This window comes from Maribacter sedimenticola, from assembly GCF_900188415.1.
GTDB classification, from domain to species: Bacteria; Bacteroidota; Bacteroidia; order Flavobacteriales; family Flavobacteriaceae; genus Maribacter; species Maribacter sedimenticola.
The window spans coordinates 337501-1196437 of the sequence record NZ_FZNV01000001.1 but is presented as its reverse complement, the minus strand read 5'-3'; the positions used below and the strand labels follow the sequence as shown (position 1 = coordinate 1196437).

709 protein-coding genes, 11 tRNA genes, 1 other RNA gene and 2 pseudogenes are annotated in these 858937 nt (G+C 38.2%); 303 read left to right on the top strand and 420 right to left on the bottom strand.

Going from position 1 to position 858937, the window contains the following annotated elements:
- Nucleotides 1-351 (bottom strand): CAP domain-containing protein (locus CHB68_RS05025; RefSeq protein WP_143815172.1); only part of this gene is annotated, 351 nt, incomplete at its 3' end.
- Nucleotides 352-673: 322 nt separating this feature from the next.
- Between CHB68_RS05025 and CHB68_RS05020 the strand changes: the two genes are divergently transcribed.
- Nucleotides 674-1051 carry a DUF1456 family protein gene (locus CHB68_RS05020; RefSeq protein WP_089259720.1) on the top strand — a complete coding sequence of 126 codons (378 nt, stop codon included), beginning with the start codon at nt 674-676 and terminating at the stop codon, nt 1049-1051.
- Nucleotides 1052-1094: 43 nt separating this feature from the next.
- On the opposite strand, the gene CHB68_RS05015 is transcribed toward CHB68_RS05020, so the two are convergent.
- The 3 genes from CHB68_RS05015 to CHB68_RS05005 form a co-directional block, all read right to left on the bottom strand.
- The gene (locus tag CHB68_RS05015; protein ID WP_089259719.1) at nt 1095-1430 is read right to left on the bottom strand and encodes a hypothetical protein; all 336 of its coding nucleotides are present in this window, start codon (nt 1428-1430) and stop codon (nt 1095-1097) included.
- A 378-nt stretch (nt 1431-1808) separates the two neighbouring features.
- A complete protein-coding gene (sucC, locus tag CHB68_RS05010) occupies nt 1809-3005 on the bottom strand; it encodes an ADP-forming succinate--CoA ligase subunit beta (protein WP_089259718.1) in 1197 nt (398 codons plus the stop codon).
- A 150-nt stretch (nt 3006-3155) separates the two neighbouring features.
- Nucleotides 3156-3794, bottom strand: a complete 639-nt coding sequence (locus CHB68_RS05005) for an LON peptidase substrate-binding domain-containing protein (RefSeq protein WP_089259717.1) — start codon at nt 3792-3794, stop codon at nt 3156-3158.
- Nucleotides 3795-3945: 151 nt separating this feature from the next.
- On the opposite strand from CHB68_RS05005, the gene lysA reads away from it, so the two are divergent.
- Together lysA and CHB68_RS04995 are read left to right on the top strand one after the other, a co-directional pair.
- Complete coding sequence (gene lysA / locus CHB68_RS05000; protein WP_089259716.1) at nt 3946-5184, top strand: diaminopimelate decarboxylase; 1239 nt, start codon at nt 3946-3948, stop codon at nt 5182-5184.
- A gap of 56 nt (nt 5185-5240) precedes the next feature.
- Nucleotides 5241-5777, top strand: a complete 537-nt coding sequence (locus CHB68_RS04995; protein ID WP_089259715.1) for a thioredoxin family protein — start codon at nt 5241-5243, stop codon at nt 5775-5777.
- A gap of 62 nt (nt 5778-5839) precedes the next feature.
- On the opposite strand, the gene guaB is transcribed toward CHB68_RS04995, so the two are convergent.
- The 3 genes from guaB to CHB68_RS04980 all read right to left on the bottom strand — a co-directional run bounded on the left by guaB (nt 5840) and on the right by CHB68_RS04980 (nt 9106).
- Nucleotides 5840-7312: an IMP dehydrogenase gene (gene guaB / locus CHB68_RS04990; protein ID WP_089259714.1), complete on the bottom strand. Its 1473-nt coding sequence runs from the start codon at nt 7310-7312 to the stop codon at nt 5840-5842.
- Between the two features lie 251 nt (nt 7313-7563).
- Entirely contained in the window at nt 7564-8433 is an 870-nt protein-coding gene (locus CHB68_RS04985; protein WP_089259713.1) for a hydroxymethylglutaryl-CoA lyase, read from the bottom strand.
- Nucleotides 8434-8482: 49 nt separating this feature from the next.
- On the bottom strand, nt 8483-9106 hold the full coding sequence (locus CHB68_RS04980) for a LysE family translocator (RefSeq protein WP_089259712.1): 624 nt from the start codon (nt 9104-9106) through the stop codon (nt 8483-8485).
- A gap of 176 nt (nt 9107-9282) precedes the next feature.
- On the opposite strand from CHB68_RS04980, the gene CHB68_RS04975 reads away from it, so the two are divergent.
- The gene (locus CHB68_RS04975) at nt 9283-9600 is read left to right on the top strand and encodes a Dabb family protein (RefSeq protein ID WP_245838815.1); all 318 of its coding nucleotides are present in this window, start codon (nt 9283-9285) and stop codon (nt 9598-9600) included.
- Nucleotides 9601-9682: 82 nt separating this feature from the next.
- Here CHB68_RS04975 and CHB68_RS04970 read toward each other — a convergent pair whose 3' ends face one another.
- Together CHB68_RS04970 and CHB68_RS04965 are read right to left on the bottom strand one after the other, a co-directional pair.
- Nucleotides 9683-10720 (bottom strand): quinone-dependent dihydroorotate dehydrogenase, encoded by a 1038-nt coding sequence (locus tag CHB68_RS04970; protein ID WP_089259710.1) that lies wholly within the window; start codon nt 10718-10720, stop codon nt 9683-9685.
- 62 nt (nt 10721-10782) lie between these two features.
- A complete protein-coding gene (locus CHB68_RS04965; RefSeq protein ID WP_089259709.1) occupies nt 10783-11229 on the bottom strand; it encodes a hypothetical protein in 447 nt (148 codons plus the stop codon).
- A 72-nt stretch (nt 11230-11301) separates the two neighbouring features.
- Here CHB68_RS04965 and pepT point away from each other — a divergent pair, with 72 nt between their 5' ends.
- Nucleotides 11302-12525 (top strand): peptidase T, encoded by a 1224-nt coding sequence (pepT, locus tag CHB68_RS04960; protein ID WP_089259708.1) that lies wholly within the window; start codon nt 11302-11304, stop codon nt 12523-12525.
- Nucleotides 12526-12527: 2 nt separating this feature from the next.
- Nucleotides 12528-13124 (top strand): YdeI/OmpD-associated family protein, encoded by a 597-nt coding sequence (locus CHB68_RS04955; RefSeq protein ID WP_089259707.1) that lies wholly within the window; start codon nt 12528-12530, stop codon nt 13122-13124.
- A 14-nt stretch (nt 13125-13138) separates the two neighbouring features.
- Here CHB68_RS04955 and CHB68_RS04950 read toward each other — a convergent pair whose 3' ends face one another.
- The 4 genes from CHB68_RS04950 to nusB form a co-directional block, all read right to left on the bottom strand.
- Nucleotides 13139-14488: a Gfo/Idh/MocA family protein gene (locus CHB68_RS04950; RefSeq protein WP_089259706.1), complete on the bottom strand. Its 1350-nt coding sequence runs from the start codon at nt 14486-14488 to the stop codon at nt 13139-13141.
- 94 nt (nt 14489-14582) lie between these two features.
- Nucleotides 14583-14867, bottom strand: a complete 285-nt coding sequence (gene yajC, locus CHB68_RS04945; RefSeq protein ID WP_089259705.1) for a preprotein translocase subunit YajC — start codon at nt 14865-14867, stop codon at nt 14583-14585.
- Nucleotides 14868-14891: 24 nt separating this feature from the next.
- Complete coding sequence (locus CHB68_RS04940; RefSeq protein WP_089259704.1) at nt 14892-15362, bottom strand: DUF1573 domain-containing protein; 471 nt, start codon at nt 15360-15362, stop codon at nt 14892-14894.
- A gap of 43 nt (nt 15363-15405) precedes the next feature.
- Nucleotides 15406-16350 (bottom strand): transcription antitermination factor NusB, encoded by a 945-nt coding sequence (gene nusB, locus CHB68_RS04935; protein ID WP_089259703.1) that lies wholly within the window; start codon nt 16348-16350, stop codon nt 15406-15408.
- 168 nt (nt 16351-16518) lie between these two features.
- On the opposite strand from nusB, the gene CHB68_RS04930 reads away from it, so the two are divergent.
- Nucleotides 16519-18270, top strand: a complete 1752-nt coding sequence (locus CHB68_RS04930) for an ABC transporter ATP-binding protein (RefSeq protein WP_089259702.1) — start codon at nt 16519-16521, stop codon at nt 18268-18270.
- A gap of 65 nt (nt 18271-18335) precedes the next feature.
- Nucleotides 18336-18719 carry a PUR family DNA/RNA-binding protein gene (locus tag CHB68_RS04925; protein WP_089259701.1) on the top strand — a complete coding sequence of 128 codons (384 nt, stop codon included), beginning with the start codon at nt 18336-18338 and terminating at the stop codon, nt 18717-18719.
- Nucleotides 18720-18789: 70 nt separating this feature from the next.
- On the opposite strand, the gene CHB68_RS04920 is transcribed toward CHB68_RS04925, so the two are convergent.
- From CHB68_RS04920 to CHB68_RS04905, 4 genes are read right to left on the bottom strand one after another with little or no spacing between them, the layout of a single operon-like run.
- Nucleotides 18790-19845 (bottom strand): lysophospholipid acyltransferase family protein, encoded by a 1056-nt coding sequence (locus tag CHB68_RS04920; protein WP_143815171.1) that lies wholly within the window; start codon nt 19843-19845, stop codon nt 18790-18792.
- Nucleotides 19842-20762 (bottom strand): bile acid:sodium symporter family protein, encoded by a 921-nt coding sequence (locus tag CHB68_RS04915; protein WP_089259699.1) that lies wholly within the window; start codon nt 20760-20762, stop codon nt 19842-19844. Before CHB68_RS04915 ends, CHB68_RS04920 begins: the two co-directional genes overlap by 4 nt.
- 3 nt (nt 20763-20765) lie before the next feature.
- Nucleotides 20766-21104, bottom strand: coding sequence for a tRNA-binding protein (locus tag CHB68_RS04910; RefSeq protein WP_089259698.1), 339 nt, complete (start codon nt 21102-21104; stop codon nt 20766-20768).
- On the bottom strand, nt 21104-21406 hold the full coding sequence (locus tag CHB68_RS04905) for a phosphoribosylpyrophosphate synthetase (RefSeq protein ID WP_089259697.1): 303 nt from the start codon (nt 21404-21406) through the stop codon (nt 21104-21106). The genes CHB68_RS04910 and CHB68_RS04905 overlap by 1 nt, the downstream gene beginning before the upstream one ends.
- An 89-nt stretch (nt 21407-21495) precedes the next feature.
- On the opposite strand from CHB68_RS04905, the gene CHB68_RS04900 reads away from it, so the two are divergent.
- Both CHB68_RS04900 and CHB68_RS04895 read left to right on the top strand, forming a co-directional pair.
- Nucleotides 21496-22059 (top strand): thioredoxin family protein, encoded by a 564-nt coding sequence (locus tag CHB68_RS04900; RefSeq protein ID WP_089259696.1) that lies wholly within the window; start codon nt 21496-21498, stop codon nt 22057-22059.
- A 14-nt stretch (nt 22060-22073) separates the two neighbouring features.
- Entirely contained in the window at nt 22074-22598 is a 525-nt protein-coding gene (locus tag CHB68_RS04895) for a GNAT family N-acetyltransferase (RefSeq protein WP_089259695.1), read from the top strand.
- Here CHB68_RS04895 and CHB68_RS04890 read toward each other — a convergent pair.
- Nucleotides 22595-23137, bottom strand: coding sequence for a YfiT family bacillithiol transferase (locus CHB68_RS04890; RefSeq protein WP_089259694.1), 543 nt, complete (start codon nt 23135-23137; stop codon nt 22595-22597). The two genes, CHB68_RS04895 and CHB68_RS04890, sit on opposite strands and share 4 nt — an antisense overlap.
- Nucleotides 23138-23243: 106 nt before the next feature.
- Between CHB68_RS04890 and CHB68_RS04885 the strand changes: the two genes are divergently transcribed.
- On the top strand, nt 23244-23882 hold the full coding sequence (locus CHB68_RS04885; protein WP_089259693.1) for a peroxiredoxin: 639 nt from the start codon (nt 23244-23246) through the stop codon (nt 23880-23882).
- A gap of 129 nt (nt 23883-24011) precedes the next feature.
- Nucleotides 24012-24206 carry a cold-shock protein gene (locus CHB68_RS04880; protein WP_027064347.1) on the top strand — a complete coding sequence of 65 codons (195 nt, stop codon included), beginning with the start codon at nt 24012-24014 and terminating at the stop codon, nt 24204-24206.
- A gap of 338 nt (nt 24207-24544) precedes the next feature.
- Here CHB68_RS04880 and CHB68_RS04875 read toward each other — a convergent pair whose 3' ends face one another.
- Nucleotides 24545-25477 (bottom strand): peptidylprolyl isomerase, encoded by a 933-nt coding sequence (locus tag CHB68_RS04875; protein ID WP_089259692.1) that lies wholly within the window; start codon nt 25475-25477, stop codon nt 24545-24547.
- 192 nt (nt 25478-25669) lie between these two features.
- Between CHB68_RS04875 and CHB68_RS04870 the strand changes: the two genes are divergently transcribed.
- Nucleotides 25670-26812 (top strand): acyltransferase family protein, encoded by a 1143-nt coding sequence (locus CHB68_RS04870; protein ID WP_089259691.1) that lies wholly within the window; start codon nt 25670-25672, stop codon nt 26810-26812.
- 48 nt (nt 26813-26860) lie between these two features.
- Here the strand turns inward: CHB68_RS04870 and CHB68_RS04865 are convergent, their stop codons facing one another.
- Together CHB68_RS04865 and CHB68_RS04860 are read right to left on the bottom strand one after the other, a co-directional pair.
- Nucleotides 26861-28267, bottom strand: a complete 1407-nt coding sequence (locus CHB68_RS04865; RefSeq protein ID WP_089259690.1) for a M20/M25/M40 family metallo-hydrolase — start codon at nt 28265-28267, stop codon at nt 26861-26863.
- The gene (locus tag CHB68_RS04860; protein ID WP_089259689.1) at nt 28239-29120 is read right to left on the bottom strand and encodes a PPK2 family polyphosphate kinase; all 882 of its coding nucleotides are present in this window, start codon (nt 29118-29120) and stop codon (nt 28239-28241) included. Before CHB68_RS04860 ends, CHB68_RS04865 begins: the two co-directional genes overlap by 29 nt.
- Nucleotides 29121-29296: 176 nt before the next feature.
- On the opposite strand from CHB68_RS04860, the gene CHB68_RS04855 reads away from it, so the two are divergent.
- Nucleotides 29297-30004: a hypothetical protein gene (locus tag CHB68_RS04855; protein WP_089259688.1), complete on the top strand. Its 708-nt coding sequence runs from the start codon at nt 29297-29299 to the stop codon at nt 30002-30004.
- A gap of 2 nt (nt 30005-30006) precedes the next feature.
- Here CHB68_RS04855 and CHB68_RS04850 read toward each other — a convergent pair whose 3' ends face one another.
- The 10 genes from CHB68_RS04850 to CHB68_RS04805 form a co-directional block, all read right to left on the bottom strand.
- On the bottom strand, nt 30007-31170 hold the full coding sequence (locus tag CHB68_RS04850; RefSeq protein WP_089259687.1) for a sigma-54-dependent transcriptional regulator: 1164 nt from the start codon (nt 31168-31170) through the stop codon (nt 30007-30009).
- 12 nt (nt 31171-31182) lie between these two features.
- Nucleotides 31183-32082: a DUF6268 family outer membrane beta-barrel protein gene (locus tag CHB68_RS04845; RefSeq protein WP_089259686.1), complete on the bottom strand. Its 900-nt coding sequence runs from the start codon at nt 32080-32082 to the stop codon at nt 31183-31185.
- On the bottom strand, nt 32075-32995 hold the full coding sequence (locus tag CHB68_RS04840) for a mechanosensitive ion channel family protein (RefSeq protein WP_245838804.1): 921 nt from the start codon (nt 32993-32995) through the stop codon (nt 32075-32077). The genes CHB68_RS04845 and CHB68_RS04840 overlap by 8 nt, the downstream gene beginning before the upstream one ends.
- Nucleotides 32977-34317, bottom strand: a complete 1341-nt coding sequence (locus CHB68_RS04835) for an ABC transporter permease (protein ID WP_089259794.1) — start codon at nt 34315-34317, stop codon at nt 32977-32979. Before CHB68_RS04835 ends, CHB68_RS04840 begins: the two co-directional genes overlap by 19 nt.
- Nucleotides 34310-35248, bottom strand: a complete 939-nt coding sequence (locus CHB68_RS04830; RefSeq protein ID WP_089259684.1) for an ABC transporter ATP-binding protein — start codon at nt 35246-35248, stop codon at nt 34310-34312. The genes CHB68_RS04835 and CHB68_RS04830 overlap by 8 nt, the downstream gene beginning before the upstream one ends.
- Before the next feature lie 234 nt (nt 35249-35482).
- Nucleotides 35483-36595, bottom strand: coding sequence for a molecular chaperone DnaJ (dnaJ, locus tag CHB68_RS04825; protein ID WP_089259683.1), 1113 nt, complete (start codon nt 36593-36595; stop codon nt 35483-35485).
- A gap of 9 nt (nt 36596-36604) precedes the next feature.
- Nucleotides 36605-37168, bottom strand: coding sequence for a nucleotide exchange factor GrpE (locus tag CHB68_RS04820; protein WP_089259682.1), 564 nt, complete (start codon nt 37166-37168; stop codon nt 36605-36607).
- A 142-nt stretch (nt 37169-37310) separates the two neighbouring features.
- A complete protein-coding gene (locus tag CHB68_RS04815; RefSeq protein WP_089259681.1) occupies nt 37311-38273 on the bottom strand; it encodes a TIGR01777 family oxidoreductase in 963 nt (320 codons plus the stop codon).
- A 123-nt stretch (nt 38274-38396) separates the two neighbouring features.
- A complete protein-coding gene (gene mnmD, locus CHB68_RS04810; RefSeq protein WP_089259680.1) occupies nt 38397-39059 on the bottom strand; it encodes a tRNA (5-methylaminomethyl-2-thiouridine)(34)-methyltransferase MnmD in 663 nt (220 codons plus the stop codon).
- A gap of 1 nt (nt 39060) precedes the next feature.
- Complete coding sequence (locus CHB68_RS04805) at nt 39061-39480, bottom strand: DUF4920 domain-containing protein (protein WP_245838801.1); 420 nt, start codon at nt 39478-39480, stop codon at nt 39061-39063.
- A gap of 186 nt (nt 39481-39666) precedes the next feature.
- Between CHB68_RS04805 and CHB68_RS04800 the strand changes: the two genes are divergently transcribed.
- Complete coding sequence (locus CHB68_RS04800; RefSeq protein WP_089259678.1) at nt 39667-40737, top strand: branched-chain amino acid aminotransferase; 1071 nt, start codon at nt 39667-39669, stop codon at nt 40735-40737.
- A 23-nt stretch (nt 40738-40760) separates the two neighbouring features.
- Here CHB68_RS04800 and CHB68_RS04795 read toward each other — a convergent pair whose 3' ends face one another.
- The gene (locus CHB68_RS04795) at nt 40761-41147 is read right to left on the bottom strand and encodes a pyrophosphohydrolase domain-containing protein (protein ID WP_089259677.1); all 387 of its coding nucleotides are present in this window, start codon (nt 41145-41147) and stop codon (nt 40761-40763) included.
- A gap of 351 nt (nt 41148-41498) precedes the next feature.
- Here CHB68_RS04795 and CHB68_RS04785 point away from each other — a divergent pair, with 351 nt between their 5' ends.
- From CHB68_RS04785 to CHB68_RS04765, 5 genes are all read left to right on the top strand, one after another.
- Complete coding sequence (locus CHB68_RS04785) at nt 41499-41678, top strand: hypothetical protein (protein WP_089259675.1); 180 nt, start codon at nt 41499-41501, stop codon at nt 41676-41678.
- Nucleotides 41679-41697: 19 nt separating this feature from the next.
- Nucleotides 41698-42069, top strand: coding sequence for a fluoride efflux transporter CrcB (gene crcB, locus CHB68_RS04780; protein WP_089259674.1), 372 nt, complete (start codon nt 41698-41700; stop codon nt 42067-42069).
- A gap of 292 nt (nt 42070-42361) precedes the next feature.
- Nucleotides 42362-42700, top strand: a complete 339-nt coding sequence (locus CHB68_RS04775) for a P-II family nitrogen regulator (protein WP_089259673.1) — start codon at nt 42362-42364, stop codon at nt 42698-42700.
- Between the two features lie 31 nt (nt 42701-42731).
- Nucleotides 42732-43970: an ammonium transporter gene (locus CHB68_RS04770; RefSeq protein ID WP_089259672.1), complete on the top strand. Its 1239-nt coding sequence runs from the start codon at nt 42732-42734 to the stop codon at nt 43968-43970.
- Nucleotides 43971-44074: 104 nt separating this feature from the next.
- Nucleotides 44075-45139 (top strand): porin, encoded by a 1065-nt coding sequence (locus CHB68_RS04765; protein WP_089259671.1) that lies wholly within the window; start codon nt 44075-44077, stop codon nt 45137-45139.
- An 83-nt stretch (nt 45140-45222) separates the two neighbouring features.
- On the opposite strand, the gene CHB68_RS04760 is transcribed toward CHB68_RS04765, so the two are convergent.
- Nucleotides 45223-45867 (bottom strand): DUF1684 domain-containing protein, encoded by a 645-nt coding sequence (locus CHB68_RS04760; RefSeq protein WP_089259670.1) that lies wholly within the window; start codon nt 45865-45867, stop codon nt 45223-45225.
- Nucleotides 45868-45953: 86 nt separating this feature from the next.
- Between CHB68_RS04760 and CHB68_RS04755 the strand changes: the two genes are divergently transcribed.
- Nucleotides 45954-46694 (top strand): DJ-1/PfpI family protein, encoded by a 741-nt coding sequence (locus CHB68_RS04755; protein WP_089259669.1) that lies wholly within the window; start codon nt 45954-45956, stop codon nt 46692-46694.
- On the opposite strand, the gene CHB68_RS04750 is transcribed toward CHB68_RS04755, so the two are convergent.
- Both CHB68_RS04750 and CHB68_RS04745 read right to left on the bottom strand, forming a co-directional pair.
- Nucleotides 46681-48093: a hypothetical protein gene (locus CHB68_RS04750; RefSeq protein ID WP_089259668.1), complete on the bottom strand. Its 1413-nt coding sequence runs from the start codon at nt 48091-48093 to the stop codon at nt 46681-46683. The two genes, CHB68_RS04755 and CHB68_RS04750, sit on opposite strands and share 14 nt — an antisense overlap.
- A gap of 106 nt (nt 48094-48199) precedes the next feature.
- A complete protein-coding gene (locus CHB68_RS04745; protein WP_089259667.1) occupies nt 48200-48649 on the bottom strand; it encodes an Lrp/AsnC family transcriptional regulator in 450 nt (149 codons plus the stop codon).
- A gap of 117 nt (nt 48650-48766) precedes the next feature.
- Here CHB68_RS04745 and CHB68_RS04740 point away from each other — a divergent pair, with 117 nt between their 5' ends.
- The 6 genes from CHB68_RS04740 (at nt 48767) to CHB68_RS04715 (ending at nt 57560) form a co-directional block, all read left to right on the top strand.
- Nucleotides 48767-49156, top strand: coding sequence for a hypothetical protein (locus CHB68_RS04740; protein ID WP_089259793.1), 390 nt, complete (start codon nt 48767-48769; stop codon nt 49154-49156).
- Nucleotides 49157-49242: 86 nt separating this feature from the next.
- On the top strand, nt 49243-50094 hold the full coding sequence (purU, locus tag CHB68_RS04735; RefSeq protein ID WP_089259666.1) for a formyltetrahydrofolate deformylase: 852 nt from the start codon (nt 49243-49245) through the stop codon (nt 50092-50094).
- 27 nt (nt 50095-50121) lie between these two features.
- A complete protein-coding gene (locus CHB68_RS04730; protein WP_379920844.1) occupies nt 50122-50832 on the top strand; it encodes a DUF4197 domain-containing protein in 711 nt (236 codons plus the stop codon).
- A gap of 383 nt (nt 50833-51215) precedes the next feature.
- On the top strand, nt 51216-52577 hold the full coding sequence (locus CHB68_RS04725; protein WP_179213138.1) for a helix-turn-helix domain-containing protein: 1362 nt from the start codon (nt 51216-51218) through the stop codon (nt 52575-52577).
- A 319-nt stretch (nt 52578-52896) separates the two neighbouring features.
- Complete coding sequence (locus CHB68_RS04720; protein WP_089259664.1) at nt 52897-56118, top strand: SusC/RagA family TonB-linked outer membrane protein; 3222 nt, start codon at nt 52897-52899, stop codon at nt 56116-56118.
- An 11-nt stretch (nt 56119-56129) separates the two neighbouring features.
- On the top strand, nt 56130-57560 hold the full coding sequence (locus CHB68_RS04715; RefSeq protein ID WP_089259663.1) for a SusD/RagB family nutrient-binding outer membrane lipoprotein: 1431 nt from the start codon (nt 56130-56132) through the stop codon (nt 57558-57560).
- 89 nt (nt 57561-57649) lie between these two features.
- Here the strand turns inward: CHB68_RS04715 and CHB68_RS04710 are convergent, their stop codons facing one another.
- The gene (locus CHB68_RS04710; protein WP_089259662.1) at nt 57650-58426 is read right to left on the bottom strand and encodes an alpha/beta fold hydrolase; all 777 of its coding nucleotides are present in this window, start codon (nt 58424-58426) and stop codon (nt 57650-57652) included.
- A 223-nt stretch (nt 58427-58649) separates the two neighbouring features.
- Here CHB68_RS04710 and CHB68_RS04700 point away from each other — a divergent pair, with 223 nt between their 5' ends.
- On the top strand, nt 58650-58841 hold the full coding sequence (locus CHB68_RS04700) for a hypothetical protein (RefSeq protein ID WP_089259660.1): 192 nt from the start codon (nt 58650-58652) through the stop codon (nt 58839-58841).
- On the opposite strand, the gene pyrF is transcribed toward CHB68_RS04700, so the two are convergent.
- The 6 genes from pyrF to CHB68_RS04670 form a co-directional block, all read right to left on the bottom strand.
- Nucleotides 58824-59654: an orotidine-5'-phosphate decarboxylase gene (pyrF, locus tag CHB68_RS04695; RefSeq protein ID WP_089259659.1), complete on the bottom strand. Its 831-nt coding sequence runs from the start codon at nt 59652-59654 to the stop codon at nt 58824-58826. The genes CHB68_RS04700 and pyrF overlap by 18 nt on opposite strands.
- Before the next feature lie 3 nt (nt 59655-59657).
- Complete coding sequence (gene prfA / locus CHB68_RS04690) at nt 59658-60734, bottom strand: peptide chain release factor 1 (protein ID WP_089259658.1); 1077 nt, start codon at nt 60732-60734, stop codon at nt 59658-59660.
- A 109-nt stretch (nt 60735-60843) separates the two neighbouring features.
- Nucleotides 60844-61830, bottom strand: a complete 987-nt coding sequence (locus CHB68_RS04685; RefSeq protein ID WP_245838799.1) for an FAD:protein FMN transferase — start codon at nt 61828-61830, stop codon at nt 60844-60846.
- 84 nt (nt 61831-61914) lie between these two features.
- The gene (locus CHB68_RS04680; protein ID WP_089259657.1) at nt 61915-62358 is read right to left on the bottom strand and encodes a Rieske 2Fe-2S domain-containing protein; all 444 of its coding nucleotides are present in this window, start codon (nt 62356-62358) and stop codon (nt 61915-61917) included.
- A 51-nt stretch (nt 62359-62409) separates the two neighbouring features.
- Nucleotides 62410-63588, bottom strand: coding sequence for an AIR synthase related protein (locus CHB68_RS04675; protein WP_089259790.1), 1179 nt, complete (start codon nt 63586-63588; stop codon nt 62410-62412).
- A gap of 89 nt (nt 63589-63677) precedes the next feature.
- Nucleotides 63678-65864 (bottom strand): glutamine synthetase III family protein, encoded by a 2187-nt coding sequence (locus CHB68_RS04670; protein ID WP_089259789.1) that lies wholly within the window; start codon nt 65862-65864, stop codon nt 63678-63680.
- Between the two features lie 192 nt (nt 65865-66056).
- On the opposite strand from CHB68_RS04670, the gene CHB68_RS04665 reads away from it, so the two are divergent.
- Entirely contained in the window at nt 66057-67073 is a 1017-nt protein-coding gene (locus CHB68_RS04665) for a glutamine synthetase beta-grasp domain-containing protein (protein WP_089259656.1), read from the top strand.
- A gap of 57 nt (nt 67074-67130) precedes the next feature.
- On the opposite strand, the gene CHB68_RS04660 is transcribed toward CHB68_RS04665, so the two are convergent.
- Together CHB68_RS04660 and CHB68_RS04655 are read right to left on the bottom strand one after the other, a co-directional pair.
- Nucleotides 67131-68678, bottom strand: a complete 1548-nt coding sequence (locus CHB68_RS04660) for a carboxypeptidase-like regulatory domain-containing protein (RefSeq protein WP_179213137.1) — start codon at nt 68676-68678, stop codon at nt 67131-67133.
- A gap of 77 nt (nt 68679-68755) precedes the next feature.
- Nucleotides 68756-69697, bottom strand: coding sequence for a calcium/sodium antiporter (locus CHB68_RS04655; RefSeq protein WP_089259654.1), 942 nt, complete (start codon nt 69695-69697; stop codon nt 68756-68758).
- Between the two features lie 150 nt (nt 69698-69847).
- On the opposite strand from CHB68_RS04655, the gene CHB68_RS04650 reads away from it, so the two are divergent.
- The 3 genes from CHB68_RS04650 (at nt 69848) to CHB68_RS04640 (ending at nt 72336) form a co-directional block, all read left to right on the top strand.
- Nucleotides 69848-70207 (top strand): BlaI/MecI/CopY family transcriptional regulator, encoded by a 360-nt coding sequence (locus CHB68_RS04650; RefSeq protein ID WP_089259653.1) that lies wholly within the window; start codon nt 69848-69850, stop codon nt 70205-70207.
- A complete protein-coding gene (locus tag CHB68_RS04645; RefSeq protein WP_089259652.1) occupies nt 70208-71677 on the top strand; it encodes a M56 family metallopeptidase in 1470 nt (489 codons plus the stop codon). It begins immediately after the preceding gene.
- Nucleotides 71678-72183: 506 nt separating this feature from the next.
- Nucleotides 72184-72336 (top strand): SsrA-binding protein, encoded by a 153-nt coding sequence (locus CHB68_RS04640; RefSeq protein WP_089259788.1) that lies wholly within the window; start codon nt 72184-72186, stop codon nt 72334-72336.
- On the opposite strand, the gene CHB68_RS04635 is transcribed toward CHB68_RS04640, so the two are convergent.
- On the bottom strand, nt 72333-72845 hold the full coding sequence (locus tag CHB68_RS04635; RefSeq protein ID WP_089259651.1) for an adenine phosphoribosyltransferase: 513 nt from the start codon (nt 72843-72845) through the stop codon (nt 72333-72335). The two genes, CHB68_RS04640 and CHB68_RS04635, sit on opposite strands and share 4 nt — an antisense overlap.
- Before the next feature lie 75 nt (nt 72846-72920).
- On the opposite strand from CHB68_RS04635, the gene CHB68_RS04630 reads away from it, so the two are divergent.
- Nucleotides 72921-72994, top strand: a tRNA-Arg gene (locus tag CHB68_RS04630).
- Between the two features lie 939 nt (nt 72995-73933).
- Here the strand turns inward: CHB68_RS04630 and CHB68_RS04625 are convergent.
- The 11 genes from CHB68_RS04625 to CHB68_RS04575 form a co-directional block, all read right to left on the bottom strand.
- Nucleotides 73934-76129 (bottom strand): DUF7133 domain-containing protein, encoded by a 2196-nt coding sequence (locus tag CHB68_RS04625; RefSeq protein WP_245838797.1) that lies wholly within the window; start codon nt 76127-76129, stop codon nt 73934-73936.
- 81 nt (nt 76130-76210) lie between these two features.
- Nucleotides 76211-77521, bottom strand: a complete 1311-nt coding sequence (locus tag CHB68_RS04620; RefSeq protein ID WP_179213136.1) for a TRAP transporter large permease — start codon at nt 77519-77521, stop codon at nt 76211-76213.
- Entirely contained in the window at nt 77522-77995 is a 474-nt protein-coding gene (locus CHB68_RS04615; RefSeq protein WP_089259649.1) for a TRAP transporter small permease, read from the bottom strand. It lies immediately after the preceding gene.
- Nucleotides 77995-79005 (bottom strand): TRAP transporter substrate-binding protein, encoded by a 1011-nt coding sequence (locus tag CHB68_RS04610; RefSeq protein ID WP_089259648.1) that lies wholly within the window; start codon nt 79003-79005, stop codon nt 77995-77997. Before CHB68_RS04610 ends, CHB68_RS04615 begins: the two co-directional genes overlap by 1 nt.
- A 9-nt stretch (nt 79006-79014) precedes the next feature.
- Complete coding sequence (gene uxuA / locus CHB68_RS04605; RefSeq protein ID WP_089259647.1) at nt 79015-80211, bottom strand: mannonate dehydratase; 1197 nt, start codon at nt 80209-80211, stop codon at nt 79015-79017.
- Nucleotides 80212-80296: 85 nt separating this feature from the next.
- A complete protein-coding gene (locus tag CHB68_RS04600) occupies nt 80297-81115 on the bottom strand; it encodes an SDR family oxidoreductase (protein WP_089259646.1) in 819 nt (272 codons plus the stop codon).
- Nucleotides 81116-82507 (bottom strand): putative oxidoreductase C-terminal domain-containing protein, encoded by a 1392-nt coding sequence (locus tag CHB68_RS04595; protein WP_089259645.1) that lies wholly within the window; start codon nt 82505-82507, stop codon nt 81116-81118. It abuts the gene before it with no gap.
- 136 nt (nt 82508-82643) lie between these two features.
- Nucleotides 82644-84020, bottom strand: coding sequence for a Gfo/Idh/MocA family protein (locus tag CHB68_RS04590; RefSeq protein WP_089259644.1), 1377 nt, complete (start codon nt 84018-84020; stop codon nt 82644-82646).
- 14 nt (nt 84021-84034) lie between these two features.
- Nucleotides 84035-85252, bottom strand: coding sequence for a DUF6807 domain-containing protein (locus CHB68_RS04585; protein ID WP_089259643.1), 1218 nt, complete (start codon nt 85250-85252; stop codon nt 84035-84037).
- Between the two features lie 174 nt (nt 85253-85426).
- On the bottom strand, nt 85427-87100 hold the full coding sequence (locus tag CHB68_RS04580; protein WP_089259642.1) for a RagB/SusD family nutrient uptake outer membrane protein: 1674 nt from the start codon (nt 87098-87100) through the stop codon (nt 85427-85429).
- Nucleotides 87101-87112: 12 nt separating this feature from the next.
- Nucleotides 87113-90184: a SusC/RagA family TonB-linked outer membrane protein gene (locus CHB68_RS04575; protein WP_245838795.1), complete on the bottom strand. Its 3072-nt coding sequence runs from the start codon at nt 90182-90184 to the stop codon at nt 87113-87115.
- 255 nt (nt 90185-90439) lie between these two features.
- Between CHB68_RS04575 and CHB68_RS04570 the strand changes: the two genes are divergently transcribed.
- The 5 genes from CHB68_RS04570 to CHB68_RS04550 all read left to right on the top strand — a co-directional run bounded on the left by CHB68_RS04570 (nt 90440) and on the right by CHB68_RS04550 (nt 97134).
- Entirely contained in the window at nt 90440-91456 is a 1017-nt protein-coding gene (locus CHB68_RS04570) for a LacI family DNA-binding transcriptional regulator (protein WP_089259641.1), read from the top strand.
- 9 nt (nt 91457-91465) lie between these two features.
- A complete protein-coding gene (locus CHB68_RS04565) occupies nt 91466-92395 on the top strand; it encodes a ThuA domain-containing protein (RefSeq protein ID WP_089259640.1) in 930 nt (309 codons plus the stop codon).
- A 63-nt stretch (nt 92396-92458) separates the two neighbouring features.
- Nucleotides 92459-93856, top strand: coding sequence for a glucuronate isomerase (gene uxaC / locus CHB68_RS04560; protein ID WP_089259639.1), 1398 nt, complete (start codon nt 92459-92461; stop codon nt 93854-93856).
- A 245-nt stretch (nt 93857-94101) separates the two neighbouring features.
- Nucleotides 94102-96150: a tetratricopeptide repeat-containing sensor histidine kinase gene (locus CHB68_RS04555; protein WP_089259638.1), complete on the top strand. Its 2049-nt coding sequence runs from the start codon at nt 94102-94104 to the stop codon at nt 96148-96150.
- 150 nt (nt 96151-96300) lie between these two features.
- On the top strand, nt 96301-97134 hold the full coding sequence (locus tag CHB68_RS04550; protein WP_262494221.1) for a DMT family transporter: 834 nt from the start codon (nt 96301-96303) through the stop codon (nt 97132-97134).
- A 64-nt stretch (nt 97135-97198) separates the two neighbouring features.
- Here CHB68_RS04550 and CHB68_RS04545 read toward each other — a convergent pair whose 3' ends face one another.
- Entirely contained in the window at nt 97199-97387 is a 189-nt protein-coding gene (locus CHB68_RS04545; RefSeq protein ID WP_089259636.1) for a hypothetical protein, read from the bottom strand.
- A 267-nt stretch (nt 97388-97654) separates the two neighbouring features.
- Here CHB68_RS04545 and CHB68_RS04540 point away from each other — a divergent pair, with 267 nt between their 5' ends.
- Nucleotides 97655-98191: a lipid-binding SYLF domain-containing protein gene (locus tag CHB68_RS04540; RefSeq protein ID WP_089259635.1), complete on the top strand. Its 537-nt coding sequence runs from the start codon at nt 97655-97657 to the stop codon at nt 98189-98191.
- Between the two features lie 52 nt (nt 98192-98243).
- Here CHB68_RS04540 and CHB68_RS04535 read toward each other — a convergent pair whose 3' ends face one another.
- The 11 genes from CHB68_RS04535 to CHB68_RS04485 form a co-directional block, all read right to left on the bottom strand.
- On the bottom strand, nt 98244-99062 hold the full coding sequence (locus CHB68_RS04535) for an SDR family oxidoreductase (protein WP_089259634.1): 819 nt from the start codon (nt 99060-99062) through the stop codon (nt 98244-98246).
- Between the two features lie 153 nt (nt 99063-99215).
- Nucleotides 99216-100835, bottom strand: coding sequence for a sodium:solute symporter (locus CHB68_RS04530; protein WP_089259633.1), 1620 nt, complete (start codon nt 100833-100835; stop codon nt 99216-99218).
- An 8-nt stretch (nt 100836-100843) separates the two neighbouring features.
- The gene (locus CHB68_RS04525) at nt 100844-101950 is read right to left on the bottom strand and encodes an aldose epimerase family protein (protein WP_245838793.1); all 1107 of its coding nucleotides are present in this window, start codon (nt 101948-101950) and stop codon (nt 100844-100846) included.
- Between the two features lie 94 nt (nt 101951-102044).
- The gene (gene araA, locus CHB68_RS04520) at nt 102045-103544 is read right to left on the bottom strand and encodes an L-arabinose isomerase (protein WP_089259632.1); all 1500 of its coding nucleotides are present in this window, start codon (nt 103542-103544) and stop codon (nt 102045-102047) included.
- Nucleotides 103545-103568: 24 nt separating this feature from the next.
- A complete protein-coding gene (locus tag CHB68_RS04515) occupies nt 103569-104270 on the bottom strand; it encodes an L-ribulose-5-phosphate 4-epimerase (RefSeq protein WP_089259631.1) in 702 nt (233 codons plus the stop codon).
- A gap of 4 nt (nt 104271-104274) precedes the next feature.
- A complete protein-coding gene (locus CHB68_RS04510) occupies nt 104275-105948 on the bottom strand; it encodes a ribulokinase (RefSeq protein ID WP_089259630.1) in 1674 nt (557 codons plus the stop codon).
- A gap of 111 nt (nt 105949-106059) precedes the next feature.
- A complete protein-coding gene (locus CHB68_RS04505) occupies nt 106060-107607 on the bottom strand; it encodes an alpha-N-arabinofuranosidase (RefSeq protein ID WP_089259629.1) in 1548 nt (515 codons plus the stop codon).
- 4 nt (nt 107608-107611) lie between these two features.
- Nucleotides 107612-109792 (bottom strand): family 43 glycosylhydrolase, encoded by a 2181-nt coding sequence (locus tag CHB68_RS04500; RefSeq protein ID WP_245838791.1) that lies wholly within the window; start codon nt 109790-109792, stop codon nt 107612-107614.
- Between the two features lie 6 nt (nt 109793-109798).
- The gene (locus CHB68_RS04495; protein ID WP_179213135.1) at nt 109799-113242 is read right to left on the bottom strand and encodes a VCBS repeat-containing protein; all 3444 of its coding nucleotides are present in this window, start codon (nt 113240-113242) and stop codon (nt 109799-109801) included.
- Between the two features lie 204 nt (nt 113243-113446).
- Nucleotides 113447-115093, bottom strand: a complete 1647-nt coding sequence (locus tag CHB68_RS04490) for a RagB/SusD family nutrient uptake outer membrane protein (protein ID WP_089259627.1) — start codon at nt 115091-115093, stop codon at nt 113447-113449.
- Nucleotides 115094-115102: 9 nt separating this feature from the next.
- Nucleotides 115103-118171, bottom strand: a complete 3069-nt coding sequence (locus CHB68_RS04485; protein WP_089259626.1) for a SusC/RagA family TonB-linked outer membrane protein — start codon at nt 118169-118171, stop codon at nt 115103-115105.
- 229 nt (nt 118172-118400) lie between these two features.
- On the opposite strand from CHB68_RS04485, the gene CHB68_RS04480 reads away from it, so the two are divergent.
- Nucleotides 118401-119093, top strand: a complete 693-nt coding sequence (locus CHB68_RS04480) for an NUDIX hydrolase (protein WP_089259625.1) — start codon at nt 118401-118403, stop codon at nt 119091-119093.
- On the opposite strand, the gene CHB68_RS04475 is transcribed toward CHB68_RS04480, so the two are convergent.
- The 10 genes from CHB68_RS04475 to CHB68_RS04430 form a co-directional block, all read right to left on the bottom strand.
- The gene (locus tag CHB68_RS04475; RefSeq protein ID WP_089259624.1) at nt 119090-120076 is read right to left on the bottom strand and encodes an alpha/beta hydrolase; all 987 of its coding nucleotides are present in this window, start codon (nt 120074-120076) and stop codon (nt 119090-119092) included. The genes CHB68_RS04480 and CHB68_RS04475 overlap by 4 nt on opposite strands.
- 104 nt (nt 120077-120180) lie before the next feature.
- Nucleotides 120181-120918, bottom strand: coding sequence for a rhamnogalacturonan acetylesterase (locus CHB68_RS04470; RefSeq protein WP_089259623.1), 738 nt, complete (start codon nt 120916-120918; stop codon nt 120181-120183).
- 21 nt (nt 120919-120939) lie between these two features.
- On the bottom strand, nt 120940-121740 hold the full coding sequence (locus CHB68_RS04465) for a cupin domain-containing protein (RefSeq protein ID WP_089259622.1): 801 nt from the start codon (nt 121738-121740) through the stop codon (nt 120940-120942).
- 56 nt (nt 121741-121796) lie between these two features.
- Nucleotides 121797-123788 (bottom strand): pectate lyase, encoded by a 1992-nt coding sequence (gene pelA / locus CHB68_RS04460; RefSeq protein ID WP_245838789.1) that lies wholly within the window; start codon nt 123786-123788, stop codon nt 121797-121799.
- Nucleotides 123789-123843: 55 nt separating this feature from the next.
- Nucleotides 123844-124887 carry a Gfo/Idh/MocA family oxidoreductase gene (locus tag CHB68_RS04455; protein WP_089259620.1) on the bottom strand — a complete coding sequence of 348 codons (1044 nt, stop codon included), beginning with the start codon at nt 124885-124887 and terminating at the stop codon, nt 123844-123846.
- 187 nt (nt 124888-125074) lie between these two features.
- Entirely contained in the window at nt 125075-126319 is a 1245-nt protein-coding gene (locus tag CHB68_RS04450; protein ID WP_089259619.1) for a glycoside hydrolase family 88/105 protein, read from the bottom strand.
- A gap of 21 nt (nt 126320-126340) precedes the next feature.
- A complete protein-coding gene (locus CHB68_RS04445; RefSeq protein WP_089259618.1) occupies nt 126341-127573 on the bottom strand; it encodes a glycoside hydrolase family 88/105 protein in 1233 nt (410 codons plus the stop codon).
- A 194-nt stretch (nt 127574-127767) separates the two neighbouring features.
- Nucleotides 127768-128757: a DUF4861 family protein gene (locus tag CHB68_RS04440; protein ID WP_089259617.1), complete on the bottom strand. Its 990-nt coding sequence runs from the start codon at nt 128755-128757 to the stop codon at nt 127768-127770.
- A gap of 147 nt (nt 128758-128904) precedes the next feature.
- The gene (locus CHB68_RS04435) at nt 128905-130560 is read right to left on the bottom strand and encodes a RagB/SusD family nutrient uptake outer membrane protein (RefSeq protein WP_089259616.1); all 1656 of its coding nucleotides are present in this window, start codon (nt 130558-130560) and stop codon (nt 128905-128907) included.
- Between the two features lie 11 nt (nt 130561-130571).
- Nucleotides 130572-133691: a SusC/RagA family TonB-linked outer membrane protein gene (locus CHB68_RS04430; protein WP_089259615.1), complete on the bottom strand. Its 3120-nt coding sequence runs from the start codon at nt 133689-133691 to the stop codon at nt 130572-130574.
- 1353 nt (nt 133692-135044) lie between these two features.
- On the opposite strand from CHB68_RS04430, the gene CHB68_RS04425 reads away from it, so the two are divergent.
- The 11 genes from CHB68_RS04425 to CHB68_RS04375 all read left to right on the top strand — a co-directional run bounded on the left by CHB68_RS04425 (nt 135045) and on the right by CHB68_RS04375 (nt 153386).
- Nucleotides 135045-138341 carry a SusC/RagA family TonB-linked outer membrane protein gene (locus tag CHB68_RS04425; RefSeq protein WP_089259614.1) on the top strand — a complete coding sequence of 1099 codons (3297 nt, stop codon included), beginning with the start codon at nt 135045-135047 and terminating at the stop codon, nt 138339-138341.
- Between the two features lie 24 nt (nt 138342-138365).
- Nucleotides 138366-140486, top strand: coding sequence for a RagB/SusD family nutrient uptake outer membrane protein (locus CHB68_RS04420; RefSeq protein WP_179213134.1), 2121 nt, complete (start codon nt 138366-138368; stop codon nt 140484-140486).
- A gap of 286 nt (nt 140487-140772) precedes the next feature.
- Nucleotides 140773-141693, top strand: coding sequence for a pectinesterase family protein (locus tag CHB68_RS04415; protein WP_089259783.1), 921 nt, complete (start codon nt 140773-140775; stop codon nt 141691-141693).
- 10 nt (nt 141694-141703) lie between these two features.
- The gene (locus CHB68_RS04410; protein ID WP_089259612.1) at nt 141704-143125 is read left to right on the top strand and encodes a glycoside hydrolase family 28 protein; all 1422 of its coding nucleotides are present in this window, start codon (nt 141704-141706) and stop codon (nt 143123-143125) included.
- 36 nt (nt 143126-143161) lie between these two features.
- Nucleotides 143162-144787, top strand: a complete 1626-nt coding sequence (locus CHB68_RS04405) for a glycoside hydrolase family 43 protein (protein ID WP_089259611.1) — start codon at nt 143162-143164, stop codon at nt 144785-144787.
- Between the two features lie 37 nt (nt 144788-144824).
- Nucleotides 144825-146126, top strand: coding sequence for a nucleoside hydrolase-like domain-containing protein (locus CHB68_RS04400; RefSeq protein ID WP_218822480.1), 1302 nt, complete (start codon nt 144825-144827; stop codon nt 146124-146126).
- 12 nt (nt 146127-146138) lie between these two features.
- A complete protein-coding gene (locus CHB68_RS04395) occupies nt 146139-147596 on the top strand; it encodes a nucleoside hydrolase-like domain-containing protein (protein ID WP_089259610.1) in 1458 nt (485 codons plus the stop codon).
- A 37-nt stretch (nt 147597-147633) separates the two neighbouring features.
- Nucleotides 147634-149121, top strand: a complete 1488-nt coding sequence (locus CHB68_RS04390; protein ID WP_089259609.1) for an apiosidase-like domain-containing protein — start codon at nt 147634-147636, stop codon at nt 149119-149121.
- Nucleotides 149122-149135: 14 nt separating this feature from the next.
- On the top strand, nt 149136-150608 hold the full coding sequence (locus CHB68_RS04385) for a nucleoside hydrolase-like domain-containing protein (protein WP_245838787.1): 1473 nt from the start codon (nt 149136-149138) through the stop codon (nt 150606-150608).
- Between the two features lie 12 nt (nt 150609-150620).
- The gene (locus CHB68_RS04380; RefSeq protein ID WP_179213133.1) at nt 150621-152057 is read left to right on the top strand and encodes a pectate lyase family protein; all 1437 of its coding nucleotides are present in this window, start codon (nt 150621-150623) and stop codon (nt 152055-152057) included.
- 306 nt (nt 152058-152363) lie between these two features.
- Complete coding sequence (locus CHB68_RS04375; RefSeq protein WP_089259607.1) at nt 152364-153386, top strand: LacI family DNA-binding transcriptional regulator; 1023 nt, start codon at nt 152364-152366, stop codon at nt 153384-153386.
- Nucleotides 153387-153401: 15 nt separating this feature from the next.
- On the opposite strand, the gene CHB68_RS04370 is transcribed toward CHB68_RS04375, so the two are convergent.
- From CHB68_RS04370 to kduI, 10 genes are all read right to left on the bottom strand, one after another.
- A complete protein-coding gene (locus CHB68_RS04370; protein WP_089259606.1) occupies nt 153402-155018 on the bottom strand; it encodes a UxaA family hydrolase in 1617 nt (538 codons plus the stop codon).
- Between the two features lie 15 nt (nt 155019-155033).
- On the bottom strand, nt 155034-156470 hold the full coding sequence (locus CHB68_RS04365) for a tagaturonate reductase (protein ID WP_089259605.1): 1437 nt from the start codon (nt 156468-156470) through the stop codon (nt 155034-155036).
- Nucleotides 156471-156494: 24 nt separating this feature from the next.
- Nucleotides 156495-157790 carry a TRAP transporter large permease gene (locus CHB68_RS04360; protein WP_089259780.1) on the bottom strand — a complete coding sequence of 432 codons (1296 nt, stop codon included), beginning with the start codon at nt 157788-157790 and terminating at the stop codon, nt 156495-156497.
- Nucleotides 157790-158248 carry a TRAP transporter small permease gene (locus CHB68_RS04355; protein ID WP_245838785.1) on the bottom strand — a complete coding sequence of 153 codons (459 nt, stop codon included), beginning with the start codon at nt 158246-158248 and terminating at the stop codon, nt 157790-157792. The genes CHB68_RS04360 and CHB68_RS04355 overlap by 1 nt, the downstream gene beginning before the upstream one ends.
- Nucleotides 158249-158252: 4 nt before the next feature.
- Nucleotides 158253-159233, bottom strand: coding sequence for a TRAP transporter substrate-binding protein (locus CHB68_RS04350; RefSeq protein WP_218822479.1), 981 nt, complete (start codon nt 159231-159233; stop codon nt 158253-158255).
- 1 nt (nt 159234) lies between these two features.
- Nucleotides 159235-159906, bottom strand: a complete 672-nt coding sequence (locus CHB68_RS04345) for a bifunctional 4-hydroxy-2-oxoglutarate aldolase/2-dehydro-3-deoxy-phosphogluconate aldolase (protein ID WP_089259603.1) — start codon at nt 159904-159906, stop codon at nt 159235-159237.
- A 70-nt stretch (nt 159907-159976) separates the two neighbouring features.
- Nucleotides 159977-161017, bottom strand: coding sequence for a sugar kinase (locus tag CHB68_RS04340; RefSeq protein ID WP_089259602.1), 1041 nt, complete (start codon nt 161015-161017; stop codon nt 159977-159979).
- Between the two features lie 23 nt (nt 161018-161040).
- Nucleotides 161041-162459 (bottom strand): glucuronate isomerase, encoded by a 1419-nt coding sequence (gene uxaC / locus CHB68_RS04335; protein WP_089259601.1) that lies wholly within the window; start codon nt 162457-162459, stop codon nt 161041-161043.
- Entirely contained in the window at nt 162459-163244 is a 786-nt protein-coding gene (locus tag CHB68_RS04330) for a gluconate 5-dehydrogenase (protein WP_179213132.1), read from the bottom strand. Before CHB68_RS04330 ends, uxaC (CHB68_RS04335) begins: the two co-directional genes overlap by 1 nt.
- Before the next feature lie 2 nt (nt 163245-163246).
- Entirely contained in the window at nt 163247-164083 is an 837-nt protein-coding gene (gene kduI, locus CHB68_RS04325) for a 5-dehydro-4-deoxy-D-glucuronate isomerase (protein ID WP_089259599.1), read from the bottom strand.
- A 355-nt stretch (nt 164084-164438) separates the two neighbouring features.
- Between kduI and CHB68_RS04320 the strand changes: the two genes are divergently transcribed.
- Nucleotides 164439-164660, top strand: coding sequence for a hypothetical protein (locus tag CHB68_RS04320; RefSeq protein ID WP_089259778.1), 222 nt, complete (start codon nt 164439-164441; stop codon nt 164658-164660).
- Between the two features lie 118 nt (nt 164661-164778).
- Here the strand turns inward: CHB68_RS04320 and CHB68_RS04315 are convergent, their stop codons facing one another.
- The 5 genes from CHB68_RS04315 to CHB68_RS04295 are packed head-to-tail and all read right to left on the bottom strand — an operon-like array spanning nt 164779 to nt 168380.
- Nucleotides 164779-165054 (bottom strand): ATP-dependent Clp protease adaptor ClpS, encoded by a 276-nt coding sequence (locus CHB68_RS04315; protein WP_089259598.1) that lies wholly within the window; start codon nt 165052-165054, stop codon nt 164779-164781.
- A 20-nt stretch (nt 165055-165074) separates the two neighbouring features.
- Nucleotides 165075-165917 carry a 50S ribosomal protein L11 methyltransferase gene (gene prmA, locus CHB68_RS04310; protein ID WP_089259597.1) on the bottom strand — a complete coding sequence of 281 codons (843 nt, stop codon included), beginning with the start codon at nt 165915-165917 and terminating at the stop codon, nt 165075-165077.
- A gap of 24 nt (nt 165918-165941) precedes the next feature.
- A complete protein-coding gene (gene tpiA, locus CHB68_RS04305) occupies nt 165942-166691 on the bottom strand; it encodes a triose-phosphate isomerase (protein ID WP_089259596.1) in 750 nt (249 codons plus the stop codon).
- A gap of 38 nt (nt 166692-166729) precedes the next feature.
- Complete coding sequence (locus CHB68_RS04300; RefSeq protein WP_089259595.1) at nt 166730-167827, bottom strand: BT_3928 family protein; 1098 nt, start codon at nt 167825-167827, stop codon at nt 166730-166732.
- A gap of 10 nt (nt 167828-167837) precedes the next feature.
- On the bottom strand, nt 167838-168380 hold the full coding sequence (locus tag CHB68_RS04295; protein WP_089259594.1) for a DUF1599 domain-containing protein: 543 nt from the start codon (nt 168378-168380) through the stop codon (nt 167838-167840).
- Between the two features lie 102 nt (nt 168381-168482).
- Here CHB68_RS04295 and folP point away from each other — a divergent pair, with 102 nt between their 5' ends.
- Complete coding sequence (gene folP / locus CHB68_RS04290; RefSeq protein ID WP_089259593.1) at nt 168483-169307, top strand: dihydropteroate synthase; 825 nt, start codon at nt 168483-168485, stop codon at nt 169305-169307.
- 54 nt (nt 169308-169361) lie between these two features.
- Complete coding sequence (locus CHB68_RS04285) at nt 169362-170147, top strand: diadenylate cyclase (protein WP_089259777.1); 786 nt, start codon at nt 169362-169364, stop codon at nt 170145-170147.
- A 36-nt stretch (nt 170148-170183) separates the two neighbouring features.
- Here CHB68_RS04285 and CHB68_RS04280 read toward each other — a convergent pair whose 3' ends face one another.
- Both CHB68_RS04280 and truA read right to left on the bottom strand, forming a co-directional pair.
- A complete protein-coding gene (locus CHB68_RS04280) occupies nt 170184-171950 on the bottom strand; it encodes an ABC transporter ATP-binding protein (protein ID WP_089259592.1) in 1767 nt (588 codons plus the stop codon).
- The gene (gene truA, locus CHB68_RS04275; RefSeq protein ID WP_089259591.1) at nt 171943-172692 is read right to left on the bottom strand and encodes a tRNA pseudouridine(38-40) synthase TruA; all 750 of its coding nucleotides are present in this window, start codon (nt 172690-172692) and stop codon (nt 171943-171945) included. The genes CHB68_RS04280 and truA overlap by 8 nt, the downstream gene beginning before the upstream one ends.
- Nucleotides 172693-172817: 125 nt before the next feature.
- Between truA and CHB68_RS04270 the strand changes: the two genes are divergently transcribed.
- Nucleotides 172818-173312, top strand: a complete 495-nt coding sequence (locus CHB68_RS04270) for a metallophosphoesterase family protein (RefSeq protein ID WP_089259776.1) — start codon at nt 172818-172820, stop codon at nt 173310-173312.
- Nucleotides 173313-173425: 113 nt separating this feature from the next.
- On the opposite strand, the gene CHB68_RS04265 is transcribed toward CHB68_RS04270, so the two are convergent.
- Entirely contained in the window at nt 173426-173836 is a 411-nt protein-coding gene (locus tag CHB68_RS04265; protein WP_089259590.1) for a DUF4293 domain-containing protein, read from the bottom strand.
- 194 nt (nt 173837-174030) lie between these two features.
- Between CHB68_RS04265 and rho the strand changes: the two genes are divergently transcribed.
- The 4 genes from rho (at nt 174031) to CHB68_RS04245 (ending at nt 177945) form a co-directional block, all read left to right on the top strand.
- The gene (gene rho / locus CHB68_RS04260) at nt 174031-175671 is read left to right on the top strand and encodes a transcription termination factor Rho (RefSeq protein WP_089259589.1); all 1641 of its coding nucleotides are present in this window, start codon (nt 174031-174033) and stop codon (nt 175669-175671) included.
- Between the two features lie 187 nt (nt 175672-175858).
- Nucleotides 175859-176524 carry a hypothetical protein gene (locus CHB68_RS04255; RefSeq protein WP_089259588.1) on the top strand — a complete coding sequence of 222 codons (666 nt, stop codon included), beginning with the start codon at nt 175859-175861 and terminating at the stop codon, nt 176522-176524.
- A gap of 21 nt (nt 176525-176545) precedes the next feature.
- A complete protein-coding gene (locus tag CHB68_RS04250; protein ID WP_089259587.1) occupies nt 176546-177220 on the top strand; it encodes a hypothetical protein in 675 nt (224 codons plus the stop codon).
- A gap of 167 nt (nt 177221-177387) precedes the next feature.
- Nucleotides 177388-177945, top strand: a complete 558-nt coding sequence (locus CHB68_RS04245) for a hypothetical protein (RefSeq protein WP_089259586.1) — start codon at nt 177388-177390, stop codon at nt 177943-177945.
- A 109-nt stretch (nt 177946-178054) separates the two neighbouring features.
- Here CHB68_RS04245 and rpsT read toward each other — a convergent pair whose 3' ends face one another.
- From rpsT to proS, 4 genes are all read right to left on the bottom strand, one after another.
- Nucleotides 178055-178306 carry a 30S ribosomal protein S20 gene (gene rpsT, locus CHB68_RS04240; protein WP_089259585.1) on the bottom strand — a complete coding sequence of 84 codons (252 nt, stop codon included), beginning with the start codon at nt 178304-178306 and terminating at the stop codon, nt 178055-178057.
- Nucleotides 178307-178361: 55 nt separating this feature from the next.
- Nucleotides 178362-178433 (bottom strand) — tRNA-Glu (locus CHB68_RS04235).
- Between the two features lie 59 nt (nt 178434-178492).
- Nucleotides 178493-178564 (bottom strand) — tRNA-Glu (locus CHB68_RS04230).
- A 78-nt stretch (nt 178565-178642) separates the two neighbouring features.
- Nucleotides 178643-180118 (bottom strand): proline--tRNA ligase, encoded by a 1476-nt coding sequence (proS, locus tag CHB68_RS04225; RefSeq protein WP_089259584.1) that lies wholly within the window; start codon nt 180116-180118, stop codon nt 178643-178645.
- A gap of 150 nt (nt 180119-180268) precedes the next feature.
- Between proS and CHB68_RS04220 the strand changes: the two genes are divergently transcribed.
- Nucleotides 180269-181459: a hypothetical protein gene (locus tag CHB68_RS04220; protein ID WP_143815170.1), complete on the top strand. Its 1191-nt coding sequence runs from the start codon at nt 180269-180271 to the stop codon at nt 181457-181459.
- 31 nt (nt 181460-181490) lie between these two features.
- Entirely contained in the window at nt 181491-182996 is a 1506-nt protein-coding gene (locus CHB68_RS04215) for an OmpP1/FadL family transporter (RefSeq protein ID WP_089259582.1), read from the top strand.
- 59 nt (nt 182997-183055) lie between these two features.
- On the opposite strand, the gene CHB68_RS04210 is transcribed toward CHB68_RS04215, so the two are convergent.
- A complete protein-coding gene (locus CHB68_RS04210; protein ID WP_089259581.1) occupies nt 183056-184501 on the bottom strand; it encodes a T9SS type B sorting domain-containing protein in 1446 nt (481 codons plus the stop codon).
- Nucleotides 184502-184625: 124 nt separating this feature from the next.
- Nucleotides 184626-186383 carry a T9SS type B sorting domain-containing protein gene (locus tag CHB68_RS04205; RefSeq protein ID WP_245838784.1) on the bottom strand — a complete coding sequence of 586 codons (1758 nt, stop codon included), beginning with the start codon at nt 186381-186383 and terminating at the stop codon, nt 184626-184628.
- A gap of 424 nt (nt 186384-186807) precedes the next feature.
- On the opposite strand from CHB68_RS04205, the gene cysS reads away from it, so the two are divergent.
- Nucleotides 186808-188286: a cysteine--tRNA ligase gene (gene cysS / locus CHB68_RS04200; protein ID WP_089259579.1), complete on the top strand. Its 1479-nt coding sequence runs from the start codon at nt 186808-186810 to the stop codon at nt 188284-188286.
- Here cysS and CHB68_RS04195 read toward each other — a convergent pair whose 3' ends face one another.
- The gene (locus tag CHB68_RS04195; protein ID WP_218822478.1) at nt 188287-189210 is read right to left on the bottom strand and encodes an AraC family transcriptional regulator; all 924 of its coding nucleotides are present in this window, start codon (nt 189208-189210) and stop codon (nt 188287-188289) included.
- A 189-nt stretch (nt 189211-189399) separates the two neighbouring features.
- Here CHB68_RS04195 and exaC point away from each other — a divergent pair, with 189 nt between their 5' ends.
- The 7 genes from exaC (at nt 189400) to CHB68_RS04160 (ending at nt 194976) form a co-directional block, all read left to right on the top strand.
- Entirely contained in the window at nt 189400-190923 is a 1524-nt protein-coding gene (exaC, locus tag CHB68_RS04190) for an acetaldehyde dehydrogenase ExaC (protein ID WP_089259578.1), read from the top strand.
- An 11-nt stretch (nt 190924-190934) separates the two neighbouring features.
- Complete coding sequence (locus tag CHB68_RS04185) at nt 190935-191309, top strand: DUF779 domain-containing protein (protein ID WP_089259577.1); 375 nt, start codon at nt 190935-190937, stop codon at nt 191307-191309.
- Between the two features lie 106 nt (nt 191310-191415).
- Nucleotides 191416-191643 carry a membrane protein insertion efficiency factor YidD gene (yidD, locus tag CHB68_RS04180; protein WP_089259774.1) on the top strand — a complete coding sequence of 76 codons (228 nt, stop codon included), beginning with the start codon at nt 191416-191418 and terminating at the stop codon, nt 191641-191643.
- Nucleotides 191644-191731: 88 nt separating this feature from the next.
- The gene (gene lgt, locus CHB68_RS04175; RefSeq protein ID WP_089259576.1) at nt 191732-192694 is read left to right on the top strand and encodes a prolipoprotein diacylglyceryl transferase; all 963 of its coding nucleotides are present in this window, start codon (nt 191732-191734) and stop codon (nt 192692-192694) included.
- Nucleotides 192695-193189 (top strand): DUF192 domain-containing protein, encoded by a 495-nt coding sequence (locus tag CHB68_RS04170; RefSeq protein WP_089259575.1) that lies wholly within the window; start codon nt 192695-192697, stop codon nt 193187-193189.
- A gap of 7 nt (nt 193190-193196) precedes the next feature.
- Complete coding sequence (locus tag CHB68_RS04165; protein ID WP_245838783.1) at nt 193197-193742, top strand: GNAT family N-acetyltransferase; 546 nt, start codon at nt 193197-193199, stop codon at nt 193740-193742.
- Between the two features lies 1 nt (nt 193743).
- Entirely contained in the window at nt 193744-194976 is a 1233-nt protein-coding gene (locus CHB68_RS04160) for an ATP-binding cassette domain-containing protein (RefSeq protein WP_089259574.1), read from the top strand.
- A gap of 52 nt (nt 194977-195028) precedes the next feature.
- Here the strand turns inward: CHB68_RS04160 and secDF are convergent, their stop codons facing one another.
- From secDF to mdh, 3 genes are all read right to left on the bottom strand, one after another.
- Nucleotides 195029-198007, bottom strand: a complete 2979-nt coding sequence (secDF, locus tag CHB68_RS04155; RefSeq protein WP_089259573.1) for a protein translocase subunit SecDF — start codon at nt 198005-198007, stop codon at nt 195029-195031.
- A gap of 109 nt (nt 198008-198116) precedes the next feature.
- Entirely contained in the window at nt 198117-198734 is a 618-nt protein-coding gene (locus CHB68_RS04150) for a hypothetical protein (protein ID WP_089259572.1), read from the bottom strand.
- Nucleotides 198735-198867: 133 nt separating this feature from the next.
- Nucleotides 198868-199794 (bottom strand): malate dehydrogenase, encoded by a 927-nt coding sequence (gene mdh, locus CHB68_RS04145; protein ID WP_089259571.1) that lies wholly within the window; start codon nt 199792-199794, stop codon nt 198868-198870.
- A 292-nt stretch (nt 199795-200086) separates the two neighbouring features.
- Here mdh and CHB68_RS04140 point away from each other — a divergent pair, with 292 nt between their 5' ends.
- Nucleotides 200087-200467, top strand: a complete 381-nt coding sequence (locus CHB68_RS04140; RefSeq protein ID WP_089259570.1) for a hypothetical protein — start codon at nt 200087-200089, stop codon at nt 200465-200467.
- 198 nt (nt 200468-200665) lie between these two features.
- Here CHB68_RS04140 and CHB68_RS04135 read toward each other — a convergent pair whose 3' ends face one another.
- Both CHB68_RS04135 and gyrB read right to left on the bottom strand, forming a co-directional pair.
- Entirely contained in the window at nt 200666-201682 is a 1017-nt protein-coding gene (locus CHB68_RS04135; RefSeq protein WP_089259569.1) for a DUF6588 family protein, read from the bottom strand.
- Nucleotides 201683-201753: 71 nt separating this feature from the next.
- Nucleotides 201754-203694 carry a DNA topoisomerase (ATP-hydrolyzing) subunit B gene (gene gyrB / locus CHB68_RS04130; protein WP_089259568.1) on the bottom strand — a complete coding sequence of 647 codons (1941 nt, stop codon included), beginning with the start codon at nt 203692-203694 and terminating at the stop codon, nt 201754-201756.
- Between the two features lie 408 nt (nt 203695-204102).
- Here gyrB and CHB68_RS04125 point away from each other — a divergent pair, with 408 nt between their 5' ends.
- The gene (locus tag CHB68_RS04125) at nt 204103-204288 is read left to right on the top strand and encodes a CsbD family protein (protein WP_089259567.1); all 186 of its coding nucleotides are present in this window, start codon (nt 204103-204105) and stop codon (nt 204286-204288) included.
- Nucleotides 204289-204361: 73 nt separating this feature from the next.
- Here CHB68_RS04125 and asnB read toward each other — a convergent pair whose 3' ends face one another.
- Nucleotides 204362-206026: an asparagine synthase B gene (asnB, locus tag CHB68_RS04120; protein ID WP_089259566.1), complete on the bottom strand. Its 1665-nt coding sequence runs from the start codon at nt 206024-206026 to the stop codon at nt 204362-204364.
- A gap of 241 nt (nt 206027-206267) precedes the next feature.
- On the opposite strand from asnB, the gene CHB68_RS04115 reads away from it, so the two are divergent.
- Nucleotides 206268-206807 carry a DUF2911 domain-containing protein gene (locus CHB68_RS04115; protein WP_089259565.1) on the top strand — a complete coding sequence of 180 codons (540 nt, stop codon included), beginning with the start codon at nt 206268-206270 and terminating at the stop codon, nt 206805-206807.
- Between the two features lie 61 nt (nt 206808-206868).
- On the opposite strand, the gene CHB68_RS04110 is transcribed toward CHB68_RS04115, so the two are convergent.
- From CHB68_RS04110 to CHB68_RS04080, 7 genes are all read right to left on the bottom strand, one after another.
- A complete protein-coding gene (locus tag CHB68_RS04110; RefSeq protein WP_089259772.1) occupies nt 206869-208497 on the bottom strand; it encodes an amidohydrolase in 1629 nt (542 codons plus the stop codon).
- Between the two features lie 98 nt (nt 208498-208595).
- Nucleotides 208596-209048 (bottom strand): hypothetical protein, encoded by a 453-nt coding sequence (locus tag CHB68_RS04105; protein ID WP_143815169.1) that lies wholly within the window; start codon nt 209046-209048, stop codon nt 208596-208598.
- Nucleotides 209049-209134: 86 nt separating this feature from the next.
- Nucleotides 209135-209896, bottom strand: a complete 762-nt coding sequence (locus CHB68_RS04100) for an NYN domain-containing protein (RefSeq protein WP_089259563.1) — start codon at nt 209894-209896, stop codon at nt 209135-209137.
- Between the two features lie 140 nt (nt 209897-210036).
- Nucleotides 210037-210462 carry a response regulator gene (locus tag CHB68_RS04095; RefSeq protein ID WP_089259562.1) on the bottom strand — a complete coding sequence of 142 codons (426 nt, stop codon included), beginning with the start codon at nt 210460-210462 and terminating at the stop codon, nt 210037-210039.
- A gap of 5 nt (nt 210463-210467) precedes the next feature.
- Nucleotides 210468-211967: a sensor histidine kinase gene (locus tag CHB68_RS04090; protein WP_089259561.1), complete on the bottom strand. Its 1500-nt coding sequence runs from the start codon at nt 211965-211967 to the stop codon at nt 210468-210470.
- Between the two features lie 9 nt (nt 211968-211976).
- The gene (locus tag CHB68_RS04085) at nt 211977-212456 is read right to left on the bottom strand and encodes a hypothetical protein (RefSeq protein WP_089259560.1); all 480 of its coding nucleotides are present in this window, start codon (nt 212454-212456) and stop codon (nt 211977-211979) included.
- 187 nt (nt 212457-212643) lie between these two features.
- Nucleotides 212644-213951, bottom strand: a complete 1308-nt coding sequence (locus CHB68_RS04080; RefSeq protein WP_089259559.1) for an MFS transporter — start codon at nt 213949-213951, stop codon at nt 212644-212646.
- 161 nt (nt 213952-214112) lie between these two features.
- Between CHB68_RS04080 and CHB68_RS04075 the strand changes: the two genes are divergently transcribed.
- Complete coding sequence (locus CHB68_RS04075; RefSeq protein WP_089259558.1) at nt 214113-214895, top strand: NIPSNAP family protein; 783 nt, start codon at nt 214113-214115, stop codon at nt 214893-214895.
- On the opposite strand, the gene CHB68_RS04070 is transcribed toward CHB68_RS04075, so the two are convergent.
- The 4 genes from CHB68_RS04070 to CHB68_RS04055 form a co-directional block, all read right to left on the bottom strand.
- A complete protein-coding gene (locus CHB68_RS04070; protein ID WP_218822477.1) occupies nt 214896-215972 on the bottom strand; it encodes an OmpA family protein in 1077 nt (358 codons plus the stop codon).
- A 136-nt stretch (nt 215973-216108) separates the two neighbouring features.
- On the bottom strand, nt 216109-218115 hold the full coding sequence (locus CHB68_RS04065) for an NHL repeat-containing protein (protein ID WP_089259771.1): 2007 nt from the start codon (nt 218113-218115) through the stop codon (nt 216109-216111).
- A 160-nt stretch (nt 218116-218275) separates the two neighbouring features.
- On the bottom strand, nt 218276-220033 hold the full coding sequence (locus CHB68_RS04060) for a TonB-dependent receptor (protein ID WP_089259770.1): 1758 nt from the start codon (nt 220031-220033) through the stop codon (nt 218276-218278).
- 29 nt (nt 220034-220062) lie between these two features.
- Nucleotides 220063-223080: a tetratricopeptide repeat protein gene (locus CHB68_RS04055; RefSeq protein WP_089259556.1), complete on the bottom strand. Its 3018-nt coding sequence runs from the start codon at nt 223078-223080 to the stop codon at nt 220063-220065.
- Between the two features lie 156 nt (nt 223081-223236).
- Here CHB68_RS04055 and CHB68_RS04050 point away from each other — a divergent pair, with 156 nt between their 5' ends.
- A complete protein-coding gene (locus CHB68_RS04050) occupies nt 223237-223920 on the top strand; it encodes a cell division ATP-binding protein FtsE (RefSeq protein ID WP_089259555.1) in 684 nt (227 codons plus the stop codon).
- A 34-nt stretch (nt 223921-223954) separates the two neighbouring features.
- Here CHB68_RS04050 and CHB68_RS04045 read toward each other — a convergent pair whose 3' ends face one another.
- Genes CHB68_RS04045 through CHB68_RS04035 form a run of 3 tightly spaced genes read right to left on the bottom strand, consistent with a single transcriptional unit; the run spans nt 223955 to nt 227162 of the window.
- The gene (locus CHB68_RS04045; RefSeq protein WP_089259554.1) at nt 223955-225022 is read right to left on the bottom strand and encodes a mandelate racemase/muconate lactonizing enzyme family protein; all 1068 of its coding nucleotides are present in this window, start codon (nt 225020-225022) and stop codon (nt 223955-223957) included.
- A complete protein-coding gene (locus tag CHB68_RS04040; protein WP_089259553.1) occupies nt 225019-226092 on the bottom strand; it encodes a DUF1611 domain-containing protein in 1074 nt (357 codons plus the stop codon). The genes CHB68_RS04045 and CHB68_RS04040 overlap by 4 nt, the downstream gene beginning before the upstream one ends.
- Before the next feature lie 8 nt (nt 226093-226100).
- Entirely contained in the window at nt 226101-227162 is a 1062-nt protein-coding gene (locus tag CHB68_RS04035; protein ID WP_089259552.1) for a pyridoxal-phosphate dependent enzyme, read from the bottom strand.
- Between the two features lie 267 nt (nt 227163-227429).
- On the opposite strand from CHB68_RS04035, the gene CHB68_RS04030 reads away from it, so the two are divergent.
- Nucleotides 227430-228335, top strand: coding sequence for a serine hydrolase (locus CHB68_RS04030; protein WP_089259551.1), 906 nt, complete (start codon nt 227430-227432; stop codon nt 228333-228335).
- Between the two features lie 28 nt (nt 228336-228363).
- Nucleotides 228364-231180, top strand: a complete 2817-nt coding sequence (locus CHB68_RS04025; protein WP_089259550.1) for an Npt1/Npt2 family nucleotide transporter — start codon at nt 228364-228366, stop codon at nt 231178-231180.
- 15 nt (nt 231181-231195) lie between these two features.
- Here the strand turns inward: CHB68_RS04025 and CHB68_RS04020 are convergent, their stop codons facing one another.
- The 3 genes from CHB68_RS04020 to CHB68_RS04010 all read right to left on the bottom strand — a co-directional run bounded on the left by CHB68_RS04020 (nt 231196) and on the right by CHB68_RS04010 (nt 235335).
- On the bottom strand, nt 231196-231741 hold the full coding sequence (locus CHB68_RS04020) for a cupin domain-containing protein (RefSeq protein WP_089259549.1): 546 nt from the start codon (nt 231739-231741) through the stop codon (nt 231196-231198).
- Between the two features lie 74 nt (nt 231742-231815).
- Nucleotides 231816-232628, bottom strand: a complete 813-nt coding sequence (locus CHB68_RS04015) for a helix-turn-helix domain-containing protein (RefSeq protein ID WP_089259548.1) — start codon at nt 232626-232628, stop codon at nt 231816-231818.
- 79 nt (nt 232629-232707) lie between these two features.
- Nucleotides 232708-235335, bottom strand: a complete 2628-nt coding sequence (locus CHB68_RS04010) for an MGH1-like glycoside hydrolase domain-containing protein (RefSeq protein ID WP_089259769.1) — start codon at nt 235333-235335, stop codon at nt 232708-232710.
- 361 nt (nt 235336-235696) lie between these two features.
- On the opposite strand from CHB68_RS04010, the gene CHB68_RS04005 reads away from it, so the two are divergent.
- Nucleotides 235697-236671, top strand: a complete 975-nt coding sequence (locus CHB68_RS04005) for a formylglycine-generating enzyme family protein (protein WP_089259547.1) — start codon at nt 235697-235699, stop codon at nt 236669-236671.
- Between the two features lie 28 nt (nt 236672-236699).
- Complete coding sequence (locus tag CHB68_RS04000; protein WP_089259546.1) at nt 236700-238046, top strand: Gfo/Idh/MocA family protein; 1347 nt, start codon at nt 236700-236702, stop codon at nt 238044-238046.
- A gap of 119 nt (nt 238047-238165) precedes the next feature.
- Here CHB68_RS04000 and CHB68_RS03995 read toward each other — a convergent pair whose 3' ends face one another.
- Both CHB68_RS03995 and CHB68_RS03990 read right to left on the bottom strand, forming a co-directional pair.
- The gene (locus CHB68_RS03995; protein ID WP_089259545.1) at nt 238166-239428 is read right to left on the bottom strand and encodes a serine hydrolase; all 1263 of its coding nucleotides are present in this window, start codon (nt 239426-239428) and stop codon (nt 238166-238168) included.
- A complete protein-coding gene (locus tag CHB68_RS03990) occupies nt 239428-242355 on the bottom strand; it encodes a PEP/pyruvate-binding domain-containing protein (protein WP_245838781.1) in 2928 nt (975 codons plus the stop codon). Before CHB68_RS03990 ends, CHB68_RS03995 begins: the two co-directional genes overlap by 1 nt.
- A gap of 256 nt (nt 242356-242611) precedes the next feature.
- On the opposite strand from CHB68_RS03990, the gene CHB68_RS03985 reads away from it, so the two are divergent.
- The gene (locus CHB68_RS03985; protein ID WP_089259543.1) at nt 242612-242920 is read left to right on the top strand and encodes a hypothetical protein; all 309 of its coding nucleotides are present in this window, start codon (nt 242612-242614) and stop codon (nt 242918-242920) included.
- Nucleotides 242921-243054: 134 nt separating this feature from the next.
- On the top strand, nt 243055-243795 hold the full coding sequence (ppgK, locus tag CHB68_RS03980; RefSeq protein WP_089259542.1) for a polyphosphate--glucose phosphotransferase: 741 nt from the start codon (nt 243055-243057) through the stop codon (nt 243793-243795).
- Nucleotides 243796-243859: 64 nt separating this feature from the next.
- Here the strand turns inward: ppgK and CHB68_RS03975 are convergent, their stop codons facing one another.
- The 5 genes from CHB68_RS03975 to CHB68_RS03955 form a co-directional block, all read right to left on the bottom strand.
- A complete protein-coding gene (locus CHB68_RS03975; RefSeq protein WP_089259541.1) occupies nt 243860-244759 on the bottom strand; it encodes a DUF6503 family protein in 900 nt (299 codons plus the stop codon).
- A gap of 34 nt (nt 244760-244793) precedes the next feature.
- Nucleotides 244794-245582, bottom strand: coding sequence for an SDR family NAD(P)-dependent oxidoreductase (locus tag CHB68_RS03970; protein ID WP_089259540.1), 789 nt, complete (start codon nt 245580-245582; stop codon nt 244794-244796).
- Between the two features lie 281 nt (nt 245583-245863).
- Nucleotides 245864-247663 (bottom strand): translational GTPase TypA, encoded by a 1800-nt coding sequence (gene typA / locus CHB68_RS03965; RefSeq protein WP_089259539.1) that lies wholly within the window; start codon nt 247661-247663, stop codon nt 245864-245866.
- A gap of 108 nt (nt 247664-247771) precedes the next feature.
- Entirely contained in the window at nt 247772-248314 is a 543-nt protein-coding gene (locus tag CHB68_RS03960; protein ID WP_089259538.1) for a hypothetical protein, read from the bottom strand.
- 49 nt (nt 248315-248363) lie between these two features.
- A complete protein-coding gene (locus tag CHB68_RS03955) occupies nt 248364-248945 on the bottom strand; it encodes a hypothetical protein (RefSeq protein WP_179213131.1) in 582 nt (193 codons plus the stop codon).
- Between the two features lie 76 nt (nt 248946-249021).
- On the opposite strand from CHB68_RS03955, the gene kdsA reads away from it, so the two are divergent.
- Nucleotides 249022-249840 (top strand): 3-deoxy-8-phosphooctulonate synthase, encoded by an 819-nt coding sequence (gene kdsA, locus CHB68_RS03950; RefSeq protein WP_089259537.1) that lies wholly within the window; start codon nt 249022-249024, stop codon nt 249838-249840.
- Here the strand turns inward: kdsA and CHB68_RS03945 are convergent.
- Nucleotides 249837-250217 (bottom strand): DUF1801 domain-containing protein, encoded by a 381-nt coding sequence (locus tag CHB68_RS03945; protein WP_089259536.1) that lies wholly within the window; start codon nt 250215-250217, stop codon nt 249837-249839. The genes kdsA and CHB68_RS03945 overlap by 4 nt on opposite strands.
- An 87-nt stretch (nt 250218-250304) precedes the next feature.
- On the opposite strand from CHB68_RS03945, the gene CHB68_RS03940 reads away from it, so the two are divergent.
- Complete coding sequence (locus CHB68_RS03940; RefSeq protein ID WP_089259535.1) at nt 250305-251210, top strand: phospholipase A; 906 nt, start codon at nt 250305-250307, stop codon at nt 251208-251210.
- A 78-nt stretch (nt 251211-251288) separates the two neighbouring features.
- The gene (locus CHB68_RS03935) at nt 251289-252404 is read left to right on the top strand and encodes an Sb-PDE family phosphodiesterase (RefSeq protein WP_089259534.1); all 1116 of its coding nucleotides are present in this window, start codon (nt 251289-251291) and stop codon (nt 252402-252404) included.
- A gap of 8 nt (nt 252405-252412) precedes the next feature.
- Here CHB68_RS03935 and CHB68_RS03930 read toward each other — a convergent pair whose 3' ends face one another.
- Nucleotides 252413-253618 carry an NAD(P)-dependent oxidoreductase gene (locus CHB68_RS03930; RefSeq protein WP_089259533.1) on the bottom strand — a complete coding sequence of 402 codons (1206 nt, stop codon included), beginning with the start codon at nt 253616-253618 and terminating at the stop codon, nt 252413-252415.
- Between the two features lie 281 nt (nt 253619-253899).
- Here CHB68_RS03930 and ssrA point away from each other — a divergent pair.
- Nucleotides 253900-254299: a transfer-messenger RNA gene (gene ssrA, locus CHB68_RS03925) on the top strand.
- A 220-nt stretch (nt 254300-254519) separates the two neighbouring features.
- On the opposite strand, the gene CHB68_RS03920 is transcribed toward ssrA, so the two are convergent.
- On the bottom strand, nt 254520-254936 hold the full coding sequence (locus CHB68_RS03920; RefSeq protein WP_089259532.1) for a response regulator: 417 nt from the start codon (nt 254934-254936) through the stop codon (nt 254520-254522).
- Nucleotides 254937-255375: 439 nt separating this feature from the next.
- On the opposite strand from CHB68_RS03920, the gene CHB68_RS03915 reads away from it, so the two are divergent.
- Genes CHB68_RS03915 through CHB68_RS03900 form a run of 4 tightly spaced genes read left to right on the top strand, consistent with a single transcriptional unit; the run spans nt 255376 to nt 261952 of the window.
- The gene (locus CHB68_RS03915; protein ID WP_089259531.1) at nt 255376-258105 is read left to right on the top strand and encodes a PSD1 and planctomycete cytochrome C domain-containing protein; all 2730 of its coding nucleotides are present in this window, start codon (nt 255376-255378) and stop codon (nt 258103-258105) included.
- 23 nt (nt 258106-258128) lie between these two features.
- The gene (locus CHB68_RS03910; protein ID WP_089259530.1) at nt 258129-259646 is read left to right on the top strand and encodes a DUF1501 domain-containing protein; all 1518 of its coding nucleotides are present in this window, start codon (nt 258129-258131) and stop codon (nt 259644-259646) included.
- Nucleotides 259647-259660: 14 nt separating this feature from the next.
- Nucleotides 259661-260545, top strand: a complete 885-nt coding sequence (locus CHB68_RS03905; protein WP_089259529.1) for a sugar phosphate isomerase/epimerase family protein — start codon at nt 259661-259663, stop codon at nt 260543-260545.
- 12 nt (nt 260546-260557) lie between these two features.
- Complete coding sequence (locus CHB68_RS03900) at nt 260558-261952, top strand: c-type cytochrome domain-containing protein (protein WP_089259528.1); 1395 nt, start codon at nt 260558-260560, stop codon at nt 261950-261952.
- Between the two features lie 77 nt (nt 261953-262029).
- On the opposite strand, the gene CHB68_RS03895 is transcribed toward CHB68_RS03900, so the two are convergent.
- The 7 genes from CHB68_RS03895 to CHB68_RS03865 all read right to left on the bottom strand — a co-directional run bounded on the left by CHB68_RS03895 (nt 262030) and on the right by CHB68_RS03865 (nt 273365).
- On the bottom strand, nt 262030-263112 hold the full coding sequence (locus tag CHB68_RS03895) for a phosphoglyceromutase (protein WP_143815168.1): 1083 nt from the start codon (nt 263110-263112) through the stop codon (nt 262030-262032).
- Nucleotides 263113-263168: 56 nt separating this feature from the next.
- Nucleotides 263169-263354 carry a hypothetical protein gene (locus CHB68_RS03890; RefSeq protein ID WP_143815167.1) on the bottom strand — a complete coding sequence of 62 codons (186 nt, stop codon included), beginning with the start codon at nt 263352-263354 and terminating at the stop codon, nt 263169-263171.
- 99 nt (nt 263355-263453) lie between these two features.
- Complete coding sequence (locus CHB68_RS03885; RefSeq protein ID WP_089259526.1) at nt 263454-265280, bottom strand: metallophosphoesterase; 1827 nt, start codon at nt 265278-265280, stop codon at nt 263454-263456.
- Nucleotides 265281-265343: 63 nt separating this feature from the next.
- A complete protein-coding gene (locus CHB68_RS03880; RefSeq protein WP_089259525.1) occupies nt 265344-266474 on the bottom strand; it encodes an alkaline phosphatase in 1131 nt (376 codons plus the stop codon).
- Between the two features lie 72 nt (nt 266475-266546).
- Nucleotides 266547-268304: a RagB/SusD family nutrient uptake outer membrane protein gene (locus CHB68_RS03875; RefSeq protein WP_089259524.1), complete on the bottom strand. Its 1758-nt coding sequence runs from the start codon at nt 268302-268304 to the stop codon at nt 266547-266549.
- Nucleotides 268305-268315: 11 nt separating this feature from the next.
- A complete protein-coding gene (locus CHB68_RS03870; RefSeq protein ID WP_089259523.1) occupies nt 268316-271288 on the bottom strand; it encodes a SusC/RagA family TonB-linked outer membrane protein in 2973 nt (990 codons plus the stop codon).
- A gap of 295 nt (nt 271289-271583) precedes the next feature.
- A complete protein-coding gene (locus CHB68_RS03865) occupies nt 271584-273365 on the bottom strand; it encodes an alkaline phosphatase (protein ID WP_245838778.1) in 1782 nt (593 codons plus the stop codon).
- Nucleotides 273366-273609: 244 nt separating this feature from the next.
- On the opposite strand from CHB68_RS03865, the gene CHB68_RS03860 reads away from it, so the two are divergent.
- The gene (locus CHB68_RS03860; RefSeq protein WP_089259522.1) at nt 273610-273840 is read left to right on the top strand and encodes a hypothetical protein; all 231 of its coding nucleotides are present in this window, start codon (nt 273610-273612) and stop codon (nt 273838-273840) included.
- 259 nt (nt 273841-274099) lie between these two features.
- Here CHB68_RS03860 and CHB68_RS03855 read toward each other — a convergent pair whose 3' ends face one another.
- A complete protein-coding gene (locus tag CHB68_RS03855; RefSeq protein WP_089259521.1) occupies nt 274100-274372 on the bottom strand; it encodes a hypothetical protein in 273 nt (90 codons plus the stop codon).
- Between the two features lie 185 nt (nt 274373-274557).
- Between CHB68_RS03855 and CHB68_RS18520 the strand changes: the two genes are divergently transcribed.
- The 4 genes from CHB68_RS18520 to CHB68_RS03845 all read left to right on the top strand — a co-directional run bounded on the left by CHB68_RS18520 (nt 274558) and on the right by CHB68_RS03845 (nt 277151).
- A complete protein-coding gene (locus tag CHB68_RS18520) occupies nt 274558-274734 on the top strand; it encodes a hypothetical protein (RefSeq protein WP_179213130.1) in 177 nt (58 codons plus the stop codon).
- Nucleotides 274735-275002: 268 nt separating this feature from the next.
- Nucleotides 275003-275218 carry a hypothetical protein gene (locus CHB68_RS18415; protein WP_143815166.1) on the top strand — a complete coding sequence of 72 codons (216 nt, stop codon included), beginning with the start codon at nt 275003-275005 and terminating at the stop codon, nt 275216-275218.
- Nucleotides 275219-275421: 203 nt separating this feature from the next.
- The gene (locus tag CHB68_RS03850) at nt 275422-276078 is read left to right on the top strand and encodes a hypothetical protein (protein ID WP_089259520.1); all 657 of its coding nucleotides are present in this window, start codon (nt 275422-275424) and stop codon (nt 276076-276078) included.
- A gap of 104 nt (nt 276079-276182) precedes the next feature.
- Nucleotides 276183-277151 (top strand): hypothetical protein, encoded by a 969-nt coding sequence (locus tag CHB68_RS03845; RefSeq protein WP_089259519.1) that lies wholly within the window; start codon nt 276183-276185, stop codon nt 277149-277151.
- Between the two features lie 42 nt (nt 277152-277193).
- On the opposite strand, the gene CHB68_RS03840 is transcribed toward CHB68_RS03845, so the two are convergent.
- The 12 genes from CHB68_RS03840 to CHB68_RS03785 all read right to left on the bottom strand — a co-directional run bounded on the left by CHB68_RS03840 (nt 277194) and on the right by CHB68_RS03785 (nt 292840).
- The gene (locus tag CHB68_RS03840) at nt 277194-278798 is read right to left on the bottom strand and encodes a glucosamine inositolphosphorylceramide transferase family protein (RefSeq protein WP_089259518.1); all 1605 of its coding nucleotides are present in this window, start codon (nt 278796-278798) and stop codon (nt 277194-277196) included.
- 48 nt (nt 278799-278846) lie between these two features.
- The gene (locus CHB68_RS03835) at nt 278847-281219 is read right to left on the bottom strand and encodes a GumC family protein (RefSeq protein WP_089259517.1); all 2373 of its coding nucleotides are present in this window, start codon (nt 281217-281219) and stop codon (nt 278847-278849) included.
- A 134-nt stretch (nt 281220-281353) separates the two neighbouring features.
- Nucleotides 281354-282451 (bottom strand): non-hydrolyzing UDP-N-acetylglucosamine 2-epimerase, encoded by a 1098-nt coding sequence (wecB, locus tag CHB68_RS03830; protein ID WP_089259516.1) that lies wholly within the window; start codon nt 282449-282451, stop codon nt 281354-281356.
- 6 nt (nt 282452-282457) lie between these two features.
- On the bottom strand, nt 282458-283309 hold the full coding sequence (locus CHB68_RS03825; protein ID WP_089259515.1) for a polysaccharide deacetylase family protein: 852 nt from the start codon (nt 283307-283309) through the stop codon (nt 282458-282460).
- 14 nt (nt 283310-283323) lie between these two features.
- Nucleotides 283324-284301 (bottom strand): GNAT family N-acetyltransferase, encoded by a 978-nt coding sequence (locus CHB68_RS03820; RefSeq protein WP_089259514.1) that lies wholly within the window; start codon nt 284299-284301, stop codon nt 283324-283326.
- 4 nt (nt 284302-284305) lie between these two features.
- A complete protein-coding gene (locus CHB68_RS03815) occupies nt 284306-285307 on the bottom strand; it encodes a GNAT family N-acetyltransferase (protein ID WP_089259513.1) in 1002 nt (333 codons plus the stop codon).
- A 47-nt stretch (nt 285308-285354) separates the two neighbouring features.
- Complete coding sequence (locus CHB68_RS03810; RefSeq protein WP_089259512.1) at nt 285355-286056, bottom strand: WecB/TagA/CpsF family glycosyltransferase; 702 nt, start codon at nt 286054-286056, stop codon at nt 285355-285357.
- The gene (locus CHB68_RS03805; protein ID WP_089259511.1) at nt 286057-287241 is read right to left on the bottom strand and encodes a delta-aminolevulinic acid dehydratase; all 1185 of its coding nucleotides are present in this window, start codon (nt 287239-287241) and stop codon (nt 286057-286059) included.
- A 306-nt stretch (nt 287242-287547) separates the two neighbouring features.
- Nucleotides 287548-288609: a glycosyltransferase family 4 protein gene (locus CHB68_RS03800; protein WP_089259510.1), complete on the bottom strand. Its 1062-nt coding sequence runs from the start codon at nt 288607-288609 to the stop codon at nt 287548-287550.
- Entirely contained in the window at nt 288602-289798 is a 1197-nt protein-coding gene (locus tag CHB68_RS03795; RefSeq protein WP_089259509.1) for an O-antigen ligase family protein, read from the bottom strand. Before CHB68_RS03795 ends, CHB68_RS03800 begins: the two co-directional genes overlap by 8 nt.
- Nucleotides 289799-289859: 61 nt before the next feature.
- A complete protein-coding gene (locus CHB68_RS03790) occupies nt 289860-291305 on the bottom strand; it encodes an O-antigen translocase (RefSeq protein ID WP_089259508.1) in 1446 nt (481 codons plus the stop codon).
- Between the two features lie 152 nt (nt 291306-291457).
- Nucleotides 291458-292840: an MraY family glycosyltransferase gene (locus CHB68_RS03785; protein WP_089259507.1), complete on the bottom strand. Its 1383-nt coding sequence runs from the start codon at nt 292838-292840 to the stop codon at nt 291458-291460.
- Nucleotides 292841-293379: 539 nt separating this feature from the next.
- Between CHB68_RS03785 and CHB68_RS03780 the strand changes: the two genes are divergently transcribed.
- Nucleotides 293380-294747, top strand: coding sequence for an exonuclease domain-containing protein (locus CHB68_RS03780; protein WP_089259506.1), 1368 nt, complete (start codon nt 293380-293382; stop codon nt 294745-294747).
- A gap of 393 nt (nt 294748-295140) precedes the next feature.
- Here the strand turns inward: CHB68_RS03780 and CHB68_RS03770 are convergent, their stop codons facing one another.
- The 7 genes from CHB68_RS03770 to CHB68_RS03740 form a co-directional block, all read right to left on the bottom strand.
- Nucleotides 295141-296547 (bottom strand): MBL fold metallo-hydrolase, encoded by a 1407-nt coding sequence (locus tag CHB68_RS03770; RefSeq protein ID WP_089259504.1) that lies wholly within the window; start codon nt 296545-296547, stop codon nt 295141-295143.
- Between the two features lie 53 nt (nt 296548-296600).
- Nucleotides 296601-298343, bottom strand: a complete 1743-nt coding sequence (locus CHB68_RS03765; RefSeq protein WP_089259503.1) for a SulP family inorganic anion transporter — start codon at nt 298341-298343, stop codon at nt 296601-296603.
- Nucleotides 298344-298386: 43 nt separating this feature from the next.
- The gene (locus tag CHB68_RS03760; protein WP_089259502.1) at nt 298387-298734 is read right to left on the bottom strand and encodes a TfoX/Sxy family protein; all 348 of its coding nucleotides are present in this window, start codon (nt 298732-298734) and stop codon (nt 298387-298389) included.
- 2 nt (nt 298735-298736) lie between these two features.
- Nucleotides 298737-299510 (bottom strand): SOS response-associated peptidase, encoded by a 774-nt coding sequence (locus tag CHB68_RS03755; protein ID WP_089259501.1) that lies wholly within the window; start codon nt 299508-299510, stop codon nt 298737-298739.
- A 28-nt stretch (nt 299511-299538) separates the two neighbouring features.
- On the bottom strand, nt 299539-300324 hold the full coding sequence (locus CHB68_RS03750) for an aldose epimerase family protein (RefSeq protein ID WP_089259500.1): 786 nt from the start codon (nt 300322-300324) through the stop codon (nt 299539-299541).
- Nucleotides 300314-301612, bottom strand: coding sequence for a M20/M25/M40 family metallo-hydrolase (locus CHB68_RS03745; protein WP_089259499.1), 1299 nt, complete (start codon nt 301610-301612; stop codon nt 300314-300316). The genes CHB68_RS03750 and CHB68_RS03745 overlap by 11 nt, the downstream gene beginning before the upstream one ends.
- A 75-nt stretch (nt 301613-301687) precedes the next feature.
- On the bottom strand, nt 301688-302929 hold the full coding sequence (locus CHB68_RS03740; protein WP_089259498.1) for an ABC transporter permease: 1242 nt from the start codon (nt 302927-302929) through the stop codon (nt 301688-301690).
- Nucleotides 302930-302932: 3 nt separating this feature from the next.
- Here CHB68_RS03740 and CHB68_RS03735 point away from each other — a divergent pair, with 3 nt between their 5' ends.
- Nucleotides 302933-304168: an exo-beta-N-acetylmuramidase NamZ family protein gene (locus tag CHB68_RS03735; RefSeq protein ID WP_089259766.1), complete on the top strand. Its 1236-nt coding sequence runs from the start codon at nt 302933-302935 to the stop codon at nt 304166-304168.
- Here CHB68_RS03735 and CHB68_RS03730 read toward each other — a convergent pair.
- Entirely contained in the window at nt 304157-305029 is an 873-nt protein-coding gene (locus tag CHB68_RS03730; RefSeq protein WP_089259497.1) for a sterol desaturase family protein, read from the bottom strand. The genes CHB68_RS03735 and CHB68_RS03730 overlap by 12 nt on opposite strands.
- A gap of 161 nt (nt 305030-305190) precedes the next feature.
- Complete coding sequence (locus CHB68_RS03725; RefSeq protein ID WP_089259496.1) at nt 305191-305682, bottom strand: YkgJ family cysteine cluster protein; 492 nt, start codon at nt 305680-305682, stop codon at nt 305191-305193.
- 75 nt (nt 305683-305757) lie between these two features.
- Here CHB68_RS03725 and CHB68_RS03720 point away from each other — a divergent pair, with 75 nt between their 5' ends.
- Nucleotides 305758-306471 (top strand): class I SAM-dependent methyltransferase, encoded by a 714-nt coding sequence (locus CHB68_RS03720; protein ID WP_089259495.1) that lies wholly within the window; start codon nt 305758-305760, stop codon nt 306469-306471.
- Nucleotides 306472-306513: 42 nt separating this feature from the next.
- Nucleotides 306514-307428: a hypothetical protein gene (locus tag CHB68_RS03715; protein ID WP_089259494.1), complete on the top strand. Its 915-nt coding sequence runs from the start codon at nt 306514-306516 to the stop codon at nt 307426-307428.
- 43 nt (nt 307429-307471) lie between these two features.
- Here the strand turns inward: CHB68_RS03715 and CHB68_RS03710 are convergent, their stop codons facing one another.
- Complete coding sequence (locus CHB68_RS03710; RefSeq protein ID WP_089259493.1) at nt 307472-308104, bottom strand: 7-carboxy-7-deazaguanine synthase QueE; 633 nt, start codon at nt 308102-308104, stop codon at nt 307472-307474.
- A gap of 171 nt (nt 308105-308275) precedes the next feature.
- Between CHB68_RS03710 and CHB68_RS03705 the strand changes: the two genes are divergently transcribed.
- The 5 genes from CHB68_RS03705 (at nt 308276) to CHB68_RS03685 (ending at nt 311985) form a co-directional block, all read left to right on the top strand.
- Nucleotides 308276-309781, top strand: coding sequence for a helicase HerA-like domain-containing protein (locus tag CHB68_RS03705; RefSeq protein WP_089259492.1), 1506 nt, complete (start codon nt 308276-308278; stop codon nt 309779-309781).
- Nucleotides 309782-309786: 5 nt separating this feature from the next.
- Nucleotides 309787-310341: a hypothetical protein gene (locus CHB68_RS03700; protein WP_089259491.1), complete on the top strand. Its 555-nt coding sequence runs from the start codon at nt 309787-309789 to the stop codon at nt 310339-310341.
- 66 nt (nt 310342-310407) lie between these two features.
- Nucleotides 310408-311247, top strand: coding sequence for an alpha/beta fold hydrolase (locus CHB68_RS03695; RefSeq protein ID WP_089259490.1), 840 nt, complete (start codon nt 310408-310410; stop codon nt 311245-311247).
- Nucleotides 311248-311305: 58 nt separating this feature from the next.
- Entirely contained in the window at nt 311306-311557 is a 252-nt protein-coding gene (locus CHB68_RS03690) for a DUF7218 family protein (RefSeq protein WP_089259489.1), read from the top strand.
- Nucleotides 311558-311559: 2 nt separating this feature from the next.
- Entirely contained in the window at nt 311560-311985 is a 426-nt protein-coding gene (locus tag CHB68_RS03685; RefSeq protein WP_089259488.1) for a VOC family protein, read from the top strand.
- A gap of 80 nt (nt 311986-312065) precedes the next feature.
- Here CHB68_RS03685 and CHB68_RS03680 read toward each other — a convergent pair whose 3' ends face one another.
- On the bottom strand, nt 312066-313037 hold the full coding sequence (locus CHB68_RS03680) for an aldo/keto reductase (RefSeq protein ID WP_089259487.1): 972 nt from the start codon (nt 313035-313037) through the stop codon (nt 312066-312068).
- A 39-nt stretch (nt 313038-313076) separates the two neighbouring features.
- Complete coding sequence (locus CHB68_RS03675) at nt 313077-314807, bottom strand: alpha/beta hydrolase-fold protein (protein WP_089259486.1); 1731 nt, start codon at nt 314805-314807, stop codon at nt 313077-313079.
- A 290-nt stretch (nt 314808-315097) separates the two neighbouring features.
- Between CHB68_RS03675 and CHB68_RS18515 the strand changes: the two genes are divergently transcribed.
- Nucleotides 315098-315244 (top strand): hypothetical protein, encoded by a 147-nt coding sequence (locus CHB68_RS18515; protein WP_179213129.1) that lies wholly within the window; start codon nt 315098-315100, stop codon nt 315242-315244.
- A gap of 88 nt (nt 315245-315332) precedes the next feature.
- On the opposite strand, the gene CHB68_RS03665 is transcribed toward CHB68_RS18515, so the two are convergent.
- From CHB68_RS03665 to CHB68_RS03655, 3 genes are all read right to left on the bottom strand, one after another.
- Complete coding sequence (locus CHB68_RS03665; RefSeq protein WP_089259484.1) at nt 315333-316217, bottom strand: bifunctional 5,10-methylenetetrahydrofolate dehydrogenase/5,10-methenyltetrahydrofolate cyclohydrolase; 885 nt, start codon at nt 316215-316217, stop codon at nt 315333-315335.
- A 31-nt stretch (nt 316218-316248) separates the two neighbouring features.
- A complete protein-coding gene (gene ffh, locus CHB68_RS03660) occupies nt 316249-317586 on the bottom strand; it encodes a signal recognition particle protein (RefSeq protein ID WP_089259483.1) in 1338 nt (445 codons plus the stop codon).
- Between the two features lie 233 nt (nt 317587-317819).
- Entirely contained in the window at nt 317820-319592 is a 1773-nt protein-coding gene (locus tag CHB68_RS03655; RefSeq protein WP_245838776.1) for a hypothetical protein, read from the bottom strand.
- 106 nt (nt 319593-319698) lie between these two features.
- Between CHB68_RS03655 and CHB68_RS03650 the strand changes: the two genes are divergently transcribed.
- From CHB68_RS03650 to CHB68_RS03640, 3 genes are all read left to right on the top strand, one after another.
- A complete protein-coding gene (locus CHB68_RS03650) occupies nt 319699-320211 on the top strand; it encodes an RNA polymerase sigma factor (protein ID WP_089259482.1) in 513 nt (170 codons plus the stop codon).
- Nucleotides 320212-320356: 145 nt separating this feature from the next.
- Entirely contained in the window at nt 320357-321268 is a 912-nt protein-coding gene (locus CHB68_RS03645) for a FecR family protein (protein WP_089259481.1), read from the top strand.
- A complete protein-coding gene (locus CHB68_RS03640) occupies nt 321249-323765 on the top strand; it encodes a TonB-dependent receptor (RefSeq protein WP_089259480.1) in 2517 nt (838 codons plus the stop codon). The genes CHB68_RS03645 and CHB68_RS03640 overlap by 20 nt, the downstream gene beginning before the upstream one ends.
- Nucleotides 323766-323767: 2 nt before the next feature.
- Here the strand turns inward: CHB68_RS03640 and argS are convergent, their stop codons facing one another.
- The gene (gene argS / locus CHB68_RS03635) at nt 323768-325549 is read right to left on the bottom strand and encodes an arginine--tRNA ligase (protein WP_089259479.1); all 1782 of its coding nucleotides are present in this window, start codon (nt 325547-325549) and stop codon (nt 323768-323770) included.
- A 116-nt stretch (nt 325550-325665) separates the two neighbouring features.
- On the opposite strand from argS, the gene CHB68_RS03630 reads away from it, so the two are divergent.
- The 3 genes from CHB68_RS03630 to CHB68_RS03620 all read left to right on the top strand — a co-directional run bounded on the left by CHB68_RS03630 (nt 325666) and on the right by CHB68_RS03620 (nt 328029).
- On the top strand, nt 325666-326091 hold the full coding sequence (locus CHB68_RS03630) for a hypothetical protein (protein ID WP_089259478.1): 426 nt from the start codon (nt 325666-325668) through the stop codon (nt 326089-326091).
- A gap of 64 nt (nt 326092-326155) precedes the next feature.
- Entirely contained in the window at nt 326156-326608 is a 453-nt protein-coding gene (locus CHB68_RS03625; protein WP_218822476.1) for a DUF1648 domain-containing protein, read from the top strand.
- Complete coding sequence (locus CHB68_RS03620; protein WP_089259476.1) at nt 326605-328029, top strand: SDR family oxidoreductase; 1425 nt, start codon at nt 326605-326607, stop codon at nt 328027-328029. Before CHB68_RS03625 ends, CHB68_RS03620 begins: the two co-directional genes overlap by 4 nt.
- A gap of 19 nt (nt 328030-328048) precedes the next feature.
- On the opposite strand, the gene CHB68_RS03615 is transcribed toward CHB68_RS03620, so the two are convergent.
- The 41 genes from CHB68_RS03615 to rpsL all read right to left on the bottom strand — a co-directional run bounded on the left by CHB68_RS03615 (nt 328049) and on the right by rpsL (nt 356199).
- Complete coding sequence (locus tag CHB68_RS03615; RefSeq protein WP_089259475.1) at nt 328049-330223, bottom strand: xanthine dehydrogenase family protein molybdopterin-binding subunit; 2175 nt, start codon at nt 330221-330223, stop codon at nt 328049-328051.
- On the bottom strand, nt 330223-330717 hold the full coding sequence (locus CHB68_RS03610; RefSeq protein WP_089259474.1) for a (2Fe-2S)-binding protein: 495 nt from the start codon (nt 330715-330717) through the stop codon (nt 330223-330225). Before CHB68_RS03610 ends, CHB68_RS03615 begins: the two co-directional genes overlap by 1 nt.
- Nucleotides 330718-330725: 8 nt before the next feature.
- Entirely contained in the window at nt 330726-331337 is a 612-nt protein-coding gene (locus CHB68_RS03605) for a hypothetical protein (RefSeq protein ID WP_089259473.1), read from the bottom strand.
- Between the two features lie 95 nt (nt 331338-331432).
- Nucleotides 331433-332368 (bottom strand): citrulline utilization hydrolase CtlX, encoded by a 936-nt coding sequence (gene ctlX / locus CHB68_RS03600; RefSeq protein WP_089259472.1) that lies wholly within the window; start codon nt 332366-332368, stop codon nt 331433-331435.
- Nucleotides 332369-332406: 38 nt separating this feature from the next.
- On the bottom strand, nt 332407-333321 hold the full coding sequence (locus CHB68_RS03595) for a dimethylarginine dimethylaminohydrolase family protein (protein ID WP_089259471.1): 915 nt from the start codon (nt 333319-333321) through the stop codon (nt 332407-332409).
- A gap of 94 nt (nt 333322-333415) precedes the next feature.
- Nucleotides 333416-334702, bottom strand: coding sequence for a citrate synthase (locus CHB68_RS03590; protein ID WP_089259470.1), 1287 nt, complete (start codon nt 334700-334702; stop codon nt 333416-333418).
- A 115-nt stretch (nt 334703-334817) separates the two neighbouring features.
- On the bottom strand, nt 334818-336353 hold the full coding sequence (locus CHB68_RS03585) for a glycogen synthase (RefSeq protein ID WP_089259469.1): 1536 nt from the start codon (nt 336351-336353) through the stop codon (nt 334818-334820).
- Nucleotides 336354-336472: 119 nt separating this feature from the next.
- A complete protein-coding gene (gene eno / locus CHB68_RS03580; RefSeq protein ID WP_089259468.1) occupies nt 336473-337765 on the bottom strand; it encodes a phosphopyruvate hydratase in 1293 nt (430 codons plus the stop codon).
- A 104-nt stretch (nt 337766-337869) separates the two neighbouring features.
- On the bottom strand, nt 337870-338997 hold the full coding sequence (gene carA / locus CHB68_RS03575; protein WP_089259467.1) for a glutamine-hydrolyzing carbamoyl-phosphate synthase small subunit: 1128 nt from the start codon (nt 338995-338997) through the stop codon (nt 337870-337872).
- Nucleotides 338998-339089: 92 nt separating this feature from the next.
- Nucleotides 339090-339644 (bottom strand): 50S ribosomal protein L17, encoded by a 555-nt coding sequence (gene rplQ / locus CHB68_RS03570; protein WP_089259466.1) that lies wholly within the window; start codon nt 339642-339644, stop codon nt 339090-339092.
- Between the two features lie 59 nt (nt 339645-339703).
- Nucleotides 339704-340696 (bottom strand): DNA-directed RNA polymerase subunit alpha, encoded by a 993-nt coding sequence (locus CHB68_RS03565; protein ID WP_089259465.1) that lies wholly within the window; start codon nt 340694-340696, stop codon nt 339704-339706.
- A gap of 17 nt (nt 340697-340713) precedes the next feature.
- The gene (gene rpsD / locus CHB68_RS03560; RefSeq protein ID WP_089259464.1) at nt 340714-341319 is read right to left on the bottom strand and encodes a 30S ribosomal protein S4; all 606 of its coding nucleotides are present in this window, start codon (nt 341317-341319) and stop codon (nt 340714-340716) included.
- Between the two features lie 85 nt (nt 341320-341404).
- Nucleotides 341405-341797, bottom strand: coding sequence for a 30S ribosomal protein S11 (gene rpsK, locus CHB68_RS03555; RefSeq protein WP_036152169.1), 393 nt, complete (start codon nt 341795-341797; stop codon nt 341405-341407).
- Nucleotides 341798-341806: 9 nt separating this feature from the next.
- A complete protein-coding gene (gene rpsM / locus CHB68_RS03550; RefSeq protein WP_089259463.1) occupies nt 341807-342181 on the bottom strand; it encodes a 30S ribosomal protein S13 in 375 nt (124 codons plus the stop codon).
- A 2-nt stretch (nt 342182-342183) separates the two neighbouring features.
- Entirely contained in the window at nt 342184-342300 is a 117-nt protein-coding gene (ykgO, locus tag CHB68_RS03545) for a type B 50S ribosomal protein L36 (RefSeq protein ID WP_013305171.1), read from the bottom strand.
- 8 nt (nt 342301-342308) lie between these two features.
- Nucleotides 342309-342524 carry a translation initiation factor IF-1 gene (gene infA / locus CHB68_RS03540; RefSeq protein WP_013305172.1) on the bottom strand — a complete coding sequence of 72 codons (216 nt, stop codon included), beginning with the start codon at nt 342522-342524 and terminating at the stop codon, nt 342309-342311.
- A 3-nt stretch (nt 342525-342527) separates the two neighbouring features.
- Nucleotides 342528-343871, bottom strand: coding sequence for a preprotein translocase subunit SecY (secY, locus tag CHB68_RS03535; RefSeq protein WP_089259462.1), 1344 nt, complete (start codon nt 343869-343871; stop codon nt 342528-342530).
- Nucleotides 343872-343885: 14 nt separating this feature from the next.
- Nucleotides 343886-344338: a 50S ribosomal protein L15 gene (gene rplO / locus CHB68_RS03530; RefSeq protein WP_089259461.1), complete on the bottom strand. Its 453-nt coding sequence runs from the start codon at nt 344336-344338 to the stop codon at nt 343886-343888.
- A gap of 12 nt (nt 344339-344350) precedes the next feature.
- Complete coding sequence (rpmD, locus tag CHB68_RS03525) at nt 344351-344530, bottom strand: 50S ribosomal protein L30 (RefSeq protein WP_089259460.1); 180 nt, start codon at nt 344528-344530, stop codon at nt 344351-344353.
- A gap of 10 nt (nt 344531-344540) precedes the next feature.
- A complete protein-coding gene (gene rpsE / locus CHB68_RS03520; RefSeq protein ID WP_089259459.1) occupies nt 344541-345065 on the bottom strand; it encodes a 30S ribosomal protein S5 in 525 nt (174 codons plus the stop codon).
- 9 nt (nt 345066-345074) lie between these two features.
- Entirely contained in the window at nt 345075-345431 is a 357-nt protein-coding gene (gene rplR, locus CHB68_RS03515; protein WP_089259458.1) for a 50S ribosomal protein L18, read from the bottom strand.
- A gap of 12 nt (nt 345432-345443) precedes the next feature.
- Nucleotides 345444-345986 carry a 50S ribosomal protein L6 gene (gene rplF, locus CHB68_RS03510; protein WP_089259457.1) on the bottom strand — a complete coding sequence of 181 codons (543 nt, stop codon included), beginning with the start codon at nt 345984-345986 and terminating at the stop codon, nt 345444-345446.
- 19 nt (nt 345987-346005) lie between these two features.
- Complete coding sequence (gene rpsH / locus CHB68_RS03505; RefSeq protein WP_089259456.1) at nt 346006-346404, bottom strand: 30S ribosomal protein S8; 399 nt, start codon at nt 346402-346404, stop codon at nt 346006-346008.
- Between the two features lie 65 nt (nt 346405-346469).
- Complete coding sequence (rpsN, locus tag CHB68_RS03500; RefSeq protein ID WP_089259455.1) at nt 346470-346739, bottom strand: 30S ribosomal protein S14; 270 nt, start codon at nt 346737-346739, stop codon at nt 346470-346472.
- Nucleotide 346740: 1 nt separating this feature from the next.
- Complete coding sequence (rplE, locus tag CHB68_RS03495; RefSeq protein WP_089259454.1) at nt 346741-347292, bottom strand: 50S ribosomal protein L5; 552 nt, start codon at nt 347290-347292, stop codon at nt 346741-346743.
- A gap of 2 nt (nt 347293-347294) precedes the next feature.
- Complete coding sequence (rplX, locus tag CHB68_RS03490; protein WP_089259453.1) at nt 347295-347609, bottom strand: 50S ribosomal protein L24; 315 nt, start codon at nt 347607-347609, stop codon at nt 347295-347297.
- A 13-nt stretch (nt 347610-347622) separates the two neighbouring features.
- Nucleotides 347623-347991, bottom strand: coding sequence for a 50S ribosomal protein L14 (rplN, locus tag CHB68_RS03485; protein WP_027064819.1), 369 nt, complete (start codon nt 347989-347991; stop codon nt 347623-347625).
- A gap of 3 nt (nt 347992-347994) precedes the next feature.
- Entirely contained in the window at nt 347995-348252 is a 258-nt protein-coding gene (gene rpsQ, locus CHB68_RS03480; protein ID WP_058104316.1) for a 30S ribosomal protein S17, read from the bottom strand.
- 13 nt (nt 348253-348265) lie between these two features.
- Complete coding sequence (rpmC, locus tag CHB68_RS03475) at nt 348266-348457, bottom strand: 50S ribosomal protein L29 (protein WP_089259452.1); 192 nt, start codon at nt 348455-348457, stop codon at nt 348266-348268.
- A gap of 12 nt (nt 348458-348469) precedes the next feature.
- Nucleotides 348470-348898 carry a 50S ribosomal protein L16 gene (gene rplP, locus CHB68_RS03470; protein WP_089259451.1) on the bottom strand — a complete coding sequence of 143 codons (429 nt, stop codon included), beginning with the start codon at nt 348896-348898 and terminating at the stop codon, nt 348470-348472.
- 20 nt (nt 348899-348918) lie between these two features.
- The gene (gene rpsC, locus CHB68_RS03465) at nt 348919-349638 is read right to left on the bottom strand and encodes a 30S ribosomal protein S3 (RefSeq protein WP_089259450.1); all 720 of its coding nucleotides are present in this window, start codon (nt 349636-349638) and stop codon (nt 348919-348921) included.
- Nucleotide 349639: 1 nt separating this feature from the next.
- A complete protein-coding gene (gene rplV, locus CHB68_RS03460; RefSeq protein ID WP_089259449.1) occupies nt 349640-350047 on the bottom strand; it encodes a 50S ribosomal protein L22 in 408 nt (135 codons plus the stop codon).
- Nucleotides 350048-350050: 3 nt separating this feature from the next.
- Nucleotides 350051-350329 carry a 30S ribosomal protein S19 gene (rpsS, locus tag CHB68_RS03455; protein WP_089259448.1) on the bottom strand — a complete coding sequence of 93 codons (279 nt, stop codon included), beginning with the start codon at nt 350327-350329 and terminating at the stop codon, nt 350051-350053.
- A 14-nt stretch (nt 350330-350343) separates the two neighbouring features.
- A complete protein-coding gene (gene rplB, locus CHB68_RS03450; RefSeq protein WP_089259447.1) occupies nt 350344-351168 on the bottom strand; it encodes a 50S ribosomal protein L2 in 825 nt (274 codons plus the stop codon).
- Between the two features lie 9 nt (nt 351169-351177).
- Entirely contained in the window at nt 351178-351468 is a 291-nt protein-coding gene (gene rplW, locus CHB68_RS03445) for a 50S ribosomal protein L23 (RefSeq protein WP_089259446.1), read from the bottom strand.
- Between the two features lie 4 nt (nt 351469-351472).
- Nucleotides 351473-352105 (bottom strand): 50S ribosomal protein L4, encoded by a 633-nt coding sequence (rplD, locus tag CHB68_RS03440; protein ID WP_089259445.1) that lies wholly within the window; start codon nt 352103-352105, stop codon nt 351473-351475.
- A 5-nt stretch (nt 352106-352110) separates the two neighbouring features.
- A complete protein-coding gene (gene rplC, locus CHB68_RS03435) occupies nt 352111-352728 on the bottom strand; it encodes a 50S ribosomal protein L3 (protein WP_089259444.1) in 618 nt (205 codons plus the stop codon).
- 142 nt (nt 352729-352870) lie between these two features.
- Nucleotides 352871-353176 carry a 30S ribosomal protein S10 gene (gene rpsJ / locus CHB68_RS03430; protein WP_007094989.1) on the bottom strand — a complete coding sequence of 102 codons (306 nt, stop codon included), beginning with the start codon at nt 353174-353176 and terminating at the stop codon, nt 352871-352873.
- Nucleotides 353177-353185: 9 nt separating this feature from the next.
- Complete coding sequence (gene fusA, locus CHB68_RS03425; protein WP_089259443.1) at nt 353186-355318, bottom strand: elongation factor G; 2133 nt, start codon at nt 355316-355318, stop codon at nt 353186-353188.
- A gap of 6 nt (nt 355319-355324) precedes the next feature.
- Nucleotides 355325-355801 (bottom strand): 30S ribosomal protein S7, encoded by a 477-nt coding sequence (rpsG, locus tag CHB68_RS03420; RefSeq protein WP_089259442.1) that lies wholly within the window; start codon nt 355799-355801, stop codon nt 355325-355327.
- A gap of 23 nt (nt 355802-355824) precedes the next feature.
- Entirely contained in the window at nt 355825-356199 is a 375-nt protein-coding gene (gene rpsL, locus CHB68_RS03415) for a 30S ribosomal protein S12 (RefSeq protein WP_036152127.1), read from the bottom strand.
- Between the two features lie 402 nt (nt 356200-356601).
- Between rpsL and CHB68_RS03410 the strand changes: the two genes are divergently transcribed.
- From CHB68_RS03410 to rlmB, 7 genes are all read left to right on the top strand, one after another.
- Nucleotides 356602-359826, top strand: a complete 3225-nt coding sequence (locus tag CHB68_RS03410; protein ID WP_089259441.1) for a SusC/RagA family TonB-linked outer membrane protein — start codon at nt 356602-356604, stop codon at nt 359824-359826.
- Nucleotides 359827-359850: 24 nt separating this feature from the next.
- Nucleotides 359851-361497 (top strand): SusD/RagB family nutrient-binding outer membrane lipoprotein, encoded by a 1647-nt coding sequence (locus CHB68_RS03405; RefSeq protein ID WP_089259440.1) that lies wholly within the window; start codon nt 359851-359853, stop codon nt 361495-361497.
- Nucleotides 361498-361515: 18 nt separating this feature from the next.
- Nucleotides 361516-362457: a hypothetical protein gene (locus CHB68_RS03400; RefSeq protein WP_143815165.1), complete on the top strand. Its 942-nt coding sequence runs from the start codon at nt 361516-361518 to the stop codon at nt 362455-362457.
- Nucleotides 362458-362686: 229 nt separating this feature from the next.
- Nucleotides 362687-364027 carry an aryl-sulfate sulfotransferase gene (locus tag CHB68_RS03395; RefSeq protein WP_245838774.1) on the top strand — a complete coding sequence of 447 codons (1341 nt, stop codon included), beginning with the start codon at nt 362687-362689 and terminating at the stop codon, nt 364025-364027.
- Nucleotides 364028-364102: 75 nt separating this feature from the next.
- Entirely contained in the window at nt 364103-367438 is a 3336-nt protein-coding gene (locus tag CHB68_RS03390; RefSeq protein ID WP_089259438.1) for a VCBS repeat-containing protein, read from the top strand.
- A 57-nt stretch (nt 367439-367495) separates the two neighbouring features.
- Nucleotides 367496-368236, top strand: a complete 741-nt coding sequence (locus CHB68_RS03385; RefSeq protein WP_089259437.1) for a hypothetical protein — start codon at nt 367496-367498, stop codon at nt 368234-368236.
- Between the two features lie 68 nt (nt 368237-368304).
- Nucleotides 368305-369039: a 23S rRNA (guanosine(2251)-2'-O)-methyltransferase RlmB gene (gene rlmB / locus CHB68_RS03380; RefSeq protein WP_089259436.1), complete on the top strand. Its 735-nt coding sequence runs from the start codon at nt 368305-368307 to the stop codon at nt 369037-369039.
- 22 nt (nt 369040-369061) lie between these two features.
- On the opposite strand, the gene CHB68_RS03375 is transcribed toward rlmB, so the two are convergent.
- Complete coding sequence (locus CHB68_RS03375) at nt 369062-369796, bottom strand: rhomboid family intramembrane serine protease (RefSeq protein WP_089259435.1); 735 nt, start codon at nt 369794-369796, stop codon at nt 369062-369064.
- A gap of 134 nt (nt 369797-369930) precedes the next feature.
- Here CHB68_RS03375 and CHB68_RS03370 point away from each other — a divergent pair, with 134 nt between their 5' ends.
- Nucleotides 369931-371208 carry a replication-associated recombination protein A gene (locus CHB68_RS03370; protein ID WP_089259434.1) on the top strand — a complete coding sequence of 426 codons (1278 nt, stop codon included), beginning with the start codon at nt 369931-369933 and terminating at the stop codon, nt 371206-371208.
- Here CHB68_RS03370 and CHB68_RS03365 read toward each other — a convergent pair.
- The 6 genes from CHB68_RS03365 to radC all read right to left on the bottom strand — a co-directional run bounded on the left by CHB68_RS03365 (nt 371205) and on the right by radC (nt 376907).
- Nucleotides 371205-372116: a hypothetical protein gene (locus CHB68_RS03365; protein ID WP_143815164.1), complete on the bottom strand. Its 912-nt coding sequence runs from the start codon at nt 372114-372116 to the stop codon at nt 371205-371207. The two genes, CHB68_RS03370 and CHB68_RS03365, sit on opposite strands and share 4 nt — an antisense overlap.
- 76 nt (nt 372117-372192) lie before the next feature.
- Complete coding sequence (locus CHB68_RS03360) at nt 372193-373638, bottom strand: DUF5723 family protein (protein WP_089259432.1); 1446 nt, start codon at nt 373636-373638, stop codon at nt 372193-372195.
- A complete protein-coding gene (locus CHB68_RS03355; RefSeq protein ID WP_089259431.1) occupies nt 373635-374180 on the bottom strand; it encodes a hypothetical protein in 546 nt (181 codons plus the stop codon). Before CHB68_RS03355 ends, CHB68_RS03360 begins: the two co-directional genes overlap by 4 nt.
- 50 nt (nt 374181-374230) lie before the next feature.
- Nucleotides 374231-374920, bottom strand: coding sequence for a YjjG family noncanonical pyrimidine nucleotidase (locus CHB68_RS03350; protein ID WP_089259430.1), 690 nt, complete (start codon nt 374918-374920; stop codon nt 374231-374233).
- Entirely contained in the window at nt 374907-376208 is a 1302-nt protein-coding gene (locus CHB68_RS03345) for a polysaccharide deacetylase family protein (protein ID WP_089259429.1), read from the bottom strand. The genes CHB68_RS03350 and CHB68_RS03345 overlap by 14 nt, the downstream gene beginning before the upstream one ends.
- Nucleotides 376209-376907 (bottom strand): RadC family protein, encoded by a 699-nt coding sequence (gene radC / locus CHB68_RS03340; RefSeq protein ID WP_089259428.1) that lies wholly within the window; start codon nt 376905-376907, stop codon nt 376209-376211. It lies immediately after the preceding gene.
- Nucleotides 376908-376969: 62 nt separating this feature from the next.
- On the opposite strand from radC, the gene CHB68_RS03335 reads away from it, so the two are divergent.
- Nucleotides 376970-377413, top strand: a complete 444-nt coding sequence (locus tag CHB68_RS03335) for a DUF1569 domain-containing protein (RefSeq protein WP_089259427.1) — start codon at nt 376970-376972, stop codon at nt 377411-377413.
- Nucleotides 377414-377547: 134 nt separating this feature from the next.
- Here CHB68_RS03335 and CHB68_RS03330 read toward each other — a convergent pair whose 3' ends face one another.
- Nucleotides 377548-378903, bottom strand: coding sequence for a UDP-N-acetylmuramate--L-alanine ligase (locus tag CHB68_RS03330; protein WP_089259426.1), 1356 nt, complete (start codon nt 378901-378903; stop codon nt 377548-377550).
- Between the two features lie 253 nt (nt 378904-379156).
- Here CHB68_RS03330 and CHB68_RS03325 point away from each other — a divergent pair, with 253 nt between their 5' ends.
- The 11 genes from CHB68_RS03325 (at nt 379157) to CHB68_RS03275 (ending at nt 398663) form a co-directional block, all read left to right on the top strand.
- Nucleotides 379157-382012 (top strand): gliding motility-associated C-terminal domain-containing protein, encoded by a 2856-nt coding sequence (locus CHB68_RS03325; protein WP_089259425.1) that lies wholly within the window; start codon nt 379157-379159, stop codon nt 382010-382012.
- Between the two features lie 3 nt (nt 382013-382015).
- Nucleotides 382016-382966 (top strand): PorP/SprF family type IX secretion system membrane protein, encoded by a 951-nt coding sequence (locus tag CHB68_RS03320; protein ID WP_089259424.1) that lies wholly within the window; start codon nt 382016-382018, stop codon nt 382964-382966.
- Nucleotide 382967: 1 nt separating this feature from the next.
- Nucleotides 382968-385151, top strand: a complete 2184-nt coding sequence (locus tag CHB68_RS03315; RefSeq protein ID WP_179213128.1) for an OmpA family protein — start codon at nt 382968-382970, stop codon at nt 385149-385151.
- Nucleotides 385152-385249: 98 nt separating this feature from the next.
- Entirely contained in the window at nt 385250-385567 is a 318-nt protein-coding gene (locus tag CHB68_RS03310) for a cupin domain-containing protein (protein WP_089259422.1), read from the top strand.
- Nucleotides 385568-385639: 72 nt separating this feature from the next.
- Nucleotides 385640-386425 (top strand): SDR family oxidoreductase, encoded by a 786-nt coding sequence (locus CHB68_RS03305; RefSeq protein ID WP_089259421.1) that lies wholly within the window; start codon nt 385640-385642, stop codon nt 386423-386425.
- A gap of 257 nt (nt 386426-386682) precedes the next feature.
- Nucleotides 386683-387957 (top strand): sugar phosphate isomerase/epimerase family protein, encoded by a 1275-nt coding sequence (locus CHB68_RS03300; protein ID WP_089259420.1) that lies wholly within the window; start codon nt 386683-386685, stop codon nt 387955-387957.
- An 88-nt stretch (nt 387958-388045) separates the two neighbouring features.
- On the top strand, nt 388046-388996 hold the full coding sequence (locus CHB68_RS03295) for an NAD(P)-dependent alcohol dehydrogenase (RefSeq protein WP_089259419.1): 951 nt from the start codon (nt 388046-388048) through the stop codon (nt 388994-388996).
- A gap of 190 nt (nt 388997-389186) precedes the next feature.
- Nucleotides 389187-390224, top strand: a complete 1038-nt coding sequence (locus CHB68_RS03290; protein WP_089259418.1) for an adenosine deaminase — start codon at nt 389187-389189, stop codon at nt 390222-390224.
- Nucleotides 390225-390374: 150 nt separating this feature from the next.
- The gene (locus CHB68_RS03285; RefSeq protein WP_089259417.1) at nt 390375-396428 is read left to right on the top strand and encodes an alpha-2-macroglobulin family protein; all 6054 of its coding nucleotides are present in this window, start codon (nt 390375-390377) and stop codon (nt 396426-396428) included.
- Between the two features lie 505 nt (nt 396429-396933).
- Nucleotides 396934-397659 carry a carboxypeptidase-like regulatory domain-containing protein gene (locus CHB68_RS03280; protein WP_089259416.1) on the top strand — a complete coding sequence of 242 codons (726 nt, stop codon included), beginning with the start codon at nt 396934-396936 and terminating at the stop codon, nt 397657-397659.
- Entirely contained in the window at nt 397659-398663 is a 1005-nt protein-coding gene (locus tag CHB68_RS03275) for a transglutaminase domain-containing protein (RefSeq protein ID WP_089259415.1), read from the top strand. Before CHB68_RS03280 ends, CHB68_RS03275 begins: the two co-directional genes overlap by 1 nt.
- A 2-nt stretch (nt 398664-398665) precedes the next feature.
- Here the strand turns inward: CHB68_RS03275 and CHB68_RS03270 are convergent, their stop codons facing one another.
- The 4 genes from CHB68_RS03270 to CHB68_RS03255 all read right to left on the bottom strand — a co-directional run bounded on the left by CHB68_RS03270 (nt 398666) and on the right by CHB68_RS03255 (nt 402194).
- Nucleotides 398666-399184 (bottom strand): DUF4136 domain-containing protein, encoded by a 519-nt coding sequence (locus CHB68_RS03270; protein WP_089259414.1) that lies wholly within the window; start codon nt 399182-399184, stop codon nt 398666-398668.
- A gap of 119 nt (nt 399185-399303) precedes the next feature.
- The gene (locus tag CHB68_RS03265) at nt 399304-400014 is read right to left on the bottom strand and encodes an ion transporter (protein WP_089259413.1); all 711 of its coding nucleotides are present in this window, start codon (nt 400012-400014) and stop codon (nt 399304-399306) included.
- Between the two features lie 11 nt (nt 400015-400025).
- Nucleotides 400026-401027, bottom strand: a complete 1002-nt coding sequence (obgE, locus tag CHB68_RS03260; RefSeq protein WP_089259412.1) for a GTPase ObgE — start codon at nt 401025-401027, stop codon at nt 400026-400028.
- A 57-nt stretch (nt 401028-401084) separates the two neighbouring features.
- Nucleotides 401085-402194: an adenylate kinase gene (locus CHB68_RS03255; protein ID WP_089259411.1), complete on the bottom strand. Its 1110-nt coding sequence runs from the start codon at nt 402192-402194 to the stop codon at nt 401085-401087.
- A 135-nt stretch (nt 402195-402329) separates the two neighbouring features.
- Here CHB68_RS03255 and CHB68_RS03250 point away from each other — a divergent pair, with 135 nt between their 5' ends.
- From CHB68_RS03250 to CHB68_RS03220, 7 genes are all read left to right on the top strand, one after another.
- Nucleotides 402330-403484 (top strand): 5-(carboxyamino)imidazole ribonucleotide synthase, encoded by a 1155-nt coding sequence (locus CHB68_RS03250; protein ID WP_089259410.1) that lies wholly within the window; start codon nt 402330-402332, stop codon nt 403482-403484.
- 5 nt (nt 403485-403489) lie between these two features.
- Nucleotides 403490-403978, top strand: coding sequence for a 5-(carboxyamino)imidazole ribonucleotide mutase (purE, locus tag CHB68_RS03245; RefSeq protein ID WP_089259409.1), 489 nt, complete (start codon nt 403490-403492; stop codon nt 403976-403978).
- A gap of 2 nt (nt 403979-403980) precedes the next feature.
- Nucleotides 403981-404373: a hypothetical protein gene (locus CHB68_RS03240; RefSeq protein ID WP_089259408.1), complete on the top strand. Its 393-nt coding sequence runs from the start codon at nt 403981-403983 to the stop codon at nt 404371-404373.
- A gap of 16 nt (nt 404374-404389) precedes the next feature.
- Complete coding sequence (locus CHB68_RS03235; RefSeq protein ID WP_089259407.1) at nt 404390-406411, top strand: M3 family metallopeptidase; 2022 nt, start codon at nt 404390-404392, stop codon at nt 406409-406411.
- Between the two features lie 130 nt (nt 406412-406541).
- Nucleotides 406542-407555 (top strand): hypothetical protein, encoded by a 1014-nt coding sequence (locus tag CHB68_RS03230; protein WP_089259406.1) that lies wholly within the window; start codon nt 406542-406544, stop codon nt 407553-407555.
- A 256-nt stretch (nt 407556-407811) separates the two neighbouring features.
- Nucleotides 407812-410076 carry a sensor histidine kinase gene (locus CHB68_RS03225; RefSeq protein ID WP_089259405.1) on the top strand — a complete coding sequence of 755 codons (2265 nt, stop codon included), beginning with the start codon at nt 407812-407814 and terminating at the stop codon, nt 410074-410076.
- 10 nt (nt 410077-410086) lie between these two features.
- Nucleotides 410087-410503 carry a response regulator gene (locus CHB68_RS03220; RefSeq protein ID WP_089259404.1) on the top strand — a complete coding sequence of 139 codons (417 nt, stop codon included), beginning with the start codon at nt 410087-410089 and terminating at the stop codon, nt 410501-410503.
- A gap of 108 nt (nt 410504-410611) precedes the next feature.
- On the opposite strand, the gene CHB68_RS03215 is transcribed toward CHB68_RS03220, so the two are convergent.
- Nucleotides 410612-410968 carry a rhodanese-like domain-containing protein gene (locus CHB68_RS03215; protein WP_089259403.1) on the bottom strand — a complete coding sequence of 119 codons (357 nt, stop codon included), beginning with the start codon at nt 410966-410968 and terminating at the stop codon, nt 410612-410614.
- A gap of 72 nt (nt 410969-411040) precedes the next feature.
- On the opposite strand from CHB68_RS03215, the gene CHB68_RS03210 reads away from it, so the two are divergent.
- Together CHB68_RS03210 and CHB68_RS03205 are read left to right on the top strand one after the other, a co-directional pair.
- The gene (locus CHB68_RS03210) at nt 411041-411595 is read left to right on the top strand and encodes a sigma-70 family RNA polymerase sigma factor (RefSeq protein WP_089259402.1); all 555 of its coding nucleotides are present in this window, start codon (nt 411041-411043) and stop codon (nt 411593-411595) included.
- A gap of 2 nt (nt 411596-411597) precedes the next feature.
- Nucleotides 411598-411828: a hypothetical protein gene (locus tag CHB68_RS03205; protein ID WP_315897755.1), complete on the top strand. Its 231-nt coding sequence runs from the start codon at nt 411598-411600 to the stop codon at nt 411826-411828.
- Here the strand turns inward: CHB68_RS03205 and CHB68_RS18705 are convergent.
- Complete coding sequence (locus CHB68_RS18705) at nt 411815-412351, bottom strand: UbiA prenyltransferase family protein (protein ID WP_245838771.1); 537 nt, start codon at nt 412349-412351, stop codon at nt 411815-411817. The genes CHB68_RS03205 and CHB68_RS18705 overlap by 14 nt on opposite strands.
- A 426-nt stretch (nt 412352-412777) precedes the next feature.
- On the opposite strand from CHB68_RS18705, the gene gcvP reads away from it, so the two are divergent.
- The 4 genes from gcvP to CHB68_RS03180 all read left to right on the top strand — a co-directional run bounded on the left by gcvP (nt 412778) and on the right by CHB68_RS03180 (nt 418244).
- Nucleotides 412778-415630, top strand: a complete 2853-nt coding sequence (gene gcvP / locus CHB68_RS03195; RefSeq protein WP_089259400.1) for an aminomethyl-transferring glycine dehydrogenase — start codon at nt 412778-412780, stop codon at nt 415628-415630.
- A gap of 163 nt (nt 415631-415793) precedes the next feature.
- Entirely contained in the window at nt 415794-416852 is a 1059-nt protein-coding gene (locus tag CHB68_RS03190; protein ID WP_089259399.1) for a 3-oxoacyl-ACP synthase III family protein, read from the top strand.
- Nucleotide 416853: 1 nt separating this feature from the next.
- A complete protein-coding gene (locus CHB68_RS03185; protein WP_089259762.1) occupies nt 416854-417378 on the top strand; it encodes a class I SAM-dependent methyltransferase in 525 nt (174 codons plus the stop codon).
- Nucleotides 417379-417389: 11 nt separating this feature from the next.
- Nucleotides 417390-418244, top strand: coding sequence for a glycosyltransferase (locus tag CHB68_RS03180; protein WP_089259398.1), 855 nt, complete (start codon nt 417390-417392; stop codon nt 418242-418244).
- Between the two features lie 50 nt (nt 418245-418294).
- On the opposite strand, the gene CHB68_RS03175 is transcribed toward CHB68_RS03180, so the two are convergent.
- The 7 genes from CHB68_RS03175 to CHB68_RS03145 all read right to left on the bottom strand — a co-directional run bounded on the left by CHB68_RS03175 (nt 418295) and on the right by CHB68_RS03145 (nt 425503).
- A complete protein-coding gene (locus tag CHB68_RS03175) occupies nt 418295-418804 on the bottom strand; it encodes an OmpH family outer membrane protein (protein WP_089259397.1) in 510 nt (169 codons plus the stop codon).
- 53 nt (nt 418805-418857) lie between these two features.
- On the bottom strand, nt 418858-419691 hold the full coding sequence (locus CHB68_RS03170) for an OmpH family outer membrane protein (RefSeq protein WP_089259396.1): 834 nt from the start codon (nt 419689-419691) through the stop codon (nt 418858-418860).
- 103 nt (nt 419692-419794) lie between these two features.
- Nucleotides 419795-422413: a BamA/OMP85 family outer membrane protein gene (locus tag CHB68_RS03165; protein ID WP_089259395.1), complete on the bottom strand. Its 2619-nt coding sequence runs from the start codon at nt 422411-422413 to the stop codon at nt 419795-419797.
- Between the two features lie 4 nt (nt 422414-422417).
- The gene (locus tag CHB68_RS03160; RefSeq protein ID WP_089259761.1) at nt 422418-423158 is read right to left on the bottom strand and encodes an isoprenyl transferase; all 741 of its coding nucleotides are present in this window, start codon (nt 423156-423158) and stop codon (nt 422418-422420) included.
- A gap of 6 nt (nt 423159-423164) precedes the next feature.
- Nucleotides 423165-423851: a type IX secretion system protein PorG gene (porG, locus tag CHB68_RS03155; RefSeq protein WP_089259394.1), complete on the bottom strand. Its 687-nt coding sequence runs from the start codon at nt 423849-423851 to the stop codon at nt 423165-423167.
- Between the two features lie 112 nt (nt 423852-423963).
- A complete protein-coding gene (locus CHB68_RS03150) occupies nt 423964-424845 on the bottom strand; it encodes an NAD kinase (protein ID WP_089259393.1) in 882 nt (293 codons plus the stop codon).
- Nucleotide 424846: 1 nt separating this feature from the next.
- Nucleotides 424847-425503 (bottom strand): CBS domain-containing protein, encoded by a 657-nt coding sequence (locus CHB68_RS03145; RefSeq protein ID WP_089259392.1) that lies wholly within the window; start codon nt 425501-425503, stop codon nt 424847-424849.
- Nucleotides 425504-425595: 92 nt separating this feature from the next.
- Between CHB68_RS03145 and CHB68_RS03140 the strand changes: the two genes are divergently transcribed.
- The 6 genes from CHB68_RS03140 (at nt 425596) to clpX (ending at nt 431010) form a co-directional block, all read left to right on the top strand.
- The gene (locus CHB68_RS03140) at nt 425596-426309 is read left to right on the top strand and encodes a pyridoxine 5'-phosphate synthase (protein WP_089259391.1); all 714 of its coding nucleotides are present in this window, start codon (nt 425596-425598) and stop codon (nt 426307-426309) included.
- Nucleotides 426306-427082 (top strand): alpha/beta fold hydrolase, encoded by a 777-nt coding sequence (locus CHB68_RS03135; protein ID WP_089259390.1) that lies wholly within the window; start codon nt 426306-426308, stop codon nt 427080-427082. Before CHB68_RS03140 ends, CHB68_RS03135 begins: the two co-directional genes overlap by 4 nt.
- A gap of 64 nt (nt 427083-427146) precedes the next feature.
- Complete coding sequence (locus CHB68_RS03130) at nt 427147-427494, top strand: phage holin family protein (protein WP_089259389.1); 348 nt, start codon at nt 427147-427149, stop codon at nt 427492-427494.
- 100 nt (nt 427495-427594) lie between these two features.
- Nucleotides 427595-428917: a trigger factor gene (gene tig / locus CHB68_RS03125; RefSeq protein WP_089259388.1), complete on the top strand. Its 1323-nt coding sequence runs from the start codon at nt 427595-427597 to the stop codon at nt 428915-428917.
- Nucleotides 428918-429005: 88 nt separating this feature from the next.
- A complete protein-coding gene (clpP, locus tag CHB68_RS03120) occupies nt 429006-429686 on the top strand; it encodes an ATP-dependent Clp endopeptidase proteolytic subunit ClpP (protein ID WP_089259387.1) in 681 nt (226 codons plus the stop codon).
- A gap of 88 nt (nt 429687-429774) precedes the next feature.
- Nucleotides 429775-431010: an ATP-dependent Clp protease ATP-binding subunit ClpX gene (gene clpX / locus CHB68_RS03115; RefSeq protein WP_089259386.1), complete on the top strand. Its 1236-nt coding sequence runs from the start codon at nt 429775-429777 to the stop codon at nt 431008-431010.
- A 71-nt stretch (nt 431011-431081) separates the two neighbouring features.
- Here the strand turns inward: clpX and CHB68_RS03110 are convergent, their stop codons facing one another.
- Together CHB68_RS03110 and CHB68_RS03105 are read right to left on the bottom strand one after the other, a co-directional pair.
- The gene (locus CHB68_RS03110; RefSeq protein WP_089259760.1) at nt 431082-431639 is read right to left on the bottom strand and encodes a dienelactone hydrolase family protein; all 558 of its coding nucleotides are present in this window, start codon (nt 431637-431639) and stop codon (nt 431082-431084) included.
- A gap of 247 nt (nt 431640-431886) precedes the next feature.
- On the bottom strand, nt 431887-433401 hold the full coding sequence (locus tag CHB68_RS03105; RefSeq protein WP_089259385.1) for a GH3 auxin-responsive promoter family protein: 1515 nt from the start codon (nt 433399-433401) through the stop codon (nt 431887-431889).
- Nucleotides 433402-433479: 78 nt separating this feature from the next.
- Here CHB68_RS03105 and CHB68_RS03100 point away from each other — a divergent pair, with 78 nt between their 5' ends.
- Nucleotides 433480-434274, top strand: coding sequence for a DUF2797 domain-containing protein (locus CHB68_RS03100; RefSeq protein WP_089259384.1), 795 nt, complete (start codon nt 433480-433482; stop codon nt 434272-434274).
- Here the strand turns inward: CHB68_RS03100 and CHB68_RS03095 are convergent.
- From CHB68_RS03095 to sppA, 3 genes are read right to left on the bottom strand one after another with little or no spacing between them, the layout of a single operon-like run.
- Nucleotides 434267-437002, bottom strand: a complete 2736-nt coding sequence (locus CHB68_RS03095) for an AsmA-like C-terminal region-containing protein (RefSeq protein WP_089259383.1) — start codon at nt 437000-437002, stop codon at nt 434267-434269. The two genes, CHB68_RS03100 and CHB68_RS03095, sit on opposite strands and share 8 nt — an antisense overlap.
- Nucleotides 437003-437039: 37 nt before the next feature.
- Nucleotides 437040-437750 (bottom strand): queuosine precursor transporter, encoded by a 711-nt coding sequence (locus tag CHB68_RS03090; RefSeq protein WP_089259382.1) that lies wholly within the window; start codon nt 437748-437750, stop codon nt 437040-437042.
- Between the two features lie 3 nt (nt 437751-437753).
- A complete protein-coding gene (gene sppA / locus CHB68_RS03085; RefSeq protein ID WP_089259381.1) occupies nt 437754-439514 on the bottom strand; it encodes a signal peptide peptidase SppA in 1761 nt (586 codons plus the stop codon).
- A 45-nt stretch (nt 439515-439559) separates the two neighbouring features.
- On the opposite strand from sppA, the gene folK reads away from it, so the two are divergent.
- Nucleotides 439560-440732, top strand: coding sequence for a 2-amino-4-hydroxy-6-hydroxymethyldihydropteridine diphosphokinase (folK, locus tag CHB68_RS03080; RefSeq protein WP_245838769.1), 1173 nt, complete (start codon nt 439560-439562; stop codon nt 440730-440732).
- A gap of 117 nt (nt 440733-440849) precedes the next feature.
- On the opposite strand, the gene CHB68_RS03075 is transcribed toward folK, so the two are convergent.
- Nucleotides 440850-441380 (bottom strand): RNA methyltransferase, encoded by a 531-nt coding sequence (locus CHB68_RS03075; RefSeq protein WP_089259380.1) that lies wholly within the window; start codon nt 441378-441380, stop codon nt 440850-440852.
- A 161-nt stretch (nt 441381-441541) separates the two neighbouring features.
- Here CHB68_RS03075 and mutS point away from each other — a divergent pair, with 161 nt between their 5' ends.
- The 5 genes from mutS to CHB68_RS03050 all read left to right on the top strand — a co-directional run bounded on the left by mutS (nt 441542) and on the right by CHB68_RS03050 (nt 446491).
- Entirely contained in the window at nt 441542-444124 is a 2583-nt protein-coding gene (mutS, locus tag CHB68_RS03070) for a DNA mismatch repair protein MutS (protein WP_089259758.1), read from the top strand.
- A gap of 97 nt (nt 444125-444221) precedes the next feature.
- A tRNA-Gly gene (locus CHB68_RS03065) sits at nt 444222-444293 on the top strand.
- Between the two features lie 44 nt (nt 444294-444337).
- Nucleotides 444338-444421: transfer RNA gene (locus tag CHB68_RS03060), tRNA-Leu, on the top strand.
- Nucleotides 444422-444539: 118 nt separating this feature from the next.
- Nucleotides 444540-445175: a SanA/YdcF family protein gene (locus tag CHB68_RS03055; RefSeq protein ID WP_089259379.1), complete on the top strand. Its 636-nt coding sequence runs from the start codon at nt 444540-444542 to the stop codon at nt 445173-445175.
- A 59-nt stretch (nt 445176-445234) separates the two neighbouring features.
- Nucleotides 445235-446491: an NRAMP family divalent metal transporter gene (locus tag CHB68_RS03050; RefSeq protein ID WP_089259378.1), complete on the top strand. Its 1257-nt coding sequence runs from the start codon at nt 445235-445237 to the stop codon at nt 446489-446491.
- A 12-nt stretch (nt 446492-446503) separates the two neighbouring features.
- Here CHB68_RS03050 and CHB68_RS03045 read toward each other — a convergent pair whose 3' ends face one another.
- The 7 genes from CHB68_RS03045 to CHB68_RS03015 form a co-directional block, all read right to left on the bottom strand.
- Nucleotides 446504-448423, bottom strand: coding sequence for an OmpA family protein (locus CHB68_RS03045; RefSeq protein WP_089259377.1), 1920 nt, complete (start codon nt 448421-448423; stop codon nt 446504-446506).
- Between the two features lie 11 nt (nt 448424-448434).
- A complete protein-coding gene (locus CHB68_RS03040) occupies nt 448435-449415 on the bottom strand; it encodes a PorP/SprF family type IX secretion system membrane protein (protein ID WP_089259376.1) in 981 nt (326 codons plus the stop codon).
- Between the two features lie 8 nt (nt 449416-449423).
- A complete protein-coding gene (locus CHB68_RS03035; protein ID WP_179213127.1) occupies nt 449424-454535 on the bottom strand; it encodes a Calx-beta domain-containing protein in 5112 nt (1703 codons plus the stop codon).
- Between the two features lie 154 nt (nt 454536-454689).
- A complete protein-coding gene (fabD, locus tag CHB68_RS03030) occupies nt 454690-455583 on the bottom strand; it encodes an ACP S-malonyltransferase (protein ID WP_089259374.1) in 894 nt (297 codons plus the stop codon).
- 75 nt (nt 455584-455658) lie between these two features.
- The gene (locus tag CHB68_RS03025) at nt 455659-456168 is read right to left on the bottom strand and encodes a gamma carbonic anhydrase family protein (protein ID WP_089259373.1); all 510 of its coding nucleotides are present in this window, start codon (nt 456166-456168) and stop codon (nt 455659-455661) included.
- 15 nt (nt 456169-456183) lie between these two features.
- Complete coding sequence (locus CHB68_RS03020) at nt 456184-456915, bottom strand: LytR/AlgR family response regulator transcription factor (RefSeq protein WP_089259372.1); 732 nt, start codon at nt 456913-456915, stop codon at nt 456184-456186.
- Entirely contained in the window at nt 456915-459101 is a 2187-nt protein-coding gene (locus CHB68_RS03015; protein ID WP_089259371.1) for a histidine kinase, read from the bottom strand. The genes CHB68_RS03020 and CHB68_RS03015 overlap by 1 nt, the downstream gene beginning before the upstream one ends.
- A 204-nt stretch (nt 459102-459305) precedes the next feature.
- On the opposite strand from CHB68_RS03015, the gene CHB68_RS03010 reads away from it, so the two are divergent.
- Complete coding sequence (locus CHB68_RS03010; protein WP_089259370.1) at nt 459306-460481, top strand: vWA domain-containing protein; 1176 nt, start codon at nt 459306-459308, stop codon at nt 460479-460481.
- Between the two features lie 41 nt (nt 460482-460522).
- Here the strand turns inward: CHB68_RS03010 and CHB68_RS03005 are convergent, their stop codons facing one another.
- Nucleotides 460523-461545 carry a PorP/SprF family type IX secretion system membrane protein gene (locus CHB68_RS03005; RefSeq protein WP_089259369.1) on the bottom strand — a complete coding sequence of 341 codons (1023 nt, stop codon included), beginning with the start codon at nt 461543-461545 and terminating at the stop codon, nt 460523-460525.
- A gap of 123 nt (nt 461546-461668) precedes the next feature.
- Between CHB68_RS03005 and CHB68_RS03000 the strand changes: the two genes are divergently transcribed.
- The 5 genes from CHB68_RS03000 to CHB68_RS02980 all read left to right on the top strand — a co-directional run bounded on the left by CHB68_RS03000 (nt 461669) and on the right by CHB68_RS02980 (nt 466657).
- Nucleotides 461669-462577: a NifU family protein gene (locus CHB68_RS03000; RefSeq protein ID WP_089259368.1), complete on the top strand. Its 909-nt coding sequence runs from the start codon at nt 461669-461671 to the stop codon at nt 462575-462577.
- A 72-nt stretch (nt 462578-462649) separates the two neighbouring features.
- On the top strand, nt 462650-462850 hold the full coding sequence (locus CHB68_RS02995; protein WP_089259367.1) for a dodecin family protein: 201 nt from the start codon (nt 462650-462652) through the stop codon (nt 462848-462850).
- A gap of 74 nt (nt 462851-462924) precedes the next feature.
- A complete protein-coding gene (locus CHB68_RS02990) occupies nt 462925-464961 on the top strand; it encodes a thioredoxin domain-containing protein (protein ID WP_089259366.1) in 2037 nt (678 codons plus the stop codon).
- Nucleotides 464962-465047: 86 nt separating this feature from the next.
- Nucleotides 465048-465872 carry a mechanosensitive ion channel family protein gene (locus tag CHB68_RS02985; protein WP_089259365.1) on the top strand — a complete coding sequence of 275 codons (825 nt, stop codon included), beginning with the start codon at nt 465048-465050 and terminating at the stop codon, nt 465870-465872.
- A 95-nt stretch (nt 465873-465967) separates the two neighbouring features.
- Nucleotides 465968-466657 carry a hypothetical protein gene (locus CHB68_RS02980; RefSeq protein WP_089259364.1) on the top strand — a complete coding sequence of 230 codons (690 nt, stop codon included), beginning with the start codon at nt 465968-465970 and terminating at the stop codon, nt 466655-466657.
- 9 nt (nt 466658-466666) lie between these two features.
- On the opposite strand, the gene tsaB is transcribed toward CHB68_RS02980, so the two are convergent.
- The 27 genes and pseudogenes from tsaB to ruvB all read right to left on the bottom strand — a co-directional run bounded on the left by tsaB (nt 466667) and on the right by ruvB (nt 499587).
- Nucleotides 466667-467353: a tRNA (adenosine(37)-N6)-threonylcarbamoyltransferase complex dimerization subunit type 1 TsaB gene (gene tsaB, locus CHB68_RS02975; RefSeq protein WP_089259363.1), complete on the bottom strand. Its 687-nt coding sequence runs from the start codon at nt 467351-467353 to the stop codon at nt 466667-466669.
- Nucleotides 467354-467433: 80 nt separating this feature from the next.
- Nucleotides 467434-468783: a TolC family protein gene (locus tag CHB68_RS02970; protein ID WP_089259362.1), complete on the bottom strand. Its 1350-nt coding sequence runs from the start codon at nt 468781-468783 to the stop codon at nt 467434-467436.
- 70 nt (nt 468784-468853) lie between these two features.
- Nucleotides 468854-469975: an efflux RND transporter periplasmic adaptor subunit gene (locus CHB68_RS02965; RefSeq protein WP_089259361.1), complete on the bottom strand. Its 1122-nt coding sequence runs from the start codon at nt 469973-469975 to the stop codon at nt 468854-468856.
- A 43-nt stretch (nt 469976-470018) separates the two neighbouring features.
- The gene (locus CHB68_RS02960; RefSeq protein ID WP_089259360.1) at nt 470019-471275 is read right to left on the bottom strand and encodes an ABC transporter permease; all 1257 of its coding nucleotides are present in this window, start codon (nt 471273-471275) and stop codon (nt 470019-470021) included.
- 1 nt (nt 471276) lies between these two features.
- On the bottom strand, nt 471277-472506 hold the full coding sequence (locus CHB68_RS02955; RefSeq protein WP_089259359.1) for an ABC transporter permease: 1230 nt from the start codon (nt 472504-472506) through the stop codon (nt 471277-471279).
- Nucleotides 472499-473200, bottom strand: coding sequence for an ABC transporter ATP-binding protein (locus tag CHB68_RS02950; RefSeq protein ID WP_089259358.1), 702 nt, complete (start codon nt 473198-473200; stop codon nt 472499-472501). The genes CHB68_RS02955 and CHB68_RS02950 overlap by 8 nt, the downstream gene beginning before the upstream one ends.
- 93 nt (nt 473201-473293) lie before the next feature.
- Nucleotides 473294-474412, bottom strand: a complete 1119-nt coding sequence (locus CHB68_RS02945; protein WP_089259357.1) for an efflux RND transporter periplasmic adaptor subunit — start codon at nt 474410-474412, stop codon at nt 473294-473296.
- A gap of 31 nt (nt 474413-474443) precedes the next feature.
- Nucleotides 474444-475700: an ABC transporter permease gene (locus CHB68_RS02940; RefSeq protein ID WP_089259356.1), complete on the bottom strand. Its 1257-nt coding sequence runs from the start codon at nt 475698-475700 to the stop codon at nt 474444-474446.
- 56 nt (nt 475701-475756) lie between these two features.
- The gene (locus CHB68_RS02935; RefSeq protein ID WP_089259355.1) at nt 475757-477004 is read right to left on the bottom strand and encodes an ABC transporter permease; all 1248 of its coding nucleotides are present in this window, start codon (nt 477002-477004) and stop codon (nt 475757-475759) included.
- Between the two features lie 108 nt (nt 477005-477112).
- Nucleotides 477113-477334, bottom strand: a complete 222-nt coding sequence (locus tag CHB68_RS02930) for a hypothetical protein (RefSeq protein ID WP_089259354.1) — start codon at nt 477332-477334, stop codon at nt 477113-477115.
- Nucleotides 477324-477857, bottom strand: coding sequence for a DUF420 domain-containing protein (locus tag CHB68_RS02925; protein ID WP_089259353.1), 534 nt, complete (start codon nt 477855-477857; stop codon nt 477324-477326). The genes CHB68_RS02930 and CHB68_RS02925 overlap by 11 nt, the downstream gene beginning before the upstream one ends.
- A gap of 10 nt (nt 477858-477867) precedes the next feature.
- The gene (locus CHB68_RS02920; protein WP_089259352.1) at nt 477868-478599 is read right to left on the bottom strand and encodes an SCO family protein; all 732 of its coding nucleotides are present in this window, start codon (nt 478597-478599) and stop codon (nt 477868-477870) included.
- The gene (locus CHB68_RS02915; RefSeq protein ID WP_089259351.1) at nt 478599-479231 is read right to left on the bottom strand and encodes a hypothetical protein; all 633 of its coding nucleotides are present in this window, start codon (nt 479229-479231) and stop codon (nt 478599-478601) included. Before CHB68_RS02915 ends, CHB68_RS02920 begins: the two co-directional genes overlap by 1 nt.
- A gap of 123 nt (nt 479232-479354) precedes the next feature.
- On the bottom strand, nt 479355-479738 hold the full coding sequence (locus CHB68_RS02910; RefSeq protein ID WP_089259350.1) for a cytochrome C oxidase subunit IV family protein: 384 nt from the start codon (nt 479736-479738) through the stop codon (nt 479355-479357).
- Between the two features lie 53 nt (nt 479739-479791).
- Complete coding sequence (locus tag CHB68_RS02905) at nt 479792-480766, bottom strand: cytochrome c oxidase subunit 3 (RefSeq protein ID WP_089259349.1); 975 nt, start codon at nt 480764-480766, stop codon at nt 479792-479794.
- Nucleotides 480767-480861: 95 nt separating this feature from the next.
- On the bottom strand, nt 480862-481443 hold the full coding sequence (locus CHB68_RS02900; RefSeq protein WP_089259348.1) for a cytochrome c oxidase subunit 3: 582 nt from the start codon (nt 481441-481443) through the stop codon (nt 480862-480864).
- A gap of 1 nt (nt 481444) precedes the next feature.
- Complete coding sequence (cyoE, locus tag CHB68_RS02895; protein ID WP_089259757.1) at nt 481445-482347, bottom strand: heme o synthase; 903 nt, start codon at nt 482345-482347, stop codon at nt 481445-481447.
- A gap of 257 nt (nt 482348-482604) precedes the next feature.
- A complete protein-coding gene (locus CHB68_RS02890) occupies nt 482605-483309 on the bottom strand; it encodes an energy transducer TonB (protein ID WP_089259347.1) in 705 nt (234 codons plus the stop codon).
- 62 nt (nt 483310-483371) lie between these two features.
- Entirely contained in the window at nt 483372-483764 is a 393-nt protein-coding gene (locus CHB68_RS02885) for a VanZ family protein (RefSeq protein WP_143815163.1), read from the bottom strand.
- Nucleotides 483757-484137, bottom strand: coding sequence for a glycine cleavage system protein GcvH (gene gcvH, locus CHB68_RS02880; RefSeq protein WP_089259345.1), 381 nt, complete (start codon nt 484135-484137; stop codon nt 483757-483759). Before gcvH ends, CHB68_RS02885 begins: the two co-directional genes overlap by 8 nt.
- Before the next feature lie 126 nt (nt 484138-484263).
- The gene (gene sov / locus CHB68_RS02875) at nt 484264-491424 is read right to left on the bottom strand and encodes a T9SS outer membrane translocon Sov/SprA (protein WP_089259344.1); all 7161 of its coding nucleotides are present in this window, start codon (nt 491422-491424) and stop codon (nt 484264-484266) included.
- Between the two features lie 21 nt (nt 491425-491445).
- Nucleotides 491446-492027 (bottom strand): Holliday junction branch migration protein RuvA, encoded by a 582-nt coding sequence (gene ruvA / locus CHB68_RS02870; RefSeq protein WP_089259343.1) that lies wholly within the window; start codon nt 492025-492027, stop codon nt 491446-491448.
- Nucleotides 492028-492086: 59 nt separating this feature from the next.
- A pseudogene (locus CHB68_RS02865) lies at nt 492087-494382 on the bottom strand (NADP-dependent malic enzyme).
- A gap of 117 nt (nt 494383-494499) precedes the next feature.
- The gene (locus tag CHB68_RS02860) at nt 494500-495819 is read right to left on the bottom strand and encodes an MFS transporter (protein WP_089259342.1); all 1320 of its coding nucleotides are present in this window, start codon (nt 495817-495819) and stop codon (nt 494500-494502) included.
- 133 nt (nt 495820-495952) lie between these two features.
- Nucleotides 495953-497407, bottom strand: a complete 1455-nt coding sequence (gene gtfA, locus CHB68_RS02855) for a sucrose phosphorylase (protein WP_089259341.1) — start codon at nt 497405-497407, stop codon at nt 495953-495955.
- Between the two features lie 225 nt (nt 497408-497632).
- Entirely contained in the window at nt 497633-498562 is a 930-nt protein-coding gene (queG, locus tag CHB68_RS02850; protein WP_089259756.1) for a tRNA epoxyqueuosine(34) reductase QueG, read from the bottom strand.
- Nucleotides 498563-498564: 2 nt separating this feature from the next.
- Nucleotides 498565-499587, bottom strand: coding sequence for a Holliday junction branch migration DNA helicase RuvB (ruvB, locus tag CHB68_RS02845; protein WP_089259340.1), 1023 nt, complete (start codon nt 499585-499587; stop codon nt 498565-498567).
- 131 nt (nt 499588-499718) lie between these two features.
- Between ruvB and CHB68_RS02840 the strand changes: the two genes are divergently transcribed.
- On the top strand, nt 499719-501983 hold the full coding sequence (locus CHB68_RS02840) for an acyl-CoA dehydrogenase family protein (protein WP_089259339.1): 2265 nt from the start codon (nt 499719-499721) through the stop codon (nt 501981-501983).
- Here the strand turns inward: CHB68_RS02840 and CHB68_RS02835 are convergent.
- From CHB68_RS02835 to CHB68_RS02795, 9 genes are all read right to left on the bottom strand, one after another.
- Nucleotides 501980-502804 (bottom strand): GIN domain-containing protein, encoded by an 825-nt coding sequence (locus CHB68_RS02835; protein WP_089259338.1) that lies wholly within the window; start codon nt 502802-502804, stop codon nt 501980-501982. The genes CHB68_RS02840 and CHB68_RS02835 overlap by 4 nt on opposite strands.
- 126 nt (nt 502805-502930) lie before the next feature.
- A complete protein-coding gene (locus CHB68_RS02830; protein WP_089259337.1) occupies nt 502931-504754 on the bottom strand; it encodes a cytochrome c oxidase subunit I in 1824 nt (607 codons plus the stop codon).
- 66 nt (nt 504755-504820) lie between these two features.
- On the bottom strand, nt 504821-505921 hold the full coding sequence (locus tag CHB68_RS02825) for a cytochrome c oxidase subunit II (protein WP_089259336.1): 1101 nt from the start codon (nt 505919-505921) through the stop codon (nt 504821-504823).
- Between the two features lie 32 nt (nt 505922-505953).
- Nucleotides 505954-507288 (bottom strand): quinol:cytochrome C oxidoreductase, encoded by a 1335-nt coding sequence (locus tag CHB68_RS02820; protein ID WP_089259335.1) that lies wholly within the window; start codon nt 507286-507288, stop codon nt 505954-505956.
- Nucleotides 507289-507303: 15 nt separating this feature from the next.
- Nucleotides 507304-507864: a c-type cytochrome gene (locus CHB68_RS02815; RefSeq protein ID WP_179213126.1), complete on the bottom strand. Its 561-nt coding sequence runs from the start codon at nt 507862-507864 to the stop codon at nt 507304-507306.
- Between the two features lie 2 nt (nt 507865-507866).
- Nucleotides 507867-508397, bottom strand: a complete 531-nt coding sequence (locus tag CHB68_RS02810) for a DUF3341 domain-containing protein (RefSeq protein ID WP_089259334.1) — start codon at nt 508395-508397, stop codon at nt 507867-507869.
- A 2-nt stretch (nt 508398-508399) separates the two neighbouring features.
- Nucleotides 508400-510145, bottom strand: coding sequence for an NrfD/PsrC family molybdoenzyme membrane anchor subunit (gene nrfD / locus CHB68_RS02805; protein ID WP_089259333.1), 1746 nt, complete (start codon nt 510143-510145; stop codon nt 508400-508402).
- A gap of 34 nt (nt 510146-510179) precedes the next feature.
- Nucleotides 510180-513296, bottom strand: a complete 3117-nt coding sequence (locus CHB68_RS02800; protein WP_089259332.1) for a TAT-variant-translocated molybdopterin oxidoreductase — start codon at nt 513294-513296, stop codon at nt 510180-510182.
- 35 nt (nt 513297-513331) lie between these two features.
- Nucleotides 513332-514693, bottom strand: a complete 1362-nt coding sequence (locus CHB68_RS02795; protein ID WP_089259331.1) for a c-type cytochrome — start codon at nt 514691-514693, stop codon at nt 513332-513334.
- A gap of 232 nt (nt 514694-514925) precedes the next feature.
- On the opposite strand from CHB68_RS02795, the gene CHB68_RS02790 reads away from it, so the two are divergent.
- On the top strand, nt 514926-515297 hold the full coding sequence (locus tag CHB68_RS02790) for an SPOR domain-containing protein (RefSeq protein ID WP_089259330.1): 372 nt from the start codon (nt 514926-514928) through the stop codon (nt 515295-515297).
- A 45-nt stretch (nt 515298-515342) separates the two neighbouring features.
- On the opposite strand, the gene infB is transcribed toward CHB68_RS02790, so the two are convergent.
- The 4 genes from infB to CHB68_RS02770 form a co-directional block, all read right to left on the bottom strand.
- The gene (gene infB, locus CHB68_RS02785) at nt 515343-518150 is read right to left on the bottom strand and encodes a translation initiation factor IF-2 (RefSeq protein WP_089259329.1); all 2808 of its coding nucleotides are present in this window, start codon (nt 518148-518150) and stop codon (nt 515343-515345) included.
- Between the two features lie 42 nt (nt 518151-518192).
- The gene (gene nusA / locus CHB68_RS02780; protein WP_089259328.1) at nt 518193-519425 is read right to left on the bottom strand and encodes a transcription termination factor NusA; all 1233 of its coding nucleotides are present in this window, start codon (nt 519423-519425) and stop codon (nt 518193-518195) included.
- A gap of 12 nt (nt 519426-519437) precedes the next feature.
- Nucleotides 519438-519899, bottom strand: a complete 462-nt coding sequence (gene rimP, locus CHB68_RS02775; RefSeq protein ID WP_089259326.1) for a ribosome assembly cofactor RimP — start codon at nt 519897-519899, stop codon at nt 519438-519440.
- Nucleotides 519900-520013: 114 nt separating this feature from the next.
- Entirely contained in the window at nt 520014-522431 is a 2418-nt protein-coding gene (locus CHB68_RS02770) for a TonB-dependent receptor plug domain-containing protein (protein ID WP_143815162.1), read from the bottom strand.
- Between the two features lie 127 nt (nt 522432-522558).
- Between CHB68_RS02770 and CHB68_RS02765 the strand changes: the two genes are divergently transcribed.
- Nucleotides 522559-523920, top strand: a complete 1362-nt coding sequence (locus CHB68_RS02765; protein WP_089259322.1) for a cation:proton antiporter domain-containing protein — start codon at nt 522559-522561, stop codon at nt 523918-523920.
- Between the two features lie 15 nt (nt 523921-523935).
- On the opposite strand, the gene CHB68_RS02760 is transcribed toward CHB68_RS02765, so the two are convergent.
- Nucleotides 523936-524268 carry a hypothetical protein gene (locus tag CHB68_RS02760; RefSeq protein WP_179213125.1) on the bottom strand — a complete coding sequence of 111 codons (333 nt, stop codon included), beginning with the start codon at nt 524266-524268 and terminating at the stop codon, nt 523936-523938.
- 198 nt (nt 524269-524466) lie between these two features.
- Nucleotides 524467-524537: transfer RNA gene (locus tag CHB68_RS02755), tRNA-Gln, on the bottom strand.
- Nucleotides 524538-524705: 168 nt separating this feature from the next.
- Between CHB68_RS02755 and CHB68_RS02750 the strand changes: the two genes are divergently transcribed.
- Nucleotides 524706-528056 carry a glycosyltransferase family 117 protein gene (locus tag CHB68_RS02750; protein WP_089259320.1) on the top strand — a complete coding sequence of 1117 codons (3351 nt, stop codon included), beginning with the start codon at nt 524706-524708 and terminating at the stop codon, nt 528054-528056.
- A gap of 58 nt (nt 528057-528114) precedes the next feature.
- Here the strand turns inward: CHB68_RS02750 and CHB68_RS02745 are convergent, their stop codons facing one another.
- The 3 genes from CHB68_RS02745 to CHB68_RS02735 form a co-directional block, all read right to left on the bottom strand.
- On the bottom strand, nt 528115-528411 hold the full coding sequence (locus tag CHB68_RS02745) for a thioredoxin family protein (protein WP_089259318.1): 297 nt from the start codon (nt 528409-528411) through the stop codon (nt 528115-528117).
- A 92-nt stretch (nt 528412-528503) separates the two neighbouring features.
- The gene (locus tag CHB68_RS02740; RefSeq protein WP_089259316.1) at nt 528504-529733 is read right to left on the bottom strand and encodes a metallophosphoesterase; all 1230 of its coding nucleotides are present in this window, start codon (nt 529731-529733) and stop codon (nt 528504-528506) included.
- A gap of 58 nt (nt 529734-529791) precedes the next feature.
- Nucleotides 529792-530514 carry a copper homeostasis protein CutC gene (locus tag CHB68_RS02735; RefSeq protein WP_089259314.1) on the bottom strand — a complete coding sequence of 241 codons (723 nt, stop codon included), beginning with the start codon at nt 530512-530514 and terminating at the stop codon, nt 529792-529794.
- Nucleotides 530515-530555: 41 nt separating this feature from the next.
- Between CHB68_RS02735 and CHB68_RS02730 the strand changes: the two genes are divergently transcribed.
- From CHB68_RS02730 to CHB68_RS02710, 5 genes are all read left to right on the top strand, one after another.
- Entirely contained in the window at nt 530556-531542 is a 987-nt protein-coding gene (locus CHB68_RS02730; protein WP_089259312.1) for an isoaspartyl peptidase/L-asparaginase family protein, read from the top strand.
- Nucleotides 531543-531603: 61 nt separating this feature from the next.
- Complete coding sequence (gene polA, locus CHB68_RS02725) at nt 531604-534438, top strand: DNA polymerase I (RefSeq protein ID WP_089259310.1); 2835 nt, start codon at nt 531604-531606, stop codon at nt 534436-534438.
- A 125-nt stretch (nt 534439-534563) separates the two neighbouring features.
- Nucleotides 534564-538589, top strand: a complete 4026-nt coding sequence (locus CHB68_RS02720) for a leucine-rich repeat domain-containing protein (protein ID WP_089259308.1) — start codon at nt 534564-534566, stop codon at nt 538587-538589.
- Nucleotides 538586-539263: a hypothetical protein gene (locus CHB68_RS02715; protein WP_089259306.1), complete on the top strand. Its 678-nt coding sequence runs from the start codon at nt 538586-538588 to the stop codon at nt 539261-539263. Before CHB68_RS02720 ends, CHB68_RS02715 begins: the two co-directional genes overlap by 4 nt.
- 93 nt (nt 539264-539356) lie before the next feature.
- Nucleotides 539357-539668 carry a T9SS type A sorting domain-containing protein gene (locus CHB68_RS02710; RefSeq protein WP_089259304.1) on the top strand — a complete coding sequence of 104 codons (312 nt, stop codon included), beginning with the start codon at nt 539357-539359 and terminating at the stop codon, nt 539666-539668.
- A 7-nt stretch (nt 539669-539675) separates the two neighbouring features.
- Here the strand turns inward: CHB68_RS02710 and CHB68_RS02705 are convergent, their stop codons facing one another.
- The 4 genes from CHB68_RS02705 to CHB68_RS02690 all read right to left on the bottom strand — a co-directional run bounded on the left by CHB68_RS02705 (nt 539676) and on the right by CHB68_RS02690 (nt 546582).
- Nucleotides 539676-542123 carry a TonB-dependent receptor gene (locus CHB68_RS02705; protein WP_089259302.1) on the bottom strand — a complete coding sequence of 816 codons (2448 nt, stop codon included), beginning with the start codon at nt 542121-542123 and terminating at the stop codon, nt 539676-539678.
- On the bottom strand, nt 542111-543226 hold the full coding sequence (locus CHB68_RS02700; RefSeq protein ID WP_089259300.1) for a DUF4249 domain-containing protein: 1116 nt from the start codon (nt 543224-543226) through the stop codon (nt 542111-542113). The genes CHB68_RS02705 and CHB68_RS02700 overlap by 13 nt, the downstream gene beginning before the upstream one ends.
- Nucleotides 543227-543358: 132 nt before the next feature.
- Nucleotides 543359-543865: a lipocalin family protein gene (locus CHB68_RS02695; protein WP_089259298.1), complete on the bottom strand. Its 507-nt coding sequence runs from the start codon at nt 543863-543865 to the stop codon at nt 543359-543361.
- An 86-nt stretch (nt 543866-543951) separates the two neighbouring features.
- A complete protein-coding gene (locus CHB68_RS02690) occupies nt 543952-546582 on the bottom strand; it encodes a DUF5916 domain-containing protein (RefSeq protein ID WP_089259296.1) in 2631 nt (876 codons plus the stop codon).
- Nucleotides 546583-546808: 226 nt separating this feature from the next.
- Here CHB68_RS02690 and rplM point away from each other — a divergent pair, with 226 nt between their 5' ends.
- From rplM to tsf, 4 genes are all read left to right on the top strand, one after another.
- A complete protein-coding gene (rplM, locus tag CHB68_RS02685) occupies nt 546809-547264 on the top strand; it encodes a 50S ribosomal protein L13 (RefSeq protein ID WP_089259294.1) in 456 nt (151 codons plus the stop codon).
- A 1-nt stretch (nt 547265) separates the two neighbouring features.
- On the top strand, nt 547266-547652 hold the full coding sequence (rpsI, locus tag CHB68_RS02680; protein WP_089259292.1) for a 30S ribosomal protein S9: 387 nt from the start codon (nt 547266-547268) through the stop codon (nt 547650-547652).
- Between the two features lie 239 nt (nt 547653-547891).
- Nucleotides 547892-549031 carry a 30S ribosomal protein S2 gene (gene rpsB, locus CHB68_RS02675; protein ID WP_089259290.1) on the top strand — a complete coding sequence of 380 codons (1140 nt, stop codon included), beginning with the start codon at nt 547892-547894 and terminating at the stop codon, nt 549029-549031.
- 69 nt (nt 549032-549100) lie between these two features.
- On the top strand, nt 549101-549925 hold the full coding sequence (gene tsf, locus CHB68_RS02670; protein WP_089259288.1) for a translation elongation factor Ts: 825 nt from the start codon (nt 549101-549103) through the stop codon (nt 549923-549925).
- 93 nt (nt 549926-550018) lie between these two features.
- Here the strand turns inward: tsf and CHB68_RS02665 are convergent, their stop codons facing one another.
- Nucleotides 550019-551899, bottom strand: coding sequence for a M61 family metallopeptidase (locus tag CHB68_RS02665; RefSeq protein WP_089259286.1), 1881 nt, complete (start codon nt 551897-551899; stop codon nt 550019-550021).
- A gap of 156 nt (nt 551900-552055) precedes the next feature.
- Between CHB68_RS02665 and pyrH the strand changes: the two genes are divergently transcribed.
- The 6 genes from pyrH (at nt 552056) to CHB68_RS02635 (ending at nt 559511) form a co-directional block, all read left to right on the top strand.
- Nucleotides 552056-552763, top strand: coding sequence for a UMP kinase (pyrH, locus tag CHB68_RS02660; RefSeq protein ID WP_089259284.1), 708 nt, complete (start codon nt 552056-552058; stop codon nt 552761-552763).
- Nucleotides 552764-552807: 44 nt separating this feature from the next.
- The gene (gene frr / locus CHB68_RS02655; protein WP_089259282.1) at nt 552808-553362 is read left to right on the top strand and encodes a ribosome recycling factor; all 555 of its coding nucleotides are present in this window, start codon (nt 552808-552810) and stop codon (nt 553360-553362) included.
- 130 nt (nt 553363-553492) lie between these two features.
- Nucleotides 553493-555874 carry an efflux RND transporter permease subunit gene (locus tag CHB68_RS02650; protein ID WP_089259280.1) on the top strand — a complete coding sequence of 794 codons (2382 nt, stop codon included), beginning with the start codon at nt 553493-553495 and terminating at the stop codon, nt 555872-555874.
- A gap of 103 nt (nt 555875-555977) precedes the next feature.
- A complete protein-coding gene (asnS, locus tag CHB68_RS02645) occupies nt 555978-557411 on the top strand; it encodes an asparagine--tRNA ligase (RefSeq protein WP_089259278.1) in 1434 nt (477 codons plus the stop codon).
- Between the two features lie 37 nt (nt 557412-557448).
- Nucleotides 557449-558906 carry an RNA polymerase factor sigma-54 gene (gene rpoN, locus CHB68_RS02640; RefSeq protein WP_089259276.1) on the top strand — a complete coding sequence of 486 codons (1458 nt, stop codon included), beginning with the start codon at nt 557449-557451 and terminating at the stop codon, nt 558904-558906.
- Complete coding sequence (locus CHB68_RS02635; protein WP_089259274.1) at nt 558906-559511, top strand: hypothetical protein; 606 nt, start codon at nt 558906-558908, stop codon at nt 559509-559511. Before rpoN ends, CHB68_RS02635 begins: the two co-directional genes overlap by 1 nt.
- Here the strand turns inward: CHB68_RS02635 and CHB68_RS02630 are convergent.
- The 8 genes from CHB68_RS02630 to CHB68_RS02595 form a co-directional block, all read right to left on the bottom strand.
- Nucleotides 559506-560180: a porin family protein gene (locus CHB68_RS02630; RefSeq protein WP_089259272.1), complete on the bottom strand. Its 675-nt coding sequence runs from the start codon at nt 560178-560180 to the stop codon at nt 559506-559508. The two genes, CHB68_RS02635 and CHB68_RS02630, sit on opposite strands and share 6 nt — an antisense overlap.
- Nucleotides 560181-560254: 74 nt before the next feature.
- A complete protein-coding gene (locus CHB68_RS02625) occupies nt 560255-560737 on the bottom strand; it encodes an ExbD/TolR family protein (RefSeq protein WP_089259270.1) in 483 nt (160 codons plus the stop codon).
- A 21-nt stretch (nt 560738-560758) separates the two neighbouring features.
- Nucleotides 560759-561382: an ExbD/TolR family protein gene (locus CHB68_RS02620; RefSeq protein WP_089259268.1), complete on the bottom strand. Its 624-nt coding sequence runs from the start codon at nt 561380-561382 to the stop codon at nt 560759-560761.
- Nucleotides 561383-561393: 11 nt separating this feature from the next.
- Nucleotides 561394-561825 carry a hypothetical protein gene (locus CHB68_RS02615; protein WP_089259266.1) on the bottom strand — a complete coding sequence of 144 codons (432 nt, stop codon included), beginning with the start codon at nt 561823-561825 and terminating at the stop codon, nt 561394-561396.
- Nucleotides 561826-561850: 25 nt separating this feature from the next.
- A complete protein-coding gene (locus tag CHB68_RS02610; protein ID WP_089259264.1) occupies nt 561851-562597 on the bottom strand; it encodes a MotA/TolQ/ExbB proton channel family protein in 747 nt (248 codons plus the stop codon).
- Nucleotides 562598-562673: 76 nt separating this feature from the next.
- Nucleotides 562674-562761, bottom strand: a tRNA-Ser gene (locus tag CHB68_RS02605).
- Nucleotides 562762-562832: 71 nt separating this feature from the next.
- Nucleotides 562833-563864, bottom strand: coding sequence for an asparaginase (locus CHB68_RS02600; RefSeq protein WP_262494220.1), 1032 nt, complete (start codon nt 563862-563864; stop codon nt 562833-562835).
- Nucleotides 563865-563882: 18 nt separating this feature from the next.
- Nucleotides 563883-564650: a TatD family hydrolase gene (locus CHB68_RS02595; RefSeq protein ID WP_089259262.1), complete on the bottom strand. Its 768-nt coding sequence runs from the start codon at nt 564648-564650 to the stop codon at nt 563883-563885.
- A 38-nt stretch (nt 564651-564688) separates the two neighbouring features.
- Between CHB68_RS02595 and CHB68_RS02590 the strand changes: the two genes are divergently transcribed.
- Entirely contained in the window at nt 564689-565138 is a 450-nt protein-coding gene (locus CHB68_RS02590) for a retropepsin-like aspartic protease family protein (protein WP_089259260.1), read from the top strand.
- 46 nt (nt 565139-565184) lie between these two features.
- Here CHB68_RS02590 and odhB read toward each other — a convergent pair whose 3' ends face one another.
- Together odhB and CHB68_RS02580 are read right to left on the bottom strand one after the other, a co-directional pair.
- Nucleotides 565185-566411 (bottom strand): 2-oxoglutarate dehydrogenase complex dihydrolipoyllysine-residue succinyltransferase, encoded by a 1227-nt coding sequence (gene odhB / locus CHB68_RS02585; protein WP_089259258.1) that lies wholly within the window; start codon nt 566409-566411, stop codon nt 565185-565187.
- A 27-nt stretch (nt 566412-566438) separates the two neighbouring features.
- Complete coding sequence (locus CHB68_RS02580) at nt 566439-569234, bottom strand: 2-oxoglutarate dehydrogenase E1 component (RefSeq protein WP_089259256.1); 2796 nt, start codon at nt 569232-569234, stop codon at nt 566439-566441.
- A gap of 116 nt (nt 569235-569350) precedes the next feature.
- Here CHB68_RS02580 and CHB68_RS02575 point away from each other — a divergent pair, with 116 nt between their 5' ends.
- Both CHB68_RS02575 and CHB68_RS02570 read left to right on the top strand, forming a co-directional pair.
- Nucleotides 569351-569866, top strand: coding sequence for an alpha-ketoglutarate decarboxylase (locus tag CHB68_RS02575; protein WP_245838767.1), 516 nt, complete (start codon nt 569351-569353; stop codon nt 569864-569866).
- Nucleotides 569867-569903: 37 nt separating this feature from the next.
- The gene (locus CHB68_RS02570; protein WP_089259252.1) at nt 569904-571007 is read left to right on the top strand and encodes an acyltransferase family protein; all 1104 of its coding nucleotides are present in this window, start codon (nt 569904-569906) and stop codon (nt 571005-571007) included.
- Nucleotides 571008-571038: 31 nt separating this feature from the next.
- On the opposite strand, the gene CHB68_RS02565 is transcribed toward CHB68_RS02570, so the two are convergent.
- From CHB68_RS02565 to CHB68_RS02550, 4 genes are all read right to left on the bottom strand, one after another.
- Nucleotides 571039-571392 (bottom strand): hypothetical protein, encoded by a 354-nt coding sequence (locus tag CHB68_RS02565; protein ID WP_089259250.1) that lies wholly within the window; start codon nt 571390-571392, stop codon nt 571039-571041.
- Nucleotides 571393-571416: 24 nt separating this feature from the next.
- A complete protein-coding gene (locus CHB68_RS02560) occupies nt 571417-572688 on the bottom strand; it encodes a metal-dependent hydrolase family protein (protein ID WP_089259248.1) in 1272 nt (423 codons plus the stop codon).
- Between the two features lie 76 nt (nt 572689-572764).
- A complete protein-coding gene (gene galE / locus CHB68_RS02555) occupies nt 572765-573781 on the bottom strand; it encodes a UDP-glucose 4-epimerase GalE (RefSeq protein ID WP_089259246.1) in 1017 nt (338 codons plus the stop codon).
- A 43-nt stretch (nt 573782-573824) separates the two neighbouring features.
- A complete protein-coding gene (locus CHB68_RS02550) occupies nt 573825-574979 on the bottom strand; it encodes a DegT/DnrJ/EryC1/StrS family aminotransferase (RefSeq protein ID WP_089259244.1) in 1155 nt (384 codons plus the stop codon).
- A gap of 90 nt (nt 574980-575069) precedes the next feature.
- Between CHB68_RS02550 and CHB68_RS02545 the strand changes: the two genes are divergently transcribed.
- The 3 genes from CHB68_RS02545 (at nt 575070) to CHB68_RS18765 (ending at nt 576974) form a co-directional block, all read left to right on the top strand.
- Entirely contained in the window at nt 575070-576332 is a 1263-nt protein-coding gene (locus CHB68_RS02545; protein WP_089259242.1) for a 3-deoxy-D-manno-octulosonic acid transferase, read from the top strand.
- 165 nt (nt 576333-576497) lie between these two features.
- Nucleotides 576498-576626: a hypothetical protein gene (locus CHB68_RS18770; protein WP_261375075.1), complete on the top strand. Its 129-nt coding sequence runs from the start codon at nt 576498-576500 to the stop codon at nt 576624-576626.
- A gap of 225 nt (nt 576627-576851) precedes the next feature.
- A complete protein-coding gene (locus CHB68_RS18765) occupies nt 576852-576974 on the top strand; it encodes a hypothetical protein (protein ID WP_261375074.1) in 123 nt (40 codons plus the stop codon).
- Between the two features lie 405 nt (nt 576975-577379).
- On the opposite strand, the gene CHB68_RS02540 is transcribed toward CHB68_RS18765, so the two are convergent.
- The 12 genes from CHB68_RS02540 to CHB68_RS02485 form a co-directional block, all read right to left on the bottom strand.
- On the bottom strand, nt 577380-578879 hold the full coding sequence (locus CHB68_RS02540; RefSeq protein WP_089259240.1) for an FGGY family carbohydrate kinase: 1500 nt from the start codon (nt 578877-578879) through the stop codon (nt 577380-577382).
- A 39-nt stretch (nt 578880-578918) separates the two neighbouring features.
- A complete protein-coding gene (locus CHB68_RS02535) occupies nt 578919-579887 on the bottom strand; it encodes an ABC transporter permease (protein WP_089259238.1) in 969 nt (322 codons plus the stop codon).
- Nucleotides 579888-579891: 4 nt separating this feature from the next.
- Entirely contained in the window at nt 579892-581409 is a 1518-nt protein-coding gene (locus CHB68_RS02530; protein WP_179213124.1) for a sugar ABC transporter ATP-binding protein, read from the bottom strand.
- Nucleotides 581410-581412: 3 nt separating this feature from the next.
- Complete coding sequence (locus CHB68_RS02525; RefSeq protein ID WP_089259236.1) at nt 581413-582051, bottom strand: DUF2291 family protein; 639 nt, start codon at nt 582049-582051, stop codon at nt 581413-581415.
- Nucleotides 582035-582994: a D-ribose ABC transporter substrate-binding protein gene (locus CHB68_RS02520; RefSeq protein WP_089259752.1), complete on the bottom strand. Its 960-nt coding sequence runs from the start codon at nt 582992-582994 to the stop codon at nt 582035-582037. Before CHB68_RS02520 ends, CHB68_RS02525 begins: the two co-directional genes overlap by 17 nt.
- A 4-nt stretch (nt 582995-582998) precedes the next feature.
- Complete coding sequence (locus CHB68_RS02515; RefSeq protein ID WP_089259234.1) at nt 582999-583976, bottom strand: transketolase family protein; 978 nt, start codon at nt 583974-583976, stop codon at nt 582999-583001.
- A 6-nt stretch (nt 583977-583982) separates the two neighbouring features.
- A complete protein-coding gene (locus tag CHB68_RS02510) occupies nt 583983-584813 on the bottom strand; it encodes a transketolase (RefSeq protein WP_218822475.1) in 831 nt (276 codons plus the stop codon).
- A gap of 32 nt (nt 584814-584845) precedes the next feature.
- Complete coding sequence (locus tag CHB68_RS02505; protein WP_089259230.1) at nt 584846-586267, bottom strand: L-fucose/L-arabinose isomerase family protein; 1422 nt, start codon at nt 586265-586267, stop codon at nt 584846-584848.
- Between the two features lie 26 nt (nt 586268-586293).
- A complete protein-coding gene (locus CHB68_RS02500) occupies nt 586294-587061 on the bottom strand; it encodes a DeoR/GlpR family DNA-binding transcription regulator (RefSeq protein WP_089259228.1) in 768 nt (255 codons plus the stop codon).
- A 98-nt stretch (nt 587062-587159) separates the two neighbouring features.
- Nucleotides 587160-588590, bottom strand: coding sequence for a DUF1593 domain-containing protein (locus CHB68_RS02495; protein ID WP_089259226.1), 1431 nt, complete (start codon nt 588588-588590; stop codon nt 587160-587162).
- A gap of 278 nt (nt 588591-588868) precedes the next feature.
- Complete coding sequence (locus tag CHB68_RS18700) at nt 588869-590962, bottom strand: family 16 glycosylhydrolase (protein ID WP_245838766.1); 2094 nt, start codon at nt 590960-590962, stop codon at nt 588869-588871.
- A 296-nt stretch (nt 590963-591258) separates the two neighbouring features.
- Nucleotides 591259-594066, bottom strand: coding sequence for a triple tyrosine motif-containing protein (locus CHB68_RS02485; RefSeq protein ID WP_245838765.1), 2808 nt, complete (start codon nt 594064-594066; stop codon nt 591259-591261).
- 262 nt (nt 594067-594328) lie between these two features.
- Between CHB68_RS02485 and CHB68_RS02480 the strand changes: the two genes are divergently transcribed.
- The gene (locus CHB68_RS02480; RefSeq protein WP_089259224.1) at nt 594329-595753 is read left to right on the top strand and encodes a DUF1593 domain-containing protein; all 1425 of its coding nucleotides are present in this window, start codon (nt 594329-594331) and stop codon (nt 595751-595753) included.
- An 11-nt stretch (nt 595754-595764) separates the two neighbouring features.
- Here the strand turns inward: CHB68_RS02480 and CHB68_RS02475 are convergent, their stop codons facing one another.
- Both CHB68_RS02475 and CHB68_RS02470 read right to left on the bottom strand, forming a co-directional pair.
- Nucleotides 595765-596472 carry a LytR/AlgR family response regulator transcription factor gene (locus CHB68_RS02475; RefSeq protein WP_089259222.1) on the bottom strand — a complete coding sequence of 236 codons (708 nt, stop codon included), beginning with the start codon at nt 596470-596472 and terminating at the stop codon, nt 595765-595767.
- The gene (locus CHB68_RS02470; protein WP_245838763.1) at nt 596469-597476 is read right to left on the bottom strand and encodes a sensor histidine kinase; all 1008 of its coding nucleotides are present in this window, start codon (nt 597474-597476) and stop codon (nt 596469-596471) included. The genes CHB68_RS02475 and CHB68_RS02470 overlap by 4 nt, the downstream gene beginning before the upstream one ends.
- A 198-nt stretch (nt 597477-597674) precedes the next feature.
- On the opposite strand from CHB68_RS02470, the gene CHB68_RS02465 reads away from it, so the two are divergent.
- From CHB68_RS02465 to CHB68_RS02420, 10 genes are all read left to right on the top strand, one after another.
- Nucleotides 597675-600053, top strand: coding sequence for a TonB-dependent receptor domain-containing protein (locus tag CHB68_RS02465; RefSeq protein ID WP_089259218.1), 2379 nt, complete (start codon nt 597675-597677; stop codon nt 600051-600053).
- 115 nt (nt 600054-600168) lie between these two features.
- A complete protein-coding gene (locus CHB68_RS02460) occupies nt 600169-601260 on the top strand; it encodes a sensor histidine kinase (protein WP_089259215.1) in 1092 nt (363 codons plus the stop codon).
- Nucleotides 601260-602585 (top strand): sigma-54-dependent transcriptional regulator, encoded by a 1326-nt coding sequence (locus CHB68_RS02455; RefSeq protein WP_089259213.1) that lies wholly within the window; start codon nt 601260-601262, stop codon nt 602583-602585. Before CHB68_RS02460 ends, CHB68_RS02455 begins: the two co-directional genes overlap by 1 nt.
- Nucleotides 602586-602757: 172 nt before the next feature.
- Complete coding sequence (locus tag CHB68_RS02450) at nt 602758-603240, top strand: GreA/GreB family elongation factor (RefSeq protein ID WP_089259211.1); 483 nt, start codon at nt 602758-602760, stop codon at nt 603238-603240.
- Nucleotides 603237-603599, top strand: coding sequence for a hypothetical protein (locus tag CHB68_RS02445; protein WP_089259209.1), 363 nt, complete (start codon nt 603237-603239; stop codon nt 603597-603599). Before CHB68_RS02450 ends, CHB68_RS02445 begins: the two co-directional genes overlap by 4 nt.
- Before the next feature lie 300 nt (nt 603600-603899).
- The gene (locus tag CHB68_RS02440; RefSeq protein WP_089259207.1) at nt 603900-605192 is read left to right on the top strand and encodes a Glu/Leu/Phe/Val family dehydrogenase; all 1293 of its coding nucleotides are present in this window, start codon (nt 603900-603902) and stop codon (nt 605190-605192) included.
- 162 nt (nt 605193-605354) lie between these two features.
- Nucleotides 605355-605774, top strand: a complete 420-nt coding sequence (locus tag CHB68_RS02435) for a GreA/GreB family elongation factor (protein WP_089259205.1) — start codon at nt 605355-605357, stop codon at nt 605772-605774.
- A gap of 94 nt (nt 605775-605868) precedes the next feature.
- Nucleotides 605869-606729, top strand: a complete 861-nt coding sequence (locus CHB68_RS02430; protein WP_089259203.1) for a universal stress protein — start codon at nt 605869-605871, stop codon at nt 606727-606729.
- A 202-nt stretch (nt 606730-606931) separates the two neighbouring features.
- A complete protein-coding gene (locus CHB68_RS02425) occupies nt 606932-607699 on the top strand; it encodes a DUF6090 family protein (RefSeq protein WP_089259201.1) in 768 nt (255 codons plus the stop codon).
- Nucleotides 607700-607799: 100 nt separating this feature from the next.
- A complete protein-coding gene (locus CHB68_RS02420) occupies nt 607800-608912 on the top strand; it encodes an adenylate/guanylate cyclase domain-containing protein (protein ID WP_179213123.1) in 1113 nt (370 codons plus the stop codon).
- 200 nt (nt 608913-609112) lie between these two features.
- On the opposite strand, the gene CHB68_RS02415 is transcribed toward CHB68_RS02420, so the two are convergent.
- Nucleotides 609113-609194: transfer RNA gene (locus CHB68_RS02415), tRNA-Leu, on the bottom strand.
- A gap of 116 nt (nt 609195-609310) precedes the next feature.
- Between CHB68_RS02415 and CHB68_RS02410 the strand changes: the two genes are divergently transcribed.
- Nucleotides 609311-610699, top strand: coding sequence for a dipeptidase (locus tag CHB68_RS02410; protein ID WP_089259198.1), 1389 nt, complete (start codon nt 609311-609313; stop codon nt 610697-610699).
- Between the two features lie 145 nt (nt 610700-610844).
- Here CHB68_RS02410 and CHB68_RS02405 read toward each other — a convergent pair whose 3' ends face one another.
- Complete coding sequence (locus CHB68_RS02405) at nt 610845-611423, bottom strand: PhnA domain-containing protein (protein WP_089259196.1); 579 nt, start codon at nt 611421-611423, stop codon at nt 610845-610847.
- A gap of 215 nt (nt 611424-611638) precedes the next feature.
- Between CHB68_RS02405 and CHB68_RS02400 the strand changes: the two genes are divergently transcribed.
- The 5 genes from CHB68_RS02400 to tamL all read left to right on the top strand — a co-directional run bounded on the left by CHB68_RS02400 (nt 611639) and on the right by tamL (nt 623985).
- A complete protein-coding gene (locus tag CHB68_RS02400; protein ID WP_089259194.1) occupies nt 611639-612004 on the top strand; it encodes a BlaI/MecI/CopY family transcriptional regulator in 366 nt (121 codons plus the stop codon).
- Between the two features lie 2 nt (nt 612005-612006).
- Entirely contained in the window at nt 612007-614790 is a 2784-nt protein-coding gene (locus CHB68_RS02395) for a M56 family metallopeptidase (protein ID WP_089259192.1), read from the top strand.
- Nucleotides 614791-614990: 200 nt separating this feature from the next.
- Nucleotides 614991-616094, top strand: coding sequence for a DUF4407 domain-containing protein (locus CHB68_RS02390; protein ID WP_089259190.1), 1104 nt, complete (start codon nt 614991-614993; stop codon nt 616092-616094).
- A 577-nt stretch (nt 616095-616671) separates the two neighbouring features.
- Nucleotides 616672-621657 (top strand): translocation/assembly module TamB domain-containing protein, encoded by a 4986-nt coding sequence (locus CHB68_RS02385; RefSeq protein ID WP_089259188.1) that lies wholly within the window; start codon nt 616672-616674, stop codon nt 621655-621657.
- Nucleotides 621658-621666: 9 nt separating this feature from the next.
- Nucleotides 621667-623985, top strand: a complete 2319-nt coding sequence (tamL, locus tag CHB68_RS02380; protein WP_245838761.1) for a translocation and assembly module lipoprotein TamL — start codon at nt 621667-621669, stop codon at nt 623983-623985.
- Between the two features lie 4 nt (nt 623986-623989).
- Here the strand turns inward: tamL and CHB68_RS02375 are convergent, their stop codons facing one another.
- The 17 genes from CHB68_RS02375 to CHB68_RS02290 form a co-directional block, all read right to left on the bottom strand.
- The gene (locus tag CHB68_RS02375) at nt 623990-624991 is read right to left on the bottom strand and encodes a metal-dependent hydrolase (RefSeq protein ID WP_089259184.1); all 1002 of its coding nucleotides are present in this window, start codon (nt 624989-624991) and stop codon (nt 623990-623992) included.
- A 54-nt stretch (nt 624992-625045) separates the two neighbouring features.
- Nucleotides 625046-626818: a MutS-related protein gene (locus CHB68_RS02370; RefSeq protein ID WP_089259182.1), complete on the bottom strand. Its 1773-nt coding sequence runs from the start codon at nt 626816-626818 to the stop codon at nt 625046-625048.
- Nucleotides 626819-626954: 136 nt separating this feature from the next.
- Nucleotides 626955-627446 (bottom strand): ExbD/TolR family protein, encoded by a 492-nt coding sequence (locus tag CHB68_RS02365; RefSeq protein WP_089259180.1) that lies wholly within the window; start codon nt 627444-627446, stop codon nt 626955-626957.
- A 4-nt stretch (nt 627447-627450) separates the two neighbouring features.
- Nucleotides 627451-628065, bottom strand: coding sequence for an ExbD/TolR family protein (locus CHB68_RS02360; RefSeq protein WP_089259178.1), 615 nt, complete (start codon nt 628063-628065; stop codon nt 627451-627453).
- 122 nt (nt 628066-628187) lie between these two features.
- Nucleotides 628188-628541, bottom strand: coding sequence for an MmcQ/YjbR family DNA-binding protein (locus CHB68_RS02355; protein WP_089259176.1), 354 nt, complete (start codon nt 628539-628541; stop codon nt 628188-628190).
- Between the two features lie 157 nt (nt 628542-628698).
- Nucleotides 628699-629250: a GNAT family N-acetyltransferase gene (locus tag CHB68_RS02350; RefSeq protein ID WP_089259174.1), complete on the bottom strand. Its 552-nt coding sequence runs from the start codon at nt 629248-629250 to the stop codon at nt 628699-628701.
- A gap of 9 nt (nt 629251-629259) precedes the next feature.
- The gene (locus tag CHB68_RS02345; RefSeq protein ID WP_089259172.1) at nt 629260-629655 is read right to left on the bottom strand and encodes a Dabb family protein; all 396 of its coding nucleotides are present in this window, start codon (nt 629653-629655) and stop codon (nt 629260-629262) included.
- Nucleotides 629656-629678: 23 nt separating this feature from the next.
- Nucleotides 629679-630299: a DUF4230 domain-containing protein gene (locus tag CHB68_RS02340; RefSeq protein ID WP_089259170.1), complete on the bottom strand. Its 621-nt coding sequence runs from the start codon at nt 630297-630299 to the stop codon at nt 629679-629681.
- Nucleotides 630292-630651 carry a DUF4260 domain-containing protein gene (locus CHB68_RS02335; RefSeq protein ID WP_089259168.1) on the bottom strand — a complete coding sequence of 120 codons (360 nt, stop codon included), beginning with the start codon at nt 630649-630651 and terminating at the stop codon, nt 630292-630294. Before CHB68_RS02335 ends, CHB68_RS02340 begins: the two co-directional genes overlap by 8 nt.
- Before the next feature lie 2 nt (nt 630652-630653).
- The gene (locus tag CHB68_RS02330) at nt 630654-631400 is read right to left on the bottom strand and encodes a cyclase family protein (protein ID WP_089259166.1); all 747 of its coding nucleotides are present in this window, start codon (nt 631398-631400) and stop codon (nt 630654-630656) included.
- A gap of 191 nt (nt 631401-631591) precedes the next feature.
- Complete coding sequence (hemW, locus tag CHB68_RS02320; RefSeq protein WP_089259162.1) at nt 631592-632725, bottom strand: radical SAM family heme chaperone HemW; 1134 nt, start codon at nt 632723-632725, stop codon at nt 631592-631594.
- Nucleotides 632726-632761: 36 nt separating this feature from the next.
- Nucleotides 632762-633121, bottom strand: coding sequence for a four helix bundle protein (locus CHB68_RS02315; RefSeq protein WP_089259160.1), 360 nt, complete (start codon nt 633119-633121; stop codon nt 632762-632764).
- Between the two features lie 30 nt (nt 633122-633151).
- Complete coding sequence (gene ruvC, locus CHB68_RS02310) at nt 633152-633709, bottom strand: crossover junction endodeoxyribonuclease RuvC (RefSeq protein WP_089259158.1); 558 nt, start codon at nt 633707-633709, stop codon at nt 633152-633154.
- A 5-nt stretch (nt 633710-633714) separates the two neighbouring features.
- A complete protein-coding gene (locus CHB68_RS02305) occupies nt 633715-634191 on the bottom strand; it encodes a hypothetical protein (protein WP_245838759.1) in 477 nt (158 codons plus the stop codon).
- A gap of 41 nt (nt 634192-634232) precedes the next feature.
- Nucleotides 634233-635372: a tetratricopeptide repeat protein gene (locus tag CHB68_RS02300; protein ID WP_089259154.1), complete on the bottom strand. Its 1140-nt coding sequence runs from the start codon at nt 635370-635372 to the stop codon at nt 634233-634235.
- Nucleotides 635373-637181, bottom strand: coding sequence for a M56 family metallopeptidase (locus tag CHB68_RS02295; protein ID WP_089259152.1), 1809 nt, complete (start codon nt 637179-637181; stop codon nt 635373-635375).
- Nucleotides 637182-637200: 19 nt separating this feature from the next.
- Complete coding sequence (locus CHB68_RS02290) at nt 637201-637584, bottom strand: BlaI/MecI/CopY family transcriptional regulator (RefSeq protein ID WP_089259150.1); 384 nt, start codon at nt 637582-637584, stop codon at nt 637201-637203.
- Between the two features lie 147 nt (nt 637585-637731).
- Here CHB68_RS02290 and CHB68_RS02285 point away from each other — a divergent pair, with 147 nt between their 5' ends.
- Nucleotides 637732-638247 (top strand): DUF456 domain-containing protein, encoded by a 516-nt coding sequence (locus CHB68_RS02285; RefSeq protein ID WP_089259148.1) that lies wholly within the window; start codon nt 637732-637734, stop codon nt 638245-638247.
- A gap of 2 nt (nt 638248-638249) precedes the next feature.
- Here the strand turns inward: CHB68_RS02285 and CHB68_RS02280 are convergent, their stop codons facing one another.
- Together CHB68_RS02280 and CHB68_RS02275 are read right to left on the bottom strand one after the other, a co-directional pair.
- Nucleotides 638250-638807, bottom strand: a complete 558-nt coding sequence (locus tag CHB68_RS02280) for a nitroreductase family protein (RefSeq protein WP_089259146.1) — start codon at nt 638805-638807, stop codon at nt 638250-638252.
- 89 nt (nt 638808-638896) lie between these two features.
- Entirely contained in the window at nt 638897-639784 is an 888-nt protein-coding gene (locus CHB68_RS02275; RefSeq protein WP_089259144.1) for a LysR family transcriptional regulator, read from the bottom strand.
- An 84-nt stretch (nt 639785-639868) separates the two neighbouring features.
- Between CHB68_RS02275 and hutH the strand changes: the two genes are divergently transcribed.
- The 4 genes from hutH (at nt 639869) to hutG (ending at nt 645944) form a co-directional block, all read left to right on the top strand.
- Complete coding sequence (gene hutH, locus CHB68_RS02270) at nt 639869-641443, top strand: histidine ammonia-lyase (protein ID WP_089259142.1); 1575 nt, start codon at nt 639869-639871, stop codon at nt 641441-641443.
- Nucleotides 641424-642695 (top strand): imidazolonepropionase, encoded by a 1272-nt coding sequence (hutI, locus tag CHB68_RS02265; RefSeq protein ID WP_245838757.1) that lies wholly within the window; start codon nt 641424-641426, stop codon nt 642693-642695. The genes hutH and hutI overlap by 20 nt, the downstream gene beginning before the upstream one ends.
- Nucleotides 642696-642783: 88 nt before the next feature.
- Nucleotides 642784-644784 (top strand): urocanate hydratase, encoded by a 2001-nt coding sequence (locus tag CHB68_RS02260; protein WP_089259140.1) that lies wholly within the window; start codon nt 642784-642786, stop codon nt 644782-644784.
- 200 nt (nt 644785-644984) lie between these two features.
- Nucleotides 644985-645944 carry a formimidoylglutamase gene (gene hutG, locus CHB68_RS02255; RefSeq protein WP_089259137.1) on the top strand — a complete coding sequence of 320 codons (960 nt, stop codon included), beginning with the start codon at nt 644985-644987 and terminating at the stop codon, nt 645942-645944.
- 179 nt (nt 645945-646123) lie between these two features.
- Here hutG and CHB68_RS02250 read toward each other — a convergent pair whose 3' ends face one another.
- Both CHB68_RS02250 and CHB68_RS02245 read right to left on the bottom strand, forming a co-directional pair.
- Nucleotides 646124-646477: a pyruvate kinase gene (locus CHB68_RS02250; RefSeq protein WP_089259135.1), complete on the bottom strand. Its 354-nt coding sequence runs from the start codon at nt 646475-646477 to the stop codon at nt 646124-646126.
- A 101-nt stretch (nt 646478-646578) separates the two neighbouring features.
- Nucleotides 646579-647037 (bottom strand): COG2426 family protein, encoded by a 459-nt coding sequence (locus CHB68_RS02245; RefSeq protein ID WP_089259133.1) that lies wholly within the window; start codon nt 647035-647037, stop codon nt 646579-646581.
- Nucleotides 647038-647249: 212 nt separating this feature from the next.
- On the opposite strand from CHB68_RS02245, the gene CHB68_RS02235 reads away from it, so the two are divergent.
- Nucleotides 647250-648638 carry a Gfo/Idh/MocA family protein gene (locus CHB68_RS02235; protein WP_089259129.1) on the top strand — a complete coding sequence of 463 codons (1389 nt, stop codon included), beginning with the start codon at nt 647250-647252 and terminating at the stop codon, nt 648636-648638.
- On the opposite strand, the gene CHB68_RS02230 is transcribed toward CHB68_RS02235, so the two are convergent.
- Entirely contained in the window at nt 648635-649105 is a 471-nt protein-coding gene (locus CHB68_RS02230; protein WP_089259127.1) for an Lrp/AsnC family transcriptional regulator, read from the bottom strand. The genes CHB68_RS02235 and CHB68_RS02230 overlap by 4 nt on opposite strands.
- 507 nt (nt 649106-649612) lie before the next feature.
- Here CHB68_RS02230 and CHB68_RS02225 point away from each other — a divergent pair.
- The 4 genes from CHB68_RS02225 to CHB68_RS02210 all read left to right on the top strand — a co-directional run bounded on the left by CHB68_RS02225 (nt 649613) and on the right by CHB68_RS02210 (nt 655628).
- A complete protein-coding gene (locus CHB68_RS02225; RefSeq protein ID WP_089259125.1) occupies nt 649613-652558 on the top strand; it encodes a TonB-dependent receptor in 2946 nt (981 codons plus the stop codon).
- Between the two features lie 33 nt (nt 652559-652591).
- On the top strand, nt 652592-653089 hold the full coding sequence (locus CHB68_RS02220; protein ID WP_143815161.1) for a hypothetical protein: 498 nt from the start codon (nt 652592-652594) through the stop codon (nt 653087-653089).
- 28 nt (nt 653090-653117) lie between these two features.
- Entirely contained in the window at nt 653118-654308 is a 1191-nt protein-coding gene (locus CHB68_RS02215) for a pyridoxal phosphate-dependent aminotransferase (RefSeq protein WP_089259121.1), read from the top strand.
- A 126-nt stretch (nt 654309-654434) separates the two neighbouring features.
- Nucleotides 654435-655628, top strand: a complete 1194-nt coding sequence (locus CHB68_RS02210) for an AEC family transporter (RefSeq protein ID WP_143815160.1) — start codon at nt 654435-654437, stop codon at nt 655626-655628.
- A 6-nt stretch (nt 655629-655634) separates the two neighbouring features.
- Here the strand turns inward: CHB68_RS02210 and CHB68_RS02205 are convergent, their stop codons facing one another.
- Nucleotides 655635-656987: a Gfo/Idh/MocA family protein gene (locus tag CHB68_RS02205; protein WP_089259119.1), complete on the bottom strand. Its 1353-nt coding sequence runs from the start codon at nt 656985-656987 to the stop codon at nt 655635-655637.
- Between the two features lie 144 nt (nt 656988-657131).
- On the opposite strand from CHB68_RS02205, the gene CHB68_RS02200 reads away from it, so the two are divergent.
- The 6 genes from CHB68_RS02200 to CHB68_RS02175 all read left to right on the top strand — a co-directional run bounded on the left by CHB68_RS02200 (nt 657132) and on the right by CHB68_RS02175 (nt 664498).
- Nucleotides 657132-658010: a nucleotidyltransferase family protein gene (locus tag CHB68_RS02200; RefSeq protein WP_245838755.1), complete on the top strand. Its 879-nt coding sequence runs from the start codon at nt 657132-657134 to the stop codon at nt 658008-658010.
- Nucleotides 658011-658276: 266 nt separating this feature from the next.
- Entirely contained in the window at nt 658277-658642 is a 366-nt protein-coding gene (locus CHB68_RS02195; RefSeq protein ID WP_089259117.1) for a DUF7009 family protein, read from the top strand.
- Between the two features lie 90 nt (nt 658643-658732).
- The gene (locus CHB68_RS02190) at nt 658733-661030 is read left to right on the top strand and encodes an FdhF/YdeP family oxidoreductase (protein ID WP_089259115.1); all 2298 of its coding nucleotides are present in this window, start codon (nt 658733-658735) and stop codon (nt 661028-661030) included.
- A gap of 239 nt (nt 661031-661269) precedes the next feature.
- Complete coding sequence (locus tag CHB68_RS02185; protein WP_089259113.1) at nt 661270-662133, top strand: UDP-2,3-diacylglucosamine diphosphatase; 864 nt, start codon at nt 661270-661272, stop codon at nt 662131-662133.
- Entirely contained in the window at nt 662130-663128 is a 999-nt protein-coding gene (locus CHB68_RS02180; RefSeq protein ID WP_089259111.1) for a glycosyltransferase family protein, read from the top strand. The genes CHB68_RS02185 and CHB68_RS02180 overlap by 4 nt, the downstream gene beginning before the upstream one ends.
- Before the next feature lie 23 nt (nt 663129-663151).
- Nucleotides 663152-664498, top strand: coding sequence for a GH1 family beta-glucosidase (locus CHB68_RS02175; RefSeq protein WP_089259109.1), 1347 nt, complete (start codon nt 663152-663154; stop codon nt 664496-664498).
- Between the two features lie 139 nt (nt 664499-664637).
- Here CHB68_RS02175 and CHB68_RS02170 read toward each other — a convergent pair whose 3' ends face one another.
- The 10 genes from CHB68_RS02170 to CHB68_RS02125 all read right to left on the bottom strand — a co-directional run bounded on the left by CHB68_RS02170 (nt 664638) and on the right by CHB68_RS02125 (nt 677144).
- The gene (locus tag CHB68_RS02170) at nt 664638-665816 is read right to left on the bottom strand and encodes an acyl-CoA dehydrogenase family protein (RefSeq protein ID WP_089259107.1); all 1179 of its coding nucleotides are present in this window, start codon (nt 665814-665816) and stop codon (nt 664638-664640) included.
- Between the two features lie 55 nt (nt 665817-665871).
- Entirely contained in the window at nt 665872-666585 is a 714-nt protein-coding gene (locus CHB68_RS02165; RefSeq protein ID WP_089259105.1) for a tRNA1(Val) (adenine(37)-N6)-methyltransferase, read from the bottom strand.
- Nucleotides 666582-668012, bottom strand: a complete 1431-nt coding sequence (locus CHB68_RS02160) for a sulfatase family protein (RefSeq protein ID WP_089259103.1) — start codon at nt 668010-668012, stop codon at nt 666582-666584. Before CHB68_RS02160 ends, CHB68_RS02165 begins: the two co-directional genes overlap by 4 nt.
- A gap of 81 nt (nt 668013-668093) precedes the next feature.
- The gene (locus CHB68_RS02155) at nt 668094-670151 is read right to left on the bottom strand and encodes an FN3 associated domain-containing protein (protein WP_089259101.1); all 2058 of its coding nucleotides are present in this window, start codon (nt 670149-670151) and stop codon (nt 668094-668096) included.
- 1 nt (nt 670152) lies between these two features.
- Nucleotides 670153-670953, bottom strand: a complete 801-nt coding sequence (locus CHB68_RS02150; RefSeq protein ID WP_089259099.1) for a chitobiase/beta-hexosaminidase C-terminal domain-containing protein — start codon at nt 670951-670953, stop codon at nt 670153-670155.
- Between the two features lies 1 nt (nt 670954).
- A complete protein-coding gene (locus CHB68_RS02145; RefSeq protein ID WP_089259097.1) occupies nt 670955-671989 on the bottom strand; it encodes an NHL repeat-containing protein in 1035 nt (344 codons plus the stop codon).
- Nucleotides 671989-673482 carry a DUF1501 domain-containing protein gene (locus CHB68_RS02140; protein ID WP_089259095.1) on the bottom strand — a complete coding sequence of 498 codons (1494 nt, stop codon included), beginning with the start codon at nt 673480-673482 and terminating at the stop codon, nt 671989-671991. The genes CHB68_RS02145 and CHB68_RS02140 overlap by 1 nt, the downstream gene beginning before the upstream one ends.
- Nucleotides 673483-673484: 2 nt before the next feature.
- The gene (locus CHB68_RS02135; protein ID WP_245838753.1) at nt 673485-675836 is read right to left on the bottom strand and encodes a PSD1 and planctomycete cytochrome C domain-containing protein; all 2352 of its coding nucleotides are present in this window, start codon (nt 675834-675836) and stop codon (nt 673485-673487) included.
- A gap of 191 nt (nt 675837-676027) precedes the next feature.
- Nucleotides 676028-676555 carry a ribosome maturation factor RimM gene (rimM, locus tag CHB68_RS02130; RefSeq protein WP_089259093.1) on the bottom strand — a complete coding sequence of 176 codons (528 nt, stop codon included), beginning with the start codon at nt 676553-676555 and terminating at the stop codon, nt 676028-676030.
- A 13-nt stretch (nt 676556-676568) separates the two neighbouring features.
- Nucleotides 676569-677144, bottom strand: coding sequence for a 30S ribosomal protein S16 (locus CHB68_RS02125; RefSeq protein WP_089259091.1), 576 nt, complete (start codon nt 677142-677144; stop codon nt 676569-676571).
- 69 nt (nt 677145-677213) lie between these two features.
- On the opposite strand from CHB68_RS02125, the gene CHB68_RS18760 reads away from it, so the two are divergent.
- The 6 genes from CHB68_RS18760 (at nt 677214) to CHB68_RS02095 (ending at nt 684591) form a co-directional block, all read left to right on the top strand.
- Entirely contained in the window at nt 677214-677345 is a 132-nt protein-coding gene (locus tag CHB68_RS18760) for a hypothetical protein (RefSeq protein ID WP_262494219.1), read from the top strand.
- 139 nt (nt 677346-677484) lie between these two features.
- Nucleotides 677485-681921, top strand: coding sequence for a DNA polymerase III subunit alpha (gene dnaE / locus CHB68_RS02120; protein ID WP_089259089.1), 4437 nt, complete (start codon nt 677485-677487; stop codon nt 681919-681921).
- Between the two features lie 180 nt (nt 681922-682101).
- Nucleotides 682102-682419 carry a thioredoxin gene (gene trxA, locus CHB68_RS02110; RefSeq protein WP_089259085.1) on the top strand — a complete coding sequence of 106 codons (318 nt, stop codon included), beginning with the start codon at nt 682102-682104 and terminating at the stop codon, nt 682417-682419.
- Between the two features lie 123 nt (nt 682420-682542).
- Nucleotides 682543-683472, top strand: coding sequence for a DUF58 domain-containing protein (locus CHB68_RS02105; RefSeq protein ID WP_089259083.1), 930 nt, complete (start codon nt 682543-682545; stop codon nt 683470-683472).
- A 72-nt stretch (nt 683473-683544) separates the two neighbouring features.
- Nucleotides 683545-683618 (top strand) — tRNA-Asp (locus CHB68_RS02100).
- Nucleotides 683619-683775: 157 nt separating this feature from the next.
- A complete protein-coding gene (locus CHB68_RS02095) occupies nt 683776-684591 on the top strand; it encodes an endonuclease/exonuclease/phosphatase family protein (RefSeq protein WP_089259745.1) in 816 nt (271 codons plus the stop codon).
- 28 nt (nt 684592-684619) lie between these two features.
- Here the strand turns inward: CHB68_RS02095 and CHB68_RS02090 are convergent, their stop codons facing one another.
- The 3 genes from CHB68_RS02090 to CHB68_RS18510 form a co-directional block, all read right to left on the bottom strand.
- Entirely contained in the window at nt 684620-685288 is a 669-nt protein-coding gene (locus CHB68_RS02090; RefSeq protein ID WP_245838752.1) for a DNA-binding response regulator, read from the bottom strand.
- A 10-nt stretch (nt 685289-685298) separates the two neighbouring features.
- On the bottom strand, nt 685299-687227 hold the full coding sequence (locus CHB68_RS02085; protein ID WP_143815159.1) for a tetratricopeptide repeat-containing sensor histidine kinase: 1929 nt from the start codon (nt 687225-687227) through the stop codon (nt 685299-685301).
- Nucleotides 687228-687295: 68 nt separating this feature from the next.
- On the bottom strand, nt 687296-687472 hold the full coding sequence (locus CHB68_RS18510) for a hypothetical protein (RefSeq protein ID WP_179213122.1): 177 nt from the start codon (nt 687470-687472) through the stop codon (nt 687296-687298).
- A gap of 375 nt (nt 687473-687847) precedes the next feature.
- Here CHB68_RS18510 and CHB68_RS02080 point away from each other — a divergent pair, with 375 nt between their 5' ends.
- Nucleotides 687848-688576 carry a hypothetical protein gene (locus tag CHB68_RS02080; RefSeq protein ID WP_089259079.1) on the top strand — a complete coding sequence of 243 codons (729 nt, stop codon included), beginning with the start codon at nt 687848-687850 and terminating at the stop codon, nt 688574-688576.
- 59 nt (nt 688577-688635) lie between these two features.
- On the opposite strand, the gene CHB68_RS02075 is transcribed toward CHB68_RS02080, so the two are convergent.
- On the bottom strand, nt 688636-689505 hold the full coding sequence (locus CHB68_RS02075) for a DUF808 domain-containing protein (RefSeq protein WP_089259077.1): 870 nt from the start codon (nt 689503-689505) through the stop codon (nt 688636-688638).
- A 115-nt stretch (nt 689506-689620) separates the two neighbouring features.
- Between CHB68_RS02075 and CHB68_RS02070 the strand changes: the two genes are divergently transcribed.
- Nucleotides 689621-690601 (top strand): Gfo/Idh/MocA family protein, encoded by a 981-nt coding sequence (locus tag CHB68_RS02070; RefSeq protein WP_089259075.1) that lies wholly within the window; start codon nt 689621-689623, stop codon nt 690599-690601.
- Nucleotides 690602-690642: 41 nt separating this feature from the next.
- Here CHB68_RS02070 and CHB68_RS02065 read toward each other — a convergent pair whose 3' ends face one another.
- The 4 genes from CHB68_RS02065 to CHB68_RS02050 all read right to left on the bottom strand — a co-directional run bounded on the left by CHB68_RS02065 (nt 690643) and on the right by CHB68_RS02050 (nt 700121).
- Nucleotides 690643-694281: an alpha-L-rhamnosidase gene (locus CHB68_RS02065; protein WP_089259073.1), complete on the bottom strand. Its 3639-nt coding sequence runs from the start codon at nt 694279-694281 to the stop codon at nt 690643-690645.
- Nucleotides 694282-694354: 73 nt separating this feature from the next.
- On the bottom strand, nt 694355-696136 hold the full coding sequence (locus CHB68_RS02060) for a prolyl oligopeptidase family serine peptidase (RefSeq protein ID WP_089259071.1): 1782 nt from the start codon (nt 696134-696136) through the stop codon (nt 694355-694357).
- A 24-nt stretch (nt 696137-696160) separates the two neighbouring features.
- Nucleotides 696161-697285: a glycoside hydrolase family 88/105 protein gene (locus CHB68_RS02055; protein WP_089259069.1), complete on the bottom strand. Its 1125-nt coding sequence runs from the start codon at nt 697283-697285 to the stop codon at nt 696161-696163.
- A 10-nt stretch (nt 697286-697295) separates the two neighbouring features.
- On the bottom strand, nt 697296-700121 hold the full coding sequence (locus CHB68_RS02050; RefSeq protein WP_245838751.1) for a glycosyl hydrolase: 2826 nt from the start codon (nt 700119-700121) through the stop codon (nt 697296-697298).
- 107 nt (nt 700122-700228) lie between these two features.
- On the opposite strand from CHB68_RS02050, the gene CHB68_RS02045 reads away from it, so the two are divergent.
- From CHB68_RS02045 to CHB68_RS01985, 13 genes are all read left to right on the top strand, one after another.
- Nucleotides 700229-702652 carry a glycoside hydrolase family 31 protein gene (locus CHB68_RS02045; RefSeq protein WP_089259067.1) on the top strand — a complete coding sequence of 808 codons (2424 nt, stop codon included), beginning with the start codon at nt 700229-700231 and terminating at the stop codon, nt 702650-702652.
- A 256-nt stretch (nt 702653-702908) separates the two neighbouring features.
- Nucleotides 702909-706022, top strand: coding sequence for a SusC/RagA family TonB-linked outer membrane protein (locus CHB68_RS02040; RefSeq protein WP_089259065.1), 3114 nt, complete (start codon nt 702909-702911; stop codon nt 706020-706022).
- A 32-nt stretch (nt 706023-706054) separates the two neighbouring features.
- Nucleotides 706055-707998: a RagB/SusD family nutrient uptake outer membrane protein gene (locus tag CHB68_RS02035; RefSeq protein WP_089259063.1), complete on the top strand. Its 1944-nt coding sequence runs from the start codon at nt 706055-706057 to the stop codon at nt 707996-707998.
- Nucleotides 707999-708242: 244 nt separating this feature from the next.
- A complete protein-coding gene (locus CHB68_RS02030) occupies nt 708243-711227 on the top strand; it encodes a SusC/RagA family TonB-linked outer membrane protein (protein ID WP_089259061.1) in 2985 nt (994 codons plus the stop codon).
- A gap of 32 nt (nt 711228-711259) precedes the next feature.
- Nucleotides 711260-712837, top strand: coding sequence for a RagB/SusD family nutrient uptake outer membrane protein (locus CHB68_RS02025; RefSeq protein WP_218822473.1), 1578 nt, complete (start codon nt 711260-711262; stop codon nt 712835-712837).
- Nucleotides 712838-712932: 95 nt separating this feature from the next.
- Nucleotides 712933-714192, top strand: a complete 1260-nt coding sequence (locus CHB68_RS02020; protein ID WP_089259057.1) for a TolB family protein — start codon at nt 712933-712935, stop codon at nt 714190-714192.
- A 12-nt stretch (nt 714193-714204) separates the two neighbouring features.
- Nucleotides 714205-715482 (top strand): DUF4861 domain-containing protein, encoded by a 1278-nt coding sequence (locus CHB68_RS02015; protein ID WP_089259055.1) that lies wholly within the window; start codon nt 714205-714207, stop codon nt 715480-715482.
- 19 nt (nt 715483-715501) lie between these two features.
- A complete protein-coding gene (locus tag CHB68_RS02010) occupies nt 715502-716857 on the top strand; it encodes a glycoside hydrolase family 88/105 protein (RefSeq protein ID WP_089259053.1) in 1356 nt (451 codons plus the stop codon).
- 3 nt (nt 716858-716860) lie between these two features.
- Nucleotides 716861-718216, top strand: coding sequence for a sulfatase-like hydrolase/transferase (locus CHB68_RS02005; protein ID WP_089259051.1), 1356 nt, complete (start codon nt 716861-716863; stop codon nt 718214-718216).
- A 4-nt stretch (nt 718217-718220) separates the two neighbouring features.
- On the top strand, nt 718221-718535 hold the full coding sequence (rhaM, locus tag CHB68_RS02000) for an L-rhamnose mutarotase (RefSeq protein ID WP_089259049.1): 315 nt from the start codon (nt 718221-718223) through the stop codon (nt 718533-718535).
- A gap of 37 nt (nt 718536-718572) precedes the next feature.
- Nucleotides 718573-720054 (top strand): glycoside hydrolase family 28 protein, encoded by a 1482-nt coding sequence (locus CHB68_RS01995; RefSeq protein WP_089259047.1) that lies wholly within the window; start codon nt 718573-718575, stop codon nt 720052-720054.
- Between the two features lie 21 nt (nt 720055-720075).
- Nucleotides 720076-722220, top strand: a complete 2145-nt coding sequence (locus CHB68_RS01990; protein WP_089259045.1) for a hypothetical protein — start codon at nt 720076-720078, stop codon at nt 722218-722220.
- Between the two features lie 7 nt (nt 722221-722227).
- Nucleotides 722228-724669 carry a glycosyl hydrolase 115 family protein gene (locus CHB68_RS01985; protein WP_089259043.1) on the top strand — a complete coding sequence of 814 codons (2442 nt, stop codon included), beginning with the start codon at nt 722228-722230 and terminating at the stop codon, nt 724667-724669.
- A 4-nt stretch (nt 724670-724673) separates the two neighbouring features.
- On the opposite strand, the gene CHB68_RS01980 is transcribed toward CHB68_RS01985, so the two are convergent.
- The 4 genes from CHB68_RS01980 to CHB68_RS01965 all read right to left on the bottom strand — a co-directional run bounded on the left by CHB68_RS01980 (nt 724674) and on the right by CHB68_RS01965 (nt 731509).
- The gene (locus CHB68_RS01980; protein WP_089259041.1) at nt 724674-726185 is read right to left on the bottom strand and encodes a rhamnogalacturonan acetylesterase; all 1512 of its coding nucleotides are present in this window, start codon (nt 726183-726185) and stop codon (nt 724674-724676) included.
- A 2-nt stretch (nt 726186-726187) separates the two neighbouring features.
- On the bottom strand, nt 726188-729043 hold the full coding sequence (locus tag CHB68_RS01975; protein WP_089259039.1) for a glycoside hydrolase family 2 TIM barrel-domain containing protein: 2856 nt from the start codon (nt 729041-729043) through the stop codon (nt 726188-726190).
- Between the two features lie 13 nt (nt 729044-729056).
- Nucleotides 729057-730379 carry a rhamnogalacturonan acetylesterase gene (locus tag CHB68_RS01970; protein ID WP_089259037.1) on the bottom strand — a complete coding sequence of 441 codons (1323 nt, stop codon included), beginning with the start codon at nt 730377-730379 and terminating at the stop codon, nt 729057-729059.
- Between the two features lie 83 nt (nt 730380-730462).
- Nucleotides 730463-731509 (bottom strand): GntR family transcriptional regulator, encoded by a 1047-nt coding sequence (locus tag CHB68_RS01965; protein ID WP_089259035.1) that lies wholly within the window; start codon nt 731507-731509, stop codon nt 730463-730465.
- Nucleotides 731510-731708: 199 nt separating this feature from the next.
- Here CHB68_RS01965 and CHB68_RS01960 point away from each other — a divergent pair, with 199 nt between their 5' ends.
- The 7 genes from CHB68_RS01960 to CHB68_RS18505 all read left to right on the top strand — a co-directional run bounded on the left by CHB68_RS01960 (nt 731709) and on the right by CHB68_RS18505 (nt 741202).
- A complete protein-coding gene (locus tag CHB68_RS01960) occupies nt 731709-733805 on the top strand; it encodes a bifunctional aldolase/short-chain dehydrogenase (RefSeq protein WP_089259033.1) in 2097 nt (698 codons plus the stop codon).
- Between the two features lie 69 nt (nt 733806-733874).
- Complete coding sequence (locus CHB68_RS01955; protein WP_089259031.1) at nt 733875-735155, top strand: sugar isomerase; 1281 nt, start codon at nt 733875-733877, stop codon at nt 735153-735155.
- A gap of 3 nt (nt 735156-735158) precedes the next feature.
- Nucleotides 735159-736529 carry an FGGY-family carbohydrate kinase gene (locus CHB68_RS01950; RefSeq protein WP_089259029.1) on the top strand — a complete coding sequence of 457 codons (1371 nt, stop codon included), beginning with the start codon at nt 735159-735161 and terminating at the stop codon, nt 736527-736529.
- A gap of 9 nt (nt 736530-736538) precedes the next feature.
- The gene (locus CHB68_RS01945; RefSeq protein ID WP_089259027.1) at nt 736539-737690 is read left to right on the top strand and encodes an alpha-hydroxy acid oxidase; all 1152 of its coding nucleotides are present in this window, start codon (nt 736539-736541) and stop codon (nt 737688-737690) included.
- A 14-nt stretch (nt 737691-737704) separates the two neighbouring features.
- Nucleotides 737705-739126, top strand: coding sequence for a purine-cytosine permease family protein (locus CHB68_RS01940; RefSeq protein ID WP_089259025.1), 1422 nt, complete (start codon nt 737705-737707; stop codon nt 739124-739126).
- A 181-nt stretch (nt 739127-739307) separates the two neighbouring features.
- Nucleotides 739308-740939 (top strand): carboxylesterase/lipase family protein, encoded by a 1632-nt coding sequence (locus CHB68_RS01935; RefSeq protein ID WP_089259023.1) that lies wholly within the window; start codon nt 739308-739310, stop codon nt 740937-740939.
- Between the two features lie 125 nt (nt 740940-741064).
- Nucleotides 741065-741202 (top strand): hypothetical protein, encoded by a 138-nt coding sequence (locus CHB68_RS18505; protein WP_027065147.1) that lies wholly within the window; start codon nt 741065-741067, stop codon nt 741200-741202.
- Between the two features lie 81 nt (nt 741203-741283).
- Here CHB68_RS18505 and CHB68_RS01930 read toward each other — a convergent pair whose 3' ends face one another.
- Both CHB68_RS01930 and dinB read right to left on the bottom strand, forming a co-directional pair.
- The gene (locus CHB68_RS01930) at nt 741284-744319 is read right to left on the bottom strand and encodes a DNA polymerase III subunit alpha (RefSeq protein ID WP_089259021.1); all 3036 of its coding nucleotides are present in this window, start codon (nt 744317-744319) and stop codon (nt 741284-741286) included.
- Between the two features lie 225 nt (nt 744320-744544).
- Nucleotides 744545-745759 carry a DNA polymerase IV gene (gene dinB / locus CHB68_RS01925; RefSeq protein ID WP_089259019.1) on the bottom strand — a complete coding sequence of 405 codons (1215 nt, stop codon included), beginning with the start codon at nt 745757-745759 and terminating at the stop codon, nt 744545-744547.
- 241 nt (nt 745760-746000) lie between these two features.
- On the opposite strand from dinB, the gene CHB68_RS01920 reads away from it, so the two are divergent.
- The 3 genes from CHB68_RS01920 to CHB68_RS01910 all read left to right on the top strand — a co-directional run bounded on the left by CHB68_RS01920 (nt 746001) and on the right by CHB68_RS01910 (nt 752051).
- Nucleotides 746001-746894, top strand: coding sequence for a hypothetical protein (locus tag CHB68_RS01920; protein ID WP_089259017.1), 894 nt, complete (start codon nt 746001-746003; stop codon nt 746892-746894).
- A 382-nt stretch (nt 746895-747276) separates the two neighbouring features.
- On the top strand, nt 747277-750351 hold the full coding sequence (locus tag CHB68_RS01915; RefSeq protein ID WP_089259015.1) for a SusC/RagA family TonB-linked outer membrane protein: 3075 nt from the start codon (nt 747277-747279) through the stop codon (nt 750349-750351).
- A 41-nt stretch (nt 750352-750392) separates the two neighbouring features.
- Entirely contained in the window at nt 750393-752051 is a 1659-nt protein-coding gene (locus tag CHB68_RS01910) for a RagB/SusD family nutrient uptake outer membrane protein (RefSeq protein ID WP_089259013.1), read from the top strand.
- A 79-nt stretch (nt 752052-752130) separates the two neighbouring features.
- Here CHB68_RS01910 and CHB68_RS01905 read toward each other — a convergent pair whose 3' ends face one another.
- From CHB68_RS01905 to CHB68_RS01890, 4 genes are all read right to left on the bottom strand, one after another.
- Nucleotides 752131-753168, bottom strand: a complete 1038-nt coding sequence (locus CHB68_RS01905; protein ID WP_089259011.1) for a substrate-binding domain-containing protein — start codon at nt 753166-753168, stop codon at nt 752131-752133.
- Between the two features lie 78 nt (nt 753169-753246).
- Nucleotides 753247-753852 carry a 3-keto-disaccharide hydrolase gene (locus CHB68_RS01900; protein ID WP_089259009.1) on the bottom strand — a complete coding sequence of 202 codons (606 nt, stop codon included), beginning with the start codon at nt 753850-753852 and terminating at the stop codon, nt 753247-753249.
- 5 nt (nt 753853-753857) lie between these two features.
- The gene (locus CHB68_RS01895) at nt 753858-754934 is read right to left on the bottom strand and encodes a DUF6807 domain-containing protein (RefSeq protein ID WP_089259007.1); all 1077 of its coding nucleotides are present in this window, start codon (nt 754932-754934) and stop codon (nt 753858-753860) included.
- A 12-nt stretch (nt 754935-754946) separates the two neighbouring features.
- Nucleotides 754947-756305 (bottom strand): Gfo/Idh/MocA family protein, encoded by a 1359-nt coding sequence (locus tag CHB68_RS01890; protein WP_089259005.1) that lies wholly within the window; start codon nt 756303-756305, stop codon nt 754947-754949.
- A 450-nt stretch (nt 756306-756755) separates the two neighbouring features.
- Between CHB68_RS01890 and CHB68_RS01885 the strand changes: the two genes are divergently transcribed.
- Together CHB68_RS01885 and CHB68_RS01880 are read left to right on the top strand one after the other, a co-directional pair.
- Entirely contained in the window at nt 756756-758174 is a 1419-nt protein-coding gene (locus CHB68_RS01885; protein WP_089259003.1) for an alpha-L-fucosidase, read from the top strand.
- A gap of 12 nt (nt 758175-758186) precedes the next feature.
- Entirely contained in the window at nt 758187-759284 is a 1098-nt protein-coding gene (locus tag CHB68_RS01880) for a sialidase family protein (RefSeq protein WP_245838748.1), read from the top strand.
- A gap of 245 nt (nt 759285-759529) precedes the next feature.
- On the opposite strand, the gene CHB68_RS01875 is transcribed toward CHB68_RS01880, so the two are convergent.
- The 18 genes from CHB68_RS01875 to CHB68_RS01785 all read right to left on the bottom strand — a co-directional run bounded on the left by CHB68_RS01875 (nt 759530) and on the right by CHB68_RS01785 (nt 783717).
- Nucleotides 759530-759609, bottom strand: a tRNA-Leu gene (locus CHB68_RS01875).
- Nucleotides 759610-759685: 76 nt separating this feature from the next.
- Nucleotides 759686-760354 carry a bifunctional 4-hydroxy-2-oxoglutarate aldolase/2-dehydro-3-deoxy-phosphogluconate aldolase gene (locus tag CHB68_RS01870; protein WP_089259001.1) on the bottom strand — a complete coding sequence of 223 codons (669 nt, stop codon included), beginning with the start codon at nt 760352-760354 and terminating at the stop codon, nt 759686-759688.
- A 154-nt stretch (nt 760355-760508) separates the two neighbouring features.
- On the bottom strand, nt 760509-761549 hold the full coding sequence (locus CHB68_RS01865; protein ID WP_089258999.1) for a sugar kinase: 1041 nt from the start codon (nt 761547-761549) through the stop codon (nt 760509-760511).
- 59 nt (nt 761550-761608) lie between these two features.
- Nucleotides 761609-762370: an SDR family NAD(P)-dependent oxidoreductase gene (locus CHB68_RS01860; protein WP_089258997.1), complete on the bottom strand. Its 762-nt coding sequence runs from the start codon at nt 762368-762370 to the stop codon at nt 761609-761611.
- A gap of 13 nt (nt 762371-762383) precedes the next feature.
- A complete protein-coding gene (locus tag CHB68_RS01855) occupies nt 762384-763661 on the bottom strand; it encodes an MFS transporter (RefSeq protein ID WP_089258995.1) in 1278 nt (425 codons plus the stop codon).
- Between the two features lie 199 nt (nt 763662-763860).
- A complete protein-coding gene (locus CHB68_RS01850) occupies nt 763861-764568 on the bottom strand; it encodes a FadR/GntR family transcriptional regulator (RefSeq protein ID WP_089258993.1) in 708 nt (235 codons plus the stop codon).
- A gap of 208 nt (nt 764569-764776) precedes the next feature.
- The gene (locus CHB68_RS01845; RefSeq protein ID WP_089258991.1) at nt 764777-766087 is read right to left on the bottom strand and encodes a RagB/SusD family nutrient uptake outer membrane protein; all 1311 of its coding nucleotides are present in this window, start codon (nt 766085-766087) and stop codon (nt 764777-764779) included.
- Nucleotides 766088-766098: 11 nt separating this feature from the next.
- Nucleotides 766099-769269, bottom strand: a complete 3171-nt coding sequence (locus CHB68_RS01840; protein ID WP_089258989.1) for a SusC/RagA family TonB-linked outer membrane protein — start codon at nt 769267-769269, stop codon at nt 766099-766101.
- 656 nt (nt 769270-769925) lie between these two features.
- On the bottom strand, nt 769926-770300 hold the full coding sequence (locus tag CHB68_RS01830) for a cupin domain-containing protein (RefSeq protein ID WP_089258985.1): 375 nt from the start codon (nt 770298-770300) through the stop codon (nt 769926-769928).
- A 3-nt stretch (nt 770301-770303) separates the two neighbouring features.
- A complete protein-coding gene (locus CHB68_RS01825; RefSeq protein ID WP_089259741.1) occupies nt 770304-772562 on the bottom strand; it encodes an alginate lyase family protein in 2259 nt (752 codons plus the stop codon).
- Nucleotide 772563: 1 nt separating this feature from the next.
- Nucleotides 772564-774894, bottom strand: a complete 2331-nt coding sequence (locus CHB68_RS01820; RefSeq protein WP_089258983.1) for a polysaccharide lyase 6 family protein — start codon at nt 774892-774894, stop codon at nt 772564-772566.
- 308 nt (nt 774895-775202) lie between these two features.
- Nucleotides 775203-775973 carry an SDR family NAD(P)-dependent oxidoreductase gene (locus tag CHB68_RS01815; RefSeq protein WP_089258981.1) on the bottom strand — a complete coding sequence of 257 codons (771 nt, stop codon included), beginning with the start codon at nt 775971-775973 and terminating at the stop codon, nt 775203-775205.
- An 11-nt stretch (nt 775974-775984) separates the two neighbouring features.
- Nucleotides 775985-777106 (bottom strand): polysaccharide lyase family 7 protein, encoded by a 1122-nt coding sequence (locus CHB68_RS01810; protein ID WP_245838746.1) that lies wholly within the window; start codon nt 777104-777106, stop codon nt 775985-775987.
- A gap of 95 nt (nt 777107-777201) precedes the next feature.
- Complete coding sequence (locus CHB68_RS01805; protein ID WP_089258979.1) at nt 777202-778476, bottom strand: Nramp family divalent metal transporter; 1275 nt, start codon at nt 778474-778476, stop codon at nt 777202-777204.
- 194 nt (nt 778477-778670) lie between these two features.
- The gene (locus tag CHB68_RS01800; protein ID WP_089259739.1) at nt 778671-779729 is read right to left on the bottom strand and encodes a polysaccharide lyase family 7 protein; all 1059 of its coding nucleotides are present in this window, start codon (nt 779727-779729) and stop codon (nt 778671-778673) included.
- A 48-nt stretch (nt 779730-779777) separates the two neighbouring features.
- On the bottom strand, nt 779778-780779 hold the full coding sequence (locus tag CHB68_RS01795; RefSeq protein ID WP_089258977.1) for a sugar kinase: 1002 nt from the start codon (nt 780777-780779) through the stop codon (nt 779778-779780).
- Nucleotides 780780-780781: 2 nt separating this feature from the next.
- Nucleotides 780782-783103, bottom strand: a complete 2322-nt coding sequence (locus CHB68_RS01790) for a chondroitinase-B domain-containing protein (RefSeq protein WP_245838744.1) — start codon at nt 783101-783103, stop codon at nt 780782-780784.
- A gap of 128 nt (nt 783104-783231) precedes the next feature.
- The gene (locus tag CHB68_RS01785; RefSeq protein ID WP_089258975.1) at nt 783232-783717 is read right to left on the bottom strand and encodes a shikimate kinase; all 486 of its coding nucleotides are present in this window, start codon (nt 783715-783717) and stop codon (nt 783232-783234) included.
- A gap of 112 nt (nt 783718-783829) precedes the next feature.
- On the opposite strand from CHB68_RS01785, the gene CHB68_RS01780 reads away from it, so the two are divergent.
- Nucleotides 783830-784789, top strand: a complete 960-nt coding sequence (locus tag CHB68_RS01780) for a sugar phosphate isomerase/epimerase family protein (protein ID WP_089259737.1) — start codon at nt 783830-783832, stop codon at nt 784787-784789.
- A gap of 20 nt (nt 784790-784809) precedes the next feature.
- Entirely contained in the window at nt 784810-785538 is a 729-nt protein-coding gene (locus CHB68_RS01775) for a ribonuclease activity regulator RraA (RefSeq protein ID WP_089258973.1), read from the top strand.
- 43 nt (nt 785539-785581) lie between these two features.
- Here CHB68_RS01775 and CHB68_RS01770 read toward each other — a convergent pair.
- Nucleotides 785582-785661: transfer RNA gene (locus tag CHB68_RS01770), tRNA-Leu, on the bottom strand.
- A 189-nt stretch (nt 785662-785850) separates the two neighbouring features.
- On the opposite strand from CHB68_RS01770, the gene CHB68_RS01765 reads away from it, so the two are divergent.
- From CHB68_RS01765 to pth, 3 genes are all read left to right on the top strand, one after another.
- The gene (locus CHB68_RS01765) at nt 785851-786792 is read left to right on the top strand and encodes a ribose-phosphate pyrophosphokinase (protein WP_089258971.1); all 942 of its coding nucleotides are present in this window, start codon (nt 785851-785853) and stop codon (nt 786790-786792) included.
- A gap of 75 nt (nt 786793-786867) precedes the next feature.
- Complete coding sequence (locus CHB68_RS01760) at nt 786868-787500, top strand: 50S ribosomal protein L25/general stress protein Ctc (protein WP_089258969.1); 633 nt, start codon at nt 786868-786870, stop codon at nt 787498-787500.
- Nucleotides 787501-787584: 84 nt separating this feature from the next.
- Nucleotides 787585-788214 carry an aminoacyl-tRNA hydrolase gene (pth, locus tag CHB68_RS01755; RefSeq protein ID WP_089258967.1) on the top strand — a complete coding sequence of 210 codons (630 nt, stop codon included), beginning with the start codon at nt 787585-787587 and terminating at the stop codon, nt 788212-788214.
- Here pth and CHB68_RS01750 read toward each other — a convergent pair whose 3' ends face one another.
- Together CHB68_RS01750 and CHB68_RS01745 are read right to left on the bottom strand one after the other, a co-directional pair.
- Entirely contained in the window at nt 788215-788901 is a 687-nt protein-coding gene (locus CHB68_RS01750) for a hypothetical protein (protein WP_089258965.1), read from the bottom strand. It abuts the gene before it with no gap.
- Nucleotides 788898-792665: a reprolysin-like metallopeptidase gene (locus CHB68_RS01745; RefSeq protein ID WP_089258963.1), complete on the bottom strand. Its 3768-nt coding sequence runs from the start codon at nt 792663-792665 to the stop codon at nt 788898-788900. Before CHB68_RS01745 ends, CHB68_RS01750 begins: the two co-directional genes overlap by 4 nt.
- A gap of 53 nt (nt 792666-792718) precedes the next feature.
- On the opposite strand from CHB68_RS01745, the gene CHB68_RS01740 reads away from it, so the two are divergent.
- Nucleotides 792719-793645, top strand: coding sequence for a bifunctional riboflavin kinase/FAD synthetase (locus CHB68_RS01740; RefSeq protein WP_089258961.1), 927 nt, complete (start codon nt 792719-792721; stop codon nt 793643-793645).
- A gap of 1 nt (nt 793646) precedes the next feature.
- On the top strand, nt 793647-794963 hold the full coding sequence (locus tag CHB68_RS01735) for an HTTM domain-containing protein (RefSeq protein WP_089258959.1): 1317 nt from the start codon (nt 793647-793649) through the stop codon (nt 794961-794963).
- Between the two features lie 10 nt (nt 794964-794973).
- Here CHB68_RS01735 and CHB68_RS01730 read toward each other — a convergent pair whose 3' ends face one another.
- Entirely contained in the window at nt 794974-795357 is a 384-nt protein-coding gene (locus CHB68_RS01730) for a VOC family protein (protein WP_089258957.1), read from the bottom strand.
- A gap of 79 nt (nt 795358-795436) precedes the next feature.
- On the opposite strand from CHB68_RS01730, the gene serS reads away from it, so the two are divergent.
- The 19 genes from serS to CHB68_RS01635 all read left to right on the top strand — a co-directional run bounded on the left by serS (nt 795437) and on the right by CHB68_RS01635 (nt 809975).
- A complete protein-coding gene (gene serS / locus CHB68_RS01725) occupies nt 795437-796708 on the top strand; it encodes a serine--tRNA ligase (RefSeq protein ID WP_089258955.1) in 1272 nt (423 codons plus the stop codon).
- 169 nt (nt 796709-796877) lie between these two features.
- The gene (locus CHB68_RS01720) at nt 796878-797396 is read left to right on the top strand and encodes a Crp/Fnr family transcriptional regulator (protein ID WP_179213121.1); all 519 of its coding nucleotides are present in this window, start codon (nt 796878-796880) and stop codon (nt 797394-797396) included.
- An 89-nt stretch (nt 797397-797485) separates the two neighbouring features.
- The gene (locus CHB68_RS01715; protein WP_089258951.1) at nt 797486-797905 is read left to right on the top strand and encodes a DoxX family protein; all 420 of its coding nucleotides are present in this window, start codon (nt 797486-797488) and stop codon (nt 797903-797905) included.
- A gap of 100 nt (nt 797906-798005) precedes the next feature.
- Complete coding sequence (locus CHB68_RS01710; RefSeq protein WP_089258949.1) at nt 798006-798893, top strand: VOC family protein; 888 nt, start codon at nt 798006-798008, stop codon at nt 798891-798893.
- Nucleotides 798894-799057: 164 nt separating this feature from the next.
- Nucleotides 799058-799633, top strand: coding sequence for a DUF6515 family protein (locus CHB68_RS01705; protein ID WP_089258947.1), 576 nt, complete (start codon nt 799058-799060; stop codon nt 799631-799633).
- A 107-nt stretch (nt 799634-799740) separates the two neighbouring features.
- Entirely contained in the window at nt 799741-800286 is a 546-nt protein-coding gene (locus CHB68_RS01700) for a pyridoxamine 5'-phosphate oxidase family protein (RefSeq protein ID WP_089258945.1), read from the top strand.
- Nucleotides 800287-800306: 20 nt separating this feature from the next.
- Nucleotides 800307-800942 (top strand): DUF1801 domain-containing protein, encoded by a 636-nt coding sequence (locus CHB68_RS01695; protein WP_089258943.1) that lies wholly within the window; start codon nt 800307-800309, stop codon nt 800940-800942.
- A 70-nt stretch (nt 800943-801012) separates the two neighbouring features.
- A complete protein-coding gene (locus tag CHB68_RS01690) occupies nt 801013-802797 on the top strand; it encodes a tetratricopeptide repeat protein (RefSeq protein WP_089258941.1) in 1785 nt (594 codons plus the stop codon).
- A gap of 87 nt (nt 802798-802884) precedes the next feature.
- Entirely contained in the window at nt 802885-803517 is a 633-nt protein-coding gene (locus tag CHB68_RS18815) for a DUF4286 family protein (RefSeq protein WP_089258939.1), read from the top strand.
- Nucleotides 803518-803537: 20 nt separating this feature from the next.
- Nucleotides 803538-804404 carry a 16S rRNA (adenine(1518)-N(6)/adenine(1519)-N(6))-dimethyltransferase RsmA gene (gene rsmA / locus CHB68_RS01680; protein WP_089258937.1) on the top strand — a complete coding sequence of 289 codons (867 nt, stop codon included), beginning with the start codon at nt 803538-803540 and terminating at the stop codon, nt 804402-804404.
- Nucleotides 804391-805743, top strand: a complete 1353-nt coding sequence (gene mgtE / locus CHB68_RS01675) for a magnesium transporter (protein WP_089258935.1) — start codon at nt 804391-804393, stop codon at nt 805741-805743. Before rsmA ends, mgtE begins: the two co-directional genes overlap by 14 nt.
- 58 nt (nt 805744-805801) lie before the next feature.
- Nucleotides 805802-806167, top strand: a complete 366-nt coding sequence (locus CHB68_RS01670) for a cupin domain-containing protein (RefSeq protein ID WP_089258933.1) — start codon at nt 805802-805804, stop codon at nt 806165-806167.
- Between the two features lie 12 nt (nt 806168-806179).
- Nucleotides 806180-807121: a 2-hydroxyacid dehydrogenase gene (locus tag CHB68_RS01665; protein WP_089258931.1), complete on the top strand. Its 942-nt coding sequence runs from the start codon at nt 806180-806182 to the stop codon at nt 807119-807121.
- Nucleotides 807122-807193: 72 nt separating this feature from the next.
- A complete protein-coding gene (locus CHB68_RS01660; protein ID WP_089258929.1) occupies nt 807194-807649 on the top strand; it encodes a DUF1801 domain-containing protein in 456 nt (151 codons plus the stop codon).
- Between the two features lie 22 nt (nt 807650-807671).
- Nucleotides 807672-808058, top strand: coding sequence for a VOC family protein (locus tag CHB68_RS01655; protein ID WP_089258927.1), 387 nt, complete (start codon nt 807672-807674; stop codon nt 808056-808058).
- 50 nt (nt 808059-808108) lie between these two features.
- Nucleotides 808109-808555 carry an NINE protein gene (locus CHB68_RS01650; protein WP_089258925.1) on the top strand — a complete coding sequence of 149 codons (447 nt, stop codon included), beginning with the start codon at nt 808109-808111 and terminating at the stop codon, nt 808553-808555.
- A gap of 80 nt (nt 808556-808635) precedes the next feature.
- The gene (locus CHB68_RS01645; RefSeq protein ID WP_089258923.1) at nt 808636-808959 is read left to right on the top strand and encodes an ArsR/SmtB family transcription factor; all 324 of its coding nucleotides are present in this window, start codon (nt 808636-808638) and stop codon (nt 808957-808959) included.
- A 15-nt stretch (nt 808960-808974) separates the two neighbouring features.
- Entirely contained in the window at nt 808975-809463 is a 489-nt protein-coding gene (locus tag CHB68_RS01640; protein ID WP_089258921.1) for a DUF6428 family protein, read from the top strand.
- 11 nt (nt 809464-809474) lie between these two features.
- Complete coding sequence (locus CHB68_RS01635) at nt 809475-809975, top strand: GNAT family N-acetyltransferase (protein WP_089258919.1); 501 nt, start codon at nt 809475-809477, stop codon at nt 809973-809975.
- 1 nt (nt 809976) lies between these two features.
- On the opposite strand, the gene CHB68_RS01630 is transcribed toward CHB68_RS01635, so the two are convergent.
- From CHB68_RS01630 to CHB68_RS01620, 3 genes are all read right to left on the bottom strand, one after another.
- Nucleotides 809977-811806, bottom strand: a complete 1830-nt coding sequence (locus CHB68_RS01630) for a GNAT family N-acyltransferase (RefSeq protein WP_089258917.1) — start codon at nt 811804-811806, stop codon at nt 809977-809979.
- Nucleotides 811807-811886: 80 nt separating this feature from the next.
- Complete coding sequence (locus tag CHB68_RS01625; protein WP_089258915.1) at nt 811887-813134, bottom strand: aspartate kinase; 1248 nt, start codon at nt 813132-813134, stop codon at nt 811887-811889.
- A 42-nt stretch (nt 813135-813176) separates the two neighbouring features.
- Nucleotides 813177-813656: a GNAT family N-acetyltransferase gene (locus CHB68_RS01620; protein ID WP_089258913.1), complete on the bottom strand. Its 480-nt coding sequence runs from the start codon at nt 813654-813656 to the stop codon at nt 813177-813179.
- A 108-nt stretch (nt 813657-813764) separates the two neighbouring features.
- Between CHB68_RS01620 and fbp the strand changes: the two genes are divergently transcribed.
- Nucleotides 813765-814775: a class 1 fructose-bisphosphatase gene (fbp, locus tag CHB68_RS01615; protein ID WP_089258911.1), complete on the top strand. Its 1011-nt coding sequence runs from the start codon at nt 813765-813767 to the stop codon at nt 814773-814775.
- Between the two features lie 46 nt (nt 814776-814821).
- Here fbp and CHB68_RS01610 read toward each other — a convergent pair whose 3' ends face one another.
- Nucleotides 814822-815244, bottom strand: a complete 423-nt coding sequence (locus CHB68_RS01610) for a tellurite resistance TerB family protein (RefSeq protein ID WP_089258909.1) — start codon at nt 815242-815244, stop codon at nt 814822-814824.
- A 102-nt stretch (nt 815245-815346) separates the two neighbouring features.
- Between CHB68_RS01610 and CHB68_RS01605 the strand changes: the two genes are divergently transcribed.
- Genes CHB68_RS01605 through CHB68_RS01595 form a run of 3 tightly spaced genes read left to right on the top strand, consistent with a single transcriptional unit; the run spans nt 815347 to nt 820661 of the window.
- Nucleotides 815347-816372 (top strand): ligase-associated DNA damage response exonuclease, encoded by a 1026-nt coding sequence (locus CHB68_RS01605; RefSeq protein ID WP_089258907.1) that lies wholly within the window; start codon nt 815347-815349, stop codon nt 816370-816372.
- Nucleotides 816369-818162 (top strand): ATP-dependent DNA ligase, encoded by a 1794-nt coding sequence (locus CHB68_RS01600; RefSeq protein WP_089258905.1) that lies wholly within the window; start codon nt 816369-816371, stop codon nt 818160-818162. The genes CHB68_RS01605 and CHB68_RS01600 overlap by 4 nt, the downstream gene beginning before the upstream one ends.
- Nucleotides 818163-818192: 30 nt before the next feature.
- Nucleotides 818193-820661: a ligase-associated DNA damage response DEXH box helicase gene (locus CHB68_RS01595; RefSeq protein ID WP_089258903.1), complete on the top strand. Its 2469-nt coding sequence runs from the start codon at nt 818193-818195 to the stop codon at nt 820659-820661.
- A gap of 55 nt (nt 820662-820716) precedes the next feature.
- On the opposite strand, the gene CHB68_RS01590 is transcribed toward CHB68_RS01595, so the two are convergent.
- Complete coding sequence (locus CHB68_RS01590; protein ID WP_089258901.1) at nt 820717-821148, bottom strand: lipocalin-like domain-containing protein; 432 nt, start codon at nt 821146-821148, stop codon at nt 820717-820719.
- A 76-nt stretch (nt 821149-821224) separates the two neighbouring features.
- Here CHB68_RS01590 and pdeM point away from each other — a divergent pair, with 76 nt between their 5' ends.
- Together pdeM and CHB68_RS01580 are read left to right on the top strand one after the other, a co-directional pair.
- On the top strand, nt 821225-821896 hold the full coding sequence (gene pdeM, locus CHB68_RS01585; protein ID WP_089258899.1) for a ligase-associated DNA damage response endonuclease PdeM: 672 nt from the start codon (nt 821225-821227) through the stop codon (nt 821894-821896).
- A 60-nt stretch (nt 821897-821956) separates the two neighbouring features.
- Nucleotides 821957-822760 (top strand): hypothetical protein, encoded by an 804-nt coding sequence (locus tag CHB68_RS01580; protein ID WP_089258897.1) that lies wholly within the window; start codon nt 821957-821959, stop codon nt 822758-822760.
- On the opposite strand, the gene CHB68_RS01575 is transcribed toward CHB68_RS01580, so the two are convergent.
- The 10 genes from CHB68_RS01575 to CHB68_RS01530 form a co-directional block, all read right to left on the bottom strand.
- Nucleotides 822757-824106, bottom strand: a complete 1350-nt coding sequence (locus CHB68_RS01575; protein ID WP_089258895.1) for a dihydrolipoyl dehydrogenase family protein — start codon at nt 824104-824106, stop codon at nt 822757-822759. The two genes, CHB68_RS01580 and CHB68_RS01575, sit on opposite strands and share 4 nt — an antisense overlap.
- A 306-nt stretch (nt 824107-824412) precedes the next feature.
- Nucleotides 824413-824733: a hypothetical protein gene (locus tag CHB68_RS01570; RefSeq protein WP_089258893.1), complete on the bottom strand. Its 321-nt coding sequence runs from the start codon at nt 824731-824733 to the stop codon at nt 824413-824415.
- A gap of 1 nt (nt 824734) precedes the next feature.
- Nucleotides 824735-824863 (bottom strand): hypothetical protein, encoded by a 129-nt coding sequence (locus tag CHB68_RS18755; protein ID WP_262494218.1) that lies wholly within the window; start codon nt 824861-824863, stop codon nt 824735-824737.
- The gene (locus CHB68_RS01565; protein ID WP_089258891.1) at nt 824845-825165 is read right to left on the bottom strand and encodes a hypothetical protein; all 321 of its coding nucleotides are present in this window, start codon (nt 825163-825165) and stop codon (nt 824845-824847) included. Before CHB68_RS01565 ends, CHB68_RS18755 begins: the two co-directional genes overlap by 19 nt.
- Before the next feature lie 277 nt (nt 825166-825442).
- A complete protein-coding gene (locus CHB68_RS01560; RefSeq protein ID WP_143815158.1) occupies nt 825443-825781 on the bottom strand; it encodes a hypothetical protein in 339 nt (112 codons plus the stop codon).
- A 240-nt stretch (nt 825782-826021) separates the two neighbouring features.
- A complete protein-coding gene (locus CHB68_RS01550) occupies nt 826022-826357 on the bottom strand; it encodes a hypothetical protein (RefSeq protein ID WP_089258885.1) in 336 nt (111 codons plus the stop codon).
- A 305-nt stretch (nt 826358-826662) separates the two neighbouring features.
- Entirely contained in the window at nt 826663-827310 is a 648-nt protein-coding gene (locus CHB68_RS01545) for a hypothetical protein (protein WP_143815157.1), read from the bottom strand.
- Between the two features lie 4 nt (nt 827311-827314).
- On the bottom strand, nt 827315-828016 hold the full coding sequence (locus CHB68_RS01540) for a hypothetical protein (RefSeq protein WP_143815156.1): 702 nt from the start codon (nt 828014-828016) through the stop codon (nt 827315-827317).
- 113 nt (nt 828017-828129) lie between these two features.
- On the bottom strand, nt 828130-828723 hold the full coding sequence (locus CHB68_RS01535; protein ID WP_089258879.1) for a hypothetical protein: 594 nt from the start codon (nt 828721-828723) through the stop codon (nt 828130-828132).
- Between the two features lie 11 nt (nt 828724-828734).
- Complete coding sequence (locus CHB68_RS01530) at nt 828735-829634, bottom strand: hypothetical protein (protein WP_089258877.1); 900 nt, start codon at nt 829632-829634, stop codon at nt 828735-828737.
- Between the two features lie 238 nt (nt 829635-829872).
- On the opposite strand from CHB68_RS01530, the gene mfd reads away from it, so the two are divergent.
- The 7 genes from mfd (at nt 829873) to CHB68_RS01495 (ending at nt 838266) form a co-directional block, all read left to right on the top strand.
- Complete coding sequence (mfd, locus tag CHB68_RS01525) at nt 829873-833241, top strand: transcription-repair coupling factor (RefSeq protein WP_089258875.1); 3369 nt, start codon at nt 829873-829875, stop codon at nt 833239-833241.
- Complete coding sequence (locus tag CHB68_RS01520) at nt 833241-833573, top strand: TerB family tellurite resistance protein (protein ID WP_089258873.1); 333 nt, start codon at nt 833241-833243, stop codon at nt 833571-833573. The genes mfd and CHB68_RS01520 overlap by 1 nt, the downstream gene beginning before the upstream one ends.
- 148 nt (nt 833574-833721) lie before the next feature.
- Nucleotides 833722-834735, top strand: a complete 1014-nt coding sequence (gene yiaK / locus CHB68_RS01515; RefSeq protein ID WP_218822472.1) for a 3-dehydro-L-gulonate 2-dehydrogenase — start codon at nt 833722-833724, stop codon at nt 834733-834735.
- A 53-nt stretch (nt 834736-834788) separates the two neighbouring features.
- Entirely contained in the window at nt 834789-836057 is a 1269-nt protein-coding gene (locus CHB68_RS01510; RefSeq protein WP_089258872.1) for a serine hydrolase domain-containing protein, read from the top strand.
- A 94-nt stretch (nt 836058-836151) separates the two neighbouring features.
- Nucleotides 836152-836481: a TerB family tellurite resistance protein gene (locus tag CHB68_RS01505; protein ID WP_089258870.1), complete on the top strand. Its 330-nt coding sequence runs from the start codon at nt 836152-836154 to the stop codon at nt 836479-836481.
- A gap of 4 nt (nt 836482-836485) precedes the next feature.
- A complete protein-coding gene (locus tag CHB68_RS01500; protein WP_089258868.1) occupies nt 836486-836830 on the top strand; it encodes a tellurite resistance TerB family protein in 345 nt (114 codons plus the stop codon).
- A 116-nt stretch (nt 836831-836946) separates the two neighbouring features.
- The gene (locus CHB68_RS01495) at nt 836947-838266 is read left to right on the top strand and encodes a TlpA disulfide reductase family protein (protein WP_089258866.1); all 1320 of its coding nucleotides are present in this window, start codon (nt 836947-836949) and stop codon (nt 838264-838266) included.
- Here the strand turns inward: CHB68_RS01495 and CHB68_RS01490 are convergent.
- Nucleotides 838263-838922: an aspartate kinase gene (locus CHB68_RS01490; RefSeq protein ID WP_089258864.1), complete on the bottom strand. Its 660-nt coding sequence runs from the start codon at nt 838920-838922 to the stop codon at nt 838263-838265. The genes CHB68_RS01495 and CHB68_RS01490 overlap by 4 nt on opposite strands.
- Nucleotides 838923-839017: 95 nt before the next feature.
- Nucleotides 839018-839377, bottom strand: coding sequence for a YraN family protein (locus tag CHB68_RS01485; protein WP_089258862.1), 360 nt, complete (start codon nt 839375-839377; stop codon nt 839018-839020).
- 187 nt (nt 839378-839564) lie between these two features.
- Here CHB68_RS01485 and CHB68_RS01480 point away from each other — a divergent pair, with 187 nt between their 5' ends.
- Nucleotides 839565-841058 (top strand): DUF1800 domain-containing protein, encoded by a 1494-nt coding sequence (locus CHB68_RS01480; protein ID WP_089258860.1) that lies wholly within the window; start codon nt 839565-839567, stop codon nt 841056-841058.
- An 11-nt stretch (nt 841059-841069) separates the two neighbouring features.
- On the top strand, nt 841070-842773 hold the full coding sequence (locus CHB68_RS01475; RefSeq protein WP_089258858.1) for a DUF1501 domain-containing protein: 1704 nt from the start codon (nt 841070-841072) through the stop codon (nt 842771-842773).
- Nucleotides 842774-842831: 58 nt separating this feature from the next.
- Here the strand turns inward: CHB68_RS01475 and CHB68_RS18500 are convergent, their stop codons facing one another.
- Nucleotides 842832-842996: a hypothetical protein gene (locus tag CHB68_RS18500; protein ID WP_179213120.1), complete on the bottom strand. Its 165-nt coding sequence runs from the start codon at nt 842994-842996 to the stop codon at nt 842832-842834.
- A gap of 171 nt (nt 842997-843167) precedes the next feature.
- Here CHB68_RS18500 and metG point away from each other — a divergent pair, with 171 nt between their 5' ends.
- Entirely contained in the window at nt 843168-845258 is a 2091-nt protein-coding gene (metG, locus tag CHB68_RS01470) for a methionine--tRNA ligase (RefSeq protein ID WP_089258856.1), read from the top strand.
- A 78-nt stretch (nt 845259-845336) separates the two neighbouring features.
- On the opposite strand, the gene CHB68_RS01465 is transcribed toward metG, so the two are convergent.
- Complete coding sequence (locus CHB68_RS01465) at nt 845337-847895, bottom strand: RHS repeat domain-containing protein (protein ID WP_089258854.1); 2559 nt, start codon at nt 847893-847895, stop codon at nt 845337-845339.
- Between the two features lie 187 nt (nt 847896-848082).
- Here CHB68_RS01465 and CHB68_RS01460 point away from each other — a divergent pair, with 187 nt between their 5' ends.
- The 9 genes and pseudogenes from CHB68_RS01460 to CHB68_RS18495 all read left to right on the top strand — a co-directional run.
- Nucleotides 848083-850206 (top strand): Tex family protein, encoded by a 2124-nt coding sequence (locus tag CHB68_RS01460; protein ID WP_089258852.1) that lies wholly within the window; start codon nt 848083-848085, stop codon nt 850204-850206.
- A 7-nt stretch (nt 850207-850213) separates the two neighbouring features.
- Nucleotides 850214-851116, top strand: coding sequence for a histone deacetylase family protein (locus CHB68_RS01455; protein ID WP_089258850.1), 903 nt, complete (start codon nt 850214-850216; stop codon nt 851114-851116).
- Nucleotides 851117-851191: 75 nt separating this feature from the next.
- Nucleotides 851192-852025 (top strand): phosphatase PAP2 family protein, encoded by an 834-nt coding sequence (locus CHB68_RS01450; RefSeq protein ID WP_089258848.1) that lies wholly within the window; start codon nt 851192-851194, stop codon nt 852023-852025.
- 325 nt (nt 852026-852350) lie between these two features.
- Complete coding sequence (locus CHB68_RS01445) at nt 852351-852983, top strand: hypothetical protein (protein WP_089258846.1); 633 nt, start codon at nt 852351-852353, stop codon at nt 852981-852983.
- A gap of 30 nt (nt 852984-853013) precedes the next feature.
- Nucleotides 853014-853709 carry a hypothetical protein gene (locus CHB68_RS01440; RefSeq protein WP_089258843.1) on the top strand — a complete coding sequence of 232 codons (696 nt, stop codon included), beginning with the start codon at nt 853014-853016 and terminating at the stop codon, nt 853707-853709.
- 44 nt (nt 853710-853753) lie between these two features.
- Entirely contained in the window at nt 853754-855445 is a 1692-nt protein-coding gene (locus tag CHB68_RS01435; protein ID WP_143815155.1) for a hypothetical protein, read from the top strand.
- Between the two features lie 4 nt (nt 855446-855449).
- The gene (locus CHB68_RS01430; protein WP_089258839.1) at nt 855450-856586 is read left to right on the top strand and encodes a gliding motility-associated C-terminal domain-containing protein; all 1137 of its coding nucleotides are present in this window, start codon (nt 855450-855452) and stop codon (nt 856584-856586) included.
- Nucleotides 856587-856678: 92 nt separating this feature from the next.
- Complete coding sequence (locus CHB68_RS01425; RefSeq protein WP_089258837.1) at nt 856679-857965, top strand: serine hydrolase domain-containing protein; 1287 nt, start codon at nt 856679-856681, stop codon at nt 857963-857965.
- A 151-nt stretch (nt 857966-858116) separates the two neighbouring features.
- Nucleotides 858117-858937 (top strand): annotated as a pseudogene (locus tag CHB68_RS18495) (hypothetical protein); the annotation flags it as partial.

Genomic DNA, 858937 nt, shown 5'->3' with positions numbered 1-858937 from the left:
ACCTTGCGCAGTGGCAAAGTTCCTCCCTACGTTTTCAGATACCTTAACCGCGTTGAATTCCTCAGAAAGCGCAGATGATCTTTGAGCAAAATTATCATGGCTTATCTCTTCCTTTGAAATCATGTATAGATTGTGTTCCGTAGTATAGGCTTGGGCACGGGTGTCATAGGATAAGGAAGAAAGTCCCAATTCTATCCTGTAATCGTTAACTAGTTCAAATATCTCCAATTCCATTTCGCTATTGGAAACGATCAACGCCGTGGAATTGATCTGCTCATCAACAAGCTCTTCTTTACTACATGAGCTTGTCATCATTAATATCAACATTAAGAACAGTATTGGAAATTTCATTTTAACTTGCTTTATCATTAATTACACCGCAAAGTTAGGTTCGGTATAAAGTAGGTTTAGTGAAACTTCGTGCAACGGACAATAAGTGTCGATAAGAAGTAAATTCTTAAAGAATGTGTAGTATTAAACGTTCATACTTAAAATTGGTAATCGGATTTATTGGTAGTTAATCGGGTTTCAAAGTAAGAAGTAGGTATTATAAATGCACAGATTAAAATGAACGTCAAAAATGACTTTTGTTTCTTTAAAAGTTGAATAACTTACTATGGTAATTTAAGAGTACATAAATTTATAATACCTTGCACAGCTAAATCTTCAAAGTATGACCAACAATGATATTTTTAAAAAATTAAGAGTTGCATTAAAATTTAGGGACGATGATATTGTAGAAATTCTTCAATTAGTAGATTTCAAGATTTCAAAAAGTGAACTTGGGGCTTTTTTCAGAAAAGAAGATCATCCTAACTATATGGAATGTGGAGACCAAGTGCTGCGCAATTTTTTGAATGGCCTGGTAATCCACTTAAGGGGCACTAAAGAAAATCCAAAGATACCGGGAGAGGTTTTATTGGCAATGTCCTCATCAACCAACAAGCCCGTAAAGAAATTCAATACAAGGGAAGATTTTAAAACAAAGCAACTTAAAAAGGTGGACAAAAGCATTGACCAAGTAAAGTATAAAAACAAAAAAAAATCCTGAAACGTTGTCTTGTTTCAGGATTTTAGCTTCTTAAATAGGTGGTTTACGCCTTTATACGAACTGGTATAGTGTAAATTTTACCTTCTTCAACTTTGCTCAAATCTACTTTTTTGTAATTCAAGCTATTTTTCACGAATCGCTCCATTCTTTCATATTGACTATCTACGGACAATACGACGATTTCGCCTTCGCTGTTTAATGTAAAACGAACTTGGGCAGTTAGGTCAGAATCAATTTCTGAAAAATTGTTGTTGGCCAACATCACTGAAATCTGTGAAGAAAGACTTTTGGCAGGACCGATATCCGTGTTATCGTTTGCCATTACATTACCTGTTGCGAATAAAACTGCTGCTACTACTACTAAACTTAATTTTCTCATGACTTTTTGTTTTTTTCCCTGGAATATCCAAAGAATGATTAATAATTGATTGATGATGTTATATTATAAAGACGATAATACATTTAGTTTGTTACGGCAAAAAATCATTTTAACAATTATTTAAAATTTCAAATCTGTTTCAACTTTTTACTTAAACTCAAATTATATCCGTAAATATTGGGGAAATACGAATTTTAACCCTCTTAATTCATGAATTCCTAATATTTAAATAAAATTGAATTTAACGTCAATTTCACATTTGCTATATATAATAGTATTGTATAAAAGGAACTGAATAAGGATATTCAAAAATTTTGGACATAAAAAAAGACCATCTAATTGATGGCCTTTTTCAATATAAACTAAAATCAGGTAATTTTATTCAGCTAATACTTCCTTAACCTTATCCGCAGCTTCTTGGAATTGTACCGCAGAATGAACAGCTAAGCCAGAATTATCAATAATCTCTTTGGCCAATTCTGCATTGGTTCCCTGTAATCTTACAATAATTGGTACTTTCATGGCATCTCCCATATTCTTGTAAGCATCTACTACACCTTGGGCTACACGGTCGCAACGTACTATACCTCCAAATATATTGATCAATATTGCTTTTACGTTTGGATCTTTTAAGATAATCCTGAAAGCCTCCTCTACTCTTTTGGCATCTGCGGTACCGCCTACGTCCAAGAAGTTTGCAGGCTCACCACCGGCCATTTTAATTAAATCCATTGTTGCCATTGCAAGACCGGCACCGTTCACCATACAACCCACGTTACCATCAAGGTCTACATAATTAAGACCTACTTCCCTTGCTTCTACTTCAATAGAGTTCTCTTCCCTTAAATCGCGCATTTCAGCATATTGCTTCCTGCGGTAAAGTGCATTATCGTCAATAGAAACCTTAGCATCTACCGCCATAATCAAATCATCAGATGTTTTAAGAACAGGATTGATCTCAAACATATTTGAATCACTTTCTACATATGCTTTATACAATGCAGCTACAAACTTAGTCATCTCTTTAAAAGCAGTACCGGAAAGTCCAAGGTTAAAAGCTATCTTTCTTGCCTGGAATCCTAGTAACCCCGTTGCAGGGTCTATCTCTTCTGTAAAAATCAAATGCGGTGTATTCTCCGCAACCTCTTCTATATCCATACCACCTTCGGTAGAATACATGATCATATTCTTACCGGTAGCCCTGTTAAGTAGCACCGACATATAAAATTCGTTGGTCTCACTATCTCCTGGATAATACACATCCTCGGCTATCAATACCTGATGAACTTTTTTACCCTCGGCAGAAGTTTGCGGGGTTACCAAATTCATACCAATGATCTGATTTGAAATTTCTTCTACTTCCTTAAGGTTTTTGGCCAATTTAACACCACCCCCTTTTCCACGACCACCTGCGTGAACTTGAGCTTTAATAACATGCCATCCTGTTCCGGTTTCTGCGGTCAATTGCTTGGCGGCATCAACGGCCTCTTTTGCATTATGGGCAACTATTCCTCTTTGGATGCGCACCCCAAAACTTGCTAATATCTCTTTTCCTTGATATTCGTGAAGGTTCATATATATGGTGATTTTAATTGTTTGACAAAAATAGGAAACAGGAGGTTATAATCTAAAAATACGGGTGATTAATTGGATATTCTGTAAAAAAATAATGGTTCATGTCCTATATGCATAGCCAATTACCACAAATTACACCTAAAATCAGCCCTACATATCTATATTTTTAAAATCCAATGGGTCAAAATTTTTAAAATGACCATTGAGCTCTATAATTTTTTTGGTACGTTCCACTTGTCCTAGTACTGTTATCATAGAGGTCAAATGTAGACTGATAAAATTTAAACGGTCATTTTCATTCGGTATTTGCAACAATTGATATTCCTGTTCAAAGGATAGACCTATTTTATGTGCCAAGGTAAAACTATTGAATTCATTGACCTTGATTTCCTTAAAAGGAACTTCCATCATAGCATATAACTGTTGAATACCTTCTAAAACAGTTTTTTTCTTTTCCACACTGGCTTCATAATCATAATCGATCAACTTAACGATTCCCCCAGCATATAATTTACCGGACATTATAGGGTCAAAGTCCAACAACTTAAAAACTTGCCTTGCCACGCACACTACATCCATCTCTCCGTTATCATAAGTGGTAACCACTTCCACAAGCTGTACCTCAACACCGTATTCCATTTTATTATTGATATATACAGGAATGCCAAATGTTATTGCCTCATCACGGCAGTCATTGATCAATTGTTTATATCGCTCTTCAAAAATATGTAATGGCACGGTCTCCCCCGGATAGAATATAGACTGTAAAGGAAATAAGGGTAATTTCATTATATAAAAATACAAAGGTATTTGCCTTGTGGCAAAACAAAAGAAATGTCAAATTGTTTCATATAACACAATTTGTTATTTTAATCATTTTTCTGTTATTTTTTTTGCCACATTCCATTTAGAAAACTAAATTCGTAAAAAAAATGATCGTATGAATAATGAGGATTTATTGCAAATAGCAAAAACCTACGGTGATCCGGTATATGTTTATGACTCGGGTAAAATAGTATCTCAATTTAATAGATTGACAAAAGCTTTTGGATCGGTAAAGAAATTAAAACTGAATTATGCGGCCAAGGCGTTGTCCAATATTACTATATTAAAATTAATGAACAGTCTGGGCAGTGGTCTGGATACGGTTTCCATACAAGAGGTACAATTAGGGTTAATGGCCGGATTTAAACCCGAATCGATCATTTTTACACCTAACGGGGTTTCTTTGGAAGAAATAGAAGAGGCATCAAAACTTGGTGTTCGCATCAATATAGATAACCTTTCCATATTGGAGCAGTTTGGTAGCAAACATCCAAATGTACCTGTTTGTATAAGGATCAACCCACATGTAATGGCAGGTGGAAATTCAAATATATCAGTAGGCCATATAGACTCTAAATTTGGAATTAGCATTCACCAAATTCCTCATTTATTGCGTATTGTTGAATTGACCAAAATGAATATTAATGGTATACACATGCATACCGGAAGCGATATTTTGGATATCGATGTGTTTTTATATGCATCTGAAATATTATTTGATACGGCCCGTAATTTCAAGAATCTTGAGTTTATAGATTTTGGTAGTGGTTTTAAGGTTCCTTACAAAGAAGGTGATATTGAAACCAATGTTGAGGAATTAGGCAAAAAATTAGGAAGTAGATTTAATGAATTCTGCAAGGAATACGGAAAGGATCTTACATTGGCGTTTGAGCCTGGTAAATTTTTGGTTAGTGAGGCCGGTCTGTTCTTGGCGAAAGTAAATGTTGTAAAGCAAACGACATCTACCGTTTTTGCCAGTATAGATTCTGGATTTAATCATTTAATTCGTCCTATGTTGTACGGTGCAACGCACACCATCAAAAACATCTCCAATCCAAAAGGTAGGGAGCGGTATTATTCCGTTGTAGGATATATCTGTGAGACGGATACTTTTGCAAGCAATAAAAGAATAAACGAAATTACCGAAGGAGATATTCTTTGCTTTAAAAATGCCGGGGCCTATTGTTTTACAATGGCAAGTAACTACAACTCAAGGTTTAGACCACCAGAGGTACTTTGGCATAAGGGCAAAGCTATTCTTATTAGGGAAAGGGAAACTTTTGATGATTTAATACGCAACCAAGTGGACATTAAGGACTTATTTGCCGTAAAAGAAGTTGAAAAAGTAAAATAAAGGAAAGGAAAAAACGTTAGTTTTGGTATAGTTATTGGACTAACCATTAAAAAATTATGAAACGATCTTTCTTTTCCTCTACTAATATAATTTTAGGCCTTGCGTTCTTATTAGGTACATTACAAGGTTTTGCCCAAGAAGTCAAATGGCTAACTTGGGATGAGGCCGCAAACTTGAGCGCAACCGCTGAAAATCCTAAAAAAGTATTCATTGATGTGTATACGGATTGGTGCGGATGGTGTAAGAAGATGGACAAGGATACCTTTCAAAATCCTGAAGTTGCCGCATATATGTCTGAAAACTACTATATGGTAAAACTTGACGGAGAAGGAAAAGAGCCCATAGTCTATAAAGGAAAGACCTATAAATTTGTACCGTCCGGCAGAAAGGGATATCACGAATTTGCAGCCACTTTGATGCAAGGTAGATTAAGTTACCCAACCACTATATTTTTAGACGAGGAACTGAATATGCTTTCACCGGTACCAGGGTATCAAAAACCAAAACCGTTTTTGAACATTGCCCGTTATTTTGGTGATGACATTTATTTGGAAAAGGATTGGAACACTTATGCGGGAAAACCCGGGAAATAATAAATAATTGATATAAAAAAAGAGGTCCATAACGGACCTCTTTTTTTTATACACAATAGAAATTACCTACTATAGTTAGGGCTTTCCTTGGTAATGGTTACATCATGAGGATGACTTTCATTGATTCCACTAGCAGTAATTTTCACAAATCGCCCAGTTTCCTTCAATGTGGCTATATCCTTGGCCCCACAATATCCCATTCCTGCTTTTAGTCCGCCAACGAACTGATGGATACTTTCGAACAAATCTCCTTTATACGGTACACGCCCAACAATACCTTCTGGCACCAACTTTTTAATATCATCCTCTACATCTTGAAAGTAACGATCCTTACTACCTTGCTTCATGGCTTCCACGGAACCCATACCTCTATAAGACTTAAACTTTCTACCTTCGTAAATGATGGTTTCTCCAGGAGATTCTTTTGTACCTGCCAAGAGAGAACCAAGCATTACGGTATCCGCCCCTGCTGCAATTGCCTTAGGGATATCTCCCGTATAACGGATACCGCCATCTGCAATTACGGGTACGCCAGAACCTTTTATGGCCGCAGATACTTCTAGAACTGCAGAAAATTGAGGAAATCCTACACCGGCAACGACCCTAGTTGTACAAATTGAGCCTGGACCTATACCAACCTTTACGGCATCTGCACCGGCCTCTACCAAATATTTTGCGGCCTCGCCCGTAGCAATGTTCCCAACAATAACCTCCAGATCGGGAAATTTATTTTTTACCGCCTTCAAAACTGATACCACACCTTTTGTATGCCCGTGCGCAGTATCGATTACCACAGCATCTACCCCCGCATTGACCAAGGCCTCTGCCCTATCTACGGCATCTGCGGTAACCCCTAAGGCTGCCGCTACACGTAATCTACCATACTGATCTTTATTGGCACTTGGTTTTTGGGTCAATTTTGTAATATCCCTAAACGTAATGAGTCCAACAAGCGTATTATCCTTGGTTACAACAGGTAATTTTTCAATCTTATGCTGTTGTAAAATATCCTCTGCTTCGGAGAGCGAGGTACCTTCATCTGCCGTTACCAAATTTTTGGAGGTCATTACCTCTGAAATAGGCCTTTCAACATTCTTTTCAAAACGAAGATCTCTATTGGTGACGATACCTAACAGTTTACCTTGGGCATCCACTATAGGAATACCTCCAATACTATGTTCCTTCATGCTGGCCTTGGCATCCTTGACCTTAGAATTTAATGGAAGGGTCACGGGATCTAAAATCATACCGCTTTCCGCCCTTTTAACTTTCCTGACCTTCATAGCCTGCTGCTCTATGGTCATGTTCTTATGCAATACTCCAATACCACCTTCTTGCGCCATGGCAATTGCCATTCTGGACTCCGTAACGGTATCCATTGCAGCAGAAATAATCGGCACATTGATTGTAATATTTCTTGTAAATTTTGTTTGGATGCTTACTTCCCTCGGAAGCACATCTGAAAAGGCAGGTACCAACAATACGTCATCGTATGTTAGACCTTCTCCTAGTATTTTATTTTGGTGGGCTTGCATAGCAATTAAGGATTTAATTGCGTGCAAATATAGTGAATATTATTGATTTAACGCTTGTTCTTTATGAACCGGTTTACATAATTGCAGAAGAACGACCAATGCCGAAATTGTATACGTGGCCGTCATCAAAATTCCCGAAATCATAATGATGTATTTAAACCAAATGATACCTGTTTACAAAGTTTATTTGTACTAAATCTAAATTAAAGTAATAACTGTTATTAAGGTTTTGATCCAAACATTTCATGTTATCAATGATAGGCCGAAAATAATTCCGTTGCTTTATTATAAGCGGCTTCAAAAGCCATCCAGTTTACGCCCATTTCCGCTTTTTTTGTAGTAAAATAAGATAGCATTTTTTCCGTAGGCATATTGCCCGTTAAATCGTCCTTTGCCATTGGACAGCCGCCAAAACCTTGAATAGCGCCATCAAATCTACGACAACCAGCAAGGTAGGCCGCATGTATTTTTTCGTGCCATTTACTCGGTATAGTATGTAAGTGGGCTCCAAATTCAATGTCTGGATACGAAGGAATCAAATTGGAAAACAAATATGAAATGGTTTCAGGATCCGAAGATCCTACCGTATCGGAAAGCGATAAAATCCGTGCTCCCATTTTGGCCAATTTCTCTGTCCACTCACCCACAATATCAACATTCCATGGATCGCCATAAGGATTTCCAAATCCCATGGAAATATAAGTGACCACTTCTTTATTGGCTGCATCTGCAAGATTAAACATTTCCTGTAATGTCTCTACGGACTCCGCTATGGTCTTATGTGTATTGCGCATTTGAAAATTTTCCGAAATGGAAAACGGAAATCCCAAATAATCAATTTCAGGATGGGAAACGGCATCTTGCGCTCCCCTAACATTCGCCACAATGGACAACAATTTTGTAGAGGTTCCCGACAGGTCCAACTCACCCAATACCTTGGCCGTATCTACCATTTGTGGAATAGCCTTGGGAGAAACAAAGCTGCCAAAGTCCAAGGTATCAAAACCGCAACCCAATAATGATTGAATATACCTTACCTTTTGTGGGGTAGGTATAAAATCCTTGATACCTTGCATGGCATCACGTGGACATTCAATGATCTTAACCTTGGTATTTGACATGATGTAAAAATACGAACTCTAAATAAGTAAGTTGGGTAATTTCTTCTAATTACCAACTAAAAAGTAAATAAATGGCGATACCAACAAATACTACGATCTGCAACCATTTTAATAGGTAGCCAGTACGCTCATTTGCGGTCAAAAAGGTTGACACTTGACCCGATAATAATGCAATACCGCCAAAAACTATTGAAGATATAAAAATGAACAAAAAACCTAGAATGTAGAATTGAAACGCTGTACTCAATGTTTCCGAAAAAAGAAATCCAGGAAAAAAGGCTAGAAAAAAAATAGTGACCTTGGGGTTTAAAACATTCATTATAAAACCTTGTTTATAGAGCGCCAAATAGCTTTTTGAATTAACCGAAGTTTTTGTTATCTGAATCCTATCGTCGCTTTTATAGACCATTAATGCCAAATAAATTAAATATGCGGAACCAAAGAACCGGATCATATTAAAAATTACAGGATTGTTCTTTATTAGAACCGAAACCCCTATAGCCAAAAGTGTTGTATGCACTAAACAACCCGTCATAAGTCCTGCAACAACGGCCAGTCCGTATTTTTTGCCATTACCCATACTTTGAATCAACACAAAAATATTATCAGGGCCCGGGGACAGGGACAGTAAAAACGTGGCCATTGAAAATGCCAGTAAAACCTCGTAATTCAATTGTATAGCATTTAGTTAATGTTGAAAATTACGAATATGGTTTAATTCGTCCTATTTTTAATATCTTGTTTAAAATTAATGACACCATGAAAATTAAAATAGTAGTATTTCTGGCAGGGTTGGCATTTATAGCTAATGCCCATGCCACAACACCTCAAAAATTAAATGAAGAAATTATGACCAAGACCGATAGTCTTTTAAGACATGTAGTTCTTTTTAAATTTAAGCAAGGGACTACCACGGAACAAATAGATAAGGTTGAAGCGGCTTTTAGTGCCCTACCATCTAAAATTGAACAAATACAAGGTTATGAATGGGGAACAAACAATAGCCCAGAAGGTCTGGACAAAGGATTTACCCATGCATTTTTCCTAACCTTTAAAAGTGAGGAAGATCGCGCCATTTATTTACCCCATCCAGACCACAAAGCATTTGGGGCGGTTTTGACCCCACACTTAGAAGATGTACTTGTCATTGATTATTGGACCAAATAAATACATTAAAAATCACGACAGCCTTTAGGTTTTATATATCTAAAGGCTGTTTTATTTTAAGAATCAAAGTTAATTTCTCTAGTTAAGACTTTTCCAGAAGTTTCTGGTTTATTTCTTTGACAAGTGCAGGACCCTCATACACAAAACCTGTCCATAATTGAATTAAATCTGCACCAGCCTCTAGTTTTTCTATGGCATCCTGTGCAGAATGAATACCCCCTACACCAATAATTGGAAATGCCTTGTTACTTTTTTCCGCAAGGAAACGAATAACTTCTGTACTTCTATCCTTTAAAGGAGCACCACTCAATCCACCTTTTTCCTCTACCAATAAGGCATGGGACTTTAGGTTATCCCTTGAAATAGTGGTATTGGTAGCAATTACCCCATCTATACTTGTAAGGCTTACAATATCAATAATATCATATAATTGGCTATCCGTAAGATCTGGCGCAATTTTCAGCAAAATAGGTTTACGCTCCGTATTCTTTCTTTTACTAAGCTTTGCATTCTCTAATTGAAGTTCGTTCAATAAAGCGGTAAGCGGTTCCTTATCCTGCAACTCCCTTAACCCAGGGGTATTAGGTGAACTGACATTGACCACAAAATAATCCACATAATCAAAAAGGGCATCAAAACAAATAAGGTAATCTTTAATGGCCTCATTGTTAGGGGTAACTTTATTTTTACCGATATTACCGCCTATAAGTACATTATGTTCCTTTTTTAAATTCTCCACTGCTTCAAAAACCCCTTGATTATTAAAGCCCATACGGTTAATAATTGCTTTATCGGCCTTTAGTCGAAACAGTCTTTTTTTAGGATTGCCTGCTTGCGGCTTAGGGGTAAGCGTACCTATTTCTATAAAACCGAATCCAAAATTTGAAAGCTCGTTATAGAGAACCGCATTTTTATCGAAACCTGCAGCTAGACCAACAGGATTCTGGAATTTTAATCCAAAAAGTTCACGTTCCAAACGCTTGTCCTGAACCAAGAACATTGACCTTATTAGTCCTGACAATCCTATTCTGGACAGAAACTTTATGCTTGAAAAACTTAAATAATGAACTTTTTCCGGGTCTAACAGAAACAGAATAGGTCTAATGAGAAGCCTGTACATTGAATTATTTTAGGTGCTGCAAAAATACAAAAGTGTAATTGAAATTCTATTGCAATTCAGCATCAGTTTTTATGGTAAAGACTATCTGAATATACCGTTGGCTCCACTAAAAAAGGAGAGCGCGATGCTTCTTTGCAAAGCAATTGGTATAACTGATATTGCTTAGGGTTGAACAGGGCCAACATTCTTTTGTCCAACATGGTTTGCACCCTTGCCATACTGTCCATGACCTCCTTATACTTTTCTGCCAAATTTCGCAATTCCGTTACCGTACTTTGTGGATGTCGCTCTTTAATGTTCCGTAATTCAGTATTAAGCAGCCCATTCCTATATTTTACCTCGGCACCAAAATTTAGCAGTTGTTGTTTTTGTGCTTCATTCAATTGAAAGACATTTGAAATTACCGTGTCATTGGTTACCCCCACGCCCAATACACAATCTGCTTGAGCACATATATAGGAAACATTGAGACATAACCATAGTAAACTAAAAAAACCTGTTCGCCGCATTGTATATAGTATAGAAACTTAGGTTTACTAAATTACAATTTATAACCCTATTTTTGATAAAACCATTTTACTATGCAACATATTATTGACCGCTTTATCAGTTATGTCACTATAGACACCCAGAGCGACCCTACATCAGAATCTACCCCAAGTACAGAAAAACAATGGATTTTAGCCCATAAGTTAGTGGATGAACTGCGTAGTATTGGTCTACATGATGTCACCATAGATGAGAACGCATATATAATGGCCACATTACCGGCTAACGTGGAGCACGAGGTACCTACAATAGGATTTATTGCCCATTTTGATACATCGCCAGATTTTTCAGGTACGAACGTGCGTCCTCAAATAATCGAAAATTACAATGGTCATGATATTATACTGAACGAAGAAAAAAACATTATACTTTCCTCTTCTTATTTTGATGATCTATTGCAATATATAGGCCAGACGATTATAACTACGGATGGCACTACCCTATTAGGCGCAGATGACAAAGCTGGTATCACGGAGATTGTAACCGCTATGGAACACTTAATACACAATCCGGAAATTAAACATGGTACCATTAAAATAGCTTTTACGCCAGATGAAGAAATTGGAAGAGGCGCCCATAAATTTGATGTGGAAAAATTTGGTGCCCAATGGGCCTATACCATGGACGGTAGCCAAATAGGGGAATTGGAATATGAAAATTTCAATGCGGCAAGTGCAACTATTTCCATTTCGGGTAAAAGTGTTCATCCGGGCTATGCCAAGGGTAAAATGGTCAATGCGGTGATCATTGCCAATAAAATTATTGAAGATCTTCCCAGACACGAAATCCCAGAGGAAACTACCGGAAGGGAAGGATTTTTTCATGTTCATACCCTAAATGGTGAAATTGAAAATGCCACTATTGAAATGATTATTAGAGATCATGATATGGACCATTTTCTTCGGAGAAAAGAACTTATACAGGCAATTGTAAAAAAGTATAATCAAGCATATGACGATTGTATAACCTTAGAGATCAAAGACCAATATTTTAATATGAAAGAAAAAGTGGAACCTGTGTTCCATATTGTAGAAATTGCCCAGAGAGCTATGGAAGACATTGGTATTAAGCCCATCATAAAATCTATACGCGGAGGCACGGACGGTTCCCAACTTAGTTTTATGGGCCTGCCCTGTCCCAATATTTTTGCCGGAGGACATAATTTTCATGGTAAATATGAATACGTACCTGTAGAAAGTATGCAAAAGGCCGTAGAAGTAATCGTTAGAATCTGTGAACTGACCGCAAATAGATAATAATGGACAAGCAGGAACTACTACATAAATTTTACACCGAAGATCATCAATTTAGTATAGGGGTCAATGAGTTAAGGGCATTGATATTAGAAACTGGCCTACAAGAAACGTATAAATGGAATTTCCCCACTTATACGTTAGGCAACAAAAATATTGTAGCCATATGCAAGTTCAAGGCCCACTTTGGAGTCTGGTTTTTTAACGGGGTTTATCTTAGCGACCCCAATAAGGTATTGGAAAATGCCCAAGAAGGAAAAACCAAGGCCATGAGGCACTGGAAATTCCACTCCGTTGAAGACATAGATTTCCAGACCGTAACATCCTATGTATTGGAAGCAATAGAAAATCAAAAAAAAGGACTGCATTTGGTTCCTGAAAAAAAAACACCTGCCCCACTTATAATACCTTCCCATTTATTAGCCGCCTTGGGTAAGAACAACGATTTAAAAAAAGCATATTATACCTTAAGCCCATATAAGCAAAAGGAATATGCCGAATATATTGCCACTGCCAAACAGGAAAAAACCAAATTGTCCAGACTTGAAAAATCTATACCGCTAATTTTAGAAGGTAAAGGACTAAATGACAAATACCGATAAGACGTTGAATAACCCTACGAAAAGGGAACTTTATAACCATTTTTATAATTGGCTTTGAGATATTCATTGGCCGCGGCATCAGAAAATTGCCTTTGTTCCTTATCCCAATAGATTCTATTGCCAGTCTTGTAAGCTACGTTACCCATGTGAGAAACTACCGCCGCATCATAACCGACCTGCAATGGCGCTGTTAATATGGAACTGTCCCTTTTTTTCACCGCTTCAATAAAATTTTTAGTATGTAGGTCCAATCCGCTAACCCCATTATTATCATAGGAAACAGCTTCCATTTTAGGAATACCTTCCTTACCCCATCCTTGAAATTCTTTTTCTGGAATAACTTCCCAACCCCCTCTATCCAATACCAAGGTGCCGTTGTTACCTATAAATGCAATACCGTGATTTCTACCATAATTTCCACCGTCAATACCGGTGGCATGTTCCCATAGAATGGAAAAACCCTCATATTCATAAACAGTCTGTAAGGTATCCGGAGTTTCTGAAGCGTCATTGGGATAGGCAAATTTACCTCCTAACGCCATTACCGATTTTGGATAGCCAGCTTTCATGCCATATAAGGCATAATCCATTAGGTGCACTCCCCAATCGGTCATTAATCCGCCTGCATAATCCCAAAACCATCTAAAATTAAAATGGAATCTATTGGCATTGAACGGCTTAATAGGTGCTGGCCCCAACCACATGTTATAATCCACTCCATCAGGAGCCGAAGAATCCGCAACTACGGGTACGGGCTTCATCCAACCTTGATAGGCCCACGCCTTGGCCAACCTGATTTCTCCCAAAGCTCCGGAATGTACAAATTTAATAGCATCTACAAAATGTGGCTGGCTTCGCTGCCATTGCCCAATTTGCACCATACGGTCACTGCTTTTGACACCGTGCAACATACTATCTGCCTCTTGTATGGAATTGGCTATAGGTTTTTCGCAATATACATCCTTGCCTGCCTGTAGGGAATCTATTAATTGTAGGCAGTGCCAGTGATCAGGTGTACCTATAATAACCACATCAATATCCTTATTATCCAATAAGGCCCTGTAATCCTTATACCATTTTGGCTTTTTTATCCCTGCTTTTTGCAAATCTGCCGTTCTGGATTTTAATACATTTTCATCAACATCGCAAAGTGCCATTACATTTATTTCGCTCATTTTCAAAAAAGAAGAAAGGTCTGAAAAGCCCATACCTTTACAACCTATTAATCCTACATTTATAGTATCGTTTGGCCCTACTTTTTTTCTGATCATTGACAACAACTCCATTGGAAACATGAATGATGCCCCCGTTGCCATTAATCCTACAGTACTTTTTCGTATAAAACTTCTTCTATTTTGTAACATGTCGTTGATTTTAATGCCATTAAATATAGGATTTTAGGAGCAAAAAAAAACACTAATGTTACCATTAGTGTTTTTAATACATTTAAAAATGTTTTTATTTTTCAGGAGCATTCAGTTTTTTGCTCATCTCCATAGATATTGCAGACCTATCAAATTTTAATTTTCCTGCCATGGTTTCCAATACACAAGAAAAATCTTTATCATTTAAATCTACCACTTTCCCGTGCAGTCCACTTTTGGTGATTACACGATCACCACGTTTTAATTCTGCCGAAAATTTCTTTTCATCCTTCTGTCTTTTCATTTGAGGTCTGATCATAAAAAAATATGCGACCACAAAGATTAAGATCATTGGAAGAAACTGTCCTAATTCACCCATTATTTGGTATGTATAAAATTATAATTATTTAACAGGTCCTAATGGAGCTGCCCCTTTTGGATTTACAAAAGCTTTGATTCTTAAAAGTTCCGATCCTTTTTCCGTATTGGCCGTAACCGTAATTGTTTTTGTTACCTGGTTTTGTCCCGATCCGTTAAAATTTACCTTTAACTCCCCAGACTCACCTGGTGCAATTGGATCTTTTGGAGGATTGGGTACGGTACATCCACAGCTACTTTTTGCATCAGTGATGATCAAAGGAGCATTGCCCGTATTCGTAAACTTAAAAACCGTTTCTTGTGGTGTTCCTTGCTCAATGGTACCGAAATCATGCTCTGCCTTTTCAAATGACATAACCGGCACGGCTTTGGCAGCTTCATCCCTTTCTGCCGCCTCTGCTACATTATCACTTTTAATCTTACTTGAAGCATTTTCCTTACAAGAAGTAAAAGCTACCATTGATACAAGACCAACAATTAAAACTATTTTTTTCATACTTTTTAGATTTATCGATTTAGTGTAAAATTATAAAATATTTTTATAACAGCCCTCTGCCCATTTTATTGAGTTTTCCTGCTGTTTTATACTCTTTGGTAAGCTTGTCCAGAATACCGTTAATGAATATACTGCTCTTAGGCGTAGAATATTCTTTAGCAATTTCCAGATATTCGTTTATAGTAACCCGCTCCGGTATGGAAGGAAAATGCAACAGTTCACAAATTGCCATTCTTAACAATATACTATCAACCTCAGCTATCCTATCCTTGTCCCAGTTTGGGGTCTTGCCCTCTATCTCCTTTTCAAGCTCGGCATTCTTTAAAAGCGTTCTGGAAAGGAGTTGTAAGGCAAACTGCATATCCTCATCATCCTTCAACAAACTTGGTAGAAAAAAAGATTCTGAATGAGATTCTTTGGTTTTCTTTAAGTGCTTTAAGACAAAAGTGTTTACTATAGGAATATCGTCTACCCATGTTAATTTATCGTCCTCGAAATAATCATATATTTTTTCGTTGGGAGCAATAATGGTCTTGAACAATGTCATAATAAACTCTTTGTCCGATGCATAGTCACTACTAGGTATGGACATATATTCCTGATATACCTCACTATCCAGTATAGCTTTATAAATCAACTTTACATATTCCTCGTTCAAATACCAATTATCTAACTTTCTATGGGCAATTTCCTCTTCCAACATCTTATTGTCGGCAATTTGCAGTAACAATTTGTTCTGCATAAATTTTTTAGGATTGGGATATACATTTTTTTCGCTGATGTATTTATTAGCGGAAAGGGAAATCTGATCGGCAGCTCTCTTCTGTAATTCTACAAAAAGACCTAACCATAGTAAATAGAGCGTATAGGTATTCTCTATGCTTACTTTTAAAAACTTCTCTTGTTTTTGCAAGGAATCATCCTTGGATTGAATTAGGGCGTAAATGCTCTGCATTACCTTGACCCTAATGTGCCTTCTTGTAAGCATTTTAAAGAACTTATTTAATTAGGTTATTCATTAACGCTGCAAAGGTAAGTATCTATTTAAAGGGTCACAATAGCAATTGCATTTATCTTAGGTAATTTATAACATTAGGTTTTAGGGCAAAAAACTATCTTTGACCAAATATTTATATTTTTCTTTTTTACAAATCCTATGAAAGAACTTAAGCATCTTAATAAATACTTTAAAAAATATTGGCTTAAACTCTTTCTAGGAATCATAATTACCATTGTAGCCCGGCTTTTCCAACTGATCATGCCTTCCTACGTAAATAAGAGTATATCTGTTGTAGAGCGTTTTTTAAACGCGGAGATCGCAAAAACAGAAGCCCAAGATCTGCTCTTACAATTTATCCTTATTATTGTGGGCGCCGCGTTGCTATCAGGCTTCTTTACTTTCTTAATGCGGCAAACGATCATCAATATTTCCAGGTATATTGAATACGACCTAAAAAATGAAATCTTTGATCACTACCAAAAACTTAGTCTTAATTTTTATAAGAAGAACAGAACGGGCGATTTAATGAACAGGATCAGTGAAGATGTCAATGAAGTACGTATGTATGCGGGTCCGGCTATCATGTACGGCATACAGACCTTAACGCTCTTTGCCTTTTTAATACCATTAATGTTCATTAAGGCCCCCACTTTGGCGGCATATACACTTTTGCCATTACCCATTTTATCCGTTTTAATCTACCAGATCAGTAAGGTCATCCATAAACGAAGTACCATTGTACAACAATACCTATCTACTTTATCGACTTTTACGCAAGAAGTATTTTCAGGAGTTTCCGTCATTAAGGCATATGCCCTGGAGCCACAGACCAATGAAGATTTGACCTGCCTTGCCAATGAAGGCAAGAACAAGAGCATTAGCTTGGCAAAAGTAAATGCTTGGTTTTTTCCCCTTATGATCTTGTTGATCGGTATAAGTAATATCCTTGTCATCTATATTGGTGGCAAGCAATATTTGGCGGGCGAAATAAGTGTTGGTTTGATCGCAGAATTTATTTTATACGTAAATATGCTGACATGGCCCGTTGCCATTGTTGGCTGGCTGACATCCATTGTGCAAAGAGCTGCGGCAAGTCAAGAAAGAATCAATGAATTTTTAAGGGAAGCTTCTGAATTGGACAATACCCCTACCCATAAACATGATATAAAAGGTAAAATAGAGTTTAAAAATGTAGGCTTTACCTATGAGGACACCAACATAACGGCTTTAACAGACCTTTCCTTCACCATCAATACAGGAGAGACCACCGCAATTATTGGTAAAACAGGTTCCGGAAAATCTACCATATTGGATTTAGTTGCACGGTTGTACGATACCACTTCCGGAGAAATATTAATTGATGATGAACCTATAAAACATATTGACCTAACGGACTTAAGGGAATCTATAGGAGCGGTACCCCAAGATGCATTTTTATTTTCGGACAGCATAAGGAACAACATTAAATTTGGGAAGGAAAATGCCACTGAAGAAGAAATTATAGCTATTGCCAAGGATGCCGTAGTCCATGAAAACATCATGGGCTTTTCCAAAAAATATGATACGGTTCTAGGAGAAAGGGGAATTACATTAAGCGGTGGACAAAAACAACGGGTATCCATTGCAAGGGCACTTATTAAAAAACCGCAAATTTATTTGTTCGATGATTGCCTTTCCGCGGTAGATACGGAGACCGAGGAAGAAATTTTAAGCAATTTAAAAAAGGCCTCTAAGAATAAGACTACCTTGATTGTAAGTCATAGGGTTTCATCTGCCAAAAATGCCGACAAAATATTGGTATTGGAAGACGGCAGGCTTATTCAGCAGGGCACGCATGATGAATTGAACATAACGGATGGCTATTATAAGGAACTATACACCAAACAGCTGTCCGAGAAAGAAAATTAGAAAATTGTTGTCGGATAGCGTTTTTTTTTCCATTTTTGATAGTATAATGACACTAAACATAAGAAATGAGCGAAAGAGATTTATCAGACCAGGAAGAAATTCACTCCAAAGTATTACGCGCAGGCAGACGGACTTATTTTTTTGATGTAAGAAGTACCAAGGCGGGCGATTACTACCTTACGATAACGGAAAGCAAGAAGTTTACACATGATGATGGTTCATTCCATTATAAAAAACATAAAATCTACCTTTACAAAGAAGATTTTGAAGCTTTCAGGGAAAATGTGGAAGAAATGATGGATTTCATTATTAATGAAAAAGGTTCTGAAGTTATTTCGGAAAGACATCAGAAAGATTTCAAGAAGGAAGATACTGAGGCAGAGCCAGAAGTTGAAAAGTCACAAAGCAGCACCTCTAGTTTTACCGATGTTAGTTTTGAAGACATTTAATACAATTTAATAATCTATATTGTTCAACGACCCTTTTCAGGGTCGTTTTCATTTTGGTATATTTTTAAAACTACCTGAGCACATATTTTATTAAACATAAGGAAACAACAACCTGTATGGCCAGAATGAATATAGCCATTTTGACACTTACCATATTTACCAATATCAAAAACAGAAGGCACAGATAAACAGGGTACGCCAAAAGTCCAAATGCAAATTTGAACGTTCCCATAAATTCCGCTTCCGGTACTTTTGGTTTCATCCAATATTTCCAAAGTAAATAAACAGGTAGATTCAACAAATACAAGAAAAACCTAAACGAGCCTTTACCCCTATTTTCCCAAGAAGAATTACTACTACGATTAGAAATGCCTGATGAACTATACGTTTTCACCCAATTATTTGTAGCAATGGGATCCGTAAAATCTATTCCTTCATATTCCAATCTATCAACAAGACTTTCATAATTGTCATCGTCTTCAATATGGGTAGTCAGTTTTTGGAGGGCAGTAGTAACTTGTTCCTTTATTGCCTTACTTGTTTGAGTATAATCATTGGGGTCAAAAAAAAGTTTTGCCGAAATTGGTTTGCCATAATGGACCGATACCCGATCTGGAAAATGGGTAGCATTTTTATAGTTTAGTCCCACCGGTACCAATTGAATATCCAAATTTGGATACAGTTCCAGGCTCCTAATGATTATTCTTGTAAATCCTTTACTTAAAGGTCTAACCCTTCTACGAAGATTATGATTTGCCTCTGGAAAAATAACCAACGCATTTCCGTTACCCAAAACTTTTGCACAGGCATTAAATATTTTATTGTTATTGGATAAGGAATTTCTGCCATCTCGTATCCGGTATATGGGCATCATTTGAAAATAAGTAAAAATTCGTTTTAGAAATCTACCCTTAAACACATCTGCACGGGTCAAAAAATAAGGTTTACGATTACAATCCGTAGCAATGAGAAGAACATCCATCAGAGCACTTTGATGATTGGGCAAAAACATTACCGGTTTGTTTGTAGGCACATGCTCCAAGCCCTTAATTTCAATCCGTTTATAAAATCCATATAAACCTGTCTTAATAATAAATTTAACAACAGAATACATAAATTCGTTCAAGCTATAGTATTTTTTACGATTACTTTATTATACCAGATTGCGGCCAAGATCAAACCAGATACAATATGCCAAATTCCCCAAAATGCTGCTAATAATGCCATACCCCCAAGTCCATCAAAAAATGTAAAAATCAAAAGTAAGCCTAAGCCAGAATTCTGAATACCTGTTTCAATGGTAACGGACCTTCTACTCTCCGCGGGCAACCGAAATAGTTTTGCTATTCCGTATCCTGTTGAGAAAGCAATTAAATTATGAAGTACCACAATCCAAAATACATAGTAGATATAATCCAAAAAAATTATACGGTTTTTATATAATGCTATGAAAACCAAGCTCACAAAAAAAACCAAGGATACTATTTTAAGTTTTTTTGCTATAGCAAGGGCAAGTGACGGTTTTTTGTAATTAATAAACATACCAAGTACCAACGGAAGACCCAATAAAAGAGATACCAGTTTGATCATTTCATATGGTGATATAGAAATTTCTTTAATAAGGCTTGCTCCGGGACCGTAAAAAGATGACCAAAAATGAAAATTTATAGGCGTCATGGCAATTGCCAATAAGGTAGCAATTGCAGTAAGGCTAACGGACAAGGCAGTATTTGCTTTTGAGAGATAGGAAATAAAATTAGAGATATTACCCCCAGGGCAGGCGGCCACCATAAACATGCCCAATGCAATACTAGGTAACGGTTCTATAATAATTATAAAAAGAAAAGTCAAGGCTGGCAACAGAATAAATTGACTGCACAGACCTACCAAAATTGCTTTAGGTCTTGTCCACAAAGGTTTAAAATCCTTAATTGAAATTTCTAGCGCCACACCGAACATGACTAGACCCAAAACCATATTCATGACCCACAATGATTCAGAATCAAAATTGATATGAACGTTATCTAAAAGGTTATTTGTCAAATATTAGGAAATTTTCAATCCGTTGGGCACCTTCATTTGCGGTTGCAACAATATTACGGATGAATTGTCTACAGCTCCTAATATAAGACATTCACTCATAAAATTGGCAATTTGTTTTTTAGGAAAATTAATAACGGCAATGACCTGCATACCAATAAGCTCTTCTTTATTATACTTTAAGGTAATCTGGGCAGAAGATTTCCTAATACCTATTTCATCGCCAAACTCAATGGTGATTTTATAAGAAGGATTTCTAGCTTCAGGAAATTCATCTACGGAGAGAATGGTACCTACTCTCATATCAATTTTACTAAAATCGTTCCAGGTAATGGTTTCTTGCATTATGTAAGCCTAAGTTTTTCAATAAGATCTTTAGGAACATTACCGGAATATGCACCATAGGCATCAACCAATAATCCTTTTTCCCCTTTACTGGTCTCTATAACATAAAGAATAGTATTGTCATCTGGATTGGTCATTCCCTCAAAACGATAGAATTTAACAACTTCCAAATCTGTGGCGGCATGCACACTTTTTTTACTTTTATTCTCTACACCGGCATCACAAAGATTAAAATCTTCTGTATAACCCTCTTCTTGCAATGCTTTAATAGCGACGGACAGTGAAATATATGATTTTTCCATAATATATGTGTTTTAGAATGTATGAATACCGTAAAGTAAAAGCAAGCCTCAATAATTTCTTAACTTAGTACGATTAAATTTTAGTTTGTATGGCAAGAACAGAGAGTAACATGTTGGCTTTGGGAACCATAGCACCAGAATTTAGCTTATTGGATACCGTAAGCCAAAAAACCATGAACCTTCATACATTGACCGGTCCAGAGGGTACGGTAATTATGTTTATATGCAATCATTGCCCTTTTGTAATTCATGTGAACCCGGAAATAACTAAAATGGCAAAGGACTATCAAGAAAAGGGTATTGCATTTATTGCCATTTCTAGCAATGATATAGAGAAATATCCTGAAGACGCCCCTAATTATATGAGAATAAAGGCAAAAGCCGAAAACTATACGTTCCCCTATTTATATGACGAAGATCAGTCCGTTGCCAAAGAATATGATGCCGCCTGTACTCCAGATTTTTATCTTTTTGACAAAGGATTAAAGTTGGTATACCGTGGTCAACTAGATGGTTCCAGACCGGGTAATGATATACCGTTAACCGGAATGGACCTAAGGAGTGCAATGGACAATTTATTATCCGGTAAAGAGATTGATCCTAATCAAAAACCGAGTATAGGTTGCGGCATTAAATGGAAATCTGAAATCTAGTTTACGAGTAGACTATGGGCAACCTACATTTTCAGCCACTTACACCGTCCCTATATGATGATTATATTAAAGTAGGTACATTGGCCTACAATCAACATTATAAACATCTTTGGCCCAACGGAGATACCTACACGTATATTAAAAACAGCTTTACCGCAGAAGTATTATATAATGAGGAAAAAGACAAGAACACCAAATTGTTTTTAATAGTGAAACATACCCTGCCAATTGGTATTTTAAAACTTACAAATAATAAAAACTTTGCTCACTATAAGACTACCGAGACCCTTTTTTTGGATAAAATATATATTACCCAAGAATATACCTGTCAAGGCATAGGAAAGGCGGCTTTACAATTTGTAGAAGCAATGGCCAAAACCAAATCAAAAAAAATCATCTTTTTGGAAGCCATGCAAAAAGGTAAGGCATTAAATTTCTATTTAGCTCAGGATTTTATGATCGTAGGAACTACCAAAGTACCTTTTGATATTGTTATAGAAGAAGAAAAACCAATGTATGTATTATCAAAGGAAATTTAATCTATCCACTTTTTCCTATCTATTAGGTTTTTGATATGTGCATAGTGGTGATTGCTATGCCAAGCATATTTTCCTAAATTCTCAGCGACGGAAACATTCATGTTCCCATCTGGATGAATATAACTTTTCTGATAATCCAAAGAAGAAATATGGGTCAACATATACACCAGTTTAGCGTGCATAGCGGTTAAATAGTTCAATGAAAGGGCTATAGGCGCACTTTTGGCATCAGTTAAATTACTCCAATCCTTTTCTTCATAGGCCTTGATCAGTGGTCTGTTTTCTGTTAATGCCCACTTAAACCGGGTGTAACTATGATGATGGCTATCCGCAAGATGATGAATTACCTGTCTAACCGTCCAGCCGCCGTCTCGGTAAGGAGTATCCAATTGTTGCTCGTTTAAATCCTTGACCAGTTCATGCAATTTTTTTGGTAAATTATCCAACACGGAAATCCACCTATCAATATCTTCCTTGGATATTTCTTTTGGACACTCAAAATGCCCTATAGGATACTTTAATTTTTCTAACTCTTCCATTAGCTAAATGTAAAAAATTTTAATAGACTTTTAACCAAAAATCTAAAGTGCCCCCTTAATAATCTAGTAACTTTATAGGATAAAACATTATTTAAAAAAAAGTACAATGGCAACAATACGATTAGGGGACAAAGCACCCGATTTTACAGCAGATAGTTCAATGGGAACCATTAATCTTTATGACTATTTAGGAGATAGTTGGGGGATATTATTTTCTCACCCGGCAGATTTTACCCCGGTTTGCACCACTGAATTGGGAACGGCATCTAAATTCAAGGATGAGTTTGACAAGCGTAATGTTAAAATGTTGGCGCTTAGTGTAGATGGTGCGGCTTCCCATGCAGAATGGATAAAGGATATTAATGAAGTACAAAATACGGTCGTTAATTTTCCGATCATAGCAGATGAAGACAAAAAGGTTTCTGACCTGTATGATATGATCCACCCAAATGCGGACAATAATTTGACCGTACGCTCAGTATTTATTATGGCTCCTGACAAAACGGTAAAACTTACCTTGACCTATCCTGCTTCTACAGGAAGAAATTTTTATGAGCTTTTAAGAGTGATTGATTCCTTGCAACTTACTGCATATCATAAAGTTGCAACACCGGCCAATTGGGAAAACGGTAAAGATGTTGTAGTGAGTCCTGCAATTTCAACTGCAGATGCAAAGGAATTATTTTCCAAAGGACTAACGGAAGTTAAACCATATCTAAGGATGACTCCAGATCCTACCGCTTAAGCTCAAAAAACGGTTCATAGTCAATTAGTTAAGCACATTTGTTTAACCTTAAGATAACGTGTAAGAATATTACTTATTAAATAATTAAATACTATATTTGCCCTTTAATTAATATTTAATTTTTCTATTATGAGTAAAGGAACAGTAAAATTCTTCAATGATTCCAAAGGTTACGGATTTATCACTGAAGATGGTTCAAACGAAGATCATTTTGTACACATTTCTGGCTTAATCGATGAAGTTCGAGAAGGTGATGTTGTGGAATTTGAACTACAACAAGGTAAAAAAGGATTAAACGCCGTTAATGTGAAGGTAATTGACTAGGTAACGATTTAACTTTTTTATAGTATGAAACCCGATTCTATGGAATCGGGTTTTTTTATTAAAAAAAAATACTTTTTTACGCAACCATTACTTGCCTTACGCATCTACCAATAAACAACCGTAGTTCCCCAACCTTAAATAATTAACTATGAATATATTTTTAACCGTACTATTGGTATTATTGATTGTCAACGTAGCATTGATCTTAGGAAGTTTTGCTACTAGAAAAAAGTAAAGCCTATTCCTTTTTTATTGCGCATTCTTTACTAGAAAACTACACATAAAAAAACACCTATATCATAAGACATAGGTGTTGATTATATTAGATGTATTTAAGCTTATCCTACTTTCATCAATTCAACGTCAAAAATCAAAGTAGCATTCGGTGGAATTACCCCACCTGCACCAGCAGCACCATAAGCCAGATCAGATGGTATAACAAAACGTGCTTTATCACCAACTTGCAATAAGGCAATACCTTCATCCCATCCCGGTATAACTTGACCAATTCCCAACTGAAAATCAATGGGAGAATTACGTTTGTACGAAGAGTCAAAAACCTGTCCGTTCAATAGGGAACCTTCATAATGTACGGAAACCTGTTTCCCTTTTTCCGCTTTTGCCCCATCTCCTTTTTGAATCATTTTATAACGTAATCCAGAAGCTGTAGAATCAAAACCGGCAGAAACTTTATCAAGTTCAGCTTTTTGCTTTGCCTTTTCCGCTGCCAAACGTGCCTCACCTTCAGCATTGAAGTCTTTGAACGCTTTTAACGCATCCCATCTTTCGGCTTCTTCCCCAATCCTTACAATTTCCAAAGAATCTATCTTATCATCTTGAGCAATGGCATCCACTACTTCCTGACCGCTGGCTACAGCTCCAAATACGGTATGTTTATTATCTAACCAAGGGGTTGGCCCATGTGTAATAAAAAACTGGCTTCCATTTGTGCCGGGGCCAGAATTTGCCATGGACAATACACCTGGGGCGTCATGTTTAAGGTCCGGGTGAAATTCATCATCGAACTTATAACCGGCATCTCCCGTACCACGACCTAAAGGACATCCACCCTGTATCATAAAATCTGGGATTACCCTATGAAATTTTAAACCATTATAAAATGGTTCGCCTTCGCTTTTTGCGCTATTTTCCATTTTACCTTCAGCCAAAGCCACAAAATTACCCACTGTTCCAGGAGTCTTTTCATGTGTTAATTTTACTAATATCTCGCCTTTGCTCGTATTGAACTTGGCATAAATTCCATCTTCCATTATACTGATTTTTAATATCGGGCAAAGGTAAAGAAATTTTACCGTTCGTGAATTTGAGCTGAACAAAACCCAATTATAATATCCTATTAAAAAGAAGATGAACCAATTTATTTAAACTTCTGTCGAGAAGAATAAATTATTGTTCAAAATATAGCGTTGTTTGTTTTCTTATACAAAACGCATCATTTTAGTATGGCTGTAAAACAACGTATTTACCAAATTGATTTATTACGATTTGTTGCCGCAGTTGGCATAATGTTAGTGCATTATTTATATAGGGGATTTAAAGCGGACAACCTAACGAATTTGAGCTTTCTGGAACTTGCAGGGGAATGGGTAAAGTATTGTGCCGTGTTCATTGACCTATTTTTCATAATAAGTGGTTTTGTTATTGCATTATCGGTCGCCAACAAATCGGTTACCTATTTTTTTAAATCTCGCGTAGTACGCCTGTTTTCTGTATACTGGCTTTGTGCCTTAATTACTTATCTGGTCACCGTATTTTATGGAGCCCCAAGGTTTACGGCAACATTTGGACAATTTCTTTTCAATTTAACCCTTTTACAGGATTTCTTCGATATAGAACGCCTAGACGGGGCGTATTGGACCATGTCCGTAGAATTAAGGTTCTATGCACTGGCACTTGGATATCTAATTCTTTACAGGTATAAACAAGTGAAAATTGCAACAATTGCCTATATATGGTTAGGGTTAACCGTTATTTATCCACTAGTACAGAACTTATTGGTTTTTAAGGTACTTAACCTCTTTCTTATGTTTCAATGGTCGCCTGCATTCATTGCCGGTATGTTGATGGCGGATATCTACAAAACCAAGAAAGTAAATCTCAAGAATGGCATTGCCCTTGCCGTATGTTTTGTGTTATCCTGTTTTCACCGATTGATATATGCCAAAATGGCTATGGTCATTTATAACGAAACGTTCTCTGAAGCTTTAATAGTTGCTGTAATGTTCGGTGCTTATGGTATTATGTTATTAGTCATCCTAGGAGGTTTAAAATGGATGAACAAACCTTACTTTTTATATTTGGGCATAATGACCTATCCGTTATACTTATTGCACCAACGTATAGGGTATATCATCTTTAATAACCTTATGGATTACATGAACAAGTATGTGATATTGGTAGGCACCATAACCTTAATGATTACCGTATCTTTTTTGATCGTAAGATATATAGCTGGGCCTTTGTCCAATTTCATGGAAAAGTATCTTGGAAAGGTAATTGATTATGTATTGGGCATTAAATGGAAATCTGACTCTTTACCAAAATCGGAAATTGAAAATATTCCGGGTAAACTTTCCGATAAATAAGTTGGATTTCTTATACAACTTAAGGTACTGACAACTTTGCTCTAAATTTTAGTCTATACCATATTTATCTACCAAATATATTAAACTTGTCATGGTAGCGGCACCCAATTGTAGTTCTCGTTTGTTCACTTGTTCAAAGGTGTCATTTTCTGCATGGTGATAATCAAAGTAACGCTGTGAATCTGGCCGTAGACCTGCCAAGACTATCTTCTCGTTCGTTATTTTTTTTAGCGGTCCAATATCGGCACCTCCGAAACCTTTTTCAAAATAGTGAACAAGGTAAGGTTTAAACAAGGTCTTCCAAGCCTCTATGTGTTGAACCGCATTGTCCGATCCATCAATTGTAAATCCTCTAGGTGTAAAACCACCAGAATCACTTTCAAGTGCAAAAATATGATGCTCCTTGCCTGTACTTGCCCATTCCGCATATTTGTTACCACCCCGTAATCCGTTTTCTTCGTTCATAAAAAGAACGACCCTGATTGTTCGTTTTGGCTTATATCCGGTTTTCTTAAAAAGATTAAGTACTTCCATACTTTGAACGCACCCAGCACCATCATCATGGGAACCGTCTCCCAGATCCCAAGAATCTAAATGTCCGCCTACTACAATAACTTCATTAGGTAATGTACTGCCGGTTATTTCCCCTATAACGTTATACGACTCAACGTCTTGAAACTGTTTACAATTTTGTTTGAAATAAAAATTAATGTCCGGATTTAATTTTAACGATGTACTTAATAGCTCCGCACCATTGGTACTGATGGCCGCTGCTGGAATTCTTTCATTTACCGGTTGGTCACCATACCCCATTGAACCGGTATGGGGAAAATCATCTAAACGCAAATTCATAGAACGGACAATTACCCCTACTGCCCCATACTTGGAAGCTTCCATGGCCCCTGCGTAACGTTGATCCACACAATTGGAATAAGCATCAAAAGTATTAACGGAGGTAGGATCCATAGGTTTATTGAAAAACACGATTTTGCCCTCTATACCTTTTTTACCAAGCTGTTCCAAACCTTCAATACCGGTTACTTCAACTATTTTGGCCTTTAATCCTTTTGGTGGTGTGGCCACAGACCCTCCAAGAGCACATATGGCAACATTGGTGGTCATACCGGGAGTGGTTTCGTAATATGCGAATTCAGGGGTACCCCTAACCCATTTTGGGACCATTACAGGCTGCAGCCATACATTGTCCAGCCCAAGGGAATCTAATTGCGACTTGGTATAATCAACTGCCTGTTGGGCCTGCACAGACCCGGATAACCTGCCACCTATTTGATTGGAAATGTAATTCAACCAGTTGTAACCGGTTCCATTGATCAAAGCCGTATCATAAAAAGCCTTAATTTGTTCCTGATCGCTTTGCTGTGCATTGGAACTACCTGCATAAATAAAAACCAATAAACAGAAAAGCTTAACCCTCACGTTGTAGTTGTTCTTCATAGGAATCTAAATTAGCCATAATTTTGTCGCTTAACATAGGCTCCTTGATATCTTTATATTTTTTTAACGATTTTAATAGGATAGACGCTACAATTACCCTTGCCGCCTTTTTATTATCTGCGGGTATGGAAAACCAGGGAGCATGCTCTTTTGTAGTTCTTGAAATAGCCTCCTCGTAACATTTTTGATAAACGGACCACAACTTTCTTTCCTTTAGGTCTCCCGGAGAAAATTTCCAATGCTTATCCTTAACGGCAAGCCTGCGCAATAATCGTTGACGTTGTTCTTCTTTGGATAGATTTAAAAAGAACTTATAGATCAATGTTCCGTTCTCCGCCAAGTGCCGTTCAAAATCATTGATTTGTTCAAATCTTTTGTCCCAGAATTTCTGGTCAATGTCCTCCACGGAGTGAATGCCCGGTATATGTTCGTTTAAGATATATTCCGGATGAACCCTAGTCACCAAAACATTTTCATAATGCGTTCTATTAAAGACCCCAAATTTACCCTTAGCGGGCAAGGCTATATAATGTCTCCAAAGATAATTATGGCTCAATTCCAATTCCGTAGGCACTTTAAAACTATGCACCTCTACTCCACTGACATTAAAGTCCTTAAAAACTTCACGGATCAAACTATCCTTTCCGGCAGTATCCATGCCTTGTAGACATACCAAAATGCTATACTTGTCATGGGCGTAAATGGTGTCCTGAAATTCACCTAACTCCCTTCGTATAACAGCCAGTTCTTTTTTTAGTTCTTTATCCGTTTTACCAAAATCTTCAAAAGTTGGGGCCTTCGCCAACTTAAAATCGGCATTGGCCCTATATGTATCTATTGTTATTTTATCCATACCGAAATATAAAGTTTAAATCTCATAGATACCAAATCTTATTGCACATGACTTTGTACAGAGGATCCGTTAATCGTATTACATGGGTATTGTATCGAAAATAATAGAAATTAGCCACCACAATTTTTAAATTTAAAGTTGTAAAGTCCCAAATTTTACAATCCTAAAACCTACCAATGAAGAAATATGCCTATATATTCTGCACCTCCTGCATACTATTACTGTCTTCCTTTAGCTCAAATTTAGATTGCGAGTATGCAAATTCCAACATGGCTTTTGCCAAAGCACGTATTGTTGAAGCCTTACAAACCGAGGATATAAACAAAGCTAGATTCTATTCCTATAAGGCCCTTAATGTACTTGAGAAATCTAAAATGCAATTGGATCAATGTGGATGCACCCTTGCAAGGGAAAAAATGGAAGAAAATCTAGAGAATTTAATAGCCGCCACAAAATCTACCACATTAATCGGTACACAAAATTTCTTAAAAAAATCTTTATCAATTACGGAAGACACCATGGTCGTACTTGCTGAACATAATACCCATAACAGCATTTATACAAATGATCTTTTGGCCATGAATACTAATGTAAAACCAACGGAACACAAAATTCCTACGGTAGTAAAGGAGCCCTCAAGCCTAACCGAAAAGATTGATCAGTCTCTGGAAAAATATAGAACATCGTTGAATAAAGTTGTGGAAACCGTTGATTGTAAGGAAGCTTATGTTTTTGCCAAAAGAATATTTGACGAGTGCGAACAACAGCTTTTAAAAACAGATTTGTCCTATGGTAGTAAATACTATAATTTAAGGACAAAAGAAATTACCCAACAAGCATTGAACAAATTGGGTAATTGTGCTAAAATTGTAGAGAGTAAATAATCTTACTTACTGGCAAATAGTTTTACATCATCCTCTGACACATTTTGTCCACCAAGGATAATTAAGCGTTCCACTACATTTCTAAGTTCTCTTATATTTCCAGTCCAATCATAGGCTTTTAAAAGTTTGACCGCCCCGTCTGAAAATGTTTTGGTTGCCATACCCTGTTCTTCACAGATTTTCTTTGAAAAGTGTTCGATCAGCAAAGGAATATCGTCCCTTCTATCATTTAAACTTGGAACTTGTATCAAGATAACCGCTAATCTATGGTAAAGATCCTCCCTAAAATTACCTTCTTCTATTTCCTTTTTTAAGTCTTTGTTGGTAGCTGCAATGACCCGAACATCCACTTTAATATCCTTATCCGTACCAACCCTAGAGATTTTACTTTCCTGTAAGGCCCTTAAAACTTTTGCTTGGGCAGAAAGGCTCATATCCCCTATTTCGTCCAAAAATATTGTTCCCTTGTTAGCGGCTTCAAACTTACCCGCACGATCCTTTACAGCAGAGGTGAACGCCCCTTTAACATGACCAAAAAGCTCACTTTCAATAAGTTCTGACGGAATGGCCGCACAATTTACCTCTATAAACGCCGCGCTACTTCTTCCACTTTTTTCATGGATCCAATGGGCCACCAGCTCTTTACCCGTTCCGTTAGACCCGGTAATCAATACCCGGGCATCTGTAGGGGCAACTTTCTCTATCATACCCTTGATCGTACTGATTTCATTACTCTCCCCGATCATTTCATAATTCTTGCTGACCTTTTTCTTTAATTTTTTATTTTCTACCACCAATACCTTTCTATCCAAAGCATTTCTTACCGTAGTCAACAACCTATTTAGATCTGGCGGTTTGGATATGTAATCAAACGCTCCTAAACGCATGGTATTTACAGCAGTGTCAAGATCACCATGACCAGAAATCATAATAAACGGAATCTCAGGTTTTATCTTTCTGGCTGCTTCAAGTACCTCAACACCATCCATCTTGGGCATTTTTATATCACATAGCACCAAATCATAATCATTGCTCTTAATCGTTTCTATTCCTTTGAGGCCATCCTCCGCTTCTTCAACGGAATAGGCATCGTTTTCTTCACTAAGGATTTTTACCAATACCCTTCTAATTGCCGCTTCATCTTCAATTACCAAAATTTTTGACATACTGTTATTTTTTTAAATTCCAATTCTAAAGCCAGTTCTAAAATAAAGTCCCGCTTCATCATTTAATGTAAATATATCATTCCTTTCCTGATCACGTAATACCCCGTTCTGAAATAAGGAATGACCTCCTATAAGGTAAACGGACATATCTTTCGTTATCTTATATTGATATCCTAGGGTCAATAATAATGCCGTAGATGATACATCTGTTGACAAATTATTTCCTGGAAGCAAAATATTGTTCTGAATGTTTACATAATACCCGTCCAAAAAAAGCTCGGTCTGAAAAAAGTGTCCCTTTTTAGTAAAATACTTCATCCCGGATTTTGGTGCTCCCAATACATAGGACCAATTTTTATGAAATCGTTTTTCAAAGTATAAAAAGGGTAAGGGTACATCTATAGGCGAAGTTCCATTATAGGAAAGGCCCATTACCAGTATATAAGGCTTCTCTACATCCTTGATGTTTTTATACGCCCCGGCCGTTACGTTGACATTAAAATCCTCTTGTTGTAATTCTTCCACAAAATTAGAGGACCATCTTGGTGTAACCACACCCACCAAACGCCAATTTTCACTAAGCTTATACATATAGGCCAAATTGACATCCACAACATGAAATTTATTGATATCATCCGCATTAGGGAATAAATTGTCCGGAACTTCAAAATTGTACCGATTATATTCCGCCCCCAGAACGACATAATCTTTCTTGTCACGAACTGCCAAAGGTACGTTCAGCACCAGTTTAATACGTGAAGTTTCTACATTGGCACTATTGTCCGGCATCAACATATACTCTATTCTAAAAACATCTGGTGTTTGGCCAAACGTATAGAATGTAAAAAACATGGTAATGGAAAAAAATAATCTTGCCAAGAGCTTGTTACAAGCATTTATCCTGCTACTCATTCCGTAAAGTGCCTTGTTGATAAATATGGACATCCCTTTGGGGAAAAGGTATCGTTACCTTATGCTTTCTAAATTCGGCATCAATTTTATACCTTAATTCACTTTTAATACGCGGTACCGAAAAACTATCGGTGATATAAAAATTAAGAACAAAGATCAATGCAGAATCACCAAAATCTTCAAAAATCACAAAAGGCTTGGGACTCTTTAACACATTTCGATGCGATTTTATGACCTCTAGCAATAGCCGTGTTACCAACTCTACATCACTTCCGTATGCGACACCTATTTGTATAGATTCTCTGGTAGTTTTATGATTTTGGGTATAGTTGTAGACAATATCACTTATAAACTTATGGTTAGGAATAATAATGACCTTGTCATCCCTGGTTACTGCCCTTGTAGTCCTTAATTTTATTTCAAAAACCTTACCTACCTTATTATCTATTTCTATAATATCACCCACTCTGAGCGATTTATCAACGATAATGAAAATTCCTCCGATAATATCCTGAAAAATTTCCTGTAAAGCCAAACCTAGACCTACGAACAATGCAGCGGATGCAGTAATCAATATGGTAATATTAATACCTGCGGCGCTCATGGTGAATAAGATGACCACAACATATACCAAGTACTTAATGAACTTAAAAATACTGATGAACTTAAGCTTGTCATCAGTTTCCATATTCCTGGTAAAAAATCTTCTTATACCCTGCAATACGGTACTTGTAAGTAAAAAGGCAATGGTTAACAAAAGTAGAAGTCCGACCGTAATATGTATGGATTTTTCCCCTTCGCCAAATTGATAACCAAGGTCAAGAAATTTCTTTATGGTACCCCAGACATCATCTTCAATGATATCCTTTATTTTTTCGGTACCTTCTTGTATCATTAAGAATATTTGAGCCATTTGAACAAATCTTTATAACTAGGCTTTTTGCCGTACATAAGGATACCAACCCTATATATTTTAGCTGCAACCCACACTATACCAATAAATGTAGCTATTAATATTAAGATAGAACTAATCAATTGCCAAACAGGCACGCCGCCTTCACCAATACCCCATGGCAAACGCATGAGCATTACAATTGGGGAGGTCAACGGAAAAAGGGAAAAGGCTACCGCAATTGGACCGTTAGGATTGCTAAATACGGAAAAGAAACCTACGTAAATAGCCAGCATTAACGGCAAAATTACCGGGAATATAAATTGTTGGGTATCCGTTTCATTATCTACTGCTGCCCCTATAGCCGCATAAATAGAACTGTATATTAAATATCCCAGTACAAAATAGATGATAAAGAAAATCAACATGGCCAAGATAGGAATCTCAAAAATTTCCTGGGCATATAGTTGAATATTTTGGGTAACGCTATCTACATCCATACCGGTACCATTGCCCATGGTCTGTGGCATACCCCCTTTTGTCAAGGCAGAAGGATCAATGTCAAAAATAGCCAAACCAATGAACAACAAAATTACACCGGAAACGATCCAAATACCAAATTGGGTAATACCCGCCAACGAGGTTCCAATAATTTTACCCATCATTAGATGAAAAGGCTTTACGGATGATATAATGACTTCAATAATACGGCTGGTCTTTTCTTCTATGACACTACGCATTACAAATCCTCCATAGATAATGATGAACATCATTATTAAATAACCGAATGCGCCACCTATTACCGCTTTAATCTCATTGATTCCCTTAATATTCTGCAGCCCATCAAACGTCTCTATGTTAAGGTTATAGCTACGATCCATTTCTGCATATTCTTTTGGGGAGAGACCCAGTTCTCTTAAACGCTCCTGTCGTAATCTACTGGTGATCACATTTTCCAATTTTTCTAGTACCGATGCGCTTGGCGCATCCTTGCTATAAAAAAATGCACGTTGCGCCACACGCTCCAAATTGGGTTCTTCCGGTAAATATACCAATCCATAATATCCCAAACTTAGCGTAGAATCTTTTGCCTGAGCCAAAGAAATATCCCTAAAATTAACGTAGGAAGTAGCTTCAGTGGCTACAAATTCATTAGCAAAATACCCACTTTCGTTCAAGACCGCAATTATTCTTTTCTCATTGTCGTTCAACTGGGTTAAATAAGTAATCAACAAAATCATGCCCACCATTAAAATTGGGCTTAAAAATGTCATGATTACGAAAGACTTGTTCCTAACCTTTGCCAAATACTCTCTTTTAATTATCAGCGGCAATTTATTCATGGGATAAATTTCTTTTTTGGATGGTCTGAATAAATATATCATTAGCCGATGGAATGGTTTCTACAAAACCATTTACATTGGCCTTTTGACCTAAATAATTTAAAATTTCCCTAGAATCATTAGAGGGTAATTGAACGGAAATATTCAATTGGCTCTCTTTACTGTCATATTCATGGGTCAAGACTTTATATTTTTGTTGTAGGTCCTCTAACAAACCATTGGCACCCGTGCTCTCCAATCCTATCCTAAAAATATTGTTCTTATAGGCTTTTTTGATTTCTGACAATTTACCATCCAGAATTTTTTCTGATTTATGAATCAATGCTATATACTCGCACAACTCTTCCACAGATTCCATACGGTGTGTAGAAAATATTATGGAGGTCCCATTTTCCTTTAATGCCAAAATTTGTTCTTTGATTATATTGGCATTGATAGGGTCAAATCCGCTAAATGGTTCATCAAATATTAATAATTTAGGTTCATGGAGAACAGTTACAACAAATTGTATTTTTTGGGCCATACCTTTGGATAGCTCCTGTATCTTTTTATTCCACCAATCACCAATTTCCAATTTTTCAAACCAGAATTTCAATCGTTTTTTTGCTTCAGCCTTGGACAAACCTTTTAACTGTGCAAGATATAGGGCTTGCTCCCCAACTTTCATGCTCTTATATAGACCTCTTTCCTCTGGCAAATATCCTATTTGTGCAATATGTTCCGGTTTTAAAGGTTCCCCATCAAAAAATACCGACCCTTGATCAGGATAGGTTATTTGATTAATGATACGTATTAGGGTAGTCTTACCGGCACCGTTAGGGCCAAGCAATCCATAAATACTGTTTTTTGGAATATCTAGGGAAACGTCTTTTAAAGCTAAATGGTCACCATAGCGTTTTGTGACATTAGTAGCTACCAAAATGTTGTTCATGTAAGCAATTTGTTCAAAGATATTGAATTGTTTTGACTAGCTATATTCTTTATGAATCCTTTATAGCCAAATATTTTATGCTAAATAATTGATAAACAGCAACCTTATAAAAAGCAAAACCCACCCTCAATAAATCAAGGATGGGAAAAAAATTGCTATGAAAAAGAAAATTAATATTGGTTGCCCAATATTATCTCAAATATACGTTTTTTATTTAAAAACAATCTAAAATACCTAAGAGAACATATCTTTAACTTTTTCAAAAAAAGATTTGTCAGATTTCTCCGGTCTAGGCTCAAAATTATCGTTGCCGTTCATTTTTTCAAAAAACTCACGTTGTTCCTTATTCAATTCTTTTGGCGTCCATACATTTACGTGTACCAACAAATCTCCAGAACCATAACCGTTCAGGCTAGTAATCCCCTTACCTCGTAATCTCAAGATTTTTCCGGACTGAATACCAGGTTCTAACTTAATGCGTACTTTACCGCCAACGGCATCTATTTCCTTTGAAGTTCCCAATACTGCCTCTGAAATACTCACATAAAGATCATAATGAAGATTGTCTCCTTCACGCTTTAAGGTACTATGCTCCTGGGTCTCAATAGCCACCAATAAATCTCCAGGCACACCATTGCCCGGTGCATCATTACCTTTATTGGGTACTTTAAGCTGCATACCATCCTCAACACCGGCAGGTATGTTTATAGAAACTGTCTCTTCCGTAACCTTAAGTCCTTGGGCATCCGCATCATTAGGTTTGCTGTCCAAAATTTGACCACTACCGCCACATGCACTACAAACCGCTGCGGTCTGCATTCTCCCCAAGATGGTATTCTGTATTTTGGTCACTTGTCCCCTACCACCACATGTACTACATGTTTTATAGGTTACACCTTCTGCCTGAACCTTTCTTCTAACCTTTACCTTTTTCTCTACACCATTAGCAACTTCTTCCAAACTAAGGGTTACCCTAATGCGCAGATTACTACCCTTGGTCCTTCGTTGACCTCCACCGCCGCCAAAACCGCTAAAGCCACCGCCACCAAAGCCTCCGAAGATATCCCCAAACTGACTGAAGATATCATCCATATTCATACCGCCGCCGCCAAAACCGCCGCCACCTTCAAAGGCGCGATGTCCAAACTGGTCGTAACGTGCTTTTTTGTCCGGGTCGCTCAAAACCTCATAAGCCTCGGCAGACTTTTTGAACATTTCCTCTGCCTCACTATCACCTGGGTTTTTATCCGGGTGGTATTGCAGCGCTTTTTTACGATATGCTTTTTTTATTTCAGCGGCAGAAGCACTCTTACTAATGCCCAATACCTCATAATAATCTTCCTTCATGCCAATTTTTTAATTTCCTACTACAACTTTTGGATGTCTAATAATACGGTCACCCAATGAAAAACCTTTTTCGATGACATCAATGATCTTACCTTTCATTTTTTCATCCGGTGCAGGTATCTGTGTAATTGCCTCATGTATTTCAGCATCAAAAACATCACCCGTATTTACCTCAAGCATTTGTAATCCTTTGGATTTTAATGTTTCCCTAAGTTTTACATTGATCAGCTCAATACCTTTGAACATCTCTTCATCATCAGATTTAGCCAATTCTTTCATTGCCCTGTCAAAATCGTCCAATACAGGTAATAACGACACAATTACTTCTTGACCGGCAGTCTTGAACAAATCCATTCGCTCTTTTGAAGTACGTTTTTTATAGTTTTCAAATTCCGCGAACAACCTTAAAAATTTATCCTTTTCTTTAGCCAAATCTTCCCTTAGTACCTCTTCTTCTGTACGCTCCTCAACATTTTCCACATCTTCAAGTGTTGCTTCTTGCTCATTTATATCATCTTCTTGAATCTCATTTTCCAAGAATTCATCATCCAAAGTGTTTTCTTTATCACTCATATTTTTCCTAATATTTAAATAGCCGTTTAAAAGCAGGCAAAAGTACTGCCAATTCTTTAAAAATGTCAAAATGTCACAAAAGTTTAAAAAAAAATCCGCCAAAAAGCGGATTCATACTATTGAAATTAATCACATTAGGTAATCAGGACACAAACTCTTTTGTCATATTAGTTTTTGAATCGACACATTCCGAATCGTTTTTAAAAATATCCGCAAGTGCATGACAGATATTGGCATATTGAAAAACATAGCCTTCTTCTTCTATTTTCTTACTACTAACACGCTGACTGGCAAAAAGTAAATAGGCCATCTCTCCCAACACCGTATACATTATAAATTTAGGTATATTGGGCAACACCAAAGGTCTTTCCAAATTTTTGGCGATTTCCTTTACCAGCTTTGTATTGGTAACAGGGTTTGGTGCCACACCGTTAAAAACGCCCTCTAATTCATATTGTGCAACATGTACAAAAATTCTGGCCAAATCAGCGATATGTATCCATGACTGCCATTGCTCTCCACTTCCAAAGGCGGCACCTACAAAATACTTGACAGGTTTTGCCATTTGCGGCAATGCACCTCCTTTATTGGACATAACCAAACCAATCCTTACCTTGGCAACAGTAAGTCCCAATAGTTTGAATTCATCAGCCTTTTCCTCCCAAACCTCTACTACACGGCCCAGAAAACTATCATCTACTTTTTGTTCATCCTCACTATAGTAATTACTTAATGAATTTGGATACACCCCTATTGCGGAGGCCGATACAAGCGAAGTAACCTTGTGGTCAAAAGTATTTTTCAGCGTCTTTTTTAACAGCTCCAATGAATTTACGCGACTGTCCAAAATCATCTTTTTGTATTTGGAAGTCCATCGTTTAGAAATGCTTGCACCTGCCAAATTAATGATAACGGATACGCCCTGTAAGCAATCTTTATCTATTTCATCCTTTTCAGGATTCCAGTAAAAACCTTGGTAGTTAGATTTAGATATGATTTTATTCCTATTCGTAGTAAGGTAGTTTACATTATATCCTTTTTCATGGCATTGAGACACCAACTCGCTACCGACCAAACCCGTTGCACCTGTTATCAATACTTTCATATCATAAAGGTATTCCTTTTGATGCTTCTTTATATGCTATTTAATTTGGATTTAACATTGTTGTTCAATGCATTGGCCTTTTCAAAAGATTGAAAATAAAGTAGATTGGTTTATACTTAAAATTTATGGTTTTTTAGCCCTCAACATTTCTCTTTTACCGGGTGGACCAGGTAATCTTTCAACTAAAAAACCAACTTCTAACATAGCTCTTCTTACGCTACCCTTTGCTGCATAAGTAACCAGATAGCCCCCTTGCTTAATAGCCTTGAACATAATTTCAAAAATATCAACGGTCCATAATTCAGGTTGAACACGAGCGCCAAAAGCATCAAAATACACAAGGTCATATTGCGCAATGTCCTTTATGTCCTTAAAATCCTTTTGCTGCTTTTTAAGATTGAATTTTGGGGAAATGGGTATAAGCTCTTCCCACGGGGAAGCATGCATCTCATTAAACATTTTGGTAAAGGACATTGCGTTCAGTTCCTTTAGATAATTCAATTGTCCTATCTCTTCCTTGGAGACCGGATAAGCCTCAACACCGGTATAGTCAATACTAAGGTTTTGGTGTTCTGCCTCTATGAGGGTAATCAAGGCATTTAAACCTGTGCCAAAACCTATTTCCAAAATATTAAGATTACAATTTTTAAAGAGGTGCAATCCGGAGTGGATAAATACATGATAGGCTTCTTGAATAGCTCCGTGTTTAGAATGGTACTGTTCGTTCCATTCTTTTATCTGTATGGTTTTTGAACCATCTGCCGTAGTAATAATTTCCCTTTTCAAATTAATTGGGAATAACTACTCCAGAGGCTTCAAAACTATATGTTCTTTTAGGAGCTACGATTGCGGCAATTTCAGCTTCACCCTTACCTGCATCTTTTGCATAATGTCTTTGATCATCAACGCTCATTTCCTCAACAAAGGCTAAACCGTTCATCACTACGGACTTATCTACTATATCATTTGGCATAAAAAATCCATAATCCTTAAAGCGAACCATAGCCTGCTCTCCCTGCGGAAGCTCAATGACCATCCAACAACCCTTTACCTTACAAACCTCATTGACTTTAGATTTAATGGTTATGTTCAACGTATCCGTAACAGCCATACCTTTATATAATGACATCATCTCCTCAGAAGACTTAATATCCTTAAGTTCAAAGGAATCCCCTAGAAATGTAACTTTTTGATTGTCACTAGACAAACGGAGCTGCTTTTGTTGCTGGGCTTGACAAGAAAATATCCCAAATAATAATACAAGTAAAATGTTAAATCCTTTCATAAATCTTAAAAATGATGAATTCCCTGCAAATCTGGTCAATTTTAATCTAAAAAAGAAGGACCAATAGCGATATTTGTTTAATTTTATTCAACTAAAGTTACGTATTTTATGAGCATTGAAACTAAAAACATCATTGTAGAAAAGGTAAAAAATTCAAAAATTGACCAAGTTGATTTTGATAATCTGGCTTTTGGTTCCGTATTCACGGACCACATGCTGGTCTGCACCTACAAAAATGGTGTCTGGGAAACTCCCACCATTGTTCCATATCAACCAATTACTTTAGACCCATCCTCTAAAATCTTTCATTATGGACAATCCATATTTGAGGGAATGAAAGCTTATAAGGACGATAACGGGGATGTATTTTTGTTCAGGCCACTGGATAATTTTAAACGCCTGAACATTTCCGCGGAAAGAATGTGTATTCCTGCAATTCCCCAAGAATATTTTATGGAGGGTTTAATTACCTTATTAAATTTGGACAAGGCCTTTATACCCACACAAGAAGGTAGCTCATTATATATAAGGCCATTTATGTTCGCTTCCGGAAACGGATTTCATGCCTCACCGGCCAATGAATATAAGTTTATAATTGCCTGTGCACCTTCCGGCTCCTATTTTTCAGGGAAGGTAAAGGTATTGATTGAGGAAAAATATTCCAGGTCCGCCAATGGTGGTGTTGGCTATGCAAAAGCAGGAGGTAATTATGCCGGTCAGTTTTATCCTACCCAACTTGCCATAGACAAAGGTTACAATCAAGTAATTTGGACAGATGACACCAATCACGAATTTATAGAAGAAGCTGGTGCAATGAATATTTTTATTAGAATAAATGACACACTAATGACCGCCCCTACAAGTGATCGAATTCTAGATGGAATTACACGTAAGAGTATTTTGGAAATAGCAAAGGATCAAGGTATAAAGACAGAGGTTAGGAAAATATCTGTAAAGGAAGTTGTAGAAGCAGCAAAAGATGGCTCCTTAAAAGAAATGTTCGGTGCAGGTACGGCTGCGGTAATTTCTCCAATATCCGGTTTTGGCTACAGGGATACGGATTATGAATTACCAGAACTACAACAAAGTTATGGTGCTCGATTAAAGAAAATAATAACCGACATTCAATATAATAAAAGTGAAGACAAATTTGGATGGCGCTATAAAGTAGGAAATTAAAAAAGGGGCCAAATGGCCCCTTTTTATTTTTTAAGTATTGCAGCAATATCCGGACTAAAATAATTAGGACCTTTTAGAACTTTACCATCTTCCCTGTAAATAGGATTGCCGTCCTCACCCAATTTACTCATATTACTTCGTTGTATTTCATTGAAAACTTCTTCAATTTTATATTGCATACCGTGTTCCAAGATGGTACCGCATAGTATATACAACATATCACCAAGTGCATCTGCAACTTCAACAAGATCATTGTTCTGGGCGGCTTCCAGATACTCTTTATTCTCCTCATCCATTAAATTGTAACGTAACATGTTTTTAGCATCACCTAAATTTGCACGCATTTTCTCAGAAACACCCAAGCCAAACGAGTTATGGAATTCTTTGACCGCTTTAAGTTTATTTTTCATTTATATTCAGTGGTTTTCTATTAGCTTTGTGTAAAAATAGGGAATATGTTCAGCACGGGACAAATTGTTTTTGCAATCGCTTTCGCAGTAGTTTTTGCTATTATTATCATCTTATCATATAAAAAAGACCGCAAACATCATCAAAAAAATTTCAAGGGCGTAAAATGGATTGGCATTTTCTTTGCACTATTCATAATATCACTGCTTTGTACTAAATATTTACTTAACGATTAGTTAATATTTTACTTACACCACAAAAATTAGCCTTCTTACAACAGAAAAACGCTTTTTACACCGTTAGTATAACAAATAATGTAATTTTGCGTTATTCATACATAAGGGCAATTAATTATGATGACATTTCTTACAATCTTTCTAATTTTAATAGGTATTAATTTGGCAATGGTAGTAGTTAGTCTATTGAGTGTTTCTCAAAAATCCAAGACATCTACCAAAAAATTATCCAACGAACCTGTTTCTGTAATCTATCCTTTAGATTTATTGACAACTAGCTACAAGAAAGCAGTATAGTTTTTTACCTTTATAAGGTATGAAACAATTCTTGTTAGTTTTTTTGGGAGGAGGATTTGGTAGTATTCTACGCTACTATATTTCCAAAACACTAAACCCTTATTACTCCAATTTTTATTTAGGTACTTTTTTGGTCAATATTATTGGCTGTCTTCTAATTGGTCTATTGATCGGCCTTTCCTTAAAACAGAATTATCTTACCCAAAACCAAACTTTATTATTAGCTACAGGATTTTGCGGTGGATTTACAACTTTTTCCACGTTTGCCCTTGAAGGCAATTTATTATTTAAGGAATCTTCTTTTTTATACGCCTCACTTTATATGGGGTTAAGTGTAGCAATTGGCATTTTGGCCATTTCTTTAGGAATCTACATAAGCAAGATGTTATAAAAATAACATTAGCACCAACTATTTTTATTTTTTTGATTTTTTTTTAGCAAAATCGTGTTTTAATGCACAATCGTCAGGTTATTTGCTAAAATTCTGACAAATAATTTAAAAAAGTCATTTTTAAGAATTACTCCATAACCACTATCCGTAAAATAAATCACTTCAAATAGACATACCCTAAAAATATAGGGGTATAAATTGCGATACTGATAAAAATAACCAAACACCCCCATAAAAAATTAGGGTATACTTCAATTTAACATATATTTGGCAATATTAAAAACTTAGTCAAATGAAAAAAATCGAGGCAATTATCAGAAAATCAAAATTTGACGATGTCAAGGAGGCATTACATCAAATAGAGGTTAACTTCTTCAGTTACTGGGACGTAACAGGAGTCGGAAATGAAAAGCAAGGTCATGTATACCGTGGTATTTCGTATAGCACTACAGATATACAGCGTAGGTACTTATCTATTGTAGTATCGGATGACTTTTTAGAAAAAACGGTGAATTCCATTTTAGAATCTGCTTACTCCGGTAATGTGGGTGATGGTAAAATATTTGTATCCGAAGTACTAGAAGCTTACCGAATTAGAACTAAGGAAAAAGGATTGGCAGGAATCAACTAAAACGAAAACACTAACTAAAAATAAAAAAAAGATGGACGCAGGATTATTTACAGCAAACAACGTATGGATGATGTTGGCTACCGCATTGGTATTCTTCATGCACACCGGGTTTGCCTTTTTAGAAATTGGATTGACAAGACAAAAGAACACAATTAATATTTTGTTTAAGAACATTTTCATCATAACGGGTGGTTTGCTTCTTTACTACGCATTTGGATTTAACTTAATGTACCCTGGTTTTGAAGATGGGGACATGGGAATTTTAAAGTTCGCAGGATTTGGAATTGCTGCACCAGAAGGAGGCATGACTCCAGATTATGCCGATGGTGGTTACACGTGGTGGACAGATTTCCTTTTTCAAGGAATGTTCGCAGCTACGGCGGCAACAATTGTTTCCGGTGCTGTTGCAGAACGTATTAAAATAGGTTCTTTCATGATTTTCACGGTAATCTATGTAGGTCTAGTATATCCTATAGTAGGTGCTTGGAAATGGGGTGGCGGATTCTTGGATTCTTGGGGATTCTATGATTTTGCCGGTTCTACATTGGTACACTCTGTTGGTGGATGGGCCGCATTGGTAGCCATATTCCTATTAGGTTCCAGAATTGGAAAATTTGGCAAGGATGGCAAGCCTAATGCAATCCCTGGACATAATATTCCATTGGCCACTGCCGGTGTACTAATATTATGGTTAGGATGGTTTGGATTTAACGGTGGTTCCGTATTGTCCGCAGACCCAGAATTAACTTCATTGGTTCTGGTTACAACAAGTTTGGCTGCAGCTGCAGGTGGATTTGGCGCAATGATCACTTCTACCATATTATATAAGAATTTAGATTTGACCATGTTCTTGAACGGTATCCTTGGTGGTTTGGTAGGTATTACTGCCGGAGCAGATCTAATGTCTCCTAACGAAGCTGTGATTATTGGTCTTTTAGCCGGTATAATCATTGTACTTGGTGTGGCATTGGTAGATAAACTTAAATTGGATGACCCTGTAGGTGCTGTTGCCGTACACTTAATCTGTGGTATATGGGGTACATTGGCCGTTGGTATTTTTGGTAGCATGGCCAGTGGTGCACAGTTCATGACCCAATTATATGGAGTATTGATCGTAGGTGGTTTCTGCATAGTTACCTCCGGAATAATACTAGGTGTCCTAAAAGCGACAATAGGTCTAAGAGTTGCTAAAGAAGAAGAAGTTGAAGGGCTTGATATTCATGAGCACGGTATGGATGCTTATGCAGACTTTAGAATGAACCAACACTAAAAAAAAATACGGAGCGTTTTGCAGAACGCTCCGTTACATAACCTTTTCAATAAAAAATTTCTCAAAATTAATTCATCCTCAATAGAGGTTTAAATCAAAAACTTATGAAAACGATTATCAATACAAAATACGTAAAAAATATTTTTGCAACAGGTCTTATGCTTTTTGCAACTGCAGGAGTAGTTGCCCAAGAGGAGGAGGAAGAGAAAAAATTCTCCTTAAGTGGATCGATAGATGCTTATTACAGAGCAAACCTAAATGCCGGTAACGGTATTGATGCACAGGCACCTGGTAGTTCTTTTGCCAATTTGCCAGGATTTGCCTTAGGTATGGCCAACGTTGTTGCCGGTTACGAAGGAGAAAAAGTAGGTTTTGTAGCTGATTTGGTTTTTGGCCCTAGAGGAACGGATGCCATTTTTGCCTCGCCAATGTATTCTGCTACCGGAGATATTGTTAACCAATTGTATGCGTACTGGAATGTAAGTGATGCCGTAACGTTAACCTTTGGTAACTTCAATACATTCTTAGGATATGAAGTTATTTCACCTGTAGCCAACTTTAACTACAGTACTTCATATTTATTTTCATATGGTCCATTCTCGCATACCGGTTTAAAGGCTGATTTTGCTTTATCCGATGACTTTAGCTTAATGTTGGCTGTAATGAACCCAACAGATTTGACTGAATTTAACCCTACAGGACAATATGCCTACGGAGTTCAATTGGGTTACAGTGGACAATATGCCAACTTATTGATGGACAATGGTTCCTTTGAAATTGACTACACAGGTGGTTTTGATTTATCTGATGATTTTTTCCTTGGTTTAAATGCTGCTTATTTTAGTGGTGACGAGGAAGATGGAATTGGTAGTTTTGCTGGTGTTGCCGTATACCCTCAACTTGCTACTTCTGAAAACTTCACCATAGGTTTAAGAGGTGAGTATTTTGCTGAAACCGATTTCTTTGGAGCTATAGGGGCTACTGATGCAGATGGCGATGCAAGCGTACTTGCATTGACGTTAACAGGAAGTGCTACAATTGGCGACTTGATTATCAAGCCAGAATTAAGATTAGACAGTGCTTCTGAAGACGCCACTTTTGTTAATGGTGATGGTGAACCAATTAGCAGCCTTTCTTCTTTTGTACTAGCAGCTATCTACTCGTTCTAAAAGCAAGATTAAGTAATTGATTGATTTTATAGTTTAAGTTGTAAAACCCGACATTAAAATGTCGGGTTTTTTATTTGATATCATTAATGTTCAAAGGCCTTTACCCCTACCGTTATAGCCACATCCAAATGGTTAACAGATGGCACCAAAGGACAGGAATATTTTTTGTTATAGGCACAATACGGATTATACGCTTTGTTAAAATCCAGAACAATTTTATTTCCTTTAGGAATTCTTAGGTCTAGATATCTACCGCCACCATATGTTTCCATACCATTTGTAGCATCGGTAAAGGGAAGAAATAAGTAATCTTTATATTTTTCTTGGGCAATTAACTCAGGGGTCTGGTACACTTCCAATTCATACACTTTTCCTTTTAGATTAAATTTGGCAATACCATATAATACTTCCGTAGAAATACGATCAGTGGTAGTGGGCATTGAAAATGGTAATGCTTCTGGCGTTCTAATAAAATCGGCCTCTATTACAAAGGCGGTATCAGCTTCAAAAAAATCCAATGTTTCAAAATCTGCCCTAAATCTATCCGGTAAAGGAGACGTTTCCGGATCTTTGAATTCTGCATTCAATTTTTGTTGAAATTTTAATATGTCCATCAACTTGTCTGACTGTATAGATTCCACTGCCACCTTTTGTTCATCGTGGTATTTTTTTTCTTGTCTACATGAACATAAAACTGCAATTAACAGAAAAGTAAAAAAATGCTTCATTGGTATTAATTTAATCTTCAAAAATACAATTAATTCATTTTAAGATTTTGATTATAGTTGTACTTTACCCCAAAATGCTAGAAACAATGAGAATTGCACACTTTACTTATTTGACCATTTTACTGGCTACTATGCTAAGCTGTTCAGAAAAAAAAGTTACAGCAAGTACCGCCTTGGAACAGACCAAAGGACCCACTATGGACCCAGATGGGTACAATGTTGCCTTTCTTATTATGAATGGCACATATAATACAGAATTCACTGCCCCTTTTGATATTTTTCAACATACCAAATTCAGAAAAAATATTAAGGTTATGAATACTTTTACCGTTGCTAACACCTTAGACCCCATCACAACTTTTGAAGGGGTTAGGATCCTGCCAGACTTTGATTATACAAAGGACACTTTACCTAAAATAGATATTTTGGTAGTCCCTAGTGCAGAACACCATATGGATTCTGATTTAAATGACACCACACTTCTTAACTTTATAAAAAAAATAGATGAGAACGCACTTTTTGTCACCAGTCATTGTGATGGTGCCTTTCCGTTGGCCAAAACAGGAATCTTAGATGAAGTAACCTCTACAACATTTCCTAGCGATATTGAATCTTACAGAAAAATGTTTCCCCATTTAAAAGTTCAGGATAGTGTTTTATTTGTTCATGACGGCAAATATATTACGTCTGCCGGAGGGGCCAAAAGCTTTGAAGCCGCATTGTACCTCTGCCAATATTTATATGGAGAAGAAATTGCAAAATCCTTAGCCAAAGGACTGGTCATAGAATGGGACCTAGGTCAAGTTCCACACCTTATTGTGGAATAATATCATAACGGGCATTCGTTAAATATTTCTCTATTAGCTCATTAAACTCTGGGGTAATTCGTAATAAGGCAGAATTTTCCAAGGTATATAGTTTAGCCTTATCGGAATATCCATTTTTTAAAAGTTCCTCTAAATAGAAAAGGGCCGTTCCAAAATCTTCCATACCGGCACTTATAGTTATGACCTTTAAATAGGATTCATATTCTTTAGGAGCCGTTATGGTCTTGATCATATATAATAAATTCAAGGCATCCATATCAACTTTTTCCGCAGATGCTACGTAATCTACATTGTCAGCAATTAAGGCATTTATAAATCCTCTTAATCTACTTGAGGACTGTCTTTCAAAAAGTTGGCTGCTCTTATCCAATTTGTCCAACTCTTTCATTTGATAGTTCCACCATCCCAAATTAGCGTAATTATAGGTTATAATATCTTCCTCTAAATAGTAGCTATAATCCCCCTTAGCAAAATCTTCTTTTAAAATTATATTGTTCTGTGTTCTAATTGCCTTTTTATAAGAAGTACTTCGACGCAGGGATTTTTTGGTTGTCTTTAACGAATCCATTGTTATTAATGGGGCTAAAACCCTTTCAATATCAGAAATTAGGTAACTGGCCAAAATAGGTTGATCATTCGTAAAAAAGGTGTTAGCCTTCACCAAAAGTTCATTATAAGTATCAGCAATCAGCGTACTGTCTTTAACAATATGTTCTTTTGCCATGCTGCTCAGCGTCAACATTCTCATTGCCATAGCCAAGGTATTACCGTCCGGTAAATGTTTCTCCCCGTCAAATACAAATAGTTGATTTGGAAACTTCAACTTATCTAAAACTTTACGCTCTTCAAGCATATCCGGAAAGTTATAATCAGATCTATTTACCACACCAATAAACTGAAATTTCTGTCTTACGTTCAATATATCAATACTGCCCAATGTGGCCCCAACAGAAATAACTCCGTTAATATCTGGAATAAAGGTGGGTAAAATAGAGGCGAATTTTGCTCCACTTTCAAAACCTGCCGTATACATTCTATTATTGGTAATAGGCAAGGAGGTGACAATGGCATTCAACATTCTATTTGCAATCAAAACATTTTCGCTCAATGAAAGACTATCGTTTAGACTATAGGAACTGGCCAACACATACCCTTCCTTTTCAGCCGAATTTACCAGCATAGAAATTGATGATTTGGCATTGCCCCTCATATCCGTCACAAAAATTACGGGCCAAGATTTATCTAGACTAAAATTAGATGGAGTATAAATAGCCATAGTTTCTCCTATGGAATCATTAACCAACAAATTTTCTGTAATTGCTCCTTTAACCAATTTAAAATCTTGTGAAAAGACAAGGGTTGCAGATAGTAATAAAGTGTAGAGTAGTATTTTTTTCATCTTTAATTCATCATCAAAAATCTAGCCAAATTTTTAATTTTGGTTATCGTTTATTAAAGATATCATTTTTGATTCCATTTTAAAATGTCGATTAACAGGTATACCATTATTTAATTTTATGCATGGGAGCGTTGGATATTACTTGAGACAAAACTATGTGCGTTCTTGTTTCACCGTATTGTATGAGCTGGTCAATAAATTTCTCTAAATGAAATTGATCCTTTAAAACAACTTCCATAACAATATTTTCATTGCCGGTAATCCTATAACAATTTATTACTTCTTCAAGATTGCCTACAATGGCCAAAAACGGTTTCAATTTACCCATAAATGCCCGTAGAGTAATGATTGCTTTAAGTTGATGTCCTGTCAAGGCATGTGAAACGGTCGCTTTATAACCCATTATTATTCCCAGGTCCTCCATTTTCTTAACACGCTCCGCAACTGCAGGCGCGGTAAGACCAATGGCCCTACCTATATTGGCAAAAGATTCCCTGGCATTTCGCTGTAACTGTTTCAGGATTTTCCAGTTTAACTCATCTATCTTTGGATTCAAAAGTTTTATCGTTTAAAAATTATGTATCTAAAGCAAATTTACAAAAAGCGTTTGCTTTCCATAGAAAATTATGAGATAACTGATGTAATTTTATATATACTAATATTACCCCACAGCATGGCATATCGTAGTCTTAAAAACTTACCGATTTACAGAAAGGCATTGGAGCTTTGCACAATGAGCAGGGAAATAGCGTCTTACGTTACTTTCAACAAAGATCTTGTAAGATTATATGAATCTAAAAGCCTAAGGGACATCATAGCCAATTCCATATTAACCGATGCAATATTGATACCTCAAAAAATTGCACAGGTAGAACATTCTAACTGTACCAATGAACGTTTGGAGCATATCTCCTTTATAAATATTATAATAAGGAATATAAATTCTTACTGTTTAGGTCTGGAAAAGCATGGGGTCAAGGAAACGGAATACATAAACCTATTACGTGCGGAGATTAAAAGTTTTAGAAAATCCTATAAAAAATGGAGAATTGAGCATTTGTAAATGCTGAACTCATCCTGGTAAATTCTCCTTTTTCCCAACAATTTTAAGAATTATGGACTATTTTTGGAAGCTAATATAGATTTCCATTGAAAACTACCATTTTAGTACATTGCCCTGATCAATCTGGCATCATTAGTACCGTTACAGGATTTATCCATAAAAATCGAGGTAACATTGTTTATCTGGACCAACATGTAGACAAAAATGCCGATGTATTTTTTATGCGAACAGTCATTGAATTTGACACCCATTTTTTAGATCTTGAGAAATTTAAAACTTTATTTCAAGAGGAACTTGCCTCTAAATATAAAATGAAATGGAGTTTGCACACAGACGAAAAATTGCCCAATATGGCAATATTCGTTTCAAAATACAATCATTGTTTATATGATTTATTAAGCAGATATCGTTCTGGGGAACTGGCGGTGGAAATACCTTTTATTTTAAGCAATCACAATGATTTAAGATATATTGCCGATCAATTTGAGATTCCGTTTTATCATATACCGTTCAATAAGGAAATTAGGGTACAAGCAGAACTGCAACAATTAGAACTTCTTCAAAAATATAATATAGATTTTATTGTTCTGGCCAGATACATGCAGATTGTTAGCGAAAAGCTGATCAGCAAATTTCCAAATAAGATCATAAATATCCATCACTCTTTTTTACCTGCCTTTGCCGGTGCCAAACCTTACCATGCAGCATTTAAAAGGGGAGTTAAAATTATTGGTGCCACAAGTCATTACGTCACCGAAGAATTAGATGCCGGCCCGATCATTGAGCAAGATGTTACTACGGTAACACACTCCCACTCCATAGAAGATTTTATTACAAAGGGTAGAGATTTGGAAAAAATTGTTCTCTCCAGAGGAGTAAAATTACATATTGCACGAAAAACAATGGTGTATAACAATAAAACCGTCATTTTCTCGTAAGCTATTTAGAACCTTTAACTTTCAGTTATGATTAAAAAGATAAGCATACTTATTTTGGTAATGTTCATGGCTTCTTGTAATGAGTTGCAACAAGTAGTCAACCAAATGCCAGGATCAACAAATACCGTTTTAAGCAATGAAGTAATTGCAAACGGATTAAAGGAAGCATTGGACCAAGGTATTGAACAACAGGTGAGTAAATTAACGGCACAAGACGGCTTTTACAAAAATGAACTCGTTAAGATATTATTGCCGGAAGAACTACAAAAAGTAGATAAAACATTGCGTGATATAGGGTTGGGAAATCTTGCGGATGAAGGTTTAAAGGTTCTTAACAGAGCTGCTGAAGATGCCGTTTCCGAAGCAACACCGATTTTTGTAAATGCCGTTAAGGAAATGACCTTTACCGATGCCAAAAATATTTTGTTGGGAGCGGACAATGCCGCCACTACGTATTTGGAAAACAGAACTAATACAGCACTCTATGATAAATTTAAACCTGTTATTGATGCTTCGTTTAAAAAAGTAAATGCGGATAAGGTATGGAATTCTCTCATTTCTAAATACAATGCTATTCCACTTACTAATAATGTAAATCCAGATTTAACAGATTACGTTACCCAAGAAGCATTAAATGGTGTATATAAAATGATAGAAGTGGAAGAAAAAGAAATTAGAACCAATTTATCATCACGAACCACGGATATTTTAAGGAAAGTATTTGCTTTACAGGACTAATTTTAAATATTTAACATTCAGAACAATAACATTAAAAGTTATACGTTAAAAAGTTATAAGAGCAATATTTGATTAGATACAAAATTTCTATTTGAGTTAGTTATTTTTTGAGTTAGTTAGTTAAAAAACCGGTGGGAGCACCGGTTTTTTGTTTTTTATCTATTTAAAAGTTCTAATTTTGATTTTTATTCAACTTTTGCGAAAGTTGAAATACTTCCTTATCAATTCATTTTATAATTAATAATTATTAAGAAATAGTATCTACAGTGCTAAAATTCATTTTTGCCTTTTTTATTTACGTATTCTCTTTATTACCATTGCTTGTTTTTTCACAAGGGCATAATGGCAATACTAATGAGGACTGTAACTTAATGTTATCCTCTTTGGAAAAAAAAGAAATAAAAAATAGTACGGCAAATGACTATTTTGAATTAGCCATTTGCATGTATGAAAATGAACGTTTTAACGCTGCATATGATTTTTTCATAAAAGCAAGATCTTTAAATTTTACGGACAAAGAAGAGCTAGAAAAATATTTAATCCTATGCAGTATTGCCATGGACGATAATGAAAATAGTTTAGATCTAAACCCACAGGTCCAAGCACCTGATAAGACCTTACTTGCAAACAACTATAAACACACCATACAGGTACACTTGCTCAACCTTATATTTATCATAGTTGCATTTACGGGCATTATAACCGCCCTAATTTTGTTTAAAAAGTACAAGAACAATAAAAGCAATATATTTCTGGGCATTTTCGTGATGACAATTTCCTTTGCGCTTTTAGAACTGGTATTATTTTGGCAAGATTTTTTTGAATATTCACCTACAGTAGCTATTTACAGGGTATTGTTTTTTCTATGGGCACCTTCCTTATATTTTTATGTAAAAAGCAAATTTATTGATCTTAGGGTTACCAATACAACGGTCATTTTACATTACATTCCATTCATAATTGTGCTTATTAGCCTTGTAATCTTGGGAAATTTTAATGTACGCACACATGCGCCTGAAAATGCTTTTTTGGATAGTATTAGTTTTATAATCAACGATAATTGGATTAAGACCGTGCATTTACTCATCTATCTAATTTTAATATTTAACATTTTCAAATACCATAAAACCATAATGCAGAAAAATTCCAAAAATTGGATTAAAACATTAATGGTATTTATATTGATCTTGATTTTGTTTTTAGTTACAAGAGCAGGATTTGAGCATATTTATGCCTTTGATTACATCTCAAAATACTTTATAGCGGTCTATTTTATACTCTTTATTTCCATTCTTGCCATATTACTGTTGATCCAGCCAGAAGTAATCACAGAATTAATAACCGCAACCTATACCGACCAACCTACAAAGGATAAATACAAGAATTCCGGATTAACGACCACAATGAGCCATCAACTAAAATCTCAACTTGAAGATTTGCTTGAGAAGGATAAAATTTACTTGGATAATACATTGACCCTTGCCAAACTTGCGAAAAACATGAATGTTGATCGTTACAGTCTTTCACAAGTTATAAACCAAGAATTGAATAAAAATTTTTACGAACTTATCAATGATTACAGGATTAAGGAAGCAGTAAGTATCATTGAATCCAAACAAGAAATACAGGTGGTAGATCTCATTTACGAGAGCGGTTTTAACAATAAAGTCTCCTTCTACAAAGCGTTTAAAAAAAGGCTGGATATGACCCCAAAAGATTACATGGCCAAAACGTGGAACAGCTAGTACATTCTTAAGATTTCCTCAAAAACTTTAAAATTTTCACAATTGCGCTTCGCAATATACTTACTACTGAAAATCAATTTATTACGCAATAGGTAAACGTTAATTTAAATCGGTTTACTATTAACCTAGGTCGGCTTCAACCCTTCTACCCTCCTTCCCTTCATATTTTTGCCGTTGGTTTATAGAGTCGGTCAATATCAAAAAAATTATAGTTTTTGATTTTCATTTTATTGAGTTAGCTATCATATAGAATAATGGGCCGGCTCTTTATACAACTATTTATAAAGCTTACTTATTTACTAACACTCAAATTAATTTTATGAGAACTAAAACAAGATGTTTTTTAATGCTTGTATTCGCTTTGGTAGCGCACATTGGTTTTGCGCAGGAAAAGACGATAACAGGTACGGTAACAGATCAAGGCGGACTCCCATTACCTGGAGTTTCGGTATTAATTATTGGTACAACTAATGGTGTACAAACAGATTTTGATGGTAATTATAGCATCAATGCATCTACTGGTCAAAGTTTAAGGTATAGTTACTTAGGTCAAAAGACCGTAACTAAGGAAGTAGGTTCGGCCTCCGTAATCAATGTAGTTTTAGAAGAAGATGCCCAAGCGCTAGATGAAGTAGTTGTAACGGCATTGGGTATTTCAAGGGAAAAGAAATCATTAGGTTATGCCACCCAGGAAATTCAAGGAGACCAGGTAAATACCGCAAAGGACCAAAACTTCGTAAACTCCTTATCCGGTAAAATTGCCGGTTTGGATATTAAGAAAAGTTCAACCCTTGGTGGATCTGCAAACGTTGTAATAAGGGGTTATTCTTCTATTACCGGAAACAACCAAGCACTATTTGTAGTAGATGGTGTTCCGTTGAACAACGATACGAACAACTCTACATCCCAAGCAGAGGGTGGTGACGGCTATGATTATGGTAATGCCGCAAGTGATATCAACCCAGATGATATAGAAAGTATTAACGTACTTAAAGGTTCTGCGGCAACGGCACTATATGGTTCTAGGGCTGCAAACGGTGTTATTATCATCAATACCAAAAAAGGAAAAAGAGGAAGTGGACTTGGGGTATCTATAACCAGTTCCGTAAATATTGGAAAATATGACAAGGATACATTTCCAATTTTCCAACAAGAGTATGGTCAAGGTTACGGTCCGTTTTACGGTGCTGGTTACATCGACTCTATCGATGTTGATGGTGACGGTATAGAGGACATTACGCCACCAACCGGTGAAGATGGCTCTTTTGGATTACGTTTTGATCCCAATCTAATGTTATATCAATGGGATTCTTACTATCCACAATTAGATACTTATTTACAAAAAAGCCCGTGGATCGCGGCGGAAAACGGTCCTGAGTATATCTTTCAGAACAGTGTAACAAGCTCACAGAACATAGCAGTAAGCCAAGGTTTTGAAACTGGTAGCTTAAGAATGAGCTATACCCGTTTGGACCAAACAGGAATTTTACCAAATAGTGAAATAGGAAGACATAATGTTGATTTGGTCGGGACAATGGACCTTAATGAAAAGGTTACCGTAACCGGTAAGGCAACATACACCAAAAGTTCTGGACTTGGAAGGTACGGTACAGGATATGATGCCGAAAACATCATGACCAATTTTAGACAGTGGTGGGCCAATAGTACAGATTTAAAAGATCAACGAGATGCATACTTTGCCACTGGACAAAATATAACATGGAACCCATCCGGCCCATCTAGCTTAGGCCCAAAGTATTGGGACAACCCATATTTTACCCGTTATGAAAATTATAATACCGATGAGCGTAACAGGCTATTTGGTTACGGTAGTATATCATATGATGTTTTGCCATGGTTAGAAATCTTTGGTAGAGCTACTGTAGATACATATGCGGAATTAAGGGAAGAAAGAAACAATATAGGAAGTATAGATACGCCTGAGTATTCTAGAAAGAATATCAATTTCTCTGAATACAATTATGATTTCTTTTTAAATTTCAATGGAGATATCTCTGATAAATTTGGTATATCAGGAGTTGTGGGTACCAACTACAGACAGACCAAGAACAATTATGTAACGGCAACTACAAATGGTGGTTTAAATCTGGAAGGAATTTATGCTCTTTCAAACTCGATTAACCCAATAGTTTTTGATGCCAGTTCAGAATATGACGCAGATGTTAGGGTATTTGGTGTATTTGCAAATGCAAGTATAGATTACGACAACATGTTGTTTTTAGAAGGTTCTTTGAGAAACGATACTTTCTCAACTTTACCAGAAGGACAAAACTCTTTTTATTATCCTGCGGTTTCCGCAAGTTTTGTATTCTCAAATCTTTTTGACAGCAACGCAATCTCATTTGGTAAGCTAAGAGCCGGTTATGCAGAAGTAGGTAACGGTGCAACTTCATACCAACTTCTAAATACGTTTAATCCTATTGCAGGATTTGGCGGTGCTACTTTATATTCTAACCCGGGCACATCTAACAACCCTAATCTTAAAGAAGAACGTACGTCTAGTAAGGAATTGGGTCTGGAGATGAATTTCTGGAACAGAAGAATAGGTTTTGACCTATCACTTTACGAGCAGATTACCAGTGATGCCATTATACCTGTAGAGATTACACCTTCAACAGGTTTCACGAATACAGTAGTAAACTCGGCCGAAGTATCGAACAAAGGTATAGAGACCCAATTGTATTTTACGGCAATTGAGTTACCAAATTTTTCTTGGAGAACGGATATCAACTTTTCTACCTATAAGAGTGAGGTGTTGAACTTGTTCCAAGATTCACAGAACATCTTGGTCAATAGCTTTTTTGGGGTAAGTTTAAACGCAGCTAAAGGTGAAGCCTACGGAACACTTAAGGGAACCGATTATGTTTATCTAAATGGCGAAAAAGTAATTACCGAAGATGGCCAGTACGCCAAAACAGAGTCTAACCAAGAAATTTTGGGAGATATCAACCCAGACTGGAAAGCAGGTCTTACGAACACATTTAAATACAAGGATGTAAGTTTAAGTTTCTTGATCGATATTCAGGAAGGTGGCAGCGTATTTAGTGGTGATACCTATTTTGGTATGGCTACAGGTATCTATGATGTTACAGCTGGCTTAAATGATTTGGGCAATCCGTTAAGAGACCCTGTAACCAATGACAATACTTCTGGTGGTGTAATATTACCAGGTGTACAGGCAGACGGTTCTCCAAATACGGTAAGGGCAGATTTTACAACTTATGAAAACCCTTATGGACGATATGGTAACGCACCGGATGCACAATTTGTTTATGATGCCTCATATGTAAAATTAAGGGAGGTTACTTTAGGCTATACATTACCTAAGAAATTTGTTGACGCCCTTCCATTTACGGCCGTTTCTTTCACAGCGGTAGGTAGAAACCTTTGGATCATTAGTAAGGACCTTCCATATGCAGATCCAGAACAAAGCTTTGGAGCAGGTAATTTACAAGGATTCCAGATTGGGGCTTATCCTTCGGTTAAGGAATATGGTTTTAACATTAAATTGGAATTTTAAACAAGAGAACGATGAAGAATATATATTTAATTTTAGCAACCGCAGGCATATTGTTGTCTAGTTGCACAGAAGATATTACAGATTATAATAACGACCCCAAATTACCAACTGCAGTCCCACCACAAACATTAGTGGCCAATGCAGAAAAGAATTTGGCAGATAGAATCACAACGATAAGCGGTTCCAACGTATTTAGACTTTGGGCGCAACATTGGGCACAGGCCACCTATATTGATGAGTCTAACTACTTAATTATTGGTAGAGATCCTTCACAGGCCTATTGGACTACATACTACAACAATGTGATCAATGATCTTAATTCCGCTCAGGCATTGATAGAGGAAGATGAGATTTTAGATGCCGTTACAAGAGGCAATCAATTGGCCATTATCGAAACTATTAAAGTCTATACGTTTCAACACCTTGTAGATTTGAACGGTGATGTACCTTATAGCGAAGCTGCGGACATTAACAACCTATTTCCAAAATATGATGATGCAGCCACCATCTATACGGATTTAATCTCTAGAATATCCGCTGCACAAGCCGCATTGGCCAACGGTGGGGAATCTTTTGGCTCTAATGACATTTTTTATTCCGGTGATGTAACCGCCTGGAGAAAATTGGCCAATTCCGTAAAATTGAGATTGGGTATGCGTATAGCCGATGTAAATCCTACATTGGCAAGTACAACCGTCAAAGAAGCTGTAGATGCCGGCGTATTCACTTCTAACGATGACAATACTGTCATTAGGTATGAATCATCGCCTACAGCGAACAACAACCCTATTTACAATCTTTTTGAAACTGAAAACAGAAGAGAGGATTACATTGCAGGTAAAACATCTTTAGATATGTTGGTTGCTCTAAACGACCCTCGTTTAGATGATTATTTCGCGGATAACAAGGATCCGTACATTGGTGGACCAATTGGTGGAAATAATTCATACGCCAACTTTACCCATTTAAATTTTGATATCGTTGGTGATCCAACATATCCAGGATCTATTATGGATTATGCTGAAGTTGCCTTTTTTCAGGCAGAAGCCGTTGAAAGAGGTTTCATTTCTGGAGATGCGGAAGCATATTACAATGCCGGTATTGCTGCATCTATTGCCTATTATGGTGGTACACAAGATGAAATAGATACATATTTGGCACAGCCAGAAGTTGCCTATGCTACAGCTACAGGTGATTATAAACAAAAAATAGGAACGCAAAAGTGGATTGCGTTGTTCAATAGAGGTTTTGAAGCCTGGACAGAGTACCGTAGGCTAGATTGGCCAGAATTGGTTTTATCTAACCAAACTCAACAAGAAGTTCCTTTAAGGATGATATATCCAGTGAAGGAATCTGCGGTAAACGGTGAAAATTATGACGCCGCTTCAAGTGCAATTGGTGGTGACCAATTGACAACTCCATTATTCTGGGACGTTAATTAGTAGTTCATTTATAATTAAGTTGATTGTTAAGACCGGTGCAAACCGGTCTTTTCTCTTTTAGAAATAAGCTTGAAAAATATGCGGGTCAACTACCCCTTTAAATAACGGACCACTTGTTCATTAAAAAAATGTGGTTGCTCCACATTCACCACATGACCGCAATTTTCAACTACCAAAAGCTCTGATTTTTGATGGCTACGGGCTATTTTTTTAACACTGGGCAGAAACAAATAATCTTCTTCACCCATAACATATAAGGTAGGTATTTGTATATCTACAGTCCTAAAAAAACGCAATAGTGGATTAATTTCCGAAGTAAGCCTAAACCAGCGTATAAATTCTTTTTGATATAATTTTTTGGCCTCCCTAACAAACAATAAACGTGATTCCTTATGATTCTTATTGGGCATTATTACAAAGGCAAAAAACTTATATAACCATAGATAAGGAACAACGGATTTAAAAATGACCCCCAATTTCATTAAAATCTGCGACCTTAGGTTCAATTTCATAATTGCCCCGCCCAAAACCATACTGGCAACGCGTTCAGGATATTTTTCCGCAAGGTTCCTGATTAAAATAGTTCCAAGGGAAATCCCCACAAAATGCGATTTTTGAATATTTTGAAAATTAATGACCTCAACGATATCATTGGTAATGACATCAAAGGTGTATTTATCATCAAAAACACTTTTTAAGTCGGGTTTGGAATTGCCATGCCCTCTTAAATCCAATAATAAAATATTAAAATGCTTTTTAAATTCACGAATCTGTTTATACCAAATTGATGAACTGCCTCCGGCACCATGGACAAACGTTACCCAAACAGGAGAAGATGAATGAACATACGTTATATGGTGAAGCAAAATTTAGACGGATTAAGATATCGTTAAGGCAATATATAATTAACTTTTTAAAATGTACCCAGCATCATAAATAATTAGCTGTTTTACTGTCATTTTTAAATTTTTGAACGTGTTCATGTTAAAAAAAAGACAAATAACCTGATAATTAGTTGTATGACCCCTAGAGTCGACATCCAAAAGGCCATTCTGATCGTATATTTGCAAAGAACTAACGTATAGCATTATGGAAAAGCAATATTGTAAAGTAGGAACCGTAAAACCTATTGCAGCCGAAGCGGACATCATAACCTTATTGGAGTATCAATATCAAAACTTTTTGGAAAAGGCTTCCAATATGCCAACCAATACCCAATTGGGAGAATTTTTTGAGCAAAAGGCACAAAAGATAAAAAGGACGTTAGAAAACTTGGTGTAAGCCATCAAGTTCCTTCTTCATGGCAATTTGCAATTCGCTTGCTTTTTGCTGGGCCGCTTCTGCAAAATTTTGTTCTCCAGAAGCGTAAATTATTCCGCGCGAAGAATTAATCAAAAGTCCAACATCCTTTGTCATACCATGTGCGCATACATCATGCAAGTTGCCCCCTTGTGCACCAACCCCTGGCACCAGTAAAAAACTATTGGGAACAATTTTTCTAATTTCCTTAAAATATGCTGCCTTGGTAGCACCAACGACATACATTAAATTTTCAGATCCTTTATACGTTGTTGAGATAGACAGCACTTCCTTATACAGTTCCGTATTTCCTATTTTTTTGGTTTGGAAATCAAATGCCCCCTCATTGGATGTCAGAGCCAATAAGATAGTATGCTTATTCTCAAAAGCAAGAAATGGTTCTACAGAATCCTTACCCATGTATGGAGCTATGGTAATACTATCAAAATTAAGATCTTCAAAAAAGGCCTTTGCATATCTGGTAGACGTATTGCCTATATCACCACGCTTGGCATCGGCAATGGTAAAAATCTCCGGATAGTTCTCATTAAGATATTCTATTGTTTTTCTAAGTGAGGACCACCCCTCTACACCGTACGCCTCATAGAAAGCAATATTTGGTTTATATGCTACACAAAGATGGTGCGTAGCATCTATAATTGCTTTATTGAACGTAAAAATGGGATCTTCCTCCTTTAATAGATATTTTGGAATCTTGTCCAAATCCGTATCCAGGCCAATGCATAAAAAAGATTGCTTCTTATGAATTTGGGCAATAAGTTCTTGGGTAGTCATACTTTAAAAAATCTCAGAGGCCTCTCTCAATTTCTCTGTATTCTCAACTAAACTCAATTCGTCTATTATTTTTTGAATGTCCCCATCTATTATATTGGACAAATCATACAATGTAAGACCAATACGGTGGTCCGTAACCCTACCCTGGGGATAATTATAGGTTCTGATCTTTGCACTACGGTCACCACTACTTACTTGGCTATTACGTTTTGCAGCGTCCTCTTCCTGTTTCTTGGCCAATTCCATATCATACAACCTGGAGCGCAGTACCTTAAAGGCCTTGTCCTTGTTCTTATGCTGCGATTTTTGATCTTGGCACTGTGCCACCAATCCGGTAGGAATGTGCGTTAGCCTCACCGCGGAATAAGTAGTGTTTACAGATTGCCCACCAGGACCTGATGAACAGAAAAAATCTATACGAACGTCCTTGGGGTCTATTTGAACGTCAAAGTCCTCTGCCTCGGGCAAGACCATGACCGTTGCGGCACTTGTATGTACCCTACCTTGGGTTTCTGTCTGTGGCACGCGTTGTACACGGTGTACACCGGCTTCAAATTTTAACGTACCATATACATCCGTCCCATTTACCTCAAACTGTATTTCCTTAAAACCTCCACTGGTACCTTCACTCAGGTCAATAACATTGGTTTTCCAGCCTTTGGACTCACAATATTTGGTGTACATGCGAAATAAATCTCCTGCAAAAATACTAGCCTCGTCACCACCGGTTCCGGCCCGGATCTCTACGACCACATCTTTGGCGTCCTCTGGATCTTTTGGAATCAACATTAATTTTATATCCTCCTCTAATTTTGGCAAGGCGCCCTTGGCCTCTTCCATCTGCATTTTGGCCATTTCCAGCATCTCTTGATCGCTGCCATCGGCAATAATCTCCTCTGCTTCTGAAATATTATTGGTAAGCTCAAGATATTCCTTTCGCTTTTCCATTAGATCTTTAAGATCTTTATATTCCTTGGTAAGCTTTACATAACGCTCTTGGTCCGTAATGATATCGGGCTGTATGATAAGGTCGGAAACCTCATCAAAACGTTGCTTAACAATATTTAATTTTTCTATCATAATCTTACTTCACTTGTGCTGCGAATTTACGATAATTTTGCAGATGCCCTAAAGGGTTGTGCATGCTAAGCATTAAAATAAATTAAAAAAAGAGATAGGTTAAAGTGGGTCAATTTAAAATGATGCCATTGCTCTTGTACATTTTATCATGTTCATCTACAATGATCACTTCCGTATCTCCCAACTGATTGATCAATGCCAATCCTGCATTGACACCCATAACAAAGATAGAGGTTGCCAAAGCATCTGATAGCTCTGCGCTTTTGGCAAATACGGAAACGCTTTGAATGCCTGCGGAAGGGTATCCGGTCCTTGGGTCCAGGACATGGGCATATTTTTTGCCGTTCACTACCATAAAATCTGCATTTCCGCCAGAAGTTGCAACGGAAGATTCCAAAATAGGTAGCCAAGAAAACAGTCCTTCCTGCCCTTCTGGATTTAAAATTCCTATCAACCATTTTTCTCCGGTAGCCTTTGTTCCCCATGTAGTAATATCCCCACCAACATTTATAATACCGCCTTGCACCTGTTTGGAAACCAAAAGAGCCTTGGCCTTATCCGCAGCATATCCCTTACCAATGCCTCCAAAAGAAATTCGCATACCCTTTTTTGCAAGGTAAACGGTTTGATCTTTACTGTTAAGTCGAATATTTTTATAGCCGGTCTTTAGTGCCGCCTCTTTAATAGCCAGTTTTGATGGCATTTGCGTCATGGAACCATCATACTTCCATAAATTTTCAAGTGCGGTATATGAAATATCAAAAGCCCCATTGGTAAGTTCGGAAATTTGGATAGCACGCTCTATTAATTTAAAGAGCTCCCAACTTACGGCAACTGGCCTAATCCCGGCATTGGCATTGATCTTTGAAGTTTCGGAATTGGGGTCCCATGAGGAAATCAACTTTTCTATTCTTTGAATTTCAGCAAAGGCTTCTTGAATATAAATATAGCCCAGCTCCTCTTCCAATGAGACAACAGTAATATCAAAATCACTGCCCATTGCAGTAAAAGATTTTTTTACGGTGATGAACTGCTCCCCTTGACCAAATGCCAAGAAAGTCATTAAAAAGAAGATAATGGGGGGAAGATTCTTCACTAGCAAGCTCTATTACGGACTATGATTTAATTGTAAATATAGATTTAAGTTGAATTATTTTATTGATTTTTTTACGATATAACCTTACTCGAACACGCGTAACAATGAGCCTTCTAATGAGGTATTGTATATTTTCAATGCTTTGGAAGTACTGTTGGGTATGGTATTCAACGGTGTACCGTTTTGACTAAATTCAGAACCATGAACGTCGCAATAAAAAATGCCTCCGTCCTTATTTACAAAACGCACTTGGTCATATTGTTCATGACTACAAATTTGTGTTGCCGCTACAAAATTACCTTCTAAATTTTTAACTACGACCACAAGATCTTTGAGAATAAAATCACCGTTATTGGCCAATTTTTGGCCTTCCGAAGAATTTAGGTCAATAGTAAAATCTATATTGGTAGGTGGGGTTACGATGTTTCCTTCCGTTTCGCTGTCTTTGGAACAACTGCCCAAACAAGGAAAAGTTATGGCAAAGGCTGCCCCTGCCCCTAAGGTTCTTAAAAATTGTTTTCGTTCCATAGCAAAATAGGTTTATACTATAGAACGATATTTTTGGCCTAATCGTATGTACTAATACACAAAGGTTCCATTACTACCGGAAATGGTCAATTTTTTGGAATCTGATGGCTCTACCCTACCAATAATCTGCGCGTCTACCCCAAAATCATTAGAAATCCGTATAAGATCGTCTGCAATATTTTCAGGTACATAAAACTCCAATCTATGCCCACAATTGAATACTTTGTACATTTCTTTCCAATCTGTACCGGATTGCTCCTGAATAAGTTTGAACAGGGGCGGCACCTCAAATAAATTGTCCTTTATTATATGCAGCTCATCTATGAAATGAAGTATTTTGGTTTGTGCTCCACCACTACAATGAACCATACCATGAATATCCTTAGCATCATAGTTGGAGAGTATTTTCTTGACTATTGGTGCATAGGTTCGTGTTGGGGAAAGTACCAGTTTACCTGCATCTAACGGGGAATCCTTTACCTCATCCGTTAGTTTTACCGTACCACTATAGACTAGATCACTAGGTACTTCGGCATCAAAACTTTCCGGAAATTTCTCCGCCAAATAATTGGCGAACACATCATGCCGGGCAGATGTTAGTCCGTTACTCCCCATACCTCCGTTATATTCCTTTTCATAATTGGCCTTGCCAAAAGAGGCCAGACCAACGATAACATCGCCTGCCTTAATATTTGCATTGTCTATGACATCACTTCTCTTTATTCTGGCCGTAACGGTAGAGTCCACGATAATGGTTCGTACCAAGTCACCAACATCCGCAGTTTCACCACCGGTTGAATGAACGGTAATACCAAATTCACCTAAATCCTTGATCAGTTCTTCGGTACCATTAATAATAGCGGATAATACCTCTCCAGGTATCTTGTTCTTGTTTCTTCCTATAGTGGATGACAACATAATATTGTCCGTAGCACCTACACAAATTAGGTCATCTATATTCATGATAAGCGCATCTTGGGCTATACCTTTCCACACTGAAATATCACCGGTCTCTTTCCAATACATATAGGCTAAGGATGATTTGGTACCCGCACCATCTGCATGCATGACCAAGCAATAATCATCATCTCCCGTAAGGTAATCCGGTACTATTTTGCAAAAAGCTTTTGGAAAAAGACCCTTGTCTATATTTTTGATTGCGTTGTGTACATCTTCCTTGGAGGCAGAAACACCCCGTTGCTGATATCTTTCACTGCTTGATGTGGACATATTCTTATTTTGTGGCAAAAATAAGGGAAACATTAAAAATGTTGCCTCTCATCTCATTTAATATTATACAATATGTTGGTTAGGCCAATTTATTTAAGATTCAACAACTCCCTATATTTTGTCAAGGGCCATAATTGATTATCCATTAATTTTTCCAACTTATCGCTATGCAACCTTATATCTAAAAAATAGGGCTTAACATTGTTGCAGTAAGCCTGTGCCTTTTTCTTGGTATCCTTTAATGCGTTTGCCTTTTTACGTGCATCTGCCATGGCATCTACCATTTTCTTTAAACTGACCACATGTTCCGCAATTTCCTCTATCATGGTCAATTGTCCCTCTGAAAATTTTTTATGTGCCGCACCATAGATTTCCTTTAGGCCGGACACATTTTTAATTAAGGTATTCTGGTAAGCTATTGCCGCAGGAATTATAAACCCGTATACCAGTTCATTATAGACCCTACCTTCTATCTGGGTATGCATAATATAATTTTCCAAATCTACCTCTTGCCTTGCACGAACTTCAACCTCGCTCATAACTTTCATAGACTCAAACAGACTTAGACTTTCCTTAGAAGTTAGAATCTCAAGTGCTTCCGGTGTATTACGGTTATTACTAAGTTTTCTTCTTTTGGCCTCGTTTTCCCAGTCTTGGCTATATCCATCACCGTCAAAACGAATTCTCTTTGATGTTTTAATGTATTCCCTTAAAATATTGAAAACGGCCTCATCTTTCTTTAATGATTTTTTATCGATAAGCGCATCGACCTCTTTTTTAAAGTCCTTTAATTGTTTGGCCACAATGGTATTCAAAATTGTCATTGGTTTGGCACAATTGGTTTTGGAGCCCACGCCGCGCATTTCAAACTTATTGCCCGTAAAAGCAAATGGAGAAGTACGGTTGCGATCTGTATTGTCCATTAAAATTTCTGGAATCTTACCTACTACATTAAGCTTTAATTCCGTTTTTTCTTCTGGTGACAATTTACCTTTGGACACGCCCTCCAATTCATCTAGTACACTACTTAACTGTTTGCCTACAAAAATTGAAAATATGGCCGGCGGTGCTTCATTGGCCCCCAAACGATAATCATTACTGGCAGATGCAATTGAGGAACGCAAAAGCTCTTCATAGGTATCTACCGCTTTTATCGTGTTGATGAAAAAGGTTAAAAATTGTAGGTTCTTCATTGGTGTAGACCCCGGACTCAATAAATTTACACCCGTATCCGTTGCCAAGGACCAGTTGTTATGTTTTCCTGAACCATTGATTCCTGCAAATGGTTTTTCGTGGAACAGAACGGTAAATTGATGCTTATCCGCAATTTTATCCATAACGTCCATCAATAAAAGATTGTGGTCTATGGCAAGATTGGCCTCCTCAAAAACAGGTGCCAATTCAAACTGATTTGGTGCAACTTCATTATGCCTGGTCTTAACGGGGATACCCAATTTGGTGCACTCTTTTTCAAGATCACTCATAAAGCTGAGCACCCGCCCGGGAATAACACCAAAATAATGGTCATCTAGCTGTTGGCCCTTGGCAGGAGTTTCACCAACCAACGTTCTGCCCGTCATAATAATGTCCGGCCTAGAATGCGCAAGCGCCTTGTCAATTAAAAAATATTCCTGTTCCCAGCCTAGGGTGGCATTCACCTTGGTCACGTTCTTATCAAAATATTTGGCTACAGCGGTGGCAGCTTCATCAACGGCACTCAAAGCCCGCAATAGCGGAGCTTTATTATCCAAGGCCTCTCCCGTATATGAAACGAAAATAGTAGGTATACAAAGTGTTGTGCCATAGATGAAAGCTGGTGACGACGGGTCCCATGCCGTATATCCCCTAGCTTCAAAAGTATTTCTTATTCCGCCACTTGGAAAACTGGACGCATCCGGTTCTTGCTGTACCAACTGTCCGCCACCAAATTTTTCCAATGCGGTGCCATCTGGCATTAAATCAAAAAAAGCATCATGTTTTTCTGCCGTAGAACCAGTTAAAGGTTGAAACCAATGGGTATAATGCGTAGCACCCATAGATATTGCCCAACCCTTAATAGCCTCTGCCACTTGATCGGCTATTTTACGGTCGATCTTAGAACCGGAAACCATGGCATCCTTTAAACTTTCCAGCGCATCCTTAGTCAAATATTGGAGCATTTTATGTTCATTGAACACATTGACCCCAAACAATTCCGATCGTCTACCTTTCTCTTCAATTGCTATACTATTTCTCTGCTGGCTATTGGCTATTGCGGCAAATCTTGATGATTTCATACGTAAATACATTATTAATATGGCAAAATTACGTTCTTAAAATATAAATATGACAAAATACCCGATAAATTATGGGGGTATAAAACAGTTTATTTAATTTTTAAAGATTAACCCCCTTAAAAATGTGTGGGAAATGATAAAAAACATATTTTTGTTTGTCTTTTATTTTAAAAAATTATAACGATCACAATTATGAGCAAAACAAAATTAGAATACATCTGGTTAGATGGATATTTTCCAACCCAAAACATGAGAAGCAAGACCAAAGTGGTTAATGACTTTGGTGGTAAATTAGAAGACTGTCCAATGTGGTCTTTTGACGGAAGTTCAACTCGTCAAGCTGAAGGTGGTTCTTCTGACTGTTTGCTTAAGCCTGTTGCAATTTTCCCGGACCCAGCTAGAAAAGATGGGTATTTGGTGATGACAGAAGTTCTTAATGCCGATGGTACTCCGCACGAATCTAACGGAAGAGCTACTATTGAAGATGAGGACAACGATTTCTGGTTCGGTTTTGAACAGGAATATTTTATCATGGACACTTCAACAGAATTGCCTTTAGGTTTCCCAAGAGGCGGATATCCTGCTCCACAGGGTATGTACTACTGCTCTGTTGGTGGAAAGAACACACACGGAAGACACATTGTAGAGGAGCACGCCGATCTTTGTATAGCTGCCGGACTTAACTTTGAAGGTATTAACCAAGAGGTTGCTTGTGGTCAGTGGGAATTTCAATTATTTGCCAAAGGCGCTAAATTGGCAGGTGATGAATTATGGGTAGCCCGTTACTTATTAGATAGGTTAACCGAATCTTACGGATACTATATAGAGTACCATCCAAAACCATTAGGTAAGGATATGGACTGGAACGGTTCAGGTATGCACGCAAACTTCTCTAACTCTACATTGAGAACATGTGGAGACAAAGCAACTTATGAGAAAATATGTGAGGCGTTTAGACCTGTAGTAAAAGAACACATATCCGTTTATGGTGAATTTAACGACCAACGTTTGACCGGACTTCATGAAACTGCAGCAATTACCGATTTCAGCTACGGTATATCTGACAGGGGAGCATCTATCCGTATTCCAATTGCAACCGTTGAAAGCGGATGGAAAGGATGGTTGGAAGACAGAAGACCAGCTTCTAACGGTGACCCATACAAAATTGCGGGTAGAATCGTTAAAACGGTTAAATCTGCCAAAATTTAATCCTACATTAATTATTTTTTATACTAAAAATGCCTTGGACTATTCCAAGGCATTTTTTTAATTACTAATTTTTTTCAATGGTGTGTTCATCCAATAGTTATCCGTTTTGCAAGACGTACATATAGGCTGTAGCTTGCTATCCAATGGTGCATCTTTTAGCATTAAACTATCTTTTGGAATACTATCTGAGAGATTAGGAAATGTTTCTTGGGTAAAAAACTCTCTATATTGATGTAAATATTCATACTTTTTTTCATCCAATTTATTACCTAGACTATCCCTTATATTACCATAACTATAAGTTAAGTCCGAAACTTCAAGTCTATCGTTTTCTGTAAACAAATAATTTAAAATTGGGCCAGTTTCCTTTTTTATGAAATGAGGAGTTAATTTAAATGTTCTTATATCCTCAAAAAAACGAATTCTAATAATAGGCAATAATTTACCTTTATATTCTATTTTAAAATCACTCTTCTTGATCTTTTCTACATTTTCGGGCATTCTATTCAAGTGAACCATAAATCTTCTTGAATCTAAATCTAAAACGAATTTTGAGTTGAACTCTGCAGGCTTTTGCACTAGAATTTTATTATAGAAAGAAATATAGTTCAAATACATTTTATCTTTTTCTCCCTTAGAGTATTCAGTTATTATATGGTAGATCAATTCTCTTTTCGTTTTATTGAATCCGTCAGAGTATCTTTCTTCTGCATTGATTGCGGTATCTAATTCACCTGGTTTTTTACGCTTAAAAAGTGCATAATCCAATTTATGTATTGCAAAATCAGTAGCACCTATGAAGATTTTTCCTTCTGAGTAATAATCAGTATTGCGATAAAAGCATTCTATTTCATAAATAGTTTCATTCTTAAAATTGGTTTTCCCTTTTAACACAAATCGATGATTTTCCACAAAATCAACTGACATATCATTAATAAAAGAATAGGTTTTTATTTTATTATTTCTAATTGCATCATGAATATTAAGTGTAATGAATTCATTACCACCTGAATTTTCCATTTTTGCACTGGGTATTATCTTACTATGTTTTTCATAATCATAAGGCTGCTTGGTAAATGAATCTATTTTGAACTCAAGATTTTTTTTATAGGTAATTAGTTGGCACTCATTATCAAAGTTATCTTTTGAAGCAAAGCCGGCATCAAATATTTTGATAATGGCCTCATTCATGTTTGTATAGTTTTCATTTTCAATTTGATAATCCCTATAATAACCTACAAGACCAAATTGTTCCAATGAATAGTTTTGCGGAATATTATCTATAGCATATCTCACAATATCTCTTGCATTTATTTTTTTAACTTTTGCGGAAACTACCGCTTCCGAAAGTTCAAAGGAGCTTGGAGTAAGAATGATAATGTTGGCTTGACCTTCAAGAAAAACATCAATTAAAATTTCCTTTGTCTCAAAACCCATACAAGAAATCTCAATAACTTCTCCTAAGGTTTTATAGGCAATAGGTATTCTAAATCCGCCATCAATATTAGAAATAACGCCCACCTCCCTATTTTTTAAATGAATGTTTGCAAAAACAACTGGCTCGCCATTTTCCGCATCCACAACACTACCATATACATATTCCAAATCTTGCCCATTTATCCATTGAGTGGCTACGAAAAGAAATAGAATTAAATTTAGAACTGCAGTATTTGGTCTTACTTTCATTTTGAGATGGTTACGTAGATAAAAGCTACGTAAATTCCCACAAGAATTATACCATCTCTCCAACCTAGTCTTAAACCTTTTGGAATAAAGACCAATGGAAGGATAAGAAAAGAAATACCGAGCATCCAAAAGATATCATTTGTTAAAAGACCCTCGTCCATAACGGTTATTGGTGTAATGATAGAAGTAATACCTAATACGGCCAATAGATTAAAAATGTTGGAGCCAATTAAATTCCCCAAGGAAATTGCTTTTTCTTTTTTTATTATTGCGATTATAGATGCTGCCAATTCAGGAATACTAGTACCTACCGAAACTATTGTTATTGCTATAATACGCTCACTAACGCCAAATATAGTGGCCATACCCACTGCTCCATTGATCAACAGTTCAGAACCGCCCCAAAGGGCACTACCCCCCAAACCAAGAAACAATACTGTTTTATAGGTCGGCATCATGACGTCCGGTTCGTCCTCTTCATCAATCACGGCAGGCTTTTGAAAGCGTAGCAGATATACCAAGAATAAAAATAGAAATACCACCATTACTATACCCTCATACTGCACTAACACCCCATCAAAATAAATAAAGAAGAAAAAGAGGATAGAAGCAAGCATCATCACCGGCCAATCTGTTGTATAAAAACTTTTACTGACATCTATTGGGCTCAATAAAATGGTAATTGCCAATACAAGGCCTAAATTTGCAATATTAGACCCTACCACATTCCCCAAGGCTAAATCTGGAAATCCGTCCAGGGCGGCATTGATACTAACAATAAGCTCAGGAGCCGATGTTGCAAACGAAACCACCGTCATTCCTATGACAATTTTTGGGATATTTAATTTTAAAGAAAGATCAACCGCCGCTTTTAACAACCAATTACCGCCTGCAATTAGCAAGGTTAGTCCCGCTAGGATAAAAAATAGATTTAACATATATCCGCTTTTTGACAAATATAACAGAACAAAATTGTTGCTGATGGCATAAACCCGGATATTAAAAAACTAAAATTTTAGTTAAATAACTATAAAAATAGTTTTATAACTATAAAAACAGTTTATATTAGCACTCCTAAGAATAGGATTATGGAAAAATTGACCAATAAGGAAGAAGAGATCATGAAAATTCTTTGGCGCCTAAAAAAAGGGTTTGTCAAGGAAATAATGGCAGAAATTACGGATAATAAACCCCATTACAATACGCTTTCTACCATTGTAAGAAATTTAGAGGAAAAAGGCTTTGTGGATTTTATCGCTTATGGTAAAACCCACCAATACTATCCTATTATTTCTAAAGAGAACTATTACAAAGCCCATGTAAACGAAGATATGGTAGGCTATTTCGATAATTCATATAAAAATCTAGTTTCCTTTTTTGCCAAGGAAGAAAAAATTTCGGTCAAAGAACTGAAGGAAATCATAAACTTAATTGAAAAGGAAAATTAAATGGAAGCAATTTGTTTTTATATTCTAAAATCCGGTGTATTATTATTCCTTTTCTATGGTAGTTATTATATACTATTGAAAAATGAAACTTTATTTCGTTTTAATAGGCATTTTTTGTTGTCCGGCCTGATTATCTCTGTAGTATTGCCATCGTTTTATATCACAAAAAACGTAACGGTTCCTTTATACACAATACAACAAGAAACCACTGGTATTACAGCACTGATTACATCCCCACTAGAAGGGTTTTGGAATACCTCGTTGATATTAATGATTCTTTACACTACAGGAGCACTATTCTTCCTAGCCAGGCTATTTGCACAACTAATACAATTGCGAAAGATTTTAAAAGACGGGCAAATAGTATACGCTCAAAACACCATACACCTAAGGACAAACAAAAATGTACTTCCTTTTTCCTTTTTTAGAACCATTGTTTACAATCCGTCTAAACATAACCCAAAGGAATTAGCTGCAATCGTGGCCCATGAAGAAGTACATGCCAAGCAATATCACTCCATAGATATCCTGATAATGGAACTTATAATGGCATTACAATGGTTTAATCCCTTTGTATGGTTGTACAGAATGGCCTTAAAACAGAATCTGGAATATTTGGCAGATACGGAAAACTCTCAAATAAAGTTTAATAAAAAAGCCTATCAATATATATTGTTGCAACAGGCATGTAGCAATTATAGATTATCAATTGTAAATCCATTTTTTAATTCATTAATCAAAAAACGAATAGTTATGATCAATCAAAAACAATCACATCAATTAAACGCATTAAAAAGTTTAATCATGGTACCGCTTATAGCATTTTTTCTGATAAGTTTTAATACGAAAGAGGTATATGCAATTTCCGATTCCAAAGTCTTGACCAAACCATTAAATACTATTGAAGTCTTAATCGATAAGCATACGACAGATGATGAGCTTTTGAAAATTAAAAAAGAACTTCAGAAAGAAAAGTTTGATTTTTCATATACCGTTGTCCGTAACGAAGAAGGTTTTATTAAAAGTATTTCTTTACAAGTTACCGGAGGAAATAAAAAAAATGGTGAAGCAAGCAGTTCATTTAATTCTGTAGCGGACAATGACACTATAGATCCAACATATATAAGTATAGACCTTAGTACAAACCGTATAACCATTAGAAATGGGAAAGCCGAACATAAAATGATCCAGGTACGGACCAGCCCCAGCAAAAAATTAAAAATTACGTCAAAGTCAGATAGCGATCATGATATTGAAATCATGGAAGAAGAGGGCAATACATTTCTCTATATAGAAAATGACAAACAGCCACTAATTTATATTGATGGTAAGAAAAGTGACCATGATATATTGAAATCAATAAACCCTTCAAATATTGCTACAATGAATGTTATTAAAGGTGAAGCGGCCATTACAAAATATGGAAAAAGCGCACAGAACGGAGTTATTGAAATAACCACCAAGAATTAATTACATAACCAATATATTATATAAACAGTCCGGTGGATAATCTCCTCCGGATTTTTCATTTAAAAGATGAAAACGGCACTTATTAGCATATTACGAGAATAATTTGCCTACATTTTGCTATTGACTACAAAATAACCACTACAATTATTACAAAAGATAAGTATATCTAACTATTCATTTAACAAATGAAATAAATTTATAGAGCACTTGTTTTTATTTGTAATCCTTATTGCGTTTATACTTACAACTTAGTAGCCAAATGTATTATTTTAACAAGTTTAACTTGGTACAAAACCAACACTATAATACCTTAGAAGAACTATAACAGAACTATTAAATTTTATTCTCTATACGTATGATAGCAATCATAAAATTCTTGATTATTTTGTTACTAAGCATCGTATCAACATTTGGATTTTGGTAGTACTACACCAAGCATAAAATACATAAATACAGGACCATAAAAACAACCTTTATTTTATGTATTTTTGAAAAAATCCGTTAAGTTGAAAAAAGCAATATTCAAGGTATTGGCAAAATTGAACAAAATACTATTGCCATCTTATACCAGTAAGCGTTTAGATCTTTCCAAGGCCACAAAAATACAGTTGGCAATAATTGGCTGGCGATATTTTGTTACCACCAACGCTCTGGATTAATACGTTATTAAGGATTGTACGGAATACTCGTTAATTTTTTCCTTCCCGTTTAAAAAAGCAAGTTCAATCAAGAAATTGCATTGTACAATTTCACCACCTAATTTTTCTACTAATTTACACGCAGCTTTGGCAGTTCCTCCAGTAGCAAGAACGTCATCATGGATCAAAACACGATCACCTTTCTGTATGGCGTCTAAATGAATTTCAAGCGTATCCGTTCCGTATTCAAGTTCATAGGTCTCGCTAATTGTCTCCGCAGGTAACTTACCTGGCTTACGAATAGGTACAAAACCTGCATTAAGTTTATCTGCAAGCAATGGACCAAAGATAAACCCCCTACTTTCCATACCAACTACCTTGTCAATATCATTACCTTCTAATAAATTCAACAATGCCACGGTCGTTTTTTTTAGCGCATCTGGGTTCTGCAACAACAAGGTTATATCTTTAAATACTACCCCTTCTTTAGGAAAATTGTGAATATCTCTAATTAAGCTTCTTAATTCCATTTAATAACCTGTTCTTAATTTTGTGGTAAATGTAAAAAGAAATATATTTGCACCCCGTTAAGGGAAATAAAAAATGGCCTCGTGGCGCAACTGAATAGCGCATCTGATTACGGCTCAGAAGGTTACAGGTTTGAATCCTGTCGAGGTCACTACTACACAAAAAAGCAAGCTAATTCATTTAGCTTGCTTTTTTTGATTATGGCTCTACAATAGCCTTGATCAATATCCTGTTACATTGAAAATTTTTGTCTATACCTTAAGCATTAATACCACCTTGGTATTCAAGTAGGTATTACATTACTCTTATATAACGATGTGTAATGGTTCATAAAGTTTCCTTTAAAAGCAAAAGAAGGGTAATACGAATCGTTAATAACTATTTTTAAATGTACTATAAATGTGATGATTAAGTATAAAATTAGCGGTATTTAAAGGCTTTATTTATAATTTTTAAAGATACTTAAAGAACTAAAATCGTTAATAAGTTTGTTTCCTAAGGAGAATCATTAATAATATCTTTACAATGGGAAAGGCCTCAATAAATTAAGGCCTTTTGAAACTGGAAAGGGAACAACAGCCTAAAACTATCTTAGTAGAGAGATGTTGAATAATCTACTAATTGAAAGGTTTATATGGAACTTGGGTTCTCTTTCCTTTTTTATAATAATCAAATATAGAAATTGGTTTTATTCTAACCCAATTATCATGTGACCACTTATGAACACCTTTCCAATTTTCAAATAAAATCTAGTCTAATTTTTCAAAATCAAAATGTTAACATAATTCTTACCCTCCTTCAATTGTTTCATTACTGTAACAATCAATACTATTAAAAGCAAAACAAATGAGCTTGGATATTAATAGGAAATCTTTAAATAACCTTTAGTTACTTCAAAACACCATACTTTTGCAACTTATAATTATTGCTTAAACTCTATATTGACAAGTTTCCGCTTAGATTTATCATTTAGACCTCCTTTCGAAATTACTACTACACAAAAAAGCAAGCTAATTCATTTAGCTTGCTTTTTTTGATTATGGCTCTACAATAGCCTTGATCAATATCCTGTTACATTGAAAATTTTTGTCTATTCATCCAAGGCTTTCAATTCCTCTTCCGTAAACTCCATTCCCGTCTTGGATTTTATTTCCCTTAATTCACCTATTCGTTTTCGTCGTAGACTTTTAGGTTCATCAGAAAATGCGTTGGATACATAGGATATAATATCTGCGATATCCTTATCCGTAATGTTTTCATTTCTAATAAGACCGGGCATTGCCAAGTTTAGGTTATATTCTTCTCCCTTTACATGAACCGGACCTTCTAGCCCATGAAGGATGATCAACGCCAATCGCTCTACATTTTCAACATGTTCCGATCCCATTAACGGTGGTGCTAAACCCTCAATACCTTGACCGTTGGCACCATGGCACGATGCACATATTTGATAGAACATTTTTGCCCCGCTGGTCCTATTATCCTCATTAATTGTTTTCCGGGTATAGATAGCGTTCAGTTTACCGTTTCTTTTATTTTCCAAACTCTTACCAAGTTTATGAGCAAATTCCGATTCCCTCAACTCCCCAATAGCCATTATATTGGCATACATCAAAGAATCTATATTGGTAAGTCCACTTAACAAAGCCTCGGTAACCGTAGCATTATCCTGTCTCCTTTTCAATACCTCTAAAAATATGGGTTTAAATTTATCCTCTTCTAACCCCATCCATGGGCCCAAGGCATTGCCCAAATAAACATCCAAGGTTATATTCTTTCGAGAACCAATTGTTTTAAAAATGGCTACGGCACTATCAATATATTCTGCTGAAACATATTTTTTGGAAAGAACTAAGGCATGCGCAGCTACATCTGTATGCGCATTCTCCATTACATTGGTCAATATATCAAAGGAAAGTGCACTCCACCCTTCTAATACATACAAGGCATGAAGTTGACCTAACCGATCCTTAGAATTGATTGCCAAATCCTTGACCTCATTGGTCACTTGGGTAAGCTCCTTGTATATTAGGTAATGTTGTGCCCGATCTCTGATATACCCATTTTTATGGGTTAAAAGTGAGACCAATTCATTAGCGCTCAACGTATTAAAATCTGTAATTAAGGTTGTTTTATCGTTTTGATGTTTTATTTTCAAGATGCGTCCAAAATCAACTATAGTATCTATACGTGTTGTTTTGGTCTTCTCCTTTAAATATGGACTTAAATATGCATGGTGCCCAATCATACCCCTATGCATATCTACGACATACATACTACCATCTGGACCATTTTTTAGGCTTACCGGACGGAAGCCTTCATCCGTAGATGTCAAAAATTCCCTGTTCTCCCATGCATGTTTTGCAATTACGGAATCGCCTTTAAAATTAAGTAGCGTACGTTTGATCAGATTACCTTCAGGAATACAAACAAAAACGTTTTCCGCATAATCTTTGGGAAAGGACCCTCCCCTATAAACCAGAGGACTACAGGCCGCCGTGGCATTTACCAAAATACTATCCGCGTTTAAAACGCCCTTGGCGTAACCCCGGTTAACCGATGTAGCATGCACAGGATATACCCGTTGATCAGTGGTCAACAGTTTATCCACACTGGCTTTTGGTGTAAAATATGCATTGTTTATCAAGGTATTGGGCAACACATAGTCCCCCAATAAAATTCTTGAATTATCATTATAATACAGTCTTCCAAAATTATCATGGGTCATACCCCATTGTCCCCTAAAAGTGGTAGGTTCCTTAAGCCATTTTCCTTTATGCCTGCGGTATCTAAAGTTAGATTTGGCATTATAGATCCAATTATCAATATTCAATTCCAAAGCGTTGGGTTGATGTTCTGGGTTACCCTCTACCGCATAGATAGAATCTACCAATACTTTATTTACCGGTTTGTCATCTTCAATTTCCACAAACCATAAATTAGGCGGAACCGCATACAATAAGCCACCATATACATGGGCCAAAGCCCTTGGCATTACAATACTATCCATAAATATTTTGGAATGGTCCGCAATACCGTCCTCATCCAAATCTTCTAGAATACGAATGCTCCCTATAGGCTCATCTTCCTCGGAGCCCTGCATATCGCTCATATAGCCTGGCATCTGCGCTACCCATATTCTACCTTTGGCATCAAAATCCATTGCTACGGGAGCCTTAAGTAAAGGTTCTGCGGCCACTACTTCAAGCTCAAAACCCGCTTCAAGTTTGTAATGGTCCAAAGGAACTTCGGTTTCAGAGAAATTATCTTTACAAGAAAGTATCACCAAACAAAAAATGGTTAGGGGGAAAAAAGAAATGCGCATGTACTATTAAATATTTATGATAAAATTAAAGTGAAAGGTTTATTAATCAATAAGATCAAAGGCCCTTGGCAGCCAAAGGGAAATTGAAGGAAAATATGTGATCAGCATCAAAACTACCACCATTGCTATCAATAGCGGGATAAGTGGTTTAATTACTTTTGCTACCGGTACTTTGGCCACACCACTACCCACAAAGAGCAAAGTCCCTACAGGCGGCGTACATACCCCTATACAAAGATTAAGAACAATGACCATACCAAATTGTACAGGATGCATGCCCAAGGCCATAGCCACGGGTAAAAAAATTGGGGTGAAAATAAGAACCGCAGGTGTCATATCCATAAACGTGCCTACTATTAATAAAATTAGGTTGATCAGTAAGAATACCGCGATAGGATTACTTACGGAATCTACCAGTAAGCTGGTCAACATTTGCGGTATACCCTCAAAAGAGAATAACCAGGACATAGCCATAGAAGTGGCGATAAGAAACATTACAATGGCAGTTGTCCGTGCACTTTTCAGCAATATGGATTTAAAATCGCCAACATTTAATTCCTTATTCCAAAAACCTAGCAACGCCGCATATACCACCGCTATGGCCGCAGCCTCCGTTGCGGTAAAAATACCGGCTACTATACCCCCTACCACAATAAACAATAAGGTTAGGCTAAGGAATGCGTTCTTAAAATCTACAAACAATTGTTTAAAACCAACCCTATTCGCTTTTGGCAAGCCTTTTCGTTTTGCGTAAATATAGACCATGAGCATAATGGCCAATCCTACTAATATTCCGGGAATATAGCCCGCTATGAACAATGCAGCAACAGAAGCAGTACCACCACTGGCCAAGGCAAATATTATGAGGACATTACTTGGGGGTATCAACAATCCCGTAGTGGATGAACTGATATTTACAGCTGCGCTGAATTCCCTAGGGTAACCTTCACTCTCCATTTTATCGGTAAGGGTACTTCCTATGGCAGAGGCGGCCGCAATTGCCGATCCGGATATGGCACCGAACAGCATGGCAGAAATGATATTTACATAGGCCAAACCGCCGGGTAGGCTCCCAATTAATGATTTTGCAAAATCAATAAGTCTTTTGGCCACGCCGCCCCTGTTCATCAGTTCACCGGCCAAAATAAAAAACGGTATGGCAAGAAGCGCAAAATTATCTATTCCCGTGGTCATACGTTGGCTTGCTGTAGTAACAGATGGCAAAAATGAAATATTGATCAATAATACCAGCATGGTAGATATACCTATGGAATATGCTACGGGAACACCATAGGCCAATAATGCCGCAAAGCTTATGAACAATACCAATACACTTATAAGTTCAATGCTCATCTATAAAAAATTTTGTTTTTTAATATTGTAGATAGAAAAGAAAATTATGATTATACCACACACGGGTACGATGGCATAGACATAACCTAAAGGTACATGTAGGGCAGATGATGTTTGCCCTAAGCTCAAGGTTGTGTACACAAGATTACCCCCACCAATTACCATAATAACGAGCGCAAAAATCGCCATACAGATTTGGATAACTTTTTGTCTTCTCTTTCTTTTTTCGCCGGATAATTTGGATAGTAAAAAATCCATGGACAAATGCCCTTCTTTTTGTCCGTTAATATAGGCAGCTCCCAAAACCGTAAGCCAGATTAAGGAAAATCTTGCAAATTCTTCCGTAAATGAACTTGATTGTCCTATAACGTAACGCGATACTACTTGCCAAACAACATCAATGACCAAAAGGCCAAATATGGTTACCAGCAAATATTCAATACAGGAATTAAGGATAGTATATATTTTTTGCATTATTGGGCCAAGATTTTTTCAATTACCGTTTTCATCTTTTCATCCTGCATCATTTTTTCCATAACACCAGATGCCTTTGCAGAAAATTTAGTCTTATCAGGATATAGGAATTCTACATTGGCTTTCTTTAACACCTCCATATTCTCTGCAACCGTCTCTTGCCAATATTGCTTTTGTTTTATTACACTTTCATTGGCCGCATCTTGTAACCATTGTTGTTCTTGAGTACTTAGTGTATTCCAAAATTTGGTACCTATAACCACCACGTCCGGGACCATCGTATGCTCATCGAACGTATAATATTTACATACTTCATAATGGTTTGAGGTTACAAATGAAGGTATATTGTTCTCCGCACCGTCCACTACATTTTGTTGCAAGGCCGTGTACAGTTCTCCGTAAGCCATTGGCGTTGCCGATCCTCCTAAGGTATTGACCATATTGACCGACATTTCGTCGTTCATGGTCCTTATCTTCATACCGTCCAAATCCTGAGGGGTTTTTACCGGTTTCTTTTTAGCATAAAAACTTCTGGCACCAGCATCATAAAAACAAAGTCCCCTTAAAAGATATGCAGAACTACTTTCCAATAATTCCTTGCCAACCTCGCCTTCCAACACCTTAAATAGATGTTCCCTGTCCCTAAACAAGTAGGGTATACTGGTAACTTGGTACGCTGGTGCAAAATTAGACATGGATGCCGCACTAACCTTGGTCATTGCTATACTTCCGATCTGCAATAATTCCAACACCTCTCGCTCCGTACCCAATTGTCCATCCGGAAAGATTTTCACCACCAATTTGCCGTTAGATTTTTTCTCAACGGATTCCTTCATGGCAACAATTCCCTTATGTACCGGATGTGTTGTAGGTAAAGAATGGGCAAAAAAAAGAATTTTCTTATCGGAATCAATAACACAGGAATTAAAAAGGAACACACAACATAAAAGTGCTCCTATACCATGTTTACCCTTCAATAACCAACTACATATATTCCTTCCTGCTATCATGCACTATTTTTAAATGTTAAGGCCTAACCTTACACCCTTTTCCAATCCCGATAATTGTGCCAAGCCCATTGCCCTTCCTATTAAGGAATACCCGGAATAAAATTCGTTTTGTCTTTTCTTATCATCTAGCAATACATGGCCATGATCTGGTCTCATAGGTATCCTTACCACACCATTACCACTATTCTCCCTTTTTCGCTGTTGTTCAACTATGGCTTTCATTACCTTATCTATTGGTACGGATCCCCCCAAATGTTCAGCTTCATAAAAACTGCCATCTTCTGACCTGGCCACATTTCTTAAATGTATAAAATGAATCTTGTCTCCAAAATCCTCTACGATTTTTACCAGATCATTATCTGCAGATGCTCCTAAGGAACCAGAACAAAAAGTTAATCCGTTACTTGGCGAAGGACAACATTCCAACAAAAATTTAATTTCGTCGTAATTGGATACAATCCTTGGCACACCAAAAACGGAAAACGGAGGGTCATCTGGATGTACCGCCATACGAACACCAATTTTTTCCGCTTCTGGAATGATGGCATTTAAAAAATAAGATAGATTCTCCTGAAGTTGGGTCTTACTAATTTTCAAGACTGTGGCATGGTTGGCCTTGAATTCATCTAACGCGATCAGTTTTCTAGAACCTGGCATTCCCGCCAATATAGATTCTTCCAGTTTCTTTTTACCATCAGCGGAAAGTCCCTCAAAATATGATTTTGCCTCTTGATAAGCTTTCTCAGGGTAGGATTCCTTCGCATTTTCACGCTTAAGGATAAATAGGTCGAACGCTGCTGCCGAAATTGGACTGTACCGTAATGCAGATGCTCCTGTAGGCAAAATATAGTCCAGGTCTGTGCGTGTCCAATCTATTAACTGCATAAAGTTATAGCACACATCATAAATACCATTTTCGGCCAGGTTTTTCAATGTTTGAATATAATTGGCGATATACCGATCTCTTTCTGGCAAACCGTATTTAATAGCAGTGTGGATATTGACACTCTCAACTACAGTCCATTCCATATTATGGGCTTCAATTTCATTTTTAAGTGCGGCAATGGTCTCCACGGACCACACCTCCCCAACAGGTACATTTTGGCATGCCGCCACAATACCTTCTACACCTAATTGACGTATATCTGCCAGTTCTACACCAAATTCAGGTCCAAACCAACGAAATGTTTTTTTTAAGTATTCCATAATTTATATGAGCAACACAATTGTGTATAATTAAAATGCTTTAACAAGATTTAAATATAGTAAACTAGTTATTAAATGTAATGGATTACACACCAGAGAAAGAACTAAATCCACCATCTACATCGAATATGCTACCAGTAACAAAACTAGAGGCATCACTCAGTAGATAATGCACCATACCGTTGAGTTCGGAAGCATCACCAAAACGACCCATAGGTGTATTTTTAATAATACTGTTGCCACGTTCCGTATAAGACCCGTCCTCATTGGTCAACAACCTTCTATTTTGGTTGCCTATAAAGAAACCGGGAGCTATGGCATTTACCCTTAACTTATCCCCATGTTTTGAAGCCAGCTCGTTAGCCATCCATTTGGTAAAGATATCTATAGCTCCTTTAGCCATAGAATAACCTAAAACTCTGGAAATGCTTTGTTTAGCTGCCATTGAAGATATATTTACGATAGAACCATAACCTTGTTCCACCATTAATTCACTTAATATTACGGTTGGGATTACGGTACCAAAAAGGTTAATGTCTACCACCTTACGGGTATCGCCCATGGTAATATCCCTAATGGTCTGTTCCGGTTTTAATGTAGCCCCGGGAATATTGCCCCCTGCTAAATTTACAAGTCCGTCCAAATGTTTAAACTCCTTTTTAATGCCGTCCTTTAATTGTAAAAGCTCTTTTTCATCCATGACATCAACCTTAAAAATAGATGTGCTTTTGGCAACAATATCATTTAGTTCGGATTGTTTGGCCTGCAATTTTTCAAGGGACCTACCAAGTAACAATACATGGGCACCATTTCTGATTAAATATTCTGCAATAGAGCCCCCTAAGGTACCCGTACCTCCGGATAAGGCGTAATTTTTGTTTTTTAAAGACAGTAAATCGTTCATTTAATTTTCTTTTGCTTTCTTATATGCGGCTATGGTGGTATAATATTTGGTCAACATATTGGGAACCTCCCACTTGGGCAGCTCACCAAGTTCCAAATACTTTAAATAATTTGATGTTACTTGCGCAAAATGGGCTTCATGACCAATCTTAAATTGATCGGGAATACCAATTTTCCATTTACCTTCCTCTATTTTTTCCAAAGTAGTACCCGGAAATTGTTCTCCTATCTCATTTTCAATTGCCAAGTTAAGGGATTTCTCAAAATTATCTCCCAATTTAGATTCCACATAAAGCACGGGCTTGAAACCTTCTTCCTTTCCTTGTTTGATAATCAGGTTTGATTTTGTGCCCCGCATAATACTGTAATGCGTATCTCCGGTACCTTCTGGAGCCTTATAATTCCAAATTACGGAAACCTTTGCGTACTTGCCATTAATCTTGTAGGTCATTTCACCGTTGCTAAAAACATTTAAGCCATCTTTTGCTATATCTTTTTCAAGATATTCCGGATAGGTATCCATACCCGTAACATCTTGAAATTCCTGTAATGAAAGAACTGTAGGCCATCTACGTGCATGGACCATTTCTATTTGAGATGAATCTATAATCTGATCCGGAAAAGCTTCCCATTGCACCAAATCTACCAAATGTGTGGTAACGTCCACAATACCCTCGCCCTCTTCATTAACATCAAAAAACCATGCCGGTCTCACTAACGGTTTACCTGATACAAATTTATAAAAGTGATGAACACTCTCTTTGCTTATGGCCGGTTCTTCTGCACTACCATTGACCAGTTCACCAAATATATGCGGCAGCATAGATATTTTCTTTTGCATCATAGTCGTAGACTCAAAACGTTCCGTCATGATATCATAGATCAAAACACCTTTTTCCTCCGCAATCCTAAACGCTTCTTTAAGCTTAGCAAAACCATCAGGATTAATGACCAATGGCTTATCTGCATATACGTTTAAGCCCGCTTTAACCGCTGCAAGGATATAATCTATTTTTTTTGAATTTTTACCCGCAACCACCATAACGTTGCCAGGCTTATCCGTAACCATTTTATGCAAATAATCATCTTGCAAATACGTATTGACCTTCCAAGCCGTTGGGTCATCTGCCCTTGTATTATATTGCGCTATCTTATTTAAAAAATCATCTACCTCTGGTCCTTTGGGTGCAAATACATGAATGGTAGAATCTACTTGGGGATACATGGTCTTTTGAACAAGTGCCGCATGAAAATGTCCTGGGTCTAATGTCATCAACTTAACCAACTGTTCTTTCCCATTGGTAGTTTCCACTTGTTTTTTTTCCCGTGCACATGAAAGGCAAAGAAAAAGTGCAGGCGCCACGATCATTTTAAATTTTAACGTTGTTTTCATTAGTTACATTTTACTAAAAAATATGACCACTACCGGTGGTCATATCCTTATTATTTTCTAGAAGATTCATTTCTAATACACTATGCATTAAAAATAACACCTTCATCATTTATAAACGAAGGAGCTTTCACTTTTTTTAAGCTTTTACATAATTGGTCCCGTAGGGTTTGCGCTGTACCCTTTCTAACATGGCGTTAGCCTCAGGGTCATTAATGAACCACTCATTTTCCGGGTCCCAATTCAACTTACGCGAAAACTGCATGGCAATATCGCTAATAAGACAAACCGTACAAGCTTTATGTCCTTTATCTATAGGAGATATGGGTGCTTTACGTGTTTTGATACATTCTAACCAATTACCATGTTGGTCATCTATTTTTTCTAAATGAATTTCATTTTCCCCAATTACGGAATCCAATATTTTAGGGTCCGATGCATTCAGGGCCTTGGCACTTTTCTCTTTGTCTACCGGATCGGTGGCAGAAGCCGTATAATTTCCTCTGGATACAAAAATCCATCCGTCATCTCCAATATACTGAATTCCGTTAGTATAACCGCCACTGGTATATACGGTAATACCATTATCATATTCATGTTTTACAAAGAAATCTCCATGTACGTTCCATAGGCCGGACTTTGGAAACTCTGCCAAAGCCTCTACGGATATAGGTCCTGACAATTCAGTATTCATACCCCATGCGGCAGAATCGTAATGATGTTGACCCCAACCGGTTATCATACCTGCTCCGTAATTACGGTGCCTTAACCATCCCGGTCTACTATAGCCATCTTGCGGATGCACCCCAATCTCGGTATAGGGAACTTCTGGAGTAGACCCCAACCACATATCATAATTTAAATTACTGGGCACGGGCATTTCTGGTGCTTCCGGACCAGCGGGATCACCGGGTAAACCAATTTTTACGGTATGTATTTTTCCGATCCTACCATTTCTTACCAATTCTGCCGCTACCCTAAATTGTGGCATGGCACGTTGTTGGGTACCCACCTGTAAGATTACATTGTTATCCTGCACTGCTTTACGTAACTGTTGTCCTTCTTTTACTGTTAAAGAAGTTGGTTTCTGAAGATAGATATCCTTACCGGCAATAGCGGCTTCCATAGCGGGTTGCGAATGCCAATGATCGGGGGTACTGATGACTACGGCATCAATATCCTTATTCAATAACATTTCACGGTAATCCCCGTACATCTTGGTATCCATATACTTGTCCTTACCGGTCTTTTGCTTATAGTAACCATCTACCAAGACCTTGGCGTCGTTCATACGTTTACTATCCAGATCGCAAACGGCCACATAACGTGCATTGTCAAACCTTATGGTATCATGAATATCATGGTCACGTGCAATTCTCCCGCATCCTATTTGGCCAATATTTATTTTGTTACTTGGAGCATTTTTACCAAAAACCGAAGATGGTACTATGTTAGGAAATGCTACTGCAGCCGCAGTTCCCAATGATGATTTTTTTATAAAATTTCTTCTTTGCATCTGTGTGTATCTTTTTAGTTTGCGATTGGTTTTAGTTCTAATGGATTTGCAAATGATTGCCAATAGGCCTCTGCTTCCTCTTTGTAGAGTTCACCATCGAACACAATCATTCTGTATTTTAATTCATATTCCTTGTTAGGTTCAATTTGCCATTCTACGTGACGGATCGGACAGAATTCAAAAAACATATCTCCCCTACCTCCATTACCATCAATGGGCCATACACGCATAGGTTCTGGATGCATTCTATTATTTGGGTTACTTAAAAACAATATACCATTGGTACCCTTACCATCACTGGATTCCCCGGTAACTATGGCCCATTTGGCATTAGTACCATCGGCAGTTAGACGGTCTTCACCTTCTGAAGTCAACACTTTACAATTGTCCTTATGCCACCTTTCCGTAAAACGCATACCTAGTCCACCTCCATATCTATACGCTTCAAAAAGAATTCCTTCTGCCAAGGGGGTGGTAAATGAAGAGGTATAGTCCAACATATAACGATCCTCCCTACCAAGGTCCCATAATCTTATTTGAAGATTTTCATTTAATGCAACCTGTGGTTCTGTTTGTGTTTTGTAATCTATATGTTCCTGTACCGCATTAAAACCAGTTGAAACTGCACCATTGGAAATTTCATTAAACTCTTTGAACAGTACCGTACCTTGGCCATCCCCTAGGTTCCAAAAATCTACTCGCATGGTATCTATGCGGGTATGTGTCCATGGTCCCCAAACCCCATAATGATGCCAGTGATCTGGAGGGTTTATCCTGGTCAATGTATCTCCCTTTGGTGTAATGATAGGATGAATAAATCCTGATTTTTTAAAAATGGTATCCACTCCCTTTGGTGGGTAGTGCATACCGTAACGGTAACCTACCAGTGCATTACTGCTATTTTGCAACATTAAATCGCCCTCATTTTTTACCGCTGAAAATTTTTGAGCGGTATGTACAGGTTTGTTATTTACCAGTATTTGATACTCATCTGTACGGTTTTTTTGATGTATGAACCAAATCTTATTTGCAACAGTATCCAAATCAAAGGGAATGATATCATCCCCATTCAATAGGCTAACGTTTTCATCTTTAAGCTCTTCCAGCTCCAAGGATACCGGTGTGTTGATCAATAAGCCGCTACCCTCTTGCAAATAAAAATTATAATCTTTTTTATTTTCCTGACAAGAAATCAGAAATACAACAAATACAATTAAAAATATATTCTTCATTATTTACAAGTTTGGGTAACGGTTATTAAAAAAACTAACTCAACATTATTCACTTAAAAGTATTATAAAAAGATACAACAAACTACATATACTCTTTGTAATTCATTAATATATAGCAACATAACCTATTCCTGTCCTCACTAATTACAGGAATAAGCTACATCTTAAACTATCCTAGTTGTACCCTGGGTTTTGAACCAGTTCAGCACCACGGTTTCCTTCTATCTCATCCGCCGGTATTGGCCAAAGATTAAAATGAGGCTGCATACCGTTTTCAACATAAAACGGATTATAATCCATAACACGCTCATAGATTGTATTGGTTCTCATAAGGGTCAGTCTTCGTTTTTCTTCCAAACCTAACTCACGAACACGCTCATCTAGAATATAATCCAAGGTTACATCACCAGCTTCAACTAAAGAAGCATTTGCCCTATTACGTACCACATTAATATCATCTGCCGCCAATTGTGGCTGACTATTGGCCAAATAAGCCTCTGCCCTAAGAAGATACGTTTCTGCCAATCTTAACATATACTGATCGGTGTACGTACCTCCTGCAGAAGATGTCAACGCATACGGCACGTCACTATTTCTCAATAAGCCATCTGGGTGATTATAAGGTGTAGTCACTTTAGTTGGGAATGCATAGAATTCCCTGATACGTGGCTGTGTTTCCGTAGACCATACCGTATCCCTGCCAATTTCTTCGGCCAATATTGCCAATGCAGATGAATTGTCCTTATTAAACACCCTTACGAAATTATGATTGGCGTTTCTTATATCGTTTACAAAATCTGGATCGCTATCATCCCCGCCCCAAACAGTGTTGGTGTAATATTCCGTTGTAATTCCCCAACCAATTCCACGACCACCGGTATAATCACCTACGGGCCAAGAATTAAAAGGAGCAAACCTTAATAATGGACCAAAATGTCTTTCAAAAGGATACGAGCCACCACGGCTACCGGATTGAAGTCCACCACCCTGCACATCGGTCTCAAATTGAATTACCCATAGCGCCTCGGTATTTCCACTAGACCTATTTTGGTTGCCCCTTCTGAACAAATCCCAAAATACATCACCTGGCTCCTCGTTAGATCGTGTTCCAAATCGCTCTGTCATTAACCCTGTATCACCACTGTTGATTACCGTAGATAGCGCAGTAATAGCTTCTGTAGTATTCCCTAATGCCAATTGCGCTTCACCTAAATAGTGTAGGGCTACCAAATTATTGACACGGCCATCTTGCGCCTCACCTATACTTGGCAAGTTAGCGGCTGCAAACGTTAAGTCATCTATTACTTGGTTTAAGACCTCTTCCCTGGTATTACGAACAAAATCTATTTTAGGTTCAGTTATAGCATCTGTTACAATAGGTACACCTCCATATAACGTAACTAACACATTATAGGCAAAACCTCTAAAAAATCTTGCTTGGGAAATGATATCCTTAATTTCCTCCTCAGTCATTTCTGACTGTGGCGCCAACTCTATTACGGTATTGGCCTCGGAAATATTTTTATATAATAAATTCCAATGAGTGGTTGCTATGGCACCCGCAGGATCATAAGCCTGTACCATATTACCGTGTCTTTGGGTACCACCCGGTTCTCCGTCAAATACTAGATCTGTACCATACAGAAAATCAAAAGGTCTGTTCTCGTCCCTGTTATAAAATTGTCTTCTTACCAAAAAGTACATATTATTTACCGAAGCGGTAAAATCTGCATAGGTACTAAAGGCATTTGCAGAACTTAGAAAATCTTCTGGTTTCTCTTCTAAAAAGTCCTCGTCGCAGGACCAGAAAAAAGAAATAAGCGCTAAAAATATAATTGATTTTTTCATGTTTATTTTTTTTTAAAATGATAAGTTAACACCAAGTGAATATCCTTTTAATACCGGTCTTCCACCCGTTGTTAGACCAACACCGTAAATATTACGATCCGAGTCTTGATATTCCGGATCAAAACCGTTCCAATCTGTCCAAGTGGCCAAGTTCTTACCACTGATAAAGACACTTAGTGCATCTAGGCCTAAACTTTCCAACACATTGTTATCAAAGCTGTACCTTAGGTTTACATCCTGTAATCGTATAAAACTTCTATCCTCATATCTTGTTCCAGCAATACCCGGTCTATTAGGTGCCATGGCATTTAAGCCATCTGGGTTTTGAGGAGACCAGTAGTCTATACCGGATACCACATTCTGGTACAATGTATTTGCATTTCTATACAAAGCATTATCATTACGTGATATGTAGTTGCCATCATTACCCTGTATGGAATTCAAAAAGAAACTGAAAGAAAGGTTTTTATATTTAAAGGTATTTAAAAGGGATATTGCATAAGAAGGATCCCTTGTACCAATGATTTTGCGATCATCTGCCTGTGTGATCAAGCCATCATTGTTTTGATCCACTATCCTATAATTTCCAATACCATAACCATCTGGAATATCATCACCAATTTGATAGATACCATCTGTTTCATAGTCGTAGATTGCATTAATGGATTCCCCAATGAACAACCCACTTTGAATTAAGTCATCCTCTACACCATCACCATCCGCATCTTCGCCGGTGAGCTCCAAAATCTCATTTTTATTTCTTGAATAATTTAAGCCTGCGGTCCATGTAAAATTATCATTTCTAACAATGTCCCCCGTCAATGAAACCTCTAGTCCAGTATTTTGGATTTTACCAACGTTGGTCTGTATATTACTAAAACCGGTTAAGTATGGTATACGTACGGAGAACAAAAGATCATCCGTAATATTTTTGTAGGTATCTATACTTCCGTTCAATCTGCTGGAAAATAGTGAGAAATCTACCCCCACGTTAAGACCGGCCGTTTTTTCCCAACGTAAATTAGGATTTGCCAGAGTAGTCAACTCTTGACCAAAGGCAGGAGAACCTCCATCACCAAAAACATAGGCAGCCTTTGTTCCTAATCTTGCCAAAGAAGTATAGCGACCAGTTTGGTTACCGGCAATACCATAACTTGCACGAACCTTTAGGTTGTTCACCCAATCCGAATTTTGTAAAAAGGATTCATTTGAAGCGACCCACCCTAACGCACCAGATGGAAAGTAAGCGGATTTTTCATTGGCCGCAAAGCCAGAGAAACCATCTCGCCTAATAGTACCCGTAATAATATAGCGGTTATCAAATTTATAATTAGCCCTCAACATTTGATAGTTCAAGGTCTCCTTGAAAGAACTAGATCCAATGATAGGAATAGCTCCTACCGACAAATCATTATACCCCAACGACAACCTGTCAAAACCAGATGCATACGCATTTGTACGCTCGTCCTTACGTTCTATTGCACCGTATAATAATGTTGCGGAAATATCATGTTTACCGAACAACCGGTTGTAATTAAGAAGGTTGTCCAACGTGTAATCCCTATAAAAACGAATATCCTTACCGGCATCACCCGTAAGTCCTGCCCCATAAATACTGGAACCATATCTCTTTTCAATTCTATAATTGTTACCAAAATTAATACGGTAAGAAAGTCCTTCTATAAAAGGTAGGTCCACCTCTGAATACACATTGGCAAAGAAATAATCCTTACGCTCATAATCTTGTGTATTTTGACCTAAAAACGGATTAGGTTCTATGGTACCTGCCGGATTAGGTATTAAATTACCATCTTCATCAAAAGGTACCAATAATGGTGAAAAATTTCTAAGCTGTGAAATATGGGGCTCATCACCATCTAGTTTCTCGAATGATCCAAAAGCCTGCACTCCTATTTTCCATCCTTCGGAAACATTGGTATCTAAATTGACACGTAAACTCCTACGCGAAAAGTTATCATTATTGATAATACCCTCTTGTTCCGTTAAACCCATTGAAACCAAATAACTTGTCGTTTCCGAAGCTCCGGAAATACTGACCTCGTTTTCTTGAACAAAACCGGTTTGGGTACCATTGCCCCACCAGTCATAATCATTATCACTAAATTCACCAGGGTTGGTATCCGACTCCAATTCAAAATTTGCGTTGATTCCCTGACCAGGTTCAAAATAACCTACATAATCAGGATTTGGCGTTGTATAATCCGGACCAAGAAAACGTAAATCATAAAGTTGCATATTAATATGATCAATATAATCCGATCTACGAAGTGGCCTATGGTCTGTAGTAGATTGTAAAGTTGCATAAGAAGAGGATACCGATATTTTGGCTTTTTGATTTCTTCTACCACCTTTGGTAGTAATCAAAATAACACCATTTGCGGCCTGTGCCCCATATACAGCGGTAGAACTAACGTCCTTTAGAACATCAATAGATTCTATATCGTTGGGATTCAACGAAGATAAGGACCCATTGAATTGTATACCGTCCAGGACAATTAAAACACTTTGACTACCATTTAAGGATACCTGCCCCCTAATGGAAATTTCCGGTGTTGAACCGGCAGAATTGACCTGTCCAATATTTAGTCCCGCAACGGTTCCTTGCAGACTCTGTGCAATATTGGTATTAGGGGAATTCTCAAATGCCTCAATATTTGCACTAGCTACGGCACCCGTTACATCTGACCTTTTTTGGCTACCATAACCAATAACCACAACCTCATCTAGATTAGCTACATCTTCCTGAAGAACAACATCTATACTAGCATTGCCGGCCACAGGTTTTGTTTGCGATTTAAAACCTATCAACGAAAAGACAAGTTCCGAGGTGTCGACATCACTAACTTCAATGGAGTAAACGCCATCAAAATCTGATACCGCCCCATTAGTGGTTCCCTTTTCCAAGATATTAGCGTACGGTATAGGAACATTGTTCGCGTCCGTAATAGTACCGGTCACTACGGTACCGTTTTGGGCAAAGGCCGTAAACGAGATAAACAATAACAACAAGGTCATTGTTACACCCGCCCTTTCCCGAATTTTAAGTTTGTTAATTTTTTTCATGAATGTGTAATTAGGTTGATTTTAAGTTCCTCATTTTAAAGTGTAAGTATCACATTTAAAGACAAATCTATATAATCGATTTTAATAATGCAACCGATTGCACAAAAATTTTGTTAAAAAATATAAATTATTAACATTTTTAAGGTGTTAATATCGGATATACCCTAATTTTAAGCATTCAATTTTATTAAAATCTTAAATTTTACGCAATAATTAAGAAAAGTTGCGTAATATTGTTGCGTTAAATACCACCAAATGTCCAAAAAGATTACTATTTACGATTTGGCACAAATGCTAAATGTGTCGCCCGCAACAGTAAGTAGAAGTTTAAACAACCATCATTCCATCAGTGATGCTACCAAAAAGCGCATACTGGAAAAAGCGGAAGAAGTGGGTTATAGAACCAATAAGTTCGCTGCCAATCTTAGCAATCAAAAATCCAATACCATTGGGGTCATTGTACCACGATTAAATTCCTATTTCATGTCTACCGTGCTAGCCGGTATAGAGCAGGTTGCCAATGAGGTAGGTTATAATTTGATTATTAGCCAGTCCTTGGAGTCTGAAGAAAAAGAAAAGATTAATGCAAAGACCTTACTTGATAGCGGTGTAGATGCCCTATTGGTATCTCTGGCCAATGATTCTAAGGATTACAAACATTTTGAGCATTTTACAACACGTAAAATTCCGTTATTATTTTTTGATCGGGTTATTGACCTCCCCCATTGTCCTACAATTTTAATAGACAACCTTTCTGCAGGCTATGAAGCCGGAAAACATCTTATTGAACAAGGTTGTACCAATTTGATGCATATAAGCGGGAATCTTAAAAGAAAACTATATGAGGATCGGTATAAAGGTTTTAAAAATGCATTGTTGGAACATCAATTGGAAATAAACGATTATACTCTAATAGAAACCGACCTGGACCCTAAAAACATACAATCTGTAATTGAAACCATTACAGGTTCTCCAAAAAAAATAGATGGTATTTTTGTAGCTAGTGACAACTATGCCGCCAATTGCATAAAAGAATTAAAAAAAGCGGGGATACGAGTACCACAGGATATAAAAGTAGTAGGGTTCAATAATGATCCAGTTTCTGAAATAATAAGTCCAAATCTCACCACAATTAATTATCCGGGACACAAAATGGGAGTTTTGGCAGGTGAAAGTATTATTGCCCACTTAAAAGGTTCCATAAATTTACAGTCTACCAATACCATTCTATTACGTCATCAACTTATAACAAGAGAATCATCATCCAATTAATAAAAACCAATGAAAACAACACGTATACTTGCTCTCCTATTTTGTTTGTTAATAGGACATTCCTTTGTGTTTGCACAAAGTCTAGAACCTATAAAAATTACCGATGATTGGTTGGCACAATTAGAAGAGCATATTCCCTCGCCTACCGTTAAACCCACCAATAAAAAGAAGGTACTGGTCTTTTCCAAAGCCACGGGATTTGATCATTGGACCATTCCGCATAATATAGAGATGCTTAAACTATTTGGCAAAAAAACGGATGCTTTTGAAATACATGTAGGTTTTGATATTGATAATTTTGATAAAAAAAAATTAAAGAAATATGATGCCGTTGTACTCAACAATTCCAATCCTACCGGTCCTAAAAGAGATTTGTTCTACGACTTGTTAAAAAACTACACTTCTCTCCCTGAAGAGGATATAGTATACAAAGCCAAAACCTATGAGCAGAATTTAATGGACTATGTAAAAAAAGGGGGCGGTCTCATGATATTGCATGGTGCAATAGTGGTACAAAACAATTCCAAGGAATTTAGTGACATGACAGGCGGAAGTTTTGATTATCATCCAAAACAACAACAAATGCATATTAAGGAAGTAGACAGCAAGCACCCTTTGGTAAAAGCCTTTACGGGAAATGGTTTTATACATGTGGATGAACCCTATTTTTTTAAAAATTCCTATTTCAACTATAATTTCAGACCTTTATTATATTTTGAGGTGGATACAATAGAAGACGTTAAACACGAGCCATCAAATAATATAAACTATGTGGCTTGGATTAAACGATATGGAAAGGGAAGGGTCTTTTATTCTTCACCATCACACAACGCACAAAGTTTGGAGCATCCGGAACTGTTACAGTTCTTAATGGATGGATTACAATATGTCACCGGAGATTTAAAGGCGGACGATAGTCCCATGCAACGGCCAAACTAAAATATTAGCAATCCTTTAAAACAGGATTTATATAATAATTCCAAACTAATTAATTGAAAGACCATGAGCAATTTCTTAAACAGTAATTTTTTACTTGAAAATAAATTTTCTCAAGAATTATATCACGATTATGCGTGTAAAATGCCCATTATAGATTACCATAACCACTTACCGCCAGAGTTAATTGCCAATAATAATCAGTTTGATAACCTCACCAATGTTTGGATAGATGGTGACCATTATAAATGGCGTGCAATGAGAACGTTGGGTATTAAGGAAGATTATATTACCGGTAATGCTTCTGACGAAGAAAAATTCTTGAAATGGGCACAAACGGTACCCTATACCATGAGAAATCCACTATACCATTGGACCCATTTGGAACTACAGCGATACTTTGGAATAGATGAATTACTTACCTCAAAGAGTGCACATAGTATTTACAAAAGCGCCAATGAACAATTAAAAGAAGCCAATTATAGCACCCAAGGGCTTCTAAATACCATGAATGTGGAATTTTTGTGTACAACAGAAGATCCAACGGATAGTCTGGACTACCATAAGATCATTGCAAAAAGTACATTTAAAACCAAGGTCAGCACAGCCTTTAGACCAGATAATGCCATACATATAGATGCTCCATCATTTACTGAGTACATTGTAAAACTATCAGATGTTTCAGGTGTAGTTATTAACTCCTTAGATACCCTGAAGGAGGCCTTACGTAAAAGAATACTCTATTTTCATGAACATGGATGTAGGATTGCCGATCATGGACTGTCTCATATGTATGCATCGGAATTTAGTGAAAACCAGGTCAATTCCGTTTTAAAAAAGAAACTGGACGGTAAATCTATTACCGAAGATGAGATACATATCTTTAAAAGCGCTGTGCTTATGTTCCTCTCCAAAACCTATCATGAATTGGGCTGGGTACAACAATTTCATTTAGGGGCATTACGTAATAATAATACCCGTATGCTCAACCAATTGGGACCAAATACGGGGTGGGACTCCATAGGTGATTGGTTACAGGCGGAACATTTGTCCAACTACTTAAACCAATTGGATGGGCAGGACCAATTATGCAAAACTATTATCTACAACCTCAACCCAAGGGATAATGAAGTGTTTGCCAGTATGATCGGTAATTTCAATGATGGCTCCTTAAGGGGTAAGGTACAATTTGGTTCCGGATGGTGGTTTTTGGACCAAAAAGATGGCATGACAAAGCAGATAAATGCCCTATCAAATATTGGGCTTATTAGTTGTTTCATTGGTATGCTGACGGACTCCAGAAGCTTTCTTTCATTTCCCCGTCACGAATACTTTAGAAGAATTCTTTGTAATCTATTCGGCACAGAAATAGAAAATGGGGAACTCCCTAATGATATGGAATGGATAGGGAGCATGGTTCAAGATATTTGCTACAATAATGCAAAAGAATATTTTGAACTTTAATAAAGTATATTTTTAAAAGCTGAACGTTTAAGGAATAGCCATAAAAGGAAATTGCGTACAATATATCTTAATTGTATTGTCGTGTTTTAATCCAAAAATCACCCAGCAAAGACATATTTGACAAACACTCCATATACATAATTGTAGGTTTTTACCTACAATTATATGCTGTTCAACAACAATAATTAAGCATATCCCTTCAATTTTTTTACTTTGGACCAAGTTTAAAACCGAATCATCACAAGATGTTCTATACTATAATTTGGTATCGCCCCCCTTTATTTGTCCTATTGTTGCTGTTTTGTATTATCCCTATCGGCAACTTACCGGCGCAAACCTCAGAAAAGGATAGTTTATATCAGCAAATACAGGCATATCAAAAAATTAAGAATTACCAAAAAGATACCGCGTATATTAATCTGTTATATACGTATGGTAGAAAATTAAGTTATTATAATTTGGATAGCCTTTTAATTATATCCAATTCATCAATTAAGTTAAGTAAATCTATAGGCTATAAATCTGGGGAAATACAAGGTTTAATAAATCTAGGTAGCTATTATTCTGAAATAGGCGAACAGGATAATGCCATTGCCAAATTCCATACCGCTAAGGAAATGGCAGAGCAATCCCAAGATTTAGAACTGGCATTTAGGTCAAAAAACTTATTGGCCATAGAATACGAATACAAAGATGAATATGCCAAAGCCCTTAATGAATACCTAGAAGGAATTGAACTTGCAAAAACCTCAAAAAACAATACCTGGCTCACCACATTTTATGTAAACACATCACATTTATACAGTGTACAGGAAGATTATGAACAATCTATCTTCTTTTTAATAAAAGCCACAGAAATCAATAAACAGGGTAATGACGACAAAATTACTGCTATGACCCTTGCAAATTTGACTGCATCATATATAGAGATAAATGATTTAAACAATGCTACTAAAAGTGTAGATGAAAGCATTACCATACTTGAAAAATTAAACTATACGGAATGGCTCACTTTTGCCTATGAATTAAAAGCGGACATATACTTAAAACAACAAAAACATGATGAGGCTCTTCAATGGTTTATGAAGAGTGAAAAAATTCATGTTGACATTGAACAGCCAAGATATAAGATTCCTTTATACACAGGTATTTCAAAAGCTTATATAGGACTCAAAAATTATTCGCTGGCGAAAACATATGCAGAAAATTCCTTGGCAATTGCAGAGCAATTAAATATTCTTGATAACCAACAACAAAATTTACAATTACTCTATGATATTAATAAAACAACCAACAATACAACAGGTGCCCTGCACTATTTAGAGCAACTTAAAAAAGTATCGGATACCATAAATGAAAACAAAAACGAAAAGGAATTAAGAATATTAAAGTCCACTCTTAAATTTGACCAGGAAAAAGAACGCTATCTTGCTGAAAACGAACAAAAAGTAACCCGTCAAAAATATTACTTTTATGGTGCTCTATTGGCGGTAATGGCAGCCCTGATCATAATTTTTATTCTAAAAAGAAATAATAAAGTTCAAAACCGGTTAAACATAGAGCTCAAGAAAAAGGAAAAACATCTTAACCATGCCAACAATACAAAAAGTAGGTTGTTTTCCATTATAGCCCATGATCTTAGAGGCCCCATTAGTTCATTCAAATCCATGTTCAATCTCGTAGGATCAGGTGAAATCAGCACGGAGGATTTTATGAGTTTTACACCTCAAATGAGTAAGGATATAGACAGTATTTCATTTACGCTGAACAACTTACTTTCATGGGGACAGACCCAAATGGATGGTATGGTCACCAATATGGAGATAACCAATATAAAAGAAATTGTTGATGAAAATATATCTCTTCTTTCCAAAACCGCAATTCAAAAGTCCATTGTCATACATTCCAAGGTAGAGGACAGTGTCCTTACTTGGTCAGATAAAAACCAAATTAGTATCGTTATTAGAAACTTGACCAGCAATGCCCTTAAATTTACACCGGAGAACGGTGATATAATTATTGGAGCAACTGAAAAAGAAAAGCACTGGGAAATTTATGTTAAGGATACCGGTATAGGGTTATCCAAAGAAGCCCTAAATAAATTATTCAAAAAGGATGAAACCTTTACCACATATGGCACCAACAATGAAAAAGGCACAGGACTTGGTCTAGTGCTATGTAAAGAAATGATTGAGAACAATAAGGGCAAAATCTGGGTAGAGAGTACACTTAACGAAAGTACCTGCTTCTATTTTACGGTACCAAAGGCAAATTCCCAAATTGCGAATAGCTAAATATTCTATATGGTCTATGACGTTTAATATCGTGATTACCCGTACATAAATTCCCGTAAGTTGCAAACAACACAAAAAAACAACCGTTTTGTAAGCTTTTAAATATAGTTTTGCCCTCAAGCAGAAATTCTATCGTATTAAATACAAGGTTTGAGGAAAGCAATATTTTACATGATCATTAGTACCTTTTCATTTAGTTTAATGAATTCGTTCGTAAAGTATCTTAGTGATTTCCCAACTTTTGAAATTGTTTTTTTTAGAGCGGTAGGCTCATTGGTATTAGGCACTTCCTACATTTTGGTAATGGGAATCCCCATCTTGGGAAATAAACGAAAATTAATGGTTATGAGAGCTTTAGCCGGTCTTACCGCTATGAGCCTCTTTTTCATGTCATTACAATATCTACCTGCTGGTACTGCGGTTTCTTTACGGTATATGGCCCCAATATATGCAGCTATAATCGCTGTTTTTCTTTTAGGGGAGAAATTAAAAAATGTGCAATGGTTCTTGTTTTTACTTGCCTTTAGCGGTGTTTTGGTTTTGAAAGGTTTTGATAAGGAATTAAATTCTACCGGCCTAGTATTGGTCTTATCGGCCTCGGTATTTAGTGGTTTGGTGTATGTTTTGATACGTAAAATTGGAAATAGTGACCATCCATTGGTAATTGTAAACTACTTCATGTTCATTGCAACCGTAGTAGGGGGATTACTTTCTATAAAAGATTGGATTTTACCAATAGGGTTAAATTGGATACGCTTGTTGAGCTTAGGACTATTTGGGTTTTTTGGACAAGTATTCATGACCAAAGCTTTCCAAATTGCAAAGACCAATATGGTAGCCCCATTAAAATATATTGAAGTCATTTTTACCATTTTGATCGGTGTAACTTGGTTTGGCGATGTCTATACCTTATGGAGTTGTGTAGGTATACTTATGATCGTTACGGCCTTGGTGGCCAATGTTATTGTCGGCAGAAAAACCTGAGAACAAAAAAACTACCGATAATAAATCATCGGTAGTTAAGGGTAAATGGTCAGTATTTATTCTATTATTTCCTATATCCCTGTTCGGCTAAGCTATTATTGCCGTCATTTAAGGAAGAGAAAATTACTTCAGTAACTTCTTGTTCAATTTCCGCAGCATTATTATAATAAAATAATGCGGATAGTATAATTGCCATTAATACTATGCCATTGGCTATCATTTTGGAATCAATACATCTCTCCTTATTGCACATAATACTTTCTTATTAGAGTAAGTAATTTAGAAATTTTAATTTTAATTAACAAATTTTTAAGAAAATTGAGGCTTACCAGTTTTAATTATTTGAGCATACGTTTTAAAATAATGTTAAGTGAAATGTTAATATTATAAGAGATTTAACAGTTAAAAAAACTTCTAATGAATACCATTAAATATCGTTGGAAAAACGTCAATAAATGAGTGAAACAGGCTATACTTTTGAATTTGTAAAATGAATGTATAATTATAAAAGATAGAACACATGAAAACATTAAAAACAATAACAAGTAGTCTATTATTATTTTTGGCTATTGGTTTACATGCTCAAAATGATAAGGACCAAAAAATCATCGCAGACGCCAATGATGCCAAGGACAAGCTAATGACCATGGAAGTAGGCCTAGATCAATTTTTTACCAGTTCCGCAGGGTATGTCATTTTTCCTAATGTAGGTAAAGGAGGCCTTATTATTGGTGGAGCCTCTGGAAATGGTGTGGTTTATGAGAATGGAGACATTATAGGAATGGCAGATTTGAAAAAATTAAGTGTTGGCTTACAAGCAGGTGGACAAGCTATTACAGAAGTCATCTTTTTTGAAACTGCTGAGGACTTGGCAGAATTTAAGGAAGGGGATTTTGAATTTTCTGCAGAAGCGTCTGCCGTTGCCCTAAAGTCCGGAGTAGCCTTAAATGCAAAGTATAAAGATGGTGTTGCCGTTTTTGCCCTACCTAAAGCTGGTTTAATGGCCGATGCTTCAGTTGGTGGACAAAAGTTTGATTTTACTCCTATAATGAAGTAATTTCGATTTTTATCATTTGAAGTAAAGCCGCCCAATTGGGCGGCTTTTTTTATTATCCGTTTGCGGTAAAGCCTGGGTAACAGGTCATACCACCATCTACGAAAATGGTAGTCCCATTGATATATTCAGATTCATCAGAGGCCAACCAGCTGGCAACACTTCCAATATCGTCCGGTACACCAATTTGTTTGTAGGGTATTAATTTTAGCATGCCCTCCCTACCTTCCTTGGTACTCCAAACATCTTTATTGATATCCGTTTTAATTGCTCCCGGTGCTATAGAATTGCATCTGATTTTATCCGGTCCGTATTCCTGGCAGATAGTTTGCATCAACATGACCAAACCTCCCTTAGAAGCTGCATAGTTAGCATGACCGGCCCAAGGTATAACCTCATGTACCGAACTCATATGAATAATTTTACCTAGGGATTTCGAAATTTCCGGACGCATTCCCCTTCTTTTAAATTCAATAATGGCTTCCTTGGCACAGAGAAACTGACCCGTTAGGTTTACGTCAATAACGCGTTGCCAATCCTTTAAAGGCATTTCATGCAGCGGATGGTCTAACTGCAGACCGGCATTTGCCACACAGACATCAACCGTTCCATATTCGGCTATGGTTTTCTTGAACATTGATTGCACCTCTTCTTCTTTACTGACATCGCATTTTATCACTATAGCGTTGCCGGACAAGCTATTTTGGGTAATCCAGTGAGCGACTTCTTCCGCTTCTTCCCTACTGCTATGGTAATTGATTACGATATTTGCTCCTTCTTGGGCCATAGCCTTGGCTACCGCTTCTCCAATACCATCACTAGATCCGGTGACGATACAGGTTTGCCCCTCTAATCTTTTATTTGGTTTTTGCATGAGTCTACATTTTATCTATTAAAAGTATACCCTATTAAATTGATTACTTGTCCCAAATACAAAAATTTGTAGCACACGTTGTAGGTTAACAAAAAAATGACAGTAACCACCTTTTATGGGTTACTGTCAATCTAGAAATTGATAGGAAAAAAGTTATTTCCCGTTAAAGAATATCATAATACCTATTACGATAAGGACAATGATAATGGAAACGGTAATGTCTACCCAATTATAACTGCTTTTGTTCTTATTTTTTTCCTCCTCGGTTATCGTGCCAAATGTGAGGTTAACAATTTGTTCCTTATCAGGAACTTCGGTCAAAAGACTAACCACAACCATAAATATTAAACAGAACAAAAAGAACCATGCCCCAAAGCTTAGGAAATTCATATCCCCTAGATAGAACAAGATTCCATCTGGATCCAAATTGCCTTTGACCAACTCAAGCGCAATTCTACAAAAGGCGACCACAATACCCATTACCAGTGTAGAAAAAGCACCTGTAGCATTGATTCTCTTATAGAATATCCCTAATAAAAATACTGCAGTAATAGGAGGCGCAATATAGGATTGTACACTTTGTAAATATTCATAAAGTACGCCAGATATATTGGCCATGATAGGTATCCAGATAATTCCAATGATCACTACAAATACCGTTGCGATCTGGCCTGTTCTTACCAACTTTTTTTCCGGTGCATTGGGCCGTAACTTTTTGTATACGTCTACCGTAAACAAGGTAGAACATGAATTAAAAACAGAAGCCAGGGAACTCATTAAAGCTGCCAAAAGTCCGGCTGCTACCAGCCCACGTAATCCAGATGGCAACAAATTACTCATTAATACAGGAAAGGCTTCATCTGCACTTTCCCAATGCAATTCCCCACGCATTTTTAAAGTTAAGGCGATCACTCCAGGAATCAAGAACAGGAACACGGGCAAAAGTTTTAACAATGCGCCAAAAATGGTTCCCCTACGGCCTTCTTTAATGTTTTTTGCCGTTAATGTCCTTTGCACGATATATTGGTCCGTACACCAATACCAAATACCTACAATTGTACTGGTAATGAACAATGATGGCCAAGGAAAATCTGGATCGGTTGCAGGTCTCCACATATTAAAATATTCCGGCCCCAAGGTGTCTACCATACTACCCCATCCACCAACTTTATCCAAGCCTATGAATGTCAATACTGCGGCACCCACGACCAATAAAATGGCCTGTAATGTCTCTGTATAGACCACGGCTCTCATACCTCCTAAAACGGTGTAGACACCGGTAAGGACCACTGTGGCAATAGCACCGGTCCAAAAATCTATTCCCAACAAAGCGGAAACTACTACCCCACCAGCATAAATGGTTACGGATATTTTGGTCAGCACATAGGCAACAATGGAAAATATGGACAAAACCCATCTTGATCGGGCGTCAAAACGTTTTTCCAAAAATTCAGGCATGGTAAATACGCCGCTTCGTGCATAGAAAGGGAGAAATATCCAGCCCAACATTAAAACTACCCACGCGTGAATCTCATAAATCAATAAGGGTAACTTGTTACTTGCTCCGGTACCGGCCAGGCCTACAACATGTTCAGATCCAATATTGGATGCAAAGATTGAGGCACCGACCACAAACCAGCCCACATTTCTACCGGCCAGAAAATAATCTTCGGTATTGTTTTCCTTTTTTCTGATGACCCATACCGCTACCCCAACGAGTAACAGAAAGTATAGGGATATACTGATCCAGTCAAAATTGTCTAATTGTTGCATGGTAATGGTTATTTAGTATAAAATTTAAATGTGGTCTTGGTTTTATATTTATCGTCCGGTGTTAAAGTTACGGCAGGAAAGTTAGGTTGATTGGGCGAATCCGGATAGTGCTGTGTCTCTAAACAGAAACCGCTTCTTTTAGCATAGGTACCCCCATCTGGGCTTGGCAATGTTCCGTCCAGAAAGTTACCCGAGTAAAACTGCATTCCCGGTTGGTCGGTTAACACTTCTATGGTTCTCCCGGTTTCCGGATGGTGCGCAGTTGCTACGGAACGATACCCTTTATCCACATTATTCAATGCCCAACAATGGTCATAACCACCACCCAGGGCAATTTGTTCGTTTTCTGCATTGATACCCTCACTAACCAATTTGGCCGTTCTAAAATCAAAAGGCGTTCCATCTACAGATGCCAATTTCCCTGTTGGGATCAGCGACCCATCCACAGGTACAAATTGATCGGCATCTATCTCTACTTCATGATCAAGAATAAGCTGTGAAAAATCGCCCGAAAGATTAAAATAAGAATGCTGTGTAAGGTTTACTATGGTCGTCTTGTCCGTGGTGGCTTCATACAACACATCCAAACTATTGTCAGCATTTAACGTATAGGTAACCGTTGTATTTACATTCCCCGGAAAGCCTTCTTCCATATCCTTGCTCAAATAACTAAGTTTCAAGGAAGCTGAAGACTCATTGACCTGGGTACCTTCCACTGTCCACACCACTTTGTCAAAACCTACCAGTCCTCCATGCAAATTATTCTCGCCATTATTTTTGGCCAAAGTATATTCGGTATCATTGAGACTAAACTTGCCTTTTGCAATACGGTTGCCATAACGCCCGATCAAGGCACCAAAAAAGGGGTTGTTCTCTTCATATTGCGCCAAATTGTCGAAACCCAAGACCACATTCTCCTTACGGCCTTCCTTATCCGCAGCTTTTATGGAAGTAATACGGCCACCATAGGTAATGATAGCAACCTCAATACCCTCTTTATTGGAGAGCGTAAATTCCTCTACTTCATCACCAATTTTTGTAACACCGTAATCTGCCTTAGAAATGGTAATAGGATTCGAAGTTGTTTCATCGTCATTTTTATGATCGGTCTTCATTGTTTTTTCTTTACAGTTAACGTTACACACAATTATGCTAATCAGCACAAATAAATAACTTATTTTAATAATTGGTCTCATAATATATGGTTTGTCATAGGTTGTTTTTAAATAAATGATAATATGCCTCATTGGCATTAAGTTGATTTTTAAATTCCCTAATTGTTGTGTTTTTATCTATCACCACTAATTCTATCCCTGCCATATCTGCAAAATCCTCCATAAATTCCGTGGTCAAAGCCTGGCTATAAACTGTATGATGGGCCCCACCAGCAAGTATCCATGCCGTTGCTGCAATTTCCAGATTTGGATTTGCATCCCATAATACCCTTGCCACAGGCAAATTAGGCAATTTCCCCATGGGTTCCACAGCATCAACTTCATTGACCACAAGACGGAACCTGTTACCTAAATCTACCAAGGAAACATTAATGGCCGGACCGGCAGGGGAATTAAACACCAAACGAACGGGGTCTTCCTTACCTCCTATTCCCAACGGATGTATTTCGCAAGAGGGTCTGGCATCTGCGATAGAAGGACAAATTTCCAACATATGGGAACCCATGACATATGCCTTTTGTGGAGTAAAATGATACGTATAGTCTTCCATAAAAGAAGTACCGCCCACCAAACCGCTGGCCATTACTTTCAAGGCCCTTAGCAATGCCGATGTTTTCCAATCCCCTTCTCCACCAAAACCATAACCATCTGCCATGAGACGTTGCGTAGCAATACCTGGTAATTGTTTTAGCTCCCCAAGATTTTCAAAGGTATCTGTAAACGCTTTAAAGCCACCTTCATCCAAAAATTTACGAAGGCCCAATTCTATTTTGGCGGCATCGATTAATGATTGTCTTTGAGTTCCTCCCGCTTTTAATTTATCACTTAACTCATAACTCTCTTCATATACTTTCACTAAAGCATCTACCTCATCTTGGGTAAGTGTATTCATATGTTTAACTACATCAGAAGAATCATAGCCATTGACAGAAAAACCAAAACGTAACTGTGCTTCGACCTTGTCACCATCGGTCACGGAAACCTCTCTCATATTATCACCAATACGCGCAACGTTCAGGTTTTGAAACTCATCCCATCCCATGGCTACACGTGCCCAATTGCCCAATTTCTTTTGTATTCTATCTTCTTGCCAATGACCAACAATAATTTTTCTATTCTTGCGCATACGGGTCATCATATGGCCAAACTCACGGTCACCATGAGCGGATTGGTTCAGGTTCATAAAGTCCATATCTATGGTTTCCCATGGTACTTCAGCATTGAACTGTGTATGCAAATGACATAAGGGTTTATTCAATACGCTTAAACCTTTGATCCACATTTTCGCCGGGGAAAATGTATGCATCCAAGTAATGATACCGATACAATTTTTAGTGGAACTTGCCTTAAGACAGATATCCGTTATCTCCATTGGAGATTTTACCGTTGGTTTATAAATAATTTTTACCGGTATTTTGCCCGAAGCATTAAAGCCTTCCACAATTTTTTGGGAATCTTCAGCTACTTGTCTAAGCGTATCTTCCCCATATAAATCTTGGCTGCCCGTAACAAACCATATTTCCTTGTTAAGCATAATAATTTTTATAAAGTGTTATAGTTATTGACCGTAATAGGCATTTTTACCATGTTTACGTTCGTAGTGTTTCTTGATCAATGCCTCTTTAAGGCGAGGTGCGTTAGGATTGATTTGAAGGGTCAGGTAGGCCATTTGCGCAACAGTTTCCAATACCTTGCTATTATATACCGCTTTGGCCGCGGATGTTCCCCATGCAAACGGACCATGGTTTCCAATAAGAATCATTTCTACCTCGTTGGGCGATAGATTTCTTTCCTTAAAACAATCTATAATCTGTATACCTGTATTATGTTCATAATTGCCTGCTATAAGCTGGTCGTTCATAGGTTTTGCACAAGGTATATCAACGGTTAAATGATCCGCATGTGTGGTACCAAATATGGGAATATCTTGTTGTGCCTGTGCCCAAGCAACCGAATATGTGGCATGCGTATGGGCTATACCACCAATATGGTTCCAATTTTTATATAAATAAGCATGGGTCTTGGTATCCGATGAAGGTCTCATACTCCCCTCTACAATAGTATTCTCATAATCTAGGATTACAATATCTTCCGGTCTTAATTTTTCGTAGGGTACTCCGCTCGGCTTAATTGCAAAAACACCATTATTTCTATCAACAGCACTAACATTACCAAAAGTGTAAATAACCAAGCCTAAATCATTAAGCTCAATATTTGCTTCAAAACATTCCTCTTTTAACGCTTTGTATTTTGAACTCATAATGCTACTTTTTTTTTATGGATGATTCAATGAATTCTCCCAGTTCAGTATACGAATCCATCAAATTGCCAAAGGCATCAATGGTATCCTCTTGTGGATAATATTCCGCTTCAAAAGCACTCCCCATATGAGCACTTGCTTCTACCACATTTGAATAGATTCCTGATGCAACCGCTGCATAAATAGCGGCACCCAAAGCAGGTGCTTGATCGGAGGCAGCTACTTTTATAGGCATATTCATGACATTTGCTAGGGTTTGCATAATATAGGGTGATTTTCTGGCAACCCCACCAATTCCGATGACCGAATCTATTTGAACTCCTTCTTCTTTAAATCGGTCGGCAATTTTTTTGGAACCAAAACAAATAGCGTTTACCAATGCCTTAAATATATGTGGCGCCTTACTCCCTAACGATAAATTTGAAATTGCACTTTTAAGATTTTGGTCTGCATCTGGCGTTCTTCTACCATTTATCCAATCTAATGCTGTTGGTATACTTTCAGATAATGGAATAGCTTCGGCCGCGTCGGATAATTTTCTAATGAAGTCATTTTCAATTTCATTTTTCAAATCAGCTTTCTGCTGTTCCGATAAAATATTAGATGTCATTACCAGATTATCAATTGGCCAATCCAATACATCTTTAAACCAAGCCAGTAAATCGCCAAAAGCGGACTGGCCGGCTTCTAACCCTACTAATCCCGGTATCACCGAACCATTGACCTGACCACAAATACCTTTTATAGTTTTACCGTCTATATCCTTGTCCGTAGCCACCATGATATCACAGGTGGATGTACCCATAACGCGTACAAGGGCGTGTTCATTGATTTTAGCACCAACGGCTCCGGAATGTGCATCGAACGTGCCCACTGCGATAATCGTATCTGTTGTTAAACCAAGTTTATCTGCCCATTCTTTACTTAATTGGCCTGCAACCTGATCAGAGGTAAACGTTTCATTATATAGGCGGTCTCTCAAATCTGCCAAATATGGGTCTAATTGTTCCAAAAATTCTTTAGGGGGAAGTCCGCCCCAGCTTTCATGCCACATGGCTTTATGTCCTGCGGCACACCTACTGCGTTTGAACGTGGCCAAATTCTTGTCCTCAATTAGCAAATAGGTCATGAGATCACAGTGTTCCATCCAGGTATAGGCATGGTTTTTAACCCCCTTATCTTCCTTGACCACATGCGCAATTTTAGCCCAAAACCATTCTGATGAATAAATACCACCAACGTATTTTGTAAAGTCCTCGCCGCCCCATGTAGCACTAAGTTCATTTATGCGTTCTGCTTCTGTAATAGCAGTATGATCTTTCCAAAGTACCATCATCGCATTAGGGTTTTCAGTGAAACCATCTACCAAGGCCAATGGCTTACCATCTTTGGTTACCGGTACCGGTGAAGAGCCCGTAGTATCTATACAAATACCCTTTACATCACTTGGATTCACCTTACTTTGGGAAACAACGGCTTTTATAGTGATTTCCAATCCTTCTATATGATCTAAAGGATGCTGCCTAAATTGATTGATAGATGGGTTGCAATATTGCTGTTCTGCCCATCTTTTGTACCAATGGACCTTAGAGGCAATCTCCTCTCCGTTACTTGAATTAATAAGTACGGCCCTAACGGAATCTGAACCATAATCCAAGCCTATTACATAACCTTTCATTCTCACTTTTAAATTTTAGGCTATAAATATACTATTTAATTTGATAAGTGTAATTGATACACTTTAAAAAAATAGAATTATATATGATAGCACCATTGCATTCCTATCTAATTAATCTTGTAAAGCTTTTAAAACCACCACTGAAAACGGAGGTAGACTTACAGTTAAAATACCTCGCTTCAAGGTATAATCCTCAAAATTTTTAGGGGTTATTTTTGATGGGTTATTAAATGAATTATAGTCTTGTAAACTTGTTGAAGTTAAAATAGAACCAGAAATAGTTTTGATATCCAATTCATTTAAATCGATTGTAATCTCATGGTTACTTTTAGCGTCAATATTGGTAAAAGATATATGCGTTAAGTTCTCTGAGTTTTGAGAAGCTGAAACCGTTAATGCAGGTAATGATTCTCCGCCATAAGAATATTTAGGGGAATTAAACTTAAGTGGTAATAATGTAGCGTCTTGATGTACCTTATACATGTTCATAACATGATACGTAGGTGTTAATATCATCTTCTCATCATCCGTTAAAATTACCGCCTGAAGCACATTAACGGTTTGTGCTAAATTTGCCATTTTTACCCGGTCTGCATGATTATTAAAAATATTCAAGTTCATACCAGCAATCATAGCATCACGCATTGTATTTTGTTGGTATAAAACACCACGGCTTTTTTCTTTATCAACATCGTACCAACCGCCCCATTCATCAACAATTAAATCAACCTCCTTTTCAGCATCATACTTATCCATTATAGCAGTATGCTTGGTAATCAATTCCTCCATTAACCATGATTGTTTCATGGATTTAAAATAAGTTTCCTCATTAAAATCAATGTCCGGTCCTTTGTCTGCCCAATCAATTACAGTATAATGGTGTAAAGCCACCCCTTGCAACATACTCTTGGGAATGTTTTTCATAAGGACTTCTGTCCAATTGTAATCATCATCATTTGCGCCAGAAGCAATTTTATAGAGTCCCCCATCTACATCTGCATTAGACATAAAAGTTGCGTATTTTCTATAAATGTCTACATAATATTCTGCACGCATATTTCCGCCACAGCCCCAGGCTTCGTTACCTATTCCCCAATACTTAACACCCCAAGGTTCTTCTCTACCGTTCTCACGTCTTAAATCGGACATTGGACTTTTACCTTTAAAGTTGGTGTATTGAACCCAATCTGCCAATTCTTGCACCCCACCACTACCTACATTGCCAGACAGGTATGGTTCGGCTCCCAACTCCTTGCACAAGTTTAGAAAATTGTGTGTTCCAAAGCTGTTATCCTCAGTGGTTCCTCCCCACCACGTATTTACAATGGTTGGTCTTTTATCTAAATCTCCAATACCGTCCATCCAATGATAGGTATCTGCAAAACAACCTCCTGGCCAACGTAAATTTGGTATTTGTAATTCTTTTAAAGCTTCGATAATATCTTTTCTAACACCCGCAGAATTTGGAATGGTACTATTCTCACCAACATAAAATCCTTCATAAATACATTTACCCAAATGTTCTGCAAAATGACCGTAGATATGTTTGCTGATTATGGGCGCATTTTCTTGATGGGTTAATTCAATTTTTGTTTGAGCAGAACTATTCCATGCCACTAAAAGACTAAAGAGTAAACTAAATACGGTAAGCTTTTTCATATCATTAATGTTCTATAAATAATGGAGCAATTCCTTCTAAAGTAGGTATCACTTCATTTATAAATCCGTCCTTATCAAAAGTTAATTCATCGATAGAAACCTCACGATGAAAACCAGCTTCTCTACCCATACTTTTCCCTTTTGGATGTGTAAATCTGTGGTATACCAAATACCATTCATCTTTTCCTGGCACTTGAATTACAGAATTGTGACCTGTGGCAAGAATCTCTAATGTCTTATCAGCCTGTATGATTATATTGTTCTCAGGAATCTCTAAAGGTCCTGTTGGGCTCTTTGCAATGGCGTATCGCACTTTATAATTGGGACTTCTGGTATCATCTTCACTCCACATAAAATAATAAGTGCCGTCACGGTAAAATACCTCTGTTCCTTCTCTATATGTCTGATCAGGTGTAATCACTTTTAAGGTATTGTTTTTAAGGGATACCATGTCATCGTTCAATTCTGCAACCGCCATATACATGTTACCCCAGTATAAATAGGTTTTCCCACTTTTTGGATCTTTAAAAACATCCGGGTCAATTTCCTGTCCGTTCGTAATCCCTTCGGGCTTTGCATCAATAAGTGGTTTTCCATTATCAATAAAGGGACCTGTAGGATCATCTGATACGGCGACACCAATTTTTTGGGCAGCAGTAAAGTAATAATAATATTTATATTCATCCCCTTCTTTTCGTTCTATAATACACGGCGCCCATGCATTGCGATCTGCCCATGACACATCTTTCTTTAGATCTATAATAATGCCCTCATCAGTCCAGTCCACCAAATTTGTAGAGGAAAAAGTTTTAAAGTAAGTACCCGACCAATTATTAAAACCATCTGATGTAGGATATATATAATATTTTTTGGTTTTGTTGGAATAGAGCACTTCTGGATCCGCATAATACCCCTTAATTGCAGGATTGTGATCCTTGGATACCATTACTTGGTAGGAGTGTTCACCCTTACCTTCTACCTTCATAATATATTCTACTGGACCATTACTGAAATCCTGTGGACCGGATGGGGTAATAGTTGACCCCGTAAACGTTGAAAATTGTGGGTCAAAAGAGTTAAGGTCGGTCGTTTCCGTAACGGGTAACCTGATTTCCTTACCTTGCTGGTATACCGCTACATTTTGAGAGATTATATCATTTGACCCTAAGTGGAATAACGGTTTCTCAAATGAAGAGAATGCCGCAACCAAGGTTTTAAGTTCATTGACCGTAATAGGAAGAACGGAACCATGCCGAGGATGAAAATCCATACGGATTTCCTCATCAATAACTTCAAAATTTTTAAGGTCCTTACTCTTGGTAAATTGGTACCCCCCTTTGGTATAAAGATCATACATTAATATATACTCTCCAGTATCGTTCAATTTAAAAATACCACTGCCTTCCACTGGATCTTTCTCTAGGTCTACACGGTCATTGCTGACCAATTCATAACCTTCTGTCAATTTATCAGAAATGGCCAATTTTATACCGGGATTACCATCCTCTGCCTTATGGAACAGGTGGTATTTGCCATTATGATAAATAATATCTCCATCTATACATGCCTTGTTATTACTATTGGCAGGTGGAAAATACAGTTGTTTTGGCTCAGATTCAAAACCCGTAAAATCTTCATTTGCATAAGCGTAATAGATCTTATCTGGTTCATTGCCTTGTTTCATTGAAAAATAGACCATGTATTTTTGTTCCTTTTCATCATATATGGTCTGTGGTGCCCAAACTCTATATACTTCTCCAAACGTGTCCGGAAAAGTTTCGGGAATATTGACATTTGATGAGGTCCAATGAATTAAATCCGTTGATTTCATTAAAGTCATGGCATAATTTTTCCATCCCATTTCCGGCACATATAAGTCTGTGACGACCATATAGAACATTTTACCGTCATGGGATCTGATAACATGTGGATCGCGTACACCGCCTGTGGCACTGATTTGGGCATTATCCACAATGGGTTCGTTATTGTTCAATGCCCTATAATTGTAACCATCCTCACTAATGGCATATCTTATGGATTCTTCGCCGGGCCCATTACCTACAAAATAAGCGAACAAATATGCGGTTGTATCCTCTGTATCTGTATTCTTGCAAGAATTCATTATTCCTACAAAAATCACAAGCGCAATGCCCAATATCATATATGTGTACTTTTGATTTTTCATTTGCATTTAGTTTATATTCTTTGTGTTTGGTTCATTAAAATTTTTATTATTTAAGAATTGAATGGCTTGGACACTATCATTATTCTTGGTAAATATGATTTTGTTGTAATCGTTGTGTCTAATTAATTTAGCATCCCTAATATCCCCACCAATAAAATCTCCTATATATTCCCGTTCCAAAACGTTAAAATGACCTTTTCCATTACCCAATAACAATACCCCCTTACCGGCATCATTTGGTCCATAGTCTACACGAAAAGGAAAGTAATTGCCTGCTAGTAATACATCAAGGTTTTTGTCGCCGTTAAAATCGTTTACCACAATACCTTGAATGGCAGAAAATTGTGCTTCTACAGGCAATATGTGCATTTTAAAACCATTCCCTGTATTCTCTAGGTAGATAGATGACAATTCATTGACTAAAATATGTTTAGCTTTCAATAATTGATTTTTATCAAAAATGCTATCAAGAACCGAAGAGGCGTAATTTTCATGCTTTAAAAATTTCTTGCGCAAATGAGGAAAGGCACCTTGCATCTCATCTAACGATGCAATTGGATATCTTTTTCCTTGAATGTAACTACTAATTACCGGAGTATTAACCTCATCGCCTCTAAAATCTCCAATAAATGCTTCTAAAGGTTGGTCTTTGGATGGGTTAAAAGGAAGATTGAGTCCCAAATTGCCAACCAAAAGGTCTAAGTCTCCATCATTATCCATATCTGCAGTTGCAATGGTCTGCCAAAGTCCATTACTATTTGCAAGACCGTATGCTGCAGTTTCATCAATTAATTTTCCTTTGTTATTTATGAATATTCGAATAGGCATCCATTCTCCAACAATGACCAAATCTACCCAAGAATCATTATTTACATCTAGCCATAAAGCATCTGTGATTAGACCTGGTTGTCGTAATTTAGGGTTTACTTCATTCGTAGCTAGGCTGAACTTGACAATTCCTTCCGAAGCATTAGAGTCATTTCTCAAAATTCCGCCTATGGCGCAATCAGGATAACTGCCCGGTAATGGTCCGCTACCTACGAATAAATCCATATCGCCGTCACCATCATAATCACCCGCAGCAACTGCACTACCATTTGAGTAGCCCTGTGGTAACGTGTTTTCTGAAGCCAATTCAAAATGACCTTCTCCATCATTTAGATATAATCTATCTTTTAGGGACGGAGAACCTAAGGCTATTTGGCTACCTCCACTTACTGCGTACAAATCAAGATCACCATCGTTATCCGCATCAAAAAATAAAGAACCTTCTGTTTCTAAAGTTTTAGTAGTATTAAAGCATTCATCTTTAGAAATTAGGTATTTTCCATTTGGCTGAGAAATATACAAGTGGTCTGCTGAACCCATTGCTCCTGCAATGAATATATCATCGATACCATCTGCATTTAAATCCGCAACGGACATTTTAGGTCCTGACCTTGAGCTTTGTTTTAATGCTAAACGATTTACATTAAAATCTACAAAACCATTTTCCTTATGACGGTAAGCTATAAAATCCTTATTCGCGACCCTTTGAAAATAAGGAGTGTTTTTTTTGCTTTTATTTTCAATTACACCATTTGAATCTTCTTTGATTTCCAATAGGGTATTGACATTAACATCAGTAAATTTAGAATAAGTACCTGATGGCCATTGCACATCAATAGTGACTTTTTCTTGTTTTCCCAATCCAAAATACAATATAGGGTCAATGGATGATTGATAACCTCTTATGGGATAATTCTCAATAAACTGCTTTGAGGAATCTGTACTAACCCAAACTTTAGTACCAATAGCCGCGGTATTTTTTCCTTTACCTTTTAATTTTATTCTTAAATAATTATGCAATAACCGTTCAGAATTATTTCTGTAAATTCCTAAAGGTTCATTAGTATTGTTTATTACCAAATCCAAATCCCCATCATTATCTAAATCTGCATAAGCCGCGCCTGTAGAAACCGTGGGATCGGAAAGCCCCCAATCTGTCGTGGTATTTTTAAACTTGTAGTTCCCTTTGTTCTTAAAAATATAATTTGGGATTTTAGTAGAAGGCATTTTCTTTACCAATTCATAAATAAGACTTGAAAATTCCTTTTTTCCAGATTCATCAAACAATTCTTTTCCTTTGGCACGAACATCTGCCATTGCTTCGTTAACCTCAAATTTCATAAAATCCTTGTTGGTATAGTCACGTAGATATCCATTGGAAACGAACAAATCTTTTTTGCCATCACTGTCAAAATCGGCAAGTAATGCAGACCAGCTCCAATCTGTTGTGGCAATACCTGCCAATTGACCAATTTCACTGAATATTGGTAGTCCACTCTGATTATTACCTTGATTTAATTGCAACATATTGCGCATATGTTGCTTATGGTAACTACTGTCTACAGCTAGTTGATAACGGTCATATTCATCTGCTCCTTTTAATATTTTTTGTCTATAATTATCTTCCGGAAGCATATCCAAGGTTATTAAATCTACCCAACCATCATTGTTAATATCGGCTGCGTCATTACCCATAGAATATTTTGAAATATGGCCAAAAGATGTTTTGGTAGCATCTAAAAAAGTGCCGTCACCTTGATTTAAATATAAAAAGTCCTGTTCGTCATAATCATTGGATACGTAAATATCGGGCAAGCCATCATGGTTAAAATCAGATATGGACAGGCCTAAACCAAAATTGAGTCCGCTACCATAAATTCCCGCTGCCTCACTTACATCGGTAAATTTATTATTATCGTTTCTGAACAAGGAGTTGCCAAATTGTGGGTGTCTTGTGTTTCTTAGCTTGGTACTGTTATAAAATGGAGAAAAAAAGGTTTTTGAATGGTTTAAAAGAAACATATCCAGATCACCATCAAGATCATAATCAAAAAATGCGGCCTGGGTACTAAAACTACCTATTGCGTCCAAACCGTATTCTGAGGCCTTATCTTGAAATTGAGGAATTGAATCTTGGTTCACTCCCATATTGATAAACAATTGATTGGCACGATCTTCATTACTACCCAATCCGGAATAACAAACATAGATATCCAAAAGTCCATCACCGTTTACATCAGCGATACTAGTTCCGGTTTTCCAATTTTCCCTACCGCCAACATTAGAAATATTAGTTCTATCTACAAATTTTAAATTGCCCTCATTTAAAAACAATCTGTTCTTAACGGTATTACCTGTTACGTAAATATCTGCCAAACCGTCATTATTAAAATCTCCTATGCCAACACCTGCACCATTATACATGTACTCATATTGCATAACGTTCAACTCTTCTGTTTCAACTAATTCATTTACGAATGAAATACCTGTGGTTTCGGAATTCAATGATGTAAACAATGGAGATTCCTTATCTGAGCAACTAAGAAGAAAAAAACCTATAACAGTACTAATAATAAATACATGAGGATGATAATTTTTAATACTATAGAAAATCTTCATCATACAAGATATTATTAATGTTGATAAAATAGTCATTCTACGGGTTGTTGTATGTAAAATAAAGACCAATACTAACACGCAAAGGGTCTAACTAAAAATTTTTTCAACGGAGTGGATAGAAATTACATAACCAATAAAATAAGGGGCACTAAAACTAACATAATGCCCCAAATTTAAACTAACTCAACAAACTATCTTTATACGGCATTACCAACCTAATATTTGTTTTGCCGCAGGGTTTTTATCTATTTCATTTTGTGGAATAGGCAATACATATAGTTTGGAAGGGAAACTCCTAGTCTCAAATTCAAACTTGGTATATGTATAATTATCACCCTCCTTTTCAATTTTCATACCATATAAAGGGCCATTCAATAAGTTTTCAGCAATACCCCATCTTCTAATATCAAAAAATCTATGTTCTTCAAATGCCAACTCTATTCTCCGTTCATTTCTGATTCTTTCACGCATTTGATCTTGAGTTAATCCACTTTCCAAATTGGGCATACCAGCACGATTGCGTATTAAATTAATAGCATTGTATACAGAACCATCTGGGCCGGATGCCTCATTTTGGGCTTCTGCATAATTTAAGAGTACTTCTGCATAGCGCATGAAAATCCAGTCTTGATCACTACTTTGGGAATAGACATCTATATCTTCATTATGAAATTTTCTTAAAAAATATCCTGTATGCATAAATACGCCGGGATCCCCTTCCAGACCACCTTCATATAATTCTATCTCACGTCCCCTAAAAGTAGCACCGTCATGAACGACAGTAGCCTTAAATCGTGGATCAAGATTTTCAAAAGGTTCATTTGGATCATATGCCGTTGATAAGTTTTGAGGCTCCCCATCTATGGCATCATAAGCATCGACGAAATTCTGGGTCGGTAAATTTCCACCCCAACCTGCATCACTAGTACCTTTAAAAGTATTTGGTGAATTGTATACATCCCAACCAGCTCCTGCGGTACCTCCCGCATTGGTTTGGTGATGCTTGTCCGGAAATTGAAATTTTTTCGCAAAAATGATTTCCTCATTATTTTTTGTCAGGAACAACGTTCTATAATCCGGAAACAAAGCATACTCGGAACCAATAACCTCATTAGCAGCTACTGCTGCTGCAGCCCACCGTTCCGCATATAATAAAACCCTACTTTTTAATGCATTGGCCGCACCAAGTGTTGCCCTACCCGCAACAGTTTCATTCTTACCGGGAAGTAGTTCGGATGCCATTTCTAAATCATTGACTATAAAATCTACAACCTCATCATAAGTTGACCGTGGAATCTCGAAATTATCCTCCAAAGTCAAACTTTTATCAATAAGAGGCACTCCTGTGGGCTCCCCTCCTTCAGACTTAATGCCATACAACCTTAACAGTTCATGATACATAAATGCACGTAAAAAATATGATTCTCCCATTAATCTGTTCCTTAAGGTAACATCCTCCAATCTTTCCAAGTTCTCCAAAGCAGAATTTGCTTTCCTGATCAAATTATAATAATCTGCCCAAGTTTCCCCCCAAGGCACATTGCTTGGCAGAAAATCCCCACTCTGCAATTGATTGGAATGGGTCCATCCCATACTTACGTCACCATCATCTGTTGTACCGTCCAAGATATAAAGACCTTTGGCCCAGCCCCCATAATTACGGTCAAAACCAGATGGCATATTGCCGTACATGGCATTAACAAATTGTGTGGCTCCTTGGGCGTCCGTCCAAACAGTTTCTTCTGTAAGCGAATCTTTTGGGACTTGATTCAATAAATCTTTTTCGCAACCAAGGAACAGAATAGTGCACCAAATTGTGCAAACGATCTTGGTTATATATATTATTCTTCTCATGATATTTTTTTAAAAGTTAACATTTAAGCCAAAATTCCAGATTCTTAATTGTGGATAACCCCATCCTCTACCTTGATCGTTTTCTGGGTCATAGTTATCTATCTTGGACCAAGTGGCCACATTGTTAGCATTTACATATAAACGTATACCTTTAATAAAATTTTGATTTAGCTTTTCCATTGGTATGTTATATGCGAATTCCACATTCTTTAACCTTAAGTATGAAGCGTCCTTAAGCCAAAAAGAAGAACCTCTTTGATTGTTTGTTGCGTTGATTAAAACACGTGGTTCACTAGCATCTGTATTGGTAGGTGTCCAACGATCCAAGTTCTGTTTAAACGCTCCAGAGGTTCCAAGAAAAAATGGCCATGCCCCTTCCCCACTGTAATATTGATTTACATTGGTAGCACCTTGTAACAGGAACGAAAGTTCAAAATCTTTATATTGAAGGTTACCCCTATATCCGAAAATGATTTCCGGTGTATTTGATGTTCCAATAGCGGTCCTATCAAAATCATCAATTTTTCCGTCTGGCACTCCATCTGGTCCATTAATATCGGCAAAACGTATATCACCTGGTGCAGTATCAGCAAAATGTTCCGGTGCATTATCTACTTCTTCCTGTGTTTGGAATATTCCTAAAGCCTGCAAACCGAACTGCGTGCCTAGAGGCAGTCCAGTCCTTCTAATGTTGGCATTGTCTGTTTCAGGTTCGTCTATGAAAACAATTTTGTTCTTTGCATATGTTAAGTTAGCGTTCATAGAATAACGCCAATCTTCATTGATTCTATTAATATGGCCTAATTCTATTTCAAATCCACTATTATTAACTTTTGCTAGATTCTCAACAGGTAATCCAACTCCTAAAAGTCCAGGAACAGTTAGGTTTCTTGACCCTAGTATATCACTTCTTTTATCTGAGAAGTAATCTACTGCCATCGTTAATCCACCATTCCAAAGTGTAGCGTCTAAACCAATATTGAGTTTTTTTACGGTTTCCCATGTTACATTGGTATTTGCCAAATTTCCTTCGATAATGGCCTGCTGTACATCACCATCTCCAAATACGGCTGTACCGTTAACGTTGTATGATTGTAAATACAAAAATCTTTGCCCACCTATTCTATCATTACCCAGCACCCCATACGAAGCTCGAAATTTCAATAAATCTATAGTTTCTGAATTCTCTAAAAAGGATTCTTTTGAAATTACATAGGCAAGTGATCCAGAAGGAAAAAAGCCCCACCTCTTTCCAGGAGCAAACTGCTCTGATCCATCTGCCCTAAAACTACCTTCCAATATGTACTTTTCATTAAAGGCCCAATTTAACCTACCCACAACACCTTGTCTACCACTAGTTCCTGAATATCCCCGGTTATTACGATTGGCCGTACCACCAAAATCAAGCTCATCTATAGCCAGCGTATAACCATCTCTATTTGCGCTCATAAAGTTCCAAGTTTCTTTGGTCTGTGTGTACAATACCAAGGCAGATAAATTGCTATTTCCTATTTGGGTGTTATAATTTAAATGCCCTTGGAAAGTAACGGATTGATAATCGTTATGATCTTGATATAAAGAAGATGCCGCATCTGCTCCACTGGGTTGCTCCACAAAACTTCCGTCACCGGCCAATGTATAAAATGGTGTTTTAAGAAATTTCCAATTCTTTTTATCGGTGATGGTTTTATCATATGACCCTATTGCTTTGAATGAAAGTCCGTCTACGGGTAATTGTTGTTCAATTTGTATACGCCCTTTAAATACCTGATTATCTTCCTTTCTATAACCGTTTTCAGGTAGTGCCAGATATGCCGGGCCACTGGAATACCCTCCATTGGAAAACTTTATTGGCGTTTTATTTGGTGGTGCAGAAGACAACCATCTAAAAACCTCTGGATCAGCTATGGAATTTATTTTTTCATCCCTTCCAGAAATATCAAATGATAACTTTGTAGTATTTGTAACGGCCGCATCTATATTGGACCTAAAATTATAGCGCTTAAAATTATCTTCCGGAATTACACCATCTTGGTCCAAAGCTCCAAAAGAAGCTGCGTACTGCACTTTTTCGGATCCACCACTAGCAGAAATATTATGAGTCTTTACCAATGGAGTTTTATTCAACACTGAAAACCAGTCTGCATCTGGATGGGTATCCGGACTACTCCCGTTTTGATATTTCTGTAGGTCTTCTTCAGAATAGATCGGTTCATCTCCTTGATTGATAAGAGCTTCATTATACAATTGAGCATATTCGTAAGAATTTAAATACTCCGGATCCCTGGTTCTTTCTTGTATACCCAAGGTAGTAGAAAAATCAATTTGCATTCTACCTGCCCTACCTCTTTTTGTAGTAACCAAAATAACACCATTACCCGCTCGCATACCAAAAACGGCAGCACTTGCGGCATCTTTTAATACTGAAAAAGATTCTATTTCATTGGCATTTAGCTGGGAAAAATCCCTTGCTGAACGTACGATACCGTCTATTACATAAATGGGGGAAGCATCTCCAGTGGTACCTATACCCCTTATATAAATATTGGAACCGTCCCTACCCGGTTCACCAGATCTTTGGGTAGCTACGATACCCGTAGCTTGTCCTACCAAGGCATTACTTAAATTGGGTGTTGGATTACGCGCTATTTCTTTTTGTTCTACTTGGGATACCGATCCAGAGATATCGCTCCGCTTTTGAGAACCGTAACCAATAACAACCACCTCATCCAATTTAGCAGAGTCTTCGGTTAGTTGTATATCAATTGTAGTTCTTCCATTAATGGGTATTTCCTGAGTTTGAAATCCTAAATAAGAAATAATTAATGTGGCATTATCTTTTGCCTCAATAGCATAATTACCATCAAAATCACTAACCGTACCAACGGTAGATCCTTTGACAAGGATGTTGACCCCAAATAAGGGCATGCCGTCAGATGCTGCGGATATTGTACCCTCAATTGTTTTTGCTTCTTGGGCAAAGACTGTGGAAACAGTTACGAAATACGCAATCGTAAAGGTCCAAAGTGAACTGGAGAGCCAAGAAACCCTCCGTTTAAATTGTTGTTTTTTGATCATAATGTTGTAGTTTGAATTGATTAAGTGTTGTTGATACACGTGTAAAATAAACGAAGAATTTTAACTTGTGCAAGAAATTGCACAAAATATGTGTAATTTTAACACTAATAGATTATGAAATTGTCAATTTATTAGTAAGATTATTACCAGTATCATGAAAAGAGTAATTTTCGTTTTATTCTTTTTTTTCGGATGAATCTTAGTAAATTGCCCTCGCAAAATATTTTAAATGGTTTTAAGTAATTATAGTACAGAGGATAAGGTTCTACTTGCGGTAGATTGTATCATCTTCGGATTTGATAAAGAAGAATTAAAAATATTACTAGTTCAACGAGATTTTGAACCGGAAAAAGGAAAATGGTCCTTAATAGGTGGCTTTCTTACCAAGGAAGAAAATCTTGACCAATCTGCAATAAGAATATTACATCATCTTACAGGATTGAACAATATATACATGGAACAAGTTTATTCTTTTTCCAAAGTAGATAGAGATCCGGCGGAAAGAACCATATCCGTAGCCTATTACGCCTTAATAGATATTGCCACACATGATGAGGAGCTTATAAAACAAAACCCAATTCAATGGTTTAGTTTAAAAGAGGCCCCTAAACTTATTTTTGACCATGACATGATGGTTGAAAAGGCCATAGCCAGATTACGTAGAAGAGCATTAAGCAAACCAATAGGGTTTGAACTTTTACCGGAAAAATTCACCATGCGCCAATTGCAAAAATTATATGAAGCCATACTGGATACCAAATTGGACAAACGTAACTTCATTAATAAATTCAACTCTTTTGATATTTTGATAAAGTTGGACGAGAAGGACATGAGCTCGTCTAAAAAAGGCGCATACCTTTTCCAGTTCGACCAAGAAAAATATAACAGAAAGGTTGAGGACGGCTTTAATTTTAAAATCTAAAATATCGTTTTAAGAAAATTATCTATTCCCTTTACAGTAGGTTCAAACCAAGGGCTGTAAAGCACAAAGGAATGGGGTGCCGTCTCAAAAGATATAACTTCAGAATAAATACTGTTATTCCGTAATATATTGATATAGTCCTCTCTTCCCGCATGCATGCGCGCTACAGCGCTATTTATGAAAAGTGTTGGCGGGGTTTTTTCGTTCACGTATGTCAAAGGTGAAGCTTGTTTCCACAAAATAGGGTTCTCCGCCTTACTGTATCCAAACCAATGTGTTGCCGCAGATGTACGCTTACTGTCGTCACCTTCACCACTCTCCGGATGCACAAATGACAAGGTTCCGTCCAAATCTATAATGGCATTCACATGAGAGGAAATTCCGGTATTACAGGCATCGTTTTCAAATAATAGTTTATTGGCAGTTGTTCCAATAAAAGCTGCCAATTCCCCTCCTGCCGAAAAACCGCTTATTACTATTTTCTCAGGATCAATTTGATAGGTATTTGCATTTTTACGGACCCATCGCACTACTGCCTTAAGGTCATATACCGCAGATGGAAAAAGAGCTTCAGTAGATAATCTATACTCTGGAGTTATACTAACATATCCTTTATTTGCCAATTGCTCAGCTAACGGATAATGTTGCAACCTGTTACCAGAACGCCACCCGCCACCATGTATTATAATTACGGCCGGTCTAAGCATACCAGTGCTGTTCTTAGGTTCAAAAACATCTAGCTTTAACGCCCTGTTCCCTAACGTACAATAGGTAATATCTTCTTTTCTAATTACCGTTTCAAAATTAAATTCCTTTATAATCTTTATGTGCGGATATTTTTTTACATCTTTTGCAAAGGCAGATGCCGTAGTGTAGGATGTATCACGTACACCGGTTACCCCTTCAAGGTTTTGCGCAATTAAGCCATTAAAAAAAAATGCAAAAACAGATAAAAGAAAAAGGGTTTTTTTATATAATCTCATGTATAATAGAACTTTTTCAAAATTGGTTGTTGGGTTGGCAGTGTATAAAATCTTATCAAAAGTAGGGTTTTTAAACGCTCATTTTGTAAACGCACCTAACTTGTTCAATGCTTAATAAACTTACTTAAGGGCAAACCCAAGGATTTTATTTCTGCAATGGCCAAGCCGGCAACCTCCATTGCTCCTTTTTTAGATAAATGTGTATCATCTATTTTACCATTGGGATAAAAAGGATGTTCCCCTTTTTGAAAATGTAAATGCAATGATTTTGAACCTTCAACCCCATAACTTGTTTCCAAACGTTCTGTTAGATATTGCAGATCCACAAAAGGAACGTTCATCTCCCGCGCCAGCAACCGTACCTCCATAGGGTACAGACCATGGGTATCTACCAAAGTCCCAAATTCATTGAAATTTCTTCTGACAATGGATGAAAACAATATAGGATATGCCCCCTTTTTCCTTGTCTCCAGCACAAAGCGTTTTAAATTGGCCCTATACGTAGTATGCGGATTGGTATATCTTGTTGAATCCTTGAATTTTTGATCATTATGACCAAACTGAATAAAGACATAATCCCCTGGCAATAGGTCTTTTGAGACGGCATCCCATCTACCCTCAGAAATAAAACTCTTGCTACTACGCCCATTTACGGCCCTGTTAACCACTTTAATATCTTCATTGAAAAATTCTGGCAGTACTTGGGCCCAACCATGTTCAGGATTTTCTGACGGGTTAACCTTATCCGCCATAGTAGAATCGCCAATACAATATATGGTCGTTACCTGTGCTTTACTAGTAAAGGACAGAAGTATAAAAAAAACAAGGATTGGTATACGCATGATGCAATCTATTCTTTACTATTAATTCCATTTAAAGGCAAAATAAGCACAGGGACTCTCGGTGGCATTTCTTATACCGTGTTGTTGTTGAGAATTAGCCAAATAAAAATCGCCTTCCCCTGCAGTATACTCTTTACCATCTATGGTCATTTCCGTTTTTCCGGATAGGATAAGGATAATTTCGGTTTCCTCATGCGCATGTGGCTTATGGCTGGGTCCTTTCTGGTCCAATTGGGTAATGTGCATTTCAAAACGTTCGCACATAGCCGTGGCCCTATCAAAATAAGGAATACCACCACCACGTTCACTTTTGTTGAAAACCAACGAATCTTTGTTAAGCATTAACGACCCACCATTAGCAATACCCCTTTCAATATTCATATTTTTTTTAGATTGATATTGCATTACATAATAGGTAAGATTGGTATCCCCAATATTCTCAATACTGTGCATTTGCTGTGGCATCAATAAAATAACACCACCAGGGCCTAGAATTTGTGACTGCCCCTCAATAGTCACCTTCATGGTACCTTCCTTAACAATAATACATTCTTCCTTTGCTTCGTTTGCATGGGGAGGATTTGGTTTTGCACCGGGATATTGGGTAGTGGCATGTATTCTAAAATATTGTAGATGCGACCCAGTACCTTCCAATATTTTTCTGGACTCCCTCATTTCACCCTTTTTGACCGGATGGTCCTTCCATTTATATACTCCAGATTTAACAGGTTGTAAACCATCCATAACATTAGGTTTTAAATTCACGGTGAACGATAGCATTCCCAATACCAACGCAAACAATAATACAAGTTTAGTTTTCATATGTTAAGTGCTTTATATTTTTATTTGTTGAATTCTACCATTACTTGAACACCATATTAATCTATCTGAAACCACAAGGAATTACCTAGAATGGTTTTTCTTTCATATTCCTTAATCATATTTGTCCCTAATTGATATGACCATTCTACCCGTTGCTTAGGTATATATCCTGGCCCTGTATTATTATATTCCGCATAAAAGGATTGTTTTTCCGCTTCTTTATTGGACCAATTGTCCCATCCTTTAGGAACAATATGGCTCCCCATTTCACAATTTATAAACACGGTTTTTGCATGGGTTCGCCAAGGGCGCCCTAAATATACCTGGGTTACCTTCTTAGGGGCGGTCAATTTACAGTTCTTAAATACAAAGCCGTAAGCAATACCTTTGGGTGTTGATGCCGCCGTAATATAGGAGTTTGATTTACTATGAATTATACAGTCCTCAAAAAATGCGGTTGCCTGTCCAAAAATAAAATCCGTAGTTCCTTCAATATAGCAATTTTTAAAATACTGTACATAGCCCTCACCTGTAACATAGACCGTGTCCTGATTACCCATGATTCTACAATTTTCAATTTTTACCCTGTTGGCATGTACAGCGAGGGCAATGGCTTGGCCTACTTCGCCTGCGGTATTTTTTATGGTAACGTTCTTGAGGTAAAAATCGTTTCCTTCTATTGAAAACGTTGGGGTGTGGAACGTACTGTTCCTTCCTAGATTTATTTTATTGAAATGGTCATCAAAGGTAATAATGGTATTTTCCGTGCTTTCACCGATTATACGCATATTGGTATTCCATTCATATACCTTAACCTTTTCATTATATATGCCATTCTTGAGCAGTATTGTAACCGATTTATCAGGAAAACCTTTAGCGGCATTAATGGCGGATTGCAAATCAAAAAAATCGCCCGAACCATCTTTTGCAACGGTCATATTATAAATATCAATCTTGTTTTCCTTAGTCCCTTTGACAGCGACATTTTTCTGCCATTGAGAAAATTCATCCAACACTTCCTGAGGTTCATCCGTGTACCAACGGTACCCATTTCTTCGTTCATCGCCTATTTCTGACAACGAATATTTTTTAATTCCGTCCCGATCACAAAAGAATGCCCTATTATCATCTAAATTCATAAATCGGCCCCAAATAGGTTTGGCATTGTGATCTGCAATAACTTTCTTATCGATCAATTTACCATCACTATTATATATCCTTTCTACACGTGTACCGGTAATCTGAGCTTTTTTAAACCAATTACTGGCAGCCTTAACGGAATGGATAATTTCATCAGAAGGATTTTTAATGGACATTAATAACAACACAATTTTTGCAGATTCCTTACCGCTTAACGAGGGTAGTTCATATGCCCTAGCTTTAGCGGGTGCATAAGTCTCCACATCATGTTGTGCACACCAGGCCGTCAAAACCCCATTTTGTTTGTACTGGGTTTTTAAAATGCACTGTACGCCCTTGTCAAACGCATTTTTTGCCGCATTTTTAAGTTTAGCCGATATATTTAAGTAATCATATTTTTGGGTCTCATATATATCCTTTAGCAAGTTCATAACATTGACCATGGCATCGTCATTATATGTTATATGGGTATAATACCCTTTTCTAAGCGGATAAAATTGTGGCCAACCACCATTCTCGTACTGGGCCTGTATCAAGTATTCCAATCCTTTAATAAAAGCTATTCTATATTTTTCATGGTTATGATGCGCATATACTTTGGCCAGAAATATCATTTCCAAAGTAGTAGCGCCGTTATCAATAGTAGCGCCAACATTGTCATTTTTATCAATGTGCAGTTGTACCTTTTCCTTTGCCGTAATATTTTGGGGCTGTTTATTTTTTGGCCAACCGCCAATCTCTTTCTGAAGCAACAATACATTATCCGCCACATCTAATATCTCCGGAGATGCGTATAGATTTGGTTCGTTTGAATTTACCAGTTCGCCCCACGAATGATCTAAAACCTGACCATGAACAGTTGTATCTGCAATTAATAGGAGCATAAAGAGTACTATATTCCTGACCATAATTATTAAATAAATGAAAATCTGATGTTCCTTTTTAATGTTTGAACATTGATAGTTAAAGGGCAATCACCCTTTTTTCCTTATTGCTTGCAAGGCAGGCCTCTATCACTTCAATTACAAGGGCCGCTTCTTCACCGGTTACCGGCAAGGTTTTATCATTTCGTATTGCATCCACTACTCCATCAAAATACTGCATATAGTTACCTGCCAAAGTGGGCACCTTAATTCGGTTTTCATTACCATCAATTTCAGCATGTAAGAGTCCCATTTCATTCTCCGGTTCTATGCCATACCCTTCACCCCCTGGTATTTCACCACGCTGCAGTGCCGCTTCCTGTACGTCTGCCCTAGATTTTACAAAGGAACCTTTTGTACCGTGAAGAGTAAAGCCCGTAGTGACCTCCTTAACGAATAGGCTTGATTTTAGGGTTACCCTAAATGTGTCATAAAACAACCTAACATCAAAATAATCCACCACTTTGGCCCCTGGCCTAAATACCTCCAGATCTGCAAAAACCGCATTTGGCTTGCCAAATAAATGAAGAGCCTGGTCTATTAAATGCGACCCCAAATCATATAGCCCGCCAACGGCTGGCGTATCTACCTCTTTGTGAGCTTTAGGGCTTAAACCAGGGTGGTAGCGATCATAATGAATGTGTGCCTCTACCAGTTGCCCAAGGGAATTGTTTTCCAAAACCTTTTGTACGGTTTTAAAGTCACTGTCATATCTTCTATTATGAAAAACAGATAGTTTTAGATCGTTTTTTTTCGCCAATGCAATTAGTTCATTTGCCTGCTCCGTACTTGCTACAAATGGTTTTTCTACAATGACATGCTTTAATGCCTCCAAGGCTTTTTTGGCATATTCATAATGTGTAACACTTGGCGTATTCACGATCACCAACTCTACCTTATTGTCCGCCAAAAGCTCATCCAACGTTCTAAAGGTAATAATATCAGGATATTTTTTGACTGCCTCATTTTTGGTTCGTTCCCAAACCGCATAAAGGTTAAGGTTAGGGTTTTTAGCGGCAAAAGGGGCATGAAAAACATAACCGCTCATACCAAATGAACATAGCGCTACATTAATTGGTTTCATTGTTGGTTTTTTGGTTACTTCTTAATAAATGTACAATAAATCCTATCTCCATGAGATGAATTTTACGATCAGGAATGTGTTGGTCATCCTCATCGTTACCAACAAAATGCAGTATTTAATTCATTTTCAAATACCAATGATCATTTTGTTGGCTATTCTCTTTTCATAATGTTTGAACACGAATATTTTACCTATCCAATTCCAATGCCGCAAACATAAAAGGTCCTGTACCTTTGGGATCGTTTGAACGAATAATCTCGTTGACATAATAATCAAACGAACCATCCCGATACGGATCTCCACCTAAACCTGCTACTCCACAACATTTGTTCAAATTAATGACCCCGTTATCCTCTACCGTGACAAATTGCTCTAAAATACCATCAAACCCTTTTTTTGCATTGACCAGGTAATCAGATGAGATATATCCCTTATTGGCTCCTTTGGCCAAAACATAGGTGAACATACAAGACCCCGTTGCCTCCAGGTAATTACCTTCGCGGTCAGGAAGATCAAGTACTTGCCACCACGTACCCCCTTGATCCTGATATTGAACAATTGCTTCCGCGTATTGTTTTAAATAATTGATGATACGTTCTCGCCCTGGGTGTTCTTCTGGCAAGTAATCTAATATATCTACCATTGCCATACCGTACCAGCCCATTCCGCGCGACCAAAAATGCTGTGACAACCCAGTTTCCTTATTGGCCCATCGCTGTTCTTTGCTTTCGTCCCATCCATGAAAATATAATCCGGTTTTGGGATCTCTACTGTGTTTTTCAATAAGGTCAAACTGTAAAACAATATGGTCAATTACCTTATTGACCTCAACTTCCTCTAAATATTTTAATGCATATTTTGCATGGAATGGTTCTGCCATGAACAGACCGTCCAACCACATCTGGTATGGATATCTTTTTTTATGCCAATATCCGCCTTCAGAAGTAGTAGGTTGTCCTTCTAACTGTTTATGAAGGGTATCCATGGCCATTTTAAATCTTGGTTCCGGATTTTTTTCCTGTAACCAGAAAATGGCATCACCGGATTTAATCATATCCAAATTATAGGAAGTAAGGTCATAAGTTACAATGGTACCATCTTCCTTGATCATTCTATTGGCGTAATCATACACATAATCATATAGTTTTTGATCACCCGTTTGTTCATAGACACGTTCTATGGCCTGTAATACCAATCCGTTAGTATAGCTCCATCTAGATTCCTTTTGAAAATCCAGTAATGTTGGATCCGGAAACCTGTGAATTTCCGAAAGTGCCATTTTTTCTGACCATTTGGAATTTTCCGGAACTACCATTTCTTCCGTGGCTTCCTTGTCATTGGTATTTTCTTTCTTTTCTGTCTTACAGTTTAGTAACAACATGGCACACAACAAAAGTGAAGTGACCCTAAAATTGAAATGATTTTTTTTCATAATTGCTGTAGAAATAAATTACTATCTATTTAATGCTAATGCCGCCAGAATAAAAGGACCGGTGCCATGCAGATTATCCGTAACTATTGGCTCACTTATATAATACTCAAAGCTTCCGTCCCTATATGGATTTCCACCTAAGCCGGCACTTTTACAAATGTTATTGATATGAACCTCACCATCTGCCTCTACCTCTACCACTTCTGATAATAGTCCATCAAACGTTTTATGGGCGATTGATTTAAATTTTTCAGGCAGATATCCCTTTTCATGACCTTTGGCAAAAGCATAACAGAACATTTCCGAGCCAGAAGCTTCTAGGTAATTCCCTTCCATTTCTCCCTTATCGGTTACTTGATACCATAATCCGGTTGTGTGTTGAAAGGCGAGTAAACTCTCAGAAAGTTGATTTAAGTAATTTATCAAAACACTTCTTTTGGGATGGTTTTCAGGATAGAAATCCAAGACATCTACCAAAGCCATTAAGTACCACCCCATTGATCTAGACCAAAAATTAGGACTTTTACCATCCTTTTTGTTGGCCCAGCCCATTTGTTTACTTTCATCCCAAGCATGGAATAATAGTCCGGTTTCCTCATCCAAGGTTTGTTTCCATATCAACTCAAATTGATGGGCAATATCGTCCAATCTGTCTCCATCCTCAAAAGTAGTATTATACTGTGCATAAAAAGGTGCCCCCATATATAGACCGTCTAACCACATTTGATTGGGGTAGATTTTTTTATGCCATAAACCATTGGACGGTGTTCTAGGGTGATCCTCCAATTGGCTGCGCAATGTTTTCATAGCCTGCAAATACCTTTGATCATTTGTTGTTTTATATAACTTAAACAATATTTTACCAGCATTGATATTATCAATATTGTAGGAGTCTTTGGTATATCCATATATAGTGCCAGAGGAATCTATTAACGTTTCACCAAATTCCTGTATATAGTCAAAATATTTGTCTTCCCCGGTTTGTTCAAAAAGACGCTCAAAAGAAGTTAGGAGCAATCCTATTTTATAGTTCCATTTTGGCAAACTATCATTTTCTGTCTGCCATGCCTTTGGATGCCTTTTCATTATTGAGTTTGCAAGGCGTTGTGACCATGGCAAGCTATCGGAAAATTGCTCGTTAGTAGCAATAGCGTTACTATTGTCCAACTTTTTTTCATTTTTACAACTACTTATCATTAGACACAGCATAATTGCCAAAAAGATTTGGTTAACCCTTCTAAACCTTACATTCATTTTCTGTTCATTTTTATTATTGATTTCTATATATAATGATAATCCTAAATAAAAGAGTATAGTGTTTATTCTATTAAAGAGGATAAAAAGGTTTTCTCAGTACATTATGTTATCCTAATATTTAAAATAGCGTTTTGCAATATAGACCAACACCTTATAGCACATCATTAAAAGATTCTTTATATAGTTAGTATTTACAATGCTGCCAATTCCTTATCTATATAAGCTATAAACTCTTCCTTAGACTGTATACCATTCATTTCCTTTTCCCAAGCACCCCCAAAATAATATGTAATTGTTGATGCGGTAGGTTTAAAGACCAGTAGGTGATCAAATTCAGATTCCGTAATTTTTTCCACTTCATCCGTGCGATAAAAAATGACCATTCCCAAATTATCTGGAACCAAGGTCTGCTCACCGTAGGTGGCAATATAGCCCCAACCGTTAGGCCCTTCTTTTTGTATTAATTCTATTCCATTGAACTTAACAATTCCCGTACTAAGTCCCTCTCCTGCTACGGAAGGGGTTAAACTGGCTTTTGTTAAGCGTGAATCTGCCTTGATCATTAATTGCGATGCTAAATTGATCTTTTGCCCAAGGGCGGTCCATCCATAATAATTTATGGTAACACCAGATTCATTATCCCCATTATGTATTTGGGCCGTTGTAGAATCCACTTCTTTAAAATGTACAACAGTCTTCTTGCCATCAAAACGGCCATATGAACCAATACCTAATGATTGGCCTGCCTTTAAAATATCTAGTCCCCATGGGCTATCTTCATGATAGGAGTCATAATTATCCAATCCTACTTTAGACAAAACCATTGTATCTACCTTCTTACCGAAAATGTCAATTGCGTTTCTCCAATCCAGATATAACCTATATCCAACTTTATTACTTTCCCACCCCGGGCCTTCATAGCGTATATAATATGAATGATCGGTCAAACTATCCGGCGCTCTTAGAAACTCCACGTTCTTGAAAGTGAAATTTTCACCTTCATATTTTTTACCCTTCCATTCTCCGCCTTCCTTGATTGAAATTTCTGCGTAGGTCTTCCGTACAGCTTCCTCAGCAACAATTTCTGCTTCTGGCGTTTTCTTTTTTTCTTCTTGCTTACAAGAACTGAATACTAGTAGAGCTGTAAAAAACACAACACTTAAACTTTTAACTGTTTTCATATGGTACACTATTTTGTTCTGTTAAATTTAAACAACTTTAAATGAGTATAAACAAAAAGGGACTTAATGAAATTACTTTCATTAAATCCCAATTCAACTAACTCAAAAAACTAACTCTAATATGCTTTTTCCTCACTAGTAAATAGATTAATTATATGCCGGGTTTTGTGGAAAATCATTATTTTGATTTAAATCCAATGCTTGCTGTGGAATTGGCCTCAAAATTTTCAGCGCACCAGCACCATTAAAATCACTCTCATTAACTTGATTATTGTATAAAGAGGTTCGTTCAACTAATTTTCCTGTTCGCTTTAGATCGAACCACCTATGATATTCGCCAAAAAGTTCTCGAGCGCGTTCATCCAATATATAATCGATATCAAATTCACCAATGGTAGCATCTGCTACACCCGCCCTATTTCTTACTGCATTAAGCCTTAATAAACCGGTACTAGCCTGACCGGCTTGAAGGTATGCTTCTGCAGCTACCAAATACGTTTCGGCTAATCTTGATAATATAATATCCCTTGTGCTTGATCTACCACCAAACGCAGTTGTTGGTGAGGGGTCATCAAATTTCTTGACACAAATTACCTCATAATCCAAGGATACCGTATCTGTCCACTCTGAAGAATACTCACCATAGTTATGATATTTAAAACTTGGTGCTAGATTTTTGGTGGCCAAATAATTTGCTTTATCCTCTGGTGTAAACCATTGCGGTTCGTAAAATTCTATCACAGTCAAAGAGTTATGCTCTTCTTCTGGAACTCTATAATACGTAAAGTAAGAAGGCCCTGTATAATCATCAGTATCTATATAAAAAATTTCTGTCATAAACGTGCCTTCCCATCTTGCATCATCCTCCGTAAATAAGCTAATTGCAAAATCTGTAGGTGAAGATGAGTAATCACGAGCCGGAGCTTGTCCTTGCACTTCCGAACCACCTAAATATGATCCAAAATATGCGTATTGTCTACTTCCCAATCCATCGGGATCCGCACTTATAGAAGCAGCATCAAACTGCACGGAAAAAATAACCTCTTCATTTAAATCATTACCTGGTCTAAAAACTTCACTAAAGGGTAAATTAAGTGCTTCGCCACCAATAACTTCATCGGCCAAGGCAGCTGCAGTTGTAAAATCATTTTGCGATCCAAAAGGTTCGTAACCTCTTGTCAAGTAAACTTTGGCCAATAAGTTTTTTGCCGCTCTTTTGTTTACCCTACCAAAATATGCACCATCACTGGCACCTGCAATAGCATCCTCTAAATCTGATATTATCTGTATATAAACTTCTTCTGCAGTATTCCTATCAAATTCTAAAACCGGACTATCTATATAATCCGTAATAGCAACCCCACCATAAGTTTGTACCAATAGGAAGTAAGAAAGCGCTCTTAAAAATTTAACCTCACTAACCAATACTGGAAGTTCTGCAGTTTGCTCGGTAAGTTCAGCATAGTAAATAGCCCTATTTGCTAATTGAATAGCAGCATAACATTCGTTATATAAATCTGCCACACCGTCAGAGGTAGAGTTTAGATCCCTATACTCGGTCAAACCTAATGGGCCTTGTCCCCTACCCTTAGAAATTAAATCTGTTCCGCCTTCAAATAAGAAAGGAGAATCACCATAAATATCCCTTAATTTTTCATAATTGGCATTTATTAAAGAATTAAATCCGTCTGGAGTTACATAGAAGGAGTCTGCGGATTCACCGGAAAGGTTTTCCTCTTCTATAAAGTCGCTGCAAGAAACAAATGCAGCCATTATTATTCCTAAAATATATATTTTTTTCATCTTCTTTTATTTTATAGCTTTAAACTTAAACCTAATTGATATGTAATGGAGCTTGGTCTAGCTACATTCTGATCAGCATCTGCCCATTCTGGGTCCCATCCTTCAAAATCCTTATTGGCAAAGACAAATGGGTTTAATACGTTAGCGTAGATTCTAAATCCTTTGATGTTTAGATCGTCAAGAACTTTTTGCCCAAACGAATAGCCTAAAGAAATATTCTTGATTTTCACGAAAGAAGCATCTCTGTAAAATCCGAAATCCGTTCCCCAAAATTGACCTTGACCACGTGGTCTAGGAATTTCATTTGATACCTGTACTGGAAGTCCGGCACCGTTTTCCGGTACATAATAACTATCCCAGTCCAAGTGATTACGACCCCTATCATTAGGATCTCCAAAGCTATCATTAAGAAAATCACTTCTGACCAAAACACCTTGAAGCGCTATAGCAGAGACGGTAAAATCAAAATTACCTACCGTTAAATTTGAAGTAATACCACCGATCCAGTCTGGTTGGTTTGATCCAAGAACCACCCTATCGTCATCTGGATCAAAAACGCCATCATTATTAATGTCCTTAGGTCTAGCCTCACCTTCTTTCATACCGTAAGAAGCAGCCTCTGCAGCCTCACTGGCCTGCCAAACACCGTCAAACACATAATTATAGTGAGGCCTTAAAGCTTCACCTATAAAGAACCCATTTCCTGGATCATCTTGTTCACTTTGGCCATATACGGACTCAAGTGCATTCGTGTTCTTACTGAAGGTAAAATTAGTTTCCCAAGTTACTTTTTCCGTTTGTATATTTCTTGTAACCAAAGAAACCTCTACCCCTTTATTACTTAGAGATCCAACATTGTTGTTTATACTTCCTGCCCCAGTTTCAATTGGTAAATTTTGCTCTACAATTAAACCATCCGATAGCCTATCATACACATCTACACTACCAAACACCCTGTTTCTGAAAAAGCCGAAATCAAGTCCAAAGTTTAATTCTCTTGTTCGTTCCCATGTCAAGAACCTATTGGCCAATTCATCGGCAACAAAACCATTAGCTGCGGACCCGTTAAAATCATAATATGTCTGACTATCTACGGAGTTTAAGGTAGAGTATGGACTTACGTTATCATTACCCGTATACCCAATACTAGCCCTAAGCTTTAAATTATTTATAAAACTATCGTCGTTAAAAAAGTCTTCTTCTGTAATCTTCCAAGCCAAAGCTACCGAAGGGAAATTCTCCCATTTATTACCCTCAGATAATACGGAAGACCCATCCCATCTAATTGAGGCCGTTAATAAATACTTGTTCTTAAATGCATAATTTAAACGTCCGGCGTAGGACATTAAGGTGTTTTTTCTGTAAGCTGAACTCAAATTAAAAGTTGCCTGAGGTCCAGAACCTAAATTATACCATAAAGTTTCAAAGGGTTGTCCACTCGAGAATGCATAAGATTCTTCCGTTCTATTGCTGTAAAAACTTTGCAATCCTAAAAAGCCTATGGTGTGGTCCTCGTTAAAGGTCTTGTTTATGTTGAACTGATTATCCCATGTATAATTAAAATTTTCCAACTTGTCCAAGCTTGCCGTATTGGTACCGCCATTAGATTGACCAACATAGGATTCCGCTCCATACGCCTCGCCAATGCGTCTATTCAATAAACCTGCGGAGAATGTAGTTTTAAAGGATAACCAATCCAATGCTTTGTATTCCGCAAATAAATTGGCTAAGGTTCTCCATCTTCTTACCTGTTGTTTGGAATTGGCAATTTCAACCAATGGATTCAAGGTACTAGTTTTGTTGAATGCCCAATCACCATTTGGATATGTTAATTTACCAGGCTGAAAGAACAACTCACCTACCAATTGATTTCCATCTGCATCAATAGCCCAAGGAGAAGCCAACGGACTTAACCTTACAGCATCTCTAGCCGCTTGATCACTACCTAAATCGTTTACTTCATGTGATAGGGTCAAATTTGCTCCAATAGAGAATTTATCATTAATATTATGTGTTGCACCTGCCTTAAACGTGTATTTGTCCAATGCCTCATTTTGCAACAAACCTTCATCTGATTGTAGACCTATAGCTAGATTATACGCTAAACCATTATTTGCGCGTCCATTAACGGCAACATAATTATTTTGAATACTCCCATCTCGGTAAACGGCATCTGCCCAATCGAAATTAAATCCGGCATTAGCACGTTTAATTAATTCAGGACTATTATTACCAGCTAAGGCAAAATTATTTTCTGGTGTATCTCCTAAAGGATCGTTTTGGTTCAAGTAAGCTGTTTGATGATACGCCCACCATTCTTGACCATTCATAAAGTCTGGAAATCTAGCTCTGCGAACTACCCCATAGGAACTTTCAAAAGAAACCGAAACCCCACCTTTTGCGGTTGCACCACCTTTTGTAGTCACGATTACCACACCATTAGCACCTCTAGACCCATAAATAGCCGCTGAAGAAGCATCTTTTAATACATCTATACGTTCTATATCCTGTGGATTTAAAAAATCAATACCATCTGTGGGCACCCCATCTACAACAAACAAGGGTTGTGCATCCCCACTAAAGGAGTTGTTACCCCTTATATTGATATCAAAACCATCTCCAATACGACCCGTACTGTTGGTAATTACAACACCGGGTAAATTACCTTGAATTCCTTCCAAAGGGTTATTAACGTTTCTTTGTGTGATTTGCTCATTGGACACACTAGTGACAGATCCGGTCAAATCAGCTTTTTTTACAGATCCGTAACCAACAACGACCACTTCATCCAAAGCTTGCGCATCTTCTTCTAAAGTAACATTTAGCCGTGTACGGTTGTTAACGGCAACCTCTTTTGCAGCAAAACCAATATAACTAACAACCAATACTGCATTATCTGTTGTTAATGTGATGGAAAAATTTCCATCAAAGCCTGTGACCGTACCATTTGAGGTACCTTTTTCAACCACATTTACCCCCGGCAAAGGTTCGTCGGTTGCCGTATCGGTAACTATACCACTTACGGTAGTTCCTTGTTGGGAAAATGCATTATTACCCATTAAAAGGGTAAATAGCAATACTCCCGTAAAAAGCCGAAAATTGACTTTTACTTTTGTAATTTGTTGTTTCATAATAGTAATTAAGTGAGTGAATGATTAAGTTAATTTGTAATTGAGTTCATTTTTATTTCCTTTATATACATAGTTTAAAGTAAAAGCTCCCTAATTCAATGCGCTCCTTTAGGTGATGTCACCCGTCAATATTAAAAGCAAAATCAAGTAGGTAGCAAAAGTCCTCTTACCGGATAAAAATTTATTTCTCTCCAAAAACTGTTGTTAATTTTTACAGCATTCTTACAAGAAACCATTATCAAAGACATAGCATTTAATTTATGCTGGGATATACCTAGTTCATTGAAAAAGTTCATTCTCATAATGTCATAAAAAATTACATAAATAGTGTAATCGATTACGCAATTATAGCAAATAAAAAATACTTTAACAAAAATTTTATATAAAAAATTCAACTTTTAACAATAAAGCATCCATTAAATTATTTAGTTATCGATTTTAGTCACTTAATTTGATATATTCACAATTACATATAATAGCTTCTGTTAAAAGGGATTAAAACAAATTAGGAATAAGTATAATGACCATTTTTAATCAATTTTTAATTACAAAGTCCTGTAATACAATATATTCTTGGATATAAGAAGAAGTAAAACCAATATTAAAAATACAAACATAAAGTACTTCCATGCCTTTAAGTATTACTGCATTTTTTTATTAATATTTTCGTTTTAGTGTATATAAAATTTATTTCACCTTTAAATAAGCTAAAAATCGCTTAAAATATTTAAAATTAGTGCTATTTTTTAAACATTTACTTTATAAAATGTAATCGATTATATAGTCAGACTTAAAATAGATGTCTACTTAAATGAGTCAATAAAATTGATACCAATAAGAAACCGCAAGTAAGTGACCCTATCAAAATATCTTTTATGATAAAATCATTTTATTCATAATTAATTGCACTAAACATAAAAATAGAAGTATAATATTATACATACATTTACAAAATAGGATTATACTAAATTTAATGTAATCCCTAACAAATGTTCTTTATGCTACAGAACTAGTTTTATGTTAAATGTAAAGACCATTAACAAATCAATAAGTGTATTTATTACTTTTATTAAAAATTTATTAATTTTTATGAAAATTTTCTTTTTATTTGTAAAAGTAATGGGTGAATAATATTATTCTCTTTTAAGAATTTTATAAAATTCTTAAATCACATTAATTCTGTCATAGAGCATGGATTAAAACAATTTTATTGATTTAACAATCGGCAAGTAGTTATAATCATTAAGAAAAGTCAACCTCAATAAATTAATTAAACAACTATTTAAAAATCAATCTTAAGAACATTAAAAAGCGTAATCGATTACATTAACTATTAATCAAAAAGTACATTGTATGAAACACATTTTTAAAAATTCGCTGCTTTTACTTACCAGCATCTTTATGGGTATTACTTTATATGCTCAAGACAAGGTGGTTACAGGTACGGTTGCGGACGAATATGGCGTTCCTCTTGCAGGAGTATCGGTTGTAAAAAAGAATACTACGGCTGGAACATCAACAGATTTTGATGGTAATTATTCTATCTCAGCCCAAGTAGGTGAAACATTGGTATTCAGTTATCTTGGTTACAAGATGAAAGAAGTTAAAATAGGCCAGAGCTCCACCATTGACATAAATATGGAAGAAGATGCCGGTCTGCTGGATGAGGTAGTGGTAATAGGTTATGGCACCTCTGCCAGACGTGATCTTACGGGATCGGTGGCTTCCGTTTCAGGTGGTGAGGTTGCTGCGGTTCCGGTTCCTGATGTGGGTCAAGCACTACAGGGTAAACTTGCCGGTGTTAACATAACCACACAGGACGGTAGGCCCGGTGCGGACGTTAAAATCCGTGTACGTGGAGGGGGTTCCGTATCACAGAGCAACGATCCACTTTATATTGTGGACGGGTTTCAGGTAAACAACATTAGTAATATTCCTGGTAGCCAAATACAGAGTATTGATGTTCTAAAGGATGCTGCATCTACTGCCATTTATGGAGCAAGGGGTGCCAATGGGGTCATTATCGTAACCACCAAAAGCGGTAAAGCCGGACAAACAAAGGTTTCCTATGACGGTTACACGCAGTTCAGTAATATCCCTGAGTACATACCTGTAATGAACGGCTATGATTACATTGCCTATAACTGGGCTTATGCAGATGCTATAGGTTCCCAATATAGGGATGCATGGGAAAGGCTTTGGTCCATTGGAGATTTTGAGGGTAGTAATACGGCCGGTATTGACAATTATAGGAGTGTTCCCAGTAGGGATTTCACTAAAGAGCTTTATAATGGTGCATTCACACAAAACCACAGTGTAAATATTACTAGCGGTAATGAAAACACTAGATATTTATTATCCGCAAACCATATTGATCAAGAAGGAAACAAAGTACGCTCATTTTATAAGCGAACCAACTTACAGTTTAAGCTAGATCAAAAGTTAGGTGAAAAATTAAACCTCAACCTCAATACCAGGTTTGCACAGATAAACCAAGGTAATAATGAGGGTAACTCCACCGCATATTATTTTCGCCCATTGGATTCCGAATATATTTTAGGTGATTCGGATGTTACGAGTAACACGCAATTAGGGGATTATGATTATGTATTATCCGATACTTTTAATCCGGTATCGCAACTTTATGATACGGATAATAGCAATATAAACCGTGAATTGGTTGCCAACACTGCATTAACATGGAATGTGGTTAACGGACTTACCGCCAAATCAAGTTTAAGTGTTACTGCTACCTGGAACAAGAATAAAGAATGGACCGGGGCAATTGTCAATAATTATTTGGATGGCAATGACGAACCTATTTATGGAGGTGATGCCGAGGTAACGACTTCAGAAGCATGGAGGGTGATTTTCACCAATACCTTGAACTATGAATTTCAAGGTTTGGGAGATGACCATAGATTAAGCATATTGGGCGGTACTGAAATTATTGATGGGGGAGCAGAAAGTGTCACCATAAACGGTGAACGATATCCTTCTTCCTTTGATGCTGAACGTGCATGGGCAAATATGGATAGTTATCTTGTGGCAGAACAGCAATTTTATCGTCTACAATCCAATATAGCGGCGGCATCTAGATGGGAATCCTATTTTGGTCGGCTTAATTATGCCTTTAAGGACAAATACTTATTATCAGGTACTTTTAGGGCAGATGGGTCGTCCAAGTTTGCACCTAGCCAACGTTGGGGTTACTTTCCAGCAGGTGCCTTTGGATGGAGGTTATCGGAAGAATCGTTCTTGAACCAGACCAGCTGGATAGACGATTTAAAACTTCGTGTCTCTTACGGTACGGTAGGTAATGACAGAATTCCTAATAGTGCTTTTACCAATTTATATGAACTTAGCGGCAATAGCACCTACTCCATAAACGAAGTTTTACAACCGGCGTATGTACCGGCATCGGAAAGTCTTGGTAATCCTGAAATAACTTGGGAAACTACAATAACCAGAAACATTGGTCTTGATTTCACCGTTTTGGACAGCAAATTAAGTGGTACCATTGAGGTTTATCATAATTCAGTAAAGGATTTACTTTTATTGGATACATCTCTATCGGAGATCACAGGGTTTTCCAGTCAATATAGAAATGTAGGACAAACAAGCAATAAAGGTGTTGAAGTTTCCATGAACGCAGATTTGGTCACTACGGATAACTTTAATCTACAAGGTAATTTCAATATTAATTTCAATAGAAACAATGTAGATGAACTAGCGGATGGTATTAATCCATTCTACAGTTCTGAATGGGGAGGTGTAAGACTTTCGCCCAACGGAGACTATGTGCTAGAAGTTGATAGACCTGTGGGATTAATACGAGGATGGCAATATGACGGTTGGTATACAACCGATGATTTTAACTATGACCCCGCAACCGAAATTTACACATTGAAGGATGGGGTTGCGGACTATGCCAGTGGAATATTACCAAACATTTATGGTACGTTCAGTAATAAGCCGGGAGACCAAACTGCTTATCCTGGTGTACAAAAAGTAAAGGATATTAATGGGGATGGTCTCATAGATGATTTGGACCTAGGCGTAATAGGAAATACCAATCCTAAACATACGGGTGGTTTTGGATTGACAGGAAACTACAAAGCATTTGATTTTGGACTTAATTTCACATGGAGTTACGGTAATGATATTTACAATGCCACCCATGTTGAGGCCTACTTGGGTAATAAGGAAACCGGACTATTTAGAAATAGGTTTCAAGAATTGGCCGGTCATTATAAGATTTACGATATTATAGATGGCCAATTGACCAAAGTTGTGGATCCGGCCGCGCTAGATGCTTTAAATGCTAATGCTTCAACATTCTTACCTTACCCAGAAAGTGCCATCAATACATCCTTTGGTGTGGAAGATGGTTCCTACCTACGTTTGAATACGGCAACTTTAGGCTATTCAATACCAGAAAATACGTTAAGCAAAATAGGCCTAAAAAGATTGCGCTTATATGGCTCTATCTTTAATGTATTTACACTTACAGGCTACAGTGGATTTGACCCGGAAATTAACGCCAATGAATATGATGGCGGTAATAGGACCTATCCTACACCAGGACTGGATTTTAGATCATATCCAAGAGCACGTACTTATACATTTGGTATCAATGTTGAATTTTAATTATAAACAATGAAGTTTTATATTATGAAAAAATTATATTATTCAATGCTTGCCTTATTTGTACTGATCAATACGGCTTGCGAAAAGGATTTTTTGGAGACTCAATCTCCATCAGAATTGAACGAAGAATTTTTGTTCACAGCGCCCAATGAGGTTCAAAAGGCCATTGCCGGTCTGTATGACAAACAATATGACCTGGACAGACTTTTGCATTATGAAACGGAAGTCGTAGGGTCGGACTCTGAGCGTCATCCAGAAAATTATGCTTCCCAGGGCAGACATATTCCAGAAGGGTTGTTTGCTACGGAATTCAATATTAATGATGGTAATTCTGCTACTACATGGAAAGAATGTTACCAAGTAATTTCTCGTGCAAACATCATATTGGAAGGCATAGAAGGTAATGAACAATATCAGATAGATAGTAAAGGCGGTGAACCTACGGAATGGACCCAATTGTATGGTGAAGCTTTGGCTGCCAGGGCAACGGCCTTTAAGTTACTGGTACGCTATTATGGTGATGTTCCTTATTTTAATTATGCCATCCGTACCGCCGGACAGGCAGATTCTATCGGGCTTACCTCTAGGGATATCATTTATGATAACGAAATCGCTGCTTTGAAAAAAGCGGTTCCGCTTATGTATCGTTTAGGCGAAGCCGGTGTAGGCGCCGAACGCTATTCCGGGACATATGGAGATTATTTAATAGGAAGGTTAGCTTTTGATGCTGCAGGTTTTCAGACTAGAAGAACGGATTTTGACTATGGGAACGTAAACTTTGAACAGAAAGGAAAGGAAAATGCAACCTGGCAAGCAAAATATGTTCGTAGAAGCGATTGGCAAACCTATATGAACATTGCCAAAGAACATTACCTCAAAGTAGTGAACAACCCTGGTTCCGCACGATTAATAGAATCCGACGAAAGAGGTGAAGGTTTTGACAACCCATTTCAACGTAACTTTCAATATCTAATGGATCTGGAAGTAAGTCCAGAGTCTATATTTGAAGGCGGATATACAAGAGGTAAGAACTCAGATTTTCCTTATTCTTTTGGTCGTCCTTCGGGAGGTGGTGGTTCCAATGCCTATCCTCCTAAAAATTATGGGCAGGCACGTATTTATGCTAGTTTCTATTATGGTGATTTCATGCCCAATGATAAACGTAGGGATGTTACCGCTTGTGTAACCGCAAATTCTGGTGCTGCATCTGAACGTTTAATGAATTTTGAGCCGGGTAGTCGTGAAAAAGGCGGTTTGGCCATGAACAAATTGGACGAAGCACGCTTTAAAGATCCCTATACCTTGAGTCAAAGACAGTCGGGTTGTAATTGGCAAGTAGTAAGAATGGCAGACGTAATGCTAGATTTAGCATATGCGGCTGCAGCTACAGGAGATGAAGCAACGGCAAAAACTTACTTAACTAGGGTAAGAAGTAGGGCTTTTTCAAGTGAAGACCAAGCAAGCATGGTAACCAGTTATATTGCGGCCATGTCCGGTGATGACCTATTGGAAGGAATTGCGTTTGAACGTAAGTTAGAGTTGGCCGGTGAAGGAAAAACCCGCTGGGACATGACACTATACGGTACTATGCCAGATAGAATCAAGCAATTGCGTGACCGTCAAATTGCGATGGTAGAAGGACTAAAGAGCAACGGATACTATACCTTCCCAGAAACAGGAATGACCATATCAAATTACGTATGGACCAAATTCGTAAATATCAAGGAAGATATTGATCCGTCATTAAATTTATTGACCGCACAAACACCAGATGGTATAACGACCGCTGACCCAAGGTACCCCGTATTGGTACCGGGATGGAGAGGTACAAGTGACCTTTGGACAGATTATATTAGTACCTTAAGCAGTGATAAGGTTAACCTTGCCATAAGGGGTCTTTATGAATATATTGATCCAGACGGTCCAATAGCCGCTGCACTTGAAGCAGATGGTTACGAAAAATCTCCATGGGGCATTAATATGATTGAAAATGAAAGTCAATATACTTCTGATATTTTTAAGGGGTATCCAGATTCTTATTATGCGGCCGGTGAGCCACCACGTTATAATAGAGCTATACCATTTACTACGTTAGCTGCTTCTAAAGGGCTTATAACACAAGGATATGGTCATGCATCAGAATAAGCAATATATAACCAATACTATTGGTAACAAGTTAGTTGTTTGAGTTAGTTGTTGAATAAAAGGGCTTCTAAAATTACAGTCTAAAATTTTATGAACCTGGTCTATCTAGTCTTAAAATATAAATTGGAGATTTAGTTGCCCTTTTTATTGATTTAGAAATATGTGTATAAAATATGATTATTCAAAAATTGGTCAATATTATGCATGCCCAATTATTTTGGTCATATTTTTTATATGCACAGGTTTTAAATACCCAACCCGCAAACTAGCATCTGCAACAATAGCTATGAACCAAGTTTATGCTCAAACTTGTAACTATGATATTCTAGTCGATCAAAATGGCAATGGGGATTTTACCACAATACAAGAGGCAATAGACCACATACCACATTTCAGAAAAAATGAAACAGCCGTTTATATTAATAAAGGTATCTATAAGGAGAAATTAGTGTTACCAGTATCAAAGACCAACGTTACCTTCATTGGTGACAAAGATGGGGAAGTTAGAATTACATATAATGACCATGCCAAGACCCTTAACCGTTATGGAGAAGAAGTAGGTACAACGGGGTCAACTTCATTTTTTATTTTCGCAAACAATTTCAAGGCAAGAAACATCACTTTTGAAAATAATGCAGAAGCTATTGCTCAAGCAGTCGCTGTTAGAATTGATGGCGATAAAGTAATTTTTGAGAATTGTAGATTTATTGGTAACCAAGATACATTGTATCTCCATGGTAAAAATAGTAGGCAATATTTCAAGGACTGCTATATAGAAGGCACCGTAGATTTTATTTTCGGATGGTCCACGGCCTACTTTGAAAATTGCATAATTTTTTGCAAAAGCAAAGGGTATATTACCGCTGCATCCACAGAAAAAGACCAACCATATGGTTTTGTTTTTCAGAATTGCAAAATAACCGGCCATGCTGAGCAAAATACGGTTTACCTAGGTAGACCTTGGAGACCATTTGCAAAAACGGTATGGTTAAATTGTGAAATGGATGACCTAATAAAAACAGAAGGATGGCATAATTGGAACAAGCCAAAGGCAGAGGCCACTACTTTTTATGCTGAATTTAATACCACTGGTCCTGGAGCTTCTAAAACAAGGGCTAGTTGGGCAAAAGAACTACTGAAAAGCGATATCATAACATATTCAAAACAACATGTACTTAAAGGCCATGATAATTGGCTAATCAATTAAATGAACCCCTATGAAAAAAATGCGGATACTTTCAACAATTACAATTGCATTAATATGTAGTCTACTTTCTTTCTCATGTAAAGAACAACCCAAAACAACTGAAAAAGCAGACGTTTTTGCACAAGCAGATTCAATTATTAAAAATATTCAAATTCCACAATTTCCGGATAAAGAATTCAACATAATGGATTTTGGGGCACTTGCGGATGGTAAAACCGATAACACCCAAGCGTTTATAAAAGCTATAGCTGAATGCTCCAATTCTGGAGGCGGCAAGGTCATAGTACCGGCCGGTGCATTTCTTACTGGACCCATTCACTTAAAAAGTAATGTAAACCTTCATTTAAATGAAGGGGCTACCGTATTGTTCAGTACGGACCAAAAAGCATATTTACCCATGGTCCATACTTCTTATGAAGGTGTAGAACTAATGAATTATTCCCCATTGATATATGCCTATAAACAAAAGAATATTGCTATAACCGGTAAAGGTACATTTGACGGACAGGCAGACAATGAAAATTGGTGGCCATGGTGCGGCAATAGTAAATATGGCCATGTAGAAGGTACCCCTCAGCAACGTGATGACCATAACTTACCCGCATTACGTAAAATGAACGAAGAAGGTACGCCGGTAGCAGAAAGAATATTTGGTGAGGGCCATCAGTTACGCCCCACTTTTTTAGAACCTTTTGAATGTGAAAATGTTTTGATACAAGGAGTTACATTTACAAACGCACCTTTTTGGGTTATACACGCTATAAAATCTAATTCAGTAACTGTAAATGGTGTCACTGTTCGTAGCCACGGACCAAATAATGATGGTTGCGACCCGGAATATTCTAAAAATGTACATATCGTCAATTGCACCTTTGACACCGGTGACGATTGCATTGCCATTAAATCCGGAAGAAATAATGATGGGAGGCGCGTAAATATCCCCAGTGAAAATATTGTGGTTGAAAATTGTATTATGAAAGATGGCCATGGTGGTGTGGTAATGGGTAGCGAAATTTCTGCAGGCGTTAGAAATGTTTTCGTAAGAAATTGTAGCATGGACAGTCCTAATTTAGATAGGGCCATCCGTATAAAAACGAATACCCTACGCGGGGGTTTTGTAGAAAATGTCTTTGTAAGAAATATTAAGGTTGGGCAAGTAAAGGAAGCCGTGTTGCGCATTAATACCTATTACGGTATTTATGCCAATCAAGAAGGTGATTTTATTCCATCGATAAAAAATATTCATTTAGAAGATATTGAAGTTGAAAATGGTGGTGAATATGGGGTATTAATAAAAGGTAGGACAGAAAATCCTGTAAAGAACGTCACCTTTACCAATGTGCATATTAAAAATGCCAAGACACCACTTTCTGTTGAAAATTCAGAACCGGTACAGTTTACCAATAGTTCCATTAACGGTACGGCATACTAGTAAATATTTAGACCAACTTTTTGTAATTAGAATTAAATGAAATTTTTTAGCGCACTTATTATCACTGTTCTCACAACCTTTTGCTGTGCACAAAGCAATGAGCCTAAAATATCAAGTACTTGGGTAGCGGATAATGGAGATGGCACGTTTAAAAATCCTATACTGTATGCAGATTATTCAGACCCGGACATAATCCGCGTAGGAAACGATTATTTTATGACCGCATCAAGTTTTAATGCAGCTCCCGGCCTACCTATTCTGCATTCAAAAGACATGATTAATTGGGTGCTCGTCAATCATGCATTGCCAATGCAAGTACCCGTTGAAACCTTTAAGATACCCCAACATGGAAAAGGGGTCTGGGCTCCAAGTATTCGTTACCATAATGAAGAAATTTATATCTATTGGGGCGACCCGGATTTTGGTATTTACATGGTTAAAACTAAAGATCCTTTTGGAGAATGGGATAAGCCAGTGCTGGTAATGGAAGGTAAAGGTCTTATTGATCCCTCTCCCCTATGGGACGATGATGGTAATGCATATTTGGTACATGCTTATGCAGGAAGTAGAACCGGAGTAAAAAGTTTACTCTCCGTGAACAAAATGAATGTAGAAGGTACCAAAGTCCTGGACCAAGGAATTCATGTTTTTGATGGTCATGAAAACCATAAAACTGTTGAAGGCTCAAAATTCTATAAACGAAATGGCTATTACTATATATTCGCTCCTGCTGGTGGGGTCTCCACAGGGTGGCAGCTCATACTCCGTTCCAAGAATATTTATGGACCTTATGAAGAAAAAGTTGTATTGGAACAAGGTTCTACCACTATAAATGGCCCTCATCAAGGTGCGTGGGTAGAAACACAAACTGGAGAATCATGGTTCTATCACTTTCAAGATGTAGATGCCTATGGACGTATAGTTCACCTACAGCCAATGCAATGGAAAAATGATTGGCCTGTAATGGGTAAGGATTTGGATAAGAATGGTATAGGCGAACCAATCGCTACCTATAAAAAACCGGATGTTGGTAGTGTACATCCTATCATTACACCGCAAGAAACCGATATGTTCACAAATTTTGGAATAGGATTGCAATGGCAATGGAATGCAAATCCAGAAGTGGTATGGCATGCAAAATTACCCGGTAATGATTTTTTAAGGTTGTTTGCTATAAAACCTCCCGATGCTCCTAATCTTTGGATGGTTCCCAATTTATTATTACAAAAATTCCCTGCGCCTACGTTTGAAGCCAGTACTAAAATTACATTGGTTCCGGAAGAAGCCGAACAAGGAAAATCTGCCGGATTGATTATCATGGGTATGGACTATGCTACGTTGAGTATTGAACATGATAGTAACGGGTATTTTCTAACACAAAACGTGGCCTTGAAGGCAGAAGAAGGAACACCGGAACAATTGCAAGAAAAAGTAAGTCTTAAATCCAATTCAGTTTATCTAAAAGTGAATATTGAAGGGCCAGATGCAATGTGTCAATTTAGTTTTTCTGAAAATGGAAAAAAATATACCAAGATTGGCAAACCTTTTAAGGCGCAACCCGGCAAATGGATGGGTGCCAAAATAGGGTTGTTCTGTATAAGTACCCAAGAAGCTAAACGTGGCGGCTATGCTGATATTGATTGGTTTAAAATATCAAACTAAATGCACATAAATTTCTAACTATAATAAAACTTAAAATATGCAACAAAAGTCCAACATGTTATACCATTTAAAAATTTGGATGGCTACCCTGTTCGTTGCATCATTTTACAATTGTACATCGGCAACAGAACAAGAGGTAAAGCCTAGGATCATTATCAGTTCTGATATTGGTGGTACAGATCCAGATGATTTTCAATCTGCCATTCATTTATTCATGTATGCAGACCGTTTTAATATTGAAGGACTTATTTCTTCTCCTTACGGAAATGGAAGGACAAGTGATTTTTTGGATATGATTGCCCTTTATGAAAAGGATTATGATAAGTTAAAAGTCAAGTCTGACGGCTTTCCTTTACCGGATGAATTAAGGAACGTTGTAAAACAAGGAGCTATAGATGCGGCACCATATAAAGGCTATTCCAATCCTACCGAAGGCTCTAATTGGCTTATAAAAAGTGCTAAAAAGAAAAGTGAACAACCATTATGGGTGCTGATTTGGGGAGGTCTAGAGGATTTGGCACAGGCCCTTCATGACGCCCCTGAAATTAAAGAAAAAATAAAAGTATACTGGATCGGCGGACCCAATAAAAAATGGAGTGTAAATGCGTATGCCTATATAGCGGAACATCACCCAGACTTATGGATGATTGAAGCCAATGCTACATACAGAGGCTGGTTTATGGACGAAGATTCGTCAGAAGAATTGAAAGGTGATGTCTATTATGATAATTTTATAAAAGGTAATGGCGCTATGGGTAACGCCTTTAAAAATTATTACAATGGTGAAATAAAAATGGGAGATACCCCTTCCCTAGCCTATCTAATGCACGGAGATCCCAATGATCCAACCAGTGAAAGTTGGGGCGGCAGATTTTCTCCTATTGAACATAGCTCAAGAACTATTTTTGAAGGTAATAGTACAATCAATGATACCGTAACAGCCTATGCCGTTTTAGAATATCGATTTAAAGGCCCGTTATCCGTAGTATCAAAAAACGCTACTGCCTTCGAATTTACGGCAAACAACCAAACGTGGCCAGGTTATTATATAGATGACTATACGTATGGCGTACGATATTCTCCAAAAAAACCGGAAAAAGGCAATTATTCATCACGAAGCGATACCCCAGAATTAAATGACCAAAAAGGTGCCTATATAAGCACGACTCCTTGGCCTGGGAAATTAGCTAAAGACGACTACAAACTTGGCTCAAATTGGTACAGCGATATTAAAGACACTAACTATTTTATTAAGGACCAACAGGGTGCTAAAACAGTTTCAAAACATAGAAAGGAATTTTTGGAAGATTGGGCGGAAAGATGGTCATGGCTAAAATAAATTCAATTAATTATGAATAAAAAAATAATCATAACCGGTATACTCTTTTTAGGGATATTTACGATTAGTAGGGCACAATCAGAAGAGGTAAAACCTAGAATTATTGTTACCTCAGATGGTGAGATAGATGATGAATGCTCAATGGTTCGTTTTTTATTATATGCCAATGAATGGGATATTGAAGGAATAATAACTTCTAGTTCACAGTATCATTGGCATGGACATAGATGGGCAGGTGATGATTGGATAGACCCTTTTTTAGATGCCTATGAGAAAATTCACCCTAATTTAATACTACATGATAAAGCGTACCCTACTGCGGATTATTTAAAATCTATCAATTTTTTAGGAAATGTAGAAGACGAGGGCGAAATGGAAAGCATTACCCCTGGCTCACAACATATCGTAAAAGTATTATTAGATGAAACGGATAATAATCCCATCTGGCTACAAGCATGGGGCGGCACAAATACTATTGCAAGGGCTTTAAAAAGCATTGAGGAAGAACATCCAGATAAAATGGAGCAAGTTGCTAAAAAAATAAGATTCTATTTTATTTGGGAACAAGACAATACGTATCAAAAATATATTCTACCACATTGGGGAAAATATAACATTCCAACAATTATTTCTGACCAATTTATGGCAGTTGCATACTTCTGGGATAAGATTATGCCAAAGGTTAAATTAAAATTTTTCAACTCAGAATGGATGACTACCAATATACTAGAAAATCATGGCCCACTTTGTTCATTATACGAAGCAGTAAAAAGTACCGATGATAAAGAAGGGTTTAGTGCTGGAGACCCAAAGACTAAAGGTTCTTTTAGGTCTGAAGGCGATTCGCCTGCTTTTTTTCATATGATTCCTACAGGCTTAAGGTCATTAGAATCTCCTGGGTATGGGGGTTGGGGCGGTAGGTATGTAAACGTTCGGAATAATACGTGGCTAGATCCGGTTCCAGAACCCAACTATAGCTATCCTGAAGGAAGATGGTTTACCCAAACGGCCTGGGGTCGCAGTTATATGCGGAATACCTATCCAGAAAACCAAACCTTAATGGAACAATATTTTAAGCCCATTACCCGCTGGGCAGATGCATTACAAAATGATTTTGCGGCCCGTGCAGATTGGTGTATTGAATCCTATGAAAATGCAAATCATCCGCCAGTAGTTAAACTTAACAGTAAATTGGATATTACCTCAACACCTGGGGCTACTATCGAATTTGACGCTAAGGATAGTTATGACCCAGATGGTAATGCACTTACATTTTCGTGGTGGAATTATAGTGAAGCTGGCACCTACACCGGCACAATAAATTTTTCACCTACCAACACAAGTAAATTGAGTTTACAAGTTCCAGCAGATGCCAAATCAGGGGACACTATTCATATTATCTGTGAAGTAAATGATAACGGGAGCCCAAAACTAACAAGATATCAGCGTGTAATAATTACTGTTCAATGATGAAGTAAAATGAATCATCAACTAAAAAGGCACACTTATGAAACAGTTAACATTTAAACTTGTGGCAATGGTTTTCCTTGTAGGGTTACCATTAGCAAACAAGGCTCAAACCCCTTGGCAAGACCATGGTAAATTGAACGTATCAGAAAACAAACATTTTATAACACACGATGATGGTACGCCTTTTTTATGGTTGGGAGATACCGGTTGGGGTATGATTCAACAATTGACCCGTGAAGAAATAGACACTTATTTGGATAATCGAAAAGCGCTAGGTTTTACAGTAATACAAACCGTAGCATTTTGGTTTCCACATGGTGGAGGAATGAAAATGGGACCACATAATGCAGCCAATACCTATGGCTTTAGACCTTTTGCAGGTGCGGCAGATGATCCAAACACCTCAGAGCCCTTGATAGTAAAAGGCGGAAGCAGTACCGCACCCAATGATTATTGGGACCATATGGATTATGCCGTTGAGGCTGTTAAAAAAAGAGGAATGTATTTGGCACTATTACCTTGTTGGGGCAGAGCATATATTACACCACAAATGGGAGGAAATCAGCAAGAGTTCAATGAAGAGGAAGCAAGAATTTATGGTGCTTTTTTAGGAAAACGCTATAAAGATAAACCCAACATCATTTGGGTATTGGGCGGTGATGCAAAGGCACAGCTAAATGGTTATGATAAGAATGTAAAGCAACAATCATGGGATAAGCGTGCTATTTTTAGGGCTATGGCAGAAGGGCTTGCCCAGGGTAAAACAGGACAAAAGCCAAAATGGAATGAAAAGCATGACGTGTGGAACGATATATTTATAACCTTTCACCCAGATGGGGATGCCCCTGATAATTCATCGAACTGGTTTCATAAAGATGAATGGCTCACGGCAAATGGTGTAGAGGTATGGAAAGAAATTGACCAAGTATTCCCTACCATGTTACGAGACTATGAACTAAAAGAACCCACAAAACCCAGTCTTTTTTTGGAAGGTTCCTATGAATATGGTTCCTATAGAAATGAATGTGGCTGGTCTACCCCTCTTCGTGTACGCAGACAATTTTATTATACCTTTTTTGCTGGCGGTGCAGGCCACACTTACGGTGCAGGCCCCATATGGTCTATGCGCGGAAATGAAGGAGATTACAATTGTGGGTATACTTGGCAACAGGCATTAGATTTTCCTGCAGCTAAACAACTTACCGCTATCAATAAACAATTTCTTATAGAGCATAACTGGCAAAATTGGGTACCTAATGGCAACATAATTTCTGGAGTTGGCCAAGGGGAAAGTTTAAAAACAGCCGTAACCACCACTACGAACAATATGGCCTTGGTTTACTTTTCCAATAACTCGGGTTGTGAGATCAGTAATATATTACCCAAAAATGCAACGGCCTATTGGTTTTATCCAAGAAATGGGGAAAGGGAACCTGTAAAGAATTTTAATGCGTCTGAATCCAGAAATATGCTGCCACCGAGTGGATGGGAAGATGCCATTTTAGTGCTTAGAACAGACAATTGATTTAAAACAAAATAATGGATCCACTAGTATGTAGAAAAGAAATGAGAACGAGGATATTTTTGAGGTCAAAATTAAAGGTGATTCTTTATACTGTAATGTATTTAATAACTGCATGCTGTTCATATGCCCAAGAAAAAACCAGAATTGTAGTTCTCACGGATATTGGTGGCGATCCAGATGATCAAATGTCTTTAGTCCGTTTTTTAACATACGCCAATCATTTTGATGTAGAAGGTATTATAGCTACCCCTTTCGGAGGAAATAATTCCATTGAAAAAAAATATATAGATAATATTGTACGTGCTTATGGCAAGGTCAGAGATAATTTAGAGTTACATGAACCAGGATTTCCTACAGAAAATAAACTCATATCATCTATTTCTGAAGGTATTGCATTAAAGGGCATGGATGGTGTAGGAAAAGGAAAAGATTCCCAAGGTTCTGAATTGCTCATAAATGCAGTTGACAAAGAAGATGATCGGCCATTGTGGGTTACGGTTTGGGGTGGACCAAATGTATTGGCACAAGCTCTTTGGAAAGTACGTGATACCAGGTCAAAACAAGAATTACTAAAATTTGTCTCCAAACTTCGTGTATATGCAATTTCAGATCAAGATAATAGTGGTCCATGGATAAGAAAAGAATTTCCAGAGCTGTTCTATATTGTTACTCCCGGTATTAATGCTGGAGGCGGTTTCCACCACGCTACTTGGATAGCAATTGGGGGGGATAAATTTCATGGAAGATTTGATGGAGCCGATTTTTCACTAATTACCAATGAGTGGTTAGAAAAAAATATAAGAGAAAAAGGACCATTAGGGGCTATGTACCCTAATTGGAAGTACATGATGGAAGGTGATTCACCATCTTTCCTTCATTTAATAAATAATGGGCTGAATACTCCAGAGCGTCCAGATTGGGGTGGCTGGGGTGGTCGGTATGAACTATATGTACCTAAAACTGAAAAATGGTTCATAGAACCGGAAACAAGAGCTATTTGGACAAATGTTCAAGATGAAGTCTTTGGTTTTGATGGAGAATGGCATACCACAAACCACGCAACCATATGGCGATGGCGAAATGCCTATCAGAATGACTTCTCTGCCCGGATGGACTGGACTATAAAATCATACGACGAAGCAAATCACCCACCGATTATAACATTAGATCATCCGGAATATATTAATGCTAAGCCAGGAGAAATAGTAAAATTAAGCGCTACTAGTTCTATTGATCCAGATGGTGATTCCCTTTCTTATGAATGGTTTTGTTATGAAGAAGCTGGAACGCGTGCCATGTCAAATTCAAGCACTGGTATCAAGCATGATATTAATGACCATGATCAACCAAAAGCATGGCTGAAAATAAAAAAAAGTCGGGTAATGCCACCAGGAACTGGAACTATGCATATCATCCTTGCCGTTACGGACCATGGCACTCCAAGACTTACAAGGTATAAGCGGGTAATTATTAATGTAGAAAAGTAAACAACCATTATTATGAGAATAAAGAGATATTTAATTCTTTCAGGAATCTTGTTTTTTGTAACATACTCTTGGGGGCAACAATTGGCTTTCCCTTCTGCGGAAGGTTATGGAAAATATACTGTTGGTGGTCGTGGTGGGGCTGTACTGGAAGTAACCAATTTAAAAGATTCCGGTGAAGGTAGTTTACGCGCGGCCATTGAAACGGAAGGACCCAGAACGGTAGTATTCAAGATTTCAGGAACCATTAAATTAGAGAGCAACCTCCGTATTAAAAACCCGTTTATAACCATAGCTGGGCAAACTGCGCCAGGTGATGGTATAACCCTGCGCGGATATCCATTACTTATTGATGCAGATGAGGTCATTATTAGATATTTAAGGGTAAGGTTAGGTGATGAATCTGGTGACGATACCGATGCCATAACCAGTAGATACACCAAAAATTTAATCTTAGATCATGTTTCCGCAAGTTGGAGTGTTGATGAAACCATGTCTATTTATCATGGTGAAAATGTTACGGTACAATGGTGTATCGTTTCTGAAAGTTTATATATGTCCAACCATAAAAAGGGTAGCGATCATGGTTATGGTGGCATTTGGGGTTCAAACTACAGTACCTATCACCATAATTTAATTGCAAGTCATTCCAGTAGAAATCCACGGTTTGCTTCTGGTGCAAAAAATGTGGATTACCGAAACAATGTGGTCTACAATTGGGGCTATAAAGGCACATATGGCGGTGAAGTCGTTCAATTAAAAAATGAAGAACGATTTGGATTTACCAACATAAATATGGTCGCCAATTATTACAAACCAGGACCCGCTACGGTGGCAGGCTATGTTAGGAAACAACTAGCAAACCCTTGGTCCCGTAACGGAGAAGATGATTATGGCAATTGGTACATTGCCAATAATGTTATGGTAGGTAGTAAAGAAGTTACTGCGGACAATTGGAAAGGTGTATTTCCATCCCTTACGGCAATTAAGAATGTGCAAGCATATAAAGAAATCAATTTAAATGCTATACCAAGTTTAAAACTAGATGAACCGTGGCCGGCAATGCCGATTAAGGAAGAAACTGCAGAAATGGCCTATGAGAATGTTTTAAAAAATGCGGGAGCTATTCTACCTAAACGGGACATAATAGACCTACGTATAATCAATGAAACAAAAAGTGGTACGGCTACATTTGAAGGAACCAGCTATAAAAAACAACATAAGGTAATGGACCCCTCAAAAAAAACGGGAATTATAGATAGCCAAACCGAAGTTGGCGGTTGGCCTTTATTAAAAAGTTTACCTGCACCAAAGGATAATGATCATGATGGTATAGCAGATTCATGGGAACTGGACAATGGATTAGATCCTGCAAATGCCTTAGATAGAAATTTGGTCAATACAGAAGGTTATACCATGTTAGAAGTCTATTTAAACAGTATAACGAACTAAAAACGAGGACTAGACGAGCCTTAAAAATTTAATTTCTTATTTTAACCTATGTATTTTCAATTTATAAATAATGCAATAACAATGGCTTATTATTTAAGGAAATGAATACACGTTATTGTTTTATAGATATAATACAAAACTTTTGCAAACAATATAAGTAACCACCATAAACCTGATTCAATACTTGATATTTAAATATCTTAGCGAAATAAAATGCCCTTTCAATAGTATCCATAAATACATGGCTATACTTTTGAACCATAATTTTTATATCAAATTTGGATTATTTATCCATCCCTGAAAAGAATGACCAAGAAAACCACTATTTACGATATTGCCAAGAAGCTAAATATCACTGCTGCCACTGTATCCAGGGCCTTAAACAATAACCCTAGAATCAGTAAGAACACAAGGGAGTTAGTGCTTGCAACGGCGGCCAAAATGAACTATAAGCAAAATCGTCTGGCATTGGCACTTAAAAGTGGAAAGAGTAAAAATGTGGGTGTGGTTGTCCCTTACATTAACAGAAACTTCTTTTCATCGGTCATAAGGGGAATTGAAGATGAGCTCTACCCAAAAGGTTACCATGTCATTATTTCACAGACACATGAAGACCAGGGACGTGAACTTAAAATACTCCAGAACCTATTGAATGCACAGGTAGACGGTATATTGCTTTCTACATCATACACCAGTCAAGAAAAGGAAAAATTGGACACGGTTTTAAAGAAATCAACACCATTTATTTTCTTTGACCGTAAACCAGATATACCGGATATTAGTTCGGTAACCATTGACGATTATCAAGGTGGTTATGATGCCACCAAACATCTTATAGACCAAGGATGTACCAAAATCGCCCATCTTCATGTAAGCAATGGCTTGGAATTATATAAAAATCGTTTACAAGGATATAAGAATGCCATTTTGGATAGTGGCCTGGAATTTAAACCAGAATATGTAATACCCTTGAAAAGTGATATTGAAGCGGGAATGGAAGCGGCCAAGGCCTTAATGAAATTGCCTGAACCTCCAGACGCTATCTTCTCATCCACGGATAACGGATTATTGGGTGCGGTTAAATATTTACAGGATCTATCAATTAAAATTCCTGAAGATTTCTGCGTGGTTGGTTTTAGTAATGAACCTTTTACTCAATTCATGAACCCATCCATTAGTTCCGTCGATCAGTCTCCGGTTGAAATGGGTAGAATGGCAGCAAAAGTATTTTTGGAACAAATGGATAACGATCAGTCCATCAAAATCCACAAAAAAGTGGTGCTTCCCATAAAATTGGTGGTTAGAAAATCTTCTAGTAGAAAAAGTTGAAGCTATGATATAGGCTTATAATGAAACGCCTCTTTTCCAAGGTATAAAATCATCTTGCCCCAATTGGTCCGCCTTTGCCTCTATGGTACCACTTGCCACATTGATTACATATTCCAAAATTTCCTCGCCCATTTCTTGAATGGATTTTTCACCTCGGATGACAGCGCCCGTATCTATATCGATAATATCCGGCATACGCTCTGCTAGTATGGTATTTGAGGAAACTTTAAGCACCGGTGCAATAGGATTTCCCGTAGGCGTACCCAGACCTGTAGTAAACACGACAATATTTGCTCCTGAACCAACCATACCGGTTGTACTTTCCACATCGTTACCTGGCGTGCATAACAAATTTAGCCCAGGTTTGGTAACATATTCCCCATAATCCAATATGGACACAATGGGCGATGTACCCCCCTTTTTGGCGGCGCCCGCGGATTTCATGGCATCGGTTATTAAGCCGTCCTTAATATTCCCTGGTGATGGGTTCATATCAAAACCAGAACCGGCCGCTTCTGCAGAGGCTTCATAAGCTTTCATGAGTTGCATAAAACGTTTTGCATCATCATCGTTTACGCATCTATTCACCAACTCCTGCTCCACTCCACATAGTTCAGGAAATTCAGAAAGTATAGGTGAACCTCCAACAGCTGCAAGAATATCTGAAGCATATCCTAATGCCGGATTTGCAGAAATTCCAGAAAAACCATCAGACCCACCACATTCCAATCCCAATTTTAATTTGGAAATAGAGGCTGGTTTTCGTTGAATGGCATTAGCTGCTTTTATACCCGCAAAAGAATCTTTAATAATGGTATTAAGCATCTCATCAACCGTACCCATTTGTTGCTGCTCATAAATTAGAACAGGTTTATCTAAATTGGGGTCGATATCTTTTAATGCATTCTTTAATAAATCGATTTGCAAATTTTGACAACCAAGGCTCAATACGGTTGCACCGGCCACATTGGGATTTTTTACGTAACCCGCTAAAAGTTTGGCCAATGTTTGTGAATCTTGGCGTATGCCCCCACAGCCCCCTTGATGGGTAATAAACTTAACATCAACATTATCAAAGGTTTCGGTACCGGTTTCCGTTTTTCCATCGTTAAAATCAGCATCTTTTCCGTTGATGAGGTTACGCAGTAATTGTCTTTGTTTACGTTCCCTGCCCATAGTAAGTTCCTTTTCAAAAACCTCTTTGAGCACCTCAATATTTCTATTTTCACAGAAAACCAATGGAAAAAATAACCACACATTTTGTGTACCTACTTGCCCGTCTGGTCTATGATAGCCCATAAAGGTTCTATCTTTCCATTTTGATATATCTGGCGCTTTCCATGTAACCCTCTTGGTCCTTTGGGTTACAACATCACTCTGGTGAACTATATTTTCAGTGGTAAGAACATCGCCCTTTTTTATAGGATATAATGCTTTTCCTACCAGCACCCCATACATAATAATTTGACTGTTCTTCTCTAGATCGGTTAAAGCAATTTTATGTTTAGCTTTAGTATTGGACAATAGTATGATTTCCTCCCCATTAAACTGTACACGGTCACCTTGTACCAAGTCTACCAGGGCTACTGCCACATTATCTTCCTCTTGAACTTTAATCAATTTTTTCTGCATGGAAATTTTTTTAGACTAACCTATTTTTGAAAAACCTTCTTTAATTCCATATTTCTCGATCATTTCCAATGATTTGGCAACCGAATCCGTTAATCCTTGTACCGTATTCAAATCCTTGCCCCAATATGATTGTTTTGCCAAAACTTGTTTAGCCACGTTCCTAACGTTATCAAACTGCCAAATACTTAACATTTCCGCAACAATTTCCCGATCATCATTGATCGGCAGTTGTTTACCATTGTAAGCTCCTTTATAAAAGCGGATCAAGCAAGCAAAAGCAAAAACTGTACGCATTGGTAGTTTACCTTTACGCTGTACGTACTCCAACAAGCTTGGCAATACCCTCACCTTAAACTTGGAAACGGAATTTAGGGCTATACTGGACAATTGGTGTACCACGAACGGATTCCTGAAACGATCAAACACAGCGTTGGCAAATGTTTCCAACTCTTCTTGTTCCATGTCCAAGGTAGGAATGATTTCCTCAAAGACCAATGATCTTATAAACGGTCCCGTGAAATCTTCATCTACGGTCTCTTTTACGGTTTCATTACCATACAGCAGTGAAAAAGGAACCATAGCAGTATGTGCGCCATTTAAGATACGAACTTTTCGTGTTCTAAACGGTTGCATATCCTCTACGATTTTAACATCCAAATCTGTTTTATGAAAGGGAAGTTTTTGTCTTAATAACTCATCCCCTTCAATAACCCATAAGAAAAAAGTCTCGGCACTAACAATCAAATTATCCAAATAGTCCAATTGCTTATTATAATCTTCAATTTGATCGCGAGGATACCCGGGTACTATCCGATCTACCAAAGTATTGTGGAACGAACAACTTTTCAGCAACCAATATTTAAAATCATCGGATAAATTCCATAATGAAATGTAGTCCAGAATAATCTGTTTTAGGGTATCTGAATTATGATTGATCAGTTCACACGGTATGATCGTTAATCCTTTTTCTTCCGCACCATCAAAATATGTGAAACGTTCATATAATAATCTGGTCAATTTTGCCGGAAATGAATTTGGAGGGGTCATATGCATCGTATCCGTTTCTACATACGCTATACCGGCTTCTGTGGTATTGGAAACCATGAATTGCAATTCTTCTTCCTTGGCCAAATCTAAATATGAGGCAAAATCCTTATATGGATCTATACCTTTAACAATATTGGTGATCAATTCTTTTTCCTCTATTTCCTTACCGTCCTTAATTCCTTTTGTAAATAAGGTATACAGTCCATCTTGATCATTCAACATTTGCACCATTCCCTTATCAATAGGCTGTACTACGGCAATACCTGCATTAAATCCGGTTTTCTTGTTCAACGTTTGGAACGCGTATTCTACAAAAGCCCTAAGGAAGTTACCCTCTCCAAATTGGACGATCTTTATAGGTAAAGTAGAAGGTTCCCCTGCATTTTTTCTATTTAGTTTCTGCATGATTTTATTTCAGATAGATGATTCTTATAGATCGAATAGGCTAGGCAACCACAAACTCAATTGAGGTATATAGGTTACCAAGAATAATGCAACGATCATAGCTATAAATAGCGGCAACAATGGTTTAAATACTTTTTCTATGGTGGTTTTGGCCACCCCGACCCCAACAAAGAGCACCGATCCCACGGGGGGAGTACAAAGACCTATACAAAGATTTAGGACCATAATGATTCCAAAATGTACAGGATCAAGTCCTAATTTGGTTACCACAGGTAAAAAGATGGGGGTAAAAATGAGGACAGCCGGTGTCATATCCATGAAAATGCCCACAAATAATAACAATAGATTGATAATCAATAGAATTACGATTTTGTTATCACTTAAACTTAATAGTCCACTACTAATGTCCTGGGGTATGTTCTCATAGGACAAGGCCCAGGACATACACATAGAAGATCCTATCAATAACATTACAATTGCTGTGGTTGCGGAGGAATCCAGTAGAATTTGCGGAAGGTTCTTAAAATCGATTTCCTTATATACAAATCCAAGTATCAAGCTGTACAACACTGCAATTGCCGAAGCTTCCGTAGCCGTAAAAATGCCGGTAACTATACCGCCAATAACCACTACGAGCATAAATAAACTTGGCATTGCATCGATAAAGGTTTTGCTTACTTCCTTTAACGAACTTCGTTTCCCGATTTTATACTTTTTCTTTTTTGCCCAAAACGCCGCAACGATCATCAAAAATAATCCGGTCATGATACCGGGAATATATCCTGCCAAGAACAAGGCTGCAATAGATGCCCCTCCACTGGCCAGGGAATATACAATAAGGACATTACTGGGTGGAATAATCAATCCCGTTGTGGCCGATGTAATATTTACCGCGGCGCCAAATTCTTTGGAATAACCTTCCTTTTCCATTTCAGGGCCTAGGATACTTCCCATTGCGGAAGCGGAAGCCATTGCCGATCCAGCTATGGCGCCCATTAACATGGCCGCAATGACATTGATAAGTGCCAGTCCGCCCGGCAATGATCCTACCAACGTTTTGGCAAATGCTATAAGCCGGTTTGCAATACCCCCCTTGTTCATAAGCTCTCCCGATAATATAAAGAATGGAATGGCCAAAAGCGCAAAACTATCCAGACCTGTGGCCATACGCTGAGATACAGTGGTAAAAGCAGGCATTGCCGGTATACTTACCAACATAGTCAATAATGAAGATATGGCAATGCTCCATGCAACCGGTGTACCAATAGCCAGCAGGCAAACAAAACTTATGACCAATACGAGTATAGGAATTTGCTCCATCATAATTCTTTAGTATTTAAATCCGAAATTTTGTAATACATGATCAACAATCCACTTATAGGAATAATAATATAAACCAAAGCCAAGGGTACCTGTAATGCTGGGGATTGTTGTCCTAAAACATAGGATATATATACCAATCTAGACCCCCCTATCACAAATGCAAAAAAGACAAATAGAATAACCAGAATGGTTACAATGGTCTTTAGTTTTTTTTGTGTTTTTTTATTTTGGCGCATGGGCAATATGTCTATGGCCACATGTAAATTTCTGCCGGAAACATATGCGGCTCCTAAAACACCGATCCATATCATTAAATATCTGGCTAATTCATCGGTAAAGGAACTGGGGTTACCGGTTACGTACCTTGTAAACACCTGCCATAATACGTTAATGACCATTACGGCCATAATTACGATCAATGTTCTGCTTAAAACAGCATCTATTTTACGTCTCATTACTTTATTGGGTTTCTTGAATTTTTTTGATCAAAGGGTATATTTCTGCGTCATCCTTATAACTTTCATAGATGCCCTGTACTTTTTCGGCAAACAAGGTTTTATCCGGTCTACTGACTACAACGCCTGCCTTTTGCACCTCGCGCAATGCCTCTGCCTCTGCCTCTGCCCAAAGAATACGTTGATACTTTACGGACTCTTTCACCGCTTGACTTAACCACATTTGTTCTTGTTGTGACAACTTGTTCCAAACATAGGTGCCTATGAGTAACACATCTGGCAGCACCGTATGCTCATCCAAGGAATAATATTTACAGACTTCATAATGACGGGAGAGATAAAAACTTGGCGGATTATTCTCGGCACCGTCCACAACCCCCTGTTGTAAGGAAGTATATAACTCTCCCCAAGAAATTGGTGTAGGCGATCCACCTAGGGCCTTAACCATATTTACGGCAGTAACACTTTCCATAACCCTTATTTTCTCCCCCTCAAGGTCTGCAGGTTTTTCTATAGGTTTGTTCATCGTATAGAAACTACGACTACCGGCATCATAATAACCCAAGCCCTTTAGCCAGTATTTTTCCCCTTCGTTCAATAACATTTGACCAATAGGTCCGTCAAGGACATTAAAAGAATGTTGTCTATCTCTAAACAAAAACGGTAGACCTAGAACCCTGGTTTTAGGTGCAAAATTTTCAAGTACACCTACGGATACTTTTGTCATGTCAAGACTACCAATTTGTAATAGTTCCAAACATTCCCGTTCCGTACCTAGCTGTTGGCTGGGATAGATCTCCAATTTAAGTCTACCACCCGAACGCTCCAGTAAATCTTCCCCCATTTTCACCATGGCCTTATGGACAGAATGACTTACGTCTAATCCATGCCCTAGACGGATTGTTTTTGTTTCATTGTCCACACCACATCCAAAAAAGGTTATGGTACATATTAATAGGGTTAAAAAACTTTTGCGTGTCATCATTTTAATTTGATCTGATCTTTTTAATAAGTGCCATGGCATCTGCCACTTTTTTCTCTAGACCTGCATAATCCTTATTGGCAAGCACATCCTTACTGATCAATTGGGAACCCATACCAACACAGGTTACACCGGCATCAAACCAACCTTTAAGGTTACTTTCCTCCGTGCTTACGCCACCTGTTGGCATAACACTGGTCCAAGGTTGTGGTCCTTTAATGGCCTTTACAAATCCCGGTCCATAGGTAGAGCCCGGAAACAGTTTAATGATTTCGCAACCTAATTCTTCCGCTCTATTGATCTCTGCCAAAGAGCCACATCCTGGTGACCATAATACCTTTCTTCTATTGCATGCAATGGCAATATCTTCACGTAAGGAAGGGGTTACTATGAAATTTGCGCCCATCTGCATATAAAAACTTGCGGCGGCGGCATCGGTAATAGAACCAACCCCCATGATCATGCCCGGTAATTCCTTTACCGCAAATTTGTTCAATTCCAAAAATACTTCAAAGGCAAAATCGCCCCTTGCCGTAAACTCCATCAATCTAGCCCCGCCATCATAGCAGGCTTTCATAACTTTTTTTCCTAGCTCTATGTCCGGATGGTAAAATAAGGGTACCATACCGGTTTCCTTCATTACCGCCGCAACTTCCAATCTTGAATATTGTGCCATTTTATTTTCTGTACTTTAAAATTGGCCGCTACCTGTACATCAAGTACCGACCAATATTTGTTATTTCTTCTTAACGAGCTACCCTACCAGAGGCATCTCCTCCCATTAATTTTTCTACTTCCTCTATGGTAGATAAATTTGCATCTCCTTTGATGGTATGTTTTAAACATGATGCCGCAACCGCAAAATCCAAAGCGTTTTGATCGTCTTCTGGGTACTTAAGCAAGCCATAGATCAATCCGCCCATAAATGAATCTCCGCCTCCTACTCTATCTACAATATCAGTAATTTGGTACTGACGCGTTTCGTACATTTTTTCACCATCCCAAAGTACTCCTGCCCATGTATTATGAGAAGCAGATATTGAGCCTCTAAGTGTGGTAATTACTTTCTTTGCTTTTGGAAATTTTTTCATCATTTGCTTACATACCGATAAAAAAGCTTCTGCCTTTACATCTGCACCATCCTTATGAACGTCCAGTCCTTCTGGGTGGATACCAAAATGTTTTTCGGCATCTTCCTCATTTCCTAAAATGATATCACAATAGGAAGTAAGTTCTGTCATTATTTTTTCGCGATCGCCACCATACTTCCATAATTTGGCCCGGTAGTTCAAGTCTGTTGATATTGTAATTCCTTTTTTTGCTGCCGCCTTGACCGCTTCTAGGCAAACATCTGCCGCCCCTTGGGAAATTGCCGGTGTAATCCCTGTCCAGTGAAACCATTCCACACCGTCAAAAACATCATCCCAATCAATCATACCGGATTCTATTTCCGCAATTGCGGAATGTGCACGGTCATAGACCACTTTACTACCACGGCTTACTGCACCTGTTTCCAAGAAGTATATCCCCAAACGGTCTCCGCCAAAGACAATTTTACTAGTGCCCACTCCTCTTTTGCGCATTTCCATTAAAGCACATTCACCAATATCATTTTTAGGCAAACGGGTCACAAAATCTACGGGAACCCCATAATTTGCCAATGATACGGCAACATTGGATTCACCTCCGCCATATACTACATCGAACTCATTGGCTTGAGAAAATCTTAAAAATCCAGGAGGTGATAATCTAAGCATGATTTCACCAAAAGTGACTACTTTTTTCATTATTTATTGAATTGTAATTTGATTTAAAAATTGAAATATTCTTTTGCGTTGTTATAACATATATCCTGCACGATGCCCCCAACCAGGTCAAAATCCTTTGGCAGTTCGCCGTTTTGCATTTCCTGACCAAAAAGGTTGCATAATACCCTTCTAAAATATTCATGCCTAGGATAGGACAAAAAGCTTCTGGAATCTGTGAGCATACCAATGAAACAGCTAATCAGTCCCATGTTTGAAAGGGCGTTGATCTGCTTGGTCATTCCATCCTTTTGATCCAAAAACCACCAACCTGATCCAAATTGCATTTTTCCTTTTACCTTACCGTCATTGAAATTACCGATCATTGTGGCCAACATTTCATTATCGGCTGGGTTTAAATTGTATAAAATTGTCTTTGCAAGGTGATCACTGGCATCTAATCTATTTAAAAACTTGGACAAGGTGGCTGCCTGCGCATAATCCCCAATGGAATCCCAACCCGTATCAGGACCTAGAATACGGTTCATTCTATCATTGTTGTTCCTTAAGGCTCCTAAATGAAACTGTTGAATCCAATTGCGCTGATGGTATTGCTTGCACAAGAACAGTAAAATAGCGGTTTGGAACTTTTCATCATCCTCTAGGCTCAACTCCTTTTTATTTCTTCTCTTTTGAAATATTGATTCAATTTCCGTTTCCGTAAATTCACGGTAGGGAACATAGCTTAAGCCATGATCGGACAATTTGCAGCCATGCTGATCAAAATAATCCAAACGTAAGCTCAATGCATCACAAAGTGACTTATAGGAATCTATGGAAACGCCGCTCACACCCGATAATTTATCTAGATATTCCAAATAAGTACCTGTGGTTATCAAAATGGCCTTATCCGGCCTAAAGGCCGTACTTACTTTAACATCAAAATTGCTGTTGGCAATCTGTACATGATGGTCCAAACTATCAATGGGGTCTTCTGTAGTACAAATGACCTCAACATTCATTTTATTGATCAGGTTTTGGCAAGTAAATGCCTTAGTTTGAAGTTTGGAAGTAGCCTCATCATAAATAGCGTTTGCCGTATTTGGATTTAGGAGCGTGTTGATATCAAAATACCTTTGCAATTCCAAATGAGTCCAGTGATACAAAGGGTTCCTTAAGGTATAGGGAACCGTTTTGGCCCACTGTATAAATTTTTCCTTATCGGGTGCATTTCCGGTAATATATTTTTCATCTATACCGAAGGTCCTCATAGCACGCCATTTGTAATGATCACCATTGATCCAAATTTTGGTAAGGTTTTCAAAACTTCTGTTGGATGCTATTTCATTGGGGGGTAAATGGCAATGATAATCTATGATTGGCATAGGAGCCGCAAACTCATGATAAAGTCTTTGAGAAAATTTATTTTCCAAAAGAAAATCATCATTGATAAACGTAGTGTTGATTGAAGCCGAAGTACTCATTAATTTTCATTTGATGGTTTACCAATGGTGGCCAAAATACCACCGTCAACGTATATAATCTGTCCGTTCACAAAATCACTTGACTTTGAAGCCAGAAAAACTGCCGTTCCTGCTAAATCCTGTGGGTCTCCCCATCTTGCGGCAGGAGTTCTATTAATAATAAATTCATTGAAAGGATGCCCATCAACCCGAATAGGGGCTGTTTGCGATGTTGCAAAATAACCCGGACCAATACCGTTTACCTGAACATTATGTTTGGCCCATTCCGTGGCAAGATTGCGGGTCAGCATTTTTAATCCTCCTTTGGCGGCAGCATATGCGGACACACTATTTCTCCCCAACTCGCTCATCATGGAACAGATATTGATGATTTTTCCCCCTCCTTTATTGATCATCCTGTTCCCGATCAATTGCGACATTATAAATGCCCCTACGAGGTCAACCTCAATTACCCGTCTAAAATCGTCAACGGGCATAGTAGTGGCAAGTTCACGTTTTATAATACCCGCATTGTTTACCAAAATATCGATTTCACCACCTTCGGCAACTATTTCCTCTACCTTTTTAGCTGCCAATTTATCATCTGTAATATCAAATATATAGCCAGAGGCCTTATATCCCTTTTCTTTATATGCCAACAGTGCATCATTCATTTTGGCGGGCGTGGTCCCCGTAATGACCAGTTCCGCACCGGCATTGGCAAGTCCTTCCGCCATTGCCATGCCCAAACCATGGGTACCTCCTGTAATCAACGCACGTTTTCCCGTTAGATCAAACATATTCATTATTATCTTAATTCGTTAGGCGCACAAACATCCATATCCCCGTAATCCAAATTTTCTCCGGCCATACCCCATACAAAGGAATATGCACAGGTACCAGAGCCAGAGTGAATGGACCATTCCGGAGAAAGCACCGCTTGGTTACTTTCCATAAATATATGCCTAGTGTGCTGTGGTTCTCCCATGAAATGACAAACGGTCTGGCCTTCTTCCACATCAAAATAAAAATATGCTTCCATTCTCCTATTGTGCGTATGCGCAGGCATCGTGTTCCAAACATTGCCCGGCAAAAGTTCGGTAAGTCCCATCTGTAATTGACAAGTTTGCACAATACTATTTACGATCAATTTGTTCAATATTCGCTTATTTGCATATTTCTCATCTCCCAACTGGATAACTTCTGCCTCATTTGCCCCAACTTTTTTAGTAGGAAAACTTTTATGTGCAGGAGCGGAATTGATATAAAATAGAGGTTGTTCTCCATCTACAGCTTCGAAGATGACATCCTTGGCACCTTGACCCACATATAACGCTTCTTTTTTGGAAAGTTCGTAAGATGTGCCATCGACCGTAATTTTGCCTTTTCCACCCACATTGACCACTCCAAGTTCCCTACGATCTAAAAAATTCTCAGATTTTAAATAAGGTATCGTTTCTAACTTCACAGATGTATTTACCGGCATAACGCCACCTACAATATATCTATCATACATGGAATACGTAAGTTGTACACTATCCTTTACAAATAGTTTTGGTATTAGAAATTCCTTTCTTAGTTCATCTGTACCATATGCTCTACTATCAACAGGATGAGCAGCATATCTAAATTCATAATTAGTCATATTATTATTTTATGCAATCGATTACACGAATATAATGGATTTTAAAGAATCGACAACTATTTAATCTTAAAAATATATTTAATCTTAAAAATTATGCTTGATTCTAACTATAATTTAATTTATAGTTACATATTACTAAAAATACTGGTCTACGTACAAAAAACAATAAAAATGAAACAAAAAAAGCTTGGAAGAAATTTAAAAAATCTTGGAATTAGGTCATTTGTAATTTATTTAGCCTCATTTTAGTTAAATTGTTCACAAATACTATTATCTAATTGCCCTATAAGTATATACAATTGACAAAGAATTGCGTAATTTGAATATTATGTTAACTTTGAAAAAAAAGCAGCAAATGGAGTTACTTGAAAAAGCTCAAGAGTTTATAGGTCGGAAAATGAGTAATATGTCTACTAGTGACCGAGTAGAAGCGTCAAGAGAGGCAAAATCACTTATTTTAAGTATTAATGAAATATATAAGGAAACTAAGGACCCTAATTTAATGGAGGTCATGAAAGAAGTTACCGTTAAAAAGAAAAAGATTGAGAAGAGATTGAATGGTGTGCCTTTGGTATAATTTAAATTCATTATCTATTTTAATTTAAAAGACCCCTTCATCTAAAGGGGTCTTTTAAATTATATAGTATTTGCAAACCTATTTTGGGAATATGTAAAAAGCTTTTTACATATACGATCTAAACAATTTCCGCACTTAGTCCCGCTTGTAACAATCTTGAACATTGTGGCTTTAATTCTTCAAACTCACCAGTTTTTACGGTACATTTTCCTTTATAATGAACTATTAATGAACATTGCTCCGCTTGTTCCGGTGAATGCTCACACACAGAGATCAGGGTATTGATTACATGATCAAAAGTATTGACCTCATCATTAAAAAGAACGATTTCATTTTGCTGAACCGTTTCTTCTTCTAAAAGTAGTTCTTCGGAAATTTCTTCTTTTATGCTCATCTCAATAAAATTAATACAGTCTAATTTACATATTTTGCTGCAACCCAATTATTCCGTTCAATATTTTTTACAAATTTTAACGAATTAATTTTACATTTTTCCGTAATCATATCCAAATCTTCGGTATAAAATCCACTTAAGAGTAAAATACCATCCTTATTCAAAGCCTTGGAATATGCCGGTATGTCTGCCAACAAAATATTTCTATTAATATTTGCGATTATTAAGTCGTAAGATTTTCCGGAAACTAACGAGACATCACCTTCGTACACCTGGACGATATCTATTTGATTACGCGCTACGTTTTCCTTTGCATTTACATAACACCAATTATCAATATCTATGGCATCAACATGAGCAGCGCCCCTTAAGGCCGCTAAAATTGCCAGAACACCTGTTCCACTTCCCATATCCAAAACAACTTTACCTTCCAAATTCAATTGAAGTATATGCTGTAACATCATGTGGGTAGTTTCATGATGCCCAGTACCAAAACTCATTTTTGGTTCTATTACGATATCATATTCTACCCCGCTCATAGTTTCATGAAAAGGAGCCCTTATCATACATCTATCATCAACTACAATTGGCTGAAAATTCTGTTCCCAGGTGGCGTTCCAATTTTCCTGCTCTATTTCCTTGAACGCATAATCGATTTCAAAATTTGGATTGGAAAGAATGTCGATATCGTTCAAAATATCCATAGACCAATCTTCCTTTTGGATATAGGCCAAAATTGCGTCTTCCTCTTCTACAAAACTCTCAAAACCAGCTTCACCCAATTGGGCAATAAGAATATCTGAAGCTGGTTCTGGAGGTTGCACCGTAAAACGGTACTCTATATATATCATATTGTTGCTCATGCCTACATGTAGCGAATTTTCCAGTTAAATTGCGTTGATGATGGCCACAAAATCATCGGCCACCAATGAAGCGCCACCAATTAGACCACCGTCCACATCTGGCTTAGAGAATATTTCCTCGGCATTACCCGGTTTAACACTACCTCCGTACAAAATAGTGACATTTGTAGCTATGGTGCTATCAAAGGCCTCTGCTATGGTCTTACGGATAAAAGCATGCATTTCCTGCGCCTGTTCCGGAGAAGCGGTTTCTCCTGTGCCTATGGCCCAAACTGGCTCGTAGGCCAAGATAATATTTGTCCAAGCAGAAGGCTCTAAATTAAATAGAACGTTTTTTAACTGGCTTTCTACCAATTTAAAATGATTGCCCGATTTACGATCCTCCAATTCTTCACCAAAACAGAACATAACCCGCATTCCCTTTTGCAGTGCGGTTATTACTTTCTTTCTCAATATTTCATCGCTCTCCATAAAATATGCCCTTCTTTCAGAATGGCCTATAATTACAGTATCTACACCTATATTCAATAACATATCTGCTGAAATTTCCCCAGTAAACGCACCGCTTTCCGCATAATGCATATTCTGTGCAATAGCTTCTATCTTAGAACCGTCAAGAGCACGCACGGCACTTGAAAGGTTTACATAAGTAGGAGCTACCATAACTTCTGCATTGGTATCAGGTAATTTAGCGGACAATTCTGCCAATAGGGCTTCCGTTTCCGCTAAATTTTTATTCATTTTCCAGTTTCCAGCTACTATTTTTGCTCTCATTTTTATTATTTCTAATTATATTAATTCGCTTTATATCGTTAATTGAACTTTAACTGTTCCAAATCGTTGTAATGAACCTTTTGCATAATGGTTCCTTTTTCCAATACCAATACACCCGGGTTAGACCTCACAATTGTTTTTAGAGTAGTCTCGTCCGTAAAATAAAAGTCGAAGCCCAAATTATATTCCTTAACCAAAATATTGGTTTGATCAGGTCCCGAAGCAGACATCCCTATAACTTTATATCCGGACTTTATAGCTTTGTCCATAACCTTTTTTACATCGTTAAAAACCGTTAGGTTGGATTTTCTTAGATCATAGGCTATTACCATAACCAATTTAGGTTCTTGAAGTAAGGTACCCGCAAAATCCTCCCCATCTTGCTCAATTGTAAAATCATGTACGGGAGGTTCGTAACCTGCTTGAATTTCCTCTGTTTCAACACTTATAAACTCACCATCAACGGTAGGGTAATCTCCATTGGAAATATGAATTTCTTCCTTTCCGTTAACATTAAATTTCCATCTATACTCAAACAATGCCTTGGGTGCATCTTCCGGAACGGACATTCCTTCTTCTATGTTCTTACCAATTTCATAAGGTCTAAAATCAATTACAGGTAAATGATTCAACACATAATATACATATCCTACACAAGCTATAAGAGCCGCAACCATTACCGTTGATGTAGTTTTTGGATTTACCAATGGGGTGATGTATTTTCTTCCGGCGTAAATGATCAGTATTAAAACCAGTAACACCACATCTTTTGTAAACGACTCCCATGGCGTCAGTTTTATAGCATCGCCAAAGCAACCACAATCCGTCACCTTATTAAAATAGGCCGAATAAAAAGTAAGGAACGTAAAGAAAACGATCATGGCCAATAATGTCCATATTGTAAACTTGCGTTTAAAACCAAGAATTAACATTACACCCACCATGACCTCTATTACGACCACGGCTATGGATATAGCCAGTGCAAAAGGCATTAGAAAAGGCAGGTCAAGAACGCCTTGGCTAAAATATTCTTCCAATTTAAATGAAAAACCAACGGGATCGTTCAATTTAATAAATCCACTGATGATAAATAAAATACCAACAAATATGCGTACAACTCCTACCAAATATTTCATTGTCCTTGTTTTATTTTTCCAATCCTAAGTGAATAAGTGCAAATACAGCATAGTTGATCATATCCTGATAGTTGGCATCAATGCCCTCACTTACCAGGGTTTCTCCCTTATTGTCCTCAATCTGTTTTACGCGTAACAGTTTTTGCAGAATGAGGTCCGTTAATGAACTCACCCGCATGTCTCTCCAAGCCTCTCCGTAATCATGATTTTTGTTCAGCATGAGTTCCTTAGTAATCTGAATATGTTTAGAATATAAAGCAACCGCTTTTTCCGTATCCAAATCTGGCTGGTCCGCAACCCCTAGTTCTAACTGAATGAGTGCCATTACCGCATAATTGATAATCCCGATAAATTCTGATCGCTTACCTTCATCTACCTTACGGACGTCATTTTCTTGAAGGCTTCGTATACGTTGTGCTTTTATGAAGATTTGATCAGTTAAGGACGGCAATCTTAAAATTCGCCATGCACTACCATAATCTGACATCTTTTTCTGGTACAGATTCATACAAACCTGAATTACCTCATCGTATTCCTTTGCCGTGTCTAGCATGTATTTCTATCTAATTTGTGTAAATTTCGCTTAAATATTTGTAACCATCAAGATTGATGGTTTAAACTTGGAAAATGCCACAAATTCCTATTAAATATTGATATGACGATAAATTGCAAGGGTAATATAATTTCGCTGGAACAACCTAGGATAATGGGTATATTGAACGTAACCCCAGATTCTTTTTTTGATGGCGGAAAATACCAAGATCAGCATAGTATTTTAAACCAAGTTGAAAAAATGCTCACCGACGGAGCAACCTTTATAGATGTTGGCGCCTACAGCACAAGACCTGGAGCCGCAGAAGTAGATGAAGTAACAGAAATGCAACGTATAATCCCGATCATAGATTTGATCTTGCATAAATTTCCAGATACCTTGATATCCGTAGATACGTTTAGAAGTACTATAGCAAAAACTTGTATTGACCATGGGGCGGCTATGATCAATGATATCTCCGCAGGAATGCAGGATAACAATATGATGAAAACGGTGGCTCGCTTAAATATACCCTACATTATGATGCATATGCGGGGAACTCCTCAAAATATGCAACAACAGACAGACTATAGGGACCTGTTAAAAGAGATGCTTGTTTTCTTTTCCGAACGTCTAGGTGTAGCAAAATCATTAGGTATTAAAGATGTCATCATTGATCCAGGTTTTGGTTTCGCCAAAAATAGGTTACAAAATTTTGATCTTTTAAAGCAAATGGAACTATTACAGATGACTGACAGACCCATTTTAGCAGGTATAAGCAGAAAATCAATGATCTACAAAACATTACAGACCCAGCCAGATAATGCATTGAACGGTACTACTGCACTACATATGGTATGTCTGCAAAAGGGTGCCAATATCTTACGGGTACATGATGTTAGGGAAGCTTGGGAATGTATAAAGTTATATGAACAATTAAATGCCTAAGTTTATATTAAATTCTTGCAATCTATTTTCTTAATTTTACTAAAACGGTACGGATTGGATTTTTTAAATTTTATTGACTTTAAGATTACCGATGTCCTGGACATCATTTTTGTTGCCGTGCTACTCTATTATATCTACAAGCTGGTTAGAGGCTCCGTGGCCATCAACATTTTTATAGGAATTGTAATTGTCTGGGCTTTCTGGAAACTGACGGAATTATTGGATATGCAGATGATCAGCAGTATGGTTGGCGCCTTCATGCAGGTAGGGTTAATTGCCTTGATTATAGTATTTCAACAAGAAATAAGAAAATTTTTATTGATGATCGGTTCCACCAATTTTGCCAATAAAAGAAATTTTGTAAAACATTTTAAGTTTCTAAAACAAGAAGGTATATCTACCGATACCGATGTAGACTCCATACTTAAAGCTTGCGAAAAAATGGCAAGTTCCAAAACCGGCGCAATAATAGTTATTGAACGTAGCAATTCCCTTGAATTTATAAAATCTACGGGAGATCGTATGAATATAGAAATCAATCAGCCCATTTTGGAAAGTATTTTTTACAAGAACAGTACGTTACATGATGGTGCTGCTGTAATTTCCGGTAATTTTGTTGTGGCCACTAGAGTTATATTACCTGTTTCCAATGAACGCAATATTCCCCTACGCTTTGGATTACGACATAGGGCCGCCGTGGGTATTAGTGAAAAAACCGATGCCCTGTGCTTGGTAGTCAGTGAGGAGACCGGATTGATTTCCTATATAAAAAATGGTGAATTTGTAACCTATGATTCCATCACCCAGTTGGGTACCATGCTTAAACAGGATTTAATTTAAGGAACTAGCCTGTTCTATAATTAATATCCTATAATTCTACGCCACTTCCTCCGCTAAAAATTGTGCTTCATATAGATTACTGTAATACCCCTTCTTTTTAAGGAGTTCCTTATGGGTTCCCGTTTCTACGATATTACCTGCATCCATAACAATGATCTTGTCCGCTTTTTTAATGGTGGCCAAACGGTGTGCTATTACAATGGAAGTTCTACCTTCTGTAATTTTATCGGTAGCCAATTGAATCAACTGCTCGCTGTAGGTATCTACGGAAGATGTGGCTTCATCCAAAATCAAGATACTGGGATTACTTACATAAGCACGTAAAAAAGCGATCAACTGACGCTGTCCACTTGAAAGCATTGTTCCCCTTTCTTTTACATTATATTGATATCCGCCCGGTAAACTGGAAATAAACTCATCTACACCAATAGCTTTGGCGGCCATTTCAATATCCGACACACTTATGGCAGGGTTTTTCAAGGAAATATTATTGGCAATGGTATCCGCAAACAAAAAGACATCTTGCAATACAATTGCAATGTGGGAACGTAATGATGCAAGGTTGTAATCCTTAATATCAATACCATCAATAGCAATGGTACCGGAATTAATTTCATAAAAACGGTTCAATAAATTGATGATCGTACTCTTACCGGCTCCAGTAGCCCCTACAATGGCAATGGTTTCCCCGGCCTTTACCTCAAATGAAATTCCGTGCAGTACTTCTTCATCCTCCAAATACCCAAAACTAACGTTATCAAATTTAATGTCACCTTTTACCTGTTCCCTTTCAATTGTACCCAAATCCTGTATATGGCTATCCGTATCCAAAATTTTAAACACCCTATTTGCGGCCACCATACCCATTTGTAAGGTGTTAAATTTATCCGCTATTTGTCGTAATGGCCTAAACAACAAATCTATGAGCATAATAAATGCAAATACCGTACCTGCAATATCCGTAGATATATTCGCCACATTTTGCAAACCGCCATACCAAACGATCAAGCCAACGGTAATGGAAGAGACAATTTCAGCAATGGGAAAGAAAATAGAATTGTACCATACCGTCTTTAACCACGCCTTTTTATGTTTTTCATTGATTTGCCTAAACTTATCACTTTCTATTTTTTCCCTAGTAAACAACTGCACTATCTTCATGCCCGTTATACGTTCCTGAACAAAAGAGTTCAAGTTGGATACTTCTGCCCTAACTTCGGTAAAGGCAACCTTCATTGCTTTTTGGAACAATCTGGTTGCATATAGAATAATGGGCAGTAATGAAAATACAATGAGAGACAGTTTCCAATTAATGATAATCATTACCACCGCCGCCACCGCCATTTTTAATAGATCGGCCACAATAACAAAAAAACCTTGACTGAAAATTTCACCAATACGTTGCATATCTGCCACCGCCCTGGTCACCAAAACGCCCAATGAAGAATTGTCAAAATACTTCATTTTAAAACCAAGCATTTTTTTAAAAAGGTCTATACGCACATCTTTAATAACAGATTCCCCCAACCAATTGGCATAATAATTAAAGGCTAACTGACTAATGACCTGTCCTATCAATACGGCCAACATGGCAATGATTAAATAGAGTAACATTTGCTCGTTGCCCTGTTTAATGGCATCATCAATAATTTTCTTGACGATCAAAGGGGTAAGTACCGCAAATCCAGATAATAAAATGGCCGCAAGGGCAACCCCATAAAACGTAATCTTGTACGGTTGGGTATAGGCCATTAAGCGTTTAAAAAGACGAGTGTCAAATGCTTTGCCAGAATCCTTATCCATTCTTTAAAATAGTATTGGGGTATACAATAGAGGTCAAATATAATCCTTTTGCGGGTACAGAAACCCCGGCCATGGACCTATCCTTACTTTTTAATATGGTATTAACATAGTCCGGATCATATTTACCAATACCCACATTGATCAATGTTCCTACAATTGCGCGTACCATATTACGTAAAAATCGGTCTGCCGTTATGGTAAAGATAAGATGGTCTTGATCCTGCTTCCAATTGGCGAGTGTAAGGTCGCAAATATTCGTAAATACATCAGTATTGGATTTAGAAAAGCATTCAAAATCCTTTTTACCGATCAATAACGAGGCTGCCTTGTTCATTTTACTTACATCTAAATCCTTTCTTACAAAATGGGCCGTATCGCTGAAAAATGGATTCTTAGTTTTTGTGATTTGATATTCGTAGGTTCTGGACCGGGCGTTGAACCGCGCATGGGCATCATCATTAACTCGTAATATTTGTTTTACGGCAATATCTTCCGGTAGCAGAGAATTTAATCTAAAAATAAAATCAGGTATGTGCTTTAATTCTTCAATATCAAAATGGGCATACATTTCCTTGGCATGGACACCGGCATCTGTCCTACCCGCTCCCGTAAGAGCAATTGGCTGATTTAATATGGTTGCCATGGACTTTTCAAGAACTTCTTGCACCGTTATGGCATTGGGTTGATTTTGCCAGCCGTGATATGCTTTTCCAAAGTATGAAAATTGAATGAAAAATCTCAAAAGGATGTGGTAATTTTGTATTTCGCAAAGGTATTAAAAAGGATACGTTTTATAACACCCTTGAACAACTCCTTTATATTTGGCCGTGTGTATAAAATACCATGAACCTCTCAATAATAATTGTAATGACCAAAATTTTATTGCTTTCGGACACCCATTCCTATATGGACCAAGCCATTCTTAAACATGCTCAATGGGCGGACGAGGTTTGGCATGCAGGCGATATTGGGTCACTAAAGGTTACGGACGCCATTAGAAATATAAAGCCTTTAAGGGCAGTTCACGGAAATATTGATGATCATATCATCCAAAAAGAATTTCCTGAGAACAATAGATTTTTTTGTGAGAATGTTGATGTATGGATTACCCATATTGGAGGTTACCCGCCTAAATACAATATGAGGACCCGTGATATCATAAAAGAAAATCCGCCAAAACTATTTATAAGCGGCCATTCTCATATACTCAAGGTCATGTGGGATAAAAAATTAGGTACATTACATATGAATCCTGGCGCATGTGGCAAACACGGATTTCATCAGGTACGTACCATGCTACGTTTTATTATAGACAAGGAAGAAATTAAGGATTTAGAAATTATAGAATTAGGCAAACGCTAATCTTAAATGCACAAAATCAACAAAATGTTTTGTGACCAATGATTAGTTCAATAAAATAAAAAACCCGGAAACTACCCCGGGTTTTACGCACTAATACTACTAAGATGTTAGGTTTAACGCAAACGATCAACAGATTTTACAAGATCTTCATCCTTCTTTATGGCCCTATTTGCAAGAGCTAAAAAAACGATAGAAAATACTGGAATCAGCATCCCAATACCCTTCTCAGAAACCGAAGCTTCTCCGGATAAGTTTAGTGATCGGTAAACAAAAAATCCTAATAAAATAACGTTCAATATCATGTTCAGCCTGTTAACAACAAACTGATTTTTTCTATTTTTAAAACTTACTAAAGACCATATCGCCAAAACGGCACCGGCATAGAAAGCTATGGAAATAATCATATCATTATTGGCGAAAACCTCTGTGCCATCTATATCTACCCAAAGATTTAGAAAAAAAGGCAATACACCTGTAAGAATGGCGACAATTAATAAAAAAACACTCTGTATTCTCTGAATCATAAATTTATTACCACATTACAGTGCAAAAATACAGGTCTTTTCAAAATTTATGACTCTTTTATTCAAAATAATTTGTAATATTGCTTCGTTATCATGTTATAACGCCTACCAAGAAGGAAAACATTCCTTGAGATTACCCTTAATATAATATACTTCTTACAATACAAATTACTTATAATTTATTCGACTATTTAATGTTTGAGATTTCAGATTTAAAATCAAAAAAGCTACCTGAGCTTCAGGAAATAGCTAAAGGACTTAAAGTTCCAAAATTCAAAACTTTAAAAAAATTAGATTTAGTCTACCAGATTTTGGACTTACAAGCTGCCAACCCCAAAGTCGCCGCGGCAATAGCTCCCGCTAAGACAGAAACAAAAGAAGACAGCCCATCATCTGAAGAAAAACCTAAGTCCAAGCCAAAACCAAGGCCAAGACCACGTGTTTCAAAAGATGCAACCAAAGAATCTAATACCAACACAAGAGAAGAATCCACCAAGAGCGAGGATATTGCGGAAAAGAGTTCCAAGGAAAGTACGGAAACTCCAAAGCCTAGGCCCAGACCACGACCTAAAGCTTCCAATTCAAGCAATAACAAAAAGGATTATCAAAAAAATTCTTCTCAAAACAACCAGAACAAAAAACCAAATCCTAGGGTTCAACACGACAAAAGCAATTTTGACAAAGACCTTAAGAATAGATATAAAGAGCCAGAATACGAATTTGATTCTATAATAGCTAGTGAAGGTGTTTTGGATATTATGCAGGACGGCTACGGATTTTTACGTTCCTCTGATTACAATTACCTTTCTTCACCCGATGATATTTATGTTTCCCAGTCACAGATAAGACTTTTTGGATTAAAAACAGGGGATACGGTATTGGGCAATGTAAGGCCTCCAAAAGAAGGTGAAAAATATTTTCCATTGATAAAGGTCAACAAAATCAATGGTATTGATCCCCAAATAGTTCGTGACCGTGTGTCCTTTGAGCATTTGACCCCTTTATTTCCACAAGAGAAATTTAATTTAGCAGAGCGCCAAAGTACCATATCCACAAGGATTATAGATTTGTTCTCTCCAATTGGAAAAGGGCAGAGAGGTATGATCGTGTCGCAACCAAAATCTGGTAAGACCATGCTATTAAAGGATATAGCCAATGGTATCGCCGCCAATCACCCAGAAGTTTACCAGATAATATTATTGATCGATGAACGTCCTGAAGAGGTTACGGACATGCAACGTAATGTTCGTGGGGAAGTAGTCGCCTCTACGTTTGACAAGGAACCTACAGAACATGTACGCGTTGCCAATATTGTATTGGAAAAAGCCAAGCGATTGGTAGAGTGCGGTCATGATGTAGTTATCCTTCTTGATTCCATAACACGTTTGGCCAGAGCTTATAACACGGTGCAGCCAGCGTCAGGTAAGGTATTAAGTGGTGGTGTGGATGCCAATGCGTTGCACAAACCTAAACGATTCTTTGGTGCAGCACGTAATATTGAAGGAGGCGGATCACTTTCGATCATTGCAACGGCATTAACAGAGACCGGTTCAAAAATGGACGAGGTAATCTTTGAGGAGTTTAAAGGTACCGGCAACATGGAACTTCAATTGGATCGTAAAATTGCCAATAGAAGAATATTCCCTGCTATTGACCTTACCTCATCAAGTACACGAAGAGATGATATGTTACTGGATGAAAATACATTGCAACGTATGTGGATAATGCGTAAATACCTTGCAGATATGAATCCGGTAGAGGCAATGGAGTTTATTGAACAGCGTTTTAAACAAACCAAGAACAATGAAGAGTTCCTAATGACCATGAATCAGTAATTGATAAAAATTAACAAAAAGCCCGATTTCAAATGAAATCGGGCTTTTTTTATTCTTTAAATAACACATTCTTGACCCTTGGCAAATCGTTATCACTACTATTTTTTTATATCTTTAACATAATAATAAAAGATCCCTCCCCCAGTCTTTTAACAATTTTCTCATTAATAACCTTAATTCCCGGAAAATGAAAAGACCAAATTCCATTGCTACACTAATGTTATGTTCATTATTAATGTTAAGTATAGTAAGTTGCAACCAAGAACCAAAAAAAGAAAAACCAGTTCCTCCAGTAGTAGAGGCTCCCGCCAATATCATTTCTTTGGATGAGGCAAATGTCATTTATGACAATTATACCAAACACAGAGTAACACTTATTGAACCATACGAGCAACAAAGAGAACAAGATGAAGACTTTACAGCCGGAAGATTTGTGGATTTCGATTATGACACTATTAAGCAATACATAGCATACATAGATCAAGAAGCAAAAGATGCGGGAGTTAATAAAGTAACTAAATTAAGATTATATTTTGCCAACTACCCCAACTCCGATAAATTTCCTAATGGCAAAAAAGTAATCCACAAAAGACAGAACTCAATTTTTATGGTTCCAACCTTGGATAAGGGCGGGATTAATTATGGATTTTTTATTGGAAGTAACGGCAAGGCAGAATTGATAAAGGATTGGAAAGATTCTAGCACAGACGGAATTGGTGTACATATAGGCCAAACACAAAAAGCCCATGCAGGTATAATGCCCACCTTTACCTTAAACTCAAATTTACAGGACAGTAAAAGTTTAGCTTTAAATTTTGGCCAAGGTGGTCCGCCGCCAAAAACAGATTTCTAATTTAGCTTATGCATATCACATATGTCTTTCATTAAGGATAATTATTATATGCTGGTATATGCGATAACATTATTTGTGTCGCTAGCTTCATATAGAAAATATTACGATACTGTTTTAAAATACTTTCCAATTATTATTGCCTATACTTTCTTTAATGAAGTATTAGGCTATTTGGTACGTACCTATGATGAAATTTCCTTCTTTCAAAATGTGCAATACAGTAATTTCAACGATGTAATTTATAATATATACGCCTTAATTTTCTTTGCATTTTTTTATCGAGTCTATTGGCAGCTCATACATAACAAGCGTTATAAAAAGTATATATTTTCATTCTTCTTTATTTTTTTGATTGCATACATTGTCAGCACCTTTTTTCAAAATCCGCTAGAGACCAATTTATATTATGCATTGGCCATTAGTTCATGGTTATTGGTCATTTGCATTGTCTTATATTTTAAGGACAAAAAGGAATTGGATGAAGATATTTACCAAGCACATAACCTTATGTTCTGGGTTAGCTTGGCCCTATTCATATTTTATTCCATTTTTCCAGTCATATACGTCATAGGCTACACTCAATATGAAATTTGGGTTAAATATGATTTGCGCTCCTTACTAAATGTATTAATAGTTATAATGTACACTTTATTCATTTTCGGTTTTTTAAAAAGCAGAAAATTGGCATTTAGATAATCATTAATAAATAATCATAGTTACCCTAGCGCTAAAACATATTGGAATACCTTATAAATAATTACTTTATCCTTTTTTATGCACTGGCCTTAGTATTGTCCATTGGCACATATAAACACTATTACAATTCCATACTAAAGTATTTACCTATACTTTTCACCTACACTATGTTAACAGAATTATTTGGTATGATTATTCGTGATATTGATGATATTCAAATTATATACAAAGAAGAATACTATAACTATAATACGCCAATTTTCAACATATTTGATATCATCTTCTACCTCTATTTTCTTTACATCTACTACAAACTATCCACAAATACTCTACATAAAGAAATTATCAAATATGGAGGTATGGCATTTTTGCTTACCTGTATTATTAATTTATGGATACAAGATTTTTATACAGAACCACAAGTTTTGGCAATTATTATTGGGTCGTTACTACTTATATTTGGGGCACTAACTTATTTGAGGGAATTAAATTCCAAGATTCCAAGAACACAACGTTATACTACACTACTCTTTTGGGTAAGTACAGGATTACTAATCTTCTACAGCTGCTATCCTATAACCATGTATCTACTTTCGTTTAAATATGACATATATATTCAACTTGGTCTAACCAATTTGCATTACGCTTCTATTGCGGCAATGTATACTTGCTTCATCATAGGTTTTATATCCATGAAAAGAGTCACACCCAGGTACGGTTGGTAGAATTAACTTTATATAGGTTACCAACGCTAACCGCACATTATTATAATGGTTGTAAATAAAAAAAGCCTTCCTAAAAAAGGAAGGCTTTTTATACTATTAAAATATGGTATTATAAAGCAGCTACATGCTTAGCTAGTTTACTTTTTAAGTTGGCCGCTTTATTATCATGGATAATATTACGCTTAGCCAAACGATCGATCATACCAACAACAGTAGGAAACAAGGTTTCAGCAGCCTTTTTATCCTCCTCTGCACGTAATTTTCTCAATGCGTTACGCATTGTCTTGTGCTGATATTTGTTACGTAAACGTACTGCTTCGTTTCTTCTGATTCTCTTTAACGCTGACTTGTGATTTGCCATTTTATCTCTTAATTTGTTTATAGGATTTATTAAAATCCTGAAAATGTTTTTTTAGTAGTCCGTAGGGGAATCGAACCCCTGTTACCAGGATGAAAACCTGGCGTCCTAACCCCTAGACGAACGGACCATAATCTTAAACTTGAACTTAAAAATAGCAATTAAAGAACTAAATCCAAAAATGCTTAGTAGTCCGTAGGGGAATCGAACCCCTGTTACCAGGATGAAAACCTGGCGTCCTAACCCCTAGACGAACGGACCATACTTTGTGCAATTGCGGATGCAAAAATACAAATATTTTTTACTATCACAACACCTGAATATTATTTTTTAAAAAAATTAATATGCTTTAGCAAATAACACCCTTTTATTAGATGGTTTGCCGCTTACCATACATACCCCATCCTCAGCAACGGCATCAATTGGAATACACCTAATAGTGGCTTTTGTTTCATTTTTGACACGTTCCTCGGTTTCCTTGGTACCGTCCCAATGGGCAGAAATGAAACCACCTTTTTCTTTTAAAACTTTTTTAAACTCATCGTAAGAATCAACTTTTGTAATGTGCCCTGTGCGAAAATCCAGTGCTTTTTGATAAAGGTTTTTCTGTATATCATCAAGCAAGAACACTATTTTATCCACAACATCTACCGCCATTACCGTTTCTTTCTCCAAGGTATCTCTACGTGCCACCTCAAATGTACCATTTTCAAGATCCCTTGGTCCTACCGCTAATCTTACCGGTACACCTCTTAATTCATATTCGTTGAATTTAAACCCAGGTTTATGGGTATCCCTATTATCAAATTTAACCGAAATTCCTTTTGCCCTCAACTCCTTAACCAAAGGCATAACTTTTTCGGAAATGAGGTCAAGTTGGTCAAGACCTTTATAAATTGGAACGATCACAACTTGTATCGGGGCCAATTTTGGAGGAATTACCAAGCCGTTATCATCGCTATGCGTCATGATCAAAGCCCCCATCAATCTAGTGGACACCCCCCAAGAGGTAGCCCAAACATATTCTTTACCACCTTCTTTGGTAGCAAACTTAACGTCAAAGGCCTTTGCAAAATTTTGACCTAAAAAATGTGATGTTCCCGCCTGTAAAGCCTTGCCGTCTTGCATTAAAGCCTCTATGCAATATGTTTCCAAGGCTCCTGCAAAACGTTCACTTTCTGTCTTTGTCCCCTTAATAACGGGAACGGCCATATGGTTCTCGGCAAAATCCGCATATACGTTCATCATTTGTTCGGCTTCGGCAATAGCCTCTTGCTCCGTTGCATGTGCAGTATGCCCCTCTTGCCATAAAAACTCTGATGTTCTAAGAAACAACCTGGTTCGCATTTCCCAACGCACAACATTTGCCCACTGATTTATCAACAACGGCAAATCCCTATAGCTTTGAATCCATTTTCTATAGGTATCCCAAATAATGGTTTCAGATGTTGGTCTTACGATCAACTCCTCCTCTAATTTTGCTTCAGGATCTACGACAACACCACTTCCATCATCCGCATTTTTAAGCCTATAATGGGTAACTACCGCACATTCTTTAGCAAAACCTTCCACATGGCTAGCTTCCCTACTAAAATAGGATTTAGGAATGAACAAAGGAAAATAAGCATTTTCATGACCTGTTTCCTTAAACATTTTATCCAAGCCTGCTTGCATTTTTTCCCAAATACCATAACCGTATGGTTTTATTACCATACACCCCCTAACGCCGGAGTTTTCGGCAAGGTCTGCCTTAACTACTAATTCGTTATACCATTTGGAATAATCCTCACTTCTCTTAGTCAAATTTTTACTCATTATTTGGAGTTTGGCACAAATTTTGTGAATATTATAATATAATAATTGGGTAAAACTAGTTATTTTTAATATGTTCAACAATATAATTTTGATCCGATGATATATTCAATACCCCACAACAAAATTCGCAACTTAACAATGCTGCTAACCATGGCCATAGTAGCAGCTTCATGCGGATCGTATGAACAGGCCTCTTATTATGACAATGATGGCATTTATTCTGATAATGCTCCTAGAATGGTAGAAAAAAGACCTGCTCAGACTCAAAATCAGGAAGAAAACACCTATAGTGCTTATTTTGGGGAAAAAGCATCCCAATATGATGAAATATTGGATAATGAGATTTTTACAGATATTGATTCCTATTCATCCAATACCGATACCCTAAATATAGAAGATGGGCAATTAACGGATTATTATTCAACTGAAAATGACTATCAAGGTTATGGAGGTTGGGGAGATAACGCCACTAGTGTTAGCATAAATTTTTATGATAACGGATGGAACAATTGGGGTGTGGCCGGCTTTGGTTGGGCAAGTCCGCTTTGGGGATGGAATTACGGTTATGGACCTTATTATGGCTATGGATGGTATAGTCCATGGGGATGGAACCGTTGGAATAATTGGAATTATGGCGGTTTCGGTTATCGCGGTTTTGGTGTTGGCTATGCCGGTTTTGGTTTTGGCTGGAACTATCCTTATTACAATTACGGATATGGATATGGAAATAGGTATTATAGCCGCAATAACAGATTTGTAAACAGAAGTTATGCCTATAATAATACAAGGAGGGGTAATTATACTAGATTGAACAATACTACTAGCGCAACTGCCTTAAGAGGTAGGTCTAACGTGAATACCAGAGGGGATTCCCCCAGATATAGGACTACAACTTCAAGGACCGCTACCGCCCGTAGTTCTGCCAATACACGTAGTTCAAGAACGTATTCTGGAACTACCACTACTAGAAGAACCGTAGGTGTGGACCAAAATAGGGCATATAGGACCAGTAGAAGTACAAGGGCCGTACCAAGGTATAGTTCCTCAAGAAATGCAAATACAAGTAGCAGATACTATAATGGAACAACTAGGTCCAGTAGTAGAATAGCTACTCCAAGAACATCGTCCTACAGAAGTAGCGGAAACAATTACTCTACAGGCAGGTCTACTAATAGTACGTTTCGTAGCTCAGGAAATAGCAGTTCCAGAAGTTCTGGTACAATGAGAAGTTCAAGTGGCAGCAGTTCTAGAAGTTCCGGATCCATGAGAAGTTCAAGTGGTAGTAGCTCTCGTTCTTCAGGTTCTTCATCTTCCAGCAGAAGTGGCGGAAGAAGAAATTAATTACACGTATCCTTAAATTTAAAAAGATTATATGAAAAGATATATCACTTTCATAACCATATTGTTATGCGCAGTTGGTAATGCACAAAATATTAATGAAGCCTTGCGCTATAGCAATGAAAATCTTCAGGGCACAGCTAGATTTCAAGCTATGGGTGGAGCCTTTGGAGCACTTGGCGGCGATTTATCCGCATTGAATATCAACCCTGCCGGTTCCGCCGTTTTCAATAATAGTTTGTTTACCATTTCAGGTTCTTCCTATAATGTCGATAATGAAACCAACTATTTTGGTACAACTATTGGTACGAAAACCAATAATTTGGAATTAAATCAAATTGGGGGAACGTTCGTATTTAGAAGTACCGATCAAAATTCTGACTGGCAAAAATTTTCATTGGCCTTTAATTATGATGTGGTCAATAATTTTGATAATGAATTTAGGGCATCAGGCAATACGACCCAGGGTATTGATAATTACTTTTTAAGTTATGCACAGGGCACCCCTTTTGGTTCAATTCTTTTGCAGGATGGTGAATTTTTGGAAGAGGCCTATCTCGATATAGGTGCCAGACAAGGATTTAGGGACCAACAAGCTTTTTTAGGTTATTATGGAGGTATTTTGGACCCATTGGTAGACGATGACGCCAATACAGATTACGTTAGCAATGCATCATATAGCTCAGTTAATCAAGATTTTATTAGAAGAACTACAGGATACAACAGTAAATTTACGTTGAACATGGGGTCTCAGTTTAAAGAAAATATTTACATGGGAGCTTCTTTGAACTTTCACAATATTCTATATACTAAATATGATCAGTTTACAGAAAGTGGTTATGATGGCAATTCGGAAATTCAAAATACAACTTTTGACAATTATTTAAATACCGAAGGAAACGGTTTTTCATTTAGCCTAGGTGCCATAGCCAAACTAAATGATTACTTACGAATGGGAGCAAGTTATCAATCTCCTACTTGGTATCGTTTAAACGAAGATTTTTCGCAACGAATAAATTCCGATCTAGCAGATTCTGATATCAATTTTATCAATTTCAATATAATTAATGTGTTTGAAACATATACCGTTAAAACCCCTAGCAAGTTAACCGGTAGTTTGGCCATGGTTTTTGCCAAAAATGGATTATTGAGTTTTGATTATGGTTTTCAGGATTTTTCCAATACTGAGCTTCGTCCTGCGAATGACCCAAGTTTTCAGACCGTAAACGACCAAATTTCTAATGAATTGGGTACAGTTTCCACATTTAGGTTAGGTGGTGAGTATCGTATAGAACAGGTTAGCTTACGTGCTGGATATAGATTTGAACAAAGTCCGTACACCAATGGCAATACCGTAGGTGATTTAAATGCAATTTCTGGTGGTATAGGTTATAATTTTGGAGGTAGTAGGTTGGACTTTGCCTTAAGTCGTTCTCAGCAAGATGTAGACGAGCGCTTATTCGATGCCGGATTAACCACCCCCGCAAACATAGACAGGATTAACACCAATGCAACATTAAGTTATACCATTAATTTTTAATTTTCCTTAAGAGTATACTAAATATTAAAGGGTCGTCATAATTGACGACCCTTTAATATTTATCTTTTTAACGTAAAATGGGTTTTCCTGGTTTTGGCGACGAGAAGGCCATCATCTGTTTCTCCAAATTCAAACCTAAACCAATAATCCGTAGCAGGCATGGGCCTACCATTAAAAGTTCCATCCCAACCCCCGTCAGCACCTAGTTGCTTTAACAACTTTCCATACCGGTCAAAAACAAATACTACCGGGTTTGTCAAGGTTTCAATTCCTTTAATATTCCAATCATCATTGACACCATCCCCATTGGGAGTGAAAAATTTAGGATAGCCTACAATTAAAAATTCCAAAGGTTCCGTAATGCCACAGCCATTTTTATCATTGATAATAACGGTGTTAAGGCCTGGTGGCACGTTCAAAAATATGGCCTCATCCTGAAATTCCCCATTATTTATAGCAAATTCATAATCCCCGTTTCCAGTAACTATAAATTCTATATTGTTTTGATCCGGTTCTATGGATAAATTGGTATCCAAGATTTCTACCCTATCTAATATGGGTGTGCCAAAAAACGTTATAAGCACACCACTGTCATCACTATATGAGGATGGTCCGCCTGAGGAAGGGTCTGCATATACCGTGGCGAAATAACGACCTGAATTTGGACTCACCACCACCAGCTCCGCCTGAAATTCACCGGAACCCATGAGAACATCATCCACTATACCGTCATCTTCATAATCTACGGACCATTCCACATTTTGGATAGCTGCACCAGCAGGGGAATTTAATGCGCTAAGGGTAATGTCATCATCCCCTTCACATGCTACAATGTCCAATCCTAAAAATTCATCGCGTAACGTACAATCCAATGCAGTATCTTGGTTAGCATTAACGGAGCTTCCGGTAAACGTTAGCATAAAAGGTTCCGGATCACCGGTAAAATTATCAGCAAAATTATTGATCAATATGTAGTAGATCTCTCCCGGCTGTACATCTAGATACTCATCATATGTATTTTGACTACCTGTCAATGAAGGTTCTCCCTCCTGGCCATTTTCAGGATTTACCCCTAAACCGGTAAAACGTGTATCATTGACCTCATAATTACAACGGATAGGTTCTGCAGTACCACTGCTTATATCCCCACAATCTACATCCGGACCAAATACGGCAAAATCCCATTCTGCAGTAGGGGTACCACTTCCATTGGTAGGCAAGGCTTCTATATCAAAGCCTACTTGCCCTCCCGTTCCTGCCCTAAACACAAACCAAGAAGTATTATGTTCAATATTGGCAGAAGTAAGACTACCTTTTTCCAAACAACCTGTTTGACGTATAATTTCCGGGTCAAAATCATCAACATCACCCGTGCCTTCCGCTATACCCATTATGGGTTGATCTGCACACACAGGAATGGCAGTTCTACAATCTGCAGAATTTTGGGCAGCTACATGTGTTACAAAAAAAAGTAAACAAAATATAGAACCTATGAATGTTCTCATAAATGGTGTGGCTATTAATCTACGTAACGTATATAATAACTACACATGCCAATATTTAGTATTCTACATCGAATAATATGACCTTTAATCGATAAAATACACCTTTAGTAGTAAATTTAGAGGGTTAGCGCTTTAATGTAAAATGGTTGTTGATATAAGCCGCATGGGTAGTTTGGCCAAGCGAATCTGTGTAGGATAATTTAAACCAGTAATCGGATTCAGGCAATAGTACACCATTAAAAGAGCCGTCCCAACCATTTGAATTTTTATGTAGTTGATGCAGTAATTTTCCATATCGATCATAGATGCTGATAATAGGATTGTCCAAAATATCCAGTCCGGCTACATGCCATGTATCATTTATTCCATCCGCATTAGGGGTAAAGAACTTTGGAAATCCCAGGACCACTATTTTTTTGGAATCGCTACCGCATCCGTTCAAATCAATTACCGTTATGGTATGCTCTCCTGGAAAAAGGTCATGAAAAGTGGCATTTTCCTGTGGTTCCTCACCATCCAATTGATAGGCAAGATTTCCGTCGGTCTCTACATATACCCTTACCGTATTTGCCAGATCGTCCTCATATTCAATACTAATATCAGTAATAACTGGAGGTTTGGAGAAAACAACCTCTATAGATTTAACGGTTACACATTGTAATGCGTTCGCCGCATTGGTAACGGATAAGGTATAAACCCCACTCTGATCCACCGTTATCATAGGTGTAGTCTCACCCGTACTCCATTCATACGTATAATTTGGATCTGGCGTTTCTTCCCCAATTGTAGCAACAGGAGCCTCACCGCATTCGTATATTCTTGTAGGAAAATCAAGTTCCGGCAATGCCACACTATTAATTTCAAAAGATTCCGAAACATCAAAACAATTACCATTTTCCAAAGATGTGGTTCTTACATGTATGGTTTCCGTTAATGCAGAAGGTACATAGCTTTTAGGCAATGGATCAATACCATCAATGGCATCCTCAACAGAAGAATGGTAAGTAACACGAAATTCAAAAGTACTTTGGTCCCCCAACGCTTCCTCGTCCTTTAATGTTAAATCTATGGCCGTACCATCAAAACAGGCCGTACTATCCGCAACCTCATATGTAACGGGCGAAGGCGCGTAAGCTACTTGAGTCTCGCTAATCAAATTATTGCCCAGAGGCCTTATTACAAGTACTCTGTACATTGCAGAAACCGCCACGGAAAGTTGTGCCCCATTTTCATTTGGTATACGCTGATAACCTGTTCCCAAATCTATATACCACTCATAACCCAATGCATTATCAGTAGTTGCATCAAGTACTACGTTCTCGTTATCGCACGCTATGATCGGTGGCCCCAATAAATTATCAATGATATCACAATCTAATGCACTATTAGGAAATTCCACAAAAATGCTTCCCGAAAATTGAATGGAAAATCCAGAATTATTATTGCTATAATTATTGATCAATAAATAATAATCTTGTCCGGGTTCAACCTCTAGCCAATCTTCATATTGTATATTATCCGCCCCTGTGGGGTCTACCCCCACTCCAATAAAATCGCTATTGTCCGAATTGTCGAAATAATTACATCTTACAGGCTCACCTAAATCATTACAATCTGTAGTATTATACAAAGCAAAATCCCAATCTTCGTTGGAGTCATGTCCAATATTAAAGCCTAATTGACCAGATTCTCCTGTTCTAAAGCGGTACCATGCAGAATTGGTTTCTATTGTCCCTGATGCTTGTGTAAAACAACCTGAAACGGAGGCCCCATTGAAATCATCTATACCATAACCATTGGTCCCGGCATTGATCGGGGTATTGTAACAAATAGGTATGGCATTGATACAATCTGGAGCAACTTGAGAGAAACAAGTTAACATACCAAATAAACTGAGGAAAAGAATGGCTAAACCACGCTGGGTCATAAGGCAAAATAGATTTGGTTTTTAAAAGTAACCCCTAGCTTGCTTTGTCACCAATTATTGTTGTGTAATCCCCCTATTTAGTTATAAAGTGACACTTATTGTATATCTTTACGGCTTGAATTGAGCGGGAACAAAAAGTACGAATAGTCAAGTTGCCCAAATCAATTGTCAACATTAAAAAACAGGGTTTTAACCTATTGGTAATAAATGCCGCAAACTTTATGAACGTACAAAAAGGTGTCTTATATCGTTAATTCATTTCGCTTTACCATGGCATATTTTACAAATGACAGCAATGCGTTCAAAACTATCGGCGATAATCTGGTATGGACATATTTTACAAAAACCCTAAACACTCATTTTAAACGCACATAATTTCATGCAGTTGTACGAAAATCAAGAAATTAAGGTTCACAATTCACTTACTGGAAAAAAAGAAATTTTCACGCCGATCAATAAAGGACATATAGGCATGTATGTATGCGGCCCTACAGTTTACAGCAATGTGCATTTGGGAAATTGCAGAACCTTTATGTCATTTGATATGATTTTTAGGTACTTTAAACATCTTGGGTATAAAGTACGGTATGTCCGTAATATAACGGATGCCGGTCACCTTGTAGATGATGCTGAGGATGGTGAAGACAAAATAGCTAAAAAGGCCAGGTTGGAGAAGCTTGAACCTATGGAAGTAGTACAGCGCTATACGGTAGATTTTCATAATATTTTGGAAAAGTTTAATTTTTTACCCCCTAGTATTGAACCTACCGCTACCGGCCATATCATAGAACAAATAGAGATTATAAAGGATATCCTTAACAAAGGATATGCCTATGAGACGAATGGGTCCGTTTATTTTGATGTCGCCAAGTTTAACACTGATCATGAATATGGCAAGCTAAGCGGTAGAAAGTTAGAGGATATGATCGCCAATACGCGTGACCTTACCGCTCAGGACGATAAACGCAATCCGCAGGATTTTGCCCTATGGAAAAAAGCGGAACCGCAACATATAATGAGATGGCCATCACCTTGGGGAGATGGTTTCCCCGGATGGCATCTGGAATGTACGGCAATGAGCACTAAATATTTGGGGGAGACCTTTGACATTCATGGCGGAGGAATGGATTTGAAATTTCCGCACCATGAATGTGAAATAGCCCAAGCAGAGGCAAGTAATGGTAAATCTCCAGTAAATTATTGGCTACATACCAACATGCTTACCTTAAATGGTAGGAAAATGGCCAAATCTACAGGAAACAGTATTCTTCCTGGTGAAATATTTTCTGGTGAAAATGACATTCTAAGTAAGGCTTTTTCTCCTTCTATGGTACGCTTTTTTATGATGCAAGCTCATTATACCAGTATTTTGGACATTAGTAATGATGCACTTTTAGCTTCTGAAAAAGGGTTCAATAAATTAATGGAGGCCATCAATTCCTTAAAATCCCTTCCAGTAGCAAGCAGCAGTAATTTTAATGTGGCCGAATGGAAATCTTCCTGTTATACGGCCATGAACGATGATTTTAATACGCCTATATTAATTGCCAAATTGTTCGACGCCGTAAAACATATTAACTTGATCAAAGAAGGTAATGAAACCATTACAAAAGAAGACAAGGAAGAATTGGAACAAACCTTATACGCATTTATATTTGATGTTTTAGGATTGGAAAATAAAAGTAGTTCAGATGCGGATTCAGAAAAACTGGGCGGAGTCGTAGAATTACTCATACAATTACGTAAAGAAGCGCGTGAGAACAAGGATTTTGCAACTTCTGATAAAATTCGTGACCAATTGTCCGCTTTGGGCATTCAGCTTAAGGATGGAAAAGACGGTACTACGTACAGTTTATAACTAATCCAAAAATTTGGCTTTTTGAATTTTATCTTGGTATTCCTTGGGAGCAATATGTTGTCTATTTTTAAATACCCTATTAAAATAAGATCTGCTTTCAAATCCACAATCCAAGTAAACTCCTTTAATGCTTCTGTTGGGATCCTGTAATAAACCTACGGCCAATTTTATCCTTTCGTTATTAATAAATTCCACAGGGGACACACCCAGCTCCGTTTTAAACAAACGATAAAAATGAGAAGGGCTCATACAGGCCATTTTACTGAGTTCATCTATAGAGAGGGGTTTATGCACATTGTTTCTGATATAACGTATGACCTCCGTTAGCCTGCTTTCCTTTTTTAGCGACAATGTTGCATTGCTATAAATTTTGCGTTCATTGGTCTGTAAAATTCTAATAATCAGTTCACGAAGCATATTATCCACAAAATAATCCTTGGAAGGGTGATCTTCGGAAAAAAGAAACAGCAACCGTTGAATGATCTGAAAGATTCCTCGATCGTTCACAAAATGAAAATTGTAATCCATAAGGCCCCACTCCTCCTTGTTATCCTTGGGCATGTTCTCGTTCATGAATTGCAATACCTTATTGATTTTACCCTCGGAAATTGCCATGGCAAGACAACGCGTAGGATTTTTGGACATAGCCTCAGGGAAATCTATACACATACGTTCATTGGCCGGTAGGACCAAGGATTCTCCTGGCAAAAAATCAAAACGTTCGTAATCGCGTAAATGCATTATTTTTTTACCCTGTATCATACTGGCCAGAACCGGCTGTTCAAATTGCAATAGCACACTACTTGCTTGTTCATGGGTTTCAAAAACATGCATGGCAGCATTGTTCATTGTAAAAGAGGTTTGGTTTTCGACCAAGGTCTCTAGACGTCTTTGTTTTAAAAATTCATCAGATAACTGTATCATACCCTTGTATTTACATTAAGAAATTTACAAAATATTATAGGTAAAAAAGAGATATTAACAATAAATGATAGAATAGTTCACATTATTCATAGAATGCGTCAGATTAATGGAGAATATGAAGAGTACATTTAAGCTGTAACAGGATGACATTATACTTATTTCAACAAATATTAACTTAAAACATGTATTATGAGCACAACAGCAACCGTAGCAAAAGACGTACTACAAAAACCTAAATTCAAGAATCAGTATGAAAACTATATTGGTGGAAAGTGGACAGCCCCTACCAAAGGTGAATATTTTGATAACACTTCACCAGTAGACGGTAAGTCCTTTACCAAAATACCACGTTCCACGGCAGAGGACATTGAAAAAGCTATAGATGCGGCTTGGCAGGCAGCTCCTTCTTGGAATACCTCTTCTGCAACTGAACGAAGTAATATGCTATTAAAGATTGCGGACAAAATGGAGCAGAACTTAGAGGTTTTGGCCAGGGCAGAAACTTGGGACAATGGCAAGGCTATACGTGAAACAAGAGCGGCCGATCTTCCTTTGGCCATTGACCATTTTAGATATTTTGCCGGTGTCATCAGAGCAGAAGAAGGTTCCGTTAGCGAACTGGATGCCAATACCGTTGCATTGAACGTAACCGAGCCTCTTGGCGTAGTAGGACAAATAATTCCTTGGAATTTTCCATTATTAATGGCCACTTGGAAACTGGCACCTGCATTGGCAGCCGGAAACTGCGTGGTCTTAAAACCTGCCGAACAGACCCCTGTAGGTATTTTAATTCTAATGGAATTGATAGAAGGTATTTTACCGGACGGGGTTTTGAACATTGTTAATGGCTTTGGTGCAGAAGCGGGCAAGCCTTTGGCTTCTAGTCCAAGAATAGATAAAATTGCCTTTACCGGAGAAACTACCACAGGGCAATTGATCATGCAGTACGCCTCTAAAAATATTACGCCAGTTACCTTGGAACTCGGTGGCAAATCCCCAAATATTTTCTTTGAAAGCATTATGGATGCGGATGATGCCTTTTTTGACAAGTGTTTGGAAGGTGCCAACATGTTTGCCTTGAACCAAGGCGAAGTTTGCACATGCCCATCAAGAATGTTGGTACAGGAAAGCATTTATGACAAATTCATTGAACGTGTTTTGGAACGTACCAAGGCCATAAAAATGGGCCATCCTTTAGATCCTTCCACCATGATGGGAGCTCAGGCATCCAACGATCAATTTGAAAAGATTTTAAGTTACATCAATATTGGTAAAGAAGAAGGTTGCGAAGTGCTTACCGGTGGTGGCCAAGCCTATAACGAAGGACTGGAGGGCGGTTTCTATATACAACCTACTATTTTAAAGGGCAATAACAAAATGCGTGTTTTTCAGGAAGAGATTTTTGGTCCGGTACTTTGTGTAACCACTTTTAAAGACGAAGCGGAAGCCATAGCCATTGCCAATGATACCTTATATGGATTAGGTGCCGGTGTTTGGACACGGGACACCCACCAGGCCTATCAAATTTCAAGAGCCATAAAAGCCGGTAGGGTTTGGGTAAATTGTTATCATCTTTATCCTGCACATGCTCCGTTTGGGGGATATAAAAAATCGGGAATTGGCCGGGAAAACCATAAAATGATGTTGGCACATTACCGTCAGACCAAAAATATGCTCATTTCCTATGACAAAAAGCCTATGGGATTCTTTTAACCGGAATAAACATGAAAACTAAACGTGTATTGGTAACGGAAAAAGCCGCACACATAATCCAACAATTAAAGGAGCGCCATGGTGAACTTATGTTTCATCAAAGCGGGGGCTGTTGTGATGGTTCTTCGCCAATGTGCTTTACCAAAGGCGACTTAATGCTGGATGATAATGATGTTTGGTTGGGGAATATTGAAAATTGCGATTTTCATATGTCAAAAGATCAGTTTGAATATTGGAAACATACCCAATTGACCATTGATGTTACCCCAGGAAGAGGCGCTAGTTTTTCATTGGAAATACCGTTAGGTGTCAGGTTTTTAATCAAATCCAGATTGTTTACCGAAGAAGAATCCAAAAATTTAGAGGATATACGACTAGGGGTTTAATTGCGGTTTTTATAGTTAACAAGTCCGGATGGTGAGTATCCGGACTTGTTCATTTTTAATTGTTTCTTTTGTGGTAGCTTTGCTACTATAACACATAGTCTTGAAAATTACGTTTAAAAAAATAGTGATAGCCCCATTTGTATGGTTGATCCGCTTTTATCAAATAGCCATATCGCCCTACACACCTGCCACATGTAGGTACTCGCCAACGTGTTCTCAATATACTTTGGAAGCCTTAAAGAAACATGGCCTTTTTAAAGGTGGATGGTTGGCAACAAAACGAATTTTTAGCTGTAACCCTTGGGGTGGTAAAGGATATGATCCAGTTCCTTAAAAAGGAAATTTTAATTACCCATATCTCTAATCCAAAACTTAATTTGTCTGTTGGCTATTTATTATCTTAGCCAAACAAAATACAACACATGCATTTCTTAGGAATTACCTGGAATCCAAATGAAACCCTTTTCAACATAGGATTTATACAGATCAAGTATTATAATTTATTATGGATAACGGCATTTGCTTTGGGCTGGTTCATAATGAAAAAGATATTTACCAATGAAAAAAAATCGGTAGAACAGTTAGATTCACTCTTTATCTATACCGTTCTTGGTACTATGTTGGGTGCTCGACTGGGTCATGTGTTTTTTTACGATTGGCCATATTATTCCAACCATTTACTTGAAATTCTACTACCTATACGGGAGAGTGAAAACGGCAGTCTGTTGTTTGGCTTGATCAATGGTTATGAATTTACAGGATTTACAGGATTGGCCAGTCATGGGGCCACCCTTGGTATTATTATAGGTACTTATCTATATACAAGAAAGCATAAAGAATTTAGTATGCTTTGGATATTTGATAGAATGGTAATACCTGTTGCTATTGGTTGTTTTTGTGTGCGACTTGGAAATTTTTTCAATTCTGAAATAAATGGTAAGGTTGTAGATGAAAATTTTATTTTCGCTACAAAATTTATAAGGGATTCAGATGACCTACATCCATCAAAAGCATTGGGCATTACCCAAGAAAAATCAGTAAATGCCGCCTATGCGGCCATTGAGAACAACCCTCAATTTTCTCAATATCTAGCGGAAATACCATATCGCCATCCTGCGCAATTGTATGAAGCGGTTTGTTACTTACTGATTTTTATTCTACTCTATTTTTTATATTGGAAAACGGATAAAAAGAACAAGCCAGGTTATCTTTTTGGATTATTCTTTGTTTTATTATGGACGGTGCGCTTTTTTGTGGAGTTCGTAAAGAAAAGCCAGGGTGGCTTTGAAGAAAGTCTTGGGGTACTCTCTACAGGACAATGGCTTAGCATTCCTTTTATTTTAATAGGTCTGTTCTTTATGTTCAAGAAAACAAAAACCGCATAGATGTACGGTTCTAAATTTATACGGCTTCTGATGATATTTGCCATGTTATTGGCAGTATGCTCCTGTAAGAAAGAAGTAAAAAAAAGTATCTCCACTCCATCAGTCAGTTTTACGCATGAAGGTGATCTTTTTATTTATCATGGTACCACAGATTCAATTAAGGCGTCGTTCAACATAGAATTCGCCGAAAGTTCATATGAAACACAAACAGGATTAATGTATAGAAAGGGCATGGAGAACGATCAGGCCATGCTATTTATTTTTCCCACGGAAGCTATGCACTCATTTTACATGAAGAATACGGAGTTTCCTTTGGACATATTGTATATAGATGAAGATTTGAACCTTGCCAGTATGCAGGAAAATGCACAACCGTTAAATGAAGATGGACTTTCCTCAATAGTTCCCGTAAAATATGTACTTGAAATTAACGGAGGATTAGCTGAAGTATTGAATATTTCAATTGGGGATAGTATTAGTTATAGTCGTAAATAATTATAATTTGCCTCTACAACAGCACAATATAAAGCCTAATTATCTACTTACGAATGAGGAAACCGATCGGTTATTGATCAAAAAAGTCACTCAGTCCCATTTTCAAGAATGGCTTCCTTTTCATAAAGAGCCATTAAGTAGTCAATTTTGGAGCGGCTTACCCAAAGATCCAATTCAAGCTTGTCAAGAGCAATTTAATAGAATTTTTGAACGGTATGACAGTGGTGCAGGTGGTATGAACGCCCTTATACACAAAGAATCAAATATGTTAATTGGCCTAGCCGGTCTACTGATCCAAAATATAAATCACCAAGAAGAATTGGAAATAGGATATTCAATTTTGCCCAAATATTGGCGTCAAGGATATGCTTTTGAAGCCGCAAGCGCTTGTAAGAACGTAGCCTTCCAAAACAACTGGGCAGAAAGCTTAATTTCAATTATACAGGTCAATAACCTACCTTCCCAGCGAACGGCCCTTAAAATAGGCATGTCCATAGACGGCAGTACAACTTATAAAAAAAATCCGGTCAATATTTTTAGAATTCGTAAATAAAATGAATCATTGGGTTATATACATCAATAATAATTCTAATAAAAAAGATTTTTTCAAGCTTTTCAATAAGGGTTCCCTACCCAAGGAACTAAGAGAATTTCAAGGCAAAACAGGATGCATATATTCATCATTTACACTAGAAAAATTAATTGATGAAGAAGATAGGCATGACCGGAAAATTATTAGTACTCAAAGTCAAAGCTTGGAAACCATGTCCAGTGGTGAACAAAAAAAAGCGTTGTTGCATTACTTGTTACAGCAAAAACCTGATTACATAATTTTGGACAATCCTTTTGATAATTTGGATATAGGTTTTCAAAAAGAATTACAACATATACTTCTTAAAAACTCCATTTCCATTGCTTTCGTACAAATTGCGAGCCGTACAGCGGATACCTTATCATTCATGAACAAATTTGGTAAATTAGAAGGGTCATTGTTCTCTGAAATAACATCTCCTGAAGCCTTACGTACCAGCACAAGAAATACATTTAGTACTGACCGCATTCCAAAACCACTAAAGATTCCCGTACCATGTAACAATGCATTGGTAAAATTTAAGGATGTAACGATCAATTACGGAAATAGGCCAATCTTAAAGAATATCAATTGGACTATTAATCCAGGGGATTTTTGGCAATTGACGGGACCAAATGGCAGTGGTAAAAGTACCCTACTTTCCATGATAACAGGAGACAACCCTAAAGCTTATGGACAAGACATCTATTTATTTGGCACTAAAAAGGGAAGCGGTGAAAGTGTTTGGGACATTAAAGAAAAAATTGGATACTACTCCCCCGCTATGACCAATAAATTTAGTGGAAGGCATACTATTGAATATATGCTCATATCCGGATTAACAGATTCTGTAGGCCTATATACTATTCCTACAGAGTCCCAGAAACGGGTTGTAAGGGAATGGTTGTACTTATTAGATCTTTTTGAAGAAAAAGATATTCATTTCAATAAACTATCCACGGGAAAACAACGATTGGTCATGACTGCACGCGCAATGGTAAAACACCCACCTTTGTTAATATTGGACGAACCTACCGCTGGTATGGACGATGTTTCTGCCACACTGCTGGTTGAACTTGTCAATAAAATTGCAGAAGAGACTACAACTGCGATTATTTTTGTTTCCCACAGGAAAGAGCCATTTTTAGAGCCAAAAGATATATTTAGCCTATCCTACTCCAATGACGGTTCAAAAGGACTTATAAGCAAGACATAAAAAAAATCGCTATCCCAAAAGGATAGCGATTTTTTCTTAAAATTCTAAAATTCTATTTTTCCTTTCCTGATGTAATTTTTTTGCTCAAAGCATCGAACATTACAGGAGTTGCAATAAATACGGAAGAATATGTACCTACTATAACACCTACGATCATTGCGAACATAAACCCTCTTAACGATTCACCACCGAAAATAAAAATGGCCAATAACACCACTAAGGTGGTCAAAGACGTATTCAATGTTCTACTTAATGTAGTATTGATCGCAAAATTAATATTGGAACCACCTTTCCAACCACGTTCCGCCAACGTTTCACGAATTCGGTCAAACACAACCACGGTATCATTCAAGGAGTAACCAATTACCGTTAGAATCGCCGCGATAAAAGCTTGGTCAATTTCCATATTAAAAGGCATCAATTTACCAAATATAGAGAACACACCTAACACGATCAATACATCATGGAAAACGGCTACTACCGCTCCTAAAGAGAATTGCCACCTTCTAAACCTTAATAAGATATAAAGGAACACTACGGCAAGAGAACCTAAAATGGCTAAAAATGCATTGTTCTTAATATCATCTGCAATTGTTGGCCCAACCTTTACAGATTGTAAAATACCTATTGCATCCTCATCTACACCTCCAAGGACAAAAGCATCCTTGTCAAAGCCATCTGGCAGGTATTTTTGAAGTGAAGTATATAATTTATCCTGAATTTCAGTATCTACTTCAATACCTTCCACATCTACTTTATAAGGAGTAGTAATCTTTACTTGGTTAGATTCACCATAAGTCTTTACATTGGTTCCGCTACCAAAAACGGTATTAAGTTCCGATGCAATTTCAGAAGGGTTCACCGGTTGCTCAAAACGAACGGTATACGAACGCCCGCCCACAAAGTCAACACCTTGCTGTAATCCCGGGCCAAAGAATAGTGAAAACAATCCTACGGCAACAAGAATAGCGGAAATTACATAAGCAATCTTTCTTTTGATCAAGAAATCTATATTGATATTCTTAAACAGGTTCTTGGTTAGACTTGTGGAAAAATCAAGGCTTCTACCTTTACCTTCCAAATACCAATCTACCAATAAACGTGTTATAAATATGGCCGTAAATAAAGATGTAATGATACCTATCAATAATGTAGTTGCAAAACCTTTAATTGGTCCAGAACCAAATATGAACAGTATAATTGCGGTAAGGCCTGTTGTTATGTTGGCATCCAGAATAGAAGAAAGCGCATTTCCAAATCCGTCAGCAACTGCCTGACTCTTCCCTTTTCCTTTTGCCAATTCTTCCTTGATACGTTCAAAAATAAGAACGTTGGCATCCACGGACATACCTATGGTCAATACGATACCTGCAATACCAGGTAATGTCAATACGGCGTTCAAGCTGGTCAACACCCCAAAGATCAATAAGATGTTCAATAACAATGCTATATCCGCAAATGCACCTGCTTTACCATAGTAAGCGATCATCCATAATAAAACGATAGCCATAGCAATTAGGAAAGACATAAATCCACTGTCTATTGCCTCTTGCCCCAATGATGGACCAACAATTTCCGATTGAATGATTTCTGCACGTGCAGGAAGCTTACCGGCCCTAAGTACATTGGCAATATCCTTGGTCTCGTTAATGGTGAAATTTCCAGAAATTTCCGTTCTACCACCTGTAATACCACCAACAACCGAACAGCCAGGAGCGGTATACACCTTGTTATCCAACACTACGGCAATACCCGTTTGGTTAATATTGGCATCACTCGTTAATTTCTGCCATAATTTTGAACCAGCAGAGTTCATGTTCATGGTAACGACAGGATCATTGAATTGATCAAACTCGGCCCTAGCATCGCTTACAACATCTCCACTCATTCTAGGAGTACCTTCCCTATTGCTTTTTAAAGCATACAAATCAATAACCTCAGCATCTTTTGTTGCAGGTCGTTGCCATAAGAACTTTGTAAATTGAATATCAGCAGGTAACAATCTTCTAATTTCCGGCATTCTTAAATACGAACCTATTGTGGCCGTATCCTTAATTGCCGCACGAAACATGGCGTTGCTTCCTGGATTGGCAGGAATCAACAACTCGTACAAAGGATTAACCTGTGTGGCCAAATCCAATGAATCCGCAGAAACGTCCGATAATAAAGAGTCAAGCTCCGTTTCTTCCTTTACCGGCTCCGGACGCTCTACATCCACAATTTCCTTTAGCTTCTCATTTGCCTGAATCAAAAAGGTACTAAAGCTTGGATTGCTTTGTTTGTGAGTTTCCCAGAACTCTAATTGGGCTGTACTTGACAATAATTCCTGTGCACGGGCAATATCCCTAGCTCCAGGTAATTCTACCAGAATACGACCAGAATTTCCTTCTCTCTGAATATTAGGTTGTGTTACCCCAAAACCATCAATACGCTCTCTTAATACCTCAAATGCAGATACTATGGATTCATCTATCTTAGTTCTGATGATCGGCTTCACCTCATCATCTGACATTTGGGTGTTCACCTCGTTGGCATCTACCAAACTTTTGGTCGCAAAAATATCGGGCGATGCCAATTTGGTATCTCCCTTAATATTATCGAATGCTTCAAAGAACAAATCCAAATAAGTATCATCACTATTTTTGGCCGCTAAATCAGCATCTGCCAAAGCTTTGTTGAATACAGGGTTCTTTGTATTATTGGCCAAGCCTTTCAAGATATCCTTTACGGAAATTTGTAAGGTTACGTTAATTCCACCTTTAAGGTCAAGACCTTTATTTAGTTCTTTCTTTTTGGCTTCATTATAGGAGGTATATCCTAAAACGGAATTATCACCAATTGAATCCAAATAACGCATAGCCACTTGTTCTCTTTTGGTTATATAATCTTCCTCTGATTCAGGAACTTGACTAGCAGCAAACACCGTAGATTCTTTTTCTACCTTGCTGGTCACAAATGTGTAGGATAGCTGGTAAATACTCACTAACCCGAATAATAAAGCAAATAGCTTTATAAGTCCTTTATTTTGCATTTTAATTATTTATTTAAGTGTATTGATTAAGGTTCTGAAATTTTTTAAAATTGGCCCATCATACTTTATCGAAAAGTAGATACGCTCCGTGTAAGTACACGTACTATTACTAACTGTTGGCATTATTGTAAGGTCCTGCCCTTACCTCTGGAATATTTTGGAAAGTTTGATCAATTGCAATAGCAATATCTTTATTGATTTTATACGCTGTATGTTCAACGATCCCTTGCTCTAAAACAATTTGTGCACTGAAATTTAATACTACAGGATTAAAAAGGTCAGTAATCTCCTGCTTTTGTACAGGTACTAGATTACCGTTTAAAACTACTACGGTATCACCTTGTTGATGAAGGTCAGATACTACAAGTTTATACTCCTCAGGAATTTTTTCCTTTGGAAAGTCTATTGGCAACCTATCGCCACTAGAAGAATCCCCTAAGTTTTCTTGCGTAAGAAACGCTTTAACGCTTGGGGCATCCATATCACTATAATAACGGATACTTACTTGTGTTCCGTCATTTTCTATAATTTCAATAGCTTCAACACCCAGAACGTTCAACTTTCTGGTGATAGCTGCCACAACTTCGTCATGAGCAGTATCCGAAGCTAGTTCTACATCTGTAAATTGTAATGAAATTTGCTGATTAGAAGCTTTGGTATGCCCTTGACTTAGCCCTAAAACGGCCAGTATAATGATTAAAGTACTTACGCACCATTTTGCATTCATGCGGCAAATATAAAAAGAAAGATTATACTAGGTAGTTTATTTCATACAATAAATACCTGGTGGCTATTCACTTATAATAGAAAACCCCCATAGTTCTAATATGGGGGTTTTCCGTATAGTAAGGTTATTAAGGTTATAACTCTAAAAGCCCATTGGTTTTTGTTACACCTGCGGCACTCTCCTGCATTTTAGCTTTCTCGGCATCGCTTAAAGGAATATCAACTATTTTTTCAATACCGTCCTTACCTAAGATCACCGGTACACCAATACAGATATCGTTTAGGCCATACTCACCTTCCAACAAAGAGGAACATGGGAACATTTTTTTCTGGTCACATGCAATGGCCTGTACCATAGATGATACTGCAGCTCCTGGCGCGTACCATGCACTTGTACCTAACAATTTGGTCAAGGTTGCACCACCAACTTTGGTGTCTTCCGCAACCTGCTGTAATCTTTCCTCCGATAAAAATTCAGAGACCCTGATACTATTTCTTGTGGCGTGTGAGGTCAACGGTACCATACCGGTATCACTATGGCCACCTATGACCATACCATCAATATCAGATATTGGAGCTTCCATTGCCTCTGCCAATCTATACTTAAATCTAGCACTGTCCAAGGCACCGCCCATACCAATTATCCTGTTTTTTGGAAGACCGGTGGTTTTATGTACCAAATAGGTCATAGTATCCATTGGGTTACTGACTACTATAATAATTACATTTGGTGAATGCTGTAACAAGTTACTGGATACCGTTTTTACGATACCTGCGTTTATCCCTATCAACTCTTCCCTTGTCATACCCGGTTTTCTTGGAATACCGGAAGTAATTACTGCGATATGACTATCTGCAGTTTTTGCATAATCATTTGTACTGCCCGTAATTTTGGTGTCAAAACCCATTAACGATGCAGTTTGCATCAAATCCATCGCTTTTCCTTCAGCATATCCTTCCTTAATGTCCAAAATAACCACTTCAGAGGCAAAATCCTTGATAGCAATGTATTCCGCACAACTAGCACCTACTGCGCCTGCACCAACTACTGTAACTTTCATGTATGTCTATTTTTATGAATTAGTATTTATTAAATGGAAACGATCCATCTTAATATATTGATTATATCAGCTCAAAAATAGGTATTTATTGACGAATTTCGGTCGGGAACGCCTTATTAAATTCTAGAATAGGGGTTGTAAAAACATCGATTAAATGCACATGTTGTTAAAAAAAAAGACGCTTTAACGAAGAAATCGGAAAATTGATGCAGTACATCGAATTTTAGTAATAACGCAAAAAGCATTGCGTTAATAATTGTGGATCCCAAATCCAACATAAATTAACCTACTTATGACTAAAAAGTTCCTCTCTTTGGTGGCTATTTGTGCCGTCATATTTTTGGCCAACTGTTCTAGGATAGAACAGAACAACGATCCCATTATTGGAATATGGTCGCAATCCAAAATTGTACCTGCAGAAAATTCATCTAAACAAACGATCCGTAAAGAATGGATATTCAATGATGTCTATTTAGGTAGATACCATGAAATCAACGGTACTACCATTTCCTTAAAAACCGATTTTAACTGGTCCAGACAAGGAGATACCTATACTATAGAATATAGGGGCCTTGACGGTAAACCAACCCATATCATTACCATAGTACAAGCCGATGATGGCACTACTTACCTTGAAAGTAACGAGGGAAGTACGTTGGCCGTTAGGGAATAAACGATTTTAACAGGGCCATGGGAAAAAGTCTGTCTGGAGCAATCTAGGCAGGCTTTTTTATTTTACCCCAATTTTGGCAGCATGATAACAAACAGTATCAGATTCTCTGTAAAACTCCATAAAAAATCCTTAAAGACTGCTCTTTAAGGATTTTTTATCACTGTAAAACAAAACCTTATTTTGGTCTTTTGGCATTCATTATCTAAAACCAAAATTTATACCCAAGGTAGCAGTATTGAATTCTCCTAAATTATATTCCGCATTAAGCCTAAAAAAGCCCAGTTTAAGTTTTGTACCTACGGTACCGGTTACACCACTTACTTTTTTGGTTATGGAGAATGGGTCAATAAATTCCTCTGAAGTCAAGGGGCCTTCCGTAACCCTATAAGTACCCAAAACGTCTGTAACAGACTTTCCTGAAACGTATCCTAAACCACCATAAAAATTTATTATAGGGAGTTTTGTGGATACTACCGCACTAAAATTCCAACTATTGATGTTGGATTCAATACGCTGGTTTTCACCTTCCGCAATATTAATGTTTTCCAAATTATAATCCCCGGAAATATTGGTATACCCAATTACCGCAGAAATTGCTACGGGCAATATCTTATCCGCAGGTAACAATTTGGTAAAATCATGCTGTAAACCAATACCTACTAAACCTACAGAGGCATCTTCATATTCCATTTTGGGCAGAAAACGCGCCTTTATTTCCATTCCTTTGATTAAGCCTACACTTGCTTGAATATAGCCAGATGGCACAAAATCCACCCCTTCACCGGAAAGTCCGGATGGTAGTGTAAACTCTTTTCTTGTGGTAAAGCCAGCTACTTCACCTTCTACATATACCCTTGTACCGGTTATATCTCCCAAAACCGTAGAAACCGCTCTAGCCGTACCAGGGTTCTCTACAAAATCCAGATTCTGATAATCGTTGGGATCAAGGATAAAGGTTTTCTTATCGGTCTTATTTTTAAATCCGGTTATATTACCAATAATTGAAATTTCAAACCCACCCAAAGGCTTTGCATCTGCAGTATTGTACCAACCTGTGGCCAAACTATAGACCACACTTTCGGAAAGGGGTTCCATATAGTCCGTGGTAAACTGCTCCGCATCTTCAACACCTGCAGCAAATACATCGTTAAAATTTGTTTGCGCCATGAGGCCCAATGATGTGCATAAACATAAAACTGTTAGTAACTTCTTCATTTTTATAATTTTAGCTAAAAATAAAAAACCTGCGTTTTAGGCGCAGGTTTTTGTTGTGTAACTGGTATTTTCTATGTGTCAATGTTTGCATATACTGCATTCTTCTCAATAAATTCTCTCCTTGGAGGAACTTCATCGCCCATAAGCATTGAAAAGACACGATCGGTTTCTGTAGCATTATCAATTTGAATTTGACGTAAGGTCCTGAATTCAGGATTCATGGTCGTATCCCATAATTGCTCCGCGTTCATTTCCCCAAGACCTTTGTATCGCTGTATGCTTACACCACCACTGTAACTATCCGCTATGGCATCACGTTCCTTATCACTCCATGCATATTGCTTCTTCTGACCTTTCTTTACCAAATATAAAGGCGGTGTTGCAATATATACATGTCCACTTTCTATGAGTTCTCTCATATATCTAAAGAAGAACGTTAAAATCAAGGTTTCAATATGGCTACCATCCACATCGGCATCACACATGATAACTACTTTATGATACCTTAACTTATCCAAGTTTAAAGCCTTGCTGTCATCTTCCGTACCAATAGTTACACCCAGAGCGGTATACATATTTTTAATTTCCTCATTTTCAAATACCTTATGTTGCATGGCTTTTTCAACATTCAATATTTTACCTCGTAAAGGAAGAATGGCCTGGAAATTACGGTCACGGCCCATTTTGGCGGTACCCCCCGCAGAATCTCCCTCAACTAGGAATATCTCACATTTTTCAGGATCTTGCTCAGAACAATCCGACAGTTTACCAGGCAGTCCACCACCGCTCATAACATTCTTGCGCTGAACCATTTCACGCGCTTTGGAAGCCGCATGCCTAGCTTGTGCCGCAAGGATCACTTTCTGTACAATGGTTTTTGCATCATCTGGATGCTCCTCCAAATAATCCGTTAACATCTCTGACACTGCTTGGCTTACCGCTGCAGATACTTCACGGTTACCTAATTTTGTTTTGGTCTGACCTTCAAATTGGGGCTCAGAAACCTTTACGGAAACAATGGCCGTTAATCCTTCGCGAAAATCATCCCCTTGGATCTCAAATTTCAATTTATCCAACATACCTGAAGCATCGGCATATTTTTTAAGGGTAGACGTCAGCCCCCTTCTAAAACCGGATAAATGCGTTCCGCCTTCATGGGTATTTATATTGTTTACGTAGGAATGAAGGTTTTCCGTATAACTGGTATTATAGATCATAGCTACTTCAACGGGAATATCGTTTTTTTCCCCTTCCATGGCTATTACCCCTTGTATCAATGATTCTCTATTACCGTCCAAAAATTTGACAAATTCCTTAAGCCCTTCATTAGAAAAGAACGTTTCATTTACATACTCGCCCTTTTCATCTTTTTGACGCTTATCGGTAATACTGATGGTTACCCCTTTGTTCAAGAACGAAAGCTCACGCATTCTGTTCGCCAAAGTTTCATAACTATATTCTATGGTCTGTGTAAAAATGGTATCGTCTGGATGAAAGGTTACCTCCGTACCCCTTTCCGTAGTCTCTCCAATTCGTTTTACGGGATATAAGGCTTTACCCCTTGAATATTCCTGCTGCCAGATTACGCCGTCCCTATATACCGTTGCAGATAAATGATCAGACAGTGCGTTTACACAAGATACCCCAACCCCGTGAAGTCCACCGGAAACTTTATATGAATCTTTATCGAACTTACCTCCGGCACCAATTTTGGTCATTACGACCTGTAATGCGGAAACACCCTCTTTTTTGTGCAAATCCACAGGTATACCCCTACCGTTATCCTTGGTGGTGATAGAATTGTCCTCGTTGATGATAACGCTGATCGTATCACAATGACCGCCCATTGCCTCATCAATGGAGTTATCCACTACTTCATAGACCAAATGGTGCAATCCCCGTACCCCAACATCACCAATATACATGGATGGACGCATACGTACATGCTCCATACCTTCCAAGGCTTGAATACTATCCGCCGAATAATTTTTCTTATTTGCTTCTTCGCTCATAAAATTAAGGTTGTTTTACTTCAAATTTTGCAATCTTACAAATATACGCAATACCCCATAGAATATAGTGTTTCTGACCATTGGGCATTGGTAAGTTATCAACAATAATTGTGGAAAATTAACAATTACAACGTATTACCCGCCCATATGTATCTGAACACTCCCATATACACCATTAATGGCAATACTGGACCTCTGGCTCACCTTATATAGAAATAGAAAGAATACCTAAAAGAAATATATTCTAGTGTAGCAATATGTTAAGCAAATGCTTAAAAATTAACATTCAATCCTAAGAAATGACTGTATTGATTACAATTTAAACGGTATCCGTTTCTATTGTGTTTTTTTAAGATTTACTTTACATATAGCCTGTAACTTAGTATTATAATCATAAAACAAGTTATCATGAATGAAGAACAATTTAAAGGAAAATGGAACATTGCAAAAGGTAAGCTAAAACAAAAGTATGGCAACCTTACAGATGATGATCTTACCTATGCCGAAGGAAAATCAGATGAGTTACTTGGTAGAATACAGGAAAAAACAGGGGAATCTAAAGAAAAATTAAAGAATTTTATAGATGCCCTATAATGTGGTAGGATTAAATTAAAAGCCCGTCCAAATATATTGGCCGGGCTTTTTTTATCAGCTAATCATTAATTTATTAGTACGCATCTGTATGTACATTGGCGACCGCCCTTCCAGATGGATCGTTCATATTTTTAAATGCCTCATCCCATTCTAAAGCAATTTGGGTACTACAAGCCACGGAAGCTTCCTGAGGAACACAAAGTGCCGCTGCATCCGACGGAAAATGCTCTTCAAAAATTGAACGGTAGTAAAACTCCTCTTTTGATGTAGGCGTTTGTAATGGAAACCTGAATTTGGCATTGGCCAATTGCTCATCGCTCACCTCTTGGTTTACCACTTCTTTCAGCGTATCAATCCAACTATACCCTACTCCGTCAGAGAATTGTTCCTTTTGTCTCCATGCCACACTTTCCGGCAGCATATCTTCAAAGGCTTTACGTACCACCCATTTCTCCATACGTTCCCCATTGATCATTTTATCCTGTGGATTAATGCTCATGGCCACATCCATAAATTCTTTGTCCAAGAACGGCACCCTACCTTCAATACCCCAAGACGCCAAGGATTTGTTGGCCCTTAAACAGTCATACATATGCAATTTGCTTAACTTACGTACAGTCTCTTCATGAAACTCCTGTGCGTTGGGTGCTTTATGAAAGTATAGGTAACCCCCAAACAATTCATCTGCACCTTCACCGGACAATACCATTTTTATACCCATAGATTTAATGACACGCGCCATTAAGTACATTGGTGTAGAAGCACGTATGGTGGTAATATCATATGTTTCCAAGTTGTATACCACATCTTTAATGGCATCCAACCCTTCTTGTATGGTAAACTTTATCTCATGGTGTACGGTACCAATATGGTCCGCAACCTTTTGGGCAGCAGCCAAATCTGGAGAACCTTCCAAACCTACGGAAAATGAGTGCAATTGTGGATACCAAGCATCTGTTGTATCTCCACTTTCCACACGCTTTTGAGCATATTTCTTGGCAATGGCGGAAGTAACGGAAGAATCAAGACCTCCTGACAACAATACGCCATAGGGAACATCTGACATTAATTGCCTGTGCACCGCAGCTTCAAGGGCTTCTTTTATTTTTTGAATGCTGGTTTCGTTTTCCTTAACCGCATCATACTCCATCCAATCCCTTTTATACCATCTTTTTAATTCCCCGTCAGAACTATGTAAATAATGTCCCGGAGGAAAAAGTTCTATTTTTGTACATGTACCTTCTAGGGCTTTTAACTCAGAGGCAACATAAAACGTACCGTTCTTGTCCCAACCCATGTACAAAGGAATAATCCCCATATGATCACGGGCAACGAAATATTCATCTTTTTCGGCATCATAAATGGTAAATCCAAAAATACCGTTCATTTCATCAATAAAATCGACACCCTTTTCCTGATACAGAGCCAAAATAACCTCACAATCAGACTCGGTCTTAAAATCATAGGTACCTTCAAATTGCTTACGTAATTCCCTATGGTTATAAATTTCGCCATTTGCGGCCAGTATCAATTTACCGTTTGGACTCAATAATGGTTGCTTACCCGAAGCCGGATCTACAATGGCTAAACGCTCATGCGCCAATATTGCCTTATCATCTGCATAGATTCCACTCCAATCCGGACCTCTATGTCTTATTTTCTTTGACATTTCCAATAGTTGAGGCCTAAGTACTTCAGTACTTTCCTTAACATCAAATGCACATACTATTCCACACATAATCTGATTATTATAACATTTCGAATACAAATATCTATTTATACTTTCACATAACAAACAGATAAGACATATATACTTACAATTTAAAACAATAAATTCTATTTTTACTTATGATTAAAATAAAAGCTTACAAAAAACTTGCCACTTCATTCAATATTGTAATAATAAAAATTTAACCTCCTTATACTATTCAAACTAGTGGAATCTCCTTAATTTTAGGCCACTTAAAACAAATAGAATTATGAAAAAACTAACTTTACTAGCAACTTCAATGTTTGCGCTTCTACTAACAACGGTAGCTACGGCGCAAGATTTTTCAGGAATGGACAAAAGTCCTATGGACATGGCCGCTTTTCCTACTGATTACAAAGTAGCGGATAAAGCTGTACGTATTATTTACAGTAGACCACAATTAAAAGGCCGTTCTATGGCAGAACTTGCTCCTGCCAATAAAGTATGGAGAACCGGTGCCAATGAAGCCCCTGAAATTACATTCTATAAGGATGTAAACTTTGGCGGAAAGGACATTAAAGCCGGGACTTACGCCTTGTTCACCATGCCAGGTGAAAAGGAATGGACCGTAATTTTGAACAAAAAATTAAATCAATGGGGTTCTTATTTTTATGATGAAAGTGCAGATGTTGCCCGTATTAAAGTTCCAAATGGTAGCGACACCTCTTCAATAGAGGAATTTTCAATTGCCTTTAAAGAGGTTGAAGGTGGTGCCCATATGGTAATGGGTTGGGATAAAACCAGGGTAGCCGTACCTATTATGCTTTAAAGTAAATTATCCATACTATTTAGAAACCCCGGTTAAAGTTTTAACCGGGGTTTTTATTTCTTTAACGGACTATACCGTTTACGAAAGTCTGCTCCGCACGAATATTGGGTATATTTTCTAATGGGGCCGTCATTAAATCTTCACTATAAATGACAAAGTCCGCAAATTTACCGGGCTCAATACTTCCCTTTTCGTTCTCTTCAAAATTGGAGTATGCCGCCCAGATGGTCATGCCCTTTAAAGCTTCTTCCCTGGTCAACGCTTCTTCCATATGAAAACCATCTTCTGGGTAACCACTGGTATCCCTTCTACCTACTGCTGCGTAAAAGGTCAAAAACGGACTCACATCCTCGACAGGGAAATCAGTCCCTAAGGCAACCATGCCCGCCTTATTCAAAAGGGTCTTATAGGCATAGGCACCTTTAACACGATCGCCCAATCTGTCTTCTACCCAATACATATCGCTCGTAGCATGTGTTGGCTGTACCGAAGGAATTATACCTTCTTTAAAAAGGTCAAAATCCGTTGTTTCCAACACTTGGGCATGTTCTATTTTCCATCTTCTGTCGGTAGTTCCTTCCAATACTTTTTTATAGGCCCGTAAAACCGCAATATTTGCTGAATCACCAATAGCATGGGTATTCATTTGGTATTCTGAAATTGCCAATTTATTGGCCAAACGATTTAATTCCTCTACAGAGGTTACCATAGCACCATAGTGTGCGGGCAAATCGCTATATGGTTGTTTTAATGCCGCACCCCTAGAACCCAAAGCTCCATCTCCGTAGACTTTTACGGAACGGACGTTCAACAGATCGGTCTTTACAGGTCCTTTATTGATAAAATAATCAACATCTTCCTTGTTATTGCTAACCATGGCATATATTCTGATGGACAAATCACCGGCCTGTTGTAAACTATCGATCAATTCTATTGTTTCCCTATCTATACCGGCATCGTTTACCGTAGTGAGTCCATGATTCAAACAAATTCGTTCGGCATCCTTTAATGCTTTTATTTTTTCCTGTTTGGTCGGCAAAGGCATAATACTATCTATAAGCAACATAGGATTATCAATAAGAACTCCGGTAATACCGGAAAAGCCATCTTTCCATTTTTTTTGAATTTCCCCGCCATCTACCTTTGTACTCCAGTCTATACCGGCCATGTCCAACGCTTTTTGGTTTACCAAATAGGCATGACCATCTACCCGTTCCAAAACAACAGGTATATCGGGAAAAATGGTATCCAATTCCGCTTTGGTAGGAAATTTCTTTTCCTCCCAATCATTTTGGTCCCATCCCCTGCCCCTTAAAAATGATTTAGGATTTGCGTTATGGAATGCCCTGACTTTTTGTAATACTTCATCAAAACTTGTGGTCCCCACTAGATTCACCACCTGCTGATTTAGCCCTAAACCATAAAAATGGCAATGTGCATCAATAAGTCCCGGTGTAATTGTTCTGCCATCCGCATCGATCAGTTGATCAGAGGTATATATATCCCTAATTTCATCATTAGTGCCCACAGCCAAAAATTTACCATCATGAACCGCAAAGGCTTGGGCTTTACCAAAATTTTCATCAACCAAATACACATTGGCATTTACGATGATAAGGTCTACCTTCTCTTTAAAATGTTCACATCCGGATATCACAACGAATAGAAGAAGAAGAATAAGTTTTTTCAAAATTGGGAAGTTTAGTTGAACAACAATATAGTTAACATCATTTAAAGATGTCAAAATAATATTGAAAACTAAGGAAATTTTAAAAAAGATTTAAATCTTTAACGCACAGGTACTTGGCGTTTACCATAAATCTTGCTAGCGCCTTTTGCGGAATAACTTTCCCCAACTATACGATTGCCATCCAAAAGAAGTACAAATGAAACTCGTTCAAGCCCATCAATATTGACATTAAATTTGATGGCGTTCTCATTGATTTCAACATCTTGACCAGTTAAAACCCCATTTTTAAATTTCATGGCAACATCATAGTTACCATTTTGTTTGGTTACGAACAATACGCCGTCCTTATATACTTCACTGATATTTTCGTTACCAAATGAAAAGCGCCAAACTCCCAAAGCACTGTCCGGTGAATGCTTGCCGGCAGCTACAATTTTATCTTCGTTTTTTAAATTTAAACTATCATTCATTACAGATGGAGCAAGAAGTATAACTTGAAGAAAAATGATAATTTTAATTACAGTGTGCGATATAAGCATTGGATTCAACATTCAATTATGTTCTTAAAACGTATGTTTTAACATAATATTTTATGTACCAATTGCTTTATAAGACGCTATACGGATGCTAGGAGCGGTTATTTTTTAGACTTAGGGGCTTTTTTTTCCTTAATCTTTACGTAAATAAGTTTTTTACGTCCTTTAGAATCTTCCCTGCGTTCAATTTCAAAATGAGGAATGGAGTTGATCAATGGGGTCAACTTTTGAAAACCATAGTTTCTAGAGTCAAAATTGGGTTGCTTTTTTTGCAGCAAACTACCTACATCACCTAAAAAGGCCCACCCATCATCGTCAGCGACATCATCTATGGTGGTTGCTATAAAACGTAGTGCTTTTGGCGTAATCTTATCTACCGTATTTTTAGTAGCCGGGGTTTCGTTTTTGGTATCTATAGACTCTTCCTCTGTTCTACTCTTCAATATTTCTATATAAATAAACTTGTCACAAGCAACAATAAACGGATTAGGCGTTTTACGCTCGCCAATACCAAATACCTGCATACCGGCCTCTCTTAACCTTGTTGCCAAACGGGTAAAATCACTATCACTACTAACAATACAAAAACCATTGACCTTACCTGAATACAAAATATCCATGGCATCTATAATCATGGCCGAATCCGTTGCGTTCTTACCTTGGGTATATCCATATTGCTGGATCGGGGTAATAGCATTTTCAAGTAGCACGTTTTTCCATTTTCCCAAACGCGGATTGGTCCAATCCCCATAAATCCTTTTTATGGTTGGATTACCATATTTGGCAATTTCCTCCATCATTTCCTTTACATATGCAGATGGTATATTATCACCATCTATCAATACTGCCAAATTTAAATCCATAAGATTGTTTTATGTAAAGATAAGCGGTTTACCCTGTATTAAATAACGTTATAAAATTGATTCTTAATTTAACATGCCGCCATTGGCTAATATGCGGTGTTGGGACATACGCACTCCATGATTTTAAACTTTAGCCTAATTTATTTATGATCGGCAAAGTATTCATCTATAATATCCTGAAGAATTTGATAGGTCAACGGTTTATTTTTAAATCCGTCAATCGTTGAAATGGAATCTGATTTATTTTTATCATCTGGGTTTAAGGATGTGGTCAGCATTACCAATACTATCTTACTTCTATGCTCAGGGCTTAACTTCTCATAACCTTCCAAAAACTCCCATCCATCCATGCCGGGCATGTTAATGTCAAGAAATATAATATCTGGTCTTGGATATGCGTCAAAATCCGTTTGCTCCAAATACTTTAAGGCATCATATCCACTTTCCAAATCAACAATTTTCTCGGTAATCTTTGCCTTGTCGATTACGCGTTTATGGATATAGTTGGTAGCATGGTCATCATCTATCAGCAAAATGCAGCTTAGTTTCTTTTTTAAAGGTATCATAATGGTTATGTTTTAAGTGTAAAGAAAAATTTACTTCCTTGTCCCAAGGAAGATTCTACCCAAATTTTGCCTCCATGCAAGTCAATAATCTTTTGGCAATGGGCCAGGCCAATACCCGTACCATCGTATTCATTTCGTGAGTGCAATCTTTTGAATATTTTAAAAATTTTATGTTGGTGGTCCTTGGAAATACCAATACCGTTATCCGCTATACAAAACTGTATTTCATTTTCTTTTTTAAAGGAGCTTATCTTTATAATAGGACTCACTTCTTTTTTACCAAACTTTATGGCATTCAAAATAAGATTTAAAAAAAGTTGGCGTACCTCATCTTTATATCCCATTACCGCAACATCCACAACATCATATTCAATGAGTGTATTGGTTTCCGTTATTTTTAAACTTAAGTCTTTTTTTAGATCTTCTATTATTTCTATAAAATTAACTTGTTGCATTTCTGCATCTTTTCCAATTCTGCTATAATCCAACAATGCCTTGACCAAATTCTGCATTCTTCCGGTAGCTTCCAAAATAAAATTTAAGCTATCCTTTCCTGTCTCGTCAAATTGAGTCCTATATTCATTTGATAGTAGCTCAGAAAAACTGGTAACCGTACGTAAGGGTTCCTGTAGGTCATGTGAAGCTATGAATGCAAACTGTTCCAGTTCCTTGTTTTTAGCCTCAAGCTTTTCCGCATAGGCAATCCGTTCATTTTCAATTCTCTTGAGTTCAGTAATATCGGTCCAACTAAATCGCTTAAAGGCTATGGCACCATCATTCTCCTTTGATGAAGAGACATTTAAAATTACATCTATGGGCTTACCTAAATTTGTTTTTAACCTAAGCTCCGCATTTTTAATACTTTTTCCTTTACTAAAACCCTCAAGGATATTCTTTAAGTTGGCCAAACTATCTTTATGGTGCAAAAACTCTATGGACCTTCCTAAAATTTCATCTTTGGAGTACCCTAATTTATTTGCAAGGGTTTCGTTACAACGAATTACTTCATTATTGTTTTTAATACTAGCCAGCATCTCATTAGAGTTTTCATATAAGGAGCTATAGATACGTTCACTGACCTCTAGTTCCTTCTGGCTCTTTAACAATGCCCTGGTCCTCTCAAATACCTTCTTCTCCAATAGCAACAATACTTTTTCCAAACCTGCATAACCACTTTTTGCCGCAGATACCAAGGTAACACATACCCAAACTACGATTATGGCTATAAATGTATTGACCCCTTCTAGACTTCCTTGAGGCAAAGATGTTGATTTTTCCGTCATACCCAGAATTATCAATATAGTACATAATATTCCTATATAAATAGATATGTTTTTTGTGGGAAGTATCCAACTGTATAATATAACCAAACTATAAATGGCCCCAATAGCAATGCTGGAAGGCACATTAATATCTATAATGTAAATTATTGCCGCAATTAAGAACGCAATTGAAAACAATATGACATTCTTAACATATAAAGGCGTTGCTTTTTGATCGGCCATAAACGAAACCTATATTTTCAGTTGTTTTTTCAACTGAGATATTTCAGCATCCTTTTCTTCCAATTCCAATCTTAATCTTGAATTTTCAAAATCATCTACCGAATTTGGTGCTTTCGCATCCAACAATTTGGGCAAATCACGGATCAAAGCAAATACGGTCGCAAAACTTATTATTGCCGTTAAGAACCGTACCAAAGCACTTAACCTATATGCTGGCCACCAGAAGATTATTGCATCTAGAATATGAGTGGCGCCACATAAAATTATAAAAGCGGCAAAAAGCCAAAAAACAGGTAAAAAAGGCACTTTGGGTCTTTTTTGGACAAACCAAATTATTACGACAGGAATAATAAAGTAAGCCAACCAAATGGCTACATCACTACCTACGTACAGCCATCCATGAAAATCGCTCCATTTACCACACACCCATCTTGGCGGCCAATCAGATGTGTCAAAAAGTTGCTGTAAAAAAGCTATTATTTCATTCATATTTAACCTTTTAAAATTTTAACTGAAAATTGGTTCAATTCTATCGCGCTCACCTTTTCCTACAACAAAATACTAATATAGTACAAAAGATGTTGTAATACCCTAACTGTTCAATGCCTATATTCATTGAAGAAATACCTATTATGCCTATAGGTTCAATTATTTGAAGAATGCTTTAAACAAAAAGTTATTGAGGATTATTAGCCTTAATTGAGCCAATGGCCAAAAAAAGCAAAAAGGCCAATCCTAAAAAGCCGACCATTTTGTAAGAGCCAAAAGTAGAAAGACAAAAACTGAACACGCTTGGTGCCAATGCACTTGCCAATATCAAAAAACTCATAATTTTACCTGTTATACTCCCTAAATGTGTCCTACCAAAGAAACGAGGCCAAGCTACTGCATTCAATACCGCAAAAAAACCACCAAGTGTGCCAAAGCCAGCAATTAGCATAGGTACACCAACCGGAGTAGATAACAATAAAAACCCCAATGAGGCCAAAATACCGCCCAATAACATTAAATAGAGGTATAATTTTAAGGGTAAATAATCACTTAAAAAGTTAAACAAAGTAGAAACGGTTACCGCTACAACAGAGCCGGGCAAGAAAATTGCAATGGCATCTTCCTTTACAAATCCTTGTAAGTTAAAAATGGAAACAATATGAAAAGTAAGGCCCGTGATAAAAAAACTATTAAAGGCCAAGGTAAGTCCGTACATCCAAAAGGCACGCTCTTTTTTGGCTTCCTCTAACGTAAATTGTTTGGGTACGGTAGTTTTCCGTTGCTCTTGCGTATTTAAATGATTGACACCATCGGGCAGCAAACCATGTTTTTCTGGTGATATTTTATAAAAAAGGAATATCAATATGCTAAAGAACAATAATCCTATGGCCAAAAACTGCCAAGTTTGCGACCATCCATAACCTTCGATCAAACCATTGATCCATAAGGGTGAAGACGAAAAACCAAAAGAAAGGGCAACGCTACTAAAAGAATTGACTTTACCCCTATTTTTATCGAACCAGATCATTATTACATTCCTGGATGCCATTGTCAATACACCTTGACCGGCAAAGCGTAACATAAAAAATAATATAGTCATCAATACAAACGGCACAACCCAGGTATCAACGGATAACAACTCCTTAATATACGTACTCATGGACGCTGACCATGAGCATAAAAATAGGGTCAACCCTAATGTAAGAGCCGCAAAAAAAGCTACATAGCGCGCGCCATAAACATCAAACCATACTCCTGCCCTACCAATGACCAAAGAGCTAACAATGGTACCTATCATATAGGCATTACTAAACTGATTTCTAGATAGGCCCAAGGCATCTTTAACCGGATCGGTAAAAACAGAAACACCAATAGTCTGCCCGGGTATACTGCAATAAATACCAATGGTCCCTATTACAAGAATAACATACCCATAAAAAACGGGACTTTTAGCGGGATCTATTAGTTGCTTTTGAAACAGGTGGTTAAACATATGCTGGTTACTGACAGTAAAAATACACCATAGCCACTAGCCCATAAAATTAACGGCCTAAGGAAACTTGAGAAAATCGTTATAAAAAGTTTAAACAAGGTAGATTTAAGGTCTAAGATTTTATACCTAACTTTCTAAACCTAACAACACAAATTTCAACTATGAATACTTGGAAATCATTCTTACTATTAACAACAATCATTATTATGGCGTGTTCCAATCAAGGGTACGCACAGGCAAGGGAGTTCTACGAACTTAAAACCTATACCATAAAAAACGAGGATCAAGAACAACGTATGGACCACTATTTGGAAAACGCGTACCTACCTGCTTTAAAAAGAATGGGTATACCCCACATAGGTGTATTTAAAATGCATAACGACAAGTTTATACCTAGCAATAAAATATACATTTTAATACCTTATAAATCACTTGCCGAATTTGAAAGCACCGAGAAATTATTGGCATTGGACAAAGCCCATTTAACCCAAGGTGCAGATTATATTAATGCTAGTTTTGACAATCCACCTTACGAACGCATTAATTCCGTGTTAATGCGTGCTTTCCCTGATATGCCCCAAATGAGACCTACTACCGTTGAAGGCCCAAGGAAGGACAGAGTCTATGAACTAAGAAGTTACGAATCTCCTACTGAAGCCCTGTACAAAAACAAGGTACATATGTTCAATGAAGGTGGAGAGGTTGAACTTTTTGAAAGTTTGGGCTTTAATGCCGTTTTTTATGCAGAAGTGATTTCTGGTGACCGCATGCCCAATCTTATGTATATGACTACATTTTCGGATATGAGCAAACGAAATGCCTTGTGGAAAAATTTTAGCGATTCACCCAAGTGGAAAGAAATTTCATCCATGAAAAAATACCAGAACAATATGAACAAATTAGATAAAGATTTGTTGTACCCAACCCCGTATTCTGATTATTAATTAATTTTCCAAAATAAATTCTACACGCCGGTTGAGCAATCTACCGGCTTTTGTTTTATTAGAAGCTATAGGTTTAGCACTACCATGACCAAGAATATGAATTCTATCTCCTTGAATTCCATTTACGGTTAAGAAGCGACCTACCTCCTTTGCCCTCATTAGGGACAATTCCTTATTGAATATCTCTGTTCCAATGGAATCTGTATGGCCGGTGATGGTGATTTTTAAATTAGGATTGTTTTTTAAATACTGCACAATACCATTCAATTCTTGCTGATACTCGGTTTTAAAGGTGCTTTTATTAAAATTGAAATGAACATCCTTGAAAACATGAACACTATCCAATTCATAATTGGGAGTGGACTGGTCCAAGCTATCGTTAGGTGTAACCGAAACCATATCAAGATAATAATAAGACCCCTTGGTCAATTTTCTTTTGGTCTGATATTTTTGTGTTCTCCGATCGTTGTAAAAATTACCGATGATGATAAAGTTTTCTGTTCCATTAGCAACGAATTCCTTTGAAAGTTTTACCCATTCAACCTCATCCGCAAAAAATTTGGAATACTTAATTTCCAGTTTATTGGAAGTATCCCCTTCTACTTTTGAAAAATGCATATTTGATAGCACTTTTGAGGTCTCTATGGACACCGGAAATTCAGAAAAACGTATACCAAATTGCTTCACAGCAAAATCTGACCGTTCTGCCAGACTAATGTAAAACGTAACCGTATAACGTCTGCCCTTATCCAAGGTAGAAAACAGCTTGCCCTGAATATATTCCCTATAATTATCCGGGGCAAACATATAAAACCCTACATAGCCCTTCCCAAAATCTGCGGACTGTTGACCGTTAAAATTTTTGGGTGTCCCCATTGCGGTACTACAGCCATTAAAATAATCAGTAGAACCAAGGGTAGGCATATTCCAATCGCTAACATCCTGAGCTAGGTTTCCAAGCTTGACCGGGCATTGAACAAATTTTTCAAAACTTGGATTTACCACTACGTTCTGGCCAAGAACAGTAGTACTGCCAAATAACAAGAGTAGAACTATTATCTTATTTAGTGTGTTCAACAACATTGGGTCGGTATTGCACCCTAAAGTAGTAAAAAGTGTCCATAGGAAAGTTTTCTATACCTAAAACAAAAAAATGCCCTTCCCAAATATGGAAAAGGCATTTTCAACAATCCAAAACCTAACCAAAAACCTTTTAGTTATTGTACAGATATAACGATGCAGCAGAAGCAAGGTCGTTACTGACCGCTGGCGCAATATTACCATTTGCATTCAAGGCATCTGAAAATCCGAGAACCTTACCATTACCAATTTCGGCAATGAACACCGTTTTTGTATTATGATCATAGGCCACATCTATAGGATTACCCATCTGTGTCAATGAACCTGCTACCCTTGTCTGCTCAGAAAGTGCCAGTGCACCTCCATTTTCAATAGCACCCAATTTAGTTGAAAAATCTTGGGTTACCTGAAAACCACCGTCGGTATTGGCATCAGCAGCATCCCCTATATCCGTCATTACCAATACATCATCAGCTTCACTATAATCGACACCATGTGTTCTAACTATACCATCAACAGTAATTCGTTTAGTAGGTGTAATGGCCCCGTCTGTAATATTCGTAGCCAAAAAGTCTTCATAGACCGCCAGATCACTCGTAGAATCCACTACAGCCAATAAAGTGTTCCCCATAAAGGTTATGCCCCAAGTATTGAAACCTGCATCGAACGTATTCAACAAATTAATGCTTGAACCATTATACTCGTATACATAAAACTTGTTTTCAGTATTACTGGAAACAACTACCTTATTACCAAAAACGGCAATCTCCCTTGGGCTCTCTAAATCTGAACCACCGGTAAAATCAGCAACTAAATTTGCTAAATCTGTAACCGCAGCAAAACTTCCATAATACTCCAAAGCCATGCCTGACCTTGACGCTTGTATAATAGCATCGTTCATGGCGTTGTAATAAATACCTTCAGAAGAATCTGAACCTGTAATTACTGTTTTAGTCAACATTCCGTTGGCATTATAGACACTAACATTACCATTTGCAGTACTTGTTACATATAAGCTAGTTGACTTAGCAGTAGTAGAATCGCCAGTATTACCATCAGTTTCATCACTACTGAAATAGATAGAGGATGCGGACGGTAAATCCTTATTAAAAGAAGGGGTTAGATTACCACCGGAGCCTATATCTGTATAACCTAAAACTTTTCCATTACCAATTTCTGAAATATACACTGCATCAGTTTCTGAATCATAAGCAACGTCAATTGGGTTACCCATTAAAGTAGATGGACCGGCAACACGTACCTGCATTCCTACCGGTAGCAATTCCCCATCTGAAAGTGCATCAAATTTGGAAGAAAAATCGGTAATAACATGAAATCCGCCATCATCTAAAGTATTTGCAGCATCACCAATATCGGTCAAGACCATAACATCATCAGACCCATCGTACACAATACCGTGCGTTCTTACAATACCTTCAATTGTAACTCTTTTTGATGGTCTAACTATACCATCCGTAGCATTTGAAAGAAAGTTATAGAATACGGCCAAATCTCCTGTTGTATCCACTACGGCATATAGGTCATCTCCTTTAAAGGCAACACCCCATACCGGAAATGGTACCTCAACAGTGTTCGTTAAGGAAAATCCCGTACCGTTCATTTCATAAACAAAAAATCTATTGGAACCATTATCTGCCACTACGTAGGTAGAACCATTAACTGCCAGTTCCCTTGGGCTTTCCAGATCTGCACTACCCGTACCACTTGGTGTTACGACTGTACCGTCCATAAGCGTAGATACTTCTGAAAAAGCTTCCAATAACAAAGCGGACCTTGATGCCTGTACAACAATATCCGAAGATGCGTCATAATAGATACCTTCTGCCGCTGTAGTGGTAGTGACCAAGGTAACCAACGAATCTCCTGTAATACTAAATTTTGAAATGTTACCATTATCGTTATTGGTAACAAAAAGGTCTGTTCTACGACCTAAAACGGTCATACCGTCCTCACAAGGTTCACATAAAGAACCTCCACAATCCACACCGGTCTCGTCACCGTTCATAACGCCGTCGTCACAAGTTTCCGCGGTTGGAATTTCCATATTATCATCATCACTGCATGATGCAACAAATAACAATGTAATTAACATTGCACATAAATAAACTGATCTTTTCATACTTAATTGGATTATATTAATTAATAGTTGGGCACCCCTACCTACGAGAATACGCAAGCAAGGTTTTAATCCAATTGTTAAATATTTATTAAAAGAAAAAACCGCTAAACTTAGATGGAGACCATACGGTTTAGCGGTTTTGAAATGTTTGGAACTTGTCCTAAAAATCGAACTTATAAGTAGCTCCTCCAAGCACTTGAATACCTTGGACCTGAAAATTGGCCCAACGCTGATACTGATTGTTTGATAGGTTAGCCCCTTTTACAAAAAAAGAAAGCTGGTCGTTAAATCTATAACCTACATGTGCATTGGCATCAAAATACCCTTCTAATGTAATTGGGGTATCTATACCTGGTTGTGGAATGGCCGCACCAGAATTTGTATCGCTTGCAAAATCTTCTCTTTCACCAACATAAAAGAGATTGGCCCCCATAAACCATTGTTCGCCAATTTGATAATCCATGAATAATGAGGCTTTTAAATTAGGTAAGTTCCAAGCGGGGTTACCCGTTTCCGTGGTATAGTCATACACTTCAGCATTGACACCTAAGGTAAAATTACGGTTCACATCTACATTTAGTTCCCCAAAGATTCCAAGGGTTTTTATATCGTCATAAAACACCCTGAAGGAATTCCCTAAAAAATATCCGTTATCATCACTTCTAGAATCTTCTTGTGGGTTTAATATAAATAACGGTTTTCTATTTTCTGCCGCATACGATCCTTTAATGTTATAACTTAAATTAGGTAACAGCTGCCCTTTAAATCCAACATAGGCATTATATTGACTATCGGTAGGTGCTACAAGCAATGTTGGTGACACAAACGGGTTGGCTTCCACAAAATCATAATACGAGTTTTGCTTTAATTCTCCGGTTACACCACCATAAGTAATAACAGATTCATCTAATAATCTGTATGATGCCGTTACCGCTGGATAGATATAAAAGTTGCTTTCGCTGTTTTCCAAATCCATTCCGTAAACCACATTTATACCAAGATTTAAAGACAAATCATCACGGAGCATTTTTAATGACGGATTGATACCTGCCTGTAAATTACTATAGTCAATTGGTGAAGAATTAACGGCAGGGCCATAGCCATCGTTAGCAAAAGAACCCCCAACATAATCAACTTTTAGCTTAACGCCAAAAGCCTCTTCATTCATGGGGAATTCAAAACCAGTCGTCAAAATCGCCCTATTTTCTCCTGAACTTAACGCATCAAAAAACCTACGGTACTTTATATCCGCTCTCTTGAAATAAGCGTCCTCTACATTTATATGGGCACCTGCTTCACCCATAAAATAGTTTTGTGTTTCATCTATACCGCTCAGCTCACTATCGCTAAATTCTCCTTCAGGTATTCCGTACCAATTGTATAATTGATGTTGCAGACCAATAGCCGCTCCCCAATCCAAATCACGGTCACGTTTTGCATATGATGCATCCAATCTTGTATCGTAGAAGGTATCTTTCAATTCTACATTTTTAATTCCACCGCGAGATGATAGGTGATTAAAACCTATATCAAAATTCTCATCCCTATTAATGGTCCTACTTGTGTAAAACTCACCTAACACATTGCCATAGTTACCTGCTCCAAAAGAGGCATAAGAATTATATAACTGTGGTGGTGGTAGTTTTTCTACGGTAGATGCCGTTCCTTTTGAAGGTGTAAAGGTAGATGCTACAGGTACCGAAAAAATACTATAGGTAATGGGTTTCTTTTGCAAAACGATAGAATCGTTCAAATTGGGAACCGATTTAATTTTAAATGCGTCTGACACGGTTGGTGTATATGCTTTTGTAACCGTTACTGTCTCCGTGCCCAAATCATTGTCCTTATCATCTTGGGCAAAACCAATTTGCATGCCAAGGGACAGAAAAATTAAGGCAATAATATATTTATTGTACATAGGTGTTCTTTTACTGGTGTACATGATGTTTAATTAGGATTAACCGATGAATTACTTTGGGACTCTTTAGATTTAATGATTGCCAACTCCGCTTTGGCGTCTTCCACGATTTCCGGATACTGTCCAAAATTGTTTATGACACTTTCCAAAATATAGGTAGCCTGGTAGGCATCTTTAAGGGCATAGTAGTTTTTGGCCATTAAAACCAAACCTTTACCGCCCCATTCCTTATAGGTAGCGTAGTCCTTTGCCAATTTTTGTACGGCAATGTTAGAGTTTTCATACGATCCTTCCTTATGCTCAAAATAGGCATCATAATACAATGCCTCTGCAGCAGTGGCTCCAGATGCAATCTTTAATACTTCTGCATATGCAGCTTTGGCCTTTGTCTCGTCATTGGTAGCTATGGCGGAACGTGCGATCATAATTTGCGCATCACTCTTAATACGGTTATCAATATTTGAAGTGGCCAAAACCTTATCCGCATATTCCAACGTTTTTTCATAGTTGCGCTGTCCATAATAGCCTTTCATTAAATTGGAACGAGCAAAAGTCCTGTTCTGTTGAATGTTGGCCTGGTTTTCCAATTTTAACAAATACGGCATTGCGGTTGCATAATCATCCTTACCAATATATACCTCACAGACCCTTGTCAAGGCTTGTTCGGCATACTCACTAGTACTACGGTCCGCCACATATTTATAGTAAGGAAGTGCCTTATCTTTTTCTCCTTTACCAAAGTAGAGTTGGGCCAAACTAAAGTTGGCATCAAGCGCATGTAGACCGTTTGGAAATTGTTGAATATAATTGGTATACCCACGTATGGCCGCATCTATATTTCTGTCCAGATTTTGTTTTTGTGCGGCATCAAAGGTTGCATTGTCCAGCTCGGCATCGGTCACTTCTACAAAATCAAGACCGCGAACCCATTCTGCATACTCATCTACCCTGCCCAGATCTACATAGACCAATTTTGCGGTAGCCACTGCCTGTATAGCCTCTTGCGTTTTTGGAAAATCACGAACAACCGTTTTAAACTTTACCAATGCGGCATCGTTGCGGTTGGCATTGTAATTCACCAAACCTTGCCTCATCAAGGCTTGTGGCACTAATGAACTACCCCTATATTCCTTGATCAATCTATCGTAAGCTTCCAATCCGTCACTTTCCTTACCTTGGGCAACATAGGTGTTTCCAAGTTCAAAAAGCGCATCGTCCTTAAAACTGGAACGTGGATATTGTGCCACGAACATTTCTAAGCTTTCAATTTTACTGGCACTACGGTCAACATAACCATAGCTCATGGCTTTTTGGTAAGCAGCGTAATCTTTCTCCGGTCCGGTCAGTTCCAGGGCCTTGTTATAAGTTTCTATTGCCGGCCAATATTTACTGGTAGCATAGTAGCTATCTCCCAACCTTAAAAACCCGTCGTGCAATTTTTCTACCTCTACATCCCTGTTTTTTACAAATGACCCAAAATAGGTAATAGCATTGGTATACTCCTTTTGCTTAAAAAAGGCATAGGCCAAATTATAGTCTATATCCTTGTACATTTCGGTGTTTTTTGCGGATGGATTGTTTTTGAAGGCCATAAAACCCTTTGCCGCTTCATCAAATTTATTGCTGTTATAATCGGCTTCGGCCTTCCAATAATTTGCCCTTGCCTTGAACAGCATATCTTCCGCACTTGCAAGTGATTTGCCAAAACTATCCGAAGCTGCCATATAATCGCCCTCCATATACAGTTCAATACCCCTGTAATATGCCACTTTTTGGTAAACGGTCTTACTGGCATAATTTCTGTTATCCTCCAATAACTGCATTGCGCCCGCAAAGTTTTTGGATGTGATGTAAGAATCTACAAGCAAAGTTTGCATTTCTTGTTGATGCTCATCATTAGGATAGGTTTTCAAATAATTTGTTATTACCGCAGGTACCGCCTCGTAAGCATTACCCACTTCATAACTTAAACGTGCATAATTCAAAAATGCATCTTTCTGAATCTCTACACTATAGTCCATTTGCGAAGCATTCCTAAAGGCATTCAATGCTTCCTGTTTTTTATCCAGTTTCAAATAACATTCCGCCAAATGGTAGTATGCATTTTGAGCCACGCTGTTGGTACCGCCTATAATTTTATTGAATTGGGCAATGGCATTTGCATAGTCCCCACCTTTGTAATAGGCATATCCAAGATAGTAATAGTCCGTATTGCTCCATTTACCCCCTTTGCCGTTATATTCCTTTAAATAGGGAATGGCGTTTTCATACTGATCAAGGTTAAAATAACTTTCACCAATGATCTTGTTGAGTTCAGAAACTTCCTTTCTGTCAGATTTTGGCAATTGTTTTTTGGCCAAGGCAATGGCTTCCTCAAATTTACCGAGCTTAAAATTCATATCTGCCTGATAGTAGCTCAGTTTTTCCTCTAATAGGTTTTGATCGGTAATTTGGTCAAAACGTTCATTGGCCGTTTCATAATCATCTTCCTGATATGAGATATAGCCTAGGTAATATTTGGCCTGCGAACCATAAACAGGTGATGTGGTGACTTTTTCAAGGTATTTTTCGGCCTGTTTTGTTTTGCGTGATGAAAACAGGGAATACCCGTAGTTGAAATTGAACTTGTCCATTTCTCCACGTGATAATGAACCTTGGTCCACCTTATCGTACCATTTTAAGGCATACGGATACTTTCCCGTTTGAAAATAGTATTCGGCCACATCGGCAAAAGCGGAATTCCGTTTAGTAGAGGTAGGATATTTTTCAACAAAATCCTCCATTAATCTATCTGCACCAATTTGATTTAACCGCACTGCCGCATTGGCTGCATAGTAGGCACTATTGGCAGCGGTCTCCTCATCTTTTGTGGACACTTTGACCTTATTGAAAATGGTCTGTGCCGCTTGGTACTGTTCGTTGTTGTAAAGCGCTAAGGCGTCTTGAAAAGCTTTCTGTTCGTGCGTGTAAATTTTAGTCTCTTGGGCAGTGGCCAAAGCAACCAAACCCAACACCATTGGAAAGAAAGCGGTGATTTTTTTAAACATAGTGTTCTGTTACTATTTAAATATACCGGTTATCACATGTGATAACGGCAAAAATTGTTCCTAAGTATGTGCAATACCACTGCAAAAGAAAAGAATTTGAAAAAGGGTTCATTATAATCAATAGATACTTATTACTTTTATATCAACATTAGCACTATGGGAGAGATTGTTTTAGAACTTAAGGATGCCTCTATATTTCAAAAGGAGAGTTTGGTATTGAGCGAAGTAAGTTTAAAAATAGAAAAAGGAGAGTTTGTATACCTGATCGGTAAAACCGGAAGTGGCAAAAGTAGCTTTATGAAAACCTTGTACGGCGATCTACCGTTGCAAAAAGGGGAAGGCCATATTGTGGAGTTCGATCTAAAGACCTTAAAGGAAAAGGATATTCCGTTTTTACGAAGAAAATTGGGAATTGTTTTTCAAGATTTTAAACTTTTACCAGACCGGAACATTAATCAAAATATGTTGTTTGTCCTAAAAGCAACCGGATGGACGGACAAGGCCAAAATGGACACCCAGGTATTGAACGTGCTTGAAAAAGTGGGCATGAAGACAAAGGGCTTTAAATTTCCGCATGAACTTTCTGGTGGTGAGCAACAACGAATTGCCATAGCACGTGCTTTATTAAATGACCCGGAATTGATCATTGCCGATGAACCTACCGGAAACTTGGATCCACAAACCAGTGTAGAGGTCATGAAAGTTTTACAGGAAATCAATAAATCTGGCAGGACCATTCTTATGGCAACGCATGATTATGCCCTAATTCTTAAATACCCGGCAAAGACGATTAAATGTGATGCCAATAAGGTGTTTGAGGTGGTACAGAGAGCGGTATAAATTTTAACGGGTATAAAACTACCAGTTTCAACCATTATAAATTAGCTTCCGAAAAACCCAATCCATATTGCTCGGTAGGATATAAAATTCCTTTTTCCAACTTAAAAATAGCGTGGAAAGGGTCATCTATAATATCTAAATGACCGTCTAAATCTGCATATACTATGTTTGGCCTTGATAGGGCAAAATGCAAACCTGCAGCTATACCTAATCCGCACTCGTCTATACAACCAACCATGGCATCTAGCTTGGCCGCCTTTGCCACGGAATTAATATGCATTCCTACCCAGATACCCCCAACTTTTTGAAGTTTGATATTGACCATATCCACACGTTCGTTCTGTGCCAAACGAAAGGCATCTGTCAATGTTTTTAGGCTTTCATCTGCCATAACAGGAATACTAACTTGATCGGTAACTTCACCCAATCGTTCCTCTGATTCCACTTTGGTGGGTTGTTCAAAAATTTCAATCCCGATCGCTGCGGTCGCTTTGACAAAATCAACCGATTCCTTAACGGAATATCCTTGGTTACCATCAAATCGTAAAGCTATAGCCGGGTATTTTTCATGCAGCATCCGCATTTTAGCAATATCCTCTTCAAGATCGGTACCGCCTTTAATTTTCAAAATCGTAAAACCCTGCTCAATAAATGTACCCGCATAGGCCAAGGTTTCATTTACCCCCATTATACCAATGGTAATGCTTGTGGCAATGTGGTTACGGTATCCTCCCAAAAATTTATACAAAGGTACTTCTGCCTTTTTGGACATTATATCAAACAATGCCAAGTCTACCATGGCCAAGGCAGAAGAACGTTTGCCCAATAACTGTTTTAACTCCAACAACAATAAGGCATAAGTAAACGGGTCTTTCCCTATCAAATAAGGAATAATGATGTTTTTAATGGCATGGGTAACCTCTGCCGGAGATTCATTGGTAACCACAGGATCGGGAGCGGCACAACCATACCCAACAATTTTACCATCGGTTTCAATTTTCAGGATAAAATTACTGGTGCGATCAATAGTCTCATACGCAATGGTATAAGGATCGGAAAGTTTAAGATCTAAACGCTCATATGAAATATGGGTTATTCTCATTTAAGTTTGGTCATTAAAAGTGCAATCAGGTCTTCTGCCCCATACTCCAACACATCATAGGCCGGCAATTTGGTCTCTAGGGTAATTGCCTTGCAAACGTCCAAGATTTCACTTTTTTCCATTCCTTCATGATTCACGGTAATGGCAATGACTTCCTTACCTGAAATTACCTGTATTGCATTGATCTGTTCTTCTAGCGAATGCATTTTATATCCGGGAAAACCGTCATATTCCATACGTTTGGGCGCATGTTGCAGAATGACATAATCCGGTCTTCCTGCGGCCAGAATTTCAAAACCACCTGGATACGCCGGGTTCATAAGACTACCTTGGCCTTCTATTACAATAACATCCGGATCCTCATTCTTGTAGGCACTCACCACGGCATGTTCTATCTCGCCAGAAACAAAATCATTGATACAGCTATCCATGACCATACTGTATTTTGCACCTTGCATCCAGCCGGTTTGTCCCGTTCCGATCATTTCGGCCTTTTTGCCCGCCTTACGGAATGCATGTACCAAAATCCAAGCTGTGGTCCGTTTGCCTAAAGCAGAATCGGTACCCAATACCGCTAATTTTAAACATTCCACTTTTTCGATATCCCCGGTAAAAAAATGGAGTTTATCGCGATCCGGCGTTTTTCTGATATCCCTGATCGTTACTTTTTTCTCGTTGGCCAAAGCCACCAATTCCGGGTCATTGGTCAAAAAATCATGTAGTCCGCTATCCACGTTCCAACCCTGTTGCAATGCTGCCTTGATCGTAAATTTGGCCACTAGAGGCAATCGGCCTCCATCTGGCGCAAGGCCAATGACCAAATAACTAGGCAACTGATTGGTTGCGCCAAGTGTTGAAATGGCCGTTTCAATGTCTTTAAAAACGGGTATTCCGTTAGGTCTACCGTCCAATACATCACCGGCATCCCTACCCGCATATTTTTCGTCTAGGACTCCAACTATCTCGTAGCGCTCCGTAAAACGGACCAAACCATGGGCGGTTTTTCCATTGGGCGTATTAAAGGCACCTTCACAGTACACCAGAGCCTTACCATCTATCACTTTTTTCATCTCTTGTATTAATTTTTTGCGGTGAGCACGGCCACAAAACGGTCAGGCTCAAAATTCATTTTTTCATCCAGTTCCAGAAGACCGATCAACCCCGCAGTGGATGCCGGTAAAATTCTGAACCCTTCCTTTTTATATAATAGGGAAGTCATTTCCCTTAATTTTTTGTCACTGATATTGAATGCCTCTCCTTCAGATTCCCATAATGCATAAAGCGCCTCCTCCCCGTCAAAACTATGCCAATTGATCAAAGGTTCATTGTATTTGGTCTCCTTGATAACCGTGGGATTTAAATCTTTACAATGGCACAATCCCTGCAGATAGGATTCAACAATAGGATTTTTATGGGACGAAGATGCAGCGATCATTTTTGGTATTCGTGATGTCTTGCCTCGTTTATACAAATTTACAAAGCCCCTATAAACCCCGGCGAACAAGGTTCCGTTGGATACCGGTATGGCGCAGTACTTAGGTGCATCGCCCAAATCCTCAAAAATCTCTTGGGCAATCTGCGCATAGGCCGATATTTGTAATGGGGTATTGGCTCCTCCGGGATTGGCATCATACCAACCATTCTCAATCGCCAACCTAGAACTTTCCGTTACCACATCCTCATAACTTCCCGGTATACGAATTATTTCCGCACCCAAGGCCTCCATTTCCATTACACGGTCCGTATGGTAACTCTCCGGTATGTATATTTTACAAGCAATGCCCGCCAAATCAGAAGCAAGGGCCATAGCTACGCCATAATTGCCACAAGTAGCCAAACTTACAATAGCAAACTCCCTTCTCAACGCATCGTATAACTGAGCAAAGGCTATGCGGTCTTTTTGCGTTCCGGTAGGATTATCTCCTTCATACTTTAGGTACAATTGACGTACATCAAACTCCCGCTCTAAGGTTTTTGCACGGTGAAGCCCTGTATCACCTACCTCTAAACTTATGATATCCTCAAAACATTCCAAACGGTCTACCAAGGATTTACGGGTATCCTTGACCATATCACTGAGCCTACGTGCCTCTGCGGACACTTTATTTTCAGCAGTTTTTACACCGTCTTTAAGATTCATACCTATATAACAATTCTTTTTTTAAGATACGGTAATTAATTTGATTATCCCTTTAGAATAATAGTATTAAAATACCATAATTTAAGCTTGCATAGGTACTCCAATAATCGAAATAAATTGAAAAATTAACATCAATATTTATGGTGGCACTTGCCAATAGGCGATTTTATTAAGTGAAACCTGTTCTCAATTAATTCAAATTTTAACAGTAGCACAATAAGCGCTTTAGCTAATTTTGACTACTTTTTTAAAATAGGCAACAAATCAATGAAATCAACCTCGTTAATTTTTCTTTTTACCCTTTTGTCCAACGCGTTATTGTATGCCCAAGATGAGTTACCTCTTCGTATAGACAATTCCAAGATCAGGCCCTTGCAAAAATTATTGGATAGCTCATTGCAGACCAATTTAAGGGATGAACTTACCTCGCATCCAGAATGGAACGACCTTATTGTACAAAAGAAAATGGCGGTTGGTTTGGTTGATCTAAGTAATCCGGAAAAAGTTCGTTTTGCCCGCGTTAACGGCAACCATATGATGTATGCGGCAAGCCTTCCCAAGATTGCCATACTATTGGCCTCTATGGATGCTATTGAAAAAGGGGAATTAAAGGAAACTACGGAAATTAAAAAGGATATGCGCTTAATGATCAGTAAATCTGACAATGCGGCTTCTACCCGTATGATCGATCGCGTAGGTTATGAAAAATTGGAAGCGGTGATGACAGATCCTAAATATGCCTTTTATGATGAGCAAAAAGGTGGCGGACTATGGGTTGGAAAACGTTATGGAAGTGGCGGGGACACCAATCGTGAACCCCTAAAAAATTTAAGCCATGCGGCATCGGTTACCCAGGTATGCAGGTACTATTATCTTTTAGCCAATGGTAAATTGGTAAACCGTAAAAGGTCCAAACAAATGTTGGATATTATGGAAGATCCGGAACTGCACCATAAATTTGTCAATACCCTGGACCAGATCGCACCCAATGCCCGTTTGTTCAGAAAATCAGGTTCATGGAGAACCTACCATTCAGATTCCATATTGGTTTGGGGAGAAGACAATAACAGAAGATACATATTGGTAGCGTTGATAGATGACGCCAATGGGGAACAAATTATAAGGGATTTGGTAAAACCTATTGAAAAGGTGTTGAAAAAGCCTGTACTTTAGGACTTGGAACAAAGAACCCCTTTTCTGCATGGTAGAAAGACTGATCAAAAAAATATTCGATGTACGTGAAGGCGAGTTCAAGGTTTCACTTTGGATGCTCGCCTACATTTTTTTGGTCATTGCCGTATTACTGATCATTAAACCCACCGTTAATGCCCTGTTCCTGTCTGAATTGGGTATTGAACAATTACCGTTCGCCTTTCTTTTAGTGGCCGTTACGGCCGTGGCAACGTCCTATTTCTATTCTAGGGCAGTATCCAAATTTCCCTTAAAAAAGGTCATTGAGACCACCCTGATCAGTTCCATAATCATCTTGATAGGGTTGGGAATACTACTGTCATTAAATGTGGTTAGCGGTATATTACTCTATTTTTTCTATATCTGGGTGGCCATATATGCCGTTCTGTCCGCTTCCCAATTTTGGGTGTTGGCCAACTTGGTCTTCAATATCAGGGAAGCTAAAAGGTTGTTTGGTTTTATAGGTTCAGGTGCCATCATCGGTGGTATTTTTGGGGGTTACCTTACCTCTATTCTAGCTCCGCTCATTGGCAATGAAAACCTCATGTTCGTAGCGTCCCTACTCCTTTTTTTCTGTATTCCCCTATTACGTAAAATCTGGCATATACGGGTAAAAAAGAACGGTAGCGTCAAAAAACACAAAACTGCCTCTAATATTAGTGAGGCACCCTTACGGCTTATTCTTAAATCAAAACACCTTACCTATATAGCTTGCATTGTAGCGGTAAGTGTAGTGGTGGCCAAATTAGTAGATTACCTCTTTAGTGAATTTGCCTCCACAGCCTTTACGGACGCAGACGAATTGACCGCATTTTTTGCATTTTGGTTTTCTACCTTCAACCTGCTGTCCTTGGTCATTCAACTTTTTTTTACACATAGGATCGTAGGTATTTGGGGCGTTGGCTTTTCCTTACTATTATTACCATTGGGCATTTTTGGCGGAAGCATGTTGTTTTTAATGCTTCCTGAACTTTCTGCCGTTGTGGTCATCAAGGCGATGGATGGAGTCCTAAAACAGTCCATTCATAAAAGCGCATCAGAATTACTGACACTACCCCTGCCTTTCTATTTAAAAAATAGGACCAAGTCGTTCATAGATGTTGTCGTTGATAGTTTGGCCACCGGTATTGCCGGATGCCTTTTGATATTTGTTGTCCGTGGGCTGGACCTACCTTCAATCTATATCGGGGCACTCATCATTGCACTGGTATGCCTTTGGCTGTACTTTATTTACAAGGTACGTATAGAGTATTACAAGACCTTCAGGTCCAATTTGGAAATGCTTACGGACTCCTCAAAAAAGACCAAAAAGATTTCAACCACCAAAGTTTCCGTTGTCTCGGGAATGCGAACGGTATTTGCGAACGGTACAGAAGCTCAAATTCTGTTCATGTTGGACAAACTCATGGAAATCAATGACAAGCGTTTTGGCGCAGATGTGGAACAGTTGTTAGGACACCCAAGCAATAAGGTTAAATTATCCGCTATTCAAAACCTATACTTTTTAAATTCCAAAACAATGACCGCCAAGGTTTCCGAACTGTTGCTTATTGATGATCGTGAACTCACTATTGCAACCTTGGCCTATATCCTTAGCTTTGCCCACAAGGACAAATCGTTTGTGTTCGATGCCTATTTGGAACATTCCAATGAACGAATAGCCATGGCGGCGCTTTATTGTCTAGCAAGGGCGGCCAAAAATAATTATTCCCTTAAACAGCGTTATGGTTTGGTTGACCGCATTTCCAAGGCTATCGACAAAATAAATGATAGGGATGACAGCTATAAAGAGGCGGTAATTGAAATTTTAGGCATTGCCAATTTACCCCTATTTTACAACACATTGGGTACGTACCTGTACGATGACAATGAGCATGTGGTACGGACGACCATAAAGGCTATTGGCACGGCAACAGATTCGTTTTTGGTGCAACTTATCATACCTTTTCTGGTCCAAAAAAAGTATAGGTCAACGGTCATGGAAGCGTTTAAACTTTTTGGTCCTACTATTATTCCCCTTCTGGGCAAACAGGTTCAAGATCGCAAACAGCCCTTGGAGGTTCTGCGTTTTATACCAGCGGCAATACAATCGTTCCATTCCAAGGAATCCGTCCATCAATTGCTGGGTATATTGACGGATAATGACCTAACGGTACGCGTAGAAGTGGTACGGGCCTTGAGTGCCATACGGGCCAGTCATCCGTATTTAAAATTTAATAGGTATAAAGTGGTTTCCGTAATATTTGATGAATGCAAATTGCACCATCAAACCTTATCTGCCATGCATACCCAAATAATTATTTCCTATCGCAATAGAACAAAATCCAAAAAGGAAATCACTGATGCGGAGAGAGATGCCCGTACCAGTCTTTTGGAACTTTTGGAACGCCGTTTGGATACAGGACTGGAACGCATTTTTAAACTCTTGGGCCTAAGGTACCAACAAAAGGATGTCGCCATTGCCTATGAAGGGCTACTGAGCCAAAAGCAAGAAGCCCAACAAAACGCCATAGAATTCTTGGACAATTTGCTGACCGGAGAGCTAAAGCGCAAATTGCTTCCCATAATAGAGGAAAGTGCCATGGATATATCGTCCGAAGAGGAGTTGCAAAAAATAAAGCATAAGATTCCAACGGAATTGGAATGCTTTAAATTATTGTTACAGGGCAATGACCTAAAGATTAAGTTGGCCGTTCTGTACCTCATAGCCCAACAGAAAGAACCTAAATTCCTGCCCATGGTTGAAGGTCATCTTAATGACCCGGACCCAAAGATCAGAAGTTTTGCCTTAAATGCATTTACCTCGTTATCTCCACAAAAACCGTAAGTATTTTTTACAGGATTACACGAAGCGTATACCCTGTTTGGCACAAATTTCGGCCACTTTTTCAAAATTTGGAGGTCCTGGCGGTAATGCTGCTAATTCTTGAAACATAAGTTCTATTCCTGCGGGCAGTGCGGAAGTTATCATTTTTGCTTTTTCCGTACCTACTACCTTCCATGTATGGGGTATATTTTTTGGTGCATAAGCAATATCACCGGCCTTAAGCACTTCGCTCTTGCCACCTACGGTAATTTCAACCTCACCCTTTACCACCCTAAAAATTTCATCTTCCTTGGTATGTATATGCGGAGGTATACCTACCCCGGGTTCCACATTGTCCACCCATTCAAATATTTGATTCCCGGTTTCTGCGCCCAATAACTTATGGGTCTGTATATCCCCGATCACATTGAACACATCGCCATCCGCATCCCTAATTACTTTGGGATCATTCATCTTGGGCAAGTTGACCGCCATACCTTTTTTTTGACCGAACATAACCCCTGACAATAAAGTGAAAACCACCCCATTACCTGACTGTTGTATAAATTTTTTTCTGTCCATGAATATAATTTTCAACCAAATTACCCATAAAACGTTATGGGAGAAATGTGAAAATCACGGTATAACCCTAGAATTTAGGAAGTAACGCTCTTTCTTAGTTCAGATGGACTAACTCCTGTTTGGGATTTAAAGAAATAACTAAAATAATCCGGGGTAGAAAAACCCAGTTCATATCCAATTTCCTTAATGGTTTTATTCGTGAATTTTAACGCATGTCTGGAACGGATCAATAATTGTTCAATTATGATATTCTTGGAACTTACGTTCAGAACTTCCTGAACGCACTCATTTAAGTATCTGGTGGAAATATTCAATAAGGAAGCATAAAAAGATACTTCGTGCGATTTTGCCAAATGTTGATCCACCATTTGTTTAAAAGCATATACAATATTGGCCTTGGTATGGTTTTTATCTACAATCGTCTTTATATTACATTGCCCATCACAATAAACGAAAAAGGTATTTAAAAGCGATATCAATGCATCTTCCTTATTATTTAGATGTGAACCCAAGAGCTCATCTATCATTTCCAAGATAGCCTGTGTTCGTTTTTCAATTCCCGGACTTAATTTAAGTAATGGTACCGTACCGGTATTGAACATCCTTATCTGACTAATATGCAGTTTACTCAGTAATGGGTGGGATAGCACCTCATCCGCAAGATTAAGGATATAGCCAGAATTAGAATTGTCATCTTTGATATACAGTTTCCAATTCACTTTTTTGTCCAAAAAGAATATGGAATTGGACATGTTTGGATAAAGGACGCCATCAATTTCCAGTCCCTTGATCTCATCTTTGACCCAGCATACGGTATAATAGCCTTCGTTATATTTTTGGGAAACATTTTTGACTATTTTCGATATGGTTATGGTATCGTTTTTCATCAATAAAATGTTGGTTAATTGTACCGGTCATTAATTGCCCGATGAACCTAAGATACAACATTTTAAATTTTATAAAAACTTAGGAATTCTCCTCCAATTCCATGATCAAATTAGCAATTAAAGCTGTCCACCCCGTTTGGTGCGATGCTCCCAAACCTTTACCGGAATCCCCGTCAAAAAACTCATAGAAAAAATGCTGGTTTTTAAAATGTTCATCTTTTGTGAATAGATGCTGGCGGTCATCAGAATGGTATTGGAACTTTCCATCCGCATTGCGCTGAAATAACTTGATCAATCTTTTGGAGATTTCGTTCGCTATTTCATTCAAGTTCATCTTTACACCGGAACCTGTTGGAAATTCGTAAACATATTGCTCACCATAGAACGAATAATACTTTCTTAATGATTGTACGATCATATAATTTAAAGGTAACCAAATAGGACCGCGCCAATTGGAATTACCTCCAAACATGTTGGAACGGCTTTCCCCTGACTCATATTGAATCTGATGATGTCCATTATGTTGAAAAACATACGGATGCTTTTCATGGTACTTGGACAACGAGCGAATACCAAATTCAGATAAAAATTCATTTTCATCCAACATTCTATACAAAAGCTTTTCCAGCCTAAAACCACGCATAATGGAGAACAGGTAATTTCCGTCCTGGTTATATTCTTCAATATTGGATACCAGGGAAGCCAAATCTGGTCTAGTCCTTACGATTTCTGCCGCCCTAATTTTAAAATGCTTGAGCTCTTCAAACAAATCTTTATGGATGATTTCTACAGCAAACAGTGGTATAATCCCTACCAAGGATCTCACCTTTAACCGATCTGTTGTACCGTTGGACATTTCTACGACATCGTAATAAAAGTTATCCTCATCATCCCATAATGAAATATCTTTCTTGCCTATATGGTGCATTGCCCATGCTATATTCAAGAAATGTTTGAAGAATTTGGCCACACTATCTTCATAGATAGGATTGGTCTTGGCCAGCTCCAACGTCATTCTCAACATGTTAAGGGTGAACATGGCCATCCAGCTAGTAGCGTCTGCCTGTTGCATACGGGTTATACCGTCTGGCATATGGTTGCGGTCAAACACTCCAATATTGTCCAGTCCAAGAAATCCGCCTTCAAAAAGATTGGTGCCACTTTTATCCTTTTGGTTTACCCACCAGGTAAAGTTGACCAATAGTTTTTGATAGGCTTTTTCCAAGAATAACGTATCTCCTTTACCGGTACGTTTTTTATCCTTATCATAAACCGTCCATACCGCCCAAGAATGAACAGGAGGGTTTACATCACTAAAATTCCACTCATAAGCAGGAATCTGTCCGTTGGGATGCATGTAGTTCTCACGCAATACCAACAGCAATTGTTCTTTGGCAAAATATGGGTCCATCTCTACAAAAGAGGCCATATGAAAGGCAAGGTCCCATGCCGCATACCAAGGATACTCCCACTTATCGGGCATTGAAATTACATGTCTGTTCGTAAGATGTTCCCAACTGGTGTTTCGCGTATCCGTACGGTAAGGTTTAGCCTCACCGGCACCGCCAAATAACCACTTGAATACATCATAATAATAGAATTGCTTGGTCCATAATAATCCGGAAAACGCCTTCTTGGCAATTTCTTGCTGATCTGCCGGCAGTTCTTTTTTAAGAATATCGGCATAAAATTCTTCGCACTCGGTTATTCTCTTTGTAAATATCGCATCAAAATCACCAAATGGATCGTCATTTTTCTTTTTGCTCAAACGAACCTTAATTGATTTTTCTTCCCCAGATTTTAATTTGAACTCGTGCCATACCGCAAATTTAGACCCTTTATTATTGGGGTTAACGGTAGCCTTACCCTTTACCACATGGTTATTAATACCGTCCTTTACATAATCCACCTCATTGGGAACACTATAAATGCGCTCATTATTGGTCTCATTCTCACAGAACAGTTGCTTACCGTTCTCATGATAAAAATAATACCTGCCATTTCTGGTACTTCTGGATTGTACGGCCGTACCAGAAATTGATTTCATCTCCGGACGTTCAAAACGGTTATTATGTTTCCAAAAATTCCTAAACCAAAGATGGGGCAAAACATGAATACTTGCCGCTCTTGGCCCCCTGTTTACGACGGTTACCTTCATTAAAATATCCCCAACATCTGCTTTGGCATATTCTATATAACAATCAAAATAGGCGTTATTGGCAAACGCCTTGGTATCCAAAATTTCATATTCTGCATCTTCCCTACCACGTTCCCTGTTTTTCTTCAACAGTTCTACATATGGAAATTTTTTGTGCGGGTATTTATATAAATACTTGGAATAGGAATGTGTAGGAGTAGATACCTGATGAAAATAAAGCTCTTTTACATCCTCCCCATGATTACCCTCATTATTGGTCAAACCAAATAAGCGTTCTTTTAATATTGGGTCCTTACCGTTCCAGAACGCAGGTGCCAAACATAGAATTTCCCTAGAATCACAATAACCGCCAATTCCTTCTTCTCCCCACCTATATGCATTGCTACGTGCCTTGTCATGTGTTACAAAATCCCACGCATTTCCATTAGCGCTATAATCTTCCCTTACGGTACCCCATTGCCTTTCAGCAAGGTAAGGCCCCCATCTTTTCCAGTTCTTGTAATTATCTTCTACGGCTAGCCGTTCCTCTTCTGCATTTTTATAGGCCATATGATCTATATGTATTACTACTATTAAAAATTCCAATTTAGATTCCGTAATCACTTACGATATAGAACCTTAAAAAGTTGGACAATTTATGATAATCTTAAAAAATAGAAACAAAAATACTACATGTAGCTCCAATTGAATGTCAAACTACACCCGCATTTGAACAGTATTGCCTAATCGGCAAAAAATGTGCTAAAAATCATCAACTTTAAAAATAAAATCAATAAATCTTATGAACTTGAAGTACAGCATTAATTCTTGCCTATATCATCATTTATAGCCCATTACTAAGAAAATAGCAGGGCTCTTACAGTCCTAATCCATTAACAGTTCCATGCTTTAAAAAATCATATATTTAAGGATGAAAATTACCAACCAGCTCTTAACCCTGTTTTTTATTATAGGTTTCAACGTATTAAACGCACAGGGCGATAGATTAAATGATTATGTTCAACCCTTGGACGGCTCTCAATTACAATTGGAAATGGCCGCTATACCTGCAGGGAAATTTTTAATGGGAAGTCCGGCATTAGAACACAATAGAAATAAGGATGAAGGTCCTGTACATGAAGTAAGCTTATCCGCATTCTACATATCAAAGTACGAAATAACCTGGGAAATCTATAATCTGTTCGTTAACAGAAACATTGATTCTGTCGTCCAAAATAATAAGGCTAAGGACTTGGAATTGGGTATGGACGCCATTGCCGGGGCCACCGTTCCTTATGTAGATATGAGTTTAGGTATGGGGACGGGAAAAGGTTTACCCGTGGGTAACATAACGCATTATTCCGCTTCACAATTCTGTAAATGGCTATCTGCCAAAACCGGTCATTTTTATAGATTACCTACTGAAGCGGAGTGGGAATATAGTGCCCGTGCCGGAACCAGTACGGCCTATTATTTTGGTGACGACCCCAATTTATTAAAAGATTACGCCTGGTATTATGAAAATAGCAACGACACCTATCATCCTGTAGGACAAAAATTACCCAATGCTTGGGGATTGTACGATATGCACGGAAATGTTGCAGAGTGGACCTTGGACCATTATGTACCAGAGGCATATTCAACAAGGGTGGCACATACCCAATCTCCTTGGGAACAGTTGGCTACTTCATATCCTCATACGGTACGTGGTGGTTCATATTATGATGATGCCGAATATGTACGAAGTGCCGCACGGTTAGGGTCTACGGAAAATTGGAAAATGAGGGACCCACAATTTCCAAAAAGTAAATGGTGGAATACCGATGCACCCTTTGTGGGCTTTAGGGTCGTAAGAGACCCTAACATACCCAATGAAAACGAGATACATAAATATTGGGGCGAATAGCCCCTACCAAACCTAAAACCAAAAAATTATGATCAACTCAAAAAATGACAACACAAAACGTACCGAAAATTCAAGACGAGGGTTTTGCAAAAACACCGCACTTGCAGGCGCCGGATTATTATTGCCAGGGCTAGATATCCCTGTAATGGCAAATGTATTTAATGATAAAAAATTAAAATTGGCCGTAATAGGTTGTGGAGGGCGCGGTACTGGAGCCGCCAACCAAGCATTAAAGGCAGATGACAATATAGAATTAGTGGCCATGGTCGATGCTTTTCAAGACCAATTGGATAAAAGTTTGGGTAACCTACAGAAAGAATTTGAGGGCACAAATAAAGTGAATGTAAAGGATGCCCATAAATATGTTGGTTTTGATGCCTATAAAAAGGCCATAGACCAAGCCGATGTCATAATTCTTGCTACTCCTCCAGGTTTTAGGCCCTATCATTTTGAATATGCCATAAACGCTGGAAAGCATGTATTCATGGAAAAACCTTGCGCAGTAGATGCTCCCGGCATTCGTAAAGTATTGGAAGTAGCCAAGATTGCCAAGGAGAAAAAATTAAACGTTGTTGTTGGCCTACAGCGCCATTACCAAAATAATTATCTGGCCATAGCCGAAAAGATCAAGCAAGGTGAAGTGGGCAAAATAGTTTCTGGGCAAGTGTATTGGAACAGTGCCGGGGTCTGGGTAAGACCCCGGCAAGAAGGCCAATCGGAACTGGAATATCAAATGCGGAACTGGTATTATTTTAATTGGTTGTGCGGTGACCATATTTTAGAACAACACATACATAATATAGATGTGGCAAACTGGTTTATTGGTGAATACCCAATTTCTGCCCAAGGAATGGGCGGTAGATTGGTACGGACAGGAAAGGACCATGGTGAAATATTTGATCATCATTTCGTTGAATTCACCTACCCCAGCGGAGCTGTAATAGCCAGTCAATGTCGTCACCAACCAGGTACATGGTCCAAAGTGGGCGAGAATTTTCAAGGCACAAAAGGCAGTATTGAAATGAGAGATGCCGGTGCCGCAACCATTGTAGGTTTAGATGGAGAAAAAATATTCGACTACCGCAATAGAAACGACCCAAATCCGTATCAAGTAGAGCACGACCGATTATTTGCTTCTATCCGAAACAAGGAAGTCATCAGCGATACGGAAAATGGAGCAAAAAGTACTTTGACCGCTATCATGGGCCGTATGGCAACCTATTCTGGAAAAGTAATTACATGGGAAGATGCCATGGCATCACAAAAACAAATTATGCCCAATGAACTTACTTGGGACGCTACGCCACCAAGTGTACCAAATGCAGATGGCAATTACCCCATACCTACTCCGGGAGTTACGGATGTATTGAGTTAGAAAAGAAAACGTTATGTATTAAAAGTCTTATAGTGAAACATCGATAAAATAATGTTCCACTATAAGACTTAATTAAAGGATTATATTCCATAAAAACGCCTTTTTTAAAGATAGAACTTTTACCCTTTTTGAATAATCTTATCAATATTTCCGGCCAAATACATATGGTCACTAGCAGAATTTTTACGCAAAACATTGGTCATTAGCACCACCATATACCTGCAATTATTAGGATGCTCCACTATAATAACGGAATTCATATAATTGGTAACGTTACCCATGTACTTTCCACATGCCTCTCCTTTGCTACGATCACATTTGTAAAGTGAACCTGATTTAAAGTACACCGCAGCTTCCTTTAAGGCAGGTGCTTGTGCATAGCGTATTCTTCTATCGGTCATGTACATTAACCGTTTCATTTCCAAACTAGACGCTTCATCCACAACCTTTCCTTGCTCCAACTGTACCAAAAATTTCATTAACCCTTGTGGTGAGCCTATACTGCCCCCTTTATCACCGACATAGGTATTTGCCCCACGTGTAAAAAAGCTCCCTAAACGCCATTCATCGGCAGTAATGCCTAAATCTCGTAAGGGTAAATTGACCACATCGTTTCCTAAATCCGTCAGTTCCTTCTTAGGGGTTTCCTTAAAATAAGTATCAGCTTCTTCTTGCGTTAGATCAGGATATTGTTCACCAAAAGCGGCCATCAACAATACTTCTCTCCAGACAATGCTTGCTGCACCGTTATTACTAACGGACAACATATGATCCGCCCATTCATATAGCGTAAAAACATCACTGGCTATAACTTGGCGTTTAACCAATGTGTTTTTTTCAATATTATAGATAGGAATGGTGTGTTCATCCGTTAATCCCCATACACCCGCTTTAACCGATTTATTTTTTAAAAGTTCGGTTCTCAATTCAAATGAATCCGGATATATTTTGGCCAATTGAGTAAAAAGTCCGTTAAGAACGGCCAATTTACCTACGCTACCTGGTTGATATCCTGCAGTTTCGTTGCGTTCCGCATAGCGGATTTGCTGAGAATCGGATATATCCAAAACGGTCAACGAATAACTCTTGTCCAAACCACGGAACAGTGCACTGATTTCTTTCTGAAAATCTGCATCAATCTGCATCAATGCCATAGCGCTATCTTCCTTTCTATCCAGAAGATTCAATTGAATCTCGCTGTATGATTTTAAGGCTCCGTTAGGAAATGTGGTGGCGTCCTTAATTTCACCACTCTTAATCAGCTCTAAGCGTTTTAAGCGTTTGATACCTGTGCGTTCGTAACCGTCTATTGGATAATATGCATAAGGTGCAAATGCAGAAGCCGTTAAGACGACTACCAATACTATTAATACTTTTTTCATTATAATTTTGTGCTTAAGGGAATTTCTTTACCTGTATTTATTTTGGGGGTAATGGATTCCAGATACCCTGAACTTAATGCTTTTTTATTTTCAACAAACGGACGTATTTGAAACAACCATAACTTATCATCCTTAAATCCGAGTTCAACATCATACGCCCCATCATAATCGGAATTGGTCTCATCCGCTAAGGTCATACGGATCGTTTTTGCCAAATTTTTTATTTCCCTTATATTTTTTTCATTGACGACCCTTGTCTGAAAGGTAGCCACCTTTTTCGCAGTACCCCCTGTTATGGGCAACGTATTGTACAAGGGTTCCCGTGCCGGTGCCAGCAACCTATAACCTTCATTGGCATAAACGGTATACGTTTCCGCAGATTGACCATCTACGGCACCGCCCGCGCCCCTACTAAAAGCTATGGTAAGGTCCTCTTCATTTCCGGAATTAATTCCTTTGGTTATCAAAACTCCGGAATAATCCACATCCACACTGGGTATGACCAATATAGAAGGAAAAACGTTCTCTGGGTTCAACAGATATTTTTGACGCCATTTAAAGCTACGCTCCGTATAGGGTGATGCCCACACCTCTTTAATGCCATTTAAGATTTTTTCCTTGTCCAATACATTGAACAACGTAAGATTTAAGCCGGCACCCGTAAATTCCTTTAAATCCTCCATGTTCGTATCACTGCGCAAAAACACGGGGATGTCTCCAAAATCGGCACCCAAAACCTGTTTAAATGATTTGTCCAATTGGACCATAAAATCCTCCTTTAACGGCATTTGCTTAATAGCATTGCGCAAAGTCTCCAATTGGAGCAATTGGTAATTCTCCACCTCTGGCTCTGTTACTGCTGTGTTTCTCATGCGTTCAGCTTCGGCGAACATTGCATTTAAAAACTCCCAATAGGAAACACTCTGTCCAGGCATCCGTTGGTCCATATGGTCCCTGAAAATTCCAAACGGAATTACCAATCCTTCTACCACTTGATCGGGAAACATTTTCTTTAACTGCCCTAAATTGGCCGCTTTAGGCCCACACAATGCGCCAGAGTCATTGGCATCTACATTACGCATATTCAAGACTTCTGTATTTTTTAATTGTATTTTTTCTATAGGTACTTCTATTTTATCGGTATTACGTTCTTTTTTCACAAAAAGCGCGCGCTCTTCCGCGGTCATTTCACTTTCGGGCTTAAGGATAACATTTCCTTTATTGGATACGGCATAGAATACCCTATCCCCATCATATTTTTTTAAGCTTTGAAGATTGCCATCAGAAAGGGCGGCATTAGGTATTCCAAGATTTCTGGCCAATAATTGTACGTGAGAAACCATATTCCCCTCAGCTACGGTGGCAATACCCGCCACTGGTTTTAAGTCTGATGGGGAACGCTGGAAAATATATATTTTATCGGAAGAAACTTCAATGTCCTCAGATGAACCGTCCACTACCACCAGTTCACCAAATGCATAGCCAGGGTTTAGTCCCCTAAACGTACTTTGGTTGACAATATCCAATACTTTATTGGTCAGTGCAGACTCTTTGGCGATGAAATTTCCCAATTCTCCCACACTTTCACCCAAATGTAGCGCTATGGAACCCCTTATACGATCATCTATAAAGGCATAAGCCTTAGGTTCAAATGTGGTATATACATCAATGACTTCCTGGTAGTTAGCCTTAACCATAGCGGCACTCCATTCCACAGCCGCCCTAGCCGTTTCCAAGATGGTAGTCAATTCTGCCAAACTCAATTTTTCCTGGCCATATTGACTCAAGACGCCTGCAATCTGTTCCCATTCCCAAAGTTCAAGATAGCCAGCTCCAACGGAGGCCGTGGTCAGGGCACATATTTTTTCAAGTTGCCCGGCAACGGTAGTTGGTTCCCACAAAGATGCATTTTTGAACAAAAGCTCTTCTAGCTTTAAGGAAATATCCAGCAATTGCAATCTTGCCAAAGGCCGTTTTTCCAACAAGAGCCCTTCCCTTATCTCAAAAAGCAGTTGTCCTGTTTCGTTTACCAAATAAGACGGCGTTTTATTGACATCAAGTCCTTTTGAAAATGCAAGTACCTTATCACCAAGCGCGGTGCCCTGTACCAAGTTGGAACTATTTAGCAAGGCCTGTATATCTAACGGTTTAAAAAAAGTCTGCATGGTTACTACCAGCGCATTTATTTTCTTGGTAAGGTCTACGGTCAATACCTGTTGATGCTTATTTTTAAAATCAATTACTTTTTGGATATCCGATACTTCTGGCTGGCTATGAATTTTGGTGCGTAAATCCATAAATGGCGTGTATTGGTCTGAAACAACTTTGGATTCACTTCTCATTTGTTGCGCTATGTTATCATCGCCATTATGCGGTACATCCTTTAAGGTTTGCCGTATAAAATAAAATTCCCGTTCAAGAAGTTCATCCTTGGCCAATAGCCATTTGTAAAAAGAAATTCCGCGTGCTTCCTCATCCTCTACTTGCAGCGCCCCTCTATAATACTGACCTTTTTGATTTATCCAACCGTTATCTACCAACCGCAGGTATTTATCTAACTGGTATTGTTTTAGTCGCGAATGGTTATGGGTCACATCCCACAGTTCCTCATTAGTGGTATAGGCCAAGATCTGCCCTAAAAAAATATGGTTGCTTTGCGCTAAAGAAACCACCTCATCCTTATAACGGGCATGTTGTTGGCCGGGGCCAATACGTTCAGGACAGGGATCTTTGGGCTGCCTTACGCTGCCGTCCGTACAAAACCAACGTATATCCTTATATGGACCGCGTACATCATTTTTAAACCTTGCCACCATCTCATTTATCCTATTAGGGCCCATTGCAGATTGAGCATAGATTGAATGGACATTCACCAAGCAGATGGCAAACAGTAGCTGATAAAAGGAGCGTAAAAAAATCTTTTTCAATTGTTGGGTTTTGGTTTCAGCACCAAAGGTAGTATCAAAATATGCTATTAGGGGTCGTATTCATAAAATAATTTGCACCAATAACAATAATAGCGCACTGGCATACAGTTCCTTATGCCTTAAAAAAAACATTCATAATAAAATGATAAAAAAAATCGTTATTCAAATATTTAGATTTCATTTGTATCGACATTTCAACCTTTTAAAAAGGGTGTGAAAATCAACAAAAAAAATCAATAACTAAACGTATAAAAAAATGAAATCACTTTTAACGGTACTGTTTTTAACCTTAACTTCCTTAACCAGTGCATATAGCCAAGATGCCGAAAAAATGGACGCAACTTTTGTAGGCTATGAGGATGACATGTACGTATTCACGGATAATGAAGGGTATAGGGTTGAGTTCAGCAACATTTCAAAAGAAGCAAGCCAAAAATATGATCTTACCGATCCTATGTATGTTGGCAAACAGTTTATCCTAACATTTACGGTAGATACCGAAATGGACGAAGATGACGAGGAGATTCAGGTAAGTACGATCGTGACGCTGATGATGCCTCAATAATTCAATGAAAAGGACCTAAGGTCCTTTTTTTATGCCCATGTGTTAACGGGTGCCATACTATAAACGCATTAAAAAAGCAACTTCAAAGAGCCGAATCTTTTTCGTTTCTTTGTATTTCAATAACAAATTTTAAGATGACTTTACTAGGTATTGATGTAGGAGGATCAGGAATTAAAGGCGCATTGGTAGATGCAAAAACAGGAAAAATGATTTCTGAACGCTATCGAATTCCTACGCCAAAACCCAGAACCCCCGAAGCAATGACCGATGTTATTGCGGAAATTGTTACGCACTTTGACCATAAAGGAAAAGTTGGTTGCGGCTTCCCTACCATCATCAAAAACGGGGTCTGCAAGGCAACAGGCAATCTAGATCCTAGCTGGTTGGGCGTAAACGTGGAAAAAGTTTTGGAAAAGAAAACCGGATTGGATTTTACCGTACTCAACGATGCCGATGCCGCAGGTTATGCCACCATGAACTATGGTACCGGAAAGAACAAAAAAGGCTTGGTTATCATGATCACTATAGGTACAGGACTGGGAAGCGGTGCTTTTCTGGACGGTAGATTAATCCCTAATTTTGAATTGGGACAGATTCCCTATAAAAAATATGAGAAAATAGAAAAATGGGCAGCTGGTTCCGCCAAGGACAAAGAAGGACTTTCCTATAAAAAATGGGGCAAGAGATTCAACACTTTTTTAGAGTATGTTGAATTGATTGTTTCTCCGGACCTTATTATTTTGGGAGGTGGGGCGTCCAAGGATTTTGACCAATTTAAATCGCAGATCAAAATAGAGACCAAGGTAATTCCCGCCAAATTACAAAACCATGCAGGAATCATTGGCGCTGCCGTTGCCGCCTTGCATAAAGTATAATGTATCATAAACCCATAAAAAAATCCCAAAGCTATCTTTGGGATTTTTTTTATGGGACGCTCTTTTAATTTAAGATCTTGGCATCTACAGGCGCATCAAAAAAATTGATGGGTAAATCAGACTCAAAGGAAACATCAGAGAAATCAATTTTTGTGATGTACGTACCTGGTTTGCCTTCTTCCGTGGTCCAATAGGTCTTAAACCCACCCGGTAAAATTATTCCGTCCACTTTTTGTTCGCCAATAAATTCCGTAAATTTTTCAGGGGCGTGACCACCGTCCTTAAAATATTCAGGATAAGAAACAATGTACCTCATAACGGCCACCTTATTGGAATCCTTACCTATATATAAGATATAATAATCATCTGGCGCATCACCGGTTCCCGCATCAAAAGTTACCTTGACCACATGATATTCCACGCCTTTAAAAGTCTCTGGTTTCAATAGTTCAAGATTTACCCCTTCCCCATTCAGAATAAAAGGATGACCTATAAAGTACAATGGCGTCAAAGCCCAGAATTTGGTGTCATAGGCAAAGGCGGTGCTATCCTTGGCCTTTACCCAAGCCTTTTCACCTGTCCACCCAAAACGTGCCGTAGAATCCGTTGTGCTGGTATGTACCGCACGGTTACTCCATGTATCCACAGTTTGGTAACTATCCCTAACGGTCTTACCGTCCTGGGGTTGATAATTAAAACGAAATGAAATGGGTCCGTTGGCATACCAAGTATCCAAACCGCCATGTGCTTCCATAGCGTTCCAAATTACCTTACCGGCTTCTGTTGTAGCCAATTGCTGCTTTGCTTTGGCCACCCTAGTGGATACCCATGCCTTAGGAATTGAAATAGTTTTTTCTTTCTGGACTTCAGCTTTGGGTTCTTCTGTATTTGGCTTCGTTGTTTCCTTACAAGAAACAAAAAAGGAACATACTGCAAATAGCATTATTGAGTAACTTATTTTCATAGTTGGGTGCCGGTAGATTAGTTACCAATTAAGATTACACGGCTTTATGATCTAAACTGGCTGTTTTTCTTTGCTCGTAATTCTGTGCCACGACCTCGTCAAGCGCAGCCGGGTCCTCAAAATTCAAGCGATTTTCTTTCAGTCGCTCCTCTCCCCCAAAAATTACTTGGATCTCTTTATTTAACATTCCTTCCAGGGAACGCTTGGCCACAAGCTCCGGAGAATCCATCTCACGATCCTTGAACTTTTGCATCATATCTGTATTCGTAGCCGTAGGAAAAGAACAGGTAACACTAATATTGAATGGCGCAAGTTCCCGCCTCATAGCGTCTGAAAATTGACGCACTGCGGCCTTGGTGCTTGCATAAACCGAATAAAAGGGCATTCCAATCAACCCCAATCCGGAAGAAATATTCAAAATAGCGGCTTCCTCCGCAGATTTTAATAAGGGAATACAATATTTGGTGAGTAAAAGTATGGATGTATAGTTTATAGCCACCTGATCATAAATGTCCTCGTCAGGTATGTCTTCCAATGGTCCTGCAGAAACAATGCCCGCATTATTGATCAGGATATCCAAATGGCCCCATTTATCTTCAATACGCGCGGCAGTTTCCCGCAATACCTCTATATTGGCCACATCACCGGCAATCCTCAAAAACTTTACGTCTTCAAATTCTTGGGACAACTGCTTAAGATTATCCCTGTCACGGGCAATTACCGCAATTTTACTTACCCCTCCGTTTACGAGTTCACGTACCATACTTTTACCGATACCCCGTGTACCACCGGTAATAAGTACATTTTTACCTTCTAGTTGCATAATTACTTAGTTTGAGTTGAGTTTAATTTTCACTTTAAATTAGATAAATTTCCGTGTAGAAACGAAGAAATTTGAAGGATGCACGGATTATTAGGAAAGTAAGAAAATCTATCTTAATTTTTTGCGTTTTTCTTGATCAAACAGTTATTATGGCCTATACCTTAGCCGTTGTAAATGTGGATATTCAAGATAAATGCTGATGTTTATAGTGCATAAAAAAGCCACCCGTTCAGGTGGCTTCAATTTATTTGTAAAATATCCTTTATTTTAAAAGAGACGCGTTACGCAATCTTGTTACGTTTACGCTCATTCTCCGTTAAATAAATTTTACGTAGACGTAAGAACTTTGGCGTTACTTCTACATACTCATCTTTTTGAATGTATTCCAATGCTTCTTCCAATGAGAATTTAATTGCAGGAACAATCTTGGCCTTATCATCTGCCCCAGAAGAACGCACGTTGGATAACTTTTTGGTCTTGGTAATGTTCACGGTCATATCATCTCCACGAGAGTTTTCACCAATTACCTGGCCTTCATAAATATCCTCACCCGGATCTACGAAGAACTTACCACGGTCTTGCAATTTATCTATGGAGTAAGGAATAGCTTTCCCTTTTTCCATGGAAACCAAAGAACCGTTCTGGCGTTGTGGAATGTCTCCTTTCATAGGTTGATACTCCAAGAAACGGTGTGCCATAATGGCTTCACCAGCCGTTGCGGTCAATAATTGGTTACGTAGGCCGATGATACCACGAGATGGAATTTCAAATTCACACAACATACGGTCACCTTTTGCCTCCATTTTGGTCATTTCACCTTTACGGATAGATACCATCTCTACTGCTCTACCGGAAACTTCTTCTGGTAAGTCAATGGTCAAATGCTCTATAGGCTCACATTTAACACCATCTATTTCCTTGATAATTACCTGTGGTTGTCCAATCTGCAGTTCATAACCTTCACGACGCATTGTTTCTATTAACACGGAAAGGTGCAAAACCCCACGGCCAAAAACCAGGAATTTATCCGCACTATCGGTTTCGTTGACACGTAATGCCAAGTTTTTCTCCAATTCCTTGGCCAAACGATCTTTAATATGTCTAGAAGTCACAAATTTACCATCCTGTCCAAAGAACGGACTATCGTTAATGGTAAAAAGCATACTCATTGTTGGCTCATCTATTGCGATAGTTTTCAATGCTTCCGGATTTTCCAAATCGGCAACGGTGTCACCAATTTCAAAACCTTCAACCCCAACCAAGGCACAGATATCACCAGTTTCCACTTCTTGTACTTTTTTACGTCCTAAACCTTCAAATACGTATAACTCCTTAATTTTTGATTTAACGATACTACCGTCTCTTTTCACTAAGGAAATAGGTTGACCTTCTTTCAATGTTCCTCTTTGTAACCTACCAATAGCGATTCTACCGGTAAACGAAGAGAAATCCAACGAGGTAATCAACATTTGTGTATTACCTTCCTTAGGCTCAAAAGTTGGGATATGCTCAATGACCATATCCAATAAAGGTTCTATGTTTTCAGTTTGGTTTTTCCAATCCTCGCTCATCCAATTGTTCTTTGCAGAACCGTATACTGTAGGGAAATCTAACTGCCATTCTTCCGCACCAAGCTCGAACATCAAATCGAAAACTTTTTCATGTACCTCTTCTGGAGTACAGTTTTCCTTATCTACCTTATTGATCACCAAACAAGGCTTTAAACCTAGGTCAATTGCTTTTTGCAGTACAAAACGCGTTTGTGGCATGGGTCCCTCAAAAGCATCTACCAATAACAATACCCCATCTGCCATATTCAATACACGCTCAACCTCACCACCAAAATCGGCGTGACCGGGAGTATCTATTATATTTATTTTAGTATCCTTATAAATAACGGAAACGTTCTTGGAAGTAATGGTAATACCACGTTCTCTTTCCAAATCGTTATTATCCAAAATTAAATCACCTGTGTTCTCGTTTTCACGAAACAAGCTACAGTGGTACATTATTTTGTCTACCAAGGTGGTCTTACCGTGGTCAACGTGCGCAATGATCGCAATATTCTTTGTAGTGGACATAAGGTCTATTTTAAGCGTGCAAAGATACTTCAAATTTTAATAGCTACACTTAATCTTATGTTATTTTTATCTTATTGATTTTGAGCAGGTTCTATCAATAGATTGTAGTTATTTTCTACCACCTATGACCCAGCCCAATCGGGCGTCTACCAAAATACCCGTAACCTTGTCAAATTCATTGATAAAAATACCCGGGCCAAAGGCCAAACTAAAATAGAACCCTTTTTTATACGTACGCTGTAAACCATATACCAATGCGGCATTGTAATAGTAATCAGAAGCATATTCCAAATTACCGATCAATGGGGTTCCAAACTGGAATTGGTTCAAAAAAGATATGTAATTACCAGAATTACCGGATATATTCTTTCTTTTTCGCAAACGTCTTTCAAAATTGATATAGTTTCTAAAATCTGCCGCAAAACCCGGATAAATTCCAAATTGGGTCTCCGTATTGGTTGCACCCCTTAGGGCAAACCCTATGATTGCTTCCATGTTTATGGTAGATTTATTGCCTACCCCTACTTCATAGGATACTCCTGGCAGTAAGGCATTTACCTTGAAAATGCCTTCTTCTACCAATCTATTGGTTTGGGCGTTGGCATAAAAAATTGACAATAACAGTACAGGTAAGAAGAAAAGTTGTTTCATTGGTCGGATTGGTTAATTTATGTGGACCTACAACAATAATTGGACCACTTTAATCAAAAACCGGTTTTCTTGATGTTCTTTTTGTAGGTACCCAGCCAAATGTAAAACCGATCAAAGGACCGTAGCCACTTGGCACCCCATCACCTCTATAATAACCTGCCCCAAGTTCCGCATTAAAATTAAAACCTTTTGGATACGTACGTTGAATGCCGTACACCATGCCATAAAACCCAAGATTAAAATCATCTGGTCCGGTAATATTGGTTGTCAGCCTGGCCTGCGAAAAGAAAATTGCCTGTGCCGCTGCAATATAGTTTCCAGAATTACCGCTTACATTTTTGTTTTTATTTACCCTTCTATTAAAATTATGATAATAACGGTATCTATTGTTCAAGGCAAGTCCTATTACGTACCCAGGTTCATAAGTGGCCATACCAAGACCAAGTGCCGTAGACACACTTTGATTTCTAAAGAGTCCCAGTTCATAGCTCAACCCAGGACTGAACAGATCCAATTTAAATTGATGCCGTTCCAGATGAACGATTCCCGTTCCTTTTTCCGTAACCCCGTTTACTTGGGAATGTACCCCTACACTCCATAATATAAGGATTACCATACCTAATTTTTTCATGTCCCAGGATTTAAGTTGTCTTTAAATCTAAAAACTATGATATGGATTAGTACTATCTTTATATAAAATTTATGATATGGACTTGAACAAGATTCCCCAAATAAAGTATACGGATAGTCAAAATTTCTTTCTTCTTGCCGGCCCTTGTGCCATTGAGGGCGAAGAAATGGCAATGCGTATTGCGGAACATATGGTAACCCTAACCAATACCCTCCAGATTCCTTATATCTTTAAGGGCAGTTTTAAAAAAGCCAACCGTAGTAGATTGGATTCGTTTACGGGAATAGGTGATGAAAAAGCTTTAAAAATTTTACGTAAGGTATCCGAAACCTTTGAGGTACCTACGGTGACCGATATACATACGGAACAGGATGCCGCCATGGCTGCGGAATATGTAGATGTTCTACAAATACCGGCATTTTTGGCACGCCAAACCGACCTTGTAGTTGCTGCAGCTGAAACAGGAAAAACGGTGAACATTAAAAAAGGGCAATTTATGAGTCCGGAAAGTATGAAACATGCCGTAAACAAGGTTACGGAGACCGGTAACGAACAAGCGATCATTACCGATCGGGGCACCATGTTCGGCTATCAAGATATGATCGTGGATTTTAGGGGCGTACCCACCATGAAGCAATTTGCTCCTGTAGTATTGGATGTAACGCATTCCTTACAACAGCCCAATCAATCTTCCGGGGTTACGGGCGGCAGGCCTGCGTTAATAGGTACTATGGCCAGAGCCGGTATTGCAGCAGGTGTAGACGGACTTTTTATAGAAACACATTTTGATTGTGCCAATGCCAAAAGTGATGGTGCCAATATGTTGGATCTAGCCTTAATGAAAAAACTATTGACAGATTTAGTGGCTTTGAAAGGGGTAGTCAACCAATTTTAATCCAAATCAGCACGTTTATAAAAACCGTTTTTACGTACGGAATACGCGTCTTGGAGTACATCGGTCAAGATATTGTCATCAATCTCCTCCAAAGAGCTATAACGCAATGAACGTACTACTTTTCGCTTTTCGGAAACTAGTACGTTCAAATGTTTGGTAAGGTGTGCAGAATTCCAAAAAGCAATATCCACAAATTTATGTTTATGGGACGCGTTCAAATAACAGATAGGCGATTTCCCGATATAAAAACAGGGAATATTCCATTTATACTTTAATTCAACATTGGGCAAGGTCTGCTCGATCTTCATTTGCAAATGCATTAATATACCCCTGTATGGTTCTGGTTGGTTAAAAATATAAAGCTCTGCCGGATTCATAGATTACGTTAAGAAGTTCATAATAACATCTTTACATAGATGATTTAAGTCTCAAATATATAATTTTACCGTTTTTAAACTTTAAGAATGTCAAATAAAGTACCCTTTATTATAATTATAATCCTCACATTTATAACCCCTTACCGTTCTTTTTCCCAAGACAATGATGATATAAAATGGTATTTCAACAACAGTAAAAGTTTAAGCGAACTTTGGGAATTGGACGATGAGCACCACCGTGGCACATTCATCATTACGTCTTACAAACCAATTTATTTAACTGCCGTAAAATATTCTACGGACACCAATAGGTATCCGGTAGCGGAAAACTCCACCAAAACGTTAGACGCCCCTGTAAGCCTAAACACATCGGAATCTAAGTTTCAGGTAAGTTTAAAAACCAAGATTTTTCATAAAATGTTTGATGGTCGTATGGACCTATGGATGGGCTATTCGCAGACCGCCTATTGGCAAATATATAATACGGAACGCTCAAGGCCGTTCAGGGAGTTGAACTATCAGCCGGAATTGATCGCCAATTTTCCGGTATCCTTTAAATTTCTTGGGTTTGACGCTAAAATGATCGGTGCATCCATCATCCACGAATCCAATGGACAGTCAGACCCTATCTCCAGAAGCTGGAACCGCATCGCTTTTCATGCCGCCTTTGAACACCATAATTGGCAAGTAATGTTAAAACCTTGGATACGGTTAGGGAGCAAGATCGATGATAACGAGAATATTTCCGATTTTATGGGCCGTGGTGAGGCCAATATTGTTTATGACCTGGGTAGACAGCGTTTTAGGGCAATTGCCAGACATTCCTTGAATATTGGCAATAAAAGTAGGGGCAGTTTACAATTCACCTGGTCGTTCCCCATATTCGAAAATTTTAACGGACATCTTCAGGTTTTTGATGGGTACGGGGAAACGTTGATCGACTACAATCATAGACAGACCACTTTTGGGATAGGGGTTTCATTGATTAATTAACCATTATTTAAACTTCTGCACCCATTTTTAAAAGATTGAAATTCTTGATTTTCATACATTTGACAAAACAACCAACGTATGAAAACGTACCAGACCTTACTCTTTATCCTTTGTTCCTCACTGTTCATTTCTGCACAAGAACATACCCACCAAAGCTTGCGCCCCCTTTCCTTTCCGGATATACCGGGTTATAAAAGCTTAAAAACCGATTTACACATCCATACCGTATTTTCCGATGGTTATGTCTGGCCCAATATTAGGGTTATGGAAGCACTTAGGGATAATCTAGATGCAATTTCTTTAACGGAACACTTGGAATACCAACCACATTCAACAGATATTCCGCATCCTGATAGAAACAGGTCTTACAATATTGCGATAGAAGAAGCCAAGGAACATGATCTTATTATCGTTCACGGCTCGGAAATAACCCGCAGCGCACCCATGGGGCATAACAATGCCGTGTTCATTACCGATGCAAATCCAATTTTAAAGGAGAAAGCCGAAGATGCCTTCAAGGAAGCCAAAAAACAGGATGCCTTTGTGTTTTGGAACCACCCTGCTTGGCACAACCAATCCCCACAGGGAAATCCGATTTTGAGCGATTTTCAAAAAGAACGCATTAAAAAAGGTGAACTTCATGGTATAGAGGTTATTAATGCCGTGGACTACGCCCAAGAATCATTGGCACTTGCACTTGAACATAATTTAACCATTATGGGTACCAGTGACATACACGGACTTATAGATTGGGACTATACCGAAAAAGGCAACCATAGGCCCATTACCTTGGTTTTTGCAAAGGAGAAAAGTTTGTCCAGTATGCAAGAAGCCCTATTTGCAGGAAGAACCGTTGCTGTATATAACGGACTAATGGTGGGTAAGGAAGAATTTTTGGCTCCGCTTTTAAAAGCAAGTATCAAGGTGAAAGAGGCCATCTATCATGAAGACACGGAAATCGTACAGATTGTATTGAAAAATACCACCAGTAGTTCCCTTTTATTTGAAAATGCAATGGACTTTACTTTCTATAGCAGTTCTCCGGTATTTGAAATTCCCGCTTTTGGCACGTTCACCTTACAGGTAAAAACGTTACAAAGACTACCTAGACTAACCTTGTCCTTAAAAGCAATAGGCACTTTTGTAGCTCCCAGAACATCACCAATTATCTCTTGGGAGATCATCCCGGAATAGCCAGAATTCTATTCCTTACCGTCCACGTAGTCCTGTAAATAGGCATAACGCTCCGTAAGTTTACCGTTCTGCGTCATGCGTGCCCGTTGCAATACCCCATCTTTGTCACCATTAAAGAAAGCCGGGATGACATTTTTAATAAAGGCCTCACCAAACCCTTTGCTGGCATCTCGCGGAAGTTCACAGGGTAAATTATCAACTGCCATCACTGCAATGGCCTCTTGATTTTTAAAATCCACCTCGGATTCAGATATCGGGTCATACCCATAAATGGGTTCTGCAATCGTAGAAGGTCTAATAGTGGTTGCCACGGGGCCATCAATATCACAACTTACATCTGCCACGACCTTGATTTTAAAATCAGGGTGTTTGGCATCTTCCCTAGTAAATAAATAAGGGGCTCCCTGTCCGTAGAAATGACCGGCAATATAAAAATCGGTCACCTTGGCAAAACGAAAAAAATTGGATTTATATTCTTCTGGATGGGCAAAGAAGTTGGCCTTATTGCCCCGTACGCCATCCTTTCGTTTATTATATTCCCCCGCATCTATTTGGCAATATACGGGTTCATTAAAATCATTGTCCAAATATTCCGTAACATTCACCCTGCGCATACCCATACCGTCCAACATTTCACGGGCACCATTACCTACTCTTCCCCTACCCGTCAACAATACCTTGATATTGGGCAGCTGTATTTTTTTGAGCTCCGCTATTAATGCGGCTTGGTCTTCCAGGTCATTGGCCTTCGGTAATTTAAACGCCCCATATTTTAGTCCGTAGGCCCTAAATCCGTTATACGCCCCTACGATACCGGCATATCTGCCAAATGCAACCACCCGTTGCTCCTGTGTATTGGTAATGACCTCATGGTCATACATTTCTATATTTTTCTCCAAAAGGGCCCGTAACAGTTTTCTGTTATAGGGCTGCTTTTTAATGGTATGGGAAAAGAAGAAATACTTTTTTTCAGGAATTAGGGCGGCCATAGGCACTTCCTTTACACCCAAGAGTACATCACATTCCTGCATGTTATCCGTTACGGCTAAACCTACTTTCTTGTATGCTTCATCTGGATAGGCACGTATGGGAGAAGGTTCTACCAAAATTTGGGCCTGTGGAAATTTATTCAGGACTTTTTGACATGCTTCTGGGGACAGTACCACGCGTTTATCCGGCGGATTTTTACGTTCTCTTATGATTCCGAACTTCATATGGGGTTTGGTATAAATATTGCACTAAATTATGCAATTAGATACATATGTTCTTATGTGGCTATAAAAATTATAGGGGTTCGTAAACTTTTGTTAGCTTTGCTGCCCGCAGGAAATCCTTCATCAGCTTTTTGTTGTAGAGGGATGAAATGTCAAGGACTATGGATCTAGGACGGTGTGCGTTAGGGATAGAGGCAAGTACCGTGTACTGTCGAAAGCCCGACCCTTTTGAAAAAAGGGAAACGCCCCGGCACTGGTGCAAAAAAGTTCATTAACATATTGGGGCCGACCGGTTTTGACAGCGAGACTAGTTGGAATGTAAGCATACCGAGCGCTGGGAAACAGCTCGTTAATCTCATTTTTCACACTTTTAATTGGCGAAAATAATTACGCTCTTGCCGCTTAATCTGAATTATAGTAAGATTGGCCTCGTCCCTACAAGGTAGGGAAGCGAGATGTTCCTGAACAGCCCTTGTTGACGGCGGTTCTTATAGGAGCACCAGAAAAGTCAACACAAGGATACCTGCTCGCTTTGGCGGTATCACCAAAATCTTAAGAAGATAAGCATGTATTAGGCGGTTTCTGGTCAGGTACATGTCGAAAATCAATCAGAAACTAAGTATGTAGAAAGCATTGCGATTACTTGTTTGGACGAGGGTTCGACTCCCTCCGGCTCCACAAAGAAAACCACCTTCAGGGTGGTTTTTTTCGTTATGCCTACGGGAGTCTCACGCCAGCGCTACTACGCGCACCTACGCTAAAAAGGTCTACAAGACCTTTTCTAGACGCTGCGGTCGTCTCCGGCTCCACAAAGAAAACCACCTTCAGGGTGGTTTTTTTCGTTATGCCTACGGGAGTCTCACGCCAGCGCTACTACGCGCACCTACGCCTAATATAACTGCTAACTGGCAATTGAGGAATTGGTACTTAAACTATTATAAATTTTAATCAATGTATCGGCCAGTAAAGGTTTTGAAATAAAGTCCCGTACGGTACTATATTTTTTACTTCGTAAAATTTCATCGGCGCCTATATAGGAACTGACAATGAAAATTTGAGGTTTAACTTCCAAGGATAACTTTTCAAATTCATCCAAAAAATTCCAGCCGTTCATAATCGGCATATTTAAATCCAAAAAAATGACATCCGGCATGCTTTCCCCTTTTTCTGCGAGAGACGTAAGGTTTATTAAAGCTTCATAACCGTCCTCAAATACCATAATATCCGAACCAAAATAGTTATTATGGTTCAATAAAATTTTAGTTCCATACACGCAAATAGGATCATCATCAATAATACAAACCGTTTTAATTTTCATAGCACACTCATTTTTCTTATTACATAGAATTTATTTGTTAAAAATTTAACAATATAAAACTTACAAGTACCTGACAATATATACTATAAATGTGTATTAAAAAATGAATTTTTCAATAAAATTCACTATAACGTTGTAGATTTTACCAAAATTCGACAAACGGTAACTAATTCACACTTAAATCATTGTAAAATAATAGCTGCAAGTTTTAACGTATAATTTCAATACGGAAAATATAATTGTAGCAAATGAATAACTTAAGCATATAGTAAATGGTCAACAGGAAATTATTTTCATTTGTTAAAATTTCATTTCCATCTAATTAATTGTATAATTCACACTTACAATTAATTAAAAATTCTTAATATTAAGATTGCGTATTTAATTCGCAGTCAAAAGTAATTTTACGTCCATATTTTAAATAATTTTCCCAATAGCAATGCGCTCAAGACAAAAGCTATTTAAATACCTCTTTACGGCCCTGGCTCCTCTCCTATTTTCCTGCAATAGCAATTCAAAGAAAATAGATTTTAGTAGCCAGATAAAACCCATTTTAAACAATAAGTGCATTACCTGCCATGGTGGCGTAAAAAGGAGCGGTGATTTTAGCCTACTTTTTAAGGAAGATGCTTTTGCGGCCACAGCCTCTGGAAAACCTGCCATTATACCGGGAGATGCCAGTGGCAGTGAATTCATAAAACGATTAAAGTCCAACGACCCGGAATTGCGCATGCCTTACGAAAAACCTCCGTTGACCAAGGAGGAAATTGAACTACTGACCCAATGGGTGGAACAAGGTGCGGAATGGGGTGAACATTGGGCATATACCTTACCGGAAAAAGTGGAAGTCCCTGCCTTGACGGAAAAGGCTGCAATGGTCAAATTTAGTGAAAACTATTTTCTACAAAATGATATTGATCGGTTTATTCTGGCCAAAATGAGCTATGACACCCTAGTGCCCAACCCACCTGCCGAACCCCATGTATTGATTAGGCGATTGGCCCTTGACCTTACGGGCCTACCTCCTTCAGATGCATTGTTCAATGCATTTGTATCTGGAAAGACTACGTATGAAGAAGCGGTGGACCTACTATTGGCGCAACAAAGTTTTGGGGAGAAATGGGCCAGTTGGTGGCTAGATTTGGCGCGTTATGCGGATACTAAGGGATATGAAAAAGATAAGGGAAGGAGCATGTGGCGCTACAGGGATTGGGTCATCAAGGCCTTAAACGATGACATGCCCTTTGATCAGTTTACGACGGAACAATTGGCCGGCGATCTATTACCGGAACCCTCCGTTGATCAGTTGATAGCAACCGCGTTTCACAGAAATACCATGAATAATGATGAAGGCGGTACCGAGGATGAAGAGTTCAGGGTAGCTTCCGTTCTGGACCGGGTCAATACCACATTTTCTGTTTGGCAGAGCACGACCATGGAATGTGTTCAGTGCCATAGTCATACCTATGACCCCTTTAAACATGAGGAGTACTACAAGGCCATGGCGTTTTTCAATAATACCAGGGATGAGGACACACCAGATGAGAGTCCCACAATACGTTTCTATTCTGATGCGCAAAAGCGCCAAAAAGAGGAAGTCGTACAATGGGTACAAACGTATGGCTCTCAAGAAGAAGCCCGAAACTATGCCGATTTCCTGACCTTTATGGAACCCAAATACCTGGCCCATAACGCCACTGATTTCGTGAACGGCGAACTCGCCGACACCAAATATTTGGCCCTTTGGGACGATGGTTCCTGTGTTATGAAAAATATAGATACACAAGGAGCCTCTTCGGTATACCTGTACTATAGGGGATTTATGGAAGGCACCACCATTACCATTAGGGAACAGGATGCCAACGGTGCGATCCTATCCCGCTTTAAAGTGGGCAATACCAAGGGCAATACCATTGAAAAAATACCATTTAAACCCATACACCACATGGTGGACCTATATTTTGAGGCGGACAACAACTCCATTGCTCCACAGGTATCTACCAGTCATATTACGTGGTTTGCCTTTATTAAGGACCTTCCCGGAAAGAACAAGCCGGGTTATGAAAAAATAAGCAATGCGTTTTTAAATGTATTGAATTTGAAAACGCCAACGTTGCCAATTATGATCGAGAATAAGGAACAGATGGCCAGGACCACCCAAGTTTTTGAACGTGGCAATTGGTTAATGTTGACCGATACCGTAGAACCGGGCACTCCACACATACTCAATCCTTTTGACGATGCATGGCCAAGGAACAGGCTGGGTCTTTCCAGATGGTTGGTAAGCACCGAAAATCCGCTAACGGCACGTACCACGGTGAACAGGGTTTGGCATCAGCTTTTTGGAAGGGGTATCGTATCGTCCCTAGAGGACATGGGTACCCAGAGCGACCCACCAAGTCACCCAGCGTTATTAGACTGGCTGGCGCTTCGGTTTATGCATGAACATGATTGGGGCATGAAGGCCATGATCAAGGAAATGGTATTGTCCGGCACCTACAGGCAAAGTTCTATCGCCACCCCGGCCTTATATCAAAAGGATCCGCACAATACCCTTTATGCCCGGGGACCCAGGGTACGGCTTACGGCGGAACAGATCAGGGACCAGGCATTGGCGGTATCCGGATTATTGAGCGATAAAATGTACGGCCCCGGGGTTATGCCACCCCAGCCCGATGGCGTATGGCAATCCGTTTACAGTAACGAATCATGGGTAGAAAGCAAGGGCGAGGACAAATATAGGCGTGCCGTATATACCTATCTAAAACGTACCAGCCCCTATCCGTCCTTTATCACCTTTGATGCCGGTAGTAGGGAGGTGTGTACCATTAGGAGAACCGTAACCAATACCCCTTTACAGGCATTGGTAACCCTAAACGACCCCGTTTTTGTAGAGGCGGCTTATGCTTTTGCCCAAGCTATGCAGCATGAAAACGTGGAAACCGGTATTTCCAAAGCATATGAGAAAGCCACACGTGCACCTATAGAAGAGGAACGCCTACGGGTATTGAAAGCACTTTATGACCAGGCATTGGAGGAATTTACCTTAACCGCTGGTGAAAACACGGTTTTTATGGGCCTTGAGGAACAACCGGACCCAAAACTTGCCGCATTGACCGTGGTGGCAAATGCCATTATGAATTTAGATGAATTTTTAACCAAGGCCTAAGCCCTACATCAAAATGTACGCGCATGAAAAGTAATGTAGAACGACTTATAGCAGAAAAACTACAACGGGAGGTAGCCGCAAAGACCCGTAGACATTTTATAAAACAATGTGCCACGGGTATGGGCGGATTGGCCTTAGGCTCCATTTTTATGGGATGCGACCCGCTACGGCCCCAACAAGCAGGGACAGGCACACAGAACGGGTTTACCGAGCGTGACCTCAACCCTTTGGCTACCCTTCCCCCACCATTTTCCCCAAGGGTGAAAAATGTCATTTACCTGCATATGGCCGGGGCACCCTCCCAATTGGAAATGTTCGATTATAAACCGGAACTGGCCAAATTGAACGATCAAGCCTGTCCGCAATCCTTTCTTGAAGGCAAAAAATTCGCTTTTATTCGCGGTACGCCCAAACTTTTGGGACCGCAAGCCACGTTCAAACAGGAAGGGGAATCGGGGAATTGGGTATCGGACAACCTGCCCCATTTTAAAAAGGTAGTAGATGAAGTGGCCTTTTTAAAAGCGGTACATACCGATCAGTTCAACCACGGTCCCGCACAATTGTTCATGCATACCGGCAGTCCGCGTTTGGGCAGGCCCAGCATAGGCTCGTGGGTAACGTACGGTCTTGGTTCCGAAAACCAGAACCTACCCGGTTTTGTAGTCCTCACCTCGGGCGGTAAGGCCCCCAGTGCCGGAAAAAGTGTTTGGGGCAGCGGCTTTTTGCCTTCGGTTTACCAAGGGGTACAATGTCGCTCCAAAGGAGACCCTGTACTCTACATAGAAGACCCTGAGGGTATTTCAAGGGACCTAAAAAAGAATACCATCAAGGCCATCAACGAAATCAATAAAAAGGAATATGCCAAATATGCCGACCCGGAAATATTGGCCCGCATCAATCAATATGAAATGGCCTACCGCATGCAGATCGCGGTTCCGGAAGTCATGAATATCAATAACGAGCCGGACCATATTAAAGAAATGTACGGCGTAGAACCGGGCAAGGAATCCTTTGCCAATAACTGTCTGTTGGCGCGTAAATTGGTAGAGGACGGCGTTCGCTTCGTACAATTGTTCGATTGGGGGTGGGATGCCCATGGCACGGACCCAAGCACCGCCGTGGATTTGGGGCTAAAGAATAAATGCCGCGAAATAGACCGACCCATGACCGCCCTTTTGCTAGATTTAAAGCAGCGCGGCCTCCTGGAGGATACCCTAGTGGTCTGGGGAGGAGAGTTTGGCAGAACCCCAATGCAAGAGAACAGGGAAGGAAAGACCATGGGCTTTAAAGGACGTGACCACCATGGTGATGCATTTACCATGTGGATGGCCGGTGGGGGCATTAAAAAAGGTGCCTCTCACGGAACAACGGACAGTATTGGGTTTGCCGGGGTAGATGGCAGGGTGTCCGTACATGATGTGCATGCCACCATTTTACATTTACTGGGCTTTAATCACGAACAGTTTACGTACGATTTTCAAGGTAGACCGTTTAGGTTGACCGATGTGGAAGGGGAAATCATTAGAGAAATATTGGCCTAAAGAAAACTAACCCTATGGTAGCATTACGAACGTTTTTACTGGTGACAATCTTATTGTCCGTCAACGCCCTTTGGGGACAGTCAACAAAATCGATACAATTTTTTCAAACGGATTGGGGGCGCACGGTTTCATGGGATGCGTTTTGCGAAAAAACAAAATCCGCCGGATATGACGGTATTGAAATTTGGCTTCCAAGCAACAAGGAAGATGAGGAACAATTAATAGCCGCCTTGCAGCGTCATGACCTACAGGTTGCCTTTTTAAACGGCACCAACAAGAACGTCCCGTTTGAGGAAAGTTTGCGTGCCTATGGCGAACATTTAAAAAAATTGTTGACCTGGTCCCCTGCATATATCAACTGCCATACGGGAAGCGACTTTTTTACCTTTGAACAGAACAAGGCCTTTATAGCGGTTGCCAACGCCATTGCCAAGGAACATAACATTCCCATTTATCATGAAACGCATAGGGGTCGCTTTAGTTTTAACCTACCCGACACCCAAACCTATTTGGACCGAATTCCCGATTTACGCTTAAATTTGGATATCAGCCATTGGATGGTGGTACACGAATCGCTATTGGAACGGCAGGAGCAAGCCCTTTCCCAAATTATTCCGCGTACCGGGCACTTGCATGCACGGGTGGGACATGCCGAAGGACCGCAGGTCAACGACCCCGAAGCACCGGAATGGAAAAAGACCGTGGACAGACATCTGGATATTTGGGAAAAAGTTATTCGCCACCATTGGAAAACTCACGATACCTTTACCCTAACCACAGAATTTGGCCCTGCCGGCTATATGCCTACTTTGCCCTATACCCAAGTACCCGTAGCGGACCAGTGGAAAGCCAATCTGTATATGGTGAAGGTGATCAAAGAACGGTTAACCATTGAATAGCCCTATATACGCATGGATATTTTAAAACAACTTTTAGGAAGACTGCACCCCCTTGTCGTGCATTTGCCCATTGGTTTTATCATTGCGGGATTGCTCTTGCAGTTTGTAGATCGCAAAAAGAAAGAATTTACCAAGGTCATATCCCTCATTTACCTTTGGGGAGCGTATGTGGCCGTATTGGCCTGTATTACCGGATATCTACAATATCTGGGCGAAGGCTATTCGTTCAATTCCGTTAAAATCCATTTATGGTCCGGGATTGCTACCGCCCTGTGCTGTTTTATACTGTGGGCCAGATTAGCTACAGTTTCATTTGCCGCTATGCTTCAAAAAATTCCCGTTTTGGTTATCTCGGGATTACTTTTTGTGCTGATATCCTTTACCGGTCACCAAGGCGGCAACATTACCCACGGGGAGGACTATTTGGTAGAGCCATTGCCCAATACCCTTAAAGCGGCCTTGGGATATCCGGTCTTTGAGGAAAAGGAAATTGTACTTTCGGAAACGGATTGGGAATCAGCGGTGTTCTATACCGATGTTATTGCCCCTATTCTCAACAATAACTGTGTAAGCTGCCACAACCCTAAAAAGGCAAAGGGGGAGTTGTTATTGCATTCTGAGGAAAGCATCCTTACCAGTGGGGAAAACGGACCGGTACTGACGGCACATCATCCAGAGAAGAGCGACCTTTTTCTACGGATGGAACTGCCCAAATCCAATGACCGGCACATGCCGCCCGATGGCAAACGTCAACCGAGCAAGGAAGCCATTAAATTGGTAGAAACGTGGATTGCGAAAGGACATCCGTTCACTACGACCATAGGGGAGCTGAAATTACCCAAATCGCTTTTTGCACCTTATTTCCCGAAATCCGAGGTAATGGACTATCCCCCAACCGAAATAGCCGCTGCCGCTACGGACAGTATCCACTATGTAAAGAATTTTGGATTGCACGTGGCCCCGATCAGTGAGCGAACGAATTACCTAAAAGTATCGGCACTTAACTTGCCCACGTTTACCAATGCCGATGCCCCTTATTTAAATGCCATCGCTCCTCAAATTGCCCTATTGGACCTTGGCGGCACCCAAATAACCGATGACATATGTACAGCGCTTGCCAAGTTGCCCAATCTTACACGGGTACAATTAGATCATACCCAACTAACCGGGAGCCAGCTGGAACAATTGAAATCACTTCAATATTTAAAAAGCATCAACCTTTCCTACACCAATTTTAAGGAGGAATATCTTTCCGTCCTCACTGAATTTAAGGCTTTGGAAAAAGTAGTTTTGTTCAATCCTGAGCATCATAAAACAGGTACTGAATATATGAACCATGGAAAAACAGCCGTGGAGTATGGCAATTATACGCTCCCGGTCATCTCATCGGATAGTATTGTGTATTAAGGCTGAAAAGTTTATGTGGGTTTAAGACCTACACGTTCCAGACTCGGAAATTCGTACTGTTTATTGTAAACTCTTTTTTATTCCAGAAGTAGCGGCTTTGCGGTAATCCTTTTTGTGTCCCATTTTAAATGTAATAGTTTACTAATGGTGGGTACAATTTGGTCAGTGAACAGCTGTACATTATCGGTTTCCCCCACTGGTTTTACCTTAGGTCCCAATATGGCCAACCATGTATGTTCCGCTCCTTGTACTTCTTTGCCATGGTCGGTCCATTTTGCATGTTCACGTACACCTTCTCCCCTGCCGTGGTCCGTGGTAATTATAAAATAGGTATTGTCCTTATAAAAGTCGTCTTGCTGTACGTATTGCCATAAATCCGCGATTAGGGCATCGGTGTTATGTAGGGCCTTCATGTACATATCAAATAATCCGCCGTGTGCAAAATCATCGGTTTCCCCATATGCTATATACACCAGTTTGGGATGGTTCTTTTTTACATACTCCTTGGCAAAATGGTGGGTAAATACATCTAACCGCACACTTTCCCAAATAACCGGGGCTTGGCGTTGCATTTCATTTAAGAATTGCTCCCTTTCGCTTAAAGCTCCCTTAGCGTTCATGTACCCAGCATTTACGGGCACCCCACTTCTTTTGTCATTAATGATAAACGGAAAGACGTCCCAACTGGCAAAGGCAGCGACCTTTCCTGTATACTTCTCTTGGCTATTTGCCAACTCCAATACCGTTATGTTCGTATTATAGTTTTTATCGTTACTATCAATATGGGCGTCATCTGCCCTACCCGTTAAAATCTCATTATACCCCGGATAGGAAAACAGCATTGTATTGGTCAGGTCTACCTTGCTCCCTTTATTTCTATTGCCATACAGCTGACCGTGTTGGGCAATGGTATTCCAAAAAAAAGGCATGATTTTTTCCCGACTTTCTTCATTTGTACTCCCCACAAACTGTTGTGCAAGTTCTTCCTTGTGCTCGGTGTAACTACTATTAAACAAGGCAGTATCCATACCCGTAAACACATCTTGCCAGCGTACCCCGTCTAAAGTTATTAAAAATACATTGGGATGCTGTGCTTCCTGCGCCGATCCTAGTATAGAGAAAAGAAAGAGCGCAACCGATATTGTTTTTACACCGTTCATTTGGGTTTATGTCGTATTAGTGAATAGGGAACCGATTACAATTTAACACACCCAGTTTATGCCTTTTCCTTGTAGGCGTAGGAATACGTTTTCTTAGCATCGATTTTGGCATCGTTCAATACAAAGGCCATGTTCTTCAACTTATCACGACGGTTAAGTTCATTTGCCTCTTCCAAGACCGATTTTTCCGTAACCCCAGCTCTAGCCACGAATAAGGTAACATCGGCATTATCTAAGGTCAACAATAATCCATTTACAAGAAATTAATATTTTTTTGTATTAATTATAATTTTATATCACTTTTTTAAACATTTAACAAATCCTGCATCAATCTATATAAACTACTCCACCCTAAAATCTACCGCAGGTTCCCCATGTAATTGCTTATCAAAAATTTGCATGAACCGTTGCAGTTCCATCAACGATGAATTAGAGGTATTTTCATGGAGTACTTGCCGCAACAATGCATAGGCTTTTAGTCGGGGTGCGGGAATATCCGTTAGCGCCAATTGGTCCGCATTCTTTATCCGGTAGAAATCGGTGATAAGGTCCAGCCCTGTCCATTGGGTCAGTTGCGCCGTGGTAAGTTCGTGGTGTGCCATGAGTTCCTGTAGCTTGGTCATGGCTATTTTTTTCTCCGTGGTCACCATTTCCGTATCCGATATCCCCGCCGCACGTTGCAGGATTTGCCAAAGGTTATGATCCAAAATTTGTTCTTTTAGGGAGGTAGGCCAATCTTCCTGCAAGAAGCGCATGGAGACCAGACCCGCTAAATGGGCCTTTGTAAACTCAGCATATGAGGTAGCGGATAAGATGTCCTTGTTCCATTCTTTTTCGGGAAAATGGGTTCGTAAAAATTCATGTTCCTTTTGGTACAGCTCAAAAAATGTATTGAACCCCGGAACCTCATCCATACGAATGGTCTCTAACCGCATCTCTTGGTTACCGGTTACCGTAATAAGTTTATACCCGGGGGCATAGGCCGCCAGGGAGGGTGTTTGTATATTGGTCAAGGTATTGCCTTGAGGGGTGGTAATGATCCCCGTATCGTTAACATGCATATGACCGCCCACATGCACCTTGAGCCCAATATTGGCAAAGGTGTTCCCCACCTGCTCCGACGGAATTCTATGCGCCTGAAAGGAAGATTCCCCGAACAATGCCTTTATTTCCGCAGAGGCCCCGTCATTAAAATCGACCATGGGATAATGGCTAAAGGCAATGACCGTTTTCCCCAAGCGCTGGGCATCCTGCATTACTTTTTCCGTCCAGTCGATCAGGTGCCTTTTGTATTTAATAACCTCATTATAGCCAATACCGGCGCCATGAAATCCTTGTCCATCTTTTTTGGGAAGGTACACACTGGCATCCAGGGCCAAAAGCCAAAGTCCGTTTACCGGTTCTACCACATAACTGACATCTGGCATGGGCATGGCCGCTTCCTTACATACATAGGTGCGATTTTTTAGTTCCGAAGCCGTTTGTGCCAAAGAATACCGATAGTCCCCATAGGAATATTCCGCAAAGGGGGTGGACCAAAACAGGTATTCCTTTTTGGGAAAAAAGCCAAAGTCGCGCAGCTCCGTCACAATACCTTCATAGCCCCACTCCTTGATATCTGCCAACACCATTCCCTGAAATTCCTTTACGGATGGTTTCCTATTTTCCAAGGTACTGATCAAAGGCCGTGATGTGCCGTCCTTCCCCAAAAAATCCGATTCCCCACCTTCCTTTCCAAAAGGTCGGGTTGGGTCATGGTTGCCATTGATAACAAAAAAGGAAACCCCATGTTCCCGTGCGTACCGGTCCATAATGGTTTTAAGCCCCTTAATATGCAATGGCTGACCGTCATCACTAAAATCCCCGGGTAGGGCAATGAGTTTTACGCCCCTGGATACGGCATCGTCCAGCGCCGCTATAAAGGCAAAATAATTTTCATTGAACAATCGTGTGGAATGCAATTGGGCCTCCATGGTCCTGATCAATGTTTTTTGTCCGTTCATGGTCGTGGTGGCCATTTCCTCGGTAAGTGCATCGGTAACCGGATATACATCTGAAAAATGCACATCGGCCATAAAGGCTATCTTAATTGCCGTGCCATCTGGCTTAGAAGTACATCCCAAGAACAAGGACAATACCATGAGGGACAATAATGTTCGTATCAGCATTTCGTTTTTCTATGTTTGAGCAGTCCTGCCCGTTTTCCAGGACTTCGTTTTTAAAAGTAACGCTTACTCGCCCTGCAGGACTTTCATAATATGATGGTAAATCTCGCTATTTTCATAGATTCCCTGAAAATTTTCCGCCCCTTTACCTTTGGCAAAAACCGGGATGAGCTCTCCCGAATGTTGGTCGGTATTAAAGTACACGCCTACTTTTTGAGGCACCTCTACCTTTTTGCCCGTTTCCTCATCCGTTTCATAAAATTTACCCACGCTTACGCCGCCAGTTTCATGGTCAGCAGTAACGACCAATAGCGTATTTGGATGCTTCTCCACATAGTCCAATACTACCCCTAAGGTCATATCAAAATCATTGACCTCCTCGATCACCATCCGATCATTTTCCGCATGACCGCCCCAATCAATATAGGAGCCTTCTATCATCATAAAGAAAGGTTCATTCCCCGCTGTAAAATAGTCCAGTGCCCGATCGGTAGCCTCCTTTAAAAAATGCCCCCTACCTTCTATCTTGGAAGGCAAACCGTCATCCGCAATAATAAATGCATTTCTTTTTGAGCGTTGCATGTTGGAAAAGGACAAGGTATCCAAATGGTAATCACGGTCCAAGAACGCCTTGAACAGATCTTCCCCGTCTTGACGTTTATTGAAGAATTTTTTACCTCCGCCAGCAATAAAATCGATATTCCCGGATACCAATTGTTTGGCAATATCCTCATGAAGGTCACGGTCCTTTACATGGGCATAAAAACTGGCCGGTGTAGCGTGCGTGATAGATGTTAGACTGATGAGTCCCGTTTTATAGCCCTCTTTTTGAAGTCGTTCCAAAATGGTTTCTTTGGGAAGGGAATCCCTGTCTACCCCTATGGCCCGTTTGTACGTTTTTTCACCAATTGAAAAAGCGGTTGCCCCGGCAGCGGAATCCGTGATCCAATGACTGGTAGACGATGATTTATGAAAACCGATATGTTTAAAACGCTCAAAATTGGACTGTTGATCGTTAAAATAAAAGGCAGTGGATATCTGTGGAACCCCCATACCGTCACCGATCATTAAAATAACGTTCACCGGCTGATTTTCTTTAACTTCTTGTTGAAGCTTTTGTTGGTCTACGACCTTGGATGGTGACGTACATGACCAAAGCAGTTGTACCACACTACCCAATAAAATAAATTTACGCATTGCTATTTTTCATTAGAACAAAATACGACAAGCATTGACTGCTTGCCGTATTCATTATTTATACTCTACTTTTTAGTACCCTGGATTCTGTACCAGGAAGCCTTCTATACCAGAAGCCCCATCAACAGCACTCTGTGGAATTGGGAACAATCTGTGGTTAGGATCGGCATCCGTTTTGTCCGTCCAGGTATCCTCATAGGTTCCAAAACGAATTTGGTCCGTCCTTCTAAAACCTTCCCAATACAGTTCAAACCCACGTTCACGGTATAACACCTCCAAATCCATGGCCGTTAAAGCCGCAGGCGTCTGTGCAGGGCGGGCGGTCCTTGATGTCCTTACCGTATTTACATCTGCCAAAGCACCGGCATTATCACCGTTTCTTAACTTGGCCTCAGCGCGCATTAAATAAATTTCCGCCAATCGCATTAAAACGATATCCACACTACTGTTACTGTTACCGTTTGGCGAAGTACGGCTAAATTGATATTTGGACGGTCTGTAACCCGTATTGTGCAGGGAACCTTCGTTGCTAAAGTCAATTTCCAAGGTATGGTCCACATAGCCCACATCCCTGGCCGGACTATTGCCCTTGGTCTGCCTTACCGGTAAAATCTTTATGGTACCGTCATCACAGGTAAGGAACTGCCCTTCCTCATCCTTTCTAGGACCCCATTGAATGCCTCTTAAAATTCCCCTGTCCATTTCAAAGGCCACATCCTCTACGCAGAAGTAGCTGTTCTCGGTTTCCGTTTCCAATAGCGGTTCACGCCCGGCCAAATCTGCCAACTGTGCTTCCGGAACTATGGTGTTTCGTTGATAGAAACGGGCATCGGCCTCTGCAGGATCTACATCGCCATAGGCATCGACCCAAGTCTGATAAAAATCCGACGTAATTGCCGGTCCGTCCGTACCATCTGCCCTAGGGTGTTCCGGTCTTGGGAACATGGCCCCCGCAATTGGCCAGTACGCCCATCGCATATGCTCCCTTTCCAAAACGCCACGCTGGTCAAGGGCAAAAATCAACTCAGGATTGGTGTGGTTGTCATCATTGAATAGTTCAAAATATTCTTCGGACAAGGAGAAATTACCCGAATTGATGATATTATCGGTATAGGTAATTACCCGATCCATATCTTCCTGTGTAAAATTAGGGGTGCCTGCCGGATCACGGTATACCGCTGCATTCAGGTTCAATCGTGCCAAAAGGCCCCATACGGCCGCTTGGGTCATTCTGCCCGGACCTTTATCGGTATTGATCACATCCACGACCGAAAGCAATTCGCCCTCAATATAGTCAATGGCCTCCTGTGAACGTAACACGACGGATAACTCCTCTGCAGATTCCTTTTGAAGCACAAGGCCCCAACCATCTAACAACAACATATTCAGGTACGCCCTTAAGGCCTTCATTTCATACAAGGCATCAGTGGCCACGGTATCCCCTTCCTCCGCAAGCGGGGTCAATACCTCAATGGCTGACAAGGTCCTTGATATATTCTTGGTAAGCTCGTTCCACCCACTGGCCACCAAGTCATTGGTAGGGGTCAAATTATGGCTGTGCGCCGCTAGGAACTTTCCACCATCAAACCAATCCGAACCACCACGGTAGGGCAATATGGCCTCATCTGATGGAATAAGGGTCAATCCATAATAATTGGTATGCCTCCAGGTCCAGGATACTTGGCCGTAAGCAGGGGCTATTACTCCACTTATGACCTCTGCCTGGGCACCGGTAAGGGTTTCGTCCAACAATTCTTCTTCTAGATCCGTACAGTTCCAATTCAATAATGAAGTAAGGAACAAGGATGTTATAATAAGTTTATTTTTCATTTTATAGCTTTTTAAAAGGATACATTAACACCGAACAATAGGGTTCTGGAGGATGGATAGGTATATCTGTCGATACCGAAGGTCTGCACACCATCTATCTGTGCGCCCGTGTTCACTTCCGGATTATACCCGGAGTAGTCCGTGATCAAGAATAAATTTTGACCGGTCAGCGTAAAACGTATGGTATTGACATAATCATCCAAGCCTATACGCTCCCCTTTTAGGTTATAGCCCAAAGTAGCATTGTTCAGTCGCAAGAAACTACCGTCTTCCAAGTATCGTGTAGAGACCTCATTGGAATTGCTGTTGTCCTCGTTGGGATACTGCACGGCGAAATCCGTTGTGTTCAGGTTCCTGCTCAATTGCCCCCTAGAGAACGAGGACATGGCGGTATGGTTATAGATCTTGTTTCCGGATACCCCGTTGAAATTAAGGCCCAGATCTAAATTTTTATAGTCAAATTTTATATAGAAGGCATAAAGCATGTCCGGTAAGGCACTGCCCGCGGCAATACGGTCATCATCCAGTATCTCCCCGTCACCATTGGTATCCCTATATTGGTTAAGGCCGTCATCGCCAATACCCAGGAACTCCTTCATATAAAACGTACCTACGGCTTCCCCGTTCAAGTACCCGTTTATGGTTGCACCCGTTTGGCCTGCACCTTGTGCGGCACCCGTGGTGATAATGGCAAAAGGAGAATCCGTTACCTCATTTTTTATAAAGGAAATATTACCGCCAATATTCATAGAGAAATCCTCGCTGAACACACTTCTATAATCCAAAGCGACTTCCAACCCGTTATTATGGATTTCCAAATTGTCCAAGTTGGTCCATATTTTCTCGGTAGGTTGAATAGGGTCTACCCTATTGGCGAACATAACCACATCCGTAGTTACTTTATTAAAATAATCTACGGTACCCGTTAACCTATTGTTGAACAGTCCAAAATCTACCCCAATATTGGTCTGTGTGGCCACTTCCCATTTAAGATTAGGGTTGGCGGTACGTGCGGGTACGGTTCCAAAAGGATAACCATCCAAGGTTACGGCACCATCATCCAAGGGGTACGTGTCGTTGTCCGCCTTGCTGTCCACGTAGCTGGCCAAGGAAACTTTGTTATCTATACCTTCCTGGTTTCCGGTCTGTCCCCAACTGGCACGCAGCTTAAGATTATTGACCACAGTGCTTTCCGACAAAAAGCTTTCCTTGCTTATATTCCAACCCAAGGCAACGGAAGGAAAATATCCGTATTTATTGTTGGCGCCAAATTTTGATGACCCGTCCGCCCTCATGGTAGCGGTCAATAAATATTTGTCCTTATACCCATAGTTTAACCTACCAAAGAAGGATTGCAGCTCATTCTTTTCCCCTAAGGAAAACAAGTTGGTAGGATACTCCTGACTACTTATTTGATCCTGGTATCTAGGGTCGATATCATTGTCCGCAAAACTTTCCAGTTCAAATCTTTTTTGCTGAACGAATACCTCTTGGTACGAGTGGCCCGCCAACAAGGTAGCACTATGGTCGCCCTTTTCAAAAGTATAGGTAAGGGTATTGTCCACAATGGTATTCTGGTTGGTGGTGATCCAGGTATTTAAATACCCTTGGTTTAAATCTTCCAATAATGCATAGGGCGCCATTTGCTGATCACGGTTGGTAGATGAATAATCTACCCCAAGGTTAAGTTTATAGGTAAGCCCTTCCACAATTTCAAAGGATGGGGAAATATTGGCCAAAATCCTATTGCTGTTGGTTTCATCTTCATACAACTGGCTACGGATGATCGGGTTTAGACGGTTGTCGTCCAGTACTACGGTAGGCTCACCGTTGGTATATACCGGCAAGGTGGGGTTCAGTTCCAACATATCGGTAACGATCGCACCAGCATCCGGTCTATTGTTCAAGGTTCTTGACGCCGTAAGGTTAAAGGCAACGTTAAGCCTGCCGTCCAATGCCTTTTGGTTCATGTTCAAGCGCCCGGAATACCTTTTTAGCGAGCTGTTCTCAAAAATACCTTGTTGGTCATCTACCCCTACCGAAGCAAAATAGGTAGCATTGGCATTGCCCCCGCTCATGGAAAAGTTGACATTTTTTGTGATGCCGGTCTTGGTCAATTCATCTTGCCAATCCGTATTGGCACCACCGTCCAGTAATGTACCGCCAACGGCCGGTACCTGTCTCCTGAATTCATCTGCGGAAAATACATCTATTTCATTGGCCAAGGTAGAGAACGCCGTAGAAACGGAAGCATTCATTTCCGTTTTGCCACTGGCCCCTTTCTTTGTAGTGATCACGATTACACCATTGGCGGCACGTGCCCCATAAATTGCAGCTGCAGAGGCATCCTTTAAGACATCCATGGAAGCAATATCCTGTGGATTGATAAAGTTTAGCGGATTGGATGCGGTACCGGTGGATGTATTATCGATCACGAAACCATCAATGACGAACAAGGGCGATGTGCCTGACCTAAAACTACCAATACCACGAATTACTATATTCTGTGATGATCCCGGCTCACCGCTGACCGATGTAACGTTGACACCGGCAATCTTACCTTGCAAGAGCTGTCCAGGGTTGGCCACTACCCCTTTATTGAAATTTTCACTCTTTACGGATGATATGGAACCCGTTACGTCCGAACGTTTTTGGGTACCATAACCTACTACCACTACATCATCCAATTGGGTAGCATCTTCCTTTAAGGAAACATTGATGACGTTACGGCCATCTACGGCAACCTCTTGTGTGGAATACCCTAAATAGGAAAACAAGAGTACATCATTGGCGCCGGCGCCAATGGTATAATTGCCATCAAAATCTGTTGTAGTACCCGTACCGGTACCTTTAACCTGAACGGTGGAACCTGGCAAGGGTTGCCCGAACTCATCTGTTACCACACCTGTAATATTGTCTTGCGCCCATACCATGGTCGCAAAGCCCAATACCCACAAATGCATTAAAAACTTTAATTTTTTCATACAGTTTGGTTTAAGAAAAATTGTTTAAATGTTAAATTAAAATATGTGTTGGTTTACGACATCCCCTATTTTAGGGTGACATTTTCAAGCAGCAAAAATAGGCTTGGTGCCATGATATGTTATTAACTTAAAATGACCCTTACTTTAGGAAATTGTATAACAAGATAGCCAATATTATTAAAATGTTAAATATACACTTACAATAATGTAGATGATATAAATAAACCTTTATAAAGGCCAAATTGAATTTACTATGAAACGTGAAGTTTTAAAGCGGAACCCGTAATGCCATGCACTATAGACCCAGTACTTTTAATATCTTGTGAAACACCTCATTGTTGGCATAAACGCCCTGAAATTCGTGCGACATGGGGCCATAGGCAAAAATAGGAACCATTGTTGCGGTATGGTCATGGGTAGTAAAATCAGCTTCCACCTCATGCCTGTCCATATTTCCCTGAGGAATGGTCAATCCGCCTGTTTCATGGTCGGCAGTAATGATGACCAAGGTGTTCTTGTCCTTATCCGCAAACTTTATGGCCTCGGTAATTGCCTTATCAAACGAAATACTCTCGGCAATAACTCCGCCAATATCGTTAACATGCCCATAACTATCAATCTTAGCCCCCTCTGCCATTAAAAAGAAAGGGGTGTTCTTGCGCTGTAGAAAGGCAATGCCATTCTTTGTAGCCGTTGCCAATTTTTCCACATGTTGGGGCAAAGGGGTATTCGCTGAATAATCCATCCACGCACCCACCCTATCATAAGTGCTACCACCAAGTGCCTCAATGGTATTTATCATTTGAAAACCCGACGTTTCGATAGCCTTCACCTCATCTGATCTTTGCGCGATAAACAGGTGCAACTTACTCGCCATTAAATCTTGCGCCAAACCTTCCTCCATATCACGATCGGTGCGGTGGCCATAAAATGAGGAGGGAGTGGCACCGGTAATACCATCGGTAGAAATTACTCCGGTAGCAAAGCCCTTATCAACAAGAATTTCGGTGAGGTTAGGTATAGGGTTTCCATCCTTGTCCGTTCCTATGGCCCTATTGTTCGTTTTTTGGCCCGTGGCGATAGCCGTTCCCGCGGCGGCAGAATCCGTAGTAAAATCATCTGCGGAGCGGGTCGTCAAAAAACCTATTTGCTTTAGCTGGGTCAAGGTCAAAGCTCCCCCATTGGCCAAAGTAGCCGAAGATATTTGGGTAAGTCCGTTACCATCACCTATTAAAAGAATGACATTTTTTGGCGCCTTATCAATAGCATCGGTAGAATACGACGGTGTGTATACCTCGGAAAATACCGTATTACGCACTACCCTATTGTTCAGAGTACGTACATAGGACACACATTCATAGGGCATATCCGTATTAATGACATCTACCCCTAGGTCCGTAAAGGCTTTCCAAGCGGTCTTTGAATCTGGGGTTGCCCAAAACCTGAACGGTTTGTTCATTGCGTGCGCCTTGGCGATGACCCCGCTCACCTTGTTCAGGTCCGCAGCCGTTAAACGCCCCTTACCGTTCCATTCCGAAAACTGCCTGAAACTTAAACTGACCATAGCTATTTTTTCCATAACCGCAGCATTGGTAACAGGAACCGTACTCTGGTGGTCGAACAAAATAAATTCAGGATAGTCCACATACGTTGCCAAAGGAGGCCTATTTCCGGAAACGACCAAGGTAATATGTTCATGATCCGTAATCATAGGATAGTTCCGTAAGCTGTTCACCAAAGCATTTAAGGTAGGTACGGCATCGGTCTTTATATCGATCAAAACCTGTAAAGTCCGATCAGCGAGCATACCCCTTTCTACCATTTCCTTAAGCGGTTGCAGATACAACCGTTCCAATGTGGCGGTCTTGGTCACTTCACCCGACTCATGGGCTACCATAAGGACACCTTCAACTAAAAACACATCTACTTCCAAGGATTGTACATCTGCCGCAAAAGCTCCGTAAAAAGGTAACGGTTGTTTATAATCATTATGTGAATGTACCTTGGGGCCTTGGGCAAAACCGACCATACAGGCCGAAATAAAAAAACCAATAGACCGTAAAAAATTCAATTTCATAACATCTAATTTCTGTGCACTCCCTTTACTAAGCAGAATGGTAAACCTAAGCGTTAAATATAAAATGACCAATTTATAAATGTAAAATTTACATCATTTAAAGTGGACCATTATGTGCATTTCTATTTTAGTATATCCACCCAACAGAAAATTTATCAACAACAGAAATCGTTAATATCTATTGTTAAAATTTCAACTGATGAATGTCTTTTTTATTTACTTTTGACCACGACCAATACCGACCATGACCGAAAATATAAAATTAATGTTCAGTAAAATGAACGATGAAACAAGACAGGAAGCATTAGAATGCCTCATGACGGAGTTTCATCAGGAAAGCACCAAGAAAATCCAAAAAAATTGGATTATTGGCGGTCGTATTCCAGAAGAACATCAGCCAAGGATCGTTCAAATTTTTCAAAACCTGTTACGCGTTCAAATTTTTAAAACGAACGAAATCAAGGTACATCTCTAGCACCCTTTATTTATTAGTTACATTCCATATGATGTAGCCTATGTTTCAGAACATGGTGTCTATCAAAAAAAATAACCGACACAATAAGAACAATGCATCGGTTACTCAACTTACTCAAACTAATTCAAACTCATTGCAAATATGCACTCATTTATTAGTTTGTAGTTTAAGTGAATGTGAAGGAAACTTTAAGTTCCATGTTTTGGATTAATTTCCTTACTTCCCCCCAAAAATATACCCATTTGATCTTGCCAAAGGATTAATCCGGTAATGCCTTTATCAGGAAATTAGCGATATTACGTTGGTTACTTTTATAAAGCTCCAGGTAATTGTCCCAATTTTCTTTCTTGGCATTGATCTCCCTAATATGAATACGGACATTTTTAAGCACCTTCATTTTAGGAATTACTTGATAATTAATAGGGGAAATGGTAGCACTGCTGGGAATACTGGCTTCATTCAATACAATAGGATTCAAATAAAATTCCTGGGGACGGTCCTGACCATCAAAATAAAAAAAAGCAATTTCCAATACAAAATTGATCCTATTCTTATCATACTTGCTCCATTACACTTTAAATATACCCATAACTGGGTATTGTTCAATACGTTGCCACTACATAGTTTTGATCCTATATAAATTACGTTGAGTTAGTTGGCTGTTAGTTAAATGCAATCCGCCCTTCCCACAAAAGGGCGGTTCATTAAATTGAGAACATGAACACAAAACAGAAAGAATTACAGTTTTTGGCAGCACTGGGAGAGCGAAAGATAAAATCCATTAAGACCGCCTATGAGTTGACCGAGGCCGAACTATTGGTAATAATACGTTTGCACCAACGCCATAATTCAATGACCACTAAAAATCTTACCCATCTATTAAGTAAATTTTAGACCAAGCCCTTCATGGACATTGCAATTCGTATTCGGGGGAAATTGAACTGCAGCGAAAATGAAGGGCTTGGTTTATTTGGTGTAAAATGGATGGAATAAAATAAATAAATACGTTCATCGAGAGGGTGTATTTTTTATTAACAATTAGCGTTAATAACTTTTATTATGCATTTCATCGAATAAATTGAACTTTTCATCGTTAATGGATATAGTTTAAATATTTTCGGAATGCGTTAAAAAAGCAACGAAATAATTTTATCACCGTTACATGAAGTCTATTTTTTCCAAAACCTTTTTCGTCCCCCTAGTCATCTTACTATCCATGTTATGTTTAACCTCTTGTGGTAAAGACTACGATCTTGTTTCTGAATACGTTGTGCGCAATGCCACTAGCAATGACCTTATACACGGGTCAGTAGAAAACGCCTCCTTTAACGTGCATGTGGTCAACGATCCATTGGAAGGCACCGTAAAAAAAAAATAGCCCGGCTTACCGCTACCCATGAGGTAGAAGAGCAACACTCCGTACCGGATACAACGTCACCTACACGTGTAAACGGTCTACCAACCGCCAAACTACTTTTCAGTTCCGGTTTTGAAGGTGTTCAACTTTCAGAAAATAAATACGACTACCAATATATAACGGGTACCGATACCGAGACCGGTTTTTCCTGGCCACCTACAATTTTGGGCTCTTCTGAAAAAGATAAGGAACCCAGTGGTATACATACGGTCAATGATGGTGGCGGTCCTGCAATAGACAATTATCTGGAAAAGGTAAAAGGACCGCACGGCAACGAAACCACCACGCTTTTTCAACGGGTAAACTATGATGTACAAGTTACACAGACCCCATATCAAATCAACAATATAAAAGAGAACCCCAAAGAGCTTTATATCTGCTATTGGATGAAAACAGATGATATTTCCTTAGAAGGAAAAGATATTTGGCGTGCCATTTGGGAATACAAAACAAAAAACTATGCCTCTTATAAAGATGGTTTTAGAATGATCGCCTTTATGGCCACAGATATTAGAGGTACACCCTATTGGCAATTTCAAGGAGATATAGGACCACGCCAACCGGTATGGCGTATAGAAAATTATGATATTCCATTAATTACCGGAGAGTGGTTCAAGGCAGAATATTATTTAAAATGGAGCGATGGTAATGACGGTTATGCCTCTATGAAAATCAACGGCCAGTTAATTGGTGAACATCATGGCCCAACAACCTCAAAATCCGATAATTTAGATTTTATTATGGTTACGCAGGTCTATGGAAATAATTACCCCATGTACCAATGGGTAGATGATATTGAAATCTGGGACGGGCAACCCTAAACAAAGAGAACTAAAATGGTTATAATCCCCGGTAAAAATGACCGGTACAAACTTTTTATGACAATGTTACGTATATGATATAGAAGTAATTAAGTGATACCCCAATGAAATCATTACAAAAATTAACCTACCTACCACTTATGATCCCCGTAATCCTATTGCTATTATGTGCATGTGGAAAGGACGATATTGGTTCAACATCCATTGTAGAGACCGAAACAGAAGCCGAAACAGAGACCGAAGTAGAAATTGACGTGGACCAAAACGGTACGCCACCACCAACCGCTCCTGGACGTGAAGCAAATCTGCTCTTTAAATCCGGATTTGAAGGCGTAAGTTTGACCGAGACCATGTATGATTATCAATATATCGTAGGTAAGGACACCGAGACCGGCTATTATTGGCCACCAACAATTTTAGGATCTGCCAACGCCAGCGAGCCCAGTGGAATACACAACATCAATGATGACAATGGTGCCGCCATAGACAATGCCCTAGAAGTGGTTACCGGGCCAAACGGTAATGAGACGACCACTTTGTTCCAACGGGTGAATTATGATGTACAGGTAACCCAGGCGCCCTATCAAATAAACGATATTCAGGAAAACCCAGATGAATTATATATTGCCTATTGGATGAAGACCGATGCAAGTTCCGTACAAGGGATCGATAAATGGCGCGCCATTTGGGAATATAAGACAGCCAATTATGCCAGTTACTCCAATGGTTTTAGGATGATCGCATTCATGGCTACCGATATACGCGGCAACCCCTATTGGATGTTACAAGGTGATGTAAGTCCGCAAAACCCCATATGGCAAGTAAGAAACACGCAAATACCCTTGATCTTAGGCGAATGGTTTAAAGTAGAATACCATATAAAATGGAGCAATGGGGATGATGGTTATGCGTCAATGAAAGTGAACGGCCAACTTATTGGCGAACACCATGGAGTTACCACCTATAACAATGACAATTTGGATTTTATTATGTTGACCCAAGTGTATGGAAGCAATTACCCCATGTACCAATGGGTAGATGATGTAGAGATCTGGGACGGTGTACCTGAGTAATCGCCTACGGATTACCTTTCAAAATCTTATTGATGAATATCCCTATTTGTAACGGTAGGCAGCATCAAAAACAAATTTACCGTTACATTCATGCAAATGGTGTAGCCCCATTAAATTATGCTCAAAATCAGGCTCAATAACCTGTACCGTAGTTTCCTTATATTCCTCCAGCGTTAATTTTTCAATTTTATTGATATTCAACGCCCTACCATACACTCCATCCGTATTTCGTTGTGAAGGCCTATAGTACTCCCCTTCATGCATAAATATCGCCCCTCCATTTCTTGCTACACTAGCATCTATAAGAACCGGATTTTGTTGATGGGGAATTAGGGTATTGAGCTTAACGCCATCAACTTTATAGATAAACAGTTCACTATTCATGGGAGATGTTCGCGCAGCCTGTTTGTTTAAAAATAACCACTGCTGTTGATCCTGATCGGTATGGAAAAAAGCATCGCCCACTGCTTCCCCTTCAAAAGCTGTCGTATAGGGTTCCCATTGTAACGGAAAATCCACGGCCTTATATATTTCCAAAGTTTTGTTCTCGCTACCCTCGGGCATTAAGAAAATCTCCCCATCTTGCTCGAATATAAAGGGAAAGGACAAATGGTATCCCGTATCCAGTATATCCACAATCTGGGTCAATTGATTATCTTTTAAAACACCACAGCTAATTTTTCCCTTTTTGGTGCTATAGGAATAATTTTCAAAAAATAGATAATCGGTTCCCTTGTGGTGAAAAAGAAAGGGGTCTGCCCAAAATTCATTATCGGGCATGGGCAACGCCATTGCAGAGGACGTAATATCCTGAAAAAAACCCTCGTTACCTGTAAAGACCGTCCAACATTCATACCGCCTGCTTACAAGTTTTGCCATTGATTTTTCATACAGCTTGTTCACAAAACCGCCATAAAATTTCCCCATATACTTTAAGGTAGAAAATAACGTGGGGTAACTAGTGTTGGTCTTCACCGGCATGGAAAACTCCGTAAGTTGAAGGGTATTGTTCTTTAACCTATCTAGGCATTTAAACAGTAAGGACACGCTACCTTCAGAAACAATGGTAGCCGTTTCTGTCATTGACCAATGCCTATTAAAATGTGCTTGATCTACAATGGCATACGCTTGAAGGTTCGCTTTAAAATTGACCAATGTTGCCGTAACGACCGGTTTTTTCTTTACCACTTCCCAAAAACCAACGGGGCCATCATCCTCCAACGAACTTTCCTTGAACAATAGTTCCCAGAGCCCATATGTTGAATTTTTTAGCAATGCATCTGAAACAGGAACGCTATCCAAATTCAATAGAAGATCCATTGGTCCGGGTTCATCCGATCCAAGTACACCAACTTTTAAATCGTTCAAAAACGGAAAAGAATTTGAAGTATAATTTGCTTGGGGAGGGTTGAACAACAATCTATTTTCAATAGCGTACTGCGTTCTTAGCAATAAACCGGACACTCCACCAATCTTCTGAGCATGAGCATTGACGCTACCGGTATGGCCCAATCTCCAATTGAAGAATGGGCCATTGGCCAATAGTATTTCCGGTTGCATATCCGGGTCGTTGCAAATTCCTTCAATGACCCTATACTGCCAATTGCTAAGCTGATTTAAGCTATTGACAAGAATTGCTATTTTCATTGCATCGATTATAAGATGAGTAGCCTGTAAAGTACCACAAATTTAGGTTTATGCTTTTTTAAACCATTTTTTGGATTTCTCCGGCTGTTCCATCTCATATCCATATCCATACCCATAATTCAATTTACCGGCATGCACTTGTCCTACGGCATTCATTACGTAGACCATATTTTTGACTTTCTTGCTCTTGTTGAGCTCCTTTGAAAACTTCATTACATTTTTATCCGTTACCCCGGCACGTACGGCAAACAAGGTAATATCGGCATGTTTTGCAATCAATAGGGTGTCCGTCACCAACATGGTAGGGGCCGTATCCATAATGACATAATCATATTCTTTTCTGGCCTCTTCCAAGAACTGTTCAAAATTCTTACCGGACAACAGTACCGGAACGTTAGAAGGTACCGCCCCGCTCAAAAATATTTTATGATCGGGATTTGCCTTAAAGCCCTCAAACGTATGGGGCTCAAAGTCCTTTATTTTACCGGCCAGGTAATCGGCAAGGCCTTGGCTATTCTTATCCAGACCCAAGTAGGTATGCAAGGTTGGGTTTCTTAAATCCCCACCCACCAATAAAACACGTTTACCAATACTGGCATAGGCAAGGGACAGATTAAGTGCCAATAAGGTTTTACCTTCTCCCTTAACTGCGGAAGTCACAAAAATAACCTTACCGGTTTCATCTGTTTCTTCCGGCGATAACAAATGGGTAACATTGGCACCAAGTATCCTGAACGACTCCGCAAGAACGGACCGATCATTGACATCGATGAACTTTTTATCCTTTTCAAAAAATGGAATCTCCGCAACCACGGGAATTTCAGGATTTAACTGCTCAATCTCTGAACGGTCGTGAATATTGTTATCCGTAGAAAAACGGATATAGAAGACCAGGAACGGCAATAAAAGCCCCAATAGTATACTTACCGGGAATACCACGGTAGGTTTAGGCCATAATGGATCCATATTCGTTAGACCGTATTCAATAACCTTAATGGTAGGTGCGGTAGACGCATAATCAATTGTGGCCTCTTCACGTTTTTGCAATAACAATAGGTATAAGTTCTCTTTGATGCTCTGCTGTCTTTCAATAGACCTTAGCATTCTTTCCGTTTCCGGTAATCGTGAAAATCGATACCCGGCAGAGTTCTTTTCCTGATTCGTTTTACGCAATGACAGCGCCAATTGGGCCTCATAATTGTTTACACTACTTAATATATTAAGTTTGCTCAACTCTAACTGCTTGGACAATTTAACCAAGGTAGGGTGGTTAGAACCAACCGATGTAATTAACTTTTGACGTTCCCTGGCCATATTGTTATAATTGGACACCATAGCGTTCAATCCGCTATTGGCAAGTCCAATATCTGCGGGAAGTAGATTATATTCCGCTTCATTGGCTACCGTTTTTTTCAATAAATTGGACAATGAAACCTGAGTTTCTAGTTTAAGCGCCTCACTTTCCGCTTCTGTCTTACGCTGAAGATTTGCTCCGGCATCTGATTGAATGAACGATATATTCTGCTCTTGCTTTAAATTTTGCTTACCCGCTTCAATAGAATCAAGTTCTTGGGACAGGTAAACAAATCGTTTTTCAATTACTTCCAACGTCCTTCTGGATACCAATTGCCTATCCAAAATTCCGTCTTGGTTGAAATTGTTGATTATAGAGTTTAATACCTGTTCTGAACGTTGTTTACTCTCGCCCAGCAAAGAAAGATTAAGGACCTCACTATTGGCTTCTGTAGTAATGGTCAGTTTTTTGGCCAATTTAAGGGTCGTTTTTCTCTTAGAGTCTATTATTACCTTGAACGAATCATTTCTGTAATTCTTTACATTGGTGATACTTTCTGCCAATTCAATTTTAAAGGGCAGATAATAAACAGAGGTATTGGCTTCGTTATAAGGAACATTGTATTGCGTACCTTCTTCATCCACAATATCAAAACCGGTTTCGGTCAACTTTACCTCATATTTTAAAGGTTCGTTGATCTTGTCCTCTGAGATGTTCTTTCTGACCGTAAATGGCGGCTCCCATATTTGCTTGTAGAGCAGATTGTTCAACTGCTGGTATTCAATATCCAAATGAAGCTCATCTACCACATTATGCAACAGACGGTACGACTGAATTACCTTAATCTGATTTTGTATATCCAATAACCTATTATTGGGGTTTGCACTAGCAATGGAAATGACATCCTTGACAACACTTGTTTTCATGGCGTCTTCCAAAATCTTGATTTTTGCCTCTGTCTTATAGATTACAGGAGCATATTTCATATACGCAAAGGCAATGGCACAAAACAATAGTACCATCCCCAAGAACCAAGGCCAAAAACGTACATATTTGGCAATTGCCTCTTTTATGTCATATGATTCCTTGTCCTCTTCAAAATCTAAGACGTATGTTTTTTCGTTCATAATTAAAGTCAATATTATTCAACAATACCTAACCCGTACACAACCAAACTAATATTTGGTATGGTTTAGTATTTTTTTATCAAGTTTTAACCTAAAAAGCGGTACAATATTACAAATCGCTAAGGTTTAAGAAATTATAATTCTTTGAAATCCAATATTATATCGACGATACGACCTGCTGTTTTACCGTCCCATAATTTTGGGATACCACCCGTTTTCCATTCCCCTTTAAAAAGTTTCTCCATGGCAGGTTGAATGGACTTTGGATCGGTTCCTAAAAGTTCATTGGTGCCCTCTGTAATGGTTTCCGGTCTTTCGGTATTGTCACGAAGTGTCATACACGGAATACCCATTACCGTAGTTTCTTCCGTTATACCGCCAGAATCCGTGATTACGGCCTTACTTCTTTCTACCAGGTAATTAAATTCCAGATAGCCCAAAGGTTCCACCATATGCAATCTTGGATGTGAAATTTTCAGGTTGTTCAATATTTTGGCCGTACGCGGATGAACGGGAAAAACCAATGGTACCTCTTTGCTATGTGCAATTATTTCATCCATCAACGATTTTATCTGTGCTTCTTGATCTACGTTTGCAGGTCTGTGCAAAGTCATGACCATATATTCCTTTTCCTTTAAACCTAATTGATCCCAAATATCTGGCTTGGCAAACCTTGACCGTTGCTTTAGCAATGTATCTATCATAGTATTGCCTACATAAAATATTTGCTCCTCCTTTACCCCGCTATTACGTAAATTTTCATTTGCAATTTCAGAAGTGGTAAAGAAATAATTGGTAATGGCATCTGTAACCAACCTATTGATTTCCTCTGGCATTGTCCAATCATTAGATCGAATACCCCCCTCAACATGAGCTACCTTTATATGAAGCTTTTGCGCCACAATGGCACAGGCCATCGTAGAGGTAACATCGCCTACAACGATTACAAGATCAGCCGGGTTAGCGATCAACTCTTTTTCAAAACCGATCATGATACTAGCCGTCTGTTCGGATTGGGAACCACCACCAGCCCCTAGGTTTACATCTGGATCGGGAATATTAAGCTGTTCAAAAAAATCACCGGACATTTTTTTGTCGTAATGCTGGCCAGTATGTACTAGCCTATAGGAAATATCATTACCGTTGTCCTGAGCATTTTGAATGGCATGGATAATTGGTGCAATTTTCATAAAATTTGGTCGTGCACCTGCAATAAGTGTAATTTTTCTCATAATTTTTTAATCTAAAACAGCAACTTTTTTTTGGTTCCAATCTATTTGATCATTGGCTGTGGAAATATCCATAAACTGAAAATCGTTTAGCCATTTTTCAAGTTTAGGCTTACATGATTTTAAACCTACATAAGACTTAAACCGTCTTATTGAAGATAAATCCTTGATCAAGGGTTGCTTATAATCAAAGTCCCTTGGATGAAAATAACTCATTATATAATCTGACTTGAGCGTCGCTTTTTTAATAAAACTGTATGGTAACAACCTAAAGTACCCACCACCTGAAAAAACCATGGACTTACCTACAATAGATTGAATATTTATTGGAAATTCCTTTAAGGTTACACCATTATACTCTATAACGGATGGTTTGGCACTAGGGAAGCACTTAAGTCCGCCATGCGCATGCTCTATAGGGAAAACGGATGAATCTGTGGTAATACCCAATTCATGCAATACCTCAAAAGCCCATTTATTATTATGTGATATGGAAAACCCTGGCGCACGGAACAGCTCTACCTTTTTCCCAATACAATCCTCTATAGTTTTGATCGATCGTTCAACATCATTATAAAAGGTTGGGCGGTCTTGTTCATATGCCAATTGATGCATATGGGTGTGACTACCAATTTCATACCCCCTATCAGAAATCATCCTTACTACCTCTGGATATTTTTCCGCTATCCACCCTACAACGAAAAATGAAGCGGAAGCCTTGCTTACGTCCAAAATTTCAAAAATGGTTTCCATATTCTTGTGGATGCGAGACTCATAATTTACCCACTCCTTTTCTGATTTGGTAGATGGGTTATCCAAAATATGGAACCACTCCTCTATGTCAAAAGTTAGAATTTTCATTACTTCTGCGGATTTTAGTACACATATTTAGAGACATAATGCCCTAATATCTGTGAAGTTCGTAGTGGTTGGTATTTCCAGATTTTAGTCAAGAACTCAAAATCTCTCAATGATGTCTTTGGCTCCTCTGATAGATTGTAATAGATAGGAAGCTCAATAGGGTTCCAAAGCTTTTTATATTCATGTTGGGAACTATCTATTGTAGACCTTCCAAAAGAGAAATAGCGGTGCTCCTTTGCAATGGAGGTTTTGATCATTTCCCAAAACATGAGTGCATTTACATTTTGCTTATTATATGTTTCATCTGTTCCTGACCAACATAGTTCGTTAAAGCCTAAATAAGAAAGGGAAAAACCCGCCGAGATTGCTTTAACCCCGTCATAGATAACGGTAATTTGCACATCACCATACGTGTATTGCTGTAGTAAATTCCTAAAAAATTGCTTCCCCAAAGGAGGTGAACCAAATTTGAGCATGCGTTGGGAAAATATGGTGTAAAAATCATTTAACAACTCTATTCCCCCAGATTTTACATCAAAATTCATTTTAAGGGTCTTCCTGATTTTCTGTCTTAATTTCGCATTAATGGTCATGAACATTTCATCTTCCGTATCCTGCAATTTTAGAATACAGCTGATTTTTTTATCGATATAATGCTCAGAAAGTTTTTCAAAACTTCGTATTTCAAAACTAGGGGCGTTTATTAGAGAGGATATATTTACATTGTTTGCATATGAAGTTTGTACTAGTGGGCCTCCATATGAAAAATGGGGCATGGATACCATCTTTTCACCAACATTGACTATAGGCATTACACCAATGGTTTGTTCCCCGTCCTTTATGAAATAGTTGGTAGAGGAATATCCAAAAGTATTGGACAATATTTTTCCCAAACTTGGATTATGGGCAATGGTAACCATCTGATGGTTATTTTCCTTTTCAAGAAAATCATTCCATAATTTGATATTGTTACATTCTTGTAATGACAACATAGTCCTAATAGATATATTTAGATATATAATGCCCTAATATCTGGGAAGTTTTCAGGGGCTGATATTTCCATATTTTAGTTAAAAATTCATACTCTTTAATAGATATACCAGGTGACTCAGATAAATTAAAATACAAAGGCACTTCTTTAGGTTTAAATTGCAATTTGTATGTATGGTTATGACTATTCTTAGTTGATCTCCCTAATGAAAAATAGTAATAACCTGCATTAATTGAGTTTTCAATCATATTCCATAAAAGAAAAGCGTTCACGTTATATCTGTTATAATTTTTATCTGTACTACCCCAACAAAATTCTTTGAAATTCAGATATGATAAACAAAAACCTGCCGCTACTGGTTTATCATTATGATAAACTACCGTTATACCAACTTCACCATTTTTATATGTATTAAATAAATTATAAAAAAAAGATTTCCCTAAAGGGGGTGAACCTTTCTGTAGCATACGCTTAGAATACAATTGATAAAAGTGCTTTAAAGCGTCGGGGCCATTTTCAGTAACGGTGAAGCCTAATTTCTGTGGCTTCCTTATTTTGTTTCTAAATCTAGAACTAAAGCCATTAAAAATTTCATTTGCATCGTTATTCAAAGGAATAATGAAAGTGGATTTATTTTGTTTTGTAAAGGCCGATAGTTTTTCGAAGCTTCTTATTTCAAAATTATTCTCTTCTAACAGTAAAGAATAATCAACTTTACTAGAATAATTCTTTTTAAATATTGGACCACCATAAGAAAAATGTGGCATGGAAACTACTTTTTTTCCTATGGACACAGTTGGTAAAACACCAATTGTATTTTCTCCTTCTTTAATAAAATAGTTCTTATAGGTATATCCAAAGGTTTTTGATAGAATAGCGCCTAAGCAAGGGTTGTGAGCTATTGTAACCATTTGTTGATTACTCTCTTTAACAAGAAAATCATTCCACATAGCATTGTCTCTACACTCTGTAATTGACAATATTTTATCGTTATTCTTGTATTTCATTAGCTAAAAGTATTGCAGTACCATGTTACACCTATCCACTTTATTTTTTATAATTTATTAAAAAGCAAATTATAGAAATAGGGCAGCAATCTAATATCACGCATTAAACGTTTTCTTGGTTCCATTAATGTTCTGTATATACCCTCTAAGTTATTATCTATCCACCATTTTGGTGCTCTATCTAACAAACCTGTATAAACATCAAAACTACCCCCCAAACCTTGGTACACTGCTGCATGTTGCCCATACATTTTTTCCATCAATAATTCTTGTTTTGGTGAACCCATTGCCACAAAAACAACATCCGGTTTTTTAATGCTTATATCCTGGATTAAATTTGCCTCTTCCTCTTGAGCCGTTAAATATCCATTTCTATACCCAACGATATTGATAGCAGGAAATTCAACTCGTAATTGAGTTACCGCTTTCTGGATAACTTCTTCCTTGCCACCGACAAGGTAAAACGTTTTTTCCGACTGGTAAGCCTTTATAATATCTAACCAAAGTTCACAACCTGGGATTTTAATAGCCTCTTTGTATCCTTTTTTATGCAATGCCCAAACCGCAGCAATACCATCAGAATATCCTACATTTCTGTTGATAATAGCTCTGGTCTGCTCATTTGCATAGTGAATTTTTTCCCCATTTACCGCAACAAGTATTTTCTTGTAGGCAAATGCAAACTCCATTAATTTGGCCCTTGACTCCGGTATATAAATTTGTACACCGCTTACTTTTTCCGATTTCATTTACAACACTTCTTTTAAATAGTTGGACATCGCATTAAACATAAATGCGTTACTCCACCTCATATAAGAAATCTTGGAGCTGATACCTTGTCTTAACTGATAGTAATAAAAGCCTTTAGAATCCTGCATATTTACAATTGTCCAGTTCATTACTTTATCGGCCAAATCCCTGTTTTTTGTAAAAGTCTTTGTTTTGGATAGTGTTACGAACAATTGACCAGGACAGTGAATATCTATAGGATACACTGCATTGTGATAGTATTTTGGGGTGCCATCTGGCATAAAAAAAACTTTCAAATAGTACTTTAAACCCAGCTCTAAATATTTGGAAAAAGATTCATCTCCTGTTATATCTTGATAGGTCTGTATTGCGTCTAAGTTGTATCCAGTATGAAAACTATCTTTCCAACTTTGAGTCTCCAATAGACCATATATCCATGATCCATCTTCAGATTGAAGTTCACAACAAGCTTTTATGGTAGCACCAGCTAGTTTTTTTAGTTCTTCTTCTTTACTATATTGGTACACTTGACTTAAAATCTTTGCACCTAATAAACTTGCATTTATAACCGTATCATTACCTCTTAAGACAGAATATGAAAAAAGAAAGCCTTCATTAAGGATTGTTCTTTTTAAATCACTAATCACAAATTTTGCTGCAGATTTAGAAGAATCCAAATAACGCACTTCTTTGGTGATTTCATAAGCCTTTAACAGCCCTTCAACACAAAATGAAGTAGCTACAACTGTGGGTGTTTCTTTAGGGAACAAAAAACTTAATCTTGCCTGCCAATCAAAATTATACCCCCAACATGCTCCACTATAATAAGTATTGCTTCGTTCTAATAATAAATCAGCTATTAATTTAATGCTATGTTCAATCTCCTCAACAGAACCATAAGTCAAATCACCTTTTTTTGCAATAGTATATATGTTACAGTATCCTGATAAAAAAAGAGCTAACCCTTTTGAATTATACTGCTTAGGCACCATTAACAATTTTCTAAAATTGATGGGAGACCTTTTAAATCCCTGAATCCACACTAATCTCGCAACATTCCATTTCTTCAATGGCAATGCATTGAATATTTTGGAATTGAGTCCGTCATAAGGATCCCACCCTTTGTATTGCTCAGATTCGCAATACTCCTTTAGCTTTAAAAAAGAATGTATAATCTCTATCATTTACTTCATTATAATTATACCTAGATTTTAGTATATTTTAACAACCAAGTAGTCATCTTCTCGCTAAATTATGACGACCTTAATTAGGTTCTATAGAAAGCCGATTAACTACATTAAGATTCGAAGACTTACATAATAAGTAGCAAAAACCCCATAAAATAAGGGAACTAAATAAAATTGAATTCTGTTAACATTGCATAAAACACGATGAAAACCATCATCGTGAACAAAATACTATAGCAGTATCCTTATAAATTTACCAAGAACATGTTAGGGATAAATAAGAATGCTTAAAAAGTGAGTGGGTTAAAGTAAAGATTCTAGTTCCCCCAGTAATTTTTGAGCTACCCTATTACTTAAAAGGTGTTCAAGTGCGAAATTATAATTGAAGTCACCCATTTCCTTCCTTAAGTTGGGTGCAACTAATAATAATTCAAGTTTTTCCTGTAAGTCTTCAGCATCCTTAGTACGTACAAAATAACCCATGGTGCCATCCTTAAAAAAACCTTTTAATCCACCAACAGCCGTAGTGATCACCGGCTTTCCAAAAGCCATTGCTTCCAAAACCGATATAGGAAGACCTTCACTATAGCTTGGCAAGCAGTATACGTCACAATTATTGTAGCATTTAATTTTCTCAGCTCCCTCTATATGTCCTGTTAGCACTATGTTATCATTACCGGCTACAAGACCACGAATAGCATCGATCTCATTGCCACTACCGGCAATAATTAATTGAAGGTGTTGATATTTTACCTGTAATTTTTTAAATGCGCTAATGGTCTCATAAATTCCTTTTGCCTTGATAAGCCTTGAGAGAAAGAGTATTTTGAAATTATCATCGTTTTCACTCTTTTGGTTTAACACAGGGTTATTGACAAATAAACTTCTATTCACCATGGTAGTAGACACTATTACTTCCCCTTTATATCCCCAGGCTAACAATTTACTCTTAAAGTCATAAGATAACACAAAAATTTTCTTTGCCCTACCTAAGCTTTTTTGAAAAAACGAAATATATTTCTTATCGATTTTTTGTTCAAAATCTAAATTCCAACCATGAAAAATGAGTACAAAAGGTATGTTTTTTCTAAAAAGATATTTAGCAAAAAATGCATCCCTAAAAAAACTACGACTTCCTAAGGATGGGTTTAGAATTAACAAATCAGTAGGCTTGTCGGTAGCTTTCTTTAAATGCCATAAATCAATTAAAGGTCCAAAAATATTCTTACCATGCCCTCCTATTTCCAAGGGTGTGAACGTAACGTGTTCATGAGCCTTGAATTCTGGAAACAAAGCGTTCCAAAACGCACTTACGCCTCCTGGCAATGTTAATTTGGGTACGGTTACCGTAATATTCTTAAGCATTCCTAAACATTCTTTTTCTTAATACATTTTCAAACTCCAGCTTTACAAAAACCAATACCATAAAAATGTCCAACTCAAACCACATGCCCCCCTGGGTCATCATTAACGAGCCATAAAGGAAAAAAATGGCCATTGCCAGCCTATATGACGGCAAGGTCTTTCTTTTTAGGATGAACTTGAACAAGGAAATTAAATATCCGATAAAAAAGATTATACCTAAAAGCCCATTCTGGCCCAATTGTGTAAAAAACTCATTATGCGCATATACAGGTAGTCCCGTTTCTTGGTACATATGCATGATCAGGTCAAAAAAACCATGTCCAAAAATCATTTCGAAAATATTACCATTGTACCAAAGCTCAACAGAAGCCATCCAAAAGAGCAACCTACCAGACCCGGCAGCTGTTTGCTTACCGTTTCTAATGTCGAAAATTCTATTGTAAAAGGCCTCATTACTCTCAAGAAGGATATAGAACCCTACCCCAACCAGTATAAGGATACCTAAACCGGACAGTACTTGCTTTAAAGTCAATTTTTTAGGAAGGAACAAGAAAATGAGTCCAATTACGAACATGAGGTAGCCGGTACGGATATAAGTAAGATATATTAAATAAATACCATAGGCCAATAGGGCATAATTCAATTTTGGAAAACGGATTAAGGTTGATTTGGATTTGATATATGCCAATAATATCAAAACTGCCGTTGTGGTGGTTATTGCCGCACCGTGCGAATTTTGAAACATACCGGAGTAGCTGTCAAAATCCTTAAAACTTAAAACATCCTTAGCCTTACTCTCCAATAGTCCAAATGTAAAAGGTATGCCCGATATAATAACAAATTGCGCAAAACCCAGTAAAAGTTTATCCAACTTTCTAATATTCTTAATATGCCTGTAGGCATACTCGAACATTAAGGGAAACATCATATACCTTATGAAATCAACAATACCGTAAAAATAACTGATGGAAAAATTGGCGGTAACGATATTCTTGGTAGCCCGTGCGTAAGACCATTTAATAAAGCCAAGCTTTTTATCATTACGTTTTATCAGTACTTGCCAAAAAAGAAAGACAAATAAAGGAATTTTCCATACTTGGGAAAATGTAATAGGGCCCACTTTAACCGGTCCCATGAAAATCAAAAAGAACAGAATAAGGTATGGATATAGTATTTTGATTTTTTTCATCAAAACGTTTATTTGCTGCTAAAAATTAAATTTTTACAATCGTTAAAAACACTTACCATATTCATTTTTTAAAATATTTCCCCAATAGATCTTTAAGATTTAATCTTTTGTCTAGTTCCTTAAACGAATAATACATGGAAATAAGTATAAATAGAATACCAATTACATAATTATATGGAGAAGAACATAGTTTGGCCGTCAACAAACATCCTATAGCCAATGAAAATTGAATGGCGAAAATTTTAATGATCGAGGTAGAAAATCTAAAGCCATAAATTTTTCCGGTCATTGCATATATCTGTATCAAATAAATAAAATAGGAAGCCATATAAGAGAGACCTAACCCTGTTAAGCCCCAGTAATAATAGCCAATAAGATTTAAGGCCAATGTATAGGAATTGGTTATCAACTCATTCCAGAAAAATAATTTACTGGCTCCTTTTGCGATAAAGAAAAATGCCACTACCCATGCGGCTACCTTAAAGAACATACCAAGTGCTGCCCAATATATCATTTCCTTGACCGGGATAAACTCTGAAGAATATAAAATGGTAATAATAAGTTCAACGAATACCAAAAATACAATCAGAACCGGGGCTAGAATCAACATTGCAATTTCTGCCTGTTGGTTAATTAATGTAATGGCCTTTTCATTATCATGAACCACTGCAGACAATCTGGGAAAATAATCCGTTTCCATAGCGGTAAACAGTAAACCTACATATGTAGATATAATTGCAATACCGGCATTGAACAAACCAACATCTTCAACCCCACCGTTATTATTGATAAATATCCTTATTATGTACGAAACGCCGAGAACCATGATTCCGCTGATACTTAGCGTAAAGCCCATAACAAGCATATTCTTCCCTTTTTCCTTAGTTTCCTTTACGGAAACAGGAACTTTTTGGGTTTTAATTTTTTTGGTAAAATAAAATGCGACCGCAAAACCTAGGATAGAGGTACATATCATGGCGGGTACAATACCCTTAACCCCTAAATAATAATAAATGGGCACAGAAACCAAAAGTCCCAAAGCTGCTCCTATAACATTGGCCTTCGCCAAATATTTGAGTTTGCGCAATCCTTGAAGGAACACAAAACTTCCACTAGTTAATTGATTTAATAACAATGTAACTGAAAGCCAAACAAAGGCGATGGTATAATCTTTGTTCCCAAAAGATAGTTCACTTAACCAAGGGGATAATACTAAGGTCAAGATTCCGCCAAAAAGACCGGTAAACCAAATCCATCTCTTAACGATGGTTAACGTTTTGGAAAGCTGTTTTTCATCTCCGAGTTCAAAAGCAATGGCTATTTCCTTTACGGCACTAATACCCAAACCAAAATTGGTCAAGGAACTTATTAGTTTAGTGGTAGACATGATCAATCCGAGAATACCTATACCTGCAGGACCCAATAATATAGCCAGTATCTTAGATCGTCCAATAGAGATAAGAATATTAATGACCTGTACCCCACCAAAGATGGAGGTAGCTTTCATTATCTGTCTATAGCTATTTTTACTACCGCTCTGGCTCACTTGTAAGGTATTGAACTAATTTCTTGACTAGATTTATTAATTAGAAGCACAATCCCCAATACCGGAATTGATAGTATAATGTCACTTAATGTAAAATGATTTAGTATAGAAACTTATTCAGTTTTTAAATTGTTTTGATCGATATGTGTTGTTTTATCTAAAGGGTTCAACAGTACCTTTTCTTCATTTGCATAGTACTTGAACTTTTCACTGTTCTTTTGGGGGAAAGTGTTTTTAGCAACACGTTCTGGTTCTGTATTTAGACTGCCGTAATTACGATGCTGACCAATAGTTTCTTTCTGTAAGATTCTTTCATTAATAGGTATAATTATAGCACCATCTTCTTTTACCTCTACAACCCTACCGCTTACCCCCGGGGTTATTTCCTCTGGTTCCTCTCCCTTAAATTCCTCAAAGACACTTAAAAAAGGTAACAGATATAATAAACAACCAAAACAAACTACGACTATTAAACTCATATTAATTGGCAAGTTAATAGTAAAATACGTGATTAAGATCAAGGTTAGGTTACTGACCACTAAAAACATTGTTGCCTGCTTATGATTTAGCCCCAAACGTAAAAGTCTATGGTGAATATGATTACTATCCGCATCGAACGGACTTTTCTTTTGGGCAATCCTTACAATAAACACACGCAATAAATCAAACAAAGGGTATGATAAAATGGCCAAAAGTAAAATGGATGAGTTTTCAGAATTATACTCAAAAACCAGTTCTGGATTAATATTTAGAAATCCAATACCTTGGTAGGCCAATAAGAAACCAACAATAAGCGATCCGCAATCACCCATAAAAATTTTCCTATCCGAAGATAGATTATATTTCAAAAAGCCCATTAAGGAACCTATCAATACTGCAGCCATTATCGTCATTAAATAATTTTCTGCCATATAAAATGCAATACCAAAACTTAAACTGGCCAAAATTCCTATGGAAGAAGCCAAGCCATCGATACCATCAATGAGATTTATAGCATTGATTACCAAGACAAAGACAAATATGGTAAAGCCTACAGAAATAATATAGGGCAATTCCCCTATGCCCAATAAACCATGAAAATTAGATATCCTTACATTTTGAAGAATACATACCATGGATACCGCTATAAGTTGAATGACCAATTTCTTTTTAGCGGTCATAAATACTAAATCATCCTTAATACCCAAAAACAATAATATAATTGTAGCGGCCAATAATGAAAGTATATTACTTAAATCCTCAACAGTATTGTTCAGGAACGGTACAAACAAAAGTAAGGTCAAGGAAAATGTAATGAACAAGCCCATGCCACCAAGATTGGGCACCTGTGAAGTATGCACCCGTCTTTCTTCGGGAACATCCATTAGTCCCTTGGTCTTAGATACATAAATGATAACTGGATATAAGTTAAACCTAGTAGCCATTACATACGCAATTAAAGCTGATATGACCATTAAAACAGGTAAACTCAAAAATAGTTCTTGGATCGAATCCATTTAAATTAAATTTTTCTTGACACAGATCTTAATTAATAAAGATCTGATACAAATACGTTCATGTTGTTTGCAACACGAACAATTAATACTCAAAAAAAAATCGTGTCCAAATAAATCTTACAACTTATTTAAGGCTAAAATAGCAAGGTAATTTTCACAACTTAGATTTACATCGGTAGGATGCAAGCAAAATCGTTGTTTAACACATTCCCCATTCTCATTTGGCTAATCGTTGAACAACACCGCTTATAAACTAACCAACCGTGGGTTCAAAAGAAAATGTCCTTGTTTTGTAAAACGGTTTTTCATCTATAAATACACAATACAGTAAGAAATTTAAAGGCATTGCAATGCCTTGAACATGGAGTTTATCTATCCTAGATTAATTTTTACTATAACTTAAATAAGGTCTTGATTTTTTGGACCGAGATTGTAATTTTCTATAAAATGATTCACGTTTTTGACCGCAACATAGTTTCATGTAAGTTTTGTACCTATAAATCAACTAACTTTATCTACCCAAAATTTTAGTACATCTTTTGTATACCATAATAGACATAGAGACCACCGGAAATGGTGTAAAAGGAAATAAAATAACCGAGATTTCCATTTTTAAGTATGATGGTCATGAAGTTGTTGACGAATTTACCTCTTTGGTAAATCCGCAATGTGAAATACCCCAATTCATTACAGGATTAACCGGTATTGATGATAATATGGTGAGAAATGCACCTTTATTGGAAGAAATTGTACCACAAATTGAGGCCATTACAAAAGACACCATTTTTGTTGCTCACAGCGTTAATTTCGACTACAATGTCATTAAAAACGAATTTAAACAATTGGGGTTGGATTATTCCAGAAAGAAACTATGTACAGTTCGTCTTTCCCGAAAATTATTGCCAGGTTATCATTCCTATAGTTTAGGAAAACTCACGGCTTCATTGGGTATTCCGTTAACCGATAGGCACAGGGCCAGAGGAGATGCCCATGCCACCGTACTGTTATTTCATAAATTGTTAAGGACGCAAGGTGCGGAAACGGTGTTTAAACAATTTTTAAATTCAAAATCACAAGAGGCCACTTTACCACCGGGTTTACCAAAAGCGGAATATGATAAATTACCAATGACCCCCGGAGTCTATTACTTTAAGGATATGAAGGGGAAAATTATCTACGTGGGTAAGGCCATCAATATCAAAAAAAGGGTACTTGGGCATTTTTATGATAAAAAAACCAAGGAAATAAGACTCTGTGCAGAAACAACATCATTAGATTTTGAGGAAACGGGCAATGAGCTCATTGCTTTATTGAAGGAATCCGCAGAAATAAAAAAGCATTATCCAAAATACAACAGGGCCCAAAAAAGAACCGTACAGCAATATGGAATATTTAGTTATGAGGACCGTAACGGAATTATCCACTTGGCATTTAATAAGATAAAAATGACACCCAATGCTTTGGCGGTTTGTTATAGCCCTACAGAGGCCAGACAGTATTTAGAGGCTTTATGCGGTATGTTCGACCTATGCCCTAAATATTGTCATTTACAGGAAAATATTGCTATATGCTCCCATTACAAATTAAAACAGTGCATAGGTATTTGTTCTGATGTCTCATTGGTAAAACAATACAATGAAAGGGTTCTTGAAGCTTTAAAAAGTCTTAAGGACATACAATCTACATTACTAATAAAAACCAACGGAAGGCATATGGATGAAAATGCCTTTGTATTGATCCGTGAGAATAATTATGCCGGTTACGGGTATGTATCAAAGGATATTCAGATACAGGATGTGGCGGATATTGAGTTCTATATAACCCCGCAAAAAAATACTTTGGAAACCCAGCGTATTGTGGAAAGTTACCTAAGAAAAAACCCGAACAGTGTTTATGCTCTACCTTAATATTTGTGGTAAAGTTGGCGGCACTACTCGTTCATTTTATTATACATTTTTATTACGAATACCAACCATACCATAAAGATTACAGCTACAAAAATTGAGTAAGCTAAAACGAACTCCACTACTTTTTAAACTTTAGGTAATTCATAAATCCAAGGATGGTAGGTGCCCAAAACGCAACAAAAATTGCATCAAGTTTTTTACCGGACATAAAAAGATATTCAGAAACCACAATTATTGATAATACGACCAATAGCATGATAGTGTTCATTATACCTATTCGTGAAATAAATTTTTTTAGCATCTCTTTTATACGTTTGCTTTTTAAATTTACATATAAAAGCTATACAATTACCGCTTATATGAAGCAAAATACTATAGCTATATAGAAATCATTTATAATGTTGAAGGGCATACATAGTCCGTAGTTGCAACACCTTCCTTCTTCAATGCCCCAAATCCGCCCTTGACATCTATAAGATTATGAATACCTCTACTTTTTAATATGGAAGAGGCTATTACCGACCTATACCCGCCTGCGCAATGCACCAAAAAGTCATCGTTTTCTGGAAATTTAGCTAAATATTTGTTGAGTTCGCTTAGCGGGGTATGCTCCGCATTTAAAATATGTTCGCTCTTAAATTCACCAATTTTTCTAACATCGAAAACTGCTATCCGTTCTTCAATTTTTTGTTTTGCCTCATGTGCGGATATAGATACTATAGAATCCGTTTCCTTACCCGAAGCTATCCACGCTGCCATTCCCCCTTTTAGATAACCAATGGCAGCATCAAAACCTACCCTGGACAACCTGGTAATAGCCTCTTCTTCCAAACCTTCAGGGATTACCAATAATAGAGGTTGTTTGGTATCTGCGATCAAACCACCTACCCAAGGAGCAAAGTCACCGTTTAACCCAATAAATATGGAACGTGGAATATGGTTCTTTACATATTCATCTTGATGTCTAACATCTAACACCAAAGCTTCTGTCTCATTGGCCAGACGCTCAAATTTTTCAGGAGTGAGTGCACGGGTTCCTCGGTCCAACACCGTTTCTATGTCCTCATACCCCTCCTTGTTCATTTTTACATTAATCGGAAAATATTTGGGAGGCGGTAAGAGTCCGTCAGTAACCTCTTTAATAAACTCTTCCTTGGTCATATCTGCCCTAAGCGCATAGTTCATCTTTTTTTGGTTGCCCAAGGTATCTACGGTTTCCTTCATCATATTCTTGCCACAGGCCGATCCGGCACCATGGGCAGGATACACGATAACATCGTCTGCCAAAGGCATAATTTTAGTACGTAAACTTTCAAACAAGGTACCTGCTAATTGTTCCTGCGTCATATCGGCAGATTTTTGGGCCAGGTCCGGTCTACCCACATCCCCTAAAAATAAGGTATCCCCAGAAAAGATAGCATGGTCCCTTCCATGCTCGTCTTTTAATAAATAAGTAGTACTTTCCATAGTATGTCCGGGCGTATGCAATACTTTAATGGTCAATTTTCCTAAAGTAAATTCTTGTCCATCCTTGGCTATAATTGCATCAAATGAAGTTTGTGCGGTAGGACCGTAAATTATAGGGGCCCCTGTTTCTTTGGAAAGGGTAACATGGCCACTTACAAAATCTGCATGAAAATGGGTTTCAAAAATATACTTGATCGTGGCATTGTCGTTTTTTGCACGTTCAATATAGGGAGCAACCTCACGTAATGGATCAATTATGGCAACTTCCCCATTGCTTTCTATGTAATATGCTCCTTGAGCCAAACATCCCGTATAAATTTGTTCAATATTCATTTGCACTTAAAATTTCAATTACTAATCTATCTATCTTAAAATTAAAGCTAACTTCAATTCTTTTTTAATTTAGTCATTTTACTGTTCTCATAGGCAACTTTGGCCGCCAATAATGATATTTCATTGGGATTATCGAAAAAATCTACTGCTTCTTTGGTCTTTACGAACAAAAATTCCCGTTGTAATTCCTTAATAATACCCGTATTAAAGATAATATCCCTTGTGGGGCCAATTGCACCAGCTATATAAAATTGTTTACCGCTTTCCCGTATATCATGAATAAGCCTGGTCAACATATCTGCTGCGGTGGCATCTATATAATTAATGGATTCGGCGTTTAATATGATTCCTTTAAGTCCGGGACCTTTGGCCCTTATATGCTTTAATAACTGTTTCTTAAAATAAGCCGAATTACCAAAATATAATTGGGAATCGAACCTAACAATTAGAAGGTCATTGCGCACTACCACCTCATCGGCAAATCTTATAACGTTCTTATAATAATCCGAGTTGCCAATATTACCAATTTCCACAAAATGCGGTTTAGAAGTTCTATAAACCATTAACAGCAAGGAACATAATACTCCTATTAAAATACCTTCTGCAATGCCCATGAACAAAGTGAGAAAAAAGGTTACCAATAACACCACAAATTCATCTTTTCTATTGACCCATAAATATTTACAGTATTTAAAATCTATTAATTTTACGACCGATACCATTATAATACTTGCCAATACCGCATTGGGCAGATATTGAAATAAAGGTGTTAAAAACAACAAGGTCAGTACAACTAGGATTACACTGAACAAACCGGCCAAATTTGTTTTGGCACCGGCATCAAAGTTTATGGCCGAACGGGAAAAACTGGCCGTTACAGGATATCCCTGAAATAGGGATCCTACAACATTTGCCGTCCCCAATGCTATTAATTCCTGATTAGCCTTTATAGTCTCTATACCACTTTTATCCTCCAAGGCCTTACCAATTGAAATTGCTTCCAAATAGCCCACCAAGGCAAGCGCAACGGCAATAGGCCACAACCTTTTAAAATCCTCTAAATTCAATGATGGTAATTGTAATGCAGGAAGTCCGTCAGGCACGTCACCCACCAATTGAATACCAAAATTATCCAACTTAAAAAGAAATACTCCAACCATACCCAATACAACTATGATAAGAATACCAGGAATATTCCTGTTCCACTTTTTAAATGCGACCAATAGTACGATCCCGATTAGCCCAATACCGAGGTCCACATAATTTATTTCAACTAAATGAAAAAGTAAGTTAATGGCAGATTGATAAACTTTGTTACCGCCGGGCATAACAATACCGAGTAGATGTTTGAGTTGGCTTAAAATAATAATGATAGCCGCTGCGGATGTAAATCCGCTTATTACCGGTTTGGATAAAAAATTGACCAAAAAGCCCATTCTCAAAATGCCTAAAAGAAACTGGATAACACCCACCATAAAAGCCAATATTACCACCATTTTAATATAGTCCTCCACTCCCGTTATGGTCAATGCCCCCAGACCAACGGCCACCAATAAGGAATCCATTGCTACGGGACCAACCGCTATTCTTCTAGAAGTACCCAAAAAGACATAAACCAATACCGGAAACAATGATGCATATAAACCATGTACGGGGGGTAAGCCCGCAATCATAGCATAGGCCATACCCTGTGGCACCAAAACAATGCCCACGGTGAGTCCGGCCAACAGATCGCGTAGTAGAAAAGATTTTTTATAGGTGGACACCCATTCCAAAAAAGGCAATATTTTGCTCACGCGGTAAATTTAATCATTTCATTGGGCTTGTAACAATGCTTAGCTACTGTTCGCTTAAAAGCGCATTGAATTCCAACGCCATTATCACCCAATAATCCAAGTGGGATTCCATATCAAAACCATTGGGTGTAATGAACAGGAAACCACGCAAGGGTTTTCCGGTAAAATCCATCGGCATACTATCCGATCGTTGTAACAGTTCCTCATAATTTAATTTACCTACCCTAACCATCAAACGATCTTCATTGAATTTTTTGTCTATTAGAACACCCAAACACATTTTTCCGTTGCACATAAAAGTTAACCCGCCCATCATTTTTTTCTCCTCTACCACGGCTTTGCCCTTTAAGCGTTGCCTTACGCGCTCCGCCAGATGTTCGTTATAAGCCATTTTTAAAGATTTAGTTTTAACGGTTCCAGTTCCAGATAGGTTTTTTCCTCCACTACTTCCGGCACATTTCCCAAATAACTTTTACCGCGTAGCTTACCCACGGTATAAGCTTTTAACGGAACAGTATTGATTTGTTCAACTATAGTCTTTATATCATGTTCCACAGTATGGTTATCTGACAACCATAACGTTTCCGCTTCTTCTGTTAACAGCAATGGCATGCGGGGTTCTTCCAATTTTGGATTATTATGGATTTTTGCCAAAAGTTCATTACCTGAGGTCGTGACAATGGAAAATGAGGTAATGGTTCCTCCCGTGGTTGGATTTTTCCATACCGACCATAGCGTGGCAAGTGCCAAAGGTTCTCCGTTTTTTTGTTGAATAAAGTAAGGATAGGTTTGTTTTCCAAAATGATGATGTTCATAAAACCCGTCTATATAAAGTATTCCTCTTTTCTCAACTGCAGCATCCCTAAAGGCAGGTTTTTCAAAAATAGTTTCTACCCTAGCGTTCAGGGTACTGTTCCAAAGCTTTTGCTTTTGTTCCTCACTTGATACCCAATGCGGAATAAGCCCCCAAGTTGCTATAATTGGATAAAATGGGTCTTCATTGGTATATATCAATACTTCTGGATGGGAAAAACCAGATGCATGGTAAACGGGAAGATCCGTTAAGGGAGCCAACTTCTCCACGATTTCCTCAATGGCCTTTAGATCACTATTTCGCATTGCGCGTTTTAACTGCGCTTCTAAACTTGTTTTAATGTCATAGCACATAACTGGTCAATTAATTTCCTAAAGCAATCTATAAGGGCTTTAACAATACCTTAAATTGAGCCATATCTTGATTAAGCACCATAAAACCTTCATCTAGATTTTGTTGTGCCACGGCATAGGGGTAAAAAGTTATGGGTTCAATACAAACCATGTTGGGCACCTCTGTCCATAACATAAAATGGCTAAAACCCTCTGTAAGCACTTGCAAACTACGGTCATCATGTAAGGTAATACTATTAACGTTGGGTACATGTAAGGCCCTACTGCCCACCTGCAATACTTCCTCTATGGAATATTCATTGTTCTCCGTGGTGATAAGGGCGGTTTGGGTATGCAACATAAATGCAGGATGATACCCTAACATAAAAGGCATGCCTTCTTCCCCAGAGATGGTGAACACAATTTCCAAACCATTTTCAGTTAGCTCAAAAGATTTTTTAAATTCAAAATCATAAGGCCAGCTCAAGATTTCCTCCGTCGATTTTTTTGGATATTTAGAATTGACCACTTGAGTGTTTGCCCTATATGTTTTATGATAAACGGCCTGGGTAATGTTATGTTCCAACAACGTATATGTCATTTCGCGCAACAGGCCATGTTGGTCCTGTACCGCAGTACTTTTTGGGGTATGAACCCTAAAATCCGCCTCGGCAGTAGGTCCAATGATCGGAAACATTTCCGTATCTACGTTACGCCAACCGGGGTTACCTTTTTGGTGCATAAATTCATGTCCGGAAACCTGGAACCCTACCAACTCCCCTTCTTCTATTCTTACGCTTTGCCCTGCGGACTTAAGTGTGATCTTATTGCTCATGTACCAATCTATAAATTAAAAGTGCGGTTCTTTTTGTAAGTGCTTCGATCGTGTTTAGGTTTACGGTTTCCTGTGGGGTATGTGCACCATTTCCCATGGTACCCAAACCATCCAGGCAATCTACATATTCTGCCACAAAAGATGTATCTGCCGCACCACGTTTTCCTGGATCATAGGCCAGAACTTCACCTTGTCCCAAATCCAAACTAACGGCATTCAACTTTTTCAACAAATCAGTATTGCCCTCAGTAGGCTGCATGGCCGGATAGCTGTCCTTAAAGGAGATTTTTGCAGTGGTATGGGGTAAATTGTTGGCAACCACTGCTTTCATCTTATCACGTGCACGTTGTTTTTGCTCTTCGGAAATAAAACGAAGTCCACCCCTAACCTCTGCTCTTTGTGCTACCACGTTGGTCTTTCCAAAAACCGTTCCCTTACTGGTCATTTCATCGAACTCAACAAAAGTACCTCCTAGCAAGGTTCCCGGATTAAAAGTCAATAAATCTTCGCCCTTTACTTCAGTATAAAAACCGTTCAATATGCGAGACATTTCAAAAATAGCGCCCGCACCGGTATCCTCGCTGAAAATACCTGAAGAATGTGCTCTTTTACCTTCTACCTCAACTTTCCAACCTGAGGAACCTCTACGCGCTACGGTAGCATAGTTAAACCCAGTAGATGTCTCAAACCCTAACGCAATATCACTTCTTTTTGCCGCTTCAATTATATCGTGCCTGCTTTTTTCCAATGGGCTACCTGTACTCTCTTCATCACCAGTGAATGCAACAATAATCTGAGCATTGTCCAACAATCCGTTTTCCTGCAATGCCTTTAAGGCATATAATACAATTACATTACCACCTTTCATATCATTACCTCCCGGTGCATGGGCAATGGAATCGTTTACCATCTTAAACCGTTGAAATGGACTATCTTCTTCAAACACCGTATCCAAATGACCTATCAACAGTAATTTTTTACCTTTTGTTCCCTTTATTTCAGTAAATAAATGCCCTGCCCTGTTCATCTCTTCCGGCATGGGAATCCAAGTACTTTCAAATCCTATTTCAGTAAAGGCAGTGGCAAACTCTTTACCTACCGTTTCAACACCTTTAAGGTTTAAAGTGCCGCTATTGATATTTACGACCTTCTCTAGAAATGAAATTGCCTCGACATTATGGCGCTCAACGGATTTTACAATCCTTTTTTCATTCTTTGTTAATTTTTGGGCTTGTAGTCCCAATAGGAAAAATGAAGAAACAAGGCTAAGGAAAATCTTTTTGCACATATGGTCCGTTTTATTTCAAATGTACCAAAAAGAGGTAGAATATGCATACAATTATCTTGTGTTATAAAGCAAAAACTATTCGAACCTAATAGCTTTAACGGGGGTAATCTTCGTAATGATATAAGAAGGTATGAGCAACATTAATAAACATAACAACAACACACCTATATTCAATAACACTATAATAGGCAGATCTATACTTACAGGAATATATTCCACATAATACTCTTTAGGGTTTGGAAACTTGAATACCTTAAATTGTTCCTGGATAAAAATTACCCCAAGGCCAATAAGGTTTCCGTAGAATAACCCTATTCCTATTAAATAGGCGGCATTGTACAAAAAGACTTTTCGTATATCCCAATTGGGCATGCCCAAAGCCTTTAAGACACCTATCATTGGTGTTCTTTCCAGAATAAGCACCAACAGGGCAGTAATCATGTTAATGCCCCCTACTATTATCATTATTCCTATGATAAGTGCAATATTAAAATCGAACAGTCCGATCCATTCAAAAATCTTATGGTATTTGTCCTTGATTGTCCTGGTATCTAGATTAGAAAGTGTTTGTCCGTAAATATCATTGCTTTTCTGGTCAATATCGTCAAAACTGTTCAGAAAGACTTCAAAGTTACCTACTTCCGTATCGGTCCATTTGTTCATGCGTTGAATATGCCGTATATCCGTAAAGATGTAGAGTCCGTCTATTTCCTCAAAACCACTATCATAAATTCCCGTTATGGTAAACTTGCGCTGGTTAGGAATTTTATCCGTAGTATCATCCCTTAAAAAAAAAGTAAAAAAAGAATCGCCTACTTTTAAATTAAGGCGATTGGCCATTATTTTGGATATTAAAACATCAGCATTTAATTCCCCGGAATAATCTGGAAGCGTTCCCTCAATTAAAAATTCATTGAACGGAGCCCAATTATAATCGTTGCCAACACCTTTGGCAATTATACCCTCAAAAGTTTCTTCGGTCCTGATTATCCCGGCTTTGGTAGCCACCGCCTGTATGTGCACAATACCGTCTACCGTTTTAAACTCGGGATAAAAATCCTGTTCTATGCTAACGGGAACTACGGAAACCTCAGAGTTATTATTATCGTAATTATAGATCTGTACATGGCCGTTGAACGCCGTTACCTTTTCCCTGATCTTTTCTTTAAGCCCCAACCCTGTAGCTATGGCGATCAACATCATGATAACGCCAATAGCAATTGCGGCAATAGCTATTTTTATTATCGGCGCAGATATACTAATTTTATGCTCCTTACCCTTTATAAGCCGTTTGGCAATAAAATATTCTAGATTCAAATGATGTTATTTTTATCCAATTTCAAAAGTACAGTTTTATTATGGTTTTTGGTATTGGGCACATGCGGAAACAATGCCCATACAGTAACCGAAAACACACAACGCGCATCTAAGCCACAAATAAAACAGGAAGAAAAAGAAATAGTCGTAGCCGCTAACCGTACGGAAGCCTATGTACCACTTTTAAAGGGAAAGAAAATTGCCGTTGTCGCTAACCTGACCAGTGTTATTTTTAAGCCAGGTGGGTATACCCATTTGGTAGACAGTCTACTTTCGTTAGATGTAGCGATCAAGCACGTTTTTTCTCCTGAACATGGTTTTAGAGGCAATTTTGATGCAGGGGAACATGTAAACAATAGCAAGGACACCAAAACTGGACTAGAATTAATATCCTTGCATGGAAAAAATAGAAAGCCAAGCCAAGAGCAATTAGATGGTTTAGATCTAGTATTGTTCGATATACAAGATGTAGGTGTGCGTTTTTACACCTATATAGCTACCCTGCAACTGGTTATGGAAGCCTGCGCTGAAAAAGGAATTCCCGTATTGGTATTGGACCGCCCAAACCCTAACGGACATTATGTAGACGGACCAACCATGGAAGCGGAACACACCTCTTTTCTGGGCATGACCCAAATACCCTTAGTGTACGGAATGACCATTGGGGAATACGCCAATATGATCAATGAGGAAATGTGGCTAGAGGGAGACAAAAAGGTAGACCTTACCGTAATCCCATTAGAAAATTGGACACATGACCGTTTTTACAGTTTGCCCATTAGACCTTCTCCAAATTTACCAAATGACACATCTATTACCCTATACCCAAGTTTAGGAATGTTAGAAGGCACAAATATAAATGCCGGTCGTGGTACCGAATTTCAATTTCAACGATACGGCGCATCTTTTCTGGATAAGAACGTGTATGATTTCACCTATACCCCAAAACCAAATTTTGGATCTAAGTATCCAAAAGAAGAGGGCAAACTATGTTATGGCAAGGACCTATCCAAAACCGAACGCATGAATGAGGTGACTATGGAATATATTATAGATGCCTATACCAATACCGTGGACAAAAGTAAATTCTTCCTTACCGACGGATTCACTAAACACGCCGGCAATGATAGACTGCAAAAGCAGATTGAAGCAGGGGCTACCAATGCCGAAATAAAAGCGACATGGAAAGCGGATATTGAAAAGTTTAAAAAAATTAGGGCGAAATACTTACTTTATTAAAGGCTGTTCATTTGCTATTTCCTCTAGGCTACTACCATTAGTTGTTGGTTTTCTATAGCCAACAAAAGGATATTTCAACAACGAACTTATTTCACCGTTAGCAACCTCATCTGGGAAAGTATCTACACCGTAAATAATTTTTTCGCGATCTAAATGCATGTATGTACCGAACAGTCGGTCCCACCAAGAAAATATATTACCGTAGTTACTATCCGTGTAAGGTAGTACATAATGGTGATGTACTTTATGCATATCCGGTGAGATCAATACCCAACTAATTGCTTTGTCAACACCTTTTGGTAATTTAATATTGGCATGATTAAATTGTGACAATACTACAGATAGACTTTGGTATAACATGATGATACCAATGGGCGCACCCACAATAAAAACTCCGATCAAGGTAAACATATACCGTATTAAGCTTTCTAAAGGATGATGCCTATTGGCCGTAGTCGTATCTACATTGTGATCGGTATGATGTACCAAATGAACCATCCACAGCGGTTTAACCCTGTGCTCCACCAAATGTGCCGTGTAGGCACCTATCAAGTCTAACAGAGCAACCCCAAAAAAAACATAGGCCCATAAAGGCATATCTGGCAACCAGTTAATGATACCAAAGTCATTGGCTACCGCCCAATCCGATGTTTTTAAAAGTAAAAATGCCAATGGAAAATTCACCACTATAGTCGTCAAGGTAAAGAAGAAATTGGGCAGGGAATGTTTCCATTTATTATAACTGCCGTTGAATAACGGCACAATACCTTCTAGGATCCAAAAGAACGTAATACCACCAACTAAAATCAATGACCTATGAACGGCAGGTATGGTTTCAAAATAAGAAATGAGTTGTTCCATGTCCTAAATATAATAAAAAGTTGGGTGGGATGTTCTTTCATCAATGGTTGATGGTTTTAGGATTAACCTAGAAACTTTTTAATTGAAGCCACCTTAAAATTTATCGTTAATAGTACATTAACCCACTTGATTTATCATTGATTGCTGTAAATTGATGCATATTACTTAATCCGTTTTTTCATCTCCTCTACTATATTGAACGCGGCAGGGCAAATAGCCACATTCTTTAGGGTAAGATGGCTTATTTGCTGAAATTTCTTGCGGTCCGTATGCGGAAACTCACGACATGCCTTTGGCCGCACATCATATATGGAACATAGATTATCTTGGCCTAAAAACGTACAGGGTACTTGTTGCAAAACATAATCGTTTTCCTCATCGATCCGTAAATAGGCATCTATGAATTTTTGGGGTTTCATCCTAAACGATTTGGAAATGCGCTCCACATCTGCGTTGGTAAAAAGTGGACCTGTAGTTTTGCAACAATTGGCGCAGGTTAAACAATCTGTTCGCTCAAACTCTTTTTCATGAAGTTCTTGCATGGTATAGTCCAAATCCTTTGGTGCTTTTTTCCGCAGTTTGGCAAAGAACTTTTTATTCTCATTTTGTTTTTCCTTGGCCTTTTTTGGTAATTGTCGTAAAACCTCCTCCATGTCTAAAATTAATTCTTCAAAACTAGGAAAGTAGCGCCAAAAAGCGAGACTTTTGCATCTAGAAATACTATAATTTTGAACAAGGATATTTTAGGTACGGCGCTCTTAGATTACCAACACGGCAATTACATTGAAGATATTATTACATATTCCTCCCTTGAAGAAGAAGATGTTCTGCCTCTACCTTATATGTTCAGAAGTTTTAAAGAAATGCCTAACATTGAGCAAAAGGCTTTAAACTTATGCAAAGGCAAGGTTTTGGATGTTGGTTGCGGTGCGGGTAGCCATAGTTTGCATCTACAAGAAAAAAAACTAAACGTTATAGGCCTGGACGCTTCAGAAGGCGCTATAAAAGTCTGTGCATCCAGAGGGCTTAAAAATACGGTTCATACTGATTTACTATCCTATGAAGGACACAAGTTTGATACTATTTTAATTTTAATGAACGGTGTAGGTATCGCAGGAACATTAAAAGGCTTATCGCCATTTTTTCATAAACTGACTACCCTCTTAAATGATGGCGGACAAATTCTATTGGATTCCAGCGATATCATCTATATGTTCGAGAATGATGAAGATGGTGGCTATTGGATTCCGGATACTACGGATTATTATGGCGAGGTAAATTTTATCATGCGCTACAAAAAGGAAAAAAGTGAACCTTTTCCGTGGTTATACGTAGATTATAACACCCTGCAACGTGCGGCAAATTTCAATAATTTACATTGTGAACTCGTAATGGAGGGCGAACATTACGACTATTTGGCAAGATTGACACCAATGCAATAATAGGCGCCTTATTTTTTCGTTATGCTACTAGATATTCATATTATGAGCACATTCAAGAATTTAATCCTGCTTTTTGTTTTAGCCATTGCGGTATCATGCTCAAAAAGTAGTACGACAACAGAGGAGGAAACACCGACCCCTTCAGTGAACAAAGAGGCCAATCTTTTGGCTACGGGAGACTCTGCCAACGACATACTCTCTAACAGCACTTATGATAAATTATTAATAGAAATTGGCTATGTAGAAGGTTTTAGACCAACTGCTACGGCTATGACCCAGTTCACAGATTATTTGCGCCAATATACCTTTAAGGAAGATATTGAGATTATTTATAACGAATTACCAAGTCCTGTTGAAGATGAGCTGACCTTGCAGGAAATAGTAGAGTTGGAAACCAAGAACAGAACCGCTTTTAATACGGGCAGTACCTTGGCAATTTATATTTATTTTGCCGATTCCCCTGCGGAAGGTGATGACTTGGAGGGCGGACTTGTAACGTTGGGAGCGGTGTACCGGAACACTTCCATGATCATTCATGAAATTACGGTAAGAAAATTAGCTGCCAGAAGCTCTTCCATAAATAATGAGGATGTAGAGACCGCTACGTTGAACCATGAATTTGGGCATCTTTTCGGTTTGGTAAATTTAGGTACGGATATGGTCAATGATCATGAGTCCGAATCCGAGAATGAGGATGGAGAATTAGTGGGCGATAAACATTGCAATCAAGATGGATGTTTAATGCGAGCAGAATTACAATTTGGCAGTAATTCGGTTTTAGGGAAATCCCAAAAAATGTCGGCTAAAACAGCTTATGAGGATGGTGTAACATCTGGCTGCATATTGTCTGGCGAAAGCGTTCTGCGCATGTTGGAAAAACAAACTGCAAAAGGTGTTGCAAGTGTAGCCCTTGATCCTGAATGTATTTTGGATATTAGGGCCAATGGTGGTCGTTGATACCACCAATTACATTCAAAAAATTAGATTAAACCGGAGTATGTTATGGAATATTTAAATATTTGTGGGTTTGTAGGGATACCTTCCATTTTGGGTTCTTCATGACATAATCCACGATCATTGGCACAACTTTATCCCTTACGCTCCATTCTGGTTGCAGGTATAGAATACAATCCGCATTGGTTTTGGCGGCTTGCTCCTCTGCAAAGATTAAGTCATGTTTGTTATAGACAATGACTTTTAGTTCATGGGCCTTGTCATATATAACACCTTCCGGAAGTTTGTTCTTTTTAGGTGAAAGACAGATCCAGTCCCAATTACCGGTCAAGGTATAGGCTCCAGATGTTTCAATATGGGTTTTAAGTCCTTTATTTTTGAGCGCCGTGGTCAACGGTTCCATATTCCACATCAACGGTTCACCACCGGTAACCACAATAGTATCTGAATATGTGGCTGCATTGGCAACAATATGCTCAATATCCGTAGGTGGATGCGTTTCTGCGTTCCAACTTTCCTTTACATCGCACCAATGGCATCCAACATCACATCCTCCGACCCTAATGAAATAGGCGGCCGTTCCCTTGTAAAAACCTTCTCCCTGTATGGTATAAAATTCTTCCATTAAGGGTAAATACACGCCTTTGTTCACTTTCTCAAGTACCTCCACATTTTTCATCTGGCAAAGATACGGTATAGTTACTAAAATTCTCAACGGTTTATACCGTACAAATGCATTGCATTCTAACTAGAAACCAACCGCTTTCTGTTGAAAACTAAGTAGTATTAAGGCAGTCCTTATCTTTTGGATTGCTTAAAAATCCACTATTTTTATCGAAAATTAAATAAAATGGCCGGTACCGAAGATTTTTTTGAACATATTAAAAAAGGTTATACCACCAAAGGCGATTATATTGTAATGGGAGCCGCTATGCAGAATGGAGAGGCCGTTACGGATGCTTTGGTGAAAATTCCGTTAAAAACATTGAACAGACATGGCCTTATAGCAGGTGCCACCGGTACTGGAAAAACCAAAACGTTACAAGTACTTGCAGAAAACCTTTCACAAAAAGGAATTCCGGTCATGTTAATGGATTTAAAAGGAGATTTAAGTGGATTGGCACAACCTAGTCCGGGACATCCCAAAATAGATGAGCGCCATGCCAAAATAGGCATTCCTTTTAAAGCAAATAGTTTCCCGGTAGAAATCCTATCATTATCAGAGCAGGATGGTGTAAAACTTAGGGCTACCGTTTCAGAGTTTGGACCAGTACTATTATCGCGTATCCTTGACCTTTCAGAAACGCAAGAAGGTATTGTGGCAGTAGTATTTAAATACTGCGACGATCAAAAAATGCCCTTGCTAGACCTTAAGGATTTTAAAAAAGTCCTACAATATGCAACAGGGGCCGGTAAGGCAGAATTTACCAAGGAATATGGAAGAATCTCGACCAGCTCTACCGGGGCCATTTTAAGAAAGATCATAGAATTGGAACAACAGGGAGCAGAACTGTTTTTTGGGGAGAAATCCTTTGATGTAATGGATTTGACCCGTGTAGATGCAAAAGGCCAAGGCTATATAAACATCTTACGCCTAACGGATATACAGGATAGGCCTAAATTGTTCTCTACGTTTATGCTAAGCTTATTGGCGGAAATCTATTCCACCTTTCCAGAGCAGGGCGATAGTGACCAACCGGAACTGATTTTGTTCATAGATGAGGCACATCTTATATTCAAGGAAGCCTCAAAAGCGTTATTGGACCAAATAGAAAGTATAGTAAAGCTCATACGTTCAAAAGGAATAGGACTATATTTTGTTACCCAAAACCCAACGGATGTTCCTAATGATGTATTGGCACAGCTAGGCCTTAAGGTTCAGCATGCGCTAAGGGCATTTACGGCCAGGGATAGGAAGGCCATAAAAATGACGGCGGAAAATTATCCGGAATCCGAATATTACGACACCAAAGAAGTGCTTACTTCCTTAGGAATTGGCGAGGCCTTGATTTCGGCACTGGACGAAAAAGGGAGACCAACCCCACTTGCCGCTACCCTATTGCGCGCACCCATGAGCCGCATGGATGTGTTGACGGATAAGGAATTGGCCAATGTTATCGATAAATCGTCCTTGGTCAACAAATACAATGAAATAATTGACCGTGAGAGCGCCTATGAAATCCTGAACGAAAAAATAGACGAGGCGGAAAAATTGGCCGAAAAAGAAAAAAACAAACCTAAACCAAGAAGAACATCCACAAGACAAAGTACCAGACAAAATCCTATCATAAAAGTATTGACAAGTGCAACTTTTATTAGGGGCGTACTTGGGGTGTTAAAAAAAGTGATGCGTTAGCAATTATGAGATCATTACATATTTTATTCTTTTTAGCAGGCAGTTTTTTGCTCTTTAACTGTCAGGATGAACAATCTAAAGATTTTCAAATTTCAGGAGATCAGGTAGGCCTGCTCTCCAAACAAAGTTTAGCAAGGGATATAGAATTGATTTTTGAAAAGGACTCTGTAGTTAAGGATACCGTAAAGCTAAATTTTGGCAACGGGGCCAGTAAAATAAAAATTTATGAAAGAGGGGGCCCGCTGTTACTCACCCTTACCCCAAATACCGATAGTATTGCGACCATACAAAATGTTCAAATTAATGATGAAAGGTACGTAACCGAGAAAGGGATTTCCAAATTAAGCACCTTTAAGGATATAAAGGAGGAATACGCTATTAAGAAAATTATCACCTCACTTAATAATGTGGTGGTATTATTAAAGGACAGTGATCTTTATTTTACGATAGATAAAAAAGAACTACCGGAAAGTTTACGGTATAATGCCAATAGCAATATAGAAGAAGTACAAATACCGGATAACGCAAAAATAAAATACATGATGATCGGTTGGGACTAATTTACCTTTTCAGCATGTCCTAAAACCCATTTCCCCAATTTCCATCAATTTATAAAATAACAACAGGTGCCCGTTCTATTTAAAAAACTTATTCCAAAACTCTACGGTCTCTACTTTAATCTCTTGGTATGGTTTGTTCCAAAAAAAGTGGCCCAACAGGCATTTACCGTATTTGCAACAGTAAGAAAAGGCCGTGTACTTCCCAAACAGCAAGCTTTTTTGGATAAAGCTAAATTAGATGTGCTATCCATCAATGAACACAACATACAGGTATATCATTGGTCTGGCAAAAATGAAACCGTTCTTTTGGTACATGGTTGGGAAAGCAATAGTTGGCGATGGCATAAATTGATTGAAAAACTACAGGCAGAAAATTATAACATTATTGCATTTGACGCCCCTGCGCACGGGTATTCATCAGGCACCATTTTACATGTACCCCTTTATGCAGCCACTTTAAAGGAGATGTTGTCCGTTTATACCCCTAAAGTGCTCATAGGCCATTCTATGGGTGGCATGACCATATTATATAATGAGGCCAACAACCCAAATGACCATGTTGAAAAAATGGTTACCATTGGTTCGCCATCAGAACTCCATGAAATTCTCGATCACTATAAAAAACTATTAGGGCTAAGCACAAAGGTCACCAAAACCTTGGAAGTGTATATCAATGACCATTTTGGATTTACCCCAGAAGATTTTTCTAGTCCAAAATTTGTAAAACGAAATACCAAAAAAGGATTGGTCTTTCATGATAGACTAGATGAAATAGCGCCCTACCATGCTTCTGTTGCCGTTCATAAACATTGGAACGGCAGCGAACTGTATAGTACGGAAGGCTTTGGACATTCTATGCATCAAGATGAGGTCAACGATAAAATTATATCCTTTTTAGCAGAGTAATTTCTAATTGTATACAGCACGTTCACAGACCATTAATTATTTATTTTTAAAATAAAAAATGGCAAAATCAAATAATATTCCCCAAATTAAAAATGAAGAGCAATACGAGGCATTAGTAGAAAAAGGCTATAGCAAACAAAAAGCAGCTAGAATAGCCAATACTGAAAATGCGGGCAAAAAGGGTGGTAGTGCATCTACTTATGAAGACAGAACAAAAGACGAGCTTTACGAACAAGCCAAAAAAATTGGTATTGAAGGACGTTCAAAAATGAACAAAAAAGAATTAATTTCAGCATTAAGAAATAACTAACTATGCAAAACATTACACCATTTCATATTGCGATACCCGTACACAACCTAGCGGAATGCAGAATTTTTTACCGAGAAATATTGAATTGCGAAGAAGGCCGTAGTAGCGACCATTGGGTAGATTTCAATTTATTCGGACATCAATTGGTGATACACTACAAGCCTAAATCTGAAACCGAAACCGTACACCACAACCCCGTTGACGGTCATGATGTACCCGTACCGCATTACGGAGTAGTTTTACCTTGGGATACTTTTCAGCGCTTTTCGGAAGAGCTAAAATCCAAAGGTGTACAATTCGTCATTGAGCCTTATGTGCGTTTTGCAGGTAAAGTAGGCGAACAGGCTACCATGTTTTTTTATGACCCTGCCGGAAATGCTTTAGAGTTCAAAGCTTTTAAAGATATGGGGCAATTATTTGCCAAATAACAAGAGTCAAGAATAAGAAACACCCCTATTGATTAAAATTAATGGGGGTGTTTTTAATTGCCATGTATTATTTATGGTCTCTACTGAGACCAAGAAGTAGGTACTCTGTCCCAACGATGCTTTTTCAATTCTTGATATAGTTCTTTTGGCAAACCTTTTCCATCACTTGTCGCAGTATTCGCTAAGACATTACGTTGTTTACGCATACCGGGTATGGTAGTACCCACATTATCATTCATCAATATAAAACGAAGCGCCATTTCAGCCATGGTCATTCCCTCAGGAATTAATGGTCGTAAAGCATCGGCATGCTCTACTGAAGAAATTAAATTCTCTGGTACAAAATAGGTACCGCGCCAGTCACCTTCCGGAAAAGTTGTTTCTTTTGTAATGTTCCCTGTCAATGTTCCTTCATCAAAAGGCACACGGGCTATTGTTGCGATATCCAATTCCTTACAAAGCGGAAAAAGAACATCTACTGGTGCTTGGTCAAATATATTATAGATAACCTGAACGGCATCCAACAATCCTGTTTTTAAAGCTTTAATTCCATTTTCCGGCTCCCAACGGTTCATACTTACACCCATTGCCGCTACTTTACCAGAAGTTTTTAAATCTTCTATAGCGCGTTGCCATTCTTCCCTATCGCTCCAAACATCGTCCCAAGTATGAAACTGCATTAAGTCTATTTGCTCCAAGTTCAAATTCCTCAACGTTTTATGGGTGTATTCCATAATATGCTCGGTAGGATAAGAATCGTCAAAATCATATTCAGGTTTTGCTGGCCATTGAAAGTTCTTAGGTGGAATTTTACTGGCCGTATAGATTTTTTTTGAGGGATGTCTCTTAACCAATTCCCCCAGTAATTCTTCACTATGTCCTTCACCATAGCCCCATGCCGTATCAAAAAAATTGACCCCTTTTTCAACTGCCAAATCCAATGATTTAGCCGATTGTTCATCATCACTGGCCGTCCAACCTGCCATGCCCCACATTCCATATCCTACTTCACTTACTTGCCAATCTGTTCTTCCGAATCTTCTATATTTCATTGTGCACTTTTATTACTGTTAAAATTTAAATAAACTATATTATTCATACCTCCAACTCGTTAAATCGGCATCTTTAGGAGCACTTTTTTCAATACGCTCCATGATCTTTGGTACGTACATACTATTGTAACGAAGTCTGGAAATGGCATTGGGCTGTTCCGGGTCTCCGTTCCAACAATGTTCCGCTCGGTCGCCATATAGCACTTCTCCTTCATAATATGGATCCGTGGTACTTTCCAGAAAGTCTTCCATAAGATATACGGCATTGTTCAAATAATAATTATCCATATCCCCACAGTAGATATGAATCTTACCTTTTAAATTATCCCCTAGTTTACCCCAATCTCGTTGCAAGATATGCCTAAGATCATAATTCTCCTTCCAGTATTCCGCTACTTCATGGTCTATATCTCCGGTCATCTTATCCCAAATCCTTACCGGGTATCCATCATCTCCTTGGGGAGAATATGTAGCTTCCCATATATCCCATTGTTGTCCCGACCTAGATTTGTCCCCCAATACCAGTTCCAAATGATTTCCTTGGCGCAGGGTAGATTGTATTTGCCCTAAATAGTTACGATGGGCAGGCACTTCCAGTTGTTTGTGCCTACTTGGATAATAATAGGCATTTTTATCCTCATAGATATTGGTTAACGTATAGGCCCTAAAATCTATGGGGTCAGGACAAGCCGCAAAACATCCGTTATATTCTTCCGGGTATTTTACCTGTACCGCCAATGCTTCCCAACCACCGGTAGAACCGCCATATAAAAAACGAGACCACCCCTCGCCTATTCCCCTAAACTGTTTTTCAATTTCAGGAATTAGCTCATAGGTAATAGCGTCCCCGTAAGGACCTTGACTGGCAGAATTTACGGCATAAGAATCGTCATAATACGGTGTTGGATGTTGAATTTCTATAATTATGAAACGAGGGAAATCGGGCGCGTTCCATCGCTTGTAAAAATCATAAGCCTCTTGTTGTTGAATTATATTATATCCTTCCAAATTAAACCGTTCTGAATATTCAGGTGTAAGGTTGGGGTCTGGAGGGGTGGTCCTGAAACCTCCAAAATCCGAGGGAAAGTGACCATGGAAGACCATTAACGGATACTTGGCTTCAGGATGCTCATCAAAACCTTTGGGAAGCAAAACATGTGCACCAAGATAAATATCACGGCCCCAAAAGGCGGACAGTTTTTCTGATTTAACCTTTATATGTTTTATCCACTTAGTATCTGTTGGCTCCTCTATGGGCGGAATAACTTGATCCAAGGTAACCGATACGTTTTCAAAACCATTGGTTGCCACCCTTACCTTAAACGGTTTACTATATAAATTGCCCGGAGACCTTTGCCATTGTTGGCCTTCGCCATTATCCATTGGAAGTTTCACGGTATGTCCACTAGAAAGGTTAAAAGTTTCATAGACATGTAATAGTGCTTGTACATTATATTCCCCTGGTGGTACATCCTTTAAACTTTCATAGGGATAGCCAAAAACACTGGCATCAAATGAAATGGGTGTGCCCGGTTCCCAATCATTGACATTAACACCAAATATGAGTTGCGTATTTAATCCGTCATTAATCTGAAAACGAGGCTCATCACTATCGTCTGTAGATAACATAAGTAGTAACCTACCGTCTTTTTTTGATGCACTTACCGTTTCATCTAAGGTTACATTGATATTATAAATGGGCTTTACCACCTTTTCACAACTAGTGAAAACAATATTTAGCAGTATTATAGCAATTACAAATTTTTTCATGACGGCTCTCTGGATTGGTTTATTAAAGATAATACCTAGACCCCAATCATGTTCATATCAAAAAGATTTTTTGTGCTACTTAAACTTAACCGGTAAAACATATTAAAAAAGTGTTTTAGTTTCATAATAATTTACCGTCCAAAGGTTTATTTAAAAATGCTCTCTTACTCTCAACTTAGAAATTTCTTAAATAACGGTTTACCATATACCGAATTACCATACCATATCCATAAATTAAACGTTATGTATTTATGTGCGATTATACCGCTATAACCATAAAAACCCCTACTATGAAAAAAATTTTATTTGCCATTATGGTCATAAGTATCATTTCCTTAATTGGCAGTTGTGACTATGACGACAGCAATGATATTGATTATATCATTCCCAATGACAGTACGGCAACCAACAGCATACAAAAAAATAGCGCTATATAATATCTTTCTATTATTCTAATAACCTAAGAATAAATGGGGTATAAAAAAACCCAACTTAAAGTGTTGGGTTTTCACAGGATCAGTATGATCAGTCTCTACTTCTATGCCTTTCCCTTGCCAATAATGTATTCTTTAACAACATTGCAATGGTCATTGGGCCTACCCCACCCGGAACCGGAGTTATAAACGATGCCTTTTTACTTACATTTTCAAAATCCACATCGCCTGTTATGTAATATCCTTTTTCCTTGGTTTCATCAGGCACACGGGTAATACCTACGTCAATGACCACGGCATCATCCTTTACCATCTCAGCTTTTAAAAATTTAGGAACACCCAATGCAGAAATTACGATATCTGCCTGTGATATAATTTGGGTGATGTTTTTTGTATGGCTATGGGTTAGCGTTACGGTTGAGTTGCCCGGCCAGCCCTTTCTACCCATTAAAATACTCATTGGCCTACCTACAATATGGCTACGTCCAATGACCACGGTATGTTTACCTTTGGTATCTACCTTATAACGCTCCAATAATTCCAAAATTCCAAATGGGGTAGCCGGTATGAAGGTACTCATATCCAGCGCCATTTTACCAAAGTTGGTGGGGTGAAAACCATCTACATCCTTATCTGGGTGTACGGCCAATATCACCTTTTGGGTATCTATTTGTTCCGGTAATGGCAACTGTACGATAAATCCGTCAATATTATCATCTTCGTTCAGCTCCTTGATTTTTCTCAACAACTCCTGTTCAGAGGTTGTACTGGGCATTTGAATTAGGGTAGATTCAAAACCTACACGCTCGCAAGAACGCACCTTACTGCCTACATAGGTTAAACTGGCACCATCACTACCCACAATTATTGCTGCCAAATGAGGGACTTTTTCTCCTCTTTCCTTCATTTTAGCAACCTCTGCCTTTATTTCCTCCTTAATTTGATTGGATACTTTTTTACCATCCAATAATTCCATATCCACTTATTTTAGTTGTCCTATTCGTTTTTTATCTCATTCCTTTCATGGCACCCATCATCTGCATCATCTTTTTACCGCCGCCACCTTGCATCATTTTCATCATCTTGCTCATTTGATCAAATTGCTTTAGCAGCTGGTTGATTTCCTGAACTTCTCTACCGGCACCTTTGGCAATTCGCTTTTTTCTGCTTGCATTCAGTTTTGATGGATTTGAGCGTTCGTCCGGCGTCATGGAGTAGATAATGGCCTCTATATGCTTAAAGGCATCATCATCGATATCCAAACCTTTTAAGGCTTTGCCAGCTCCGGGAATCATTCCCATAAGATCCTTCATGTTACCCATTTTCTTGATTTGCTGAATCTGGCTCAGGAAATCGTCAAAACCGAATTTATTTTTTGCAATTTTCTTTTGAATCTTTCTGGCCTCTTCCTCATCAAATTGCTCCTGTGCCCTTTCAACAAGTGATATTACATCACCCATTCCCAAGATACGGTCTGCCATACGCGATGGGTAGAATATATCTATGGCTTCCATTTTCTCTCCCGTACCAATAAATTTGATCGGCTTATCCACTACGGATTTAATGGAAATTGCGGCACCGCCACGGGTATCACCATCTAGTTTTGTTAGGATAACACCATCAAAATTAAGGATATCGTTAAAAGCTTTTGCTGTATTTACCGCATCTTGCCCTGTCATGGAATCTACGACGAACAAGGTTTCCTGGGGCTGTATGGCTTTATGGATATTGGATATTTCCTCCATCATCTTATCATCTACCGCCAGACGACCTGCGGTATCTATGATGACTACATTGTGGCCATCTTGCTTCGCCTTGGCAATACCTGCCTGCGCAATAGCGACCGGATCGGTATTGTCTCGATCGGAATAAACGGGCACACCTATTTGTTCCCCTACAACATGTAATTGGTCTATTGCCGCAGGACGATAAACATCACAGGCTACCAATAACGGGTTCTTGGATTTTTTTGTCTTTAAAAAATTGGCCAGTTTACCAGAAAATGTGGTCTTACCCGACCCTTGTAGACCGGACATTAAGATGACCGATGGCTTGCCTGATAAATTTATTCCCTCAGATTCGCCCCCCATTAATTGGGTAAGCTCATCCTTAACGATCTTAACCATTAACTGCCCAGGCTGCAAGGTGGTAAGTACATCCTGCCCTAAAGCCTTTTCCTTTACCCTGTTGGTAAATTCTTTGGCAATCTTAAAGTTGACATCTGCATCCAATAAGGCACGGCGTACTTCCTTGGTGGTCTCCGCAACATTGATTTCCGTAATCTGACCATGTCCTTTTAGTACATGTAAGGCTTTATCTAGCTTATCGCTTAAATTATCGAACATTCTTTTCTATTTAAAGGGGCTACAAATTTAACAAAGTCCCTGCTAATTTCGCAGCAAGTGTACCAAAATCTACAAAACAAAAGAGCATCTATATAAAATAGATGCTCTAACATTGCTTGTGGGGCAAAAAAGGGATTACATTTTCATATATTCCCTAACAAAAAACCTCCATCAATACCGTCAACGAGGCCCAACTCTTTACTGTTGACGGTATATTTTTGGATGCTTTACTTTTATTCTCTTTCCAAGACCAAATGGTCGTAACCTTCAATTTCGTTTTCGTGCTTGAGTTCAATTCTTGTCTCGGTTACCTCCATGATCTGATAATCATTGGCCAAAGCCAAGTAATTACTACCGGGAACAAAGGAAATAATCATTTCCAATTTACCGCTAAAGGCGTTTCTATAGGCAAACCATCTACCTGTACTAAGTACCACTTCATTAGGGTTACGTACTTCTAAACTACCATCTGCGTTAAAATATAGGGTATCGTTCATATAAAGTTCCGTTGACTCGTCCTCATTTTCCGAGAACAATGCAATATCCCATTGGGTATCACTGAAAACATCCTTTATATAGGTAATATCCTCTTCCTCTTCTTCATCTACCTCACAGCTTTTAACAATGACCAATTCATAGAAAGTCTCTTCAACATTAAACTTTATAATCCTATCCTTGAGATCGGTCAACAACCATTCAAAACTAACGGCTCCTTCTTGACCCATATTAATGGCTACGACAAATCTACCCTGTGCATTAGTAGTAATTTCCCATGTTCCTTCTGATACCGTGGTTTCATTAGATAAGGTAATGACACCGTTTGCCTGAAATTCAAATTCACTACCAAGAAGCCTGTTTACATGTTCCCCATTGTTCTTGACCCTTTTAATGGCCCAGGTACAATCCCGCAGTGTTTCACGAATACTATCAATGGTAATTACCGGTAAATCCTCTGCACAAAATTGTTTCATAACAATACGATTACCTTCCCCATTGTACAATTTGATCTTGTCATCACCCATATCATACACATTCCATTCCAAATTAAAATCCGTACTGGCATCAAAGTCCATGGTAAGTTGAGCTCCATCTTCACCTACAGCGGTACTCCAAGTTCCTTGTACCGTAGTAGCTCCCCTGAATCCGGTAACTACAGTTCCGTCTTCCTTAAAGTTTAAAATGTAATTGACAAATTGCGGTGTTTGATCCATATTGTCCCTTTTAAATTCAGTAATGAACCATACACACTCAACCAATGTTTCCTTAAATTCGTCATCATTAAAATCATCATCATTGTAATCATCATCATCATCTTCGTCACAATCATCCTTGGCATTTTCAATGGCACTTGCCAATTCTCTATGGTTAGCAACCTCTATTGTGGTATCATCATATAATTTTAGCGTTATTGGAAAGTCAAAACTTACTAAAGAGTCGCTCCCCAAGTCTTTAAAGAACAATCTAAGTTCACGATCGCTTTCTACCTGAACCGTGCTCGTCTGCTCCAAATTAACATTAAAGGTGTATAAGGTCATAGGGTATACAAAGTCAATACACTCAATATCGTCATCTTCCCCACCTTCTTTACATTCTGCCGCCAATTCCCGTAAATCCTGTAGGCCATTAACCGTAATTTCCGTAAAATCCCCAGCAGTTACCGTAATAGGAAAGATGATATCCAAAATATTTTCGTCATCATCTATACTATCAAAAATTTCCTCAATAGTTTCTAGATCATCCTTAGATTCTATGGTAAGCGTTAATCCGTTCACCTCTACCGTATATGGGAATTTTATTTGAAAGCAACTGGTCCCATCCACTATATTGTCTGAAGATCCATCATTGGAACTTGTGCGTTGTATTAAATCTGCAGTAGAAGAATTGGCCTCTATAGCCTGTGGCTCTTCACCGTTATTGATCTCCTCAAATTCATCTTGACATGACGTTAGGTTCAATGCCATGGCCAAAAGACCAATATACATGGTATAACTAAAAAACTTTTTCATAATGATTTGGTATTATTGTTATTACAACCCTAAAACAATTAACTTGATAAAAACCCTACCTACTTTTTTATTTTTTTTAAAATATCTTTGACAAAAAGAAACCCTGTTGAAAACAGAACAACCACAAAATGTATGTGAAGAGGCGGTTTACCGAAGCGTTTTTAATGAAACGTCAAAAACCGTATTCAATTATATTTATTATAAATTCGGGAACGAGGAAAAAGCCAATGATGCCGTACAGGAAGCTTTTGTTAAACTATGGGAGAATTGTGCAAAGGTAGCACCGGACAAAGCAAAATCGTATGTATATACCATTGCCAATAACCTTTACCTTAATGTTATTAAAGCAGAAAAGGTACGTTTAAAGTATGCCCCACCTTCCTTAGGAACAACCAATGAATCTCCGGAATTTATCATGGAGGAAACAGAGTTCAAGCAAAAATTGGACAATGCCCTAAACGCATTACCGGAAAACCAACGTACCACATTTTTACTTAACAGGATAGACGGAAAAAAATATGCGGAGATTGCGGCAATTGAAAACGTAAGTGTAAAAGCGATTGAAAAAAGAATGCATTTGGCACTGAAAAGTTTAAGGGAGCAGATAGATGGAATATAATTAGAAATTAGAGGTTAGAGGTTAGAGGTTAGATACATTACATACCATTAAGCAACATTATTGGTTGATACCTTTTACCAAATACTAAAAACAAAAAGTAGGGTTTTTAAAAACTTGGTTGTTATACTAAAACAAAGCTACAAACATGCAAGAAAATTACTTGGCTAAATGGCTCAACAATGAATTGACCGAAGCGGAAATGGCAGAATTCAAAAAGTCTGAAGCCTATGCCACATACAAAAAAATAAAGGATGTCGCCTCTAATTTAGAAGCACCGGCCTTTGATATGGATACGGCCTATAATTCTCTTGAACAAAATAAGGTTAAGGAGTCACCCAAAGTATTTACCCTTGCCCCTTATAAACCCTTCCTGCGCATAGCCGCGGCCATTACCGTATTGTTAGTAGCTTCTTTTTTCTACTTGAATACGTTAAACAAAACGATTACTACATCATATGCCGAAAATAAGACCATAACCCTACCGGATACATCTGAAGTTATTCTTAATGCGGACTCAGAACTGGCCTATAATGAAAAGAAATGGGACGACAAGAGAAATATTGAACTTGAGGGAGAGGCATATTTTAAAGTAGCAAAAGGCAAAAAATTTACCGTAGCAACCACACACGGAACTGTCTCCGTTCTTGGAACCCAGTTTAATGTTGAAAACAGAAAAGATTATTTTGAAGTGGCCTGTTATGAAGGAATGGTAAGTGTAACCATTAACGGAAAAGAAACAAAATTACCCGCGGGCAATTCATTGTTGGCAATAAATGGCAAAAGTTCTACTTACAAAGTAGCCGTAAACGGCAAACCGTCTTGGTTATCCAACGAAAGTTCATTCAGAAGCATACCTTTGCATTATGTAATGGATGAGTTACAGCGACAATATAACATTAAGGTTACCTATAGCGGTATTGATAAAGAACAACTATTTACCGGTTCCTTCAATAACGACGATCTTGAGCTCGCCCTTAAAAGCATTAGTGTTCCATTACAGATAAAATTTAAATTAGATGGAAACCAAGTGCTGTTCTATGAAGAAAAAGCACCATAAACATATTCTTATTTGCCTTGTACTACTGTGCTTTAGCGTAATTGCTTTGGGGCAGCAAGTAGCAAAAGACTCTATACTCCTTTCGGATTATCTCACGACTTTGGAGCAGGAACATGACATAAAGTTTTCCTTTGCGGACAATGCTTTGGAAAATGTCTATGTTAAGCCGTTAGATTTACAATCATTAACATCCAAGTTAGACCATATTCAGCAAAATACGGATATCGTTATTACAAAGTTAAGTGACAGATATTATAGCTTGACAAAGGTTTCCACGGTATCTATTTGTGGCTTTGTACTAGATAATTTTGAGCAAAATACCATACCAGGTGCAACCGTTGAAGTTTTGGGTACATCACTAACCGGTATTACCGATACTACAGGAAGGTTTTATATGAATAATGTTCCAAGAACTGCGCTCGTACTCGTAAAGCATTTAGGTTTTAAGCCACAATTCATAGAAGTGGAAAAACTTATAAATACTGCTATGTGTCATAAAATAGCCATGGCACTTAGCTATCAAGAATTGGAAGAGGTCATAGTTTCCCAATTTTTGACCACCGGTCTGAACAAACTTAGCGATGCAAGTTTTGAACTTAATCTATCCAAATTTGGAATTTTGCCTGGTATAAGCGAACCTGATATATTACAGACAGTACAAGCCCTTCCAGGCATAAAGAGTGTAGATGAAACCGTTTCGGATATTAACATTAGGGGAGGTACAAATGATCAAAATCTTGTTCTTTGGGACCATATTAAAATGTACCAGACCGGACATTTTTTTGGATTGATCTCAGCATTTAACCCTTATGTTACGGATAAGGTCAGCATTATAAAGAACGGCACGTCCTCCATTTATGGAGATGGTCTAAGCGGCACTATGGACTTACGTACCTCTGACCAATTGCCCATCTATACCAATGGTGGGACAGGCTTCAATTTAATATCCGGGGATGTCTTTGGCAATATCCCAATTAATGAACGTTTAGGAATACAAATTTCCGCACGCAGGTCCTATACGGATTTTTTGAGCACCCCCACCTATACCGTATTTTCAGAAAAAGCATTTCAAGATAGCCAAGTGGATAATGAAAGTGATTTCTATTTTTATGACTTTACGGCAAAAGTATTATATGAGATAGACCAGGACCACAAAGTTCAGCTCAGCATGATCAATATGAGCAACAACCTTAGTTATTTTGAAACCAGTGACAGTAACGCTGTTAATGGTAGTAACTTAAATCAGGATAACATTTCATTAGGCACAAGATTACAAAGCAATTGGTTAAGTAATTTTACTACGGACCTTCAATTCTATTATACTCAATATGGTCTGGATGCTCTGACAATTTCAAATAATGAAAGTCAAAGATTACAACAGAATAATTTGGTCAAGGAATCCAGTGTAAAATTGATTACCAAATACGCAGTGCGCAAAAATTTGGATTGGATCAATGGGTACGAACTTACGGAAACAGGTATAGAGAATAGAACAAATATTAACCAGCCACCCTTTGCCAGTAATATAAAAGGGGTAATACGTAAGCATGCTTTGTTCAGCGAGCTTCAATTTACATCTGAAGATTCCAAATTTTATGGGCGCATAGGAGGGCGACTCAATTATTTTGAAAACCTGAACACCTTTAAGGAATATATTCTGGAGCCCAGGTTAAATATTACCTATGAACTACTCCCCAATTTCAAGACCGAAGCAATGGGCGAATTTAAAAGCCAGGTAACCAATCAGATTATAGATTTAGAACAGAATTTTTTGGGGATTGAAAAAAGACGATGGATACTTTCTGATGGTAATACCTTACCCATTACCAAAAGCAAACAAGGTTCTATAGGCGTTAATTATGACACGGATAAATTATACATAGGTATTGACGGATTTTACAAAGAGGTCAACGGTATAAATGTTTTTACCCAAGGTTTTCAAAATCAAAATCAGTTTAATGGTGAAATTGGCTCTTATGCGGTCAAAGGTGCTGAATTTTTAATCAACAAGAAAAATAACGACTATAGTCTATGGCTTAGTTATACGTTCAATAAAAATGATTATCTATTCAATAGCCTTACACCATCTAAATTCCCTAACAACCTAGATGTAAGACACGCAATAACCCTTGCCGGAAATTATACCATAGGCCACTTAAAACTAGGTTTGGGTTTAAATTATAAATCCGGAAAACCATTTACCCGACCAGATGCCGATGACCCTATCGACAACACAGTTTTCCCTAGTGAAATCAATTACGAAGAACCCAACAGCAGTAGATTACCGGAATATATTAGGGCAGATGCATCTGCAAATTATACGTTTGTTTTAGGCAAAACCATTAAAGGAACGTTTGGTGCCTCTATATTGAATATCACCAATAGAAAAAATACATTGAATACGTTTTATAGATTAGGTGAAGATAATTCTATAGAAACAATAGAACGATTATCCTTGGGCCTTACTCCCAATGCCAGTTTTAGATTACGGTTTTAGGCCTACATGCGCTCCGGGACCTCAACCCCCAATAATTTAAATGCATCTTGAATAACCTCTGCAACCTTTTTGGACAGTTGTATGCGCAATATCTTCTTAGCTTCATTTTCTTCGCCAAGAATAGAAACCTGCTGATAAAATGAATTAAATTCCTTTACCAAATCATAGGTATAATTGGCAATCAATGCCGGACTGTAATTTTCAGCTGCCAATTGTATAGTTTCTGGAAATAACTGTAGCTGTTTTATAAGCTCTTTTTCCTTACTATGCAATTCAGTGACCGTCGCATGAACATTACTCTGTATTTCCATACTTGCGGCCTTCCTTAAAATGGATTGGATCCTGGCATATGTATATTGAATAAAAGGACCCGTATTCCCTTGAAAATCCACAGACTCTTCTGGATCAAACAAAATTCGTTTTTTAGGATCTACCTTTAAAATGTAATATTTTAAAGCTCCCAATCCGATCATTTTATAAAGTGCCTGTTTTTCTTCTTTGCTATAATCTTCCAACTTACCTAGTTCTTCGGAAATAGTGGCCGCGGTTTGGGTCATATCTGCCATAAGATCATCCGCATCTACGACCGTACCCTCCCTACTTTTCATTTTACCGCTAGGTAAATCTACCATTCCATAACTGAGATGATGTAATTTATTGGACCATGAAAAACCAAGCTTCTGTAATATTAGGAACAATACCTTAAAATGATAGTCTTGCTCATTACCAACGGTATATACCATACCGTTTACATCTGGGTGGTCTTTTACCCGTTGTATGGCGGTACCAATATCTTGGGTCATATACACCGCAGTACCATCTGAACGTAAAACAATTTTCTCATCCAAACCGTCTTCGGTCAAATCGATCCAAACACTACCATCTTCCTTTTTAAAGAAAACCCCTTTTTTAAGTCCGTCTGCAACCACATCCTTCCCTAAAAGGTAGGTATCGCTTTCATAGTAAAGGGTATCAAAATCAACCCCAAGATTCTTGTAGGTTACCTCAAAACCTTTATATACCCAACCGTTCATGGTTTTCCATAATTGAACGGTATCCGGGTCCCCAGCTTCCCATTTCAACAGCATCTCTTGCGCTTCCAACATAATAGGAGCATCTTTTTCAGCCACTTTTTGGTCAGTACCATTTGCTACCAATTGCGCTATTTGATCTTTATAAGCCTTGTCAAAAGCCACATAATAATTACCTACCAGTTTATCACCCTTTAATCCGGTAGATTCTGGTGTTTCACCATTTCCAAATCTTTTCCAGGCCACCATACTTTTACAAATATGAATACCACGATCATTGATTATTTGGGTTTTGTAAACTTTTTTACCGGAAGCTTTCAATATTTCAGAAACGGAGTACCCTAATAAATTGTTACGTATATGCCCCAAATGCAAAGGTTTATTTGTATTGGGAGATGAGTATTCTACCATTACGGCATCATTGGATTTTTTTACATACCCGTATTGTTCAATGTTTTTTATGGAATTAAAAAAATCCAAGTAAAAACTATCGTTGATAACAATATTTAAAAACCCTTTGATCACGTTAAAATTAGCCACTTCATTGACCTGATCCTTTAAATAAGTTCCAATCTGTTCCCCTATCTGTACAGGATTGCCCTTTACCACACGTAGCATTGGAAAAACCACAACAGTGATATCCCCTTCAAAATCTTTTCGCGTAGGTTGAAATTCCACATTTGGCAATTCCTTATCAAAAATAGATTGTACGGCTTCTTTAACTTTCTGTGACAGTACCTCTTGAATATTCATCAAAACGTTTAATTAAGGCTGCAAAACTAATCATTTTTTGGGCTTTTAGGGTAAACAGTTATGGCATTCATTAGTCATTTGATTAACTTTAATAAAAACAGTGCAATATATACCCTATGCTTCTTAACGTATCTTACAACAATAAAGCGGTAACCAAAAAAATTGAGTCGGAACTTGGAAAGCCATTTACTTTAAAAGAACGTTGGGCAATGGGCGGTATTGGCTCTCCAAAACTTTATATTACGGAGACAAGCTTAGAAATTAGAAATTTATTGATTTTAGACAATAATAGGGATACTTGCAATATAGAAATGAGGCCCAAGGGCATTATAGTTGGTTTTAGGTCCTTACTGGAAACGTATGCCCTAATTATTCCTTATTACAAATTAACTATTTACAAAGGTGATGCATCTGTCTATTCCATATACAGGGATCAATACTTTATAAAAGTAGAATCAGATACAAAAGCCGTTCAGAAATTCTTTAAAAAATTATTAGGCTATAAAGCCGATAATGCCCCAACTTCAATAGAAGATTTGTAAAATGTGCTCAACGCCCCCTAAAATAAACATACCCCTTACTAAACAGCAACAAAAGCTTATTGTCTTGGGATGGATTATTGTAGTGTTGAATTTTTTATTAGTTGCCGCATTTTATAATAATTTAAATGATATAGTTCCTATCCATTTTACCTATAAAGGTGAAGCAGATGGTTATGGGAATAAACAAACAATATGGGCGCTACCTATATTGACCTTGATCGTCCATACCATACTATACTTGGTCTTAAAAAAGACTAAACCTTGGAACATGAACTACCCAATACAGGTAACTGCAAAAAATGCACCGCAATTGTATAGATTGTCCATACACATGTTGGTGCAATTAAACTTGCTCATAGCGATAATGTTAATACCTATAATTTTAGAAACCATCATATTGGACCATAACCTAAACTTAGGTTTTAAGTTATCTAGCCTTACCATGTTTATAGTAGCATGTATTACCGTTTTGCCATTTTACTATGTATTTAAAATGTATAAAATATCAAAAGAATGAAAATACTGCTCACCGGTGCCAATGGTTATATAGGAATGCGATTATTGCCCCAACTTCTGGAGATGGGGCACCAAATTGTTTGTGCCGTACGTGATGAGGCCAGGTTATCCGTAGATAAGGAAATCAAGGATCAAATTGAAATCGTAGAAATAGATTTTTTAGAAGAACCCAAAGAAAATAGCATACCAAAGGATATAGATGCAGCATACTTCTTAATACACTCCATGAGTTCTTCTACCCAAGATTTTGACAATATGGAGGCCAAGACCGCCAATAATTTCAACAAACTTGTATCCCAAACAAATATTAACCAAGTAGTGTATTTAAGCGGAATTGTCAATGATAAAAACCTATCCAAGCATTTACAATCCAGAAAAAATGTAGAGGATATTCTTTATCAGGGCAATTATAATTTAACTGTATTAAGAGCAGGAATCATAGTTGGATCCGGAAGTTCATCTTTTGAAATTATTAGGGACTTATGTGAGAAATTACCTGTAATGATTACGCCTAAATGGGTATTGACCAAAACCCAACCAATAGCCATACGAGATGTCATTACCTTTCTTACCGAAGTTTTAGGCAATGAAAAAACCTATAACGATTCATTTGATATTGCAGGACCCAATGTGTTGACTTATAAAGAAATGCTGCATAAATACGCAGAGGTAAGAGGCTTTAAAAACTGGATTTGGACCGTACCGGTAATGACTCCAAAACTTTCATCTTATTGGCTGTATTTTGTGACTTCCACGTCATATAAATTAGCGCTCAACCTGGTAGATAGTATGAAAATAGAAGTTGTGGCCAAAGATACTAGGCTTCAAGATTTACTGAACATACAGCCCCACACCTATAAAGAGGCAATTGATCTGGCCTTTAAAAAAATAGAGCAAAATTTAGTGGTAAGCAGTTGGAAAGATAGTATGATCAGTGGCCGTTTTTTAGAAAATTTAGAGAAACATATTCAAGTACCAAAGTACGGTGTACTAAAAGACCATAAGAAGATTAAGGTAAAAAATCCTGATATTGTATTGGAACGTATTTGGAGCATTGGTGGGGAAACCGGATGGTATTATGGAAATTGGCTCTGGAAAATAAGAGGCTTTATGGACAAATTGTTTGGTGGTGTAGGGTTACGGCGGGGACGTACACATCCAAATAAAATTTTTGCAGGAGACTCCCTTGATTTTTGGCGTGTATTGCTCGCTGAAAAAAAATCGAAAAGATTATTACTGTTCGCAGAAATGAAACTGCCTGGGGAAGCGTGGCTAGAATTTAAAATTGATGAAGATAATGTTTTGCACCAAACCGCAACATTTAGGCCTAGAGGTTTAAGAGGCAGGCTGTATTGGTACAGTATTGTGCCATTTCATTATTTTATATTTGGCGGTATGATCAAAAATATTGCCAAACAATAATACCTATGAAAGGTAAAACCTAAATATACTTAGGTAATTTTAAGGGCAACTGCGTTAACCGTTCTCCCGTTAATCTTCTTACAGCATTTGCAATTGCCGCACCAATAGGGCCCAATGGGGGTTCCCCTACGGCTCCCGGAGTATCTTTTCCCTGTAGCAGCACAACATCTATTTCCTTTGGCGCATTTTTCATCAATGCCATTTTATATGGTCCATATATCGTAGGGGCAAGTTCCCCATTTTCAACAAACATTTGTTCATAGAGCACTGCGCTTATACCCATGATAACGCAGCCTTCGCACTGCGCACGAATTTGATCTGGGTTTACTGCCAAACCGGGATCCATGGCTACCGTAACTTTATGAACAACAATTTCATGATTCACAATACTAACCTCAGCTATTTGGGCGCATGGCGTATTGGCATCAATGGAAGCTGCTAGGCCCATAGCACGGCCTTCAACAATATTTTCCGAATATTTTGCTTTATCCGTTACCGCATTAATTACATTTTTAAGACGAATACCTATGGGATCATCGGCGATTTGACGAAGCCTGAATTCAACGGCATTCATTTGCGCCCTTATCGCCATTTCGTCCATAAAACTTTCCATGGCAAAAGTATTGGCCAATAATCCCAAACTTCGCCACCAACTTGTAGCAAATGGTAAATCTACATGCCAATAAACGGACCTAAAATTGGGAATACCCGTATACTGGATAAAACCACCACGTATAGCACCAATGTCGGCTCCAATGATAGGAGGAAGAAATCCTGGTATTAAAGCCGAATCGTTACCAACGTCCCCACTTACAAATTCATGTTCCAGGACATTCAATAATCCTTCTTCATTAAGATTGCCAGAAATAACATGATGCGTAGGTGGGCGAAACATATCATGTTGAAATTCTTCCTTTCTACTAAAGAAATATTTAACGGGTCTACCAACTGCTTTTGACATTAAGGCCGCCTGTACCGCATGAGGTGTATGCAACCTACGACCAAAACCTCCGCCCAAAAAAGTTGGCTCCACAATTACTTGTTCCACATCTAAATCTAACCGTTGGGCCACTTCCTTTCTTGTGAGTCCGACAACCTGTGTTGATATTTTTATTATTGCTTTTCCATCTTTAACAAATGCTACAACCCCATTAGGTTCTATCTGTGCATGTGCCCCTATTGGGGTTCTAAATTCCATTGTTAAAGAATTATCTTTCTCTTTTAATGCTTTGCCTTTCTTTTGGATGATGGTAGAGGACCCATTACCTACGGTCATGATCTCTACTATATCTTTTGTATTTAAATTGTCATAACTTTCCCAAATTACCTCTATGGCATTTTTTGCATTCTCGGCTTCTATCATGGAATTTGCCACGACTGCTACAAAATCCGCTTCATGTATAATTTTTACCACGCCAGGCATTTTTTCTGCCGTTGTGGAATCTGCACTTACAAATACCGACCCAATTTTTGAAGATCTCACTACTGCCCCATACAACATGTTAGGCATTTGCGCATCCATCCCAAAAATAGGGTCACCAAATACCTTGTCTTCCAAATCTATCCTGGGTACGGGCTTACCCACATATTTATAATCCTTAATATCTTTTAGAACAGGTGAATCTGGCACAACCCATTCATCAACCCCATCTGCCACCTGCGCAAAGGTTAGCTGTTTACCTTTCCCTATAATCGTCCCATCCTCTACAATCAATTGGTCTATATCCAAGTTCAGCTTATGGGAAGCCTCTTTTAAAAGCATAGTACGTAACATGGCAGAAAGTTCCCTGAGTGGTTGCCACAAACCGGAAATGGAAGTACTGCCACCTGTAGCAAAACTATCTACATTTCCTGTCGAAGATGCCGCATGTACCACCTTTATCCTGTGCATTGCAATAGAAAGTTCATCTGCAGCCATTTGGGCTATTCCCGTAAATGTTCCCTGTCCCATTTCCATTTTTGGGGAATGCAAGCGTATAAAATTATCCGATGTGATTTCAAACCATATCATAGGTTTATCGGTATTATCCGTATAAGGCATTTCCAATGAATTTACCTTACCTAAAATTCCTCTGCGAATAGGATTCCTGAATATATAGGTACCTACAGCAAGGACTCCTAAAGTTCCCAACCCACCCTTAACCAAGAATTTACGTCTGGACACCCCTTTATTCGAATTTTTATTGGTTGCCATCAATCTGTAATTTTAAATGAGGTGGAGCTGCTTTCCGCTGAAAGTTCTGCTGCCCTATGTATAGCCTTGCGCATACGGTAATAGGTTCCACATCTACAAATATTGATGATATTGTTATCAATATCTTTATCCGTAGGTCTTGGCACTTTATTTAACAATGCGGCAGTAGCCATAATGAATCCAGGTTGGCAATAGCCGCACTGTGGTACGATTTCTTCTATCCAAGCCTGTTGAACCGGGTGCGGCTTAGCCCTATTGCCTAACCCTTCTATAGTTATGATTTCTTTTCCTTCTGCAAATTTGACGGGATAGGAACAAGACCGTACGGCCTCATTGTTTACATGTAAGGTACACGCTCCGCAAGCTGCTTTACCGCAACCAAACTTAGTACCTTTTAGATCCAGTACATCCCTAATAATATATAAAAGAGGAGTATTCTCATCTTCAACATCTATTATCTTGGACATGCCGTTAATAATAAAGGATATTTTCATAGCATAAACTATTTAGTAGGAATCACCGCTCCGTTTGCAAACCAATCTACAACGGCTTTTTTAAAATCTTCTTTGGAAACTGGTGGCAATGTTCGTTGCACACCATTTGCATTCACCCCTGGATCCCAGGCCCATAATACCAGTTCATCTTTCGTCATATGTTCAATAAGCTCTTCATGACTTTTATTACCGTTGGTTTCCCTATTCAATAATCGCCCAGCTATTTCGGTCCTAGTAAGTCCCTCCCAACCCATAGAAGCTGGAGCCAATGCCCAGTGCGGCGCTCCAGGTACACCAGAATTTTTATTATTTACAGATTGATGGCATGTATGGCAGTTTGTAGCTTGAAAACCTTTATCATTAATTCCTCTTGCCATACCAAAATAATGAGGGTGCCGGTCATCTCCTTGTTTGGGAATATCATCATTGGGATGGCAGTTCATACAGCGTTGGTGGGTAAGTACGTCCATCATTACAGTGAATGAGGAAGATTCCATCTGGGCAATATCATGTTGTGAAACAGGCAGTGTATGAGTAACCATATTTGGAGTATTGGCCAAAGAGAACAATATACCTAACAAGGCCAACACAACGACTGGATACAAAAACCTTACATTCATAACATGCAGTTACGTTCAATTTTAGGAACGATATCTTATGAAGATAGTAAAAGCAAAAGACATTAAATAATAAACTGACTCAACAAAATTATGATCTACACCGTACCCTTAGGCAAGAACACTTCTGCCATCATACAACGGGCACTGCCACCACCACAAGTTTCTATTGTAGACAATGAACTATGTAAAATACTACAATGCTTTTCTATCATGGTAATCTGCTCCTTAGTTAAACTAGTATAAGCGGCGGAACTCATTACCATATACCGTTTATCATCAGCTCCCAATACCTGTAACATATTCCCTGCAAAATGGTGCATCTGTTGTTCTGTAATAGTTATGATCTCCCTACCGTCTTTCTTCAGGTGGTCAAGAACATTTTTACGTTCCTTTTTATCATCGATCGTATCCGAGCATATAATAGCGAAATCTTCTGCCAATGCCATCATAACGTTGGTATGGTAAATAGGTAAACGCTTACCGTCTACAGATTGGTTGGCTGTAAAAATTACAGGAAAACAATCAAAATCCTCGCAAAACTCTATAAAAAGCTCCTCATCTGCCCGCTCCGAAAGGGCACAGTATGCTTTTTTATTGACCCTGTCCAACAATATACTTCCGGTACCCTCCAAAAATATACCTTCTTCCTCTGCTGAGGTATAATCGATGACCTCTGTGATTATAAATCCTTTTTCCTCCAGAATTTCCAAAATATCCTCTCTGCGCTCATTTCTCCTATTCTCTGCATACATTGGGTATACCCCTACTGTACCGTTGGCATGAAATGAAATCCAGTTATTGGGAAAGATGCTGTCCGGAGTATCAGGTTCATAGGTATCGTTCACAACGATTACATTGACTCCTTTACCCTTCAATGTGGAAACAAAAACATCAAATTCTTCTTGAGCTTTTATATTAATAGCCTGATTCTTCATGTCAATATCTTCCATAAAATAATTATTGACAGCGGTTTGTTCGTTCATTCTGAACGATACTGGACGAATCATGAGTATATTATTGGTAATCTGCATAATGGGGAAAAATATAATTATTCGTTTAAATATTAAAACTATTCTCTTATGAGCGGCAGCGTACTACAGCGCAATAAACCTTCCTGTTTGGAAATTTCAGCATAGGGAATTTCCTCTACGGTAAATCCTTGTTGACGTAACCAAGTATTAAGCCTGGTAAAACTTTTTTCAGAAACAATTACATCTGGGGATATTGAAAATACATTACTGAACATACGGTACATTTCATGAGCATTGATCTCAAATATATTCTCCTTACCAAAAAAGGCAACCAACCATTGGTATTCCTCCTCTACCAAGAACCCGTTTCTATGTAAAATAGCCTTACCCTTGCCTAAAGGCTGAAAACAGCAGTCTAGATGCAATGCGTTTTCTTGAGCATTGGTGTTAGACTTTCTCAGTTCAAAAGATTTGACGGTTTTCTTAGGAAACTGGGCTTTTAAATAATCTACCGCTGCCTTATTTGTTCTAGCCGTAATATAATCCGGGTAATCGGGAGCTGTATAGGTACCTACAAAAATATATTCGTTCCAGGGCATTACATCACCACCTTCTACATGCACTTCTTCAGGGGGATGCAAAATATTACTATCCTCTATTTTATCGAGTACATGTAAAATGGCCTCTACCTCTTTCTCCCTATCAGGTAAGATATTTGCTATAATCAATTTATCTTCAATAACAAATGCAATATCACGGGTAAATATTTGATTGCAGTCCTCCAAAACCTCTGGGCGGAATACTTGTACGCCATATTTTTCAAATACGGCTTTAAATGCCTCCATTTCAAAGATCATATCATCCTCTTTGGGATAAGTGCCCGCCAATATATGCTCCAAGGATTTAGGGTCATATGCATCTTCTGGTCTGGGCACGGGCCCTGAACTTTTTGCGGTTCCCAAAACAACGGCCTTTAACTTTGAAATTTCATCTTTTACCTGTAATTGTAACATGCTTTCAATTTTAGATACTGATTAAAAATTAGCACAAAAAAAAGCTCCTTTATACTTTAAAAGAGCTTTTTGTTTTTTTATTAACGGTAGCAATCTACCTTTTATCCAGTTCGACAAAAGACCTTAGATTTTCACCAATATACACTTGTCTTGGTCTACCAATAGGTTCTCCTTTTAAGCGCATTTCCCTCCATTGGGAAATCCAACCTGGCAATCTACCCAAGGCAAACATTACCGTAAACATCTCTGTTGGTATTCCTAAAGCCCTATATATAATACCTGAATAGAAATCTACATTAGGGTACAATTTTCTATCCACAAAATATTTATCCTCCAATGCTTCTTTTTCCAAGCCCTTTGCAATATCCAATATAGGATCGTCAATACCCAAATCTGCCAACACTTCATCTGCGGCTTTTTTAATTATTTTTGCGCGGGGATCAAAATTCTTGTAAACCCTATGCCCAAAGCCCATTAACCTAAATGGATCGGACTTGTCCTTAGCCTTGGCCATATACTTTTTAGTATCGCCACCATCTGCCTCAATTGCTTCAAGCATTTCCAAAACCGCTTGGTTTGCACCACCGTGCAATGGTCCCCAAAGTGCAGATATACCTGCTGATAAGGATGCGAACAGTCCTGCATGGGAAGAACCTACAATACGCACGGTACTGGTAGAACAGTTTTGTTCGTGATCGGCATGTAAGATCAACAACTTATCCAAAGCTTCTATAACGACCTTGTTCTTTTTATATTCTTGATTAGGACGTTTGAACATCATCTTATGTATGTTTTCTACATAGCCTAAACTGTCATCACCATAATCTAGAGGAAGTCCTTTTTTCTTGCGTAATGTCCAAGCGACAAGAACTGGAAATTTAGCCAAAATACGTACAATGGCATGGTACATATCTTGATCCGAACTTACATCAACAGTGGATGGGTTAAATGCAATCAAAGCACTTGTCAAAGAAGACAACACTCCCATTGGGTGTGCAGACTTTGGAAAACCGTCCAAAATCTTTTTCATTTCTTCATCTACATGAGACTCATCCTTTATATCCTTATGAAATTTAGCCAGCTCTTCTTTGTTTGGTAAATTTCCAAAAATCAATAAATACGCTACCTCTAAAAAATCGGCTTTTTCTGCCAATTCTTCTATAGAATACCCTCTATATCTTAAAATTCCTTTTTCACCGTCCAAAAAAGTAATGGCACTCTCACAAGATCCTGTATTTTTATAACCTGGATCTATAGTTATAATTCCTTTGGTAACTGAACGCAAAGATTTAATATCAATCGCAAGTTCATTTTCGGTTCCCTTAATTACTGGAAACTCATATTTTTCACCATTATATTCTAAAGTAGCTTTATCTGACATTTTTAAATTTTACGTTTTATATACTCCCTGTAAAGTTAACAAAACAGGATTGTTTTAACAATTTCAATATTCTGTTTGGGGTAAAATTAACAATAAGATCTTTTAACTACATTACTCACAACATATATAATGATTTGTAATATTCGTCCAAAGACTTTTCCCAAGTAAAACGAGCCTTTTTGGCATTGGCCTGTATCTTTTTCCATTTGGGTTTATCGTGTTGCCATAAGGAGATAGCCTCATCAAAACGCAACACCATATTTTCAATTTGCTGTTCATACGTAGCACCATCAAAAGCAAAGCCGGTCTTCATATGCTCCACAGTGTCCTTTAACCCTCCTGTATGGTGAACCAAGCAAGGATTTCCATTGCGCATGGCCAACATTTGACTAATTCCACAAGGCTCAAATAGACTTGGCATAAAGTAAAGATCAGTTTCCAGATACATAGAGTCAATCAAATCTTCTGATTGACCATTGGTGAATATAAAATTCTGATGTTTATAACTCATGTCGCGAAAAAACTCTTCATAATCCGGATCTCCGGTACCTAACAGCATAAAGATACCGTCAACTTCCCCTAAGCGTGCCAGCATTTTTTCAAAGGCTTCTGGAGAGCGCATAAGAAAATAAAACTTTTGTTCCGTTAACCGAGCAACACTTGAAACTATGAATTTAGGCCTATTGCCAACATATTGCATTATTTTCTCACCTGTATGCGCTAAAAAATCCGCTTTATATTTCTTGGACGTATCCTGCAACCATCTAAAAAGAGCTTTCACCGTATTTCTATAAAGAAACCCTTTTTCCGCCTTCCTAATATTATTATAGTTACTAGCGTTTAATATCCCGAACAATCTTCCTTCATTGTCCGCTTTCTGCAAGTCGTTCTCCAAACTTTCACCACCAATAAATTCCGGTCTTCTGCTTGGCAAGAGCACATCTTCTTTATATGATGGGGATACGGTATGCACTGCATCTGCCAGCCTAATGCCTACCGCCATAAGGTTTATACAATCCTGATAACGTAAATCCATCAGCTCCTTATGATTTAATTGCACTTCTGGAAACCAGTTATGAACCGATGCATAATTATCATAAAATGGTCTTATACCCTGTATGGCCAAATTATGTATGGTATATACATAGCGCATCTTCTTTAAATCTTGATATTGGGGATGGTATTTTTTAATGAACAACAGAGCGGCCGAATGCCAATCATGCATATGTACAATATCCAACTCTCCAAAGGCCCCTACTTTTATAGCTTCTGCAGTAGCCGTACAGAATATAATGAACTTTATAAAATCGTTATAAAAAGGTTCTGTTGGGTCATCATGGTAAATATGAGCAATACCCCCTTCTATAATCTCTGGATGGTGTATTACATAATGTGTAATGTTTTTATCAACCTTCTTTGGTATCACCTCATATAGCTCCGCTGTATAAGGTACGCCCCTAAGTTGAAAATGAAGATTGGTTTTAAAGATTCCGTTCTTATGCAATCTGGAATAGGAAGGTACAACGACATGGACTCTATCATCCCGTTTCGAAATTTCCCTTGGCACATCTCTAACTACATCACCCATACCGCCGGCTTTGCAATCTGGAATGGCATCATTTTCTGCTGAAACGAAAAGAAAGTTGTTCATACGTTACTTACAAGGTTTTAAATGTATTTTTTACAAAAGGTAGTTAAAGTTTAGGAGTAAGACAAAAAAAAGCCTTTCCAAAATAGGAGAGGCTTTTTATATAAATTATGGCACAAAATCTAGTTGATTTTGAATGCTTTTTCTTGTGGATAATAAGCTGTACTACCCAATTCCTCTTCGATACGAAGCAATTGATTGTACTTGGCCATACGGTCTGATCTAGATGCCGATCCGGTTTTAATCTGGCCTGTATTCAAAGCAACAGCTAGGTCAGCAATTGTGTTATCTTCCGTCTCTCCCGATCTATGGGACATTACTGAAGTATACCCTGCATTTTTAGCCATATTCACGGCTGCTATTGTTTCGGTAAGCGTTCCAATTTGGTTAACCTTGATCAAAATTGAATTGGCAATTCCTTTTTCAATACCTGTTGACAAACGTTCCACATTGGTCACAAATAAATCATCACCTACCAATTGAACTTTGTCCCCAATTTTATCGGTCAATGATTTCCATCCATCCCAATCATTTTCATCCATACCATCCTCAATAGAGATAATAGGGTATTGAGCACTTAAATCTGCCAAGTATTGTGCTTGTTCCTCAGAAGTTCTAACAACACCTTTATCACCCTCAAATTTGGTGTAATCATATTTACCATCTACATAAAACTCTGCAGCGGCACAATCTAGAGCGATCATTACATCATCCCCTAAAGTATAGCCAGCATTCTTTACAGCTTTGGCAATGGTATCCAATGCATCCTCAGTACCTCCGGCTAGGTTCGGCGCAAAACCACCTTCATCACCTACTGCTGTACTAAGTCCGCGATCGTGCAATACTTTTTTCAAATGATGGAAAATCTCCGTACCCATTTGCATTGCATGCGAAAAGCTTTTTGCCTTTACGGGCATTACCATGAATTCTTGAAAGGCAATAGGAGCATCCGAATGAGAACCACCATTGATAATATTCATCATAGGAACAGGTAATGTGTTGGCACTAACGCCACCCACGTACCTATATAAAGATAGACCAAGTTCATTTGCAGCCGCCTTAGCTGCCGCTAAAGAAACACCTAAAATGGCATTGGCCCCTAGTTTGGATTTATTTGGTGTACCGTCAAGATCGATCATAGTTTGATCTAAGAGATTTTGATCAAATACAGACATACCCAAAATCTCTTCGGCAATAACATTATTTACATTATCAACTGCCTTTAAAACTCCTTTACCCATGAAATCCTTGCCTCCATCACGAAGTTCAACAGCCTCATGCTCACCGGTAGATGCACCAGAAGGAACAGCGGCCCTACCCATTACACCGTTTTCAGTAATTACATCTACTTCAACGGTTGGGTTACCCCTAGAATCTAAAATTTGTCTTGCGTGAACACTTAATATGATACTCATTTAATTTATTTTTTATTAGTTGATCATTTAAAGGACAAAGATACAAAACCAAGGTACTCCCGAGTTTATTTGCACTCTACATTTGTCCATTAAATAACAATTATTTAAACAATTTCGTTATGTTTTATACTTTTCCCAATTAAACCGAAAAAATCATCAAAAAGATAGTCCGCATCATGTGGACCTGGACTCGCCTCTGGGTGATATTGAACAGAAAAAACATCTTTATTCTTCATTCTTATACCTGCAACCGTCTTGTCGTTAAGGTGTACATGTGTAATTTCCAAACTGTCATTTGCTTCAGTTTCCTCACGGTTAATTGCAAAACCGTGGTTCTGCGAAGTAATTTCACCCTTGCCGTTTAATAGGTTTAAAACCGGATGATTTATTCCCCTGTGGCCATTGTGCATCTTGTAGGTTGATACTCCATTTGCCAATGCCAAAATTTGGTGCCCCAAACAGATTCCAAAAACAGGTTTATCCGTTTGTATCATTTTTTTGGCAGCCGCAATGGCATCGGTCAAAGGTTCTGGATCACCAGGACCGTTAGATATAAAATAAGCATCTGGGTTCCAGGCCTCCATTTCTTCAAAGGTGGCATTGTACGGAAACACCTTTACGTAAGCGTCACGCTTAACCAAATTTCTAAGAATATTCTTTTTAATTCCAATATCCAAAGCGGCAATCTTTATGGAAGCATTATCATTACCTACAAAATATGGTTCTTTGGTAGATACTTTAGAAGCCAGCTCCAATCCTTCCATACTAGGTACTTCTGCCAAACGTTTTTTAAGGTCCTCTATATTATCCACTTCGGTGGATATTACAGCATTCATGGCGCCATTGTCTCGTATATAGCTCACTAAAGCCCTGGTATCCACATCAGAAATTGCAAATAATCCGTTGGCGTCCAAAAATCCTTGCAAACTATCATCTGCTAGAGCCCTAGAATAATCATAGCTGAAATTCCTACATACTAAACCCGCTATTTTGATGGAGTCTGATTCTATTTCATCTTTATTAACCCCATAATTACCAATATGGGCATTTGTGGTCACCATGATCTGACCAAAATAGGACGGGTCCGTAAAAATTTCCTGGTACCCGGTCATACCAGTATTAAAACAAACTTCACCAAAAGCTGTACCCTCTTTATCCCCTACAGACTTTCCATGGAATATGGTACCATCCGAAAGTAATATTAAAGCTTTTCTTTTTGCTTGATATTTCATTTTGTGCTATTATTTATTCATTTACAAAAAAACATAAAAAAAAGGATAAGCTAGAAAGCTTATCCTTTTCATTATAAATATTTATTGACAATTTATTCCTTAGAATCATCTGCCTTTACCTCGTTATCCGTTTGAGATTCTGTTTCCGGTTGTGCTTCTTCCACTACTTTCGTTTCTTTCACTTCGGTAGCGGCCTCTGCATTGTTACCACCAGACCTTCTACTTCTTCTTGTAGATTTTTTCTTAGGCTTACCGGCATTATACAATTCGTTGAAATCAACCAATTCTATCATAGCCATATCAGCGTTATCACCTAAACGGTTACCCAATTTAATAATTCTAGTATAACCACCTGGTCTGTCAGCTACTTTTTCAGAAACTACACTGAACAATTCCGTAACAGCATTTTTATCACGTAAGTTTTTAAAGACGATACGTCTGTTGTGAGTACCCTTCTCAGCACTTACATTGTTCTCGGCCTTAGACTTCGTAATCAAAGGTTCTACAAATTGTTTTAAGGCTTTTGCCTTGGCAACCGTAGTATTGATTCTTTTGTGCTCAATTAAAGAACAAGCCATATTGGCCAACATTGCCTTTCTGTGTGCAGTTTTTCTGCCTAAGTGATTAACTTTTTTACCGTGTCTCATGTTATTGTTTTATCATCTTGCTACCAAACTCGATAGAACGAGGAGCAAAATATGATTAATTAATCTTTATCTAATTTATATTTTGAAAGATCCATTCCAAAACTAAGTCCCTTGTTGATTACAAGCTCCTCAAGTTCCGTAAGGGATTTTTTACCGAAGTTCCTAAACTTCATCAGGTCGTTCTTATTAAATGATACTAAATCACCTAAAGTATCTACTTCTGCCGCCTTTAAACAATTTAGGGCACGTACGGAAAGGTCCATATCTACCAATTTTGTTTTAAGCAACTGACGCATATGCAATGATTCTTCATCATATGTCTCAGTTTGGGCAATTTCATCTGCCTCAAGCGTAATACGCTCATCAGAGAACAACATGAAATGATGAATAAGAACTTTTGCAGCTTCGGTCAAAGCATCCTTTGGGTGAATAGAACCATCAGAAGAGATTTCAAAAACTAATTTTTCGTAATCTGTTTTTTGCTCTACACGAAAGTTTTCAATACTATACTTTACATTCTTGATCGGTGTAAAAATAGAATCTACAGCTATTGTCCCTAATGGTGCGCCAGATTTCTTATTCTCTTCTGCAGGTACATATCCCCTACCTTTTTCAATAGTAATTTCCATATTGATGCTAACTTTGGCATCCATATTACATATTACTAAATCTGGATTTAAAACTTGATATCCTGAAATAAACTTCTGGAAATCCCCTGCAGTCAATTGATTTTTTCCACTAACGGAAATAGAAACCACTTCTGCTTCAGAATCCTCTATTTGTTTCTTGAAACGCACTTGTTTCAAGTTCAATATAATTTCAGTAACATCTTCTACAACGCCAGAGATAACCGAGAACTCATGCTCTACCTTATCTATCCTTACAGACGTAATGGCGTAACCTTCCAAAGAAGAAAGCAACACACGTCTTAACGCATTCCCAACAGTTAATCCATAACCAGGTTCCAAAGGGCGAAATTCGAACTTCCCTTCGAAATCTGAGGAATCGATCATTATTACTTTATCGGGTTTCTGAAAATTAAATAATGCCATAATTGGATCGGTATTGTTTATTTAGAGTATAACTCCACGATTAATTGTTCTTTGATGTTTTCCGGAATCTGCATTCTTTCAGGTATAGATACATAAGTACCTTCCTTCTTTTCGCTGTTCCAAGAAATCCACTCATAAACAGCGCTATTCGCAGTCAATGAATCCTGTATGCTTTGTAATGATTTTGATTTCTCCCTTACCCCAACAACATCTCCGGCTTTAAGGGAATATGAAGGAATATTCACTACTTCTCCGTTTACCGTGATATGTCTGTGCGATACTAACTGTCTAGCTCCACTTCTTGTAGGTGATATTCCCATTCTATAAACCACATTATCTAAACGTGATTCACACAATTGTAATAATATTTCACCGGCAACACCTTCTTTTCTCTTTGCAGTTTGAAACAGGTTTCTAAATTGCTTTTCTAAAATACCATAGGTATATTTAGCTTTTTGCTTTTCCATTAACTGAATAGAGTACTCAGATTTTTTTCCTCTACGTCTGTTATTCCCGTGTTGTCCCGGAGGGTAATTTTTCTTTTCGAAAGACTTATCGTCTCCAAAAATTGCTTCGCCGAATTTACGTGCGATCTTTGACTTTGGTCCTGTATATCTTGCCATTTTCCTTTAATTTGAAAGTGAGATTATGAATTAAGGCTTATCCTTCGATAATCGTAACTACACTTTCGGTGAAATATATAATTGATTAAACTCTTCTTCTTTTTGGAGGTCTACAACCATTGTGCGGCATTGGAGTAACATCGATAATCTCGGTTACTTCAATTCCAGCATTGTGCAATGATCTAATGGCAGACTCCCTACCATTACCAGGTCCTTTTACATAAACCTTAACTTTTCTCAAACCTGCTTCATGAGCAACTTTTGAACAGTCTTCAGCTGCAACCTGAGCAGCATAAGGTGTATTCTTCTTAGAACCTCTAAACCCTAATTTACCAGCAGATGACCAAGAAATTACATCTCCTTTTTTATTTGTTAAAGAAATGATGATGTTGTTAAAAGATGCACTTATATGCGCTTCCCCTACAGAATCAACTATTACTTTACGTTTCTTGGTAACTTTAGTATTTGCCTTTGCCATACCTACTTATTATTTAGTTGCTTTTTTCTTGTTAGCAACTGTTTTACGCTTTCCTTTTCTAGTCCTAGAATTATTCTTGGTACGTTGACCTCTTAAAGGTAAACCAGACCTGTGACGAATTCCTCTATAACAACCAATATCCATTAATCTCTTAATGTTCAATTGGGTTTCGGAACGCAACTCTCCTTCGATTACGTAACCAGATACAGCTTCCCTAATACGTCCTATTTCATCATCGTTCCAATCAGAAACCTTTGTATCTTCACTAACCTGGGCTTTACTCAAAATTTCTTGAGCTCTACTTCTTCCAATTCCAAAAATGTAGGTTAAGGCGATAACGCCTCTCTTCTGTTTTGGTATATCAATACCTGCGATTCTTGCCATAATTACCCTTGTCTTTGTTTAAATCTAGGATTCTTTTTGTTGATTACGTACAACCTGCCTTTTCTGCGAACAATCTTGCAGTCGGCACTTCTCTTTTTAACTGATGCTCTTACTTTCATCTTGTATCTTAGTATCTATATGTAATTCTTGCTTTAGTAAGATCGTATGGACTCATTTCCAATTTAACCTTATCGCCAGGTAATAATTTTATATAATGCATACGCATCTTACCTGAAATATGCGCTGTTACTACATGTCCATTCTCCAACTCTACCCTAAACATTGCATTTGACAATGCTTCAATGATAGATCCATCTTGTTCTATTGCTGCCTGTTTAGCCATAAATTATGCTACTTTTCTATTTTTACCGGTTTTCATTAGGCCATCATAATGTCTATTCAACAGATATGAATTCACCTGTTGCACAGTATCAATAGCCACACCAACCATAATCAATAAAGATGTACCTCCATAAAATAAGGCCCATCCAGCCTGAACATCCATCAACTTTACGACAACGGCCGGCAAAATTGCGAGCAAAGCTAAGAAAATTGATCCAGGTAACGTTATTAATGACATAATCTTATCTAAAAAATCTCCTGTTTCTTTCCCAGGACGTATTCCTGGTATAAAACCACCACTTCTTTTAAGGTCATCTGCCATTTTATTGGTAGGAACCGTAATTGCCGTGTAGAAATATGTAAAGATGATGATCAACAAGGCAAATAAAATATTATATGCCAAACCAAATATATCACTAAACTGAACTTGCATCCACTGCCCAAATGAAGTATCATCAAATGCGCCACCTATCATTCCGGGAACAAACATAATAGCCTGTGCAAAGATTATAGGCATTACTCCAGATGCATTTAATTTTAATGGAATATACTGTCTTGATCCCATGATGTTTTTCTCATAACCACCGGAAGCCGTTCTCCTGGCATACTGAACCGGTATTTGACGAGTAGCCATTACCAATAATATACATGCCAAAATAACAAGGAACCAAATAATAACTTCAATCAGAATAAACATTAGACCGCCATTATTATCAACGGTCCTTGAAATAAATTCCTGTACAAAGGATTGTGGCATGGTTGCAATAATACCGATCATGATCAACAATGAAATACCATTACCAATACCTTTATCTGTAATTTTTTCTCCTAACCACATAGCAAAAACGGTACCTGTAACCAAAATGATTACTGCAGGTATCATAAAATCCAGCCCTTTTCCTAAAATAAAAGCACTGTCCCTAACACCAAAGGCTTCCAAACCGTAGAGATAGGCAGGAGCTTGAACTATACAAATACCAATGGTCAACCATCTAGTAATTTGGTTAATAGTTTTACGACCGCTTTCACCCTCTTTTTGAAGTTTTTGAAGATATGGTATAGCAATACCCATTAATTGCACCACAATTGAAGCAGAGATGTAAGGCATAATACCTAATGCAAAAACAGAAGCATTGGCAAAAGCCCCTCCTGTAAATGCGTTTAATAGACCAAAGATACCTTGATCGGTTCCATCGGTCAAACCACCCAACTGCGTAGAATCTATACCTGGAAGAACAATTTGGCAACCAAAACGGTACACCAATAAAAGACCCAAGGTAATAAGTATTCTATTTCTTAGCTCTTCTATCTTCCAAATATTGGATATTGTATCAATAAAATTCTTCATGCTCTCGTTTATGCTTACAAACTTATTGCTTCACCACCAGCTGCTTCAATAGCTGCCTTAGCAGAAGCGGTAAATTTATGTACCGTAATTTTTAGGGGGGATTTAAGTTCACCGTTACCTAAAATTTTAACTAAGTCGTTTTTACCTACTACTCCGTTTTCAACCAAAATATCCAAAGAAACCTCTTTTGAAATTACTTTATTATCAACAAGTTCCTGTAACTTCTCAATATTGATACCTTTATAGTTCTTACGGTTGATATTTGTAAATCCAAATTTAGGAACACGACGTTGCAATGGCATTTGACCACCTTCAAAACCAATTTTCTTAGAATAACCAGATCTTGATTTTGCTCCTTTATGTCCTCTTGCAGCAGTTCCACCTTTTCCTGACCCTTGTCCTCTTCCAAGACGTTTACCGTCCCTATTAACTGAACCTTCTGCAGGCTGTAGATTATGTAAACCCATTATATTCTATCTTTAAGCTCCCTCAACGGAAACTAAATGTTTAACTTTATTTATCATTCCAAGAATGTTGGCCGTATCATCATGTTCTACAACTTGACCAATTCTTTTTAAACCAAGAGCCTCAAGAGTTCTTTTCTGATTTTGAGGTTTCTTGATTCCACTTTTTACCTGTGTAACTTTAATCTTTGCCATAATTCTACTCTTAGCCTTTAAATACTTTTTCTAAAGAAACACCTCTTTGACTTGCAATGGTCTTTGCATCCCTAAGTTGCAATAAAGCGTCAAAAGTTGCTTTTACAACATTGTGTGGATTTGAAGAACCTTGTGATTTGGACAAAACATCATGTACACCAACAGCTTCTAAAACTGATCTCACTGCACCACCGGCAATAACACCCGTACCATGAGAAGCTGGCTGGATATAAACCCTTGCTCCACCAAATTTACCTTTTTGCTCATGTGGCAATGTACCATTGTTCAAAGGAATTCTAATCAAGTTCTTTTTACCGTCCTCAATTGCTTTTGCTATTGCAGTTGCAACTTCTTTAGACTTACCTAAACCGTGACCTACAACACCATTTTCGTCACCTACGACAACAATAGCAGAAAAACCAAATGCCCTACCACCTTTAGTTACCTTGGTAACACGTTGGATGCCAACTAATTTATCTTTTAAATCTAAACCGCCAGGTTTAACCGTTTCTACGTTTTTATATTTTTGGAACATACTAGTTTATTAGAATTTTAATCCTGCTTCTCTTGCACCTTCGGCCAAAGACTTAACTCTACCATGATACAAATTTCCACCTCTATCAAAGGCTACCTTATCAAGACCCGCCTTTACAGATTTCTCGGCAATTGTTTTACCAACTAGTGCGGCAATCTCTGTTTTGTTACCTTTTACTTTTGCAATATCCTTATCTCTTGAAGAAGCAGATACTAAAGTAACTCCTTTAACGTCGTCTATAACTTGTGCGTAAATCTCGCTATTACTACGGAAAACAGATAACCTAGGTCTAGCTGCAGTTCCGGTGGAAACCTTACGGATTCTACGGCGGATTCTATTTTTTCTTTGTGTTTTTGATAATCCCATAATACACTTATATTAAGCTGACTTACCAGCTTTTCTTCTTAATATTTCACCAACAAACTTAATACCTTTTCCTTTGTACGGTTCAGGTCTACGGAATGATCTTATCTTAGCTGCTATATGACCAACCAATTGTTTGTCATGAGAGGTCAATTTAACTATTGGGTTCTTTCCTTTTTCAGAAACAGTTTCAACCTTAACCTCTGGGGCCAAGTCAAATACTATATTATGGGAAAACCCTAGAGCCAAATCTAATTTTTGACCTTGGTTACTAGCCCTGTAACCTACACCTACTAACTCCAATTCTTTGGTCCAACCTTTTGAAACGCCCTCAACCATGTTGAGTATAAGTGACCTATATAAACCGTGTTTTGCTTTATGCTCCTTAGAATCTGAAGGTCTTGTTACCCAAGCCTGACCATCTTCCACTTTAACCGATACACCAGAGAACTCTTGAGTCAACTCTCCTAACTTTCCTTTTACGGAAATGATATTTTCATTGATTTCAATTGTAACTCCTTCTGGAATCGCGATTGGATTATTACCTATTCTAGACATTTTCTAATTCTTTTATCAATTAATAAACGTAGCATAAAACTTCACCACCAACTTTTTCCGCCTTTGCTTGCTTACTTGTCATTACACCATGGGATGTAGAAACAATAGCGATACCCAAACCGTTCAATACACGTGGCAAATCGTCACTACCCGCATATTTTCTAAGACCCGGCTTACTTATACGCTGTATTTTCTTGATAACAGGCTCTTTTGTAAACTTGTCATATTTCAAAGCAATTTTAATAGTGCCCTGAACCTTGTTCTCTTCAAACTTATAACTTAAAATATATCCTTGATCGAACAATATTTTTGTTATCTCCTTTTTTAAATTAGAAGCAGGAATTTCAACAATTCTATGACCTGCTCTACTTGCGTTTCTAACTCTCGTTAGGTAATCTGCTATAGTATCTGTTACCATGTATATATAATTCGGTGACGGTTTTTAACTTTTACGTTAAACCTGAAACCATTAATAATTCTTTTTTACCAGCTGGCTTTTTTAACACCTGGAATTAAACCGGCATTTGCCATTTCCCTGAACATTACCCTAGAAATTCCAAAAGTTCTCATATAACCCTTAGGTCTTCCGGTAAGCTTACATCTATTGTGCAAACGTACTGGAGAAGCATTTTTAGGAAGTCTTTGCAAACCTTCATAGTCTCCAGCTTCCTTTAGAGCCTTTCTTTTTTCAGCGTAAATTGCTACAGTTCTTTCCCTTTTTCTTTCACGGGCTTTCATTGATTCCTTAGCCATACTAATTCTTTTTAAAAGGTAAACCTAATTCTGTTAATAATGATTTTGCTTCCTTGTCAGTATTTGCAGAGGTCACAAAAGTAATATCCATTCCGTTAATTCTATTGATTTTATCAATATTGATTTCCGGGAAAATAATCTGTTCGGTTATACCCAAGTTATAATTTCCACGACCATCAAAACCAGTAGCCTTGATTCCTTGAAAATCACGTACCCTTGGTAATGCAGACGTTACTAAACGATCTAAGAATTCGTACATACGCTCACCTCTAAGGGTAACCTTTGCACCAATAGGCATACCTTTTCTTAATTTAAAGGCAGCAACATCTTTTTTAGATAATGTAGCAACAGCTTTTTGACCAGTGATCATCGTCATTTCATCAATTGCATGATCAATAAGCTTTTTATCAGCAACGGCAGCACCTATTCCTCTGCTCATTACTATTTTTTCCAACTTAGGAACCTGCATTACATTACTGTAACCAAATTCTTCGGTAAGGGCAGCTATAATTCGCTCCTTATACTCTTTCTTTAATCTTGTAACGTATGCCATAACTAAATTACTTCTTTGGATTTTTTGGAAACCCTAACTTTTTTACCATCCCTCATTTCATAACCTACCCTTGTAGTATCTCCAGATTTACCGTCGATCAAAGCAAGGTTTGAAATATGGATTAAAGCTTCTTTTTTTACAATACCACCCTGAGGGTTCTTTGCACTAGGTTTCTCATGTTTGGAAACCATATTTGCACCTTCTACGATGGCCTTATTTTTTTCAAGATTTACACGCATAACCTTACCTTCGGTACCTTTATGGTCACCAGCGATAATTCTTACGGTGTCTCCTGTTTTTATTTTCAACTTTTTCATCTTGTCCGTTATATTATAATACCTCTGGGGCCAATGATACAATCTTCATAAATTGCTTGTCCCTAAGCTCCCTTGCAACGGGTCCGAAAACACGGGTTCCCCTCATCTCTCCGGCAGGATTCAATAAAACACAAGCGTTATCGTCAAATCTGATATACGACCCATCTGGTCTTCTCACCTCTTTCTTGGTACGCACGACAACAGCAGTTGATACCGCTCCTTTCTTGATACCTCCATTTGGTGTGGCCTCCTTAACGGTAACAACAATTTTATCACCAATGGATGCATATCTTCTTTTGGTACCACCAAGAACACGAATAGTCAATACTTCCTTCGCTCCGGTGTTATCCGCTACCTTTAATCTAGATTCTTGCTGTAACATAACTTATTTAGCTCTTTCTAAGATTTCTACTAATCTCCAACATTTGGTTTTACTCATAGGACGAGTTTCCATGATCTTTACAGTATCACCAATATTGCAATCGTTCTTTTCGTCATGTGCAACATATTTCTTTGTCTTCAAAACGAATTTACCGTACATAGGATGCTTTACTCTTTTCACCTCTGAAATAACAATGGACTTTTCCATCTTATTACTAGTGACAACTCCTACTCTCTCTTTTCTTAAGTTTCTTTTTTCCATAAAGCCGAACCAATTATTGGTTTTCCCTATTAGTTAATTCAGTGGCTAATCTTGCTACCGTTCTCCTTACTTTTCTAATCTGTAATGGATTTTCCAACGGAGTTACAAAATGTGCCATTTTCAATTCTTCATGCTGCTTTCTATACTCGGCCAATTTCTCCGTAAGTCCTTCGACAGACAATTCTTTGATCTCTTGTTTTTTCATTGTTCCTTACGTTTAATTTCCGCCCTCGTAATCTCGAGCTACAATAAATTTTGTTTTAACAGGAAGCTTCTGTGCCGCTAATCTTAAAGCTTCTTTTGCTACTTCCATAGGAACTCCAGCTACTTCGAACATAATTCTACCCGGTTTTACTACGGCTACAAAATACTCAGGAGCACCTTTACCTTTACCCATACGTACCTCTAGAGGCTTCTTGGTTATAGGCTTGTCTGGAAATATTTTAATCCATAACTGACCTTCCCTTTTCATATATCTTGTTGCAGCAATACGGGCAGCCTCAATTTGGCGTGAAGTCAAGAATGCTGCATCATCAACATTCTTTATACCGAACATACCATTTGAAAGTTGGTGTCCTCTACCAGCTAAGCCTTTCATACGGCCTTTCTGCATTTTACGGAACTTCGTTCTTTTCGGTTGTAACATTACTTTAGTTCTTTAAAAAATTACTTTCTACGACGTTGTTTTCTACCACCTTCTTGTTTACCTCCTTTAGAGGAATCTCCTTTTTGCATTCCCACTAAAGGTGACAACTCTCTTTTACCGTAAACCTCGCCCTTCATGATCCAAACTTTAATTCCAAGTTTACCATATGTGGTCTGGGCTTCTTGTAAAGCATAATCAATATCTGCTCTAAATGTGGATAATGGAATTCTACCATCCTTATAAGATTCCGAACGTGCCATTTCCGCTCCGTTCAACCTACCTGAGATTTGAATTTTGATACCTTCGGCATTCATTCTCATTGCAGCTGCAATAGCCATCTTGATAGCTCTTCTAAAGGAAATTCTACTTTCTATTTGACGGGCAACACTTGCCGCAACCAAATTAGCATCCAATTCTGGTCTCTTAATTTCAAAGATGTTGATCTGAACCTCCTTATTGGTGATTTTTTTCAACTCTTCTTTCAGCTTATCAACTTCCTGACCTCCTTTACCGATGATTATTCCAGGACGTGCCGTGGTCACCGTTACAGTAATCAATTTAAGGGTACGCTCTATAATTACTCTAGAAACACTAGCTTTAGAAAGCCTGGCATGGATATACTTACGTATTTTATCATCTTCCGCCAATTTATCCCCATAATCGTTTCCACCATACCAGTTAGATTCCCAACCCCTGATGATTCCTAGACGATTTCCTATTGGATTTGTTTTCTGTCCCATTCTAGTTTTCTGTTATATTTTTAGACCCTAAAACCAAAGTAACATGGTTTGAACGTTTTCTAATTCTATGTGCCCTACCCTGTGGAGCTGGACGCAATCTCTTTAACATTGCACCGCTATCAACTCTTATCTCGGCAACGACCAAATCAGCATCCTCAAGATTAGCATCTTCATTTTTAGCCTGCCAGTTGGCCAAAGCGGACAACAACAATTTTTCTAGTTTTCTAGAAGCCTCTTTTGGGTTAAATCTTAATATAGCTAAGGCATTTTCAACTTTAGCACCTCTAATTAAATCAGCAACTAAACGCATCTTTCTAGGTGAAGTTGGACAATTGTTCAACTTCGCGAAAGCTACCTTCTTTTTTTCAGCCTTGATTCTTTCGGCCATTTGTTTTTTACGAACTCCCATAGCTTACTTTTTTCCTTTGTTTTTTGCACCAACGTGACCTCTAAAAGATCTAGTAGGTGAAAATTCCCCAAGTTTATGTCCAACCATGTTTTCAGTTACAAAAACAGGTACAAATTGTTTTCCGTTGTGCACAGCTATTGTCATTCCAACAAAATCTGGAGTGATCATAGATGCCCTTGACCAAGTTTTGATTACCGATTTTTTACCGGATGCTGCACTTTGTTGGATTTTTTTCTCCAAACTATAGTGAACGTATGGTCCTTTTTTTAGTGAACGTGCCATTTCTTTCTACTTTTTTATTTCTTTCTACGTTCTATTATATACTTATTGGTGCTCTTAGTCTTAGAACGGGTTCTAAATCCTTTTGCAGGAATACCGTTTCTAGATCTTGGATGTCCACCTGAAGCTCTACCTTCACCACCACCCATTGGATGATCTACAGGGTTCATAGCTACTGGTCTAGTCCTTGGTCTTCTACCCAACCATCTACTTCTACCGGCCTTACCGGAAACAAGCAATTGATGATCAGAGTTTGATACCGCCCCAATTGTCGCAAAACAACCAGAAAGAACCAATCTAGTTTCACCGGAAGGCATTTTAACCGTTACAAACTTACCGTCCTTCGCCATTAACTGAGCAAAGGTTCCAGCACTCCTAGCCATTACAGCTCCTTGTCCAGGTCTTAATTCAATACACGAAATAATCGTTCCTAAAGGAACTTCACTCAAAGGCATTGCATTTCCTATTTCTGGCGCCACAGAAGCACCCGAAGAAACTTTCTGATCAACCTGTAAACCGTTCTGCGCGATCACATATCGTTTTTCACCATCAGCATACTCTAAAAGAGCAATAAATGCCGTTCTGTTTGGATCGTACTCAATAGATTTTACGGTCGCAAGCACTTCTTGCTTATCCCTTTTAAAATCAATTACACGATACCTTCTCTTATGACCTCCACCTTTTTGGCGCATGGTCATCTTTCCTTGACTGTTTCTACCTCCGGACTTTTTTAACGGAGCAAGCAAGCTTTTCTCCGGCTTATCAGCAGTAATGGCGTCAAATCCGTTTACTACTCTAAAACGCTGTCCAGGAGTGATTGGTTTTAATTTTCTAACTGACATTTCTTGTCTTTATAGATTACTGTAAAAATCAATAATATCACCTTCTACAACATCAACTATTGCCTTCTTAACGGCATTTGTTTTACCATGCTGCACCCCAGTTTTTGTATATCTGGATTTTCTGGTGGGTCCGTAATTCATAGTACGCACCTTTTTAACCGAAACACCATAAGTAGCTTCAATTGCATCCTTTATCTGCAATTTATTTGCCTTAGGGTTAACTACGAAACCATAACGATTGTTCAACTCGCTATCAGCAGTCATTTTCTCCGTTATAATTGGTTTTATCAACACACTCATGATATTATTGTTTATTTAAATTCGATTCGATTCCTTCTAGAGAGCTCTCCAACAACACTACACTATTTGCATTAAGTATTTTGTAAGTGCTTAATTCTGAGTTAGTTATAACTTCAGACCCTTTGAAATTACGCGAAGACAAATATACACCTTTATTTGAATCACCCAACACAATCAAAGACTTTTTGTTTTCAATACCTAAAGTCTTTAAAACCTCGACAAAATCCTTAGTTCTAGGTGTATCAAAATCGAAATCCTCGACCACGATTATGGCATTGTCCTTTGACTTTAATGTCAAGGCAGATTTTCTTGCCAAACGCTTAAGGTTTTTGTTCAATTTTTGGGTATAATCCTTAGGTCTAGGGCCAAATATTCTACCACCACCTCTAAAGATAGGCGACTTAATACTACCGGCTCTTGCCGTACCTGTACCTTTTTGCTTCTTTATCTTTCTAGTACTACCTGCTATTTCAGCTCTTTCCTTTGCTTTATGCGTACCTTGTCTTTGATGTGCCAAATATTGTTTAACATCCAAATAGACCGCATGCTCATTAGGCTCTATAGCGAAAACATCATCAGAAAGGTTTGCCTTTCTGCCTGTGTCTTTTCCTTTAATATCTAAAACTGCTATTTTCATTACCTCTACCTTTGTATCGTTACATAAGCATTCTTATGGCCAGGAACACAACCTTTTACTACTAAAAGATTCTTTTCTGGAACTACTTTTAAAACCCTAAGGTTTTGAACCGTAACACGGTCAGACCCCATTCTACCGGCCATTTTCATACCCTTAAATACTCTTGCCGGATATGAAGCGGCACCAATTGAACCAGGAGCTCTAAGTCTATTATGCTGACCATGGGTTGCTTGACCCACACCACCAAAACCATGACGCTTAACTACACCTTGAAATCCTTTACCTTTAGAAGTACCTACAACATCGACAAATTCGCCTTCAACGAAAACATCCACACCAACAGTGTCCCCTAATTTAAACTCACCTTCAAAATCTCGGAATTCAACGACTTTTTTCTTAGGAGAAGCACCTGCCTTTTTAAAATGACCCGATTGAGCCTTATTAGCACGACTTTCTGCCTTGTCATCGAAACCAAGCTGAAGGGCACTATACCCGTCAACCTCTTCGGTTCTGACTTGGGTAACTACACATGGTCCAGCTTGTATAACGGTACATGGAATATTCTTTCCATTCTCGTCAAAAATACTGGTCATGCCTACTTTCTTTCCTATTAACCCAGACATACTTATTTATATTAATTATTACTATTAAATACTATTCAAAAAAATAGGGTCAAAATAATTTAACCCTAAATTATTTTTTTCCGTTTTTCCCTCGCCCGCAGCTTAGGACATGTCACCTATCTTAACAAGACAGGTTAATTACTTACACCTTGATCTCTACTTCTACACCACTAGGAAGCTCAAGCTTCATAAGTGCATCAATAGTTTTAGAAGAAGAGCTATAGATATCAAGTAATCTTTTATAAGAACTTAACTGAAACTGCTCTCTTGATTTTTTATTTACGTGCGGTGAACGCAATACCGTAAATATCTTTTTATGTGTTGGCAAAGGAATTGGCCCTGTAACAACAGCACCGGTTGTCTTTACCGTCTTTACAATCTTTTCAGCGGATTTATCCACTAAATTGTGATCGTAGGATTTTAGTTTTATTCTAATTTTTTGACTCATGTCCTAAATTTATGCTGTTATTCCTTTTGCTGCTTTTATCACTTCTTCCGATATATTGGAAGGAGTTTCTGCATAGTGTGAAAATTCCATAGTTGAAGTTGCACGACCTGAAGACAATGTTCTCAATGAAGTAACATAACCGAACATTTCAGATAAAGGAACAGTACCTTTAACAACTTTAGCACCTGCCCTATCGCTCATATCGCCAATAGTACCTCTTCTTCTATTCAAGTCACCCACGATATCACCCATATTTTCTTCCGGAGTAATAACTTCCAGTTTCATAATAGGCTCCATGATTACAGCACCAGCAGCTTTACCAGCGGCCTTGTAACCCATTTTTGCAGCAAGCTCGAAAGAAAGTGCATCCGAATCCACAGGGTGGAAAGAACCATCCTTAAGAACAACTTTCATGGTATCCATCTCATAACCTGCCAAAGGTCCGTTCTGCATAGCAGCAACAAATCCTTTTTCAACAGCAGGTATAAATTCCTTAGGAATACGTCCACCTTTAATCTCATCGACAAACTGAAGACCTTCTCCTTCAAAATCCTCATCCGCAGGACCCATTTCGAAAACAATATCACCAAACTTACCACGACCACCAGATTGTTTCTTGTAAACCTCTCTGTGAGACGCTGTTTTAGTCAACGCTTCCTTATATTCCACCTGAGGCTCACCTTGGCTAACCTCAACCTTAAATTCCCTTCTTAGACGGTCAACGATAATATCTAAGTGAAGCTCGCCCATCCCGGAAATAATAGTCTGTCCCGAAGCCTCATCTGTCTTAACTTGGAATGTAGGATCTTCTTCAGCCAATTTAGCCAAAGCCATACCCAACTTATCTACATCTGCCTTGGTCTTAGGCTCTACAGCAATACCAATAACCGGCTCTGGGAAGTTCATACTTTCCAAAACGATTGGGTGTTTCTCATCAGACATAGTATCCCCTGTCTTGATATCCTTAAAACCTACCGCTGCACCAATATCACCTGCTTCAATAAAATCGATCGCATTTTGCTTATTAGAGTGCATCTGATATATTCGAGAAATACGCTCTTTCTTACCTGAACGATTGTTCAAAATGTATGAACCAGCATCCAAACGACCAGAATATGTTCTAAAGAATGCCAATCTTCCAACAAATGGATCGGTGGCAATTTTAAACGCCAAGGCCGCAAATGGCTCCTTAACATTTGGTTTACGCTTCTCTACTTGACCAGTTTCAGGATTTGTTCCTTCAATTGCATCCTTATCTATAGGAGAAGGTAAATATCTACATACAGCATCCAATAAAAACTGAACACCTTTATTCTTAAAAGAAGAACCACAGATCATAGGAATGATCGCACGATCCATAACAGCAGCTCTTAATGCGGCATGTACTTCTTCTTCGGTAATGGAATCTTCGTCCTCAAAGAACTTCTCCATCAACTCCTCATCATATTCTGCAACAGCTTCAATCAAGGCAGCTCTATACTCCTTAACCTCAGCTTTCATATCTTCAGGTATATCGATGACATCGAAAGTAGAACCAAAGTTGTCATCATGCCAAACAATAGCTCTATTCTTGGCCAAATCAACTATACCTTTGAAATCAGCTTCATCACCAATAGGCAAAACAATAGGAACTGCATTAGAACCCAACATCTCCTTAACTTGCTTGCACACCATTAGGAAATTAGATCCCTGACGGTCCATTTTGTTTACAAAACCAATTCTTGGCACCTTGTAATTATCCGCCAATCTCCAGTTTGTTTCCGATTGAGGCTCAACACCATCAACCGCACTGAACAAAAACACCAAACCATCCAAAACACGCAAGGAACGGTTTACCTCAACGGTAAAATCAACGTGTCCCGGTGTATCGATAATATTAAAATGATAATCTTTTGTTTCTTCCAATTCCTTTGCATTCTCCAAAGGAAATTTCCATGTACAAGTTGTAGCCGCAGAAGTAATGGTAATACCTCTTTCCTGTTCTTGCTCCATCCAGTCCATAGTGGCAGCACCATCATGAACCTCTCCAATTTTATGACTTACCCCTGTATAAAAAAGTATACGTTCAGTAGTCGTAGTCTTACCGGCATCAATATGCGCGGCAATTCCAATATTTCTAGTGTATTTTAAATCTCTTGCCATTATATATTAGAATCTAAAGTGAGAGAATGCTTTGTTTGCCTCTGCCATTTTGTGCGTATCGACCCTTTTCTTAACGGCAGCACCTTCTTCTTTGGCCGCAGCTAAAATTTCACCTGCCAATTTTTGAGACATTCCTTTTTCATTACGCTTTCTTGCATAACTGATCAACCACTTCATAGCGGTAGATATTTTTCTATCCGGTCTAATCTGCATTGGAATCTGGAACGTTGCCCCACCAACTCTTCTACTACGAACCTCAACATGCGGCATAACATTGCTCAATGCATCTTTCCATAACTCCAAAGCTGTTTTCTCATCATCTGTCTTTTTAGCATCAACGATGTCTATTGCATCGTAAAAAACACTAAAAGCGACTGATTTCTTACCATCCCACATCATCATATTGACGAAACGCGTAACCAATTGGTCGTTAAACCTTGGATCCGGTAAAAGTGGTCTTTTCTTTGCCTGTCTTTTTCTCATTACTTCCTTTTAAACAAGTTTAATTACTTCTTAGGTCTCTTAGCGCCATATTTTGATCTACGTTGTGTTCTACCGGCCACACCTGCTGTGTCCAATGCACCACGTACAATATGATACCTTACCCCTGGTAAATCTTTAACTCTTCCGCCTCTTACTAATACTATCGAGTGCTCTTGTAGATTATGTCCTTCACCGGGAATGTAAGCGTTCACTTCTTTACCATTGGTTAACCTTACCCTTGCTACTTTACGCATAGCTGAATTTGGTTTCTTTGGTGTTGTAGTATAAACACGTGTACAAACACCTCTTCTCTGAGGACACGAATCCAAAGCAGCCGATTTACTCTTCTTAGTAATCGTCTCTCTTCCTATTCGTACTAATTGTGATATTGTTGGCATACTATAATATAATGTATAAAAATTACCCCTACTTTAAGGGTCGGCAAATGTAGTGATATTTCAGAATAATTCAAACCCTGATCAAATTATTTTTATATTTTTTTTACTATTTGATTTTCAACCCTTTATTAGTGTTAAAATTTATCTGCTCAGTTCGTTAAATTTTTAGATGAAAATTTCTTTATCGCGTAATCAAATTCCAACATATTTTAACGTCGCATTCTCTATGAAATTAGCATATTCTCAAAATTTAAGGGGTAAAATTATATAACTTAAAATATGCGCGGTGTTTTATCTGTAACTAATAATTTTATGAGTTTCCTTAAAGTTTTATTAAAATTCACTTGCATTATTAACAGTTTATTGTGAAGTTTGCCGCTAGCTAATTCAAATAATTTAAAAATGAGAACAAAACTAAAAGGATTGTTAACGCTACTTTTGGCGTTAGTTGTGCATCTTTCGTTCGCACAGCAAAAAACAGTTTCCGGTACGGTTACTGATCAAGAAGGGCTTCCTTTGCCTGGGGTAAACATTGTAGTCGAGGGCACCACTAACGGTACCCAGACCGATTTCGATGGAAATTATTCCATCAGTGCCTCACAAGGACAAACTTTACTATTTACCTACATTGGACAAAAAGCTGTTCGTCAAACTGTAGGGGCAGGAGACACGGTTAATGTTGCAATGCAGGAAGATGCTCAAGCTCTTGAAGAGGTTGTGGTAACTGCACAAGGTATTAAACGTGAAAAGAAGGCCTTAGGTTACGCAACAAGTTCAGTTGGTCAAGAAGCTTTGGAATCTAGAGCTGAAGGTGACGTTGCGCGTGTACTTGCTGGTAAAGCCGCTGGTGTTAACATTACTTCTGGTGGTGGTATGTCCGGTTCTGCAACGAGTGTGACAATTAGAGGTTTAAGTTCATTTAGTGGAAGTAACCAAGCTTTATTTATTGTAGATGGTGTTCCTTTCAGTAATGACACCAACAGTGGCGGAGATTTCCTTTCTGGAAATACCGGATCATCACGTTTCTTGGATATTGACCCTAATAATATTGCCAACATTGAAGTACTTAAAGGTTTGGCGGCAACTACTTTATATGGTACACTTGGTAAAAACGGTGTAATACTTGTTACGACCAAAGCAGCAGCTAATACGGGTGGTGTTAAAAAGAATGAGATTTCTGTAAACACATCTTACTTTACTAACGAATATGCATCCTTACCAGAATACCAAACTAAATATGGTGGTGGTTTTGATCAAGCATTTGGATGGTTCTTCAGTAACTGGGGACCAAGTTTCGATAGAGAAGGAACGGCTGGATGGGGAGCTCAAGCTGCCATTGATGAAAATGGAACTTTGGAGCATCCTTATTCAACTACGGCAATTGCAGGTACAAGAGAAGCATTCCCTGAATTACAAGGTGCACGTTATGACTGGAGACCTTATGATTCCGTAGAGGAATTTTTTGCTCCTGGCCATGTGACCAATACCTCTGTTAACTTTTCTGGCGGTTCACAAGATGGCAATACAACGTATAATGCCAACTTAGGACATTTAAACGATGTTGGTTTTACACCAGGCAACCAATTAAGACGTATAAACTTTTCTGTTGGTGGGCGTTCAAAATTAAGCAACAAATTCACCATTGCAGGAACTATGAACTATTCAAGAACAGATTATGATACTCCACCCGTATCTGCAAGTAGGGGTAACGGTGGTATTAGTTCCAACTCGGTTTATGGTGCAGTATTATTTACACCAAGAAACGTAGATTTAATGGGCCTGCCATATGAAAACCCTGTAACAGGTGGTAGTGTTTACTATAGAAACGGTAACGACATAATCAATCCACGTTGGGTAACTGAACACATTAAATTCAATCAGTTAACAAATAGATTCTATTTTAACACATCATTGTCTTATGAAATAAATGAGAATCTTGGGACTACATTTAGAACCGGTCTTGATTTCTACAACGAAAGAAACACTCAGTTTTCTGACAAAGGAGGTGTAGAATTTGATTTCGATATTTTTGGATTCTTAAATACATTTGACAACAATAATACTATTTGGGACCATACATTTAGCTTAAACGGTAATTATGATATATCCGATAAAATAGGATTAACATTTAACGTTGGTGCCAATGCTCGTTCAGATGAATACGACAGACAAGGTGTCGCAAGTTCAGGACAAATAGTATTTGGTGTTAGGAGACATTTCAATTATGAAAATCAATTACCGATACAATTTTCTAGAAAAAGAAATATTGTTGGTGTCTTTGGAGATGTTAGTATTGATTATGATAACATGTTGTTCCTTAACTTAAGTAGTCGTACGGATTGGGTTTCCAACCTAATTACGGAGAACAGAAGTCTTACCTATCCTGGTGCTAGTTTATCTTTCTTACCTACCGCTGCTTTTTCAGGATTAAGATCAGAAGGAGGATTGAATTATCTTAAATTAAGAGCTAGTTACGGAACATCTGCAAACTTCCCAGAAAATTACCCAACGGTAAGTGGTGTTGACCAAAACACTCAACAGTCTGGTGGAGCATTTGGACCCGTAACCTTGAACAGTATTAGTTCATTTAAAGCCAATCCTAATTTAAAGCCTGAATTGTTAAAAGAATTTGAAGTAGGTTTTGAAAGTAAATTCTTCAACAATCGTGTGTCATTGGACGCTACATATTATGATAGAAGAACAGATGACCTTATAGTTACGGAACCGTTATCACCTTCTACAGGATTCCAGTTTACTCAAAGTAACATTGGACAAATCAGTAACAAGGGTTATGAAGCAGATCTAGGAATTGATTTCTTCAGAAATCCTGATGGATTTAGCTGGAAATCTAGTGTGAATTTCTTTGCCAATAAAGAAATTGTTGAAGAGCAAGAACAGGATATCATCATTTATACTGGTAACTCAGCCTTATTCATTGGTGGTAATGCCGCAATTAAAGGTGAGTCTTTAGGTAGTATTGTTGGTACTGCGTTCGCTAGAAATGAAAATGGGGATTTGTTGACAAATGCAGCTGGTAACTATGTAATTACGGAATCTGATCTAGATGGTAATGTTCCAATTATTGGTGATGCCGTACCAGATTACACAATGAACTTTATAAATTCCTTATCCTATAAGAACTGGAGTCTTGGATTTCAAATAAACCATATTAAAGGTGGTGACATCATGTCCAGTACTATAGCAACATTGCTTGGTAGAGGTTTGATCGTTGAAACAGAAGATAGGTTAAACACTTATATCTTACCTGGAGTAAATCAAACTACAGGACAACCTAATGATGTTCAGATCAACAACTCCACGTATTACTTTAGTAATTTGTTGTTCGGTCCTGCTGAAGCTAAAATTTATGATGCATCCGTTATTCGTTTGCAAGAAGTTTCTTTAGGGTACTCCTTACCAAAAAGATTTTTGGAAAAAACACCTTTTGGAAGCTTAACATTTACCGTACAAGGATTTAACCTTTGGTATGATGCCTATAATACTCCTGACGGTGCAAATTTTGACCCTAACGTAGCAGGTGTTGGTGTAGGTAATGGTAGAGGATTTGACTTCTTGAATGGTCCAAGTACCAGAAGATATGGTATGAGCGTAAAGATGACCTTTTAAAAATTGCTAAAAACAAGATATATCATGAAAAAAATAATTAAATACATATTGGTGGTATTTATATCAGGTAGTTTTCTAAACTCCTGTGATACCACTGAATTGAATCTTACAGAAAACCCTAATATTCTTACACAGGGAGATCCTAATCTATTACTTAACACCATACAGTTAGGTTATAGAAACAACGTTAGTACATTTAACGCTATTGGCGGTGCATTAACCAGAATCCAATTCATGGGAGGTAGAGATTATTTCAATAACTACCAAGGTGCAACCATGAATGGCATTTGGTCTACAACCTACAGCAACATTTTTGCAAATCTTCAAGAAATTGAAAGAATAAATGCAGATTCGGACATCAATTATGATTTTCACGTTGCACTAGGAAAAATAGCACAAGCACATAGTTTGGTCATATTAGTTGATATGATTGGTAATGCAGCTTATACAGAAGCTTTGAATCCTGTTGAGTTTCCTGCTCCAAAATTAGATGATGGAGAAACAATTTATGCAGTAGCGCTAAGTTTGTTAGATGAAGCACAGGCATTATTGAACACAAATCCTGCTACGCAAGGTGCTACGGATTTTTACTATGATGGGGATTCTTCACAATGGATTAAAGTAATTAATACCATAAAACTAAAAGCTTACAAAACCACTGGTAATGTATCTGCTTTTAATAGTATTATAACTGGAAACAATTTTATCAGCAGTAATGAGGACGACTTGCAGTTTACCTATGGTACCAATCAGTTACAGCCAGACACACGTCATCCTGACTATGCCAGTGATTATACACCAAGTGGCGCAAATTTATATCGTTCAAATTGGACAATGGAAACCATGTTGATGAAAGATGATCCAAGGATTCGCTACTATTTTTACAGACAAGTTGACGGAACACCAGGTGCACTTGATATAAATGGCGACCCTGTTGATCCAAATGAAGAAACTTTGGCTTGTTCATTAGTGGTTCCTCCACAGCATTATATAGATGGTGGTTATACGTACTGTAGTGTTGACAATGGATATTGGGGACGTTCTCATGGTAATGATGAAGGTACTCCTCCAGATGGATTTACAAGAACTGCTTCTGGCGTATATCCAGCAGGAGGTCGCTTTGACGACAATAGCTTTGGTGAAGTTGGTTTAGGAGTTGGTGGCGGTGGTGCCGGTATCGAACCGATGCTATTAGCTTCATGGGTTGATTTTTGGAGAGCCGAGATGGCTGCTACAGATGCCGAAAGAGGAACATTTATGGAAGCTGGTATGACTAAATCCATTGCTAAAGTTCAAACATTCGGAGCATTGGACGGAACAGCTGACAAATCTTTTGAGCCTACAGCAGATGAAGTTTCTGATTATATTGAAGGTATTGTAGCTGAATACAACGCAGCTACAGGTGACGACAAAGAAAATGTTTTTGCTGAGCAATACTGGATTGCTTTATATGGTGGAGGCGGAGAATCTTGGAACTACTATAGAAAAACAGGATTCCCAACTACTGTTCTTCCTAACTGGGAGCCAGATCCGGGAGCATTCCCAAGAACATTATTACTTCCACAAAACGAGGTAGTTACCAATCCAAATTTAACACAAAGAACGTCGCTAACTACTCAGGTATTCTGGGATACAAATCCAGCTAGCCCTGCATTTCCACCAGCGAATTAATTAATTAAAAAACTTAAAATGATGAAAATAAATTATAAAGTTTTTGCAGCATGTATGCTCACTTCGCTGATGTTCACATCTTGCGATGAAGGAGATGCTGTAGTAGATGATGTTGTAGCCAACACCACTAGAGGAGCAATTTTGAGAACTATAGAAGTTAAATCCAACGAATTGCCTATTGGTGTAGATACTGGTGAATTTTCTGTTGATTTAGAAATTCAAAGTGAGGCAGACGGTACGTTGGTTGATGCTTTGGAAGTATATGTAAGCTTTTTGGACGCAGATCCAAGCAATGGTCCAGGCGATGTAGCAGAATCCTTGTTAACAACTATTCCTTCTTCTGAATTTGGAGTTGGCGATAGAGGATTACCTACATATAGCTTTTCCGCTACTTTAGGAGAACTTCTAGGAGTTACCGGTATTTCCGCTAGTGATATAGATGGAAGTGACCAATTTAGAATTAGGTTTGCTTTAATTTTAAATGATGGAAGATCCTTTTCATTCGCACAGAATTCCGGTACGTTGACAGGATCGTATTTTTCCTCTCCATTTTTATATTCTGCTACAGTTGTTTGTCCTCCAAAAGCACCAACACCTGGTGTATGGACCATTAACATGACAGATTCTTATGGTGATGGGTGGCAAACAAATACTGGAAATGGTGGTGATGGTATTACCGTAACCCTAGACGACGGAACAGTATTAGAGGTAGGACTTTGTTCTCCATATACAGGAGCGGCCGGAACGTTCCTTGGAGGAACTGATTGTGTTCCAAACGATGGATCAGCAGGTGTAGGAACAATTACAATACCTGAAGGTACTTTAACTGCAGATTGGTATTTCCCTGGAGATGAATATGGCGAAATAGGATTTGAAATCGTTACACCTAACGGAAACATAGTTGGTGGCTATCAAAGTGCTGATGCAGGTCCTATTACAATAGATTTTTGTAAGGATTAATATTGGTAAATTGACATTACCGTTATGATAAAAAGCCACCTCTATATTGGGGTGGCTTTATTTTTAAAATCTATTTTCAAAATAACTTTTCAATTAAAATAGATTGTCACCCACCTTAAAATTACAATGAAATTTGAAGTAATGAGTATACAAGAGCTTTAAATTATTTAAGTAGGAATATCCTATGTACAATTAATAAATCTTACCTTAAGTACTAAAATTCTTGATTTTGAGAAGAAAACAAATAAACTATTGTCTCCTAATTTGCTTAAGCTTAATATATGGAGTGTACTCCTGCACTAACGCAGATGAAATAGCTTTTGACATAAACAACCCTACATTACCAGAAGTTGAGGAGGATTTAAACATAGATGAAGATTTCACTCCAATCGGAACTGTTGAAATATTTAATGAAACTAAAATTGACTCTAACTACATATTAGTAAATGATGCAAGTGCCAACCGGGTTTATATTATGAATAAGAAAGCTAAACTTCTTCATGAATGGAATCTGACAAATAATATTGGAAATGATGTTTTTTTAATGACCAATGGAAAATTACTGGCTTCACTTGAATCAGACGAACCAAAAATACCATTAGGAGGTAAAGGAGGTAAAATTCAAATCATTGAACCAGATAATACTCCATCTTGGGAATATATCTATTCGACAGAAAATGGCGAAACACATCATGATGTAGAAATGCTGCCCAATGGCAATATCATAGCCATGGTTTGGTCAATTATGGATTCGTTACAGGCAAAAGAAGAAGGCTTTATGCTTTCAGAAAATATATATCCAGAATCAATTATAGAAATTAACCCTACCTCTAGCTCTATTGTTTGGGAGTGGCATTCAATGGATCACCTAGTACAAGAATTTGATGATACAAAGAATAATTACGGTATTATAAACCAAAATCCTCATTTAATAGATATTAATTATAGCACACAAGTATCATTATTGCCAGAAGTTAAAGGAGATATAATGCATGCTAATGCCATAGCATATGACGAAAATAAAGATGTTATTTATTTAAGTGTAAATTCATTTTCAGAAGTGTGGGTAATAGATCATAGTACTTCAACTGAGGAAGCTTCAGGTCATATAGGTGGAAATTACAATAAAGGTGGAGATTTAATTTATCGTTTTGGTAATCCAGAAGCATACGGTAATACAGAAGGCACTAGACTTTTTCAAAATAATCATTTTCCTAACTTGCTCAAAGGTGAACACTTGGGTAAACTTTTGATATTTTCTAATGGTAATGATATCAAACAATCAACAGTTTATGAACTACAATTACCGGAGAATTTCAATTTAGAAGCTAATACTGACAATGAGCCAACCATTACTTGGAGTTTTACTGACCCGGATTTATATTCAGGGAAAGTATCAGGTGCCGTATTACTTGAAAATGGCAATATTCTAATTACTGAAGGTGATTTTGGTTTTTGGGAAGTAACCAGGGAGCAAGAGGTTGTCTGGAAATATAGTGCACCAGGTTTTTATTGGAGAGGCTACCCCTACTTACAGCAAGCCCCCGAGATAAAACTATTAGGTTTATAGAACCCATAATTAATAGCACAAAATTACAGTTTACAATTATACGTAATATCTAATATTACCCATCAACGATAATTCATGAAAAAAATAATATACATATTCTTTATCTTAATTATCTCTTGTAATTCAGAAAAAGAATCTACCCCATCCACAAAAAACGTGGACAAAAAAACTATTAAACAAGAAAAATCACCAATTTTTGAAAAAATCCCTAGCAGCCAAAGTAAATTAAACTTCTCCAATTACATTACCGAAAACCTAGAAACACTAGAAAATCTTTTTAGTTTCGATTACTTTTATAACGGTGCCGGTGTAGGTGTAGAAGATTTAAACAATGATGGATTGCTTGATGTCTTTTTCTGCGGTAACCAAGTCCCCAACAAACTTTTTTTGAACAAAGGCAATCTTGAATTCAAGGATATTTCCGCTTCTTCCGGAATCAATGACACAAAACACTGGAGCAATGGTATCACATTCGTAGACATTAATAATGATGGCTATAAAGATATTTATATATCACAGGGAGGTCCAAATGAACGTGTAAACAGGAAAAATGTTTTACTCATCAACAATAAAGACTTGACATTTACAGATAAAGCAGAAGATTATGGTTTAGCTGATATGGGCATATCCACACAAACAGCATTTTTTGATTTTGACCAAGATGGTGATTTGGATTGTATTGTCATGAACGAAAATGAAATTTATGGTGTTGATCCCGTAAATTTTTATAAGCTCATAAATAAGAACGATGAAATAAAATATTTTAATAGTTCCCATTTATATGAAAATGACAATGGAAAATTTGTTGACATAACCCAAAGCGCAGGAATAGAAAATCCCATATTTGGATTAGGACTTTGCATAAGTGATATAAACAAAGACGGTTGGCTAGATATGTATTTGACCAGTGATTATTATATACCGGATGCCTTGTACATAAACCAACATGATGGTACGTTTAAAGAATCCATAAAAGAATATACTCAGCATATATCCTATTATGGTATGGGCATAGATATTGCAGATATCAACGCTGATTCCAAACAAGATATTTTTACGTTGGATATGTCATCCAGCGATCACATAAGGTCCAAAACGTTAATGGCCTCCATGAATCCACAAAGGTTCAATTATCTAGTGAATACAGCAGGTTTTCATTACCAATATATGTTTAACTCATTACAGCTAAACTTAGGCAATAACAAGTATAATAATATAGCACAGTTGACAGAGACCGCCAATACAGATTGGAGCTGGTCCGTATTAATGTCAGATTTTGACAATGATCAGGATAATGATATCTATATAAGTAACGGATATAGAAAATATGCACTGGATAATGATTTGCAAAACAAGGTATACGCTGCTAAAAGAAAATATGGCGGAAACGTACCATATGAAATAAAGGAGCAACTTTATGCCTCTATGCCTTCCGAAAAACTCCCCAATGTTCTTTATACAAATGAAGGCAATCTATCCTTTACAGAAGAGGCGGATCAATGGGGCCTAAATGACTATTCTTTCAGTAATGGAGTTGCTCAAGCCGATTTGGATAATGATGGTGATTTAGATTTGATTGTCAATAATATGGATGAAGAGGCATTTCTTTACAAAAACACTACTATAGAAAAGGGTAAAGGAAATTATTTAAAAATAAACCCCATAGGTGATACTTCGGAGCCATTTTGTAAGGTAGAGATCAGATATAATGGCAAGGCACAGTTTGCAGAATTAAAAAGGGTTAGAGGATACATGTCTTCACAGGAAAATGGCATACATTTTGGACTTGGAGACAATACTCAAATAGACACCTTATCTATCACTTGGTTGAATGGAAAAAGGGAAACACTTTATAATATTGATGCAAATAGTACAGTACAATTGGATATTAACAATGCAACAGAGGAATCCGTTAATGAATTAAGTACTCCACCCATTTTTAATGAGTTAAAATCAAAAACTATAGGTCTTGATTACACCCACATTGAAAATGAATATGATGATTTTGCATCAGAAATATTACTTCCCTATAAACAATCCACTTTTGGACCATTCGTATCTCTAGGAGATTTAAATGCGGATGGTTTAACCGATATATTTATTGGCGGTTCATCCAATCAACCGGCTTGTATTTACTATCAGACAAATAGAGGGTATAGAAAGAGTGTTCCTTCAATATTTCAGAAAGATAAATCATTTGAAGATATGGAGTCCATAATCTTTGATATGGATAATGATAATGATCTTGATATTTATGTAGTAAGTGGAGGTAATGAGTTCCAAGAAAATTCATCTTTATATCAAGATAGAATTTACTTGAACAATGGCAAAGGTGAGTTTACAAAATCTAAAGACCCTGCATTGGTAGCTTTTGCTAAAAACGGTAAGAGCGTAGAGATTATTGATTATGATAAAGATGGGGATATCGATATATTGGTTGGCAACAGGTCTATACCCAAAAAATACCCACAGCATTCCTCTTCCACATTATATGAAAACATAGATGGGGTATTAAAAGATGTCACCAAGGATATTGCTCCCCAGCTAGAGGATTTTGGAATTATAAACAGTATAATCAGTACCGACTATAACAATGATGGTTGGCAAGATTTTATAGCAGTTGGGGAATGGACGGGTATTGGTTTTTTTAAAAACGAAAACGGAACTTTTACTTTAGATAAAATAAGCCCATTATTAGAACAAGGTTGGTGGTTTTCCATTCAAGAAACCGATATTAATAACGATGGCTTAAAAGATTATGTAGTAGGCAATGTTGGACTTAACTTAAAATTTAAGGCAAATACTAAAAAACCATTTAAAATATTCTCCAACGATTTTGATAATAATGGCACCAATGATGTTGTTTTGAGCAAAGAATATAAAGGTAAATATGTCCCCGTGCGTGGTAGGGAATGTTCTTCTCAACAAATGCCATTTATCAAAAATAAATTCAAAAGCTATTCTTCTTTCGCGAATGCATCATTAGAGGATATTTATGGAGAAAATCTAGAAAAGTCCTATTCAAAAGAAGTTACAAATTTTCAATCACTTTTACTTATTAACCAAGGCGAAGGAAAATTCAAAACAACCGCATTACCAATAGAAGCACAACAATTTCCCATACTCAGCAGCGTATTCATAGATTTGAACAATGATGGCTTTGAAGATTGTATCGTAGCTGGTAATATTTTTGAAACCGAAGTAGAAACCCCTAGACTAGATGCTATATCTGGACTAGTGCTCATATCCAATCAAAAAGATGGATATGACCCCATGCCCTATGAAGAGGCAGGCCTGTATTTTACTGACAATTTAAAGGATATGATTATTACTGAATATGAAAATAAACCACTCATAATTTGCACAAATAACAATAATGAGATGTATACTTACAATTTCACACCAAATTAACTTTTAAAACCCTGACTATTAACATAATTTTATTATGTTTAGGCTAAAGATATTATTATGAGAAAATTATTTTGCCTGTTCTTATTCGTTGGAACGTTAACTTCAGGATTTGGTCAATATGCTGGTCAAGCTTCTACAAATATGTCCGCTGGTGGTGGCGAAGGTGCATCAGGAGCCATATATGATTTAATGGGGCCTATTAGCGAACGGAATAAAAAAAATGACAATATGTATTCTGATTATCAGGGTTCGCCGTATATCACCGATACTTTTTTGCCAACCACAATGTATTATGGTGATGAAAATATGGGTAATATTTTTTATAGATATAATGCCTTGAATGAAGAAATTGAAATTAAAAAAGCTAATATTGAGGAAGCAGCCATTCAAAGTCTTTCCAGGGATAAGAAAATTAGTATTATCACCGGTGGTAAAAAAATGAGCTTCAAAACCTTTACTACATCTAAGAAAAAAACCTTAAACGGTTACCTTACCACGATTATAGATGGTAAAACTTATGATTTGTACAAAAGAAATTACGTAAAATTCACAGAAGGGAAACCTGCTCCTAATTCTTTTGTGAAGGCGGTACCAAGTAGATTTACACAATTTACAGAGTATTATTTTCAAAAAGAGGGTGTAAATCGAATGGATGAAATCAAATTAAAAAACAGCCATTTAATAAAACTTATGGACGGCAATGAAAAGGCTGAATTGAAACAATACTTAAAAGAAAATGAATTGAATATTAAAAATGAAGCGGACTTAATCAAGGTTTTTGATTACTTGAACAGTTAAGCATATTTAATAGTAAGATTTACGACCGCCCAACAATAGTTGGGCGGTTTTTTATTTACTTTTGCCCCATGGTAAAGACTACGCAAATTTATGGCTTAAGAGCCATTATAGAGGCCGTTAATTCAAACGAGGAGATAGACAAGGTATTTCTCCAAAAAGGCTTAAAGGGTGAGCTTATGAAGGAATTGGAAAGCCTTTTGCGAAGAAATGAAATCAATATGGTCTACGTGCCGGTAGAAAAATTAAACCGGTTGACCAAAAATAACCATCAAGGTGCGGTGGCCAACATCTCCCCTATTTCGTTCTTTACTTTAGAGGAATTAGTGGAAAAGGCCGATCAAAAGGATGGTCCGTCCCTATTTTTATTATTGGACCAACTTTCTGATGTACGTAATTTTGGCGCTATAATACGAACTGCGGAATGTACAGGTGTAGACGGTATTATCGTACAGAAAAAAGGAGCTGCACCAGTAACGGCAGATACTATAAAAACATCTGCAGGCGCAGCGTATAAAGTACCTATTGCTAAAGTTGACCATTTAAAGGATGCCGTTTTCTATTTGCAGGCTTGTGGAATTAAAATTGTCTCCGCTACGGAAAAGACCAAGGAATCCGTCTACGACATTTCCTTTAAGGAGTCCATTGCCATTGTAATGGGTGCGGAAGACCGTGGTATTTCCCCTTCTATATTGAAAGCGTCAGATTATTGTGCAAAATTACCTTTACTGGGAGAAATTGAATCCTTAAACGTTTCGGTGGCCTGTGCAGTATTTCTATATGAAGCAGTACGGCAAAGGCTCTAACAACCCACCTAACTTATTGGGATCATTCGTCTTTTTTAGAGGGTTTAAAATGATATTGAACAATTGTATCATCGCTTAAGGATTCCTCCTTTTCCATATACTCAATGAAATTGCCGTTCTCATCAAAATGTTTTAAAAAAGGATCGTCATCTTCATTATAATCTTCACTTTCCCAATCATACTTATGTTGAACAGGAATTTTCACTTTAAAGATAACGGCCAATAACAGACCTGTTATGAATCCTGCTAAATGGCCTTCCCAAGAAATACCTTCTTTGACCGGAAAAATATACCATAACAAACTTCCATATATGAAAACAACGATTAAGGAGAGGGCTATTAATCTAAAATAAGCGCTAAAAACCCCTTTAAAAAAAATAAAACTGGCCAAAACATAAATAAGTCCGCTTGCGCCGATATGATAGGAGGTCCTACCGATACACCAAGTCAAAAAACCAGATAACAAAACTCCATAAAGTAGCATTCGCCAAGCTAAATCCCTGTAGAAATAGAATAAGGCCATCAACAATATTCCCAATGGAATGGTATTGTTATATAAATGTTCTAATGAACCATGAATAAAAGGGCTGAACAATACCCCTTTAAGTCCTAAAAACGTTCTTGGCATTATTCCGTATTCATTTAGATTAATGCCCATTTGAAGTTCCATCCAATACACAAGCCATATCAAAATCATACCCATTAAGGGTACGATTACATTGGTCTTAGAGAATTTAAAATGTCCTGAATCTGACATAGTCCGGAATTTTCTTGAAAAACGCAATTATGTATCCAATTTAAACAAACTGGTCAAATTGTCATTATTTTTTAAAATCAAGGATTGGTACATTAGAATTATCCAATCTTTTAAGTTTATCATACTTTTGTATTATGAACGAACCTTTAGCTGAACGCGTACGTCCAAAAACATTGGATGAATATATTAGCCAACATCATTTGGTAGGTGAAAAAGGCTCGCTTACCCATCAAATAAAAAAAGGCATTATTCCTTCACTTATTTTATGGGGACCACCAGGAACGGGCAAAACAACGCTCGCCAACATCATTGCACAAGAAAGTCAAAGACCGTTCTATATTCTAAGTGCTATTAATAGTGGCGTAAAGGACATTAGGGAAGTTATTGAAAAGGCAAAACAGGCGGGTGGCCTATTTACCGCTAAAAATCCCATTTTATTTATAGATGAGATACATAGGTTCAGCAAATCTCAACAAGATTCTTTATTGGGTGCCGTTGAGAAAGGTTGGGTCACCTTAATTGGAGCAACTACCGAAAATCCAAGTTTTGAGGTAATTCCCGCGCTATTGTCCCGTTGTCAAGTCTATATTTTAAATGCCTTTGGTAAGGATGATTTGGAAAACCTGATCAGAAGGGCCATGGACAAGGATAGTTTCTTAAAGTCTAAGCAAATAGAACTAAAGGAAACGGAGGCGTTACTAAGACTATCCGGAGGCGATGGCAGAAAATTACTTAATATTTTTGAACTTGTCGTAAATTCGGAAGATAGCGATGCCATTGTCATTACGGATGAACTAGTACTTTCAAAAGTCCAAAAAAATACTGTGCTCTATGACAAAACAGGAGAACAACATTATGACATAATCTCGGCATTTATAAAATCTATACGCGGTAGTGATCCAAATGGTGCCGTATATTGGTTGGCCAGAATGATAGAAGGCGGTGAGGACGTAAAGTTCATAGCCCGTAGAATGCTTATTTCAGCTTCTGAAGATATTGGATTGGCAAATCCTACAGCATTGGTAATAGCCAATACCACATTCCAGGCCGTTTCTGCCATTGGGTATCCTGAAGCACGAATTGTATTGAGCCAATGCGCAATCTATTTAGCCACCTCAGCGAAAAGCAACGCCAGTTATATGGCCATTGGCAAAGCACAACAAACGGTAAAGCAAACCGGTAATTTATCAGTACCGTTACCATTGCGCAATGCCCCTACTAAATTAATGAAAGATTTAGGTTACGGGCAGGAATACAAGTATGCCCATGACTATCAAAATAACTTTGTAGAAGCGGAGTTTTTACCTGATGAGCTAATGGGTACTACGTTTTACAAGCCAGGAAATAACCAAAGGGAAAAAGCTTTGAGTGATTTCCTAAAGAATAGATGGAAAGATAAATATGAGTTTTAAAACTTGATTTCCAGTTCTTCTTGAATTAAAGTATTGTTATCGTAATACTCAAAAATCCATTTACCGTCTTTTTGGTATACCATTCCGTTTTTATCATCGGTTTTGGCCATAAACACATTATCGGCAGAACTTTTTAACAATTGCATTCTAATCTTTGGTGTACTATCTACCAACTGATATCCATTCTCAGTAGTTTGGGCGTATAATATATCCTTAATTTTAGATAGGTTAGGCTGTAATTTTTTAAATGCCGGCTTTTCTTTTTCTACCTTGGTAATGGTAGAGGTCACCGGTTCATTGTTCTTATAAAGTTGGGTATCTTCCGTAGCCTCTTCCTTGACCGTTACGGATTTTACAGGTTCTTTAGCTTCAACAATCTCCTGCGTTTTTTTGGCTACCTCAACATCCTTGGTATTAGGTTCCTGAACTGTTTTAACATCGTTCTTAAAACTTACTGTTATACTTTCATTATTTACATCCTCACCGGCATAAGTGTAGTCCACACCATTGAAAGAACGCATAGCTTCCCGTATTGCTTCAGAGTAAGATGTTTTATATTCCTTTTCCTTACTCATGCCCTGCATCGTTTTATAGACTTCTACCCCATTACAATCTGTTAGTGATACCATTACTTTGGTAGTAAACATAGAACTATCGTCAAGCAAATCTGCCATCAGTCCTAAACATCTATTCGCTCTTAAATCCAAAGGCAAAGCATCGTCATAAACGACATTAAATCCTTTTCCGTTAAATAGATATTTAACCAATGTACTTGTTTGGTATTCGTTTACCTTCTTAAAGGCTTCAAATTTTTTGGGTACAACGACATATTTATAGTCGTTCAAGCTAGTTTGAGCGTAAGCAGATAAACCTAGACATGTAAAAAGTAGCGCAAAAATTGTTTTCAAAATGTATTGGATTTTTAATTCATGGTAAGATATGAAAAAAGCGTGCCAAAAAAATAATTTAAAGAAAGAAGACCTCTTACTTTTTAGCTCCCCATGATATAATATTCATACCAAATTGAAATGAGGCATAATGGCTTGCAGCTAAATTCCGATAGGAAAGTAAATTATCTGCCATAGCATATAAATTGACCGGGCCTGCCTGAATGTTCAACCCCAAACCAACATTGGTATAGGTGAATTTATCTGCTGTATAAGTTGCCTTTAAAGCTATAATATTACCAATTCTACGCGTATAGAACCCGGTTAATGCAACTTGTGGGCCTCGTGGTCTATTGATCATATAAATTTGCGCCCCTATAGAATTTCGGTATGCCATACGCAACTCACCTCCACCTGAGGAGCCTACGGTACAATTACAATCTAACCGCCCACCGGTATTACCAACTGGTTCACCGAAATCATTACGTATTGATCCGTACAATTTTGTGGGCCTAAAACTAATGTAACTTTTGGTATCTGTATTAAATGGTATTGCGGCTTCTACCTCATCTACCAAATTCTGCCAGAAATCCGTATTCAGGTTGGCAAAATCTTCCAGAATATCTATCTGTATACCTTCTACGGTGGCCCTACCTTCCAAACTGTATGTTTTAGCGCTGTTGGAATGGTGCATAAAACCTAAATCCAAAATACTACCTGTTAGTGTGGTCCTTTCGGATAGGTGATAGGTAAACCCTACATCCAGTCCTAGACCTAAATCACCTCCTAGAAATGCCCTTTTAATAAACTCACTACTTACGGCATCATCATCGGCAGCTTGATCAAAAGCTTCTATTCCAGATGTGCGCAACATTAAATCCGCACTTAATGTTGTTGCAATTCTATTATTCTGCCCAATGGTGTTCCTAAAATATCCCTTGTTTGTAGAAGTACTATAATCTACAATACCAGAATATAACTTTGCCCTGACCCCTAAAGTCAAATTCCTATCCATTCGTTTATTGATGCCAAAATGCATGACATTGACCATTGATCCTCTAGATTTTAAATCGCTTAAATCATATTCTCTATCCAATTGGTCCGCATTACCGTCAAAAATTAAGCTGGCATAATCCTGTGGCCAATATGTAATATTGTCAAGCTCCAAGTAGCCCCCAAAAGAATAAAAGATTGTAGGGTCAGCAGATCTAAATCCGCCATTAATATATTCCAGTTGAATCGTTGAACTAAATTCATCTTTAGGAGTCAGCACATTTAAGGCCCTTTCCCTTATTTTTAGATTTATATCCAAACCATCATCGGCAAAAATATCGTTTACCGAGATATTGTTGGAGCCTGCATATCCTGATATACCAGACAAAAATGGAATTCCCGCAAACCATTTAAAATCAGTTTCCATACCCGGGTTCAGATTCAACGACTGCGGTATTTCATTGAAATCATAAAGAATCTGTTTGTTCTGGGCACGTGCTCCCAAGGTAAACATGATGAAGATTATGGACAATAAACGGGATAAACTCATCTTACCTCTAAAGTAAATTTTGCGCTGGAACGTAGAATTATTGCCGGATCCGGCAAGCTTGATGCACTAGTGTTATCGCCAAGATTAGTAGCGTTCAATCTTATTTTTGAAGTATTTCTTATAATTTCAAGGTTTTTACCGGTTGGTCCATAGGCTACATCCCTGGTTAAAGTGGATGTAGGTGCTGCATCGGTTCTGAAAATTTCGGTATCAAGTATATTTTCGTTCTCGTCCAAAAACTCTAGAATAATTTCAATAGGTTTACTAGTAGTATTTTCAAGCTCATAGGTCAAAACCCCAGATAGCACCCTATTTGCAAAAAATGGTTCTGCAAAGGCATCAAAATTAAAATCCTGTGAAAAAAAACTAACTCCGTTAATACGGTTAATGATACTTTCTTGGGCCTTTACATAAAAAACACTGGTCTCATATGTTGGTGTAATCTCCAGATCGTCTATTTGGTTAAAATCCTGCTTGTCCGTACATGAGAACATCAGTGCAAGAGCAAAGAATACCATTATTAAGTTACAAACCCCTTTCATTATCTTTAGAATTATTGGCAAAGAGGCTGACACCTCTTATATTAGTAACTCTATAAAATGGATTTTATTTCTTGTAGATCGTAAATTATAGGGGCTTCATCATGTCTATCTTCGCGGTGCGCATTAAAATGCACCGCATGTAGTCCAACCGCTTTTGCCCCTAGGATATCGGCTTCTAGATTATCTCCTATCATTAAGGATTTATCCGGTGCTACCCCTGCCCTATGCAAGGCCAGGTTAAAAATTATTGGATTAGGTTTTTTTACCCCTGCCATCTCTGAATCTATAATGTGCTCAAAATAACCATGTATACCGGCGCCCATTAATTTTTTTTCCTGTATTTCCTGAAAACCATTGGTAATGATATGCAACCTATATTTAGGTTTTAGGTAATCCAAAATTTCTATAGTATTAGGGAACAGATGGTTAAAAGATGATAAATGGGCAATATATTCTTGGGACAATAGATGTATGACCTCATCAGATATGCTATAGGAAAGAGTATCAAAAACCGTTTTTAGACGTTGATATCGCAATTCTGATTTGGTAATCCTTTCTTCCCTGTACATTTTCCAAAACCTTAAATTGGAAGGCACATAAACTTCCAAAAATTGGGACAGATCAACATTGATGTGTTGTTCAGTAAAAATTTTTTGAAACGTATAGGCGGAATTCCTATCAAAATCCCAAAGGGTATGATCCAGGTCAAAAAAAATATCGGTCACCTTATTCTTGAACATGTTGTTGTTTTATGATTTCTTCGTAGAGCCTTAACCAGTTTCTTTCATCATTGTTACCCAATAATTCATTGGTAAACATGGCGATTAACGTACCTTGTACATCCTTTACATCTTTCTGTATTCTTTGAATTTGCTGTAATACTACATTGTCTTTTTTTATTTTTGACAAGGCATAATCATGAATAGCAAAGGGGTGCACTTTTATAGGTTGTTTTACCTCTAATGGAATATCATAAAATTGAAAGGGTGAACATGTACCTGCACGGAAACCCAGCTCAAAAGTATAGCCCATGGTATAGTCATCCGTAAATTCTGCCGCAATCAAGTTTCTATAGGTTTCGGGTACATCTACCCTATTATAGCGCATTTTAGAATTATTGACCGGCCTATTGATGACCTCCTCTAAATTAGATTTTTCCTTTTTCAATAGTTCTAGGTTAGAAAAAGAACTATAGGAGGCAGCCAGGGAGACAGGAACATAATCTGCAACATATTTGATGAGCGATTTGAATTTCATGCTATTGGTTGATACATTCTTGTCATATTTGGAATAATCCGCGAACTGAAAAAAGAAATTACATTTTACACCGTATTTTTTATGCATGGCGATCAAAGCCGCAAAATTATCATAGGGGTCCTTTAGTCTATTGAAACGAACGGCCACACGTTCATAGACCCGCTTTAATTTTAAGGTTCCCAAATCCATAATCAAGCCAGCCAAACCACGGGCAATCCCCCTATTGGCGTAGCAATGTGATGTGGCTACATCTATAATGGATATATAATCATAAGACCTGTTCCTATATTCAAGGTCATCAAAACGTTCCTTAAGAGCGTCCAATAGTTTATATGCCCATAAATCTACTACAGGTTTTTGTAAAAAGTCATTTTGGTAAGCAATACTATCCTTTGGTGAAAATCTACCATGAATATCCTTTACGTGGGGCAGATATTCCTCATATCTGGCCAGTAGAAAAAAGCTTGCCGCAAAAATATCAAAAGGAATGTTACTACGCTCCCCATTGGAAAAGAAGCACGGTATACCTTCCCAATCCCCCACACTTATCTCCACATCGTTTATGCCCTGTTCAAATAACAATTCATTACTACGAATAAAAAACTCATTTTGCAGAGGTTGTTTGGTATATGTAATCTTTGGGCCCGTATGCTTTATAAATTCTTCTACTTTGGTGGTAAAGTCAAGTTCTATACCCAACATATTCACAAAGATATGCCTCATGATATAGGTAAGTCGGGGTGTTATCTTATGGGTATAGATCAATAACATTTAAAGCAATTTTTCATCTGCAAAGCTAAAATAACTTTTTTGGGTAATGATCAAATGATCCAAGACCTTTACATCCAAAGTTTCACTTGCCAATTTTATTTTTTGGGTAATTTGCTTATCTGCCCCACTGGGTCGCAATGTACCTGATGGATGGTTATGGGCCAAAATAATTGCAACGGCACCCAGTTCCAAAGCTTGTTTCATTACTAGGCGTACATCTACCAAGGTCCCGGTTATACCACCTTTACTCATTTGGGCCTTATGTAAAACTTTATTGCTGTTATTTAGGAACAGTATCCAGAATTCCTCATGTTCCAACTCTCCCATTATGGGCTGTAATAAATTATATACGTCTTGGCTGCTTCCTATTTTATCGACTTTCAAAGAATCTTCTCCCCTACGCCTTCTTCCCATTTCCAATGCGGCAGCAATGGTTACGGCCTTTGCTTCTCCAATACCTTTAAATTCCATTAACTGCTTTATGGTGAGCCTACCGAGTTCATTGAGATTATTGCCTACCGATGCCAAGATACGTTTAGAAAGTTCAACAGCACTTTCTGACCTACTGCCAGAACCTATTAAAATAGCGATCAACTCTGCATCGGACAATACGGAACGCCCCTTCTGCACCAGTTTTTCACGTGGTTTATCATCATCGGACCAATTTTTAATGGAAAAGGAAGTAGATTTATCCGGCATAGGCTAAAGATACAGAACTAATTATTTTATCCTAAATTTAAACATCAATTAAAGAAGCAACCATGAAATCACTTTTAAACGAAGATGGCTACAAAGACATTAAGTCCCGATTGAACAACCTAAAGGAAGATACTGATCGGCAATGGGGTAAAATGTCCGTTGCACAAATGTGCTGGCATTGTCAATATCCGTTAAAACTGGCCGTAGAAAACCGTCCCAACACCTCTAAAGGTAATTGGTTCGTAAAAACCTTTTTTAAAAAATCATTATACAATGACAAACCTTGGCGTAAAGGTCTGCCTACCGCACCACAGTTAAAAGCCAAAGAGGAGAAAAATTTTGATGAAGAATATAGATTACTACATCAATTAATAGATGATTTCCACGCAACCAAAAGTCGAGATAGATGGTATCCACATCCTGCATTCGGAGAATTTACAAAGGATCAATGGGGACAGTTGGAGTATAAGCACCTAGACCACCATTTAAAACAATTTGGTCTATAATAGTTCGTTGGGTCGTAATTGCTGAAAAACTAAAATAAGTTATCGGCAAGCTTAATAATTCCCGATTTTCATTAGTACTGAATTTAATATCTCAAACAAGTTTAGTCTTATGTTTTAAAATATTCAGCATAACCCTAAACCATTAAATTCTGTAATCTTGCTAAATCAAAACCACCATAATTTCCGGAGCTCATTAACAGTAAGGTTGAATTTTTATACGAACCGGTCTCCAAAAACTTATGGAATGATCTGGCATCGGTAAATATTCTTAAATCATTACGTTGAAAGGCTTCCATTATTTGTTCCGGGGTAACCGCTTTCAATTTTTTAATGGCCACGGATTCCGGTAAAAAGAAAATTACGGCTTCATCTGCGTCATCTAGGGCACCTTTGTATTCCTTTAAAAATTCCGGATTAAAGCTGCTATATGTATGTAGTTCCAAGCATGCAATCAATTTTCTATCAGGATATTGTTCTTTGACTGCTTTAGTGGTAGCCGCTACCTTACTGGGTGAATGTGCAAAATCCTTGTATGCAATACTGCACGAGCCTTCCGCTATTTTCTCCAATCGTTTGGACGCTCCTTTAAATGTTGCAATGGCTTCATAGAAATCATCCTCGTCCACACCCATGTTTTGGCATATCCATTTGGCACCTGCCAAATTGCTTAGATTATGTCTGCCAAATACTTCTATGGGCATAGGGCCTTCAGACGTTTCCAACAAGGTTTCTCCATGTTCTACAGAATATTCTGGCGTGCTATAGGGCAATTTACGAATTGCATTTTCAGAGGCCTCTACTACTGCTTTTACGTTAACATCCTCTTCATTGTAGGTTATTGAGCCTCCTTTAACGATACTGTCCACAAATATCCTGAACTGCTCCACATAATTTTCAAATGTGGGGAAGACATTGATATGGTCCCAGGCTATACCGCTTAAAAGCGCAATATTAGGTTGGTATAAATGAAACTTGGGCCTTCGGTCTATTGGCGAAGATAAATATTCATCCCCTTCCAAAACTATAAAATCATTATGCTCCGTTAAATGCACCATTCTTTCAAATCCGTCCAACTGTGCCCCAACCATATAATCCACTTCTATATCATGAAAATTAAGCACGTGCAATATCATGGAAGTAATAGTGGTCTTGCCATGGCTACCACCTATAACTACGCGTGTTTTATTTTTGGACTGTTCATATAAAAATTCCGGATAGGAGTAGATGGTAAGACCTAACTGCTGTGCCTTTAACAATTCTGGATTATCTTCCTTGGCATGCATACCCAATACAATAGCATCCAGGCCGGCATCTATCTTATTTGGAAACCATCCAAATTCCAATGGCAACAAACCCTTTGCCTGCAATCTGGACCTTGATGGTTCAAATATAACGTCATCACTACCTGTTACCTGGTATCCCTTATGAGACAAGGCAAGTGCTAAATTGTGCATTGCACTCCCCCCTATAGCTATAAAATGTATGCGCATTATTTAATTTTAGTTGTCAAAGATAGCCAATGTACCCAAAAACCGCATTGTTGGCAACACCTACATTTTCTTTATACCTATATAAAAATCAATAATTGATCGACCAAATACATGTGCCAAACAGATTTAACAATCATGTTTAGTAGTATTCACCCTACAAATTTGATAACTGACAACATATTTTTTATCACCCTATCTTTCCGAAATACCTTTAAAAATGGACAATTACATCCAACCAACCAATTCCCCTTAAATGAACATTTTAAAATTGAGGTTTTTAATTGTACCGCTATTAGTCCTAAGCTCCTATAATTTTGTTTATGGACAATGCGCCGGCACAAGCACAACCATTGATGTGTGTACCAAAGATGCCGATGTAGGCAATAGAAACTTTGACCTTTTTGCCCAATTGGGCGGAACCCCAGCAACTGGTGGTACATGGTCTACTACCAACCCCGCAAATTTTGTAGCACTAAACCAGACTACGGGCATAGTAGATTTATGGCGTATCAACAATTACGGTATTCATAGATTTACTTATACCAATACCGCCTGTAATCAATCTGCAGTGGTGACCATTAATCTTGGCGGCTATCCAGGGGAGGATAATATAGATGGCAGTGCCAATGCCTGTAGTGATGACTCCAACGTTAACCTGCATGGATTCTTAGGCAGTAATATTGATGGTAAAGTACAGGATTTTAATGGTCTTTGGGAAGAAGACCCCAGTACAGCAACCAATCAATTGGATAACAATATTTTCAATGCGCAGGCCGCTGGTCCGGGCATATATATATTTACTTATACGGTACTCGAGGTAAGTAGTTGTGCCAGTCGTACATCTACCGTTATTTTGGAAGTTCATCCAGCCGCCAACTCAGGATTACCCAATAGTCTTACCTTTTGTACCAATGAAGATCTGTCTGGCTATACCAATCTTGATTTGAACAGTAGATTAGTTGGTGAAGACCCCAACGGTACATGGTCGGAAAATGGCACGAACCAACTCAGTGATTTAAATGATTCTTTTATAAATATTCAGGAACTGAACGATAATTTTGGATATGGCACCTATTCATTTACATATACGGTTTTCCCCAGTCACCCGGTTTGTGAAGAACAGTCCTCTGTAGTCAACATTAATATATTACCTGTTTTGGACGGAGAGATTACTACAGAAAGTGTATGTTTTGGTTCGGACTATATTGTTGAATTAACCTATGACGACACAATCTTTCATAATGGTTCGTTTATATTAACGTATTCCGTAGATGGTAGGCTAGAAGAAGCCCCTACTACATTGACCAACGGTAGCGGTAGTTTTATGGTAGATCCGGATCTGGTACCTGTAAATAGAATTTTAACGCTTAGCGTTCTAGGAATTGAAAGCGTTTCGCCTTTGCGGGACATATGCCCTACTATTTTAGTGCCGCCTACCACGTTTTTGGCTGCGGATTCAAGTGTTTCCGTACAAGATATTTGTGTGAATAACGATGCAACGGTAACCTTTACGAATATTTTGGACGAGGATGGCAATTTTGCCAACGGTGCGTACAGTACGGATTACACCTTAAATTTACCTACGGGCGACCCTATAGTGATATCCAATGCGCCTTTAACGTTTACCAACGGTTCTGCATCTTTAACAATTCCGAATACAAATTTTGCTACCGAGGGCGATTATGATATAGACTTAACAATAACGGATAGTTATTCTACCAACTGTCCGCTAACTGCTAATTTTACTGTAATTCCCGTTCCTAGTCCAATACAGTTGGACTTACAAATAGATAATAATTGTGACGCAACACAAATAGATGTCATTATAGATGCGCCTGTTTTAAGTGATGGTTCCTATACCATAACTTATGATGTTATGGAAATGGATTCCAATACCATATTGACGACCAATACCATCAATTTTACGGGCGGTACGGCAGACTATCAAATTGATGTGGATGCATTGCCCATAGGAAATTATACGGCAAGTGTTCGAAGTACCCAAAATGATACGACCCCATGCCGTCTAGTGTATGATTTTGAAGAACAGGAAAACTTCTCAAGAGGCGGTATACCAGAAGCTCCTCAAGCAGCCGAAGAACAGATATTCTGTACGGTTGATTACCCCAATGAACCTACCTTAATGGATATAGAGGTCACTTCCAATGGAGCGCTTTTATTTTATGCCACCGCAACGGATACCGATATACTTCCTATAACGACCTTACTGGAAAACGGGGAGGATTATTATATATCCAACACCGATCCCGCAAGTAATTGTGAAGGTTCCGACCGTATACGGGTGTTGACAATTTTAAGCGATCCTTCAGGACCAACTACGAACAATTCCGCCCCCATCTTTTGTGCAGAGGATAATCCTACATTATCCTTGATTGCCATAGATAGCCCAGCAGGTAGTTCCATTATATGGTTTAATGCAGATGTAAGCGGCACTTTATTGGATTCAACCACAACCTTGGTAGATGGACAAACCTATTATGCCGCAATCCTAAATGAACAAAATTGTACTAGCAGCCAACGATTGGCAATAACGCCAACAATCATAACCGTGGCGCCATCCAATTTATCTGACACCGAACTAACGGCATGTGGATTGGACAATCCTACGGTGCAAGAACTTAGGGCCCTGGAAGATGAAATGGAAAATGACGTTTTTTGGTTTCTTACGGAAACAGGGGGTACTGCACTTGACAATGATACCCCATTACAAACGGACACTGTTTATTATGCCGAAAGTAGGGACCCGGCAACTGGTTGTTCTTCTGCATCCCGTGTTCCGGTAAATGTAGACTTAAGCGCATGTGATCCCGAAGATTATGATTTTTTCATTCCGGACGGGTTTTCTCCCAATGCGGATAATCGAAACGATACCTTTTTTGTTCCCAACATTGAAACCATTTTTCCCGACTATACCATTGAAATCCTTAACCGATATGGTACAACATTATTTAAGGGCGATAAAAACAATCCTGCATGGGATGGTAGTAATGGTTCTTCCATTGCTCCAAATGGTATTTATTTCTATATCATCAATTACAACAAGGATAACTTTGAACCCGTCCAAGGAAGATTATATTTAAACAGATAAGCAATGCAAAACACACTACAACACTTAAGGATTGTTTGCATAGCTATGCTAATTTTCCTTTGTAAAGTTCAGGCACAACAAGACCCACAGTACACCCAATACATGTATAATATGAATGTGGTCAACCCCGCATATACCACCAACGAGCAGGGCATGTTAAATTTTGGGACGTTGTATAGAACCCAATGGCAAAATGCCGTAGGTGGACCAAAGACCCTAACCTTCTTTGCCCATACCCCATTTTCAGAAAAAATTGAGATGGGCGCCTCAATAATATCCGACGATATTGGAGACGGCTCATTAAAAGAAAATAATATCTATATAGATTTTGCATACATACTAAAACTTAATGAACAAAGTAATATAAGCCTAGGCCTTAAAGGAGGAGTCACAACGTTTCAGACCAATTTTAATGGTTTTAGACTGCCAGAGGTACAAGATGACCCGGCATTTAATGAAAATCTAAACAATACGTTTCCAAATATTGGTATCGGCGCATTTTATACCAGGGACAAGTTCTATGCAGGTGTATCCATACCCAATCTATTGACCTCAAAACATTTGGAAAACAGGGATGGCATTACCCGTATTGGTGCAGAGGCCATTCATTTTTTCGGTATGGCAGGCTATGTGTTCAACATTCATTCAGACTTAAAAATAAAACCCTCTATAATGACCAAAATGGTACAGGGGGCACCAATTACGGCAGACCTTTCTATAAACGCATTGGTTAACAATAGGTTTGAGGGCGGGGTATCTTATCGATTGGATGATTCTGTCAGTGCCATGTTCAATATTGCAGTATTGCCCGCTTTTCGCATTGGTTACGCCTATGACTACACCCTTTCTAACCTTGGGTCGTTCAATAATGGATCCCATGAAATTTTCCTACTGTTCAACTTAGACCTTTGGGGACTTAAAAAGGGCTATGACAAATCTCCTAGATTCTACTAAAATGAAAAAGACTATAATACTCATTATCACAGTACTGGGAACCTATGGAACAATTTGGGGCCAACATGAGGTAGATCGGGCCAATGACCTTTTTGAAAAAGCATATTATACAGATGCCATACCCCTTTATGAAGCGGCGTTGCCAATGAATAAAAGCAGCGTATTGATCAAGAACTTGGCAGATTCCTATTACCACACGTTCAATTTAAATGCATCCGCCCGTTGGTACCGCAACCTTATTTCCAATTATGGGGATACCGTCAATGAAGAGTATTTCTTTAGATTGAACCAATCTTTAAAAGCTATAGGGGAATATAAAGAAGCAGAAAAAGTGCTAGGTGATTATTATTCAAAAGAAGGACAGACAGATAAATTGCTACAATTAAGGCAATCTTCTACATATCTTGATAATGTAAAAGCTATAGGTGAACGATATACAATTGAAAACAGTGCACTGAATACGGGCACATCAGAATTTGGGGCCATGTCAATTGGAAACGAAATGTGGTATACCGCCGCACATAAAAATTCGAAATCCAAAACTTACCGGTGGAACAATCAACAATACCTTGATATTTATACCCATCCATTGGAAAAACAAATGTGGGGAGATAGTTTAAGTAGTGAACTTCCCGGCCAAGTAAATACGCGATTACACGAGGGGACTTTTACACTTTCATCAGATAGAAAAACCCTTTACTTTACCCGTAACAATTTTAAAAACGGGAAACGCAAGACAGATGACCGTAAGATATCCAACCTTAAAATATACCGTGCCATGTTGGAAGACGGTGAATGGAAGCATATTACAGAACTGCCCTTTAATAGTGATGAATATTCCAATGAGCATCCAACCCTAAGCGCAGATGGCACGAAACTCTATTTTTCATCGGATAGACCGGGTGGTTTTGGTTCGTTCGATATTTATGAGGTCACTATACAATCAGACGATTCCTATGGTGCTCCCATAAATTTAGGTGCTTTGATCAACACCGATAAGAAAGAACAATTTCCTTTTATATCCTCTGATGGAGCATTGTATTTTTCTTCTAACGGACACCCAGGTTTTGGTCTATTGGATGTCTTTATTTCCAAAAGTGACAATGGAGTGTGGCAGCATCCTGATAATTTGGGCTTACCTGTTAACAGTGGTTATGATGATTTTTCCTATGTGCTGAACAACGATGGCAAAACAGGATATTTTGCTTCCAATAGGCCAACGGGTAAAGGAAGCGATGACATCTATAAATTTACCGTCACCAAAGAACTTACCATAGAAAATTGCAAGCAATATATCACCGGAACTATAACCGACCGCACCACCACCCTGCCCCTAGCAGGTGTCAATGTCCTATATCTGGACAACGCAAACAACCTTATCATGACCGTTACCACAAAAGAAGATGGAGCTTTTTCTTTTGATGCCGACTGCGAGACCGCATATACCCTAAAAGCTGAAAAAGCCGGATATGAATCAAATATGAGAAACATAATTACCGATAAAGTACGTAGCGCTACAAAAGACGCGTCCATGGATTTATATTCTATTACCGAACGTGAAAAAACCCAAACCATAGCAAAGCAAAAAAAGCTAGCGGAAGAAAAAGCACGGGCAGAAGCTTTGGCCATAAAAAAACTGGAAGAGGAAAAAAAGGCAAAACAATTACTGGCACAACGTACCATAGAAGAAAAAGAACGTAAAGAAAAAGAGCGCCTTCAAGAGAAAGTTAGGGCGGAACAAGCAGTTGCCAAAAAAATAGAGAATGCCTTAGCCAGTGAAACCGCCTTGGTCAAGGAAACCGACCGCACCATAATAAAAACCGAGGAAATCCATTTTGATTATAGCCTATGGTACTTAAGAAGGGAATCTAGGGAGCGCTTAAAAACAGTTATAGATGTAATGAAGAATAATCCGGGTATGATCATTGAAATAGGAACCCATACCGATATTAGGGGCAATGGTAAATACAATAAGGAACTTTCTCAAAAACGTGCAGATTCCGCAAAGGAATTCTTGGTAAAGAACGGGATTGAATCCGGTAGGATCGTATCAAAAGGATATGGGGAATCTAAGCCTATTGTGAAATGCGCCACTGAGCAAGATTGTTCCGAGGAAGATCATGAATGGAACCGTAGATGTGAGTTTGTGGTAATTGGTTGGGATTATGACAGCAAAAACCCATAAGGAACGCTCATTCAAAAAAGAAAAGCCTCTTTGGAATAACCAAAGAGGCTTTTCTTTTGCAATCGTTTGGTTTATCTTAGTCTGGTAAAAAACAACACATGAGCTTAAATCTTTCCAATATTCCTTCTAAAGAAATTATGCCCGGTTACCATGGCAAATTGGTACATTCCCAACATATGAGTATTGCATTTTGGGAAGTAAAAAAAGATGCGATAGTACCGGAACACGCCCATATGAACGAACAGATCATGCATGTAATGGAAGGTGATTTTGAATTTACGCTAAATGGTGACACCAAAACTTACGGTCCCGGGGATATCGTTATCATTGCACCTCAACAAAAGCATAGCGGCAAAGCATTGACAGACTGTAAACTATTGGATGTGTTTAGTCCCACACGTGAAGAATACAGATGATTTTTTAAGTTTTATATCCCTATTTTCTAAGGGAAAAAGGCAGTAATGTAATAGAAAAACATAACGTAGAACATGAACATTTCCTTACAAAATAAAAAAGCATTGGTAGGTGGCAGTAGTGGTGGTATAGGTAAGGCCATTGCCCAGCAATTGGCAGCAAGTGGTGCCAGTGTCACATTAATGTCACATAGTGAAGATAAGCTACGTGATATTGTTGAAGCCCTACCAAAGGAGACGGGCCAGACACATCAGTTTTTGGTGGTAGATTTCAATGATTTTAATGGTTTTCAAAACAGCATCAGCAACTATTTTGAACATAATTCCGTCGATATTCTGGTAAACAATACCCAAGGCCCTTCAGCAGGTTCTGCGCTTGAAAAAAATGTTTCGGATTACCAAGAGGCTTTTGATCTACTTTTTAAAACCGTAGTCTTCACCTCAGAATTGGCACTGCAGCAAATGATTGCAAAAAATTGGGGCCGTATCATTAATGTGGCATCCGTATCGGTTAAAGAACCTTTATCTTATTTGGCCCTGTCCAATACAATACGTGCCGCTGTAGTAACCTGGGCAAAATCATTGGCCACGGATGTGGGCAAATATCAAATAACGGTGAACAATGTGCTGACCGGTTATTTTGATACCGACCGTATAGCTCAGTTGAATGCAAAAAAAGCGGAACAATTAGGTATTGCACAAAGTCAGGTAAGGAAAGATATGGAATCCAAAGTACCGTTACAACGTATAGGTGACCCCATTGAATATGGATATTTGGCAGCTTTTTTAGCTTCTGATAATGCCGCTTATATTACTGGAACCAACATCCCCATAGATGGCGGACTTTTAAAATCCATGTAATTGCATTCAAGAAACTACTTTCATGTTTATTGGAAATCCATAGTAGCTTGTGCATCATTAAGACCCACACCTAAAACCAACCGAAAAAACTAAAATAATGTAACGGCAATTTTATAAGGGCAGGTATTATATTATTGAAGAATGGGAACGTGTATAATCGGGTAAAAATGAAAAGGGAATCTAGTATATTTATGCCTTTACGATCAAGTTTTATGTACCGGTAAAACACTAAACATTACATTAACCATTACCCTTATATGAAAACATTCATAACACTACTTACTTTATTCATCCATATTGGGCTTTATGCACAAACAAAGGCAATAGACCAACAATTTAAACTAACTCAATATATTGGCGAGTGGTATAGTGTCAATGACATTAATGATGACCAGTTATCTGAAAAGCCTAGTATTAAAATGCAGGTAGTCCCCAAAATGGACGGCAATTCCTTACAGGTTGAAGTGTTTGAAAATCGAAAAAATGAATGGGTACCCATACTAGTGGAATTGATCAGTTATGATAAAATAACAGACCAAATCGTAGCTTCTGGACAAAACCAGGCAAACGAAAGTTTTGTGGGCAAAGGGTATTTTGACATCAATAATATTTGGAGAATGCAAGATTATAACCACCAAGGAGAAACGGGGTTACAGGTTACTTTTGATTTTATTAGTAATACAGAAGTGGTCTTAAAAGGTATAATGCCCAATCCAGAACAGAATTGGCAAGTAAAATATATCAAAAAAAACTCCAAGGATAAAAATTTAGGCATTCAATTGGTTTCCGTTAACGCTGCTATGCAAAAAGACCCGGTTGCCACATTACAACAATTGGATAGGATTGGCTACAGTTATATAGAGACTTTTGTATATAAAGACCGAAAATTTTATGGTATGGAACCTATCACGTTCAAAAATTTGGTAGAGGCCAATGGTATGCAATTTAAAGGTTCAATGACTTTTAAAGGTTTGCCCCAAGATGTTGATTGGAATGCTACAATGGCTTGGTGGAAAACTTGTATAGAAGACCATTTAGCTGCAGGGGTAACATATATTACCACGTCCAATAATGATTTAAAAAATATAAAGTCATTGAAACAATTAAAGAAGTATACAGATTACTATAATGCGGTAGGTAAATTATGTAAGGAAAACGGAATTACCTTTGGCTTTCATAACCATGCAGATGAATTTCTTAAAGTTGAGGGAGTCACAATCTATGACTTTTTATTAAAGAATACCGATCCAAACTATGTATCTTTTCAAATGGACCTGTATTGGATGAGAATGGGAAATGCAGACCCCATTGCCTTCATTAACAATTATCCCGGACGCTTCTTTAGCTGGCATACCAAGGACGATATGGAAATTGGCGCCAGTGGCAAGGTCAATTTTAAAAACTTGTTTTCCTATGCCAAAAAAGCTGGCCTTAGATATAATGTGGCCGAAGTTGAAAAATACAATTTTGACCCCATGCTCAGTGTTGAAATGGGTTATGAATTCTTATATTATTCAGACATAACATGGTAGTATGTATTGATAATGAATAAACTACCGCTATAAAACCGTAACGGATTAGGGGAAATGCCTACAAATACAAAAACAGCAAATACCCCTTATGAAAGCTTACGTAAAACTAAAATATGGCGGCCCGGAAATTCTTGAATTAAAGGATATATCAACACCTGAACCTAATGCCACTGAACTACTTGTTAACATAAAGGCGAATTCCGTAAATCCTGCAGACTGGCATATATTAAGAGGAAAACCCTATTTAACACGTCTAGCATTTGGACTGATCAAACCCAAAAATAAAGTCCTTGGAGCGGATTTTGCCGGTGAAGTCACCAAAATTGGTTCCCAAGTAACAACGTTTCAAGTAGGCGATATGGTTTTTGGAGAACGTACCCTAGGTGGTGCTTTTGCTGAATATATTACAATTCCTGAAAATAAGTGTGCCCCTTTTCCCAATACAATGAACGTACTAAAAATGGCTTGCCTACCAATGGCAGGGACCACGGCATTACAGGCACTGCTTACCCATGGAAATTTGAAAAAATCTGAAACGGTGCTCATCAACGGAGCTTCAGGTGGTGTAGGCCATTTTGCTGTCCAGATCGCAAAAGCTTATGGTGCAAAGGTAACGGCAATCTGTTCGGATAAAAATAAAACTTTTGTAAAGAAACTTGGTGCAGATGACGTCATTGCCTATGACAAAGAAAATATACAATTTCACAACAAGGTCTATGATTTAGTAATCGATGCACATGGCAATTTTAGACATACGGACTATATGCGTTTAGGTAAAAGAGGTGTCATTGTAGGTTTTACCACCATGAACAAAATGATATCGCTACTTCTTAGAAAAGCGTTCAGCAAATATCCATTGGCCCAATTTACGACTATGCCAAATAAGAAAGATTTGGAAACCTTGGCACAACTTATAGCGGACAAAAAAATTGATGTGCATATAGCACAAGAATTTAGTTACCTGGAAATTCCTAAGGCCATACATATACTGGAAAAAAAACGAACCCGTGGTAAATTGGCCATTACTTGGGAGCACTAACGTGTGACGTTTACATCGCAGTCAGTTTTACCTATGTAATCAAAACATGGAACTGGCAAATATCACTTGGATCGTATCCAAAGTATTATCCCTTAATTAAAAAATCTAGGGGCGGTATAATTGACATTAGATATGTAAATTTATAAACCGTTCCAATTTACTGTTAAGGACAATAAAAATTAATCTGCCCATGAACCCATCTCACCTGAAAGAACTAATACAAGGTATTCCTAAAACAGAACTACATTTACATATTGAAGGGAGCTTGGAAGCGGATCTTATGTTCAAGATTGCAAGGAGAAACAATATTGAATTGGCATATAAATCTGTTGAAGATTTAAAAAAAGCATATAAGTTCAATAACCTACAGGAGTTTTTAGACTTGTATTATCTAGGTGCCCAAGTCTTGCTCCATGAGCAAGATTTTTTTGAATTAACCTATGAATATTTAAAAAAAGTACATCAACAAAACGTTGTTCATGTAGAAGTATTTTTTGACCCGCAAACGCATATAGAAAGAGGTGTTCCATTTTCAGTGGTAATTAATGGAATCTATAATGCCCTAAAAAAAGGTGAACAGGAATATGGCATTACATTTAAACTGATTATGTCCTACCTAAGACATTTAAGCGAAGAGGCCGCTTTTAAAACATTGGAAGAATCCTTGCCATTTAAGGAATGGATTGATGGTGTAGGCCTGGATTCTTCGGAGTTGGGCAATCCCCCAAGTAAGTTTATCAATGTTTTCAAAGCATCGGCAGCACAAGGGTACAAATTGGTGTCCCATGCTGGCGAGGAAGGACCAAAAGAGTATATCTATGAAGCGTTGGACCTCTTAAAGGTTATCCGTATTGATCATGGTAATCGTTGTGTGGATGATGAAATATTAGTAAAACGCTTGGTAAAGGAACAAATTCCATTAACGCTATGTCCTTTAAGCAATTTAGAACTAAAGGTCGTTCAAAAATTAGAAGACCATCCCGTAGCCAAAATGTTGGATAAGGGGATTTTGGCAACCATACATTCAGATGATCCCGCATATTTTGGAGGATATATGAATGAGAACTACTATGAGACCGCTAAGGCATTGAATTTATCCACAACCCAATTAAAACAGTTGGCGATCAACGGCTTTAAAGCAAGTTGGCTAGATCAAGAAGCCAAGGAAAAGCACATAGAACAGGTTAAGGAATATTTTGAAACCTATTCAACTACACAATTACGCTAAGTACTTTTAACGATTTATGAACTGCCAACAGCCCTAAAACAATAGTGGTCAGTTTTAAAGAACAGCTTACTAACCCAAAAATACCTTTTACTAATTTTAGGTTGATTGAATAATAAATTTGGCACAGTTTTGTATTGTAATTTTACATATATGAAAAGACTACATATCATTCTCGGTATTTTTTTGTTTGCCCAAATGGGCAATGCACAGCAAAATGATGACTATACAACCCTTTGGGAGCAAGTAGAAAAATTGCAGGATGACAATTTGACCAAATCCGCACTTGAACTTGTAGAGTCCATTTCCAAAAAAGCAAAACAGGAAGGCAATAAAACTCAAATTATAAAGGCCCTACTGCATAAATCCAGATATGGGCTAACCTTAAAGGAAGATGCCGAGTTAAGTATTGTCAATGATTTTAAAATGGAAATCGATGATTCTAATGGTGTCATCAAAAATATTCTCCATAGTTATCTGGCAAACATTTATTGGCAATACTTTCAAGCGAACAGGTATCGATTTTATAATCGTACTACTACAGCACAAAAAGTGGATACGGTAGATTTCAGAACGTGGGACTTGCACACACTATTTCAGGAAATAGATCAAAATTTTCAAGCTTCCCTGGCGAATCCGGCAGATTTACAGGCTACACCCATTGCAACGTTTAGCACGATATTGGAAGAGGAAAAAAATTCTAGCACGTTCAGGCCTACACTTTTTGATTTGTTGGCCCATACGGCATTATCCTTTTACACCACAAGTGAAAACAGCATTCAAAAACCGTTAGAAGTTTTTAAAATCAATACCGCTGAAATGTTATGTGATGCATATACATTTAGTACAATGGAAATTGATAAGGAACAATCGGTTTCACTGCAGTCTAAAGCGTTGGGAATTTACCGTCAGTTAACGGCCTTTCACTTTGGCAATCCTGATCTGGCGCCCCTGACCTTAGTAGATATTGAGCGTCTATTGTACACCCACAAACATGCTACTTTTTCCAACAAGGATGAAATTTTGATAGATGTTTTAAAAAATACGGCTGACGGAATACGTAATAGTCCTTTTGCAGGTTTGTACCTCTATGAAATTGCCGAACGATATAAGGAAATAGGAGGACTGTACAATCCACGGTCTGCCAATGAACACCAATGGAAATTAAAGGAAGCTGTAAAAATTTGTGATGAGATTATTGCCAAATTTCCAAATAGCAGGGCTGCAGAAAAATCTATCGCCCTTAAAAATGAAATTACCACGCCATTCGTACATGTTACGTATGAAAAATATATTCCAAACAACACGGTGGGTAGACTATTGGTAACCTATAAAAACGTTGAACATATCGAGTTAACGGCGCATTCTATTTCAAGAACAGCGTTGGAAAAATTGAATGAGCTATATAATGAGGACGAAAAATTAGCACTGATTTCAACGTTACCAATAGCGCAATCATGGAATGCCGCCTTAACCACGGAAAATGACCACCAGACCCATAGTACTGAAATTTCAATACCAGCATTGAACAATGGTCAATACATAGTTATTCTACAGCCTAAAGATTCAAAAGCATCTGCTTACAGTTATGAAGTAGTACAGGTAACGGATTTTGCGGTAAACGAAACACAAACCAATACACACCAAACCTATCATGTTCTGGACCGCAATAACGGCAGACCCATTGCCGGGGCAACCGTTACCTTTCATTACAGACAAAATTATAATGCACCCCAAAAAAGCGAAACCTTTACCACCAATGATTTAGGAAACATAACAATAAAAAAAGACAAGGATACATGGGGCAATATCAATATAACCGTAACAAAGAGTAATGAAACAGCCTACTTTGACAATTATTATTTAGGCAGAAGTTATAATGACACCAATGAGTCCGAAACCAACACATGCTTTTTATTTACCGATAGAAGTATATACAGGCCTGGGCAACCCATATATTTTAAAGGAATCGCGGTACAGCAAAGCAATGGAGATTCAAGTATTATTACGGACACTACCCTAGAAATAGCACTTTTTAACGCCAATGGCCAAATGATATCAAGCCAAATGAAGGTTACCAATGACTATGGCTCTTTTTCCGGTGAGTTTGTATTACCCAATGATGGACTTACCGGAAGGTATGCGCTACAAATTTATTCGGACGATATTGAGATTAATGGTTACCATCCACTTTCTGTTGAAGAGTACAAACGACCAAAATTTGAAACAGACTTTAAACCGATCAGCGACAGCTATAAAGTAAACGATAGTATAACCGTAACAGGTAAGGCCATGGCTTATGCGGGCAGCGCCATTACCAATGCAAAGGTCGTATACCGTGTCAAAAGAATTGTTGACCTACCCGTTTGGTATTATTGGCGTAGGCCTCAAATCCAAAATACTCCACAGGAAATAGTACAGGGCGAGACCATAACGGACGATAATGGTAATTATTCCATACATTTTAAGGCTTTGTCCGATGAAAGAATGAATAAGGTAGACCTCCCCATATTTAATTATGAAATCACTGCCGATGTAACGGATATTAACGGTGAAACCCGAAGCGCTACTACAACTGTCAAGGTAGGTTATCATGTATTAAATGTACAGCTCTTGCTTCCTAAGGTATTGGATAAGGAAACTAAAGATGCCCAGTTCAGTATTAAGAGCACCAATTTAAATGACATGCCAGTTTCGTCTACCGGTACCATTAAACTTTATAAATTACAAGCACCTACCAATGTATTACGTTCCAGACCATGGCCAGCCCCTGATTATAGTGGGTTTACGGAACAGGAGTTTAAGGAACTATACCCCTATGATGCTTACAAAAATGAAGACGACCCTGCTCAATGGGAAAAAGAAAAAATGGTATGGAAAACCAATTTCAATACTGCGAACACCACTACCATAACCCTGGATAAATTAAAGAAATGGCAGTCGGGCAATTATGTAATGGAACTGGAAACGAAGGATAAGTTTGGACAGCCCGTAAAAGATATAGCACAATTGACCCTTACCGATAATGACAACAAATTGGCGGATAACCAATTGTTTCAGATTAAAACTGATCGACCGAAATATGCCATTGGCGAAAAGGCGAAAATTACATTTTTAACGAATGCCAACGAACTTGATGTAATGGTTTATATTGAAAAAGATCATGAAATTGTGGACTCAATGCTGATCAACCTTAGTACATCAAAGACGATAACACTTCCCGTAACAAAAAAAGATTTGGGTGGTTTTGCAGTGCATTATAGATACGCCTATAAAAATTCATTTCATGCGGAAAGTTTAATTATACCAGTACCGTACCCAAACACAGATTTACAAATAGAAACCTTGACCTTTAGGGATAAACTTGCTCCCGGCACGGATGAAACGTGGTCGTTCAAAATAAAGGGAAACAAAGGTGATAAAGTTGCCGCAGAACTTTTGGCAAGCATGTACGACAGCTCTCTTGACCAGTTTACAACCCATAATTGGAGTTTTAATCCGTTTGATCGTCCCACATATTTTTCAAGGATTAGATTAAATGTCCAAAACAGTTTTGCAACGGGTAGTTTTAAAAACTATTTCAGTTACCCTAATATTAGCTACTCATCCTTAATTTTTGATGAACTCAATTGGTTTGGGTTTAATTTAAACAGAACCAATTATGGTTTCTATGAAAGCAGAAAAGGGTATGCTCAAAAGTCTGCCCCAATGGTTTCAAGCCTTGAGGATTCCAATGCTAAATTAGATGAGGTAATTATCACCGGAAGTGGTATTCCCGACAGTGTAAATACAATACAAGGAGAGAGTGAGGCGACAGCAGAGAATAATACGGAAACTACTCAGAATACGGTACAACCACAACAGGTTGCTATTCGCAAAAATTTACAGGAAACCGCATTCTTTTTCCCAGAACTTCGCACAGATAAGGACGGGCATGTAACCTTTAGCTTTAATTCCCCAGAAGCATTGACAAAATGGAATGTACAATTGCTTGCACATACAGCAGATTTACAAAGTAACATTGTCAAATTATCAACGGTTACCCAAAAAGAATTAATGGTCGTTCCCAATGCCCCACGGTTTTTAAGGGAGGGAGACGTAATTACCATCAGTACAAAGATTGCCAATCTAACTACGAAAAAGCTTTCTGGGAAAGCCACGTTGGCGTTAACGGATGCATTAACCAACAAGGACATTTCTATGGATGTGCTATCCGAATCCAATCAGGACATATCGTTTCGGGTAGATTCACTTAACAACACCCAAGTGTCATGGCAGTTAAAGATTCCAGAAGGGGTACAATCCGTTCAGTATAAAATAATTGCACAAACCGGTGAATTTTCAGATGGGGAACAAAATATGTTGCCCGTTCTTTCCAATAGAACTTTAGTGACTGAAACGTTACCAATGTGGATAAGAGGCAACCAATCTAAAACTTTTACCCTGAACAAATTAATGAACACAGACCAATCTACAACACTAAAACACCATAAACTGACTTTGGAGATGACCTCCAATCCTGCATGGTATGCCATACAGGCCCTACCCTATTTAATGGAATACCCTTATGATTGCAATGAACAGATTTTCTCCAGGTTTTATGCAAATACTTTGGCAAGCCATATTGCAAACAGTAACCCTAGAATTCGCGATGTATTCGATCAATGGGCAAATGAAGATATTTTGATGAGCAATCTTGAAAAAAATCAAGAGTTAAAATCATTACTTATTCAGGAAACCCCATGGTTGCGTGATGCACAATCAGAAAAGGAACAAAAAAAACGGATAGGCCTTTTGTTCAATTTAAATAAGATGAAAAACGAAGAAGGCATCGCATTAAGAAAACTAACCCAAAACCAAAATTCCAATGGTGCCTGGGCCTGGTTTAAAGTAGGTCCGGACAACCGTTATATTACACAGCATATTCTTACCGGTTTTGGACAATTAAGGCATTTGAACGTCAGTGCGCTTAACAAAACAAATAACAATAGGATAATCATAAATGCACTAGAATATCTAGATACGGAATTTGTAAAGGAACATGAGAGAATGCTAAGAAATTCCTCAAATATCAATGATGATCATTTAAGTATATATCAGGTTCATTACTTATACATGAGAAGCTTTTTCCCGGATGTGGCAACTTCTCAAAAAGTAGAAAAAATAAGAACCTATTATGTAACACAAGCACAACAATATTGGCAGAAAAAAGGGTTATATGCACAAGGCATGTTGGCATTGGCCCTGCACCGTATAGGCGATACCAAAACAGCAGTTAAAATATTGAGCGCTTTAAAAGAGAATAGTATTGTTAGTGATGATTTGGGAATGTACTGGAAAAACAATACCAGTTCTTGGTTTTGGTACCAAGCCCCTATTGAGACACAAGCATTACTGATCGAAGCTTTTTCTGAAGTAACGCCCACGGATGTGGAAGTTTTGGACAATCTTAAAATTTGGTTGCTCAAACACAAACAGACCAACCAATGGAGCACCACCAAGGCCACTACAGAAGCTGTATACGCCCTATTGCTTAAAGGTAATGATTGGTTATCCGTTTCCGAAGCGGTTGATGTTGAAATTGGCGGCAATCCCATTAATCTTTCAACATTGGAAGATGTTAAAATTGAAGCCGGTACCGGATATTTCAAAACATCATGGAACGGTAACGAAATTAGCCCAAAAATGGGTGAGGTCCAGATAAATAAAAAAGGTAAGGGAATAGCTTGGGGAGCTTTATACTGGCAATATTTTGAGGATTTGGACAACATTACCGGTGCAAACACTCCACTTGCTTTAAATAAAAAAATCTTCTTAAAGAAAAACACCCCTACGGGCGAGGTCATTTCAGAAGTAAAGGACGATACTTTGTTACAGGTTGGCGACTTGGTTCGCATAAGAATAGAATTGTCATCTGACAGGCCAATGGAATTTGTTCATATGAAAGATATGAGAGCTGCCGGTTTTGAACCGGTAAATGTACTCTCCAGTTATAAATGGCAAGACGGACTTGGTTATTATGAAAGTACCAAGGATGCCAGCACTAACTTTTTCTTTGATTACCTACCAAAAGGCAACTTTGTTTTTGAATATGATGTACGCGTAAACAACGCAGGTAACTTTAGTAATGGCATAACCACTATTGAAAGCATGTACGCCCCTGAGTTCAAAAGCCATAGTGAGGGTATTCGTGTACAAGTGGAATAATCACATAATTTTATAACAAAAAAAGGCAAAACAAATAGTGCCTTTTTTTTATGGGATAAAAGCTTCTTCGATCATCGGGTAATTCTGTAATCTCATCCAAATTCTATTTTCAATAGAATATAAATCAGATTTACGATTTTGGACAGTATCCATTTTTGCCGGTATATAACCTAGAGTTTTTTAAACTTCTTCAGTAGTTATGGTCTCCTCATTATAGCTGGAAAATACTATCAAACCTGCTGTAAAAAGATAAAATTTTCATTTTATGAATTAGATTTTAAAGTCGAAGTAAATAGTGTCTTTTTACGCATTGTTTTAAATAAACGATATAAAAACGTTTTAGAATACTATATTCTCAACTACCGGAATGTAACGAGCCATTTAATTTTAAGATATGACAAGTAATAGGCTTGCAAACTCACTCAAAGTGCAGCTTTACTCATTGTTAGTTTCGAGTGATTTGGTAATATGATAGATTAGGGGTACAATTATAAAACCACAAATTATGAAGCGTAATATGACCATTGGCCTGAGCACACCATGCAATGAAAAATTTACTAATTTTAGCAGTACCGAAATTGGAGGGTTCTGTACAAGTTGCCAAAAAGAAGTTATTGATTTTACCCAATTTACCGATAAGGAACTTGTGCGTTACCTATCCACTGCCACAAGTAAAACATGTGGCCGCTTTAAACCATCTCAATTGAGGACCTATAAATATAAAACGCTACCAATGAACAATACCTTAGTTTCTAAAAGTATAGGTATAATGGGCTTTTCCCTATTGGCGCTGTGCACGAATAAAATCAGTGCCCAAGAGCCTGCAATTACCAATCCGCAAACGGAAATTACCGCTAATGTTGTTAACAACACGGGCAAGGTTTCCACAGTACAGGAACAATATTTGGTTATTGGTACCATTATAGATGAATCTAACGAACCACTACCCGGTGTAAACGTAATCCTTAAGGGCACTACTGTTGGTACACAAACAGATTTTGACGGCAAGTTTGAATTCCCCGATCAATTGGAAGTAGACGATGTTCTAGTATTTAGTTTTCTTGGTTATGAAACACAAGAATATACCATTAAAAAAAGTAAGACCTCAACAATTGACATTCAATTAAAGTTTGATACCTATGATGTTGAACTTATGGGCGAAGTGGTTATTGACGGTACATATACCAGTAAGAAAAATATATTTCAAAAATTCATTGCCATTTTTAAATAATGAGGGTCACTTTCCTTATTATCGTTTTTATTGCTAATGTTTTGCACGCCCAGCGTGCTGATTTTATATTGGTAGATTTTAAAAAGGCCGATAGTATAGCCCATGTGTACAAGGACAGTAGTCTTAAAAATCTACCTGTCCTTGTACATCATTTGACGTCAACATTACAAACGGACGTAGAAAAATTTAGGGCAATATACACTTGGATCGGCACCGCAATAGAAAATGACTACGCATCCTACCTTAAAATAAGCAATAAGAGAAAGAGATTTGCAAAGGACAGGGACGCCTTTCTAAAGTGGAACCATACCATTACCCCTAAAGTCTTTCATAAATTACTAAACGAGCGCAAAACAGCCTGCACAGGGTACGCCTATTTGGTAAAGGAAATGGCCAACTTGGCGGGGTTTAGATGTACAATAATTGACGGCTATGGACGCACGCCTACATTACAGTTAACTGAAAATAGTATGCCCAATCATTCTTGGAACAGCATTGAAATAGGAGGCAAATGGTACGTGTGCGATGCCACTTGGTCTGCTGGGGAAACTATAATAGATAACGGAACGCCAAGATTTTCTTCACAATATTTTGATGGTTATTTTCTGGCCGAACCAACATTGTTCATTAAAAACCACTACCCCCTAATACCAAATAATTCCTATCCAAAACCGAATATATCCTTTACGGAATTTCTAGAAGGCCCTGTTATATATAAAGAAGCCTTTAGAGAATCATTAATACCTGTTCTACCTGAAAAAATGCATAGTTCTATAAAAAAAGGGGACAGTATTGCGTTTCACATTCAAGTTCCCAAAACCTTCACTGGGAAGCTACAAGTATTGATAAACAAATATGGCAATCAAATAGACATCAATTCAGAAGTACAACGAAAAGCAAACGTAATGGGCCTGGTGCAATATTTTGATAGGAAAGGCTTATATGATGTACACATTACTGCGAATAATGAACCTATTGCTACCTATGTTGTTCGGGTTAAATAATTTTATTCTGGTGGGTACTTGCTAAAAATTTTGTCCACAACTGCCTGTAATTTCTCAGACTTTTCTGCAGGTGTATCGCCTTCACGAAAAGGGCTTTCGCTAATAGCTTGCCAAATAAGCATGTCCTTATTGGCATCAACAAAGTCTATTTGAAGTTCTCTGGTCATTTTTGGACCGCCAACAGGTATACCTATAGAAACTCCGCCACCAACGCGACCTCCACCACCACCTAAACCAACCCCGACATTATTGCCTTGTTGAGTACTAAAAACGGTACTTTTAATATTAATAAGAACATCTGGCTCTTCGGCAAACATATATCCTTGTTCACCCAGTGTGGCATCCAAAGCATCCATTAATCTTTTTTCATCCAATTGACTAAGACCGGTCTCCATATCCCCAAAATAGTTATAGGTGGAATAGGAAGTAAAATCCGTTTGTCCATCATAATCATAGTTGACCTTTATAGACCCACAAGAGGCAAAAAGGAGTAATAATGTACTAAAAAGTAAAGTTCTCATACCGTTGCAATTTCTTAAAATTACAGAAAATATATGCGTGAAATTGATTTTTAAGTCGCTATTCGATTAAGGGACTATTAAAATTTTATCCCCAAATACTAAATAAGGGGCCGTAATTTTTATTCAGTTTCTTTTTTGTCAACAGACTTTGTAAGTGCAGATGAGATAATACCCGTTGGAATGGCAACAATACCCAAACCGATCATTAGGATAAAAAAGGTAAACACCTTGCCCCCTGCGGTTATAGGGTAAACATCCCCGTAACCAACGGTAGTAAGTGTTATTATTGCCCACCAAAGACTATCAAATATAGATGAGAAATTTTCTGGTTGCACTTCATGCTCAAAATAATAAATTCCAACGGCAGAAAAATAAATTAAGATCAAGGTAACGATCAAGAACAATAGTATTTCCTCCTTTGCCATGGAAATAGCTTTTGTAAAATGTCTAATGGCCCTATTGTACCTCATTAATTTAAGAATACGAAACAGCCTAAGGAAACGCAATGCCCTTAACGACCTAAGGTCAATACCGAGCGAAAGGTAAAACGGCAGTATTGCCAAAAAATCTATGATGCCATAAAAACTGAAAATAAACTTTCCCTTATGATCAGCCACATAAATCCGCAATAGATATTCAATGGAAAAAACGACTACGCAAAATATTTCTATGGCCCGCAGCACTTTTCTGGTAAAAGGTTTAAGGTCAGGAACCGTTTCAAAGGAAAACGACACTATTGAAATTAATATTAATGCTTGTATGCAATAAGCAAATACCCTACTTTTTTTGTTATCGTTAATTTCAACAATATTTTTTAAATACTGCTTCATTTTAAAGATTCTTAATCGTTAAGCATTGCCCAAAGTTTGTCTTTTAATTCAACAATTCCTATTTGGGCCACAGAAGAGATAAACATAAACGGAGTGTTACCAAACTCATTATCGAGTTCCGCCTTCATTTCCCCCATGAGTTCTTCATCAAGCATATCACATTTAGAAATACAGATTAATCGTTCCTTGTCCAACAATTCTGGATTGTAACGTCTTAATTCATCTAACAGGATTTCATATTCCTTACTTATATCATTGCTATCTGCCGGTATAAGGAAAAGCAAAGTTGCATTGCGTTCTATATGCCTTAAAAAGTAATGGCCCAGACCTTTACCTTCTGCAGCACCTTCTATAATTCCGGGAATATCGGCCATGACAAAACTCTTAAAATCCCTATATTCCACAATGCCCAGGTTAGGCTTTAAAGTCGTAAACTCGTAATCTGCAATCTTAGGTTTAGCCGAAGTTATAACCGACAACAATGTAGATTTCCCGGCATTGGGAAAACCTACCAAGCCTACATCCGCAAGTATTTTCAACTCCAATAAAAAATCTCCTTCTTGTCCATCCTCACCTGGCTGGGCATATCTAGGTGTTTGGTTGGTTGAACTTCTAAAATGCCAATTTCCTCGTCCGCCCATGCCACCTTTCAAGATAATTTTTTCCTCGCCGTGTTCCGTAATTTCAAAAAGGACTTCTTTGGTCTCAAAATCCTTGACCACCGTACCCAAAGGTACATCCAAATACACATCCTCACCGTCTGCGCCGGTGCTTCGGCTTTTACTACCATGCTCACCATGACCCGCCTTAAAATGCTTCTTGAACTTAAAATTAACTAGGGTCCACAAATTTTGGTTACCCCGTATGATCACATGGCCTCCACGTCCACCGTCACCTCCATCAGGTCCGCCTTTGGTAATAAATTTTTCACGGTGTAGATGTACTGATCCCTTGCCCCCTTTACCAGAGGCCAAACCTACTTTTACATAATCTACAAAATTACCTTCGGTCATTGATTTTAGTGCTGTTCACTCCTTTTGGTGCCTTGATGGGGCACCAATGGAATAATGTTATTTTATCTCTTCGATTACTTTGGTAAGACGCTCGGTAATCTCCGCAATAGTCCCTATGCCGTTTACACTGTAAAACTTGCCCTGTGCTTCATAAAATTCCTTTACCGGGGTTGTTTTGATATTGTATTCATCAAAACGGTTTCTAATCTTGGAAACATCCTGGTCATCGCTACGACCACTTACTTTACCGCGTTCCAACAAACGCTCTATCAATACTTCATCATTGGCTTCCAAGGCAATTGTGGCATTGATGGCCATATCCTTGGATTCCAAAAAATTGTCCAAAGCCTCTGCCTGCGCAGCAGTCCTTGGAAAACCGTCAAATATAAATCCGTCTGCCTGGGAATTTTTCTCTACTTCTTCCTGCAACATTTTAATGGTAACCTCATCCGGCACCAATTCTCCTTTATCAATATAGGACTTGGCCAAGGTGCCCAGTTCCGTTCCATTTTTAATATTATATCTAAAGACATCTCCCGTAGAAATATGTTTTAGATTGTACTTCTCTTTTAAGAATTCTGCCTGGGTACCTTTACCCGCACCTGGCTTTCCAAAGAGTACAAGATTGATCATATGTTTCTGGTTTAGTTGGTATACTTCTTTTAAATTTCTTCCAAGTTCATTGTAATCAAGTCCATAACCCACAATAAAATTGTCAGGTATGGCCAATCCAAAATAATCTATGGTATACTCGCCCTTATATACATCTGGTTTATAAAAAAGACTTGCTATCTTAAACTCTTTTACATTGGTTTTTGAAAAAAGATGAACCAATTGTTGAAGCGTACGTCCCGTATCTATAATATCCTCTAAAATAATAACGCTACGACCCTCAAGATTAGCAGGAAGGTCCAAAAGGGTTTCTACAATTCCGGTTGAGGTCAAGCCTTGGTAAGAGCTTAATTTTACAAAGGATACTTCACAAGGGTGCTGGTATGCCTTTAGAAAATCTGACACAAACATGAACGACCCGTTTAAGACCCCAACAAATATAGGAGTCTCATCCTTATAATCTGCCGCAATCTTTTCGGCAACAGACGCTACGGCCTGTTGTATTTCCGTTTCGTTCAGGTACGGCGTAAAAAACTTGTCGTGAAGCTGTATCAATTTTCTTAAATTATCAAGGTTGGCAAAGATAAGGTATTGGCCTGTGTTTTTAAATAGAAAGGAATTGGTTTCTAAGATTTAACCGTATTTTTGTGCCACTTAAGGCGTTTTTAAACTCCTAAAAGCAATATTTATATGGATTACTTCTCTTCAGATTTTAAACTTGGAATTTTAGGCGGAGGCCAATTAGGCAAGATGATGCTTTATGAGACCCGTAAATGGGATATCTACACCAAAGTTTTGGATGCCTCGGCAGATGCACCTTGCAGAATGTCCTGCAATGAATTTGTGCAAGGAAGCCTTTTGGATTATGATACGGTATACAATTTTGGAAAGGATGTAGATATACTAACCATAGAAATAGAGAACGTGAACCTTGATGCCTTAGAACAGTTAGAGGACGAGGGCAAAAAAGTGTATCCACAACCAAGGGCCTTGCGCATAATTCAAAATAAGGCAAAACAAAAACTGTTTTATGTTGATAACGGAATACCTACGGCAGATTTTCAACGGTTTGCCTATTTAAGCGAAATTGAGGACAGTATTGAAAATGGCGCCTTACAATTTCCTTTTGTATGGAAAGTTGCTCAGTTTGGATATGACGGACAAGGTGTAAAGGTCGTAAGAAGCCTTGAGGACTTAAAGGATTTACCCAAGGGAGAATGTATTGCAGAAACAATGGTGCCGTTCAAAAATGAGTTGGCGGTAATCGTTTCAAGAAATGCCTTAGGTGAAATAAAGACTTACCCAGTGGTGGAGATGGAGTTTCATCCAGAAGCCAATCAGGTAGAATATGTCATTTGCCCGGCACGTATAGATGATAAAGTAGCGGAAAAGGCACGGGCATTAGCATTGAAAGTAGCGGATAAAATAGGACTTACAGGACTACTGGCCGTTGAAATGTTCCAAACCAAGGAAGATAATGTCCTAGTTAACGAAGTAGCCCCTAGACCCCATAACAGCGGACACTACAGTATTGAGGCTAGCTATACCAACCAATTTGAACAACATATTCGTAGTATCTTAGGTTTACCGTTAGGGAATACGGACAGTAAGGTTGCAGGAGTAATGGTGAACTTGGTAGGTGCAGAAGGCCATACAGGAAACGTGGTATATAAAAATATGGAAACTATATTGCGGATGGAGGGAGTTACCCCACATATTTACGGAAAAGCACAAACAAGGCCCTTTAGAAAAATGGGCCACGTAACCATAGTGAACAGTGATCTCCAAAAGGCCAGGTCCATAGCGGAAAAAGTAAAGGAAACAATTCAAGTGATCTCAAAATAAACAACATGAGTAAAGTAGCCGTAGTAATGGGCAGCACCAGCGATATGCCCGTAATGCAGGAAGCCATAGACATATTAAAAGGTTTTGATATAGAAGTAGACGTAGATATCGTTTCCGCCCACAGAACACCGGAAAAATTATTTGACTTCAGTAAAAACGCACATATTAATGGTTACTCCGTTATTATTGCCGGTGCCGGTGGTGCCGCTCACTTGCCCGGTATGGTCGCATCAATGTCGCCCCTACCCGTAATTGGGGTTCCGGTAAAAAGTAGCAATTCTATTGATGGTTGGGACTCCGTATTATCCATTCTTCAAATGCCAGGCGGTGTACCGGTGGCTACCGTAGCACTAAATGGCGCTAAAAACGCAGGTATTTTAGCGGCACAGATTATTGGCAGTTCAGATAAATGTGTATTGGACAAGATTATATTGTACAAAGAAGGATTAAAGCAAAAAGTTATTGACGGTGCAAAAGCAGTAAACAATAAATAGATATGAAGCCTTACCTTATCTTGCTTCTAATACTCATTACTTCATGCCAATCCAACCAAGGTTTTGAAGAAATTCAGCTAAGCAAACCAACAATGGTTAGTATTTCTCCAGATAGCACAGTAACCAAACAATTACAGGAAAAAATGGGTGACGAGAACTATTTTGTCTTTATTGATGACGTAATGTGGTATGATAGTGAATTAATGATGTTGGTAGACAGTTTTGAAATTGAACAGCTTAGTACCGAAAAAAGAAAGATAAAATTAATTGGAGGAAGTAATAATTGGCAAATTGACATGGACACCACTGATATAAAATGGCGATACATTTATTTTGATGGTTCGGAATTTTTAGAAAGTGATGCCATCGCTATGAAAGAATTTTTAAGCAATTAAAATTACACGTAAAACAATGCAAAATCCACTTCTTACACCTTTTGATCAGGCACCATTTTCAAAAATAAAAAATGAGCATTTTAAGCCTGCCTTTCTACAATCTATTGAAGATGCAAGAGCGGAAATAGATGCTATTACCGAAAATACAGATACCCCTACATTTGAAAACACCATAGAGGCGCTAGAGTTCGCCGGTCAGCAATTAGACCGTATTTCTAGTGTTTTCTTTAATCTTAATTCTGCGGAAACCAATGAGGAAATCCAGAAAATAGCTCAAGAAATTTCCCCGTTATTATCAGAATTTGGCAATGACATTACTTTAAACGAAGCTTTGTTCAAAAGGGTTAAGGCGGTCTATGACCAAAAAGACAATTTGGACCTAACTGTAGAACAACATACACTTTTAGATAAAAAATATAAAAGTTTTAGCAGAAACGGAGCCAATTTATCTGAAGACAAAAAGAAACGTTTAAGAGAAATAGATGCAAAACTGGCAAAGTTAAAATTGACATTTGGTGAAAACGTTTTAGCGGAGACCAACAAATATCAGTTACATCTAACAAATGAAGCTGATGTAGACGGATTACCCGAAGGCGAAAAAGAAGCAGCTGCACAATTGGCAATTTCAAAAGGAAAAAAAGATGGTTGGATGATCACCTTGGATTACCCTAGCTATATACCGTTTATGAAATATGCCAAAAACAGGGAATTACGCAAAAAGCTTTCATTGGCTTTTGGCAGTAAAGGATTTCACAACGATGAATTGGACAATCAAGAAAATGTCCTTGAAATAGCAAAATTACGTTTTGAAAGAGCCAATCTGCTAGGGTATAAAACACACGCTCATTTTGTTTTGGAGGAGCGTATGGCGGAAACGCCTGAAAAGGTACATGAATTTTTAAACGAACTCTTGGACAAGGCGAAACCTGCGGCAGAGCGCGAATTCATGCAATTAGAAGAGTTTGCCAAAAAAATTGATGCTATTGACCGCCTGGAAAAATGGGATGGAAGCTATTATTCCGAAAAATTAAAGCAGGAGTTATTTAATTTGGACGATGAAAAATTAAAACCCTACTTTAAACTGGAAAATGTCATTAACGGTGTCTTCAAAGTTGCCGAAAAATTATTTGACCTGCAGTTTAAGGAAGTAGAAGATGTAGACAGATACCACAATGAAGTAAAAACGTATAAGGTCTTTGATGCAAACAATAACTTTATTTCCTTGTTCTATGCGGATTTTCATCCCAGGGCAGGCAAAAGAGGGGGTGCTTGGATGACCTCCTTTAAATCACAATGGAAACGCAATGGAGAAAATGTAAGGCCGCACATCTCCAATGTCTGTAACTTTACCCCTTCTACAAAGAGCAAACCATCATTACTAACCTTCAACGAGGTTACTACTTTATTCCATGAGTTTGGCCATGGGCTTCATGGTATGTTGGCGAACACTACCTACCCTAGCCTTTCCGGCACCTCGGTATTTTGGGATTTTGTAGAATTGCCTAGCCAAGTTTTAGAAAACTGGTGCTATGAAAAAGAAGCGTTGGAATTGTTCGCAAAGCACTATGAAACCGGGGAGACCATACCTATGGAACTGGTTGAAAAAATAAAGGAATCCGCCACGTTTCAAGAAGGAATGCAGACTCTACGTCAATTAAGTTTTGGTTTATTGGACATGTCTTGGCATGGTGGGGACCCTACCCAAATTTCCAATGTTAAAAAGCATGAGGATGAAGCGTTCAAAAATACCAACTTATACCCTGAAACTCCGGAAACATGTATGAGCACGGCGTTCTCACATATATTTCAAGGTGGTTATTCATCAGGGTACTATAGTTATAAATGGGCAGAAGTGTTAGATGCAGATGCTTTTGCATATTTTAAGGAAAAAGGTATTTTCAATAAAGAAGTAGCTACCAAATTCAAGGACCACGTCCTTTCTCAAGGAGGAACCGAAAACCCCATGGTACTTTACAAACGATTTAGGGGAGCAGAACCAAAGGTTGAGGCTTTGTTGGAAAGGGCCGGATTGCTATAACCTTTTCATTGATAACCCTTAACAACTTATTTTAAGGGCTAGACCTTACCGGAAGAGGAGATGACAACAATAAATTTACGTATTGATGCAGTAGAATTATTTTGAAGATTCAAAAGCAAATATTTATATAATGCGTAAATTATTTATACCGATGGCTGCAGTACTTTATTGGTCCTGCAGCACCGATGCCGAGCTTTTCTCAGAGAATCTACTAGAAGAATCCACTAACACATCTCCAATTTTAGCCACCCAGTCTTTAGCGGTAGATGAACATTCCGCCACGGGTACATCTATTGGCACAATTGTGGCAACGGATGCTGACAATGACGAGCTATCCTTTAAGATAGAAGACGGTAGCCTAATAAATATTGATGAAAAAAATGGTGAGGTTACCGTTGGTGAAGGTTTGGTATTAGATTTTGAGACTGCGACCAGTCTATCGTTCACGGTCTCTGTATTTGATGGTACGGATATTTCCCAGCAAACCTATAACGTAACAATTAACGACATTGATGAGTACATGCTTCTTGAACAGGAACAAAAAGATACCATAGATTATTTTATGTACCTAACCTTGTGGCAATCACCAACCCATACCCCACTTGAAAACAGTAGCCGTTGGCAAACACCTATGAACATTTATTTGGATGGTTCAATTTCCACATCGGCCAAAGCAGATATAGAAAATGTCTTGGAAGAATTCAATATCATATTTGAGGAAAGTAGTTTTAGTTTGTCCCTTGTATCAACAGAGGAAAGTGCCAATGCCCACCTTTATCTTGGAGAAACAGCAGAACTGGAAAACCTTTGGGCGGATATGTATGAGATTGTACATGGCAAAACGTATTCTGGGTATGCAATGACGGCCAATAACAGTTCGGTTTTGAGTAATAGTAGAATCTGGGTCTCAAGCACAAGCTCCATATTGCTTAAACATGAATTAGGACATGCCTTAGGGTTTGGACATTCTGATAAATGTGAATCGGAGAATAGCTTTATGTGTTCCAATATTAGTCAGGAACATGACTTTTTAGAATTGGAAAAGGAGATTTTAAAACTTGCCTATTCAAATGAAATGCCAGAAGGCCTTTCCGAAATAGAAATAAAAACATATTTGGCCAACAAAATGATTTTAGGGGACTAAGGCTCTTCATAATTATAGAAACTCTTATACTCCAATAATTACTTGTAAACCTTTTGTTTAATACAGAAGGTTTTTTTTATCCAATACGTTGCACCCTCCTATATGCGCCAAACCATTTTTTTATCAAAACTTATTTCAAATCAAGCATTTAATCTATATATTGTAACCTATTACGTACAATATGCCTCTCATTTTTCCTGCCCGCACATATCATCATCTATTTATTTCAAAAAGTATAAAATTTCAAAATTAGAATATGGTAGAGAAGCATATTGAAAATTCTAGCTTACTTGAGCTCCTAGAATATACCAACCAATTAGGTAAAATAGGTGTTTTTAAATTTGACGCCTTAACGGAAGATATTTATTGGAATGACATTATGCGGGAGATACATGAAGTTGATGATAACTTTACACCAACCATACAGAACATTTTTTGCTTTACCGAAGCCGGTGCTACCAATGACAAACTGAAAAGAGGGCATTTAGATACACTCAAACATGATACGCCACTAAAGATTGAACACGAAATCACTACCGCCAGAGGAAATAAACGCTTTGTTCAATGTACGACCCAACCAACTTTTAGCAACGGTAAATTGACAAACATTTTAGGAACTGTATTTGATATTACCGAACGTAAACTATCGGAACGTGAATTATTACAAAGAAACAAGCAATTAAACTTTGCCGAAGAGATTGCCCAAATTGGGTATTGGGAATGGGACCCCATCAATGATAAATTTATATGGTCAGATAATCTCTATAAAATTTTTGGCCTAGAAGTAGGCATTGAAATGAGTCTAGAACTATTGGTAAGCCGTGTTCATCCAGATGATAAGGAACATGTGCAGCAGGTTACCATGGATTTATTCGAGACAAAAAAATTCAAGAAGTTTACGTACAGAATCATACCACCCAAGGGTGCAATAAAAACTTTGGAGGTGTTGGGGCAAGTAGAATGTGATGATAGCGGCAATATTGTTAAGTTAATTGGGGTAACACAGGATATAACTCATCGTATAGCCACAGAACATGAACTAACTCAAAAAAATCAAAATTTATTATTAGCTGAAAATATAGCAAAAATCGGATTTTGGCAATGGATACCAGAAAAGGATGAATTTATATGGTCAGAAAATCTATATAGAATCTTTGAATACGAAATTGGCACTAAAATGAGTATGGAATTATTTTCTGCACGCTTTCACCCAGAAGATTTAGAGAAAATAAACCAGAACGTAAACAAGTTCATGGAAAAGGGGGTATTTGAAAAATATTCATACCGCATTTTGCTACCCAATGGAACAATAAAAGTTTTGGAGGTTCTTGGCCAATACATCACCCCAAATGAAAAAAATAAGCAACAAATCCTTAGCGGTGTTATACAAGATATAACTGATAGGGTTGATCGGGAACAAGAATTAAGAAACAAGAACAAACTTTTGAACATGGCCTCCCAAATTGCTAAAATGGGATATTGGACCTGGAAGATTGAAGAGGATAAACATATATGGTCAGACAACTTATATACTATTCTTGAACTTGACCCTAACACAAAATTAAATAGTGAAATTGTACTGTCACTTGTTCACCCTGATGATAAAAAAACTTGCGAAGACGCTATGAAATCGGGAATAGCTACCAAAAAATTTCCAAAATTTAGGCATAGAAGAATTTGCAAAAATGGAGCAATAAAGACCTTAGAGCTTTCAGCTGAAGTTATATTAAATAAAAATGGAGATATAGTTGAATTTATAGGCACAACACTAGATATAACAGATATCATTAAAAATGAAATTGAGTTATTGAAGGCGAATAACAACTTGAAGGAATCCAAAATGAAACTTACCGCCAGAAACAAGCAGTTGGCAGAATTCAATCATATTACATCACATAATCTAAGGTCACCGGTAAGTAACTTAAATGCCTTGTTAGGAATGTTCAAGGACCCCACATATGAGGATTTAAAAGAGGAACTTTTTCAGAAATTTGAAATTGTAATAGATCATCTTACCTTAACATTGGACACATTAGTAGAGTCGCTTAAGGTAAAGCATGAGGCCAACAAATCCATTCAAAAATTAAGCTTTGATGAAACCCTGAATAAAACCAAGGAAATTTTGGCTGCAGAGATCATACAGACCAACGCAATTATAAAATGTAATTTTACCGATGTTCCCAAAATAGTGTACAATAAGATATATTTAGAAAGTATTTTTCTTAACTTGATAGGGAATGCCATAAAATATAAATCTAAGGATCGTGTGCCGGAAATAGAAATAGAGTCCAAGGAAACTAATGGCAAGGTTCACCTATCGTTTAAGGACAACGGTATAGGCATAGACTTAAAGCAACATGGAGATAAGTTGTTCGGTTTGAACAAAGTATTCCACAGACATCCAGATGCCAAAGGAATTGGTCTGTTTTTGACAAAGGCACAGGTTGAAGCTATGGGTGGAACCATTTCTGCACAAAGTGAAGTAAATGTAGGTTCAACTTTTACCGTAACACTAAACTAACTCACAACTTATGAATAACAACATTAACATTTGTATAGTGGATGATGATGAAATTTATCAATTCACAATGGCAGCTACACTAAAGGCCTTTAACTCGATTAAAAAAATAATAGCTTTTAAAGATGGTTTGGAAGCTATGGATTTTATGTTGGACAATCTCAGCAACGAGAAAGAATTGCCAGATATCATCTTTCTTGATATAAATATGCCCGTGATGGACGGTTTCCAGTTTATGGAAGAATATGTAAAGATCCACCCTAAAGTAGGAAAAAAAATAATTATCTATATGGTTTCCTCCTCTGTAGATGAAGTTGATATTGAGCGTGCAAAGAAAATAAGTCAGATTTCAGATTATATCATAAAGCCTATTAGGGAGACCCAATTAAAGAATATCCTTGGGCAATTGGAGGAAGACGGTAAATTATAATCAATTAAACGACCATCTTTTTTAATTGAAATATTGCTCTGAGATGGCCATGGAATTTCCTTGGCCAATTTTAATGGTAAGGGCTGTAATTAAACAAAATTTTAATTTTCAACGTTGATCATTTTGCCAATCATCAAAGCCGCCTTCAAGGTTGATTACTTTTGTAAAACCTAAGGAAGCTAAACGTTCTTGAGACTTTAGGCTCCTACCCCCTTTTTTACAATAAACATAAATGATTTTATTCTTATCAATGTTTTTGACCTTTTCATTAAAATCATTTGAAAACCAATCAATATTGATTGCCCCATCAATATGTCCATCCTTATATTCCTGAGGGGTTCTTACGTCCAGCAAAAGTACATTTTCCGCATTGGAAAACGTAAAATCAGCTATTGGCTGGGAAGTTATTTGACCATAACTTACTTGACCTATGACCAATAACAATACAAATACAATTTTCTTCATAAGAGATAGGATTGAGTTCAAAAATAATCATAATCCCTAAAATTACTCTATTTTTGATAGGCAATAGAAAAAATGGAAACACATCAACTTCATCCGGACACTTGGGTAGATCTTTACGCGGATTATTTATACAATTACGCCGTTGCTAGGGTAAATGATGCTGAAATTGCCAAAGATTTGGTTCAGGAAACCTTTATAGCGGGTTTAAAGTCCGCTAAGAATTTTAAGGGTGATGCGGCAGAACGCACCTGGCTCATTGCCATTTTAAAACGTAAGGTCATAGACCATTACCGTAAGATAAATTCCAAAAAAGGTAAGGCCGAGGTGAGAATGAACTACAGCGCACAGACCGATGCCGAAGGAGATTGGCTTGAAGAGCGCATAGCCGACCCCAATAGCAATTTTGAAAACGATGCGCTGGAAAATGAAGAATTAGGACTGGCCATTCAAAAATGTATAGCCAAACTACCCAAAAAACAAGCACAAGTTTTTACCATGAAAACAATAGAAGGTATGGAAACTGAAGATATTTGTAATGCATTGGGCATAAATGCGTCTAACTTATGGGTAATGATACATAGGGCCAGAACTGGTTTGATGGGTTGTTTAAATCAAAATTGGTTTTAATTATGATGATTTCATGTGAAAAGGCAGCGTGCATTTGCAATAAGGCTCAATATAAAGAGGCTTCATTTTGGGAAACCATTTCGTTAAGGTTTCATATTTTAATGTGCAAGGCCTGTACTAAGCATAGTAAGCAAAACAAAAAGTTGACCACGCTTTGCAATAAAGCCAATTTAGTCGCTTTGTCCGAAGAGGATAAACGCAAAATGAAAGAATCGTTACCTACAAAGAATTAGTGGTCTTATTTAAAAGTACCACTATACTCCACCATATTATAGGCAAGGCCTCTACCCAAAATGATGCATAATATTTGGACTGATTTTTTTTGCTTCTATATAAAGCCAATAGCAACAATAGCCCAAAAACCGTATTGGAAATAATCAAAGTTGGCTCAACATTGGACTTAAGAAATGTAATTGTATAAAAAAGTAAAACCCATACATAGCCAATTCTTCTTGCACCTACTACACCTAAACGTTGTGGCAGCGTTTTCAAATCTGCATGATCATATTTTAAATCCCTAATCTCAAAGGGTACCAAAAGTACCAACACCAACAAAAAACGCTGTACGGTTTCAAGTTGAATATCATAATCTATTTGTGAAGTTTCGGAATAAACAGGCAATATGACGGTGGTACCGGCCCACACCAAAGCAACTATTAAGATCTTAAGTCCACTTAGACTTCTGAAGTTTCTATGCCTGGGCAAAACGGGTAAGGCATAAAGAGCCGTAATCCCGCCCAAAACAAGCAACCCCATAAAAACCTGTTTCGATAAAAAAAAGGAATGGTAAATTGCAATAAGCGTACAGATAATGCTAAAAAATTGGATGTTCTTGTGGTATCTGTTTGCTACAAGAATATATTTATGGGCCTCAACTCCATATTTCACAAAATTATAACAACCAATAGTCCCAAAAAATATAAAACAATATAGGCGAAAGTCAACGTTTATGTTTACCGTTAGGGCCGTTATATGCATAAGGCTCAATACCGCAAATGCCACATGAACACTAGCATCTAGATAAAAATCAAAAACTCTCTTGAACCAAGCCATTGAACAAAAGTAGCTAAAGTGTTTATAACCTTAAGTTTTGGTTAAAAACTTTACTTGTATAGCACTCCATAGCAGTCAAATTACCCATATTTATTTGGTAATTTTGTATCATATATAACAAAACTATCTATGAAGACTGACGTGTTTGCACTGCGCCATATCGGCATAAGGGAAGAAAATTTAAAACACATGCTTGACACCGTAGGTGTCGATAATTTGGAACAGCTAATTTATGAAACGATACCCGAGGATATCAGGCTTAAAAAACCCTTAATTTTAGATGAACCGTTAAGCGAGCATAGATATTTGGCGCATATAGAGGCCTTATCCAAAAAGAACAAGGTTTTTCGTACCTATATCGGTTTGGGCTACCATGAAAGTCTTACACCTTCCGTCATCAAAAGAAATATTCTTGAAAACCCAGGTTGGTATACCGCATATACCCCTTATCAGGCAGAGATTGCCCAAGGCAGATTAGAAGCGTTGTTAAATTTCCAAACCATTGTTACGGATTTAACGGGGATGGAACTTGCAAACGCATCACTTTTAGATGAAAGTACTGCTGCCGCGGAAGCAATGACCATGCTATATGATGTACGTAGTAGGGAACAAAAAAAGAACGAAGTCCTAAAATTCTTTGTTTCTGAAGAAATCTTGCCCCAGACCCTTTCTTTATTAAAAACGCGCTCTACACCTTTAGGAATTGAATTGGTGGTCGGTAATCATGAGGAGTTCAGTTTTGATAGCGACTATTACGGTGCCTTATTGCAATATCCCGGCAAATATGGTCAGGTCTATGATTATTCGGATTTTGTTTCCAAGGCCAAAGCCAATGATATTAAGGTGGCCGTGGCTGCAGATATTCTGAGCCTAGTGGCGCTTACTCCTCCGGGTGAATTTGGCGTAGATGTTGTTGTCGGCACTACCCAACGGTTTGGTATTCCATTAGGGTATGGAGGTCCACATGCAGCCTATTTTGCAACCAAGGAAGCCTATAAGAGAAGTATACCAGGACGTATCATTGGAGTTACCAAGGACACGGATGGCAAACCTGCACTGCGCATGGCCCTACAAACACGGGAACAGCATATTAAAAGAGATAAGGCTACATCCAATATATGTACCGCACAAGTACTTTTGGCCGTAATGGCGGGTATGTACGGGGTATATCATGGTCCTAAAGGATTAAAGTATATTGCGAATAAAGTACACGCCACAGCAGTAACCTTGACAGACGCCTTGGAAAAGTTGGGCCTCTATCAAATGAACACGGCGTTTTTTGATACCATAACCATAAAGACCAACTCCAATTTAGTGCGTACCATTGCTGAGAAATATGAGGTCAATTTCTTATATGTGGACAACGAAACCATTTCAATAGCTGTAAATGAGGCAACTTCCATAAAGGATATTAATCAAATTCTTTCCATTTTCTCGGAAGCATTGGGGAAAAATAAAATTGAGGTTACACAATTGAAAACGGAAACCAATATTCCCGATCATTTACAGCGTACCAGTAGTTTCATGGAAAATAAGGTTTTTAATTCGTACCATTCCGAAACGGAATTAATGCGCTACATAAAGAAACTGGAACGTAAGGACCTTGCTTTGAACCATAGTATGATTTCTTTGGGAAGCTGCACCATGAAGTTGAACGCAGCCACGGAAATGCTACCGTTAAGCATGACGCATTGGGGAAATATTCATCCGTTTGTACCTGTTGAACAAGCTGAAGGATACCAAATTGTATTGAAGGAATTAGCAAAGGACCTCTCTATAATAACAGGGTTTGCGGACACTTCCCTACAACCCAATTCCGGAGCTCAGGGAGAGTATGCAGGTTTAATGGCCATAAGGGCATATCATGAATCTAGAGGAGACTCCGATCGAAACATTTGTCTTATACCCTCCTCTGCCCATGGAACCAACCCTGCTTCTGCGGTCATGGCAGGAATGAAGGTAATTGTCACCAAAACCGATGAAAAAGGGAATATTGATGTGGCGGACCTAGAAGAAAAAGCCAAGCTACATTCAAACAAATTGGCCGCATTGATGGTAACTTATCCATCTACCCATGGTGTTTTTGAATCCTCCATAAAGCAAATTACCAAATTAATTCATGATCACGGAGGTCAAGTTTATATGGACGGTGCCAATATGAATGCACAGGTAGGATTGACCAATCCGGGTATGATCGGTGCAGATGTATGTCACTTAAATTTACACAAAACCTTTGCCATACCACACGGTGGAGGTGGTCCAGGAGTAGGTCCAATATGCGTTGCCCCACAATTGGTACCGTTCTTACCAGGAAATCCCGTAATAGCCACCGGTGGCAAAAATGCCATTACTGCCATATCCGCTGCACCTTGGGGCAGTTCTCTGGCTTGCCTAATATCATATGCCTATATTAAAATGCTGGGCGAAGAAGGGTTGACCCATTCTACAAAGATTGCCATCTTAAACGCAAACTATATCAAACAACGTCTAAGCGGAAAGTTCGATGTGCTATATACCGGGGAAAAAGGCAGGGCCGCCCATGAAATGATCATTGATTGCAGGCCTTTTAAACAAAACGGCATAGAAGTTACCGATATTGCCAAAAGACTAATGGATTATGGCTTCCACGCTCCAACAGTTTCTTTCCCCGTTGCCGGTACCGTAATGATAGAGCCTACCGAAAGTGAAAATCTTGAAGAACTGGATAGATTTTGCGATGCCATGATATCGATAAGGGCAGAGATTGATGAAAGTTCCCAAGAGCAACCTGACAATGTGCTAAAGAACGCCCCGCATACTTTAGATATGACCACTGGGGATGAATGGCCTTTTCCATACTCACGACAAAAAGCCGCTTTTCCTTTGCCATATATAAGGGAAAATAAATTTTGGCCAGCCGTTAGAAGAGTCGATGATGCCTATGGAGATCGTAATTTAATCTGTACTTGCGCCCCGATCGAGGCCTATGCAGATATAGAATAAGTAATGTTTTCAGTACTTTACAAAGCCTTTTCAAAAAATTGAAGAGGCTTTTTTCTTGTATGTATACTAGAAAATTGGCAAATGGACATCGTAATATTTATTATGCATGCATAAAATAATTAAATCCAGATGATTAAATTTCTTAATAAACCAATAGAGCACAATGAGCATAGCAATAACCGGTACAGGTAGTTATATACCATCCCAAACCATTAAAAATTCAGATTTCAGCGATCACCAATTTTTAAATTTGGACGGTACAACGTTTAATCATGAAAATACGGTCATTATTGAAAAATTTAAGGCCATAACAGGGATTGAGGAAAGAAAGTATGCGGATAAAAAATATACTGCTTCTAATCTTGCCTATTTTGCGGCAGAAAAGGCTATTGAAGACGCCCAAATTGATAAGGAAACCCTAGATTACATAATTGTGGCCCACAATTTTGGCGACATTGCATATGGTCAGAAACAAGGCGATACATTACCAAGTTTGGCTACACGGGTAAAGCATCAGTTGGAAATCAATAATCCAAAATGTGTTGCCTATGACCTTTTGTTTGGTTGCCCAGGCTGGTTAGAAGGGATGATTCAGGCAAATGCGTTTATTAAAAGTGGAATAGCCAATAAGTGTTTGGTAATCGGCGCAGAAACCTTATCAAGGGTAGTTGATGATTATGATCGTGATAGTATGATCTATTCAGATGGTGCAGGTGCGGCCATTATAGAAAGAAAAGAAAACAGTGGAGAAATATTGGCTCATGAATCTGCCACTTTTGCAATTGATGAGGCCAACTATTTATTTTTTGGCACTACATATAACAAAGAAATCAATGATTCTGCCAACTATATAAAAATGTACGGTAGAAAAATTTATGAATTTGCCGTGACCCATGTTCCTAAAGCCATGGCAGAATGCTTGGATAAAAGCAATATATCAATAGATGAGGTAAAAAAAGTATTCATTCATCAAGCAAACGAAAAAATGGACGAAGCCATCTTAAAACGTTTTTATAAAATATACGGTAAGCAAATGCCTGAAGATATTATGCCCATGAGCATATCAAAGCTCGGAAACAGTTCCGTAGCCACCATACCTACATTATTTGATATGGTTAAAAACGGTAAATTGGAAAATCACGGTATTACCAAAGGAGATGTTGTTATCTTTGCAAGTGTTGGCGCAGGCATGAACGTCAATGCAATGGTATACAGAATTTAAAATGTACGAAAAAAGCTTTCCCAATAAACGATTTAGACAAACGCTGCAGTTTTTACAAAAGCACATTGACACAAGTGAAACAATATTGGATTTAGGCGTTGAAAATCCGTTTTCACAAATTATGCAAGATAATGGCTATACCGTGAATAATACTAAAGGTGAGGATTTGGATGTTGACTACTCCGCTGTACTCAACCCTGAAGTTAAAGTAATTACCGCTTTTGAAATTTTTGAACACCTATTATCACCATTACCGGTATTATCTCACATAAAAGCAGATAAACTTGTTGCCAGTATTCCATTAAAGCTATGGTTTGCGCCAGCTTATAGAAGCAAAACGGATAAATGGGACAGGCACTACCATGAATTTGAGGATTGGCAGTTTAATTGGTTGTTAGAAAAAGCCGGATGGGAAATTCAAGATTGCCAAAAATGGACCAATCCGGTTAAAAAACTTGGAATAAGGCCATTACTGCGGTATTTTACCCCCAGGTATTATATTGTTTACGCTACCCGTAAACACTAGATTTTTTTCAAATGGACTACTATATCGTAATTCCCATTCACAATGAAGATGCCTATTTAGAGCAGACGCTGACCGCTGTCGCCCTCCAAACATTATCTCCTAAAAAAGTTATACTGGTCAATGACAATTCTACAGATAATACGGAAACTGTAATTGATTGTTTTGTACAAAAGCATTCATTTTTCTATAAATTGAATATAGTTTCTTCTTCGGAGCATATGCCCGGAAGCAAAGTAATCAATGCGTTTAACAAAGGTCTGGCCATTTTGGATGACGCTTATGAGTTCATCGTTAAATTGGATGCGGATATCATTTTACCCACAAATTATTTTGAAAACATCAGTAATCATTTTAAAAACGACCCCCAAATAGGAATATGCGGTGGCTTTATTTACGAAAAACAAGGTTCTGAAGAATGGGTACTTAACCATCCTATGAACAATGACCACGTTAGAGGTGCCATAAAAGCATATTCCAAAGAATGTTTCAAGGCAATAGGAGGGTTAAAAAATGCCATGGGCTGGGATACTGTAGACGAATTATTAGCGCGATATAACGGCTTTATATTGCATACCGATGATGAACTTAAGGTAAAGCATTTAAGACCCACAGGAAAGGCATATAACGCCAAAGCCAAAAGGTTACAAGGAAAAGCAATGTACAGCATGCGTTATGGATTTATAATCACAACTATTGCTTCTTTGAAAATGGCCATAAAAAACAATTCCATTAAATCATTCTGGAATAATATGGCCGGCTACATAAATGCCAGTAGAAACAACAATAATTATATGGTCACAGAAGAAGAAGGTAAGTTTATCAGAAACTTACGCTGGACAAATATCAAAAGAAAAATAGGAGTATAAAAAAAGCCATCTAATTTAGATGGCTTTTTCTTTATTATCATGGTTTCTATTTAGAAACCTAATTGTTTTTTAACATCTGGAAGAAGATCTTTCCCTTTAGCTACGATCAAACCACCACCGGCTTGCGCATCGATTACATAATCAAAACCTTGGGCAGCCGCTACTTGCTCTATTGCCGCTTTTGCCTTTTCTGAAATAGGAGCGAACAATTCTGCTTGTTTCTTTTGAAATTCCTGTTGTGCAGCTTGTTGGGCTTCACCAATATTTTTTTCAAAACCTTGCAATTCTATAGCTCTCTTATCATTTTCCTCTTTTGACTTAGAGGCCGCTTCATTTTGGTATTGTGTAAATTTATTACGCAATTCTGTCATTGAGGCTTGAATATCTGCATTATAGGTTTCCTGTAATTTTTTTAATTCTGCTTCGGCAGCTTTCATTTCTGGCATTGCCGATAATAATTGAGTAACATCAATATGCGCAACTTTACTTTGTGCATTTACGAAACTTGTCGTTGCTACGAACAACAATAAGGCTACTACTATTTGTTTTACTTGTTTCATGAGTTCTAATTTAAATCTAATTTGAGTGTTAATTTTATGGTTAATAAACCTATTTAAATAGTACCGTTATCATCTTTTTCGGTATCTCTATTTCTTTCTTTTAATTTTTCCTGTTTTTTAGCTTCACGCTCTTCCAGTAATTTTTTTCTTCGCTCCTCATATGCTTTCTTACGCTCCTCACGTAATTTCAACTGCTCTGCCCTTGTATCTGCAGCAGTCTTTTCCCTTACCTCAGCAGCCTCGTTAGCTTTGTCCAAACGTTCTTGCAACGCTTCGCTAATTTCTTCTTCCTCTACCACATCCTCATCTTCAAAAGCGTCTAACCGATCGTTCGCTTTTTTGGCGGGAGCACTTACTTTTCTTGTCCGTGCTATTCCCCTCAAGACAATATCGCTAATATCATGTCTTTTTTCAGAATACAACATTACGACATCCGCAGATTTATCAAAAATAAAATCATACTTTTTATTTGCCCCAATTTTTTGTACCTCATTGAACACTTGGTCCTGTATTGGTTGTATTAACCTACGTTTTTGTAAAACCAAATCTCCTTGTGGCCCAAAACGATCTTGTTGGTACTCGATCATTTCCCTTTCCAAAATCTGAATCTCTTCCTCTCGTTCAGCGATCAACTCAGGAGTTAGCAATACCTTCTCCGCCATTAAATCTTTTTTCATTTGCTCAACAACGCTTTGCTTCTGTTCAACATCTACCTTCCAGCGTTGTACCTTAGTCTCTAACTGCTCCGTAGCATCACGGTATTCCTCTACGTTTTCAAGGATATATTCCATATCCACATAGGCTATCCTTACGCCACGTTGTGCCAATCCTACTGTGGTCATGAACATGACCGTTACCAGAAAAAAGATGTTTGTTCTTGTACTCATCATTGATATCGTTTAATCTTATAGAAAATATCGTGCCAAAACTACTAAATCTTTTAAAATGAAAGGATTAGCGTGTGCAAGATATTTAATATTGTCGTAAAAATTAAAACTGTTGACCAATTATGAAGTGAGTTTGCCAACCGCTAGGACCCTGTCCTGCCGATTGCGGTCTAAGATCTTCATCAAATCCGTAACCAAAATCAATACCCAGCAAACCAAATGCCGGCATAAAGATCCGCAGCCCCACGCCGGCCGATCGTTTTAATTGAAACGGATTAAACTCCTGAAAATTGTTGAAAGAGTTACCTCCCTCTAAAAATGCAAGTCCGTAGATAGACGCCGAAGGTTTTAAAGTTAATGGATAACGTAATTCCAATGAAAATTTATTGTAGATCAAACCTCCATCCTGCTCACCGGTAATTGGGTCTACCGGGGTTAGGGCTTGGTTATCATATCCTCTTAGTTGTACTACGTCCCTACCATCTAAAGTAAAGTTACCTAGACCATCACCACCAACAAAGAAACGCTCAAAAGGAACATCGCCAATATCGCTGTTGTAACTTCCTAAAAATCCGAACTCGGCATTTGATCTTAGAACCAACTTATCTACCAAGGTCGTGTACCAGTCTCCTTTAAACTTTATCTTATAATATTCCAAAAGCCTAAAACGTTCTTGATCGGAATTTTCCAATTCTTTGACTTCACTAGCAGTTAACGTCTGTCCCAGGCTTCTTCTTTCCGCCTGCAATTCGGTTAACTCTTCAGAGCGTTCCTTTAGCGCTTTAAAATCCTTGTCGCTGAACAATGAATAGGGAGGGGTAAATTTACCTGTTAGCTCAAAAGTAGATCCTGAGGTCGGAAAAATACGGCTAGGTCCTTGTGAATTTCTAGAAATTCCGAATGTATATGCCAAGGAATTTGCTTTACCGTTACCAAAATTGAAGAGGCCTATATTATAATTTCTAAAATCATAAAGCTGGTATCCTAAAGAATGGGAAATAGTAAAGAAATCATCTGGCCATTGAACACGTTTTGCCAAACCGGCTGTAACCCCTGTGATGGAGAATTGCTGATCTTTATTCACTGTAATACCATTGGTGCCACCATAGGATGCAGCAAATTGTTGCGTTCTGGATACACTTAAATTAAAACGTACTGGTTTTTTACCTCCCAACCAAGGCTCAGAAAAATTAAGACTATAGACCCTAAACGTTCTACTTGCCTGTAATCTTAGGGCAAACGTTTGCCCATCACCCATTGGTACAGGTTTATACTTTTCTCCCTTAAACAAATTCTGGATAGAGAAATTACTAAAGGATAGTCCCAATGTACCTATAAAGCCACCGCCGCCATAACCACCTTGCAGTTCTATCTGGCTAGATCCAGACTCTACCAAGCTCCAAGCAAGGTCAACGGTACCGTCATTAGGGTTGGCGTTCAACACATCTGGTGTAATTTGTTCTGCATCAAAAAATCCAAGTTGACCCAGCTCCCTGATACTTCTAATAATGTCCGACTTATTGTATTTTTGCCCCGGACGAGTACGCAATTCCCTATAAATAACATGGTCGTTGGTCTTATCGTTACCGCTTACCGTTACATGGTTAAGAAACGTCTCCTTACCTTCTATAATCCTAATTTCAAAATCAATGGTATCATTGGCTGCTGAAATCTCTACCGGATTGATAGTAGAAAAAAGATAACCGTTATTTTGATACAAACTGGTAACATCTGATGGATCTGGTTTGGAATTGTCCGCTATACGCTCTCTAAGTAATACCCCATTATAGGTATCACCCTTTTTAATTCCTAAAACTTGATTTAATTGGCGATCGGTATAAACGGTATTCCCAACAAAATCAATATCACCAAAATAGTACTTATCCCCTTCTTCAACCTTTATATGCAAGTCAATGTTATTTTCATCTACCTTGACCACACTATCCGATATTACCCTGGCATCACGAAAACCGTTTTCGGCAAACTTATCGACCAATAATCCCAAATCTTCCTTATAGTCTTCTTGAATGTATTTTGATTTTTTCCAAAACCGACCAAATTTTTTCTCTTTGGTATTTTTTAAAGCCTTTCGTAATTTTTTATCCTTTAGCTCTTCGTTACCTTCAAATACAATTTCCCGTATTTTAACCTTATCCCCCTTTTTTACGTTAACAACCATGCTCTGGGCGTTGGTCTCTGAAGTATCCTTGGCTGTCGCTATATTGACCTGCGCATTTAAATACCCTTGTTTTTTATATTTATTGGTGATATAGTTTTTGGAATTGGAAATAAGACTTTCCGTTATCTTTTTACCTTTCTTAAGATCGGTATCCTTGATCAACCCTTCTATCTTCCCTTTTTTGACCCCATAAAACGTAACATTGGTAAGTGTAGGGCGCTCAATGATATTAAGCTCCAAAAAAACATTGTTGTCCTCTATATTTGTAATATAAAACTCAATTTCACTGAACAGCTCCAGTCCCCATAATTTTTTAATGACCTCACTAATCTGTTCCCCGGGCAAGGTAATGGGTTGCCCTACCCTAAGTCCGGTATAAGTCTTTACCGTCTGCTCGTTATAACTTTCCAGTCCGGTAACTTCCAATCCCCCTAAAATATAACTTTTGCCGTCTTCATAGGAAGTCTCCTGGGCTACGGTAGTTAAGGAAATTAAAAATAAAAGGGTGGATAAAATGTGGTTCAAGGATATGAACCTGGTCATATCTTTAAGTGAGTTGTTCGCTAGTTTTTCCAAATCTTCGTTCTCTGTTCTGGTAATTTTTAATAGCCTCCACCAAATGGTGTTCTCTAAAATCTGGCCAAAATACATCAATAAAGTATAACTCGGCATATGCAATTTGCCATAATAAAAAATTGCTGATCCGATGTTCTCCACTAGTACGGATAAGCAAGTCTACGTCTGGCAAATTGTGCGTGTAAAGATGGTTATTTATAATGGTTTCGTCAATATTTTCAATTGAAATTATATTATTTTTAACTTTGGTACTGATGGCTTTAACCGCAGACTGCAGCTCTTCCCGAGCACCATAGCTAAGTGCCAAGGTAAGGGTCATGCCTGTATTTTGCTTAGTTTGATCCATTACTTCGATCAATTCCTTATAGGCTTTTACCGGCAGGGCCTCTATATTCCCAATTGTATTTAAACGGATATTATTTTTGTTAAAAGACTTAAGTTCTTTCTTTAAGGATGACACCAATAAGCGCATAAGTGTCTGCACTTCAACCTTTGGTCGATTCCAATTCTCTGTTGAAAAAGTATATAGGGTTAAAAAATCTATACCCAATTGAGCGCATTCCTCGACAACTATCCTTACGGTCTTTACGCCATGTTCATGACCAAAAACCCTGAGCTTTCCACGCTCCTTGGCCCACCTACCATTACCATCCATGATTATGGCCAAATGTTTAGGAACGTTTAATTTATCAATCTCGTTTATATTGCTCATGTTCATTTACTCAAAACAATCCATACAAGGCTTTCTGCCAAAAGTATAGGTCAATGTCAATCCAGAAAAAACATACCAGTCATCACTAAAAATGTTTCCAAATTGAAATTCCTCATAATTGGAACCCTGTGGATTACTGGCATCCAAGTTGTCCGTAAAGGTATACCTAGCACCTATTTCTGCCCCAAAAATAAGAAACTGATTGATACGATACTTAATACCCGCCGTAATTGGCACGGCAAAACTACCATCTTTTTGGTTAATTTCCTGTAAAACACCTCCATTAAAATACTCATAGTCATACCTGAAATAGGTTACCCCTGTGTATAGATAGGGAGTAAATGCCGGACCCAATTTATGAAGGTTGTAATCTACAAAATTGAATTCCAAACCAACGGAACCCTCCAAAATATGGTTGTCCACTACATAGCCACGTTGTTGTCTGGCCGTAGAACTAGATTTGTTATCGTCTGCGGTGAACTGGCCGTACATTAAACTGGCCCGCCATGCATAACGTTTACTTTTGTTCCATTTAAAAACCCCTCCAAGAGCAATATCGGATGGCAATATATAGTTGGTTCTTCCAACATCTCCAATAGTATTTGCGCCACCAGCAAAAACACCCACTTCATAAGTTTGGGAATGCAGGCCACTCATTGAAAATAGTAGCATTAATAACGCTATATAACGCATAAAATAATATTTGCAGTTGATGCCCGGAACCTGTTTTACCTAGATTCCTGAACAAAAAATTGTTCTCAATGGATAAACAGCGTTTGAGGTCATTTATTGTTTTAAACCAAGTTCAATTTCTTCTATCCTCACCCCAAAGCAACTTGTTCCTAAGTGTTTTCAAAAAACTTTCTGAAGTATATTCTATCATTTTAATTGTAAAGGAAGCCTTGGTAATAGTGATTTCCTCACCGTTCTCCAAAGAGGCAATTCTGGAATCCAAAGACACCAAATGGTTTTCCTCCCTGCCAGAAACCTTAAGTCGTATAACCGTATCATCTGAAATCACCAATGGTCTGGCATTTAGGTTATGCGGTGCAATTGGGGTGAGCACCAAGGATTTTGCAGTAGGCACTATGACCGGCCCGCCACAACTTAATGAGTACCCTGTTGAACCTGTTGGAGTCGAGATAATTAGTCCATCTGCCCAATAAGATGTTAGATATTCATTATTTAAAAAAGTCTCTACGGTAATCATAGAGGTAGTATCTTTTCTACTAACTGTAATTTCGTTGAGCGCAAAATTAAGGTTTCCAAATTCCTGATCCAATTTTTTGGTATTCAATTGCACCAAACTACGTTCTACAACGGTATAGGCACCTTGCTTAAACTCTTGGACCACTTTCCTGACATCTTCCTTCTTAAAGGTGGATAAAAATCCCAACCTCCCCGTATTTACACCTACTATAGGAATGCCTAAATCACGAACAAATGTCGTAGCCCTAAGGATGGTACCATCACCACCAAAACTTACGAACATATCAAAAGTTGCGTCTAGGCCATGATCTATGGTAAAAGTGGAATACCCTTTTGAGGCCCCACGATCTTTATATAATTCATAAAAGTCTTCTTCTATAGCGACAACGGCACCTACTTGCTCTAGTTCATCCAATAATTCAATTAGATATTCTATTGCATTATCTTGATAGGTTTGACCATAAATGGCTACTTTCATACTAGACATTTAAATATTTATCCAAATAGTCCGATCGATCTTTAAGATCTTCCAAAAACTGGTCGTCACTATTTCCAAATAATATATGGTAATTATATCTTCTAAATGTTTGTACTACCTTGTTGTAGTTATTGGTAGTAATCTTTAACGTTACCTGAATAACATCGTTCTGGGTATCGGTTATAAAACCGCCGATCAACTTGGCATTGTTACTTTCTACGATTTGCGCTATCTCACTAAACGAATAATCATTGATCCCTGTTGCCACCACTAATATACTACCCGGGTCTGTAAAAAATGGGGTATCAATAAAAACGGTAACTATATCGCTTAGATCATAATATCCCAACACTTCTTCCTTCTCGCTTAAAATAGGTAAAAGGTTAGCTTCATTTCTTGCAAAACTTTCCAACACGTCTAACCAATTGGTGTCCCTACGTACAAAAAACCCTTCCAATTCATACCTGAACTGTTCTATTTCTGTACTAGGGAGCAATGCCGCAGTATCGTTTTCAGAAAATACACCTAAAAACCTACCGTCTTCTACAATAGCAACATGTGAATAGGTAGTGTCCTGAAAAAACTCCAGCACCTTTTCAAAAGTGTCCTTTATCTCGAATACGGGAATGTTGGTAATAATATGTTCTTGAATATGCATAGGCTTATATATAACGCAAAATAACAATTAATAATATCAAAAGGCGTGCCTTATTCGTATTTTTGAGGCTCCTAAAAGTTAAATACGATATAATGACAAAACTTAGCGTTAATGTGAACAAGATAGCAACGCTCAGGAATGCACGGGGAGGCAATGTTCCTGATTTACTAAAGGTTGCAAGAGACTTGGAGGATTTTGGTGCCCAAGGCATTACCATACATCCAAGACCGGATGAACGCCACATCAAGTATCAGGACGCAAGGGACTTAAAACAATTGGTCACAACAGAATTCAATATAGAAGGCAACCCTATCACAAAATTTATTGACCTTGTGCTGGACATAAAGCCAGAACAGGTAACCTTGGTACCAGACTCTGTGGACGCAATAACCTCAAATGCAGGTTGGAACACTATAAAGTATAAAGATTTTTTAACGGACGTCATCAGTACTTTTAAAAAGGCAGGTATACGTACATCTATCTTTGTTGACCCGGACCCAAAAATGGTTGAAGGAGCTAAAATTACAGGTACGGACCGTATTGAGCTTTACACCGAAAGTTATGCTGATTTATTTGTAAAAAATAAGGAGAAAGCAATTGAACCCTTTATCATTGCCGCTAAACGAGCCAATGAATTGGGAGTTGAAATTAACGCGGGCCATGACCTAAGCCTTGACAATATTGAATATTTTGCCAAAAATATTCCAAACCTTAAAGAAGTTTCCATAGGGCATGCCCTTATTTGCGAAGCGTTATATCTTGGATTGGAAAATGTAGTTAACATGTATTTACATAGACTTAAATGACACAACTTTTAAACTCGGTGATTTTAGGTGAAGGCAGTCCGTTATGTATCCTTCATGGATTTTTAGGAATGCTTGACAATTGGAAAACACTGGGAAATTCTTTTGCGGAAAATGGATTCCATGTTCATTTAATAGACCAGCGGAACCATGGCAAAAGTTTTCATTCACCAGATTTTAACTACGATATCCTATCTAACGACCTACTAAATTACCTCAACCACCACAACATTGATAAAACCAATATAATTGGTCACTCCATGGGTGGTAAAACAGCTATGCAATTTGCATGCTCGCACCCAGAACGCATGGAAAAATTAATAGTGGCAGATATTGCGCCAAAATTTTACCCGCCACATCATCAAGATATTATTAATGCGTTAAATGCCATAGACACCACAAATTTAAAATCCAGAAGAGATGCAGATGACCAATTAAAAAAACATATTCCCAATCCAGGTATTAGGCAATTCCTACTAAAAAACTTGGATAGGGATGATACTAAAAAATTGTGCTTTAAATTTAATTTGGCCGTACTAAGTGAAAAAATGGAGGAAATTGGAGACAACATCAATAGCACCGATAGTTTCAACGGTCCAACTCTTTTCCTGAGAGGTGATCGGTCTGAGTACGTAACCAATACCGACACGGAAATAATTCAACAGCATTTTCCTATGGCTACAATAGACACTATAGAAAATGCAGGTCATTGGCTACATGCGGAAAACCCAACACAATTCCTAAACAAGTCATTGGTGTTTTTTAATAAAGAGTAACAGGTATTGACATTAGTTTTATTATATTACGGATAGAAGTTTTACCCATACAATCAAGAACATTATGAAATTAATATTAAGAATACTTTTAAGCGCTTTGGCAGTACTTATTTTAGCCCATGTTCTACCAAATGTATCCGTAGATACTTTTATGACTGCCGTTATAGTAGCGGTCGTCTTAAGTTTATTGAATATTTTGGTTAAACCTATACTAGTGGTTTTGACCTTGCCCGTAACCATACTTACCCTAGGGTTGTTCCTACTCATCATAAACGCAATTATTATTTTACTGGCAGATAAATTAATAGACGGTTTTGCCGTAGGTAATATATGGTGGGCTTTGATTTTTAGCCTTTTACTTTCCTTTTTACAATCTATCTTTTTTACACTGCTCAAAGAAGACAACGCATAGTTGCTTTTCTTTTGAAATTCAATACTTTAAAAAATTGGTTGAGTTTACAAAATGTAGTATTTTTGCATCCCATTTTACACATGCAAATAGATATTAAGGAATGAATATTACTAAAGAGCAGATAGACGATTTAAACGCAGTAGTTAAAGTTGCTATCACAAAAGATGATTACCAAGACAAGGTAGATACCATATTAAAGGACTATAAAAAGCAGGCCAATATACCAGGTTTTAGAAAAGGCCAAGTACCTATGGGCCTAATTAAAAAACAATATGGCAAAGCCGTTTTGGTTGATGAAGTGAATAAACTGTTGCAAGACAACCTTAATAAATACCTTACCGAGGAAAAATTGGATGTTCTTGGTAATCCGCTTCCAAAACAACAGGATAATTTTGATTGGGACCAAGAAGAATTGGCCTTTGAATTTGAACTAGGACTTGCACCCAGCTTTGAAGTTCCTTTAAAGACCAAAAAAGCGATAACCCAATATAAAATTGTTGCCGACAAAAAAATGATCGACGAACAAGTTGAGCGTATACAAAAGCAGTATGGCAAACTTGTAAGCAAAGATGTGGTCAGCAAAAAAGATGAGGTAAGCGGTTCTGTAACCAATGAAGAAGAAGAGATCAATACTACCGCTATGCTAGAGGTAGATCAGCTTAAAAGTAAAAAAGCAGTTGATGCTTTGGTTGGAAAAAAAGTTGGAGATGAGGTGACTTTAAAGACAAAAGGGTTGTTCAAGGAAGATCACACCTTAGCAAGTGTATTAGGCATTGATAAGCAAAGAGCTGAAAAGCTAGATATTGAAGTAACTTTCAAGATTACGGAAATCAACGAACGTGAAGCTGCAGAGTTGAACCAAGAATTGTTCGATAAACTTTTTGGTCCAGATAAGGTAAAATCAGAAAAAGAATTGAAGGAACGAATCAAAGAAGATTCAGAAAAACAATTTGAACAACAAGCTGATCAAAAATTATTGAACGACGTTACGGAATATTTCATTGAGAATACCAAATTTGAACTACCTACAGGTTTCTTGACCAAGTGGATACAAATGACCGGTGAAGAGCCGTTAACGGAAGAGCAAGCTACCGAGGAATATGAAAAATCTGAAAAAGGATTGCGTTACCAATTGATAGAAGGTAAAATTATCCGTGATAACGATTTGCAAGTCCAATTCGATGAATTAAAGGAGTTTTCTAAAGGATTCATACGTCAGCAAATGGCTCAGTTTGGTCAATTGGACCCTAAAGAGGAAGAATTGGACAGTATAGCTGCACGTGTTCTTGGAAATCAGGAAGAAGTCAAAAGACTCTCTGAACAATTAATGAGTCAAAAATTATTGAATTTATATAAGGAAAAAGCAAACCTTAAAGTTAAAGAGGTTACTTACGAAAACTTTGTGAAAGAAGTTTACGGATAAATTCAAACAATAAATTAAGTATCTTTACGGTGCCGGAAATGAAATTTTCGGCACCTTTTTTTACTCTAAAAAAACAGATATATCATTTATGGATTACGGAAAAGAATTCAAGAATTTCGCTATAAAGGACCAAGGGATAAGCAGTACTTATTATGATGCCATAATGAGTAGCATGTATCCTACGAACATGACGCCCAACATTATTGAGGAAAGATCAATGAACGTTATTGCAATGGACGTTTATTCACGTTTAATGATGGACCGCATCATATTCCTAGGAACCGGTATTAATGACCAGGTAGCAAATATTGTACAGGCCCAACTACTGTTTTTGGCCAGTGTTGACGCAAAAAAAGATATTCAGATTTACATCAACTCGCCTGGAGGAAGTGTATATGCAGGTTTGGGCATCTATGATACCATGCAATTCATTAGTCCAGACGTAGCCACTATCTGTACCGGTATGGCCGCATCTATGGGCGCCGTACTTTTATGTGCAGGCGAAAAGGGAAAACGTAGCGGTCTTAAACATTCTAGGGTCATGATACACCAGCCAATGGGTGGCGCGCAAGGCCAAGCCAGTGATATTGAAATTACCGCAAGGGAAATATTGAAGCTTAAGGATGAATTGTACCAAATTATTTCCGAGCATTCTGGCAAGGACATTGAAAAAGTCCGTGAGGATAGTGATCGTGATTATTGGATGAAGGCAGATGAAGCCTTAAAATATGGTATGATCGATGAAATTTTAGTAAGGGATAAGGAGTAAATACGACGAAAGTATTGAAATAAGTAATTGATTTTAAACCAAAAACGAGTTTGGTTCGTTTATAGGTATAGCAAAGAGAAGATAGATAATGGCAAAGGAAAATTTAGAATGTTCGTTTTGCGGCAGAAAAAAGCCAGAAACAAATTTATTGATCGCCGGTCTGGATGCACATATTTGTGACCGATGCATTGAGCAGGCACATGGTATAGTTGCCGAAGAATCAAAGCAGACAAAAAGCAATGATCTTTCTTCTGAACTGGTGTTGAAAAAACCACAAGAAATCAAAGAGTTTCTTGATACGTTCATTATAGGCCAAGAGCGCACAAAAAAAGTAATGTCCGTTGCCGTTTACAATCATTACAAGAGGTTGTTACAACCCCCATCCAAAAAGGATGATATTGAAATCCAGAAAAGTAATATTATCATGGTGGGGCAAACCGGAACAGGTAAGACTTTAATGGCCAAAACCATTTCCAAATTGCTCAATGTACCTTTAGCCATTGTAGATGCGACCGTATTAACGGAAGCTGGTTATGTAGGAGAAGATGTAGAGAGTATCCTAACAAGACTTCTGCAGGCTGCGGATTATAATCTTGAAAAAGCGGAAAGAGGCATTGTTTTTATTGACGAAATTGATAAGATAGCCCGTAAAGGCGATAACCCTTCCATCACCAGGGATGTTTCCGGAGAAGGCGTACAACAAGGTCTATTAAAATTATTGGAAGGAACAACAGTTAACGTTCCACCTAAAGGAGGTAGAAAGCATCCTGACCAAAAGTTCATTGAAGTAAATACGGAGAATATTCTATTTATAGCCGGTGGCGCATTTGATGGAATTGAGCGTGCCATAACCAAAAGGCTTAATATGCAAGCTGTAGGTTATAGTGCCTCAAAAGCAGATAACTTTTTGGACACCACCAATATGCTTCAATACATTATACCAAGGGACCTTAAAGAGTTTGGACTCATTCCTGAAATTATTGGCAGACTACCGGTACTTACCCATATGAATCCTTTGGATAAAAAAACATTGAGAGCAATTTTGACAGAACCAAAGAACGCTATCATAAAGCAATATGAAAAGCTTTTTGCAATGGACGATATAACGTTTACCATTACAGATCAAGCATTGGATTATATTGTGGACAAGGCTATTGAATATAAATTAGGCGCAAGGGGACTACGTTCTTTATGTGAAGCCATATTCACGGATGCCATGTTTGAAATGCCCAGTACAGAGGAGAAAAAATTTAAGGTTACCAAACCTTACGCAGAAGAGAAATTATCCTATGACACCGTTAAAAAATTAAAAGCGGTATCTTAAACCTAGATAAATTATATAAAAAAAGCGAGGACCATTGTCCTCGCTTTTTTTGTTGATTTACTTTAAATATTTCAAACCACTTTTTTTGCCTGTGGAGTAATTTGAGTAACTTCCTGTAAGAGGTCCAGACATACTTTTTGTATAATCTTTTCATCGGTATATAAGGTATGACCGTAGTTAGGCAGGATTTCCATATCAATACCCAGCCTTTTGGCCCAATCTTCATTAGGCTTAAATTCATCATTATTGCCATAGAGTAAATGAAACGGCACATCTGGTCGTTCATTCTTTAAGCGAATTCTTGTTGCAGAAACGTTGTATAGTGATTTAACCGGTAAACCTCTTTTTGCAGCTTCCCATACAATGGTTCCACCTGTACTGAATGCCAAATAATAACAAGGTTCTTTCTCCTTTTTTAATAAGTGGGAAACAGCGGTATCTATACCTCCGTTAACGAATGCATTATGTATATTTTCTTCTGACTGAACTACCAAATCTATATTAGCCAATTGCTGGCTGTCATAAAAAGTAATATCAAAATATTGTTGGAGATAGCCAAGGTATGAAGTAATCCACAGCCCTTTTTTAGAACCCCACATGTCTGAAACGATCACTAGTTTTTCTGCCATAATAATAGTATTTATTGTTTGGTTAAGTTTTCCTACAGCAAGTTGTGTAATTAACTTCACATTTGATCATTTAATTGTTTACCCGCTAAAATAATCGGTGTAGTTCCTGTTTAGGACGGGAAAAATGAAAAAGCTGTAGTTAAACTATTTGAACTCTTTTACATATCCAATACAAAGTTAATTCAACTTTATTTCCAATTTACAAGAATGTTGCAAATAGGTTAATAATTGGTATGTATAGAGCAAATTAGAGGTTTAATTGCAAAAGTTCCTCGATATAATCACGCTTATTCGATAAACGTGGAATCTTATGCTGACCACCTAATTTATCATTGGCCTTAAGCCAATCATAAAAGAGATTTTTTCGCGCCATGTGAACAATAGGCATGTTTAAAGTAATGTTGTTATATCTCTTTGCTTCATAATCAGAGTTCAATGACTTTAAGGACTCATCTAAAACTCTAATGAATGTATCCATATCATTGGGCATGGTTCTGAATTCAATGATCCATTCATGGGCACCTTTTTCCTTATTGACCATAAATACCGGTCCAGCGGTATAGTCCTTAATTTCAGCTCCTGTTTTTTGGCAAACAAGTTTAAGTGCTTCCTCTGCATTTTCAATGATAAGCTCTTCCCCAAAGACATTAATATGATGTTTGGTCCTACCGGTAACTTTTATACGGTATGGACTTTTAGAGGTAAACCTAACAGTATCCCCTATTTTATAACGCCATAGACCTGAATTAGTAGTAATGACAATAGCATAATTTACACCCAATTCAACTTCCCATAATGGAACCACATCTTCCTGTAATGAACCATAGGTCTGCATAGGAATGAACTCATAGAAGATACCATAATCCAACATCAACAAAAGATCATCCGCATTGTTTCTATCCTGAATGGCAAAAAATCCTTCAGAGGCATTATATATCTCATAATAATTAAAGTCACTTTTTGGCAGTATGTTTTTATACTGTTCCTTATAAGGACTAAAATTGACCCCTCCATGAAAATAAACTTCTAGATGTTCCCAAACCTGAAAAAGGTTTTCCTTACCGGTTTCCTGTAATACTTTATTCAACAAAACAAGCATCCAAGAAGGAACCCCTGCCAAACTAGTTACATTTTCCTGTACGCTTTCATGAATTATGGCCATAAGCTTACTTTCCCACTCACTCATTAAAGACACTTTATTGCTTGGCGTACTGCTGTATTCTGCCCATAAGGGCATATTGTCTATCAAAATAGCGGAAAGGTCACCAAAGAACGACCCATTGTCCTCGTACAACTCCTTACTTCCTCCAAGGCGCAAACTTTTACCGGTAAACAATTGGGAATTTTCATTGTTGTTCAGGTAAAGACATAACAAGTCCTTACTAGATTTGTAATGGCAATCCTCAAGCGCCTCGCCACTAACGGGTATAAATTTACTTTTAGCATTGGTAGTACCGCTACTTTTTGCAAATAGCTTTACTTTGGTAGGCCAAAATAGGTTTTGCTCCCCTTTTCTTGTACGTTCTATAATAGGCTCAATTTCTTCATAGGAAACAATGGGTACCCTTTCCTTGAACGTACCGTATGATGCAATAGATTCAAAATCATAAGTTCTCCCTATTTCAGTATCCTCGGCAAATTCAAGCAGTTGTAACAGAACTTCTTCCTGGACTTCTTCCGGATATTTTAAAAAAAGTTCTATTTGGTGATAGCGCTTCTTCAATAGCCAAGAGGCAATGGAATTAAATAAAGTTATTGGCATTTATAGGTATCTTTGTATTGCTAAAAGTAGCGTATAAAAGCATCATTTTCAAATTGACCATACATTAAGCAAATAAACATGCAATACGAAGGAGTACTAAAAAAAATGCAAACAGAAATTGGACATCCCATTCAATATTATATGGTGTTTGAAACCGATTTTCTAAATGTAAACCAAGTACTTGATAAACAGTTGACCATAACCTTCATAAAGCACCAATGCTTAAATTGCGGAAATGACAGGCCCATTTACAGACAAGGTTTTTGTAGGACTTGTTTTTTTGAGATACCCTCAGCAGGAGATTGGATAATGAGACCAGAACTTAGTACCGCTCACCTTGATAAGGAAGATCGGGACCTTGAATATGAAAAAAGAATTCAATTACAGCCGCACATTGTTTATTTGGCCAACAGCAGCAACGTTAAAGTAGGTGTTACAAGAAAAGGACAAATACCTACGAGATGGATAGATCAAGGAGCACACGAAGCCATTGAGATCGTAGAAGTGCCCAACAGATATTTAGCCGGTATTACCGAGGTGGCCTTAAAGGATTACGTTGGGGACAAGACTAATTGGCGCACCATGTTGACCAATACCGTTGTAGACGAGAACCTGGTGGAATGGCGCGAAAAATTAAGACCACACATTCCCCAAGAGGCTTTGCCCTATTATTTGTCTAGTCGTGAAGAAACCCAATTGGAGTTTCCGGTGTTACAATACCCTACTAAGGTTAAGAGCTTAAATTTAGCTAAAACACCATCTTATACCGGAACATTAAAAGGGATTAAGGGACAATACCTAATGTTCGAGGATAATACGGTATTCAATGTTAGGGGCAGCGAAGGGTTTTATGTAGGTATCACCGTTAATTAACGGTATCCTTCTTCTTTTTTCCAAACAAGCCGCCCAATACATCTTTTGCCTTTTCCTTTATAGCCTCATTACCACTTTTTGTAGATGTTGAATCATTCTTAACCGCAGTGGAATCTTTTGGCTTTTGCGAAGTCAATATGCCACCAATGATTTCCTTAGCCTTTTGCTTGCTAGAAACCGTATCCTTACTTACTGAATCTGTTTTTTGTTGATTCCCTTTTAATATACCACCTATTAAATCTTTAGCTTTATCCGTACCTTTAGTAATCAACTTTTGCTTTTCTATTTCAATTAATTTGGATGTTAATTGCTTCACCCCTGAAGTTAAGTCGGTAGAAACTTGTGGACTATTATACACCCCACCGATATTAGCGGTAACAGGAATAGTAACATCCTGTAGGGAAGGATCGTTTATTTTTGCGATCATCTTATTAACTTCCGTACCTAAATATTTGGCAGGCACCTGCAAAGTAGCCTTATAATTTAACTTCTTGTCAAATGTATGGTTACCGTCCACATTTATGGCAACATCCTTATAATTTACCGTAAAAGGTTTCACGTTTACAACACCATCCTTAAAACTTAAGGATGTCTTTAAGTCCTTTAAATTAAGTTGGTCCAAATCAATAAAATTCAACTTACCCACCAAAGCGGTGAGCAAAGGTGCAGATTCCGTATCAATTTCATCAGTAGCGATGTCTGCAAAAAGCTCTCCTGTCAAAGACAGTAAATTTGGCAATAGATCATCTGTTAAATTACCGGACAATGAAATATCCGAACTTAATTTTCCTTTTAAAATTTGTGCTATTGGTGCCAAGGATTTAAATAGGTCCAATGAACCAAACGCTTCTTGAATACCTAACTGCTCCAAGTCTAACTTCATGGCAAACGTTGGAACTTCCTGTTTTGTGGAGACCTCACCGTTAAAAGCCATTTTACCCCCAAAAAGACCAGAAGACATATTGTTCAGTTTTGCCGTTTCATCCTTTATGACCAGGACGCCGTTTACATTGTTCAAGACAATATCATCATAAAGTACCTGCTTGGCACTGGCATTGATCGTTGCATCCAAAAATGATGGAATCTTGATTTTGTCCGCTGTAGCATTTTGTCCTTCTGTGGAATTGTTTTGGGTCGTTGAACTTAACGATTCTTCATCAGAAACCATGAAATCATTCAAAGCAAAGGTGTTGGACTTTAAATTAAAATTCCCTTCCACATTTTCATCGTTGAACATAAAGCCCAGAAGATTATTTATGGTTCCCGTAATATCAAAATCAGTTTTGCCGGTGGTACCGTTTAAACTATTTAGCGTAACGGTTTTTGGGTTAAAAGTTAACCGTGCCGTACTGAACTTAACGGCATTTGCAAGTTCATCTGAGTTGTATTCAAAATTATCGACACTTAAGTTACCAATAGTATTGGTTTTATCATATTGTTTGTTCTCAACGGATGCCATATCAAAAGCCGTAGTAATATCGGCCTTTAAAAAACCTTTTAGATCATAGGTTGCAGGAACGGGATAAGCTTGAGAAATATTTGCCAAATTCATTGACCCGTCTACGTGCGCCTTGACCTTGGTATTCCCCATAAGTTCACTGATTGTGGAAGTTAGGTTAAACCTATCCTCATCTATCATAAAAGAGGCCTTATTGATTTCTACATACGTATCTTCCGCTATACCTGTTGTATTGTTCAATTTCACATCCAGAAATACATTACGAACGGCCTTGGGCAAATCTGGATATTTAAAAGAGGCATTATCCGATTTTATAACAATATTGAATTTTGGAATATGTTCCTCATCCACTATTCCATTAAAATTACCGTTCACCTCAAATTCACCTGTGGTGGTTACAGTCTCTATATCCTTGGAATAGGTTTCCGGTATGACTCCTAAAAAGTTTTTAAAATCTGACGAAGGCGTCTTAAAAGTCAAGTCTACTTCTTGATTGGTTTCATTAACCTTTATAAAACCATTGAACACCAAGGGAAGTTGATTGACCAAAGCTTCATTTTTCAAAAAAGTATAGGTATTCTCATTCAGGTCTATACCAATAAGGGCATCCAGCTGAACCTTATTTCTGTTCAAATAATTTACGCTATCCATTTCAAGGGAAACCAAAGCATTGGTATGCGTATCCAATTCTGAAGTAGCCAAGGACAAATCTCCAGTTCCATTATGCTGCACATCATCCATTTTAAAAGCTATACCAGCAGCTTGATCGGTATAATATATGCGTGAGTTTGTAATATCATAGGCCTTAAGATCAAAAGAAAAACCTTCAGTAGCGCCAGATTCCTCAACTGTCGTATTTTCAGATGGCATTGCAATATCATAATTGGCATTCTCATCCTTATCGACCACAATATTTAAATATGCGCCATCTACATTAAAATTATTAATGGCAATTGGCTCACCTGTACTTTTGAACAATTGCATAATGCCCATGGTCAAACCAAGATCTTTTGCCGTAAACAAGGTGTCTCCTTCAAAGGGTGCCTTATTGATCAATACCACATCCTTAAAGCTTACTTCTGCATTTGGAAAGCTACTGATCAAGCTTAAATCCGCATCGGCAAAGTTTAATGTGGCATTCACGTTCTTATTGACATTATTCTTGACAATATCCCCAATTTTAGCCTCCAAAAAAAACGGAGCGGCAATTAAAACCGCAATAATCAACACTATTATGACACCAACAATCTTTACTATTTTCTTACCCATAATTTGTATACTTCTTTTTATAATGACCAAAGGCCTTTTAAAAATCCAAGTCTAATTCCTCATTTGGTTTTAGATCAAAACGTTTCCTCATTATATATACGAAGAAATAAAGAAAAGGGGTGTCAATAAATGCTATAAAAATCTTAAAAATGAATCCACTGACCACCAAACCAAAGAATAAATCCCACGGTAACACCTTAAAGACACATAATAAACCAACAACGGTAAACGTATCCAGAAATTGCGATAAAAAGGTCGAGAAATTATTTCTTAACCATAAATATTTTCCTTGAGTAAGTTTCTTCCAAAAATGATATATCGCCACATCTACATATTGGGCCAATAAATAAGCGATCATAGATGCCAAGACAGCTATGGGCGACAGGGCAAATACCTTTGTAAACGTTTGGTCGTCAATTGGGGACGAAGGTATTGCAGGTGCAATATCGGCAACAATTATAATCCCCATTGAAAAAAAAGAAGCAAAGATACCGGCGGTCACAATTTGGTTTGCCATTTTACGGCCATAAATTTCGGATATGAGATCGGTTATCAAAAAAGTAATGGGGTATGGCAATATACCAACGGATACTTCAAATAAGGAAACTCCAAAAACCGTCAGGTTACCAAAAGGGTTCCAATAAAAAAACTTTTGAAATATGAGGTTGGAGACCACTAAAGAAGTGATGAACAATGCCCCAAGATACAAGTATATACGTTGTGCCAGTCTCTTATCCCTAATTGTCATCGTTTACTTGATATCTAATGCAAAAGGCATTCTTGCCTGTATTCCCTTTCGTTCTTTAAAAGATTGCAACTCCTTTAATATCATAAATGCCTCATCCCCTATTTCTTTTTTGATCAATGTCTCCTTAAATTGAACGCTAGCCCCTTCCAAGTCTTCCATAAAACGCTCAAAGCCACTTTTATACTTAGGGAATTTTCTAATACCATAAGTTTCCAATCCCGCAATTTCCGCAGCGGCTTTAATGGCATCGTCCAAATTACCCAGCTCATCTACCAAGCCTACTTCCACGGCTTCGGTTCCACTCCACACCCTACCCTGCGCCACGCTATCTACTTGTGCCATGGTCAGGTTTCTTCCTTGGGACACCCGTTCAAGAAATGTTTGGTACGTATCTTCAATACTCTCCTGAACCTGATTTTTAAAACTTTCCTTCATTGTCTCAAAAAGTGAGTAATCTATAGCATTGGCATTGGTACCTACCTGTTCTGCGTTTATACCGATATCCCCTGCTAATTCCGTCAAATTGGGAATGGTCCCAAAAACACCTATAGACCCGGTAATGGTGGTAGGCTCGGCAAAAATCTTGTCAGCTCCTGCAGCAATATAATAACCGCCAGAAGCCGCTACGTTACCCATGGAAACCACCACGGGCTTTACCTCTTTGGTAAGGGCAACTTCCCTCCAAATAATATCTGATGTCAAGGCACTGCCCCCCGGTGAATTTACCCTAAGGACGACTGCCTTTACCTTTTTGTCCTCACGCGCTTTTATGATTGCCTCGTTTATAATGCCTTGCCCAATGATATCCGGACCGCCTTCACCATAAAATATTTCTCCTTGAGCAAATACTATTGCAATCTTATCGTCACCTTTCTTTAGTATTTTTTTGTTCGAATATTTGACATATTCGTCCAAAGTGCTGTAATTAATATCCTTATTGGTAGTTACCCCCAGCGCATTTGATAATTTACCTTCATATTCATCATAGAAGAGAATATCATCTATCAAGCCAGACTTTATGGCATATTCCGGAGTTCTACCCCCCAAGGTATCCGCAATTATATTCAGGTCACTTTCCGTTATAGACCGATTTCTAGATATATCGGTTACCATAGAATTCCACAAGGAATGCAACAATTCTGACAATTGAGTCCTATTATCCTCACTCATGGAATTTTCCAAATAAGGTTCAACCGCACTTTTATATTTTCCGTGTCTTATAACCTCCATTTTTATCCCGGATTTTTCCTGCAAATCCTTATAATAAAGAACTTCCGTAGATAGTCCCTTAAAATCCAATACCCCAACCGGATTGATAAAAACCGAATCTGCAACACTAGCCAAATAATAATCTCGCTGCATATAAAAGTCGGCATAGGCATAAATAAATTTACCGGCAGATTTAAAATCTTCAAGTGATTTACGTATGGCCTGTGTCTGGGCCAGGCCAGCTATAATAAAATTGTTATTGATACTGATCCCCTTAATACGTTCATCGTTCTTAGCAACCTCTATAGCATGAATGATTTCATCCAAACCTTGGGACTGTTCAAAAATACCTGCAAATGGATCTACCTCATTAGTTCCTGTATAATCTGAAATTGGACGTTGTAACTGAAGTTCCAAAACAGAATTTTTCTTTACAGACGCCTCATCCTCACTAGCACCTACCAGACTAATGAAAATCAGGAACATTACGAACAAAATTCCAAAAGCAAACAATGAGCCTAGAATGGAAGCCAAAAAATTTCTCAAAAAATTCATGCAAATCTTAATTTTAAATCCACTTCAAAGATAACTAATGTGAATATGTTTTCTTTATTTTGTCCTGACATTATGGGAGTATATAAATCTGCATTTTTATCATTAGGAAGTAATTTAGGACAGCGAGATATCCTGATACAAAAGGCTATTTTTGAAATTGGAAGACAGGCTGGTGAAATTAGACAGGTTTCTTCCTTGTACGAGACTCCGGCATGGGGCTTTGAAGGAGAGGATTTTTTAAATGCATGCGTAGAGATACAAACCACCCTATCCCCAACGGATCTATTACAGGTTCTTTTAAATATTGAAAATTACTTTGGCCGTTTAAGAAAAGAAGGGGACGGCTACCAAAGTAGAACATTGGATATTGACATCATCTATTACGAAAAAGAGGTCATACAAACGGCCCAACTTACCGTACCACATCCTAAAATGCAGGAGCGAAGATTTATTCTAAAACCTTTGGCCGATATTACTCCACAGTTTTACCACCCATTGCTCAACAAGGATACCAGAAATCTTTTAATGGAATGCAAGGACAAAAACCCAATTGTTAAATTCCTTAAAAAACTATTTACCAACCGGCATACCTTCTTTTCCAGTTTGGAATATATTGCCATAGAAGGGAACATAGGCGCAGGAAAAACTACCCTGGCCACAAATATTTCAGAAGATTTCAATGCAAAGTTAATTTTAGAACGATTTGCTGAAAATCCGTTTTTGCCTAATTTTTATGAGGATCAAGCACGGTACGCCTTTCCGCTGGAAATGTCTTTTTTGGCCGATCGCTACCAACAATTTACGGAAGACACCAACCAGTTAGACCTTTTTAAAAGCTTTATGGTCAGTGACTATGACATATACAAATCCTTAATTTTTGCAAAAGTGACCCTACAGCAAAACGAATTTGAACTTTATAGAAAAGTATTCAACTTTATGTACAAAGAGGTAAAAAAACCCAGGATTTACGTTTATCTCTACCAGACCACCGCACGTTTAATGGAACAGATCAAACAGAGGGGTAGGGATTATGAGCAAAATATTGAGATGTCCTATCTGGAGCGCATCAATAGGGGGTATTTTGATTTTTTAAAGACCTATCCCAAAGAAAATCAACTAGTTATAGATGTTAGCGAATTGGATTTTGTAAGCAGAAAAGAAGATTACGAAAACATCTTGATGCAAATAGAAAACTTTGCCCTTTCTACGGTACGTTAAGATATTTATTGGTCAATTTCTTGCGTAAATGAAAAGGATTTGCTTTATTGCATGAGCATAAGAGCAACTAACTAACTCAAACTATACTCAAAAAACCTGGTCATTGACCAGGTTTTTTTATGCATTTAATTTACTCCAACAGTCCCACACGACAACACCTACACTTACAGCCACGTTTAAGGAATGTTTGGTGCCAAACTGAGGAATTTCCAATACCTCATCACTTAAGGATACCACTTCCTGAGCCACTCCTTTTACCTCATTACCAAAAATCAACACTTGTTTTTTATCAGTAGAAGGGAGAAAAGTTTGTAATAAGGTGCTGTTTTCAGCTTGTTCAACGGCAATTACATGACAGTTCTCCATTTTTAATTTTCTGACCAATTCCTTTGTATCCTCAACATACTCCCATGCAACACTATCTGTAGCCCCCAAGGCCGTTTTGTGAATATCCTTATGGGGAGGTTGAGCGGTAATTCCGCATAAATAAATCTTTTCAATAAGAAAGGCATCTGCTGTCCTAAATACGGAGCCTATATTGTTAAGGCTCCTAATATTATCCAGGACAATGATCATAGGTGTTTTGCCGGCAAGCTTAAAATCTTCCACATTTTTTCTTTCCAACTCGTCATTTCTAAGTTTTCGCATTTTCCTTGTACAAATTAAGTAATCTGTTGGGATAAACTTATCCTCAAATATCAACAATCATTTAAAATCCATTGATAAAATCATACTTTCGTGAAGGTGCAAAATTAAGAGATAAAGATAACGTGGCAGATAAAAAACAGACAAAAAAGGTAACCCCTTTAATGAAGCAGTATAACACCATCAAGACTAAATATCCTGATGCGCTTTTACTATTTCGGGTAGGTGATTTTTATGAGACTTTTGGCGAGGATGCCGTAAAGGCCTCACAAATACTGGGCATTATCCTTACCAATAGAAACAATGGCAGTGAACGTACAGAGCTAGCCGGGTTTCCGCACCACTCCCTTAACACCTATTTACCCAAATTGGTTAAAGCTGGCCAACGCGTAGCAATTTGTGACCAGCTGGAAGACCCAAAGCAGACCAAAACCATTGTAAAAAGAGGTGTAACGGAATTGGTAACACCGGGGGTGGCCATGAATGATGATATTCTACACGCTAAAACAAATAATTTTCTTTGTGCCGTACACTTTGGAAGAAAAAAAATTGGTATTTCTTTTTTAGATATCTCTACAGGTGAATTTTTAACGGCAGAAGGCGGTGAAGAACAAATAGATAAACTACTCCAAAATTTTTCACCGAACGAAATCCTGATTTCCAAGGCCCATAAAAAGGAATTTACAGAAGTCTTTGGCAAGAATCACCATTTGTTCTATTTGGAAGATTGGGTTTTTCAAGAAGATTATGCCCTTGAAAATCTGACTGCCCATTTTAAGACCAAGACGTTAAAAGGTTTTGGTGTAGACCATTTGGTATGTGGTACTATTGCCGCCGGGGTCATTCTGCACTATTTGGGAGAAACGCAACACCGTCAATTACAGCACATATCCAAATTACAACGTATAGCAGAGGACGATTATATTTGGATGGACAGGTTTACGATCAAAAATCTAGAATTGTACCATTCCTCCAACATCAATGCTGTTACGCTTTTGGATGTAATAGACAAAACAATTTCCCCAATGGGTGGGCGTATGATCAAAAGATGGTTGGCCCTACCCTTAAAAAATCTGGACAAAATTAAAAGAAGACAGCAAATTGTTTCTTATTTGCATAACGAAGAAACCACTTTAGAAAGGTTTCAACACCACATAAAACAGATGGGAGACCTTGAGCGTCTCATATCAAAAGTTGCTACGGGAAAGGTATGTCCAAAGGAGGTGGTACAATTAAAAAATTCCCTTGAGGCATTAATACCCATAAAACAGTTGGCCACGGCATCCAAAAACGAAGCATTGGCTCTTACCGGAGATAAAATTCAATCCTGTGATCTATTAAGGGCAAAGATTAAGGAAATGCTCAGCGAAGATGCTCCGGCCAATCTATTAAAAGGCAGCACCATAGCACCTGGGTTTTCCGAAGAATTGGATGAACTCAGGAATTTGGCTACCTCAGGCAAAAATTATTTAAAAAGTATGCTTGAACGGGAAACTGCCGCCACAGGTATTACATCTTTAAAAATCGCGTCTAATAATGTTTTTGGATATTACATTGAAGTAAGAAATACACACAAGGACAAAGTACCGGAGACTTGGACCCGTAAGCAGACCTTAGTCAATGCAGAACGTTATATTACAGAGGAATTAAAGGAATATGAAGCAAAAATCTTAGGTGCGGAAGACCGCATATTAAGCTTGGAACAACAGCTGTTTTCCCAATTGGTGGTCTGGATGCAAGAATACATTACACCCGTACAAAACAATGCCCAACTCATAGCACATTTAGATTGCCTTTGCGGCTTTGCCCAGTTAGCAAAGGAAAATGCCTATAATTGTCCTGAACTTAACGATTCAATGGATTTAAAAATTACCAATGGCCGCCATCCGGTAATTGAAAAACAACTTCCTTTAGGCGAACAATACATAGCAAACGATTTGTTTTTAGACCGTTCCAACCAGCAATTTATTATGATAACAGGCCCTAATATGAGTGGTAAATCCGCTTTATTAAGACAAACGGCGCTCATTGTACTTTTGGCACAGATGGGGAGCTTTGTACCTGCGGAAAATGCGCAAATTGGTGTGGTAGATAAAATATTCACACGTGTTGGGGCAAGTGACAATATTTCTATGGGAGAATCTACTTTTATGGTAGAAATGAACGAAACGGCATCTATCCTGAACAACCTCTCCGAACGAAGCTTGGTCCTACTGGATGAAATAGGTAGGGGAACAAGTACATATGACGGTATTTCCATAGCCTGGGCCATTTCTGAATACCTTCATGAACATCCTGCAAGGGCAAAGACCATGTTTGCTACACATTATCACGAACTCAATGAAATGACCAACACTTTTCCTCGTATTAAAAACTTTAATGTAGCCATTAAAGAATTAAAGGATACTGTATTGTTCCTTAGAAAATTGGTACCGGGAGGCAGTGAACACAGTTTTGGTATACATGTAGCAAAAATGGCCGGAATGCCACAACAAGTTATTCAAAAGGCCAATAAAATTTTAAAGAAGTTGGAAAGTTCACATGCAAATGGCGAAATGGGCGAGCAATTAAAAAATACTTCTGATGAAATGCAGCTCAGCTTTTTTAACCTTGATGACCCCTTGTTGGAAGAAATCAAAGAGGAAATCACTCATTTAGACATAGATACGCTCACACCTGTAGAGGCATTAATGAAATTGAACGAGATTAAACGATTGCTCACAAAGAACAAGAAAGCCACTTCGTAATATTTTTTATTTCTTTTGCTTAAAATTACTTTGGTTTTTGCAGAATTGTATTAAATTTGCACCCGCATCTTTTAGGAGATGTACGTTCATTAAAATTGCGAAAGTAGCTCAGGGGTAGAGCATCACCTTGCCAAGGTGGAGGTCGCGGGTTCGAATCCCGTTTTTCGCTCAAAAGATGCCGTTTCACGGCATTTTTTAATTACTACCAGATTGGCTCGAGTGGTGGAATTGGTAGACACGCCGGACTTAAAATCCTGTGCTCTTTGGGGCGTGCGGGTTCAAGTCCCGCCTCGAGTACAAAAACCCTTGTTAATCTTTTGATTTTCAAGGGTTTTTTATTTAGTATCATTTTATATTAAAGATTGAGCTCCAAAAGTTAATAGGTAATATTATCTTTAATCAAGAATAGGAGTAGATGCTAAAAACAATTTTAAAGATTTCCGGAGCATTGTTAATTGCGTTATTACTCGTGATAATTTGTTGCAATGCCATTATTACCAGCACTACCGAAGACAAAACATTCTTTGATGTCCAACAAATTCCTACCAATAGGGTTGGTTTAATTCTTGGTACATCCAGCAGATTAACGGATGGTTCTCCAAATCCCTATTACACACACAGAATAAATGCCACGGTTGCCCTATACCAAGCCAATAAAATTAAATTTGTACTGGTTAGCGGGGATAATGGAACTATTTATTATAATGAACCGGACACTATTAAAAAAGACTTGATCAAAGCAGGCATACCCGAAAAAGTAATTTTTCTGGATTATGCCGGATTCAGAACATTGGATTCCATGGTTCGCGCAAAATTTATTTTCGGATTGGAAAAGGTAACGGTAATATCCCAACAATTTCATAACGAACGCGCCATATATATTGCCCAACAAAAAGGTTTGGATGCAATTGGTTTTAATGCAAAAGACCTTTCTACATCACAAGGAATCAAAGTTCAGGTTAGGGAATATTTAGCTAGGGTAAAGGTGTTCATAGACGCACTTTTAAATACACAGCCCAAATTTTATGGCGAGCCCATAGAAATAAAATAGATCTTTACAGCTTCAATTAAAAAGTTTACATTTATGGACACCAACCAAAACTACATCTCGTGTCCAGAACAGGAAAACTGCTTAGAAATCTAGGTCCAGGGTTATTATTTGCCAGTATGGCCATTGGCACCTCACATCTGGTATTATCCACAAAGGCAGGTGCGCAATATGGTTGGTTGATGGCCATTCCTATTATCCTGGCCAATATTCTAAAATATCCTTTTTTTGAATTTGGTGTGCGTTATACCAGTGTTACCAATAAAACATTGATTGAGGGGTATTTAAACAGGGGTAAGGGGTATTTATGGTTTTATGCAGGGATAACATTGCTGACCACTTTTACAATCTTAGCAGCACTGTATACGGTTACCGCAGGATTGTTCATTAATCTCTTTGATATAGGTCAAAGCTCTGTAGCTACAGTAGCACTTTGGCTTTTTATTATTATCAGTGCGTTGCTCATTTTCGGTAAATATAAATTTTTGGAAATTAGTTTAAAATTTGTGGTCAGTATTCTATTCGTAGCCCTGGTCATTACCACAATATTAGTGCTGTTGCAGGGGCCTGTGCCCCATGTACCCAATTTTAAGCCTACTCCTATATTCAATGAGGTAGGTGTTTTGTTTTTAATAGGATTAATGGGTTGGATGCCTACCACGGTAGAAGCTTCTAGTTGGGTAAGTCTTTGGAGTATTGAAAAATGGAAGAATCAACCAAAGCCAAGTTTAAAGGAATCATTACAGGAATTTAATGTTGGTTATGGAATTACGGCTATCCTAGCCCTATTCTTTATGATTATAGGTTGGTTTACCTTATATGGCACTAATACGCAATTGAGTGACAATGCTGTTAGTTTTGCTGATCAAATAGTACTTTTATTTACTGAACATATAGGTTCATGGGCCTATATATTCATTGCAATATCTGCATTTGCGACCATGTTCAGTACATGCATGACGGCACACGATGCCATTACTAGGGTAAGTTTGGACATTATTACCTTATTAAAAGAAAAAAGTACGGTCAAGAAGAAGAATAACAAGTTATATTTCTCTATTGGTGTCATCTTATTGGCAGTAATCAATTTTGTGGTCATTACTGCCTTTAGTGCCAACATGGGGAACCTTGTAGCCTTGGCTACTTTTGTTTCATTTGTAGTCGCCCCTATCATAGGCTATATGAATTTAAAGAACGTTACCAGTAGTGAGGTAGCCCCAAACTTAAGACCGAACAAAAATCTAAGGCTTTTGACCTATATGGGCATCGTCTTTTTGTCGTGTTTCTCCTTGTACTACTTTTACATTGTAATCTTTTAGGACAACATACCCTTATTTATCTACCACAACGATTAAAGTACGTTCATTTTGCTTGTGAAGAAAATCTAGACAATAGGCTCCATTGGTACAGTTGTTCTTTATTTTTTCCTCTCCAAAACCAACTACATCTACAATATTATTTGGACTTACACCTTTTTGAAGCAAATAATTTTTAATGGTATTAGCCCTATCCGTAGAGAGTTTTTTATTGTAAGCGCTACTTCCCCTACTGTCCGTGTGGTTTTCAATTACCATTCTTAAACTTGGAAAATGCATAACGGCATCCACCACTTTGTTAAGCTCGGTTTCTACTTGAGCGTTCATGATAGATTTACCTTTATCAAAATAGAATTTATCCAATTTTAATATGGTTTTATCCTCTTTATTGGTCAGTAAATCCTCTAGTTTTACTAGTCCCATATTAAAAGATTTGTTTTGAAGATCTTCCATACCATCTTCCGAGTAGGTCGTAGACAATTGAGAATAGCCATCCTTGGAAGTCTGTACCGTAATCTGACTTGACCATGGCACCTCAATTCTATAATCCCCATCTACCGTTGAAAACGTTTCCTTTAGAACTTCACCCTCACGGTCTAACAATTTTATACTCACCTTGTCCAATCCTACCTTGTTGGTAAGGTTCACTACCTTACCTTTAAGAGTGAATGTTTTAAGCCCAGGGGTATTTTTTAAACTAAATCTATAAAGATCATCACCACCTTTCCCCCCATTCCTATTTGATGAAAAATAACCAGTCAATGAATTATTATCGGCACCTTCTTTAATGATAAAACCAAAATCATCCGCTACCGTATTTATTCCGTTTCCTAGGTTGACCGGTATCGTAAATGCATCACCTTCCAACATATTGGATTTATAGATATCCATACCACCATAGCCATAAAAAATATCCGATGAAAAATAAAGGCTTCCGTTATGGATATAGGGCGATATCTCGTTACCCGGAGAATTGATACGGGGGCCAAGATTTTTAGGCGCAGAAAAAATTTGACCATTGTTAGTGTACACATAATACAAATCCGTACCACCGTAACTATCATCAAAATTGGCAGCAAAATAAAGACGACCAGTTGTATCGTCCATAAACGGATAATAAAAAGATGTACTAAGGTCTTTCAATAAAAAACTGGATTTACCACTATCCGTTAAAATACCTATGGCCAATGCATTTTTTCCGTTATCATCATAAGCAAGCTCATCGTTTTCAGTATTGGAAAGAATGTAATAGAACGATGCATATTTTTCCGAATAATATGGGGTTGATTTATGAAATTTTGAATCTGGGATTTTATCGAAAACCCTAACATCCACTAATTCCCCATCAGCACCTAACTTGCCATAATAGATATCTAAATAGGATTCTCCAGAGGGTTCATAAACACTCTTTGATTTTTGAAGCCTACTACTGGAGAACAACAACCCATCTTTATAGAATGTTGGTGAAAAATCTCCTTGGGCACTATTGGCACCTATGCCTTCAATTACCGTATTGCTATTGTCAGTGGCAATTTCCAAAAGGCTGTAATTAAATTCTGCATTTTCAAGAAGTTCCGGAGATAACTTATCCGCTTTTGACCTTAAAAAAGTTTTAACCCGTTCCCGTTCAGAATTTTTACTTAGGCTCTGCAATAATTTATTAAATTGATTGACAGTCATTATGGTGTCATTCTTATTGACATCCAGGTATAGTTTTGAAGCATCGTCAAACTTACCAGTTTGAAAATATGCATCTGCCAAGTTCAACAATTGCAGATTGCTTAGCGACCTTTTGGCCATTTCACTCTTATATTCCGCAATTGCTTTTTCATATTGATAGGCATAGAACAAATCATCCGCTTTGGATTTTTTTTGCTGTCCCAATAGCGAAAATGGAAGGAAAAATAAAATAGTAAGATATAGTTTATAGTTCATTTTCGTTCGCTTTAAAAGAATCGAGGTGAATCAATTTGTTTAGGTTTGCCCTTTGCATTTTTATCCTTGTCACCACTATTTTTGGTAGGACCGCTTCTACCAATGTAAAATTTCAGGATTACCTCATGAGAGCCATTATTGAATTCCCCTAATAAATTGGTATTATAATCATATGAATATCCTACGAACAATGAATTGGAAACCTGAAACCCTGCAAGGCCACTAAAGGCGTTATCCAGGCGGTAAGAAGCACCCGCCGTAACTACATCGGAAATTAAAAAATTAGTGGATAAATTTACGTTTACCGGAGATCCTTGAATAGAGTTTACCAAAAAGGCTGGTTTAAATTTTAGGTTATCCGAAATATTGAACACATATCCTCCTATAAAATTAAACTGAATCTTATCCTCAACAATTGCGGCAACATCATCATTATACACACCTTCCGTTAAAAAGTTGGGCACAGATGCGCCCAAGTACCAATCATCTGAATATAAAAATGCACCCGCACCTACTGTGGGGTAGAATTTGTTGAGCATTTCCTCGTTTAAATTCTCTCCAGGATTTTCAAAAGTACCTTTGGAAAAATCTACATTTAAGAAACTTCCACCCGCGTCTATACCAAAAGAAAGCTTGGTTTCATCACTGACCATAATCTGGTATGAGTATGAAATATCCGCATAGGTCTGGGACATTGGTCCCAATTGGTCACTTACTACGTTCAACCCCAATCCTACCTTCTCATTCTGAAAAGGCAAATTGGCCCCAAAACGAAACGTTCTGGGCGCACCGGGTATATCTATCCATTGTGCCCTATATAGTGCCGATAATTCCGGAGATTCAACAGTACCCACGTAAGCCGGGTTAAAACTGCCAATATTATACATATACTGCGTATACTGCGGTTCTTTTTGTGAATATGCATTAAAGCCTAAAAGACAAAATAGTACCAGTGCAATTGTATAACCCTGTGTATTTAAGTTATAATCCATAATTTATTTTATCTGATAAGCTGTATCCAACCCTTGTCAATAACTGCGGGTTCATTGTTAATGCTATAATTCATAATATAAAAATAGGTTCCTTTTGGCACTTCCTTACCCTTATAGGTACCGTCCCAAACATCCACATCATTTATTTTTTCAGTTTCAAATACCAAGTTTCCATAGCGGTCATAAATCTTGATTTTGTACTGCAGATTTACTTCTGTTTGCACACCTGTTTCCGGGTCTGTCAACGTACGATTTATACGTAATATCTCATTTTGATTATTACCATTGGGCGAGAACTGGTTAAATAGGAAGCCAGGCTCTGCTTCCGTCTTATTGATGACCTCTACCTCAACCGTAGCTTCATTGTTCAACGTATTGCCATCTCTTGGAAACGATGAGACAATATTGGCCGTATTGGTGAAAACACCTATTTGAGGAACTCTGGCGCTAATAATCAAGCGTGCGGTTTCTTCCCTGTTCAATGACGGAATACTCCAATTACCTGTTGTTTCATCATAGACACCATTAAAATCAGATTCCGCCGATACGAATTCAAATCCGTTTTCAGCCAAAATCAAATCGTTGACCACAATATTGGTAACCACATCCGATTCGGAAATATTGGTTACCCTGATAATAAACTCTACCACATCGCCTACCAGTGCCTTATCCGGGCGCGCTTCTTTCTCAATTTTTAAATCCACACCTTCAGGAGCCTCCGTATTCAAGATTACGGTTGCCTCATCATTGGCCGGATTATTGTCCGTTGGTATGGATTCCAACAAGGTAGCCGTATTTGTATAAGGTCCCTGCTCCGCAACAACAACGGTAATGGACAGCTCAACAGAGAGGCCTGCCTCTAACTCAGCAATATTCCAATTCCCCGATATTTCATCATAATCGGCAGAAGTGGAGGAAACAAAATCAAAACCAAGTTCTAATAGATCACCTACAACTATGGCCCTGGCGGTCCTATTGGATAAATTGGTCACCAAAATTGTAAAGGTTATGGTATCACCTACCAAGGCATCTGGATTGTCAACCGTCTTCAATACTTCTAAATCAATGGGGTCATCGCAGTCGGGTGATTCGACCGGATCACAAGGATCGTCCGGATCAGAACCGTTGGTCTGTTCGTCCAAATCGGAAATACCATCACCGTCCGTATCACAACTGCCATTAAATCTATTTGGAATACATGGGTTATTGTTTGCCGGATCCTGTTGATCGTTGACCCCGTCATTGTCGGTATCCAAAATATTGGAATCCAATGCATCGATTATACCATCATTATCTTCATCTAAGGGATTATTGATATCCGGCCCTACTTCTTCACCATCATTGATACCGTCCCCATCCGTATCCGGATTATTGGAATCCGTACCCAGACCAACCTCTTCACCGCCTAAAAGTCCGTCATTATCATTATCACTCTCACAATCACTAACGTTGATGGTCACATCTACGGAAGGATTTGTACATGGTGCCGTTGAATTTGTTGTCGTAAATCTAAAGATATAGTCTCCGGAAGTCAATCCTTCAAAATTGACCACATTGGTAGAGTTGATCACTACATTATCCTCAGGTCCCGAAAGGAAAACCCATACACCGGCATCTGCATCCGTTAATGTACTATCCAGATCTAACGATGTAAGACCGTTTGTGGCCAAACTACAGATAGAAGCATTTTGTGCCGTTCCCGTAGTAGCCTGTACCCCTACACGAGCAACTACTTCTTGCCGAGCCGTGGTACAACCATTTTCGGTTGCCTCTACATAATATGACCTTGTAGCGCTTAACCTTGGTGTGGTAAACGTTTGACCAAATGCAATAGGAGTATCGGCATCAATGGCATCATACCAATTTACGGATGCTCCCTCACTAGGTTCCGCACTTAATAAAAGCGTACCGGGACCACAACGCTCGTTACCTGCAACATTAACAAATTGTGGAATGGTATTTTCTACAATCTGTACCTCTATGGTACCACTTGCACAATTATTTGTCGCATCATAAAAGAAACCATAGTATGATGCTTGTGTATCTATGTTTTGCGCCTCTGTTGGCGATAAATGGGAATCTGTATTCAAGGGGTCCGATACCCTACTCCATGTTAATACGGTACCTGCAGGAGCCTCAGATTGTGTATAATCATATAAATTGGCAATAAAGCCATCGTCACTTCCATCTTCCACACAATAGATCATAGATACCGAAGGGTCCAAAATTGGTGCGGCCACACAATTATCATCATCATTGATCGTACCTATGGCCGTGCCACCATTGGTTCTTTGCACATTATTGGTTGGTACTCCTAATTGCACGGTAAACGTTTCCGTTTCTTCCAAAAGTTCGTCATTGATGATCGGGACTACAATTTGCAACGTTTCGTTTGCCGTACCGGTAAATGTCAAGCTTCCATTGACACCGTCATAATCGGTACCCCCTCCAATAGCCGCATCATCCTCAAAAGAATAGGTAACCGTAGTTCCGCCCACAACGGCAAGATTAAGTACTACATTGAACAATAATTCACCAGAAGCAACATCTTCATTTACCGTTGCATTGGATATGGACAAAGAAGCTTGGTCGTTATCCTCTATGACTACGGTAGCGGAACGAGTTGCGGCTGCCCCCAACACATAACCTGTGCCAGTGGCAAGGGTAATGACCACATTTTCAGAGCCTTCCTGCAACTGATCATTGATCGGGGTAATGGTAAGTACGGCGGACTGCTGTCCATTAGGAATCACCACCGCATTCGTATTTATTTCGGAATAATCCACACCATTTGTAGCAGTACCGCTTATGGTATAATTTACCGTTATGGCACTTCCTGTATTGTTGGGCGAGTTAAGGTTGATGGTAAATTCTCCCGTGGCCAGAGCACCGTTACTTTCCGCGGCCGTAGCATCGGAAGCCGTGATGCGAGCTATGTTGGCATCATCACTGATAATAATGACAGTAGCACTATTCTGGGCTGCAATAGTATATCCTGTACCTGCTGCCAATGTTAGAATTACCGTCTCGTTATTTTCAATAGCACTATCATTGATAGGTGTAATGGTTACCGTTGCCGTACGTTGATTATTGGCGATGGATACCGAACCACTTAAATTACTATAATCTAAACCTTGTGTAGCGGTACCGGTCATGGTATAATTAACCGTAATGGGGCTACCTGTTTGGTTAACCGCACCCAGGTCTATAGTAAAAACACCATTGGAAACCGGATTTTCATTGGCAGAAGCCGTTGTGGACTGTACACTGGCCTCAAAGGTATCATCATCATCGTTGATTACCGTAACATCGTCAACGTCATCACCATCCAACCCATTATAACTAACATCCGTTGATGTTACATTTCCCGTAACAATGGTATATTCCACATCACCATCTACGGCAGAATCGTCAACACCGGTAATGGTAACCGTTGCCCCGGTTTGCCAATTGGTAGCGTTCATTACAACATTGGCCTGAACCGTACCTTCTGTTTCATCACTACTGCTCAAAGCAATAGTAACCGGAGCCGTAGGTTGGGAATCCAAGGTGACCAAAAATGTAGCCGTTGCACCATCCTCAGAGGTGTTACCACTAATGGCACCTATATTAATCCCAATAGTATCATTATCATTGTTTACAACCGTAACATTGGCTACATCTGCACCTGTTAGACCATTATAGTTGGAATCCGTAGATGTAACATTCCCCGTGTTGATAGTATAGGTAATATCACCATCTGCCACATTATCATCTACTCCGGTCACCGTTACAGGAACCCCTGTATCCCAACTAGCTACAGGAACAATGACAGAAGCCGGAACCGTACCTTCCGTAGCATCCGAACTGGATAACGCTATGCTTACAGGTGCGCTAGGCTGGGTATTCAAGGTTACGGTAAAACTTGCCGTGTCCAAATCTTCACTGGTATCTCCACTGATCGGGCTAACGGTAACCCCAGGAATATCATCATCTATGATAGTTACAATACCAGAATCGACCGCACCAATTTCAAAAGCCGTAGTACTTGGGCCTGCATCGATACCCGTAATGGTCAATATTACGGTTTCGTTCCCTTCTACCAATACGTCGTCAATAGCTTCAACATCTATAACCCTAAAAGAACTTCCATCCTCAATTATAAGGGTACCACTTAGGGCCACGTAATCATCATCTGGGGTTGCATTACCTGAAATAGTGTAACTTACCGTAAGGTCATCTCCCGTATTGTTTTCTTCACTAAGATTTATCCTAAACCGACCATTTTGACCTTGATCTTCATTTACAGTAGGCCGTACAGGATCAACTGACACCTCTATAAAATCATCGTTTAAAATAGTACCTTCTGCGTTTGGTCCTAGGATGATATTACTATTGTCAACACTTGTCAATGTAATTTCAAAAGTTTCATCAGCTTCAATATTGCTATCGTTTAAAGTGGTTACTGCCAATTGTTTTGAAACTTGACCTACGGCAAATGTAACCGTTCGTTCACCGGCACTGTAATCTTCAGGGTCTTGAAGCGTTCCTGAACCGGGAGTAGCGGTTCCACCAGAAAAATTAACAGTTACTGTATAATCAACTTCGACCCTGGTATCGGCCACGAGATTAAACACTAAATTAGTACCTTCCTCAGCACTTGTATCACTAACAGTGACCGTGGCAAAGTCATTATCCTCTATAATCATGGTAGCGGAATTACTCGCCGAACTAGAGTTTATATCATAATCGTCACCTGGTAGCAAAACTATCCTTACCGTTTCCTCTCCTTCAACTAAAACATCATCATTAATACCATCAACAATAATATAACCTTCAAATACTCCTGCTGGTAGTACCAATTCCCCTGAAAGATCATTGATATCCACTCCACCCTGTGTAGCCGTGGTAGAGGACAAATCTACTTCGTATTTAATAGTACGTTCTATACTTGGTTGAAAAAAGCTAAACACTTCTACTAGAAAACGACCGGAACTGTTTGGCCCTAAAGTTTCACTTCCGTTTCTATCAACACTAACAGTAGTTATTTGACCATACATCAAAGATGACCCCAACAACATTCCAAAACAAAAAAGTTTAGTGATTATACTTTTATACCTATGCCAATTAAGCTTATTCATTTTCATAGCGTTTATTAATATCCCATAGATTCACGAAGATTGTTCTAGATCTTCGCCAAAAAATAAGGGCCTCAATATTACAAAAAAATCAAGGTAAAGCCCTCACAAACAGTTGAAAAAAGGATTTTTGGGTTGAACGGTATTATAGCCGCTTTTAAGCTTCCATATCCAGGGATGGGGACTGCGTTTGTGCACTGGGCTCAATTTTTCTGATCAGCCCCTGTAACACCTTGCCCGGACCTATTTCCGTAAACAAGCTAGCGCCATCCTTGACCATTTGCTGTACACTTTGCGTCCATTTTACCGGGGCCGTAAGCTGCAACATTAAATTTTTCTTGATTTCCCTGGCATCATTTACCGCTGTAGTAGGTACATTTTGATAAATAGGACAACTAGGCACTGCAAACTGAGTATTTTCAATGGCTGCTGCCAATTCTTCCCGTGCCGGCTCCATTAAGGGCGAGTGAAAAGCTCCGCCAACAGGTAACATCAAGGCGCGTCTTGCACCTGCTTCCTTTAATTTTTCGCAAGCCAGTTCAACGGCAGCTACCTCTCCTGAAATAACCAATTGTCCCGGGCAGTTATAATTTGCGGCTACCACTACCCCCGTGGTTTCCTCACAAATTTTTTCAACGACATTATCATCAAGACCCAAAACGGCCGCCATAGTAGAAGGTTTAAGCTCACAAGCCTTTTGCATGGCCAAAGCACGTTGCGATACCAGTTTTAATCCGTCTTCAAAACTTAACGTATTATTGGCCACCAATGCCGAAAATTCACCCAATGAATGGCCTGCGACCATATCTGGTTTAAACGCATTTCCCATAACCTTGCTCAATATTACCGAATGTAGAAATATGGCAGGTTGGGTAACCTTGGTTTCCTTTAAACCTTCTGCCGTACCATTGAACATTACATCTGTAATATCAAAGCCCAATATTTCATTTGCCTGTAAAAAGAGTTCTTTGGCAATTGGGTATTTTTCATAGAGATCCAATCCCATTCCAACAAATTGGGCACCTTGCCCAGGAAAAACATATGCGTTCATAACTTTTAGTTTAGGTGCGGCAAAAATACGGATTTTAGACAGACCCCAATATCGTAATTGAACGAGCTTATAACCCTATTCCTTAAACCATCCGGAATACATGATATAAGCCTCTGCAATTCTATTGATTTCACCCTGGCTCAATTCTGGACTGATATCCTTAATCTTTTTTGCCGGCATACCCGCAAAAATGGTTCCGGAAGGCACGTGGGTACCTTTGGTCAAAACGGCGCCTGCAGCAATTATACTATTACTTTCCACGACACAATCGTCCATAATAATGCTACCCATACCCACCAATACATTATCATGGATCGTACAACCGTGCACTATGGCATTATGGCCAATAGATACGTTGTTACCTATGGTAGTAGGTGATTTTTGATAGGTACAATGTATTACCGCACCATCCTGAACATTGACCTTGTTACCCATTTTAATAAAATGGACATCGCCCCTTAAAACGGCATTGAACCATACGCTGCATTGGTTGCCCATACTAACTTCACCTACAATGGTAGCATTTTCCGCTATAAAACAATCCGCTCCTATTGATAGACTTTTCCCTCTTACTTCCTTGATCATGTAAATTGAATCTATTTAATTAAAAAACGCTAGAAAATCCTTCTTTTTGGATGCCGAGACCAACAATTCCTTGCCATTGGACATAACCACACTACCGCCTTTTCCTTTTCTATATTTTACCACTTCATTTACATTGACCAAGTAAGATTTATGTACCCTGGCAAAAGGAAAATCCGCCAATGCATCTTCAAAATATTTTAATGTTTTGCTTACCAATATCTTGGTGTTCACCAAATAAATCTCGGTATAATTGTCGTCTGCCTTACAATATAGTATTTCCGGAATATTCAAGACCTGAAAACCATCTTGCTGGGGCAGCGTTAACTTACCGGTAACGCCTTTAGATTTGGAACTAAGGACCTCTCCTTCCAAGGCAAGTTCCTTGGCACGTACCGTTGCCACATAATCAACAGCATTGATCAACTCATCAATATTTATAGGTTTGGTCAAGTAATACGCCGCATGATGGTTCAAGGCATCTTTGGCATATTGATCATAGGCGGTGACAAATACGGTTTCAAATGTTCTATCGGGCAATTGGTCCAAGAGATCAAACGCATTGCCAAACGGCATTTCCACATCTAAAAACACCAAATCCAGCGTATGGTTCTCAATGAGCACCATAGCCTCTTTAATGGAGGCCGCTTCGCCGACCAACACAACATTTGTGCAATATTTGGAAATATAGTTTCTTATAATTTCCCTACTATTGGCTTCGTCCTCTACTATGATCGCTCTTAATTCCATTATTCTTTTTTTAATATGAACAACACCTTGGTTCCCGATCCATCGGTCTCTAAATCAGAAATATTGATAGACACCTTGTCCGAGTACATATCGTTCAAAATGGCAACACGTTTCTGTATAATCCCCATGCCCTTGGATTTTTGTTTCTTTTGATTTTGTGTTTTGATGGATGCCGATTTTTTACGGCCTATTCCATTATCGGTAATGCAAATGGCCACAGAATTATTGCTTTCTACCTTGACCGATACATAAAGTAGCCCTTTGGTTTCCCTGTACCTTAAACCGTGCCAAATGGCATTCTCAATATAGGGCTGCAATAACATAGGCGGTATTTGATAGTTATTTACAGGGACCTCATCGTCCACCACAATCTCATAATCAAATTTATCCTTAAACCGTGAATGTTCAAGCTTTATATACAATTCTAACTGTTCCAATTCCTTGGCCAAGGGTATAAAGTCCTCTTCAGAGTTTTCAAGGACGGAACGCATGAGTGTAGAAAACTCACTTAAGTATCTATTGGCACTGCGCTCATCGCTTTTGGAAATAAAATTATTGACTGAGTTGAGTGCATTGAAAATAAAATGTGGGTTCATTTGAGACCTTAGTGATTTTAAGGCCAATAAGTTGTTCGTTAATTTTTGTTGCTGATTGCTTCTATAAAAAAAGAACGCTGCCAGCACGGTCAACAACAAGCCAAAAATTAAGGAATAAATGACCCATTGCTGTCTTTTATAACTTTCTTCCACCAATTGCTGTTCGGTAAGCGCCAGGTCATACTTGCTCTGGGAAAGCTCCCTTTCGTTTTCAAGTCCTACCAACCTACTTTGGGCATTGGCAATATCCCTGTTAATACGGTTGGCCCTGGATATTTCCTGTTCCTTTCTGATATAAAGCGTATCTACCAATGCCACATAGGACTGGTAGGTATCCAAGGCCTTGGTGTAGTCCCCTTTTTCCTTATAAACTTCAGAAAGTTTTCTAGTCGCATCTTTCTGGACTACGAGATCATCTTCCGTATCTGCCTCAATAATACTTTTTTTCAGGAACGGAATGGCTTCGTTATACCTATCCTGTGCTATGTATGCATTGGCAATCTTGTAATTAATACGCTGTGAAGTAATGGTATCCGCTTGGTCCAATTTTGAAATACCCAATTTGGGCGTATTCAGTTTTTTAATATCCTGCAAGCTTCTCTTCCGCATATTTATTTCCTCGTTGAACCTGCTTTTTTCGTTATAAAAATCGGCCACCTTTTCATTCTCCTGCAGTGCCCTTAATGGCGCAGATGCTTCTGCCAACTGCAGCGAATTGTCAAAGTAGGCTTCTGCCTCTATAATTTTGTTTTCACGTGAATATGCCTCTGCTATCTTGGAGTTTAAGTCAATTAACTTTGGGGTAATCTGGTTCTTTTCCGCAATAAGCAAACCTTCCTTATAAAATTCAATGGCCTGCAGTACTTCACCGTTCCCTTTTTTGGCATCCCCCATTAATTCATATAAGGTTACCCGTTGATAGGGCACCATAGTTTTTAGTGCCATTAAAGGATCTAACAATATTATGGACTCATTGAATCTAGAGGACATATTATAAACCTTGGCCAATAAAAGCGAAGTCTTGATCGTTTTGTTGGCCTCCAGTGCATCTTCGTAATTATCAATGGCCAAATCTATTTGTTTATGGTACTGATAAATTTCGCCCAGTTTAGATAACGATCTAGCCAGTTCTTTCTTTTGACCCCGTTTGCCAAGGATAGAAATGGATTGGGCAACAAAATCGATACTTTTCTCAATATCCTTATCCTTGTAACGTTCTGCAGAATCCAATAAGGTTTCATGTCTTTGCGTTACACTTTTGGTATTGGCAGACCTTGACAAGGTATAGTCCTCTACTTGTATCAACACATCATCGTTACCCTTAATTCTATATCGCACCGTTTCCATATCTACGGCCTCTACCACAAGTTCATCCCCTATGCGCACCTTGATCTTAAATTCCCCTAAACCGTTGGTAAGTACGTAATCGCCCAAATTTGTGGAAACAGACACTCCCGGTATAGGCTTACCGGTTTCCTTTACCTCGACCTTACCGTTGAGTATAAAAGTTTTGGGCGTTTGTTGAGCTTGGCAGAATGCCGTACCTGATGCCACAATAATTAACAATATGAAAACAACAATTTTTTTCATGTCCAATGATTGCTGTAAACTTAGCTGATTTTTATGGTTCTAAAAAATAGCATAATGCACGCTCCACTTAGTAAACACTTCCTTTTTACCCGTTAAAAAACCAGACCGTACCGTTGACTAAGCCAAAGGTTACGTTGCCTCATTATGGTTATTTTAAAAAAAAGTTTCGCTTTAGTTTGGTCCAGAATTTATAATACATCGATCATGAAAAAATTTAATAAAATTTCAACTACGGCATTTTTATTTTTAACACTAACAACGGCGTTTGCCTGCAATGAAAAAAAACAAGACAACACAGTTACCTTATTGTCCCATAGCCTACAAGCTACAGAGCCATCTAGGGACAATACGGTACAGATTGCATTATTGTTGGATACCAGCAATAGTATGGACGGACTCATAAACCAGGCTAAATCACAATTATGGGATATTGTAAACGAGTTCAGCTCGGCTAAATGCGGAAATGGCACAAGACCCAATTTACAAATTGCGCTTTACCAATATGGCAATGACAACCTTTCCTCAAGTGAAGGTTACGTGCAACAAGTATTGGATTTTAGCAGTGACCTCGATGAAATTTCCGAAAAACTATTTTCATTGACCACCAACGGTGGAGAAGAATATTGCGGCAAAGTCATACAAACTTCATTGCAACAATTACCTTGGAAAAATAATCCAGACCATTTGCGCTTGATCTTTATTGCCGGTAACGAACCTTTTGACCAAGGAAGATATCACTATAGAACGGCTTTGGGCAATGCCAAGGAAAAAGATGTTGTCGTAAACACCATTTTTTGTGGAAACTATGAACAAGGTATTCATACCTTTTGGAAAAATGGAGCTACAATGACCGGCGGGGAATATATGGCCATTGACCATAATAAGGAAGTAGTACATATAGATACTCCGTATGACGAAATAATTATAGAACTAAATTCCAAGCTAAACACTACCTATATCTCGTATGGTGCTTTAGGGCAACAAAAAATGTCCTCACAAAAGGAACAGGACTACAATGCCTATGAAATGGAAGAAGCCGTAGCCGTGAAAAGGGCCGTGAGCAAAAGCTCCAGGCTTTACAATAATAAAAACTGGGATTTGGTAGATGCCTATGATGATGATGCATTTAATATAGAGGACTTAGAAACAAAAGACCTTCCAAAGGAACTGCAACAAAAAAGCAAGACGGAAATTAAAGCGTATGTAATGGCCAAAAAAGAGGAACGCGAAAAAATTCAACAACAAATTTTGGATTACAATACCAAACGCACAGCTTATATCGCTAAACATCAGACAGAGAACAATACGGGGGAATTGGAAAATGTAATGATCCAGGCACTTAAAAAACAAGCTGCATCAAAAAACTATAGTTGGGAATAAACATTATATCAAAGGGCCCATGTACCAACTAATGGGCTCTTTTAATTTGCAGCGGGACAATAACAGTCATATTTACGTTCGGTTTGCCCAAAGTCGTACCCTAAGGTAATCTGGTGAAAACCACCATTGTCAAAACGGATGCTACCCATTTGATAGGAGTAATTATAGGACACCATAAAATTCTTGATATTGGCTCCTACAATAGGCGTTACCAATTGCAATCGTTGTTCTCCAAAAGAACCGCTATCTTGAAATTGTGCACCATCAAAACTTCTTCTGTAGGATAGTCCTCCCCAGATACGGCCAAAATCTACATCCCTATATACCTTGGCATTAATATCAATATTTTTTTCCTTGGTAAATTCGGTCAATTGAAAAAGTATGGAAGGTTCTACTTGCCATTCATTTTTACCGAACACGTAGCCAGTTGAAATTAGATACCTTCTAATATTATCAATAACCAATTGATCGGGATTGTCCTGCCTATCCCTATAATACACATTTCTCTTACTACCCGTAAGGGCGTTGGTCACTGCAAAATGCGTATAAAATTCCTGAAAGTTGTATGAAATACCAATATCCACATTAGAATAAGAGGCACTTAATTTAATTCCTGCTACGGCTGGATCGGGCTGGGCAGACCTAAATTCCGTTTCATCTAAACTACTTTGTAAAATGGTAGCGCTTAAACCAAATGACAATTGGTTCAATACTCTCATATCACTACCGCCCATTCTTAAATGATGGGCATAGGTCAATTTTAATCCCGTTTGTGAATGATAGCCATTGGCATCGTTAAAAATAATAGCCCCTATTCCACTTGGTGAATCCCCCAGTCTAAAATGGCCATTTATAGTTTGTAAACTTGGGGCATCTTCTACATCAAACCATTGTTTTCTTGCGGTAGCCCTAATTTTACCACCTTGTGTAATTCCCGCCATGGACGGAAAAACCAAATAGTAATTATCAGATAAATAATCAAAATATACGGGTATACCTTCTTGAGCTTTGGATTGGGAACCTACTAAAAGCAACAATAAAAACAATACTAAGTTGTATCTCATCTTGGGGCGTTGAAACTAAAAATTAGTTCTAATATTATAAAGTGTATAACGGGTTAACCATAACATTATTATGTGTACTTAAACTAAGATTTCCTTCGTATTTTTGCATAAATTAAATCAGCAATGAAAGAGTATTCAATTACGGTTGTCAAAACAAATAACCCTAACATATTAAAATTCGAAACTAATCATTTATTAGTACACCGAAAAAACTACGAATATAAAAATATTGACGAAGCCAAAAATTCACCACTGGCACAGCAATTATTTTATCTGCCCTTTATAAAAACGGTATATATTTCCGGGGATTTTATTGGGTTGGAAAGGTTTGACATTGTTCAATGGGAAGATGTCAAGGATGAGGTTGCACAGCAATTGGTAGAATACCTAAACGCGGGTGAACCCATCGTTATAGAGGAAGATACGGACAAGCCTATTCCTGTTACGGTATATGCCGAGGTAACGCCAAATCCTTCCACTATGAAGTTTGTGGCCAGCAAAAAAATCGTAGGTGCCGCTTTTGAATTTAAGAATATAGATGAGGCAAGAGATTCTAAATTGGCAACGGCCTTGTTCCAATTTCCATTTGTCAAGCAAGTCTTCATTGACGAAAATTATGTATCTGTTTCCAAGTTTGAAGTTGCGGAATGGGATGATATTACCATAGAACTTAGAGAATTAATAAGAAACTTTATAGCCGATGGCAAGGAGATTGTGGCGGACACTGCAAAATCTAACAATCCTACCCAGGTTTCAGAAACGGTAACTACCCAACCAACCATGGACCTGGATGAAACATCACAGGAAATTGTAGATATTCTAGAAGAATATGTCAAGCCTGCTGTAGCTAGTGACGGTGGAAATATTATGTTCAAGTCCTATGACACGGAAACCAAAACGGTAAATGTTATTCTACAGGGCGCATGTAGCGGTTGTCCTTCATCTACATTTACTTTAAAAAATGGTATAGAGACCATGCTCAAGAATATGATGGGCGATAAGGTCAATGAGGTAGTTGCGCTAAACGGTTAAAGATTCAGCGCATAGAATTAATTAGTAACAAGCTTTTTTTGTAACTTGTAATGAACCTAAAAATAGAATAACATGGCAGTTTTAAAAGTAATTGAAATATTGGCAAATTCTGATAATGGCTGGGAAGATGCAGCAAAAAAAGCTGTAGAAGAAGCAGCAAAATCAGTAAAAAATATCAAATCCGTTTATATTAACGAGCAAAGCGCCACGGTAGAAGATGGTAAAATCAAAAACTACCGGGTAAATGTTAAAATAACTTTTGAAGTAAAGTAATATTAACAGATTGTATATAAAAGCGCCTTTTGGCGCTTTTTTTTGTTCAGAACTGTACCATAAACATAGTAATTATGCAAGCACCTTATACCAACGATCTCATTCATGAAAGCAGTCCATATTTATTGCAACATGCGCATAACCCAGTAAATTGGGTAGCCTGGAGCCAAAAAGCATTGCTCAAGGCCAAGAATGAAAATAAATTGATCTTGATCAGTATTGGTTATGCCGCATGTCATTGGTGCCATGTTATGGAACATGAATGTTTTGAAGATGAGGATGTGGCAATGACCATGAATAAAAATTTCATCAATATAAAGGTAGACAGGGAAGAAAGACCCGACATAGACCATATATACATGGATGCATTGCAAATGATGACCGGTAGTGGTGGTTGGCCTCTTAATATTTTGGCCTTGCCGGACGGAAGACCTTTTTGGGGAGCCACCTTCGTAAAGAAAGACCAATGGATCCAGGTATTGAACCAATTACAACAACTGTATGAAAATGAGCCAAATAAAATAATAGGGTATGCCACCAATATGCACCAGGGTCTAAAGGAAATCAATTCGATTTCTGCAGAAAGCTCCGTGCAAAATATTTCAGCTACAACCTTAGCAGAAGTTGTTACTACATGGTCCGCCTATTTTGATACTTATTTAGGAGGGTATAAACGTGCTCCAAAATTTATGATGCCCGTAAATATCAATTTCCTCTTGCACTATGGTCAAACCCAACAGGACCAGATGGTAAAGGAATATGTTGCGACCACATTGACCAGAATGGCCTGGGGCGGAATTTTTGACCATGTTGGAGGTGGTTTCTCCAGGTATGCAGTAGATACCAAGTGGCATGTACCCCATTTTGAAAAAATGCTCTATGACAATGGATTATTGATCAGTTTATATTCAAAAGCTTTTGCCGCGGATTCTAATGCGCTTTATAAAAATGTAGCCCTTCAATGTATTAATTTCCTCAAGGAAGAACTACTTGACGAAAACCATGGGTTTTATTCCTCTTTGGATGCTGACAGCCTTACCCCCAAAGGTACATTGGAAGAAGGAGCCTATTATGTTTGGACAGAGGCGGAATTAAAACAGTTGCTTCAGGAGGACTTCACTCTTTTTAGTGATTATTTCAATATCAATTCCTACGGCTATTGGGAAGATGACAATTATGTATTGATCCGGGATGATGAGGCAGCATCAATTGCAGAAAAACATAATCTTAATACAAATGTAGTAGTTGAAAATATATCAAAAAATCTAACGCAGTTAAAGATCCAACGCCAACTAAGGGCCAAACCCAGATTGGATGATAAAATATTGACCAGCTGGAACGGCTTGGCTTTAAAGGGTTTAACGGATGCCTATAACTATTTAGGAAATTCCGATATCTTGGACCTTGCCGTCAACAACGGTAATTTCATTGTAAACCAAATGCTCAAGGCCAACGGTATATTATATCGCAACCATAAAAATGGTAAAAGTACAATTTCTGGCTTCCTAGAAGATTATGCCGCCGTAATAGAAGGATTTTTAGGACTTTATGAAGCCACTTTTAATTTATTCTGGATGAATAAAAGTGTGGAGCTCACCAAAATTGTGATCGAAAATTTTACGGATCCAAAAACAGGATTATTTTATTTTACGGCAATAAATGGGGAATCGTTGATCAGAAATACCATTGAAGTTGCAGATAATGTTATTCCGTCCTCCAATTCCATTATGGCCCTAAATCTTTTAAAGTTGTCCAAGTACTACCCAGAAGAAAGTTACCAAGATCGGCTGGAACAAATGATGGGTACTATGCATGCGACTATATTGGAAAATCCACAAAATCACGCCAATTGGCTTCATGTTTCCTCATTGATGAACGAAAAATTCTATGAAGTGGTCGTTATAGGTGAAAATTATGAACGCATTTGCAAAAAAATGCAAAAGAGCTATTTACCATATACTATCTTTGCTGCTTCAGATGTAAAAACCAGTGAATTTCCACTGTTTAAAAATCGATATGTTGAAGATAAAACAATGATATATGTGTGCCACAACGGCACTTGTCATTTACCGGTAGAACGTGTAGAGGATGCATTGAATCTACTTACATAATTTCCCTGAAATTGGTCTACTTTCCATATAGATAAACTTGAATTCCCTGGTAAACTTTTATAAAAATTAAAATTTTAAATGTAGTTATGGACAAGATCATGAATCTTCAAGAGCATGCGGACAAAGCACTAGAATGGATGTGGGCCGTATTGCCTAATGTTATAATCGCCATTATTTTATTGGTTTTAGGAACGTATATTATTAGGTTCATCAATAAAATGGTACGCAAGTTTTTTCTTAGAAAGGATTATGACCTTGCCCTGGAAACTTTTTTACAGAGTTTTATCAGTATAGCCCTTAAAATAATTCTGTTTGTTTTGGTAATTACCCAACTAGGTGTACAGACCACGTCTTTGGTAGCCATTCTTGCCTCTGCCGGACTGGCAATTGGTTTGGCCCTACAGGGTTCTTTGGCCAACTTTGCCGGAGGTGTACTTATATTATTGTTTAAACCATTTAGAATAGGTGATTTTATTTCTGCTCAAGGTGTAGATGGAACAGTAAGGGAAATTTCAATTTTCACGACTAAAGTGAGCACCTTTGGGAACCAGATTGCGGTAATACCAAATGGTCAATTATCAAATAACACAATTATCAATTATAATGCATTAGACACCAGAAGAGATAAAATTGATGTAGGTATAGGTTATGGTTCAAATATAAAACAGGCAAAGGAAATTCTGCTGGCTATAGTTAATGAACGCGATACCATCCTTAAAGCACCAGCCCCAGAAGTTTACGTTGGTGAACTAGCTGATAGCTCGGTAAACCTAACCTTACGTTTCTGGGCAAACAACCCAGATTTTTGGGCTGCACATTTTTATGTGTTGGAAGAAATAAAATATAGATTTGATGCTGCAGGAATTGAAATTCCGTTCCCACAACGTGTGGTGACTCAACTAAAGAGTTAATTCTAAAAAACACTTAAGAACCTCCTTTTGGAGGTTTTTTTGTATACTATTGTAAATCAATGCTTTAATTTGTATATTTAATAAAATTAGACGCCATGTACAAATTATTTTCTTTCCTGTTTTTGATGACACAAATTGTTCTTTCGCAAAGTGTACAACCTATTGGAAATTCTAGTGGATTAATGACCACGGCACAAATGGGCATGTCCTATTATGAAGTGCCCATAGAAGGTACTCCCTATGTAAACGAGCTGTTCAAGAAGGGAACCACCATTATTAACGGAAACTATAAAAATGATGGGTTAATGAGGTACAACGCATACCAAGATGCCATAGAAATAAAAAACGAAAATGGTTCCGTACGTACATTGTTAAGAAGGGAAAATATAATAGCCAATATTGATGGTACCATGTATATGGTGAGGAATTACAAGAGCATGGGTCAAATAAAAGCTGGGTATTTTAATCCCCTAAATGAAGGTTATACGCGTCTATTATTAAAACCAAAGAAAATATTCTTACAAGCTGAAAACCCTGAGAATGGATATGATGTATATAAACCTGCAAAGTATATGGACGTCTCCTTATATTATATACAGCAAGGTGATCATCCAGCAATAGAAATAAAATTGAACAAAAAATCTGTTTTAAAATTGTTGGGCGGCAATAGCGATAATTTAAAAAAATACATTAAACAGAACGATCTAAACCTTAGGTTACAGGAAGATATCATCAGGTTATTGAACTATTATAACACTTTGGACAATGATAATACAATGCTTTAGTCCAAATAACTAGGTATTCGATACTTTTTTAGTCTGCAATACAAAATCCTTTAAATAATAAGGTTCAAAATAAGCTACATCCTCAAATTTCTGTTCTTTGAACTTATCAAAGGAAAGTAAGGCCATTTCTTTGGAAGAAGGAACTATATGTGTGTGGAAAATAACTGTACCTGTATTCAAAACACCTTTTATTTTTTCCGCTCCACTACCTACGAAATGAACTGTTGCGCCTCCTAAATATTCTTGAAAAGAATGTTCATCGATTATTTCAGCTTTTGTATCTCGTACTTGGTTCATTTGGTAATTAAAAACTGCGGAATATACTTCCATCCGCCTAGCATCCAATACCGGAACTACAACCGCATTATTTTCAATATCCACTATTTGTGATGCCATGCTTTTCAATGTAGAAATAGAAATCAAAGGTATACCTAGAGCATAACACAGCCCTTTTGCCGCCGAAACTCCTATTCGAAGTCCTGTATAAGAACCTGGGCCCTTACTGACCGCTATAGCTTCTATATCATCCATTTTAATAGTGGCTTCTTCAATTACTTCCTCAATAAACACATGCAATTTCTCCGCATGCGAATAGTTAGCTGAATTTAATTCTCTAATCGCAAGGATTATTCCGTCTTTAGCGACACAAACGGAACAATTGGTAGAAGATGTCTCTAAATTTAATATTAAGCCCATATTGCAAAGGTATTACATCCTATAAAATGAAAAAGCCTGTAACACGTAAATGTTACAGGCCTTTAAATTATGTGATTATATTAGTTTAAGGAAAGCGGTATCCCAAAATAGAACTCAAGAACTTTTATTCTAAAAATATAATCGTATTTGGTTCTTATTACATCTGCTTCTGCATTATCCACTCTAGATTGTGCTTGGCTAAAATCAAATGCGTTCATTAGTCCAACATCATACCTTTCCTTTGAGTAGTCATAGGCCAATCTCCTAGCCTCTAACGTTTTTTCAGCTGCTTCGTAAGCTTTGGCAAAACTTTTTACATCAACATAGGCTTGGTTGACATCGGTCTCCAATTGTAATTTATTCTCCTCTAATTGTAATTGAGAGCGTAAAATATTTATTTCTGCACGCTTAATATTGTTCTTATTTTCAAAACGATTAAAAATTGGAACATTCAGCTGTACGCCATAAGAAATACCATCATTCTGCCACAACTGGTTTGAGAAGCTTTCTCTCTCTAAAAGCCCAGTAATATTATTAAAACGTTCTTGATCGGAATACCTGGTGTTATAATTAAAGAAACCTACAAGTGTTGGCAATAAAGCGCCTTTGGATATTTTTAAATCTTGTTCAGCAAGAGCCACATTACTTTCTGAAAATTTTATATCATTTCTAAAAGATAAAGCTTTTGCAAAAATCTCCTTAGGGGTTTGAATAAGAATTTCTGATTGCGGAACATCTATATCGATTTCCGCTATATCAAAATTATCATAATCTGTAATTTGCAATAATTGGGCTAAACTTATTTTTGCGATAATTACTTGGTTCTCCGTAAGAACGATTTGCTGTTCTTGACCTGCTGCCGTTGCTTCAATTTCCAACAAATCTCCTTTGGGCAGAACACCTGCATCCACAAGTTCGGAAGTTCTTTTTAAATCTTGTTCAGTAACGGCATATTGTGCTTTTTGGGTAACCAAAGTTTCTTTTGCGGAAATAATATTTAAATACGCAAAAGCGACATTTAAACGTATATCGTCCTTGAGGTCATCCAAGCGATATTGATTGGCCAAGGAATTCATTTTTGCTCTTCTTAACCTATTGATATTTCTTAACCCATTAAATAAATTCACATTAGAACTTAAACCACCGTTGGCCGTTAATATTGTTGTAGTTACCGGTTCTTGGGTTGTAGGGTCAAAAGACAGACCGGTATTGGCAGAAGTTGTAACACTGGCATTTGCGTTGGGCAAAAAATTCCCAAAGGCATCAGACTCACCGATCTTTGCTTCTTCAAAATCAAGTTCAGATTGCGCAATACTTATATTATTCTCTTCTGCATACAAAATACATTCTTCCAAGGTCCATTTTTTCTGTTGGGCCGTAACTACCACAACAGAAAACAATAATAGTAGTCCTGTTATTTTTACTTTCATTTGTTTTCTTTTTTGAACCGAACCTAAGTTTGGCTACAGGTTTCGTTTTTTGATTTGATTGATTATTTACTTATTGGTTAGCACCATTGTCAACACTCTTGGCATCTAACTTGTTCCAAATTTTAATCTTGGCATTCTCATCAATACCGGAAATGATCTCTACATCGATACCATCACTGACCCCTAACACCAATTCTCTCTTTTCAAATTCATTTTCGCCGGTTTCAACTTCCACGTAAGGTTTATTGGTTTCCTTATCAAACTGCAGCAATGCTTCTTTAATAGAAAGCACATCTTTCTTTTCTTCCAGAACTATAGCTGCATTAGCGCTATAGCCCGCCCTAACATTGGTACTGTCCGTAACCACCAAATCTCCTTCTATCTTAAACTGTACGGCACCTTCTTCCTCTACCCCCTTAGGAGCAATAAACTTTAATTTTGCCTTGAACGTTTCATCCTGTAACGCCCCCATACTAATTTCCAACGGCATACCAACTTTTAACTTTCCTACTTCTGCCTCGTCTACTTCTCCTTCAAATATCATTTTGGACATATCCGCAATGGTGGCTATAGTAGTACCATCGTTAAAATTGTTACTTTCAATGACCTGATCACCTACCTCAACAGGAATTTCCAATAACGTACCCGTTACCGTAGCCCTAATATTCGTATTGGCGCTGGATGAGCCTCCTGCGGATCCCACCCGGATTATCTGGTAGTCTGCCTGTGCATTTTCCAGTTCCTGCACCGCTTGATCATAGCTTAATTTAAGCGCATTGAAATCTTGGCTGGAGATAACACCCTTATCAAACAAAGTTTTGTTTCTTTCATATTCAACCTTGGTATTCCCCAGTGCAATTTTGGCATTGTTTACACGTCCTTTTGCTTGGTTTAAGGATTGTTCATTGGGCACCACCTTAATGGTAGCGATCAAATCTCCCGCTTTTACCTGAGCTCCTTCTTCCAAGTATACTTTTTCAATAATTCCCGAAATTTGGGGCTTGATCTCTATTTCATCTTCTGGAATAACCTTACCGGTAACCACAACCTTGTTTACAATATCCCTTTTTGCAACTTGCTCCGTTTCATATGTCTTTAGAGGAGTACTATTTTTCTTTAAAAAATAGACCACTGCAGCCAATATCCCTATTACCGCCACTCCTAGTAATCCGTACTTTACATACTTGTTCATGCTCAACTATTTGATTGTTATTTATTTTCTATTCTCTGGTTTGTTATTCTTCCCGCAATGCATCTATCGGTTTTATTCTAATTGCCCTATTGGCCGGAATCAATCCTATTAAAACACTTAGGCCTACCATTAAGACGAATGATACTATAAACTGCGGTATACTGATCATAAGATTATAAAAGGGCATATCACTATTTTCCCCTATCATATTATTGGCTATCGCTAAAAACCCAACAGCTATGGCAAAGCCTACAAATCCTGCAAACACGGTTATTACTATAGATTCCAAAACAATCTGTCTTTTTACGACTCTAGGAGTCGCCCCCAAGGCGCGGCGTATGCCAATTTCCTTTGTGCGTTCCTTTACCGTAATCAAAAGAATATTACTGATCGCAATAACCCCGGCAAGAAGTGTTAGTATACCTACAAAAAATGACACTCCTTGCAATACCGTTGTAAACGATGTTACGTTATTAAACACCTCAGACAGGTCAAAGCTTCCAATAGCCCTTTCATCTATTGGATTGATATCATATTTGTTTTTTAACAATCGTTTGATCTGACTTTCTACTACAGGTACCTTTACATCTGGTTTTACCGAAATTGCCATCCAACCCATTCTATCTCCTGATCCAAATGCTTTTTGAAATGTGGAAAAAGGAATATATACCGAATTTTCACCATCAATATTGATATTCTGGTTGGGCTTGTAAATACCAACGATATTAAAGAACACCCCGTTTATCCTGACATCCTCACCAATAGCATTTTCCCCTTTATCAAAAAGAAGTTTATAGGTTTCCTCACCTATAACGCACACCTTTTTAAAATCTTCCATATCATTTTCGTTCAAAAACCTGCCTTCCACAAGTTTCTTCTTCATGATATCATCAATATTGGGATAATCACCATACACGGATGAACCACTGGTCAACCCATTTCTATATACGGTAACTATACCCCTGTGGCTTCCTAATTCAATTCTTGGAGCCAACACTTCTATTTCCTCTATCTGCTCCTTGAGTATGGTTGCATCCTCTAATTTAAATTGAATTCTACGACCTCTTTCAAAACCTTTATAAGGTTCAGAAGTACTTTGGCTCCATATAAAAAGACTGTTTGAAGCCGTACCGGCAAATATTTTCTGGAATCCGTTGCTCATACCATTTGCCCCTCCTAAAAGCAAAACCAAAATAATCATGGCGATAATTACACCCAGCATGGTTAAAAAAGTGCGAAAAAGATTCTTGCCCAAAGTGGCAAAAATTTCCGACCATAAATCTTTATCTAGAATCCACATATTATTTATCGCTTAACGCTACAATTGGTTTAACCTTTGCTGCTTTCATAGCCGGTATAAGTCCCGCCAAGACACCTGCTACCACTAATATTATTGTTGCCGTGACTACAATGGACATACTTACCGACGGGTTTGCAAATGCACCAGATTGAATATTGGGGCCCACTGCGGCCAGTAATGCGGTAGCAATGCCCAACCCAATAAAACCGGACAAAGCGGTTATAAAGACAGACTCAAACAACACTAATTTTATAATAGACCAAGGTTCTGCACCCAAGGCTTTCCTTACTCCAATTTCCTTGGTACGTTCCTTAATGATGAATACCATTATATTGCCTATACCCACAATACCCGAAAGCAAAATCAATAGACCTACAATAATTACGGCAATATCAAGACCTCCGGTAAAATTGCTGATATCCTCAAAAACTTCGGCATAATTAAAAATTCGCAATCCGGCCTGATCTTGAGGTGCAATCTTAAATCTGCGCTTAAATACACTTTCCAATCGTTCAGAAAATTCCAATGCTTTGGTTAGGTCATAAGTAGGGTTATAGGTTAAGGAAATCTGGTCTATATGATCTGTCTGCCCATACATTTTTTGAAAAGTACTTGTTGGTGCATATATTCCACGCTCCGCATTATCGTCGCCATCATCCGTAAAAGTACCTATGACCCTAAACGGCAAGCCATTAAACTCAACAAATTTACCTATAGCATCTTCTCCCTTAAATAGGTCTTCCTCTACCTTTCTTCCAATAACCGCTACTTTAGAGGCATTGAGCAAATCATTGGTATTGATGTACCTTCCCTTATTTACGATTGTTTTCTCAATAGCTTGATGATCTGGATAAACTGCCTGTATATTATAGCTACCAGTTTCACTTCTATAACGAGCAGAAGTACTTTGATATACCCTTGGGCTAATGTATTCAATGTCGTTTGGAAAGCTGCGCTTAATATATTCTATATCGTCATTGGTAAGCTGTATTCTTCTACCGGCCTCAAAACCACCATATGCCATAGATGTAGTACCGGTACGTACAAAAATTGAATTAGTGGCATCATCACTGAACTGCATGGTAAAACCGTTCTGCATTCCATTAACGCTAGCAAGCAGCATCACTAAAATAAAAATACCCCATCCAACGGAAAATCCCGTTAAAAATGTACGTAGCTTATTATTGCTGATACTATGATAAATTTCCTGCCAAATATCGCGATCAAACATATTGTTCTGCCCTTACCTGTTCAATTTTCTTATCCTCTATGATCACACCATCCTTTAAATGCACTATACGTTTACACATATCTGCAATATCCGGTTCATGCGTAACTATTAAAATAGTATTTCCCTGATCGTTAATTTTCTGGATAAGGTCCATTACCTCATAGGAGGTCTTACTATCCAAAGCTCCTGTAGGCTCATCTGCAAGCAATACCTTTGGTTCTGCTGCCAATGCCCTAGCAATGGCAACACGTTGTTTTTGTCCACCGGAAAGCTCACTGGGTAAATGAGAGGCCCATTCCTTTAGTCCAACTTGTTCCAAATATTTCAATGCTTTTTCTTGGCGTTCCTTTCTTGGTACCTTTTGGTAGTACAGGGGCAGCGCTACATTCTCTGCCGCACTTTTATAATTAATTAAATTAAAGGACTGAAAAACAAAACCTAAAAACTTGTTCCTATAGCGTGCTGCCTTGGTTTCATTCAAGTTTTTAATAGGTACATTATCCAAAATATATTCCCCGGTATCTGAACTATCCAACATACCTAGTATATTCAATAACGTAGATTTTCCGGAACCGGAGGAACCCATTATAGCTACCAATTCACCTTCCTCAACGTTAAAATTTATACCTTTTAAAACGTGAAGCGAGTTTTTGCCCATTTTATAGGACTTGTGAAGATCTTTAATTTGAATCATGTTGGTTATGGTTTTGAACAATCCTAAGCATTGTCTTTAGGTTAGACTATGGGAGATTAAGATTGTTACATCAATTCTTGGATTTTTTTTAATTTATTGATTTTGGGCAAATTCATCTGGCTTGACCTCGTTCCAAACCTTAATTTTGTCACCTTCTTTGATACCTGAATTTATTTGCACGTAAATACCGTCGCTTATGCCCAGTTCAATATCCTTACGCTCAAATTTCTGGTCACCGGTTGCAATTTCCACAAATGGTTTTTTGGTTTTGTCGTCAAATTGGACCAATGCCTCCTTTACGGCCAAAACACTGTCCGCTCGTGCAAGGATAATTGAGGCATTAGCGCTAAGTCCGGCCCTAATGAATACACTATCCTGCTTTTTAAGGGTGCCTTTAATTTCAAATTGTATGGCGCCGTTCTCTTCATTACCCTTTGGGGCAATATAATCAAGAACCGCATCAAAAACTTTGTCCTCAATGGCACCAACCGTAATTTCCAAAGGTAGATTTTCCTTTATCTTGCCTACTTCGGATTCATCGACCTTTCCTTCAAATATCATTTTGTCCACATCCGCAATAGCCGAAATAGTAGTGCCCTCGTTAAAATTGTTGCTTTCTATAACCTGGTTGCCCACTTCCACAGGTACTTCTAGTACCATACCACTTACCGTGGCCCTTATTTGCGTATTTGCGGCATTACCGTACCCGGCCGTTGTACCGGTCTTAACAATATCAAAGCGCTTATTTGCGGCAGCGAAAGATTGCTTTGCCTGATTATAGGTTACTTCTGCTCGCTCTAAATCCACCTTTGATATTACACCTTTCTCAAACAGGCTTTTTTGCCGTGCCAAATTTCTTGCTTGATCATCCAAATTTATCTTGGCTTCATCAATATTGTTTCTTGCATCGTTCAATGCACTTAAATTTGGCACTACCTTTATGGTACATAATAAATCACCGGACTGTACATAATCCCCGCCCTCTACAAATATTTCATCTATTACCCCAGAAATATTAGGTTTGATCAATACTTCCTCTAGAGGTAAAATACTACCGGTAGCCATCGTTTTTCTTATAATCGTCTGCTTGGACGGTTCTTCTGTCTGATAAACAACCGGGTCCTCAGCATTTTTTTGATACAAATAATACATAGACCCACCAAAGGCCAAAACAATAATTAAAAGAATGACAATAGTTGCTGATTTTTTCATTTTTTGATTGGTTATAATTTTATCATTGTAATTATTCTGTTCTTAATGCCTCTATAGGCCTAATTTTTATAGCGCTTTGGGCAGGTATAAAGCCTGCAAGCAATCCTGAAAAGACCAAGATGATCAATGCACTTATCACCACCCCAAGGCTTACACTCGGATTTATGAACATATCTACGGGACCGACCGAATCTAAAAGTGCATTCACGCCATATATAAATGATGCGCCAAATACAATACCTATCATACCGGAAATAATGGTCAAGAAAATAGATTCCATCAATATCTGTTTTTTAATAGACCAAGGTGCTTCTCCCAATGCCCTACGGATACCAATTTCCTTGGTGCGTTCTTTGATTACGATCAACATGATGTTGCTCACCCCTATAATTCCGGATAATAGGACTAGTACTCCAACAAAATAAGCCACCCACCGCAGTGCCCCAAAAAGGCTCTCAACCCTATTAAATTGTTCATAGAGATCAAAATAGCCTACAGCACGTTTATCATCTGGATGTACCCGCCTTTTTTCTTTGACTACACTCACAATTTTCTCCTTTAAATCACTAATAGAGCTACCATCTTGAGCTGTTATGGCCATCCAACCCACATTATTCCCCATATTAAAGGCTTGGGAAAAAGCCGTAAACGGTACAAAAATTTCCTTTTGCCCTTCTTCACCTCCACCCTCGCTCTTTTTTTGATAAGTACCTACGACCATAAAGTTGACCCCCTGAATTTTTATATAGGTTCCCAGAACCTGTTCACCTTTATCATAAAGCTCGTTTTGTACGCCGTCCCCTATTACCGCTATTTTTCTTTTGTCCTCAATATCGTTCTGGTTAATAAATCTGCCCGATGTGATGGTCATGGGTTCTTGGCGAATAATTTCCGGATAGTCCCCATAGATATTAAAGGCCCCTATTTTAAGTCCCCTTACCACATTATTTCCGCCACCAAAACCTCCTAACTGATTACGAGGGGAAATAAAACGTAAGTTTGGCACATTATCCCTAATAGCTTGAACATCTTCTATCTTAAACTGAAATTGTCTTCCTTTAGGTAACCCTTTATAGGGCATTGTGGTACTTCGTGACCACATAAACATCGTATTGGTGGCAATATCCCCAAAATCTGCCCGTATACCGTTCTCCAACCCTTTACCGGCCGCCAATAAAATAATTAGGATAAATACACCCCAACCCACACCAAAAGAGGTTGCCAGCGTTCTAAAGACGTTGCCTGACAAGACTTCCATAATTTCCTTCCAACGGTCTCGGTTAAACATGTTTACTTTATTTAATTCCAATACTAATCCAACTACAAACGGTGGTGCTTAACATACTACTCATCACGCAATGCTTCAATCACATGGATTCTGGCCGCTCGCCAAGCAGGAAAAAAACCTGCAATGGCACCTGCCACAACCAATACGATTACCGTAGTCAATGCAACATTAAAATCTACGGAAGGATTGAGTATATAGTCAACTTCTATATGGGGACCTACAAGTTCCAATAGCCCCATACTAAGAATAAGACCAGAGAAACCAGCTATTGCCGTTATAAAAATAGCCTCATGCAATATCATACCGACTATGGACCATGGTTTGGCCCCCAATGCCTTTCGTATGCCTATTTCCCTAGTTCTTTCCTTAACTACTATAAGCATAATATTGCTCACCCCCACAATACCCGCAATAATGGTACAGACACCTACAAACCAAAAGAAAAACTTAATGCCCCCCATAAGGGAATAAAAACGTTTTGCCTCTTCCATAGGATTATAGACCTGTATTGCACTGGTGTCATCCGGAGCAACGGTATGCGCCTGTTGTAGATAAGATTTTATTGCATTTTTAAATTGAATGGATTGTACCACGGCAGTCTCAAAATCCTTGGCTGGAGGTAATGTATAGGCCAAGTTATTAATATAGTCCGCCCCATTGAAAACTTGCTGTGCCGTGCTTATAGGAATATAGATGCGGTCCTCTTCCCGCTCTCCTCCAATATCTCCATAAACCCCAACAATCTTAAAAGAAATACCGGATATATCAAGGATTTCACCAATAGGGCTTTCAATGTCCTTAAAAACCTCCCGCTTTATTTTATTGCTGATAATGGCAACCTTTGATTTTAAGTCTACATCTTGCTGGTTAAGAAACCGACCTTGTGACATAAACTCATTCTCAATGAACTGAAATTGGGCACTTACCCCTTGTACATTGTACGCCAATGATTCCTTACCGTAGTTGACAAAGGAATTTCTAACAAATAGTCGAGGTGATTTATGTTCAATTTTGTCAGCCAGCAATACAGCCGCAAAATCATAGTTTTCATTGCGCAATTGTATTCGCCTACCAGGATTCATACCCTTATATTCCTTGGTAGTAACTCCCGGCCACACCCAAACACTGGTAGCCGCATCTTGTTCAAACTCCTTGGCGATACCATTTTGCATACCTTGCCCAAACCCCAATAAGATGACCAAAATAAAGATTCCGGAAGCTACGGAAAGACCCGTTAGGAAAGTGCGCAGTTTATTCTTGCGAATAGTATCGAAAATTTCCTGCCAACGTTCTAGATCGAACATATGATTGATTAGTTTGATTGATTGATGAGCGCAATATTGCTATTGCACAACTATAAGACTAATCAATTTAAAGTTTGTTACACTTAAATGGTAAAAAATATTCGCATATTAGGTTGTACGCATTTTTCGATAGATGAAATAGAACAGACCACCGACCAATACATAGGGTACCGCCATTAAATAAACAATGCCGTTATTGATACCTTCCGCAGCCTTACCAGTAGACTCGCTTTCCAAAACCGCCCTACACATTGCACATTGCGCATCCATATCTATAGGAAAACATACAAAGGCTATGATTATAAGTAGTATAATTTTTTTAGTAAGCATAATAAGGAGATATCATTAAATAAACTACGACCCCTGTTACCGCAACATACAACCAAACAGGAAACGTATATCTGGCCAAGGACCTATGTTCCTCAAATTTTTTAAGATAAGCTTTTGCATAAGTTCTCAACACTAAAGGAATCAATGCTATGGAAAGTATGATATGGGTTATGAGAATAAAGTAATATACATATGAAATTAAGCCATCACCACCAAATGGAGTGGAATCTGAAGTCATATGGTATGCAATATACATCACCAAAAAAAGTAACGATAACACAATGTTGGCGGTCATTAAATTTTGATGTAATTTTTGATTACCATTTTTTATGGCCCATACCGCAACCAATAATAAAACTGCCGTTAAACCATTTATAGCTGCATAAATAGGTGGCAAAAAAGATAATGGGGCCACATTAGGTATTTTAATTCCAAAAAGTAAGGCTACCACAACAGGGATTACAATGGAAACCACCGTAATCATCCTATTAAAATTCCGTTCATCTGAAACTTTCCCTTGCATACATTTTCGTTTATTCTTGTAACAATTTTTTAATATCGGTCCTTAAAATACCTATTTCCTCTGTCTCGCCATGATCATTGGTTTTTTCCTGTTCCAGGATTGCCCCTCTGTAATACACAATAGGATTACCAAATTCATCCTTCCTAGAACGAAGATATCCCTCTTTGTCAACTAATGCAAACAGACCGGAATGCTCAAATCCGCCAGGAACCTCAGGCATTTCCGCAGCAAAAATATTGAACCCACCATTGGCCAAATCATAAATGGCTTCTTTATCCCCAGTCAGCAAATTCCAGACTTCGGTATTAATGTTATATTTTTGGGCATATTGCCTCAAAACCGATGGGGTATCAAACTCTGGTGTAATGGAAAATGATGCAATACCAAACTCATTGTTTTCTTTGAAGTTGTTCTGTAAACTAACAAGGTTTGTGGTCATTACAGGACATATACTTGGACATCTTGTAAAGAAAAAATCCACAACGTACACCTTGCCCAAATAATCCTTATCCGTAACCACAACACTATCTTGGTTTACAAAAGAAAAGGAAGGCACCCTTCGTTTCTTTCCATTTAGCAAGATATAACCTAAATCATCCGTTTGTTTTGAAATAACACCGTTTAGCCTATCATTCTGAACAACCGTGCCGGCAGACATTCTATCTACAATACGAGGTATGACGATAATTCCAAAAATAAGAACAATCAATGACACCCATACATATGTATATTTCTTATTCATTACTTGGTTCTTTCTGCGTTATTCTTTTTCAGTGCCAGTCTATATTCTGCCAATACAATTTTGACATCATCTACCATTTTATTGTTCAGATCCGACACCAAGCTAGAATTAAAACCGTACTTGGTACCATCATCCTCATCATCCGTACGCCCACGAAGTGCCAAGTCCTTATCTATGACAAATACATAAGGTGAACCCAAATCTTCACCTAATGAAATATCCGTTTGTAGACTTTCAAAAACCGCTTTGATTTTTTCGGGACTGTCAAATACAAAATGCCATTTTTCTACATCTGCCAAAGTTGCAAGTTCTTCTTTAAGTTCTTTGGATTTTTCTTCCGCACCATATGGTAGCATCATTACAAATTGAAAATCCTTAAACTCGTGAAAGCGTTTATATATTTTCTGATTTAAGTTAAAGGCATTTCCTTTTCTATTATCTACACTAGAACCCAAAAAACCCAATATGGTGATATGGTCCTTAAATTTGACCTCACTGTCCACAACGTTCAATTCCCTGATATTTTCAGTAAGCACAGGCAATCTGCCAAAATTATTTACACCACTGGCAAAAAATAGGTATGCTACTATAGGAAGCACAAATAAAACAACAAGTATAAAGGTCTTCTTCATATTAAATAAATGCGTTTAGCATACAATCCATTGCCGTACCCGCCAAAATCAGCTTAAAAAAGAAACTATACAAAAATAAAAAAGACGGTATTAAGACCGTCTTTTAATTCTGTTAATAATACCTTAGAAATTCCAACTAACAAAGCCGTCTTTATAGACATTATAAATATAATCCGCTTCTACCAGCAATATAAAGACCAGGTAAATAATCAAGAAAATAGGAGTCCAGACAATTGCTCTTCTAAGCGATGCTTTTTCATCCCTTAGGTGCATAAAATCCCATGCAATATAGTAAGCCTTTACCAAGGTTAGAATAATAAATATCCAGTTAATTAACTTCATACCCAAAAAGTAGGTATCTGTTAAGGATACTGGCTTTATAATACCTAAAACAACCTCTACTGCAGTTATTAGCGTTAGAAACGCTAAAACTCCCCAAATCTTTTGTGTATTGGACTTAAACTTAACAAGTCCCCTAAAAATTTCCAATTTATGCCCGTGTGCCATTTTAATACAATCTTTTAAATATATCTATCGTAGAACTATTGCCCTGTCTTAAATTAAACCAAGTAGAAAAAGGTAAATACAAATACCCACACCAAATCTACAAAGTGCCAGTATAGACCAATTTTTTCAACCATTTCATAGTGCCCCCTTCTCTCGTAGGTACCCAAAATAACATTAAAGAATATAATGATATTGATCACCACACCAGAAAATACGTGAAAACCGTGGAAACCTGTTATAAAGAAGAAGAAATCCGCAAAAAGTCTGCTACCATATTCATTTCTTATAAGGTTGGCTCCTTCTACGACCATAGTAGCATCTGCCAATTTGGCTAATGACGCCTTTCTGTCCAAAAGGGTTTTTTCCCCTTCCTCATTGATCAACTCAGTTCTTATCAAAATATTTGGATCAGCTTTAAAACCTTCTATCACCTCGTTTAAGGAGTAGGTTGGAAGTTCGCCTTCATCAAAAAACCAAATACCGTTCTTTCTTTCATGTGCCACCCTTTCACCAGGAATAGTCACTGCAAAATCCCTTAATGCAGCACGTTCGCCACTATCAGCCTTTACGAACTGTAAAATTCTACCACCTTTAGTCTCTAACGCTCCGTGATCACCCTTTATGAACGTTCCCCATTCCCATGCTTGGGAACCAACGAAAATAGCACCACCAATAATAGTAGCGAACATATACCAGATTACGGCATTCTTTTTCATTTTATGACCAGCATCCACAGCCAACACCATAGTAACGGACGACATAATCAAAATAAAGGTCATAAAGGCAACATATATCATAGGATAGTTACCATGAAAAAAAGGAACGTGGGTAAATACCTCGTCCGCAATGGGCCATGTTTCAATAAATTTAAATCTTGAAAAACCATAGGCCGCCAAAAAGCCTGAAAATGTTAAAGCATCCGATACCAGGAAAAACCACATCATTAATTTACCGTAGCTTGCTCCCAATGGCTGGTTACCACCACCCCAAACGTTTGTTTCCTCTGCCGTTGTCACCGTAGAATTCATATACTAATTATCGTTTTAATAAAACTTTAGCAAATTTACATTTTTTTGAACTATATAAAAGAGCAATTTGCCCAAAACTTAAATTGAAACACTTTTTATTTTACAAAGGTCATAAATAGCACTAAATAGAGCCATAGGAAATCTAGAAAATGCCAAAAAGTTGCGCCTAACGACAACCCTAAATAATTAGTTGAAGTATACCTGCCCTTACTATGATTGTATATAACTACCAATAAGGATATGATACCGGCAACTAAATGCAGGATATGAACCATGGCAATTAAAAAAACAAATGACATTTTTATACTACTAGTAGGACCTGTAAAATAATACCCATTAGCCACTAATTGCGAAAAGCCTTGAAATTGCAATACTATAAAAACTATACCTAGCCCTAATGTAATCCACAACCATAGTTTGGATCTATCTCCTTGACCCTCCTTTACAGATTTTTTTGCAAGAAAATAGGAGATACTACTTAAAATTATTACGATGGTACTATAGAAAAATGCTTGGGGTAAATCAACATCACTGGCCCAATCATCCCTAGACCTACTTACGATATAGGCACTTGTCCATCCAGCAAAACTCATGATCATACTTACGATTCCAAACCAAAGCATCATCTTTTTTGCCCTTGCATTCTTATCTTCCGGTGTACCCTGTGTTAAATCCATATTATGCTAAAAATTTATCGATTACATATACAATTTGCATTAACGTTATGTAACTAACGCTTGCCAACATTAATTTTCTTGCGGAGGCATTATCCCTTTGTCTATACAATTTAAATGCAAACCCTAGCATTACCGCACCCATGACAAATATTAAAACCGCCGCTGCGATAGACAGGCGCAATCTACCCGTAATACCAAAAACAGGAATAACAGATATGACCATCATCCATATGGTATACATAATAATCTGTAATACCGTTGCCGCATCCTTTTTTCCTGTTGGCAGCATTTTAAACCCTCCACTTTTATAATCCTCATCCAACATCCATCCTAAAGCCCAAAAGTGAGGAAACTGCCAAAAAAACTGTATCATGAAAAGTGTTCCCGGCTCTATACCAAATTCATTGGTTGCCGCCACCCACCCTAACATAAAGGGTATGGCCCCAGGTATGGCACCTACAAATACCGCAAGTGGGGTAATGGTCTTTAAAGGAGTATAAACACTAGTATATAGAAAGATTGAAATTGCCCCGAACATAGCGGTTTTGGGGTTTAATAAATAGAGGGCCACCACTCCTAACAATGTCAAGACTACTGCAATGGCCAATGCTGTATTCGCCGACATTCTACCTGCAGGAACAGGTCTGTTCCTAGTGCGTTTCATCAATACATCCAAATCTTTTTCAATAACCTGGTTATAGGCATTACTTGCCCCAACCATGCAATAGCCACCAAAGGCCAATAACAATAATTGAACCCATTGAATTTCGTACGCACCTAAAAAATATCCTGCAATAGAAGAGAAAACGACACTTATAGCTAACCTAGCTTTGGTAATTTCCTTAAAATCGGCAAACATTAATGCTAGCACATTATTTTTCGCCGAACCCACAGCCGTTTTCATAATTTGATTAATAGATCCACAAAGATAACCCCCAAGAGATATTTCTGCAACCATAACCCCTTTTTTAATACTATACGGCTTAAAACAAAGTATAGTTATTCACAGTTAAAACAATACGGATAGAAAATATAAAATCAAGCCAAGATGTATCAAATGACATTAAAGATAGGAGCAAAAAAAAACATTTATGCTTAGGACAAAAAAAATCCCGAGTGTATTACTCGGGATTTTTATATCATTAAGAATAGTAACTTGTACTATTGTAATTTAAAATTGATCGGAATACTAAAAGGTACACGTACAGCTCTACCTCTTTGCTTACCAGGTGTCATTCTTGGAAGCTTGTTGATAATTCTAGCAGCTTCCTTTTCCAAATTTTTGTCTGGTCCACGCATTCTAACGTTACCGATAGTTCCATCCTTTTGGATAACGAACATTACACTAACCCTACCTTGCACACCCATTTCTTGGGCAATTTCTGGATAACGGAAGTTTTTACCGATATGCTTTTGAATCATGGTATTGAAACAAGCTCTTTTGTCACTTTCATTTTCACAACCAGGAAATACAGGTACATCTTCAATTACCGCGAAAGGAACATCTACATCTTCTTCCACTTCCTCTACTACAACGTCCTCAACCTCTACAATTTCTTCCTCTTGACTAGTTTCAGTAGATTCAATTACCGTTTCCTCAACTTCTTCCTCATCTTCGACAACCTCAATAATTTCAGGCGCTGCCGGTGGTGGTGGTGGTGGTGGAGTTTTGATTTGTTCTGTCATTGGAACCTCTTCATCCAATAAATCATCTACGTTCATAGAAATATCATAGTCATTGACCTCATCATAGGTTTTCCACTCAAACGCAACATAAGTAAATAGCATTACCGCGAACAATCCAATAACAAAGTATAGGCTGCTGTTCTTCGTTAAATCCGCTTTAGGATTCTTTTTAGGTTCCATATATATTCAATTTAGTGATTGCTAATTTAACTAATTATTCCATAAAAATGCAACTAATATTTTCATTTTAACGATGGCTTTGTAAAAAACCGCGTCCTTATGAAGAACATTCCTACGATGGCCCCGCATGAATTAGCCAATGCATCCAATATATCGCCATGTCTATCCGTTGTTGCCATATGCTGTAATACCTCAATAACTATGCCGTACAATATTGCAAATAACATAATGTATATCACCCCTTTAAAGGAAGCTAACTTAACAACACCACCATTGGTTTTGGCAAAGAATGCAATGATGACCATTACCAAATAAAATGTAAAATGGACGGCTTTATCCAAATGTGGAATATTGAACGTTGAGGTATCTACATCCGAAAAAGAAAATAAGCTGAAAAATGTTACGAACATCATCCAGCTTATGAACAAAAGTTTATAAACAAGGGCTTTAGCCACCAATAATTTCTTTATAGGCTTCCGCACTTAATAAATCGTCAATCTCACTTGAATCGGAAAGTTTGATCTTCACCATCCATCCTGCACCATAAGGATCGGTATTTACCTGCTCCGGCTCGTCTTCCAAAGACTCGTTAAACTCTACGATTTCTCCAGATAATGGAGAAAAGAGATCAGATACGGTTTTGACGGCCTCTACGGTTCCAAAGATAGCTTCGCGATCTAAGGTCTCATCTAATGTATCTACTTCCACGTATACAATATCTCCTAATTCCCCTTGCGCAAAATCGGTAATGCCAACAGTAGCAATATCACCATCGATTTTTACCCACTCATGATCCTTTGTATATTTTAATTCAGCTGGTATGTTCATTATATGATTTAATTTTTTACTTCGGCAAATGTAAAGTTTTATGCCAAGGTTATCAAAAAATAAATTAAGCTAATATCTCTTAGAAAAATTAGCGTTACCCACCCCTACAATTTAGTCCTCAAATTACTAATTACCAAAATTGTAACGTATGGTAAACCCTGTATTTATGGTCGTTTGCGGGAATGCTGTTGAAACCGCAAACTGTGAAAATGAATGGTCGTAAAAGAACAAGGCATTCAATTGTTTGCTAAGGGCATAGTCTGCGGTAAACTTTAACGACATTAAATTTTGTCCTGAAGTAATCTGATTATTGTCGATATCCAAATTCCTTATGATGGTTATATTATCCCTAAGCGTAACATCTGCCTTTAGGTTTAGGTCTCCTTTTAACCTAGTTTTAGTGCCTCCAATATTGGTCACCAATTTTACATCCTTAAAGCGGTAACCTAAACCTACGGTATATTCCTTACCGTTTATCTCTGTCATTAAATTATTATCAAAACTTAGCGACATGGCCCTATCCGTTCTAACCTCAGCCAATACGCTAATAGAATTCTTCATTTCAAAATCTACACGTGCCAATGGGTTAAACTGATCCGTAAGGACAACATTGTTCAATATTAAATCTGGCAATATGTTTCCGGTCTCTGGATCCGTAAGTGTTATACTAGGATCGGCAATTCTATTCTTGCGAAGTTGTTCCTTCTCCAAATTGGTTTGAAAAGAATTAATGCTATATGCGGAGCGATACCCATGGCTCAATGAAAATCGTTTGAACTTCTTCTTAAACCATTTGTTCTTCATTAATCCGGTATACTTAATGCTCCAATTTGGAATTGGTATATCCCTAAACGTGTCTAAATTAACACGACCGGCATCTTGACCCGTGTAGGCCGCAAAAAATGCGGGCAACAGAACATTTTGCTGTGTTTTTCCATAGCCTTCCGGAAATTCGCCATTGGCATTTAAGGGTATATTATTCTCCAATGCCAACCTATTGGCTATGGTAAGTCTATTTTCCTTGAACTGCTCAAAATTAGCAGAATCAAATTCATCGCTCCTTCCAAAGGCCGTACCTATCATCATAGTAGAAATACTAAAACTGCCATAGGTATTGCCCAATTGAATCTTATACTCTTGATCTTCTACATTGAAATTCTCCTGATAGCTATTGGAATACTGTCTATCTGCCACAAGATCTATTGTGATATCCCTAGTGGGCTGGGCGGTAGCCGTAATATTCAATTGCTTGTTCGTTCGCTGTACAAATTGTTCGTTAAACTCAGGAAACGCAGTTAACCAGCCATTTCTAGCCGCTTCAAACCTAACATCTGCCTGACTACCAAAAATAAATCCTACACTAGGCCTTGCGGTACCTATGAACCCCACAGATTGGGTATAGCCAGGTAGCACTGTACCATTGTTTTCACTATAGTTCAAGTTTAATCTCTTTACCATGGTAACGACATCTACTACGGTATTGAAAAAATCACTGGTTTTACCTTTAATTTTTTCTTGATCTTCAGAAGGCACACCCGCTTTGTCCCTTCTAATTGGTCCGGCAGCAGCGGCTTTTGGCGCAGAACGTTTCTTTAACCCGATCATATCATAAAACTTCTGCAATGTTAGCGAAGAAGTTATGGTGTGTGTATTAGCATTTTGGACGGTGTTGATATCCGAACCAACTACCTGCCTGACCGCATCTCCGCCTCGTTGCCAATCAAAATTACTGGTATAGGTATATTGGGTATTTATGAAGTCCAAAGCCGGAATCTTGGCAAATGGCACCTCATAATTTAGTTGCATCTGCTGAGAATGCCTGTTGGGCTCCCCTACATCAAAGAAACCATCCCAAAGACCTAGGGTATTGTCTATTCTATTGAACGAATCTTCAGGTTCATCTTCATTAAAGTAATTTCTAATGATATTATTATTAGATCCCGTTAAATTCAATCGTAACGATTTGGTCAAATTATAATTTATGGCATATTGCCAATTAAATAAGTAATTACGTTGTTGTAATTCTGGAAGTTCCAACCTATCCACACCTTCTTCCCTAACATCCCTAAAACGTTGCGCATTAAACTGCCTGTTAATATTTGAGTTGACGCCGATAGTAGATGGCAATAAGTTAAGGTTCAAATCTTTTAACCATTGTAAGTACTTACCTGTAAACAATGAATCTTTTTTGGCAAAAGGCGCGACCTCTACAGGTTCAAAACTATGGTTATAAACAAAACCGGTATTGACGCTCTGGTCACGCAACTGCGCAATCTCAAAATCACGATGATCGGTTTCATTATAGCTATAGTTGAACGTAAAGTTTTCTATGTCGTAAAAATTGGCATCTGCCTCATCCCCCCGATCTTTTCTTAGACCTATAACATTAATACTTGTTCTTTTTGTATAATCCTCTGCTTGTTCCCGTATTTCATCTGCGGTTTCTTGATCTGGTGCCGCATCTATTAGATCATCAAGCTTTAAATCATCATAAACGGGATCAAACTCCGGTGTAATTACCTGTTCTGAAATGCCGTAATTGAATGGAATTTGTATACCCCATTTTTTTGGAAGCAATTGCCCTACATTAACATTGGTGACAACATCATACGATATAGCATCTTCCCGAGCACGTTCATTGGGCATTTGGTCTATACTACCAAAACCGGATGTACTGGTACTGCCCGTTGCACTGATATTGGCAAAATCCGCGATATTGGCATCTACGGAAGCCACAGCTGCCCAACCGCCATTATTGTCCAGTCCTGCAAGACGTAATTCATTGAACCAAACCTCACCCCTGGCCGGTAAAATATCCTGATTTTTAACCCCCACCATAATACTCCTTATACTACCTAGGGAAGGGTTACCTTTAATTCCAATACGTACCTTACCCGGTGTACGCACATCAAATTCATCAACGGGAACAACTTCCCCGTTTTCGATTTCAAAAAATCGCATTTCATTTAATTCTCCGCCTGTAATCCATAAAGATTTTACCTTGTTCAAATCACTAAGCGCAACGGTCAGTTCATTGATTTCCGGCCAAATTTCCGTATCGGCAACTGCACCAAAAGGAGTAAACTGTAACGGAAGCTCCATTTGGTAATAGTTCTGTGAGAAATCCGTACCAATGCGGAGAAACCCTACCAATGGTGTACTGGTATCCGCATAATCACTATCCACAATTTTTTCAGCATGCATGAACATTTTCAATTGCTCATACTGGCGTATATCTATATTTAGATTCTTAAATACACCCCGGGCATCCTGTGCCTCTAGATTTTCAACAAGTAAAGAGAGAGATTGCTCATTTTGACGAATGATCGTGTTATTATTATTCAATTGCTCCCTGACAACGCCCGGTGGCAGAACATAAGGAATAGGGCTTCTATTGCTATTTTCTTCTATGTTTACCGTATTTACATCTAATGAAGTTCCATCATCTGCAGGATTGTTGTCAATATCCGGATCTTGTAATGATTTGGTGTAAGTACGCCAGTCTCCCCTCACGAGGTCCAATGTCGCAAAACGTAATACGGTTGGAGAATTAAACCCGGTCATGTACATCCTCATAAAACTAATGGATCTAAAATCCGTAATTCCGCCAACGGCATCCGTAAAATCACTTAACGGAATTTTATATTGAATCCAACGATAACTTACCTCATCGCCATTAGGTATTCTATTTCCAGAAGCTGTTCCTTCCCTTATGTCGGTAACATATTTATCATTGATCGTGGTATTGGGCTTTATAGGAATACGGTATTCATAATAACTATTAACCGTATTCATGGTAAGGTCACGATCAATGTCCTCAACATCCGGTAAGGTGGTAGACCCCCTATTGGTATTGGTTACCTCTACAGGTGAGTTACCGTCCGGACTGTTGAAATCTACATAACGTTCCAAAATACTTCCTTCCCTGTTTAAATAATACCGATAATTGTCCAAAGCAGGGTCATCGCCTCCATTGTTGGTAAAGATGTCGGCTTCATTAATATCGTTCAATCCGTCATATCCAATATCCTGTAAATTTCGGTTTTGTTCACTGGCATCAAAGGCATAGACCAAGGATTGTGTTGCCGGTACTTCTCCCCATGCAGTAGGTGCAACAAAATCATTGCTATCAACACCGGGCAAACCGTTTTCGTATTGTTTTTTACCATCCCGTAATATATCCTCAGAAATATTACCAAGGTTGATGACCAATTCACCAGAACCGGTAGAGATACCATCAACATATGGGTCCATTACCCAGAATTGGACAAATTCCACATTACTTTGTTCAAAATCCGTACTGCTCAATGCACGCATCATACCCCCCCATTTATCGGTAGGCAATTCAGATTCAAAACTTGGGTTGTTGTTATAGGGCCCCTTGGTAGTTGGATAATAAACCATATCCAATGTTCCCTGTACCTGTGTTTGTCCTTGGGCTACATCGGTTTGTGGAAAAACCTCATCTATAAATACCCTACGTGTTGGGTTAATGGAAATATCGTCATCACTGATCCCAGATGGTCTTTGATTGGTATAGAAAATAGGATCAATAGTGTACCAAGCCAATTTGGCCCTGCCATATCCGTTCAGTAAATTATCCGGGTCTTCAGGAGAAGTGCCATAAAGCTGGCCGCCGTTGCCAAACTCCAACGGTGTACTGGAAATTGTCCAACCTAAGGAGGCACGTATATCTATTAAAGCCTGCGCCCCTTCAAAATCATCCAAATATGTGGTGGTCTCCCCTTCAAAATTTGCATTCTTTGGAGAATTAGGCTTCAACATGGCCATTTCTGCACGAATAGACACGTTAGAAGGCACATCAGTATCTATATTGGGAAGTTTATTCACCATACGGGTCAACCAGGGTACTTCGGTAGAAAAGTTTCCGTTTAGACCAAAGATCGTATTGTTTACAGGCTCAACACCAAAATTAGACTTTTGGGTCAAAGGTCTCTCGTTCAAGTTCAACAGCGTTGCCCCCAATACAAACTTGTCCGTAAATTGATGTTCCACATTTACCCCGGTAAAACGCCTAGTCTGTTGACCAAAAACAGCATTGTTTTCTACGGAAATATTAATTGGAACATTGGAAGCCTCTAAACTAGGATCTAATATTTGTACCGTACCCGCCTGATAGTTAACGGTATAATCAATACCTTCCTGCAATTGTCTACCACCTGCGGTAACACGAACAGAACCCCTAGGCACATTAAATGCCCCAATAGGAATACCGTTACTACCTTCTGATTTGTATTTACCTTTTAATAAAAATTTATTCTTTTCCGGATCCTGAAGTGCCGCCGCCTTGGTCAATTCATACATATCCTTGAATACGTATTTCTCTTGGTTGGCATTATAAGAAGTTTCGTCCCCATAACTAGCACTGTTTCCGTTTTCCAATTCTTGGAATAAAAATTCACCAAACGGCTCTACTTTGGTAAATATGATACGGCCACCTTGAATATCTATGGTCTGTCCCGGTACAAAATCAAAAAAACCGTCCCCTCCAGGCTGTATATCGTTATAGACATTTAACCTATCCAAATTAAAAACACTTAACAAAATACGTTCCTCAAGACCCTCTGGCCAACCTGACCCTGGCCCTTCTTCTACTGGAGTTATGTAATTCCTTGGTGTTGGGTCGGAATAAAGAATATTCAATTTAAAATCTTCCTCACTTAAACGAAAAGCGCCCGTAGCATAAATATTCTTCATCATTAAATCCCAAATAGGATCGCTGATATTGGTAATATTACTTTTTAGCAACTTTAAGATCAAGGTATTATTTTCGATAATAGGATTAGCACCTTGAGATATGGTAGTGGCTTCTAGTCCGCCATTGGCAAATTCCCCTACTTGGTAGACTTCTCCCTGATAGGTATATTGAAAGGCAACTCCTAAAACTTCATCGTTACTTAGACGTTGGTTCAATGAAATATATCCCAATTGTGAATTAAATTCAAAATCCCTACCCTGTTCCAACTTTCTGGCGTTCTCTAAAATGGCATAGTCAAAACCTTGGTTAACGGAATATCCGGGAATATCAAAACCACTCTCCACGGTTGCAATCTCCCTAATATTTTCATTCAATGCACCGCCACCACTACTGATCAGTGCCGGATCATAATCATTAGCACTGTTTCGCGGCCTAACATTTAAACTACCGTCAAAAAAACCGCCACCACCGCCATTCTGTGCAATTCTGGTATTCCCAGCTTCCGCCTCACCTAAATCCTGAATGGCAACGACATTACGTACATTAAGCGTTTGTTGACTTCTATTCGTGACCCAAACTTCTATACGTGTAATCTGTACTTGACTTTGTATGTACGGATATGTTTCCAGTGCACGATCGTAATTGTCCCTAAAATAATGAGCCAGGAAAAAGTGCCTGTTCTCATCATAGTCCAACGCCGTTAATGAAAACTCGTTCAATGTACCGCCCCCTTGGGCAACTACGGTATTGTTTTGTGAACGTTGCTCTGAAAACACGGCGGTTACCGAAGTTTTACCGAACTGTAATTTTGTTTTTACACCAAATAGACTTTGCGCTCCCTGTATTAACGAACTGTTTAAAGGCATATTTACATTACCGACCTCAATGGATTGGATAATATCATCTTCTGTTGGCGTATAATCCAATTTTACGATGTTCTGGAAATCAAACGTAGCTTCCGTATCATAGTTGGCATTAACCTGTAGCCGTTCACCAATTTTACCCAACATGCTAAGGCTAATACGCTGGTCAAAATCAAACGATAGGTTGGTTCTATTTCGTGGGGATAAAGAAGGATTGTCGTTTTTCTGCCATATGACCCCAAGATCCATTGCAACGGAACCCTGCGGAATAATTTCTATGGTATTACCTCCAAAGATGGACGTAAAGAAATTATTGTTTACATAAAAATTGGGCAATAAGTTTTTACGTGCCTCTTCACTTCCTGCTTTTTTACCGGAATAGGCATCTGACTTTTCCTTGAAGTAAGATTTAATACCTTCTTTTTCAATAAGGGCAAAATATTGTTCCGGTGTCAGAATAATAGGGTAGCCAATATTAAAATCGCCAACACTTTCATTATAAATATAACGATCAAGTTTAGGATCATAAATATATTTGGATACAATACTATCTGGATTCTCAATTAAGATCCGACCTAGATCAAATCCTGTTTTTACAGAATCTATCTCCTGCTCTTCCGTTTCTTGACCAAAAGCACTGGTTATGCTTCCAAAAAACGCAAAGAATAAAAAGATATACTTAAAAGAAGTTTTAAGATTTTTAATCGCCCCTTATTTTTAAACTAATTACAAATTTTTGAGCGCGAGCTTAATAATTTCCTCAACGCTTTTAGAAGCATCTTGACCAAGCACTTTATCGACAACCCTTTCTGCCTGTTTGCGTGCGAAGCCTAGAACTTCTAAAGCAGATAACGCTTCATCTTTATTTGTATTGTTTGCATTGAGCGAAACTTCGTCAATATCATAGACTTTTAATACCTTGTCCCTAAGATCCAAAATTACACGCTGTGCGGTTTTGGCACCGATTCCTTTTATGGATTGAATTGTGGCTACATCTCCATTGGCAATGGCATCCCTAATTTGCAGTGGTGAAAGCGATGACAACATAGTTCTTGCAATGCTTGATCCAATACCGGAAACCGAAATCAACAACCTAAATATTTCACGTTCGGATTTTTCTACAAAACCATAAAGGGTGTGGGAATCTTCCTTTACTTGAAGGTGGGTAAAAATTGAAATACTTTCATCTTCAGGTAATTTTGAAAAGGTATTCAATGAAATATTCACAAAATAACCAACGCCACCACACTCCACTATAACATGTGTTGGGTTCTTTTCAATTAACCTACCTTTTAAATGATGTATCATACAACTTAATATTAATTAGGGAAATGAAACCGTATTCATTTCCCTATAGCATGGTTTACTTATTTGGCTTCCTTTGCCTTTTTACGTTTTTCCCTTTCTTGGGCGTCTATTACGGCAACAGCGGCCATATTTACTATTTCATCTACACTTGCCCCAAGTTGCATGATATGGACCGCTTTGCGCAAGCCAACCATAATTGGACCAATGGAGTCTGCACCGTTAAGTTCCTTAAGTAACTTATACGTAATGTTAGCGGAGTCCAAATTCGGGAAAATTAACGTATTCACCTTTCTGCCGGCCAATTTTGAAAATGGGAATTTACTTTCATGTAGTTCCTTGTTCAATGCAAAGTCTGTTTGAATTTCACCGTCCACTACCAAATTAGGGCATGTTTCATGTAAAATATGCACAGCTTCCTTCACCTTTCTTGCATTAGGGTGAACAGATGAACCAAAATTAGCATAGCTTAACATGGCCAATACTGGGTCAAAACCAAAGGTTGTCGCTACATTAGCCGTCATTTGGGCAATATCCGCAAGTTCTTCAGCATTAGGCTCAATATTGATTGAGGTATCCGCCAAGAACAATGGACCCCTTTTCCGTAATCATAATATTTACGGTAGCCACTTTTTTGACCCCTGTTGCCCTACCTATAACTTCTAAAATTGGTTTTACTACCGTTGGATAAGCCCTTGAATAACCAGATATCATACCGTCCGCATCTCCTTCCAAGACCATCATTGCCCCAAAATAGTTGCGTTCACGCATTTTTATTTTGGCACTGTAAAAAGTTACACCACTACGTTTACGGCTTTCCCAATATTTGGTAGCATATCTAATATGGCGCTCATCAAACTCCTCTGACATTGGGTCAATGATATCTAGATCAGCATCGAACTCCAATTCTTTTTTCAATTCAAGGATAATTTCCTTTCTACCCAATAGAATAGGTGTTGCTATACCTTCTTCATGTACAATTTGGGCCGCCTTCAATACATCTAAGTGATCGGCTTCCGCAAAAACGATTTTCTTAGCGTTGGTTCGTGCCCTACCATGAAGTAACCGCACCACCTTATTGTCATTACCTGAACGCAACATTAACTCTTCACGGTACTTGTCCCAGTCCTGTATAGGTGCTTTGGCTACACCACTTTCCATAGCTGCCTTTGCAACGGCAGGAGGTATCTCATATATTAATCGTTGATCAAACGGTTTTGGAATTATATATTCCTTTCCAAACGCCAACCTGGTTTCCCCGTAGGCAATATTGACCTGTTCCGGTACCGGCTGTTTGGTAAGGTCTGCCAAGGCTTTAACGGCTGCCATTTTCATAGCTTCGTTGATAGCAGTTGCCCTTACATCTAACGCTCCCCTAAATATGAAAGGGAAACCTAATACATTGTTGACTTGGTTAGGATGATCTGACCTACCTGTGGCCATTATGATATCCTTGCGGGTATCAATGGCGAGATTATAGTCAATTTCCGGATCAGGGTTGGCCATTGCGAATACAATTGGATTATCCGCCATGCTATTTAACATTTCCGGGGATACGATATTTGCGATGGACAATCCTACGAACACATCTGCATTTACCATTGCTTCTTCTAGAGTATCTATTTTTCTATCCGTAGCAAATTCCTTTTTACTTTCAGCCAAGTTTTCTGCATCCTTACGAATGACCCCCTTACTATCTAGCATTACAATGTTCTCAGCCCTTGCACCAAAAGCCTTGTATAATTTTGTACACGATACCGCTGCGGCGCCGGCACCACTGATAACGATACGTACATCCGCCATTTTCTTATGGGCAAGCTCCAATGCATTCAACAACGCTGCTGCCGAAATAATTGCAGTACCATGTTGATCGTCATGCATAACGGGGATATCCAATTCCTCTTTTAAACGACGCTCGATCTCAAAAGCTTCTGGCGCCTTAATATCCTCTAAATTGATACCACCAAACGTTGGTGCGATCATTTTAACCGTTTCTATAAATTTATCTACATCCTCGGTATCCACTTCAATATCTATACCGTCTATATCGGCAAAGATTTTGAACAGCAATCCTTTACCTTCCATTACAGGTTTGGATGCCTCAGGACCAATATTACCCAATCCCAATACGGCAGTACCATTAGAAATAATGGCTACCAGATTTCCTTTAGAAGTATATTTATATACATTTTCCTTATCCTTTGCGATTTCCAAGCAAGGTTCAGCCACACCTGGCGAATAGGCCAAAGCAAGGTCTCTTTGAGTACTGTATGGTTTTGTTGGAACTATTTTGATTTTACCAGGCTGTGGCTTTGCATGATAAATAAGCGCTTCCCTTCTTTGCTTTTCCTTGCTCATGTTCTATAATTTTATTCGTCAAATTTAAAGGTATTCTTTAAAAGAGCGAGAAAAGAACGCAGTTTTATATTAAGAATAAAGCTACGTTATCAAAGGGAGTATAAAAGGGTGGAATATTTAAATATCCACGGCTTCTTTTTTGTTTTTCACATTTAACCGCATAGCAAAAATTGCAGCAAGAACAAAGAAAGCACCGGCAAACAACATGGCATTAATTGCATTGTTACCCAACAAATATTTATAAATGGGGCCAAAGGTCAAGGTTTCAATTCCCATAGGAATAACGATCATCATATTTAAAATACCCATATACACCCCACGCCTTTCTTGGGGCACCACTTTAGATACCATAGTATAAGGAATTCCCATCATGGCCGCCCAACCTATACCAAATAAAACCATGGGGACCAGCACCAAAGTTGGATCTTGAATAAACGGAATTGAAAATAATGCAATGGCCGTACCTACCAAACTGAGCGCATAGACTTTTTTACCACCATATTTTAAGGTTAAAGGTACCAAGGCCAAGGCTACGACCATAGTTACTATATTATAAGTTAAACTCATCTGTGCAGATTGCGATGCCGCTTCTCCAGTGCTGTACCCCATGGTCAATTTAAACAACGGAGTAGTATACTGCCAATAGATAAAAAGAGCATACCATTGAAAAAGGTAAACCGCACCCAATTTCCACATGAATTTTGGCATTTTCTTTATTGATTGGGAAATTTCCTTGAACGGCAAAGCAATTCTTTCCAAAATAGATTTGCCCTTGGCTTCATTTATTTCCGCAAGCTCTTCTGTGGTTGGTGGAATTTCTGGAGTTTTTAGTACCGACCAAAGGATAGTAGTGATGGATAAGATGGCTCCAATATAGAACGAGTAATACAACCATGTGGGGATGGTCCCTGCCGCTTCAACAGAATCCCCACCGAATAGGTATTGAAAAAGTACAATAGATCCATTTGCCAATAAAATACCCGCACCAACGAACAGGCTTTGCATTTGATACCCTAGACTTAATTGTTTTTCTGGCAATTTATCACCTACAAAAGCCCTATATGGTTCCATGGCCATATTATTACCTACATCCAAAATCCACAAGAGTCCTACGGCAAACCATAAAACCGGACTGGTAGGAAATGCAAATAGGCACAAACTACCTAAAATGGCCCCAATTAGAAAATATGGTTTACGGCGCCCCCAACGTTCAGACCAAGTTTTGTCTGACATAGCGCCAATTATTGGTTGAATTACCAAACCTGTAACCGGGCCGGCAATGTTCAAAATAGGTAGCATTTCCTCTGGAGCACCTAAGTATAAGAATATAGGGTTAATTGCCGTCTGCTGAAGACCAAAACTGTATTGGATTCCTAAAAACCCAACATTCATATTAAATATCTGCCAAAAACTTAAACTCGGTTTACTAAAATTCATAATACTTCAATATTATTCCTATCCACTAAGGTGAAACAATATAGCATTTTAAATAAACAGCAACGATATATGTACATAAGAATTTCAAAGATATTACAACGATAACGTTATAGTTTACACCCCTTGATTGCTTTTATAAAAGTTCCACCTCTTTTTGACCTTCCGTATAGGTAATCTTTAGATCTAGCGTTGTCAGGTCTATGTACAGTGCAACCCAATCATTATCCTTTTCCCACCTTATATTCAAAATAGTAGGCTCCGTTGGCAGTATATTAAAAGCACCGTTAAAAGCTACATGACTATTTCTTAAACGCATTAACTTTTCGAATTTTTTAAAGAAAGGAGTCTTTATATGGGCATCTATTTCTTGAATATCATAATAGTGCCTATTAATATCTCTACCTACATTAGTTTTGGTCAAGAGTTCCATATCATTTTCTCCAGAAAAAAGTCCTACATAATACACTTGAGGTATCCCAGGCACAAAAAACTGAATGGCTCTAGCCGCAAAATAAGCTCTTTGGTCTTTGCCCAACGCTTCAAAGTAAGTACAATTTACTTGATATAAGTCTAGATTGGAAGCCGCAGCGCCTGTAGCCTTTCTACTGGTATTTCCACTATTGGTGTGCATACGCTCTACAATATCGTCTAAGGTATTATCATCTATCAATCCTTTTTCCCCATTTTCCGATGCCACATCTATAATACCAATACCGTCATGTGTATCAAGTACCGTTATTGCGTTTCTTGGACTTATCTCCAACCAATTTTTTAAATTTTGGGCATTGGCATTAAACAGAGTATCCAAAACTAGGACCGGCAATGCAAAATCATATACAAAATCTACTTTTTTGGCTATTTCAATTTGGGTTTTGTAGAAAGAATGAATTTCAACAAGAACGGCTATTCCCAGGTTTTTGGCTTTTATGGTAAGCTCATCAATAAATGCAAAGGTCTCATCGATCATAAACGAACTAGTACCAGCTTTCTTTATGGCATAACCGGCAGCATCTAGCCTGATCATATTAACCCCAGCATTTTGAAACTCGTTTAAAATCCCATCCAAATAAGCCACCCCTTTTGAAGAATACACATCAATATCTATTTGATTGGTGGTAAATGTTGTCCAAATTATACGTTCCTCTCCATTGGCCATTTTCATTTTGGAAAATGGGTAACCCGGCCTAGGTCTATAAATTGCCAAAAGGTCTTGCTCTGTAGCTCCTTTAGGAAAAACCTTGTCGAAGGTTAAAAAAAGCTCGGCGTATTCAGAATCCTCCCCATGTTTTAAAAAATCTTGAAATTCAGATGACTTTGCGGACATATGGTTTACGATCAGGTCAGCCATTACATCTACCGATCCACTAAGTTCCTTTAGGTCGTTCCAATTCCCTAAACGCTCATCTATTTGCTTGTGGTCAATAGGGTCAAAACCCGCATCCTCCCCATCTATTGGATAAAAAAATGGAAGCAAATGTACACCTCCAAACAATCCTTTTAACTGATTTTGCAACAACAGATCTAAGCCATTAATATTCTCACATCCTAGCCTATCCACATAGGTAATTAATTGTACTTTATTATTCATTGGGAATGATTAAAATTGATATTGAATTAGTGCTTTTAAACAGGGTGTTTTTCACTAATCAAAACCCAATATAGTACTTAAAAACCTAAAAAATAAGCCGGTTTTACCAATACGGACCAGTAAACAAATTTCAAACGTTTGCGTTGGATAAAAAAATAAAAACTTTAGAATTCCACTATGCAGAAGATTAAATTTCACCCTTAAAACCTTAAGTGAAAAAAAAGACTATTCTGAACTTTTTAGAAAGTCAATATTACGCTGAAGTCCATTAAATTTAGTTCGCTTGACAGCCGATTTTTTAAACACTTTTTTGAAGACATCCTCGGTAATTTCTTCCCAGTCATTTTTTGTCATAGCCAATAGATCTGGATGAGGGTTGAACAATGGCTCATTATGGGGTTTGGAAAACCGATTCCACGGACAAACATCTTGGCATACATCACAACCAAAAGCCCAATCGTCAAAAGAACCCTTTACCTCTTTGGGCAGTTCATTTTTCAGTTCAATGGTGAAATAGGAAATACATTTGCTGCCGTCCACAACATAAGGGGCTACAATAGCCTGTGTAGGGCAAGCATCCAAACAAGCCGTGCAAGTACCACAGTGATCTGTAACGGCCTGGTCATACTCCAGCTCCAAGTCAACGATTAGTTCTGCTATGAAATAAAAGGAGCCAACCTGCTGTGTAAGTAGGTTACTGTTCTTTCCGATCCAGCCTAAACCGCTTTTAGCCGCCCAAGCTTTATCCAAAACCGGAGCAGAGTCTACAAAGGCCCTACCATGAACCTCGCCAATTTCATTGGTGATATATTGTTGCAACGCTCTTAGTTTTGTTTTGATTACATGATGATAATCTTGACCATATGCGTATTTGGATATTTTATAGGTGTCATTAGTTTGGGTTTCCTCTGGATAATAATTGAGCAATAAAGAGATGACACTTTTTGAACCTTCTACCAATAATGTGGGGTCCAACCGCTTGTCAAAATGGTTTTCCATGTATGACATTTGTCCGTGCATATTTTTTTTCAACCACTTCTCAAGTCTTGGCGCTTCTTCTTCCAAAAAACCTGCCTTGGATATACCACATGATAAAAAACCGAGGCGTTTGGCTTCGGTTTTAATACTTTTTGTCCATTTGCTTACTTTATCTATGCTCAAAATAAACCTGGTTGTATACCTCCTTTTATTCTTCCAAGGTGCCTATAGGCCAATTCGGTAACTTCACGTCCGCGTGGGGTACGCATAATAAATCCTTGTTGTATTAGAAAAGGCTCATACACCTCTTCTATGGTTTCCGCACTTTCAGAAACTGCCGTGGCCAATGTGGTTATCCCTACGGGCCCACCTTTAAACTTATCTATAATGGTAAGCAGTATCTTATTATCCATTTCGTCTAACCCATGTGCGTCTACGTTTAAAGCTTTAAGGCCAAATTTGGAAATCTCCATATCTATAGTACCATTGCCTTTTATCTCCGCAAAATCCCTTACCCTTCTTAACAACGCATTACATATTCTAGGCGTTCCCCTACTTCTACCCGCTATTTCAATAGCAGCTTCATGGGATATTGGTACGCGTAATATTTCCGCGCTACGTTCAACTATTGTTGAGAGCAGTTCCGTGGAATAATATTGTAACCTACTTTGTATACCGAACCTGGCACGCATTGGTGCGGTCAGCAGTCCTGATCGTGTGGTTGCACCGATCAAGGTAAAAGGATTTAAATTAATTTGTACCGAACGTGCATTTGGCCCGGTCTCTATCATGATATCAATCCTAAAATCCTCCATGGCGGAATACAAATATTCTTCTACGATAGGACTTAGACGATGAATTTCATCAATAAACAATACATCTCTCTCGTCTAAATTGGTCAAAAGTCCGGCCAAGTCCCCAGGTTTGTCCAAAACCGGCCCAGAGGTAATTTTAATCCCAACACCTAATTCATTGGCCAAAATATTGGCCAAGGTTGTCTTACCAAGACCAGGTGGACCGTGAAAGAGAGTATGGTCCAAGGCCTCTCCCCTTCTATTTGCCGCTTCCACAAAAACCTTTAAATTTTCAAGAACCTGTTCCTGACCTGTAAAGTCATCAAAATTTACGGGCCTTAACGCTCTTTCTATGTCCAACTCTTCATTGGAGAAATTTTCCGAAGACGGGTCTAAATGCTCATTCATAACCTAACAAAGATAGACAAACAGCCTTTAACTTGATAAGATAGTTGTCCCCATCATCAGCTTTTTAAGAATCCATAAAGGAAGCCGAAAAAACTATCAGAAAATGTACATAAAATTTGTAAATTCAACTTATGACTACAAAACAATACACTGCAGAAATTTTACAATACATCCCGGTTTTTTATATTATTTGGTCAGATGACCTTTTGTCCGCCTCAGAAATCAACGTGGTAGAAAAGGCAATAGCCAATGATGATTCTTTGAATTCAGCCGATAAAAAGCAATTATATAAATGGTTAGACGTAACCAACCCACCAAAAGATACCTTGTTTAAATCATGGAAACAACTTATAACCAAAAGCGGTATTAAATTAGTGGAACATGAAACATATCCGTTAACCGTATTAAGTCAAAAAATAACGGCGCATTATTTTAAGGATATTGATTTCAACGAACAAATTAAGCATATAGAAATCAACCTGGGAATACAGCCCAACCATTACAACCATCTATTTGAGGTACAGATCGATGTCAGTAAAAATCTTTCCCAATATGATGCTACCAAAATAGACCGGATATTAAAAGGAAAACATGCCGAAGTCATTGATCAGTTTAGATCGGTTTTAAAGGACCCTTTATTTGATTGGGAAATACATCGGGACAAAGAAACTTTTAGAGATCATGTATTGAACCAAGTACAGTTTTTAGCGGATAAAGGATATGGTGCAATGGCCTACCCCAAAGCTTATGGCGGCACGGATAATATGGAGGGCTACGCAACGATATTTGAAAACATGATGTATGTGGACGGAAGTTTAACCATTAAGTTCGGTGTACAATTTGGATTATTTGGGGGGAGCATACAAAAGTTGGGGACCAAAAAACACCATGACAAGTATTTAACCAAGACCGGAGAAGCGGAACTATTAGGCTGCTTTGCCATGACAGAAACAGGTCATGGATCAAATGTGCGGGGCATTAAAACTACAGCAACCTATGACAAAGCTACCGAAACCTTCATCATACATACCCCGGGAAAAAATGATAATAAGGAATATATTGGTAATGCACTCCACTCAAAAATGGCATCGGTTTTTGCCCAATTGATAGTAGATGGAAAAAATGAAGGCGTACATGCCATTTTGGTTCCATTAAGAAATGAAGAACATGAACTGTTACCAGGCATTCGTATAGAGGACAATGGTTATAAGTTAGGTCTAAACGGGGTTGACAATGGTAAGATTTGGTTTAACCAAGTCTCCGTACCAAAGGTTAACCTTTTAAATAAATATGGTACCATACTGGCCAATGGCAGCTATTACTCCGAAATTAAAAATCCCAACAAACGCTTTTTTACCATGTTGGGCACCTTGGTCGGTGGCCGAATTTGCGTTGCTAGAGCTGGCTTGGGCGGTGCAAAATTTGCGCTGACCGTGGCCATAAAACATGCGTTAAAACGTAGACAGTTTAACGATAGCGTCAAAGTACAGGAAGATCTATTAATGGATTACCCATCACATCAATTACGATTGACCCCTCTTGTGGCAAGTGCCTACGTATACCATGTAACCCTTGACCATATGATGGCGCTTTATTGTGACGATAGCCAAGAGGATAAAAGACAAGTTGAAACACAAGTGGCAGGGTTAAAATCCATTATAACATGGTATGCCAATGATACCATCCAGGAATGCAGGGAAGCTTGTGGAGGAAAGGGGTATCTTTTGGAAAATAGAATTGCCGACTTAAAAGGCGATGTGGACATATTTACCACTTTTGAAGGCGACAACAATGTATTGCTGCAATTAGCGGCCAAGGGCGTATTGTCCGATTTTAAAGCAGAATTCAACAGTGCGGGCTTTTCTTCCGTCCTTAAAATTTTAAGTAGTCAGTTAAGCGATAAACTTGCCACTATAAATCCGTTATACACCAATAAGGTAGACAAGGATCATTTATATAATCCTAAATTTCATGTCCATGCTTTTGAGCATAGGACACGGAGACTAACCTACACGTTGGCTATGAGAATTCGCAGTTATATAAAAAAAGGCATGCCTTCATATCAAGCCTTTCTAAAAGTACAGACCCATTTAATGAAGCTTGGAAAAGCATATAGTGTAGAATTGGCCTATAAATCATTTATAGCACATAATACCCATCTTGAGGATCCAGCTTATAAGGCCCTATTTGAAAAGTTAGGAACGTTGTATGCCTTAAACGAAATACGAAACGATGCCTCTTGGTATCTGGAACAGGGGTATTTAGGAAGCAACAAAAGTAAAGCCATTAGACAACGGGTAGAAAGGCTATGTACGGAATTGAGACCCCACTTAAATGAACTGGTAGATGGTTTTGGTATACCTGAGCATTGTTTAACGGCGCTTATAGCTAATTAGTTTCTCTCCTTTTCCAATTTAGAAGTATCTAAAAAATCTATAATATCAATTTTGGCATCACCGTAAAGTTTGGTTTTAGAGGAACCTTTTGCACTCAGTTTAAAAGTGTTCAATGCACGTATTTGAGCATCTGGAGAATCTTCGGTTGATAAGTGAACTTCACCTGCTTGTAAATCAGATGCCTTCAATGAACTATTTCCGTATAGTTTTGCATTTAACACGTCTGCAGTTCCCTCTATTCTGGCAGAAGCATTTTTATACATATATAGGGCATTATTTACACCTGTGGTGTATAATTTAACATCAATACGGTCTTTTAAGGTAAGGTTCAAGGAATCACTCGCAATATTAAAATCACCGGAACTAATTTCCTCCATTGTAATATCCACTACATCTGCCGTTGCATTTAATTCTAACCTAGATGTACCGGAAGTAAAGACATGAAGCTCATCTGTTGATATTACGTCTTTCATACTTATTTTTCCATTTAGCATTTTAACAGCGGATAACTCACTAAAAAATACCGTGATCTCCAATTTCTTTTTGGAGGTAATATTATAGAAAGAAGAGATTTTCAACACCCCATTATCAACATCAAACTTTAAAACGTCCACTAAATTATCATCAATTTCCAAGGAATATCCTTCCTGCGACGATTTTTGGAGTACAATATCCAAATCATCTACCAACTCTATTGCTGTGTAAGATGGCAAGTCCTCACGTAATTCTATGACGTTCTTATTTCCTTTTATTTTGGGTTTTCTTTGTGCAAAAATTTGTACCCCAACTAAGAGTACCAACAAAACCACTACCTTTTTCATAATCAATTGTGTTTATTTATTAGGGAAGATATTGAATTTTATGTAACCAAAAAATTACTTGGCAAAATCTTAAACAGAAAAAAGCCCAACTAAGATTAGTTGGGCTTTTTATTCAATCATGTTTTTTTAATGATTTAATTCTTCCTCATCTTGTTGAAGAGGTATATGCTGAGGAACGTAATCTTGCCCAGGCAAAATATATTCTCCATTTTCATCTACCTTACTATAATCATAGGCCCATCTGTGTACTTCAGGAATTGGTCCATCCCAGTTACCATGTACATGCTTCTGTTCGGTGGTCCACTCCAAGGTATTTGATTTCCATGGGTTCTTAGGTCCAATTTTACCATAGAACATACTGTAGATAAAATTACCTACGAAGACAAGTTGCGCTGCACCCGCCGTAATAGCAAATACGGTCATTAATACTTGTATATCGGCCAATTCATCAAACATTGGGAAAGCTGTATTCTCGTAGTACCTTCTTGGAACACCCGCCATACCTACAAAGTGCATTGGAAAAAATACACCGTACGCACAAATAGCGGTTACCCAAAAGTGAACATAACCCAAGTTTTTGTTCATTAACCTACCTTCAAACATTTTAGGGAACCAATGGTAAACACCCGCAAACAAACCGTATAGCGCAGAAATACCCATCACCAAATGGAAGTGAGCCACTACAAAGTATGTATCATGTACGTTGATATCCAATGTACTATCTCCAAGTATAATTCCTGTAAGACCTCCGGTAATAAAAGTTGACACCAAGCCAATGGAAAATAACATGGCAGGGTTCATTTGAAGGTTACCTTTCCATAACGTAGTGATATAATTAAACGACTTTACTGCAGATGGTATCGCAATCAACAATGTTGTAAAGGTAAATACAGAACCTAAAAACGGATTCATACCTGAAATAAACATGTGGTGACCCCATACGATGGTAGAAAGGAATGCAATAGCAAGTATAGAAGCGACCATGGCACGATACCCAAAAATAGGCTTACGCGCATTTGTGGACATTACTTCTGAGGTGATACCCAAGGCAGGTAATAAAACGATGTATACCTCTGGGTGACCCAAGAACCAAAACAAATGTTCAAATAAAACCGGTGATCCACCTTGATAATGTAATACTTCTCCTTGTATAAAGATATCCGAAAGGAAGAATGAAGTTCCAAAACCTCTATCCATAATCAGCAATAAAGCTGCGGACAATAACACTGGGAAAGAGATTACACCAATTATTGCTGTTACAAAAAATGCCCATATGGTCAATGGAAGTCTGGTCATTGACATTCCTTTAGTCCTCAAATTAATAACTGTAACGATATAATTTAATGACCCCAATAATGAAGATGCAATAAATATGGCCATTGAGGACAACCAAAGTGTCATACCTAACCCAGAACCGGCCTGTGCGGACGGCAAGGCACTTAAAGGCGGATAAATTGTCCACCCTGCAGCTGCAGGTCCTGCTTCAACGAATAAAGATATTACCATGATTACACATGAAACGAAGAACAGCCAGAACGATACCATGTTTAAGAACCCTGAAGCCATATCCCTAGCTCCAATCTGTAAGGGTATCAACAAATTACTGAACGTACCACTTAAACCAGCGGTAAGTACAAAGAATACCATTATGGTACCATGCATTGTCACCAAAGCCAAATAAACATCTGCATCCATAACTCCTTCTGGAGCCCACTTACCTAAAAGTGCCTCAAAAATTGGAAATGACTCACCAGGCCAAGCCAATTGCATTCTAAACATCAAGGACATGGCAATACCAATAAAGCCCATGATGAGGACCCCAGTAATAAGGTACTGTTTTGCGATCATCTTGTGATCCATACTAAAGATGTACTTTGTTACAAAAGTTTCTTTATGATGATGTCCGTGATCTTCGTGTACGTGACCATCTACATGTGCTGTTGCTGACATAATCGTAATCTTAGTTTTATTAATTTTCTAATTATAGCTTAATTGTTATAGACCAAGGGTTAACCTTTAATCTACCGATGCCGTTTCTACTACATTAAATGCAGGATTGGTATCGTCTTTCATTACCGTTTCGGCAAAAGTGGACTGACTCTCCATCCATGCATTATATTCCTCTTCCGTCTCTACAATAATCTTCATTTGCATATTGTAATGGGATTTACCACAAATCTTATTACAAAGCAATACATAATCAAATTGCCATGGGTCTAAAGTTTCCTCGCCACCGGCAGACTTTTCTGCCCTAATCTTGTTGGTTCTCTTCACCTTGGACATTACCTCAGGATTAACCCTCATTTCTTCCGTTGTATAGATAGGTGTAAATGAGAACTCGGTAATCATACCTGGCACACAGTTCATTTGAGCCCTAAAATGTGGCATATAAGCTGAATGCAATACATCTTGTGAACGCATTTTAAAGTTAACCTTTCTACCAACTGGTAAATGAAGTTCCTTAACGATAACATCGTCATGTGCGTAGGTATCACTTTCGTCCAATCCTAAAACGTTAGCCTTATCAATATCGATCATCCTTACGTTGGCACCACCAAGAACATTGTCGGCCCCACCATATCTAGCCGTCCAATTAAATTGTTGGGCGTAAAGCTCAACGATCAGAGGGTCATCCTCATCATTGACATCCATAATTGATGTCCAAGTATATAATCCCCAAAGAATTAAACCTGCCAAAACAATTACCGGAATAATAGTCCAGATAAACTCTAACCGATCGTTATCCGCATAAAACAAAGCCTTTTGACCTTCTCGTCCTCTGTACTTATAGCCAAAATAGTGTAGTAGGGCTTGGGTAATTGTCTGTACGATAAAAATAATAATGAAGGATACAAGCATTAAATAATCATACTCTTCACCATGAGCAGAAGCCGCCTCTGGCAATAAAAACTTACTATACTTCCAGAAGCTAAAAATTGTTATTCCATAAATGAAAATCAAAAAGCCGAATAACATGTAGCCATTATTCTTATTGTCGCTATCCGTAGCAATTTGAGTTTGTGCAGTTTTGAGCTGTGATAATTCAAATATCTTAGTCAACTGCCAAATGGCAATCGCTACAAGTACAAGAACAGCTAAAGTCAATAATGTCGTCATTGTGTATATAAATATTATACTTTACTTATCTATTAATAGTGAAAGTGCTTACTTTCCTCAATAAAAGGGTTTCGTTTTGGTTGTAAAGGCGCAGTGGCCAAAGCCCTGAACACCCAAAAAATGAACAATCCGGCAAAGAACAGAACAGATCCAATTTCTGGAATTCCAATAAACCATTGATCACCAACGGTTGAAGGCATAATGGCATTAAAAATATCCATATAATGTCCACCCAAAATTACAATACCAGTTAGAACTACGAACCAACTTATTCTTTTATAATCACTGTTCATCAATAATAGAACAGGAAACAAAAAGTTCATAGCGATCATACCAAAAAATGGCAATTTATAATCCGAAATACGGGTTACGTAGTAAGTTACCTCTTCTGGAATATTGGAATACCAAATCAACATAAATTGTGAAAACCATAAATACGTCCAAAATACACTGATACCGAACATAAATTTTGCCAAATCATGAATATGGCTGTCATTTACATCTGGCAAAAGACCTTTGGACTTTAAATAGATGGTAACCATGGCAATGACCGTAATACCAGATACGAACATACTTGCAAATATATACCACCCAAACAATGTACTGAACCAATGTGGTTCAACGCTCATTATCCAATCCCAGGACATAATTGATTCGGAAATCAAATAAAACACTAAGAAAGCGGCAGATATTCTAAAATTCAACTTGAAATTGGAATTGTCATCAGATTCATCTTGAGCTAACGATAATTTTCTAGAATATTCTCTATAACCTATCCAACCCGCTAAAAATATAGCTGCTCTAATCAAAAAGAAAGTAGGGTTTAAATATCCAGATTTACCCTGTAATAACGCATCGTGTGCAACTACATCAGCGTCCATCCATATGAATAGATGATTCATATCAAGAACAGATAACAATAAAATTACAAATACTATGATTCCACCAGGAACCAAGTATGCGGTAATACCTTCCATTACTCTAAATAACAATGGAGACCAACCTGCTTGAGCTGCACGCTGTATAGCATAAAATGCCAATACACCTAATGATATCATCATGAAAAAGAATGCAGCAACATATAACGCCGCCCAAGGTCTATTTTTTAATTGATCCAATAAATGCTGGTCATGCGAAGCATCATGTTCTTCACCATGTCCTTCTGCAACAGCATGTTCATTAGTTGTACCGCCATGGGAAGCTTCCACAGCATGGGAGGCCCCATGACCGTCATCATGACTTGCTACCATTTCTTTCGCCTCTTCGATACTTCCGGGAGCCATTACGAATCCCCCAACAATTCCTAACGCACCAACGATCATTAGAATAATGGAAGCTATTTTAAGTCTATTTGAAAACGTATACATAGTATTGTTTACCTATTATTTGGTTAAATCTTGTTTCAATTGCATTACATATTCAGATACTTGCCACATTTCCTCAGTATTCATTTGAGAAGCATATGACCCCATTGAGTTCAATCCATAATGAATTGTATAATAGGTAGTACCAACGGTAACGTTTCTTACTGGATCTGCATAACTAGGAACACCCAATATTTTCTCTCTTTTTACCAAAGTACCTTGTCCGTCACCCTTATCTCCATGACAGATAGCACAGTAAATGGTATATAATTGACCACCTTTAGCCAGGTTTTCATCCGTATTTAAGGAATCTAATGGGCTGGACTGTAATCTAGCCAACTCCTTACCCTCTGGTGAATTCTCAATCTCATATGGCAACCATCCACGGTTTACCGTGTTTGCAGGTGGCACCAAAGCTTCCGCTTGATTTGGTAAAAAATCTGCCTCTCCATAGGTTTCATATCCTACAGATTCATACATATTGGGCATATATTGGTAATTCCTAACACTTTTATCATGACAAGAAGTTGCCAATATGACCAACGCCAATACTAATATTACACTCTTAAAACTGTTCATATTTAATGACTGTTTTTTTCTGATATATTGATTTCAACAGCACCGGTCTGCATCAATAAATCTTTTAGTTCTTGCTCATTATCATGGATTTCAATTTCCATTAGAAAGTGATCATCCGTAGTTCTAACATCTGGGTTTTCCGCTTCCTTAAAAGGCCACAATCTACTTCTTAAATAAAACGTGATTACCATTAAGTGTGCTGCAAAAAACACCGTTAATTCAAACATAATAGGCACAAAAGCCGGCATGTTCTCTATATAGCTAAAACTAGGTTTACCTCCAATATCTTGAGGCCAGTCTTCTATCATGATATAATTCATCATAAGAACGGCAACCGTTAAACCCACACATCCGTATAAAAAGGAAGTGATAGCTATTCTTGTAGGCGCCAAGCCCATTGCTTTGTCCAGTCCGTGTACCGGAAAAGGACAATATACCTCTTCAATATGATGTTTGGCTGCCTTAACCTTCTTAACGGCATGCATTAAAACATCATCATCGTCGTAAAAAGCATGTATAACTTTAGATGCCATATTTATCTTTTGTTATTTAATAAAATTGCTGCTTGTCCTGCCCAATCATCACGTTGTGCCCTTCCTGGGAAAGACCCTGTAATAGAGTCCAATAGATCGTACTCACGTTCGGTCATTCTAGCTACTTGAGCAAACGTATATATTCCTATTTCGTTTAAAGTGGCTTCCATTTGCGGACCAATACCTTTCACTTTTTTAAGATCATCTGGCTGCTCCCTGGTTGCATCAAACGTACCTACCGCACTTAATAGATCAGAAACCCCGACCTTATCCCCAACAGCCGGTACAACCTCGCCCATAAGAACATTATCCGTAATTGGTTCTTCTATCTCTCTCTTCATAGGTGTAATCGTATATAACGGTTTCCCCGCATCCCTTAAGGTTTTATACTTTTCCCCAGACGACTTCAGGATAGACTTTACTTCTGCCTGTGCAATTACAGGGAAGGTTCTAGAATATAACAAGAACAATACAAAGAAGAATCCTATGGTACCAATGAATATACCGATATCCACAAACGTTGGAGAGAACATTGTCCATGAAGATGGCAAATAATCCCTATGTAATGATGTTACAATAATTACGAACCTTTCGAACCACATACCTATGTTAACCACAATAGATATGAAGAATGAGAACATAATACTGGTTCTTAATTTTTTAAACCACATGAACTGCGGAGAGAATACGTTACATGTCATCATTGACCAATACGCCCACCAATAAGGTCCTGTTGCCCTGTTCAAGAATGCATATTGCTCATATTCCACACCAGAATACCACGCCATGAACAACTCGGTAATATAGGCACAACCTACAATAGAACCGGTTAACATGATAACGATATTCATTAATTCTATATGCTGAATAGTAATGTAATTTTCCAAATGACATACTTTCCTCATTATGATCAACAAGGTATTTACCATTGCAAACCCAGAGAAGATCGCACCTGCAACAAAGTAAGGCGGAAAAATCGTGGTATGCCAACCAGGTATTACAGATGTAGCAAAGTCAAATGATACAATAGTATGTACGGATAGTACCAAAGGAGTTGCTAGACCGGCCAGGACCAATGAAACCTCTTCAAATCGTTGCCAATCTTTTGCACGACCGCTCCATCCAAAACTTAATAGACTATATATCTTCTTTTGAAAAGGCAAAACAGCCCTATCTCGTATCATTGCAAAATCTGGAAGTAAACCTGTCCACCAGAAAACCAATGAAACGGATAAATAAGTTGAGATTGCAAAAACGTCCCAAAGTAAAGGGGAGTTAAAGTTTACCCAAAGAGATCCAAATTGGTTTGGAATTGGAAGTACCCAGTAAGCCAACCAAGGGCGACCCATGTGAATAATAGGGAACAAACCTGCTTGTACTACCGAGAATATCGTCATTGCCTCTGCAGAACGGTTAATGGCCATTCTCCATTTTTGACGGAACAACAACAGTACCGCAGAAATTAGGGTTCCGGCATGACCAATACCAACCCACCATACGAAGTTGGTGATATCCCAAGCCCAGTTTACAGTTTTGTTAAGTCCCCATGTACCGATACCGGTAGAGACCGTATAAATTATACAACCTACTCCCCACAAAAATGCCACTAGGGCAATAGAGAAAACTATCCACCAATGCTTATTTGCCCTTCCCTCAACAGGAGCAGCAATATCCACTGTTACATCGTGGTAGCCTTTGTTTCCAATTACTAGGGGTTTTCGTATAGGAGCTTCGTAATGCGACGCCATAGACTTTTGTTATAATTACTTTCTAGTATTTTTTTTATGCTTCGTTGGTATTTCTAACCTTAACATGATAGAAAACGTTTGGCTGGGTACCTATATGCTCCAGTAAGTGGTACATACGGTCACTTTCTTTCAATTCCGCCACTTTACTTTCCTTGTCGTTAATGTCACCGAATACTATAGCACCATTACTACATGCGGAAGAACAGGCTGTTTGAAATTCTCCATCCTTGATTACACGACCATCTCTCTTGGCATCCAAGATTGTTTTTTGTGTTTTCTGAATACACATTGAACATTTCTCGATAACACCTCTAGATCGAACGTTTACATCTGGGTTCAATACCATTTTACCCAAATCATTGTTCATATGGAAGTCGAACTCATCATTGTTATTGTACAGGAACCAGTTGAACCTTCGTACTTTATAAGGACAGTTGTTTGCACAATATCTTGTACCCACACATCTGTTATACGCCATTTGATTCTGACCTTGTCTACCGTGTGATGTTGCCGCCACAGGACATACTGTCTCACATGGAGCATGGTTACAATGTTGGCACATTACAGGCTGAAAAGCAACCTGAGGATTAGCGGAAGGATCTTCCAATTCACCAAAACCACCCAACGAACCATTTTCACCACTTAAGCCATCAAATTCGTCCTTTTTGATATTATCCTGCTCAAATGTTTCTTCAGAGGAATAATACCTATCAATACGCAACCAGTGCATATCCCTTGACTTTCTTACTTCAGCTTTACCAACAACAGGTACATTATTCTCTGCATGACATGCAATAACACAAGACCCACAACCGGTACATGCATTCAAATCTATTGACATATTAAAATGGTGGCCAATAGTACGGTCAAAGCTATCCCAAAGATCTACTGACGTTGCAGGAACCTCTTGGTGGTCTAAAGAAACCACAGGAACTTCGTTCCATTCCGCATGATCTTTGGTATTGAATATTTCCAAGGTAGTTTCCTTTATAATATCCCCTCTACCCATAAGGGTTTTATGCAATTGAATACAGGCAAATTCATGGTTACCGGCTACTTTCTCCACACTAACGGTTTGATGTGCATTAAAGCCGTCATATAGTGCAAAGGCGTTGACACCGGTCTTCATTTCCTCTTTTAAACCTACAGTTTTACCATAACCAAAAGAAAGACCTACCGTACCCTTAGCCTGCCCTGGCTGAACGACCACAGGGACCTTATCCAAACTAACGCCGTTAACGGTAAGCTTAACATAGTTACCATCCATTCCGCCATTGGCAACATTTACATTTTCTACGCCCAACTCAACGGCATCAGCTTTTGAAATTGTAACATAATTATCCCAAGACACCCTTGTAATTGGATCAGGAAACTCTTGCAACCAAGGATTACTTGCCTGCTGGCCATCACCCATACCTACTTTTGAATACAATGTAAGCTCCATACCGTCACCGGTAGTATTTGCAAGACTACGTACGGCGGTAGAAATTGAAGATGTATTGGAAACAACGGCATCACCACCGATCAATGTATTAGATTGAGACTCATCATTGTCGGCAACCTCACCATTTCCAATGAAAACACCATCTTGTAACGCTTGGTTCCAATTAGCACCATTTAAAATAGACGAGGACCATGTTTCCTTAATATACTCATAATAGGTTTGCTCACTACCTAATAGTTCTAATAGAACCGATTGGAATTGCTTGGTATCAAACAATTCCTTAATAGTAGGTTGCATTAAACTATAATGACCCTTTTTAATTTCTATATCACCCCAAGACTCCAAGTAATGGTTAGATGCAGCAACATATTGTACGGCCTCCGCGGTTTCGTTCCAATTGGAAGTAAACGCAACTGAAAGATCAACTTTTTCTAGACCTTCTTTAAAATCTGCAGCGTTAGGCAGTGAGTACAATGGATTTACACCATCCATAATCAATGCTCCGACCCTACCGGATTTCATATCGGAAATCAAAGAATTCAAGGCCTTAACACTACCTTGTCTTATATATTTTGGAGCAGTAGCATCAAAAGCTTTACTACTCAACATTTCATTTATTGCCAGTACTACAGCCTGGGCATTCACATCATCCAAACCTGTAACTACAACAGCATTGGAACCGGCTTTTTTAATTTCCGCAGCCAGACTATCTACAGCAGCATCATATTCAGAAGTATTGCCTCCAACATTGGTACCGTTCAACTTACCATACAATTTGGCAAGAACAATTTTTTGAGCACTTGGTTTCAAAGGAATACGCTTATCCGCATTTGCACCTGTCAAGGACATATTGGCCTCTAATTGCACGTGACGTGACATTTTACCCTTTTTGGGTACACGCCCTCTAGAATAACCTGCATCATATCCCCCACCTTGCCAATCTGCAATGAAATCAGCACCAAAAGAAACAATCAATTCCGCTTTTTCAAAATCATAATCAGCCAAAGCACGTTCTCCGTATCTAGCCTCAAAAGCGGTCAATGCAGCATCTTCAGATATTGCATCATATACTATATGTTCAATATTTCCATTAGAAGCTTGTAGCTCAGCAATAAGTCGATCCGTCGAAGGACTAGCATATGTTTGCGTCAGCAAAGCAATCTTCTTTGAAGAACCATTTAAAGCACCCAATTTGGATTTCAATGTTGCCGTTAGCACATTCCATTCTACAGCTTCTCCATTTGCCATTGGTCCTTGCAATCTTGTACTGTCATATAAAGAAAGTACAGATGCCTGTATTCTTGCATTTGCAGCACCACCAACCTTGGCCAAGGTATTATTCTCTACCTTAATGGGTCTACCTTCACGGGTTTTTATCAAGATACTTGCAAAATCAAAACCATTGGCAATAGTGGTAGCATAATAATTTGCCACACCAGGAACAATGTTCTCCGGAAGAACAACGTAAGGTATTGATTTCGTAACCGGACCCTCACATGCAGCCAATGAAGCTGCAGCTGTACTAAAACCGACATATTTCAAGAAATCCCTACGGTTTGTATTCGTTGTAGCTAAAGTTTCCTTATCGCCCAAGAATTCATCAACCGGAATCTGCTCTACAAACTCGTTCTGTTTAAGCGCCTCAACAATGGAATCATCAGGATTTAACTCCGCTTCGTTTTTCCAATATTTTTTGTTTGATGCCATACGTATTATCTGTAATTAGCTTCTTTAATTTATTATTAATAATGACACTTTCCACATTCCAGACCGCCCAACTGCGCAGCCGTTAAATTATCAACCCCATATTTCTTGGAAAGTTCAGCATGGATTTTCTCATAGTATTCGTTTCCTTCGACCTTTACATTGGTCTCTCTATGACAATCAATACACCAACCCATTGTCAACGAAGAATATTGATACATAATTTCCATTTCCTCAACTGGTCCGTGACAAGTTTGACATTCTACCCCTGCAACAGAAACATGTTGAGAGTGGTTGAAGTATGCAAAATCTGGCAAGTTGTGTATGCGCACCCACTCTACAGGCTGGCTCTCACCAGTGTATTTTTGGTTTGTTTCATCCCAACCAACAGCTTTATACAATTTTTTTATTTCCCCGGTATAAAACTCGTTCGTGTACCCGTTTTCCAAATCTTCTTGTGAAGGTCCTTCTGGATTGCCCGTATATTCATAAATAGATTTATGACAATTCATACATACATTCAAGGAAGGAATACCGGAATGTTTTGACACCCTAGCGGAAGAGTGGCAATACTTACACTCTATTTTATTGTCACCTGCATGTATTTTATGCGAGTAATGTATAGGTTGAATTGGAGCATACCCTTGATCAACGCCAACTTGCATCATCCAACCATAAGCAAAATATGCACTCCCCAACAACAATAATATTGCGGTCACCAATACCAAAAATTGGTTTTTGGCAAAAGCCTTCCACAATGGCAAACCTTTCTCCGCTTTTTCCTTTTCAACGATTACCCCATTGGCTTGGGCAATTCTTTGCAAGGTCTTGTTCACCAACAATAACATCACAACCAATAACCCGAAAACCAGTACTAAGGCACCCAATATAATTTCATTGGACACTCCTCCAGCCTGAGCAGCTGTACCAGAAGCCCCATCACTTGCTCCAGCCGCGGCGGCAGGCGCTGCAGGAGGAGGTGCGGCAGTATAGGCCAGTATATTATCAATATCCTCATTGGTCAACGTAGGAAAAGCAGTCATTGCCGCTTGGTTATATTCCGCATAGACCTTATTGGCATAAGGGTCTCCGGATTTTATCATTCCCGGACTATTTTTTATCCAAGAGTACAACCACTCTTTATCCAGCCCTTCTTCTTCACTCAGCCTTGCCTCTACATTGGCCAAGGCAGGACCAGTCATTTTACGGTTTAATGCATGGCAAGCGGCACAATTCTGGTTGAACAACGCCTTGCCTTTTTTAGCATCTCCAGCATCCGCCGCGGCAACTTCGCCAGAAGCATCATCTTGCGCGGTAGCGGGAACAGTATAAAACAAAAAAGCTATTAGGGTAAGTCCTAAAATTTTAGAAAACTGATTTCGGTATGGAACCTTTTTCATATATCGAATATTTCTATCGGAATCTTGGCATGATTTTGGTCATAGATGAAACCTATTAATATCCATCAAATGCCTAAATCGGAGACAAAAATACGACATAGACTTTATTTGCAAAATGTTAATGTATTTATAATTTACAATTTAGAAATATTCTAAATAACCTTTGATTTATTTGTTTGATCCTTAATAAATTACTTTTGTGTCTATTCAAAATAAAATGATTTAATAGGTTATGAAAACACTTTATACCATAGTACTTTTGGCAGGTTTAGCTCAATTTGGCTATTCACAAGGTGCCAAGGTAAACATTCAACAAGATGAGAAAATTGACCAATTGTTGGAAATTTACAAATCTTCGTTGAGCCATAACGAATATTACAGAATTCAAGTAGGTTTTGGGGATTATGCAAAGGCCCAAAAAATAAAGGCAAATGTAGAGGAAGATTTTCCAGACTTGGTTTCTAAAATAGATTTTGACTCACCAACTTACAGAGTACGGGTAGGCCGATTTACATCTAAATTGGATGCGGAACGAAAATTCAATGAAGTACGGATAAAGTATCCGGACGCCATGCTTTTAAAACCAAAAAAATCGACCAAATAGGTCGATTTTTTTATATCCAAACTACACATTAACATGTAGTTTTACTTATTTTGATTTCAGTTTCTTTTTAACAGCTACCTCTTGGAACGCTTCTACTATATCTCCTTCTACTATATCATTGTAGTTCTTGATCTGAAGTCCACAGTCATAGCCTTTGGAAACTTCCCTAACATCATCCTTGAATCTTTTCAACGACGCTAATGTACCGGTATAAATTACCACGCCATCACGTATTAAACGAATATTGGAATTTCTAAATATCTTACCACTGGTTACCATACAACCTGCAATGGTTCCAATTTTGGAAATCTTGAATGTTTCCCTAATTTCTGCCGTACCGGTTATCTCTTCCTTCATTTCCGGGGACAACATGCCTTCCATTGCGTCCTTAAGGTCATTGATTGCCGCATAAATAATGGAATACATACGGATATCTATTTCCTCTTTTTCTGCAATGGCCTTGGCATTACCCATTGGCCTTACATTAAATCCTATTATGACCGCGTCTGATGCAGATGCAAGAAGTACATCAGATTCCGTAATTGGCCCTACCGCCTTATGAATGATATTTACTTGGATTTCATCCGTAGATAACTTTTGGAACGAATCTGTAAGCGCTTCAACCGAACCGTCCACATCACCTTTAAGGATAATATTAAGTTCCTTGAATTCACCTAATGCAATTCTTCTACCAATTTCATCTAGTGTTATATGACGTTGCGTTCTAACGGATTGCTCCCTTTGTAACTGTGATCTACGAGATGCAATTTGTTTTGCTTCACGTTCATCTTCCAATACATAGAACTTGTCACCGGCCTGCGATGCTCCATCAAGGCCTAGAATGGATATTGGCCTGGAAGGACCAACTTCCGTTACCGCATTACCACGCTCATCTTGCATGGCCTTAATTTTACCACTGGTGGTACCGGCTAGTACATAATCCCCAATTTTAAGGGTTCCTGCCTGTACCAAGACCGTTGATACATACCCCTTACCTTTATCCAAGTAAGCCTCAACAACTGTTCCACTGGCCAGTTTATCAGGATTTGCCTTCAGCTCCAATATTTCAGCCTCCAACAATACTTTTTCCAATAATTCCTTGACCCCTAGACCTGTCTTGGCAGAAATATCATGCGATTGAATTTTACCGCCCCAATCTTCTACCAATAAATTCATTTGTGCCAAGCCTTCCTTAATCTTATCAGGGTTCGCGGTTGGTCTATCGATTTTATTAATTGCAAAAACAATAGGTACGCCAGCTGCTTGCGCATGGCTTATGGCCTCCTTAGTCTGCGGCATAATATCATCATCAGCTGCAATTACGATTATAGCGATATCCGTTACTTGTGCTCCTCTTGCACGCATTGCGGTAAACGCCTCGTGACCAGGTGTATCCAAGAACGCAATACGCTCCCCATTTTCCAAGGTAACCCCGTAAGCACCAATGTGCTGCGTAATACCTCCACTTTCACCCGCAATTACGTTTTCCTTTCTAATATAATCCAGAAGAGAGGTTTTTCCGTGATCCACGTGCCCCATTACGGTCACGATCGGAGCCCTAGGCTTCAAATCCTCAGGAGCATCTGGCTCCTCAACAATACTTTCTTCTATATCTGCGGTTACAAAATCTACTTCATATCCAAATTCCTCTGCTACGATAGATAACGTTTCCGCATCTAAACGCTGGTTCATGGTCACCATGATACCTAAGGACATACAGGCAGAAATAATTTCTGTTGTAGAAACCCCCATCATTGTAGCAACTTCCGTAGCCGTAACAAACTCGGTAACCTTAAGTACCTTATTCTCTAATTCTTGTTTTTCAAGATCCTTTTCCGTTTGCTCACGGTGTTGATCTCTTTTACTTCTTCTATATTTAGCACCTTTACCTTTTTTGGACTTGCCTTGCAGCTTCTCCAAGGTTTCACGTACTTGCTTTTGAACATCTTCTTCCGTAGGCTCCACTTTGGCGGTAGGGGCAAATCTACCTCTACCTTTACGATCCCCTGTAGTATTGGATGGTCTTGATTGACCTCCACCCGGACCAGATGTATTTTTTGTAACGATTCTTCTACGCCTCTTCTTACGATCGGTAGATTTATCTGCAGGTTTCTTATCCGCTGGTTTCTTTTTGGGCTTTTCGAATTTACTTAAATCGATTTTAGCGCCAGCAATTTTAGGACCTGATAATTTTTGATATTGGGTCTCTATGGTAACGGGCGCTTCTGGCTCTGCCGTTCCCGCATCCTTAGCTTCACTTGCAGTTTCAGCTTTTTCTTCTTTCTTGGATTCACTTACCTTAGGCGTTTCTGCCTTCGGTTCGTCTTTTTTGACCTCTTCTTTTTTGGCTACGGGAGCTTCTTTTGGCTTTTCTACCTCAACCTTTTCAGTTTTTTGAACCTCTTCTTTTGCTTCAGGCTTAACTTCTGCCTTTGCTTCGGTTTTTGGAACATCCTTAGCAGGCTCCTCTTTCTTCTTTTTAGGATTCAGATCAATCTTACCGACCATCTTAGGCCCTGCAAGTTCAACTTTTCCTACCAAGGTCGACTCTTCTGATTCGGCATTTCTACGCTCACGGGCCAAGCGACGATCATCTTGTTCCTTTTCCAGTTGTACCCTAATTGCCTCTTTCTCTTTCCGCTTTTCCTCTCCTACTTCCTTAGATGCAACTTTTTTACTCTTGTCCGTCTGGAACTCGTCAAGCAAAACTTGATAAACATCATCAGAAATTTTAGTGGTAGGCCTAGCTTCCACATCATGTCCTTTTCCGTTTAGAAAGTCCACTGCCCTATCCAAGGAAATATTAAGTTCACGAAGAACTTTATTAAGCCTTATTTTCGCATTGTCTGCCATAAATACTGATTCCCGTTCTTTTATTTAAGTGCTAATATATAGCTAATCTTCTAATTCTTCTTTTAGGATGCGAACAACTTCAACAATTGTTTCCTCCTCAAGATCAGTACGCTTTACCAAATCACTAACATCTTGTTCTAAAACGCTACGTGCGGTATCCATACCTATCTTCTTGAATTCCTCAATGATCCAAGCATCTATTTCATCTGAAAACTCGGTCAATTCCACATCTTCCTCAACTCCTTCACGGAAAACATCTATCTCATAACCTGTCAACTGACCTGCCAATCTAATATTATGTCCTCCCCTACCAATAGCTTTGGAAACTTCTTCTGGTTTAAGGTAAACCTGAGCGGTCTTTTTTTCCTCGTTCAACTTTACAGAAGACACTCTAGCTGGGCTCAAAGCCCTGGTAACCAACAATTGTGGGTTTGCCGTCCAGTTGATTACATCTATATTTTCGTTCCCCAGCTCACGGACAATACCATGAATCCTAGATCCTTTCATTCCTACACAAGCACCAACAGGGTCAATACGGTCATCATAGGAATCTACTGCCACTTTAGCTTTTTCCCCTGGTATACGAACCGCCTTTTTAACCGTGATCAAACCGTCAAATACTTCCGGTATCTCTTGGAAAAACAACTGCTCCAAGAATTTGGGAGAACTTCTTGACATGATAATGGTCGGTTTTGCGCCTTTCAGTTCAACACTTTCAATAATACCCCTAACATTATCGCCTTTACGGAAAAAATCCGATGGTATCTGCCTATCTTTTGGAAGAACGATTTCATTGCCTTCGTCATCCAACAAAATTATAGCCTTATGGCGAATATGATGTACTTCTGCCGTATATATTTCACCTTCCAAATCTTTAAAGTGCTTATATATGGTAGTATTGTCATGCTCATGAATCTTAGAAATTAGGTTTTGCCTTAATGCCAAAATAGCCCTTCTTCCCAAGTCAATTAATTTAACCTCTTCTGAAACATCCTCACCAACTTCAAAATCCGGCTCTATCTTACGAGCTTCTGACAAGGAAATTTCCTCATTGGGCTCTTCAACCTCACCATCGTTTACCACAACACGGTTACGCCAAATTTCCAAATCTCCTTTATCTGGGTTAATAATGATATCAAAGTTATCATCTGAACCAAATTTCTTTTTTAGCGCATTTCTAAAAACATCTTCCAAAATGGCCATTAGTGTTACCCTGTCTATGAACTTATCGTCCTTAAACTCTGAGAAAGATTCAATTAACGCAATATTTTCCATTGGTAATTACAATTAAAATTTTAATACAACTTTTGCTTTAATAATATCTGAAAAATTTACTTCTTCTTTTTTTTGAACGGTAACCTTTCCTTTTCCTATTGGCTTAGGTTCTCTAGCCTTCCACTCTAAAACTATAGAATTTTCATTAACGGCAGTTAAATTACCCTCAAATTTATCATCATTGGTTCTTACTTCAAGTTTTCTTCCAATATTTTTTAAATATTGGCGGGGCATCACCAATGGCGAAGCCGCTCCTGCCGATGCCACCTCTAGGGAAAAATCATGCTCGTCACGATCTAGGTTATGCTCAATGGCGCGGCTGATCTTTATACAATCACTTACCGTAACACCATGATCTCCATCAATAACTACATGTATACTATTATCGGCCCCCATTGTAAAATCTATTAAAAACAATGAAGGGTCTTCCTTTAGACCTAGTTCCAATAACTCCTTTACTTTTTCCTTTAGCATAAATAATAAGTAATAAAAGAGGGGACTAATTGTCCCCTCATGAATACCTTTATATCCTTTCAGCACTGCAAATATAATATTTTTTAGGATTAATGTCCTAATTTTCAATCACAATCATTCAATAATTTCAATCGTTTTCTCTAACCGCAAAGGATTACCATTTTGATCTAATCCTTGCAGAACAATAGAATACCCCCCAATTGCCTCTTTTGTATCTATTTCGATTAAGGAATTATCCTTTACCGCTACATTGGGCGCCCAATACAACACCTCACCATTGTTATTAATATGGCCTTTAGAACGATAGTCCATAAATTCATTTGCCTTGGAAAAACCAGGAATTGTGGCATTGACCCAATTAACAGGCCCTACAGATGCGGAATTATTATAATTTCCCCTCTTGGTATAGAATGCAATAACACCATTACCTCCCCTACCTCCAAAAGCGGCTGCACTGGCACCTTTTATAACATCTACAAACATAATTTCCTCTGCAAGTAATTGTTTAGCGGCATCAGCAGAGGTTGGAGCACCATTGATTAGAAAAAGAGGGTCTATGGATTCACTGATCGTTCCAACGCCCCTAACCAAAACCCTTTGATTGGGATAAATACCGCTTACATTCACGCCCGGAGTCTGCATCAAGAGATCAAGAGCACTTACTGCCCCTAATTTGTATTTCAATGAATCTGCTACTATACGGTTATTATAAGAAAAATAAGGGGTTAACTTATTGTATTCCTTATCACGCGCAATTTGTTCTGACCAAGCATCTGACTCAACAACCACCTCTTCCAACACAGTTACTTCGTCATTGATGTCCATCAATTTATCTGACAAGTTTTGCCCAGCATTCCTTTGACCTTCGCCAATAATGCCGCCCTTGTTTGATGAACGCATTGTACTGACAGCAGGCCAGGTATCAAAAATATCTATTTCCAACGCATCTTTTGGTAATTTTCCCGCACCTACTTTATTTACATGTACCAATACGTTTAATGAATCATAAAAAACATAGGGTCCAAATTCAAAATCGCCCATAGCATTTGTCATACTACTTTCCTGAAAAAGCGACCCTCCGTTACCTGTTAAGGATACGGAGGATTTTGACGCATTTACAGCATTTTTCAACCCGACATTTCCTGACACCATTATACCAAGTTCCGGCCTATGCACCACCTCATCTATCTTAAATTCCTTTATTTTTTCCCAATCTACTTTATAATTATTATCCAATATCATCATGGCGTCCACGGCCTCTTTCAACTGTAACTCGCTTAAATCCCCAGACCCTTTCATTTGTGTTGCCGTTGCCAATGAATTACCCAAGGCGCTCATTTGCAAACCCGCTACTTCTTTATTTTCAATAATTCTATCTTTTGATACTACGGACAATGAAACATTACCCCTTAAATAGTCCGCACCTTCAATACCCAATCTAATGGGCTCACTACTACGATAAGTTTCCTTATCGAGCGTTAAACCAACAGCACCAAAATCACTCATTAAATTCAATGAGCGCTGACATTTGGCATTACCAAGCTGATCAAAAAGTGAAAAAGATACAATACCAGTACCCAAATCCTTTTTAGCTATTTTAAAAAGTTTTTCCGTGTTTCCGCTTTTTTCACCCAATTGATATACCGATAATGGAGTTTCCCCTTTATGCGCCAAGAGTACACTTTTTTCTAGCTCCTTTTCATTTGTGCCAGCTACGCGCACCACAATATAATCTGACCCTTCCTTTACATGTAAACCATACCCTTTACTTATAACCTCCGGCAGCTTTTTTTCGTAAACTTGATCTCCAGAATTTATTCTTAAGAAATAAGATTTATTACTAAGTGGAGTGAAGTAAGCTTTTCCATAACCGGGAGATACCAACTCAAAATTGGTTACTACATTATCTTGATCATCTATTATAACACCACTATCCGCAAGCTTTCCCCCAATACCATTTACAGCTTTAACCCCAACGGCAGCAACCAAACCACTCACAAAAGATCCACCTTCCGGCCGCACATCAATATTCACTTCATGATCAAGATTGCCATTTTTTTGCCCAAGGTTAATATTCGTTTCATTTTGTACAACAATAGGCTTTACATGAATTCTTGGATGTTCGTTATTAAGCATTAATTTGGTAAATGCCCTTATATAATACTTACCTGTATCCCAATTATTGGTAATGGACACATCTCCATAAGCCCCATTGTCCGATACCTTTAATTTTCTTTTATCCACAACATCCCCATGCTCATTAACCACTTCTACATAAGCCACCCCACTATACGGTTTTTCCATATTGCTTAGACCATTGGTCATAAAAACACGGAACCAAATTGTTTCCCCTTTAACATAATAATCCTTATCCGTATGCACAATGGTGCGCTCATTGGCCAAATGACCATAATATTTTAGATGCTCTATCAGCTCATTCATTTTTTGTGGAAGAGGAGTATTTGTACTGTATGGGACAAAACTTAAAAGAACAAAGCTTGCTATTAAAATAGGCAATAATATTTTTCTCATATCGGCAAGAATTTCAAAAATTAACACTGATTTTCCTTAAAATTACATCAAAAAATATACCGAACTTACATCAAGTCAAAATTTAACATTCCCGTTAAATCTTTACCTTTAACCTACATTATTACCTATGGAAACACTAACCACTTACGATTTCATTATTACAGCATCCATCATAGTCATTGCATCTTTTTGGTTTAATATAATCAGCAAGAAAACAAATATACCTTCTGTATTACTGCTAATTCTTCTTGGTATAATCTTAAACCTAACACTACAATTTTTGTTTGGCTCGGTCCCGGATTTTATTGGCAGTTTAAAGATATTGGGAACAATAGGATTGATCATGATCGTTCTGGAGGCGGCGTTGGAACTAGAACTCAAACGGGAGAAATTCTGGCCCATTCTCAAATCAATGGTCATTGCGGTATTAGGCCTTATAGCTTCTGCCTATGTTGCCGCTTTAATTTTACATCAATTTATCCCTAATATGACCATGCAATCTGCCTGGCTTTATGCAACTCCTTTATCTATTCTTTCCAGTGCAATCATAATCCCTAGTGTAGGCGGGCTTAATGAAAAGAAAAAAGAGTTTCATATCTACGAAAGTACTTTTTCCGATATTATAGGAATAATGATGTTTTACTTTTTGACCGGCAAACTGAATCCTACCGAAGATCAAGGAGCCGTTGGTTTTGCATGGAATTTGGCACTAACCATTGTTATTGCTTTAGTTGCCAGTTATGCTATTATCCTAATATTTCAGCGAATTCAAAGTCAGGCTAAACTTTTTTTACTTATAGCTGTTTTGCTTCTCTTGTATGCTATTGGCAAAAAAATGCATTTGTCCTCTTTAATCATCATTTTGGTCTTTGGACTTATCGTTAAAAACGTAAAATTATTTTTCCCTGGCAAAACCAAAATTTTTCTCGAATCTGAGCGAATGAAGCAGATATATCACGAACTACATATTATAACCTTAGAGACCGCTTTTGTGATCCGCACATTCTTTTTTGTCATCTTTGGAGTCACCATTGTACTTTCTTCCCTATTAAGTTTAAATGTTGCTTTTGTAAGTTTATTGATCATAATATCTATCTATGGAATTAGATATTTGTTGTTATTTGTGTTTATAAGAAAAGACATCCTACCTCAATTATTTATAGCACCCAGGGGATTAATTACCGTTCTATTGTTCTATGCCATACCCTCAGAAGCACAAGTAGATGGTTTTGAATCTGGCATACTACTCTTTGTGATTATTGCCACAAGTTTGATTATGACATGGGCCATGATAAAGGACAAACAAAAAATTGGGACTTTATTAGATGAAATTGATGAAGAAATAGTAGACCGGAATCTTACCGAGGATATTATCCGCGAAAATCAAATGGAAAATAAAAAGGAAATTTCCGAAAAAGGACCTGGTGAACAAATCATAGATTCCACTACAAGAAAAGATATGGGAAATAAAAGCGGGACGCTAGAATAATACCTTTCAAAAGTATTATTCAGACAAATAAGAAGCCTGAACTTCCTGTCTTTCATTAACAGCCTGAAGTTCTGCTTCCCCTAAACTATCCACTTCCTTTCTAAATCGTAAAATCATAAGGGTATCTAACTGTTGATCAATACTGTCCCTAAACACTTTCCAATTGGTAGCGTTCATTTTACTATTATACTCCATTATTTTGTTGAACCTATCCAAATTATACCTGTTGGCCTTCCACGCATGTGTGGTACTCTCTTCATGCTTTAGATCTTGAAGGTAAATTCCAATACCAAAACCAGCAATAATTACAACGATTATAATTTTTAAAACTTTTGGGGAAAGGTTCATAAGGTCAAGTAATTTAGGGTGCTAAGTTAACAAATACGGTGATTGAAATAGTTTCTTTTCCGATGAATTTGTAACCTTATCAGTTTAAATGTACAAAAATACTTACATATTTAAACAGCTTCCTAAATTTTATTATTTACCGCACCATAAAGAAAAACCCGTTATCCAAATTGGATAACGGGTTTAAACACTTCTTAGTTGGCCCACAAGGACTCGAACCTTGAATGACGGTACCAAAAACCGGAGTGTTACCATTACACCATGGGCCAATACCTTCTAAGAGGCTGCAAATTTAAAACAAAGTTTCGTTTCACCAAACATTTTTTATGGTAAAAATTAAAAACATCTGATTACACCCCTGTTAAAGGTTTATAAAAATTGTTTATAGTTGTCTATATTAATTAGTAAATTCGCCACTTAGGTTTAACCCAAGTTTCATGTTTTCAAAGAACTATCATAAGTGGGACATCATATTAGGATGGTCCGTGTTTTTCATTGCCCTAATTACATATTATATTACTGTTGAGCCCACCAATAGTTTTTGGGATGCCGGGGAATATATAGCCACAGCGGCAAAACTTCAAGTAGGACATCCACCAGGAGCACCTTTATTGCAAATGATCGGCGCATTTTTTGCAATGTTTGCCATTGAACCTAGCAAAGTGGCCATGATGGTAAATTTAGTTTCCGGTGTTTCCAGTGCCTTTACCATTTTGTTCATGTTCTGGACCATAACGAATATTACCAGAAAGTTGATCGATAAGGATGGCCCTTTTACCAACAGTAAGGCTATTGCCGTGTTTGGGAGTGCCATAGTAGGTTCTTTGGCCTTTACCTTTTCAGATAGTTTTTGGTTCAATGCCGTAGAGACGGAAGTATATGCCATGGCAAGTTTCATTATGGCCTTGTTATTATGGCTTGGTTTAAAATGGACGGATAATCTGGATGATCCTCGCGGCAATAGATGGATTGTTTTAATATCATTTGTTGTTGGCCTAACATTTGGAATTCAGTTTATGGGCTTTTTGGCCATTCCCTCCATTGGCTTGCTATATTACTTTAAAACATACAAAAAAACGACTGTCAAGAATTTTTTGATCGCCAATATTGTGGTCATTGCCATATTAATGCTTGTTTATAAGTTTTCGTTGACCTATGTCTTGAAACTATTTGGTTGGGGAGAAGTATTCTTTATCAACAGTATTGGATTGCCCTTTAATTCGGGATCGATTATAATAGGTATATTGTTCATTGCCGCCTTTTATTTTGGGTTGAATTATACCAGAAAGAACAATTATAGAACGGCTAATACAATTGTATTGTGCCTTATGTTCTTATTTCTTGGGTTTTCATCTTGGCTAATGTTGCCTATCCGTGCAAATGCCAACGTGGTGATCAACGAAAACAACCCAGAAGATGCCAGGGCATTATTAGCCTACTATAATAGGGAACAGTATCCTGGGGTAGATAGTCCCGTTTACGGATCATACTATTCAGATATGTTTGCCCCACCAGGGGAAGACCAAGATGGCAAACCCAAGTATGAAAAGGATTATGCGCTGGGCAAATATATTATAGTAAACAAATACAAAAACGCTGTTCAGGGCCCAAATCCTGACCACCAAGGGTTGTTGCCCAGAATGTGGAGCCCTCAGAATGCGGAGAACTATATGCGTTACTTTGGCGCTTTGGATTTTAGGGTAACCCAGTCCAGTCAAGAATTACGGCAAGCGGCAGAACAGGTTAAGACCGGATTTGCCAATGGGGAAATTGGAGCAGATCAATACATTAGTTTTCTTAAAAGATTTGACGAATACATTGAGGTACAGCCCCCAACACTATGGGAGAATATTGAATACATGATAGAATTTCAGTTCAATTACATGTATCTACGTTACTTTATGTGGAACTTTGTTGGTAAACAAAATGATGTTCAAGGTCGTTATAATGAAAACGGAAATTGGTTAAGCGGTATTAATTTTATAGACAGTCTAAGACTGGGAAGTCAAGATAATTTACCTAGTGATATTAAAAATAACCCTGGCAGAAACACCTATTTTTTTCTACCATTGCTTTTAGGAATCATTGGTATTGTCTTCCAAGTTTCCAAGGATAAAAAACAATTTTGGGTCCTTATGATTTTCTTTCTTTTTACCGGGTTGGCCATTCAGTTCTATACCAATCCAGGAATATTTCAACCTAGGGAAAGAGATTATTCATTGGTAGGTTCTTTTTATGTATTTGCGCTGTGGATCGGAATCGGGGTTTACGGTCTATATGATGGTTTCAAAGATTGGGTAACCCCAAAAATACTAGCACCTGCCGTAGTTATTGTAAGCCTACTTGCCGTACCAACGGTAATGGCCGTCCAAAATTGGGACGATCATGACCGATCCAATAGATTTACCGCCAACAGTACCGCTAAAGCCTATCTAGATTCGTGTCAGGAAGATGTTGGGGCCATTCTTTTCACCATAGGGGACAATGACACCTTTCCTATTTGGTACGCCCAGGAAATTGAAAATTATAGGACAGATGTACGTATAGTGTGTACCAGTCTATTTGAAACGGATTGGTATGTGGACCAAATGAAGAAAAAAGCCTATGAAAGTGACCCAATCCCTTCTCAGATTTCACACGAGAAATATAGAACGGGCTCAAGAGATGTCCTATATCATCAAGGTATTACGGAAAACAGGTGGCCGATCAAAGACTTTATTAATTGGATCGATAGTGATAAGCCACGTACAAAACTTAAGTATTTATTTGAACAAAATGGTGCTGATTTAAGTCAATATTCTGAGGATACCCAAAATATGGTTTACTATCCTACCAATAAAATAAGGGTTCCAGTGAACAAACAGAATGTGTTGAACTCAGGTCTTGTCAAGGAAAAAGATGCAGATTTAATCGTAGACTATATAGATATTGACCTTCCTGGTGCCATTACCAAAAAAAGCATGATGATGCTCGATATTCTTGCGAACAATGATTGGAAACGCCCGCTCTATTTTTCCGGGGGTAGTTTTGATGATGCAGAATACCTTTGGATGAAGGACTACCTACAACTAGATGGTCTTGCCTATAAATTAGTTCCAATCCGCACAGAACGTCCAAATGCTTTTGAACTGGGACGGATAGATACTGATCTTATGTACGACATTGTCAAGAAATGGGAATGGGGCAATGCCGGAGGAGATATTTATCATGATACACAAACCCGTATTCAGAGTGTTTCATTTAGAGGCAATTTAGCACGATTAATGGAAGCATTGATAAAGGAAAACAAAATGGACAAGGCTAAGGAAATCATTGAAATCTCCTTACAGAATATGCCTGTGGACAAGTTTGGCTACTATACATTAATAGAACCATTTATAGATGGTTATTATAAGGTGGGCGAAAGTAAAAAAGGGTATGAACTCTTTGAGGTCTTAAAGAAAAAATATCAAGAAAGGCTGGAATATTATGCCTCTACCAATGTAGATGAACAATATAGCAACATTGATGATATTATCGCGGATATGGAAGCCTACAGAAGAAACATAGATATTATCATACAGAACGATACGGAAGACTTAGCTGAAAAAGAAACCTTGATCTTTAACGAATACATTGATAAGTTTCAGCATTTCTACAAGGATGAGGATAGTATGGAACTTTTGGAGGAAAGTATTCAAGGAGATCCAGATATGACGGACACTCTTCCCATATCGGACACCATAGTTCCGGACAACACCAAAACAGATATGTTGGAGGACACGGTCAATCTAAGCATACAACAATAAAAGCTTTGGGCATGGCCCAAAGCTTTATCGTATAATTTTAACACTGGTAAGTAACTTCCTAAACGTATTCCTTAAGAATACCTATAAGGGTATTGGCATCTTGTTCACCGCTTTGGCGCCAGACCATTTCCCCTTTTTTATAGATCATTAATGTAGGCAATCCTTTAACGCGCAAGGCTTGGGAAAGTTCCTTATTTTTATCCACATCGATCTTGATCACCTTGCCTTTATCCCCTAAAGCTGCCGCTACATCTCTAAGCACAGGGTGCATAGATGTAGACTGCTCGTTCCACTCGGCATAAAAATCGAGTAGTACCGGTATTTTTAAATCTATAAGCTCTCCAAATTTGGACATATAAATTGCTTTTCTATGTTAGCCAAATGTAATAAAAATTGTTAAAAAATTATCCTTGACTTCTTATTTGTATGACTTTAAAAGGGTTAAAATCATGTTAATGCCTTTTTTCGTAAAGTTATAACGGTAATTTCTGGCCAAATACCAACTCTTCCTGGGTAGCCCAAGAATCCAAATCCCCTATTTACGTTTATGAACTGACCCAATTCCTTATAAATTCCTGCCCAATATGGGTAACGCCATTTTACTGGGCTCCATTTTACCCATCCTGGTATTTCTATACCAAATTGCATTCCATGGGTATGTCCGCTAAGGGTAAGATGATAATGATAAGGGTCATTAATGACTTCCATCTCCCAATGCGAAGGATCATGACTCATCAATATCTTAAAATCATCCTTATCTATTGCTGCAGAAGCCTTTTTAAGGTCCCCTGCTTTCTTAAAACCGCCCTTTCCCCAATTTTCCACACCTATCAACGCAATTTTATCTTCCCCTTTTTGCAAATAACGATGCTCGTTTAACAAAAGGTCAAAACCCATGTTTCGCTGCAATTCTTTAAGATCTTCCAAATTTTTGCTTTTAAGCTCCTCCGTTTCCCATGGAATGTAATCCCCGTAATCATGGTTGCCCAATACAGAAAACTTACCATCTTTTGCTTTTAATGTACCAAAGAGATCAGCCCAGGGCAACATTTCAGAAGTCATATTATTGACCATATCCCCCGTAAACAAAAGCACATCACTTTTCTGTTTATTAATGAGGTCAACACCATACTCGATCATCTTTCTATTATCAAAACTACCACTATGAATATCAGATATTTGGGTAATTTGATAACCATCAAAACTTTCCGGCAAATCATCAAACTCCAACGTGTACCGCAATACCTTAAAATTATATTTACCCTTATACATACCATATAATAATGCCCCAAAGGGAATAGAGGCTACGCCCAAGGCCAATAAGCTCAAGAAACGTCTGCGTGCCGGAAGTCCAAATTCCTTTCCTGCACCAAAAAATCGTTGATATATTCCGGTAGAGATTCTGAAAAGATCCTCAGAAAACAAAAATAATATGGTAATAATATTGAAGGTCAACACTGTCAATAACAAGCCAAATGCATAACTCTTGGAAATACTTAAGACACGTCCTGTTTCCTCACCAACCGTAAATTGATAAATAAAATTGGCCATGACCACCAAAGAAATGGCAATATACAGGTAGGACCACCATGGTTGCTTAGTTACTGTTTTTAAGGCCTGCAGTACATAAAAGCTAAGTGCTACATATAATATGGTAAAAATAACCCATCGTGCCATAAATTCTATTTTTTACAAAGATATCCGTATCACAGTGGTATACGTGCTCATTTCAATTTTATTTAACCTTGGTCACCACTTCATGAACATTTTTAAATTGGGTCACGGCCACATGGTCATCACTTAAAAAAGATTTGGAATTCATGGTTATAGGCGCAATTTTATCCAGTTTTTTTTCCATTGCGGTTCCGGATAAGTGTACGGCTTTAAAACCTTGGTCCTTGAACAAGCTTACATTACCTGCATTGACACCTGAACCGGGCATAATATCAATATATGAACTATGTTTTTGTAAATCGCATAACAACTGTAGACCTTTAGGTGCAGAATTTTGCTGCCCTGAAGTCAACACGTAATCCATTTCCAATTCTTCCAATTGCCTAATTGCCTCTATAGGGTTTTCTACCCAGTCAAAAGCTCTATGAAAGGTAAATTTCAAATGACCGGCAGCCTGTTTCAATATTTTTGTTCGTTCAACATCTACCTTAAAATTTTGATGCAATACCCCTGAGACAATTCCAGAAAACCCCAGTTCAACACACAAGTTAATATCGGTCACCATAATATTGAGTTCATCATCTGTATATGAAAAATTGCCACTTCTTGGACGTATCAACACATGAACGGGAATAGAAACCCGCTCCTTGACCATTTTCAACAATCCATAGGAAGGTGTCAATCCGCCTACAGCAAGCTCTGAACAAAGTTCAATTCGGTCTGCCCCAGCACGTTCCGCAATCAAGGCAGATTCCAAGGAATTTGCACAAACTTCTACTAGCATATTCTTATATTTAAGGCCTCTAAAAGTAAAGAACCCAAACCATGAAAAGAAGAAAGTTCATAAGAAATTCCAGCACAATAGCGGCAGGTATCATATCTGCACCAATTTTAGCCTCTTGCAAGGAGGAAACGGCCGTTAACCTACCAAGTAAGGCCCCAACTGTTCCTATTGCCATATGTACCTGGGATTTTGGAAATGCAACGGCCAAGGCTTGGGAGGTATTACAGGAAGGCGGCAGTTCGTTAGATGCTGTTCACCAAGGCGTTATGGTAGAGGAGAATGACCTCAACAACAATACCGTAGGTAATGGCGGTCGTCCCGATCGTGACGGAAGGGTTACTTTAGATGCATGTATTATGGACAAGGACGGGAATTGCGGTGCCGTATTGGCCATGCAAAATATTGCCAATCCCATTTCCGTGGCAAGAAAGGTAATGGAAGAAACCCCACATGTTATGTTGGCCGGCAAAGGAGCGGAACAATTTGCATACGAGCAAGGTTTTGAAAAGACCAATCTACTTACTGAGAAAGCAAGACAAGACTGGCTTGAATGGAAGAAAACTTCTGAATATAAACCAATTATCAACATTGAAAACCACGATACCATAGGTATGCTGGCAATTGATGCTAAAGGTGATATTGCTGGCGCATGTACTACGAGCGGCATGGCCTATAAAATGGCCGGTAGGGTTGGTGACTCCCCTATCATTGGAGCGGGACTGTTCATTGATAATGAAGTTGGCGGGGCAACTGCGACTGGGGTAGGTGAAGAAGTGGTCAGGACCGTAGGCAGCTTTCTTATCGTTGAACTCATGCGGCAGGGAAAAACCCCTCAAGAGGCTTGTGAGGAAGGTGTTAAACGCATCATTGCCAAAAACAAGGATAAGCAAGATTTTCAAATTGGGTTTATAGCCATAAACAAGCAAGGAGAAACAGGTGCATATTGTATTCACCCGGGGTTCACGTACAGAACATACACCAAAGATGGTCATGTCAACAATCCCTCACAGAGTTACCTTAACGGGTAAGACTTAAAATGAATTCCATTTCAATTTGTACTTTTAATCCCTACACAAACAATATACTCACATGGCCGATCAAAAAAGACTGTTTTTACTAGATGCATATGCATTGATATTTCGTGGTTACTACGCCCTTATAAAGAATCCAAGAATAAATTCTCAAGGTATGGACACCTCCGCAATCATGGGTTTTATGAATTCTTTGTTTGATGTGATCAGAAGGGAAAAGCCAGACCATTTGGCCGTATGCTTTGACAAAGGCGGTAGTGTGGAACGTACGGAAATGTTTGAAGCATATAAAGCAAATAGGGACGAAACACCGGACGCCATTCGTTTGGCCATACCTTATATTCAAGATATTTTAAAGGCAATGCACATACCTAGTGTAGTATTGGAAGGCTGGGAGGCAGATGATATCATTGGCACATTGTCAAAACAGGCGGAAAAAGAGGACTATAAGGTTTTTATGGTTACTCCTGATAAGGATTTTGGACAATTGGTCTCAGAAAACATTTTTATGTATCGCCCGGCACGTATGGGTAACGGTATTGAAATCTGGGGAATTCCTGAAGTTCAAAAACGTTTTGGTGTAGAGCGTCCGGAACAGGTTATAGATTATTTGGGCATGATGGGCGATGCCAGTGACAATATCCCGGGCTTGCCAGGTGTTGGCGATAAGACTGCAAAAAAATTCATTGCCCAATTTGGCAGTATGGAGAATCTTTTGGCCAATACCGATCAGCTAAAGGGAAAGATGAAAGAGAAGATTGAGGCCAATAAGGAATTAGGTATTTTATCCAAAAAACTGGCAACCATTTGTATAGATTGCGATGTTACTTTCAACGCATCTGACTATGAGCTTTCCGTGCCGGATTTTGAAAAGGTGCAGGAAATTTTTGAACAACTAGAATTTAGAAGACTTAAAGATCAGTTTTTGAAAATATTTGCAACGGACACCCAAGAGCAGGTTACACAGGTTTCTAGCACACCTACAGCCAAGAAAGAACTGCAAGATGCGGGTTCCGGTCAGTTTTCCTTGTTTGGCAATGCTGCAGATGCAGGAGCCACTGTCAAGGATTATTCCAGCAGAAAAACTATAGCGGATGTGGCCCATGCCTACCAAAGTGTACTACCGGGTATGGCGATGAAATTATTTTTACAAAATTTAATGAAACAACCCTCGGTATGCTTTGATACCGAAACTACGGGCCTTAACCCTATTACGGCAGAATTGGTAGGTATTGCTTTTTCGTGGGAGGCCACCAAAGGGTTTTATATCCCATTTCCCTATAATAAGGACGAAACCCAGAAACTGCTAGAGGAATTACGCCCGTTCTTTGAATCTGAAACTATTGAGAAAATTGGCCAAAACCTTAAATATGACATTAAGGTATTGGACAAATATAATATTGACGTGAAAGGACCGCTATTTGATACGATGCTGGCCCATTACCTCATTAATCCGGATATGCGTCATAATATGGATGTATTATCTGAAACTTATCTTAATTACACTCCCATCTCCATAACGGAACTAATTGGAAAAAAAGGTAAGAATCAGTTGAATATGCGAGATGTACCGTTAGAGAAACAAACGGAATATGCCGTAGAGGATGCGGACATCACCTATCAACTAGCACAACATTTTAGACCAGAATTAAAAGAGGCCAATACGGAAAAACTGTTCAATGATATAGAAATACCTTTATTACGCGTATTAGCGGATATGGAACTTGAAGGCATTAATTTGGACAAGGAGTTTTTAAACTCACTTTCCCAAGATTTAAACGACGATATTGCCACACTTGAGGCAAAAATATATGAAGTGGCCGGTGAAGAGTTCAATATTGGATCACCCAAACAATTGGGCGAAATTCTTTTTGACAAACTGAAATTGGTTGACAAACCTAAAAAAACCAAGACAGGTCAATATTCAACTGCAGAAGATGTATTGTCCTATTTGGCAAAAGACCATGAGATCATACAAAATGTATTGGACTATAGGGGGCTTGCAAAACTTAAAAGTACCTATGTAGATGCATTGCCCGAACAGGTAGAACCCTCTACGGGTCGTGTACATACAGATTACATGCAAACCGTGGCAGCTACAGGACGTTTAAGCAGTAACAATCCCAATTTACAGAACATTCCTATTAGAACGGAGCGGGGACGTCAAGTACGAAAAGCTTTTGTTCCAAGAGACGAGAACTATACATTATTAGCAGCAGATTACTCACAAATAGAACTACGGATCATTGCGGCACTTAGCGAAGAAACCACAATGATCGAAGCCTTTAAAAATGGCGAGGACATTCACGCCTCTACTGCTTCAAAGGTATTTGGGGTTCCCTTGGAAGAGGTGACCAGGGAACAAAGAAGCAATGCCAAAACGGTTAATTTTGGTATTATATATGGTGTATCGGCCTTTGGATTAAGTAACCAGACCAACTTATCCAGATCAGAGGCAAAAGAACTTATAGACACCTATTATAAAACATATCCAAAACTACGGAACTATATGAGCGAGCAAGTTGATTTTGCCCGTGAAAATGGCTACGTGCAAACCATTTTGGGCAGAAGGAGATACCTAAAGGATATAAATGGCAGCAATGCTATGGTAAGGGGCGCAGCGGAAAGAAACGCGGTAAATGCCCCTATTCAAGGTAGTGCTGCCGACATAATTAAAATTGCTATGATCAACATTCATAAAAAGCTAGAGGAAAAGAAGTTCAAGACTAAAATGCTTTTGCAAGTACATGATGAATTGGTATTTGATGTTTATAAAACCGAATTGGATGAATTAAAGCACCTGATCAAGGCTGAAATGGAAAATGCCTATAAAATTGCCGTTCCGCTGGATGTAGAAGTAGGTGTTGGTGATAACTGGCTGGTTGCGCACTAGTTAGCTTAAAAACTAAAATATCGACTTAAAATTTGCAAAAATAAAATGTTGTAGTATATCGATTATTAATACTATAATATAATTATGATAGTTATATTACGGTTAGATAACCTACAACAAAACCTATGTCTAAAAACTACACTAAACTGCTTTTTGCAGTATTTATCCTGTTTAGCTTTCAACTTTCATCCCAAGGCACAGCTGCTTCTGACCGAGAGGCGTTAATAGCCTTTTACAATTCAACAGATGGAGATAATTGGACTATCTCTTGGGATTTAAGTGCCCCTACCGATTCTTGGTATGGTGTCACAACAGACGCAAACGGAAGAGTCACGAACATTCTTATTCAGTCCAATGGTTTGGTAGGTACCTTACCGGATGAACTAGGGAATTTATCTGAATTACAGAGTTTAGAACTACACAGAAACTTTTATATTGGCTACATACCAAATATTCTTAACGGTTCAATCCCCAGTACATTTCAGAATCTTAAAAAACTTGAAATTTTAAACCTTTTTGCTACAGGTATCAGCGGGACTATTCCAAATGAGATTGGGCAAATGACCGCTCTTAAGGAACTATGGTTATCCAGTAATGAACTCACAGGAGAACTACCAACAACGCTTGGGGACCTTTCAGATCTAGAGTTGTTGTTAATAGGAAGTAACAAATTAACCGGTAACATTCCTGCACAATTAGGACAGTTAAGTAATTTAAAAAGATTAAGCCTAATAAACAATGAACTTACAGGTAACATCCCTTCTGATTTAGGTCTGTTAACCAACCTTACGGAGCTAAACCTAGGTTGGAACGATTTAACAGGAAATATACCCGATACTTTCGGTCAATTGGTAAATCTAAAAATTTTGTATTTATCCATTAATAAGCTGTCAGGTCCTATACCTTCAACTTTAGGCAATTTATCATTACTAGAAAACCTAGAAATGGGTCAAAATAGTCTTACCGGCACAATACCAAATAGTCTAGGGCAATTAAGTAACTTGACCAGACTTATTCTTAGAACCAACAACTTGGAAGGTGGCATACCTTCAGAAATAGGACAGTTGACAAACTTGGAAGAAATACTCTTAAGTGGTAATAATCTCACAGGAACAATTCCTGTACAATTAGGAAATTTAAGCAATTTGACCAAGCTACATTTACATGATAATCAATTATCAGGTAATATTCCAGAAGAATTAGGCAATCTTACCAACATGGCTGACCTAAACCTATACAAAAACCTTTTAGAGGGTAGTATTCCCGTAAGTCTGTCCCAGTTAAATAATTTGACTTCACTCAGCTTTAGCTCAAATAACCTTAATGGTAATATCCCTATTTTTTCTAAGGACAATATTCAAGTTTTATCATTTACGAACAACAATTTCATATTTGAAGATTTGTTCAATACGCTGGGCAATCAGGCCAATGCAATTTACTATCCTCAACTAAATATAGATGAACCTGCAACCATTGACACGGAAACAGGGGAGGTCTTTACCATTTCGGTTACCGCCACAACAGATTCCAATAATAATTACCAATGGCGTAAAGATGGAGAAGATATTGATGGTGCTACCAGTTCCACATTTACCATAACAAGCGTTTCCTCTGCAGACATAGGATCTTATGATTGTTTAATTTCAAATTCCGCTTTACCGGAATTAATATTAAATAAAAACCCTATTCTACTAACGGTAGACGGAGCCAGCATTATAGATACCGACAATGATGGTATTGCAGATAGCAACGACGAATGTCCTAATACGCCCCCTGGAGAATCAGTGAATTTTACAGGTTGTTCTTCCAGTCAGTTAGATGATGATAATGATGGCGTGACCAATAATCTTGATGTATGTAGAAATACTCCGGTAGGTGAACCAGTTGATGAAAAAGGATGTATAATTATTCCTCCTAACCAAACCAACTATCTGCAAAATTTTAGTTTTGAAAACTGGTCGGGAACTCCAAATGCTCCTGACAATTGGTCAATAGTGAATGCTACATCTTTTTCCCAAGCCAATTTCTATCATGCAACGGAAGGTCGTTTTGCATTACGACTAGATTTAAGCACAAGTATATCTGAAAGAACCGAGTTAAGCACTAGAAATGTAAGCAAGGTCTCATTACAGAAAAACAAGGCACATACGTTCGCTTTTGATTATAAAGTTTATGTAGGTACAGGTGAATCTATAACGGCCACACTTTGGATATTAAAGGATAACGGAAATTATGCAACACAATATATTGCAGAATCGCTCTCTTTAAATACAGATGGCGAATGGCACACCTATTCGTACGACTTTACTACGGATACCGAAGATGAGGACTATGTTTTTGAATTAGAATTCAGAGCCACATCTGCCCCACAAAGTATAATTGTAGTAGACTATATGCGCGTACTTGGTGAAACTCCACCAGACGAAGATAATGATGGGGTTACAGATGCCATTGACCAATGTCCAAACACATCTCCCAATGCATTGGCCGTAGATGATAATGGCTGCGAAGTTGCAATAGACAATTCCAGTATAATTGAAGACCCTAGTTTTGAAGATTGGTCAATTGGCGGAGGTAGTAATTTGGCTAAATGGGGAATTAATTTGATACCTGGAAGTTCATGGAACAAAAATGAAGATATAAGTGATAATTTAGAATATAGTCTAGAATTGACGACGGGAGATAACGGATCTAACGCTTCTTCAATTTTTCAAAATGATATTCAATTATACAAAGGTGTAGAATATGAAATATCAATTGACTATAAAGTAATTCAGGGCAGCTTCAACATATTACAATTTGAATTATCCCGAGGCATATTTGCCGAAAGTGTGCATAAAGTAACCACAGATCCTTTTGATGACGGATGGCGAACATTCAAAGTATATTATACCGCAGAATCAAATGAAATCGTAGATTTAAATATTAGGGCGGTATCCGATCAACCACAAGATCACATCTTATTGGATAATATGGTACTTAGAGCAAACATTGCCAGTACCGATGATGACAATGATGGCGTTGAGAATACAATTGACCAATGTCCAAATACACCAGCCGGAGAAACCGTTAATTCCAACGGGTGTTCACAAAGTCAATTGGATGATGACAACGATGGCGTATTTAACGATAATGATACTTGTCCAAACACCCCACAGGGTTCTTTTGTAGATAATAACGGTTGCCCAGTAACGCAAACAGATACAGATGAAGATGAAGACGGGGTATTTGATGCGGATGATATATGCCCAAATACACCTGCAGGACAAACGGTCAATAGTAACGGATGTGCACAGAGCCAATTGGACGATGATAACGATGGTGTAAACAACGCGGTTGATCAATGTCCAAATACGCCAATGAACGCCACTGTAAATTCAGTTGGGTGCACGTCAAGTGAAAGTTCATTACCCAATATTCCCAATAATGGTATACAAGTAAAGGTTACCAGTACAAGTTGTCCCAATACCGCTAATGGAGAAATAACGGTTAACTTTAGTCAGGACTATAATTATACCGTAAAGTTCATTGGAGGTTCGTTGAACACGACATACACTAACATTGACAGCAGTGAAGATTTAATACAGTCAGACCTAACGGCCGGCATATATTCAGTATGCGTAAGTATACCGGAATATCCAGCTTTTGAACAATGTTTTTCGGTAACCGTAGGTGTGCCAGAAGATTTTACTACAGGAAAAACCGTGATAGATTATCATACACAGAAAGCAAGGATTATTGTATCAGGGAGCAAAAATTATGAAGTTTTGGTCAATGATAAATTGTATACCTACCAATTTAATGACTTATCCAACCAAGAACTTTCATTTCCGTTGGATAAGGGAATTAACCACATTTCAATAGAAACCGATAAAATTTGCCAAGGTACGTTTAGTGAGCACCTCATCATAAACAAGGCAATACTATCCCCTAATCCTGTTGCAGAAACATTAAGAGTAGAAGGTCTTGACACGATGAACAACGCTCAAGTTTTAATTGCCAATCTAAACGGAGTAACCGCTTTGCATACAACTAGCGTTATAAGCAATGGAATATTTTCAATGGATATATCTAACCTTGACCCAGGTGTTTATATGTTGACCATTTTAGAGAATGAAAAAGAAATCAACTTAAAATTTGTAAAAAAATGAAAATAGCTATACAATTAATTCTAGCAATGACCATATTGGTTTCTTGTGGTGGCAAGGATTCTAACAGTCCTACCCCACCAAAAGAAGAAGCGGAAAAAGAATTAGGTGCTTTTGCATTAACCTTCCCAGACAATAATCTTATCTGTACGGAAGGCGAGGAAAATGCAGAAGGAGGCATAGATATTGAGTTCCTTTGGACCGCATCTGCCAACGCAACCTCTTATGACCTAGAATTAATAAACCAAGAAACGAATACTACGGATACTAGAACGGTAAACGGAACATCAGTAGTAATAAGTTTACCTAAAGGCACCCAATTTACTTGGCAGATAACTGCCAAATTAAATTCAAAAACCTTAAAAAGCGATTCTTGGAACTTTTATTCACAAGGTACGGTGACCGAAAACTACGCTCCATTTCCGGCAGTCATAGAGGTAGAGGACCAAGGAAATTCAACAGTGGCCATTTCTTGGATTGCCGAAGATCTAGATGATGACCTTACCAGTTATGACGTATCTATAGAAACAACGCAAAACCAAGAAGTCCTGCTAGAGGATACAACATTGACAACAACGAATTTCACCTATACAAACGGCGAAGTTTATATTGTAAAAGTTATCTCAAAAGATAGTAACGGTAATACGTCTACCAATGAATTGACATTTAGCTTTTAATAAGCAATGTTAAATATTTCTCAATACTAGACGAAACCAACTTTTAAAAACGTTAAAATATAGCGTACCCGTCAAATTGGGTGCGCTATTTTAATGAAACACTATATCATCTTCATATACTTAACCGTTCTATTCTGCCTTAATACGCAGGCACAAAATAGTAGGGATGATGTGAAGATTTTCCCGAATCCGGCTACCAATGTGGTCAATGTCATAGGGCTTGTAAATACCCCTACTGCACATATTAGTATAACAGATGTTTATGGAAATCAAGTTATTTCTCACCAATGGAGAGTTAAAAACAATGCATTGAACATACCCATATTCAATCTTGAAAATGGAATTTACCTAATCATTATCCGATCGGATCAACAAACCATTCAGCGTAAATTTTACAAACAATAATATAGCCTTACTGAAACACGAAATTATAGGTCAATGAAAATAATGGGCTATTTAAAATGGAAAGTTCATAGGAACCTAAAGGACTACCAAGAAACACATCAGTATCTACACCATCTTGTCGTTGCGCATAGTAGTTATTGAACGGATTTCTTCTGCTATACACGTTGTAAATGGTAAACGTCCAATCGCCAACCCATCTTTTGTTCAACTTTTTACTATATTTTACATTCCAAGAAAAATCCAATCTATGGTAAGGTCTTAGACGTGCATTGTTGCGTTCAATAAAAATGGGTACATCTAAATTTTCCAATTTAAAAACACTGTTGGCAACGGTATAGGGCCTTCCGGTCTGTCCGGTAAAATTAAAACTCCAAGTGTTGTATCTATCCCCCTCAAAGTTAACCGTTGAATTGATGACATGGGGCCTATCAAAATCCGAAACGAACCAATTATTATTGTTGATCCTATCTCCAAGTTTTTCATTATTGGACCTTAATAAACTTTTTGACCACGTATAATTAAACCAACCATTAACCTTTCCTGTAGATTTTTTAATACTGAACTCTACCCCATAGGCTTTTCCTTCTCCCTGTATAATATCACGTTCAAGAAATTCTTCTAAAAAGAAATCCGCTCCAGGTTTAAAGGTCAAATTATTTTCAGATGACCGGTAATAGCCTTCTAAACCAAGTTCTATTTCATTATTTGAGATGTTCTTATAAATACCAAGACCATATGTATCACTTAATTGCGGTAGAATATTAGGGTCGGATGTTTTCCATCTAGAGGTGGGTAAAGGCGTTGTACTATTGTACACATTTTGAAGATATTGCTTGGAGCGGGCATAACTAGCCTTGATAGATGTTGATTGGTTCAATTTTATATTGGCACCCAATCTTGGTTCCAAACCGTTGTACGTCTTTACGCCAGCACCTTTTTCAAACTCGTTGACCGCAAGCAACAATCCCGTATTATCATCCAGAACAGCCTGTCTGTAAGGACCTACCAACACATAATGACTAAAGCGCAACCCGGCAGAGATTGCTACGGCATCTGTAGGATTATAGTTCATATTGGCATAGGTTGCAAACTCATAACTGTTTTCCTTGGCCAATATAACCGGGTCTACACTATTACCGTTACCGGGACTTAGTTCCCCCGGACTAATTTCATATTTATTGGCTTGGATACCTAAATAGTACGAAGCATCTTGGTTGATTTCCTTTGAAAATTCAGAAGCCAAACTTTGATACACAATCTGAGAAGAGAACTCGATGTTGTTGGGATTATCAACTTCCGGAAAAATGGTTTTGGGCGCATAATTGCTCATGACCAAATAGGTTCTAAGATTACTTTTTTCATTAAAGGAATGCCTCCAGTTCAATGTGCCGTTCAATGTCCTAAAATCATATTGATTGTTCTTGGCGTTGATATTTTGAATTTTAGTGATCAAATCCAACTGATAATAATCTTTGCTATAAAAACCTGTAAATGTAATCTGGTCATTATTGGTTGGTAGATATAATAATTTTAAGGTACTGTCATAGAAATTTGCCTTGGTATTTTTTAAACGTTCAGAAAAGAGGGGCAGTAGAAAATCCGTAAGTCCGGCCCTACCCCCAATGGCAATCATGAGTTTATCCTTTATTATTGGAGTTTCTATATTTAACCTGCTTGAAACAATACCTATCCCCCCGCTTAATTTAAATTTATCCACATACGGATTCTTTACTTTTATATCCAATACAGATGTTATTCTACCACCATAGCGCGCAGGAATATTGGCCCTATATAAATCTACACTAGAAATTACATCTGGTGTAAACACAGAAAAAAGTCCAAATAAATGAGTTGGATTAAAAACAGGGGCATTATCATACAATAACAGATTTTGGTCCAAGGCTCCTCCCCTAACGGACAGTCCATTACTTATTTCCCCTGCGTTGTTTACCCCGGCCAAAAGGGTCATACTTCTGAGTACATCTGCCTCGCCCAGACCAGAAGGCATTTTTTTAAGCTCCTGTGTTTGCAATTGCAGGGCTCCCATTTGTGGAAGTTCCAAGTTATCATTGATTCTTTTTGCACGCACAATTACCTCGGACAGTTGTTCCTCTTCCTCTTCAAGATACAGCTTTATCGTATTATTGAAATTTAGGTCAACAATGGTACGTCTACTTTTAAAACCAATGTAGTTTACGGTAAGCTCATAGGTATTGGCTTTAAGCCGTATGGTAAAAAGACCATTATTATTGGTAATACCACCACAAGCGCAGGGTTGTATGGTTATCTCCGCACTTTCTAAAGGCTGGTTAGTGGACTTTTCATAAACCTCTACCCCTAATAAAAATTCTTGGGCGGAAAGTGTACCAGAAAAAAATACGGTCATAATAAATGCTAAAAACATAATGATATGGGTATGCTTAGCATATAACGTTTTATGAATTAATTTATCCATGCTGCAGGTTTTATTGCGGTTCTAAATCGTTCTTCGTTACAAGCAGCCTGTGTAGTCGCCGGTGGAGGATATGGAGATTGAAATGTGGGCTCAATACTCAAGGCTCTCTGAGGATCTAACTCCTTTTCAGGAATATCTTCACGTTCAATAAAAATATCTGCTGATGTCGTTGCCGCAGCGGTAAACCTTCCAAACACAAAATCATCCGTATCATTGGGGTTGTACATATTACCGATCAGAGCTGCCGGTGGAGGTGCATTAAAACCACTATTATTATCGACCAAATCTTTTAATACCTTATAATACTCATAGGCATCTGGGGTCAACGACAACTGCTGGATTTCTATTAAAATATTGTTTTTTGTATATAAGGGAATTTTTGCAACCTCCAAATCTGTGGTCGTTTTACCATTGGTGAATTTATCGTCAAAAATAGAAATGCTCTCCGGCAGACGTATAAGCCAACATTCTTGATCACACAAATAGTTAAAATAATCTGGGGTGGCAACATTGGTTTGCTGACAGGTTTCATTTCTGTAAATACCGTCAAAACAAGTTTGGCAAACCACCAGTTTTTCAAAAGATTTAAATGTCCAATAGTAATAATTCTCATTTTCAATTGGATCGTTGAACGTCAATGAAATTGTATGGCCGGGCTCAAAAGAATTTGTACCATCATTAAATTGTAGTTCAGGGTCATAAGTAGCCTTTATATTAGTAATGGGCACGGGTTGTAGTATACGCTCCGGTTGGGAATGGTATTGGGTACCGTCCAACAAAGTTACCTGTAATTGCCATTGCTCACCAATATTGGCCTTAAATTCTACAGATGGCACATAGGCCCCTTCCACTTCGGTCAAATTGACCACTTCGCCAGAAACGGAATTTATGAATGAAACGCTAGCACCTTTTTCAAACTTCGTCTTATTTATTCCAAATTCAGTGGTAGATTTATTGATTATTACAAAAGAGCCCCCTTTAACCGTGGTGGCAATACCTTCTATAAATACCAGTCCTTCTTTAAACTCAAATTCAGGTTCAACCGGGTCAATACAATTGAACAGTAATATTGACAAAACGAGTAGAAAGATTTTTTTGGCCATGACTTTATTCAAATTATCATAAGTGTAATGAATACGCTTAAAGATAAACCGAATAATAACAACTTGTTACAAAAAAGAAAGGCCTTCACAAATTAATGCAAAGACCTGTATTTTTTTACAAAAAAATAGTAATTACTGTCGTACAAAAATTAGCTCACCACTATCTGTAAAATTAGGGATATCAAGATCTGTAGCATCTACGGTCATGACATCACCACTAATTGAAACATCTATCATTAAAACTTCTCCATTACTATCCGTAGTAGTTACAACTCCGTTTTCAAAAGAATAGGTTGTAGATTCCTCATCATATTGCGTAGGACAGGGCACATCAAAACTGGATGATGTAAAGTCTAACTCCACATAACTGGCTGCGTTTCTTGCAGATGCCGTTAAATCTTCATTGAATTTTAATGTCACTACATAACATTCCTTATCCGTTAAAAGGTCCAAAATACCTTTTGCCAATTTAGCATCATCACTTGCGGTATTATTGTCTATCCTAAGTTCCGTTGCGTTCCAAGTTCCTACTAAAGTATTAAGCGATAATTCCTCTTCTACAGCTTTATCGTTTTTATCTGAGCTACATGACATGAACACCAAGGCACATCCTAGTAGCATTAAAAAATTCCTGTACATAATTATTAGGTTTGGTTAACAGTCTCTTAGAACGAAATTATAGACTTATTATTTCATCACAAAAATTAAGTGAACCTAATTAAAATTTAAAGGATGAAACGGTAAGTAGCTTTTATCAAAAAGGTGTTGTCCTTTTTTTCTCCAAAAATTTGACCATCCAAATTACTTCCTAAGGTATCATACGGGTTTGCCAAACCTGCAACACCTTGGGACCAGACCAGAAAAATTTCGCTACCAGGTACATATTCCCATCTAACCACCAGATTGGACCTAAATTGTACAAAAGAAAAATCTGGATTCACAATTTGATAATCTACCGTTCCGTCCAAGTTTTCATCTATACTATAAGAATTACCCGTTTCTGTACTAGTAAGTTGGTCTTGGTTAAATAAGGTGACCCGTTCATTGATATTTTTTGCCAATGAATTGGCTACATAATTGAAATCTGTATATATACCTCTGGATATAAAGGGTTGTCCGTAATACTGAATTGATAAGTTTGGGTTAATACTATAATTAAACCGGATGGAGGTACTAAATGTTCGCTGGTCAATATTTCCAGTAATATATCTGGGCAGACCATTGATACTGGTCTCCGTTACATATTGGGTCCTGTTTGGATTTTCCTCATACTCCGAAGATACGGAGAGGCTAAAGGCATCAAAAGGTTGATAGTAAAAACGAAGCACATACCGTTCTAGCGAAAAATTATTTTGTGCAGCTTGACTGTTGACATAACCCAACGTAAAATTGAACTTTTTTCTGTTATCCGAACCAAAGAACAAATAGGCAAAATTCTCTTCTGACCATCTCCACCTTGGGCCGCCCCTTAAAACGGTGTTGGAAAAAATTCTAGGTTTATGGGCCGCCCCTATTTCTGTCCACCAATTGTTCTTATAGTTGATGAACCCTTGCATCTCATATTGAATTCTATTGTAATTACCCTCAAAATCATAAGTGGTATATTGCTCAAAACCAATTTGCGCCCTTCTATAAAAATTGGTGGGCTTCAGGAACAACTTTCTAATTTGGGCCGTTTGTTTAATTTCATCTGCCTGTCTTAAAAAACCTATGTCATTCAGTTCCAATTCTGGCGATCGCCATACAAAACCACCATTATAACGCCAACTTCCTCCCCCGGTTTTGCCAATTTCCAGTTTACCCCCCGTCCCCGTTAAAGACGTCCTGTTTGGATCAACATTTACATGGCTTGCATCAACACGCTGAAATAAATGCGTAATGCTACGTTGAGTATTCACAATTGCGTTTTCACTGCCCACTACATGACTCCCAACAAAATTACCTTCCAAATAATAATTTCTATTTTTCCAGCTATGCCTAAAATCCAACCCACCAGTGTACGCAGCCTTGCGCAAAAATTCCAGTTCAGAGGTCAGATTTCTATTTGTAGCGGTAAATATACCTCCCACAAAAGAGTTTCTTTCATTAAAATCCTTTTGCACCCTAGCCACCAAATAGTTGGTCAATGGCTCTACTAGTTCTGAGCGTTTTTCCCCGTCAAAACTACCGACCTCCGCAAACATTTTACCGGTAACACTTTCCATTAATCCCAAGGACCAACCATCTTTTGTTTTACCGGAAAACTTGGCTGCGCCCAGGATAGTGGAATTAATGGGCAGGTCAACATACTCGCCGGCTACAGCGTTCACAGATTTCTGAGGACTTCTACCTATTCGTCTACTATAGAACACATTGTCATTACCGTCGGCAAATTCATAATCGAATATATTTTTATTCTCTATGAAAAAAGGACGCCGTTCTTCAAAGAATATCTGAAACCCATCCAATGCAATTGCACCTGGGTCGGCATCTACTTGGCCAAAATCCGGATTTACGGTTAAATCCAACGTAAGGTCATTGGTAATACCAATTTTGGCATCCAAACCTGCATTTAAAACATAATCACGCCCATCTTTAAACGGATTGCCCTCTTGTTTGGGATAGCTATCATATTGATTTACCAAAAAGGGCTGAATTTCTAGTTGTTTTTGTGGTTGTATGTTTTTTAACCCTTTTAGGATCCCAAATTCGCTGACCCATCCAGGAGACTCCAATGGTATGGATTGCCAAATTGAACGCTCCTCGTCCCGGAACAATCTTCTATGTAATTGTAATCCCCAAACCTGTTCTTCTGCAGTACCAAATTTTAATTGACTAAAGGGAATTTTCATTTCTGCGGTCCAGCCAATTTCACCAATCTGGGTCGCGGTATACCAAATAGGGTTCCAGCTAGCATCCCAATTATCTCCGTTCTGTGATATGAACTCATCGCCCTTTACACCAGCCGCAGAAACGTTGAACGAAAAGCCGGTTCGCTTATCATGGTAACTATCAATGTTTATCTCTATCCAATCTCCAGCGAAATTATCCCTTCTGGCAAGTCGCTTTTCAATACTTGATGGCACACTGTCCAAACATTTAACGGCTACATACAAATATTTTGCATCGTAGGTAATCTTAAATTGTGTAAGTTGACGTGGCCGTTGGCCGTTGTTGGGCTCATATACCGTAAAATTGCCGTCCCACGGAACATGTTCCCAACCTGTATCCGATAAAACACCGTCTATGGCAATATGTTCATTGATCGGTAATGGGGCCGTAGTATACTCCCTTATCACCCTAACACTATCCTTTTGACTAAATGCAATTGAAAAGATGCATAAAAATGCAAAATTTGCAAGAACTTTGAAATTCATTAATGGTTGGTCTTTGATTGATGTATATAAGTGACGATAAAATTGTAATACTGTTACAGTAGATCGCTAAATTTGACCAAGTTTAACAGTATGTATCCTGAAAGAAGTTGAAAATGAAATAAAAAAGAAAAAATATAGAAACAAGTATTTGCAATTCAAGTTAATAGTTGTAGATTTGCAGCCCGTTTGACGGGATTGATTATAATAATAGTTAAAAATAGCAGTAGTGGATACATTAAGTTATAAGACCGTTTCGGCCAACAGAACAACTGTAAACAAAGAGTGGTTATTGGTAGATGCCGAAGGAGAAACATTAGGGCGTGTTGCTTCTAAAGTTGCCTATTTGTTGAGAGGAAAGCATAAGCCAAGTTTTACTCCGCACGTAGATTGTGGTGATAATGTTGTAATTATCAATGCAGAGAAAATTGCTCTTTCAGGAAACAAGTGGTCCAGCAAGGTTTACTTAAGATATACAGGTTACCCAGGTGGTCAACGTACCACATCGGTTAAACAACTTTTGGAAAAAAATCCAGAAGGTATTCTTGAAAAAGCTATAAAAGGTATGTTGCCCAAGAACAGATTAGGTGCCGACCTTTTTAGAAACCTAAAGGTTTATGCAGGAACGGAGCATGGTCAAGAAGCTCAAAAGCCTACTGTTGTTAATTTAAAAGATATTAAATAAGATGGAAGTAATTCATAAAATTGGTCGTAGAAAGACCGCTGTAGCGAGAGTTTATCTTTCTGATGGAAATGGCGACATTACCATTAACAATAAAGATTTAAGTGTATACTTCCCAACTGCTACATTACAGTACAAGGTAAAGCAACCATTTACATTAACCGAAAGTTTGGATACTTACGATGTTAAGGTCAATGTTTACGGTGGTGGTATTACTGGTCAGGCAGAAGCTATTCGTCTTGCACTTTCAAGAGCAATGTGTGAAATAGATGCCGAAAACAGAAGCATTTTGAAGCCGGAAGGTTTGTTGACGAGAGACCCAAGAATGGTTGAACGTAAGAAATTCGGTCAGAAGAAAGCACGTAAGAAATTCCAATTCTCGAAACGTTAATTCGAGAGTCAAGAGTACAGGGCACCCTTTTTGGGTGCCTATTTTATATTTTATTTCATACTGGATATTCCAGAATATTAACAAGTTCATTGAAAGTCCATTTAGGACAATTAAAAATCCTCTAGCCCAATTTGTGGTTAAAGGTAAATTAGTTTAGCATCTAAATGGTGAAGGCTTTTGCAATTTGCGGATACCACTTTACCATTGCTAATTCATAAGAACGTAAACTAAATTTAAAAATGGCGAGAGTCGAAGTAAAACAATTATTAGAAGCAGGTGTGCATTTTGGCCACCTAACCAGAAAGTGGAATCCAAACATGGCTCCTTACATCTACATGGAGCGTAACGGTATTCACGTAATCAACCTTTACAAAACAGTTGCAAAATTAGATGAGACCAATGAGGCTCTTAGTAAAATTGCAGCATCTGGAAGAAAAATTCTTTTTGTAGCTACCAAAAAACAAGCAAAGGACATTGTTGCCGAAAAAGCGGCCAACGTAAACATGCCATACATTACTGAAAGATGGCCAGGTGGTATGCTGACCAATTTTGTTACTATTCGTAAAGCCGTTAAAAAAATGGCTTCTATCGATAGAATGAAAAAAGATGGTACGTTCCTTACACTTTCCAAAAAGGAAAGATTACAAGTAGATCGTTTACGCGCTAAATTGGAAAAGAACTTAGGTTCCATTTCAGAAATGACACGTTTACCTGGTGCACTTTTCATTGTTGATACCATGAGAGAGCATATTGCCGTTAAGGAAGCGCAAAAATTGAACATTCCTATCTTCGCCATGGTAGATACCAACTGTGACCCTAGAGATGTTGATTATTTGATTCCTTCCAATGACGATGCTTCAAAATCTATTGACATCATCATGACAGAGGTTACCAATGCTATTGCAGAAGGTCTTGCAGCACGTAAGTCCGAAAAAGCAGAAGCTGCCGAAGGAAAATCAGAAAGCAAAAAAGAGAAAGCTCCTAAGAAAAAAGAAGCAGTAGATACTCCCGAACCTACTCCTGCAAAAGTTGATACAAAACCAGCTCCTGTTGTAGCTAAGGTACCTAATGTTGAAGTAGACGTAGAAGCTACCCAAGAAGCAGTTGCCAAAGATGCAAAAACTGAAGCTGATGACTTAACCAAGGTTGAAGGCATTGGCCCTAAAGCCGCAGAAGCCCTAGTTGCTGCAGGTATAGCTACATTTGCCGACCTTTCTAAAGGTGATGCCGACAAGATTAAGGAAATCTTGACCGAGGCCAGCTCTAGAATGGCTCATTTAGATCCTACATCATGGCCAAAGCAAGCTAAAATGGCTGCCGAAGGAAAGTGGGACGAGCTTAAGGAGTGGCAGGACAACACCAAAGGTGGTGTAGAATAACATTTTCTTTTTTGATATAAATAAATTTAAGAATAGCCCATTAAAACGGGTACACTAAAAGTTAAAAAAATGGCAAAGATTACAGCTGCAGAAGTTAATAGATTAAGAAAAACTACTGGTGCAGGAATGATGGATTGCAAAAAGGCATTGGTTGAAGCCGATGGCGATTTTGAAAGTGCAATTGAAATTCTTCGTAAAAAAGGTCAAAAAGTAGCAGCTAAAAGAGCTGACAGGGATTCTTCTGAAGGTGCAGCGATCGCTAAAGTGAACGATGATAACACAAGTGGTGTTATTATTTCCCTTAACTGTGAGACCGATTTCGTTGCTAAAAACGAAACTTTTGTAACATTGGCTACTGAATTGGCAGAATTGGCAATCAACTTTGATTCCAAAGAAGCGTTCTTGGCCGCTGATTACAAAGGCATGACCGTTCAAGAAAAACTAACTGAGCAAACTGGTGTTATCGGTGAAAAAATAGAGATAGGTGGTTTTGAAACCTTAAGCGCTCCTTTTGTTGGTTCTTATATACATGCAGGAAATAAAATTGCAGTTTTAACAGGTCTATCTGCAGCAGTTGCAGGTGCTGAGGAAGTTGCAAAGGATGTTTCTATGCAAGCAGCAGCAATGAACCCTGTAGCACTAAACGAAAATGGTGTTGACCAAACGGTTATTGACAAGGAAATTGAAATTGCAAAAGATCAATTACGTCAAGAAGGAAAGCCAGAAGCAATGCTTGATAACATTGCAAAAGGAAAAATAAAAAGGTTCTTTAAGGACAATACCTTGGTAAACCAAGATTTTATTAAAGACAGCAAGCAAAGCGTTGCCCAATACGTTAAATCTGTTGACGCCAATTTAGAGGTGGTAGGATTTAAAAGAGTTGCATTGGGATAATTACAATTTAACTAACTCAATAAAAAACCGTCTTACTTTAAAAAGTAGACGGTTTTTTTATGCGCTATCATTAGAATGTTTACTACCTACGTATTATTCATTTATTCCCTTTAACCAAGCATTTCTCAGCGCAATTTTTTCTGGTCCGGCATTATCTTGAGAAACTACTTTCTTAACCATTTTATAGGGAGTACCTACCATACCTTCTACAGGGACTATCTCACCTTCCCTATCCACAACCATTCTTATAGGGCGTTCGGCAGACCAACTAAAGCTATCCTGTATAATTGGACGCAATCCATCTACGGATACTTCCTGGTCATCTATTGTCTTTAAAATATCGCCACCTTGTAATTTTAAGTCATTAAAAAAAGAATTAAGTTGAATGCCCTCCCTGATAAATACCACACTATCATTTTGTACATCCACATCTATATATGGGACCTGACCGTCAAAAAAATAACTTGTTTGCTGTTGCTCGTCCATAATGTCAAGACCTACTTTGTTTAAAAATTCAGTATAATCTATAGGGGTAGAACCAATGACATGGGTATTAAAAAACACACCAACCTCAGGATAGGTCATTGCAATAATTTCCCTGAACAAATCATCATCATTAAAAGGCTTGTCAACCCCATATTTTTTAGAAAGTTCCTTCATTAACCATAATACACCTTTTTCACCTTTACTTTTTTCTCGTAACAATAGGTCTAGGCACATATTGATCAAGGCACCTTTCTCATATACATTGGCATAGTTAGCCTCGTAGGGTTCGTTTAATATATTCTTACTCATGACCGTAAAGGACATTTCATCATCATAAAACTTGGAATTGTCTATTTTAGCTAACATTCTATCATAAAACTCATCTTCATTTATCAATCCTTGCTGAATTTGAAATAGATTGGCAAAATATTCGGTTGTTCCCTCATACATCCATAAATGCTGTGACATTTTAGGTGCATTAAAATCAAAGAATTGAATCTCTTTAGAATGTACGCTCAATGGAGTTACAATATGAAAAAATTCATGGGAGACTACATCTACCATAGCTTGCTCCAACCTATCTTTTGGCATAGCTTCAGGTAAGACCACAACTGTAGAAGTATGATGTTCCAATGCTCCAAAACCATGGGCATCCGGTACATTGATATCGGACAAATACAACAGAATATTATACTCCTTGGTTGCGTCCACATCACCTAAAAATTTCTTTTGTGCCCCCATCATGGTAACCATTCTATCCCTTAAATCTGCTGCTTTATATACTCCATTAGGCGAGTATAGGCTTAAAGTAACCTTAATACCATTTATTTCAAAACTTTCGGTGTTGGGCTTAGCGTACATAATTGGATTGTCTATCACCTCAAAATACCTGCTAGCTATAAATGTATCCAAAGACATATCAGATTTATTATCCAGAGCAATTGGCAATGATGTTGTAGCAGACAAACCGGTAGGCTTTTGGATTAATATATGATACGGTTGTTCTTTAAAACCATCAAAATAACCAACAAAACCATGTAGATTTAGAACATAATTTTTACCCACTGCTATATTGGTACCTGCAGGGGAAAATACAGCATCTTCCACATCATTTTCAGAATCATACGTGTCATTTACCCAATACTGTATTTTATCTAACTTAGTTCCATTGGCAATACGCCATGAATTGTCATCTAGTTGCTCTACAACTAATGTTTTCCCATCATAATCCAAGGCTTCCAAACCCGTAATATACTGACCATAATTATCTGTACTATATGTTCCGGGAACAGTTTTGGGCATTTTAAAAACAACATCCGGCAGCGTAAATTTATCCGGATCCAAAATCACTTTAACTCGGTCATCTACTACATTGACCAAGTCTATGGTCGTAATTATTGGATTAGGGTTGTTAGATACCGCTCCCTTACCGGCACCACATGCATTAAGCAACAGGGCCATAAGCCCAATTAAAATTATTTTTTTCATAGTAATCTATTGTTAGATAAGCTTTTATTTAAACGACGCTAAAGATAGAAATAATGGTGAACACCCAACATCACTAATTATTGACCTTGTTGTATGAATTATTGACCACACCCAACAAATATTTTCATTATTTTTGATGTCAAATAAAAATTTAAAATGCACTACAAAAGAATTCTTCTAAAGTTAAGCGGCGAAGCCTTAATGGGTGAAAAACAATATGGCATAGACTCTAACCGTCTTAACGAATATGCGGAAGAAATTAAACAAGTGGTAGACAAGGGTATTGAGGTAGCCATTGTGATTGGTGGCGGTAATATTTTTAGGGGCCTTACCGGGGCAGCTACCGGAATGGACCGTGTACAGGGAGACCATATGGGAATGCTGGCTACAGTTATTAACGGACTTGCCCTACAAAGTGCATTGGAAATGTGTGGCGTACAGACTAGGTTACAGTCTGCCATAAAAATTAATGAGGTTGCCGAGCCTTTTATTAGAAGAAGGGCAATGAGACATTTGGAAAAAGGCAGGGTTGTTATATTTGGTGGTGGAACCGGAAACCCGTACTTTACTACAGATTCCGCTGCGGTATTAAGGGCCATTGAAATAGAGGCCGATGTAATTCTTAAGGGAACTCGTGTAGATGGTATCTATACCGCAGATCCTGAAAAAGATAAGAATGCAACAAAATTCGATTCTATTTCCTTTCAAGATGTCTTGACCAAGGGGTTAAAGGTAATGGACACCACTGCCTTTACCTTAAGCCAAGAAAATGAACTGCCTATTGTAGTATTTGATATGAACAAAAAAGGAAACTTATTGAAAATAGTTGATGGACAGACCATTGGTACTACCGTAAACATTTAATTTTTGGTATAGTTTATGTTTAGCGAAAGTAATATTCTTATTTTATGAACGAAGAAGTACAATTTGTTTTAGACGCAACAAAAGAAAGTATGGCTGCCGCTATAGCGCATCTTGAACGTGAATTTTTAAAAATTCGTGCAGGTAAGGCCAGTCCGGCAATGTTATCCTCCGTTTTGGTGGATTACTATGGATCACAGACACCTTTGGCCCAGGTTGCCAATATCAATACACCAGATGGCCGTACAATATCCGTCCAACCATGGGAGAAGGGAATGCTACAAGAAATTGAAAAAGCAATCATGAATTCCAATTTAGGGTTTAACCCTATGAACAATGGCGATATGATCATAATTAATGTACCGCCATTAACGGAAGAACGCAGAATTCAATTAACAAAACAAGCCAAAGCAGAAGCGGAACATGCTAAAGTGGGCGTGCGTAGTGCAAGACAAGATGCCAATAAGGAGATAAAGGATTTGGATATTTCAGAAGATTTTCAGAAAAATGCAACGGCAGACGTTCAAGACCTAACCGATGCTTTTACAAAAAAGATAGATGATTTCTTACTTAAAAAAGAAGCAGAGATCATGAAAGTTTAAAATTCTTATCACAATAAGATTACCAGAGCTACCTTCTTAAGGTAGCTTTCTTGTTTTGTAATAATTTTAAACTTTTCTGTTTAGGAACAAATGTACCTATTGGTTACCTTTGGCACCTGCAAAAACAGTTATGGTAGCTAAACTTACTAAAGGATTTTGGCCAAAAACGGCAAACATTATTCTTCGTAATAGGATTTTAATCTTATTACTAATTACCGGATTTACAATTTTCATGGCCATGCAATGGCAACATATGCGATTCTCCAGTTCGCAGACCAATCTTTTACCAGATGACCATCCTGTAAATCAACAATACCAAGAATTTTTAAAGAAATTTGGGGAAGAAGGCAATGCGGTGGTTTTTGCCATACGTGATAGCGCCCTTTTTTCTGTGGAAAATTTCAATAGATGGAACAAACTGAGCAAACAATTGGGTGCGTTTCCGGAGGTTGAATTCGTGGTATCTACGGACAATCTCCAAGAACTCATTAAGGACAATGAGAAACAGGAGTTTAAAATGCGGCCATTAATTTCTGGCGAGTTGACTTCGCAAAAACAGATAGACAGTATTACCGATCATCTTTTTCAAAACCTACCATTTTACGAAAATCTAATTTTCAATAAGGAAAGTCGCACATTACGCACCATTGTATATCTAGACAAAGATATTGTCAATACCACGGTGAGGAAGGATTTCATTTTACAAGACTTGAATACGGTCGTCAAAAATTTTGAAAAAGAGACCGGCTTGGATGTTCATATATCGGGAATGCCGTATGTACGCACTATGAACTCACAAAACATCATTGATGAAATCGGAAAATTTATTTTAGCTGCCCTTGGGGTAACCTCACTGATATTTTTCTTCTTTTTTAGAAGTATTAGAGCTACGTTCATCTCTATGTGCGTGGTGATTATTGGGGTAATGTGGGCATTTGGACTTTTAGGCCTTTTACAGTATGAAATTACCGTTTTAACAGCACTTATTCCTCCATTAATTATTGTCATAGGAATTCCAAACTGTATATTTCTAATCAACAAATATCAACAAGAAGTAAAGAAGCACGGTAATCAGGCATTGTCATTACAAAGGGTTATATCCAAAATTGGCAATGCAACGTTAATGACGAACATTACCACTGCATCCGGTTTTGCAACATTTATTATTACGGATAGCAAGCTTCTAAAGGAATTTGGCATTGTAGCATCGATCAATATTATTGGAATTTTCATACTATCCTTATTGATTATTCCAATTGTATACAGTTTTATGTCCCTTCCGAAGACAAAACATCTTAAGCATTTGAACAAAAAGTGGATAGATGCATTTGTAAGCTGGATGGAGCGTATAGTAAGACATAGAAGAATAACCGTCTATATTGTTTCCATAGCCCTTTTAGTACTTAGCATTATTGGAATATATCAAATTAAAATTTCTGGAAGTCCTATTGAAGACATGCCAAAAAATGCCGAATTCTTTCATGATATCCGTTTTTTTGAAAAAGAGTTTAAAGGTATAATGCCGGTAGAAATAGTAGTGGATACAAAAAATCCAAAGGGCGTCTTAAAACCGGTAACACTTAAGCGCATGAATCAATTAAGTGAGGTCATCGATGAAATTCCAGAACTCTCCTCACCGGTTTCAGTCGTTAATTTGGTAAAATACTCCAAACAAGCATTTTATAACGGCATACCAAAATATTACCAACTTCCCACAAGTCAGGAAAATACCTTTATAATGGATGTAGCCCGAAAGTCAACGGACAATAGCGACCTTTTGGACACTTTTGTGGATAGTACCGGACAGACCGCAAGGATTACGACTTTTATGCGCGATGTTACTACCAGCAGAATGGAACAGATAGAAGAAAGACTGTTAGAGAACATTACCAAAATCTTTCCATCAGAGCGATATAATGTATACATGACCGGTAGCGCCCTATTGTTTTTAAAAGGAACCAAGTATTTGGTAAAAAATTTAATTATGTCCCTTGCGCTCGCTATTGGACTAATTGCACTTTTTATGGCCTATTTGTTTCGCTCATTTAGAATGATCATTATTTCATTAATTCCAAATTTATTGCCTTTGGTCATTACTGCAGGAATCATGGGGTTTGTAGGCGTTCCCATTAAACCCTCTACCATATTGGTTTTTAGCATAGCTTTTGGTATTTCTGTAGATGACACCATACATTTTCTGGCCAAGTACAGACAAGAACTGACCGCCAACAAGTGGCGAATTGAAAAATCTGTCTACAATGCCCTTAGGGAAACAGGTGTAAGTATGTTCTATACCTCAATTGTATTGTTCTTTGGCTTTTCGGTATTTGTGATTTCTAATTTTGGGGGTACGGTAGCATTGGGATCATTGGTCTCCGCAACCTTACTATTGGCAATGTTGGCCAATTTAATATTATTGCCTTCATTATTGTTATCCTTGGAAAAAAGTATTGCGAACAAACAAACCCTTAAAAAACCCCAAATAGACATTTTGCCCAAAGAGGAAAAATAATCTGCAAATAGATCAAGATAATACCTCCTTTTAAATGGTCTCATGACAATTTATTTTTTTACAAAATCATATCTTTGACGTTTTAATAACCAATTCATTCAGCATGCGTTCAGCAACAATTAAAGAACTTTTGTCCAGTAAGGATTTATTACAGGAAATCACCATAAAAGGATGGGTAAGAACCTTTAGAAGTAATAGGTTCATTGCTCTAAACGATGGGTCTACATTAAACACCATTCAATGTGTGGTAGATTTTGAAAAGTTCGATGAAGACGTATTGAAAAAAGTAAATACGGGAGCGGCTTTAAAAATTACCGGCACCTTGGTAGAAAGTCAAGGTAGGGGCCAGAGTGTTGAGATACAAGTAAGCAATTTAGAAGTGTTGGGTATAGCTGACCCAGAAGAGTATCCCATTCAACCAAAAAAGCACTCCTTGGAATTTTTAAGGGAAAAAGCCCACTTAAGGATAAGGACAAATACATTTGCAGCCATTATGAGGGTAAGGTCTACCCTATCTTTTGCTATACATAACTATTTTAGGGAAAACGGTTTCAACTACTTTCACGCGCCTATTATTACTGGTTCCGATGCAGAAGGTGCCGGCGAAATGTTCAGGGTGACCACATTAGATGAAAAAAATCCTCCTTTGAACGAGGATGGCTCCGTAAATTATAAGGAAGACTTTTTTGGAAAAGAGACCAACTTGACCGTTTCAGGACAATTGGAAGCAGAAGCTTATGCCATGGCCCTAGGCAAGGTATATACTTTTGGACCAACGTTCAGGGCGGAAAATTCCAATACTTCCAGACATTTGGCAGAATTTTGGATGATAGAACCGGAAATGGCCTTTTTTGATTTGGATGCCAATATGGATCTTGCGGAAGATTTTATTAAAAATGTAATTACCTACACCCTTACCCATTGCCAAGAGGATTTGGAGTTTCTTGAAAAACGATTGTTGGACGAGGAAAAATCCAAGCCCCAAGCGCAGCGTAGTGACATGCCACTTATTGAAAAATTGAAATTTGTAGTTGATAATAACTTTAAGCGCGTAAGTTATACAGAAGCAATTGAAATTTTAAAAAATTGCAAGCCCAATAAAAAGAAACAGTTTAAATACCCAATTGAGGAATGGGGTACCGATCTCCAAAGTGAACATGAAAGGTTTTTAGTGGAAAAGCATTTTAAATGCCCTGTAATCCTATTTGATTACCCTGCTAAAATAAAAGCCTTTTATATGCGCTTGAACGAAGATGGCAAGACTGTTAGGGCCATGGATATTCTTTTTCCGGGTATTGGGGAAATAGTAGGTGGATCGCAACGAGAAGAGCGGTTAGATGTCCTTAAACAAAAAATCAAGGATTTGGGTATTGATGAAAAAGAACTTTGGTGGTATTTGGACCTGAGAAAGTTTGGAACCGCGGAACATAGTGGTTTTGGTCTTGGTTTTGAGCGCTTGGTACTTTTTGCAACAGGTATGGGAAATATTAGAGATGTAATTCCGTTCCCAAGAACACCCCAGAATGCAGAATTCTAAGTTGATTTCGTTACTTTTACATGTCTAGAAAAAAGTAATGCTAAAACAACACCTACAGTTTAAATTATCACAAAAGCTATCGCCTCAGCAGATACAGCTGATGAAGCTTATTCAATTACCTACACAGGCATTTGAACAACGTTTGATGCAAGAAATTGAGGAAAACCCGGCGTTAGAAACAGGCAAAGAAGAATCAGATTCGCTTAACGATGAATTTGAGGATAATTACGACCAAGATTCCGATAGCGAAACCATTAACACGGAAGACATCAATATAGATGATTATCTGAGTGATGATGAAATACCGGATTATCGTACCAAGGCAAATAATTATAGTTCTGATGATGAAGAGAAAAGCGTTCCCTATGCCGCGGGTACATCCTTCAATCAACATTTATTGAACCAACTGAACACGGTTTATCTTAATGATGAAGAATGGACCATTGCAGAATTTCTTATTGGAAGTGTAGATGAAAGCGGTTATATAAGAAGACCTATTGCGGACATAATGGATGACCTGGCCTTTACACAAAACGTGTATACGGACGAGGAGACCATAACCAGGATTTTGGGCATAGTTCAAGAGTTAGATCCACCTGGTGTAGGAGCCCGTTCTTTAGAAGAATGTTTGATCATTCAATTAGAGCGTAAAGAGATTACACCCAGCATTGAACTTGCAACGGCAATTTTAAAAAGGTCTTTTGAACATTTTACAAAAAAACATTATCAAAAATTAATTCAAAAACACAATATTAGCGAAGATGAGCTCAAGGAAGCAATAAGTGAAATTGAACGCCTAAATCCAAAACCAGGTGGCTCCTATTCGGGCAACAATAGAATCATAGAACATGTAGTTCCAGATTTTGCCATTAGAATAGTAGATGGTGAGCTAGAACTGACCTTAAATGGACGCAATGCACCAGAATTGCATGTATCCAAAGAGTATAGTAATATGCTTAAAGGGTACAAGGAGGCAAAGGACAAATCCAAATCACAAAAAGATACGGTAATGTTCATTAAGCAAAAATTAGATGCTGCCAAGTGGTTTATAGATGCTATACGTCAACGCCAACAAACTTTGTTCATTACCATGAACGCAATTATGCACTACCAAAGCGAATATTTTTTGACCGGTGACGAACGCAATTTGCGCCCTATGATCTTAAAAGATATTGCAGATGAAATAGGAATGGATGTTTCAACGGTTTCCAGGGTTGCCAATAGTAAATATGTAGATACGCCTTATGGCACTAAATTGATCAAGGAATATTTTTCCGAATCAATGAAAAACGAACAAGGTGAAGATGTATCTACCAAGGAAATCAAAAAAATACTGGAAACGGTTATACAGAACGAGACTAAGAAAAAACCGTTGACAGATGATAAATTAGCGGCCATCCTAAAAGAGAAAGGATACCCTATAGCTAGAAGAACGGTAGCAAAATATAGGGAACAGCTTAATATACCAGTGGCGCGAATGAGAAAGGAAATTTAATGAAAGTTTTCTCCAACCTTATTTCCTATATTTTACATCCATTATTCATACCCATAGGCGGTACAATAGCCTATTTCTTAATTACACCAAAATACACCCCTGTTGAAGTACAAAGTGCCAGTATTTTACCCATTTTCATCTTAACGGTCATCATCCCCATTGTTACCTTTCTAATTTTGAAGAATCTTGGCGTGGTTAATACCTTGTTTTTAGAAAATATAGCAGAACGAAAATACCCCTTGTACATTCACATTTCCATACTCCTGCTAATATTATATAAGGTAATTCCAAATAATTATATTACGGAACTCTATTTTTACTTTACAGGGTTATTAGGTGCGGCAATGGCAAGCCTGTTAATGTTATTTTTTAAGATTAAAACAAGTCTTCATGTCATTGGGGTAAGTGGATTACTTATGTATCTAATTAATTTAAGTATCCATTTTGAGATTAATCTCATCATCGCCATAAGCATTTTTGTCCTGCTCACAGGAAGCGTGATTACCGCCCGCCTTTATTTACGAGCTCACACCAGAATAGAAGTCGTTACCGCACTTTTTATCGGAATTCTATCCCAATTACTAACAGTACGTTACTGGCTATAGAATATAAAATATGAGTCCAACCCTTAAAGGGGTATATTTGAGCACCTCACCATTTACTATAGTAGTACCATTAAAAAGGTCTGACAAGGCATAATAGGCATGGAAATTAAAGGTATTGTAACCAAAACTTAAGGTAAGACCATATTGAAATCTTTCAAGATCCGTATTGTAGAAACCTTCTTTGATATCGTCGTCAACAAATTTTGAACGGGCACCAATTAAATAGGCAGCTTTAATACCGGTATAAATTCTCCAAAACTTATAATCGTCTGCTGTAGAATTTCTCCATCTAAACTCTAAGGGGAATTCAACTAAATGGGTTTCTAGCTTACTCCTAGTAATATCATCATCGAGCCGATATACGATTTCATCTTGAATCTCCTCAGCTACCAAATTAGAATAATAACTATTAAGCGCGAGACCTACACCAATACCAATAGCCTTGGTTCCCGAGCCATTTAATGGCATATCTTTTATAATACCGCCCTGTAAGCCATAGGAAAGATTTCGTTGATTAGACCCTTCCGGATGGTTTACCAGAAAATTATAGGAAAGACCAAGATAGAACTGATCCTCAAAATAACGTGTTTTAGTTGCATTGTCCTCGGTCAGTTGTGCTTTGACAATACCCGTGGTCAGCAATATGGCCAATAGTACTATATATCGCATATGTAAAGTTAATCAAATAAAAAACGCTTCAAATTTATTTGAAGCGTTTTGACAATTTGTATATTACTAACTAACTATTGTAGATTATTAAAAGCATCGCCTTCGTAAGTTGTATAATTTACCTTCAAAGCATTTACTTTTCTTAATTCCTGTTTAATATCGGAAATGATTCCCATATTGGCGTTCTTATCAACCTTTAAAGCCGTTGTCAATACATTTTGAAGTTCTTGAGGCTTTTTAGCTCTTTCCATCAAAATATAATCTCCAACTTCAGAAGGACTTGAAAACTTGTCGTTCAATTGAATCTTTGGTTCCGTACCAAATGTTTTTTCGTATTCTTTAGTTGGTTTCCCTACATAAATATAAATAACACGATCTTTTTTCTCCAATTTCTTTACTTCACTTGCATTAGGAAGTACGTTTTCAACTTTCAAAGAACTATCCTTCATAACGGTTACCGTCATAAAGAAGAATAAAAGCATAAATACAATGTCAGGTAAGGAAGCTGTTGATACCGCAGGTACCTCTCCATCTTTTTTCTTTGCAAATTTTGACATAGTGTTACTTTTAAATATTAATTATTCTGTTGAAGTTTCGGCTTCTGACAATTTTTGAGGGAACAGCCCTTGAATACGGGTCACTTTTTCCTTTAACTCCTCTTTTTTGTCATCAGTAGTTTCCGGATTTAGATATTCTGCCTCCATGGCTACATAATCCGTACCGTACAACCTTTTGGCCTCCCTATTTCTAAGATCATTGTAAGCCCCAACCAATTCATTTTGAACGGTGATATAGGTACTGTACTTAGTTTCACGATCGTTCTTCAACGATATGATCGCCTTAGTTGGGTTATCCGAAGATTCAGGATTACGTTTACCCTTACAATAGCTACAATAATCTGGACTTCCCGAAGGTGCCCCACCATTATCTAAAAACTCTATTGCCTTCGCTCGCAAATCGTTAATGGAAAGAATTTCATCCTCAACCAACAACTGCCCGTTACGGTTAATGTTTACCGTAAAGATATTTTTTTGCTTAATAATTGGTGGTTCTTCTGTCGGCGGCTCCATTGGTGGAAGCATACGATCCAATCCTGCATCTGTCTCAATGGTCGTTGTAACCAAGAAGAAGATCAATAAAAGGAACGCTATATCCGCCATTGAACCTGCACTAACCTCTGGTGCTCCTGCTCTTCTAGCCATAGTTATTATTTTTATTTACTAAACATATTTTTGATCGCCGGTATAACCAAAGAAAGTATAGCGATTATAGTCAAGATGAAAAATACATTTAGACCCATTCCTATTTTCTTAACCGTACTTTCGTCAGACATTTCCAAATACTCCGGATCAACGTCAGTACCGCTTGCCAATACATAGGATACCCCTACTACTAATAGAAAGCCTCCTACTACGAACAATGTCTTTTTAAGACCTTGAGGATTGGAAAATAAATTTTTCAATGTAAATACCAAACTCACTACTACGGCAATACCAAGTAATAAATAAGTAATGATAAACATCGTGTTCATTGCACCGCTCTGAGCAGCTTCAGCTGCCGGCATATCCGAACTTGGTAGTAAATACCACAGCACAGCACTTAATACACCTATAGCAATTAATGCTATTTTAATAATTTTTTGCATAATTTTTAGGTATTAAAAGTGTTACTTATTTTTTGTGATCTACCAACATATCGATCAAAGTAATCGACGAGTCTTCCATATCATTTACGATGCTGTCTATTTTAGCGATAATATAGTTATAGAAAATCTGAAGTATAATAGCCGTAATAAGACCAAATACCGTTGTTAATAATGCCACTTGGATATCACCTGCAATAAGAGATGCACTTAAGTTACCTACAGCCGCAATCTTCTGGAAGGCCTGAATCATACCGATTACCGTACCCATGAAACCAAGCATTGGAGCAATAGCGATGAACAAGGACAACCAAGAAACGTTTTTCTCTAACTGACCCATTTGCACACCACCGTAAGCAACTACAGCTTTTTCAGCTGACTCTACGCTTTCACCAGCTCTGTCCAAACCTTGATAGTAGATAGAAGCAACTGGTCCTTTTGTATTTCTACAAACTTCCTTTGCAGCTTCAACACCACCTGATGCCAATGCATCCTCAACTTGTTGTTTTAGTTTTGTAGAATTGGTACTTGCCATGTTCAAATAAATGATTCTCTCGATTGCAACAGCCAAGCCAAGGATCAAACACAAAAGAACGATACCCATAAAACCGGCACCACCTGTTATGAACATTTCTTTCAAAACCTGAGTAAATCCTTTTTCAGCCTCTGCTCCTTCTTGAACTAGCAATGCTACCGCTGCTACTTTTGCACTTACAATATTTGTACCTGATACAAATGCCCCAGCAACTGCCAGGCTTGGAAATAATTTTTTCATTTTTTCAAACTTAAATTAGTTAGTTAATAGGGTTAAAGATAAAAAAAAACAATATAAAAAAAGTAAAACTTACTAGCAGAGAGGAAGGGATTCGAACCCTCGATACCCTTTTGGGGTATACACACTTTCCAGGCGTGCGCCTTCGACCACTCGGCCACCTCTCTATGATACCTTTTTTAAGGGTGGGCAAATAACAAAAAAATTATTAGTTTAAGAAATTAAAGCTATGTTAATTTTAAAGCATTTCTCCACGCAACGAAGTTTCAAAAACAGTTTTAAACAATTCATTGGATACCCCAGAACCTAAAAGATACATTGCTTTTGCAATAGCTGCTTCTGTTGTAATATCCTTACCATTAATAACTTGCATTTTCTTTAACTTTGAACTTGTCTCATAATGACCCATCAATACTGCACCCCCTGAACACTGTGTTACATTTATGATATGGATACCATTTTTTATTGCAAATTTTAACTTTTCAAGAAACCAATCTTCCATAGGGGCGTTCCCAGAACCATAAGTTTCCAATATCAGGGCCTTTAAATCTTTTGCTCCCAACACTGCCTCTACAATATTTTTGTTGATTCCCGGGAAAAGTTTTAAAATGGCGACGTTATCATCCATGGCATTATGCACTTTTAATACCGCATTTTTTTTCTTTGGCAATAAGTATTCATGAAAAATGGATAAATGCACACCACTTTCTATAAGATGCGGATAGTTTAACGATGCAAATGCCTGAAAATGTTCAGCGTTTATTTTTGTAGTTCTATTGCCCCTATATAATTTGTATTCAAAATATAGTCCTACTTCTTGTATTACGGATTTACCTTTTTCCTGTAAAGCTGCTATTTGAATGGCAGTAATCAAGTTCTCCTTGGCATCTGTCCTTAAGTCACCAATGGGCAACTGCGATCCGGTCAAAATCACCGGTTTCGCCAAATTTTCCAATAAAAAACTAAGTGCAGATGCCGTATAACTCATGGTATCGCTGCCATGCAGGACTACAAAACCATCATACTCCCCATAATTTGAACCAATAATTTCTGCAATTGCTACCCAGTGGTCCGGATTCATGTTAGATGAATCTATAGGATATTCAAAGGAAAGGCTGGCTATGGTACAATCCAATTGATTTAGTTCAGGTATATTTTTCAGCAATTGGGAAAAATCGAACGCCTTAAGTGCCCCAGAGACATAATCTTTCATCATACCAATGGTTCCACCGGTATAGATCAATAAAATTCTACTTTTTTTTGAACTCAAATCAATCTTCGTTTAGTTTTAAATACCAAATACCGCTTTGGAATTATTAGTTGTTATCATTGCCAGTTCTTCACCCGATATGTTATGCAGATCGGCCAACTTATCCAAAACGTTGACAATATAAGCACTTTCATTGCGCTTACCACGATAAGGCGTAGGTGCCAGATAAGGTGCATCGGTCTCCAAGACAAGATGTTTTAAATCAATTTTATCCAAAAATTGGTCTATTTTGCCATTCTTAAAAGTTACCACCCCGCCAATACCTAATTTCATATTATATGAAATTGCCTTTTCCGCCTGATCAAATGTACCGGTAAAACAATGAAAAATACCCCTTAGATCGTTTCCTTTTTCCTCTTCCAAAAGTTCAAACACTTCATCAAAAGCATCACGACAATGTATTACAATTGGTAATTGATGTTCTTTTGCCAATTGAATTTGATACTTAAAAGCCTCTTGCTGCTCTTTTAAAAATTTTTTTTCCCAATACAGATCAATTCCAATTTCACCAATGGCATAATATTGATGCCGGGACAATAGTTCTCTTACATGCAAAAGTTCGTCCATGTAATTCTCTTTAACATGTGTAGGATGCAAGCCTGTCATGAGATAAATATGGTCTGGAAACAACTCTTTCAAGGACAACATACGTTCAGTATAAGTAGAATCAATTGCCGGGATAAAAAAACGTTTCACCCCCTGATCAATAGCATTTCTTATAACCTCTTCTCTATCATCGTCAAAAGCCTCGCTATATAAATGGGTATGCGTATCTGTTATTATCATAGCGCAAAAATAGAATTATCTTTGACAAAAAATTATATATGAGCAGTCTCAAGGACTTTCTTAAGAAAAAAAAATACGTTTGCATACCGTTAACCCTTACGGCCACCAACCATTTTGAGTTAAATGCCAAAATCAATGATATTACGGGTAGATTTATTTTAGATACCGGGGCATCGAATACATGTATCGGCATAGATCAAATAGATAATTTTGGATTAATTTCAAAAGAATCAAAAATTAAGGCGGCCGGTGCGGGAGCCACCAATATGGACACCTTGGTTTCCAAAAAAAATACGGTCCACATAGGATCTTGGGAATATAAAAAACTTAAAATTGTCCTATTTGACCTTAAACATGTCAATGAAGCACTGACTGCTCATAATGCCGAACCTGTAAACGGAATTATAGGTGCGGACATCCTCAAAAAATCCAATGCAATTATTGATTATGGTAAAAAACGTTTGTACTTAAAGGCAAAAAAGCGTTGAGACCTGCCCAACGCTTTTTACATATGTATCTATAATTTTTGAAAATTTACATTTCCAAGGCTTTTTTTACATTATTGTCCATAAGCAGCTCCGTAGGATTTTCCAATGCCTCCTTAACCGCTACCAAGAATCCTACAGACTCCTTGCCGTCAATAATTCTATGGTCATAGGACAATGCTACGTACATAATTGGAGCTATGGCAATAGCCCCCTCCCTTGCTATAGGACGCTCCACAATATTGTGCATACCCAATATGGCACTTTGTGGAGGATTTATGATAGGCGTAGATAGCATAGAACCAAATACCCCACCATTGGTAATGGTAAAAGTTCCACCGGTCATTTCATCTACGGTTATCTCCCCTTCACGGGCTCTAATTGCCAAACGTTTAACCTCTGACTCTATTCCCCTGAACGTCAAATTTTCAGCATTCCTGATAACGGGAACCATAAGTCCTTTTGGACCGGATACCGCTATACTGATATCACAGAAATCATAAGAAATCATTTCTTTGCCATCTATCATGGAATTTACCGCAGGATACATTTCTAGTGCCCTTACAACTGCCTTGGTAAAGAATGACATAAATCCTAAACCAACCCCATGCTTGTTTTTAAAATCTACTTTATACTGATCACGAAGTTCAAAAATGGCGCTCATATCCACTTCATTGAATGTGGTCAACATAGCCGTTTCGTTCTTTGCGGATACCAGTCTTTCTGCTACCTTTCTTCGTAGCATAGATAACTTGGAACGAGTCTCTCCCCTATTTCCACCGGTTGGCGTACCCATTGAAGGAACGGCGTTTACCGCATCTTCCTTGGTGATCCTACCATCACGACCACTTCCTTTTACAGTTGTGCTATCCACTCCTTTTTCGTCCAATATTTTTTTGGCCGCGGGGGAAGCTACTCCAGAAGCATATGTTTCTTTAGCCTGTACTGGCTGCGGGGCTTTTTCAGCCTCTTTTTGAACTGGAGCTGTTTCTATTTCAGTGGCTTCATTGGACTTTTTATCCGAGCCTTCCGGTTTTTCCGCCCCTGTATCGATCAAACAAACAATAGCGCCTACTTCAACAGCATCGCCAACTTCTGCTTTTAATGTAATCACCCCACTGGCTTCCGCTGGTAATTCCAAAGTAGCTTTGTCCGAATCTACTTCAGCGATTGCCTGATCTTTTTCTACGTAATCCCCATCTTCAACTAACCATTCCGCTATTTCTACCTCTGTGATAGACTCTCCCGGGGAAGGGACCTTCATTTCTAGAATCATTCTTTCTATAATTTGATATGTTATATTTTATTTTTTTGGTTTGAACATATTATTTTTTGACTTGTCAAAAACATAATCTATTACTTGTTGATGGCGCATTTTAGACCTTACAGCACTACCTGCAGCAGGCGCCGCGTAAAAACGCCTAGATGCAACCCTAAATTTCTGCACATCACTAAAATGCATTAGTAAATGGCTCCAAGCGCCCATGTTCCTAGGTTCTTCCTGAGCCCAAACCAAATCATCCACATGCTTGTATTTGGCTATTATTTCTTTCATTTGTTCGTCTGGCAACGGAAACAATTGTTCAACCCTGACCAAAGCAACATCTGCACGCTCTAACTTCTCCCTTTCCGCAAGAAGATCGTAATAAAATTTACCAGTACAGAACACAAGACTTTTGACTTTCTTGACCTCAACAGCATCATCGTCTATAACTTCTTTGAATCCCCCATCGGTCAAATCTGAAATTTTAGAAACTGCCTTAGGATGCCTAAGCAAACTTTTTGGCGTAAAAATAATCAACGGTTTTCTAAAATTGGCCTTCATTTGTCTGCGGAGTATATGGAACATTTGTGCCGGTGTTGTCACATCTGCGATATACATATTATCCTTGGCACATAATTGCAGGTACCGTTCCATCCTTGCGGATGAATGTTCTGCTCCTTGACCTTCATAACCATGGGGCAACAACATTACCAATCCGTTTTGAAGTTTCCATTTATCTTCCGCAGCAGAAATATATTGATCGATCATGATTTGGGCACCATTACTAAAATCACCAAACTGGGCTTCCCAAATCGTTAGCGTATTAGGACTTGCCATAGCATAGCCATAATCAAAACCTACAACTCCATATTCCGATAATAGCGAATTGTAAATTTGGAACCTTGCTTGTTGTTCAGATAAATGGTTCAATAGAATAACCTCTTCTTCGCTTTCCTCTACCTTCATTACCGCATGACGATGGGAAAACGTACCACGCTCAACATCCTGTCCGGAAATACGTACCCCAAAACCTTCCTCTAATAAAGTGCCATAAGCTAAAAGCTCTCCCATGGCCCAATCAAGATTATCGTTTTTAAAATACATATTGTATCTATCCTTGACCAATTTCTCCACTTTGCGCAAGAACTTCTTGCCCTTGGGCAGTTCGGTAATTACTTTGGCAATCTTTGTAAGCTTTTCTTTATTGAAGGTTGTATCTACCGCATCCATCATTTCCCACTCACGTACGCTTTCAAATCCTTTCCACTCGTCTGCCATAAAAGGAGTGATCACAGTTTTATCCTCTTTTCTGGAGTCTTCAAGTTTTTCCTCCAAAGAATCCTTATACTGTTTCTCTAACTGCGCCACATAGGTATCATCAATAATACCTTCTTTGATCAAGCGTTCCGCATAGATATCCCTAGGATTCTTATGCTTTGCAATGGCCTTATATAATTTTGGCTGGGTAAATCTGGGTTCGTCCCCTTCATTATGTCCATATTTCCTATACCCTAACAAATCTATAAATACATCACTTGCAAAACGCATTCTATATTCCAATGCAAAAAGTGATGCATGTACCACAGCCTCTGCATCATCAGAATTTACATGAAGTACGGGACTTAGGGTAACTTTAGCTACATCCGTACAATAGGTAGATGTCCTTGCATCCAAATAGTTAGTGGTAAATCCGATCTGGTTGTTTACAACAATATGAATTGTACCACCGGTCTTATACCCATCCAGGCCTGCCATTTGCACCAATTCATAAATTAGACCTTGTCCAGCAATAGCTGCATCACCATGAACGACAATAGGCAATACTTTTGAAAAGTTGTCCTTATAGTCCGCATCTTGCTTTGCCCTTGCTATACCTTCAACGACCGCACCAACCGTTTCCAAATGGGATGGGTTTGGCGCAATATTCATTTTTATCTTATTTCCGTTATCAGATTTTCGGTCAGATGTCCACCCTAAATGGTATTTTACATCCCCATCAAAAATTTCTTGCTCATAATCCTTACCGTCAAATTCACTAAAGATATCCTTAGCGGATTTACCGAAAATATTGGTAAGTACATTTAACCTACCACGGTGTGCCATACCCATAACAAACTGTTCCACTCCCATTTCCGCAGCACGTTCCACAATTACGTCCAAGCCAGGAATCAATGATTCGTTCCCTTCTAGGGAAAATCGTTTTTGCCCTACATACTTGGTGTGTAAAAAGGTTTCAAATGATATGGCCTGGTTTAATTTCTTTAGGATGTGTTTTTTTCTTTCAGGACCAAAATCCGGATGGTTATCATTAACATTTATCCAATCCTGTATCCACTTGACCCTTTCAGGGTTTCTAATGAACATATACTCCACCCCAATGGCATCACAATAGATGCTTTGCAAATGCCTTATGATTTCCTTTAAAGGACTTGGCCCTATCCCGATAATGTCACCTGCATTAAATACAGTTTCCAAATCAGAGCTTTCCAGACCAAAATTCTTTATGTCCAAAGAAGGCTCGTAATGCCTTCTTTCCCTCACCGGATTTGTTTTGGTAAAGAGGTGTCCTCTACCCCTGTACCCATCGATCAAACGAATGACCTGGAATTCTTTCTGCAAGGATTGAGGCATTTCACTCTTGGCCCCATTGACCATTACAGTGGTTCGATTTTCATCAAAACTTAGTTCATCCAAAGAGGTTTCCATTCCAAAATCAAAACCTTGAAAAAAGGCTCTCCAACTTGGCTCAACACTATCTGGATTCACTAAATACTTATCATATAACTCTGAAAAAAAAGAGGTATGGGCGGTATTCAAAAAGGAATATTTATCCATGAATTACTTTCTGTATATTTAGAATAAATTTGAACAAAAATACAACATTTACGATATCTAACGGAAGAATGTTATGTATTATTGAAAAAAGTTGAACTTTAAAACAAAATCTGTTAATGAGGGTGTCAAAATTAATGTTTACGGGAATAATTCTTCTTTTTTACAATTTTTGTAACAGTCAAAATTCCGTTAAAAACTCCGATTTTTGGAACCATGTAAGGTTTGGAGGCGGAATAGGACTAGGTTTCACTAACAATGGCTTTAATGGATCAATTTCCCCAAGTGCAATTTACCAGTTTACCGACCAATTGGCCGCTGGTACAAGTTTAAATTTCAACTATTCCAAATTCAACGACAACAAGTTCTTGGCTTATGGGGGTAGCGTGCTATCTCTTTACAACCCAATTCCTCAATTACAATTGTCCACAGAATACGAACAATTGCGCATAAACCGTACCATTGCCACTTCTACAAACAGTATATCCGATAATTATTGGCTTCCCGCATTTTTCATAGGCGCCGGTTACAGTACACGTAATATTACTGTTGGCCTACGTTATGACCTTTTGTTCAACGAACAAAAAAGTATATATGCAAACGCATTGATGCCATTTGTTCGAGTATACTTTTAATTTTATTTACCTTTCAACACCAACCAAACCAACCAAAATGAACACATTAAAAAACAGGTATCTTTCCCTAGACGTATTTAGGGGTATGGATGTAGCCCTAATGATCATAGTAAACTCCCCCGGAAATGGGGATACCAGTTTTGGGATTTTAAAACATGCCGTATGGAACGGATTTACCCTTACCGACCTGGTTTTTCCAACCTTTTTATTCGTTGTGGGAAATGCTATGAGCTTTAGCATGAAAAAATACCAAACCTTGGGAAATGCGGCATTTCTAAAGAAAATTTTTAAACGCTTTGCTATTATATTTCTTTTAGGCTTTCTAATGTATTGGTTTCCTTTTTTTGAAGACGGACATTTAAAACCAATATCCGAAACCAGAATTTTTGGAGTGTTACAACGTATTGCTTTATGTTATTTAATTGCTGCCGTGCTAATACATTATTTCAAGACAAGAACGGTAGTTATCTTCAGCATCGCCTCGCTCATAATATATAATGTAATACTGGTGGTATTTGGCGATTTGACATTGACGGGCAATGCCGTATTAAAACTGGACAAATTGCTTATTGGCCCTAGCCATATGTATCACGGCAACGGAGGGGTGGCTTTTGACCCTGAAGGATTGTTAAGCACCTTGCCTGCCGTTGTAAACGTTATTGCAGGATACCTAACAGGGAAATTCATTCAAAATAAAGGACAGCATTTTGAAACGGTAGCCAAACTTCTTATGATAGCGGCACTGTTGATCGTAGCAGGATTTGCTTGGCACCAAATAATGCCATTCAACAAAAAACTTTGGTCAAGCTCCTTTGTATTGCTAACATGTGGTATAGACCTTGTCATTATCGCTATCCTAATGTATTTATTGGATATGTCAAAACCGGGAAAATGGACCTACTTTTTTGAAGTGTTTGGAAGAAATACGCTGTTCATCTATCTTTTGTCCGAACTCTTTATAATTTCTTTGGCAGAAATAAAAACTACTGGTACTACGGCCTATAATTGGATAGCCGATAATATCTTTATCTCAATTGCCGGCAATTATTTTGGCTCGTTATTATTTGCTTTATGGATTATGTTGACCTGCTGGTTGGTAGGATATATAATGGACAAAAAAGGAATTTACATTAAAGTTTAGGAAGCTTAAATACTATATATTAAGGTATAATCTATTGATAAGTATTCTTATACCAAACCTTTTGGTATTCCCGTTTTAGAATCAAAAAGGTGACTTGGGCGGCAACTTCAACCGTATCTGTAATTTTTATATGCTTAAAATCGCGTTCCGGAACGTCTATGACATACAACAAATTAAGATAATCTGGAAAACGTTCCATTAGCAAAACGTATACTTTTTCCATTATAATGGAAACATACGCCTTTAATTCAACATCAGTTGGAATTTGTAAAGGTACATTGGCCGAGATAAAATCCTTTTTAATTTGTTTTTGTAATTGCCCTAGCAATTTTTGCTCTTTGGTCAATTGCAATAATTCTGTGCTATTATTTACATTAATTCTCATTAAAAACAATCTATAGCTTGGCGGCTATTGTTTATAGATTACACCCTCCTTCATAACAAAGATTACATTGGTCAAGGTTTCCACATTTTCTATTGGATTAGCATTGACCGCTATAATATCCGCAATAAAACCTTCCTTTATCAAACCTAATTTACTTTCTCCTAACAGTTTGGCGTTGGTGATGGTTGCAGACCTTAACGATTCTATAATTGGCATACCTGCTTTGACCATATATATAAATTCCTTTGCGTTTTCTCCATGTGGCGACACCCCGGAATCCGTACCAAAAGCAATATTAACACCCTTCTTATAAGCTTTGGCAAATGTCGCTTCTAATTTAGGACCTATTTCCAAAGCTTTCTTAGCTACTACGGGCGGTAGATAGTTTGGAATTTCAGCCAATCTAGCAGCCTCCTTTCCAGCGGATAATGTTGGTACCATATATGCATCATATTCCACCATTAAGCCCATGGTCTCCTCAGACATTAAGGTGCCGTGCTCAATGGTTTTTATACCTCCTTTTATTGCCCTTTGCATACCTTCATCTCCATGGGCGTGAGCAGCGGTAAGCATACCATAGTCCTTTGCAGTTTCTGTAATCGCCTTAATTTCCTCAAGGGTAAATTGCGGATTCTGTCCATTTTTTGCCACACTTAATACTCCGCCAGTTGCAGTAATTTTAATAACATCCGCACCATCCTTATAGCGCTGTCTAACCGCTTTCCTTCCATCCTCGGGAGAATTAACGACCCCCTCGTTTGGCCCTGGATCACCCATTAAATCCTTACGCGTACCATTGGTAGGATCTGCATGTCCCCCTGTAGTTGCCAAGGACTTGCCTGCAGTAAATATTCTTGGTCCTACGACTATTCCTTTATTTATGGCATCCCTTAATGAGATATTTACCCCTGACCCACCTAAATCCCTAACGGTAGTAAATCCGGCCATTAAAGTTCTTTTTGCATAGACAGTAGATTGAAAAGCAACATCTGCCTCGTTCTTGGTAAATCTTTCCAAATAGCGCGAAGGGCTGGACTCGCTCTCAATATGTACATGCATATCAATAAAACCTGGTAATATGGTTTTATCCTTTAAGTCAATAAGTTCATCTGAGGATGACCCCGTAACAAATCCATTTTCTATTCCCTTAATTTTGTTTCCCGATACAATGATTGTCTTTTCCGAAAGTACCTTGCCAGATTCAATATCCACGATTTTTCCACATTGTAAATAGGTATCCTGGGCATTGACCAATGCAAATGTCAATAATGATAAAAATGTAAAAATAGTTTTCATATGCAGCGAGATATAAATTAAATAAGGGGAAATATAGCTATATTTCCCCTTATTTTTAGTGCAAAATCCATTAAATTCAGTCTCTTATCTTCTGTTCCCACACCCATGCGGATTTCATGGCCTCATCCAACGTATATTCAGATTTCCAACCTAAAATCTCATTTGCCTTTGTAGTATCCGCATATGCAGTGGTAATATCGCCAGGACGCCTATCAACTACTTTATAATTTAATTTTTTTCCGGATACACGCTCAAAACTTTGTATAGCCTCTAAGACAGAACTTCCTGTACCCGTGCCCACGTTGAACACTTCGTAATTATCAGCATTTTTTCCATCCAATAAACGCTCCAAGGCTACCACATGCGCTTTTGCCAGGTCGACCACATAAATATAATCTCTTATACATGTACCGTCCTCAGTAGGGTAATCATCACCAAAAACAGCGAGTTGGTCCCTTAGTCCAATACCCGTTTGCGTGATAAAGGGTACCAAATTTTGTGGAACACCTTTTGGCAATTCTCCAATTTCAGCACTAGGGTGTGCACCCATAGGATTAAAATATCTTAGGGCAATAGCATTTAGTCCAGGAGTTACCTTACAGGTGTCCGCTATAATTTCCTCGCCCATTTGCTTGGTATTGCCGTATGGGGATTCTGCCACCTTTACCGGTGCGTCTTCCGTAATTGGCATTTTATCGGCCTGTCCATAAACCGTGCAGGATGAACTAAAGATAAAGCTAGCCTTGTTCTTCTTGCACAGTTCCTTTAAAATATAGACCAACGTACCTATGTTGTTCTCATAATATAATAGCGGTTTTTCAACACTTTCACCAACCGCTTTGGACGCCGCAAAATGTATAACACCTGCTACATCTTGATGTCTTTTAAAGAAATCCTCTACTTTATCCTTCTCCTTTAGGTCAATCTTTTCAAATTCCGGCCTCTTACCTGTAATGGCCGTAATGCCGTTTAAAACTTGTTCATCAGAGTTGGAGCAATCATCGATAATGACCACCTCAAACCCTTTTTCCTGAAGCTCAACAACGGTATGAGAACCAATAAAACCTAATCCACCTGTAACTAATATTTTCATTTAATTCTATTTCTGCGTTGTTCAAAAGTAAGAAACCTGATTGCTATTCATTAATAAACCCGATAACCATATCCGTAATATGGTTAATCTGCTCGCTATCCAATTCTGTGTGCATTGGTAAGGAAATGACTTCCGTTACCAATTGATTGGTTACCGGAAAATCCTCTTCCTTATAGCGCTCATCTGCATAAGCCTTTTGTCTGTGTAGGGGAATAGGGTAATAGACCCCACAAGGTATATTGTTCTTGTTTAAATATTGAACCAGGTCATCTCGCTTACCATTCGTAATACGTAAGGTATATTGATGGAATACATGACATTCACAGACGTCACAAATACCGTCACAATGGGTAACCGTTTTTGGCGTAATAATATGTTTTTGACCTTCAAATGCCTTTGAATAGGCACGTGCCGCATTTCTTCTTGATTCGCAATAACCATTTAACCTGGGTAATTTTGCACGTAATACAGCAGCTTGGATAGCATCTAACCTAGAATTGACCCCTACCACATCATGATGATATCTTTCATACATACCATGATTTACAACACCCCTAATTATGTGTGCCAAATCATCATCATTAGTGAAAATAGCACCTCCATCCCCGTAACAACCCAAGTTTTTGGAAGGAAAAAAAGAGGTGGCGCCTACGTGCCCTATGCCACCAGCCATATATTTAGTGCCGTCACTGGCATAGTACTTTGCCCCTATTGCTTGTGCATTATCTTCAATTACATATAAATTATGTTTTTTGGCTAAAGCCATTATAGCATCCATATTGGCACATTGACCAAATAAATGAACAGGTACAATTGCCTTTGTTTTAGGAGTTATGGCCTTCTCAATAGCCTCAACATTAATATTAAAAGTATCTGGATAAACATCAACCAAAACAGGCGTTAACTGCAAAAGTGCAATGACCTCTACAGTGGCGGCAAATGTAAAATCTGCGGTAATGACCTCGTCACCGGGCTTTAATCCCAGACCCATCATAGCAATCTGAAGAGCATCCGTACCATTGGCACATGGAATGACATGTTTTACATTTAAATAGTCTTCAAGTTCTTTTTGAAACGCATGAACTTCTGGGCCGTTAATAAATGCAGAGGTTTCCAAAATTTCAGTAATGGCTGTATTTACTTGCTCCTTAATTTCTTGGTATTGCCCGTTAAGGTCTACCATTTGTATCTTTTTCATTCTATGGAATTACGTGAAGTCTTACAAAAATACGAAACGGCCGACACTAATTTTATCGAAAGAAACGTAATTTAGCGCAAAAGTAACAGTTTGTCCTTTCTCTACAATCTTATCGGCATTATCGCTACCGGTCTATTGACACTGGCAGCACCCTTTAGTGCCAAACTTGCTCTTTTTATAAACGGTCGTAAAAAAAGTATGGCGCTACTAAGAAATAACATCGCCAAGAACGATCGTACTATTTGGATACATGCGGCATCATTGGGAGAATTTGAACAAGGGTTACCAATCATGGAACAATTAAAAAAGGATTTTCCTTTACATAAATTGGTTCTTAGTTTTTTCTCCCCTTCTGGTTATGAAATAAAGAAAAACAGTAACGTTGCTGACGTCATTTGTTACTTACCATTAGACACCAAACATAACGCATCAGAATTTATTAAAGCGGTGAATCCGGAGTTGGCCATTTTTATCAAATATGAAATTTGGCCCAATTATCTAAGGATGTTGAACAAACAGAAAATACCTACCATTTTAGTTTCCGCACTGTTTAAAAAAGAGCAGATCTATTTTAAAAAGTACGGGTCGTTTATGCGAAAAGCACTTGCAAATTTTACGCATTTCTTTGTTCAGAACACAGATTCAAAAACCTTATTGAATTCAATTGGCCTTAGCAATGTCAGTATAACTGGAGACACAAGATTTGACAGGGTTATGGAAATACTAAAACGCAACAATAATTTGACTTTCATGGATATCTTTACAAAGGGCAAATTTTGTTTCGTAGGTGGCAGTACGTGGCCAGAAGATGAAGAACTCGTCACCGCCTATATCAACCAAAGTCAATTGCCCATAAAATTCATTATTGCCCCACATACCGTTAAAGCCTCCCATATAGATTCAATTAAAAAGGCCATACTGAAACCTACAATTTGTTATTCAGAACTTAAAGACACGCAAATACAAGACTATGATGTCCTTATTATAGATACCATAGGATTACTTACCAAAATATACAGTTATGCGGACATTGCATATGTGGGCGGAGGCTTCGCCACAGGATTACACAATACATTGGAACCCGCGGTTTTTGGCATACCGGTCCTCATTGGTCCTCATTATAAAGGATTTATTGAAGCTGAAAATTTAGTTGCGGCTAAAGGAGTTCTCCCCGTACACACTTTTAAAGATTTTAAATTCAACGTAGACCGTTTTTTTGAAGATATTGACTTACGCAAGAATACCGGATCCATTAATAAAAAATTCATTTATCAGGAAAGCGGAGCTACCGATAAAATTATGGCAACAATACATACCTTACTTCCAAATAATGTGTTTAAAACGGAAGGATAATCTTTAAAAATAGGTCGATGAAAATATATAGATCAACCTATGGAGGCTTTTTGCATAATACTACTTTACAAAGATAATTTTCAACTTTGGTCGATTTATCCACTTATTCCACAGCAACTTAGCCCATAATTCATATCTTGAGTACAGAACTATAGAATTATGATCATGGAAAAAGAAATTACAGCAGGAGTTAAAATGCTAAACGGATTTTTAAAATTGATGATTGCCTGCCTGATAGGTATTTTAATTGCAATACCCCTTGCAGGATTGGCAGACTGGTTTGGATGGATTTAAAAAATTTAGCCATTATTACGATAATCTACCCAGCTAAAATTTAAGAGCTTCGGTTAAAAGTTCGATATAATGCTACGTATCTCCGTTTATGTACCATATAGATTTCATCTCACCACAACAAAGTAAGGCTTTACATCTAATTTGTAGGACTTTACAACATTTGCACGATTAAATTTGGAAATATCGGCTAACTTTAAGATATATAACTTTAAAGTAGGTAATGTTATGAACGATTTATCATTTAAAACGGGGGTAGATACTTATCTATCCATTCTCATTATTGCAATGAACGCATTTTTGGCGGTAGTTGCGGTAGGATCTTTTTTAGCCCTTATAGGGATTGTTTAACTTTTAACACATAGCCCATATTGTTAAAAAAATTACATTAAAAAAGCCCCTTAACAGGGGCTTTTTCATTTTGTTATTTTATGGTCATTGACCTAATTCTTTACTTTTGTTTTCTTCTTGGTTTTTTTCTTCCAAATATCTAACATATCTAAGGAGAAAGGAATTGTTTGCCAAACCGTTGGATAAAATTTTATATTTTTCATGTTTTAAATTCTTAGCAATTATACATGACAAAGGTCTAAAACATATATTGTGTATAAATCAATATAATTATCCAGTTTATGTGCTATTTTACCCAAAAATACACCACTTAACATTGCGTTAAGAAAAAATTCCACTTTTAATAAGATTAAAAGCAGTTATTTGGATAAACTATGGTCACTTTCAAATAGCAAGATATGATCACTATTCTTTCTTGTTAATCAATAACCTTTGCCAAGTTTCATACGCAGACACCATGTCCTTGTTCAATATTTTAGGTTCGTATTTTTTAAAGTCTTCATATGAAGCTTTAGGCAGATCACTAATTTCTTTCCAGTATTCCGCACCTATACCGGCGATCAGGGCCGCTCCCCTTGCAGAAACATCGGTTATACCAATATTAGTAACCGGTGTTTGCAGTACATTGGCCAAAAATTGCATTAAAAAACCATTGGCCGTAATACCTCCATCTACCCGAAGTTCTCTTAGTGGTTGCCCCGTTTCCTGTTCAATTGCAAGAACCACATCTTTAATCTGATATGCTATGGATTCCAAAGCTGCTCGTACGAAATGAGCCTTGGTAGTACCAAAGGTAATACCATGTATTGAAGCCTTCCAGTCCTTTTGCCAATGTGGTGCACCAATACCGCTAAACGCCGGAATAAGATAAACGCCTTCATTACTTGAAACTGAAGTAGCCAAAGCTTCTATTTCTTCGTGACCGGCAAATAGTCCTAATTGGTTTTTTAACCATTCTAAGGTAGCACCACAACTTACGATAACACCTTCTAAAGCAAAATGTAGCTGATTTGGCAAACTCCAACCAACGGTTGTCAGTATACCGTTACCACTCTGCTCAGCCTTACCTCCCGTATTCCACAACATAGATGAACCGGTACCCATAGTGGCCTTGGCCATACCAATTTCAAAACATTCTTCACCAAAAAATGCGGCATGTGAATCCCCAATTATTCCTGTAATAGGAATTTTTTCATGAAAAATTCCATTAAAATCAGAAGTACAAAACTTATATGCCGAGTTTTGCACCTTAGGAAGGTTAAGGTTTATCAATCCAAATTTTGATAACAATTCATCATCCCATCTCAAATTATATGTATTATATAATAACGTTCTAGGAGCATTGGTGTGATCTGTAGCATAATGCTGATGACCGGAAAGTTTATAAAGGAGCCAAGTGTCTATTGTTCCAAAATAGGCATCTTTTCTTTGTAAAGCTAGGGATACGGCCGGTACGTGGTCAACCAACCACATCATTTTAGTAGCGGAAAAATAAGGGTCAATGGTCAGTCCCGTTTTTGAATTCACCATATCTTCCAAACCTTGCCCTTTTAATTCATCACAAATATCAACAGACCTTTTACATTGCCATACTACTGCATTGTACAAGGGTTTACCAGAACTGTCCCAGACCACAAAAGTTTCACGTTGGTTAGATATTCCACATGATAGTAAGGTATAATCCGCACCATTTAATTTCTCTAAAAATATAGAATAACAATTTTCAACTGCTGTAAGCACATTTTGATAAATCTCTTCTGGGTCTTGCTCCACAAAACCGGGTGACGGATAATAGGTACGTAAAGGCTCAGATGCCTTGACAATAATATTACCATCAACATCAAATATGATAGCTTTAGTACCACTGGTACCTTGATCTACGGATAAAATATAAGATGCGGTCATATGTATTAAAAATATAGGTGTTTACAACCCTTAAAAAAATTATTCTTCATTAGGATGGTTTATACGATCCAAAATAACCGCAAGTAAGATTACAAAACCTTTAATGATCTGTTGCCAAAAAGGCGATACGTTTAATAATACCAATCCGCTATTGAGTACCCCAATAATCAAAGCCCCTTGTACGGTTCCCAAAATTGAGCCTCTTCCGCCAGATAATGAAGTTCCTCCAATAACCACCGCAGCAATAGAATCCAGCTCATAACTAAAACCTGCATTAGGTTGCGCGGAATCTAAGCGCGAAGTAAGAATAATACCCCCAACCGCCGCTAAAATGCCTGCTATGGTATACACCCAAATCTTAATTTTATTGATGGGCAACCCAGATAAACGTGCCGCACTTTCATTACCTCCAATAGCATAAATATATCTGCCAAACTTTGTCTTGTTGGTTACGATAACGGCTATTACGACCAATATGGCGGTTATCCAAACAGGCATGGGAATACCTAAAAACCAACCTGTACCAATAAATGCAAAGTGTGCACCTAATCCGGTTATTGGAAATCCACCGGTCCATAACATGGTTGCCCCTCTTGCAATAGTGAGCATGGCCAATGTGGCAACAAATGGAGGAACTTTAAATTTTGTAATCATCCATCCATTGAATACACCTAAGCCACCACCAACGAATAAACCGCCCAAAATAGCTCCAAAAACGGTAAACCCAATAAATAAGTTCAAGGACGGAACATCTATACCATACTTTAACAACCCGGCAGCCACCGCACCACTTAAAGCTAAAATTGATCCAACGGACAGGTCAATGCCCCTTGTAAGAATGACAAGTGTCATTCCAATGGAAATACATACATTGACCGAAATTTGACGCATGATATTCCATCCATTTTCAGGGGTTAAAAATTTATCCGACATAAACGATAGCACTATACAAAGTACTAAGAGCGCAATGATGGACTGAAATCTTATCAGGGTTGTTTTTATATTCATTTGATCATAAAATTGCCGCGTTCATAATAATATCTTCCGTAGCCTCATTTTTAGTGAACTCACCCGTTATCCTTGATTTCCCCATAACAATGATCCGATCACATATAGCCATGATCTCGGGCAGTTCTGATGATACCACCAAGACCCCCAAGCCCCTTTTGGCTAAAGTATTGATCCAGTGGTAAATTTCGTTTTTGGCATTGACATCGATTCCCCTGGTTGGTTCATCAAGAAATAATATTTTGGGTGTAGTGGCCAACCATTTGGACAAGACTACCTTTTGCTGGTTACCCCCGCTTAAATTTTTGGAACGTTCGTTTTGTGATGGAGTTTTTATTTTAAGGTCCGCTATGTATTGTTTCGCCAATCCATTTTCTGCCCTGTTATTTAGAAAACCGTTATCAATGACCTGATCTAGACTGGCCATACTTACATTTTTATAAATAGGCATTGATAGTACCAGTCCATCTTTTTTCCTGTCCTCCGGCACTAGACCCATACCATTGGCTACTGCATCCTTAACGGAACGTATATCCACTTTTCTGCCGTCTATAAAAATAGAACCGCTCATGCGCTCGCTATGCAATCCAAAAAGTGTTTCGAGCAATTCTGTCCTACCGGCCCCCATAAGTCCAAATACCCCCAACACCTCGCCCTTGCGAAGTGAAAAACTGACATTGTTAACCAAAAACTGGGATGCATTGGAAGGCTTGGGAAGTGAAACATTTTCCACCTTAAAAATCTCATCGCCTAAAGGCAAAGTATCCTTTATATATAAATTTGTGATATCCCTACCTACCATGAGCCTGATCAAGTCATCTTTTGTGCCTTGTTCAGCATTCTCTATAGTACCTACCATTTTACCATCCCTTAAACCAACAAACCGATCCGCGATAAGAAACAGTTCATCTAATTTGTGGGATATATATACAATGGATACCTGTTGTTTTTTTAACGAAGCTATAATCCTAAACAATACTTCTACTTCCGCATCAGTAATAGCAGAAGTGGGTTCATCCATAATCACCACTTTGGCATCTTCCAAAAGGGCTTTTGCTATCTCTACCTGCTGTTGTTGCCCTACCCTTAAACTAGATACTAAAGTAGTGGCAGGAACATTACATTCAACGCGCTCCAATAAACGTTTGGTAATGGCGTTCATTTTTTTAAAATCGAGCAAGCCAAGGGGATCCACAATTTCCCTTCCTAGAAATATGTTGGCCGAAATGCTTAAATATGGAATCAAGTTCAGTTCTTGATGGATAATGGCAATGCCTTTGGACATGGCATCCTTAGGGTTGGAAAAATTAACCGGTTCGCCCTGCAGCAAAAGTGTGCCATCATATTCAGGATAAACACCAGATAAAATTTTCATTAAGGTAGATTTACCTGCACCGTTCTCACCAACTATTACATTGACCTTACCTTTATGTACATTGATAGAAACATTGTCAAGAGCGGTTACACCAGCAAATTTTTTGGTGATATTGACCGCTTGTAATATAATGTTGTCCTCTTCCATTATTTATTCAATGTTGAGGATTAAGGGAATAACCCTAAGATTTTTTAATGTTGGGTTCTTGGTATTTACCTTTACGCCTCCTTTGAAATAAACCGTATCCTTTATATTAACTTCTTTGGAGAAAGACGGTACAATAGTGGTTCTTACCTTATCGTTCAATGCCACGGATATTGCATTGAAATCCATAGTATTTTGAAAATCACCAATATTGGCAATGGCGGTAGCTTCCCTGATTGTATTGCCAAATATAAAATCCGTTGCAATCCTTATTTTATTTTTTGAATTACCTATTAATGACAGAATTACATCTTCATCCTCAATGGCCTGTACCTCCCCGGTGCCTTCCACCACAAAATAGTAGTCATTGCTAATTCCCATTTTGCGTCCGTTTTCGGCCGTAAAGCCCACTAGATCCAATTCTAGGGAACCTATGAGTTCGTTGGCATCTGTTGCCGGTAAATTGGGAAGTTTGGCCCCCATAAATTGATCAACAAACTCAACCGAATTAAAAACGCCGGCATTTTTGGCCGTATTCTTTACATCCAAAGATTCAAAGTAAACGGAATTATATCCCACCAAGACCAATGTCACGGTGATAATAAAAAATTTGATCGGTTTTTTCATATCAGTTTTCGCTGCCATAAGCCTCAAATTCACCTATGTTATCCTGGGTAATCACCTCAACCGCTATGGGCATTTTTCTATCCATATCACGCTCCCCTTGAAGATACTTGTCCGCCAACTCCGCAGCGGTCTGTGCAATGAATTTAGGGGATTGAAGGGCTGTCGCCTTAATTTTTTTTTGTTTAATGGCATCCATAACGTCTTGGGCTCCGTCAAATCCAAAAACCATTACACTATCTGCCTTACCTGCAGAGACCAAGGCTTGGTAAGCACCCATTGCCATGGCATCGTTACCGCAAAATACGGCATCGATATCCGGGTGCGACTGCATTACGGATTCAAGCACTTCCATTGCTTTGCTCCTATCAAAATCCGCACTCTGCTGTGCTACCATTTCCAAATCTGGAAAATGATCGACTACGCTATGAAAACCTTTGGAACGGTTCCAAGTATTGTTATCACCAACCAGTCCCAATAATTCTACATATTTTCCTTTTTTGTTCAATTGACGAACAAAATACTGTCCTAAATCTACACAGCCCGAAAAGCTGTCCGATATAATCTGTGTAACCGGACCGTCCAAGGAATTCACCTCCCTATCCATGCAAAAAGTTGGTATACCCGCTTTTTTGGCCCTATTTACATTACTAACCGAGCCTTCCGCATCGGTTGGATTGAACAATATTGCGCTATAGCCTGCAGCGATCAAATTCTCAAAATGCTCCGCTTCCTTTGCCGTATTGTTCTGCGAATCGAAAATAGTGGTTTCATAACCTAGTTCCCTAGCCCTCTCTGCCGCAGATTCACCCAAAACCACAAACCAAGGGTTATTTAAAGTAGACACCACTACGGCCATTTTTTTGGGCGCATTTTCATTATTTCTATTGCAACCGGCAATGCATATTACAATACATAGTACTGCAATGCTTTTAAGTCTAAAATATAAAGGTTGCCCAGTCATATCCCTATTGTGTTGGTAATAACATTTTCTTGCATTTGGCATATATACCCTCCCCTGAAATACCATAATGATTGAATATCTCCAGTTGAGAACCTGTAACCGTATATTCATCCGGTATGCCAATAAGCGAAAAAGGGTTATTGAATCCGTTTTGGAGCAGATAACTGGCACAAGCTTCGCCCAGTCCGCCATGTACCATATGTTCCTCTACGGTAAGTATTGGTTTACCTTCTTCTCCCAATTCATCCAATAATCTAATATCCAGAGGTTTAATGGTATGCATACTTACGACCTTGGCCCTTAAACCGTCTTGATCTTCAAGCTTCTGCGCAGCCAACCAAGCAGGATAAACGGTTTCACCCGTAGCGATGATCGTTAGGTCGTTTCCTTCCTTTACGATACGCCCTTTACCAATTTCAAAATTCTTGTTTTCCTCATTTAAGGAAGGCATATTCTTTTTACCCAATCGTATATAGAGCGGTGAGCCAAAATTTACCGCATTTAACACCACTTGTTCCGTTTCAAAATTATCTGCCGGTGCTATAATGGTTATGTTATTAATGGCCCTCAACGCCGCAAAATCATGTAGACTATGGTGTGTAGTACCTAATGCACCATAACTTACCCCGGCACTAATACCCACCAGAACAACAGGGTTGTTTGAATAGGCAACATCATTTTTGATCTGTTCCAAAGCCCTAGCGCTTAGAAAGCATGCCGGGGAAACCGCAAATGTTTTTTTGCCTGCAGATGCCAGACCTGCGGAAACGCCCACCAAGTTTTGCTCTGCAATACCGACCTCTACAATCTGTTGTGGATATTTTTCTCCAAAAGGAACCAGCTTTCCAGAACCTCTAGAGTCACTGGTGACCACGACAATGGCCTTATCATTTGCCGCTAAACGCTCCAAGGTTTCGGCAAAAACAATTTGGTTGGCTTTCCCTAATTTTAAACGATTATCCTCTATTTTATCCAGTTCCATACTACCCTAGATTAATGCTTCCGCTTCTCTTAATTCTTGTTGTGCCATGGCATATTGCTCTTCGCTAGGCACCCCATGATGCCATTTTAAGACACCTTCCATATAACTGACACCCTTACCTTTTACCGTATGGGCTATTATAAAATTTGGTTTGCCAGTTTCAAATGGCCCATTATCTAAGACATCTTGTAATTCCGCAACGTTATGTCCATCCACTTCTTTGACCGCCCATCCAAAGGACTCCAACTTTTCACGGATAGAATCTGTATTCATCACCTCATTGTTAGCTCCCGTAATTTGCTGTTTGTTGTTATCAAGAATGGCATACAGGTTGTCCAATTTATAATGAGATGCCGCTAAAAACGCTTCCCAATTTGAACCTTCCGGCAATTCACCGTCTCCTAAAAGGGTAAATATTCTATGCGATTTATTGTCCAATTTGGCCGCAATTGCCTCACCTACACAAATAGGCAGTCCGTGCCCCAGAGCACCTGTGTTCTGCTCTACCCCATGAACTTTTTTGGTAGGATGCCCTATATAATGGGAGCGGTATGCGCACAAGGTTTCCAAATCGGACTCAGGAAAGAAACCACGATCGGCCAAAGTTGCAAAAAGTGCTTCTACGCAATGGCCCTTACTTTGAATATACCGGTCTCTGTTAGGGTTGCCAAAATCCTTAGGATCTACATTTAAAACACTGTTATAAAGTACATTTAAAATATCTATACAAGATAGACTTCCGCCGGTATGACCCGCCTTAGCCTTATAAATATACTTTAGAAGATTTCTTCTAAGTATTACCGATTTTAATTTAAGCTCCTTATCCGTCATGATCATAGATGCATATTTTCTTCAACTACATATTGTTCCTACGATGAATGGTTATAAACCTCCCATCCCATATAATTGCCCAAAGCCTCTTCTAGAATAGCACCGGTTTTTGATGCATTCATTACCACGTGATGCTCAAAACCGTTTTTACAGACATATTTCATTAGATGCTGTAAATCCGGAATTTGGGCCACGGCCCTATTACCGAATGTATTAAGAGGGTCATCGGTCAATTCGCCCTCTCCAAGATAGACCTTGATTATCCCTTTGGGATCATCCGTACTAATTCTACCGTAGGTAAGGGGATTTGCAGGTGTTCTGCCATCTAGTGCACCATAGGTATTCTCAACACCTACCGTTGTTCCCAATATCGGTGCCGTATCCATTTTAATATCCGGTAAAAACGATTTTGCCCAATTTCCACAATGGAACAAAACACATTTATTGGGGTCATCTGCATAATTATTGTTCCAATCCACTAATGCACTGGGCGATCCGGAAGCCAATTGCATGGCATACATGGTCAACGTACCGGTAACATCTACCTCACAGGCAGAGGGCAACATATTCTCGGACATAATACTCATGCTTGTGCATACATTACAACCATAATTCTGTTGAAGGGACGTCCAACACTGAATTGCCGTAGCGTCCAACGCATATTCTTCCATGAATTCCTTTAGTACCACATCTAATTTTGCGATTTGGAGCATGGCCTCGTTGGGCGTTTTTCCTTGGGGTACATATGCATTGATCGACTCCAAATGACGTTTTACAGGAGCATCATTTACGGTAAGCTTATTTGCCTTCCCAAGAATTTCGGACAAATCTACCGTTGTTACCGTAATTCCATTTCGCTGCAGTATTTTTTCCGAATACCGCACCGTATTAAAAGCACCGGGTCTTGCACCCACGGCACCTATCCTAATATTCCGCAATCCTTTGACGACCCTACAAACTGCGGCAAAATCTTTTAAATCTTGTTGAAAGGTAGCATCGGTAGGAAATGATACATGTTGACTCGTCAATGAATACTTAATACCATATTGGTATAAATTATTACAAACCGATATTTTACCACACCATGAATCCCTCCGGTTAACAACATTCATTTTAGTAAGTTCATCTGGGTATGCCTGTATTAGAACAGGAACATTCAAATTTGATAGTTTAAGCGTATCTGCAACACCTTTTTCATCTCCAAAATTTGGGAGAAGCACTAATACCCCAACAATCTCATTGGCATGTTTTTTAAAAAGCTCAGCACATTTTTGAGCTTCCTTGAATGTTTCTACACCGCCAAGTTTGGTGTCGGTACTATCCAATAAAATGGGTTTTAAATTTAATTTTGAAAATACCTCTATGATTTCCACACGTGCTTTTTCCACTAAACTATCCGGGAAAAAATCACGATTACCGATAATTACGCCAATACTTAACATTGATGATTTACTATTCATTTATAATTTGTTTATAACCAAGGCAATTAGGCCAAAATCACTTCAATTTCATTATCCTTAAACACTTCCTTGTCCTTATCTTCCATTCCCGAGTCGGTAATAATAAAGTCTATCAAGGATAGTGCACCTAAACTAGCAAGGGCACTTTTACCTATTTTAGTACTATCTGCAACCAGATACGTTATATCCGCGGCATCTATCATGGCCTTTTTTACAATTAAATCGCTGATGCTCGGGTAGGTCAGCCCTGCTTTCAATGAAATTCCTGCCGTGGCCAAAAACAGCTTCTGCACATTTAATCCCTTGAAAAAATCTGCCGCTTTCTGGCCTGTTAAGGACAACGTTGGCGGCTTAAATTCCCCTCCGGTCATAATTACTTCAATATCCGGCTCCGTTCCCAACATCATTGCTATATTTAATGCATTTGTAATGACTGTTAGGTTTTTATAGCCTACTAGTTTTTTTGCTATTTCCGTTGTAGTACTACCGGAATCCAAAATAATGGTATCACCAGGCTCAATGAATTCCAAACACTTTTGCGCAATGATCTCTTTTAATTCCATGTTCTCTTGGTTGACCAAGGAGAAATTGCGAACCTGGTCCCCCATATTCTTTAAAAAAGCACCACCATGCTCTCTAATAATCAAACCCTGAGCCTCTAACTTTTCCAGATCTTGGCGGATGGTTACCTCGGTCACTTTAAACAATTTAGCGAGGTCCACTACTTTTGCGGAACCATCTTCATTTAAGAACTCAATAATCTTTTCCCTTCTTTTATTCGGTAAGTATGCCATATTTTTATAAATAGTAAATTTTCATAAATATAAACAAACTTACCTGCTTAGATTCCGCATTTTGCAATAGGATTATTTTTACTTTTTAACTTTGACGATTATGATTCTACATTAATAATTACACGCTCATATCTCGTAAGGGCAGGACTTCCTTGATCCGTAACTTCTAAAATGATATGCATTGTTCCCAACCGGGCACCTTTTGGAACGACCAAATAAGCTTTGGCGCTATGGGCATTTTCTATGGTAACCGGCATAGCCGTTCTTCCAGAAGATTTGGTAAAAGTGCCAGGCTCCCCATAATAGAACCACTTGAACGATAATATATCACCATCTGGATCAGTAGAGTTTTCCGCATTTAAATCTATACGGTCCCCAACCTTAGCGGTAATCATTTTTTTATTGCTCACTTTTACCACTGGGGGATGATTTGCCTGTTCATAAGGTTTTATGGTCCAATCCATTCTGGCAACAAAATCATTTTGATAAGCTTCTCTCCAACGCCAAATAGTTGCTTTATTATTGGTATGCCAACTACCGTCGTTACCTTCAACCTCATCCTGCGCATTGTTCCATAAAGGCCTGGTTTCCGGTTCCAAAAACCATTTTTCTGTTCTAGGGAGATACAACTCGTACCGACCACCCCAACTTCCCCAATTTGGGTGATCGGGATTTCCAAGACCATTGTTTATCAAATACATAAAACTGGGGGAATCGCCCTCCATTAGATAATCCATATGGGGATATTCCGCCCCTAGGGGACCTTTACTTCGTATATGCCGGTCCAGCCAAGGATTATCCACAATTTCAAAATCCGCACCGGCAAACCGCCCATGAAATTTATCTCCACTTATACCGGTCCATGTAGCATGGTGATACCCCCCATAAGCATGAAAACCAGGACTAGCGATATAGAATAAATCTGGAAATGTTTTTCGAAGCCATGGCCCACTATCATCTTGATCGGATATGGTGTAGACCCTGATTTTAGAAACAAATTTATTTAGTTCCGCTTCCGTACGTGTATGCTTTACCTTCCATAATGCCTGAGCCAAACAATTGGGCCCTCCCCATACCTGTATCCACACAGGGCGCTCATCATCCTTATCCACCACATTAATAATCCATTCGGAACCTTCAGAATCCATCCCTTCACCTACGGCATTCATTCCATAATCCGCACGACCTTCCTTTACGACCGACCTCAAATAATCTACTTCTGGATAGTCAGGTTCATGTAGCAATAGATTCTTCCTAACTTTTGCATACGCATCCAAGATTTCATAAATGCGCCATGTTGCAATTTCATTTTTTTGATGTACGGAGGTTGTTGCCACTAATCCCTCAACATCCCATTGATTGGCATACGTTAAAAACCTTACCAAAGACATGGCATCATCCGGTTCATTCTCAATATCGGTAAGCACCAACACCCTTTGCCTATCTGTACCGGACTGGGCTTTCATTACCGTTACAAACGGTAACAGCATGCTTAAACAAACAAAGAAACCAAAGCGAAGATGTCTCATAATAATTACGTTAAATCATCTTTGACAATCTAATTACTGTCTTAATAGTGATGACGGATAAACGAAAATATTAAAAAATACCAATATTGTTTACTATTTTTTTCGTTTTTTTTCTTTTTCTTTTTATTCCTTGATTTTATTAATCTATCCTACAATAGTATTTAATACCAATATTTAAATAAAATTGATAAGATGGCATTACACAGTTCAATCGATATCTAATACAAAAAAAGCCATTGAATTAAATTCAATGGCTTAATTATTAAAATTAGTTCTAACTATTGGTAGACCCTAACATAATCCACTTCCAAAGTATCTTCTGTAAAAGCAGGGTCTATTGCCCCACCAAGTGTGCCGCCCATAGCAATGTTCATAATTAAAAAGAAATCGCTATTAAACGGTGTAGTATCAGAATTCACCAGGCTATTATGAACCATTTCCCCGTCTACAACAAACTTTATACTATCTGGCGTCCATTCTACGGTATAATTATGAAATTCCGTAGTAGCAGTAGGAACAGAAGTAGCCCCCACTACGGCAGTACCTCCAAAGTTTCCAGGATAATGCAAAGCACTACTAATGGTATTGCTATTATTACCTACGTGTTCCATAATATCAATTTCACCACATGCTGGCCAACCTACTTCATCAAAATTAGCTCCTAGAGCCCATAAAGCTGGCCACGTACCGCCGGCAGAAGGCAGTTTTGCCCTAATTTCAACCCTACCATACGTAAACTCAAATAAGTTTTCAGATTTAATCCTTGCAGAGGTGTACGCGGCACCACCAGTTGGACTTTCACCAAAATCAAAAAACAATACCACCCTATCATATGTAAAGGCCGGAGCAGCACTTAGATCAAAAGACAGTGTCTCCCAACTTTCTACTACAGATGTTGTTGCATCTACCTCATAAAATTCTTGGGCATTGGCCTGGTTTTCCAGTTTTAATCTAACCACTACCCCAACTGCCGGAGACCAAGTCTTTATTTCCATACTTGTATATGTACTAAGATCTAAAGCAGCATCAACATCAAAAAACGAACCTGCCCATACTTCGGCTCCATTATTCTTTGTGGATTCAGCTACCGTTACAGATGTATTTTCGCCAGAGGCATCAGGGTTTTCTATGACAGCTGTTGCCGCCCCACCAAAATCCGTGAAGACGGGCGCTGCACCTTCAAAATCCTGCACAACTGAAGTAGACCCACCGGCCGCGACCAAGGTAACATCATCATAATAATATTGAACACCACCACCGCTACCGGTGCCACGTGCGGTAATCTTTAATACACCATCTTCGACAATTACATTTTCAGGACTATCCGTATATTCCTGTGCCTCGCCATTTCCCCAGCCACCTGCACCGAGGTCAAACGTCCAATTAGCCGGATCCGGAGCTCCATCCGTATCAAATTCGTCTGACCAGACCAAATTGGTATATATAGTCTCTAAGCTCTCTTCTTCCCCACCTGTTGAAGGAGCAGCCGTAAAACGAATATACCATGCAAGGTCAGGATTCATAGAATCATATGTTCTTACATAAAGCAAATCTTCGCTGAGCGATAAAATTTCATACGTTGAAGAACCTACATAATAACTCATAAAACCACCATCGGAAAATTCCATTTGCATTCCAGTTGTTTCGGCCTCTGGCACATTGCCCTCAACCGCAGAAAAAGTCACTTCTTTTTCCCCACTAGTATCAAAATCATAACAGTAATCCTCATCTGCGGTTCCACCAACAACAGCTTTATGCCCAACATTGAAGAATGTTTGACCTTTATTATCCAAAACATAAGTTACCTCACCACTACTATTAACGGTAAACGTCAATTCGTCATCACAAAAACAATCTGATATTTCACTTCCACACTTCTCAAATGCTTGGGCAGAATACCATTTAGGATACCACCAATCACCATCAATTCCTTCCCTAGCCGGACCCAAGCCCAAATGGCCAGGCTGCGCAGCAGCAAGAAACCAAGTTTTGGAGCTTCCGTCCGTTATTAAATTGACCAAATCTGAATTCATAGCAGGTACATCCACCGTAACCTGTAAGGTTTCCGTTAGAGTAGAACCATCAAATCCAATAACGGTAACAGTTACGGTATAGGTATTTTCACCCGTAGTAGAATATGTTTTAGAGATATATCCAGTTAAGGACTCTCCAGTGGTACCATCACCAAAATCATATGTATATGATTTAGCACCGGTTGCGGTTGGTTTAAAAGTGACAATTCCTGAGCCATCATCACTTACTTGGGATGTTACCGCAAGGTTAGAAAGCGGTCCAGGATCAAAGCTATCGTCGTCCTCACAACTGACGAACACCATAAGTAATGCCACAAACATGTACATTAAGTTTTTCATAATCTAATTTGTTTTTTGGAGTTAATAAGTACTATTTAAACCACCATTATACCAATAATGAAAACATTACCGGTATAGGTCATATTTATAATAGTTTCAACTGCAAATTAATAGTCGTATTTGCGAAATCCTAAAAATTTACCCCTACAAAAAACATACATCTTAAAATATAACGGTCAAATAAATAAAATCATCAATAATACTCACAAAACAAGGAATATTGCTATATAAATTATGAGGCGCTTTAAAACAGTTGTTGTGGTAATGTTGTGGTGAATTTTGCTTTTGATGTGGAATTATAAACTCATTATATAATCGGTGAGTCCTTCTTCATGTAACAAATTCATTTTTTTGCGAAGACGATATCTTTTTACCTCTACACTTCTAAGCGATATATTTAATAACGGAGCAATTTCCTTAGAAGATAAATTTAAACGCAAATAGGCACAAAGACGTAAGTCATTTGAGGACAGTTCAGGATGAAGGCTTTTAATTTTTTTTAGAAAATCCTTATCCGCATTATTAAATGCATTCTCAAAGAATTTCCAATCATCCTCATTGTTTATATTCCGGTCTATTGTTTTTATTACCGATTTAATCTGTGCATTTACCGGGCCATCCTTTAATTTATCCTTAATTGCATTTAGAAATTCATTTTTCTTGATAATACTCATAGTAGAAATAGCCAACTCCCTATTTTTGCTTTCTATCAAATCCTGCAGCTGTTCGTTTTTAATTTGAATAATTTTCTTTTGCGCCTTTAACTTTTTTCTCTTTAACCGTTTTCTGTTCGCTTTTAAAATTTGTTCTTGTTGTTTTTTGTAAAAGCTTTTATACAGCTTATGAACTACTATTAAAAGGAGTAGACCCAATAATACATATATAATTATGACATAAATTGAAAGATACCAAGGTCTTTCAATTTTAAAATTATACATAGCGACATTATCTACAAGTGCATTACCAACTTTAGCCCTTATCTGTAAGGTGTAGTTCCCAAATGGTAAATTTTTAAAAGACACTTCCGGTACCGTTGACCAGCTGCTCCAATCCGTATATAATCCATTTAATTTATATTGGTAATAAACCTCGGTAAATTTGTCGTATTCAGGAACATTGTATTGAAATTTCAGGTTGTTCTCGGTATAATCAAATAGCGTATTATCCTTTATAGGTATATGAATACTAGGCGCATCATAAAATTCCTTGGAAATCGAAGTTATTGAGACTGAATATGATTTTGGCAAAACTTTATCCAAATTAAGGGTAACATAACCATTTGAAGTACCTATTAAATAGGTTTGGTCACCTAGACCCACAATTGATTCAAAACCCACAACCCCCATACCGTTTCTGAAAAATTTTGGAATGGGTATTTTAACCTGTTCCGGGCTGCCGTTCATTATACCGGGAGATACATTAATGATATTATTATTGGAAAAACCCCATAACCTTTCGTTATTATCCGTTGGTTTAAGTACACCAATAATAGCGTCGTCATTTTCAAAAAATTTGCTGTTCAAAACTGTATCCCCAAGAAATTCATTGCCGTTCTTGTCGTACTTAAAAACCCCATTGACAGTAGTATAAATTAAATCATCGTGATAGGCTACCAAACTAGACCCCGTACCTTTAGAATCTTTTTGCTTTACGGATAAAACCTTAGTGTAATCTGAATTCAACCTAATATCAAAAATACCTTTGTAATCATGGTTTACCAATACTTGATGGTCATTTACGAATTCAAAAAACCTACTTGAACTTTCAAATCCATCAATTACATTTTCAAAAGTCCAATCATTGCCTACTTTTTTCAAAACACTTAAACCTTCATAATTTCCCTGCAACAATAAATTCTCAGTACCGGGCATAGGATGAATATCCCATGTACCAGGGTAATCGGAAATTTTCTCAACTGTATTCTCCCTCACAACGAACGTTCCGGTATGATGCCCACAAAACAAGGTGCCGTCAATATTCTTCAACAACCAAACTTGGCCCTGTGTACCTTCAATACGTTTAAATTTATCCGTATTCGTATTGGACCTGTAAAACAACCCCTGGTTAGTACCCAAGTAAAGAACATCCTTATATAAAATTGCCGTATAAACCACACCCAACTCGCCCACATGGTCTACATATTCCTTAAATGGCGTTTCAAGATTAATTACACTAAGTCCATTGTCCAGTCCTAACCATAAATTTTTGTCCATATCTTGGTACATGGACAAAACGGTATTGTTATGAATACCTTGTTCCTGGTCTATATGCGCGGTAACTATACCCCGCTCATCGATAATAAATAGTCCTTTTGAAATGGTACCCATAACAATAGAACCATCGTGCAATTTTAAAGTACTATAAACTTTTATGTTAGATAATAAAGGATCATTGGCCGTTGCCCATTTTTCCAACTTATTGCCCCTGAGTAAATAACACCCATGTTGCTCCGTAATCAATAAAATTGCTTGTTGAAACGAAAATGCACCAACTACAATATCATTTTTTAAAATATCATCATCGGACACCAAAACAGACCTACCATTTTCCACGGTAAATAGTCCTTTTCCAATGCTTTGAAAATAAATTCTTCTATCGACTTCAAATAATGTTGCCCTAGTCGTTTTTGCATTTATAATATCAATTGTACCATTTTTAATGTGATAACTATAAATGCGGTCCAAGGAACGGAACAGTACCCAATCATTAAATTGTGTAATGGTCCAGAAATGCTCATCCTCTTCTATTGGCTGGGTCAATTTTGAAGAAATGGAAACATACTCCAGTTGACCTAATGCATCTCTTGTCCAATATCCAAATTCCATATAACAACCCGTATAAATACGGTCACCAATAACCCTTACGGATTTTAAAGGGGTGCCGTTTGGGGATGGATATAATACCCATTTCGTTCCATTATACATTAACAGCCCGCTATTGTTCGCAATATAAATACTCTTGTCCTGCCCTTGTGATACGCCCCAATTTTGATTACCTGCTGCATAGGTTAGAGGTGCATAGTTTTGAATTGGCGGCAGGTCTTGCGACTTAACGCCCCATATTGCCATATATAGGAGAAACCAAAATTTAGGTTTTAATACCATTTGTAGGGGACTACATTGTTTAGTGAGACTTAAATATAAGATTTTTATAACCAGCCCAACCTTTAATGATTTTTAGTCAAAATAATGACGGGAATTACATACTTGATTTTAATTTGGAAACAATAAACTAACCGTATAAATAGAAACCAATGAGTTGTTATTATTTACGATTATTTTCATTTACTTTGTTTTACTATATTTGAGGATTACGGTAAAACACATTACCCATAATCAATAAAGGCGTCACCTTTAGAATTAACTTATGAAACAGATACTCCTATTTTTTGCCATTATTAATTTTACAAACTTTTGCATTGGTCAGTCGCTTCCAAAGGAACGTGTAATTATCCTTTCGGATATTGAGGCAGATCCAGATGACACACAGTCTTTTGTTCGTCTGTTCCTATATTCCAATGAAATTGATATTAAGGGTATGGTAGCGACTACATCTTGTTGGCTACAGCATAAAATAAATCCGGAATCTTTAAGGAAAATTATTAAAGCGTATGATGAAGTACACCCAAACCTACTAAAGCATGATAAAAATTATCCAACCGCATCCACCTTGAACGCTCTAGTAAAAAATGGCTTACCAAAATATGGTATGACCGGCGTAGGACCGGGTATGGACTCTGAAGGTTCTGATTGGATCATTAAAATTCTGGAGGAAAAAGATGACCGTTCATTATGGATTTCCGTTTGGGGAGGCGTTAACACCTTAGCCCAATCCTTACACAAAATCAAGAACACCAAAAGTGCCAAAGAGGCAAAACGGCTTATTTCAAAATTAAGGGTGTATACGATATCCGATCAAGATGACAGCGGTATTTGGATCCGGAACAATTTTCCGGATTTATTCTATATCGTTAGTCCCGGTGATGAATATAGCCAAGCAACCTGGACAGGAATTAATGCCTATATAAAAGGTATTGATAACACCACAATTAGCAACAAATGGCTTGCCGATAACATTCAACAAAACCATGGACCGTTGGGCGCCAGTTATCCTGATGTTGCCTGGGGCGTTGAAGGAGACACCCCGGCATTCCTTTCCTTGATACCCAATGGACTTAATATTGCCGAACATCCGGAACTTGGTGGCTGGGGAGGTCGCTATGAATTGTACAAGCCAGATTTTTCAAAGACCAAAGAAGGAGGATCAATTGTAACCATAGCGCCAGAAACCAGACCAATTTGGACCAATGCCATTGATAGCTACACGCCGCATGTCCCCAAGGATTACGGTAGATCGGTACGACCGGACACAATAACATTTACAGGTTATAAGGAAACTTTATGGCGCTGGAGGGATGATTTTCAAAATGACTTTGCAGCCCGTATGGATTGGTCCATAATGAGCTTTGAAGAGGCCAACCATCCACCGACCGTAATATTGACCCATCCTGACGAGCTAACCGTAAAATCCGGTGAGGGCTTTATGTTGGATGCTTTTGATTCTACCGATCCAGATGGTGATAATTTAAGCTTTTTATGGTTCCAGTATCCTGAGATAAGCTCCTATAAAAAGGTGATAAACATGGGGGCCAATAATGTACATTTAGTAAACTTGACCGCGCCAGAAGTGTCAAAAAAAGAAACCCTGCATTTTATCGTTAAGGTTTCTGACAAGGGTTCGCCATCTCTAAGCAGATATAAGCGTGTAAAGGTTACTGTACTGCCCAAATAGTCGAAATACAATTACTGCAGTACAAGTGCCATAAAAGCCTCCTTATACGCCCGCCCAAGAGGCAAATGAACGCCGCCCTTTAGAAAAACTTGGTTGCCATTTATCTTGTGAATTTTGGCCATATTGATGATATAGGATTTGTGGATACGTACAAATCTATTCGCGCCTAAAAACTCTTCCCAATACCGTAAGGGTTCTTGGGATAAATATTTCCGTGTTTTGGTAATTATTTCGGTATAATCGGCATCGGACTGAATATATTCAATGTCATACACATCAACCTTAATATGTTCATAACCGGATTTGATAAATATATGTTCCAAAGCGTGTTCTTCCTTATCTTTTAATGAATTTGCCATTTGGGTATTATCCTTTGTAGGCACTTTGGAAACTGCTTGCACAAATCGTTCAAAGGAAAATGGTTTTAAAAGATAATCTACTACATCATACTCATAACTTTCAAGGGCATAGTCCGCAAATGCGGTAGTCAAGATAATATTGGGTCTATGCTTAAGCACCTTGAGAAATTCAATTCCAGAAATTTTAGGCAAGTGTATGTCCAAAAAAATTAAATCAATAGCTGTACGCTTTAAAAATTCCAATGCCTGCAGCCCATCTGCAAATGTGCCTTTTAACTCCATGTTTCCAAAATCGGCAATGTACTTTTTTAGCACACGCTGTGCCGGTGGTTGATCTTCAATAATAATACAATTGATCATAATTTTGCCCTTGTTAGCTGTAACATCAAATGTACATAATAAACATCCTGCTCATTTTGGATATGCAGATCGTGCGCATTGGAATAAAGCAATTCTAACCGTTTTTTTACATTTTTCAATCCTATTCCGCTAGATAGATTTTCCGTATTCGCCAGTGACAAAAAGGAATTTCTACATTCAAAATTCAACATGCCATTTTCATTAATATCTATGTTAATGTCGATAAAAATATTGTCAGATTGACTAGCGGTACTATGTTTAAAGGCATTTTCTATAAAGACCGATAGTATCAAAGGCGCAATGACATACTCTGTTGTATTGCCGTTCATGCTAAAGGAAACCTTACCCCTTTCCTCTATCTGCATTTCATTAAGCTTTGTAAAATTTTTAAGGTGGGCTATTTCCTTTTGAAGACTTACGTAATTCTCTTTGCAATCATACAACATATAACGCAATACAGATGAAAGCTCCAAAATAATGGAAGGAGTTTTTGGGGACTGTTCAATGGCGTACGAATAAAGATTGTTTAAATTATTGAACAAAAAATGTGGGTTGATCTGGGACTTTAAAAACAGGAGTTCACTTTGAACAACGGATGTTCGCAGTTCTTCAACCTCCAATTGTTTTTTAGAGGCATCCCAGGCAAACTTAAAACCTGCCAGAATAAGGATAACGGGCATAACGTCTAGCAAACTATATACGATACCGGGGAAATGTTGTCCTCTTGAAATTGGATAAAAAATACGCTCCAATACCAACTCCTCCACCATTATTATAACAGCTATGACAAGCACGACCAATATAATGAACAAAAGATATTTTTTAGTATAAAAAAAACGGGGCAACAAGATATAATTGATAAGTAAAGCGCCCAATGCATAATTTAAAAAGGCAAAGATGTTAAATGCGGGTATTTCCGGTTGGTTCTTATCAAAAGAAAAAAATAAGAACAATACGATATGTAGTACCAATTGAAATATAACTTCCTTTGAAGTACTGTTCAAAAATGAAAATTTTGGCCCCATGTATTAAAAATACCCAATTAGGTAAAATAACCGTTAATAAAACCGCCATCGACAGTATTAGCAAGGTAAACACCAATAATTAATAATGTCGTTTGCACTATAACCTAGGTCGTTTGCAGAAAATTAATTTCATTAATGTAATCTTTACACCAACTTTGATTAAAATCAACTCAAATTATGCGCAAACAAGTTTTAATAATTATAATCCTAAGCTTCATTTTTGGAAGTCCGCTCACCTTTGCACAGGAAGTTACAACGACCATAACGGGTAAGGTCATTGAGGAAAATGGTGGTGGACCAATTGAATTCGCAACGGTGTTAGTAGGTAATCCCACAGATCAGAAACCAATAGTAGGAACCACCACTTTAGAGGATGGTAGCTTTATTCTGGAAACCGATGCCCAAAATTTTTACATTGAAGTAAGTTTTATTGGTTTTACCACAAAGCGATTTGACAACCCACAAATAAATAACGCGAAAATAGATTTGGGAACGGTGACCTTGGCAGAAGATTCACAACAATTAGATGAAGTCGTCGTAGAAGGAGAGGTATCACAGACCACATTTAAGTTAGACAAAAGAATTTTCAATGTAGGAGCAGATTTAAGCAGTACTGGCGCAAGCGCGTTAGAGGTATTGAACAATGTCCCCTCCGTTAATGTGAACATTGAAGGACAAATTAGTTTACGGGGCAGTCAAGGAGTACAAATGTTGATCAACGGCAAACCTTCCGTAATTGCCAATGAACAGGGCAACGCCTTGGGGACATTGACAGCAGATATGATAGAGCGCATAGAGGTGATTACGAATCCGTCCGCGAAATATGATGCGGAAGGTACTTCGGGCATTATAAACATTGTATTGAAAAAAGAGGAAAAAAAGGGTTTAAACGGCGCAGTTACTTTAAATACGGGGGTTCCCAATAATCACAGTATAGGTTTAAGTTTAAATAGGCGCACAGAAAAATTTAATCTATTTAGCCAAATGGGATTTGGCCGAAGAACCTTCCCAAGCGATAATGAAACAGAAAACCGCAATTTATCGGACAACACATATATTACCAGTAATGGGGAAAGCGATAAAAATGAAACCTTTTTCAATCTCATCCTAGGCACCGACTATCATATCAATGATTTGAACGTAATTACGTTATCCGGAAATTTCGCCTATGAATGGGAAAAAGAAACTTCAGATGCCTTGTTCAGTTCTTTTGACACTTCTAATGAGCGCACGGATGCATTTAACCGTAACGAACTTACAACGGCCACCAACCCAAAATACTCCTATGAGCTCCAATACAAAAAAGACTTTGAGGGCAATGAGGAGCAATCATTACTTTTGAGTGCCACAGGAAACCTTTTTGCCAAAGACCAGTCATCAGATTTCATCAATACCATTGTTTTTGGTGCCGGTGATGATATGCAACAACGATCCCGTACGGATTTTAGTCAAGCGGATTATACGTTTAAGGCAGACTACACACACCCTTGGGCAGAAAAATACACCCTTGAAACTGGGGCTCAGTACCAAATAAACGATGTTGAAAATGATTTTGCCATTAGTGATTTTGACGGCACAGGATTTATTGAAAATCCAGATTTGACCAATGTTTTTGAATGGACACAAAAAGTATTGGGCATATATGCCACTACGGCTTATGAAAGTGATGCTTGGGGTCTTAAATTAGGGCTTAGATTTGAGGATACCGACCTTGCTACCCTATTAAGGAATACCAACGAAAGCAATGACCAGAACTATAATAATATATTTCCCAGTGGCCATACCTCCTATAAATTCAGTGACAACCTATCATTACAGGCAGGGTATTCAAAGCGGATATTTAGACCTAGAATGTGGGATTTGAATCCGTTTTTCAATATTCGCAACAATTTTAGCATACGCACCGGAAATCCTAATTTACAGCCAGAATTTACCGATAGTTATGAGATTACAAGTATTTATAAAATTGGTAAGGTTTCCATGAACTTTGGTGTCTTTTATAGGCATACGGAAGGTGTTGTAGAACGTATTGTAGCGTTTGAGGACAATGTAAGTATTTCCAGGCCAGAGAATATTGGTATTAACAATACAACAGGAATTGAGTTCAATGCAAAATACATACCTACCAACTGGCTTTCCTTTACCAATGACTTTAATTACAGTAGTTTTAAAAGAGATGGTGACTTTGAAGGCAATTCGTTTGATTTTAAGGGTGACCAATGGTCTACCAGATTGACCAATAAAGTAAAGTTACCGTCAGACTTTGATTTGGAATTTATAGGCCAGTACCAATCTGGCTATAGAACGTTGCAACAGGAAATTGCGGACAATCTATTTATGGATTTTGGGGCCCGCAAAAAGATTTTTAAGGGAAAGGCCATTTTGAGCCTTAGTGTTAGGGATGTATTTGCTTCCCGTATAAGAGAAAGCATTACCAACCAACCTGGCTTTTATTTGAGGGATTTTAGCCAGCAAGGTCGTTTTATAACCTTTGGTGTTAGTTTTGGCTTTGGCAAAGGTGAGGCAATGGAATTTTCCGGTCAGAAACATTTTTAAAGAATGCTTATGATCATAGGTTGTACTTATATTCCTAGGTAAGTGGCCAATTTTGACTTAAAATTTTAATTCTATAGAAATATTTAGGAACTTCACTACTTCTATTAGGATTGAAATGGTAAGCACAGAAGCAAAACTTAAGGAGCGTATTAAGGAACTTACTTGCCTATACGAAGTAACTTCCATCATAGTAAATTCAGACTACAGTCAGTTGCACACTTCGTTAGAGGCGATTACATTTTGTTTGAAAAAGGCATGGCAGTTTGAAGATGATACCGAAGTGTTGTTGCAAAGTGGCGATTATGATATTAAGACAGATGGATACCATAATGAAATGGTATACCTTAAATCTAATATTAGGGTATTCAACGAAGTCTCCGGTTTTATTAAAGTGGGGTATCCAAAGAAAAAATATAAACAGACCGATTTTTTGGTGGAAGAGGAAAAACTGCTTGAGAATGTAGCTTTGGCCGTAGGCAATCTATTGGAACGAAAACAAGTACATGATAGTGAGGCCGCTATAAAAAGACAGGTTGAAAGGGCGGATAGACTACATATTTTAGGGGAGATCACCGCTGGTATAGCCCATGAGATAAATACGCCGTTGGCCAATATTCTAGGATTTACGGAACTTTTAAAGGAACGTATTACCGATACCGACGCATTGCGCGATCTTAATAAAATTGTGGACAATGCTATTTTTAGCCGTGAAGTGGTCAAAAAATTAATGTTTTTTGCTTGTGAAATGCCACAGCAAATGAACGTAATACAAGTTATTCCTTTAATAGAGGATGTATTGAACTTGTTGGGCCCCTCTATACGGACAAAAAACATACAATTGGTCAAATCCTTCAGTCATCAGGACATTGCATTACGTGCAGATAATGTACAGTTGACCCAAGTACTGTTTAATTTGATCATGAACGCAATTTATTTCTCGCCAAAAGGAGGTAAAATTGAAATTAACCTAAAAAAAGGAACAAAATATATTACCCTCCGTATTACCGATGAAGGTTCGGGAATTGCTTTGGAAAACGAGGACAAGGTTTTTGAACCATTTTTTACCACAAAGCCCCTTGGTGAGGGTTCAGGATTGGGACTAAGTGTCGTACATGGCATCATTAGTAGTCATAAGGGTACCATAACGCATGGCAAGAACCATCCCCAAGGCACTATATTTACCATATCTTTTCCTAAATTACCATAATGGCACTGCGCAAAGAAAATATATTGCTTGTAGATGATGACTTAGATATTCTAGAGTTGTTACAACGGCATTTACAGTCTATGGACTATCACATATTTAAGGCGGTATCCGTTAAACAAGCCCTCTATATCCTAAAAGATACGTTTATAGACCTTTTGATAACCGATATCCAGATGCCAGAAGTTGACGGTTTACAATTGGTACGGTTTGCAGACGAGCATTATCCAGATATTCCAAAATTGGTCATTACCGGCTACCCATCCGTAAACGGCGCCCTAGAAGTTTTTAAGTCCGGTGCTACGGATTATCTAACCAAGCCTTTTACCAAGGATGAACTAAAACAGGCCGTAGACAAATCGTTAAAGGGCAAAATTAGAAAAGATGCCCCTAAAGCATTGACCATTCCACATAAGGGCAAGGGGTATGCAGAAATGATCGGCTCTTCCCCCGCCTTTCAAAAAATAACGGATATCATTGACCGGGTAAAAGATAACAAGGCAACCGTTTTGATAAAAGGAGAAAGCGGCACCGGTAAAGAGCTGGTTGCTAGGGCCATTCATTATTCAGGAACATTTTCCAGGGCATCATTTATACCGGTCAATTGCGGGGCCATACCGGAAAATTTATTGGAAGCGGAGCTTTTTGGTTATATAAAAGGAGCTTTCACCGGAGCCAATGAAAACCGAAATGGATTTTTTCAGGCAGCAGAAGGGGGTACACTTTTTCTGGATGAAATTGGTACGGCACCACTCTCCGTACAGACCAAACTATTAAGGGCCATTCAAGAAAAAGAAATTACAAAAATAGGTTCTCGTAAAGTAGAAAAAGTAGATATACGAATCATAGCGGCAACCAACAGTAACCTTCAAGAGGCCATAGCCCAAAATGAATTTAGGGAAGACCTCTATTACCGGTTAACCGTTGTGGAAATAAATGTACCGCCCTTAAGGGACCGTAAGCAGGACATACCGTTATTGGTAGAAAAATTCGTCCAAAAATATGGAATTGAATACAAGGATAGATTAATGGGCATATCTCCTGATGCCTTACAGATATTACAACGATATCATTGGCCCGGAAATATAAGGGAGCTGGAAAACTTAATTCAGCGGGCCGTAATTATGAGCGATGGTATCATAAAGGTAAAAGACCTACCTGACCATTTAAAATTTCAAATAGATTTTCCCGATACCGAATTTCTTCCCCTTAAGGAAATGGAAAAAGAGTATGCCAAAAAAGTACTGGCCCACGTTGATGGCAATAAAACAAAAGCTGCCGAAATTTTACAGATAGATCGCAAGACCCTCCGTGAAAAATTAAAATAATAGTAATGGTGCATATTTCCCCGGCCGGGTAAATATTCCCCACTTCTCCAATTCACTTCATAATTAAAAAATTTTTAAACACCTGTTTTTTAGTAAGTTACAAACATTAACACATCTTTAATATTCCAAGGCATAGCTATTGCCTCTTTTAGGTAAATCAATAAAAGGGGTTATGAAATACGGAAGTTTAGTATTGGAAAAAAAAGATTTCGTGATGATACAACGGTATCAGCAACTGACCCCATATGTAGAAGATTACGCCCATAAAGATGCATTGGACAATTTAAAGGAACGTATGGCAACGGCATTGATATATGATTTAGAGGATATGCCGGAAGATATCATAAGAATGTATTCCTATGTCAATTTGAGTTATGAATCTGGCTGGAACCAAACATTTCAATTGGTTCCACCTCATGAAAATAATTTGGAAAATGACAAGATTTCCGTACAAAGCACTTTAGGGGCTTCTATCATTGGTTTATCGGAAGGGGATATTATAACATACGGACTTCCAAGTAATGTAAAAACTTTGACAATTAAGAAGATAACACAAAGTAACCAGCATTTTAAGGTAAATATAACGGAGAGAACAATCAACGAAGCATTAGCAAAACATAAAATCAATTTATTAACCCAAAATTCAGAGCTATGATTAAATATGTAATAACAGCGCTGTTTTCAGCAAGTATGTTAACGGCACAGACGAACAATGATAATGTTCAAAATTCAGTAAAGGTTGGTGATGTCTACGAAATTGGCACGCCCAAAGCCCATAAATATCAACATATAGATTTTCCAAGGGCAAATTTTATTATTAAAAAAGGCGGTATTGCCAATTACAAAACTGTGGAAGGAAATACAGTAGTGGTAACAGAAGTCAAAGAGACCAAAGATGGTAATACCCAAATAAAGATGAAGCGTACAGACGGTACACGTTTTTTCCGTACCCACCCAACGGTTACGGCAAATTATTCAGAAGCATTGGCCTCTGGAGAGCTTGTATCCAAATAATACATTTAGCTAGTTGACCTATCTGCCTGGCTTGCAAAAATTAGTTTTGTTCAAAAAATGTAAGTCGGGCAGATTTTTATTTCCAATATGTAAATCAGGTCATGAAAGAAATATTAAAGAGAAGCATTTGCCTTACATGCAGTCATGTAACGTTCTGCTGTTTAACCAAAAATAAAAACAACATTCACTGTTGTTGCGATTACCTACATCGTTTTGACAAATTGTTGAGCGATAAAAATATGGATGGTGATAAATACACCATGTAAAGTTTAACAAGTGAACAAGAGTTAATAGAGATACATGATTACAAAAACACATAAAAATAAAAAGGTATTGAAACAGGGCATGCTTGATAATGTCATGCGCCAGTTTGATAATGCTGCGGACATTATAGGTCTAAATCCCAATATTAGAAAAATATTGGAAGTAACCAATAATGAACTAGTTGTGCATTTTCCGGTTAGAATGGATAATGGGGAGGTAGAGGTGTTTACAGGATATAGGGTACAGCATAACAATTCATTGGGACCCTATAAAGGTGGACTACGTTACCACCCTACGGTAGATATTGATGCCGCAAGGGCGTTGGCCATGTGGATGACCTGGAAAACATCCTTGGCAGGCTTGCCATATGGTGGTGCCAAAGGAGGCATACAGTTAGATCCCAACAAATATTCCATAGCAGAATTGGAACGCATTACAAGAAGGTTTACATATGCACTTGGTGACAATATTGGGCCCGAATTGGACATACCCGCACCAGATGTCAATACAAGTTCACAGACCATGGCCTGGATCTTGGATACGTACATGTCTACCAAATCACCTAATGAGCGTTCAAAGAACATGCATGTGGTAACAGGCAAACCGGTTGGTGCCGGAGGTTCCGAAGGTAGGGACCGTGCAACAGGATTTGGCGTGTTCCTGACCATTAAATTCTGGGCGGAAAGTAAAAATATTGACTTAAAAAATAAAAAATACATTGTTCAAGGTTTTGGAAATGTAGGCTATTGGACAGCTCATTTCTTGGAAGAGGAAGGAGCAAAAATGATTGCGGTTCAGGATGCTTATGGTAGTATTATCAACGAAAACGGAATTTCAGTAGAATCGCTCTTAGCTTATTCCAAGGCCAACAAAGGCAGCATTTTAGGCTATAACGGTGGCGAAAAGATAGATAATACGGAATTCTTTGGACTAGATTGTGATATTATTATTCCCGCGGCACTAGGTAACCAAATCACGGCCAAAAATGCACCTTATATTAAGGCTAGCCTCATTGCGGAAGGTGCAAACGGTCCTACGGATGTAGAAGCCGAAAAAATACTATTGAAAAAGGGTATTGAAATCATACCGGACATTCTTTGCAATTCTGGCGGAGTCATAGGTAGTTATTTTGAGTGGTTACAAAATAGGAACGGAGAAATATGGCAGTTAGATGAAGTAATGCAAAAACTTGAAAAAAAATTAAAGGAATCGTTCACAAAAGTAATGCTGACATCTATAGAAAGAGATGTGGACATGCGTACGGCCGCTTTCATAATTGCCATAGAACGTCTTGAAGAAGCGTATACACAAAGGGGCATTTTTCCATAAAGGAGTGCTACACCAGATGAAGAAACTAAGATATAACTTTGGTGGTTATACCTTCCTCTGAGGAAGGGCTGAACGGGGGTGGTCATTCAAACATTTGGGTTGTACCGCCCCTTTTTAGTTCATACCGGCCATGCAAATAGTACTGATTAAAAATGTTAAGCAATGAAATACAATAACCTCATCATTGAAAAGAAAGAATACATGCTCTTAAAACGGTTCATGAACCTATCTGAGTTTTACAAGGACAGGACCCTTGCCTATTCCATGAAAAAATTAATGGGTGAGTTGGAACATGCGCAAATTGTAGATGATTTTAAAATGCCTACGGACGTAATTAGGTTCAACACCAAGATTACCATAGACTCCGAAAATGGCTGGCAAACCACATTTACATTGGTGACCCCAAATGAAAGTGATGTTAAGAACAATAAAATATCCTTTTTAACGCCTATGGGTTCCGCTGTCATCGGCTACGCAGAAGGTGATACCATTACATGGGAATTTCCTTCTGGAGAGCAAAAATTGACCATACAAAAGGTAGAGCAAAAACAAAGACATGTCAACATTGATAGTGTTTTATAACATTTAATGAAAAGGGTAATAACCGTAAATTTTGAAACCAATGGATAACAGTAAACCAATTGGCATTGTACAATTAACACCTTAATTCAGCACCATGGTAAAGAAGCTATTATTGCCTACAGATTTTTCTAAAAATTCATGGAATGCCATACAATATGCTATTCAATTGTATAAAAATCAAGAATGTGATTTTTATATTCTGAACACGTACGCAAAGGAGGCCCATGGACTTGATAATATCACTTTACTGGATCCGGATGAAGCTTTTAATAAATATTCAGAATTACGTTCCAACCAAGGGTTGGGCGATATTATGGCAAAATTGACCTTTGAGAACAATAATAGAAAGCATAGGTTTCATATGCTATCGCGTTCGGCGTTATTTCTAAATGCCATAAAGGATATCGTAGCACAAATGAAAATACATATGGTAGTCATGGGTGCAAAAGGGTGTAACAATGAAAATACACGGTCCTATGGTAAAAATACATTATCTGTCATTGAACATATTCGCCAATGTCCGGTTTTGGTAGTTCCCGAAAATGTACGTTTCAAAATGCCCAAGGAAATTGTCCTGACCACAAATTTTAAAACAAATTTTAAGTCCAAGGAAATAAAATATTTGGTGGAAATGGCTCAATTGCACAATGCCCATATCCAAATTCTTAGCCTTACTGATCAAAGTGATATGACATTGTGGCAAAGAAGAAACCAGAAACGACTTTATAAACATTTAAAAGGGGTCAATTACTGCGCCAATGTCGTTCACAATGTAGCCATGGCCACGGCATTAAGTTGTTTTGTAGAGATCAAGCACACCAACATGATCAGTTATATAGACAAAAAACCTTCCTTTTGGGAACGTTTAGGGTTTGGTAAGCGAACATTAACCAAATTAGGGTATTTTAATGATGTGCCGGTATTGGCATTGCACGGGGGTGTACTTAAAAAATAAGTGCGATTCTGCATTATTCTTATCACTATGAATAGGGCTTTCTTATCTATTATAAAGATTATTTTATTCCTCCTAGTACATCTTTAGCAATTAACGGTTATTTGTGCAACCTCAATTAACTGAAAAACATACATCTATGCACTAAAAAATAGTACGAATTAAAAAAAGCTGATAAATTTATAGGGACCTATAAATTTTCATAATGCTTAAATTCTTTCGAAAAATTAGACATTCCCTTATTGTCGAAAAAAAATTGGGTAATTACCTCTTATATGCCCTAGGTGAAATAATATTAGTGGTTATTGGAATTTTAATAGCCTTAAGTATTGATAATGCAAACCAAGAGCATATTTTAAGGGAAAAAGAACATGTATACCTTGTGGGCCTAAAAAATGAGTTCATGGCCAACAAAAATAAATTACAGACCCTTATTGAGGTTAATAAACGTAATTATGAAAGTGCCAAGGCTATTTTAAATATGTTGGACAATGAAAATGACCAACCAAATGAACAGGAACTTTCACAACTTTTGTTTGAAGCCTTTGCTTTTGAAATAGCTTACAATCCCAATAATTCATTGTTGAACGAAATGATGAATTCCGGTAGTTTAAAGGATATTTCCAGTACTGCACTCAGGTTATACCTCACCTCTTGGAATTCAATGATAGATAATATAAAGATACAGGAGGCTGACCTGCGCAAGCAAAGGGAAAACGTTCGTGATATGCTAAGAAGCGACCAGGCCAGTTTGCGTACCATTCTTGACCATACCAATATTACTGTTGAAACAATTGGCTTACCGCTGTCCAACAAAACATATAGTAATCTTGAGCTCCTAAAATCAAAAGAATTTGAAAATAATGCACTTTCATTTATTTTGACCGGTATAAGTACTGAAACATCCCATTATGTTCCCCTGGTAAACGAGATTGATGAAATTTTAAAAATTTTGGACCAAGAACTGCAATAGGGCCCTTGCCTTATGGTTGGTAGAGCTTGCCTATAATCGCGATTAAAACAAAATTTTGTTCTTGATTAAAACATTATAATCCTTATTTAAAAATGCATCCATGCCAATAGCCCCAAAAACCAAAAGGAATATTCACAGAATTATACCATTTGCAATTATATGGTTGATCTTAGGATGGATAAATCTTTTTACTCAAGAAGCGGTTACCCTAAATACAAATTTAAATCCTTCCAGTGCCATAAGCATTACCACAGAAGTATTCCTATTTGCAAATTTTGCACTTATTGTTGTTAGTCTTCTGGTGGGGGCAATAGAAGTGCTGTGGTTGGACAAGTTGTTCAATAAAAAGAACTTCTCAAAAAAAATCATTTATAAACTAGTGTTCTACACTTTGTTCTTACTGTTGGTCATTTTAATCACTTTTCCTATTGCTGCGGCAATAGAATCTGAAACCTCTCTTTTTAGCGCAGTAATTTGGACCAAATTTGTCAACTTTATTTCAAGCATTGAATTTGCCAGCACCATGGTGTCCATTTCCTTTAGTTTATTTGTCAGCCTGCTTTATTTTGAGATTAGTGAAAATATTGGCCATGGCGTCTTAATGAATTTCTTTACGGGAAAATATCACCGCCCAATTGAGGAAAAACGCATCTTTATGTTTACTGATATGAAATCCTCCACGACCATTGCGGAGCAGATGGGACACATCAAATATTTTGAACTTCTAAAGGCATATTACAATGACTTCTCAGATGCTATCGTACGTTTTTCGGGAGAAATCTATCAATACATAGGAGACGAAATTGTAATTTCCTGGAAATATGACAACGAGGAACAGCTCACCAATGCCATAGCTTGTTTTTTTGCCATGAAAAAAGACTTGCTGAAAAAAACAAAGTGGTACCAATCTAATTTTGGCATTGTACCTACATTCAAAGCTGGGCTACATGCAGGAACGGTAACCACCGGAGAAATAGGCGCCTTAAGGAAAGAAATCATTTTTACGGGAGATGTGCTCAATACCACTTCACGAATACAAGGCCTCTGTAACGAACTGAACGTGGACCTATTGGTATCCCAGGAAATTGTAACCCCAACATTATCAAAAAATAAGTATGTAATTGAACCTATGGGTACGGTCGTATTAAAGGGCAAGGAAGAAAGTAAACCACTATTTACGATCAAGCAATTAGAATATGAACGTGTGCAATAGATTTTATGGCATTTACACAATAAAAGTTTGGAAATTAATCTGTACTTGCATGTAACTATAACTTCTTTAATTCGCTTTTCACCTCGTTACTTCCATCAAAATTTACCATTACATCATGCCGTTAACACATAGCTGTTTCCATAAAGCCTAAGGATATTCCATAAAAAAAAGCCTTTCATTTCTGAAAGGCTTTCTCGTTGTACAGGCGGAGAGACTCGAACTCTCACACCTTGCGGCACTAGATCCTAAGTCTAGCGTGTCTACCAATTCCACCACGCCTGCATCATTATCCGATTATTATCGGGCTGCAAATATAAGCCAAAAATTCAATTCTCTAAATTTTACCATTTAAAAATTGCGCTTTTTGTACATTTATAAAAAGTCATATAAAACAGAACATGCAAAACGTAAAGAATTATCTATCGGAAAACAAGGACCGATTTTTAAATGAGCTTATAGAACTACTTAAAATACCGTCGGTTAGTGCGGATCCCGCCTTTTCCCAAGATGTCATCGATACTGCAGAATCCGTAAAATTAAGTTTACAGGAAGCGGGTTGTGATGTAGTGGAAATACATGAAACCGCCGGTTACCCTATTGTATACGGTGAAAAAATCATAAACCCAGATTTACCGACAGTCTTGGTATACGGGCATTACGATGTACAACCGGCAGACCCTATAGATTTATGGCATTCCCCACCGTTTGAGCCTGTAATCAAAAAAACCGATACCCACCCAGAAGGTGCCATTTATGCAAGGGGAGCCTGTGATGATAAAGGGCAAATGTACATGCACGTAAAAGCATTGGAACTAATGGTAAAGACCGGTCAATTGCCCTGCAATGTCAAATTTATGATCGAAGGCGAGGAAGAAGTGGGCAGTAACAACCTTGGTATTTATGTAGCTGAAAATAAAGAGAAATTGTCCAACGATGTCATCTTGATTTCTGATACGGGTATGATCGCTAACGACATTCCTTCCATAACTACCGGACTAAGGGGCTTAAGCTATGTTGAGGTAGAAGTTACCGGTCCAAACAGAGATTTACATTCCGGTCTTTATGGCGGTGCGGTGGCCAACCCCATCAATATACTTGCTAAAATGATAGCCAGTTTGCATGATGATAACAATCATATAACCATACCCGGTTTTTATGATAAGGTAGAAGAACTATCCACTGATGAAAGGGCCGCAATGGCCAAGGCTCCCTTTAATTTGGATTCCTATAAAAATGCGCTGGACATTGATAGTGTTTATGGCGAAAAAGGATATACTACAAACGAACGCAATGCTATACGACCCACATTGGATGTCAATGGTATCTGGGGAGGCTATATTGGTGAAGGAGCTAAAACTGTAATTGCAAGTAAGGCTTATGCCAAAATATCCATGCGCTTGGTTCCCAATCAAGATTGGAAAGAAATCACTGAGTTGTTCAAAACACATTTTGAGGCCATTGCACCAAAGGGAGTTACCGTAAAGGTTAAACCTCATCATGGCGGACAAGGATATGTAACCCCAATAGACACCATTGCATACCAAGCCGCATCAAAGGCGTATGAAACAACATTTGGAAAAACCCCTATACCCCAACGAAGTGGCGGCAGTATTCCTATAGTTTCCCTGTTCGAGAAAGAACTTGGCAGCAAAACAATCCTTATGGGCTTTGGCCTAGACAGTGATGCCATCCATTCCCCTAACGAACATTTTGGGGTATGGAACTATTTTAAGGGTATAGAGACCATACCATATTTCTATCAATACTTTACGGAGATGAGCAAGTAATAAAAACATCTTTGCAATACGGTTTTTAACAACAAAGCAATCTGTAAGCTTAGGGAATCTAATTTACAGATTGCTTTTTTTACGCACATAGGCGTTATATAATATCTGTACTAATTATAAGATAGGAGTCCTAACTTACCAGCTATTAAATTTTCTTTACATACTTGGTAATGATAACGGTCAATGTAGGCCCAACCTTACCTTCTATATATTCCGCATTTTCACGGTCCAACGAAATTCTTCGTACTGCGGTTCCTTGTTTGGCAACTTGGCTAGAACCTTTAATTTTAAGGTCTTTAATCAAAACAACACTATCGCCGTTTTGTAATACAACCCCGTTTACGTCCCTATGAATAATTTTATCGGCCTCTGCAATACCTTCTCCCGTGGCCTTTGCCCATTCCAAAACCTCAGGTTCCAAATACATCATATCCAAAAGGTCCTTTGGCCATCCTTCAGATTTTAATCTAGACAGCATACGCCATGCAACCACCTTTACAGAATCATATTGGCTCCACATACTATCATTTAGACAGCGCCAGTGGTTAGGGTCCATTTGCTCCGGATCTTCAATTTGGGTACGGCATGTCTCACATGCCAGGATACTGGAATCAACACCACTTATAGAAACCGGTTCCACTTCAAAAATTTCTAAATTTTGCGTACCCGTGCAAAGTTCACATGTTGTACCGCTACGCGCCTCTAGATCAGATAATACACTCATTATTGATTGTTTTATAGCAAACTTACATCTTTTTCATGGGGTGTTAGGACCTTTCCCCAAAGAATTGGGGCCGGGCTATACGTTGCAAGTACGCTTTGCCTAATGGCAAATACGGCCTTTCCACTGCTATCCCTAAGGCAAAAAAAATGACTCTACATTTGTAGAATTAAAATATTTATTCTATGTTTGTAGAACACATTCTAAACTTGTAGAAAATGCAGTTGTCAAAATCAGAAGAAGAATTGATGAATATCCTCTGGAAACAGAAAAAAGCATTTATGAAAGATTTGCTGGATGCATACCCAGAGCCCAAACCGGCAACAACGACCATAGCCACCCTTTTAAAAAGAATGGCGGATAAAAAATTTATTGATTATACCACGCATGGCAGAAGCAGGGAATATTTTCCTTTGGTAAAGAAGAAAGACTACTTTTCTAAGCATGTCAACGGCCTGATCAAAAATTTTTTTAACGATAGCGCAAGCCAGTTTGCGTCGTTTTTTACCCAAGAAACCAATTTAAGCAAAGAAGAATTGGAAGAATTGAAAAAATTAATAGATAGTGAAATCCTAAAAAAGTAGCCATGATAGCCTTCCTAATAAAATCCGCTGCCTGCATGGCCATATTTCTGGCCTTTTACAAATTATTTTTGGAAAAGGAAAGCATGCATTTCTTTAAACGCTATTTCCTATTGGCCGCAATAGCCTGTAGCTTTGTAATACCGGCCATTGTTTTTACTGAGGTAATCTACATAGAACCCATTTCCAATTCCTTTACACCAACAGAGGATTATAGTTTAGAAACTTACCACGCACCTAGTATAGCATCTATAGACTATACCTATTGGTCCCTACTTACTATATATGTTCTAGGCGTTCTATTCTTTAGCCTTAAATTTTTCAAGAATCTCTATCAGATTAAAAAAACAATACAGAACAATCCCAAGCAGCAGACAAATAGCATTATAAAAGTTTTATTATCGTTACAAATTGTACCCCATACCTTTTTCAATTATATCTTTTTGAACAAACAGAAATTTGAAGCAAATGAAATACCGCCCGCAGTTTTATTACATGAAGAAACACATGCAAAACAAAAACATAGCATAGATATTTTGGTATTGGAAATACTGCAAATAGTATGCTGGTTTAACCCACTTATCTATCTATTTAAAAAATCAATAAAATTAAACCACGAATTTTTAGCGGATAGTGCCGTATTGAACAACGGACTAGAAAAAAGCGATTATCAAAAAATATTATTGGCATTCTCATCAAATGCCGTAGAACCACAATTGGCAAATGCCATCAATTATTCATCAATCAAAAAACGATTTACAGTCATGAAAAAAGAAACATCAAGAAAAGGCATTGTCCTCAGAAGTACATTTCTATTACCTATACTGGCTATATTATTATTAAGCTTTAGTGAAACTAAAACTGAATTTAAAGAGCTTAAAAAGCTAGAGGGGTTTAAAACAAGTGCGAATTTAAAAGATTTCACAAGAACAGTAGAAGTCGCTGGATTAGTTATAGATTCTAAAACTTTATCCCCTATATCCCATGCAAAATTATATGATAAATTTGGAAATTTAATCTCAACTACTGATTCCAAAGGTTATTATAATATTGAGTTTGATAATTTGGAAAGTGGTGAAATAATGTTTGAATATTTGATATCAAAAAATGGTTATAAACAAGTTTATCAAAAAGAACATTGGGGAAATTTAAATGGTAAAATAGCATCCTGTATTATTATTGGGTTGAAGGAAAACAAATCAAATGCCCCTGAATTTTCTGACTTATATACAAACATTCAAGATCTTTCCTATGAATCTGTATATGCAAATTTCGTCAAGACAGAAAGACAATTTGAATTCAATAAAAAAATTGAAAGAGCTAAAAAAGACAACCAAGACATTGTTATTGAAATAGATGACAATTTGTTTTTAGTTAGTGACACCGGATGGATTAAAGTAAATTCAAAAAATGATGTCATTGCTATAGATAACAAAAAATTTATCCCGGTAAGTCTTGTAAATAAGGTTTTGAAAAGATCAGACATAAAAGGCATGACTCCTTTAAATTCATTAAATAATGCAAGTTTTGCACTATTCACGTCATTAGAAAATTTTTTAAATCATCAAAATGGTCAATTTTCTAATTCAGATTTTAAAAAATACAACACCTTAGCCAAAAAATATAATGCCATACCAATTGAAAAAAGGATTATTCCTTTAAAAGACTTGAAGATACTAGAAACCATTTACCGCAGTCTAAGTGCGGAGCAGAAAGCACAGGCCCTACCTTTTCCAGAATGTTTACCCAAGCATGGACAGCAAAAGTCTACTAAGGAAATTACGATAAATATCAATGACAAGGGGGCATTATTGGTTAACGGCTATAATGTTGAACTTAAGGATCTGTCTAACTTTCTAGCACGGTACAACACTAATATTGCTATGGAGGAAAGAAAAAAGACCATAAGCTCGTATATCGTAATTACCCCAAAATCACCAAAGGGTATTATAAAAAAAGTTGAAAAAATCCTATCGGATTATGGCGTTGCAACTATTGACATCTTAGGAAATAACGACCCCTCAAGCTCTAACCAGCAAAAAAATGCCTCTACCAAACAAGTATCCCAATACAATGCATTGGCCAAAAAATACAATAAAATGTTAGGAAAAAATGGCAACGTTAGAATTCTAAAATCAGATGTAGACCAAATGACCTATATCTATGGCATCATGTCCGACAAACAAAAAGAGTCAGCACAGCCTTTTCCAGATTTTCCTGAGCCACCACCAGCACCTGAGGCTCCAGAAGAACCTAAGGCTCCAAAAGTTTTAAAAGAGGAAAAAGGTAATATCCCGCTTCCACCGCCCCCACCAGCTCCTAAATCTCCTTTGGATTTTGTGGTTGAAATGGCTAAAAAGGGCGCCACGTTTATGTATGAAGGAGACAATATCTCCTCGGACAAAGCCATAGATCTTATGAAGAACAACAAAGAATTGAATATAGATTCGCGTACCAAAAATGGTGAGCAGGTTATTAAAATAACCAAAGACCCTATTCTAATTAGTATCGGTCAAGAAGCTTCAACTAATAAAAATGTCAACACTTATATTAAGGAAAGAAATAAATTATTGAACTACATTAAAGTAAATAACATAGATTACCCAGTAGGTTATTTAGCATTGTCCAAACTTGAACAAACAGAATTTAATAAAATTCAACAGGCCATGTTTCAAGCTTATATGTATTTATCTGAAAATGAAAAACAATCTGCTCCAAAAATATTACCTCCCCCACCTAGTGCCAAAATGTACAAACTGGAAGATGGGAAGGTTGTAAAAAAAGTTTAAAAAAGTTCAAGTCACCTTATTTCCTGTGTAAAAAAACAAGTTACCATAGGTTAAAACTAATTGAAACTTATAACAATAGAATAGTTATAACGTCAAACATATGTTAAAGCCCTCTTTACGAGGGCTTTTTGCGTACCAAAAACAAAATAGTTACGTTCACCCATTATAGACGTTCATCAATCAAAAACAAATCAATCATCATGATACAGCAATTTTTCATCCTTTGTTCCGGAGCAGATGCCGAACTTTTACAAACCTGTTCCAAAGGCGAACAAAATAAATACGCCGGTATTGGCGCAACCGTATTCTTTACGGCGGTAATGGCATTCATTGCCAGTAGCTACGCCCTTTATACGGTATTTGACAATGTGTACACCTCCATATTCTTTGGTCTTATTTGGGGGCTTCTAATTTTTAACCTAGACCGTTATATTGTTAGCACAATAAAGAAGAGAAATACGTTTAGCCAAGAATTTTTACAGGCCGTACCACGTATTATCCTCGCCATTATCATTGCCATAGTTATTTCAAAGCCATTGGAAATGAAAATTTTTGAAAAGGAAATCAATCAGGTGTTATTGGAACAAAAAAATGAAATGACCTTGGCCAACAAAGAACAATTGGCATTACAATACACCCCTAAAATTGAAGGACTAAATCAAGAAATCTCTGCATTAAAAACAGAAATAGCTACCAAAGAGGCCCAAACAAATGCACTTTACGACATTTACATCAACGAAGCAGAAGGTACGGCCGGTACCAAGCTTTTGGGCAAAGGACCTGTATATGCGGAAAAGCGCGAAAAACATGATGCCGCCTTGGCCGAATTAAATGCTCTTAAAGAAACAAACTCAGAGAAAATAACCGGTTTAGAAACACAGATTACCGCTTTGGACACGGAGTATGCAGAAGTCGTTAAAGAAAGCCAACCCATCATTGATGGTTTTGACGGATTAATGGCAAGGATTACAGCTTTGAACGAGCTACCCTGGTTGCCATCGTTCTTTATCTTCTTACTATTCCTGGCCATTGAAACTTCCCCGATCATTGCCAAACTATTGGCCCCTAAGGGCGAATATGATATAAAACTGGAGGAACAGGAAAGTATACTTGCTACCTGGGTGACCCAAAAATTAGAACAACGAAAATTAATTCTTGCTACAGATGGGGAAATCAATCAAAAAATTTATGAGGACTTAAAGGGAGAAGAGGAACTTTATGGCTACAAAAAGAAAAAGGCGGAAGAATTGCTCCGCTTACAGGCCAATAGTTTCCACGACACCCAAGTAAAAGGCCTAAAATGAAAAAAGACCAATATTGCTATTGGCCCTTTTAAGGATTTGGGGGAACTACCTTAATTAACTAATAATCGTTTCTAAAATTAATTCGGTGTTGGTCACCTGCATATTAGAAATTTCATATACATTTTCTTGAGTCGTTGTTTCAAAATATCCTAAACTTCTTTTCATATTCGTTGCTTTAATTACGTATCCTTTTATGTGTTAGTTTCTAATTACACTCCAAAAGTAATCTGCTTTCTCAGACCAAAATCTCATTGTAAGCCCAAACCAAAATTACTATAGATAAATTGTCAATAAGTGTCGACGAATTTGTGGACCATCTAGTACGATGGCAAAAAAACGGTTCAATTAGCCATGTAGACAATCTTAAATTCAAATAAGTTAAATTTATATGGCGTGTGTCTTAACTTTGTCAACCTTATGTCATCACTTAAAGAAGAGAAGAAAAAGAAGCGACGTTTTTACAACCTTATCATCATCATAATTCTGTTATTGATTATAACAACCGGTTTTATGGTACAGCTAGGATAACGGTCCATGAAGGCCAACAATAGAAGATTAGCGTTTAATCGTTTCCCATATGACCAAATCAAAAAATAAAATCCTTACCTATTTAAAACGCTTCGGGAAAATTTTACTCGGCCTATTGGTTTTATTTTTTATTCTGGTATTGGTCATAAGAACACCTTGGGCACAAAATCTAATCGTTTCAAAAATTACCGATTACGTATCTGGGAAAACGAACACTACGGTTAAAGTTGATAAGCTATACCTTACCTTTTCCGGAAATGTACAGGCAGAAGGCATTTACTTGGAAGACACCAAGGGAGATACTTTATTATATTCATCTTCCTTGGAGGCCAATGTACCTATTTCCCCAATCCTGTTCAACAACCAATTTTCTATAGATAATATACATTCCAGCGGAGTGGTTGCCCGTATAAAAAGAGAAAAGAATACAGAGGCATACAACTTTTCATTTCTAATAGATGCCTTTGCAACTCCTATAGATAGTACTAAAACCACAAACTCTACCCCTATGGAAATTTCCATAGGAGATGCAATCCTAACCAATTGGAACCTTACTAGTAACGACGCGTATTTAGGTACAGAAATTAAATTGGCATTGGGTAGGTTGCTTTTTGATATTTCCGAATTTAATTTAGAGGAAATGATTTTTTCGTTGGATGATTTTTCGTTGGATAACACCCAGGTCACCTATTTACAATCACAACCCTTTCCAGAAACGAACGATACAACAAGCACAACCCTACCCCATATTAAGGCCAATGATTTCAATGTAAAGAATGTAAACATAAAGTATTCGTCCATTCCCGATGGCCTTAAAGCCCAAATTGCTTTAGGAACACTTACCCTTACGGATATGTTGGCAAATGTTGCCAACAGCCAATATGAAAGCAACAATGTAGTACTTTATGAATCTCAAGTACAACTAGATATCACTACAGCACAAAATAATCAATCAATAGAAAGTATTGAGGAAGGTTTTCAATGGCCTGCCATTATTTTAGACGTGCAGAACATAGACCTTAAACAAAATACCTTCACCTATAATTTAAACAATACACCAAGTCGCACTAACAGTTTTGACCCAAATGCATTTGAAATCCAACGTCTAAATTTTAAGGGCTCGGATTTTAAATATCAAAAAGAGCAGTTTAATTTAGAGGTTGAACAATTCTCATTGTATGAACCAAGTGGTATACGTTTAGACCAGTTGGCATTTAAAGCCGGGTTGACGGACACAAATGCCGAGTTACGTAACATGAACCTACAATTGAACCAGAGTTCGGCAAATGCCACAATGAACGTTCAATTTGAGTCCTTGGCAAAAGTTTTTAAAAATCCGCGGAACAGTGTGCTATCCGCCACAATATCCGACCTTATTTTAGAACTGGATGATGTAAAACACTTTGCACCCGCACTTGCTCAAAATCCATACATAGATTCATTGTCCGTACAACCCATTATAGGTTCGTTCAATGCCCAAGGCAATTTAAAAAAGGTAGATTCTTTTATGACGGACCTACGCTGGGGACCACACACCAACCTTATGGCATCTGGTTCCGTGAGCAACCTGACAGTACCAGATTCATTACATTACAATTTGAACGATATTACCATAAAGAGTACTGACAAGGATTTAAATAAATTTATATCGTCCAAAGAAACAGGTATTTCAATTCCCAATACTTTACTTGTTACAGGAAGCTTGTCCGGTGGTATGGACTGGATAAATCCCAATTTGGACCTCACTATTCCTGAAGGGTCGGCACATGTAAGCGCTAAAATTAATTTTGGCAATATGCTACGTTTTAACGGTAATGTAGCAATAGATAGTTTACAACTCAATCAACTATTAAAGAACGAACAATTGGGCAAACTATCAGTGACCCTAAGTGCAAAAGGTTCGGGTTCGGAACTATCCAATATAAATGCCGAAGTTAAGGGTACGGTTTCCCAATTTCAATTTAGCGGCTATTCATATGAAAATATCGGAATAAATGGCGACATGAAAAATGGCAATGGTACCCTTTCCGCCAAAATAAAAGACCCAAACTTAAATATGGACATTACATCTGTTTTAAAGTTGGCAACGGAACGGCAACAAGTTTCATTTTCTTCAACAATTATTGGCGCGGACCTACAGGAATTGGGGCTTACTAGGAACAATATTAAAATTGCAGCCAATATTAATGGGGACTATAGCGGCATACCTGCTAACTTCAATTTCAATACGACCATAGATAACGGTATAGCCATTGCGGACAATGAACAATATCAAGTAGCGACCATTTACCTGCAGGGGCATATAGAGGATACTATTACCGATGTCTCCATTAAAAGTGGATTTATAAACGGAGTACTTTCCTCCAATGCATCTCCCAATCGTATTACAACAGCATTGAAAAAGCAGTTGGAACATTATTTCTCACAAGATTCAACGGCCTATACTCCAGAAGATTCTATCGAGGCAAAACTAAACTTGGCGGTAATACCCACCCCAATTTTGTCCAAAGTGTTTTTAAACGGAATTCAAGAATTGGACTCCTTGAACATAGATGCCGGTTTTAATTCCAGAAAACAACTTATTTCGGCACAGGCCAACATTCCGCACTTGTCCTATGCGGGTAGTTCCGTAGATAGTTTAAACGCCTATGTAAAAGGAGATTCCCTAGACCTTAAATTTTCTGCCGGCATTGCAGATTTGTTGTATGAACCCATACATTTAAAACAGACCTATGTTGAAGGACGCTTAAAAAACAAGGAACTGTTATTGGACTTTGTGTCCAAAAATGATTCGGTTCAGGTAATGCATATTGCTTCTGCCTTGATATTTAAAAAAGATACCTTAACGTTACGCATAGACCCTACCGACTTGGTCCTGAACAAAAAACCATGGGAGATTCCTGAAGACAATAGGATAATGCTTGCGGAGAACCAGACCCAATTTCAAAATATAATATTGAACAGAAATGGCCAAAAACTAGAGGTTACCAACGCTATTCCTAACGTAGAAAAGGAACATATTGGAATTTTGTTCCAAAATTTCCAGTTACAGACTTTTTTAAGTCTCTTTAATCCAGATGAAGCATTGGCAAAAGGCAAGATAGAGGGTGATTTTATGATCATAAACCCTTATGCCGCTTCTGGTCTTGTTGCGGATATCAATATTATGGATTTTCAGGTGCTGCAAAATCCGCTAGGTACTTTAACGCTGGATGCGTCTTCCAAATCCTTGTCGCAATATGACTTTAATATGGCCTTAACGGATGGTGGCGCAGAACTAAAATTATCGGGTGACTATACGGCAAGGGAACAAACGGCCGACCTAAATCTTAAATTGGATATTAAAAGATTGGAAGCCGCTGTTATACAAGGCTTTTCAAAGGAATTTCTTTCAAACCCCAAAGGATACCTTAGTGGTAACATGCTTGTTGGGGGTACGTTATCAGAACCAAAATATTCCGGTTCTTTAAATTTTCACGAATTTGGATTAAACTTGGCCGCATACAATACCGCATTACAGATTAACGACCAGTCCTTGAACCTAGATCAGGACAATATTAGCTTTAATAATTTTACTTTAACAGATGCCAATGAAGGCGCATTGTCCCTAAACGGTAAGGTACTCACCAAAAACCTGCTTAATCCCGGTTTTGACTTGAACCTCAAAACCGAAAGATTTAGGATACTTGACTCCAAAAAAGGAGATGACGAACTTGTATATGGCATTGCAAGCATTAAGGCCGATGTAAATGTTACCGGAAATCTAGAAATGCCGGTCATTAACGGCAAGGTACGTATAAGGGATATTACGGACCTTACCTACGTAGTTCCACAGAACCAATTGGATATTCAAGAACGTGACGGGGTGGTCATATTTGTAAACAGGGACAATCCCGATGCAATTTTAACCAGAAATGATGGTGAAGCGGCAAGTTCCTTTTTTGCCGGAATGGATATAAGCACCACATTGGAAATAGGCAATGAAGCTACCTTTACTATAGTATTGGATGAAAAAACCCAAGATAAACTACAGGCATCCGGTGATGCCACCCTTAAATTAAATATTGACCCAAACCAAGATATACGATTATCGGGCAGGTTAGAATTAAATTCCGGTTTCTACCGCACCAGCCTGTATAACTTGGTAAGCAGGGAATTTCAATTACAACAAGGCAGCAGCATCGTATGGAGTGGTGACCCATATGATGCCAAAATGGACGTTACGGCAATTTATGAAATTGAAACCTCCGCAGCACCGTTAATGTCAGCCATAAGTTATGGTCAGGATACAGGGGTATCAAGCAAATACCAACAATCTGCACCATTTCTGGTCTACTTGAATATTGATGGACAACTTATAGAACCCGAACTTTCGTTTGGTCTGGATATGCCAGAAAAGGCGCAAGGCAATTTTGGAGGTGCAGTGTATGGTCGTATTCAGCAATTGAACGAGCAAGAATCGGAACTGAACAAGCAAGTTTTTTCACTTTTGGCCCTAAATCGTTTTTACCCTACAACAGGTAGTGATGGCAGCAATGGCGGTGCAATAACCATTGCCAGAAACAATGTAAACAAAGTGCTTTCCAGTGAGCTTAATAGTATTTCCAATAAATTATTGGGCAATACAGGATTTGAACTTGGGTTTGATCTTGACAGTTTCCAAGATTATGAGACAGGTAGTGCACAAAACCGTACTCAACTCAATATCAATGCCAGTAAAAAATTATTTGATGATAGGTTAATTGTAACCGCCGGTAGTGCCGTGGATGTAGAAGGTAGCGCGGCTTCTTCTGATACGGCCACACCTATTATTGGTAACGTTACGTTGGAATATCTGTTAAGCGAAGAAGGAACCTATAGACTTAAGGGCTTTAGAAGGCAAGAATATCAAAATATTATTGACGGACAGCTCATTGTAACGGGGGTTGCGTTTATTTTTGACCGTGAGTTCAACAAGTTCAGTCAATTGTTCAGCCCTTTAAAAAAAGATGATAAGTCAAAAAAGGATACAACGAATAAAAATGTTAAAAACTAAGGTATCATATTGAAAAAATTACCCACATATAAATTACTATATGCTTTAGCAATATTGCTCTTAGCTTCCTGTGGCATAGAAAAATTTATTCCGGAAGGGGAACAATTATACACCGGCGCACAATTAGATCTGGAGACCGGCGGCAATATAAAAGACCTAAAGGAAGTAAGAACCGAACTGTACAATCTTATAGAACCCAATCCCAATACCACATTTTTAGGAATGAAACCGGCATTGTTCTTTCATTATAAGGCTCAACGTAAAAAGCCAGGGTTTATATATAGATTCCTGAACAAATCCTTTGGGGAAGAACCTGTTTATTTTTCAAGGGTAAATCCAGAACGTGTAGAAGAATTGATTCTAAACAGATTGGACAACAATGGCTTTTTTTATAGCCGTACCGATTCTGAAACCCAAATGGAGGGTAAATTTGCCTCGGTCGATTATTCCGCTGTATTGCCAGACCCTTATGTCTTGGAAAACTATACGTTAGAAACAGATTCATTACCCATTTATAAGGAAATAGAACAAATGTTGCCGGAAACGGTCCTATCTAAAGGAGACCGCTTTGACCTTAACTTGTTAAAAGCAGAAAGGGCACGTCTTAACAATGGCCTTAAACAAAAAGGATATTATAATAGCCAAGAAGATTTATTGATATTTGAAGCCGATACCAATCAATATCAGAACAGAAAATTTGACCTGTTTCTCAGGCTTAAAAAAGACGTACCCTCAAGGGCGGCCATTCCATATACCATTGATTCTATTACGGTATATCCCAATTATTCCATTGAAGGGGATACGTTACCATTATCCGCCCAAAATACCACTCAGGTAGACGGTATTGACTTTGTACAGAACGAGCTTTATTTTAAACCAAGCTTGTTGGAATCCTATATCCTGTTCAATGAAGGTGATTTATATGATGCCAATAGTTCCAAACTTACAAGTAACCGACTTTCCGCCCTGGGCAGCTACAAATTTGTAAATATTCAATACACGGAACTGGACACAACCGCAACCGATGGTGATGGGGGTTCCTTGGCCGCGGACATATACTTGGCACCGTTGACAAAACGGTCCGTACGGGCAGAGCTACAGACGGTATCAAAATCTAACGGATTTACAGGACCAGGGCTGGTATTGACCTATCATAACAGAAATCTTTTCAATGGTGGAGAAACCCTAAGCCTGTCCACAAATTTATCGTATGAGGCCCAATTGTCCAGCGGAGACAATTCCAATCTTAGCAGTATTGCTGCGGGCGTAAAGGCAGATCTGATCATTCCAAGATCCATTCCGTTCTCCCCAAAACGATTTAAATATGCCGTACCCAAAACTAAAATCTCATTGGGGCTGGACTTCCTACAACGTAGTCAATTATTTACGCTAAGCTCCGTTAATTCATCATTTGGTTATACCTGGAAAGAAAATCAATATGTCTTTCATCAATTGGACCCGATAAGCATAAATTACTCAAGACTCTCAAATGTCACTGATGAATTTCAGACCATTCTGGATGATAATCCGTTCTTAAGAAGAAGTTTTGACCAACGCTTTATTGCCGGACTCATGTACGGGTTTACCTATGATGAAGTTTCCGATATTGGAAAGGAATATCCCTTGTATTTTTCTACCAATATAGATTTGGCAGGAAATCTTTTTAGTTTGATCAGTAGTTCAAATACAATTTTTGGGGCGGAATTTGCGCAGTACGCTAAAGTAGTTACAGATCTACGTTTTTATATGCGATGGCAAAAAGAACGCACCCTGGTATCACGACTGTATGCCGGTTGGGGCGTTCCTTACGGCAATAGTGAAACCATGCCGTTTGTAAAACAGTTTTTTTCCGGTGGCCCCTATAGTGTGCGTGCATTCAATATACGCTCGTTAGGTCCAGGAAATTTCAATGCTGAAACAGAAAATTCCTCCACGGACTATTTTGATCGCTCCGGGAATTTAAAACTGGAAGCCAATGTGGAATATAGATTTCCCCTATTCTCCTATTTAAAAGGCGCATTTTTTATTGATGCGGGAAATGTTTGGTTAACGGGAGATTATTCTGAGCTTGAGGTTGACCAACAGAACAGTACATTCTCACAAACCCTGTTTACCGATGGAAAATTTGAAAAAGACTGGTTGACAGAAGTTGCCGTAGGGGTTGGTTTTGGCATGCGTTTGGACATTCAAAATTTTGTGATCAGGTTAGATTTGGCATCGCCCTTACGCGTTCCTTACTTGCCTAAGAACAACCGCTGGAATACACCATTTTTTAGCGATTTGGATAACAATATGACATTGAATTTTGCCATAGGTTACCCTTTTTAAACAATTAGTTTCCCATAATTCGTTGCCACAAAGAAGCCATTAAACGTTTAGCATCCTTCCTATTTTTTGGCATCTCCTTTACGGTAAGTCCATCTGTGGTCTCATTAAGTTGATAACTAAAGGCAAATTGATCTTCGGTAGTATCCATACTAATTAATCCAAACCGTAGATCGTTAATATATAATTTTCCTTCCTTTTCCGTTACTGTATACCATCCTTCAGTTATTGCAATTAACCGTTTAACCTTATCATCTGTAACCAAATTACCCAATAAATTATGATTTTTAGGATACGCTTTAAATGATATGGATTGCCTATCAAAAAAAGAATAATCCGCCATTAAATAGGCCTCTTCGGTATCAATATTTGCCATCCAAAGTATGGTATTAAAAGGTGCCGGTCTAGTATTCATTGCTGTATATGCTATACCATTTAAGGTTAAAGCCTCCTCAAATTTCTGATATGCCATTCCTTTTAAAAGTAAGGTAAGGGCCAAATATGAACTACTGATGATCAACCCTAGGCGAACCAATCTCTTACGTTTTACCGATGTTCTTTTTTTGAAAAGTATCAATACCAAACATATTAAAAACGGTATTGTATATAGAGGGTCAATTACAAAAATACTTTGAAAGGCAAGACGCGTAGAAAAGGGCCAGAACAATTGGGTACCCCATGTGGTAAAGGCGTCTAAAATAGGGTGGGTAAACAAACCCCAGAACATCAACCATGACCAGTCTTTCCATGTAGCCTCTTCCTTCCTATTCAACCTCCATACCAACCATCCAAATATAGGTGCAAACAGAACTGAAAAGAATATGGAGTGGGTAAACCCCCTGTGAATTTCCGTGGCAGTAACGGTATCAAAAATATAACGGGCCACAACATCCAAATCTGGAATAGTCCCTGCAATGGCCCCGTATAACAAGGCCTTATTCCCTACCTTTTTTCCTAACACAGCTTCGCCTACGGCCGCTCCTAGAACAATTTGCGTTAACGAATCCATAGTACCATTAAAAGTGTCATAATCTGTTCGTAAAGAAAATAAACCGTGTAATTATCATTCTACAATACCCATTTTCTTTAAAAGAAAGGAGGCGTTCATATTTTGGCAGATACCATCTTTAAAGGTATAATCAAAATGAAGTTCGTTATTGATGATTTCGGCATCAAAATAATGATTTTTCACGGTAGGATATGCTGTGGCCACTTCACAAAGGCTCAAATCATGTGTAGCAATTATACCCGTAGATTTACTCTTAACCAAACGCTCTACGAATTTTCTTGACCCCAAGGCTTTATCGGTACTATTGGTACCTTTTAATATCTCGTCCAAAACAATAAAATAACGGTCTGTTTGTATTTCATCAACAATATAGCGCAGGCGTTTTAATTCTGAAAAAAAATAGGATTCGTCATCGGTCAGGGAATCTGTGGTACGCATACTCGTTATTAATTTAATAGGGGAATAGTTCACTGCTTCGGCACAGACCGGAAGTCCCACATTTGCCATCATAATTTGAAGGGAAACCGTTCTTAAAAAGGTACTTTTCCCGGCCATGTTCGCCCCAGTGATGATAAAAAATTCTCCCCTATCAATGGAAATATCGTTCAACACACTTTTAGTTGGATCTAATAATGGATGTCCTGCCTGTTTGGAACGTAACACTTCCTTAGAATTTGTAATAGTAGGGTAGGTAAACGAAGTATGATTAAATGCATAGTTCCCTAAACTGCTATAAGCATCAAAAAAGGTTATGGTCTCAAACCAATTATGAACTTCCTGGCCATGCGCCGCAATCCATTTCTCAATAGCTAGGCAATCTACCAAGGAGCGCAGAAAAAATCCGTTTGCAATTAAAATATACAAGAGATTATTGTTACGATCCAAATTACCTAAGAGCGTCGCAAACTTTTTAAGCACTTTGGAGTTTTTTTCACCCTTACTAATAATTTTAGCTTGCCTATCCTTCAATAATGTTGATGTAAAAGTGGTGCGTTCAATCATGGCCAACAATTGATTGTACTGATCAAACGTAGACTTCAATTTAGTGGCATCTTGGCCCAATTTCATAACCTTTTTTGTAAACAACCCTACAATGATCATCCCCAAAGCCCACCACAAGATTAAAACCGATTCTGGTATAAAATCAAAAAAGTAGGCCAAGAAAACGGTAATGGACAACACGGAAAACACCAATGGTATATATTGCATTGCCTTAGGCACAAAAGGAACATAATTTGCCAGCCATTGGACTATGGTCTGTGTAGAAGTCTCTGTTTTGGTTAGTGATGCCATGGCCGAGAATTCTTGGCGCCAATCTATCATATGACCTATTTCTTTTATGGCCTCTTGCTTTTCTTCAATACCCTCAATAGCATTTTCCAAATAAATGTCCGCAAGCTTTTTGCTCCCTTCCAAAAGTTTGGTTCTATTGCTGATCTGGTAAAATGAACCTTCTCCAAAAAGGTCAATATCTTGGCTATAAAAATGTGCACTTTGTTTAAACTCTGCACCCGTAGAAAGTTTGGTATAATTACGTTCCAAGACCTGAAGTTCCAGAAGGTTAATGTCAACGAGCTCCTGGGCCTTTGCTTTCATGCTTTTAACATTGGCATGTTTGGTAACGAGGTACAAAAACAAGGGAATGCCAATCAATAATGTTCCAATGACATATTTAGCGTTTACACTGGCAAAATAAACTGCTACTGCGGTAAAAAGAAAAACCAACAACCGCAATGTACTTAAACCCTGTAGTTTTTGGTTGTATGCCGCCACCTGTTTTTCAAAATCCGCTACTCTCTGGGTATATAACTCCAATAAATTCTTCATTATGCCACTAACGTTTTATGTATGCAAAGATACTCTTAGAAATTGATAGCAGTAGCTCTTTTACAACTCATATAAAGCTATAATAGGAATTAGAAACAAATAAAATATTCAATGTAAAAATGTAGTGACAATTGGTTTATTGACTATGATCCAAATTATCAAATACATTTCCTTGATAAGTCGTATAATTTATTTTAAACAGATTTATAGACCTTAGTTTTTTCTTTATATCCTCTATAATACCCATTTTAACACCCACATCGGCCTTAAGGGAAACTGTTGCCACACCCCTTAAATGTTCTGGCATTTTCACCAATGCCTGTAGGGCATAATCCTCAACCTCATTTAAGGAAATAAATCTGTCCTCCATTTGAATCCTTGGTTCACTCCCTAAACTATTGTTCCCATCATTGGTAGGCTTACCTACATATATTTCTATGACACGATCCTTCTTATGTAACTTTTCAGATTCGGTAGCTTTTGGCAATGTATTGGCTACCAAAAGGTTTTGGTTTTTCATTACGGTTACCGTCATAAAGAAAAATAGCAGAATAAAAACAATATCAGGTAAGGATGCCGTGGACACGGGCGGAAGCGTTCTGTTTATGTTTTTTTTAAATTTGATCATAATCTTAATTATTTATGGATTCTGGTTCTAGAATTTTTTGGGGAAAGAGTTCCCTGATGATTTCAAGACGGTCCTTTAGTATTTCTTTCTTATCGTTTTTTATTTCCTCGCTGAAATATTCTCTATGTATTGCTTCGAAAGAAATGCCGAACATTCTTAAACTTTCCCTATTTCTTAAATGGTTGTATGCCGCAACAACCTCATTTTGGACGGCTACATAAACAGGATAACTAGTATTTCTTGATGACTTGATGGATATAATTGCCTTTGAAGGGTTTTCCGAAGAATCCTCCAAGCGGTCTCCTTTACAATACGTACAAAAATCATCATGATCTGCAGATAACCCTCCATTATCAATAAAAGAGATTACTTGGCCTTTAAGATTTTCAAGGTCAATTATATCGTCTTCTGCCAATATTTGATCATTGTCATTAATGACGATTTTAAAAATGTTCCGCTGCTTAATATCTATAATATCCTCATTTTCCGGAGGCATTAATCGATTTAAGCCTTCATCATTATCTATGGTAGTGGTGACCAAAAAAAATATCAACAATAAAAATGCGATATCCGCCATTGAGCCAGCGTTAACTTCTTGAGGTAATCTATGGTTTTTCATAAATAGTGCATTTTACTTGCACTATCAAGTACTAAAATTTAATTAACGTATAAAAACAACAATGAGCGAACACCCCATTTGAGTGAGTAAATGGGCTTTACAAATGAAATATTCAAGATTTTTTAAAGTGCATCTAAAGCAGCCTTTAACTTCTTGGTAAACTTGGAGACTACCAAGTGATAGGAATCATCAATAAGTTCCTTAATAAAATTTGGCGGCAAGCTTTCCAAATACACAGTGTTCCAATGCTTTTTACTCATGTGCCAAGCTTCAATAATACCGTCATGTGTCTCACGAAGTTCAATGGCCCTATCTGGGTCGCACTTGAGATTAACCTGTGAGGGTATGCGCTCAAGACCACATACTGCGAACATTTTGCCCATTACTTTAAATACCAAAGTTTTTTCATCAAACGGAAAGCCCTCAGTTACTCCTTTTTTAGCTAAGCAGTACTCCCTAAATTCTTCAATGTTCATTGCAATTTAGTATATAAAGGTTAGTATTTAGTACCCAGTAAAGAATGCTTATTGTGCTTAGTGAAAGATACATTGTACCATGTACGTTGTACTTCTTTCCTTAAACCTTTTATATAATCCTAACTTTTATTCCATTAAACAAAATGGATCAATACGTCTAGTTAGTCGTTGTTTTTGACCTTGCTAAATTCAAGAAATCCTGCATATTGCTCCAAACATATCTTGTCTTGTAAAAGATAGTATCTCCTATATCATCTGCCTTGACGGTATCCATTGCCTTACCTCCTAATCGTTCATAAAATGATATTGCCGGTTTGTTCGTGGTCAATACCCAAAGATAAAATCCATGACTATATTTTCCGATCAGGATTTCTTCTGCTAGTTTGCACATTAATTGTGTGCCAATGCCCTTGCCTTTTTCTTGACTGTTTACATGCAAATTATCCAAGTACGTGCCGTACACTGGGTGTTCATCAAAATAGGAACAAATAAACCCCAATAGACGGTCCTTTTCTACTGCCAAAAGAATATGCTGTGTATTTTTAGGATTTTGAAACCTTTTCTGCCAAACCCTTATTCGTTCGTCAAAAACCTCAACATCTAAAAAATGCGCACTAAAAGATTGCCTATAGTGTTTTTGCCAACTTAAGGCATGTAAATTTGCGATAGCCCTTGCATCTGTATCAACTGCATTTCTAAAAACCACCACAAATTAATTTTAAATACCCTTAGAATCGTAAACGATTACCTTGGACCACAGGTCGCTAGATTCCTCTATGAACAATTTATGAGGTGCTTCATCCTGGTAAGCTTGCTGAGCCTCATCAGATTCAAAAGTTACAATTAAGGAATAGGTAAAGGAACCATCTACAACATCTCTACTTGCTTTTGGAGGAGTACCAATAAATTTGGTCTTGGCATAACCGGAGTTGTCCAAAAATTTCTTTAAAGAAGTTTCAAATGCAGTGCGGTCAGCGGCATTGTCCGGATTTTTCAGCCAGAAAAATACCGTGTGCGTAAAGTTGGAATCAAAAGTTGTCATTTCATTTTCATTTTGACCAAAACTAAAATTGGTCATTAAGGTTATTGCAAGAATACAAATTATGTTTTTCATTTTTAAATAATAATAGGTTATGGTTACTGCTCTAACTTTTCTATTTGCCGTTGTGGAATCTTTAGTGCGGTATAATCTAATTTCCACCCTATGGTCTCTACAATTTTTTCCATGATCAGTACTGTTTGCAGTGCCTCTTTACGTGCACTCTCCATAAGTCCACTTTCTGGGATTTTCTCGCGGATATGGGTTTTGGCCTCAGCGTTCAACCTGGTCAAATCTTCCGGTACAAAAAAATTGAAAAACCCGCTTTTAATATCATAAAATTCCAGTTCAGGCTCAATGCTCAACACTTCTGGTTGCGGAAAATTATCCAAAACGATCAACTTTTTTTCTTCGTCTGCGTGCATCATTAATTTATTCAAATCATACCCTATATGTGCCTTAGCCTTAATGACGACCAAGGCCTTTTTCTTACTACTGACCAAGCTCATGAAATCCTTTACATTTTCATACTTATAGATTTCCGCAAAATCACCTTCAATGGAAATGAGCTTACATACACTTTTCATTTTTTCCAACAATACCGTAGATTGATGCGTTGTAATCTCCTTGGATTTCTTTCCCTTAAAAAAGGTAAAGACCCAATACGTACCAATGGCTCCTAATATTAAACCTAAAAATGTATCGAATATATTATCCATTTGTGTTTCCTATTTCACCCAAGTGGGTAAACTTAAATCCTTTTTCATATTTAAGTCCGTACCCAAAGATACGGTCCATGGCCGTATGGATGAAAAGAATTGTACCTATTAATTGCACAATGGGCAACATAAAATAGATACCTACAAAATATAAAAGTACCGCTACGCCCCTATGGTGCGCAATATTATAACATACCGCCCCTACTTTGGAACCAAAGAGATAACCAACCATAGAAACATCCGGAACCAAGATCAAGGCCGGCAGCCACCACCATGAATACCCTAACAGACCAAACATAAATATGCCCAGTACCATAAGTGTTACTTCTTCAAGTTTTAATAGGTTTTTCATAATTATAAAATTTTATACATTACCGGTCTACTGGGACTTGCGTCATTTTCAAAAGGGGCTATTTGAAGGTTTAAAAAGTAGGGACCATCCTTAATGGCATCTTCTACATAGACAAACTCCGTTATGGTTGCCCTCAATCGTGTTTTCCCGTTATAATTCCAAAAAGCTTTGTGTGCCAAAAGATTTCCATCATCTTTTTCCTTATCTACAGAAGGTAGGTCTATTAATAGATGTTCCACTCCTGAATCCCGTATATATTCCATGGCATCCTCTAAGATATAAGGTGGATTGGTATGTGAGTATTTTCGGTATAGCTTGTCACTACTATTGGGTAATGTACGTATGATCAACGCTTGGGGCCGGTTGGCATTCATGGACTCTACTACTTGTTGTCTAGTGATGACCAAATCCCCATTTTTTTCTTGCGGTGTAATCGTAATCAATTCTGCAAAATGAAAGAATTGATGTACCTGCTGATTTATAGACTGGTGTTCCTTGGAAATATGACCTATGCATTCCGTATGGGTACCATGGGCATGCGGATTAAAATTAATGTCAAAAAAATTAGTAGAAGACCCACTTGCTATGGCCCCTACAAAGTTGCCATCAACATGTGGTGCTATTTTTGGAGGTCCTACATACCAGGCATTTACGTTCTTATCATTGCCGGATATTGCAATGGAGATATCTAACGGTTCAGAAAGGTCAATTTGGTATTCCTTGTGGTTATGATGAATTATTGCTTTCATTTTCAAATGGACCGGTGATCGTTGATTATAGCTGGTTGATTCAATGCAGAAAATTACAACATTTTAACCTGTTTCCGATAACAAAGGCTGAAGATGGCCCTAATTTGAAAATCTTATATTCACCAAATGGTTTATGGGAAGATTTTCTAATCGGTTTTTATCTATATAATGGAATTTAGGGTAAGAACAACCTATTTTAAATTGACCATAAACAGGTGCGATGCAATACCGTCTGCCAAAAACATACCCTTTTTAGTAGTTTTTAAGACTTCTCCGTCAAAAAACAGCAAGTGCTCCGCTATATATTTCTCCGCTTGTAATAACGCATATTCTTTATATTTTTCTCCAAATTCAGTTGCAATTCTATGTAGCGATACCCCCCAAATGGTTCGTAGTCCGGTCATGATATACTCATTGTATTTATCAGTGGTAGAAAGGACTTCTATTTCTATAGGCAAAATACCGGTGTTGATCGCTTTAATATACTTAGGGTTATTATTAATGTTCCACCCCCTGCGTACACCATCAAATGAATGTGCGGACGGACCAATGCCAATATATTTTTTCTGCTGCCAATAGGCCGAATTATTCTTTGAGTAATACCCCGGTTTACCAAAATTGGAAATTTCATAGCAATCATAGCCAGCCTCTACAAGCGTTTCGTTCAAAAGATTAAAATGTTCTTGAGTTTCTTCATCACTTGCGGGTGTTACCAGGCCTTGGTCAACAAATTTGGCAAGTGCAGTTTTAGGTTCTACCGTCAACGCGTAACTAGATATATGCGGAATATCATAATGGAGTGCTTTATCTATATTTTTTTTCCAACGTACGACGTTCATATTGGGCATACCGTAAATTAAATCGATTGAAATATTATCGAAATACTCGGTTGCTAATTTTAGACATTTCTCCGCCTCATTGGCACTATGTGCCCTATTCATCAATTTTAAATCTTCCTCGAAAAACGATTGAATCCCTATACTTAACCGGTTTATTGAACTTGCTGCCAATTGTAAAATTTTTTCTTCGGATAAATCATCGGGATTGGCTTCTAAGGTAATTTCAGGATTATCTATAACATTATAATTCGTACGCACCGCATTCAATATATGCTCTATTTCATCGGTCTGTAGAACGGATGGGGTACCTCCTCCAAAATAAATAGTCTCTACCGTTTCAGCCAAGAACTCATTTTTTCGCATTTCCACTTCCTTAGCTAATGCTTTTACCATTGCCTCCTTTTTTCCCATTGAGGTAGAAAAATGAAAATCACAATAGTGGCACGCTTGCTTACAAAATGGAATGTGAATGTAGATTCCGCTCATATGATCAATTAACAATTAGCAATAAACAGTTAACAATTACTCTGGTTTTTTAATCCTTGTTGATTTAAGTATAGCAAACATTATTTTGGAAAGTTCATCTGCTCTTTCAAGTAATCTGTTCGCGATTGTTAATTCAATATATTCTGAATCTCTTAAAAGATTTAGCCAATATTTGGTTTCTAAACTTTCTTTATAGGCAATTGAAATTTTCGCAGAAAAATCTTTTTTTGAAATTGCTCCATTAGCCTCAGCAATATTTGCACCTATGGATGTTCCAGCTCTTAAAAGTTGTTTAGATAAAACATATTCCTTATTATTCACTAGCTTCTGATTTAGTTTAATAATTTGTAAAGCGAAATCATAAGATTTACTTAAAAGAGGGTTTTCATTATTCATTGCTAATTAATTAGTGTTTATTGCTAATTGTCAATTTCTTTTCACCCTTTTCTCATTCTGCTTTACAAAAGCATCCCAACCGGTATAACTTTTACCGATCTCAACCCGGCCTTCATTATAAAAATGGCATACTGCAGCGGCCAGTCCATCTGTACTATCCAGGTTTTTGGGAAGAGATTTCAGGTTTAACATGCTTTGTAACATTTTAGCGACCTGTTCCTTACTGGCGTTTCCGTTACCGGTTATGGCCATTTTAATCTTTTTAGGAAGATATTCCGTAATAGGTATTTGACGTGAAAGACCTGCAGCCATGGCTACACCTTGTGCACGGCCCAATTTCAGCATAGATTGTACGTTCTTGCCAAAGAAGGGCGCCTCTATAGCAATTTCATCTGGGTGATAGGTGTCTATTAGCTCAATGGTACGTTCAAAAATAAGCTTAAGTTTGGTATAGGGGTCATTGTACTTTTGAAGCAGCAGTTCGTTCATTTGAAGAAACTCCATTTTTTTATTTACAACTTTTATGAGTCCAAAACCCATTATCGTTGTTCCCGGGTCAATTCCCAATATTATTTTTTCGTTAGCCAAAATGCTTAATTTGTATTTAATTGTACCGGAATACGGTATTTGGAATTTACCGGTTTTGCTTGTTTTAAAGCGGGTGCAAGTTTAGGAAGATTCTTTAAGCTTTGCGTAATAATACCATCAAATTCTGGCATTTGATCCAGTACAGATGCATCTTTTTCAATATCAACAACTTTAATTTCACCCAAGGTATCTATTACGAAAATTACATTTACCGTTTCACTTTCCGCGTCGGTCAAGGTAAATTCAAAATCATTTAAGGTTTCCTGAAAATGGGAAATCAATGTTTCCTCAAAGCATATTTTTTGTTCTGCTTTGGAAGCAGATTCGTCACAGGTATAGAAAAAAGGATAGGAATCTACCGTGTTCCAGTCTATTTGTCCCAATTCTTCATTAATAAGCTCTTGGGTTCTCTTTTCTTTGGATTCAAAGAAGGTGCAAGAACTTAAAAAAGTAATTATCAAGAAGGGCAAATATCGTTTCATCACTCCTATTCTAAAGGGGAAATTACGATTTTTTAGGGAGTTTAATCTTTGGAAAAATGGATTTGTTCCTTTAGTTCCTTGATAAGTTTTTTTACAGTTTCATAATAAAAGGGGTGTTCGTTTGGAAACTCCTTTAAGAATTTTTCATAGTAGGCCAATTTCTTTTCAGGTTCTGTTCCAGAATTATCGTATGTAGTACATACGTTATAGAAAATACGGGCATCTTGAGAATTTTCTTTATAAGCCATTTCATAATAGAAAAAGGCTTCATTAATATCATCTTGTTGTCTTGCAATTTCAGCTAATGCACTATATCCTTGTGCAAAAATTGGTTTTTGAACATCCATTGCCCTATTAATGAACAACTTTGCACTGTCTAGTTTTTTCTCCTTTTCATAGACCTTTGCCAATCCAAAATAGGTTTGGGAATTTTTATCATCGCGACCTAATAAAATTTTATAGGTGTCTTTGGCCTTTGTAAATTCCCAATTATGATAATAACTATCGGCCAACTTTTCATACACGTAATCCTTGGTTTCCCCCAGCTCCAAAACGTTCTCAAACCAAGGTATAGCGTTTTTATACTGATAGTCATTATATAATACCAAAGCTTTAAGATTAATCAAAGACACATCGTTTGCATAAAGATCCAAACCCCTTTCAATGTAATCAAGCGCTTTGTCCCGCTCTTGCTTGACGGTATAATATTTGGCAAGTTGAAATAGACTTCTTAAATGAGTTTCATCTATAGCAATTGCTTTTTTATAATGCTTAATACTCGCAGCTACATTATCATCCTTTCTTTTAGCTTCACCTAGGTAATATTGATATTCTGGATTTACCGCATTAAGGCCAACAAGTTGCATAAAGACCTTTGTAGCTTTGGTATGCTCATTTGTTTTTAGAAGAAGCTTACCAAGTTCAAACAGGGCCAACTGGTTGGTTGAATTTGCTGAAGTAAGACTTTCATATTGAATAATAGCTTTTTCATAATTACCAATTGCATTGTAGCTTCTTGCAATTTGAAGCCCCGCAACACCGCCTTCTAATTTGGCATATTCGTTAATGGCTTTGGTGTAATCACCTAACATATACAGACTATCTGCAGTGGCATTTATCGGCGTTTGGGCACCGGCAACTACCATATGTATACCAACAATTAGCAATGCTACGACTTTCACCTACTTTAATTTAAAAGTAACAGGAATAGAAAAAGGAACATTTACCGCATTTCCTTGATGCTTACCGGGGGTCATATTAGGTAATCGTTTTATAATACGCTCTACCTCATCTTCCAATAATTTATCGGGACCCCTTAAACGAATATTTTCTATTGCCCCCTCTTTAGTAATCATGAACATAACACTTACCCTGCCCTGTAAACCTGCCTCTTGAGCTTCAATTGGATACCTGAAATTTTTACTGATATGAAGTTGAATTTTATCATTAAAACAGCTTCGCTTATCCGAAGCATTTTCACATCCTGGAAAAATTGGGACTTGGTCAGCAATTGCAAACGGAACTTCCTTGTTCTCAACAAGTTCAACATCCTCTACTAAAACATTAAAGTCAACCACATAAGTCTTTTTGAAAATTTGAAATATATAGGTATTATCTTGTAAAAATATACTGAGGTTTTTTTGCGAAGCCTCTTCCAGACTTTCTAACATGCCATTGATTTTCATTAATTCCACAGAAGTCAATTTAGAAACATTACGGACTGTAATAAATTCACCGGGACCTAGATTTTTATCTTCTTTTGAAATAAGTCGTATATTCTTTTTAAACGCCGATACCGAAGCTTTTAAATTAGGATCTAACAATTTAAAAGCTTTTATTTTAGCAACATAAACAAGATACTTTTCGGTTGTAGGATTTCCTAAACCCATATCAACAGCTGTAGAGGAATTTTCTTGAGTTTGTAAATTTGACTCTGTAAGCATTTTATTAATAAAAAGGTTTACTTTAAAAAATTCCTCTTTGGTTAATATTTCATCTTCTTCATAATATTTTTGCATTAATCCGGAAGAAAAAACATTAGAACTCTCTATAGATAGGTTTGTTAATTCTGAAGATACTTTATCGATTAATTCTTGATCATTTAATGTGATATCATTCTTTTCAGACAACGTAGCATCTAATTCACAAGATGTATAAAATAACATCCCCATGACCATAGGTACCAATAATAAATACTTCAACTGCCAGACTTTTTTTGATTTTGATTTTTGTAACATGACTATTCGTTTTTTGATTAATGATTTTGTAAAAAATTGATTGATGAATGATATATGTTCCGTTTCAAATACCTGAGCCAGCAACTGTTGGTAATGAGCGGGCTGTTGCTCTTTACTAACTTGGGCATCGGCAATAAATTCGTGAAGCTCTGCCGTTCTGTTTTGGTATACGTAAACCAAAGGATTAAACCATGCAATGATTCGCATGATTTCAAAAAATAAAAGATCCCACGTATGGCCTTGTCTTATATGGACCAATTCATGTGCAATAATGGTATCATGTTTTTTGGCCACTACCTTATCGCCCAAAAAAATGGATTTGAAAAATGAAAAAGCCATGGTACTATTACTAATGATAATTTGAGTGAACTCCGGATATTTTATCTTTTTACCATGTTTTTTCAAGAGATGCAGTTGCCCTAATTTCAGCAGAAACAACACAAAAGCTACCAACATTCCTCCATATAAAAGGCCCTCTTGCCAGGTAATATTAAAAAATGGCTCGTCTATAGCGGTAGCCGTTATTTCCGGTTTTTGAAAGTTCCACCATAGTTCTGGATACATAACAAGGTTTTGTGGCATCTGTTGCTTAAATGCCTCTATTTTCACCCACGGTAATACCAAGGAAAGTATAAATGTTGCCAAAAGGTATACCCGGTTCCATTGAAAAAAGGTCTCCCGCTTTAGAAAGAAGTCATAAATCACCAAAAACAGTAATTGAAAAGCAATACATTCTAGAACAAATTGTAACATATGATGGTTGTTTTAGTAATTATTTGGACTTTTCGTTAATGGCATCTTCCGTTTTTTTAATCTCCTTCATAACAGCTTCCAGTTCTGTTAGGCTCATATCATTCTTCTTCATGAAGAAAGACACCATACTCTTAAAGGAACCTTGAAAATAATTATCTACCAATTGGGTAATAGATTGGTTGCTATAGTCCGTTTTCTTGACCAAGGGAAAATAGATATGCCCCCTACCTGCTTGTTCATGGTCTACAAAACCCTTGCTTTCCAAAATACGCACAATGGTAGAAATTGTATTATAAGCGGGCTTGGGTTCCGGTAATTTTTCTATAATGGAAGCTACGTTACCTTTTCCCAATTGCCATAAGATTTGCATCACCTCTTCTTCTGCTTTTGTCAACTGTTTCATTCAACTAAAGTTTTAGTTTGTTTTTCAAATATAACTAAAGTTTTAGTTTAAACTAATGTTTTAGTTAAAAAAATTGAATATAGTAGAAACTCCATGTAACAATTGAGACTTATCTTAGTCTTATGGATAACAATGAATAGAATTTAAATGGATATAGTTTTATTAGTTCTGGGGTTTATCTTTATGCTTATAGGTATCCTTGGCAGTTTTTTACCCGTTTTACCGGGCCCACCAATTAGTTGGATTGGTTTGTTACTGCTTTATATGACCAAAGCAATTTCCATGAACTGGACATTTTTAGGTATAACCTTGGTCATTGCATTACTTGTTTTTGCGCTGGATTATATCATCCCTGCCATGGGTACCAAAAAATTTGGAGGTACTAAAGCGGGGGTAATCGGCACCACTATAGGCCTGGTGGTAGCCCTTATATTTCCAATACTGGGACCCTTTGGTATTATTATATGGCCATTTATTGGGGCACTAGTAGGCGAATTACTGAACAAGGCGGATAAAAAAACCGCTACGAAAGCGGCCTTTGGTTCATTTTTAGGTTTTTTGACCGGTACCTTTATAAAGTTTCTGGTTGCCATAGTCTACTTGGGCCTATTTATATCACGGGCTTGGGAGCATAAAGAGGCCTTGTTTCCGTATTTCAATTAATATCAATGATCGATCCATTTGGTTTTTAAGGTAATGGAATTACGTTTTCCTTCTGGTAATTCTCCATCAAAATTGCCCATATAGAAAAAGCCTAAACATTTTTCGCCTTCGTTCAAGGTAAAAAACTCATCCATGTATTTTATGAGTCCCGGTGAAGACCAATAAGAGCCAATACCCATTTCTGTACATAGTAACCACATATTCTGTACGGCCATGGCTACTGCAGCAACCTCCTCCCATTCTGGCAAGGACTCTTTTAGGTCCCTTTGCATACAAATGGCGATTATGGCACTGGCACTTTGTGGATTTTCCTGCAACTTTTTTATTTTCATTGCTTTTGGCTTGGGGTCCAATTCTTGGTATTTCTTTGACATAAATGTCCCCAAACGTGCTTTTGCCTCTCCCTGAATGACCTTAAATCGCCATGGTTCCGTGCACTTATGGTTAGGGGCCCAATTGGCGGACTCCAGCACCTTTTCAATATCTGCCTTTGCAATTGGTGTATTATTATATTGTACTGGAAAAATAGAACGTCTTTTTTTTATTAGATCAAATATCATTGTTATAATTTATAGGTAAAATTAAGGCATAGGCAATAAACCAACTGTTAGACAAATATTAAAATGAGCAGCCTTGACGCTCACAACGCCTATTTACCGATCAATAATTCCATACAGTTTTTTAAAACAGGATTTGTATGTTCCTTTTTCCAGATAACGGACAACTCTGCACGTTGGGGTATATTCTTTAACTCAATGAACTTTACCCGCATTTGAAAACCGTTTTGTAGCGCAGTAGGTACAATGGCAATTCCCATATGATTTTCCACCAACTTAAAAATGGTATGCGCATGAACGGATTTATGCGAAACTTTAGGTATAAAACCTGCATCTTGACAAATACTCATGATGGTGTCATAATATAAAGGGCTATACGCTTGACTAAAAAGTATAAACTCATCATTGCTAAATTGGTGCATACCTTCAAATTCCCTTGTAATCATTGGATAACGTTCAGGCAATACTAAAGAAAAAGTATCCTTGAACACCGTTTCCATCCTCAAGGTATTCGGTACACGAGATAGGCGCACAAAACCCATATCAAGCCGATCGTTGAGCACGGCATCTACTTGTGCCGTATTGGTCAGCTCTTCCAATGATGATTTTACATTTGGATAGACCTCTTTGATCTTTAGTAATAGTTTGGGTATGACCTCTTGCATGGCAGAACCTAAAAAACCTATTCGCAGCTCGCCACTATTGCCATCGCCAACTAATTTTAATTGACGTTCAACTTTTTCCAAGTGATTAAATATATAGGTAACCTCCTTCTTTAAGTAATGCCCGGCAGGGGTCAAGGAAACTTTTTTCTTGTTACGCTCAAAGAGTTGGGTCTCTAATATTTCCTCCATTTGCTTGATCTGCCTACTTAATCCCGGCTGGGAAATAAACAATTTTTCCGCCGCTTTTCTAAAATGTAACTCTTGTGCTACCGCCAGAAAATATGTGAGATGACGTAGCTCTATTTGATTACCCATAGTAATGAATTGATGATAAAATTGATATTACCGATTATTAAAAATAGGTATTAATTTTAAATTAAATCTTGAGACGTCAAAACTATGAGCGAACAGATATTTAAATTGGGAGAAGATTGGTTGACCGTAGGAAAGGCTTTATCCATTGCCAAAGGAAACACCTCATTGATCATTACGGATGAAGCTGTCAAAAAAATCAGCAAAAGCTGGAACATCGTTCAGCAAATTGTAGACAAAGGACATCCAGTCTATGGCATCAATACCGGTTTTGGACCATTGTGTACCACTAAAATATCCAAATCTGAAACCAGTGTATTACAATCCAACATTCTTCAAAGCCATAGTGTTGGGGTAGGCAAGCCTATTGATAAAGACATCGCAAAACTTATGCTCATCTTAAAAGCACAGTCGTTGGCCAAAGGATATTCCGGTATAGCATTGAACACCTTGGAGCGAATTATTTGGCATATAGAAAACAATGCCATACCGGTTGTACCGTCCCAAGGTTCTGTTGGGGCATCGGGAGATTTAGCGCCTTTGTCCCATTTGTTTCTACCTTTAATTGGGTTAGGTAAAGTTTCCTATAACAATGAAATCATTACCTCTGAAATCTTGTTCAAAAAAACCGGGTTAAAACCTATTGCCCTAGGTCCAAAAGAAGGATTGGCGTTAATTAACGGTACCCAATTTATAGCGGCGCACGCCGTTAAGGTTGTGGCAAAATTTCATGCCTTGCTCGCGCAGGCCGATATAATTGGAGCCATGATGATAGAAGGCCTCCAAGGTTCGGTTAAACCCTTTTACAACGAGCTTCATGCCCTTCGTCCGTTTAAAGGAAATATCCATGTTGCCAAAAGGGTAAAAAAATTATTGAAAGGTTCTGAAATCATGGAAGATCATATTGATTGTGAAAAAGTACAGGACCCCTACTCCATTAGGTGTATTCCCCAAGTACATGGTGCATCACGTAACACATGGCTGCACTTAAAGGAACTGGTAGAAGTTGAATTGAATTCCGTTACGGACAACCCGGTCATTATAAATAAGGAACTGACCATAAGCGGAGGTAATTTTCACGGCCAGCCCTTGGCAATGGCCTTGGACTATGCCTGCCTAGCTGTATCTGAAATTGGCAATATTTCAGATAGGCGCATTTATTTAGCTTTGGAAGGTAACAGCCCTGGAGTACCTAAATTACTAATGAAAGATACGGGTATAAATTCCGGTTACATGATTTTGCAGTATACCACAGCAGCACTAGCAAGTGAGAATAAAGGATTGTGCTTTCCATCCAGTGCAGACAGCATACCTACATCATTGGGCCAAGAAGATCATGTGAGCATGGGTTCCATTGGTGGTAGAAAGGCATTACAGGTACTTGGTAATGTAGAGAAAATTCTCGCCATTGAATTACTCACCGCGGCACAAGCCTTTGAATTTAGAAAACCTTTAAAATCTGGAATATTTCTTGACGAAGTGCACAATGCTGTACGTGATCAAGTCCCATTTGCCTGTAAGGACCGTGTTTTTGCCAATGACATTGAAAAAGGCATTCAAATGATCCGTAACAAAACCATATTAAAAGTAGTGGAACGTGTTCAAAAAGAACATGGCATTTCATTAACGACCAAATATTCAAATGAATTCGAAGTATATTGATGCTATGGAAAAAATAACACTGATAGGTCCCTTTAAACAAATTATACCAATGACGGGACTACCGTTGAAAGGTGCATTAAACGATAGTCAATTGTCCATCATTGCAGATGGTGGCATTGTTTTAAAAAACGAACATATTATAGCGATCGGAACTTTTGAATCGCTTAAGGCAATATATACCCATGCCCATATTCACCATTTAAAAGGTAACCATGTATGTGTACCAGGTTTTATAGATTGCCATACCCACATTTGTTTTGGGGGTTCGCGCGCCAATGACTATGCTATGCGCAATGCAGGCAGTTCATATCTAGAGATTGCAAAATCTGGCGGGGGTATTTGGGACACTGTAACCCAAACAAGAAAATCCACCCAAGAACAATTGGTAAAGAGTACCATAAAATTGGCCAACCGTCATTTAAAAAATGGTACGACTACCATTGAAGTTAAAAGTGGTTATGGTCTAACGGTCAATGAGGAATTAAAAATGTTAAGGGCTATTAAAATCGCTAATATTGAAGCATTGGCAGATTTGGTACCTACATGCTTAGCAGCACATATGTTACCCAAGGATTTTAAGGGTACGGAAGTAGAATATCTTAATGAGATGAGCAAGAAACTTTTTCCAATACTTCTAAAAGAACAACTCGCCAATCGTATTGATGCCTTTATTGAGCAAAGTGCCTTTAGCCCAGTACAGGTACAACCCTATTTTGAAACTGCAAAGCAGATGGGTTTTCATATTACCGTACATGCGGACCAGTTTACCACAAGCGGAAGCAAGGTCGCCATAGATTTCCATGCAATAAGTGCAGACCACTTAGAAGCAAGTACAGATAAAGAAGTACACCTTCTTGCTAACAGTACTACTATAGCTACCGCATTACCAGGAGCTTCAATAGGTTTAGGGTGCGCTTTTGCCCCTGCACGAAAAATTCTTGATGCCGGTGGTGCTTTGGCCATTGCAAGCGACCATAATCCTGGTTCTGCTCCCATGGGCGATTTACTTACCCAGGCCAGTATTTTAGGAACTTTTGAAAAACTGACCAATACAGAAGTTCTTGCCGGTATTACTTTTAGAGCCGCAGCAGCTTTAAACCTTACCGATAGAGGTATATTAAAAGAAGGTGGTTTGGCAGATTTAGCTGTATTCCATACAAGTAATTATCAAGATATTTTATATAACCAAGGCAATTTAAAACCCTGCATGGTTTGGAAAAACGGTTCGCTGGTTTATGACAAACATAATTAGCCTACAGCTATTATAAACTAGTACATATTAGCAATTTTATCATTTAATACTGCACGTTTTATTACATACGTGGAACAAAATATAAGGAATGGATTTTAGAGAACACATACAAATGGGCATACCTAATGATCTCCCTGCAAAAAAGGAGCGTTCATTGCATCTCAGCCATCCGCCCAAACGCAAGGATATTTTAACGGTTGAAGAAAAACGATTGGCGATCAGAAATGCACTCCGTTATTTTCCGTCCAAATGGCATCCTACTTTGGCGCCGGAATTTGCCAAAGAACTTAAAACATATGGCCGTATTTATATGTACCGTTTTCAACCTGACTATAAGATGTATGCGCGTTCTATAGAAGAATATCCCGCTAAAACAGCACAAGCAGCGGCCATAATGCTGATGATACAGAATAATCTGGACCCCGCCGTGGCACAACATCCCCAAGAACTGATTACCTACGGGGGCAATGGAGCCGTTTTTCAAAATTGGGCGCAATACCTACTGACCATGCAATACCTGTCAGAAATGACCAATGAACAAACCTTGCACATGTATTCCGGTCACCCAATGGGCCTATTTCCTTCATCCAAGGATGCACCAAGGGTAGTAGTTACAAATGGTATGATGGTTCCCAATTATTCCCAACCAGATGATTGGGAAAAGTTCAATGCATTGGGCGTAACACAATACGGACAAATGACAGCGGGTTCCTTTATGTATATTGGTCCGCAGGGAATTGTCCATGGCACGGCAATTACGGTCATGAATGCATTTAGAAAAGTATTAAAGGCCGATGAATCTCCAAAAGGAAAAATATTTCTTACCGCTGGATTAGGGGGTATGAGCGGTGCACAACCAAAAGCGGGCAACATAGCCGGATGCATTACCATTTGCGCAGAAGTGAATCCGGCAGCAGCCACTAAAAGATACGAGCAAGGTTGGGTAGATGAGCTAATTGATGATTTGGACATTCTTGTAAACCGCACTCATAAGGCGGTCCAGCAAAAGGAAGTGGTATCCTTGGCATATATTGGGAATGTAGTAGAGGTATGGGAACGCTTTTACTCGGAAAACATGTACGTTCATCTAGGATCTGATCAAACATCGCTACACAATCCTTGGGCAGGCGGGTATTACCCCGTTGGACTAACGTTTGCGGAAGCAAACGACATGATGGGCACAAACCCCCAAGTTTTCAAGGAAAAAGTACGGCAATCCTTGCGCAGACATGCGGACGCTATAAACCTTCATGCAGCAAAGGGCACATATTTCTTTGATTATGGCAATGCATTTCTATTGGAAGCATCACGCGCAGGTGCCAATGTAATGGCAGAAAACAAGATTGATTTCAAATATCCATCATACGTTCAGGATATTCTTGGCCCTATGTGCTTTGATTATGGTTTTGGTCCGTTCCGGTGGGTCTGTGCCTCTGGAAATTTGCACGATCTTCAAAAGACCGATGCCATTGCTTTAAATGTTATGCAAGAAATTAAGGAAACGGCTCCAAAGGAAATCCAACAACAACTACAGGACAATATTAAATGGATACAGGAAGCAGAACAAAATCAACTAGTAGTTGGTTCCCAAGCACGTATACTTTATGCTGATGCCGAAGGAAGGGCCAAAATTGCATTGGCATTTAATACTGCCATTGCAAATGGGGAGTTGTCCGCACCCGTAATTTTAGGAAGGGATCATCATGATGTAAGCGGTACTGATTCGCCATATAGGGAAACCAGTAATATTTATGATGGTAGTAGGTTTACCGCGGACATGTCTATCCACAACGTAATAGGAGATAGTTTTAGAGGTGCTACATGGGTCTCTATTCACAATGGAGGTGGCGTTGGCTGGGGAGAAGTTATGAACGGTGGTTTTGGATTGGTACTAGACGGCTCGGCCGATGCGGAACGTAAACTAAACAATATGTTGTTCTTTGATGTCAACAATGGAATATCAAGGCGCAGTTGGGCCAGAAACGATGAGGCTATTTTTGCCATACAACGAGAAATGGCACGAACCCCTACGCTTAAAATAACTTTGCCTAACTTGGTACATAAGGAACTCTTAGAAAATTTATTTTAAATTTTAGGTTTTTTAATGCTCTAAAAAACAAATAATTACAAATACATAAATCACAAACAATGATAAAAATGTAAGATTTTTACTACATTTACGTTATAGTAGTATATGATTAAAATCTTCTCGTTCCCCCCTGTGCCAAAAACTTTGGCACAGTCGAGATTTTATAGTTCGTAAAACTGATTTAAATTATTCAGGAAAATATGTCAAACTATAAACTTCCAAAAAAAGAAAACTGGATAGGCAGGTCGTCTGGCCATCAATTATACTTGAATGAAAAAGTGGAACTCTCCAACATTACATCCAAATTTCCATTCAACTCTCATAAGACCTTTGCGTTATTAGGCTATAGTAGTGATGAAGGCGTACGCAGAAACCAAGGTAGGGTTGGTGCCAAATTTGGTCCGGATTCTATTAGAAAACAATTGGGTAAAATGCCCAATCATCTAACTCAAGAAACCAAATTGTTGGATTTTGGCAACCTAGAATGTAATGGTCAGGAATTGGAGAACTTACAAAAACAGTTATCCAATACCGTAAAGATGTTCTTGGACAACAATACCATTCCGATTATATTAGGGGGTAGTCATGATCTTGCCTATGGCCACTATCATGGCTTGTTGCAGCATCTTCCAAAAAACAAGACCATTGGCATTATCAATTTTGATGCACATTTTGATTTAAGACCCAATACGGATGGTAACAATTCAGGCACTCCATTTTACCAACTGGCCATGGAGCATAGGGTACAGGGTACACCATTTAAATATCTGGCCCTAGGGGTAAGAAAAGATGCCAATACAAAAGATCTTTATGATTTTGCCGAAGCAAACCAGGCCTTTTACCTTCAGCGCAAATACTTTTGTATGACACATGCAGAACATGTGGAACTCCGTTTGATACAATTTATAGAAGATGTGGACTACCTGTATACTACCATTGATCTGGATGGTTTTTCGTCTGCTTATGCCCCTGGGGTAAGTGCAGCATCTCCCATGGGGTTTTCACCTGACATTGTCCTTAAAAGTTTAAAATTAATTATAGAGTCGGAAAAATTAATGGCCCTGGATGTGGTAGAGCTTAACCCTAAATATGATATAGATGATCAAACCGCTAAATTGGCCGCATCATTGATTCATTATGCTATTCATAAACTGGCCTAAACAAAAAAAGCCTCCCATTATGGAAAGCCTTTCATTGGGTATTACCGGTCAAAACCGATAAACACAATTGCCTCAATTGTTGTCTGAGGCACAACACAACGCTGTAAAGATAATAAAGGTTTTTCAATAATTGTACGCCCATTTAAATTCTTACCTCTTCATTTTATAAAAGGTAAACCCTACTTACTTTTTTCAGCATGGAACATCTCATAGATTTTTCGTTTTTCCTCTAACGTAAACTGTTTGGCAGCAAACCAATCAAAAATTTTAATTTTCTCATTTTCAATTTGTGCATTTCTAATGGCCTTTAAGGAAACAATATGCCAGTGCGTACCTTTTTTACGCGACACGGAGTAGCCCACATCTTCCATAATATAGGACTGTTTAGGTCTATTGATTAGGCGAACACCATTTTTTAAAACGGCCAGAGTCTCGGTTAGACTAACTACTTCTGAAAAGGAATATCTGGCAAAATCGTCAAAACCATTTTGCTCTACATTATAAAGTTTATCACCAATTTTCAGGATATCCATAGCATTTAAAAAGGGGCAAAAATAAAAGGGGAAATTGCCAAATGAAATGAAAACCGTCTTTAGTTATCCACAAATTAGATGGTTAAATCCTTAAAAAAAAATTACGCCATTCCTTTCATGGTCAACAAGGTAGTAACCCAAACAATTACAGAGGATAGAAAAATACCAATGGTATTGGCCAAAAAGGCCTTTTTCCGTTCTATTTTAAACAAGTAGCTTGCAATACTACCGGCATAGACACCGGTGCCGGGTATAGGCAACATTACAAAAAATATTAAACCATAAAAACCATATTTCTTAATTTGGTCACCAGAACCGGTTTTGGCCCTTCTAGCTACAAAAAGTGCGTTCTTTTTATAAAAATGCCATCTCAGTAATGATTTATTAATGGTATTTAGAAAATACATCATGATCGGAAACACCATTACGTTGGCCAAAAAACATACGACCAATACTAAATATATGTTCACTCCATTAAGCAGACCGTAAGGTATACCTACCTTGGCCTCCCCTAATGGTGAAATGCTCCAGAGTGCCGCTATGATTAAATCCTTAAACATTGTTCTATTTTAAGCGACTGCAAAATTACGTTGTTCTACACTAAGAATGTCTTATTTAAATCACAAATAATTAAACTAAGTGGTTCAAATTTTAAAAACATTGCTATACGTAAAAACAGTGCTTTACCGGTAAGGCTATCACCGCTAGCTACTGTTCCTATCCATAAAAACCCTATTTTTAATCAATGGCTTAATGAATATCAATTTCAACTATGACTAAAAAAAATTCTAGAAGATCCTTTATAAAACGTGCCACGATAACTTCAGCTGTATTGGGCACTTCCCCGTATATTTTAACTGCATCCAATGATGAAATAATTGCACTGAAAAGAAGCTATGACAATACGGTATATAGTGCAAACGACCATATAAACATTGCACTGATCGGGTCTGGAATACAAGGAATATACGACACCCAATCTGCACTAAAAGTTGATGGGGTTAAACTTGTTGCCGTATGTGACCTATATACCGGCAGATTGGAGCGAGCAAAGGAACTTTGGGGCGACCACCTTTTTGTTACTAGGGATTACAGGGAGCTTTTGGAATTAAAAGATATTGATGCCGTACTTATAGCAACACCGGACCATTGGCACCAAACCATTGCCGTAGCTGCCCTGAAAGCAGGTAAACATGTATATTGTGAAAAACCAATGGTTCAAAATTTTAATGAAGGCCAGGAAATAATAAAGGCACAAAAGCTATCTGGTAAAATATGCCAGATCGGTAGTCAGGGAATGTCATCATTAGGAAATGAAAAAGCAAAGGAACTTTATGAAGATGGTGCCATTGGGGATATCGTAATGTTGGACATGTACAATGATAGGTATTCTGCGGAAGGCGCATGGCAATACCCCATTCCTACCGATGCAGACCCAAACACTATAGACTTTGATACTTTTTTAGGCAAAGCCCCCAAAGTACCATTTGAACCTACTCGTTTTTTTAGGTGGAGAAATTACAAAGAATACGGTACGGGAGTTGCTGGAGATTTGTTCGTTCATGCATTTTCTACCCTTAATTACGTCATTAGCTCAAATGGACCCAGTAGGGCCTTGGCCACGGGCGGACTCAGATATTGGAAAGATGGCAGAAACGTACCAGATGTATCGATTACTTTATATGATTACCCCAAAACCAACACCCATTCTCCCTTTAATGCAGCATTTCGTATAAATTTTATTGCTGGTAGCGGCGGCGGCGGCGGATTCAAATTAATAGGGACCGAAGGTGAAATGGAAATAGGACAGAATTCCGTTACCGTAAATAGATCTAAACTAAATATGGTTCCCGGTGGGTATTCCATGATATCCTTTACGGAAGAAATGCAAAAAAACATACAAAAAGAATACGCTGCACAGGAAAACGACCGAAAGTCACAATTAACGACCGGAAAAACAACATGGCAAGCCCCTAAAGATTACAAAGGGGCGCACTACGACCATTTTAATAATTTTTTTACCAGTATAAGAACGGGCGGCAAAACAATACAAGACCCAAAATTTGGGCTTAGGGCCGCAGGTGCCGCATTATTGGCAAACGAAAGTTATTATAAAAGACAACCGGTAAACTGGGATCCGGAAAATATGAAGCTAATTTAAGAAGGTAGCTCAATGAACTGTATATGGCGTTCCACCTTTTCCTCTATGGAAATAAAGGATTCTATACCACGTATACCGGCTACACTTAAAATTTCATCTTGGTATACTTGTTTATAGTGGTTACTGTCTCGCGCGTGCATTTTAATAAAAATATCATATTTGCCGGTTACATGATGAATTTTAACGACCTCTTCAATATCGTTCAACTTTTTCATAACACTTTTAAATAGACTTATCTCACTTAAAAAGATTCCTAAAAAAATAGTCATTTTCCATCCCATTTTGGCATAGTCCAAAGTAAGGGTGGCACCGGTAATAAGTCCCATATCACGCATTTTCCTCATGCGCATGTGTACGGTTCCTGGAGAAATAGTTAATTGTTTGGCAACATCGGTATAAGCTGTCTGTGCATTATCCGCCAGTATATTTAAAATATTAAAATCTACCTGATCTAACTTATTTCTCATCTATTTCATTTAAAAAACAATTAAACTATTGTAAGCTTTTATCCTTTTTTAACAAATTTAATTTATAGTAATGGAAATTTATGTGATAATATGATAATAAAATGGTTGATTAATAGCGTTTTATTAATAATGAATTAATCAAATTATCGATCTCATAAAAAGCAGTCTTTTAAGCATTTATCCATATTCTTCTAAAACGACAGGTTAAAATGATTAAATGCTAAAAAATAAACAGATAATCATTAAAAAACTGAATTTTAATCAACCTTACATTCAGTAAATAACTAATAAACAACACCTTATAGAAGCAGTCCATTTTTATTATTCTTCAACAATCTATAATATTGTCTAAGTCAATCTGTCACTTAAACCAGGGCATATTGCAAAAAAAAAGTATCCGGAACTTTTCATTTTACGAATACCATATTCCCCCAAGGCATTCATATACTTATGATGACCGATTGGTGTTTATGGCAACTATTGAGAAACCACTAAACTCGTTCGATTATGAAGAAAATTCTAATACTTTCCTTTTTTATGCTACATGTAATGCATGTAGCACATGGGCAGGAATTATCAATATCTGGTAAAGTATCAGATGCGCAAGGACCCTTGCCCGGGGTAAACGTAATGGTAAAAGGCACAACCACCGGTGTCATTACTGATTTTGATGGGCAATACACCATTACGGCTGCAGCAAATGCAACCTTGCTATATTCCTTTATAGGCTATGCAAAACTTGAAGTGCCCGTTAATGGAAAAACAACAATGAACGTAACACTCAAAGAAGCTGCGGAGCAACTAACGGAAACAATAATACTGGGTACCAGGGGTGCCGCCAGGACCAAACTGAATACACCCGTTCCAGTAGACGTAATAAATATTAAAAAAGATGCCATAAATATGCCGCAACAGGATCTGTCACAAATGCTAGCTGCCTCGGCACCTTCCTTTACCGCATATACCAGTGGGGGAGGCGACCTCTCCTCGTTTGTTAGCCCTCCAAGTTTAAGAGGGTTGGCCCCAAACCAGATGTTGGTGTTGGTAAATGGTAAAAGAAGACATACCTCCGCAATTCTTGCTGCATCGCAAACGGGAACACCTTCTAATGCTGTGGATATGAAATTTATACCTTCTATAGGAATAGATAGAATAGAGATATTGCGCGATGGTGCATCTGCACAATATGGTTCTGATGCCATTGCAGGTGTGGTCAACGTGGTACTCAAAAAAGGGACCGGGGAATTTACGGGCACCCTTACAGGTGGCGCTTACCCTAATGCCACTCCAGACTTTGGGGATTCTGACCTGACCGATGCCGAAAAAGCATTGAACAGATCGTCTGGAGATTGGGACGGTTACAATTTTCAATTTGATGGCAACTATGGCGTTGGATTTGAAAATGGCGGATACTTCAACGCTTCGGTATTATTAAGTCAGTCCGAAAGAACGATCAGGCCTACGGTATTGGAAATTGACAGGGCACCCTTGTACAGTGATCTTTACCTGACCAATGGAACAACCGATGTAAACGGAAATCCTATCATCACCAACCCAGAATTGATCGCTGCACAAGGTAGTGGTGATGCAGGTTTAATAAGTTCCTTGACGACCGTAGAAGGCTTAATGGCCGCCAGGGGCATAGAACAGGTAGATGTATCCACTTACTCCGGGTTACCTGCAAAAACGTTGATGGGTTTTGGATTTAATTTGGAAACCCCATTGACGGATAGTACTGATTTTTATGCTTTTGGTGATTTCGGTTATCAATATTCAGATGCCTACAGTTGTTTTTACAGAAGGGCGGCACAAGCGGACAGGACCAGTTTTGCACTTTTTCCAAACGGATTTAGACCTCAAATCTATACCGATCAATATAATTTGTCATTGGCTACCGGTATTACAGGTGAGTTGGGAGATTATGAATTTGACCTAAGCAACACCTTTGGAACTAACTCCGCCAAATATGGCATGTTCAATACTTGGAACGCAAGTATTGGCGAAAGTTCCCCAACAGAAATGAATTTGGGAACACATAGTTTCCTTCAAAACTCCCTTAACTTGGATTTTACCAATTACTATGAAGATATTCTTTCTGGCTTGAACGTTGCCTTTGGGGGTGAATTGCGAGTTGAAAATTATTCCATTGAGGCCGGGCAGGAAGAAAGCTGGACAGCCGGCAGTGCAGGCGTTATAACCGCAACAGAGGACAATCAGGCATTGATCGGTCCAGATGGTTTTCCGTTGGAGGATTTAAACGGAGCGCCGATCGTAGATGGAACGGGAGCACCGGTGGTTCTTCCCTACGCAGGGGTAAGCCAGGAACTGGTAAAGAATTATGCGTTAAACTGTCAGTGTTTTAGAGGTTTTGCGCCAGAAAACGAAAGTAATAGCTTTAGGTCCGTAATGGCGGCATATGCAGATCTTGAATTGGATGTAACGGATGATTTCCTTATTTCTGGAGCATTACGGTTAGAAAATTATTCTGATTTTGGAAATGTAGTCACTAGCAAAATTGCCGGTAGATATTCCATTGGAGAAAATTTTGCAATAAGGGGATCATATAGTAGTGGTTTTAGGGCGCCATCGTTACAGGAATTAAACTATTCGCACAGTTATACGTTTTTCGTAAACCTGGTACCTTTTGACGGAACATTATATCAAAACAGCAGTTCTGCCGCAAATGCCTTGGGTATTGGACAATTACAGCAAGAACGTTCAAGAAACTTTAGCTTAGGGTTTACTACCAAAATTGGCAAACTTGATTTTACGCTGGACGCCTACAAAATAGATATTTTCGACAGGATATTTGAGACGGGGGAATTTAATTCCGGTACCACACCGGTTTTGGAACCCATTATTGGTAGCGGCTTGGCAAGTTTTAGAATTAATGGAGGTGATATTAGCACAAAAGGTGTTGAAGCCGTAGTTAATTACAATACCAGGATCGGGGATGGCCAATTAGGGGTTATACTTTCCGGAACATTTAGGGAGAATAAATTTGAAAAGATCAACCTTCCTGATTTGAATACGAATTTGACCGATGAGGAATTGGCGGATAACTATGTAAACAGAGGGCTTATTGGACAATTTGAAACCGGCACACCCAGTAGTAAATTAATTGGGACCTTAAATTATTCCATTGGTAAATTCTCCACCATGGTAAGGGGAACCCGTTACGGATCCGTACAGACCAGGGATAGTAGAACCAGAACCCTATTAGATGGCACTACAGGGTATGCAGACCAATTTTTTACTCCAGAATTTACTGTAGACCTAGGGGTGACGTATAAGATTTCGGATAAATTCAGTTTAACCGTTGGTGGTAATAACATCTTTAATGAATATCCTGAAATCATAAGATATGAACTAAGAACTTTCAACTTGTATTCCAACTATCAACAAGGCTCATCTGGCGCCTATTACTTTGGTAGATTAACGTTCACTTTATAATACATGGCTAACCCGTTTAAGAAGAAGACAATTATGAAAACATATATAAGACATATATTAATCCTGGTATGGGCAGTGAGCCTATGCTCTTGCGAACAAGAAAGATTAGACCCTATCCTAACCACTGCAGAAGGCGGAGGTAAACTAACGACCTACACGGCCTATACCATTGATGCAGCAGACCCTGCAGGCTCCAATGTTTACGGTAGAATCGTATTTTGGAAAAATACATTGGACCAAACCCTGGTGCAAGTATCCCTTTACAATACCGTTCCCGGATTATTACACCCTGCACTGATCATGAATGGTGCGGCCGGATCTGGCGCTGCTACAATGCTTGCCTTGGACAATGTGTCCGGTAATACGGGAGAGCTGGATACCAGTAAATTCTATGTGATTACGGATACCACATTTTACGATAACATAACAGCAATGGACAGTCATATCAATATTTATTTAAGTACAACTGACGATACTGTTGTCGCAAGCGGAAACTTAGGCATTAATGCTGACCCCGTAGAATCTAATTAAAGAATATTAAACTTAAATATAGCACACAATGAAAACAAACGTAGACAGACGAGAATGGCTTAAAAAAGGCATTCTAACTGCGGCCGGAGCAATGGCTGCACCCTATTTGACCTATGGGGCCTTCCCCGCTCAACCTATTGCTTTGGATGCAAAAGGTAACCTACCGTACACCCCGTTCTTTAAGGAGTATTTGCCTTATGCCCCTACACAACCCGTTGAATTGGCGGCAAAATTAAATGCGAATGAAAATCCTTACGGACCTTCCCCAATGGCTGTCAAAGCCATGCAGGAATATGCCCCAAAAGGTAACAGGTATGCATGGAAGGAACTATACCAATTAATGGATAAGATCGCTGCGGAAGAAGGCGTTAAGCAAGAAAATATTATGATGGGCCCTGGATCATCTGATCTTTTGGAAAAGACTGCCATGGTTTTCTTTCAGAATGGCGGCAATATTGTTTCCGCAGACCCGGCATATATGTCGCTCATAAAGGTTGCTCAAGCCACAGGCGCCACATGGAAACCCATTCCATTAAAAAAGGATTGGTCCCATGACTTAGCGGCCATGGAGGCGGCGGTAGATGATGAAACCAAATTGGTTTACATATGTAACCCCAACAACCCTACCGGCAGTATGACAGACCATGCGGAACTGGTTGACTTTTGCTCAAGAGTATCGGAGAAAACACCCATTTTCGTAGATGAGGCCTATTTGGGCTTTTTGGACGATAGTGCCAAAAAAAGTATGGTATCACTTATAAATGAAGGCAAAAACGTAATTATAGCGCGCACCTTTTCCAAAATTCAGGGAATGGCAGGACTAAGGGTTGGCTACGTGGTTGCCCAACCCGAAACATTAGGAATCATCCAAAAGATAACACGTGGTGGAATGGGAATATCCTTACCATCTGTCTACGCCGCTATGGCAAGTATGGATGATGTTGCCTTTAAGGACAAATCACGAAAATTAAACAAGGAATGCAGAGCATATGTATATGAAAATCTTGACCGTCTTGGGTTTGAATATGTTCCCTCCTCTACAAGCTTTATCATTTTTCCCATTGAAATGGACGGAAAGGCGTTCTTGGAAAAAATGACTGCAGAAGGTGTTGGCGTAAGAGCTTTTGAAATCTATGGTAAAAACTGGTGCAGGGTAAGCATGGGTACTATGGATGAAATGAAGTTGTTCACCGCTGCCCTTGAAAAGGTGCTAGTTTAAGTTTGAATTAGTCCAGGAGTTGGGTGAACGGATATTGCCTTGATACAACAATCTTTAATCCAACTCCTACGGACTATTCTAAACCATAGCCAACCAAAACACCATACAATATAACGTTATATCATCATGAATTTTGCATTACAAAAAACACTTGAGCTCCTTTTAATAATTTCCCTAGGTGTATTCTTGCAAAAGAAAGTGGCTAAGCAAGATTTAAAAGGAATAAAAGTACTTATCCTTAGTGTGGCATTACCGGCCACTATCTTTGTAGCACTTTTAAAAATAGAATTAAAGGGTACCTTATTGGTCTTTCCTTTAATGGCCCTAACATTTAACCTATTGATGTTACTGGCCTCTAAGTATTTTCTGACCGTTTCCTTACACAAGAAGGAGCATAGCAAAAAAAGAACCTTAATGATGCTTTTGCCGTCAACGGCACCTGGTTTATCCTGTTTTCCTTTTATAGTGGCCTATTTAGGGGATGATACATTGGCTTTAGCGGCACTTGCAGATGTAGGAAATAAAATATTTGTACTTATCCTTTTATATATGCTCGCCATGCATTGGTATAGAAAAAGGGCAATAAACAATAAACAGGAATCCTCCAAGAGTAAATTAAAGGGCCTAATGATTTCATTGATCAATGAACCTATAAACATGGTTATGGTCATTGGACTTATACTATTGGGGTTTGGACTAAATTTAACGGCGTTGCCCGGATTTCTACAGAACACCGTACTAAGCATTAAGGACTTGATGACCCCATTGGTCCTATTGTTTATTGGTATGGCGGTGAGGATCAATTCCGGTGAATTTAAACTTATACTCTCCATGTTATTGCGCAGGGCAGGACTGGCCTTCTTTTTAAGCGGTTTGTTTGCCTACGCCATCCCATCACTAACACCGGCCATGATATTGCTATTGGTGGTCTTCCCTCAAAGTTCATGTAGTTTTTGGCCTTTTGCCCACATGAACGCCATACAATCCTTAGAGGAAAAGGACAAGCAAACGGAACCTACCTTTGATGTCAATTTTGGTTTGAACATCCTTGCGTGCTCACTACCTTTTTCTACGTTATTGATCATTGGAATATTCTCCTTTAATGAATTCTTCATCAACCCTATGATATTGCTCGGTTTAGGTTCCGCCATTTTGGCTATCACGTATGCACCGGACATATTTAAATCTAAGAGTTTTATGATGGAGCGGGAACGTAAACTAACACCTAGACTTAAAAAAAAACGCACAACGCTGACCATAGCTAAAGAAGAACATACAATACCTAAGGAAGAAAGAATCAATGAGGCTGCCGCAAGCTAAAAGCCTTTAATAAGTTTCTTTCATCCATTCATACGGTTCCCTGTTCATCCATAGTCCCCTTGTAAAATCGGGAAAATCCTGTGGTTCGCCATTATTGGCTATGGAAACTTCAGATAATGGGGTAACCGCACTCCAGGCCGCGGCATCATACGCGTCTAAAGGAGGTGCTATTTGTTGTTTGGCGGATTCAATAAAAGCATTGATTACAAAGAAATCCATACCCCCATGGCCGGCATCTAGGGCATATTCCCCGTATTTCTTCCATAATGGATGGTCATATTTTTCAAGCCATGGCTTGGCATCGTCCCATGAATGGGGTTCGGATTTTCCATTAATATACATTCTGCTACCGTCTACCTCCCACAATCCGTTTGCACCCTGTACCCTAAACCCCAAGGAATATGGTCTGGGCAGGTTACAATCATGCGTAATGATGATGGTTTCGCCATTGGCGGTGTTAATAGTAGATGTAATTACGTCTCCTTGTTTAAATTTAATTTTTGCGTTTGGGTGTTGTACCCCACCATGCTCAACAATATAATTATGCAACCCTATGCCTTTGGTTGCGTGCGACGTCATGGATACAAACCTGTTACCCCTGTTTATATCTGCCATAACCGCAATTGGACCAAGACCATGGGTTGGGTATACATCTGCATTTCTCTTAACGGAATGTGCGGTACGCCATTTAGATTCTGAAATACCTTTATCTCCAAATTCCACACCTTTACCATAGGCCGTATTACCGTCATTGAATTTTACATGGCGTAGATCATGTTGGTATCCACATCTAAAATGGACCAATTCCCCAAAAACATTTTGCTTTACCATTTGTAGAACAGCAAGAATATCCCTTCTATAGTTAACATTTTCCAAGATCATCATATGCATGCCCGTACGTTCATGGGTATTGACCAAATCCCAACATTCCTCCAACGTATTGGAAGCGGACACCTCAACCCCGGCATATTTACCGGCTTCCATGGCATCTACGGTCATACGCGTATGCCACAACCAAGGTGTGGCAATGATTACGGCATCTACGTCATCAAGTGCCAAAAGATTTTTATAATCATTATCGTTGGCCCCAAATACCTTTGGTGTTTTACCGCCAGCTTCTGAAATAAGTTTTTTGGCTATAGAAATTCTAGCATCATCAACATCACAAATAGCTGTAACATTAACATCTTTGCGTAATAATAAATTTTCTAAATGATTGGTTCCCCGAAGTCCGACTCCTATTAAACCTACATTTAATTTATCTACAGCACTAAACCTTTGTCGTGCAAATCCGGGTACGGCCATTAACCCTATACTGACCATAGATGTATTCTTGATAAACGTTCTTCTTGATGCCATTATAAAATTCTATTTTGGAGCACTTAAATTAGGAAAACTTGCGGACCCACATTAACGAATCATCAAATTTAACGGTGATACATCTAAATTCATCCGTTCAATTTAAAGGCATTTCCTATTTTTGACCTATAAACACAGAAAATCATGACATTACTTTTAATGGCTGCCGGTAGCGGTAGTAGATATGGAAAACTTAAACAATTTGATGATTTAGGCCCAAATGGTGAATTTTTAATGGAGTTCGCCATATTTGATGCCATTCAAAATAACTTTGATCAAATTGTGGTCATCACCAAAAAAGAAAATGTATCCTTCTTGGAAGAGCACCTTTCTGCAAGGTTGCCAAAAAAAATACAACTTAACGTACTGGCACAGGAACTTACAGATTTACCGGACGGGGTTACCTTTACGGGAGAACGTAAAAAACCATGGGGAACTGCCCATGCAGTATGGACGGCAAGGAATGTCATAAATGGACCTTTTGTAGTCATCAATGCCGATGATTTTTATGGTCAGGCAGCCTATAGGAAAGCTGCGGAATTCATGAGTTCCAATACAGATGCCTATGCACTTTTAGGTTACACCCTTAAGGACACCTTATCAGAACATGGGTCCGTTTCAAGAGGTGTATGTGAAGTTGACGGCGATAATTTGAAATCGGTACAGGAACGATTGAAATTAGTGCAAAAAGAGGATAAAGTAATAGATGAGGACACCCAATTGGAATTTACCGGTGATGAACAGGCAAGTATGAACTTTTGGGTTTGCAGGCCTTCTATTTTTGATAAGATCGAGTCAGAATTTAGATTGTTCTTAAAAGATGAGGACCGTATAGCCAACAGCGAGCTGTACATACCGTTAATGATTCAAGAAATGCTTCAAGCCAATGAAATTGAGGTAAAATGTATTCCTTCTGGTGGAGATTGGTTTGGCGTAACCTATGCCAGTGACAAAGAAAAAGCAATGAACAGTTTAAAGGAAAAATCCGATTTGGGCAAATACCCTGCCCCTATCTGGAACTAAGGTTACCTATTAAATTAAAAATCCCCGGAGCTAATATAGATTAGTCCTGGGGATTTTTTTTGAAACAGGTGGTAACTAAAAAGAGTCCAACCTTAAAGGATTGGACTCTTTTACGAGAACACTATATGAAAATGAAAAAAATTTATTTCGTTTTTAATTACATAGTAAACTTACCGGATACCATAAGAATTAGAAACAAATTGATGTATGCCCCTTAGTATTTGTTGTCAGATGGCCTATTTTTGTTGTGAACTCAAATAGCAGCTATGAAGATTCGTATTAAAGGCAATTCCGTTAGGTTTAGGTTGACCCAATCTGAAGTCAGGACATTATCCGAACATGGTGAAATATACGATAGTACCAATTTTGGGGAAACAGAGTTTAAGTACGGAGTGGTGCTAGATAATAAGATACATAACCTACATACCAGTTTTAACAATAACTGCATTGTGCTAAAGATGCCAAGTTCCATAGGAAAAGAATGGTATAGCAATGATATTATAACTTTTGACCATACAGTAGAAACTACAAAAGGTCAATCCCTATATCTTTTACTGGAAAAGGACTTTACCTGCTTGGACAACACTATAGAGGACCAATCGGATAATTATCCAAACCCTAAACTTACATAGGACATTTTTGACGATGGCATTAAATGGATAAACGTACTATTTAACAGAAATGAGCCTATAGATTAGCCATACAATTGATAAGTTTATACCATGGAGTCAAAAGCACAAAGAAATGTATCTTTTAGAGGGTCAGAAGATTTTTTGGATATAGAATTAAAGGAACCTGTTGACCATGCCGCAGGCTATTTGGGGGTTCGTGAAGCACTAAAACATACGTTTAAGGAAATGGGAGTGTTACGTTCCATGAGATCTTTGTTACGTATGAACCAAAAAGATGGTTTTGATTGTCCAAGTTGTGCATGGCCTGATCCCGAGCATCCTTCACCGGTTGCCGAATATTGTGAAAATGGGGCTAAAGCACTTGGTGATGAAGCTACTACCAATCATGTAGACGCCAATTTTTTCAAAAAAAATTCCGTAGAAGAATTATCGTTGTTATCGGATTATGAGCTCAATAAATGTGGGCGCTTGGTAGAACCTTTGGTTTTAAGACCGGGCAGTGTACATTATGAGCCTATTACTTGGAACGACGCATTTCAGTTAATTGCCTCGGAGCTTAAAAAATTGGACCATCCTGACGAGGCCATATTTTACACCTCTGGGCGGTCAAGTAATGAGGCCGCTTTTCTTTATGGTATGTTTGCAAGGGCCTTAGGCACAAATAATTTACCGGATTGTTCCAATATGTGCCACGAGAGCAGCGGAGTAGCATTGGGGGAAACTTTGGGTATTGGTAAAGGTTCTACGACATTGGAAGATCTATATGAAGCGGAAGTAATTTTAATAGCCGGACAAAATCCAGGTACCAACCACCCCAGAATGCTTTCCGCCCTTGAAAAATGCAAACAGAATGGTGGAAAGGTAATCAGTATAAATCCGCTTGAGGAATCGGGTTTGGTGAATTTTAAGAACCCACAGAATATTAATGGTTGGATAGGCGGCGGTGAAGATATGGCAGATATTCATTTGCCCGTCAACATCAACCAGGACATCCCCTTGGTCAAGCTTATTTTAAAAAAATTAATTGCTTTGGACCAAATATCGGGCAATGTATTCGACCATGAATTTATAACAACCTATACCCAAGGGTATGATGCATTACTTAAAGATTTGGCACGATACAAAGATAAAGAGCTTCTTGAACAGACCGGTGTTTCTGAAGACAGTATAGATAAGACCGTAGCTTTATTGGCCAATAAATCCAAAATAATTGTCTGTTGGGCTATGGGTCTAACACAACATAAAAACGGTGTGGAAAATATACGGGAGTTCGTAAACTTATTGTTGCTCAAGGGCGCCATTGGAAAACCTAATACGGGTACCTGTCCAGTGCGCGGGCATAGCAATGTTCAAGGGGACCGTAGTGTGGGTATCCAACATTTTGTAGATAAAGGGCTTAACGAGCGTATTAAGAATTATTTGGGCTTTACTCCACCGGACCATGAGGGCGTAGATGTCGTTGGCTCAATGAAAGCCATGTATGAAGGTAAGGCCAAAATTTTTATGTGCCTGGGCGGTAATTTTCTGATGGCTGCATCGGATACGGAATACACGGCAAAAGGTATTCAAAACTGTGACCTTACCGTACAAATTAGCACCAAATTGAACAGGACCCATTTGGTAACGGGCAAAACCGCCTTGATCCTCCCCACCATTGGCCGGTCAGAAAAAGATATGAAAGATGGTAAACCTCGCCATTTTACTGTGGAAAACAGCATGGGAAGGGTTAAGCAGAGTAAGGGAATTTTAAAACCGGCCTCTGATAAAGTGATGAGCGAACCAGAGATTATAGCCAATATAGGTAGGGCGTATTTTGGGGATAATCACCCTATGGACTGGAAAGCCTTGGGTGCGGATTATGAATTGATACGTTCGCAGATCGATCAGGTTGCAAAGGGGTTTGAAAATACCGAGGAGCGCTCCCAGGGTGCAGGTTATTACTTACCCAATAATGTCCGAAATCTGGATTTTAGCATGTTGCCCAACGGCAAGGCACAAATAACGATCAACAGCTTACCGGAACATACTTTGCAGAAAGATGAATACATGCTTATGACCATACGTTCACATGACCAATTCAATACCACCATTTATGGGTTGAACGATCGTTACCGTGGTGTATACAATGCACGTAGGGTCATTTTCATGAATCCGGAAGACATGAAGGCGGTTGGCCTTAAAAAATTGGACGTAGTGGATATTACAAGTACCTATGACCAAACCGTGCGAACGGCACACAAGTTTAAAGTTATACCTTATACTATTCCTTCTGGCAATTTAGCTTCCTATTTTCCGGAGACCAACGTTTTGGTTCCATTTAATCATTTTGCTTTACGAAGCAAAACACCTATTAGTAAATCCATAAAAGTACGGTTGGTAAAGAAATAGTTAATCAATCTATCTTAAACAAGACTTTGTTTAACACTGCGGTAACTAAAATATAAGTTACGGGTAACGGCTGTATTGAATCAAATATTGAAACTTTACATTTATAAATTTCAGTATATGAAATCTATTAAACTAGTATTGTTTTCCATTGCCTTGCTAATTATGCACCTAGTGTTAAAAGGCTCTTCATTACACATAAAAAACAGGTTTTTCAAGAAAAGGGAAGCTGCATTACATCTATGAAAAAAAGACCTGTAGATATAGTGGTCCTATCGGATATTCATTTAGGAACCTATGGATGTCACGCCAAGGAACTATTAAAATATTTAAAATCCATTAAGCCCAAAGAAGTTATACTCAATGGCGATATCATAGATATCTGGCAATTTAGCAAACGCTATTGGCCAAAATCACATATGAAGGTAATTAAGGTAATTATGGAATGGATTGCCAAAGGAATACCGGTTCATTATGTAACCGGCAACCATGATGAACTATTACGCAAATTTGCCGGTAGCCATTTAGGTTCCTTAAGCATTAGCAATAAACTAGTACTACCCTTACACGATAAAAAGGCCTGGATCTTTCATGGAGATGTCTTTGACGTAACCATGCAACATAGCAAGTGGTTGGCAAAATTGGGCGCTAAAGGGTATGATTTTCTAATTCTGTTGAACAGGGCCATAAATTTTATTGGAAAAAAAATGGGTAAAGGCCCTATTTCCATGTCCAAAAAAATTAAGAACGGGGTAAAGTCTGCCGTGAAATTCATTAATGATTTTGAACGTATTGCAGCAGATATTGCCATTGAAAATGGATATGATTATGTGGTTTGCGGACATATACACCAACCGGAAATAAAAAATATTAAAACGGAAAAGGGTGAGGTTACTTATTTAAATTCTGGCGATTGGATAGAGAATTTAACCGCCCTTGAATATCACAAAGGAGTTTGGAGCCTATATTCCTATCTGGAGGATATAACTATGGACAATCAAAAAGATGAACCATTAGATGAAAACCATCTTTTGGAAAAAGGGGAGCTTTTTGAGCAATTACTAACAGAATTTAAGATAAATGGGTTGGCACAGTCCATAAAATGAAAGTATTATACGCAATACAAGGAACAGGAAACGGACATTTAAGCAGGGCCCGAGATGTCATACCCGCACTATTAAAACATGGGCTTACCCTAGATATATTGGTCAGTGGCATTCAAGCAGATGTTCCCTTACCTTATCCTATTTCTTATCAATTAAAGGGGCTAAGCTTTATTTTTGGCAAAAAAGGTGGTGTAGATATGTGGAAAACCTATTACAGGGCCAATTCACTACGATTACAAAAAGAAATAAAAAGTATACCGGTTGAAGACTATGATTTGGTCATAAACGATTTTGAACCGGTAACGGCATGGGCGTGCAAGATAAAACAATTACCGTGTTACAGCTTTAGCCATCAAGCAGCAGTACTATGTGCCAAGGCACCAAAACCAAAGAAAAAAGACCCATTTGGAAAATGGATTCTACAAAATTACGCCCCTACAACCCGCCAATATGGGTTACATTTTCAATCATACGAACCAAATATATACACCCCAATTATAAGACAAGATGTGAGACAGGCCACTATAAGCAAAAAAGAACACTATACCGTATATCTACCATCTTATAGCGATGAAAAGCTACTGCAGTTCCTATCAAAATTCAAAGGTGTAAAATGGCAGGTTTTTTCCAAGCATAACAAAAAAGAACATATCAACGACCATATACACATTAGACCCATTACCAATACTGATTTTGTAGCGAGCATGGCTTCCAGTAAAGGAATTGTATGTGGCGCAGGCTTTGAGACTCCCGCAGAAAGTTTGTTCATGCAAAAAAAATTATTGGTCATACCAATGAAAGGACAATATGAACAACAATGTAATGCCGCCGCCCTTGCAAAAATGGGAGTATCCGTCATAAAATCCTTAAAGAACAAGCATCTAATTAAGTTGCAAAATTGGTTGGATACCGATGATATCGTTTCCGTTGACTATCCTAATATTACCGACCAGATGATTACGCAAATATTGGAAGCATCCTACAGATCACATTAAATTCAGGTACAAGTTTATAGCACATGGCAAAGTCAACATTGAGCGCTTCCCATTTTGGTAAAGACTTTGTTTGGGGAGTGTCCACTGCCGCATTTCAAATAGAGGGAGAAAGTTTGGGCCATGGAAAAGGACCCTCTATTTGGGACATCTTTACCAAAAAAGAAAATACTATACGTAATGGTGACCAAGCAGATATTGCCTGTGATTTTTATCACCGGTATGAGGAAGATATCCTTTTGATGAAATCTATGAACATCAAAAATTTTAGGTTCTCAATTTCATGGACACGTATCTTACCTAATGGAATTGGCACGGTAAACGAACAAGGAATTGTATTCTATAAAAAGGTGATAGCATGTTGTTTAGAACATGGTATAGAACCTTGGGTAACCCTATATCATTGGGATTTGCCCCAAGCACTTGAGGATAAGGGCGGATGGACCAATAGGAAAATAATAGATTGGTTTACGGAATTTACGACAGTATGTGCAATGGCCTTTGGCGATCAGGTAAAACATTGGATGGTATTGAACGAACCAATGGTCTTTACCGGTGCTGGATATTTTTTAGGCGTACATGCTCCTGGAAAAAAAGGATTGAAAAATTTTCTTCCTGCAGTGCACCATGCCGTACTCTGCCAAGCAATGGGTGCTAAAATTTTAAAAAGGTTAGTGCCCAACGCCCTAATAGGCACCACTTTTTCCTGCTCACAAATATCAGCCTACAGAAATACTAAAAGAGACCGGCATGCCGCTGTCAAGGCCGATGCATTATTGAACAGATTATTCATAGAACCCGCATTGGGATTGGGCTATCCAATAAGTGATGCCCCCGTATTAAAACGTTTACGACCCTTCATACAACCTAACGACATGAACGATTGCAAGTTCAATTTTGACTTTATAGGATTACAGAACTATACTCGGGAAAAGGTAAAACATAGTTTTTTTGTTCCTTATCTACATGCCAAAATCGTAAAGGCCAGCAAACGTAACGTAAAAACTACATTAATGGATTGGGAGGTGTACCCGCCAAGTATTTTCCATATCATAGAAAAATTCAGTGCGTATTCCCAAATAAAAAAAATCTTTATTACAGAAAATGGCGCAGCGTTTAAGGATGTTGTAAAGAACGGAAATGTGGACGACCAACAACGACTGCAATTTTTACAGGACCATATCCTGCAAGTGCATAAAGCCCAACAAAATGGGTTAAACGTGCATGGTTATTTTATTTGGACCTTGACCGATAATTTTGAATGGGCAGAAGGGTATCATGCAAGATTTGGCTTGGTTCATATTGATTTTAAAAGTTTAAGAAGAACCATTAAAACATCCGGCAAGTGGTTTGCTCAATTTTTAGAAAAATAACATACTTGTAATCAAAAGGGCCAATGTTTCCATTGGCCCTGAACTATTTCATCAACATGAACACATCTTAACTTGTGTTCATGCAAGGTATAAATGCCATTAAAAAATTAAGTTATGACAATGAAACCATAAAGTTATATTATTTAAAAGCGGGCATACCCGTAATATCTGCACCCGTAATCAATAAATGAATATCATGGGTACCTTCATAGGTAATGACACTTTCCAAGTTCATCATGTGGCGCATAATACTATATTCCCCTGTAATACCCATGCCTCCAAGGACCTGTCTTGCCTCACGGGCAATTTTTATTGCCATTTCCACATTGTTCCTTTTGGCCATTGAAATTTGTGCGGTAGTTGCCCTACCCTCATTTTTAAGTTGTCCTAAACGGAACGCCAATAATTGTGCTTTCGTAATTTCAGTAATCATTTCGGCCAATTTCTTTTGTTGCAATTGGGTTGCCGCTATTGGTTTTCCAAATTGAATACGCTCTTTGGCATAACGCAAAGCGGTATCATAACAATCCATTGCAGCACCAATGGCTCCCCATGCAATACCGAATCTGGCGGAATCCAAACAACCTAAAGGTGCGCCTAACCCTGTTTTATTGGGCAATAAGTTTTCTTTGGGTACTTTAACGTTATCAAATATCAGCTCTCCGGTCGCCGATGCCCTTAATGACCATTTGTTATGTGTTTCCGGGGTGGTAAAACCTTCCATGCCACGTTCCACGATCAAGCCATGGATCCTACCCTCCTCATTTTTTGCCCAGACGACAGCTATATCACAAAAAGGAGAATTGGAAATCCACAGTTTGGCACCGTTAAGAAGGTAGTGGTCACCCATATCCTTGAACTTGGTTTCCATACCACTTGGATTGGAACCATGGTTTGGCTCAGTTAATCCAAAAGACCCCATCCATTCACCGGCGGCCAATTTAGGAAGGTATTTTTTGCGTTGCGCCTCTGTTCCATAAGTATAAATAGGGTACATGACCAAAGACGACTGCACGGAAGCCGTGGAGCGCACCCCACTATCTCCCCTTTCAATTTCCTGCATAATAAGTCCGTAACTGATCTGATCCAAACCGGCCCCACCATACTCTTCAGGAATATAAGGTCCAAATGCCCCAATTTCTGCCAAGCCACTAATTATCTGTTTAGGAAATTCCGCTTTTTGAGCATATTCTTCAATAATTGGAGAAACATCTCTTTTGACCCATTGGCGGGCGGCATCACGTACTAATAAATGTTCTTGGGAAAAAAGGTCGTCCAAATTGTAATAATCGGGCGCTTCAAACAAATCGGGTCTCATAACAAATCTTTTAATAAAGGTAAATCAAAAAATATAACATTACACAAGGATAAAGTTACATTTTTAAATAAAATGCTTGAGTGAGCGCTATGTAATCTTCCGTATATCGATGCCGCTCCGTCTCAATAATGAGTTCTTGAACGGTACATTGGTGTTTCTGTTTTACAAATGCCAACAAGCTACGTTTGATCGGTGCATTGGCATTTCCTTTTACATGTAGGCATTGTTTGGGATGTAATCCAAAAGTAGCCGCTAATCGCACAAACGCTTCTTCTTCCTTAAAGGGAATAATAGTGGTAAACGTACCATTATTGGCCAAAAGTGCCTGTACCCCTGCCAACAAAACATCAAAAGGAAGATATCCATTTTGCCTAGCTTGGTCTCTTTGAAGGTTTCCAGAGGTGACATTTTCAATATAAAAAGGAGGATTACAGACGATAATTTCATATTCATCATCAATTTCATCCATGAACTCGTCTAACCCCGCATGGTAACAATAAAGACGATCGCCCCAAGGTGACCGTTCAAAATTATCAACACATTGTTCATACGCTTCTGGATCTATTTCTATGGCATCTATAACCTCTGCATTGCTACGTTGGGCCAACATCAATGCTATAATTCCGGTACCTGCGCCAATATCAAGAATAGATTCAGGTTGATGTTCAACTTTGGTCCAAGCCCCAAGTAAGACCCCGTCGGTTCCTATTTTCATGGCACAACGGTCTTGATGTACCGTAAACTGTTTAAACTTAAATGGTTTGTTCATTTCACTTCTCCCGCTTTCCTTGTTTCGGTGCCTTCCATACCCAAAAGAGAATCTCCTAGCCTTGAACGCATATCATCTGCCAATTCCATTATTTTGGTCACTACTTTGGGATATTCCGAGGCTACATTTTTTAGTTCAGACGCATCGGACTCCAGATCATACAGTTCAATTTCCTTCAAATCTACCATTTTGTACTCACCGGGCAAACCATCCTTACCCGCTTTTTGACCATTCATTGTCCTATAGGTATGCGGAAAGTATAATTTCCATTTTCCATATCTGACACCGAACAATTCATTGACCCGATAATAAAAGAAATACGCTTTCTGCGGACTCTCATTGGTTATACCTGTTAGCAAAGGCCAAGCACTGCGACCATCAATAACGGTATTGGGTAAATCTGCTTGACAAATTTCCGCTAGTGTGGGCAATATATCAATGGCCATGACCGGAGCGTCAATAGTTGTACCGGCTTTAATGTGTCCAGGATATTTAATGATAAACGGTTCCCTTTGTCCACCTTCCCATGCGGTACCCTTACCTTCCCTAAAAGGAAATGCGCTTCCTGAATGATTTCCATAAGCCAACCAAGGACCGTTATCCGATGTAAAAATAATTAGGGTATTTTTAGTAAGTCCATTTTCTTCCACTGCCTTTAGAATTTCACCTACAGACCAGTCAATTTCCATTATTACATCACCATATAATCCCCTACCTGATTTTCCTTTAAACTTATCCGAGACAAAAAGTGGAACATGGGGCTGTGGGTGCGGCACGTAAAGGAAAAACGGATTGTCCGCATTACGGTGAATAAAATCTACACTGCGCTCCGTAATCTGGGTAGTTAGCTCGGTCTGATCCGTCAATGTTTTCAATACGGTGGTATTTTCATATAGCGGTAAGGGCCCAAAGTCAAAAATTGGTCCCTGTTGCGGGTGTAAAGGCCACATATCGTTAGAATAGGGTATACCAAAATATTCATCAAACCCGTGGTTATTGGGCATAAATTGTTCTTGGTCTCCCAAATGCCATTTTCCAAAAATAGCGGTTGCATATCCTTTGGCCTTGAACATTTCCGCCAAGGTAGTTTCCTGGGTATTCAGTCCCTTTTTACTATTGGGCATAAAGGCATTGTGAATTCCTATTCTATTAGGGTAACAACCCGTTAGTATTGCAGCTCTTGAAGCAGAACATACGGCCTGCGCTGCATAAAAACTGGTAAGCTTGGCACCATCCCTAGCCATTTGGTCCAAATGGGGAGTTGCAATGTCCGTAGCACCAAATATACCTACATCGTTATAACCTTGGTCATCCGTAAAAATTAGGATGACATTGGGTACGTTACGTTGCTGTGCAACTTTTTGCCCATAAATATTCTGTGCAATGCATAGCATTAATAACACTGTATATTTTAAAATTATCTTCATTTTATAGGTTTTAAAGACCAATACTAACGACTATCGACTAGTAATGGCAGACTTGTTCAAAAGCAACTATGGCAACAAGAATTAGTTCAAAACAATTTCATCTATAAAAATCCAGCTTTTGCCCCCTGGTTCCGTATGCCAACTAGGGTTTTTTAATGGGCTTTGAATTTCCAATTTAACGAATTTAGCCTCCACCGGTTCAAGTCCCAATTCAAAAAAAGTAAGTTTTACCTCTGCATTAGGGCTTTCCATACCCATATTTTTCTTTCCTACCTTTTTATAATTGACACCATCGTTAGATATGGAAATGGTGAATGCCGTTGGATAAAAAATCCAACTAGAAGGTGCGGACAATGCCCCGACCGAAACTTTTGAGATAGGTGATAATTCTTTCAATTCAATTATGGTTTTCAGGTGTTTGCCTTCAAACCCCAACCAATTACCATCTACAAAATTGATGGACCCCCGTTTTTGGTCCATTAAGGTAACACCTTTTTGTCCCGCATATTTCTCATTGGGTTGTGTGAGCAAGGAAACTTGTTCATACTCAATATTATTTTTAATGAACGTGCTTTCCGCTATTGAACTAGGTTTCCAATCTTCTTTGATTGCAATTGCCCTTATCTTGGCGGTATTGGACAACATTAAATAATCCTTGTATTTATGGGATTTTTCGGTGGGCAGGGAACCATCCAAAGTATAATAAATACTGGCATCGTCAAAAAGACTTTCTATTGTAATAGCCAAACTATCCTTAAAAAAGTTAGATTCACCCTTAATAACCGGTGGATCTAACACGGTTGCCCTGAACAACTCACCATCAAGCAACTGAACATTTGTTTTGGGGTGTTTTGCCTGAAATTGGGCAATTCCCTCATTGGATACACTGGTTTTCCATAAATACACGTTTTTAAGGCTCTTAATATCCGTAAGATGTTGAAATACTTTATCGGTAACACCGGTACCATAGAGATTTAGGGATTCTAGTAATTCAAATTCCTTAAGGTCATCCCCAATGGCATCGGTAATATGGGTGCCCTGCAACTTCAACTTTATTAAATTTTTGAACGGCTTAATCTGGGCCATTAACCCATCATTAAAATTGGTAAAACCTAGGTCTAATTCAATAACGTTGGCCGCATATTGCTTTAAGGATTTTAAATGGTTTTTGGTAATTGTATCCAAACCGGACATTGACACTTGCAATAACGGATTGTGCGCTGAAAGAGTCTGAACGGAAATACCCATTCCCCTAATTTCCGTCAACCATTCCTTTGGTACTTTTTCTGCCTTACTAGAAAGTATGGCAACTGCGGATGTATCCTGTTCCAATGTGTTAAGAATGGACGCAATTCTTTCTTTGGCAGGTAATTGTTTCACCTGGCAATCAAAGCAATTACCATGTGCTATCCACCAAACCAATATATCCTTTTCATTATCGGTCAACTGAACCTTGCCCTTGGGCGGCATATGTTCCTCGTTTTCCAGAGGCAAATGTATACGTTCAAAAAAAAGAGACGTGCCATTATTTGTATTCGTATCGAACAAAATACCATTATCTCCACCTTTCAATAAATCTGCGGGTGAATCCATGATCAAACCTCCTTTGGCTTTTTTGGAATTATGGCAACTTACACATTTACCGTCAAGAATTGGCTGTACAATATGTGCATAGACCTGGGCTTCTTGTATATTGGTAATTACAATTTCCTTATCCTCTTCCATAAATAAATAATCTTCCCCATGGGTCATATTACCGCCAAAATGCCCTGTTACTCCAATACATATCAACACGACAAAAAATAGGGGCAAATACAATTTTTGGAGCTTTAGGTTGGTACTTCTTTTAACCAAGTACAACAGTATGGTTGCAACGGTAAATGAAACGGCCATCCACCTATGAAGAAAAAGTGCTTGCTCTTCATAACCTCCTTCCTCTCCCAACAACCATCCTGTTGCCAAGGATAGAAGTGCGGAAACCACGGCAACAAATAAGGTAAATTCAATACTTTCCCTAAAGGATTTGTTAGGTTTGAACCTACTGTATATTTCCAATAAAAAGGCCAGTAAAATGATGCCGATGGGTAAATGCACCAAAAGTGGATGAAGATGGCCAATTTGTATTTCCAAGAGCATCATGTTATTGAATTATAATTTCGTCCATAAAGAACCACGGCGTGGTACCCTTTCCTTGATGCCACTCCGGTATTTGGGGCAACCCATAAATTACCAAACTTAATTCGCGGTATGTTTCCTTTTTAACAGGAACATTTAAAAATGTAGTCCCTTCATTGCCCGGCAAATTACTTTTAGGAAAAAACATATTGCCTACAAGTTTATTTTTATGGTATACGGCCAGCCTGGCCGGAGCAAATATCCAACTAGCCTGGTCGGTTAGGGTACTTAGTACCAATGCGGAAACCTCAATATTATCCTTAAATTTCATTGAAACCTTAATGCTATCTGTCTGAAAACCCATCCATTGCGGATCATTGGAAAAATGTCCGGAACCCTTTTTAAAATCTATCAACCCCTTAACACCAGACCCAGGATATTTTTCATTAGGCTTAGGATCTAGATCAATTTGCTCAATTTTATTGTTCCTGTTTACCTTGACCACTTGCAAATGCACCTGATCGCTTTCCTGATAATCCTTATGGTAAACTTTGGCATTAATAGTGGTATTGTTCTTGATTTGCAAAGGTTCATCATAAACTTTGGAATTCCTTTTCACCGGGTTACCGTCCAAGGAATATTTGATGATGGCGCCTGTAAAATCAAAATTTAAGCTGACCGTGGTAACCGAATCAAAAAGTACGTGGGTTGTTTGAATCTGTGGTGATGAAAGCACAAACTGATCGGTAGGGGCATGCGCATTATCCGGCGAAACACATGCATTATTAATTACTGCAAATAGTAATACCAATAGGGTTACGCGCATGCTATATTCTATTTAATTTAATGGGATAGGTTTTTCCTGAATTCCACTGTGCCACATAGATATTTTCATCGTCATCCACACATACATCATGGGGGTGGGTAAAGACCTTCACTGCTTGATACATAGGTCTTAACTGGCCATTTTCATAAACCGGAGCACATCCTCCCGGTGCAGAGATCAATTGATTGTCCCGGTTAAGAATTGAGATAAATCCTGTGCCATTAGAACCATCCCCAGACCATATTGTTGCCAAATAAATAGTATCCCCTTTAATGACCGGTCTGCAGATATATGCCCCTGGCAAAGGTATACTGGCTATAAACTCACCATCCATGGTAAACCGTTTTAACTTATTTTGCTTTCTGGCCGTAATCAAAAGTTCAGGTTCCTTTCCCTCTCTGGTATCGATACATAGACCATGTGCATTTTGAAAAAGATGGTCCTCATCCCCCTTACCACCGAACGTTTGCAGCAATTCTCCCTTGGCATTGTACCGCATAATAAATTGTGCTCCATATCCATCTGCTATATAGACATCCCCATTGTCAGCAATAGCCGTTTCCGTGGGTATGTATTGATCTTTGGATTCATATTTTCCGGATTCTTTAGGATAGGTAAAAACCTGTACCACTTTACCATCAATGGTCGTTTTTACCACTTCGTGTCGCGTATTGTCCGCTATATAAAGAAAATCTTCCCCATTCTCTACATGCAGTGTTAAACCATGCGCACCGGGGTAATCCGTCCCCCACGTTTCCAACAATTTACCATTTCGGTCATAAACAATGATGTTGTTTTTTATGTGATTGGTCAAAAGTAAAATGCGCCCCTTAGAATCTTGAACCATTTCATGGCAATCATTCACAGGATAGTAACTGGGGTTTAGTGCGCCCCAATTAAGGTCTATTTTATATTGATGCGTGCCATGACCTATTATGGCATCCTTATACGCCCACATATTAGCGGAAACATTACCGCAACCCAACAAACCTGCCGATGCTATAGCTGTATTTTTCACAAACGTTCTTCTTTTCATCAGGTTAAAATATCTTTTACCACAGTACCTTCCACATCTGTAAGTCTAAAACGACGTCCTTGGTATTTATAGGTGAATTTTTCATGATCAATGCCCAGCTGATGCAACATGGTTGCCTGAAAATCATGGACATGCACGGGGTTTTTAATAATGTTATACCCAAACTCATCGGTTTCACCATAGACCATACCTGGTTTTATACCGCCACCGGCCATCCACATAGTAAAACATCTAGGATGATGATCCCGTCCATATGTAGTATCGGTCAAAAGACCTTGGGAATAATTGGTACGGCCAAATTCTCCTCCCCAAATTACCAAAGTATCTTCCAATAACCCACGTTGTTTAAGATCGGCAACCAATGCCGCAGATGCTTGATCAACGTCCTTGGCCTGTTTCTGTATGGCTCCGGGCAAATTATCATGTTGATCCCACCCCATGTGGTATAATTGAATGAACCGTACATCTTTTTCCGCCAGTCTCCTTGCAAGAAGGCAATTTGCAGCATAGGTACCGGGAATTTTGGCATCCGACCCATACATTTTATAAATATAGTCCGGTTCCTTCCCTGTATCCATAACATCCGGTACCGAAGTCTGCATGCGGTAAGCCATTTCATACTGAGCTATTCTACTTTGAATTTCCGGATCGTTAGATTCTTGATAATGTTGATCATTAAGTTCGGCCAATTGATCCAACATGGCCCTTTTGACCTCTGCTGTAGTGCCTTTGGGGTCGTTCAGGTACAGAACTGGGTCTTTTGCCGCCCTAAACTGTACACCTTGGTGCAAGGAGTGTAAAAATCCGTTACCCCATAAGCGGGTATATAAAGGCTGCCCATTAGGTCTCCCCGACCCCCTTGACAACAATACTGTAAACGCAGGAAGGTTTTCGTTCTCACTGCCAAGACCATAACTTAACCATGAACCCATACTTGGTCTGCCCGGTTGCTGGGAACCCGTTTGAAAAAAGGTAACCGCGGGGTCATGATTGATCGCCTCTGTATACATGGACTTGATAATACAGATATCATCGACCATTTTTGCCGTGTAGGGAAGAAGATCGCTAACCCACGTTCCGTTCTTACCATGCCTTTGAAAACCAAAATTTGAACCCACCAACGGAAAACTATCCTGACCGGAGGTCATGCCCGTTAAACGCTGACCATTTCTAATGGATTCCGGTAGATCTTCTCCCCTTCGTTTATTTAATAGCGGTTTGTAATCAAATAATTCCAATTGGGAAGGACCGCCGCTTTGAAACAGATAGATGACCCGTTTAATCTTTGCCGGATGATGCAGGGAATCCAAAATACCTTGTACACCCCCGGGACCGTTATCTGCGGTATACAAACCGTTTGACCCTTTTCTAAAAAGGTCGGTACCCAATATGGATGCCAGTCCAAGTCCTCCTACACCCATTGCAGCTTTACCCAAAAATGAACGTCTATTTAAGATCAACGACCGTTCCTCAAGAATTTTCTTTTCGCTCATGCTTAACCTCTATTTATGGTTTCGTCCAAATTAAGAATAGTATGTGCCGTTAATGACATCGCTACCAGTGCATCTGCGTGCAGATCTTTTGGGTACTTACTTTTACCGATACCCAGATATTCCTGAGCATTGATTTCACCTTGCTCCACTTTTTGTAGCATCTGTTTGTAATATTCAAATAACGATGTCAATTCCGTTGCAGTAGGTATTCTGGATGTTGCCTTAAAGAACAAGGTCTTGATTTGTTCTTGTTCGTTATTGGGTTGAGCAATCATTTCTGTCACGGCAGCTGCCCTAGCCGCCTCTACCAATTGAGGATCGTTCAAAAGTACCAATGCCTGAAGGGGCGTATTGGTCTCCTGTCTTTTTACCGAGCAGTAATCCCTAGAGCTGCTATCAAAGGTCATCATACTTGGTGGTGGTACCGTTCGTTTCCAAAAGGTATATAAACTTTTTCTATAGACATCCGTACCCTCGCTAACCGTATAGGAAGCCGTGCTGCCTCCACCGCCACCGGTTGTCTCTTCCCAAATACCTTCTGGCTGATAAGGTTTTACACTGGGTCCCCCCACTTCCTTACTCAAAAGACCGCTAAAGGCCAATGCTTGATCGCGGATAGCTTCAGAAGAAAGCCTTAATCTAGAGGCACGAGCAAGAAATTTGTTTTCAGGGTCGCTTTCCAGTTTTTCCTTGTTGACCTTGGTATCCTGCCGGTAAGTTGCGGACATAGCCATATATTTCAACATTTTTTGGGTATCCCACCCTTCCGTTCGATATTTAATGGCCAAGAAATCCAATAATTCGGGATGGGTAGGCAAGGCACCCTGGTTACCAAAATCAAACGATGTGGATACAATTCCATTACCGAACATACGCTGCCATAATCTATTTACGGAAACCCTTGCCGTTAAGGGATGTTCCTTGTTGAACAACCATTGGGCCAGCCCCAGCCTGTTCTTTGGAAATTCATCAAAAGGAAGAATGGAGGAAGGAGTGTCAGGATATACTTGTGTCGTATGTTGATCATAGATACCCCTATCCAGTATATAGGAAGATCTAGGTTCATCCATTTCTTTCATGACCATAACCGGTACCTCTTTCATATCACTCTTTTCTAAATTGATAAATCCCAATACATCGTTGACCTCTTTTGGGGTGATAGTAATATAGGGTGTGGGGAGTTCATTGGCATTGGCCAACAGCCCTTGTTCAGGTATGGTATTGAAAAAACTATAAAACTGAAAATGTTCTTTTTGGCTTATAGGGTCATATTTATGGTCATGACATCGGGCACATTCAAGGGTAAGGCCTAAGAACGCCGTACCCAAGGTAGTTGTCCTATCCTCTACATATTCTACCCTATATTCTTCAGGAATTACCCCGCCTTCCGCGGTTATCTTATGATTCCTATTAAATCCCGTTGCCAAAATTTGCTCCAAATTTGCATTGGGCAATAAATCCCCTGCCAACTGGTAGGTAACAAATTGATCATAAGGCATATTTTCTTTAAAAGCATGGATGACCCAGTCTCTCCAAGGCCACATGGTTCTTTCAAAATCATCTTGATAACCATGTGTATCTGCATAACGGGCAATATCCATCCATTCAGCAGCCATGGTCTCCGCGTAATCTACCGTATTCAATAAAGAATCTACAATTTGTTCATAATGACTTTCACTGGGGTCACTAACAAATGCCTTGATCTGAGCTAAGGTTGGTGGTAGACCGGTAAGGTCAAACGTTACCCTACGCAATAATTTCTCATTACTGGCCCGTGGGTTGGGACTTAAACGGTGTTCATTTAATTTTTTTAGGATAAAGGCATCAATTTCATTTTCACCCCAATCCTTTGATGTTTCTTTTTTGGGTATTTCCGGAGTAACAGGTGGCATGAACGCCCAATGTGTTTTGTATTCGGCTCCTTGATCTATCCATTTTTTAAGAATTTTCTTTTCATATTCCTCCAGAACCAAATTGGATTCCGGGGGTGGCATGATCAAATTCTTGTCATCCGTAAAAATCCTGTGCACCAATTCACTCTTTGCGGCATCTTTGGGAACAATGGCAAAACGGTCGTTAAGTTTGCCTAAAGCTTTATAGGCCTCTTCTGCAGAATGCAAGGACAGATTACCTTCTACGGCATTTTTGTCCGGCCCATGGCATTTAAAACAACGATCGGAAAGGATAGGTTTAACATGAAAGGTGAAGTCAACATTATCTGGGATTTGCTTTTGACTACCACTTGCTTCCATGGCAATTTTAGGCCCACTATTGGTATTGCAACCCAAGATGAGCAGAGCACTTGCTAACATCAATAAAACAATACTAACAGGTTTCCTAAATTTTATACGCATTGGTGACCAATTTACAAAGCACCTTTGAACTTACTAAACTTAGGCAGTATTCACAATTAAAATTCGACCAATAACAATGGCTAGCGGTTAAATAATATTAAAATATAGCAAGTATAACCTCTAAAAATTATGATTTTCCTAAAGAACTGTATAAAACTCAATAAAAACCTAAGTGGGGTTAAAATTATAATTTAGGATAGGTACAGCTCTACCAAACCTTCCGGTGTAGTTACTTCTATGGTTTTTTGCTCACGGTCTACGTTGGTAATAATGTCATCGTTAACAGGAATCAATAATTGCTTATCATCCTTTAGCACTTCAAACAATGCCTGTGCCGTAGTATCGTTTACACTTTGGATAATGCCTATATCCCCATGAACCTTATCCATTACGGTAAACCCTATGACCTCATGGTAGTAAAATTTATTGCCGGTAAGCTTTGGTAATTGGGTCAACGGTAGATAAAGGCCGCATTTCATGATACGGTCCGCATCTGATTCTGATTTTACTTCTTCAAAATCAATACGGAGCAAGTTTGATTTATGAAGCCGACATCTTTTAATAAAAAATGGAACCAGATTGTTTCCTAAAGAAACGAATACTGATTCCATATTTTCGTAAATCTCGGGATCGTCAGTGTCCAGTTTTACCAGCACCTCCCCTTTGAAACTATATTTTGAAACGATATTACCTAGGTAGAAACAATCTTCCTTGCGCATCGTTTCTTAAAATTTATGCTTTATCCTCTTCCTCTGCAGGAGCTTCTGGAGTTTCAACAGCTTGCTCTGGCTCGCCGGCAGCTTCTACAGCTTCTACTTCTTCCTCTGCATTCTCACCTTCTGGTGTTTCTGGCAAAGCGGCAGCGGCAGCTTCTGCAGCACGCTTCTCGTTTACTTCCTTCTCAGCAGCCAATGCCTTAGCACGCTCTTCTTGCTTAGCTTTGTCCAAACCACCAACTTTATCGGCAATTGCTTGCTCCTTTTCAGTAACCCAAGCATTGAATTTTTCTTCTGCCTGCTCTTCGGTCAATGCCCCTTTACGAACACCGCCCAACAAATGGTTCTTTAAAAGTACACCTTTATAAGAAAGGATAGCCCTAGCCGTATCTGTAGGTTGTGCACCGTTTTGCAACCACTTAACAGAATTATCAACATTAAGCTCAATAGTTGCAGGATTAGTGTTAGGATTGTAGATTCCTAATTTTTCCAAAAATTTACCATCTCTTTTTGCTCTTGCATCTGCAGCAACTACCCAATAGAATGGTTTACCTTTTTTACCGTGTCTCTGTAATCTAATTTTTACTGGCATATCACATTAATTTGTAGGGTGCCCGACCCTTGATTATTAATTCTAGTTTTTTTAACTCGTTCGCCCTCAATGAGCAATGCCCATCTAAAAGCGGGTGCAAATATAATTGAATTTACGGAATTGGCAACAGTATATGCAGGTAATTTAATCATCTTGACACAAAACTTTTTAAATAATGCAGTACATAACCATCAATCTTAAAAAGCGTTGCCCTCCACATAAAATTGCAACCGTTAATAACTACTAGTAACTCAGCTTTTACCAACACCTCTTTTTTAGTAATTTTATGGGCTCTTTTTAGGTCTGCTGACCGACCTATTGAACACACAGAAAATTAGCTATGTACCTCATTTTTGACACTGAAACCACCGGTCTTCCCAAAAACTGGAATGCCCCTATTACCGATACTGACAATTGGCCGCGTTGTATACAGATAGCTTGGCAGTTGCATGACGAAATGGGCAATTGCATTGAACATCAAGATTATTTGGTACGCCCGGACGGTTTCAATATTCCCTATGATGCGGAGCAAATACACGGTATTTCTACCGAGCTGGCGGAACAGCAAGGTGTTTCCTTGGCAGAAGTGTTGGAGAAGTTCAATATTGCCATGTCCAAAACAAAGTTTATCGTTGGACAAAATGTTGGCTTTGATGTAAATATTATGGGAGCGGAGTTTCACCGCATGGGGGTTGAAAACCCATTACAGGAGCTTCCGGTTTTGGACACCTGTACGGAGCACACTGCACAGCTTTGTCAGATTCCCGGTGGCCGTGGTGGTAAATTCAAACTACCAACGCTTACGGAACTGCACCAATATTTGTTTGGCGAACCATTTGGCGAAGCGCATAATGCTACCGCCGATGTTGAAGCGACTACACGTTGCTTTTTGGAACTTATCCGAAAGCATCAATATACTGCCGAGCAACTAGATGTTCAGCCAGACTATTTCAAGAATTTCAACGAGGCCAATCCACAAGAAATACAACTTATAGGCCTTAAGCACATCAACCTAAAAAAAGCATCAAAAAAAATAGCCGATGCACTTTGGGAAAAGGATACAAGTGGGGTTTCCCAAGAAGAAATCAAGGAAAATCTGGCAACATTAGAGTCGGCCAATTTTGCACACTTGCATAACCACACCCAATTTTCAATATTACAATCTACCACCAGTATTCCAGATTTGATCGCAAATACGGCAAAAGCAAAAATGCCTGCAGTGGCCATGACCGATCATGCCAATATGATGGGGGCGTTCCATTTTGTGAACGGTGTGATCAACCATAATAAAGGGGTGGTAACGAGAAACGAGGCTAATTTAAAAAGGTATGAAGCTACCCAAAACGGAACACTGGAAGAAGGTCAGGAACCCTTGAACGAATTACCGGAACCGGAACTGGAAATTACCCCGATCATAGGTTGTGAGTTCCAGGTGTGCGAAGACCATACCAACAAATCGCAAAAAGACAATGGCTACCAGATCGTCATGCTTGCCAAAAGCAAGAAGGGATATCTTAATTTGGCAAAAATGTCTTCCATTGCCTTTGTGGACGGTAAATATTACGTGCCACGAATCGACAAAAAAATAGTAGAACAATATAAGGAAGATGTAATTGTATTGACCGGAAACCTATACGGTGAGGTTCCCAGTAAAATTTTGAACGTTGGTGAAAACCAAGCGGAAGAAGCTTTACTTTGGTGGAAAGAAACATTTGGCGATGACCTTTATATAGAGATCATGCGCCACGGTCAGGAAGATGAAGATCGGGTTAATCAAGTGTTGATCCAATTTTCCAAGAAGCACAATGTAAAATTGGTTGCTACGAACAACACCTACTATGCCGCAAAGGAAAATGCGCATGCACATGATATTCTATTATGTGTAAAGGATGGTGAAAAACAGGCTACCCCAATAGGCCGTGGACGTGGCTACAGGTATGGCTTGCCCAATCAAGAATATTACTTCAAGTCTTCGGATGAAATGAAAGAGCTGTTCAAGGATATACCTGAGGCTATCATCAATATCCAAGAAATTGTGGACAAGGTAGAGACCTTTACCCTGGCGCGGGATGTATTGTTGCCAGCTTTTGATATCCCAGAGGAATTTCAGTTCGAGGAGGATAAACTGGATGGCGGTAAACGTGGCGAAAACAAATACCTGCGCCACATTACTTATGAAGGGGCCAAAAAAAGGTATGGCGAAATTACTCCAGAGATTGACGAAAGACTTGATTTTGAGCTTAAGGTAATTGAAAAAACGGGGTACCCGGGTTACTTTTTGATCGTTGAGGATTTCATTAGGGCCGCACGTAGTATGGACGTATCTGTTGGTCCGGGTCGTGGATCGGCAGCAGGTTCCGCCGTTGCATATTGTTTATGGATTACGAATTTAGACCCCATTAAGTACGACCTACTTTTTGAGCGTTTCCTGAATCCGGATCGTGTAAGTATGCCCGATATTGATATAGACTTTGATGATGAGGGCCGTAGCCGCGTTATGGACTATGTTATTGACAAATATGGCTCCAACCAGGTGGCACAGATTATCACCTACGGTACCATGGCCGCCAAATCCTCTATCAGGGATACGGCCAGGGCATTGGATTTACCTTTGGGCGATGCGGACCGTATGGCAAAGTTGATTCCCAACATGTCTAAATTAAAAAAGATCATTGGGGTCGATGAAAAAGTGTTACGGAGCAAGTTCAACAGTGAAGAACTTGAAAAGATAAACGAACTTCTTAACATTTCCGAAGGGGACGGATTAGAATCCGAAACCCTAAACCAGGCCTATATTCTAGAAGGTTCCGTACGTAATACCGGTATTCATGCATGCGGGGTGATTATTACGCCAGATGACATTACCAAGTTCGTACCTGTGGCACTTGCCAAGGATTCTGATATGTACTGTACCCAGTTCGACAACTCCGTTGTTGAGAGCGCAGGATTATTAAAGATGGATTTCTTGGGATTAAAGACCTTGACCTTGATCAAGGATACCGTTAAAATCGTAAAGGCGAAACATGGTATTGAGCTAGACCCGGAGAATTTTCCGTTGGACGACGAAAAAACGTACGAGCTCTTTCAACGAGGGGAAACGGTTGGGGTTTTCCAATATGAATCCCCCGGAATGCAAAAGCACATGCGTTCGTTAAAGCCTACGGTCTTTGCCGATCTAATTGCCATGAACGCCCTGTACCGCCCGGGCCCAATGGAATATATACCCAGTTTCATTGCCCGTAAACACGGTACCGAAGAAATTGTGTACGATTTGGACGCCTGTGAGGAATATCTTGCGGAGACCTATGGAATTACGGTCTACCAAGAGCAAGTGATGCTCCTTTCGCAAAAATTGGCCGACTTTACCAAAGGTGAGGCCGATGTTCTGCGTAAGGCTATGGGTAAAAAGCAAAAGCACGTACTAGATAAGATGAAGCCCAAGTTCATTGAACAGGCTTCCGCTAAAGGACATGCGGTGGACAAACTGGAGAAAATTTGGAAAGACTGGGAAGCATTTGCCGCCTATGCCTTCAACAAATCGCACTCCACCTGTTATGCATGGATCGCCTACCAGACTGCCTATTGCAAGGCCCACTACCCTGCCGAATATATGGCCGCGGTATTGAGCAACAACATGAACGACATTAAGCAGGTAACGTTCTTTATGGAAGAATGTAAGCGTATGGGCTTGGACGTACTTGGGCCGGATGTCAATGAATCCTATTACAAATTTGCGGTGAACGACGCCGGTGCAGTTCGTTTTGGTATGGGTGCCGTAAAAGGAGTTGGGCGTGGTGCGGTAGAGACCATTGTCAAGAACCGTGAAAAGGATGGGCCGTACAAGTCCGTATTTGACCTTACCAAGCGTATAGACCTCCGCGCCGCAAACAAAAAAGCATTTGAAAATTTAGCGGTCGCAGGTGGGTTCGATTCTTTTGGAACCACCCATAGGGCGCAATATTTTCATGATGATGGTGACGGTATTACCTTCTTGGAAAAGGTCATTAAATACGGTGCAAAATTTCAGGAAAACGAAAATTCCGCACAAGTAAGTTTATTTGGCGATGCTAGTGAAGTACAAATACCAGAACCTACCGTGCCACCATGCGAGGAATGGGGCACTATGGAAAAATTACGGAGGGAAAAAGAGGTAGTGGGTATTTATATATCCGGTCACCCGCTAGATGATTTCAAGACTGAAATAAAGGCATTCTGCAATGCCAATATTGCATGTGCCAGTGACCTGCCCTCCTATGTGAACAGGGAACTTACTTTTGCAGGGGTAATTACGGATGTACAGCACAGGGTATCTAAAAACGGTAAAGGATGGGCGGCGTTTACAATGGAAGATTATATGGATTCTTTTGAATTCAGGATTTTTGGCGAAGAGTACCTTAAATTCAGGCATTTTCTAATGATCAATTCTTTTGCCTACGTCAAATTGTTTGTGAGAGAAGGATGGACCAACAAGGAAACCGGTAAAAAAGGTGATCCCAGAATGCAATTCAACAGTTTTATGATGTTACAGGAGGTCATGGAGACCTATGCCCGCAAACTTACCATTAAATTGAATATTGCAGAATTACAAGAGGAAAAGGTCCTGGAGCTTAAAGATACCTTGGTCAACCATAAAGGGGAGCATCCTATTAATTTTGTTGTGTATGAAATGGAAGAAAAAATCAAGGTCAATTTAATTAGCAGAAAACAAAAAGTGCAGATTTCAAGTGAGCTTCTGCATAACTTGGACAGTAGCGGGGTGCATTATAAATTAAATTAAAAACCATAAATAAAGGGTTCAATGCTCTTTAAATGTAAAAAACAAGAAAATCTAAAGGCCAAAATAACGTAAAAGCCAAATAAATTAGCTTGATACCTTAATAGGTAAAACGAATTGTCAATCCGTAAGGAATCAGTTAAATAATTGACTAAATTTGCATAATCAATAAAAGCATATAACATGGCATTAGAAATAACAGATGCTACTTTTGACGAGGTAGTTTTAAAAAGCGATAAACCGGTAGTAGTGGATTTTTGGGCAGCATGGTGTGGTCCTTGTAGAATGGTAGGTCCTATTATTGACGAAGTTAGTAGTGAATATGAAGGAAAAGCTGTTGTAGGTAAGGTAGATGTAGATGCCAACCAAGAGTTTGCCGCAAAGTACGGTGTACGTAACATACCAACGGTATTGGTATTTAAAGGCGGTGAGATCGTTAGTAGACAAGTAGGCGTATCTCCAAAAAAAGTATATACAGATGCAATTGATGCACTTTTGTAGTCTTTAAACCTTATAGATCAAAAAATAAAAAAGAGCCCACAATTGTAGGCTCTTTTTTATTTTATTCAATTTTCGGTATAAAGGAAAACGTGAAGTTGTACCGTCTTTAGTATCTTTATTCCTGTGAACGTACAATCAGAATTAAACAAGTCTTCCTTGTTCCCCAATCTGGAACTATTGGCCAACCAAGTGGTAGAAGGCTTTATAAGTGGTATACACAGAAGTCCGTTCCATGGGTTTTCGGCAGAGTTTGCCGAGCATAAAATCTATAATAATGGGGAGAGTACTAAACATATAGATTGGAAACTTTTTGCAAAAACAGATAAGCTTTATACCAAGCGCTATGAGGAGGAGACCAATCTTAGGTGTCATATGATCCTGGACAATTCTGCCTCAATGTACTATCCTAAAGTTGATCGTTTACAGCTTGGGTCGCTTAATAAGATTGGTTTTAGTGTTGTGGCCATTGCAGCGCTTATGAACGTATTAAAAAGACAGCGAGATGCCGTAGGCCTAAGTGTTTATGCGGACACCTATAGCTACTATGCTCCGGAAAAGGGTAGTGAGCGCCATTTTCAAATGTTGCTGGCCCAACTTAACACTATAGGCAATGCCACAGCAGCCCCAAAGGAAACGAAAACCTATACCTACCTGCATCAAATAGCAGAGAATATAAAACGAAGAAGCCTCATTTTTTTGTTTACGGATATGTTCCAAACGGAAAAAGATGATGATGCCCTGTTTGAAGCACTAAGGCATTTAAAGTACAACAAGCATGATGTGGTCCTTTTTCATCCTATGGATAAAAAACATGAAATATTTTTTGATTTTGAAAACACCCCAAAGCGCTTTATAGATGTTGAGACCGGAGAACATTTGGACCTCTATGCGGACAATATAAAGGATGCATACCATAAAAAAATCAACAGCTATATTGCTGATATTAAGACCAAATGCGCACAATACAAAATAAAATATGTGGATGTGGATGTACAAAGTGATTTCTCTACCGTACTGAACACCTTCTTGGTAGAGCGAAATAAATTTCTATAGCATGAAAAATATTTTCATAAAATGTTTGCGCAATACAATAAACAACATATATTTGCACTCGCTAAACGCCACGGTCTGGTAGTTCAGTTGGTTAGAATACCTGCCTGTCACGCAGGGGGTCGCGGGTTCGAGTCCCGTCCAGACCGCAAGAAGCTCTCAAGAAATTGAGAGCTTTTTTCGTTTATGGGTAGTTGCTTACCATCTGCACTTAAACTAAAGGACCAAACCTTTCTTTAAATACAGAAATACGTAATTTCAATTACATCACTTTACATAGCTTTGCACTCTACCAAAACCAATGATGTGCATAAAACGTTATTTTTAACTCTATTCTTATTTTTTACATTGTTTACCTTTTCTCAGCAAAAGGAAATTCACTTAATTTCATGGAACATTCAGGATTTTGGAAAAACAAAAAATAGTGAGGAATTGGAACAAATTGCTGAACTGGTTAGAGATGCCGATATCGTAGCCTTACAAGAAGTGGTTTCTGGTTATGGCGGTGCCCAAGCGGTAGCAAAGTTGGCGGACCTGTTGAACCGTAAAGGGGCGCAATGGGACTATGTCATTAGCAACCCCACAAAAATTCCTAAAAATACTACTGAGCGCTATGCCTTTATCTGGAAAACGAAACATATTAAAATCAAGAACCGGGGAAAGCTTATCAAGGAATTGGAAACGACGGTTGACAGGGAACCTTTTTTATTGGACTTTTATGTACTTGGCCAGAAACTAACCCTTTTAAACTTTCACTCCAGGCCCCATCATAAAAACCCTGAAGCCGAGATTATGGCAATGACCCAATATTTATCCATCAATACAGCTTCTAACATGATCATTGCTGGAGATTTCAACATAAACGAATCACACAAAATTTTCACCAATTTAAAATCCTTAGGTTTTAACCCTGCCGTAACCAATGAAAAGACAACTTTGAAAAGAGTTTGTAATGAGTTTGAATACCGCAATCATCCTATAGATAATATTTTCCATTCCACGAGTCTTGCTAAAACAGAAAGTGGGGTCATTGATTTTGTTCGTACATGTGAAAATTTGGAGCGCTCACGTAAACTTTCTGACCATTTGCCTGTATACTTGAAGTTTAAAATTGCTCAATAAAATATTCAAATATGATTTAATCGATATGCTACAGTTTCCCTTGCTTGATTAATTTTGCGATAAGATGGTGCGTGTTCTTGGCACCAAATTCATCAAAAAGTTTACTTACTTTTTTGTCTATCGTACTTTCGCTATTGGGCGATATTTGTTGCTGTTTCAATCTGGCTGAAATTTCCCTTTTGGTATAGCCATCTGCCAAATCCTTGAGTATAATAAGGTCATACCTATCCATCTCAAAAACACTGCTGGCCGTATTGAGGTTTAGTTGAGGAGAAACATAGGTTCTATTTTGATAAACTTCTTGTATGGCATAGACCAATTCATTTAAACTATTACGCCCTTTGCAGACATAACCATTTATTTTAAGGTCTTTGAACAACCTATTTATTTCCGCTGGATTATCTATCATGGAATTCACGATTACCTTTATACTTTCGTCCACGGCGCGTACCGCCGCAATTAATTCCATGCCAGATGTTAATCTACGTTCCACATGGCTTTCCTTAAAGGTCAAGTCGGTTATCAGCAATTTAAAGGGTATACCACTATCATAGGCCAATTTAAACCTGTTAAAAGCCTTATCGCAATATAATTCCTCTTGAATGTTTTCAATTTCCAATCTAGATTGCAGTGCATTGACAATCCCTTTATTGGTATCTTGAAAATCTTCGGCAATCAGTATTTTATTGAACATCATTACATTGTTTTTAATTCGGTAATACCAGTCGCGCTTCAAAGCCACGCCCTTCTTCAGAATCAAAAATAATAGTTCCATCAATGGCATGAATACGCTTTTCCGTATTCCATAGTCCATTTTTTACATGAAAGGCCTCTTTTGGGGCTCCTACGCCATTGTCCGCATAGTCTATTTGTATTTTTTTGCCCATTTTTTCAAATGAAACGGAAACCAATGTAGCCTTGCTATGCTTGTGCATATTGATCATAAGTTCCTGTAACACTTTATACAGCGTTTTCTTGGAAAGCGTTGAAATTTTGGACCAATCTACCTCATTGCTCCCTGTAATGATCAATTTAGTATTCTTACAGTAATTGCCCATCATTCCAAATAAAACTTCCTTAAAATGAATACCGGTATCCACATCGTTTATTTCCCTAGAAATATCCCTGCTCTGGCTATAAAGGGCATCTACAATATCCATGACTGCGTCATGATTATCGGTATCCTGTAATAACAGCATGGCATGATTAAGCTTTCCACCAAATTCATCATGCAGCTTTTTGGACAGCTCGGCCTCCGTTGCATAGGTAGCCTCCAATTTGGCAGTTTTGTTTTCCTGTACCAGTTTTCTGGAGCGCTGCCCATAATAATAGATACCAAAAAGGGCCAATAGTAAAATAATACCGCCAATGGAGAGTACTACTATTTTTTGTTTTTCCTGTTGTGCGGCACGCAGACGTTGTTCTGCATTCTCCTTTTCCAATCTTAGATTGCTTGCCTGGGTAACCCTATCATCATACTTAAATTTTGCAAATTGGGTTTTAACCTTAAGTTCCTGCTCATATAAACTATCCTGCAAAAACACATACCGGTTACGTACCTCCAAATTGTTTGGGGCCAAATCCATTATATTGGCCAATGCTTCTTTTTCCGCCCTTGGCGTCTTTAGTTTTTTGGATAATTGTATTACGGAATCAAACAAGGCCCTTGCCCTATTTTTATCAATGGCACTATAAAATTCTCCCAAATGGGTAAAGCTGGCCATTTTGCCCCTATCATCTTTAATTTGGGACCTAATACGCAATGGTTCTAAAAAATGTTGCTCGTTTACCATATTTCCCATACGCCACTTTGCATATGCCAAATTATCCAGTACCCGTGCGTACACTTCTTTATGCTGTGCAAGGATACTATCTTTAACCAAGGTGTTCAACAATGAAACCGCCTTTTCGTTCTGGTCAGCATCTGTGTATACTGCGGCCTTGTTATTTGTAAAAATTAGCTGGTCTATTTTCACATTACTTACTGTAATGGCCTTTTCATAATAATCAATAGCATCGTTATAATTGAGCAATTTTCTGTGGTTGGTGGCCAATAGGTTATAACAGCTGGCAAGTGTATTGCTATCCATTGTAGGGTTTATGTATTCAATGGCTTCCGTCAAGGTTTCCTTACTGCCAAAAAAATCATTTTTATTTTTTTGAATGATTCCCATATGCAATAGGTTCTTAGCCACCCAAGCACTATCATTTACCTTTTGATAGTAACTTTTAGAACGGTTATAATTGACAAAGGCACTATCTGTAAGATGGGCAATTTGGTCATAATAATAGGCCATTACATAGTATTGGGATCCCAGGATTACAAAATCTTCCTGCTGTAAGGCATGTGTCACCAGAAGTTGGTGGTAATACTTAAGGCTATCTATTTCCTGTGTCATTAGGTGCAGCCTATTCTTTTGATAGAGAATTTTGGAATAGGATTCAGCCTTATCAATATCAACCAAAGAAAACGCCTTATTGATCTGTTGCATTTGTTCGATCAACGAAAGTTCTTTGTTCAGGGAAGCATTGTAGAACCTATTTACCTCACTTTGCCGATTATTGGAAAAACCTTCTTCTACAGTAGGTGAACAGGACCACATACCTAGTAGTATCAAAAGTAAAATTCTTTTCAAATGCAGTGTATTTTAACTAAAAATTGGGCCATACCAATGTACGGCCCAATTTAATGAATTAATAACGATTACTCATCATTTGCACCTGGTGGTGGCGGTGGTGGCGGTGGCGGTGGATCACCATCATCCCCTTCCGTAGATTGGGTATTGTACAAACCGTCTATTTCCGCAACCGAATCTGTAGTACACGAGTAAAGCAAAAAACTACATACTATGGCCATTAAGGTTATGCTAATTTTTTTCATGATTTTTTACATTAAAATTTGACATAGGAATGGCCGTTTGGGGTTATCCCAAATTCATTGATACCAATCCTAGGGTATAGGAGTACTCCGTGTTTTTTGTGGAAAGTGGAAATCAAATACGATAAGAACCGGCTACTTTCCAATTTGACCGAATTATGACCGTATTACGGATTTCCGTAAGAATGACGTTCTAGAAATGCTATGTTAGCAATGCATAGCGGCTATCATTCTTGGGAACAAAGTAAGGGGATGAAGAACTTACGGCTACAGACAAGGCACCGACTTGTTTTCGACATATTATCGACACCATTAAAACCAAGGGTTTACAAGGTGTCTTTTTAAAAATTTCTATTTAAATTCTTTATTATTGGAGCAATGAATGAAAAAATTATTGGGGAAATTGTATACGAGGTGTTCAAAAAAGCCAAAAATGAGCATCCAAAACATTCAAAATTTGCTTTATCGAACCATATAAGCAATGAGACCGACTTAAGTTCCAGAACACTGGAAAGAGCATATGATAGGTACTTGAACAAAAAAACAAAGTATGGAAAACCAAATGCAGATAGCATTGATCTCTTTTGCAAATACCTAGGATATGAAAATTTTAAGGACTATGTACAAATTGCACCTCCACCGGCAAAGGAGCTTCCGGTTACCGTACGCAATAAAAGGCGATTGATCATTACCATTAGTATTGCATTTGGCATGGTTCTTTTAATGTTTGGATATCAAAATTGGATAGTGAACCAACGAGATATAAAATCTGTAAGTCCCTCATGCATGACATGGGCAGACTCGGTCTACGTAGCCGTAACCTGTGACCATGGTCAATTATCTAACTATGGTACACCTATTATCCCATTAGATAAGGTAAAGCTGACCAGCTTTAAAAAAGTAAAGGTTTCCCAATCTTACAATTTCTTTAATGAAAACGATATGCCCTTAATATGGTACTCTAAAAACAAAGATCAAGAAATAGAATATTTTACCTCACCAGGCCTGCACCCCGTAACGGGAGAAACGTTGCGTAAAATTACCCCCTATATCATACAGACCTATGTACCCCTTCACGTAGATAAGGCAAGCTCATTTGTTCCATAAACTTATGATGGGACAACCACTAGAATCGCCACAAAAGAAAATCCGCTAGACATACCCAACTATTTTTTTACAAATAAAGCCTTTACCCCATTAAAAATAAGAAGTGCCAAAAACCCTACTATTAAACCAACTCCGAACTCCACTATTATACCGGGTACATTGGGCAATAAATGATGGAAAAAATCTATATTGTGTACAAAAATACCTCCAGATACCAATAACAGGGCTATCGTACCAATTACGGACAAGGCCTTAATTACTTTGGGCAATGCATTGACGAAGAAACGACCGATCTTATCTGATATACTATTATCTTCCTCGTTTATATTGATCAATCGTGTTCCAAATTCATCCATTCTTACGATTAACGCCACTATTCCATAAACACCAACGGTAGCCAATAGGGCCACAAAAGAAACTACCGCTATTTGGGTAACCAGCGGTTCTTGGATAACGGCTCCCAATGCAATAATTACAATTTCTATGGACAGAATAAAATCCGTAACTATGGCAGATTTTATTTTTGTCTTTTCCATTTCCAAAATTTCCGCCTTGCTCATCGACTTTGTTTCCATAGAATTGGAGGCATGTTCATGGGGAACGAAAAACTCATATATTTTTTCCGCGCCTTCATAGGCCAAATACACGCCACCAAGAATTAAAATTACGGTAACGGCCCAGGGTAAAAATGCACTTAACAAAAACGCAATGGGCAGGATAATAATTTTATTTAATAGCGAACCTTTAGTAATGGCCCAAAGTACCGGGATTTCCCTACTGGACACGAAACCGGATGCCTTTTCAGCATTTACCGCCAGGTCATCCCCTAGGATACCTGCCGTTTTTTTGGTAGCGACCTTACTCATTGTCGCAACATCGTCTAGCAGTGCCGCTACATCATCTAAAATCGCAAAAAAACCTGAAGCCATTATTCTTAAATTTTGATCAAAAATAATTTAATGGGTCCAATTTTAAGAATCCTATTGGCACAAATAGTAACTCAAGGTTATTTTGTAGTTTTAAGAAAGTTATAATAAACTCATTATGAAATCTATTAATTGGGGAATAATTGGCTGTGGAGATGTTGCAGAAATAAAAAGTGGCCCGGCTTTTCAACGCATTGAACATTCAAACTTAGTTATGGTAATGCGGCGAGATGAAGCAAAAGCAAAAGACTTTGCCAAACGGCATAATGTTCCCAACTTTAGCAGTGATGCCGAGGATATCTTGAACAATGAGCAAATTGATGCCGTGTACATTGCAACACCACCCTCCACCCATTTGGAATATGCCCTAAAAGCTTTAGATGCCGGCAAACTAGTATACCTGGAAAAACCGATGGCTCTAGATGCTGTTGAGGCAAAACAAATTTGTGATGCTGTTACCAAAAGTAGCGGCAAACTTACCGTGGCGCACTATCGCAGAAAATTACCTGCATTTTTAAAGGTAAAGGAACTTTTAGACGAAAAAATCATTGGAAACATCACCCATGTAGACATCCAAATATTACAACCAAAAGTAGCTAACCTGGTTGCAGCTTCAGAAGAAAACTGGCGGTTAAATCCCGAGGTTTCCGGTGGTGGATATTTTTATGACCTGGCACCACATCAAATCGATTTAATGATTCATTATTTCGGGCCTATAGCCGCGGCTACCGGGTTTTCTAAACAGTCAAAAAACACTTCTAAAGTTGAAGAAGTTGTAAACGGAATACTATCTTTTAAAAGTGGAGTTCAATTTAGAGGAGTATGGAACTTTAATGTAGCCGATAAAAGCAAAAAGGACGAATGCATCATTTATGGTACAGAAGGAACTATCAAATTTTCCTTTTTTGGAGACAGCGTATTCCTTACTACTGAAAATGGAATTGAAACCTTCGCTTTTGATAACCCAAAACATGTGCAAGAACCCATGATTAAAGCTACTGTAGATTATTTCTTGAACAAGGCAGAGAATCCATGTCCGGTAGAAGATGGAGTTTTGGTCATGGAATTGCTTGAAAAATTGAGTGGGCGTACAGTTTAAATTTTTAAAAGAATTAAAAATTCAACCCTAATTATAATAACCTATTCGTTTACCTTAAAACTATACGTTCCAGAAACGAGCTCCAATACCACATTTTTGCCATTCTGACTTGTAAAAGAAACTCCTTTTGCTTTTTTAATTTTCTTACCGCCTACAGTTATATTGCCCAACTCTGTAGTGTTTATTTTTAACGTTGCCGTAGTATTTGCAGGTACGGTTACCGAATACGTCCAGCCATCTTCAACCCATTGCCATTCGCTTGCAATTCGACCGTACATACTATCATAATACCCTTTTGCAAACGTCATTTCCTTGGTAGGGTCCGGGATTGGCTGCAATACAAAATGTTTAAAACCAGGATTGTTGACGTCTCGTTGAATACCGAGGGAATAATTATACATCCAAGCGGCTACTGCCCCAAAAGAATAATGGTTAAAAGAGTTCATGCTATTATTGCCCCCAAAACCATCTTCCACGGTATAGGAGTTTAATCGCTCCCAAATGGTAGTAGCACCGTTCACTACAGGATACAACCAAGATGGGTAGGTCGTTTGCTGAAGAAGTTTATATGCCGTTTTATGCTCCCCATTCTCGGACAATGCATGGTTTATAGATGCCGTACCAATAAAACCGGTCATTAAGGAATATTTTGGTCTATGCACCCACAACTCGTCTTCGTTACTTCGTTCAATTGAAGCTACCAAATTGGCAGTCGCCTTTTGAATATGTTCATTGTATAATACATTAAAATTTAAGGGAATTGCATACGATGCCTGGGTGTCTATAAAATCACCTTTATGCTTCATTTTATCTTTTGGCAACGGAGGTCCAAAACTGAAACTCTGATTGCCTAGATGTACTGTTTTACCTGTTTCAATGTCAACATATGTGCGGTTCAAAAATTGTTTTCTTTCATCGTATTGCTTTTGATATGTTACCGCATCTGCAGATTTTCCTAATAAGGCAGCCGTTTTACTTAAAATTTCAATATCACGTAAATGATAAGTTGCCCACAGCAACGTATCGTCATTCTTATATCCTTCGGGACTAAGCCAATCTCCTAACGGGCCTTCGTGTAATATGCCAGTTTCAGGGTCAATTTTACTGTTTAAAAATTCCACATAAGCCTTCATGGCCTCATAATGCCTACCCAATAGACCCAAATCCCCGTATTGCTGGTAGGTTTCCCATGCTACAATTATACCGGCACTTCCCCAAAGGGTTCCACCAAATCCGCCGCCAAGAGGTGCTACATCCGTAAAGCGACCATCTTCCCGTTGCACATCGCGCATAGCCAATAGATGTCGGTCTAAGAACGGACCAATGTTCGCCAAATAGGTAGCCGCTTCAGAAAATACACTAATATCCCCGCTCCATCCCATACGTTCGTTACGTGCAGGTGTATCGGTAGGTATGGACAAGAAATTACCACGCAGCGACCATGTAATATTCTCCCATAATTTATTGACTAGTTTATTTGACGTCTCATAGTTTGATGTAATTTCTTTAATAGAACTCACCACCAAACCGTTTACAGCCTCTAATGGCAAGGCTTTGTCTATTCCGGTAATCTCAATATATCGATAGCCGTGAAATGTAAAGCGGGGCTGAATAGTCTCTAACCCTCCTTTTCTAATATAGGTATCATGGGTTAAAGCCGCCCGGATATTCTCCATCATTACCATGCCTACAGCATCTCCATGTTCTTCCAAATCCGGATAACGCATTTCTGCATAACGCATGGTAATGGTATCTCCAGCGCTTCCACTTGGTAGTTTTATATTTGGAAAACCCACCATATTCTGACCCATGTCATAAACAAATACCCCGGGACGAACCTCATCTACAGCTATCGCTTTTAAGGTGTCAATAACACTAGGGTTTTCACCCACTTGCGCCGTCAATTTAAAACCATCAAAATTTAATTCTTTACCCGTATAGATGGTCCCGGTCAATGAAACTTCTACTGCTTTTTTCCAGCCATTAGTATCATATGCAGCAGTTGACCAATTTTCAACCAAGTTTTCCTTGGTGGCATCATATACCTCGCCTTGAAAAAAGCTACCGTATTTTATTGGTCCATTCGTAAATAGCTCCCACTCCTCATCATTGGTTGTGATGGTTTGTTCGGAGCCATCATCATATGATATTATCAATTGCGCAAGTAACGACTGCCGGTCTCCAAAAAAGTTCCAAAAATCTCCTTGATAGGTAATATTGCCACTCCACCAACCTTCACTAAGCCAACCTCCAAGCGCGTTTGTACCAGAATTCACCATATCCGTTACATCATATGTTTGGTACATATGTGTTTTGTTATACTGCGTAAGTCCCGGATTAAAATAGTCCTCACCCACTCGTTTTCCGTTTAGGTACATTTCATAAATACCGCGTGCGGTAACATATAATCTTGCCTTTGCAATGTTCTTAGTAGCGGTATTGAACTCCGTTCGCAACATAGGGGCCGCATTTTGGCTTGGGTCCGTAATAACCTTATATCCGGTGGTGCCTCCATCAATTTCAATGGCATTTTCATTAATACTTATAGCGGCGTTCTGTTGAATTGCTTCTGAAAAAATACCGTTGTACGTAGAATTTGAATCTATATTTTCCGCAAATATTATATTGGAAGGCGCACGTAAATTCCTGACTACAATATTTGAAAATGATGCTTTTTGGGATGGATTAACGGAAAACCCAATATCTGCCAACATAGGGAAAGTGATATAATCATTGCCTGTTCCTATCGGATTTAAATTAAAGCCCTTTGGTGCAAAAGGGGATGCTGAAATAACATCATCGGTAGAAATTAAATCTTCATCATCCTCTCCATTTAAATACACTTTGAACAAACCAAAATTACAATGTGTGTAAAACGTATGTGCATCAAATTTGTTCCCTTCATTGATTTTATCTAACGGTATTTCATACGACCTAAAAGGAGTATATTCATCATCTTCATTGGTATATCCTTTGCGATATACTATAAGTTTTGCTTTTCCTTCTTCAGAACCGTCTACCGCACTAATATCCAGTTCAAAATTTACATAACTCTCGTTTTTCGTAGCTGCAACACCTTGAATATTTTTATTCTTATCCAACAAACGGGCATCATTGGCTCCAAAAATAAAGGACGCTTTATCGCTCTTGGATTTCTTATCCAATTGTACGGTATATTCAAATTTATAGACCGATAAATAGTGGGAATAAAAGACCATATCATTGTCCCCGCCACCGATCCACTGTGCACCGTTCCACTGTTCGGAATTTGGGTTATCGTCCATCAAGCCGGTTTCAAACCATGACGTAGCGGTGCTTTGTTTCCCTTCCTCATCCCAAACATGTACCACAAAAGTATAGCGTGTTCGTGGTGACAAAGCTTCTCCTTCATAAGCAATAGCCAAAGAAATATCGCTAGTTACCTTTCCGGAATCCCAAGTAGTGTCACCAGATTCATCAGAAACTATAATTTGATATGCCGATTGCGACTGACCTTTTTTACTAAGGTCGGTTTTCATTTTCCAACCAAATCGTGGTGTATCGATATCTATCCCTAAAGGAGTTTTTACATATTCTACCGTTACATCTGTAATGGGTGTTTGTGAGAAGCCCAAAGCACACGAGAATACCGTTGCCCAAATGATAAAACTACTTACCCTTACGCCTCTTTTGATTCCCATGATTAATTATTTATTGTTTTGGTAACCCGTAGTCTCTGCAAAGTCCTGCAGAATGTCCCAATGTTATAACAGACTACTTTAAATTCTTCAACATTGACCTTGGTACTTTTATTACAGTACCGTGGCGTAACCCTTCAGGAAAAGAAACCTGATCAGAAATATCTTCCCAGTTCTTTAAATCGCTAGAAGCAACTGCACCATAGGCATGATTCTTATACTTATCAAAATAGACGATCCATTTGCCTTCTATACGAATGGCCGTTGGCCCTTCTGCCCAATAATCTCCACTAATAGGGTTGCTTGCTTGCGAATAAGGTCCTTCCAGATTATCGCTAAACGCCATTTTAATATTTTTTTGCTCAGGCTCAACAGTTTCATCTTTCAAGAACATGATAAATTTATCTTCCCATGTATAAATAGATGAATCGATTACGTTAAAGCCAGGCTCATAAAGTAGTTTAGTATCCGTAAAAGTTTTAAAATCTTTGGTAGTGGTATAATACATGCGGTGGTTATACCCGTTTTCTTTTTTGCTTTTGGTTTCTGGAAACTTACCTTCTATAGTACTTGCCCAATAAATCATATATACGCCTGTAGCATCATCATAGGTAATCTCTGGTGCCCAAGTATTTCGGGTACCTTCCATTTTTCCCATTACAGGAATAAATTGCTGTGTTGACCATTTCACTAAATCATCTGATGATGCATAACCAATTCCTTTATCCGTCCAACTAACGGTCCAAACCATATGATATTTACCATCGCCACCTTTAATAATACAAGGGTCGCGCATGAGCTTATCCTTACCTACTTCTGGGGTTAAATAAGATGCTCCGTTGCGAAGACTTTCCCATTTATACCCATCTTCACTATAGGCAAAATGTAAACCATCTTCTCCATTACCTACGAAATAAGAAAAGAGGTATACCTCATCTTTCTTTACCAAATCATGTGCTAAAAACCACTGTTTTAAATCGTTTGGCCAGTTTGCATTTGTGCCCGAAACTCCTAGTCCAAAACCATGTCCGCCATTTTCATAAATATGTAACTCTGCCGGCACATCGTACTGCTTTAGCGTGTTATAATATTCCAAACTATTTTCAACAGGTACTACGGTATCATCGGTAGCATGCACTAAAAAAGTTGGTGGTGTGGTATTGTGAATTTGAAGTGCATTTGAATATTGATTGATACGTTCTTCGGATGGATTCTCACCCAATAAGTTTCGCTTAGAACCCGCATGTGTAACACCATCTTTCATAGAAATTACCGGATAAACCAATACCGAAAAATCTGGTCTTGCACTGATTGATGCATCGTGCTCATAAACTTTGTCATTAAAATGGGTGGATAGTGTACTTGCCAAATGTCCGCCAGCAGAAAAACCTAAAATTCCAATTTTACTGGCATCAATATTATAGCGTTTTGCGTTTTTACGGACCATGCGCATTGCTTCTTGTGCATCTTGTAGCGGACCTACTGTTTTGTCGGTCATAGTTTCATCCGTAGGCATTCTATATTTAAGTACAAAGGCAGAAATACCGAGCGTATTCAACCATTTTGCAACTTTACATCCTTCTTTATTAATGGCCAAATGCGTGTACCCACCACCCGGACAAATTATTACCGCGGTACCATTAGCAATAGAACTATCGGCCAAAAACGGTGTAAGGGTCGGTTGTGATACTTTAGATACGCCCCGCACAACTTCTAAAACATCATAGGTTACTGATTCTTCATAGGCATCATTTTGAATACTGCCAGGAACTCCGTCTGGCCATAAGGTAATTTCCTTTTGCTGTGAAAAGCCCAAAGTGGTAAAGCAAACTACTAGTAAAAAACTTTTAAAATTCATTTTTGGTCGGATTTGAATCTGAATTTACTTCATTTTGTAGACTTCACTGCCTGCTAGCAGAAAACATCCTAATCCGTAATCTTCAAAATCAGGTGTTTTGGTATAGGAAAGTGGTTGTCCGTCTTTTGGTTCTTTACCTGTAGATTGCACGAAACCTAAAAATCCGTTGTCATGCAGACCATCCTTTACCATAGCATTCCATCCCTTTTCAATTATAGGTCGATATTTTTCTTTACTTAATATGCCATTATTTACACCGTAGGCCATTGCGTAAACAAATAATGCCGTGCCGGATAATTCCTTACCACCGTAATGTTTTGGGTCGTGTAGACTAACGTTCCAAAAACCATCTTTACGTTGAATGGGAACCAGTGCTTCTGACATGGCTACAAGGTCATCTACATATTGCTGGCGGTGCGGAGCATCTTCTGGAATAATCGTTAACACTTTGGCCAATGCCCCAATTACCCAACCGTTACCACGACTCCAATAGCAATCTTCCCCATTAGGTTCCGTATATGGTGGGTCAAAATCAGCATCGCGCCACCAGAGTCCGTCTTTAGGATTATACAACCCATTATCACCATGACTATTTCTGGTAAACATGTACATCTCATACATTTTTTCAAAATATCGGTCATCGTTCTCCAACACGCCGAGTTTAGCAAAAACGGGCATACCCATTTGTATGGCATCTATCCATGACCAATCATCTACTTGAGGCGTGTTCAGCAACATATTTATCGTTGCCTTTGTATTCTTTAATTTCTTTGGATCAGGCTCTAAATTGTAAAGATCAATATAGGTTTGAGCAGCGCAGTAATCATCAGCGTTTCTGTTTGCGGTACCATATCTAAAACTCCACTTATGAAACTCTGCCCAGTCATAGGCATAGTTGTAATACTCCTCTTTAGGATAAATTTCATGCAAGGCCATTAACCCCTCGTAATACACCCCACGGGTCCAAATATTACTGGGCCGTTCCTTATTGGTGATTATGGTTTTGCCCACATCTTGCCATTTCTCCATAAAATAATTGTTGGCAAGTTGCATATTCTTTAAGACGGAATCCCTGTTTATTTCTTGGGCGTTCAGCATACCCTGAAAAAGACATACTCCCAAAATAAGTATCATTTTACTGCACTTCATATATTTTGTGTTAGTTTTTGATTAATGGTATTAAGGAAACCTCTCCTAGTAATCCTGATGGTGTAGGGCTCCAAATTGTGGCATCAAATTTTTGATAATCCTTATTCACCATATTAATTTCCTTGAAAATCTTCCATTCTTCTCCCCGTAGTTCTTTAGCTCTGATTCTGTTTGCGGGCAAGTTGGTAACTTCTACTCGTAATGTGTTTTTTCCCGATTTTAAATTCGATAACTCCAACTCAAAAGGATTTGCCCAAAGCGTACCTACATACACGTCATTGAGCCAAATTTTAGCACTTTCTCGAACTTCGTTAAAGCGTAACTTCCAATTTTCTATAGTAGCATCAGGATTTTCAAATGTAGTTTCATATCGTGCCGTTCCTGAAAAATAAGAAGCATCCCCCCCTAATTCCGTCCAAGAGTTCAACTCATTTAAAGTTGCTGATTCTGGTAATGAGGGACCGCCTTTTATAAAATCAATCTTCCATTCACCATTTAATACATGCGATGTTTCTGATTCTTTTAAATACACCCATGATTCCTTGCTAGATGATTGGGCGGTTTTTAAAAAGAGTGAACCGCCAGAAGGAATATGTAACTTCACTAAGGTTATACCATTCTGAATTTCGCTTTTTCCCACGCCTACTTTTTGAGACAATGGGTCATAAAGAATTACCTTTTCAGCTTCTGTTTGTATAGGAAATGTTCCGCTTATAGCATTTGCCGTATGGTTCACCAAATAGTAGATTTTTTCCCCATTGATGTCTCTGCGGATAAATTTGAGTCCGGTTTCAACAATCGTTTCTGGATACAGTCCATTATCACGTAAGGCCTTACCAATTGACTTTTCAGGATGCAACACTAATTTGTTCTCAGTCTTTAACTGTGACAAGGTGTGATTCTTTTCCTGGTAATCAGCAAAGCCAGGCACGGACTCCGGTAGCCCTTGAAAGATTATTTGAGCTCCCTGTTTTTTAAGTTCTACTAGCTTCTTGAATGTAGCCAATGGCATTTTATCGGCATCTGGCACCACCAAGCTTTTATAGGCAACACCTTGGGTTTGCAATGAACCATTTTCATAGGATAGGTCTTCAATAAATCGGTCAGATATAAAGTCGGTCGCATACCCTTGTTGTGCTAATTCGGTTGCAAGACCGTAAAACTTGGTGCCGTGCAGCCATTCATCCAACGAGTGGATTTTAAACTGAAAAAAGCGTTGACCCTTTAAATAATCGTCCCATACATCATGAATAGGCCAATAGAGTAATATTTCATTGTCCGGCTTACCTGATTGCAACAGTTTCTGGCAATTTTCAATATAGGAGAACAATGCCGGGGCATCTTCCCAAATGGTATTGTTTTCATTAAAATTTACCGACGCATAAAACTTCCAACCTGGCCAAACCGCCCTTTTTGGCGAGTAGGTAGAACCATGTAAAAATATGTGGTTAACACCGTTCAGCAACAAATCTTCAGCTTCTGGTTTAGTTTGCGATAACGAGGTTTTAAAATGGTCGCGTAACCATGTAAATGTCTCTGATGACACCAAAGGTTTACCTGCAATGTGCGCGGCAGAAGAAGAAAATTTCAGCATTACCGGATCGGCATCACCTTCCCTAATATCTTCTTTTTCCCTTCTAAACCCAGAAATATCATAGGGCATGGAACCAAATGTTTCACATTCAGGAATATCCGCTGCGGCATAAAAATCGATTAGATTACCTGGCGAACCATGCGCTTGTAATCTAGATGTATACCCATGTTGGTTTGCCCATTCCGTCCAAGGTTCATCAAATTCGGTCAATAACAAATCTGACAAGGTTTCACGATAGTCACTCTTAATTCTATTCGCCATTTCAGTATCAGAGGTAGCGAATAATTCTTGCAAATGCGGTTTTAAATCATATCCTCTAAGCCGCTCAAATTGTTCGAAAAAATCAGGGGTGAAATCTGTTCCGTAAACCTCATAACTATCATTAAAAATAGCCCGCAACCCTTTGCCATTGTTTTTAAGTGCCGCATTAAATCGGGTTACATATTGTTCAAATGCCTTGTTGGAATAATGGTCTACCGTATATCCTTCTCCGCCTGGCGCAGCACGTTTTACCTTTTGCCCTGTTTTACCGGTAAAGACGGTATACAACGTATAATCGGTTTTTTTGGCTTTCCATTTTAAACTATTGTTTTGTAGGTTAGATGTTAAATCAACCACACTACCATCTTTGCCAAAAGCCATAACGGCGGCTATTTTGGCACCAAGGGTATCCTTCACATTTTGCGGAGTTAGATTTCCCGTAAAGCGTTGCCCTTTCAATAGTTGAACACTATCTACAACCAATCGTGTTGCTGCATGCTCCAAATCTATTTGCGGTCCGCCATAGGGCCAACCCGTTCCCAGATTCATATCTACCTGCATGCCTAAACTATCGGCTGTTTTAATGGTAAAATCCAACAGCGCCAACCACTGTTCAGATAAAAAGGGAACGTTATTGGCATCTTCCCCTTCTACCCCATAAATTGGCGTAATTTCTACACCACCCAAACCTACTTTAGAAAACGAGATTAAAGAGGCCTTAATGTTTTGTTCATCAATTGCACTACCCATCCACCACCAGCGGGTCCATGGTTTTGTAGTGTTTGCAGGTATTTCACTGTCAATGTTTTCAGTAAACACAAGACTTTCCTGTGCATTAGGGCCGTTTTTATGCTGATTTTGTGCATGTAAAACTGCAGTTGCACACAACAACAAACAGCAACAATTACTAACACTTTTCTTAATTCTTTTAAGCGAAAATTCCATAGCCCCTAAAATAACATCATTCACAAACATGACCATCCTGTGCTATGCTGAAAATACAAAATCAAATTACTGACAGCATAGTACAGGATACAATCAATATTTTCTACCTGTAACTTACCCCCATCACACTGTAACTTTTGAATATGAAATTTTTACGTTTATCTCTTATTTTTTGCATTTTCACCTTTAGTTTTTGCGCCACTGCACAAACTTTTTTAGGCAACTTTGAAGAAATACAATCTGAAACCGGTAATGAAATAACACTAAGGACTAGTAATGGTCAAGTAAAAATTGAATTTATTTCAACCGATGCGGCGCGCATTAGAACTTCTTGGAACGGGGAATTTGCAGAGAACGAACCTTGGATGGTAGTCCGCTATGATTGGCCTCAAGTAAATTATAACAAGAAAGAAAACGATCAAGAACTCGAATTTTCAACGGATAAAATTAAATTAAAAATTGGCAAGAAACCTTTTGCGATTTCCATATTAGACCGGAACGGAAAAGTGCTTTTAGAAGAACATAAAAACAAACATAACAGTAGCTCATATACTTCTAGTGAACATACCGGAACAACTTTTAAACTACAACCAGACGAACACTTTTTTGGTTTTGGAGAACGCATGGATTTTCTTGACCGACGCGGTAAAAAACTACGTTTGAATGTAGGTAGAGGTCAAGGGCTACCGCACATTATTGGGGCATATAATCCGCTTGAAGCAAACTACTCACCAGTACCTTTTTTCATGAGTACTGCAGGCTATGGGTTATTCTTGCATAACGCTCACCCAACCAATTGGGATATGGGGCATAGCTCAAATGATACCTTTTCTTTCAATGCCGAAGGAGGTGAATTGGATTATTACGTAATGTATGGTCCTGATTTTTCAACCTTGCTTGACACCTATACCAACATTACCGGAAAATCTCCTCTGTTACCTAAATTCGCCCTGGGACTACATGTTGGCACCTATAGCGGAGGCACATGGGGACATGAAGCGGAAACCTCAACACAATATGTAATTGATCTTGCCAAAAAATTCAGGACATTAGGTATTCCTTTAGATGTGCTGCACTTAGATTCCACTTGGAGGTTCTTTGGCGAAAATGGTGGCAAGGGCGCTACTACTTTTGAATGGCGGGAAACCTTCAAAAATCCTAAGGCCATGTTCGATAGTTTATATGCGTTGAACTTAAATGCGGTAGGACTTCATTTACGCCCACGTTTTGACAATGGAAAAACCTATAGATTGCTGGATAAGGCACGAAAAGGTGGCTATGTATATCCCGAAGAAAATGGAGAAGGTGAGTTTGTCAATTTCTTTGATAAAAAATCAGTGGATTGGTGGTGGAAAGAAGGGGTGAAAAATGTGGCCGACCAAGGTGCCATGTTCTTAAAAACAGATGAAGGCAGTGCTTTTGGACATAAAGCGAATGAAAGTGATAAAGTTGGTCCGCAAGGAGAAGAGATAAAGTCGTTACATAACCTTTTTCCGTTGGCCTACGCTAAAGCACCATTTGAGAAATTTCAAGAGTATAATAAAATTCGTGGAATGAACCACACCCGAGAAGGGTATGCCGGTATACAACGCTACCCCTTTATTTTTGCGGGAGATTGGCCAAGCGAATGGCAATATTTTGAACCTGTAATCAAGGCCGGATTAAACATTGGGTTATCCGGTGTGGGTAATTGGGCGCACTGTATGGGAGGATTTGAACACGTTGCCGACCCCGAATTATACATTCGCTGGACCCAATTTGGATTATTGAGTCCGATCGCGCATTTATTTGGCATGGAGCATCCAAATTATAAAGAGCCTTGGAATTACGGCGAAGAAGCTACTCGAATATTCAAATTCTATGATGAATTTAGATACCAATTAATTCCGTACTTATACAGCACGGCATACCAAAACCACAATACAGGAAAACCATTAATGCGTGCCTTGGTATTGGACAATCAAGATGATGCCAATACATATGAAATTACAGACCAGTATCTATTGGGTGAAAGTATGATGGTATGCCCTGTAGTTGATAAAGGCGCAAAAACCAGAGTTGTTTATCTACCAGAAGGCGAATGGACAAATTATTGGACCAAAGAAGTGTTTCAAGGAAAACAACATATTAGTGTTCTTTGCCCATTGGACCAAATTCCGATTTTCATAAAGGGAGGAGCGATAATACCGATGCAAAAATCTCAAAACTATATAGGTGAAAATGAGATTACCAATATTGACCTACACCTATACCCTAAAGGAAAAAGTGCTTTTACATTATATGCAGATGATGGTAAATCATTAAATTATACAAGTGGCGAATTTGCGACTACAATTATAGAGACTGAAGAATCTGAAGAATACGTACATATTAAAATTCAACAACCAAAAGGTTCCTATGTTTCCAGTATTGCCACCTATACTTTAACAATACATCTATCCAAAAAACCATCAAGTATTGCCATTAACAATAATAGCATGAATATTTCTCAATTGAATTATACCAATGGTGTTTTACAGATAGAGGTTTCCGCCCATGAACTTCAAGATGTTAAAATTGTAAAATAGTACCCTGTTATTGAGCAGTAGTTTTTACAGTTTCCATTAATTCAAATACCTCAATTTATAAGCATAGGCATAAGATTATAAGGTTGCTTTTAACAGAATATTTTACAGCTATTTTACGAATATGATAAAACATATTTGTATAAATTTTCATTTTAACAATTTTCTCAGGTAAGTACAGGATAGTACATATTTCTTTAATATATAATTTCATGATTCCATATTGTACAATCGATTACACAAAATAACTTAACAATCTATGAAAAACTTAAATCGACTTAATTTCAAAAAAACATTGTTCTTATGTTTTTTCTTGATTTCGCTGGGTATTAGTGCCCAGGAAAAAACCATATCGGGCGTAATTACCGATAATTCCGGTATTCCTCTACCGGGTGTAAATATTGTTATAAAAGGTACCAATACAGGTACCAGTGCAAATTTTGACGGAGAATATTCCATTGACGCATCGGCAGGCCAAACATTGGTGTTCAGCTCTATTGGGTATAAGCCCTTGGAACTTTTAATAGGTGCAAATTCCACCTATGACATTTCTATGGAAGAAGATAGTGCCCTTTTGGACGAAGTTGTCGTCGTAGGGTATGGTACCACTAAAAAATCAGATGTTACGGGATCAATAGTTAGTGTATCCTCTGAAGATATCAACTCAAGGCCCGTAAACAATGCCATTGAGGCTATGCAAGGAAAGGCCGCAGGTGTTGATATTTCATCCAATGAACGACCAGGTAGTATAGGAAGTATTACCATTAGGGGACAACGATCGCTTTCTGCGTCTAACGCCCCTCTTTATGTATTGGACGGTATTCCGCTTATATCCGGTGGAATAGATAATATAAATCCTACGGATATTGAATCTATCGATATTTTAAAGGATGCATCCGCAACGGCCATTTATGGTTCACGTGGTGCAAACGGTGTTGTAATCGTAACTACCAAAAGAGGAAAATCAGGGCGGTTTACCTTAAGCTATAATACGGCAATAACGACCCAGACCCTGAACGAAGCAGCACCACAGTTTAACGCAGGTGAATTTGTGGAATATAGAAGATGGGCCAAATATTATGAAAACCCTGACACTTTCCCTAGAGGCGACCAACCCACTATTGCAAATGACGAGGCCATTTTTTCTGGTGATGATACGGCATTCAACAACATTCTAAGAGGTTGGGAAGGTGGCACCTGGGACGGTACCAAATTAATCACGACCGATTTTACCGATTTTGTAACCCAAACAGGGTTTACAAATCAACATACCCTAAGTGCCAGTGGTGGTTCTGAAAAAATGAAGGCGTACGGTTCGTTTGGGTATATCAATAACACCGGTAGTGTAGTGGGCCAAAGTTACGAGCGTTACAATGCCAACGTTAGCGTTGAGTTGACACCTACGGAGTGGTTTACATTTGGAGGAAATATCAATACCTCCTACAGTACTCAGGAATATGGACAATCCACTTCAGGTAACGTAGGTGTTTCGGCCCAAAGTGGACTTTACCAAAGTGCAAGGTCTATTTTTCAATATACGCTCCCTTATGATAGTGAAGGCAATAGAATTGAATTCCCAGGCGGGGACATTGCGGTAAAGACCATTATTAACGAGGTGGATTATTCACAGGACCAACGGGTAACCCTAAGGGCTTTTGCAAGCTTTTACGCCCAGTTAGATTTTGGGGCATTTGGTTCTGCCTGGGAAGGACTAAAATTCAGGACAAACTTTGGTCCGGATATAGAAACCTATAGAAATGGCAGCTATTTAGATGGTCAATCGGTCATAAGAACTGGTTCCAGTTATGCCGCTTTACGTAAGAGACAACGATTATCCTATACCTTGGACAACCTTTTGCTCTATAACAGGACATTTGGAAAACATGACCTTGGTGCAACACTTTTACAAAGTCAGACCCAATTCATTGAAGAGTCCAATTTTATGGCAGCGGACAATATCCCCTTTGCGAGTCAAAAATGGAACGCTCTTAGTGCCGATAACGTTGCACTCTCAAGTTATGATTCTGATTTAACCGAAAGGCAATTGCTTTCATATATGGCCCGTTTAAACTATGGTTTCGATAATAAATATTTACTGACCGTATCTGGAAGGTATGACGGTGCTTCTCAGTTGGCCGAAGGAAACAAAGGTGCTTTCTTCCCAAGTGCTGCCTTAGGTTGGAGTATAGATCAGGAAAATTTTCTTGCCGACTCTAACTGGATCGATCAGCTAAAACTTAGGGCAGGTGTAGGTGTTACGGGTAATGCCGCTATAGACGCATACTCCACAAAAGGAGGACTACTTCCCCTATTCTATCCTGTAGGATCAACAGCTGTTTCTGGCGTACAATTAGATGAAACACTTGCCAATCAAGAACTGGGCTGGGAAAAAACCACACAATACAATTATGGGTTGGATTTTTCCTTTTTTACAGGCAGAGTATCCGGAAGCATGGATTACTATACCTCCAATACTACGGACCTATTGCTTAGAAAATCAATTCCATCAATTACTGGGTATATCAATACATTTGCCAATGTTGGGGAAACAAAAAGCAACGGTATAGATTTGACCCTGAATACGGTAAACGTTAGAACAGAGGATTTTCAATGGTCTACGGATATCAGTGCATCTTGGCAAGAAAATGAAATTGTTGAGCTGGCCAATGGCAAGGAAGACGACATCAACAACAATTGGTTCATTGGGGAATCATTGGGCGTAATCTATGGTTATGCATCCAATGGTATATGGCAGGAATCAGATGCTGCGGAAATTGCATTGTTCAATGCTAACGGACATACCTTTTCACCTGGTAATGCCCGTCCGGTAGATCAAAATGGCGATTATGTAATTGATGCGAACAATGATAGGGTAATCATAGGCAATACTATTCCAAAATATATTTTAGGCCTTACAAATACCTTTAAATATAAGGACCTAGAGCTTTCGTTCTTCCTATTTGGACGTTTTGGTTATACCTATAACACTGGCGGTGAAGGTTTGGTAGGTAGATATAATTCTAGAAAAGTAGATTATTACACGCCTAACAATACAGATTCTGAATATCAGAAACCCATCTATTCTGCAGGTTTCGGGGACACTTATTTTGGCACGTTAGGTTATAGAAGCGGTTCTTTTATTAAGGTAAGAAACGTATCCTTAGGATATAATTTACCACAAAAAATTACGAGTGATATTGGACTATCCAAACTACGTTTTTATGTACAGGCCCAAAATCCCGGTTTTATTTTCTCAAAAGTTGATTGGATCGATCTAGATGTTACAAGACCGGCCAATAACTCTCAAGGATACTCCCTTGGTAACTCTGCATCCAATAGAGGTTTCACCGTAGGAATGAACGTAGAATTTTAAAAAATCAGCTTGACTAATAAAATAAACAACACATGAAAAATTATAAAAAACACATTGTTAACATATGTACCGCATTACTGCTAGTAGGGTACCTTAGTTCTTGTAGTGACGATTTTTTGGAAGAAGAACTGACCACACAGCGAAGCAACGAATTTTTTGAAACGGAAGAAGGTATTCTTTCCTTGGCGACAGGGGCAACTTATAAGGTTTTGGCATCGACATTTCCTTCAGAACAGCAATTTGCCACCACCAATTATGGAACCGACGAGTTTCATGTTGGCGGGGATGACACCAATAGTCCGTGGAACAATTATGACAGCAGGTTCAACTCTGTAGTCATCACCACACGTACACAAGCTGAGGAGCCATGGGATAACTTTTATGCTGGTATAGCCATGACCAACCAATTGATCGAGTCTATAAACGCCATAGACTCAGATAATCCAGCAGTCAAGAAAACGGCATTGGGCGAGGCACATTTCCTAAGAGCCTATAATTATTTAAAATTAGTAAGACAGTATGGCGGGGTACCATTAAAGTTAACCGTAAGTACCACAGTGGAACTTGAATTTACCAGGGCATCTGCAGAAGAAGTACTAGCACAGGTAATAGAGGATTTCACTAAGGCGTATGAACTACTGGACAATGCCGTCGTTTTTCCGGCACAGATCAGTAAGGATGCCGCAGCACATTATTTGGCAAAGGCTTATTTGACCAGAGCAAGCGAAATCAACGATTCTTGGAACGGAGAAACAAAAACGGCAGATCTACAGGCTGTTGTAAGATTGTCCGATGAAGTAATCGCCAACCATCCGTTAGCTGCCAATTATCAAGAATTATGGGACTATACGGAACCGGACGGTCCCAATGAGTTTTTACCTGAACTAATACTTTCCGCACAGTTTAGTAGGGATAGGTCATTGGCAACTTCTAATTTTAGCACCGTTCCGTTTACCGCAAGGTATGATGATCTACCCATGATGAAAAGAGATTTAACAGGTATGAGGCCCTATAGTCGACTGGCCGCCACCTATTTTACGTATGATGTTTTTGATCATGTCAACGATTCGCGGTTCTGGAAAACCTTTAGAACCAAACACAGGGTAAACAGAGGTGGTGTTTTTGATGGCGTGGAGTATACCGCAGGGGAGGACTTGGGAATTATGTATATTATAAATACACCAGATGATGACCGTTTTGACCTTACGATAAACAACAATAATCCAGACATACTATACAATGGCAAGACCATACCCCATGTATATGTTGCCTATGCGGAAGATGGTGTTGGTTTATTGCCAAACCCTAGATTTCCTTCTTTATCCAAGCATTTTGATTCATCAAGAAGTTCCATAAATGATAACAGGGGCTTACGTGATGAGATTTTAGCCAGATCGGCAGAAACCTATCTAATGGCCGCAGAGGCAAAAATAAGAATGGGCGCTTATGGTGAAGGTCTGGATTATATCAATGCCGTAAGAAATAGGGGCGCTTATAAAAATGGTGAGGACAGGGCATTTTATACCGATGGTGCCGAGGCTTACCCAACATCCGAATTCAGCCAACCGGTAGAGGATAATTCATACATAAAGGAAAATTCATACTATGAATCCAACAATATTCCTGTAACTACGGATGCCACTGACCTTACCATTACGGACATCAATAATTTACCAGCGGAAGATGAAGCAATTTTCAACAAATTAGGTATTAGTGGTGAATATGACCGTATGTTGAACCTAGTATTAAATGAACGTACAAGGGAACTTTGTGGGGAATGGCACCGATGGGAAGATTTGAGCAGAACATTGACCTTGGTTGAAAGAACTATTGCGTTTAACCCTGAAGCTGCACCAAATATTAAGGACCATCATGTATTAAGACCTATACCCCAGACATTCTTGGACGGTATATATACCGAAGGTAGAACCTTGACAGCAGATGAAAAACAAGCCATGCAAAATCCGGGTTATTAGAAAAAATTTGAGTTGTTTGAGTTAGTTTTAGTAAGGAAGCACTGTTCTATGAACAGTGCTTTTTTTGTGGTTTTTTTTAAATATTTCCTAATAATTACTGGCAAGATGTATGATTTTCAGAATATAATTTAAATAAAATGGGCAAACTGGTAAATTCTCAGGCAAGTACAGGATGCCAACCCTAATTGTAATCAATAATTTAGAACACCAGAAATGCAATCGATTACAAAATCAACCTTTAATTATGAAACAAAAAGAGAACACTCAACTTTTTAAAAAACTATTACTATTCGCCTTTATGGTATTGACGGTAACGGTTTCTGCCCAAGAACAACTATTGAGCGGCACAGTTACCGATACCAACGGCCAAACAGTCCCAGGCGTAAATGTGGTGGAAAAAGGAACCTCAAATGGTACCAGTACAGATTTTGATGGGAAATATTCAATAACTACAACTACGGAGAATGCGGTTTTGGTATTTTCCTATATAGGATTTCAAACCTTGGAGGAACAGGTAGATGGCAGAAATAATATTGATGTAGTTATTAGCGAAGACACCCAACAATTAGATGAAATCGTAGTCATAGGATACGGTAGCCAAAAAAGAAAGGATGTTACCGGTGCCGTAGCTTCGTTAAAAGCAGAAAGCTTTGTTCAGGCCCTGCCAGTTGCACCAGAACAATTATTACAAGGAAAGATTGCAGGTGTTAACATTGTACAGAGCAGTGGACAGCCAGGCGCTTCGTCTACGGTAAGAATACGTGGTACAAGTTCAATATCCGCAGGTAATGAACCTTTATATGTTATTGATGGGGTACCGCTACAATTTGGAAGCGCCAATAATAGCGTTAGGACAGTAACCTCAGGATCTTCTCCGCTATCCGAAGAAGCTATAAATCCATTAAGCTTGATCAACCCGGCGGACATTGCCAGTATAGATGTATTAAAGGATGCCTCTGCAACAGCCATTTATGGATCGCGTGGTGCCAATGGTGTTATCGTTATTACTACTAAAAACAAGGGACAATACGGAGAATTTTTACAGTACGATTCTTATACGGGAATAGCCTATGTACCTGAATTATTGCCATTTTTAAATGCAGATGAGTATAGAGCATACGCAAATAGTAATGACCTACCCTTTTCAGATGAAGGCGTAAATACAAATTGGCAAAAAGAAGTATTTAGATCTGCAGTTACACAAAATCACAATTTATCCTTTGCCGGTGGGTCAAGGACTACCAATTTTACAGCTTCATTAGGATACAATAATCAAGAAGGAACACTACTTTCTTCCGGCCTTAAAAAATACACGGCACGTATTAACGGTAACCATACTACGTTAGATGACAGACTTAACATTGGGGTAAATTTAACCTATGCCAAATTAGACGAAACCAGGGCCGCAGTAAACTCAAATATAGCAGATGAAGGTGGCAACTTACTTAAAGATGCACTACGTTGGGCACCAACACTACCGGTATATAACGAAGATGGTAGTTTCTATCAAATAGGAGCGCTACGTATTAATCCTGTTTCATGGACACAAGTAAGTGATGAAAGTGACAGTTCATTGCTCTTGGGCAACATGAATGCAGCATTCACAATTCTTGAGGGACTCAAAATTTCAACCAATTTAGGATACTCAAATGAAGATGTTAGTAGGTTTACGAATATTCCTTCTACACATCCCGCAGGTGAAGGCCAAGGAGGTACGGCATCGATAAGCAAATACACCAATCGAAATATTTTGGCCGAGACCAATCTTACGTTTGACAAGCAAATATCCGATGACAGTTATTTAAGTTTATTGGCAGGGTATTCTTTTCAAAGGTTCGAAACACAGAACACATTTACATCAGCAAATAACTTTGTATCCGATGCTACTGAATGGAACTTAATACAATCAGGAACAATTCAATCGAATACGTCTTATAAAGATGCTAATCGTCTTTCTTCCTATTATGGTAGATTAAATTATAAATTAAAAGACCGTTACCTTTTAACCTTTACGTTAAGGCGTGATGGGTCTAGTAGATTTGGTGATAATAACAAATGGGGAACATTTCCTTCAGGTGCTCTTGCTTGGAATGTTACCGATGAAGATTTTATGCAAAACTCTAAGGTCAGTAATTTAAAACTTAGGGTAGGTTATGGTATAACGGGTAACCAAGAAATACCGAATAACCTTTATAGGGAACAATTATCAATAGCAGGGTCTGCCATATATGTTTTTGGCGGTCAGGCCATACCTAGTGTTTTGCCCACTAATTTTCAAAACCAGGATTTAAAATGGGAACAGACCAGCCAAATGAATTTTGGGGCGGACTTTGGTTTTTTTGACCAACGTCTATATGGTTCTGTTGATTATTACATCAAAAACACCGATGATTTACTATTGCAATTTTCAACTGCCGCACCTTCCGTGGTCAATACACAATGGGCCAACGTAGGTGAAGTTGAGAACAAAGGGTTGGAAATTAATGTTACCGGAGATATCATAACCAATGATAACTTTAGCTGGACATCCAACGTCAATTTTTCAACCAACAAGAATGAGGTTCTAAGTTTGTCCAATGATAATTTTCAAAGAGATGAAATAAGAACTTCAAGTGGATCCGGGGTGGTTGGTAACAATGCACTTACACAAATAATTAAACCCGGCCTACCGTTAAATACATTTTATGGAAGGCAATTTACAGGATATGATGCAGATGGTCTAGAAACCTATTTAGATGTAGATGGGGAAGATGGCGCAGACGAAGTCGTAATTGGGGATGCAAACCCAGATTGGACCTATGGATTCAATAATACGTTCAAATATAAAAACATTGATGTCTCCATTAATTTTAGGGGTGTTGTTGGAAATGATATTTATAACAATACGGCAGCTGAATTCTCTTATGTAAGTCAAACCCCAGGTGTAAACGTTCTTCGCTCAGCATTGGACACAGGTTCTAGCAGGGCACAGACCGCCCAATATTCATCTCAATGGATAGAAGATGGTAGTTATTTACGCTTAGATAATTTAACGGTAGGTTACAATTTTAATACAGATAACGTAGGCTTTATTAAAAAGGCAAAGATCTATTTATCCGGACGTAATTTATTTGTCATCACCGGTTATACAGGTTTTGACCCAGAAGTAAGAACAAGATCTATTGGTATAGATTATTTGGTATACCCAAGACCAAGAATATTTCAGATTGGAACGAGTATAACTTTTTAAGGATGGTCTATAAAAACATTAATAAAAAAATCATGAAAAAATCAACAAACTTTTATCGATTCATACAACTGACAGTTATGGGTATGCTTATCATAGGAACATCAGGTTGTAGTCTAGAAGAAGATGTATATTCCATTTATACGCCAGAAACATTTTATTCGAACGAATCTCAAGTTCTTTCATCGCTTTCGGGTGTATATAGAAACTTTGCCGCCACAACAGGTATGGGCGTAGAATATAGATGTCTGGAATTACCTGCTGATCAGGTAGTCGTACATGAAAAAATACAAGGCTGGTGGGGCGGTGCTAATTTTAGCGAATTAATGGAACATAAATGGCAAGAAGATCACGCATATGTAGCGGGTACTTGGGATTCCTATTTTAAGACCGTAGGCCAAACAAATGCCTTAATAGCATCCTTGGAAGGTTCTGCTTTGTCTCCTGAAGAAATTGCGGGTCCCATTGCTGAACTTAGAGCTTTAAGGGCCTATGCCTATTTCTTCTTGATGGATTTATTTGGTAATGTTCCCATCTTTACCTTACCAAAAGTTGATGCATTGAACTTGCCCGAGCAAAACACAAGGGCAGAAGTTTTTGATTTTGTAACCTCAGAGTTTATAGCGGCCGCTGAGGACCTACCTGCCAAAGCAGAAGCAGGTGATGCTTATTTTGGACGATTTACCAAAGAAGCTGCCCAAGCTATGCTGGCGACAATTTATTTAAATGCAGAGGTATATACGGGAACTGCCCAAAATGATAAAGCTATCGAATATGCAGATTTGGTAATCAACTCAAACGCCTACAGATTGTTACCAGAATATTTTGACAACTTTACATTTGATAATAGCAATAACGATGAATTTATTTTTGGTGCTGTGTACTCACCAGATATTGCCGGTGGAATTGGTCATCCTTTGGTACAAAAAGTGCTGCCAGGTATTCAAGGTGGGCTGTTCGGCTTACCGTATACACCTCAAAATGGGTTTGGCACTAGACCATCGGTACTCGCTCTTTATGAAGACGAAGATGTTAGAAAAGACATGTTTATAGGTTATGGTGATTTGGTAGACCCTACCACAGGAGAGGTTGTAATGGTTGAGCGAGTTGTGCCAGATAACAATTCTACATTATATGTTCCAGGTAAATCTACTGAGGGACCTGTTCCTTACAATATTATACCTGCAACCGGAATTAGATTACAACCTATGAACGCAGGAATTAAGTGGATTAAATGGGGCTTGGACCCAAATACTAATGGAGGTAATGCAGGCAATGATATTGCCTTTATAAGATATGCCGATATATTATTGATCAAAGCGGAGGCATTGGCAAGAAGCAATGATTTTGCCGCCGCCTTACCACTCGTAAACGAAATTCGTGAGCGTAGTAATGCTGAACCTTTAGATGCGGTTACCCTAGACGACATATTGGATGAAAGAGGTAGGGAGCTTGCATTTGAAATGTCCAGAAGAAGGGATTTGATCAGATTTGGAAAATTTGGAGATGCGTGGGAATTTAAAGAAGTATCAGAGCCGTTTAGAACCATTTATCCTATTCCAAAAACCGCATTGGAATCGAACAATAAACTAGGACAAAACCCTGGTTATTAAAGAGCAACTAATGACTTTGTTGCAGTTAGTTTTAAAAGGCCCTGTTTTACAGTTGCAGGGTCTTTTTTTCAATTTAAAATTTTATCTTGAATAGTATGAAAAAGTCCATTGACCAAATTCTAATACTTATTTTTAGCCTTATATTTTTTCAAAATATCCAAGCACAGAATATTGATGGTAAAGATTATACCCACCTTGCCAACGTGTACAATACATTTGATATAGCAGGTGATGATATATTCGGGCAACGTTTCCTTTCTGAAAACTATACCTTTAAAGATAAAGTTACAGGGGTTACCGTAAATGCACTTACTACTTCAAGACATGGTAATTCAAAAATGTACCAAACACATCCGCAATGGACTGCAGATGGAAAGTATATTGTTTTCACTTCTAATAGAACTTCAAAAAAAGATAACTACGACAGTCAATATTATGCTATCTCTACCAATGATTTTACCATTACACAGATTACCACGGGTAAAAACGGTAGGGACTTTCATCTAGGATGGCACAAAAATGTTGCCTATCAATTTAAAGGAAACAATCTAATTGAAATAGATATTGAACAACTATTGAAAGATAGTGAAACCGGTAATGTCAAGAGTTCAGAGGATTATGAAACACTTTTGGCGACCGTACCAAAAAATATTAAACCTTCTGGCTTAGGTCTGGACGCTAGTGAAAAAGCAGCTTACTTTTCCTCCAAAATCAATGAATCGTTATACGCCATATATAAAGTAGATTTCATAACTGGAAAAACGGTAAAGTTAAAAGAGGTTCCTTTTTGGGTGGGGCACTTACAAGCCAATCCCTTTGTAGAAGGGGAACTTATGTATTGCTGGGAAACCAGAGGTGATTCTCCACAACGAATGTGGTATCTTTCTATAGATAAAAATGGTAAGGTAACGAACAGACCGCTTTATGAGGAACGTGAAAATGACTGGGTCACCCACGAGGTTTTTATGGGTCCGGATAAAGTACTTTTTCATTTAATGGGACATTTAGACCGGTTACAAGAAAACCAAACGGGCATCTATTCATTGAACTTAAGAACCAACGAGTTGAAATTTCATGGGCAAACCGGTGATGGTGGTTATTGGCATTGTAATGCCACACCAGATGGAAAATGGATTGCTGGTGATACGTTTGATGGTAAATTATATCGAATTAATGCAGATAACCCAAAAGATACGACCTTGTTAACTACGGGTCATCGTTTATTAAGCAAAAGTCCATTTTCTAGCGAGGCTCATATGCATCAATCTATAAGTCCTGATGGAAAATGGATACTTTTCAATTCAAGTCTATTGACCAAAAACGATATTATGATCGTGCCTGTACATCCTAAGTAAAACCATTTATTTATGAAAAAAACAATTTACAGTCTAGTCTTGTCCAGTTTTCTATTTGGCTCTTCTTGTACAAGTCCCCAAGTAAAAAACCAAGAAATACAACTTACCAACAGCTCTAAAATTAAATTGGTAGATAAACCTATCTCCATTAAAAGAACACAGTTAACGGTAATTGATAGTACGGCAATACATCCTATTGTCATATCCGGAACAGACACCATTGCTTCGCAAGTCAATGCTACGGATAACGATACAGCATGGGACGAGTTATTTTTTGTGATGGACTTTGCCCCAGAAGAAACAAAGACCATTACAATTGCATGGTCCAAACAATTGCCAAAATACCCCCAACGAACAAGTGCCAGGTTTGGCAAGCGTGCATCCAAAGATGCTCCTGTAAAACCTAAAACGCGTGAAACCATGTTGGCCAATGAATTACCATTGAGCATTGGTTACCAACAGTATCAAACGGACGGACCATCATGGGAAAATGACAAAGTAGGCTTTAGGCATTATTTGGATGGAAGAAATGCGAAAGACCTTTTTGGTAAAAAGACCACTGCAATTTCCCCGGAAAATGTTGGCATCTCTGCAGACGGTGCAGTTGAAGACAATTACCATACCATGGAAGACTGGGGCAGGGATATTTTGGCCGTAGGCAATTCATTGGGCCTAGGCGGATTTGGTCTTATAAAGGACAGCACCTTAATGAGACTAGGGGTTACCGTAAACGACACGGTGAACAATGTTGAAGAAACCAAATTCAAAATTCTACATGAAGGTCCGGTAAATACCACATTACAGTATAAGTATACAAATTGGAATACTGCCAACGGAAATTATGATGTTAAGGAAACCACTTCTATTTGGCCAGGTATGTATGGCTATCAAAACACGGTAACGATAAACGGTCTTACAGGTGATGAAAATTTAGTGGTTGGACTGGTAAATATTCATAATGATATGCCTTTGGAGGTTATAAAGAATAATAGTAAATATGTAATCCTATTGACCCATGATAAACAATCTTACGATAAGGAATGGTGGCTAGGCATGGCCATAATACTTCCTAAAGAAAAGTATTTGGGCTATATGGAGGCTCCAAAAACCGGTAATTTATCGAACTCTTATCTGGCCATATTGGATATTAAGGACAATGAACCGGTAAAATACTTTGCTATAGCCGGTTGGGAGCTAAGTGATGAAAAATTTGTAGATAGAAATGAGTTCATCAACTATGTTCTAGATATGACAGACCAACTGTCTGTCAACATTAAAATCACACTTTAACCAAAACAACTTGATCAACATGAAAAATATTCGTTCAACCTTTAAAATTACCCTCATATTTAGTTTCCTATGCTTGAACATAATTCTGGCACAAGAACCAGCCAATGATGTAACGACACCGTTGCATCTTCTACAACCAGATTATCCTACACCATATGGCGTAAAATCCATTGATGAAATTGTGGCAACACTAGATCGTGTATATAACTATCTTGAAACTGAGACTGCTGCTAAATTAATTGATGCAACGACCAAAAAGGAAATAACCGATTTTAAAAAACTAAACCAGAATAGCATTTTTGAACCAGGAGCCTTTAGGTTGACCAGTTATGAATGGGGCGTTACCTATGCAGGCATGACTCAAATTACGGAAGTAACGGGAGACCCTAAATATGCCGACTACACCAATAAAAGACTGAAATTAATTGCTGACATAGCTCCATTTTACTTGGAAAAATATAAGAAGGATAAAGATTATCCTTCGCCAATAGTACAATCATTGCAGCCTCATGCATTAGATGATGCGGGTGCCATTTGTGCCGCTATGATAAAGGCAAAGAGAGCAGGTCTAAATGCAGAATTACAACCATTAATAGATAATTTCATTGACTATATCAGTAATAAACAATTTCGTTTTCCAGATGGTACTTTGGCAAGGAACAGACCCCAGGCAAATACCCTATGGTTGGACGATCTGTTTATGAGCGTACCAGCTTTGGCACAGATGGGAAAATTGACAGGTGATAACAAATATTATGATGATGCCGTAAAGCAGGTTCGCCAATTTTCCAAAAGAATGTTCAATGAGGAAAAAGGATTGTATATGCATGGTTGGGTAGAGGCTATGGACTACCACCCAGAATACAGATGGGCACGAGCCAATGGTTGGGCCGTAATGACACTAGTAGAATTATTGGATGTGTTACCAAAGGAACATGAAGGCTATCAAGATGTCTTAGAGCAATTACAGGCGCATATCAAAGGGTTGGTTCAGTACCAAGATGGTACCGGTTTCTGGCATCAATTAATTGACCGTAACGATAGCTATCTGGAAACCTCGGCAACGGCCATATATACATATTCAATAGCCAAGGCAATCAATAACGGCTATATAGATAAAATGGCCTTTTCACCGGTAGTAATCTTAGGATGGAATGCGGTTGCCACCAAGGTCAATGAAAAAGGTCAGGTAGAAGGTACTTGCGTGGGAACCGGTATGGGCTTTGACCCTGCGTTTTATTATCATAGACCGATAAATGTATTCGCCGCCCATGGTTACGGACCGGTATTGCTTGCGGGTTCAGAAGTTATCAAGCTTATAAAAGCAAATACATTTGAAATTAACGATAGTTCCTTACAGCTAAAAGTAGAGTAATTTATGTGTCGATATATCCTGTTGCTAACCCTAACCCTCTTTCTGAGTTGTAATGACGAAAAAAAGGAAGTAGTTAAAGCTACTACTCCCAACATTTTGGTCATTATAGCAGATGACGCAGGTTGGAATGATGTGGGATATAATGGCTCAGAAATATTTACGCCAAATATTGATGTACTTGCAAAAGAAGGAATTCAATTAAATCGTTTTTACGTGAGCCCTACCTGTTCACCATCTAGGGCAAGTTTTTTAACGGGTCGCCCAGCTAGTCGAATAGGTATTGTAGCGCCAATAAGCAATAGAAGCGAAATAAGCCTACCGGACAGCATTGTTACCCTACCCCAACAACTAAAAAAGTATCAATACCAAACCGCATTATTCGGAAAATGGCATTTAGGATTAAAACCCTCTAGTGGACCAAAAAAATATGGTTTTGATTATTCCTACGGATTTCTACATGGGCAAATAGACCAGTATTCCCATGAATATAAAAACGGAGATCCAAGTTGGCATAAAAACGGAACTTTTATTTCTGAAAATGGCCATGCTACTGACTTAATTGGGACAGAAGCCATCAATTGGCTTACTAAGCACAGAGATACGACCAAAAGTTTTTATGTACAATTGGCCTATAGTGCTCCACATTTTCCGCTACAAGAAACCGAAGCATGGAAAAAACCTTATGTTCATTCTATTAAAAATTCATCAAGAAGGGATTTTGCCGCGGCCATGTCTCATATGGACAATAATATTGGCAAAGTCCTGAACAAACTTGATGATTTAGGACTAACGGAAAATACCATTATTCTATTTATGAGCGATAATGGGGCAATGGAAAATTGGTTTCCAAGCAATCAATATGAGGGTAGACATGCCGCAAATGACGTTTTAGGCAGCAATACACCCTTAAAAGATTGGAAGACTTCCAATTATGAAGGAGCTATTAGGGTACCCGCAGTACTATATTGGAAAGGCAAGTTAAATCCCGGCATATCCAATAATTATATTTCTGCCATAGATATGATGCCAACTATACTAGACTTGGCAGGTATTGATGAAATACCGGCTTTAGTGGAAGGAAGAAATATTTGGCCCACCCTTACTGGCAAAGACACTTTAAACTCTTCTATTTATGTGCGTGGTCATCTACAGGAAAGTATTATAGAAAAACCTTGGAAGCTGATCAGAACAAGACATTTAACTTCCGATACCGAATACGAGCTATACAATATTGAATTAGATCCAGAAGAAACCAATAATGTAGTAAAGGAACAGGAAGCCCTATTTTCCAGTTTAAAAGTAAGCCTAGAGGACCAGTTTAAATTAGACGACCAAAATGTTAACCTAGATATTCAATAATGCCATGAAAAGAAATGCATTCACCATGAAACTCATAAAAGGCAATGAGCAAGAATATAAAAAAAGACATGATGAAATTTGGCCTGAGCTTTCAAAACTTCTTTCAGAGACGGGAATTTCGGAGTACTCAATTTTTTTAGATGAGGCAACCTCTACCCTATTTGCATTTCAAAAGTTAAGTGACGATTTTGACGAAGCTTTGCTACCCAAGCATCCCATTGTCAAAAAATGGTGGGCGTACATGGGGGATATTATGGAGACCAATGCCGATAACTCTCCACTATCAAAAAATTTAACCGAAGTTTTTTATATGGATTAAGACCAGTCAATTAATTACCGATAGCCAAAACAAAGTCATGAAAATACATTCAATTCTACTATATATAACACTATTGGGGCTCACATTCTCTTGCAAAGAAAAGAATGCTGAAGTAAAGGATAACCAAAATTCCCAAAATTCAGCGCCTTCATGGGTCTCTAAAGTTGGTGCTTCACCCTTAACATTAAATTCAAAAGCATATTCCGTAAATGCATATGGCGCGGTAAATGATGGCAGTGAGTTGACCACCGAAGCCATTCAAAAAGCAATTGATGAATGTGCAAAAAATGGTGGCGGAACAGTATTTTTTGAACCTGGCATTTATTTGAGCGGGTCTATTTTTATTAAGGAAGGGGTTCATTTTAGAATAGATAAAGGAGTGGAAATTAGAGGCAGTCAAAACATTGCCGATTACGAGGAAATAGATACCCGTATAGCGGGCGTAGAAATGAAATGGCCAGCAGCATTAATAAATGTTCGTAATGAAAACAATGTATTGATAGATGGTGATGGCTTGGTAAATGGCGAAGGTAAAGTCTTCTGGGACTATTATTGGGACCTTCGAAAGAACGACTATGAGCCTAGAGGTTTGCGCTGGATCGTAGATTATGATGCCAAAAGGCCACGAACTTTTTTAATATCCAATGCTAAAAACGTATTCCTAAAAAACCTCAACATTCAAAAAGCAGGTTTTTGGACCGTTCAGGTATTGTATTCGGAACATATTACCGTAGATGGCCTAACCATACGAAATAATATTGGTGGCCATGGGCCAAGTACAGATGGTATTGACATAGATTCCTCTAGATATATCTTGGTGCAGAATTGTGATATTGATTGTAACGATGATAATTTTTGCCTAAAAGCAGGTCGTGATTGGGACGGTTTAAGGGTAAACAGACCTACGGAATATGTGGTGATTCGTGATTGTATTGCCAGGGCAGGTTCAGGTTTGGTGACTTTGGGCAGTGAAACATCGGGGAGTATTCGACATGTTTATGCATCCAACATAAAGGGCTTGGGAACCAAAAACGGACTCAACATAAAATCGGCCACTACCCGTGGTGGAACGGTAGAGGATATTTATCTTGAAAATATACAGATGGATAGTGTACGTACATTTATGGAAGTTTCCATGAATTGGAATCCAACCTACAGTTATTCCAAATTACCGGAAGAATTTGACCCTGAAGAAATTCCCGTTCATTGGAAAAAGATGCTCAATAAAGTTGAACCGGAATCAAAAGGCATTCCTCACTTTAAAAATATTACCCTAAGAAACATTCAAGTTAAAGGAGCTAAAAAAGCAATTAACGTAAAAGGTTTGGAAAGTTCAACGGTTGAACAAATAACATTGGACAATGTGCATATAGAGGCAGAAACGGCTGGTAATATCCAATATAGTAAAAACTGGAGCTTGACCAATGTAAGTCTACATACCGAGGACGGCTTACCGTTAACCATAGAGAATTCACCAGGGGTTATTTTCCCCGCATCTACGTATTCTTCCAATAAATAAACGCATTAAAAACTGTAGAAAATGAAAAATTTCCTTTTTATAGCATTTCTGATTGTTACATTACAATGGCCCCAAAAGAGTTTCTGTCAAGATAAAATAGACCGACCTGCATTGGTGACAAGACATAATGTGAACATACAATCCATAGATACCTTAGGTTCGTTAAACGTAGGTAACGGAAAGTTTTCTTTTACCGTAGACGCTACCGGACTTCAAAGTTTTCCCGAACATTATCAAAATGGAGTTCCCTTAGGAACCCAATCGGAATGGGGCTGGCATACCTCGCCCAATGAAGGTGGTTTTAAATTTGAAGAAGCATTAAAGGCCTATGATTTTAATGGCAACCCAAATGCCCTATATGCCATTCAAGACCGTGAAAATGAACGAAACAATGCCGCATCGGATTATTTTAGGTCCAATCCGCATCGCCTACAATTAGGGAATGTAGGGTTGATCATTATAAAGAAAGATGGTTCAGAGGCGCTCCCTGCCGATTTAAAAAATATTGACCAAACGCTCAATCTTTGGACAGGCCAAATAGAAAGTAATTTTGAGGTTGAAGGTTCACCCATAAAAGTGCTTACCTATGCAGATGCTGAAACGGATGCTATTTCGGTAAAAATTGAATCTCCCCTCATAGCACAACAAAGAATTCGGTTAAAACTCAGATTCCCTTACCCTACAGGTGAGTTTTCAGATAAGGGCACTAATTATACAACGCATAAAAAACATACTACCACAGTTGAAAACAAACCGGGCAACGAATTTCTTTTTTCCCGTACGTTGGATAGTGACCGGTATTTCGTTTCGGCAAAACTATCCAACAAAAGCAGTATTACTAAAATGGAGGACCACTATTATAGTATCACACCGTCCACCTCAACTGCTTTAGAAGCTACCGTAACATTCAGTGAAATTGAGCCAAAACAGCCTTTACAAAATTTCACTACGGTAGGGGCTAACAGCAGCAACATGTGGAAAGATTTTTGGTTGTCCGGTGGTGCGGTAGATTTTTCCGAATGTACCGATGAGCGAGCATTTGAACTTGAGCGCAGGGTGGTACTTTCGCAATACCTAACGCGGTCGCAATGTGCCGGTAACTATCCCGTTCAGGAAACCGGACTAACCTATAATAGTTGGTTTGGAAAACCTCATATGGAAATGTATTGGTGGCATACCGCCCATTATCCACTTTGGGGACGTACCGGTTATTTGGAACAAAGTATCGGCTGGTATTTTACAGCTTTTGAAGGCGCAAAAAAATTGGCACAACGCCAAGGATATGAAGGAGTACGATGGCAAAAAATGACCGATAATGAAGGTGGCGAAACGTCATCAAATGTGGGCTCTTTCCTTATATGGCAACAGCCACATGTCATTTACCTTGCCGAACTCATCTATAGGGACAACCCTACGGAAGAAAATTTAAAAAAATATCAAAAGCTCATTTTTGAGACCGCAGATTTCATGGCATCCTATGCTAATTATGACCCTGAAAATGACAGGTACATCTTGGGTAAAGGAGTCATACCCGCACAAGAATGTTTTGACAAATTGGAAACTTACAATCCGCCATTAGAACTTTCATATTGGAAATGGGCCTTGGAACGAGCACAGGAATGGAAAAAAAGATTGGGAATGGAAACTAGTCCAAAATGGCAAAAAGTCATCGATAAAATATCGCCAATGGCACAACAAGACGGTGTATATTTAGCGGCGGAGAGTGTACCTAATTCATACTCCCCAACAAGCAAACATACCATTGATCACCCGGCCGTTTTAGGGGCCATGAGTTTTCTTCCACAGAACGATTATGTGGATATCCCCACAATGAACCGTACTTTTGATATGGTGGACAAAGTTTGGAATTGGGACCATACCTGGGGGTGGGATTTTCCACTTGAAGCCATGACCGCCACCAGATTAAACAGGCCAGAAGATGCAATAAAAGCACTTTTAAGAGACGAGATTACAAATACCTATTTGCCTAGCGGCCATAATTACCAAACTCCTAGATTAACACTTTACTTACCCGGAAATGGAGGTTATCTTGCAGCTGTGGCCATGATGTGTGCCGGTTTTGACGGAAACACAATTAACAACCCTGGTTTTCCAAAAGATGGCACTTGGAACGTGAAATGGGAAGGATTAACAAAAATGCCTTAATAAACATATGATACAGCGTTTACTCATACTAATACTATCGATTCAATTTGTATCCTGTACAAAACAAACAGTTACAAATGGTTTTTTAATTGCCGATGAAACCCAAGCAACATCCATATATGTGGACCCTAATTGCGACCCGCTAATATTCTGGGCTGCGGAAGAACTTTCAAAAGACATAGAACGCATTACTGGCGCTAAGCCCAATGTTATTAAAACGAATACCCAAAAGGAAACCGGTATTTATATAGGTGAAGTTAAAGACAAGCTGTTAACGACCCTTACTAGATCCAATGATTCCTTACTAGGGAAATGGGAGGCTTTTAGCATCCAGAATACCCAACAAAATATCGTCATTACAGGTAGTGATGTTCGCGGAACCGTATATGGCATTTTTGAATTGGCAGAACAACTTGGGGTTTCACCTTGGCAATGGTGGGCAGATGTTGTCCCATCCAAAAAAGAAAAATTACAACTAGAACTACCTGAAAAAGGTATTGTTCAATCACCCTCCGTTCAATACCGGGGTATATTTTTAAACGATGAAGATTGGGGCTTACAACCTTGGGCGGCCAAAACCTTTGAAACCGAGACCGGTGATATTGGTCCAAAAACGTATGAAAAGATTTTTCAATTGCTATTGCGCCTAAAAGCAAATACAATTTGGCCTGCCATGCACCCTTGCACGCAAGGATTTTTTACGGTCGAAGGTAATGCGGGCATGGCCGAAAAATACCATATGGTCATTGGCACCTCTCATGCAGAACCTATGATGCGTAATAATGTTTCTGAATGGAACCATGATTTCGGCAAGTACGAATACAGTACCAACAAAAAACGTATCAATGAATACTGGCAATCTCGAATTGCTGAAATCAAAGAGAAAAACGTCAATACCATTATGACCTTGGGTATGCGCGGTATTCATGACAGCGGTATGGAAGGCATATCAAGTCTGGCCGAGGGAATGGCTTTTGTGGATACCATTATGACTACGCAGCGCACAATGCTATCCAACACTTTGGAAAAACCAATAACCCAGATTCCTCAAGTTTTCATCCCCTATAAAGAAGTCCTGGATATCTATAACGAAGGACTAGAGGTGCCGGAGGATATTACGTTAATGTGGACCGATGATAATTATGGATATATACGCAGATTGAGCAATGAAGAAGAGCAAAAACGAGTTGGCGGAAGCGGTGTATACTACCATTTAAGCTATTGGGGCAGACCCCACGATTATCTTTGGCTGAGCACCACCCAACCCGGACTTATCTGGTATGAAATGAGTAGGGCCTATGCTAACGGTGCAAGAAAAATATGGATCGCCAATGTGGGGGATATCAAACCTGGAGAATACGGTATGGAATTTTTTCTGGACTTGGCTTGGGATATCAATTCAATTGAGGAGTCTACAATTCATGAACATTTAAGACAATGGTCCGCTCGGGAATTTGGCGCTGAGATTGCAGATGAGATTGTCATGGTCATGGACGAATATTACCGATTGGCATTTTTGCGCAAACCAGAATATATGGGTTGGAGCCAAACCGAACCTTCCACCCCTACCGGGATAACCGACTTTTCCAACCAGCATGCAAAAGATAGAATTACAGCATATGATATGCTCTATAAAAAAACCGATAGTCTACAATCTTTTTTGCCACAAGAGAAATTGGCAGCTTGGTTTCAATTAGTAGCATATCCGGTAAAAGGAGCGGCATTAATGAACCGTAAGTTTCTTTATCAACAATTGGCATTGACCGAGAAGGATGAGGCCAACAAGGCAGCTTATATCAAAAAAAGTGAAGAGGCATTTAACACCATAGAAGAACTTACCGCTTATTATAACAAAGAGCTAAAAGGTGGAAAATGGAACCATATGATGTCCATGGCACCAAGGAACTTACCGGTGTTTGATGCACCAGAATCCCATAAGCCTAACATGGATACAAAAAGGAATTTTAATGTCACTTTTAAAGGTGAAGCTAAAAAAGCATCCGGGTTCAAGACATCTAAAGGCAACTGGAAAACTATAGAGGGATTAGGGTACAGTAACCAAGCAATAACCCTATTTCCTTTGTCAAACACCCGCTTTAAAAATGACCAACCATGGGTAGCGTATGAATTTGATGTGGAACAAGCTGGTGCATATTTGTTTGAACTTAGATGCCTCCCAACCCATTCCAACACGTTTGACCATGAAATACGTATAGAAATAGATGGTGAACGGCTAGTACCCATAACATTGAACACAAAAGGCAGAAGCGATCAATGGAAAGAAAATGTATTGCGCAACAGTACGGTGGTAAAAGTTCCCGTACAAGTAGGGAAGACCGGTAAGGTAGCTCTTAAGGTTTACGTAAATCAAACAGGCATAGTATTGGATCAGGTAGCGCTATATCCTGCGGATAGTCCTCATTTTTATGAGTTGGCTATTATGGATTAAAGAATCAATCCTTAATAGGTAAAATAAATTCCCTTAATCCACAAGTGGAACAGTTTCGTAAGCTTTGGGCAATGATTCTTGCATTGAATGCCGCCCCCTTAGCCCCGGTATGCGTGTGGTCTTTTGGGAAAAATGCATTAACTTTTTCTTTACCCAATTCACCATATTTAATTGCTAAACTATCACTAATATCCAAGAAAATGGCATTTTCTGCTTTCGCAGCTTCCCGTGCCCATTTTATATATGAATCCGTCCGTTGCTCAACAATACCACCCGGCCATTCATTACGCACCGTTAAACTTAGTACAATAGGCAGAGCTCCTTTCGCCTTGGTATCCCGTATATATTTTTTCATGTACCAGCCAAAAGTATGAACGGTTTCTAACATACTATCAGGCCGCACTACTTCTTGTAATTCATCTCCAATTCCCTTTAAGGAACCTCTGTATTTTGCCCTTGCTATATTTCCGGCATCATTATGTCCAAATTGAAGCAATACAAAATCCTTTGGTTGTACTTGTTTTAATACACTGTCCCATAATCCTTCATACATAAATGTTCTTGAGCTTCTACCTCCCCTTGCTTTATTGATTATATGTATTCGTGTCGTATCAAAATGAATAGGAAAAGGAACACCCCAGCCTACGGCATTTTCATCACCGTTATCTGCCATAGTAGAATCGCCCACCAAAAATAAATTCCGTTTTTTAGGCAACTTGACCAAAGGGTTTCCCAATATAAAATCAGCTAAAGAATTGGATGATTTCTTCAATGCTTCAATAATGACTTCTGCTGCCATGACTGCCCCTTTTGCACTGGTATGCGTATGGTCGTGTTCGTAGAAATAAGTTCCCGTGATATCTGTTTCACCTATGGATTCCATTTTCTGGGCCATCTTCGTATTCAAATCTATGAAGGTCACTTGTTCTTCTTGTGCTATCTGTTTCGCCCACAGACCATAAGAGGTATTATTTAAAGGCACTTTGCCTTCGTTCCATTTATTTCTTGGAATAGGCGATAATACAATAGGGATGGCACCTTTCTCTTTCGCTTCTGTTACTACTTTTCGTATATACCATCCATAGGAATGTACAATTTCATGTTTACCGGTGAGTATATTATCAATCTCTTCCGATTCATTACCGATTCCCTTGATAGTACCACGCGCCCTGTAATCATCATTTATTGGCCCATCATCATTATGCCCAAATTGAATCAACACATAATCTCCTTTGTTCAGTTTACGGTGTACCGAATCCCAAAGTCCTAAATCTTGAAACGTTCTACTGCTAGTGCCCCCCAATGCATGGTTTTCGACATTCACCTTTGTACTATCTAAAAACTGGCCAATAAAATCTCCCCACCCCCATAGTCCGCCAGCACCATCCCCTTGTCCGTTCTTAACCGTAGAATCTCCTACCATATAAACGGTAGGTTTCTCAATACTTGAAGAGGTACATTGCACAAATAGTACACTAGAAAAAACAACTAATAGGACTGATTTAATCGTATGCATATTTAATTGGTTTGAGGTCTAAAATCGAACCATAGGTTCATGGGAATGCCTTCATCGCCACTTTTAATGCGGATACTGGCCGGCTGACTATGCGGCCCATGATGTGCTAAAGGTTTAAAAGAGCGCATGGCCGGTATTTCATATAAAAAGGAAATATCGCCAGATGGAAATTCCGGTTGAGGGTGACTGCCCGGAAACCCATTTTTAGGTTCTTCTGGTGTGAATAAACGGAGAAAAACCTTTTCAGATTCACTGAACACCTTAAAACCATGGTTATTAGCCATTAAAGCAGCGGCGTACATATTGGCATGATAGCCTTTAAATTCAGGATAAATCAAATTTTCAAAACTTTCGCCCGTAATGGTATTGTTATATTCCTTTTCCCAAAGTCCGTAGGTAGTTCCTTTTATCCTATTTTTCCATACACGGTAAGGTCCTCTACCCAACCATTTAATGCCCTCTACTCCATCTTCTGGAAAATTGAACGAAATACCAAATGCGCTAATATTATCGTCTACAAAGGCACCATCAAAACCACTGTTTCTTCCAGCGTTTTTGAGCGCTATCATTTCCATATGCAAGCGACCATCTGGGTACATGGTCCATTTTATGGAGTGGATGCCTCCGGTATAATTCACTAGACAAACAGCATTTTGCCCGTCTGTATACGTATCTACACTTTTTACACCTGCTTTCATCCCTATAGGTTCTGGACCATTATTAAAAGGGATCATTTCTTTCTTATTCGATACACTTTTAATTTTTCCGCTTTCTGCATCCAATTTTATGGTTACGCCGCCACCTGTTAATAGTATTTCATTTCCAGATTTCATGACCTTGGCCACAGTTTTTTCATTTGTAACGGACAAGAATCTTTGGGCATAGTAAGGAGCATCATGAATAGGCCATGACCATGTATAAATTTCTCTATTATGCCGGTCGTGCGCCGTAATCTCAAGCCAATCACCTTCAAAAAAACTATTAGAAATAGGCATCATCAACTTACCGGTTTCTTTAGGCTCTAAATTTGGAGCCTTAAGTGTACCGCTCTCAATGATTTTAGGGGAACTATTTGAATAAAAGGCATTTTTCGCTGCTTGTACAACACGGTATTTTAATGAAGTTGAGTTTAAATTTGAATATATATAATCGTTGGTGATATAGAAAGTACCGTCGAACTTTTTGGTGATTTTTACAGGAGCAAATTGTATGGGAGCCCAAACTTCTTTAACCGTAAAAAAACTACCCTCCTTTTCACGATGCGGACCTAAAATTCCGTCGGGTGCCAATGAACCTTTTGAGTCATACACGTGCTCTTGTCCTTTCCAATCGCTTCTCAACACAGCGGCATCGCTAAAAGCCCACATGAATCCGCCAGCAAAAAGTGGACTCTCCTTAAAATGGTTCCAAAAATCCTCTAGTCCGGCGCCATGTCCGTTATCATACGTACCGTGCATGAACTCGGTGGGAAAAAATACATTCTCCCCATTTACAAATCGATGCACCCCAGTTTGGTAAGCGGGATAATGGTGCGTATCCCAACCATCAAAATCTGACCACGGGTGTATTACAATCCTATCTTGGGGGTCTAATTCTTTAAATAATGGGTCTAATTCATAATTCCACCCGCCTTCATTGCCATGGTCCCAAATAAGCACCGATGGATGATTAACATCTCTCCGAACCATTTCGGTAACCAATTTTGTGCCTACTTCAGTATCATAGCCGTTTTGCCATCCTGCCAATTCATCTAACACAAAAAGCCCCAAAGAATCACAGGCTTCTAAAAAATGGGTATCTGGCGGATAGTGATTACGCACCGCATTCATATTCATATCCTTCAACAGGTTAGCATCCATTATACTAATACGTTTACTGGTACTTCTACCGGACTCTGGCCAAATGGTATGCCTGTTGATACCCTTCATAATAATTTTCTTTCCATTTACATAAATGCCGTCTTTTTTAATGAATTCCAGGGTTCTAAATCCAATTCTTTTGGTAACATTATGAACGGTCTCCCCATTTTGTTGTAAACTGAAATGAAGGTCATATAAATTAGGGGTTTCAGGAGACCATGGGTCAATATCGCTGAATTTGGTTTTGAGATTAAAAGATGATTTTTTTGGATTGAGGATAAACACTTCGCTCCCCATTTTTTCAGTACTGTTCACTTTGGTCAAAAAGACCTCCATACTGCCCATTTGCGAAAAATTCTCTACAGTCAATTCTGATGTGACCGTACCATCCATTTGTGCATCAATGGCTACATGAGCAATATGCGTTTTTGGCGACACCGATAACCACACAGGGCGATATATTCCTCCGAACAACCACCAATCTGCCTTTCGTTCGGCAGCGTTTACTGAAGCATTTGCAGAATGTTTGGACACATGAACTTCTAACAGATTATCATCCCCATAATTTAATAAAGAGGTGATATCGTACGAAAACTCATAGAAGCCGCCTTGGTGTATTTCACCTGCACTTTTACCATTGATTTTTACTTCGGTATCGGTCATGGCTCCACCAAAAACTATCTCTACCTTTTTTCCTTCCATGGAAGCTGGCACCATAAACGTATGTTTGTAAAAACCTTCTTCCTTACTGGGTTCGTCCTGGTCTAATTCTTTGTACCATCTACCATAGGTATATTCTCCAAAACCCTCAAATTCCCAATGTGAAGGCACATTTATGGTAGACCACTGATTACTGTTCCTACCTCCGTTTACCATAAAGTCCCACTGTACAGGATGTTCAAAATCAACACCTGAAAGATATATTTTTTCGGTTTCTTGAGCGTTCACTAGTATTAAGCTCAAAAGAGCACTTAGGAATAGGAAAAAATTGTTCTTCATTATTGACTTCTATTTAATTTCCGTCTGGCTTTGTAGGTTCAAATCGATTGCTAAGTGGCAAGGTCCATTGAGAAATATCATTTGGAAATTCAGGATTATAAGCAGGGATTGTGTGCTTTAAAAATACTTCTAATGGTAGGCCTTGTCTTTTAATTTCTTGAATGACGCACAACGCAATTTCATTAGCGCCAAATGCATTGAAATGGGTATTGTCTTCCAAGGCTGTGTTCTGGCCGGGAAATGTATTTGCCGGATATTGTACAAACGCTTTTCTAGAACGATCATCACCCCAACTTTCATAAAGCATAGTGGTAATTTTTGTAAGGTCTATCAAAGGAACGTTCATCTTTTTAGCAACTGAACGTACTGCATCTGGGTATTCGCCATGAGTATCGTTCAACTTCCCATCCTCACCAAAATATCGTCTTTGGACCAGAGTCAATAGAACGGGGATTGCTCCTTTTTCCCGCGCTGTATTAACGAATTCCACTAACAACTTTGTATAGTTGAGCCATGGACCATCATTTTCCCCTTTCTGCTTCTGGTCATTATGTCCAAATTCTATCAAAAGATAATCGCCCTTCGTCAACAAGGAGCCTATTTTCTCCAATCGACGACTCACTTTAAAAGAGCTCAATGAAGCCCCGGAATAGGCATAGTTAGAAACTACAACGCGATCTGTTAAATAGCGGGATATAAATTGCCCCCAAGAGGCCCAAGGTTCTAAATCTTGGTCGGTAACGGTAGAGTCACCGGCTAAAAAAATACTGGTAATTTTCGGTATTGGCGTAACCTGAATTGCTCTTACCTTGGCAGTTCCTAAAAATTCCAAGGTTAATTTACGGTCCCAATTTAAATAGGTCAACTCCCTATCCTTTAGAGTAATCTCACCTCCACCGATTATTTTTGGCGTTCTTACGTTGATCATTACAGATTTGGAAAACGTGGTGTTTGGGCCAATTATAGTATCTAACATTAACCTTCTGGATTCTGCTTTTAAGATGATAGTAGTTGCAGACTCCGCCCCTTCAAAATCAATTTTGACCTTGTAATTTCCTTCCGGCTTCATGACAGAAAAGTAAACCGGGGCCCTGTCTATACTGAAACCGTTATGATGAAACTGCACATTTTTGGACGTGTTAAAATCAAACCCATAACCTAATTGTTCTGTATAGGGCTGGCTTGAATCTACTACCGTATATTCTGTATTAGCAATAGGAGTACCAAAAACAAAATTTGTAGGGATATCTTCAGTTTGTCCATTTGCAACAAATGAAACTACTACGGTTATAAACGCTACAATACGTTTTTTTGAATTTATTAGTAAACTAATCAATCGTCTATTTTTTCTAAAAATAATAGTGATTTATAGATATGCCATCCTGTACTATACGGCTTAGGCCTATACCACCTTAAGCACTAAACAGAATTCCGCTCAATATATTTAAATACATTCTTTACCTTTTCTTTTTTATTCTTTAGCACCATATAGGCAGCAGTCTCTCCCATGGTCTTAAAATCCGTACTGATTACGGTAATGCCCAGCAAACTTTTTAAAGGGGTATCATTATAGGAAATAATACCAATATCCTTGCCCAGGGTCAATTCTTTTGCGTTTACTTGCTGCACCAATTTAACAAGGTCCATTTCCTCTATGGTAATATAAACATCCCTACTGCTCAACTCCATGTCCTCATAGATTTCATCCAAAATTTCATGGTCAAAATTGTACTCGCCACAGAATTGGACAAACCCTCTTAAAATTCTTCTAGGATATGGAAAAACAGATTTTTGAGGATAGACCAGAATAAGCTTATCATACTTCTTAAGCTTTTCTATACCTTCTTTTAAGGCACTATAAATATCCTGTTGAAAATCTTGGTAAATAGCGCCGTAATTCCCCTTTATTTCGGGCTTATCATTATCCAGTATAATCAATTTATCCTTTGGAATACGTTCCAATTCCTTTAAGGTATTATCCGTATAACTTACATGCTCTAACCGCTCATTTTTAAAATGGGTCATGATCACATAATAGTCAAACGATCCTAAATTCTTTTGAATCTCCAACGCAAACAGGGTTTCATCACAATGGTAAATAGATAAGGTTACATGACCATCTACCCCAATACCATCAACGAACGAGTTGTAAATACGCATTTTATAGGAGCTAGGTTTATTGATCAGAAAGAAAACATTGATTTTGGAAATCAAGTCCGTTTTGGCAGTATAGAACCCTTTACCCTTGACCGATACAATGACCTTTCTATTTTTTAATTCCCTGTAAGCCTTTTCTACGGTATCCCTAGAAAGGTCGCAATACTCGCTCAATTCATTAATAGATGGTATTTTATGACCGATCTTTAATTTGCCTTTTGAAATATCCGCAATAATAGATTCTACAATTTGCTTGTATTTAGGTACTCTAGAAGATTCATTTATTACTATATTCAAGTGCTCGGCCATTCTATTGTTTCTGGAAATTAATAGATTAAAAGATGTTGGATAATTTAGGTAAAAACCTAATAGGGCATTATTAACGCTATATTAAATAAAGCATAAAAATAGTAATCAATTAGGATAAACTACCATAACACTACAGGACAGCTAAAAATTCTTGTTCTCCTATCTTTGGAATTATCATAATAACACTAAGCAATCCAAGATGCAAAAAAACTTTAAACACGTTAATTACCTTTGGGATGAAAAAAAAGCCGCTCAATTTGGTGATGACCAAGTTGCCCTGTTTTTATACCGCTCCAATATATTGGGGGCAGATTTAAGAATTACCAACTACGGAGGCGGTAACACCAGTTGTAAAACCATAGAAAAAGACCCACTGACCAATGAAGATGTTGAGGTAATGTGGATCAAGGGTTCTGGTGGTGATATAGGCACTTTGACCAAGGCAGGTATTGCAGGATTGTATACCGAGCGTTTACGCGACTTAAAAAATGTATACGGCGGTTTAGATGATGAAGACCGTATGGTAGGCTTGTTCAACCATTGTATTTATGATTTAAATAGTAAAGCACCTTCTATAGATACACCCTTACACGGGTTACTACCTTTTAAGCATATAGACCATTTACACCCAGATGCTTTGATTGCGGTAGCCGCGGCCAAAGATAGTGAACAGGTGACCAAAGAAATTTGGGGAGACACCATGGGCTGGGTACCATGGCAACGACCTGGTTTTGACCTGGGGCTTCAATTGGAAAAATGTTTAAACGACAACCCGGGTATTAGAGGTATTGTTTTAGGGAGCCATGGACTTTTTACATGGGGCGACACCTCTTATGAGTCCTACATAAACAGTTTAGAGGTCATCGAAATGGCTTCGGAATATATCGAGAAAAAAATAAAGGAAAAAGGAAGTGTTTTCGGTGGACAAAAATTACAAAGCCTACCCAAAGAAGAACGATTGGAAAAAGCGGCACAACTTATGCCAATGCTTAGAGGTTTATGTTCTTCCGAGGCTAGAATGATCGGTCATTTCAATGACAATGACATTGTGCTTGAATTCATTAACAGCAATGATTTGGAACGTTTGGCACCAATGGGCACCTCTTGTCCCGACCATTTCCTACGTACCAAGATCCAACCATTGGTATTGGATTTAAAAACAGATGAAGATTTAAGCGATACGGATGCTATTCTAAAAAAACTGCAACCATCGTTCCAAAAATATAGGCAAGAATACAAAGATTATTACGACACGTGTAAAAAATCCAATAGTCCAGCCATACGTGATGCCAATCCGGTAATCATTATTTATCCTGGTGTGGGTATGTTCAGTTTTGCAAAAAATAAGCAAACTACGCGTGTAGCCAATGAATTCTATGTAAATGCGATTAATGTTATGCGTGGTGCGGAAGCTATATCGGCATATACATCATTGCCAAGGCAAGAAGCTTTTGATATAGAATATTGGTTATTAGAAGAAGCCAAGCTACAACGAATGCCCAAAGAAAAACCATTATCCAGAAGAGTAGCCTTTATTACAGGCGCAGGTGGTGGCATTGGTAAAGCAATCGCAGATAAATTAGCGGAAGAAGGTGCCAATGTAGTATTAAGTGATATCGCGGAAGATAGATTACAGGAAGCCGTTGACACCTATGCACGTGATGTAGCCAGTTATGCGGTATGTGATGTCACAAAAAACGAATCGATTACAGAAGCTTATAAAAAAGCATGTTTAGAATTCGGTGGTATTGATATTATAGTACATAGTGCCGGTTTGGCAATTTCAAAACCATTGACCGAAACTACAGATGCAGATTGGGATATTTTACAGAATGTATTGGTTAAAGGTCAATTTGAATTAGCCAAACAAGGAGTCGCAATTTTACGCAAACAAGGTTTGGGAGGTGACATTATAAATATTGCCAGTAAAAACGGATTGGTATCCGGTCCTAATAATGTTGGTTACGGAACAGCAAAGGCAGCCCAGCAACATATGTCGCGCTTATTGGCGGCAGAATTGGCTTCCGATAAAATCAGGGTAAATGTAGTCAACCCAGACGGCGTCATCGTGGGTAGCAAAATTTGGGAAGGAGACTGGGCGGAAGGCCGTGCAAAGGCCTATGGTATCTCCGTAGAGGAACTACCGGCACATTATGCCAAAAGAAATTTATTGAACGAAATTATATATCCTGCGGATATTGCCAATGGTGTCTTTGCACTGGTAGGCATTTTGGATAAGTCCACAGGAAACATCATTAATGTAGATGGCGGTATGGCCAATGCATTTGTACGATAGTAAATTGAGTGAGTGAGTGCAGACCTGTTGGTGTAATTAGCCAACAGGTCTATTTTAAATCAACTGTGTATGCAACTAAATAAAGACCATATTCTAACGGAAAACAAAAAGGTAGAACAGCACCATACCGATCAATTTAATTTTTTGTCCGGACAATTGGATAAACAAGATAAGGATGTACATACAATCCTTAGAAAGTTGGCCAATTTTCAGGTAGCTATTCCAAGTTGGGCATTGGGTGCCGGTGGAACCCGTTTTGGTAGGTTCGGTTTTTTTGGGGAGCCCGCTTCATTGGAACAAAAAATTGAAGATGTAGGTGTTCTACATGCCCTTACCAAAACTGCAGGGGCAATTTCCCTTCACATTCCTTGGGATATTCCTCAAGACTACAATGCCATCAAAGAATTGGCGAGCGCCAATGATTTAGTATTCGATGCCGTAAACTCCAATACCTTTCAAGATCAAAAAAATGCAAAGGAAAGTTATAGGTTTGGATCGCTCTCCAATTTAAATGCATCGGTACGTGAACAGGCCGTTCAACATAATATAGATGTCATTAAAATAGGTGAAAAACTAGGGTCAAAAAGCTTAACGGTCTGGTTGGCAGATGGCGCCAATTTTGCTGGTCAACGCAATTTTCAATCGGCCTTAACACATACTGAAAACAGTTTAAAAAGTATATATTCGGCATTACCAGAGGATTGGAAAATGTTTATTGAGTACAAACCTTACGAGCCTAATTTTTATAGTACCGTAATACAAGATTGGGGCACCTCTTTTATGCTGGCAAATGCGTGCGGTGAAAAGGCATATACGTTGGTAGATTTAGGCCATCACCTACCCAATACAAATATTGAACAAATAGTGTCAACCTTAATGCTAAAAGGAAAATTAGGCGGTTTTCATTTTAACGACAGTAAGTATGGTGATGACGATAGTACGGTAGGTAGTGTAAAACCTTATGCCTTGTTCTTAATTTTTAATGAATTGGTATATGGTATGGAAAATAATCCTCAGAATCCTGATTTAGCTTGGATGATTGATGCCAGCCATAATATTAAAGACCCACTTGAAGACTTATTACAATCCTTAGAAGCTATTCAAGAAGCATATGCAAAAGCACTTTTAGTAGACCAAGAAGAATTACAGGCGGCACAATCAAGAAATGATGTAACGCTTTGTCAAGAAATATTACAAAATGCCTATAGAACAGATGTGCGCCCATTATTGGCCCAGGCAAGAGCTTTAAGTGGTGGTGCCATTGACCCGTTAAAATCGTATCGTTCTTTAAGAATTAGGGAAGGTTTGATAAAAGAAAGAGGTATGAATTCTGTAGCTACAGGCTTATAGTTCATGAAAAAAGTAACCGCCATATTCGATATAGGTAAGACCAATAAGAAGTTTTTTCTTTTTGATGCCGATTATCAAGAAGTGTATAGAGAATATACCACTTTTGATACTATTGTTGATGAAGACGGTCACCCTACAGAAGATTTAAAATCGCTTCAAGATTGGTTAAAAAATGTGTTTGACAGGATTTTAAAATCGGAAAAATACAATATAACGGCCATTAACTTCTCTACCTATGGGGCCAGTTTAGTTCATTTGGATGAACAGGGAGAAGTTGTGACTCCCCTATATAATTATACCAAGCCTTTAGATAAAAAAGTGATAGATTCCTTTTTTGAAAAATATGGCCCTGAAGAGAAAATAGCAGTTACAACAGGTTCGTCTAATGATGGTATGCTTAATTCTGGCATGCAGCTATATTGGTTAAAACACACCAAACCTGCTGTTTTTAAAAAGATTAAATACTCGTTACACTTACCACAATACATTAGCTATATTTTTACGGGTATCCCCATTAGTGAATACACCAGTATCGGTTGCCATTCATCGTTGTGGGATTTTTCAAAGAAAGATTATCACGATTGGGTATATGCAGAAGAATTTCACAAAATCTTACCTCCTATCGTTTCAACAGAAACGAGTATCAATCTTAATTACAACGGTAAACGAATAAAAATTGGTGTAGGCATTCACGACAGTTCTGCAGCACTACTACCATATGTAAGAAGCATTAAAAAGAAATTTATTTTGGTTTCTACAGGTACATGGAGTATTGCTTTAAATCCGTTTTCAGAAAAATTATTGACTAAAGAAGACATTGATAAAAACTGTATTAATTATATGCGGATCAATGGCAAACCTGTAAAATCCGCTCGCTTGTTTTTAGGAAATGAGTATACGTTACAAGTAAAAGAAATGGCTGAATTTTTTGGTGTTAGCGAAGATTACCATAAGTCGGTCAAATTTAATAACGATACCTATTTCGAAATTGTAAAGGATATGGACCCCATCTTTAAATGGAAAGGGTTCACAACCAAACAAATGCCAAAAAAAACCAACATACACTATGATAATTTTGAACATGCCTACCACCACTTAATGACAGAATTGGTCTTGCTACAAGTTGAAAGTATTAAGATTGCAGCAGGTGACGAACCCATAGAAAAACTTTATATTGACGGCGGTTTTAGTGATAATGATGTTTACATTAAATTGCTATCCCATTATTTAAGAAACATGGAACTACGCACTACAGATTCATCTTTAGGTTCCGCGTTAGGTGCGGCCATTGCTATTTCTGATAGTAAGTTGAATTCCAAGTTCTTGAAGAAAAATTACAGTTTAAAAAAACATGTACCGTTCATTATAAAATAAGAAAGAGTTATGGCGAATAGTTTCAATTCGGATTATCCATCAGTAGATGATTTAAGAATAAAAGCGAAAAGTAGAATACCAAAATTTGCTTTTGAGTATTTAGATGGAGGTTGTAATGAAGATGTTAGCCTTGCTAGAAACACCTCAGAAATACGTAAAGTACAATTACAACCACGCTATTTAAGAAATCAAGGCACCAGCTCTACAAAGACAAAGGTGTTGGGTATGGAGTTCGATGCGCCTTTTGGTATAGCACCCGTAGGTTTGCAAGGCTTAATGTGGCCAAATACACCTGCAATTCTAGCAAAATCTGCCTACAACCATAATATCCCATTTATACTTAGTACGGTTACTACGATGGATATTGAAAAAGCAAGTGAACTGACGGAAGGCAATGCTTGGTTTCAATTGTACAACCCGGTTGATGACGCCATACGAGATAGCATCATTGACAGGGCTGAAGCAGCTGGTTGCCCTGTATTGGTATTACTTTGTGACGTACCTACTTTTGGGTATCGTCCTCGTGATTTTAGAAACGGATTAGCATTACCCCCAAAAATGACGGTTTCAAACATCCTACAAATATTAGGAAAACCAAATTGGGCATTCAATACTTTAAAATATGGCCAACCTACTTTTGAAACTTTAAAACCCTACACACCAGAAGGTTTGAATTTAAGACAACTAGGTGCGTTCATGGACCAAACTTTTTCTGGAAGATTGAACGAGGAAAAAATAAAACCGATACGTGATAGATGGAAAGGAAAATTAGTTCTGAAAGGCGTAGCCTCTGAACAAGACACACAAGATGCTATTCGTATGGGTTTTGATGGTATTATTGTTTCCAACCACGGCGGCAGACAGTTAGACGCCGCACAATCTACCATTAATTCATTACAGGAAATTACAGCAAAATATAGTGACCAAATAGAAATTATGATGGATAGTGGTCTTCGCTCCGGTCCGGACATAGCACGTGCCATGGCATGTGGCGCAAAATTCACTTTTATGGGTCGCTCTTTCGTTTATGGAACCGGAGCTTTAGGAAATAAAGGGGGAGACCACACGATTAGCATGCTAAAAACACAGTTTAAACAGGTAATGGACCAATTATGCTGTGAACGCGTAGAGGATTTACCAAAACATTTAATAACCACTTAAAACCAACCACCACCATGAGCCAAAATCACCAAGAAGAAGAAGTAATTGAAAAATTGGCCGGTGGCGAATTTGAAAGAGAACCCGTACCCCAATCCAACCTTAAAAGCTGGAAAAGTTTTTTGGGCATGTATGCAGGAGAGCATGCCGCAGGCACTGAATTTGTAATTGGACCTTTATTTTTAACTACTGGCGTAAGTGCTTTTGACTTAATAATCGGTCTACTTTTAGGAAACCTTATGGCGGTAATCAGCTGGCGATTTTTGACTTCTGAAATAGCCGTTAAAAGAAGACTGACCTTATACTATCAACTAGAAAAAATCTGTGGAAAAAAATTAGTTGTTGGGTATAACCTTGCCAATGGAATTTTATTTTGCTTTTTAGCAGGTGCCATGATTACGGTTTCTGCAACGGCAGTTGGTATTCCTTTTGATATGGAAATGCCCAAATTGACGGACACTATGCCCAATGGGCCAACTTGGATTATTATCGTATTGGTACTTGGTGCGGTTATTTCGTTAATTGCTTCTAAAGGATATGATACCGTATCTAAAGCCGCTAACTGGATGTCCCCAATTATTGTGTTGGCTTTCCTGGCTTGCGGTATTGTAGCGTTACAACAACTAGGCGTAGGCAGTTTTCAGGATTTTTGGAATATTTGGGGCGAAGGTAGTGACCCATTTCCCGGTCAAATAAAATATACGTTCTGGCATGTTTTCTTTTGGTCTTGGTTTGCCAATGCCGCAATGCATATTGGTATGTCCGATCTTTCCGTATTCCGATTTGCCAAAAAAGCAAGTTCCGGTTGGACTACCGCTGCTGGTATGTACGTGGGCCATTATATGGCATGGATTGCCGCTGCATTAATTTATGCTGTTTATGTTCAAACGCCAGAAGCACAAGCTCTATTGGCACAAGGCGAGGCCCCAAATGTTGCTCCTGGTCCTTTGGCGTATAATGCAATTGGTATTTTTGGAATCATAGCCGTGGTATTGGCGGGTTGGACAACAGCAAACCCTACCATTTATAGAGCCGGATTGGCATTTCAAGCCATTATGCCAAAAGCTTCCACATTTTGGGTGACTATTTTAGCAGGTTCCATTGCCACCATTGCCGGACTGTTCCCTGCCTTTGCTATGAAATTATTGGACTTTGTGGCACTGTACGGATTTATTTTAGCCCCTGTTGGTGCGGTTATCGTATTTGAACATTTCTTTCACAAGCAAGCCGGCATAGTTCAGAATTATGCAGAAGTAGCCAATATAAAATTCAACAAATCAGTTTTATTGGCATGGGGTATCAGTTTCGGGTTATTCTATTTTATATCCGTTCAATTTAATGTGTTCCTTTCTTTTGTAACCTTACCTGCTTGGTTGCTTTGTGGTGTTTTATTCTTGGTGTTGAGTAAATATTCTCAGAAGAAAATAACAACCAGCTAAACAGTTCTATAGAAATTTTAAAAAAAAGGAATGATACTTAAACAGCATCATTCCTTTTTTTTTAGAACCAAATTATAGGGAAATCTGCGATAATGATAAATTTTCAATCTGCAGATTATCAAATATTTAAAAAAATAGATGTATTATTGTTTCATATTGAGACAATAGAAAATCTATCCTAATGAAAAACATTCAAATATTTCTTTTTTCGTTATTCTTATCCTATAACTTAAGTTCTGCACAAGAAACCAATTCTTTTCCTGTTCAAGTAACCATTGAAAATGGAACTATAGAAGGTAATTACGACACACATACTGGAATACAACGGTATTTTGGGATTCCATTTGCCAAGCCACCAGTTGGTGAACTGCGTTGGAAAGCTCCCCAACCTTTAGAAGATTGGGAAGGAGTAAAAGAAACCAAGACATTTGGTCCAAGACCAATGCAAACATTGGTTTTTGGAGACATGAACTCAAGGTCTAATGGAGTTAGTGAGGATTGTCTCTATTTAAACGTTTGGACACCTGCTAAAATGGACACTAAAAATTTACCCGTACTTGTATACTTTTTTGGCGGTGGTAATGTTGCAGGCGATGCATCAGAACCAAGATATGATGGAGAAAGTATGGCCAAGGAGGGCATTGTTGTGGTTACCACCAATTACCGGCTAAACATATTTGGATTTCTAGCTCACCCTGAATTGAGTGCTGAGGCTTCTTATAAAGCATCTGGAAATTATGGCTTATTAGATCAAAATGCAGCACTTAAATGGGTGAATAAAAACATTGCTGCTTTTGGCGGTGACCCAAAGAAAGTAACCATAGCAGGTGAATCTGCAGGATCTATAGGTACAAGTCAACAAATGGCTTCGCCTTTATCAAAAAACTTGATTGCAGGAGCCATTGGGGAAAGCGGTGCCGGTATTCACCCAACCATGGCTGCGGTACCTTTAAAAGAGGCAGAACAAATAGGTTTGGATTTTGCAAAGAGTATAGGACATTCCACTCTTTCAGAATTGCGCAAATTGAGTACAAGAGAAGTGTACGAACTTTATAACAAATCCAAAAGATTTGGATTTCCAGCAGTATTGGATGGATACTTCTTACCAAATACACTTCCTGAAATATTCAAAAACAAAGAGCAAGCAATGGTTCCCTTATTACTGGGTTGGAATTCCGCAGAAATACCTGGTTTAGCTTTTACTCAAGGCCCATACACAGAAGAAAATTATGTAAATAAGGTCAAAGAAGCCTATCCAAAGGAATATGAAAAAGTATTAGAACTATACCCGCATGGTTCGGAAAAAGAAATTGAACTATCGGCAACGGCATTAGCTTCTGACCGATTTATATCGTACAGTACGTGGAAATGGTTTGACCTACATAGAAAGAACAGTAATCAGCCAGTATATCGTTATCTGTACAGTAAGCTAAGGCCGCCCTTAGTTGATAAAACATTAGCTTCTGGCTTGGCCGGTGGAACAGTGGAAAAAGAGGCTGACACTCCCCCCGCACCAAAAGCGGTAGGCGCGCCACATGCCTGTGAAATTGAATATTGTATGGGCAACTTGCATTTGGTGAATGATTATGCCTGGACGGCAGATGACTTTAAAGTTTCTAAAGAAATGATGACCTATTTTGCCAATTTCATTAAAACCGGAAATCCTAATGGTGAAGGATTACCAAATTGGGAAGCGGCAAAATCAAATGACAAGAATCCTCCTGTTATGGTAATTGATACAGAAAGTAAATTGACAGAACCCAAAAACGATTCCCGTTATGAATTTTTGGACAATGCCTATAAAAACAAATAAAGAAAACTTTTTAGAATTTTAATCATTGGTTTTGGGAATTGTAAACCATAATAATCCTAAAACCAATTTTTTTTTGAGTTACATTTTGTTTTAAAAGTAACCATCAAAACCCGTAAATTGGCTTTATGAAAAAACTGATTCAAATTATTGGTGCGTGGTATGGCGCAAAGAAAATAGGTGGTGGAAAATGCGGGTGCATAGGAACCGTTTTTGTATTTCTAATTTTATACTGGATATTCGGTTATGTATTAGAAGCTTTTTAAGATTAGTTGTTGGTTGACAGTTGTTGGTTGATGGTTTTTCGCAGGGTGCTTAGCGCGTTGCAATAGAGCTTTCTTTCTTTTCTATTCTCTAACTTCTATTTTCCCTTCTTGATTATTCAGCTTCTTTTGGTCAAAAACTTTGGCGATGGTCTTCATGTCCGCATACCTTGGGTCTTGCACAAAATCTTGTTTTTGAAGTTTAATGACCTCAATACTTAAAAAACCAAATTCACTTACCACCTTTCCATAAAAACGGTATACACCCCTTCCCCTAAACATATATTTAGCGGCCACTGGCGGAAACAGGACGGTATCAAAAACCTGACCCTGCTGGTCTAATAGTGTAGCAAAGAACATTGCCTTACCCGTATGCGTCCGCGTGCATTTTACCGTAATCAAATACCCATAAATATCAATATTTTTATTTAGATATAATTCCAGGTCCTTACTACCGGTGGTATGAAGAGGTGGAGTTGCCAAAAGTTCAAACGGGCTACACAAACTAAACCCCAACAACTCCAATTGCGTAAAAGCTACTTCTAAATTAGTACTATATAATGAAGGAATTTCAAAATGTTGCTGCCGTGGCGCGAACAGTTTTGGGTGGTCTATTTTCTTGGTTTTGTTCAAAAACAAATGCGCTTTCCATAGGAGTTCGTGTTTATTGGTTTCGGTAAATCTAAAGGCATCAATTCGTATTAGTATGCTTACTTGTTCTATAGAAATAATTAAACGATCTAAAAAATCTTCCAACGAACTAAAAATACCATTAAGATGGCGCTCTTTTAGAATACGCTCCATTACCCGCTGCTCCAATTCCCGTAAATAACCCAAGCCTAAATACAGGTGCTTACCATAGATCTTGTTGTCCGCATTGCTATTATTGATACAAGGTGGATGAATGATTGCGCCTAGCATTCGAGCTTCGTGCACATAGAATTCCGGTTTATAAAATCCGCCACCATTATTGAGTACCGCTACCATATATTCCAACGGATAGTAGGCACGTAAGAACAGACTTTGATAACTTTCTACCGCATACGATGCTGAATGCCCCTTGGCAAACGCATAACCTGCAAAACTGGCTACTTGGTCCCAAATCTCTTTTATAAGTTGTTCCGAATAGCCTTTTTTACGGCAGTTGTCCATAAAGGTATCCTGCACTTTTTGAAACTCTTCCCTAGAACGGAATTTACCACTCATTCCGCGTCGTAAAACATCGGCTTCCCCCAAATCAAGATCGGCAAAATGGTGGGCCACTTTAATCACATCTTCTTGGTAGACCATAACTCCATAGGTCTCTGGCATAATTTCTAACATTACCGGGTGTGCCATTTTCTCTGCCCTGCCCTTGTTTCTGTGCCGCAAAATATATTCACGCATCATACCGCTTTTGGACACACCGGGGCGAATAATGGAACTTGCCGCCACTAGACCTAAATAGGTATCTACCTCCAGCTTTTTCAGCAGCATACGCATGGCAGGCGATTCTACATAAAAACAACCCATACACTGTGCCGTTTTTACCATGTTATTGATTTTAGGGTCGTTCTTGAACGCTTTGATATCATGAATATCAAACTTGGCAAATTCTTCTGGGCGGTCTCGCTCTAAAATATCCAACGTCTCTTTTATTTTGGAGAGTCCGCGTTGGGCTAGAATATCGAACTTAAAAATGCCTACGTCCTCCGCAATGACCATATCAAACTGCGTAGTAGGAAATCCTTTGGGAGGCATATTGGTGGCAGAAAACCAATGAATGGGTTTCTCCGTGATTAAAATCCCGCCTGCATGAATACTTAGATAATTGGGCATACCATGGAGTAGTTGGGTATATTTAAGGACCAAAGCAGAAATATTGTCCAATCGGCCTGCCTGTACGTCACCATTGCACAGCAAATCTATTTCATCTTTTGGAAGTCCAAATACCTTACCCAGTTCACGTATAACACCTCTGGACTGGAAAGTTACATAGGTACCCAACAATGCAACATTCTTAAAACGATTAAAAATATACTCTGTCATAACGGGCCTGTCCCTATGCGAAAAATCAATATCAAAATCGGGCGGATTTACACGGTATAGATTAATGAAACGTTCAAAATACAAGTCGAGCTCCATTGGGTCTACATCGGTAATAAAAAGCAGGTAGGCTACAATACTGTTAGCACCACTTCCTCTACCCACATAAAAGAATTTTTGTTTTCTGGCGTATGAAATAATATCCCAATTAATAAGAAAGTAGGATACAAAGCCCATTTTTTTAATTAAGTAAAGTTCCTTTTCCAAACGGTTTAGCACAGCTTTGTCAACCTCAGGATACCTGTAGGGCAGGCCTTCTTGACATAATTTTTCAAGAAAGATCTCGTCCTCTTTTTTGCTGCCCAAGTATGTACTTAAATTTTGGGGCTTTCTACCGTCGGAAAAATCAAAATGAATAGTACAGGCATTCATTAACTTTTGTGTATTTTCCAGAATAAAACTGTGTTCAGAAAAGTGTGCCGCCAAATTGGGAATTGCATACATTTTTTCATCTTCGCCCGCCTGTTCGGTTACAGAAAGTTTACTGAGCAAGGTATTGTTGGCAATGGCTCTCAAGAGACGGTGCGCATTAAAATCGCGCTTGTTCCTAAAGGTAACGGGCTGTAGTAGAATAATCTTTTCCCGTTGTTGCAATAATTTAGAAAATCGTAATCGTTTCAACTCATTTACCGAAACCCCTATAAACTCATGTTCATCAAAGCTTTTCTTTTCATTTTGAAGTACTTTTTCAAAAGGATATATTACGAACACATGCTTAAACATTGGGGCTATTTCCGGAATTTTCTTTTCTTGATGAATGTGTTCCGATAAAAAGTCGTTGAGCTCCAGAAATCCCTCATTATTTTTAGCTATCCCAACAAAACAAGGCTCAACCCCATTTCTAAAATCAATTCCTAAAATAGGCCGTATATCATACTCAGGGGCCTTACGTACAAAATTTAAACAAGCCGATGTATTGTTGATATCCGTTAATGCCAATTGTGTAACACCATGCTCCTTTGCCAATTGCAAAAGCTCCAGTTCCGAAAAGGTCCCATAGCGTAGGCTGTAATATGTATGGCAGTTTAGATACAAAATTCGTTGTTCGTTTTTGGTTGTTCGTTTTTTGCGCTGAGCTCAAGAGCGCTCTTAACTATTTCTCTTCTCTATGTTCTATTTTCTCTTTTCTATATTCTCTTTTCCAACATCTAATTTCTCCCATTAAATTTCACTTCGGCTACGCTCAGTGAACTGGCCTCAACTATGATAGACCGGACAAACACCTCCAACAACAGACTACCGACAACCGCCAACCAATAACTAAAACTTCCGGTGCGCCAAAACCACTGGAGGCAAGCCGTTGAAAGGGTTATGCATTCTCCCAATGGTCTTTGCTCCCATACCCGATGCCCGTAGCACACTTTTATCCCCATATCGTTTACGGATATTGTCCATGGCATTATAAAGGCTTAGGATTTCTTCGGTATCATCGAACAAATTAATTTGATAGTTACCCGATACCAAGTGACTAAAACGTATACCTATTAATCTAACCAATAACCTACGGTTATACAAAGTCTTGAACAGGTCCAATATTTTAGGAATCAGGATATGGTCTGCACTGGTATAGGGAATACGCATTTGTTTGGAATACGTGTTAAAATCAGAGTATCTGATCTTTACGGATATACAGGCGGTCAATTTTTCTCCACGCCGTAACTGGTACGCCAAATTTTCGGTCATGGCAATGAGAATACCACGTAGTCTATTTACATCAATAGTATCTTTATCAAATGTACGTTCCGTAGAAATAGATTTTCGTTCACAAAAAGGAATCACGGGGGTATTATCTATACCGTTTGCCCTTTTCCAAATAACTCCGCCATTAGCACCCAAAACACGCTGCATGACCTCCATGGGCATTTCTTGTACCGTACGTACTTGCCGTAATCCCAAGTTCCGTAATGTTTGATAGGTTTTATCGCCCACCATTGGTATTTTTTTGATGGAGAGTGGTGCTAAGAAAGGTTTTTCCAGTCCCTCATCTATCTTTAATTGATTATTAGGTTTTGCCTCATTAGTAGCAACTTTGGAAACAACTTTATTTGCAGACAGACCAAAGGATATGGGAAGCCCAGTTTCCCTGATGATTTTCTTACGCATTTCCGAGGCATATTGGTAACAACCAAAAAAACGGTCCATACCGGAGAGGTCTGCATAAAACTCATCTATACTGGATTTTTCGAACACGGGCACATACTCCTTGATAATCTCTGTCACTACATCTGAATGCTTGCTATACTCGCCCGCATTACCACGGATCACAAAAGCTTCGGGGCAAAGTTCACGTGCCATTTTCATGGGCATACCAGAATGTACCCCATAACCACGGGTCTCGTAACTACATGCCGCAACCACACCACGGTCTCCCGTACCACCTACCAGCAAAGGTTTGTTCTGCAACTCACGATTATTGAGTCGCTCAACGGATACATAAAATGTATCCAAATCAATATGTAAAATGGTCTTGCTCATAACTATTCCCCTAGAAAAAACAGGATAGCTAAATTATGGATTATTTCCAATTATTAGGATTATTTCCAATATTTAGTTATTCACAATATTTGAGCAAGACATCATTTATTATGAAATGAATATGTATATTAAAACCAATTTTAAAAAAAATAGGTTTTAAAATTTAGATTCAAAACCTTGAAAACATTCAAGTATTTAGCATGTTAGGGTTAAATACTATCTTTGGGACAAGAGAATTCTTATGCGTAAAAAACATTTTCTAATTGTAGTGTTGATGAGCTTTATGTGGTCCATAAGCTTTGGACAGGATAATGCAAGCACACAAAATTCTATCATTAACTTTTCCCAACCCAATTCCAGTACAGTATGGAACATTCCAAATAAAGTTGCTTTAGAATGGAACACAGTAAATATTGATACGAGTAAAGCAATTCGTTTTTTTCTGGTACGCAATGAAATGGTCGTACAAGAATTGGGAACCTTTAAAAATGATGGGTTTGAAGAAGGAATAGAATTGGCAAAGAATATTGGTTCAGGCAATAGATATCAAGTAGTAGCCATAGAACTCTTTCCTGATAATAAATTCAAAATTGCAAAAAAGGTTACACCGTTCTTCACCATTACCAATGCGGCATCTGATGAAAGAAAGAAAAAACAGCAATTGGCAAACGCCAACCCTGTTCCCGTAAAGAATGTAAAAAACAAAAAAAATAGCAGCAATACGGAAACGGTAGTGAATATTACACCTGAACCTGCACCACAAATAAAAAAAGAACCGATTTTACGGGAAAGTTTTGAAGGTAGAAAAATTTCGTATACCAAAAAATTTGAATTCGATTCTGAAAATATAATCGTCAAAATTTGGGATCATGGTAGGCAAGACGGGGATATTGTATCCATTTATCTCAATGGTGTATCTGTTGTTTCAAAATATTATCTCACCTATTTTAAACAAGCGTTCAATATAAAATTGAACCCTGACAAACCTAACGATTTATTTCTCTATGCGCATAATTTAGGCAGTTCTCCTCCCAATACGGTTTCATTAGAGATTTCAGACGGAAAAAAGGCTGAAAACATAATTCTAAACTCAGACCTACAAAGTTGTGAAGCTGTTTTGATCAGTGTAAAATAGTACAAATTCCTAGTAAAATCATTTCTTCATTTTCATAAATCCAAAAGGTCTCTTTTATACTGCAATGACCTCTTTAATTAAACCTTATTTTTTTAAATTTTTAATATTTACTTTAACAATACTATAATTTAATGTGTATTATTTGGTAAAATAGCAATGATTTAGCACTATTATTACATATTTTATTTTTTATATAAATAATTTTGTTACATTTAATTAACATTTTTTAACAATCCGTGTACGTTAACGAATATTCAATAAATTAAAAACATATAATACTACTGGTCATGTACTAAAAAAATTTATAAAACACTCCTCCTATTTAATTTCTAATTATTAATCAACAATCAACTTTAATTAACCACCTAATTACACTTAACAAATGAAAAAAAAACACATTAAAAAATTAAGTCGGAAAACAAAGAGTTTACTGTTATCTGCCGTACTTGGCATTTTAACGGTCGGCCCAATTTTAGGAAATTCAGATCATTCATCTAAATCAATAATGATCGAAGATGTCCAAACAACCGTTACGGGTCAGATACTGGATGAGAACGGCATACCTTTAGCAGGTGCAAGTGTTGTTGTCAAAGGTACCACTACGGGATCTGTAGCGGATTTTGACGGGAATTACAGTATAAGCGCCCCATCTAACAGTACATTGGTATTCAGTTATGTAGGTTATGGGAAGAACGAAGTTGCGGTCAACGGCAGAACTACTATTAATGTAACTCTGGAACCGGACGCTTCTTTGTTGGATGAAGTGGTTTTGGTAGGATACGGTACCCAAAAGAAAGGTGAGGTAACCGGTGCTATTGAGACCGTAAGTGCCGAACAATTAAGCATTGTACAGGTTTCCAGTAGTATAGATGCAATAAAGGGGCAAATAGCCGGTGTTGATGTACAGTCCACAGGTGGAAGACCCGGACAGAACCCAACGGTTAGGATTCGTGGTAGACGTTCCATCAGCGCATCTAACGATCCTTTGTATGTAGTTGACGGTATTCCTTTAATTGACGGACCAAATTCTATGGCAGACATCAATCCAGATGATATTGCCTCCATGCAAGTACTTAAAGATGCTGCAGCAACGGCCGTTTACGGTTCTAGAGGTGCAAATGGTGTTATATTGGTTTCTACCAACCGTGGTAAGGTTGGAAAAACCAAAATTACCTATAGCAGTAGATACGGAACAACCTCTGCCACAAGATTGGTGGATATGATGAACGGTGCGGAGTTTGCGGATTTGAAAAGAGAGTCCAGACGTGTTGGCTGGAACGGGGCCATACCTGCGGATAATGAAGTATTTTTGGACCCAATTGAATTAGAATCATTAGCACAAGGTCGCTCAACGGATTACCAGGATTTGGTTACCGGTAATGGGTATCAGACCAATCACCAAATAGGTGTAAGCGGAGGTTCGGAAAATACCACGTTCAGTACATCAATAGGTTATTTTAAAGAGCAAGGTATTATATCCAACCAAGATTTTGAACGCTTTTCCGGCCGCTTGAACGTGGACCATAAAATCAACGACATATTTAAGATCGGTGCATCGTTCCTTGTCGCCAGAACAGAACAAAATTGGGGTTCTAATGCAACATTGGGTGAAGCCTTGGCCAATAACCCATTAGGGGTTCCTTATGATGAAAACGGTGATTTAAAATTTCTTCCCACTAATGATGGTATCCGTACAAATCCTTTAAACGAACTAGTAGAAGGAGCTTATATAGATGAAAGACAGCAAACAAGAATATTTGCTCCCATTTATTTGGATATCAATATTGCGGAAGGTATTAAATGGACCACTACTTTTGGTCCTGATATTAGAATAGGAAGAAGAGGAACATTTGCAGGTAGTTTAACCAACACCAACCGTGGAGGACCTGGTAGGGCTCGTATATTGAATGTTAACGACCTTGGTTATACCCTAGAAAATTTATTGACCTATAATACGGCATTAACGGATAGACAAAATTTAAAGGTTACCCTTCTACAGAGTATACAGAAATCTAGGGTTGAATTTAATGACGGTAATGTAACCGGTATTCCCTATGAGTCACAATCATTTTATAACCTAGGTTCTGCCACCCAAGGTGGGGTATTAGAATCCGGATTGACGGAATGGGCCCTAGCCTCTTTTATGGGAAGGATCAATTATGATTTTGACAGCAAATATTTATTTCAGGCATCCTTACGTGCGGATGGCTCGTCTAGATTGGCCCCTGGTAACCAATGGAAATACTTCCCTGGTGTATCTGCAGGTTGGCGTTTAGACCAAGAGGATTTTTTAATGGAAACACAGGTTTCGGAGATGAAGTTAAGAGCATCTTATGGCGAAGTAGGTAACACTTCCGTACTGCCTTACCAAACTGCAGGTAGGTTGGCAAGTTCCGTATATGCCTTTGGAGAATCACCTGCATTAGGATTTGGCCTAAATGAAATCCCTAACGAAGATTTGACCTGGGAGGTTTCAAAAACCTTGGATATTGGTTTGGATTATGGGTTCTTCAATAATCGTTTGGTAGGTTCTTTTGATTGGTTTAGAACCAATACAGTAGACCTACTTTTGCTAAGAAGTCTACCATCTACCTCTGGTTACGAGAGTGTTTTACAGAACGTAGGAAGTACAAGAACTACAGGATTTGAATTCTCTATTAGCGGAGGTATCATTGATAACGCAGATGATGGGTTTAATTGGGACGTAGATTTAAACCTATCTACCTATAATGAAGAAATAACGGAACTTGCCTTAACGGATGCGGATGGAAATCCACTGGATGATGTGGGTAACGCATGGTTTATAGGTCAGCCTATAAAAGTTTTCTATGATTATGAAAAAATAGGTATTTGGCAAGCCAACGAAGAGGCTGCCGCTTTGGCCGCTGACAATAAGGTCCCTGGTGAGATTAAATTGAACGATTTAAACGGTGATGGGGTTATTACGCCAGATGATAGAAAAATAATTGGTGATGGAGTGCCAGATTGGTATGGTGGTTTCAACAACAAGTTTTCCTATAAAGGATTTGATTTGGGCGTTTTCTTTGTCTTTAGAGTAGGGCACACCGTACAATCTAATTTTCATGGAAGTAACAACGCCTTGTTTGGAAGATACAACAACCTAGACGTAGATTATTGGACAATCGATAATCCTACTAACGCTTATCCAAGACCTAATGAAAATCAAGAAAGCCCAAGAAACGGTTCTACGTTGCGCTATTTTGATGGTAGTTTCATTAAGCTAAGAAATATATCGTTAGGCTATAATTTACCAGATTCAATAGTTGAAAAACTGAGTATGGAAAAATTACGTTTGTCAGTATCTGGACAGAATCTTTGGTTTGCAAGTGATTACGATACCTATGATCCTGAAATTTCAGAAGATGCTACAGATTTGAATAGTGGTGTTGTACCTAGTACAAAACAATGGTCACTATCCTTAAAGGCAACATTTTAACCATAAAAAATTGTTAGTTTAAATAGAATAATTTAAATATTATGAACAGAAAAATTTATATACTCTTAGTTTTAGCACTGGCTTTTACAACAAAGTCATGTGATAAATTTATTGAAGAGGAGCTGGTTACAGACGTTTCAGCGGCCTCTTATTATACTACAGAAAGTGGTCTAGACGATGGTGTCAGAGCAACCTATTCCACTTTTAAACCCTTTTATGGACAGGAAATTAGTGCGGCCATGTTAACCTTTGGAACGGATATCTGGACCAATGGGGCAGATGGTGGACATAAGGTCTTTAATTTTTACGATGGCGGACTTAATGGTTCTGAAGGTTATATTACCGATTCATGGGACAACTGGTATAAAGGAATCAACCAAGCAAATGCAATTGTTAACCGTGCCGCGGACGTTGAAATGGATGAAGCCAAAAAAACATTGAGATTGGCAGAAGTACGTTTTTTAAGGGCCTATTTTTATTTTAATATCGTGACCACATTTGGTGACGCCCACCTTAGCTTAGAGGAAACGGAAGGCGTAGAAGTAGAGGCGAACAAAACCTCACAATCAGAAATTTATGCGCAAGCAATAATACCCGATCTTGAATATGCCATAGCCAATTTACCCGATGAGCAATCTGATTATGGTAGGGCCACTAAGCCTGCTGCAGAATTTTTATTGGGCAAGGCACTATTGACGAGAAGCTATCAAGGATTTGCGGAAACTTCAGACGCTTCAAGGGCAGAAACCTTGTTCAGCAATGTTATTAACAATTACAACTTTTCCCTACTTCCCAACTTTGCGGATTTATGGGATATAGATAACCAGGAAAACAGCGAAATGGTTTTTGTAGTTCCCAATTCAAAATCTCAAGTAGATAGTGATGTTGACCCATTTGGACATAGATGGCACCTCTATTTTCTACATGAATATGATGTAAGAAGAGGAATGACAAGGGATATTGCAAACGGTAGGCCATGGAAACGTCACCGTCCTACGGATTTTATGCTGACCCTTTGGGACAGGTCCGTAGATACAAGGTATGACGCTTCATTTAAGCATGTATGGTATGCCAACAAAGAAGAACCCGCTACGGATGCCGTAGGTGAAGAACCTGCAAGGGCGGCCTTGGCAATTGGCGACACGGCCATTTATATTCCAGGACCCGGCAAAGATGTAGATTGGCCACAATCAAGACAGAATGAAGTACCTTACTTGGTCTATAGCAATGATGAATACAACGAACGTCTTTTTCCATCCATGAACAAATGGATAGACCCAACTAGACCAGATAGGCAAAAAGTAAACGGCCAACGAGATTTTATCTTAATGAGATTGGCAGATGCCTATTTGTTACGAGCGGAAGCCAAGCTACAGCAAAACAATCCTTCAGGTGCGGCGGACGATATCAATGTAATTAGATTAAGGGCGGCGGTTCCAGGCCAAGAAGCGGCCTCGCAGATTGCCCCGGCAGATGTGGATTTGGATTTTTTACTTGATGAAAGGGCTAGAGAATTAGTGGGCGAAGGCCATCGTTGGCCAGATTTGGCCAGAACGGGCAAATTGGTAGAACGAACTAGGTTGTATAACCCGCAAGCATCTCCCAACATTCAAGATTACCACACAGTAAGACCAATACCCCAAAATCAAATAGATAGGGCTTTGGGTGGCTACCCGCAAAATCCGGGCTATCCACAATAATATTGTTAGTTTGAGTTAGTTTTAGTTTAATCCTCCTTTAACCAAATTGGTTTTAGGAGGATTTTTTTATGAGGAACTATTACATAAAATGCTCCCTTACAAATATCTCTACGGGAATATCAAGATCAAGGTCTGCATTATCCTGCTTGGTCAAGGAATTGAATAAATTCTTTATGGCCGCATAACCTTGGTATTTAGGCTGTTGATTGATCAAAAAATCAATTTTTCCATTTTTTAGGTACTTCAAATTTTTATCGTTTAGATCAAAACCCAATAATGAGGTATTGCTAACCCTATACTCCGATAAAATTTCAGGAATTAAATGTGCCCTTGAATTGGTAACGAAAATTCCTTTTGGGCTATCTCCTTTAAACCAAGAAAGCATTTCTTCCGTAATTTCCAATGCTTCGTTTAAAGGATGGTTTACGGTCTTGATCATAACATCCTTTTTCAACGATTTAAAAAAGGACCTAAAACCGTCCTCACGTTGTTTATTGTTAACCTGTATACCCACATCGTTATACGTATTTACAATGAAATATTTTCCTTTATCCCCTACCAGCCCATGTAGCAATCTGCCGGCTACCATACCTGCCTTATGTGAATTTTGTCTTATGAAATTAGAAGGATATTTTAATGGTATTTCGGTATCTAAAAAAACGACTTTCAATTTTCTTTTTTTAGAGGCTTCCAAAAACATGTTGCACTCTTTTTCAAAAAAAGGTACCGTTATGACCGCATCATAGTTCTTTATCACAATTTGACTACATCCTTTTCTAAATGAAGATGATGATGAACCTGCAAATTGATAATGATCGCCACGCACGCCAAATTCCTTTAGTTCATCCAAGGCATTTGCAATGCCCAATTTTGGCAATTCCCAATAATTTGAGGTCGATGTTGATTCTGGTAATAATATGGCAAATTTTATCTTGTTTACAGAAGCGAGCTTTAACCTACTTGCTACTGTATTTTTCTGATAGCCGTTTTCCTCAATAATCTTTAGTATCCTAAGTTCTGTTTCTTTGGATACCCCACCCCGTTTATGCAGCACACGGTCAACCGTGCCAATGGAAACATTGGCCAATTCCGCTATCTGCTTAATACCTATACTCAAAGTTCAACCTTTAAATTATCTGCGATAAGGTACTACCCAATATGGTTTCGTGAAAATTTATTCCACGAATTGTATGGGTTAAAGTTCATTTACCATAATATTCCTGAACTGCACGGTCATTTCGTTGCCCGGATGCAGTTGCAATCCTATAGGCCCTTTTAAATTGGCATTCTCTAGCTCATAGTTCATGACCTCTACCCCATTTAGCCAAACGGTATAGGTATTGCCAATGGTCATAGCCTTAATGGTATTCCATCCCTTATGGTCTAACAGGGCATCAACACCAGAGGCTTCTGCCGGATAACCCAAAGTAGGCACGTATGGCGAAGCTGTCATATCCTTTTTCAAGGATCCAGATATACCAATTTGCACCTGCACGTTTCTAGGGTTATCACCTCTCATATATATACCGGTATCCACAACACCCTCACCAAATTTAAAATCCATTTGAACCATAAAATCGGTATATGATTTTTTTGTCCACAAAATAGAGCCAATTTTATCTGGATCACTCTTGGCCCATAAGATTTCATTATCTATAGACCACCAAATATTCTTTTTTGGAACGCGCCATTGTTCAAGGTCATTGCCATCAAAAATAGGTTTCCAAGTATCATCCCCTGTTTGTCCGTTCACAGGAAGTACTAAAAGAACAAGGAGTAAAATTTGTACAATAATTTTCATGGCCTTTATTGATTAAAATCCGTAAACGATTTGGTTATTTGTTCCGGCGTTAACGCTGATCCATTATGTATAAGGATACGGTACTTAAAAGTAGTACTTTCCCCTTCTTTCAATTTAAAGTTCAAGGATTCCTTACCATCTGAAAAAACGGCTTGACCTAACGGATTTGCAGCAAACAACCCGTAATCGCGGGCATGCCAATACGTAGGAAACCCTACATTATCTTCATGATCTATTATGGTTATGGAAACCTGTTCATTTTCTAGTTTACTTTCCAATTTCACCCACTCGTTTCGGGTACCCCAAACCTTATTACCCGTTAGACCTGAACTTGATATGTAATTGCCTTCTACCCCTTCATTATTTAAAACCTTAACCTTGGTTATATTGCCATCAGCATCTGTAAACTCAGCAGGTTTATCCGTTGGCATTTCCATTTCCCTAGCCACCCTAATACCTATCATTCCTTCCTTGTTGTCATTGAAAGCAACATCCTTTAAAGCCTTTAAAGTGGTGTTACGATCAATTATTCTTGTATTACCAACTTGAGCAAAGGTCAATTGGGTGGTTTCCTCCAAAAGATTTTCATTGGTAGAAGTTTGCCAAAAGGCCTTGACCTTGAGGACCCCTTTGTCTTCATCCATCTCCAAAAATTCATCATGGACAATGCTGCCATATTTATCTTTTTCAGCATCTGGAATGGCATAGGAGTTGTTCCAAAAATCCAAACCGTTTACATCTCCATAATTAAACCATAAACCCGCATGATGGGGATGGTCTATACGCTCACCAGGTCTTGGTTCAAAAGGAAAACCTCTGGTCAACGTTTTTCCGCTTAGGGTCAATACAGGATATAAAATGGGCTTAGGGGTTTTACCGTCATAGATATAGTTTGTAAAAAGAGTACCGTCTAAACTTACCTTTACTTTTTTGGCCGCCTTGTCGTGTTCAAAAGTCACTACTGGGTCTTGCACATTTTCTTTGTCGCTAATATTTTCAGAAGTTCCTTTATTTTGTTGCTCCTTGCAAGAGGACAATACAACAAGGGTGAATAAAAGAACACCATATTTTATTCTATGCATATAGGGTAATTTTTAGTATTGAAATATTTCTCCGCCGGCCAATACATTTTGGGTTTTCTCGTCAAATGTTGCCTTTAATCCAGTCCTTAAAGCTGCCGTGGTCATGATATTGGCAATGGAATGATTATAACCTGCCTCAATTGGCCCGTTGGTAGCTTTACGACTTCTCACACATTCCATCCAATTTAACATGTGCATAGAGGTCATGTTGTCCGCCCCGGTATTTGCAGAGGTTACCACCTTTGGGGCATTGTCACTGAGGTTAAAACCTTCTAGTTTATTTGGCTCCATATTCATGGCACTGGCATATTTTTCTTCCAAACCTCCATTGTCGCTGACCTTATTGGTATCTAGGTTCAATTCTCCTGCGTTAGAATAGTAGATTTCCTTTGTACCCCCTGCAGAATTTGTAAACCTTGAGGAATAAGTAACTTGAAAACCGGATTCTAGATCATCTGTAGGTCCATAATCAAAAACCGCGGACATGGTATCAAAATTTTTACGACCATCTTTCCAAAGGTAGATACCACCATTAGCCGCAACACTTCTAGGGTGGTCTAAACCAGAAAACCAATGTACGGTATCTATTTGATGCGACATCCATTGACCGGGTATACCGGATGAATACGGCCAAAATAATCTATACTCCAAATATTTTCTCGGGTCCCAAGCCGCTTCAGGTCTATTCATTTGATATCTTTTCCAATCGGTATCAGATTGTCGTATCTCCCTTGTAAGTTTTGGCAACCTCCAACGGCCTGGTTGGTTAACGTTCCATGTCATTTCTACCATGACGATATCGCCAAATTTTCCTGACTTTATAAAGTCATTGGCCGCGTGGTAATTGGCCCCACTTCTTCGCTGACTTCCTATTTGGAAAACGATACCTGAATCCTTTACCGCTTTCATACCAATTCTGGCATCGGCCATGGTTTCCGCAAAGGGCTTTTCACAATACACATCTTTTTTGGCATTGGCGGCCTGTACCGTATGCAAGGCATGTTGAAAGTCTGCCGTTGAAATGATGGTAGCATCAATTTTATTCTCCGCATACATTTCCTCATTATTGCGCCATTGCTTTATTTTATTACCCGTAATTTCATTGATATAGGCCACTCCTTCGTCCCTACGTCTGTTCCAAATATCGGACACCCCAACGATTTCAAAATTTTGTGCTTTACTATGGCCATTAAAAGCAGGTATCAAGGCATTTTTAGCCCTATTTGAGAATCCAACAATACCTATTCTAACCCTATCATTTGATCCAATAATCTTTCTATAACTACTAGCACTCATTGCATTGGCACCTAAAAAAACACCACTGGATGCAAGGGCTGTTTTTTTTATAAAATTCCTTCTTTTGTTTTCCATTATATTAAAGTTTACGTGTTCTGTTGATTATTACGTTTTGGTTGAAATCTATTCACTGGTTAGCATTAACTTTTTCGCTTGGTAATAACAGGTGTGCAATTGTACTTAGGCAATAATATCTAAATACACACAATTATCATATTATTAATATATTCATATTTTGTACCCTATAATAATATGATTTACCATTTACGTTAACGTTAACGGTTACGAATATAATTATTATTTACATTGATTATAATATTTTATGCAATGAATGCTGTTAAATGTTATTGGTCTGCTAATTAATATGCAATATATTTTTACAATCATAGTGATCAAGCTATGCTGCTAATAACCCGACACTTAAATTAAATGCCCTCCATTTTTACCGGTCAATATTAATGAAGGCTTCTTTGTTTTTGGCCGATGAGCTATCTTTACAGATTAACATTCCAAACAAATAATTCAATGAAGCGTATCTTTTTCCCCCTATTTTTTCTACTTATTCAGATTTCATTTTCCCAAGTGGACAATATTCATGGCAAATCAACAATTTATGAAGCGCCAACAGACCCATTGGTACAACAGAAATTAAAGGAATGGGGAGGTCAAAAATTTGGTATGCTGATTCATTGGGGCGTTTACGCGGTTCCGGGAATAATTGAGTCCTGGCAATTATGTTCAGAAGCTTGGCTGGAAAGACCGGAAGGCATGTCTTATAATGATTACAAAAAGTGGTATTGGAACTTGAGTTCTGTTTTTAATCCTGTGAATTTTGATCCAGATAGTTGGGCAGATGCCGCTGATAGTGCAGGGATGAAATATGTGGTTTTTACGACCAAACATCATGACGGGTTTAATATGTTTGACACACAACAAACCGATTACAAAATCACCAATGGTCCATTTAAAAATCATCCAAAAGCAAATGTCGCCAAACATGTGTTCGATGCTTTCAGGAAAAAAGATTTTATGATTGGCGCCTATTACTCTAAACCAGATTGGCACTCACAAGATTTCTGGTGGGATAAATATGCTACACCAGACCGCAACCCAAATTACGATATTAGAAAGTACCCAGAACGATGGGAACGTTTTCAAGATTTTGCATACAATCAAATAAATGAATTGGTTACAGATTATGGTCAAATTGATATTCTTTGGCTAGATGGCGGGTGGGTAAGACCACGAGAAACCGTTAACGATGAAGTACGTGCCTGGGGCGCTCCAATACCAGATTGGGACCAACACATTAATATGCCAAAAATTGCGGAAATGGCCCGTAAAGCACAACCCGGAATCATTTTTGCGGACAGAACCGTACACGGTCCTTATGAAAATTACCAAACTCCTGAGCGATCAATTCCAGAAACAAAATTAGACAACCCATGGGAAAGTTGTATTACTTTAGGGAATGCCTGGGGCTATGTACCCAATGACAACTATAAGTCTGCAACTAAAGTTATTCATTCCCTAATCGAAATTGTCGCAAAAGGCGGCAATATGCTACTTGGTGTAGGCCCGCAATCTGACGGATTACTCCCATTAGAAGCAGTAAAAAAACTAGAAGAGATTGGTGTTTGGCTTTCTAAAAATGGTGATGCTATTTATGGTACGAAAACAACTGATAGCTATACTGATGGCAAAAACTTTTTCACCACAAAAGAAAACACACATTACGCACTTATTCCTTTAAAAGAGGGCGAAGCATTACCCAATCAAATTTCATGGGGTAAAAATATCCCTAAACAAGGGTCTAAAATCACCTTATTGGAAACAGGAGAAAAATTAGATTGGAGGCTAAAAAATGGTATGGTTCAAGTTTCGCTCCCAAAAAGCTTAAGATCAAAAACCATACCTGCGCTAGCATTTTCATTTAAAAAGTAAAAACGAAAAACTTTGACTAAATCTGTAAATACGTCCAATTCAACACAGAAATACTTTTCAATATTTTGTTTAATATTGGGATTATTCTCCTCAATAGTATACGCTCAGCAAAATTCAGAACTACCTAAACTTCCTCAAATTCAATTATTAACAGATGAATTTATATTTGAGAAAGCTCCATTTTTACAATGCCATGCCCCCACAATTGTAGCTTTAAAAAATGGCGAATTAATGGCATCATGGTTTGCGGGTACACACGAGAGACATCCTGATGTAGGTATTTACACGAGTTACCTAAGAAATAACACCTGGTCAACGCCCGTAAAAATAGCAGATGGTTTTCAAAATGACAGCCTCAGTTACCCAACATGGAACCCCGTTTTATTTGAAAATAACAAAGGTGTACTTTTCGTATATTACAAAATGGGCCCATCGCCTTCAACTTGGTGGGGAATGTATAAAACCTCAACAAATAATGGAATTCACTGGTCTAATGCACAAAGATTACCAGATTCTATTTTAGGACCAATCAAAAACAAGCCTATTCAAATAAATGATGAAATAATTATATCGCCATCTAGTATGGAAACTGACAATGGAGAAGTTTGGAAAGCCCATATAGAAATATCTAAAGATGATGGCTACACGTGGAAACGTTCAGAAATACCGTCTGATTCTGATGTGAAATTAATTCAACCTTCTGTAATACAACTACCAAATAATATTTTGAAGGTTTTATTAAGAAGCAATAAAAACGTTATTATGGAAAGTATTAGTTCTGATTTTGGCAAAAGTTGGTCTAGGGCAATTGCTAGTGAAGTCAAAAATCCTAATAGTGGTATAGACGCTATAACCCTAAATAATGGTAATTTCCTTTTAGTCTACAACCCCACTTTAAGTGGAAAAGATTGGTCTGACGGTAGACAAAAATTGAATTTAGCCTACAGTACCGATGGAGTGCATTGGAAAGATGTTTTACAATTAGAAAATGAAAAAGAAGGTGAATTTAGCTACCCGGCAATCATACAAGATAAAAATGGCTTTGTTCATATTACATATACTTACAATAGAGAAAGAATAAAATATTTGAAATTGAAACTTGAAAATTAAAAACACATAAGGGGCTAAAAGTATAATTAGGATATTCACTTTACAAAACCAATACAATCATTATTTGATGCTCAGTTATGGAATGATTAGGGAAAAAAAAGTGCAGTATACACTATAAAAATTAGAAAAATTGACCTACAAGATGGTTAATGACGTTGCAGAAAGCTATACCCTCATTTATTCCTATAGGTATTATTAAAAAAACCTCAAAAATCTAAGAAATAGATAGTTGAGGTTTTAATCTGTACTCGAGGTGGGAATCGAACCCACACTCCGAAGAACTGGATTTTGAATCCAGCGCGTCTACCAGTTCCGCCACTCGTGTCTGAATACCATAAAGTAGCGGTATTTTAAAATAATTCTATAAAATCAAACTACTTGCTTTATTGTTTTACATGTTCTTATTTTCTCAAATTTTTTATTTTACCCAAAGTTTCTTTGACCAACGCTTCTAGGCCAGCGTAATCTTTGTTAGCTAAAATTTCTTTACTGATAAGTTTTGAGCCCATACCAACGCAAGTGACACCAGCATCGAACCAACCTTTTAAGTTTGCTTCATCTGTACTTACACCTCCAGTTGGCATAACACTGGTCCAAGGTTGTGGGCCTTTAATCGCTTTAACAAAACCAGGTCCGTATAAATCACCGGGGAAAAGTTTTACAATTTCACAACCCATTTCTTCAGCTTTGTTTATTTCGGTCAATGATCCGCAACCAGGTGACCATAATACTTTTCTTCGGTTACAAACAATTGCTATATCTTCTCTTAACGAAGGTGTAACTATGAAATTAGCACCTATTTGCATATAGTAAGAAGCCGCTGCTGCATCGGTAATTGATCCTACTCCCATAATCATTCCTGGCAGGTTCTTTATAGCATATTTATTCAATTCAGAAAATACTTCGAAAGCAAAATCGCCACGAGCGGTAAATTCCATTAATCTTGCTCCACCATCATAACATGCTTGTAAAATCTTTTTTCCTAACTCTATATCTGGGTGATAAAATAAAGGAACCATACCTGTTTCCTTCATTACCCTTGCTACTTCTATTCTAGAATATTGCGCCATATTTTATTTTTTTATATACTTAAAACACTACCAAATACACTGGTAAACATAGCTATAGAACAAAGAAATGACATTTCTTTCCTAATAGCCAAGACAACCAAGTGTTTTAGTAGTGTTTCTAAAACAACATTAACAAATTATTTAAAAACTAAAATTACCTAGCTACCCTACCGGAAGCATCACCCCCCATGAGTTTATTCACCTCATCCACGGTAACTAAATTGGCATCGCCTTTAATAGTATGTTTAAGGCAAGAAGCCGCCACCGCAAAATCCAAAGCATTTTGATCATCGTTAGGATAGGTCAATAATCCATAAATAAGTCCCCCCATAAAGGAATCCCCACCACCAACACGATCTACGATATCGGTAATCTGATATTCCCTGGTCTTGAACAAGGTAGTACCATCATAAAGTACGCCTGCCCAAGTATTATGAGATGCGGATATAGAACCTCTCAAAGTCGTAATTACCTTTTGTGCCTTTGGGAATTTTTTCATCATTTGCTTACAAACCGATAAAAATGCCTCAGCTTTAACATGTTCTCCCTGCGTAGTTATATCCAGACCTTCTGGTTTAATGCCAAAATGCTTTTCCGCATCTTCCTCATTACCTAAAATAATATCACAATAGGAAGTCAATTCTGTCATGATAGCTTCGCGATCACCACCATAGTTCCAAAGTTTGGCCCTATAGTTTAAGTCCGTTGAAATGGTAATACCCATAGCACTTGCAACTTTTACAGCCTCTAAACACGCATCTGCAGCTCCTTGTGAAATAGCAGGTGTAATTCCTGTCCAATGAAACCAACCGGCGCCTTCAAAAACCTTTTCCCAATCTATCATACCCGGCTTTATCTCACTAATTGCGGAATGTGCCCTATCATAAACCACTTTACTACCACGGCTTACAGCTCCTGTTTCCAAAAAATAAATACCTAAACGATCACCACCAAATATTATATTTTGGGTATTTACACCTCTTTTTCGCATTTCCATTAATGCACATTCCCCAATATCGTTTTTTGGCAAACGTGTTACAAAATCAACAGGAACTCCATAATTGGCCAATGATACCGCTACATTAGATTCCCCACCACCATACACCACATCAAAACTGCTGGCTTGTGAAAATCTTAAAAAACCTTCTGGTGCCAGGCGAAGCATGATTTCACCGAATGTTACTACTTTTTTCATTTAAATTGAATTATTATACTACAGTGTTTTTCAACAACTTATTTTATGCTTAACTTATTTTAGATTCCCAATGCTTGACCTCCACCAATCTGAATGGTTTCCGCTGTAATAAATGATGCATCCTTACTGGCCAAGAACGATATTACCCCAGAAACATCTTCTGGCTGACCTAATCTTCCCAACAAGATATTATTTGCCCATGATGCAAAAACTTCTGGCTTTGTAGCCTTGATCTGTGCGTGAAATGGTGTATCAATGGTACCTGGAGATACGGCATTTACCCTAATTCCGTATTCCGCAAGGTCTTTTGCCAATGCTCTGGTAATTGCGTGCACCCCAGCCTTGGACGTTCCGTAAATACCGGCACCCGGTCCACCTGCGGTCCAACCTGCATTGGAAGTATAATTGATAATAGAAGGATGTTCTCCTTTTTTCAAATATGGTATTGCCGCTCTAGAGGCAAAAAATGTGGAGTCTAAGTTCAAGGCCATTACGGATCGGTAAAATTCTGTTGTCATATCCTCAAATCTTGACCTTCCACCAAGACCACCTGCATTATTGACCAAAGTGTCAATTTTTCCAAATTTATCACCAATAGCCTTTATATTTTTGGTAACGGCTTCTTCATTGGTTACATCAAATCCATAATATTCCGCCTTGATACCTTGGGCCGTCAACTCCTTAATACGTTCAGCACCGGCCTCATCATCTATACCGTTCAGAATTACGGTATACCCGTCCTGTCCTAATCTTCTAGCAACTTCAAAACCTATGCCGCCCGTTGCTCCTGTAATTACTGCTACTTTTCCTTCTATACTCATAATTATATAATTATTATTCTAATTCAACTTCTACTGGTCTTATTTTTTTGATTAATGTGTAAATCGATACAACTGCCATTGGTGCCAAAATTGCGATAACGATAAATGCGGGGGTGTAGGATACTTTGGCAATCATAGGAATCAAGGAATTCATAATAATAACCGATACTGCTGCTACGGTACCTGCCAAGCCTGCCAATGTACCCACTGATGGACCCCTGAACAAATCACTTGAAATAGTCTGAATATTACCTATGGCAAATTGAAAACCGAACAATACCACTGCTACGATATAAATAAAGGTCATAGGATTATTCTCGTTCACAAGGAATATAATTCCTAGAAGTCCTAGAAAAATGAGTGCCCCGCCAATGGTAATGGTAATTTTCCTAGCGGCATCCACAGTTTTAGTTTCCATTAATTTACCGCTATACCAACCACCTATTATACTGCCCGCCATACCACCTAAATAAGAAATCCAAATGGTTGATCCTATTTCCTCTACACTGAATCCAAATTCAGAATTTAGGTATAACGGCATCCAACCAACGAACAACCACCAAATGGGTTCTATGAAAAAACGAGAGGCAAGTACGCCCCATGATTCTTTATAACTTAAGATTTGCCCAACGGACAAACCTTTTTCGTCATCTTCCTTGTCCAAATCCACAATACGATCACTATTAATGAACTTAAGCTCTTCTTCCGTGATCCATGGATGCTTTCCCGGTTTGGACTTATTGATGAACAACCATGGAATAACCCATAACAAACCTACCAAACCAATAATGATAAAGGTCATTCTCCAACCAAAATGGCCGTATAAAAATGCAATTAACAAAGGTGCTATAACGCTTCCCAAAGAAGCGCCAGCATTAAAAATTCCTTGTGCTATGGCCCGTTGTTTTACAGGAAACCATTCTCCATTACTTTTAACCGCACCGGGCCAGTTACCGGCCTCGCCCAACCCTAAAAGGGCCCTGAACAAGGTAAGTGAGAAAAGCCCTCTTGCAAATGCATGGAATACCGAGGCCAAGGACCAAACCACAATAGACACAACAAAGCCCATTCTAGTGCCAATGATATCATATAATTTGCCAGACAAAAATTTTCCAATAGCATAAGTCCCCATGAAAATGCTTAGCATGATGCCATAATCAGATTCATCCATGCCCAGGTCTTTTCCCATTTCTGGCCACATGACACCAAAGGCCGTTCTATCAATGTAATTGATTACCGTTGCCAAGCATATTAGCATGATAATCCACCATCTTAACCCTTTTACTTTCATATATTTTGTCTTTAGATTACCGTTTGGCTTAAAAATTCCATTTTAAATTGCACAGATACAAGAAATTAGCTCCCTGACCCGAATGTTCATCCAGGTGCTTAATTAGACACTTAAACTATTGAAAAACAAGTGTTTAAATTATCTAAATCTTATTTTGTCGTTTATGATTATAGTATATGGTCCTAACTTATTTATATACCTATTTTTGAATATTATAACAATATTGATAAAGCACATTAAAATGTACTTTCATCATCTCCTTGGCTTTCTGAATATCTTGTGCCTTTATAGCCTCAAATATGTCATTGTGTTCTTGAATAGCCTTAAAACTCTGGTTTTTGTCACATACGTGATGTTTTTCGAAATTGGTAATGATCTCTGGAGTAATAATCAACATTAAAGTGTTAATTGTACTGTTACCGCTAGCCTTTGCAATGGATAAGTGAAAGAGCAAATCTTCCTGAACGGCATCTTCCCCGTTCATCACTTTTTCAGTATACGCCTTTAATGCGCTCTCCATCTCCTTTAAATCCTTTTCAGTTCTTCTTTGGGCCGCCATTCTTACCGTTTTAAGCTCCAATAAGATTCTAGTTTCTACCAATGATTTAAAATCAGGATCCTCTAATCGTAGAATATCATCGATCATCCCATTCATGGCTACCTGACCAATATCCGCTACGAACGTACCACTTTGTGGTTTGGATTTTAGAATGCCATAAAATTCTAACTTCTGAATTGCCTCCCTAACATTACTCCTACTTACCTGAAACTTTTCCGACAACATACGTTCCGACGGCAATTTATCCCCAGGTTCAAGATTTTTATAATTCATTAAATCCCGAATCTTTGCTATGATTCCGTTATGAATTTCCTGGTTTTCATTCTTTGTGAGGATTTCTAACTTCATATTTAAATCAATTATCGTTAAATTGGTTAACCAGATTGGTTTGTTAAATTTAGACAAATAATTAATAGTAAAAAACTATTGAATACGAGAATTAAGTCTACACCTTATTTTTCTTCCTAATTCATACAGTGGCCAACTGGTCTATGATAAGACCAGTATTGCCAACCGTACAAACCAACTCAAAACAACTATTCAAAATATTTTATAATTAATAACTTGGATTCTGTGTTATTACTCCGTCACTAGCCAATATTTCAGAAATTGGAACTGGGAACAAAAAGTAGTTAGGATCAACAGATTCTCCCATTTCTTGGCTAACGGTACCCGTCCTTACCAAATCAAACCATCTTTGTCCTTCAAAGGCCAATTCTAATCTTCTTTCATCTTGGATAGCCGTTCTAACCTGAGCTTGCGTGCTTGCGGTAGTGTTTGCCAAACCGGCCCTTGTCCTAATCTTATTTAGTTGAGTAACCGCTCCGGGAGTATCTCCATTTTCATTTAAGGCCTCTGCATATAAAAGAATTACATCTGCCAACCTAATCTCGATCCAGTCATAGTCAGGTCCTCCCGATTGTGGATATTTTGGAGAGGCCATAAGCGCCTCGTCTATATTTACGGCCCTTCTTAAGTCCGTATCTCCACCGGCCTCACTTGCATCAAAAGCAGCAATTAGATCTGCATCTAATGGCATAAGGGATTTTGTATCAAGACCTCCGTACCAAGACCAAAATTCAGAAAATCCATATTCATCATTGATAGAACTGGAGACCTGTGTGGCAAAAATGATCTCAGCGTTTAAATCATTCAAGAAAATATCCGCGTAATTATCCAATAGGGTTATACCTTCGGCATTTGCTCCGTTTACGACCGCACCCAATAACGGTTCCGCACTTTGAAAATCACCACGTGCAACATATACCTTGCCCAGTAAAGATTGTGCAGCCAGTTTAGAAGCCTTACCATTTACACTTGTGGTACCCAAAGCACTAATTGCCGCCTGTAAATCTGGAATAATTACATTATTATATACCTCCGTTGCAGGTTGTCTTACCAAGAAATCAGTATCTGTTGTACTTGGTGTGGCAGATAGATTCACCGTAACATCACCAAATACCTGTACCAATTTAAAGTAGGACAATGCTCTTAAGAACTTTGCCTCGCCAATATCCGAAGCATCTGAAGAATTTTCGATGACATTGTTTGCACTTAATATCGATTTATATAATGCCGTGTAGAAAGGACCAAAGAATTGATCTTCCATTGCGGTCAAATTTGGATTGAACTCATCAAAAGTGGTATAAGGAGATTCATCCATAATCGCATTATCCGCTCTAAAATCGCCCATGACCGCTATTGGCGTTACAGAGCCCAATTGATAGTAATAAGCAGCATTTAAAACACCGGTAAAATCCGTTAATGATTCAGAACTGGCAATATTTGGTGGAACTTGGTCTAAATCACTTTCACAAGCTGTTGTCAACAGCAGGGTTCCTAATACTAATTTATATATTGTTTTCATGTTTCCTTAATTTAAAAATTAACATTCAATCCTAATGTGAAGCTTCTAACAATAGGGCTCGCACCAACTTGCACCCCATAAGTAGTGGGTCCTAAATAACCACCGTTGGTTATTTCCACACCTTCTGGGTTATAAGATGTATAATCATCTCCCCATAGGTACAATAGGTTAGATGCTGCAACATATATCCTTGCGGAACCTACACCTACCTTGCTAGTTAAATCCCTATTCAACGTATAACCTAGGGTTAGGTTACGTAAGGCAAGATATGATGCGTCTTGTACTTGGGCATCCAATTGATTTCTTGATTGGGTATAAAATTCCCCGTTTGCATCTGCAATACCGTCACCATTGGCATCAAAACTATCACGTAGTCTTCCTCCAAATTCCGAGTTGTAATAAATAGGATCAATATTAAAAACATCACCACCTTGCGCTCCTTGAAACTGGAAGGACATATCAAAATCCTTGAAGTTTATTGAGGAATTTAGACCGTAATAAAAATCTGGTGTATTTTGACCTATTTTAACTAAATCACCACCATCTTCAACAGTTCTTGTATTATCTATTTCCCCATCACCATTTTGGTCCACAACATAGTATTCAGAACTATTAATGCCAATAGCTCTTGTAGGGTCTTCTATATAGCTATCCTCAACCATACCAATGGTTTCCAATCCCCACATTTCACCAATTTCACCACCTACATAGTTTCTAAATACAGGACCTCTACCACTTTGTCCATATATTACTTGTGGCAATTCTTCTAGGTCGCCCAAATCTGTTATTTCAGTTTTTACCGTAGAGAAGTTTCCACCAACGGTCCAAGTGAAATCTTGTTTTTGAACCAAAGCGGCAGACAGTTCCAGTTCCAGACCGGAACTTCTTACATCCCCTGAATTAAGACGTATAGATGTTGTTCCCAAAACCTCAGATACACTTTGGTTAATCAGAATATCCTCGATATCCGAAGTATAGTAATCAGCGCTTAGCCTTAAACGGTTATTGAAAAATCCTAGGTCCACACCATAGTTGGTCTCGGTATTCGTCTGCCATGTCAAATCTTCATTGGCAACATCAGAAGGAATCAAGTAACCCGTACCTAAGATGGTAGGTTGTGGATTCAATAGACTTAAGGAATTATATGCGCCCAAGTCACTTGTAGTTCCTAATGAACCTGTACTAAACCTTGGCTTTAAAGTGCTGATCAATTCTGATTTGTACCAATCTTCATTATGAACGTTCCATCCTAAAGAAAATGCAGGGAACGTTTCGTACTTGTTATTTGCTCCAAATCTTGAATCACCATCCCTTCTTACGGAAGCGGACAATAAATAACGATCATCAAAAGCATAGTTGACCCTACCAAAGACACTCTTTCTTGCGATTGTCTCGTCACGTTCCGTTACCGTAATATCTGCTGGGTTAAGCAAATTGTAATTTATGATATCACCAAAAGGAACGTTAGTACCGTCTAAAGATGTACCTACGGTATAAAGGTTTTGGAATTCAAAACCTGCCACTGCAGAGATATCATGTTTTCCGTACACCTTAGCAAAATTCAACGTAGTTTCGCTTAAGACCGACGATCTTTTAACGTTAACCTGATCTAAAGCTGTTTGGTTGGTACGCGCTCTAGCGTCAAATTCAAGTCCTCTCCAAAAATAATCTTTGGTATCCCTAATATCTCCACCAAGAACCGTCTTAATATTTAAACCGTCAACGATAGAAAATTGCAAATAAGATGAAACATTGGCAAAGTATGTTTTTTGATAGCGTTCTGTATTATCAAGTTTTGTAGCCGGTCCTGCATCTCCTGACCCACCTATACCGTTACCGCTTCTACCATAGTGCCAATCTTGTGCCGTCATACCGGGCTCCAATGTATAGATGCTATTGTTGAAAGGCGCATCTCCTCCTCTGTAACCAGAATCAAAAGCAGCCAACCCCAAGGCTTGTGCCTGTTGGTCCAATTGCTGAACAAAAGCAATAGATGCCTCTGTGTGATAAATAGGATGTATGCTATAGGCCCTTAAAAGGTCTCTCATATCATGACCTACGATATCCCTTGTGGAGGTAAATCCGTTAAAACTTAATCCGGTCTTAAACTTCTCACCTAATTTGGCATCAACATTCATACGTGCATTGATTCTTTCAAAACCTTGTGTTTGTACTATACCATCTATATTTTGGTATCCAATGGATGCAAAATAATTTACGTCTTCACTACCTCCGCTCATACTAAAATCATGGGAAGTACTTGATCCGTTCTGAAACAACCAATCCTCTACCGCAACAACATCGGGAGAATTTTTATAAGCATTGATCTTATAATCCACAAAGACAGGGTCCAACTCAGAAACATCATATCTTCCACTAGCTATACCAGCTTCCAATTGATCTCCCCATTGTCCGGCCGTAAGGTTAATATTATCTCTTTTATATCTGCTAGAAGTACTGGTATAGGTATTGTAACTAAAACTAGCTTTACCCATTCTACCTTTTTTGGTGGTAACCAAAATAACACCGTTTGCACCCCTAGAACCATATATGGCGGCAGAAGCAGCATCTTTTAACACTTCTAAACTTTGAATGTCGTTAGGGTTAACCGTTGCCAAACTACCAGAAATTGGATAGCCATCAACAACAATCAACGGGTTAGAATTACCATTAATTGAAGAAGCCGCACGAACCTGAATTTTTGGGTCTGCACCTGGTGCACCATCTTGGTTCTGGATCAATACACCTGCCAATTTACCTGCTAAGGCGTCATCTACACGAGCCGCTTGTACCGCTGCAACCTCATCCCCGCCTATTTTGGCCACCGCACTGGTAATGTTCGTTCTTTTCTGTGTACCGTACCCTACGACCACAACTTCATCCAGTTGGCTTAAGTCTTCCTGTAAGGTTACATTGATTACACTTTGGTCAACAACGATATTCTGTGCCGCAAATCCTATATAGGAAAACCTGAGTGTTTCACCAGATTGTACCGTGATGTTGTAATTACCATCAAAATCTGTTTGGGTACCATTAGTAGTGTTCAAGACCAAAACATTGGCCCCTGCTATGGGCATACCGTTAACATCGATAACCGTACCGGAAACCGTGATGTCCTGAGCAAACAATTGAATGTTGGCCAGCAACATTACAATCATAAAAAGTTTTAATTTAAGTTTCATTTTTGTTTAATTAAGTTAGTACTATTGAATTCTTGGTTCTCTTTATATGCAATTCAATTTTTAAATATGATTTGCTTTAAATTCACCCTTAATTTTCAATTTACTAATCCGCACTTTTTCCATTTTAACAAAATGAAAATTCCTATTTTTGCAGGAAACGTGTTTATAGTAATATTTACATGTGAGCATTACTTCCCTTCGAAATGAAGTATTTGTTTTTTTAAAAGGATGGGCGAGCACCCGTCCTTTTTTCATTTTTAAAAGTCTATTTCATTCTTTAAAAATTTATTGTTGGTTAACATTGAGTAAATTGGGTCAATTGGTTTTCCATACTGGTTAACCAATTTGGTTTACCAAATATATGTTATTAGAATGTTAAATAAAAATTTAATTTTAGATTTTAATGGATTTTTTTGCCGAACTCTTAAAAATAAAGGGGTCACATGGTATAGATTCTTATTTTTTACCCCTTTATTTTATGAAAATGTAAGTTGATATAGTTTTCTATACTTGAAGTAGGAATGTAATTGTACGTTAAGAATTTAATTCCGCTTTCTATTCAATAATAAAACAGTGCTAACTTAATTCGTTGACCATTCCCCTGTTCTTACCATACTAGTAACCTATATGCATTAAGGCTTATTGGAAAGTTTTCCTTAATCCTTATCCCCAAAATAAGAAACCGCTCCACCACTTAAGAAATCTTCCCTAACTGGACTAAATGTGTCTATAAGCATACCTTCTTCCAAACAGACCGCACTATGTAACAAATTGGGTTCTATATACACCCCATCTCCTGCTTCTACTATTTTCTTTACCCCATCAATCTCAAATTCAAACTTACCTGATACGCAATAGGTAGCTTGGGTATGAAAATGTTGATGTGGGGCACCCAATGCACCTTTCTCAAACTTGACCTTTACCATCATAATCTGATTATCATAGCCTAAAAATTTTCGGGACACCCCTCCACCAAGGTTTTCCCATTCCAGTTCTTTTGAAGTAATGTACTTGTCGCTAAATCGTTTCATTTGTTATTTGTTAGAGTTTATTTCGTTATAATAATAAGTACCTGTCCACATATACTCATTATCGCCAATTTGTACAATATGCCCTTCTGTATGGGAAGCATTTGTATTGGCCATAATAAATATATGGTTAGTTCCTTGTTTTGTCTTGATGGTAATAGCGGTATAATCCGTGGAATCCAACACTACCTTTAAATGATCAATATTGCTATTGGAGTTCACTGCAGATTCAGTAACTGGACTATAACTGCCGTGTGCCTCTATGACAGACACAAATAAGCTATTTGCAACATTTTTTCTCCGCAATAGAAAACCCGCCTCCCTTCTAAGGTTAAAATCCGGATCGTTTGCACCTATTCTAACAAAACGCAGCTCATCATTTGATGACACGGAAGTCAAGCTATAGAACTTTCCATTTTCCAGCCAGCTAAGTTCAATATTTTCTGCCGTAGCATTTCCGCAAGCCTCTGTCCATAGATGCTGGTACCCATTATCCGTTCCTAAGGGCTCAAGGGTATTGGGGACCTCATATTCAAAATTGGTTTTTAAGACCTGACCCATAAAATAAAAGGGTAGATCATACTGATTGGTAGTTTGGGACTGAATTCTTAGCATATCAAGTAAAAATGGTGCTTCAAAATCCTTTTGGTCTATTAGGGCCATCGTCCTATGCATCATTGTTCCAGGATAGGCATTACCCTCTTTGGCACTTACTATTTGAACTTCACTATTCGAATCATTGTACATGTACAACTCTGGATGATATTTACTCCCTATATCATAATTGCCGCCGTAATGTGACTTTCCGTTCTGTACCAGTGTATTATGGGCAATGGTCTGTTTAGCCCATGATTTGTTCTCCTTTAAATAATTGCCGCCACCTTTTTGTTCTATATTAACAAAACGAGCCAGTCCGTAATCTTGTAAAACTTCATCCCCTTGATGATATAAGGAATAAGACAGCTTATCATAATGTCCGTGGCTTGACCCTTGGGAAGCATATTTGAAAACAAGCTCTATATCTTTACTTCGCAAAATTGCAACTCCACCTTGTTTGCCATCCGGACCATCGGAAAGGTTGATCGATTTTTTAGTAAAAGGTACCGATTTTCCTTTTTCAATATCAAGTGCAACTGCCAAACCGGAATCATCCAACAACACCTTATTTTGCTTTTTTGCAATACTCAACAAACCCGGATCTTGATTACCGAAATAGTATGAAATATCTACGGCCGTCACCAATGCATCGTTATAATAGGACATGCCTTTTTGACCATCGTTCAACGGAAAAAAATCCCCATCTGCATCGGATAAATTTAAAAGCGCATGAATTGATTTTAAAAGAACACCTTCTTTATATTCAAAAATTTTTAGATCAGGTTTAGCATTATGCAATCCCTCGGCAAAAATTAAAAAAGGATACATGGCATACCGTTGATAATATGGCCCTTCATTGTAATAACCGTCCGGCGAAAAAGGTTCTTCGATATTGGCCAAAAACCCTGCCTTACCTTCCTTATTTAAAAATCCGCCGTCATCATCCTTAGCAGTCTTATCTAAATGAACGCCTTTAATACCATAAAGTGCACGATCAATCAATTCTTTATCGTTCATAACCAAACCGATCATTCCTACGGCCGCGTTGCCCCATGTACTATGATTATGAACCCTTTGATAAAATTGCGGACTCTCAACTGATATATGATCTGCGAAGGGCCTAAAAAGATTTTTCTCTAATTTTTGTCTTTCGGCTTTACTTAAAAACGTATAAATACAATCATATGCCTGGCTTACATAGACCAACCAATTAGCATCATTAAGGCATTGCCAGAACAGTTTGCCCCGTGCATACGATCGTGTTTTGGGATGCAAGGGCAGTGTTTTGTACAACTTTTCATATTGCATCAACATTTCCTTTACATATATGGCATATTTTTCATCATCTAAAATCTGGTACAATACACCTGCTTTTTGCATAAGTACCATGTTACTTTTATGACGTGCATGTGTATAACCCCCAGAATAATCTTTTGGAATTGGCGTATCTATACCCATAGCCATTTCCTTGTCCACTTGTTGCTTAACCGTACTCAAGGTGTTATCAAAGAGGGGAACCTTGCCTAGATTGGCCCTTATATTTTCCACCCCCTTTTTAGTAAGTATTAAATTTGGATGCTCTTGTGCACCAAGAGCATTTGGGTAGAATATGAGTCCCAAAATACAGCATAGCAAGACAAGGACATTTTTGTTCGTGTTGTTTTTCATCTTATTGAATTCTAATTCCCAAATCCCCACCATCAGTAGCCTTACCTTTTAAAAGAGAATCCTCATTTAAATTATATGTACCCACCTTAAATTTAGGCTCTAGGTCCCAAGTGTTTTCTACAGAATATTTTTGGTCGCCGGTAACAATCAATTTTTCAGAATTGTAAAAATTATTGTTCAGAACCTTTACAATGGGTTCCCCAACGACCAGATGCATGTTAATGGCCTTGCTATCTTTAAAAATATTGTTCTTGATATCTATTTCCTGTACTCCGTATAAGGATACGGTTGCCTTGTATTTGTTCTTACTACCATACCCAACGTGGTCAAAAACATTGTGTTCCATTTCCAGAAAAGGTCCAAATGTACTTTCATCCTTTCCGCCCCTATACAACCTTAGGGCTGCACCTTGCACATCTGAAATGCTATTATTTTTCATAATAAGATACTCCACATTATATGCTCCTATATCATCGGTCTCGTTATCCAATGCGGTAATACTACCTGAAATGTTTTTAAAAGTAGAATTCTGAATACTGATGGTATCCGCAAAAGTACCTTTGGCCGCCCTAAGCACATCAAATGAATGGTTGACGACCATGTTCTTAAACTCACAATCCTCAATGAACAACTTATAATTATTAAGCATTGAGTTTTTGCTGGTAACAATTACAGAGTTACCGGCATAGTCCGGAGATTTAGCACCGTTAAAAGCAATATTCTCCAAGGACAAACTTCCACCATCCTGAATTTCAAATGCCATCATTCTTTCAAAAAATATTGTAGCCTTGTTAGGTCCGGAAGTTTTAAAGGTCAATGGATGCTTAACCTTAGCTGCTTTGGTCAATATATATTCTCCACCTGATCGTAATGTTATGATATCACCGGGCTTGGAACTTTTGGTTACATCATAAAGTGTGTTGATACCAGGTTCTGCAACTAACACATGACCTGAATTTAATGTGATGGTTTGATCTTCCTTGGAATACCATGTAGTACCAGTATTTTCCTTTGTCGCAATTTTTGAACTTATTGAAATTGGCTCTTTGATCGCTTCAGAAACAGGAATTAAAAAACCTTGCTCGTTTCTGATAAGTTGAATATCCGCTTTTTCAAACCCGGCATTTAGATTTTTTGTACTATTTGTATTTAAGATGTTATCCTTAAAAATAATTCCGCTGCCGTCATCTTTAAAAACAATGGTATTTGTATCTTTTTCATGATAGATTATATTATTGGTGAATTGCGAATTCTTGGGTGCCTGACTTCTTTCTGCATCATTACCGGCACCGAACAATATGTGATCGCAGTTTATAAAGGTGTTATTATCCACTTTTGAATCAATGACCGGTACATACCTATTTGGTGGAGAATTAGGCACTCCGTTCATCATAACAAAAGCCCCTCTGAAGCGGTAACCTGTTAAACCTATATGATAGTTATTGATTACCGTTTGCGACTCATTGATAACACGAACACCGCCAGTACTTGGCTTACCATTACCAATAAAGACATTACCGTCTACCAATGTTTCATTACCGTGACGCATAGTCAAAGTTCCGGTACATTCAAAAAAAGTATTGTATTTAAAGGTATTTTGACCGGATTTATTGGAGATGATTTCATGTTCCCCATTAGTCCTGTCAAAATAATTGGATTCTACTATGGTATTGGAATTTTCCATAGCATGGTGGCTGGTGCCAATACGTAATGTTTCTCCCCCATTGTTTCCGTAGGTAGGGCGGGGGCCAAAATAATTATGGTCAATACTATGGTTATTAGCCCTACTTTCCTCTGTATCAAGACCAACTATCATGGTAACCCCTAAATTCTTCTTTCCTGCAAAATGATTATGGTCAATTCTATTGTTTTTTCCATAGATTGTTACCCAGTAATCCTGTACTTGTCGTTCCGGATTATTATAATTATCGATAACACATTCCGTAAGTCGACAATTATTAGCCAATTCTTCCCTGTTTTTCCTAAAGGATATTACGGCATTGGTTGGCGTATATCCGTCCTTAAATACAAGTCCGTTTACGATAAGGTATTCCCCGGCAATTTGAAGGTTAGATGTACCGGATAAAATGACCTTACCCTTATCTTCTACTGTAAGTATTATTGGTTTTTCCTTAGTACCCTTTCCCTGAAATACCAATTCTGTATTTTCCCAAATACCATTTGCCAAAGTTATTACCGATCCAGGCTGAGCATTGGAAACCGCTTCATTAAACTCAGAAATATCATTGACCAGGCCGTTGGGTCTTTCTTTAGCACAGGATAAAAAAATAATTAAAACCAGTACAGAAATATAACGAGAAAATACCTTCATGTTTAAATTGGTTAACCAGTTTGGTTTACCAAAAATACAGATATTTATAAGACTACCAAATATTTAACATAAAATGGGGCGCTAAAATTTATAAATGACAAAATAATACCGATAATTATTACAATATGATAACAAGTGGATATTTACATTTTGCCACTACTCATCCAAATTACATGAACGATTATGATAACCGAAAAATTAACTTGGTGTGCATTTAAACTGCCTAAAGATTAAGCCAGGAAACTATAGCCTATTAAATTGCTACTTTGCTTTGACAATTTTAAACAATTAAGTAATTGACCTAATAGTTACATATTATACACACCTCCATTAATATCTAGGGTAGCACCAGTAATGAATCCATCATATTCCGAAGCCAAAAACAAAACTGCACGTGCAACATCATCAGCATTTCCCGGACGTTGAATAGGGATGCCCGCCGTAGTGGCTGCCGCAGATTCTTTGGTAGTATGCGTATTATGAAATGAAGTACCTAAAATGAGTCCGGGTGCAACTGCATTTACACGAATACCCTCTGGCCCAAGTTCTGAGGAGAGTGCCCTGGTAAACGTTAAGATAGCACCTTTACTCGTAGAATATGCCAGAGAACCGGAATGCCCGCCTTTACGACCCGCCAAGGAAGCCAAATTTACAATACTACTGTTTTCGTTTTTTGCCAAATAAGGCGCGGCGGCACGTGTTACGAACATCATAGAGGTCAAGTTAATATCCATTACCTTGTGCCAAAATTCAGCTTCCATTTCGCCAAGGGTCCTTCTTGCAACCAGAGAACCTGCATTATTGATCAGAATATCCAATCCATCAAAGGCATCAATTGTCTTTTTGACCAATGCCGTTGCATCATTTTCGTTGGTTAGATCACCAGCTATAGCAATTGCCTTTTGTCCTTTTGCAATGGCGAATTCCACCAACTGATTGGCCGTTTGTGCACTTGAAAAATAATGGATGGCCACATTGGCCCCATTTTCTATAAAAAGCTTTGTAATGGATTCTCCAATTCCTTGTGCTCCAGCAGTAATCAATACATTCTTGCCTTGTAATTTATTATTTTGCTCCATTCCTTTTTTGTTTAGTTGATTTTATCATTTTTGGTAAAATAGCCTTCATTGGAAACGGCATTTTCATTTACTTTGATACTGGCGGATTTAAACCAGACTTCAGCATAATTACCGTCAGCATATTGCATGGATACATTGCCACCATGGGTTTCTGCTCCAGAACACCAATTTTTGTTTTCATCAGGAGATTTTCCATTGGTTTGGTTATAACAGCCTAATTTAAAGAAACAACCCTCCCCTGCATATGCGTTATTACGTTCTACGCCATCTTGACCAAGGGGTACAAACAGTTGCTTAGTCTGTTCCGGTATATCTGCAGGCGTAGTATATTCAGATACTATCAAGTTTTTTGAAAAGGTCTTTGTTTCATGCCCTTTACTAGAAAATGTTAAGTTCATAATACCATCCACAACCTCAATTTCATAACTGAATACCTCTCCTAGTTCAATACCATCTTCCGGTTCTTTTGGATAGTTATTGACATCCGTACCCACAACAGAAAAATCATTTCCCCAAACGGCGGTTGAAAAATCCCATCTTTTTGAGTTGTCATCTCCCTTAGTATTTATCTCATAATGCCAAAAAACGGAACCTTTGGTATGGCCCGGAAATTTCTTGTAAAATATTTTTAAGGGTTCGTTCTCATGAGCATCGGCACTATGAATTTGGCCTACGACAACGGCATGGGTAGCGGCAACCCGTGCATCACCGGTAGCAGATACATTCATAACTTTTAATGTGGCCGATAATTTATCATTGGCCGTTTTTGGATACCATTTTTTTACCTGTGCCAATTCTGTCCTTGTATTATTGGAAGTGCCGTGTGTATTGCCTCCATTGGGAGATTTGAAGACCACCCAATTGCCGGTACTATCATTTGCGGTATAAAAGAAATCATTGTGCTCAAATTGGTTGGCATGGCCCACATTGGAACCATCACCCAAAATTAGCTTCCATTCATTAAAAAAAGGTATAACATCGCTTGGATACATCTTTACCATGTCCGTCTTATATTCGGTCTTGGACGAAGTGGAATTATCTATTTTTTTACTTTCATTTTTGCAACTACATAGTAAGAGAATAGCGCAAAAGGTGATAAACCTTACCATTGGCCTACGTTTATTTCTAATCATTTTATCGGTTTGTATTATATGCTGTTCAGTACGCATAGTTCAATTAGTCTTTGTTATTTATAATGTATAGGATGTTGTTCTTTACTATACATCGGTTAAAAATATTCCGTTAAAGCCATAATACCATTGTAGGATATAATCAATGAAAAAAGCAATGCCGCACACATTCCAATATTTACAAATAGGCCGGTTTTATAAGCTTTCATGACCTTTTTACTATTGACCATTATAATTATTCCAATAATTACGACCGGTAAAACAAATACGTTAAACACCTGTGACAAAATTTGAATCTCTATTGGGTTTGCCCCAAATACCGGACCTATCAAGGCTACCAAACACGCAATTGCAGTAATGATTCTAAATTGTAGTGAACTGGTATCCAATTCTCCGGACTGATAGTCCGCCACCAATAAAGGCGCTATCAACAGACATGGAAAAATAGAGGAAAGTCCCGCACTTAACGCTCCAAAAAAGAAAATGGTTACCGCCCACTTGCCTGCTACAGGCTCTAATGTATTTGCCATATCCAATACTTGGGTAACTTCTTTGCCTTGATAAAACAAGGCTCCGGCAGCAACGGCCATTATAGTAGCGCTTATGGCAAAAATTAAAATAGCAGCTGTAATGGAATCCTTCTTCTGTTGATTTAAATTTTTAATGGTCCATCCTTTTCCCTTTACAAACAATGGTCGCGATAAAAATGTAGCCGAAGCCATAGTAGTTCCCACAAATGCCGCAACCAACATTTTACCTCCCGGAACATTGGGTATTGTAGGTATTAATCCTTTGACCACATCTATGGAAAGTGGTTGCACAAAACAAAGAGACAGTACAAATGACAAACCCATTAAGGTTACGAAAATGACCAGTATTTTTTCAAAAAAAGTATACTTGCCAACCAGCATAAGAAGGTAAAACGTAACAATAATTACAATTGCTGTAATAAGAACTGTTTCATATTTAAAAGGACCTAAGCCTTCAAAATTAAGAACGAGTATTTCAAAAATAATATTGGAAGAGATTCCCAAAATACCCATTAACGAATTCCACTGCCCAAAGGTTATTCCAATAATGATCAAAATGGCCAAGACCTTACCATATTTTAAATGTTTTTTAAAACCATATAGCGCCGTTTCACTTGTAATCAATGCATAATTTCCATAAGCGAACATTAGTATACCCGAAAAGACACAGCTTAAAAGTAGCACCCATAATAATTGCATATTAAATTTACTACCCGCTACGATCATTGAAGTAACGCTACCTGTACCAATGGTATAGCCTATTGCAAATATGCCAGGTCCAAACCCTAAGATTATCGCTAAAACTTTTTTAAGGAACGATGTTCCCGGTTTTGTTGCTTCCATAGTATTGATTAGTTAATTAGTACATTTTTGAACATGATTATAAAAACAGGTCCTAGCAACTTTCTTGAAGGGTACGTTACATGTAACCTATCAACAAAAAATATCTGCACTTACAATTGACTTTCGACAGCTTTCATATGATATACAGCCAGTTGTGGACAATTCCGTAATATATTAAGCAAAGTATAACCTGTTTATTTAGGAGCGGTACCTTCTCCTACAGAAGCCTCTCTAAACCAAACTTCCGTGTAACTTCCATTGGCATATTGTTTGGCTATATCTCCATCATAAATCTGGGCACCGGTACTCCAAACCAAGTTATCATCAGGAGATTTTCCGTTAGTTTGGTTATATGCCCCTTGCTTAAAATATTGTATTTCACCCGCATAGGCATTTTCTCGCTCAACACCATCACGACCAATTGCGGCATACAAGTTCCAAATCTGGTCAGGAATTTCAGATTTTGTCGCATAGTCCGATTGCAATAAGTTCTTAGTAAAATTTACGGTCTTATGACCTTCACTTGAAAATGTCAAATACATAATTCCTTTGTACACGTTTATTTCATAACTGAATTCCTCCCCTAGGGCAATACCATCTTCAGGTTCTTTGGGATATGATGTAGCACTTTCTCCCACTACGGACATGTCATAGCCCCATACAGCCGTAGAATAATCCCATCTTTTTGAATTATCTCCCTTGGTATTGATTTCATAATTCCAAAAGACCGAACCTTTGGTATGGCCAGGGAATTTTTTATAGAATATTTTAATAGGTTCATTTTCATGACCTTCGTCACTATGAATTTGTCCAACAACTACAGAAAAGGATGCAGCTACCCTGGCATCACCTGAAGTGGACACGTGCTGTACTTTTAAGGTGCCCGTCAACTTCCCTCCAGTTTCAGGAATCCAATGCTTTTTTTGACCCAGTTCCGTTCTTGTATTACTCGATGTTTTGGAAGTAATACCGGAGTTTGGCGTTTTATAGACCACCCAATTGGTAGAACCGTCGTTTTCAACATAGAAGAAATCCTTCTTTTCATAATCTATAAGGTCTTCAGAACGTGTGCCGTCCCCTAATAAAATCTTCCACTCACCCATAAACGGAATAACATCACTTGGATAAACCGTAGACTTGGATTCCCCAATAACCTTTTTTTTGCTGGGTGCTTCCATACAACCGTTCATGATTATGGCCAGACTAAAAAACAAGAATGAGAATAGAGGCAAACGAATTATTTTGTTGTTCATCATAATATGTGTTTTATTGCTATTCAGCATAAGAACTAGTTCAATAAATTATCTTTTTATGGATCCAGAAGTATCACCTTCCATAAGATCTAAGACATTTTCCAATGACACCAGATTTACATCTCCAGGAACGGTATGTTTTAATGCACAGGCGGCAGAAGCAAAATCCAATGCCTTTTGATCATTAAAATGTAACAAGCCATAAATTAATCCTGCAGCGAATGCATCTCCAGTACCTACACGATCTATAATATGGGTTATATTCAGCATATCGGATTTAATGTACTCAGTACCGTTCCACATTTTACCTTGAATTTGATTGTGCGATGCACTGATAGGTCTTCTGGTTTTCTTGACCACCTTTTTAATATTGGAAAATTGAGATATCAATATCTTTGCCAGGTCATGAAACTTTTCTTCGGGGCCGCCCAAATTGAACATTTCCTTGATACCGTTGCTACTGGTAATGACCACATCACAATGTTGCACCAAATGTGGAATAACTTCTTGCATGGTTTTCCCATATTTCCACATATTGTTTCGTGAATTAATATCTCCAGATACCGTAATCCCCATTTTATTGGCAACCTTAACCGCATCTAAACAACATTGGTACGCGCCTTCAGATATGGCCGGTGTAATACCCGTCCAATGAAACCAATCCGCATCTTTTAGAACTTCCTCCCAATTGACCATAGATGGTTGTATCAATGAAAAAGAGGAACCTTCCCTTTCATATATTACTTCGCTAGGCCTATGCACGGCACCTTTTTCAAGAAAATATTTACCTAACATTTGATCGCCATAAATAACATGTTCCGTACTTAACCAATGTTTGCGAAGAAATTGGGTAGCCGCTTTTCCTAAAGCGTGATCGGGAAAACGCGTTACATGTGAAGCCTTCATTCCTAAATAAGCACATGAAATGGCCACATTGGCCTCACCCCCTCCATAAACCAGCTCAAAAGAAGAAGCTTGTGAAAATTTCTCATAACCCGGTGGGGACAAGCGCATCATTACTTCGCCAAATGTGATTAATTTTTTAGCCATTATTAGTACATTAAGGTTAAGGGTAAGTTCTGTTCCACTACCATTTCTCCAGAATTTTCGATATGGTTATTGGAAAATAAATTGTTCTTTGCGCCCCACAAACGAGCCACCAATTTTACCTTATTATTAGTGAATGTATTTCCAGTTAGGTTTACATTTATGATTCCGTAGGTATTTAACAAGATGCCATTCTCTTCATTTCCCCCACAGTTTTCAAAGGTGCTATTGGCAATTTTAAGATTTCCGCCAACGGTAGATTCATCATAACCTCCTCTATAATAGTCAACCACGTTCTTTGATACATTCTCAAAGCGGCAATTTTCAATATGTATATTTTCTGCATTATAATCACCTCTATCATCGGTCTCCGCAGATAGTTCCAATCCGTTGGCACAGTTTTTAATTAAAGTAGACCTGAAACTGATAAATTCTGAAAAAGAATTTTTATACGCTTTAAGTACATAGGCAAAATTGATGATTTCACAATCCGTTACCGTTAAATTGTATAAGCTGGACATATGGTCCGTTAAAGATGCAAAAGCAAAACCTTTCTGGTTGCCCTCCAAAAGTACATTACTTAAGGTAAGCTGTCCCTTAGGGTTCATTTGAAACAATGGAGTATTTGGGGCACCTTTATAATGCATGCTAATTTTTTTATCCCTATCTAACGCTCCCTTGATCCAAATTTTCTTGTCAATTTTAAGTGAGGAATTCAATTCATAGCGCTCTGCGGTCAAAACAATGGTATCCCCATTTTTTGCCTTTAAAAGAGCGGTCTCCAATTCAACCGTGGTTTCCACATTGAACACGTTGGAACTGGAATCATTGATTTTTACGAGATCAAACCAACCCGGACCGTAGTTAGAACGATCCATTATATTGGGGTTTGTATTTTCAGTATTTGCTATGGCCCCTATTTGGTTGGCACTGGCTCTTGAATTTCCAAATAAATCGTATGCAATCAATTCAAACTCAAATCCATTAAAGGGTGTAATATTGGGGAGTGAGCTATTTGGGACAAAGAGATAATCTTCTTGTTGGGTTAACGCAAAGTTCTCTTGTCTAAAAGCTTTTTCATGATTAAAGGAATTTCCTTGATTATTAATGAGATTACTCTTAAAATTAATTCCATCTAGAGCGTCATGCGCAATAATAGGTTGCTCGTCACCTTGGGTATTATAAACCAAATTATTTGCCACAATGGTACGTATTGGTCTTTCGGACCTAATTTCCGAAGCGGGTAAAATATCTTTTTGATCGATGTTTGAACCCACTCCAAATTGCCATGGTGAAATGCAATTGACCCAAGTATTGTATGCCACCACTACATCGGTTACTTGTAAATACCTATTTAAAGGAGATTTTGGAATGCCGTTCATAACGGCCAACGGACTTCTAAACGTTTTTCCCTTTAGGTTGTAAAAATAGTTATTGGTGACCCAATGCCCGGTTCCGATCAATCTAACTCCGCCAATTTGTTCGGAATTGACATCCCCAATAAAGTAATTGCCGTCTATAATGCAATAATTTCCGTGCCTAGTTACTAAAGACCCTTCACTTTTGTAAAAAACGTTGCTTCTAAACTCGTTGAAGTTAGATTTACTTGAAATCACTTCGACTTCACCATTGCAATGATCAAAAAAGTTGTTGGCCACAAGAGTGTAACTTGGCACCATAGATGTAAAACTATTACCTAATTGGATAGTTTCTGCACTTGGCCCACCTTTGGGAGGTCTGGGGCCAAAATAATTGTTGGTGATTTTATGGTGATTTTTTATGCTTTGGTTCCCCGCCAGATCAACCCTTACCGTAGGCCCTCTATTGGATTTTCCAGCAATATAGCAATGATCTAATTCATTGTACCGCCCATTGAAAAGAACCCAGAGATCCGTTTGGTTTCTTTGGGGCTTATTGAAATCAACAATTGCACAATGGCTAATACGCGAATGATTGGCTACAGTATCTTGGTTGATTGCAAAAGTTATGACAGATGATGTAGTAGAATACCCTTTCGTAAAAAATAGACCGTCCACGACCAAATGTTCCCCTCCAAGCCTTAGGTTGGAATTACCGGTCAATATAACTTCACCTGGTGTTTCTGCTTTAAGCGTTATAGGTTGTTGATCATTTCCATAACCAACAAATTTTATCTCAACATCCGTCCATTCCCCATTGGCCATAATAATGACATCACCCGGTATGGCATTGGCTATTGCGGTATGTAGCTCAGTACTATTTTGTACATAAATACCGGTACTATCATTTTCTTTGCATGAGAACTGCAGAAGAACCAAGGTGATCAATAAGTACGCTTTTTTTATCATTATTATTTTTCCAATATTTTCACTTATTGTAATATGATTATACACTGTTTTTCAAAATGGCAATAAATGTTTTACGCAATGTACTTGAGGAATTTATTTTAGTGTGACATGAATTTCATGCCAAAGCATCAACCATATTTACGTGCTAGATATTTTAAAATGGTATCCACGATGACCTGTTCCGTATTGTCCATATCTACGGTTAAAGCTCTCTTGGGAACCTCAAGCGTCTCAAAATCGGATTTTAACAAAGACACGGGCCTATTATGTTCCTGAATTACTTCAACCCTACGCGATGCGTTTTCAAAAGAATCGTTCATAAATACCCAATCCAATGGATAATCAATAGTTGCGGTCAATGTTTTACGATGCTCTTTCTTTAAAATGGAACAAGAAAGTACACAACCTTTTTGGCTTACATGTTTTAAAATTAACCCTTGCACTTCAGATAGCCATTTGTGAATATCTACAGATTTTTCAGAGACTTCAGCATAGGGCAGCTTATCCACATCATAAAACGGAACATCTAGTTCTTTTGCCAATTGCGCCCCTATAGTAGTCTTGCCAATACCACATACACCTACTAACACCACTATATGATTTGTATTTTTCATGAATTAAATAAATTGGTTTACCAGTTTGGTTTACCAAAAATACATATATTTGTTAGACCCGCAAGTTTTTAACATTTTTTCTAGCGAAAAAATAAAAATCAAGTACGGTATTATGGCAGAAAATAAGAATTTGATATCAAGAAGGCATTTCACAAAAATATCATCCATGGCTATTGGTGGTATACCTTTAATTAATTTTGGCAATCCCCTAAAAAATGAAAATCCAGAAAAGGATTTATCCATACATCTCTTTTCCAAACACTTACAGTTTTTAAATTACAATGACATGGCCGCTGCCGCCAAGGAATTAGGTTTTAACGGATTGGATTTGACCGTTAGGCCAAAAGGGCATGTGGTCCCGGAAAAGGTAAGCATAGATTTACCCAAGGCCGTACAGACAATGAAAAAATACGGGTTGACTCCAAGTTTAATGACAACAAATATTTGGGACAGTACCAATATCAACAATATACAAATATTGGAAACCGCCAGTAAACTTGGTTTTACACATTACCGCACGGATTGGTTAACGTACCCAGAGGAAAGAACAATTTCCCAAAGCCAGATCATCTATGGCCAGCAAGCTGCGCAATTAGAAGTATTGAACAAGAGAATTAACCTAATTGGTTGCTATAAAAACTATGCCGGCAATCATGTAGGAGCTCCTATATGGGACCTACCCCCAATTTTAGAAGCAACGGACAACACATATATGGGTTGTCAATATGATATTAGACATGCTATGGTAGAAGGAGGAAGTAGCTGGGAACTTGGTTTGCGCAGAATTAGTCCGTTTATAAAATCTATTGTCATCAAAGATTTTAAATGGGCACGGGTCAACGGAATATGGAAGCCAGTGAACACCCCATTAGGAGAAGGTATGGTTGATTTTAAAAGGTACTTCACCCTTCTTAAAAAATATAAGATCAACGTCCCGGTTTCATTACATTTAGAATATGATCTTGGAGGAGCTGAACATGGTGCAACTCACCTTACCATAGACAAAAAAGTGGTTTTTGCACAAATGGGAAAAGACCTGCAATTTATCAAGGACACTTGGGATAGAACATAATAACAAAAGGAAAAAAGCCAATGTATCAATTAGCCGATAATACCAGATCCAAATTAAAGAAGATCAGTACTGCCACCGTAGCCACCTGTTTATTTAAACGTGGCCTTAAAAATCAGTATATACAAAATGTAAATCCAGTTAAGTCGGGTAAGCCCACCATGGTTGGTGAAGCATATACCTTACGTTATATCCCAGCGCGGGAAGACCTAAATCCTATTGAAGTTTTTAGGGACCCAAAACATTTGCAACGCGTAGCCGTAGAGGAATGTCCGCCAGGGGCAGTTATGGTTATTGACAGTAGGCAGAATGCAAGGGCAGCTTCTGCGGGTTCCATATTGGTTACGCGCCTAATGGCGAGAAAAGTGGCCGGTATTGTCACCGATGGCGGATTTAGAGATGCAGCAGAAATAGCGGAACTACCCTTTTCCTCCTATCATCAAAGAGCTTCTGCGCCTACCAATCTAACTTTGCATCAGGCTATAGCGATCAATGATCCCATTGCATGTGGCGATGTGGCCGTATTTCCCGGCGATATTGTAATTGGTGATGATGATGGAGTTATGGTAATACCGGCAAACATTGTAGATGAGGTGGCCGAGGAATGCACCCAAATGACTCAATACGAAACATTTGTAATGGAAAAAGTACAACAAGGAAATCCTATAATTGGATTATATCCTTTAGTTGATCCAAAAATATCTGAGGAGTACATAAAGTGGAAAAAAAAAGAATCAATAAATTGTCTTTAGGCCATAAAAAAATCCCTTCTAAATTGAAGGGATTTTTTCGTTGTACTCGAGGTGGGAATCGAACCCACACTCCGAAGAACTGGATTTTGAATCCAGCGCGTCTACCAGTTCCGCCACTCGAGCATAAACACCGTAATAAACGATATTTTTAAATAGGACTGCGAAATTAAAAAATTTTTTTCTTTCTACCACTAAAAATTTCAAACATTTATACAGCTGCAACCAATTTTAATTTTTAAATTTGCACCTCCTTAAAAAACAGGGTCTTCCGTAGGATTGAATCTGCTGCTGAGGTAAATAAGACGAAAAGATATGCCATATCAAGTTCCGGAACCAAAAATATTTGCTTGTACGCAAAGTACGGCACTAGGTGAAAAGATAGCCAAAGCTTATGGCACCACATTGGGCAAAGTCTCTTTTTCCCGCTACAGCGATGGTGAATTTCAACCTTCTTTTGAGGAATCTATACGTGGTACGCGTATTTTCATTATAGGCTCCACACACCCGGGTCCGGAAAATTTAATGGAAATGTTGCTGATGATAGATGCCGCCAAACGGGCTTCTGCACGTCATATTACAGCAGTTATGCCTTATTTTGGTTGGGCAAGACAGGATAGAAAGGACAAACCCAGAGTACCTATTGCCGCTAAATTGGTGGCTAAAATGTTAGAGACCGCAGGGGCTACAAGAATTATTACCATGGACCTCCATGCAGATCAGATACAGGGCTTTTTTGAAAAACCTGTTGACCATCTTTTTGCGTCTACCCTTTTCTTACCTTATTTAAGAAATCTTGGATTGGACAATCTAACTTTGGCCTCTCCGGATATGGGAGGTTCAAAAAGGGCCTATGCCTATTCCAAAGCATTGGATAGTGACGTTGTTGTCTGTTATAAGCAACGGGCCAAAGCCAATGTAATTTCACATATGGAACTTATTGGGGATGTTCAGGGTAAAAATGTGGTACTTGTAGATGATATGGTTGATACCGCCGGTACGTTGACCAAGGCCGCAGACCTAATGATGGAACGTGGTGCAGTAAGTGTTAGGGCCATTACCACACATGGTTTGTTATCCGGCAACGCCTATGAAAAAATTGAAAAATCGCAATTAACGGAATTGATCATAACAGATTCCATACCAATAGAAATAAAAAGTAATAAAGTTAGGGTATTGTCCTGTGCCGAGCTATTTGCGGATGTTATGGACAAGGTGCACAACAATAATTCTATATCCTCAAAATTTTTAATGTAGCAACCAACCATTATGGCAATGGTGCTAACATGGAATTAGAGGTCAAACTATTAATATTAATTTTTAATACATATAATGAAGTCAATTACAATTAAAGGATCAGAAAGAGAAAGCGTGGGCAAAAAGGCAACGAAGGCCCTACGTAATGCTGGAAAGGTACCTTGCGTGGTATACGGAGGGGATAAACCATTACATTTTTCAGCGGATGAACTAGCGTTCAGAGACTTGGTTTACACTCCAAATGCACACACAGTTGCAATTGAACTGGACGGCGGAGCTTCTCTAAAAGCTGTAATGCAGGATATACAGTTTCATCCTGTAACCGATAAGATCATACACATTGATTTTTATCAATTATTTGATGATAAAGTGGTTACTATGGATATTCCTGTACGTTTAGTAGGTAACTCTCCAGGTGTACGTAACGGTGGACGTTTATTGTTCAGAAAACGTAAACTTGCCATTAAGGCCCTACCGGACAAATTACCGGATTTCTTTGATATCGATATTTCAAAATTAAAAATCGGTCAAAATATATCTGTATCATCATTATTGAATGATGATTTCACGATCTTACATCCAGATAACCAAGTTGTTGTACAAGTTAAAACTGCACGTACCGCAATTGTTACGGATGATGAAGATGAAGAAGGAGAAGAAGGAGCTGAGGGTGCCGAAGCGGCAACTGAAGAAGCTACCCAAGAATAACTTCTTATTTCAAAAATTACAAAAAGGCATCTCGATATCCGTATTGAGATGCTTTTGTATTTTTGACCCTAAAATAAAGTTTAAATGTTCCATTTTTTAAAAGGACTTTTTAACAAGCGCTCAAGTGTTCATAAAGAAGAGGACCCAATGAAAAAATTTTTGATTGTAGGTCTTGGCAATATTGGAGATGAATATGCCGAAACCCGACATAATATAGGTTTTAAGATATTAGATGAACTGGCAAAGGCCCAGGAATTTACTTTTGAAACCGCCAAACTTGGTGATATAGGTACGTTCAAAATCAAAGGAAGAACGGTTATATGTCTAAAACCCTCTACCTATATGAACCGTAGTGGAAAGGCATTAAAATATTGGATGGACAAGGAAAATATTCCCCAGAGCAACCTATTGGTCATAACCGATGACATTAACTTGCCTTTTGGAACCACACGTATAAAGACCAAGGGCAGTGATGGCGGCCATAACGGATTAAAAGATATTCAACAACATTTACAGACCCATGGCTACAACCGGTTCAGGTTTGGGGTCGGTGCCAATTTTGGCAAGGGTAGACAGGTAGATTATGTTTTGGGACAATGGAACGAAGAAGAACGTGATCTAATATCGGAACGCCTCTCCAGATCTGCAGAGGTAGTCAGTGCATTTGTCCTTAGCGGTATTGCCCGTACCATGAACCAATACAACAATACTTGATTACAGCACCTTAAAATTATATATACCGGAATTGGACTTGTTTCCTTCAGCATCAATAACGACCACACTCCAATAGTAGACCGTGTCCGAAGCTACGGAAACTTTTATACTGTTTACGGAAGGTTGTAAGGAACGAATTAAATCCGTTGGCGGAGTTTCCACGGAAAAATACACCTCATAGTTTACGATATCGTTATCCAGATCGGATGCCGACCATGAGAGGACCACTTCATTGTTAATGTCCTTAAATACATTTTCAGATGAAGCCGGACTAACTATCGTAGCGGGAAAAGGTGCAAATGTAGTATTGGAACCTGCATTATAAAAATGCCAGATTTCACTAGATACGGTCTGTTCTACTTGACTATTCTTTGAACGGACCAACCATGAATACTGTTTACCTTTTTCCAGGGGCAGCGTGGCGGACGTATTTGCGGATATTATGGTCTGTACCGTACCGGTCTCGGTATTGGTGACCCTTAGCTCATAGGTTTCCGTATTATCTGCAGCGCTCCAATTGAATTCCACCTGACTTTTTTCCTCTCCCAGACTTACCCCGGTCGTACATTCGGAATTTTGCTCCGGAAATAATAACAACACCGCTTCAGGTGGTTGTGGACTTCGTTTTTTCTTGCATCCGGTAAAGGAGAGCATCAAACAAAGAATTATGGATATGGCGCGCTTCATTGCTTAATTATTTTTAAGGTTCCTTTGGCGGTAGCCCCTACATATTTTATATAATAGATTCCTATGGAAAACGCACTACAGTCAAATTCTATCCTGTTTAATTGTGGAACATAGGTATCACTTGATATCAACCTACCATCCGCACTAAAAACCTGTACAAAAACTTGTTCCTGTTCGGCCCCAAAATAAATATTAATGCTATCGATCACAGGGTTTGGAAAGACAATTGCCTGCTCACTGAAAACCAATTCTTCCTCATAAGTACCTTGACAGGCCAAATTGGTAGTCACCTTAAAAGTATTGAGACCTTTTTTTAAACTTAATGTTACGGTAGGTTCATTGGTCATTAAAATTTCATTGTTATGCGTAATGGTATATAAGGATGAACCAAGCAAGGAAAAAGTGATTTGACTGCCATCCAAAGCCAGTTTAGATGTTACATTGAGCGGCGCAGGCTCCGTAATTTGGACCTCTACGCAATATTCCTCATAAGTAATAATCCCATCCGTACCTACAATACATACCGAGTACGTGCCGGATGCCAAATTGGCCAAGTTAAAGGTGTTGGAAAAATTTTGAACAAGTTCTACACCATTTCCGGTAACAGTTGCTTGATAATCCAAGGATAACTTGGGAGTAATGGTAATTGAGCCATCATTATTGTCACTGCACGTTTCGCTATCTATCCTAACCGTAAAGTTTTCACTAGGAAAACGATATACTGGACAACCCGATGCATTTACCTCTTGGCCCAATGGTGTATCCAGACATAAATCGTCTCCATCGTCAAACACGCCGTCCTGATCATTATCCGGCCTAAAATCACCTTCCACACAGACTTCAAGTAAAAAGGTATTCAATTTACCGCCATCAGAAGGAGCGTTATCGCGAACCTCCAAGATCCATTCCCCTAAAAGGGACTCGCCATTAAAGGAGCTTAAACTCCCCAATGGGCTTACGACACCACTAATACCTGGCTCCGGACTACAGATAAAACTGGGCGCATCATCATCAAAAGTGGCTATAATATTCCGCGCCTCACCACATGAACTGGAAACCAACGTAACCTCGGTACCTTCAGGTGAGGTAAGGGTAATTACCAAATCTGCCAAAAAAGTATGTTCAATATCAAGAATGACATTGATATCCGCAATAGGCAAATCTTCATAAAAAATTATTTTAGAGCTTATTACGGGAGTTCCGCTACTGGAAATAGCAATGGGCAAGCCCGCAGTGGCTTCTTTCGTGGTACAGTTAAATTGTATGGTCGTAAAACTGAACGGCGCACTAAAAACTCCTTCCCCACAATCATTTTTGGGTCTAACACGCCAAAAATATTGGCTGTTATTGTCCAATAATACCGGTTTATAGGAATTAGAGGCTACCGTTGCCGTTTCAACAATAGCGGTAAAATTGGTATTGGTTGAAATTTCGATATCGTACAAGGTGCTGCCTACTTGATTCTCCCACTGCAATTCCGTATCTATGGACGCATTTTCCAAACCGTCTACGGGAGCAACTAAATTTACCAATTCAAAAGTATCGTCATAAACCCTTAACAACAAGGTAATATCTTTGGTGACCGTTGCCGAACTTGCAACAATTTCTATAGGATAAATACCTTCGGCCAGCGTTGAAACACCCTCAAAATCCAATAATACAGAAGTATCCGTATCAGTTGCGGTAGCGGGTGTAAAAGTTGCGGATAGGCCATCTGGCAGGGAGGGCGTACTAAACGTGCTTTCCTCGTTAAATCCCAAATAGGTTTCATAGGTAAAAGGTACGTTGATATCCTGTGGCTTACAGACATCAAATTCAACCTCGTTAAAATCCAACACAATTTCGGAAGGGGTTATGGAAAAATCGGTACCATTAACAGCAAAAAAAACATTTCCGTCCGCTTTGACCATAATTCTACCGCTATCCGTATCTATACTAGGTACTATAATCCTTTGACTACCATCGTTCAGTACATTTTCGGCCAATATGGTCGGGTAGGTAAGTCCGCCATTGGTGGACAAATAGATCGAAACGGTCTCTGCCGCTACAGGTGCAATATTGGTATCGGCGACATCCCACGTAATGACCTGTATAGATCCTGCCACCAAAGATTCTTCAGTATTTAGCGAAGTGACCGCAAAAGGGCCGGCATCATTAATTACCGTTATACTCATTTCATCAGAAACACTCTGCCCACCATTTAAAGCATTGTCACGCACGGTCAAGGAAAAATTTAAGGACCTACCAATATTGGATACCGTCTCCCAGGCATCTCCCCTACTGGGCAAGACCTGTGTAAGCTGGCCGCTCAGTACTCGGTTAAGGTTTGGAAAATACCGTCTCGGCAAAATACTAGGCGGCAATGACCTAAAATTGGCCCCTGCTGGATTATTAGGTCCAAAAGTAGCTTGGGTAACAACCCCATTGTCTATTTGCTCCCAAGTATAACTCAACACATCCAAAGTATCCGGGTCAGTTGCCGCCCCATTCAAAACAAAGGCCGTACCCTTTGGTATGTTGTAATCCTGTAAGGGAGATAAAGAAGGGGGCACATTGGCAATAGACTGGGTTTGCCCACAGGAAACCGTTCGCAAATAATCCCTAATTTGCGTTATACTGACATAATGAAAATAATCATTGCTATTACTGGCTACATTGTTATTTCCCGTAATACCCGCATAGCCCATAATGGTTGTACCACTTGCCGGTTCTACCTGTACATTTGTACCTTCCGAAATATGAGAGAACGAATGGTTTGCCCCAAATTGATGGCCCATTTCATGAGCGACCAAATCAATATCGAAGGCATCACCGGTCGGTGATGACAGTGTAGAGTACGCACTACCCTTTCTCCCGTTCTTACATACAGCTCCAATAAAACCGGAATTACCGTCCAAAGTGTTTTCCTGTTGATTGAACAAATGTCCAATGTCATAATTTAAATCTCCTATAACATTGGTCAACGTACTTTGTACCTGGGAACTTAAACTACCGGTATAAGGATCATTTTCAGGGTCGGTATAGATTACATCATCCGTATTGTCTATCAATTGTAAGGATATGGCCAGATCACGCTCAAAAACACCATTGACCCTGGTAAGGGTAGCATTGATTGCGGACAATGCATCTGCTTTGGTACCCCCATGGAATTGAGTGTATTCCCCAGACGCGGAAATAGCGACCCTAAATGTGGTCAATGTTTGGTCATCTACCAATTTAGCCGTCAAATTCTGGGCGTAATCCATAACCGTAGGCATTGTTTTACAAATAAACTGTAGATCACTTTTGCTCTGCTCCGTCCTTCGGTATAAAATATATGTATCGTCCTTGGTCTGCTGCATAAACAGGGCTTCCTCTTCGCCTACTTTATTGAACATGCTCTGAACACCTTTTGGTGACACACTAAAACGTACCTGCAAGCCGGCACGGTCTACAGCAGTACCCTTATAAGATTTAATGGATGGATATTTTTGGGCCAAGGCCTTTGAGAACAAGGGTATCTCTTCTACATGAAAGGGAATTTGATTGCCCTGTTCATCTGGAAAATAGATGACATTGGACTTTTTATTGGACATTAAGGCTTGGGTGAACAGTGTTTTGTTCAAGACAAATGCCTTACCTTTTTCCACCTGCAGTCGTTGCTTGGAAATCTGTTTGTTGGCCGTAGATAATTCGGTTTTTTCCCAGTATGTACTTTGAGCTACCCCGGAAAAGGAAAGAAATACTATGGTAATTGAAAAAACTAGGCGTAATTTTGCAACCATCAGGGGGCTTTTATCTCAGAATCAAATATAAGTCTTTTTATTTTCTATCATAGGTGATTACAGTTCGCAACATTTCCACATATCATGAAAAACATCCCACGGTCATTACCATTGGTACATTTGACGGGGTACATATTGGTCATCGTAAAATACTGGATAAAATCATAAACCATGCCAAGCCTACGGAATTAAAATCGTCCGTACTCACTTTTTTTCCACATCCAAGAATGGTTTTACAAAAAGATGCGGATATCAAACTTTTGAACACCATAGATGAAAAAATAATGATCTTGGAACGTTTGGGTCTTGATGTGTTGATCATTCATCCGTTTACCAAGGATTTCTCTAGACTTACCGCAACGGAATTTGTACGGGATATATTGGTAAACACCTTGAACACAAAGAGAGTCATTATTGGTTATGACCACAGATTTGGAAGAAACAGAACGGCCAACATTACCGATTTGATAGCATTTGGCAATGCTCTGGATTTTACAGTAGATGAAATACCTGCACAAGAAATAGATGATGTTTCCGTGAGCTCTACCAAAATACGTAAAGCGTTGGAAGAGGGCGATATTACCACGGCCAACAATTACTTAGGATATGAGTATATGCTGACCGGCACGATCTCCAAGGGAAAAGGTATTGGAAGACAATTGGGTTTTCCCACAGCAAATCTTACGATTGCGGAAAATTATAAACTTATACCAAAAAACGGAGCATATACCGTTAAGAGCACCTTAATGGGAAAAACGGTCTATGGCATGATGAACATTGGATACAATCCAACCGTAAACGGCACATCAAAGTCCATAGAAATTAATTTTTTCGATTTCAATGCCGATCTCTACGATAAAAAAATTCAAGTGGATATTTTGGCCCGTTTAAGGGACGAACATAAGTTTGAATCTGTAGATGCCCTTAAGTTACAATTGGCAAAGGACAAAGAACGTTCCATACAACTTATTCGGAAATAAAATGCTGAACAGGGTATTGTTTCAACGTATGGATAATAGCCCCTTGATCATCTTCCGTATTTTTTTTGGAATCCTTATTTCATTGGAAAGTTTTGGGGCCATTGCTACTGGATGGGTAAAAAGAAATTTAATAGACCCCACCCATTTTTTTCCCTTTATAGATTTTGAATGGTTACACCCCATACCGGGAAATGGCATGTACTATTATTTTGTCATTATGGGCATTTTGGGCATTTGTATTGCCCTAGGGCTAAAATACAGAGTAAGCATGATTGCTTTTACCTTTATGTGGTCTGCCACTTATCTAATGCAAAAAACAGCTTACAACAACCATTATTATTTGCTTATCCTTATTTCTTTACTCATGTGTTTTTTTCCAGCGCATAGAAGTAGATCTGTGGATGTAAAATTGAATCCAACTCTTGAAGCCAATTCAATGTTCGCTTATGTTAAGTGGTTTATTGTTTTACAATTGCTTATCGTATACACCTATGCTTCCATTGCAAAAATGTATGGCGACTGGCTAGATTTTAGCATGATCAAGGTATTGATGCAGCCAAGGAAAGATTATTGGTTAGTTGGTGAATTGCTACAACAATTGTGGGTGCACAAAATTATAGGCGTAGCAGGAATTGTATTTGACCTTCTGATCATCCCCGCCTTACTTTATAAAAAAACCCGAAAAACAGCCTTTATATTATCCATCTTTTTTCACCTATTTAATTCTATTGTTTTCCAGATAGGTATTTTTCCTTACTTGGCCTTGGCGTTCAGTGTATTCTTTTTTGACCCAGAAACCATAAGGTCTATATTTTTTAAATCCAAAACACCTTACGTACCAACCGTTTTATCCTCTCCAAATTACAGAAACGGCCTATTAATGGTCGCGGGTCTATATTTTCTGTTCCAGGTACTGTTACCGGTAAGACATTATATTATTGAAGATGATGTATTGTGGACAGAAGAAGGACATCGTATGAGCTGGAGGATGATGCTGAGGAGCCGTACTGGAAAAGGCAATTTTATGGCCATAGACGAGCACACCAATGAGATATACCGGATTGACCCAAAAAATTACTTGACCAAGGCACAACTGCGCAAGGTTTATTCATATCCGGATTTTGCTTGGCAATTTGCCCAGTATATCAAAAACAATTTCAAGAAGGATAATAAAGACGTTGCCATATTTTTAAAAAATTCGGAAATAAGTATAAACGGTAAGCCCTATAAACCATTTATAGACCCCAAGACCAATTTGGCCAAGGAGCGCTGGAAACCCTTTAAGCATCACACTTGGATTCTTCCATCCAACCCATAATTAAACCAGATCAAGGAAACTTGACCGTACGCTGACAAAGCTGAAGCGGCAAACCCCAAGGATCGCGCAACATGACCAAATGGCTACCGTCATCCTTAAAGACCTCTTCAAAAAAGCTTGCTCCGGCAAGCAGCAAACGTTGTTTATCTTCCTCTGCGTTCCCGGAAACAAAAGCCACGTGAAATGTCAAGGGATGCCTATTGCTAAAATCCTCTGCCAATTCATCTTCCCGAGTGTAGAACTCAACCACTACCCTACCGGTACTATCTGCCAGAAACGTCATAAACGGAGCTTCCTTTTGCTGATTATCTATTGTCAGTCCCAAATGGCTGCAATACCAATCAACAACCCCGTTAATATCCTTTACATTTATTGCGAAGTGTTCAAAAATCATAGTAATGAAAGTTTAGGGATTAAAAGTATCCAATTTAAATAGAAGATTAACGTAAATTTGCACTCAAATACGACCTAAAATGTTACAATTACAGACCATAAGGGATAATAAAGATGAAATTATCCTTGCCTTGGAAAAGAGGAATATTGACGCCAGACCAATGTTGGACAATCTGCTTCAACTTGATGAAAAAAGACGTACGGCACAAACGAAATTGGATAATGTATTGGCAGAATCCAACAAAATTTCCAAAGAAATAGGTGCTCTGTACAAGACCGGTAAGGCTCAAGAAGCAAATGCACTAAAGGAGCGTACGGGTACACTAAAGGAAGAGTCCAAACAATTGGGAGAAGAATTGAGCCTAGCGGCAGATGAATTACAAAGTTTATTATATCAAATTCCCAATACCCCGCATACATCTGTGCGCAAGGGGTCAAGTGAAGAGGACAATGAAGAGGTATTTAAAGAAGGAGACATTCCCGCATTGGATACCACTGCCTTGCCACATTGGGAATTGGCAAAGAAATATGACATTATTGATTTTGAACTAGGGGTAAAAATAGCAGGAGCGGGTTTTCCGGTATACAAAGGAAAAGGCGCACGATTGCAACGTGCTTTGATCGCCTATTTTTTGGACAAGAATACTGAAGCCGGTTATACAGAAATACAGGTGCCACATTTAGTGAACGAGCTTTCCGGTTATGGTACAGGACAGTTGCCGGACAAGGAAGGTCAAATGTACCATGTAACAGCAGATGACCTATATTTGATTCCTACGGCAGAGGTGCCCGTTACCAATATTTTTAGGGACGTCATCTTAAACCAAGATGATTTTCCAATCACCTACACGGGCTATACCCCTTGTTTTAGGAGAGAAGCAGGTAGTTACGGGGCACATGTTAGGGGCCTGAACAGACTACATCAGTTTGATAAGGTTGAAATTGTACGTGTAGAACACCCCACCAATTCATATAAGGCTTTGGATGGTATGGTTGAACACGTAAAGGGTATACTGAGAGCGTTGAAACTCCCGTATAGAATTCTTCGCCTATGTGGAGGGGACCTTGGTTTCACCTCTGCATTGACCTTTGATTTTGAAGTGTTCTCCACCGCGCAGGACCGTTGGTTGGAAATAAGTTCTGTATCCAACTTTGAAACGTACCAAGCCAATAGGCTCAAGTTAAGATTTAAGGACGAAAACGGAAAAAGTCAGCTGGCCCATACATTAAACGGTAGTTCTTTGGCCCTACCACGCGTATTGGCAGGTATCCTAGAAAATTATCAGACTCCGGAAGGAATTAAAATTCCAGAAGTTTTGGTACCGTATTGCGGTTTTGACATGATAGACTAGGGTAACTACCGTTCATACCATATATCATTTAGTATCTTTAGAAAGCATTTATTAGGTGATGCTGGAATATTTTTTCCATTCTTGTTATATTCAGTGAGATATGGTTTTCATTTTTAACCCATATGTTAATGTATCTATTACGGTCAATTTGGTATCCTAAATACACAGCGTGAAGAGTATAGATTTAAATAACCTTGAAACCGTTGAAAAAGGGCAAATCCTTTTAAAGCAAGGAGAAATTGCCAAATATGGCTATTTTGTTAAAAGTGGATGTCTTAAAAGTTATGCCATTGATAGTTCCGGCAAAGAACATATCATGCAATTTGCGCCAGAAGATTGGCTAATTACGGATTTGGATAGTTTTACCAATCAAGTTCCCTCCCAAGTAGGAATAGAGGCCATAGAAGAATCAGAGATTTTTGTGCTATCCAGATCGGAATATTCGGACATTACAAATTTTGACGAGGAAGATATCACCGAAATGGCAATTAAGTTCAGGAATAATTTAATAGCATCGAACAAACGTATAATAGGTTTATTAAGCGCAACTGCTGAACAGCGATATATTGATTTTACCGAAACCTACCCCACTTTAGTTCAGCGCCTACCGCTAAAATTAATTGCCTCATATATAGGTGTTACACCGGAATATCTGAGTGATATTCGTCGTAAGATTGCACATAAATAACCTATAGTAATTTCTTAAGGTATCTTATTTTTCATTTGCGCATAGTAGTACAACTTTGCTGCATAGTAATTTTATAAATACGTAAAGAAATGACAGACCAAAAAAAGAACAAAGCAATGCATATAATATTATGGATTGCACAAGGATTATTGGCCGCAATGTTTATTATGGCAGGACTTATGAAAGCTTCACAACCTATTGAGGCACTTGCGGAATCATTACCATGGGTAACCTCAACACCGCAAGCGCTGGTGCGCTTTATAGGTATTAGCGAATTGTTGGGCGGATTGGGTTTATTAATTCCATCCATTTTTCGTTTTAAACCTTACTTGACCGTATGGGCGGCACTAGGTCTTGCCGCGGTTATGATCTTGGCCGCAATTTTTCATGCTTCAAGAGGAGAATTTTCAGCAATTGGCATGAATATAATCATTATGGGCATTGCACTTTTTATTGCTTGGGGCAGAAGTAAAAAAGCACTCATTTTGCCTAAGGCACACCAACAATAATATCATTGAATATTGTAAATGATGCATCGGAAATGGACATATAAAAATTTTCGGTGCATTGATTTTAATATATGGATGTAAATTTTAATTGACCAATTCAATGCAGAGAACTAACGGCGGAGGCAATCCAAAAAATAAACTTGCTACGTTTGGCCCGGTACATATCAACAATATTGACCTTGAGAGGTCTACCTATTTTTGGACAGAAATAGTAGGTATGCAACTTAGGGGGACCAACAAGAATATTGCTGAATTTGGTACGGAGAAAAGAACATTGGTCGTAGTTCATGAAAAGGCCAAATTTCCATTTCAAAAAGGGTACAGCGGTTTATATCATTTTGCGGTTCATGCACCCAATGAAGCTGAATTTGCAAGTATGGTACATAGACTGAACATTAAAAAATATCCGTACTCCCCTACCGACCATACCGCATCTAAATCCATCTATCTAGAAGACCCGGATGGAATTACCATAGAATTTACCTTAGAAACCCCAGAACGCTTAAAAAGAGTGATCAGCGAAGGTGGAATTTGGATGGAGGGTACAGATGGCGTAATACGATCAGCATCGGAAAGATTAAATCTAGATGAAGTAATGTCCGCATTGCAAGTCAATGACCTTCATAGATTTATTGCTTCTGACACCTATATTGGACATATTCATTTATATGCCAACAATGTTCAAAAATCCAATAGGTTTTACAAAAAATTAGGCTATACCGAAGCCAACAATTTGCCCCAATACATGTTTGCGGATTTAGGGGATGGTGCAGATTACCAACATAGGATAGCCCTAAATTCGTGGCACGGTAGCAACAGACCATTGGCTCCCAGTGAAAATGCCGGCTTAAACCATTTTCAACTATATTATACAGCTAAAGAAAAATTAGAGCAAGCATTACATAGTATAAACTGGTATGAAAAAACCATCAACGGCTATAGGGTCGTTGATCCTACCGGCAACAAAATATGTATTGGTATTAATTAATGTAAGGGGTAATTGTTCCGGAAGAATTATGACATCTATAAAGCATGGTGATTTTAAACGGCTAGACATTACTTATAGAATCTTGCCAAACCTATTAAAGTTTACTTAAAAATTAAACCATCTAGAAAAAACATGGTCATACAAGCATTATAAAACCATGTATTATGAAAACAACATTAAATAGTATTCCAATTATTTTAGCGCTCATTATGCTGGTTTCGTTTTCAGAAAAGACATATGCGCAAAATTCAAGACGAACCGGTAAGACCGTAATTATCAAAAAAGATAATCCACGTATACCAAGTAGCCGTGTAGTATATAAAAAACCTAAAAAAAAGATTGTAGCGGTTAGAACGTTACCCAAAAGAACAACAATTGTACACAGGGGCAACAATTATTACTATTCGGGAAATAGATTTTACACCTATTCTGGTGGAAGATATATTGTAATAGCCCCAAAAGTTGGCTTTAGAATACAAACGTTGCCAGCTGGCTTTATTAGAATAAATAGACCGTCTAGAACCTATTATTGGGCCAATGGTGTTTATTATGCCCCAATTAATGATCAATATGAAGTTGTTGATCCAGAAATAGGAACGGTAATCCAAGAGTTGCCAGATGGCTACGAACGTGTGGAAATAGATGGGTATACATATTATGAATTTTCAAATGTACTTTATGAAGCTATCCAAATAAATGGAACTAGGGCCTATGAGGTGGTTGGTTTTGTGGATCAATAAACATACATTCATTCAGTTAATAACGGCTTTAGTTCATTTTGGATTAAAGCCGTTTTTATTACCTTGGTTATTTACTTCATCTAACTTCTTAGAAATTAACAATACCTATGGGCAAGCAACTGGACAGTATTACGCCTCAACTACAACAGTTCATTGAGCAACAAAAAATATTCTTTGTAGGTACGGCTGCCGCTACAGGTAGCGTAAATGTATCTCCAAAAGGAACAGATTCATTTAGGGTTATAGATGCCAATACCATTGTATGGCTAAACTTGACCGGTAGTGGAAATGAAACTGCCGCCCATTTACTTAAGAATAAAAGAATGACCATCATGTTCTGCGCTTTTGAAGGAAAACCTATGATACTACGCCTTTATGGAAAAGCAGAGATTTATCATAAACGGGATAATCAGTTTATGAAATACGAAAAACTCTTTCCAAAAAATATTGGGGCCAGGCAAATAATTGAAATGCATGTAGAACTTGTTCAGACTTCTTGCGGATTTGCTGTACCCTACATGGATTATAAAGAAGAAAGAACTACTTTAAATGATTGGGCAAGCAAACAAGGAAGCAAAAATATTGAAGCGTATTGGAAAAATAAAAACACCCAAAGTATTGACGGTTTTGAAACTAATATAATGTCCGATTAATGTAATACCCCCCTAAACACATGATTAAAGAGGTAGATGATTATCTAGATGGTATAAATAAGTGGCAATCAGAGCTCAGGGAGCTAAGAGCAATAATTCTTGAGTGTGGCCTAACGGAAGCGTTCAAATGGAAACATCCTTGTTATACTTATAAAAACAAGAACATTGTGCTACTGCATGGGTTTAAAGAATATTGTGCCATCTTATTTTATAAAGGGGCACTTCTTAAAGACCCTAACAACCTCTTGATTCAACAAACCCAACATACACAATCTGGTCGCCAAATCAGATTTACACATGTTGGAGAAATACAAACGCTACGGCAAACGATCAAGGATTATATCCTGGAAGCCGCACAAAATGAGGAATCTGGAAAAAAGGTTCAGGTGAAGAAAGTGACGGACTATCCCGTTCCCAAGGAACTTACCCAAAAATTTTCCGAAGACCCCAATTTGGAAACTGCGTTCAACAGCCTTACCCCTGGGCGCCAAAAAGGTTATTTATTACATTTTTCACAACCTAAACAATCCAATACCCGCAGCAATAGAATTTCCAAAAACACACAGCGAATACTAAATGGAAAAGGATTAAACGATTGTACCTGCGGTCTTTCCAAACGAATGCCAAATTGTGATGGTTCCCACAAACAACTTTAAAATTAGTAGGTTTGTTTAGTTGTCATCAGCCTTATAAATTGAACTTTGTACATTCTATGTATCTTTGAATATGCGAAAAATATTTTTTTTCATAGCCTTTTTCGCCATGATGGGCATGGCATGGTCCCAAGATGATTTTTTGGCAAAACAATATTTTGCCGATGGTGATTTTGAAAAGGCGGTCGTATTCTATGAAAAATTGGTAGAGAAAAATCCACGTAGAACAGAGTACGCACAGGATCTGGTTTCTTGCTACCAACAATTAGAGCGTTATATAGATGCCGGTGATTTCCTAAGGAATAGGTTGAATGAGAGAAATCCCTATCCCACGCTTTTAGTTGATCTGGGCTATAACTATGCCTTGCAAGAATTAGGGAAAGAGGCAACCATTTACTATGACAAGGCACTTAATATTATACAAAAGAACCCTAATTATGGTTACGCCATAGGATTGCGGTTTCAAAACTACAGCTTATTGGACTTGGCCATACAGGCTTTTAAAAAAGCCATGCAATTAAACCCGGGCTTGGATTACAATTATCAATTGGCACGTATTTATGGTGAACAGGGCAAAATAGAGGATATGTACAATGCCTATTTGAATTTGGTAAGTGAAGGAAAAACATCCAAATCAAATATCCTTAGAAGTATTGATGATTTTATATCTGAGAATGCAGAGGACCCCAACAATATTTCCTTTAAAAAAGTACTCTTGGATAGGGCTCAAAAAAATCCGAATATTCTTTGGAACGAGTTGCTGAGTTGGTTATTTGTTCAACAAAAACAGTTTGGCAGTGCGTTTAGACAGGAAAAAGCAATTTACAAACGTATTGATGGTAATTCAACCATGAGAATGGAAGGTTTGGGAGAACAGGCTTTGGAAGAACAGGATTTTGATGTAGCAAAAGATATCTTTGAGTTTATCATTGACAATACCAATGACGAGGTTACGCAACTGAACGCAGAATTACATCTTATAGATATAGCGTTGAATGATTCTAAGGTCAATCTTGACAATGTTCAAAATACATACGAAACCCTAATAGATAAATATGGCTACAGACCGCAGACACTGCAACTTCAGGTAGCCTATGCAAAATTTCTGACCTTTAAAAAAAACGACCCCAAACCAGCGGAAACCCTATTGAAAAATAGTTTAGACCTTCCTTTGAACACCAGGGGTACCGCCTATATTAAATTAGCATTGGGAGACATATTGGTATTCGATAAAAAATTTAATGAAGCACTGATCTATTTTTCCCAAATTCAACAAAAACTAAAAAATGATGTTTTAGGGCAGGATGCCAGATATAAAGTAGCCCAAACCAGCTTCTATAAAGGAGATTTTGACTGGGCCCTTACCCAATTAAAAGTACTACGCGGCTCAACATCCCAGTTAATTGCCAATGATGCCATGCAGTTAAGTCTGTTAATTTCCGACAATTCCTTGGAAGACTCTACCCAGACCGCCTTGAAAAAATATGCGCGGGCAGATTTTCTTGCCTATCAAAACAAAACAACGGAAGCTATTACGGCCTTGAATGACATCCTTGAAAACCACAAAGGTGAAAAAATTGAGGACGATGCTTTGTTTAAACAAGCTCAGTTACTGGAAACGAAAAAAAAATATGAGGAGGCGCAGTTCAACTATCAAAAAATTATCACCTTTTATAATAAGGGAATATTGGCTGACGATGCGCATTTTGCCTTGGCCGAACTTTATAGAAAAGAGTTCAAGGACAATATAAAGGCCAGGGAACATTATGAGCAAATCATCTACAACTACCAAGATAGTTACTACTTTCCTCAAGCCAGAAAGAATTTTAGAATTCTCAGGGGAGACGCCATTAACTAAAAGTTTACAGAATTAGTCTAAAAATGGCAACTACTTAATTTAACTTTGCAGTTGTCAAAATTGTTAAATCTCAACCTGTACGCCAACATGTTTATTTATAATATTACTACCAATATAGAAGAAGCTTACCATACAGAATGGTTGCAATGGATGAAGCAGGTTCATATACCGGAAGTATTGTCCACAGGAAAATTTCTAAGTGCAAAGTTCACTAAAGTTTTGGTAGAGGAAGATATGGGCGGAGAAACCTACTCCATTCAATATTCCGTTAAGGATAAAGCCACCTTAGAAAGGTATTATAATGAAGATGCTCCGCGCTTGATAGCACAAATAGAAAAGAAATTTGCGGGGAAACTGGTTTCTTTCAAAACAGAATTGGAAGTCGTAGATGAATATTTTGTGCAACGGGCTACGGCCACTCATTTATTGTTCACCTATGGTACGCTACAGGAACAGGATATACAGCTAGGCGTTTTCTCAAGGGCGTTAACAGGTTTTGAGGATGAACTTGCACAATATGTAGTTTCTGAAAAAAAAGTAGCCGGACTATATCCAACCCTGCAACATACCGGTAATGTCAAAGATATTATCAAAGGACAGGTATATTCATTGACCCACCAAGAATTACAAAAAGCTGACGAATATGAGGGTGAGGCGTACAAGCGCATACAGATAGAACTTGGCTCCGGCAGAAATGCATGGGTATATATTTCCAAATAAGGAGCATTTAAACGCATAATATGGGGACAAAAAGAAAAAAAAACAAGAATGACAGGTATGCTCCAAAAAAGCACCAGGATAAAGGTCCCGTAAAAGCAAAAAAACATTTAGGCCAACATTTTTTAATAGATGAGGCAATTGCAAAGTCAATTGCAGACACCCTTTTACAAAAGGAGTACAGAAACGTAATTGAAATTGGTCCGGGTACAGGGGTTTTGACCAAATATCTATTGAACAGGGATATTGATCTTGTTGCCATGGATTTGGATGCGGAATCTATCAAATATCTAAATGAAACGTTTCCAATGGAACATTTTGCCGTATTGCAGGGCAAGGGTTCTTTTAAAGTAATAGAGGCAGATTTCTTAAATTATGACCTTAACGAGCTGTTCAACAACCAACCTTTTGGAATTACAGGAAACTTCCCTTACAATATATCTACCCAAATAGTTTTTAAAATGTTGGAACATCGTGACCTGGTCCCTGAATTTTCAGGAATGTTCCAAAAAGAAGTGGCAGAACGTATTTGCGCACAGGAAGGCAGTAAAACTTATGGCATACTCTCTGTACTGGCACAAGCATATTATGATACGGAATATCTTTTTACGGTACCACCAGAGGTGTTTGACCCCCCACCAAAAGTGCAGTCCGGAGTTTTACGTATGGTAAGAAAAACCAATTACCAACTTCCTTGCGACGAACAATTATTCAAAAGAGTCGTCAAAACCGCTTTTAACCAGCGTAGAAAGACCTTGCGCAATAGTTTAAAAACCTTTACACTTTCAGATAATCTCAAAGAAGATACTATATTTGACCAACGACCAGAACAACTATCGGTCGTAGATTTTATAGCCTTGACGAAGAAGATAGCAGATGACACCCTTTAAACTAACAGAAGAACTTGTACATAATATAGAACAGCTCATTGAAAACAGAAATGATGCTGAATTAAATACGCTATTTCTAGACGTTCATTATGCTGATATTGCCGAAATCATTAATGAATTGGATGATGATGAGGCTACCTATTTGATCAAGTTATTGGATAGTGATAAAACTTCCGATATTCTTACCGAGCTGGATGAAGATGTCCGAGAAGCTATTCTACGAAACCTATCTTCTAAGGAAATTGCCAGTGAACTTGGTGAACTTGACACGGATGATGCTGCAGATATTATTGGTGAACTTCCAAAAGAACAGGTCCAGGAAGTAATCTCTAAAATAGAAGACCGGGAACATGCCAAGGATATTGTAGACCTTTTGCGGTATGCTGAAAATTCTGCCGGCGGACTTATGGCAAAAGAGCTCGTAAAAGTAAATGAGAATTGGAATGTGCTTACTTGCGTTAAGGAGATGAGGGCCCAAGCAGAAAATGTTACCCGTGTACATTCCATTTATGTGGTTGATGATGAAGATAAGTTAAAGGGTAGATTATCCTTAAAGGATTTGTTGACCACTTCCACAAAGACACATATCAAGGATGTGTTCATCAAAAATGTAGATTCTGTAAACGTAAACGAAGACCCAGAGGAAGTAGCTCGTATTATGAGCAAATATGACCTTGAAGCCATACCGGTAATAGATGAGATAGGAAGATTAGTAGGCCGTATTACCATTGATGATATTGTAGACGTAATAAAGGAAGAGGCTGAGCGAGATTATCAAATGGCCGCCGGTATATCCCAAGGTGTAGAGGCAGATGCAAGTATTTGGGAACTTACCAGGGCACGATTGCCATGGTTAATTTTAGGCCTGTTTGGGGGTGCTGCGGCAGCTGTCATTATGGGTGGTTTTGAGGAAATGTTTCGTGAATACACCGTCTTGTTTCTATTTACCCCGCTCATAGCGGCAATGGCCGGTAATGTAGGTGTACAGTCTAGCGCAATTATCGTACAGGGCTTGGCCAACGATGACATTAAAGGCAGTATAAGTGATCGGTTGATCAAAGAAATGTTATTGGCTTTATTGAACGGTTTTATTCTTTCGTGTTTATTATTGATTTTTACTTGGATATGGAAAGGGGATTTCCCCACATCATTGGCCATTTCTATTTCCCTGATTGCGGTAATTGTCGTTGCGGGCTTTATAGGAACCTTTGTTCCGTTGTTTTTGGACAAACGTGGCATAGACCCTGCAATTGCTACGGGGCCTTTTATTACTACGAGCAATGATATATTTGGTATTTTAATCTACTTCTCCATTGCCAAACTTATACTTGGAATTTAGTATTTGACAAAGAGGCTTAGAAGGATGTAAGTCGTAGAAATACAATATTGGTTGACAAATGAAAAAAATTAATCTTAACGATAAGTTTGAACATGTAGATTCATTTTGGCATCCCCACCAAATAGGTATTGTTGATGATATGCACGTATTATTGGCAAAAGTAAAAGGAGAATTTGTCTGGCATGCCCATGAATACGAGGATGAACTCTTTCATGTACAAAAAGGAACATTGTACATGCAGTTTCGCGACCGTACAGAAGTTGTAGAGGAAGGTGAGGTCATTATTGTGCCAAAAGGAACGGAACATTGCCCAATGACCAAAAACGGCGAAATTGTACATGTGCTCTTATTTGAAAAATTAAGCACGCAGCATACAGGCGCAACAACACATGTAATATCCAAAACGAACTACCCCAAAATATAATTCCCAGAGAACATGAAAGTATTGCACGTAGATATAAACCACCCATTAATTATAGAACAATTTTCTGAACTTGGCTTTGAGAACCATGAGGATTATACTTCCACGAAAGAAGAGATAGCAACAAGGATATCCCATTACGACGGAATTATAATTAGAAGCAGGTTTTCCATTGACGCGGATTTTTTGGATAAGGCTAAAAATCTAAAATTTATTGGTAGACTTGGGGCAGGACTAGAGAATATAGACACACAGTATGCAAAATCCTTGGGCGTTTTTTTGGCCGCTGCACCAGAAGGCAATAGAAATGCAGTGGGGGAACATGCGCTAGGTATGTTACTATCACTTTTCAATAAACTGAACAAAGCGGACCATGAAGTAAGAAGCGGAAAATGGGACCGGGAAGGTAATAGAGGGTTAGAATTGGAAGGAAAAGTTGTAGGTATAATCGGCTATGGCAATATGGGAAAGGCCTTTGCTAAAAAACTAAAAGGTTTTGATGTTGAGGAAGTCATATGTTATGATATAAAGGGTGGCGTAGAAGATGAACATGCAAGGCAAGTAGGCATAATGGAATTCCAAGATCGTGTAGATGTCATTAGTCTTCATGTACCACAGACCGAAGATACCATTGGCATGTTCCGTACAGAATTCATAGAAAAATTTAAAAAATCCTTTTGGATCATTAATACCGCTAGGGGAAAATGCATTGATACCCAAGACTTGGTAGCGGCTTTAAAGTCCGGAAAAATATTAGGCGCCGGTCTAGATGTTCTGGAATATGAAAAAGCATCTTTTGAACATATGTTTACGGATGACCAATTACCAGATGCATTTGAATATCTGATCAAAGCCGATAATGTAATATTATCTCCCCACGTAGCAGGTTGGACCGTTGAAAGCAAAATAAAACTTGCACAGACTGTCGTGGATAAAATTAAAAATAAATTTTGCTAAGCATATCCATCAATTAATTTTCATAACTTACTATGGCTAGCATATATTACTTTTGATTTAAATGCACTAACCATGAAATTTGCCGCAAGTACACCAGAAGATTATATAAATCAACTTCCAGTGGAACGCAAAAAGGTAATTGAACAACTACGGGCTACCATACGTAAAAATTTACCCAGTACTTTTGAAGAACAGCTTAGTTACGGCATGTTAGGTTATGTGGTTCCCCACGCTGTCTACCCATCAGGTTATCATGTTAATCCAGCATTGCCCTTACCTTTTATTAATTTGGCGTCACAGAAGAATTATATAGCCCTATATCACTCCGGTATATATGCGGACAATGGTTTAATGTCTTGGTTCGTCCAAGAATACCCAAAGCACACGGCTCAAAAACTGGATATGGGTAAGAGTTGCATCCGCTTTAAAAAAATAGACGACATTCCTTACCAACTTATAGGGGAGTTATGTACAAAAATGAGTGCCGAATCATGGATTGAGATATATGAACAGCATATTAAAAAATAACAATAACTAAAAAGTACATACTATGAAGAATAGAGTAACCGGCTTAGGTGGCTTTTTTTATAAGACCAATGACCCAAATAAAATCAAGGACTGGTATAACACTCATTTAGGATTAAATACGGACCAATTTGGTTGCACATTTTGGTGGAAGGACAAGGAAGGAAACGATTGTTCCACACAGTGGAGCCCTATGCCACAGGATACAACCTATTTTTCACCCAGTAAATCTAGCTTTATGATGAACTTTAGGGTAGAAAATTTAGTGGAATTACTTGAGGTATTAAAGTCTGAAGGGGTTACTGTTGTAGGTAAAATTGAGGAATATGAGTATGGTAAATTTGGTTGGATATTAGACCCGGACGGTAATAAATTAGAGCTCTGGGAACCAATTGATACAGCATTTTTGTAATCATTAATATTTCTTTACATTTATAACAATAATAACCAACAATTATAACCATGTCAGAAAACAATAAAGACTTCGGAGATAAAGCAGAGGATGCTTTTGACAACGCCAAAGAATCTGCAAAGGATTTTTCAAATGAAGCCAAAGAAACGGCAAACGAATTTAGTGAAAATGCAAAAAGAACCGCTGATGAATTTACGGCAGGTGCCAAAGAAGCCTTTAGTGGTGCCGGAGGCGAAAACAAGAAGGTTTTAGCTGGAATCCTAGCAATACTACTAGGTTCGTTAGGGGTTCATAAATTTATATTAGGATATCAAAAAGAAGGTTTCATCTTATTAGGTGTATCTATTGCTGCATGGGTATTATCTTGTCTAGCAATTGGACTATTATTTATATGGATACCATCGGTAATTGGCCTAATTGAAGGAATTATCTACTTGACAAAATCAGACGAAGAGTTTTATAACACTTACCAAGTAGGTAGAAAACCTTGGTTCTAACCATATAAAGCCGAGTAAAATACAGCTCGGCTTTTTTTATACCATTTATTATCGTAATATTGCAATATACAAATATTACAATGGGAGTTACCAAAACACAAATTTTCAATACAAGACAGAATGAACTGGCTATAGTTTTCAAGGTTCTATCCAATCCCGCTAGAATTGCCATATTACAATATATAAGCCAACAAGAGTCTTGCATCTGCAATGATATTGTAGATGAGATCGGCTTGGCCCAACCAACAATATCCCAACACCTTAAAGAATTAAAAAGCATTAATCTGATCAAAGGGGAAATTGAGGGTAAAAAAGTATGCTACTGTATTGATCTAGCGCGTTGGGCAGAAATCCAATCTTTGGTCAATTCCTTTTTTAATACCACTAAAAACAATTGTTGCTAATAAAAATCATTTATCATGAAAACATCGGAATTTTTAAATCTTTTAAAGCAAAATTCAAATAAAGCCTTAGTTTTTGAATATAAACCAGGCGCTTTAGTAGGGACAAATTATCACATTACAGAGGTCAAAAATATTAGTATTGAATCTGTGGATTGTGGTGCGGGTACAGATGCATGGAAAGAAACCATAATTCAATTATGGGAAAGTCCATCAGAACTAGGAAAAAGAGAATACATGTCCGCTTACAAAGCCTTGGGTATTTTGAACAAGGTTGATAAAATAAAGCCTATGGAAAAAGAGGTAGAGGTCAAATTTGAATATAGCAATGCTACTTTCCATACGGCCCAATTATATGTATTGTCACACCAAATCAAGGAAGACAGTTTAATTGTACATTTGGGTGTAGAAAAGACAGATTGTAAGGCAAAAGAAACTTGTGGGGTTCCAGAGACTTCTGAACAGACCACGGAAACGGCATGTGCTCCTGGCAGTGGATGTTGTTAAAATAAATAGTGATGGCAAAACCAACGATAAGACCTATGTCAGCTACAGATTGGGAATCTGTAGCTGACATTTACGCTGAAGGTATCGCTACAGGTGTAGCTACCTTTGAAACTGAAATTCCATCCTATGAAGTATGGGACAGGGCCCATATGGAAATCTGTAGGTTGGTAGCCTTAAACCGATCTAAAATTTTAGGATGGGCCGCACTATCCCCTGTTTCCAGCAGATGTGTATATGGAGGCGTAGCGGAGGTAAGCATCTATATATCCCAATCTAGCAGGGGAAAAGGTATTGGCAAGCAATTATTGTCGCATTTGATCCAAGCGAGCGAGAAGGAAGGTATATGGACCTTACAATCTGGTGTATTTCCAACAAACATTGCTAGCATAAAAGTACATAAGGCTGTTGGTTTTAGAGAAATAGGAGTACGCGAGCGGGTAGGTAAATTAAAAGGTATATGGATGGACAATGTACTTTTTGAAAGAAGAAGCAAGGTAATTGGCGTAGATTAAACTACACGTTTTCACTATCAATATCAGGATTTTGTGCCTCTTGCAACCTACGTTCAAGTTCTGCCTGAAATTCTTCCATAACCGGTTTTACGGTACTCTCGGGTAAATCTGAAATTTTAATGTACATTAATCCGTCTACAGAATTATTGAATAAGGGATCAACGTTAAACGCCACCACTTTCGCGTTTTGTTTGATATACTTCTTTATAAGTACGGGCAAACGTAAGCTGCCGGGCTCCACCTCATCGATTAAACGATCAAACTTGTTAAGATCGGCCTGTGTTTCATCAAACACGAACTCTTTGTCCGCATCTTTTAGTTTTACCTTGAACTCTTTTTTGGGCCTAATGTATTGGGCTACATAGGGATCCCAATAATTAGATTTCATAAATTCGATCATTAATGATTTGGAGAAGTTAGAAAACTGATTACTGATACTTACCCCACCAATAAGGTATTTGTGCTCAGGAAATCTTAAAGTGGTATGCACAATACCTTTCCACAACAAAAATAAGGGCATTGGTTTTTGTTGATATTCCTTTGTAATGTAGGCCCTTCCCATCTCAATGGAATCCTTCATCATATCATACAATTCTGGCTCTACCCTAAAAAGATCTTGCAGATAAAATCCGTCTATTCCATACTTTGGAAATATTTCCGAGCCCATTCCCATACGGTAGGCCCCAACAATACATTTTACATCATTATCCCATAAAAACAGATGATGATAATACGTATCGAACGTATCTAGGTCAATGGCCTTGTTGGTCCCCTCGCCTATTGCCCTAAAGGTCACTTCGCGCTGTCTACCTATTTCCTTTAGGATAAAAGGCATATCCTTTTCCTTGGCCAAGAATACTTCGTAATTTTTACTTTGAAGAAGACGGCAATCTTTCTCCCTAAGTTTATCAATTTCACCTTCCATAACCTCCTTGCGTACTGCGGAAGCTATTTTTTTGGGCTGCTTGGGCAACTTTAGTGAAGTTGGTATCTGATCGATCAAACGTTCCTTTTCGTACGCATTGGATAGTATATAGGTCTTACGGCGTAAAAGTTCCGTATACTCTACCAAACTTTGCTGCTCCTTTTGTGTTGCCACGGATATAGGCTGACCAATTCTTACTTTTATAGGCCTATTGTTCTGGGTAAAAACTTGGGAAGGTATCATGGCGGTACGCAGAGAATCGCCAAATTTGGAAATACGATAGAACAAGGAACTATTGCGGGCATGAAAATAAATTGGAACTACGGGAACTTCTGCCTTACGTATCAATTTCAAAACCGCTTCTTCCCATGGTTTGTCCACAATAAGTTTACCGTCCTTGATGGTAGATACTTCGCCGGCAGGAAAAACACCAAGTACATGACCGTTTCTTAAATGTTGTAAAGTGTTCTTAAAACCGGCTACACTGCTCTTGGCCTCCCTGTGTTCCGTAAATGGGTTTACCGGAAGAATATAGGGCTCAATAGGCACCATACGCTGCAATAAAAAATTGGCCATTATCTTAAAATCGGGCCTTTGCCTTACCATTAGTTTAAAAAGTAAGATACCATCTATAGCACCCAATGGGTGGTTGCTAATGGTCACATAAGGTCCTTCTTTTGGTAGGCGTTTATAATCTTCCTCCGGTATTTCGTAATCAATTTCAAAATGTTCTAAAATAGCATTTGCATAAGCCTCGCCATCCAAATGCGCAATGCTATCATAAAACTTGTTGATACTTGATATACGGGTAACTTTCATTAACACCCAACCAATAAATGTTCCTAAAACACCATATTTGGTAAGGTTGATCGCCTTGGCTATTTCTTTAGCGGTTACTAGACCCATATTCTCTTCCTCATTTAGATCGTAAATATAGGAAAATAGCAGAAGGGTACTTCTTTAAAAACCCATGTTGCAACTTAGGGTTATTTAACCACAAGCTGTACGGTTTCCGTACCACGTTGTTCTAAAAGCAATTCATGTCCGTTCTGTAAGGTTTCCAAGGCCTTGGTATCAAAGTGGCGTATGGTGTACAATGAAACATTTTCATGATATGCAACCTTAAACTTGCTCCGCAATTGTTGTAATAATTTTTCCAAGCCACCAAATTTATTGTCTACACATACAGAAAAACTAATGGCAGAATTTTGGATCAGGTCAACTTTTATCTTGTGCTCATGGAATAATTTGAAAAGCTCACTGATACTATCTTCTACGATAAATGAAAAATCCAAAGAAGACAATTTCATCAATACTTGATTCTTTTTAACGATAAAACAAGGTACTTTTGGTTCAATGCCCACACCTTTACCTACCGTGGTACCTTTGTTGACAGGATTTATAAATGATTTTACATGCAGGGGAATTTCCTTGCGCTGTAACGGCTGCAATGTTTTTGGGTGTATAACAGAAGCCCCGTAAAAGGCAAGCTCAATAGCCTCTCTGTAAGAAATATTGTTTAGCAGTTGGGTCTCTTTGAAATACCTGGGATCGGCATTCAATACGCCAGGTACATCTTTCCAAATGGTGACGGAATCCGCATTAAGGCAATACGCCAAGATTGCCGCAGTATAGTCAGAACCTTCCCGGCCCAAGGTGGTGGTAAAATTATTGTCATCACTACCTAAGAAACCCTGTGTAATGTTCAATACCTTTTTATCGATTTTAGTAACATTTTCCTGTGTACGCTCCCAATTAACGGTTGTATCCCTATACACACTATCGGTCTTAATAAAATTGCGCACATCCAACCAATTATTGGCAATGCCTATTTCCTTTAAATAAGCACTTATGATGGTCGTGGAAATCAATTCCCCATAACCCACTACCTGGTCATAGACAAAATTGTAATTGGGAGATTTATTCCATACCAAAAAACCATTGATTTCATCAATTAAGATTTTTATTTCGTTATAGATCGGATGCTGTGCATTAGGAAATAGTTCCGATACTATTTCGTGATGATAGTCTACCAACTCCGCTACTTTGGAAGGGATATCGTTCTTGTCCTGAAAATAGGCATTGATTATGTCTTCCATTGCATTGGTGGTCTTACCCATAGCGGATACAACCAATAATGTATTGTCATATCCTACTTCTTTCAAAACCTTTACTACATTTCTAACGGCATTTGCATCTTTAACGGACGCTCCCCCAAATTTAAAAACCCTCATAGTATATTTTATATTTAAAATCTTATTTAATCAATATGATTCCTAAGCAATAGCGCTCAAGTAATTTTTTATTCCCGCTTCATCTAATTGAACCACATCCCAATCGCGCATTACGTTTGCGCCCTTACTTTCATAAAAACCAATGGCGGGCTCGTTCCAATCCAATACTTCCCAACTGATCCTCTTAACACCTAGGTCATTACCGTATTTTACAACTTCGTTCAATAGGGAGGTTCCCAAGCCGCTTCCGCGCATTTCTTTGGTCACAATGAGGTCTTCTAAATGAATGACCGGTCCCTTCCACGTAGAATACCTTGGATAAACCAATGCCATTCCTACAATTTTATCTTCCTTTTCCGCAACAAAACAATGAAAAAGGTTATCTTCAAAACCATCTCTTTGTAAATCCTCTAAACTAAGCTCAACCGCATGTGCTTCCTTTTCAAAAGAAGCCAGCTCATGAATTAAGTTCAAAACCTGTTTCATGTCTTTTGGTTGTCCCTCTCGAATTGTATATTCCATAATTGTTACAAATAAAACACAAAGTTATAAATTTAAAAAATGAAATTAAAATCTAAATTGAACGTTTAACAAAATATCGGATATTTGTAAATAACTATAAACTAAAGCATGGCACCTAAAACAAACCAAACACTTGGAGAGTTTATCATTGAAAATCAAGATTCATTTCAATATTCCTCAGGCGAATTATCAAAATTGATCAACGCTATTAGACTAGCGGCAAAAGTTGTAAACCATGAGGTTAGTAAGGCGGGGTTAATAGATATATTAGGTGGAGTTGGTGAAACCAATATACAAGGTGAAGACCAGCAAAAACTAGATCTATTTGCAAACGACAAGTTTATACAGACGTTGCGCAATAGGGAAATTGTCTGTGGTATTGCATCTGAAGAAGAGGATAGTTTCATCAGTATTAACAGTAATGACAAAAATAACCAGAACAAATATATAGTTCTGATTGATCCCCTGGACGGTTCGTCCAATATAGACGTAAACGTTTCGGTAGGTACGATCTTTTCCATTTACCGACGGGTTACACCGGTAGGAACACCGGTAACCATAGAAGATTTTTTACAACCCGGAAATAAGCAGGTTGCTGCAGGGTACGTGGTATATGGTACATCTACCATGCTGGTATATACTACAGGTGATGGGGTTAACGGGTTTACCTTAAACCCGGCCTTGGGTACCTTTTACCTTTCCCACCCTAACATGCAATTTCCAGAAGAAGGTAAAATCTATTCGGTCAACGAAGGAAATTACGTCCATTTTCATCAAGGCGTAAAGGATTATATAAAATATTGTCAAATGGAAGAGGGTGACCGACCCTACACTTCAAGATACATAGGTTCATTGGTATCTGATTTTCATAGAAATATGATCAAAGGAGGCATTTATATGTATCCTAAAAGCAGTGTTACGGAAAGTGGCAAACTAAGATTGCTCTATGAATGCAATCCTATGGCCTTTCTTGCGGAGCAGGCCAATGGCCTGGCCATTGGGGGGAAAACCCGTATTATGGACATAGAACCGACCGAGTTGCACCAACGTGTGCCGTTTTTCTGCGGTAGCAGGAAAATGGTTGAAAAACTTCAGGAATTTTTAAATAAATACCATTAAAAAAGGGAGCGTAACGCTCCCTTTTTTATATTTTAACCGCACATATTTAGTGCTTTAGCAGATATAGATAATCTTCAAAATCTATTTTTCCGCCAAATATTGCTATAGAACGCTCAATGACTTTATCAGCTTTTTCACCAGTAAACCCTAGTCCAATAGCATACTTCTTTATCAATATCATTTCTTCGTCATCAATGGCATGATCAGAATAAATTATTCTGAACAGGTCATATAAACGCTCAAGCCTTTTCTCAGAATCCGGAGTAGAATCTATAGGATACTTGTTCTCTTTTTTAAGAACCTCTTCATATTCCGCCTTAGTAATATCCAATTTACTTGCAAAACGGTCTAACAAGGCTTTTTCCTCGGCACTTATTTCTCCGTCAATGGATGCCAATGTTGCCAATGCGGCAAAATGGGCCAAATTTCTTCTGTGCTCACCACTAGTATATAAATCTGCAAAAGACATATCGTAATTTTTAATTATTGAGCAAATATAAATTTTTTAGAGGTCATAGTTTACATTGTCCACAACTTTGTTTACCTGTAAAGTTCGTAACTTTCGGTAGCTATGAAAACACCCCTTTTACAATTTACGGACAAGGGTATCTATTGCGAAAAAGCAAAAGTATATCTAGACCCATGGAAACCTGTGGACAAGGCAATAATATCCCATGGCCATGCAGACCATAGCCGCTATGGTCATAAACATTATATTACGCATCATAGAAACGTACCTATAATTTCCCATCGTTTAGGCGAAATAAATGTAGCTGGAAAACACTGGGGAGAACCCTTTCTCATAAACAATGTAAAATTTAGCCTGCATCCGGCCGGTCATATCATAGGTTCTTCACAGATAAGGGTAGAACACAAAGGGGAGGTATGGGTTTTTACCGGAGATTATAAAACCGAAAACGATGGCATTTCCACCCCTTACGAACCTATTAAATGCCATACATTTATTACGGAATGCACGTTTGGCCTACCTGCCTTTACCTGGACACCTCAAGATGTGGTGTTGGCGGATATCAACAATTGGTGGGCAGAGAATAGGGCTGAAGGCAAAACCTCTATCTTATTTGGCTACAGCTTGGGAAAAGCACAGCGACTACTTAAATATCTTGATACCGATATAGGTGAAATCTACACCCATGGGGCTATTGAAAACATGACAGAGGTGCTACGCCCTTTGGTAGATTTTCCAAAAACCACCTTGATTACCAGGGATACCAAAAAGGATCAATTATTGGGCAACATTGTACTGGCACCGCCTAGTGCCCATGGCAGTACATGGATCCGCAAAATGGTGCCCTACGTAACGGCCTCGGCCAGTGGTTGGATGACCTTTAGAGGGGCAAGGAGAAGAAGGGCCGTGGATAAAGGATTTGTTCTCAGCGATCATTGTGACTGGAGCGGACTATTGAGCAGTATCAAGGAAACCGGGGCAGAGAAAATTATATGCACCCACGGGTATACGGACATATTTTCCAGATACCTACGGGAACAGGGCTACGATGCCCGTACGGAAGCCACACAATATGGGGAGGAAGAAACAGAAGTTGCGTTAGCTTCAAAATCAACGGCAACGGTATGAAAAATTTTGCTCTACTCATAAAAGCATTGGATAGCACCAATAAGACAACGGTCAAAGTTCAGGCGCTTACCACCTATTTTAGAAATGCAAGTGATGTTGACAAGGTATGGACTATAGCTATTTTATCGCATAGAAGGCCTCCAAGACCTGTCAATACGACCTTATTAAGGGAATGGGCATCAGAACTGGCCAATATTCCATTATGGCTTTTTGAGGAAAGTTACCATATAGTTGGAGATTTGGCCGAGACCATCGCATTGATAATCCCCGCCACGGAACTTTCTTCGGATAAAAGTCTTACAGAATATCTACAGGAAATGATTGCGCTGAAGAAAAAATCGGATGAAGAAAAGAAGAACTATCTGCACGAGAACTGGAAGGTCCTAAACTACTATGAGCGTTTTGTGTTCACAAAGCTTATCACCGGAGGTTTCAGAATTGGGGTAAGCCAAAAACTAATGACGCGCGCCTTGGCCAAAGCTACAGAAATAGATGAGGATATTTTAGCGTATAAGCTTATGGGTAAATGGGACCCTAACACCATTACCTTTCAACAACTCATTTTAGAGGAGAATGAAAGTGATTTTTTATCAAAACCATATCCATTTTATTTAGCATACGCCATAGAGGATGAAGTAGAGGATTTAGGCGATGTTACCGCTTGGTCTGCAGAACATAAATGGGACGGAATTCGTTCTCAAGTAATCCTTAGAAATAATGAACTATTTGTATGGAGCCGTGGCGAAGAATTGGTTACCGACAAGTACCCTGAATTTGAAAAATTTATTGGCACTATACCCAACGGTACGGTCATAGATGGTGAAATATTACCCTATCCAAATAATCATATCGGTACCTTCAATGACCTTCAGACTAGAATTGGCAGAAAAACAGTTTCTGCTGCATTGCTAAAAAAAGTACCGGTCATTTTAAAAGCCTATGATCTCTTGGAATGGGAAGGAAAGGATATACGCCAATTACCTTTTAAGGAACGAAGACATATTTTGGAAAATCTTTTTAAAAATGTCACTGAACAAAACCAAAGTGAGGTCACTGAGCGTAGCCGAAGCGAGGTCACTGAGCGTAGCCGAAGTGAGGTCACTGAACAAAACCAAAGTGAGGTCGCTGAGCGCAGCCGAAGTGAGGTCACTGAGCGTAGCCGAAGTGATATCCCCCTTCATCTTTCCGAAACTATATATTTCACATCATGGGAAGACGTTGCAAAAGAACGGGAACGTGCCCGTGAAATGCATAGTGAAGGTTTAATGCTCAAGCGAAAAGATTCCCCGTATTTGGTAGGCAGAAAAAAGGGCGATTGGTGGAAATGGAAGGTAGACCCCTTGACCATTGATGCCGTGCTGACCTATGCCATGCGCGGCCATGGTAGACGAAGCAATTTGTTTACGGATTACACCTTTGCTTTATGGAACGATAATGACGAAGGAGAAAAAGAACTGGTCACCTTTGCAAAAGCATATTCCGGACTAACCGACGCCGAATTTAGAAAGCTGGATGCCTGGATCAAAAAAAATACCTTGGAACGTTTTGGACCGGTAAGAAGCGTTACTCCCCATCATGTTTTTGAAATTGCCTTTGAAGGTATTGCCTTATCAAAAAGGCATAAAAGTGGTATCGCAACGAGGTTTCCAAGAATGCTACGTTGGCGTAAGGACAAGAATATTCACGAAGCCAATACTCTGAAAGATCTAAAACAACTGATTCCAGGTAAGGCCCAAGAATCCAAAACCCAAAAAAAGGAACAGAAAAGTAAGGAATCCGTTGAAAAATAGCTACAAGTAATTTGCTGGTAATACCAGATAATGAACAGAGAAGAATTGTTTAATATTGCCCAAGAATGGTTTCAAGAACAACATTGGAAACCGTTTAAATTCCAAAAAGATACTTGGAAGGCTTTTCTACAGGGTAAAAACGGATTATTGAACGCCCCCACCGGAAGTGGCAAGACCTATGCACTCTGGTTTCCTATAGTATTGAACTATATGAAACAGAATCCGGAGTACCGGACCAAACATAAAAAGGGACTAAAAGCGGTCTGGATAACACCCCTACGTGCACTTTCCCAAGAAATAAAACAATCTGCGGAAAGAGTAACGGCAGACTTGGGCACACAAATGACTGTTGGCATCCGATCAGGTGATACATCTACAAAAGAACGGGCACGGCAAAAGAAACAAATGCCAGACCTGCTTATTACCACACCAGAAAGTTTGCAATTACTATTGGCCACCAAGGGGTATGATAAAATTTTTAAAGACTGCTCTGCAATCGTAGTCGACGAATGGCATGAAATTTTAGGTACCAAAAGAGGCGTACAGATGGAGCTGGCCCTTTCTCGTTTAAAGGGTATTTCAAAAGAATTGCGCATTTGGGGAATATCTGCCACCATTGGTAATTTGGAACAAGCGCGTGAAGTTTTGTTGGGTCCCGGCACCAATGCCTTTGATAATTCTATTTTGATCAAGGCCAATATCAATAAAAAAATTACGGTCAAGAGCATCATACCCAAAAAAATGGAGACGTTTCCATGGCGTGGTCATTTGGGTTTGCATTTATTGGAAGATGTGGTACCAATAATCAATCACAGTACAACCACCTTATTATTTACCAATACACGCAGCCAATGTGAAATCTGGTTTCAAAAAATATTGGAAAAACATCCTGAATATGCCGGCGAAATGGCAATGCACCATGGCAGCATCAACAAAGAAACCCGGGTTTGGGTAGAAAATGCGATCCGTAATGAAGATTTAAAGGCCGTAGTCTGTACCTCAAGCTTAGATTTGGGCGTAGACTTTGCCCCTGTAGAAACGGTAGTTCAAATTGGCGGCCCAAAAGGGGTGGCGCGGTTTTTACAAAGGGCGGGCCGCAGCGGACATAGACCGGGCAAGGAAAGTGTCATTTACTTTTTACCTACACATGCCATAGAACTTATAGAGGCATCGGCATTACAAAAAGCGGTAAAACTTAATTCCGTCGAGGACCGTTTGCCCTATCTAAATAGTTATGATGTATTGCTGCAATACTTGACCACTTTGGCAATATCCAATGGTTTTTACCCCAAGGAAATTTACAGGGAGATTAAGGAAACGTTCTGTTTTCAGGCGATAACCGAGGAGAAATGGCAATGGTTGTTGAATTTTTTGGTAATGGGCAGCCAAAGCCTACAGTCCTATGATGAATATAAAAAGGTAGAAGTTGAGGAAGATGGCAAATTTACCGTAACCAATAAAGGTGTAGCCATGCGCCATAGATTTCAGATCGGCACCATTGTGGGCGATGCCAATTTAGCGGTAAAATATCAAAAAGGCGGATATATAGGTTCCGTAGAAGAGTTTTTTATATCTAAATTGAACAGGGGTGACGTATTTACCTTTGCCGGTAGGAATTTAGAATTTATACGGATCAAGGATATGACCGTACAAGTAAGGAATTCCAATAAAAAAACGAATAAAATTACAAGTTGGATGGGCAGTAGACTCACCCTGTCCGCACAAATGTCAGAATTACTAAGGGAGGAACTCTATAGTTCTAGCGAACCAAAAGAAAAACAATCTAAAGAAATACGGGCGTTGGCCCCTTTATTTGAACGTCAGCGGAGAGAAAGTATAGTGCCCAGGCCCAATGAATTTTTAATAGAATCCTTCAAGACCCGCGAAGGGTATACCCATATCTTTTATCCGTTTGAAGGTAGGTTCGTGCATGAGGCCATGGGTAGTTTATTAGGGTACCGTATTAGTTTATTGACGCCCATAACTTTTTCCTTGGCCTTCAACGATTATGGCTTTGAGCTTTTATCCGATCAACCCATAGATATACAACAAGTTCTTGATAATGATCTGTTCTCCACGGATTATATGCTGGACGATTTGCAAAAAAGTCTAAATGCCACGGAAATGGCACGGCGTAAATTTAGGGACGTGGCCATTATTAGTGGTATGGTCTTTACCGGTTACCCTAAAAAGAACATTAAGATGAAACATTTGCAGAGCAACTCGCAATTACTGTTCGATGTCTTTCGTGATTACGAACCGGAGAATTTGCTTTACCAACAAGCTTTTACGGAAACCTTTGAACATCAGTTGGAAGAAGGACGTTTACGGTTATCGTTAGAACGTATTGCCACACAGAACATTATATGGAAACAATGTGATAAGGCTACACCATTCTCTTTTCCATTGATTACCGAGCGTATGAACAGGGAAAAATTATCAAGTGAAAAATTAGAAGATCGTATAAAAAAAATGGCCGCCCTGCTAATGAAAAAATAAAAAACCCACTATAACTTTTGGCCATAGTGGGTCAACAATATTGATATTCAATAATTTAAATTTTGGTATAGACACTTTTTACCGTGTATTCCTCGCCATCATAAGAATCGGTATAGGACATCGTAAATGTATCTCCAGATACGGTATAATTTACTTCTATTTCTATATAATCATCTGAAATCATCATCTTTCCTTTAGAAGTTATAGACCAGTCACCAATGGTAGAATAATCATCTACCGCACATTCACTTCCCTCATCATCCGTAGGAGAATAGCTTATGTATTGATAAGAGTTGTCCGCTTTAAAGACAATAGTCTGTTCAAGTTCACAAGTAGTCAATTCATAAGGCTCATCATTATCGTATTCCGCAACGAGTTGCCATGATCCAATTAACGCATTTTCAGATTCCTCCGTATTTTCATCGTTACTACAAGAAGCAAATAGGCCCAATGCTATTATACTACAAAAAATAAATACTTTTTTCATGTGGATATTATTAAGGTTGGTTTAAAATTACCAAGACATAACGGATCGGCTTTCTATTTATTATCTTTGTGGGTTTATGGCCCACCCCATTCAAATTCGTGATCAATCCTTTAAAATGCATTTCTCCGGAACACTTTTCTGGGAAGAACGTTCCATGCTTTTGGTAAGTGATGTGCATTTGGGAAAGGTATCGCATTTTAGAAAATATGGAGCGGCCGTACCGCAGGCCGCAGTTCAAAAAAATTTTGATATGATGGATGAGTCCATTGCATATTTTAAACCAAAGACCCTAATCTTTATGGGTGATCTGTTCCACTCATCGTTAAATAGGGAATGGGAAATTTTCGAGAATTGGGTACAAGAAAAAACCTTGGATATTATTTTGGTCAGCGGCAACCATGATATATTGTCCCCATTAAAGTACAAGGCAATAGGGATAAACGTAGTGGAAGAAATGGTACTAGGTTCTTTTTTATTGACCCACCACCCTATGGAACGTGACGGACTATTTAATTTTTCCGGCCATATTCACCCGGCCATAAAATTAAGTGGATTAGGACGGCAAACCGTAAAACTTCCTTGTTTTTACAAAACTGAACACCAAATGATCTTACCCGCATTTGGCGAATTTACCGGCACTTTTACCTTAGAACCATGCAATGGCTGCGAAGTCTATGCCCTTTTAGGAGATGCGGTACTTCCCGTACCCATTAAAGAGGTGAAGAAAAAACGGCGGCGTAGTAAATAGTGCATTTAATTCCTTAAAAAAGTTCTTTTCTCTAAATTTATCATGCTAGCTTTAGGCATTATGAAGAAAAAACTGGCCATTTTAAATTTAGTATCGGTACTATTGGTCATTGGGGTCAATTACATTTCCCAGTCCATGTCGTTCAATAATACCACGATCGGGGAAATAAGTGCACGTTATGAAAATCTGTTTACGCCGGCAGGCTATGCCTTTGCCATATGGGGCATTATTTTCTTGGCACTGTTTGCATACGGTATTTTTCAAGTTAAGCGTGCGTTTTTCAGTAATAAGGAAAGTATGTTTATTGAGCAAACCGGGTATTGGTTTGTAATAGCCAATATTTTAAATTGCTGTTGGGTGTTTGCCTTTGTTTATGATTATACAGGCTTGTCTGTCTTGATTATGCTAGGTATTTTACTTTCTCTCATAAAAATTATTTTAAACACCAATATGGAACGTTGGGATGCGCCCATAACGACCATTGCCTTTATCTGGTGGCCTATTTGCATATACAGTGGCTGGATATCCGTAGCTACAATTGCAAATATCTCGGTATATCTAAGTAAGCTTGATTGGAACGGCGGTATACTTTCAGAACAGGCATGGACCATCAATATGATTATTGTAGCCATAGCCCTTAACTTGATAATGGTCTGGAAAAGAAATATGAGAGAATTTGCCGCAGTAGGAATCTGGGCATTATTTGCCATTTATATTAGGCACCAAGACACGTATTCCACGATAGCAAATACCGCTTTGGTGGGCAGTATCCTATTATTGATTGCCATCATGATCCATGGGTATAAAAACCGAAAAACAAATCCGTTTAAAAAACTTCAGGAACGGTTAGGTCAAAGACCTTAAACCATACTTTTTAAATCATTGGTCCAACTAGGATAGGTAAAAAGTGTAGATTTTATATCCTTATCCGTCATTCCTTTATTAATGGCCAATGCAAATATATTTATAGTCTCCCCGGCATTGGGACCTAGAATATGTGCCCCAACAATTTCACCTGTACGATCGTTCATGATCACCTTATAGGCATACAATGGCGCATTGATCCGTTTTGCATTGAACCAACCGGGTACAACATCATAATTTACCCTTATCTTTTTATACCTACCACGGGCCTCTTTTTCCGAATATCCAACAGTGGCCAAATGGGGTAAAGTAAATACCACTGAAGGAATTACAGGAACGCTTAGTTCCTTGGAGTTACCTTTTAAAATATTTTCGGAAACCACATAGCCTTGCCTACCGGATAATGGGGTCAAAGGCAAATTTTTATCGGATACGTCACCACAGGCATATACATTGGCATTGCTGGTGCTTTGCAGATAGGCATTGGTAACCACACCCGCATCATTAAAAGCAACATTACCTTTCTCCAAATCCAGTTCCTTTATTGCAGGTACCCTGCCCGCAGTATTGAAAACCGCATAGGATTTTATGGACTTGGCACCTCCTTTTGTTTCATAGGTAAGCTTATATCGCTTACGCTTCTTTTTCAATGCAATGGGTTTGGCCCCAAACACAAACTTAATTCCCAGCGATTCGGAATATTTGGTCAGTTCCTTGACCAAGTCCGGATCAAAAGCTTTCAAAGCTCTCTTTCCTGTATCCAAGACTGTAACCGCAGCCCCGGCCCTTGCCGCAATATGTGCAAATTCCATGGCTATATATCCTGCTCCAATAAAGACAATATGTTTGGGCAGTTTTGTTAAATCTAAAAAATCGTCGCTGACCATAAGGTGTTTGGCTCCAATAATGGAAAGGGGTCTAGGCACCAAACCTGTTGCTATGATAATTTTTTCCGCGGAAACCGTTTTACCCTCTATGGATAAGGTGTGTTCATCCAAGAATTTTGGAGATTGATGATATAATTTAATTCCAAGATCCTTTAATTCCTTTTCTGTGCCAGCAGGTATTTTATCGGTAAAACTTTTTTTAAACTTTTGTAATTGCTTCCAATCGATCTGGTTCTTTGTTCGCAGTCCTTTTCCTTTTAAATTTTCTGCCTGTTCCAATGCCTCCGTGGCACCGATCAATACCTTTTTGGGATCACACCCTCTATTGGCACAAGTACCCCCAAATTCACGAATATCTGCAATGGCCACTTTCTTTCCTGCTTCTACACATGCTTTGGCCACCGTTTGTCCGGCAATACCGCTACCTATTACAAAAATATCAAATTTCTTTTTCTCCATGAGTACTTAGTTATGTTTAGGTCACGGTATTTTAGTTCAGAACCAAATTGTAAAACAACATTTTCATCTAAGGAAAGACCTACTTCTTTTATCATTTTCGAAGTTCTGACAATTATGGGTTAAAATGTAACCCATATTCGATTAAAATGAGTGGTATCCGTTGCTTGGGTATCCTTATAAGGGTAACATTTTCAATATTGATACTTATTACCGTAGCCTTAAAAACTATCGACTACTACCTCATATGGCAAAACTTCACTCTTTTTCCATTCACTATCAGTTGCTTCAATAATAATATATTTATCCTTAGGGTTTAAGGATTTGAGAAAACAATAAAACTCCCAATGAATCTGTACTTATTTTATTTATTTTTTCAAATTCTTTCATTGAGATTAAGCCTTGTATCGTCTTTAAACCCAAACTATCACGATTCTCAAAAGCAATTCCATAGTCTTTTCCATATTTAAATAGTTTAAAGGATGACGTCTTTCTGCCTTTGGCCGGAGATTGATAAACTATATAAAAGGTATTATTGGTATTTTGTCTATTTTTAAGAGAGATAAAAAGGAAAATACAGATTGAAATACTTAGAAAAAGTATTGCCCCTTTAACGATGAACTTTTTCATATTAATTACAATTTGAATTTTCTCTATTTCTTAATTTTTGTTTTGCCGTTGCTATCTTTGAATCCGTAACTCCTCTTTCCCTATATACTTCTGGAATGCCTGTATTGGCTATCAAGGTATAAATTTCCATATGCTCTCTATTATGATCAATTGAGCTAAAGCGTTCGCTATAGGTTGAATATAATTTTCGGCCATTATTCCATGATGGAGTTCTGAACCATATTCCTCTCTGGTGAAATCTTTATAAATATCTATGAAGGAAGTAAAACCTTCGTGACCTTGATGAACTTTCAGGGTAGCATGCACCATTTCATGAAGCATTACCAGGGCTATTTCAACGTCCAAAGCCTCATCAACAAATAACTGTAAGATGTCTATATTAAAAGAATTGGAACCAGATGGATAGGTTATTCCCTTCACACTTGAACTCATATTATATTATATCCATTAATTGGATTTTTCAAAGATGACTTTTGATTAATTGACACAAATTTTTCATTGAACATATCGGAAGAAAATGATGTTAAAAATTATGAGTTATGCTCTGTTCGTTCGGAGTTGCGGTTGATGAAATCAGATTTGTGAAAATACATTTTGCCTTGCCTATTAATTGACTGATTATTTTATCATCAACATCCACACTTCCCCCATCCATCCAAGCCTCCGTCATCATACTCTTACAAACTTCCATTGGACCAAATGGTAAGGCCTATAATTTCATTTCAATATCTAACTGTCCTTCAGTTGCTTTATATGGCAGAAATATACATTCAATTGGCCCCTCGCCATAATAATCACTATTCCATAGAGTATCTATCTTACCATGTAGCTTGAACTCCAAGTTATAGACCCCTTCAGTTCTCAAATAAATTGTATCATTTACATATCCCTTTATCCTTAAATTAAACATGGAATAGGGCATGAAACCATAAGGTTCAACTAAAAGTCTTTCTTCTTGTTTGAAGCTTAAAATTCTGATTCTCTTGTGATCCTTTTTGCAAGAAAAAAAAGAAATAATCAAAACTAAAAGCATAATTTTCTTAAACATTTTATTTTTAATTTATTGATTAGTTGGAATCAGAATTGAACTATTGGTCGCATTATAAAAACCATTTTTTAAAGTAAGATTACTTAAATACCTAAGATCCCCAGCATTTTTTGCGGCTTCTATCAATATAAAAATTCCTGTTGGTTGATTCCTTCCTATTTTTCTTCCGACATTATTGTTGAAATAATCCATTCCTGTTTCTTTGTAGTGGTTCGAATAATTCTCATAATATTCGATATCTTAATGAGCATCTGTCAATTTTTTGGTAAGCTCCTCACCAATTCTAGAGGTGCTCAAGGCATTCCACATTGAGTGCTTTACAACATCGCCAATTCTATTCCGAACTGGTCTATCATAAAAAGTTTCAGCATAAATATATGCTTGTACCGCGCTAGTTAGATAAAGCGTTTTTTGAGTATTATTCAATTCATTATCGTAAATCTGTCTTTCTTTTGGCGACATCGCCGCTAACAACCTTTCATAAATTTCATTTTCAAAAAAGAGTCTTTGAGACAAATCCACAGTACCTTCATTCATCCAAGCCTGCAAAGCTTTAAGCCCAAATTCCTTCGCCAACGGATCAAGTACCCCATTAACCGTATTGGCCAGTATAAAATTATTAAGCGCTCATACTTCTTCCATGTTCTCACTGTCCGAAATTCAATAAAACTCATTAATAAAATAGCTTAGACCCAGGTCATTTTTTATGCTGTTTATCACACTTCTTGGCAGAACTACTACCGTACCCTCTCCGGTAACGTCGGGGCAATCCCCTCTATGTAAAGTTTGCAACTTCGCACTTCACTATTTCATAATCCACTTTAAAACTTGGCTCTTCGAAGTCGCTAATTTCGAAGAGCGGATGGTGGTTGCCGTATTGTTCATAGTTTAAAAGAACCTAAAGGTTTCCACCAAATACCATCTGTTTTCTTAAAAATATAATAGTTATTGATGGACTCCCTTGAATTGTTATAAATAGAATATGCTATAATTGCAACTGACCTATCCTCGTTGTAATATAGATTTTCAATTCTAACACTTGGATATTCCAAAGTTTCGGCTCTACCAAAACCATTCTTATAATCAATATCTTGATAATAATTTTCAGAATGTTTTTGTAATGGCTTTTTGAATAGTATTGAATCAATTTCCATGGTCTGTACTTCGCCGCTATTATCGTAGTTATTAAGTAAATATTTCAAATTACCTTCATCTATTAATCCATCGAAATAAGCAAAATTATTCGATAAAGGACAGTAAAATTTTCTTTTATCCATATCCTTGGAAAAATTACATATACTATCTGCATTTCGTTGAAATTTCACATGATATTTAAACCTGCCAATAAAATCAACAATCCTATTTTTATTGAAGAAATGCTTATCCACGTATGTGTAAGCTTCAACTTGTTCTAAAAAGGCACGAAGAATATCATAATCTACCGTATCCAATTTAAAATCATTAACATTTTGTGCCTTACAGGAGCAATGCATTAAGCATATTGTAAAAAGTAATACTATTCGTTTCAAAGCCTTAACATTTTGTACCCTTTGGGGAAGTTCCGTTTGAAATATTATTGTTGTCTTCAGCTGCATTTATATTCATTATTCTTAATCGGCTTACGGAGCCTATAGGATGAAAGTATTTAAAAGTATCGGTATCAAATAAAGCTCCCCATGCTAAATCTTCATAATATTGATTTGATTGGCTTGCGCCATCCCATTCCTTCAGGGCTTCTCGTAAAGGAGGAATAAAACGTTGTGCCATGTATTCATGCTGTGCCGCTTCAGAACTCCCACCTGGTGAGGTAGTGTTTCTAATATTTTGCCATAATTGAATGAATTTTCTAATATCCACAATATTACCGCTATTAACATCATCAATATGAGAAATCATATATGCATGAAGCATTTCGTGTAGGATGGTCCGAGCGATGGAAATTTTAGTTGCTTGATTTTTGTAAGTTGGGTCTATTTTTGTAACATAATCGAACGGAGTACTTCCATTCCTTCTATTAGTATCGGCCTTATTACCTATAACAGATGGGACACTAGTTATCAATTCCCAATCATAAACTGTATTTGGAGTTCCGAACCTAGAAATAATCATGGCCATATCATTTTGTTGCAGATTTTTTAACTCAGACAAAATTTGACTAGAGCAAGGGTCAAGTTGTGTTGATATAATACTGTTTTCTATTAGAAAGGCTTTTTTAGTCACCGATATTACAGCCACGTCGCCATCGTCTCCGTTTGGGCAATCACTAAAAGCCGCGGTTAGGGACCGGGCGGTGTACGAGCAAGATACTTGCGCCAGCGGGAAGGCAGAACACTTCGCAGTAAAATGGGCTATAACTTAAAAGAGCCTAAGGGTTTCCACCAGATATTTTTCATTTTTTTCAGTATATAAAAGTTACTTTCAGATTCATTTTTGTTGTAGTTTTTTCTATAAGCAATAATACCTAAATCTCCTTTTCTATTATAATATATGTTTAATATTTCCAAACTTGGATAATTCCCTTCGACTACTAACATAGAACTCTTATTAAGAATTCTATTAATATTTAATTTTTCAAATTCCTCATCATGAGAATATGTACCATGAAAATACGAAATGTCCTCATCAGATAGTAAATTTTCATACATCTGAAATGAATCCGCAATAGGACAAGATATTTTTAATTTCTCTATGTCTTTACTATTTCTACATATACTATCGGAATTTTTGTAAACTTTAAGGTGATCCTGATATTTACCAATAAACCTTTTAATGACATTGTCACCTGACACTTCTGATAATAGATTAAAATTTTCTGGAAACATTTGGTTTATAAAGATTGTTATGATTTCATAATCAGTCTTGTTTAATCTAATTTCTTGTGAGCTTTGAGCTGCACAGGAACTGATGGTCAAGTAAAATATAGAAATGACTAAATATTTCATAATAATAGTATTTAATTACATGAATTCGATTTTGGCGTCACACCTCCTTGCATACTATTTGTGTCTTCAGCCCTATTGGTATTTAGAATTCGATTTCGGCTAGTTGAACTGTTAGGATATAATAAATTAAATGTAGAAGTACATTCAAGAGCACCCCATGCTAAATCTTCATAATATCGGTTGAATTCTTTGGCTCCATCCCATTCCTTTAAAGCATCTTGCAATAGCGTGATGAACTTTCTTGAAATTTCTTCATGATGAAGTCTATTGGGATTGTTATTATATGTTTTATTAACAAGGGCATTCCAAAGAATTGGAAAATTGGTGACTTCTGAGCAACCAGTAATTAGAGCATCGTCTACAAGACTAATTAGATAGACATGTAACATTTCAAGAAGTATTGTTCTAGCTATTGCAATTTGTGTGGCCTGATTAATGTAGTTTGGTTTAATATGGGTCAAATAATTGTAATCTAAAGCGTTGTCATTTGAATCCCTTTTCCAATCTGTTCCAGCATCGTTATTGGAATTAATCAAAGGATTTGCTGTTTTTATCTCCCAATCATAAACTGTATTTGGAGTTCCGAACCTAGAAATAATCATGGCCATATCATTTTGTTGCAGATTTTTTAACTCAGACAAAATTTGACTAGAGCAAGGGTCAAGTTGTGTTGATATAATACTGTTTTCTATTAGAAAGGCTTTTTTAGTCACCGATATTACAGCCACTTCGCCATCGTCTCCGTCTGGGCAATCACTAGAAGCCGCGGTTAGGGAACGTGCCTTTTTTTGCATTGGGCTATCATCACATCCAGAATATTCGGTTACTAAAACGGAATTCCCATCTATATACACGATTTTGGTAGTAATCTTAATACTACACTGTTGCCCGCCGGCGTATTTAGTTTCCATTCAATTTAAAAAAAAACTTGACCTTAAATGCACCTAAAAAACCCTTATCAAAATAGAGGATTTTATGTTTTTACGATGAAATGTTTGATTTTATCGACGAACTACCTGTGTTTGGATTAGATGGAATATAGTTTTGAAAATAAAAAATATTCCATAAACCTTTTACATCCTGAAATTACGTCATTCAACCACATTTCTTTAATGACCGTATCCTTATATTTGCAAAAATCTTTTTCTGTTGAGTCATTCTTCAATCCTACAACGGTATGAACAGTCTCCCCAAACCGGGAAATTGCTGAATACTATTGCCCAATCTCAAAATTCGGTAACTGAAACAATACAATTAAAAGGACTAACCGGATCTTCATTATCATTTGTATTGGCCAACGTCTTTAAAAACGCTGACCGCCCATTTTTGGCTATTTTCAATGATAAGGAAGAGGCCGCCTATTATTTGAACGACCTGGAACGTTTAGTAGGTGAGAACGATGTATTGTTCTATCCCGGCAGTTATAGAAGACCATACCAAATTGAGGAAACGGATAACGCTAATGTTCTTTTACGAGCAGAGGTTTTAAACAGGATTAATTCCAGAAAAAAACCGGCGGTTATTGTCACGTATCCAGACGCTCTTTTTGAAAAAGTAGTGACCCGTAAGGAATTGGACAAAAACACCCTAAAAATGAAATTGGGAGATACCCTTTCTCTTGATTTTTTAAACGAAGTGCTTTTTGAATACAAATTTAAACGGGTGGATTTTGTTACCGAGCCCGGTGAATTTTCTGTTAGGGGCGGCATTGTGGATGTATATTCGTTCTCACATGACGAACCCTATAGGATAGAGTTTTTTGGCGATGAGATCGACAGCATTAGAACATTTGACGTAGAAACACAGCTATCCAAGGAAAAGGTAAAATCAATTACCGTGGTTCCAAATATGGCCAATAAGTTTTTGACCGAGAAAAGGCAAAGCTTTTTATCCTATGTGGCTTCCAAAACATTGGTATTTTCCAAAAACACCGATTTTTTATACGGTCGTTTAGATGATTTTTTTGAAAAAGCAAAAGAGGCATTTACCAAACTATCCACAGACATAAAACATGCCCAACCAGAAGAATTGTTTATGGGCGGTGCTGAGTTTAAAAAGCATCTAGCAGAGTTTACCTGTATAACCATGGATGCCAAAAAAGATGATGCCGGTATCATAGCCTACCACACAAAACCCCAACCCTCGTTCAACAAAAAGTTTGATCTGCTTATTGAAAACCTGAACAATTATCGTGAACAGGGGTATACCAATTACATCTTCTGTGCAAGCGAACAACAGGCAAAACGCTTTCATGATATTTTTGAGGAAGTCAATGAGCAAGTTCACTATCAAATCATAGTATTTCCCTTATTTCAGGGCTTTGTAGACGATGACCAGAAACTGGTCTGTTATACGGATCATCAAATATTTGAGCGCTACCATAAATTCCATGTAAAAAATGGGTACGCCAAGAAACAGGCCATTACCCTAAAGGAACTTAACAAACTTGAAATTGGGGATTATGTTACCCATATTGATCATGGTATCGGTAAATTTGGCGGACTTCAAAAAATAGATGTAGAAGGCAAAAAGCAAGAGGCCATCAAACTTATGTACGGGGAAAGAGACATTCTGTACGTTAGTATACATTCATTACATAAAATTTCAAAATTCAACGGTAAAGATGGTGCTCCGCCAAAAATATACAAATTAGGCTCCGGCGCTTGGAAAAAGATAAAGGACAAGACCAAGACCCGGGTTAAAAAGATTGCCTTTGACCTTATTAAAGTCTATGCAAAACGTAGGTTAGAAAAAGGGTTCCAGTACAATCCGGACAGCTATTTACAAAATGAACTGGAAGCCTCTTTTATTTATGAGGATACCCCAGACCAAAGTACCGCCACGGAGGATGTAAAAAGGGATATGGAAAGTGAACGGCCTATGGACCGTTTAATATGTGGGGATGTAGGCTTTGGAAAAACGGAAGTTGCCATAAGGGCCGCTTTTAAAGCTGTGGATAACGGCAAACAAGTAGCTGTTTTGGTACCGACCACTATATTGGCATTTCAACACCATAGGACATTTTCAGAACGGTTGAAGGATATGCCCGTTACGGTAGATTATTTAAACCGGTTTAGAACGGCCAAAGAGAAAAAAGAAACGTTACAAAAATTATCAGAAGGTAAAGTGGATATTATCATAGGCACCCACCAACTGGTAAATAAAAACGTAAAATTTAAAGATCTAGGTCTATTAATTGTTGATGAGGAACAAAAATTTGGTGTAGCTGTCAAGGACAAATTAAAATCGATAAAAGAAAATGTTGATGTTTTGACATTGACCGCAACTCCCATTCCCCGTACGCTACAATTCAGTCTTATGGCGGCCCGTGACCTTTCCACGATAACTACGGCACCACCAAATAGATATCCAATAGAAAGTCAGGTCATTCGTTTTAATGAGGAAATTATACGCGATGCCGTGAGTTATGAGATAGAACGTGGCGGCCAGGTTTTCTTTATACATAACAGAATTGAAAATATTAAGGAAGTTGCGGGAATGATCCAGCGTTTGGTGCCCGATGCAAAGGTGGGCATAGGCCACGGTCAAATGGACGGTAAAAAACTAGAGGCATTAATGCTGGGCTTTATGAACAGTGAATTTGACGTTCTTGTATCCACCACTATTGTTGAAAGTGGCTTGGACGTTACCAATGCCAATACCATTTTCATCAACAACGCCAATAATTTTGGCCTAAGTGACCTCCACCAGATGCGCGGTCGTGTAGGGCGTGGCAATAAGAAGGCATTCTGCTATTTTATTACCCCTCCATATGAGGTCATGACTACCGATGCCAGAAAACGAATAGAGGCTTTGGAGCAATTTACGGAATTGGGCAGCGGTTTTAATATAGCCATGAAAGATTTGGAAATAAGGGGTGCAGGAGACCTTTTGGGCGGCGAACAAAGCGGTTTTATAAATGAGATCGGCTTTGAGACCTATCAAAAAATATTGGCGGAAGCTATAGATGAACTTAAGGAAAACGAGTTTAAAGACCTATATGATGAAGTTGAGGGCCCCCATGAAAAGGTATTTGTAAAGGAAACTCAGTTAGATACTGATTTTGAACTGCTTTTCCCTGATGATTACATCAATAATATTACAGAAAGGCTTACCTTATACACAGACTTAAACCAAGTAAAGGACGAAGGGGCGCTTCAAAAATTTGAATCGCAATTGGTTGACCGCTTTGGCGAATTACCGGACGAAGCGGCAGATCTATTAAATTCCGTACGTATAAAATGGATTGCCAATAGTATTGGTTTGGAAAAAATTGTAATGAAGAAAGGTAAAATGATCGGGTATTTTATAAGCGACCAGCAATCAGCATTCTACCAGACAAGCACATTTACAAAAGTATTGCAATACGTACAATCTCACGCACAGCAATGTAAGATCAAGGAAAAACAGACCCGTAATGGCTTACGCTTATTATTGGTATTTGAAAACATAAGGTCCGTAGACCGTGCCTATTTGGCATTAAAGCCTTTTGAAATAAAAGAAAAACAACTAGTTTAATGAATTTTGATTTATCTGAAAAGTTGGCCATGGTCAACGTAATTGATGCCGTAATAGTTGCAGATGGTGAAATACATCAAGGTGAGATCACTGCATTGAGCAATTTAATGTCCATTATAGATTTTGACAGTAATTTTCTAATGCAGGCCCGTACCATAGATACAGCCCAGAGTATACATATCTTAAAAGAAATGACCCAGGACAAAAAAGATAGCCTTGCACAAATTCTAGAGGAGGTAGCCCTGGCCGATGGCTATATCCATGAAAAGGAAAATGACGTAATCAACCATGTATTTAATGCCATAGGAATGATTAAGGCAAAAAAAGGCTAACATTGGGCAATAGCGTATAGACTACTGACTAAATGTTAACCATACGGTTAAGCCAAATATATATACTACAAGGTTTTATCGTCCATTGTTTTAAAAGACCTTTCAACTTACGTATCTTGTTGTTGTAACCAAGATAAAATTTACTGGCTTGAACGAGGTCTTAATTTCCAAGGAAGAAATGCAAACGATGTTAAAATCAGTATTTCTTAAATATTCATTTACGGAACAGCAAGCAGATACATTATCCAGTATACATACGGAAAGCACGTTAGACGGCATATCATCTCACGGTATCAATAGAATACCCGTTTTTATTGATTATGTGCGCAGGGGATTAATAAATATTGAAGCGATTCCAGAAAAAATTGCAGAGATGGGCAGTATGGAGCGTTGGGACGGTAATTTGGGGTCTGGTGTCCTAAATGCCATTACTGCCACGGAACGTGCAATTTCGCTGGCCAAAAACCACGGCATGGGATTGGTAGCCTTAAGAAATACCAATCATTGGATGCGTGGTGGCACCTACGGTTGGCAAGCGGCAAACCAGGACTGTATAGCCATAATGTTCACCAATACCACCCCAAACATGCCTGCTTGGGGCGGTAAGCATAATCGCATAGGCAATAATCCATTGGTAATTGCCATACCTAGAAAAGAAGGCCATATTGTTTTGGATATGGCTATGTCCCAATTTTCATTTGGCAAAATGGAAAGTTTACATTTAAAAAATGAAACCTTACCTTTTAATGGAGGATGGGATTCCCATGATCAATTAAGCAAAAACCCAAAGGATATTATTGACTCTGGCCGAGCAATTCCCGTAGGATATTGGAAAGGTTCTGCCCTATCCATGATTTTAGATATGTTGGCTACGCTTTTGTCCGCAGGAAATTCCACTTTTAAAATTGGCCAAAAAGGAAGCGAGACAGCAATTTCACAAGTATTTTTATGTATTGACCCCAGTGTATTCTCAGATAAGGAGCTTCAGGAAGAACTTATTAATGAGATCATAGCCTACACTAAAGATGTGGACCCCATGAAAAAAGGGGGCGCAACATTTTATCCCGGTGAACGTACCCTGGCTGTAAGAGCAAAGAACAGGAAAGAGGGCATAAAGGTAAGCAGTAAAATATGGAATGAGATTTTAGCATTGGCGCGTTAGATAATCGACTGGATTATATTTAGTACATTTAAAAGACATCATTTCCACATATTATGAAAGGTATATACTATCTGCTATTAGTGCCGTTTTTTGTTATAAACTGCAAGGAAGCTCCCAAAAAAACAAGCCCTACAGAAGCTGCCATCATTACTCCTTTGGCAATGGCAAGAATAGATTCGGTTCTCAACCATTTTGTGGATACCAAAAATATAGCCGGCGTTTCCGCACTTATCTTCGAAAATGGGGAAGAAGTGTATTTCAATGCCTTTGGTTTTGCAGATATAGCGACAAAAAAACCAATGGACCGCAATACAATTGTCCAAATCTACTCCATGACCAAGCCTATTACCGGTACGGCATTAATGACCTTATATGAAGATGGGCTCTTTGAATTAGATGAGCCAATATCAAAATACATTCCGGAATTTACTAACATGACAGTTTATAACGGGGTAGATGAACATGGCAATATAAAGACGATAGATTTGCATAGGGAAATTTCTATTAGGGACATTACCAGACATACCGCAGGTTTTCCCAACAGAAACGATATACCGGGCTTAAGTTCCCTAATGAAAAAAGCGGATGCCATGAACCGTAAAAATACCCTTACGGAAATGGCCCAGAAAATGGGAGAAATTCCATTATGGTTTCAACCCGGCACCCAATGGGAATATGGACCAAGCGTTGACGTACAAGCACTATTGGTAGAAAGAATATCTGGTAAACCCTATGGTGAGTATGTCCGCAACCATATTCTAGATCCGTTAAAAATGTCAGAGACACGCTATTTTATTCCTGAGGAGGATAGGGAACGTTTTGCCAAACTTTATATTAGGAAAGATGAGGGTGTAATGGTTCAAGATACTATTACCTATGACAATTATACCGAACATTGGCCACTGACCAGGGGTGGCTCCGGGCTCACCTCTACCCTGGACGATTATATGCGTTTTGCCCAAATGCTGGTCAATGAAGGCCAATTGAATGATGTCCGGATATTAAAACCGGAAACAGTACAACTAATGGCAACCAATCAATTGGCGGACAGTATTACAGAACGCTCATGGCTACCATCAAAAGGTCAGGTAGGATTTGGAATTGATTTTGCCGTTCGTGTAGCACCGCCCAAAACGCCCGAGGAAAATAATGGAACCGTAGGTGAATTTTACTGGGATGGTGCGGCATCGACTTTATTTTGGGTAGACCCCGTCAATGAACTTACCGCTGTACTTTTTGTGCAACTGTTCCCATATGACCAAATTGGTTTGCACAAAAAATTCAGGGATGCCGTTTATGGACCGTATCCGTTTAATAAATAAAAGACCAATGTTATTATAAACTGAATGAATTGGTTCGCCTAGAACCCTATAAATTCTTGCTTTTTACTTATCTTTCTGCTTTTAAAACATACGCATGAAATTTGAAGAGTTTGTAAAAGCGGCCTTTGTAAAGATGATTTACGAGGTTATAAATGCAGATGGTAAAGTTCACCCCGCAGAACTGGAAATACTTAATAGGTTAAAAAAAGTAATTGGTTTTGATGATGCTTTCATTGAACGAACAAAGCAATTGGATTACGACAATGCCATTGTTACCCTATACAACATTCCCTATGAGCAAAAAAAGGCACTAGCGGAAATTTTGGATGAAGTTGCCATTTCCGATGGATCTGTGCACAAAAAGGAAATGGATCTGATCATAGAAACATTTATCAATATTGGCATAGGCGAAGAAACGGATTAATGGTATGACTTTTACTAGAGAAGAGAAATTGGCCCTGGTCAAAATGGTAGATTATGTTATTTTGGCGGACAGTAAGGTAGATCCGGCCGAAATGAGATTATTGACCGAACTGATGCAGCGATTTGATTTTAACGCTTTTTTTATTGGTCAAGCAAGGGATTTAAACAAAGAAGAAGCTTATAGAGTACTGGGCAATATGCCTTTGGATAAAAAACAGGTTTTGGCCCAACTACTGGATCAAGTAGCAATTGCAGACGGCTATGTACATGAAAAGGAAATCATTAAGATTATGGAAGCGCTAGACCATATGGGCATAGAGCGCTCAACCATAAAAGACAACCTTTCATAAATTTAATCTCTATAAATTTCTATTGATCTGCAATTATTAATTTTACATTATAAGCCTTTATCTCACAAGAAGGTATTAACACTACATTTTGGCCCGTTAATTGCTTTTAACCAGTTATGAAACCATTATTATTTCTATATATTTTGTTAGGTGTTTGGTTTACGAACGCCCAAGGAACCATTTCAGGTAATTTTTCGCCTGCCAAGGATTTTAAATGGCTTATAGCTTATGAACTTACCCCAGGAGGGGAACGCTATGTGACAGATACTTCAATTAAGGAAGGTGCCTTTACCTTGACCATGCCCATAACTGCGCAACCGGGCATGTACAGATTAGTCTATGCAGTACCGCAAGATGAATTTTATATTGACATTATATATGATAAAAAGGAACAAATAACTTTTAACTTTAGTTTGGATCAGGGACTTAACATTACCAGTTCCAAGGAAAATAAGGCCTACAATAATTATTTTAACGCAATTACCGAAGCTCAGGACCAATTAATGGAGTATTATGAGAACGGAAATACCTCAAAAGAGAAGTTTAAGACGCTCACAGTAAACCTGAACAACGTTCAAAAGACGTACGAAGAAAAATTCAATGGCACCATTGCGCATATTTTCATCAAAGCAAATAGACCATTTATACCAGGCCAATATGAAAGTTTGGAACTTTTTCTAAAACATAAAAAAACTCATCATTTTGATCATTTAAATGTCAATGACAAAATTCTGCAAGGTTCCAATTTCTTAACGGACAAATTTTCAAGCTATGTTTTTTCCGCTTTGCCTTTGACAATTAACAGTGCGGAAAATTTAGATCAAGAAGTGATAAAAAATATAGAAACAACCGCCAATTTTATAAACACCACCCCAATATCCTTTCAAGTGAAAGCTATGCACCAGTTATGGAAAATAGCTGATGTCAACGCGATGTCCAACGTAGCGGATTATATTTTTGAACATCATTTAAAAAAATTGGCCATTGCCAATGGCAATCAATCCATGGTAGATGAAATTACCATGGCATCTAGACTAAGGATTGGTGCTATATCACCAGATATATCTTGGCAAAAAAATGGTAAAACGCATTCCTTATCTACCAAGGATAAGGCAGAAAACTACCTTCTTGTATTTTGGAGCAGTACCTGTTCACATTGTCTAAAGGAATTACCTGCACTGCACAAGGAACTAAAAAAATTCAATGGCTTAAAAATCATAGCGGTCGGCTTGGAAGATAATGATACCAACTGGAAAAAAGTGTCCGCCACCTTACCGGATTTCAACCATGCGATTGCATTAGGTAAGTGGGAGAGTGAATATGCCCAAACGTTTGGTATTCAGAGCACTCCTACCTACATTGTTCTGGACAATGAAAAACGAATTATTGCCAAACCCGAATCCGATAAGGAACTAATAGATTTCTTGGAAAATTAGAGCGACTTTAAATCCTTTATGGTTTTAAAGGCCATATCCACCTGTTCATCATTGACCAAGATCGTAAACTCGTTGGTAGTAGAGATAACTTCATAAAGTACAATGCCCTCCCATGCCAAACGTTGAAAAATAAAATAATAAATACCGGGAACAGATACATTTTCTGCAGGTAGCTTTACGGTTATGGAAGAAAGGTCTTCTGCTTTTTGCGTGCATTTTTCATCCTTGAACAATAATTCAACGGTTTTGTCCATTACATTACTGATCACGATATTAATTTCATTGACACCACGGCTAGAAGTATAGAATACATCTTGATTATTGTTGATTTCTTCCAACAATTTGGCTTGGTGTACCAATATTTTATCCGATGCCAAAAATGTATAATCGGTCAAGGAAGAACGAACGGTAATTTCACCAATATTCTTCAAAACCTTTAAGATTTTATGTGTTGCCCTAAATTCAAGATCATCGGACAATCTTTTTAAGGCCATTACAATAGCACCGTTACGTATATCCTTACCTAGCTCATGCTCAATTTCCGGTTTCACAATACGTGATAATGAGGTAAGGTTGATGATTCCTTGAGCCAATGCACTCTGTAAAAATGGTTTCTTTTTAATATACTCTTCTACGACTGATGATATTGTCTTCATTTTGTTGTTTGGTTGCTGTTATAGTGCAAATATAACAACTTGTTATAAATAAAACAAAATGTTTTTATATAAAATCTACTTAACCAGTCTATTACCTAAAAATGGTAAAATGCGGACTCTAGGTGTTCAAGCTCAAAACGCATCTTATTTTTTAAAATGGTAATGATATCAAAGCGTACATTAAGATCTAAATCGTTCTCCGTTACATAATGATTTGCCGCCATAACCAAAAGTTTTATTTTCTTAGGGGTAACGGTTTCGGCTATTGGTTCAATATAGTCAGACCGTCGGGACCTGACCTCAACGATGGCGAGATCATCATTTTTTTTGGCAATAATATCAATTTCAGCTTGGAGGTATCTGTAATTTCTATATAGAATGTTATACCCTTTCTTGGTAAGATGTTCTACCGCTATTTCCTCACCTTCCTTTCCAAATTCATTATGTTTCCCCATAATATTGTTGCAAAAATGTGTAATTCATCGAAAATAACGGTGTTTCAACGCTAAATTGGCTTATAATATCGTTATTTGATAGACGAAGTATCGAAAATAGATAGTTTATAATACTATAGCAAATTTCGAAACGTTTAGCATAGAAGCCCCAACTCTACGAACGTAATACAAACGCCTATTTAAGATTATGGAATATTTCATTAATTGTAATACTTCTACTCTTGCTCCATACAATGCACCGTTAGATCAAATAAGAGCATCGCACTTATATAGAAGATTGGGTTTCAGTGCCTCGGTATCTACTATAAATCAAACCATTGGTCAAAGTGCCGGTAATGTTGTCGACAATTTAGTAGACCAGGCTTTGAATATGCCTCCCACACCTGCCCCAACTTGGGCAAATTGGACCAACGCAAATTACCCAGAGGACGATGAGGCCCGTAACCAATTACGAAATCAACAACAGAGGGAGTTTAGGCTAACTTATGCCAATGCCCTATTGAACAACAATCTTAGGGATAGACTTAGTTTCTTTTGGAGCAATCATTTTGTAACGGAACTTGAAGTATACAATTGCAACGCATACCTCTATGAGTACATAAATTGCCTACAACGCAACAGTTTAGGCAACTTTAAGACCTTTGTCCATGAAATAGGGCTTACCAATGCCATGTTATATTATTTGGACGGGGTATATAACAATGGGAACAACCCCAATGAAAATTATGCCAGAGAGCTGTATGAACTTTTTACACTTGGCGAAGGAATTGCCTATACCGAAGAAGACATAATAGAAACGGCCAGGGCCCTTAGCGGCTATGTAGAACGAGGGGAAATAGGATGTTCCCCGGTCACTTTTGACCCCACTAGACATGATGCAGGGTCAAAAACCATATTTGGCCAAACCGGAAATTTTGGATATGATGAAGTCATAGACAATCTTTTTGCTCAACGATCAGGCCAAATAGCGGAATTCATTTGCCGTAAGCTATACGAATTTTTTGTGCACCCAGATTCAAGGGACGAAGCCAATAATGCCCAGACCATTATAAATGGAATGGCGGCCACATTTGAGGCAAGCAATTTTGAAATTGCCCCGGTCCTAAGGCAATTGTTCAAAAGTCAGCATTTTTTTGATGATGAAGCTATAGGGGTCATCATTAAAAGCCCAATCGACTTTTATTTCAATACATTAAAGGAAACCGATTTTTCGTATACGGATACCAATGTTGCGGAAATGGTGAATTATAGTGCGTTGTTAAGCCAAGAAATCTTTGAACCGTTTGATGTTGCCGGATGGCAACGGGACAGGTCATGGATCAATACCAATTTCATGATCGGGCGTTGGCTTACCATTGAAAGTATCATTGAAGGTTTTTATATGGCAGACAATGAACAATTTAGAAGGTTAGGACTTGAAATTTCTGGCGATGCCGGTTTAACAAGCACAAATCCTGATGCTGTAGCAAGACCAATTATTGATTTCATTTTACCAAAAGGATTATTAAACGAGCCTGAATACGAAAAAGCATTTGCAATTTTTAGAAGTGATATAGAAGAAGTGTATTATGAAGGGGGAAACCAAGAATCCTGGACCTTGGCCACATGGCCACAAGCCCCTTTTCAAGTATATCTATTACTACAGTATTTAGCAAGACAACCCGAGTTTCAATTAAAATAACACCTACAACTATGTGCAATTCACATCACTCTCCACATAAAGGTCTTCAACATGAAGGCCATGATGACGAACACAAAACCTGGAGCAGACGTTCCTTTTTACAGGCAATGGGTATTGCCGGTTCAGGTTCAATGATGTTAGGTGCCAATATGTTGACCGCTTCTTCCCCTTCCCCACTTTCAGCAGGTATAGCGGCGGCAGAAACCGACAACATTTTAATATTGATTCGCCTTTCTGGGGGTAATGACGGTCTTAGCACCATAATACCTTTAGAGCAATATGACAGTTATGCCAATGCCAGGCCAAACATTTACGTGCCGGAAAGTAAGGTCCTGAAACTTACCGATGAGTTTGGGGTACCTTCATATATGAACGCACTTGCCCCCATGTGGCAGGAAGGACAGTTCAAGGCCGTACACGGTGTGGGTTATGAAGGCCAAAGTTTATCGCACTTTACAGGTTCGGATATTTTTGCAAATACCGATATTAATACAACAGGCTTTAGCGGTGAAACAACCGGTTGGATGGGCAGACATTTTGAAAGCATCTACCCAGATTATCTTATAAATCCGCCAGCAGCACCAGCAGCCATTCAAATTGGTCAATTTGGTAGTTTGGTCTTTCAAGGAGATGAAACCAATTACGCCTTTGTAACCTCAAACATAGACCAATTGGAAGAAATTGCGGAATCTGGTGTGGTCTATGGTCTGGAGGACAATCTATTCAACAATTGTATGTATGGTGATCAACTTAAATTTTTAAGGGGGGTAGCCAACACTACGTATGAATATTCCGGTATTATCCATGAAGCATATGAGCGTGGACAAAATCAGGTAGAATACCAGGATAATGGCTTTGCAAGACAAATGGCCTTGTTGGCCCGTTTGATCAAAGGAAATCTGGGTACCAAGGTATATATGATTAGCATGGGTGGTTTTGACACCCACGGCAACCAACCGGAAGCTCATGCCCGTCTAATGACAACACTATCCGTTGCAGTAAACAATTTTTATGAAGATTTAGCTTTTACCCAACAGGACAATAAGGTATTGAGCATGACATTCTCTGAATTTGGACGTAGGATTTTTGAAAATGGTTCAAATGGTACTGATCATGGAAAGGCCTCTCCTACCCTGTTTTTTGGCTCTGGTCTTAACGGTAGCGCATTTGTGGGCGACCACCCTACCTTAGATGACCCGGACGGTCGTGGTAACCTAGAGTATACGATGGATTTTAGGGATTTGTACGCAACGGTTCTTGCAGAATGGTTGTGTGTGGACATACCATTGGTACAGGCACATTTATTGAATTACAAACCTTATGTACCTGTAAATTTAGGCTTTAGTTGTAGTGGCGAACCCTTTCCAGATATAGCGTATAGTGATGGGGAAGTTACCCCACCGGTACGTCCAGATGAGGATGCGGAGACCCCTTTTAATCCAGATTTATTGAATGCAGTGGTACATAAACCTTTTTACCCTACGGACAGTACCCCGCATATTTATTTGGAAATGCCTTTTTCCGCCCATGTGGATATTCAATTATATAACATTCTAGGTCAGAACGTAGGCACCGTTTTTAATGAAATGATGTTTGAAGGTTCTACCGAAATCAATATACGAGAGCGCATGCCCGAACAACTGTCAACCGGTAAGTACATTTATCGTATAAGTGTACAAAATCAAAAAATGAGCAAATCGGTGATGGTAGCTTAAACTGTTTCCCAAACATTAAAATTGCCCGATGACATTGATAATGCATCGGGCAATTTTTTTATGCCAATTTAGATTTCTTTTTTCCTGCTTGGAAAGATAGTTCCTTTTTTACCCTATGGTTTTTATCCTTGTGTACCAAGGTAATATCCTTTTTGTCCTTAGCAGTTCCTGCTAATTTAAAATCTTTGTCTAAAATCAGTTTTGTAGGTTTTCCTGTACTCATGTCCAATTACTTTATTATACAATCCTTTATAATACAACCGTTAAATCTGGGCTTTCGTATAATTATGGAGGTTGCAGGTACTTATTTTATGAAACACATCAACTTACAATTGACAAGAATTTGGTAAATCTCGCATCAAATTCAGTATTTTTGCAGCTTAATTTATTTTTGATGTCCAAGATAGAATCACCCTCTAGATATACCATTACCGCAGCATTGCCCTATACCAATGGACCCATACATATTGGCCATTTGGCAGGTGTATATGTGCCGGCAGATATTTATGCCCGTTACCTTCGCTTAATAGGTAAAGATGTGGCCTTTGTTTGTGGAAGCGATGAGCATGGTGTGGCCATCTCCATGAAAGCCAAAAAGGAAGGGGTAACCCCAAAGGATATTATTGATAAATACCATGCGATCATTAAACGATCGTTCATGGATTTTGGGATTACTTTTGATAATTATTCACGTACCTCTGCACCTGTACATCATGAAACGGCATCTGAATTTTTTGTCAATCTTTATGAAAAAGGAGATTTCATAGAAGAGACCACGGCACAACTTTATGATGAAGAGGCACAACAATTTTTGGCGGACCGTTTTGTAATTGGTACCTGTCCAAAATGTGGCAATGAGGAGGCATATGGGGACCAATGTGAAAATTGCGGGTCAAGTTTAAACGCTACGGACCTGATTCATCCAAAATCTACCATTACCGGAACAGTACCCACCACTAAGGAAACCAAACACTGGTTTTTACCTTTAGACCGTTACGAGGATTTTTTAAGGGAGTGGATTCTTAAAGGTCATAAAGATGACTGGAAACCCAATGTATATGGGCAGTGTAAATCTTGGGTAGACGGCGGGCTGGAACCAAGGGCGGTAACTAGGGATTTGGATTGGGGTATTCCAGTACCTGTGGAAGGTGGTGAAGGTAAAGTATTATATGTATGGTTTGATGCTCCTATAGGGTATATATCCTCTACAAAGGAATGGGCAGCGCGTGAAGGCAAGGATTGGGAGCCTTATTGGAAAGACAAGAATACCAAATTGGTGCACTTTATCGGAAAGGACAACATTGTGTTTCACTGTATTATATTTCCTTCCATGTTAAAGGCAGAGGGTAGTTATATTTTACCGGATAATGTGCCTGCAAACGAGTTTCTAAATCTTGAAGGGAACAAATTGTCCACGTCCAAAAACTGGGCGGTTTGGTTACATGAATATTTAATTGATTTTCCGGAGTTACAAGATTCATTGCGTTATACCCTGACCGCAAACGCTCCCGAGACGAAGGACAATGACTTTACGTGGAAAGATTTTCAAGCAAGGAACAATAATGAATTAGTAGCCATTTTAGGAAATTTCATTAACCGTGTAGTAGTATTGACCAATAAATACTATGATGGACAAGTGCCCGCTGCTGGCGCCTTCTCCAATGTTGATTTAGAAACACTAGAACAGCTTCGTAAATTTCCAGGATCAATAGCAAGCTCCATTGAACGTTATCGTTTTAGGGAAGCAGGACAAGAACTTATGAACTTGGCACGCTTGGGCAATAAGTACTTAGCCGATGCAGAGCCATGGAAAGTCATTAAGCAAGATGAAGAACGTGTTAAGACAATTATGAACGTGGCGCTACAAATAGCAGCAGGGATAGCTATTTTAAGTGAACCATTTTTGCCATTTACCGCTAGAAAGTTAAGGAATATTTTAAATTTAACTTCAACATCCGAGACTGAGCAAAGTGGAAGTATTGGTTGGAACGATGTTTCCGGTGAAAACGATTTGCTACGACCAAAGCATCAAATACATCAGGCAGAATTGCTTTTCAGAAAAATTGAGGATAGTGAAATACAGGCACAATTGGACAAATTGGAGGCCACCAAAAAAGCGAACGAAAACGAAAACAAGAAACTAATGCCACAAAAAGAAACGATTACCTTCGATGATTTTTCAAAATTGGATATGCGTGTAGGAACCATTATCGAAGCTGAAAAAATGGCCAAGGCCAAAAAGCTTTTGGTCCTTAAGGTAGACACCGGTTTAGATGTAAGAACAATTGTTTCTGGTATTGCAGAAAGTTTTACACCAGAAGAAATTGTAGGTAAAAAAGTAACTGTTTTAATCAATTTGGCTCCTCGTGCACTTCGCGGTGTAGAGAGTGAAGGCATGATTTTGATGACGGAAAATAACGAAGGAAAATTGGTATTTGTAAATCCTGACGAGGATGGGGTATCCAATGGTCTGGGTATAAACTAAAAAAACTTCAAGACAAAAAACCCCTTGGCGACTAATCGCCAAGGGGTTTTTGTGTATTAGATAAAATATTCTAAAGCGCTATAATCTTGCCTTGTCCTTAACGGCATATTTAGATTTAACAATCTTTTTTACGGTAGTACCTTCATGTTTATCATGTAGAATTTTAGCACTACGCAATTTTATCATTTTGTTATGTTTGGCCACCTGATTCCTTATGGTATTGATCGTTTTGGCTTTTGCATTGTATTTTGATGCGGTATTGACCAATTGGCTCATTGATTTACCAGAAGGGTCATAAGAATCTATGATATTACCGTTTTCATCATAATAATCTATACGTACCAAATCTCCATTTTCATAATACTCAATACTGAACAAGACATTGGTGCCATAATATCCTTCAACCGTTATTATGATTCCGTTGGTATCATATGCAAATATGTAATAATAGCTGATCTCTCCTTGTTCATAATATTCCGTCCTTGTATTTTGGTTCAGCGTATTAAAGTAAGAGCGTAGAATTAAAATACCATCCTCATAAAAATCATAATACTCCAAATACCCATATTGGTCATATTTATCAAAGTATACTAGGTTGCCATTGGCATCAAATGTTTCTACTTGGGTCAGGGTACCAAGGTCATCATAAGCATATACCAAGGATTCCGTTAATACACCATTGTCAAAAAACTCAATAGAGCTATATCCTCCAAATTCATTGTACTGATAAATGGACTCAAGTACGTTTTGCGCGTTGTACCCCTCGGCCTTAGTCCGCAAACCATTACCATCATATTCAAAAATATAGGTATAATCAAGAAGTCCATTTTCATAATATTCCTCTTTAACCCAATACCCATCTTCATTATAATAGTCTTTCCATATAATTTCACCATTTTCATCATATGAAGTAGTGGTATAGATGCCCCCATCCTCATAAAATTCAGAATCAGTCGTTTCGGTAATATTTCCTTGGTCATCAAAATATTCGGTTTTGACAATATCATAATATCCTGCGGGCATAAGCATCCAGGTTTGTTTATAAGAATAGTCCAATTCCCCATTTTCGTAATAGACATATTCGGTTTCTTCAAATGAACCATCTACGTTATAGGTAACCCTAACATCTAACAGTCCTTCAAAATAGCTTTCATAACTAATCTGAAATCCTTCATTATACAAGGAGATAGATTCATTGCCAAAACTATTACTGTACCTACTTTCCGTTAAAAGTTCATTGGCATCAAAAAGATACACTTGCTCCAAAGTCTGTGAAATGTCATTAGACGTAATTTGCCCGGTCAATTTTCTTTCCTTTAAGGTATTTTCAGGAGTATACACAAAATCAGTATGTTGTTTTGAACTTGAACTACTGACATAAGGATCTTCATTTTGATATTGAGAAGTGAAATTATTAGAATATTCACTATCCAAAGTGGAGAAGTTCAATTGTGCATCATAAGCAAAAGTAGTCGTGTTTTCATACTCACTAAGGGAAGAATATTGATTTAATTCATCATTGCTTGTATAGGTACTTTTCAACTCTTCCGTTATAAGCATACCTGTTTCATAAATATGTGTAAACTGCTTTTCAGAAACATAGATATTTAAATTTTCCCTTATCGTTTCGTTAAAGACCACGGCCTGGTTCAAATCATTCCGTTCCGTAATCACATAATAGTGCTCTACCGTTTGGTTGGGGTCAATAATGTTAATACGCTCAACTAGGTCCATACCGTTATAGACCAGCTCTTGTACCTCTGTTTTTTCGGTTATGGGATAACTCCACGATGAAGTTATTAGTCCCGGTCCAACCTCTGTTTTAAGTATAGTAGTTGGTAGACCTTTTTCATTATGGTTTTGATATTGCAGCTCCCTAACTACTCTTCCAGAATATCGTAACGTTATTGCCGTAGAGACCAATAGGCCGTTTTCGTCCATAGTATTTTTATAAACTGCAGATGGCGGAATTTGTGCCGCATATAGGGACTGTAGCAAGGGCAATAATTGGCTAAGGGATAAATTTGGAACAGGTGTATATTCCATATCAAGTGCATTGGCCATATTTTCAGCCGCTTGTTCAGGGTACACAATATTGAACATTTTACCGGTCTGCTTGGAAATGTTGATGACCATATCTGCCAATGACGAGGAAATAGATCCTGAAAAATCCAAACTTTGTACACCGATCGCACTGACCACATCAGCAGTTATTTCAATACCGTTATCATGATTTTGATCCTCGTCCAAGGTTTGTAAAAATGCGGCAATATTTTTAGCCATAGGGCTTGCAATGGTAGCATCTGCATCTATCTCCTGTGCTAAGGTAACAGGTGAAACCAGTTCTTGCCCCAGGACTTTTCCTAGAATAATACCCCCTACTTTAAAAGTAACCTCTTCTCCGGAAACATAGGTGAATTCTCCTTTTTCATTGGTAATACCTGACTGGGTAGCGGTTGTAAAAGTTAGACCCCCAACTTCGCCATCTATGAATTTTCCGGTCAGCACCTCAATGGCAGGTTCTTCCTTAGGCGGGTCTTTTTGAATGGGCTTGTCTGGTTCTACGGTGTCATCGCTTTTACTACAGCCCAATGCGAGCAATAGTGTAAAAAAAATTGTACATACCTTGATTTTCATAATACAGTGTTTTTTGGTTTAATTAAAAAAGTGGTTGCGGCAATGGTTGCCAGTTCAAAAATATTTTGTGTACCTAAGGGGGAAAGAAAAACACACACCGGGGGCAGGTCCTACAAATAAATAATAGGAATGCCTTGATTTCAATACCTAATAATGGGTATTTTTAAAGGCTTTAATTATAGCCCATATGCAGTTATTAACCTACATTGAAAAACATACCCAACTCCCCAAAAAAGGAATAGAAAACACGATCGAACTTTTAAATGCCGACTGCACCATACCTTTCATTTCACGGTACAGAAAGGAACGCACCGGTAATTTAGATGAAGTTCAGGTAGGCACCATTGTTCAATTAAAGGAACAATATGAGACTCTTGAAAAACGTAAAAAAGCGATTATAAAAGCAGTTGATGAACAAGGGGTCTTGACTACCGCCCTACAACAAAATTTTGAAAATGCCGAAGATCTTACATCATTGGAAGATCTCTATCTACCATATAAAAAGAGTAAAAAGACCAAAGCAGAAGTTGCCCGTAAAAACGGATTGGAACCTTTGGCGAAAATCATTATGGCGCAACGCCAAGATGTTATTGAATTTACGGCATCAAAATACCTAAGTGCAGTAATTAAAAATGAGGACGATGCATTGGAAGGGGCGCGGCATATTATAGCAGAATGGATCAATGAACGTACAGATGTCAGAAATGCCATAAGATCACAATTAGCTAGGTTCGCCCAAATTACCACCAAAGTAATCTCCACAAAAAAAGAGGAAGAAAAGGCTCAGAAATATCGTGATTATTTTGATTGGAGCGAGCCTTTGAACAAATGTCCGTCTCATAGGCTTTTGGCAATACTCCGCGCAGAATCGGAAAAATTTATTAGGGTCAAAATTACACTGGATGACGAGCGTCTCATTGATCGCATTAAGAACAGGATCATAAAAACGAACAATGAATGTGGTCAGCAAATTGATCTTTCCATAGATGATGCTTATAAACGATTGCTTTTCCCCTCCTTGACCAATGAACTCTTAAAAGCAGCAAAGGAAAAAGCAGATGATGCCGCCATTACCGTTTTCTCCAATAATCTTAGACAATTATTATTGGGGGCACCCCTGGGCGAAAAACGTATATTGGCCATTGATCCAGGTTTTAGGACCGGTTGCAAACTGGTATGCTTGGACGAAAACGGAAACTTGGTACATAATGAGACTATTTATCCACATGCGCCACAAAATGACTTTACCGGTGCCGTTAAAAAGTTAAGCTCCTTGGCAAATGCCTATAAAATTGAGGCTATTGCCATAGGTAACGGTACGGCATCCAGAGAAACGGAACAATTGGTCAAAAAAGTTATTTTCAATAATCCTGTTGAAGTATTTGTGGTGAGCGAGGCAGGTGCATCTATTTATTCCGCATCTAAAATTGCACGTGAAGAATTTCCAAATTACGATGTTACCGTACGTGGAGCGGTATCCATAGGTAGACGGTTGGCGGATCCATTGGCGGAACTGGTAAAGATAGACCCAAAATCTATTGGTGTAGGTCAGTACCAACATGATGTGGACCAAACAAAATTAAAGACCTCATTGGATATGGTTGTAGAAAGTTGCGTTAATATGGTAGGAGTTAACATTAACACTGCCAGTGTACCATTGTTAAGCTATGTATCTGGAATAGGTGCAAAACTTGCAGAGAATATTGTTGCGCAAAGAAAGGAAAAGGGTGCCTTTAAAAGTAGGCAGGAAATACTGGATGTACCAAGATTAGGAGGCAAGGCCTTTGAACAGGGCGCTGCTTTCCTAAGAATTAAAAATGCGGAAAATCCGTTGGACGATTCTGCCGTACACCCAGAAAGTTATGGTATCGTTAAAAAAATGGCCTTGGACAACAATACTGAAATTGCAACTTTAATTGGCAACAAATCGGTATTGAAAGAGATAGATTTAGCAAAATATTGCACCAATGATGTGGGTCTGCCAACACTAAAGGATATCCGCTCAGAATTGGAAAAACCAGGTTTGGACAGAAGGGAAAAGGCAAAGGTCTTTACTTTTGACCAGAACATTACCTCTATCACGGATTTACGCAGTGGTCAATTGCTGCCCGGTATTGTAAACAATATTACCAACTTTGGTTGTTTTGTAGATATAGGAATCAAGGAAAGTGGTTTGATCCACGTAAGCAATCTATCGGATTCATTTGTTAAGGATGTAAACGAACATGTTCATCTTCATCAACAAATAATTGTAAAAGTGCTCGATGTTGATGTACAGAGAAAGCGCATTCAATTAAAATTGCATAATTAATATTGATATGCTAAAAATAGCCTATCACCCTATTTATAAACATCCGTTACCGGAAGGGCATCGCTTTCCCATGATGAAATATGAGTTATTACCGCAACAGCTTATTTATGAGGGCACCTGTACGAAAGATAATTTTTTTGAACCTGAATTGCCCAATGACAAATATATTGTTGCCGTACATGATGCAGAATATTTTTATGACCTCCTGAATTTAAAAATAGGGGCTAAAGCGGCAAGAAAAATTGGTTTTCCGCTTTCTGAAGATTTAGTGGAAAGAGAACGAATTATTGCAGATGGTACCTTAAAGGGTTGTGAATATGCATTAAAAAATGGTATTGCCATGAACATAGCCGGTGGAACACACCATGCTTACAGTGACCATGGAGAAGCCTTTTGTATGCTTAACGATCAAGCAATCGGGGCAAAATATCTATTGGACCAAAAACTTGCAAAAAAAATACTCATCGTAGATTTGGATGTCCACCAAGGAAACGGAACGGCGGAAATTTTTAAGGATAATGCATCTGTTTTTACCTTTTCCATGCATGGCGCGGGAAACTATCCGTTCAAAAAAGAAATATCGGATTTGGATATTCCGTTACCTAAAGGTACCAATGACACTAGTTACCTAAACATCCTTGAGGAAACCTTACCTAATTTAATTACCCATGTACAACCCGATTTTGTTTTCTATCTCTGTGGCGTAGATGTGTTGGAAACAGATAAATTGGGCACATTAGGATTAACAATGGAGGGTTGCAAAAAGCGAGATGAATATGTATTGGGAACCTGTAAGCACTTAAATCTTCCTGTGCAATGTAGTATGGGCGGTGGTTATTCCCCAGAAATAAAAAGAATAGTAAATGCGCATGCCAATACGTTTAAAGTTGCGCAATCCTTGTATTTTTAACAGAACTAACCTTTACAATCTAATATTTATTCATTCAGATTATTATTAAATAGGCTATAAGTTTAAATTTACGGCATGAAAAAGCTCGTAATTCTATTAAACTTAATATGTTGTTCATATTTACCTGCCCAAAACACAAAAAACGATACCATTGATACACGCTGGAAAATGTTTACCTATGACGTAGGTAATATGTTTATGGGAGTTGGACATAGCTATACCCGTCCAATACATTGGCAAGGAAAACAATGGGCCCAATTTGGTGCGGTCGTTGGCGGTACGGGCTTGGTATATTTGGCCGATGACAACACATCTAGGTTCATTAGGAACAACAGGGAAGGTATACCACAGTTTATTAGGGATTACGGTGAGTTATATGGTAGTCCTGAAAACAATTACTTAGCAACATCAGGAGTATATTTTACCGGATTGATTACAAAGAATGAAAAACTAAGAAGAACCGGGGTATTGTTGATTTCGTCCGCTTCTTCCGCAGGACTTTTACAACAAGTATTAAAATCCGTGGTGGGCAGGGCAAGACCTGTAGCCAATTTAGGAAAAGATACATTTGACCCATTTAACCCCAGCAGAAATTTCCATTCATTTCCTTCTGGTCATGCTTTGCTGGCATTTACGAATGCATATGCCATTGGTAAGCAATTTAAAAACCCTTGGATAAAAGCGGGAATTTATACCATTGGTGCCATACCGGGCATTTCACGTGTTTGGGATGGACAACATTGGTTAAGCGATATGGTTTTTGCTTTTGCAATAAGTATTGCTACCGTAGAATCCATTGATAAATATTTGGATAAAAAATATGATGAGAAATACAACGACCAAAACAAAATGGTAAGTTGGAATCTAAATTTTGGACCGGGCCAAATGGGTGTGACCATTAATTTCTAGCAAAAAGCTATCTACTAATTTATAATTTCTTACAAAATTTCATGACTGAAGAATTAAAATTAAATCTTCAGTCATGTTTGCTTTTTAAACCTCCAAAAATCTCATTGTACATGAGATTACCCTAATATTCCATTAAATATTATAGATTTTTAAATAGATATAAACTACTTTAAATAAGAACTATACATAAATTTTAATTTATTTTTTATAAGTATTTTCTTACCACAAATTTGTAGTATTTCAGTAATATTTTCCTACAATTCACAACATTAATTTTAAATAATTAACCATTATAAGGTATTTAGCTCTCAGAATGCTTTGAGCTATGAAATCAAACAAAACTTACATTCTAACAGCACTCACCATGTTGCTTGTATCATATGGTTTTACCCAAGTTAAAATTGGGGACAATATTGATGCAATAGCAAATACATCTCTATTAGAATTGGAGAGTACCAATAAAGTACTTGTACTAAGCCGGTTAACCAATGACCAAATGATGAGTATAGCACCATTACCAGGTGGTATGGCCTATAATATTGACACAGGTTGTATTCATTCCTATGACGGAAATAAATGGATCAATCTTTGCGACAGCAGTTTACGCACCTTTTCCTTCATTGACAATGAAGATGGAAGTTTTACCATTAACAATGGCAATGAAAGCGTGTTTACTTCCCCCAATTTAACGGGTCCAAAAGGAGAAAAAGGAGATACGGGTCCAGAAGGTCCTGCAGGGGCAGACGGATTAAGCCAGCAAGAACAGATTATAATAGTTGCCAGCAACGGTCAAACCCGCTTTAATACTCCAGCACCAATAGTGGACGATAAAAAAATATCGGTCTACAGAAATGGTATTAGGATTGCATTTAGAGCTATTGATTCCACAACCATAGAATTGGAAAATGAAATTATATGCTATCAAAATGATAACATACGTATTGTACAAATTTTATAATAAACTTTAATAACCCAAAAATTAAAAATCATGATTTCAAAAAATTTAACTAACATTTTCAAAGGTTTGGCCGTTGGCCTAATCATGTTTGCAGGTGCCACATTGAACGCACAACAAACTACAGGTGATGTCACAAAACAAAGTGATGTAGTTCCCGGAACTACCACTACGGCAGGGGCGGTCAGAGTTATTGACAACAAAGGAACCATTAAATATTTACAAACGCAGAATGGCATTACCATGCTTTCCAATACTACAAATGATGTTACTACTACTACTTGGCAATTAGGCGGTACATTGACCAATGATACTTTTATAGATGTTGACGGTAATGTATTTGGGTTGGACGGTATTGAATTGATTTCTACCGAGACTCCTTCTACAGATGCTACTACAGCTTCTGACCATGGTACGGGTACAGGGTATACGCTCTTGGTTAGGGACGAGGCCACAGGGGCGGTCAAGAAATTATTGGCAACTGATTTGCTTCAAAGCGGACAGGAAAATTTTACCGCAACGGCCGCACAGGTAGCATATCCTTTGACCGGAAGTCCGGTTTTACCTACTTTCAGCCAAGTTTGGGTATACAGAAATGGCGCAAAATTAATTGCCAATGTTGATTATACGGTGGCTGCATCCACGGTGACTTTAGTTCCAAATACCACAAGTCCAAATGACTGGGCTGTTTATGCCGGTGATACAATAGAGGTGCAATATGTAAAATAGTGTTTTACAATTATCTACTACCCCGTTCCATTTTAATTTAACTTATGAACTCAACATACTCATTTATTAAAGTATGCAGGAACGGGGCCCTTAAAAAACCAGTATACACATTTAACGTTCACACAATTTTCACAAAAGGTACTAAATATCGATTCTTTGCCCTGTTCCTACTATATTTTGTCCAGGTGGGCATGTATGCGCAAGAAGAAGAGGTCATTAACCATAAAGGTACAAGGGTCTTGGTAAGAAATACCGTGGTAACCACTTCTGCCACTGCACCTACAGGACCGTTGTTAAATGATATTTGGTTTGATACCAGTGCCGAGGTCACAAAAATATATGACGGTACTTCATGGCTCACCATAAACCTGGATGCCTTGAACAAGAAGGAGGATAGCGAAAACAAATCTACCGATAGCTCTTTATCCGATGCTACCAACACGAAATTCCCTACCGAACTTGCCGTTAAAACATATGTGGATAACGAAATTGCAGCCGTTGGAGATGATGACATCACCGGTGTAAGTTTTGATGGTACGGACTTAACTGTTGCGGAAGGTGCCACAAATTTCTCTGCAGATTTATCCTCGTTGGAAGAATCTGCGGATATAACCGCCAATACAACTTTGATCAACAACCACATTACAGCGGATAACGATCTAAGTGCTACCAATGAATTGCAGGATGCAGATGAAATTTCCATAGATGACAGTTTAAATAATTTTACTGCAACAAACGTAGAAGATGCACTAGCGGAATTGGCATCAGGTACTGCCACCAATTTATATACGGATGACGGTAGTCTTTTTGGCAATAGGGCGGTTACCCAAAATAATTTTGACCTAAATTTTGATGCAAATACTTTAGTGATCAGCGGTAATGACAATAGAGTGGGCATAGGTACTGACTCCCCCATACAGGAGATGGATATAAGCGGTAGAATAAATATTACCAATGGAGTTATACAGAAAGGCGGCACTGCAATTACTACGACCAATGACCTTGGGTTATATAGCAATATCTCAGGAGATGCAATTCGTATGGCCACAAATAACGCACCTATAAACTTTTATAGTGACCTAAACGGATCCGGAAGTACTGGCGGTACGGCAAATCTTTCTATAAACGTAAATGGCAATGTTGGCGTAGGCGTAGCTACGGCCACTTCTAAAATGGATATAAACGGAGATCTTAGGGTGCGTTCCTTAGGTCCAGGTTCCAATACGGACAATATAGTCATTACGGATAGTGATGGTAACTTAGGACAGCTTCCTATTACCGATCTGGAAACACAGACCACAATTTCCCAAAATAACACCACAGGAGTAATAACCCACAATAGTGAGAACGGTGCCACACAATCTGTCAATGTAATCAGCACAAATGCCAATAATAGTATTTCAACGGGTACAGACGGAGGTGCTTATTTCAACAATCCCATAAAAGCATATGGCACTTTAATACCTTCAACAAATTCCATAATGTCCATTGGTATTAGCAGTGCAGTGAAAAACGGGGTGGGTAGATATACCTTTACAATGTCTACGACGCGATCAACTGCAAACTATCCTATTCAATTAAGTGTTTTTGAATCTGGCACCCGTGACATCAATATATTTGTAACATCACAAACGACCACCACCTTCAGTATTGCCATCATAGAGGAAATTGGCGGAACTTTTCCTTCAGATAATTATATAGATCGGACCTGCTATTTCAGCATAATGGATTTTTGACATCATGAAGATACTACCGTTGTTTACTCTATATATATTATTTCTACAGTATACCTATGCACAGAATATAAGAAATATTGGTGACCTTAAAATTCATGAAAAAGGTCAAATTGGTTTTTATTCAAATTTAAAAAATGACGGTAATTTTAATAATACCAATGGGTTAGCCGGTTTTTATGGATTAAACTTGAATACAATTTACGGTACAACCCCTCTTTCATTCCATGATATAGAGATCAATAATGACCAAGGTGTATTACTCCAAGTACCGGTTCAGGTCAACCATAACATAAATTTTATATATGGAGATTTTATAAGTTCAAAATCAACTAGTTCTCCAGATTTAAGCTTAACCACGGATTCGTTCTATAATGGAGAATCTAATTTTTCAAAAGTAAATGGCTTTGTTTCCGTATACGGTCAACAGAATTTTCTTTTTCCTATAGGGGACGAATTTTATTTGCGCCCATTGGGTCTTAAAACCAATAGCACTACCACAACCTATAAAAGTGCCTATCTTTTTGAAAACAGCACTTGGTATTATCCCTTTATTGATCAAGGACAAACCGGTATAGCGCAAATTAGCGAAAATGAATATTGGGTTTTAGAAGGTAACGATTCCGCAATCATTACGATAAGTTGGGACGAAAGGAGCGCTATAAGTATGATGACCAATAATCTGGACAACCTAACCATTGTTGGTTTCAATAAAGAATTGAATTTATGGCAATCCTTAGGAGCGCTAGATCGAACCGGTACCCTTGACCAAGGGATAATAACTTCTTATGAGTTCGTTCCTGACCATTATAGTGCAATTACTTTCGGCATAACACCAGGAAATACAGCAATTTCCCATAAGGGATACCATTATTTGGTTACCCCAAATGGCGACGGTATCAACGATTTTCTATTTATTCCGGAATTAGCCGAATTTAAAACAAACAGATTACTGATTTTTGACCGTAACGGGCTTAAGGTTTTTGAACAAGAAAATTATACAAATGAATTTTTTGGGGAAGCAGGTTTTACCATTCCGGCCATAAGCAGAACCAAAGGACTACCAGAGGGCATATATTTTTATTTAGTGGAGGTGGGTGAAGAAAAATTTACCATTCAAGGATTTCTTTTCCTTGATCGATAAAAGCGTAAATTAACTATTTGATATACAAATGTGATAAGCACACAAATTATTGAAACATTCAGTACTTTAGTCTAGCAACTAAATCCGTACAAATGAAATTCTATTCTTTAATTTATTTCCTATTCACCATTAGCGTGAGTTTTGCCCAGACACCTTCTGCACTAAAATTTCCCGTGTTGGAGCATGCATCTCCACAAGAGGTAGGTATGTCGCCCGAACGTTTGAATAAAATAGATTCAATGATATCTACGGAAGTCAACCAAGGCAATATTCCTGGAGCAGTTGCCTTAATTGCAAGAAACGGAAAGATTGTATATCATAAGGCATATGGCATGGCCAATAATGAGAAGAACGTTAAAATGGAAAAAGATGCCATTTTTCGTATCGCCTCTCAAACTAAGGCCATTACTTCTACTGCTGTAATGATGCTTTGGGAAGAAGGAAAATTTCAGTTAGATGATAACATATCCAAATACATACCAGAATTTGGAGAAGCAACAGTACTGGATACTTACAATGAAAAAGATGGAACTTACACGACCAAACCGGCAAAAAACCAAATTACCATAAGAGATTTACTCACCCATACATCCGGTATTGGTTATGGAGAAATTGATGGAGACCCACGTTTTAAGAAAATTTATGCCAACGCCGGTATAACCGATCTATTTACCACAAAGAACATAACCATTGAGGAAAGCGTAAAAAAATTAGCGAAATTACCTCTACATCATGAACCAGGGGAAGCTTTTACCTATAGTGAAGGACTGGATGTCCTTGGTTATTTTATAGAAATTATTTCCGGAATGCCATTTGATGAATTTTTGAGGACTAGAATTTTTGAACCCTTGAATATGGATGATACATGGTTTTATCAACCAAAGAAAAACTATAATAGATTGGTTACCGTACAAAAAAAAGAAAACGATCAATGGATAAAATATCCTGTCACATTTTATGATACGGATTATCCTATTAAGGGGTCAAAAACATTTTTTTCTGGGGGAGCTGGTCTTTCAAGTACTGCCAAGGATTATGCAAAATTCTTACAAATGTATCTTAACAACGGAGAATACAACGGTATAAGATTACTGAGTCGTACTACTGTTAGAAGCATATTAGGAAACCAAATAGGAACAATTTGGAACGGGCCCAAGCATCACGGTTTAGCTTTCTCTCTCGTAAATGAAAAAGGTGAAATAGAAGGTGGGTTAGGTAGTGCGGGTACTTTTGAATGGGGAGGTTATTTTAACACCCAATATTTCGCGGACCCAAAAGAGAATGTTATTGGCATCATTATGAAACAAACTAGAGGACCTGTCAATGATGTTACCGGTTGGAAATTTAAACAAATGCTATTCGCCTCCATTGATGATTAAACTTCTATAAATCAATGAATAACTGTAAAATATACACGTAATTTCCTACAACAACTTTCTCTTATCATATAGTTATTTTCTTACAAATCACAACAAAAATTAATACGAAATAATCGTAATGACTTTCTTAGCCAATCAATTTAATACGGCTATGAATTTTACAAAAACCTACTTTTTACTTATTGCTTCTTTTACAATCTCTACATGTGCCTTTGCACAAATGAAAATTGGTGATAATGCAAGTACTATTGACAACGCATCAATTCTTGAATTGGAAAGTACTACCAAAGCATTGGTGCTTACACGGGTAACTACGGCCCAAATGAATGAGATAAACCCTCTTAACGGAGCTTTAATATATAATACAGATGCACAATGCGTTTTTCAATATAATGGAACTTCGTGGCAAAATCTTTGTAATACTACATCTGGCTCACTATCAATAATAGATAATGAGGACGGCTCTTTCACTATAAATGGCCCCGATGGCACGAACTTTACTTCCCCAAATTTTACGGAACTAAGAGGGGAGCAAGGATTACCTGGTAATGACGGTCTTGGTATTTCTTCTACAACAGATAATAATGACGGTACCATAACCATTACTTACACGGACAATTCAACTTTTACAACTGCTAACTTTAAGGGTACAGATGGAGCTAGCGCATACGAAGTTGCGGTAGCGGACGGATACACCGGTACGGAATCGGATTGGCTATCGAGCCTACAGGGTGCGGCCGGAAACGATGGAACCAACGGTACGGATGGAGCTAGCGCATATGAAATTGCCGTAGCGGACGGCTATACCGGTACGGAATCGGATTGGCTATCGAGCCTACAGGGTGCCGCTGGAACCAACGGTGCAGATGGGGCTAGTGCATACGAAATTGCCATAGCGGACGGCTACACCGGCACGGAATCGGATTGGCTATCGAGCCTACAGGGTGCGGACGGAAACGATGGCGCAAACGG

Coding starts and splice junctions, on each gene's coding strand:
- CHB68_RS05020 (WP_089259720.1), top strand. CDS start 674: ATGACCAACAATGATATTTTTAAAAAATTAAGAGTTGCATTAAAATTT.
- CHB68_RS05015 (WP_089259719.1), bottom strand. CDS start 1,430: ATGAGAAAATTAAGTTTAGTAGTAGTAGCAGCAGTTTTATTCGCAACA.
- sucC (WP_089259718.1), bottom strand. CDS start 3,005: ATGAACCTTCACGAATATCAAGGAAAAGAGATATTAGCAAGTTTTGGG.
- CHB68_RS05005 (WP_089259717.1), bottom strand. CDS start 3,794: ATGAAATTACCCTTATTTCCTTTACAGTCTATATTCTATCCGGGGGAG.
- lysA (WP_089259716.1), top strand. CDS start 3,946: ATGAATAATGAGGATTTATTGCAAATAGCAAAAACCTACGGTGATCCG.
- CHB68_RS04995 (WP_089259715.1), top strand. CDS start 5,241: ATGAAACGATCTTTCTTTTCCTCTACTAATATAATTTTAGGCCTTGCG.
- guaB (WP_089259714.1), bottom strand. CDS start 7,312: ATGCAAGCCCACCAAAATAAAATACTAGGAGAAGGTCTAACATACGAT.
- CHB68_RS04985 (WP_089259713.1), bottom strand. CDS start 8,433: ATGTCAAATACCAAGGTTAAGATCATTGAATGTCCACGTGATGCCATG.
- CHB68_RS04975 (WP_245838815.1), top strand. CDS start 9,283: ATGACCAAGACCGATAGTCTTTTAAGACATGTAGTTCTTTTTAAATTT.
- CHB68_RS04970 (WP_089259710.1), bottom strand. CDS start 10,720: ATGTACAGGCTTCTCATTAGACCTATTCTGTTTCTGTTAGACCCGGAA.
- CHB68_RS04965 (WP_089259709.1), bottom strand. CDS start 11,229: ATGCGGCGAACAGGTTTTTTTAGTTTACTATGGTTATGTCTCAATGTT.
- pepT (WP_089259708.1), top strand. CDS start 11,302: ATGCAACATATTATTGACCGCTTTATCAGTTATGTCACTATAGACACC.
- CHB68_RS04955 (WP_089259707.1), top strand. CDS start 12,528: ATGGACAAGCAGGAACTACTACATAAATTTTACACCGAAGATCATCAA.
- CHB68_RS04950 (WP_089259706.1), bottom strand. CDS start 14,488: ATGTTACAAAATAGAAGAAGTTTTATACGAAAAAGTACTGTAGGATTA.
- yajC (WP_089259705.1), bottom strand. CDS start 14,867: ATGGGTGAATTAGGACAGTTTCTTCCAATGATCTTAATCTTTGTGGTC.
- CHB68_RS04940 (WP_089259704.1), bottom strand. CDS start 15,362: ATGAAAAAAATAGTTTTAATTGTTGGTCTTGTATCAATGGTAGCTTTT.
- nusB (WP_089259703.1), bottom strand. CDS start 16,350: ATGCTTACAAGAAGGCACATTAGGGTCAAGGTAATGCAGAGCATTTAC.
- CHB68_RS04930 (WP_089259702.1), top strand. CDS start 16,519: ATGAAAGAACTTAAGCATCTTAATAAATACTTTAAAAAATATTGGCTT.
- CHB68_RS04925 (WP_089259701.1), top strand. CDS start 18,336: ATGAGCGAAAGAGATTTATCAGACCAGGAAGAAATTCACTCCAAAGTA.
- CHB68_RS04910 (WP_089259698.1), bottom strand. CDS start 21,104: ATGCAAGAAACCATTACCTGGAACGATTTTAGTAAAATTGATATGAGA.
- CHB68_RS04905 (WP_089259697.1), bottom strand. CDS start 21,406: ATGGAAAAATCATATATTTCACTGTCCGTCGCTATTAAAGCATTGCAA.
- CHB68_RS04900 (WP_089259696.1), top strand. CDS start 21,496: ATGGCAAGAACAGAGAGTAACATGTTGGCTTTGGGAACCATAGCACCA.
- CHB68_RS04895 (WP_089259695.1), top strand. CDS start 22,074: ATGGGCAACCTACATTTTCAGCCACTTACACCGTCCCTATATGATGAT.
- CHB68_RS04890 (WP_089259694.1), bottom strand. CDS start 23,137: ATGGAAGAGTTAGAAAAATTAAAGTATCCTATAGGGCATTTTGAGTGT.
- CHB68_RS04885 (WP_089259693.1), top strand. CDS start 23,244: ATGGCAACAATACGATTAGGGGACAAAGCACCCGATTTTACAGCAGAT.
- CHB68_RS04880 (WP_027064347.1), top strand. CDS start 24,012: ATGAGTAAAGGAACAGTAAAATTCTTCAATGATTCCAAAGGTTACGGA.
- CHB68_RS04875 (WP_089259692.1), bottom strand. CDS start 25,477: ATGGAAGATGGAATTTATGCCAAGTTCAATACGAGCAAAGGCGAGATA.
- CHB68_RS04870 (WP_089259691.1), top strand. CDS start 25,670: ATGGCTGTAAAACAACGTATTTACCAAATTGATTTATTACGATTTGTT.
- CHB68_RS04865 (WP_089259690.1), bottom strand. CDS start 28,267: ATGAAGAACAACTACAACGTGAGGGTTAAGCTTTTCTGTTTATTGGTT.
- CHB68_RS04860 (WP_089259689.1), bottom strand. CDS start 29,120: ATGGATAAAATAACAATAGATACATATAGGGCCAATGCCGATTTTAAG.
- CHB68_RS04855 (WP_089259688.1), top strand. CDS start 29,297: ATGAAGAAATATGCCTATATATTCTGCACCTCCTGCATACTATTACTG.
- CHB68_RS04850 (WP_089259687.1), bottom strand. CDS start 31,170: ATGTCAAAAATTTTGGTAATTGAAGATGAAGCGGCAATTAGAAGGGTA.
- CHB68_RS04845 (WP_089259686.1), bottom strand. CDS start 32,082: ATGAGTAGCAGGATAAATGCTTGTAACAAGCTCTTGGCAAGATTATTT.
- CHB68_RS04840 (WP_245838804.1), bottom strand. CDS start 32,995: ATGGCTCAAATATTCTTAATGATACAAGAAGGTACCGAAAAAATAAAG.
- CHB68_RS04835 (WP_089259794.1), bottom strand. CDS start 34,317: ATGAATAAATTGCCGCTGATAATTAAAAGAGAGTATTTGGCAAAGGTT.
- CHB68_RS04830 (WP_089259684.1), bottom strand. CDS start 35,248: ATGAACAACATTTTGGTAGCTACTAATGTCACAAAACGCTATGGTGAC.
- dnaJ (WP_089259683.1), bottom strand. CDS start 36,595: ATGAAGGAAGATTATTATGAGGTATTGGGCATTAGTAAGAGTGCTTCT.
- CHB68_RS04820 (WP_089259682.1), bottom strand. CDS start 37,168: ATGAGTGATAAAGAAAACACTTTGGATGATGAATTCTTGGAAAATGAG.
- CHB68_RS04815 (WP_089259681.1), bottom strand. CDS start 38,273: ATGAAAGTATTGATAACAGGTGCAACGGGTTTGGTCGGTAGCGAGTTG.
- CHB68_RS04800 (WP_089259678.1), top strand. CDS start 39,667: ATGAGCATTGAAACTAAAAACATCATTGTAGAAAAGGTAAAAAATTCA.
- CHB68_RS04795 (WP_089259677.1), bottom strand. CDS start 41,147: ATGAAAAATAAACTTAAAGCGGTCAAAGAATTCCATAACTCGTTTGGC.
- CHB68_RS04785 (WP_089259675.1), top strand. CDS start 41,499: ATGATGACATTTCTTACAATCTTTCTAATTTTAATAGGTATTAATTTG.
- crcB (WP_089259674.1), top strand. CDS start 41,698: ATGAAACAATTCTTGTTAGTTTTTTTGGGAGGAGGATTTGGTAGTATT.
- CHB68_RS04775 (WP_089259673.1), top strand. CDS start 42,362: ATGAAAAAAATCGAGGCAATTATCAGAAAATCAAAATTTGACGATGTC.
- CHB68_RS04770 (WP_089259672.1), top strand. CDS start 42,732: ATGGACGCAGGATTATTTACAGCAAACAACGTATGGATGATGTTGGCT.
- CHB68_RS04765 (WP_089259671.1), top strand. CDS start 44,075: ATGAAAACGATTATCAATACAAAATACGTAAAAAATATTTTTGCAACA.
- CHB68_RS04760 (WP_089259670.1), bottom strand. CDS start 45,867: ATGAAGCATTTTTTTACTTTTCTGTTAATTGCAGTTTTATGTTCATGT.
- CHB68_RS04755 (WP_089259669.1), top strand. CDS start 45,954: ATGAGAATTGCACACTTTACTTATTTGACCATTTTACTGGCTACTATG.
- CHB68_RS04750 (WP_089259668.1), bottom strand. CDS start 48,093: ATGAAAAAAATACTACTCTACACTTTATTACTATCTGCAACCCTTGTC.
- CHB68_RS04740 (WP_089259793.1), top strand. CDS start 48,767: ATGGCATATCGTAGTCTTAAAAACTTACCGATTTACAGAAAGGCATTG.
- CHB68_RS04730 (WP_379920844.1), top strand. CDS start 50,122: ATGATTAAAAAGATAAGCATACTTATTTTGGTAATGTTCATGGCTTCT.
- CHB68_RS04720 (WP_089259664.1), top strand. CDS start 52,897: ATGAGAACTAAAACAAGATGTTTTTTAATGCTTGTATTCGCTTTGGTA.
- CHB68_RS04715 (WP_089259663.1), top strand. CDS start 56,130: ATGAAGAATATATATTTAATTTTAGCAACCGCAGGCATATTGTTGTCT.
- CHB68_RS04700 (WP_089259660.1), top strand. CDS start 58,650: ATGGAAAAGCAATATTGTAAAGTAGGAACCGTAAAACCTATTGCAGCC.
- pyrF (WP_089259659.1), bottom strand. CDS start 59,654: ATGACTACCCAAGAACTTATTGCCCAAATTCATAAGAAGCAATCTTTT.
- prfA (WP_089259658.1), bottom strand. CDS start 60,734: ATGATAGAAAAATTAAATATTGTTAAGCAACGTTTTGATGAGGTTTCC.
- CHB68_RS04680 (WP_089259657.1), bottom strand. CDS start 62,358: ATGGAACGAAAACAATTTTTAAGAACCTTAGGGGCAGGGGCAGCCTTT.
- CHB68_RS04675 (WP_089259790.1), bottom strand. CDS start 63,588: ATGTCCACATCAAGCAGTGAAAGATATCAGCAACGGGGTGTTTCTGCC.
- CHB68_RS04670 (WP_089259789.1), bottom strand. CDS start 65,864: ATGAAATCATCAAGATTTGCCGCAATAGCCAATAGCCAGCAGAGAAAT.
- CHB68_RS04665 (WP_089259656.1), top strand. CDS start 66,057: ATGAGCAAAACAAAATTAGAATACATCTGGTTAGATGGATATTTTCCA.
- CHB68_RS04655 (WP_089259654.1), bottom strand. CDS start 69,697: ATGTTAAATCTATTTTTTATCCTAGCGGGACTAACCTTGCTAATTGCA.
- CHB68_RS04650 (WP_089259653.1), top strand. CDS start 69,848: ATGGAAAAATTGACCAATAAGGAAGAAGAGATCATGAAAATTCTTTGG.
- CHB68_RS04645 (WP_089259652.1), top strand. CDS start 70,208: ATGGAAGCAATTTGTTTTTATATTCTAAAATCCGGTGTATTATTATTC.
- CHB68_RS04635 (WP_089259651.1), bottom strand. CDS start 72,845: ATGGAATTAAGAAGCTTAATTAGAGATATTCACAATTTTCCTAAAGAA.
- CHB68_RS04620 (WP_179213136.1), bottom strand. CDS start 77,521: ATGAGCATTGAACTTATAAGTGTATTGGTATTGTTCATAAGCTTTGCG.
- CHB68_RS04615 (WP_089259649.1), bottom strand. CDS start 77,995: ATGCAAAAAATATATACTATCCTTAATTCCTGTATTGAATATTTGCTG.
- CHB68_RS04610 (WP_089259648.1), bottom strand. CDS start 79,005: ATGATAGCAGGAAGGAATATATGTAGTTGGTTATTGAAGGGTAAACAT.
- uxuA (WP_089259647.1), bottom strand. CDS start 80,211: ATGGAATACTTAAAAAAAACATTTCGTTGGTTTGGACCTGAATTTGGT.
- CHB68_RS04600 (WP_089259646.1), bottom strand. CDS start 81,115: ATGAACGATTTACTGTCTTTAAAAAACAAAAATTACGCCTTATCCGGA.
- CHB68_RS04595 (WP_089259645.1), bottom strand. CDS start 82,507: ATGAAAACAACGTTAAAATTTAAAATGATCGTGGCGCCTGCACTTTTT.
- CHB68_RS04590 (WP_089259644.1), bottom strand. CDS start 84,020: ATGCAAAGAAGAAATTTTATAAAAAAATCATCATTGGGAACTGCGGCT.
- CHB68_RS04585 (WP_089259643.1), bottom strand. CDS start 85,252: ATGAAGAATATATTTTTAATTGTATTTGTTGTATTTCTGATTTCTTGT.
- CHB68_RS04580 (WP_089259642.1), bottom strand. CDS start 87,100: ATGAAAAAATCAATTATATTTTTAGCGCTTATTTCTTTTTTCTGGTCC.
- CHB68_RS04575 (WP_245838795.1), bottom strand. CDS start 90,184: ATGAAAAAAATTAACAAACTTAAAATTCGGGAAAGGGCGGGTGTAACA.
- CHB68_RS04570 (WP_089259641.1), top strand. CDS start 90,440: ATGTCCAAAAAGATTACTATTTACGATTTGGCACAAATGCTAAATGTG.
- CHB68_RS04565 (WP_089259640.1), top strand. CDS start 91,466: ATGAAAACAACACGTATACTTGCTCTCCTATTTTGTTTGTTAATAGGA.
- uxaC (WP_089259639.1), top strand. CDS start 92,459: ATGAGCAATTTCTTAAACAGTAATTTTTTACTTGAAAATAAATTTTCT.
- CHB68_RS04555 (WP_089259638.1), top strand. CDS start 94,102: ATGTTCTATACTATAATTTGGTATCGCCCCCCTTTATTTGTCCTATTG.
- CHB68_RS04545 (WP_089259636.1), bottom strand. CDS start 97,387: ATGTGCAATAAGGAGAGATGTATTGATTCCAAAATGATAGCCAATGGC.
- CHB68_RS04540 (WP_089259635.1), top strand. CDS start 97,655: ATGAAAACATTAAAAACAATAACAAGTAGTCTATTATTATTTTTGGCT.
- CHB68_RS04535 (WP_089259634.1), bottom strand. CDS start 99,062: ATGCAAAAACCAAATAAAAGATTAGAGGGGCAAACCTGTATCGTCACC.
- CHB68_RS04530 (WP_089259633.1), bottom strand. CDS start 100,835: ATGCAACAATTAGACAATTTTGACTGGATCAGTATATCCCTATACTTT.
- CHB68_RS04525 (WP_245838793.1), bottom strand. CDS start 101,950: ATGAAGACCGATCATAAAAATGACGATGAAACAACTTCGAATCCTATT.
- araA (WP_089259632.1), bottom strand. CDS start 103,544: ATGCTTAACAAGGAAATATGGTTTGTTACGGGCAGCCAAGATTTATAT.
- CHB68_RS04515 (WP_089259631.1), bottom strand. CDS start 104,270: ATGAGTTCAAAATACAAAGCGTTAAAAGAGGAATGTTTTGAAGCAAAT.
- CHB68_RS04510 (WP_089259630.1), bottom strand. CDS start 105,948: ATGAAAGGTTATGTAATAGGCTTGGATTATGGTTCAGATTCCGTTAGG.
- CHB68_RS04505 (WP_089259629.1), bottom strand. CDS start 107,607: ATGAAAAAGCTTACCGTATTTAGTTTACTCTTTAGTCTTTTAGTGGCA.
- CHB68_RS04500 (WP_245838791.1), bottom strand. CDS start 109,792: ATGAAAAATCAAAAGTACACATATATGATATTGGGCATTGCGCTTGTG.
- CHB68_RS04495 (WP_179213135.1), bottom strand. CDS start 113,242: ATGATGAAGATTTTCTATAGTATTAAAAATTATCATCCTCATGTATTT.
- CHB68_RS04490 (WP_089259627.1), bottom strand. CDS start 115,093: ATGAGAAGAATAATATATATAACCAAGATCGTTTGCACAATTTGGTGC.
- CHB68_RS04485 (WP_089259626.1), bottom strand. CDS start 118,171: ATGATCAAAAAACAACAATTTAAACGGAGGGTTTCTTGGCTCTCCAGT.
- CHB68_RS04480 (WP_089259625.1), top strand. CDS start 118,401: ATGGTTTTAAGTAATTATAGTACAGAGGATAAGGTTCTACTTGCGGTA.
- CHB68_RS04475 (WP_089259624.1), bottom strand. CDS start 120,076: ATGAGATTATATAAAAAAACCCTTTTTCTTTTATCTGTTTTTGCATTT.
- CHB68_RS04470 (WP_089259623.1), bottom strand. CDS start 120,918: ATGCGTATACCAATCCTTGTTTTTTTTATACTTCTGTCCTTTACTAGT.
- CHB68_RS04465 (WP_089259622.1), bottom strand. CDS start 121,740: ATGAAAACTAAACTTGTATTATTGTTTGCGTTGGTATTGGGAATGCTA.
- pelA (WP_245838789.1), bottom strand. CDS start 123,788: ATGGTCAGGAATATAGTACTCTTTATGCTCCTATTAATTGCAGATACA.
- CHB68_RS04455 (WP_089259620.1), bottom strand. CDS start 124,887: ATGAAACCAATTAATGTAGCGCTATGTTCATTTGGTATGAGCGGTTAT.
- CHB68_RS04450 (WP_089259619.1), bottom strand. CDS start 126,319: ATGAAAAAAAATCATTTCAATTTTAGGGTCACTTCACTTTTGTTGTGT.
- CHB68_RS04445 (WP_089259618.1), bottom strand. CDS start 127,573: ATGAATGTAAGGTTTAGAAGGGTTAACCAAATCTTTTTGGCAATTATG.
- CHB68_RS04440 (WP_089259617.1), bottom strand. CDS start 128,757: ATGAAAACAGTTAAAAGTTTAAGTGTTGTGTTTTTTACAGCTCTACTA.
- CHB68_RS04435 (WP_089259616.1), bottom strand. CDS start 130,560: ATGAAAAAAATATATATTTTAGGAATAATAATGGCTGCATTTGTTTCT.
- CHB68_RS04430 (WP_089259615.1), bottom strand. CDS start 133,691: ATGAAACAACAAATTACAAAAGTAAAAGTCAATTTTCGGCTTTTTACG.
- CHB68_RS04425 (WP_089259614.1), top strand. CDS start 135,045: ATGAAACACATTTTTAAAAATTCGCTGCTTTTACTTACCAGCATCTTT.
- CHB68_RS04420 (WP_179213134.1), top strand. CDS start 138,366: ATGAAAAAATTATATTATTCAATGCTTGCCTTATTTGTACTGATCAAT.
- CHB68_RS04415 (WP_089259783.1), top strand. CDS start 140,773: ATGAACCAAGTTTATGCTCAAACTTGTAACTATGATATTCTAGTCGAT.
- CHB68_RS04410 (WP_089259612.1), top strand. CDS start 141,704: ATGAAAAAAATGCGGATACTTTCAACAATTACAATTGCATTAATATGT.
- CHB68_RS04405 (WP_089259611.1), top strand. CDS start 143,162: ATGAAATTTTTTAGCGCACTTATTATCACTGTTCTCACAACCTTTTGC.
- CHB68_RS04400 (WP_218822480.1), top strand. CDS start 144,825: ATGCAACAAAAGTCCAACATGTTATACCATTTAAAAATTTGGATGGCT.
- CHB68_RS04395 (WP_089259610.1), top strand. CDS start 146,139: ATGAATAAAAAAATAATCATAACCGGTATACTCTTTTTAGGGATATTT.
- CHB68_RS04390 (WP_089259609.1), top strand. CDS start 147,634: ATGAAACAGTTAACATTTAAACTTGTGGCAATGGTTTTCCTTGTAGGG.
- CHB68_RS04385 (WP_245838787.1), top strand. CDS start 149,136: ATGGATCCACTAGTATGTAGAAAAGAAATGAGAACGAGGATATTTTTG.
- CHB68_RS04380 (WP_179213133.1), top strand. CDS start 150,621: ATGAGAATAAAGAGATATTTAATTCTTTCAGGAATCTTGTTTTTTGTA.
- CHB68_RS04375 (WP_089259607.1), top strand. CDS start 152,364: ATGACCAAGAAAACCACTATTTACGATATTGCCAAGAAGCTAAATATC.
- CHB68_RS04370 (WP_089259606.1), bottom strand. CDS start 155,018: ATGCAGAAAAAATTGATTAAAGTTCAAGAGGAAGATAATGTGGCAGTA.
- CHB68_RS04365 (WP_089259605.1), bottom strand. CDS start 156,470: ATGCAGAAACTAAATAGAAAAAATGCAGGGGAACCTTCTACTTTACCT.
- CHB68_RS04360 (WP_089259780.1), bottom strand. CDS start 157,790: ATGGAGCAAATTCCTATACTCGTATTGGTCATAAGTTTTGTTTGCCTG.
- CHB68_RS04355 (WP_245838785.1), bottom strand. CDS start 158,248: ATGAGACGTAAAATAGATGCTGTTTTAAGCAGAACATTGATCGTAATT.
- CHB68_RS04350 (WP_218822479.1), bottom strand. CDS start 159,233: ATGATGACACGCAAAAGTTTTTTAACCCTATTAATATGTACCATAACC.
- CHB68_RS04345 (WP_089259603.1), bottom strand. CDS start 159,906: ATGGCACAATATTCAAGATTGGAAGTTGCGGCGGTAATGAAGGAAACC.
- CHB68_RS04340 (WP_089259602.1), bottom strand. CDS start 161,017: ATGAAAAAAGTAGTCACTTTTGGTGAAATCATGCTTAGATTATCACCT.
- uxaC (WP_089259601.1), bottom strand. CDS start 162,459: ATGAGTACTTCGGCTTCAATCAACACTACGTTTATCAATGATGATTTT.
- CHB68_RS04330 (WP_179213132.1), bottom strand. CDS start 163,244: ATGAATATGTTTGATCTAACGGGAAAACGTGCGTTGATTACAGGAGGT.
- kduI (WP_089259599.1), bottom strand. CDS start 164,083: ATGACTAATTATGAATTTAGATATGCTGCTCATCCTGTTGATAGTAGA.
- CHB68_RS04320 (WP_089259778.1), top strand. CDS start 164,439: ATGGAGTTACTTGAAAAAGCTCAAGAGTTTATAGGTCGGAAAATGAGT.
- CHB68_RS04315 (WP_089259598.1), bottom strand. CDS start 165,054: ATGAGCATAAAAGAAGAAATTTCCGAAGAACTACTTTTAGAAGAAGAA.
- prmA (WP_089259597.1), bottom strand. CDS start 165,917: ATGAGCAACAATATGATATATATAGAGTACCGTTTTACGGTGCAACCT.
- tpiA (WP_089259596.1), bottom strand. CDS start 166,691: ATGAGAGCAAAAATAGTAGCTGGAAACTGGAAAATGAATAAAAATTTA.
- CHB68_RS04300 (WP_089259595.1), bottom strand. CDS start 167,827: ATGAAATATTTGGTAGGAGTTGTACGCATATTTGTTGGTATTTTATTT.
- CHB68_RS04295 (WP_089259594.1), bottom strand. CDS start 168,380: ATGCTAGACACGGCAAAGGAATACGATGAGGTAATTCAGGTTTGTATG.
- folP (WP_089259593.1), top strand. CDS start 168,483: ATGACGATAAATTGCAAGGGTAATATAATTTCGCTGGAACAACCTAGG.
- CHB68_RS04280 (WP_089259592.1), bottom strand. CDS start 171,950: ATGGATAAGGATTCTGGCAAAGCATTTGACACTCGTCTTTTTAAACGC.
- CHB68_RS04270 (WP_089259776.1), top strand. CDS start 172,818: ATGACCAAAATTTTATTGCTTTCGGACACCCATTCCTATATGGACCAA.
- CHB68_RS04265 (WP_089259590.1), bottom strand. CDS start 173,836: ATGATTCAGAGAATACAGAGTGTTTTTTTATTAATTGTCGCCATTCTT.
- rho (WP_089259589.1), top strand. CDS start 174,031: ATGTTTGAGATTTCAGATTTAAAATCAAAAAAGCTACCTGAGCTTCAG.
- CHB68_RS04255 (WP_089259588.1), top strand. CDS start 175,859: ATGAAAAGACCAAATTCCATTGCTACACTAATGTTATGTTCATTATTA.
- CHB68_RS04250 (WP_089259587.1), top strand. CDS start 176,546: ATGTCTTTCATTAAGGATAATTATTATATGCTGGTATATGCGATAACA.
- CHB68_RS04245 (WP_089259586.1), top strand. CDS start 177,388: ATGTTAACAGAATTATTTGGTATGATTATTCGTGATATTGATGATATT.
- rpsT (WP_089259585.1), bottom strand. CDS start 178,306: ATGGCAAATCACAAGTCAGCGTTAAAGAGAATCAGAAGAAACGAAGCA.
- proS (WP_089259584.1), bottom strand. CDS start 180,118: ATGAGTAAAAATTTGACTAAGAGAAGTGAGGATTATTCCAAATGGTAT.
- CHB68_RS04220 (WP_143815170.1), top strand. CDS start 180,269: ATGGCCATAGTAGCAGCTTCATGCGGATCGTATGAACAGGCCTCTTAT.
- CHB68_RS04215 (WP_089259582.1), top strand. CDS start 181,491: ATGAAAAGATATATCACTTTCATAACCATATTGTTATGCGCAGTTGGT.
- CHB68_RS04210 (WP_089259581.1), bottom strand. CDS start 184,501: ATGAGAACATTCATAGGTTCTATATTTTGTTTACTTTTTTTTGTAACA.
- CHB68_RS04205 (WP_245838784.1), bottom strand. CDS start 186,383: ATGTTAACTTGTTTCTCTCAAGTTGCTCCAGATTGTATCAATGCCATA.
- cysS (WP_089259579.1), top strand. CDS start 186,808: ATGCAGTTGTACGAAAATCAAGAAATTAAGGTTCACAATTCACTTACT.
- CHB68_RS04195 (WP_218822478.1), bottom strand. CDS start 189,210: ATGATACAGTTATCTGATGAATTTTTAAAACAAAGACGTCTAGAGACC.
- exaC (WP_089259578.1), top strand. CDS start 189,400: ATGAGCACAACAGCAACCGTAGCAAAAGACGTACTACAAAAACCTAAA.
- CHB68_RS04185 (WP_089259577.1), top strand. CDS start 190,935: ATGAAAACTAAACGTGTATTGGTAACGGAAAAAGCCGCACACATAATC.
- lgt (WP_089259576.1), top strand. CDS start 191,732: ATGCATTTCTTAGGAATTACCTGGAATCCAAATGAAACCCTTTTCAAC.
- CHB68_RS04170 (WP_089259575.1), top strand. CDS start 192,695: ATGTACGGTTCTAAATTTATACGGCTTCTGATGATATTTGCCATGTTA.
- CHB68_RS04160 (WP_089259574.1), top strand. CDS start 193,744: ATGAATCATTGGGTTATATACATCAATAATAATTCTAATAAAAAAGAT.
- secDF (WP_089259573.1), bottom strand. CDS start 198,007: ATGCAAAATAAAGGACTTATAAAGCTATTTGCTTTATTATTCGGGTTA.
- CHB68_RS04150 (WP_089259572.1), bottom strand. CDS start 198,734: ATGAATGCAAAATGGTGCGTAAGTACTTTAATCATTATACTGGCCGTT.
- mdh (WP_089259571.1), bottom strand. CDS start 199,794: ATGAAAGTTACAGTAGTTGGTGCAGGCGCAGTAGGTGCTAGTTGTGCG.
- CHB68_RS04140 (WP_089259570.1), top strand. CDS start 200,087: ATGACTAAAAAGTTCCTCTCTTTGGTGGCTATTTGTGCCGTCATATTT.
- CHB68_RS04135 (WP_089259569.1), bottom strand. CDS start 201,682: ATGAAGAAGTTACTAACAGTTTTATGTTTATGCACATCATTGGGCCTC.
- gyrB (WP_089259568.1), bottom strand. CDS start 203,694: ATGAGCGAAGAAGCAAATAAGAAAAATTATTCGGCGGATAGTATTCAA.
- CHB68_RS04125 (WP_089259567.1), top strand. CDS start 204,103: ATGAATGAAGAACAATTTAAAGGAAAATGGAACATTGCAAAAGGTAAG.
- asnB (WP_089259566.1), bottom strand. CDS start 206,026: ATGTGTGGAATAGTATGTGCATTTGATGTTAAGGAAAGTACTGAAGTA.
- CHB68_RS04115 (WP_089259565.1), top strand. CDS start 206,268: ATGAAAAAACTAACTTTACTAGCAACTTCAATGTTTGCGCTTCTACTA.
- CHB68_RS04105 (WP_143815169.1), bottom strand. CDS start 209,048: ATGTTGAATCCAATGCTTATATCGCACACTGTAATTAAAATTATCATT.
- CHB68_RS04100 (WP_089259563.1), bottom strand. CDS start 209,896: ATGGATTTAAATTTGGCAGTATTGATAGATGGTGATAATATACCATCT.
- CHB68_RS04095 (WP_089259562.1), bottom strand. CDS start 210,462: ATGATACCTTTAAAAAAGAAACTAAGCTGCATTTTGCTGATAGATGAT.
- CHB68_RS04090 (WP_089259561.1), bottom strand. CDS start 211,967: ATGGCCGATCAAAAAGCAACGCCTTTATATGTTAAGAATGTCATATTG.
- CHB68_RS04085 (WP_089259560.1), bottom strand. CDS start 212,456: ATGAATGAAATAATAGCTTTTTTACAGCAACTTTTTGACACATCTGAT.
- CHB68_RS04080 (WP_089259559.1), bottom strand. CDS start 213,951: ATGTTTAACCACCTGTTTCAAAAGCAACTAATAGATCCCGCTAAAAGT.
- CHB68_RS04075 (WP_089259558.1), top strand. CDS start 214,113: ATGAATACTTGGAAATCATTCTTACTATTAACAACAATCATTATTATG.
- CHB68_RS04065 (WP_089259771.1), bottom strand. CDS start 218,115: ATGAAAAGATCAGTTTATTTATGTGCAATGTTAATTACATTGTTATTT.
- CHB68_RS04060 (WP_089259770.1), bottom strand. CDS start 220,033: ATGTACAATAAATATATTATTGCCTTAATTTTTCTGTCCCTTGGCATG.
- CHB68_RS04055 (WP_089259556.1), bottom strand. CDS start 223,080: ATGTTTAAAAAAATCACCGCTTTCTTTCCAATGGTGTTGGGTTTGGTT.
- CHB68_RS04050 (WP_089259555.1), top strand. CDS start 223,237: ATGGGAGAGATTGTTTTAGAACTTAAGGATGCCTCTATATTTCAAAAG.
- CHB68_RS04045 (WP_089259554.1), bottom strand. CDS start 225,022: ATGAGAATAACCCATATTTCATATGAGCGTTTAGATCTTAAACTTTCC.
- CHB68_RS04040 (WP_089259553.1), bottom strand. CDS start 226,092: ATGAAAAAAGTGATAGATGGTAAGGCTCTGGTGTACTGTGAAGGTGCC.
- CHB68_RS04035 (WP_089259552.1), bottom strand. CDS start 227,162: ATGAATCTTAAAGACGGTGTAAAAACTGCTGAAAATAAAGTGTCCGCA.
- CHB68_RS04030 (WP_089259551.1), top strand. CDS start 227,430: ATGAAATCAACCTCGTTAATTTTTCTTTTTACCCTTTTGTCCAACGCG.
- CHB68_RS04025 (WP_089259550.1), top strand. CDS start 228,364: ATGGTAGAAAGACTGATCAAAAAAATATTCGATGTACGTGAAGGCGAG.
- CHB68_RS04020 (WP_089259549.1), bottom strand. CDS start 231,741: ATGGACAGAAAAAAATTTATACAACAGTCAGGTAATGGGGTGGTTTTC.
- CHB68_RS04015 (WP_089259548.1), bottom strand. CDS start 232,628: ATGAAAAACGATACCATAACCATATCGAAAATAGTCAAAAATGTTTCC.
- CHB68_RS04010 (WP_089259769.1), bottom strand. CDS start 235,335: ATGGCCTATAAAAATGCAGAAGAGGAACGGCTAGCCGTAGAAGATAAT.
- CHB68_RS04005 (WP_089259547.1), top strand. CDS start 235,697: ATGAAAATTACCAACCAGCTCTTAACCCTGTTTTTTATTATAGGTTTC.
- CHB68_RS04000 (WP_089259546.1), top strand. CDS start 236,700: ATGATCAACTCAAAAAATGACAACACAAAACGTACCGAAAATTCAAGA.
- CHB68_RS03995 (WP_089259545.1), bottom strand. CDS start 239,428: ATGAAAAAAGTATTAATAGTATTGGTAGTCGTCTTAACGGCTTCTGCA.
- CHB68_RS03985 (WP_089259543.1), top strand. CDS start 242,612: ATGAAATCACTTTTAACGGTACTGTTTTTAACCTTAACTTCCTTAACC.
- ppgK (WP_089259542.1), top strand. CDS start 243,055: ATGACTTTACTAGGTATTGATGTAGGAGGATCAGGAATTAAAGGCGCA.
- CHB68_RS03975 (WP_089259541.1), bottom strand. CDS start 244,759: ATGAAAATAAGTTACTCAATAATGCTATTTGCAGTATGTTCCTTTTTT.
- CHB68_RS03970 (WP_089259540.1), bottom strand. CDS start 245,582: ATGCAACTAGAAGGTAAAAATGTACTTATTACCGGTGGTACACGGGGT.
- typA (WP_089259539.1), bottom strand. CDS start 247,663: ATGTCCACTACAAAGAATATTGCGATCATTGCGCACGTTGACCACGGT.
- CHB68_RS03960 (WP_089259538.1), bottom strand. CDS start 248,314: ATGAAACAACTTTTCTTCTTACCTGTACTGTTATTGTCAATTTTTTAT.
- CHB68_RS03955 (WP_179213131.1), bottom strand. CDS start 248,945: ATGAAAAAATTAGGTATGGTAATCCTTATATTATGGAGTGTAGGGGTA.
- kdsA (WP_089259537.1), top strand. CDS start 249,022: ATGGACTTGAACAAGATTCCCCAAATAAAGTATACGGATAGTCAAAAT.
- CHB68_RS03945 (WP_089259536.1), bottom strand. CDS start 250,217: ATGAATCCGGCAGAGCTTTATATTTTTAACCAACCAGAACCATACAGG.
- CHB68_RS03940 (WP_089259535.1), top strand. CDS start 250,305: ATGTCAAATAAAGTACCCTTTATTATAATTATAATCCTCACATTTATA.
- CHB68_RS03935 (WP_089259534.1), top strand. CDS start 251,289: ATGAAAACGTACCAGACCTTACTCTTTATCCTTTGTTCCTCACTGTTC.
- CHB68_RS03930 (WP_089259533.1), bottom strand. CDS start 253,618: ATGAAGTTCGGAATCATAAGAGAACGTAAAAATCCGCCGGATAAACGC.
- CHB68_RS03920 (WP_089259532.1), bottom strand. CDS start 254,936: ATGAAAATTAAAACGGTTTGTATTATTGATGATGATCCTATTTGCGTG.
- CHB68_RS03915 (WP_089259531.1), top strand. CDS start 255,376: ATGCGCTCAAGACAAAAGCTATTTAAATACCTCTTTACGGCCCTGGCT.
- CHB68_RS03910 (WP_089259530.1), top strand. CDS start 258,129: ATGAAAAGTAATGTAGAACGACTTATAGCAGAAAAACTACAACGGGAG.
- CHB68_RS03905 (WP_089259529.1), top strand. CDS start 259,661: ATGGTAGCATTACGAACGTTTTTACTGGTGACAATCTTATTGTCCGTC.
- CHB68_RS03900 (WP_089259528.1), top strand. CDS start 260,558: ATGGATATTTTAAAACAACTTTTAGGAAGACTGCACCCCCTTGTCGTG.
- CHB68_RS03895 (WP_143815168.1), bottom strand. CDS start 263,112: ATGAACGGTGTAAAAACAATATCGGTTGCGCTCTTTCTTTTCTCTATA.
- CHB68_RS03885 (WP_089259526.1), bottom strand. CDS start 265,280: ATGCTGATACGAACATTATTGTCCCTCATGGTATTGTCCTTGTTCTTG.
- CHB68_RS03880 (WP_089259525.1), bottom strand. CDS start 266,474: ATGCGTAAATTTATTTTATTGGGTAGTGTGGTACAACTGCTTTGGTCA.
- CHB68_RS03875 (WP_089259524.1), bottom strand. CDS start 268,304: ATGAAAAATAAACTTATTATAACATCCTTGTTCCTTACTTCATTATTG.
- CHB68_RS03870 (WP_089259523.1), bottom strand. CDS start 271,288: ATGAAAAAATTAAAGTTTTTAATGCATTTGTGGGTATTGGGCTTTGCG.
- CHB68_RS03865 (WP_245838778.1), bottom strand. CDS start 273,365: ATGAAATTGAATTTTTTACGGTCTATTGGTTTTTTTATTTCGGCCTGT.
- CHB68_RS03860 (WP_089259522.1), top strand. CDS start 273,610: ATGACCGAAAATATAAAATTAATGTTCAGTAAAATGAACGATGAAACA.
- CHB68_RS18520 (WP_179213130.1), top strand. CDS start 274,558: ATGAACACAAAACAGAAAGAATTACAGTTTTTGGCAGCACTGGGAGAG.
- CHB68_RS18415 (WP_143815166.1), top strand. CDS start 275,003: ATGAAGTCTATTTTTTCCAAAACCTTTTTCGTCCCCCTAGTCATCTTA.
- CHB68_RS03845 (WP_089259519.1), top strand. CDS start 276,183: ATGAAATCATTACAAAAATTAACCTACCTACCACTTATGATCCCCGTA.
- CHB68_RS03840 (WP_089259518.1), bottom strand. CDS start 278,798: ATGAAAATAGCAATTCTTGTCAATAGCTTAAATCAGCTTAGCAATTGG.
- CHB68_RS03835 (WP_089259517.1), bottom strand. CDS start 281,219: ATGAACGAAAAAACATACGTCTTAGATTTTGAAGAGGACAAGGAATCA.
- wecB (WP_089259516.1), bottom strand. CDS start 282,451: ATGAGAAAAATTACACTTATTGCAGGTGCACGACCAAATTTTATGAAA.
- CHB68_RS03825 (WP_089259515.1), bottom strand. CDS start 283,309: ATGAAAATTCTAACTTTTGACATAGAGGAGTGGTTCCATATTTTGGAT.
- CHB68_RS03820 (WP_089259514.1), bottom strand. CDS start 284,301: ATGTTGTCATTACAAGAATGTAACAATATCAAATTATGGAATGATTTT.
- CHB68_RS03815 (WP_089259513.1), bottom strand. CDS start 285,307: ATGAAATACAAGAATAACGATAAAATATTGTCAATTACAGAGTGTAGA.
- CHB68_RS03810 (WP_089259512.1), bottom strand. CDS start 286,056: ATGAAATCGGAAAAAGTAAGCGGTGTACAAATTTATATACCGGAGTCA.
- CHB68_RS03805 (WP_089259511.1), bottom strand. CDS start 287,241: ATGATAGAGATTATACATTCTTTTTTAAAGCTAAAGGAGTATTGCGAA.
- CHB68_RS03800 (WP_089259510.1), bottom strand. CDS start 288,609: ATGCTTAAGAATATTACGGTAACCGTACCCAAATTAACATTGCCAGGA.
- CHB68_RS03795 (WP_089259509.1), bottom strand. CDS start 289,798: ATGAAAAAAATCAAAATACTATATCCATACCTTATTCTGTTCTTTTTG.
- CHB68_RS03790 (WP_089259508.1), bottom strand. CDS start 291,305: ATGAAAGCTACCTCCATCTTTGGTGGGGTACAGGTCATTAATATTCTT.
- CHB68_RS03785 (WP_089259507.1), bottom strand. CDS start 292,840: ATGGATTCGATCCAAGAACTATTTTTGAGTTTACCTGTTTTAATGGTC.
- CHB68_RS03770 (WP_089259504.1), bottom strand. CDS start 296,547: ATGAATATTGAACAAATTTATACGGGATGTTTGGCTCAAGGAGCATAT.
- CHB68_RS03760 (WP_089259502.1), bottom strand. CDS start 298,734: ATGGCTTATAACGAACATCTGGCGGAGCGCGTAAGGCAACGCTTAAAG.
- CHB68_RS03755 (WP_089259501.1), bottom strand. CDS start 299,510: ATGTGCTATGACATTAAAACAAGTTTAGAAGCGCAGTTAAAACGCGCA.
- CHB68_RS03750 (WP_089259500.1), bottom strand. CDS start 300,324: ATGAGCAATAAGATCACACTTAAGTCCGCAGGGCAAAGCGTAAGAATA.
- CHB68_RS03745 (WP_089259499.1), bottom strand. CDS start 301,612: ATGTGCAAAAAGATTTTCCTTAGCCTTGTTTCTTCATTTTTCCTATTG.
- CHB68_RS03735 (WP_089259766.1), top strand. CDS start 302,933: ATGTTATTTTTATCCAATTTCAAAAGTACAGTTTTATTATGGTTTTTG.
- CHB68_RS03730 (WP_089259497.1), bottom strand. CDS start 305,029: ATGGAACAACTCATTTCTTATTTTGAAACCATACCTGCCGTTCATAGG.
- CHB68_RS03725 (WP_089259496.1), bottom strand. CDS start 305,682: ATGGAGGAGGTTTTACGACAATTACCAAAAAAGGCCAAGGAAAAACAA.
- CHB68_RS03715 (WP_089259494.1), top strand. CDS start 306,514: ATGAGCACATTCAAGAATTTAATCCTGCTTTTTGTTTTAGCCATTGCG.
- CHB68_RS03710 (WP_089259493.1), bottom strand. CDS start 308,104: ATGAAAAATGTGGAGGTACTTGAGAAAGTGAACAAAGGCGTGTATTTA.
- CHB68_RS03705 (WP_089259492.1), top strand. CDS start 308,276: ATGGCCGGTACCGAAGATTTTTTTGAACATATTAAAAAAGGTTATACC.
- CHB68_RS03700 (WP_089259491.1), top strand. CDS start 309,787: ATGAGATCATTACATATTTTATTCTTTTTAGCAGGCAGTTTTTTGCTC.
- CHB68_RS03690 (WP_089259489.1), top strand. CDS start 311,306: ATGGCAAAATCAAATAATATTCCCCAAATTAAAAATGAAGAGCAATAC.
- CHB68_RS03685 (WP_089259488.1), top strand. CDS start 311,560: ATGCAAAACATTACACCATTTCATATTGCGATACCCGTACACAACCTA.
- CHB68_RS03680 (WP_089259487.1), bottom strand. CDS start 313,037: ATGAAATATAGAAGATTCGGAAGAACAGATTGGCAAGTAAGTGAAGTA.
- CHB68_RS03675 (WP_089259486.1), bottom strand. CDS start 314,807: ATGAAAAAATTTGTAATTGCTATAATACTGCTAAATATTGTTTTCACT.
- CHB68_RS18515 (WP_179213129.1), top strand. CDS start 315,098: ATGAAAAAAATTTTATTTGCCATTATGGTCATAAGTATCATTTCCTTA.
- CHB68_RS03665 (WP_089259484.1), bottom strand. CDS start 316,217: ATGGAATTATTGGATGGTAAAAAAGTATCCAATCAAATTAAGGAGGAA.
- ffh (WP_089259483.1), bottom strand. CDS start 317,586: ATGTTCGATAATTTAAGCGATAAGCTAGATAAAGCCTTACATGTACTA.
- CHB68_RS03655 (WP_245838776.1), bottom strand. CDS start 319,592: ATGAAAAAGTTTTTTAGTTATACCATGTATATTGGTCTTTTGGCCATG.
- CHB68_RS03645 (WP_089259481.1), top strand. CDS start 320,357: ATGCAAGAAAATTACTTGGCTAAATGGCTCAACAATGAATTGACCGAA.
- CHB68_RS03640 (WP_089259480.1), top strand. CDS start 321,249: ATGAAGAAAAAGCACCATAAACATATTCTTATTTGCCTTGTACTACTG.
- argS (WP_089259479.1), bottom strand. CDS start 325,549: ATGAATATTCAAGAGGTACTGTCACAGAAAGTTAAAGAAGCCGTACAA.
- CHB68_RS03630 (WP_089259478.1), top strand. CDS start 325,666: ATGCTTCTTAACGTATCTTACAACAATAAAGCGGTAACCAAAAAAATT.
- CHB68_RS03620 (WP_089259476.1), top strand. CDS start 326,605: ATGAAAATACTGCTCACCGGTGCCAATGGTTATATAGGAATGCGATTA.
- CHB68_RS03615 (WP_089259475.1), bottom strand. CDS start 330,223: ATGGCAACCAATAAAAATTCGAATAAAGGGGTGTCCAGACGTAAATTC.
- CHB68_RS03610 (WP_089259474.1), bottom strand. CDS start 330,717: ATGAAAATATCCTTTATTATTAACGGCATGTCCAAGATAATAGATGTT.
- CHB68_RS03605 (WP_089259473.1), bottom strand. CDS start 331,337: ATGAATGTAAGGTTTTTGTATCCAGTCGTTGTGTTGGCCTTGTTAGGT.
- ctlX (WP_089259472.1), bottom strand. CDS start 332,368: ATGCAGATTACCAATAATATACTCATGATTCGTCCAGTATCGTTCAGA.
- CHB68_RS03595 (WP_089259471.1), bottom strand. CDS start 333,321: ATGTTACAATTACAGGTAAAAGATGAAATTTCAAAGTTAAAGGCCGTT.
- CHB68_RS03590 (WP_089259470.1), bottom strand. CDS start 334,702: ATGTCAGATAAAGCTACTTTAGAATATAATGGTGAAAAATATGAGTTT.
- CHB68_RS03585 (WP_089259469.1), bottom strand. CDS start 336,353: ATGAACAACTTTCTTTTCGTTTCAGCAGAAAATGATGCCATTCCAGAT.
- eno (WP_089259468.1), bottom strand. CDS start 337,765: ATGAGTATCATATTAAGTGTTCACGCAAGACAAATTTTAGATTCTAGG.
- carA (WP_089259467.1), bottom strand. CDS start 338,997: ATGAAATATCAAGCAAAAAGAAAAGCTTTAATATTACTTTCGGATGGT.
- rplQ (WP_089259466.1), bottom strand. CDS start 339,644: ATGAGACACGGTAAAAAAGTTAATCACTTAGGCAGAAAAACTGCACAC.
- CHB68_RS03565 (WP_089259465.1), bottom strand. CDS start 340,696: ATGGCATTATTTAATTTTCAGAAACCCGATAAAGTAATAATGATCGAT.
- rpsD (WP_089259464.1), bottom strand. CDS start 341,319: ATGGCAAGATATACAGGACCAAAGTCAAAGATCGCACGTAAATTCGGC.
- rpsK (WP_036152169.1), bottom strand. CDS start 341,797: ATGGCAAAGGCAAATACTAAAGTTACCAAGAAACGTAAAGTAATAGTT.
- rpsM (WP_089259463.1), bottom strand. CDS start 342,181: ATGGCAAGAATCGCAGGTATTGATATACCAAAACAGAAGAGAGGCGTT.
- ykgO (WP_013305171.1), bottom strand. CDS start 342,300: ATGAAAGTAAGAGCATCAGTTAAAAAGAGAAGTGCCGACTGCAAGATT.
- infA (WP_013305172.1), bottom strand. CDS start 342,524: ATGGCTAAACAGGCAGCAATAGAACAAGATGGATCTATCATTGAAGCA.
- secY (WP_089259462.1), bottom strand. CDS start 343,871: ATGAAGAATTTTATTGATACAATATCCAATATTTGGAAGATAGAAGAG.
- rplO (WP_089259461.1), bottom strand. CDS start 344,338: ATGGGTTTACATAATCTACAGCCTGCAGAAGGTTCAGTTAATAGGGAC.
- rpmD (WP_089259460.1), bottom strand. CDS start 344,530: ATGGCAAAGATTAAAGTTACACAGGTAAAAAGTGGAATCAAGAAACCT.
- rpsE (WP_089259459.1), bottom strand. CDS start 345,065: ATGTTCCAAAAATATAAAAACGTAGAAACGGTTAAACCTGGCGGTTTA.
- rplR (WP_089259458.1), bottom strand. CDS start 345,431: ATGGGATTATCAAAAACACAAAGAAAAAATAGAATCCGCCGTAGAATC.
- rplF (WP_089259457.1), bottom strand. CDS start 345,986: ATGTCTAGAATAGGTAATAATCCAATCGCGATTCCAGAAGGAGTTACA.
- rpsH (WP_089259456.1), bottom strand. CDS start 346,404: ATGGTAACAGATACTATAGCAGATTACCTAACGAGAGTTAGAAACGCA.
- rpsN (WP_089259455.1), bottom strand. CDS start 346,739: ATGGCTAAGGAATCAATGAAAGCCCGTGAAAGAAAAAGGGAAAGAACT.
- rplE (WP_089259454.1), bottom strand. CDS start 347,292: ATGGCATACGTTACAAGATTAAAGAAAGAGTATAAGGAGCGAATTATA.
- rplX (WP_089259453.1), bottom strand. CDS start 347,609: ATGAAAAAGTTGAAAATAAAAACAGGAGACACCGTAAGAATTATCGCT.
- rplN (WP_027064819.1), bottom strand. CDS start 347,991: ATGTTACAGCAAGAATCTAGATTAAAGGTAGCGGATAACACCGGAGCG.
- rpsQ (WP_058104316.1), bottom strand. CDS start 348,252: ATGGAAAAAAGAAACTTAAGAAAAGAGAGAGTAGGAGTTGTCACTAGT.
- rpmC (WP_089259452.1), bottom strand. CDS start 348,457: ATGAAAAAACAAGAGATCAAAGAATTGTCTGTCGAAGGACTTACGGAG.
- rplP (WP_089259451.1), bottom strand. CDS start 348,898: ATGTTACAACCGAAAAGAACGAAGTTCCGTAAAATGCAGAAAGGCCGT.
- rpsC (WP_089259450.1), bottom strand. CDS start 349,638: ATGGGACAGAAAACAAATCCAATAGGAAATCGTCTAGGAATCATCAGG.
- rplV (WP_089259449.1), bottom strand. CDS start 350,047: ATGGGAGTTCGTAAAAAACAAATGGCCGAAAGAATCAAGGCTGAAAAA.
- rpsS (WP_089259448.1), bottom strand. CDS start 350,329: ATGGCACGTTCACTAAAAAAAGGACCATACGTTCACTATAGTTTGGAG.
- rplB (WP_089259447.1), bottom strand. CDS start 351,168: ATGTCAGTTAGAAAATTAAAACCAATCACTCCTGGACAGCGTTTTAGA.
- rplW (WP_089259446.1), bottom strand. CDS start 351,468: ATGAGTGTGTTGATAAAACCAATTATAACGGAGAAAATGACTGCTGAT.
- rplD (WP_089259445.1), bottom strand. CDS start 352,105: ATGAAAATAGCAGTTTTAGATATTAAAGGAAAAGACACAGGCAGAAAG.
- rplC (WP_089259444.1), bottom strand. CDS start 352,728: ATGTCTGGGTTAATAGGAAAGAAAGTAGGCATGACCAGTATTTTTGAC.
- rpsJ (WP_007094989.1), bottom strand. CDS start 353,176: ATGAGTCAAAAAATTAGAATAAAACTAAAATCCTACGATCACAATTTA.
- fusA (WP_089259443.1), bottom strand. CDS start 355,318: ATGGCAAGAGATTTAAAATACACTAGAAATATTGGAATTGCCGCGCAT.
- rpsG (WP_089259442.1), bottom strand. CDS start 355,801: ATGAGAAAAAGACAGGCAAAGAAAAGACCACTTTTACCGGATCCAAGG.
- rpsL (WP_036152127.1), bottom strand. CDS start 356,199: ATGCCAACAATATCACAATTAGTACGAATAGGAAGAGAGACGATTACT.
- CHB68_RS03410 (WP_089259441.1), top strand. CDS start 356,602: ATGAGAACAAAACTAAAAGGATTGTTAACGCTACTTTTGGCGTTAGTT.
- CHB68_RS03405 (WP_089259440.1), top strand. CDS start 359,851: ATGAAAAAAATAATTAAATACATATTGGTGGTATTTATATCAGGTAGT.
- CHB68_RS03400 (WP_143815165.1), top strand. CDS start 361,516: ATGATGAAAATAAATTATAAAGTTTTTGCAGCATGTATGCTCACTTCG.
- CHB68_RS03390 (WP_089259438.1), top strand. CDS start 364,103: ATGAAAAAAATAATATACATATTCTTTATCTTAATTATCTCTTGTAAT.
- CHB68_RS03385 (WP_089259437.1), top strand. CDS start 367,496: ATGAGAAAATTATTTTGCCTGTTCTTATTCGTTGGAACGTTAACTTCA.
- rlmB (WP_089259436.1), top strand. CDS start 368,305: ATGGTAAAGACTACGCAAATTTATGGCTTAAGAGCCATTATAGAGGCC.
- CHB68_RS03375 (WP_089259435.1), bottom strand. CDS start 369,796: ATGTCAGATTCAGGACATTTTAAATTCTCTAAGACCAATGTAATCGTA.
- CHB68_RS03370 (WP_089259434.1), top strand. CDS start 369,931: ATGAACGAACCTTTAGCTGAACGCGTACGTCCAAAAACATTGGATGAA.
- CHB68_RS03360 (WP_089259432.1), bottom strand. CDS start 373,638: ATGAGTTTATCCCGTTTATTGTCCATAATCTTCATCATGTTTACCTTG.
- CHB68_RS03355 (WP_089259431.1), bottom strand. CDS start 374,180: ATGAAAGGGGTTTGTAACTTAATAATGGTATTCTTTGCTCTTGCACTG.
- CHB68_RS03350 (WP_089259430.1), bottom strand. CDS start 374,920: ATGTTCAAGAATAAGGTGACCGATATTTTTTTTGACCTGGATCATACC.
- CHB68_RS03345 (WP_089259429.1), bottom strand. CDS start 376,208: ATGTTATTGATCTATACCCATAAGATAACACCCCGACTTACCTATATC.
- radC (WP_089259428.1), bottom strand. CDS start 376,907: ATGCCGGATAAATCTACTTCCTTTTCCATTAAAAATTGGTCCGATGAT.
- CHB68_RS03335 (WP_089259427.1), top strand. CDS start 376,970: ATGAAATCACTTTTAAACGAAGATGGCTACAAAGACATTAAGTCCCGA.
- CHB68_RS03330 (WP_089259426.1), bottom strand. CDS start 378,903: ATGCGCATACATTTTATAGCTATAGGGGGGAGTGCAATGCACAATTTA.
- CHB68_RS03325 (WP_089259425.1), top strand. CDS start 379,157: ATGAACATTTTAAAATTGAGGTTTTTAATTGTACCGCTATTAGTCCTA.
- CHB68_RS03320 (WP_089259424.1), top strand. CDS start 382,016: ATGCAAAACACACTACAACACTTAAGGATTGTTTGCATAGCTATGCTA.
- CHB68_RS03315 (WP_179213128.1), top strand. CDS start 382,968: ATGAAAAAGACTATAATACTCATTATCACAGTACTGGGAACCTATGGA.
- CHB68_RS03310 (WP_089259422.1), top strand. CDS start 385,250: ATGAGCTTAAATCTTTCCAATATTCCTTCTAAAGAAATTATGCCCGGT.
- CHB68_RS03305 (WP_089259421.1), top strand. CDS start 385,640: ATGAACATTTCCTTACAAAATAAAAAAGCATTGGTAGGTGGCAGTAGT.
- CHB68_RS03300 (WP_089259420.1), top strand. CDS start 386,683: ATGAAAACATTCATAACACTACTTACTTTATTCATCCATATTGGGCTT.
- CHB68_RS03295 (WP_089259419.1), top strand. CDS start 388,046: ATGAAAGCTTACGTAAAACTAAAATATGGCGGCCCGGAAATTCTTGAA.
- CHB68_RS03290 (WP_089259418.1), top strand. CDS start 389,187: ATGAACCCATCTCACCTGAAAGAACTAATACAAGGTATTCCTAAAACA.
- CHB68_RS03285 (WP_089259417.1), top strand. CDS start 390,375: ATGAAAAGACTACATATCATTCTCGGTATTTTTTTGTTTGCCCAAATG.
- CHB68_RS03280 (WP_089259416.1), top strand. CDS start 396,934: ATGAAGCGTAATATGACCATTGGCCTGAGCACACCATGCAATGAAAAA.
- CHB68_RS03275 (WP_089259415.1), top strand. CDS start 397,659: ATGAGGGTCACTTTCCTTATTATCGTTTTTATTGCTAATGTTTTGCAC.
- CHB68_RS03270 (WP_089259414.1), bottom strand. CDS start 399,184: ATGAGAACTTTACTTTTTAGTACATTATTACTCCTTTTTGCCTCTTGT.
- CHB68_RS03265 (WP_089259413.1), bottom strand. CDS start 400,014: ATGAAGCAGTATTTAAAAAATATTGTTGAAATTAACGATAACAAAAAA.
- obgE (WP_089259412.1), bottom strand. CDS start 401,027: ATGACCGAAGGTAATTTTGTAGATTATGTAAAAGTAGGTTTGGCCTCT.
- CHB68_RS03250 (WP_089259410.1), top strand. CDS start 402,330: ATGGATTACTTCTCTTCAGATTTTAAACTTGGAATTTTAGGCGGAGGC.
- purE (WP_089259409.1), top strand. CDS start 403,490: ATGAGTAAAGTAGCCGTAGTAATGGGCAGCACCAGCGATATGCCCGTA.
- CHB68_RS03240 (WP_089259408.1), top strand. CDS start 403,981: ATGAAGCCTTACCTTATCTTGCTTCTAATACTCATTACTTCATGCCAA.
- CHB68_RS03235 (WP_089259407.1), top strand. CDS start 404,390: ATGCAAAATCCACTTCTTACACCTTTTGATCAGGCACCATTTTCAAAA.
- CHB68_RS03230 (WP_089259406.1), top strand. CDS start 406,542: ATGCGTAAATTATTTATACCGATGGCTGCAGTACTTTATTGGTCCTGC.
- CHB68_RS03225 (WP_089259405.1), top strand. CDS start 407,812: ATGGTAGAGAAGCATATTGAAAATTCTAGCTTACTTGAGCTCCTAGAA.
- CHB68_RS03220 (WP_089259404.1), top strand. CDS start 410,087: ATGAATAACAACATTAACATTTGTATAGTGGATGATGATGAAATTTAT.
- CHB68_RS03215 (WP_089259403.1), bottom strand. CDS start 410,968: ATGAAGAAAATTGTATTTGTATTGTTATTGGTCATAGGTCAAGTAAGT.
- CHB68_RS03210 (WP_089259402.1), top strand. CDS start 411,041: ATGGAAACACATCAACTTCATCCGGACACTTGGGTAGATCTTTACGCG.
- CHB68_RS03205 (WP_315897755.1), top strand. CDS start 411,598: ATGATGATTTCATGTGAAAAGGCAGCGTGCATTTGCAATAAGGCTCAA.
- CHB68_RS18705 (WP_245838771.1), bottom strand. CDS start 412,351: ATGGGGTTGCTTGTTTTGGGCGGGATTACGGCTCTTTATGCCTTACCC.
- gcvP (WP_089259400.1), top strand. CDS start 412,778: ATGAAGACTGACGTGTTTGCACTGCGCCATATCGGCATAAGGGAAGAA.
- CHB68_RS03190 (WP_089259399.1), top strand. CDS start 415,794: ATGAGCATAGCAATAACCGGTACAGGTAGTTATATACCATCCCAAACC.
- CHB68_RS03185 (WP_089259762.1), top strand. CDS start 416,854: ATGTACGAAAAAAGCTTTCCCAATAAACGATTTAGACAAACGCTGCAG.
- CHB68_RS03180 (WP_089259398.1), top strand. CDS start 417,390: ATGGACTACTATATCGTAATTCCCATTCACAATGAAGATGCCTATTTA.
- CHB68_RS03175 (WP_089259397.1), bottom strand. CDS start 418,804: ATGAAACAAGTAAAACAAATAGTAGTAGCCTTATTGTTGTTCGTAGCA.
- CHB68_RS03170 (WP_089259396.1), bottom strand. CDS start 419,691: ATGAGTACAAGAACAAACATCTTTTTTCTGGTAACGGTCATGTTCATG.
- CHB68_RS03165 (WP_089259395.1), bottom strand. CDS start 422,413: ATGACCAGGTTCATATCCTTGAACCACATTTTATCCACCCTTTTATTT.
- CHB68_RS03160 (WP_089259761.1), bottom strand. CDS start 423,158: ATGAGCAATATAAACGAGATTGATAAATTAAACGTTCCTAAACATTTG.
- porG (WP_089259394.1), bottom strand. CDS start 423,851: ATGCGTTATATAGCGTTATTAATGCTACTATTTTCAATGAGTGGCCTG.
- CHB68_RS03150 (WP_089259393.1), bottom strand. CDS start 424,845: ATGAAAGTAGCCATTTATGGTCAAACCTATCAAGATAATGCAATAGAA.
- CHB68_RS03145 (WP_089259392.1), bottom strand. CDS start 425,503: ATGCATATTCAAGAACATATTATTACCAACATTCCCGTATTCGAGATA.
- CHB68_RS03140 (WP_089259391.1), top strand. CDS start 425,596: ATGACAAAACTTAGCGTTAATGTGAACAAGATAGCAACGCTCAGGAAT.
- CHB68_RS03135 (WP_089259390.1), top strand. CDS start 426,306: ATGACACAACTTTTAAACTCGGTGATTTTAGGTGAAGGCAGTCCGTTA.
- CHB68_RS03130 (WP_089259389.1), top strand. CDS start 427,147: ATGAAATTAATATTAAGAATACTTTTAAGCGCTTTGGCAGTACTTATT.
- tig (WP_089259388.1), top strand. CDS start 427,595: ATGAATATTACTAAAGAGCAGATAGACGATTTAAACGCAGTAGTTAAA.
- clpP (WP_089259387.1), top strand. CDS start 429,006: ATGGATTACGGAAAAGAATTCAAGAATTTCGCTATAAAGGACCAAGGG.
- clpX (WP_089259386.1), top strand. CDS start 429,775: ATGGCAAAGGAAAATTTAGAATGTTCGTTTTGCGGCAGAAAAAAGCCA.
- CHB68_RS03110 (WP_089259760.1), bottom strand. CDS start 431,639: ATGGCAGAAAAACTAGTGATCGTTTCAGACATGTGGGGTTCTAAAAAA.
- CHB68_RS03105 (WP_089259385.1), bottom strand. CDS start 433,401: ATGCCAATAACTTTATTTAATTCCATTGCCTCTTGGCTATTGAAGAAG.
- CHB68_RS03100 (WP_089259384.1), top strand. CDS start 433,480: ATGCAATACGAAGGAGTACTAAAAAAAATGCAAACAGAAATTGGACAT.
- CHB68_RS03095 (WP_089259383.1), bottom strand. CDS start 437,002: ATGGGTAAGAAAATAGTAAAGATTGTTGGTGTCATAATAGTGTTGATT.
- CHB68_RS03090 (WP_089259382.1), bottom strand. CDS start 437,750: ATGACAATTAGGGATAAGAGACTGGCACAACGTATATACTTGTATCTT.
- sppA (WP_089259381.1), bottom strand. CDS start 439,514: ATGAATTTTTTGAGAAATTTTTTGGCTTCCATTCTAGGCTCATTGTTT.
- folK (WP_245838769.1), top strand. CDS start 439,560: ATGTTTTCTTTATTTTGTCCTGACATTATGGGAGTATATAAATCTGCA.
- CHB68_RS03075 (WP_089259380.1), bottom strand. CDS start 441,380: ATGCGAAAACTTAGAAATGACGAGTTGGAAAGAAAAAATGTGGAAGAT.
- mutS (WP_089259758.1), top strand. CDS start 441,542: ATGAAGCAGTATAACACCATCAAGACTAAATATCCTGATGCGCTTTTA.
- CHB68_RS03055 (WP_089259379.1), top strand. CDS start 444,540: ATGCTAAAAACAATTTTAAAGATTTCCGGAGCATTGTTAATTGCGTTA.
- CHB68_RS03045 (WP_089259377.1), bottom strand. CDS start 448,423: ATGAACTATAAACTATATCTTACTATTTTATTTTTCCTTCCATTTTCG.
- CHB68_RS03040 (WP_089259376.1), bottom strand. CDS start 449,415: ATGGATTATAACTTAAATACACAGGGTTATACAATTGCACTGGTACTA.
- CHB68_RS03035 (WP_179213127.1), bottom strand. CDS start 454,535: ATGAATAAGCTTAATTGGCATAGGTATAAAAGTATAATCACTAAACTT.
- fabD (WP_089259374.1), bottom strand. CDS start 455,583: ATGAACGCATATGTTTTTCCTGGGCAAGGTGCCCAATTTGTTGGAATG.
- CHB68_RS03025 (WP_089259373.1), bottom strand. CDS start 456,168: ATGATCAAGGAAGTAAGAGGGAAAAGTCTATCAATAGGAGCGGATTGT.
- CHB68_RS03020 (WP_089259372.1), bottom strand. CDS start 456,915: ATGGAATTAAGAGCGATCATAGTAGAGGACGAAGCCAATAGTAGGGAA.
- CHB68_RS03015 (WP_089259371.1), bottom strand. CDS start 459,101: ATGAAAAAAATTGTTGTTTTCATATTGTTAATTATTGTGGCATCAGGT.
- CHB68_RS03010 (WP_089259370.1), top strand. CDS start 459,306: ATGAAAAAATTTAATAAAATTTCAACTACGGCATTTTTATTTTTAACA.
- CHB68_RS03005 (WP_089259369.1), bottom strand. CDS start 461,545: ATGAGATACAACTTAGTATTGTTTTTATTGTTGCTTTTAGTAGGTTCC.
- CHB68_RS03000 (WP_089259368.1), top strand. CDS start 461,669: ATGAAAGAGTATTCAATTACGGTTGTCAAAACAAATAACCCTAACATA.
- CHB68_RS02995 (WP_089259367.1), top strand. CDS start 462,650: ATGGCAGTTTTAAAAGTAATTGAAATATTGGCAAATTCTGATAATGGC.
- CHB68_RS02990 (WP_089259366.1), top strand. CDS start 462,925: ATGCAAGCACCTTATACCAACGATCTCATTCATGAAAGCAGTCCATAT.
- CHB68_RS02985 (WP_089259365.1), top strand. CDS start 465,048: ATGGACAAGATCATGAATCTTCAAGAGCATGCGGACAAAGCACTAGAA.
- CHB68_RS02980 (WP_089259364.1), top strand. CDS start 465,968: ATGTACAAATTATTTTCTTTCCTGTTTTTGATGACACAAATTGTTCTT.
- tsaB (WP_089259363.1), bottom strand. CDS start 467,353: ATGGGCTTAATATTAAATTTAGAGACATCTTCTACCAATTGTTCCGTT.
- CHB68_RS02970 (WP_089259362.1), bottom strand. CDS start 468,783: ATGAAAGTAAAAATAACAGGACTACTATTATTGTTTTCTGTTGTGGTA.
- CHB68_RS02965 (WP_089259361.1), bottom strand. CDS start 469,975: ATGAACAAGTATGTAAAGTACGGATTACTAGGAGTGGCGGTAATAGGG.
- CHB68_RS02960 (WP_089259360.1), bottom strand. CDS start 471,275: ATGTGGATTCTAGATAAAGATTTATGGTCGGAAATTTTTGCCACTTTG.
- CHB68_RS02955 (WP_089259359.1), bottom strand. CDS start 472,506: ATGTTTGATCGCGATATTTGGCAGGAAATTTATCATAGTATCAGCAAT.
- CHB68_RS02950 (WP_089259358.1), bottom strand. CDS start 473,200: ATGATTCAAATTAAAGATCTTCACAAGTCCTATAAAATGGGCAAAAAC.
- CHB68_RS02945 (WP_089259357.1), bottom strand. CDS start 474,412: ATGAAAAAATCAGCAACTATTGTCATTCTTTTAATTATTGTTTTGGCC.
- CHB68_RS02940 (WP_089259356.1), bottom strand. CDS start 475,700: ATGTTTAACCGAGACCGTTGGAAGGAAATTATGGAAGTCTTGTCAGGC.
- CHB68_RS02935 (WP_089259355.1), bottom strand. CDS start 477,004: ATGTTCGATCTAGAACGTTGGCAGGAAATTTTCGATACTATTCGCAAG.
- CHB68_RS02930 (WP_089259354.1), bottom strand. CDS start 477,334: ATGCTTACTAAAAAAATTATACTACTTATAATCATAGCCTTTGTATGT.
- CHB68_RS02925 (WP_089259353.1), bottom strand. CDS start 477,857: ATGCAAGGGAAAGTTTCAGATGAACGGAATTTTAATAGGATGATTACG.
- CHB68_RS02920 (WP_089259352.1), bottom strand. CDS start 478,599: ATGAATAAGAAATATACATATGTATGGGTGTCATTGATTGTTCTTATT.
- CHB68_RS02915 (WP_089259351.1), bottom strand. CDS start 479,231: ATGAAGAAGACCTTTATACTTGTTGTTTTATTTGTGCTTCCTATAGTA.
- CHB68_RS02910 (WP_089259350.1), bottom strand. CDS start 479,738: ATGGCACACGGGCATAAATTGGAAATTTTTAGGGGACTTGTTAAGTTT.
- CHB68_RS02905 (WP_089259349.1), bottom strand. CDS start 480,766: ATGAATTCTACGGTGACAACGGCAGAGGAAACAAACGTTTGGGGTGGT.
- CHB68_RS02900 (WP_089259348.1), bottom strand. CDS start 481,443: ATGGATTTAACACAGGGTACACCGGAAGATAAGAATGCAAGGGCAAAA.
- cyoE (WP_089259757.1), bottom strand. CDS start 482,347: ATGAAAACGGCTGTGGGTTCGGCGAAAAATAATGTGCTAGCATTAATG.
- CHB68_RS02890 (WP_089259347.1), bottom strand. CDS start 483,309: ATGGAACCTAAAAAGAATCCTAAAGCGGATTTAACGAAGAACAGCAGC.
- gcvH (WP_089259345.1), bottom strand. CDS start 484,137: ATGAACATACCAGCTGAATTAAAATATACAAAGGATCATGAGTGGGTA.
- ruvA (WP_089259343.1), bottom strand. CDS start 492,027: ATGATACATCATTTAAAAGGTAGGTTAATTGAAAAGAACCCAACACAT.
- CHB68_RS02860 (WP_089259342.1), bottom strand. CDS start 495,819: ATGAATTTTAGTAAACCGAGTTTAAGTTTTTGGCAGATATTTAATATG.
- gtfA (WP_089259341.1), bottom strand. CDS start 497,407: ATGAATAATAAAGTACAATTAATTACCTATGTGGATAGGCTAGGATGT.
- ruvB (WP_089259340.1), bottom strand. CDS start 499,587: ATGAATGAGCATTTAGACCCGTCTTCGGAAAATTTCTCCAATGAAGAG.
- CHB68_RS02840 (WP_089259339.1), top strand. CDS start 499,719: ATGACTACAAAACAATACACTGCAGAAATTTTACAATACATCCCGGTT.
- CHB68_RS02835 (WP_089259338.1), bottom strand. CDS start 502,804: ATGAAAAAGGTAGTGGTTTTGTTGGTACTCTTAGTTGGGGTACAAATT.
- CHB68_RS02830 (WP_089259337.1), bottom strand. CDS start 504,754: ATGTCAGCAACAGCACATGTAGATGGTCACGTACACGAAGATCACGGA.
- CHB68_RS02825 (WP_089259336.1), bottom strand. CDS start 505,921: ATGACGACATTATTGACTTTAGCTGTTCTTGTACTTGTAGCGATTGCC.
- CHB68_RS02820 (WP_089259335.1), bottom strand. CDS start 507,288: ATGTATACGTTTTCAAATAGACTTAAAATAGCTTCCATTATTCTAATG.
- CHB68_RS02815 (WP_179213126.1), bottom strand. CDS start 507,864: ATGAACAGTTTTAAGAGTGTAATATTAGTATTGGCGTTGGTCATATTG.
- CHB68_RS02810 (WP_089259334.1), bottom strand. CDS start 508,397: ATGGCATCTAAAGTTATACATGCTTTTTACGACGATGATGATGTTTTA.
- nrfD (WP_089259333.1), bottom strand. CDS start 510,145: ATGGCGTCGCATTACGAAGCTCCTATACGAAAACCCCTAGTAATTGGA.
- CHB68_RS02800 (WP_089259332.1), bottom strand. CDS start 513,296: ATGGCATCAAACAAAAAATATTGGAAAAACGAAGCGGAGTTAAATCCT.
- CHB68_RS02795 (WP_089259331.1), bottom strand. CDS start 514,693: ATGAAAAAGGTTCCATACCGAAATCAGTTTTCTAAAATTTTAGGACTT.
- CHB68_RS02790 (WP_089259330.1), top strand. CDS start 514,926: ATGAAAACACTTTATACCATAGTACTTTTGGCAGGTTTAGCTCAATTT.
- infB (WP_089259329.1), bottom strand. CDS start 518,150: ATGGCAGACAATGCGAAAATAAGGCTTAATAAAGTTCTTCGTGAACTT.
- nusA (WP_089259328.1), bottom strand. CDS start 519,425: ATGGAAAATATTGCGTTAATTGAATCTTTCTCAGAGTTTAAGGACGAT.
- rimP (WP_089259326.1), bottom strand. CDS start 519,899: ATGCTAAAGGAAAAAGTAAAGGAGTTATTGGAACTAGGTCTAAAGGAA.
- CHB68_RS02770 (WP_143815162.1), bottom strand. CDS start 522,431: ATGAGAAAAATATTATTGCCTATTTTAATAGCAAGCTTTGTTCTTTTA.
- CHB68_RS02765 (WP_089259322.1), top strand. CDS start 522,559: ATGGAAACACTAACCACTTACGATTTCATTATTACAGCATCCATCATA.
- CHB68_RS02760 (WP_179213125.1), bottom strand. CDS start 524,268: ATGAACCTTTCCCCAAAAGTTTTAAAAATTATAATCGTTGTAATTATT.
- CHB68_RS02750 (WP_089259320.1), top strand. CDS start 524,706: ATGTTTTCAAAGAACTATCATAAGTGGGACATCATATTAGGATGGTCC.
- CHB68_RS02745 (WP_089259318.1), bottom strand. CDS start 528,411: ATGTCCAAATTTGGAGAGCTTATAGATTTAAAAATACCGGTACTACTC.
- CHB68_RS02740 (WP_089259316.1), bottom strand. CDS start 529,733: ATGGCACGATGGGTTATTTTTACCATATTATATGTAGCACTTAGCTTT.
- CHB68_RS02735 (WP_089259314.1), bottom strand. CDS start 530,514: ATGCTAGTAGAAGTTTGTGCAAATTCCTTGGAATCTGCCTTGATTGCG.
- CHB68_RS02730 (WP_089259312.1), top strand. CDS start 530,556: ATGAAAAGAAGAAAGTTCATAAGAAATTCCAGCACAATAGCGGCAGGT.
- polA (WP_089259310.1), top strand. CDS start 531,604: ATGGCCGATCAAAAAAGACTGTTTTTACTAGATGCATATGCATTGATA.
- CHB68_RS02720 (WP_089259308.1), top strand. CDS start 534,564: ATGTCTAAAAACTACACTAAACTGCTTTTTGCAGTATTTATCCTGTTT.
- CHB68_RS02715 (WP_089259306.1), top strand. CDS start 538,586: ATGAAAATAGCTATACAATTAATTCTAGCAATGACCATATTGGTTTCT.
- CHB68_RS02710 (WP_089259304.1), top strand. CDS start 539,357: ATGAAACACTATATCATCTTCATATACTTAACCGTTCTATTCTGCCTT.
- CHB68_RS02705 (WP_089259302.1), bottom strand. CDS start 542,123: ATGGATAAATTAATTCATAAAACGTTATATGCTAAGCATACCCATATC.
- CHB68_RS02700 (WP_089259300.1), bottom strand. CDS start 543,226: ATGGCCAAAAAAATCTTTCTACTCGTTTTGTCAATATTACTGTTCAAT.
- CHB68_RS02695 (WP_089259298.1), bottom strand. CDS start 543,865: ATGTACAGGAATTTTTTAATGCTACTAGGATGTGCCTTGGTGTTCATG.
- CHB68_RS02690 (WP_089259296.1), bottom strand. CDS start 546,582: ATGAATTTCAAAGTTCTTGCAAATTTTGCATTTTTATGCATCTTTTCA.
- rpsI (WP_089259292.1), top strand. CDS start 547,266: ATGGAAGTAATTCATAAAATTGGTCGTAGAAAGACCGCTGTAGCGAGA.
- rpsB (WP_089259290.1), top strand. CDS start 547,892: ATGGCGAGAGTCGAAGTAAAACAATTATTAGAAGCAGGTGTGCATTTT.
- tsf (WP_089259288.1), top strand. CDS start 549,101: ATGGCAAAGATTACAGCTGCAGAAGTTAATAGATTAAGAAAAACTACT.
- CHB68_RS02665 (WP_089259286.1), bottom strand. CDS start 551,899: ATGAAAAAAATAATTTTAATTGGGCTTATGGCCCTGTTGCTTAATGCA.
- pyrH (WP_089259284.1), top strand. CDS start 552,056: ATGCACTACAAAAGAATTCTTCTAAAGTTAAGCGGCGAAGCCTTAATG.
- frr (WP_089259282.1), top strand. CDS start 552,808: ATGAACGAAGAAGTACAATTTGTTTTAGACGCAACAAAAGAAAGTATG.
- CHB68_RS02650 (WP_089259280.1), top strand. CDS start 553,493: ATGGTAGCTAAACTTACTAAAGGATTTTGGCCAAAAACGGCAAACATT.
- asnS (WP_089259278.1), top strand. CDS start 555,978: ATGCGTTCAGCAACAATTAAAGAACTTTTGTCCAGTAAGGATTTATTA.
- rpoN (WP_089259276.1), top strand. CDS start 557,449: ATGCTAAAACAACACCTACAGTTTAAATTATCACAAAAGCTATCGCCT.
- CHB68_RS02635 (WP_089259274.1), top strand. CDS start 558,906: ATGAAAGTTTTCTCCAACCTTATTTCCTATATTTTACATCCATTATTC.
- CHB68_RS02630 (WP_089259272.1), bottom strand. CDS start 560,180: ATGCGATATATAGTACTATTGGCCATATTGCTGACCACGGGTATTGTC.
- CHB68_RS02625 (WP_089259270.1), bottom strand. CDS start 560,737: ATGTCAAAATTTGCAAAGAAAAAAGATGGAGAGGTACCTGCGGTATCA.
- CHB68_RS02620 (WP_089259268.1), bottom strand. CDS start 561,382: ATGGCTAGAAGAGCAGGAGCACCAGAGGTTAGTGCAGGTTCAATGGCG.
- CHB68_RS02615 (WP_089259266.1), bottom strand. CDS start 561,825: ATGCAAAAAATTATTAAAATAGCATTAATTGCTATAGGTGTATTAAGT.
- CHB68_RS02610 (WP_089259264.1), bottom strand. CDS start 562,597: ATGAAAAAATTATTTCCAAGCCTGGCAGTTGCTGGGGCATTTGTATCA.
- CHB68_RS02595 (WP_089259262.1), bottom strand. CDS start 564,650: ATGATAATAACAGATACGCATACCCATTTATATAGCGAGGCTTTTGAC.
- CHB68_RS02590 (WP_089259260.1), top strand. CDS start 564,689: ATGAGCAGTCTCAAGGACTTTCTTAAGAAAAAAAAATACGTTTGCATA.
- odhB (WP_089259258.1), bottom strand. CDS start 566,411: ATGATTCTAGAAATGAAGGTCCCTTCCCCGGGAGAGTCTATCACAGAG.
- CHB68_RS02580 (WP_089259256.1), bottom strand. CDS start 569,234: ATGGATAAATATTCCTTTTTGAATACCGCCCATACCTCTTTTTTTTCA.
- CHB68_RS02575 (WP_245838767.1), top strand. CDS start 569,351: ATGAGGGTGTCAAAATTAATGTTTACGGGAATAATTCTTCTTTTTTAC.
- CHB68_RS02570 (WP_089259252.1), top strand. CDS start 569,904: ATGAACACATTAAAAAACAGGTATCTTTCCCTAGACGTATTTAGGGGT.
- CHB68_RS02565 (WP_089259250.1), bottom strand. CDS start 571,392: ATGAGAATTAATGTAAATAATAGCACAGAATTATTGCAATTGACCAAA.
- CHB68_RS02560 (WP_089259248.1), bottom strand. CDS start 572,688: ATGAAAACTATTTTTACATTTTTATCATTATTGACATTTGCATTGGTC.
- galE (WP_089259246.1), bottom strand. CDS start 573,781: ATGAAAATATTAGTTACAGGTGGATTAGGTTTTATTGGTTCTCATACC.
- CHB68_RS02550 (WP_089259244.1), bottom strand. CDS start 574,979: ATGAAAAAGATACAAATGGTAGACCTTAACGGGCAATACCAAGAAATT.
- CHB68_RS18770 (WP_261375075.1), top strand. CDS start 576,498: ATGGAAAAAGAAATTACAGCAGGAGTTAAAATGCTAAACGGATTTTTA.
- CHB68_RS18765 (WP_261375074.1), top strand. CDS start 576,852: ATGAACGATTTATCATTTAAAACGGGGGTAGATACTTATCTATCCATT.
- CHB68_RS02540 (WP_089259240.1), bottom strand. CDS start 578,879: ATGACCGCATCTTATATTTTATCCGTAGATCAAGGTACCAGTGGTACT.
- CHB68_RS02535 (WP_089259238.1), bottom strand. CDS start 579,887: ATGAATATAAAAACAACCCTGATAAGATTTCAGTCCATCATTGCGCTC.
- CHB68_RS02530 (WP_179213124.1), bottom strand. CDS start 581,409: ATGGAAGAGGACAACATTATATTACAAGCGGTCAATATCACCAAAAAA.
- CHB68_RS02525 (WP_089259236.1), bottom strand. CDS start 582,051: ATGGCAGCGAAAACTGATATGAAAAAACCGATCAAATTTTTTATTATC.
- CHB68_RS02520 (WP_089259752.1), bottom strand. CDS start 582,994: ATGACTGGGCAACCTTTATATTTTAGACTTAAAAGCATTGCAGTACTA.
- CHB68_RS02515 (WP_089259234.1), bottom strand. CDS start 583,976: ATGGAACTGGATAAAATAGAGGATAATCGTTTAAAATTAGGGAAAGCC.
- CHB68_RS02510 (WP_218822475.1), bottom strand. CDS start 584,813: ATGATCATGACGGATAAGGAGCTTAAATTAAAATCGGTAATACTTAGA.
- CHB68_RS02505 (WP_089259230.1), bottom strand. CDS start 586,267: ATGAATAGTAAATCATCAATGTTAAGTATTGGCGTAATTATCGGTAAT.
- CHB68_RS02500 (WP_089259228.1), bottom strand. CDS start 587,061: ATGGCATACTTACCGAATAAAAGAAGGGAAAAGATTATTGAGTTCTTA.
- CHB68_RS02495 (WP_089259226.1), bottom strand. CDS start 588,590: ATGAGACATCTTCGCTTTGGTTTCTTTGTTTGTTTAAGCATGCTGTTA.
- CHB68_RS18700 (WP_245838766.1), bottom strand. CDS start 590,962: ATGAAAAACTTAATGTACATGTTTGTGGCATTACTTATGGTGTTCGTC.
- CHB68_RS02485 (WP_245838765.1), bottom strand. CDS start 594,066: ATGGTATTAAAACCTAAATTTTGGTTTCTCCTATATATGGCAATATGG.
- CHB68_RS02480 (WP_089259224.1), top strand. CDS start 594,329: ATGAAACAGATACTCCTATTTTTTGCCATTATTAATTTTACAAACTTT.
- CHB68_RS02475 (WP_089259222.1), bottom strand. CDS start 596,472: ATGATCAATTGTATTATTATTGAAGATCAACCACCGGCACAGCGTGTG.
- CHB68_RS02465 (WP_089259218.1), top strand. CDS start 597,675: ATGCGCAAACAAGTTTTAATAATTATAATCCTAAGCTTCATTTTTGGA.
- CHB68_RS02460 (WP_089259215.1), top strand. CDS start 600,169: ATGGTAAGCACAGAAGCAAAACTTAAGGAGCGTATTAAGGAACTTACT.
- CHB68_RS02455 (WP_089259213.1), top strand. CDS start 601,260: ATGGCACTGCGCAAAGAAAATATATTGCTTGTAGATGATGACTTAGAT.
- CHB68_RS02450 (WP_089259211.1), top strand. CDS start 602,758: ATGAAATACGGAAGTTTAGTATTGGAAAAAAAAGATTTCGTGATGATA.
- CHB68_RS02445 (WP_089259209.1), top strand. CDS start 603,237: ATGATTAAATATGTAATAACAGCGCTGTTTTCAGCAAGTATGTTAACG.
- CHB68_RS02440 (WP_089259207.1), top strand. CDS start 603,900: ATGATTACAAAAACACATAAAAATAAAAAGGTATTGAAACAGGGCATG.
- CHB68_RS02435 (WP_089259205.1), top strand. CDS start 605,355: ATGAAATACAATAACCTCATCATTGAAAAGAAAGAATACATGCTCTTA.
- CHB68_RS02430 (WP_089259203.1), top strand. CDS start 605,869: ATGGTAAAGAAGCTATTATTGCCTACAGATTTTTCTAAAAATTCATGG.
- CHB68_RS02425 (WP_089259201.1), top strand. CDS start 606,932: ATGCTTAAATTCTTTCGAAAAATTAGACATTCCCTTATTGTCGAAAAA.
- CHB68_RS02420 (WP_179213123.1), top strand. CDS start 607,800: ATGCCAATAGCCCCAAAAACCAAAAGGAATATTCACAGAATTATACCA.
- CHB68_RS02410 (WP_089259198.1), top strand. CDS start 609,311: ATGCAAAACGTAAAGAATTATCTATCGGAAAACAAGGACCGATTTTTA.
- CHB68_RS02405 (WP_089259196.1), bottom strand. CDS start 611,423: ATGAGTGTATTATCTGATCTAGAGGCGCGTAGCGGTACAACATGTGAA.
- CHB68_RS02400 (WP_089259194.1), top strand. CDS start 611,639: ATGCAGTTGTCAAAATCAGAAGAAGAATTGATGAATATCCTCTGGAAA.
- CHB68_RS02395 (WP_089259192.1), top strand. CDS start 612,007: ATGATAGCCTTCCTAATAAAATCCGCTGCCTGCATGGCCATATTTCTG.
- CHB68_RS02390 (WP_089259190.1), top strand. CDS start 614,991: ATGATACAGCAATTTTTCATCCTTTGTTCCGGAGCAGATGCCGAACTT.
- CHB68_RS02385 (WP_089259188.1), top strand. CDS start 616,672: ATGACCAAATCAAAAAATAAAATCCTTACCTATTTAAAACGCTTCGGG.
- CHB68_RS02375 (WP_089259184.1), bottom strand. CDS start 624,991: ATGGATTCGTTAACGCAAATTGTTCTAGGAGCGGCCGTAGGCGAAGCT.
- CHB68_RS02370 (WP_089259182.1), bottom strand. CDS start 626,818: ATGAAGAATTTATTGGAGTTATATACCCAGAGAGTAGCGGATTTTGAA.
- CHB68_RS02365 (WP_089259180.1), bottom strand. CDS start 627,446: ATGATCAAATTTAAAAAAAACATAAACAGAACGCTTCCGCCCGTGTCC.
- CHB68_RS02360 (WP_089259178.1), bottom strand. CDS start 628,065: ATGAAAAACCATAGATTACCTCAAGAAGTTAACGCTGGCTCAATGGCG.
- CHB68_RS02355 (WP_089259176.1), bottom strand. CDS start 628,541: ATGAACATTGAAGAATTTAGGGAGTACTGCTTAGCTAAAAAAGGAGTA.
- CHB68_RS02345 (WP_089259172.1), bottom strand. CDS start 629,655: ATGAAAAACATAATTTGTATTCTTGCAATAACCTTAATGACCAATTTT.
- CHB68_RS02340 (WP_089259170.1), bottom strand. CDS start 630,299: ATGGATAATATATTCGATACATTTTTAGGTTTAATATTAGGAGCCATT.
- CHB68_RS02335 (WP_089259168.1), bottom strand. CDS start 630,651: ATGAAAAACCTATTAAAACTTGAAGAAGTAACACTTATGGTACTGGGC.
- CHB68_RS02330 (WP_089259166.1), bottom strand. CDS start 631,400: ATGAAAGCAATAATTCATCATAACCACAAGGAATACCAAATTGACCTT.
- hemW (WP_089259162.1), bottom strand. CDS start 632,725: ATGAGCGGAATCTACATTCACATTCCATTTTGTAAGCAAGCGTGCCAC.
- CHB68_RS02315 (WP_089259160.1), bottom strand. CDS start 633,121: ATGAATAATGAAAACCCTCTTTTAAGTAAATCTTATGATTTCGCTTTA.
- CHB68_RS02305 (WP_245838759.1), bottom strand. CDS start 634,191: ATGAAACGATATTTGCCCTTCTTGATAATTACTTTTTTAAGTTCTTGC.
- CHB68_RS02295 (WP_089259152.1), bottom strand. CDS start 637,181: ATGTTACAATTTGTTCTAGAATGTATTGCTTTTCAATTACTGTTTTTG.
- CHB68_RS02290 (WP_089259150.1), bottom strand. CDS start 637,584: ATGAAACAGTTGACAAAAGCAGAAGAAGAGGTGATGCAAATCTTATGG.
- CHB68_RS02285 (WP_089259148.1), top strand. CDS start 637,732: ATGGATATAGTTTTATTAGTTCTGGGGTTTATCTTTATGCTTATAGGT.
- CHB68_RS02280 (WP_089259146.1), bottom strand. CDS start 638,807: ATGATATTTGATCTAATAAAAAAAAGACGTTCTATTTTTCCAGTACAA.
- CHB68_RS02275 (WP_089259144.1), bottom strand. CDS start 639,784: ATGGGTAATCAAATAGAGCTACGTCATCTCACATATTTTCTGGCGGTA.
- hutH (WP_089259142.1), top strand. CDS start 639,869: ATGAGCGAACAGATATTTAAATTGGGAGAAGATTGGTTGACCGTAGGA.
- hutI (WP_245838757.1), top strand. CDS start 641,424: ATGAATTCGAAGTATATTGATGCTATGGAAAAAATAACACTGATAGGT.
- CHB68_RS02260 (WP_089259140.1), top strand. CDS start 642,784: ATGGATTTTAGAGAACACATACAAATGGGCATACCTAATGATCTCCCT.
- hutG (WP_089259137.1), top strand. CDS start 644,985: ATGTCAAACTATAAACTTCCAAAAAAAGAAAACTGGATAGGCAGGTCG.
- CHB68_RS02250 (WP_089259135.1), bottom strand. CDS start 646,477: ATGGATATCCTGAAAATTGGTGATAAACTTTATAATGTAGAGCAAAAT.
- CHB68_RS02245 (WP_089259133.1), bottom strand. CDS start 647,037: ATGTTTAAGGATTTAATCATAGCGGCACTCTGGAGCATTTCACCATTA.
- CHB68_RS02235 (WP_089259129.1), top strand. CDS start 647,250: ATGACTAAAAAAAATTCTAGAAGATCCTTTATAAAACGTGCCACGATA.
- CHB68_RS02230 (WP_089259127.1), bottom strand. CDS start 649,105: ATGAGAAATAAGTTAGATCAGGTAGATTTTAATATTTTAAATATACTG.
- CHB68_RS02225 (WP_089259125.1), top strand. CDS start 649,613: ATGAAGAAAATTCTAATACTTTCCTTTTTTATGCTACATGTAATGCAT.
- CHB68_RS02220 (WP_143815161.1), top strand. CDS start 652,592: ATGAAAACATATATAAGACATATATTAATCCTGGTATGGGCAGTGAGC.
- CHB68_RS02215 (WP_089259121.1), top strand. CDS start 653,118: ATGAAAACAAACGTAGACAGACGAGAATGGCTTAAAAAAGGCATTCTA.
- CHB68_RS02210 (WP_143815160.1), top strand. CDS start 654,435: ATGAATTTTGCATTACAAAAAACACTTGAGCTCCTTTTAATAATTTCC.
- CHB68_RS02205 (WP_089259119.1), bottom strand. CDS start 656,987: ATGGCATCAAGAAGAACGTTTATCAAGAATACATCTATGGTCAGTATA.
- CHB68_RS02200 (WP_245838755.1), top strand. CDS start 657,132: ATGACATTACTTTTAATGGCTGCCGGTAGCGGTAGTAGATATGGAAAA.
- CHB68_RS02195 (WP_089259117.1), top strand. CDS start 658,277: ATGAAGATTCGTATTAAAGGCAATTCCGTTAGGTTTAGGTTGACCCAA.
- CHB68_RS02190 (WP_089259115.1), top strand. CDS start 658,733: ATGGAGTCAAAAGCACAAAGAAATGTATCTTTTAGAGGGTCAGAAGAT.
- CHB68_RS02185 (WP_089259113.1), top strand. CDS start 661,270: ATGAAAAAAAGACCTGTAGATATAGTGGTCCTATCGGATATTCATTTA.
- CHB68_RS02180 (WP_089259111.1), top strand. CDS start 662,130: ATGAAAGTATTATACGCAATACAAGGAACAGGAAACGGACATTTAAGC.
- CHB68_RS02175 (WP_089259109.1), top strand. CDS start 663,152: ATGGCAAAGTCAACATTGAGCGCTTCCCATTTTGGTAAAGACTTTGTT.
- CHB68_RS02170 (WP_089259107.1), bottom strand. CDS start 665,816: ATGAGACCCGATTTGTTTGAAGCGCCCGATTATTACAATTTGGACGAC.
- CHB68_RS02165 (WP_089259105.1), bottom strand. CDS start 666,585: ATGAACAAACCATTTAAGTTTAAACAGTTTACGGTACATCAAGACCGT.
- CHB68_RS02160 (WP_089259103.1), bottom strand. CDS start 668,012: ATGAAGATAATTTTAAAATATACAGTGTTATTAATGCTATGCATTGCA.
- CHB68_RS02155 (WP_089259101.1), bottom strand. CDS start 670,151: ATGATGCTCTTGGAAATACAAATTGGCCATCTTCATCCACTTTTGGTG.
- CHB68_RS02150 (WP_089259099.1), bottom strand. CDS start 670,953: ATGCGCGTAACCCTATTGGTATTACTATTTGCAGTAATTAATAATGCA.
- CHB68_RS02145 (WP_089259097.1), bottom strand. CDS start 671,989: ATGAAAAGAAGAACGTTTGTGAAAAATACAGCTATAGCATCGGCAGGT.
- CHB68_RS02140 (WP_089259095.1), bottom strand. CDS start 673,482: ATGAGCGAAAAGAAAATTCTTGAGGAACGGTCGTTGATCTTAAATAGA.
- CHB68_RS02135 (WP_245838753.1), bottom strand. CDS start 675,836: ATGCGTATAAAATTTAGGAAACCTGTTAGTATTGTTTTATTGATGTTA.
- rimM (WP_089259093.1), bottom strand. CDS start 676,555: ATGCGCAAGGAAGATTGTTTCTACCTAGGTAATATCGTTTCAAAATAT.
- CHB68_RS02125 (WP_089259091.1), bottom strand. CDS start 677,144: ATGCCAGTAAAAATTAGATTACAGAGACACGGTAAAAAAGGTAAACCA.
- CHB68_RS18760 (WP_262494219.1), top strand. CDS start 677,214: ATGAGCAATGCCCATCTAAAAGCGGGTGCAAATATAATTGAATTTACG.
- dnaE (WP_089259089.1), top strand. CDS start 677,485: ATGTACCTCATTTTTGACACTGAAACCACCGGTCTTCCCAAAAACTGG.
- trxA (WP_089259085.1), top strand. CDS start 682,102: ATGGCATTAGAAATAACAGATGCTACTTTTGACGAGGTAGTTTTAAAA.
- CHB68_RS02090 (WP_245838752.1), bottom strand. CDS start 685,288: ATGATGTTCAATAAAATACTGATTGCCGAAGATTTTCAAGATACCAAT.
- CHB68_RS18510 (WP_179213122.1), bottom strand. CDS start 687,472: ATGAAAAAAATTAGCATAACCTTAATGGCCATAGTATGTAGTTTTTTG.
- CHB68_RS02080 (WP_089259079.1), top strand. CDS start 687,848: ATGAATGAAAAAATTATTGGGGAAATTGTATACGAGGTGTTCAAAAAA.
- CHB68_RS02075 (WP_089259077.1), bottom strand. CDS start 689,505: ATGGCTTCAGGTTTTTTTGCGATTTTAGATGATGTAGCGGCACTGCTA.
- CHB68_RS02070 (WP_089259075.1), top strand. CDS start 689,621: ATGAAATCTATTAATTGGGGAATAATTGGCTGTGGAGATGTTGCAGAA.
- CHB68_RS02065 (WP_089259073.1), bottom strand. CDS start 694,281: ATGGGAATCAAAAGAGGCGTAAGGGTAAGTAGTTTTATCATTTGGGCA.
- CHB68_RS02060 (WP_089259071.1), bottom strand. CDS start 696,136: ATGAATTTTAAAAGTTTTTTACTAGTAGTTTGCTTTACCACTTTGGGC.
- CHB68_RS02055 (WP_089259069.1), bottom strand. CDS start 697,285: ATGAAGTGCAGTAAAATGATACTTATTTTGGGAGTATGTCTTTTTCAG.
- CHB68_RS02050 (WP_245838751.1), bottom strand. CDS start 700,121: ATGGTCATGTTTGTGAATGATGTTATTTTAGGGGCTATGGAATTTTCG.
- CHB68_RS02045 (WP_089259067.1), top strand. CDS start 700,229: ATGAAATTTTTACGTTTATCTCTTATTTTTTGCATTTTCACCTTTAGT.
- CHB68_RS02040 (WP_089259065.1), top strand. CDS start 702,909: ATGAAAAACTTAAATCGACTTAATTTCAAAAAAACATTGTTCTTATGT.
- CHB68_RS02035 (WP_089259063.1), top strand. CDS start 706,055: ATGAAAAATTATAAAAAACACATTGTTAACATATGTACCGCATTACTG.
- CHB68_RS02030 (WP_089259061.1), top strand. CDS start 708,243: ATGAAACAAAAAGAGAACACTCAACTTTTTAAAAAACTATTACTATTC.
- CHB68_RS02025 (WP_218822473.1), top strand. CDS start 711,260: ATGAAAAAATCAACAAACTTTTATCGATTCATACAACTGACAGTTATG.
- CHB68_RS02020 (WP_089259057.1), top strand. CDS start 712,933: ATGAAAAAGTCCATTGACCAAATTCTAATACTTATTTTTAGCCTTATA.
- CHB68_RS02015 (WP_089259055.1), top strand. CDS start 714,205: ATGAAAAAAACAATTTACAGTCTAGTCTTGTCCAGTTTTCTATTTGGC.
- CHB68_RS02010 (WP_089259053.1), top strand. CDS start 715,502: ATGAAAAATATTCGTTCAACCTTTAAAATTACCCTCATATTTAGTTTC.
- CHB68_RS02005 (WP_089259051.1), top strand. CDS start 716,861: ATGTGTCGATATATCCTGTTGCTAACCCTAACCCTCTTTCTGAGTTGT.
- rhaM (WP_089259049.1), top strand. CDS start 718,221: ATGAAAAGAAATGCATTCACCATGAAACTCATAAAAGGCAATGAGCAA.
- CHB68_RS01995 (WP_089259047.1), top strand. CDS start 718,573: ATGAAAATACATTCAATTCTACTATATATAACACTATTGGGGCTCACA.
- CHB68_RS01990 (WP_089259045.1), top strand. CDS start 720,076: ATGAAAAATTTCCTTTTTATAGCATTTCTGATTGTTACATTACAATGG.
- CHB68_RS01985 (WP_089259043.1), top strand. CDS start 722,228: ATGATACAGCGTTTACTCATACTAATACTATCGATTCAATTTGTATCC.
- CHB68_RS01980 (WP_089259041.1), bottom strand. CDS start 726,185: ATGCATACGATTAAATCAGTCCTATTAGTTGTTTTTTCTAGTGTACTA.
- CHB68_RS01975 (WP_089259039.1), bottom strand. CDS start 729,043: ATGAAGAACAATTTTTTCCTATTCCTAAGTGCTCTTTTGAGCTTAATA.
- CHB68_RS01965 (WP_089259035.1), bottom strand. CDS start 731,509: ATGGCCGAGCACTTGAATATAGTAATAAATGAATCTTCTAGAGTACCT.
- CHB68_RS01960 (WP_089259033.1), top strand. CDS start 731,709: ATGCAAAAAAACTTTAAACACGTTAATTACCTTTGGGATGAAAAAAAA.
- CHB68_RS01955 (WP_089259031.1), top strand. CDS start 733,875: ATGCAACTAAATAAAGACCATATTCTAACGGAAAACAAAAAGGTAGAA.
- CHB68_RS01950 (WP_089259029.1), top strand. CDS start 735,159: ATGAAAAAAGTAACCGCCATATTCGATATAGGTAAGACCAATAAGAAG.
- CHB68_RS01945 (WP_089259027.1), top strand. CDS start 736,539: ATGGCGAATAGTTTCAATTCGGATTATCCATCAGTAGATGATTTAAGA.
- CHB68_RS01940 (WP_089259025.1), top strand. CDS start 737,705: ATGAGCCAAAATCACCAAGAAGAAGAAGTAATTGAAAAATTGGCCGGT.
- CHB68_RS01935 (WP_089259023.1), top strand. CDS start 739,308: ATGAAAAACATTCAAATATTTCTTTTTTCGTTATTCTTATCCTATAAC.
- CHB68_RS18505 (WP_027065147.1), top strand. CDS start 741,065: ATGAAAAAACTGATTCAAATTATTGGTGCGTGGTATGGCGCAAAGAAA.
- dinB (WP_089259019.1), bottom strand. CDS start 745,759: ATGAGCAAGACCATTTTACATATTGATTTGGATACATTTTATGTATCC.
- CHB68_RS01920 (WP_089259017.1), top strand. CDS start 746,001: ATGCGTAAAAAACATTTTCTAATTGTAGTGTTGATGAGCTTTATGTGG.
- CHB68_RS01915 (WP_089259015.1), top strand. CDS start 747,277: ATGAAAAAAAAACACATTAAAAAATTAAGTCGGAAAACAAAGAGTTTA.
- CHB68_RS01910 (WP_089259013.1), top strand. CDS start 750,393: ATGAACAGAAAAATTTATATACTCTTAGTTTTAGCACTGGCTTTTACA.
- CHB68_RS01900 (WP_089259009.1), bottom strand. CDS start 753,852: ATGAAAATTATTGTACAAATTTTACTCCTTGTTCTTTTAGTACTTCCT.
- CHB68_RS01895 (WP_089259007.1), bottom strand. CDS start 754,934: ATGCATAGAATAAAATATGGTGTTCTTTTATTCACCCTTGTTGTATTG.
- CHB68_RS01890 (WP_089259005.1), bottom strand. CDS start 756,305: ATGGAAAACAAAAGAAGGAATTTTATAAAAAAAACAGCCCTTGCATCC.
- CHB68_RS01885 (WP_089259003.1), top strand. CDS start 756,756: ATGAAGCGTATCTTTTTCCCCCTATTTTTTCTACTTATTCAGATTTCA.
- CHB68_RS01870 (WP_089259001.1), bottom strand. CDS start 760,354: ATGGCGCAATATTCTAGAATAGAAGTAGCAAGGGTAATGAAGGAAACA.
- CHB68_RS01865 (WP_089258999.1), bottom strand. CDS start 761,549: ATGAAAAAAGTAGTAACATTCGGTGAAATCATGCTTCGCCTGGCACCA.
- CHB68_RS01860 (WP_089258997.1), bottom strand. CDS start 762,370: ATGAGTATAGAAGGAAAAGTAGCAGTAATTACAGGAGCAACGGGCGGC.
- CHB68_RS01855 (WP_089258995.1), bottom strand. CDS start 763,661: ATGAAAGTAAAAGGGTTAAGATGGTGGATTATCATGCTAATATGCTTG.
- CHB68_RS01850 (WP_089258993.1), bottom strand. CDS start 764,568: ATGAAGTTAGAAATCCTCACAAAGAATGAAAACCAGGAAATTCATAAC.
- CHB68_RS01845 (WP_089258991.1), bottom strand. CDS start 766,087: ATGAAAACAATATATAAATTAGTATTAGGAACCCTGCTGTTGACAACA.
- CHB68_RS01840 (WP_089258989.1), bottom strand. CDS start 769,269: ATGAAACTTAAATTAAAACTTTTTATGATTGTAATGTTGCTGGCCAAC.
- CHB68_RS01830 (WP_089258985.1), bottom strand. CDS start 770,300: ATGAAACGATTTAGCGACAAGTACATTACTTCAAAAGAACTGGAATGG.
- CHB68_RS01825 (WP_089259741.1), bottom strand. CDS start 772,562: ATGAAAAACAACACGAACAAAAATGTCCTTGTCTTGCTATGCTGTATT.
- CHB68_RS01820 (WP_089258983.1), bottom strand. CDS start 774,894: ATGAAGGTATTTTCTCGTTATATTTCTGTACTGGTTTTAATTATTTTT.
- CHB68_RS01815 (WP_089258981.1), bottom strand. CDS start 775,973: ATGGAGCAAAATAATAAATTACAAGGCAAGAATGTATTGATTACTGCT.
- CHB68_RS01810 (WP_245838746.1), bottom strand. CDS start 777,106: ATGATTAGAAATAAACGTAGGCCAATGGTAAGGTTTATCACCTTTTGC.
- CHB68_RS01805 (WP_089258979.1), bottom strand. CDS start 778,476: ATGGAAGCAACAAAACCGGGAACATCGTTCCTTAAAAAAGTTTTAGCG.
- CHB68_RS01800 (WP_089259739.1), bottom strand. CDS start 779,729: ATGAACAACAAAATAATTCGTTTGCCTCTATTCTCATTCTTGTTTTTT.
- CHB68_RS01795 (WP_089258977.1), bottom strand. CDS start 780,779: ATGGCTAAAAAATTAATCACATTTGGCGAAGTAATGATGCGCTTGTCC.
- CHB68_RS01790 (WP_245838744.1), bottom strand. CDS start 783,103: ATGATAAAAAAAGCGTACTTATTGATCACCTTGGTTCTTCTGCAGTTC.
- CHB68_RS01785 (WP_089258975.1), bottom strand. CDS start 783,717: ATGAAAAATACAAATCATATAGTGGTGTTAGTAGGTGTATGTGGTATT.
- CHB68_RS01780 (WP_089259737.1), top strand. CDS start 783,830: ATGGCAGAAAATAAGAATTTGATATCAAGAAGGCATTTCACAAAAATA.
- CHB68_RS01775 (WP_089258973.1), top strand. CDS start 784,810: ATGTATCAATTAGCCGATAATACCAGATCCAAATTAAAGAAGATCAGT.
- CHB68_RS01765 (WP_089258971.1), top strand. CDS start 785,851: ATGCCATATCAAGTTCCGGAACCAAAAATATTTGCTTGTACGCAAAGT.
- CHB68_RS01760 (WP_089258969.1), top strand. CDS start 786,868: ATGAAGTCAATTACAATTAAAGGATCAGAAAGAGAAAGCGTGGGCAAA.
- pth (WP_089258967.1), top strand. CDS start 787,585: ATGTTCCATTTTTTAAAAGGACTTTTTAACAAGCGCTCAAGTGTTCAT.
- CHB68_RS01750 (WP_089258965.1), bottom strand. CDS start 788,901: ATGAAGCGCGCCATATCCATAATTCTTTGTTTGATGCTCTCCTTTACC.
- CHB68_RS01745 (WP_089258963.1), bottom strand. CDS start 792,665: ATGGTTGCAAAATTACGCCTAGTTTTTTCAATTACCATAGTATTTCTT.
- CHB68_RS01735 (WP_089258959.1), top strand. CDS start 793,647: ATGCTGAACAGGGTATTGTTTCAACGTATGGATAATAGCCCCTTGATC.
- CHB68_RS01730 (WP_089258957.1), bottom strand. CDS start 795,357: ATGATTTTTGAACACTTCGCAATAAATGTAAAGGATATTAACGGGGTT.
- serS (WP_089258955.1), top strand. CDS start 795,437: ATGTTACAATTACAGACCATAAGGGATAATAAAGATGAAATTATCCTT.
- CHB68_RS01715 (WP_089258951.1), top strand. CDS start 797,486: ATGACAGACCAAAAAAAGAACAAAGCAATGCATATAATATTATGGATT.
- CHB68_RS01710 (WP_089258949.1), top strand. CDS start 798,006: ATGCAGAGAACTAACGGCGGAGGCAATCCAAAAAATAAACTTGCTACG.
- CHB68_RS01705 (WP_089258947.1), top strand. CDS start 799,058: ATGAAAACAACATTAAATAGTATTCCAATTATTTTAGCGCTCATTATG.
- CHB68_RS01700 (WP_089258945.1), top strand. CDS start 799,741: ATGGGCAAGCAACTGGACAGTATTACGCCTCAACTACAACAGTTCATT.
- CHB68_RS01695 (WP_089258943.1), top strand. CDS start 800,307: ATGATTAAAGAGGTAGATGATTATCTAGATGGTATAAATAAGTGGCAA.
- CHB68_RS01690 (WP_089258941.1), top strand. CDS start 801,013: ATGCGAAAAATATTTTTTTTCATAGCCTTTTTCGCCATGATGGGCATG.
- CHB68_RS18815 (WP_089258939.1), top strand. CDS start 802,885: ATGTTTATTTATAATATTACTACCAATATAGAAGAAGCTTACCATACA.
- rsmA (WP_089258937.1), top strand. CDS start 803,538: ATGGGGACAAAAAGAAAAAAAAACAAGAATGACAGGTATGCTCCAAAA.
- mgtE (WP_089258935.1), top strand. CDS start 804,391: ATGACACCCTTTAAACTAACAGAAGAACTTGTACATAATATAGAACAG.
- CHB68_RS01670 (WP_089258933.1), top strand. CDS start 805,802: ATGAAAAAAATTAATCTTAACGATAAGTTTGAACATGTAGATTCATTT.
- CHB68_RS01665 (WP_089258931.1), top strand. CDS start 806,180: ATGAAAGTATTGCACGTAGATATAAACCACCCATTAATTATAGAACAA.
- CHB68_RS01660 (WP_089258929.1), top strand. CDS start 807,194: ATGAAATTTGCCGCAAGTACACCAGAAGATTATATAAATCAACTTCCA.
- CHB68_RS01655 (WP_089258927.1), top strand. CDS start 807,672: ATGAAGAATAGAGTAACCGGCTTAGGTGGCTTTTTTTATAAGACCAAT.
- CHB68_RS01650 (WP_089258925.1), top strand. CDS start 808,109: ATGTCAGAAAACAATAAAGACTTCGGAGATAAAGCAGAGGATGCTTTT.
- CHB68_RS01645 (WP_089258923.1), top strand. CDS start 808,636: ATGGGAGTTACCAAAACACAAATTTTCAATACAAGACAGAATGAACTG.
- CHB68_RS01640 (WP_089258921.1), top strand. CDS start 808,975: ATGAAAACATCGGAATTTTTAAATCTTTTAAAGCAAAATTCAAATAAA.
- CHB68_RS01635 (WP_089258919.1), top strand. CDS start 809,475: ATGGCAAAACCAACGATAAGACCTATGTCAGCTACAGATTGGGAATCT.
- CHB68_RS01630 (WP_089258917.1), bottom strand. CDS start 811,806: ATGGGTCTAGTAACCGCTAAAGAAATAGCCAAGGCGATCAACCTTACC.
- CHB68_RS01625 (WP_089258915.1), bottom strand. CDS start 813,134: ATGAGGGTTTTTAAATTTGGGGGAGCGTCCGTTAAAGATGCAAATGCC.
- CHB68_RS01620 (WP_089258913.1), bottom strand. CDS start 813,656: ATGGAATATACAATTCGAGAGGGACAACCAAAAGACATGAAACAGGTT.
- fbp (WP_089258911.1), top strand. CDS start 813,765: ATGGCACCTAAAACAAACCAAACACTTGGAGAGTTTATCATTGAAAAT.
- CHB68_RS01610 (WP_089258909.1), bottom strand. CDS start 815,244: ATGTCTTTTGCAGATTTATATACTAGTGGTGAGCACAGAAGAAATTTG.
- CHB68_RS01605 (WP_089258907.1), top strand. CDS start 815,347: ATGAAAACACCCCTTTTACAATTTACGGACAAGGGTATCTATTGCGAA.
- CHB68_RS01600 (WP_089258905.1), top strand. CDS start 816,369: ATGAAAAATTTTGCTCTACTCATAAAAGCATTGGATAGCACCAATAAG.
- CHB68_RS01595 (WP_089258903.1), top strand. CDS start 818,193: ATGAACAGAGAAGAATTGTTTAATATTGCCCAAGAATGGTTTCAAGAA.
- CHB68_RS01590 (WP_089258901.1), bottom strand. CDS start 821,148: ATGAAAAAAGTATTTATTTTTTGTAGTATAATAGCATTGGGCCTATTT.
- pdeM (WP_089258899.1), top strand. CDS start 821,225: ATGGCCCACCCCATTCAAATTCGTGATCAATCCTTTAAAATGCATTTC.
- CHB68_RS01580 (WP_089258897.1), top strand. CDS start 821,957: ATGAAGAAAAAACTGGCCATTTTAAATTTAGTATCGGTACTATTGGTC.
- CHB68_RS01575 (WP_089258895.1), bottom strand. CDS start 824,106: ATGGAGAAAAAGAAATTTGATATTTTTGTAATAGGTAGCGGTATTGCC.
- CHB68_RS01570 (WP_089258893.1), bottom strand. CDS start 824,733: ATGAAAAAGTTCATCGTTAAAGGGGCAATACTTTTTCTAAGTATTTCA.
- CHB68_RS18755 (WP_262494218.1), bottom strand. CDS start 824,863: ATGGAAATTTATACCTTGATAGCCAATACAGGCATTCCAGAAGTATAT.
- CHB68_RS01565 (WP_089258891.1), bottom strand. CDS start 825,165: ATGAGTTCAAGTGTGAAGGGAATAACCTATCCATCTGGTTCCAATTCT.
- CHB68_RS01560 (WP_143815158.1), bottom strand. CDS start 825,781: ATGTTTAAGAAAATTATGCTTTTAGTTTTGATTATTTCTTTTTTTTCT.
- CHB68_RS01535 (WP_089258879.1), bottom strand. CDS start 828,723: ATGAAATATTTAGTCATTTCTATATTTTACTTGACCATCAGTTCCTGT.
- CHB68_RS01530 (WP_089258877.1), bottom strand. CDS start 829,634: ATGGAAACTAAATACGCCGGCGGGCAACAGTGTAGTATTAAGATTACT.
- CHB68_RS01520 (WP_089258873.1), top strand. CDS start 833,241: ATGAATTTTGATTTATCTGAAAAGTTGGCCATGGTCAACGTAATTGAT.
- CHB68_RS01510 (WP_089258872.1), top strand. CDS start 834,789: ATGAAAGGTATATACTATCTGCTATTAGTGCCGTTTTTTGTTATAAAC.
- CHB68_RS01505 (WP_089258870.1), top strand. CDS start 836,152: ATGAAATTTGAAGAGTTTGTAAAAGCGGCCTTTGTAAAGATGATTTAC.
- CHB68_RS01500 (WP_089258868.1), top strand. CDS start 836,486: ATGACTTTTACTAGAGAAGAGAAATTGGCCCTGGTCAAAATGGTAGAT.
- CHB68_RS01495 (WP_089258866.1), top strand. CDS start 836,947: ATGAAACCATTATTATTTCTATATATTTTGTTAGGTGTTTGGTTTACG.
- CHB68_RS01490 (WP_089258864.1), bottom strand. CDS start 838,922: ATGAAGACAATATCATCAGTCGTAGAAGAGTATATTAAAAAGAAACCA.
- CHB68_RS01485 (WP_089258862.1), bottom strand. CDS start 839,377: ATGGGGAAACATAATGAATTTGGAAAGGAAGGTGAGGAAATAGCGGTA.
- CHB68_RS01480 (WP_089258860.1), top strand. CDS start 839,565: ATGGAATATTTCATTAATTGTAATACTTCTACTCTTGCTCCATACAAT.
- CHB68_RS01475 (WP_089258858.1), top strand. CDS start 841,070: ATGTGCAATTCACATCACTCTCCACATAAAGGTCTTCAACATGAAGGC.
- CHB68_RS18500 (WP_179213120.1), bottom strand. CDS start 842,996: ATGAGTACAGGAAAACCTACAAAACTGATTTTAGACAAAGATTTTAAA.
- metG (WP_089258856.1), top strand. CDS start 843,168: ATGTCCAAGATAGAATCACCCTCTAGATATACCATTACCGCAGCATTG.
- CHB68_RS01465 (WP_089258854.1), bottom strand. CDS start 847,895: ATGAAAATCAAGGTATGTACAATTTTTTTTACACTATTGCTCGCATTG.
- CHB68_RS01460 (WP_089258852.1), top strand. CDS start 848,083: ATGCAGTTATTAACCTACATTGAAAAACATACCCAACTCCCCAAAAAA.
- CHB68_RS01455 (WP_089258850.1), top strand. CDS start 850,214: ATGCTAAAAATAGCCTATCACCCTATTTATAAACATCCGTTACCGGAA.
- CHB68_RS01450 (WP_089258848.1), top strand. CDS start 851,192: ATGAAAAAGCTCGTAATTCTATTAAACTTAATATGTTGTTCATATTTA.
- CHB68_RS01445 (WP_089258846.1), top strand. CDS start 852,351: ATGAAATCAAACAAAACTTACATTCTAACAGCACTCACCATGTTGCTT.
- CHB68_RS01440 (WP_089258843.1), top strand. CDS start 853,014: ATGATTTCAAAAAATTTAACTAACATTTTCAAAGGTTTGGCCGTTGGC.
- CHB68_RS01435 (WP_143815155.1), top strand. CDS start 853,754: ATGAACTCAACATACTCATTTATTAAAGTATGCAGGAACGGGGCCCTT.
- CHB68_RS01430 (WP_089258839.1), top strand. CDS start 855,450: ATGAAGATACTACCGTTGTTTACTCTATATATATTATTTCTACAGTAT.
- CHB68_RS01425 (WP_089258837.1), top strand. CDS start 856,679: ATGAAATTCTATTCTTTAATTTATTTCCTATTCACCATTAGCGTGAGT.